825 protein-coding genes, 10 tRNA genes, 4 pseudogenes and 1 riboswitch (2 of these 840 running past the window's edge) are annotated in these 922,746 nt (G+C 58.9%); of the genes and pseudogenes, 339 read left to right on the top strand and 500 right to left on the bottom strand.

Annotated features, from left to right (window positions below):
• From rplI to FIU93_RS23635, 10 genes are all read left to right on the top strand, one after another.
• Nucleotides 1-400, top strand: the 3' portion of a protein-coding gene (gene rplI / locus FIU93_RS23590) for a 50S ribosomal protein L9 (protein ID WP_023003963.1). The gene continues 185 nt to the left of window position 1, outside the view; only the last 400 of its 585 coding nucleotides appear in the window; the start codon falls outside the window, past its left edge; it ends in the stop codon at nt 398-400.
• A gap of 365 nt (nt 401-765) precedes the next feature.
• Nucleotides 766-2,250 (top strand): replicative DNA helicase, encoded by a 1,485-nt coding sequence (locus tag FIU93_RS23595; RefSeq protein ID WP_023003962.1) that lies wholly within the window; start codon nt 766-768, stop codon nt 2,248-2,250.
• 278 nt (nt 2,251-2,528) lie between these two features.
• The gene (locus tag FIU93_RS31915) at nt 2,529-2,729 is read left to right on the top strand and encodes a PilZ domain-containing protein (protein WP_158514193.1); all 201 of its coding nucleotides are present in this window, start codon (nt 2,529-2,531) and stop codon (nt 2,727-2,729) included.
• Nucleotides 2,730-2,886: 157 nt separating this feature from the next.
• Nucleotides 2,887-4,029: an alanine racemase gene (gene alr / locus FIU93_RS23605; RefSeq protein ID WP_152506947.1), complete on the top strand. Its 1,143-nt coding sequence runs from the start codon at nt 2,887-2,889 to the stop codon at nt 4,027-4,029.
• A gap of 28 nt (nt 4,030-4,057) precedes the next feature.
• Nucleotides 4,058-5,452, top strand: coding sequence for a DNA repair protein RadA (gene radA, locus FIU93_RS23610; RefSeq protein WP_062489055.1), 1,395 nt, complete (start codon nt 4,058-4,060; stop codon nt 5,450-5,452).
• A gap of 74 nt (nt 5,453-5,526) precedes the next feature.
• Nucleotides 5,527-6,135, top strand: coding sequence for a CvpA family protein (locus FIU93_RS23615; RefSeq protein WP_023003958.1), 609 nt, complete (start codon nt 5,527-5,529; stop codon nt 6,133-6,135).
• 221 nt (nt 6,136-6,356) lie between these two features.
• Nucleotides 6,357-7,829 carry an amidophosphoribosyltransferase gene (purF, locus tag FIU93_RS23620; protein ID WP_023003957.1) on the top strand — a complete coding sequence of 491 codons (1,473 nt, stop codon included), beginning with the start codon at nt 6,357-6,359 and terminating at the stop codon, nt 7,827-7,829.
• Between the two features lie 82 nt (nt 7,830-7,911).
• Complete coding sequence (locus FIU93_RS23625; protein ID WP_152506948.1) at nt 7,912-8,640, top strand: SDR family NAD(P)-dependent oxidoreductase; 729 nt, start codon at nt 7,912-7,914, stop codon at nt 8,638-8,640.
• Between the two features lie 92 nt (nt 8,641-8,732).
• Nucleotides 8,733-9,347 carry an HAD-IA family hydrolase gene (locus FIU93_RS23630; protein ID WP_152506949.1) on the top strand — a complete coding sequence of 205 codons (615 nt, stop codon included), beginning with the start codon at nt 8,733-8,735 and terminating at the stop codon, nt 9,345-9,347.
• A 47-nt stretch (nt 9,348-9,394) separates the two neighbouring features.
• Entirely contained in the window at nt 9,395-9,766 is a 372-nt protein-coding gene (locus FIU93_RS23635; protein ID WP_152506950.1) for a VOC family protein, read from the top strand.
• Between the two features lie 6 nt (nt 9,767-9,772).
• On the opposite strand, the gene FIU93_RS23640 is transcribed toward FIU93_RS23635, so the two are convergent.
• From FIU93_RS23640 to FIU93_RS23680, 9 genes are all read right to left on the bottom strand, one after another.
• On the bottom strand, nt 9,773-10,570 hold the full coding sequence (locus FIU93_RS23640; RefSeq protein WP_023003953.1) for an inositol monophosphatase family protein: 798 nt from the start codon (nt 10,568-10,570) through the stop codon (nt 9,773-9,775).
• A 107-nt stretch (nt 10,571-10,677) separates the two neighbouring features.
• Nucleotides 10,678-12,099, bottom strand: a complete 1,422-nt coding sequence (gene der, locus FIU93_RS23645; protein ID WP_023003952.1) for a ribosome biogenesis GTPase Der — start codon at nt 12,097-12,099, stop codon at nt 10,678-10,680.
• A gap of 47 nt (nt 12,100-12,146) precedes the next feature.
• The gene (locus FIU93_RS23650; RefSeq protein ID WP_023003951.1) at nt 12,147-13,499 is read right to left on the bottom strand and encodes a PQQ-binding-like beta-propeller repeat protein; all 1,353 of its coding nucleotides are present in this window, start codon (nt 13,497-13,499) and stop codon (nt 12,147-12,149) included.
• Nucleotides 13,496-14,179, bottom strand: a complete 684-nt coding sequence (locus tag FIU93_RS23655) for a tetratricopeptide repeat protein (protein WP_152506951.1) — start codon at nt 14,177-14,179, stop codon at nt 13,496-13,498. Before FIU93_RS23655 ends, FIU93_RS23650 begins: the two co-directional genes overlap by 4 nt.
• Nucleotides 14,180-14,380: 201 nt before the next feature.
• Nucleotides 14,381-14,965, bottom strand: a complete 585-nt coding sequence (locus FIU93_RS23660) for an NnrU family protein (protein WP_152506952.1) — start codon at nt 14,963-14,965, stop codon at nt 14,381-14,383.
• 100 nt (nt 14,966-15,065) lie between these two features.
• The gene (locus FIU93_RS23665) at nt 15,066-16,205 is read right to left on the bottom strand and encodes a Gfo/Idh/MocA family oxidoreductase (protein WP_152506953.1); all 1,140 of its coding nucleotides are present in this window, start codon (nt 16,203-16,205) and stop codon (nt 15,066-15,068) included.
• A gap of 86 nt (nt 16,206-16,291) precedes the next feature.
• Entirely contained in the window at nt 16,292-16,699 is a 408-nt protein-coding gene (locus FIU93_RS23670; RefSeq protein WP_152506954.1) for a Fur family transcriptional regulator, read from the bottom strand.
• The gene (gene znuB, locus FIU93_RS23675; protein ID WP_023003946.1) at nt 16,696-17,523 is read right to left on the bottom strand and encodes a zinc ABC transporter permease subunit ZnuB; all 828 of its coding nucleotides are present in this window, start codon (nt 17,521-17,523) and stop codon (nt 16,696-16,698) included. Before znuB ends, FIU93_RS23670 begins: the two co-directional genes overlap by 4 nt.
• Nucleotides 17,513-18,355, bottom strand: coding sequence for a metal ABC transporter ATP-binding protein (locus FIU93_RS23680; RefSeq protein ID WP_055653619.1), 843 nt, complete (start codon nt 18,353-18,355; stop codon nt 17,513-17,515). The genes znuB and FIU93_RS23680 overlap by 11 nt, the downstream gene beginning before the upstream one ends.
• A gap of 171 nt (nt 18,356-18,526) precedes the next feature.
• On the opposite strand from FIU93_RS23680, the gene FIU93_RS23685 reads away from it, so the two are divergent.
• A complete protein-coding gene (locus tag FIU93_RS23685; protein WP_152506955.1) occupies nt 18,527-19,930 on the top strand; it encodes a mannose-1-phosphate guanylyltransferase/mannose-6-phosphate isomerase in 1,404 nt (467 codons plus the stop codon).
• A gap of 118 nt (nt 19,931-20,048) precedes the next feature.
• A complete protein-coding gene (gene pcaF / locus FIU93_RS23690; RefSeq protein ID WP_152506956.1) occupies nt 20,049-21,251 on the top strand; it encodes a 3-oxoadipyl-CoA thiolase in 1,203 nt (400 codons plus the stop codon).
• Nucleotides 21,252-21,262: 11 nt separating this feature from the next.
• Here the strand turns inward: pcaF and FIU93_RS23695 are convergent, their stop codons facing one another.
• Entirely contained in the window at nt 21,263-21,547 is a 285-nt protein-coding gene (locus FIU93_RS23695; RefSeq protein ID WP_139314037.1) for a hypothetical protein, read from the bottom strand.
• A 679-nt stretch (nt 21,548-22,226) separates the two neighbouring features.
• Nucleotides 22,227-22,613 carry a hypothetical protein gene (locus tag FIU93_RS23700; protein ID WP_152506957.1) on the bottom strand — a complete coding sequence of 129 codons (387 nt, stop codon included), beginning with the start codon at nt 22,611-22,613 and terminating at the stop codon, nt 22,227-22,229.
• A 307-nt stretch (nt 22,614-22,920) separates the two neighbouring features.
• On the opposite strand from FIU93_RS23700, the gene FIU93_RS23705 reads away from it, so the two are divergent.
• From FIU93_RS23705 to FIU93_RS23720, 4 genes are all read left to right on the top strand, one after another.
• The gene (locus FIU93_RS23705) at nt 22,921-23,478 is read left to right on the top strand and encodes a helix-turn-helix transcriptional regulator (RefSeq protein WP_023003940.1); all 558 of its coding nucleotides are present in this window, start codon (nt 22,921-22,923) and stop codon (nt 23,476-23,478) included.
• Between the two features lie 27 nt (nt 23,479-23,505).
• Nucleotides 23,506-24,609, top strand: coding sequence for an efflux RND transporter periplasmic adaptor subunit (locus tag FIU93_RS23710; protein WP_023003939.1), 1,104 nt, complete (start codon nt 23,506-23,508; stop codon nt 24,607-24,609).
• Nucleotides 24,606-28,169: an efflux RND transporter permease subunit gene (locus tag FIU93_RS23715; protein WP_152506958.1), complete on the top strand. Its 3,564-nt coding sequence runs from the start codon at nt 24,606-24,608 to the stop codon at nt 28,167-28,169. The genes FIU93_RS23710 and FIU93_RS23715 overlap by 4 nt, the downstream gene beginning before the upstream one ends.
• Nucleotides 28,170-28,322: 153 nt before the next feature.
• On the top strand, nt 28,323-29,276 hold the full coding sequence (locus tag FIU93_RS23720; protein WP_152506959.1) for a helix-turn-helix domain-containing GNAT family N-acetyltransferase: 954 nt from the start codon (nt 28,323-28,325) through the stop codon (nt 29,274-29,276).
• A 97-nt stretch (nt 29,277-29,373) separates the two neighbouring features.
• On the opposite strand, the gene FIU93_RS23725 is transcribed toward FIU93_RS23720, so the two are convergent.
• From FIU93_RS23725 to FIU93_RS23740, 4 genes are all read right to left on the bottom strand, one after another.
• Nucleotides 29,374-30,123, bottom strand: a complete 750-nt coding sequence (locus FIU93_RS23725; RefSeq protein WP_152506960.1) for an SDR family oxidoreductase — start codon at nt 30,121-30,123, stop codon at nt 29,374-29,376.
• Between the two features lie 81 nt (nt 30,124-30,204).
• Nucleotides 30,205-31,077, bottom strand: coding sequence for a phosphatidylcholine/phosphatidylserine synthase (locus FIU93_RS23730; protein ID WP_062489071.1), 873 nt, complete (start codon nt 31,075-31,077; stop codon nt 30,205-30,207).
• Between the two features lie 7 nt (nt 31,078-31,084).
• The gene (locus FIU93_RS23735) at nt 31,085-31,789 is read right to left on the bottom strand and encodes a phosphatidylserine decarboxylase (RefSeq protein WP_168687099.1); all 705 of its coding nucleotides are present in this window, start codon (nt 31,787-31,789) and stop codon (nt 31,085-31,087) included.
• A 137-nt stretch (nt 31,790-31,926) separates the two neighbouring features.
• Nucleotides 31,927-32,868, bottom strand: a complete 942-nt coding sequence (locus FIU93_RS23740) for a LysR family transcriptional regulator (protein WP_055653605.1) — start codon at nt 32,866-32,868, stop codon at nt 31,927-31,929.
• 96 nt (nt 32,869-32,964) lie between these two features.
• Between FIU93_RS23740 and FIU93_RS23745 the strand changes: the two genes are divergently transcribed.
• The gene (locus FIU93_RS23745; protein WP_152506961.1) at nt 32,965-33,156 is read left to right on the top strand and encodes a hypothetical protein; all 192 of its coding nucleotides are present in this window, start codon (nt 32,965-32,967) and stop codon (nt 33,154-33,156) included.
• A gap of 170 nt (nt 33,157-33,326) precedes the next feature.
• Here FIU93_RS23745 and FIU93_RS23750 read toward each other — a convergent pair whose 3' ends face one another.
• The 3 genes from FIU93_RS23750 to FIU93_RS23760 form a co-directional block, all read right to left on the bottom strand.
• Nucleotides 33,327-35,210 (bottom strand): ABC transporter ATP-binding protein/permease, encoded by a 1,884-nt coding sequence (locus FIU93_RS23750; RefSeq protein ID WP_055656442.1) that lies wholly within the window; start codon nt 35,208-35,210, stop codon nt 33,327-33,329.
• A 111-nt stretch (nt 35,211-35,321) separates the two neighbouring features.
• Nucleotides 35,322-35,720, bottom strand: a complete 399-nt coding sequence (locus FIU93_RS23755; RefSeq protein ID WP_031270715.1) for a metalloregulator ArsR/SmtB family transcription factor — start codon at nt 35,718-35,720, stop codon at nt 35,322-35,324.
• 244 nt (nt 35,721-35,964) lie between these two features.
• Entirely contained in the window at nt 35,965-37,560 is a 1,596-nt protein-coding gene (locus tag FIU93_RS23760; RefSeq protein ID WP_152506962.1) for a LysM peptidoglycan-binding domain-containing protein, read from the bottom strand.
• Between the two features lie 261 nt (nt 37,561-37,821).
• On the opposite strand from FIU93_RS23760, the gene FIU93_RS23765 reads away from it, so the two are divergent.
• Together FIU93_RS23765 and FIU93_RS23770 are read left to right on the top strand one after the other, a co-directional pair.
• Nucleotides 37,822-38,439: a TIGR00730 family Rossman fold protein gene (locus tag FIU93_RS23765; RefSeq protein ID WP_031270713.1), complete on the top strand. Its 618-nt coding sequence runs from the start codon at nt 37,822-37,824 to the stop codon at nt 38,437-38,439.
• Between the two features lie 125 nt (nt 38,440-38,564).
• Nucleotides 38,565-39,818, top strand: coding sequence for a diguanylate cyclase (locus FIU93_RS23770; RefSeq protein ID WP_055653596.1), 1,254 nt, complete (start codon nt 38,565-38,567; stop codon nt 39,816-39,818).
• A 40-nt stretch (nt 39,819-39,858) separates the two neighbouring features.
• On the opposite strand, the gene rarD is transcribed toward FIU93_RS23770, so the two are convergent.
• The 6 genes from rarD to cysS all read right to left on the bottom strand — a co-directional run bounded on the left by rarD (nt 39,859) and on the right by cysS (nt 45,501).
• Entirely contained in the window at nt 39,859-40,764 is a 906-nt protein-coding gene (rarD, locus tag FIU93_RS23775; protein WP_152506963.1) for an EamA family transporter RarD, read from the bottom strand.
• 40 nt (nt 40,765-40,804) lie between these two features.
• A complete protein-coding gene (gene cimA, locus FIU93_RS23780) occupies nt 40,805-42,400 on the bottom strand; it encodes a citramalate synthase (RefSeq protein ID WP_152506964.1) in 1,596 nt (531 codons plus the stop codon).
• A gap of 32 nt (nt 42,401-42,432) precedes the next feature.
• A complete protein-coding gene (locus FIU93_RS23785; protein ID WP_152506965.1) occupies nt 42,433-42,930 on the bottom strand; it encodes a GFA family protein in 498 nt (165 codons plus the stop codon).
• The gene (locus tag FIU93_RS23790; RefSeq protein ID WP_062489077.1) at nt 42,927-43,421 is read right to left on the bottom strand and encodes a GFA family protein; all 495 of its coding nucleotides are present in this window, start codon (nt 43,419-43,421) and stop codon (nt 42,927-42,929) included. Before FIU93_RS23790 ends, FIU93_RS23785 begins: the two co-directional genes overlap by 4 nt.
• Nucleotides 43,421-43,789, bottom strand: coding sequence for a DUF559 domain-containing protein (locus tag FIU93_RS23795; RefSeq protein WP_055653590.1), 369 nt, complete (start codon nt 43,787-43,789; stop codon nt 43,421-43,423). Before FIU93_RS23795 ends, FIU93_RS23790 begins: the two co-directional genes overlap by 1 nt.
• Nucleotides 43,790-44,085: 296 nt before the next feature.
• Entirely contained in the window at nt 44,086-45,501 is a 1,416-nt protein-coding gene (cysS, locus tag FIU93_RS23800) for a cysteine--tRNA ligase (protein WP_152506966.1), read from the bottom strand.
• Nucleotides 45,502-45,940: 439 nt separating this feature from the next.
• On the opposite strand from cysS, the gene FIU93_RS23805 reads away from it, so the two are divergent.
• From FIU93_RS23805 to FIU93_RS23815, 3 genes are all read left to right on the top strand, one after another.
• Entirely contained in the window at nt 45,941-47,548 is a 1,608-nt protein-coding gene (locus FIU93_RS23805; RefSeq protein WP_152506967.1) for a L,D-transpeptidase family protein, read from the top strand.
• 139 nt (nt 47,549-47,687) lie between these two features.
• Nucleotides 47,688-47,876, top strand: coding sequence for a hypothetical protein (locus FIU93_RS23810; protein WP_023003917.1), 189 nt, complete (start codon nt 47,688-47,690; stop codon nt 47,874-47,876).
• Between the two features lie 171 nt (nt 47,877-48,047).
• Nucleotides 48,048-48,389, top strand: coding sequence for a metalloregulator ArsR/SmtB family transcription factor (locus FIU93_RS23815; protein ID WP_152506968.1), 342 nt, complete (start codon nt 48,048-48,050; stop codon nt 48,387-48,389).
• A gap of 9 nt (nt 48,390-48,398) precedes the next feature.
• On the opposite strand, the gene FIU93_RS23820 is transcribed toward FIU93_RS23815, so the two are convergent.
• Complete coding sequence (locus FIU93_RS23820) at nt 48,399-49,424, bottom strand: LysR substrate-binding domain-containing protein (protein ID WP_152506969.1); 1,026 nt, start codon at nt 49,422-49,424, stop codon at nt 48,399-48,401.
• 71 nt (nt 49,425-49,495) lie between these two features.
• On the opposite strand from FIU93_RS23820, the gene FIU93_RS23825 reads away from it, so the two are divergent.
• The gene (locus FIU93_RS23825) at nt 49,496-49,780 is read left to right on the top strand and encodes a DUF4242 domain-containing protein (RefSeq protein WP_023003914.1); all 285 of its coding nucleotides are present in this window, start codon (nt 49,496-49,498) and stop codon (nt 49,778-49,780) included.
• Nucleotides 49,781-49,782: 2 nt separating this feature from the next.
• Complete coding sequence (locus FIU93_RS23830) at nt 49,783-50,427, top strand: glutathione S-transferase family protein (RefSeq protein WP_152506970.1); 645 nt, start codon at nt 49,783-49,785, stop codon at nt 50,425-50,427.
• Between the two features lie 27 nt (nt 50,428-50,454).
• Here the strand turns inward: FIU93_RS23830 and FIU93_RS23835 are convergent, their stop codons facing one another.
• Together FIU93_RS23835 and FIU93_RS23840 are read right to left on the bottom strand one after the other, a co-directional pair.
• Nucleotides 50,455-50,970 carry a CreA family protein gene (locus tag FIU93_RS23835; RefSeq protein ID WP_152506971.1) on the bottom strand — a complete coding sequence of 172 codons (516 nt, stop codon included), beginning with the start codon at nt 50,968-50,970 and terminating at the stop codon, nt 50,455-50,457.
• Nucleotides 50,971-51,106: 136 nt separating this feature from the next.
• Nucleotides 51,107-52,357, bottom strand: a complete 1,251-nt coding sequence (locus tag FIU93_RS23840) for an MBL fold metallo-hydrolase (protein WP_209010219.1) — start codon at nt 52,355-52,357, stop codon at nt 51,107-51,109.
• Between the two features lie 370 nt (nt 52,358-52,727).
• Here FIU93_RS23840 and FIU93_RS23845 point away from each other — a divergent pair, with 370 nt between their 5' ends.
• Both FIU93_RS23845 and FIU93_RS23850 read left to right on the top strand, forming a co-directional pair.
• On the top strand, nt 52,728-53,228 hold the full coding sequence (locus FIU93_RS23845; RefSeq protein ID WP_152506972.1) for a MarR family winged helix-turn-helix transcriptional regulator: 501 nt from the start codon (nt 52,728-52,730) through the stop codon (nt 53,226-53,228).
• A gap of 136 nt (nt 53,229-53,364) precedes the next feature.
• A complete protein-coding gene (locus tag FIU93_RS23850) occupies nt 53,365-54,705 on the top strand; it encodes a DUF2865 domain-containing protein (protein ID WP_152506973.1) in 1,341 nt (446 codons plus the stop codon).
• On the opposite strand, the gene gltX is transcribed toward FIU93_RS23850, so the two are convergent.
• The 5 genes from gltX to FIU93_RS23875 form a co-directional block, all read right to left on the bottom strand.
• Complete coding sequence (gene gltX / locus FIU93_RS23855; protein WP_152506974.1) at nt 54,668-56,029, bottom strand: glutamate--tRNA ligase; 1,362 nt, start codon at nt 56,027-56,029, stop codon at nt 54,668-54,670. The two genes, FIU93_RS23850 and gltX, sit on opposite strands and share 38 nt — an antisense overlap.
• A 52-nt stretch (nt 56,030-56,081) precedes the next feature.
• Nucleotides 56,082-57,299 (bottom strand): MFS transporter, encoded by a 1,218-nt coding sequence (locus FIU93_RS23860; RefSeq protein WP_075281526.1) that lies wholly within the window; start codon nt 57,297-57,299, stop codon nt 56,082-56,084.
• 178 nt (nt 57,300-57,477) lie between these two features.
• Nucleotides 57,478-59,145 carry an NAD+ synthase gene (locus FIU93_RS23865; protein ID WP_152506975.1) on the bottom strand — a complete coding sequence of 556 codons (1,668 nt, stop codon included), beginning with the start codon at nt 59,143-59,145 and terminating at the stop codon, nt 57,478-57,480.
• 144 nt (nt 59,146-59,289) lie between these two features.
• Nucleotides 59,290-59,823: a response regulator gene (locus FIU93_RS23870; protein WP_082809771.1), complete on the bottom strand. Its 534-nt coding sequence runs from the start codon at nt 59,821-59,823 to the stop codon at nt 59,290-59,292.
• A gap of 165 nt (nt 59,824-59,988) precedes the next feature.
• A complete protein-coding gene (locus FIU93_RS23875) occupies nt 59,989-61,371 on the bottom strand; it encodes a class II 3-deoxy-7-phosphoheptulonate synthase (protein WP_023003903.1) in 1,383 nt (460 codons plus the stop codon).
• Nucleotides 61,372-61,649: 278 nt separating this feature from the next.
• Here FIU93_RS23875 and FIU93_RS23880 point away from each other — a divergent pair, with 278 nt between their 5' ends.
• On the top strand, nt 61,650-62,381 hold the full coding sequence (locus FIU93_RS23880; protein ID WP_152506976.1) for a VIT1/CCC1 transporter family protein: 732 nt from the start codon (nt 61,650-61,652) through the stop codon (nt 62,379-62,381).
• Between the two features lie 14 nt (nt 62,382-62,395).
• Here FIU93_RS23880 and FIU93_RS23885 read toward each other — a convergent pair whose 3' ends face one another.
• Nucleotides 62,396-62,992, bottom strand: coding sequence for a gamma-glutamylcyclotransferase (locus FIU93_RS23885; protein ID WP_152506977.1), 597 nt, complete (start codon nt 62,990-62,992; stop codon nt 62,396-62,398).
• A gap of 53 nt (nt 62,993-63,045) precedes the next feature.
• On the opposite strand from FIU93_RS23885, the gene FIU93_RS23890 reads away from it, so the two are divergent.
• From FIU93_RS23890 to FIU93_RS23900, 3 genes are all read left to right on the top strand, one after another.
• Entirely contained in the window at nt 63,046-64,239 is a 1,194-nt protein-coding gene (locus FIU93_RS23890) for an aminotransferase class V-fold PLP-dependent enzyme (RefSeq protein WP_152506978.1), read from the top strand.
• A gap of 92 nt (nt 64,240-64,331) precedes the next feature.
• Nucleotides 64,332-65,873, top strand: coding sequence for a diguanylate cyclase (locus tag FIU93_RS23895; protein WP_152506979.1), 1,542 nt, complete (start codon nt 64,332-64,334; stop codon nt 65,871-65,873).
• A 196-nt stretch (nt 65,874-66,069) separates the two neighbouring features.
• On the top strand, nt 66,070-67,617 hold the full coding sequence (locus FIU93_RS23900) for a diguanylate cyclase (protein ID WP_208984137.1): 1,548 nt from the start codon (nt 66,070-66,072) through the stop codon (nt 67,615-67,617).
• A gap of 58 nt (nt 67,618-67,675) precedes the next feature.
• Here the strand turns inward: FIU93_RS23900 and gor are convergent, their stop codons facing one another.
• The 3 genes from gor to rpiA all read right to left on the bottom strand — a co-directional run bounded on the left by gor (nt 67,676) and on the right by rpiA (nt 70,573).
• Entirely contained in the window at nt 67,676-69,052 is a 1,377-nt protein-coding gene (gor, locus tag FIU93_RS23905) for a glutathione-disulfide reductase (protein ID WP_152507691.1), read from the bottom strand.
• Between the two features lie 257 nt (nt 69,053-69,309).
• Nucleotides 69,310-69,825, bottom strand: a complete 516-nt coding sequence (locus FIU93_RS23910; RefSeq protein ID WP_209010220.1) for a DUF2059 domain-containing protein — start codon at nt 69,823-69,825, stop codon at nt 69,310-69,312.
• Nucleotides 69,826-69,880: 55 nt separating this feature from the next.
• Entirely contained in the window at nt 69,881-70,573 is a 693-nt protein-coding gene (gene rpiA / locus FIU93_RS23915; RefSeq protein ID WP_023003895.1) for a ribose-5-phosphate isomerase RpiA, read from the bottom strand.
• 353 nt (nt 70,574-70,926) lie between these two features.
• Between rpiA and FIU93_RS23920 the strand changes: the two genes are divergently transcribed.
• Nucleotides 70,927-72,570 (top strand): methyl-accepting chemotaxis protein, encoded by a 1,644-nt coding sequence (locus FIU93_RS23920; RefSeq protein WP_208984136.1) that lies wholly within the window; start codon nt 70,927-70,929, stop codon nt 72,568-72,570.
• A 184-nt stretch (nt 72,571-72,754) separates the two neighbouring features.
• On the top strand, nt 72,755-73,417 hold the full coding sequence (locus FIU93_RS23925; RefSeq protein WP_173017397.1) for an HAD hydrolase-like protein: 663 nt from the start codon (nt 72,755-72,757) through the stop codon (nt 73,415-73,417).
• Between the two features lie 18 nt (nt 73,418-73,435).
• On the opposite strand, the gene FIU93_RS23930 is transcribed toward FIU93_RS23925, so the two are convergent.
• Nucleotides 73,436-75,391: a DUF4139 domain-containing protein gene (locus tag FIU93_RS23930; RefSeq protein WP_062489093.1), complete on the bottom strand. Its 1,956-nt coding sequence runs from the start codon at nt 75,389-75,391 to the stop codon at nt 73,436-73,438.
• Nucleotides 75,392-75,776: 385 nt separating this feature from the next.
• On the opposite strand from FIU93_RS23930, the gene FIU93_RS23935 reads away from it, so the two are divergent.
• Nucleotides 75,777-75,851: transfer RNA gene (locus tag FIU93_RS23935), tRNA-Val, on the top strand.
• 144 nt (nt 75,852-75,995) lie between these two features.
• Here the strand turns inward: FIU93_RS23935 and FIU93_RS23940 are convergent.
• Nucleotides 75,996-76,484 carry a hypothetical protein gene (locus tag FIU93_RS23940; RefSeq protein ID WP_152506980.1) on the bottom strand — a complete coding sequence of 163 codons (489 nt, stop codon included), beginning with the start codon at nt 76,482-76,484 and terminating at the stop codon, nt 75,996-75,998.
• Nucleotides 76,485-76,654: 170 nt separating this feature from the next.
• On the opposite strand from FIU93_RS23940, the gene FIU93_RS23945 reads away from it, so the two are divergent.
• A complete protein-coding gene (locus tag FIU93_RS23945) occupies nt 76,655-78,511 on the top strand; it encodes a tetratricopeptide repeat protein (protein WP_152506981.1) in 1,857 nt (618 codons plus the stop codon).
• Between the two features lie 72 nt (nt 78,512-78,583).
• Here FIU93_RS23945 and FIU93_RS23950 read toward each other — a convergent pair whose 3' ends face one another.
• The 6 genes from FIU93_RS23950 to FIU93_RS23975 form a co-directional block, all read right to left on the bottom strand.
• Nucleotides 78,584-79,486 carry a class I SAM-dependent methyltransferase gene (locus tag FIU93_RS23950; protein WP_152506982.1) on the bottom strand — a complete coding sequence of 301 codons (903 nt, stop codon included), beginning with the start codon at nt 79,484-79,486 and terminating at the stop codon, nt 78,584-78,586.
• Between the two features lie 116 nt (nt 79,487-79,602).
• On the bottom strand, nt 79,603-80,784 hold the full coding sequence (locus FIU93_RS23955; protein ID WP_023003888.1) for an acylneuraminate cytidylyltransferase: 1,182 nt from the start codon (nt 80,782-80,784) through the stop codon (nt 79,603-79,605).
• A gap of 31 nt (nt 80,785-80,815) precedes the next feature.
• A complete protein-coding gene (locus tag FIU93_RS23960; RefSeq protein ID WP_152506983.1) occupies nt 80,816-81,565 on the bottom strand; it encodes a class I SAM-dependent methyltransferase in 750 nt (249 codons plus the stop codon).
• Between the two features lie 64 nt (nt 81,566-81,629).
• Nucleotides 81,630-82,493, bottom strand: a complete 864-nt coding sequence (locus FIU93_RS23965; RefSeq protein ID WP_023003886.1) for an N-acetylneuraminate synthase family protein — start codon at nt 82,491-82,493, stop codon at nt 81,630-81,632.
• Nucleotides 82,494-82,737: 244 nt separating this feature from the next.
• On the bottom strand, nt 82,738-83,550 hold the full coding sequence (locus tag FIU93_RS23970) for a ferredoxin--NADP reductase (RefSeq protein ID WP_023003885.1): 813 nt from the start codon (nt 83,548-83,550) through the stop codon (nt 82,738-82,740).
• 213 nt (nt 83,551-83,763) lie between these two features.
• Entirely contained in the window at nt 83,764-84,204 is a 441-nt protein-coding gene (locus tag FIU93_RS23975) for a hypothetical protein (protein WP_173017398.1), read from the bottom strand.
• 106 nt (nt 84,205-84,310) lie between these two features.
• On the opposite strand from FIU93_RS23975, the gene FIU93_RS23980 reads away from it, so the two are divergent.
• Nucleotides 84,311-85,156, top strand: a complete 846-nt coding sequence (locus FIU93_RS23980; RefSeq protein WP_152506984.1) for a LysR family transcriptional regulator — start codon at nt 84,311-84,313, stop codon at nt 85,154-85,156.
• A 117-nt stretch (nt 85,157-85,273) separates the two neighbouring features.
• Nucleotides 85,274-86,308 (top strand): GlxA family transcriptional regulator, encoded by a 1,035-nt coding sequence (locus FIU93_RS23985; RefSeq protein WP_023003882.1) that lies wholly within the window; start codon nt 85,274-85,276, stop codon nt 86,306-86,308.
• 252 nt (nt 86,309-86,560) lie between these two features.
• Here the strand turns inward: FIU93_RS23985 and FIU93_RS23990 are convergent, their stop codons facing one another.
• Both FIU93_RS23990 and FIU93_RS23995 read right to left on the bottom strand, forming a co-directional pair.
• Nucleotides 86,561-87,328, bottom strand: coding sequence for a sulfite exporter TauE/SafE family protein (locus FIU93_RS23990; RefSeq protein ID WP_077290147.1), 768 nt, complete (start codon nt 87,326-87,328; stop codon nt 86,561-86,563).
• Nucleotides 87,329-87,365: 37 nt separating this feature from the next.
• Complete coding sequence (locus tag FIU93_RS23995; RefSeq protein WP_173017399.1) at nt 87,366-88,172, bottom strand: transporter substrate-binding domain-containing protein; 807 nt, start codon at nt 88,170-88,172, stop codon at nt 87,366-87,368.
• 212 nt (nt 88,173-88,384) lie between these two features.
• Here FIU93_RS23995 and FIU93_RS24000 point away from each other — a divergent pair, with 212 nt between their 5' ends.
• Nucleotides 88,385-89,602, top strand: a complete 1,218-nt coding sequence (locus FIU93_RS24000) for a crosslink repair DNA glycosylase YcaQ family protein (RefSeq protein ID WP_152506986.1) — start codon at nt 88,385-88,387, stop codon at nt 89,600-89,602.
• A gap of 65 nt (nt 89,603-89,667) precedes the next feature.
• On the opposite strand, the gene FIU93_RS24005 is transcribed toward FIU93_RS24000, so the two are convergent.
• Nucleotides 89,668-91,074, bottom strand: a complete 1,407-nt coding sequence (locus FIU93_RS24005) for a nicotinate phosphoribosyltransferase (RefSeq protein WP_152506987.1) — start codon at nt 91,072-91,074, stop codon at nt 89,668-89,670.
• Between the two features lie 56 nt (nt 91,075-91,130).
• Complete coding sequence (locus FIU93_RS24010) at nt 91,131-92,195, bottom strand: NUDIX domain-containing protein (protein ID WP_152506988.1); 1,065 nt, start codon at nt 92,193-92,195, stop codon at nt 91,131-91,133.
• 253 nt (nt 92,196-92,448) lie between these two features.
• On the opposite strand from FIU93_RS24010, the gene FIU93_RS24015 reads away from it, so the two are divergent.
• Nucleotides 92,449-92,652 carry a YgaP-like transmembrane domain gene (locus FIU93_RS24015; protein ID WP_031270681.1) on the top strand — a complete coding sequence of 68 codons (204 nt, stop codon included), beginning with the start codon at nt 92,449-92,451 and terminating at the stop codon, nt 92,650-92,652.
• 124 nt (nt 92,653-92,776) lie between these two features.
• Here the strand turns inward: FIU93_RS24015 and tdh are convergent, their stop codons facing one another.
• The 4 genes from tdh to FIU93_RS24035 all read right to left on the bottom strand — a co-directional run bounded on the left by tdh (nt 92,777) and on the right by FIU93_RS24035 (nt 96,215).
• Nucleotides 92,777-93,802: an L-threonine 3-dehydrogenase gene (gene tdh, locus FIU93_RS24020; RefSeq protein WP_209010446.1), complete on the bottom strand. Its 1,026-nt coding sequence runs from the start codon at nt 93,800-93,802 to the stop codon at nt 92,777-92,779.
• Between the two features lie 11 nt (nt 93,803-93,813).
• Complete coding sequence (locus tag FIU93_RS24025; protein ID WP_152506990.1) at nt 93,814-95,001, bottom strand: glycine C-acetyltransferase; 1,188 nt, start codon at nt 94,999-95,001, stop codon at nt 93,814-93,816.
• A 157-nt stretch (nt 95,002-95,158) separates the two neighbouring features.
• Nucleotides 95,159-95,785 carry a LysE family translocator gene (locus FIU93_RS24030; protein ID WP_152506991.1) on the bottom strand — a complete coding sequence of 209 codons (627 nt, stop codon included), beginning with the start codon at nt 95,783-95,785 and terminating at the stop codon, nt 95,159-95,161.
• A gap of 46 nt (nt 95,786-95,831) precedes the next feature.
• On the bottom strand, nt 95,832-96,215 hold the full coding sequence (locus FIU93_RS24035; RefSeq protein ID WP_152507695.1) for a RidA family protein: 384 nt from the start codon (nt 96,213-96,215) through the stop codon (nt 95,832-95,834).
• 84 nt (nt 96,216-96,299) lie between these two features.
• On the opposite strand from FIU93_RS24035, the gene FIU93_RS24040 reads away from it, so the two are divergent.
• Nucleotides 96,300-96,830: an Lrp/AsnC family transcriptional regulator gene (locus FIU93_RS24040; RefSeq protein WP_152506992.1), complete on the top strand. Its 531-nt coding sequence runs from the start codon at nt 96,300-96,302 to the stop codon at nt 96,828-96,830.
• A gap of 24 nt (nt 96,831-96,854) precedes the next feature.
• Here FIU93_RS24040 and FIU93_RS24045 read toward each other — a convergent pair whose 3' ends face one another.
• Nucleotides 96,855-97,415: an XRE family transcriptional regulator gene (locus tag FIU93_RS24045; RefSeq protein WP_023003870.1), complete on the bottom strand. Its 561-nt coding sequence runs from the start codon at nt 97,413-97,415 to the stop codon at nt 96,855-96,857.
• A 132-nt stretch (nt 97,416-97,547) separates the two neighbouring features.
• Between FIU93_RS24045 and FIU93_RS24050 the strand changes: the two genes are divergently transcribed.
• Both FIU93_RS24050 and FIU93_RS24055 read left to right on the top strand, forming a co-directional pair.
• A complete protein-coding gene (locus FIU93_RS24050) occupies nt 97,548-97,916 on the top strand; it encodes a hypothetical protein (protein ID WP_209010221.1) in 369 nt (122 codons plus the stop codon).
• Nucleotides 97,917-98,062: 146 nt separating this feature from the next.
• The gene (locus tag FIU93_RS24055; protein ID WP_152506994.1) at nt 98,063-99,733 is read left to right on the top strand and encodes a formate--tetrahydrofolate ligase; all 1,671 of its coding nucleotides are present in this window, start codon (nt 98,063-98,065) and stop codon (nt 99,731-99,733) included.
• A gap of 376 nt (nt 99,734-100,109) precedes the next feature.
• Here FIU93_RS24055 and FIU93_RS24060 read toward each other — a convergent pair whose 3' ends face one another.
• Nucleotides 100,110-100,622: an anthrone oxygenase family protein gene (locus FIU93_RS24060; protein ID WP_152506995.1), complete on the bottom strand. Its 513-nt coding sequence runs from the start codon at nt 100,620-100,622 to the stop codon at nt 100,110-100,112.
• A gap of 86 nt (nt 100,623-100,708) precedes the next feature.
• On the opposite strand from FIU93_RS24060, the gene FIU93_RS24065 reads away from it, so the two are divergent.
• From FIU93_RS24065 to FIU93_RS24095, 7 genes are all read left to right on the top strand, one after another.
• Nucleotides 100,709-101,326, top strand: a complete 618-nt coding sequence (locus tag FIU93_RS24065) for a TetR/AcrR family transcriptional regulator (RefSeq protein WP_152506996.1) — start codon at nt 100,709-100,711, stop codon at nt 101,324-101,326.
• A gap of 177 nt (nt 101,327-101,503) precedes the next feature.
• On the top strand, nt 101,504-102,208 hold the full coding sequence (locus FIU93_RS24070; protein WP_031270674.1) for a B12-binding domain-containing protein: 705 nt from the start codon (nt 101,504-101,506) through the stop codon (nt 102,206-102,208).
• A 26-nt stretch (nt 102,209-102,234) separates the two neighbouring features.
• The gene (locus FIU93_RS24075) at nt 102,235-102,882 is read left to right on the top strand and encodes a DUF1638 domain-containing protein (RefSeq protein WP_055656430.1); all 648 of its coding nucleotides are present in this window, start codon (nt 102,235-102,237) and stop codon (nt 102,880-102,882) included.
• Nucleotides 102,883-102,995: 113 nt separating this feature from the next.
• Nucleotides 102,996-103,298, top strand: coding sequence for a virulence factor (locus tag FIU93_RS24080; protein WP_031270670.1), 303 nt, complete (start codon nt 102,996-102,998; stop codon nt 103,296-103,298).
• A complete protein-coding gene (locus FIU93_RS24085; protein WP_023003862.1) occupies nt 103,291-104,184 on the top strand; it encodes a methylenetetrahydrofolate reductase in 894 nt (297 codons plus the stop codon). The genes FIU93_RS24080 and FIU93_RS24085 overlap by 8 nt, the downstream gene beginning before the upstream one ends.
• Nucleotides 104,185-105,141, top strand: coding sequence for a methyltetrahydrofolate cobalamin methyltransferase (locus tag FIU93_RS24090; RefSeq protein WP_023003861.1), 957 nt, complete (start codon nt 104,185-104,187; stop codon nt 105,139-105,141).
• Nucleotides 105,142-105,421: 280 nt separating this feature from the next.
• Nucleotides 105,422-107,458 carry an ASKHA domain-containing protein gene (locus tag FIU93_RS24095; protein WP_152506997.1) on the top strand — a complete coding sequence of 679 codons (2,037 nt, stop codon included), beginning with the start codon at nt 105,422-105,424 and terminating at the stop codon, nt 107,456-107,458.
• Nucleotides 107,459-107,512: 54 nt separating this feature from the next.
• Here FIU93_RS24095 and FIU93_RS24100 read toward each other — a convergent pair whose 3' ends face one another.
• Nucleotides 107,513-108,400 carry a DUF1194 domain-containing protein gene (locus FIU93_RS24100; protein WP_082809773.1) on the bottom strand — a complete coding sequence of 296 codons (888 nt, stop codon included), beginning with the start codon at nt 108,398-108,400 and terminating at the stop codon, nt 107,513-107,515.
• Nucleotides 108,401-108,496: 96 nt separating this feature from the next.
• On the opposite strand from FIU93_RS24100, the gene FIU93_RS24105 reads away from it, so the two are divergent.
• A complete protein-coding gene (locus tag FIU93_RS24105) occupies nt 108,497-109,318 on the top strand; it encodes an enoyl-CoA hydratase (protein WP_152506998.1) in 822 nt (273 codons plus the stop codon).
• Between the two features lie 35 nt (nt 109,319-109,353).
• Nucleotides 109,354-109,788 (top strand): DUF3052 family protein, encoded by a 435-nt coding sequence (locus FIU93_RS24110; RefSeq protein WP_152506999.1) that lies wholly within the window; start codon nt 109,354-109,356, stop codon nt 109,786-109,788.
• A gap of 42 nt (nt 109,789-109,830) precedes the next feature.
• Here the strand turns inward: FIU93_RS24110 and FIU93_RS24115 are convergent, their stop codons facing one another.
• The gene (locus tag FIU93_RS24115; RefSeq protein ID WP_152507000.1) at nt 109,831-110,703 is read right to left on the bottom strand and encodes an AraC family transcriptional regulator; all 873 of its coding nucleotides are present in this window, start codon (nt 110,701-110,703) and stop codon (nt 109,831-109,833) included.
• Between the two features lie 183 nt (nt 110,704-110,886).
• On the opposite strand from FIU93_RS24115, the gene FIU93_RS24120 reads away from it, so the two are divergent.
• From FIU93_RS24120 to FIU93_RS24130, 4 genes are all read left to right on the top strand, one after another.
• Nucleotides 110,887-111,417, top strand: a complete 531-nt coding sequence (locus tag FIU93_RS24120; RefSeq protein ID WP_055653510.1) for a CoA-binding protein — start codon at nt 110,887-110,889, stop codon at nt 111,415-111,417.
• Between the two features lie 104 nt (nt 111,418-111,521).
• Nucleotides 111,522-111,707 carry a hypothetical protein gene (locus tag FIU93_RS24125; protein WP_023003853.1) on the top strand — a complete coding sequence of 62 codons (186 nt, stop codon included), beginning with the start codon at nt 111,522-111,524 and terminating at the stop codon, nt 111,705-111,707.
• Nucleotides 111,708-112,105: 398 nt separating this feature from the next.
• Complete coding sequence (locus tag FIU93_RS31775; RefSeq protein ID WP_023003851.1) at nt 112,106-112,231, top strand: hypothetical protein; 126 nt, start codon at nt 112,106-112,108, stop codon at nt 112,229-112,231.
• Nucleotides 112,232-112,390: 159 nt separating this feature from the next.
• On the top strand, nt 112,391-113,671 hold the full coding sequence (locus FIU93_RS24130) for an O-acetylhomoserine aminocarboxypropyltransferase (protein ID WP_023003850.1): 1,281 nt from the start codon (nt 112,391-112,393) through the stop codon (nt 113,669-113,671).
• A 176-nt stretch (nt 113,672-113,847) separates the two neighbouring features.
• Here the strand turns inward: FIU93_RS24130 and FIU93_RS24135 are convergent, their stop codons facing one another.
• Complete coding sequence (locus FIU93_RS24135) at nt 113,848-114,942, bottom strand: COX15/CtaA family protein (RefSeq protein ID WP_075281493.1); 1,095 nt, start codon at nt 114,940-114,942, stop codon at nt 113,848-113,850.
• Nucleotides 114,943-115,092: 150 nt separating this feature from the next.
• On the opposite strand from FIU93_RS24135, the gene FIU93_RS24140 reads away from it, so the two are divergent.
• On the top strand, nt 115,093-115,308 hold the full coding sequence (locus FIU93_RS24140) for a DUF2842 domain-containing protein (protein WP_023003848.1): 216 nt from the start codon (nt 115,093-115,095) through the stop codon (nt 115,306-115,308).
• Here the strand turns inward: FIU93_RS24140 and FIU93_RS24145 are convergent.
• Nucleotides 115,268-116,362 (bottom strand): polysaccharide deacetylase family protein, encoded by a 1,095-nt coding sequence (locus FIU93_RS24145; RefSeq protein WP_209010222.1) that lies wholly within the window; start codon nt 116,360-116,362, stop codon nt 115,268-115,270. The genes FIU93_RS24140 and FIU93_RS24145 overlap by 41 nt on opposite strands.
• 205 nt (nt 116,363-116,567) lie before the next feature.
• Here FIU93_RS24145 and FIU93_RS24150 point away from each other — a divergent pair, with 205 nt between their 5' ends.
• Nucleotides 116,568-117,737 carry a GNAT family N-acetyltransferase gene (locus FIU93_RS24150; protein WP_152507002.1) on the top strand — a complete coding sequence of 390 codons (1,170 nt, stop codon included), beginning with the start codon at nt 116,568-116,570 and terminating at the stop codon, nt 117,735-117,737.
• A 33-nt stretch (nt 117,738-117,770) separates the two neighbouring features.
• Here the strand turns inward: FIU93_RS24150 and FIU93_RS24155 are convergent, their stop codons facing one another.
• Nucleotides 117,771-120,251, bottom strand: coding sequence for an exopolysaccharide transport family protein (locus FIU93_RS24155; RefSeq protein ID WP_152507003.1), 2,481 nt, complete (start codon nt 120,249-120,251; stop codon nt 117,771-117,773).
• Between the two features lie 197 nt (nt 120,252-120,448).
• Here FIU93_RS24155 and FIU93_RS24160 point away from each other — a divergent pair, with 197 nt between their 5' ends.
• The 6 genes from FIU93_RS24160 (at nt 120,449) to FIU93_RS24185 (ending at nt 126,717) form a co-directional block, all read left to right on the top strand.
• A complete protein-coding gene (locus FIU93_RS24160; protein WP_023003844.1) occupies nt 120,449-121,006 on the top strand; it encodes a polysaccharide biosynthesis/export family protein in 558 nt (185 codons plus the stop codon).
• A gap of 106 nt (nt 121,007-121,112) precedes the next feature.
• Nucleotides 121,113-122,342, top strand: a complete 1,230-nt coding sequence (locus FIU93_RS24165) for a glycosyltransferase (protein WP_286202382.1) — start codon at nt 121,113-121,115, stop codon at nt 122,340-122,342.
• Entirely contained in the window at nt 122,342-123,949 is a 1,608-nt protein-coding gene (locus FIU93_RS24170; RefSeq protein WP_031270664.1) for an undecaprenyl-phosphate glucose phosphotransferase, read from the top strand. Before FIU93_RS24165 ends, FIU93_RS24170 begins: the two co-directional genes overlap by 1 nt.
• Entirely contained in the window at nt 123,946-125,214 is a 1,269-nt protein-coding gene (locus FIU93_RS24175; protein WP_152507004.1) for an O-antigen ligase family protein, read from the top strand. The genes FIU93_RS24170 and FIU93_RS24175 overlap by 4 nt, the downstream gene beginning before the upstream one ends.
• Nucleotides 125,215-125,293: 79 nt before the next feature.
• Nucleotides 125,294-125,370 (top strand) — tRNA-Pro (locus FIU93_RS24180).
• Between the two features lie 294 nt (nt 125,371-125,664).
• The gene (locus FIU93_RS24185; protein WP_152507005.1) at nt 125,665-126,717 is read left to right on the top strand and encodes a hypothetical protein; all 1,053 of its coding nucleotides are present in this window, start codon (nt 125,665-125,667) and stop codon (nt 126,715-126,717) included.
• A gap of 22 nt (nt 126,718-126,739) precedes the next feature.
• On the opposite strand, the gene FIU93_RS24190 is transcribed toward FIU93_RS24185, so the two are convergent.
• The 9 genes from FIU93_RS24190 to FIU93_RS24230 all read right to left on the bottom strand — a co-directional run bounded on the left by FIU93_RS24190 (nt 126,740) and on the right by FIU93_RS24230 (nt 136,473).
• Nucleotides 126,740-127,387, bottom strand: a complete 648-nt coding sequence (locus FIU93_RS24190; RefSeq protein WP_055653489.1) for a sulfotransferase family protein — start codon at nt 127,385-127,387, stop codon at nt 126,740-126,742.
• A gap of 73 nt (nt 127,388-127,460) precedes the next feature.
• Nucleotides 127,461-129,356, bottom strand: coding sequence for a glycosyltransferase (locus FIU93_RS24195; RefSeq protein ID WP_152507006.1), 1,896 nt, complete (start codon nt 129,354-129,356; stop codon nt 127,461-127,463).
• 25 nt (nt 129,357-129,381) lie between these two features.
• Nucleotides 129,382-130,260 (bottom strand): glucose-1-phosphate thymidylyltransferase RfbA, encoded by an 879-nt coding sequence (gene rfbA / locus FIU93_RS24200; RefSeq protein WP_152507007.1) that lies wholly within the window; start codon nt 130,258-130,260, stop codon nt 129,382-129,384.
• Nucleotides 130,261-130,297: 37 nt separating this feature from the next.
• Complete coding sequence (rfbD, locus tag FIU93_RS24205) at nt 130,298-131,188, bottom strand: dTDP-4-dehydrorhamnose reductase (protein WP_152507008.1); 891 nt, start codon at nt 131,186-131,188, stop codon at nt 130,298-130,300.
• Nucleotides 131,185-132,267: a dTDP-glucose 4,6-dehydratase gene (rfbB, locus tag FIU93_RS24210; RefSeq protein ID WP_152507009.1), complete on the bottom strand. Its 1,083-nt coding sequence runs from the start codon at nt 132,265-132,267 to the stop codon at nt 131,185-131,187. The genes rfbD and rfbB overlap by 4 nt, the downstream gene beginning before the upstream one ends.
• The gene (gene rfbC / locus FIU93_RS24215) at nt 132,264-132,842 is read right to left on the bottom strand and encodes a dTDP-4-dehydrorhamnose 3,5-epimerase (RefSeq protein ID WP_152507010.1); all 579 of its coding nucleotides are present in this window, start codon (nt 132,840-132,842) and stop codon (nt 132,264-132,266) included. Before rfbC ends, rfbB begins: the two co-directional genes overlap by 4 nt.
• 162 nt (nt 132,843-133,004) lie before the next feature.
• Nucleotides 133,005-134,099, bottom strand: a complete 1,095-nt coding sequence (locus FIU93_RS24220) for a M24 family metallopeptidase (protein WP_152507011.1) — start codon at nt 134,097-134,099, stop codon at nt 133,005-133,007.
• A 92-nt stretch (nt 134,100-134,191) separates the two neighbouring features.
• Entirely contained in the window at nt 134,192-135,778 is a 1,587-nt protein-coding gene (locus FIU93_RS24225; protein WP_077290250.1) for an ABC transporter substrate-binding protein, read from the bottom strand.
• Nucleotides 135,779-135,804: 26 nt separating this feature from the next.
• A complete protein-coding gene (locus FIU93_RS24230) occupies nt 135,805-136,473 on the bottom strand; it encodes a cupin domain-containing protein (RefSeq protein ID WP_062489128.1) in 669 nt (222 codons plus the stop codon).
• A 223-nt stretch (nt 136,474-136,696) separates the two neighbouring features.
• Here FIU93_RS24230 and FIU93_RS24235 point away from each other — a divergent pair, with 223 nt between their 5' ends.
• Genes FIU93_RS24235 through FIU93_RS24255 form a run of 5 tightly spaced genes read left to right on the top strand, consistent with a single transcriptional unit; the run spans nt 136,697 to nt 140,795 of the window.
• Nucleotides 136,697-137,773 (top strand): ABC transporter permease, encoded by a 1,077-nt coding sequence (locus FIU93_RS24235; protein WP_055653475.1) that lies wholly within the window; start codon nt 136,697-136,699, stop codon nt 137,771-137,773.
• On the top strand, nt 137,770-138,666 hold the full coding sequence (locus tag FIU93_RS24240) for an ABC transporter permease (protein ID WP_023003829.1): 897 nt from the start codon (nt 137,770-137,772) through the stop codon (nt 138,664-138,666). Before FIU93_RS24235 ends, FIU93_RS24240 begins: the two co-directional genes overlap by 4 nt.
• Nucleotides 138,663-139,508, top strand: coding sequence for an ABC transporter ATP-binding protein (locus FIU93_RS24245; RefSeq protein ID WP_075281480.1), 846 nt, complete (start codon nt 138,663-138,665; stop codon nt 139,506-139,508). The genes FIU93_RS24240 and FIU93_RS24245 overlap by 4 nt, the downstream gene beginning before the upstream one ends.
• On the top strand, nt 139,505-140,257 hold the full coding sequence (locus tag FIU93_RS24250; RefSeq protein WP_023003827.1) for an ABC transporter ATP-binding protein: 753 nt from the start codon (nt 139,505-139,507) through the stop codon (nt 140,255-140,257). Before FIU93_RS24245 ends, FIU93_RS24250 begins: the two co-directional genes overlap by 4 nt.
• A 31-nt stretch (nt 140,258-140,288) precedes the next feature.
• Nucleotides 140,289-140,795 (top strand): GAF domain-containing protein, encoded by a 507-nt coding sequence (locus FIU93_RS24255; protein ID WP_075281479.1) that lies wholly within the window; start codon nt 140,289-140,291, stop codon nt 140,793-140,795.
• 67 nt (nt 140,796-140,862) lie between these two features.
• On the opposite strand, the gene FIU93_RS24260 is transcribed toward FIU93_RS24255, so the two are convergent.
• Nucleotides 140,863-141,936 carry a DUF389 domain-containing protein gene (locus FIU93_RS24260; protein WP_152507012.1) on the bottom strand — a complete coding sequence of 358 codons (1,074 nt, stop codon included), beginning with the start codon at nt 141,934-141,936 and terminating at the stop codon, nt 140,863-140,865.
• A 165-nt stretch (nt 141,937-142,101) separates the two neighbouring features.
• Nucleotides 142,102-142,290 carry a hypothetical protein gene (locus tag FIU93_RS24265; protein ID WP_031270652.1) on the bottom strand — a complete coding sequence of 63 codons (189 nt, stop codon included), beginning with the start codon at nt 142,288-142,290 and terminating at the stop codon, nt 142,102-142,104.
• A 277-nt stretch (nt 142,291-142,567) separates the two neighbouring features.
• On the opposite strand from FIU93_RS24265, the gene FIU93_RS24270 reads away from it, so the two are divergent.
• The 3 genes from FIU93_RS24270 (at nt 142,568) to FIU93_RS24280 (ending at nt 146,567) form a co-directional block, all read left to right on the top strand.
• Complete coding sequence (locus tag FIU93_RS24270; RefSeq protein WP_152507013.1) at nt 142,568-143,803, top strand: cytochrome P450; 1,236 nt, start codon at nt 142,568-142,570, stop codon at nt 143,801-143,803.
• A 78-nt stretch (nt 143,804-143,881) separates the two neighbouring features.
• Nucleotides 143,882-145,081 carry a glycerophosphodiester phosphodiesterase family protein gene (locus FIU93_RS24275; protein ID WP_152507014.1) on the top strand — a complete coding sequence of 400 codons (1,200 nt, stop codon included), beginning with the start codon at nt 143,882-143,884 and terminating at the stop codon, nt 145,079-145,081.
• Nucleotides 145,082-145,187: 106 nt separating this feature from the next.
• Complete coding sequence (locus FIU93_RS24280) at nt 145,188-146,567, top strand: hypothetical protein (RefSeq protein WP_152507015.1); 1,380 nt, start codon at nt 145,188-145,190, stop codon at nt 146,565-146,567.
• 15 nt (nt 146,568-146,582) lie between these two features.
• Here the strand turns inward: FIU93_RS24280 and FIU93_RS24285 are convergent, their stop codons facing one another.
• The 6 genes from FIU93_RS24285 to FIU93_RS24310 form a co-directional block, all read right to left on the bottom strand.
• Nucleotides 146,583-147,182: a MerR family transcriptional regulator gene (locus tag FIU93_RS24285; RefSeq protein WP_152507016.1), complete on the bottom strand. Its 600-nt coding sequence runs from the start codon at nt 147,180-147,182 to the stop codon at nt 146,583-146,585.
• A 20-nt stretch (nt 147,183-147,202) separates the two neighbouring features.
• The gene (locus tag FIU93_RS24290; RefSeq protein ID WP_023003819.1) at nt 147,203-147,517 is read right to left on the bottom strand and encodes an integration host factor subunit alpha; all 315 of its coding nucleotides are present in this window, start codon (nt 147,515-147,517) and stop codon (nt 147,203-147,205) included.
• Between the two features lie 141 nt (nt 147,518-147,658).
• Complete coding sequence (locus FIU93_RS24295; protein ID WP_152507017.1) at nt 147,659-148,636, bottom strand: beta-ketoacyl-ACP synthase III; 978 nt, start codon at nt 148,634-148,636, stop codon at nt 147,659-147,661.
• Nucleotides 148,633-149,697: a phosphate acyltransferase PlsX gene (plsX, locus tag FIU93_RS24300; protein ID WP_023003817.1), complete on the bottom strand. Its 1,065-nt coding sequence runs from the start codon at nt 149,695-149,697 to the stop codon at nt 148,633-148,635. The genes FIU93_RS24295 and plsX overlap by 4 nt, the downstream gene beginning before the upstream one ends.
• Nucleotides 149,698-149,911: 214 nt before the next feature.
• Nucleotides 149,912-150,484, bottom strand: coding sequence for a DUF177 domain-containing protein (locus FIU93_RS24305; RefSeq protein WP_152507018.1), 573 nt, complete (start codon nt 150,482-150,484; stop codon nt 149,912-149,914).
• Between the two features lie 55 nt (nt 150,485-150,539).
• Nucleotides 150,540-151,163 (bottom strand): ubiquinol-cytochrome C chaperone family protein, encoded by a 624-nt coding sequence (locus FIU93_RS24310; RefSeq protein WP_208984134.1) that lies wholly within the window; start codon nt 151,161-151,163, stop codon nt 150,540-150,542.
• Nucleotides 151,164-151,201: 38 nt separating this feature from the next.
• Between FIU93_RS24310 and bamE the strand changes: the two genes are divergently transcribed.
• On the top strand, nt 151,202-151,639 hold the full coding sequence (gene bamE, locus FIU93_RS24315; protein ID WP_006931570.1) for an outer membrane protein assembly factor BamE: 438 nt from the start codon (nt 151,202-151,204) through the stop codon (nt 151,637-151,639).
• 65 nt (nt 151,640-151,704) lie between these two features.
• Here the strand turns inward: bamE and FIU93_RS24320 are convergent, their stop codons facing one another.
• From FIU93_RS24320 to FIU93_RS24395, 16 genes are all read right to left on the bottom strand, one after another.
• A complete protein-coding gene (locus tag FIU93_RS24320) occupies nt 151,705-153,840 on the bottom strand; it encodes a sodium-translocating pyrophosphatase (protein ID WP_023003813.1) in 2,136 nt (711 codons plus the stop codon).
• A gap of 219 nt (nt 153,841-154,059) precedes the next feature.
• Complete coding sequence (locus FIU93_RS24325; protein ID WP_031270647.1) at nt 154,060-155,283, bottom strand: MFS transporter; 1,224 nt, start codon at nt 155,281-155,283, stop codon at nt 154,060-154,062.
• A gap of 218 nt (nt 155,284-155,501) precedes the next feature.
• Nucleotides 155,502-156,500, bottom strand: a complete 999-nt coding sequence (thiL, locus tag FIU93_RS24330; RefSeq protein ID WP_152507019.1) for a thiamine-phosphate kinase — start codon at nt 156,498-156,500, stop codon at nt 155,502-155,504.
• A gap of 2 nt (nt 156,501-156,502) precedes the next feature.
• Nucleotides 156,503-157,024 carry a transcription antitermination factor NusB gene (gene nusB / locus FIU93_RS24335; RefSeq protein ID WP_023003810.1) on the bottom strand — a complete coding sequence of 174 codons (522 nt, stop codon included), beginning with the start codon at nt 157,022-157,024 and terminating at the stop codon, nt 156,503-156,505.
• Nucleotides 157,025-157,029: 5 nt separating this feature from the next.
• A complete protein-coding gene (gene ribH / locus FIU93_RS24340) occupies nt 157,030-157,479 on the bottom strand; it encodes a 6,7-dimethyl-8-ribityllumazine synthase (protein WP_023003809.1) in 450 nt (149 codons plus the stop codon).
• A 157-nt stretch (nt 157,480-157,636) separates the two neighbouring features.
• Nucleotides 157,637-158,248 (bottom strand): riboflavin synthase, encoded by a 612-nt coding sequence (locus FIU93_RS24345; RefSeq protein WP_152507020.1) that lies wholly within the window; start codon nt 158,246-158,248, stop codon nt 157,637-157,639.
• A 1-nt stretch (nt 158,249) separates the two neighbouring features.
• Nucleotides 158,250-159,374, bottom strand: a complete 1,125-nt coding sequence (ribD, locus tag FIU93_RS24350) for a bifunctional diaminohydroxyphosphoribosylaminopyrimidine deaminase/5-amino-6-(5-phosphoribosylamino)uracil reductase RibD (protein ID WP_152507021.1) — start codon at nt 159,372-159,374, stop codon at nt 158,250-158,252.
• Nucleotides 159,375-159,394: 20 nt separating this feature from the next.
• On the bottom strand, nt 159,395-159,871 hold the full coding sequence (gene nrdR / locus FIU93_RS24355) for a transcriptional regulator NrdR (protein ID WP_023003806.1): 477 nt from the start codon (nt 159,869-159,871) through the stop codon (nt 159,395-159,397).
• Nucleotides 159,872-159,899: 28 nt separating this feature from the next.
• On the bottom strand, nt 159,900-161,210 hold the full coding sequence (gene glyA / locus FIU93_RS24360; protein ID WP_031270645.1) for a serine hydroxymethyltransferase: 1,311 nt from the start codon (nt 161,208-161,210) through the stop codon (nt 159,900-159,902).
• A gap of 407 nt (nt 161,211-161,617) precedes the next feature.
• Nucleotides 161,618-161,845, bottom strand: a complete 228-nt coding sequence (locus FIU93_RS24365) for a serine hydroxymethyltransferase (protein WP_152507022.1) — start codon at nt 161,843-161,845, stop codon at nt 161,618-161,620.
• 128 nt (nt 161,846-161,973) lie between these two features.
• Nucleotides 161,974-163,278, bottom strand: a complete 1,305-nt coding sequence (locus FIU93_RS24370) for a L,D-transpeptidase family protein (RefSeq protein WP_152507023.1) — start codon at nt 163,276-163,278, stop codon at nt 161,974-161,976.
• Between the two features lie 359 nt (nt 163,279-163,637).
• A complete protein-coding gene (locus FIU93_RS24375) occupies nt 163,638-164,153 on the bottom strand; it encodes a winged helix DNA-binding protein (protein ID WP_023003802.1) in 516 nt (171 codons plus the stop codon).
• A gap of 154 nt (nt 164,154-164,307) precedes the next feature.
• Nucleotides 164,308-165,198, bottom strand: coding sequence for a 3-hydroxyisobutyrate dehydrogenase (gene mmsB, locus FIU93_RS24380; protein ID WP_075281638.1), 891 nt, complete (start codon nt 165,196-165,198; stop codon nt 164,308-164,310).
• A 100-nt stretch (nt 165,199-165,298) separates the two neighbouring features.
• Complete coding sequence (locus FIU93_RS24385; RefSeq protein WP_152507024.1) at nt 165,299-165,718, bottom strand: DUF6163 family protein; 420 nt, start codon at nt 165,716-165,718, stop codon at nt 165,299-165,301.
• Nucleotides 165,719-165,741: 23 nt separating this feature from the next.
• Nucleotides 165,742-166,779: an enoyl-CoA hydratase/isomerase family protein gene (locus FIU93_RS24390; RefSeq protein WP_152507025.1), complete on the bottom strand. Its 1,038-nt coding sequence runs from the start codon at nt 166,777-166,779 to the stop codon at nt 165,742-165,744.
• Nucleotides 166,780-166,832: 53 nt separating this feature from the next.
• A complete protein-coding gene (locus tag FIU93_RS24395) occupies nt 166,833-167,972 on the bottom strand; it encodes an isobutyryl-CoA dehydrogenase (RefSeq protein ID WP_055653447.1) in 1,140 nt (379 codons plus the stop codon).
• A 274-nt stretch (nt 167,973-168,246) separates the two neighbouring features.
• Here FIU93_RS24395 and hemB point away from each other — a divergent pair, with 274 nt between their 5' ends.
• The 3 genes from hemB to FIU93_RS24410 all read left to right on the top strand — a co-directional run bounded on the left by hemB (nt 168,247) and on the right by FIU93_RS24410 (nt 171,269).
• Nucleotides 168,247-169,242: a porphobilinogen synthase gene (gene hemB / locus FIU93_RS24400; RefSeq protein WP_023003797.1), complete on the top strand. Its 996-nt coding sequence runs from the start codon at nt 168,247-168,249 to the stop codon at nt 169,240-169,242.
• On the top strand, nt 169,239-170,489 hold the full coding sequence (locus FIU93_RS24405) for a threonine ammonia-lyase (RefSeq protein WP_152507026.1): 1,251 nt from the start codon (nt 169,239-169,241) through the stop codon (nt 170,487-170,489). Before hemB ends, FIU93_RS24405 begins: the two co-directional genes overlap by 4 nt.
• A gap of 273 nt (nt 170,490-170,762) precedes the next feature.
• Nucleotides 170,763-171,269 (top strand): RDD family protein, encoded by a 507-nt coding sequence (locus tag FIU93_RS24410; RefSeq protein WP_077290268.1) that lies wholly within the window; start codon nt 170,763-170,765, stop codon nt 171,267-171,269.
• 2 nt (nt 171,270-171,271) lie between these two features.
• Here FIU93_RS24410 and FIU93_RS24415 read toward each other — a convergent pair whose 3' ends face one another.
• Entirely contained in the window at nt 171,272-171,757 is a 486-nt protein-coding gene (locus tag FIU93_RS24415) for a TspO/MBR family protein (protein ID WP_173017400.1), read from the bottom strand.
• Nucleotides 171,758-171,956: 199 nt separating this feature from the next.
• On the opposite strand from FIU93_RS24415, the gene FIU93_RS24420 reads away from it, so the two are divergent.
• Nucleotides 171,957-173,789, top strand: coding sequence for an SLC13 family permease (locus tag FIU93_RS24420; RefSeq protein ID WP_023003793.1), 1,833 nt, complete (start codon nt 171,957-171,959; stop codon nt 173,787-173,789).
• A gap of 45 nt (nt 173,790-173,834) precedes the next feature.
• Entirely contained in the window at nt 173,835-174,617 is a 783-nt protein-coding gene (locus FIU93_RS24425) for an arginyltransferase (RefSeq protein WP_023014479.1), read from the top strand.
• Between the two features lie 255 nt (nt 174,618-174,872).
• On the opposite strand, the gene FIU93_RS24430 is transcribed toward FIU93_RS24425, so the two are convergent.
• Nucleotides 174,873-175,532, bottom strand: a complete 660-nt coding sequence (locus tag FIU93_RS24430) for a uracil-DNA glycosylase (RefSeq protein ID WP_152507028.1) — start codon at nt 175,530-175,532, stop codon at nt 174,873-174,875.
• 14 nt (nt 175,533-175,546) lie between these two features.
• Nucleotides 175,547-176,140: an NYN domain-containing protein gene (locus FIU93_RS24435; RefSeq protein ID WP_023003790.1), complete on the bottom strand. Its 594-nt coding sequence runs from the start codon at nt 176,138-176,140 to the stop codon at nt 175,547-175,549.
• Nucleotides 176,141-176,540: 400 nt separating this feature from the next.
• Here FIU93_RS24435 and rpoZ point away from each other — a divergent pair, with 400 nt between their 5' ends.
• The 9 genes from rpoZ (at nt 176,541) to recO (ending at nt 184,581) form a co-directional block, all read left to right on the top strand.
• Nucleotides 176,541-176,942, top strand: a complete 402-nt coding sequence (gene rpoZ / locus FIU93_RS24440; protein ID WP_023003789.1) for a DNA-directed RNA polymerase subunit omega — start codon at nt 176,541-176,543, stop codon at nt 176,940-176,942.
• 108 nt (nt 176,943-177,050) lie between these two features.
• Nucleotides 177,051-179,297, top strand: a complete 2,247-nt coding sequence (locus tag FIU93_RS24445) for a bifunctional (p)ppGpp synthetase/guanosine-3',5'-bis(diphosphate) 3'-pyrophosphohydrolase (protein WP_023003788.1) — start codon at nt 177,051-177,053, stop codon at nt 179,295-179,297.
• 109 nt (nt 179,298-179,406) lie between these two features.
• Nucleotides 179,407-179,988 carry an orotate phosphoribosyltransferase gene (gene pyrE, locus FIU93_RS24450; protein ID WP_023003787.1) on the top strand — a complete coding sequence of 194 codons (582 nt, stop codon included), beginning with the start codon at nt 179,407-179,409 and terminating at the stop codon, nt 179,986-179,988.
• A gap of 30 nt (nt 179,989-180,018) precedes the next feature.
• Entirely contained in the window at nt 180,019-180,633 is a 615-nt protein-coding gene (locus FIU93_RS24455) for a DUF2062 domain-containing protein (RefSeq protein WP_031270631.1), read from the top strand.
• 72 nt (nt 180,634-180,705) lie between these two features.
• The gene (gene acpS, locus FIU93_RS24460; RefSeq protein WP_023003785.1) at nt 180,706-181,137 is read left to right on the top strand and encodes a holo-ACP synthase; all 432 of its coding nucleotides are present in this window, start codon (nt 180,706-180,708) and stop codon (nt 181,135-181,137) included.
• Nucleotides 181,138-181,252: 115 nt separating this feature from the next.
• Nucleotides 181,253-182,005: a signal peptidase I gene (lepB, locus tag FIU93_RS24465; RefSeq protein ID WP_023003784.1), complete on the top strand. Its 753-nt coding sequence runs from the start codon at nt 181,253-181,255 to the stop codon at nt 182,003-182,005.
• Between the two features lie 36 nt (nt 182,006-182,041).
• Nucleotides 182,042-182,752, top strand: coding sequence for a ribonuclease III (gene rnc / locus FIU93_RS24470; protein ID WP_023003783.1), 711 nt, complete (start codon nt 182,042-182,044; stop codon nt 182,750-182,752).
• A gap of 87 nt (nt 182,753-182,839) precedes the next feature.
• The gene (gene era / locus FIU93_RS24475) at nt 182,840-183,766 is read left to right on the top strand and encodes a GTPase Era (protein WP_173017448.1); all 927 of its coding nucleotides are present in this window, start codon (nt 182,840-182,842) and stop codon (nt 183,764-183,766) included.
• Between the two features lie 59 nt (nt 183,767-183,825).
• On the top strand, nt 183,826-184,581 hold the full coding sequence (recO, locus tag FIU93_RS24480) for a DNA repair protein RecO (protein WP_055653434.1): 756 nt from the start codon (nt 183,826-183,828) through the stop codon (nt 184,579-184,581).
• Between the two features lie 17 nt (nt 184,582-184,598).
• On the opposite strand, the gene lepB (FIU93_RS24485) is transcribed toward recO, so the two are convergent.
• Both lepB (FIU93_RS24485) and FIU93_RS24490 read right to left on the bottom strand, forming a co-directional pair.
• Complete coding sequence (gene lepB / locus FIU93_RS24485) at nt 184,599-185,273, bottom strand: signal peptidase I (RefSeq protein WP_055653432.1); 675 nt, start codon at nt 185,271-185,273, stop codon at nt 184,599-184,601.
• Nucleotides 185,274-185,397: 124 nt separating this feature from the next.
• Nucleotides 185,398-187,413 carry an EAL domain-containing protein gene (locus FIU93_RS24490; RefSeq protein ID WP_173017401.1) on the bottom strand — a complete coding sequence of 672 codons (2,016 nt, stop codon included), beginning with the start codon at nt 187,411-187,413 and terminating at the stop codon, nt 185,398-185,400.
• 322 nt (nt 187,414-187,735) lie between these two features.
• Here FIU93_RS24490 and parC point away from each other — a divergent pair, with 322 nt between their 5' ends.
• Nucleotides 187,736-189,988, top strand: coding sequence for a DNA topoisomerase IV subunit A (parC, locus tag FIU93_RS24495; protein WP_055653428.1), 2,253 nt, complete (start codon nt 187,736-187,738; stop codon nt 189,986-189,988).
• A 30-nt stretch (nt 189,989-190,018) separates the two neighbouring features.
• On the opposite strand, the gene FIU93_RS24500 is transcribed toward parC, so the two are convergent.
• Nucleotides 190,019-190,927 (bottom strand): AraC family transcriptional regulator, encoded by a 909-nt coding sequence (locus FIU93_RS24500; protein ID WP_152507031.1) that lies wholly within the window; start codon nt 190,925-190,927, stop codon nt 190,019-190,021.
• Between FIU93_RS24500 and FIU93_RS24505 the strand changes: the two genes are divergently transcribed.
• The 3 genes from FIU93_RS24505 (at nt 190,926) to FIU93_RS24515 (ending at nt 193,080) form a co-directional block, all read left to right on the top strand.
• On the top strand, nt 190,926-191,333 hold the full coding sequence (locus FIU93_RS24505; protein WP_023003776.1) for a DUF2000 family protein: 408 nt from the start codon (nt 190,926-190,928) through the stop codon (nt 191,331-191,333). The genes FIU93_RS24500 and FIU93_RS24505 overlap by 2 nt on opposite strands.
• 128 nt (nt 191,334-191,461) lie before the next feature.
• The gene (locus tag FIU93_RS24510) at nt 191,462-192,625 is read left to right on the top strand and encodes an iron-containing alcohol dehydrogenase (protein ID WP_152507032.1); all 1,164 of its coding nucleotides are present in this window, start codon (nt 191,462-191,464) and stop codon (nt 192,623-192,625) included.
• Entirely contained in the window at nt 192,622-193,080 is a 459-nt protein-coding gene (locus FIU93_RS24515) for a thioesterase family protein (RefSeq protein WP_173017402.1), read from the top strand. The genes FIU93_RS24510 and FIU93_RS24515 overlap by 4 nt, the downstream gene beginning before the upstream one ends.
• A 187-nt stretch (nt 193,081-193,267) precedes the next feature.
• Here FIU93_RS24515 and smpB read toward each other — a convergent pair whose 3' ends face one another.
• Together smpB and dapA (FIU93_RS24525) are read right to left on the bottom strand one after the other, a co-directional pair.
• The gene (smpB, locus tag FIU93_RS24520) at nt 193,268-193,747 is read right to left on the bottom strand and encodes an SsrA-binding protein SmpB (protein WP_023003773.1); all 480 of its coding nucleotides are present in this window, start codon (nt 193,745-193,747) and stop codon (nt 193,268-193,270) included.
• 104 nt (nt 193,748-193,851) lie between these two features.
• Nucleotides 193,852-194,730, bottom strand: coding sequence for a 4-hydroxy-tetrahydrodipicolinate synthase (gene dapA, locus FIU93_RS24525; RefSeq protein WP_023003772.1), 879 nt, complete (start codon nt 194,728-194,730; stop codon nt 193,852-193,854).
• A gap of 279 nt (nt 194,731-195,009) precedes the next feature.
• Here dapA (FIU93_RS24525) and FIU93_RS24530 point away from each other — a divergent pair, with 279 nt between their 5' ends.
• On the top strand, nt 195,010-195,939 hold the full coding sequence (locus FIU93_RS24530) for an alpha/beta hydrolase (RefSeq protein WP_152507033.1): 930 nt from the start codon (nt 195,010-195,012) through the stop codon (nt 195,937-195,939).
• 199 nt (nt 195,940-196,138) lie between these two features.
• Here FIU93_RS24530 and FIU93_RS24535 read toward each other — a convergent pair whose 3' ends face one another.
• The 5 genes from FIU93_RS24535 to parA all read right to left on the bottom strand — a co-directional run bounded on the left by FIU93_RS24535 (nt 196,139) and on the right by parA (nt 208,176).
• Nucleotides 196,139-197,299 (bottom strand): porin, encoded by a 1,161-nt coding sequence (locus FIU93_RS24535; protein ID WP_077290282.1) that lies wholly within the window; start codon nt 197,297-197,299, stop codon nt 196,139-196,141.
• Nucleotides 197,300-197,737: 438 nt separating this feature from the next.
• Nucleotides 197,738-198,898: a porin gene (locus FIU93_RS24540; protein ID WP_077290282.1), complete on the bottom strand. Its 1,161-nt coding sequence runs from the start codon at nt 198,896-198,898 to the stop codon at nt 197,738-197,740.
• Between the two features lie 813 nt (nt 198,899-199,711).
• The gene (pbpC, locus tag FIU93_RS24545) at nt 199,712-201,811 is read right to left on the bottom strand and encodes a penicillin-binding protein 1C (RefSeq protein ID WP_209010223.1); all 2,100 of its coding nucleotides are present in this window, start codon (nt 201,809-201,811) and stop codon (nt 199,712-199,714) included.
• Between the two features lie 42 nt (nt 201,812-201,853).
• Nucleotides 201,854-207,397: an alpha-2-macroglobulin family protein gene (locus FIU93_RS24550; RefSeq protein ID WP_152507035.1), complete on the bottom strand. Its 5,544-nt coding sequence runs from the start codon at nt 207,395-207,397 to the stop codon at nt 201,854-201,856.
• Between the two features lie 137 nt (nt 207,398-207,534).
• On the bottom strand, nt 207,535-208,176 hold the full coding sequence (gene parA, locus FIU93_RS24555; RefSeq protein ID WP_023000188.1) for a ParA family partition ATPase: 642 nt from the start codon (nt 208,174-208,176) through the stop codon (nt 207,535-207,537).
• 186 nt (nt 208,177-208,362) lie between these two features.
• Between parA and FIU93_RS24560 the strand changes: the two genes are divergently transcribed.
• The gene (locus tag FIU93_RS24560) at nt 208,363-209,967 is read left to right on the top strand and encodes a tetratricopeptide repeat-containing diguanylate cyclase (RefSeq protein ID WP_152507036.1); all 1,605 of its coding nucleotides are present in this window, start codon (nt 208,363-208,365) and stop codon (nt 209,965-209,967) included.
• A gap of 50 nt (nt 209,968-210,017) precedes the next feature.
• Here the strand turns inward: FIU93_RS24560 and FIU93_RS24565 are convergent, their stop codons facing one another.
• From FIU93_RS24565 to phnC (FIU93_RS24585), 5 genes are all read right to left on the bottom strand, one after another.
• Nucleotides 210,018-211,205, bottom strand: a complete 1,188-nt coding sequence (locus FIU93_RS24565) for a lytic murein transglycosylase (RefSeq protein WP_152507037.1) — start codon at nt 211,203-211,205, stop codon at nt 210,018-210,020.
• Nucleotides 211,206-211,361: 156 nt separating this feature from the next.
• On the bottom strand, nt 211,362-212,696 hold the full coding sequence (gene phnE / locus FIU93_RS24570) for a phosphonate ABC transporter, permease protein PhnE (RefSeq protein ID WP_152507038.1): 1,335 nt from the start codon (nt 212,694-212,696) through the stop codon (nt 211,362-211,364).
• Nucleotides 212,697-212,707: 11 nt separating this feature from the next.
• Complete coding sequence (phnE, locus tag FIU93_RS24575; RefSeq protein ID WP_023000192.1) at nt 212,708-213,556, bottom strand: phosphonate ABC transporter, permease protein PhnE; 849 nt, start codon at nt 213,554-213,556, stop codon at nt 212,708-212,710.
• A gap of 182 nt (nt 213,557-213,738) precedes the next feature.
• Nucleotides 213,739-214,653, bottom strand: a complete 915-nt coding sequence (phnD, locus tag FIU93_RS24580; RefSeq protein ID WP_023000193.1) for a phosphonate ABC transporter substrate-binding protein — start codon at nt 214,651-214,653, stop codon at nt 213,739-213,741.
• A 58-nt stretch (nt 214,654-214,711) separates the two neighbouring features.
• Nucleotides 214,712-215,545 (bottom strand): phosphonate ABC transporter ATP-binding protein, encoded by an 834-nt coding sequence (gene phnC / locus FIU93_RS24585; protein ID WP_152507698.1) that lies wholly within the window; start codon nt 215,543-215,545, stop codon nt 214,712-214,714.
• Between the two features lie 399 nt (nt 215,546-215,944).
• Between phnC (FIU93_RS24585) and FIU93_RS24590 the strand changes: the two genes are divergently transcribed.
• The 4 genes from FIU93_RS24590 (at nt 215,945) to FIU93_RS24605 (ending at nt 218,410) form a co-directional block, all read left to right on the top strand.
• Nucleotides 215,945-216,571, top strand: coding sequence for a DapH/DapD/GlmU-related protein (locus tag FIU93_RS24590; protein WP_152507039.1), 627 nt, complete (start codon nt 215,945-215,947; stop codon nt 216,569-216,571).
• Nucleotides 216,572-216,659: 88 nt separating this feature from the next.
• Nucleotides 216,660-217,229 carry a helix-turn-helix transcriptional regulator gene (locus FIU93_RS24595; protein WP_152507040.1) on the top strand — a complete coding sequence of 190 codons (570 nt, stop codon included), beginning with the start codon at nt 216,660-216,662 and terminating at the stop codon, nt 217,227-217,229.
• Nucleotides 217,219-217,899, top strand: coding sequence for an HD domain-containing protein (locus FIU93_RS24600; protein WP_353621961.1), 681 nt, complete (start codon nt 217,219-217,221; stop codon nt 217,897-217,899). Before FIU93_RS24595 ends, FIU93_RS24600 begins: the two co-directional genes overlap by 11 nt.
• A 139-nt stretch (nt 217,900-218,038) precedes the next feature.
• Nucleotides 218,039-218,410 carry an STAS/SEC14 domain-containing protein gene (locus tag FIU93_RS24605; protein ID WP_152507041.1) on the top strand — a complete coding sequence of 124 codons (372 nt, stop codon included), beginning with the start codon at nt 218,039-218,041 and terminating at the stop codon, nt 218,408-218,410.
• Nucleotides 218,411-218,508: 98 nt separating this feature from the next.
• Here FIU93_RS24605 and FIU93_RS24610 read toward each other — a convergent pair whose 3' ends face one another.
• On the bottom strand, nt 218,509-219,297 hold the full coding sequence (locus tag FIU93_RS24610) for a class II glutamine amidotransferase (RefSeq protein WP_023000199.1): 789 nt from the start codon (nt 219,295-219,297) through the stop codon (nt 218,509-218,511).
• Between the two features lie 16 nt (nt 219,298-219,313).
• Nucleotides 219,314-220,780, bottom strand: coding sequence for an aminotransferase class V-fold PLP-dependent enzyme (locus tag FIU93_RS24615; RefSeq protein WP_152507042.1), 1,467 nt, complete (start codon nt 220,778-220,780; stop codon nt 219,314-219,316).
• Between the two features lie 104 nt (nt 220,781-220,884).
• Here FIU93_RS24615 and FIU93_RS24620 point away from each other — a divergent pair, with 104 nt between their 5' ends.
• Complete coding sequence (locus FIU93_RS24620; protein WP_152507043.1) at nt 220,885-221,346, top strand: Lrp/AsnC family transcriptional regulator; 462 nt, start codon at nt 220,885-220,887, stop codon at nt 221,344-221,346.
• 6 nt (nt 221,347-221,352) lie between these two features.
• On the opposite strand, the gene FIU93_RS24625 is transcribed toward FIU93_RS24620, so the two are convergent.
• A complete protein-coding gene (locus tag FIU93_RS24625; protein WP_152507044.1) occupies nt 221,353-224,052 on the bottom strand; it encodes an SH3 domain-containing protein in 2,700 nt (899 codons plus the stop codon).
• Between the two features lie 214 nt (nt 224,053-224,266).
• On the opposite strand from FIU93_RS24625, the gene FIU93_RS24630 reads away from it, so the two are divergent.
• Nucleotides 224,267-224,695, top strand: coding sequence for a hypothetical protein (locus FIU93_RS24630; protein ID WP_055659195.1), 429 nt, complete (start codon nt 224,267-224,269; stop codon nt 224,693-224,695).
• Between the two features lie 85 nt (nt 224,696-224,780).
• Here FIU93_RS24630 and FIU93_RS24635 read toward each other — a convergent pair whose 3' ends face one another.
• A complete protein-coding gene (locus FIU93_RS24635; RefSeq protein ID WP_152507045.1) occupies nt 224,781-225,905 on the bottom strand; it encodes a Gfo/Idh/MocA family oxidoreductase in 1,125 nt (374 codons plus the stop codon).
• A 35-nt stretch (nt 225,906-225,940) separates the two neighbouring features.
• Entirely contained in the window at nt 225,941-226,651 is a 711-nt protein-coding gene (locus FIU93_RS24640) for a GntR family transcriptional regulator (protein WP_055659191.1), read from the bottom strand.
• Nucleotides 226,652-226,841: 190 nt separating this feature from the next.
• Between FIU93_RS24640 and FIU93_RS24645 the strand changes: the two genes are divergently transcribed.
• The 6 genes from FIU93_RS24645 (at nt 226,842) to dctP (ending at nt 232,731) form a co-directional block, all read left to right on the top strand.
• Nucleotides 226,842-227,996: an LLM class flavin-dependent oxidoreductase gene (locus FIU93_RS24645; protein ID WP_055659188.1), complete on the top strand. Its 1,155-nt coding sequence runs from the start codon at nt 226,842-226,844 to the stop codon at nt 227,994-227,996.
• Nucleotides 227,996-228,886 carry an aldo/keto reductase gene (locus tag FIU93_RS24650; RefSeq protein WP_152507046.1) on the top strand — a complete coding sequence of 297 codons (891 nt, stop codon included), beginning with the start codon at nt 227,996-227,998 and terminating at the stop codon, nt 228,884-228,886. Before FIU93_RS24645 ends, FIU93_RS24650 begins: the two co-directional genes overlap by 1 nt.
• A complete protein-coding gene (locus tag FIU93_RS24655) occupies nt 228,886-229,401 on the top strand; it encodes a flavin reductase family protein (protein WP_055659187.1) in 516 nt (171 codons plus the stop codon). Before FIU93_RS24650 ends, FIU93_RS24655 begins: the two co-directional genes overlap by 1 nt.
• A 160-nt stretch (nt 229,402-229,561) precedes the next feature.
• Nucleotides 229,562-230,152, top strand: coding sequence for a TRAP transporter small permease (locus tag FIU93_RS24660; RefSeq protein ID WP_152507047.1), 591 nt, complete (start codon nt 229,562-229,564; stop codon nt 230,150-230,152).
• On the top strand, nt 230,152-231,645 hold the full coding sequence (locus tag FIU93_RS24665; protein WP_152507048.1) for a TRAP transporter large permease: 1,494 nt from the start codon (nt 230,152-230,154) through the stop codon (nt 231,643-231,645). The genes FIU93_RS24660 and FIU93_RS24665 overlap by 1 nt, the downstream gene beginning before the upstream one ends.
• 27 nt (nt 231,646-231,672) lie before the next feature.
• Nucleotides 231,673-232,731, top strand: a complete 1,059-nt coding sequence (dctP, locus tag FIU93_RS24670) for a TRAP transporter substrate-binding protein DctP (protein ID WP_055659181.1) — start codon at nt 231,673-231,675, stop codon at nt 232,729-232,731.
• A gap of 213 nt (nt 232,732-232,944) precedes the next feature.
• On the opposite strand, the gene FIU93_RS24675 is transcribed toward dctP, so the two are convergent.
• Entirely contained in the window at nt 232,945-233,427 is a 483-nt protein-coding gene (locus tag FIU93_RS24675) for a tetratricopeptide repeat protein (RefSeq protein ID WP_152507049.1), read from the bottom strand.
• Between the two features lie 3 nt (nt 233,428-233,430).
• Here FIU93_RS24675 and FIU93_RS24680 point away from each other — a divergent pair, with 3 nt between their 5' ends.
• From FIU93_RS24680 to metG, 3 genes are all read left to right on the top strand, one after another.
• Nucleotides 233,431-234,747, top strand: a complete 1,317-nt coding sequence (locus FIU93_RS24680; RefSeq protein WP_209010224.1) for a cytochrome c peroxidase — start codon at nt 233,431-233,433, stop codon at nt 234,745-234,747.
• Between the two features lie 26 nt (nt 234,748-234,773).
• Entirely contained in the window at nt 234,774-235,769 is a 996-nt protein-coding gene (locus FIU93_RS24685; protein WP_023000216.1) for a YeiH family protein, read from the top strand.
• Nucleotides 235,770-235,952: 183 nt separating this feature from the next.
• Complete coding sequence (metG, locus tag FIU93_RS24690) at nt 235,953-237,473, top strand: methionine--tRNA ligase (RefSeq protein ID WP_152507050.1); 1,521 nt, start codon at nt 235,953-235,955, stop codon at nt 237,471-237,473.
• Nucleotides 237,474-237,587: 114 nt separating this feature from the next.
• Here metG and dapA (FIU93_RS24695) read toward each other — a convergent pair whose 3' ends face one another.
• From dapA (FIU93_RS24695) to FIU93_RS24705, 3 genes are all read right to left on the bottom strand, one after another.
• Nucleotides 237,588-238,466, bottom strand: a complete 879-nt coding sequence (gene dapA, locus FIU93_RS24695; RefSeq protein WP_152507051.1) for a 4-hydroxy-tetrahydrodipicolinate synthase — start codon at nt 238,464-238,466, stop codon at nt 237,588-237,590.
• A 143-nt stretch (nt 238,467-238,609) separates the two neighbouring features.
• Complete coding sequence (locus tag FIU93_RS24700) at nt 238,610-238,894, bottom strand: YciI family protein (protein ID WP_152507052.1); 285 nt, start codon at nt 238,892-238,894, stop codon at nt 238,610-238,612.
• Between the two features lie 55 nt (nt 238,895-238,949).
• Entirely contained in the window at nt 238,950-239,528 is a 579-nt protein-coding gene (locus FIU93_RS24705; protein WP_152507053.1) for a TetR/AcrR family transcriptional regulator, read from the bottom strand.
• A gap of 541 nt (nt 239,529-240,069) precedes the next feature.
• Between FIU93_RS24705 and egtB the strand changes: the two genes are divergently transcribed.
• Nucleotides 240,070-241,335: an ergothioneine biosynthesis protein EgtB gene (gene egtB, locus FIU93_RS24710; RefSeq protein ID WP_152507054.1), complete on the top strand. Its 1,266-nt coding sequence runs from the start codon at nt 240,070-240,072 to the stop codon at nt 241,333-241,335.
• The gene (gene egtD, locus FIU93_RS24715) at nt 241,335-242,297 is read left to right on the top strand and encodes an L-histidine N(alpha)-methyltransferase (RefSeq protein WP_286202383.1); all 963 of its coding nucleotides are present in this window, start codon (nt 241,335-241,337) and stop codon (nt 242,295-242,297) included. The genes egtB and egtD overlap by 1 nt, the downstream gene beginning before the upstream one ends.
• Before the next feature lie 89 nt (nt 242,298-242,386).
• Here the strand turns inward: egtD and FIU93_RS24720 are convergent, their stop codons facing one another.
• Complete coding sequence (locus tag FIU93_RS24720; protein ID WP_077290300.1) at nt 242,387-243,277, bottom strand: alpha/beta hydrolase; 891 nt, start codon at nt 243,275-243,277, stop codon at nt 242,387-242,389.
• Nucleotides 243,278-243,590: 313 nt separating this feature from the next.
• On the opposite strand from FIU93_RS24720, the gene FIU93_RS24725 reads away from it, so the two are divergent.
• The 4 genes from FIU93_RS24725 (at nt 243,591) to FIU93_RS24740 (ending at nt 248,730) form a co-directional block, all read left to right on the top strand.
• On the top strand, nt 243,591-244,460 hold the full coding sequence (locus FIU93_RS24725; RefSeq protein WP_055659167.1) for a MurR/RpiR family transcriptional regulator: 870 nt from the start codon (nt 243,591-243,593) through the stop codon (nt 244,458-244,460).
• A 52-nt stretch (nt 244,461-244,512) separates the two neighbouring features.
• Nucleotides 244,513-245,481 carry a TAXI family TRAP transporter solute-binding subunit gene (locus FIU93_RS24730; protein ID WP_023000225.1) on the top strand — a complete coding sequence of 323 codons (969 nt, stop codon included), beginning with the start codon at nt 244,513-244,515 and terminating at the stop codon, nt 245,479-245,481.
• A gap of 184 nt (nt 245,482-245,665) precedes the next feature.
• On the top strand, nt 245,666-248,302 hold the full coding sequence (locus FIU93_RS24735) for a TRAP transporter permease (RefSeq protein ID WP_062491755.1): 2,637 nt from the start codon (nt 245,666-245,668) through the stop codon (nt 248,300-248,302).
• On the top strand, nt 248,299-248,730 hold the full coding sequence (locus FIU93_RS24740; RefSeq protein ID WP_023000227.1) for a universal stress protein: 432 nt from the start codon (nt 248,299-248,301) through the stop codon (nt 248,728-248,730). The genes FIU93_RS24735 and FIU93_RS24740 overlap by 4 nt, the downstream gene beginning before the upstream one ends.
• A gap of 4 nt (nt 248,731-248,734) precedes the next feature.
• Here the strand turns inward: FIU93_RS24740 and FIU93_RS24745 are convergent, their stop codons facing one another.
• A complete protein-coding gene (locus FIU93_RS24745) occupies nt 248,735-249,622 on the bottom strand; it encodes a LysR family transcriptional regulator (protein ID WP_152507056.1) in 888 nt (295 codons plus the stop codon).
• A 95-nt stretch (nt 249,623-249,717) separates the two neighbouring features.
• Between FIU93_RS24745 and FIU93_RS24750 the strand changes: the two genes are divergently transcribed.
• On the top strand, nt 249,718-250,977 hold the full coding sequence (locus tag FIU93_RS24750) for a Xaa-Pro peptidase family protein (RefSeq protein WP_152507057.1): 1,260 nt from the start codon (nt 249,718-249,720) through the stop codon (nt 250,975-250,977).
• A gap of 8 nt (nt 250,978-250,985) precedes the next feature.
• Here the strand turns inward: FIU93_RS24750 and FIU93_RS24755 are convergent, their stop codons facing one another.
• Together FIU93_RS24755 and FIU93_RS24760 are read right to left on the bottom strand one after the other, a co-directional pair.
• Nucleotides 250,986-251,570 (bottom strand): hypothetical protein, encoded by a 585-nt coding sequence (locus FIU93_RS24755; RefSeq protein WP_286202451.1) that lies wholly within the window; start codon nt 251,568-251,570, stop codon nt 250,986-250,988.
• Between the two features lie 78 nt (nt 251,571-251,648).
• Complete coding sequence (locus tag FIU93_RS24760; protein ID WP_152507059.1) at nt 251,649-253,049, bottom strand: selenium-binding protein SBP56-related protein; 1,401 nt, start codon at nt 253,047-253,049, stop codon at nt 251,649-251,651.
• Between the two features lie 442 nt (nt 253,050-253,491).
• Here FIU93_RS24760 and yghU point away from each other — a divergent pair, with 442 nt between their 5' ends.
• The 3 genes from yghU to FIU93_RS24775 all read left to right on the top strand — a co-directional run bounded on the left by yghU (nt 253,492) and on the right by FIU93_RS24775 (nt 257,787).
• Entirely contained in the window at nt 253,492-254,361 is an 870-nt protein-coding gene (gene yghU, locus FIU93_RS24765; RefSeq protein WP_062489222.1) for a glutathione-dependent disulfide-bond oxidoreductase, read from the top strand.
• A gap of 396 nt (nt 254,362-254,757) precedes the next feature.
• Nucleotides 254,758-256,341 carry a Re/Si-specific NAD(P)(+) transhydrogenase subunit alpha gene (locus FIU93_RS24770; protein ID WP_152507060.1) on the top strand — a complete coding sequence of 528 codons (1,584 nt, stop codon included), beginning with the start codon at nt 254,758-254,760 and terminating at the stop codon, nt 256,339-256,341.
• 12 nt (nt 256,342-256,353) lie between these two features.
• On the top strand, nt 256,354-257,787 hold the full coding sequence (locus tag FIU93_RS24775) for an NAD(P)(+) transhydrogenase (Re/Si-specific) subunit beta (protein ID WP_023000234.1): 1,434 nt from the start codon (nt 256,354-256,356) through the stop codon (nt 257,785-257,787).
• A 316-nt stretch (nt 257,788-258,103) separates the two neighbouring features.
• Here the strand turns inward: FIU93_RS24775 and FIU93_RS24780 are convergent, their stop codons facing one another.
• The 6 genes from FIU93_RS24780 to FIU93_RS24805 form a co-directional block, all read right to left on the bottom strand.
• Nucleotides 258,104-259,102, bottom strand: coding sequence for an ABC transporter ATP-binding protein (locus FIU93_RS24780; RefSeq protein WP_152507061.1), 999 nt, complete (start codon nt 259,100-259,102; stop codon nt 258,104-258,106).
• Complete coding sequence (locus FIU93_RS24785; protein ID WP_152507062.1) at nt 259,099-260,133, bottom strand: Gfo/Idh/MocA family oxidoreductase; 1,035 nt, start codon at nt 260,131-260,133, stop codon at nt 259,099-259,101. The genes FIU93_RS24780 and FIU93_RS24785 overlap by 4 nt, the downstream gene beginning before the upstream one ends.
• A complete protein-coding gene (locus FIU93_RS24790) occupies nt 260,130-260,969 on the bottom strand; it encodes a carbohydrate ABC transporter permease (RefSeq protein WP_023000237.1) in 840 nt (279 codons plus the stop codon). The genes FIU93_RS24785 and FIU93_RS24790 overlap by 4 nt, the downstream gene beginning before the upstream one ends.
• A 13-nt stretch (nt 260,970-260,982) precedes the next feature.
• Nucleotides 260,983-261,897 (bottom strand): sugar ABC transporter permease, encoded by a 915-nt coding sequence (locus tag FIU93_RS24795; protein ID WP_023000238.1) that lies wholly within the window; start codon nt 261,895-261,897, stop codon nt 260,983-260,985.
• A 179-nt stretch (nt 261,898-262,076) separates the two neighbouring features.
• Nucleotides 262,077-263,330 (bottom strand): ABC transporter substrate-binding protein, encoded by a 1,254-nt coding sequence (locus FIU93_RS24800; RefSeq protein ID WP_022997635.1) that lies wholly within the window; start codon nt 263,328-263,330, stop codon nt 262,077-262,079.
• 797 nt (nt 263,331-264,127) lie between these two features.
• A complete protein-coding gene (locus FIU93_RS24805; protein WP_152507063.1) occupies nt 264,128-264,898 on the bottom strand; it encodes a GntR family transcriptional regulator in 771 nt (256 codons plus the stop codon).
• Nucleotides 264,899-265,134: 236 nt separating this feature from the next.
• On the opposite strand from FIU93_RS24805, the gene FIU93_RS24810 reads away from it, so the two are divergent.
• From FIU93_RS24810 to FIU93_RS24825, 4 genes are all read left to right on the top strand, one after another.
• The gene (locus FIU93_RS24810) at nt 265,135-266,112 is read left to right on the top strand and encodes a sialic acid TRAP transporter substrate-binding protein SiaP (RefSeq protein WP_031268038.1); all 978 of its coding nucleotides are present in this window, start codon (nt 265,135-265,137) and stop codon (nt 266,110-266,112) included.
• Between the two features lie 17 nt (nt 266,113-266,129).
• On the top strand, nt 266,130-266,717 hold the full coding sequence (locus FIU93_RS24815; protein ID WP_173017403.1) for a TRAP transporter small permease: 588 nt from the start codon (nt 266,130-266,132) through the stop codon (nt 266,715-266,717).
• Nucleotides 266,718-266,730: 13 nt separating this feature from the next.
• Nucleotides 266,731-268,008 (top strand): TRAP transporter large permease, encoded by a 1,278-nt coding sequence (locus FIU93_RS24820; RefSeq protein WP_152507065.1) that lies wholly within the window; start codon nt 266,731-266,733, stop codon nt 268,006-268,008.
• 110 nt (nt 268,009-268,118) lie between these two features.
• Nucleotides 268,119-269,531, top strand: coding sequence for a metallophosphoesterase (locus FIU93_RS24825; protein WP_152507066.1), 1,413 nt, complete (start codon nt 268,119-268,121; stop codon nt 269,529-269,531).
• A 57-nt stretch (nt 269,532-269,588) separates the two neighbouring features.
• Here FIU93_RS24825 and ugpC read toward each other — a convergent pair whose 3' ends face one another.
• The 33 genes from ugpC to FIU93_RS24990 all read right to left on the bottom strand — a co-directional run bounded on the left by ugpC (nt 269,589) and on the right by FIU93_RS24990 (nt 304,502).
• The gene (gene ugpC, locus FIU93_RS24830; RefSeq protein ID WP_152507067.1) at nt 269,589-270,650 is read right to left on the bottom strand and encodes a sn-glycerol-3-phosphate ABC transporter ATP-binding protein UgpC; all 1,062 of its coding nucleotides are present in this window, start codon (nt 270,648-270,650) and stop codon (nt 269,589-269,591) included.
• A 12-nt stretch (nt 270,651-270,662) separates the two neighbouring features.
• Nucleotides 270,663-271,505, bottom strand: coding sequence for a carbohydrate ABC transporter permease (locus FIU93_RS24835; protein WP_022997643.1), 843 nt, complete (start codon nt 271,503-271,505; stop codon nt 270,663-270,665).
• A gap of 9 nt (nt 271,506-271,514) precedes the next feature.
• Entirely contained in the window at nt 271,515-272,378 is an 864-nt protein-coding gene (locus FIU93_RS24840) for a sugar ABC transporter permease (RefSeq protein ID WP_228148102.1), read from the bottom strand.
• Between the two features lie 65 nt (nt 272,379-272,443).
• Complete coding sequence (locus FIU93_RS24845; protein ID WP_031268042.1) at nt 272,444-273,700, bottom strand: sugar ABC transporter substrate-binding protein; 1,257 nt, start codon at nt 273,698-273,700, stop codon at nt 272,444-272,446.
• Nucleotides 273,701-273,744: 44 nt separating this feature from the next.
• A complete protein-coding gene (locus FIU93_RS24850) occupies nt 273,745-274,908 on the bottom strand; it encodes an aminotransferase class I/II-fold pyridoxal phosphate-dependent enzyme (protein WP_022997646.1) in 1,164 nt (387 codons plus the stop codon).
• Nucleotides 274,901-275,659 carry an FCD domain-containing protein gene (locus tag FIU93_RS24855; protein ID WP_228868926.1) on the bottom strand — a complete coding sequence of 253 codons (759 nt, stop codon included), beginning with the start codon at nt 275,657-275,659 and terminating at the stop codon, nt 274,901-274,903. The genes FIU93_RS24850 and FIU93_RS24855 overlap by 8 nt, the downstream gene beginning before the upstream one ends.
• A gap of 611 nt (nt 275,660-276,270) precedes the next feature.
• Nucleotides 276,271-276,666 carry a RidA family protein gene (locus FIU93_RS24860; protein ID WP_022997649.1) on the bottom strand — a complete coding sequence of 132 codons (396 nt, stop codon included), beginning with the start codon at nt 276,664-276,666 and terminating at the stop codon, nt 276,271-276,273.
• Between the two features lie 100 nt (nt 276,667-276,766).
• Nucleotides 276,767-277,168: a thioesterase family protein gene (locus FIU93_RS24865; RefSeq protein ID WP_152507068.1), complete on the bottom strand. Its 402-nt coding sequence runs from the start codon at nt 277,166-277,168 to the stop codon at nt 276,767-276,769.
• A 3-nt stretch (nt 277,169-277,171) separates the two neighbouring features.
• Nucleotides 277,172-277,861 carry an ABC transporter ATP-binding protein gene (locus tag FIU93_RS24870; RefSeq protein WP_055659143.1) on the bottom strand — a complete coding sequence of 230 codons (690 nt, stop codon included), beginning with the start codon at nt 277,859-277,861 and terminating at the stop codon, nt 277,172-277,174.
• The gene (locus FIU93_RS24875; protein ID WP_022997652.1) at nt 277,858-278,607 is read right to left on the bottom strand and encodes an ABC transporter ATP-binding protein; all 750 of its coding nucleotides are present in this window, start codon (nt 278,605-278,607) and stop codon (nt 277,858-277,860) included. Before FIU93_RS24875 ends, FIU93_RS24870 begins: the two co-directional genes overlap by 4 nt.
• Nucleotides 278,600-279,583 (bottom strand): branched-chain amino acid ABC transporter permease, encoded by a 984-nt coding sequence (locus FIU93_RS24880; protein WP_152507069.1) that lies wholly within the window; start codon nt 279,581-279,583, stop codon nt 278,600-278,602. Before FIU93_RS24880 ends, FIU93_RS24875 begins: the two co-directional genes overlap by 8 nt.
• A complete protein-coding gene (locus tag FIU93_RS24885) occupies nt 279,580-280,500 on the bottom strand; it encodes a branched-chain amino acid ABC transporter permease (RefSeq protein WP_022997654.1) in 921 nt (306 codons plus the stop codon). The genes FIU93_RS24880 and FIU93_RS24885 overlap by 4 nt, the downstream gene beginning before the upstream one ends.
• A 57-nt stretch (nt 280,501-280,557) precedes the next feature.
• Nucleotides 280,558-281,694 (bottom strand): ABC transporter substrate-binding protein, encoded by a 1,137-nt coding sequence (locus tag FIU93_RS24890; protein WP_152507070.1) that lies wholly within the window; start codon nt 281,692-281,694, stop codon nt 280,558-280,560.
• Nucleotides 281,695-281,830: 136 nt separating this feature from the next.
• Nucleotides 281,831-283,450 carry an AMP-binding protein gene (locus FIU93_RS24895; protein ID WP_152507071.1) on the bottom strand — a complete coding sequence of 540 codons (1,620 nt, stop codon included), beginning with the start codon at nt 283,448-283,450 and terminating at the stop codon, nt 281,831-281,833.
• Between the two features lie 3 nt (nt 283,451-283,453).
• Nucleotides 283,454-284,608: an acyl-CoA dehydrogenase family protein gene (locus FIU93_RS24900; protein WP_152507072.1), complete on the bottom strand. Its 1,155-nt coding sequence runs from the start codon at nt 284,606-284,608 to the stop codon at nt 283,454-283,456.
• Nucleotides 284,608-285,408, bottom strand: coding sequence for an enoyl-CoA hydratase family protein (locus tag FIU93_RS24905; protein WP_055659135.1), 801 nt, complete (start codon nt 285,406-285,408; stop codon nt 284,608-284,610). The genes FIU93_RS24900 and FIU93_RS24905 overlap by 1 nt, the downstream gene beginning before the upstream one ends.
• Entirely contained in the window at nt 285,398-285,880 is a 483-nt protein-coding gene (locus FIU93_RS24910; protein ID WP_055659133.1) for a MarR family transcriptional regulator, read from the bottom strand. The genes FIU93_RS24905 and FIU93_RS24910 overlap by 11 nt, the downstream gene beginning before the upstream one ends.
• On the bottom strand, nt 285,880-286,623 hold the full coding sequence (locus tag FIU93_RS24915) for an SDR family oxidoreductase (protein WP_077290317.1): 744 nt from the start codon (nt 286,621-286,623) through the stop codon (nt 285,880-285,882). Before FIU93_RS24915 ends, FIU93_RS24910 begins: the two co-directional genes overlap by 1 nt.
• Entirely contained in the window at nt 286,620-288,914 is a 2,295-nt protein-coding gene (locus FIU93_RS24920) for a bifunctional salicylyl-CoA 5-hydroxylase/oxidoreductase (protein WP_022997661.1), read from the bottom strand. The genes FIU93_RS24915 and FIU93_RS24920 overlap by 4 nt, the downstream gene beginning before the upstream one ends.
• Before the next feature lie 151 nt (nt 288,915-289,065).
• Nucleotides 289,066-290,055: a LacI family DNA-binding transcriptional regulator gene (locus tag FIU93_RS24925; protein WP_075284489.1), complete on the bottom strand. Its 990-nt coding sequence runs from the start codon at nt 290,053-290,055 to the stop codon at nt 289,066-289,068.
• 79 nt (nt 290,056-290,134) lie between these two features.
• On the bottom strand, nt 290,135-291,061 hold the full coding sequence (rbsK, locus tag FIU93_RS24930; RefSeq protein WP_152507073.1) for a ribokinase: 927 nt from the start codon (nt 291,059-291,061) through the stop codon (nt 290,135-290,137).
• On the bottom strand, nt 291,058-291,468 hold the full coding sequence (gene rbsD / locus FIU93_RS24935; protein ID WP_152507074.1) for a D-ribose pyranase: 411 nt from the start codon (nt 291,466-291,468) through the stop codon (nt 291,058-291,060). The genes rbsK and rbsD overlap by 4 nt, the downstream gene beginning before the upstream one ends.
• On the bottom strand, nt 291,465-292,463 hold the full coding sequence (locus FIU93_RS24940) for an ABC transporter permease (RefSeq protein WP_055659123.1): 999 nt from the start codon (nt 292,461-292,463) through the stop codon (nt 291,465-291,467). Before FIU93_RS24940 ends, rbsD begins: the two co-directional genes overlap by 4 nt.
• The gene (locus FIU93_RS24945) at nt 292,460-294,028 is read right to left on the bottom strand and encodes a sugar ABC transporter ATP-binding protein (protein ID WP_152507075.1); all 1,569 of its coding nucleotides are present in this window, start codon (nt 294,026-294,028) and stop codon (nt 292,460-292,462) included. Before FIU93_RS24945 ends, FIU93_RS24940 begins: the two co-directional genes overlap by 4 nt.
• Nucleotides 294,029-294,105: 77 nt before the next feature.
• Nucleotides 294,106-295,026, bottom strand: coding sequence for a sugar ABC transporter substrate-binding protein (locus tag FIU93_RS24950; RefSeq protein WP_022997667.1), 921 nt, complete (start codon nt 295,024-295,026; stop codon nt 294,106-294,108).
• A gap of 408 nt (nt 295,027-295,434) precedes the next feature.
• A complete protein-coding gene (locus FIU93_RS24955) occupies nt 295,435-295,824 on the bottom strand; it encodes a GFA family protein (RefSeq protein ID WP_055659119.1) in 390 nt (129 codons plus the stop codon).
• Nucleotides 295,825-295,909: 85 nt separating this feature from the next.
• Nucleotides 295,910-296,650 (bottom strand): SDR family oxidoreductase, encoded by a 741-nt coding sequence (locus FIU93_RS24960; protein ID WP_152507076.1) that lies wholly within the window; start codon nt 296,648-296,650, stop codon nt 295,910-295,912.
• Nucleotides 296,651-296,774: 124 nt separating this feature from the next.
• Nucleotides 296,775-298,229, bottom strand: coding sequence for an aldehyde dehydrogenase family protein (locus tag FIU93_RS24965; protein WP_152507077.1), 1,455 nt, complete (start codon nt 298,227-298,229; stop codon nt 296,775-296,777).
• A gap of 11 nt (nt 298,230-298,240) precedes the next feature.
• On the bottom strand, nt 298,241-299,830 hold the full coding sequence (locus FIU93_RS24970; RefSeq protein ID WP_152507078.1) for a dipeptide ABC transporter ATP-binding protein: 1,590 nt from the start codon (nt 299,828-299,830) through the stop codon (nt 298,241-298,243).
• Nucleotides 299,827-300,657 carry an ABC transporter permease gene (locus FIU93_RS24975; protein WP_152507079.1) on the bottom strand — a complete coding sequence of 277 codons (831 nt, stop codon included), beginning with the start codon at nt 300,655-300,657 and terminating at the stop codon, nt 299,827-299,829. The genes FIU93_RS24970 and FIU93_RS24975 overlap by 4 nt, the downstream gene beginning before the upstream one ends.
• The gene (locus FIU93_RS24980; RefSeq protein WP_152507080.1) at nt 300,657-301,604 is read right to left on the bottom strand and encodes an ABC transporter permease; all 948 of its coding nucleotides are present in this window, start codon (nt 301,602-301,604) and stop codon (nt 300,657-300,659) included. The genes FIU93_RS24975 and FIU93_RS24980 overlap by 1 nt, the downstream gene beginning before the upstream one ends.
• A 101-nt stretch (nt 301,605-301,705) precedes the next feature.
• Nucleotides 301,706-303,190 (bottom strand): ABC transporter substrate-binding protein, encoded by a 1,485-nt coding sequence (locus FIU93_RS24985; RefSeq protein WP_152507081.1) that lies wholly within the window; start codon nt 303,188-303,190, stop codon nt 301,706-301,708.
• Nucleotides 303,177-304,502, bottom strand: a complete 1,326-nt coding sequence (locus FIU93_RS24990) for an acetylornithine deacetylase/succinyl-diaminopimelate desuccinylase family protein (RefSeq protein WP_022997676.1) — start codon at nt 304,500-304,502, stop codon at nt 303,177-303,179. The genes FIU93_RS24985 and FIU93_RS24990 overlap by 14 nt, the downstream gene beginning before the upstream one ends.
• Before the next feature lie 86 nt (nt 304,503-304,588).
• On the opposite strand from FIU93_RS24990, the gene FIU93_RS31780 reads away from it, so the two are divergent.
• Nucleotides 304,589-305,128 carry a PAS and helix-turn-helix domain-containing protein gene (locus tag FIU93_RS31780; RefSeq protein WP_055659566.1) on the top strand — a complete coding sequence of 180 codons (540 nt, stop codon included), beginning with the start codon at nt 304,589-304,591 and terminating at the stop codon, nt 305,126-305,128.
• 22 nt (nt 305,129-305,150) lie between these two features.
• On the opposite strand, the gene FIU93_RS25000 is transcribed toward FIU93_RS31780, so the two are convergent.
• The 4 genes from FIU93_RS25000 to FIU93_RS25015 form a co-directional block, all read right to left on the bottom strand.
• Nucleotides 305,151-306,302: an ABC transporter permease gene (locus FIU93_RS25000; RefSeq protein ID WP_022997678.1), complete on the bottom strand. Its 1,152-nt coding sequence runs from the start codon at nt 306,300-306,302 to the stop codon at nt 305,151-305,153.
• Nucleotides 306,299-307,222 carry an ABC transporter permease gene (locus FIU93_RS25005; protein ID WP_152507082.1) on the bottom strand — a complete coding sequence of 308 codons (924 nt, stop codon included), beginning with the start codon at nt 307,220-307,222 and terminating at the stop codon, nt 306,299-306,301. The genes FIU93_RS25000 and FIU93_RS25005 overlap by 4 nt, the downstream gene beginning before the upstream one ends.
• Nucleotides 307,223-307,224: 2 nt before the next feature.
• Nucleotides 307,225-308,313, bottom strand: coding sequence for an ABC transporter ATP-binding protein (locus FIU93_RS25010; RefSeq protein ID WP_152507083.1), 1,089 nt, complete (start codon nt 308,311-308,313; stop codon nt 307,225-307,227).
• Between the two features lie 101 nt (nt 308,314-308,414).
• Nucleotides 308,415-309,554, bottom strand: a complete 1,140-nt coding sequence (locus FIU93_RS25015) for a substrate-binding domain-containing protein (protein ID WP_152507084.1) — start codon at nt 309,552-309,554, stop codon at nt 308,415-308,417.
• 261 nt (nt 309,555-309,815) lie between these two features.
• Between FIU93_RS25015 and FIU93_RS25020 the strand changes: the two genes are divergently transcribed.
• Nucleotides 309,816-311,297 carry a PLP-dependent aminotransferase family protein gene (locus FIU93_RS25020; RefSeq protein ID WP_022997682.1) on the top strand — a complete coding sequence of 494 codons (1,482 nt, stop codon included), beginning with the start codon at nt 309,816-309,818 and terminating at the stop codon, nt 311,295-311,297.
• A gap of 40 nt (nt 311,298-311,337) precedes the next feature.
• Here FIU93_RS25020 and FIU93_RS25025 read toward each other — a convergent pair whose 3' ends face one another.
• A complete protein-coding gene (locus FIU93_RS25025; RefSeq protein WP_286202384.1) occupies nt 311,338-312,681 on the bottom strand; it encodes an aminotransferase class III-fold pyridoxal phosphate-dependent enzyme in 1,344 nt (447 codons plus the stop codon).
• A gap of 159 nt (nt 312,682-312,840) precedes the next feature.
• Here FIU93_RS25025 and FIU93_RS25030 point away from each other — a divergent pair, with 159 nt between their 5' ends.
• Nucleotides 312,841-313,590 (top strand): SDR family NAD(P)-dependent oxidoreductase, encoded by a 750-nt coding sequence (locus FIU93_RS25030; RefSeq protein ID WP_022997684.1) that lies wholly within the window; start codon nt 312,841-312,843, stop codon nt 313,588-313,590.
• Nucleotides 313,591-313,867: 277 nt separating this feature from the next.
• Here the strand turns inward: FIU93_RS25030 and FIU93_RS25035 are convergent, their stop codons facing one another.
• From FIU93_RS25035 to FIU93_RS25060, 6 genes are all read right to left on the bottom strand, one after another.
• Entirely contained in the window at nt 313,868-314,722 is an 855-nt protein-coding gene (locus tag FIU93_RS25035) for a fumarylacetoacetate hydrolase family protein (protein ID WP_062489284.1), read from the bottom strand.
• Nucleotides 314,723-314,799: 77 nt separating this feature from the next.
• Entirely contained in the window at nt 314,800-315,744 is a 945-nt protein-coding gene (locus tag FIU93_RS25040) for an ABC transporter substrate-binding protein (RefSeq protein ID WP_022997686.1), read from the bottom strand.
• 75 nt (nt 315,745-315,819) lie between these two features.
• Nucleotides 315,820-316,824 carry an ABC transporter permease gene (locus FIU93_RS25045; RefSeq protein WP_152507085.1) on the bottom strand — a complete coding sequence of 335 codons (1,005 nt, stop codon included), beginning with the start codon at nt 316,822-316,824 and terminating at the stop codon, nt 315,820-315,822.
• Nucleotides 316,821-318,347 carry a sugar ABC transporter ATP-binding protein gene (locus FIU93_RS25050; RefSeq protein ID WP_152507086.1) on the bottom strand — a complete coding sequence of 509 codons (1,527 nt, stop codon included), beginning with the start codon at nt 318,345-318,347 and terminating at the stop codon, nt 316,821-316,823. The genes FIU93_RS25045 and FIU93_RS25050 overlap by 4 nt, the downstream gene beginning before the upstream one ends.
• A 36-nt stretch (nt 318,348-318,383) precedes the next feature.
• The gene (locus tag FIU93_RS25055; protein WP_209010449.1) at nt 318,384-319,139 is read right to left on the bottom strand and encodes an SDR family oxidoreductase; all 756 of its coding nucleotides are present in this window, start codon (nt 319,137-319,139) and stop codon (nt 318,384-318,386) included.
• A gap of 45 nt (nt 319,140-319,184) precedes the next feature.
• Nucleotides 319,185-320,711, bottom strand: coding sequence for an altronate dehydratase family protein (locus FIU93_RS25060; RefSeq protein ID WP_152507088.1), 1,527 nt, complete (start codon nt 320,709-320,711; stop codon nt 319,185-319,187).
• Between the two features lie 205 nt (nt 320,712-320,916).
• Here FIU93_RS25060 and FIU93_RS25065 point away from each other — a divergent pair, with 205 nt between their 5' ends.
• From FIU93_RS25065 to FIU93_RS25075, 3 genes are all read left to right on the top strand, one after another.
• Entirely contained in the window at nt 320,917-321,630 is a 714-nt protein-coding gene (locus FIU93_RS25065; RefSeq protein WP_022997690.1) for a GntR family transcriptional regulator, read from the top strand.
• Nucleotides 321,631-321,711: 81 nt separating this feature from the next.
• Entirely contained in the window at nt 321,712-322,764 is a 1,053-nt protein-coding gene (locus FIU93_RS25070) for an aldo/keto reductase (protein ID WP_152507089.1), read from the top strand.
• On the top strand, nt 322,754-323,185 hold the full coding sequence (locus FIU93_RS25075; RefSeq protein WP_152507090.1) for an RbsD/FucU domain-containing protein: 432 nt from the start codon (nt 322,754-322,756) through the stop codon (nt 323,183-323,185). The genes FIU93_RS25070 and FIU93_RS25075 overlap by 11 nt, the downstream gene beginning before the upstream one ends.
• Nucleotides 323,186-323,235: 50 nt before the next feature.
• Here the strand turns inward: FIU93_RS25075 and FIU93_RS25080 are convergent, their stop codons facing one another.
• Nucleotides 323,236-325,593: a 1-deoxy-D-xylulose-5-phosphate synthase N-terminal domain-containing protein gene (locus FIU93_RS25080; protein ID WP_077290336.1), complete on the bottom strand. Its 2,358-nt coding sequence runs from the start codon at nt 325,591-325,593 to the stop codon at nt 323,236-323,238.
• 110 nt (nt 325,594-325,703) lie between these two features.
• Between FIU93_RS25080 and FIU93_RS25085 the strand changes: the two genes are divergently transcribed.
• A complete protein-coding gene (locus tag FIU93_RS25085; protein ID WP_152507091.1) occupies nt 325,704-326,186 on the top strand; it encodes an Lrp/AsnC family transcriptional regulator in 483 nt (160 codons plus the stop codon).
• Between the two features lie 206 nt (nt 326,187-326,392).
• On the opposite strand, the gene FIU93_RS25090 is transcribed toward FIU93_RS25085, so the two are convergent.
• On the bottom strand, nt 326,393-327,595 hold the full coding sequence (locus FIU93_RS25090; protein WP_152507092.1) for a methionine gamma-lyase: 1,203 nt from the start codon (nt 327,593-327,595) through the stop codon (nt 326,393-326,395).
• A gap of 113 nt (nt 327,596-327,708) precedes the next feature.
• Here FIU93_RS25090 and FIU93_RS25095 point away from each other — a divergent pair, with 113 nt between their 5' ends.
• A complete protein-coding gene (locus FIU93_RS25095; RefSeq protein ID WP_055659083.1) occupies nt 327,709-328,167 on the top strand; it encodes an Lrp/AsnC family transcriptional regulator in 459 nt (152 codons plus the stop codon).
• 16 nt (nt 328,168-328,183) lie between these two features.
• On the opposite strand, the gene FIU93_RS25100 is transcribed toward FIU93_RS25095, so the two are convergent.
• From FIU93_RS25100 to FIU93_RS25130, 7 genes are all read right to left on the bottom strand, one after another.
• Nucleotides 328,184-329,134, bottom strand: a complete 951-nt coding sequence (locus tag FIU93_RS25100; protein WP_022997697.1) for a branched-chain amino acid ABC transporter permease — start codon at nt 329,132-329,134, stop codon at nt 328,184-328,186.
• On the bottom strand, nt 329,134-330,024 hold the full coding sequence (locus tag FIU93_RS25105) for a branched-chain amino acid ABC transporter permease (RefSeq protein ID WP_022997698.1): 891 nt from the start codon (nt 330,022-330,024) through the stop codon (nt 329,134-329,136). The genes FIU93_RS25100 and FIU93_RS25105 overlap by 1 nt, the downstream gene beginning before the upstream one ends.
• A complete protein-coding gene (locus tag FIU93_RS25110; protein WP_022997699.1) occupies nt 330,021-330,740 on the bottom strand; it encodes an ABC transporter ATP-binding protein in 720 nt (239 codons plus the stop codon). The genes FIU93_RS25105 and FIU93_RS25110 overlap by 4 nt, the downstream gene beginning before the upstream one ends.
• The gene (locus FIU93_RS25115; protein ID WP_022997700.1) at nt 330,737-331,510 is read right to left on the bottom strand and encodes an ABC transporter ATP-binding protein; all 774 of its coding nucleotides are present in this window, start codon (nt 331,508-331,510) and stop codon (nt 330,737-330,739) included. Before FIU93_RS25115 ends, FIU93_RS25110 begins: the two co-directional genes overlap by 4 nt.
• A gap of 17 nt (nt 331,511-331,527) precedes the next feature.
• Nucleotides 331,528-332,730, bottom strand: coding sequence for an ABC transporter substrate-binding protein (locus FIU93_RS25120; RefSeq protein WP_022997701.1), 1,203 nt, complete (start codon nt 332,728-332,730; stop codon nt 331,528-331,530).
• Nucleotides 332,731-332,804: 74 nt separating this feature from the next.
• Nucleotides 332,805-333,893 (bottom strand): cupin domain-containing protein, encoded by a 1,089-nt coding sequence (locus FIU93_RS25125; protein WP_022997702.1) that lies wholly within the window; start codon nt 333,891-333,893, stop codon nt 332,805-332,807.
• A 30-nt stretch (nt 333,894-333,923) separates the two neighbouring features.
• On the bottom strand, nt 333,924-334,631 hold the full coding sequence (locus FIU93_RS25130; protein ID WP_209010228.1) for a GntR family transcriptional regulator: 708 nt from the start codon (nt 334,629-334,631) through the stop codon (nt 333,924-333,926).
• A gap of 243 nt (nt 334,632-334,874) precedes the next feature.
• Here FIU93_RS25130 and FIU93_RS25135 point away from each other — a divergent pair, with 243 nt between their 5' ends.
• On the top strand, nt 334,875-336,008 hold the full coding sequence (locus tag FIU93_RS25135) for an aminotransferase class V-fold PLP-dependent enzyme (protein ID WP_152507094.1): 1,134 nt from the start codon (nt 334,875-334,877) through the stop codon (nt 336,006-336,008).
• Nucleotides 336,009-336,366: 358 nt separating this feature from the next.
• Here FIU93_RS25135 and FIU93_RS25140 read toward each other — a convergent pair whose 3' ends face one another.
• From FIU93_RS25140 to FIU93_RS25160, 5 genes are read right to left on the bottom strand one after another with little or no spacing between them, the layout of a single operon-like run.
• A complete protein-coding gene (locus FIU93_RS25140; RefSeq protein WP_173017404.1) occupies nt 336,367-337,917 on the bottom strand; it encodes an indolepyruvate oxidoreductase subunit beta family protein in 1,551 nt (516 codons plus the stop codon).
• Entirely contained in the window at nt 337,917-340,067 is a 2,151-nt protein-coding gene (locus FIU93_RS25145) for an indolepyruvate ferredoxin oxidoreductase subunit alpha (RefSeq protein WP_152507095.1), read from the bottom strand. Before FIU93_RS25145 ends, FIU93_RS25140 begins: the two co-directional genes overlap by 1 nt.
• Nucleotides 340,068-340,090: 23 nt before the next feature.
• On the bottom strand, nt 340,091-340,585 hold the full coding sequence (locus FIU93_RS25150; protein WP_022997707.1) for a MarR family transcriptional regulator: 495 nt from the start codon (nt 340,583-340,585) through the stop codon (nt 340,091-340,093).
• Complete coding sequence (locus FIU93_RS25155) at nt 340,582-342,138, bottom strand: NAD(P)/FAD-dependent oxidoreductase (protein ID WP_152507096.1); 1,557 nt, start codon at nt 342,136-342,138, stop codon at nt 340,582-340,584. The genes FIU93_RS25150 and FIU93_RS25155 overlap by 4 nt, the downstream gene beginning before the upstream one ends.
• An 11-nt stretch (nt 342,139-342,149) precedes the next feature.
• Nucleotides 342,150-342,941 carry a cyclase family protein gene (locus tag FIU93_RS25160; protein ID WP_031268066.1) on the bottom strand — a complete coding sequence of 264 codons (792 nt, stop codon included), beginning with the start codon at nt 342,939-342,941 and terminating at the stop codon, nt 342,150-342,152.
• A gap of 120 nt (nt 342,942-343,061) precedes the next feature.
• Here FIU93_RS25160 and FIU93_RS25165 point away from each other — a divergent pair, with 120 nt between their 5' ends.
• The 9 genes from FIU93_RS25165 to FIU93_RS25205 all read left to right on the top strand — a co-directional run bounded on the left by FIU93_RS25165 (nt 343,062) and on the right by FIU93_RS25205 (nt 352,759).
• On the top strand, nt 343,062-344,621 hold the full coding sequence (locus tag FIU93_RS25165) for an NAD(P)/FAD-dependent oxidoreductase (RefSeq protein ID WP_152507703.1): 1,560 nt from the start codon (nt 343,062-343,064) through the stop codon (nt 344,619-344,621).
• Between the two features lie 50 nt (nt 344,622-344,671).
• Complete coding sequence (locus tag FIU93_RS25170; RefSeq protein ID WP_031268068.1) at nt 344,672-346,201, top strand: ABC transporter substrate-binding protein; 1,530 nt, start codon at nt 344,672-344,674, stop codon at nt 346,199-346,201.
• Nucleotides 346,202-346,301: 100 nt separating this feature from the next.
• Nucleotides 346,302-347,312 carry an ABC transporter permease gene (locus tag FIU93_RS25175; RefSeq protein ID WP_022997712.1) on the top strand — a complete coding sequence of 337 codons (1,011 nt, stop codon included), beginning with the start codon at nt 346,302-346,304 and terminating at the stop codon, nt 347,310-347,312.
• Complete coding sequence (locus tag FIU93_RS25180; protein ID WP_022997713.1) at nt 347,305-348,156, top strand: ABC transporter permease; 852 nt, start codon at nt 347,305-347,307, stop codon at nt 348,154-348,156. The genes FIU93_RS25175 and FIU93_RS25180 overlap by 8 nt, the downstream gene beginning before the upstream one ends.
• Nucleotides 348,153-349,031: an ABC transporter ATP-binding protein gene (locus FIU93_RS25185; protein ID WP_022997714.1), complete on the top strand. Its 879-nt coding sequence runs from the start codon at nt 348,153-348,155 to the stop codon at nt 349,029-349,031. The genes FIU93_RS25180 and FIU93_RS25185 overlap by 4 nt, the downstream gene beginning before the upstream one ends.
• On the top strand, nt 349,028-349,831 hold the full coding sequence (locus FIU93_RS25190; RefSeq protein WP_022997715.1) for an ATP-binding cassette domain-containing protein: 804 nt from the start codon (nt 349,028-349,030) through the stop codon (nt 349,829-349,831). Before FIU93_RS25185 ends, FIU93_RS25190 begins: the two co-directional genes overlap by 4 nt.
• A gap of 267 nt (nt 349,832-350,098) precedes the next feature.
• Nucleotides 350,099-350,653 (top strand): thioredoxin family protein, encoded by a 555-nt coding sequence (locus FIU93_RS25195; RefSeq protein ID WP_152507097.1) that lies wholly within the window; start codon nt 350,099-350,101, stop codon nt 350,651-350,653.
• Entirely contained in the window at nt 350,650-351,312 is a 663-nt protein-coding gene (gph, locus tag FIU93_RS25200; RefSeq protein ID WP_152507098.1) for a phosphoglycolate phosphatase, read from the top strand. Before FIU93_RS25195 ends, gph begins: the two co-directional genes overlap by 4 nt.
• 115 nt (nt 351,313-351,427) lie before the next feature.
• Nucleotides 351,428-352,759, top strand: coding sequence for a tetratricopeptide repeat protein (locus FIU93_RS25205; protein ID WP_152507099.1), 1,332 nt, complete (start codon nt 351,428-351,430; stop codon nt 352,757-352,759).
• Nucleotides 352,760-352,803: 44 nt separating this feature from the next.
• Here FIU93_RS25205 and FIU93_RS25210 read toward each other — a convergent pair whose 3' ends face one another.
• From FIU93_RS25210 to FIU93_RS25245, 8 genes are all read right to left on the bottom strand, one after another.
• A complete protein-coding gene (locus tag FIU93_RS25210) occupies nt 352,804-355,188 on the bottom strand; it encodes a hypothetical protein (RefSeq protein WP_152507100.1) in 2,385 nt (794 codons plus the stop codon).
• Nucleotides 355,189-355,448: 260 nt separating this feature from the next.
• Nucleotides 355,449-356,276, bottom strand: coding sequence for a hypothetical protein (locus tag FIU93_RS25215; protein WP_152507101.1), 828 nt, complete (start codon nt 356,274-356,276; stop codon nt 355,449-355,451).
• Nucleotides 356,273-357,982, bottom strand: a complete 1,710-nt coding sequence (locus tag FIU93_RS25220) for a 4Fe-4S dicluster domain-containing protein (RefSeq protein WP_152507102.1) — start codon at nt 357,980-357,982, stop codon at nt 356,273-356,275. The genes FIU93_RS25215 and FIU93_RS25220 overlap by 4 nt, the downstream gene beginning before the upstream one ends.
• Nucleotides 357,983-357,994: 12 nt before the next feature.
• A complete protein-coding gene (locus FIU93_RS25225; protein ID WP_145903753.1) occupies nt 357,995-359,014 on the bottom strand; it encodes a cytochrome c family protein in 1,020 nt (339 codons plus the stop codon).
• A 52-nt stretch (nt 359,015-359,066) separates the two neighbouring features.
• Nucleotides 359,067-360,341, bottom strand: a complete 1,275-nt coding sequence (locus FIU93_RS25230; protein ID WP_152507103.1) for a 2Fe-2S iron-sulfur cluster-binding protein — start codon at nt 360,339-360,341, stop codon at nt 359,067-359,069.
• Between the two features lie 43 nt (nt 360,342-360,384).
• On the bottom strand, nt 360,385-361,782 hold the full coding sequence (locus tag FIU93_RS25235; protein ID WP_152507104.1) for a hypothetical protein: 1,398 nt from the start codon (nt 361,780-361,782) through the stop codon (nt 360,385-360,387).
• Between the two features lie 116 nt (nt 361,783-361,898).
• Nucleotides 361,899-364,181, bottom strand: coding sequence for a multiheme c-type cytochrome (locus tag FIU93_RS25240; protein WP_173017405.1), 2,283 nt, complete (start codon nt 364,179-364,181; stop codon nt 361,899-361,901).
• A 420-nt stretch (nt 364,182-364,601) separates the two neighbouring features.
• Nucleotides 364,602-364,691: transfer RNA gene (locus tag FIU93_RS25245), tRNA-Ser, on the bottom strand.
• A gap of 337 nt (nt 364,692-365,028) precedes the next feature.
• Between FIU93_RS25245 and FIU93_RS25250 the strand changes: the two genes are divergently transcribed.
• Complete coding sequence (locus tag FIU93_RS25250) at nt 365,029-365,823, top strand: DUF1796 family putative cysteine peptidase (protein ID WP_152507106.1); 795 nt, start codon at nt 365,029-365,031, stop codon at nt 365,821-365,823.
• Between the two features lie 162 nt (nt 365,824-365,985).
• The gene (locus tag FIU93_RS25255) at nt 365,986-366,765 is read left to right on the top strand and encodes a DUF930 domain-containing protein (RefSeq protein ID WP_152507107.1); all 780 of its coding nucleotides are present in this window, start codon (nt 365,986-365,988) and stop codon (nt 366,763-366,765) included.
• A gap of 112 nt (nt 366,766-366,877) precedes the next feature.
• Here the strand turns inward: FIU93_RS25255 and FIU93_RS25260 are convergent, their stop codons facing one another.
• Nucleotides 366,878-367,147, bottom strand: a complete 270-nt coding sequence (locus tag FIU93_RS25260) for a hypothetical protein (RefSeq protein ID WP_022997753.1) — start codon at nt 367,145-367,147, stop codon at nt 366,878-366,880.
• Between the two features lie 538 nt (nt 367,148-367,685).
• Here FIU93_RS25260 and FIU93_RS25265 point away from each other — a divergent pair.
• The 3 genes from FIU93_RS25265 to FIU93_RS25275 all read left to right on the top strand — a co-directional run bounded on the left by FIU93_RS25265 (nt 367,686) and on the right by FIU93_RS25275 (nt 369,127).
• Nucleotides 367,686-368,108 (top strand): DUF2147 domain-containing protein, encoded by a 423-nt coding sequence (locus tag FIU93_RS25265; RefSeq protein ID WP_022997754.1) that lies wholly within the window; start codon nt 367,686-367,688, stop codon nt 368,106-368,108.
• Between the two features lie 115 nt (nt 368,109-368,223).
• On the top strand, nt 368,224-368,697 hold the full coding sequence (locus tag FIU93_RS25270) for a DUF2147 domain-containing protein (RefSeq protein WP_152507108.1): 474 nt from the start codon (nt 368,224-368,226) through the stop codon (nt 368,695-368,697).
• 31 nt (nt 368,698-368,728) lie between these two features.
• On the top strand, nt 368,729-369,127 hold the full coding sequence (locus FIU93_RS25275) for a DUF4440 domain-containing protein (RefSeq protein ID WP_173017406.1): 399 nt from the start codon (nt 368,729-368,731) through the stop codon (nt 369,125-369,127).
• Between the two features lie 4 nt (nt 369,128-369,131).
• Here the strand turns inward: FIU93_RS25275 and FIU93_RS25280 are convergent, their stop codons facing one another.
• From FIU93_RS25280 to FIU93_RS25305, 6 genes are all read right to left on the bottom strand, one after another.
• Nucleotides 369,132-369,608 (bottom strand): GNAT family N-acetyltransferase, encoded by a 477-nt coding sequence (locus FIU93_RS25280; RefSeq protein WP_152507110.1) that lies wholly within the window; start codon nt 369,606-369,608, stop codon nt 369,132-369,134.
• A 35-nt stretch (nt 369,609-369,643) separates the two neighbouring features.
• A complete protein-coding gene (locus FIU93_RS25285; protein WP_152507111.1) occupies nt 369,644-371,188 on the bottom strand; it encodes a glycosyltransferase family 39 protein in 1,545 nt (514 codons plus the stop codon).
• A 108-nt stretch (nt 371,189-371,296) separates the two neighbouring features.
• A complete protein-coding gene (locus FIU93_RS25290) occupies nt 371,297-372,085 on the bottom strand; it encodes a transporter substrate-binding domain-containing protein (protein ID WP_022997759.1) in 789 nt (262 codons plus the stop codon).
• 39 nt (nt 372,086-372,124) lie between these two features.
• A complete protein-coding gene (locus FIU93_RS25295) occupies nt 372,125-372,835 on the bottom strand; it encodes an amino acid ABC transporter permease (protein ID WP_173017407.1) in 711 nt (236 codons plus the stop codon).
• Nucleotides 372,832-373,512: an amino acid ABC transporter permease gene (locus FIU93_RS25300; protein ID WP_062489369.1), complete on the bottom strand. Its 681-nt coding sequence runs from the start codon at nt 373,510-373,512 to the stop codon at nt 372,832-372,834. Before FIU93_RS25300 ends, FIU93_RS25295 begins: the two co-directional genes overlap by 4 nt.
• Before the next feature lie 384 nt (nt 373,513-373,896).
• A complete protein-coding gene (locus tag FIU93_RS25305) occupies nt 373,897-374,508 on the bottom strand; it encodes a TetR/AcrR family transcriptional regulator (protein ID WP_152507113.1) in 612 nt (203 codons plus the stop codon).
• Between the two features lie 100 nt (nt 374,509-374,608).
• Between FIU93_RS25305 and FIU93_RS25310 the strand changes: the two genes are divergently transcribed.
• Nucleotides 374,609-375,346 (top strand): 3-oxoacyl-ACP reductase family protein, encoded by a 738-nt coding sequence (locus FIU93_RS25310; RefSeq protein ID WP_152507114.1) that lies wholly within the window; start codon nt 374,609-374,611, stop codon nt 375,344-375,346.
• The gene (locus FIU93_RS25315; protein WP_152507115.1) at nt 375,346-376,512 is read left to right on the top strand and encodes an MFS transporter; all 1,167 of its coding nucleotides are present in this window, start codon (nt 375,346-375,348) and stop codon (nt 376,510-376,512) included. The genes FIU93_RS25310 and FIU93_RS25315 overlap by 1 nt, the downstream gene beginning before the upstream one ends.
• A 123-nt stretch (nt 376,513-376,635) precedes the next feature.
• Here FIU93_RS25315 and FIU93_RS25320 read toward each other — a convergent pair whose 3' ends face one another.
• The 5 genes from FIU93_RS25320 to FIU93_RS25340 form a co-directional block, all read right to left on the bottom strand.
• Nucleotides 376,636-377,256 carry a LysE family translocator gene (locus FIU93_RS25320; protein ID WP_152507116.1) on the bottom strand — a complete coding sequence of 207 codons (621 nt, stop codon included), beginning with the start codon at nt 377,254-377,256 and terminating at the stop codon, nt 376,636-376,638.
• A gap of 72 nt (nt 377,257-377,328) precedes the next feature.
• Nucleotides 377,329-377,724 carry a GFA family protein gene (locus FIU93_RS25325; protein ID WP_152507117.1) on the bottom strand — a complete coding sequence of 132 codons (396 nt, stop codon included), beginning with the start codon at nt 377,722-377,724 and terminating at the stop codon, nt 377,329-377,331.
• Nucleotides 377,725-377,728: 4 nt separating this feature from the next.
• Entirely contained in the window at nt 377,729-379,210 is a 1,482-nt protein-coding gene (gatB, locus tag FIU93_RS25330) for an Asp-tRNA(Asn)/Glu-tRNA(Gln) amidotransferase subunit GatB (RefSeq protein WP_152507118.1), read from the bottom strand.
• A gap of 354 nt (nt 379,211-379,564) precedes the next feature.
• Complete coding sequence (locus tag FIU93_RS25335) at nt 379,565-379,849, bottom strand: EscU/YscU/HrcU family type III secretion system export apparatus switch protein (protein WP_022997768.1); 285 nt, start codon at nt 379,847-379,849, stop codon at nt 379,565-379,567.
• A 13-nt stretch (nt 379,850-379,862) separates the two neighbouring features.
• Nucleotides 379,863-380,717: a flagellar hook-length control protein FliK gene (locus FIU93_RS25340; protein WP_152507119.1), complete on the bottom strand. Its 855-nt coding sequence runs from the start codon at nt 380,715-380,717 to the stop codon at nt 379,863-379,865.
• Between the two features lie 1,953 nt (nt 380,718-382,670).
• On the opposite strand from FIU93_RS25340, the gene FIU93_RS25345 reads away from it, so the two are divergent.
• A complete protein-coding gene (locus FIU93_RS25345; protein ID WP_022997773.1) occupies nt 382,671-382,913 on the top strand; it encodes a DUF6455 family protein in 243 nt (80 codons plus the stop codon).
• A 19-nt stretch (nt 382,914-382,932) separates the two neighbouring features.
• Here the strand turns inward: FIU93_RS25345 and FIU93_RS25350 are convergent, their stop codons facing one another.
• Nucleotides 382,933-383,235, bottom strand: a complete 303-nt coding sequence (locus FIU93_RS25350; protein WP_055658779.1) for a hypothetical protein — start codon at nt 383,233-383,235, stop codon at nt 382,933-382,935.
• Nucleotides 383,236-384,070: 835 nt separating this feature from the next.
• Between FIU93_RS25350 and FIU93_RS25355 the strand changes: the two genes are divergently transcribed.
• Nucleotides 384,071-384,328: a YjhX family toxin gene (locus FIU93_RS25355; RefSeq protein ID WP_022997776.1), complete on the top strand. Its 258-nt coding sequence runs from the start codon at nt 384,071-384,073 to the stop codon at nt 384,326-384,328.
• A 59-nt stretch (nt 384,329-384,387) separates the two neighbouring features.
• Here the strand turns inward: FIU93_RS25355 and soxR are convergent, their stop codons facing one another.
• A complete protein-coding gene (gene soxR, locus FIU93_RS25360; RefSeq protein WP_055658778.1) occupies nt 384,388-384,852 on the bottom strand; it encodes a redox-sensitive transcriptional activator SoxR in 465 nt (154 codons plus the stop codon).
• A gap of 100 nt (nt 384,853-384,952) precedes the next feature.
• Here soxR and FIU93_RS25365 point away from each other — a divergent pair, with 100 nt between their 5' ends.
• Nucleotides 384,953-385,342, top strand: coding sequence for a VOC family protein (locus FIU93_RS25365; RefSeq protein ID WP_152507120.1), 390 nt, complete (start codon nt 384,953-384,955; stop codon nt 385,340-385,342).
• Nucleotides 385,343-385,397: 55 nt separating this feature from the next.
• On the opposite strand, the gene FIU93_RS25370 is transcribed toward FIU93_RS25365, so the two are convergent.
• The 8 genes from FIU93_RS25370 to FIU93_RS25405 form a co-directional block, all read right to left on the bottom strand.
• Nucleotides 385,398-386,639, bottom strand: a complete 1,242-nt coding sequence (locus tag FIU93_RS25370; protein WP_152507121.1) for an HlyD family secretion protein — start codon at nt 386,637-386,639, stop codon at nt 385,398-385,400.
• A complete protein-coding gene (locus FIU93_RS25375) occupies nt 386,632-387,126 on the bottom strand; it encodes a hypothetical protein (RefSeq protein ID WP_152507122.1) in 495 nt (164 codons plus the stop codon). Before FIU93_RS25375 ends, FIU93_RS25370 begins: the two co-directional genes overlap by 8 nt.
• A gap of 199 nt (nt 387,127-387,325) precedes the next feature.
• Nucleotides 387,326-388,093, bottom strand: coding sequence for an SDR family NAD(P)-dependent oxidoreductase (locus FIU93_RS25380; RefSeq protein ID WP_031268094.1), 768 nt, complete (start codon nt 388,091-388,093; stop codon nt 387,326-387,328).
• 156 nt (nt 388,094-388,249) lie between these two features.
• The gene (locus tag FIU93_RS25385) at nt 388,250-389,605 is read right to left on the bottom strand and encodes an adenylate/guanylate cyclase domain-containing protein (protein WP_152507123.1); all 1,356 of its coding nucleotides are present in this window, start codon (nt 389,603-389,605) and stop codon (nt 388,250-388,252) included.
• Nucleotides 389,606-389,704: 99 nt separating this feature from the next.
• Entirely contained in the window at nt 389,705-390,856 is a 1,152-nt protein-coding gene (locus tag FIU93_RS25390; RefSeq protein ID WP_152507124.1) for a helix-turn-helix transcriptional regulator, read from the bottom strand.
• Between the two features lie 495 nt (nt 390,857-391,351).
• Nucleotides 391,352-392,176: an MBL fold metallo-hydrolase gene (locus FIU93_RS25395; RefSeq protein WP_022997784.1), complete on the bottom strand. Its 825-nt coding sequence runs from the start codon at nt 392,174-392,176 to the stop codon at nt 391,352-391,354.
• Between the two features lie 10 nt (nt 392,177-392,186).
• Nucleotides 392,187-392,645 carry a Crp/Fnr family transcriptional regulator gene (locus FIU93_RS25400; protein ID WP_006931293.1) on the bottom strand — a complete coding sequence of 153 codons (459 nt, stop codon included), beginning with the start codon at nt 392,643-392,645 and terminating at the stop codon, nt 392,187-392,189.
• Between the two features lie 99 nt (nt 392,646-392,744).
• Complete coding sequence (locus FIU93_RS25405; RefSeq protein ID WP_152507125.1) at nt 392,745-395,327, bottom strand: ABC transporter transmembrane domain-containing protein; 2,583 nt, start codon at nt 395,325-395,327, stop codon at nt 392,745-392,747.
• 231 nt (nt 395,328-395,558) lie between these two features.
• Between FIU93_RS25405 and FIU93_RS25410 the strand changes: the two genes are divergently transcribed.
• The 6 genes from FIU93_RS25410 to FIU93_RS25435 all read left to right on the top strand — a co-directional run bounded on the left by FIU93_RS25410 (nt 395,559) and on the right by FIU93_RS25435 (nt 401,656).
• Nucleotides 395,559-396,773 (top strand): glycosyltransferase, encoded by a 1,215-nt coding sequence (locus FIU93_RS25410; RefSeq protein WP_055658765.1) that lies wholly within the window; start codon nt 395,559-395,561, stop codon nt 396,771-396,773.
• A 41-nt stretch (nt 396,774-396,814) separates the two neighbouring features.
• Nucleotides 396,815-398,035: a glycosyltransferase family 4 protein gene (locus FIU93_RS25415; protein ID WP_152507126.1), complete on the top strand. Its 1,221-nt coding sequence runs from the start codon at nt 396,815-396,817 to the stop codon at nt 398,033-398,035.
• 19 nt (nt 398,036-398,054) lie between these two features.
• Entirely contained in the window at nt 398,055-399,182 is a 1,128-nt protein-coding gene (locus FIU93_RS25420) for a glycosyltransferase family 4 protein (protein ID WP_152507127.1), read from the top strand.
• A complete protein-coding gene (locus tag FIU93_RS25425) occupies nt 399,179-400,333 on the top strand; it encodes a glycosyltransferase (RefSeq protein ID WP_152507128.1) in 1,155 nt (384 codons plus the stop codon). The genes FIU93_RS25420 and FIU93_RS25425 overlap by 4 nt, the downstream gene beginning before the upstream one ends.
• A complete protein-coding gene (locus FIU93_RS25430) occupies nt 400,330-401,112 on the top strand; it encodes a polysaccharide deacetylase family protein (RefSeq protein ID WP_152507129.1) in 783 nt (260 codons plus the stop codon). Before FIU93_RS25425 ends, FIU93_RS25430 begins: the two co-directional genes overlap by 4 nt.
• A gap of 238 nt (nt 401,113-401,350) precedes the next feature.
• Nucleotides 401,351-401,656, top strand: a complete 306-nt coding sequence (locus FIU93_RS25435; protein ID WP_152507130.1) for a DUF3088 domain-containing protein — start codon at nt 401,351-401,353, stop codon at nt 401,654-401,656.
• 33 nt (nt 401,657-401,689) lie between these two features.
• On the opposite strand, the gene FIU93_RS25440 is transcribed toward FIU93_RS25435, so the two are convergent.
• Nucleotides 401,690-402,208: a peptide-methionine (S)-S-oxide reductase gene (locus FIU93_RS25440; protein ID WP_055658752.1), complete on the bottom strand. Its 519-nt coding sequence runs from the start codon at nt 402,206-402,208 to the stop codon at nt 401,690-401,692.
• A gap of 292 nt (nt 402,209-402,500) precedes the next feature.
• On the opposite strand from FIU93_RS25440, the gene FIU93_RS25445 reads away from it, so the two are divergent.
• Nucleotides 402,501-403,049 (top strand): GNAT family N-acetyltransferase, encoded by a 549-nt coding sequence (locus FIU93_RS25445; protein ID WP_152507131.1) that lies wholly within the window; start codon nt 402,501-402,503, stop codon nt 403,047-403,049.
• A gap of 245 nt (nt 403,050-403,294) precedes the next feature.
• Here the strand turns inward: FIU93_RS25445 and FIU93_RS25450 are convergent, their stop codons facing one another.
• The 3 genes from FIU93_RS25450 to FIU93_RS25460 all read right to left on the bottom strand — a co-directional run bounded on the left by FIU93_RS25450 (nt 403,295) and on the right by FIU93_RS25460 (nt 405,753).
• Nucleotides 403,295-403,522 carry a DUF2783 domain-containing protein gene (locus FIU93_RS25450; protein WP_075282037.1) on the bottom strand — a complete coding sequence of 76 codons (228 nt, stop codon included), beginning with the start codon at nt 403,520-403,522 and terminating at the stop codon, nt 403,295-403,297.
• A 3-nt stretch (nt 403,523-403,525) separates the two neighbouring features.
• Entirely contained in the window at nt 403,526-405,136 is a 1,611-nt protein-coding gene (locus FIU93_RS25455) for an FAD-dependent oxidoreductase (RefSeq protein ID WP_152507132.1), read from the bottom strand.
• Nucleotides 405,137-405,210: 74 nt separating this feature from the next.
• The gene (locus FIU93_RS25460; RefSeq protein ID WP_152507133.1) at nt 405,211-405,753 is read right to left on the bottom strand and encodes a VOC family protein; all 543 of its coding nucleotides are present in this window, start codon (nt 405,751-405,753) and stop codon (nt 405,211-405,213) included.
• Nucleotides 405,754-406,015: 262 nt separating this feature from the next.
• Here FIU93_RS25460 and nthA point away from each other — a divergent pair, with 262 nt between their 5' ends.
• From nthA to FIU93_RS25480, 4 genes are read left to right on the top strand one after another with little or no spacing between them, the layout of a single operon-like run.
• Complete coding sequence (gene nthA, locus FIU93_RS25465) at nt 406,016-406,657, top strand: nitrile hydratase subunit alpha (RefSeq protein WP_022997799.1); 642 nt, start codon at nt 406,016-406,018, stop codon at nt 406,655-406,657.
• Entirely contained in the window at nt 406,654-407,316 is a 663-nt protein-coding gene (nthB, locus tag FIU93_RS25470; RefSeq protein WP_152507134.1) for a nitrile hydratase subunit beta, read from the top strand. The genes nthA and nthB overlap by 4 nt, the downstream gene beginning before the upstream one ends.
• Complete coding sequence (locus FIU93_RS25475; RefSeq protein WP_152507704.1) at nt 407,306-407,656, top strand: nitrile hydratase accessory protein; 351 nt, start codon at nt 407,306-407,308, stop codon at nt 407,654-407,656. Before nthB ends, FIU93_RS25475 begins: the two co-directional genes overlap by 11 nt.
• An 8-nt stretch (nt 407,657-407,664) precedes the next feature.
• The gene (locus FIU93_RS25480; protein ID WP_152507135.1) at nt 407,665-408,117 is read left to right on the top strand and encodes an isoprenylcysteine carboxylmethyltransferase family protein; all 453 of its coding nucleotides are present in this window, start codon (nt 407,665-407,667) and stop codon (nt 408,115-408,117) included.
• A gap of 16 nt (nt 408,118-408,133) precedes the next feature.
• Here FIU93_RS25480 and FIU93_RS25485 read toward each other — a convergent pair whose 3' ends face one another.
• The gene (locus FIU93_RS25485) at nt 408,134-409,024 is read right to left on the bottom strand and encodes a LysR family transcriptional regulator (protein ID WP_022997803.1); all 891 of its coding nucleotides are present in this window, start codon (nt 409,022-409,024) and stop codon (nt 408,134-408,136) included.
• Nucleotides 409,025-409,125: 101 nt separating this feature from the next.
• Here FIU93_RS25485 and FIU93_RS25490 point away from each other — a divergent pair, with 101 nt between their 5' ends.
• Entirely contained in the window at nt 409,126-409,413 is a 288-nt protein-coding gene (locus FIU93_RS25490; protein ID WP_055658736.1) for a DUF1330 domain-containing protein, read from the top strand.
• A 178-nt stretch (nt 409,414-409,591) separates the two neighbouring features.
• On the opposite strand, the gene FIU93_RS25495 is transcribed toward FIU93_RS25490, so the two are convergent.
• The 9 genes from FIU93_RS25495 to FIU93_RS25535 all read right to left on the bottom strand — a co-directional run bounded on the left by FIU93_RS25495 (nt 409,592) and on the right by FIU93_RS25535 (nt 421,049).
• A complete protein-coding gene (locus FIU93_RS25495) occupies nt 409,592-410,185 on the bottom strand; it encodes a class I SAM-dependent methyltransferase (protein WP_022997805.1) in 594 nt (197 codons plus the stop codon).
• 62 nt (nt 410,186-410,247) lie between these two features.
• Nucleotides 410,248-411,426, bottom strand: a complete 1,179-nt coding sequence (locus FIU93_RS25500; RefSeq protein ID WP_022997806.1) for an ABC transporter permease — start codon at nt 411,424-411,426, stop codon at nt 410,248-410,250.
• A complete protein-coding gene (locus FIU93_RS25505; protein ID WP_031268102.1) occupies nt 411,423-412,448 on the bottom strand; it encodes an ABC transporter permease in 1,026 nt (341 codons plus the stop codon). The genes FIU93_RS25500 and FIU93_RS25505 overlap by 4 nt, the downstream gene beginning before the upstream one ends.
• 266 nt (nt 412,449-412,714) lie before the next feature.
• Nucleotides 412,715-414,601, bottom strand: a complete 1,887-nt coding sequence (locus FIU93_RS25510) for an ABC transporter substrate-binding protein (RefSeq protein ID WP_209010230.1) — start codon at nt 414,599-414,601, stop codon at nt 412,715-412,717.
• On the bottom strand, nt 414,598-416,484 hold the full coding sequence (locus FIU93_RS25515) for an ABC transporter ATP-binding protein (protein ID WP_055658730.1): 1,887 nt from the start codon (nt 416,482-416,484) through the stop codon (nt 414,598-414,600). Before FIU93_RS25515 ends, FIU93_RS25510 begins: the two co-directional genes overlap by 4 nt.
• A 290-nt stretch (nt 416,485-416,774) precedes the next feature.
• Nucleotides 416,775-418,652, bottom strand: coding sequence for an adenylate/guanylate cyclase domain-containing protein (locus tag FIU93_RS25520; protein WP_031268104.1), 1,878 nt, complete (start codon nt 418,650-418,652; stop codon nt 416,775-416,777).
• Nucleotides 418,653-418,767: 115 nt separating this feature from the next.
• Nucleotides 418,768-419,352 (bottom strand): NUDIX domain-containing protein, encoded by a 585-nt coding sequence (locus tag FIU93_RS25525; protein WP_022997811.1) that lies wholly within the window; start codon nt 419,350-419,352, stop codon nt 418,768-418,770.
• A gap of 17 nt (nt 419,353-419,369) precedes the next feature.
• Nucleotides 419,370-420,554 carry a CaiB/BaiF CoA-transferase family protein gene (locus FIU93_RS25530; protein WP_022997812.1) on the bottom strand — a complete coding sequence of 395 codons (1,185 nt, stop codon included), beginning with the start codon at nt 420,552-420,554 and terminating at the stop codon, nt 419,370-419,372.
• 27 nt (nt 420,555-420,581) lie between these two features.
• Nucleotides 420,582-421,049 carry a class I SAM-dependent methyltransferase gene (locus FIU93_RS25535; RefSeq protein WP_209010231.1) on the bottom strand — a complete coding sequence of 156 codons (468 nt, stop codon included), beginning with the start codon at nt 421,047-421,049 and terminating at the stop codon, nt 420,582-420,584.
• A 299-nt stretch (nt 421,050-421,348) separates the two neighbouring features.
• On the opposite strand from FIU93_RS25535, the gene pepN reads away from it, so the two are divergent.
• Together pepN and FIU93_RS25545 are read left to right on the top strand one after the other, a co-directional pair.
• A complete protein-coding gene (gene pepN, locus FIU93_RS25540) occupies nt 421,349-423,994 on the top strand; it encodes an aminopeptidase N (RefSeq protein WP_152507137.1) in 2,646 nt (881 codons plus the stop codon).
• Nucleotides 423,995-424,150: 156 nt separating this feature from the next.
• A complete protein-coding gene (locus FIU93_RS25545) occupies nt 424,151-426,505 on the top strand; it encodes a PAS domain-containing sensor histidine kinase (RefSeq protein ID WP_152507138.1) in 2,355 nt (784 codons plus the stop codon).
• A 54-nt stretch (nt 426,506-426,559) separates the two neighbouring features.
• Here FIU93_RS25545 and FIU93_RS25550 read toward each other — a convergent pair whose 3' ends face one another.
• The 6 genes from FIU93_RS25550 to FIU93_RS25575 all read right to left on the bottom strand — a co-directional run bounded on the left by FIU93_RS25550 (nt 426,560) and on the right by FIU93_RS25575 (nt 435,336).
• Complete coding sequence (locus FIU93_RS25550) at nt 426,560-427,453, bottom strand: alpha/beta hydrolase (RefSeq protein ID WP_152507139.1); 894 nt, start codon at nt 427,451-427,453, stop codon at nt 426,560-426,562.
• A 111-nt stretch (nt 427,454-427,564) separates the two neighbouring features.
• Complete coding sequence (locus FIU93_RS25555; RefSeq protein WP_152507140.1) at nt 427,565-430,561, bottom strand: bifunctional [glutamine synthetase] adenylyltransferase/[glutamine synthetase]-adenylyl-L-tyrosine phosphorylase; 2,997 nt, start codon at nt 430,559-430,561, stop codon at nt 427,565-427,567.
• Nucleotides 430,518-431,972 (bottom strand): HAMP domain-containing sensor histidine kinase, encoded by a 1,455-nt coding sequence (locus tag FIU93_RS25560; RefSeq protein WP_152507141.1) that lies wholly within the window; start codon nt 431,970-431,972, stop codon nt 430,518-430,520. Before FIU93_RS25560 ends, FIU93_RS25555 begins: the two co-directional genes overlap by 44 nt.
• Nucleotides 431,956-432,642 (bottom strand): response regulator transcription factor, encoded by a 687-nt coding sequence (locus FIU93_RS25565; RefSeq protein WP_022997819.1) that lies wholly within the window; start codon nt 432,640-432,642, stop codon nt 431,956-431,958. Before FIU93_RS25565 ends, FIU93_RS25560 begins: the two co-directional genes overlap by 17 nt.
• A gap of 191 nt (nt 432,643-432,833) precedes the next feature.
• A complete protein-coding gene (locus tag FIU93_RS25570) occupies nt 432,834-434,369 on the bottom strand; it encodes a Do family serine endopeptidase (RefSeq protein WP_173017409.1) in 1,536 nt (511 codons plus the stop codon).
• A gap of 316 nt (nt 434,370-434,685) precedes the next feature.
• Nucleotides 434,686-435,336 (bottom strand): glutathione S-transferase, encoded by a 651-nt coding sequence (locus FIU93_RS25575; protein WP_286202385.1) that lies wholly within the window; start codon nt 435,334-435,336, stop codon nt 434,686-434,688.
• A 129-nt stretch (nt 435,337-435,465) separates the two neighbouring features.
• On the opposite strand from FIU93_RS25575, the gene FIU93_RS25580 reads away from it, so the two are divergent.
• From FIU93_RS25580 to FIU93_RS25595, 4 genes are all read left to right on the top strand, one after another.
• The gene (locus FIU93_RS25580) at nt 435,466-436,464 is read left to right on the top strand and encodes a DUF2336 domain-containing protein (protein ID WP_022997823.1); all 999 of its coding nucleotides are present in this window, start codon (nt 435,466-435,468) and stop codon (nt 436,462-436,464) included.
• 123 nt (nt 436,465-436,587) lie between these two features.
• Complete coding sequence (locus FIU93_RS25585) at nt 436,588-437,697, top strand: HPP family protein (protein WP_152507142.1); 1,110 nt, start codon at nt 436,588-436,590, stop codon at nt 437,695-437,697.
• Nucleotides 437,698-437,736: 39 nt separating this feature from the next.
• Nucleotides 437,737-438,399 carry a 5-formyltetrahydrofolate cyclo-ligase gene (locus tag FIU93_RS25590; RefSeq protein ID WP_152507143.1) on the top strand — a complete coding sequence of 221 codons (663 nt, stop codon included), beginning with the start codon at nt 437,737-437,739 and terminating at the stop codon, nt 438,397-438,399.
• 230 nt (nt 438,400-438,629) lie between these two features.
• Complete coding sequence (locus FIU93_RS25595) at nt 438,630-439,709, top strand: DUF2336 domain-containing protein (RefSeq protein ID WP_022997826.1); 1,080 nt, start codon at nt 438,630-438,632, stop codon at nt 439,707-439,709.
• 25 nt (nt 439,710-439,734) lie between these two features.
• On the opposite strand, the gene FIU93_RS25600 is transcribed toward FIU93_RS25595, so the two are convergent.
• From FIU93_RS25600 to FIU93_RS25660, 13 genes are all read right to left on the bottom strand, one after another.
• On the bottom strand, nt 439,735-440,985 hold the full coding sequence (locus FIU93_RS25600) for a bifunctional alpha/beta hydrolase/OsmC family protein (protein ID WP_152507144.1): 1,251 nt from the start codon (nt 440,983-440,985) through the stop codon (nt 439,735-439,737).
• A gap of 139 nt (nt 440,986-441,124) precedes the next feature.
• Complete coding sequence (locus tag FIU93_RS25605; protein ID WP_077290392.1) at nt 441,125-441,610, bottom strand: cytochrome c-type biogenesis protein; 486 nt, start codon at nt 441,608-441,610, stop codon at nt 441,125-441,127.
• Nucleotides 441,611-441,614: 4 nt separating this feature from the next.
• The gene (locus tag FIU93_RS25610; protein ID WP_022997829.1) at nt 441,615-443,600 is read right to left on the bottom strand and encodes a heme lyase CcmF/NrfE family subunit; all 1,986 of its coding nucleotides are present in this window, start codon (nt 443,598-443,600) and stop codon (nt 441,615-441,617) included.
• A gap of 34 nt (nt 443,601-443,634) precedes the next feature.
• Entirely contained in the window at nt 443,635-444,084 is a 450-nt protein-coding gene (gene ccmE / locus FIU93_RS25615; protein ID WP_055658701.1) for a cytochrome c maturation protein CcmE, read from the bottom strand.
• A 62-nt stretch (nt 444,085-444,146) separates the two neighbouring features.
• Nucleotides 444,147-445,280: a c-type cytochrome biogenesis protein CcmI gene (gene ccmI, locus FIU93_RS25620; RefSeq protein ID WP_152507145.1), complete on the bottom strand. Its 1,134-nt coding sequence runs from the start codon at nt 445,278-445,280 to the stop codon at nt 444,147-444,149.
• A gap of 158 nt (nt 445,281-445,438) precedes the next feature.
• Nucleotides 445,439-446,920: a hypothetical protein gene (locus tag FIU93_RS25625; protein WP_022997832.1), complete on the bottom strand. Its 1,482-nt coding sequence runs from the start codon at nt 446,918-446,920 to the stop codon at nt 445,439-445,441.
• Nucleotides 446,921-447,070: 150 nt separating this feature from the next.
• Nucleotides 447,071-447,508 (bottom strand): RT0821/Lpp0805 family surface protein, encoded by a 438-nt coding sequence (locus FIU93_RS25630; protein WP_055658695.1) that lies wholly within the window; start codon nt 447,506-447,508, stop codon nt 447,071-447,073.
• Between the two features lie 249 nt (nt 447,509-447,757).
• A complete protein-coding gene (locus tag FIU93_RS25635; protein WP_286202386.1) occupies nt 447,758-449,146 on the bottom strand; it encodes an ATP-binding protein in 1,389 nt (462 codons plus the stop codon).
• A gap of 28 nt (nt 449,147-449,174) precedes the next feature.
• On the bottom strand, nt 449,175-449,843 hold the full coding sequence (locus tag FIU93_RS25640) for a response regulator transcription factor (RefSeq protein ID WP_022997835.1): 669 nt from the start codon (nt 449,841-449,843) through the stop codon (nt 449,175-449,177).
• Between the two features lie 79 nt (nt 449,844-449,922).
• On the bottom strand, nt 449,923-450,177 hold the full coding sequence (locus tag FIU93_RS25645) for a PepSY domain-containing protein (RefSeq protein WP_022997836.1): 255 nt from the start codon (nt 450,175-450,177) through the stop codon (nt 449,923-449,925).
• A gap of 128 nt (nt 450,178-450,305) precedes the next feature.
• Nucleotides 450,306-451,601 carry a glycosyltransferase gene (locus FIU93_RS25650; RefSeq protein WP_152507146.1) on the bottom strand — a complete coding sequence of 432 codons (1,296 nt, stop codon included), beginning with the start codon at nt 451,599-451,601 and terminating at the stop codon, nt 450,306-450,308.
• A 114-nt stretch (nt 451,602-451,715) separates the two neighbouring features.
• Complete coding sequence (locus FIU93_RS25655; protein WP_152507147.1) at nt 451,716-452,465, bottom strand: HAD-IIB family hydrolase; 750 nt, start codon at nt 452,463-452,465, stop codon at nt 451,716-451,718.
• The gene (locus FIU93_RS25660; RefSeq protein ID WP_152507148.1) at nt 452,462-454,000 is read right to left on the bottom strand and encodes a glycosyl hydrolase; all 1,539 of its coding nucleotides are present in this window, start codon (nt 453,998-454,000) and stop codon (nt 452,462-452,464) included. Before FIU93_RS25660 ends, FIU93_RS25655 begins: the two co-directional genes overlap by 4 nt.
• A 279-nt stretch (nt 454,001-454,279) precedes the next feature.
• Here FIU93_RS25660 and FIU93_RS25665 point away from each other — a divergent pair, with 279 nt between their 5' ends.
• Nucleotides 454,280-455,026 (top strand): DUF1194 domain-containing protein, encoded by a 747-nt coding sequence (locus tag FIU93_RS25665; RefSeq protein WP_209010233.1) that lies wholly within the window; start codon nt 454,280-454,282, stop codon nt 455,024-455,026.
• An 8-nt stretch (nt 455,027-455,034) separates the two neighbouring features.
• Here the strand turns inward: FIU93_RS25665 and FIU93_RS25670 are convergent, their stop codons facing one another.
• Entirely contained in the window at nt 455,035-456,213 is a 1,179-nt protein-coding gene (locus FIU93_RS25670; protein WP_152507710.1) for a phytanoyl-CoA dioxygenase family protein, read from the bottom strand.
• A gap of 83 nt (nt 456,214-456,296) precedes the next feature.
• Here FIU93_RS25670 and FIU93_RS25675 point away from each other — a divergent pair, with 83 nt between their 5' ends.
• On the top strand, nt 456,297-457,328 hold the full coding sequence (locus tag FIU93_RS25675; RefSeq protein WP_152507149.1) for a LacI family DNA-binding transcriptional regulator: 1,032 nt from the start codon (nt 456,297-456,299) through the stop codon (nt 457,326-457,328).
• 77 nt (nt 457,329-457,405) lie between these two features.
• Here FIU93_RS25675 and FIU93_RS25680 read toward each other — a convergent pair whose 3' ends face one another.
• Nucleotides 457,406-458,011, bottom strand: coding sequence for a TetR/AcrR family transcriptional regulator (locus FIU93_RS25680; protein WP_173017410.1), 606 nt, complete (start codon nt 458,009-458,011; stop codon nt 457,406-457,408).
• Nucleotides 458,012-458,154: 143 nt separating this feature from the next.
• Between FIU93_RS25680 and FIU93_RS25685 the strand changes: the two genes are divergently transcribed.
• Together FIU93_RS25685 and FIU93_RS25690 are read left to right on the top strand one after the other, a co-directional pair.
• Complete coding sequence (locus FIU93_RS25685; RefSeq protein ID WP_152507151.1) at nt 458,155-459,096, top strand: sterol desaturase family protein; 942 nt, start codon at nt 458,155-458,157, stop codon at nt 459,094-459,096.
• Nucleotides 459,086-460,138, top strand: coding sequence for an alpha/beta fold hydrolase (locus FIU93_RS25690; protein ID WP_152507152.1), 1,053 nt, complete (start codon nt 459,086-459,088; stop codon nt 460,136-460,138). The genes FIU93_RS25685 and FIU93_RS25690 overlap by 11 nt, the downstream gene beginning before the upstream one ends.
• Before the next feature lie 38 nt (nt 460,139-460,176).
• Here FIU93_RS25690 and FIU93_RS25695 read toward each other — a convergent pair whose 3' ends face one another.
• Together FIU93_RS25695 and FIU93_RS25700 are read right to left on the bottom strand one after the other, a co-directional pair.
• Nucleotides 460,177-460,878: a YafY family protein gene (locus FIU93_RS25695; protein ID WP_152507153.1), complete on the bottom strand. Its 702-nt coding sequence runs from the start codon at nt 460,876-460,878 to the stop codon at nt 460,177-460,179.
• A 42-nt stretch (nt 460,879-460,920) separates the two neighbouring features.
• Nucleotides 460,921-461,295 carry a VOC family protein gene (locus FIU93_RS25700; RefSeq protein WP_173017411.1) on the bottom strand — a complete coding sequence of 125 codons (375 nt, stop codon included), beginning with the start codon at nt 461,293-461,295 and terminating at the stop codon, nt 460,921-460,923.
• Between the two features lie 239 nt (nt 461,296-461,534).
• Here FIU93_RS25700 and FIU93_RS25705 point away from each other — a divergent pair, with 239 nt between their 5' ends.
• The 5 genes from FIU93_RS25705 to FIU93_RS25725 all read left to right on the top strand — a co-directional run bounded on the left by FIU93_RS25705 (nt 461,535) and on the right by FIU93_RS25725 (nt 466,622).
• A complete protein-coding gene (locus FIU93_RS25705) occupies nt 461,535-462,776 on the top strand; it encodes a HupE/UreJ family protein (RefSeq protein WP_152507154.1) in 1,242 nt (413 codons plus the stop codon).
• A gap of 232 nt (nt 462,777-463,008) precedes the next feature.
• Nucleotides 463,009-464,568 (top strand): EAL domain-containing protein, encoded by a 1,560-nt coding sequence (locus FIU93_RS25710; protein WP_173017412.1) that lies wholly within the window; start codon nt 463,009-463,011, stop codon nt 464,566-464,568.
• A gap of 167 nt (nt 464,569-464,735) precedes the next feature.
• Complete coding sequence (locus FIU93_RS25715; RefSeq protein ID WP_031268132.1) at nt 464,736-464,990, top strand: YdcH family protein; 255 nt, start codon at nt 464,736-464,738, stop codon at nt 464,988-464,990.
• Nucleotides 464,991-465,375: 385 nt separating this feature from the next.
• Nucleotides 465,376-465,816, top strand: coding sequence for a hypothetical protein (locus FIU93_RS25720; RefSeq protein WP_152507156.1), 441 nt, complete (start codon nt 465,376-465,378; stop codon nt 465,814-465,816).
• A gap of 53 nt (nt 465,817-465,869) precedes the next feature.
• On the top strand, nt 465,870-466,622 hold the full coding sequence (locus tag FIU93_RS25725) for an SDR family oxidoreductase (protein WP_062489479.1): 753 nt from the start codon (nt 465,870-465,872) through the stop codon (nt 466,620-466,622).
• Nucleotides 466,623-466,629: 7 nt separating this feature from the next.
• Here FIU93_RS25725 and FIU93_RS25730 read toward each other — a convergent pair whose 3' ends face one another.
• Together FIU93_RS25730 and FIU93_RS25735 are read right to left on the bottom strand one after the other, a co-directional pair.
• Nucleotides 466,630-466,992, bottom strand: coding sequence for a hypothetical protein (locus FIU93_RS25730; protein ID WP_152507157.1), 363 nt, complete (start codon nt 466,990-466,992; stop codon nt 466,630-466,632).
• A 170-nt stretch (nt 466,993-467,162) separates the two neighbouring features.
• Nucleotides 467,163-467,588, bottom strand: a complete 426-nt coding sequence (locus FIU93_RS25735; protein ID WP_062489483.1) for a secondary thiamine-phosphate synthase enzyme YjbQ — start codon at nt 467,586-467,588, stop codon at nt 467,163-467,165.
• Nucleotides 467,589-467,721: 133 nt separating this feature from the next.
• On the opposite strand from FIU93_RS25735, the gene FIU93_RS25740 reads away from it, so the two are divergent.
• Nucleotides 467,722-469,014, top strand: a complete 1,293-nt coding sequence (locus tag FIU93_RS25740) for a glycosyltransferase (protein ID WP_152507158.1) — start codon at nt 467,722-467,724, stop codon at nt 469,012-469,014.
• 25 nt (nt 469,015-469,039) lie between these two features.
• Here FIU93_RS25740 and FIU93_RS25745 read toward each other — a convergent pair whose 3' ends face one another.
• Entirely contained in the window at nt 469,040-469,921 is an 882-nt protein-coding gene (locus tag FIU93_RS25745; RefSeq protein WP_152507159.1) for a LysR family transcriptional regulator, read from the bottom strand.
• Between the two features lie 111 nt (nt 469,922-470,032).
• Here FIU93_RS25745 and FIU93_RS25750 point away from each other — a divergent pair, with 111 nt between their 5' ends.
• Together FIU93_RS25750 and FIU93_RS25755 are read left to right on the top strand one after the other, a co-directional pair.
• A complete protein-coding gene (locus tag FIU93_RS25750) occupies nt 470,033-470,404 on the top strand; it encodes a VOC family protein (RefSeq protein ID WP_022997858.1) in 372 nt (123 codons plus the stop codon).
• Nucleotides 470,405-470,511: 107 nt separating this feature from the next.
• Nucleotides 470,512-472,143 carry an FMN-binding glutamate synthase family protein gene (locus FIU93_RS25755; protein WP_022997859.1) on the top strand — a complete coding sequence of 544 codons (1,632 nt, stop codon included), beginning with the start codon at nt 470,512-470,514 and terminating at the stop codon, nt 472,141-472,143.
• Nucleotides 472,144-472,317: 174 nt separating this feature from the next.
• Here FIU93_RS25755 and FIU93_RS25760 read toward each other — a convergent pair whose 3' ends face one another.
• From FIU93_RS25760 to FIU93_RS25770, 3 genes are all read right to left on the bottom strand, one after another.
• A complete protein-coding gene (locus FIU93_RS25760) occupies nt 472,318-473,166 on the bottom strand; it encodes a helix-turn-helix transcriptional regulator (protein WP_022997860.1) in 849 nt (282 codons plus the stop codon).
• 107 nt (nt 473,167-473,273) lie between these two features.
• The gene (locus FIU93_RS25765; RefSeq protein WP_152507160.1) at nt 473,274-475,157 is read right to left on the bottom strand and encodes an ABC transporter ATP-binding protein; all 1,884 of its coding nucleotides are present in this window, start codon (nt 475,155-475,157) and stop codon (nt 473,274-473,276) included.
• Between the two features lie 32 nt (nt 475,158-475,189).
• Nucleotides 475,190-475,816 (bottom strand): metalloregulator ArsR/SmtB family transcription factor, encoded by a 627-nt coding sequence (locus FIU93_RS25770; protein WP_055658663.1) that lies wholly within the window; start codon nt 475,814-475,816, stop codon nt 475,190-475,192.
• Between the two features lie 365 nt (nt 475,817-476,181).
• On the opposite strand from FIU93_RS25770, the gene FIU93_RS25775 reads away from it, so the two are divergent.
• Together FIU93_RS25775 and FIU93_RS25780 are read left to right on the top strand one after the other, a co-directional pair.
• Complete coding sequence (locus FIU93_RS25775; RefSeq protein ID WP_209010234.1) at nt 476,182-478,182, top strand: EAL domain-containing protein; 2,001 nt, start codon at nt 476,182-476,184, stop codon at nt 478,180-478,182.
• 94 nt (nt 478,183-478,276) lie between these two features.
• The gene (locus FIU93_RS25780; protein ID WP_055659520.1) at nt 478,277-478,600 is read left to right on the top strand and encodes a DUF2293 domain-containing protein; all 324 of its coding nucleotides are present in this window, start codon (nt 478,277-478,279) and stop codon (nt 478,598-478,600) included.
• A 69-nt stretch (nt 478,601-478,669) separates the two neighbouring features.
• On the opposite strand, the gene FIU93_RS25785 is transcribed toward FIU93_RS25780, so the two are convergent.
• From FIU93_RS25785 to ettA, 5 genes are all read right to left on the bottom strand, one after another.
• On the bottom strand, nt 478,670-479,062 hold the full coding sequence (locus FIU93_RS25785; protein ID WP_022997865.1) for a RidA family protein: 393 nt from the start codon (nt 479,060-479,062) through the stop codon (nt 478,670-478,672).
• Nucleotides 479,063-479,155: 93 nt separating this feature from the next.
• On the bottom strand, nt 479,156-479,773 hold the full coding sequence (locus tag FIU93_RS25790; protein ID WP_152507162.1) for an MOSC domain-containing protein: 618 nt from the start codon (nt 479,771-479,773) through the stop codon (nt 479,156-479,158).
• A gap of 134 nt (nt 479,774-479,907) precedes the next feature.
• Complete coding sequence (locus tag FIU93_RS25795; RefSeq protein ID WP_152507163.1) at nt 479,908-482,007, bottom strand: FUSC family protein; 2,100 nt, start codon at nt 482,005-482,007, stop codon at nt 479,908-479,910.
• A gap of 128 nt (nt 482,008-482,135) precedes the next feature.
• Nucleotides 482,136-483,098, bottom strand: a complete 963-nt coding sequence (locus FIU93_RS25800; RefSeq protein WP_152507164.1) for an endonuclease/exonuclease/phosphatase family protein — start codon at nt 483,096-483,098, stop codon at nt 482,136-482,138.
• 140 nt (nt 483,099-483,238) lie between these two features.
• A complete protein-coding gene (gene ettA / locus FIU93_RS25805) occupies nt 483,239-484,888 on the bottom strand; it encodes an energy-dependent translational throttle protein EttA (RefSeq protein ID WP_022997869.1) in 1,650 nt (549 codons plus the stop codon).
• A gap of 640 nt (nt 484,889-485,528) precedes the next feature.
• Here ettA and FIU93_RS25810 point away from each other — a divergent pair.
• Complete coding sequence (locus FIU93_RS25810) at nt 485,529-486,482, top strand: 2-hydroxyacid dehydrogenase (protein WP_152507165.1); 954 nt, start codon at nt 485,529-485,531, stop codon at nt 486,480-486,482.
• Nucleotides 486,483-486,921: 439 nt separating this feature from the next.
• On the opposite strand, the gene FIU93_RS25815 is transcribed toward FIU93_RS25810, so the two are convergent.
• Both FIU93_RS25815 and bla read right to left on the bottom strand, forming a co-directional pair.
• On the bottom strand, nt 486,922-487,275 hold the full coding sequence (locus FIU93_RS25815) for a hypothetical protein (RefSeq protein WP_152507166.1): 354 nt from the start codon (nt 487,273-487,275) through the stop codon (nt 486,922-486,924).
• A gap of 83 nt (nt 487,276-487,358) precedes the next feature.
• Nucleotides 487,359-488,255 (bottom strand): class A beta-lactamase, encoded by an 897-nt coding sequence (gene bla / locus FIU93_RS25820; protein ID WP_152507167.1) that lies wholly within the window; start codon nt 488,253-488,255, stop codon nt 487,359-487,361.
• Nucleotides 488,256-488,419: 164 nt separating this feature from the next.
• Between bla and FIU93_RS25825 the strand changes: the two genes are divergently transcribed.
• Nucleotides 488,420-489,289: a LysR family transcriptional regulator gene (locus tag FIU93_RS25825; protein WP_152507168.1), complete on the top strand. Its 870-nt coding sequence runs from the start codon at nt 488,420-488,422 to the stop codon at nt 489,287-489,289.
• Between the two features lie 19 nt (nt 489,290-489,308).
• Here the strand turns inward: FIU93_RS25825 and mnmD are convergent, their stop codons facing one another.
• Nucleotides 489,309-490,034 carry a tRNA (5-methylaminomethyl-2-thiouridine)(34)-methyltransferase MnmD gene (mnmD, locus tag FIU93_RS25830; protein WP_152507169.1) on the bottom strand — a complete coding sequence of 242 codons (726 nt, stop codon included), beginning with the start codon at nt 490,032-490,034 and terminating at the stop codon, nt 489,309-489,311.
• Between the two features lie 104 nt (nt 490,035-490,138).
• Between mnmD and FIU93_RS25835 the strand changes: the two genes are divergently transcribed.
• Nucleotides 490,139-491,299, top strand: coding sequence for an FAD-dependent oxidoreductase (locus FIU93_RS25835; protein ID WP_152507170.1), 1,161 nt, complete (start codon nt 490,139-490,141; stop codon nt 491,297-491,299).
• Between the two features lie 571 nt (nt 491,300-491,870).
• Nucleotides 491,871-492,356 carry a YbaK/EbsC family protein gene (locus FIU93_RS25840; protein ID WP_152507171.1) on the top strand — a complete coding sequence of 162 codons (486 nt, stop codon included), beginning with the start codon at nt 491,871-491,873 and terminating at the stop codon, nt 492,354-492,356.
• A gap of 42 nt (nt 492,357-492,398) precedes the next feature.
• Here FIU93_RS25840 and FIU93_RS25845 read toward each other — a convergent pair whose 3' ends face one another.
• From FIU93_RS25845 to cysQ, 4 genes are all read right to left on the bottom strand, one after another.
• Nucleotides 492,399-493,412, bottom strand: coding sequence for an NAD-dependent epimerase/dehydratase family protein (locus FIU93_RS25845; protein ID WP_152507172.1), 1,014 nt, complete (start codon nt 493,410-493,412; stop codon nt 492,399-492,401).
• 363 nt (nt 493,413-493,775) lie between these two features.
• Nucleotides 493,776-495,710 carry a sulfate adenylyltransferase subunit CysN gene (gene cysN, locus FIU93_RS25850; RefSeq protein WP_055658637.1) on the bottom strand — a complete coding sequence of 645 codons (1,935 nt, stop codon included), beginning with the start codon at nt 495,708-495,710 and terminating at the stop codon, nt 493,776-493,778.
• A gap of 1 nt (nt 495,711) precedes the next feature.
• Complete coding sequence (cysD, locus tag FIU93_RS25855; RefSeq protein WP_022997880.1) at nt 495,712-496,641, bottom strand: sulfate adenylyltransferase subunit CysD; 930 nt, start codon at nt 496,639-496,641, stop codon at nt 495,712-495,714.
• An 81-nt stretch (nt 496,642-496,722) separates the two neighbouring features.
• Nucleotides 496,723-497,565 (bottom strand): 3'(2'),5'-bisphosphate nucleotidase CysQ, encoded by an 843-nt coding sequence (gene cysQ / locus FIU93_RS25860; protein ID WP_152507173.1) that lies wholly within the window; start codon nt 497,563-497,565, stop codon nt 496,723-496,725.
• A gap of 305 nt (nt 497,566-497,870) precedes the next feature.
• Between cysQ and FIU93_RS25865 the strand changes: the two genes are divergently transcribed.
• Together FIU93_RS25865 and FIU93_RS25870 are read left to right on the top strand one after the other, a co-directional pair.
• Nucleotides 497,871-498,380 (top strand): PilZ domain-containing protein, encoded by a 510-nt coding sequence (locus FIU93_RS25865; RefSeq protein ID WP_022997882.1) that lies wholly within the window; start codon nt 497,871-497,873, stop codon nt 498,378-498,380.
• 208 nt (nt 498,381-498,588) lie between these two features.
• Complete coding sequence (locus FIU93_RS25870; RefSeq protein WP_152507174.1) at nt 498,589-499,122, top strand: DUF1993 domain-containing protein; 534 nt, start codon at nt 498,589-498,591, stop codon at nt 499,120-499,122.
• 163 nt (nt 499,123-499,285) lie between these two features.
• On the opposite strand, the gene FIU93_RS25875 is transcribed toward FIU93_RS25870, so the two are convergent.
• Nucleotides 499,286-499,882, bottom strand: coding sequence for a glutathione S-transferase family protein (locus FIU93_RS25875; RefSeq protein WP_152507175.1), 597 nt, complete (start codon nt 499,880-499,882; stop codon nt 499,286-499,288).
• A 93-nt stretch (nt 499,883-499,975) separates the two neighbouring features.
• Between FIU93_RS25875 and FIU93_RS25880 the strand changes: the two genes are divergently transcribed.
• On the top strand, nt 499,976-500,674 hold the full coding sequence (locus FIU93_RS25880; protein WP_209010452.1) for a YafY family protein: 699 nt from the start codon (nt 499,976-499,978) through the stop codon (nt 500,672-500,674).
• Between the two features lie 117 nt (nt 500,675-500,791).
• Here FIU93_RS25880 and FIU93_RS25885 read toward each other — a convergent pair whose 3' ends face one another.
• The 6 genes from FIU93_RS25885 to FIU93_RS25910 all read right to left on the bottom strand — a co-directional run bounded on the left by FIU93_RS25885 (nt 500,792) and on the right by FIU93_RS25910 (nt 511,757).
• Nucleotides 500,792-501,085 (bottom strand): hypothetical protein, encoded by a 294-nt coding sequence (locus FIU93_RS25885; RefSeq protein ID WP_152507177.1) that lies wholly within the window; start codon nt 501,083-501,085, stop codon nt 500,792-500,794.
• Between the two features lie 79 nt (nt 501,086-501,164).
• Nucleotides 501,165-501,734 (bottom strand): hypothetical protein, encoded by a 570-nt coding sequence (locus tag FIU93_RS25890; RefSeq protein ID WP_152507178.1) that lies wholly within the window; start codon nt 501,732-501,734, stop codon nt 501,165-501,167.
• Nucleotides 501,688-508,704 carry a hemagglutinin repeat-containing protein gene (locus FIU93_RS25895; RefSeq protein WP_152507179.1) on the bottom strand — a complete coding sequence of 2,339 codons (7,017 nt, stop codon included), beginning with the start codon at nt 508,702-508,704 and terminating at the stop codon, nt 501,688-501,690. Before FIU93_RS25895 ends, FIU93_RS25890 begins: the two co-directional genes overlap by 47 nt.
• Nucleotides 508,705-508,716: 12 nt before the next feature.
• Nucleotides 508,717-510,456, bottom strand: a complete 1,740-nt coding sequence (locus FIU93_RS25900) for a ShlB/FhaC/HecB family hemolysin secretion/activation protein (RefSeq protein ID WP_152507180.1) — start codon at nt 510,454-510,456, stop codon at nt 508,717-508,719.
• A 4-nt stretch (nt 510,457-510,460) separates the two neighbouring features.
• The gene (locus tag FIU93_RS25905; RefSeq protein ID WP_152507181.1) at nt 510,461-511,039 is read right to left on the bottom strand and encodes an invasion associated locus B family protein; all 579 of its coding nucleotides are present in this window, start codon (nt 511,037-511,039) and stop codon (nt 510,461-510,463) included.
• Between the two features lie 641 nt (nt 511,040-511,680).
• Nucleotides 511,681-511,757: transfer RNA gene (locus FIU93_RS25910), tRNA-Pro, on the bottom strand.
• Between the two features lie 360 nt (nt 511,758-512,117).
• Between FIU93_RS25910 and FIU93_RS25915 the strand changes: the two genes are divergently transcribed.
• Nucleotides 512,118-512,192 (top strand) — tRNA-Gln (locus FIU93_RS25915).
• A gap of 26 nt (nt 512,193-512,218) precedes the next feature.
• Here the strand turns inward: FIU93_RS25915 and FIU93_RS25920 are convergent.
• Entirely contained in the window at nt 512,219-513,229 is a 1,011-nt protein-coding gene (locus FIU93_RS25920; RefSeq protein WP_353621962.1) for a LacI family DNA-binding transcriptional regulator, read from the bottom strand.
• Between the two features lie 132 nt (nt 513,230-513,361).
• On the opposite strand from FIU93_RS25920, the gene FIU93_RS25925 reads away from it, so the two are divergent.
• The 4 genes from FIU93_RS25925 to FIU93_RS25940 all read left to right on the top strand — a co-directional run bounded on the left by FIU93_RS25925 (nt 513,362) and on the right by FIU93_RS25940 (nt 516,908).
• Nucleotides 513,362-513,919 carry a gluconokinase gene (locus FIU93_RS25925; RefSeq protein ID WP_023001566.1) on the top strand — a complete coding sequence of 186 codons (558 nt, stop codon included), beginning with the start codon at nt 513,362-513,364 and terminating at the stop codon, nt 513,917-513,919.
• Nucleotides 513,920-513,948: 29 nt separating this feature from the next.
• A complete protein-coding gene (locus FIU93_RS25930; protein WP_152507183.1) occupies nt 513,949-514,971 on the top strand; it encodes a TRAP transporter substrate-binding protein in 1,023 nt (340 codons plus the stop codon).
• Nucleotides 514,972-515,043: 72 nt separating this feature from the next.
• Nucleotides 515,044-515,592 (top strand): TRAP transporter small permease, encoded by a 549-nt coding sequence (locus FIU93_RS25935; protein ID WP_031269566.1) that lies wholly within the window; start codon nt 515,044-515,046, stop codon nt 515,590-515,592.
• Between the two features lie 53 nt (nt 515,593-515,645).
• Nucleotides 515,646-516,908 carry a TRAP transporter large permease subunit gene (locus FIU93_RS25940; RefSeq protein WP_051990172.1) on the top strand — a complete coding sequence of 421 codons (1,263 nt, stop codon included), beginning with the start codon at nt 515,646-515,648 and terminating at the stop codon, nt 516,906-516,908.
• A 453-nt stretch (nt 516,909-517,361) separates the two neighbouring features.
• Here the strand turns inward: FIU93_RS25940 and FIU93_RS25945 are convergent, their stop codons facing one another.
• The 9 genes from FIU93_RS25945 to FIU93_RS25985 all read right to left on the bottom strand — a co-directional run bounded on the left by FIU93_RS25945 (nt 517,362) and on the right by FIU93_RS25985 (nt 530,483).
• Nucleotides 517,362-520,493, bottom strand: coding sequence for an efflux RND transporter permease subunit (locus tag FIU93_RS25945; protein ID WP_152507184.1), 3,132 nt, complete (start codon nt 520,491-520,493; stop codon nt 517,362-517,364).
• Between the two features lie 31 nt (nt 520,494-520,524).
• Nucleotides 520,525-521,703 carry an efflux RND transporter periplasmic adaptor subunit gene (locus FIU93_RS25950; protein ID WP_023001561.1) on the bottom strand — a complete coding sequence of 393 codons (1,179 nt, stop codon included), beginning with the start codon at nt 521,701-521,703 and terminating at the stop codon, nt 520,525-520,527.
• Between the two features lie 304 nt (nt 521,704-522,007).
• Nucleotides 522,008-522,859 carry a metal ABC transporter permease gene (locus FIU93_RS25955; RefSeq protein ID WP_152507185.1) on the bottom strand — a complete coding sequence of 284 codons (852 nt, stop codon included), beginning with the start codon at nt 522,857-522,859 and terminating at the stop codon, nt 522,008-522,010.
• Nucleotides 522,859-523,770 carry a metal ABC transporter permease gene (locus tag FIU93_RS25960; RefSeq protein WP_152507186.1) on the bottom strand — a complete coding sequence of 304 codons (912 nt, stop codon included), beginning with the start codon at nt 523,768-523,770 and terminating at the stop codon, nt 522,859-522,861. Before FIU93_RS25960 ends, FIU93_RS25955 begins: the two co-directional genes overlap by 1 nt.
• Nucleotides 523,770-524,669, bottom strand: a complete 900-nt coding sequence (locus tag FIU93_RS25965; protein WP_062489545.1) for a manganese/iron ABC transporter ATP-binding protein — start codon at nt 524,667-524,669, stop codon at nt 523,770-523,772. Before FIU93_RS25965 ends, FIU93_RS25960 begins: the two co-directional genes overlap by 1 nt.
• An 88-nt stretch (nt 524,670-524,757) precedes the next feature.
• Nucleotides 524,758-525,666 carry a metal ABC transporter substrate-binding protein gene (locus FIU93_RS25970; RefSeq protein WP_209010235.1) on the bottom strand — a complete coding sequence of 303 codons (909 nt, stop codon included), beginning with the start codon at nt 525,664-525,666 and terminating at the stop codon, nt 524,758-524,760.
• Nucleotides 525,667-525,935: 269 nt separating this feature from the next.
• Nucleotides 525,936-528,380, bottom strand: coding sequence for a methyl-accepting chemotaxis protein (locus FIU93_RS25975; protein WP_152507188.1), 2,445 nt, complete (start codon nt 528,378-528,380; stop codon nt 525,936-525,938).
• Nucleotides 528,381-528,678: 298 nt separating this feature from the next.
• On the bottom strand, nt 528,679-528,867 hold the full coding sequence (locus FIU93_RS25980) for a DUF2783 domain-containing protein (RefSeq protein ID WP_023000080.1): 189 nt from the start codon (nt 528,865-528,867) through the stop codon (nt 528,679-528,681).
• A complete protein-coding gene (locus FIU93_RS25985) occupies nt 528,867-530,483 on the bottom strand; it encodes an FAD-dependent oxidoreductase (protein ID WP_152507189.1) in 1,617 nt (538 codons plus the stop codon). The genes FIU93_RS25980 and FIU93_RS25985 overlap by 1 nt, the downstream gene beginning before the upstream one ends.
• A gap of 125 nt (nt 530,484-530,608) precedes the next feature.
• Here FIU93_RS25985 and FIU93_RS25990 point away from each other — a divergent pair, with 125 nt between their 5' ends.
• On the top strand, nt 530,609-530,839 hold the full coding sequence (locus tag FIU93_RS25990; RefSeq protein WP_023000078.1) for a hypothetical protein: 231 nt from the start codon (nt 530,609-530,611) through the stop codon (nt 530,837-530,839).
• Here the strand turns inward: FIU93_RS25990 and FIU93_RS25995 are convergent.
• The 5 genes from FIU93_RS25995 to hmgA all read right to left on the bottom strand — a co-directional run bounded on the left by FIU93_RS25995 (nt 530,836) and on the right by hmgA (nt 535,642).
• Entirely contained in the window at nt 530,836-531,369 is a 534-nt protein-coding gene (locus FIU93_RS25995) for a DinB family protein (protein WP_152507190.1), read from the bottom strand. The genes FIU93_RS25990 and FIU93_RS25995 overlap by 4 nt on opposite strands.
• Nucleotides 531,370-531,372: 3 nt before the next feature.
• On the bottom strand, nt 531,373-532,332 hold the full coding sequence (locus tag FIU93_RS26000) for an MBL fold metallo-hydrolase (protein ID WP_023000076.1): 960 nt from the start codon (nt 532,330-532,332) through the stop codon (nt 531,373-531,375).
• The gene (locus FIU93_RS26005; RefSeq protein WP_023000075.1) at nt 532,329-532,919 is read right to left on the bottom strand and encodes a carboxymuconolactone decarboxylase family protein; all 591 of its coding nucleotides are present in this window, start codon (nt 532,917-532,919) and stop codon (nt 532,329-532,331) included. The genes FIU93_RS26000 and FIU93_RS26005 overlap by 4 nt, the downstream gene beginning before the upstream one ends.
• Before the next feature lie 157 nt (nt 532,920-533,076).
• Entirely contained in the window at nt 533,077-534,090 is a 1,014-nt protein-coding gene (locus FIU93_RS26010) for a fumarylacetoacetate hydrolase family protein (RefSeq protein ID WP_077290443.1), read from the bottom strand.
• A gap of 181 nt (nt 534,091-534,271) precedes the next feature.
• Nucleotides 534,272-535,642: a homogentisate 1,2-dioxygenase gene (gene hmgA / locus FIU93_RS26015; RefSeq protein WP_152507191.1), complete on the bottom strand. Its 1,371-nt coding sequence runs from the start codon at nt 535,640-535,642 to the stop codon at nt 534,272-534,274.
• Between the two features lie 192 nt (nt 535,643-535,834).
• Here hmgA and FIU93_RS26020 point away from each other — a divergent pair, with 192 nt between their 5' ends.
• Together FIU93_RS26020 and FIU93_RS26025 are read left to right on the top strand one after the other, a co-directional pair.
• Nucleotides 535,835-537,868, top strand: a complete 2,034-nt coding sequence (locus FIU93_RS26020) for a methyl-accepting chemotaxis protein (RefSeq protein ID WP_173017413.1) — start codon at nt 535,835-535,837, stop codon at nt 537,866-537,868.
• A 174-nt stretch (nt 537,869-538,042) separates the two neighbouring features.
• Nucleotides 538,043-538,357, top strand: a complete 315-nt coding sequence (locus FIU93_RS26025) for a hypothetical protein (RefSeq protein ID WP_075284171.1) — start codon at nt 538,043-538,045, stop codon at nt 538,355-538,357.
• A gap of 112 nt (nt 538,358-538,469) precedes the next feature.
• Here the strand turns inward: FIU93_RS26025 and FIU93_RS26030 are convergent, their stop codons facing one another.
• Both FIU93_RS26030 and FIU93_RS26035 read right to left on the bottom strand, forming a co-directional pair.
• Nucleotides 538,470-538,838 (bottom strand): nuclear transport factor 2 family protein, encoded by a 369-nt coding sequence (locus FIU93_RS26030; RefSeq protein WP_152507193.1) that lies wholly within the window; start codon nt 538,836-538,838, stop codon nt 538,470-538,472.
• Between the two features lie 80 nt (nt 538,839-538,918).
• Nucleotides 538,919-540,394 (bottom strand): ATP-binding protein, encoded by a 1,476-nt coding sequence (locus tag FIU93_RS26035; RefSeq protein WP_031268989.1) that lies wholly within the window; start codon nt 540,392-540,394, stop codon nt 538,919-538,921.
• 287 nt (nt 540,395-540,681) lie between these two features.
• On the opposite strand from FIU93_RS26035, the gene FIU93_RS26040 reads away from it, so the two are divergent.
• Both FIU93_RS26040 and FIU93_RS26045 read left to right on the top strand, forming a co-directional pair.
• The gene (locus FIU93_RS26040; protein ID WP_161633234.1) at nt 540,682-541,512 is read left to right on the top strand and encodes a transporter substrate-binding domain-containing protein; all 831 of its coding nucleotides are present in this window, start codon (nt 540,682-540,684) and stop codon (nt 541,510-541,512) included.
• 158 nt (nt 541,513-541,670) lie between these two features.
• A complete protein-coding gene (locus FIU93_RS26045) occupies nt 541,671-542,327 on the top strand; it encodes a cupin domain-containing protein (protein ID WP_055659505.1) in 657 nt (218 codons plus the stop codon).
• Here the strand turns inward: FIU93_RS26045 and FIU93_RS26050 are convergent.
• From FIU93_RS26050 to FIU93_RS26060, 3 genes are all read right to left on the bottom strand, one after another.
• Nucleotides 542,312-542,851 carry a DUF2867 domain-containing protein gene (locus FIU93_RS26050; RefSeq protein ID WP_209010237.1) on the bottom strand — a complete coding sequence of 180 codons (540 nt, stop codon included), beginning with the start codon at nt 542,849-542,851 and terminating at the stop codon, nt 542,312-542,314. The genes FIU93_RS26045 and FIU93_RS26050 overlap by 16 nt on opposite strands.
• A gap of 150 nt (nt 542,852-543,001) precedes the next feature.
• A complete protein-coding gene (locus FIU93_RS26055; protein ID WP_353621967.1) occupies nt 543,002-543,505 on the bottom strand; it encodes a nitroreductase family protein in 504 nt (167 codons plus the stop codon).
• Between the two features lie 178 nt (nt 543,506-543,683).
• The gene (locus tag FIU93_RS26060; protein ID WP_152507195.1) at nt 543,684-544,604 is read right to left on the bottom strand and encodes a DMT family transporter; all 921 of its coding nucleotides are present in this window, start codon (nt 544,602-544,604) and stop codon (nt 543,684-543,686) included.
• A 105-nt stretch (nt 544,605-544,709) separates the two neighbouring features.
• On the opposite strand from FIU93_RS26060, the gene FIU93_RS26065 reads away from it, so the two are divergent.
• Complete coding sequence (locus tag FIU93_RS26065) at nt 544,710-545,657, top strand: LysR family transcriptional regulator (RefSeq protein ID WP_168685678.1); 948 nt, start codon at nt 544,710-544,712, stop codon at nt 545,655-545,657.
• An 82-nt stretch (nt 545,658-545,739) separates the two neighbouring features.
• Entirely contained in the window at nt 545,740-547,116 is a 1,377-nt protein-coding gene (locus tag FIU93_RS26070) for an MFS transporter (RefSeq protein ID WP_152507197.1), read from the top strand.
• A gap of 35 nt (nt 547,117-547,151) precedes the next feature.
• Here the strand turns inward: FIU93_RS26070 and FIU93_RS26075 are convergent, their stop codons facing one another.
• Nucleotides 547,152-547,712: a carboxymuconolactone decarboxylase family protein gene (locus FIU93_RS26075; RefSeq protein ID WP_023000061.1), complete on the bottom strand. Its 561-nt coding sequence runs from the start codon at nt 547,710-547,712 to the stop codon at nt 547,152-547,154.
• Between the two features lie 215 nt (nt 547,713-547,927).
• Here FIU93_RS26075 and FIU93_RS26080 point away from each other — a divergent pair, with 215 nt between their 5' ends.
• Nucleotides 547,928-548,536 carry a TetR/AcrR family transcriptional regulator gene (locus FIU93_RS26080; RefSeq protein WP_152507198.1) on the top strand — a complete coding sequence of 203 codons (609 nt, stop codon included), beginning with the start codon at nt 547,928-547,930 and terminating at the stop codon, nt 548,534-548,536.
• A gap of 16 nt (nt 548,537-548,552) precedes the next feature.
• Here FIU93_RS26080 and FIU93_RS26085 read toward each other — a convergent pair whose 3' ends face one another.
• On the bottom strand, nt 548,553-550,064 hold the full coding sequence (locus tag FIU93_RS26085; protein ID WP_152507199.1) for a malonyl-CoA synthase: 1,512 nt from the start codon (nt 550,062-550,064) through the stop codon (nt 548,553-548,555).
• 297 nt (nt 550,065-550,361) lie between these two features.
• On the opposite strand from FIU93_RS26085, the gene FIU93_RS26090 reads away from it, so the two are divergent.
• Nucleotides 550,362-551,015 carry a hemolysin III family protein gene (locus FIU93_RS26090; protein WP_023000058.1) on the top strand — a complete coding sequence of 218 codons (654 nt, stop codon included), beginning with the start codon at nt 550,362-550,364 and terminating at the stop codon, nt 551,013-551,015.
• Between the two features lie 66 nt (nt 551,016-551,081).
• Here the strand turns inward: FIU93_RS26090 and FIU93_RS26095 are convergent, their stop codons facing one another.
• Nucleotides 551,082-551,819, bottom strand: coding sequence for a L,D-transpeptidase (locus FIU93_RS26095; RefSeq protein ID WP_023000057.1), 738 nt, complete (start codon nt 551,817-551,819; stop codon nt 551,082-551,084).
• A gap of 229 nt (nt 551,820-552,048) precedes the next feature.
• Here FIU93_RS26095 and FIU93_RS26100 point away from each other — a divergent pair, with 229 nt between their 5' ends.
• The gene (locus FIU93_RS26100) at nt 552,049-553,035 is read left to right on the top strand and encodes a dipeptidase (RefSeq protein WP_286202452.1); all 987 of its coding nucleotides are present in this window, start codon (nt 552,049-552,051) and stop codon (nt 553,033-553,035) included.
• A gap of 381 nt (nt 553,036-553,416) precedes the next feature.
• Nucleotides 553,417-554,184 carry a GntR family transcriptional regulator gene (locus tag FIU93_RS26105; protein WP_173017414.1) on the top strand — a complete coding sequence of 256 codons (768 nt, stop codon included), beginning with the start codon at nt 553,417-553,419 and terminating at the stop codon, nt 554,182-554,184.
• 114 nt (nt 554,185-554,298) lie between these two features.
• Here FIU93_RS26105 and FIU93_RS26110 read toward each other — a convergent pair whose 3' ends face one another.
• The 5 genes from FIU93_RS26110 to FIU93_RS26130 form a co-directional block, all read right to left on the bottom strand.
• Nucleotides 554,299-555,924 (bottom strand): ABC transporter ATP-binding protein, encoded by a 1,626-nt coding sequence (locus FIU93_RS26110; RefSeq protein WP_209010238.1) that lies wholly within the window; start codon nt 555,922-555,924, stop codon nt 554,299-554,301.
• 10 nt (nt 555,925-555,934) lie between these two features.
• On the bottom strand, nt 555,935-557,062 hold the full coding sequence (locus tag FIU93_RS26115) for an ABC transporter permease subunit (protein ID WP_055659503.1): 1,128 nt from the start codon (nt 557,060-557,062) through the stop codon (nt 555,935-555,937).
• Nucleotides 557,063-557,075: 13 nt separating this feature from the next.
• On the bottom strand, nt 557,076-557,999 hold the full coding sequence (oppB, locus tag FIU93_RS26120; protein ID WP_031268981.1) for an oligopeptide ABC transporter permease OppB: 924 nt from the start codon (nt 557,997-557,999) through the stop codon (nt 557,076-557,078).
• A gap of 108 nt (nt 558,000-558,107) precedes the next feature.
• Nucleotides 558,108-559,694, bottom strand: a complete 1,587-nt coding sequence (locus FIU93_RS26125; protein ID WP_062489583.1) for a peptide ABC transporter substrate-binding protein — start codon at nt 559,692-559,694, stop codon at nt 558,108-558,110.
• Nucleotides 559,695-559,916: 222 nt separating this feature from the next.
• Nucleotides 559,917-560,399: a BA14K family protein gene (locus FIU93_RS26130; protein WP_055658545.1), complete on the bottom strand. Its 483-nt coding sequence runs from the start codon at nt 560,397-560,399 to the stop codon at nt 559,917-559,919.
• A gap of 203 nt (nt 560,400-560,602) precedes the next feature.
• Between FIU93_RS26130 and FIU93_RS26135 the strand changes: the two genes are divergently transcribed.
• Nucleotides 560,603-562,414 (top strand): ATP-binding cassette domain-containing protein, encoded by a 1,812-nt coding sequence (locus tag FIU93_RS26135; protein ID WP_152507203.1) that lies wholly within the window; start codon nt 560,603-560,605, stop codon nt 562,412-562,414.
• 219 nt (nt 562,415-562,633) lie between these two features.
• Nucleotides 562,634-563,296, top strand: coding sequence for an FAD-binding oxidoreductase (locus tag FIU93_RS26140; RefSeq protein WP_152507204.1), 663 nt, complete (start codon nt 562,634-562,636; stop codon nt 563,294-563,296).
• A 124-nt stretch (nt 563,297-563,420) separates the two neighbouring features.
• Here the strand turns inward: FIU93_RS26140 and FIU93_RS26145 are convergent, their stop codons facing one another.
• The 4 genes from FIU93_RS26145 to FIU93_RS26160 all read right to left on the bottom strand — a co-directional run bounded on the left by FIU93_RS26145 (nt 563,421) and on the right by FIU93_RS26160 (nt 566,422).
• Nucleotides 563,421-563,993, bottom strand: coding sequence for a GNAT family N-acetyltransferase (locus FIU93_RS26145; protein WP_055658540.1), 573 nt, complete (start codon nt 563,991-563,993; stop codon nt 563,421-563,423).
• A complete protein-coding gene (locus tag FIU93_RS26150) occupies nt 563,990-564,547 on the bottom strand; it encodes an XRE family transcriptional regulator (RefSeq protein ID WP_152507205.1) in 558 nt (185 codons plus the stop codon). Before FIU93_RS26150 ends, FIU93_RS26145 begins: the two co-directional genes overlap by 4 nt.
• Nucleotides 564,548-564,639: 92 nt before the next feature.
• Complete coding sequence (fabF, locus tag FIU93_RS26155; protein WP_023000045.1) at nt 564,640-565,902, bottom strand: beta-ketoacyl-ACP synthase II; 1,263 nt, start codon at nt 565,900-565,902, stop codon at nt 564,640-564,642.
• A 100-nt stretch (nt 565,903-566,002) separates the two neighbouring features.
• Entirely contained in the window at nt 566,003-566,422 is a 420-nt protein-coding gene (locus tag FIU93_RS26160; protein WP_152507206.1) for a MarR family winged helix-turn-helix transcriptional regulator, read from the bottom strand.
• Between the two features lie 142 nt (nt 566,423-566,564).
• Between FIU93_RS26160 and FIU93_RS26165 the strand changes: the two genes are divergently transcribed.
• Entirely contained in the window at nt 566,565-567,128 is a 564-nt protein-coding gene (locus tag FIU93_RS26165) for an HdeD family acid-resistance protein (protein ID WP_031268980.1), read from the top strand.
• A gap of 256 nt (nt 567,129-567,384) precedes the next feature.
• On the top strand, nt 567,385-568,503 hold the full coding sequence (locus tag FIU93_RS26170; protein WP_152507207.1) for a TauD/TfdA family dioxygenase: 1,119 nt from the start codon (nt 567,385-567,387) through the stop codon (nt 568,501-568,503).
• 81 nt (nt 568,504-568,584) lie between these two features.
• Here the strand turns inward: FIU93_RS26170 and FIU93_RS26175 are convergent, their stop codons facing one another.
• From FIU93_RS26175 to katG, 10 genes are all read right to left on the bottom strand, one after another.
• Nucleotides 568,585-569,322, bottom strand: coding sequence for an anti-sigma factor (locus tag FIU93_RS26175; protein WP_152507208.1), 738 nt, complete (start codon nt 569,320-569,322; stop codon nt 568,585-568,587).
• Nucleotides 569,319-569,867: a sigma-70 family RNA polymerase sigma factor gene (locus tag FIU93_RS26180; protein ID WP_055658528.1), complete on the bottom strand. Its 549-nt coding sequence runs from the start codon at nt 569,865-569,867 to the stop codon at nt 569,319-569,321. Before FIU93_RS26180 ends, FIU93_RS26175 begins: the two co-directional genes overlap by 4 nt.
• Nucleotides 569,868-570,102: 235 nt before the next feature.
• Nucleotides 570,103-570,891 (bottom strand): DUF4394 domain-containing protein, encoded by a 789-nt coding sequence (locus FIU93_RS26185; protein ID WP_023000039.1) that lies wholly within the window; start codon nt 570,889-570,891, stop codon nt 570,103-570,105.
• A gap of 221 nt (nt 570,892-571,112) precedes the next feature.
• Complete coding sequence (locus tag FIU93_RS26190) at nt 571,113-571,817, bottom strand: pseudouridine synthase (RefSeq protein ID WP_055658527.1); 705 nt, start codon at nt 571,815-571,817, stop codon at nt 571,113-571,115.
• Nucleotide 571,818: 1 nt separating this feature from the next.
• Nucleotides 571,819-572,862 carry a class I SAM-dependent methyltransferase gene (locus FIU93_RS26195; protein WP_152507209.1) on the bottom strand — a complete coding sequence of 348 codons (1,044 nt, stop codon included), beginning with the start codon at nt 572,860-572,862 and terminating at the stop codon, nt 571,819-571,821.
• Between the two features lie 57 nt (nt 572,863-572,919).
• The gene (locus FIU93_RS26200; RefSeq protein WP_209010239.1) at nt 572,920-573,492 is read right to left on the bottom strand and encodes a GDYXXLXY domain-containing protein; all 573 of its coding nucleotides are present in this window, start codon (nt 573,490-573,492) and stop codon (nt 572,920-572,922) included.
• Nucleotides 573,489-574,850 carry a DUF2157 domain-containing protein gene (locus FIU93_RS26205; protein ID WP_209010240.1) on the bottom strand — a complete coding sequence of 454 codons (1,362 nt, stop codon included), beginning with the start codon at nt 574,848-574,850 and terminating at the stop codon, nt 573,489-573,491. The genes FIU93_RS26200 and FIU93_RS26205 overlap by 4 nt, the downstream gene beginning before the upstream one ends.
• Nucleotides 574,851-575,275: 425 nt before the next feature.
• Nucleotides 575,276-577,915: a DUF3141 domain-containing protein gene (locus FIU93_RS26210; protein WP_152507210.1), complete on the bottom strand. Its 2,640-nt coding sequence runs from the start codon at nt 577,913-577,915 to the stop codon at nt 575,276-575,278.
• Nucleotides 577,916-577,924: 9 nt separating this feature from the next.
• Nucleotides 577,925-578,689, bottom strand: a complete 765-nt coding sequence (fabI, locus tag FIU93_RS26215; protein ID WP_152507211.1) for an enoyl-ACP reductase FabI — start codon at nt 578,687-578,689, stop codon at nt 577,925-577,927.
• 275 nt (nt 578,690-578,964) lie between these two features.
• Entirely contained in the window at nt 578,965-581,136 is a 2,172-nt protein-coding gene (katG, locus tag FIU93_RS26220; RefSeq protein ID WP_023000032.1) for a catalase/peroxidase HPI, read from the bottom strand.
• 251 nt (nt 581,137-581,387) lie between these two features.
• Here katG and FIU93_RS26225 point away from each other — a divergent pair, with 251 nt between their 5' ends.
• Nucleotides 581,388-582,311, top strand: a complete 924-nt coding sequence (locus tag FIU93_RS26225; protein WP_075284260.1) for a LysR substrate-binding domain-containing protein — start codon at nt 581,388-581,390, stop codon at nt 582,309-582,311.
• Nucleotides 582,312-582,332: 21 nt separating this feature from the next.
• Here the strand turns inward: FIU93_RS26225 and FIU93_RS26230 are convergent, their stop codons facing one another.
• The 3 genes from FIU93_RS26230 to FIU93_RS31515 form a co-directional block, all read right to left on the bottom strand.
• Nucleotides 582,333-583,511 carry an MFS transporter gene (locus FIU93_RS26230; protein ID WP_209010241.1) on the bottom strand — a complete coding sequence of 393 codons (1,179 nt, stop codon included), beginning with the start codon at nt 583,509-583,511 and terminating at the stop codon, nt 582,333-582,335.
• 137 nt (nt 583,512-583,648) lie between these two features.
• Nucleotides 583,649-584,314 carry a class I SAM-dependent methyltransferase gene (locus FIU93_RS26235; protein WP_152507212.1) on the bottom strand — a complete coding sequence of 222 codons (666 nt, stop codon included), beginning with the start codon at nt 584,312-584,314 and terminating at the stop codon, nt 583,649-583,651.
• A gap of 144 nt (nt 584,315-584,458) precedes the next feature.
• The gene (locus FIU93_RS31515; RefSeq protein ID WP_023000028.1) at nt 584,459-584,605 is read right to left on the bottom strand and encodes a hypothetical protein; all 147 of its coding nucleotides are present in this window, start codon (nt 584,603-584,605) and stop codon (nt 584,459-584,461) included.
• Nucleotides 584,606-584,690: 85 nt separating this feature from the next.
• Here FIU93_RS31515 and FIU93_RS26240 point away from each other — a divergent pair, with 85 nt between their 5' ends.
• A complete protein-coding gene (locus FIU93_RS26240) occupies nt 584,691-585,596 on the top strand; it encodes a LysR family transcriptional regulator (protein WP_152507213.1) in 906 nt (301 codons plus the stop codon).
• A gap of 91 nt (nt 585,597-585,687) precedes the next feature.
• Here FIU93_RS26240 and FIU93_RS26245 read toward each other — a convergent pair whose 3' ends face one another.
• Together FIU93_RS26245 and FIU93_RS26250 are read right to left on the bottom strand one after the other, a co-directional pair.
• The gene (locus tag FIU93_RS26245) at nt 585,688-587,322 is read right to left on the bottom strand and encodes a hypothetical protein (RefSeq protein ID WP_152507214.1); all 1,635 of its coding nucleotides are present in this window, start codon (nt 587,320-587,322) and stop codon (nt 585,688-585,690) included.
• A 225-nt stretch (nt 587,323-587,547) separates the two neighbouring features.
• Nucleotides 587,548-588,456, bottom strand: coding sequence for an alpha/beta hydrolase (locus tag FIU93_RS26250; RefSeq protein ID WP_152507215.1), 909 nt, complete (start codon nt 588,454-588,456; stop codon nt 587,548-587,550).
• Between the two features lie 169 nt (nt 588,457-588,625).
• Between FIU93_RS26250 and FIU93_RS31920 the strand changes: the two are divergent.
• The 5 genes and pseudogenes from FIU93_RS31920 to FIU93_RS26270 all read left to right on the top strand — a co-directional run.
• A pseudogene (locus FIU93_RS31920) lies at nt 588,626-588,817 on the top strand (hypothetical protein); the annotation flags it as partial.
• Between the two features lie 225 nt (nt 588,818-589,042).
• On the top strand, nt 589,043-589,747 hold the full coding sequence (locus FIU93_RS26255; protein WP_035908315.1) for a ParA family protein: 705 nt from the start codon (nt 589,043-589,045) through the stop codon (nt 589,745-589,747).
• 263 nt (nt 589,748-590,010) lie between these two features.
• A complete protein-coding gene (locus FIU93_RS26260) occupies nt 590,011-590,967 on the top strand; it encodes an HlyD family efflux transporter periplasmic adaptor subunit (RefSeq protein ID WP_023000023.1) in 957 nt (318 codons plus the stop codon).
• Nucleotides 590,964-591,902: an ABC transporter ATP-binding protein gene (locus FIU93_RS26265; RefSeq protein WP_023000022.1), complete on the top strand. Its 939-nt coding sequence runs from the start codon at nt 590,964-590,966 to the stop codon at nt 591,900-591,902. Before FIU93_RS26260 ends, FIU93_RS26265 begins: the two co-directional genes overlap by 4 nt.
• Nucleotides 591,899-593,047, top strand: coding sequence for an ABC transporter permease (locus FIU93_RS26270; RefSeq protein ID WP_152507216.1), 1,149 nt, complete (start codon nt 591,899-591,901; stop codon nt 593,045-593,047). Before FIU93_RS26265 ends, FIU93_RS26270 begins: the two co-directional genes overlap by 4 nt.
• 237 nt (nt 593,048-593,284) lie before the next feature.
• Here FIU93_RS26270 and FIU93_RS26275 read toward each other — a convergent pair whose 3' ends face one another.
• The 5 genes from FIU93_RS26275 to phnD (FIU93_RS26295) all read right to left on the bottom strand — a co-directional run bounded on the left by FIU93_RS26275 (nt 593,285) and on the right by phnD (FIU93_RS26295) (nt 597,921).
• Nucleotides 593,285-594,205 carry a DMT family transporter gene (locus FIU93_RS26275; protein WP_023000020.1) on the bottom strand — a complete coding sequence of 307 codons (921 nt, stop codon included), beginning with the start codon at nt 594,203-594,205 and terminating at the stop codon, nt 593,285-593,287.
• 311 nt (nt 594,206-594,516) lie between these two features.
• Complete coding sequence (gene phnE / locus FIU93_RS26280; RefSeq protein WP_023000019.1) at nt 594,517-595,314, bottom strand: phosphonate ABC transporter, permease protein PhnE; 798 nt, start codon at nt 595,312-595,314, stop codon at nt 594,517-594,519.
• Nucleotides 595,314-596,108 (bottom strand): phosphonate ABC transporter, permease protein PhnE, encoded by a 795-nt coding sequence (phnE, locus tag FIU93_RS26285; RefSeq protein WP_023000018.1) that lies wholly within the window; start codon nt 596,106-596,108, stop codon nt 595,314-595,316. Before phnE (FIU93_RS26285) ends, phnE (FIU93_RS26280) begins: the two co-directional genes overlap by 1 nt.
• On the bottom strand, nt 596,105-596,878 hold the full coding sequence (gene phnC / locus FIU93_RS26290; RefSeq protein ID WP_006939395.1) for a phosphonate ABC transporter ATP-binding protein: 774 nt from the start codon (nt 596,876-596,878) through the stop codon (nt 596,105-596,107). Before phnC (FIU93_RS26290) ends, phnE (FIU93_RS26285) begins: the two co-directional genes overlap by 4 nt.
• Before the next feature lie 65 nt (nt 596,879-596,943).
• The gene (gene phnD / locus FIU93_RS26295; protein ID WP_208984471.1) at nt 596,944-597,921 is read right to left on the bottom strand and encodes a phosphate/phosphite/phosphonate ABC transporter substrate-binding protein; all 978 of its coding nucleotides are present in this window, start codon (nt 597,919-597,921) and stop codon (nt 596,944-596,946) included.
• A 231-nt stretch (nt 597,922-598,152) separates the two neighbouring features.
• On the opposite strand from phnD (FIU93_RS26295), the gene FIU93_RS26300 reads away from it, so the two are divergent.
• Together FIU93_RS26300 and FIU93_RS26305 are read left to right on the top strand one after the other, a co-directional pair.
• Nucleotides 598,153-598,905, top strand: coding sequence for a response regulator transcription factor (locus FIU93_RS26300; protein ID WP_023000016.1), 753 nt, complete (start codon nt 598,153-598,155; stop codon nt 598,903-598,905).
• Nucleotides 598,902-601,424, top strand: a complete 2,523-nt coding sequence (locus tag FIU93_RS26305) for an ATP-binding protein (RefSeq protein WP_152507217.1) — start codon at nt 598,902-598,904, stop codon at nt 601,422-601,424. Before FIU93_RS26300 ends, FIU93_RS26305 begins: the two co-directional genes overlap by 4 nt.
• Nucleotides 601,425-601,458: 34 nt before the next feature.
• Here FIU93_RS26305 and FIU93_RS26310 read toward each other — a convergent pair whose 3' ends face one another.
• Entirely contained in the window at nt 601,459-601,791 is a 333-nt protein-coding gene (locus FIU93_RS26310) for a hypothetical protein (RefSeq protein ID WP_139314017.1), read from the bottom strand.
• 340 nt (nt 601,792-602,131) lie between these two features.
• On the opposite strand from FIU93_RS26310, the gene minC reads away from it, so the two are divergent.
• The 3 genes from minC to minE are packed head-to-tail and all read left to right on the top strand — an operon-like array spanning nt 602,132 to nt 604,103.
• A complete protein-coding gene (gene minC / locus FIU93_RS26315) occupies nt 602,132-602,968 on the top strand; it encodes a septum site-determining protein MinC (RefSeq protein ID WP_023000013.1) in 837 nt (278 codons plus the stop codon).
• 56 nt (nt 602,969-603,024) lie between these two features.
• The gene (gene minD / locus FIU93_RS26320) at nt 603,025-603,846 is read left to right on the top strand and encodes a septum site-determining protein MinD (protein ID WP_006939389.1); all 822 of its coding nucleotides are present in this window, start codon (nt 603,025-603,027) and stop codon (nt 603,844-603,846) included.
• Entirely contained in the window at nt 603,843-604,103 is a 261-nt protein-coding gene (minE, locus tag FIU93_RS26325) for a cell division topological specificity factor MinE (RefSeq protein WP_023000012.1), read from the top strand. The genes minD and minE overlap by 4 nt, the downstream gene beginning before the upstream one ends.
• Before the next feature lie 35 nt (nt 604,104-604,138).
• Here minE and FIU93_RS26330 read toward each other — a convergent pair whose 3' ends face one another.
• Together FIU93_RS26330 and FIU93_RS26335 are read right to left on the bottom strand one after the other, a co-directional pair.
• Entirely contained in the window at nt 604,139-605,608 is a 1,470-nt protein-coding gene (locus FIU93_RS26330) for a diguanylate cyclase (protein WP_152507218.1), read from the bottom strand.
• A gap of 450 nt (nt 605,609-606,058) precedes the next feature.
• A complete protein-coding gene (locus tag FIU93_RS26335) occupies nt 606,059-607,660 on the bottom strand; it encodes a peptide chain release factor 3 (RefSeq protein WP_031268973.1) in 1,602 nt (533 codons plus the stop codon).
• Between the two features lie 206 nt (nt 607,661-607,866).
• On the opposite strand from FIU93_RS26335, the gene FIU93_RS26340 reads away from it, so the two are divergent.
• Entirely contained in the window at nt 607,867-608,349 is a 483-nt protein-coding gene (locus FIU93_RS26340; RefSeq protein ID WP_152507219.1) for a hypothetical protein, read from the top strand.
• 61 nt (nt 608,350-608,410) lie between these two features.
• The gene (locus tag FIU93_RS26345) at nt 608,411-608,965 is read left to right on the top strand and encodes a DUF2585 domain-containing protein (protein ID WP_152507220.1); all 555 of its coding nucleotides are present in this window, start codon (nt 608,411-608,413) and stop codon (nt 608,963-608,965) included.
• A gap of 74 nt (nt 608,966-609,039) precedes the next feature.
• Here the strand turns inward: FIU93_RS26345 and FIU93_RS26350 are convergent, their stop codons facing one another.
• Together FIU93_RS26350 and FIU93_RS26355 are read right to left on the bottom strand one after the other, a co-directional pair.
• Complete coding sequence (locus FIU93_RS26350) at nt 609,040-609,714, bottom strand: GntR family transcriptional regulator (RefSeq protein ID WP_077290473.1); 675 nt, start codon at nt 609,712-609,714, stop codon at nt 609,040-609,042.
• Complete coding sequence (locus FIU93_RS26355; RefSeq protein WP_075281222.1) at nt 609,707-610,765, bottom strand: Gfo/Idh/MocA family oxidoreductase; 1,059 nt, start codon at nt 610,763-610,765, stop codon at nt 609,707-609,709. Before FIU93_RS26355 ends, FIU93_RS26350 begins: the two co-directional genes overlap by 8 nt.
• A gap of 191 nt (nt 610,766-610,956) precedes the next feature.
• Here FIU93_RS26355 and FIU93_RS26360 point away from each other — a divergent pair, with 191 nt between their 5' ends.
• The 8 genes from FIU93_RS26360 (at nt 610,957) to FIU93_RS26395 (ending at nt 618,052) form a co-directional block, all read left to right on the top strand.
• Nucleotides 610,957-611,970 carry a TRAP transporter substrate-binding protein gene (locus tag FIU93_RS26360; RefSeq protein ID WP_023000006.1) on the top strand — a complete coding sequence of 338 codons (1,014 nt, stop codon included), beginning with the start codon at nt 610,957-610,959 and terminating at the stop codon, nt 611,968-611,970.
• A gap of 176 nt (nt 611,971-612,146) precedes the next feature.
• Nucleotides 612,147-612,677: a TRAP transporter small permease gene (locus tag FIU93_RS26365; RefSeq protein WP_055658483.1), complete on the top strand. Its 531-nt coding sequence runs from the start codon at nt 612,147-612,149 to the stop codon at nt 612,675-612,677.
• Nucleotides 612,674-613,957, top strand: a complete 1,284-nt coding sequence (locus FIU93_RS26370; RefSeq protein WP_023000004.1) for a TRAP transporter large permease — start codon at nt 612,674-612,676, stop codon at nt 613,955-613,957. Before FIU93_RS26365 ends, FIU93_RS26370 begins: the two co-directional genes overlap by 4 nt.
• A 10-nt stretch (nt 613,958-613,967) precedes the next feature.
• Nucleotides 613,968-614,258 (top strand): putative quinol monooxygenase, encoded by a 291-nt coding sequence (locus FIU93_RS26375; RefSeq protein WP_152507221.1) that lies wholly within the window; start codon nt 613,968-613,970, stop codon nt 614,256-614,258.
• Complete coding sequence (locus tag FIU93_RS26380; RefSeq protein ID WP_152507222.1) at nt 614,255-615,052, top strand: N-acyl homoserine lactonase family protein; 798 nt, start codon at nt 614,255-614,257, stop codon at nt 615,050-615,052. Before FIU93_RS26375 ends, FIU93_RS26380 begins: the two co-directional genes overlap by 4 nt.
• Nucleotides 615,049-616,281 carry a 3-oxo-tetronate kinase gene (gene otnK / locus FIU93_RS26385; protein WP_152507223.1) on the top strand — a complete coding sequence of 411 codons (1,233 nt, stop codon included), beginning with the start codon at nt 615,049-615,051 and terminating at the stop codon, nt 616,279-616,281. The genes FIU93_RS26380 and otnK overlap by 4 nt, the downstream gene beginning before the upstream one ends.
• On the top strand, nt 616,278-616,925 hold the full coding sequence (gene otnC, locus FIU93_RS26390; RefSeq protein ID WP_023000000.1) for a 3-oxo-tetronate 4-phosphate decarboxylase: 648 nt from the start codon (nt 616,278-616,280) through the stop codon (nt 616,923-616,925). The genes otnK and otnC overlap by 4 nt, the downstream gene beginning before the upstream one ends.
• A gap of 11 nt (nt 616,926-616,936) precedes the next feature.
• Complete coding sequence (locus FIU93_RS26395; protein WP_152507224.1) at nt 616,937-618,052, top strand: isocitrate/isopropylmalate family dehydrogenase; 1,116 nt, start codon at nt 616,937-616,939, stop codon at nt 618,050-618,052.
• Between the two features lie 28 nt (nt 618,053-618,080).
• On the opposite strand, the gene FIU93_RS26400 is transcribed toward FIU93_RS26395, so the two are convergent.
• Nucleotides 618,081-619,115, bottom strand: coding sequence for a LacI family DNA-binding transcriptional regulator (locus FIU93_RS26400; protein WP_062489638.1), 1,035 nt, complete (start codon nt 619,113-619,115; stop codon nt 618,081-618,083).
• A gap of 202 nt (nt 619,116-619,317) precedes the next feature.
• Between FIU93_RS26400 and FIU93_RS26405 the strand changes: the two genes are divergently transcribed.
• From FIU93_RS26405 to FIU93_RS26450, 10 genes are all read left to right on the top strand, one after another.
• Entirely contained in the window at nt 619,318-620,841 is a 1,524-nt protein-coding gene (locus tag FIU93_RS26405; RefSeq protein ID WP_055658470.1) for a sugar ABC transporter ATP-binding protein, read from the top strand.
• Nucleotides 620,842-620,843: 2 nt separating this feature from the next.
• On the top strand, nt 620,844-621,860 hold the full coding sequence (locus FIU93_RS26410; protein WP_022999996.1) for an ABC transporter permease: 1,017 nt from the start codon (nt 620,844-620,846) through the stop codon (nt 621,858-621,860).
• A gap of 82 nt (nt 621,861-621,942) precedes the next feature.
• Nucleotides 621,943-622,923 (top strand): substrate-binding domain-containing protein, encoded by a 981-nt coding sequence (locus tag FIU93_RS26415; protein WP_022999995.1) that lies wholly within the window; start codon nt 621,943-621,945, stop codon nt 622,921-622,923.
• Between the two features lie 95 nt (nt 622,924-623,018).
• Complete coding sequence (locus FIU93_RS26420; RefSeq protein WP_022999994.1) at nt 623,019-624,074, top strand: sugar phosphate isomerase/epimerase; 1,056 nt, start codon at nt 623,019-623,021, stop codon at nt 624,072-624,074.
• A gap of 249 nt (nt 624,075-624,323) precedes the next feature.
• Complete coding sequence (locus tag FIU93_RS26425; RefSeq protein WP_152507225.1) at nt 624,324-625,484, top strand: Gfo/Idh/MocA family oxidoreductase; 1,161 nt, start codon at nt 624,324-624,326, stop codon at nt 625,482-625,484.
• A gap of 459 nt (nt 625,485-625,943) precedes the next feature.
• Complete coding sequence (ytfQ, locus tag FIU93_RS26430) at nt 625,944-626,897, top strand: galactofuranose ABC transporter, galactofuranose-binding protein YtfQ (RefSeq protein WP_022999992.1); 954 nt, start codon at nt 625,944-625,946, stop codon at nt 626,895-626,897.
• 77 nt (nt 626,898-626,974) lie between these two features.
• Complete coding sequence (locus FIU93_RS26435) at nt 626,975-628,489, top strand: sugar ABC transporter ATP-binding protein (RefSeq protein WP_152507226.1); 1,515 nt, start codon at nt 626,975-626,977, stop codon at nt 628,487-628,489.
• Nucleotides 628,489-629,529, top strand: a complete 1,041-nt coding sequence (locus tag FIU93_RS26440) for an ABC transporter permease (RefSeq protein WP_055658468.1) — start codon at nt 628,489-628,491, stop codon at nt 629,527-629,529. Before FIU93_RS26435 ends, FIU93_RS26440 begins: the two co-directional genes overlap by 1 nt.
• Nucleotides 629,529-630,518 carry a galactofuranose ABC transporter, permease protein YjfF gene (gene yjfF / locus FIU93_RS26445; RefSeq protein ID WP_055659490.1) on the top strand — a complete coding sequence of 330 codons (990 nt, stop codon included), beginning with the start codon at nt 629,529-629,531 and terminating at the stop codon, nt 630,516-630,518. The genes FIU93_RS26440 and yjfF overlap by 1 nt, the downstream gene beginning before the upstream one ends.
• Nucleotides 630,515-631,234 (top strand): FadR/GntR family transcriptional regulator, encoded by a 720-nt coding sequence (locus tag FIU93_RS26450; RefSeq protein ID WP_055658466.1) that lies wholly within the window; start codon nt 630,515-630,517, stop codon nt 631,232-631,234. The genes yjfF and FIU93_RS26450 overlap by 4 nt, the downstream gene beginning before the upstream one ends.
• A 152-nt stretch (nt 631,235-631,386) precedes the next feature.
• Here FIU93_RS26450 and FIU93_RS26455 read toward each other — a convergent pair whose 3' ends face one another.
• From FIU93_RS26455 to chvE, 7 genes are all read right to left on the bottom strand, one after another.
• On the bottom strand, nt 631,387-632,895 hold the full coding sequence (locus FIU93_RS26455; protein ID WP_152507227.1) for an aldehyde dehydrogenase (NADP(+)): 1,509 nt from the start codon (nt 632,893-632,895) through the stop codon (nt 631,387-631,389).
• Nucleotides 632,896-632,922: 27 nt separating this feature from the next.
• Nucleotides 632,923-633,846 (bottom strand): Gfo/Idh/MocA family oxidoreductase, encoded by a 924-nt coding sequence (locus FIU93_RS26460; RefSeq protein ID WP_152507228.1) that lies wholly within the window; start codon nt 633,844-633,846, stop codon nt 632,923-632,925.
• The gene (gene araD / locus FIU93_RS26465; protein WP_152507229.1) at nt 633,846-635,588 is read right to left on the bottom strand and encodes an L-arabinonate dehydratase; all 1,743 of its coding nucleotides are present in this window, start codon (nt 635,586-635,588) and stop codon (nt 633,846-633,848) included. Before araD ends, FIU93_RS26460 begins: the two co-directional genes overlap by 1 nt.
• Nucleotides 635,589-635,591: 3 nt before the next feature.
• Complete coding sequence (gene araD1 / locus FIU93_RS26470) at nt 635,592-636,587, bottom strand: AraD1 family protein (RefSeq protein WP_022999984.1); 996 nt, start codon at nt 636,585-636,587, stop codon at nt 635,592-635,594.
• Nucleotides 636,588-636,591: 4 nt separating this feature from the next.
• Nucleotides 636,592-637,836, bottom strand: a complete 1,245-nt coding sequence (gene mmsB / locus FIU93_RS26475) for a multiple monosaccharide ABC transporter permease (RefSeq protein WP_022999983.1) — start codon at nt 637,834-637,836, stop codon at nt 636,592-636,594.
• Between the two features lie 11 nt (nt 637,837-637,847).
• Nucleotides 637,848-639,362 (bottom strand): multiple monosaccharide ABC transporter ATP-binding protein, encoded by a 1,515-nt coding sequence (gene mmsA / locus FIU93_RS26480; RefSeq protein ID WP_152507230.1) that lies wholly within the window; start codon nt 639,360-639,362, stop codon nt 637,848-637,850.
• 249 nt (nt 639,363-639,611) lie between these two features.
• On the bottom strand, nt 639,612-640,691 hold the full coding sequence (chvE, locus tag FIU93_RS26485; protein WP_022999981.1) for a multiple monosaccharide ABC transporter substrate-binding protein: 1,080 nt from the start codon (nt 640,689-640,691) through the stop codon (nt 639,612-639,614).
• Nucleotides 640,692-640,847: 156 nt separating this feature from the next.
• Here chvE and FIU93_RS26490 point away from each other — a divergent pair, with 156 nt between their 5' ends.
• Nucleotides 640,848-641,804, top strand: a complete 957-nt coding sequence (locus FIU93_RS26490; RefSeq protein ID WP_152507231.1) for a LysR substrate-binding domain-containing protein — start codon at nt 640,848-640,850, stop codon at nt 641,802-641,804.
• Nucleotides 641,805-641,867: 63 nt separating this feature from the next.
• Here the strand turns inward: FIU93_RS26490 and FIU93_RS26495 are convergent.
• The 11 genes from FIU93_RS26495 to FIU93_RS26545 all read right to left on the bottom strand — a co-directional run bounded on the left by FIU93_RS26495 (nt 641,868) and on the right by FIU93_RS26545 (nt 649,473).
• Nucleotides 641,868-641,943, bottom strand: a tRNA-Phe gene (locus tag FIU93_RS26495).
• A gap of 378 nt (nt 641,944-642,321) precedes the next feature.
• Nucleotides 642,322-643,917, bottom strand: a complete 1,596-nt coding sequence (locus tag FIU93_RS26500; RefSeq protein ID WP_022999905.1) for a bifunctional metallophosphatase/5'-nucleotidase — start codon at nt 643,915-643,917, stop codon at nt 642,322-642,324.
• Nucleotides 643,918-644,404: 487 nt separating this feature from the next.
• Nucleotides 644,405-644,608 carry a DNA gyrase inhibitor YacG gene (yacG, locus tag FIU93_RS26505; RefSeq protein WP_031268946.1) on the bottom strand — a complete coding sequence of 68 codons (204 nt, stop codon included), beginning with the start codon at nt 644,606-644,608 and terminating at the stop codon, nt 644,405-644,407.
• Nucleotides 644,609-644,696: 88 nt separating this feature from the next.
• The gene (locus FIU93_RS26510) at nt 644,697-645,323 is read right to left on the bottom strand and encodes a Maf-like protein (RefSeq protein WP_006939342.1); all 627 of its coding nucleotides are present in this window, start codon (nt 645,321-645,323) and stop codon (nt 644,697-644,699) included.
• A gap of 43 nt (nt 645,324-645,366) precedes the next feature.
• Complete coding sequence (infA, locus tag FIU93_RS26515; RefSeq protein ID WP_006939340.1) at nt 645,367-645,585, bottom strand: translation initiation factor IF-1; 219 nt, start codon at nt 645,583-645,585, stop codon at nt 645,367-645,369.
• 117 nt (nt 645,586-645,702) lie between these two features.
• Complete coding sequence (locus tag FIU93_RS26520) at nt 645,703-646,317, bottom strand: GNAT family protein (protein WP_152507232.1); 615 nt, start codon at nt 646,315-646,317, stop codon at nt 645,703-645,705.
• Between the two features lie 15 nt (nt 646,318-646,332).
• Complete coding sequence (locus FIU93_RS26525) at nt 646,333-646,785, bottom strand: arsenate reductase ArsC (RefSeq protein WP_022999902.1); 453 nt, start codon at nt 646,783-646,785, stop codon at nt 646,333-646,335.
• Nucleotides 646,786-646,790: 5 nt separating this feature from the next.
• On the bottom strand, nt 646,791-647,294 hold the full coding sequence (locus FIU93_RS26530; protein ID WP_152507233.1) for a UPF0262 family protein: 504 nt from the start codon (nt 647,292-647,294) through the stop codon (nt 646,791-646,793).
• A gap of 30 nt (nt 647,295-647,324) precedes the next feature.
• Nucleotides 647,325-648,632: a histidinol dehydrogenase gene (hisD, locus tag FIU93_RS26535; RefSeq protein WP_077293138.1), complete on the bottom strand. Its 1,308-nt coding sequence runs from the start codon at nt 648,630-648,632 to the stop codon at nt 647,325-647,327.
• Between the two features lie 42 nt (nt 648,633-648,674).
• Complete coding sequence (locus FIU93_RS26540; protein ID WP_152507234.1) at nt 648,675-649,112, bottom strand: DUF2948 family protein; 438 nt, start codon at nt 649,110-649,112, stop codon at nt 648,675-648,677.
• A gap of 148 nt (nt 649,113-649,260) precedes the next feature.
• A complete protein-coding gene (locus FIU93_RS26545; RefSeq protein WP_022999898.1) occupies nt 649,261-649,473 on the bottom strand; it encodes a hypothetical protein in 213 nt (70 codons plus the stop codon).
• 155 nt (nt 649,474-649,628) lie between these two features.
• Between FIU93_RS26545 and FIU93_RS26550 the strand changes: the two genes are divergently transcribed.
• The gene (locus tag FIU93_RS26550) at nt 649,629-650,117 is read left to right on the top strand and encodes a DUF3124 domain-containing protein (RefSeq protein WP_152507235.1); all 489 of its coding nucleotides are present in this window, start codon (nt 649,629-649,631) and stop codon (nt 650,115-650,117) included.
• Nucleotides 650,118-650,196: 79 nt separating this feature from the next.
• Here the strand turns inward: FIU93_RS26550 and murA are convergent, their stop codons facing one another.
• Together murA and FIU93_RS26560 are read right to left on the bottom strand one after the other, a co-directional pair.
• Complete coding sequence (gene murA, locus FIU93_RS26555; protein WP_152507236.1) at nt 650,197-651,486, bottom strand: UDP-N-acetylglucosamine 1-carboxyvinyltransferase; 1,290 nt, start codon at nt 651,484-651,486, stop codon at nt 650,197-650,199.
• A gap of 175 nt (nt 651,487-651,661) precedes the next feature.
• Nucleotides 651,662-651,844, bottom strand: a complete 183-nt coding sequence (locus FIU93_RS26560; protein WP_152507237.1) for a hypothetical protein — start codon at nt 651,842-651,844, stop codon at nt 651,662-651,664.
• A 605-nt stretch (nt 651,845-652,449) separates the two neighbouring features.
• Here FIU93_RS26560 and FIU93_RS26565 point away from each other — a divergent pair.
• The 3 genes from FIU93_RS26565 (at nt 652,450) to FIU93_RS26575 (ending at nt 654,878) form a co-directional block, all read left to right on the top strand.
• Nucleotides 652,450-652,524, top strand: a tRNA-Thr gene (locus tag FIU93_RS26565).
• A 251-nt stretch (nt 652,525-652,775) separates the two neighbouring features.
• A complete protein-coding gene (locus FIU93_RS26570) occupies nt 652,776-654,080 on the top strand; it encodes a hypothetical protein (RefSeq protein ID WP_055658446.1) in 1,305 nt (434 codons plus the stop codon).
• A 6-nt stretch (nt 654,081-654,086) separates the two neighbouring features.
• Nucleotides 654,087-654,878 carry a hypothetical protein gene (locus tag FIU93_RS26575; protein ID WP_209010242.1) on the top strand — a complete coding sequence of 264 codons (792 nt, stop codon included), beginning with the start codon at nt 654,087-654,089 and terminating at the stop codon, nt 654,876-654,878.
• A 41-nt stretch (nt 654,879-654,919) separates the two neighbouring features.
• Here FIU93_RS26575 and FIU93_RS26580 read toward each other — a convergent pair whose 3' ends face one another.
• From FIU93_RS26580 to FIU93_RS26590, 3 genes are read right to left on the bottom strand one after another with little or no spacing between them, the layout of a single operon-like run.
• The gene (locus FIU93_RS26580) at nt 654,920-655,588 is read right to left on the bottom strand and encodes a PhzF family phenazine biosynthesis isomerase (protein ID WP_173017415.1); all 669 of its coding nucleotides are present in this window, start codon (nt 655,586-655,588) and stop codon (nt 654,920-654,922) included.
• Between the two features lie 20 nt (nt 655,589-655,608).
• Nucleotides 655,609-656,538, bottom strand: a complete 930-nt coding sequence (locus tag FIU93_RS26585; protein WP_035908266.1) for a DNA-binding response regulator — start codon at nt 656,536-656,538, stop codon at nt 655,609-655,611.
• Complete coding sequence (locus FIU93_RS26590; RefSeq protein WP_152507239.1) at nt 656,525-659,938, bottom strand: ATP-binding protein; 3,414 nt, start codon at nt 659,936-659,938, stop codon at nt 656,525-656,527. Before FIU93_RS26590 ends, FIU93_RS26585 begins: the two co-directional genes overlap by 14 nt.
• A 516-nt stretch (nt 659,939-660,454) precedes the next feature.
• On the opposite strand from FIU93_RS26590, the gene urtA (FIU93_RS26595) reads away from it, so the two are divergent.
• The 7 genes from urtA (FIU93_RS26595) (at nt 660,455) to FIU93_RS26625 (ending at nt 667,112) form a co-directional block, all read left to right on the top strand.
• Entirely contained in the window at nt 660,455-661,633 is a 1,179-nt protein-coding gene (gene urtA, locus FIU93_RS26595) for an urea ABC transporter substrate-binding protein (RefSeq protein ID WP_208984573.1), read from the top strand.
• A gap of 168 nt (nt 661,634-661,801) precedes the next feature.
• On the top strand, nt 661,802-662,728 hold the full coding sequence (urtB, locus tag FIU93_RS26600) for an urea ABC transporter permease subunit UrtB (protein WP_031268940.1): 927 nt from the start codon (nt 661,802-661,804) through the stop codon (nt 662,726-662,728).
• Nucleotides 662,729-662,738: 10 nt separating this feature from the next.
• Entirely contained in the window at nt 662,739-663,902 is a 1,164-nt protein-coding gene (urtC, locus tag FIU93_RS26605) for an urea ABC transporter permease subunit UrtC (RefSeq protein WP_062489740.1), read from the top strand.
• A gap of 9 nt (nt 663,903-663,911) precedes the next feature.
• Nucleotides 663,912-664,667, top strand: a complete 756-nt coding sequence (gene urtD, locus FIU93_RS26610; RefSeq protein WP_022999885.1) for an urea ABC transporter ATP-binding protein UrtD — start codon at nt 663,912-663,914, stop codon at nt 664,665-664,667.
• Between the two features lie 9 nt (nt 664,668-664,676).
• Nucleotides 664,677-665,366, top strand: a complete 690-nt coding sequence (gene urtE, locus FIU93_RS26615; RefSeq protein ID WP_055658424.1) for an urea ABC transporter ATP-binding subunit UrtE — start codon at nt 664,677-664,679, stop codon at nt 665,364-665,366.
• Between the two features lie 58 nt (nt 665,367-665,424).
• A complete protein-coding gene (fmdA, locus tag FIU93_RS26620; protein ID WP_152507240.1) occupies nt 665,425-666,654 on the top strand; it encodes a formamidase in 1,230 nt (409 codons plus the stop codon).
• An 83-nt stretch (nt 666,655-666,737) separates the two neighbouring features.
• Nucleotides 666,738-667,112, top strand: a complete 375-nt coding sequence (locus tag FIU93_RS26625; protein WP_055658420.1) for an FmdB family zinc ribbon protein — start codon at nt 666,738-666,740, stop codon at nt 667,110-667,112.
• Nucleotides 667,113-667,257: 145 nt separating this feature from the next.
• Here the strand turns inward: FIU93_RS26625 and FIU93_RS26630 are convergent, their stop codons facing one another.
• The 6 genes from FIU93_RS26630 to FIU93_RS26660 form a co-directional block, all read right to left on the bottom strand.
• Complete coding sequence (locus FIU93_RS26630) at nt 667,258-667,740, bottom strand: hypothetical protein (protein ID WP_022999881.1); 483 nt, start codon at nt 667,738-667,740, stop codon at nt 667,258-667,260.
• A 40-nt stretch (nt 667,741-667,780) separates the two neighbouring features.
• The gene (locus tag FIU93_RS26635) at nt 667,781-672,505 is read right to left on the bottom strand and encodes a VCBS domain-containing protein (RefSeq protein WP_152507242.1); all 4,725 of its coding nucleotides are present in this window, start codon (nt 672,503-672,505) and stop codon (nt 667,781-667,783) included.
• Nucleotides 672,506-673,148: 643 nt separating this feature from the next.
• Nucleotides 673,149-674,522: an HlyD family type I secretion periplasmic adaptor subunit gene (locus FIU93_RS26645; RefSeq protein ID WP_152507243.1), complete on the bottom strand. Its 1,374-nt coding sequence runs from the start codon at nt 674,520-674,522 to the stop codon at nt 673,149-673,151.
• Nucleotides 674,519-676,486 (bottom strand): ATP-binding cassette domain-containing protein, encoded by a 1,968-nt coding sequence (locus tag FIU93_RS31520; protein ID WP_173017416.1) that lies wholly within the window; start codon nt 676,484-676,486, stop codon nt 674,519-674,521. The genes FIU93_RS26645 and FIU93_RS31520 overlap by 4 nt, the downstream gene beginning before the upstream one ends.
• Nucleotides 676,487-676,518: 32 nt before the next feature.
• Nucleotides 676,519-678,114 carry an ABC transporter transmembrane domain-containing protein gene (locus FIU93_RS26655; RefSeq protein ID WP_152507244.1) on the bottom strand — a complete coding sequence of 532 codons (1,596 nt, stop codon included), beginning with the start codon at nt 678,112-678,114 and terminating at the stop codon, nt 676,519-676,521.
• A gap of 440 nt (nt 678,115-678,554) precedes the next feature.
• The gene (locus tag FIU93_RS26660; RefSeq protein WP_152507245.1) at nt 678,555-679,589 is read right to left on the bottom strand and encodes a hypothetical protein; all 1,035 of its coding nucleotides are present in this window, start codon (nt 679,587-679,589) and stop codon (nt 678,555-678,557) included.
• Nucleotides 679,590-679,862: 273 nt separating this feature from the next.
• Between FIU93_RS26660 and FIU93_RS26665 the strand changes: the two genes are divergently transcribed.
• Both FIU93_RS26665 and FIU93_RS26670 read left to right on the top strand, forming a co-directional pair.
• Nucleotides 679,863-683,258 (top strand): HAD-IA family hydrolase, encoded by a 3,396-nt coding sequence (locus FIU93_RS26665; RefSeq protein ID WP_152507246.1) that lies wholly within the window; start codon nt 679,863-679,865, stop codon nt 683,256-683,258.
• Nucleotides 683,259-683,298: 40 nt separating this feature from the next.
• Nucleotides 683,299-684,231 carry a methyltransferase domain-containing protein gene (locus FIU93_RS26670; RefSeq protein ID WP_152507247.1) on the top strand — a complete coding sequence of 311 codons (933 nt, stop codon included), beginning with the start codon at nt 683,299-683,301 and terminating at the stop codon, nt 684,229-684,231.
• A 68-nt stretch (nt 684,232-684,299) separates the two neighbouring features.
• Here FIU93_RS26670 and FIU93_RS26675 read toward each other — a convergent pair whose 3' ends face one another.
• Complete coding sequence (locus tag FIU93_RS26675; protein WP_152507248.1) at nt 684,300-685,070, bottom strand: FkbM family methyltransferase; 771 nt, start codon at nt 685,068-685,070, stop codon at nt 684,300-684,302.
• On the bottom strand, nt 685,070-685,714 hold the full coding sequence (locus FIU93_RS26680; protein ID WP_152507249.1) for a hypothetical protein: 645 nt from the start codon (nt 685,712-685,714) through the stop codon (nt 685,070-685,072). The genes FIU93_RS26675 and FIU93_RS26680 overlap by 1 nt, the downstream gene beginning before the upstream one ends.
• 190 nt (nt 685,715-685,904) lie before the next feature.
• Here FIU93_RS26680 and FIU93_RS26685 point away from each other — a divergent pair.
• Nucleotides 685,905-687,006 (top strand): annotated as a pseudogene (locus FIU93_RS26685) (IS3 family transposase).
• Nucleotides 687,007-687,112: 106 nt separating this feature from the next.
• Here FIU93_RS26685 and FIU93_RS26690 read toward each other — a convergent pair.
• The 3 genes from FIU93_RS26690 to FIU93_RS26700 are packed head-to-tail and all read right to left on the bottom strand — an operon-like array spanning nt 687,113 to nt 689,917.
• Nucleotides 687,113-688,438, bottom strand: coding sequence for an RkpR, polysaccharide export protein (locus tag FIU93_RS26690; protein ID WP_152507250.1), 1,326 nt, complete (start codon nt 688,436-688,438; stop codon nt 687,113-687,115).
• Nucleotides 688,439-688,472: 34 nt separating this feature from the next.
• A complete protein-coding gene (locus tag FIU93_RS26695) occupies nt 688,473-689,132 on the bottom strand; it encodes an ABC transporter ATP-binding protein (RefSeq protein ID WP_152507251.1) in 660 nt (219 codons plus the stop codon).
• On the bottom strand, nt 689,129-689,917 hold the full coding sequence (locus tag FIU93_RS26700; protein WP_152507252.1) for an ABC transporter permease: 789 nt from the start codon (nt 689,915-689,917) through the stop codon (nt 689,129-689,131). Before FIU93_RS26700 ends, FIU93_RS26695 begins: the two co-directional genes overlap by 4 nt.
• A gap of 595 nt (nt 689,918-690,512) precedes the next feature.
• Between FIU93_RS26700 and FIU93_RS26705 the strand changes: the two genes are divergently transcribed.
• Nucleotides 690,513-691,805 carry an Hsp70 family protein gene (locus tag FIU93_RS26705; RefSeq protein WP_152507253.1) on the top strand — a complete coding sequence of 431 codons (1,293 nt, stop codon included), beginning with the start codon at nt 690,513-690,515 and terminating at the stop codon, nt 691,803-691,805.
• Nucleotides 691,806-691,874: 69 nt separating this feature from the next.
• On the opposite strand, the gene FIU93_RS26710 is transcribed toward FIU93_RS26705, so the two are convergent.
• Nucleotides 691,875-692,243, bottom strand: coding sequence for a DUF1905 domain-containing protein (locus FIU93_RS26710; RefSeq protein WP_286202387.1), 369 nt, complete (start codon nt 692,241-692,243; stop codon nt 691,875-691,877).
• 12 nt (nt 692,244-692,255) lie between these two features.
• The gene (locus FIU93_RS26715) at nt 692,256-692,774 is read right to left on the bottom strand and encodes an ACT domain-containing protein (RefSeq protein WP_031269595.1); all 519 of its coding nucleotides are present in this window, start codon (nt 692,772-692,774) and stop codon (nt 692,256-692,258) included.
• 317 nt (nt 692,775-693,091) lie between these two features.
• Here FIU93_RS26715 and FIU93_RS31785 point away from each other — a divergent pair.
• Nucleotides 693,092-693,589: pseudogene (locus tag FIU93_RS31785) on the top strand (DUF3365 domain-containing protein); the annotation flags it as partial.
• Between the two features lie 144 nt (nt 693,590-693,733).
• Nucleotides 693,734-694,537: pseudogene (locus tag FIU93_RS26720) on the top strand (PP2C family protein-serine/threonine phosphatase); the annotation flags it as partial.
• A 145-nt stretch (nt 694,538-694,682) separates the two neighbouring features.
• Here the strand turns inward: FIU93_RS26720 and FIU93_RS26725 are convergent.
• Entirely contained in the window at nt 694,683-696,083 is a 1,401-nt protein-coding gene (locus tag FIU93_RS26725) for a PepSY domain-containing protein (protein WP_152507255.1), read from the bottom strand.
• 85 nt (nt 696,084-696,168) lie between these two features.
• Nucleotides 696,169-696,543, bottom strand: a complete 375-nt coding sequence (locus tag FIU93_RS26730; protein WP_173017417.1) for a DUF2946 family protein — start codon at nt 696,541-696,543, stop codon at nt 696,169-696,171.
• 406 nt (nt 696,544-696,949) lie between these two features.
• Here FIU93_RS26730 and FIU93_RS26735 point away from each other — a divergent pair, with 406 nt between their 5' ends.
• From FIU93_RS26735 to FIU93_RS26775, 9 genes are all read left to right on the top strand, one after another.
• Complete coding sequence (locus FIU93_RS26735; protein ID WP_031269597.1) at nt 696,950-697,189, top strand: DUF6732 family protein; 240 nt, start codon at nt 696,950-696,952, stop codon at nt 697,187-697,189.
• Complete coding sequence (locus tag FIU93_RS26740) at nt 697,186-698,343, top strand: sirohydrochlorin chelatase (RefSeq protein WP_023001613.1); 1,158 nt, start codon at nt 697,186-697,188, stop codon at nt 698,341-698,343. Before FIU93_RS26735 ends, FIU93_RS26740 begins: the two co-directional genes overlap by 4 nt.
• Nucleotides 698,344-698,350: 7 nt before the next feature.
• Nucleotides 698,351-699,007 carry a precorrin-8X methylmutase gene (locus FIU93_RS26745; protein ID WP_152507257.1) on the top strand — a complete coding sequence of 219 codons (657 nt, stop codon included), beginning with the start codon at nt 698,351-698,353 and terminating at the stop codon, nt 699,005-699,007.
• A 1-nt stretch (nt 699,008) separates the two neighbouring features.
• On the top strand, nt 699,009-699,263 hold the full coding sequence (locus tag FIU93_RS26750) for a hypothetical protein (protein WP_152507258.1): 255 nt from the start codon (nt 699,009-699,011) through the stop codon (nt 699,261-699,263).
• A complete protein-coding gene (cbiE, locus tag FIU93_RS26755; protein ID WP_152507259.1) occupies nt 699,260-700,474 on the top strand; it encodes a precorrin-6y C5,15-methyltransferase (decarboxylating) subunit CbiE in 1,215 nt (404 codons plus the stop codon). Before FIU93_RS26750 ends, cbiE begins: the two co-directional genes overlap by 4 nt.
• On the top strand, nt 700,471-701,196 hold the full coding sequence (gene cobI / locus FIU93_RS26760) for a precorrin-2 C(20)-methyltransferase (RefSeq protein WP_173017418.1): 726 nt from the start codon (nt 700,471-700,473) through the stop codon (nt 701,194-701,196). The genes cbiE and cobI overlap by 4 nt, the downstream gene beginning before the upstream one ends.
• Nucleotides 701,166-703,088, top strand: coding sequence for a precorrin-3B C(17)-methyltransferase (gene cobJ, locus FIU93_RS26765; RefSeq protein WP_152507260.1), 1,923 nt, complete (start codon nt 701,166-701,168; stop codon nt 703,086-703,088). Before cobI ends, cobJ begins: the two co-directional genes overlap by 31 nt.
• A complete protein-coding gene (cobM, locus tag FIU93_RS26770) occupies nt 703,085-703,858 on the top strand; it encodes a precorrin-4 C(11)-methyltransferase (RefSeq protein ID WP_023001619.1) in 774 nt (257 codons plus the stop codon). Before cobJ ends, cobM begins: the two co-directional genes overlap by 4 nt.
• A 183-nt stretch (nt 703,859-704,041) precedes the next feature.
• On the top strand, nt 704,042-704,671 hold the full coding sequence (locus FIU93_RS26775) for a class I SAM-dependent methyltransferase (protein WP_152507261.1): 630 nt from the start codon (nt 704,042-704,044) through the stop codon (nt 704,669-704,671).
• On the opposite strand, the gene FIU93_RS26780 is transcribed toward FIU93_RS26775, so the two are convergent.
• A complete protein-coding gene (locus FIU93_RS26780; RefSeq protein WP_152507262.1) occupies nt 704,668-705,987 on the bottom strand; it encodes a cobyrinate a,c-diamide synthase in 1,320 nt (439 codons plus the stop codon). The genes FIU93_RS26775 and FIU93_RS26780 overlap by 4 nt on opposite strands.
• Complete coding sequence (gene cobA / locus FIU93_RS26785) at nt 705,977-706,867, bottom strand: uroporphyrinogen-III C-methyltransferase (protein ID WP_209010243.1); 891 nt, start codon at nt 706,865-706,867, stop codon at nt 705,977-705,979. Before cobA ends, FIU93_RS26780 begins: the two co-directional genes overlap by 11 nt.
• A 130-nt stretch (nt 706,868-706,997) precedes the next feature.
• On the opposite strand from cobA, the gene FIU93_RS26790 reads away from it, so the two are divergent.
• Together FIU93_RS26790 and FIU93_RS26795 are read left to right on the top strand one after the other, a co-directional pair.
• The gene (locus FIU93_RS26790) at nt 706,998-708,092 is read left to right on the top strand and encodes a cobalt-precorrin-5B (C(1))-methyltransferase (protein ID WP_152507263.1); all 1,095 of its coding nucleotides are present in this window, start codon (nt 706,998-707,000) and stop codon (nt 708,090-708,092) included.
• Nucleotides 708,082-708,843 (top strand): cobalt-precorrin-6A reductase, encoded by a 762-nt coding sequence (locus FIU93_RS26795; RefSeq protein WP_152507264.1) that lies wholly within the window; start codon nt 708,082-708,084, stop codon nt 708,841-708,843. Before FIU93_RS26790 ends, FIU93_RS26795 begins: the two co-directional genes overlap by 11 nt.
• Here the strand turns inward: FIU93_RS26795 and FIU93_RS26800 are convergent.
• Nucleotides 708,840-709,628 carry a WecB/TagA/CpsF family glycosyltransferase gene (locus FIU93_RS26800; protein WP_152507265.1) on the bottom strand — a complete coding sequence of 263 codons (789 nt, stop codon included), beginning with the start codon at nt 709,626-709,628 and terminating at the stop codon, nt 708,840-708,842. The genes FIU93_RS26795 and FIU93_RS26800 overlap by 4 nt on opposite strands.
• A gap of 163 nt (nt 709,629-709,791) precedes the next feature.
• Complete coding sequence (locus tag FIU93_RS26805; protein ID WP_075281323.1) at nt 709,792-710,406, bottom strand: putative colanic acid biosynthesis acetyltransferase; 615 nt, start codon at nt 710,404-710,406, stop codon at nt 709,792-709,794.
• Nucleotides 710,407-710,758: 352 nt separating this feature from the next.
• On the opposite strand from FIU93_RS26805, the gene FIU93_RS26810 reads away from it, so the two are divergent.
• The 4 genes from FIU93_RS26810 to FIU93_RS26825 all read left to right on the top strand — a co-directional run bounded on the left by FIU93_RS26810 (nt 710,759) and on the right by FIU93_RS26825 (nt 717,269).
• Nucleotides 710,759-711,979 carry a glycosyltransferase gene (locus FIU93_RS26810; protein WP_173017419.1) on the top strand — a complete coding sequence of 407 codons (1,221 nt, stop codon included), beginning with the start codon at nt 710,759-710,761 and terminating at the stop codon, nt 711,977-711,979.
• The gene (locus tag FIU93_RS26815; protein ID WP_152507267.1) at nt 711,976-713,298 is read left to right on the top strand and encodes a cellulase family glycosylhydrolase; all 1,323 of its coding nucleotides are present in this window, start codon (nt 711,976-711,978) and stop codon (nt 713,296-713,298) included. The genes FIU93_RS26810 and FIU93_RS26815 overlap by 4 nt, the downstream gene beginning before the upstream one ends.
• A 164-nt stretch (nt 713,299-713,462) precedes the next feature.
• Entirely contained in the window at nt 713,463-714,776 is a 1,314-nt protein-coding gene (locus FIU93_RS26820; RefSeq protein ID WP_152507268.1) for an O-antigen ligase family protein, read from the top strand.
• Between the two features lie 144 nt (nt 714,777-714,920).
• A complete protein-coding gene (locus tag FIU93_RS26825; protein ID WP_152507269.1) occupies nt 714,921-717,269 on the top strand; it encodes a GumC family protein in 2,349 nt (782 codons plus the stop codon).
• A gap of 18 nt (nt 717,270-717,287) precedes the next feature.
• On the opposite strand, the gene FIU93_RS26830 is transcribed toward FIU93_RS26825, so the two are convergent.
• Nucleotides 717,288-718,901 (bottom strand): alpha/beta hydrolase, encoded by a 1,614-nt coding sequence (locus FIU93_RS26830; protein ID WP_173017420.1) that lies wholly within the window; start codon nt 718,899-718,901, stop codon nt 717,288-717,290.
• A 356-nt stretch (nt 718,902-719,257) separates the two neighbouring features.
• Here FIU93_RS26830 and FIU93_RS26835 point away from each other — a divergent pair, with 356 nt between their 5' ends.
• Nucleotides 719,258-720,166, top strand: coding sequence for a glycosyltransferase family 2 protein (locus tag FIU93_RS26835; protein WP_152507271.1), 909 nt, complete (start codon nt 719,258-719,260; stop codon nt 720,164-720,166).
• 30 nt (nt 720,167-720,196) lie between these two features.
• On the opposite strand, the gene FIU93_RS26840 is transcribed toward FIU93_RS26835, so the two are convergent.
• Complete coding sequence (locus FIU93_RS26840) at nt 720,197-721,081, bottom strand: polysaccharide deacetylase family protein (RefSeq protein ID WP_152507272.1); 885 nt, start codon at nt 721,079-721,081, stop codon at nt 720,197-720,199.
• A gap of 30 nt (nt 721,082-721,111) precedes the next feature.
• Here FIU93_RS26840 and FIU93_RS26845 point away from each other — a divergent pair, with 30 nt between their 5' ends.
• A complete protein-coding gene (locus FIU93_RS26845) occupies nt 721,112-722,419 on the top strand; it encodes an oligosaccharide flippase family protein (protein ID WP_023001634.1) in 1,308 nt (435 codons plus the stop codon).
• Nucleotides 722,420-722,440: 21 nt separating this feature from the next.
• Here the strand turns inward: FIU93_RS26845 and FIU93_RS26850 are convergent, their stop codons facing one another.
• From FIU93_RS26850 to FIU93_RS26895, 10 genes are all read right to left on the bottom strand, one after another.
• Nucleotides 722,441-724,891 carry a glycoside hydrolase family 2 protein gene (locus FIU93_RS26850; RefSeq protein ID WP_152507273.1) on the bottom strand — a complete coding sequence of 817 codons (2,451 nt, stop codon included), beginning with the start codon at nt 724,889-724,891 and terminating at the stop codon, nt 722,441-722,443.
• Entirely contained in the window at nt 724,892-725,914 is a 1,023-nt protein-coding gene (locus FIU93_RS26855; RefSeq protein WP_152507274.1) for a DUF1839 family protein, read from the bottom strand.
• Between the two features lie 11 nt (nt 725,915-725,925).
• Complete coding sequence (locus tag FIU93_RS26860) at nt 725,926-726,834, bottom strand: amino acid--[acyl-carrier-protein] ligase (RefSeq protein ID WP_152507719.1); 909 nt, start codon at nt 726,832-726,834, stop codon at nt 725,926-725,928.
• A 2-nt stretch (nt 726,835-726,836) separates the two neighbouring features.
• Nucleotides 726,837-728,018, bottom strand: coding sequence for an acyl-CoA dehydrogenase family protein (locus tag FIU93_RS26865; RefSeq protein ID WP_152507275.1), 1,182 nt, complete (start codon nt 728,016-728,018; stop codon nt 726,837-726,839).
• A gap of 3 nt (nt 728,019-728,021) precedes the next feature.
• The gene (locus FIU93_RS26870; RefSeq protein ID WP_006933785.1) at nt 728,022-728,270 is read right to left on the bottom strand and encodes an acyl carrier protein; all 249 of its coding nucleotides are present in this window, start codon (nt 728,268-728,270) and stop codon (nt 728,022-728,024) included.
• Nucleotides 728,271-728,481: 211 nt separating this feature from the next.
• Nucleotides 728,482-729,012 carry a cytochrome b gene (locus FIU93_RS26875; RefSeq protein WP_152507276.1) on the bottom strand — a complete coding sequence of 177 codons (531 nt, stop codon included), beginning with the start codon at nt 729,010-729,012 and terminating at the stop codon, nt 728,482-728,484.
• 87 nt (nt 729,013-729,099) lie between these two features.
• Nucleotides 729,100-729,882 (bottom strand): class I SAM-dependent methyltransferase, encoded by a 783-nt coding sequence (locus FIU93_RS26880; RefSeq protein WP_152507277.1) that lies wholly within the window; start codon nt 729,880-729,882, stop codon nt 729,100-729,102.
• Nucleotides 729,879-730,931, bottom strand: a complete 1,053-nt coding sequence (locus FIU93_RS26885) for a glycosyltransferase family 4 protein (protein WP_152507278.1) — start codon at nt 730,929-730,931, stop codon at nt 729,879-729,881. The genes FIU93_RS26880 and FIU93_RS26885 overlap by 4 nt, the downstream gene beginning before the upstream one ends.
• Before the next feature lie 6 nt (nt 730,932-730,937).
• The gene (locus tag FIU93_RS26890) at nt 730,938-731,336 is read right to left on the bottom strand and encodes a 6-carboxytetrahydropterin synthase (RefSeq protein ID WP_023001642.1); all 399 of its coding nucleotides are present in this window, start codon (nt 731,334-731,336) and stop codon (nt 730,938-730,940) included.
• 38 nt (nt 731,337-731,374) lie between these two features.
• Complete coding sequence (locus tag FIU93_RS26895) at nt 731,375-732,397, bottom strand: zinc-binding alcohol dehydrogenase (RefSeq protein ID WP_152507279.1); 1,023 nt, start codon at nt 732,395-732,397, stop codon at nt 731,375-731,377.
• Between the two features lie 147 nt (nt 732,398-732,544).
• Here FIU93_RS26895 and mdoH point away from each other — a divergent pair, with 147 nt between their 5' ends.
• Complete coding sequence (mdoH, locus tag FIU93_RS26900) at nt 732,545-734,317, top strand: glucans biosynthesis glucosyltransferase MdoH (RefSeq protein ID WP_209010244.1); 1,773 nt, start codon at nt 732,545-732,547, stop codon at nt 734,315-734,317.
• 159 nt (nt 734,318-734,476) lie between these two features.
• Here the strand turns inward: mdoH and ptsN are convergent, their stop codons facing one another.
• The 15 genes from ptsN to FIU93_RS26975 form a co-directional block, all read right to left on the bottom strand.
• On the bottom strand, nt 734,477-734,944 hold the full coding sequence (gene ptsN, locus FIU93_RS26905) for a PTS IIA-like nitrogen regulatory protein PtsN (RefSeq protein ID WP_023001645.1): 468 nt from the start codon (nt 734,942-734,944) through the stop codon (nt 734,477-734,479).
• 60 nt (nt 734,945-735,004) lie between these two features.
• On the bottom strand, nt 735,005-735,592 hold the full coding sequence (gene raiA / locus FIU93_RS26910; RefSeq protein ID WP_023001646.1) for a ribosome-associated translation inhibitor RaiA: 588 nt from the start codon (nt 735,590-735,592) through the stop codon (nt 735,005-735,007).
• A 291-nt stretch (nt 735,593-735,883) separates the two neighbouring features.
• Nucleotides 735,884-737,437 (bottom strand): RNA polymerase factor sigma-54, encoded by a 1,554-nt coding sequence (rpoN, locus tag FIU93_RS26915; RefSeq protein WP_152507281.1) that lies wholly within the window; start codon nt 737,435-737,437, stop codon nt 735,884-735,886.
• 89 nt (nt 737,438-737,526) lie between these two features.
• Complete coding sequence (gene lptB, locus FIU93_RS26920; RefSeq protein ID WP_023001648.1) at nt 737,527-738,282, bottom strand: LPS export ABC transporter ATP-binding protein; 756 nt, start codon at nt 738,280-738,282, stop codon at nt 737,527-737,529.
• A 124-nt stretch (nt 738,283-738,406) separates the two neighbouring features.
• A complete protein-coding gene (locus FIU93_RS26925; protein WP_023001649.1) occupies nt 738,407-738,985 on the bottom strand; it encodes an LptA/OstA family protein in 579 nt (192 codons plus the stop codon).
• Between the two features lie 3 nt (nt 738,986-738,988).
• Nucleotides 738,989-739,639, bottom strand: a complete 651-nt coding sequence (gene lptC, locus FIU93_RS26930; RefSeq protein WP_208984459.1) for an LPS export ABC transporter periplasmic protein LptC — start codon at nt 739,637-739,639, stop codon at nt 738,989-738,991.
• A gap of 45 nt (nt 739,640-739,684) precedes the next feature.
• Nucleotides 739,685-740,305 carry a ribonuclease H-like domain-containing protein gene (locus tag FIU93_RS26935; protein WP_031269608.1) on the bottom strand — a complete coding sequence of 207 codons (621 nt, stop codon included), beginning with the start codon at nt 740,303-740,305 and terminating at the stop codon, nt 739,685-739,687.
• A gap of 459 nt (nt 740,306-740,764) precedes the next feature.
• Nucleotides 740,765-741,190, bottom strand: a complete 426-nt coding sequence (locus FIU93_RS26940) for a cytochrome c (protein WP_152507282.1) — start codon at nt 741,188-741,190, stop codon at nt 740,765-740,767.
• Complete coding sequence (gene cueR / locus FIU93_RS26945) at nt 741,190-741,615, bottom strand: Cu(I)-responsive transcriptional regulator (RefSeq protein WP_055658337.1); 426 nt, start codon at nt 741,613-741,615, stop codon at nt 741,190-741,192. Before cueR ends, FIU93_RS26940 begins: the two co-directional genes overlap by 1 nt.
• A gap of 11 nt (nt 741,616-741,626) precedes the next feature.
• On the bottom strand, nt 741,627-743,984 hold the full coding sequence (locus FIU93_RS26950) for a heavy metal translocating P-type ATPase (protein WP_152507283.1): 2,358 nt from the start codon (nt 743,982-743,984) through the stop codon (nt 741,627-741,629).
• 97 nt (nt 743,985-744,081) lie between these two features.
• Nucleotides 744,082-744,792 carry an ABC transporter ATP-binding protein gene (locus FIU93_RS26955; RefSeq protein WP_152507284.1) on the bottom strand — a complete coding sequence of 237 codons (711 nt, stop codon included), beginning with the start codon at nt 744,790-744,792 and terminating at the stop codon, nt 744,082-744,084.
• Nucleotides 744,792-745,523 (bottom strand): ABC transporter ATP-binding protein, encoded by a 732-nt coding sequence (locus FIU93_RS26960; RefSeq protein WP_152507285.1) that lies wholly within the window; start codon nt 745,521-745,523, stop codon nt 744,792-744,794. Before FIU93_RS26960 ends, FIU93_RS26955 begins: the two co-directional genes overlap by 1 nt.
• Nucleotides 745,520-746,443 carry a branched-chain amino acid ABC transporter permease gene (locus FIU93_RS26965; RefSeq protein WP_152507286.1) on the bottom strand — a complete coding sequence of 308 codons (924 nt, stop codon included), beginning with the start codon at nt 746,441-746,443 and terminating at the stop codon, nt 745,520-745,522. The genes FIU93_RS26960 and FIU93_RS26965 overlap by 4 nt, the downstream gene beginning before the upstream one ends.
• On the bottom strand, nt 746,440-747,303 hold the full coding sequence (locus tag FIU93_RS26970; RefSeq protein WP_023001658.1) for a branched-chain amino acid ABC transporter permease: 864 nt from the start codon (nt 747,301-747,303) through the stop codon (nt 746,440-746,442). The genes FIU93_RS26965 and FIU93_RS26970 overlap by 4 nt, the downstream gene beginning before the upstream one ends.
• 59 nt (nt 747,304-747,362) lie before the next feature.
• The gene (locus FIU93_RS26975; protein ID WP_209010245.1) at nt 747,363-748,556 is read right to left on the bottom strand and encodes an amino acid ABC transporter substrate-binding protein; all 1,194 of its coding nucleotides are present in this window, start codon (nt 748,554-748,556) and stop codon (nt 747,363-747,365) included.
• A gap of 212 nt (nt 748,557-748,768) precedes the next feature.
• Here FIU93_RS26975 and FIU93_RS26980 point away from each other — a divergent pair, with 212 nt between their 5' ends.
• The 4 genes from FIU93_RS26980 to FIU93_RS26995 all read left to right on the top strand — a co-directional run bounded on the left by FIU93_RS26980 (nt 748,769) and on the right by FIU93_RS26995 (nt 752,585).
• The gene (locus FIU93_RS26980; RefSeq protein ID WP_055658321.1) at nt 748,769-749,470 is read left to right on the top strand and encodes a GntR family transcriptional regulator; all 702 of its coding nucleotides are present in this window, start codon (nt 748,769-748,771) and stop codon (nt 749,468-749,470) included.
• Nucleotides 749,471-749,505: 35 nt separating this feature from the next.
• Nucleotides 749,506-750,954, top strand: coding sequence for an aldehyde dehydrogenase (locus tag FIU93_RS26985; RefSeq protein ID WP_152507289.1), 1,449 nt, complete (start codon nt 749,506-749,508; stop codon nt 750,952-750,954).
• 270 nt (nt 750,955-751,224) lie between these two features.
• Nucleotides 751,225-752,040, top strand: a complete 816-nt coding sequence (locus FIU93_RS26990; RefSeq protein ID WP_152507290.1) for a hypothetical protein — start codon at nt 751,225-751,227, stop codon at nt 752,038-752,040.
• A 197-nt stretch (nt 752,041-752,237) separates the two neighbouring features.
• A complete protein-coding gene (locus tag FIU93_RS26995; protein WP_055658316.1) occupies nt 752,238-752,585 on the top strand; it encodes an SMR family transporter in 348 nt (115 codons plus the stop codon).
• A 100-nt stretch (nt 752,586-752,685) separates the two neighbouring features.
• Here FIU93_RS26995 and FIU93_RS27000 read toward each other — a convergent pair.
• A tRNA-Leu gene (locus tag FIU93_RS27000) sits at nt 752,686-752,772 on the bottom strand.
• 178 nt (nt 752,773-752,950) lie between these two features.
• Here FIU93_RS27000 and FIU93_RS27005 point away from each other — a divergent pair.
• Complete coding sequence (locus tag FIU93_RS27005; protein WP_152507291.1) at nt 752,951-753,925, top strand: complex I NDUFA9 subunit family protein; 975 nt, start codon at nt 752,951-752,953, stop codon at nt 753,923-753,925.
• A 202-nt stretch (nt 753,926-754,127) separates the two neighbouring features.
• Nucleotides 754,128-755,390, top strand: a complete 1,263-nt coding sequence (locus FIU93_RS27010; RefSeq protein WP_152507292.1) for an MFS transporter — start codon at nt 754,128-754,130, stop codon at nt 755,388-755,390.
• Nucleotides 755,391-755,419: 29 nt separating this feature from the next.
• Here FIU93_RS27010 and FIU93_RS27015 read toward each other — a convergent pair whose 3' ends face one another.
• Nucleotides 755,420-755,656, bottom strand: coding sequence for a DUF1127 domain-containing protein (locus tag FIU93_RS27015; RefSeq protein WP_023001666.1), 237 nt, complete (start codon nt 755,654-755,656; stop codon nt 755,420-755,422).
• A gap of 150 nt (nt 755,657-755,806) precedes the next feature.
• On the opposite strand from FIU93_RS27015, the gene FIU93_RS27020 reads away from it, so the two are divergent.
• Nucleotides 755,807-756,835: a WYL domain-containing protein gene (locus FIU93_RS27020; protein ID WP_152507293.1), complete on the top strand. Its 1,029-nt coding sequence runs from the start codon at nt 755,807-755,809 to the stop codon at nt 756,833-756,835.
• Nucleotides 756,836-756,918: 83 nt separating this feature from the next.
• Here the strand turns inward: FIU93_RS27020 and FIU93_RS27025 are convergent, their stop codons facing one another.
• Nucleotides 756,919-757,725, bottom strand: a complete 807-nt coding sequence (locus FIU93_RS27025; protein WP_023001668.1) for an undecaprenyl-diphosphate phosphatase — start codon at nt 757,723-757,725, stop codon at nt 756,919-756,921.
• A gap of 218 nt (nt 757,726-757,943) precedes the next feature.
• Between FIU93_RS27025 and FIU93_RS27030 the strand changes: the two genes are divergently transcribed.
• From FIU93_RS27030 to FIU93_RS27040, 3 genes are all read left to right on the top strand, one after another.
• A complete protein-coding gene (locus tag FIU93_RS27030) occupies nt 757,944-758,636 on the top strand; it encodes a glutathione S-transferase family protein (protein WP_023001669.1) in 693 nt (230 codons plus the stop codon).
• Nucleotides 758,637-758,703: 67 nt separating this feature from the next.
• On the top strand, nt 758,704-759,846 hold the full coding sequence (gene queG, locus FIU93_RS27035; protein ID WP_152507294.1) for a tRNA epoxyqueuosine(34) reductase QueG: 1,143 nt from the start codon (nt 758,704-758,706) through the stop codon (nt 759,844-759,846).
• Between the two features lie 211 nt (nt 759,847-760,057).
• A complete protein-coding gene (locus FIU93_RS27040; RefSeq protein ID WP_209010246.1) occupies nt 760,058-762,163 on the top strand; it encodes a hypothetical protein in 2,106 nt (701 codons plus the stop codon).
• A gap of 104 nt (nt 762,164-762,267) precedes the next feature.
• Here FIU93_RS27040 and fdhF read toward each other — a convergent pair whose 3' ends face one another.
• The 18 genes from fdhF to FIU93_RS27130 form a co-directional block, all read right to left on the bottom strand.
• Nucleotides 762,268-765,036: a formate dehydrogenase subunit alpha gene (gene fdhF, locus FIU93_RS27045; protein WP_152507296.1), complete on the bottom strand. Its 2,769-nt coding sequence runs from the start codon at nt 765,034-765,036 to the stop codon at nt 762,268-762,270.
• Entirely contained in the window at nt 765,033-766,709 is a 1,677-nt protein-coding gene (locus tag FIU93_RS27050; protein ID WP_152507297.1) for an NAD(P)H-dependent oxidoreductase subunit E, read from the bottom strand. The genes fdhF and FIU93_RS27050 overlap by 4 nt, the downstream gene beginning before the upstream one ends.
• 273 nt (nt 766,710-766,982) lie before the next feature.
• Nucleotides 766,983-767,513, bottom strand: a complete 531-nt coding sequence (locus tag FIU93_RS27055; protein WP_055658263.1) for an RNA pyrophosphohydrolase — start codon at nt 767,511-767,513, stop codon at nt 766,983-766,985.
• Between the two features lie 30 nt (nt 767,514-767,543).
• Nucleotides 767,544-768,689 (bottom strand): divergent polysaccharide deacetylase family protein, encoded by a 1,146-nt coding sequence (locus FIU93_RS27060; protein WP_208984457.1) that lies wholly within the window; start codon nt 768,687-768,689, stop codon nt 767,544-767,546.
• Between the two features lie 118 nt (nt 768,690-768,807).
• A complete protein-coding gene (locus FIU93_RS27065; protein WP_023001676.1) occupies nt 768,808-770,139 on the bottom strand; it encodes a S41 family peptidase in 1,332 nt (443 codons plus the stop codon).
• Nucleotides 770,136-771,515: a peptidoglycan DD-metalloendopeptidase family protein gene (locus tag FIU93_RS27070; protein WP_055658261.1), complete on the bottom strand. Its 1,380-nt coding sequence runs from the start codon at nt 771,513-771,515 to the stop codon at nt 770,136-770,138. Before FIU93_RS27070 ends, FIU93_RS27065 begins: the two co-directional genes overlap by 4 nt.
• A gap of 281 nt (nt 771,516-771,796) precedes the next feature.
• Entirely contained in the window at nt 771,797-772,288 is a 492-nt protein-coding gene (locus tag FIU93_RS27075; RefSeq protein ID WP_152507298.1) for a GNAT family N-acetyltransferase, read from the bottom strand.
• Between the two features lie 30 nt (nt 772,289-772,318).
• Nucleotides 772,319-772,801 carry a 23S rRNA (pseudouridine(1915)-N(3))-methyltransferase RlmH gene (gene rlmH, locus FIU93_RS27080; protein ID WP_023001679.1) on the bottom strand — a complete coding sequence of 161 codons (483 nt, stop codon included), beginning with the start codon at nt 772,799-772,801 and terminating at the stop codon, nt 772,319-772,321.
• Between the two features lie 80 nt (nt 772,802-772,881).
• Nucleotides 772,882-773,265 carry a ribosome silencing factor gene (gene rsfS / locus FIU93_RS27085; protein WP_023001680.1) on the bottom strand — a complete coding sequence of 128 codons (384 nt, stop codon included), beginning with the start codon at nt 773,263-773,265 and terminating at the stop codon, nt 772,882-772,884.
• Nucleotides 773,266-773,495: 230 nt separating this feature from the next.
• The gene (locus FIU93_RS27090) at nt 773,496-774,131 is read right to left on the bottom strand and encodes a nicotinate-nucleotide adenylyltransferase (RefSeq protein ID WP_228148058.1); all 636 of its coding nucleotides are present in this window, start codon (nt 774,129-774,131) and stop codon (nt 773,496-773,498) included.
• Between the two features lie 62 nt (nt 774,132-774,193).
• Nucleotides 774,194-775,474 carry a glutamate-5-semialdehyde dehydrogenase gene (locus FIU93_RS27095; RefSeq protein ID WP_152507299.1) on the bottom strand — a complete coding sequence of 427 codons (1,281 nt, stop codon included), beginning with the start codon at nt 775,472-775,474 and terminating at the stop codon, nt 774,194-774,196.
• A 95-nt stretch (nt 775,475-775,569) separates the two neighbouring features.
• Nucleotides 775,570-776,694 carry a glutamate 5-kinase gene (gene proB / locus FIU93_RS27100; protein ID WP_152507300.1) on the bottom strand — a complete coding sequence of 375 codons (1,125 nt, stop codon included), beginning with the start codon at nt 776,692-776,694 and terminating at the stop codon, nt 775,570-775,572.
• Complete coding sequence (gene obgE / locus FIU93_RS27105; RefSeq protein WP_023001684.1) at nt 776,694-777,740, bottom strand: GTPase ObgE; 1,047 nt, start codon at nt 777,738-777,740, stop codon at nt 776,694-776,696. Before obgE ends, proB begins: the two co-directional genes overlap by 1 nt.
• Nucleotides 777,741-777,786: 46 nt before the next feature.
• On the bottom strand, nt 777,787-778,329 hold the full coding sequence (locus tag FIU93_RS27110; RefSeq protein ID WP_152507301.1) for a GNAT family N-acetyltransferase: 543 nt from the start codon (nt 778,327-778,329) through the stop codon (nt 777,787-777,789).
• Nucleotides 778,329-778,898 carry a GNAT family N-acetyltransferase gene (locus FIU93_RS27115; protein WP_152507302.1) on the bottom strand — a complete coding sequence of 190 codons (570 nt, stop codon included), beginning with the start codon at nt 778,896-778,898 and terminating at the stop codon, nt 778,329-778,331. The genes FIU93_RS27110 and FIU93_RS27115 overlap by 1 nt, the downstream gene beginning before the upstream one ends.
• Nucleotides 778,895-779,500: a GNAT family N-acetyltransferase gene (locus tag FIU93_RS27120; protein WP_031269624.1), complete on the bottom strand. Its 606-nt coding sequence runs from the start codon at nt 779,498-779,500 to the stop codon at nt 778,895-778,897. Before FIU93_RS27120 ends, FIU93_RS27115 begins: the two co-directional genes overlap by 4 nt.
• Nucleotides 779,501-779,638: 138 nt before the next feature.
• Nucleotides 779,639-779,908: a 50S ribosomal protein L27 gene (gene rpmA / locus FIU93_RS27125; RefSeq protein WP_006933726.1), complete on the bottom strand. Its 270-nt coding sequence runs from the start codon at nt 779,906-779,908 to the stop codon at nt 779,639-779,641.
• A gap of 50 nt (nt 779,909-779,958) precedes the next feature.
• On the bottom strand, nt 779,959-780,558 hold the full coding sequence (locus tag FIU93_RS27130; protein ID WP_152507303.1) for a 50S ribosomal protein L21: 600 nt from the start codon (nt 780,556-780,558) through the stop codon (nt 779,959-779,961).
• Nucleotides 780,559-781,191: 633 nt separating this feature from the next.
• Between FIU93_RS27130 and FIU93_RS27135 the strand changes: the two genes are divergently transcribed.
• Nucleotides 781,192-781,281: transfer RNA gene (locus tag FIU93_RS27135), tRNA-Ser, on the top strand.
• 163 nt (nt 781,282-781,444) lie between these two features.
• On the opposite strand, the gene FIU93_RS27140 is transcribed toward FIU93_RS27135, so the two are convergent.
• Together FIU93_RS27140 and FIU93_RS27145 are read right to left on the bottom strand one after the other, a co-directional pair.
• A complete protein-coding gene (locus FIU93_RS27140) occupies nt 781,445-782,053 on the bottom strand; it encodes an NAD(P)-binding domain-containing protein (protein ID WP_152507304.1) in 609 nt (202 codons plus the stop codon).
• Nucleotides 782,054-782,144: 91 nt separating this feature from the next.
• Nucleotides 782,145-782,897: a glucose 1-dehydrogenase gene (locus tag FIU93_RS27145; RefSeq protein WP_152507305.1), complete on the bottom strand. Its 753-nt coding sequence runs from the start codon at nt 782,895-782,897 to the stop codon at nt 782,145-782,147.
• A 111-nt stretch (nt 782,898-783,008) separates the two neighbouring features.
• Here FIU93_RS27145 and FIU93_RS27150 point away from each other — a divergent pair, with 111 nt between their 5' ends.
• The gene (locus tag FIU93_RS27150) at nt 783,009-783,911 is read left to right on the top strand and encodes a LysR family transcriptional regulator (RefSeq protein WP_152507306.1); all 903 of its coding nucleotides are present in this window, start codon (nt 783,009-783,011) and stop codon (nt 783,909-783,911) included.
• 191 nt (nt 783,912-784,102) lie between these two features.
• Here FIU93_RS27150 and FIU93_RS27155 read toward each other — a convergent pair whose 3' ends face one another.
• From FIU93_RS27155 to FIU93_RS27175, 5 genes are read right to left on the bottom strand one after another with little or no spacing between them, the layout of a single operon-like run.
• Nucleotides 784,103-785,611, bottom strand: coding sequence for a tripartite tricarboxylate transporter permease (locus FIU93_RS27155; protein WP_152507307.1), 1,509 nt, complete (start codon nt 785,609-785,611; stop codon nt 784,103-784,105).
• Nucleotides 785,612-785,616: 5 nt separating this feature from the next.
• Nucleotides 785,617-786,078 (bottom strand): tripartite tricarboxylate transporter TctB family protein, encoded by a 462-nt coding sequence (locus FIU93_RS27160; RefSeq protein WP_152507308.1) that lies wholly within the window; start codon nt 786,076-786,078, stop codon nt 785,617-785,619.
• Between the two features lie 59 nt (nt 786,079-786,137).
• Entirely contained in the window at nt 786,138-787,091 is a 954-nt protein-coding gene (locus FIU93_RS27165; protein WP_062489884.1) for a tripartite tricarboxylate transporter substrate binding protein, read from the bottom strand.
• 26 nt (nt 787,092-787,117) lie between these two features.
• Complete coding sequence (locus FIU93_RS27170) at nt 787,118-787,798, bottom strand: RraA family protein (RefSeq protein ID WP_173017421.1); 681 nt, start codon at nt 787,796-787,798, stop codon at nt 787,118-787,120.
• A gap of 2 nt (nt 787,799-787,800) precedes the next feature.
• Nucleotides 787,801-788,811 (bottom strand): hydroxyacid dehydrogenase, encoded by a 1,011-nt coding sequence (locus FIU93_RS27175; RefSeq protein ID WP_152507309.1) that lies wholly within the window; start codon nt 788,809-788,811, stop codon nt 787,801-787,803.
• Between the two features lie 179 nt (nt 788,812-788,990).
• Here FIU93_RS27175 and FIU93_RS27180 point away from each other — a divergent pair, with 179 nt between their 5' ends.
• A complete protein-coding gene (locus FIU93_RS27180) occupies nt 788,991-789,890 on the top strand; it encodes a LysR family transcriptional regulator (RefSeq protein WP_152507310.1) in 900 nt (299 codons plus the stop codon).
• A 150-nt stretch (nt 789,891-790,040) separates the two neighbouring features.
• Here the strand turns inward: FIU93_RS27180 and FIU93_RS27185 are convergent, their stop codons facing one another.
• The 6 genes from FIU93_RS27185 to FIU93_RS27210 all read right to left on the bottom strand — a co-directional run bounded on the left by FIU93_RS27185 (nt 790,041) and on the right by FIU93_RS27210 (nt 796,818).
• Nucleotides 790,041-791,369, bottom strand: a complete 1,329-nt coding sequence (locus tag FIU93_RS27185; RefSeq protein WP_152507311.1) for a TRAP transporter large permease subunit — start codon at nt 791,367-791,369, stop codon at nt 790,041-790,043.
• Complete coding sequence (locus tag FIU93_RS27190) at nt 791,366-791,929, bottom strand: TRAP transporter small permease (protein ID WP_023001699.1); 564 nt, start codon at nt 791,927-791,929, stop codon at nt 791,366-791,368. The genes FIU93_RS27185 and FIU93_RS27190 overlap by 4 nt, the downstream gene beginning before the upstream one ends.
• Nucleotides 791,930-792,005: 76 nt before the next feature.
• Nucleotides 792,006-793,061, bottom strand: coding sequence for a C4-dicarboxylate TRAP transporter substrate-binding protein (locus FIU93_RS27195; protein ID WP_023001700.1), 1,056 nt, complete (start codon nt 793,059-793,061; stop codon nt 792,006-792,008).
• A gap of 48 nt (nt 793,062-793,109) precedes the next feature.
• Nucleotides 793,110-795,491, bottom strand: a complete 2,382-nt coding sequence (locus tag FIU93_RS27200; RefSeq protein ID WP_152507312.1) for a xanthine dehydrogenase family protein molybdopterin-binding subunit — start codon at nt 795,489-795,491, stop codon at nt 793,110-793,112.
• Nucleotides 795,488-795,988, bottom strand: coding sequence for a (2Fe-2S)-binding protein (locus FIU93_RS27205; protein ID WP_152507313.1), 501 nt, complete (start codon nt 795,986-795,988; stop codon nt 795,488-795,490). Before FIU93_RS27205 ends, FIU93_RS27200 begins: the two co-directional genes overlap by 4 nt.
• Nucleotides 795,985-796,818 carry a xanthine dehydrogenase family protein subunit M gene (locus tag FIU93_RS27210; RefSeq protein ID WP_152507314.1) on the bottom strand — a complete coding sequence of 278 codons (834 nt, stop codon included), beginning with the start codon at nt 796,816-796,818 and terminating at the stop codon, nt 795,985-795,987. Before FIU93_RS27210 ends, FIU93_RS27205 begins: the two co-directional genes overlap by 4 nt.
• 145 nt (nt 796,819-796,963) lie before the next feature.
• On the opposite strand from FIU93_RS27210, the gene FIU93_RS27215 reads away from it, so the two are divergent.
• Complete coding sequence (locus tag FIU93_RS27215; RefSeq protein ID WP_023001704.1) at nt 796,964-797,602, top strand: TetR/AcrR family transcriptional regulator; 639 nt, start codon at nt 796,964-796,966, stop codon at nt 797,600-797,602.
• A 267-nt stretch (nt 797,603-797,869) separates the two neighbouring features.
• Here FIU93_RS27215 and FIU93_RS27220 read toward each other — a convergent pair whose 3' ends face one another.
• The 8 genes from FIU93_RS27220 to FIU93_RS27255 form a co-directional block, all read right to left on the bottom strand.
• Entirely contained in the window at nt 797,870-798,775 is a 906-nt protein-coding gene (locus FIU93_RS27220) for a 2-oxo acid dehydrogenase subunit E2 (protein WP_152507315.1), read from the bottom strand.
• A gap of 9 nt (nt 798,776-798,784) precedes the next feature.
• Nucleotides 798,785-800,215: an NAD-dependent succinate-semialdehyde dehydrogenase gene (locus FIU93_RS27225; protein ID WP_152507316.1), complete on the bottom strand. Its 1,431-nt coding sequence runs from the start codon at nt 800,213-800,215 to the stop codon at nt 798,785-798,787.
• A 16-nt stretch (nt 800,216-800,231) separates the two neighbouring features.
• Nucleotides 800,232-801,575 (bottom strand): biotin/lipoyl-containing protein, encoded by a 1,344-nt coding sequence (locus FIU93_RS27230; RefSeq protein WP_152507317.1) that lies wholly within the window; start codon nt 801,573-801,575, stop codon nt 800,232-800,234.
• On the bottom strand, nt 801,565-802,563 hold the full coding sequence (locus FIU93_RS27235) for an alpha-ketoacid dehydrogenase subunit beta (protein ID WP_152507318.1): 999 nt from the start codon (nt 802,561-802,563) through the stop codon (nt 801,565-801,567). The genes FIU93_RS27230 and FIU93_RS27235 overlap by 11 nt, the downstream gene beginning before the upstream one ends.
• Nucleotides 802,564-802,574: 11 nt before the next feature.
• Nucleotides 802,575-803,570 (bottom strand): thiamine pyrophosphate-dependent dehydrogenase E1 component subunit alpha, encoded by a 996-nt coding sequence (locus FIU93_RS27240; protein WP_152507319.1) that lies wholly within the window; start codon nt 803,568-803,570, stop codon nt 802,575-802,577.
• Between the two features lie 54 nt (nt 803,571-803,624).
• Nucleotides 803,625-804,923, bottom strand: coding sequence for a Xaa-Pro peptidase family protein (locus FIU93_RS27245; RefSeq protein ID WP_006933717.1), 1,299 nt, complete (start codon nt 804,921-804,923; stop codon nt 803,625-803,627).
• A gap of 66 nt (nt 804,924-804,989) precedes the next feature.
• Complete coding sequence (locus FIU93_RS27250; protein WP_152507320.1) at nt 804,990-805,796, bottom strand: SDR family oxidoreductase; 807 nt, start codon at nt 805,794-805,796, stop codon at nt 804,990-804,992.
• A gap of 12 nt (nt 805,797-805,808) precedes the next feature.
• Nucleotides 805,809-807,563, bottom strand: coding sequence for an extracellular solute-binding protein (locus FIU93_RS27255; protein ID WP_228148059.1), 1,755 nt, complete (start codon nt 807,561-807,563; stop codon nt 805,809-805,811).
• Nucleotides 807,564-807,863: 300 nt separating this feature from the next.
• On the opposite strand from FIU93_RS27255, the gene FIU93_RS27260 reads away from it, so the two are divergent.
• The 8 genes from FIU93_RS27260 to FIU93_RS27295 all read left to right on the top strand — a co-directional run bounded on the left by FIU93_RS27260 (nt 807,864) and on the right by FIU93_RS27295 (nt 815,775).
• The gene (locus tag FIU93_RS27260; RefSeq protein ID WP_031269629.1) at nt 807,864-808,823 is read left to right on the top strand and encodes a sugar ABC transporter substrate-binding protein; all 960 of its coding nucleotides are present in this window, start codon (nt 807,864-807,866) and stop codon (nt 808,821-808,823) included.
• Nucleotides 808,824-808,903: 80 nt separating this feature from the next.
• Nucleotides 808,904-809,701, top strand: coding sequence for an SDR family oxidoreductase (locus FIU93_RS27265; RefSeq protein ID WP_152507321.1), 798 nt, complete (start codon nt 808,904-808,906; stop codon nt 809,699-809,701).
• A gap of 29 nt (nt 809,702-809,730) precedes the next feature.
• The gene (locus FIU93_RS27270) at nt 809,731-810,762 is read left to right on the top strand and encodes an ABC transporter permease (protein ID WP_228869438.1); all 1,032 of its coding nucleotides are present in this window, start codon (nt 809,731-809,733) and stop codon (nt 810,760-810,762) included.
• Nucleotides 810,763-810,773: 11 nt separating this feature from the next.
• On the top strand, nt 810,774-811,775 hold the full coding sequence (locus tag FIU93_RS27275) for an ABC transporter permease (RefSeq protein WP_152507322.1): 1,002 nt from the start codon (nt 810,774-810,776) through the stop codon (nt 811,773-811,775).
• Nucleotides 811,772-813,283 carry a sugar ABC transporter ATP-binding protein gene (locus FIU93_RS27280; protein ID WP_152507323.1) on the top strand — a complete coding sequence of 504 codons (1,512 nt, stop codon included), beginning with the start codon at nt 811,772-811,774 and terminating at the stop codon, nt 813,281-813,283. Before FIU93_RS27275 ends, FIU93_RS27280 begins: the two co-directional genes overlap by 4 nt.
• Nucleotides 813,283-814,158 (top strand): NAD(P)-dependent oxidoreductase, encoded by an 876-nt coding sequence (locus FIU93_RS27285; protein WP_152507324.1) that lies wholly within the window; start codon nt 813,283-813,285, stop codon nt 814,156-814,158. Before FIU93_RS27280 ends, FIU93_RS27285 begins: the two co-directional genes overlap by 1 nt.
• A complete protein-coding gene (locus tag FIU93_RS27290; RefSeq protein WP_152507325.1) occupies nt 814,155-814,865 on the top strand; it encodes a ThuA domain-containing protein in 711 nt (236 codons plus the stop codon). The genes FIU93_RS27285 and FIU93_RS27290 overlap by 4 nt, the downstream gene beginning before the upstream one ends.
• A 139-nt stretch (nt 814,866-815,004) precedes the next feature.
• Nucleotides 815,005-815,775 (top strand): sulfotransferase family 2 domain-containing protein, encoded by a 771-nt coding sequence (locus tag FIU93_RS27295; protein ID WP_173017422.1) that lies wholly within the window; start codon nt 815,005-815,007, stop codon nt 815,773-815,775.
• A 109-nt stretch (nt 815,776-815,884) separates the two neighbouring features.
• Here the strand turns inward: FIU93_RS27295 and FIU93_RS27300 are convergent, their stop codons facing one another.
• The 3 genes from FIU93_RS27300 to FIU93_RS27310 form a co-directional block, all read right to left on the bottom strand.
• A complete protein-coding gene (locus FIU93_RS27300) occupies nt 815,885-816,607 on the bottom strand; it encodes a FadR/GntR family transcriptional regulator (protein WP_031269632.1) in 723 nt (240 codons plus the stop codon).
• Between the two features lie 197 nt (nt 816,608-816,804).
• Nucleotides 816,805-817,719 carry a response regulator transcription factor gene (locus FIU93_RS27305; RefSeq protein WP_152507327.1) on the bottom strand — a complete coding sequence of 305 codons (915 nt, stop codon included), beginning with the start codon at nt 817,717-817,719 and terminating at the stop codon, nt 816,805-816,807.
• Nucleotides 817,709-821,098, bottom strand: coding sequence for an ATP-binding protein (locus tag FIU93_RS27310; protein ID WP_152507328.1), 3,390 nt, complete (start codon nt 821,096-821,098; stop codon nt 817,709-817,711). Before FIU93_RS27310 ends, FIU93_RS27305 begins: the two co-directional genes overlap by 11 nt.
• A gap of 300 nt (nt 821,099-821,398) precedes the next feature.
• Between FIU93_RS27310 and urtA (FIU93_RS27315) the strand changes: the two genes are divergently transcribed.
• The 8 genes from urtA (FIU93_RS27315) to FIU93_RS27350 all read left to right on the top strand — a co-directional run bounded on the left by urtA (FIU93_RS27315) (nt 821,399) and on the right by FIU93_RS27350 (nt 831,474).
• Nucleotides 821,399-822,685: an urea ABC transporter substrate-binding protein gene (gene urtA / locus FIU93_RS27315; RefSeq protein WP_031269634.1), complete on the top strand. Its 1,287-nt coding sequence runs from the start codon at nt 821,399-821,401 to the stop codon at nt 822,683-822,685.
• A gap of 240 nt (nt 822,686-822,925) precedes the next feature.
• Nucleotides 822,926-824,548: an urea ABC transporter permease subunit UrtB gene (gene urtB / locus FIU93_RS27320; protein WP_075281386.1), complete on the top strand. Its 1,623-nt coding sequence runs from the start codon at nt 822,926-822,928 to the stop codon at nt 824,546-824,548.
• Complete coding sequence (gene urtC, locus FIU93_RS27325; protein WP_152507329.1) at nt 824,545-825,783, top strand: urea ABC transporter permease subunit UrtC; 1,239 nt, start codon at nt 824,545-824,547, stop codon at nt 825,781-825,783. The genes urtB (FIU93_RS27320) and urtC (FIU93_RS27325) overlap by 4 nt, the downstream gene beginning before the upstream one ends.
• Nucleotides 825,784-825,787: 4 nt before the next feature.
• Nucleotides 825,788-826,534, top strand: coding sequence for an urea ABC transporter ATP-binding protein UrtD (gene urtD, locus FIU93_RS27330; protein ID WP_023001728.1), 747 nt, complete (start codon nt 825,788-825,790; stop codon nt 826,532-826,534).
• Between the two features lie 114 nt (nt 826,535-826,648).
• Nucleotides 826,649-827,344, top strand: a complete 696-nt coding sequence (urtE, locus tag FIU93_RS27335) for an urea ABC transporter ATP-binding subunit UrtE (RefSeq protein WP_023001729.1) — start codon at nt 826,649-826,651, stop codon at nt 827,342-827,344.
• A gap of 175 nt (nt 827,345-827,519) precedes the next feature.
• Entirely contained in the window at nt 827,520-828,806 is a 1,287-nt protein-coding gene (locus FIU93_RS27340; RefSeq protein ID WP_152507330.1) for an ArgE/DapE family deacylase, read from the top strand.
• Nucleotides 828,807-829,134: 328 nt separating this feature from the next.
• The gene (locus FIU93_RS27345; RefSeq protein WP_152507331.1) at nt 829,135-830,442 is read left to right on the top strand and encodes a UDP-glucose/GDP-mannose dehydrogenase family protein; all 1,308 of its coding nucleotides are present in this window, start codon (nt 829,135-829,137) and stop codon (nt 830,440-830,442) included.
• A gap of 279 nt (nt 830,443-830,721) precedes the next feature.
• Nucleotides 830,722-831,474, top strand: coding sequence for a sugar transferase (locus tag FIU93_RS27350; RefSeq protein WP_228869449.1), 753 nt, complete (start codon nt 830,722-830,724; stop codon nt 831,472-831,474).
• Nucleotides 831,475-831,519: 45 nt separating this feature from the next.
• On the opposite strand, the gene aroQ is transcribed toward FIU93_RS27350, so the two are convergent.
• The gene (gene aroQ, locus FIU93_RS27355; RefSeq protein ID WP_023001733.1) at nt 831,520-831,963 is read right to left on the bottom strand and encodes a type II 3-dehydroquinate dehydratase; all 444 of its coding nucleotides are present in this window, start codon (nt 831,961-831,963) and stop codon (nt 831,520-831,522) included.
• On the opposite strand from aroQ, the gene FIU93_RS27360 reads away from it, so the two are divergent.
• Entirely contained in the window at nt 831,950-832,390 is a 441-nt protein-coding gene (locus tag FIU93_RS27360; RefSeq protein ID WP_152507332.1) for a hypothetical protein, read from the top strand. The genes aroQ and FIU93_RS27360 overlap by 14 nt on opposite strands.
• Nucleotides 832,391-832,423: 33 nt before the next feature.
• On the opposite strand, the gene FIU93_RS27365 is transcribed toward FIU93_RS27360, so the two are convergent.
• The gene (locus tag FIU93_RS27365; protein ID WP_051990227.1) at nt 832,424-832,900 is read right to left on the bottom strand and encodes a response regulator; all 477 of its coding nucleotides are present in this window, start codon (nt 832,898-832,900) and stop codon (nt 832,424-832,426) included.
• 311 nt (nt 832,901-833,211) lie between these two features.
• On the opposite strand from FIU93_RS27365, the gene FIU93_RS27370 reads away from it, so the two are divergent.
• Nucleotides 833,212-833,412: a hypothetical protein gene (locus tag FIU93_RS27370; RefSeq protein ID WP_023014640.1), complete on the top strand. Its 201-nt coding sequence runs from the start codon at nt 833,212-833,214 to the stop codon at nt 833,410-833,412.
• A gap of 30 nt (nt 833,413-833,442) precedes the next feature.
• Here the strand turns inward: FIU93_RS27370 and FIU93_RS27375 are convergent, their stop codons facing one another.
• From FIU93_RS27375 to ccoN, 9 genes are all read right to left on the bottom strand, one after another.
• Nucleotides 833,443-834,114, bottom strand: coding sequence for a class I SAM-dependent methyltransferase (locus tag FIU93_RS27375; protein WP_152507333.1), 672 nt, complete (start codon nt 834,112-834,114; stop codon nt 833,443-833,445).
• Between the two features lie 72 nt (nt 834,115-834,186).
• Nucleotides 834,187-834,339 carry a cbb3-type cytochrome oxidase assembly protein CcoS gene (ccoS, locus tag FIU93_RS27380; protein ID WP_023001738.1) on the bottom strand — a complete coding sequence of 51 codons (153 nt, stop codon included), beginning with the start codon at nt 834,337-834,339 and terminating at the stop codon, nt 834,187-834,189.
• A gap of 7 nt (nt 834,340-834,346) precedes the next feature.
• On the bottom strand, nt 834,347-836,593 hold the full coding sequence (locus tag FIU93_RS27385) for a heavy metal translocating P-type ATPase (RefSeq protein ID WP_152507334.1): 2,247 nt from the start codon (nt 836,591-836,593) through the stop codon (nt 834,347-834,349).
• A 10-nt stretch (nt 836,594-836,603) separates the two neighbouring features.
• Nucleotides 836,604-837,116 (bottom strand): FixH family protein, encoded by a 513-nt coding sequence (locus FIU93_RS27390; protein ID WP_023001740.1) that lies wholly within the window; start codon nt 837,114-837,116, stop codon nt 836,604-836,606.
• A 10-nt stretch (nt 837,117-837,126) separates the two neighbouring features.
• Nucleotides 837,127-838,590 (bottom strand): cytochrome c oxidase accessory protein CcoG, encoded by a 1,464-nt coding sequence (gene ccoG, locus FIU93_RS27395; protein ID WP_075281454.1) that lies wholly within the window; start codon nt 838,588-838,590, stop codon nt 837,127-837,129.
• A 171-nt stretch (nt 838,591-838,761) separates the two neighbouring features.
• Entirely contained in the window at nt 838,762-839,640 is an 879-nt protein-coding gene (ccoP, locus tag FIU93_RS27400) for a cytochrome-c oxidase, cbb3-type subunit III (protein ID WP_152507335.1), read from the bottom strand.
• A gap of 3 nt (nt 839,641-839,643) precedes the next feature.
• Nucleotides 839,644-839,799 (bottom strand): cbb3-type cytochrome c oxidase subunit 3, encoded by a 156-nt coding sequence (locus FIU93_RS27405; RefSeq protein ID WP_006933670.1) that lies wholly within the window; start codon nt 839,797-839,799, stop codon nt 839,644-839,646.
• A gap of 5 nt (nt 839,800-839,804) precedes the next feature.
• Nucleotides 839,805-840,539: a cytochrome-c oxidase, cbb3-type subunit II gene (gene ccoO, locus FIU93_RS27410; protein WP_077290595.1), complete on the bottom strand. Its 735-nt coding sequence runs from the start codon at nt 840,537-840,539 to the stop codon at nt 839,805-839,807.
• Nucleotides 840,540-840,553: 14 nt separating this feature from the next.
• Complete coding sequence (gene ccoN / locus FIU93_RS27415; protein ID WP_152507336.1) at nt 840,554-842,209, bottom strand: cytochrome-c oxidase, cbb3-type subunit I; 1,656 nt, start codon at nt 842,207-842,209, stop codon at nt 840,554-840,556.
• A gap of 393 nt (nt 842,210-842,602) precedes the next feature.
• On the opposite strand from ccoN, the gene FIU93_RS27420 reads away from it, so the two are divergent.
• Entirely contained in the window at nt 842,603-843,508 is a 906-nt protein-coding gene (locus FIU93_RS27420) for a DMT family transporter (RefSeq protein ID WP_286202388.1), read from the top strand.
• Between the two features lie 23 nt (nt 843,509-843,531).
• On the opposite strand, the gene FIU93_RS27425 is transcribed toward FIU93_RS27420, so the two are convergent.
• Nucleotides 843,532-844,413, bottom strand: coding sequence for a LysR family transcriptional regulator (locus FIU93_RS27425; RefSeq protein ID WP_152507337.1), 882 nt, complete (start codon nt 844,411-844,413; stop codon nt 843,532-843,534).
• A gap of 101 nt (nt 844,414-844,514) precedes the next feature.
• Between FIU93_RS27425 and FIU93_RS27430 the strand changes: the two genes are divergently transcribed.
• Nucleotides 844,515-845,837 carry an aminotransferase class I/II-fold pyridoxal phosphate-dependent enzyme gene (locus tag FIU93_RS27430; protein WP_152507338.1) on the top strand — a complete coding sequence of 441 codons (1,323 nt, stop codon included), beginning with the start codon at nt 844,515-844,517 and terminating at the stop codon, nt 845,835-845,837.
• 63 nt (nt 845,838-845,900) lie between these two features.
• Here FIU93_RS27430 and FIU93_RS27435 read toward each other — a convergent pair whose 3' ends face one another.
• On the bottom strand, nt 845,901-846,950 hold the full coding sequence (locus FIU93_RS27435; RefSeq protein WP_152507339.1) for an AbrB family transcriptional regulator: 1,050 nt from the start codon (nt 846,948-846,950) through the stop codon (nt 845,901-845,903).
• Nucleotides 846,951-847,050: 100 nt separating this feature from the next.
• Nucleotides 847,051-847,797, bottom strand: a complete 747-nt coding sequence (locus tag FIU93_RS27440) for a glutathione S-transferase family protein (protein ID WP_209010249.1) — start codon at nt 847,795-847,797, stop codon at nt 847,051-847,053.
• A gap of 92 nt (nt 847,798-847,889) precedes the next feature.
• Here FIU93_RS27440 and hemN point away from each other — a divergent pair, with 92 nt between their 5' ends.
• A complete protein-coding gene (gene hemN, locus FIU93_RS27445) occupies nt 847,890-849,263 on the top strand; it encodes an oxygen-independent coproporphyrinogen III oxidase (protein WP_152507341.1) in 1,374 nt (457 codons plus the stop codon).
• Nucleotides 849,264-849,392: 129 nt separating this feature from the next.
• Here hemN and FIU93_RS27450 read toward each other — a convergent pair whose 3' ends face one another.
• The 5 genes from FIU93_RS27450 to FIU93_RS27470 form a co-directional block, all read right to left on the bottom strand.
• Nucleotides 849,393-850,106 carry a helix-turn-helix domain-containing protein gene (locus FIU93_RS27450; protein ID WP_023001751.1) on the bottom strand — a complete coding sequence of 238 codons (714 nt, stop codon included), beginning with the start codon at nt 850,104-850,106 and terminating at the stop codon, nt 849,393-849,395.
• A gap of 355 nt (nt 850,107-850,461) precedes the next feature.
• Nucleotides 850,462-850,818 carry a response regulator gene (locus tag FIU93_RS27455; RefSeq protein WP_062489950.1) on the bottom strand — a complete coding sequence of 119 codons (357 nt, stop codon included), beginning with the start codon at nt 850,816-850,818 and terminating at the stop codon, nt 850,462-850,464.
• A gap of 142 nt (nt 850,819-850,960) precedes the next feature.
• Nucleotides 850,961-851,578 carry a response regulator gene (locus tag FIU93_RS27460; protein ID WP_023001753.1) on the bottom strand — a complete coding sequence of 206 codons (618 nt, stop codon included), beginning with the start codon at nt 851,576-851,578 and terminating at the stop codon, nt 850,961-850,963.
• 7 nt (nt 851,579-851,585) lie between these two features.
• Nucleotides 851,586-852,773, bottom strand: coding sequence for a PAS domain S-box protein (locus tag FIU93_RS27465; RefSeq protein WP_023001754.1), 1,188 nt, complete (start codon nt 852,771-852,773; stop codon nt 851,586-851,588).
• A 77-nt stretch (nt 852,774-852,850) separates the two neighbouring features.
• Complete coding sequence (locus FIU93_RS27470) at nt 852,851-854,023, bottom strand: pyridoxal phosphate-dependent aminotransferase (protein ID WP_152507342.1); 1,173 nt, start codon at nt 854,021-854,023, stop codon at nt 852,851-852,853.
• Between the two features lie 274 nt (nt 854,024-854,297).
• Here FIU93_RS27470 and FIU93_RS27475 point away from each other — a divergent pair, with 274 nt between their 5' ends.
• On the top strand, nt 854,298-857,819 hold the full coding sequence (locus tag FIU93_RS27475) for a PAS domain-containing hybrid sensor histidine kinase/response regulator (RefSeq protein WP_152507343.1): 3,522 nt from the start codon (nt 854,298-854,300) through the stop codon (nt 857,817-857,819).
• Between the two features lie 44 nt (nt 857,820-857,863).
• On the opposite strand, the gene FIU93_RS27480 is transcribed toward FIU93_RS27475, so the two are convergent.
• Both FIU93_RS27480 and FIU93_RS27485 read right to left on the bottom strand, forming a co-directional pair.
• On the bottom strand, nt 857,864-860,356 hold the full coding sequence (locus FIU93_RS27480; RefSeq protein WP_152507344.1) for an EAL domain-containing protein: 2,493 nt from the start codon (nt 860,354-860,356) through the stop codon (nt 857,864-857,866).
• Between the two features lie 265 nt (nt 860,357-860,621).
• Nucleotides 860,622-861,305 (bottom strand): response regulator transcription factor, encoded by a 684-nt coding sequence (locus tag FIU93_RS27485; RefSeq protein ID WP_023001759.1) that lies wholly within the window; start codon nt 861,303-861,305, stop codon nt 860,622-860,624.
• Nucleotides 861,306-861,760: 455 nt separating this feature from the next.
• On the opposite strand from FIU93_RS27485, the gene FIU93_RS27490 reads away from it, so the two are divergent.
• Nucleotides 861,761-862,630, top strand: a complete 870-nt coding sequence (locus tag FIU93_RS27490; protein WP_023001760.1) for a thioesterase family protein — start codon at nt 861,761-861,763, stop codon at nt 862,628-862,630.
• Between the two features lie 81 nt (nt 862,631-862,711).
• Here FIU93_RS27490 and FIU93_RS27495 read toward each other — a convergent pair whose 3' ends face one another.
• A complete protein-coding gene (locus FIU93_RS27495; RefSeq protein WP_209010250.1) occupies nt 862,712-863,254 on the bottom strand; it encodes a hypothetical protein in 543 nt (180 codons plus the stop codon).
• A 164-nt stretch (nt 863,255-863,418) separates the two neighbouring features.
• Nucleotides 863,419-865,074, bottom strand: a complete 1,656-nt coding sequence (locus FIU93_RS27500; RefSeq protein WP_152507345.1) for a cisplatin damage response ATP-dependent DNA ligase — start codon at nt 865,072-865,074, stop codon at nt 863,419-863,421.
• Nucleotides 865,075-865,468: 394 nt separating this feature from the next.
• Here FIU93_RS27500 and FIU93_RS27505 point away from each other — a divergent pair, with 394 nt between their 5' ends.
• Nucleotides 865,469-867,586: a DEAD/DEAH box helicase gene (locus tag FIU93_RS27505; RefSeq protein WP_152507346.1), complete on the top strand. Its 2,118-nt coding sequence runs from the start codon at nt 865,469-865,471 to the stop codon at nt 867,584-867,586.
• 47 nt (nt 867,587-867,633) lie between these two features.
• On the opposite strand, the gene FIU93_RS27510 is transcribed toward FIU93_RS27505, so the two are convergent.
• From FIU93_RS27510 to FIU93_RS27525, 4 genes are all read right to left on the bottom strand, one after another.
• Nucleotides 867,634-869,034: a right-handed parallel beta-helix repeat-containing protein gene (locus tag FIU93_RS27510; RefSeq protein ID WP_152507347.1), complete on the bottom strand. Its 1,401-nt coding sequence runs from the start codon at nt 869,032-869,034 to the stop codon at nt 867,634-867,636.
• Nucleotides 869,027-869,470, bottom strand: a complete 444-nt coding sequence (locus tag FIU93_RS27515; RefSeq protein ID WP_023001766.1) for a DUF4440 domain-containing protein — start codon at nt 869,468-869,470, stop codon at nt 869,027-869,029. The genes FIU93_RS27510 and FIU93_RS27515 overlap by 8 nt, the downstream gene beginning before the upstream one ends.
• Before the next feature lie 52 nt (nt 869,471-869,522).
• On the bottom strand, nt 869,523-870,545 hold the full coding sequence (locus FIU93_RS27520; protein WP_152507348.1) for a ligase-associated DNA damage response exonuclease: 1,023 nt from the start codon (nt 870,543-870,545) through the stop codon (nt 869,523-869,525).
• A 92-nt stretch (nt 870,546-870,637) separates the two neighbouring features.
• A complete protein-coding gene (locus FIU93_RS27525) occupies nt 870,638-871,543 on the bottom strand; it encodes a DUF4189 domain-containing protein (RefSeq protein WP_152507349.1) in 906 nt (301 codons plus the stop codon).
• A gap of 137 nt (nt 871,544-871,680) precedes the next feature.
• Here FIU93_RS27525 and FIU93_RS27530 point away from each other — a divergent pair, with 137 nt between their 5' ends.
• The 4 genes from FIU93_RS27530 (at nt 871,681) to FIU93_RS27545 (ending at nt 876,322) form a co-directional block, all read left to right on the top strand.
• Nucleotides 871,681-874,185, top strand: a complete 2,505-nt coding sequence (locus tag FIU93_RS27530; RefSeq protein WP_152507350.1) for a ligase-associated DNA damage response DEXH box helicase — start codon at nt 871,681-871,683, stop codon at nt 874,183-874,185.
• Complete coding sequence (gene pdeM, locus FIU93_RS27535; RefSeq protein WP_023001770.1) at nt 874,182-874,919, top strand: ligase-associated DNA damage response endonuclease PdeM; 738 nt, start codon at nt 874,182-874,184, stop codon at nt 874,917-874,919. The genes FIU93_RS27530 and pdeM overlap by 4 nt, the downstream gene beginning before the upstream one ends.
• 50 nt (nt 874,920-874,969) lie before the next feature.
• Nucleotides 874,970-875,923, top strand: a complete 954-nt coding sequence (locus tag FIU93_RS27540; protein WP_152507351.1) for an AraC family transcriptional regulator — start codon at nt 874,970-874,972, stop codon at nt 875,921-875,923.
• Nucleotides 875,924-876,034: 111 nt separating this feature from the next.
• Nucleotides 876,035-876,322 (top strand): antibiotic biosynthesis monooxygenase family protein, encoded by a 288-nt coding sequence (locus FIU93_RS27545; protein WP_152507352.1) that lies wholly within the window; start codon nt 876,035-876,037, stop codon nt 876,320-876,322.
• Here the strand turns inward: FIU93_RS27545 and FIU93_RS27550 are convergent.
• The 4 genes from FIU93_RS27550 to FIU93_RS27565 form a co-directional block, all read right to left on the bottom strand.
• Nucleotides 876,319-877,449: an AI-2E family transporter gene (locus tag FIU93_RS27550; RefSeq protein WP_152507353.1), complete on the bottom strand. Its 1,131-nt coding sequence runs from the start codon at nt 877,447-877,449 to the stop codon at nt 876,319-876,321. The genes FIU93_RS27545 and FIU93_RS27550 overlap by 4 nt on opposite strands.
• A 204-nt stretch (nt 877,450-877,653) precedes the next feature.
• Entirely contained in the window at nt 877,654-878,436 is a 783-nt protein-coding gene (locus tag FIU93_RS27555; protein WP_023001774.1) for a TIGR02186 family protein, read from the bottom strand.
• Nucleotides 878,433-879,362 (bottom strand): sulfite exporter TauE/SafE family protein, encoded by a 930-nt coding sequence (locus FIU93_RS27560; RefSeq protein ID WP_031269647.1) that lies wholly within the window; start codon nt 879,360-879,362, stop codon nt 878,433-878,435. The genes FIU93_RS27555 and FIU93_RS27560 overlap by 4 nt, the downstream gene beginning before the upstream one ends.
• A gap of 420 nt (nt 879,363-879,782) precedes the next feature.
• Nucleotides 879,783-883,853, bottom strand: a complete 4,071-nt coding sequence (locus tag FIU93_RS27565; protein ID WP_152507354.1) for a peptidoglycan-binding protein — start codon at nt 883,851-883,853, stop codon at nt 879,783-879,785.
• 422 nt (nt 883,854-884,275) lie between these two features.
• On the opposite strand from FIU93_RS27565, the gene FIU93_RS27570 reads away from it, so the two are divergent.
• The 9 genes from FIU93_RS27570 (at nt 884,276) to FIU93_RS27610 (ending at nt 894,737) form a co-directional block, all read left to right on the top strand.
• Complete coding sequence (locus tag FIU93_RS27570; protein WP_023001777.1) at nt 884,276-884,737, top strand: MerR family DNA-binding transcriptional regulator; 462 nt, start codon at nt 884,276-884,278, stop codon at nt 884,735-884,737.
• A 332-nt stretch (nt 884,738-885,069) separates the two neighbouring features.
• A complete protein-coding gene (locus tag FIU93_RS27575) occupies nt 885,070-886,866 on the top strand; it encodes an acyl-CoA dehydrogenase C-terminal domain-containing protein (protein ID WP_077290611.1) in 1,797 nt (598 codons plus the stop codon).
• Nucleotides 886,867-886,970: 104 nt separating this feature from the next.
• A complete protein-coding gene (locus tag FIU93_RS27580; RefSeq protein WP_023001779.1) occupies nt 886,971-887,609 on the top strand; it encodes a glutathione S-transferase in 639 nt (212 codons plus the stop codon).
• A gap of 27 nt (nt 887,610-887,636) precedes the next feature.
• Nucleotides 887,637-888,845 (top strand): acetyl-CoA C-acetyltransferase, encoded by a 1,209-nt coding sequence (locus FIU93_RS27585; RefSeq protein ID WP_023001780.1) that lies wholly within the window; start codon nt 887,637-887,639, stop codon nt 888,843-888,845.
• A gap of 2 nt (nt 888,846-888,847) precedes the next feature.
• Complete coding sequence (locus tag FIU93_RS27590; protein ID WP_023001781.1) at nt 888,848-889,231, top strand: cupin domain-containing protein; 384 nt, start codon at nt 888,848-888,850, stop codon at nt 889,229-889,231.
• Nucleotides 889,232-889,249: 18 nt separating this feature from the next.
• A complete protein-coding gene (locus FIU93_RS27595) occupies nt 889,250-891,460 on the top strand; it encodes a 3-hydroxyacyl-CoA dehydrogenase NAD-binding domain-containing protein (protein ID WP_062489975.1) in 2,211 nt (736 codons plus the stop codon).
• Nucleotides 891,461-891,609: 149 nt separating this feature from the next.
• Nucleotides 891,610-892,731, top strand: a complete 1,122-nt coding sequence (locus tag FIU93_RS27600; RefSeq protein ID WP_152507355.1) for an AraC family transcriptional regulator — start codon at nt 891,610-891,612, stop codon at nt 892,729-892,731.
• 560 nt (nt 892,732-893,291) lie between these two features.
• Nucleotides 893,292-893,567 carry a DUF6460 domain-containing protein gene (locus FIU93_RS27605; RefSeq protein ID WP_031269649.1) on the top strand — a complete coding sequence of 92 codons (276 nt, stop codon included), beginning with the start codon at nt 893,292-893,294 and terminating at the stop codon, nt 893,565-893,567.
• 123 nt (nt 893,568-893,690) lie between these two features.
• The gene (locus FIU93_RS27610; protein WP_152507356.1) at nt 893,691-894,737 is read left to right on the top strand and encodes a hypothetical protein; all 1,047 of its coding nucleotides are present in this window, start codon (nt 893,691-893,693) and stop codon (nt 894,735-894,737) included.
• Nucleotides 894,738-894,747: 10 nt separating this feature from the next.
• On the opposite strand, the gene FIU93_RS27615 is transcribed toward FIU93_RS27610, so the two are convergent.
• Nucleotides 894,748-895,695, bottom strand: coding sequence for a histone deacetylase (locus FIU93_RS27615; RefSeq protein ID WP_152507357.1), 948 nt, complete (start codon nt 895,693-895,695; stop codon nt 894,748-894,750).
• Nucleotides 895,696-895,877: 182 nt separating this feature from the next.
• On the opposite strand from FIU93_RS27615, the gene FIU93_RS27620 reads away from it, so the two are divergent.
• Entirely contained in the window at nt 895,878-897,230 is a 1,353-nt protein-coding gene (locus FIU93_RS27620; protein WP_152507358.1) for an MATE family efflux transporter, read from the top strand.
• A 12-nt stretch (nt 897,231-897,242) separates the two neighbouring features.
• Here the strand turns inward: FIU93_RS27620 and FIU93_RS27625 are convergent, their stop codons facing one another.
• Together FIU93_RS27625 and FIU93_RS27630 are read right to left on the bottom strand one after the other, a co-directional pair.
• A complete protein-coding gene (locus FIU93_RS27625; RefSeq protein WP_152507359.1) occupies nt 897,243-898,337 on the bottom strand; it encodes a quinone-dependent dihydroorotate dehydrogenase in 1,095 nt (364 codons plus the stop codon).
• Nucleotides 898,334-898,678 carry a DUF952 domain-containing protein gene (locus FIU93_RS27630; RefSeq protein WP_031269651.1) on the bottom strand — a complete coding sequence of 115 codons (345 nt, stop codon included), beginning with the start codon at nt 898,676-898,678 and terminating at the stop codon, nt 898,334-898,336. The genes FIU93_RS27625 and FIU93_RS27630 overlap by 4 nt, the downstream gene beginning before the upstream one ends.
• Nucleotides 898,679-898,830: 152 nt before the next feature.
• Between FIU93_RS27630 and FIU93_RS27635 the strand changes: the two genes are divergently transcribed.
• The 4 genes from FIU93_RS27635 to FIU93_RS27650 all read left to right on the top strand — a co-directional run bounded on the left by FIU93_RS27635 (nt 898,831) and on the right by FIU93_RS27650 (nt 903,708).
• Nucleotides 898,831-899,514 (top strand): helix-turn-helix transcriptional regulator, encoded by a 684-nt coding sequence (locus FIU93_RS27635; protein WP_062489987.1) that lies wholly within the window; start codon nt 898,831-898,833, stop codon nt 899,512-899,514.
• A gap of 18 nt (nt 899,515-899,532) precedes the next feature.
• The gene (locus FIU93_RS27640) at nt 899,533-900,474 is read left to right on the top strand and encodes a hypothetical protein (RefSeq protein ID WP_152507360.1); all 942 of its coding nucleotides are present in this window, start codon (nt 899,533-899,535) and stop codon (nt 900,472-900,474) included.
• 227 nt (nt 900,475-900,701) lie between these two features.
• Nucleotides 900,702-902,678, top strand: a complete 1,977-nt coding sequence (locus tag FIU93_RS27645; RefSeq protein ID WP_152507361.1) for a methyl-accepting chemotaxis protein — start codon at nt 900,702-900,704, stop codon at nt 902,676-902,678.
• Nucleotides 902,679-902,904: 226 nt separating this feature from the next.
• On the top strand, nt 902,905-903,708 hold the full coding sequence (locus FIU93_RS27650; protein WP_152507362.1) for a pyrroline-5-carboxylate reductase dimerization domain-containing protein: 804 nt from the start codon (nt 902,905-902,907) through the stop codon (nt 903,706-903,708).
• A gap of 80 nt (nt 903,709-903,788) precedes the next feature.
• Here the strand turns inward: FIU93_RS27650 and FIU93_RS27655 are convergent, their stop codons facing one another.
• Complete coding sequence (locus FIU93_RS27655; RefSeq protein ID WP_152507363.1) at nt 903,789-905,447, bottom strand: lysine--tRNA ligase; 1,659 nt, start codon at nt 905,445-905,447, stop codon at nt 903,789-903,791.
• Between the two features lie 322 nt (nt 905,448-905,769).
• On the opposite strand from FIU93_RS27655, the gene FIU93_RS27660 reads away from it, so the two are divergent.
• From FIU93_RS27660 to FIU93_RS27670, 3 genes are all read left to right on the top strand, one after another.
• Nucleotides 905,770-906,183 carry a tellurite resistance TerB family protein gene (locus tag FIU93_RS27660; RefSeq protein ID WP_023001795.1) on the top strand — a complete coding sequence of 138 codons (414 nt, stop codon included), beginning with the start codon at nt 905,770-905,772 and terminating at the stop codon, nt 906,181-906,183.
• Nucleotides 906,184-906,201: 18 nt separating this feature from the next.
• A complete protein-coding gene (locus FIU93_RS27665; RefSeq protein ID WP_152507364.1) occupies nt 906,202-907,302 on the top strand; it encodes an alpha/beta fold hydrolase in 1,101 nt (366 codons plus the stop codon).
• A 109-nt stretch (nt 907,303-907,411) separates the two neighbouring features.
• Nucleotides 907,412-907,816, top strand: coding sequence for a hypothetical protein (locus FIU93_RS27670; RefSeq protein ID WP_152507365.1), 405 nt, complete (start codon nt 907,412-907,414; stop codon nt 907,814-907,816).
• Nucleotides 907,817-907,829: 13 nt separating this feature from the next.
• Here FIU93_RS27670 and apaG read toward each other — a convergent pair whose 3' ends face one another.
• Entirely contained in the window at nt 907,830-908,231 is a 402-nt protein-coding gene (gene apaG, locus FIU93_RS27675) for a Co2+/Mg2+ efflux protein ApaG (RefSeq protein ID WP_023001798.1), read from the bottom strand.
• Nucleotides 908,232-908,441: 210 nt separating this feature from the next.
• Here apaG and FIU93_RS27680 point away from each other — a divergent pair, with 210 nt between their 5' ends.
• On the top strand, nt 908,442-909,059 hold the full coding sequence (locus FIU93_RS27680) for a CDP-alcohol phosphatidyltransferase family protein (RefSeq protein ID WP_031269656.1): 618 nt from the start codon (nt 908,442-908,444) through the stop codon (nt 909,057-909,059).
• Here the strand turns inward: FIU93_RS27680 and FIU93_RS27685 are convergent.
• Entirely contained in the window at nt 909,056-910,255 is a 1,200-nt protein-coding gene (locus FIU93_RS27685) for an O-succinylhomoserine sulfhydrylase (RefSeq protein ID WP_152507366.1), read from the bottom strand. The two genes, FIU93_RS27680 and FIU93_RS27685, sit on opposite strands and share 4 nt — an antisense overlap.
• A 45-nt stretch (nt 910,256-910,300) precedes the next feature.
• Nucleotides 910,301-910,380: riboswitch (SAM riboswitch) on the bottom strand.
• Between the two features lie 138 nt (nt 910,381-910,518).
• Between FIU93_RS27685 and FIU93_RS27690 the strand changes: the two genes are divergently transcribed.
• Together FIU93_RS27690 and FIU93_RS27695 are read left to right on the top strand one after the other, a co-directional pair.
• Nucleotides 910,519-911,655: a 2'-deoxycytidine 5'-triphosphate deaminase gene (locus tag FIU93_RS27690; RefSeq protein ID WP_152507367.1), complete on the top strand. Its 1,137-nt coding sequence runs from the start codon at nt 910,519-910,521 to the stop codon at nt 911,653-911,655.
• 6 nt (nt 911,656-911,661) lie between these two features.
• A complete protein-coding gene (locus FIU93_RS27695; protein ID WP_055658106.1) occupies nt 911,662-912,210 on the top strand; it encodes a YigZ family protein in 549 nt (182 codons plus the stop codon).
• Between the two features lie 232 nt (nt 912,211-912,442).
• On the opposite strand, the gene FIU93_RS27700 is transcribed toward FIU93_RS27695, so the two are convergent.
• Nucleotides 912,443-913,243 carry an ion transporter gene (locus tag FIU93_RS27700; protein ID WP_031269660.1) on the bottom strand — a complete coding sequence of 267 codons (801 nt, stop codon included), beginning with the start codon at nt 913,241-913,243 and terminating at the stop codon, nt 912,443-912,445.
• 169 nt (nt 913,244-913,412) lie between these two features.
• Here FIU93_RS27700 and FIU93_RS27705 point away from each other — a divergent pair.
• A tRNA-Gly gene (locus FIU93_RS27705) sits at nt 913,413-913,486 on the top strand.
• A 438-nt stretch (nt 913,487-913,924) separates the two neighbouring features.
• Here FIU93_RS27705 and FIU93_RS27715 read toward each other — a convergent pair.
• Nucleotides 913,925-914,632, bottom strand: coding sequence for a site-specific DNA-methyltransferase (locus tag FIU93_RS27715; RefSeq protein ID WP_152507369.1), 708 nt, complete (start codon nt 914,630-914,632; stop codon nt 913,925-913,927).
• Entirely contained in the window at nt 914,599-914,799 is a 201-nt protein-coding gene (locus FIU93_RS31925; RefSeq protein ID WP_152507370.1) for a Com family DNA-binding transcriptional regulator, read from the bottom strand. The genes FIU93_RS27715 and FIU93_RS31925 overlap by 34 nt, the downstream gene beginning before the upstream one ends.
• Nucleotides 914,800-914,962: 163 nt before the next feature.
• Here FIU93_RS31925 and FIU93_RS27725 point away from each other — a divergent pair, with 163 nt between their 5' ends.
• The gene (locus FIU93_RS27725; RefSeq protein WP_152507371.1) at nt 914,963-915,499 is read left to right on the top strand and encodes a hypothetical protein; all 537 of its coding nucleotides are present in this window, start codon (nt 914,963-914,965) and stop codon (nt 915,497-915,499) included.
• A 4-nt stretch (nt 915,500-915,503) separates the two neighbouring features.
• Here the strand turns inward: FIU93_RS27725 and FIU93_RS27730 are convergent, their stop codons facing one another.
• The 9 genes from FIU93_RS27730 to FIU93_RS27775 all read right to left on the bottom strand — a co-directional run.
• Complete coding sequence (locus FIU93_RS27730) at nt 915,504-916,511, bottom strand: contractile injection system protein, VgrG/Pvc8 family (RefSeq protein ID WP_152507372.1); 1,008 nt, start codon at nt 916,509-916,511, stop codon at nt 915,504-915,506.
• Nucleotides 916,508-916,744: a hypothetical protein gene (locus FIU93_RS27735; protein ID WP_152507373.1), complete on the bottom strand. Its 237-nt coding sequence runs from the start codon at nt 916,742-916,744 to the stop codon at nt 916,508-916,510. Before FIU93_RS27735 ends, FIU93_RS27730 begins: the two co-directional genes overlap by 4 nt.
• Nucleotides 916,745-916,747: 3 nt before the next feature.
• Nucleotides 916,748-917,140, bottom strand: coding sequence for a hypothetical protein (locus tag FIU93_RS27740; protein ID WP_152507374.1), 393 nt, complete (start codon nt 917,138-917,140; stop codon nt 916,748-916,750).
• On the bottom strand, nt 917,137-919,359 hold the full coding sequence (locus FIU93_RS27745; protein WP_152507375.1) for a phage tail tape measure protein: 2,223 nt from the start codon (nt 919,357-919,359) through the stop codon (nt 917,137-917,139). Before FIU93_RS27745 ends, FIU93_RS27740 begins: the two co-directional genes overlap by 4 nt.
• Nucleotides 919,360-919,531: 172 nt before the next feature.
• Entirely contained in the window at nt 919,532-919,969 is a 438-nt protein-coding gene (locus tag FIU93_RS27755; protein WP_152507377.1) for a hypothetical protein, read from the bottom strand.
• A gap of 7 nt (nt 919,970-919,976) precedes the next feature.
• Complete coding sequence (locus FIU93_RS27760; protein ID WP_152507378.1) at nt 919,977-920,483, bottom strand: phage major tail tube protein; 507 nt, start codon at nt 920,481-920,483, stop codon at nt 919,977-919,979.
• Nucleotides 920,484-920,494: 11 nt separating this feature from the next.
• On the bottom strand, nt 920,495-921,733 hold the full coding sequence (locus FIU93_RS27765) for a phage tail sheath family protein (RefSeq protein ID WP_152507379.1): 1,239 nt from the start codon (nt 921,731-921,733) through the stop codon (nt 920,495-920,497).
• A 170-nt stretch (nt 921,734-921,903) separates the two neighbouring features.
• Complete coding sequence (locus tag FIU93_RS27770) at nt 921,904-922,464, bottom strand: DUF4376 domain-containing protein (RefSeq protein ID WP_152507380.1); 561 nt, start codon at nt 922,462-922,464, stop codon at nt 921,904-921,906.
• A gap of 2 nt (nt 922,465-922,466) precedes the next feature.
• On the bottom strand, nt 922,467-922,746 hold the final stretch of the coding sequence (locus FIU93_RS27775; RefSeq protein WP_152507381.1) for a hypothetical protein. Its footprint extends 701 nt past the window's final position; only the last 280 of its 981 coding nucleotides appear in the window; the start codon falls outside the window, past its right edge; its stop codon occupies nt 922,467-922,469.

The following is a 922,746-nucleotide window of genomic DNA, read 5'->3' on the forward strand; positions in this document are numbered from 1 at the left end:
GAACGAAGCTGAAGGCGTTGCCTCCAAGCTCGACGGCGAATCCCTGGTGATGATCCGTTCCGCTGGTGAAACCGGCCAGCTCTACGGTTCCGTTTCCACGCGCGATATTGCTGACGGCCTGACCAATGCCGGCTTCTCCGTTTCCCGCAGCCAGGTTGAACTGCGCAACCCGATCAAGACGATCGGTCTGCACAGCGTTCTGATCCAGCTGCACCCGGAAGTCGAAGTCGCCATCAGCGTCAACGTTGCCCGTTCTGAAGACGAAGCTGTCCGTCAGGCTGCCGGCGAAGATCTCTCCACGCCGGAAATGGACGTCTTCGAATTCGAAGAAGACGAAGAAGCAGAAGACACCGAAGAAGGTGCAGAAGCTTCCGAAGAAGCAGCGGAAGAAGAAGCCTAAGCACTTCGCTTCCCTTGTGGACTTTAGAAAACGGCGCTGGCTTCAGCGCCGTTTTTTTGTTTGCCGGCAACTTTTTGAAATGATGGCAAGCCACGCCTAATCCTGGCTTTTCAGTTTCCGGTTTAAGGCCTTGAAACTGCTCGAAAATTCATTAACCAGCTATTAATCTTCTCAAAAATATCATAAATTTCAATAACTAAGAGGTAGGCCCTTGAGTCTTCAATCGAGTTCAGAGTCAAGCTGGATTCGATTCTTTCCCCGCTGATTTGTCCAAGCCGGTGGGAATCGAAATCAGCCATTTTTGAACCTTGAGCCCTCCCCCGTCACAGAGTATTCCCAATGAACTTGGGTCAACGGGGGTCGTTATGAAGGGCACGCTACAGAAGGTCGAAACGGAAGAAGACATCCAGCGCTTGGCACCACACAATGCCGAGGCGGAACGTCAGCTTCTGGGAGCGATTCTCGTTAACAACGAGACGTTCTACCGGGTTTCAGACTTTCTGGAACCACATCATTTTTTCGTGCCTGCTCACCAGGACATCTACGAGAAGATCAGCCATCTGATCCGCGCCGGCAAAACCGCGTCGCCAATCACGCTGAAGACCTTCTATCCCGCCAACGCGAAGATTGCGGATCTGTCCGCGACCCAGTTTCTTCTGCGCCTGGCCGGTGATGCCGCCTCGATCATCAACGCCGAAGACTACGGCCGGACCATCTACGACCTGGCGATCCGTCGCAATCTGATCCGCATCGGCGAGGACATGGTCAATATCGCCTTCGACGCCCCGATCGATGTGCCCCCCTCCCAGCAGATCGATGATGCCGAGCGCCGCCTGTTCGAACTTGCAGAAACCGGCCGCAGCGAAGGCGGGTTCGTCGCGTTTGGCGACGCCCTGACCGAAACCATCGAGATGGCGCACGCCGCCTATAACCGCGAAGGTGCCCTTTCCGGTATTTCCACAGGCCTGCGCGAACTGGACCGTTTGATGGGTGGTCTGCAGCATTCGGACTTGATCGTGCTTGCCGGTCGTCCCGCGATGGGCAAGACCTCCCTGGCAACCAACATCGCCTACAACATCGCCCAGTCCTACAAGTCCGAAGAACAACCCGACGGCTCGATCAAGACCGTCAACGGCGGCGTTGTCGGCTTCTTCTCTCTGGAAATGTCGGCCGAACAGCTGGCCACCCGTATCATTTCCGAACAGGCGGAAATCTCGTCCTCGAAAATCCGCCGCGGCGATATCACCGAAGCGGAATTCGAGAAGCTGGCCGCCTGTGCCCAGACCATGCAGGCCGTCCCGCTTCATGTGGACCAGACCGGTGGTATTTCCATCGCCTCGCTGGTTGCCAAGGCACGACGTCTGAAGCGTCAGCGCGGTCTCGACCTGCTCGTGGTCGACTATATCCAGCTCTTGTCGGGCTCGAACAAGAACTCCGGCAACCGCGTTCAGGAAATCACCGAAATCACCACGGGTCTGAAGGCGCTTGCGAAGGAACTTCACGTCCCGATCATCGCGCTGTCACAGCTCTCCCGTCAGGTGGAATCGCGTGACGACAAACGACCGATGATGTCGGATCTGCGTGAATCAGGCTCCATCGAGCAGGACGCCGACGTGATCCTGTTCGTGTTCCGCGAAGAATATTACCTGTCCAAGACCGAGCCGGAATTCGGAACTGTCGAACACGAGAACTGGCAACGGGACATGGAGAGGCTCAAAGGCAAGGCAGAAGTCATCATCGCCAAGCAGCGTCACGGCCCGACCGGTACGGCGAACCTGCACTTCGAAGGCCAGTACACCCGCTTCTCCGATCTTGCCGAAGAAGATCACCTGCCCGAACGCTACGAATAACAGGCGTCTTCGCGATTTCGGACGGTCCTTGAGACAAGGTGCCCCGATAGCCGCCTGATGCCGCATTCAAGCTCTCGTCTGCGGCTCACTTGCGGCATTTGGCAATGAACACGCCGTCGCTCACGATTAAGCCACTGTTAAAACTCCTCACTTACTTTAAGTAGAAAGAATTTCGCCTAAAATCTTTTCCAGGTGACCGCATCTTGTATTCGTCGGCACAAAAACTCCTCGAAGAAGCTCGCATCTTTCCGCGCAAAAGATGCAAGTGGTCCGGCCTTTTGAAGCAGGACGCGACCCATCGCCCCTGCGTGGTCGAAGACATCAGCGTCGGTGGTTGCCGCGTTGCGACCAACACCAAGGGTCTTGAACGGCATCAGCGCATCACCATCGAAATCGAAAGCCGGAAATTGCGGTTTTACGGTGAAATTCGGTGGGTGCGCTCCGGCGAAGCCGGCGTCGAATTCCTCTATATGGATTGAGCTTCCGCTCTTCAGCGCACTTCCCGAGGGGAGCGCTGCAGTGCGCTTCACTTGGTCACGGTTTTGGCGGTTTGGCCGTTGGTGCAAATGCGCCTCGATGCGCTAAGCTCACTCTCGAATTTCAGACATTGATTCTGACTGGAGAGATATCCGGACCGTGCCTGCGACGATTGAACAAGCCTTCCCATCCGATCTTTACGGCGGACGACTGACGATCGACCTCGATGCGATCGTCTCGAACTGGTCCTTGCTGAAAGGCAAGGTAAGCGACAGCACCGATTGCGCTGCCGTTCTGAAGGCCGATGCCTATGGAACCGGGCAGGACAAAACCGCTGCAGCCCTCTACCAGGCGGGATGCAGGACGTTTTTCGTCGCGGTGCCGACCGAGGCCCTGACGTTGCGTGCAAGTCTTCCGGACGCAGTCATCTACGTGCTCGACGGTCTGTTTCCGGGAACGGCCGACCACTTTCTGACCCATGACATCCGTCCCGTCCTCGGCAGTCTGGAAGAACTTCTGGAATGGGCGGAAGTCTGCAAGGCGTCGGGCAAGAACAATGCCGCCGCTGTCCATGTCGATACCGGCATCCACCGTTTGGGCCTGTCTCCGGCTGAACTCACCCGCGCTCTGAGTGACAACGCCGTTCTGGGGCCGTTCCGGCCATCACTGGTGATGAGCCATCTTGCCTGTGGCTCGACGCCCGGCCACGACATGAACCGGCGGCAGCTCAAGCTGTTTACAGAGACAACCGCCCCCTTCCCTCACATTCCGCGGTCATTGGCAAATTCAGCCGGGGTGCTGCTTGGCCCGGACTACCACTTCGACCTTGTCCGTCCCGGGATCGCGCTTTACGGCGGGCTGGCCATCGAAACCGAGCCCAACCCGATGAAACCGGTCGCCAAGGTGGAAGCACGCATCATGATCGTGCGCGACGTTCCACAGGGCGATACGATCGGCTATGGCGCGAAACAAACCGCAAAGCGCCCCTTGCGCAATGCCGTCGTGGCCGCCGGTTATGCCGATGGCATGATCCGTCGTGCCGGCTCCACGGACGACCGCCCGGGTGGCTTCGGGCTGATCGGCGGTTACAAGGCGCCGATCCTCGGCCGGATTTCAATGGACATGATCACGCTCGACGTGACGGATGTGCCTGAACACCTGATTCAGCGCGGCGCGTTTGTGGAAATGCTGGGGCCAGGTGTTGCAGCTTCCGATCTTGCCGCTTATGCGGAAACCATCGACTACGAATATCTGACAAGCCTCGGACGTCGGTTTGAGCGCGTCTATGCGCCCCTGACCTGACCGGACCCGAGAGCGAAAGGCAATTTGCATGGCACGGCGCTCCACATCCTTCGTCTGCCAGTCCTGCGGCGCGGTTACCGCCAAGTGGGTTGGCCGTTGTGAAAGCTGCGGTGAATGGAACACCATCGTGGAGGAGCAGACCGGCGGCGGCGTCGGTGGCGGCCCCGGCAGGGCTTCCCGAAGCAAGGGCCGTGTCATCCCCCTTGTCGGCCTTTCCGGCGATGCCAAGGAAGCCCCGCGCATTCAGACGAAGGTGCCTGAACTTGACCGGGTGACCGGCGGCGGCTTCGTACGAGGGTCTGCCCTGCTGGTCGGCGGCGACCCCGGCATCGGCAAATCGACATTGCTGATCCAGGCGGCTGCGCAACTGGCAAACCTCGGGCACAAGACCGTCTATATTTCGGGCGAAGAAGCCATTGGACAGGTTCGGCTCCGGGCCGAAAGGCTGGGGCTCGCCCAGGCCCCCGTGGCACTGGCTGCGGAAACAAGCGTTGAAGACATTCTGGCGACGCTGGAATCCGACACGGCGCCGGCCCTACTCATCCTCGACTCCATTCAGACGCTCTGGACAGACCAGGTGGAATCTCCTCCCGGCACCGTGACGCAGGTGCGTGCGTCCGCCCAGGCGATGGTGCGTTATGCCAAGAAGAACGGCACCACCCTTGTTCTTGTCGGCCATGTGACCAAGGACGGGCAGATTGCCGGTCCACGCGTGGTCGAACACATGGTCGACGCCGTGCTCTATTTCGAAGGCGACGGCGCTCACCAGTATCGTATCCTGCGCTCGGTCAAGAACCGCTTCGGCGCGACGGATGAAATCGGCGTTTTCGAGATGACCGGCAAGGGACTGCAGGAAGTCCCCAATCCTTCCGCCCTGTTCCTGGGAGACAGAAACACGTCCGCGCCCGGTGCAGCCGTTTTCGCCGGTCTGGAAGGTTCAAGACCTCTCCTGATCGAGATCCAGGCGCTGGTGGCGCAGTCTTCTCTGGGAACACCGCGCAGGGCCGTCATTGGATGGGACAGCGCGCGGCTTTCCATGATCCTGGCCGTGCTTGAGGCACGGTGCGGCGTCCGCTTTTCACAACATGATGTCTATCTGAACGTCGCCGGTGGTCTCAAGATCAACGAGCCTGGAGCCGATCTTGCCGTGGCAGCAGCGTTAATCTCCTCACTCAGCGGACTTGCCCTTCCGGCCAATTGCGTCTATTTCGGCGAAGTCAGCCTGTCGGGGGCCATCAGGCCGGTCGCCCAAGCCCCTTCCAGACTGAAAGAAGCCGAGAAACTCGGCTTCGATCAGGCTTACTGTCCGGAGGGCAATCTCAAGGACGGCACCGTGTCTTCGTTCAGGACGACAGGCGTGCCGGAACTTGGGGACTTTGTTGCCAAACTTTCGGCGGAGGCTAGTGCTACGGGGCAGACCTGACGCAAGATGGTGACGGGTTTGGGCAAAAAGTTTAAGCTCTTGAAAGAGCGCCAGACAGAGGATTTTTCAGGAACATGCCGATAACGCTGCTGGACGGACTGCTCTTGGTCATCATGTTCATCTCGGCGGTCCTTGCGATGATCCGCGGATTTGTCAGGGAAGTTCTTTCCATCGTTTCCTGGGTGGCTGCGGCAGCTGCGGCATTCCTGCTGTACGAACGGGTTCTTCCTTACACCAAGCAGTATATCAACCATGACCTGGTTGCCATGGGCGTATCTGCCGCGGCAGTCTTTCTGGTCACGCTGCTTGTTGTCAGCTATATCACCATGCGGATTTCCGATTTCGTGCTCGACAGCCGGATCGGCGCCCTCGACCGGACCCTCGGGTTCGTGTTCGGAGCTGTGCGCGGTCTGCTGCTGGTCGTCGTCGCGATGATGTTCTTCAACTGGTTCGTCCAGCCGGAACAGCAGCCGAACTGGGTCAAGACCGCCAAGTCGCGGCCGATCCTGCTGTCCATCGGTGAACGGCTGGTGGCTGTGCTGCCAGAAGACCCGGAAAAGGCGATCCTGGACAAGATCCGGCAGAACAACCAGGCCGGAGGGGGAGCAACCCCGACTGATGAACCGGCCTACAGCGATTCAGAACGTCAGGGACTTGAACAGCTGACGACGGATAGTAACTAACAGGCCTTGGGCATAAACCAGGGACACTAACCGAGACTGGGGCAGTAACGGGCACCGCTTGAGGTGCAGCGTTGAATGAGGCATCCCGCGCCCAAATATGTGCGGGACGATGTACCATTTGCAAAGTGGCCAATGTTTCGTCCACCTGAGTGACGATGACAGACATTTGACCGCAAGACCCGGCCGGTCCTCCCACCGGCCAGAACGAAGGAGTGTTCGCCATGGCTGGCGGAACCGACGTGCACGAACCGTTCGACATCAATGCAGATACCTTGCGCGAAGAATGCGGTGTTTTCGGCATTCTGGGTCATGAGGATGCCAGCGCGCTGACCGCGCTCGGGCTTCATGCGCTCCAGCACCGCGGGCAGGAAGCAGCGGGGATCGTCACCGTTGACAACGAGCAGTTCCGTGCGGAACGCCATCTCGGCCTTGTGGGCGATCATTTCTCCGACGCCGACACTATCGAACGGCTGAGCGGAAAGGCCGCTGTCGGCCACGTTCGGTACTCGACGACCGGTGAAACCATCCTGCGGAACGTGCAGCCGCTCTTTGCCGAGCTGGACGGTGGCGGCATTGCCGTTTGCCACAACGGCAACTTCACCAACGCCCTCACCCTGCGCCGCCAGTTGATCCGAGACGGAGCAATCTGCCAGTCGACCTCCGATTCAGAGGTGGTCCTGCAGCTCGTTGCCCGCTCGCGCAAGGGCAAGATCGTCGAACGTTTCATCGACGCGATCACCCAGATGGAAGGTGCCTATTCTCTGGTGGCGCTGACCTCGAAGAAACTGATCGGCGCGCGTGACCCGCTCGGTATTCGCCCGCTGGTCCTGGGTGACCTGAACGGTGCTCCGATCCTGGCCTCGGAGACCTGCGCACTCGACATCATCGGGGCAAAGTTCATCCGCGAAGTGGAAAACGGCGAAGTTATCGTCTGCACGTCAACAGGGATTGAATCCTTCTTCCCGTTCGGCAAACGCCCGGCTCGTCCGTGTATCTTCGAATACATCTACTTCTCCCGCCCCGACAGCGTTGTCGGCGGTCGCAGCGTCTACGACGTTCGCCGGGAAATGGGGCGCCAACTGGCCCGGGAATCCAACGTCGAAGCCGACGTGATCGTTCCGGTGCCGGACAGCGGCGTGCCGGCGGCCATCGGGTTCAGCCAGGAAAGCGGCGTGCCGTTCGAACTCGGCATCATCCGCAACCACTATGTGGGCCGCACGTTCATCGAACCGACCCAGCAGATCCGTGCACTTGGCGTGAAGATGAAACACTCCGCCAACCGGGCTCAGATCGAAGGCAAGCGCGTCGTGCTTGTGGACGACAGCCTTGTGCGCGGAACAACATCGGTCAAGATCGTGCAGATGATCCGCGAAGCGGGTGCGAAGGAAGTTCACTTCCGGCTCGCCAGCCCGCCGATCAAGTATTCCGACTACTACGGCATCGACACGCCGGTGCGTGAAAAACTACTGGCTGCAAAATACGGTCTTGAGGAAATGCGCGCCTATATCGGTGCCGACAGCCTGGCCTTCCTGTCCGTCGATGGCATCTACAAGGCCATGGGCTACGATGGCCGCGACGATGCCAACCCGCAGTTCACGGATCATTGTTTCACCGGCGATTACCCGACACCACTGACCGATCTTTCAGAGGATCAGGACTTCGTCAGCGCCCCTCGCCTGGTCGAGGTCGGCTAAAGCGCTCAAAACTCTTTGGACCGCTTCAATTTATGCCTTTCGGCGGTACCGCCGGAAGGCAAATTGATCTAAGAGATCACGCATGATCAAAGACTTTGAAGGCCGGGTCGCTCTTGTCACCGGCGCCTCCCGCGGAATTGGCTATCAGATCGCAAAGCAGCTCGGCGAACGTGGTGCGCATGTCATTGCGCTTGCGCGGACTGTCGGCGGCCTGGAAGACCTCGATGACGAGATCCGCTCCGCAGGCGGGGAAACAACGCTCGTCCCGCTTGACCTGACCGACTTCGACGCGCTCGACCGGCTTGGCGCCGCGATCTACGAACGCTGGAAGAAGCTCGATATCTTCGTCGCCAATGCCGGCATGCTGGGTGTTCTGTCGCCGATCGGCCACATCAGCCCGAAGGACTTCGAGAAAGTGACGGCGGTGAATGTCGTTGCCAACTGGCGGCTGATCCGCTCTCTGGACCCGCTCCTGCGCCAGTCGGACGCGGGCCGTGCACTGTTCCTGTCTTCCGTTCATGCAAGCACCTGCACACCTTTCTGGGGCCTTCAGTCCATCAGCAAGGCTTCCGTGGAAGCCATGGCGCGGACCTGGGCGAACGAAAGCCTGCAGACGAAGATGAAGATCAACCTGGCTGACCCTGGCCCTACCCGCACAGGGCTGCGTGCCAAGGCAATGCCAGGCGAGCTTGCCACCAATCTTCCGACGCCGGATGATGTTGCGGCAGATCTTCTGCCCTTGCTGATGCCGGACGTTCTGGAAACCGGCGGCCTGTACGACCGCGTCAGCGGAGAATGGATTCAGCCCTAAGGCGGATCCTGCTGGGCAGATCCAATCAAGGGTTGCATAGCCCGTTCATTCCCTTTACGCCTTCCGGTCGATGATCGGAAGGGAAGCATGCCATGCGGTCAGATATCAGTGTCATCGCCTGGGATTTCGACGGCGTTCTAAACCGCAATGTCGTCGACGGCAGGTTCATCTGGGCTGACACGCTGGAGAGCGACCTCGGAATTGCACTCGATGCATTCGAACGCGGCGTGTTCGATGCCTCCTTCCTGCAAGTCATCTCCGGGAAACGGGACATAAAAATTCACCTGCAAGACTGGCTTGACCGGAGCGGCTACCTTCTGGATGCGGGAGAACTTCTCGACTACTGGTTTGCCAAAGATGATCTGCGGGATCCCTTCACCTGCAGCCTGCTTGAACATCTGACAAGTCACGACGTCGTTCAGGTAATTGCGACGAACAATGAAGATCGCCGCTCCAGCTACATCGAGCATCAGGCCGGCTTCGGCTCGCTGGTCAGCCGAATTTTCTCTTCCGGCCGCATCAAGTCAGCCAAGCCGGACACCGCGTTCTTCGCCCATGTCAGCGACACTCTCAAGGTTGCCCCGTCCGAGATCTTGCTGATCGACGACAGCGCCACAAACGTTCGCGTAGCGAAGGCGCTTGGCTGGAAGGGCTTTCATTTTACCGAGAAGACCCGCCTGGAACTTGCTTCCTTTCTGGAACTTTGAAAGCATGCAGGGTATCCAGCGGCGGTCGCTGCAGAGGAGCCAGGAAGATGAAACTCGGCGCGTTCTCGGTCAGTCTGGCCGTCAAGGATCTCGAAAAATCGAAGGCGTTCTACGAAGGCCTTGGCTTCGTGGATATCGGCATTTCGGACGCGGACAACTGGGCGGTCCTAAAGAATGGCGATACCATCATCGGGCTGTTTCAGGGCATGTTCGACAAGAACATACTCACCTTCAATCCCGGCTGGGATCAGGATGCCAGGACACTGGAAGATTTTCAGGATGTACGGGACATCCAAAAGGTGCTGAAGGCGAAGGGATACACTTTCGCATCCGAAGCTGACGAGGCCGGCAGTGGTCGGGCCAGCTTCATGCTGGTCGACCCGGATGGAAACCCGGTTCTCGTCGACCAGCATGTGTGAGGCTGATTAAGCAGCTTCGAAAGGCGCAAAGGAACTTTCGGCGATTTCCTTCAGATCGGCAAAGACGCCGGGAGCGCCAACAACGACACGTGCGCCGTCGTAAAGGGACTGGTTGATGTCCTGTTCCAGAACTTCACCACCGGCTTCCTTGGTGATCAGCATGCCTGCAAGGCAGTCCCAGGCGTTCATGTGGGATTCTACATAGCCGATAAGGCGCCCGGAAGCTGCGTAGGCAAGCATCAGACCGCCCGAGGCGTTGCGGAAGAACACACCGCCCTTGGAGACCAGAGCACCGACGACGTTGACCGCATCCGTAACGGCAGTGCGGCCGTTGAAACCAACACCGACAGAGCCGTGAGAAAGGCTTTCGCTGTCGGAGGCACGGATCGGCTTGCCATTGAGGAACGCACCGTGACCGGCGGCAGCCTTGAAGGTTTCCTTGGACACCGGATCATGGATCACACCGACAATCACCTGGCCCTGATGAACGCAGGAGATGATGACGCACCACTGCGGAATGCCGGCAACAAAATTTGCCGTACCGTCGATCGGGTCGGTAACCCAGGTGTAGCCCGAAGACCCTTCTTCCATGCCATGCTCTTCGCCCAGTATACCGTCGTCCGGATAGCTCTTTGCGAGCTCCGCGCGGATGAGCGTTTCCACATTGCGGTCCGCTTCCGAGACGAGGTCCTGATGACCCTTCTGCGTAATCGTCAGCGTGTCCAGCTTGTGAAAATAGTCGAGACCGAGCTCGCCAGCCTTTTCGGCAAGGGCAACGGCGAATTCCAGCCGGTCGATGGACATGGTTCAAACTCCCTTAAGTGTCGATAGCGCGGCGGAAAGCTGCTTTCCCGCCAGGAAAGAAGAATACTGGCTGGCAGCCTGGCAAAATGGCAGGCTGCCCTCCCCACTCAGCCCCGTTTTCTCTTCGGGGCGTAAGGGTTTTCGCCTTTGCGGTAGGACAGGCGAATGGGAGTTCCGTGTATGTTGAAGGTCTGGCGCAGCGAGTTGACCAGATAACGCGTGTAGCTTTCCGGCAATTGTTCGGGACGCGAACAAAAAACCACGAAATGTGGCGGCCGCGTCTTGGGCTGGGTCATGTAACGCAGGCGCACCCGGCGTCCGGCAACTGCGGGGGGCGGATGGTTCGCGGTGACCTTGTCCAGCCAACGGTTCAGCTTGGCGGTCGAGACACGCGAGTTCCAGGCCTCGTAGGCGGTAAAGACGCTTTCGATCAAGCGATCGACGCCCTGCCCTTGCTGGCCGGACAAAGTCGCGATCTGAACACCGCGGATCTGGTTGAAATACCGCTCGTTGGCGTCCTTGATTTTCTTCCAGGCTTCTTCCCGGTCTTCGATCAGGTCCCACTTGTTGATCGCGATCACCAGCGCGCGGCCTTCGCGCGCAACCAGATCGATGATCTGCAGGTCCTGCTTCTCGAAGGACATGGTGGCGTCCAGCGTGACAACGACCACTTCGGCGAACTTGATCGCACGCAGAGCGTCGGCCACGGAAAGCTTTTCGAGCTTTTCCTGAACGCGCGCCTTTTTCCGGATACCGGCGGTATCGAACAGCTTGATATGCCTGTCGCGCCAGACCCAATCTACCGAGATGGAATCGCGCGTGATACCTGCTTCCGGTCCGGTCAGCATGCGGTCTTCACCCAGCATGCGGTTGATCAGCGTCGATTTGCCCGCATTCGGGCGGCCGACGATGGCAACACGCAGCGGTCTTTCAATGGTGCCGACCGGTTCTTCGTCCTCGACGAATTCACCGTCCTCGTCGACATCCACGTTGGTGATCGCCTCTTCGCGCTTTGCCTCTTCTTCTTCCGTGACCCGGTCGACATGAGGTTTCAGAGCGTCATAGAGATCAGCAAGCCCCTCGCCGTGTTCAGCGGAGATTGCAATCGGATCACCAAGACCAAGCGAATAGGATTCGTAAAGTCCGCTCTCTCCGGCCCTGCCTTCCGCCTTGTTGGCCAGCAGGATCACCGGACGGGTGGTCTTGCGTGCGACTTCGGCAAAATGGGCATCAAGCGGCGTTACACCGGCACGAGCGTCAATCACGAACAGAACCGCGTCGGCGGTTTCGATCGCCTCCTCGGTCTGCCGGCGCATGCGGCCCTCAAGGGATTCCTTGTCCGCATCTTCGAGACCGGCGGTGTCGATGATCGTGAAGCGCAAGTCGCCCAAACGGGCATCGCCCGGCCGCCGGTCTCGCGTCACACCAGGTGTGTCGTCTACCAGCGCCAGGCGCTTGCCCACAAGGCGATTGAACAGGGTGGACTTGCCGACATTCGGCCGTCCGATAATGGCGACAGTAGCGCCCACAGCAGATTCTCCTGATAGGCGGGCCTCTTCGGGCCCTGCCTCAAATGCTAGTTGAAGGCAGCGACGCCGTCATTGCCTGTCAGCACGATAATCCGGCCTCCGGCGACGATCGGTGTCACATAGACATCCGTATTGGTCCGCTGCGTCAACATGGTTTTTCCAGAAGCGGCATCCACGATTGCGATCTGACCGTCGCTGGAAAAGGCAACCAGTGCCCCATTCGCCAGGATCGGGCCAGCCCAGTTGCGGCGCTTCTTCTTCTTTTCCGGACGCGGCAAGGCCGTTGCCCAGAGGGTTTCCCCGTTTTTCAGATTGAGGGCGACCATACGGTCGTCGAGATCAACCATGAACAACGCGCTGCCGGAGACAACCGGCGTGTGCACGCTGCCGAGATCCTGTTCCCAGCGACGCTGGCCGGTGCGGGCATCCACCGCAACCGTGCGGCCGGCAACACCAGTGGCATAAACCGTACTGCCGGAGACAACCGGGCTCGCCGAAACGTCCGCGAGACCGGACAAGGCAAGTGTCCTGAAGCCGCGCGACACGCCATCGATCCAGGCCGGTTCGCCCGACTTGATGTCGATTGCCATGATTTCACCGGAGGAGAACGGCACGATGACACGGTTGCCGGAAATGGCCGGATTGGCCGCAGACAACAGACCAGCGGTTTCCTCGATACCTGCATAAGTCCAGGCAACGCTGCCGTCAGACTGCTTCAGGGCATAGACTTCGTTGGACTGGGATACGACGATGACGTGCCCGGCACCGGCAACAGGCGCACCACGAGCCGGCGTGTCGATGTCGACTTTCCAGATTTCCCGGCCGGAGCCGGCTTCAAGAGCCGCCACCTGACGATAGCTGGTGGCTGCGTAGACAACGCCGCCTTCAACGGCAACACCACCACCAGGACCCACATCCCTTTCGCCTTCCGGACGCAGGTTCTGGGTCCACTGGCGTCCACCGCCCGTCGACAACGCTACGACTTCGCCATTCGGCTTGTAGACATAAATACGGCTGCCATCGCTGACCGGACGGGAAGACACCCGAAGTGCGGATGTTGTCAGCCCGCCGCCGGACGAGCCGACCTGAGCGCGCCAGGCACGATTGCCGGAGACGGATATGGCGACGTTGCCCGGATCGTTGGTCAGGCCACCACCGGCTGTTGACCAGGACTGCCCGCCAGTCGCAGAACCGACCTTTGCTGCCTGGCCGAGCGCTTCGGCTGCCGGATCGGCGCCGTCGAACACGGGCTGGCGCTCACCCTTGAGGATTTTCTCGCGAGCAAACGGGTTTATGTTCTCGGTAAATTCGCTGACCGACCCGCAACCGGTGAGGACGAGCGAAAGCGCAATGGCACCAAAAACACCGCGTCTGCGGAAAGAAACGGTTACAAAACTCACTGGTTGTTTCCTTCACTGTCCGCCTTGGCTTCGCCGTTGCTGGACCGGATCACGTCACTCAGGATCGACACGCGGCGGCTCACGTCTGCCGGTGTTTCCGCGTCGTCTTCAAGAGCGGAAATCCACTGACGGGCTGTTTCAATATCGCCGGCTTTCCATGCACTTAGGGCAAGAAGTTCGCGTGCAGCTGCACGGAACGGACCAGTGTCGCCGGTCAGCTTCTCGACCCTGTCGGCAATATCGCCGTAGCCTTGGGTGTCGACGGCAAGATAAGCGGCACGCAGCGCTGCAACATCACGCAGAGCATCCATGATGCTGGTATCGCGCGACAGGGCATCGAATTCGGCCAGGGCTTCTTCAGTCTTGCCGGAATTGGAAAGATCGGTTGCCTGACGCAGTTTCGCCAAGGCCGGGTATCCGCCAAGGGCGTCGTCCAGTTCACCGTAAAGAGCTGCTGCTTCTTCGTAGTTCTGGGCTTCGGAAAGCCTCACGGCTTCAAAGAACGTGTCGCCAGCGCTCTGGGACTGCTGTTCCTGCCAATAGAGCCAGCCGCGATAGCCGCCGGTTCCAACAATGATCAAGACCGCAACGCCAAGCACCCACGGACCGAAGCGGTCCCAAAGCCGACGGTATTTTTCCTGGCGGATATCTTCATCGACTTCACGAAAAATGTCAGACATGCGTGTCTATTTCCTGCATTCACTTCTTCGGCCCGGCACGTCTGCCCGGGCACGGCCCCTTCATGAGTGGCGCACATTATCCACTTGATCCGGCTCGGGCAATTCCCTGAAGGGGCTTAAATCGGTCCTTCATGGCGCAAGTGGGGCAATCCGGCACGGAATGCCGGATTTCTAACGTAATTTCAAGCTCCGCGACCGCTATCAGGCCACCGGAACGCCGATCAACAAGGCGTGCAGCTTCCACGCGAACAGTCCGTAGAGGACCAAGCCAAACAGAATCACGACAAAATCGGAGTATTTTCCGGGCTTGGCCGTTGCCAGTGCACCTATCTGCCCTGCGCCGGGCCCGCGGCGCTTGACCGAAATCCGGTCTGCAACTGCCCAGGCGAGAAAACCGCCAAACAAAAGCACCGAAGCCAGATCGCCATTTGCCAGAAGGTGAGCCAATGCCCACAGTTTTACGGCTACCAGCATCGGATGTTTCAGGACTGTCTTGATCCGCGACGGCACATAGGCAGCGACAAGGAAAATGAAAACAGGAACCATGAACAGCATGGTGACGTGGCGCAGCCAGAACGGCGGATCGTACAGCACCGGCGGGCCTTCAAAACGGGCCACGCCATAACCGTAAACGATCAGCCCCAGACCGACGAACGACAAGAGCGTATATAGACCCTTGTACGGTGTTTCGCCGAGCCTTGAGACCAGCCCATTGCGCGTTGCCGGAAACATCGGCAACGTGTGAATTCCCAAAAACAGCACAAGGCCGGCGATCAACAAGGCCATTCCCGCTCTCCCTCTTTTGCCCGCAAGCGGCCGGGTGCCCTCAGACCCGGACATCCCTTGCGGCGAAGATAGGTGGCTGGCGGTGCACCTGCAACCAGCTTCAGACGAGCAATTTGACTGCCTCAGCGGCAGCAAGCGCCTGTGGACGGCTGGCCTGGTGTTCGATTTCGACGAACGTTCCCGTTTCGGCGGATTTCAAAATCGACACCATGACATCGACCGCATGCAGTGCCCGTTCGAGCGAACAGCGGAACTCGGTGTCGTCTCCACTCAGGATCGACTGGGCCATGTCTGCCAGACCGGCAGCGCGGTAGTTCGCACGCGGCAGGCCGTTGTCATCGACATTCGCCAAACCGAACGGGTGCATCGCATCGTCCAGTGGTTTTGTCGTTCCATCTTCGGTGACCAGGCTTACGTCTCCGCCGAAATAGTTCGGGTCGGCCAGAAAAAGTGTTCCCCGGGTACCGTAAAGCTCCATAGGCTGGTGCCTGTGTGCCCAGACGTCCCAGCTCGCCGTCAGCGTTACTTTTGCACCGGACAGAAACTCGAGAATCGCATGGATCGTGGTTGGGGTGGTGACATCGATCTTTTCACCATTTCGAGTGCCGCTCCCGATCGTCCGGGTCTTGAACGGCATGGCTGACATGGCGCACACACGCTTTACCGGGCCGATCAGATTGAGCAGAGCGGCAATGTAGTAAGGTCCGAGGTCGAGAACCGGCCCCCCTCCCGGCTTGAAGAAGAAGTCGGGGTTGGGATGCCAATGCTCCATGCCGTGGCTCATGACATGGCACGTGCCGCCAACGATTTCTCCAATCAGTCCTTCGTCAACTGCCTTGCGGGCAATCTGATGTGCCCCGCCCAGAAACGTATCCGGTGCACACCCGACCCTCAGATGTTTTTTGCGTGCAAAATCGGCAAGCGCCTGCCCGTCCCGGATCGACAGAGCCAGAGGTTTTTCCGAATAGACATGCTTCCCGTGTGCCAGGATTTCATGGGAAACGAGATAATGGGCGTCGGGAACAGTCAGATTGACGATCAGATCGACATCATCCGCCAGAAGCAGGTCGTGAACGGTGAGTGCACGCACGCCGTATTCGGCTGCGCGCTCTTCCGCAGCATGACGGTTCAGATCCGCACAGGCCCTGATTTCAAGGCCATTGAACTTTGGCGCCAGATCAAAATAGGTCTTTGAGATGGTGCCGCATCCGATGATGCCGATGCCCAGTTTGTCTGCCATGAACCTCTCCGCGGATTCGATGCAGACATCCTAGAACAAAGACAGTGTCTCGGAAATCAAATGGATGCCGGGAAACGCCTCAAGGGTTACATCGGCATGGTGCACTGCCTGCAGGTGCCGCGCAGTTCGATGGTCGTCCGGGACAATTGGAAGCCTTCGCTCTGCGTCCATTCCCTCAGGAGGGAAATGGCCTTGTCCGGAGTAAACTCGCTGACGACACCACATTTTTCACAGATGGCGAAGGCAGCCGTGCCATGAACGGAGCAGCCCTTGTGGGAACAGGCCACAAAGGCATTGAGGCTTTCCAGCCGGTGGACCATTCCGTATTCCACCAGCTTGTCTAGAGCCCGGTAGACCTGCAGCGGCGCACGGAACCCGCTGTCGCGCAACAGATCGAGAATCGCATAGGCCGTCAAAGGTCCACCAGCGTCCGACAACGAGCCGAACACCAGGGCCTGGTTCTTGGTCAGTTCGGGATGTGTCTCAACGCTCACGGACGATCTCCTTTCGTGCTCGATCTCACCCTTCTCACGATTTGCACACCCGGGACAAGACTGACGACAAACAGTGCCATCGCCGCAACGACGATGGAGGGGCCGGACGGGGTATCATAGGCCAGCGAACTATAGAGCCCGCCGACGACGGCGGCAGCTCCGGTCAGGGCCGCAATCACCGCCATCTGTTCCGGCGACGCCGACAGACGCCGGGCGGCGGCGGCGGGAATGATCAGCAGCGCTGTGATCAGCAGCGCGCCGATGATCTTCAGAGAAATGGCAATGACGATTGCCGTCAGCAGCATGAAGATCAGCTCGGTCCGCTCAGGCTTCAGCCCCTCGCCCGCGGCAAGGTCCGGACTGACCGTTGCTGCGAACAGGCGGCGCCAGATGACCACGAGGACACCGAGCACGATCGCACCGCCAGCGTAGATCATGGCAATGTCCATGGGTGTGACGGCCAGGATATCGCCGAAGAGCAGCCCCAGCAGATCGACCCGGACCCATGTCATGAAGGCCAGACAGACCAATCCCAGGGCGAGCGCGGAATGGGACAGCAAGCCAAGCAACGCATCGGAAGAAAGCGTGTCGCTGCGCCTCAGTGCCATCAGCACGATCGCCAGAAGGATGGAAACAACCCCGACGGCCAACGTGGTGTTGACATTGAGGAGCAGCGACAGGGCAACGCCCAGCAAGGCTGCGTGCGACAGCGTATCGCCGAAATAGGCCATGCGACGCCAGACGATGAAACAGCCAAGCGGTCCTGCAACAAGTGCCACACCTATGCCGGCAATGAGTGCACGGGTGAAGAAATCATCCAGCATTTCGAATGCCGCCTTCTTTCTCCGCAGCCGCATCGGCAGGTGCGTGATGATGCTCGCCGGAACAGGAGGAACACAGCGAACCGTCCGCGTGGCGCACCTTTCCATCCGGCAGATGCACGTGGTCATGGTGATGTTCATAGACGGCAATCGCCGCATTGCGCCGGTTGCCAAACAGCGCATGATACCGGTCGTCACGGCTGACGTCAGAGGGGGTTCCGCGGCAGCAAACGTGACCATTGAGGCAAATCACCTGATCTGCTGCGGCCATCACGACATGAAGATCGTGAGAGATCATCAGGATGCCGCAGCCAAGCGTGTTGCGGATTTCGGAAATGAGGTCGTAGATCGCGATCTCACCGGCATAATCCACACCTTGCACCGGTTCGTCCAACACCAGCAGCCCGGGATTGCGGGCAATCGCGCGCGCCAGCATGACACGCTGCATTTCACCGCCGGAGAGCGTGCGCATCTGGGAAGTCATCAGCCTTTCAGCGCCGGTGCGCGCCAGCGCAGCGCGGCATTCGGCATCGGACAGGGGGTTCGTCAGCCGCATGAACCTGGCGACCGTCAGCGGCAACGTCCAGTCGATGGCGAGCTTCTGCGGCACATAGCCAATCTTCAGGCCAGGCTTGCGTTCGGCACGGCCTTCGCTCGGGCTCAGGATCCCAAGCGCCATCTTGGCCGTTGTCGACTTGCCGGAACCGTTGGGCCCGATAAGCGTCACGATTTCACCCGGAGAAACCGATAGATCTACGCCGCGCACCAGCCATTCACCGCCCTTGCGGATGCCTGCGCGGTCAAGCTGAACAAGCCTGGTATCCGAATTTGTCATAGTCCTGAAAGCCTGCTGCGCTCTTTGGGAACCAACGCCCTGGCGTTACGTTATTACGTATGTAGCGTTCAAGCCACTTGCTTGCAACTTGTCCCGGTGCTGATTAACACTCAAAGCAACACCGGTGCGCCCGCAAGCGCCCGAATGTGCCAGCAGAACAGGAAGCAAAGCATGATTTTCCCTTGTATTTTGTCCGGTGGTGTCGGTTCGCGGCTGTGGCCGCTGTCACGCACCGACCGGCCAAAACAGTTTTTGCCACTGTTTGGCGGGGAAAGTCTGTTCCAGAAGACCTGCAAGCGCGTCAATCGGCCGGACTTTGCCGCTCCGATCGTGATCGGCAGCAATGCCCACCGGTTTCTGATCGGCGAGCAGCTCAACGAACTGGGGCTGGAAGCCCAGTCGATCTTGCTTGAGCCTGTCGGCCGAAATACAGCGCCCCCTGCCCTGATGGCAGCGTTGATTGCCGCTGAAACCGACCCGAACGCCCTGATCCTGTTGTTGCCCTCCGACCACCTGATCCGGAAGGAAGATCTTTTCCTGACTGCCGTCCATCAGGCGGAGACAGCCGCTCGCGCAGGCAAGATCGTGACCTTCGGCATCGAACCCAGCGAAGCCAATACCGGATACGGATACATCAAGGTTGCAAGTGGCAGCGAGCCTGTGCGGCCTGTGGAAGCATTTGTCGAGAAGCCTGACCAGGACCGTGCCGATGCCTTCCTGAAGGACGGCAGCTATGTCTGGAATGCCGGTATCTTTCTTTATGCCGCCAATACGATGATTGATGCTTTCAAGAAGCACCAGCCGGAGCTTTACGAGAACATTGTCGCCGTCATGAAGACACGGCATGGGGATCTGGATTTTACGCGACTGAACCAGGAAGCCTTCGAAACACTGGACAACATTTCCATCGACTACGCCATCATGGAAAAGGCGGACAACGTCGTCTGCGCGCCCGTTGCACCGGAATGGGACGACCTGGGTTCCTGGTCGGCGATCTGGACGGTCCTGGACAAGGATGCCCAGGGCAATTCCGGATTGGGCGATGCCCGCTTTCTCGATAGCAACAACTGCCTGGCCTATGCTGAACGCGGGCTCGTATCCGTTATCGGCCTTGAGGATATCATGGTGATCGCCACGACCGACAGCGTTCTTGTTGCCCACAAGGACAAGGCGCAGGACGTCAAGACCGTTGTGGAGCAACTGAAGGCGGAAGGCAGGCATGAGGTGGACCGGCACCCGAGGTCCTACCGTCCTTGGGGCTACACCGAACGCATCAACGCCGGCGAGCGTTTTTCCGTTCAGTCGATGATGATCAAGCCGGGCAAGAGGCTCAGCCTGCAAAGCCACCTTCACCGGACGGAGCACTGGGTGGTGGTGTCCGGTACGCTCGAGATTACGATCAATGGCGAAACGCGCCTGCTCAGCGAAAACCAGTCCGCATATGTGCCGCTTGGAGCGCAGCACACGTTGCATAACCCGGGCAAGATTCCGGTGCGGATGATCGAGGTGCAGTCCGGAACCTACTTGCAGGAAGACGATATCCGGCGCCATCCGGAAACATCACAAAACCCATAACGAGATCGTTTTTCCTGTGATGTGTTCTTGCCCTACCAGATGATTTCCGGCAAGACTTCACGTCAATTCGCGACCATGCCCCAGAGGCCAACGCCACGCGACGGAGAGGAAAACGCTCATGCATCATGTCTTCATTTGCGATTATGTCCGCACCCCCATCGGACGCTATGGCGGCATGCTGTCCTCTGTCCGCGCTGACGATCTAGGTGCGATCCCCATCAGCGCCCTCATGGAGCGCAATCCGGACACGGACTGGGCCGAGGTAGATGACGTCTTTTATGGCTGTGCCAACCAGGCCGGTGAAGACAACCGAAACGTCGCGCGCATGTCGGCACTGCTGGCGGGCCTGCCGGATACAGTTCCCGGTCTGACGCTCAATCGGCTTTGTGGTTCGGGAATGGATGCCGTGATGACTGCGGCCAGGGCGATCAAGGCCGGCGAAATCGATCTGGCCATCGCTGGCGGCGTAGAAAGCATGTCCCGCGCACCTTTTGTCATACCAAAGGCAGACACCGCCTTTTCCCGCTCGGCTGAAATCTTCGACACGACAATCGGCTGGCGCTTCGTCAATCCGCTTCTCAAACGCCAATATGGTATCGATTCCATGCCGGAAACGGCGGAAAACGTTGCCGAACAATTCCAGATCTCGCGACAGGACCAGGATGCCTTCGCGCTGCGCAGCCAGCAACGAGCCTCCGCCGCTCAGCAATCCGGTCGGTTCGCCGAAGAAATCGTTCCCGTGATGATCCCGCAGCGCAAGGGCGACCCTATTCTGGTGGACAAGGACGAACACCCCAGGAACACAACGCTGGAGGCCCTTTCGGCGCTCAAGACGCCGTTCCGTGAAAATGGTTCGGTGACCGCCGGCAACGCGTCCGGTGTCAACGACGGTGCTGCGGCTTTGCTGATCGCGTCGGAAGCTGCGGTGGCCAAGCACAATCTCACGCCGATCGCCCGCGTCGTCGGTGGAGCCACCGCCGGCGTTCCGCCGCGGATCATGGGCATTGGCCCCGCGCCGGCGACACGCAAGCTCTGCGCGCGCCTCGGAATCGCGCTGCCGGAGTTCGACGTGATCGAACTCAACGAAGCTTTCGCCGCACAGGGCATTGCAGTCATGCGAGACCTTGGCCTGCCCGAAGACAGTGAAATCCTCAATCCGAACGGCGGTGCGATTGCACTCGGTCATCCGTTGGGGATGTCTGGCGCCAGAATCACGGGAACAGCAGCCCTGGAACTGAAAAAACGGGATGGAAACCTGGCGCTTGCCACCATGTGCATCGGTGTCGGCCAGGGTATAGCGCTGGCTCTGGCATCAGCGTGAGGCGTTTCTGATCAGATCGACAGTTTGGCGTACCGGTCTTCACCTGTGCGCCAATACCGGCTCGGGCCAGTCCCCACCGGCACCGGCCGGTCTTGTGCGGCAGGTGTTGCTGTCTGAGGAAAAGGCCCTGACTGCACCCTCTTTTCCATCGTGTCGCTGACTTCGCCCAGTTCATCCGACAGCCTTTCGAAGAGCAGGCTGGGCATGCGCAGCGTCGCGACATAGTAGGAAATCGCCTCATCTGCCGCTTTTTCCAGGTCCAGTTGACCGATCTCGCGCAGGGTATTTTCCGCCATCACATGAAGTTCGACCGCGTCTTCGACCAGTGGCTGCGCAACCTCTACCGCCTGGTCGGAATGGCTAGCAACCCAAAAGGCGGCTGACGCTGAAAGGCTAACAAAAACAAAAACGTGCAAGTTTCTCAAAAGAAATCGCATTGCAACCCCAATGAATAATTAACAAAACGTTAAACTACCATTGGTCGTACAGGGCGCGTGGAAGATCTGCAACCTGTCCTTGCAGTTCTCCCTTTTTTTCGAACGCCATGGTTAACAGCGGTCTGCGTTGTTCGGAGACGTACCCTTCTTCGCTTCCCGATCCTGGAACGGACCACTGCGGAGTACTGACAGTCCTTCAGCTACATGACCTGGCCGCCCCTTCCCGGCACCGGAAACGGGGCACTGTCAGATTTGCCTGTAGGTATTTGCAGGTACGTAAAATTTTACATGCGGTATTACCGGGACTTTAGATCCTGGGACTGTATAAGCGCGGCATCAAAACGGAGGACGTCATGATCGAAAGGACCGGTGAGATGAGGCTCTCATCCCTGGGATTGCTGCTACTTTTAGCAGCTGCGGCCATGACCTTGTTTGCTGATTTGGGGCCACAGCCCTCGACTTCCGCCAAGGCCAAGTCAGTTTACCAGCAACTCGCTCATTGATCGTTTACGCAAGGTGCCGAACTGACCGAGAAGGTTCACCGGCGCAGATCGTGCCCGCGATTTGCTCTGGCTGGAACCGGCACTGGTTTCATTTGCCCGGTGAAAGATATCGGCAGTCTGCGCCTTGCGGCCCCACCTCCGCCTTTTCCGCTTCGGCCGGTTTCACCCAACAGCATGATGGCTGAGCCCATGACCACGGACCCGAGCGTGATGAACAGGCCGAATGCCAGCATGATGACCGGCAGCACGGGGTCCTCTGCCGACATGACAAGCACTCTCAGATTACCGATATTGCCGAGGAAAATGCCGCCGAGCACGATGCCGGCAATTGCCGTTCCCGCCAGGCCGTTGACTGCAAGCAGACGAAACAAGGGATCTCTCGGAAGCTTCAAGCGAACCGGCCCCTTCATCGACAATGCCATGGCGCGCACTCCTCGCTCTGCGATTGCTGTTGCGATGCATGATCAGCCTAGCGCCGATCGATACCTGCCAACAACCTGTCAAATAGACCGATTAAGATCATTTTGAAGATCAGCTCATAGTTTATTCATCTTCGACGCAAGATTTGTGCAGCGCACTCTTGATTACAAATGCGTGAGCATATATTTGTTCGATATATCGAACCAACATATGACACTTCTTACGATGCCTATAGCGTCATCCGGATCGCAACCGGGCTCGTATGAAGGCCGTCATGCCGGGAGGACGCTCCCAGGCACGGAGTTGTCAATGAGTGTACGCAGTCTCTGCCTCGCAATCCTTTCTTTCGGGGATGCCACCGGATACGAAATCCGGAAGGAGTCGACCGAAGGCCGGTTCAGCTATTTCGATGATGCGAGCTTCGGCTCGATCTATCCGGCGCTGGCACGTCTGGAATCGGAAGGCCTTGTAACCGTGCGCGAGGAGCCGCAGGCAGGCAAACCTGCCCGCAAGGTCTATTCCATCACCGATGCCGGCCGGGAAGACTTCATCCAGTCCCTGTGCGATCCACAGGCGCCGGACACTTTCAAATCACCCTTTCTGCTGATCGCCCTCAACGCCGCACAACTGCCTCCCGAGGTGATCCGCCGCGCGGTCGAACGGCGCAAGGCGCAGGTGCACGCTGAGTTGCGCCTGCTGACAGACAACGAAAAAGACCAGGAATGTTCGCACCCCGGGTCCAACTGGACCCGTGAATACGGCATTGCCTGCATGAATTTCACCCTCGCCTACTTGGAAGAACACGGCGAGGCACTGATCAGGATTGCTGAAGAAGCGGCACAGCCGGTTGCGGCAGCCGCGGAGTAAGCGCAAGACGTTTCGGAGCTTTAGACAATGCGAGTGAAGTTTTCCTACCTCCTGGCGACCGGCATCGCGGCCGGCATCGGTTTCTGGATGTATAGCGGCACGATGGTGATTGGTGGTGTCGGCGACAGCGAACATGCCACCCCGCCCCCGGCGCTCAGGGTCAGCCAGGCGTCCACGGAGACCTTCCGCGTTCAGGTGGAACGTCTTGTGGCGCAAGACCGTCGAGCCGTTCTGGAAGTGCGCGGGCGCACCGAAGCCGAAGCCACGGTGGCTGTCAGATCCAAGACAACCGATGACGTGGTGGAGCGCCCGGCGCAGGAAGGCGCGCATGTCGCCGCCGGCGATGTGCTTTGTGTTCTCGACAAGGGATCGCGGCAGTCACGCATTCTGGAAGCCAAGGCTGCCCTGGCTCAGGCGCAACTGGACCATGAGGCAGCAACTCAGTTGAACAGCAAGGGCTTTACCGCTCAAACTCGTGTGGCTGCCCTGCAGGCCCAGCTCGATGCTGCAAAGGCACGCCTGATTGAGGCCGAGCAGGAGCTGGAACACACAGTTATCCGCTCGCCGATTGCCGGTGTCATCCAGAGCCCCATGGCTGAAATCGGAGCACAGCTTGAACAAGGCGGCATCTGCGCGACGGTGGTTGATGCGGATCCGATGATTGCCATCGGCGAAGTGTCGGAACTGAATATCTCCGAGATCTCGCTGGACATGCCGGCAACGGTCACGCTCGTGACGGGTGAATCGCTCAACGGCAAGGTGCGTTACATCTCGCCGACGGCAAATCCGGACACGAAAACCTTCCGTATCGAGATCGAGCTTCCCAATCCCGACGGCAAGGCCAGGGACGGCGTGACGGCAGTCACCAAGCTGGAGCTGGCTGCGGAGAAGGCACACAAGATTTCGCCAGCAATTCTGACGTTGAACGACGCCGGCCAGGTCGGCATTCGTGCAGTCGATGAAAACAACAAGACTGTCTTCTACCCCGTCAAGGTGCTGGGTGGAGAACAGGACGGAATGTGGATCGGCGGTCTTCCCGACGAAGTCGTCGCCATCACCGTGGGGCAGGAATACGTCTCGGATGGAGAACTCGTGCAACCGGTCTTTGAGACGGCAGAGGTGAGTCAATGATAGACATGCTTGAAGGCGTCCTTCGGCGCCCCAAGACGGTATTCGTGATGATGCTGGCGCTGATCGTTGCCGGTGTCGCCACCTATATCTCGATCCCGAAAGAAGCCAGCCCGGACATCGATCTGCCGATCTTCTACATTTCGATCACCCAACAGGGCATTTCTCCGGAAGACTCCGAGCGCCTGCTCGTGCGGCCGATGGAAACGGAATTGCGCGGCCTTGACGGGTTGAAGGAAATCACCGCGATCGCGTCGGAAAGTCATGCCGGCATCGTGCTGGAGTTCGACATCTCGTTCAACAAGGACGAGGCGCTGGCGGACGTGCGCGACAAGGTCGACCAGGCCAAGAGCAAGCTGCCGGACGAGGCTGAAGAGCCGACGATCACGGAAATGAACTTCGCACTTGCGCCGACCATGATCATCGCCTTGTCGGGCAACGTGCCGGAGCGCACGCTCTACAAGCACGCCCGGCGTCTCAAGGACGAGATCGAGGCCATCGACACCGTCCGGTCGGCGGATCTGACCGGGCACCGCGAAGAGCTGCTGGAAGTCCTGATCGACACCCAGAAACTGGAATCCTATTCGATCACCCAGCAGGAGCTCCTGAACTCGCTGCAGCTCAACAACCAGCTTGTTCCTGCGGGCTTTATCGACGGCGGCAAGGGCCGCTTCAACGTAAAAGTGCCTGGTCTCGTCGAGACCGCAGAGGATGTCTACACGCTGCCGCTGAAACAGAGCGGTGAAGGTGTCGTGACCCTTGCAGATGTCGCCGAGATCCGGCGCACCTTCAAGGATCCCAACGCCTACACACGCGTCAACGGCAACCGGGCAATTGCTCTTCAGGTCGTCAAGCGTATCGGCACCAACATCATCGAGAACAACGCGGCAGTCCGTGAAGTTGTCGAACATGCCTCCAAGGACTGGCCGGAAACCGTTCGCGTCGACATGATGCTCGACCAGTCCAACAACATCTTCGAAGTGCTCGGCTCGCTGCAATCGTCGATCCTGACGGCGATCTTCCTGGTAATGATCCTGGTCCTGGCGGCGCTTGGCATGCGCTCCGCGCTGCTCGTGGGTCTGGCGATCCCGACCTCCTTCATGGTCGGCTTCCTGATCCTTGGCGGCGTCGGCTACACCGTCAACAACATGGTGATGTTCGGCCTCGTTCTGACCGTTGGCCTGCTGGTCGACGGCGCCATCGTGATGACCGAATATGCCGACCGCAAGATCCAGGAAGGCATGGAAGACCGCGAGGCCTATATCCGTGCCGCGAAGCTGATGTTCTGGCCGATCGTCTCCTCGACGGCCACTACGTTGGTGGCATTCCTGCCCATGCTGCTGTGGCCGGGTGTTGCCGGCGAGTTCATGAGCTACCTGCCGATCATGGTGATCATCGTCCTGACCGCCTCGCTGTTCACCGCCATGGTGTTCCTGCCGGTGACAGGGGGCATCCTGGCCCAGGTCTCGCATTTCCTGAACAGGTATGCCGCTGGACTTCTGGCACTGACATTTGGCGTTCTGGCCGCCGTCATTGTCGGATTCGGCCCGTTCGTACCGATGGCTCTCGAAGGCGTCGTGCCAGCGGTGGCTGCAACCGGCATCGCCATCCTGTGCGGCCTGGTGGCCCTCGTCCTTGTCGGCTTTGTTTCCTACAAGCTGCTGCGTCCGTTTGTGCGCTGGTCTCAGGCACGAGCTGCCAAGAGAGCCGAAAAGGAACGTGCGGAAGCCGCCGCCCTTTCCGGCTCCGAAGCTTTCGATGTCAAGAAAGTAAGCGGGTTTACCGGCATCTATGTTCGCATCCTGAAGATGTTTGCAGGCAACCCGATCGGCAACATCGCCGCCATCGTGCTGCTGATCGGCAGTTGCTTTGCGATCGTCGGCGCGTTCATGGCGAACCCGACCGGTGTTCAGTTCTTCATCGATGAAGAACCGGAACAAGCGGTGGTTCTTGTTTCCGGCCGTGGCAACATGTCTGCCTCGGAAGCGCGCGATCTCGTTGTGCAGGTTGAAGACAGGATCATGTCCATTCCGGGCGTCGACAATGTCATCACCAACGCGTTCACACCCGGCGGTTCGTCCGGCGGCCCCTCCGTCGGCGACGTCCAGGACAAGCCTGCCGACGTGATGGGCGAGATCAATATCGAGCTTGCAGACTTCTGCTGCCGCCGGGTGGCGAAGGAGATCTTCGCCGACATCCGTAACGCGACCAGTGACATCCCCGGCATCAAGGTGGAGACCCGCAAGATCGAAGGCGGTCCGCCAACGGGCAAGGACGTTCAGCTGGAGATCAAGTCCACCGATTACAACGACATGGTTGCTGCTGTCGCCCGCATTCGCGAGCACATCAACGGCATGTACACACTGATGAACCAGGAGGACGACCGTCCCCTGCCCGGCATCGAATGGCAGATCTCCATCGATCGGGAACAGGCCGGCCGCTACCAGGCAAGCATCGCTTCCGTTGGCAACATGGTCCAGCTGGTCACCAACGGTGTTCTGATCGGTACCTATCGTCCCGGAGACAGCGAGGACGAGGTGGACATTCGCGTGCGCCTGCCGGAGAACGAGCGGACCATCGACCGGTTCGACCAGCTGCGGCTGCAGACCTCGCTTGGACTGGTGCCGCTGGCAAACTTCGTCAGCCGCGAACCGGCCCAGAAGGTGTCGGAAATCGTGCGTCGTGACGGGCTCTATTCCATGTTCGTGAAGGCGGCGGTCAACCCGGAAAGCGGTTCCACGCCGACAGAACAGGTTGCGGCTCTTCAGAAGTGGCTGGATACGCAGGAATGGCCTGCCAACGTGTTTCTGAAATTCCGCGGCGCGGATGAGGACCAGCAGGAGTCAGGCGAGTTCTTGATGAAGGCGATGGTGGCATCGCTGTTCCTGATGTTCCTGATCCTGCTGACCCAGTTCAACTCGTTCTACCAGACGATCCTGACGCTCTCGACGGTGGTTCTGTCAGTGTTCGGGGTGCTGCTCGGAATGCTCGTCACCAATCAGCCGTTCTCGATCATCATGACCGGGACCGGGGTGGTGGCGCTTGCCGGGATTGTGGTCAACAATGCCATCGTTCTGATCGATACCTACAACAGGTTCCTTCATGACGGCCTTCCCCCGCTGGACGCGATCCTGAAAACATCCGCTCAGCGAATCCGGCCGATCCTGCTGACCACCATCACGACCATCGCCGGCCTGGTGCCCATGGCCACCATGATCAACTTCGATTTCTTCAATCAGGTGATCACCTATGGCGGCATCACGGCGGTTTGGTGGGTGCAGCTGGCAACGGCGGTCATATCCGGCCTTGCTTTCTCCACCTTGCTGACGCTGCTGATGATCCCGGTCATGATTGCGCTGCCGAGTGTATGGTCAAGCACCTTCTGGAAGGTGGTGTCCACCGTACGGCGCAAGCCAGGTACTGCCACCGAGGAGGTAACTCCGGAACCTGTGGCTCTTGGCGATCAACCCGAACAGCGCCCGGCTGCAAAGGTGGTTTCCATGCCGAAGCCGTCGCAACCGAAAATCCCCCCGCAGGAGGAACTGCCGCACGCGGCAGAGTGATCCTAAGCACCTCCAAGCAAAAAGGCCGCCGGTTTCCGGCGGCCTTTTTGTTGGCAACATGCAGCGTGTCTTCACCCGAATTCCAACCACTGCCCCTTGAATTGCGGCCCATCAATCAATATAGTTGCAATATACAACTATATAGGTTTTTGCATGTCCCAGCATTCCCCCTCCCTCGTCAACGATATCCGTGCAGCGTCCCGCCAACTGGTCCGGGAATTCGGCTTTCTGGACAAGACCATCGCCGGTACGGATCTGTCCGGTTCAGGTGTCCATGCAATGATGGAAATCGGTTTGAACCCCGGCATTACGGCCAAGGAAATCTCGACGAGACTGAAGCTCGAGAAATCGACCATCAGCCGTTTGCTGAAGTCACTCGAGGCCCGCGGGGAAATCACGCAAACCCGGTCTGACAGCGATGGCCGATCATTCGGACTGACTTTGACCGAAACCGGAAAGGCCACCTTTGCGAAGATCGACAACTTTGGCGATGCCCTGGCCCGACGGGCGCTCAACCGGATCAACGGGGACAAGGCACAAGAAATTTGCGATGCCATGTCCGCTTATGCGGAAGCGCTCGCCATGCCGCAGGAAACGCCGGCAGATTACCAGCCACAATTCACGGTCGCTGAAGGTTATCAAACCGGAATGATCGGCGACATTGCCGGAATGCATGCCCGCACTCACGGCCACATCGTCGGTATGGGGCCAACCTTTGAAAGTGTGGTCTCAAACGCCATGGCCGAATTCATGCCGCGCATCGGCAAACCGATGAACAACAGCTGGAGCGTGCTCGAAAACGGAGCCGTTATCGGATCGATCACAATCGATGGCGAAGACCTAGGCAACAACATCGCACATTTGCGCTGGTTCATTCTGTCCGAACGCCTGCGAGGCAAAGGATTGGGAAAAGTGCTGCTCCAGAAAGCCCTGGAACACTCGGATGCGCTTGGGTTCGATGAAATCCACCTCTGGACGCTCAAGGGGCTTGAAGCCGCGCGCGTACTCTACGAGAGAAACGGGTTCACCCTTGCGGAGGAATATGTCGGCGACCAGTGGGGCAAGGCCGTCACGGAACAGAAATTCATAAGAATTCGCCCGAAATAAATTCGTAGCCCCGCAGGCCCCCTATCACCGGGCCATATCAGCCTTTCAGCCCAAAAGGAACGGTTCGGGTCTTCGTCAGAACCGTTCCTGTGTTGGCTCATCCCTTGGAGATGGAGTTCCCGCCATCACAGAGCATGGCGGAACCGGTGACGAAAGAACTGGCGTCGGACAGCAGAAACGCAGCCGCCTTGGCGATCTCTTCGGGTTCGGCCATCCGCTTCAACGCGTGGAGGCCGGCGATATACTCGCGGAATGCCGGGTCATCGCCCCCCATCTCGGTCTTCGTGCCACCAGGTAGAAGCGCATTGACCCGGATGTTTTCCGGTCCGTGTTCCACGGCCAGAACCTGTGTCAGGCCGACAAGCCCCGCCTTCGCAGCCGCATAGGCGGCCATGCCCGGAAAACCGGTGGTATGGCCAACGAACGACGAGGTGAACACAATCGACCCGCCTCCCCGTTCGCGCATGGCCGGGATCTGGTATTTGGCCGCGAGAAAGGCGCTGTTGAGATTGGTGGCGACAACATGGTTCCAGGTTTCCATGCTCATGTCCGGCACCGGCCCCATCTCTCCAAGGGTGCCTGCATTATTGAAGGCTCCGTCGAGGCCACCAAAGGCGTCGAGCGTCGCTTTCACGGAAGCTTCGGAAAATGTGGTATCGCAGACGTCGCCAACGAACAGTGCGATCCGGTTGGATGCATGGGGCAATGACGACCGCAGCTCTTTCAGTCGGTCTTCCCGTCGGGCAGCCAGCATCAGGTTCGCACCGGTGTCAGCCAGAAGACGCGCAGCAGCCGCTCCGATGCCACTGCTGGCACCGGTGATCAGAATTGTCTTTCCATCAAGCATGAGAAGGCTCCTCATTTGTCGAGGAGGCCTAATTGAACCAGAAAAGCGCCTGCTGAAACCCGATTTGCGATCAGGCGCGCGTCAGCCGCCGTGGTCCTTGTCCCTGTCCGCGATATTGTCGAGATCTGTATCGCATTCGTCACCGTCGTCATCGAGGCCCAGCGAGGCGTCTGCGAGCACCAGCTTCCTGTGCGCACGCCAGGACAACGGAATGGTCAGCAGGTAAAGGACCGCTCCTCCCGCCAACATCCGGAAGGGATAGGAAACGGTCAGCGCCACCACCAGAACCGCAACCAGGAATAACGGCAATACAAAGTCGCGGCGCACCCTCGTGCCCAGCGTCTTGCCGGAATAGGTCGGCAAACGGCTGATCAGCAGGAAGGCAACTCCGATCGTATAGGCTGCAACAAAAGCTGAATCTGCGAACCAGTGCGGAAACAGGCCGAGAAAATCGAGATAAAGCGGCAGGAGCACGGTCAGTGCTCCGGCCGGTGCAGGCACGCCTGTGAAGAAACGTGACGCCCAGGCAGGCTTGTTCGGATCGTCCAGGGCCACATTGAAACGCGCCAGACGAAGTGCGGCGGAAATCGCGAAGATAAGGCCTGCGATCCACCCCATGTTGCCTGCATCCTTGAGGATCCAGAGATAGAGCATCAAGGCCGGCGTGACGCCGAAATTGACAAAATCCGAGAGGGAATCCAGTTCCGCACCGAAACGCGACGTTCCCTTCATCATGCGGGCGACACGGCCATCGAGCCCGTCCAGCACGGCTGCCACGAGAACGGCACCGACCGCGAATTCCCAGCGGCCTTCGAAGGCCATGCGCACAGCCGTCAGACCGGAGCACAGCGCCAGCAACGTCACCATGTTCGGAATGATCAGGCGCAAGGGTACGCGCCGGAAGCGCGGTGTTCTGCGGGTGTCGGCCGGTCCTTGATCGGGCGTCTCGTTCACGGTGGCCTCAGCTTACACGGGTCAGGGACTGAGCCGGGCTTTGCGGTGCCGACAGATCGGCCAGCACGGTCTCGCCGGCAATCATGGTCTGGCCGAGGGCAACCTTTGGCTGGGTTCCGACCGGAAAATAGACATCAAGACGCGAACCGAAACGGATCAGACCAAAGCGCTCGCCAGCAGAGAGATTTTCTCCTTCACGAACGAAGCAGACAATACGGCGGGCAACAAGACCGGCGATCTGCACGACACCGATCCGGCCGTTGCCGGTGTCGATGACCAGTCCGTTGCGCTCGTTGTCTTCACTGGCCTTGTCCAGTTCCGCGTTCAGAAACTTGCCGGCACGGTAGGCGACGCGCTCTATGCGCCCGCCAACAGGTGCCCGGTTCACATGGCAGTTGAACACGTTCATGAAGATGGAGACCCGCATCAGCGGTTCAGCGCCGAGTTCCAGCTCAGCAGGCGGGCGTGCCAGGCCAACTAGGCTGACGACACCATCTGCCGGAGAAATCACCAGCCCTTCGCCGACAGGCGTCACACGCTTGGGATCGCGGAAGAAATAACAGACCCACCCCGTGAGGAAGAGGCCGATCCAGAACAGCGGATCGATGAACCAGCCGATAACGAGCGTCGCCACCAGAGCAATCGCGATGAAGGGCCAGCCTTCACGATGGATCGGCACCATGGCCTTGGAGACGGAATCGACTATCGACATCTTCTTTTCTTCGCTTTCCATTGCTGCCTGGCGGCAGGCGTATTCCCGGCCCGGGACTGAACGCACCCGTTGCGCTTTAGCTTCTGCCCCGCTTCTAGTGGCTTTTCAAGGCAAAGAGAACCTGCTTTTCATGAAAATCACACGGTTTGCGACCCACTTGAGCCAGTGGAAGCCGTCCGATAGTCGCTCTCCCAGTAGGGCGGTCGACCGTACTTTGAAATCAGGAAATCGACAAAGGCGGTCACCTTGGGCGGAACGAACTGGCTTGGCGGATAAACGGCCCAGATCGCCCCGGTGCGGGCAATCGTATAGTCTTCCATGACGGCGACCAGACGCCCGTCGCGCAGGTCTTCCCAGACATGTGCCAGTGACTTCAGACTGAGGCCAAGGCCGTGAAGCGCGGCGTCGTAAGTCAGGTCGCCGCTATCACCCTTGATGACCGGCTTCTGGATTTCGAAGGCGACCTCTCCCTCCGGCCCGTTGAAATACCAGAACGGCATGGAGGCCATGGCGATGCAGTCGTGGTTGGCAAGGTCTTCCGGTGTGTGCGGCACGCCCTTGCGAGCAAGGTAGGCCGGTGATGCACACAGGGCCCTTGGATTGCCGCCCAGCTTGCGGGACAGCAGAGAAGAATCGGTCAGTGGCGCTCCCCTCACCGCCATGTCATAGCCTTCCTCGATCACGTCCACGATCCTGTCGGAAAAGTCCATTTCCAGCCTGATATCCGGGTAGAGTTCGCGGAACTCCACCAGATACGGCAGAATGTGCTTTCTTCCGAAGAATGTGTTGCAGGAAAACCGAAGCGAGCCGCGCGGCGCTTCTGTGGAGGCTTCCAGGATCGAGCGGGCCTGTTCGATCTCACCAACTGCGGTGCGCGCGTGTTGCAGCAAAACACGCCCGGCTTCCGTCAACATCGTGCGTCTGGTGGTGCGGGCAAAAAGCTGGGAACCGAAGGACTTCTCAAGGCCGGTCAACCGCGTGCTGGCAGCTGAAGGCGACAAGCCGATTTCCCGGCCGGCAGCAGCCATGCTGCCCAGTTCCGCGATGCGGACAAAAAACTGCAGGTCTTCCAGTCTCATTGTTCCAATCTTTCGAAGAATTAATTCTACACTAGCCTCATTCTTCGAAGGAACGCAATATGAGACAAATGCTCATCCCAAGCGATGGAGAGCACCATGACACATACAGGAGACGACTACGAAGCCCGCGCCCGCGCTTCCCGCCACCAGGAACTGCGCCGCCTTGCCAAGGCACTTTCAAGACTGTTGTTCAAAAGGGGTGAAGCTGCCCAAAACACCAATGTGCCGACAACAGGCCATGTGGCCTGCGACAATGATCCGGCACCGCAAACAATTCGTGCGGCCTGACCTCCGGCAAGTTTCTGACTTCTTGTCATCCAGGAAGACCGGTGGTGGAGATCCGGGATCATTGAGCCCAGATCTCTTTCAAGGGTCAGCGTCATACCGGGAACAGGTGCATTCCGTCCCCCGGCCAAAGCCTGGCCAGGCCGGATGACCAGAAATAGCTGTCGCCAGACCTATTTCGCCGGTACGTAATCAGCCCTTTGACCACGTGTGACGATACCAAGATCGTCATTTTCCCTTGCGGCACGCAGCCGTTCCTCGGCCTCGTCCGCTTCGCGCTGGCGGGCCCACATGGAAGCGTAAAGACCGTCTCTGGCCAGAAGCTCCTGATGGGTGCCGCGCTCGGCAATCTCGCCACCTTCCAGAACGATGATCTGGTCCGCGTTGACCACGGTCGACAGGCGGTGGGCAATCACCAGCGTTGTCCGATCCTGCGAAACCTCATCCAGCGCCGACTGGATCTCGCGTTCGGTATGTGTGTCGAGCGCCGATGTCGCCTCATCGAGGATGAGGATCGGCGGAGATTTCAGGATGGTGCGTGCAATCGCAACACGCTGCTTTTCACCGCCCGACAGTTTCAATCCGCGCTCGCCGACTTCCGCGTCATAGCCCTGAGGTAGCCTTTCGATGAAGTCGTGGATCTGCGCCATGCGCGCAGCCTCCCGCACTTCCTCGTCGCTGGCGTCCGGTCGGCCATAGCGGATGTTGTAGGCAATGGTATCGTTGAAGAGCACCGTATCCTGCGGAACCATGCCGATGGCCTGACGCACGCTTTCCTGCGTCACGTTTCGGACATCCTGGCCATCGATCTCGACTGAACCGTCGGTGACGTCGTAAAACCGGAACAGGAGACGGGAGATCGTCGATTTGCCCGCACCGGAGGGACCGACAATGGCGACGGTCTTGCCTGCTGGAACCTCAAAGTCGATCCCCTTGAGGATCGGCCGGTCGGGATCGTAGTGAAAGCGAACGTCCTTGAACGCAATCTTTCCTTCAACAGCCTTCAACGGGCTGGCGTCGGGCTTGTCCTCGATTTCGGCGGGAACCATCAGCAGGTCGAACATGGATTCGATATCCGCAAGACCCTGACGGATTTCACGATAGAGGAAGCCGATGAAGTTGAGCGGAATGGAAATCTGCATCAGCAGCGCGTTGATCAGGACAAAGTCACCGATGTTCTGCTCGCCCGCCAGTACGGCCTGCGCAGACAGCCCCATGCAGGCGGCCATGCCAATGCCCAGGATAACAGCCTGGCCGAAGTTGAGCCAGGAAAGGGACGTCCAGGTTTTCGTCGCGGCGCTCTCATATTTCGCCATGGAGACATCGAAGCGCGCAGCTTCCATGTTTTCGTTGCCGAAATACTTGACCGTTTCGAAGTTGAGCAGACTGTCGATGGCCTTGGAGTTGGCATCCGTGTCGCTGTCGTTCATCTCGCGGCGAATGCCGATCCGCCAGTTCGAGGTCTTGATGGTGAACCAGACGTAGGCGACGATCATCACCGCGACGATGACAACATAAAGGAAACCGAACTGGTACCAGATCACGGCTGCCATGATGGCAAATTCCAGAACCGTCGGAATGCCGTTCAAGATGGTGAAGCGGACAATCGCTTCTATGCCCTTCACCCCGCGCTCAATCACACGGCTGAGCCCACCCGTCCGCCGGGCAAGGTGGAAACGCAGGGAAAGCTGGTGCAGGTGGCGGAATGTCAGGATTGCGAGCTGGCGTACGGCATGCTGGCCGACCCGGGCAAACAGCGCATCACGCAGCTGGTTGAAAGCCACTGCCAATACGCGGGCTGCATTATAGGCAAGCACCAGCATGACCGGTGCCACCAGGAAAGCAGGCAGGTTGGAGCCTTCACCCGTCAGTGCATCCGTCGCCCAGGCGAAAAAATACGGCGACAGGACCGTCACGATCTTGGCAATGATCAGTGCGAAAATGGCCAGAAGCACGCGCTGCTTGAGATCCGGCCGATTAGACGGCCAGATGTAGGGCCACAGGTTGGCCAGCGTCGTGAAGGTGCTGCCTTCGTCTGCGTTGACAGGCTTGCGGATGTGCGCTTGAGCGGAATGGCTGCCGGCAGCCGCAGCCGAAGGCTTTTGCGGCGGGGTCGCTGTCTGATCGGTCACACAAAATCTCCAGGCCGCGGAAGGCGGCCACTTGGGTTAGTCTGAAGCGGAAACCACTTGCGCACCGGCTGACTGTCCTGCCTGGTCCGGCTGCGCCGCGTTCAGGCGCTCCCAGAAGTCCTTGGTCCGGCACTCCGCCAGACTGAGCACTTGCCAATTGAGCGCGTAGTGGCAATTCCTGCCCCGCGTGTCGCAGCACAAGAGCCCGGCGTCCTTCAAAACCTGCAAATGCTGAGACACGGTCGACTGAGCCAACGGCAGGTGACTGACGATCTCACCGCAGCAGGCGCCCTGACGGCTTGCGAGCTGCTTGATGATTGCCAACCGGGCCGGATGTCCAAGTGCACGGAAGATAGCCGCGAGTTCCTCGCAACTTGCCAGACCTTCCTTGGAGGTCATGCAATTTCCACCGGCCGGCAGATCCGTCCCGCTCATGGGGCGGTTTCCTCATTCACGATTGTTTGTTTCATCGTTGATATGCGATGAATCATCAAAAAAACAAGGGGCTGATGCAAAAAGGCAGAGGATCATTCCGATCCCCTGCCTTCATTTTTGACATTCGACCAAGGCGTAACTGACAGAGATAAGCAGCGACAACAGCCGAGAATTTTATAAATGCCCATGGCCGTTTTCAGACGTGCCGACAACGCCCGATGTGCCGACAGAGGCCAGTGTCACCTCAGCCGTTGTTTTCGTCTGGTTTCGGCCAGCTCAGATCCCCTTCTGGTGTCAGGAACACTTGCCCCGGGTAAATCAGATCAGGATTGCGGATCTGTTGCTGGTTGGCCTTGTAGATCGTCGTATAGCGAACGCCCTCTCCATAAAGACGCCGGGAGATCCGCCACAGGTTATCCCCCTTGCGGATGATCACGACGGGAAGAGACTTTTTCACTTCCGCGCCCTGGCCATCGGCTCCAGCCCCCTCACCGCTTGCGACCACCTTGGTCAGCACAATCTGCTTGTCCTGTTCCTTTTCAAAGGTAACGGCTGCACGGGCGTCGACCGAGCTGCCATCCTCACCGATCAAATCGGCGCGAACCTCGACATTTCCTTCAGAAATATTCTTGCCGCCTTCAATCAGCCACTTCCCGCCCGAACCGACCTTAGCCTCGCCCTGAAACTCGTCGCCGACGTAGACACGAACCGATGACCCAGGTTCGCCGGTACCGGCGACAAAGACCTTGTCCTTTTCGGATTCCACGGCTTCGACGGTCACCGTCGGCGCATCCGGTGCTGCTGCGGGAACATCAGCCGGTTCATTCTGGCCGGCTTGCGCAACGTCTGCGCCACTGTCCTGTGTTGCTACAGCTGCCGGCGCTGCCCCTGATGACGCCGAAGCAACTTCGGTTTCTGCTGAAGCCGCCTGTCCCGATGCCTCAGCCGTTGAAACGGCGGCACCATTGCCGGCCGTTTCCGGCTCTGCGTTGCCTGTTCCAGATGAAGTGGTGTCGGCAGACGCAACAGCGGTCTGCTCAGAGGTACCGGCGGGCTGGTCGCTCGTCTCCCGGGAAGCCGTCTGCTGGCTTGCAGAGGTCCCTGCGGCAGGTTCCGCAGAAGCAGTTTCAGTTGCAGACGTCGACCCGGAGGCCTCCGCGGCGGTGCCTTCTGCAGAATCCGTTGTCGCAGCTGTTTGCGAACCTTCGCCAGTCGAAGTGATGGAAGCCACCTGCTGCTCGGCCTCAGGCTTTTGCAAGACGTCCGACGGACCGTCAGGCGTGTTCAGAACCACAAGGGGCTGTTCCTTGCCACCTTCCGGCAGTGAAACGGCAAGCCGTTCTTCGGACGTGGCAATCGCTTTGCCGGTATCGTCATGAACTTCCAGGCCAACGTCATAGTCGCCCGGCTTCAACGGCTCATCCAGAATGATGGTCCATTCGCCGACCTCATTGGCAATGCTCTTGCCGACAACCTTGCCGTTGGCAGTCAAGGCAACGATAGCGCCTGCAACAGACCGGCCCGCAACGACCGTTTCACCGGTCGGCTCAACGCCGACAACGTCAAAACTTGGGCCTGCGCTTGCCGTTTCCGCGGCAGGAGCCTCATCTGACGCATCAGCGTTATCTGTTTCTGCAGATTGCGTCTTTGTGCCTGTATCAGAGCCTGCAGCCTGTTCGGTCGTGGCACTGTCGCCGGAGACCGATGGCGTGACGGCAACTTCGGAACCGCTCTGGAAAGGCAGACGCCCTGTATCGCGATAGATGTAGCCCGTCACGAGAGCGGCCAGCCCAACAGGCACGGCTACGATCAAAGTCCAGATGAGTGTCTTGTTATTCATTGTGTGTCCTGCCGGGAAAGCAGCCAGGCGATGCGGCGCTTTCCAAATCCGTTCCCCTGTTTGCGCCCTTTCGGGTGCTGCCTGTCTCAGCCGAACTCCTGACCTTGATGGCCATGTTTCCTTTGCCGTCGGCTCTTCTTCAGATCGTGGTTCATGCATAGCCGTCTTTTCCAGGCGCGGCAAGAAAACCCGGTTCAGAACTAAGGCCTTTCAAACAGAATGCTTGACCTTGTGGCAATCTGAATGCCACATCTTTGCGTCATGAATACGGTTTCTCAAAATCAGCTTACAAGCGTCTGTGTTTACTGCGGGTCCAGCTTCGGTTCGGACCCTGCACACGAGGCATCCGCCACCCGTCTGGGCCAGCTAATTGCCGAGGCTGGCCTTCGACTTGTCTATGGCGGCGGCTCTGTCGGTCTGATGGGAACCGTGGCCAATGCCGCCCTCGAAGCCGGCGGCAAAGTGACGGGAATCATTCCGCGTTTCCTGGAAAAACGCGAGGTGATGCTGGACACCCTCGAAGACCTGATCGTCACGCAGGACATGCACGAACGCAAACACCTGATGTTTGAGAAAGCCGACGCCTTCATCGCGTTGCCCGGCGGTATCGGCACCCTGGAAGAAGCCGTCGAAATGATGACTTGGGCCCAACTCGGACAACACCGCAAGCCGGTGGCACTGGCCAACCTCAACGGCTTCTGGTCGCCTTTGCTGGAACTTCTGGATCATATGCGGGCACAGGGATACATCCGTCCGGACACTGAAGTTCCTTATCTTGTTGCCCGATCCGTGGACGATATCCTGCCAATGCTGCGCCGCGCGATCAACGGTGAACCCCTGCCGGCACAAGAAGCATGCGCCTCGGTAACAGATCTCTAAAACTCTACTGAGTATAGAGGTTGGGAATACGTTCCCATGACTGTGAATATTGGAACCAAATCGATTTGCAGTCTGAGGAGTTGAATAGTACCGTCGCACGAAACGCAGGAAGAACAGGCCACTAAATGCAAACTACCCTTCTTGTTGAAGATGCGGCGTTTTTCGAGAAGGCAATCGTCAAGAAACTGCATGAGGTCGGCCGTCACCAGATCATGGTGGCGCGTAGCTACGAAGAGGCAGAGAACTGCCTCAATCTGCCTATCGGTGAACCTGACCTTGCTCTTGTCGACCTGACCCTTCCAGACGCCCCCGACGGCGAAATCGTCGATCTTTGCGAGAAGTGGAATATTCCCACGATCGTCTTCACCAGCCGCTTCGACCCGAAAACCCGAAGCAAGTTCCTGGAAAAAGGCGTTATTGACTACGTTCTGAAGGATTCTCCCGGCAGCCTGAACTATGTTGCGGACCTGATCCGGAAACTGGCGCAGAACCCCAAGATCGGCATTCTCATTCTGGACGATTCCGCGGTGGAGCGGGACGTGATCTCCAAGATCGTCGGCAAGCACCTATACAAGATCTATCAGGCCAGCTCTACGGACGAAGCCCTCCAGACCCTGAAGGATTACAAGGACATCAAACTTGTCCTGGCGGACTATTTCATGCCCGACAAGGACGGCTTTGCCTTTCTGAAAGCCGTACGCAGAGTGCATGACCCGGAGAAAGTCGGCGTCATCGGCATGTCGTCCTATGCCAATCCGGACAACCGAGTGCGGTTCCTGAAATACGGTGCAGCGGATTTCGTCGACAAGAACTGCCCTCCGGAAGAGCTGCTGCTGCGCGTGTCGCAGAACCTCGATTACATCTACCGGATCGAGGAACTCAACAACATGGCGATGCGGGACTCCCTCACGGGTCTCTACAACCGCCGTTACCTTCTGGAACAGGCCACCAAGGCAATCGCGACCTGGCCGGTTTCCGAAGGACGTGCGCATTGGCTCGCGCTCCTCGACCTGGACTCCTTCAAGGCAATCAACGATTCACTCGGCCACGATTTCGGCGATGCGGTTCTGATCAGTTTTGCCCGCCACATGATGAAGCTCGCAAAGGAAGACGATATCGTCTCGCGGCTCGGCGGCGACGAATTCTGCATCGTGTTCCGGGACAAGGAAGAAGCCGAGGTTGTCGACGGACTGCAAAACCTTCTGGACAACGTTCTGGCCTCGCCGGTGCGTCACGACGGCGAGGAACATCTGATGAAGACAAGCGTCGGCGTCGCCCCGCTCGAAAGCGGCAGGTTCGGCGATGCCCTGAAGACCGCCGACCACAGGCTTTATGCCGCCAAACGCAGTGGCCGCGGCCAGCTGGTTTCTTCAGACTGACCGCATCTTCCACAGGGCTCTGGCTGCGACTAACTCAGTTTCAGCTCCGGTAGCGCCGCCAGCTGTCGTAGGTAAACACCACCAGCGCAGCCCAGATCATGCCGAACGTCATCAGCTTGGTCGGGTCCAGCGGTTCGCCCCAGATATAAATCGCCATCAGGAAGTGCATGGACGGCGCCATGTACTGCATAAGCCCCAGCATGAAGAGCGGCAGGCGCCGGGCGGCAGAAGAAAAACAGATCAGCGGCAAGGCCGTGACAATGCCCGTCCCCACGAGGGCGAGCAGAACCGGCGGATCGTTCAAGACCATTGCGTCGACACCCCAGCTGAGGCTCAACAGTATGTAGCCGGCGGCGAGCGGAAACAGCACAAGCGTTTCCACGAACAGTCCCGGGGTCGCCTTCACGGGCGTCACTTTTCGCACGTAGCCGTAGCCTGCGAAGGAAAACGCCAGCACCAGAGACACCCACGGCAAACCGCCTGCCAGGATCGCCTGCAGAACAACCGCAATGGCGGCAACGCCGACAGAAATCCCCTGCCAGGTCGTCAGTTTTTCCCTCAACACGAACAGGCCAACCAGAATGCTGACCAGTGGGTTGATGAAATAGCCGAGCGAAATATCGAGCACGTGATTGTTGGAAATTGCCCAGACGAAGGTCAGCCAGTTGACGGCAATGAAAGTGGCAGACGCCGTCAGCCCCATGAGCACCTTCGGCTGGCGAAAAACCTCGCGCACTTCCTGCCAGCGGCCGCGCGAATAGAGAAACAGACCGACAAACAGCACCGACCAGAGGATCCGGTGAGACACCACAAGATCTGCTGGCACGGTATCGGTCAGTTTGTAATAGGCCGGGAGGAAGCCCCACATGCCGTATGCCGCCAGGCCAAACAGAAGGCCCTGACGGAATTCGGCATTCGCTTCGGTGCTGGTCACCGTCTGCGACATGGCATTGCCTTTCTGGCGCCCGAAAGGCGCGTGACCAGGATCAGGCCACGTTGGCTTTCATCAGCGCGAATGTAATGGAGTCGACCAGGGCCTGGAAAGAGGCGTCGACGATGTTGGAGGATACCCCGATCGTGAACCAGCGCCGGTGCGTGACTGTGTCCTGGCTTTCGATCAGAACGCGCGTGACAGCGCCCGTGCCACCATTGAGGATGCGCACCTTATAGTCAATCAGTTCCAGGCCGTCGATGGCAGACTGGTATTTGCCCAGATCCTTTCGCAGTGCCATGTCCAGCGCATTGACCGGGCCGTTGCCTTCAGCAACCGACATTCGGGTTTCGCCGTCGATATCGACCTTCACCACGGCTTCCGAAACCGTGACCAGATCACCGATTGCGTTAAACCGGCGTTCCACCATCACGCGGAAGGATTCAACTGCGAAGTAACGCGGCACCTCGCCCAATTCCCGGCGCGCGAGCAGCTCGAACGACGCGTCGGCAGCCTCGTAGGCATAGCCTTCGGCTTCCCGTTCCTTGACCTTCGCCAACAGTAGGTCAAGACGCGGGTCTGCCTTGTCGACTTCGATGCCCACCCGGGCCAGCTCTCCCAGAAGGTTGCTCTTGCCGGCCTGGTCGGACACCAGCACCCGCCGCTGGTTGCCGACACTTTCCGGTGCGACGTGTTCATAGGTCTGCGGATCCTTCAGGATCGCGGAGGCATGAATACCGGCCTTTGTGGCGAAGGCGGTTTCGCCCACGTAGGGGGCCTGCCTGTCCGGCGACCGGTTGAGGATTTCATCGAACGCATGGGAGATTGAAGTGATCTCTTTCAACTGAGCGTCGCTGACACCGATTTCGAACCGATCTGAGAATGCCGGTTTCAGCTTGAGTGTCGGGATCAGGGTGATGAGGTTGGCGTTGCCGCAGCGCTCACCCAGACCGTTCAAGGTTCCCTGAATCTGCCTTACGCCGGCATCTACTGCCGCCAGTGAGTTGGCGACCGCGTGACCGGTGTCATCGTGGGTATGGATGCCGAGATGCGTTCCGGGAACAACCTCCTGCACCTTGGTGACGATGTCGAAGATCTCATCGGGCAGAGTGCCGCCGTTGGTGTCACACAAAACGATCCACCGCGCGCCTGCATGGTATGCCGTGCGGGCACAATTGAGCGCGTATTCCGGATTGGCCTTGAAGCCATCGAAGAAATGCTCGCAGTCGATCATCGCTTCCTTGCCGGCAGCAACGGCTGCGGTAACGGTCTCGTAGATCGAATCGAGGTTTTCCTCGTTGGTGCAACCAAGCGCGACCCGGACATGGTAGTCCCATGCCTTGGCCACGAAACAGCAGGCATCGGAACTTGCGGACAGCACGTCCTGAAGCCCCGGATCGTTCGCAGCCGAGCGGCCTGCGCGCTTGGTCATGCCAAACGCGGTGAACGTTGCCTTGCGCGTCCGCTTTTCACTGAAGAACTCACTGTCGGTCGGGTTGGCACCCGGATAGCCACCTTCAATGTAATCGACGCCAAGCCGCTCCAGAAGTTCGGCAACCACAACCTTCTCGTTGACAGAGAAGTCGACCCCGCTGGTCTGGGCGCCGTCACGCAATGTCGTGTCGAAAAGAAAAAGCCGTTCCTTGGTCATATCCGTATCCTGAGCAGCGTCGGGGCTGTCTTTTATTCGTTGTCATTTGCCCCGGTGCGAACCGGTGGCCAGGTTTCCGTGTCGTGATCGGGGTGCTGGAACGAAACGAGCGACGCCAGAAAAGGCGCTGCCTCCATATCGTCTTCGGTCACCCTTTCGGGAATTTGAACCATGCTGTCGGCATAAGGCAGCTTTGCCTCGACGCCGAACTGGATGCTGGGCGGGATCTGCGATGGATCGTCAAAGGTCCCGATGGCCAGTGCAATGCCATCCGGCGCTTCATAGGTCAGCGGCGTACCGCAATCGGCGCAAAAGCCCCGGGTTGCGTGATTGGAACTCTGGAAGTGCTTCAACGATCCACGTGTCCAGACAAGCCTGGAAGTTTCGGGAACACTGACCAGTGGCGCGTAAAAGCCACCAAAGGCCTTCTGGCACATGCGGCAATGACAAATGGAAGCCTCGCCCAGTGGCCCTTCCACCTTGAACCGCAAGGCACCGCACTGACAGCCGCCGGTATGGATCTCCGTCATCCGCCCCTCACTTCCCAATGATCCGTGTCATGATCGGGATGCTGATTGTTGGTTGCCGTGACATCATTGATCCCACCTGGCAAGTCGTCCCGATTTGACTGCGTTTCGTTCAGTTCGAAAAGATGCCCGTAGAACGACACTCGCCCCTCGACACCGGACTGTTCAACCGGCGTGACTGCGGCAACATCATCCAGGCTGCCATGGGTAAAGGAAATGTGGTCGTCGCCAATCGTATCAAAGGCCAGAGGCGTGCCGCAGGTTCCACAGAAACCCCGGCGGACAGGCTTGGAAGAGTGGAACCAGGAGGGTTCGCCGCGGGTCCATTCAAAATCGGACTTCGCAGCACCGATCAACGGCAGAAAGAAATTCCCCGATGCCTTCTGGCACATGCGGCAATGACACAGATGCGGATGACCGACCTCTCCCGTCACCTGGTAACGCACGGCGCCGCACTGGCAACCGCCGCTCAGCCTTTGAACATTATCGCCCATCAGAAATTCTCCTTGCCACAAGCGTTCAGGATCTTGCGGCAGACACCGTCAAGGTCGTGCGTCACCTCCGCATTCCAGAAGCGCAAGGTCGTCCAGCCGAGAGCCTGAAGCTTGCGGTCGCGCGCGATGTCACGCGCCTGGCCCTGCAGTTCTGCGTGCTGGGATCCGTCCAGTTCCACGATCAAGCGATGAGCAGGTGCCGCGAAATCGACAATGACCCCTTCGATCGGCATCTGCCTGCGAAAGGAAATCCCCTCCAATCGATGCGCCCGGATCACTTGCCAGAGCTTCTTTTCAGCGTCCGTCATTTGCGAACGCAGGCGTTTGGCGTTGGATCTGAGTTGCTTGGAAACTGTCTGGTGCGGCATGTAGCGACCTCTTAGCGATAGCCTGAAACCAGTGTTTGTTACACAAGCTTTATACCCCCCTCTGTCCGCTTGCGCGGACATCTCCCCCTCAAGAGGGGAGACCGGAGCATGCGGGCTGATTTGAGAAAACTCATACAGCTTTGGAGAGGTCTCCTCCCTGAGCAGAACTCCGGTCTTGCGCCATAGCCGGTTCAAAAATGCATGGCAGCGCGGCATACGCCCCTCTCCCCCCTTGCGGGGGAGATGTCCCCATAGGGGACAGAGGGGGGTATCCCGTCTTTCCGCCTGGTACCGTCTCACCGCTTGACTTCCCAGGTAGTAACGCGGGCACCGGTTTCTGAGTCTTTTGAATCCTTTAGAAGAATTCCCTGAGACGTCAGTTCATCGCGGATCGCGTCGGCTTCCGACCAGTTCTTGGCATTGAGGGCCTCCAGGCGTTTTTCGATGGCTGCCTGAATGCCGGCCTCATCAACGCCAGACAAATCCGCCTTGACCGGATGAACGCCGAGGAGCGCGGCAGATGCCGAGTAAACATCCAGCTTGCCAGGGTCCTTGGAAGCCTCGACGGCGAGCGCGTGGAGCGCCTGAATGGCGCCTGCGGTGTTCAGGTCGTCCAAAAGGGCATCAAGCACCTCGGCAGCAGGGGCTGCATCCGTTTCGACCGGATCCGGCCAACGGGCGAGAAGGTTTTCAGCTTCTTCAAGCTTGCGTTTGGAGAAATCGATCGGCTCTCGATAGTTGGTCATCAACATGGCAAGGCGCAGCACTTCGCCCGGCCACATGCGACCGCCGAAACTGTCCGTTTCCAGGAGCTCCTGAATGGTGAAGAAGTTGCCCTCGGACTTGGACATCTTCCGGCCTTCCACCTGCAGGAAGCCGTTGTGCATCCAGTAGTTGGCCATGACCTTGGTGCCATGAGCGCAGCGGGACTGGGCGATTTCGTTTTCGTGGTGCGGGAAGATAAGGTCCAGTCCGCCGCCGTGTATGTCGAACACTTCACCCAGATGGTGCGCACTCATGACAGAGCACTCGATGTGCCAGCCCGGACGCCCCCTGCCCCACGGGCTGTCCCAGCCGGGCTCTTCTTCAGAAGAAAGTTTCCAGAGCACGAAATCTCCGGGGTTCTTCTTGTGAGCATCAACCGCAATGCGAGCCCCGGCCAGCTGCTCGTCCAGCTTCCTCTTTGACAGGCCGCCGTAGTCGGGCATGGACTGGGTGTCGAACAGAACTTCACCGCCCGCCTGATAGGCGTGTCCCTTTTCGATCAGCGCCGCGATCATCTCGACCATTCCGACAATATGCTGTGTCGCCCGAGGCTCGATGCTCGGCTCCAGCACACCCAGAGACCTGATGTCCTTATGGAACTGGTCCGCAGTCTTCTGCGTCACCCGGGCAATGGCTTCATTGAGCGGCAGATCGGGAAAGTCACGAAGTGCGCGTGCGTTGATCTTGTCGTCAACGTCAGTGATGTTGCGCGCATAGGTGACGTGGTCGGCACCATAAAGATGGCGCAGAAGCCGGAAGAGCACATCGAAGACGATGACCGGTCGCGCGTTACCGATGTGGGCAAAGTCATAGACGGTCGGTCCGCAGACGTAGAGACGCACATTCCCGTCATCGATCGCCCGGAAGTCCTCCTTCTGGCGCGTCAATGTGTTGGTGAGCTTCAAGCCCTTGAAAGTGCCGGATTTCTCTGTCTCAGCGGCGCTCATGTCAAACGGTCTCCTGGCCGGCTGGCCGGGCGGTCCGTCTCAAAGGAAATTTTGCCAAGAGGGAACGGCCACAGCCAGCGGTGTCGCTAGCTGCAAATAATGGTGATCGAAATGATGTTCCGTGTGGCCGTCATCATGGAGCGCTTTATGGACCGGAAAACAGAACCCGGTCAAGGCTGCAGTTGCCGCTGAAACGCCAAATTCCGTGCCTTGTGGCCGCAACGCGTCACTCCCACGAGCGTTATCGGATCGCGCGCTTTTCCTGTAGCGGCAACAAACGGGATCGGCTTTGCAATGGCAAGGAAGCTTAACGCAGTTCAATTATGCGCAAGATGCACTAGACTTTCCCCGTTGGGAATCAGAGGGGGTATTTCCGATGGGAATATTTTGCACGTGCCGTAACAGACATCTTGGTCTTCTTTTCACGCTGGCAGCGTTTTTGTCCGGACCACTTTCGGCACCATATGTCCAGGCACAAACCGCGGCACCGGCGACCAGCGAAACCCAGGTCGTTCCGCCCCCTGTTTTCGAGGAACCGCAGACGCCGATCGCCAGGGCCATTCAGGCGCAAGTTTCTACGATCCTGCCCGAAGGTCTTGCACTCTATTATGGCGAACGCGCTTTCGCACCGGTCTGGTTCAACGAGAATGGCCTCACGGAAGACGCTCATCTGACCATTGCCGCCATGGCGGCGGCGAACGATCATGCGCTCAACCCCAACAATTACGATCCCCTCGGCTTCATAAAGCGTTCGGAAACTTCCCAGAGCGAGCAGGAATGGGCCCAGTTCGATCTGGACCTGTCCGTACAGTTCCTGCGCTATGCGACTCACCTCTCCTCCGGCCGCGTTCAACCCAACAAGGTCAACAAGGCGCTGAACGTGTTTCCGGATCGGCCTGATCCGAAAATGCTTTTTGAAAATGCCGAACAGGCTGTGGACTTCGGGGCCTTTCTGGAAAGCCTCGCACCCCAGACCGACAATTATGCCCGCCTGAAGCGGCGCCTTGCCCAATACCGGGAGAAGGCTGCTGCCGGCGGCTTTACCCAGGTTCCGGATGGTGAGGTTCTGAAACCAGGCATGAGCGATCCGCGCCTGGAGGTTTTGCGAACCCGGCTCATGGAAGAAGACATTATCGTTGCCGGAGATCACACCGGTGATGTCTATGACGGCACCCTGGTGGAAGCCGTCAAGCTGTTCCAGGAGTACCACGGCCTTGAAACCGACGGTGTCATCGGCAAGGCGACAATTGCCCAGCTCAACATTCCGATCCAGGAAAAGCTCATCCAGATGGAGCTCAACATGGAGCGGCGTCGCTGGATGCCGGATGATCCGGGACAGTTCTACGTCTTCGTCAATCTGGCAGACCAGAACCTGAAGGTGGTGCGGGACGGAAAGACCATTCACACGGCGCGGGTCGTTGTAGGCAAGCCCTACCACGCAACGCCGGTGTTTTCCGACCGGCTGGAATATGTGGAAATCAACCCGTACTGGAACGTGCCCTACTCCATCGCGACGAAGGAGTATCTGCCGAAACTCAAGCAGAACCCCACGGCGCTCAGCAACAAGAGCATCCGGATCTTCCAGGAAGGCAACGAGGTCGCGCCGACACAGGTTGCCTGGAACAGCTATTCCGGTGGCAATTTCCCGTTCCGGCTGCGCCAGGACCCGGGTGAGGACAATGCGCTTGGTCGCATCAAATTCATGTTCCCCAACCAGTTCAACATCTACATTCACGACACCCCGTCGAAATCCCTGTTCACCAGAGCGGAGCGCGCCTTCAGCCACGGCTGCATTCGTGTATCGGATCCTTTTGCCCTGGCGGATGTTCTTCTGGTCGATTCCGACGCCACTCCGGGTAAATGGGAAGCCATTCGCGACAGCGGCGAGCGTACGGTCGTCAAAACCAAGGTCGAAATCGACGTGCACCTCACCTACCTGACCGCGTGGATGAACAAGGACGGATCAACACATTTCAGAAAAGACATCTACGACCGCGACAAGGTGCTGCTGGAAGCGCTACGCAGAGCGATGACAGAGAACCTCTAGAGGCATAACATACTGTTCTAATTGAACTTTACTTCCGTTTAGATATCTGAACGGTAGCTGAATGCGGCACTCAGCATGGGTTCAAGCCGGCCCCACTAATCTCCAGTCAATCGAAACGGATTGCCATCTGGAGTTACTCATGCTGAACCGCCTCTTCGTCATCTTCTTCCTGGCCCTCATCCTGGGTGGCCCGTTTGCAGCCATCATCGCAATCACCGACGGCACCAAGGCGTTTGGCCAGGAAGCCCAGCAAAAGGGCATGTGCCTGACCACCGGCACCGGCTGCGGCAACGGGAATATCATTGTCACGGTGGCCAGTCGGATATAAAAGCGCGCTCGCAGGCATTGCGGGAACCGGTGAACGATCACCTGAAAGCGCGTGTACCTTCAAAGTTGTTTCCACTTGAAAAGAGTGGGAATCTTGTCTGAGATTGGTCGCACACAGGACATTCCAGCCTCTTTGCTTGCAGTTTACTCCGATGTTTGGCAAGGTTGTCCCATGGACTACAAAGCACTTGAAGATAAAGCAGAATCCGCGGCGGAATTCTTGAAGATGATGGCATCCGCGCCGCGATTGCTGTTGATGTGTCTTGTCCTCGACAACGAACGCAGCGTTGGCGAACTGGCAGAAAAAACCGGCATGCGCATGCCGACCGTCTCGCAGCAGCTCGCCCTTCTGCGCGCGCAGGGTCTCGTCACGACCCGCCGCGAAGGCACGACCATCTATTACCGGCTCGCCAGCGAACCGGTTAGGGACATCATGTCCGTGCTTTACAAGAACTTCTGCGCGGATGCCGAACTGCCCGGCCCAATGCAGCTGGAAGCAATGGACGCGGACTGACCTGCAAGGTCAGGCTTCTTTCAAATCCAGCAAATCTCTGACATTTTCCCGGAACGCAGCAGCCTGCTCGATAGCCCAGTCGCAGAACCGCCTTTGCTGCGGCCGCATTACACGGCCACTTATTGACAAGAGCCGGTAACGATAGCCTGTCTGAACATGTTTTGCGGGACCAAAGGGCATTATCAAGTGCCCGCCAACCAAGGCGTCAAACGCTTCCGTGACACCGCAAAGCACAAGGCCCTGGCCGGACAGGGCTGCTTGCATTCCCGAACTGATCCTCGAGAAGCGTACCCCTGAGACCTTTTTGCCCGTAGTGACGCTGAAGGTTAGCGACCAGTCCTGCCAGCTTGCCCATTTGGGATCAGGTGTCCTGTTGTCCAGATGCACAAGAGGCACCTTAGCCAGGCTTTTCAGCTCTTGCGAAACACCATGATGGTCCGCGAACTGCGGCGTGCAAACCGGAACAACATAGTCGCCGAAGAGATCGATCGCATCCAGCCCCGACTCAGGTGGCGGACTGTAGCGAATTGCGAAATCGAAGCCGTCGGCAGCAAGATCGATCCGCTTGTTTGATGCATTGAGCCTGAGATCAACCCCAGGATTGAGACGATAGAAGTCCGAAATACGCGGCGTAAACCAATTTTCGGCGAAGGATTCAGGAAGCGTTACAGAAACCTGGTTGGCGGTGCGCACCCGCCTCAATTCCATCAAGACGTCATCGAGAATGGACAAGCCGCCTGTCAGTCTATCCTTGACGCGTAGTGCTTCATCCGTCGGCTTGGCCCCCGTTGAACTGCGCAAAAACAAGGTTCTGCCCAGATAGGCCTCAAGTCCCCTGATCTGCTGGCCGACAGCTGCTGTTGTGACGCCAAGTTCTTCCGCCGCGGCCCGGAACGTTCCCGTCCTCAGCACGGCCTCGAAAGCTCGTAATGCGTTCAGATGCGATACTTTCATACACCTATTACTAAAGATTTTCTTTTCACGTAGCGAGACAAAATGAGCTGACCTTCCGGAAAATCGGAGCGATCCTGTCATCTGCAAACCGACTGACCTTGTCACGAGGGAAGAAAAAGTTTCGCCCCATCTTCCACGGAAGGACTACCAGGATGAAGAAGTACGTCATCGAACGAGATATTCCGGGTGCCGGCAACATGAGTACCCAGGATCTCGCAGCAGCCTCACGGAAATCCAATGAAGCGCTGGCAGAATTGGCACCGTTCATACAGTGGCAACATTCCTACGTTGCCGGGGACAAGACCTTCTGCATTTATCTGGCAAAGGACGAAACCACGATCCTTGAACACGCCCGTCGCAGCGGTTTTCCAGCCAACAACATCACCGAAGTGGCATGCGAAATCGATCCGACAACTGAAAACTGTAAAGGGGCGTGAACATGCTCGCTCCCTACACCCTCTTCTGGGAACGCTTGTCCGGCGCCATCGCACCACAAGTCATGCTTGAAGAACTGGATGTCAGTCATTGTCTTGTTCATGTTGACATGACAGCAGGCGATCATCGGCAGGAAGCGTACCGGTCACTAAACCCCGTGATGCGCATTCCTGCGCTCCGATTGCCGGATGGCAAGGTCATTGGCGAAAGCTCCGCAATAATGCTTGTCCTCGGCGAAGCGCATGCTGGCTCCGACCTTGTCCCCGCACCGGACGATCCCGACAGGCCGGAATTTCTGTTCTGGCTGACATCCATGGCCGCGAACGGTTACCCGATTTTTTCCCGTGCCTGGCACCCCGAACAATTCACCACCAACGCCGAGGCCAACGAGAGTGTCCGGCAGCGTGCGGAAAGCCATCTAGCGGAGTTTTTCGCTGTCATGGACGGTGCTATTGCCGGCCGCCCCTATTTCCTGGCACGTGGCTTCAGCGCATTGGACATCTATCTGGCGATGCTGAGCGAATGGTCTGCGGACCGTCAGGCCTTGTTTGAGGCCAATCCACACGTCGGTGAGCTTTGCAGGGCTGTTCGGGAAAGACCGGCATACAGAAAGGTGCTGGAAATGCACACTGCTCCCTTGGCCGCCTGACGCCCGAACAACAAAAACCAGTTGGCCTCAGTCCTGGACGAAATCACCGCATTTCGGGGGCTGCTGATCTCCCCAGGGCATCAACGGCACGGTTGAGGTCGAGTTTTTAGGGCTGCCTTCAATCAGCTTGTCGGAATAGACCAGATAGACAAGAACGTTTCGCTTGGCATCGCAGCCACGGACGATCCGCATTTTCTTGAACATGAACGAGCGGCGCTGGCGGAACATTTCCTCGCCCTGTTCGAAGTTCTCCTTGATGGTGACCGGGCCAACCTGACGGCACGCCAACGATACGTCAGAGACTTCTTCCGCAACGCCGAGCCAACCGGAAACGCCGCCTTTCTCCGGAACCGTGAAGTGGCAGGAGACACCGTCGATAATCGGATCGTCTATGGCGTAGGTCGCCAACTTGTGGTCGGGCGTCAGAAACTTCCAGACGGTTGATTTCTTGAAGATCAGATCAGGCTCATCCGCCGCAAGAGCAGCGCCCACGCCTTGCAGCAGCAAAGATGCGCCAAGAGCGGCAGCGACCAGAAAACGCATTAGAAATCCTCCAGATTTTCAACCGCCCAACATGTGGGGATCACGAAAGCGCGATCAAGCGTCAGACGAAAAACAAAGCGCGCGCCCATCAGGCGCGCGCCTCATAACTTCATCTTACCGGGTTTTCGACGCGATGTTAGCGGGCGTCTTCAAGAACCTTGTCTGCGGCCGCCTTTTCTTCAGGAGCCGGTGTATCCGACGGTTTTTCGTCCTCGACAATGTCCTCGGCCGATAGTTCCATCTCTTCGCTGTCTTCCGGCTGCTCCTCTTCAGAACCGAGTGCAAGCGAGGCAGCAAAATCGCTGTCCGAGACGAGATCGGATGCTTGTGCTTCTCCGTCATTTGCCGAAGCCTCTTCCGAGACTTCCGCTGCGGGTGCATCGGCGACAGCCATTTCTGCTGCAACCTGCTCCGGTGCCCCCTCACTCAGGCCGGCTGTTCCGTCCAGGGCATCGTAAAGATCGGCGATCCGTTCCCGTGTCCATATCTGGGGCTGGTCGAGGCCAAGAGCTTCGTCATAGGCCCGGGCAACGCTTATGGGCAGATGAAATTCAAAGTCGGCCTTCGAGCCGAAACGGGCAGCAAGCGCGTCACGAACAGCCTGGAAAGTATCCTTCAGGCCAAGGCTCTGCTCGACGCATGCAGCTGCCGCGTCCCGCAAGGTCACGACAAAATCACGGGTGGTTTCAACAGCCGTTGCCACGGCTTGCGTACCGATGGCGGATTTCCCGCGTCCCGGCATCAGCGCAGTCGGACGAAACGCCGTGATGCGGTCGAGCGCGCGCGGCCAGTCGGCCAGATGGGCATCTCCGCAATAAGGAACAGCGGCTTTCTGAACCAGATCTCCCGCGAAGATCACGCCACTTTGCGGAACCCATACGACCAGATCGCCCATCGTATGGGCGCGGCCCAGATGCATCAGCCGGACGTCCAGCCCGCCAAGGTCGATGGTCATTGAAGATGCAATGGTCATGGACGGCATGCTTACACCGGTATTGCCGGGTAGTCCGGCGAACAGTGCAGCGTCCCGCTCCCGGGCCACGCGGATTTCCTCGACGCCGCGGGTTTCCATCATCCGCCTGGTCAGATCGGAAGCAATGACCTCGCCCGGCTCGAATGCCAGGGCACCAAGTGTGTTGTCTGAATGGAAGTGCGACAGAACAACCTGTTTGATCGGCTTGTCCGTGAGCTCACGAACCTTCTGCAGAACCTTTTCCGCAAGGGCCGGCGTTGCCTGGGCATCGACAATCAGAACACCTTTTTCGCCGATGACCACGCCGGTGTTGGAACACCCATCCGCGCTATAGGCATAACAGCCGCGTCCAAGCTCTTCGAACCGTTCGTTTTCACCCGGAACGGCTTCGGACCTGTTTGTCATCTCTACCATAACGGTCTCGCTTTCCTGCCAGATGTCTGACTGCCTGTTTCGGCCTGCGCGAACTTTGCCGCGCTTTTTCCTGTTGACTGAAGCGTCTCAGTTTCGGTGTCTGATTCGCAATTTTTCACGCGCCAATTCCTTAACTATTCTCTCTTTATCAACAGATAGGTCAGCTCTTTCGCCGTATTTTGACTGCACCTGACAAAGCTCTTCGCCATACTTGCTTTCAATCCTGCTACTTTTTCGTAGCTGCCCGGGGTGTCTTTCCGGGGTTATTCAACCGGATATACTTGCTAGTCACAGAAAATGGCCGGATAACGGCATTGTTCATCTGCCTGCTCAATCAGGCTTAACGAATCTCCAAGGCGTCGACTTATCCATGTCCGATCAGCAAGGGTCCAAATCCACTGTTTCCCCAGGCAAGGTACCTTCCAAACCTGTCCTGAAGCTGAGCGCATTCCTGCCTTACAGGCTCAACCATCTGGCCGAGACCGTCAGCAGGTCCTTTTCCAGAATTTATGCCGACACCTATGGTATCGGGATTCCCGAATGGCGGGTGCTTGCCACTCTTGGCGAATACAAGGCCATGACCGCACGAGATATCAGCCAGGCAACCTCCATGCACAAGACCAAGGTCAGTCGGGCTGTCGCCGCCCTGGAAAAGCGCGACCTTATTGTGCGCGACAAAAACCGGGACGATCAGCGGGAACAGACCCTGTGCCTTTCTGACCAGGGCAATGCCATGTACGAAGAAATTGTCCCTCAAGCCCTCGCCTACAGCAAGAGGCTGGAAGACGCCCTGACAGAGGAACAGAAGTCGGTCCTGGACGAGATTTTCGACCGTCTGCACGAGGCCACCCGATCCGGGCAAAGCGACTGAAATCCTGCGTGGTCCTACCGCTCCGCCATTAACCTAACGTGAGAGCTTTCATTGCTATTGATAGGTCCAGCAGCGATAGTGCCGGGGTCGGTTTAAGGCCGATACGGCGTGGCAAAAACGCTGTAGGGGATGGGTGATGAGACGTAGCTGGTCTGCCAGGTCCAAGGTAATGGCACGCGCTGTCGCGTTTGGTGCCGGGCTTGTGCTGAGCGCACATACTGTGAGCGCGGCCACCTGCTCCAGCCTGAAGGCTGAACTGCAGCGGCTGGAATCGCGTTCGACGGCACAGTCTCCCGCAGCCCAGAAATGGACCACCGCCAAATCCCAGCAGCAAAAGGCCATCAATGCCGCGGAACGGGATGCAAACTACTTCGGCTGCGCATCAAACGCATCCCCCAAATGCAGTGGTCTAAATGACAAGATCAAGCGCATGAAGGCCAACCTTTCTGCAATTGAACGTCAGCTTGCGAAGTCCGGTGGCGGATCGTCGAAGAATGCAAAACGTGCAAGGCAGATCCGGGCCTCGCTGGCAAAACAGAAATGCGATGCCTCGACCCGCGAAGCACGACAACAAAATGCCAGCGGCGAGGACAAGCCGAAGTCTCTCCTGGCCCGCATCTTCAACCCGCAGCCGCGCGTCGAACTTGCCTCCGTAACGACGGGCGACCGGGAAATCGCTTCGGTGCGCCGGCAAGCCCGCAGCGAAACCAAACGATATTCCCTGCCTTCCGGTGGCGCATTCCGGACCGTATGTGTCAGAACCTGCGACGGCTATTTCTTCCCGGTAAGTTTTTCGACGGGCAAGAGCCAGTTTGCCAATGACGAAGCAAGATGTTCGGAAATCTGTCCGGCTGCGGAAACCGAGCTATACGTCTATCGCAACCCGGGTGGCGACCAGGCCCAGATGATGTCTCTGGCCGGCAACCTCTACTCCGAACAGCCCTTCGCCTATCGCTACAAGAGCGAATTCGTTGAAGGCTGCAGTTGCCGTGCAACCCGGCAATCGAAGGCACAATCGGCGTGGACGGATCTCAGTACCGGATCGGGAAACAGGGTATTCTTCACCGACATCAGCGCCGGCCTTCCCAGGCGGACACTTCAGCCAAGCCGCGGTGGAACCTACGAACACGAAGAAGACCTTCCCTCTCCGCTGACCAGAACCCCGCTGACCAGAACGCAGCTTCCGCGCTTTGAAGATCCCGACACGCTCATGAACATGGAAAAGGGCTTCGACGTGTCGGCGCGGCTTGATCTCGCCGCGACACGACTTGAGCGCGACGAGGACAAGGTTGCTTCAAGTTCCGGTTTCAAGGACGGTTTCCCGGTCCTGTCGATCCATTCCCCCAAGGAAACGGATGACGAGGAACTGGCGGCTTTTTCGCCTGTGTTCAAGGCAGAAGACGACGGTTTTAGCGCAGCGCCGGACCGAAAGGCCCCTGTCAGGGTAGTCGGTCCAGAATATTTTGTCGCCCAATAAGCGGCAGCAAGGCCTTCATGTCCGGACCGTGATCCATCCCGGTCAGCACCCTGCGCAATGGCATGAACAGGCCACGACCCTTACGGCCGGTTTCATCCTTCAGAGCAGACGTCCACTCTCCCCAGGTCTCCAGCGTGATGTCGCCTTCGGGCAGCAAGGCCTTTGCACCTGAAACGAATTCCTGGTCTTCGTCCTCGATGCGGCTTTCCACGGGACCTGTAACGACCTGCCAATAGGCACGCGCGTCGTCAACTGTTTCGCAGTTGCCACGCACGGTATCCCAAAAATCAGCCCCCCCACTGATGCCCATCGCGGCAAGACGGCTCTCCACCGCCTCAAAGGGCAGATCATGTACGAGGCGCGCGTTGAGGGATTTCAGCTCTTCCGGATCGAACTTAGCGGAGGACCGCGAAACGCTGGTCAGGTCGAATTTCTCGATCAGGGCATCCATGGATGCAACCGGCTCGACCGCCTGACTGGTTCCGGTCAAAACGGCCAGGGAAGCGACCGCCATTGGCTCAAGCCCGGCCTCGCGCAGCGAACCTATGGACAATGCCCCCTTGCGCTTCGAAAGGCCTTCGCCATCGATCGTCGTCAGGAGATTGTGATGACCGAATACCGGCGGCTTTGCCCCCATCGCCTCGAAGATGGCAATCTGGACGCCTGTGTTGGAGACGTGATCTTCGCCGCGGATGATGTGGGTCACATCCATGTCGATGTCATCGACAATTGAAGTGAAGGTGTAGAGATACGAACCGTCCGCACGGATCAGAACCGGATCGGACATGGAGGCCAGATCGATCGTCTGGTCGCCGCGGCACAGATCCGACCAGGCGACATCCGTACGTCTGGTTTCAAACGGGTTGCCGTCGTGGTTCGGCAGGACAAAGCGCCAATGCGGCTTGCGGCCTTCGGCTTCGAAAGCCGCCCGCTCTTCGGCGGTCTGCTTCAGGCCTGCTCGGTCGTAGACCGGAGGTCTGCCAAGCGCACGCTGGCGCGACCGGCGGCGTTCCAGTTCATCCGGCGTTTCGTAACACGGGTAAAGCAGGCCCGCATCTTTCAGCTTCTGAGCCGCTGCATCGTAGTTGGCGATCCGGTCCGACTGCCGCTCCTTCAGGTCCGGTTCGATCCCGAGCCAGTGAAGGTCAGTCTCGATGGAATCGGCATATTCCTGCTTCGAGCGGACGAGGTCCGTGTCATCGAAACGCAGGATGAACCTGCCGCCCATCTTCTTGGCAAAAAGCCAGTTGTAGAGCGCAGGACGGATGTTGCCGATGTGGATATGGCCGGTCGGCGACGGCGCGAAGCGAACAGTGACGGTCATGGCGATGAGTTAGCCGGGGTTGAACCGGACGGCAACCCCAAACTACCGGACCTTACGAAGAATGTTCGGAAGACCGGTAGGTGCGCGACACGAACCCGAGCACACCGCAGAAAACGAGGCAGTAGCCGCCCATTGCCATGACCTGCAGGTCGAACGAGACACCTTTGTCGATCAGCCAGCCGACGAGACCCGGACCAGCCGCGGAAGCAAACACCATCACCGAAAACGCGACAGACCGAATGGCCCCCATGTGCCGCGTGCCGTAAACCTCCGGCCAAAGCGCGCCCACCAGCGTGCTGTTGAAACCGTTCGAGATGCCGACAAGCAGCATGAAAACGAAAGCAGCTGCTGGCGCGTGGAAATTGGCCAGCACGAAACAGGCCAGCGTCAGGGGAACAAGGGTGAAAGGCAGCAACTGACGCGCGGAAAACCGGTCGATCAACGGGCCTATCACCAGGGATGCACAGACCACGCCGGATGCCATCAGCAGAAAGGCGCTTGCAAACAATTCCAGCGTCCACCCTCTCAGTTCCACCAGATAGACCTGGTGGAAGAAGATTGCCGTTCCGATAAAGGCCGGCGCGTTGACACCGCAGTTGACCAGCCAGAAGCGGACATCGCGCAGCGCTTCCCCTCGTGTCCACTGGCGGCCTTCCGGTTTGGCCGAGGCCGTTTCGAGCGCGGAAGGGATGCGGTCCTTTGCCAGGAGCGTCAACAAGACCGGCAGGGCGACAACAGCCAGCACGATGGCCGATACCGTCCAGGCACCGCGCCACCCGAAGGCATTGGCCAGAACAACGAAGCACAGCGGAAACAGCGCTTCTGCCGTCGGAAAACCGAGAACGGCGATCGACACCGCCCGGCCCCGCTGCGCAGTGAACCATCGCCCGGCAGCGGTCACCGACGTGTGGGTCATCATGCCCTGCCCGCACAGCCGGAGGCCATAAAAGGCAAGTCCGACCATCCATACGGAAAACGTGTTGGCCATCGCCAGGCAGAACAGGGCGAGACCTGTCATCACCACCGCTGCGATCTTCTGTACCGGGAAGTGATCAAGGCTGCGACCGACATAAGGCAGGGTCAGGGCACTGCCGAGGGTCGCCACCATGTAAAGCAGGCCAATGTCACCGTGACTGAGACCAAACTCCGCCCTGAGGTCCCCCGCCGACAGCGAGATGAAAAACGTCTGCCCGAAGCCGGAAAAGACCGCGAGAAGGTAACTGGCGGCAAGCCAGCGGGCATTTTCACGCAGGAAGGAGAAATAGGTCATCGAGGCAAAAGCCCACTTTCAACAAACAACTGACGATCCACAAAACAACCCATCCTGCGAAAGCGCGTAACGCCGTCTCGAAGGATGAGGCGACAGCTTTCTGCCACGCCCGTTCAAATTCAAACGATCAGATTCTGCGAAACATCAGCCAGGCAAGCACTTATGAATGCCCTGCCCCTCAAGAGCGATCGCGGAACCTGTTGGTGATGGGATATCGCCGGTCCTTGCCGAAGTTGCGCTCGGTGATCTTCACCCCCGGAGGCGCCTGCCGGCGTTTGTATTCGGCAATATAAAGAAGATGTTCGATCCGGTGGATCAGTGCCCGGTCGTGACCGCGTTTTTCAATGTCACCCACCGACATCTCGTCTTCCACCAGACATTCCAGGATGTCGTCGAGAACATCGTAAGGCGGCAGAGAATCCTGGTCGGTCTGGTTTTCACGCAGTTCGGCAGTCGGCACCTTGGTGATGATATTGGACGGAATAACCTCTCCACCCGGACCAAGCAGCCCTTCCGGCAGGTTGGCATTGCGCCATGCGGCCAGGTGATAGACCTGCGTCTTGTAGAGATCCTTGATCGGATTGTAGCCACCGTTCATGTCGCCATAAAGCGTGGCGTAGCCGACCGACATTTCCGACTTGTTGCCGGTGGTCATGACCATGCGCCCGAACTTGTTGGAAACTGCCATCAGGATGACACCACGCGCACGCGATTGAAGGTTTTCTTCGGTCGTGTCTTCGTTCGTGCCGGCAAACAGATCGCTCAGCGCCGACCTGAAGCCTTCAACCGGTTCGGAAATGGGCACAGTGTCATAGCGAATACCCAGCGCGTTGGCGCAGGCGGCCGCATCGGTGATGCTTTCTTCCGAGGTATAGCGATAGGGCAACATGATCGCATGGACCTTGTCGGCACCAAGCGCATCAACCGCCATTGCCGCACAAATGGCCGAGTCGATACCACCGGAAAGACCCAGTACGACTCCTGGAAAGCCATTCTTGGTGACGTAGTCTCCAAGGCCCATGACGCAGGCCCGCCAATTCGCCTCATCGAGTTCCGGAAGCCTTGCAAAAGTGCCGTTCTCGCAAACCCAGGTCTCACCCTCGCGCTTCCAGTCACTGATACCAAGAGCGGCTTCAAACTGGGGCATCTGGAACGCCAGCGAGCGATCGGCATGAAGCGCGAAAGATCCGCCATCGAAAACAAGCTCGTCCTGCCCGCCAAGCTGGTTGCAGTAGATCAGCGGCAATCCGGTCTGGACCACACGCGAAACAACCACCTGCAGACGGTGCTCCGCCCGGTGTTCCCAGTAGGGAGAGCCATTGGGAACCAGCAGGAGCTCCGCGCCGGTTTCCTCCAGACACTCGCAAACCTCGTCGTTCCAGATGTCCTCGCAGATCGGCAAGCCGATGCGCACACCGCGGAAGTCGACAGGTCCGGGCAAGGGGCCTGCAGCAAAAACCCGCTTCTCGTCAAAGACGCTATAGTTTGGCAGGTCGTACTTGTAGCGAACGGCCTTGATCTCACCCTGGTCCAGCAGCAGGGCGGCATTATAGACTTTGCCTTCCTCGCTACGCCAGGGAGACCCCAGCACGATTCCCGGACCGCCATCCGCGGTTTCACCGGCAAGGGTTTCGGCCGCCTCCATGCAGCGCCTGACGAAAGCCGGTTTCAGAACAAGGTCTTCCGGCAAATACCCGGCGAGCATCAGTTCGGAGGTCAAGACAAGGTCCGCCCCTTGAGAGGCGGCTTCCTGACGGGCCTTGCGAACGAGCTCTGCGTTGCCGGCCACATCGCCAACAGTCGGGTTTAGCTGCGCGACAGCCAGTCTGAAACGGTCTGAAATCATCGGAAAATTACCAGGAAGTGACATTGCTTTCTGGTGTAGCCGTTAGATCGGCGAACGTCCAATCTGAATTTGCATACGTCCAGAAGTAGATTTGCCGGCACCTGTCAAAAGCCCGGTCGTGATGGGCCATGCCCGAAGGCATCGTCAGAGCAAGGCGAGCCCGGCTTGATCGGCTGAAGGGTCCGATGCTGCCGTGGACGAGATGTCCGTGACATTCAGTTTGCGCAACGGCTGCTGATGCCCGGGGCCGAGAAGACCTTTCGAGCGCCCATGCATCTCCTGCCGTTCAAGGATTTCGCCGATGTGACGATACAAGATGGCAGGAGCGATCGGTTTGGCGACGAACCCGTGAATACCGATCTCGATGCCTTCAAGGATTGTCGCGCGCTTGGCATGGGCAGTCACGATCAGAACCGGCGTGGTGCTGACCACAAGGTCCCTGTCGGCACGAAGGATGCGGAGAAACTCATTGCCGCCAAAAGGGCTCATCACCCAGTCGCAAAGCACAATGTCCGGCTTGCGGTCAACGACCATTTCCAGGGCTTCCGCACCATCGCTGGCTTCATAGGCCGAACGGATGCCGAAGCCCGCCAGCACGGAGCGGAGGATCGAGCGCATATGGGGATTGTCTTCCGCAATCAGGCAGGAAACCTTCGTCAGATCCCACTTATCGCGCACAACTCAAACTCCCCACTACACCCGTTTCCCTAAAAAGAAGGTATGCGCGTCGAGCGTTAAGCGAGGCTTACCTCAGGGCACGTTCATCCGGAAAATTCCGGAAAAAACGCAAAAGGGCGGCAAATGCCGCCCTTTCAGATAACGTAACGGAAGAGGCAATCCTCTTTATGCGCTTGCCGCAAGCGGCTCGACCTGCCGGCCGTCGCGTTCCTTCTTCAGGTTTTCCGCGATCAGGAATGCAAGTTCCAACGCCTGATCCGCATTGAGGCGCGGGTCGCAATGGGTGTGGTACCGGTCGCCGAGCTGGTCCTCGGTCAGGGCGCGTGCCCCACCCGTGCACTCGGTCACGTTCCGGCCGGTCATTTCGATGTGAACACCACCGGCATGCGTGCCTTCCGCACGATGAACCGCAAAGAAGGCTTCCACTTCTTTCAGGATCCGGTCGAACGGACGGGTCTTGTAACCGCCAGCGGAAATGGTGTTGCCATGCATCGGATCGCAGGACCAGACCACCGTCTTGCCTTCCCGCTCGACAGCGCGAACGAGCTGCGGCAGGTGGTCGAACACCTTGTCGGCGCCAAAGCGGGCGATCAGCGTCAAGCGGCCCGGTTCGTTTTCCGGGTTCAGGATGTCGATCAACTCCAGCAGGCCATCCGGTGACATGGACGGGCCACACTTGAGGCCGATCGGGTTCTTGATACCGCGGAAGAATTCCACATGGGCATGGTCCGGCTGACGCGTCCGGTCGCCGATCCAGATCATGTGGCCGGAAGTCGCATACCAGTCACCCGAGGTGGAATCGACGCGCGTCAGGGCTTCTTCGTAGCCAAGCAGCAGAGCTTCATGGCTGGTGAAGAAATCGGTCGACCGAAGCTGCGGAACGCTATCGGCGTTGATGCCGCAGGCCTTCATGAAGTTCAGCGACTCCGAAATGCGGTCGGCCAGTTCCTTGTAGCGATGGCCCTGAGGGCTATCGGAAATGAAGCCGAGCATCCAGCGATGAACCTGGTCGAGGTTTGCGAAACCACCCTGCGCGAAAGCGCGCAAAAGGTTCAGCGTGGCTGCCGACTGGCGGTAAGCCATGGCCATGCGGCCCGGATCCGGGATACGGCTTTCCGGGGTGAAATTGATGTCGTTGATGATGTCGCCGCGGTAGCTCGGCAGCTCGACGTCACCCTTCTTCTCGAAATTGGAAGAACGCGGCTTGGCGAACTGACCGGCGATCCGGCCGACTTTCACAACCGGCTGGCTGGCGGCATAAGTCAGCACGACGGCCATTTGCAGGAAGACGCGGAAGAAATCACGGATGTGGTCGGGATGATGCTCGGCAAAGCTTTCGGCACAGTCACCGCCCTGGAGCAGAAAACCGTTGCCCTGCGCGACATTTGCCAGCTGGCTCTTCAGCGCACGTGCCTCACCTGCAAAAACCAGCGGCGGATAAGTCGACAGGCGCTGTTCAACATCCGCCAAAGCCTCTTGATCCGGGTATTCCGGAACCTGCAAGATCGGCTTCGATCTCCAGCTGTCCGGGCTCCACTTCTCCGCCATACTTCCTACTCCTCACTGGACCCGCAGGTTCGTTTCACACCCTAGATCACGCGGTCCGCGACATTTTCGTTCGTTTGGGCCTGCCAATTGAAGGCAAACGTGCGGCCTTATACACTTCATGGGCCGCCAAGGCCACAGGGCAATCCCCCAAAATATACCCTGTTTTAAGGATCATTTTCGCCACTTCTGCGTGGACACGAAATCCTTGCCTTTGAGGCGGATCATTGCGGGTGGTGATCCAGGGGGGCATCGTGTGTGAAATCATACAGGATGACCTCATGCCGACACCTCGTCTGGAGCATAGCCACAGGCCCGATGACATCGCGAACCGGCTCGCTTCAGGACCGGACGCAAGCTATCTGAGAGACTGGGTCTATGGCGGCATAGACGGCGCCGTCACCACCTTTGCCATTGTTGCAGGGTCTGTCGGCGCGGACCTCTCTCCGACGATTATCCTCATCCTGGGAGCTGCCAACCTGTTTGCCGACGGGTTTTCCATGGCGGCAGCCAACTACACCGGTTCCAAATCCGAAATCGAGGATTACGCGCGCCTCAAGGCGGTCGAGGAAAAGCACATCGCCGTGGCGCCAGATGGCGAACGGGAGGAAATCCGGCAGATTTTCCGCGCCAAGGGCTATGACGGACCAGACCTGGAAACCCTGGTCGGGTTGGTTTCCTCCAACAAATCCATCTGGATCGAAACCATGATGCAGGCCGAATACGGTCTGTCGAACACGGCGCGATCGCCAATGAGAGCAGCGCTTTACACCTTCGCCGCCTTCGTTCTGTTCGGCTCGATCCCACTGCTGCCGTTCGTCATTCCGGTGCCAGCCAGTGCAGAAACCGCGACAATCCTCACGATACTCGCCTTTTTTACCATCGGCTCCCTGAGGGCGCGCTGGTCGCAGCGGCATTGGTTTTCCTGCGGGCTGGAAACAAGCGCAATCGGCACCCTGGCCGCGGGCATCGCCTTTGCGGTCGGATACGGCCTGCAAACGCTGCTCGGCTGACGGTACGATAATGCCTAAGTGGCTGGGGAAAGAAAGTTGACCCCGAGGTCTTTCAACTTGCTGTCGATCAGCTTCGCCACTTCCGGATCGAGCACAATCTTGCGCGGATAGAGCGGATTTGCACGGTCAGGCAGTACTGGCACATGCCAGCCTTCAGTCGTTTCCAGAAAATGGTCGATCCCTGCTTCGCCCCAGAAACGGTAGAACCCGGCGAGAACGCAATCCAGGTAACTTTGCAGGATCGGATGTTTGTCCGTGCCCCAGCGACAATGTTCGGGCGCAGCCCTAAAAAGAAACAGTTCGTCAGGCCCCGGCCGCATGGACGCGTCGCAACGAAATGCGCCGCCGACAGCTTCGACCTTCAGGTATCGTTTCTCGCGCAGTTCCAGCTCGGCGAGGCGGGTCTTGGGTTCACGCGCCATCACCCCCATGATGCGTGATCCTTCCTTTTCCCGTACAGTCAGGGCGCAGCGCCCCTGGCCGTCCGGGCTCTCGCCGCACACTTTCCATTCCCGCACCCAACCGTTGAGGGTTCCGGGCGTCACTTCAACGCCGGCGGGAATAGTGTCAATATTGACTAGGGAACCATAACCAAAATATGTGATCGTCATCTGGTGCTTGTCTAGTGCTTGTATGTTTTTCTTAGATTGTTTCCGAGGGTGTCATGATCGTTCCGTCTCTTACCCAGCAGGATATCGACCTCATGAGGGACGATACTCCGGGTGTACGTCAGCTCATTCACTTTAACAATGCGGGAACGGGGCTGGCCCCAACTCCTGTTCTTGAAGCAGTTAAGCAGCATCTCGATCTTGAAGCGACCCTCGGCGGATATGAAGCCGCTGCGGCCGCCAAGACCGCAATGGACACCTTTTATACGTCTCTGGCAGCTTTGATCGGCAGCAAACCGCAGGAAATCGCCTATATCGAAAATGCCACCCGGGCCTGGGACATGGCTTTTTACGGCATCGACTTCCGCGAAGGAGACCGGGTTGTCACCGGCCGTGCCGAATACGTCTCCAACTACGTTGCCCTGCTGCAGATGAAACGCCGCAAGGGGATCGAGATCGATATTGTCGAGGACGATGAATTCGGGCAAATCGACCTGAAGGCCCTGAAAGCCGCGATTGGTCCGAAAACGCGGCTCATCGCCCTTACGCACGTTCCGACCTTTTCCGGACTGATCAATCCTGCCGAAGAGGTTGGAGAGATCGCGCGGCAAACGGGTGTCCTTTATCTTCTCGACGCGTGTCAGTCCGCAGGGCAGATCCCGCTGAATGTCGACGAAATCGGTTGCCATATCCTGTCCGGCACCGGGCGCAAATATCTGCGCGGTCCGCGCGGTACCGGATTTCTCTACGTCAGCGACGCCGTGCTTGACCAGGTAGAACCGCCGTTTGTCGATCTTCAGGCAACGGAGTGGATCGACGAGGATCGTTATGAACTTGTTCCCCACGCACGTCGTTTCGAAACCTGGGAACGCTATGTCGCGGGGCAGATCGGCCTGGGTGTTGCCGTCAGCTATGCCATCGGCTTCGGCATGGAGCGGATCGGCAACAGGATCTGCGGGCTTGGCGCTCAGCTCCGGTCTGAGCTATCTGCACTTCCCGAGGTAACCCTTCACGACAAGGGCCAGCGCAAGGGCGGCATCGTCACGTTCTCGCTGTCCGGTGAAAGCCCGGCACAGACCAAGCTACGGCTCGGGCAAGCCGGCATCAACGTTTCGGTCAGCCAGGCCAGCTCAGCCCGGATCGACTTGCCGCTCCGGGGTCTTGACGCCGTGGTGCGGGCGTCGGTTCATGCGTTCAATTGCGAAGAAGAAATTGAACGCTTTGTTAAGTGTCTCGGTAGTTTTCGCTAGGTAAGCACCCCAGAAAAGCGCCTCCCCCACCCGGTGTTAAAGTTCTTCGGCTAAACAGCTGTCGCATCCGGGTAAGAGGGGATGGCGGTTTCTTGTTCCGTTTGAAGAAAAAGACATCTGAAGCAACACATCCAGGGCTGGAGGCTCCCGAAGCCGGCCGGCGGATCACGGTGTGGATCTATAGCCTTGCCGCGCTCGTGATTTTCCTGTCGACCGCTTCCCTCACCTTCATTGCCCACATGGCCTGGGGCGAAGCCGACAGGCGCGCCCTTGAAGCCGAGCAGATGCGCCTGACCAACACCTTGAAGGACATCCACCGCCAGGTCGCGCGAGACCAGGTGACGATGGCTCAGTGGGATGATACCTTCAACGCCCTTCAGTCCCCTTTGGACCGCGAGTTCATCGAAGACGAACTGATCGGCGACCTTTGGGAAGATTTCAACCTCGACCGGACTTTCGTCGTGATGCCGGACGGGACCTTGATCGCGCAGGCAATCAGGGACGATGTCCTGATTGAAAATCGGCAATTGCCGGCCGAAAATCTTGTTCGGAAGCTTGCCGAACAAACGGCTGCGGCTTTCCGGAAGCGGCAGGACGGTTCCAACTCCGTTTTTGCCGAATGGTACATGCCTCAGTCCGCCTTGCTGGAAACGTCTCAATCCGCCTTTGCCCAGATCGACGGATCCCGCGCATTCCTAAGCGCCATCCCGGTTCTACCTGATGAAGGTCATGTCCGGCTGGTGGGCGACTATCCGGCAATCCTGGTCAATGCCGTCTACATAGATCAGGACTGGCTGACCGGACTGAACGAACAACTCGGCTACAGGGATTTCCGGTTTTTCCCCGGTGAACCTGAACGCAAACACCCAACGAATTACCTTGTACAGGCGGCAGACGGGTCCACGTTCGGCTATTTCAGATGGGACCATTCCAAACCGGGTCGCGAAATCTGGATCATGGCCCTGCCGCTGATCATCCTGTTGGCGTCCATCATCGCAATCGTCGCCTTTGCGCTTGCAACGAAGATCAGCCGTCTGTCGGCCTCGCTTGAAGAGAGCGAACGGAAGAACCGCCACTTTGCGCGACACGACGCTCTGACAGGGCTGCCGAACCGGCATCATTTTTCCGACTGCCTCACTTTCTCGCTGGATGGCCTGCCGGATCGTGGATTTGCGATATTTGCCTGTGATCTCGACCGCTTCAAACCGGTGAACGACACATATGGGCATGAAGCCGGTGACCGGGTCATCTGTACTGTCGCCGACAGAATGCGGCTGCTGGTCGGCAAGGATGGTGTCGTCAGCCGGATTGGAGGAGACGAATTCATTGTCCTCTTCACCAAGCATACAGACAGGGACAGGCTTGCAGCACTGGCCGAGGAAATCCGCCGGTCGATTGCCGAGCCGATAGACATTGGTGGAGGTCAACAGGTCGACATCGGTGTCAGCATCGGCATTGCCAGCGCGCCAGAGTCCGGCACGAGCGAGAAAGATCTGATCCGCATGGCCGACATGGCGCTTTACCGGGCGAAGGATAAGGGCCGCAATGCCTATGAGTTTGCAGGCCCGCACAGTCTCGAGGCTGCCAAGGCCCGCAAACAGATGGATCTGCAAGCAATTCCGGCGTCACGCTAGCGGGCACCGCCGAAAGCGGCAAATTACATTGTCATAAATACTATAAAAGGCAGTGTCCTTTGAGGATGCACCTCACGAAAACTCCTAAGTTTTTTAATACTCCCACGTCCTGTTAAGGTATTCGTTGATACAATCACTTTACTCTTTAGTGGCAAGAATTCAGAATAACAAACAAAGACCCAATCGGGATCTCAACTTGACCGAGTTTAGGCGTAGATATAGCGACCAGGCCGCGAAAATTCCCCGGCAGCATATTTCCCGGCTGGCGTTTCTGCTTGCCGGATTGCTGATTGCTGTTACGTCCGTTTCGTTGCTGTTCGTCGGTTTCGTTGCCTCTCAAGCTTCCCGGCAGCAGGCCATCGCCAACGAGGAACGTCTGTTCCAGAGCACGCTGGCAGATCACCTTCGCACCATCGTTCGCGAGCAGATCGGCATCGCGTCGTCCGACCAGTCGGTGCTCAAGCTGGTGCGCAATTTCGATCCCGACTACGTTCGAAGCAGCTTTGACACCCTGTGGTCAACCTATCGCCACAGCAAGGTAATGCTGATTTCCGGAAATGGGGACGTTCTGGCTGAATCCTTCGCCGACTATACTCACATCATCCGGCGTCCCGTCTCCGAAACGCCGGAGCTTGAAATTGTTCATGAAAAACTGAAGGCGCTGTACCTGCAAAACCGCGTGCGGGTGCCTGGCGGTTTCGGTCACAAGTCCCTGCAAGGAGCAGATCCCGGGGAATATGCCGTCATGGGTTTTGTCCATATCGACGGCAAACCGGCCATATTCGGCGCGATGCCGATCATTCCGGACGACTATGAAGAGACTTTGCCCGACGGGCCTCCCACCGTGCTGCTGTCAGCCCATTACGTTGACGCCTACTTGCTCGGCCAGCTCAACGCGCAGCTGAATTTCGCCAATTTCGGTTTTGAGGAAGATGCAGGCGTTCCCGGCAAAGGGCCGCGCCATCTTGTCAAGGATCAGAATGACGACCCGCTCGGAACCTTTCGCTGGGACAGCCAGACCGTCGGCGAATCCATCTGGCCAACCATCGTCCCTGTCATCGTGGTTCTGAGTGTTGCCCTTGGCGCCCTCGCCTTCGGCATTGCCTGGCGGATCGGCCAGCTGACCACATCCCTTCAGGCGAGCGAACACCAGAACAGGTACCTGGCTCTGCACGATACGTTAACGGGGCTCGCTAACCGCCTGCAGTTCAACCGTGTCCTGGAATCCTCGGTCAAAACCCTGCCGGACAAGCCCTTTGCCGTCATTCACTGCGATCTGGACAAGTTCAAGGCGGTGAACGACACCTTCGGACATGCCGCGGGCGATATCGTCATCAAGACCATGGCGGAGCGCCTGAGCAAAGCCGTCGGCAAACCCGGTCTGGTTTGCCGTATCGGCGGCGACGAATTCATGGTGATCTATCGTGGCAGTGTTGTGCGGGAAACCTTGAACACACTTTGCCGGGCCCTTGTTGCTGCCGGCGAATTGCCCGTACCGATCTCAAGTGGCGATATTGCGCAGATCGGTCTTAGTGTCGGCATTGCGATCGCCCCGGAGGACGGAACGACTTCCGAACAACTCGTCACCCGTTCGGACGCCGCGCTATACCAGTCGAAGAAACTCGGCCGGGGCCGGTATTCCTTCTATTCCGATTCACTCGATCTGGAAGTCGGACCAGACGGCGTGTTGACTGACCCTGAAGACGAGCCGCTGCGGCGGGCAGCGTCAGGGCCTGCAGAATGAAACCGCTGCGGGACAAGTTGCCCCGCAGCGGCTCCTGACTTTCTGAATTGCCGCCGAACTACCCGCGCAGACGCTCGGTCGGTTCACGCATCGTGACGAGTTCTTCAGCAGCTGTCGGATGAACGGCGATCGTCCTGTCGAAGTCGGCCTTGGTCGCGCCCATCTGCAAGGTGATGCCGAGGATCTGAGCCAGTTCGCCGGCGTCCGGTCCCATGATGTGGACACCGAGCACTTTCTGCGTGTCTGCATCGACGATCATTTTCATGAGCATCTTTTCATCGCGGCCCGACAACGTGTGCTTCATCGGACGGAAGCTGGACTTGTAGATATCCAGATTGGACGTCCGCTGCAGTGCTTCTTCCTGTGTAAGACCGACCGTACCCATTTCCGGCTGCGAGAACACGGCAGTGGCAATCAGGCTGTGGTCGACCGTCCAGGGCTTGTTGCCGAAGACCGTGTCTGCAAAGGCATGGCCTTCCCGGATCGCAACCGGCGTCAGGTTGGCCCGGTTGGTGACGTCGCCAACGGCATAGATGGATGCCACATTGGTGCGGGAGTCCGCACCAACCTTGATCGCACCCGCCGCATCCATCTCGACACCGGCCTTCTCAAGACCGAGGTCACGGGTATGCGGGTTGCGGCCGATGGCGAACATGATCTGACCTGTTTCCAGCGCAAGCCCACCCTTGGTGTGACCTGTCAGAGTGCCGTCTGCCGCCTTCTCGATCCTGGAGAACGTGTCGTTGAGCACCACCTTGATGCCCTTCTTCTCCATTTCCTGGCGAACCGCGGTCCGAAGCTCACCGTCGAAGCCGCGCAGAATTTCCTCTCCGCGATAGATCAGCGTCGTATCGACCCCCAGCCCGTTGAAGATACCGGCAAACTCGACCGCGATGTAACCACCACCGGCAACCACGATCTTGCTCGGCAGTTCGGCAAGGTGAAAGGCTTCGTTCGAGGTGATCACATGCTCGCCACCCGGCAGACCTTCGTCCACGTTCGGAGACGCGCCGACGGCCACGAGAATGTATTTCGCGCTCAAGGTCTGACCGGTGGACAGCAGGCGGACTGTATGGGCATCTTCGATCACCGCGCGGCTGTCGTGGACTTCCACGTCGGTCCGCTCGAGATTGCGCCGGTAGATCCCTTCGAGGCGCGTGATCTCCTGATCCTTTGCCGCAACAAGCTTGTCCCACGAGAAGGCGCGTTCGCCGACCGTCCAGCCAAAGCCTTCCGCATCTTCGAACTCTTCGGAAAACTTCGAGGCGTAGACAAACAGCTTCTTGGGCACACAGCCGCGAATGACGCAGGTACCGCCGTAACGGTACTCCTCGGCGATACCGACCCGGGCGCCGTGTGTCGCGGCAATTCTGGCAGCGCGTACGCCGCCGGAGCCGCCGCCAATAACAAAGAGATCGTAATCGTAGTCGGTCATCAGTGCCTCATCGTGATCAAAAGTCCGCCGGCTGCCGTCCGGCAGAGCCTTGCCAGCCCCGCAGATAGGCAACCGAAGCTGCGGTACAAGCCCGGATGCCCGGTCGGGCCAGGTCATCAGGGACAGCCAAAACGGGCCATTTCCAAAAGAATTGGGCCGCTTGCGCGGCCCGAAAGCCGGACATGACCCCGGCCTCACTTATTCGTGTGAAAGGCGTGTTCCCTGCCATCGGCATGGCCGACGCGGGAGCCCTGCCCTTACTGAGCTGCGTTCAGCTTGGCCAGTTCTTCCTGAACCATGGTCACCATTTCGGTGGAAACCTTGTCCTGCCATTCACGGGCAGCACCAACGGAATACTGCGTGATGGTCGGGATCTTTTCGGTCAGCTTCTGGCCGAGTTCGGTGCTGTAGAATTCAGCAAGCTGGTTCAGCTCTTCTTCGGTGAAGGCGTCTGCCCAGGCCTTGTAAACCAGATTGTTGAGCTCGATCCGCTTCGGCGCTAGCGTCAGCGCGACATTCTGAACGACTTCGGCGATTTCTTCCGCACGGGTCGGGTCGGACTGAATGAAAGCCGTCCGGGTCTGTTCAGCAAGGATCGGAAGAATATCGTCAAACGGTTCCAGAACCTTGGTCACAACGGCAACCTGCTTGGCTGCGGCAAGGTGGCTTTCAGAAACGGCATCCTGTGCGGCTGCGCCCGAGGCGACAAAACCAGCGGCCATCATGGCTGCGCCCAATACAGCTGCCCGCGGGAAAGATTTGATAAGCTTCATTTTTCTACTCCTAGGCGGCTTTCATCTTTAGTCTGGAAAGCCAAATCCACACCACTTAGATGGGCAAGACGGTCTTTACCCCATCTGTGCCGGCCACGTAAGCTTTTGTTGCAAGTTCAATGAAGAGGCCGTGTTCGACAACCCCCGGAATGGCAACCAGCCGGTCGCCCAGGGTCTGGACCTCGGGTATGCTTTCAAGCTGCGCATCCAGGATGAAGTGACCTCCATCCGTGACGAAAGGCTGAGCCGATCCGCCGCGCAATGCCATGTTCAACGGCAGTCCAAGATCCCCAAACACTTTCAGGATCGCGCGCCGCGTTGCTTCCAGACCGAAGGGAACGACTTCGATCGGCAGGGGAAAGCGGCCAAGCGTCGCAACTTCCTTGCTGCCGTCTGCAATGACGATCATGTTGGCCGACGCTGATGCCACGATCTTCTCGCGCAGCAAGGCTCCTCCACCACCCTTGATGAGCGACAGATGGGGGTCCAGTTCATCGGCACCGTCGACGGTCAGATCAAGTTCCGGCAATTCATCAAGCGTGGTCAGCCGAATGCCGAGGCTCGACGCCAGTTCCCGCGTGCGCTCCGAAGTCGGCACACCGATAACGTCCAGGCCATCCTGTACCCGACGGGCAAGTGCATGGACGAAGAATTCCGCGGTCGAACCGGTTCCAATTCCAAGACGCATTCCGGATGTGACATCGTCGGCAGCGCGCTCCGCCGCCAGTTTCTTGTACTGGTCGCTCATTTACCGTTCCTAGGGCCAACCTGTCGGCGGAGAAGACCAAGCAATCATCTCCATCCGGCCGCCGGGTGCTTAACATGGCCGGCGTCCGCCGGTCCAGTGACATTCCCCCTCTTCAACGGGGAAACACCGCCATAGCGCCCATATCCGCAGTTTATTAACCATCATTTCAGACCAACAATAGATAATGCTTTCAATTGTCTAGGGTTTGGAAAGCACAGAATCAAATGAACATTCTTCGACTTAGACCAAGGCAGAAAGACGAATACAATAATTTAAACAACAAGATACCTGCCCCTGAGGAAACTGACAATACTTCCGGAAACCAGCCGGAAGCGCAGCTGGCGGCCAGCCAGATGAGCTTCGTACTGGACAGCCTGGAAGACGATCTGCAAGTCGCGGCCAAGACTATCAACGCCGCGGCGGAGAAGGTGCAGGACCGGCTCGTCAGTCAGATGGACAAGCTGGAGACCATCCGCAGCGACAGTCAGTCGCTTGCGGACCAATCGGCCGTTGCCAATGAGAACGCTTCGGGACTGGCCACGTCCATTCAGGATCTCACCACCTCCAGCAGCGAAATCGGACAGCAGGTCGGTGTGTCCAACCAGTTGGCGCAAGAGGCCCGCGACGTCGCGGCCCAGGTCAACCAGGGTGTTCTGGAGCTCAAGAACGCGATCGATGACATTGCCAATGTCGTCAGCCTGATTTCGGACATTGCCAAGCAAACCAACTTGCTGGCCCTGAACGCCACCATCGAGGCTGCCCGCGCAGGCGAAGCCGGCCGTGGCTTTTCCGTTGTCGCGAGCGAGGTGAAGGCGTTGTCGGTGGAAACGCAGTCGGCAACGGAACAGATCGTCGCCAACATCGACCGCCTCAACCAGTCAGCGGAACTCAGCCTCGGCTCGGTCAACCAGATCATCGATGTTATCGGCAGGATACGGCCCAGCTTTGCCGCGGTCGAAGATGCGGTTCAGACCCAGGTTGAGACCACAAACCGGATCGGTGACCAGGCGCAGCAGACGGCGGATTTCGTTCAGGAAGTGCTGCGCACCGCGCAGACAATTACGGAGTCTGCTGCGGCAGCAGAAGAAGGTGGCATGCTGGCGCGCGAAACCGGTGCGGAAATGAGCACGGCTTCCAAAGCGCTGCAGTCCCGCTTCACCATGATGATCCGGCAGACCGAAATCGGCGATCGTCGTCAGCACGACCGATTGCCGATCAAGATTTCCGGATCGGTGACAGCAGGCGGAACATCCGCACAGATCGAGACCCACGATATTTCGGAAGGCGGCACGCTGTTCCGGCCCGAAGGTGGCTCCAACCTGAAACAGGGCATGAATGCCCGTCTTGATCTCACCGGGATCGGCCAGGTGGAAGTCCGCATCGTCGCCGTTTCCGAACATGGTTGCCACGGTTGCTTCGTCAACAAGGATGCCGGGTTCCAGGCGGCCCTTGAGCGCAAGATCGCATCCATTCATGAAAGCCACGCTGTTGAGGTAGAACGTGTCCAGACAGGGGCCTCGCGCATATCCAACGCGATGGAAGATCTCATCGCGCAGCGTCAGCTGACCATGGACGACCTGTTCGATACCAATTACCAGCACATAGCCGGCACCAACCCGCCTCAAGTGTCGACCCGCGCGTTGGCTCATCTGGAAAAGATCCTGCCAACGATCCAGGAAGAAATCCTCGGCAAATGCAAGGGTATGGCCTTTTGTGCCTCGGTCGATCGCAACGGCTACCTGCCGGTACACAATCTGATCTACTCGAAACCGCAAAAACCGGATGATGTTGCCTGGAACACGGCCAACTGCCGCAACAAGCGCATCTTCGATGACCGGGCCGGCCTCAGCGCGGCGCGCAACACGCGCCCCTTCCTGATCCAGTCCTACGCCCGGGACATGGGCGGCGGCAATATCGTCTGGATGAAGGAGATCGACGCGCCGATCATCGTTCAGGGCCGTCACTGGGGTGGCTTCCGGACCGCGTACAAACTCTAGAACAAACCGGCGGAGCCGATCCCCTCTTGCGGCGGAGCGGCTATGCAGCTAGGCATTGAAGGCGGCCTGCGTTCGGGTGAATGCAGGCCTTTCCCACATTCCGGGGCCGGTTTACCTGCCCGCAATCATGCCTTTCAGCATGAATGCGTTCTTGCCGTCCCGCTCCTGCATTTCAGAGGGTCTCATGTCCGTTCTGGTTTTCGATCTGGATGGCACGCTGGTGTCGTCCATGGAAGATCTCGTCGCCACCTTGAACATCGTCATGACCTCCGCAGGGCATTCGGCCATTCCCCAGGACAACGTCGCCAACATGGTCGGCCTGGGTGCAAAGGTGCTGATCCAGCGCGGCCTGGAATTCAACGGCATTTCCTGGACCGATGAAACCGTGGCGCCGCTCTATGTGCATTTTCTGGAGCATTATGCCGCCAATATCGCGGTTCACACCAAACCGTTCGACGGCGTTGTCGCGGCGCTGGAAAACTTCCGAAAAGACGGATGGAAACTGGCGGTCTGCACCAACAAGGCCGAGCGGCTGACGCATCCGCTGTTGGCTACACTCGATCTCGCCAGGCATTTCGACGCCGTTGTCGGCGGCGATACGTTTTCCGTGGCAAAGCCGCATGCCGAACCCGTGCATGGTGCCATCCACCGGGCGGGTGGAGAAATCGGCGGTTCCATCATGATCGGTGACAGCGGCACCGACATCGATGCCGCCCGTAACGCCGGCATTCCGGTCATCGCGGTCGATTTCGGCTACACGGTCGTGCCGGTCCGGGACCTTTCCCCGGACCGGGTCATTTCGCATTTCGACGAGCTGGCTGGTGCAATCGCTTCGCTCAAGTCCTGAGGCTGGTTCTGTCAGACATCAGAATGTCCTGATGGCATCGCCCAGGGTTTCACGGATTTCTTCCCGGCGCACGGATAGTGCCGCAATTTCCGTATCGACATCCTCGATCCGGGTTTCGCTTTCCTCCAGCTTGCGGGCGGCACGCTTGTAGAGATCGGCACCCGGCTCAAGAGCCGCCAGGTTGGCCCGGTGGCGTTCCTGGTCCCGGCTCTCCTCATCCTTTTCAAGCCGCAAGCGCTGGATCTGGCGCTCGATCTGGGCGATCTCGTTCTGCAGCTCCGACAGTTCCTTCAGCTTTGCAGCGGTTTCCTTGTCCGGCGAGCGCCTGGAGAGATAAAGCAGCTGGTTCGCATCGGTGGAGATCAGTGAATAGGTCTCCGACAAGGTCCGCTCCTGCAGGGCGGAAACCGTTTCCGTTGTTCCCGCTGGCACTTCCACCTTCAAACGGTGGTGCGTTGCGGTGCTGTCCAATTCCTGCTCGGAGGAAAACTGCCACCCGGGACGTTTGGCATGCTCGATGACGATCGTGCGGTCACCGTCCGGGGCTCCCTTGATCGCGTATTGCGTCGAGGATCGCTCGCGCACCATCGCGTTCAGAACCCCGTCATTGACCTTGATCGAGACGATCTGGCTGTCGGCAGATGTTGACTGTGCAATCCTGACCTTCTTGTCGGTCGCAAAGCTTGCCATGCGGCTTTCGCCCGAAGGCATGCCGCTGATCTGCGCATCACCGACATATCCTTCCTTTTCGTCATAAACCGTCAGGATGCCCTGTGGCAGGCTGGTTTCGGTCTCGTTCTTGATCAGGATCGCAGCGATGGGATGCTGCAGGCCGCTTTCAGGCTGGAATACGGAAACCGTTTCGGCGGATACGACCTTGTCAACGATCGGCGCCGACAGGGTTTCCCCGCTTTCAAGGTCGACAGGCCATGGAATTGTGAAGGACGCGGTGACCGCGCCTTCGCTCACCTCGCCGACATTGGCGGCGGCCATGTTGAGAACCATTTCCGGCGCAACCGCCGAGCCAATGAAGCTGGAACGCGCCGCGCCCGGCATGCGGGCCTCGCTCTCGGCAACATCAAACTGCGGTTCCGCCCCCATGTCGACAGGAGGCACGTAGCCGCTGGACACATCCACCGGCACTTCCTGCCGTTGTTTCCAGTAAAGATCGTGGAGCCGCTGTTTCAGCGTTACCGGTGCGCCGGAGGACAGCGTTATCCTGACATCGTCCCAGTCTTCGCCGCTGGCGTTTTCAAGTACGGCCCAGGCCTGCAGCCGGGCCTTGTCATCGGCCATCGTCACCACGCGGTAAGCCGTCTTCCAGATGGGCGCCGGCACGACGTAGGAAACCGCGACCTCACGTTCGCCCTCGCCTGCCACTTTCAAGGCAACGGTTCGCGCGCCGTCCGACTTGCCGTTGCCAACCGCCGACAAGGCCTTGGCAACCTTCTGTTGAATGTCTTCATCGAGAAACGTGACTTCGGTATCTGCGGACAGGCCGACACCGGTGATGCGACCATCACTGAGAACCGAAATGACAAAGGACTGCCCCCTGTCGCCGTCATCCTGCACCGACACGCCGAGAACGAGCCCCTCGACCGTGGACCCGGCCTTTTCCAGACGCACGCGGGTTCCCTGCAGTTTTGCCAGAAGGCGTGCGGGCGACTGCAGGTCCTCAACGGTGAACGGCAGGTTCTTAAAGGTTTCCGCCAGCGGGTTCGGGCCGGGAAGAGTAATACCCTCGACAACGCCTGCCTCGTCGAACACGACAATGCTCTTCAGCACATCGTTCACCTGTTCGAGCGGGACCGTCATGTTGATCAGACCGCTGCTGTCAATATCCGCCTTGCGCACCACTTCGGCGAGACCACCCGAAGACAGCGTGATGCTGGTAATGGGCCCATTGTCGGCGCCAAACGCCCCGGCAGGCAGGAAAAGACCCACGAGCGCGAGAGAAGAAACGCGTGCAATCATTTAAAAACACTCCAAAAAACAGTCAGCGGAAACGATCGTCTGCTTTAAATACGGCCTTTTCGCGAAGACTGATAACGGCTCCTGACATAATCTGTCACGCGATACGACAGCCTTCCGGATCCGACCGCTCGATGAATACCTCACCAGACGGAAGACCGCGCCGACAGCAAACCGCCCCACATTACGGCACCCAGATATTCCAGACATTGCCGGTCAGACGACAAATATTTTCGCCCGGGACAGCGGGTCATCTCTTTCCGCGGCATCAGCACAAAAGCAATTGGCTAGAACCGACGAGCCCCAGCAACAGACGTCGGTTCCAGAAAAAGGGTGTTGCGCAAGCCGTTGATTTGCCCTAGATACGCGCCACCAGCCGCCAAGGCACGGGCGATTAGCTCAGCGGGAGAGCACTCCCTTCACACGGGAGGGGTCACTGGTTCAATCCCAGTATCGCCCACCATTTTCCTTTGATTACCTCCAGATCCGGTTGCCGCAATTTTCACTACTTTGCCGTGATCCGATTCACCACAATTGCAACTCTTGCCAGAAATCTGGGCAAATTTTCCTGAAAACCAGCCCTGCAAAAGGTGAGCGTGTATATTGGTCAGATCCGTTCCGTTGAGCGGATCCTGATGATCGGGCGTACCGGAAGTGATCCGGTTTCGTGTTGCCCGCCAGCAAAGCCCTGGCTCCGGCACTGGGCATGGATGACATGTTTCGCTCCGCGACCAAAAAAGCTGCGGCACTTTTCCTGTTGTTTGCGGTCCTTGCGCCCGCAACGGTCGCTCGCGCGCAGTCCTCGCAGAACATCCAACTGCCGTCTGCCCCCCTGCTCACTGACGAGCAACAGCGACTCAATCAATCGCTTCTGCAGCAGCAGATGTTGATTCTGGAGCTCGAGCGACAACGACTGGCACAGGAAAGGCGTGAACTGGAAGAAGCGCAGCGCGTTCAGCAATTGCGCGAAGAAAGAGTTCGCCTTTTGCAACTGGAAAGACAACGCCGGCTGGGCTTGCCGCAAAACAGGTCCTACTATCAGCGCCAGCAATACCAGCGCGAAGACTACCGGCCGCAGCGGGGTCAGCCGCAACAATACCAACGCCAGCAATTCCAGTCACAGCAGTTCCGCCGGCAATAAGCTCTTTCGAGCAAGAAATTCAGGTTCAATCCCCAAGGTAATCCGGACAGTTTGGCTTGTCGGCCTGCCTTTGAGACCCCTTCCTGCTATTGTTCTTCAAGTGATTCCCGAAGAGCAGATAGAAGATGGCCACGCAAACCGCTCCAAATCCTTTACGCGAAAAGCTCGTCAAGGGGCTGTCCTATCACCAGTCCGGTGAGATCGAAAAGGCGCAGCGGTGCTACAAGCTGGTATTGAAAAAGGCACCGACCAATCCGGATGCGCTCAATCTGCTAGGCGTGACCTACAGGCAATTGGGATCTCCCAAAAAGGCCGTTGAATACATCCAGAAGGCAATTGCCCAGAATCCGAACCAGGCGTCGTTCTATGCCAACCTCGCCCGAGCGATGATGGACATCGGAACGGATTCGGAAAGCATGCTCGCCGTTTCGGAAAAAGCCCTGTCGCTCAACCCGAAGGAGCGCGAGGCGCTCAACATCAAGGCAATTGCGCTGACCGGACTGCAACGGGTTGAAGAAGCGGAAGCGATCTTCAAGAGCCTGCTTGTCTCCAATCCGAACCACGGCGAAGTTTATACGAACTATGGCCTGCTTCTGCGCAAGAACAACCGTTTTGAGGAAGCACTTACCTTCTTCAAACGCGCGGAAATACTCGCACCGGACAACGTCGAAAACTGCATCGAACAGGCCCGTTGCCGCCTTGAACTGAAACAGTTCGACGCCTCGCTCGAGGCGATCGACAAGGCCCTGGAGCGCTTCACGGACAACCCGCTCCTGCTCCACGAAAAGGCCCGTGTCCTGTTCTCGATCTCCAGAGCACACGAGGGCTTGAAATACGCCGAAGAGGCCGTCAGAGGCACACCGGGCAACTATCACTGCAAGGTCACGCTCGGGGTTCACTACCTGATGCTCGGCCGCGGACAGGACAGTATCGACATTCTCCAGAAGGCAAAGGAGGAAGCGCCTGGCGGCGTGATTTCCGGCCTCGACTGGAACCTGTCGCTCGCCTATCTGTCGATGGGCAACCTCGAAACGGGTTGGGACATTCACGCGGCCCGCTTTGAAGACAAGAAAGCAACTTCCCAGCGACGGGAGTTTCCAAAGCCGGAATGGGAAGGCGAGGATATCTCGGACAAGACGGTGTTGCTGTGGGGCGATCAGGGGCTGGGTGACGCGCTCAAGTGCGGCACGATGTTTCTCGATATCCAGGCGCGAGCGAAAAAGCTCATTCTCGAAGTGTCAGCGAAGTCCGTTCCCTTCTTCCAGAATTCGTTTCCGGAGATCCTTGTCAGGCCCGGCACGCCAAAGGACGATCAGGCCCCGGAGGATGCGGATTACGACATAACGGCCAACATGGTCGATCTTGCACGCTATTTCCGGCGGGATTTCGAGAGCTTCAAGAACGCCCCCTACCCGGTCTACAAATTCAACCAGGAAAAGGCCCGCGAATATCTCGGCAGGCTGCCGGACGCCGACAAGAAACCGATTATCGGCGTCTCCTGGCGTTCACGGAACCTGGAAAAATACCGCGCGCGCTATTACCTGTCCGCGCCTGATTTTGCGCCGATCCTTGATGCTGAAGACGCGATCTACGTCAATCTTCAGTACATGGCCCTGCAAAAGGAGCTCGACTTCCTGGTGGCCCGCTCGGAAGGAAAGTTCACCTATTTCCCGGACGTCGATCTCTTCAACGACCTGATGGCGGCCGCTGACCTGACCGCCATTTGCGATGTTGTGGTTTCGGCAAACACCAGTGTTGCAGACATGGCGGGCATTCTTGGCGTTCCCTGCGTGCGCTTCGGCCCGGTGGAACCCGCCCTGTTGCTCGGCCAGGCCAATCCTCCCTGGTATCCAAGCATGAAGTACATCTACATCGACGAGACGCATCCGACGGTGGAGATGGTACCGCAGGTCATTCAGGTCATGCGTGAAGAACTGGCGGCCGGTTATCCTGGCAAACGGAACGAACGGCTGGGCCTGTAGAAAGCTTTGCAGGCGCTGCCAGTGAGCCTGCGGCAAAGCAGTGCGAACAATTGTTGAACTGGCCGCCCCGCCTTAGCGAGCCTTTCTGGCAATCGCAACAAGCGTATCGGTCGCGTCGATCTTGCGGAGCGCGGCCTCGTAAGCCGACCTGAGTTCCGGTGTTTCCAACGCGGACAGGCTCGACTTGTGGCCACCGGGCTTGCCGTTGGCAAGCCAGCCGAGATGGTTGGAAAGCGGATACCGCTGCACCCCTTCAATCACGACATCCGCAAAGCCGGCAGCGACAAGCAGCCGCCTCAGGCTTTCGCGGGTGTGGAGAATAAGGTGCTGGCTCCAGAGGGTGAAATTCTTGAAAGCTTCGTTCTGAAGATTGGACAACAGGAAATCGGAAGCATGCGGAACCTCGACAACGAGAGTTCCGCTGTCTGTCAGCAGTGCGCGCAACTCTCGCAAGGTTGAAAGCGGATCGGGGAGATGCTCCAGCACATGAAAGGCAAAGACCGCATCCTGCGTTGCCGGAGCGATCTGGTTTGGATTGTCCACGCAGCGATAGCCATCGGCAACCAGCGCCTCGATGTAGCCCCTGTGCAGCTCGATCCCCGTGACATCGGCACCACGACTGGCTGCCTCTCTCAGGAAAAGCCCCTTCCAGCATCCAAACTCGGTGACCGTCTTGCCCGCATAAAACTGCTTGTAGGCATCCAGACGCCGGTACTGATCCTGCTGGTATTCGTAGTCCCAGTCGATGCGCTTGTAGAAGTCGTCCTTGCGGTGTTCAGCGCCTTCGTAGGTCTCGTCGCCGACATAGTAATCATTGATGTAGACAACACCTGAAACCGTGTCGCGATAGACGGTCAAACCCTCCTTGTCGCGGGTCCGGGGTGCAAAAACACTCTGGGTTTCAAGGGACGCTAGGCCGAGCTGCTGCAGCGTATCGAACACCGAAACGTTCTTTTGCAGTGGGTCTACGGCCATATTTCACCTTCTCAGTCGCAAGGTGCCCGGGGAGCGAAGACGTTTGCAGATTGCACGTATCGCGATCCCCGAACCCAAATTCTTCCATGTCACCACCTGGAGTGATGACGGTCCTGTCAGTTGGCAATCATGCCCCGTGCAATAAGCAGCTCGGAGACTTCATTCAGCACACCGGCACCGCCGGCACTTTCCAGAACCACCGTTGCCGTTGCCTTCACTTCAGCCGGCGCATTGCGCGGCGCGATGCTCAGACCGCAAGCCTTCATGCAGTCGAGATCCGCAATGTCTGCGCCGATATAGGCAATCTCGGACCACTCCAGCCCCTTTTTGGTGCGCCAGTCCGAAAGGGTTTCCATCTTGTCGAACAGATGATGCTTGTAATCCATGGCAAGCTTGCGGGCGCGCTGGACAGCGAGACTGTCCTCTTCCCGATCCAGCATCAGCAGCATCATGCCGCGGCCAAGCAGACGGTCGAGACCGATTTCATCATACCGGTTGCAGACGATTGACTCCGTGCCGTCTCGATTGACGAAAACCGTATTGTCCGTGTGCACACCGGCAAAGGCGGTCACCACCGCCCGCAAGGGCTGGGTATCAGTCTCGGTCAGGAAGCCGGTGAAGGGTTCTGATCGGATGAAAGCCTCGGCCATGTCCCAGTCCTGCGAAGTATCGATCTCGATCCAGGTCGAATCCACCGGAACCAGGATCGTCTTTCCGCAGTAACGGTTGCCCGCTTCCAGGAATTCGGGAACACGCATGGCATAGACGGCACCGTTTTCCCTGTATCTTGCAGAGATATCCTGCCGGCGCACGCGTTGTTTGCTCGGATCATGGTTGAGACCGACGCCTTCACCGCTGGGGCCGACTTCCCAGTAGAAGCCATGGTCATCGACCACCGAGATCGCGCTGGTCGCATTCTTGGCCAGCAGCGCTTCCACAACATGATCGACATGATGTGCCTGCGTGAAAGGGGCCGTACACTGCAGGAAAACCAGAATGTCCGGCGGTTCGCTGACAAGGCTTGGCTCGTTCTGCAGAAGATGGATCAACGCGGACTCCGAGCTCGCGGTCGGTCCGGAAAGTTCGCTCGGGCGCAAAACGGATTTTGCCCCGTATTTCTCACCGACTGTCAGAATTTCCGCTGAATCGCTCGAAACGAATACTTCGGACACGAAACGCGACCCGCGTGCGGCACGCACGGTCCGGCCGACAAGCGGAATGCCGTTCAAGGGCCGGATGTTTTTGCCCGGAAGACCGACGGAACCGCCTCTGGCAGGAATGGCCGCTACTATTTTCATTTTCTGCTCAACCACCTCGGAGAAGCTGGGGTCACTCTGGTTTGCGCGCGAACACGGTTACGAAAGATCCCCAGAACGCCGGCGACACATCCGCGTCGGCCCGTACCATGCTGTCGAACGTTTCGCGCGTGGCAAAACGCGTTCCGAAATAGGGATATTCGACCATTTCGATGCGGAATCCCGTGTCACGCAGCAGCCTGACAAGAGAATCGTCAGAGAACAGGCTCACATGAGTTGGGTCATGCAGCAACCGGAAACGATCACCGTAGACCCGGGCGGCCGCTGAAGCGAAATTCGGCGTGCCACAAATGAAGTCACCACCCGGTTTCAGGATCTCGAAGATGGTTTCAACAAAGGGGATCGGCTCGTCGACATGCTCGATGACATGGTTGGCGGTCACCACATCGAACGTGCTTGAAGGAAACGTACCCTTCTCCAGAACACCGTGCCGAAGCTCTGCCGAACACCATTGGCGAGCGACCTCTACCGCCTTCTCGGAAGGATCCAGGCCGAAACACTCGTTCTTGCCCGTGAGTTGCTCAAGCAGTTCGCCAAGGCCGAAGCCGATATCAAGCACTCGTCCCGGCGACCGTGCGTTGACGTAGTCCGCGATATAGCGAACATCTTCCTTGCGCTGATCACGCTCGGCTTCAATGTCCCTGACCTTGCCGTCCGGATCCGTCTTTGCTTCCCAATAGTCCTGCGGGAGCGGCCGGGCTGGATAAGCCACGTAGTAGCTCTCCCCCCGGTAAAGATTCAGGCAGCGGTTAATGATGGACATAAATGGCTCTTGAACAAAAAAAGGGCCGACCGGTTCAGGTCAGCCCACCAATACCTCAATTGTCTCACGCCGCCTGCAGCGTGACTTTCCGACGTAGCTTTTCGGCAATCGGCTTCTCGTCTTCATAGAAGCGCAGAACCCCGTCACCCCGGACCACTTCCACCCGGCGCACCTGCGAAACCAGCTCAGCCACTTCCGGCATTTCAAGCGACGCCTTCTGGTCGGAGCCCCAGTCCGAGCGATCCAGCGTGACATGCCGTTCAATGGAACACGCCCCAAGAGCGGCGGCACAGACGCTTGGCAGGATACCTTCTTCGTGACCGGAAAAACCGATCTTCAAATGAGGGAAAGCGTCCTTCAGGGTCGAAATGCCGAGCAGATTGATCTCGTCATCGCGCGTCGGATAGGTGGAGGTGCAGTGGTACAGGCAGGCGATCTCGCCGCCGGAGCGCTCGATCACGTCAACGAAGCTCTTCACCATTGCCATGTCGCTCATGCCGGTGGAAACCAGCAAGGGCCGGCCACTGCGAGCGCAATACTCAAGGAAATCCCGGTCGGTCACCATCGCGGAAGCGACCTTGATATAGGGTGTGTCGTAGTCCAGCAGGAAATCGACGGAGCCTTCGTCCCATGGCGAGGCAAACCAGTCGATGCCCAGTTCCTTCGACAGCTTGTCGATGCGGTCGTAGTCGGCCTTGCCGAATTCCAGACCGCGCTTCAGATCGCCGTTCGTTGCGCCGAAGACGTTTTCACGGGGACGTGCCAGCTCTTCAGCGGAATAGACGACGTCGATCGTACGCTTTTGAAACTTGACTGCGTCGCACCCGGCCTCCTTCGACTTGCGGATCATTTCGAGGGCCTGGTCGATATCGCCATTATGGTTGATACCGATTTCGGCAATCACATAGGTTCGACTGTCGGAGATCATGGCTCAGTACCTTGATGTTTGGCCTGCAGCGTTCAAGTGGCCCTGCTGACTTGCCATTTTTAAGACAGATTCTTGCCACTGCAGGCAATGTCTGTCCACCCGCGAACCCCATATTAGGGTGTATCGACCCTGCTTTCTTTGGAAAACCCAAAATAGATCATTAATAAAGCCGCGGGGGCACGTGTTAAACACGCGCCCCCGGCCAAAGATCTAAGCATTAATAACAGATTAAGCCGTTGCCGACTCAGCCGACAAACGCACGCTCGACAACGAACTCTGCCGGCTTGTTGTTTGCACCTTCGGTGAGGCCTGCTTCTTCCAGAAGCGCCTTGGTGTCCTTCAACATGTCCATGGAACCGCAGATCATGCCGCGGTCAACGGCGGGATCGAGCGGCGGCACGCCGAGGTCTTCAAACAGTTTGCCGGACTTGATCAGATCGGTGATACGGCCCTGACGCGGAAAGTCTTCCCGGGTCACGGAGGTGTAGTGGACCAGCTTGTCCTTTGCGAACTCACCGATCAGCGGATCGTTGATGGTTTCCTGCACGAGGTCCTCGCCGTATTTCAGCTCGGAAACTTCACGGCAGGTATGGGTCAGGATCACCTGGTCGAATTTTTCGTAGGTGTCCGGGTCACGGATCAGGCTCGCAAACGGTGCGATGCCGGTTCCGGTGGAGAACATGTAGACGCGCTTGCCGGGGATGAGCGCATCGTTCACCAGCGTGCCGGTCGGCTTCTTCTTCATCAGCACGGCATCACCCGGCTGGATCTTCTGAAGATGAGACGTCAGCGGGCCGTCTGGAACCTTGATGGAGAAGAACTCGAGCTCTTCGTCCCATGCCGGGCTGGCGATGGAATAAGCGCGATAGAGCGGCTTGCCGTCGATCATCAGACCGATCATCACGAATTCCCCGGACCGGAAGCGGAAGCTCGCCGGGCGTGTCATGCGAAAGCGGAACAGGCGGTCCGTGTAATGCTGGACGGATTTCACTTCCTCGACGAAAGCGCCAGCCGGGGCGGCAGCTTCGAGGTCGGCGGGTTTGGCAAGTACGTTCATGTCAATCTTGGTCCGTATGTCAGCGCTCGTATTAGATTGTGCCTCATGTAGCACTAGTCCAGCCTTGACTTGAAGCAACTGCGATCCACTAAACGCACTTAGTTCAAAAAAATCATTCTAAAAATGTTCAAGATTCCGGCCTGCAGGCGTTCGCAGGCCTTTCCTGACAGGCCATCCGGCGATGCCGGACGGCCACATCACCTGCATTACACGTCAGCGTCTTTCTTCAATTGTCGTCACGGTTTCCCGAAAGAAATCGAGCTTTCCGTGGTCTTCGTGGCTGAGGATATAGGTGATGCTTTCGCATTCGCAGTTCCTGACAGGATAGAAGAACCGTTGCTCGAAACGGGTCAGGAACCATCCCTGCCCCAATGCCTGGGAGGCGAGAGCGAGAATATGTGTTCCCTTCGGAAAAACGTCCTGTGCAAGGCGCTGCAGGACACCAGCCATTTCCTCCAGCCCGGAGGCCACCTGCCAGGCAACGTCGGTTTCATCGCGGTAGTGGTCGATACGGAAGTCCAGTTGTTCCGACAGTTCGCCGAAGAGTTCCGGTGACCCTTTTTCAAACAGATCAAGCACACGATGAATGGCGATCGGTTCGGTTCGAGGCAGCGGAAAGGTTTCTGACGCAGACAGGGGCATTGCGGAATTCATCCGGGAGTTCCTTCGGTACGGCGTTGCAATTGACCGCCCGAGTTGTGCCCTCGACTTATTTCGCAGTATACTCCTATGCTTTCTATCATTGATATAGGCAATTCCTATGCTTGAAGTGACCCCGCTTCGCTATTTCGTCAGCGCCTTCGAATTGGGAACGATCAGCGCGGCAGCCTCGGGACATGGTATTTCCCAACCGTCCTTGTCCCAGGCCTTGCAGAAACTTGAAGACGCAATTGGAACGTCGCTGTTTGTCCGTTCCCGTACCGGGTTACGCCCGACACCGGCTGGTCGCGATTTGTATCACCATGCCCAGTCTATCCTGCGGGCTGTCGGAGAGGCCGAGAACCGCTTCCTAAAAGCCCCCCCGCTTCGCCTGAGCCTCTATACGGCGCCCGATATTCTGCTTCCCGCGTTTCAGGGGGCTTTCCATGCCCTGCGCACCACTTATCCGACACTGGAGATGCGTTTCGAGCAGGCAGCGGCGGACGCGGAACTTTCTCTGGTCGACAAGGCCTGTTCCCCCAAGAGCCACAAGTACCGGGAACTCTACAGCGAGCCTTACGTACTTGCCGTTGCAAGGTCTCATCCGCTGGCCGGGCGCAACAGGATTTCCATGAACGACCTTCAGTCCGTTTCCCTGATCTCCCGCAGGTATTGCCCGAATTACGATGCCCTGCTGGCTGAATTCGCCCTGGCGGGCCTGCCGTTGAATGTTTCAGCTGAAGCGGTCAACGATCAGCAGGTACTGGAATTGGCCGGATTGGGCTTTGGCGCTGCCATCCTTCCAGCCGGTCATTTGAAGATGAAGGATACTTTGACTGGCGTCCCGCTCGACCATGAAGGCCTGGAGCGGCGCAGCGTCGGCATCGCGGTGAAAAAGACAGCATTTGCCGATGAAATGTTCCGCACCTGGATGACGGGCTGGGCAACGTTGCCAATTCGTTTGTGACATTTACGAGAATATCAGGTCTGTAAGCGTTTTTTATTTGACAGATAAATACAAACTGCAAAACTTGCTGAAAGCCAAAGACAAATGGCAATAATACCTTCCATAGAGGCACAGTAAATGTCCGGACGCGCGCACGATGAATCAGGCCAGAAGATAGCATTCGTGCTCATGGAGCGATTTTCCATGAACGCTTTCGCCAGCGTTATCGAACCTGTCAGAATAGCAAATCGCCTTTTGGGAAGAGAGTACTACCAATGGACAACTTATTCGCTTGACGGGAATCCCGTCACGGCGAGCAACGGCTGCGAAGTCGCGGTCAAAAAATCTATTCGCGACCTGCACGATGCAGACATTACACTTTTGTGCACCGGCATCGACGTCGAGCGCCTGCCGCTGGACACGGAACTCGGCAACAAGCTGCGCCGTCTGAACGCAATGGGCCGCACCTTTGGCGCCATCTGCACCGGTGCCTATCTGCTTGCCCGGTATCATCTTCTCGACGGTCGCCGCTGCACCATCCATTGGGAAAACCTGAGATCCCTGCGGGAAGAATTTCCGGATGTCGAAGTAACATCCGATATCTTTGCCATCGACCGCAACTGCATCACCTGTGCCGGCGGCATGGCGTCGCTCGACATGATGCTGCGCCTGATCGCGATCCAGCATGGTGCCTATCTTGCCCATGAAGTTGCCGAAGTCGCGCTCTACCAGAACATGCGTTCCGGCGAATCTGCACAGCGCCATGACATCGAGGCCCGGACCGGCATTTCGAATGCCAAGATCCTCGACGCGATCCGGATCATGGATTTGCATATCGAAGACCCGCTGAGCTGCCAGCAACTTGCGATGACGGTCAACCTGTCGCCGCGCCAGCTGGAGCGCCTGTTCCGGCGTCATTTCAACTGCACGCCCGGCCAGTACTACTTGCGCCTGCGCCTTGAAACCGCGCGCGACCTGTTGCGCCGGACCAGCCGCCCGGTGCTGGATGTCGCGTTGGCCTGCGGCTTTGCCTCCACCTCGCATTTCACCAAATGCTACCGCGAGCGCTTCCTGTGCACACCGACGGAGGAACGTCAGTCCTACCAGTGGGCCAACACCAAGACGACATCCGGGGTCGGCACCGCCACCCCCATGCGGCTGATCGCCAAGTAAGACGCGGCCTGAAAAACCAGTCCTCGAACGCCGCGGTCTTCGCGGCGTTTTTTTGTAGCCCGCCATGGTCATCCCGGACGTAGCGTAGCGAAGATCCGTGATCGGTGAGCCGAGATCTGGCGAAACAAGCCGAAGAAGACAGCGAACACAACGTTGCCTCTGTCCCGGCTCGCGCTTCGCTTGGCCGGAATGACGTTGGAAACGAAAGTCCTTGGCTGCGCTCCCAAGCGCCACGAATTCTGCCGGAAAAAGCTAGAGCAGGCGCCAGAGACCCAGTGGAATGAGGTAAAGGCCAAGGGCGAGGATGGCTGCCAGCACGAGCCGGCGGAAACCGGCCTCCGACACTTTCTTGCGCGTGTGCTGTCCAAACCAGACGCCGGACAGGGCCGGTACGACCAGCGCAGCAGAGGCCACTGCTTCCTGGCCTCCCATCAGTCCGAAACCGCCAAGTGAAATGCCGAGCGCCGTTGTCGACAGCAGGAACAAGAGACCCATTGCCTGGATAAGTTCGTCTCGCGTGAGCCCCAGCGCCTGCAGATACATGACACCGGGCACCGTGTAGGACCCCGTCAGTCCCGAAAGGACACCGTTGACCAGCCCGACGACCACTCCAACCGGGACGACCCGGTTTTCCGGAATATGCAGCACCAGCCCTGCAAGCATCGGCACCGCGTAGGAAACCATCAGTATCCCCAGAAGCAGGTCGGCGGCACCTTCCGGCAACTGGGTGAGGATGAAGGTTCCGGCGGCGAGCATTACCACAGCCGACACCAGAAAGGGCCAGAGACGGGGCAAGAGAACGCGCAGGTAACCACCTGACAGGCTTTGCCAGAGGTTGGTCAGAAATGCCGGCCACAGGATAAGGACCATCGCCTTTTCGACACCGACAAAAACAGTCATCAGGCCAAGCCCGATTGTCGGCAATCCGAAGCCCACAAGCCCCTTGATGAACCCTGCGCTCAGAAACACCAGCACGGCAATCAGTATCAGTCCCGGACCGGCTGCGCCTAAATCCGTCACGCCATCACCTGTTGCTGCATGGGGTCTCTTGCTTCTTCTATCCGTCGCCCGTGGGCAGAGTGTAGCCTTCGATCAGCTTGTTCAGCTCACCGGATTCACGGCGACGCTGCAGCTCCTCGTCAAAGGACTCCAGCATTCTTATACACGGTGTCGCGCGGGAGAACAGGAAATGAACCGTGTTGACAGCCGCAGACCACGGCAGGACTTCGACCTTCCCTTCGACCCCGGCTTCCTGGATCATCATCTCGCCGTCCCGGCGTGCAATGACCAGATAGTCGGCCTTATCCTCTGCCAGCAGGTACATGTTGGTCTTGAAGTCGTCGAAGGGTTGCCGATCGATGGACAGTTTGGCAGCCGCATAGGTCTCGAACTCTGCGCCAAACGATGCCCCGAACGGTGCAACGCCCCTCAGTCCCGCAAGGTCTTCAAGAGATGCAGGGCGGATATCCAGGCTGGTGCGGACAAAGACACCGACATCTTCGCGCATGACCGGCAGACTGACGCCGAACTTGGCGAGCCTTTCGTCAGTCAGATATGCCCCCGCCAGGACGTCGATCTGACCATGCTCAAGCAATGTCAAAAGCCGTTTCCACGGCAGATCCGGCCCCATGACCAAAGGCAAATCCAATGCTGAAAAGATTTCAATTGCGAGGTCGGGAAACACACCGTTGAGGCCGACATCGGCTTCCTGGCGCATGGAAATCGGGTACCAGACACTGGAACCGTTCAACTTGACGGAGGAACAGTCATTCGTGTCGGCACGGGCAGCAGAAGACAGCGTCAAAGCCAGGCAAGCAAGACCCGAAACCAGTATTCTCTTTCTCAAATGATTGAAAACACTCATTTTATACCGCTCAAACAAAGCCATGAATGAAGTCAGGCACATCAGTGAAACTTCTTTTGACTAATCGGTCAATCAAAAAAACACGTTTTACGTGTGCATGCGTTGTATTTGCGGTTTCATTTTGACAACGGCATCTACGGCTCTTGCAAAAATTCACAATAAGATCCCTGCGGTCATTTTCTTTGAAACCTGGAAGATGCTAGCCTTGCCGCATGAGTGCCCCCCCCCTGCCCCGGCTGCCGAATCGTATCGCTCGGCAGCTCTTCCTCGAAAGACACGGCCTTGCATCCGCCCCCAAGGGAACCGGAAAAGGCGATGATCTTGCTGCGGTCATAGACCAGATCGGCTTCGTGCAGCTCGACAGCATCAACACTGTCGCCCGCGCGCACCACATGATCCTGGCTGCCCGGCGACCAGCCTACAAGGAAAAGAACCTCAAGCTTCTTGCCGAGCGTGACCGGCATCTGTTCGAGCATTGGACGCACGATGCGTCGGTCATACCGACAGAGTTTTTCCGGCATTGGCGCCTGCGCTTCAGCCGAGACAAGGAAAACCTCATCAACAGGTGGCGCAACTGGCACCAGAACGAGTTCGAACGGAAATTCGACGAGATTTTGAACAGGATCAGCGACCATGGTCCGGTCACGTCGGCATCTGTCGGAGAAGACGAGCAACGCAGCAATGGCGGCTGGTGGGAATGGCACCCCTCGAAGGCAGCACTCGAGTTTCTGTGGCGCACCGGCGAACTGTCGGTTACCGGCCGGAACGGGTTTCAGAAAGTCTACGACCTGACGGAACGGGTCATTCCAGCGCAACACCTCAATGCTGCTCATGACTTTGAAGAAACGACAGAATGGGCAGCTCGCTCCGCGCTCGACAGGCTGGGCTTTGCGACCTCCGGCGAGATTGCTGCCTTCTGGGACCTGATCACGCCACAGGAAGCCAAGGACTGGTGCACGGCAGCAAAGGCTGCGGGCACGATTACCGAAATTGAAGTTGAGTGTGTCGATGGATCCTGGCGGAAGGTGTTCGCCTATCCGGAAACGCTGGATACCGTTTCCGAGCTTCCAGAACCGCCTTCGCGGGTGCGGATCCTGTCGCCGTTCGATCCTGCACTTCGCGACCGCAAAAGGGCCGAGCGCCTGTTCGGATTCTACTACCGGATCGAGATCTTCGTTCCTGAACCGAAGCGCCAATACGGCTACTACGTCTTCCCTGTCATGGAAGGCGACCGTTTGATCGGCCGCATCGACATGAAGGCACTCAGGAGCGAGAACAGGCTTCATGTGCGGGCCTACTGGCCGGAACAAGGCATCAGAGCCTCAAAGGGCCGAGAGGCCAAACTACAGGCGGAGCTGGAACGCACCGCCCGCTTTGCCGGCGTTTCCGACATCACCTACGAACCGGATTGGCAACGGACGGCCCTTTAGCCGTCCGCACCGTTGTTTCCAATGCTGGCCGGTCATCCGGCCAACACCATGGGTCAATCATGTGGTCAGCTCGCCACCCTTTCCAACAGGTGCTTACGGGCCAGAGCGCGTACCTCTTCGAAAGTCCAGTCCTTCACCAGTACGCCATTGCGGTAGACCGTCTGCAACTGATCGGTTCTGCCGCCAACCGCTTCGAGACGAACCGCGCTCAGCACTCCGTTTTCCAGGACCGTCGCCTGCCGACCGGCCTTGGAGGCCTTGCCGGGATCGGTCGCCGGGTTCTTGGAGACATCGCGCCAGATACCGTCAGCGGTTTTCATCGCATTTGCCTTCATGGCAAAGCGCATCGTGTCCCGGTTGACCTGCTGCAACAGTCCCCCGCCCATTCCGACGGCGATGTTGTCGACCGACCAATTGCGACGCACCAGCTCTTCCACCAGTTGCCTGATGGTGTCGAGCTTCATGCCGTCACCCTGAATGACTCGAACCGACGGATGCAATACGCGCGCACCCTTGCTGTTTTCCGAGCCGCCGTAGTGCTGCCAAAGGGTTTCCATAACCTTCAACGGCATTTCGACAGGGTCGCCGGAATCCGGGCGGATGACGACCGTTGCCCCCGATTTCAGCACCTCGGCCTTCAACCGGCCGCACCACAGGTTCTCGACAGCATTGCCGAGATCGTAGCTGTCTGAAACGACCGCCACCAGAGCATTGGGACGGCCAAACTGCACCAGCATGTTCCGGTACGCGTCGACTTCCCGCTCACGACCCCAACTCGTCATAGTCGAGTGTTCAGCTGCCGGGATCGAAAAACCCGCCACATCTGCGCCGTACCAGGTCATGGCCGCTTCCAGAACTTCCATGGTGTCGGTGCCGGCAAAGTTGACCAGATGGGCCATGCCGCCAAGAGCGGCGCTTTCGGCAGAAGATACACCGCGCGCGCCAAAATCGTGCAGCTTGAACGGGATCTGGCTGTCCGGATCGTCGGACGTGTCCAGAAGACCGCGATACAGGATCTCCTTGCACTTGAAAGACAACGTGGCAACCGTCGACGGGTACCAGACCGACCGCAACAAGGCGGTTTCCACCCAGGTCGTCAGCCAGGGCATGCGCTCGTCGGTGTTTTCCACCTGAACAAGCGGCACACCACTCGGTGCCAGTGTTCCTTCCGGCAGCGCCTTGATCTCCAGCGGAAACAGGCCACCGTGATCTGTCAGGATCTGTTCCCAACCTTCCCGGTTGAAGGGAACGCCATGGGCGGCACAGATCCGATCAGCCGCCGCAATGTCCGATGCCGTGATCGGCTTGAGAAGCACGTCCTTCAAGTAGGTTTGCAGCCCGAAGAACAGGACGCTGTCCGAAAACGGATTGGGCCTAGCTTCCAGGTAAGCAGAAATCCTGCGGGCCTCGGGAGGGTATTGCTTGAAATGCGACTGCTTGTAGCTGTCAGTCGCCAGAAGTGGATTTGTCATTGTGAACTCCTCACGTGACAGGTGCGATTGCCTGCGGGCCTCCCCCGCGGGCGCTGTTACAGGTCCGCCATCAGCTGGATGATGGACCAGTGATCTTCGAAGAACTGCTCGGACTTCAGATCGCCAAGGCGATGCCAATTGGCTGACCTGGCATCGTCACCACCCGTGACTGAAAACAGTTCGCGCCGTTCGGGCAGACGAAACAGAAACGCGTGGGTGATGATGCGGCCACGCAACGACCGGTCAGGATGGTCGAAGACCCTTGTCTTGGTTCCGTCTATGAAAGACGCCAGCATCGCCGGGGGTATTTCTCCCTTGTGGTCGCTGATGGCGGTTTCTTCCTTCAACTCGCGGATCGCGGCATCCTTTATGCTTTCACTGGGATCAAGGAAACCGCCGGGCAGAGCCAGCAATCCCTTGCCGGGAGCCTGGCCGCGCTCGACCAGAAGAATGTTTCCGGACTGGATGACGACGGCATCCACCGTCACGAACGGTCCCCTTCCCCATTGCCCGGGATAGGCATCCAGGTACTCGGCCTCTTCCAGAAGTGCACGAAAGGTCTCCGTCAGAACAAAGGCTTCCAGCCACTCCACCACGCCGGCCGACAGAACCGACCGCGATATGACCGGGATGCGCTGGAACAACTGCCTGCGCACGTCTGTCGACGAGAAGGTGCCGTATTGGCTGGCCAGCTGCACATTGCCCCATTCGGGAAACAGCTTGAGATAGTAGCTCGTGCGGTCCTTGCCATAGCCTGCAAGCGCGATCTCGATATCCTGCAAGCCATGCAGAACGACACCGCCCTTGTTGTAATCGGCAAGCACGGTTTCATTGACGGCCCGCTGAACCTCGGCGCACCAGGCAGCATCCGAATAGGGATGATCCGAAACAGGCTTCAGGATCAGACGGCCGGTGGTCAGCTCGTGCTTGAACACCTTTGCGAACATTTCTTCGCGTTCGGCGCAAGTGAAGGGATTTCGCGGGGTGCGCGCCTGACCGGAAGACCCGATCAGCACGATCAGCGTATCGACTTGTTCCAGCGCAGATCTAATGGCGGCCTCATGGCCGGCATGCAACGGCTGAAAGCGGCCGACAAAAACGCCGTAGTGAAATTTGGACATTCGAGCCTCCCTCGAATTTTTGGAATGCAGCCGAACTCCTCGGCTGCATCTCATCTAATACTCATTTTGAGCATTAGCAAGAGAATAATGCTCAAAATGAGTATTATTCTCTTGTCGATCCGGAAATTGCCGCGATTACGCCGGTGAGATCCCTGCCTGGCGATGTGCCCTGCCGGAACCAAGGACCTGTTCAACGCGATAAAATGGGCGCATAATTTCTCTGTTTCGAATGAATGAAACTTGGGAGAATACGATGACCGTCGAACGCGCCATTCTTCTCGTGGTCGGCCTGTTGATACTTGCGTCGGTATTGCTGGCTGTCTACGTCAATCTCAACTGGCTTTGGCTCACCGGAATTCTCGGCGCCCATCTCGTCCAGGCGTCCTTTACCGGACTTTGCCCGGTGGTGATGGTCCTGAAAAAGCTGGGTTTGCCGCAGAAATCCGGCTTTGCCTGAAACGGTGCAACGCCACCAGGAAAGAAACGCGCGCGAAAAGATCGCCCTCGATCTGATCGAGAGCGATCTTGCATCACTTGATTGTTGACGTAGCTGCTGAAGTTCCCTTCGCCATTCAGCCGGCTCAGGTCCAGCTGAGGACTACCTTGCCGGCTTCGCCGGACTTCATGGCAGCAAAACCTTTTTCGAAATCATCGACACCAAACCGGTGCGTGATGACATTGCGCACGTCCAGACCGTTCTGCAGCATGGCAATCATCTTGTACCAGGTCTCGAAAATTTCCCGGCCGTAAACGCCCTTGATCGTGATGGCCTTGAACACGATGCGTGACCAGTCGACGGGCGACTTTCCAGGCGGGATACCAAGCAGTGCGATCCGACCGCCCATCACGAGGTTCTCGACCATCTGATCGAGCGCTAACTGACTGCCGGACATTTCCAGGCCGACGTCGAAGCCTTCCTTCATGCCGAGTTTCTTCTCGATGCCTTTCAGATCTTCCCGGGCGACATTGACCGGCACCACGTCGGCCACCTTCGTTGCAAGGTCAAGACGCGCCTGATTGATATCGGTGATAACGACATTGCGCGCCCCGACATGACGGGCAACAGCAGCAGCCATGATGCCGATCGGACCGGCTCCGGTGATCAGAACATCCTCTCCAACCAGATCGAAACTGAGTGCGGTATGAACCGCATTGCCGAGCGGGTCGAGAATGGCGCCGATCTCATCGTCGATCTCGTCCGGCAAAGGCACAACATTAAAGGCCGGCAAACGCAGATATTCTGCAAAGGCACCCTGCTCGTTGACGCCTATGCCGCGGGTTTCCGGATCCAGATGAAACTTGCCCGCGCGAGACTGGCGTGAGTGCCGTCCGATCAGGTGCCCCTCGCCTGAGCATCGCTGTCCGATTTCAAGGTCGGTGACGTTCTTGCCGAGTTCGACAATTTCGCCGGCGAATTCGTGACCGGTAATCATCGGCACCGGCACGGTCTTCGACGCCCAGTCGTCCCAGTTCCAGATGTGAATATCCGTGCCGCAAATGCCGGTTTTATGGATCTTGATCAGAACGTCGTCCGGACCGATTTCCGGCACCGGCGCGCGAGTCATCCAGAGGCCCTCTTTCGGCTCGGACTTGGACAGCGCCTTCATTTGGTTGCTGGTCATGACAGAACCCCCGTCGCCTTGCCGGCCTTTTCGAAGGCTTCCAGTGCGCGGTCCAGATCGGACCGGGTCAAGGCCGCGTTCATCTGCGTGCGAATGCGGGCCTGACCGCGCGGCACCACAGGAAAGAAGAAACCGGAGACATAGACGCCTTCCTCAAACAGCTTTGCCGCCATTTCCTGGGCCAACTTTGCCTCGCCCAGCATCACCGGAATGATGGGATGCTCACCCGGCAGAAGCGTGAAGCCGAGCGCTTCGAGGCCTGCACGCCAATAGCCGGCATTGTCGAAGAGGTTCTTGCGCAGATCGTCGCCCTCTTCCACCAGGCGGATGGCCTCAAGACCGCTCATGACCACTGCCGGTGGCAGGGAGTTGGAGAAGAGATAGGGCCTTGCCCGCTGGCGCAGCAGGTCGATGACCGGCTGAGGCCCGGCAATGTAACCACCAATGCCGCCGCCCAGCGCCTTGCCGAGCGTTCCGGTCAGGATGTCGACATCAACCCCGAAATGCGCCGGTGTGCCCTCGCCCTTCGGCCCCATGAAACCGGTCGCGTGGCAATCGTCGACCATCACCACGGCATCATATTGCCTGGCGAGTTCGGTCACCCCCGGCAGGTTGGCCAGATAGCCGTCCATCGAGAAGACACCGTCGGTCGCGATCATGATGTGGCGGGCACCGGCGGCTCGGGCTTCCTTCAGCTTCGCTTCCAGATCCGCCATATCGGAATTGGCGTAGCGATAGCGCCGGGCCTTGCACAGGCGAATACCGTCTATGATCGATGCGTGATTGAGCGCGTCCGATATGATCGCGTCCTCAGGGCCAAGCAAAGGCTCGAACAAGCCGCCATTTGCGTCAAAACAGGCCGCGAACAGAATGGAATCGTCCTTGCCGAGAAATTCAGCCAGGCGTTGCTCAAGTTGCCGGTGAATGTCCTGCGTTCCGCAAATGAAGCGCACGGACGCCATGCCGTAACCCTTTGGCTCAAGTGCCTTGCGCGCCGCCTCCTCGAGAGCCGGATGATCGGCCAGACCCAGGTAATTGTTTGCGCAAAGGTTGATAACCTCGCGCCCGCCAACCGTGATCAAACCGCCCTGCGGCGAGGTGATCAACCGCTCGCGTTTGTAGAGCCCTTCGGCCTCGATTTCTTTTAGCGTCTCGGAAATATGCGACAGAAAGGCATCGGACACAGGGCTTCCTCCGGCAAAATGGATATTTCCTCCACTATGCCGGATATTTGTCCGGAATAAAAGATTCGATTTCCGGTATCACGGATTCTTGCAACTGCCCTTCTGCAAGATCCAGGCGATCGCATCAGCCTTTCCGGCCAGGAAATATCCGCAGATACTAACGCATTACAGTGACACCCGCCATTCGAAAACCTGCATAGAGCAAGGCAACCCCGGCGCATTTGTTGACGAGACCTACAACCCAGTTCTTCATCTCACCACGGGTCAGGCGATCCCCCAGAAAGGCATATGCCGTGTAGGATGTCAGGTCGATCAGGAAAGTCGTCACGCCCATGATCAGGATCTGCGGAACAATGGGTGCATTGATGTCGAGAAACTGGGGCAAAATGGCTGCGAAATAGAGCAATGCCTTCGGATTGGCGAACTCGATCACAAAGCCCTGGGCGAACAACGCCTTCAGCCTGGACTGCCGCCCGGACCGTTTGACGCGGATTGCGCCTGCCGGCGTGAAGAGTGCGGTCAGACCCAGCCAGACGAGATATCCTACACCGGCCCATTTGATTACCGAGAACACCAGGTTGGAGGCAATGATCAGTGAGGCAATGCCGGTTGCCGAAAGCGCAAAATAAACGGCATTGGCAGACGCAATACCAAAAACGCCACCAAGTGCCCGACGCCCACCATTGGCCGCCCCTTGCGACGCAACGGCCACGGCCGCCGCACCGGGAGAGAAAACCACGACAGCTGTCGTGACAAGAAAGATCAGATAGGTCTCGAACTGCATTGCTTTCTCCTGCGCTCGCCAGATTTGCCGAGAACTGCTGCTTCGCCTAAGCGGCCGCGACAATTTCGATTTCGATCATCCACTCGGGTGTCAGCGTTCGAACCACAATGGCCGTGGTCGGGACGCGTCGGGTGCCCAGCGCCTCCAGTCGTGCGGCCTGGTTCTTTTCGGCATGGCCGGGATCTGAAAGATAACTGGTGACGCGGACGATATTGTCGGTCGTCATATCCGCTTCAGTCAGGATCCGGCGCAGGTTCGCCCAAACCAGATCGAGCTGCTCTTCCAGGCTCTCCGGAGCCCGGCCGATTACATCAAGCCCCATGGTGCCGCTGACGAAGAGCAACCGCCCTGCACCAGTCACTTCCAGGGCATGCACATAATCCGGTGTTGCCGGGTAAATGCCCTTGTCCGGGTTGATTGTCCGCTCCATCAAGTCGAAGATCCTTCTTCCGAAATCTGTTTCGGAAATGACTGTTCAGACGAACACGATTCACCGCAACAAGGATCTGGCCGAATGAAATCAAATAAAGAGACCATTCAGAAAAACAGCACCCCCGGCCGCCCCGTGGACGCATTCGACCGAAGAATATTAGGCGAGCTGGTGCGCAATGCCCGACAGACCTATGCCGAGATCGGGACCAAGGTCGGGCTGTCCGCACCGGCGGTGCATGACCGGGTAAAGCGGATGATCGCGTCCGGAACCATCGCCTCCACCAACGCCGCCATTGATCCCATGTCTGTCGGCAAACCGTTTCTGGCTTTCGTGCATGTGGATGCCAGCGGATGGGGCAAGAGCGAGCGGATGATGAAGCTGCGGGACTTTCCGGAAGTGGAAGAGCTCCATTCGGTCACCGGCGACTGTTGTGTCATCCTGAAGGTGCGAACGGCCAATGCCGACGCGATGGAACGCTTCCTTGCACAGGTCTATGCCCTGCCGGGCGTACGGGCGACCAGAAGTTATGTGGTGCTGACGACGTATCTCGACCGGCCGGTGCAGGCGGAAGTCACGGAAACCTGGCCTGATGTCCCGCTGCCGGCTATGTGAAGGTCAAGGAAGCGCTCGCGGCCTTCAGAACTTAATCACCATCAGGATCGCCCGGGCCGGGCCGCCAACGGCTGCAATGCAATGGGGCACGTCGGCGGCATAGCGAGCTGTGTCCCCTTTTCCGATGACACCTTTGGCCACACCGGACGTGACTTCAAGCTGTCCGTCTTCGGCTATCAGTTGCTCCCGCGTTCCACGTTCGTGCGGTTTGCTGTCGAGCTTTCCATCTGCCGCGAATATCAGCTCATAGATTTCGAACCGGCCTGTGTCCTGCGGCGGTGACAGAATGCGGATCTTGCAGCCGTCTCCCGCCCTGTCGAGCGCCGGGGTCTGATGTTCGTGCACGATCTCGACCCGATCCTCGGCTGCCTCCTCCCCCAGAAGACCTGCAAAGTCGACATTCAGGGCCCTGGTCAGATTGAGCAGGGTCGCGACAGTCGGGTTCGACTCCCCGCGCTCGATCTGGCTGACCATGGAGCGGGAAACGCCGGAGAGCTTTTCAACGGCCTCAAGCGAGAGCCCCTGGGCACGCCGCGCTTTCTTGAGGCGGGCCGGCAAACGGGAGAGAATGTCTGAATCTGTCATTACGGAACTAAAATCCGTTTCGCCAGATATTGCAATTTACTTTTCCCGTCATCCAACTGTCACAAATCATGTAAGCTTTCTCTCGGCCAGGACCTGAAAACAGGAATGGCCATCGTCTTCCGGGGGGAACACATGAAAGCGATACCACGTCTATATTTTGCCACGGCCGCACTTTTTGCCCTGATCGGCATGGCCTGGGGCATCCACATGTCCGCGACCACTGATCACACGCTTGCGCCAGCGCACGGGCATCTCAACCTGATCGGCTTCGTGATGATGGCCGTCTTTGGTGCCTACTACGCCCTTGCACCAAAGGCAGCCGCCTCGCGCCTTGCGCTCTTCCACTACGGATTGTCGGTTCTCACCGTCATCGTACTGGTGCCCGGGATCGTATTTGCGATCAACGCCGAAGGGGAAATCATGGCCAAGGCCGGCTCTGTTCTGGCGGTTCTGACCATGCTGGTTTTTCTCGCAACAGTGCTGCGCAACCGCGCCGATTGAGTTGCCGTCGCTTCCGGGGCGCATCCTGTCGCTTTCGGAACATTTGCTGCACCGCCCTCTCCCATAGCGTTCCGGCACAAGTCGGGGCGGTGCAAAACCGCATCCGGAAAACAAGAAATCGGAAACGCTTCGGAGAGAGAGAACACATGGCCAGCGATATTGAAATTGCCCGTGCAGCCAAGATGAAACCCATTCAGGAGATCGGCACACGGCTGAATATTCCCGAAGACTCTCTCCTGCCCTATGGGCGCACCAAGGCCAAGATTTCGGCCGATTACATTGCCAACCTCAATGGCCGCAAGAACGGCAAGCTGATTCTGGTAACGGCGATCAACCCGACCCCGGCCGGCGAAGGCAAGACGACCACAACGGTCGGTCTTGGCGACGGTCTCAACAGGATCGGCAAGAACGCGATGATCTGTCTGCGCGAACCTTCGCTCGGCCCCTGTTTCGGCATGAAGGGTGGCGCAGCCGGCGGCGGCTATGCGCAGGTCGTCCCGATGGAAGACATCAACCTGCATTTCACCGGCGACTTCCACGCTATCACCTCGGCCCACAACCTGCTCGCCGCCCTGATCGAGAACCACATCTACTGGGGCAATGAACTGGGCATCGACATTCGCCGCGTGGTCTGGCGCCGGGTGATGGACATGAACGATCGCGCACTGCGTTCCATCGTCTGTTCGCTTGGTGGCATTGCCAACGGCTTTCCGCGTGAAGCAGGGTTCGACATCACCGTCGCCTCCGAAATCATGGCCATCCTCTGCCTGGCCACCGATCTCGAAGATCTGCAGAAGCGGCTCGGCGACATCATCGTTGCCTACCGGCGCGACCGCACGGCGATCACCGCGCGCGAACTGGAAGCGGACGGCGCCATGACCGTGCTGCTGAAAGAAGCAATGCAGCCGAACCTGGTGCAGACGCTGGAAAACAATCCCGCATTCATCCACGGCGGCCCCTTCGCCAACATCGCACACGGCTGCAACTCCGTGGTTGCTACCCAGACAGCCCTGAAGCTGGCCGACTATGTGGTGACGGAAGCTGGCTTTGGCGCAGATCTCGGTGCCGAGAAGTTCTTCGACATCAAATGCCGCAAGGCAGGCCTCAGCCCGGATGCGGTTGTCATCGTCGCCACCATCAAGGCCTTGAAGATGAATGGCGGCGTTGCCAAGGAAGACCTCGGCAACGAGAACGTCGAGGCCGTAAAAAAAGGCTGCGCCAACCTTGGTCGCCACATCGAGAACGTCAAGCAGTTCGGTGTTCCGGCAGTTGTGGCCATCAACCACTTCACAGCAGACACGGAAGCGGAAGTTCAGGCCGTGCGGGATTACTGCGCCGAATTCGGCGTTGAAGCGATCCTGGCGACCCATTGGGCCAACGGCTCCGCAGGCACCGAAGAACTTGCCACCCGTGTGGCAGCCCTTGCCGAAAGCGGCGCGGCGCAGTTCGCACCGCTCTACGACGACAGCCTGTCCCTGTTCGAGAAGATCGAAACCATCGCAAAACGGATCTACCGGGCAGACGAAGTTCTGGCAGACAAGTCTGTGCGCGACCAGCTCAAGCGTTGGGAAGCCGACGGGTTCGGTCATCTGCCGGTCTGTATGGCCAAGACCCAGTATTCCTTCACGACCGACCCGCAGCGCCGAGGCGCCCCGACCGGCCACAGCCTGCCGGTCCGCGAAGTCCGCCTGTCGGCAGGGGCCGGTTTCATCGTGGCGATCTGCGGGGAAATCATGACCATGCCCGGCCTGCCGCGCGTGCCGTCAGCCAACCACATCAAACTGGACGAAAAAGGTCAGATCGAAGGTCTGTTCTGATCATTCGGGATTGATGCCGAATACCAGTAAAGGCGGGTCTCAGGACCTGCCTTTTTTGTGTGGCGTGCGGTCCACGGTCTCTCAGCCTACGGCGGAATGACATCGCTTCAAACGCTACACAAGAGGAACTGAAACGGCATGGATGCCATGGTCGAGCGAAGGCATGACGAAGACAAGGCAAAGGTGGAGCGGTTTGCCTGCCAACAAATTGCATAATCCATCAAAGAAAGTACCAATCCGTCACTTCCTCCGTCATTGCAGGGCTCGACCCTGCAATCCATACCGAAACATCGCCTCGAACGAAGGCCGCACTTGCGTAAGTCAAACAGCGTGGATGCGATGGTCGAGCCACGCATGAAGAAAGTTGAGATTTTGGCTAGTCAGCGCGGTGTGGGTTTCGGCCGAGCAGAACGAGACCGATTGCAGCCAACAACAGGGAAAGGCCCGAGAAGACGGTCCGTGTCTGGTTCCACACCTGCCAAGGCTCGGAATAAGACCGCCAGAGCATTGCCGCTTCATTCAGGTTTTCCGGGATCGCTGCCTCAGCAAGCTCGAGGTTCATCGGCACGTTGACCAGGAACGTCAGCATGATGCCACCCAGCACATAAACGATTGCTCCACCTACAAAGGCGACCCCGGCTGCGCGCCGGCCAGACAACAGGCTGAAGACCCCGGCAAGAGCAACAACGAAAGGCGTGCCGAAGAAAGCGGGCGCAAAAACGGCGTTCCGGACAGACGCGTTCATGGCCTGCATGGCTGCTATCGCAATGCGAGGATCAGTGGCATCCAGGCCCCACATGGTTGAGCAGACCCAGGCATAGAAGAAACCGAAGATGGCCCCGGCAAAAACAATCGCCAAAAGACCGGTTCCAAGCGCAAGTCGATACATCACAAACTCCAAACCGTAATTAAGTGTACGGATTGTAATTTCCGTAACATCGATTACGGTTTTGAGCAAGCGACGGAGAGAACGACATGCGGGCGGAAGCCAGGGAACGACGGAAAGCAGCCATAGAAGCGGCGGCGATCGAATTGCTGCTGGATCAGGGCTATGACAATCTGTCGATGCTGGCAGTCGCCAAAAAAGCAAAGGCCTCCAACGAAACGCTCTACCGTTGGTATGGAGACAAGACCGGGTTGTTCAGCGCCCTGGTGGATCGCAATGCAGAAAACATTCGCCAGTCACTTCGAGAGTGTATTGAAAACAACCCGTCTCCCACCGAAGCACTGCGGAACTTCGGCCGACGTCTCCTGGGCGTTCTTTCGAACCCGGCCGCAATCGCTCTCAACCGTGCAGCTGCCGCCGACACGACCGGCACGCTTGGAACTGCCCTCGCGCAAAGCGGTCGCGACGCGATCAGGCCGCTCGTAACCGACCTTGTCGCGAAGGTTCAGGGCGACGGACTGCTGACAGGCCTTGAGACGGAAACCGCGGCGGAAATCTATCTGTCCCTGCTGATCGGCGATCTTCAAATCCGGCTGGTGACACGCGCCGTGACTGAATGGTCGGAAAACGACATCGACGCCCGTGCGGAAACCGCCTGGCAGGGCGTGAAGCTTCTTTCGGCAGGCAGCGCCACTGCCTTCTCGTAAGTTTAGACAGCTACAAACATTTCCCGTCACCGTACAAAATTGACATTGAACGGCCTGGCTTGATTTCCCTGTCGCGTAAACGACTAGCCGTGTCGCTTTGGAGATATCGGCGAATCCGGCTTGAGGCATAAGGTTTTGCACTAAGTTGATGGCCGTTGTGCCTGGTTGGAGCTGCCCATGTCTGACGAAGACGATATTGATCTCGCCTCCCTTTCTGACGACGAACTTGTCGAGCAGATGCATGACGACCTCTACGACGGTCTTCAGGAAGAAATCACGGATGCCGTTAACATCCTTCTGGAACGTGGCTGGGTACCTTACGACATCCTGACAAAGGCTCTGGTAGAAGGCATGCGGATCGTCGGCGTCGACTTCCGCGATGGCATCCTGTTCGTTCCCGAAGTGCTGCTTTCCGCCAACGCCATGAAAGCCGGCATGGGCATCCTGCGTCCGCTGCTGGCGGAAACCGGTGCGCCGAAGGTTGGCAAGATGGTCATTGGCACCGTGAAGGGCGACATCCACGACATCGGCAAGAACCTTGTCTCGATGATGATGGAAGGCGCAGGCTTTGAAGTGATCGACATCGGCATCAACAACCCTGTCGAAAACTACCTTGCGGCCATTGAAGAGCACCAGCCGGACATTCTCGGCATGTCGGCTCTTCTGACCACCACCATGCCCTACATGAAAGTCGTGATCGACGAAATGAAGGCCAAGGGCATCCGGGACGATTATATCGTGCTCGTTGGCGGGGCACCGCTGAACGAGGAATTCGGCGAAGCCGTCGGTGCTGACGGTTATTGCCGCGACGCGGCCGTTGCTGTGGAAATGGCGAAAGATCTGATCGCCCGCCGCCACAACATGCTGGCCAACAAGGGCTGACGGCAATGTTCAAGGAGGCTGCCGAAATGTTGGTGGGCGAGCCTCTCTTTCCGGTTGAAACGGATGGGAGCGCGGACGACAAGGCCGGCCGCGTTCTTGTTATTGCCTGCGGGGCTCTGGCACGCGAAATCGTTGCCATCCGCGAAAAGAACCGCCTCGATCATCTCGACATCACCTGCCTTCCGGCGAAGCTTCACAACTCACCGGAAAAGATCCCTGATGAAGTCCGCCGGGCCATCCTCAAGAATGCGGACACCTATTCCGACATTCTGATTGCCTACGGCGATTGCGGAACCGGTGGCCTGCTCGACAAGGTGCTGGAAGAAACCGGCGCGAGACGCATCGATGGCGCGCACTGTTATGCCTTCTTCACGGGGATAGACGAATTCGACCAGATGGAAGACGACCAGCTCGGCACCTTCTACCTGACCGACTTCCTGGCCCGTCACTTCCAGACCATGGTCATCGAACCGCTCGGCCTCGACTGGCACCCGCATTTGCGGGACATGTATTTCGCTCATTACACCCGTGTTCTTTACCTTGCGCAGACCGATGACCCTGCCCTTGAGGATGCGGCGCGGCGCGCGGCAGACCGGCTGGGTCTGCCGTTTGAAATGCGCCGAACCGGGTATGGATTGCTTCAGCCGTTTCTGGACAAGGGCCAGGCGGACTGAGCGTCGCAAAATAGCATCCGGACAAGTCGGTTTTTCACGTGATGATGCCGCTATCAGGCGTCCTGGATCAGCCAGCTTCCGGCAAACATGTTTCTCAGGAGGAAAGTCCGAGAATGGCGCAGAAAATCATCGTTTATTGGCGGGACATCCCGGCACAGATCCTGGTGAAACAGGGGCGCAAATCCGCCCGACGGGAACTGCCGGCCATGTTCATGGAAGCCATTGATGCCTGCGCGATGCGGATCGGTGCGAAGGACAGCGACGCCTACATGGCGGAGTGGCGCCGGACAGACCCGGTCTCCGTCACGGACGACCTGGAAACGGAAGCGGACGCAGCCCTGACCGACCTGGTCTCGGCCTATCCGAAAGAGAGACTGAAAACCCTGCTCGCAAATGGAGGCTCGGAACATGACTGATCAGCGCCTGTTGGCCAATGGGCGGCTTCCCGCCTCTACCGAAATGTCTCCCAAGCAGGTGGTCGAAAAGACCGAGCTTCTGGAATTTATTCCGGCGGGCACGCAGGTCTATGTCACGGATCTGGGCAACTGCTCGGAAGACATGATCGTCGATGCCGCCCGCATCCTGCGCGACAACAAGCTGACCGCCGTTCCGCATATGGCGGCCCGCCGGTACGCCAGCCGCGAGGACTTCGAGCGCCGCATCACGCGTCTGACCCAGGAAGCAGGTGCGACCGAGGTTCTGGCCATTGCCGGTGAAGCAGAAAAAGCCGGCCCCCTCACCTCATCCGTCGCTCTTCTGGAGACGGGCCTCTTCGACAAGCTCGGCATCAAGAAGATCGCCGTTGCAGGTCACCCGGAAGGCGCACCTGACATCAAGCCGGACGTCATCAAGAGCTTCCTGCAGCGCAAGCACGAACTTGCTCGCGAGAGCGATGCGGAATTCCGCATTGTCACCCAGTTCGGTTTCGATCCGCACCGCGTCAGCCTGTGGCTGGACGAGCTGCGCGAATGGGGCAACGAGTTCCCGGTCCATGTCGGCGTTGCCGGTCCGGCAAAGATGACGACCCTGCTGAAATATGCCGCTTTTGCCGGTGTTGAAAATTCCTTCAACTTCCTGAAGAAGCGCGGCGGTGCCGTCGTCTCCATGCTGTCGGGCTACGATCCTGACACGATGGTCGATCCGCTGGAGACCCGCGTCACCAGCCAGCCGAACACCCAGCTGGCCCAGATTCATGCCTATCCCTTCGGCGGTATCCAGAAAACCGCCGAGTGGCTGCACAGCCGCGGGAGCTGGTCTTTTCAAACCTCGTCTTCAATCCTGACTGCCAATGAGAGCGCATAAATGACCCGCACTGTTGTCGCGTCCGCCACCAAGGAAATCGTTATCGGTTTCGATCAGCCGTTCTGCGTGATCGGCGAGCGGATCAACCCGACCGGCCGCAAGAAGCTGGCGGCGGAAATGGCCGAAGGCAACTTCGAAACCGTCAAGGCCGATGCGCTGGCCCAGGTGGCTGCAGGCGCGACCATGCTAGACGTCAACGCAGGCGTGACAGCGGTCAACCCGAACGAGACCGAACCGCCGCTCCTCGTCAAAACTCTTGAGATAGTTCAAGAGCTTGTCGACGTTCCCTTGTCTATCGATTCATCCGTAACCGCCGCCATCGAGGCCGGCCTTGCGGTTGCCAAGGGCCGTCCGCTGGTCAACTCCGTGACCGGTGAAGAAGAGAAGCTGGAAGCGATCCTTCCGCTGATCAAGAAATACAACGTGCCGGTGGTGGCGATCTCGAACGACGAGACCGGTATCTCCGAAGATCCGGACGTTCGTTTCGAAGTCGCCAGGAAGATCGTTCAGCATGCTGCCGACTATGGCATTCCCGCACACGATATTGTCGTGGATCCGCTGGTGATGCCGATCGGCGCCATGGGCACCGCAGGTCAGCAGGTGTTCCGGTTGCTGCGCCGTCTGCGTGAAGAGCTGAAAGTCAACACGACCTGCGGCCTTTCCAACATCTCCTTCGGCCTGCCGCATCGCCACGGTATCAATGCCGGTTTCATTCCGATGGTCATCGGTGCCGGCATGACCTCCGCGATCATGAACCCGTGCCGCCCGCAGGAAATGGAAGCCGTACGTGCGGCGAACGTGCTCAACGGCACTGATCCGAACTGCTCGGAATGGATCATGACCTACCGTGATCATCAGCCTGCCGCTGCAGGTGCGGTTGCAGCACCTGGTGAAGGTGGTGCGTCTGCTGGCGGTCGCCGCCGCGGTGGACGCGCGGCCCGTCGGTCCGCCGGCTGAGCCTTGATGTCATAACACGTTTGCGGTTCTCTCCCCTTCCGCAAACAGGGTGGCTTTTCACCAGTTTCAGGATGGAATCTCCACCCCAATCCCCTCCCTTTAATAGGGAGGGGTTTTGCGTGTCGAGGGGCACGTTTCAAATCGCGGGATCCGCGTCATTTTCACGATGGCTCCGGCTTTCGCAGGTTCAGATAAAAACTCCCTCCTCCTTGTGAGTGAAGGGTCAAGGGTGGGCTTCGTCCCCGTAGTGTTTCAAAACCGGTAGTGGCAGATCGCAGACATGACCGAGACCGTCAAACAAGCCAAAGTCGTTTTCCAACCCAGTGGGCGCCGTGGAACCTTTCCTGTCGGTACGCCCCTGCTCGACGCTGCCCGCTCGCTCGGTGTCTATGTGGAGTCGGTATGTGGCGGGCGCGGCATTTGCGGGCGCTGCCAGATTTCCATCTCGGAAGGCACTTTCGCCAAGGAAAACCTGACCAGCGCAGCTGAAAACCTGGAAGGTGCCACCGAAGCGGAAACCCGCTACGCGACCTTGCGCAAACTGCCCGCCGACCGGCGCCTTTCCTGTCAGGCAAAAATCTTGGGCGATCTGGTTATCGATGTCCCGACCGATGCCCAGACCAACCGTCAGGTTGTGCGCAAGCGCGCGGAAGCCCGCAACATCGAAGCCGACAGCCCGATCTCGCTGGTATCCGTCTCGATCGCCGAACCGGACATGGAAACGCCGCGCGGCGATATCGACCGGCTGCGAGAGGCGCTGATTGCCGAGACCGGCATTGCCGACCTCACGATCGACCCGGTTCTGCTGCCACGGGTCCAGACAACCCTGCGCAAGGGCAATTGGCAGGTAACTGCGGCAATCCACGAAGACAGAGGCGTGCTGCCGACACTCGTGGCGCTCTGGCCCGGAGAAAAACCTGCCGTCTACGGCCTTGCCGTCGACATTGGCTCCACCACCATCGCAGCCCACCTTTGCAACCTTCAGAACGGGCGCACAGTCTCGTCCGCAGGCACCTCCAACCCGCAGATCCGCTTTGGCGAGGATCTGATGTCGCGGGTGTCCTATGTCCAGATGAACCCGTCCAAGCTGCCGGATCTGACAAAGGCCGTGCGCGATGCCATCAACGCGCTGATCGGCAAACTGGTCGGCGATGTCGGCGCAGAGCGCACGGATGTGCTTGATGCAACCTTTGTCGGTAACCCGGTCATGCATCATCTGTTCCTCGGTATTGATCCGGTGGAACTGGGCGGCGCTCCCTTCGCGCTCGCAGCCTCCGACGCCATGGTTTTGAACGCGCGCGATCTGGATCTGGAACTGAACCCGGGAGCACGTGTCTACATGCTGCCCTGCATAGCCGGCCATGTGGGCGCCGATGCAGCTGCTGCAACGCTTGCAGAAAGCCCTTACAAGCTCGACGAGATAACGCTGCTTGTCGATGTCGGTACCAATGCGGAAATCGTGCTGGGTAACCGGAACCGGCTGTTGGCAGCGTCCTCTCCAACCGGCCCTGCGTTCGAAGGCGCCGAGATCTCGTCCGGCCAGCGCGCGGCACCAGGTGCAATCGAGCGCATCCGCATCGACAAGGAAACGCTTGAGCCTCGCTTCAAGGTGATTGGTGTCGACGAATGGTCGGATGAAGAAGGCTTTGCCGAAAAGGTCGACACTGTCGGCGTTACCGGCATTTGCGGCTCCGGCATTATCGAGGCCGTTGCCGAAATGTATCTGGCGGGCCTCATCACGGAAGACGGTGTTATCGACGGCTCGATGGCGGAACGGACATCGCGCGTCAAATCCACCGGCCGGACCTTCTCCTATCTGATTGCTGACGACGGGGTCGAAATATCGATCCTGCAGACGGACATTCGCGCGATCCAGCTCGCCAAGGGTGCGCTTTATGCCGGCGTCAAACTTCTGCAGGACAAGCTCGGCACCTATGTTCTGGACCGCATTCGCCTTGCGGGGGCCTTCGGCAGCTACATCGACCCAAAGTACGCGATGATCCTTGGCCTTATTCCGGATTGCCCCCTGGAAGGTGTCTCCGGCGTCGGCAACGCTGCCGGGACAGGCGCCCGGATGGCTTTGCTCAACCGCGGCTACAGGCGTGAAATCGAGCAGACGGTGCGCGATATCGAAAAGATCGAGACAGCTCTGGAACCCAAGTTCCAGGAGCATTTCGTCAATGCAATGGCCTTGCCCAACAAGGTCGATCAGTTCCCCCACCTTCGAGCTGCCGTCGAATTGCCGGTACGCAAGGAGGCTGACGCGGGGTCGGATGCAGCCGGTGGAGAGCGCAGGCGGAGACGCCGCCGAGGCTGACGGTGTCGTTCCTTCGGCTAGCAAGCATGAACGGGCGGCAGATTTGCACTGCCGCTACTGATCCCAGAAATACTGCTCACGCATACGCCGCCAGATCTTTTCTCCCACGAGGCAGTCATATGGCTCTTCGAAGGTGAATTGGGCCGGGATGACTTGTGGCTCGGGCGGCTTGACGCCGCCGATCTCGAGGATCAGCTTGCGACGAACGGCTTCGGGAAACTGTTCCCAGTCGTTCACCGGTATGACGAAGCTGGCGGGCCCGCCGATGACGCAGCGCTGATAATAGACGTCCAGGTCCGGAATGTTGAACTGGAAGCCCATGCCACCAGTTGTCATGAGCGGCAATCCATTGATCACCAGACCGGCCTCCACGGCGGCATCGCGTGCCTGAACGACAGGTGCTCCCTGGTTGTTGGGACCATCCCCTGAAATGTCGATCACGCGGCGGTCTGCCTTGAAAGGTGCATCGGCGAGGAGAGCCGAAGCATGCCAGATTGCGCCGGAAATCGAGGTTCGGCGCTGACCGTAGGTGCTGTCCGCCAGAACCTTGTCGGCAAACTCCTGAGCATCTTCCACGCCCTCGATCACCGACCACCCGACAATTTCGCGCGCATGGCTTTCGTTGGCCCATTCGAACATCATGAGAGCGATCCGGCCGTGAGCCCCGTACCCGATCGCCCGCACCACTTCCGGGCTGGCGATGGCGGCAGCATATCCGCGGCGCTGGATCTGGAGTTCTTCAGGGGACATGGAGCGGGAGACATCGACAGCAAGGACCAGAGCGACATCGACCTGTTCCTGCGCAAGCGCGGGACCGAGAGGTGCCAGCAGCAAGGCGACTGCACCTGCAAGTGAGCGGACTTCGGAAAGCCTCCACATGCCGAAAGGATAACCGAAACCGAAAGAACCGCCAGCGACTTGACGCTTCGTCAGATAAACCATCTGTGATCGGCGGCAGCCACCAGCCGATCGGACACTTTCGCCGCCCTGCCCGCGTCGGCTATAACATCGGCAAAGCAAATCTTCAGGGAGCGTTCCATGTCCGAAACCGCCGCAAATGACGAGATCCAGAAACCGATGCTCGCTACGCTTCTTCATGAAGGCGTTTACCGGATCGTGATGCAGCGGCCGGAGCGGATGAACGCTCTTTCGAGCGAGATGATGACTGCTCTAGCCGGTGAACTTCGGAAGGCGGCCGAGGATCCTGCAGTGCGTGTTGTCCTGCTTGGTGCGGAAGGCAAGGTCTTCTGCGCTGGCCACGACCTGAAGGAACTAACCGCTGCGCGCGGTGAAGCGGACGGCGGGAAAGCCACCTACGAGCGGATCATGCGCCAGTGTTCGGACCTGATGCAGCAGATTGTGCGCCTGCCCAAGCCGGTGATCGCCGTGGTAACAGGTGTTGCGACCGCAGCCGGTTGCCAACTGGTTGCCTCCTGCGACCTTGCCATCGCTACCGACACGGCCACCTTCTGCACGCCAGGTGTCAATATCGGCCTCTTCTGCTCCACACCAATGGTTGCGCTCTCGCGCAATGTTGCGCCTAAACAGGCCATGGAGATGCTTCTGACCGGTGAAAGCATCGACGCATCCACCGCGAAGGATTTCGGCCTGATCAACCGCATCGTCCCGCGTGACTACCTGGAGCAGGTCGTCCAGAAATACGCGGAATCGATCGCCTCCAAGTCTGCCAAGACCGTGAAGATCGGCAAGGAAGCCTTTTACCGTCAGCTGGAAATGCCGTTGTCGGAAGCCTATGATTTCGCGGCACAAACCATGGTCGAGAACATGATGGCCCGGGATGCGGAAGAAGGCATCAACGCCTTTCTGCAAAAACGCAAACCAGAATGGACGGACAGCTGATCCGCCCTGCCGTTTGGAGGCAACAAGGATAAGACATGCCTGAAGCCGGTTATTCCGGACGTCCGCTGTCCGCAAAACTGGGGCTGAAACCGGGAATGATCTGCTGGCGTCACCGGATGCCGGAAGACATTTCCGCCTTGCTGCAGACACAGGCCCCTGGCGCGGTCATTCGTGCCGCGCCGGAACCGGGTGTTGAATGCGCTCATGTGTTTGTCACCGAACGGGTTGAGCTGACTGGACACCTGGAAACCTTGCGGGTCCTGCTGGCCCCGGACGGCATGATCTGGGTTTCCTGGCCCAAGAAGGCCAGCAAGTTACCGACCGACGTCACCGAAGACACCATCCGCGAGCTTTGCCTGCCGATGAGGCTTGTGGACGTAAAGGTTTGTGCCGTTGACGACACCTGGTCCGGTTTGAAACTGATGATCCGCAAGGAATTCAGGAAAGAACAGGCGGCAAAACTGGCCTGAGTGTCGACTGTCAACTCACCGTATTACCGCTGCAGTTCCATATCATTTCAGCGGCAGGAAGATATCGGTTTTCGCTTCATGCTCCGGAACATCCGGAAAGAAGCTGAGGCGTTGAACGAACAGCGGAAAGTCCCGCAGCTCCTCGCCACTTCGTGGCAGCCAATCGCGATAAAGGGCGCGGATTGTTTCTTCAGCGAAGTCGAGTGGACCGGAATGCCTGATTACGGCGCAGCGTCCTGCAGGCAACGTTGCGGCTACCACGCCCTCCGCATTCTCTTTGAACTGTCCTGCTACAGCGCAGCAAATGCCGAACCGGTATTCTTCAGGCAGCGCCGTTCTGGGATCGTCAAAGAGTATGTTGAACGTCGCGCTTCTGGAGGGAGGGCTTGCATTTGCCTTGCGCCAGACAATGAAGCGTCTGACAGATGCGGGCACCTCTTGCGGTGACCCGCGATGCTCAAGCAGGGCGACGGGTGTTTCAGGAAAATCGATGATCCGGACGGCCGAGACTTCAAGGTGCTGATCCGACATGAACTGTCCTTTCAAATTCAGCAATGGGTCATAGGTTCCGTGCCAGACAGACCAGTCGGGCGTTGATCGGAAAGCCGACGGGCTTTGCCCAAAATCTCGTTTGAACGCACGTGAGAAGCTCTCGAGATTTTCGTAGCCCGCATCGTAGGCAATCTCAGTGACCGGCAGCTCCACCCTGAAAGCGAGGCGCTGTCCTGCGCGTTTCAGCTTCAGGAGCCGCCGGTATTCTGCAACTCCGAGGCCAAAGAAGGCCGAGAACTGGCGCTGAAAGTGAAACTTCGAATAGGCGGCCACCCCCGCAAGCGCAGGAACGTCAAGCGGACCATCCAGCGACCGGTCGATCGTTTCCAGCACCTTTTGGAACCGCTTCTTCAACTCACTCATAAAACGCCGCCTTCCGTATGCCTGTTTAGCCTCTCCCGTTTACCGGTGAGCCGCTTATCGCGCCTGACCGCCCCTGCGCAGTTTCACAATTCTTCGAGGCGGACCGGTCTGCGGCAGAAGGCCCCTTGCAGGCAGGTGTCATTTCGCATTGGATAGCGCGACAAATCTGAGGATCTCCATTCCATGAATCACGACACTTATCCGGACGCCTACATCAAGGGTATTCTCGACGAGGTGAAAACCGTCGCCATGATCGGCGCGAGTGCCAACAATGTCCGGCCGTCCTATTTCGTGCTGAAATACCTTTTGTCCAAGGGATACGAGGTCTGGCCCATCAATCCCGGTCAGGCAGGCAAGGAGATCCTGGGACAGAAGGTCTATTCCTCGCTCGACGAACTGCCTGCGGTTCCCGACATGATCGACATCTTTCGCAATTCCGAAGCGGCAGGCGTTATCGTCGACGACGTTATTGCCAGCGGCAAGTTGCCCAAGGTCATCTGGATGCAATTGACGGTGCGCCACGACGAAGCGGCAGCAAGAGCCGAAGCTGCCGGTATCAAGATGGTGATGAACCGCTGCCCCAAGATAGAGTATGGTCGACTGTCAGGTGAAATCGGATGGGCAGGTGTCAATTCGCGCACGCTTTCCTCCAAGCGCCCTGCTCTGAAAGCAGGGTTTCAGCATCGCGGGCTTTCTGGGGAAAAAGACAGCTAATTTTCCCCATTGCATCAGCTTCGCACAATGCTCGCCGGATAGCTCGTTAGTCGAGATACCGCCGTCCGGAAGCCAACCGGATGCCATCAGTAGCGTGAGGCAGCATGACCCAGGACCCGACCCTGTTTACCGCATTTGAATGGGTTCTCATGGCTATGGCAGCTCTGGTTGCCTTGCTGCTGTTCGCATTCGTGCACAAGGCCGAACACGGATCCCCCTTCGCCCACCGTGACGAGACCTGGGCACGAGAGCAGGCCCAGTCCGGCGAGCGGGAGCAGAAGGGCGGCTGAACCGAAATCAATGTATACACCCCCACTTCTACCCCTGCGTGTTTCTGCTATACTTCGGGACTTCAGGGATGGGGTTTTGATCTGCGTTCAGGCGAATTTGCGCCTTTGACGACAGATACATGGGGGCAATACTAATGATATTCGCGCTCGCGACTGTCGCGTTCGTCGTCTGTATCGCGGTACTGATTCATCTGCAGAAACCATCTGCAAACGGCCCGCGCGCAACCAGGCGCACGAAAGATGACGCAACCGACAAAAGCTGACAATTTTAAGTTCAATTTATAAGAGCTTTCGCTCAATTTGCTCCGAATGCCGATGAATTTCTTTCCACTTTCTCCATAAGAGATCGTTAACCTTTTGCCTCGCATCCAAGTTTTCGAACCGGGAGGAAGGCCGCTGTGTTTGCAGTCTTCGGAGATACGACATTTCTGGCATGGAGCCTGCCACTGCTGGCGGCGGCACTGCTTTTTGGTGTCTATTTCGGTGTGAAGCTGGAGAACCGGAAGGACCCTTCCGACCAATAGGCAGACATGCCTCACCCTGGCAGGAGGCAAAGGCCACCAATCCTGCCTAACGCTTTGACATACATAATTTCCTTTAGATCACAAAACCGCAAAATCGTTCTTTGACCTGCCCTGCTCCTTCGGTCAAACTGGCCGCCAATCCAACAGGGAGGTCTTTTAATGAGCGAAAATATTCCAGGTTTTTCCACTCTCGCGATTCACGCTGGCGCAGCGCCGGATCCTTCGACAGGCGCGCGGGCGACACCGATTTACCAGACGACCTCGTTCGTTTTCGACGACGTCGATCATGCCGCTTCCCTGTTCGGGCTGCAGGCCTTCGGCAACATTTACACACGCATCACCAATCCGACGACGGCTGTTCTGGAGGAGCGCGTTGCAGCGCTTGAAGGCGGTACCGCCGCACTTGCGACAGCTTCCGGTCATTCGGCTCAGCTTCTGTGCTTCCATACCTTGATGCAGCCCGGCGACAACATCGTGGCCGCAAACAAGCTCTATGGCGGTTCCATCAACCAGCTGAACCACTCCTTCAAGAGCTTCGGTTGGGGCGTGAAGTGGGCCGACCCTGCGGACATGTCGTCCTTCGAAGCCGCCATTGACGACCGCACGCGCGCGATCTTCATCGAGAGCCTGGCCAATCCCGGCGGAATTGTTGTCGACATCGAGGCGATTGCGGCAATTGCAAAGGCAAAGGGTGTGCCGCTGGTGGTCGATAACACCATGGCAACGCCATACCTGTGCCGGCCGATCGAACACGGTGCTGATATCGTTCTGCACTCGCTGACCAAATTCATGGGCGGTCACGGCAATTCCATGGGCGGCATCATCGTCGACGGCGGCAGCTTTGACTGGTCTGCCAGCGGCAACTATCCGCTGCTGTCCCAGCCCCGGCCGGAATACCAGGGCATCGTTCTGCACGAGACATTCGGCAACTTCGCCTTTGCCATTGCCTGCCGTGTGCTTGGTTTGCGCGACCTCGGACCGGCCATCTCGCCCTTCAACGCTTTCATGATCCTGACCGGCATCGAAACCCTGCCGCTGCGCATGCAGCGTCATTCGGACAATGCCAAGAAGGTCGCGCTTCACCTCGCGGCCCACGACAAGGTCAAATGGGTGTCCTACGCAGCCCTGCCGGAAGACAAGCACCACGCCCTGCAACAAAAGTACATGCCAAAAGGCGCCGGCGCCGTGTTCACCTTCGGCGTTGAAGGCGGTTATGACACAGGTGTCGCCCTGGTGAGCAAGGTGGAACTGTTCTCGCACCTGGCCAACATCGGTGACACCCGCAGTCTGATCATCCATCCCGCATCCACAACACACCGGCAGCTTTCGGATGAACAGAAGACCGCGGCCGGCGCGGGCCCGGATGTGGTGCGTATTTCGGTCGGGCTGGAAGATGTCGATGACATCATCGCCGATCTCGATCAGGCCCTTTCCGGCTAAGAGGCACCAGCTGAACAAACGAAAAGCCCGCCGATTGGCGGGCTTTTTTGCCTGTACACTCGATCGGGCCCGAGGCCGTAAGCACAGCGGAAATCCTGGCTCGGAGAGCCGCAGCGTTCGGAGCGAGGTGCTTCCACGCGGCTGCCCGTTTCCCCAAAAGTTGAGATTTCCGGCGCCTAGCTGCGAATGGCGAAAGGCCCTTTCAGCATGGCCACATAGTCAACCGCAGCCGCCAGGACGATAACCGCGAAGCCTTGATGCACCAGAGCGATGGACAGCGGCACGTGCCACAGCAACGTCAGAATGCCGAAGATCGCCTGCAGCAACAGGAAGCCCCCAACATGGGCGCCTGCCCGGCGCAGCTCCTTGCGGCGGCTCACGCGGAAGGTACTCCAGGCCAGCGCCACACCGGTGAACACCAGCACGTAGGCCGTCATGCGATGCTGAAATTGAACCGTCATCACGTTTTCAAAGAAATTCAGCCAGATAGGCTGGATGGCAAGCATGCCGCGCGGAATGAACTGGCCATCCATGAGTGGCCATGTATTGAAGGTCAAGCCGGCGTTCAGCCCGGCGACGAGACCTCCCAGGAACATCTGAACAAAGACAAGGAAAAGAACCAGTTTGCCCAGCCCTGCGAGCCGCTCCTGCTCCTGAATTTCGGGTTCGGGCAAGGGGCTCAGCCGCCGGGCAATCCAGAAAAGATAGGCAAAAATGAAGAGTGCGAGCGTCAGGTGTGTGGCCAGCCGGTACTGACTGACATCCACCCTGTCCACCAGACCGGATGCCACCATCCACCAGCCGACAAAGCCCTGCAAACCGCCAAGTGCCAGGCCGACAAGCAATCTCGGCTTCAGCCAGGGCTCTATCCTGCCGGTTGCCCAGAACGCCACCATGGGAACAAAAAACGCAACACCAATGAAGCGCCCCAGCAGCCGGTGCGCCCATTCCCACCAGAAGATGAACTTGAACTCGTCAAGGCTCATGCCTTTGTTGATGAGCTGATATTCCGGAATCTGGCGATATTTTTCCAGCTCCTCTTCCCACTCGGCTTCGCTGAGCGGGGGAATAACGCCGTGGATGGGTTTCCACTCGGTGATAGACAGCCCGGATTCGGTCAGACGCGTCGCTCCGCCGACGACGACCATGGCCAGGATCAGCGCACAAACGAAGTAGAGCCACCATCGGATCAGGGCCCTGTTCTGTCGCAATCTCTGCAATTTGGCCGGAAGCATCTGTTCGTTCTTCACACCTTCTGCAATCGCAATCATGAGCCGCTTCCGGAAATTCTTATCGTGAGTTTGACCTTTGGCTTGCGGAGATATAGGTGCAGGAGCAAGACGGCAAGCGGTCCGGGACGTTTTGCGGCAAAAGGTCCCTTATCGCGCGGATTCACACACGGTCAACGGACACGCCCGACAATGGTTCCCTCGTTTCGCAAGTTTATCGGCATGGTGCTGCTGGTTGTTTTTGTGGTGGTCTACGCCCTCACCGCGATGGTGATCGGCGACCTGACATTGCAGCAGTCCTCGAACCTGGTCCGCTTCATCTACTTCGGTATCGCAGGTCTGGCCTGGGTCATCCCGGCAGGCGCAATTATCTGGTGGATGGAAAGAGGCGGGAAAAGCCGGACCTGACACCAAACCCGTTGGCGGCCCACCGGGCAACCCGGTAAAGCGCAAAGGGCGCCCCCGTCAGGTACTGGTCGACAACAGCCGGGTCTTGAAACCGGCCGTTCAGGGAGACGCGTGGCAGCATCATCGGGTCGCGCGCGTTGACGGATTGAAGCACACCGGGCAGCGTCGTCACAGACGAGGCAAATCCGATCTCCCGCAAGATATCCGCATCGCGCGGTGTAACCGCGTGTGATTTTCCATACGGATAGGCAAAGTGCTTCGGCCTGCGGCCGAGCTCTTTCTCCAGCCGCTCAAGGCCCCTGGTCACGTCTTCACAGGCGGCATCTGCATTCAACCGCGCCATGGCAAAGTGATCGTGGGTGTGGGCACCAATGGTAACCAGCGGATCGCCAGCCAGTTGGCGGGTCTCGTCCCACGTCATCATCTGCGCATCCGCCAGGGCTTCCAGGTCGACGCCGTATCTTTCAGCAAGCGCCCGGATGATCTTGCGCTGATCACCTTCGCCGACCTCCAGTGTCAGATGATCGACGATCTTTTCGAAACAGGCGTTTTTTTCTGCAAGAGTTCTGCACGGGATGCCGGCTGAATTGCCTGCCGCTGTGAAGACAACTTCATCGTTGTCTGCGATGATCTTCTCAAGGGCCAGCCACCACAGTTCGCTGGTCCGGTCGATCAGCCCGGTTGTGACGAACACGGTGAAAGGAGCTTCCAGTTCCTTCAGAATCGGATAGGCGACAGACAGATTGTCCCGGTACCCGTCATCGAAGGTCAGCACTGCATAACGGCGGTGCCCGTAACCGGACTTGAGCAGATCGACGGCTTCATCCATCGATATGATTTCATAGCCGTTTGCCCTAATTCGCTCGACCGCGAGCTTCAGAAATTCGGGCGTGATTTCGAGGTGACGGTTCGGCTGGAAAGCATCGGAGCGGGCCGACCGGACATGGTGCATCATAAACACAGCACCACAGCCCTGGGTAAACGGTGCCAGCATACGGCCAAGCCCCGTTCCCTTAAGTACACTGAATGCACGTGTTACCGTCTTGTGCCGCATGCCCATGTGGCCGAAATGCCCACCTTGCTAGAATGTGCCAGTTAGGCACGGTTTCTTTAACAATTATTGCTAAATCTATCGAGACTTAGCTTGATCTGCCAGCGCGACGTCCTGTCTTTCCTTCATGTTCGTTCAAAATGGTTTATCCGATTTTCAATAACCGTTTCAGCCTGTCTTTCACGCGCTCTGGTGCGAGGTGAGCACCGTGTCCTCAACAGACCTTGAATTGTCCATATTCACGAGGCTTAGCGAAGCACAGGCTGACTGGCAACAACTAAAGGATGTGCTGCACAGTAATCCATACCAGTCTCCTGGCTGGCTTTGCAGCTGGTTCGAGACAGTCGGCCAGAGCCTGAATTGCACGCCGGTGATCGTTGTCGGACGGTGTCGCGGTCAGGCGGTTTTTCTGCTGCCACTGCAACTTGAACGGTCTGCTGGAATCTCTGCGCTGACGTTTCTCGGCCACCAGAACGGCAACCAGAATACGGGCCTCTGGCACGCCGATTTCTATCAAGGAGCCACGGCAGACGAGATGAAAAGCCACCTGTCTGCCGTCTGCAAGCAGGTCGGTGCTGATCTCCTCAAGCTTGAAAACGTTCCGGAGACCTGGCTAGGGCGAGACCATCCGCTGGTATTCAAAGGAGCGACATCAAGCCCAAGCCCTGTTTTCGCCCGCGCTCTGCCCTCCGATTTCGGACAGTTGTTCAACGACACACACAGCAAGTCCTCACGCAAGAACCTGCTTCGCAAGGAACGACATCTTCAGGCAGCCGGTAATTACACGATTGCCAAAGCCACCTCCCCTGTCGACAGACAACGTGGCTTTGATGCCTTTCTTGAACAACGCTCTGTCAGGGCAAGGGAAGCGGGCATTCCAAATGTTTTTTCGGCGCCCCCAGCGAAGACGTTCCTGTCCAGCGTGATTGGACTGGATGCAACGGGCAGCGCGCAAGATCACGGCGCTCGTCCCCTGGATCTCTGGTACCTGGAAGCGGGAGACCGGATCAGGGCCACCTATCTGTGCGCCCAGCATGGCAAGACGCTTTATGCCTACAGCAACAGCGTTGCTCATGACGACATGCTGCCCAACAGTCCAGGGCTGGTCCTGATCAAGGAAATCATCGAACGGGCGTGCGGTGATCCGACCATCGACACACTGGACCTCGGCCTTGGCGAGGAGCGCTACAAGACCACGTGGGCGGAACCAGTGCCTTTGAAGGACAGCCTTTTGGCGATGACCTGGAAAGGGGCTCTCCGCATGCGTCTGGAAGCCGCAAGGCTGAAAGCCAAATCCTGCATCCGCAATTCATCGATCCTGTGGCCGCTGATCCGGCGTTTGCGGAAGATGAAAGCTGGTTTTTCCGGCAACAGTTAGACAGTTGGCGACCGACTGTCGCCAACATCTTCCTCAGGCGGCGTGCCCGTCACCGTTTCTGCGCGGCCCCGGTCCGGTTCCACCAGAAATCACGACTTCGACCTTCGCGCCTGTGTTATGTGCCAGAAGATTGGCCGCACTTTGCAGTTCGTGGCCGTGGTCTGGCGCCGATGCTGCAATCAATACCCTGTCCGCGAAACTCAACATACGGGCACTTGCTAGTGACCCATCGATGGCGCCAAGATCGACAACCACGGTTTCATAGGTCGACTTGATTGCCTCAAGAGCGAGCTTGAAACGTTCCGAGTTCACCATTTCGTCCGTGATCTCAACCCGCCCGGCCTCAATGATATGCGCCTTTGATCCGGCATCGCGATAGACCACCTTGGCGAAAGGCGCCGTTCCGGCGACGATGTCGGAGAACCCTTCGGCCCCCTTCAGGTTGGTCTGATCGGGAAAGACTTCCATGATGAGAGAAGACTTGCCACGTCCGGCCGCCTTCCGGATCAGGTCGAAAGCGAGCTCGTGAGACAGGGCCTCATCATCGACGCTGAGAACGACAACGCGTCCCGCCGCTTCGACATCGTCCGCGTGCGTTGTCTTGAGATGCTCTTCCCGCTTTGCTTGTCTGCTTGTCTTGCTGGTTGAAACCACAGGAACAGGAGCGACTTCCGCGCCTGGAACCTCTGCTTCGGTTTCCTTCGAACCTCGCATGTCCCCCACCCAGTCCGGGCTGACATCGTGATCGTAGCCGGTCTTCATTTTGCGACCACGAAGCTTGCCGGACAGGATCCCGATGCGTCCCTTTGGCCGCTGTGTCTTTTCCGAGGCCTGGGGTTGGGGTTGGGGTTGTGGTTCCGGGGTCTGCTCAGGAACCGTTTCTTCGGTAGGTTCATCAATGCTAGCGGCTGTTTCAGGGACGCTTGGTTCCGCGTCACGAAGCGTGTCGGCTTTGCTCCACTCGCCGGGATCGATCCTGTAGCTGGCAACGGTCTGACCGTAGCCGCCGCCCCAGCCTGGGTTTTCAGCCCGCACGGTATCCTGAGGACCTGGCTGCGGCTGCTCATCCATGCGCGGTGCGACGCGCTGCCCTTCAGACGAACCATCCTGCATCCGATAGAGCGCATTGCCGTTCAGAAATTCGCGCATGAGCACAAAGGCACATCCGAGAATAAAGGTGACAAGCGCAGCAATGATGGTGCTGGCAATGATTTTGGGCGAATCCGGTTCTACCGGCACGCTGGCACGGGAAATGATCCTGGCATCGGCAGGCAGAACCTGTGCACGCAAGCGGGAATCAGCTTCCTGGAAACTCAGCAGAAGCTGGTCAAGTTGCGCCGCCTTGGCATTGGCTTCGCGCTCCAGTTCCGCGAGCCGTGCCTGATCGGCGTTGGATTTTGCCGCTGCCGTCTTCAGCTCCTCAAGGCGTGCCCCAAGTGCTTTTGCGCGCTGGTCTTGCACCTTCGCATCGTTTTCCAGCCCCTGCAGGATCTTGCGTGCTTCCGATCGGATTTGCCGGTCGTAATCACCAAGCTGAGATTGAAGCGCCTTTAGTTGCGGGTGGTTGGGCAACAGTGTGATTGAGAGTTCGGCAATGTTGGACTGAATTTCGACCTGACGCTCCCGCAGACGCTGAATGAGTGCGGAATTCAGCACATCGCTGGCAGTCTCGAGAGAACCGCCTGAATTCAACAACTCGCGAATGAGGTCGGCTTTGGCCTGCGCCTCGGCCTTGGAGGACTGGGCGTCGGAGTAAGCGGTACTCGTTTCGGCAAGTTGCTGCTGGTTGAGCGGGATATTGTCAGCGCCGATCAAAAGGTCGGCCCGGGCGCGAAAATCCGATACCGCCTGCCGGGCTGCCTGAACTTCCCGGCGCAATTCGACAATCTGAGGTTCCAGCGCAGCGGAGGCCTGCTCGGTCGTCTGCCGTTTTGCGCTGGATTGAACAGACAGATACTCATCAACAATCGTATTGGCGACCTTGGCCGCCAGAACCGGACTTTCGGCGGTGTAGTCCACCGCGATCACGCGGGATCCTTCCAGCCGGTAGATTTCCAGGTTCTCGTAATAATGCTTGAGGACCCGCTCTTCCTCGCTATTGCCTTCGGTCTCGTTTCCGAACCCGACCAGAGACAGCAGGAGATTGACGAGGCTGCCATCGTCGTTGGCATCGAACTCCGGGATCGCAGCAAGGTTGAGCTTGTTCGCGACACGACGCGCCAGATCAGCGGACTTGAGCAGTTGAACCTGGCTAACAACACCTTCGCTGTCGAGCAGAGCTCGCTCTTCTTCCTGCCCTCGCGATGCACCGGGCAGATTGTCCGTGCTCTCGATGATGAGGCGCGCTTCGCCCTTGTATTTGGGCGCTACGAACTGGAGCCCCAGAAAGACGACAACGGTGACGAAGAGTGTGAGTGGAACAAGCCAGCCCAGGGATCGGCCGATCGTCCGCAACAGACCACCCAGATCCAGCGCCATATCGTCTTCGGAATGTGTCTGCCGCTCAGCATTCATCTTTTGAAACTCCAAGATACCGGCAAACTATGTCGAATTATGGTAAGCGTTCGGTTAAGCTGGTTACAGTCTCCGGGGTCGCCCTGTTAATTAATGCATGCGCAAATTTGACAGGGTGCCGGACAGGTCTTTTTTCCTCTTCACCCTCAATTAACCATAAAGCGCGATCCTGTCTCCGAATTGTAGGAGAGTCGTTGATGCGAACGAGAGCGCTTGTTGTCCTGGGCTTGTGCCTGGGCCTTGCTGCATGCAGCGGGTACAGACAGCCGCCGACAGCGTTTCACGAAACACTGACCCAGCCTTATCGTTTGGACTCAAGCGATAAGCTGCGCATTATCGTGTTCGGCCAGGATGACCTGTCCAATACTTATGTCGTTGATCAAGCAGGATATATTTCCTTCCCGCTGGTCGGCAGCGTCGCTGCGCGCGGCAAGACCCAGCAAGGCCTGGCATCCGAAATTTCGGCCAAGCTGCGTCAGGGCTATATCCGCGATCCGGACGTCTCGGTGGAGGTCGATACCTATCGTCCGATCTTCGTCATGGGTGAAGTGCAAAATGCAGGCCAATATAATTACGTTGCCGGCATGACCGTTCAAAACGCCATCGCAACAGCAGGCGGATTCAGTTCGCGTGCGCTGCAGTCAGATGTGGATATCACCCGACAGCTGAACGGTGAAATTCTAAACGGCCGTGTGCCCATTTCGGACCCGGTGCGTCCCGGTGATACAATTTACGTCCGTGAGCGTTATTTTTAGGGTCCCGCCAAGTTAACTGTGGACTCACCTCCCTTTGTTAGGGTGCAGTTTCAGTGCCCCACAGGTTCGACAAGAAACCTGGGGGTAGCAACAGGGATACTGCATCATGACAACGACCCCCATGCGGATCGTGCATTGCGTGCGCTCGCCCATTGGCGGCATTTTCCGCCATATCCGGGATCTGGCCATCTGCCAGTCGGAAGCGGGACACGATGTCGGCCTCGTATGTGACAGCAACACGGGCAGTGCTTTCGACAATCAGCTTCTTGAAGAGCTGAAGCCGAGGCTAGCTCTTGGTATTGCACGCTTTCCCATGCAACGTCAGCTGACCGTACAGGATCTGACGGCAACTGTTTCCCTTTACAAGCACATCCGGGACCTGAAACCCGACATCCTTCATGGTCACGGGGCAAAAGGCGGCGCCTATGCGCGCCTGATCGGCAGCGTCCTGCGCCTGCGCGGCCAGAAAGCCGCCCGTGTCTATTGCCCTCATGGCGGCAGCCTGCACTATGATCCCAATCGCTTCGAAGGCCGGGTCTACCACACGCTGGAACGGCTTCTTGGCCGCCTGACCGACGGGCTGATCTTTGTGTCCGACTATGAAGCCGCAGCCTACGAAAGCAAGGTCGGTCACACGAAAGCCCGATCGCGCATTGTCTACAACGGGCTGACACCAGACGAATTCACCCCCGTTCCGGTGGATGAAGCAGCCGCCGATTTCCTCTATATCGGAATGTTGCGAGACCTGAAGGGACCAGACCTTTTCATTGAAGCCCTTTACAATATTCGCCTGAAGAACGGCACCGCGCCCAAGGCTCACATCGTTGGTGAAGGCCCGGACGAAGAGCGGTATCGGAACATGGTGAGGAAGCTGGGGCTCGACGGCGCAATCACGTTCCATGGTGCCCTTCCCGCTCGTGAAGCTTTCAAGCTTGCCAGGAACGTCGTTGTTCCCTCACGCGCCGAAGCCATGCCCTATATCATCCTGGAGACCGTGGCGGCAGAACGTCCGCTGATTGCGACACGCGTCGGCGGCATTCCGGAAATATTTGGCCGCTATGCCAATCGGCTGGTGGAACCAGGCCATATCGGCAAACTGACCACGGCCATGGAAGAAGCACTTGCAGATCCCGCCAAGATGGCTCAGCAGGCAAAAAAACTGCGCAGCTGCCTTGCAGAGACTTTCTCGGTCGACCTCATGAACGACAGAATCACCACCCTCTACCAGGAAATCCAGGGCATCGCCCCGACCGATAGCTCGACACCGGCCCAAGCTGATAGTGTTTCAGCCGTGCCGCGTGCGCAGACTGTTCTTGCCAGATCGAGCAACCGATAATGAATACCCCATTTTTAAAACCCTCTGATGCGGCCGAACCAAAGCCTGTTGCGGGCGGGACATCCGCTTTGGGGCACAGATTGGAAAAGCATTTCCGACATACCGTTCATGGCGCGACGGGCCAAAGCAACGTCGAGGTTCTGTCCGCCGCCAACACCAGCCTTTCGGCCGATGCCTTTGAAATTGCTCAAGGCTTAGGCGGCAAGGGCGTTTCCGTCACCGTTCTCACTGGTATGGTGCGTCTGACGGATGTACTTCTGATCGCTGGCACGGCCCTGTTCGCAGTCTTTACCAGTCCCGAAGCGGCAGGTTTCGGACTTGGCAACCTGTTTGTCACTGGCGCTGCCATCCTGTTTGCGCTCGCCTTTTTTCAGGCCGCAGACGTCTATCAGGTTCCGGTCATGCGCCAGGGTCTGTCGCAGATCGGACGCGTTGCCGCCGGCTGGACACTCGTGTTCGCCATGTTCGCGCTTCTGCGCACCACAACAGGCATCGGTACGGAACTGTCAGATGCCTGGATCGGCGCCTGGTTCGCGATAAGCCTGACCGGCCTTTGCCTGTCACGCTTCATTGTCTATCGGCTGGTGCGTCACTGGATGAAATCCGGTCGCCTGGAACGGCGCGCGATCATCGTCGGCGGCGGCACGGCCGCCCAGGAACTGATCCACGACCTGGAAGCCCAGGCGGACAACGACATCCGCATTTGCGGTATTTTCGATGACCGGAACAACGAACGTTCGCCGCCCGTGGTGGCCGGCTATCCGAAGCTCGGCAACATCAGCGCGCTGGTGGAATTCGCCCGTCTGGCGCGCATCGACATGCTCATTGTCTGCATTCCCTTGCGCGCAGAGCAAAGGGTGCTGGAGCTTTTGAAAAAACTCTGGGTTCTGCCGGTCGACATCCGGCTTTCTGCCCACACCGACAAGGTTCGCTTTCGTAACCGCGGATCGAGCTTCATCGGTACGGTTCCATTTGTCGACGTGGTCGAAAAGCCGATAGCCGATTGGGACATGGTGGCCAAGCGGATCTTCGACCTTGTCTTCGCTTCGCTCGCCATCATCACGCTGCTGCCGGTCATGATCGCCGCTGCCATCGCCGTGAAGCTGGACAGCAAGGGGCCGATCCTGTTCAGGCAGAAACGCTACGGCTTCAACAACGAGATCATCGAAGTTCTGAAATTCCGGTCCATGTACACGGAAATGGCCGATCCGGACGCCAAGAAGGTGGTGACCAAGGGCGATCCCCGCGTGACTAGGGTCGGTCGCTTCATCCGCAAGACTTCGATCGATGAATTACCGCAGCTTTTCAACGTTCTCGGCGGCAGCCTGTCGCTCGTCGGACCTCGCCCGCATGCTGTCAACGCCCATACCAACAACAAGACCTGGGACGACGTCGTTGACGGTTACTTCGCGCGGCACAAGGTCAAGCCGGGCGTGACCGGCTATGCGCAGATCAACGGCTGGCGCGGTGAAGTCGATACACCGGAAAAGATCCAGAAGCGCGTGGAGTGCGATGTCTACTACATCGAGAATTGGTCGATCCTGTTCGACCTGAAAATTCTGATCCAGACGCCCTTCCGGTTGCTCAATACGGAGAACGCCTATTGAGCCTTGCGACCGACCATTTTGGCGGCACGCCTCATGCACGCGCGCCTATCGGTCTTCAGGCCAGGAGCCTGGGCAACGGCGCACTGTGGCTTGCAGCCTTTCTGTCCGGGTTCGTTATCGAGGAGCCTGCACCTTACGAACTCTACATGGCACTGCTTTCGGTCGTCTGGCTTGCCTGCGGCCTGAAACTTCGCCGTGAATTCGGTCCGCTGATCATCTGCCTGATGCTTTACATTGCAGGCGGCGTCGCCTCCATTCCCATGGCCAAGGAGATGGGCGATGCCATCATGTACATCGCCGTTTCCGGCTTTCTGGCAATCACTGCAATCTTCTATGCTGCGATTATCGCGGAAGACCCCGGCAGGTTCAGGGTCATCCAGAGCGGCTATATCGCCAGCGCCGTGCTTGTGGCTGCCATAGGCGTTGTAGGTTACTTTCAGCTTTTCCCCGGCGCGTCCTATTTCACGCTCTACGATCGAGCCCGTGGCACTTTCCAGGACCCCAACGTGTTCGGTCCGTTCCTTGTGCTGCCTACGGTGCTTCTGGTCCAAAAGCTGCTCCGGCAATCGGTGCTGCGTAACCTGCACCTTTTGGTGCCGCTTGCCGTCCTGCTGCTCGGCGTCTTCCTGAGTTTTTCACGCGGCGCGTGGGGTGTGCTGTCGGCATCGGTGCTGCTGGTCTATTTCCTGGCGCTCGTCACCGAAAAGGCCGCTGCCCGCCGGGCACGTCTGGTGCTTCTCGGCGTAATCGGCATTCTTGCCGTCTTTGCACTGATCGGTGCGGCACTTTCGGTCGATACGGTCGCCGACATGTTCGCAGAACGGGCAAAGCTCGTTCAATCCTATGACGGTGCCCGCCTTGGCCGTTTCGCCCGCTACTCGCTCGGCTTTCAGCTGGTGATGGAACACCCGCTCGGGCTCGGCCCGCTGGAGTTCAACAAGTATTTCCCGGAAGACGAACACAACGTCTATCTGAAAGGCTACACGACCTACGGCTGGCTCGGCGGCTCGATCTACATTCTGATGGCGCTATGGACGTTCTGTGCCCTGGTGCCGCTCCTGTTCAAAGCCCGCCCGTGGACCGCCTTTACCCAATCCGTCTTCGCGGTGTTTACCGCGCATCTTATCCTGTCGGTGATCATCGACACCGACCACTGGCGGCACATGTATATGCTGTACGGCCTGGCCTGGGGCTTGATTGCCGCTGAAAAGCTCGGCCATGGCCGCCCTGCGCGACCGGTTCCCGCCTTCCCTTACCGCAAGTAACAGATGTCTGGAAAAGCCTCCAAAGAAGCGCAACAACCTGCTTGCGCTTGGCATGCGAACAAGCTAGGTAGGGTCCGTTCGGGCAGTAGCGCAGCCTGGTAGCGCACTTCACTGGGGGTGAAGGGGTCGTCGGTTCAAATCCGGCCTGCCCGACCAACACAAACTTCCCCAAATATTTTGCAGATTTTGAACGAGTATGCGGCTGGATTTCCATCCAGCGCCGCATTGCGTTTGCCGTTCAGCATTCCATCGTTTCACGCAGAAGTATCACAGTCTGCCAATTTCGCTTCCCGCAGTTGCTTGCCGGCGGATGCACGCTATGCGTAAACTTACCTACCGTGACAACGTATGGCAGCTTGCGGCCACGGCACGGAACTGGCACCTGATTATGCTGTATTCCGAGTAATCATAGCTACCAGTTCGTATTCGAATATCCCGAGTATTTTTTTGATGAGAATAGCGACAAAATTTTCGAGAAAGTCGTCTGATGATTTTTATTATTGCTACAGCGTCCTCGCGCGTAATCTGTGTTCTTCGTTCAAAACCATCCCGACGACAGACATCTATTTTCTGAATTCCAACCGCGAGCGGAGCTTGCAGCGCGAAGGCGTCAATTCGTTTTCTACCCGTGATGCCGTTGTTGTCTGCCGTCGTGATCATCCGGGCGTCGTCGAGCGCCTTTTGAATGAAAAGACAAAACGGCTTTATTACGTGATCGATGACAATTTATGGGCAGCCGACCACGATGTGTCACTGCCTGAAATTTACCGGCAACGTTTGTTGAGCCTTCGCAATGGACAGCACAACAAGCTGGCAACTGCAGCCGACACGATTGTTGTCCCTTCGCCTGCCTTGTTCGAGGTCTACGAGCAACAAGGATTTCAGGTCAAAATGCTCGATCCGTTTTGGTCAGAAGCACTTTCGACGGACTGGTGTTTTCAAGACCTGCCGGCAGATGCACCGCTCAGGATCGGCTACCTGGGAACTGCCAGCCACGCCGCCGATCGAAAATTCGTCCTTGAGGTATTTGAAAACCTGTTGGCGACAGGCGCAAATGTCGAACTGACAATCGTTGGAGATCACGACGTACCGCCGCAGCTTTCAACGCACCCCAAGCTACGGATTTTGAGGCACCTCGACTGGTATTTCTATCGCAAGCGCCTTTTCAAACACAGGTTTGACGTTCTTCTCTACCCGGTAATACCTTCGAGCTTCAACGATGCCCGATCCGCGAACAAGCTGGCAGAACATGCCGTTTGTGGAGGCGTTGGTGTGTACAGTGATAGCTGGGCCTATGCTGACTTCGTTCGTGTCAACCGCGTGGGCCTGGTCTGGAAAAACAGCGTTCGAACCTGGGTGGACAACTTGCTGTCGCTGTCGATTGAACGGAACTTTCAGGATCTCGTCGGATCGCTCACACCCGTTCATGAGCGCAATGAAATTGCCGGAAGAGAACAGAAAGCCTTCTGGTCGGCGTGTTTGGAATCTCCTCGAGATTCATGATCTCGAATACCAAAATGAGCGATTACTTGGATCTCTCTTTTGCAATACTCTTGTAACCAGGCGCTGCTATTTCTTTAGCCAATTCCGACCTATTTTCGTCTGATAAATTTATCCCAATTTCTTCAAGCCAAGTTGCGAACCGTTCTGACTGTGCTTTCATCCTCTCGAAAGACAACAGATAAACAGGTTGTTCGATCTGATCGAGAACTTTGGCCATTGCGAAATAAAAATGAAATGCGTGTTGGATACCCATCTGCAGATCCGACTTATTAAGACCATGGACTGGACTCCTGGACATAATTGTCGAAGCCACATCCAACGGATTGCGTATAACGTAAAGCAATATTGAATTTGGATATTGCGATGTAAGATAAGTTAAATGAAAAGAAAAATTTGGAAGCTTGATACCAACAACATCTTCCTCAACAAGCAATCCATCTATCGCGGCTTTGATTTTGTCCTCAGTAAGATCAGGTATCATCAAATCTGGAAGTTCATGATTGTTAACATCAACATCCCCAAAGTAAATGTTAGCTCTCCGCAATGCATAAGCTAGTGCAGAGGTCCCTCCACGACTTGCTCCAGAAATAAGATACACTTTTTTCTTGCCCGATGAAAACTTCTTCATCTTCTCATCGTTTATTGAAACACCAAGGTCAAATAGCTTCATATACTACCACCTACAAATCCATCCATATAACACCTATCAACGAACATATAATAATTAAAGCCCTCAAAATACTTCAACTTACATTATACTGGAAGTAAGCGTTATGATGCGAGAAGTTTTCATTATAATAAGGGTCTCGTTGCATGATATCACCCCAGCGCTGCCTCATGGTCATAGACTCATGCTCGAACCTTGCTATTTTCTCCGGTGAAGTATCTTGGCCACGAGAGACAGACTCATGATGAAATAATTGGGCATATGGAGTGTATACATTCTTTAACCCAAAATCTCTTGATAGCCTTAAGCAAAAATCAACGTCGTTATACGCAACCTTTAGATCTTTATCGTCCAGACCTCCACATTTTAGGTATTTATCCTTTTCAACAACCATACAAGCGGCAGTAACTGCGAGAAAATATTGTGGAAGTTGTAACCTGTGCTGGTAGCCGATATCGCCGCCTTGATAAAATTGAAAAGCGTGATTTGCGATACCTCCCACACCCACGATCACACCAGCATGTTGAACCAAACCGTTGGCATATAGGAGTTTCGCCCCAACAGCCCCGATATGAGGCAGTACCGCATAGGACACCATCTCCCGAAGCCATTCAGAAGAAATAACTTGAGTGTCATTGTTCAAGAGCACAACAACTGAACCTGAAGCATGCTCAACGGCAAAATTATTCATGGCTGAATAATTAAATTCACCAGAATATGGCAATACAGTTACAGGGTGTTTTTCTGTTATTTCAGCCAGATATTCTTTTAACTCCACTTCCACACTGTCATTGTCCACGATGACAACGTCAAAACTTGGATAGTCTGTTTTATCAAACAGACTGAAGACACAGGCCTTTACAAATTCTGTGCAGTCACGGGTTGGAATAATGATGGTTACGTGCGGAACAGGGCTTGGGAGCTCCCTAACGATCCTGTTGCACGCTGAAGGGCCATTCGTTACCGACACCGGCGCGTCCGGGTAATTGTCCTTAAAGTATTCACGCACGGCGCGCTGACGCGCTTCTATGGCTTGCTGCATCCAGCGATCGGAAAAAGATCCCGAACCGGAGAAGCATCGCCAATGGTAGAGAATTTTCGGAATATGACGAATATTTTTCTCGTCAATCCGAGCAACCACCCGGAGTGCTAGATCATGATCCTGACTTCCCTCGAAACCTGGTCGAAACCCTCCGACATCCCTGACGATTGAAGCCCTGTATACGCAAAGGTGATTGATGTAGTTCTGGGTTAGAAAAAGTTCCAGATTCCAGTCCGGTTTGAAGTGTGGATCGGTAAGCCAGCCCTCCTTCCGAATTTTATCTTCATCCGAGTAGATGAAATCTGCCTCAGGATATTGCCGAATTTCTCTGGCAACATAATAAAGGGCATGAACTGGTAGCAGGTCATCATGGTCCATGAACGCAATGTAGGGACCGGTCGCAATATCTATGGCAGAGTTCGAAGCTCTGCAGATATGTCCGTTTTCACTCCGGTAAACGACCTTGATGCGCCCATCACTTTCTTCAAATTCCTTGAGAGCCTCTTGAACGGCTGGATCCGTTGAGCAGTCGTCAGCAATGCACAACTCCCAATGCGGATATATCTGCTTCTTCACGGATTGGATGGCATCTCGCAGCTGAGCCAGATCTGTATTATAGACCGGGATTACAATTGAGATTACTGGAGGATTATGCCAACCGGCAACTTCCTGCAGCATCTCTTCTCGTTCTGATATAGACGGGTTTGCTTGTGCAAAGCAGATATGTGGTCCGACACGAAGATTCTTACCTTGAATACTTGTGGCGCTGAAAACCAATCGGAATCGGTTTCGGGAACGCTGCCTTTTACCAACGACGTACCACCAGCAAGCAGCTACAAATATTCGTGGCGAGAGAAAAGCTTCGTATAGCCTTCGACAGAATTTATTAGCCTGTAAATCAATTAAATTATTATTAGACAAGATTTTCAATTTTCCTCCGAACGGATATATTTATTTATGCGTTAGAGTACCCAGAGACTATTTTTCCCAAGTATTTCCCATATCCACTGCTGGAATATTCTTCGCTCAGCCGTTCCAGATCATTCACAGTAATCCAACCGTTCTTGAACGCAATTTCTTCCGGAACGGCGATGCGGTGGCCCTGTCTTTTCTCGATCGCCTGCACGAAGGTCGCGGATTCTATGAGACTGTCGTGTGTCCCCATGTCGAACCATGCAAATCCCCGCCCCAGTTGTTCAACATGCAGGTCTCCGCGCTCCAGATAACAGGCGTTCACATCCGTGATTTCAAGTTCACCACGCGCACTCGGACGTATATCGGAAGCAATGGCGGCGACGTCCTTGTCATAGAAGTAAAGCCCTGTTACCGCCCAGGACGACCGGGGGGACTTTGGCTTCTCTTCGATTGAAACCGGCGCGCCTGACGGGTCGAACGAGATGACACCATATCGTTCCGGCTCCGCCACCTCGTATCCGAGCAGGGTCGCTCCGGACTTGCGCGCTGAAGCTCTCGCAAGAATTTCCGTCAGACCATGTCCGTAATAAAGGTTGTCACCCAAGATCAGCGCACATTCCTGTCCAGCAAGGAACTCCTCTCCGATCAGAAACGCCTGCGCGATGCCGGCCGGTTCAGGTTGAACTGCATAGCTGATATTGATGCCCCAGCGCGCGCCGTCTTCCAGAAGGCTCTGAAAAGCCATGGCATCGCGTGGTGTTGTGATGATCAGGAGATCTCTTATCCCGGCAAGCATCAGAACACTCAACGGATAGTAGATCATCGGCTTGTCGTAGACAGGCAGCAATTGCTTGGAAATACACCTTGTTACCGGGAAGAGACGCGTTCCGCTTCCGCCCGCCAGCACGATGCCTTTCATTGTCCAACTCCAATTCCAATTGCTTGCCCACAAGATATCAGGCGTTTAGATACAGGCGGTCAAGCATGTCGGACAGTGCCACTGGCCAGTCCCTGGCGGAAAGGCCATGGACACGTGACAGTTTAGAGCAATCAAGCGCCGAGTTCGCGGGCCGATTTGAAAGCGTTGGAAATTCCGACGCCGGAATGCCAATCAGCTCCGGCTGTTTGCAAAATCGTTCCCCGGCCAGTTCGAATATCTTGGATGCGAACCCATGCCAGCTCACTTGCCCCTGTCCGGCACAATGAAATGTTCCGTATCCACCCTTCGGAAAATCGCCCCTCAGAACCCGCACGGATAGCTGCAATGCGATTTCAGCCAGGTCGGCGGCATATGTCGGGCATCCTGTCTGGTCAGTGACCACCCGAATTTCATCCTTCTCCCGTGCGAGCCTCAGCATCGTCCGAACAAAGTTCGCACCTTGCACGCCGTATACCCAGGATGTGCGCAGGATCAGGTGACGTTCTGAGACTGTGCGGACGGCAGCCTCCCCGGCCTCCTTGCTTTCGCCATATACGCCTAACGGGCCGACTGTATCTTCTTCCACATAAGGCTGCGGCTTTGCCCCGTCGAACACGTAGTCTGTGGAGAAATGTATCAAGACGGCACCGCGCCGTTCGGCCACTTCCGCAAGATTGCGCGCTCCGTCGCGGTTGACCGCAAAGGCGGCCTGCCGGTCGGTCTCGGCACGGTCAACGGCAGTGTATGCAGCCGCATTGATGATCAGGTCGGGCGCCAAGTTCTGGACGACTTCCGCCACGGTTCCGCGATCGGTTATGTTGAGTGTCGATCTGTCGAGAGCCACAACATCAAGAGCCAGCGCCCGGGCTTGCCGAATGACTTCATAACCGAGTTGACCGTTCGCTCCCGTTAGCAGAATACGGGTCATGGAACACCGGCAGATGCACTTGAAAAACCATTCGCACCCAGTCCCAGCCTGTCGCCTCTATATTGACCGCTACGGATTGCCTCCCACCAGCTGCGATTGGCAAGGTACCAGTCCAACGTCTGGCGCAACCCGCTTTCGAATGAATAACTGGGTCGCCAGTCGAGTTCGGCAGCGATCCGCGAAATGTCCATCGCATAGCGCACATCGTGGCCAGGACGGTCTGTCACGAACGCGATCAATTCTCGGCGGGGTTTTCCTGCGGGCACTGCTTCATCCAGCAGATCGCAGATCAGATGGACTACATCGATGTTTCGACGCTCTGCGTCACCGCCGATATTGTAAACTTGGCCCGGTGTGCCGCGCATCAAGACCAGCCACAGCGCATCCGCATGATCTTCGACATGCAGCCAGTCACGGATATTTGCTCCCGCGCCATAGACCGGCAGAGGCTTTTCCTCCAGGCCGTTCAGGATCATCAACGGGATCAGTTTTTCCGGAAACTGGTAAGGCCCGTAATTGTTGGAACAATTGGTGGTGACCACCGGCAACCCATACGTATGGTGCCAAGCCCTGACCAAGTGATCCGACGCCGCCTTTGATGCGGAATAAGGAGAATTCGGCGCGTATGCGGTCGTTTCCTTGAAGGCCCCTGTCGGACCGAGACTGCCATAGACTTCATCGGTGGACACATGATGAAAGCGAAAGGCTTCCTTTCGAGACACCGGCAAGCCTGACCAATACCCTCTCACCGCCTCCAGCAAGGTGTAGGTGCCCACGATATTTGTATCGATAAAGGCAGCCGGGCCATCAATCGACCGGTCGACGTGACTTTCAGCCGCCAGATGCATGACAGCGTCGGGCGCCTCTGTCTCCAGCAGACTGGCCATTGCCTCCCCGTCCCGGATATCTGCCTGCACGAACCGGTGGCGGCGATCTTCCATGACCGGAGCCAGGGACACCAGGTTACCGGCATATGTCAGGGCATCCACGGTGACGACTTCCGCCAGGCCTTGCAACACCAGCTTTCGCACGACCGCCGAACCGATAAAGCCGGCGCCCCCCGTGACAAGAACTTTCATCGTTCTATGGCCTCCGGGTACGTGAAACAGCTGGCAGCATCGGCAAATGGTGGGAGTTCCTGATCCTTTTGCGACAGGATGGCATCGGCTTCAGGTATTCGCCAATCAATGTCCAGATCGGGATCGTTCCACACGATGCCCCGGTCATGCTCCGGAGCATAATAATGCGAGACCTTGTAGAGAACCTCCGTGTGCGCCTCCAGGGTCACCAGCCCGTGGGCAAATCCGATCGGAACCAGGATCTGATCACCGTTTTCCGCGGAAATGACGGACGAGACATGTTTGCCGTAAGTCGGAGACCCTTGCCGCAGATCCACAGCGATATCCAGTATCGCACCGCGCACGACACGCACCAGCTTGTCCTGCGCGAACGGCGGCGTCTGGTAATGCAGACCGCGGACGGTTCCCTTTTCCGCAGAGTAGGCATGATTGTCCTGGACGAAATCGATGTCTATTCCGGCGTCGGAAAGAAGCGCTTTGTTGTAGGTTTCGGAGAAGAAACCACGGCTGTCACCATGCCTCTTCGGCCGGAGAATCTTGACCTCGGGAATGTCCAGTTCAATTACTTCGAGCATGAATCCGTTTCGGGTCTCGCGGTCACGTTTCGTGGCAAGCCCCGCTTCAAGGCAGGTCTTGCCGCGAATCTGTATAAGATTTTCAGGTTCCTTCAAGGGCGAAGGAACCACAATCCGACCTCGTTTCCCAAAACGGCTTCGTGTCCGTTTACTGGAGCACCCTCACCTTACAACCGCCGCACGTGGCAGGTCGGAGAGGATTTCCGCGCCGTCTTTCCGCAAGATGACGATTTCCTCCAGACGCAGGCCGAATTGGCCGGGGAGATAGATGCCGGGTTCGATCGAGAACACCATGCCCTCGTCCAGTACGGTTTCGGAGGTCGCCGTCAAATATGGCGGTTCATGTATGTCTATTCCGAGGCCGTGGCCGGTCCGGTGTGTGAAAAAGTCACCATAGCCCGCATCTGCAATGACATCCCGAGCCGCCTTGTCGATTGATTTTGCCAAGACCCCAGGCTTTGCAGCGGCAAGCGCTGCTTCCACAGCCTTGTTGACGATGGCGTGGACCTTCTCAAATTCCGCCGTAGGCGTTCCGAAGAAGCCAACACGGGTCATGTCGGACGGGTATCCCTCGAGACGTCCACCGGTGTCGATCAGCACGGCATCCCCGGCTTTCAGCTGTGTTTCGCCGGTGTGATGGTGCGGAAAGGCACCGTTTCCACCGAAACAGACCGAGGTAAATACCGGGGTCGCGCCTGCCTGCTTGTAAACGTCCCGGATGACCGCAGCGATCTCAAGTTCCGTGATGCCGGGTGTCAGGGCGTCGAAGCCCGCCATGGCGGCAGTGTCGTTTAGTACGGCACTGGCTTTAAGACGGCGGTATTCGTCCTCTTCCTTTCGAGCACGCAGGAACCCGACCGTGTCATCCGTAAACCGGCGAGAAGCGCCTGGGAGCGCGTCCAGCAAAAGAAGCGCAAAATCGGCACGCATGGTTTCGTCGATGACGACACTTGGCGATTGCGGAAGTCCGGAGGCTTCCAGCAACGTGGCAAGCGCGGCGTCCGGTCCGTCGTCGTCACGCCAGGGGAAGAAAGGCAAGTGCGTCTTCTGGCGTGAGCTGTCGACATTGAGCGCCGGCATCAGAAAGCCCGCATGGCTCCTGGAAACCAGAAGCATCACCGGCCGTTCGTCACCATGAGGATCGAGACCAGCCAGATACATCATGTGACTGGACGGACCGATGGCCACAAGGTCGGTCCCGGTCGCAGACATCCGCTCGCGCAAAGCGGCAAGGCGCTGATCGGAAAGGGAAGACATTTCAGGAAACTCCGGAGGGGTTGGTCAGTCAGTGTGCTGTGTCAGCAAACAAAAAAGCCGCCCCGGAAACCGGGACGGCCTGGATTCTGGCGTCAGTTTTTCGTTACGAGACGATAGTAGACGAAGTCGGACGTCGCACCGTTGACGTAACCTTCGACCTTCTGGTCCATCGCGACCTGATAGGCTGCCTGGAACATGATCACGATCGGCGACTTGGCCTGAACTTCCTTCTGCAGTTCGACATACATCCCGTTGCGTTTTTCCGCATCGCTCTCGGCCAGGGCAGCCTTGGTCATGTCGTTCATCTCGGCCGGAACAGCCCAGGCATTCCGCCACGTGGTGGTTGCCTGGTAGTTGTCGTCGGAGTTGTCGCTGTTATAGGCAAAGGCCTTTGCGTTGGAGTGCGGGTCCATGAAGTCCGGGCCCCAATAGAGCAACATCGCTTCATGGCTGCGCTCGCGGTACTTGGTGATGACCTGCGAACCGGTGCCCGGGATGATGTCGAAATTGATCCCGGCTTCGGCAAAGCTTGCCTGCAGCGACTGGGCCATGTCCGTGAACGGGGTGGAGTTGATCACGTCGAGGGTTACCGTGATCGGCGTCTCGATGCCGGCATCCGCCAGGATCTGCTTCGCCTTTTCCGGATCATAGGTGTAAGGCGTCTCGTCATAGGAGCCCGGGAAGCCCTTCGGCCAGAAAGCCTGATGGATTTCCATCTGGCCCTTTAGGAAGCTGTCGGTCATGCCCTTGTAATTGACGAGGTAACGCGCCGCGTCCCACACCGCTTCAGGCTGCAGCACGTCCTTCTTCTGGTTGAAGGACAGGAAGTGCACGGCTGCCTGCGGATAGGTTTCCACCTTGATGGTGTCGCCTTCCATACCGGCGATCTGGTCCGGCGTCAGATTGCGGGCCATGTCGACATCACCGGACTGCAGCAGAAGCTGCTGGGTTGCGGCTTCGGCCACGTGACGGATGATCACGCCTTCAACCTTCGGTGCGCCCTTGAAGTAATCAGCGTTGGACTTGTAACGCACCAGTTCGCCGGCGCGGTAGGTTTGCAGTTCGAATGGACCGGAACCGGCGGAATTGGCATTGAGCCACTTGTTGCCCATGTCGCCATCTTCCTCGTGCTCCATCACCGTCTTTTCGTCGACGATGGAAGCCGGACGGGCAGCCAGGACGTTGAGGGCGAACGCCGGAGAGAAGTCACCTTCGTATTTGACAACGACCTTGTTGCCGTCGGCCGTGACCATGTCCTCGACATTTTCCGCCGTCCAGCCAAGCTGGGCAAGGATGAAGGCCGGGGTGAGGTTCAGCTTGATGACACGGGCAAAGGAGAACACCACGTCTTCAGCGCGAACCGGATTGCCGGAATGGAACGTTGCACCGTCGCGCAGGGTGAAGGTGATGGTCTTGGCATCAGCGTCAGCCTGCCATTCTGCAGCAAGGCCCGGCGCCAGAACTGTCGGGTCTTCGGCGTCATATTGCACAAGGCGGTCGTAGACATTGGTCACGAGTTCGCCGGAGGAAAACTCGTAAGCCTGGGCAGGATCGATCGCGACGATATCGTCGATGTTCTGCGCCACCACCAGAATGTTGTCCGGTGTCGCGGCACCGGCAGGCATTGCCATCGGCATTGCCAGGGCGGCCGCCAGAAGCGCGGTCCTTAAAAGTTTCATTTCTTCGTCTCCGTCTGTCAGGGGGGTTAGGATTTGTTCTTGTTTTTGGTGCGGCTCGGCTTCACCGCGCTCTTGTCAGGCGACACCAGCTCTATGCGGCTGGTTTTCTCGTCGCCGGCGTTGAAAATCGTGAGGGTGCCGGTCCACAGAATCTTTGCCGGAGCATCGTTCGGGTTTGACCAGGCATGCGGGGTGTTGCCCCGATAATGCAGGCTGTCGCCAGCGGTCATCACCATCGCCTCGCCGTCGAGGTACTGGGTGATGGACCCTTCCAGGATGTAGATCAGCTCCTCGCCCTCGTGGCTCACCGTTTCCGAAGCATATCCCGGCGGCACGGTGAGAATGAACGAGGAAAGCTGATTGCCTGGAAACTCGGTTGCCAGCCGCTCATAGCTTACGGCGGAACCGGAAATGGAGAAATTAGGCCGTGTTGCGGCACGGGTCAGTGCATCCTGGGCCCGTGGCTGGGCCACGAAATAATCCAGCCCGACGCCGAGGGCCCGGGCAATTCCCGCCAGAGATCCGAGTGTCGGTGTCGCGTGATCGCGCTCGACCTGACTGAGATACCCGACCGAGAGGTTCGAAGCATCGCTCAGCTGTTGCAGGGTGAACCCCAGCTGCCGGCGCCGCGCACGGATCAGCGCGCCAACCTTTGTATCGACATCGGAAGCGGCACGTGCTGTCGAACTGCTCAAAGATTTTTACTCCCATCAAAATTTTTTTGATGTAACCAGATTTTTTTGTATGCTCCAAGAACTTTTTTAGACACCTTTGAAAAAAGCGCCTTACGAGCGCTTTCTGAAAGCTGTTTAAAAACAACAACCTGAAGACTCAAATTCAGAAAATGAGTCACATGAGTGTGGAGAACGGACTTGAAGAATCCGGTTGAACAGGGAACGGCAACAGGCCGCTACCGGCATGTCTTTTGAGCCTTCCGAGAGCGTAACCGACGCAAGAGAGGGCCTTTTGACGAGCCAACTGCTGGGCAGTGTGGCAGCGTTGTTGCGCTTCTGTCTTGTAACGGCCGGAACATTCCTTGGCCTGCTTGCAATCACGTTTTTCATCGGCCGCGTGGTGCCGATCGATCCGGTTCTGGCAGTAGTCGGCGACAGGGCATCGAACGAAGTCTATGAAGCTGCCCGTCAGGCGATGGGGCTGGACAGGCCGCTGGTCATCCAGTTTTTCTCCTACGTGGGCGACGTCTTCACCGGCAATCTCGGCATGTCGATTTCCACCGGTCGGCCGGTCGCTGAAGACCTGGGGCGGTTCTTCCCCGCCACCCTGGAAATGGCCACGATCGGCATCCTGATCGGTGTGCTGCTCGGCGTACCTATGGGCGTATTGGCCGCCACCCGCCAGGGAACCTGGATCGATCAATTGATCCGCGTCCTCGGCCTTCTCGGCTATTCCGTCCCCGCGTTCTGGCTTGGGCTGGTTGGCCTTGCGGTCTTCTACGCCGGCCTCGGCTGGGTTGCCGGTCCGGGCCGTATCGACATCTTCTACGACGGCATTGTTGATCCCGTAACCGGGCTTTACCTGATCGACAGTGTTGTCGCAGGCGAATGGGACATCTTCTGGAACGCGCTCGATCACCTCATGCTGCCGGCATCGATCCTCGGTTTCTTCAGCCTTGCCTACATCGCCCGCATGACCCGATCGTTCATGCTGGACCAGCTTGGGCACGAGTATGTGACGACCGCGCGGGTGAAAGGTGTGCCCGAGCGCCGTGTCATCTGGCGCCACGCGTTCTACCCGATCCGCATCCAGCTGATCACCGTGATCGGCCTGTCCTATGCCGCTCTTCTGGAAGGCTCCGTGATGATCGAGACCGTGTTCTCCTGGCCCGGTATCGGCAATTACCTGACCAGTGCCCTTCTCAATGCCGACATGAACGCCGTGCTGGGCGCGACGCTCGTCATCGGTGCCGTGTTCATCCTCATCAACAAGATTTCCGATGTGCTCTACCGCATTCTCGATCCGAGGGCCCGCAAATGATCGACTGGCTTCTCGACGATAGCCCCGCCTCGCGCCTGCAGGCCAATCTTGGTCGCGCCTGGCGTGTCTTTGCAGCGCTCCTGCGCAATCCGCTTGCCGTGGTGGGCGGCTTCATCATCCTGGTCCTGATCGTGATGGCGATCTTCGCTCCGCTGATCGCCCCTTACTCTCCCATCGGCCAGGATCTCGCAAACCGCCTGATGCCGCCGTCTGCGGCCCACTGGATGGGCACCGACGAGCTTGGCCGGGACATCTACTCCCGCGTTGTCTACGGTGCGCGCATCACGCTGATGATCGTTACCATGGTGGCCGTCATCGCCGCTCCAATCGGACTCATCGTCGGTGCGGTCTCCGGATATTTCGGCGGCTGGACCGATCGGGTGCTGATGGGCGTGACGGATATCTTCCTGTCCATGCCGAAGCTGATCCTCGCGCTTGCCTTTGTGGCAGCCCTCGGACCCGGCATCGAGAATGCCATCATCGCCATTGCGATCACCGCCTGGCCTGCCTATGCGCGTATCGCCCGTGCGGAAACGATTACCTTCCGCGATGCAGAGTTCATCGCGGCGGTGCGCCTGCAAGGCGCGTCTTCCGCCCGCGTTATCCTCCGTCACGTTCTGCCGCTTTGCGCTTCTTCCACGATCATTCGCGTGACGCTGGATATGGCCGGCATCATCCTGACGGCCGCCGGTCTCGGCTTTCTCGGTCTCGGCGCCCAGCCGCCTCTGCCGGAATGGGGGGCGATGATCTCGCGCGGACGGAATTTCATTCTCGACCAGTGGTGGGTCGCCACCATGCCGGGCTTTGCCATCATCCTGGTGAGCCTCGGTTTCTGTTTCCTCGGTGACGGCCTGCGCGACGTGCTAGATCCCAAGCAGGGAGACAAGCAATGAGCGCCCCGCTTCTCGAGGTTGACGGCCTCACCGTCACCTTCCCGACGGCCCGCGGCCCGGTCGATGTCGTCAAGGGTATTTCGTTCACGCTTGGGCGGGAACGGCTCGGAATTGTCGGCGAATCCGGTTCCGGAAAATCCATGACCGGCCGGTCGATCCTGCGCCTGATCCGGAAACCCGGAAAGGTCACCGCCCGGCGCATGACCTTCGACGGCATGGACCTCCTCAGCCGAAGCGAACGCCAGATGCGCGATCTGCGCGGCGCCCGCATTTCCATGGTCATGCAGGACCCCAAATTCTCGCTCAACCCGGTGATGACCGTAGGCGAGCAGATTGCAGAAGCCCTCGTCACTCACAAGAAGCTGCCACGCCGGGAGCTGAAGGAACGGGTGCTTGCCATGCTGGAAGCTGTGCGCATCAACGATCCGGCACGCGTTGCGGGTCTTTATCCGCACGAGGTTTCCGGCGGCATGGGCCAGCGTATCATGATCGCCATGATGCTGATCCCGGAACCTGATCTCCTGATCGCAGATGAACCAACCTCCGCGCTTGATGTTTCCGTGCAGGCACAGGTCCTGGACATTATCGACGATCTGGTCACCGGCAAGGGCATGGGTCTGATCCTGATCAGTCATGACCTCAACCTGGTGTCCCGCTATTGCGACCGCATCCTGGTGATGAATAGCGGCGAGATCGTCGAGCAGTGCAAGGCGAGCGATCTGCACAACGCGCAGCATCCCTACACCCGTGGCCTGATTGCCGCGATGCCGCGCATGAATGAAGACCGTGATGAGCTGCCGGTTCTCGACCGCAGTACCTGGACCACGGGAGCCGGAACATGACCGACGCCGCCATCCATCTTGAAAACCTCACCATCAGCTATGGCGACACGGCTGTTGTTCACGACGTCACCTTCGATGTTGCTGAAGGGGAAAGTTTTGCGCTGGTCGGGGAATCCGGTTCAGGCAAATCGACAATCCTGAAGGCAATCTCCGGACTGGCCCCGGACTGGACCGGCACCATTGCCGTTGAAGGAAAACCTCGCGGACATTCACCGGACAGGACCTTTGCCGAAACCTGCCAAATGGTGTTTCAGGACCCTTACGGCTCGCTTCATCCACGCAAGACCATCGACACCTGCCTTGCAGAGCCGCTCGCCATTCATGGTATTGGCGGTCGGGACGGCCGTGTGAAAGACATGCTTGCCGCCGTCGGTCTGGACCAGCGATTCCGCTTCCGCTTTCCGCATCAGCTTTCCGGTGGTCAGCGCCAGCGAGTGGCGATCGCCCGCGCGCTGATGCTGGAACCGCGCGTTCTACTGCTGGACGAGCCGACATCCGCACTGGACGTATCGGTACAGGCGGAAATCCTGAACCTTCTGAAAAAGCTGCGACGGGAACAGGGGCTGACCTATCTTATGGTCACGCATAACCTTCCGGTTGTCTCGTTCCTGTGCGACCGCCTGGCTGTCATGCGCTATGGCCGCGTGGTGGAAATTGCCGGTGTCGACGCTCTCAAGTCGGGTCAGCTCTCAGATCCTTATTCCCGCGAACTCTATGCCGCCAGCGGCGGCATCTTGCACCCTGCCTAACGTCAACCAGAATTGCTCGAGATTTCGACACATGACCGATTTCACCGGCCCTTTGGCCACGTTTGACCATGCCCTTTCCACCGCGATCACACCGGATGCGCCTTTTGATGCTCTTCTGAAGCTGACGCAGGAAACCATTGGCGTGAAGCTGTTCACGTTCATGACAGCCGACATGAAAACCGAGCTGGCGCAGCGCTCCTACACTTCGCATCCGGAAGACTACCCGGTCTCCGGAACCAAACCGATCACTTATGATCGCTGGTTTGAAACCGTACACAAGGACCGGAAAAGCTTTGTCGCAAACACGCTTGCCGATATTGCGACCGTCTTTCCCGATTACGAGCTGATAGGCCGGCTTGGCTGCGGCTCCGTCATCAACCTGCCCGTTGTTCTCGGCGATACGCTGGTTGGTACCGTCAACATGCTTCACGAAGAACATCACTACACGCCGGAACGCGTCGCTCAGGCACAGGCCTGGCTCTCGGTTCCGGCCAAGGCTGCCTATCTGGCAAGCCAGTCGCTGTCGACCGCCTCCTAGGACGGAATAGTACACGCAGTCTCTCGTAACCCCGCCGCTCTGGCGGGGTTTGTTTTTGCATGACCTGTCAGTCCTCTCTGACGGTATCGACAGAAGGAGCTACATCGATCGTTTCCGTGGCGAGATCCACAAGCCAGGCAATGCGTGTCTGGTATCTGACGACCACCTTGTAATCCTCTCCCAGAACTTCACGGGCGGCCTCTCTGAACGGATGTTCCTTCATGGCGACCGGCAGAAAATCGTCGAGTGAGCCGATCTTGTACTGCGCGTCCGATGGCAGATCGAGAAGTACCCAGATTTCCGCAATCCTGGTGCGGGCATGAACGTCGACCCTTATGATCTCGACAGGCGTGTCGCCCGCCCACTCCTTGGTGCGCTGTGCCAGAACGGCCTCTGTTCCGGTTTCGATGTAGCGCAGGTAGGTTGCCGCCAGAAGCTGGACCAGAACGACCGACAGGAAGGCAAGCGTGACCGTCATGCCGAGCGTGAATTTGACGCCCCGATGCGCCTTGCGGAAGAGCCGCTCCCGTGGGCCCAGGATGATGTAGACCAGGCTTGCGGAGAAGATGATCGCCCCGAAATTGGTGGCAAAGAGCAATGTGGCCTCATAGGCCGCCTCCTGTTCTTCGAAGTACAACAGGATCCCTGCTGCCGCGAGCGGCGGAACCAGGGACACGCCTATCGCCGCTCCAGGCAAAAGGCTGATTTCCGATTTCCTGATCTGCACATAGGCACCGGCAATGCCCGCGGCGAGCGCAACGACCATGTCTTCCGCCCCGGGATTGCTCCGGCTGAGGACTTCATCCGGCAGCAGCAGCGTTGAAGGCGCATCCGCGATCCAGACAATCAGCCACGAGATCACGATACTGCATGCTGCCGCTACCCAGACCGTCAGCATCAGGACAAGAGCCCGACCGATCCATCCCATCACGATTGATGAGGCGATGCCCAGAATAGGGGTCATAAGCGGGGCCACCAGCATGGCCGCGATCACGACAGCACCGGAATTTCGCAACAGGCCCATCGTCGCGATGATCACGGCAAGCGACAGCAGCAAAGCGAATTTGCGCCAATAGGCCGCCTTTTTGGCGCCCTCGAACCTCAGAATTTCCTTGGTGGTGGAGAACTGACTGATGGACATGAAACAGCTGCTCCGGACATTATATCGTCCGAGTATGCTTCACGTAGCGTCATTCGTCATCTTAATTGCAACGACTTGGTTCACAATCTTCGATAGGCACGAGACCAAATTCCGGAGAAACATGTCTTCCGCCAGAAATGGCTCAATCCAGTCAACAGCTTACCGTCAGGCTGCAGCCTTTTTCGCGCGCTCGATCTTGCCGATGAACTCGGAAAGCCAGGCGATTTCCTTCAGGTAGACTTCCATGGAGAGCGAGGCAAGTTCCATGAGGAGGGCTTGCGGATTGGGGTTGTCCAAGCCCGTCTCCCGCAAGAAGGTCTGGTACTCGTCACTGAAAGCCTTTGGCACACGCATTTCGGCCTCACGCACTCACGGTTCTGCTGGTCTGTGCAAGCAGGCCTTCCAGCCCGCGTTTAGGAATTGTTAAGATTTCAGAACCTCTGCCGATATCGTCAGAAATGTCATTTCCTCACAATCCCCAAGAGCTGAAGGCCTGGCTTGGGATAACTCACCCAAACACGTCAAAAATGGCCCATAGCTCCCGCTTTTCGCTTGCACTTGGCCAGCCAAATCTTCGACCCTGCCAAGAATCACAATTCTACCCCATCCAACCCGACCTCAAGAGCCCTTCATGAGCCCGTCCACAGACCTTTCCTTCGCGCCTTTGTCCGATGCCTTTGCACAAGACCCCTACCCGTTCTACGCCGCACTGCGTGACCGCAAGGGTCTGACTTATTTCGAGGATTTCGATATCTGGCTGGCAGCGAAATTCGATGACGTTTCGGAAATCGTGCAGAACGGCAAGATGGTGCGATCCATGGACCACATCGCGAGCGCGGAAGAAATCGCGGACATGAAACGCGCCCAGAACTGGCATGACATGCCGCATCATTCCCGGTTCGTGCAGTTCTCTCTGCTGGATAGCGACGGGGACGTTCATGACCGGCTGCGCAAGCAGGTGTTCAGACTGTTCACGCCGGTGATGGTCGGCAAGCTGCGCGATGACATACAGGCCTATGTCGACCGCCTTTTCGACAGTCTGTCAGACCGCACCGAAATCGACTTTATCGAAGATCTGGCCGCCCATGTTCCAGGTCACATCATCGGCCGTGTTCTGGGCGTTCCCGATGAGGACTGCCCGCAGCTGCGCATCTGGTCGGAAAACATTGTTCAGTATTTCGACATCGACCGGACGAATGAGCGCAAGGAACTGGCTGAACGAAACACGACAGAATTCTATCACTACCTGCAAACGCTGAAAGCAAAGCGCGAACGCGCACCACAGGACGACCTTCTGTCGCTCATGATCGAAGCTGAACGGGCCGGCCAGATGAACGAGGACGAATTCATCTCGACCGCGATGCTGATCCTGATGGCCGGTCACGGTTCAACCATCGACGTTCTCGGCAGTGGCATGCATGCGCTGCTGAAGTTTCCGAATGAGCTGCAGCGTCTGCGCGAAGATCCCTCGCTGATGAAAACGGCCGTGCAGGAAATGTTCCGCTATGAATCTCCCTTGCCGTTCTTCCACCGCTATTCAACCGAGGACATGACGGTTTGTGGCGACGCGTATCCGCGTGGGACGAAGTTCGGCGTCCTCTATGGAGCAGCCAACCGCGACCCGGCCCAATTTCCCGACGCTGACCGCTTCGATGTTGGCAGAACGCCGAATTGGCACATTGCCTTTGGCCGGGGCGCACATTTCTGCCTCGGCAACCATCTTGCACGTCTGGACATGGACATCATCTTTTCCACACTGCTGAAAAGGTTCCGCACGATTGAGCTGGTCGATCACAACGTCACCTACAAGCGTGGCCTGTCCGTGAGAGGCCCGGAAGCACTCAGACTTGCCTGGCAACCCGCCTAGTTGCAGCTATTGCACTTGCTCCCGGCATGCGTGCCGCTAATTATTGCCCTTCTTGCCACGAAAGCCATTGGATACCTCATGCACCTCAAACAAGTTGTTCTTTGCCTTACCGGGCTGTGTGCCGTCTTGCCTGCACAAGCAGGCACTGTCGAGCTTGGGCCCCGCCCCGCCTACCTTGTGTCCCAGATGGCTGACGGCCCGCTGAAGGACACCTTGGAAGCCTGCATCGGCAAGCCGGCAAAACGCACCCTGTTTTCCATCAGCCATCGAGGTGCCCCATTGCAGTTTCCAGAACACACGGAGGAAGGCTACCGGGCTGCGGCACTCATGGGAGCGGGTATCCTAGAATGCGACGTCACCTTTACCAAGGACAAGGAACTGGTATGCCGGCATTCCCAGAACGATCTGCACACGACCACAAACATTCTGACGACCGATCTCGCCGACAAATGCACCACGGGCTTCACTCCGGCCTCGGGTGAGACCCCGGCTGCGGCCGAATGCCGGACGAGTGATCTGACCCTGGCTGAGTTCTCGTCCTTGCAGGGCAAGATGGACAGTGCAGACAAAACGGCAACAACGCCTGAAGCTTACCAGAATGGAACCGCGCCCTGGCGCACGGATCTTTACGCGGGCACGGGAACGCTGCTGACACACGACGCCTCGATCCGCCTTTTCAAGGACCTCGGCGTGAAATTCACTCCGGAGTTGAAGGCCCCTGAAGTCGAGATGCCTTTTGATGGCTTTACTCAGGCCGACTACGCCCAGAAACTGATTGACGAATACAAGGCGGCAGGCATTCCGGCAGAAGACGTCTACCCGCAATCCTTCAACCTTGATGACGTTCTCTACTGGATCGAAAACGAACCGGACTTCGGCAAGCAGGCAGTCTTCCTTGAAAGCCGCCGCGATGTCGATCCCATGGATCCGGAAACATTCTCCCCTTCCATGACCGAACTGAAGGACATGGGCGTCAACTACCTCGCACCGCCGCTGTTTGTCCTTCTAGCGCAGGAAGACGGCAAGATCGTTCCCTCGGCTTATGCGATTGCAGCGAAGGAAGCCGGTATCGAGCTGATTGCCTGGACGCTTGAAAGGTCGGGACCGCTGTCGTCCGGCGGCGGCTGGTATTATCAGACCGTCAACGATGCCATCGACGGCGACGGCAAGCTTTATGAGGTTGTGGATGTTCTGGCGCGGCAGGTTGGCGTCAAGGGCATCTTTTCGGACTGGCCGGCAACCACGAGCTTTTATGCGTCCTGCCTCGGACTGGAGTGACGTGCAGGAACCGGTTTTGGCAACCAAGGTGAGAGGCGATAAGGCCTTTTTCACCAAAGTTGCCTAACCTCCCGCATCATTCCGCAAATCAGGTGTGGTCTTACCGTTGAAAACGCATCCGCTTCCAAGCGTCGATTCCCAGATCCTCTACAAGCGCTATCAGCCGCTTGACGGAGACGCGATCATGGCTGTCATTGTAGCTGTCGCGGAAAAGGTGGGCGTTCCGCGCAGCGCCTGCCAGCTGTTGAACACGTCAGACGACGTCAACAAGCGTTTTCTGTGCGGCAAGTTCCATGTTCTTGTCACACAGACAGGCCTCTTCGAACACACGCCGCTGATAGATGCTGCGCTTGAAACGATCTATGCCCGGACCGCTTTTCCGGAAGCGGCCGACCTTTTGAACGAGATTGCGGCCTGCACGCAGATTTCGGTCAGAAAAAGCCTCATCCCCACGGATTCGCTGCCAGAGAACCTGAAGACACTTTCCGGAGTAGAAAGTCTGGCTTTCTGCGAGGCTGAGGAAACCTTGCAAGCCATGGAGATCGCAAGGTTGATCACGGCGATCATCGTGGAAAGATCCCGGCCGGACGCTGTCTTTTGGGCTCCTAGCAGCTTCCTGCTGAAGCCGGATGCCTTCTCGGCACTGGCTCGTGCCTCAAACCACGACGACCTGTACCTCTTGCCCAATCCTTACGGACAACAGGATCCCGAAACCGGCGAGCAATTGATCGGCATGATGGGGATCGGCTCCCAGTGGCTAACCGGGTACAGGGTGGAAGTTCTGCCTTGCAGGTTGCCGCCAGAGTACCTTGCCGAGATCCTCGTCGCGTTTTCAAAGTTCACGAACAAGAGTAGTCGCCTGATCGATGATGGAGACGTTTTTGGCCGTGAGGAAAACGAAAAGATCCAGGTGATCTACCATGAGGAAGACGATGACGGGTTGGGTACGATTGAACTCAAGGTCGTCCACAATCCCAAATTTGGCATCCTCCGTGAAGATGTGCCGACAAAATACGTTCGCTACGATGAAGACCTGAATGAAACCGGGAGCTTTACGGACGGGAACGAGGACACAGAACTGGACCCGCACGACCCCGTGGACGCAGCCATCCTGGAACGTTTAAAGGAGCTGAAAGAAGAGCCTTCCTCTCAAGAGCTTCCAGACGTTCGGAGCGAGGAGGATTTCGAACAGGAGATGTCGGCACTGGACCGGCCAGACCAGCCAGCTACACCAGCTTACCCTGAAACTGCTACACCCGTTTCACCGTCAACCGCATCGCAAGTTCATCAGACGATCGCCACCGCGGCCCGACGGCTGGATGACACCCGCATTGCCGGAAAGACTTCCCCGTCATCAAAAAGGATGTCGGTTGCCGAATTGCGAGACTTCGTCAAGCAGGCTCAGGTTTCGAACGAAACTTCGGAAAAGGTCGGCAAAAAACATGGCTTCCTGGCGAAACTTTTCAAACGCAAGGCAGACCAATAAGGTCAGTTATGAAGGTCAGCGCGCCTGATCCAGCGTTCGCTTGCATTCCAGCAACTCAAAGAGGGTTGCCTGCAAGCGGCGGATATCCTCCTTCGTCACGGACGAATGGGATCCCGCACCTTGAGCCGGTTTCTCACCGCGCAGGCGACCAAGAATACTGAAATGCCCATGACCCTGGGCTGGTGACGGTTCCGGTGCATTGTCCGCCAGAACGCCGCTTGGCAACGGGCCGTTATGGATTTCATGCTGGCCATTTTGGGAAATCATCGCAGGGGCAGGCGCAGGTTCCGTCTGTGCCGGTTCTGCAGTGGCAACGGCCTGCAGGGCCGACATGTCTTCATGCCGGATCTGCATGACGAAGCGTGGCCCCTGCTCTTTCAGGATCCGCTGTACACCCTTGATCGTGTAGCCTTCACCGTAGAGCAGATGACGGATGCCCTTCAGAAGCTCGACATCGTCCGGCCGGTAGTACCGGCGACCTCCCCCACGCTTCAGCGGCTTGATCTGCGAGAAGCGTGTTTCCCAGAACCGCAGCACGTGCTGCGGCAGGTCAAGATCTTCTGCGACTTCGCTGATAGTACGAAAGGCGTCGGGGCTTTTTTCCTGCGAGCTCATCCGGTCTTATAATTTTCTGGCTATTTGCTGGCCTGTCCTGTCAGCGCATCATTGATCCGCTGTTTCAATACGTTAGACGGTTTGAACACCATCACCCGGCGCGGTGAAATAGGTACTTCCTCGCCGGTCTTCGGATTGCGGCCGATGCGCTCCCCCTTGGAGCGGACCACAAAAGACCCGAAGCTTGATAATTTTACTGATTCTCCGGTCACAAGACAGTCGGAAATTTCAGAAAGTACGCGTTCGACCAATTCAGAAGACTCGGTCCGGGACAGACCAACTTTCTGATAAACGGCCTCACACAGATCAGCGCGGGTAATAGTCCGATTGCCCATAACCCCTCCTCAACGACGCCATCATCTGGCTGATTTTGCACAAGAACTCCGATGCAAGGCCATACGGTACGGCCTTGCGGCGAGCCGGTCAACCGGAACTCTTGGTGGAAATCAGATTTGTCGTAGGAAGTTAGACAGGACTTACCAGCGCAGCAGAACGGAGCCCCAGGTGAATCCGCCGCCCATTGCTTCCAGCATCACGAGATCGTTCTTTTTGACACGTCCGTCCCTGACGGCCGTGTCCAGCGCAAGCGGAATGGACGCTGCAGAGGTGTTGCCGTGATGCTGGACCGTGGTCACGACCTTCTCTGGCGCGATACCGAGTTTCTTGGCGCTGGCATCGATGATGCGCTTGTTGGCCTGATGCGGAATGAACCAGTCGAGATCTTCCGATGTGGTGCCCGTTGCCTTGTAGGCATCTTCAATCACGTCGGTGATCATGCCGACCGCATGCTTGTAGACTTCACGGCCTTCCATCCGGAGATGCCCAACGGTCCCGGTCGAGGACGGTCCACCGTCGACGAAGAGCTTTTCCTTGTGTCGGCCGTCGGAGCGAAGGTGCGATGTGAGAACACCTCGGTCAGCCGTCGTGCCTTCGCCTTCCGATGCTTCCACCACGACAGCACCAGCGCCGTCGCCGAAGAGAACGCAGGTCGTCCGGTCGGTCCAGTCCAGAATGCGTGAGAACGTCTCTGCACCGATAACCAGGCAGCGCTTCGACAAGCCGGCCCGAATATAGGCATCGGCCGTCGTCAGGGCATAGACAAAGCCCGAGCATACGGCGTGCACATCGAATGCGGCACCGTGATAGATGCCCAGGTTGGCCTGGACGGTGACAGCCGTTGCCGGAAAGGTATTGTCAGGTGTGGCGGTCGCCAGAATGATGGTGTCGATCTCCTGAGCATCCCGGCCGGCGCTTTCCAGCGCGCGCTTGGCAGCTTCCAGAGCAAGGTCCGAGGTCATCTGGCCTTCGGCTGCAACATGGCGCTGCTGGATGCCGGTGCGCTGAACGATCCATTCGTCAGACGTGTCGACCATCTTGGAGAGATCGTCGTTGGTCAGGATTTTTTCCGGCAGGAAACTTCCGCAGCCGGTTACGGTCGAACGGATTACGCTCACAAATCACCTTCCGATGTCGGCGCGGCTTCTGCGAAGCGGCCACGATGATAATGCACAAGATCCTGGGCGATCTTGTGTGTCAGTTCGTTTTTGACCATGTCGTAGGCAAGGTCGATCGCCGAGGCATAGCCTTCAGCATCCGTCCCGCCGTGACTTTTGATCACAATGCCATTCAGTCCCAGGAACACGCCGCCGTTGACCTTGCGCGGATCCATTTTCTCGCGCAGCAGATCAAAGGCGCCCTTGGCGAAGAGATAGCCGATTTTGGACATAAAGGTCCGATTCATGGCCGAACGCAAGTAACTGCCGATCTGCTTGGCTGTGCCTTCCGCGGTTTTGAGCGCGATGTTACCGGCAAAGCCTTCGGTCACGACGACATCGACCGTGCCTTTTCCAAGGTCGTCACCCTCGACGAAACCGGCGTAATGCAGCGAGCGCAGCGGCGTTTCGCGCAGAAGCCGGCCGGCGGTGCGAACCTCTTCCAGTCCCTTGACTTCTTCCACGCCGATGTTCAGCAGGCCGACGCTCGGCTTCTGGACACCGAACAGGGCCCGCGCCATGGCGCCACCGAGAATGGCGAAATCGATAAGCTGCTGTGCGTCGGCGCCAATCGTTGCACCGACATCAAGCACCACGGACTCGCCGCGCATGGTCGGCCAGATGGCCGCGATCGCTGGACGTTCGATATTGGCCATTGTCCGCAGGCAGAACTTGGACATGGCCATGAGCGCGCCCGTGTTGCCGGCAGAGACCGCAACGGATGCATCGCCGGTCTTTACCGCCTCGATGGACCGCCACATGGACGAGCGCCAGCGACCCTGACGCAGGGCCTGACTGGGCTTGGTGTCCATCGCAATGGAGACATCGCAATGATGGAACGTCGAAGCATCGCGAACCCTTGGATACTTTTCCAGGAGCGGCAGCACGACCTTTTCATTGCCGAACAGCAGGAAACGGATGTCAGGATGGCGGACAAGCGCAATTTCCGCCCCGGGAATGACGACGTCAGCCCCATGATCGCCGCCCATGGCATCCAGAGAAATCGGAATAGTTTTCGCCATCTAGAAGGTCTTTTGACGTTTCGCTACCAAGAACAGCACCGAGTGGTGCTTCCAGACAAAGTCCTGCAGGTCCGGCAAGGGCCTAGAACGGGCGCGAACATAACGGTTTTGGCAAGACTGACAACCGTTTTCCTGATCGCGGAGAGTTCTGACGTTGAAAACCTGCATGAAGACCCAGTCCAAATCGTTCCGGCACCTGTGAATACAATGGATATCAGTTATCCGGCAGTCCCTTGAGTGCCTTCAAGGCGGCGAAGGGGGACGGTTTGGCCTCGGGCTCTTCATCGACGCTGTCGTCGTCGGCATCGCCACCCTCGAACTCCACTCCCGGCTTGCGGGGGAACGGGTCGAGCGTAAGTGCAAGTTCCTCGCAGATCACGGCACCAAGGTCGAGAACACCGTCCAGAATGACATCGGGCGGGTCGAGCGTTTCCAGGTCGATTTCAATCTCGCCGTCCTCATTGAGATCGCTGACCTTGCGCGGCCGGCTGGACTGGGGTTCGAAGGTGCGATCGACATCGATCTTCAGCTGGCTTTCGAAAGGTTCCAGCGACACCACACAGGTCTGTTCCAGCGTTGCCGTCAGCGGGCCGACGACACGCAGTCCCGCCTTGCGATACGGTTTCAGAAGAAAATCCGCCTTGAGGTCACGAATACCATCGAGCTCATAGGTCTTGGCTATGGCCTTGAGCGCGGCTTCGTCCGGACTGACAGTGACGCGTTCGTCCTTGTCGACAACGCGGGCGGCGTTGACCTTGTACGAATAGGGGAAAGTTTCTTTTGTCATTTTTGTTTTTACCTTGGCACCTTTGTCGCGGCCTCTTGCACCGCCGGCTTGGCTCTCAGACCGGCAATGCCTTGAATTTTTCAGGGTCGGACCAGACGATGCTCCCGTTCATCAGTGCTTCCACCGTCTGCCCCTCGAGGCTTTCGGCAGCTTCCAGCATATAGTACGCCAAACGCTTCTGTGCGACCGGCTCCGGTGCATCCGGATAGATGTTGCGGCCGAGCGCCTCTGCCAGCTCCTCAACGTTTTTTGATTCAATCGCCGGAATATAGGCATCGGCACGACCATAAAAGGCTTCGCCCATGACTTTCACCTTCTTGGGCACGCGCGTGTCGCTGACACCCATTTCACGCAGCGATGCATCCATGTCCAGAAAGAACAGGTCAAAGACGTTCTGCGTAAACTCCGAGACCGACTTCCCCTCCCCGCGCATCCGGCGGAAATACAGCACTGCATGGGCCACGATCATGTCAAAACGGCCGTCGACACTATCGGGCACGTGAAAGTCGGTGTAAAAGACTGGCTGCCGTGCTTGAGCCACGATTTCACAATAGACCTTGTGCTCGGCATCGCGGGTCCGACGGCGGAACAGGCCAAACAGCATGGCATCTCCTTTTAAGTCAGGTGTTGCCTTGTGCCCTATCCCACGATAGTGACTTTGCCAAGCAACGAAATTCAAGAGCAGCCAGACCGGTCTGGCGAAACGGGAATTCTTAGATGAACTTCAAGGCAAGCGCCCTGATCCTTCCGCTTCTGGTCACCTTACCGCTCGGCGGCTGTTTTACCTCCACCTATACGCACGGGCACGTGATCACCAGCGACATGCTGAACCAGGTTCAGGTCGGCTCCAGCCGCGAACAGGTTGAGCTGGTCCTGGGAACCCCGTCGACTACGTCCAGCCTCAACGGCGATGCCTACTATTACATTTCGCAGAAAACCGCCACGACCGCCTTCATGGCTCCGGATATCGTCGAGCAGCGCGTCGTAGCGGTTTACTTCGACAAGGACGGCTACGTCCAGGACCTCGGCAACTACTCGCTTGAAGACGGCAAGATCGTCGACATCGTCACCCGCAAGACCCGTACGGGCGGTGCCGACTATGGCTTCCTGACGCAGATCCTGCGCGGTGCGACCAACCCGAGCCTTGGTCTCTGAGGCAAAAGTCTCAACCCTATGCAAAAAGCCCCGGCCATCGGCCGGGGCTTTCTTTTTCCGGGGCGTCAGTGCGCCAGGATCGCCAACAGCAGCAAGGCCACGATGTTGGTGATCTTGATCATCGGGTTCACAGCCGGACCGGCGGTATCCTTGTAGGGATCCCCAACCGTATCGCCTGTCACCGAGGCCTTGTGCGCCTCGCTGCCTTTCTGGTGGGTCACACCGTCCTTGTCGGTGAAGCCGTCCTCGAAGGACTTCTTGGCGTTATCCCAGGCACCGCCACCGGCGGTCATGGAAATGGCCACGAAGAGCCCTGTCACGATCACACCCAGCAGCATTGCTCCAAGCGCCGCGAAGGCGTCGGCCGGAGTTGCCACGGCCTTGACCAGGAAGAACACCACGATGGGCGACAGCACCGGCAGCAGCGAGGGGATGATCATCTCCCGGATCGCCGCCTTTGTGAGCATGTCCACCGCACGGCCGTAATCCGGCCGTTCCGTGCCCTGCATGATACCCGGCTTTTCCTTGAACTGGCGGCGGACTTCCTCCACCACCGCTCCGGCAGCCCTGCCGACGGCGGTCATTGAAATGCCGCCGAAGAGATAGGGCAACAGACCGCCGAACAGGAGACCTGCAACCACATAGGGATTGGACAATGTGAACAGGGTGCCGACGTCGATGCCATAGAAGATCGACCCTTCCGCAGCATTGCTGGAGAAGAACTTCAGGTCTTCCGTATAGGCCGCAAAGAGCACCAGCGCACCAAGCCCTGCGGACCCGATGGCATAGCCCTTGGTGACCGCCTTGGTGGTGTTCCCGACCGCATCGAGGGCGTCCGTCGTGGTACGCACTTCCGCCGGAAGATCCGCCATTTCGGCAATCCCCCCGGCGTTATCGGTCACCGGACCAAAGGCGTCGAGCGCTACCACCATACCTGCGAGCGCCAGCATGGTCGTTACCGCAATCGCAATCCCGAAGAGGCCCGCGAAAGCGTAGGTGACCAGAATGCCCGCGATGATGATCAGCGCCGGCAGGGCCGTTGCTTCCAGTGACACGGCCAGACCCTGGATCACGTTGGTGCCATGACCGGTCACCGATGCCTGGGCGATGGATCGCACCGGACGATACTCCGTGCCGGTGTAATATTCGGTCACCCAGATGATCAGCCCGGTCACCACGAGACCTACGAGACCACAGACGAACAGATCGAACCCGGTAAAGGTCGTGCCGCCCGATGTCGTGAACTCGGTGCCGGCACCGATCCAGCCGAAGATGATGATCGCGAGGGCTACCGCGGACAGAACCGCCGTGGCAATGAAGCCCTTGTAGAGCGCCCCCATGATCGAGTTGTTGCTGCCGAGCTTGACGAAGAACGTGCCGATGATGGACGTCACCACGCAGCTAGCTCCGATCAGCAACGGCAGGTGCATCAGGTCGATGGCCTGGCTGCTCGTGAAGAAGATCGAGGCCAGAACCATCGTGGCGACGACCGTCACCGCGTAGGTTTCGAACAAATCGGCCGCCATGCCCGCACAGTCGCCGACATTGTCGCCGACGTTGTCGGCGATAGTCGCCGGGTTGCGTGGATCATCCTCCGGAATTCCGGCTTCAACCTTGCCGACCAGGTCACCGCCTACGTCAGCCCCCTTGGTGAAGATACCGCCGCCGAGACGGGCGAAGATCGATATGAGGGAGGCACCGAAGCCGAGCGCGACCAGCGCGTCGATCACTGTACGGTCCGTCGGGTCGTACCCCATCATTCCGGTGAGGATGGCAAAATAGACTGCCACGCCAAGCAACGCGAGCCCGGCAACCAAAAGGCCGGTGACGGCACCGGCCTTGAACGCGATTTCCAGCCCTGCCCCGAGGCTTTGGCTGGCCGCCTGGGCGGTGCGCACATTGGCCCGGACGGAAACCATCATGCCGATGTAACCGGCAGCTCCCGAGAGGACGGCGCCGATGGCAAATCCGATTGCCGCGGTGCCGGAAAGCAATAGCCAGGCGAGCACGAAAACAACGGCCCCCACAATGGCAATAGTCGTATATTGACGATTGAGATAAGCGCTAGCCCCTTCCTGGATCGCCTCGGCGATCTCCTGCATGCGCGCGTTCCCTGCATCCGCTGCCATAACGGACTGGATGGCCCACGCCCCATAGGCAATGGACAAGAGGCCACAAATGATGACGACAAGCTCGATCATACTTCCTCCCAAAGCTGCGGCGGACTGATTTTCTTGTCGTTTTTTGCCGCCTGACGGCCCTTCACATCAATTCCTCGACGTGAGGGAGGGTAACGATAGCAGCAAAGCGGCGCGCCTCGTCAAGCTCTCACATTGTTTAATTCAAAACTTCCGTTACGGTATTGTTTGATGCAGCGCAGTAATTATGCTGCGCTGACGAAATGGAATTTCGAAGGTACTTTAAGCGGTTGTATCCGCTCTTCTTTCCGCAACTGCAAGCCAGATAAGCAAGCCGATGCAGAGCACCACAAACGGAAACACCAGAAGGGTGACCGTGTTCCAGCCATAGACATTCAGCAAAGCACCGGACGAGAACGAAGCGGCGGCAACAAAGCCGAACACCAGGAAATCGTTGACCGCCTGCACCAGGTTCCGCTCTTCGGGCCGGTAGGTATCCGTCAGCATGGCGGTGGCTCCGATGAAGCCGAAGTTCCAGCCAAGGCCGAGCAGGATCAGCGCAATCCAGAAGTTGGCAAGGTCGACCCCCATCAACGCGACCACGGAACATCCGGCCAGCAGCAGCAGGCCAATCGAGACGATCCGCTCCTTGCCGAAGCGACCGATGAGATTACCCGTGAAGAAACTCGGACCGAACATGGCAAGCACATGCCACTGAATGCCAAGCGTGGCGTCATTCTGCGACAGGCCGCAGCCGATCATGGCCAGCGGCGTGGCCGTCATCACCATGCTCATGAGCGCATAGGAACAGATACCGCAGGCTGCCGCGACGATGAAACGGCGTTGCGACATGATCTGGCGCAGTGGACGTCCACCCGCCTGAGTATGGCTGTGCCGCTGCGGCTTTGGAATTCGGAGAAAAGCCACGAGGAAAAAGGCAATCAGGGACAAGCCAGCCTGCGCCAGATAGGTTCCGGCGAACAGGATTGGCGAGAACAGGTCCTTGGTGGCGATAACCGTTTGCGGACCAACCACCCCTGCCAGAACACCACCGGCAAGCACCCATGAGATGGCCTTCGGCTTGAAGGCGTCACTTGCCGTGTCCGCTGCCGCAAAGCGGTATTGCTGCACGAATGCGCCTGCAAAACCGCTGATGCAGCACCCGAGGGCAAACATCAGAAACTCGTCCTGAAAAACCGCGAATGCCGCCAGCAGCCCGGCGATGGCCCCAAGCAAAGCTGCCCCCATGAAACCGGTCCTGCGGCCGTATCGGCGCATGATCATGCCGGCGGGAATGGTCCCGAAAGCTGTTCCCAGGACCATCGCCGACACGGGCAAGGTCGCCAGAGACTTGTCCGTATCCAGCATCGAATACCCGACCAGCGGCGCCGTTGCGATCACGATCGACGCCGAAGCCCCACCAATTGCCTGCGCCAGAGCCAATAGCAGCGCGTTTCGTTTTGCCAGACTGTCGTCGACAAAGCTATCGGGGGTCGTCACGGTCATTTGGATACTTTCAGGAAGGCAGAAGTTTGCATGGCACATAACACGCCAACAGCCGACCGCGAAAGACCAGAAGTTTCATTTGCAACTGGAGACCAGCCGAGAGCTGTAACGTGCGGCACGTCGCGGCCAAGCGGCACGAAAGCGCAACACCATAGGAAGCAGGCATTCGGGCGATGGATCCGGCCTGGTAAAATTCCGGCACCTACCCTTTGCAATAGCTAAAAGTGACTGAAGCCCGCAAAGCGACCGTAGTCGACAGGTTGCCCGGCTTCCTCAAGCCGAATTCGGCCCTCACCTGCCCGGGCATGACCGATTTGCGTGACGGCACAGCCGGCAAGATGAGCAACCCGGCAGAAGGTACCAGAAACGTCTTCCGGCACCGCCATCAGGATTTCGTAATCGTCGCCACCGTTCAGGCACCGGGCAAAGTCCTCTGGTGACTTGATCTTGAGATGGGCGAGCGCCTGTGAAAGCGGCACCTGATCCAGGTCAATCGTGAGGTCCAACGCCGAAGCGCTGGCCATATGCGCGCAGTCGGCAAACAGGCCATCTGACACGTCCATGGCAGCCGAAGCATAATCGGTCACTGCCCCGGCAAGCCTCGTGCGCGGCCTCGGCAGCAGGTAACGGCCGAGAATATGGGCTTCTTCGCTCTCTGTCAGATCATGATCGCGGCAGAAGTCGGGATTGAGGCGCGCCTGAAGACCGGCAGCGGCGTCGCCAATGGTTCCGGTAACAAACAGAAGATCGCCCGGCCGTGCCCCGGACCGCCGAACTGCGCTGCCGGTTTCAACCTCGCCTATTGCCGTGATCGACACCTGCAGACCATTGCCGGAACGGACCGTGTCACCGCCCAGAAGATGGAAATCATAGGCCGCCTGGTCAGCCGCCAGGCCGTTGCAGAACCGCTCAAGCCAGTCGACTGTCCAGTCGGACGGCAACGAAAGCCCCATCAGATAGCCGCGCGGACGTGCGCCCTTCGCCGCAAGGTCCGAGAGGTTGACCCTCAGTGCCTTGGCGGCAATCGCTTCCGGTGCATCTTCAGCAAAGAAATGAATATCGGCCGCCAGCACGTCCTTGGTCAGAACGAGATCATGGCCTTCCCGCGGTGTCAGCACCGCAGCATCGTCGGTCAGACCGAGACTGCCCGGGTCTTTTGCCAAAGGGGCAAAGAAACGCCGGATCAGCTCGAATTCGCCTGGCCGGTCAGCGCCCATGATCAGGAGGCGCCGTCCGTTTTCTTTTCCTCGAGTTCGCCGCTGCGCAGTTCATGCGCAAGACGGTCGAGCACGCCGTTGACAAGGCCGGGCTCATCATCATCGAAGAAGGCCTTGGTAACGTCGATATACTCGGAAATGATCACCTTGGCCGGAACATCCTTGCGGCGCAGCAGCTCGTAGGAGCCCGAGCGGAGGATGGCCCGCAGCAGGCTGTCGATACGCTTCAGGGGCCAGTCTTCGGCCAACGCAGTGTGAATGTAGGGATCCAGAAACTTCTGGTCCTCCACAACGCCGGCAAGGATCTGCTTGAACCATTGTTCGTCGGCTTCGCGATACTGCGCACCGTCGATTTCCTTGCCGAGTCGAAAGGCAGTGAATTCGCTGACGACACTGGTCAGCGGCGCACCGCCTACGTCCATCTGATAAAGAGCCTGAACAGCGGCAAGGCGAGCCACGCCGCGTTTGTTTGCAGGGCGCACAGTTTTTCCAGCCGGTTTTTCCGGGTCGGCCTTTCCGGTCATTCTTCTTATACTCCAAGCCGCTCGCGCAGGGCGATCATGTCGAGGGCAGCACGGGCAGCCGCGCCGCCTTTGTCCTTGTCGTCCACCTTCGCGCGGGCCCATGCCTGCTCACCGTTTTCAACGGTCAGGATACCATTTCCGACAGCCAGATCCGCATCGACGATCAAATCCATGATCACCCGGTTCGATTCATTGGCAACAATATCGTAATGGGTGGTCTCGCCGCGAATGACGACACCCAGCAGAACGAAGCCGTCGTAAAGCTCGCCGTCATTTTCCATTGCCGTCAGAGCCATGGACAGGGCAGCCGGAATTTCCAGGACGCCCGGAACTGCGATCCGGTCATAGCTTGCGCCGGCAGCCTCAATGGTCTTGATCGCGCCTTCTGCGAGAGCATCGGCCAGATCCTCGTAGAAACGGGCTTCGATGATCAGAAGTTTCGGTGCAGCGCTCATGGGTTTTCGTTCCTATGTAAGGCCGCGACAGGAACCACGTCTGCCCCGGTTTGTCCAGTCTCATTCGTAAAGGACCACGATATCCCGGTGACGAGTTCGTCCCGTGGTTAAGGCGGTAAATGATATTAGCTCTTTTCGAAGGTGTTGGGACCGTCCCCTACCCGGTCTTGGAAAATTCCGCAAGACGGGCGGCGTAGCGGGCCATCATATCCACTTCCAGGTTGATCTTGTCACCGACCTGCCGATCGGACCAGGTCGTGACTTCGAGCGTATGCGGGATCAGGAAGACGGAGAAGAGCAAGCCGTCGACCTCGTTCACCGTGAGGGACGTACCGTCGAGTGCGACCGAGCCCTTCTTGGCGATGAAAGGGGCGGCTTCTTCTGGTGCCTCGAACTGGAAATAGACCGAATCCGGATGGTCTTCACGCTTTGTCACCGTTGCAAGTCCATCGACATGGCCAAGAACCAGGTGCCCGCCCAGTTCCGCACCCATCGTCAGCGAGCGTTCCAGATTGAGTTTCTGCCCCACTTTCCAGGATGCGACGTTGGTCAGAGCCAGGGTTTCGGCGGCCGATTCCACTTCAAACCAGTTGCCATTGGATCCGTTGTCCTTGGCTGTCACCGTGTGGCAGACGCCAGAACAGGAAATCGAAGCCCCGATGTCAAAGTCATTCGTATCGTAGGCGGTGCGGATCCGCGTCCGCATTCCGGCAGGGATCTTGTCGATAGCGAGGATCTCGCCGAGGTCGGTCACAATTCCGGTGAACATGTCAGGCTCCGCGCCGTCTGAGATAAACAAAACTGTCCGGACCGAAACGGCCCGCATCGACCCGCTCGAATTTGGGGTCTTTGAGAACATCTGCAAGGTCAAGACCGTGCAGAGCAGGTATGCCGCCTTCGCCGATTACGATATCCCCGGTAACGACACAAAGATCATCCACCAGGTCCGCCGCCAGGAAAGACGACGCCAGACGGGAACCACCTTCAACCATCACCCGCGTTATGCCGCGTGTTGCCAGCGCACTCAGGATGACAGAGGGCTTGATGCCGGTTTCTTCAGCGGGCACCCGGATGACATTGACGCCAGCAGCCGCCAGGTCCGCCAGCTTGTCAGCATCCGCCGCATTGCCACACACAAGCCAGACAGGCACGTCGACGCAGGTTTGCACCAGTTTGGAAGTCAATGGCAGCCGGGCACACCGGTCGATGATGACCCGCACAGGAGAGCGATCAGCGAGGCCCGGAAGTCTGCAGGTCAGTTGCGGGTCATCGGCAAGCGCTGTGCCTGAACCGACCAGGATGGCGTCGCATTCGGCGCGAAACCCATGGACCTTGCGCATCGACAAGGCACCGGAGATCTTGACCTGACCTTCGCCTGCCCGGCCGATAAATCCATCCCTGGAAACAGCCAGCTTCAGGAAAACCACTGGACGCTGTTTCAGTTGCCTGTAGGTGAACCCTCGGTACAGCGCATGCATGGCCTTTTCGCGCACACCCACTTCCACCTCGATGCCCGCATCGCGCAGCATGGCGACACCACGGCCAGCGACACGCGGGTTCGGGTCCAGCATACCGACGACCACGCGTTTCACGCCTGCCTCGATCAGAGCCTTGGCGCAAGGCGGGGTTCGGCCGTAGTGAGAACATGGCTCCAGGGTGACGTAACAGGTCGCCCCTTTCGCCCTGTCCCCCGCCTGGTTCAAGGCGTTGACTTCCGCATGCGCCATGCCGGGACGGGACGTGACGCCTCTGCCCACGAGAACAGCGACACCTGCGTCGAAACGAACGATGAGCGCAGCCACGGAAGGATTGGGCCACACACGGCCGAGACCACGACGGGCAAGGCGTTCGGCGGCCGCCATGAAACGGGCATCAAGATTGGAAAGCTCGGACATCAAGAACCGGATACTGCAGGTCAGGAGTTTTTGAGCGGCTGTCCGTCCGGATCGCTCAGCTCATCCAGAAGGGCTTCGAAATCCTTCGCCTCACGGAAGTTCTTGTAAACGGAGGCAAAGCGGACATAGGCAACGTCATCGATGCCCTTCAGGCCTTCCATGACGTGGTTGCCGATGGTTTCCGCGGTGATTTCGGTTTCGCCTGAACTTTCGAGCTGGCGAACGATGCCGGAGACCATGCGTTCGATCTTGTCAGGATCCACGGGCCGCTTGCGCACCGCGATCTGCACGGACCGCATCAGTTTTTCCCTGTCGAAGGGAACGCGGCGACCGGAGCGTTTAAGCACCAGGAGTTCGCGCAGCTGCACGCGCTCGAAGGTGGTGAACCTGCCGCCGCAGGTATTGCAGATCCTGCGGCGGCGGATGGCTGTATTGTCCTCGGTCGGGCGGGAATCCTTGACCTGGGTTTCCTCACCCCCGCAAAACGGACATCTCATGTCTTAAAGCTCCTGAGCGAGCCCGCGATTAGCCCCCGTAGATCGGGAACCGGGCCGTCAGTGCTTCTACCTTGGCTTTGACCGCCGCTTCAACTGCCGCGTTGCCCTCTTCACTGTTTGCGGCCTTCAAACCGTCCAACACTTCCGTGATCAGCAGACCGACTTCGCGGAATTCCGCAACACCGAAGCCGCGTGTGGTCGCTGCCGGGGTGCCGAGACGAACGCCAGACGTGACAAACGGCTTTTCCGGGTCGAACGGGATACCGTTCTTGTTGCAGGTGATGTTGGCGCGGCCGAGAGATTTTTCAGCCACCTTGCCGGTGGCGTTCTTCGGACGCAGGTCCACCAGCATCAGGTGGTTGTCGGTGCCGCCGGAAACGATATCCAGACCCTGTTCCTTCAGGACTTCAGCCAGAACCTTGGCATTTTCCTGAACGGCGCGGGCATAAGCCTTGAATTCCGGCTGCAGTGCTTCCTTGAAGGCAACGGCCTTGGCAGCAATCACATGCATCAGCGGGCCACCCTGAAGACCCGGGAAGACGGCCGAATTGATCTTCTTGGCGATCGCTTCGTCGTTGCTCAGGATCATGCCGCCGCGCGGACCGCGCAGGGACTTGTGGGTGGTGGTGGTGACGACGTGGGCGTGCGGAACCGGCGACGGGTGGACACCACCTGCAACCAGACCGGCGATATGCGCCATGTCGACCATGAGATAGGCACCAATGCTGTCGGCGATTTCGCGGAACCGCTTCCAGTCCCAGATACGGGAATAGGCGGTGCCGCCGGCCAGGATCAGCTTGGGCTTGTGTTCGTTGGCAAGGCGCTCGACCTCATCCATGTCGAGAAGATGGTCGTCCTCACGCACGCCATAGGAGACGACGTTGAACCACTTGCCGGACATGTTGACCGGGGAACCGTGGGTCAGGTGACCACCGGAGTTGAGATCCAGGCCCATGAAGGTGTCGCCAGGCTGCAGAAGAGCCAGGAACACCGCCTGGTTCATCTGGCTGCCGGAGTTCGGCTGAACGTTGGCAAACTGGCAGCCGAACAGTTCCTTCGCGCGCTCGATTGCCAGCGTTTCGGCAATGTCGGCGAACTCACAACCGCCATAGTAGCGCTTGCCCGGATAACCTTCGGCATATTTGTTGGTGAAGATCGAGCCCTGTGCTTCCAGCACTGCGCGGGAAACGATGTTTTCCGAAGCAATCAGCTCGATTTCATGCTGCTGACGGCCGAGTTCCTTGCCGATCGTGTCGAAGATATCCGGATCGGCTTCAGCAAGGCTGCGGGTGAAGAAACCGGACTGCAGGGACTGATCGGAGCTTTCCATCAAAGACATAGCGCCATCCTTGTGTTCTTTTGATAGATCAGGAGCATCGGCGGCCAATGTCCGGAAGGACGCTTTCGACCGTCATGCCTGTGTGAGGCGAGGAATTAACACACACCCCGACCAGAACCAAGGGGCATACCGACGCGTCCAGTTTGGAAAACGACACAGCTGCCAAATCTTGAACGAAACAAGTTTTCGCAACCTCGACCCAAATCTAAACTGACAACCCAACAAGTTACACTTGCAACAGATCCGACCTTCAGCACCGATCATTTGACCAGCACCAAAACAATACCCGGGCACAATTCAAATCTGCTCTCGCAAATCGATCTGGTGCGCCGTTCTTCTCAAAACGATTTAAATTGATAGTTGTTTTATCGAAACCTGATGCGGAAGCAGAGACTTAAGACAAACCATCAATAAAGGGTCGGGTCAGGCCTGTTCTGCGCAGTCAAGGCTTCCTGTTCAAGGCGGCGGCGAAGTTTTCGAACGGCAATCCGCTTCAAATCTTCCTGAGCCGCTGAAGCCGGCCCGAAGACCGACACTTCAAAACCGGTCGCCGCGTCAATGGCAGTGACCTTGACCTGCTGACCGATCGGCCGAAACTCAAGATAAATTTCACCAGGCCGCTCTTCGCGACTCATTGCCGTTCTCCTGATCCAGCACCCCGTTGTCGAACAAGCATGCGAATGGAGCTAGAAGCCATGAAACGCCGGCCTGATCAAGGCCGACGTTTCTGGACAGGATACAATTGTTTGACGTTTGGCGACACCTACAGGCGTGCTTGCTCACCCGTTCCGTAGAGATCGTCGCGGTCGTAGATATCATCGCGGAAATGCACCACACCGTCGGCGTTTGCCCAGGCGGTGATGTAGGTGAGATAAAGCGGAATCTGCGATTTCAGTTTCACGTCTTCACGATCACCTGTGCGGATGACACCATCGACGCGCCCCCGATCCCAGTCAGGAGTTGTCGACTGCAACAGCCAGGTCACCAGCTCTCGCACATTCTGTACGCGCACGCAGCCCGAAGAATGGAACCGGTTGGCTTCGCCAAACAGGGTCTTGGACGGCGTATCGTGCAGATAGACCTGGTGTTTGTTGTGGAAGTTGATGCGCACCGACCCGAGCGAGTTTTCCGAGCCCGGATCCTGGGTGAAGCGATACTGGGTCGCCTCATCCGTGTTCCAGTCGATCTGTTGCCAGTTCAGCTCGTTGTTGCTCCAGTCGAAGATGCGGATATTGTTCTTCGCAAGATACTGCGGATCCTCTTTCATCTTGGGGATCAGGTCCTTGCGGATGATCGACTTCGGCACCGTCCAGTACGGATTGAAGTTCAACTCGTAGATCTTGCTGTTGAGGATCGGCGTCTGGCGGTCGATCTTGCCCACAACGGCCGTGTGGCGCGAACGGACCATGCCGTTTTCAACCGCCTCGATCTCTGCTGCCGGAATGTTGACCATTACGTAGCGGTCGCCCAGGAAACCGGACATGGACCGCATACGGATCATGTTGGTTTCGAGCTGGCGCAGACGTACGTCGGCCGAAATGTTCAGCGCAGTCACGGTGCCGTCGCCCATCACACCGTCCGGAATAAGACCGTGACGAAGTTGAAAACGGCGCAGACTTGCATCAACGTAAGAATCGAAGGTGTCGGAGAGGCCGGCCTGCTGTTCAAGATCGCCGGAAACGATCAAGCGGCGGCGAAGTTCCACGACGCGCGGATCCTTGGCACCAATGCGAAGCGCCTTGCCGCCAGCAGACACCGTTCCCCAGCCACCGGCCTGGACGATGCGCTGATAACGATCGATCGCTGCCGCGATATAGTCGGCCGTCTGCGGCGACAACGTCGGAGCAGAGGATTTCACTTCCGTGATGTGATCCGTCGCGATGTCAAAGTTATCCGCCCATTCAACCTGCTGGTTCTGTGCGAATGTCATCGGGGCCGTCTGTGCCTGCGCACCAGTTGCGATCATGACTGGAGTTACCACGCCCAGCATCATCATGCTCTTGAGCGTTTTTCCAGCAGTCCACTTCCAGTGACACTTTATCCCGAACGGTCCGGATAAAAGGTTCATCGCCGACCCCATGTTGCAGCGCCATTCGGCGCAAATGTTCTTCAAATACGCGAGGTTCAGACCAACAAAACAGGCCACCCCGGCGGTTCCTGCTCCCAGTCCTAACGGAAGGGAGTTAACAAATCGCTTGATTTTTTAACCATCTCGGATTCAGGAGCACTGCACAAAGCCATTCCAATGTGACCACAAGATGTCAACTTTGCCTCAGCAGTTAAAACTGCCTGCACCATAGCTTTGTTTCTCCGCCGTTCGAGAATTCTGGCTGTGCAAATTTGCGTGAGGTCGGCAACTTGAGGCTGAAAAACAGAAAGCACCGCCCAATGGGCGGTGCCTTGTCATCTGAATGTTCCGCGAATGTCTTACAGGCGGTAAAGGATCTGATCGGTCCAGAACCGCTCCAGACGGCGCAGGGACTTGTTCAGTGCCACAAAGTCCTGCGGGCCGATTTCGCCGACCTGTTCCACGGACAGCATGTGACGCTCATAAAGATCGTTTACGATCTTGGCCACTTCCCGTCCCTTTTCCGTCAGGCTGACACGGACAGACCGGCGGTCCATACGCGAACGCTGATGGTGGATGTAACCGGTCTCGACCAGCTTCTTCAGGTTGTAGGAGACATTCGACCCCAGGTAGTAACCGCGTGTCCGCAGTTCACCGGCGGTCAGTTCGCTGTCGCCGATGTTGAACAGCAGCAGTGCCTGCACGCTATTTACGTCGGACCGGCCCATGCGGTCGAATTCGTCCTTGATGACGTCGAGCAGACGCCGATGCAGTCGCTCAACGAGCGTAAGAGCCTCTAGGTAAAGCGGCTTGATCTCAAGCTCTTCCCCTTCACTCTGTGCAACAGCGTCGACTGCCCTACTTGCGGTGATCATGTGATTGCGCCTCTTTTAGTACCTGTCGTTGGACGGATATTTTTCCCGCCTTGTTTCGCAATCTAACCGAGCGATTCTAAAATCCGCTTAAGAGACACGCTGAATCATCCGTTAACTTCCAAGGGGCGTTTTAGACTTCCCTTTAACAAGTTGTTTACGATGTTCCGCGGAGGAACTTCACAATCCCTGAGAAATCCTGGGCTTCGCCACCTGTATTACAGAACAGCGAGTAGAGCGCTGCCGCTTCCGCGCCCAACGGCGTTGCCGCGCCGGCCGAATTTGCTGCTTCCTGAGCAAGTTTCAGATCCTTGAGCATCATCGCGGCTGCAAACCCAGGTTGATAATCTCGGTTCGCCGGAGACGACGGCAGCGGTCCCGGCACCGGGCAGTAGGATGTCAGGGACCAGCACTGACCGGACGCCGTCGAGGAGATATCAAACAACTTCTGCTTGTCCAGACCCAGCTTCTCGGCAAGCACGAATGCCTCCGACACGGCGATCATGGAAATGCCGAGGATCATGTTGTTGCAGATCTTCGCCGCCTGACCGGTTCCGGCGTCGCCTGCATGCACGATGGTCTTGCCCATGATGTCGAGATAGGTTTTCGCCGCTTCGAATGCCTCGGCGGATCCACCGACCATGAAGGTCAGCGTTCCACCCGCGGCGCCGGCAACACCACCGGAGACCGGTGCGTCGACCATTTTCATTCCTCTTGCCTCTGCCGCAGCGCTGACCGCACGGGCGCTGTCGACGTCGATAGTCGAGGAATCGATCATGAGAGTGCCGGGCTTGGCGTTGTCGAGAATGCCGCCCTCGCCTTCATAGATCTGGCGGACATGCTTTCCGGCGGGCAGCATGGTGACGATCACGTCGGCAGCAGCAGCCAGGTCGGCGACACTGCCTGCCTTTTCACCACCCTCCGCTTCGTGTGCCGCCATGGCCGCATCGGACAGATCAAATCCGAGTACCTTGTGCCCTGCCTTGACGAGATTGATCGCCATCGGTCCGCCCATGTTGCCAAGACCGATAAATCCGATAGTGCTCATGATGGTTTCCTCCCAAAGAGATTTCATGTTGATTTTGAATCTGTTGGCTGGCCGTCTTGAACTGCCGTTCCAGGCACTTCAAAAACTGATTCAACCGCCGTCAGCCGGCATTGGCCTTGTTTTCCCTGTCCATCAGGAAGGCCAGTCCGGCATAGATTGCGATTGTCAGCAGGTAGAAGGCGATTTCATATGGCCGCCGGCCGTAGAGATCGGAAAAGACTGTGTGCATGACGATCTGGCAGAAGCAGCGGAATATCCACATCACCGTGCCCCAGGACACGGTCAGCCAGAGGCCGGTCGCGGCCACCAGATCCAGGACGGCAAAAAAGACGATGGCTCCCTGCAGCGCCACGGGCATGTCCCAGAACCACAATCCACGCCATTCGACGATGCCGATAATGCGGGCCCAGTAGATGACGCCGCCGCCGATGAGAATGATCGCAATGCCGCGCAGATACCAGATCAGCAGCGTGCTCCAGGGTGGGCGGGAATCGATCAGGTCCTGAAAGCTGGTAATCATGTGCTGTCCGGGTCAGGTTGAGCTCAGCTGAGCGGCAGATCTCCGTCAGCAGGTACCTCGAAATACGACGCCAGCTCGGCGCTGTCCACTTGGCCAAACTGGGCAGGCGACCATTTTGGCGCTTGATCCTTGTCGACCAGCACAGCACGAATGCCTTCGTAGAACTCCGTCCCCTGCAGAATGCGCGAGACGATGCGATATTCAAGCTTCATGCATTCATTGAAGGAAAGCTTGCGGCCTCGCTTCATTTGCTCGAAAGCAATCAGAACGCTTGTTGGTGATTTTTGCCGGATGGCGGCAGCGGCCTTCCCCGCAAATTCACTCTGCGAAGCATCCAGGCGCGACAGAATGTCTTCCACCGATGCAGCCGAAAAGATCTCGTCGATAACGTCGAGACTTTCGCAGACGGGCCCCTTCTCCGGCGTCATCAGATACGGCGCAAGCACTGCGCCGATATCGTCTGCTGTTTCAAGGTCCTGTTCCAGGTCAGCAAGGTTTTCTTCCGAAACCGCGTGGGTCAGAACGCCGGTAGCCAGAGCATCGCCCTGTTTCAGCCTGCCGGAGCTAAGTGCACAGTAGACGCCGCTGTTCCTGGGCATGCGCGGCAGGAAGAATGTCCCGCCGACATCCGGAAAGAAACCAATTCCGGTTTCAGGCATCGCAAACAACGTCTTTTCCGTGCCGATGCGATAGCTGCCATGAACCGACACCCCGACACCGCCGCCCATGACAATCCCGTTGACGAGAGCGATGTATGGCTTCGGATAGGCCTTGATCTGTGCGTTGAGCATGTACTCGTCACGGAAGAAGGCACTCAGGCCGTCTGTCTGCCCGCTCATTCGGGCATCATAGATGCTGCGAATGTCGCCACCTGCGCAGAACGCCTTGTCGCCAGCACCCGTAACGACGATGTGTGCGATTTCCGGATCTTCCGCCCAGCGCGACAATTGCTCGGCCATTGCCAGGACCATTGCGTGGTTGATCGCGTTCAGTGCCTTCGGCCGGTTCAAGATGACAAACCCGGCCTTGCCGCGCTTCTGGAAAAGAATCTCGTCGCTCACTGGCGCCTCGCAAAAAGAAGAGTCGTTTCAACGGAATGGGACGGAAAACTCGATCAGTCCTTCAGCAGCTGCCGCGCAATGATCAGCCGCATGATCTCGTTGGTGCCTTCCAGGATCTGGTGCACCCGCACATCGCGGAAATAACGCTCGATAGGATAGTCGCGCAGATAGCCGTAGCCGCCATGAAGCTGCAGTGCTTCGTTGACCACCTTGAAGCCGGTGTCGGTAGCAAGCCGCTTGGCCATGGCCGCAAGCTTGGTGGCGTCATGCGATTTCGCATCCACCGCCGAAGCGGCCTTGTGCAAGAGCAGACGGGCTGCTTCCAATTCAGTTGCCATATCCGCCAGGCGGAACTGAAGTGCCTGGAAGTCGGCAATCGGTCGACCAAACTGCTTGCGTTCCTGCACATAGGCCAGGGCGTGATCGAGACAGGCCTGTGCAGCCCCCATCGAGCAGGCGCCGATGTTGAGCCGACCGCCATCGAGCGCCGCCATCGCAATCTTGAAGCCCTGCCCTTCCGATCCGATCAGATTCGACTTCGGCACCCGGCAATCCTGAAAATTGACCTGTGCCGTCGGCTGGCTCTTCCAGCCGAGCTTCACCTCGTTGGCACCGAAGCTGAGACCGGGTGTCCCTTTTTCGACCAGAAGACAGGAAACGCCGGACGGGCCCTCACCACCTGTGCGGACCATTACCGCATACAGATCACTTACGCCGCCGCCGGAGATGAATGCCTTGGAGCCGTTGAGGACATAATGGTCACCATCATCCTTGGCGCTGGTACGCAGGCTCGCTGCATCCGAACCCGAGCCCGGTTCGGTGAGACAGTAGCTGGTGAGCAGGTCCATGGTGCAGAGCCTGGGCAGATACTTCTGGCGTAGGTCCTCCGAGCCATAGGAATCGATGATCCAGGCGACCATGTTGTGAATGGATATATAGGCCGCCGTCGACGTGCAGCCCTTGGACAGTTCCTCGAAGATCAGCGTTGCATCCAGCCGGGTGAGCGCGGAACCGCCGACATCTTCCTTCACGTAGATGCCACCGAACCCAAGCTCGGCTGCCTTGCGCAGGGTGGGAATTGGGAAGTGGCTTTCCTCGTCCCATTCCTTGGCAAATGGCGCCAGTTCATCCCGCGAGAAACTTGCCGCCATGTCCTGAAAGGCGCGCTGATCTTCGTTCAGTGAAAAGTCCACGGGTTATCCTCCCTCAAGCGGTGGCGGCGCACTTCCTCCTCCGGAAAGGTTTGCGCCCTGTCTTCGCGGCAGCACTAAAGCACATTTGACGCGAACGTCAAACAATCTCTTTTTCTTTATTAAATTCAGTTATTTTACAGAATGTTGGATTGCGTCAATCTGCGTGATAGATTGGCGGCTCACTTCGATCAGAATACGCTTTCCAACATCTCCTAGCGAACAGTCAGGGCCGATGCCGTCAAAATCTCCCCTCCCGCCGATAACCTCCGACCATATGGACACACTGCTGGCCGGCACGCGCATGCGCCGCAACCGCCAGAGCGACTGGTCGCGCCGCCTGGTGCGCGAAAACAATCTCACGGTCGATGACCTGATCTGGCCGATTTTCCTGGTGGACGGCGAGAATATCCGTCAGTCCGTTCCGTCCATGCCGGATGTTGTGCGCCTGTCCGTGGATGAAGCCGTCCGCGACGCCGAAAAGGCAGCGAAATTGAACATTCCGGCGCTGGCACTGTTTCCCTACACCGATCCCGGTCTTCGCGATGAAACAGGTTCCGAGGCTCTCAATCCCGAAAACCTGACCTGTCGCGCCTTGCGCGCCATCAAGGCGGAAGGCCTGAACCTGGGACTGATGACGGACGTCGCCCTTGATCCCTACACCAGCCACGGTCATGACGGATTGATGGAAGGCGAGACGATCCTGAACGACGAGACCGTGGATCAGCTCTGCCGGCAGGCCCTGGTGCAGGCGGAAGCCGGATCAGACGTGATCGCCCCGTCCGACATGATGGACGGACGTATCGGCGCTATTCGACAGGCACTCGATTCTCAAGGTCATCGCGGAACCCAGATCATGGCCTATTCGGCGAAATACGCCTCCGCCTTCTATGGTCCGTTCCGCGACGCTGTCGGCTCATCGGGGACCCTGGTTGGCGACAAGCGCACTTACCAGATGGATCCGGCCAATACGGACGAAGCCCTGCGGGAAGCCGAACTGGACATTGCTGAAGGCGCCGACATGGTGATGGTCAAGCCAGGCATGCCCTACCTCGACATTGTCCGGCGGATTAAGGACGAGTTCCAGGTGCCGACCTACGCGTATCAGGTGTCAGGCGAATACGCGATGATCAAGGCTGCGGCCGGAAACGGCTGGCTGGACGGTGACAAGGCGATGCTGGAAAGTCTGCTCGCCTTCAAGCGCGCCGGCGCCGACGGCATTCTGACCTATTTCGCACCGAAGGTGGCCGAAATGCTGGCAGCTGGGAAATGACCTCCGCCGGGGCCACCACCGCTGACAACGTCACATTCGACAAGGTTCAGGAAGCGGCTGCACTTTTGAAGGGCGCCGTAATCGAGACCCCGTGCCTGCCCGCTCCGCGGCTTTCGCAGCTCACAGGGGCGGATGTCTTTGTAAAATACGAAAACATGCAGGTCACCGGCGCCTTCAAGGAACGTGGTGCGCTGGTGAAGCTCTCCAGCCTGACGGCGGATGAAAAGAAGCGCGGCGTGATTGCGGTTTCGGCCGGCAACCATGCCCAGGGCGTTGCCTATCATGCCGGACGGCTTGGCATACCGGCAACCATCGTCATGCCGGTTCTGACGCCATTCGTGAAGATCTCCGCGACCCGCAACCATGGTGCAGAGGTGATCCTGGCGGGAAACACGCTGGCCGAGGCGAAGGAAGAAGCCGACAGACTGGCCGAACAGAACAATCTCGTCTGGGTGCATCCCTATGACGATGCCCATGTCATTCACGGCCAGGGCACCATCGGCATCGAGATGCTGGCACAGCAGCCGGATCTCGATGTGCTCGTCGTGCCGATCGGCGGCGGCGGCCTTATCGCCGGCATCGCCACGGCGGTGAAGGCTCTCAAGCCTTCCGTCGAAGTGATTGGCGTTGAAACGACGCTTTACCCCGGCATGTGGGGCGCCTTCTATGGCAAGGACGTGCGCTGCGAAGGCGCGACCATCGCAGAAGGTATTGCTGTGCGCGACATCGGTGTCCTTACGACCGAAGTCGTCAAAAGGGTCGTCGATGATATCCTGCTTGTTTCGGAAAGCAGCATCGAGCGGGCGATCAACGCCTATCTGACCTTGCAACGGACCATTGCGGAAGGCGCAGGCGCCGCCGGTCTCGCGGCCTTGCTGACCGAACCCGAGCGATTTGCCGGCAAGAGGGTTGGGCTGGTTCTTTGCGGCGGCAATATCGATCCGAGACTGCTCTCCAAGATCGTGGTCCGCGAACTTGCACGCGATGGCAAACTGGTCTCGATCCGGATCGACACGCCTGACCGCCCCGGCGTTCTGGGTGAAATCGCAACCGTTATCGGTGACATGCAGGGCAACGTGGTCGACGTTGAACACCATCGCCTGTTCCTCAATGTTCCCGCAAAAGGCGCAACGCTGGACGTCACCTTCGAGGCCTTTGACCGCCCGCATGGCGAGCATATCGTCGCCGCGCTGCGCGAACGTGCCTTCGTGGTGCGTTACCTGGAAATCGGCGAGCGGATGGACTGAAGGACTGCCACCTCAGTCCTTCATTACACGGCTATTGATGCGGACACTCCACACACCGACCTCATCCTGAGGAGGACAGGAGGACCGTCTCGAAGGATGGGCTCCTTGCTCCGGAGTATGCCGCCCATCCTTCGAGACAGCGCTCCGCGCTTCCTCAGGATGAGGGGTTGGCGTGGATTGCCCGCGGAACGGTTCGGCTTCACCCGGCAAATGATTTGCGAAACCCGCTCCAAATCACCACATGTTGATCATCGAACCCAAGGGAGCCGAACCATGTCAGCTGAAACCACCTCCGATTATGCCCGTCAGGACGTTTTCGATCCTGTGAGCAATCCGGAGCTGTTTTCCGGCGTGCGCAGCCGGCGCATCTTTGCCTTCTTCATCGATCTGATCGTGATCACGCTATTCACCTTCGGTGCCGGCATCGTGGTGTTCTTCCTGGGTGTCTTTACGCTGGGTCTCGGCTTCCTGCTTTACGGCATCCTGCCGACGGCGGTTGCGCTGCTCTATGTCGCCTTCACCCTTGGTGGCCCGCAGGCGTCAACCCTGGGCATGCGTGCGATGGGACTGGAAATGCGCCTCTGGTATGGCGCAAAGCCCTACCCGCTTCTGGCAGCCGTCCATGTCATCCTGTTCTGGTTTTCGGTCTCTTTGCTGACACCGCTTGTTTTGCTGGTGTCACTGTTTTCCGACCGTAAACGCCTGCTGCACGACCTCGTACTGGGAACGGTGGTGATCAACTCGGCCTCCCATCAAGGCTATGTGCGCGGCCAGGCGTAAGGTCAGTTCAAGAGAGCCAGCGACAGGTTCAATACTCCGGCAAAGCAGGTCCAGAGCGCATAGGAAATGAACAGCTGCGCGGACAAACGATCGGTTTGCCAGCTTCCACCGATAAAGTTCAGGATCAGGTAGAGCATCGCCGCGATCACGGCAAAAGCCGTCCACATGAAGTGGAGCGTGAAAAAGAGTGGCGACCAGATCCAGTTGAGAACCATCTGCCCGTACCAGATTTTCATCACGCGGCTATCGGGTGCCCGAAGGAATGTCCGCCAGCCGGCAATCGCTATCAGAATGTAAAGAATGGTCCAGGCAGGCGCGAACACCCAGTTGGGTGGATTGAACGGCGGCTTCTGCAAGGCCTCGTACCAGGCGCCTGGGGTGTTCAAAACGCCGATCGTGATGCCGACACCCAAAACAACTGCCAGAAACAAGACCAGCGAAGGCAGGTCTTTCGGGAACGAAGGCGAAATTGGGTTATCTGATTTCATGACTTCTTCAACGCGGATCGCCAGTCCGGGTTCCCATTAATCGGATCAAATCGCGGTAACGGCACATGAACTTTGACAGTGTCATTGCCTCAAAGGAATATATCAACGGCAATATTATCTTAAGGCTCTTCCATTGCCGGGACCGCCTGCTTTAAAGTGCAGGTTCGTGAAATTGGCCAAGGTGGCTTTGGGCAGGTGAATGGACTCAGTTGATATTGCAATGGCGCTGACCTTCGTGGTGATCGCGTCCACTGTCGTCCTGTACGCCGTCGAGCGGTACGCGATTGAAACAATAGCTCTCGGGTCCGTTTCCGCCTTCATTGTCATCTTTTCGGTATTTCCGGTCGAGAGACCGGACGGTTCGCTTATCACCACCGGCGACTTCCTGTCCGGCTTCTCAAACCCGGCGCTGATAACAGTCATCTGCCTCCTGATCATCGGTCAGGGACTGTTCCAGACCGATGCGCTGGAAGCACCGGCAAAGGCGATCGTCAAGATGACGCGCGGACGGTCGCTGCGGGCTGCGATCCCTGTTCTCCTGACTGTCGCGGCGCTCAGCGCATTCTTGAACAACACCCCTGTTGTGGTGATGTTTCTGCCGATCCTGACTGCTGTTGCCGCCACGGTCGGCCAATCGCCGGCCCGTGTTCTGATGCCCCTGTCTTTCCTCGCGATCCTTGGCGGCATGACGACGTTGATCGGTTCGTCGACCAACCTGCTGGTAGCAAATTTCGCGGCGCAAAGTTCCGATCTCAAACTGACCTTTTTCAGCTTCACGCCAATCGGACTGATCATCGCCGGTGTCGGCTCGATCTATGTGCTGTTCATCATGCCGAAGCTGCTTCCGGTGCGCAAAACCATGGCGGAAGAGTTCCAGAGCTCCTCCGGCAAGCAGTTCATCGCCCAGATCGAAATCACCTATGGTCATCCGCTGGTGGGCGTGGAATCCGTATCCGGCATGTTCCCGCAGTTGAAGGACATGACGGTGAGACTGGTTCAGCGAGGCCAGAAGCCAATCCTTCCCCCGTTTGAAAACGTGGTGCTCTCTCCCGGCGATACGGTGATCGTGGCGGCGACGCGTGCAGCCCTTGCCAATGCTCTGGCTCGCCGGCAGCCGCTGATGGAAGCTGATTCAGATACCAGCAACTCCGGCCGCGAGGCTCAGGCACCTGCCGGCACGATCAGCCTGGCGGAAGTGGTGGTGGCCCCCGCGTCCCGGCTGATGGGACGCACCTTGCCCCAGTCGGGCTTTTACACCGACACCGGCTGTCTGGTGATGGGCATCCAGCGCCGCAGCCGCATGCCGCGCATGGCGATGAACGACATTCGCCTGGAAGCGGGTGACGTGCTTCTGGTGGCCGGCAGCGAAGAGGCGATCGCGCGCCTGCGCGGTAATCGCGACGTGCTGCTGCTGGACTGGTCGATGGCCGAAGTACCGCGCAAACGCTATGCGCCACGGGCGCTTGTCATCTTCGCTCTTGTTGTCGCGCTGGCTGCCAGCGGCCTTGTTCCCATTGTCACCACCGCCGTGGCCGGGACCTTCGCCATGATTGTATCGGGATGTCTCAACATCCGCCAGGCCATGCGCGCCATCGACAGCCGCATCTTCATGCTGGTGGGCGCCTCGCTTGCGGCTGCCGTTGCACTGGAGGGAACCGGCGGTGCGAATGCGATTGCTACCGGACTGGTTCATTTGCTCGCCGGGGCATCACCGACCGTGATGCTGTCGGCCCTGTTCTTCATCGTGATGATCCTGACGAACTTCCTGTCGAACAACGCGGCGGCTGTCCTGTTCACACCGATTGCGATCAATCTGGCAAATCAGATCGGTGCGAGCCCCGAAGCCTTCGTCGTCTGCCTGATTATTGCGGCCAATTCATCGTTTGCGACGCCGATCGGCTATCAGACCAACCTGATCGTGATGGGTCCGGGTCACTACAAGTTCAACGACTTTGTGCGAGCTGGCACACCGCTTGCGCTCATTTTATGGTTGACCTTCTCTCTGGTCGCGCCATGGTATTACGGACTATAGGACCGGGAATAGAGAACAAATCTAAAGGTTTCGCGGGACAAAACGGTGACACGGCACCCCACAGATCATCCGCAGTTCTACCTTACGGCGCCAGCGCCCTGCCCGTATCTTGAGGGAAAACAAGAGCGCAAGGTCTTTACCCATCTTGTCGGCCATGGCGCTCCCGCCCTCAACGAGGTGCTGACGCAGGGCGGTTTCCGGCGCAGTCAAAATATCGCCTACCGCCCGGCCTGCGAACGGTGCCAGGCCTGCATCTCGGTTCGCGTCCGTGTCGACGATTTCAAGTGGAGCAAGTCGTTCAAGCGGGTCTGGAAATCCGGATCGGACATCGTTGGTGCCCGTCTGCCGCCCAGCCCGTCTGCCGAACAATACGATCTCTTCCGCGATTATCTTCAAGCCCGACACGAAAACGGCGGCATGACGGAAATGAGTGTCCTCGACTACGCAATGATGGTCGAAGACACACATGTCGAAACGATTGTCCTGGAGTATCGCCAACGCGGTCCGAACAGCTTCATTACCGGAGCCGGCGAAGGCCCGTTGTTGGGCGTTGCCCTTTCCGACCAGCTCTCGGACGGGCTGTCGATGGTATATTCCTTCTACGACCCCGACTACACCAAGACCCCGCTCGGCACCTACATGATCCTGGATCACATAGAGCGGGCCCGGAAAATGAACCTGCCCTACGTTTATCTTGGCTATTGGGTCAACGGCTCCCAGAAGATGGCCTACAAGGCCCGCTTCAAACCGCAGGAACATCTTGGCCCCAACGGCTGGCTCGTTGTCGACGCTGAGGCCTATCAAACGGAACCGCACTCAGAGGAATGACCGTGTGGAAGGCGGCGCACGCCTGCCCTCTCCTCTAAATTGCGGCAGCTCCCACCCCAACACCTCATCCTGAGGAAGCGCGTCAGCGCTGTCTCGAAGGATGGGCGACACACTCTTGAGCAAGTTCCCATCCTTCGAGACGGACCTGACGGTCCTCCTCAGGATGAGGTTGGAAGGGGGTGCTGCGCTCGAGAAACGGCTGATAATTTTATCGACATCACCGAACTGCGACGAGAGCGTTAAACCTTCGTGTTCCTAAGGAATAAACGAGCGGATCTGCCTGAAGACCGAGTGGAACATTTCCTCGGTGAGGCGGCCTGTGTTGGTGTTGTAGCGAGAGCAGTGATAACTGTCGAAAAGCGTCAGTCCCGTTCCGGGAAGCTCGTGCCGTGCGCCGTGGGCAAAGGCGAAAGATGCCCGACGCTGATCCAGGGCCGACAGAAAAGTCTCATGCGCGATCCGGCCGAGAGCAAGCACAGCCTTGATCGACGGATTGGCATCCAGCGTCGACAAAAGATACGGGCGGCAGGTCTTGATTTCCGCGCCGGTTGGCTTGTTCTGCGGCGGCAGGCAGCGCACCGCGTTGGTGATCATCGAATCCTTCAACTGCAGACCGTCGTCCGGCCGGGCCTTATAGGTCCCTTCGGCAAAACCGAATTCGATCATGGTCTGGTAGAGGAGATCTCCCGCATAGTCCCCTGTAAAGGGGCGGCCCGTGCAGTTCGCCCCTTTCATGCCCGGGGCCAGGCCGATGATCAGAAGACGCGGCGCGTCGGCTCCGAATGACGGAACCGGCGCGTTGTGCCAGTCGGGATAGGCAACTTTCAGCTCTTCACGCAGGGCAACAAGGCGGGGACAGGCCGGACAATCTGATGGGGGATCGACTGGCCCATGGTCTGCGATATAGTCGGACATTGCCCGATCAAGCCTCAGTAGTCGTCGTCCTCGTCGTCTTCATCGACTTGCGCGGGGGTCTGCGGACGGGCAGGACGTTCGGACGGATCACGGCCGATCTTGTTGGCAAGGCTGGCCAGATCGATGAAGTGGTCGGCCTGGCGACGCAGGTCGTCAGCGATCATCGGCGGCTGGGTCTTCAAGGTCGACACAACGCTCACCTTGCGGCCCTTGCGCTGCAGCGCCTCAACCAGGGAGCGGAAATCGCCGTCGCCTGAGAACAGCACCACGTGATCAACGGACTCGACCAGTTCCATGGCATCGACGGCAAGTTCAATGTCCATGTTGCCTTTCACCTTGCGGCGGCCGGCACTGTCGACAAATTCCTTCACCGGTTTGGTGATGACCTTGTAGCCGTTATAGTCAAGCCAATCGATCAGCGGACGGATGGAGGAATACTCCTGATCTTCGATCAGTGCGGTGTAATAGTACGCCCGCAGGAGATACGCCTGTCCCTGGAACTCTTTCAGCAAACGTTTGTAGTCGATGTCAAAACCAATTGCCTTGGCCGTTGAGTACAAGTTCGCTCCATCAATGAACAAAGCAACTTTTTCTCGAGCGTCAAACATCTTATTTGAAACCTTTCCGAGTCATACACGTCGCTCTTGCAATTTGGCGTAGAAGGAACTGGCTTCCCGCGACCAATTCCACGCACACTCTATAAGGCGACGTATATTTTGCTGTAAGTTTACCGCGTATTCCGTGGCGTCACACAGCTTATCGTTTTGTTTTGTCAACGGCCTTCTGATTCTGAAAAGGGCCGTTACTAGTGGCCTACACCATAATATTGGAGTGCCGCAATGCAAAAGCGAGTAGCGTGCGCCAAATCAGGCAAAAAAACCGCGGATTCTTTGCCTATGCGTTCCGGTATCTGACCTCCTCCTCTCAAATTTGACAAGGGGTTGCTTTTTGGAAACGTGAACACTATACGCTGTTTCTTCAAGTTCCTTAAGCCTATGGAGACGTCGAATGGCGCGCGTGACCGTCGAGGACTGCATCGACAAGGTCGAAAACCGGTTTGAGCTGGTGCTGCTTGCTGCGCATCGCGCTCGCATGATCTCGAGCGGCTCGCCGCTGACCATTGACCGTGACAACGACAAGAACCCCGTTGTTGCGCTGCGCGAGATTGCCGAGCAGACCGTCAGCCCGGAAGACATGAAAGAGGACCTGATCCACTCGCTGCAGAAATATGTGGAAGTGGATGAGCCCGAGGCCGAAGCCGTGCCGATGGTTCCGTCCTCGAACCAGCATCAGATGACGCAGGTCAACAACGTTGACGACAGCGCGGTCGAATTCGACCGCATGTCGGAAGAAGACCTTCTGCGCGGCCTCGAAGGCCTCGTTCCGCCGGAGCGGACCGACGACGTCTGATTTGAGTTCACAAGTTCGTCTGAAGCGCGACGGGGTTTCCCCGGCGCTTCGGGCGATTTTTGTCTGTCCCGCTGATGTCTCAGCCGTTTGCCAGGGTCGGTTGCGGCCATGATGCGTCAATACGAACTCGTTGAACGAGTTACGCGCTACAATCCGGACGCCGACGAAGCCTTGCTCAACAAGGCTTACGTCTATGCCATGCAAAAGCATGGTACCCAGACGCGTGCGTCTGGCGACCCCTATTTCTCCCATCCGCTTGAAGTTGCCGCGATCCTCACGGACCTGCGCCTGGACGACGCCACCATTGCCGTTGCCTTGCTGCATGATACGATCGAGGACACCGACGCGACCCGGGCCGAGATCGACTCCCTGTTTGGCGAGGAAATCGGCAAGCTGGTCGAAGGCCTGACAAAGATCAAGCGCCTGGACCTGGTTTCCCAGAAGGCCAAGCAGGCAGAAAACTTCCGCAAGCTTCTGCTTGCGATTGCCGATGACGTCCGCGTGCTTCTGGTCAAGCTGGCTGACCGTCTGCACAACATGCGCACGCTCCACCACATGCCGGAGCACAAGCGTGGGCGGATCGCGGAAGAAACGATGGAAATCTATGCGCCGCTCGCCGGACGCATGGGCATGCACGACATGCGCGAAGAGCTGGAAGACATTGCCTTCCATACGCTCAACCCCGAAGCTTATGAAACCATCACCGACCGTCTGGTCGATCTGCGCGAACGCAACCGCGATCTGATCCTGGACATCGAGACAACGCTGACCGAACGCCTTAGCGAACGGGGAATGGCCGCCCTCGTGAAGGGCCGAGAAAAACGCCCCTATTCCATCTTTCGCAAGATGCAGCGAAAGGCTATCGGCTTCGAGCAGCTGTCCGATATCTACGGGTTCCGCGTCACTGTCGGCACCGTGGAAGCCTGCTACCGCGTGCTGGGTGTCATTCACACGACCTGGCCGACCGTTCCCGGCCGGTTCAAGGACTATATCTCCACGCCCAAGCAGAACGACTACAAGTCGATCCACACCACGATTGTCGGACCGTCCCGCCAGCGTGTGGAACTGCAGATCCGGACCATTTCCATGGATCGGGTGGCCGAATACGGTATCGCCGCACATGCGCTTTACAAGGACGGGGAATTCGGCGGACGCAATATCGCCCGGCATACGGAAGACTGCCGCGCCTTTGAATGGCTGCGCCGCACGACCGAACTGCTGGCTCAGGGCGACACGCCGGAAGAATTCCTGGAAAACACCAAGCTGGAACTTTTCCATGACCAGGTTTTCTGCTTCAGCCCAAAGGGCCGTCTGATCGCCCTGCCCCGAGGCGCGACGCCGATCGATTTCGCCTATGCGGTTCATACCGGTATCGGCAACACATGTGTCGGCTGCAAGATCAACGGCAAGATCATGCCGCTGGTGACCGAGCTGCATAACGGCGACGAGGTCGAAATCATCCGTTCGCCCGCGCAGACCCCGCCACCGGCCTGGGAAGCGATTGCCGTTACCGGCAAGGCCCGCGCCGCGATCCGTCGCGCCACCAGGGAATCCGTGCGCAAGCAATATGGAGCCCTTGGCGAACATATTCTGAAGCGCGCATTCGCCAGAGCCGAAAAAGCCTATTCGGAAGACCTGCTGGAAGCGATCCTCGATCTCCTGCACCAGGCCAGCGTCGCCGACTTGCTGGCTGCCGTCGGACGCGGGGATCTTTCCGCCCAACTGGTTCTGAAATCGGCTCACCCGGACTATCAGGACGAGCGCGTTGCCATTTCCGGCCCGCCACTGGAAGAAGGCTGGTTCGGCCTGAAACAGGGCCACGGACTGAAGTTCCGCATTCCGCCCGGCGAACTGGATGCAGACAAGGCAGCTGCCGGCGAGAGTGGCGAGCCTGAAGAAGGTCCTGCCCTTCCCATTCGTGGTCTGTCCGGCGACATCCCGGTTACTTTTGCTCCCGATGGCGGTGCTGTTCCCGGCGACCGTATCGTCGGCATCTTGACCCCGTCCGAAGGACTGACCATCTATCCAATACAATCGCCGTCCCTGAAGGAATTCGACGACCAGACGGAGCGCTGGGTCGACGTTCGCTGGGACATCGACGTCAACAATCCGGAACGATTCCCAGCACGTCTGGACATTTCGGCTGCAAACGAACCTGGTTCCCTGGCAACCATCGCGCAGGTGATCGGCGAAAACAGCGGCAACATCGACAACGTCAAGATGATGCAGCGAGCCTCGGACTTCCATCAGATGATCATCGATCTTGAAGTCTGGGACCTGAAACACCTGAACAGGATCATAAATCAGCTGCGAACCAAGCCTAATGTTTCCAGCGTCAGCCGTGTGAACGGCTAGATTACAAACGGTAGCAGGCACATAAGGACAAGGCGGCTTGCCGGTGAGTGACACAGCCGCTTGACCATGGAAGACCCGCCGCTGCCAAAGAACTTGAGGGGATCTGATAATGACACGCGATGAAGTTCTGGCCGTATTCCGCGAGGCCGGCGCCTTTCTGGAGGGTCACTTCATTCTGACCTCCGGTCTGCGCAGCCCGGTATTTCTGCAGAAGGCCCGCGTGTTCATGTATCCGGACAAGACGGAAAAGCTCTGCAAGGCACTCGCCGACAAGATCCGCGCCTCCGGCCTGGGCCAGATCGACTACATCGTATCGCCGGCGCTCGGTGGTCTTATTCCGGGCTACGAAACCGCCCGCCATCTTGGCGTTCCCGCCATGTGGGTGGAGCGCGAGGACGGGGAGTTTCGGCTGCGCCGCTTCGAAATGCCGCAAGGCGCCCGTGTCATTGTTGTAGAGGATATTGTCACGACCGGCCTATCGAGTCGGGAAACGGTAACCTCGTTGAAAGCTCTTGGTGCTGAAGTCCTGGGTGTTGCCTGCCTGATCGACCGCTCCGGCGGCGAGGCTGACGCCTCGGTTCCGGTGATTGCTCTGGCAGAATACAAGGTTCCGGCCTATGAACCTGACAACCTGCCGCCGGAACTTGCCGCCTTGCCAGCTGTCAAACCTGGCAGCCGCGGACTGAGCTGAACGATAAAAGACGGGAACGAACCTTAGACCATGCTGTTTCGCCGGAGAAATAGGCCAACACGGATTGAGCGACTGCGCGTTGCCGTCTGGCCCCGGAACAGCTGGGCGCGGTCGACCCGCTATTTCGGCAAGCGCGTCTTGCGCCTCACGGCGACACCCCACGCGATTGCCCTTGGCTTTGCCGCGGGCGCCTTCGCCTCCTGCACACCTCTTGTCGGCTTCCATTTCCTGACCGCTTTCGCACTTGCCTACCTGGTGCGCGGCAACATGATAGCAGCAGCGCTTGGAACGTCCGTCGGCAATCCACTGACGTTCCCGTTCATTTGGGCCTTCACCTTCAAAATCGGGCAGTGGATCATCCACGGGCGCGCTCCAAAGGCGGACCCGCATCAGGTTCACCAGCAGTTTCAGCAAGGTCTTTTCGAAAAATCTCTCGACGCGCTCTGGCCAATGCTCAAACCGATGTTCATCGGTGCGGTTCCTCTTGGATTGATCGTTGGAACGGTCTCCTATGTGGTCGTTTACAAGAGCGTCGAGGTCTACCAGCGCCGCCGCAGAAACAAGCTGGCCGACAAGGGCGCCGGCAAACATGGCCGTTTGTTCCCTGCCCCGGGCAACACTGTCGAAGAAGACGGCAGCGCTTGATTTTCGTGGACGACCTGTCCAACTAAGACCGGGACCAAGAACCCATCCCGCCGCAACCTGGAAAGCAAGGCCATGATCCTTGGAATTGGCAGCGATCTGATCGATATCCGCCGGATCGAGAAAACTCTCGAAAGATTCGGCGAGCGCTTTACCAACCGGGTCTTCACAGAAATCGAGCGGACAAAATCTGACAAGCGCGCCGAGCGCGCCGCATCCTATGCAAAACGGTTTGCGGCCAAGGAAGCCTGCTCGAAGGCACTTGGCAGCGGCATTCGCATGGGGGTCGCCTGGCGGGAAATGGGCGTGGTGAACCTTCCTTCTGGCAAACCCACCATTGCGCTGACCGGGGGCGCTGCCGAACGATTGCAGGCAATGGCGCCTGCCGGTTTCAGGACCACGATTGATCTGACCATTACGGATGATTATCCGCTTGCGCAGGCATTTGTCGTCATTTCGGCGTGGCCGACCGACTGGCCCGAACCGCCAAGGGCGGATTCCCCCTGAAAGCCCAGCCTCAAGGGCCTTCCTCTCATTGCGTTGGCAGGCGCTAGCGGATAAGAGTCCGGCTGTACGCGGCGATGCAGACCAGAACGCCGGACAAATTTGATCAAGGGACAAAATGAGCGTGACGGAAAACAAGAAGGATAAGGACAGCGGCCTCGCCGAAACCATCAAGGTTGTTGTCCAGGCGCTGTTGCTTGCCCTGATCGTGCGAACATTCCTGTTCCAGCCGTTTAACATTCCATCCGGCTCGATGAAGGATACCTTGCTGATCGGCGACTATCTGTTCGTCTCCAAATTCAGCTATGGATATTCCCGCTATTCCTTCCCTTTCGGCCTGGGCCCGTTCAGCGGTCGCATCTGGTCTTCCGAACCGGAACGCGGTGACGTCGCTGTTTTCAAGCTTCCGACCGACACGTCCGTGGACTACATCAAGCGCGTGATCGGACTGCCTGGCGATACCATTCAGGTGATCGACGGCGTGGTGCATATCAATGGCGAACCGGTCAAGCGCGAAAAGATCGATGATTTCATCGAACAGTCTCCATCCGGCATCGTACGCCGGGTTCCGCGCTATCGGGAAACCCTGCCGAACGGCGTTTCTTATGAAACCCTGGACCTGACGACACGCGGAGAGGTGGACAACACCCGCGAGTACAAGGTGCCCGAAGGCCATTACTTCATGATGGGCGACAACCGCGATAACTCCGTCGACAGCCGTTATCTGAACAGGGTCGGCTACGTTCCGTTCGAAAACTTCATGGGCCGTGCCGAAATCCTGTTCTTCTCCGTCAAGGACGGAACTCCTGCCTGGCATATCTGGTCCTGGCCGTGGAGCGTTCGCTGGGAACGGATTGGCCGGACACTCTAACCGGGGCTTTGGCGGAACGCCGCCGAAGCAGGCTGCATGAAAAGACAACTGCATCAACCAGGTCCGATTTCGGCCCTGAAAACGGCACTGCAATACGAGTTTCAGGACCTGGAACTCCTGCGGGTCGCGCTGACTCATGCCAGTGCCCTTGCACCGTCTGAAACAGTGTCGGGCAGTTATCAGCGTCTGGAGTTCCTTGGCGACCGGGTTCTCGGCCTCGTGATAGCTTCCATGCTGCACAAGCATTTTCCCAAGGCTGACGAAGGTGAGTTGGCGCGGCGCTTCAACCACATGGTCAAGCGCGAAACCTGCGCGGAAATCGCCCAGGAACTTGGTGTCGGCGATGCGATGCGCATCGGGCTTGCAGAAGCACAGACCGGGGGCCGGAAGAAAACCGCCCTGCTCGCCGATATTTGCGAGTCTGTCATTGCCGCGATTTACCTGGACGGCGGGTTTGAGGCAGCCGAAAGCTTCATTACGCGCCTTTGGGAGCCGCGTATGCTATCCTGGTCGGGTCCACTGCGCGACGCCAAGACAACGCTGCAGGAATGGGCACAATCGAAGAGCCTGCCGACACCGCGATATGATGTAACAGGCCGGGACGGACCGGACCACGCACCGAATTTCACCGTGTCGGTGACCGTTCAGGGGCTGCCGCCAGGCGAAGGCAAGGGTGGTTCCAAACGGATTGCGGAACAGAATGCGGCAGAGGCCGTATTGCGCCGGGAAGGCGTCTGGAAGGAATAAGACAGCTTGAACGAAAACACGACCAACGATGGTCCGATGGACGAAGATGACGACAACGGCTTTCAGGCCCCCACCGGCCGTTTCGACATGCCGCTGCCCGAGCCGCTGCCGGAGATGCCTGCTGATACCAGGGCGGGTTTCATTGCCCTGATAGGCGCGCCTAACGCCGGCAAATCGACGCTGATCAATCAGCTTGTCGGCACCAAGGTCTCCATCGTTACGCACAAGGTGCAGACAACACGCACCATTGTGCGTGGCGTGGCCATGCACGGCGCGGCACAGCTGGTGTTCATCGACACGCCGGGCATTTTCAAGCCCAAGCGCCGGCTCGATCGCGCCATGGTCGACACCGCCTGGGGCGGTGCGCGCGATGCCGACCTGATCGCGCTTCTGGTCGATGCCCGCAAAGGCCTGACCGAGGAAGTGGAGAACATCCTCAAGCGCCTGTCCAGCCAGCAGGCACCGAAGGTTCTGATCCTCAACAAGACCGATGTCGCCAAGCGTGAAAAACTTCTTCAGCTGGCGCAGAAGATCAACGAATTCGTCTCTTTTGAAGAAACCTTCATGGTCTCGGCTCTGACCGGCGACGGCACCGAAACCATCCTGGACTATTTCGCGTCCAAGGTTCCGGACGGCCCCTGGCTCTTTCCGGAAGACCAGCCGTCGGACCTGCCCCTGCGCATTCTTGCCGCCGAAATCACCCGCGAAAAGCTGTTCGAGCGCCTGCATGAGGAACTGCCCTATATCTCCACCGTGGAGACGGAACAGTGGCAGGCCCGCAAGGATGGGTCGGCCCGGATCGAACAGACCATCTACGTGGAGCGGGACAGCCAGAAGTCCATCGTGCTCGGCAAACGCGGACAGACGATCAAGGCGATTTCACAGGCAGCACGCGAAGAGCTCTCGGAAATCATCGAAGCTCCCGTCCACCTGTTCCTGTTCGTGAAGGTTCGGGAGAACTGGGCGGACGATCCGGAGCGTTACCGGGAAATGGGACTGGAATTTCCGAAATAATTTGCGCGGATCGCCGAATCCGCCAAACTCCCGGCCTGACATGAAACGGGAAACGGCCCTTGGAATGGAGCGGACGCGGCGTGGTGCTGACCACCCGCAAACACGGCGAAAACGATGTCATTCTGGAGGCCATGACGCTGGATCATGGCCGCCACCTCGGTCTCGTCCGTGGTGGCCGCTCTCGGCGGCACCGGCCTGTTCTGCAGCCCGGCAACGAGCTTACCCTCACCTGGAAGGCACGCCTTTCCGACCATCTCGGTCAATTTCACATAGAGCCGGAAACCCTGCGGGCGGGTGACCTCATGACCAGCAGCCTCGGTCTGGCCGCGCTTCAGCATCTGGCCTTTCTGCTCCGTCTCCTGCCCGAACGCCACGCCTACCCGAGACTGTTCAATGCGCTAACGGTGGTTCTGGACCATCTGGAGGCTTCGGACGCGGCAGCCGCGCTTCTGGTCCGTTTCGAGCTTGAGGTATTGCGCGACCTCGGCATCGGTCTCGATCTTTCGTCCTGCGCCGCCACAGGCAGCAACGAAGACCTGGCTTACGTGTCGCCGAAATCCGCCCGTGCGGTCTGCCGGGAAGCCGGCACGCCCTATCATGACCGTCTGCTGCCCCTGCCCGGCTTTCTTCTTGAGGGGCAACGGCAGGCCGGTAGTGAGCTGACCTGGGCTGATGTCACCCAGGGGTTCGACCTGACAAGCTTTTTTCTGAACAGATACCTGCAGGAACATGGCACCAGGGACGGCGGCACGCGAAGCCAGGTACTCTCCGCCCTTGAGAAGCGTTACCGAACCGAATTTCCCTGGAATTTCTGACCGTTCAGGGTCACGTGCTAACTTGAACCCGGCTGCTGCGGCTGCCACAGCGAACTGCCCTCGCCTTTCGGAAGAAGGATCATCTCAACGACAGCGGAGACCCCACTCAGCGGTACATATCCGATGTAATCCGTGTAACGACTGTCGACCGAATTGTCCCGATTGTCGCCCATTACAAACAGATGACCGTCGGGCACGACATATTCTCTTGTCGTGTCCATTTCTCCTTGCGGATCGAGATCCAGAACTTCGTAACTTCTACCGTTTGGCAAAGTTTCCCTGAACCGCGGAGCAGAGATCTCTGAGCCGTCTCGATGCTCGTAGCGATAGTCTGCAAGGGCCTGACGTGGAACAGGCACATCATTGATCAGCACCACGCCGTCCTGAAGCCGTATGCGCTCGCCAGGCAAGCCGATGACCCTTTTCATATAATCGTTCGCTCTTTTGGCGGCGATAGTGAAAACGATTACGTCTCCGCGGACTGGCTCATAGTGCTCGCCCATTGAGGGGAAGATTTTTGTCGCAAGAACAACTTCATCGACCTCCAGGGTCGGACGCATGTTGCTTGAAAGATTGGAATAGGTTTTCAGGCGCAGCAGGTAAAAATCGTTCCAGGACACCGCGACCGCGACCAGAACCAGCGCTACCAAACCGACCAAGAGCCAGCGAAAAGATTTGCGTTTGGAAGCCATGCCCCCCCCAGCAAAGGAACCACACGATTGGCAGTGCGGCTGAATAAACCTTTCGACGGTCTAAGGGACGGTGCTGATTCCTACAATCCTTTCCTGCAACCAAAGGTATTTAGACGACGCGCCTTCATCCTGCCTGGGCAGCCTCCAAAGCAACCGGAGGGTCGTCCGATTGCATAGTGCCGCTGGAAAGGGTCATGCCTTTGGCAAACAGGCGTCCAAGATCCGCTTCGGAAAGCGGCCTGGAAAACAGGTAGCCCTGCACTTCGCTTGTGCCGAGACTTTTTAGAACGGACAGTTCTTCTTCCGTTTCAACGCCTTCGACAACGCAGGCAATGCCCATGTCGCGGCTGAGGGCCAACAGCGACTTGACGATGCCATATCCGGCTGTATCCGGCCGAATTCCGTGGACGAAACTTCGATCGACCTTGATGCAGTCGAGGGGCAGCTTGTGAACATGGGAAAGGCTCGAATAACCGGTGCCGAAATCGTCGAGTGACAGACGGATCCCGGTTTCCTTCAAGGCCAGGATCGCCCGGCTCGCTTCCTTGAAATCCCACATCACGGAAGTTTCCGTCACTTCGCAATGCAGTCGCCCTGGCTCAAATCCGAAGCTCGCCAACAGGTCGAGTATCTCCTGCACGAAACCACGGGACGACAGGTTGCTTGCCGACAGGTTGAAAGACAGCTTCAGATCGGCTGGCCAGTGACGAGCGGCTTCAAGCGCCTTGCGCAACAAGACCAGCGTCAGCCTGTTGATCACTCCGCAACGTTCGGCAATCGGGATGAACTCACCTGGCGGCACATTGCCCAGCAACGGACTGTTCCAACGGGCAAGACATTCCACACCCGTAATCCGATTGTGTGCCACATCCACGATCGGTTGAAAGGCAACCGACAATTCGGCTTCAATGTCCGCCGACTGCAGCGCCTGGGTAACTCTGGCGTGGGACAGCATCTGTTCGCTGTGGCGCGGTCCGAAGACGGCAACCGGCTCGTTCCGATTGAGTTTTGCTTCCTGGAGAACGTAGACGGCGTGTTCCAGCAGGTCCGTCGGTGACAGAACGCTTTCATCCAGATGAGCTATACCGGCGGCATAGTTCAGCTTCATGCTGGCTTCCGGCAGTTGGCAACTCTCCGCAAACAATTCGTCAAAGAAACTGCTGACATCCGAAAAGGCTGCTTCGTCCCCAACGGCTAATAATGCGAACTCGTCACCGGCAATCCGGGCCACGAACATTTGCGGCGCGAGCTTGGATTTCAGCCGCCGCACGACCTCAAGAAGGATCTGATCTCCGGTGTTGAGCCCATAGATGTTGTTGATGGCCCTGAGGCCTCCCAGATCGAATACGCATAACGACAGCGGTTCTCCCGACTGGCGAGCCGACCTGAAGCTTTGGTCCAGTTCCAGAAGAAAGCAACGCCGGTTGGGCAGACCGGTCATGTGATCGTGGTTCGCGATGTAGTAGTTCAGATCACTCAGTTTCTGGGTTTCATCCTGCTTGTGTTCCAGTTCCTCGGAATGACGTTTCAGATCCCTGCCCGTGCGGATCAGTTTGATGAAGCCGCGATAGTGGTTGTTCAGGATGAAGAAGGCCCCCATGGAAGCCGCTATTCCATAGAGCGCGAAATAGGTGAAGACATGCTCGCCTGCGATGGCAAAGTATATAAAATACAAGGTGTTGGCGCAGAAGGCGTTGATGAGGGCAACCGCGCGAAAATGGATCAGGCAGAAAAGCAGCACCAGATTGGCGACGGCAATCGTGAAGACCACCTGAACCTGCAGGTATGGCCCGCCATAGGGAAAAAGCGACAGAACCCAGACCGAGAAAATCGCAGGCGAAACCACCGCCAGGACCTTGGCCTGCTTCTGCCAGGCAAGAATTTCAGCGTGGCTCGGCGTTTCTTTCTGGCGCCTGCGAACCGTCACGATCCGCTGCACGGCGAAGGCGGTCACGAGTAGCGGCACCACAAGCGTCAGAGCGATCGGAGCAACCGACCAGTGCGTCACCGACAAACCCCAACCGCCAGCCAGGCTCATCATGTAGAGGAACGGTGTCTGGCGCTGGATGAACTGATATTGCGCAAGGGCAACGTCCGGGTCGCCACTATCACCAGCAACCCACGTTTTGAAAGCCGTCACGGCCGACGTCAACCAGTTTGAACCCATTCAGGCATGTTCCAAAGTTTAACCCGGCATCGGTAAAATCCGCAGCCTTTCTTGGATTAATACCGCTCTCTCCTTGACATGACATTAAGGAAGCTTCGCAGTTTTCGATATTTTACTTCGAGTTTTTCTTTGAATGGACTTCTTGCTCGCACGCCTTCCGTACTCTCCTGCCTTCGCCTGTGGCGGATAGAAATTCACCCACAGACGTGTGAAATCCGTTGAAAATCCGCTGTTCCCGGCCATTCGAGGCAGTTAGCGAATTGCACCTCGTGCCTGAAACAGCTAGCAAGCAAGTATGGGAAAAGAGACGACACCGCCGCCAAGCGGCATTGAGAGCATCAATCTCAAGAATGCGCTGGAAGAGCGCTATCTGGCCTATGCACTGTCGACCATCATGCACCGGGCCTTGCCGGATGTGCGCGACGGTTTGAAACCCGTGCACAGGCGCCTGCTTTACGCAATGCGCCTTTTGAAACTGGACCCTGGGTCCGGCTTCAAGAAATGTGCCCGTGTTGTTGGTGACGTGATCGGTAAATACCACCCGCACGGCGACCAGGCGGTCTACGATGCCCTCGTTCGTCTCGCCCAGGACTTCGCGCAGCGCTATCCGCTGATCGACGGACAGGGCAACTTCGGCAACGTTGACGGCGATAACGCGGCTGCCATGCGTTACACCGAAGCGCGCATGACCGACACGGCCAAACGGCTGCTGGACGGCCTGGACGAGAACGCCGTCGATTTCCGTGAGACCTATGACGGTGAGGACAAGGAGCCGATCGTTCTGCCGGGCGGCTTTCCGAACCTTCTCGGCAACGGTTCGTCGGGCATTGCCGTTGGCATGGCGACCTCCATTCCGCCGCACAATGCGTTCGAGCTCTGTGAAGCCTGCCAACACCTGATCAAGAACCCGAATGCGGAAACCGGCGAGCTGCTGGAGTACATCAAGGGCCCGGATTTCCCGACCGGCGGTCTTCTGGTGTCGGACCAGGGGTCCATTCGCGAGGCCTATGAAACCGGACGCGGCAGTTTCCGCGTTCGTGCCCGCTGGGAAGTGGAAGATCTCGGCCGCGGGCAATGGGCGATCGTCGTCACCGAGATCCCCTATCAGGTGCAGAAATCGCGGCTGATCGAAAAGATTGCCGAACTGCTGACGGCGCGCAAGCTGCCGCTTCTTGACGATATCCGCGATGAATCTGCCGAAGATATCCGCATCGTCCTGGTACCGCGTTCGCGCAATGTCGACGCAAACATCCTCATGGAATCCCTGTTCAAGCTGACGGACCTGGAAAACCGGTTCTCCTTGAACATGAACGTCCTTTCCATGGGCAAGGTGCCGATGGTCATGGGCCTGAAACAGGTCCTGCGCGAATGGCTGGATCACCGCAAGGAAGTGCTGATCCGCCGTTCCGAGTACCGTCTCGGCCAGATCAACCACCGTCTGGAAGTTCTGGAAGGCTATCTCGTCGCCTATCTGAACCTGGACGAGGTCATTCGCATCATCCGCGAAGAGGACGAACCCAAAGCCGAACTGATGCAGACTTTCGAGCTGTCGGACGTTCAGGCGGAAGCCATCCTCAACATGCGCCTGCGCTCCTTGCGCAAGCTTGAAGAAATGGAAATCCGCAAGGAACACGACAAGCTGTCGGCCGAGAAGGACGACCTGACCAAACTGCTCGGTTCCGATGCGCGTCAGTGGACCAAGATCTCCAAGGAAATTGCGGAAATCTCCAAGGTCTATGGCCCTGAAACCGAAATCGGCAAGCGGCGAACCGACAAGTCCGAAGCTCCGGAAACGGACCTGATCGACATCCAGCAGGCGATGATCGAAAAGGAACCGATCACCGTCATCATTTCCGAAAAGGGCTGGATCCGGGCGATGAAAGGTCACCAGACGGACCTTTCCGGTGTTGCGTTCAAGCAAGGCGACAAACTGAAACTGTCACTCCACGCCGAGACGACGGACAAGATCCTGCTGTTCTCCACCGGAGGCAAGTTCTTCACGCTTGGTGCCGACCGCCTGCCTGGCGGACGCGGCCATGGCGAGCCGATACGTCTGATGGTGGAAATGGACGAAGCACAGGACGTGGTCAACGCCTTCGTTCACAAACCTGGCCGAAACCTGCTCCTGGCAACCACCGAAGCGCGTGGTTTTGTCGTCAGCGAGGACGACGTCGTTGCCAACACGCGCAAGGGCAAGCAGGTTCTCAACCTCAGCGCTCCGGCGGAAGCCTCGATCTGTGTCGAGGCATCGGGTGACCAAGTGGCCATCATCGGTGAAAACCGGAAACTGCTGGTATTCCCGATGGCACAGATCCCGCAAATGGGTCGCGGCCGCGGCGTCCGCCTGCAGCGCTACCGGGACGGCAACATCTCGGACATTCGGGTCTTCAAGGGTGAAGACGGCCTGACCTGGACCGACAGTTCCGGCCGCAGTTTTACCCGGACAATGGAAGAGCTTGCGGACTGGCGCGGCGAACGCGGTCAGGCCGGTCGCCTGCCACCCACGGGCTTCCCGCGGTCGAACAAGTTCGGGCCGAGCAAGCTTTAAGGCAAAGCCCCCGGTCGTTTTCCGATCGGGCTAAGCCATACTGGCGGCGCAAAGCTGCCGCCAGTGACCGGGTGTCATCCCGAATGTTCGCTTGAAGTGACGTGTCAGATGACTTTGATCCGCAAAGCCGCTGGCAAAAGCCGCGTCGGCAAGTGACGCTCCCTGATGCAGCTCGGTCTTGGCCTTCTCAAGACGCCGCATGACGAGATACCGGTGCGGGCTCGTTCCAAAGACCTTTCGAAACTGCCGCGACAGGGAAAACCTGTCCATCTGCGCCAGGTCCTCCAGTTCCTCCATGGCTACACGGTCTGCACAGCCTTCTCTCAAGTACTCGGCGCAGGCCTTGAGGGACGGCCAGTTCAATGAGGAGACACTTGCCATGCGGTCATCGGCATGACGAGCCAGGCAAGCTGCCAGATCCGCAATCAGGCAGTCGCGCCGGAAAGGCCCCATCTCGTGATCGATATCGGTCAGGGCGTCCGCCAGATCTTTCCTGAAGCCTGCGTCGGAGATGACGGGTGAGCCGATAAACGGCAGGCGCGCGTTGCCCGAGGCAGCCAGGGTTTCACAAATCAGCTCCGGTGGAATGTAGATCATGCGGTAGCGGAGCCCGCGTTCAGTCCCTGCACCACCATCATGCAGTTCGTCCGGATGAATGACGATCACCTGCCCCGGCAGCGAAGCACGTTTCTCACCGCGATAACTGAAGGTCTGTACGCCGCTCAGGGTCAAACCGATGGCGTAGGTGTCGTGCCGGTGAGGTGTAAAGCCGTTGCCGTGAAACCGGGCGTCAATGCGCTCGATCCCCTCTTCCGGTGGCGCTACCTGGATCCTGTCCGCTTCCACTTCGCACAAACGTTCAAGACCACTCGGCTTCGGCTCCGCTAGGTCCTTGCTTTCGCCTTCAAGATGAAATCCCCGCGTGGAGTTGAAAGTCATGTTCGAAACCAAGTTCGTCGTTGTTGTCCGAGAAGATCTCGCTGTCTGGCAGAAGCTGAATGTGACTGCTTTCTTGTCAACCGGCGTTGCCGCTGCAAAGCCCGGCATAATCGGCGAACCCTATAGCGATGCGGCGACCAATGTCTATCACCCGATGAGTGTTCAGCCGATCATCGTCCTGAGTGCCGACGCGGAAACACTCGGCAAGATCCACAAGCGGACGTTGGACCGTTCTGTTCCGGCAAGTCTTTACATCGAGGAAATGTTCTCCACGGGCCATGACAGTGCGAACCGGGAGGTCTTTTCGCGCTTTGGCCCGGATGATGCAAAAGTGGTCGGCATTGCCTTTCATGCGGACAAGAAGGTCGCAGACAAAATTTCCAAAGGCGCGAAGATGCATGCCTGAACACCTTCAGACTTTGCAAGCCTCGAAAATTACCCCCCTCCCGCCTTCTTCAAAAGTCGGATCAATCTTCACTCGACTGCGCATGTCTTTTCCGGGCACTGTGGGGCAAAGAAAACCCGGGAGGACTTATGATAGGGGCGTTCACGTTCAATACCAGTCAGCGCATCGTCTTCGAAAATGGAGCAGCTGCGAACCTGGCAAGCCACGCGGCTTCCTTTCTGGGGCCGCGCCCCTTTCTGGTAACGGATCCCGGCATTGTTTCCCTCGGCCTGCAGGCGTCCTGCGAGGCATCCCTGGTCGGAGCGGGGCAAGACATCGCCCGGTTCAGTGACGTCATCGCCGATCCGCCGCGGTCCCTGGTCGATGCCGCCGTGGACGCGGCTCGCTCGCACGGCGCAACGTCGATCATCGGCTACGGCGGAGGTTCCTCCCTGGATGTTGCAAAGCTTGTCGCGCTGCTGCTTGGCAGCAACGAGGACCTGGACGAAGCCTGGGGCATAGGAAACGCCAAGGGGCCACGACTGCCCCTGATCCTCGTTCCGACCACAGCAGGAACCGGCTCCGAGGTCACTCCGATCTCGATCATTACAGTCGGGGATGAGGAAAAGCGCGGCGTCGTTTCTCCTTTCCTTCTTCCCGATCTCGCGATCCTCGACCCGCTGCTGACGCTTGGCCTGCCGGGCCCGGTCACTGCGGCAACGGGGATAGATGCCATGGTCCACGCGATCGAGGGATACGCCTCGAAATCCGTAAACAACAACCCCGTCTCCCGAACGCTTGCCGTTGAAGCCTTGAAGCTGCTTGGCGCCAACATTGAAAAGGCCGTGTTCACACCGGACGACAGGGACGCACGTGGCGCGATGTTGCTCGGCTCCATGCTTGCCGGCATGGCCTTTGCCAATTCACCGGTGGCCGCGGTTCATGCGCTTGCCTATCCCATCGGCGGCACGTTTCACGTCCCTCACGGGCTATCCAACGCGCTGGTTCTGCCACATGTCCTGAAGTTCAATAACGCTGTTGCTTCAGAAACTTATGCCGAGATTGCGCCAATTGTTTTCCCTGGACTTGCCGAGGTAAACGATGCCAGGGCGCGCTCTGACCTGTTTGCAGATAACCTGGCAGACCTGGCTGCAAAACTGGGCCTTCAAACACGCCTGCGCGATGTCGGAATCAACGAGACTGATCTGCCCAAAATGGCGAGCGACGCCATGAAGCAAACCCGCCTGCTGGTCAACAACCCGCGGGAGCTTGGCGAAACGGACGCGCTTGAAATCTACAGGGCGGCGCTATGAACATCACAGCTCATCCACAAGCGGCCAGACCGGAACCTTTAAACAGGTCCGATTTCAAAGCTTTTCAACATATCCCCACAAGGTGGATGGATGTGGACATCTACGGGCACGTCAACAACGTTCAGTATTTGAGCTTTTTCGATACGGCTGTTAACAGCTGGTACGTTGATAAGAAACTGCTCGACCCGCTAAAAAGCCCCGAGATCTTTCTGGTGGTGGAAACCGGCTGCCATTACTTCGCCGAACTAACCTTTCCCGCCATCATATCCGCAGGACTGAAGGTTGAAAAACTTGGCTCAACTTCTGTAATTTTCAGGGTTGGATTGTTTGCCGGCGAAAGCCAGACGACAGCAGCTCACGGCCGCTTTGTCCATGTCCACGTGGCCCGTGAAACACGCAGACCCTGCCCTATTCCCGACTGGAAACGGGAAATCCTGGTAGGTTTGACGGCTTAGATCCCGGACAAGTTCGTCGAGACGGTTACACTGCGAATGCTCACAGGCAATCCACGGGAAAAGTCCGGGATGGGCGTTTCCACTACCCACAGGCACTGCACAGCTCTTCCACACGTTATGCGCAAGCTTTCAACAGGTTACGCGCAGTCATGGAATTGTCACGCAGCGCCGCTGTGGATAGCGAAAATCAGCTGAAGTTCTTCATCAAGCGGGACTTTTCGCGCTGCCAATCGCGTTTCTTCTCAGTCTCGCGCTTGTCATGCAGCTTTTTACCCCGGGCAAGGGCCAATTCCAGCTTTGCCCGGCCCTGCTCATTGAAATAGAGCTTGAGTGGGACAATCGTCTTGCCGTCCTTCTGGACGGCACCAGCCAACTTGCCGATCTCGCGCTTGTGCAGCAGCAGTTTGCGCGGACGGCGCGGTTCGTGATTGAACCGATTGGCCTGCAGGTATTCTGGAATATAGACGTTGTAGATCCAGATCTCGCCCTTATGTTCGGCGGCGTAGGATTCTGCAATATTCGCCTTGCCGTTGCGCAGCGATTTGACCTCGGTGCCCTTCAGCTCGATGCCTGCTTCCAGCGTATCTTCGATTTCGAAATTGAACCGGGCTTTCCGGTTGTCGGAAATGATTGTCCGCCCCGGATCGCCCCCTTTTCTCGGAGCCATTTTTTTCCTTCCGGCGCCAGCGCCTTGAAGTTCGGTTCGTCTCGAAAAGGCAAACAATCGAGACGAACGTCAGTTCCCGGCAGCCAGTGCCATTCCTTTTCCGGTCAGTTGATCAGCCCTGCGTGTGCCATTGCAGCGCGGATCTCGGCTTGTGCTGCTTCCGTCACCGGCAGAAGAGGCAGCCGCAGCTCTTCGTCCACCTTGCCAAGCAGGGAAAGCGCGTATTTTGCGCCGCCCGGGCTCGGCTCCAGGAACATGGCCCGGTGAAGCGGTGCCAGGCGATCCTGATACTCAAGTGCCTTCTTGTAATCACCGGCAAGCGTCGCAGCCTGGAATTCCGCACACAGCCGGGGCGCTACGTTGGCGGTCACGGAAATGCAACCGACACCACCATGAGCATTGAAGGCAAGTGCGGAGATATCTTCACCGGACAGCTGGACGAAATCCGGTCCACACAGATGGCGCTGACGGCTGGCCTTTGCCATGTCAGCCGTTGCATCCTTGACGCCCTTGATGTTCTCGCAGGTTTCAAACAGCTCTGCCATCGTTTCCGGCAGCATGTCGACAATCGAGCGGCCTGGAATGTTGTAGATGAAGATCGGGATGCCGACGGCATCGTTGACGGCCTTGAAATGGGCCTTCATGCCAGCCTGGTTCGGCTTGTTGTAGTAAGGCGTCACGACCAGCAGCGCATTGGCGCCGGCCTTTTCGGCGTGTTGCGCGAAGTCGATTGCTTCGATCGTATTGTTGGAACCTGCGCCCGCCATGACGGGAACGCGGCCCGCGGCCGCTTCTACACACAGTTCGACAACGCGCTTGTGTTCATCATGGGTCAGCGTCGGGCTTTCGCCGGTCGTGCCCACTGGCACGAGACCGGAGGAACCTTCAGCGATCTGCCAGTCCACGAACTCCTGAAACCGTTTCTCATCGAGCGCTCCGTCCTTAAACGGGGTAATCAGCGCTGGAATTGAACCTTTAAACATCTCGGTTTCCTCTTGGATGACTGTCGTGGTTCCGACGGGCGGAAGGGCATCTGTTTCAGATGGAGGCGCAACATACTCATCTGCCGAACAAGGAGCAATGGTTCCAATGCTATAGAACTGCTGCTTTTCGACTTTTCTTGCCTTAACTGCGCTCTTCCAGCGACACCTGACCTCATCTTTTCAATGCCTGATACGAAGTCTTCCTATTGGCACCCGCCCGCAATCCACTCTATCTTTGAAAAAAACAACTTTTGGATGGAAACGTTACGGGAGACACCCATGACTTCTGCGCCGCAAGAAGCGCTTGTCAGCTCCAGCACCGCCCCGATGCCCCCAGTAGTAGACTTTACCTGGAAGAGCCCGGATGGCCTTACCTTGTCAGGCTGCGAGTGGCCGTCTGCCAAACCGGCATCAGACGAGGCAGCGTCGCCTATTCCCGTTCTCTGCCTGCCGGGGCTTTCCAGAAATACGCGAGATTTCAATGAGATCGCGCGTTTCCTTCAAACTTGCGGCCACAGGGTCATCGCCCTCGACTATAGGGGACGAGGCAAGAGCGACTGGGATCCCGATTGGCGCAATTACGCCTTGACCGTTGAAGACAAGGACATCGATGCTGCCATTGCAGAACTTGGACTGGACCGTTTTGCCGTTCTTGGAACTTCACGGGGTGGCTTGCATGCCCTGGCAATGGGCTTGCGTTATCCCGCATCCCGAATGGCGGCCGTGATCTTCAATGACATTGGTCCGCATATCGAGATGCGCGCGATCCACCGGATCGCCGCAACACTCGGCCACCACATGAAATGCGCCTCCCATGAAGACGTCGCAGCCAACCTGGAACACACGCTCGGATATCAATTCCCTGCCTTCGGAAAGGCTGACTGGCTCAAGCTGGCCGGCCAGCTTTCGAGCGAGCAGGACGGACATGTGATGATGGACTACGACCCCGCCCTCGCCCATCAATTGGCAAGTCTCGATGATGCCACGCCCACACCCGACCTCTGGCCTCTTTACGAAAAGCTGACCGATAGACCGGTTCTGGTGCTTCGCGGCGAACATTCGGATCTGCTGAGCCCGGAAACATGTCGGCGGATGACGGACAACCACCCGAACGCCACAGCAAAAACCATTCCCGGCCAAGGACATGCCCCTGTTCTGTGGGATGGCGAGACGCACAAGACGATTTCGGATTTTCTGAAAAGCGTTTGAATCTGGCGGCCACCTGGCCTTGTTCCGCTTAGCTCTTCTGAGCTGCTGAGCTGCTGAGCTGCTGAGCTGCTGAGCTGCTGAGCTGCTGAGCTGCTGCGACACTCTGTACGTCGCATTGTACAGTTCTTTTTACCCGACAAGACAAAAGAAAACCCGGCGTTTCCGCCGGGTTTCCCATCAAACCTCGAGTGAGGATTGATTAGAAGGTGCGCTGCATACGAACACCGAAGAGGAGTTCGTCAACGTCAGATGCGTTGTCCGGGTCGGTGTTGGCGTAACCAACGTCAGCACCCATTACGAAGCCAGAGACCGGCTCCCACTGTACGGAACCGTCGATTGCCCAACGGGACAGGTCGGTTGCGCCGTTCGGCTGATCGATGTCCATGTAGGAACCGTCGAGAGCAAGACCGATCGTGGAAGTTGCCTGGATGTAAGCACCAGCCGACAGGGAGTAGCCGGTGGAGGTGCCGCTGGTCGGGCCGTAATCGGAGACTGCTACGCCGCCAACGGTGCTGCCTGCGCCGATGTAGGACAGAGCGCCGTCTGCGTAGAAGCCCTGGAAGAAGATGTTGGAACCCGGGGAAGCCATCGGGATGTTGACAGCAACACCACCGCCGATTGCCCAACCGAGGGAATCGTCAGCACCGTTGTTGGTTGCGCCGGTCTGGTGTGCGTTTGCACGATCCGGGTAAACCTGGTGCAGAGCACCGGACAGCTGTGCAGAACCCCAGCCCTGGGAAACGCCGAGAGCAGCGACCAGGTCCGGTGCACGAGTGCCGCCGTAGGTGCCAACTTCACGATGCGAACGATCTTCCAGAGCGATCGTAGCGGAGAAGCCGTTGCCGAAAGCTGCAGTGTAAGCGATCTGGTTGACCGTCTGGTCGGACCAGTTACGGCTAACAACACCCATGAAGGTCTGACCGGTGAAGATGTCGAAGTTCGAGGTCAGAAGACCTGCGGTCAGGCCGCCCCACTGGATGTAGGCGTTATCGAGGCTGGCAGAGTTCGCACCGTTGGTGACGGTGGAGTACATGGAGACGTATGCACGCAGGGTACCGAATTCGGTTGCAGTGCGAGCGTCCAGGTACAGGTAGCCGCGAGACAGCCAGGAGTAGCCGTCGGAATCACGGTTGCCCCAAGCGCCGTTGTCCAGCGTGTTGTTGACGATTACCTGGGTACGAACACGGCCGCCAACGCGGAGGCAGGTTTCGGTGCCCGGGATGTAGTAGAAGCGTGCGCCGTAAGCGTCACAGACGCGAACGTAATCAACCGGCTCCGGAGCAACCGGAAGATCGGCTGCCTGTGCGGTGGTGGCAGCAGCAGCAGCTGCAGCGCCGAGCATCAAGCTCTTGAGTTTCATATCTGACCTCCAATCAGTCATTTCAATTGGCACCAAAGAAAAGCGCCATTGTCCCCGCGAATTGTTTCTGAGTTTGCCACCGACCGGAGGTTGGACGTCCGAGGCAGACAAATCAGTGCGGCTCGAAGCCGCTCGCAAGGATGACCATACGCATCCAATTTCCCGGTTCAATACAGAATACGGTTTGCACCTACCGCAGCGGCTGTTTTCAAAAACCGGTGTTGCGCGAATGTCACAAAATCAGATCGGAAATTTAGAAACTGTTAGGAAACTCGGCGAAATCGCCGGTTTGACCGGCACTTGACCGGGAGGCTAGAGGCCTCGCCCCATGCGGATTCTCGGAGAATCAAAATGGGGACGGCCCGGCAGATTGAAGCCTGCCGGGCCGCGTGACTGACTGGAGTTCAGAGGATCACAGCCAGAAATCTAATCAGATGATTAGAAGGTGCGCTGCATACGAACACCGAAGAGGAGTTCGTCAACGTCAGATGCGTTGTCCGGGTCGGTGTTGGCGTAACCAACGTCAGCACCCATTACGAAGCCAGAGACCGGCTCCCACTGTACGGAACCGTCGATTGCCCAACGGGACAGGTCGGTTGCGCCGTTCGGCTGATCGATGTCCATGTAGGAACCGTCGAGAGCAAGACCGATCGTGGAAGTTGCCTGGATGTAAGCACCAGCCGACAGGGAGTAGCCGGTGGAGGTGCCGCTGGTCGGGCCGTAATCGGAGACTGCTACGCCGCCAACGGTGCTGCCTGCGCCGATGTAGGACAGAGCGCCGTCTGCGTAGAAGCCCTGGAAGAAGATGTTGGAACCCGGGGAAGCCATCGGGATGTTGACAGCAACACCACCGCCGATTGCCCAACCGAGGGAATCGTCAGCACCGTTGTTGGTTGCGCCGGTCTGGTGTGCGTTTGCACGATCCGGGTAAACCTGGTGCAGAGCACCGGACAGCTGTGCAGAACCCCAGCCCTGGGAAACGCCGAGAGCAGCGACCAGGTCCGGTGCACGAGTGCCGCCGTAGGTGCCAACTTCACGATGCGAACGATCTTCCAGAGCGATCGTAGCGGAGAAGCCGTTGCCGAAAGCTGCAGTGTAAGCGATCTGGTTGACCGTCTGGTCGGACCAGTTACGGCTAACAACACCCATGAAGGTCTGACCGGTGAAGATGTCGAAGTTCGAGGTCAGAAGACCTGCGGTCAGGCCGCCCCACTGGATGTAGGCGTTATCGAGGCTGGCAGAGTTCGCACCGTTGGTGACGGTGGAGTACATGGAGACGTATGCACGCAGGGTACCGAATTCGGTTGCAGTGCGAGCGTCCAGGTACAGGTAGCCGCGAGACAGCCAGGAGTAGCCGTCGGAATCACGGTTGCCCCAAGCGCCGTTGTCCAGCGTGTTGTTGACGATTACCTGGGTACGAACACGGCCGCCAACGCGGAGGCAGGTTTCGGTGCCCGGGATGTAGTAGAAGCGTGCGCCGTAAGCGTCACAGACGCGAACGTAATCAACCGGCTCCGGAGCAACCGGAAGATCGGCTGCCTGTGCGGTGGTGGCAGCAGCAGCAGCTGCAGCGCCGAGCATCAAGCTCTTGAGTTTCATATCTGACCTCCAAAAGTCAATTTTCATTGGAACCGAACCTGACCCTCAAGGACCTGGCGGGCTCCATCCCCGCGATTTCGTACAAAAACAATTCAGTCGAAAAAGTCCGAACTATTTTTTCTGGCGATTACTCGCCGTCGCAGGGCTTAAGAACCAAACTCGAGTTGGCACAGCAAGTCCAAACTGCTGACTGGCAGCACTGTCAGGCAGCTGTGTGTTTTTTCTGCAACATGCTGTTTTGCAACCAGTTTTCCATTACCCAAGGGAACCATCAAACAAAAATTCGCGGAAAATCCCGGGAAAATCACTATTTCGCGATGAGACACCCCAACCCCACTCCTCCGAAACACAGCACAGAAAAACAAAGAACTTCTATCTAAAAAGATAATACTCAATCAAAAAATAGGTCATACTTCTAAAATAGAATATAAATGTCTTACTTATTTAAGATATTTTCTTAATTTATACTTTATTAACACCTGAAAACAAGCTCAATGGAGAATTTCAACACCCTTCCCTTAAGGAAAATACGACACCACTCAGACGAGTAGAGAAAATCCGCTAAAACCTCGCTAAGGTAGGTGTTTCTTGTCTTCCACATACTTTGTCGCGGGATTCGATGCTGAAAGATTCGCCCCACGGCGATGAAAACCGCATGTTTTTCGGAAGATTCGCACATTCCATGCGAACTCTCGCAAAACAAGCGGGTGCGCAGGCGGGGTGTGTCGATCCGCATCTTTGATGCAGACTGGTCGGCAGGCCTTTATGCGATGCCGACAATGAAAGGGTTCGATTTGGCGCGCTGTTGTGCGATTAGCGCAAGAGTACCGTTATTCCTGCACTGTTGCCGTTGGCATCGAGCACCGTCACATCCGCAAAACCAGGCGTGTCCGGCTGCCAGACAAGTTGCCTTTCCCGCTGCCCTGTGTGGAGGGGGCGTCCGTTGACAAGGAAGGAGAACGGCCCTGCACCGCCCTTGAATTTGACGACCAGAGGCTGCGCCGACTGTTCCAACGAACTGTCCCGTGCGAACCCAAGATCCAGCTCGGCTCCGTCCGGCGGATAGGATATCTGCAAGGTGTCACCCGTGCGAACCGTGCCGCGGTTTTGTGGCAAGCGGGCAAAGCGAAGCGGTTCGGGAACCTGTTGCCCGGCGACACTCATGGCTTCCGCCGGACCGTCCGGAAGCGGAACCCTGTCGGGTCCCAGTATCTGAAACGCCTCGAAGAGAATAGGTACGGCGACCGAAGCTCCCGTCGCCCCGGGCACTGGCGTGCCATCCGGGCGCCCCGACCAGATCGCCACCACATGACGACCGTCATAACCGACAGCCCAAGCGTCACGATAGCCGTAGGCTGTGCCCGTCTTGTAGGCGACGTGGTGTGTTTCTGCACTTTGCGGCTGCGGCAATCCGGAAAGAATATCGCCCACCATCCAGGAGGCCTTTTCCGAAAGGACACGGGCTGAAGACACCGGCGAGGTACCCTCTTCGCAGTCTTTGCGGCACACGGACAGGGCTACCGGTTCGCCACCACGAGCCATTGCGGCGTAGGCCTGGGTCAGGTCCCGCAAGGTCATGCCGAGACCGCCAAGGCTGATGGCAAGCCCCGGTGCGATGCCTTTCTCCATGACGGGATTGGCACCGGCACGTTTCAGTCGGGCAATCAGCCGTGCCGGCCCGACCGCTTCCAGCAACTTCACGGCTGGTGTATTGAGCGACAACTGAAGGGCTTCGCGCAGGGTGACCGTGCCCTGGTAGGACTGGTCGAAGTTCGTCGGCTGGTAGCCACCAATGTTGGTCGCCCGGTCTTCAATGAAACTTTCCGGCAGACCGACACCTTCTTCAAAGGCAAGACCATAGATGAACGGCTTCAGCGTTGATCCGGGCGAACGTGTGGCGCGGGTCATGTCGACATGCCCCTGACGGCGCGTGTCCAGAAGGTTTGGCGCGCCAACGCTGGCCAGAATTTCTCCGCTCTGGTGATCGGCGACCAGAATGGCCAGGGAAACTGGCGATGGCATCGTCTCGCTCTTCCGTCTCGCCAGGGACTCGATCGCACGCTGAAGCTCAAGGTCGATCGTCAACCGGTGGACAGGCAAGAGAGGCGCATCGGCACGCGCCTGCCGGCTTTCGTGCGGCGCCAGGATTGGCATTGCATAACGTATCGTCCGGACCGGTTCATTCGCAGCCGAAGCCGCATCCTCTTTGCCGAGGACACCAGCCACTGCTGCCCGGCGCAAGACACGGTTGCGGGCCTTGCGCGCCTGCTCTGGAAAACGGTCCGGCCGCCGCGCCTCCGGGCTTTGCGGCAATGCCACCAGCAGCGCAGCTTCCGCAGGCGTGAGACGCCCAGGTTCCTTGCCGAACCAGGTAAGGCTTGCCGCCCGAACCCCCTCCAAGTTGCCGCCAAACGGCGCCCTGAGAGCATAAAGCCGCAAGATATCTTCTTTCGAAAACTCCGCTTCCAGCTGAACGGCCCTGAGTAGCTGCTCGTATTTACGCTCAAGCGACTTCGTCGGCTGCTCTTCCAGCAACCGCGCAACCTGCATGGTCAGCGTCGAGCCGCCGGAAACTATGCGGCCGTTCCTGAGACTTTGCAGGGCAGAGCGAGCAAGCGCCAGCGCGTCAAACCCGCCGTGTTCGTAAAACCGCTTGTCTTCGAACGCCAGCAGCATCCGGAAATAAAGCGGATCTATTTCTGGTAGTTCCACCGGCAAGCGCCATTTGTCGTCCTGGCTGGTGAAAGCCCGTAGAAGGCGGTCATTCCGGTCCAGAACGACAACCGACAGAGGCAGGTCGCCGACACGGGGCGGCGCGGACAGCGACGCATAGTCGTGCCCGACCTTTGTAATCAGGCAGACAGACAGTGCGGCGGCACCAAGACCGGCGGCAGCGAACCACCGCCGGATCATGAGCCAATTCCGCCGCGCCAACGTTTTCATCGTACGGCCGCCTTACCGCGTCGGGCCGAGAACAACCAACCTGCCGGTTGCCGTAATGGCGCGACGGTCCGGACGGTACATATCCTCTACCGACGCCGGCGGGTGCGAATAGTCGCCCGGGGTTGCAGCCCTTGCAAGATAGGCAAAGGTCAGTTCCTTGCTGCTCCAACGGGTCTGGTCCACGGCCACTTCGAAACGGTCCCTGTAGAACGCCGAATGTTCCGGCTGATCAACCGTATCGAGGAACGACAGGCCACCGATATCGCCGGAACGCACAAGTCGCGGATTATCGATCACCAGGCCGGCAGGCAGGCGGTCAACGACCATCAACCGGCCTGGATGATCCGTCAGGGCCCGTACGGTGACGACAACCGCAAGCCGGGTGTTGACCGGAACGGCGGCCGGATCGATCGGATTTCCGTCAAGGTCGTAGACCGTGCGTTCAACCGCATAGTCCTTGCCACCTGCGGGCTCGGGCACCAGCGGCTGGCCGGCCACGGAGACAAGAAGCTCCGTTCCAGCGTCACCGTTGTTCTTCACCTCGACCGGGAAGTCGGCAACCTCGCGGCCAGCCAGCGACCAGGCGAGCCGTCCGGGCGTTACTTCACCACGAACGGAGATCCGGGCGTCTTGCGCGGATTCGTTGAGCGCATTCGCTGCCAGGAGCATCCAGGCCATATCCTGTGTCGACCGGTATGGCTTGTTGGCCTGGGCCGTTTTCAGGAAGTCGATGGCTTCCGTCTTCAGACTGTCTTCCATGGACGCCGAAACGACGTAGTCCGTCACGCCCGCGCTGTCGCGCAGGACGGAGCCGTAGTCGTCGCGATAATACTTCGGAGCCTCCTTCGGCAGAGCGGCAAGAGCCGCCCGGAAACCGGTGGCCGCCCGGTCACGCTCGCCATAAAGGGCAAGCCCGGCAGCAACCTGTGCCTTGGCAAGCGGTGTTGCGAAGTTCTGCAGCTTGGCATCCAGGTAATAGCGAAGATCGCCCATGAAGGCGCGGCCGTTGCGGGCCAGCACGTAGAGCGCATAGGCGATGTCTTCGCCGCCATCCTGGAAGTCGGAGGAATAGGCCAACCTGTTTTCCAGATTGTCCAGTGCCGAAGTGAACGCAAGATCAGGCACCAGATATCCCTTTTCGCGTGCACGGGTCAGGAAGTCGGTAACATAAGCATCCAACCAGGTATCACCGCCGCCGTAGCTGTTCCAGAGACCGAAATCGCCGGAAGAGGACTGGTTCGACAGGATCTTGGCAATGGCTTTGACCACCCGTTCCCGAATGGCGCTATCGCCGCCAAGCCCCGCAGCCTCGGCAACTTCGCTGAGATAAAGCAGCGGCAAGGCACGACTGGTCGTCTGCTCGGTGCAGCCATAAGGATAGCGGTCAAGTGCCGCCAGCAGGCCGGCGACATCGATGCTTGCAGCACCACCGGCAGACAAGGTGATGTCAACCGTATCCGCCCGCAGGCCGTCGAAGGTGTCCGCATCCAGCGAGAGGCTGTCTCCGGATGCCAGCGAGAAGCTGGACTGACGGACAACTTCAGGCTGGGTATCTTCAACCTCGAGGCTGAAACGCTTGACGAAAACTTCGCCCTGCGGCCCGGTCAGCGACGCCACGACTTCCGACTTCGTCAGCATGTCTTCTGCCGAAACCGAGAGCAGCACCAGGGCTTTCTTGCCGTTTTCCAGATCCAGCGTACGCGACTGATCCGTGCTGCCGCCTTCCAGCCGAAGGCCGTCAGTGACCGAGACTTCGAGCGCATAAGAGCCGGAAGGGCCATCGACGTTGTCGATTTCCAGGGAAATTCGCGACTGGTCTCCCGGTGCAAGGAAGGCGGGTGCGCTTGCCGTCATCACGACTGGTGAACGCACTTCCACTTCCTGGTCGGCATGACCGACGCCATCCTTTGTCCAGGCAACCGCCATCAGTTTGACGGCGCCGTTGAAGGCCGGGATATCGAAGGAGACGGTTGCTTCGCCAGTATCGCCCACGGTTACAAGTCCCGAGAACAGGGCAAGCGGTTCTTCATCCGGCGGAGGTGCATCGAGCCGCATGCCTGCGGCATCTCCTCCGGAACGGACGCGCCCGCGGGTTCCAGCCATCCGGTCGATCAACTGGCCGTAAAGATCACGGAAGTCGGTGCCGAGACGCCGCTGGCCGAAGTACCATTTCTCCGGATCCGGTGTCTTGAAGCCGGTCAGGTTCAAAATGCCGACGTCAACCGCGGCAATCGTCAGATACGCCTGGTCTCCTGCTTTCAGGTTCGCGAGTTTCACCGGAACGTCCAGTGTCGTCTCGGGCAGGATCCGGTCAGGCGCAGACAACTGCACGTCAAGCGCCCGGTCACCCGGGTCGACCTGCAGCCAGGACAGACCAACTGCCCGTGACGGCATTCGCTTCTGGTCCAGGTCCATCGGCCGGTAGAGGCTGGCCGTAATATAGGCCCCAGCCCCCCAATCGTCGCTGACAGGGATCTCGACCTCGGTTTCCTCGGCAGTCACTTCAACGGTCTTGCTGGCCAGCAATCCGCCGGAAACAACATTGACCACGGCAATCCCGGCCATTTGTGGCTTGAGGCGCAGCTTGGCGGTGTCGCCGGGCCGGTAGCTGGTCTTGTCGAGGCCAACGTCCAGATAATCAGGCGTATCTGAGGACGCATCGGCAGAATACCAGCCGGCATTGAAGGTGACGCGCGTCGAGGTCTGCAGCGTTCCGCTGCCTTCAACGTCGAGACGGTACTCACCCCATTCGACCGGAAGGGATAGCTGTGCCGGCTGTCCAGCAGTCACCTGCACGGTGCCGGTGGCAACACGGCGGGTGGTGGTGATCGGCTCATAGGACCAGTTGCCGTCATAGCGGTACCATTGATACCGACGATCGACCTTGGACAGGGTCCAGCCGATGTCCGCTCCGTCGACTTCCTTGCCGTCTTCATCGATGACGATTACGGAGAAATCGGCAGGACCGCCTTCATCGACACCGCCGTCGAAGGCGGGTTTCACGCCAATGCGTGGTCCGTCGATGGCAACAGGCAGGTCCATGTCCCGTTCAACGTAGCGGCCACCCGCCTCCACCAGGCGTGCGATCAGCTCGCCGGTATAAAGCATGGTCGTCTCGGGAAGTTCGGGCATGAAGACGTCGAAGGTTAGCTTGCCATCTTCATCGGTCTTCAGGCCCGACGACAGGGAGCCACGCTGTGTATAGGCATCCGCATCGGCAATGCCGAACTGATAGCCCGGGTGGGCTTCAAGCGTGCGGATCGGCCGCACGATGACATCACCTTCCAGCGTCTGGCCGCTGGCCGGCGAGCCGTAGAGATACTTGGCGTCCAGCGATACTGCTGTCGGTCCGGTACGGTTAAAGGCCTTTGCATCTGTTTCAAGTTCGAAATCGACTCGCTCGGGCTGATAATCTTCCACCAGGAAGGTCTGCTCGGTGAGAGCCCTGCCCTTCGGATCGGCAAAGACCTGCCAGGACCAGATACCCTGCTGAGCCGACGCCGCCAGCGTCACATCCTGAAGGTGGCCACCGAGCCCGCCGTCGTTCACGGTAAAGCGGGCGTGTTCGACCCCGTCGGGCCGATTGAAGATGAAGGTGAGCGGAAAGTCTTCCTGTGCGGTTGCACTTGCATTGCGCAGCAGAGCCTGCGCGTGAACGGTTTCGCCGGCCTTGTAGATACCGCGATCCGTCCACGCAAAAACGTCTAGCGGTCCCGGTGCTGCACGTCCTTCGACACCCCGGTCGGACAGATCGAACGCCGGTTTGCGCAGGTCGAGGAAGGAATAGTCGCCCTCGGACGTTTCAGCAACGAGGATACCGGGGGCCTGACCGCCTCTGCCGCGGGTAAGGCCGACGGCAAATTCCGCAAAGCCTTCCGCGTTGCTGACAGCTTCACCGAGAATGTCGTTGTTGACGGCCAACAGGCGTACGGTCACGCCCTCCAATGCCTCAGCGCTTGTGAGAGAGCGGATATTGGCGGCAATGCCGTTATCGCCTGAAAGGGCCGTCAGGCCCAGATCGGACACAAGGAACCATTGCGTTGCCAGCGTGCCCCAGCGGTTCTTCTGATCGAGCTTTGACCGCGCAGTCATGGCATAGACGCCCGGTTTCAGCTCGATGCCGGTTTCCGAAATCGGTATGGCGGTCGTGATGTCCTGGTTCAGGTCGTTACCGGTCTCGACAATTCCAGACCAGACCTTCTGACCCAGTTCGTCCTCGATCTGGTCTGCCCGCCAGCTGTCGAGCTGCCGCAGGAAGCGGTTGTCACGCAGAATATCGGCGATGGAGCGGTTGCCGATGCGGTAGATCGAGGTCTCGACTTCAGAGGTGTTCACGGAAACGATCGGAATGGTGGGGTCGCCACCAGCTGGAAGAACGTAGGAACGGCTCAAAAAGCTGACGGAGGGAGACCGGTCTTTCACATAGACAGTCAGGTCCGCGGTCTTTTCCAGCTTCTCGCCATCGGCTGCCGGCAAGCCGCTGCGTGCGGTGATCTGATAGCGGCCGCCATGCTTGAGACCATCCGCACAGATTTGGCTGCCTTCCGCCTCGATCGCGAAAGTACCCTCGCCGCTTACGCTGACATAAGGGCTCATGTCTTCGCCAAGCGGCAGTTTTTGCGAGAAGACCAGACAGATCCGTGGCGACGCGCTGTCGGAATCGACTTCGTGATCAACGATCCGGAAGCCGTGCTCGGCAACCAGATCCGCGTATTGCCGACGGACGCTGGAATTTTCCTCGACCGCCAACGATGCCCGCAAGGCCTTGATCGCAGTCTTGTATTCGCTGCTGCGGGTCATCGCACGGCCCACAAGTTCAAGCGCCAAGGCGCGCTCAGGTGCACTGACGGACCGCAGATAGGCATTGATCGAGGCTGATATCGCGTTCTTGCGCTTGGTTTCCCTGTCCTGCCAGTTGTCTGGATCCTGCAGCAGCAGGGCGGTGGTGAGCTGAGTCCAGGCATCAAATTCACCCGGTTCCAGCTTGATCAGCTGCAGGAAGTCGGCTTCTGCCAGTGCGCCGTTACGCTCGCCGAGTGCGTCCTGACCGTTCCGGCGCAGCTGATCCGCAGTCTGCCCGTTCGGGCGCACCGAATTTGCAATGCTGAGGGAATAGGTCTGTGCGCTTTCCAGCTGGGATTTGGGAATAAAAACCAGCTCTGCCTTTCGGTCTGCGCTCTGGTCGGCGCGTGGCGCCTTGACTTCAACGACCCGTCCGGCGATCGCACCGGCAAAACTCTGCAGTTCGCCATAGTCGGTCTTCAGAAAACACCAGCCCGCAGAGGTGTTAAAGGTGAAGGCGCGGCATTGATTGTCGCTGAGGCAGACGGATTTGCACCCGTCCAGATCCACGTCTTTCACGGTGCGATAGTCACCACCGAAGAAATCCGCATCATCGATGGTGACAATACGCCTGTCCTGCGCGCCTGCTGCGGTGGCCAAGACACCGGCGAAACCGGCGCTCGCTACAAGAAGCAGCGCGCTTTTGGCAACCTTCTTGAAACGATGCTTGAAATTGAGGGAAAGCTTTTGGGAAACAAACGAAAAAACGAACATGGCCAATCCTCCGGGGCCTATAATTTCCCCTATCAAGTCACTGGATCGTGACAAGGACAAGGCAAAATAGTTTTTAGAGTGAACTCTCCTGACATAAGGGCGTGGTCGCGCAAATGCAGACGAGATGGTCTGAGAGTTCAGCCAATCCTGCTGACCAGTTCCTCGATCAGCAGCGCAACTTCCTGGGCCGCCTTGCTGGATGGAGCGTCCTCGGTCACGGCGCGGCCTCTGCCCATTGCAGAGGCAAAGACGGTCCGGTTGCCCAGGCGGGCATTGAGCGCGTCATATCCCGAAGCGGCGATGGCGTCCGCCATCTCGCCTGTCAGGGACGCGCGGGGCGGCACGCGGTTGAGCACCAGAAGTGCGGGGGTATCTTCACGCGCAGCCATCTCGATCGTCTGCGAGGTTGCCCAGAGATCGACCGGCGTCGGCTGGATCGGAACGATCACGAAGTCAGCGGCGTCGATTGCCGGCTTGGCATCACTGTCGGTCTTGGGCGGTGTATCGATGACAACGTACCCATGGGACTTTGCGAGCGAACGCGCCTCACGCCTTGCGCCCCAGCCTGACGCGGTGCGGAATTCAAGACCGGTATTGTCTTCGCCAAAGTTGTCTTCGCGTGCCTCGAACCAGGTCCCCAAAGAGCCTTGCGGATCCACGTCGAGGATTGCCACCGGTTCGCCGGACTTTTTGGCAAGCGCAACGGCAAGATGGGCCGCAAGGGTTGTCTTCCCCGACCCGCCTTTTTGCTGTGCAACCGTCAGAATCCGCCCGGACATGCCTAAACCTCCAGAATTTCGCCAATATATTGCGCTGATGTTTTTCGCAACGCAACAAATCTATGTCTTATCCAAATGAATTTACGTTGCGTTTCCGGAATTATGGCTATGATCACCAGTGGTATTTTTTAAAAACTGCCGTCAAGGGAGGCGCACCTGAAGGAACTGCAAGAGCGAAGCTGGGCCTTGCGATGGCGCAATCCGGCGTTCTGCAAACGCCTTTTGTATGACGCGCTGAAACGGCAGCCGGAACCGGATCCCGGCAACCGTCCCCTTCAGTTCAATCTTGCATGGCTGGAGCGTTGGTCCGGTCATTTCGATGCGGCGGCAAAGCTTGCAGACAAAGCCTTCTCGATGATGGATCCCAGGCAGGATCCGGAAGGCTGGTCCGAGCTTCTGGTCATCAAGTCGGTTTGCGTCTACAGCCTGGGTGAACTCAGCCAGGCCGATGCCATTCTGGGAGAAAGCCTGGAGATCCTCGGGGCGGCAACTCACGGACGCGCCGGTATCGAGCCGCTGACCGTGCTCGCCAACATGTGCGCCTATTATCATGACTACGAAAAGGCTCAGTCCAAGCTTCAGGAAGCCATGGACATCGCCGATCGGCTGGGCCTTGTTTACGAGCGTTCGCACATCCTGCAAACCCTATCGCGCACTGAATTGCGGTGTGGCAGTCCCGAGGCAGCCGTCGAAGCGGCAAAGGCGTGCCTGGCAGATGCCCTGGAGCATCGCAACGCCGTGAACCTGCCTTACGCCTATGAAGTTCTGGGAGCGGCGCTGGTGGAAACCGGGGCATTGAAGGAGGCGCGCGCCTGCGCCGCCAAGGGCCTGGCAGCGGCACAGTTCAGCCAGGATCATCGGGTCGCCTGCCACCTTTACTACGTGCTCGGATTGAGCCTTTTCGAAGAGAAGCGCTATGACGAAGCGCGTGCCGAACTGGAAAACGGCCTGCTGAACGCTGCCGGTGCCGACTATCACCACTGGACGCGAAACTTCTACCTCAAGCTCTCCCAGACCCACGAAGCCCTGGAAGAACACCGCAGTGCACTCGACTATCTGAAGGCCTATGTGAAACTTCAGAAGAAGATGTTCACCGAGGAAACGGAACGCCAGAGCAACGATTTCCGGAACCGTCTGGAATTCCGGCTTGCACACAGCAAGGCCGATTACGAGAGGGAATTGCGCACCAGAACCGAAACCTTGAACACGGAATTGCAGGAGGCGAATACGAGCCTTCTTGAACTCAACGCCCAGATCGAATTCAACGCACTGCACGACGCGCTGACAGGTGTCGGCAATCGACGCATGATGTCGAAATTTTTCGAAACGACCCGGCTCAGCGTGGGCCCCGGCGTCAAAGTTGCCGCCATTCTGATCGATCTGGACCGGTTCAAGACCGTCAACGATCACCATGGCCATTCGGTCGGTGATCAGGTCATCAAGGCAGTGGCGGAACGGTTGTCGGATTTGCTGCAACAAGATGAGACGATCATCCGGATGGGCGGCGACGAATTCCTGATCCTGTCGACACGGCGCACTGACGCGGACAGTCTATCCGCCCTGGCAGACAGGATCGTTTACGACATCAACCTGCCGATCCCGATCAAAGGGGCGGTGGACAGGACAGTCGGCGCAAGTGTCGGGGTCTCGGTTCAGGCGAACGGCCCGGACCTCGAATATGAGCTTCTCAGGACCGCGGACGAGGCCATGTACCAAGCCAAGAAAACGGGCCGAAACAGAAGCTGCCTCCATTCCAGTGTGCCGTTTTCCATTCCCCAGAACGCTTCCTGATCGGCACCTGTCAAGCAGGGCTGACCTTATTTCAGCTGGTTGCCCGTGGGCTATTTCCCCCCCAGCACCGAGTACACATTCCAGGACGGACGTCCTGTTACCGGGAGGCCGTGGCGTGCCTCGGCCTTGCGGATGCCTTCACGTGTGGCCGGGCCGACCTTCCCGTCCGGTTCACCGACGTTGAAGCCGTTGCGGTTGAGAAGCTTCTGCAGCTCCACACGCTGAGCACGGGAAAGACCGGGGTTGTCCGTCGGCCAGGGTGTCTTGAACGGGTCGCCGCCTGATACGAGTTCCGACAAAAGGGCGATCGCCAGACCGTAGGAGGTTGATGCGTTGTAGGAGCGCAGAGCCTGGAAGTTGCGGGTCACCAGGAAGGACGGGCCACCCGCTCCTGCCGGCTGGATCAGCGCTGCATCCAGATTGCCGGAAAGACCGCCACCGTCGATTTTGCTGAAGCCTCTTTTGGCCCAGGTCGACAGGGACGAATAGTTCTTCAGACCAGACGGTCCACTGTAACTCTTCGGTGCCTTGACCTCGTATCCCCAGGGCCGGCTGTTGCTCCATCCGGCATTTTTCAGAAAGTTTGCCGTTGAAGCCAGGGCATCGGGGACGGAATTCACCAGGTCCTTGCGGCCGTCGCCGTCAAAGTCGACCGCGAGACTGTTGTAGGTGCTTGGCATGAACTGGGTTTGCCCGAAAGCCCCTGCCCAGGAGCCGACGAAGTCTTTGGCCGGTACATCCCCTCGCGAAGCAATCTGCATGGTCTTGATCAATTCGCCCTGGAAGTATTTCTGGCGCCGTTTGCCGGCGCAAACCAGATTGGCCAAAGCATGTGGGGTGTAGAAATCGCCGCGGAAGTTGCCGTAGTCACTCTCGATGCCCCAGACCGCCAGAACCACGTGCCGGTCGACACCGTACCGCTTTTCGATGGAGGTGAGTGTGCTGTTGTGTTTTTTCAGGTTTGCCTTGCCGTCCTGGATCCGCTGCGCGTCGACCAGAAAGGCCATGTAATCCCAGATTTCGGTCTTGTGCTCAGGCTGGGACGTCGAGAACCGGATGACTTTCTCGTCAAAGGTTGCACCTGACAGCATGCGCTCGGCAATGTCCGGCCGGACGCCTGCGGCAACAGCCTGTTTCTTCAGGGATGCAACACAGCTTTCGATCGCAAAGGCCGATCCTGCCATGGCCATCATGGACAGACCGGTTCCGAACGCAACATTCACAAGATGATTTCGCATGCCCTGGCGCACAGCCCCCTCCGCAGCTTCGAAGCAATTTCCGAACGCTGACACGCTAGCGCGACATAAATGCGGCAAAAAGGGGGTACCTGCAGTTATCAAGATAAACCCGGTGCCGTTACCGCGCCGGGTTTATCACTTTCAGGTCAGACGGACCTATTTGCCTTCAATCAGCTTCCGGCGCAGCCAACCTGAGGTCTGATCCATCAGGATCACGACAATGATTGTCAGGATGATGATGTAGCTGGTGTTTTCCCAATCGCGCGAGGTCTTCATGGTTTCGACCAGCAAGAGACCGATCCCCCCTGCCCCGAGAGCACCGATGACCGTGGCTGACCTGGTGTTCGATTCCAGGTAGTAGAGGACCTGGGACACGAAGACCGGCAGGATCTGCGGGATCACACCGTAGCGATACCGCTGGATCTGATTGGCGCCGGTCGCCCTCACGCCCTCGACCTGCTTGTTGTCGATGTTCTCCAGCGCTTCGGAAAACAGTTTGCCGAGCGAACCGGTATCGGTGAAGGCTATTGCCAGAGCTCCTGTCAGCGGCCCGAGACCGAAGGCGCGAATGAAGATCAGCGACCAGATCAGCATGTCGATGCCACGCAGGAAGTCGAAGAGGCGGCGTGTTCCGAACCGAAGCAGCTTCGACGGCGTGAAGTTGCGAGCTGCAAGAAACGCCAGCGGCAATCCGAAGAATGCGGCCGTGAGAGTGCCGAGAACGGCCATCATGATGGTTTCGAACAAGGCGGTAAGAACCTTGCCGTGCTGCCAGTCAGGGTTTTCCAGAAACTCGTTCACGATGAACCAGATGTTCGACGTTTCCGGATCCATTCGGTCCGAGCTCAAAGCCAACGCATAAAGCTGGCTGAAGGACATGCCGTAAAGTGGTGAGCGGAACGGAAACCAGAAGTTCTCCCAACCGCCGAAATAGTTGTGAACCTCGATCTTCGTCTTGGTGACCTGAAGGCGCCGATCAAGGGTCGGGCGCACATCGAGCTTGCGCGGGTCGATCTTGATCCAGTCCGGTGCCGGCCCTGCCGGCAGAACCGTTTCGACACCATCGGCAGTCGCGGTGCCCTCCACCACGCCATAGCCCGGGATGGTGAACAGGGCTGTCCTGCCATCGATCTCGACCTTGTAGCCATCGCCGAGGTCAACCACACCATTTTCGCCGCTGAGCTGCACCCAGTCAGGCACCTTGGCGTTGTCGTAGGTAGCGGTGCGCTCGCCTTCGATCGCAACTTCGAACTCGTTGTCCCGGAAGCTCTTTGTGACGTGAACTTTGTAGGCGACGCTATCCGTTGCCAGAATCACCGCCCGTTCCGGCTGGGCACGAGAGAGCAGTTCCGGCACCCCGAAGGCGAACCACGTGTAAACGAGGTAGGTGAAGATCGCGAGCGGCACGACGACAGTGAGCCATGCGCGCCGGCGGACCTGGTTCCAGACCAGAGCCTGGGTGACGGGTGTTTCGAGCGTATCGACGGTCATGAGATTTCCCCTCAATGCGCCCGGCCGGACCCGACCAGCTTGCCGCGCAGATAGGACGACAGTTGGTCGATGGCCATGATGGTTATGAACAGAAGGACGAAGATAGCGGCGGTTTCATCGCCTGCACCCTTGCCCCAGCCGATCGTGCGGCGAAGTTCCTGGCCGATGCCGCCAGCGCCAACGAAGCCGAGAATGGCAGAAGCACGCACATTGATTTCAAGGCGCAGCAGGAAATAGCTGAGATAGTTCGGCGCCACCTGGGGCAGCACCGCAAACCGGATGCGTTGCAGCCAGCTGGCCCCACAGGCCGACAGGCCCTCGATGGGCTTGCGGTCGATGTTCTCGTTCACTTCGGAAAAGAGTTTGCCGAGCGCACCTGCGGTATGAAACGCAACGGCGATCATGGCTGGTACGGGGCTGGAGCCGAGCACGAAGATCAGGAACAGCGCAATGATCAATTCGGGAAAGGCACGTGTGATGTCCATGATGCGGCGGACTACCGGGATCAACGGTCCCCAGCTGTCGACATTGCGTGTGGAGGCCATCGCCAGCACCACCGCCATCGCGCCGCCCAGAAGGGTCGCAACTGCGGCAATGTTCAAGGTTTCCAGCATGGCCGGAACGAACTGCAGCATCAGCGAGAAAAAGGCCGGGCCGGCTTCAAAGGCTTCAACGACGATCTCGCCCGGATAGTCGAAGAACTTGGAAAGACCCTGAATAAATCCGCCGGAATTCATCGAATTGGATTTCGAATAACCGGAGACCAGAACCGCTACGACCAGCAGCAACCCTATCAACGAATAGAGCTGGCGGCGTTTGCGCATGGACAGGATTTCCTGCTCGAGTGCGGCAACAGCCATTGTTTGGGACCTTTACTTGATGCTCACTTCATCCGAAGCGGGGTGGCTTAGCTGGATCAACCGTTCGAAACCTGGCGATCCTGGCCCTGTGGAGCCACTTCTGGCGGAAAGTCGATTCCGCTGGCCGATACTTGAGAAAACGCGGGCCGGAGACCGGCCCGCGCGGAGATCGGAACTTCCGATTACTCGCTCTTTGCCTTGCGGGCAGCGACGATGGATTCGTAAGCCGCATGGGTGATCGGTTCGAAGCCGCGTGCTTCACCGGCCATCACGCCGTAACCACATTCCTTGTCTTCCTTGACGAGGTTGGCCATCAGCTCGGTCATCTTTGCCTTGATGTCGTCCGGCAGCTTCTTGGACAGGACAACCGGGCCTTCCGGGATCACCGGCGAACGCCAGATTTCCTTGATCTCGGTCATGTCGACCAGACCCGCATCGGTTGCCTTGCGCAGAGCGCCGGAATTGTAGCCGTCTTCCCATTCGCCAAGACCGTCAGCCCAGGTCACGCCGCCTGCGATGTCGCCGTTGAATACGGCAACGATGGTCTGCTCGTGACCACCGGTGAAGACGACGTCGGAGAAATACTCACCCGGCTTCATGGAGTAGCCGAGTTTCGGGATTTCGATGGACGGGATCAGGTAACCGGACGTGGAGTTCGGGTCGCCGAAGCCGAAGGTCTTGCCCTTCATGTCTTCCAGGGAGTTGATCTCGCTGTCGACGCGGGCAAAACCGATGGAGTAGTAGCCGTAGCTGCCGTCGTTGTTGACCTTGACCAGAACCGGCTCAACGGCTTCCGGGTCGGTCAGGAAGACTTTTGCGTAGCCGGAAGCACCGAGCCAGGCCATGTCGAGGTTACCGCCGAGCAGGCCTTCGATAACGCCGTTGTAGTCTGCCGGAGCAAACAGCTTTGTCGGAACGCCGAGCAGTTCCTCGGTCTTTTCGCGCAGGCATTCGTTGGCACGCAGACGGTCGGAAGCATTTTCGCCGCCGAGCAGGCCGATACGGAATTCCGTGATTTCCGCTGCACCGGCAACAGAAGCGTTCAGAGCGATCATGCTGACGGCAGCAAGCGCAGCAACTTTAGCAACGAGTTTCATTTGGGACACTCCCCGAGAGTTCTCAATTTTGATGACGTTAAGCGGGTGCGCAGCCGGATCAGACCGCTGCTGCCGCCGGGGTCATCGCACCGGCGGATTCTCTGGAACCGGACTGGCCGGCATCGATGGCGGTGGATGTCGCCGCCTCGTTAAAGCTCTCATCGGCACCGTAGATTTCGCGTGCGACAGCCGTGGTCAGCGCTTGCGGCGCCCCGTCGAACACGAGGAAACCGTCGCGCATGCCAATCACCCGGTCGCAATAGGTCCGGGCAGTGTCGAGCGTATGCAGGTTGCAGATGACGATCTTGTTGTCGCGCTCGTGAATTTCACGAAGCGCATCCATGACGATCTTGGCATTCATCGGATCGAGCGAGGCAATCGGCTCGTCCGCCAGGATCATGTGCGGGTCCTGCATAAGAGCGCGGGCAATCGCGACACGCTGCTGCTGACCACCGGACAACTCCTCGGCCCGCTTGGTGGCTTCCTGGGCAATGCCCAGTCTGTCGAGCGCACCAAGCGCGGAATTGACGTCTTCCTGGCTGAAGATGTTGAAGAGGCTCTTCAAGGTGCCGTGACCGTTGAGGCGCCCCAACATGACGTTGGTGACAACATCCAGGCGCGGCACCAGGTTGAACTGCTGGAACACCATTGCGCAGTCGCGCTGCCAGCGGCGCATCATGCCGCCTTTCAGGCTGAGAATGTCCCGGCCATCGAACAGGATCTGTCCGGCGCTGGCGGGGGTCAGCCGGTTGATCATGCGCAGCAAGGTTGACTTGCCGGCACCGGACCGACCGATGATCCCGACCATCTGCGGTTTTTCGATATTAAAACTTACTTTGTTGACCGCGGTCCGAGACCCGAAGGTCTTGGTGACTTCCTGAAATTGAATCACGCGCCAGCCCTGTCCGTTGTGTTCGTCGTGCTGCGCGACAAGAGCCACCGGACCATTACAGAAAAATGACATTCCTTTGTCGGGGAGCCCAAAATTTTATGACAAATCAATGACATCCCTGCCTGAAGCATCGGCAGAACAACCATCTCCGTCGGGAATTCCGCAGCGCTCTCAGCGCTTTCCGAGCCCCCTCGGTGTCACACATGCCTGGCTGAAATTTACTCGGAAATCAGTGCTCAAATACAAGGCTTCTACCCGCCAAATGCCGTTTTCACCGCTGTGGATGCATGCAAAAAAAGTAACGGGAGTCACGTCAGTGTCATCAAAGCGTCACGACCGGTGCCAGCAACACGGCTACAAACCGTTTCCGCACTCCTTCCAACGCTATATGGAGCATCCATGTCCGCCCCGACCCAGAAGCCTTCCCTCACCGAAACCCCGAACATTCACCCGGAAGCCAGAGTGCTGAATTGTGATCTCGGCATCTGGACCGAGGTTGGCGCACGCACGGAAATGCGCGAAAGCAGCATGGGGGACTATTCCTATATCGTGCAGGAAGGCGATGTCGTCTGGTCGACCATCGGCAAGTTCTGTTCCATCGCCCGTCGCGTCCGCATCAATCCGGGAAACCACGCAACCTGGCGCGCCTCCCAGCACCACTTCACCTACCGCGCTGCTGCCTATGACCTTGGCGAAGACGACGCGGATTTCTTCCAGTGGCGCAAGGACGACTGGGTCACCATTGGCCATGATGTGTGGATCGGCCACAATGTCACGGTGCTTGCCGGCGTCTCGATCGGCACCGGAGCTATTGTTGCAGCCGGGGCAGTCGTTTCCAAGGATGTCGCCCCTTACACCGTTGTTGGCGGTGTGGCCGCCAGGGAAATCAAACGGCGCTTCACCGAACAGCAGGAACAGGCGCTGATCGATATCTCCTGGTGGGACTGGTCCCATGAAGAGCTGAAGCAACGGCTGCCCGATTTTCGCAAGTTGTCGATCGACGCGTTCATCGAGAAGTATCGCTGATCCCGCAGGTGGCGCGGACACCTGCTCAGGTGAGCCGTGCCTTCTTTTCCCGCTGCACAAAATTCCCGGGACGCGTTACACTTGCACCATGCAAACAGAAACCGCCGTTCTTGAAAGCAGTCTTGGACCGTCGCTGCGGCGCTGGCGCGTACTGAACCGGGTCAAGCAGGAAGCCCTAGCGCATGAACTCGGCGTCTCGCAGACGAGGATATCGCGCTGGGAGAGCGGCAAGTCGCAGCCGGACGACAGCGACAGGGCGAAGATCACCCGTCTGCTGAGGGCACGACCGGAGAGCGCCGCCGACAAGGCCCTGCTTGATCTTGTCTCCCGGTCCGCAGTTCCCGTGCATCTGGTCTGCGACCTCACACACAGGCTGCTGGCCATATCCGTACCGCGTGCCTGCGAATGGCGCGCACCGGTGAGCGAGTTTCTGAACCGGCCCCTGTGGCGTTTTGCGTCCGAAGGCATCCGGGCAACGGAGCACAGACTGACCGACTATGGCTGGTTCGAGCCGGATGCTCCGGACATTGTCTACCGAACGGAACACGTCGATTTCCCGGAAATGACCATCCCGGAGAGTATCATCCGGATTTCGCGCCTGCCGCTGTCAGACGGACGGTTTGCGCGGCTGGTCCGTGAAGAACAGGATGCCGCATAAATTATGCGGTAACTCGTCTGGCGCGGTGGCCCGCAATAATCTGGCCGCCATGACAAAGACGCCCCCTTCCCTCGATCTTCCTGAAATTTCCCACACCAGACTGACGGGCCTGCTGGACTTCCTTCAGGCTGCAGAGCAGCTGAAAGACACGCTTCGCTCGGGAACGACAACCGGCGGCAGGCCGGAGAGCACTGCCGAACATAGCTGGCGACTGGCCTTGATGGTTCTGTTGTTCGAACCAGAGCTGAAAGAAGTCGACTTGCTCAAACTCCTGAAGCTGACGCTTGTGCATGACCTGGGCGAAGCCATCTCCGGAGATGTCCCCGCTCCACTCCAGACGCCGGGTGACGACCGGCAGGAACGCGAGAGGCGGGACTTCCTGACCTTGTGTGAACCGCTGCCGGGTGACGTGGCTGGGGAGCTAACCTCCCTCTGGGATGAGTATGCAGCGGCACGAACCGTCGAAGCCCGACTTGCCAAGGCGTTCGACAAGCTGGAGACCATGCTTCAGCACGTTCTGATGCCAAGGCAAGCGCCTTCATTTTATGAGTTCAACCTGGGTTACGGCCGTGATCGCACCGATTGCAGTGCCCTCACGCGCCAGTTGCGGGACGAAGTCGACAAGCTGACCCGCACCATGATGACGGGCGCCGGACGGGAAATCGCCTGATTGCACCAGAGACTTTGCCGCTCAAGGGTGCCTGGTGGCTTGCCGGGCGGTCAGCAAAAAAGGTCATGAAGGTTCTTATTTTTCGTGTTTGGGTTTACCCTTCTGGTTGTGCCGTCCAGTCACTGCCGGAGGAACCAGCATGTACACCATTCTGCCCCGCAGCCAGGGTGCCGTTCTCGGTGTCGAGATTTCCGGAAAAATCGATATTGATCAGGAAAAGAACCTGATCGCCAAGGCCGAGGAGATGATTGAAGACCAGGGCAAGATCAACGTTCTGGTCGTTCTTGGCGATCATGTCGGCGTTTCCTTCGAGGCCGCCAAGGCGGACATCCGGTGGGTGCTTGCCAACATGCAGCATCTCAACAAGATCGCCATCGTGACGGACAGCAAGCTGCTTGCCGCCCTCGTTGCGATCGACGCCACGTTTGCACGGATGGTCGGAATTCAGGAAAAGCACTTCGACCGGGATGAAATCGATATCGCCTGGCACTGGATCGAAACGCCAGTCTGAGGTCAAGCCGTTGGCGATTTCTGCCACTGAGGCTGCCGTCCAGCCTCATCTGGCAATTCAGTTCTGGCAGGTCAGTCCTGGCAGGTCAGTCCGGAAAATCAGGCGTCGGCGAGCTGTTCATCACTCAGGAAGGCAACCTGGTTCACCTTGCCGTCCCTGACCTCGATCATCTGGCCCTGAGGCACTTCCATCCAGCATCCGCGGGCTTCATCCAGCGGTTCGGACACCACCATCACACCGTCGTCATACACCCGGTAATAGAGCGTCGGTGCCAGGTTGTCAGAAGCATAGCGGGCGGCATAGAGCGTTTCACCATCCGACCAGCCGGCAGCAAAACGCATGTGCGGCGTCGTTCCGGCGTATTTGGACAGGGCTTCTGCTTCGAACACAGCTCTCGCCATCGCCGCGCGCGGGTGCAGATTGAGTCCATAGGCGAGCGCGACCAGAAACAGACTTTCGCTGTCGGTGCCGCCAATGCGGTCGCGGTAAAGGTCGTCCGGGATCATGTTGTCGAGGCGACGCTTCACCTTGTCGTAGCCGCCGACCTGACCGTTATGCATGAAGGTCCAGCGCTGGAACGTGAAAGGATGGCAGTTGTCCCGCGTGGTCGCCGTTCCGGTTGAGGCGCGCACATGTGCCAGGAAGTGGCGAGACCGGATGTGCTTGGAGATCTGCAACAGGTTTGGATCCGACCAGGCGGGCCGGACGTCCTTGTAGACACAAGGGGTGTCCCGGTCGCCGTACCAGGCAACGCCGAACCCGTCGGCATTGACCGATGTCTTGCAGGACAGCGCGTTGCGGCTCTGGTCGATCAGCGAATGCGCCGGATCGCAAATGACTTCTTCCAGGTATTTGGGAGCTCCGCTCCAGGCAGCCCAGCGGCACATGTCGACTTGGTGTCCTTCAAGCAGCGTCTTGCATGGCCTTGAACCGGGCCGTGGTTTCATCGCACGCGTAGTAATCCGCGGCCGGATAAGGATGCAGCGCCAGATCTTCGACGGCGGCAATGATCCTGTCCGCCTTGTCTACTGTCATGAGCACTGAAAAATTGAGCCGTGTCCAGCCGGGTTTCTTCAGTTCTTCACCGGAAAGAATACCGGCCCTCAACGCTTCGGACTGTTCCGGACCGATATCCAGCAACCGATGGGCATAGGGCCCGGCACAGGCGCAGCCACCACGGGCCTGGATGCCATAGATGTCCGACAGCATGCGGGTGACGAGCTGCTGGTGCACATAGCCTCCGCGTTCCAGATCCTTCACACGGAACGAGAACACGGGTAGCACGTGACGGGCCTTGTCGTTTCCGAGGATCTCGATCGCGGGATTGTCACGCCAGACCGCCAGCGCCTTGGCGCGCCAGGCGGCGTTCCGCTCGTCCATGAGCCGCTGCCCAATGGCTTCCTTGACCAGAAAGGCGAGCGCCGCCCGGATATCGCCGATCACGTTCGGCGTACCGGCTTCCTCGCGGGCTGAAAGATTGTCTGAATAATCATGAGCCCAGGGCGAGACGAAGCGTACCGTCCCTCCGCCCGGAAAGACCGGTGTCGCCTTGCTGACAGCTTCCTTGCGCACGATCATGACGCCTGACGCGGCTGGCCCACCGATGAACTTGTGCGGCGAGACAACAACCGCATCTTTCTGGGCATCCGTGCCTGCTTTCATATCTACCGGGAGGTAAGGGCCAGAACCCGCGCAATCCCAAACGCTGAGTGCGCCGTAACGCTTCAGAACGCGTGTGACCGCCACGTCGTCGGTAACGATGCCGGTTACGTTGGACATCAGCGAGAATGCTCCAACAATCAGCCGGCCGGCCCCCGCCTTGCGCAAGACAACCTCCAGCTCCGCAACATCAGGACCACCAGTTTCCGCTTCGTCTATCTCGATCACCTCCGCTCCGCTCTCGCGCCAGGGCAGAATGTCTGAGTGATGTTCATAGGGACCGATCACAACAAGTGGCTGTTCGCCCCGCTCTGCGGCGGCCGAAACACCAAGAAGATGTACAAGCCGGTTAAGGCCTGCGGTTGCCCCCGAGCCGCAAAAGACCGTCGCGTAGCCCTGGTCAGCCCCGCAAATGCGGGCGATTTCAGATCGCGCGGCCTCGCGCATTCGCGTCATTGCGCTGCCGCAGTAGGAAGCCTCGGTGTGGCTGTTCGCGTAGACCGGCAGGATTTCTTCCAGAACGAAATCCTCGACCTGGCGCAGAGCCCGCCCGGAGGCGACGTAGTCGGCGTAAATCAGCTCGCGCTCGCCAAACGGACCTGAAATGGTTGCCCCCTCGCCGATCAGTCCCGCGCGCAGGCGGGAAATCAGGTCCGGAGATTTCAGTTCCTCGATGAAATGATCGAGTGCCGTGCCTGTTTTTTGGGTCATCTTGTGCTCCGAAACGTCTTTTTCGGATCATACGACCCCTTTCACGGGGATATCTTCACCTCATTCGATTGTTTTACGCGCCAGATCGTGTCAATTGATCGAACATGGAGAAAAATTTCGATCATATTGATCGCGCGCTGCTGCGTGCCCTGCAACGCGACGCACGTCTTTCGCAAAGAGACCTTGCCGACAAGGTCGGTCTTTCCCAGAACGCCTGCTGGCGCCGGTTGAAAACGCTGTACGATAGTGGATTGATTGAAGGACATACGATCCGGCTGGACCCGGCGCAGCTCGGGTTGAATCTCACGGTCTTCGTGATGATCCGGACCCGGCACCATTCCAAGGAGTGGCTGGAAAGGTTCAGGGGCGAAGTGGTGGCCATTCCGAACGTGATCGATTTCTACCGGATTGCCGGAGACTACGACTACATGCTGAAAGTGGTGGCCGAAGACATGAATGCCTTCGACCGCGTCTATCAGCGCCTGATCGAGAAAGTCGATCTGGATACGGTCACGTCGTACATGACAATGGAATCGATCGCGGATGCCCGCGACCTTCCAATCTAGGTATTCTCAGCGGCGGCGTCCGCCGCCTCCCCTGCGCGCACCGCCACCGCCGCCATGACGTTGCGGGCGTGCCTGCGGACGTGAGCGCTGAACGTTGCGCTGCCGATTGACCTGCCGGTTGCCTGCCGTTCTCGCCCGGTTGTCCCTGCTCAGGTGTGCAGGCGCTTGGGGCCGTGCCGCCGGACGTGTGGCAGGGCGGGTCGCCGGTCGCTGCACATTCGGCTTCTGGATATTCGGTCGTTGCACATTCGGGCGCTGAACGTTGGGACGCTGCGCCGGGCGTTGGACGTTGGGGCGCTCCACATTCGGCTTTTGAACATTCGGGCGTTGGACGTTGGGACGCTCGATGTTCGGGCGCTGGCCTGCAGGCAGGTTGGTCGGGCGCTGAACGTTCGGCCGGTTCTGGATCTTGTCGCCAAGGGGGCGGTTGGCAAGGGCTGCCCCTGCGCCGGCGCCGATCGCTCCCCCGGCCAGTCCGGCACCAATGTCACCCATGCGGTCCTGGATTGCCTCGCGGGAGGGCGCAGCGACTTCGCCCCAACGACCACCCTCGAATTTCTGCCATTTCTCGCCATCGCGGCGATAGACGCTACCATCCCGACCGGCAAAGACGTCACCACGGCGATCAAGGTTCGCAACACGGCCCAGATTGCCGTCCTGCTTCCAGCGCTGCACGGCGCCAGCCTGGATATCGCGCGTGCGTGACCATTCCGGCCCGCTTACGACCTTGCCGCCCCAGGAGCCGTAAATGCCCCGGGCTCCGCCAACCACGACACGATTGCCGGTCCGCGGATTATAGGCGCTGATGAAGCCTGCACTGCCGAGCGGGCCGCTGATGGCGGCACCGCGAATGTAGCCGCCCGTACGCGGATTATAGATGCCGCCGCCGGCGATGCCGCGCAGCGGACCGTAGGCATAGCCATAGCGTCCGAAAGTGCCACGGACCGGATTGTAGAAGGCACCGATCCCGTAGCTCACCGGACGCGGGAAGTAGATCGGGCGCAGCCCCGGACGGTACCAGGGCCGATAATAATAGCCTGTGCCGTAAACGAAGACGCCCCAGGACAGAAACCCAGCCAGATAGCCCATCGTGTAGCCGTACCAGACCGCTCCCGGTTCGCTGTCGTAGATGCGCACATAGGTGGTGTTGTAGACCGGGGAAGACGGCGGAATGGTGTAGATCTCGTCAGGAACCGCCGTGGCAACCGTAAATGGTCCTTCCGGGCTGTCTCCGACAAACCAGACACCGTCCTGCAGCACGTAGTATTTCGCACCTACCTGGATCACCTGGTCGCTGGTATTGACCGCGTAGGACATCGACGTGCCGTCGATCTTCTCGAATTCCGGATCACCGGCATAGGAGACATCCGCACTGACGGAACCGACCTCCACACGAGCCGTTGTCGGAATGCTGGCTTTCAGCCGTGCCTGCGAGGCTTCAGAAGTGCCTGGAATGGACGAACGGACCGAATAGTAAGGCGCGTCTTCCGGCAGGTTCTGAAAATCGGAGGGCATGTCCGGAGTGGTGAAAGTCCACGGCCCATCAAGCGAGGTGGACTTGAACCAGCGGCCGGATACCAGAATGTACCAGGTGGACGTGGATTTCAGGAAGAACACGTCGCTTTCGGTGTTTGACGCCCATTCCAGATCGGTGCCATCCACCGGTTCCAGAGCCGGTTCGCCGTCAAAGACGATCATTTCGGCCGGCGTGTCTGAATAGATCACCTTCGGCGGAGTATTGTCCGCGAACGGTTCCCCCGGAATCGCTTCCCGGGTTTCCTTCCAGTTATCGTCATCCGGAAGAGACCCGATCAGATCCGGCAGCTTGTCGACCGCTTCCCACCCTGCCGAGACGTCCTTGGTTTTCATCCAGGATTTTTCATCGCGCAGATAGAGTTCGCCGCTCTCGTCGATTTTCAGAATGTCCCAGTTGCTGTTGACCACGAAGCTGAGCCCCTGATCACCCTTGACTGGCGCAAAGATCGGCGTGCCTTCGGTCTGCACGAGAATGGACGGCTCGGTCGAGACATAGATAGGCGGTGCTTCCGAACTCAGGCCCTGGACATCCTCCATGCGCTGGTATTCGGCAAGGCCTGCGGTGATCCGATCCTCTTTCACGGTGATCGTACCGGTCGGCATGATCTTGCCGACCTGAAGCGACAGGTCAGTGAGGGATTCCCGGTCCAAGGCCGAAAAGTTCAGTTCCGTTACCTGGATCTGGTTGATGTCAACTTCGCTCTTGTCGGTGTCGGCCACGGTCGCGCCGCTGACACCGATCACACCAAAGACAGGCTTGGCATCCTTGTCCTTGATGTATTCCGCTGCCACCATCGCCTTCAGGGTCTTGAAGTTGTCCCACTCGGTGAATTGCGGCTGGTAGAGCACCAGCGTCGCCCCGGCGTCGGTCTGGAAAGACCGCGGCCAGCCGGTCGTCTGTTCCGGCTCGCTAAGCTGAAGATACTGTCCGCTGACAAACCCGTTCTGGCCGTTGTAGCTGATAGAACACCAGGCCCCGCTGTCATCGCAGTTCTCCATTTCGACCTGCGTACCGGACGGCACCGTTCCCAGTGAGCCGAAGTTCGTTCCCGGGCCTTGTCGGAAATTCACGTTGGCGGTCGTCAGGGCCGGCGCGGCAAGCACGCCGTTTACGAAAACCGTTTGCAAAATCAAAGTGGAAGACAAAAGAACGGAAAGAGACTTACGCATTGGGACCTCCCGGGGGCCGGTTCAACCAACCCTGTCGATGTCGGTGCATGTGTCTGTGCACGTGACGGGAACCTGTGCGTTCCCGAGGCAAGCTAAATTTCGTCGTCACGCCTATTCCCTGTGAGGGGCGTCACGGGTAAATCTTACGTGGAGTGATATTCTATCCGCAAGATCACGTTGAAAAAAACTGCATTTCGACCAGGAGTTTAAGGGAATGGTGAAGCGTTACGCTCTGGCAGCCGTATTGGCGGGCTTGGTCTCGATCGGCTCTTTCCCGTTCGCTGCTCCGCAGAAAGCCTGGGCAGAGATATTTTATTGCCAGAGCACGCGCACACCCAACGGCAGCGAGCCCTATTGCAACTTTATGCTTTTCGACAAGGCCTTCACCCGCCACATGCAGGTGATCGTTGCCCAGGGCGCGCGGCGGGACGTGGCCGTGAACGGCCGCTACGACGTCTTCTGCGTCCTGGTGCAAAACCACAGGAACGTGCCGGACAATTTCGCCTACCGGAAACAGCAGTGCAAGAAGTCGGACACGGGCCGAGAATACCAGGTGCCGATCCGCGCCATCAACCTGCGGCGCGGACGGGATGGCTTCAGTTCCAACAACGTGCAGTCCCTGTTGCCGAAGGAACGCTGGTAGCCCTTTCTCGTCTGCCGGACTGGCACGAAAAAAGCCGGCACGACAAATGTCGTACCGGCCAGGTTTCCAGAGGAAAATCGTCTTGTCAGCAGGCGACGGAGGAAAGCGCCTGAGATCGTAGCGTCACGGACTGACCCGTACGGGCAGACTGCTGTGCCGCCAGCCCCATTTCCACAGCCCGCCATCCGTCTTCAAGCGTCACTTCAGGTGCCGGCTTTTCACCGCGTACGACAGCCACGAAGCCTTCGTGCTGATAGAATGTCGAGCCGTTGTGGTCGCCTGCATCGAGGATCATCGGATCAACCGGAATATCGATCTGACGCGGCCCCTTCGGGTACCTGGGCGACACGACAAGCTGAGGCACCGGCGGCTCGCCGAGGTGTTCTGGCCAGAAGCGTCCGGGACCCGGCACGAAGGCTTCGATCTTGCCTTCCGGGCCAACGGCCGACACTTCTTCCTGGTAGCGCGAGCCTTCGGCAAACATGCAAAGTTCCAGCATGGCCCGTGCACCGTTTTCGAAGTCGACGATTACATAGCCATTGTCGAGTATGTCCGGCTGCTCGCCATTGTAGACCTCGTCCTTGTGGTTGGCATCCTGGCCGGCCGACGCCATCACGCGGACTGGTTCGCATTGCATGATCAGCCGCATGAGATCGAAGAAATGGCAACACTTTTCAACGAATGTACCACCCGAGTAGCGGTTGAACCGGTTCCATGCGCCGACCTTGTCGAGGAAGGGAAAACGGTGCTCGCGGATGGTCAGCATCTTGATGCCGCCTGTGGCTGTTTCCGCCTGCTCGATCAACGCCGCGATCGGCGGCATGTAGCGGTACTCCATCGCCACCCACACGGGCGCCGGATAGGACGCCTTGAAAGCCTCCAGCTCGGCAACATCCTTGGGATCGGTGAAGAGAGGTTTTTCGACGAGAAGCGGCAACGGGCGCTTGCGGCGAATTTCTTCCATCTGCGGCACATGGCAGTGGTTCGGACTGGCAATCAGGATGCAGTCCAGTTCGTCCACTTCCAGCAGTTCCGAAACGGAATTGGCAAATCGCGCAAGAGGCGCAAATCTTGCTGCCGCTTCCGCCATTCCGGCGTCCGGCTCGAAGATCACCGTTACTTCGGTGTCCGGCAGGAGTGCGATGTTGCGCAGGTGCTCCTGCCCCATCATCCCGCAGCCAATGACACCATATCTTACCTTTGCAGGCATTCAGTCCTCCATGCGCGGTGGCATTTCTCGTCCACCTATTTCAAGCGCTGCACGTAATGCGCCCGGTCCGTGTCGAACCAGGTTCGCGAATATTCGACCGGCTTGGGGCGATCCGCCCAGCTGAACCGTTCGACAAAGCCTGTGAGAGTGCCCGGCGTCTTCTGAAAGAGTTCCGGCGTCCAATCCGGCAGCGCACGGATGGTCACCCGGTCTTCTGCACGCACGATCCAGAACCCGAGGTGTTTCTGGTAAAAGCGGTAAAGCGAGTCCGACAGAAGCTCGCGCCGCACAAATCCCGCGTCGCCGTCGAGCCAGATTTCCTCCACCGCAATCATCACATCGTTGAGAAACCTCAACCGGCGGATACGGGTGCCTTCGGCGCTGGTACCGAAAAGCGGCAGATCGTCCGGCTTGTCCAGGCGCTTTACGTCCAGAATATCCGCGCGAGGCAGACCACCTCCGGTCAGGAGTTCCAGACGGAACATGGCGTAGACGCTCTCATGCGTGCCGCCCTGCCGTATGTAGTTTCCCGACCCCTGGATCCGCTCGAGTAAGCCTTTTTGCGTAAGGTCGGCGAGTGCCTTGCGAAGGGTTCCGATGGAGATGCCAAGCTCCTCTGCCATGTCCCTTTCAGGCGGCAACCGCTCCCCGTCGATCAGCCGCCCGGCCGCGATATCCCTGATCAAAAGCTCGCTTATCTGCACGTATAACGGCAGCGCGGTAGAGGTTTGCGAGGCGGTTGGCATGGCGGTTCGAAGGTCTCGTTTTCAAAATTGATACACTATTGATTTACATCAAAACGGGTGATATGCAAGAAGAAATCGAAGGCAGAATGAAGCCATTCGAAAACAAACGAAAATAGCGAAACCACAATCGCGCCCATGTCGGTGCATGCGGGTTTCGGTATTCGACAAGATGGTCCAAGGGAGGCACTTCATGACCGTAGTCCCAGTCACGTCACCGGATCTTGATGCAGCGGAGGTATCCTGGTTCGCCGCATTGTGTTCCGACGACTATCAGTTTCTGGGCGTACCCGAAGGCCATCTGCGTTCCTCCTGGGAGCATTGCTCTTCGATCGTGAAAACAGCCGAGCAGCAGGGCTTCCGCAACATCCTGTGCCCGTCGTCCTACCAGGTGGGCCAGGACACACTGTCCTTCGTCGCCGGTTGCGCTCCGATCACCGACAAGATCAACCTGCTGGCGGCGGTTCGCTGCGGCGAGATGCAGCCGATCATGCTGGCGCGGACCATTGCCACGCTGGACCACATGCTCGAGGGCCGGTTGACGGTCAACATCATCTCGTCCGACTTTCCGGGCGAGCAGGCCGACAGCAGCTATCGCTACCAGCGTTCGCGGGAAGTGGTGGAGATCCTGAAGCAGGCCTGGACGCAGGACGAAATCAATTACGAAGGCCAGGTCTATAACTTCAAGGGCCTGACCACGGACCCCGCCCGGCCTTACCAGACCGGTGGGCCCCTGCTCTATTTCGGGGGTTATTCTCCGGATGCGCTGGACCTTTGCGGTCAGCATTGCGACGTCTACCTGATGTGGCCGGAAAAGATCGAGGAACTGGAAGGCCGCATGAAGGCGGTCAACGCGGTCGCCGAGAAATACGACCGTACACTCGACTATGGCCTGCGCGTGCACATGATCGTGCGCGACACAGAAAAGGAAGCGCAGGAATACGCGGACTATATCGTCTCCAAACTTGACGAGACCCAGGGAACCGCCATTCGCGAACGGGCACTGGATGCCAAGTCGCTGGGGGTGAGCCACCAGGCAAAGAACCGCGAGATCGCCGATGAATTCGGTTACATCGAACCGAACCTGTGGACCGGTGTTGGCCGGGCGCGGTCCGGTTGCGGGGCAGCGCTGGTCGGGTCAACCGATCAGGTGATGTCCAAGATCGAGGCCTATCAGAAGATGGGCATTCGTGCCTTCATCTTCTCCGGCTATCCGCACCTGGAAGAAGCCAGGCATTTCGGGTCCAGGGTCCTGCCGAATCTGAAGACATGTTCCCTGCCGCACGCCTATGGTCGTGTACCGGCTCAAACGCCGGCAACCCCGCTTGGCCAAGGAGTGCGCCGCTAATGGACCGCGTGAAACTTTCTGAAACCCTGGACTTCTCCCGGCTGATCTATGGCATGTGGCGCATCGGCGACGACAGCGACACGTCCCCCGCTTACGTGGAACGCAAGATCCAGACCTGTCTCGACCAGGGCATCACAACCTTCGATCAGGCTGACATTTACGGCGGTTATGCCGCAGAGGCCGTGCTTGGCGGGGCGCTGAAGGCCAATCCGGCCCTGCGTAGTCAGATGGAAATCGTCACCAAATGCGACATCGTCGCGCCGATGGGACGGTATTCGGATGCCAGGGTGAAATTCTACGACACGTCCCGATCTCACATCGAGAAGTCGGTCGAGTTCTCCCTCACGGAGATGGGCATCGAGACCATCGACCTGCTGCTGATCCATCGCCCGGACCCGCTGATGGACCATCACGAGACCGGCGCCGCGCTCGATGACCTGGTCAAGAGCGGCAAAGTGCGGAATGTCGGTGTCTCCAACTTCCGCCCCTGGGACTGGGAGCTGCTGCAGTCGGCGATGTCGAACCGGCTTGTGACCAACCAGATCGAGATCTCACTGAAGGAAATCGCGCCGTTCACCAATGGCGACCTCGCGTTCCACCAGCGCCTCGGCACCCGGTTGATGGCATGGTCTCCCCTCGGCGGCGGCTCGCTGATTTCCGAAAGTGGCAAGCTTGGCACCGTAATGGACGAAATTGCTGCAGAGGCCGGTGTAGACCGGTCCGCAGTCGCGGTCGCCTTCCTTCTGGCTCATCCGGCGCAACTTTTGCCGGTCATGGGCACGAACAATCTGGAGCGCATTGCCCAGATCTCCGACGCGCTGAAAGTCAGCCTGGATCGCGAAACCTGGTACCGTCTTTACGAAGCGGCGCTTGGAACAGAGGTGCCCTGATGACCATGCAGAATGCCAATCATACCGTGACCTTCGAACCGGACGCCGACAACACCCGCCTCTTGCGGGATGCGTTCGGTCGATTTGCCACCGGTGTTACGGTGGTAACCACCGGCTCGGCCGACGGCCCCGTCGGCATTACAGCCAACAGCTTCTCATCCGTCTCCCTGGAACCGGCACTTGTCCTGTGGATGCCGGACAAGGGATCGCGCAGGTTCAGGTATTTCGAAACGGCCGAACATTACGCCATTCACGTGCTCAGCAACGAACAGGCTGAAGTCTGCAACGGTTTCGTGCGCAATGCCCATGCTTTCGATCAGCTCACCTATACGATCGACGACAACGGCGTGCCCCTGATCGAAAACTGTCTCGCCCGCTTCGAGTGCAAGCGCTTCACCGCCTATGAGGGCGGCGATCACCTGATCGTTCTTGGGCAGGTGCTGCAGGCCGAGATGCGTTCAGGCGAGGCCCTGACGTTTTATGCAGGCAAACTCGGACAAATCGCTCCAAAATAAGGGCGGAAAACGGGGCGGTGACCGGCCCGTTCTGGAGGAAAGTGAGAAGCCTTCTGTCTCAGGAGAACGCAGAAGACCGCTTCGCCACTTTTAACATGATCAGCTTCGCGGTTCTCATGTTCGCGCACATGAAGGCCGGTTGATCCAGGGAGGAGCCCGAATGGGCATTTTGCTGGCGGTTCTTGCACCGCTCGACTTCGTCAATTCGCTGCTGTTGCGAATTGGCCGGGGCATCGGCATCGTTGCCGTCGCCCTGATGGTGATCGCGATCCTGGTTCAGGTCGTGTTCCGCTATGTCTTCAACAATGCCCTGCCCTGGCCGGACGAAGCAGCCCGTTTCTGCATGCTCTGGATGACAGGTCTTATGGCACCAACAGCGTTCCGCAGAGGCGGTTTCGTTGCCATCGACATGTTCACCCATTCCCTGCCTCGCCTGCTGGGAAGCGCCATATCCCTGCTCCTTCTGCTTATTTCACTTGTGGTGCTCGTCGTTGCCCTGAAGATCGGCTTTTCGGAAGTCACCGGTTTTGGAGGCCGTTTCGCAACCGCCTCGCTTTATGTTCCGGGCAACCTTTCCTTCAGCGAATGGATCCGCGTGCCGCGCAGCTGGATGATGGCTTCCATCCTCGTCGGCGTATTCCTGCTGACGCTCGTCAACATCGAGCTGATCCTGCGCAAAATCATCGCCAGCTTCGGTGGCGCCGACCGCATGCCGGTCATTCCCGATCCCGACATGGCAGGAGCTGACTGATGCTGATCTGGTTCCTTCCCGTCTTCCTCGTCTTCCTGCTGATCGGGCTGCCTGTCTTCTTCGGCCTTCTGGCGGCCCCTGGCCTGTTGCTCTGGCTGAACGGCCAGGAAAAAGACATCACGCTGCTTTACCGCAACGTCTACAACGGCATGGACAGTTTTCCTCTGATGGCGATTCCGTTTTTCATGCTCGCAGGCGAGCTGATGAACAAGGGCGGCATCACCATGCGGCTGGTCGAGTTCAGCCAGGCCCTGATGGGACATCTGCGCGGCGGCCTTGCTCATGTGAACATCCTGTCGTCGATGCTGTTTGCAGGCCTATCCGGTTCCGCTGTTGCCGATACCTCCGCTCTTGGATCCATGCTGATCCCGGCAATGGAGAAGCAGGGTTACACAAGGCGTTTTGCTGCGGCAATCACCGCGGCGAGTTCCGTCATCGGGCCGATCATTCCGCCGTCGGGCATCATGATCATCTATGCCTATGTAATGGGCGAGAGCGTTGCCGCGCTGTTCCTGGCCGGTATCGTACCCGGCATCATGGTCGGCATCGGCCTGATGCTGATGGTCAAGGTCATGGCCAACAAGTACGACCTTCCCAAAGCACAGAGGATCGTCAACCCCGGCCAGACCATGGCACCGGTGGAGTATTGGTTCTCCTTCATTGTGCTGAGGGCAAACCTGGCTGCCCTCTTCACGGTGATCGCGGATCTTGTGATCAATCTGACCGGGGTCGCGTCCCTTTCAACGATGACCTCGTTCATCCTGTTCGCAGTCTTCCTGGCGGTTTCCCATGTGCTCTTGTGGAAGCTCAGAAGTGCTGTCTCGGAAGATTTTCGGGTCGTGTGCAAGAAAGCAGTTGCTCCGCTTCAGACGCCGATCATCATTCTCGGCGGCATTCTGCTGGGGGTCTTCACGCCGACGGAAGCAGCCGCGGTCGCAGTTGCCTACGCGCTGGTTATCGGCTTCTTCGTTCTGCACTCCATCAAGGTGTCCGAGATCCCGGGTGTCCTGAACAGGGCCGGCATAACCTCTGCAGTGGTGCTTCTCCTGGTCGGTGCGGCGATGGCCTTCAAGACCGTCGTCAGCCTCAGCCACGCTCCCGAAATCATGGCGGAGTTCGTTCTCACCCTGTCGGAGAACCCGCTGATCCTGCTGTTCCTGATCAACCTGCTGCTCTTCGTTGTCGGCATGTTCCTGGATGCAGGCCCTGCCATCATCATTCTCGGCCCCATTCTCGGACCGATCTTCGTCAACCTGGGCGTCGATCCGATCCATTTCGCCATCATCATGAGCGTCAACCTGACCATCGGCCTGGCAACGCCGCCCATGGGACTGGTGCTCTTCGTTGCGGCTTCGGTTTCAAGAGAACGGGTTGAAACCATTGCCAAAGCCATCCTGCCGTTTCTGGCGGTGGAAATCGCGGTGATCTTCCTGATCACCTATATTCCGGCACTTTCGATGACGATCCCGCGTCTGACCGGATTTGCCAACTGATCCTGAGCTTTCTAAGGGAGGAACCTAATGCTCAAAACTGCACTGAAAACGCTCACCGTCGCGGCGATGCTTGCCGGATCGTCGCTGAGCGCGCTTGCCGCGGACTACACGCTGCGCGCAACCGCCAACTCCAACGAAAACGACGAAGACTACGACGGTCTTGTCGTTTTCAAGAACTTCGTTGAGGCCGCTTCCAACGGCGCCATCGAGGTTGAACTGTTCATCGGCACGCAGCTTTGCTCCAACGGCGCCGAATGCCTTCAGGGCATTTCCGACGGTGCGATCGACATCTACATCTCCACCTCCGGCGGCGCGGCGGGCATTTTCCCGTATGTCCAGGTTCTCGACCTGCCCTACATGATGAGCGACGACCGGATTGCGGAGCATGTCCTATCGGGTGAATTCACCCGCACCATGCGCACGATGGCACTGGAAGATTCCGGTGACACCATCCGCCTGATGACCATCGGCAACACCGGCGGCTGGCGCAACTTCGCCAACACCAAGCATCGTGTGGCCAAGCCGGAAGACCTGAAGGGTCTGAAGATCCGTACCGTGGTGGCCGACCTGCCGCAGGAACTGGTCAAGGCACTTGGTGCTGCTCCGACACCGATCCCGTGGCCGGAACTGTTCACCTCGCTTCAGACCGGCGTTGTCGAAGGTTCCAAGAACGGCATCACCGACATCATGGGCATGAAGTTCCCCGATGCCGGTCTTCAGTATGTAACCCTCGACGGGCACGCTTACATGGGCGCCTTGTGGTGGATGAACAACGAGAAGTTCCTGTCCATGCCGGAAGACCTTCGCCGCGTCGTGGTGGACGGTTTCTATGCCCTGCAGCAGGCAACCTTCGCCTCACCGAAGCGCAAGTCGATCAAGGCTTATGAGGACTTCGTGGCCGGTGGCGGCGATCTCTACGTCCCGACCCCGGAAGAAAAGGCAGCCTTCAAGGAAGCAGCCGCTCCGGTCTATGACTGGTTCAAAGGCAATGTCGGACGCGGCGGCGAGATCTTCGGCGCCCTGGAAGAAGCCGTGGCTGCGGCCGAAGCCGACATCAACGCCAATCGCTCTGCCGATCTGAACTGACGAAACACCGTGTCACGCCTTGCCACTGCAGGGCGTGACACATCCCAGCACATACACCGGTCCGGAATCGTGCCTGCCGTAAACTGGACAGGGATCGGCACACGTCCCATGGTGAAGCCGTGGGAGACCCGGGAGAGCCAGAGCTCAATGGCCCGGTCCGCCCAGCACTTGATCACGCGAGTTCTGCGCCGATCAGGAACGAACCGCCGGCTTTCAATTGAACGGATACATCCAGACCTTGTAATCACCGACCAGGATATGCGCCTTCTCAATCTCGTCTTTGGTCATCTTCTTGACCACCTCTTCCAGAGAGATCGCGGCGTCGGGGTCCCCCCCGATGGCGGAGAGCGTGTACCACATGTAAGCCCGCACGAGATCCGGAGCCGGCATGCCCCGGCCCACCTCATAGTACCAGCCGACACCGGACTGGGCACCCGGATGCCCCTTCATCGCGCTTCTGAGATACCACTCGAACGCCCGCTGGTCGTCGCGCTCGACGCCCAGACCCATTGCGTACATTACACCGATCAGTTCTTCCGCATCCGCGTTGCCGGAGCGAGCCGCCGGCCAGAGTTCCTTCATCGCCTCTTCGTAACGATTGGCCTCCATCAGGTCGCGCGCGGCTTCGATTTCGGCCTGAGCAGAAGCCGTGCAAAGGCCGAGAGCAAAAAGAGCGGCGGTCAGCGTGGTCTTCATGTCTTGCGGTTGCTCCCTCTGGTCTTCGGCTTGTCGGCACCGGCGATTGCTTCCGAATTGCCACCACCTTTGAAGGAAGACGATTTCATCGCCTTCGACAGAAAGCAGGCAGCCCTCGGCCAGTTGCTTTTTTACGACAAGATCCTCTCCGGCAACAGGAATATTGCCTGCGCCACATGCCACCACCCGACCCTTGGCACCGGAGACCGGTTGTCGCTCGGCATCGGCGAAGGCGGCGAAGGGTTGGGGCTCATGCGGATTGCCGGAACCGGTGACAGCCGCATTAAGAAACGGATTCCGCGAAACGCTCCAGGTCTTTGGAACTTGGGAGCAAAAGAACTCCACGTTCTGTTTCATGACGGCCGCCTGTCGATTGCCGACACCTTCGAAAACGGCTTCAATTCGCCGGCGGAAGAATGGCTGCCCACGGGCTTCAATTCTCTGCTCGCCGCCCAGGCTGTCTTTCCGGTGACGGCCCAGTTCGAGATGGCGGGCAATCCGAAGGAAAACGAGATCGCCGGGGCCATCTACGATCGCATCGACAACGCCTGGCCGATCCTTGCCAAACGCGTCCGCATCATTCCGGAATATGGCCGCCTGTTTGTCGAGGCGTTCGATCATATCGACGCTCCGGAATCGGTCACGATCGTTGAAATCGCAAATGCGCTGGCAGCTTTCCAGGCAATTGAATGGCAGAGCTTCGACAGCCCGTTCGACGCGTATCTCACCGGCGACGAAAGCGCTCTGGATCCGGCCCAGAAGCGGGGTCTCGATCTCTTCTACGGCAAGGCCGGGTGCTCCTCGTGTCATTCGGGCAAACTGCTCAGCGATCAGAAGTTCCACGCCCTGGGCCTGCCCCCATTTGGTCCGGGCCGCACCCGCAGCTTCGATCCGATGGTGCGCGATGTCGGCGTGATGGGAGAAACCGACCGCCTGGAAGATGCCTACAGGTTCCGGACCCCGATGCTGCGCAATGTCGAGCTGACCGCCCCTTACGGCCACAATGGCGCCTACCCCACGCTGGAGGGGATCATCCGGCATCATCTCGACCCCAAGGGAATGCTGAAAGCCTGGACACCGGAAACCGCAGCCCTTCCACAAGCGCCCTGGCTGCAGGCGATCGATTTTGTGGTCTGGAATGACGCTCGTGAGATGGCGCGTCAGGCCCGATTCAGGGATATTGAACCTCTCCCCCTTTCGGATGCGGAGATTGCCGATCTGGAGGCTTTCCTGAAAAGCCTGACCGGCACGCAGTCCGTCACGGCCCCGCCCTTCGGCATCCCTGCCACTGTCCCGAGCGGCCTTCCCGTCGACCGGTAAACATCAACAAGGACTAAGAACGTTTCATGGTTGCTCCATTGAAAGACCGGGCTAACCGGCTGTTCCCGGGTATTGCGATTGCCGGGCTTGTCGCCATTGCTGCGCAATTCCTCAACGAGCACTACGGGGCACCGGCCATGTTGATGGCCATCCTGCTTGGCATGCCGCTGAACTTCCTGTCGGAGGAACAGCGCACGGGCGAAGGCATCGCCTTTGCAGCCCGCACGCTGCTTCGTGTCGGCGTTGCCCTGCTCGGCGTCCGCATCAGCGTGGAAATGGTGCAGCAGCTGGGTCTGCCGTTTCTGCTTCTGGTGATCCTCGGCGTGCTGGTTACCATCGGCTTTTCCCTCTTGATCGGCGGGCTGTTCGGACGAGACAGGTTGTTTTCGTTTCTGACCGGCGGCGCGGTCGCCATTTGCGGAGCCTCCGCGGCCATGGCCATCGGCTCCATCCTGCCGAAACGCGAACATGCCGAACGCGATCTCGCCTTCACGGTGATTACCGTGACCGTCCTGTCCACACTGGCGATGATCTTCTACCCGATCCTCACCTCCTCCCTCGGCCTTTCCATGGACGCGACCGGTGTCTTCCTTGGCGGCACGATCCACGATGTTGCCCAGGTTGTCGGGGCCGGCTTCTCGATCTCCGAGGAAACCGGAGACCTTTCGACGCTGGTGAAACTGATCCGTGTCACCATGCTGGCGCCCATCGTTCTGGTCGCGGCGCTCATCCTGCGCAAGAGTTCGGAGCCGGGCAGCGCCCGTCCTCCGATCATGCCGGCGTTTGTTGTCGCCTTTCTGGTGCTTGCCGCACTCAATTCCTTCGGCCTTATTCCGGACGTTGCCAAGGAGGCGGCCGGACACGTTTCCCGCTGGGCGTTGCTGGCCGCCATTGCGGCAGTGGGCATGAAAACCTCCATTCCGAAACTGCTGGAAGTCGGCGGCCCGGCCATCTGGATGCTGGTCACGCAGACAGCGTTTCTGGCGCTCTTCGTTCTGGGCGGCATCTGGCTGATCGGCTGACCTTTCAATCGGCCTTGCCGCACCCCATATAACGAAGCAGAACCCCGGTCTTTTCAAAGGCCGGGGCTTTTCTTGTGCGGGCGAGTATGGAATATAGCTCGCACCTCTTTAGGCGGAACGGCAGATGCGCCGCAACAGGCCGGACCGGACTTGTTTCCGCCCAAACATTTCGAAAGCGTTTGGATGAAAAGCTACATCACCACCCCGATCTACTACGTCAACGGTTCTCCGCATATCGGTCACGCCTTCACCTCCGTGATGGCCGATATCCTGAAACGCAACCGACAGGCGCTGGGGTATGACATGATGCTGTCCACCGGCGTGGACGAGCACGGACAGAAGAACCAGGAAGCAGCGGAAAAAGAGGGAATGTCGGTTGAAGACTACCTCAACATGCGCTGTGCAGAATTCCGCGATGTCTTCGACCGTCTGGACGTGGCTTACGACTATTTCGTGCGCACCAGCCGCGAAGGCCACAAGACGGCCGTCGCTGGAATGGAGCAGTCGATCTTCGACAAGGATCTGATCGTCAAGAAGAACTACACCGGCACCTACTGCAAGGGCTGCGAGGAGTTCAAGAAGGAATCCGATCTGACCGAAGAGGGCCAGTGCCCGCTGCACCCGACAATGAAGGTGGAGCAGACGGAGGAAACCAACTACTTCCTGAAGATGGAACCGTTCCGCGAGCGCCTTCTGCAGCACATCGCCGAAAATCCGGACTTCGTCCAGCCCGAAGCGTTCAAGAACGAACTGAAGCAGATGCTGTCCGAACCGCTGGAAGATCTCTGCATCTCCCGGCCGAAGGCCCGTGTAACCCTGGGTATCGAACTGCCTTTCGACACCGACTTCGTCACCTATGTCTGGTTCGATGCGCTGGCGAACTACCTCACCAACATCAACTGGCCGGAAGCAGGCTACGAGAGCTGGTGGGCGGAATGCGAGCACCTGATCGGCAAGGATATCCTCAAGCCGCATGGCGTCTACTGGCCGATCATGCTGATGGCCGCCGGACTGCCGTTGCCGAAGAAGCTGTCCGTTCACAGCCACTGGGTTGGTGCGGGCGGCGTCAAGATGTCGAAGTCCATCGGCAACGTCGTCGATCCGATCGAGGTCATCGAGAAGCTGGGCGTCGACGCCTTGCGCTGGTACCTCGCCCGGCACATGCGTGCGGACAGCGACAGCCAGATTTCGGTCGACTTCATCACCCAGTCCTACAACACGGAACTGGGCAACAAGATCGGCAACCTGCTGTCGCGGGCGGCCAAGTTCTCCAAGGCCCGTTTTGACGGCAAACTGCCGGCACCGGGTCCGCTGTCAGCCGAGGACGAAGCGATCCGCAAGTCCGTGCTTGAAGCCACCAAGGGCATGGGCGAATGGGTCAACCTTGCTGAAATCCCGGCTCGCATGCAGGCGATCATCACCGTCGCCGACGAGATGAACAACTACTTCGCCGAGCAGGCTCCCTGGGATCTCATCAAGAACGAGGAGACCCGCGAGCGTTGCCAGACGGTGATCTACGTGACACTTGACTGCCTGCGCGTCGTCATGGAAGCGCTGACACAGGTCATCCCTGCATCTGCCGGGAAGGCTCTTGCCATGCTGAACGCACCGGCTGTCGCCTGCCCGTGGAAGCCGGAACTTGACCAGCTGGAAGGCAATAGCGATCTCGGCGAAATCGAGACGCTTTATCCGCGGGTTCAGTAAGCCCGTCACGGCTTGATCAAAAAAATGAAGCGCCCCTGCTCGGGGTGCTTCATATAGCCAATCGCGAGGAACGCGATTTGCAGCCACAGAGAGTACGGCGAACGAGCAGAGGCTCTAGAGCAGACCGGCGATTTCCATGGCTTTGTCGATCTCGCGACGGGTTGCCTCAGTCACCGGTGTCAGCGGCAAGCGGACATCTTCGCGGCAAAGCCCCAGTCTGGACAGGCCGTATTTGGCGCAGGCTGCGGGTGGCTCTAGGAACATCGCGGAGTGGAGCGGCAACAGGCGGTCCTGATACTCCCGGGCAAGTTCGAGGTTTTCTGCAAGTGATGCGCTCTGGAACTCGGCACAAAGGCCTGGAGCCACGTTGGCGGTCACTGAAATGCACCCGTGCCCGCCATGGGCGTTGAAACCCAGTGCAGCGGCGTCCTCTGCACTGAACTGCATGAAAGCCTTGCCGCAAAGTGCCCTTTGCTTGCTGACCCGCTCCATGCTGCCGGTGGCATCCTTCACGCCGATAATCCGCGGCCAGCGTGCCATCTCGGCCATGGTTTCCGGCAATATGTCGATCACACACCGTCCCGGAATATTGTAGAGGATGATCGGGATCGCGCTGTTGTCGTGGAGAACCTTGTAGTGGCTGAGCAGGCCTGCCTGGTTGGGCTTGTTGTAATAGGGCGTCACGACCAGCGCCGCATCTGCGCCAACGGCTTCAGCGTGCTGAAGCATGTCGAGGGATTGCGCCGTTGCGTTGGAGCCAGTCCCGGCAACAACCGGAATGCGGCCGGCCACAAGATCGACGACCCGCTTGATGACGTCCTTATGCTCGATCTTGGAGACAGTCGGGCTTTCGCCCGTCGTCCCGACAGCAACCAGCCCGTCGCTGCCCTGGGCAATGTGCCACTCAACGAGACGTTCCAGCGCTTCGATGTCAACGCTTCCGTCCCTGAACGGTGTGACAAGGGCGGGAATGGATCCCTTGAGTTCGAGCATTTGGCGTCCTCCCGGATCCGCGCTGTCTGAAAGCACGGTCCCATCTCCATCGATAGTCATTCCAGATCGATGTGCCACCAAAAACCCGTCACTGGCAACCTGCCCCGTCCCTCATGAACATCTTACTGCATCATGATCCGCGATCAGGCAGCCAAAAACTCCAGGCGATCATCGAACCGCGCAGGTGTTATTTCCAGAATTTCGGCCGTAACGACACCTTCAGCAACGAAAGGGTCTTCGGCAACAAATCCTTCAAGTTTTTCCATGCTAGCGCCGTGCGCAAGAATCCCGCCGCCGCGGTTCGGCTGCAGGCTGCCGACCATCAGGAAATATCCTTGCTCGAACCCGCGTTGGATCCAGGCCTTGTGGCCCTCCATGAGTTCGCCTGCCCGGGATTTATCAGCAAAGGTGAGTGTCACGACAAACATGTCATTCTCCATGTAGGGTTTTACGAAAGGCAAAGGCGAGTTACTGGATCTTGTTCTACTGTATTCCGGCAATGACACCGTCCAGCCAGCTCAAGATTTTCGAGACTTCACGCTCGACATAGGCCTTGTCCTTGAATGCCTGGGCGAGTGTCGCGACACCCTGGCTCCAGCCAAGGACATGCATGGCATTGTCCCGCGAATTCTCACCGCAGCCGAGTTCGTTAAACTGTGACTCAAGCCAGTCGCCGAACAGGGCCATGATCTCGTTGGCCTTGTCCCGTGAGGGATGATCGATCTTTGCCAGCTCCGTCGTCAGCGTACCGACGGGACAGCCGTAAGCCATGATCTTCGTCTGGTTGACGATGACGATCCGGATAAAACATTCAATCCGTTTCCGTGCTTCATCCGCCGTCTCGTCCCATTTGGCGAGCAGCTCTTTTCGATCCGACAAACGCTTGTCGATCACGGCATCGAGGATCTCGTCCTTGGTCTTGAAATGATAATAGAAGTTGCCGCGCGAGATTTTGACCGCTGCGGCAATGTCCGCGAAGGACGTCTGCGTAAAACCTTGGGCATAGAAAAGGCTGTCCGCCGCATCCACGATCTGGCGCCGTGTCTCGCCTGCCGCAACCATATCCATCTCCCTTCGTATTTCCGCATCATTCATTAGGACAGGTGACCTATTGACGATTTAGGACGACCGTCCGAATAAGTCAAGTGAAGTTCATCAGGAAAACACGGAGGCCGCCCGAGACAGGTAGTGCGGCACTGCTGCGAAGGGTCATTTCAAGCTGACGCGAAGCGATTTTCGCTTCCCTCACATCAATGTGAACTCTGGTTGCAGCAACTCCTGACACACCCTGTCAGTAGCTGTTTTTTAGGATGGGTTTCGACGGTCACACCTGATCTGCGGGAAGGCAAAACGCAAAATTTCCATCACTCTCAACGACTTGGTGACTTTCCGCACCCGATCCAACCGATTGAAGATCAATCTCAACAATGTTTCTTTTTATCAACAATACGCAATCAAGTGCCTTGATCGCGCATTTGTGCACAGGACCGGTGCAATTTCCGACATTGGAATGCCCCGTTCGCTGCCTACCTAGAAGTCGCTTGGTGGCAGACACAGGTCCGGCTGGAGGCACAGCAGCCGGTTCCCGCGTGGAGGGATTGAAATGACATTGCTGGATGAGCGGACGCATGAAGCGCCTCTTTCCGCCGTTACCGACCTGTTTGATCGGGTCAGGGCACAGACACTTGCTCTCGCCGCCCCCCTCAGTCCGGAGGATATGGGGCTGCAATCCATGGAGGATGCCAGCCCACCCAAGTGGCACATGGCACATACCACTTGGTTCTTCGAAGAATTCATCCTGAAGCCTTCGCTGCCTGGCTATCAGCCACGCGATGATCGTTTCGCCGTGCTCTTCAATTCGTACTACGTACAAGCCGGCCCGAGACATACCCGGTCGAGACGGGGCCTGCTTTCGCGACCCAGCGCCGCCGACGTGCTTGACTACCGCTCACATGTCGAAGACGCCCTGCGTGAAGGAGTTGCCCGAAACGCCTTTTCGCTCGAACAGGACAAGCTTGAAGAGCTGATCACCCTCGGCTGTCATCATGAGATGCAGCATCAGGAACTGCTGGTCACCGATCTCCTCCATGCGTTTTCCTTCAATCCGTTGCTGCCTGCCTATGTCGAGCCAAAACCGGCACCGGTCAGCGCGGTTAAAACCGCCGAATGGGTTTCCTACGACGGTGGTCTTCTCGAAATCGGCCACGACGGGACCGGCTTTGCGTATGACTGCGAAGGGCCACGTCACAAGGTCTGGCTGGAGCCCTATCGTCTTGCGGATCGTCCCGTAACAAACGGCGAGTGGATCGCCTTCATGGAAGATGGTGGTTACTCAACCCAAACGCTCTGGCTGATGGAAGGCTGGGCCGTGCGAGAGAAAAACGGTTGGGACAGCCCCCTCTACTGGTGGCAGCAGGACGGTCAATGGTGGACCTATACCTTGCAGGGACCACGAGCAGTTGATCTTGCGGCACCGGTTGTCCACGTCAGTTACTACGAAGCGGAAGCCTTTGCCCGCTGGGCAGGTCGCCGGTTGCCCACGGAAGCAGAGTGGGAAGCCGCTGCAGAGCCGACCCTGATCGAAGGCAATTTCCTGGAAAGCGGAGCCTTTCAGCCTGTTGGCCGCAGGCCCGGCCTTTGGGGTGATGTCTGGCAATGGACCAGCAGCGCTTTTAGCCCCTACCCCGGTTTTCGACCACCCGAGGGGGCCATTGGCGAATACAATGGCAAGTTCATGGTCAACCAGATGGTGCTGCGCGGCGGGTCCTGCGCGACCCCGAAGGAACAGTTGCGGTCGTCGTACCGCACCTTCTTCTATCCACACCAACGCTGGCAGATGCTCGGCCTGAGGCTGGCGGGAGATCAATGATGACCAAGCATGTTTCTCCCGAGAACCAAACGGACGAGAACCAGTCGGATATGTTTCGCGACGACATCCTCTCCGGTCTCCTCAAGGATCAGAAGGCGATCAGCAGCAAATGGCTCTACGATGATGTCGGGTCACATCTGTTCGAAGCGATCACCGAACTGGATGCCTATTACCCGACCCGAACGGAGATCTCGATCCTCGCCCAGAATGCCAGGAAATATCGCCGTCTACCGGGCGCACGCGGAGCGATGGTCGAACTGGGCAGCGGGTCCAGCCGCAAGACAGACCTGTTGCTGAATGCCTTTCCGGACCTGTCCGTCTACATGCCGATCGACATTTCGGCCAATCACCTGAAAGCTGCCGCCGAACGGGTGCGCCGCGCATACCCGTCATTGGCGGTAATCCCGGTTGCTGCCGATTTCACACAGCCCTTCGGACAACTGCCGTTGCTGCCCGAGTTGCCAGTGCTGATCTTCTTTCCCGGTTCCACGATCGGCAATTTCGAGAAGACCGAGGCAGCGGCACTCCTGGCGAACATTCGCTCAGCCATGCCGGAGGCCAGCCTGGTTATCGGTGTGGACCGGCCAAAGGATGCAAAAGTCCTGCAGGAAGCCTATGACGATCCGGCCGGGATCACAGCAGCCTTCAACCAGAACCTTTTGCAGCGGATCAACAGGGAACTGGATGGCGATTTCGACCTCGCCGCCTTCGCACACAAAGCCATCTGGAACGAGGTCGAAAGCCGTATCGAGATGCACCTGGAAAGCCTGGTTCAGCAGCAGGTCTCCATCGCCGGTGAAACCGTCGCATTCGCAAAGGGCGAGACAATCCACACGGAAAACTCGCACAAATACAGCGAGGAAGCGTTCGAAGGCATCGCCAGCGAAGGCGGATGGCAGATCACGGACGTCGACAGCGACGAGAACAACTGGTTCTCGGTCTATACGTTGCAGGCTGCCTAAAGCCCTTCGACTTGGGCCACCTAACAGATGCGGGTGAGGCAGAGTTTCAAGGCCTCACCCGCCACTTACTCAAAGGTTCAGCCTGAAGCTTATTCGATCTGTGCGATGAATCCGGCCAGCACCCTGTTGAACCGGTCCGGATACTCCCAGAACATCATATGGCCACCAAAGGCCTGCACCGAGCTGTTGGGCGTATGGACGGCAAGGTAGGCCTTGGCACTGTCGGACCAGTGATCGGCGATCACGAAGGCCGACGGCAGCTTCGCATCGACCTCCTTGGCCGTCTCCAGGTAATTGCTGAAATTTCCAGCCGCCAGATAAGCCGCGGCCACGAATGGTGGCGACTTGGTCGACTGGTCAACAATCCAGCGGGACAGTTCCGGCGTGTAGTCCTGTTCGATCATGACCTCGTCGGCATACCAGTTGATGACGTTGCGTTGGCCTTCAGCTGACTGAATGCCGCTGTAAAGTTCCGCAATTTCCGCGACGCTTCCCTCAGCCCAGTCGCCGTCATTGCCGGTTAGCGGTGTCGGCGAAAGATCGATGCACATATGGGCGGACGCAGCATCCACAGACCTTGTCTTGATGAATTCCCAAGTGGTCAGGCAACCGAATGACCACCCCACCAGCACCGGCTTTTCGACCTTGAGATGATCAAGCAACTTTGCAAGGTCCGCCCCCTGGGTAACGTAGTTATTGCCTTCCAGTGTCAGCGTCGAGCGGCCGTGGCTTCGAGGATCGAAGGTGATGACCCGGTGGTCTTTCGCAAAGGCTTCGATCTGATGTTCGAAAACCTGTGTGGTGAAGGTCCAACCGGGAACAAACACGATCGGAAGTCCCGATCCGTGATCCTCGTAATAGAGATCGACCCCGGGCTCGACTTCAAAGAAGTCACCGGCAATTGCCGGAGCTGCCATTGCAAGTGTCAACAGCACCGACCGGGCACATGTGGCCAAAGTTCTCGATGTGTAGTCAGTCATGTCTCTCTCCCCTTATGGTCACAGGAAAAGCGCAATGCCCCCAATGGATTATATCATTAACAAAACCTTAACGTGTATAAAAATTTCAAAAATCAATTTATGCGTGTATTTTTATCAGTGACGTTTTGAGCAGGTTGCGAGAACCGTCATCACCGCGCCAAACCACTTGGACAGGGACATTTTACTGCCTTGCGAGTGCGGGCAGGACGGGCAAAACCGTAGGGATTTCCGGTAGAAAGGGAGGGATCGTTTTCAACGCGAAACATTTGTTTCACAAATTGACAATGTAAAAAACAAATGGAACAGTAACCGGATGGAAACCATTTCGCCGCCCCATCTTCGCACCGCAATTTCGGCCAATTATGCCGACCTGAGCGATGCATTGCGTACGGCAGCGGATTACATTGCGGAAAACCAGGTGGAAATCGCCACCCGCAGCCTGAGGTCGGTCGCATCGGCCAGTGGTGTTTCGCCGGCGAGCTACACCCGACTTGCAAGGGCACTGGGTTTTTCTGATTACGAAGCGTTGCGCGAACAGGCCCGGAACGAGTTGAGCCACCGTGGGCGAGACACGTTTCAGGACAAGGCCAGGAAGCTGCGCTCGGATGCCGACCTGCCTTTGCTGCCACGCCAGGTCTCCGCTTGCATCGACAACATCAAGGCACTGGTGGACGACATTGACCCGGCCGTTCTGGATGCTGCCGTCGACCGGCTCAGCCAGTCCCGCAAGATCATCCTGATAGGCGCCCTCGCCTCAGCAGGTTTTACCGACTATTTCGCCTATCTGGCCAAATGGTTCGATGACAGGTGGGTCGTTGCCGGGCGCAATGGTGCCACTCTGGGCAGTACGCTTGCCGGCATTACATCGGCCGACACGGTCATCGTCCTGTCCAAGCACCCTTATGCCCACCGTTCGGTACGCGCGGCAAAAGTGGCGGCAGGAAATGGTGCACAGGTGATCGTCCTGACCGACAGCCACGCCTTTCCAGGGTTGCAATTCGCAAATTACCACTTCATACAACGCACTGAAAGTCCACACTTTTTTTCGTCTTACGCAGCCACGCTTGTGCTTATCGAAACCATTACAGGCATGCTGGTTGCGCGGGCCGGAGCCGAGGCGGAAGCCCGGATCCAGGAGGTCGACAGACACAATCGTCTGCTCGACGAATTTGAAAACGTCTAGCGTGGATCGCCATGCCGGACACAAGAATTCAAACAAAGGGAAGCCAAGTCAAATGATGATGAAACTGAACCTTGCGGGCGCCGTCATGGCGACCAGCATCGCATTCACCGGCGCAGCCTCTGCAGAGCAATTCATCACCATCGGCACCGGTGGTGTGACTGGCGTTTACTATCCGACCGGCGGAGCCATTTGCCGGCTCGTCAACAAGGGCCGCAAGGACCATGGCATTCGTTGCTCCGTGGAATCCACCGGCGGGTCCGTCTACAACATCAACACGGTGCGTGAAGGCGAACTGGAGTTTGGTGTTGCCCAGTCCGATTGGCAGTATCACGCTTACAACGGCACCTCGCAGTTCGAGGAAAAAGGCCCGTTCGAAGACCTGCGAGCCGTCTTCTCCGTGCACCCCGAGCCGTTCACCGTCGTTGCCCGCGCCGATAGCGGCGTCACGTCCTTCGAGGACCTGAAAGGCAAGCGGGTCAACATCGGCAACCCGGGTTCCGGTCAGCGCGGCACCATGGAAGTTCTGATGGAAGCGATGGGCTGGTCCACGGATGACTTCGCGCAGGCGACCGAGCTGAAGGCTGCAGAACAGTCTGCCGCCCTCTGCGACAACCAGATCGATGCCATGGTTTACACGGTCGGCCACCCGTCCGGTTCCATTCAGGAAGCGACCACGGCGTGCGATTCCAAACTCGTGAACGTTGACGGCCCGGTTGTCGGAAAGCTGATCGAAGACAACAGCTACTACCGCAAGGCCACCATCCCGGGCGGCATGTATCGCGGCAATGACGAAGACGTCACCACCTTCGGTGTCGGCGCGACCTTCATCACGTCCGCCAAGGTGGACGATGAAGTCGTTTACACGCTGGTCAAGTCAGTGTTCGAGAACTTCGATGCCTTCAAGAAGCTGCATCCTGCCTTTGCCAACCTGAAGCCGGAAGAAATGGTGAAGGACGGCCTGTCCGCGCCGCTTCATCCGGGTGCTGCGAAGTACTACCAGGAACAGGGCTGGATCAACTAATCCTTGCCAACATTTCGGGTCCGGACCATGTCCGGGCCCGTTTCTCTGCTGCGGCCCATTGAACGACATTTTGGCCAAGGCATTTCTTGAATGAATTAACAGATGCCACGGGCTGCGTGGCTGTCGGGTGCCAGCCGAGCGCAACGCCAATGTTGTGCTTCAGCCGGAAGACCGGGGGAACTTCATGTCTGAACAGAACCAGCCGAACGGACGGGACCAACGACAGGGACTATCCGAAGAAGAACTTCAGGAACTCGTCGCCTCCTCCGATTCCGGGTCCAGGAACCCTGCCGGGTCCGTCGGGATGATGATCGCCACCGTGGCCCTGATCTGGTCCTGCTTCCAGGTTCTGCTCGCCTCCCCCATCGTCTACTACGTCCTGCCGTCGGACATCATCAACAACAGCCGACAGGTGCATCTGGCGTTTGCGATGTTCCTGGCATTCATGGCCTACCCTGCACTTTCGAGCAGTCCAAGACACCGAGTCCCGATCCAGGACTGGGCCCTGGCGTTTTTCGGCGCCTTCATTTCGCTTTACGGCTTCTTCTTCTACGACAAGATCGTTGCCAACGGCGGTCTGGCCGACGACACCGACAAGTGGTTTGCCCTTGCCGGTATCGTGGTCCTGTTTGAAGCCGCGCGCCGGGCACTCGGCCCGGCCATGGCCATCGTCGCAACCGTATTCCTGCTCTACGTCTTCTTCGGCTCCTCAGAATGGGTCCCGGAGGTCATCCGCTGGAAGGGCGCTTCGTTGCAAAAGGCGATGAGCCACATGTGGATCACGTCGGAGGGTGTTTTCGGTATCGCGCTCGGTGTCTCCACCAAGTTCGTCTTCCTGTTCGTGCTCTTTGGCGCCTTGCTGGACAAGGCGGGTGCGGGCAACTACTTCATCAAGATGGCCTTCGGCGCGCTCGGTCACCTGAAAGGTGGCCCGGCCAAGGCAGCCGTTGTCGGCTCTGCAGCCACCGGCCTCATCTCCGGCTCGTCCATCGCAAACGTCGTTACCACGGGCACATTCACCATTCCGCTGATGAAGCGCGTCGGCTTTACCTCTGAACAAGCGGGATCGGTCGAGGTCGCATCATCCGTGAACGGCCAGATCATGCCGCCGGTGATGGGCGCCGCCGCCTTTCTGATGGTCGAATATGTCGGCATTTCCTATGTCGACGTGATCACTCACGCCTTTCTGCCGGCCGTGATTTCCTACATCGCGCTGGTCTATATCGTGCACCTTGAAGCCGTTAAGCGGAACATGCCAACCATCGGGCACAAGACCGTTTCAACCCTGCGCACGATCATCGGCATGTTCGTGTTTTTCGCGGCCTTTGCCGCTCTTTGCTATGGCGTGCAATACCCGGTCGGCTGGATTGTCGCCCTGGTACCGGAAGGCGCGTCGTGGATCCTCGCGCTACTGGTTTTCCTTGCCTATATCGCTCTGTTGAAACTGGCTGCCAGCGTCGATGACCTTCATCCGGACGACCCCAATGCCAAGGAGATCACGCTTCCGGATATTTCGCAGATCTACAAGGCTGGTCTCTACTACCTGCTCCCGATCGTCGTGCTCGTCTACTTCCTGATGATCGAGCAGAAGTCACCGGGCCTTTCAGCCTTCTGGGCAACGGCTCTGCTCTTCGCGATCCTTTTGACCCAACGTCCGATCAAGGCGATCTTCCGGGGCGAGAACGAGACAGTCGAAGCCTTCAAGGAGGGCGTCAACGACCTCGTCCACGGCATGATCGACGGTGCCCGCAACATGATCGGCATCGGCCTTGCGACCGCAACAGCCGGCATCATCGTCGGCACGGTCACCCTGACCGGCATCGGCCAGGTGATGGCAGATCTCGTCGAGTTCGTATCCGGTGGCAATCTGGTGCTGATGCTGGTCTTCGTTGGCGTCCTGTCGCTGATACTTGGCATGGGTCTGCCGACAACGGCCAACTACATCGTGGTGTCTTCACTGATGGCCGGGGTCGTGGTCGAACTCGGTGCGCAATCCGGACTGATAGTTCCGCTCATTGCCGTGCACCTGTTCGTCTTCTATTTCGGCATCATGGCGGACGTAACGCCACCCGTAGGTCTAGCCTCCTTTGCCGCGGCGGCGGTGTCAGGAGGCGATGCCATAAAGACCGGGTTCACGGCATTCTTCTATTCTCTGCGGACGGTCGCTCTGCCCTTCGTCTTCATCTTCAACACCGATCTTCTCCTGATCGACGTCACGGTGACCCAGGGCATACTCGTCTTCATCATGGCGACGATTGCCATCCTTGTGTTTACCGCAGGCACCATGGGCTATTTCCTGACCAAGAACAGGATCTACGAGAGTGTTGCCCTGGTGCTGGTCGCCTTCGTGCTGTTCCGTCCGGATTTCTTCATGAACCGGATCCAGCCTCCGTTCGAGATCGTCTCGCCGGACCGTTTCGTCCAGGCAGTTGGCGATGCACCTGCAGGCAGCGAGATCCGCCTGGTGCTGAGTGGTCCGGATTTCGACACCGGCAACACGATGGAAACGCGCATTGCGATCACGCCCGGAAGCGAAGACGGGGGCGAAGCCAGATTGCAGGCGCTTGGCCTGACGACCCTCGAAGAAGACGGTGTTCTGAAGCTGGAGGAACCCTTCCCGGGGACGCCCTACTTCGAACAGCTCGGAACGTTCGACTTCTACGGCGACGAACCCGTGGTCGTTAAAGAAGCTCGCCTCGAGGCGGATCAGTTGCCGAAGGAGCTGATCTATATCCCGGGGCTTCTGCTTCTGGCCCTTGTCTTCATGCTCCAGCGCGCCCGCGCAGGCCGGACCAACCGTGAAGAAGGAGTAGCGGCATGACGAAATCCATCTTGTGCGCCGTCGACGTCCAGCAGGTCGACGACACCAAGGTTCTGGAAACGGCCGACAAGCTCGCCCGTCTGGACGGTGCCCAGCTCGATGTGATCACGGTCGTCCCGAGCGCCGGCATCAATCTTGTCGCTTCCTATTTCGACGAGAACTTCCAGGGTCAGATGGTGGCGGAAACCCAGAAAAAGCTGGTCGAGAAGGTCTCAAGCGTCCTCGGAGCGGAAAGGAACAGCGAAATCCGGCATCTGGTCGCCACCGGCTCCATTTACGAGGAAATCCTGGAAGTCGCGAAAAAGACCGGGGCAGACCTCATTGTCATTGGCGCCCACCAGCCGCATCTGAGCGAATTCCTGCTCGGACCAAATGCAGCTCGGGTCGTCCGTCACTCGAAATGTTCGGTCTATGTGGTGAGGAACTGACGCCTCAGCCGGCTTCCAACAGCGCGGATTTCAATCGCTCGGCCTCTGTGCCGAGCGGCCGCATGTTCGGCCAGGCGATGTAATAGCCCATTCCTGTCTTGAGCGTAGCGCCTTCCAGCGGCACGAGCCTTCCCGAAGAAATCTCTTCCCGCAACAATGGCAAGGCGCCAAGCGCAATGCCGAGCCCCTTCAAGGCTCGCCCTATAGACTGATTGTAGCTTGCACATGACTGAACAGGCCAATCTTTCAGATCCAATCTCCCTGTCCGCTGGATCCAGCCTGTCCAATCGATCCAGTTCGGAGCAAGACGCGGGTAGTTGAGAAGCGCCGGCTGTTGCCCACCACCTCCTGACCGCAGGGCGTCAATAATCTCCGGCATTCCGACAGGTGTCAGGACCTCCTGAAACAACAATTCCGACTGCCAGCCCGGAAACCGGCCGTCCCCGTGCAGGATGACAAGGTCGTGCTCTGGTTTGAGCAGGTCTCCCAGATCGTCTGCTGTTGCCAGATTGAACAGGCAGGCTTCGTCTGACAGTGCAAATTCCTTGAGCCTAGGCTGGAGCCAGAAGGCAGCAAGTGCCGTCACAGACGCAATCCGCACGACAGGCCTCTCCGGCACTTTCAGCGCACTCAGCGCCTGCGTCAGATAATCCAGCGTCATGCCGGTCTTCTCGGCAAGATATGTTCCTGCTTCTGTCGGCAGAAGCCTGCGGCCGGACCGCTCAAACAGGTCGACACCCAGCCAGTCTTCGAGCTGCCGAATGCGTTTGGAAACGGCGGCCTGGGTCACGAAGAGTTCTTCGGCAGCCTCTGTAAAGTTCAAATGACGCATGGCGGCTTCAAAGAAGACCAACGTGTCGAGCGGCGGAAGTGATTTTCGATAGGCTTGCATTACTGAAGGTTATCCAATGACCCGATTTTTTCCAGTCTTTTAAAGAATCGAAGCTCGCCCGATATTCCATTCAATTGAACTGGAGACGATGACAAATGGCGGAACTGGACTGGCACGCGGAGCGCAGCGACCTTCAGGGACTGGCGCAGCTTGACCGCGCACCCGCGGTGGAAGGGATCGATCTGGTGGCCGTGCGCACATACCGGCAGCAGCGTGTGCGGCAGAAGATGGCCGAATATGATGTTGATGCGGTAATCCTCTCCGACCCGGTCAACATCCGCTATGCGACCGGCACGCGGAACATGCAGGTTTTTTCCATGCGCAATGCCCCGTCGCGCTACCTGCTGCTGACCCAGAACCGCTCCATTCTTTTCGAGTTCACCGGCTGTCTTCATCTTGGAGAGGGCTATGAAACCGTCGATGAGGTCCGCCCCTCTAAAACCGCGAGCTTCGTCGCTGCCGGTCCTCATATTGCAGAGCGCGAACGCGCCTGGGCGGCGGAGATGGCCGATACCATTCATGAGCTGACAGGCTTGAAGGACGCCACGGTGGGGCTGGAACGGCTTAATGCAGGAACGGCCATCGCGCTGAAAGAAGCCGGGCTCAACGTGGTCGACGCGCAGCAACCCGTGGAGATGGCGCGCGCGATCAAATCGCCGGAAGAAATGAAATGCGTGATTGCTTCGTTGCGCGCGACGGAAACAGGCGTCGGCAAGCTGCGTGAAGCAATTCGCCCGGGGCTTACCGAAGCCGAACTCTGGTCAGTGCTGCACAAGTCGATCATCGCGCAGAACGGCGACTATGTCGAAACGAGGCTGCTGAATGCTGGCGCGCGCACCAATCCATGGTTCCAGGAAACATCTGACAACGTCATCGGCGCGAACGAGCTGATAGCCCTCGATACGGATGTTGTCGGCTGCCATGGTTATTATGCCGACTTTTCACGCACCTTCCACTCCGGTCCGGACCGGCCGACGGACACCCAGCGCGAACTTTACAAGGTCGCCTACGAACAGGTTCACTACAACATGGGCATTCTGAAGCCCGGAATGAGCTTCCGGGAATATGCCGACCGGGCGTGGAACATCCCCGACCGCTACTATGCCAACCGCTACTACCTGTCTGCCCATGGCTGCGGCATGACCGGCGAATACCCCTATCTCTATCACCATGGCGACTTTCCGGACGCCGGTTATGACGGTGTTGTGGAACCGGGCATGACACTTTGTGTCGAAAGCTACATTGGCGAGGATGGTGCCAAGGAAGGCGTCAAGCTGGAGCAGCAGGTCCTGATCACCGAAACCGGCATCGAGACACTGTCGATGTTTCCGTTCGAGGCACATCTGCTGACCTGATGAGCAGCTCAGCTCCGGAGCGCCAGGACAAGGGCAAACAAACCGACGAAAACGAGGCTGGTTGCCCAGACCCTGTCCAGGTTGAACCACGCCTTTTGCAGGAACCGCAGGCCCAGCCAGAAATAGACGCCGATGGCCAGCAGGCCACCGGCAAGCGCCATGGCGAGCGTGTGGACCGCGGCCACGAGCAACGCCATCCTGAAATCTGCCCCCATGAGTGTTCCGGCCGCCGCGTGGCCTGCCTCCTGCTCCATTGCGCAGATGCCCAGGTAGATCGGCACCAGCATGAGCCCTGCCCCATGGGCAATCGCCACCAGAAAGGACCAGAGGCCAAGCTTCGCCGGTGAAATACGGGCCAGAAAGCGCGGATGGCGATCAGCGATCAGCAGGTACAGCCCCATGCCGATCACCAGACAGGCGGCGCCAATGCGGATTTCCCGTTCCAGGGAAACCAGCGTGATCATTGCCGAAAAAGGCAAGAGAATAACCAGCATTGCCGCCAGATGCCCGACCGCCAGCAGCAACAACGCACGCGGCAGGGCCAACGCGCGTTGTTCCATCAAGGCAGCAGACACCGCCAGCGGCCAACCCATGCCCGGGTTCACGCCGTGATAGAGACCAGACGCAATGACGGCCCACCAGAGAGCCGACAAACTTGCCTCTTCCAAAACCTAGACCGACGGGAAGCAGAAACTGTCGGTAGAGCAGTCCCCGCCTTCAAGCCGGATCTGGTGCGACCTGTAGCCTGCCGGGAATTCGACCCAGAAATCCGGATCGAGCGTCAGTCCGCCACCCGCTCCAACACGAGCCATCACCATCGCGGCGCCGCGCTCGCCCGGATAGAACTGTTCGTCCCAGGTGGAATAGAGCGAGTTGGTCCAATAGACGCGCTGACCATCCCGGCTGATTTCGACCATTTGCGGTCCGTAACCGAAGTCCTTGCCGTTCGGGTGTTTCGTCTTCTTCACGATCCCGCCGATCTCGACCTTGCCGGCGAGCGTCGGGTTCATTGGGTCGGAGACATCATACTGATGCATTTCACCGGTGCCCCAGCATGCGACATAGAGATATTTGTCATCGAGACTCAGGTCGATGTCGGTCACCAGCGGTGGAACTGCGGAAAACCCCTTCAGCATTTCAGGCAGGTCTGCGGGATCGGCCGGCTGCGGGTCGATGGTGATGGTCTTCCTGGCTTCAAACGTGCCATCGTCCTTGCGCCACCAGGTGAAGATCGCCCCTTGCAGGTTGGTTGTGTCGACGACAACGCCACAAAAGCCGTATTGTTTGGCGGGATCGTGGGCAGGGCGAACCTCGAGCGCCATCTGGTGGTTTTCGCCCAGATCGATGGTCTGGATGTTCTTTCGCCCGCGCAGATCCCAGAAATGAAGGCTGTGGCCGTATTTATTGGACAGAAGGTCTTCTGCAACGAGACCGTTCTCGAACTGCGGCGGCAGTCCCCACTCCGACGACACCATGTAGTCGCGCGGCAGGTTCCACCAGAAATCATAGTGTTTGTCCTGGATGCCACGATCCATTTCATATCGGCCGAGAATGTCGAAGGTCTCGCAGTCCATGATGAAGATGCCCGGAGGCCCGTCGGTGCCATCCGCACCGCCTCCCCCAAGGGTCGAGACATAGATGCCTTCCGGCCCGCAATGAATGGTGTGCGGGCGGGAATAGCCTGTCTTGGCGAAGACTTCTTCCGGTTCGATGATCTTGTGAATTTTCGCTTGAAGCGGCTCTTTCACGTCAATGACGTAGATGCGCGACGACCGGATGCCCGGGATGATCAGGTAACGGCGCTCGAGAAAGGCGTGTCCTGTCAGTGGCGACAGCGCCGAGGAACAGGCGTTCCACCCGAAATGGTGGAATTCGTCTCCCTTGTTCGGCATGAAGACGGTATGCACGATCTTGCCGTAGTCAGGACTTTGCGGATCGACATTGACGACAGCCAGACCATCGGGTTGAGAGAAATCTGGACTGAGCATCAAGATGAAAGCCAGCTTCTCAACCGGCGCTTCCATAGCCATGCGCGGCGTCGGATAAAAACTCGGATCGGGCCTTAAATTCATGTCGTCCTCCCTAAACGTGATGACATTCAAGACGGGATGTCCGCATTCCTTTTCTTGTTGTTACCGACCTCCCGAATTCGTCTCCTATGCTGCTTGTGCTGCATTTTGCAGCCGGGCCGCGCCAATGATCACGGTGCCGACCATTGGCATTTCCAAATGCGACTTTAGTACAATGCCTGAAATACGATCAGGGGTCGATGGCGAAAACGCATCCTAACTTTGATGAAGAAGAAAGAACAGAAAACCTCGAAACGGGAACTTATCGCGACCCGGTTTCAACCATGTCCGATTTTGCGCAATAATTTGCCTCAGAACAAAAATCGACCCTAGGCAATCCTGCCATTGCCGCCTATTTAATCGTAAGATTGCGATGGATCGAACCAACCTTGGCTCCGATCCACGCCTTCCTTTACTGCCCGACCCGTTCCGGAGACCCTTTCACATGAGTGACCCGACCTACACCCCGCCCAAAGTCTGGACCTGGGAACAGCCGAGCGGCGGCCAGTTCGCCAATATCAATCGGCCGATTTCCGGTTCAACCCACGAAAAGGACCGGCCTGTCGGCAAGCATCCGCTTCAGCTTTATTCTCTGGCGACCCCGAACGGCGTCAAGGTGACGGTGATGCTCGAGGAGTTGCTCGCACTCGGTCACAAGGGCGCTGAATATGATGCCTGGCTGATCAAGATCAACGAAGGCGATCAATTCTCCAGTGGTTTCGTGGAAGCCAATCCCAATTCCAAGATCCCGGCCCTTGTCGACCACTCGACCGAAACCCCGACGCGCGTGTTCGAATCCGGTTCCATTCTGCTGTATCTGGCCGAGAAATTCGGTGAATTCCTGCCCAAGGATCCGGCGAAACGCACCGAAACGCTGAACTGGCTGTTCTGGCAGATGGGATCCGCCCCTTATCTTGGCGGCGGCTTCGGCCATTTCTACGCCTATGCGCCGGAAAAGTACCAATACCCCATCGATCGCTTCGCAATGGAAGCCAAGCGTCAGCTTGACGTCCTCGACAAGGCGCTGGCTGATCGCCCTTACATCGCCGGTGACGACTACACCATCGCCGACATGGCGATCTTCCCCTGGTATGGCGGAATGGTTCTTGGCCGCGCCTATGACGCGGCGGAATTCCTCTCCGTTCACGAATACAAGAATCTCCTGGCCTGGGCCCAGAAGATCGATGCTCGCCCGGCGGTTGTTCGCGGGCGCAAGGTGAACCGGACCTGGGGAGAAGATCACGAGCAGCTTCCGGAGCGTCATGATGCCGCGGATCTGGACGCAAAAGCCGCTCTGGACCCTGCTGCAGAATAAATTTTCGTCCGGCAGCGGCTCTTTCCCCAGGAACCGCTGCCGGGGTTTTACGCACGACCAGTCTTTGGTCATTTTGCCTTGATGTGTGTATAGGGCCGGGAAAATTTACTAATTCCGGGCCCTATTTGAGTATTCCGACTGCCGAATGCCCTCGCCCACAGTTTCCGATACCCCTATTTTGTAAATCCCGTGAAATTTATATCGCGCTGCTCTCACTGTGCAGTGCGGTAATACCCTCCAAATTCAATCGCAAGACACCTTGTCATAAGTAATATTTTCGTTTCTAAATTCGCAGCACGTTTGTGAGGGACAGGACGCACGGGGGGAGTTTGTTAGCCAATCCGGCCAACTTGCCCTTACCTGAGGCCAATTCCTCGACACTTGCTGGAGAGACGTATGCCAGAAGCCCTAAAGATCGGCACACCAAAGGAAACCTTCCCCGGGGAGAACCGTGTGGCGATGACACCCGAATCCGCAAAGCAGCTGCAGAAGCTTGGCTTCTCCTGCCTTGTGCAAAGCGGAGCCGGGACCGCCGCCGGATTTTCCGACCAGGCTTATGAAGAAGCCGGCGTTGAAATCGTCAAGACTGCCGCAAGTCTTTGGAAGAAATCGGACATCGTAACCAAGGTCCGGCAGCCCGATGACAAGGAATTGGACTATCTGACAAAGGACAAGACCCTGATTTCCTTCTTCAACCCGGGTGGGAACACCGACGGGCTGGAAAAGGCGAAGGAATCGGGCGCCAGCGTCATTGCCATGGAGATGGTGCCGCGTATCTCGCGTGCCCAGAAGATGGATGCTCTCAGCTCCATGGCCAACATCGCCGGATATCGCGCCGTTATCGAGGCGGGCAACAATTTCGGCCGCTTCTTCACCGGCCAGATCACTGCTGCGGGCAAGGTACCGCCTGCGAAAGTCTTGGTCGTGGGAGCAGGCGTCGCGGGTCTTGCGGCCATCGGCACATCTACGTCGCTCGGCGCGATCACCTATGCATTCGACGTGCGCCCGGAAGTGGCCGAGCAGGTCGAATCGATGGGCGCTGAATTCGTTTATCTGGATTTTGAAGAAGAACAGCAGGATGGCGCTGCGACCGGCGGTTATGCCAGCGTTTCCTCACCAGAGTTCCGCGAAGCCCAGCTTGCAAAATTCCGGGAACTGGCTCCGGAGATGGACATTGTCATCACCACGGCACTGATCCCGAACAGGGATGCACCGAAGCTGTGGCTGGAAGACATGGTCAAGGCCATGAAGCCGGGCTCGGTCATCGTCGATCTTGCCGCCGAACGCGGCGGCAACGCGGAAGGAACGGTCAAGGACGAGAAGGTCGTCACCGAGAATGGTGTCACGATCATCGGCTATACCGACTTCCCCTCGCGCATGGCCGCTCAATCGTCCACGCTTTATGCCACCAACATCCGCCATATGCTGACCGACCTGACGCCCGAGAAGGATGGTCAGATCGTTCACAACATGGAAGACGACGTCATCCGTGGCGCGACCGTGACCCATGAAGGCGAGATCACCTTCCCGCCGCCGCCTCCCAAGGTGCAGGCAATCGCGGCGAAATCGAAGGAAAAGCCGAAGGAACTGACGGCGGAAGAAAAGCGTGCGCAGGAAACTGCCGCCTTCAAGGCGCAGACCAAGCAGCAGGTGACCCTGCTGGCGGTCGGTGGCCTGCTTCTGCTGCTGGTGGGCCTCATCGCCCCGGCCAGCTTCATGCAGCATTTCATCGTTTTCGTGCTCTCGGTATTCGTCGGTTTCCAGGTGATCTGGAACGTCAGTCACTCGCTGCACACGCCGCTGATGGCTGTCACCAACGCCATTTCGTCGATCATCATTCTCGGCGCGCTGATGCAGATCGGATCCGGATCGTTCCTGGTCATCCTGCTGGCAGGCTTGTCCGTCTTCATGGCCGGGATCAACATCTTCGGCGGTTTCCTCGTCACCCGGCGCATGCTCGCCATGTTCCAGAAATCCTAAGGAGGCCGGCAGATGGAATTCGGTTTCACGACCGCCGTTTACGTTGTTGCGGCTGTTCTGTTCATCCTGTCTCTGGGAGGCCTTTCCGGCCAGGAAAGCGCCAAGCGCGCCATCTGGTACGGTATCGCTGGCATGGGACTGGCCGTTGTTGCCACCCTGATCGGTCCGGGCTCCGGCCTGTGGCTCCTGTCCCTCATCCTGATCGCTGCTGGCGGCATCATCGGTTATTTCGTGGCGCAGCGCGTCCAGATGACCGAAATGCCCCAGCTGGTCGCCGCCATGCACTCGCTCGTGGGTCTGGCCGCCGTGTTCGTCGGCTACAATGCCTATATCGAGCTCGGCAACGTGCTGGCGATGGGCGAGGAAGAGCGCAATGCGCTTGAGGGCTTCGCCGCTATCCTGGCGCACAAGACCCCGATCGAACAGTCGATCCTGAAGGTTGAAGTGTTCCTTGGCGTCTTCATCGGTGCCGTCACCTTCACCGGCTCTGTCGTCGCTTTCGGCAAGCTGGCCGGCAAGCTGACCTCCAAGGCGGAAAAACTGCCTGGTGGCCACATGCTGAACGCAGGTGCGGCCGCACTCAGCGTCATCTTGTTGCTGATGTTCCTGAACGGGGCCGGCATCTGGACGCTGGTACTGATGACGCTGCTGGCGTTCTTCATCGGTTACCACCTGATCATGGGCATCGGCGGCGCCGACATGCCTGTTGTGGTGTCGATGCTGAACTCCTATTCGGGCTGGGCCGCGGCCGCCATCGGCTTCTCGCTCGGCAACGATCTGCTGATCGTCGTCGGCGCGCTCGTCGGGTCTTCCGGTGCGATCCTGTCCTACATCATGTGCAAGGCGATGAACCGCTCGTTCGTCTCCGTTATCCTCGGCGGCTTCGGCAACACCACCGGTCCGGCCATGGAAGTGGAAGGCGAACAGATCGCCATCGACAGCGATGGTGTTGTTGCGGCGCTTGAAGATGCCGACAGCGTCATCATCGTTCCGGGCTATGGCATGGCAGTTGCCCAGGCACAGCAGTCGGTCAGCGAACTGACCAAGCGCCTGCGCTCCAAGGGCAAGGAAGTGCGTTTCGCGATCCACCCGGTCGCAGGTCGTCTTCCCGGCCACATGAACGTGCTCCTGGCCGAAGCCAAGGTGCCGTATGACATCGTTCTGGAAATGGACGAGATCAACGAGGACTTCCCGTCAACGGATGTCGTGATCGTCATTGGTTCCAACGACATCGTCAATCCGGCTGCCCAGGAAGACCCGAACTCGCCTATCGCCGGCATGCCGGTTCTGGAAGTCTGGAAAGCGAAGCAGGTCTTCGTTTCCAAGCGCGGCCAGGGCACCGGTTACTCCGGCATCGAGAACCCGCTGTTCTACAAGGAGAACACGCGCATGTTCTACGGCGACGCCAAGGCCAGCCTCGACAAGCTGCTGACCCAGATCGGCTAAGTCTGAGTGACGAGATATCGAGAAGCCGTCCCGGGAGACCGGGGCGGCTTTTTTGATGGCAGAGCCACGCCCCTCCACCGTCATTCCGGACAAGCGCAACACAAGTTGCGCTCCGCTCCGGAACCCAGATATCAGCGTGAGCGCAGCGAACATCGTCGCTCTTTCAATTCCGGTTCGGTGTGCCGTTGGCACGAATATATCTGGATTCCGGATCGGCGTTCGGCTTCGCCTTACTTGTCCGGAATGACGGCCCCAAAAAACAAAGGCCACCTGAATATCACCAGGTGGCCTTAGTGTTGTTTCTAAAAGAAGTGCCCTATCCGCGCAGCCGGGCGCCGTCCTTGTCGAAATAGAACGACTTGCCTTCCGCGATGCCGAACCTCAACTCAGCACCCGGCTTGATCTCGTGCTGGCCGAAGAGGCGTGCAGTGATCTGCTGGTCTTGCACCTTCGCGATCACGTTGGTGTCGCCGCCGAGCTGTTCCACATGCTGCACAGACGCTTTCAGTTGCCCCTGGTCGCTCAGGAACAGGTCTTCCGGGCGCACTCCCAACGTGCGGGCATCGCCTTCACTGACCAGGCTTGCGGGCATGAAATTCATGGCCGGAGACCCGAGGAACCCTGCCACGAACTGGTTGACCGGATTGTTGTAAAGCTCCATCGGGCTGCCGATCTGCTCGACGCGGCCAGCGCGCAGAACCACGATCTTGTCGGCCAGCGTCATGGCTTCGGACTGGTCGTGGGTCACATAGATCATCGAGGTCTTGAGTTGCTGATGCAGGTTGGCGATCTCCAGCCTTGTGTTCATGCGCAGCGCTGCATCAAGGTTCGACAGCGGTTCGTCGAACAGAAACAGTTTCGGATGGCGCACGATGGCCCGGCCGATCGCGACACGCTGGCGCTGGCCACCGGAGAGTTCCGACGGATAGCGGTCGAGATAGTCCTCCAGGTTCAGCATGCGGGTCGCCTCGGCAACGCGCTGGTCGATCACCTGCTTGCTCTGCTTTTCCTGCTTGAGCGCCAGTGTCATGTTGTTGCGCACGTTCAAATGCGGATAAAGCGCGTAGCTCTGGAACACCATGGCAATGCCGCGTTTGGACGGCGGCGTCGTGTTCACGATCTCCCCGCCGATACTGACCTCGCCGGAGGAGACGTCTTCAAGACCTGCGATGACCCGCAACAAGGTGGACTTGCCACACCCTGACGGTCCGACGAAGACGACAAACTCGCCGTCTTCCACTTCGAGATTGATGTCCCTCAGGACATGGACGTTGCCGAACGACTTGTTGACGTTGGTCAGGGTTAGCGCCGTCATGGCGTTAGCTCCTTTAGCATGACTGAGTGACCGGTGCGGATGCTCTCGTCGGCGGCAAGGCAAATTGCCAGCGACCGGACGGCATCCAGCATGTGCCGGTTGAGATCGATGTTTTCCGAAATCGCACGAAGCATGAAAGCCTGCTCGGCGTCGCAAAGTTCCTGATGGCCGGGTTCACCCGGCAGATCGATGCGCCGGTCACCTTCCGGGCGATGGACCAGAAGCCCGCCGACCCTGGTGTGGCCGTCAACATCGGCCGATGCGCCCTTGTCGTCCTCGACTATCGAAACGGAGCCTGCGGTCGAAACGACATCCTTCACGAAGAAGGCGGTCTCGGACATCATCGGCCCCCACCCGGCTTCGTACCAGCCGACCGAGCCATCGTCGAAGAAGACCTGAAACTGGCCGTAGTTGTACATATCCGGGCCGATTTCGTCGGAAAGCCGCAGCCCCATGCCGTGCACCTTCACGGGTTCGGCGTCGGTAATCTGGCACCAGACATCGACATAATGCACACCGCAATCGACGATGGGAGCAGTCGTCTGCATCAGGGCCTTGTGGGTTTCCCACTCCGCTCCCGAGCTCTGCTGATTGAGGTTCATGCGGAAGACATATGGTCCGCCGAGCCCCCGCGCCTCCTCAATCAGCCGTACCCAGGACGGATGATGCCGCAGGATATAGCCGACCGCGAGTTTGCGGCCGGTTTCCCCGGCGCAAGCAACCACCCGCTTTGCATCGGCCACGGTTGTCGCCAACGGTTTTTCGACAAATACATGAGCGCCTGCCTGCATCGCCGCAACCGCATAATCTGCATGGGTATCGGAATAGGTGGAGATCACCACCAGGTCCGGTTTGGTCGTGTCCAGTCCCTGCGCGTAATCCGTGAACACCGGATAGCCCGCAAGATCCGGATGGGTCACCCGTCCGGAACGGTTGACGAGACCGACGATCTCGGCGTCCGCATGCTTGTGGTGAGCCAGGGCGTGGGAAAGTCCCATGTTGCCAAGGCCGACGATCAGAACCCGGATCATTTGACAGCTCCCGAGGTGATGCCGCGAATGAGCTGGCGTGAGAAGATGACGTAAAGGACGAGCACCGGCAGGATCGCCATCGAAAGCGCGGACAGGACCGCGTTCCAGTCGGTAACGAACTGGCCGATGAACACCTGACTGCCCAGGGTCAGGGTCTTGGTTTCTTCAGCAGGCGCCAGGATCAGCGGGAACCACAGATCATTCCAGATCGGGATCATGTTGAAGACGGCAACTGTCGCCATCGCCGGACGCACGAGCGGCAGCACAAGGCGGAAGAAGATCGTGTATTCCGAGAGCCCGTCGATACGTCCGGCGTTCTTCAGATCGTCTGACACCTGCCGCATGAACTCGCTCAGGATAAAGACAGCCAGCGGCAGCCCCTGCGCCGTATAGACCAGGATCAGCGCCATCAGCGAGTTGACCAGACCGGTGGCAACCATCATTTCCAGTATGGCCACGGTGCCGATCCGGATCGGGATCATGATGCCGAGTGCCAGATAAAGGCCCATCAGCATGTTGCCCTTGAAGCGGTATTCGCTCAGGGCGAAGGCCGCCATTGCCCCGAACAGCAAGATGAAGGTCAAGGACACCACAGTGACGATCATGGAATTCTGGAAGTAGAGGAAAAAATCCCCCTGCTTCATGACCGTCTGGTAGCCGATCATCGAGAAGCTTTCGGCATCCGGCAGTGCCAGCGGTTCCCTGAAGATCGCCTTGCGGGTCTTGAAGCTGTTGACCAGGATCACGAAGACCGGGAACAGCGCGATCAGCGTATAGAGGATCAGGGCGCCGTGCATGGCGGCGGTGTTGAGCGGGTTGGTACGCGCCTTGTTCATGTGACGACCTCCCTTACAGCTGATATCTGCGCATCCGGGTCTGGATGCCGAAGAGGTAGAGACAGACGCCGATCAGGATGATCGCGAACATGGCGCTTGCGATTGCCGAACCCATGTAGGGATCACCCAGCTGAAGCTGGAATCCGAAGAACGTGCGGTACATGAAGGTGCCGAGAATATCGGTCGAGAAGTCCGGCCCGGCCAGTGCTCCCTGTGCCGTGTAGATCAGGTCGAAGGCGTTGAAATTGCCGACGAAGGTCAGGATCGAAATGATGCCGATGGACGGCAGGATCAGCGGCAGCTTGATCTTCCAGAAGGCCGACATGCCGGTGATGCCGTCAATTTCGCCAGCTTCCAGTATCTCTTCGGGAATGGACAGCAGCGCGGCATAGATGAGCATCATCGGGATGCCCACGAACTGCCAGACCGAAATGAGCGACAACGTGGTAAGTGCGTACTCTTCCTTGCCGAGCCAGGGCGCGAACAGGAACTTCAGACCGACGGCATCCAGCATGGACGGAGCGATGCCCCAGATCGGCGACAGGATCAGCTTCCATGCGAAACCGACAATCACGAAGGACAGAATTGTGGGAATGAAGATCGCCGAGCGGTAGAAGGCCGCAAACCGCAGTCGCGGATGGCTGAGGATGGCCGCCAGGGCGATGCCGATCGGGTTCTGAACCAGCATGTGAATGATGAAGAACCAGAAATTGTTCCCCAACGCGTTCCAGAACTGATCCGACCAGAGCGGATCGCCAAGAAGCGTGGTGAAATTCTGCAGCCCCACGAAGACGCGCTCCTGGTCAATCTTGCTGTAGAGGGCAAGACGAAGCGTGTTGAAGAGGGGAAAGATCATCACGGCCGTGTAAACAAGGACCGCTGGGGCCAGGAACACGACGATATGCCAGCGGAAGCGAGGCCTGCTCATAAAAAGCTCCGGTCAAATGCCCCGGGCAAGCAGACGCCTGCCCGGGATATAGACGTCCCTGGGGCAGGCAGAAGTCTGCCCGGGATATAGACTTCCCTTGGGCAGACAGAGGCCTGTCCAGGTCCAGAGTTCCCGGGCGATGCGAACACCGCCAAGGAACCGTTTGTCATTCGTGCAGATTACTTCTGCGGCTCGTACCAGCTCGCCAGACCATCCTGCAGCTTCTTGCCAAGTGCCTCAGGCGTTTCCGTACCCTTGATAGCGGCAGCGGATGCGCCCCAGGTTTCGTTTTCCAGGTTCGGCGTGCCGCGGGACAGGATCTGGTAGGTGGACCTGATGGTGCTTTCGCACTCGCCGCGCCAGCTGGCGAATTCCTTCGCAAGCGGATCTTCCAGTTCAACCGGCGTCTTGGAGAGCGGGAAGAAGCCCGGCAGAGCGTTGCCGAAGATGGTGGCGAATTCAGGAGAAGCCACCCAAGCCAGGAATTCCTTGGCCTGTTCGGGATGCTCGGTCTTGGCGTTCATGCCGATGCCGATGTCGGTATGATCGGAGATGTAGCACTTGTCGCCAGCGTTGCGGAGCGGCGGCTTGAAAGCACCCATTTCGAAATCGGCCTGGGTGTTGAAGCCCGAAATTTCCCAGCTGCCGGCCGGATAGACCGCTGCACGGCCAAGCGTGAAGATGTTCTGGCTGTCCGGATAGGTCTGGGCCTCGTAGCCATCGCCAAGGTAAGGTGCCCATTTTGCCAGCGTGGCGTAAGGGGCAACCCACTGCTCGTCGGTGAGCTTCTGCTCGCCGGCGATCAGAGCCTTGCGGCCTTCCTCACCCTTCCAGTAGTTCGGACCGATGTTGTTGTAGCCCATGGTGGCCGCTTCCCACTGGTCATTGGTGCCCATGGCCATCGGGATATAGGTGCCGTCTTCCTTGATCTTGTCGAGAGCGGCGAAGAACTCTTCCTCGGTCGTCGGGACTTCGATGCCCAGTTCGTTGAAAGCATCCTTGTTGTAGATGAAGCCGTGGATCACGGCAGCCATCGGCACACAAAAGCTTGCCGATCCGTCGTCCGTCTGCCAGGCGGCCTTGGCAACGTCAGAGAAGTTGTTCATGGCGTCCATGTCGGACAAGTCCGCCAGGTGTCCGGCATCATAAAGCGCCAGCGAGGCGTCGAACGGACGGCAGGTGATCAGGTCACCCGCGGAACCGGCATCAAGCTTGGAGTTCAGTACGGCATTGTATTCTGTCGGTGCGGACGGGGTGAATTTCACCTTGATGCCCGGATGCGAGGCTTCAAAAGCCGGAATGATCTTTTCCTGCCACAGCGCCAGATCGTCGTTGCGCCAGCTTTCGATCGTCAGCGTGACATCTTCAGCAAAAGCAGTCGACGTAAAGAGCGCAGTGCTGGCCATCGCCAGAGCTAGAATATTGCGTTTCATAAGACACCTCCGAAAAGTTCCATCCATTGCTGGACGTTCAAAATTGTCCGTTCACGGCGTTGGAGCCCGTCCCGCTTCCCGGCGCGGCCGGCCCTAATGGGACCTTCCGTTGCCATTCGCGTTTTTGTTTTACCGCCAGATACAGAACAATATGCGCCGGAGAGCATCAGCCCTCCTGCTCATTTCATATAATACCTATTTGATACCACTTGTCGACCTATTAGTTTGAAATCGTGAAAATCATTTTTCACAGGCCGAATCGCCCATTCACGCAGCTTATTGGTATTATATTGGATTTGTTTTTTCAGCCTTTCAGGCTCAGAGGTATTGTTTTGCCACGTTCAGCAAACGCCGAAATCCGGCGGATTTCCGCCTGTCCGGTGTTGTCTTGTAAATAACTGGCATTACTCCAGCCGGAACAAATGCTTTGGCCCTCTTGCGAGCTGGTTTCTGCACAGTCCTGTCCTGCACGGTCGCGAGAGCTGTTCAGTCGAGGTCCCGCTTCAGAGATCAGGCATAACAATCTGTTTTCTAAAAGAAATAAGAACCAGCCGCCTGAAACAGGCCTCCACACCCAGACCCGTTTTCCGAAACCGACCCGGGCAACAGCGCACTTGAATGGTTGCGATTGAAAAAGAAACGGCGGATGCTGCCTGTGCCGCTGCGTCTTCCACAGTACAGCCCCAAAAACTCGCTCTTCCTGGAGCGCAACAGTCGCGCCGGCTCAAGCCACCTCGTTACCACCTGCCCCAACTGCCCGCATTTTCCGATCGGGCCAGAGCCACAAACGGGCAGGCCTAATCCTTGTCGAACAGGAAATAGTCGGGCCACAGATCCTGAAAGGTGCCGATATCGATCTGAAGCTTGTTGAGATGGTTGTTCATATTGGCAACCGCAGCATCTGCATGGCCCTTTTCGATCGCTTCCAGAACAGCGGCATGTTCGCCGACGATCAGTTGCATCCGGCCTTCCTGCGGCAGCGTCAGCCTGCGGTAGCGCTCCACCTGCAGCCTGATCTTCTCGATCATGTTCCAGATGCCCGGGTAACCGCTGGCTGCGGCGATACCGGAATGAAACGCATTGTCCGCCTCGTGGAAGGCCTGTTCGTCGCCTTTGTCGGCCAGCTCCTGCTCGCGCTGGACTATCGCCCGCAGCCCCATCAACTGGCTCTTGCTCGCCTTCATCGTGGCTTCGCGAACGCAGACTTCCTCCAACGCTTTCCTCGCGACGATGGCCTCGCGCAATTCGGAAACGGGAATCCTGGCAACGAAGGTGCCGGACTTCGGGAAAACGTCGACAAGGTTCTCTTCCGCCAGCCGCAAGATCGCCTCGCGAACCGGCGTTCGGCTGATGCCGTATTTTTCGGTCAGGTCTTTTTCCGCCAGCGGCGAACCAGGTGGCAGCGTGACATTTATGATCGCGTTACGCAGGTCCTGGTAGACGATTTCCGAGTTGCGGGCCGCCCGTCTGGCGGTCCCGGAAGCTGCACCGCGTGGCGGTGCATTTTTCGCTCTCGGCTTGCGCGTCTTGCCTTCGGCAGAAGGCGTTTCATCCAGTGATACGGCCATCGTCTTTCCTGAAACCAAGAGGTTCGAAGATGCAGCTGAACTGAGCCTATCTGCTTCGAATTCCTACAGTTTCTCCCCCTCTTTTCCGGTTTACTAGCAATCCAGCAAAGGGATGACCAGCCGAATTCGTTTGCATTCTGACAATATGTCATATACGTAAAATAACTTGTATACCAGTTATACAAGATAGGCCGATTGAGTGGAGGAGCTCGACCCCGGCCGACGGGAGGACAGACATGATTGGAAGAACGATGAAGCGCGGCCTTCTGGCCGCCGCGATGACACTTGCCCTGGCTGGACAGTCCTGGGCGGCGGACCTGAAATGGGCGCATGTCTATGAGGAAGGATCCAGCTACCACAAATGGGCGCTGTGGGCCGCAGACCAGATCAAGGAAAAAACGGATGGCCGCGTGACCATCTCGGTCTACCCGGCCTCGTCACTCGGCAAGGAAGCAGAGATCAACGAAGGCCTGACCATCGGGTCCGTCGACATGATCTATACCGGGCCCAACTTCGCCGAACGCGATTACGGTCCGATCGCCATTTCCGACTATCCCTTCATGCTGAAGAACTATGATCACTGGAAGGCCTACCGGGACAGTGACCTCTTCAGCGACCTTTCCAATGGCTACAAGGAAGCGACCGGTCACACGGTGATGGCCATCACCTGGTACGGCTACCGCCATGTGACATCCAAGTTTCCGATCACAAAACCGGACGACATGAAGGGTTTGAAGATCCGTGTGCCCGATTCACCGCTGATGGTGCTGTTCCCGAATGCAGTTGGCGCCAACCCGACACCGATCGCCTTTTCCGAAGTGTACCTGGCGTTGCAGCAGGGCGTTGTCGACGCCCAGGAAAACCCTCTGCCGACGATCAAGTTCAAGAAGTTCTACGAGGTCCAGTCCAACATCAATCTGACCGGCCATATCGGCAATTCGCTGATCATCGTCGTTTCCGAAAACGCGATGGGGCAGCTGGGGGACGATGCGGCCACCGTGGACGCAGTTCTGAAGGAAGCCGCCGCGCAGAATGCGGACGAGATCTATCAGTCGGAACAGGACCTTGTGCAGTGGTTCGTTGATCAGGGCATCCAGATAAACGAAGTCGACAAGGCTGCTTTCCAGGCAGCTGTCGAGCCGATCCTGACCGATGAATCCAAGGTTCCCTATACCCAGGAACACTACGAGCGGATGCAGGCTCTCGCTCAATGACGCAAAGCAACGATGCCGTGGCTGACCAAACGAAACAGGCCACCGCACAATCGGAGCAAGGGCGCGCGGACGGCGCGCCCGAACTGCTTCACTTTGACGAGACCGAAACCGACCTCAGCGCGCTGAAATGGATCGATGCCCCCGGCATTCTGGTCTTCTGGGTCCTTGCCGTGGTCGTTTTCCTCCAGTTCTTCACTCGCTATGTGCTGAACGATTCCCTCGCGTGGACCGAGGAAGTGGCCCGTTATCTGCTGATACTGGTCTGCTTTCTTGGCGCAATCACCGCGACGCGGCGTGGTGCGCATATCACGCTCGAGTTTCTGATGCGCATGGTGCCACCGCGTCTTGCGAAAGCTCTGACCGTTCTGTCCCAGACGATCACGCTCGGTTTTTTCGCCTCCATGACCTGGATCGGTATCGAACTGACCCAGAAAACCCGGCAGAAGATGATTTCCCTGCCGATCCCGAAGGCATGGATCTACACGATCTGCGTCGTCGCTCTCGGACTGATGGCGTTCTACTCGGCCATCTGGCTGTGGCGCCGCCTTCGCCAAAGCCCCGAAGACCTCGTCCGCTCGCTGGACGACCACCTGCCAACCGATTGAAGAGTTTTCGCCGATGGCCGTCCTGTTCATGATGATGCTGCTGTTCGCCCTGATGATCATCGGGGTGCCGGTCGCAGCCGCCCTCGCCCTCGCCTCGCTCGCCTTCGTGCTGATAGAAGGCCTGCCGCCGATGATCGTGCTGGCAAACATGGTCAACGGAATTAATTCGTTTCCGCTTATTGCGGTTCCCTTCTTCATCCTTGCCGGCAACCTGATGAACTCTGCAGGCATCACCACCCGCATCTTTGCCTTCGCCCGCGCGGCAGTCGGCTGGATGCACGGCGGACTGGGTCACGTGAATGTCGGCGCGAGTGTCATCTTTGCCGGCATGTCAGGGGCCGCCGTGGCGGATGCGGGAGGTCTCGGCAACATCGAGATCAAGGCCATGCGGGACAGTGGCTACGATACGGATTTCGCGGTCGGCATCACAGCTGCCTCTTCCACTATCGGGCCGATCATACCTCCGTCTTTGCCCCTGGTTATCTACGGCGTCATCGCGGACGCTTCCATCGGCCAGCTTTTCATGGCCGGCATCGTTCCCGGCCTCATGATGGCACTGGCCCTGATGGTGATGGTTGCCTGGTACTCCCGGCAGAGGAATTATCCGCGGGATCTCAATTTCCGCTTTTCACGGCTTGGCCAGACCTTTCTCGACGCCCTGCTTCCCCTCATGACACCGACGATCATCATCGGCGGCATCATGTTCGGCATTTTCACTCCGACGGAAGCGGCGATCGCTGCCGTCGCCTGGTGCATTTTTCTGGGTGTCGGCGTCTATCGGACGCTGAATTTCAGAAAGATCCTCAAGGTTTCCTTCGAGACGGTGGAGACGACCGCAGCCATCATGCTGATCGTGGCCGCTTCCACGATTTTCGCCTGGATCCTGACGGCCAACCAGACCGCACGCCATTTTTCCGAGCTGATGGTGGCATTGACGGACAACAAGGTCGTTCTGCTACTGATCATCACGCTGATCGTGCTGGTGATCGGCCTGTTCATGGAAACAATTGCCGCCATCACCATTCTGACGCCGGTGCTGCTTCCGGTGGCCGTCGGCCTGGGTATTGATCCGGTCCATTTCGGGATCATCATGATCCTGAACCTGATGATCGGCCTTCTGACGCCCCCGGTCGGCATGGTGCTTTACGTGCTTTCAAAAGTGGCGCAAGTGCCTTTCGAGCGATGCGTGACGGCAACGGCTCCCTTCCTCGTCCCGCTGATCACGGTGCTGCTGTTGCTGACTTTCGTTCCGGCCTTTTCGATGTGGCTGCCGACACTGGTCTACCGGTAGGCGCAAATCGGCTCAATTTTCGGAAGTGCGGTTCACATCCATTTACCGGTGCCGTGTTTGACTGTGCCAATATTCCGCTAGGGAATTTTTCGCACAGCTAGGGGGCCGGAATGTTCGACAGGTTGGCATTTTCTTTTGCGGCATTTGCAGCCGTCACTTTGACGCTCGACGGTGTTCGCGCCCAATCCACGGAACCGGTGTTCTACCCGGGAACGAACGAGGGTCTGTTTCTGATCGTCACCGACATCCACTTCGACCCGTTCAGTGATCCGGCCCTCGTGCCGGCACTGGACAAGAGCCCAGTCTCCGGGTGGACGGCAATTTTCAAGGGAGCTGCCGAAAACATCAAGAGTTACGGCAATGATGCCAGCTACTCGCTGATGGTCTCCGCCCTGGATGCGGCGGCAGCCCAAGGCATGACCTACGACTACGTGCTCTATACCGGCGACTACCTGAGCCACCACTTCAATGACACCTACCAGAAGACAGCGGGCGACAATCCGCAGGGCGTGACCTCGTTTGCCATCAAGACCACGCAATATGTTTCCCAGCTTCTAGGCGATACGTTCGGCAACATCCCGGTCTATGGCGTTCTGGGCAACGAAGATTCAGCCTGCGGTGACTACCAGCTCGCTCCCGACAGTGCATTTCTCGAAGGTGTCGGCGAACAGTGGGCGAAGCTGAGCCGTCAACCGGGCGGGTTCCAGGCGTTCAAGCAAGACGGCTTCTACAAGGTTACGCATCCAACGGTGCCGGATCAGGACATCATCGCCCTCAGCAACGTCTATTGGGCAAAACACTATTCGGATGCCTGCAATACCAATGGCGGCGATCCTGGAAAGGACGTCATGGCCTGGCTGGATGAGCAGCTTGCCGAAACGCAGCAGGCCGGCCGCAAGGCGCAGCTACTGATGCATGTTCCACCAGGCGCCGATGCTCGCGATACGGCGCGCCATGCAGACAAGGAGACGTGTGAGGCCAGTATCCACCTCTTCTGGCACGAGCATTACCTCACGGACTTTCTGGAGCTGATGTACAAATATGCCGGCACCGTCGACTACACGTTTTCCGGCCACACGCATATGGACGGCTTCACTGTCATCAATGATGCTTCGGGTGAACCGTTGATTGCGAACCAGATAACGGCATCGGTCAGCCCTGTTTTCGGCAACAACCCGGCCTTTGTAGTCTTTCTATACGACAGGACCAGCGGCGCGGTGAAGGACTCGGCGACCTTCTATCTGACGAACCTCGAAGCTGCCGCCGCCGGTGCAAAACCGGACTGGCAGTTCGAATATGACTATCGCTCAACCTATGCGGTTCCGGACCTTTCCGCCGCCAGCCGGGCTTCACTCGCCAAGACGCTTCAGAACGACGAGCCACTGCGCCAGCGGTTCAGTAATCTCTATGCCGTTCAATCAGCGACCCCGGAAATCGATCCCGTCAATTGGCAGGCATATGGCTGCGCGCTCGATGCCACCAGCCCGGACGCCTACAAAGCCTGCCTCTGCAGCAGCAACTGACCGTGCGCGCACTTTTTAGTCAGCCTGAGCAAGTGGGAGGTTGAGTTCCCCACGCACTCAGGCTGCCAGGCGTCGGCCTTCAGCATCGAACAGATGTGTCTTGTCCAGATCCAGCGCGATGCCGACCGGATCACCGGATTTCAGCGCGAAATGCCCGTGCTCGCGCACCAGGACCTGACCGATGCCTGGCACACTTGCGTGAATGTTGGTGTCCGAGCCCAGGTGCTCGACCAGTTCGGCCGTTCCGGAAATATGAGCGACGTCTTGGGCGACGATGTTGAGATGTTCCGGACGGACCCCCAACTCCCTTGCAGCTGCTTGCCCGTTGCTCAACCCAAGGCCGAGGCTGGCGCCGTTCTTCAGTGCAACGCCGCCTTCCTTCGGTTCGATATCGAGGATGTTCATGGTCGGAGACCCGATGAACTGGGCAACGAACTTGTTGGCAGGGGTGTCATAGAGCTCCAGAGGCGTGCCCACCTGCTGAATGTCGCCAGCATTCAGGACCACGATCCTGTCGGCCAGCGTCAGGGCTTCCACCTGGTCGTGGGTCACATAAATCATCGTCGACTTCAGACGCTGGTGCAGCCGGGCGATTTCCAGGCGCATTTCGACACGTAGTGCCGCATCGAGATTGGACAGCGGCTCATCGAACAGGAAGGCGCTTGGATCACGGACGATTGCTCGGCCCATGGCGACACGCTGGCGCTGTCCGCCTGAAAGTTGCTTGGGCAGGCGTGCTGTCAGATTGCTCAGGCCAAGTGTCCTGGCGGCTTCCTGCACCTTGCTTACCCGCTCCTCGTTGGCCGCTTTACGGATTTCCAGCGAGAAGCCCATGTTCCGCGCCACATCCATATGCGGATAAAGTGCATAAGACTGGAAAACCATGGCCATGTCACGATCACGGGGCGGCACTTCGTTCATGCGTTTGCCGTCTACCGTGAAATCGCCTCCGGAAATCGGTTCCAGGCCGGCGATCATGCGCAGCAGCGTAGACTTACCGCAGCCGGACGGGCCGACCAGTACGATGAATTCGCCATCATCGATGGAGAGGTTGATATCGCGCATCACCTCGACGGAGCCATAGGCCTTGGCGATGTTCTTGAGTTCGATACGAGCCATGGTCTGGGTCTCCTACCCCTTGACGGCGCCAGAGGTAAGCCCCTGGACCAGATAGCGCTGGATGAAGATGAAGAACAGACAGGACGGCACCAGTGCGAGCACGCCGGCGGCCATCATCTGCCCCCAGTCGACAGAGAACTTCGAAACGAAAGTCAGAAGCCCGACGGGGAAGGTCATGGTGTCGTTGGAGTTGATCAGCATGAGTGCGAAGAGCAGCTCGCTCCAGGCGGCGGTAAAGACGAAGCCCAGCGTCGCCCCAAGCCCCGGAAGCGTCAGCGGCAGAATGATTTTCCTGAGCGCTTCGAAGCGGCTGCAACCGTCAATCATGCCGGCCTCCTCCAGATCCTTCGGAATGCCGTCAAAGAAGGACTGCATCAGGAAAGTGGCGAAGGGAATGTTGAAGGCCGTGTAGACGATGATCAGGCTGGTAAGCGAGTTCAGCAGGCCGATCGCTGCAACGATCTTGTAGATCGGGGCAATGATCATCAGAAGCGGAAACATCTGGGTGATCAGCATCAGGGCGATGATCAGCCGTTTGCCGCGAAAATCGAACCGCGAGAAAGCGTATCCGGCAGCCGCGGCAATCGCCGTGGTGATGGCCGCGGTGCCAATGGACACGATCACACTGTTCTTGAAATAGGACAGGAAATCCGTTGCGATCAGAACAGTCTGGAAATTCTCGAAGGTAAACTCGCTCGGAAAGAGCGCCGTCCCTTCCGTGAAGATCAGCTTGTCCGGCGTGATCGCGATCTTGACGAGCCAGTAGAGCGGGAAAAGCGCAAAGGCGACGTAAAACGCCAGAGCCAGATATTTTCCCGTAACCGCCAGAGGCGAGCTATTACGAAGCGCACTCATCGAAGCACCTCAGATCTTGACCAGTTTCCGGCGCAGCACCAGCAGGATTGCCGCGTAGATCAGCAGCAGCCCCAGGAGCGCGACCGCGATTGCGGAGGCATAGCCGAAATCGAGTTTCCGGAAGGCAGTTGTGAAAATGTAGGTCGACAGGATCTGCGTCGAGTTTGCAGGTCCGCCGCCGGTCATGACGAAGATGAGATCGGCGAAATTCGCGATCCAGATCGTCCTCAGCATGACGGTGATTGCGATCATCGGTGCCAGGAACGGCAGCGTGATCTTGGTGAAGGTCTGCCAGGCGGTCGCGCCATCAATTTCCGCAGCCTCGTAAAGTTCGCCCGGGATGGACTGCAGCGCAGCCAGCAGCGTGATGGCGAAGAAGGGAATGCCGAACCAGACGTTTGCGGTCACAGGTCCCCACATGGCCAGGTCCTTGTCACCCAGGATGTTGAACGGCTCCGAAAGGATCCCTAGAGCGGCCAGCCAGTGCGGCAGTGGTCCGATGGTCGGGTTGAAGAGCCAGGCCCAGGTGAGAGCCGACAGGAACGTCGGTACGGCCCAGGGCAGAAAGACCAGTGCCTGAACAATGCGCTTGCCGTGGAACTGTGTGTTCAGCAGCATCGCGAGGCCAAGTCCCAGGAAGAACTGGAAGAAAATCGACCCGAGCGTCCACCAGAACGTATTGGTGAGCGCCAGCCAGAACTTCCGGTCAGACCACAAGGCCTCGAAGTTGGCGAAGCCGACCCAGCCCGACTGGAACGGGCGCAGCAGGTTGACGGCCTGGAAGGCATAGGAAACGCCGATCACCAGCGGCACCAGCATCACCAGGGCAATCAGCACGATTGCCGGGGTCAGGTAGAGATAAGGCTCCACCATGTAACGGAAGTAGAAGGTGGGCCGAGCCCGGGATTTTTTCCCGGGCACGGCAGTGTCGATCGTGGTCATTGCGCGGCTTTCCAGCGGCCATATTCTTCCGTCAGGAACTCGGCCCATTTGTCGGCCACTTCCTGTGCGGAGATTTCACCCAGGAGGGCTTCCTGGCTGGATTCCAGGGCGATGGAGTCCGCGAAGTAACCGAACTGCTCCAGATAGGTCGGCATGACCGTCGGGATGTACTGGTCGCCGTTCAGGGTGTCGAACCAGCCCTTGAACTGCTCGGTCTTGAAGTACGGATCCTGCTCGGCACCTTCATGGATCGGAATGACGCCAACGCGCTTCGCCCATTCCTTGTTGGTTTCCGGGCTGGACAGATGCGCAATCAGCTTCCACGAAAGGTCTTCGTTGCTGGTCGTGTCGAACATCGCCCAACCGGCGAAACCGATGGTCGGGAAAGCCTTGCCGGCCGGACCGACAGGCATCGGAACCACAGCGAAGTCTTCCGGCGCCATACGCTCGGCAACCGCGATCAGCGCATCCGGGTCCTGATCGAGGAACGCACAGGTTCCCGAATAGAAGCCGGCCACGATCTCGTTGAAGCCCCAGCTGACGGAATCCTTCGGGGCATAGCCGTTCTGGTACATGTCGATCAGGAACTGGATGCCTTCGACGGAACCCGGCTGGTTGAGCGTGCTCTTGCCATCGGCGTCAAAGAAGGTGTTGTCCCCGTTCATGGTGGCGGCCATCATGATCCAGCCGTTGAGCCCACCAGGTCCGCCCCGGAGACAATATCCGTATTTTCCGTCCAGTTCGGAAACGGCCTTGGCCGCATCCATGAATTCCGCCATCGTGCTCGGCGGATTTTCGACACCGGCTTCCGCCAGCAGCTTCTTGTTGTAGAACATGGCGCGCAGATAGAAGCCGTAAGGGATCATCCGTGCCGTCTTGCCGTCGGTCTGGCGGCCCATGTCCAGAGTTTTCTGGGTCAGCGTGCCACCATATTCCCAACCTGCGATCTTGTCGTTCAGATCGACCAGCCTGTCCTTGTAGATGCCCGCCCAACGGTCCGGCATTTCAACGACATCGGGAATGTCGCCACCGGCCACCATGGTTGCCAGCTTTTCAAAGGCCTGGCCCCAGGGCAGCGAGACGATTTCAACTTCAGTGCCCGGGTTGGCAGCCTCGAAGGCGTCCACTTGCTTCTGCAGTACTTCCGTGCGCTCCGGGCTGGTGATCACTTCCACCAGCTTCAGGGTTTCCGCGCTCGCTGCCGAGCCTGCCAGAAACGCCAATGCGCTAATTGCTCCTATCAGTCCCCTCATGGTTCAACTCCGCTTCTTTCAGGTTTGGTTTGAATTGCGCCGTCTTATGTCCGGGCGCTTTTGCTCAGGGCCGCCTCGAAGTCGGCCCAAAGATCGTTGGGGTCTTCCAACCCCAGGCTGAGGCGTACGATCCGGTCGGACACGCCAAAGCGTTGCATTGAATTCTGCTCACCGGCCTGGTTGAGGCCGATGCGTGTCGGCAGGATCAGGCTTTCGAAACCACCCCAGCTGACGCCAAGTCGGAACAGCTTCAGGCTGTCGGCAAGGTTCGGGATGTCGACGTTGTCGTTCAGCGCGACGGACAACAGGCCCGAGCGGCCGGTCAGACCAGGCACGATGTTCGGCCCGGGCGAATGCACAGCACTGACATGCGGGTGGCTCGCCAGCCGGTCAACAAACAGGTTCGCGGTCGCCTGATGCTGGCGCATGCGCGGGCCGAGGGTGCGCAGTCCCCGGGTCAGCAGGAAAGCCTCGAATGGCGCAAGCTTGCCGCCGAGCAGCGGCAGGGTCAGGTCCCGGATACGGTCGATCAGGTCCTGGCGAGCCACCACCACGCCGGCAACCGTGTCGGAATGGCCGGACAGGTACTTGGAGGCAGAATGCAGAACGATGTCGATGCCGAGGGTCAGTGGGCGCTGGAAGAGCGGTGTTGCCCAGGAGTTGTCGATTACGGTGATCGTGCCGTGCTTTTTCGCATGTGAGGCGACAAGTCCGAGATCCAGCGTCTTGAAGACGACGGAGGTCGGGCTTTCCAGATAGGCGAGCTTCACGCCCTTGAGCAGATCCGGATCCGACTGGAACTCCTCAATTGAATGATAGGTAACCCCGACGCCAAACGGGCGCAGCATACGCTCGAACAGGCGATAGGCATCCGGATAGACATGCTCGATGCAGGCAATTCGGTCACCCGGCTTGACGAAGGCAAGAACGGTGGAGGAGACCGCTGCCATGCCGGACGCAAAACCGACAGCAGCTTCGCCCTCTTCCGCCTGGGCCATCAGCTTTTCAAAGGCAGCCACAGTGGGGTTCTGAACCCGTGTATAGAGCGGCTCGTTGGAGCGGCCCGCCATCCGGTCTTCGAAGGCCTTGTAGTTGTCGAAGGTGAAGAGAGACGTCTGCACGATCGGCGGCGCCACAGCGCCTCCTGTCTCGGCAGCAGCCGCCAGCAGCGTCTCGATCGAATATCCACCCGGCACAGCGTCAGCCATCGTGTTCCTCTGAAATTTTCTGGGTTTCGGCACAGACCATATCGATGATCATCTCGGTCAGTTCCGCTGCCTTGTCCTCGTCACCGGCGATGATCGCGTCGGCAAGCGGGCGGTGCAGCGGGATGGTGTCCTGGCCGAGATGCGGCTTGCCGAACGGTGTTTCGTAAATGTCGTGAAAGGCTTTCTGGATCTGTTCGATGAACTGTCTGAACAGGGGATTGCCGGTCGCATCGTGAACGGCGTTGTGAAACCGATGGTCGGCCGGGCGCCAGTCTTCACCGGCTTCGAACACAGCCATCAGTTCCGCCGCCCGGGCATTGATGATGCGGCGCTGGTCCGGCGTTGCGGATCTCGTTGCGATACGCACCGACTCGATTTCCAGAGGCCGTCGAACCTGCTGCATTCGCAACAGGCTCTCGGCTTCATGTTTGATGGTGAGGGCCACGCGCAGTGTATTGGTTGATATTTCCGCGATGAGCCTTGTGCCGGCTCCTTTGTTGCGGCTGACGACACCCATGCTTTCCCAGGTCTTGAGCGTCTCGCGAATGGTCGACCTGCCAAAGCCGAGACGGCGCACAAGCTCCAGTTCCGGCGGCAGACGATCCCCGATCTTGAGGCCTTCCTGCTCGATGAGGCTGATCAGGGCTCGCGGCACATCCCGCGGCTCACTCGCTGCTGCAGACCCCGTTTCCGGTTTCGGCTGTTGTGCATTTTCCGGCATGGACAGATGTCGACCTTCTTTGTTTGCCATCTCACGTTACCACTTTGTCTGACATTGTAAACACTTTGTCTGACATAATTTTTAGGCAAAGCGCTATCCCGTTTAAACAATTGTTTTATTGAGTGAATTTCACACTCTCGCGAAGAACACCAGCCACCGCAGCTCCACGCCTCTCACCACAATCACCCTCACCATCGTCATCCCGGCCAAGCAACGCGCGAGCCGGGATCGGAGAGCCGCTGGCAGCGGCGGCAAGTCCTCCTGCCCTATCGACTGGCCCCGGTTCCCCGGTCCCGGATCTGCGCTGCGCTCCGTCCGGGAAGACGAAATCTAGGTGGGAGATTATCCAAAGGGCAGCCAGCTGAGCTGCCCCACCGCTTCTCACAACTATCAAACTCACCGCCGTCATCCCGGCCAAGCAACGCGCGAGCCGGGATCGGGGAGCCGCTGGCGACGGCGGTGGCCCGCCTCCTATCGACAGGCCTCAGCTTCCCCGTTCCAGGATCTGCGCTGCGCTCCGTCCGGGAGGACGAAATCGAGGTGGGAGATTGTCCCGAAGACGGCCTGTCGCGGAGGCTGTAAACAAAAGCCCGGCACGAGGTGCCGGGCTGCTTATGGTTCCAACAGGACAGTTTTGAGGGTCAGCCGACCTGGGCGGTTGCCTCGATTTCGATCAATGCATCGTCCTCGATGAGGCCAGCCACCACGACGACCGACATGGCCGGGAAATGCCGCCCCATCACCCGGCGGTAGGCTTCACCGACTTCTCTCTGCCGGGCAAGATATTCGCGTTTGTCCGTAATGAACCATGTCAGGCGAGCGATATCGGTCACGGCTCCACCGGCAGCCTCGACGATAGCCACAATGTTGGCGAGCGTCTGTTCCATCTGGCCGACGAAGTCACTGGTTTCAAAGACCTGGTCCTTGTTCCAGCCGATCTGGCCGCCGATATGGAGCGTCTTGCCCTCCGTCAACATGCCGTTTGCATAGCCTTTTGCCGGGGCCCAGCCGTCGGGTTGAATGCTTTTGACCGTCATTGATCCTGACTTTCCTTGTCTTCCGGATCAGCTGAAAATCAATCCGACTGGATTGAACTCTCAAGGCTGATCGCTCCCTACCTGTTGAACCGGTCGTCGCTCAAGCGAGTGCCGACTGGTCCAGAAATCGTTGTTTTACCTGTTCCGGCCATGGCTCCGGTCTACCGCTGCTGTCCACGTTGACGATGGTCAGCTCGGTCTGGAAGCGCACCTCGCCATCGCATTGCGCGCTGATTGCGATGCCGCAACTGGTCCGGCCAACCTTGGTCACGTTCAAGCCGAGCACCAGAAGATCGCCCAGTTTGCTCGGAGCCATGAAACGCGTACGAATTTCCGCAGTCGGTACGGCTCCCACCTTGTGAATGTCCTTGAACGGCCATTCGACGACCTTGTCGAAAAAGGCTTCGACACAATCGTTCATCATCTCGAAATAGCGGGGATAGAAGACAATCCCCGCCGGATCGCAATGCTTGAACAAGATGGGTTGCTCGAACCGGAACATCACTCAAACTCCGATGTACTTGGCAGTGACGTCGTCGGTCAGAGCATCAATACCGCCAGTCCAGACGGATGTGCCGCGCTCCAGGATCGTCGCCCGGTCGCAAACCTGGCGCAGTTCCTTGATCGACTTGTCGATGACGAGGATCGCGAGCCCCGTTTCCGCCTTCAACTGACGGATCACGGCCCAGATTTCCTGGCGGATGACAGGGGCCAGACCTTCGGTCGCTTCGTCCAGGATCAGCAGCTTCGGGTTGGTCATCAGGGCTCGGCCAATGGCGAGCATCTGCTGTTCGCCACCCGACAGCGAACCCGCCCGCTGGCCGCGCCGTTCACCAAGCCGCGGAAACATGCCGATGACGCGCTCGAAGGTCCAGTCGCCGCGCCGAGCCGCCGCGATCAGGTTTTCCTGAACGCTCAAGGTGCTGAAACAGCGACGCCCTTCCGGAACAAGGCCCAGTCCCAACCGGGCAGCCTTGTGGCTCGGTAGGCGGGCAAGGTCATGACCGGCAAATGTCAGCGAGCCTTGCGCGGAGAGCATCCGGCAAATGCATTTGACCGTGGTCGACTTGCCCATGCCGTTGCGGCCAAGCAGTGCCAGCACTTCGCCCTCGCCGATTTCCAGATCAACGCCGAAAAGCGCCTGACTGGCGCCATAGGAGGCCGTCACGTTGGACAGTGTCAGAAGACTGCTCATGCTTCGTCTCCCAGGTAAGCTTCCTTAACGGCGGCGTTGGACCGGATTTCATCGACCGTGCCGGTGGCAATCACCTCGCCGTACACCAGCACACTGATACGGTCTGCCAGCGAAAAGACCGCGTCCATGTCGTGTTCGACGAGAAGGATCGGCGCTTCGTGCCGGAGCTGATCGAGAAAACCGGTGAGCAGCTTCGAGCCTTCAGAGCCCATGCCTGCCATGGGTTCATCCATGACAAGCGCCTTTGGTTTCTGCGTCAGCGCAACGGCCACTTCCAGCTGACGGCGCTGACCGTGACTGAGCTCCGCCGTGCGCATGCGTGCCTGGTCCAACAGGCCGACACGGGCGAGTGCTTCTTCGGCGGTTTCACGCAAGGAGGTGTCCCTGGTCACGTTGGAGAAGAACCTCCAGGGCCGACCGCTGGCGCCCAGTGCCCCGAGCAGAACGTTCTGGAGAACCGTGTCTTCCATGGCCAGCGAAGAGATCTGGAAGGTACGCCCGAGGCCGGCACGCGCGCGGGCGCGTGTCGGTTGATGCGTCACGTCCCTGCCCAGCAGGCGAACCGACCCGGCATCAGGCCGCAGTGTTCCGCAAATCTGCCCGATCAGGGTGGACTTGCCGGCACCATTGGGACCGATGATCGCGTGGATCTCGCCAGGCTTCAGATCGATGGAGATGTCACGGCTGGCTCGCAAGGCACCAAAGCTCTTGGAAATGCCGTTTGTTTGCAGGACAGCATCAGTCATGAACAGCCTCCCGTCCGCAAATCATGCCGATCACACCGCCCTTGCCGAAGAGCACGATGACCAGAAGCAACAGCCCCAGGTAGATGTGCCAGAAGTCGCTCAAGGCTCCGAGCCAGTGCTCCAGCGCGACAAAGACCAGCGCGCCGACCACAGGCCCGAAAAGCCGTCCGACCCCACCGATGATGATGAAGATCATGATCTCGCCACTGGTCTGCCAGCTGAACATCGTCGGACTGACGAAGCGGTTCAGGTCGGCAAACAGCGCCCCCGCGAGACCCGTGATGGCGCCGGACACAACGAAGGCAACGAGCTTCAGTCGCACAGGGTCCAGTCCCGCGGTCTCCACACGAACGGGAACCTGCCGGGCAGCATTGAGAGCAAGACCAAAGGGAGACCCCGACAGCCGCCATGCAAACAGCAGCACAACGCACAAAAGGCCCAGGCAAAGCCCGTAGAACTGGATTGGGTCCAGCGTATTGAGCCCCGGAAACCCGTTGCGGACATAGATCGACAGTCCGTCCTCTCCGCCATATTCCGCCCAGGAAATGGCAAAGAAGAAGAACATCTGGCCAAAGGCCAGCGTGATCATGATGAAGTAGACCCCTGCCGTTCTCAAGGACAGGATCCCGATCACCAGCGCAGCCAGGGAAGACACCACGACGGCCACAAGCCAGATCACCGGCATGGACTTCGTGCCTTCGATCAGCAATGGCCACTCGGTGAGCGCGGTATAGTTCTGGGCATGGTAGGCGAGGATACCCATGGCATAACCGCCGAGGCCGAAGAAGACCGCGTGACCGAGACTGACCAACCCGCCAAGGCCGAGCGCGATGTTGAGGCCAACGGCCGCGATCGCAAAGACGACGGCACGCGTCATCAGCGTAATGGTGAAGGGTTCTTCCGCCGAGATCGCCCAAAAAGGGATCGCGACGAAGAGCGCCAGCGTCAGCGCATTGAGATAGCGTTCCCGGATCATGCGCGCGCTCCGAACAGACCGGCAGGACGCAGGATCAGCACCGCAGCCATGAGGATATAGATCGCCATGGAGGCGAGCGAGGATCCGACGGACGTGGCTGTCGACGGATCAAGGAACAGTTTCAGGATCTCCGGCAGGAAGATGCCGCCGAGCGTATCGGTCAATCCGACCAGGATAGCGCCCACAAGCGCCCCCTTGATGGAGCCGATGCCGCCGATGACGATGACGACGAAAGCCAGGATCAACACCGGTTCCCCCATGCCGACCTGCACCGACTGGATGGCACCGACCAGGGCGCCGGCAAGTCCTGCCAGAGCAGCGCCAAGCGCGAAGACGATGGTATAGAGCCGCGCAATGTCGATGCCGAGGGCCGCGATCATCTCGCGGTCATTTTCCCCTGCCCTTATCTGCACACCGAGACGCGTTCTGGAAATCAGCATCCAGAGACCGAGCGCCACGGCAAGGCCGACGGCAATCAACGTCAGCCGGTAGAGAGGATATTCGATGCCGCCCGGCAACGTGACCGGACCGGACAGGAATTCCGGCACGTCGAGAAACAGCGGAAAGGAACCGAAGATCCAGCGCGTTCCTTCGGAGAAGATCAGGATCAGCGCGAATGTCGCCAGCACCTGATCCAGATGATCCTTGGCGTAAAGCCGGCGGATGACCACCAACTCGACCAAGGCGCCCGCGATGGCAGCACCGGCAAGTGCCGCCACGAGGCCCAGCAGAAACGATCCGGTTGCAGCCGCAACAGCCGCCGCGCAGAACGCCCCGATCATGTAAAGCGAACCATGGGCAAGGTTGATCAAACCCATGACGCCGAAGATCAAGGTCAGCCCGGCGGCCATCAGAAACAGCATGATGCCGAATTGCAGGCCGTTCAGAACCTGCTCTATGAGCAATATCAGTGACATGAGTACCCCGCCCCTTTGGCCGGCGCGGTTTCCCGCACCGGCTTTTGGGTCAATACCTTACATGTTGCACTCGGACCAGTAGGCATCCGCATGGCTGGTCAAGGCCTTGCCGATGATCTTGTTGGTGTAGACGTCACCTTCCTTGATGACTTCGCGGACGTAGATGTCCTGGATCGGGTGATGGTTCGGACCGAACTTGAAGCCACCACGAGTGGAAGCGAAATCAGCTTCTTCCAGCGCCGCGCGGAACGCATCAGCATCCTTCACGTCCGCCTTGGCCATGGCCGACAGCAGCAGATTGGCGGTATCGAAGCCCTGCGAAGCGTAGAGCGACGGCAGGCGGCCGTACTCGGCCTGGAAGCTCTCAACAAAGGCCTTGTTGGCCGGGGAGTCGATGTCCTTGCTCCACTGGCTGGTGTTCTTGACACCGAGCGCCGCATCGCCAACGGCCTGCAGAATGCCCTGATCGAAGGAGAAAGCAGGTCCGATGACCGGCAGATCGACACCGGAGTCCTTGTACTGCTTCAGGAAGGAGATCCCCATGCCGCCCGGCAGGAAGAAATAGACACTGTCTGCACCGGAGGCACGGATCTGCGCGATTTCAGCTGCGTAGTCAGTCTGACCCAGCTTGGTGTAGATTTCGCCCGCGAACTCGCCCTTGTACATGCGCTTGTAGCCGGTCAGCGCGTCCTTGCCGGCCGGGTAGTTCGGCGCAAGCAGGAAGCTGTTCTTCAGGCCTTCGAAATTGGCATAGGCGCCGGCAGCTTCATGCAGGTTGTCGTTCTGCCAGGCGACGTTGAAATAGTTCGGGTGGCAGCCCTTGCCGGCCAGCGCGGAGGGGCCTGCGTTCGGCGACAGGTAGAACTTGCCCTGCGCGGTTGCGGACGGCACCACGGCCATGGCGAGGTTCGACCAGATGATACCGGTCAGGACGTCCACCTTTTCCGACTGGATCATCTTGTCGGCCAGCTGCACGGCGATGTCCGGCTTCTGCTGATCGTCCTCGATCACCACTTCCAGATCCGAGTTGCCGGCCTGCTTAACAGCCAGCATGAAGCCATCGCGCACATCGATGCCAAGGCCTGCACCACCACCAGACAGAGTGGTAATCATGCCGACCTTCACCGGTTCCGCGTTGGCGCTGGAAAGGCCGAGTGCGAGAGCGGCTGCGGCCGCCATTGTTACAAATTTCATATGCTGCTCCTCTTGGTCTTGTGACCTGCTATTCCCATTCGTTTTTTTAGTTTGGACCGCCGTGCTTCGTTATCGCGGCACGGTCAGCAAGGGGCTTGTCGTTTTAGTGTCCCGCGTGCCCCACGCGAGGGTCTGGTCAGGCGTCCGGACGCAGCCGAAAGCGCTGGATCTTGCCGGTTTCGGTTTTCGGCAAGGCGTCCGCAAAGATGATCGAGCGTGGATACTTGTAAGGCGCGATCGTCGCTTTAACGTGATCTTTCAATGCCTTGGAAAGGTCGTCTGAGGCTTCGTACCCCGCAGCAAGAACCACATGGGCCTGCACGATGGAACCGCGCTCCTCATCCGGCGCACCGATGACGGCACATTCCTGGACAGCAGGGTGCGCAAGCAGTGCCGCTTCCACTTCCGGGCCTGCAATGTTGTAGCCGGCGGAGATGATCATGTCGTCATTGCGGGCGGCAAAGTGCAGATGGCCGTCCTCGCTCATGGAAAAGCTGTCACCGGTGATGTTCCAGCCATCGATCACGTACTGCCCCTGCCGATCGTCCGCCAGATAGCGACATCCGGTGGGACCGCGCACTGCAAGACGCCCCACTTCACCTGGAGCGACGTCCTTGCCGTCCTGATCGAGGATCCTGACTTCGTATCCGGAAACGGGTTTTCCGGTGCAGGCAGGCTTGTGGTCGTCGAAGCGGTTGGAAATGAAGATATGCAACATCTCCGTAGCGCCGATCCCGTCCAGCATGGGCTTGCCGGTCTTGGCCATCCAGGCGTCATAAACGGGACCCGGCAGAGTTTCACCGGCGGAGACCGCGGCGCGCAGCGAGGAAAGGTCAGCCCCCTCTTCCATGGCCTGCAGCATCACGCGATAGGCGGTCGGTGCGGTGAAGCAGACGGTTGCCTTATATTTCTCGATGATCTCGATCATGTTCGGCGGCGTCGCGCTTTCCAGTAGCGTGGCTGCAGCGCCGAACCGCAGCGGGAAGATTGCAAGCCCCCCAAGACCGAAAGTGAAGGCCAAGGGTGGTGAGCCGACGAAGACATCGTCCGGTGTGACACCCAGAACTTCCTTGGCATAGCCGTCGGCAATGATCAGCAAATCCCGGTGGAAGTGCATCGTGGCCTTGGGCGTGCCCGTGGAGCCGGACGTGAAGCCCAGCAGGGCGACGTCATCGCGTCCGGTCGGGACAGCCTCATAGAGCACGGATTTTTCCAGCGCGAGCCGGTCCAGCTCCGCATCATGGTTTGACGTGCCGTCGAAGCCAATCACCTTCTTCAGGAAGGATGATGTCTTGGCACAGGCGACCATCTCGTCCATGAGACGCGTGTCGCACAGTGCGAACTCGATTTCCGCCTTGTCGACGATCTTGGAAAGTTCGCCCGCGCGCAGCATGGGCATCGTGTTGACGACAACGGCACCGGCCTTGGTTGCGGCGAGCCAGCAGGCGACCATTGCCGGGTTGTTGGCGGAACGGATAAGCACCCGGTTGCCCGGCTTCACACCAAGATCTTCGGTGAGTGCATGCGCCAGCCGGTTGGTCCAGTCCGCAAGTTCCTTGTAGGTTCGGCGGCGGCCATTCCCGATCAGAGCGGTGTGATCCCCCAGTCCCTGTTCCACCATCCTGTCGGTAAGCTCAACGCCTGCATTGAGACGTTCGGGATACTGAAACCCATCGAGCAGGAAATCGGGCCAGCTTTCTTCCGGCGGCAGGTTGTCCCGGGTAAAGGTATCGACGTGTGCGGAGGGACCAAGCATGGATCAGTCTCCCTGAAAGGCGCCAAGGGTCTGGCGCGCGATGATGATTTTCTGAACGTCCGACGCACCCTCGTAGATGCGCAAGGCACGGATTTCTCGATAGAGCTTTTCGACCTGCATGCCCGAGCGAACACCATCGCCACCGTGAAGCTGCACGGCCTTGTCGATGACCTTCTGTGCCTGGTCGGTGGCAAAGAGTTTTGCCATGGCAGCTTCCCGCGTCACGCGGGGGGCGCCGCTGTCCTTGGTCCAGGCGGCACGGTAAATCAGCAGGGCTGCGGCATCGACATCCAGCGCCATGTCCGCGATATGTCCCTGCACCAGCTGCAGATCGAACAGCGGAGAACCCTGGATTTCGCGTGTCGTCACCCGTGAAAGCGCTTCATCCAGCGCCCGGCGGGCAAAGCCCAGGGCGGCGGCGGCAACCGTCGAGCGGAAAATGTCCAGGACAGACATCGCAATCCTGAACCCTGCGCCCGGCGTGCCGATCATGTTCTTTTTCGGAATGCGGCAGCCGGTGAAACGCAGTGTGGCAAGCGGATGGGGCGCGATTGTTTCCAGGCGTTCGACAACCTCGAAACCTTCAAGGTCAGGCGTCACGATGAAGGCCGACAAACCCTTTGCGCCGGGTGCTTCGCCGGTTCTTGCAAAAAGCGTGTAGACGTCGGCGATACCACCGTTGGAAATCCAGGTCTTTTCACCGTCGAGCACATAGGCATCACCATCGTCGGTGGCGGTCATGGTCGAATTGGCAACGTCGGAACCGGACTGAGGTTCGGTCAACGCGAAGGCGGAGATCGCCTTGCCGGTGCGCGTCTGCGGAAGCCATTCGGCTTTCTGGTCGTCCGTTCCGAACAGGGAAATTGCACCGGTTCCGAGGCCTTGCATGGCAAAGGCGAAATCCGCCAGGCCGTCATGACGGGCCAGCGTTTCGCGAATGAGGCAGAGGCTGCGCACATCCAGCTTGCCGTCCGGGGCACCGCTGTGCTGCAGGAAGCCTGCATCGCCGAGCGCTGTCACCAGATGACGGCAGGCTGCGTCCGTGTCCGAATGGTCAACATGAGCCAGATGCGATCCTGCCCAGATCTCCAGTTCTTCAGCGAGACGCCAGTGCTTTTCTTCGAAGAACGGCCAGTGGAGGAAAGATTTATCCGACATCAGTCGCCCTCGAACACCGGCTTTTCTTTTTTCACGAAGGCTTCGTAAGCCCGGCGGAAGTCGTTGCCCTGCATACAGATTGCCTGCGCCTGGGCTTCCGCCTCGATGGCCTGATCCAGGCCCATGGACCACTCCTGCGCCAGCATGGTCTTGGTCATGGAGTTGGAGAAGGTCGGTCCGGCAACAATACGGCCGGCCATATCCATGGCCGCCTGATCCAGCTCACCCGCCGGCACCACCGCGTTGAAGAACCCCCACGCATGACCTTCCTCGGCCTTCATCGAACGACCGAGATAAAGCAGCTCCGCCGCACGGCCCTGCCCGATGATACGTGGCAGGATCGCGCAAGCACCCATGTCGCAGCCGGCAAGGCCGACCTTGTTGAACAGGAAGGCAACCTTGGCCTCCGGTGTCGCAACGCGCAGATCGGACGCCATGGCCATGATGGCACCAGCACCGGCGCAAATGCCGTCGACCGCGGATATGATCGGCTTGCCGCAGTTGAGCATGGCTTTCACCAGATCACCGGTCATGCGGGTGAAGGCCAGGAGCTCCTTCATGTTCATCTTCGTCAGCGGGCCGATGATATCATGCACGTCGCCACCGGAGCTGAAGTTGCCGCCGTTCGGCAGGATCACCACTGCATGGACATCGTCCGAATAAACGAGATCCCGGAACCAGTCGCGCAGCTCGGCGTAGCTTTCGAACGTCAGCGGGTTCTTGCGTTCAGGGCGGTCGAGCGCGATCCGCGCAATGCCGTTCGCGATCTCACACTTGAAATGCGTCACGTCACTTCGCATTGCCGCTCTCCTCTTGGCTTTGACGTTTCAGGACCAGATCGAGGCGGCTCGAAAGCGCCGCGATGTCTTCCGCCGACCAGCCGTCCAGCAGTTCGTCGATCCAGGTTTCGTGATGGGTTGCAAGTTCCTCGAAGGCGGCTCTGCCCTTCGGCGTCAACCGGGCCACCTGGGCTCGCCGGTCACCAGGAACGGCGACACGCAGGGCCAGACCTTCCTCGGTCAGCTTGTCGACAATGCCGGTGACATTGCCGTTCGACACCTTCAGGAACGTGGACAATTCCGACATTTTCAATCCGTCGGGAAAGCGGGCGAGCGCCGACATGACGTCGAACCGCGGCAGCGTCGTGCCATGCTGGTCACGCAGGTTCCGGCGGATCTCAGCTTCAATGCCATTGACGGATTTCAACAGCTTCAGCCACAGGCGCAAACGCGTCTTGGACAGGGCTTCCTGCTTCGCTGCGGTTTCCGCCATCACAGCTCTCCTCCCGAAAGTGTCAGCGCGTGACCGTTGATGGACACCGCTCCATCAGAACACAGATAGAGCGCAGCTTCGGCCACTTCAGACACCTGGATGAAGCGTCCCTGTGGATTGTCCGCTTTCAGGCTGTCAGCCGCGGCTTCCCGGCTCATGCCGGTCTTTTCGACAATCGTGTCAATGGAGCGATGCAGCATCGGCGTCTCGATGAAGCCGGGGCAAATCGCATTGACGGTGATGCCGGTTCTGGCCAGTTCCCGCGCCAGCGAGCGCGTCAGCCCGACGACGGCATGTTTGGCGGCGCTATAAGCGCTTACATAGGGATAGCCGCGCAGACCGGCGGTGGAGGCAATTGCGATCATCCTGCCCCAGCCGCTCGCCTTCATGTCCGGCAGGACAGCCTGCCAGACATTCGACACGCCGAAGAGATTGACCGCCAGCATGGCCTGAAAGTCTTCCGCGGAGGTTCGGGCAAAGGGTTTGCTGCTGGCAGCCCCTGCGTTGGCGACCACGACATCAACCGGACCATTGACCGTCCGCGCCGCAGCAACGGCTGCCTGGACGGCCTGCGCATCGGTTACATCGCATACCTGGTACGGCAGCTTCTGTTCGGCAAGGCTTGCTTCCGTCCTGCCGAGAATGGTGACCTTTGCGCCTTTTTCAGCGAAGAGGTGGGCACAAGCGGCACCGACGCCACTGCCGCCACCGGTAACAAGGATATGGCGGCAAGCGACACTCATACCTTCAACATCTCCGCTTCCCGATCGGCCAGACGCCACATCTGGTCGCGGCCCGCGAGATACGGCAACGGCCAGTCGGTGGCGTTCCGGTCACCGATCTTGGCTGCTTCATGCAGCGTCCAATACGGATCCGCCAGATGCGGACGGCCGACAGCAACAAGATCTGCCCGGCCCGCCATAAGGATCGAGTTGGCGTGGTCTGCCTCGTAGATATTGCCGACAGCCATTGTCGGCAGCCCGCCCTCGTTGCGGATACGGTCTGAGAACGGCGTCTGGAACATGCGGCCATAGACCGGACGCGCCTTCGGGGTTGTCTGACCTGCGGAGACGTCGACCAGATCGACGCCGGCATCACGGAAGCGGCGAGCTATCTCGACCGCATCGTCCGGCGTGATGCCTTCCTCGCCCACCCAGTCGCAGGCAGAAATTCGAACAGACATCGGCTTGTGATCAGGCCAGACAGCGCGCATGGCGTTGAAGACCTCCAGCGGCCAGCGCATGCGGTTATCCAGTGAGCCGCCGTACTCGTCCGTCCGTGCGTTGGACACCGGCGAAATGAAAGACGACAGCAGGTAGCCGTGAGCCGCATGAAGCTCGATCATGTCGAAGCCGGCGCGCTCAGCCATTTCGGCTGCGGCAACGAACTCCGCCTTGATCGCGTCCATCTCGGCAAGTGTGATCTCGCGCGGCACGGCATTGCCGTCTGACCAGGGGATCGCGGACGCCGAAACAAGTTCCCAGTTGCCGTCGTGAAGCGGCTTGTCCATGCCTTCCCAGCCGATCCGCGTGGACCCCTTGCGGCCGGAATGGCCGATCTGGCAGCAGATCTTGGCATCTGTTTCGGCATGCACGAAATCGGTCAACCGTTTCCAGGCCGCCTCGTGTTCAGGCGCATAGAGCCCCGGACAGCCTGGCGTGATCCGACCCTCGGCGCTGACGCAGGTCATTTCGACAAAGACGAGACCTGCCCCGCCCTTGGCACGCTCGGCGTAATGGACCATGTGCCAGTCGGTCGGCGAACCATCAACGGCCTTGTACTGCGCCATCGGCGAGACAACGATGCGGTTCTTCAACTCCATCTCGCGCAGTTTGAACGGCGTGAACATGGGTGCGCGCACGGGAGAATTCGGGGAAACGCCGGCCTGGTTCATGAACCAGCGCTCGGCAGATTCCAGCCATTTCGGATCCCGCAGACGCAGGTTCTCGTGGCTGATGCGCTGGGAACGGGTCAGCATGGAATAGTTGAACTGGACCGGATCGAGATGGAGATAACGCTCGACGTGTTCGAACCATTCCAGCGAATTGCGCGCTGCGGACTGCAGACGCAGCACCTCCAGGCGCCGGTCTTCCTCGTAGCGCTTGAAAGCAGCGGCCATATCCGCTTCGGTGTGCAGGTATTCCGCGAGCGCAATTGCCGATTCAAAGGCAAGCTTGGTGCCGGAACCGATGGAAAAATGCGCCGTTGCGGCAGCATCGCCGAGCAGAACCACATTCTCGTGGCTCCACTTCTCGCACAGAACACGCGGGAAGCGGATCCAGGCGGAGCCCCGGATATGCTTGGCGTTGGTCATCAGCGGATGGCCGCCAAGGTGATCCTTGAAGATTTCCTCGCAGGTCCGGATGCTGTCTTCCTGGCTCATTTCGCCAAAGCCGAAAGCGTCAAAGGTTTCCTGCGTACACTCCACGATGAAGGTCGCCGTTTCATCATCGAACTGGTAGGCGTGCGCCCAGACCCAGCCGTGTTCGGTTTCCTCGAAGATGAAGGTGAAGGCATCGGCAAATTTCTGATGCGTGCCGAGCCAGACGAACTGGCAAAGGCGCTGATCGATGTCAGGTTTGAACGTGTCCTGATAGAGCGTGCGTGTCTTGGAATTCAGACCGTCGCTGGCCACCACGAGATCGTAGTCCTTGCGATAATCCTCGGCGCTGTCGACTTCGGTTTCGAACTTCAGGTTGATGCCGAGCTCGCGGGCGCGCTCCTGAAGGAGCAGCAGCAATTTCATGCGACCGATGCCGCAGAAACCATGCCCGGTGGAGACGAGACGTTCACCACGCATATGAAGGGCAATGTCGTCCCAATAAGCGAAATTCTCGCCGATGGCCTTGGCGCTGACAGCGTCGTTCACCGCAAGGTTCTGAAGGGTCTCATCGGAGAGCACCACGCCCCAACCGAACGTATCGTCGGCGCGGTTGCGCTCGATCACGTCGATCTCGTGGGATGGGTCTCGCAGTTTCATCGAGATGGCGAAATAGAGACCGGCAGGTCCCCCGCCCAGACAAGCAATCCGCATACGAACCTCCCCTGCTGTGGTATGCTCAGCAAACCACAGGGAGGTATTTATTTCAAGCCTAAAATTTCAAGCTTGAAATAAATCACGGTATCGATCTGCAAATCATCTTTTATGTCAGGCTGGATACAGGTCCGGAACCGTTCAATGCGTCTCAGGAATTCGGGATATTGCCAGTCGATTCCCGCACCACGATCTCCCCGGCAATCGCTTCGTCGGCCGCAGCCTCCCCGGCAAAGATCCTTGCAACCGCTGACCCGGCCAGCTGTTCAATGGGCTGACGCAAGGTGGTGAGACGCGGGACCACGAGAGCTGCCAGTGCAATGTCATCGAAGCCGGTGACGGAAAGATCCGCCGGAATGGCGATCTTCAGATCGCGGGCGCAGCGCAAGACACCGATGGCTTGCTGGTCACTTGCGGCGGCAATGGCTGTCGGGCGCGTCTCCTGGGAAGCGTCTTTCAGGATTGACCGGCCGATGTCTTCACCGCTGTCGTAATCGAAATGACCTTCGTGGACAGTAAGCGTGATCGGATCTTCCGGCGTTGACAGGGCCTTGATCCGGGCAACAAAGCCCTCCCGCCGCTGGCGGGCCACTTCCATGGATTGCGGGCCGGCGATATAGGCGATGCGGCGATGGCCGAGGCCGACGAGATGATCGGCGATTTTCGCCGACCCGTCGAAATGGTCAGTTGCGACCAGCGGATAGGGACCGAAACGGCGGTCGAGCGAAACGATCGGCACGTCGGCCTTGTGTGTCTGGCCACCGTCGGAGGTTGCCACCACGATGACCCCGCACACGGCCCTGTCCAGCAATGCCGCGATCTGGGTCTGTTCGGCTTCCGCGTCGTCATGGGAATTTGCGAGCATCACGGAGTGGCCCCGCTTGGCGGCTTCCATCTCGATATTCTTGGCGAGCTGGGAAAAGAAAGGGTTGGTGATATCCGGCACCACTAGGCCGATCACGTCGATGCTGTTGGTGCGCAAAGCCCTGGCAGCCAGGTTGGGCTTGTAGTCCAGCTCCTTCATAGCCGCGAGCACGCGCTCCTTCAGGGGCTGCTTGACCGACTCGTTTTTGGACAGAACGCGGGAGACAGTACCAACGGACACACCGGCTTTGCGTGCGACGTCTTTGATTGTTGGCATGTTTTGCGTTTCTCCCCGCGCCCCAGGCGTTGCCCCCTTGAACCATTCCTCGGTGATCCGATCAAGCAAATGAATGCATTCAGGCAATGCGTTGGGCGGGGAAAGCCTCCATCTCGTCCAGACGTGGCAACGATGTTGCCGCTCCCTTGCGGGTTGTTGCCAGGGCCGCCGCCTGCATGGCGAACGAAATTGCATCCTCAATCGACTTGCCCGAGGCTATTCTTGCTGCAAAAGCACCGTTGAAACAGTCACCGGCGGCAACCGTATCGATGCTGCGAACCCTTGGCGCTGGCAAGGCGCCGGTACTGCCGTCGTTTGACCAGGCAACTCCGTCTGCCCCCATGGTGACGACGGCCCCGCGCAAGCCCAAGCTGCGCAACGCACCTGCCGCCTCGCGGGCTTCGGCCAGTGTTTGCGGTTCTGTTCCCAACAGGCCGCCTGCCTCACCCGCATTTGGTGTCAGGATATCAAAGCTGGACAGAACTTCAGCGGGCCAAGCAGGGTCCGGCGCGGGTGCCGGATCCATGATGACCAGCGCACCCGCCTCACGGGCAATCCGCGCGGCGGCCAGCGATGTTTCCAGACCGATCTCGTTCTGCAGAAGCAGGACGCGGCTCTTGCGGAGGATATCTGCATATTTCGAGACATTTTCCGGTGACAGCCTGCCATTTGCACCGGCGGAGAGGCGGATAATGTTCTGCCCGTCAGGGCCGACATCAATGAAGGCAAGACCGGTTGCGGTGTTGGTCATTTCCTCCAGAAGGATCGCAACCCCTTCTGGCCGGAGGGCTGCGGCGGCTTCCGCGCCAAAGCCATCTTTGCCGACGGCACCGATGAAGTTGATACTGGCTCCCAGACGGGCGGCGGCGACAGCCTGGTTGGCCCCCTTCCCACCCAGCGAGGTGACGGTTTCGCGAACGGAAATCGTCTCGCCAATTTTCGGCCAGCGGGCGAGATAGCTGGTGAGGTCGATATTGATGCTGCCGACAACGGTAACGGACGTCAAAACGCAACTCCGCTGATGAGAATGATGTTGGCGTAGGGGGTCACCTCGCCGGTGCGGATCACGGCCCTGGCCGTTTGCGTCCGGTGCTTGAAAGCCTCGTGCGTAAGCCTTGAAACGGTAATCGCCTTACCCGTCTCCTCCGCCCAGGAAGCCACTTCATGCTGCATCAACGAGGTCAGTTCCACAGATGCCTCCTCTGCCCAGACGGCACCTTCAATGACGAGTTCGGACTTCAGTGCGGTCAGCAGTTCGCGAAAGCTCGGCATCCCTGCAGTGACGGCAAGGTCGATCACCTTCACACCGGCCGGGACAGGCAGACCGGCATCGGCAACAACGATTTCGTCCAGGTGCCCGAGAGAAGCAACAAGCGAACTCAGGTGGCGGTTCAAAAGGGCTGTGCGTTTCATTTGGATGCGTACTTTGCACGGTAGTAGTCGAGGATGACGGCAACGATGATGACGACACCGGTGATCATCTGGCGCATGAAATCGCTGAGGCCGATCAGGATGAGCCCGTTGGCGAGGACACCGATGATGAAGGCCCCCAGCAGCGTCCCGATGACCGATCCGCGCCCGCCGCTGAGGCTGGTGCCGCCAATGATGACGGCAGCAATGGCGTTGAGTTCAAAGCCGATGCCGGCAATCGGGCTGGAGATGTTGAGGCGTGCCATATAGACGACCGCGGCAATCCCGGCGGTCAGACCGCAGATGGTGAAGGCGGCGATCTTGTAGCGAGCCACCGAATGACCGGCCAGCCGGACAGCTTCCTCGTTGTTGCCGATACCGTAGATCAGACGGCCGAAGACCGTGAAGTTCAGCACGAACCAGGCAATGAACACCAGTAGAAGCGCCACCAGGAACACTACCGGCACACCGTAAACCATGGCGGACCCGAATTCCTCGAACGCGAAGGGGAAGGAATAGATGGTCTGTGCCTCGGAAACCTGCAGCGCTGCGCCGCGGGCAATGTTCAGCATGCCGAGCGTGATGATGAAGGACGGCAGCGACCAGTAGGCACTGATGGCACCGTTGAGAAAGCCGCAGAAGACGCCGGTCAGGGTGGCTGCGACCACGGCTAGCGCAATCGCCTCAGCCGGGCCAAAGCCGGGCAAGGTGATCGCCTTGCCGGCAACAACGGCTGCAAAGGCCATCACCGAGCCGACAGACAGATCGATGCCGCCGATCAGGATCACGAAAGTCATGCCGACGGCCAGCACCAGGTTGATGGTGATCTGGGTCAGGATGTTGGTGATGTTGTTGGGCGTCAGAAAGTGCTCGGTGAAGAGCGAGAAAAAGACGATCAGCGCCAGCAGAGCCAGGCCGATGCCTGCGTTGTGCAACACCGTCCGGATGGAGAACTTCGGTGCGGCGGCGGCCGTTTCACTCAAGGTTTCGGTTGTCATTTGTCGTTTTCCCCGGCGCTCGGCGTTTGCCCGTAGGCCAGTTTCAGAATGTTTTCTTCAGAGAAATCCGGTCGTTTCACTTCGCCCTGGATCTCATGTTCGGCAAGCACCAGAATGCGATCGGCCAGTGTCATCAGCTCCGGCATTTCCGAAGAGACGACAAGCAAGGCAACCCCTTCTCGGGCCAGGTCTTTCAGAATGGCGTAGATTTCCGCCTTGGCGCCGACGTCCACACCGCGTGTCGGCTCGTCGAGCAGCAACACCTTCGGATTGCGCGCCAGCCATTTGGCCAGAACAACCTTCTGCTGATTGCCGCCGGAGAGGCTCGAGGCAGGATCCGAGGCCCGTCCGTATTTGAGGGTCAGCCGGGCGGCGCTTGCGATGGCCTGGCGCGTTTCCTCGGCCAGCTTCAAAAGCCCTTTGCGCGAGACCGAGCCCATGTTGGCCAGCGATATGTTGGCAGCAATGGGCATGTCCAGAATGAGGCCTTCGTCCTTGCGATCTTCGGTGACGAAACCGATGCCCGCAGCAATGGCGTCACGCGGCCCCTTGAAGCGCACTTCCACGCCATCACGGTAGATCTTGCCGGACTTGAGCGGATCGATCCCGAAGATGCCGCGCAGGATTTCGGTACGCCCTGCCCCGACAAGTCCGGATATCCCGACAATCTCGCCGTAAAGCAGATCAAGTGAAACCCCGTTTGTCCCGGGATTTGCAGCGGTCAGAAGGTCTTCCAGCCTCAATGCGCTTGCGCCAAGCGCATGGCCATCGGGCTGTTCGTCCTGTTCGGCGGCAAGCTTGCGCCCCACCATCCGCTGCACAACACCTTCCGGAGTGGTCTCGCTGATCAGATCGGTCGCAATGGTCTTGCCGTTTCGAAACACGGTGACACGGTCACAGATGGCAAACACCTCATCGAGGTGGTGCGAGACGAATACCACGGTGACCCCGTCCGCCTTGATACCGGCAACGATGTCAAACAGGCGTCTGGTCTCGCGTTCCGTCAGGGTTGCGGTCGGCTCGTCCAGGATCAGGATCCGGCTTTTCGACTGCAACGCTCGGGCAATTTCGACCAGCTGGCGATGGGCAATTCCGAGAGAGCGGACTGGAGCGGTGACGTCCACATCCGTCAGTCCGATTGCATCCAGTGCCTTGCGCGCGCGCCGGTTCATTTCCTTGCGGTCCAACAGACCGAGGCTGTTCTTCGGCAGATGTTCTATGGAGATGTTTTCGGCGATGGTGAGATGTTCAAGCAGGTTGAATTCCTGATGAACCACCTGAACGCCATGATCCTTGGCGTCATGCGGGCTCATTGGGCGGTAAGGTTCGCCTGCCAGGGCGATCTGACCCGCGTCGTAGGGAAACACGCCTGAAAGGATCTTGATAAGGGTGGATTTGCCGGCGCCGTTTTCTCCGACGAGCGCATGAACCTCGCCTTCATCCAGGGAGAAACTGACCCCGTCCAGTGCCTTGACGCCACCGAAATGCTTTTTCAGACCCTCGACCGTCAGGAAAGCACGGTCCGGTGCAGCGGCGGGCGCTGCGGCGAGCGATGCTGCTGCCATGGTGCGTCCAGTCGTTTTTTGATGGATAAACAGCTCCCGCCCTGAAGCTGACCGGGCGGGAGCGTTCTTGAGACTGCTTACTTCGCAGTCACCAATTCGATCGGCGTCTTGACCCAGCCCTGAAGCTGCTCACCGGTCGAAACGACGTCGAGCGCCATGTCGATGGCATTGGCCGCCATGTCGGTGCCGAACTGGTCGACGGTAGCCAGCATCCGGCCGTCTTCGATCATCGGGCCGACTGCAGGAATATTGTCGAAACCAATGACTTCAATGTCGGTGCGGCCGGCGCTTTCCAGTGCCTTTACAACGCCAATCGCCATGGAGTCGTTGGCCGCCATCACGCCCTGAACGTCGGGATGCGCTGTCAGCATTGTGGCGAAGACCTGGTTGGCTTCTTCGGTTTCCCAATGCGCTGTACGGCTGTCGAGCAGGTCCAGCTTGTACTCGGCAACAGAGTCTTCAAAACCCAGGCGGCGCTGCGTGGCATTGTCCGCACCCGGGTTGCCCTCGATGATGACAACCTTTGCGCCCTCACCCAGCTTCTTGCCCAGTGCATCACCGGCAAGCTTGGCACCGCCGCGGTTGTCCGGGCCGACGAACGCGAGTTCTACGCCCTGTTGTTTCTTGGCTTCCTCATCAAGCGCCACATCGAAGTTGACCACGACGATACCGGCTTCCATCGCCTTTTTCAGCGGACGGACCATGGCGCGGCTGTCGGCCGGAGCGACAACGATGGCGTCAACGCCTTGCGTGATGAAGTTTTCGACCGCGTTGATCTGGGATTCAAAGTCGGTCTCGTTCTGCATGCCGACGGCCTTGAGCTCATAGTCGCCACGGCGCTTCTGGTGCTCCTCGGCACCAACCATCATGTTCTGAAAGAACTCGTTGGCCAGTGACTTCATGATCAGGCCCACCACCGGCTTGTCGTCGGCAAGAGCGGTTCCACCAAGCAAAGCGAGGCCGGTCGCTGCCGCGGCAGCGATTTTCAATAACTTCATGATTTTCCTCCCAAAAAGGCTGCACCTCTCACGCCATTCCAAGGGCGCTATCAGGCTGCACAATTGAAAGCACGGCCGAATTACAACGTCAATATGAAACGTTTCATTTTTTTGAATGCATTCATTTCATGTGTAGAAATAGCGAGTGATTTCAGGATCTTTCACCTGAATTTAAACGTGAAAAAATTTGCTTGGGAGCGTTATAGCGCAGCAAAAAGGGGGCCGAATCCAGCCCCCTGACTTCCTGCCTGACTGCAAGGGCACAACCGGTTGCAGATGCACAAACCGGAAGACAGAGCGCGCAGTCTTACAGGTTTCGAAGCTTCAGCGACCGGAACGCGAAGGCGTGACGCGCAATGCAGGGCCTACTCGCCATCCACTTGGCACGCAGCCCTGGTTTGAAAGCCTCTACTCCTCGCGGCCCTCGTTTTCCCGATCGCGCTCGTAGTGTCTGGAAATCGGAAATTCCGGCAGCCAGGCTTCGCGGCGGATGGTCCAGAGTTCGTAGGTCGGGGTCATTTGGTCGGGTGCGTCCAGCGCTCCCAGATGCACCTCGGTTTCATCACCCGTTTGCGAAAAAACGGACGACCCGCACCGAGGACAGAAAAACCGCCCCCGATACGCGCCCGTTTCTCCTTCGTGGCTTACGGCATCCTGCGGAAAGACAGCAGAGGCGTGGAACAGCGCCCCGTGATGCTTGCGGCAGTCAAGACAATGGCAAAGGCCGACCCGATACGGTTCGCCTTCTGCCACGAACCGGACATTCCCGCACAGGCAGCCACCGGTGTATCGCTTCATGATCTCGTCTTCCTTCGGCCGTCTGGATGTCGCGCAAATCTGTTCGGACCTGTCGATACATGATCCCGCCGAGGCTGATCAATCCTCAGATGCAGCGTCCGCCGTCAACTTCCATCGCAACCCCGGTAATCATGCCCGCCTCATCCGAGCACAGGAAACAGGCTGCGTTGCCCATGTCTTCCGGTGTCGAAAAACGGCCTATGGGAATGGTGGAGAGAAACTTGGCACGCATTTCCGGCGTGTCTTCACCCATGAAGCTTTTCAGAAGCGGCGTTTCGCCGGCCACCGGGCAAATTGCGTTGACCCGCACGCCCGACGGGGCAAGTTCGACCGCCATCGTCTTTGTCGCGGTGATCATCCATCCCTTGGATGCGTTGTACCAGTTGAGCCTGGGACGCGGGCTGAGGCCTGCGGTGGAAGCCACATTCAGGATCGCCCCCTTGCCGGCTTCCGTCATGGCCGGGACGAAGTGCTTCGCGGTCAGATAGACCGACTTGCAATTGACCGCGAGGACCCGGTCGAACTCTTCTTCCGTGACGTCCTGCATCGGTTTGGGCATATGCGTGATGCCGGCGTTGTTGACCAGGATATCGACCCCACCGAGCAGCGAGGAGGCAACATCGGCCAAGTGGCTGACGCTGTCATTGCTGGAGACATCCGTCTTGATGGCCAGTCCGCCAACTTCCGCGGCAATTTCCTCTGCAAGGTCCAGGTTCAGGTCGGCGACCATGACCTTTGCGCCTTCTGCTGCGAACTTGCGCACGATGCCGGCACCAAAGCCCGAGGCCCCACCCGTGACAATCGCCTTCTTTCCTTCAAGTCTCATGCAAACCTCCCGATCTTGGTTCCTTGCTCTCCAGCATCATCCCGGACGAGCGAAGCGCGAGCCGGGATCAGGGAGCTACAATCAATTGTTCTTTGTACGCGCATCGAATTGAGCGTCGGGGCGTTCATCCGTGAAACGCCGCAACGGTCTTCAGCGTGGTGAAGCCGTAAAGCGCTTCGAACCCCTTTTCCCGGCCGTGACCGGACTTGCCCATACCGCCGAACGGCAACTCGACACCGCCACCGGCACCGTAGTTGTTGATGAAAACCTGGCCGGTCCGGATCTTTTTGGCGAGCCGCATCTGGCGGGCACCGTCGCGGGTCCACAGGCTCGCGACAAGGCCGTAGTCTGTGCCATTGGCAATCGAGATTGCTTCTTCCTCGTCGTCAAAGGGAATGATCACCTGCACCGGGCCAAAAATCTCGTCCCGTGCCAACACGTGGCCGGGTGAAACGCCGGCAAAAAGGGTCGGGCAGACGTAGTTCCCGCCTTCCGGTGCGTCCTGCAACACACCTTCCGCCACCTTTTGCAGGTCCGCCCCCCGATCCAGAAAACCGGAGACGATGTCTTTCTGCTTGGCCGAGATCAGCGGTCCGACGTCGAGATCGTTCAGTGCAGGCCCGACCGTCAGCGACCCATAGCGAGCCGCCATGCGCTCGGTCACCTGATCGAGAACAGACCTGTGCACCAGTATGCGTGAGGAAGCCGAGCAGGTCTGCCCGGCGTTCTGGATGCCTGCGTTCATCAGGAATGGCAGGGCAGCATCCAGATCGGCATCCTCGAACACAAGCTGAGGCGACTTGCCGCCGAGCTCCAGCGTTACCGGCACGACATTCCGGGCTGCCGCCGTCTGCACCTGAACACCGGTTGCAACCGAACCGGTGAAAGAGATGTGGTGGACACGCGGATGTGCGGTCAAGGCCGCACCGGCTTCCGACCCGAGACCCGGAACCACGTTCAGCGCACCGTCAGGCAAACCGGCCTGGCGGGCGAGATCGGCAAAGGCGAGCGCCGTCAGGCAGGCGTCTTCCGCCGGTTTCAGCACACAGGCATTGCCTGTTGCCAACGCCGCGCCAACTGACCGGCCGATGATCTGCATCGGGTAGTTCCAAGGCACGATATGCCCGGTAACGCCATGCGGTTCGCGCAATGTGTAGACCGTGTACCCATCGAGATAGGGAATTGTCTCGCCATGGAGCTTGTCTGCAGCCCCGCCATAAAATTCCAGATAGCGGGCAAGAGCGACAGCGTCTGCGCGTGCCTGTTTCAGCGGCTTGCCGACATCGATGGATTCGATCCGCGCCAGATGGTCGACCTTTTCCAGCACCAGCTCGCGCAGGCGAAACAGGAACCGGCCCCGCTCGGCGGCGTTGGTCCGCCCCCATTCGCCTGCCATGGCGGCTTCGGCCGCATCGACCGCTGCATCGATATCAGTCGCTCCACCGCGGGCAATCGCACCTATGCGTGCCCCGGTTGAAGGATCGTTGAGCGGCAGTTCTCCGCCTCCTGCCGGCTCCACCCATTTTCCGCCGATCAGGCATTTGGCCGGATCGAACCAAAGGTCCAGTTCCTGGGTCATGGGTTCCTCCCCTAAAGGATGCCGGCCGGAAGGACCGGTGCGGCAGCAACAAGTTGTTGGGTATATGGATGGTTCGGCCGGTCGAAGACCGTGTCCGTCGGCCCTTGCTCGACAATCTTGCCGGATTTCATCACCAGCACCCGATCCGTTATCGAGCGGACCACGCTGAGATCGTGGCTGATAAAGAGGTAGGTCAGGCCAAACCTGTCGGCCAGGTCCGCCAGTAGGTCGAGCACCTGGGCGCGAACGGACACATCGAGCGCTGAAACTGCTTCGTCGAGAATGATCAGGTCCGGCTTGATGATGAGCGCACGTGCGATTGCGATGCGCTGACGCTGCCCACCGGAAAACTCGTGAATGTATTTATGGGCATCCGACGCGCTCAGACCGACGCTTTCAAGAGCTTCGGCAATTGCCGCGTCTCGCTCGGCCCCTTTGGGCGGGTCAGAGAGCAGATGGAAAGGCTCCGTGATCAGCCTGTCCACCCGCCAGCGCGGATTAAAGCTTCCATAGGGGTCCTGAAAGACCACCTGCATGCGCCGGCGCACGATCTGGTTGGCGTGGCGATGGGTGAAGACAGGCAGACCGTCGAACAGAATTTCGCCGCCCTGCACTTCTTCCAGACCCAGGATAGCCCGCGTCAGTGTGGACTTGCCGCAACCCGATTCACCGACAAGGCCGAGGCTCTCGCCCTTGCGGATCTCGAAGCTGACGCCATCAACAGCACGAAACTGCGTGGTCTTGCCCCACCATCCGTGTGTATGTCCGGTATAATCGCGCACGACATCACACACCTGCAGCAGGGGCTGTTCCAGCGTTTCGTTGCCGCGTTCGGGCACATGAGCGGAGGCTTCCAGCAACGCGCGCGAATAGGGATGCTGCAGATTGCCGAAGAGCGTCTTGGCCGGACCGCTTTCGACCACCTCGCCCTGACGCATGATCACCAAATCGTCGGCAAGGTCGGCCACGACCGCGAGGTCGTGGCTGATCAGCATCAGCCCCATGCCGTCCTCGGCGACGAGACGCTTCAGAAGTTCCAGGATCTGTGCCTGGGTCGTGACATCCAGTGCAGTGGTCGGTTCGTCGGCAATCAGAAGCTTGGGCTTGAGAGCAATGGCCATGGCGATGACCACTCTCTGGCGCTGACCGCCGGAGAGTTCGTGCGGATACCGGCTTAACGGAAACCGTTCCTGCGGTAGTTCCGCGCGTTGCAGGGCATCCGCTGCGCGAACCATTGCTTCGGCTTTCGAAACGCGCTCGTGGATCAGGATTGTCTCGGCAACCTGGTCGCCGATGGTCTTCAGCGGATTGAGCGCGGTCATCGGCTCCTGGAAGACCATGCCGACGTCCCGCCCGCGCAGGCCACACATTTCGGCTTCGCCAAGCGACAGGATATCCTTGCCCGACAGATTGATCGAACCGGTGCAGGAAGCGCCGCCCGGCAACAGCTGCAGCACGGAAAAGGCCGTGATCGACTTGCCTGATCCACTCTCGCCGATCACCCCGAGAATACGGCCCGGCGCCACTTCCATTGAGACATTCCGGAGGATCTGAAGACCGTGAATGGAAAGCGACAGGTTCCTTATGGTCAGAAGGCTCATGTCCGGGCCCGCCTGAGTTTCGGATCGAGACTGTCCCGCAGGCCATCGCCAAGCAGGTTCAGTCCAAGCACCGTCAGAAGGATGGCAAGGCCCGGAAACAACGCCAGATGAGGCGCGAGCGATATCATCGTCTGGCTGTCTGCCAGCATCCGCCCCCAACTGGCAGTCGGCGGCTGTGCTCCGAGGCCGACATAGCTGAGCCCCGCTTCGGCGAGAATGCCCAGAGAGAACTGAATCGTGCCTTGAACGATCAGGAGATTGGCGACGTTGGGCAGGATGTGTTCCAGCGAAATACGCGCCGAGCCTTTGCCCGCGACCCGCGCCGCCAGAATGTATTCCCGGTTCCAGAGCGACAGCGCGGCGCCGCGCGTCAGGCGGGCGAAGACCGGGATATTGAAGATGCCGATGGCGATGATGGCGTTGAGCGCCGACGCCCCGAAGACGGCAGTGATCATGACCGCGATCAGAAGGCTTGGAAACGCAAACACAAGGTCATTGGCGCGCATGATGATCTCGTCCATCAGGCCGCCTTTCCTGCCAGCTGCAGCAAGACCGAGCGGCACACCAACAGCCATGCCAATGCCGACAGCCACCAGGGCAACGGCTATGGATGTGCGCGCACCGACCATGATCATGCTGAGAATGTCCCGCCCGAACTGATCGGTACCGAAGGGGTGCAGCCAGCTTGGCGGCTTCATTCGGTTGGCGATATCCAGCACTGTCGTGTCATACGGAACCCAGACGAGGCTGATAAGCGCGGCGGCCGTGAACAGAAGCGTCAGAATGGCGCCTGGCAGCAGCGTGCGGCTGTGGAACAGGACGCTCATCAACGCCGCCTCCGCAGTCTCGGATCGACCCAGGCATAGGCCATGTCGACAGTGAAGTTGACGACGATGACCGCAAAGACCAGCAGCATCACGACGCTTTCGACCACGATCAGGTCGCGCGCGCTGATCGACTGAAAGACCAGCCTGCCGAGGCCCGGCAGGAAGAAGACGTTTTCAATGATGATTGCGCCCGCCAGCAGGAAGGAGAATTGCAGCCCGAGGATCGTCAGCACCGGAATAAGGGCGTTGCGCACCGCATGACGCCAGAGTGCCTGCCCCTTGCTGAGACCCTTGGCACGGGCAGTGCGGATGAAGTCCTCTCCCAGCGTGTCCAGCAGGCTGGAGCGCATCACCCGTGTCAGGATGCTCGCCTGCGGCAGGGCCAGGGCGATGGCCGGCAGCGTCAGCGCTTTCATGGCAGCGAAGAATCCCGCGTCCCACCCGGGAAATCCGCCGGCAGAAAACCAGCGCAGATTGATCGCAAAGACCAGCACCATCAGCATCGCGAACCAGAAGTTGGGGATGGCGATGCCGAGCTGGGTCACGCCCATGACGGCGCCATCGGCGTGGGAGCCACGGCGCGAGGCAGCCCAGATACCGGCAGGAAAGGCGATCAAGGTGCTCAGCACCAGAGCATAGACTGCCAGCGGCAGAGACACCCAAAGCCTGTCGGCGATCATGCCTGCAACGGATGTGCGATATGTGTAGGACGTGCCGAAATCGCCGACCAGAAGACCACCTGCCCAGGCTGCATAGCGCTCAAGGATGCTGCCGCCAAGGCCCAGTTCCTCGCGCAGGGCTGCAAGCGTGTCTTCCTGGGCGTTGAGGCCAAGCATGTAGGACGCCGGATCACCCGGCACCACTTCCAGCGCCAGGAAGATTATCACCGACGCGGCCACGAGGCTGAGCCCCAGGGACAGAAGGCGTTTCAGGAAATATTGCAGCATGAACGCGTCGCGTGCCTATCGGCAGTCAGATACCGGCAAAAGGAAAGGAGTGAAGGTGGATGCCCGCACACCGGGCGCGAGCATCCGCTTTGCGGTATGGGTCAGTCTTCCCAGTAGACCGCCGTCAGATCCGTTGCCTGGGTCGGCTGGTTTTCCCAGAGCCCCTTGATCTTGGCGTCGGCGATGGTCGGGAATGCGAGCTGGAACAGGTAGGTGTTGACGTAGTCCCTTGAGATCGTCTCCTGAGCCTGTTTCAGAAGGTCGGAGCGTTTTGCCGGATCGTTCTCCGCCGTCAGATCGGCAATGAGCTTCTGGAAGTCCGCATTGTCATACTGGAAATAGTAATCCGGCCGGGCATAGATGCCGATATCCATCGGCTCGGTATGGCTGACGATTGTCAGGCCGAAATCCTTGCCCTTGAAGACCTGCTCCAGCCACTGCGCCCATTCCAGGTTGGTGATTTCCGTTTCAATACCGACGGCACGAAGCTGAGCGGCGATGATCTCCCCGCCCCGGCGGGCATAGGATGGCGGCGGCAGCTTGAGTGTGGTGGTGAAACCATCCGCATAGCCGGCCTCGGCCAGCAGCTTCTTGGCGAGGTCCGGATCGTACTGGCTGCTCCCCGTCAGATCGACGTAGTCAGGGTTATGCGGCGCAAAATGCGTGCCGATCGGCGTGCCGTAACCGAACATCGCGCCATCGATGATCGCCTGCCGATCAACCGCGTGGGCAATCGCTTCGCGCACCTTGATGTTGTCGAGCGGCGGCAACTTGTTGTTGGCTGCAAGAATGGTCTCGCCTTCGGTAGAGCCGACCAGCACCTGGAAGCGGGCGTCGGCCTCGAACTGCGGCAGGTTTTCCGGCGCCGGAAAACCGACGAAGGCGTTAACGTCTTCCGCCATCACGGCCGCGAAGGCAGCCGTCGGATCGGAAATGAACTTGAAGGTGACCTTGTCGAGCTTGGCCGGTTCACCCCAGTAGTCGGCGTTCTTTTCCAGATCGATCCGGTCGCCCTGCACCCAGTCGGTGAACTTGAACGCGCCCGTTCCAACCGGCTTGCTCTTGATATCGCCAATGGATTCCGGAGCGACAATAACCGCATCGCCCCAGGCCATGTTGAACAGGAAACTGCCGTTCGGCTCCTTGAGCGTTACCTTCACGGTCAGCGGATCAACCACTTCCACGCTCTCGATACCGGCAAACAGCGCTTTCTGGGCGTTCTGACTGTCGTCTGCGCGGGCACGATCGAGACTGAACTTGACGTCGTCCGCCGTCAGATCCGATCCATCGTGAAATTTCACGCCGTCGTTCAGCTTGAAGGTATAGGTCTTGCCGTCCTCGGAAATCTCCCAGCTTTCGGCCAGCCCGGGATTGACCGAGCCATCCGGACCGAAGCGGGTCAGGCCTTCGAAGACATTGGAGTAAAGGACAGAATCAATCGCGCCTGCAGCGGCACCAGTCGGGTCCAGATGTGGCGGTTCCAGTTGCATGGCAACCACGATATCGCTCTTTGCATGGGCCATTCCCATGCTCACTGCCAGTGCCAAAGCACTGACCAGACCCAATCCAAACTTACGCAAACGCATGACTTCCCCCTTTATTGAGGCTGCTTTCGCAAGGCCTTGCCAACAGCTCGATCAGCGAACGGCCCATGACCTTCGCAGAATCGAGCATGTCATCCACTCCCACATATTCGTCCGGTTTATGTGCCAGATCCAGAATGCCCGGGCCATAGGCGATACAATTTTTCAGTTTGCCGATACGATCGATATGCTTCTGGTCGTAGGTACCCGGGCTGACGACATATTCAGCTTCACGGCCCATGGTTTCGGCAATGGCCTTCGCGACGGTCCGCACCACGGGCGCATCCTTTTCGGTCATGGTGGGCAGCACCCTGTGCAGTTCCCGCAAGTCGTAGCGGAACTTGTCGCGCCGTCCTTCAACCGTCTTCAGAACTTCCAGGACTTCCGCCTGCACGTCGTCGATGTTCTCTTCCAGCAGGAACCGGCGATCGATCACCATCCGGCAACTGTCCGGCACGCAGGGGCTCGGAAGACCGGTAAAGTCCGCATCGCCTTCCGATTGACCACCGTGGATGGAATTGATGTTGAGCGTCGACTGTTTCGCGCCTTCCGGCACCACCGGCATTTCGGTGCGCTTTTGCGCGAGCGCCGGAAACAGGCTCTGCTCCATCTCATCGATCACCGCTCCCATGTGCCGGACGGCACAATCGCCGAGGAACGGCATCGAGCCATGTGCGATCTCTCCGAATGTCTCCAGCTCGGCCCACCACACTCCTCGGTGTCCGAGGCAGATCCGGTCCTTGTTCAGCGGCTCGGGAATGATGACGTGCTGAACCCGGTCCGGACTGAAATAGCCCTTGCCTGCAAGATAGGCGACGCCGCCGTAGCCCCCCGATTCCTCGTCGGCCGTTCCGCTGATCTCGATAGCTCCGGCAAAGTCCGGACAGACCGCAAGGAAAGCCTCGGCTGCAACGATGCTGGCGGCAAGGCCGCCCTTCATGTCGCAAGCGCCTCGGCCGTAAATCTTGCCGTCGACAAGTTCCCCGCCGAACGGATCCTTTGTCCAGCCGTGGCCGACGTCGACAACGTCGATATGACTGTTGAAGTGCACGCATTCACCTGGCCGGTCGCCATCCCGGCGCGCGACGATGTTCCAGCGCGGATACTTGTCGCTATCGCCGGGTGTTCCATGCGCCCGGATCAGTTCGATGTCGAAGCCGGACCTGGACAGACGCTTCTGCAGATAATCGCAGATATCGCGGTAGTTCTCGCCGGGCGGGTTGAGCGTGGGAATGCGCAGAAGGTCCTGGGTCAACGCGATCAGATCCTCGCGCCTTCCGTCGATCTCCCGGATCAGGTCGTCTGCTAGCGCCATCCCGTCTCAGCCTCCCCTTGGTAAAAGCAACGAGAACTATGCTACCGTCAAACTACGGTGCCAATACCGTAGGAACACGGTGGAACATGACAGACCTCGACCAACTGGCCTTCGAAAACGCGCCCATGGGTTTGGCGTTGACCGAAAACCGGATCATTCGTGCCTGCAATCAGACATTCCTTGAGATGTTCGGGTTCAAGAAGTCTCAGCTGATCGGGCAGAGTTTCCGGTTGCTCTACGGCACGGATCAGGAATTTCACCAGATCCGCGACATTGGCCTGGAGCCCTTGCGCCGGTCCCTGCCCTACACGGACGAGCGGTTGATGCGCCGATCCGATGGAACGCCAATCTGGTGCCGGTTTCGGGCGCGAACCCTGACGCCGGAAACACCGCTGGCACGGATCGTCCTGAGTTTCGCCCTGATCGACAATGCTGCTGCCGGGCCGAAGCTGACACCGCGCGAACGCGATGTCCTGCTGCTTCTTTCCCAGGGGCAGACCAGCAAGGAAATGGGCCGTGTCCTGAGCCTGTCCCCAAGAACCGTTGAGGATGTGCGCGCGCGCCTTCTGAAGAAGTTTCAGGTCAAAAGCGTTGCCGTGCTGCTGTCCCGGCTTTCCGGACAATAGACGGCACGCTTCTGTTCACTTGTTACTCGCCTGGTTTCAAACCATTGGGCTTGAAGGCCCCGCCGAAGGGCGACGGATTGGCTTTCACCGGCGCTTCAACCGGCGCCGTGGACGCAGGTGCCTGGTTCTGCTGTTGCGCTTCCATCTTCCGGCGCTGCTCCTCCAGAAGTTCCTGCTGACGCGCGCGCTTGTCATCGAGGATCTGCTGTTTGCAAACGCCAGCATCGTGCTGCGAACCCTGATAGGTGGCAAAGCCTGCAACACCCAGGAGGATCACGAAGATCGTCAGCGGGTGGACGAGCGTTCGCAGAACCGGATTGCCGTAAATGCGGGAACGCGCAGCAGTGCCGGTCCGCATCACTTCCTTCCGCCGCATGTGGGCTTCGTGGACCACTGCCCCGATCAGCGTAATACCGATGATGATGACCGCCAGCGCCGACAAGGAAGGGTCTGTCCCATGACGGACCTTGGAAGCCAGTGCCGTGGTGAACGTATTGCCGGAGAGGATCGTGAAGACGGTGGTGTTGTAGTTCTCGAAAGACGCCAGGAAGGTCAGAAACGCGGCAGAGCCGATGGCCGGCCACAGGAACGGCAACAGGATCTTGCGGAAGGCCTGTCCCGGCGTCGCGCCGAGATCGAGCGCGGCTTCCGTCAGGATCGGATCGAAGCGCTGCAGTCTTGCGAGAAACACCAGCATCGCATAGGCGGAAATGAAGGTGACCTGACCGGCAAGTGTCAGAAACATGCCGTTGTAGAAGATCGAACCGTAGTCCGCGCCAACGGACCTGCCGAAAGCGCCCCAGAAGACAATGGTCGAGATGCCCAGAACGACGCCCGGAATGAGGATAGGCGTGATCAGCACCGTGTAGAGCGCCGCACGCAGGCGCGGTCCGAGCTCCGAGAGCGCAAGCGCTCCCGCCAGCCCGATCGGCACGGCAATGACCACCACACTGATGGCGATCACCAAGCTGTTGGCCAGCCCGCTCATAAGACGGTCATTGGCGAAGAGGACGCCAAACCAATCCGTCGTGAAGCATTCCCATGGCGTGATCCGCGGGAAGGAGGACGAATTGAACGCCGTGATCACCATGATGATCAGCGGCCCGAACAGGAAGGTGAAGAAAAGCAGGGAGAAGCCTGCCGCGACCACGCCGCCGCCTGTGCCCCGGTTCATCGGCCGATCTCCCCGATGGAGACCTTGAAGATCCGCATCAGCATCATGACGAAGGAGATACAGACAATCAGCAGGATCACCGCATAGGCCGAACCGCGTTGCCAGTTGGCGCTCTCGTTGAACCACTGGTAGATGAGCTGGGTGAACCAGAGATTGGAAGGACCGCCGAGGATCTGGGGTGCTGCAAGCGCACCTGCCGTCAGCATGAACACCATGGTTGCCCCGGAGGCGATGCCCGGCTTGGCAACCGGCAGCACCACCCGCCAATGCACCCGCCACCAGCTTGCGCCCATGTCCCCTGCCGCTTCGATCTGGTTGCGGTCAAGCGCCTCGACAGCATTGAAGATCGGGAACACCATCAGAAGGATGTAGGCGTAGGTCAGCCCGGAATAGAGCGCGACGTCAGCCCGGATGAAATCGACAGGCTGATCCCACAGACCCAACGACATGCCGATGCCGTTGATGAGGCCCGTGGAGCCGAACAGGACACGGAAGGCGAAGGCACGCAGGATCTCGTTGACCCAGAAAGGCACGATCAGGCCGATGACCATCATCCGCGCCGCCACGCCGGTGGCCGAATGAGCGAGAATGAAGGCGATCGGGTAGCAAAGCAGAATGTCGATACAGGTGACGAACACCGCCGCGATCAGGGTCTTGAACAGGATACCGATATCGAGCGTGTTTACCGTACCGTCGTTGCCTTGGAAAAAATATGAATAGTTTTCAAGAGTATAGACATCTTGCGGTCCACCGACTTCAGCTGCCGGCAGGTTGAACCGGAAGGAATAGTCGAGCATTGCCACCTGCGGCAGCGTGATCAGGCAGATGACCCAGAACAGAACCGCCACCGCGACGAACGATGCAGCGCCAAGACCATGCTTGCCGGAAATTTCCCTGAATACGTTTTGAAGCGCTTTCATCCTCACGCTCCCGCAAGTGCGCCATGCGGCAGGACGATTGCCTGCTCAGGCGTGAAGCCGAGCGAAACGGCACCACCGGAGAGATTGTCCGGCGCACCGCCAAGGTTGACCCGGGTGAGCCGAAGCTGGACACCGTTCGCTTCCAGGAACATCTGCCGTGAATTGCCTTCGAACTCTTCCTTCACCCAGTTCGCTGTCAAGCTGTTGGGGGCACCATCACCAAGGCTCAGTTGCTCGGGTCGAATGAACAGGATGCAGTCTTCGCCCGCCTTGTATTGACGCCCGCCTGCTGCCCTTCCCTGCAGGCGGCCGAGTGGCGTTTCAACGGAAACCAGCGCGTCCGACTGCTGGGCAACCTTGCCTTCGATGGCATTGGTCTCGCCCACGAATGAGGCGACAAACGAAGTCTTCGGCCGATTGTAGATGGTTTCAGGCGGGTCGACCTGCTCGATAACGCCGGAGTTCATAACCGCGACACGGTCCGACATGGTCAAGGCCTCGCCCTGATCGTGGGTGATATAGATAAAGGTCAGTCCGACGCGCTGCTGGATGGCACGCAATTCGGTGCGCATGTGGTGGCGCAGTTTCAGATCGAGCGCGGACAGCGGCTCATCAAGAAGCAGAATATCCGGCTCGACCGCCAGCGCACGGGCAATCGCCACGCGCTGTCGCTGACCGCCGGAAAGTTCGTGCACCTTTTTGTCGCCGACACCGGGAAGCGCGATCATGTCCAGAAGTTCGTCTGCCCGCTTGCGCCGGTCCTTGCGGCCGATGCCCCGGACCTCCAGCGGAAAGGCGATGTTGTCGGCAACGCTCATCAGCGGAAAGAGAGCAAGGTTCTGGAAGATCAGCGCTGTCGGGCGCTTGTTCGGGCCGATGCCCTTCATGTCCTGCCCGCCGATCAACACCCGGCCTTCGGACGGATCGGAGAAGCCGGAAATACACCGCAGCAAGGTGGTCTTGCCGCAGCCGGATGGCCCCAGGAAGGAGAAGAACTCGCCGCCCTTGATGACGAGATGTGCATTGTCGACCGCGGTATAGGCCCCAAAACGGATGGAAACGTGATCCAGAACAATATCTTTTGTGGCCATGGCGCTCTCAGCAGGACGGCGGGAAAGGGAGACGGAAAAAGGGCGGCCTGGCGCCGGACGCATTGCGCCCGGCACCCGCCATTGAGAAAGCCGGAGAGGCCTTAAGCGGACAGGAACTTGTTGGTATATTCGGTCCGTTTTTCCGAATACCACGGGGCTTCCGCCGGCCAGGCATTCAGGTTGTCCAGCGCTTCGCCCGGATAAGCATCGGCAAAGTTCTTGGCATAGATTTCGCCGCCGAATTCGGCCGCCCCGATTACCGGTGAATTGTAGCCGTGGGTCTTGATGGCTTCGCCGGCGAGCTTGGCGTCATAAGCCGTCTCGATGAAGGCGTAGATCTGGTCGATGTTCTTCGCTCCGGTCGGCATGGCAAGCCCATCGACCCAGGCCATCGCACCTTCCTTCGGCGCCCGGTACATGACCGGCTCACCAGCCGTTTTCAGAGCAAGCGGAGGTCCGTCCCAGGTCTGGCCGACGATCACGCCTTCGTTCAGGAGACCGTTCTTCTGGGTATCCGCATCGTTCCAGATCAGCTTGATGTTCGGCTTCTTGGCGATGGCGGCCTCAACGACCTTGGTCCAGACCTCGTCCATCTTTTCCAGGCTCTCGTAAGCAGCCCACATGGAACCCGGCTCCAGTTCGCCGCGGCCTTCAAGGCCGAGACCGAGGCCAAGCAGCATGGAATGTCCACGGCCCATTGTCTTGCCGGCATTGGCTTCATCCCAGACATCGTAATAGCTCGGGAATTCGCCGCCCGGAACAAAGGCGTCCGTCCGCCAGGCAATGCCTTCCGTGCCCCAGATATGCGGTAGCCAGAAGACGCCTTTGCCGTCGAAGTTCCAGTGGGTTTCGCCAAGCGCCATTGAGGGGTTGACCTTGTCGAGCGCGACCTTCGACATGTCGAACGGCTGCAACAGGCCAAGTTCTGCCCACAGAAGGTTGCGGTTTACGGTCGGTGAAACGATGTCGAAGCCTTCGCCGTTGGTGGCCTTCAGCTTGTTGATGATCTCTTCGTTGGAGCCGATGCCGGTGAAGTTGATCTTGATGCCGGTCTTGTCCGTGAAGCCGTTGACGAAGCTTTCCGGCAGATAGTCCGACCACATCATGATGTTGATTTCACCGGACGAGGCCAGCACGCTGGAGCTGACGATTGCCGGCATGGACAGCCCTGCGCCTGCCGCGGCTGCGGTTTTCAGGAAATCGCGCCGCGTTGCGGATGCTCCCTTTTTAAAACTGATCATGACTTCCCCTTCACTGTTGGTCTCACCAAACTGTTCCTCGTTCTGGCGCGTTACAGGCCGCATTTTTTTGGAAAGGGTCGCATTGCCCGGACGATCCTGCGCCGCGTTGCAAGAAAGGATATTGCGGTGCAATATTCACCCTTAGAGCCAGAGAGTGAAAACTATGGAGCCAGAGGAATTGCCGGGCTTTGCAGGTTCGGGAAACAGCTTCAAACTGCCGCCCTCGGGCCAACCGAATTCAGGGACGACCAAAAAGTTCAAATGCTTGCGACCTATTTCGATACGCCCTTCGATCCGGGCAGACGATTGCAGCACCAGATACAGGAACGGCTGATCGAGGCCATTCTGGACGGTGTGTGGCCCCTGCACGAACCGCTGCCGGCAACCCGTGTCTTTTCCAGCGAGATAAAGGTTTCCAGAAACACGGTCGCCATCGTCTATGAGAGACTGGTTGAGGACGGTTATCTGAAGTCGGTCAGCCGGCGCGGGTATTTCATCAACGAACGGCACATCCGTGAGCAGCTCAACATCCGGGTGGATGATCACGCCAAGGACATCCTGCCCACTGCGGAGCACCCGTTCAATCCGCAAGCCTTTCTGACCTACAGCTACGCGGCCCAGGAAAACATTTCAAAACCGGCCGACTGGCAGTCCTATCCCTACCCTTTCATCTATGGCCAGCTTGCTCCGGACAAGACATCCGTCGCGCGCTGGCGCGATTGTGTCCGGTTGGCAGGCACTGCCCAGCACGCCCCGACCTGGATCGGTGATCTTGTCGATCAGGACGACCCGATGCTGGTCAACCAGATCATCCGCCGGATGCTGCCGCAACGGGGCTTCCGGGCAGAGCCGGACGAGATTCTGGTAACCGTCGGCGCCCAGAATGCCCTCTTCCTGGTGGCACAGCTCTTTTGCCGACCCGGGGTCAGGACGGACATGGAAGAACCCGGCTATGTGGACACCCGCAACATCTTCCAATCCTTTGGGGCAGAGCTGAAGTATCACCCGGTCGATTCAAACGGCATGCGGGTTGGAGACGAGCTGAAGGGGGCACGACTTGTTTACGTGACACCTGGCCATCAGTCCCCAACCAACGTCACCATGTCGATGGAGCGGCGTCTGCGGTTGCTGGCCCATGCTGAAACACATGATTTCATCGTCCTGGAAGACGACTATGAGCATGAGCTGAATTTCATCGGCGCACAGAAACCGTCCTTGCGCAGTTTCGACCGTACCGGACGCGTCATCCACGTTGCCAGTCTTTCCAAGGCCCTGTTTCCGGGATTGCGGCTCGGTTTCATCGCTGCGGACAGGCGCATTATCAGAGAGCTTCGGGCACTCAGACGCTTGATGTATCGGCACCCCTCAGCACTCGACCAGCGGGCGATGGCGATCTTTCTGTCCGAGGGCCATTACGATTCCCATATCCGACGTCAGCGAAAGGTGCTGTCGCAGAAATGGAAGAAGATCTTCAGGCTCATCGAAACGCATCTGCCGACCTGTCAGGCAACGGTCACGACGGGTGGGTCAGGCGTGTGGATCAGGCTACCGGAGAGTATCCGAGCTGCGGAACTGCAATCGAGAGCCGCGCGGCAAGGTCTGCTGATCGAGGCAGGAGACGACCGGTATTTCTCCCCGAATAGTCCTCGAAACCGGATCCGCCTGGGCTTCGGTGCAATTGCTGAAGAAAAGATGGAGCCGGGCATCAAGCTGCTCGGACAACTTCTGGCGGACAGCAGGTAGCGCCCCCGGCTCAAAGCCGGGATACCCCGTGACTGGCAGCTTACAGCTCTGCCTTGCCCAAGACCTTCTGGAGGACATCGATCATCATCGAGAGATCTTCTTCCGATGTAGTGAGTGCCGGGGCGAAGATCAGCGCATCACCGGTTGCTTTGACATGCAGGCCTTCGTCGAACAGCTTCCGCTGCACCAGAGATCCCTTTGCTCCCGGCGTTTCGCCCGGTGTCAGCTGAATACCGGACATCATGCCATGACCACGCAAATCGTGGACATGAGGCAGATTGCGAAGGCTGAAAACGCCATCGAGGAATGTTGACGAGAGGCTTGCCGCCCTCTCGAAAAGACCTTCGGTCTTGTAGATGCCAAGTGTTGCCAAAGCTGCGGCGCAGGCAACCGGATGGGCGGAGTAGGTATAACCGTGCATCAGTTCCGGCCGATCCGCGGTGATGGAATCAATGACGGCCTTCTGGATCTCCGTCTTTACCGCGACAGCGCTCATGGGGATCGCACCGTTGGTAATCGCCTTCGCCATCGTCATGACATCCGGTGTGACACCGAATTCCTGTGCCGCGAAGGCTGAGCCCGTCCGGCCAAAACCTGTGATGACTTCATCGAACACGAGCAGAATGCCGTATTTATCGGCGATCTCGCGCAGCTTCTGCAAGTATCCGACGGGCGGCACGATAGTGCCGATAGAACCCGCAATCGGCTCGATGAAGACCGCGGCAATGGTCTCGCCACCGTAGGTCTTGCAGATCTCTTCCAGATCTTCGGCAATCCACGCTCCGTCTTGCGGTTGCCCTCTCGTGAAGCGCTGATCCTCGTTCCAGGTGTGGCGCATATGGACGACGTCGCAGGTAACGCCGGAAAAGTCCCGCCGGTTGTTGACCATGCCCGCCAGTGACGTGCCGCCAAGGTTGACCCCGTGATAGGCCCAGGCCCGCGAAACAAAACGGGTGCGCTGAGGCTCGCCTTTGGCCTTGTGATAGGCAAGGCAGATCTTGATGGCGGAATCGACGGCTTCAGACCCGGAAGACCCGAAAAAGATGCGGTCGAGACCTTCCGGCAGAATTCCACTGAGCGCTTCGGCAAGTTCGAAGGAGATCGGCGCCGCGCGCTGGAAGTGCGGGGAATAATCCAGAACCTGAAGCTGCTTGTAGACGGCTTCGGCAATCTCCTTGCGGCCATGCCCCGCTGCACAGGTGAACAGGCCTGAAGATCCGTCCAGGATTTCCCGCCCCTCGGGCGTCCAATACCGCACGCCCTCCGCCCGCGCGAACATCTGCGGTTCCTTGTGGAAGAGACGGTTGTTGGTGAACGGAAGCCAGTGGTGATCCATGTTGATCGGCATCTGGGTCATGGCGCAGGGTCCTTCAGATCGGAGCATTCCCATCACTCCTAGGACCAGTCGCAAACCCGCCGTAGAGCCAGCGCTTGAATTCATAGGAGCCAGAGGCCCAAAGCCCGCTTTTGGCGTTGTGCTGGCGAGGCAGCTGCCTATGGTCCGGTCAAGCGACTGTTTCAGATACTTCGGAAAGGCAGGCTCATGAGCGGCACAATCCTCATTACCGGAACGACCTCCGGCTTCGGTCAGGCGATGGCCCGGCTGTTCGTGCAAAACGGATGGAAGGTTATCGGTACCGGCCGGCGCGCGGATCGGCTGGAAAAGCTGAAGACGGATCTCGGCGAGGCATTTCACGCGCTTGTCTTCGACATCATGGACGAAGCTGCAACAACTGCGGCCCTCGCCAGCCTGCCGGAGGACTTTCAGGAGATCGACATCCTCGTCAACAATGCCGGCCTTGCCCTCGGCACGGCTTCGGCACCGGCGACGAAACTCTCCGACTGGAAGACCATGATCGATACCAACATCACCGGTCTCGTCACCATCACCGACAAGCTTCTGCCGAAGCTGATCGAGCGCAAGGGCATGGTCGTGAACATCTCCTCCATTGCTGCCAACTGGCCCTATCCGGGCGGAAACGTCTATGCGGGAACCAAGGCGTTCCTGCGCCAGTTCTCGCTTGGCCTGCGGTCGGATCTTCATGGCAAGGGTGTGCGGGTTACCTCCATCGAACCGGGCCTATGCGAAAGCGAATTCACGCTGGTGCGTACCGGTGGCAACCAGGAAAGCTACGATGCTCTATATGGCGGCGCCAACGCGATCCAGCCGGAAGACATCGCCAGCACGGTCTATTGGGTCGCGACACAGCCCCCGCATCTCAACATCAACTCGCTGGAACTGATGCCCGTCAGCCAGTCCTGGGCCGGCTGGCAGATCGCCAGAGAGGGCTGAGGTGAATCTGTGGCGGCGCAGTTCGCCCACGGACAAAGCGGATTTATCAATCTGTCCACATGCGCCTTGTCATCTCTGCGAAGGCAGGGATCCAGTAATCGCATGAAGTCGCATCTGACCCTCACCAGCCACATAGGATACTGGATCCCGGTCTTGACGCTGACGCGACAAACCGGGACGACACGCAGGAGATGCCGCGCGTCCCTTCTTCAAAAACGTCAACGGCCGAACGCGTCTCCGCGTCCGGCCGTCATTGTGCAGGCAAGATCCCGAACGATCAGGCCTTGGTCACCTTCTGGGTCTGGCTGCCCAGCTTGTCGATGCCAAGCGTCATGACTTCGCCGCCCTTGAGGTAGACCGGCGGCTTCTGCCCCATGCCAACACCCGGGGGCGTGCCGGTGGAGATGACGTCGCCAGGCTGCAGGCTCATGAAGCGGCTGAGATAGGAGATCAGGAACGGTACCCGGTAGACCATCGTCTTGGTGGAGCCGTTCTGGTAGCGCTTGCCGTCCACTTCCAGCCACATGCCGAGATCGTCGAAGTCGCCGACTTCATCCGGCGTTACCAGCCAGGGGCCGATCGGGCCGAAGGTATCGCAACCCTTGCCCTTGTCCCAGGTGCCGGACCGTTCGATCTGGAATTCGCGTTCGGAGACATCGTTGATCACGCAGAATCCGGCGACATGGCTCATCGCGTCGGCTTCCTCGATATAGGCACCGCCCTTGCCGATCACGACGCCGAGTTCGACTTCCCAGTCGGTTTTCTGCGAGCCGCGTGGGATCTTGACGTCGTCATCCGGACCGACAATGGCCGAGGTCCACTTGTTGAAGACCACCGGTTCCGGCGGCACATCCATGCCGGATTCGGCAGCGTGGTCGGCGTAGTTGAGGCCGATACAGATGAACTTGCCGATATTGCCGACGCAAGGTCCGACGCGCAGGTCCTGCTGCGGAGCGCCCTCCACCAGTGGCAGCGAAGCGACGTCGAGCCCCTGCAGGCGTTGAATGCTTTCAGGCAGGAGAGCATCGCCGGCGATATCCGCGACAACGGAAGAAAGATCACGAACGCGGTTGTCGGCATCGAGAACACCGGGTTTTTCCTGTCCCGGAGCGCCAAATCTCAGCAATTTCATAAAGGATCGTCCTTGAGTGGTTGGAGCCCGGCTGCGCGTGCAACCGGGCTCGATGGGGTTGGTTACGACAAAATCGATCAGTCGTACAAGACAGCAGCGATCTTCGGATCGTCAATGTTGGATTTGTCGTAGTAGTAGAAGCCGGTGTCGATATGCGCCGGAACTTCCTTGCCCTGCGATGCTTCGAGAGCTGCTTTCACGGTCTCGTAGCCGATACCGACCGGGTTCTGGGTGATCGCACCGGCCATGACGCCGTTGCGGATCGCATCCTTCTGGGCCTTGCCACTGTCGTAGCCGATGATGACCACATCGGACTTGCCCATTTCAGAGACACCGTTGACCACACCAAGGGCAGACCCTTCGTTGGCACCGAAGATGCCCTTCAGATCCGGATTGGCTGTCAGGATGGCCTTGGTGAGTTCTGTCGACTTCAGATGGTCACCGCCGCCATATTGAACGGTGACGACCTCGATATCCGGATGATTTGCCTTCATCTGGTTGACGAAACCGTCGACACGGTCGATGCCGGTCCGGCTGGTCTGGTCATGTGCCACCACGGCAACCTGGCCAGCTCCGCCGATCAGCTCAGCCATCTTGTCGGCAGCCAGTGCTGCTGCAGCAATGTTGTCGGTTGAAGCCGTCGACACCGGAATATCGCTGTCGACACCACTGTCGAAGGCGATGACCGGGATGCCCTTTTCCTGAGCCTGCTTCAGAAGCGGAATGGCAGCCTGACTGTCGAGAGCGGCAAAGCCGATTGCCGTCGGGTTCTTGGCAAGGGCAGCGGCCAGCATGTCGATCTGGCGGTCGACCATGGTCTCGTTGTCCGGGCCTTCAAAGGTGATGGTGACACCCAGCTCCGAGGCGGCCTGATCGGCTCCAGCCTTCACGGCCTGCCAGAACTGGTGCTGGAAACCCTTGGAGATGAGCGGAATGTAGGTTTCCTGGGCGAAGGCAAAGTTCCCGGAAAGCATCAGGGCAGCGGCACTTGCAGCTCCGATAAGAGTACGTCTGTTCAGCATATTCCTCTCCTGTGGTTGGGTTGGACGGAAGGTCCGGTACCGGGGTGTGACCACCCTCTTGTGTGTTGATGAAACTCAGGCTTTGCGCCTGCGCACCATGTCCGCGTAAACGGCCAGGATGATGATTGCGCCGGTCACCACCGTCTGCCACTCCTGGGCGACGGACAGGACCCGCAAACCGTTGGTCAGGACGGCCATGATCAGAGCGCCGATCAGGGTCCCGAGAACCGTTCCGCGCCCACCGGAAAGCGACGTGCCACCGATTACGACGGCCGCGATGGCTTCCAGCTCATACCCCAGGCCGAGTGCCGGCTGGGCAGAGTTGAGGCGCGATGCGATCAGGATGCCGGCGATGCCGCAGATGGAGCCAGCCAGGGCGTAGACCGACATCTTCCAGAAATCGGTGTTGACGCCGGAAAGGCGAACCGCCTCTTCGTTGGAGCCCAGCGCGAACGTATAGCGGCCAAGAACCGTACGGCCGAGAATGTAGGACGCAGCCCCGGCCACCAGGAACAGGATCAGAACCCCGTTCGGGATCGGCAGCGCCGGGAAAATGTCGCCTATCAGCGAGCCACGGGAAATCAGGTCGAAGCCGGGCGTGTCGTTGAAATAGATCGGCCGGGTTCCGGAAATCACCAGCGACAGGCCTTTCAGGATCAGCATCATGCCGAGGGTCGCGATGAACGGCGGGATTTTCATCTTGGCGATGAAGGTGCCCGAACATAGGCCGCACAGCGCACCGGTCGCGATGGCGGCAACCACACCGAGCGGCAGCGGCATGCCGAGATTGGTCAGAACGACGCCTGCGATGACCGCGCAGAACGTCATCAAGGTTCCGACGGAAAGGTCGATCCCGCCGGTGATGATCACCAGGGTTGCCGCAACAGCCAAGACGCCATTGACCGAGGTCGCCTGCAGGATCGCGATCATGTTGGAGGTTTGCATGAAGTTGGGTGAAGCGATCGAGAAACCGATCAGCAGAAGAACCAGGCTGGCGAAGGCCAACAGCTTCTGGTGCGCCCCTGTCTCGATCAGACGTGCAACGAGCGACGGCGAGGAGGACGGGTTGACGGCGGTCATTGCTGGTATCCTTCTGGCTGCATGGATGGCGCCCGAAGCGTCGCCAGATGCATGATGTCTTCCTGCGTGGTGGCTTCACCGCCCGGCAGGATGCCGGTGAGACGGCCTTCACACATGACGGCGATGCGATGGCTGAGCCGCATGATCTCCGGCAATTCCGAGGAGATGACGATGATCGCCCTGCCCTCGTTGGCCAGTGCCTTCAGCAGTTTGTAGATTTCCGACTTGGCACCGACATCGATGCCGCGGGTCGGCTCGTCGAAGATCAGGATGTCACAATCCCGGTAGAGCCACTTGGCGATGACGACCTTCTGCTGGTTGCCACCGGAAAGCAGGCGGACTTCCTGCCGGTCGGACGGTGTGCGGATTTCCAGTTTGGCGATATAGTCCTGCGCCGTCTTACGCATGGCATCGTCATTCAGGACGCCAAACCGGCTGGAAAAACGATCGAGGCTGGCCAGCGCCACGTTGGTCCGAACATCCATGCCGGTGGCCAGACCGAAATGCTTGCGATCTTCCGAAAGGTAACCGATGCCCGCCTTCACGGCGTCGGAAGGTTTCGATATCGAACGGGGCTTGCCATGAACCCGGATCTCGCCGCTGTCGCGCGGATCAGCTCCGAAAATCGCCCGTGCCACTTCCGTTCGCCCGGCCCCCATCAAGCCGGCAAAGCCGAGGATCTCGCCTTTCTTGACGGAAAAGCTGACGTCGCGGATCTCGCGCCCCCTGTTCAACCCGCGTATGTCCAGCACCGTCTCGGCGTCGGACAGATCGGGGATCACGATGGCCTCGCTGGTCAGCTCCCGGCCCACCATCATGGAGATGATCTTGGTAACAGACGTCTGCGCTGCATCAACGGTGCCGACATAGGAGCCGTCACGCATGACGGTCACCCGGTCGGCGATCTGCTTGAGTTCGTCCATCTTGTGGCTGATGTAGATGATGCCCACGCCATCGGCCTTCAGGCGGCGGATGATGGTGAAGAGTTCGGCGATTTCCGCATCATTCAGGGCGGCCGTCGGCTCGTCCATGATCAGGACGCGTGACCGGTAGGACAACGCCTTGGCGATCTCGACCATCTGCTGACGGGCGATGGTGAGTTCACCGACGATCGTCTTCGGGTTCATCTTCAGGTTCATCGACTTGAAGATCTCGAGCGCCCTGGCGTTGAGCGCCGCCTCGTCCAGACGGCCGAAACGCTTGCGCGGTTCCCGGCCGATAAAGATGTTCTGCGCGACCGTCAGATCATTCATCAGGCTGAGTTCCTGATGAATGATACCGATGCCCAGCGCCTGGGCGGCCCGTGGACCGTCGATCTCCACGGCCTGACCGTTGACCAGCAGCTCGCCGCCGTCCCTGGGGTAAATTCCGGACAGGATCTTCATCAGCGTCGACTTGCCGGCGCCGTTTTCGCCCATCAGGGCATGCACTTCGCCGCTGTTCAGGTCAAAGCTGACATTCTTGAGGGCGTGTACACCGGGGAAGCGTTTTTCGATCCCCGTCATCCTCACCAGATTTGTCATGCGCGATCCTCCCAAACCGCGACAAAGGAGCCACCGTCAGATGGTGACACCTCCATCGACCAGAAGTGCCTGCCCGGAAACGAACCGGCTTTCGTCGGACAACAGGTAGACGATCATCGGCGTCATATCGTCGACGGTTGCCAGACGGCCCATGGGCTGCCGGGCGATGAAATTCTTTTCCGCTTCCACCGGGTCCGGTGCAGAAGCAATGCGGCCGCGCAAGGACGGAGTATCGACAGTGCCCGGGCATAGCGCGTTGCAGCGAATGCCTTCCTTGACGAAATCCGCTGCGACACCCTTTGTGAGGCCAATCACGGCTGCCTTGGTGGCGCCGTAGGCGGTGCGCATAGGAAAGCCTTTGATGGACGATGCCATCGACGACATGTTCAGGATCGATGCCGTGCCGGTTACCTTGGCGCGTTCGCGCATGCCCGGCAGGAAAGCTTGCGTCATCCGGTACATGGAGGTGACGTTCAGCTCGAAGCTGAAGGCCCAGTCGTCTTCGGTGATATCGAGGACAGTGCCGTTGTGAACGAAGCCCGCACAGTTGAAGAGCCCATCGAGCGCCGGCAGTTTTTTTGCCAGGGCGTCAACGGCTGAGCGATCACAGACATCCAGTTTGTGGATCTCGATACCGGGGCATTCGCCCGGGAGCGTCGACAGCGTTTCCTCGTTGATGTCCGCGGCGTAGACCTTTGCGCCTTCCCTGGCGCAGGCAATCGCGCTTGCACGGCCGATACCCTGCCCGGCTGCCGTCACCAATATTGTTTTATCTTTCAAGCGCACTGAAATCCTCCCGAAAGTCCGCGCATCGTCACAATGTTCCGCCGGATGCGGCTACATCACCGCACCGATCTGCCACGGCACGAACTCCACTCCGCCGAAGCCGAGTTCCTCGCTCTTCGATTGTTTTCCGGAGGCAACGGCGATGATCATTTCGAAGATCTCCTCGCCCTTGGCTTCCAGACTGACATTGTCGGAGATCACGTCACCGCAATTGATGTCCATGTCTTCCGACATCCGGCCATACATCTCGCTGTTTGTGGCGAGTTTGATGCAAGGGGTTGGCATGTAACCGGACACGGAGCCGCGCCCCGTCGTGAAGACGATTATATTGGCGCCTGAGGCGATCTGACCGGTCACCGAACATGGATCGAAGCCTGGGCTGTCCATGAAGACGAACCCCTTCTTGTCGACGGGTTCGCCAAACTTGTAGACGTCCACAAGGGGGGCAGAGCCTCCCTTGGCCGCTGCACCAAGAGACTTTTCCAGGATTGTGGTCAATCCGCCGCGCTTGTTGCCGGGCGACGGATTGTTGTCCATCTCGCCGCCATTGCGGGCTGTGTAGTCTTCCCACCAGCGCACACGCTCGATCAGCTTCTTGCCGACATCGACGGAAACCGCCCGGCGGGTCAAAAGGTGCTCCGCGCCGTAGATCTCCGACGTTTCGGACAGGATCGTGGTACCGCCATGACGGACCAGAAGATCGGAGGCAATCCCGAGTGCCGGATTGGCAGTGATGCCTGAATATCCGTCCGAGCCGCCGCACTGCATTCCGACGGTGATTTCGGAAATCGGCACCGGCGTGCGCTCGGCCTTGTTGGCAAGTTCGGCAAGCGCCCGCAACTCTTTCAGCCCGGCTTCAATGGTCTTGCGAGTACCGCCGGTCTGCTGAATGGTCATGTAGCGCAAATCGCCATCAGGGCGGATTTTGCGATCACCGACGAGATCGGCAATCTGCATGACCTCGCAGCCAAGACCGATCAGCAGGATAGCTGCGAAATTCGGATGCTGGGCATAACCGGACAGGGTCCGGAACAGCGTTGCGTAACCTTCGTCCTTGCCGGACATGCCGCAGCCGGTTCCGTGAACGATTGGCACGATGCCGTCGACATTCGGAAACTCGTCCAGCAGACCGGACTTCTCGGCAGCCTCCGCAATGAATTTTGCGACAGACCCCGAGCAGTTCACCGAGGTCAGAATGCCGATGTAATTGCGCGTGCCTGCTCGCCCCGTTTGCCGGCGGTAGCCGAGAAAGGTGCGCTCTTGCGTTGCGGGCTCAAGCGGGATCGAGGCTTCGGCGTGCTGATAGTCCTGGCTGTGATCGCCCATGCCGAGGTTATGAACATGGACATGCTCCCCCGGCTTGATGTCTGACTTCGCCTGCCCGATGATTTGACCGTACCGAATGACGTTTTCGCCAGCGGAGATCGGCTTGCGGGCAATCTTGTGGCCACGCATGACCTGCCCGGATAGCGGACAGTCAACATGGGCAACGCTTGCGCCGGCCGCAATATCCTGAAGGGCGATGACCACATTGTCATCGGCATTCAGAAGGATCGAATTGGCATGAGGCTGCAACACGTCTCTCTCCCCGCTACGGCCGCTACGGCTGGTCCGCCTTGTCATTTCAAGATGACAAGACCCTTCTCAACCCGCTGACATCAATCAGCTTTTCACTCTTCTCCGAGCACTCTCCATGGAGCATCGGCACGGCCAGCCTTTCTTCACGATTAGCTTGACAGGGTAACTGTGTCAACTAACATGTTAGCATTCAATCGAGTTGACAATGTCCCTGACCAACGAACAAGATTTTCCCGAGATCACCCTGCCCGACATTGGCAAACTGTCCGGCTCGCTCGCACAGCGTGTCTATGAGGCACTGCGCTCGTCGATCCTGGCGATGGACCTGCCGCCGGGCACCCTTCTCAGGAAACAAGTCATCTGCGAACAGCTTGGTGTCTCCCGCTCGCCGGTGACGGAAGCGATCACCCGGCTAGCAGGCGAAGGCCTTGTCGAAGTCATTCCCCAGTCCGGCTCCCGCGTGACCAAATTCTCCATGTCGGAAATCCGCGAGGGCGCCTTCCTGCGGGAAGCCATCGAACTGGCGGCGGTTTCCAAGGTGGCGGCGGAGCGCACCGAAGAGCAGTTGACGGAGTTGAACCGCAATTTGCGTCTGCAGGCTCTTTGTCTGGAAGATCACGACGAAACCGGCTTCTACCGGGAAGACGAGCGCATGCACGAGCTTATCTTCTCCTTCACCGGCTACCCGAAGCTCCACAGCCTGTCTGCCACCGGGTGGATGCAGGTCAACCGGGCACGGCAATTGCTGTTGCCCATGCGCGGCAGAGCCTTTGAGGCCTATGACGAGCACCGGGTCATCGTGGAAGCAATCCGCGACCGCGATCCGGAACGGGCACGCCAGGCAATGCAAAAGCACCTGAGCGAACTTGTCACGCGCCTGGAACCGCTCGCCGAGACCAGGCCGGACCTGTTCGACTGAAAACCTGGCCCGTGGCCCGACACCAGACCGCAGATCATGCGGCGTTCAAACTGATCCTGAGGAAACATCCAGAGGAAACACATGACCGCCTTGAAAACACAGCGGCTGAACGACAGAACCGCAAGACCCATCGACCTGACGGAGATGGGTTTCGGCGGCGCGCCGCTCGGCAATCTCTACCGCAAGGTTTCGGAAGAAGATGCCCAGGCTGCCCTTCAGGCGGCCTATGACAACGGCATCCGCTACTTTGACACGGCGCCGCAATACGGCCTGGGCCGATCGGAAATGCGCTTTGCCACTGCCATCAAGCGTTTTGGCCGCGAGAACATTCAGCTTTCGACCAAGATCGGCCGCCTGCTGCTGGATTGCGAGCCGCACGAGGTGACCCCGGAAGCCTTTGTCGATGTGCCGCAAAAGCGGATCGTCTTCGACTACAGCTATGACGGCGTCATGCGCAGCTACGAGGCAAGCCGTCAGCGACTGGAGGTCGCCAACGCGGACATCCTTTTCGTGCATGACGTCTGCGCCTTTTCGCAAGGCTCTCAGGAAGCCAGCGATGCCCGCGTCCGCGAGCTTTTCGATCTTGGCGGCTACAAGGCGCTTACCGAGTTGAAAGAGGCCGGGGACGTTGCGGCCATCGGCGCAGGGGTAAACGAGTGGCAGGTTTGCCAAAAGCTGCTCGGCCTTGCCGATTTCGACTGTTTCCTGCTTGCCGGCCGCTACACGCTTCTGGAACAGGACGCCCTTGAGAGCTTCCTGCCGCTTTGCGAGCAACGGGACGTCGGCATCATTCTGGGCGGGCCCTATAATTCCGGCATTCTGGCAACCGGAGCCGTTCCCGGTGCGAAATACAACTACGCCGATGCACCGCCGGAGATCCTTGAGCGCGTGCGCAAGATCGAAGATGTCTGCCGCAGCCATTCAGTGCCGCTGATCGCGGCCGCGCTGCAGTTCGTGCTTGGACACCCAAGTGTGAAGACCGTCATCCCCGGCGCAGTGAACGCGGCCGAGGTTGAAGCCAATATTGCTCTCTTGAAGACCGATATCCCTGCCGCACTCTGGTCAGACCTCAGGTCTGCTGGCCTGATCCGCCCCGATGCCCCCTTGCCGAGCGAGACTTCCCATGTTGCGTAACCTTCCCCCCATCCTGAGCCCCTCGCTGCTTTATGCCCTCAGAGCCATGGGGCACGGCGACGAGATCGCCATTGTCGACGCCAATTTCCCGGCGGAAAGCTCCGGTCCCGATTGTGTTCGTCTCGATGGTATATCGGCAACAGACACGCTGAAGGCGATCCTGTCGGTTATGCCGCTCGACACGTTCGTCGCCGCCCCCGCCCAGACGATGCAGGTGGTCGGTGATCCGGACGCGGTGCCGGAGATTGTCGCCGAGTTCCAGACCATCATCGATGACACCGCCGACAAGCCGGCCAGGATTTCAACGCTGGAACGCCACGCCTTTTATGAAGCGGCCAGCCATGCCTTTGCCGTGGTCCAGACAGGCGAGAACCGCCTCTACGGCAACATCATTCTGACCAAGGGCATTATCGAGCCATGACCTGCAGACATCACGTGCCATCCAGCCCCTTCCTTTAGCTTCAGGCGCACTTAGACTCGCCGCCCCGGCGTCAATCCATTCACCTTCTCGATGATCGACGCGGCGTCGATACCGAAATGGCGGTAGAGATCGCCAATCGTACCGGTCTGGCCGAAATGTTCGACACCGAGCGGGATGGTCTGGTGGCCGGCAACACCGCCAAGCCAGGCGAGCGTTGCCGGGTGGCCGTCAATCACGGTGATCAGTTTGCAATGACCGGGCAGATCGCCCAGCAGTTGCTCGATATGGGACCTGGCGGCCGCGTTGCCACGAGACCTTGCTCTTTGCGCCGCCGTCCAGCCCGCGTTGAGGCGGTCGGCGGACGTCACGGCAAGAACACCGACATCCCGCCGGTTACCGGCGAGTTCTCCCGCCGCCTTGATGGCTTCGGGCGCAACGACACCCTGATAGGCGATCACAACTTCGCAGTTGGGGCCGGGTTTGCGAAGCCAGTAGGCACCGTCAATGGCGCCCTGGCGGAAGGCATCGTCGGCCCGTTTGACGGGCTGTTCGATCGGGTTGGTCGACAGGCGCAGATAGACGGAGCCGCCGGTCTCGTCGCGCAGCCAGGTGCGTTCGTCCGGATCGCCCTCGCCGTCGCGCTGCAGGTAATCGAAGGCCCATTCCATGATCACGGCCAGTTCGTCGGCAAAGGCGGGTTCGAAAGCGGCCAGCCCGTCCTGGCTCATGCCGATCAACGGTGTGCCGATGGACTGGTGCGCACCGCCTTCCGGCGACAGGGTCACACCGGATGGCGTACCGACAATCATGAAGCGGGCATCCTGATAGCAGGCATAGTTGAGCGCATCGAGCCCCCGGCAGACAAAGGGATCATAGACTGTGCCGATGGGGATCAACCTTTCGCCAAAAAGCGAATGAGAAAGACCGGCAGCGCCCAACAGCAGGAACAGGTTCATCTCGGCGATGCCGAGTTCGATATGCTGGCCTTCCGGCGTGAACTCCCACTTCGCAGTCGAGGGAATCCTGTGCTCGATGAAGGCATCCGCCATGGCCTTGCGGGCGAAGAGCTTGCGCCGGTTGACCCAGGGACCAAGGTTGGTGGTGCCAGTGACATCCGGTGAGGTCGTAACGATACGCTCGGCCAGTTTGCTGTCGCCCTTGGAGAGATCATCCAGCACCTTGCCGAAGGCCATCTGGGTGGAAATATCCCGGTCGGAGGCAAGCTCGATAGCAGGTACGGCGATCTTGTCGTCAGAGAAACGGCGGGTGCCTTTGGCAAAGAACGGCACCTGATCCAGAAACGCCTTCAGCGCTCCAACGTCCGGCACTGTCGCGAAGGGCTCCCATTCCTCGCCTTCCGCAACGCCCATGTGTTTCTGCCACTCGGCCATCTGGGTCTTGTTCATCAGGCCGCCGTGATTGTCCTTGTGGCCAGCAATCGGCGTGCCCCACCCCTTAATGGTATAGGCAAGGAAGCAGGTCGGCTTGTCATGATCGATGGCGGCGAAGGCTTCCGCCATGGTCTCGGTGCAATTGCCGCCGAGATTTTCCATGAGGTCCGCCAGTTCATCATCCGAGCGGCGGTCGATCAGCGCGGTGACATCGCCCTGATCACCCAGGTCGTCCATCAGGCGTTTGCGCCAGACGGCTCCCCCCATGAAGGTGAGCGCGGAATAATCCTGGTTGGAGCAATCGTCGATCCACTGGCGCAGCTTGTCGCCGCCGGGTTCGGCAAAGGCCGCGCGCTGCAAGACCCCGTATTTGACCCGGACCACCTGCCAGCCGAAGGCATCGAAGATTTTCTCGACCCGATCAAAGAGCCCCTCACGAACGATCCCGTCGAGCGACTGGCGGTTATAATCGATGATCCACCAGCAGTTCCTGAGATCGTTCTTCCAGCCCTCCTGAAGGGCTTCATACACATTGCCTTCGTCGAGTTCAGCATCGCCGACCAGAGCGATCATGCGGCCGAGCGGCTTGTCGCCCGACCAGCTCTTGGCCGCGATATAGTCCTGTACCAGCGACGCGAAGGAGGTAATCGCGACACCGAGCCCAACCGAACCGGTGGAGAAATCGACATCATCGATATCCTTGGTACGCGAAGGATAGGACTGAACGCCTCCGTAACCGCGAAAATTTTCCATCTTTTCGCGCGTCTGATTGCCCATCAGGTACTGGATCGCATGGAAGATCGGCGAGGCATGCGGCTTGACCGCCACCCGATCTTCCGGCCGGAGAACAGAGAAGTAGAGCGCCGTCATGATCGAAACCATGGAAGCCGAACTTGCCTGATGCCCGCCGATCTTGATGCCATCCACCTTCGGACGCACGTGGTTGGCGTGATGGATCATCCAGTGCGACAGCCACAACAGGCGCTGTTCGATGGTCTTCAGGTGTTCGGTGCTCATGGAGGCGTTCCCGTTAAGTGCGTACTTGCCGTTACTCTATCTTCGGGCAAGAACCGGTTTCTTGCTATTTCCTAATCTTTTCGGCTAAGTCTTGGAGAGTTTCACCAAGAATGAGGCCTTCCTTGGCGATTTCCGACACGATCGACACATTTGATATCCAGATCCTGCGGGAGCTGCGCCAGAACGGCAGAATTTCAATTCAGGATCTTTCCGAACGCATCGGCCTGAGTGCGACACCGGCAGCCCGCCGCCTGAGGCACCTGGAAGACCGCGGCATCGTGACAGGATATTGCGCGCTGATCGACGAGGTGAAGCTCGGCTACGAGGTTTCGGTCTTCGTGTCCGTTCAGCTCGACAAGCAGATCGACGTCACCCTGGACCAGTTCGAAGCCGCCATTCAGGCGTTTCCGGAAGTCGTTGATTGCTGGCTGATGACTGGCAACCGGGACTATCTCCTGCGCGTGGCAACCACCGGGCTCGCCGCCTTCGAAACCTTCCTGACCGGAAAGCTGACCAAGGTGCCCGGTGTCGCCAACATCGAAAGCTCCATTCCGCTGCGGCGCGTGAAATCCGGTGTCGCAAGGACGCCCTGATTTGGGCTGTCCGCCACGTTCCCCGGCTCTCACTTCCACCGCTCCCGCATCCTGAGGAGCGCGTTTGCGCGCTTCTCGAAGGATGGGCCACTTGCTCCGGAATGTGGGGCCCATCCTTCGAGACAGGGCTTCGCGCTTCCTCAGGATGAGGTTGAGAGGAGGAGAGGATCTGGAGATCCGTGGAAAGACCTGGGCGTTGACTGAGTTCAGGCTGCCGCCGCAACAGGCACCTGCGGCATGGCCTGCGCCAAGTCTTCCAGGATGTCGCCGAGGTCTTCCAGGCCCACGGACAGGCGCACGAGGCCGTCGCTGATGCCGTGGGCAGCGCGCTCTTCCGGGGTGTAGGTGGAATGGGTCATGGAGGCCGGATGCTGGATCAGCGTTTCGGCATCGCCCAGGGAAACGGCCCGCTGGATCATCTTGAGGCCATTCATCATGGAAATACCGGCTTCCAGACCACCCTTCAGTTCAAAGGCAATCATGCCGCCCGGCTGGCTCATCTGCCTGTTCGCCAGTTCGTGCTGTTCGAAGCTTTCAAGTCCCGGGAAGTAGACCTTTGAGACCGCAGGATGGTCTTGCAGCCATTCGGCGACTTTCTGCGCGGACGCACAGTGCCTGTCCATGCGCAGAGCAAGCGTCTTCAAACCGCGCAGGATCAGCATGGCACTGAACGGGGCCATCACCGCACCGGTCATGTCCTTCATTCCGACGAGACGGATCTCCTGGATCTGGTCGGCCCGTCCGGCAACCAGACCGGCCACGACGTCACCATGACCACCCAGATACTTGGTGGCCGAATGCAGAACGAGGTCGGCGCCAAGTTCGATCGGGCGGGTGAGATAAGGCGTGGCATAGGTGTTGTCGACGATTACCGTTGCACCGGCCTCATGGGCGATTTCCGAAACGTGACTGATGTCGACAAGGCGCATGTTCGGGTTGGCCGGGGTCTCGAAATAGACAACCCGGGTCTTGTCGGAAATGACGGTGCGCAGGTTTTCCGGATCGGTCAGGTCCACATGGGTGATCTTGATGCCGAACTTGGTCAGGCCGTGGCGCATATAGGCAAAGGTGCAGCCGTAAAGGGTTTCGTCTACGATGATCTCGTCCCCCGGTGCCACGAGCGTCCAAAGCGTCGCGGTGATCGCGCCCATGCCGGAAGAAAGCGCGAGGCCGGCTTCTGCTCCTTCCAGATCCGCAATGCGGCGTTCCAGAAGATCCAGCGTCGGATTGGAAATGCGGCTGTAGATATGCCCTGCCCGCTCGCCCGCGAACATCTCGCCGCCGGCTTCCGCCGTCTCGAACACGAAGGTGGAGGTCAGATGCAGCGGTGGTGTCAAAGACCCCTCGTTTTCAAGCGGATTGTAAGCGAGGTGGATCGCACGGCTGGCAAAACCCTTGTAGGCACTCATGGCTGTCTCCCTGATTTCAGCCTGAGCAATATGATCCAATCATGAGGGTGATAGATTTCAAAATCTGTCAGTGATAGCCTTCAGATTAGCATAATCTGCCAATCGAGCTTCAAATGGACAAGAAAGACCGACAGATCATCCGCGCGCTGCAGCGGGATGGCCGCATGACCAACCAGGACCTGGCGGAAGCGGTCAACCTTTCCCCTTCACCCTGCTTGCGCCGGCTCCGGAACCTGGAAGCCTCCGGGGCGATCAAAGGGTTTTCGGTGGATGTGGATGCTGCCGCCTACGGTCTGCCGATCACCGTCTTCGTCCGCATCCGGCTGGAGCGCCACAACGAGGAAGATGTGCGCCGGTTCGAAAGCCGGATGCAGACCATCGAGGAGGTTCTGGAATGCCACGTGCTGACCGGCGCGATGGACTATCAGCTGCGCGTGGTGGTGTCGGATCTTGAAGCCTATGAGACCTTCATCCGCAACCGCATTCATCCGATCGGCGGCATCGCGTCGATCGATACCAGTTTCGTTTATGGCACCGTGAAGAAGACGGCAGTGTTTCCACCGCTCGCCTGACCCTACGGCAATGTTGCTATTCCTGCCGGAATTTCACTGGCGGCGATTTCTCCGGCAACAGTCCGGACCGGAAACGCTGCAGCACCACCTGCAGAAGCAGACCCACCAGCAGCATGCGGATGAACGAACTGCGGGTCGCCCATTCCGGCGGCAGGCGGTTGGTGAAGATTTCCGTCACGGACCAAAGCGTCCAGATGGTCAAGGCGCCGAGGATCGCACCCCTGTTGTTGCCGGAGCCACCGGCCATCAGCATCACCCAGACAAGGAAGGTCACCAATAGCGGATCGGTGGCCGTCGGCGACAGGAAGCGGAAATAATGCGCAGACAGGCCACCGGCGATCCCCATGATGGCGCAACCGATGACGAAGGTCTGGATCCTGAATTTCTCGACGTTCTTGCCGACGGCCGCCGCCGAAGCCTCGTTGTCGCGGATCGCACGCAGGCTGCGGCCCCACGGGCTGTCGTGCAGGCGCGAGGCTGCCAGATAGACCAGCAACACCACGAACCAGACAAAGCCGAGAAACACAATGTCCCCCATGCGCCCGGTGGTGAGATCCGCCAAAGGCCTTGGAATGCGGGACAGGCCCAGACTGCCGTTTGTGAGCCAGCTTTCGTTGACGATGACCAGCCGCAGGATCTCGGCGATCCCGATGGAGGCCATCGCCAGATAGTCGCTCTTGAGACGCACGCAGATCTTGGCCACCGCCCAGCCGGCAAGCCCGGCGAGTATCGCAGCCCCGATCAATCCAATCGGCACAGGCAGGCCAAAGCCCCCGAGATGCTTGGACGAGGCCGCGGTTGTCAGGATCGCCGAGGTATAGGCCCCAACACCGTAGAACCCGGCGATGCCGGCGTTGAAGAGGCCGCCCATGCCCCATTGCACATTCAGGGCAAGGCACAGGATAGCGTAGATACCACCCAGGATCAGAAGGCTGACCGCATAGAAAAAGAGACCGGTGAGTTCCATCAGAGCAACCTCCCCTTGAAGAGGCCCTGGGGCCGGAAGATGAGCAGGCCGATCATCAGGACGAAGGCAACCGCCGTCTTGTAGGACGGGGAGATAAGCGCATCGTCACCGATCCAGTGATAGGAAGAAAGTTCCTCGGCCAGGCCGATGATGAAACCACCTGCCATGGCGCCCATCGGCTTGCCGATCCCACCCAGAATGGCGGCGGCAAACATAGGCATCAGCAGATTCCAGCCCAGATTGGGGTGAGCACTGGTGTTCAAAGCGGCAAAGGTTCCGGCGATCGCCGCCAGAGCCGCGCCGATGATCCACGTCCAGCGAATGACCTTGGCGGTATCCAGACCGGAAACTTCGGCCAGTTCCGGATCGTCGGCAACTGCCCGCATGGACCGGCCGGTTCTTGTGACGGTCAGGAAGTAATGCAGAAGCACGGCAATGATCGCTGTTGAGATCACCGCCTGCAGATGCAGCACCGACACCCGAAAGGTATCGAACAGGACCAGCGGCGGTTTAACGCCTGTCGAAAACACCTGGTTTTGAGAACCCCAGACCAACTGAACGATCGAACGGAAGACCAGCGCAATGCCGAAGGACGAGATCACCGTGTAAATGGTCGGCAGCTCGCGCAGTGGCTTGTAGAAATAGCGGTCGACCAGCAGCGCCGAGACAATCGTGAGTGCCATGCCGAAGGGGATCAGCAGAAGCGGATTGACCGGGACGATGGCAGCCATGGCCAGCACACCGTAAGTGCCCAGGGTCATCAGATCGCCGTGTGCAAAATGGGCAAAGCGCAGGATGCCGAAGATCATGGAAATCCCGACAGCGCCAAGCGCGTAGATGCTGCCGATGGCCAGCGCCGGGAACAGATAGAAATTCACGAACTCGATCATGCAGCCGCTCCCCCGAGGAAGAGGCGACGCACGTCTTCATCCGCCAGCAACTCCTTGCCGGTTCCGCTGGCATAGTTTCGCCCGTTCACCAGGATATGGCCGTGATCAGCAATCTGCAGAGCCTGGCGGGCATTCTGTTCCACCATCAATATCGTGATCCCGGTTTTTCGGATGTCGAGAAGCAGATCGAAGATCCGCTCCAGATAGGCAGGCGACAGACCGGCTGTCGGCTCGTCCAGCAGCACCAGCTTCGGGTCGCTCATCAAGGCGCGGCCCATGGCTACCATCTGCCGCTGTCCACCCGAAAGCTCGCCAGCAGGCTGTTTCAACTTGTCCCGCAGGTCGGGAAACAGGGAGAGCACACGTTCGCGCGTCGCCGCTTTATCCTTTGGTGGAGCTGCATAGGTTCCGACATCAAGGTTCTCGTCTACGGACATGGTCGCAAAGACGTTTTTCGTCTGAGGCACTGCCGATACACCGAGCGGAACAAGAGCGGACGTCTTGCAGCCCGCCAGTTCCTTCGCGCCAAGTTTGATCGACCCGGCGGAGACGGTGGTCAGTGCGAAGATGGTTTTGAGCAAGGTGGACTTGCCGGCGCCGTTCGGCCCGAGAATGACCGCGATCTCTCCAGGCTCAACGGTCAGTGAGACCTCTTCGATGATGGGCGGACCGCCATAGCCGGCGCTGACGTTTGTGACGGAAAGTCGCTCGGTCATAGCTGCGCCTCGTATTTTCCGCCGCCGAAATAGGCTTCGATCACACGTTCGTCGTTACGCACGTCTTCGACCGAACCTTCTGTCAGCAGCGTGCCCTGCGCCATGACCAGCACGTGGTCGCACAGCTTGGAAACGTAGTCGAGGTCGTGCTCGATGAGGCAGAAGGTCAGGCCCCGCTCCCGGTTCAGCATCAGGATCTTGTCCGCCAGCTTGGACAGAAGTGTGCGGTTAATGCCGGCCCCGATCTCGTCCAGCAGGATGATCTTCGGGTTGCGCATCAGGGCGCGGCCGAGTTCGACCAGCTTCTTCTGACCACCGGAAAGATTGCCTGCCTTCTCGTCGATGACATGGTCCAGTTCAAGCAGGCGGACAGTGTCCCGCGCGGTCTCATAGATTTCCTGCTCCTCGGCCTGGTAATGGCCGCGGCGGAAGATCACGTTGAAGACATTCTCGCCTTCCGGTGCCGAGGCAGACGCCATCAGGTTTTCGAGAACCGAGAGATGCCCGAATTCGTGAGGTATCTGGAAGGTGCGTGCGAGGCCTGCCTTGGCCCGTTGATGGGGTTTGAGCGCAGTTATGTCCTTCCCGTCCAGAAGCACCCGGCCGGCACTGGGCCGGATTGCACCTGCAATGACGTTGAAGGCGGTTGTTTTTCCCGCACCGTTCGGCCCGATCAGGCCGGTGATGCGGCCTGCGCCGATCTTGAAGCTTGCATGGTCAATAGCCCGCAAACCACCAAAATCGACGCAGATTTTGTCCAGCTCAATCACGCTGTCGCCTGCTCGGCTTATTCGACGATTTCGACTTGCTTGTAGCCGTCGCCGTCCACGACGAACTTGCCGATATAGCCACCGACATCGCCGTTTTCATCGAACTCCGCGGAGCCGCTGGCACCGTCATAGTCGATGTCCTTGCCTTCCTTGATCAGCGCAATCGCCTTTGCCCATTCACCCGGGCCGACTTTCTCGCCCGGAGCCATGGCGACTTCCTTCAGGGCTTCGGCAATCTTTGCGCGGTCAGTCGAACCGGCCTTTTCAACAGCCAGCAGAGCCAGGAAAGTTGCGTCATAGGTCTGGTCGACAAAAGCCTTGTCGGCACCTTCGCCAAATTCGGCGTTGAAGGCATCATGCAGAGACTGCTGGGCCGGGTTTTCAGCCGGAGACGTCGGTGAGGAGAAGAACGAGGTCTTCAGGGCATCCGCGCCAACGTTCTGGATCAGCAGTTCGTCACGAAGACCATCCGTGCCGATAAATTTGGTGAAGAGGCCACCTTCAATGGCCTGACGGACGATCTTGCCGCCGCTGTCGCCGGCATAGGCGATCACAACCAGCGCCTCGGCATCACCCTTGGCCAGGCTTGCAAGTTCCGAACGGTAGGAATCCTTCTTTTCTTCGTGCTTCGCCTCGGCGACGATTTCACCACCGGCTTCAGTGTAGGCATCGATGAATGTTTCGCCGATACCGACGCCATAGTCATTGTTGACGAAGGTGAGCGCGACTTTCTTGATGCCTTCGTCCATCACCATCTTGGCGAGGATCTCACCCTGATAGTTGTCTGAAGGCACAATGCGGAACACCAGTCCGTTGTCTTCCAGGAAAGTCATGGCCGGAGAGGTCGCGGTCGGCGAGATCTGCGGCACGCCCGCCGGAATGATTGCAGCTTCGGCAGCGGCAATGGTGGTGCCAGACATAAGCGAACCCATGATGATCGGCACGTTTTCCACGTTCACCAGCTTCTGGGCAGCGTCGACCGCGCCCTGGGCGGTGCCGGTGGTGTCACCGTAGACGGCAACTGCCGTGCCACCCAGCAGACCGCCCTGCTCGTTCACCTGCTTGACCGCGAGATCGGCTGCATTTTGAAGCGGCGGAATGAAATTGGCGATCGGTCCCGTGATGTCCATCAGGATACCGATCTTGGTGTCGTCCGCCAGTGCGGCGGTGCCCGTGCCGAGCAACGCTGCTGCGGCCACAATTGTCGTCAATTTTCTCATGCTGTCATCCCCTCATGGCTTGACCTTGAACTCCTGCACAGCCTGTTCTTTCCTCCTCGACAGGCTTTGTCTTTTCAGTCGCGCAGGACCTCCGTTTCGAACCGGCCCGGCAGGCTGACTTCCAGCAGTTCCAGGTCGGCAGTTGCTTCCGCGTATCGCGTCGCCATGTTCGGCGGGATCACGAAGGCGTCTCCGGCAGACAGGCGGTAAGGATCTTTGCCTTCGCCCTCCAGGGTCATTTCGCCTGCCAGCACAAAGTTGAATAGAATATCGCAGTCATGACGCGTCCAGGGAGAGGCCTCCCCGACCGGACGAGCCACCATAACAGATGCCACGCCTCGGGTGTTGTCACAGATGGTGGTGTCGCGTGCCTCAAAACCCGGAATGCGGAACGGTTCAAAAACGCCGTCCTGTGCCAGGCTGTGCACGAATTTCTGTCCTTGCCACTCCCGATCCGGCCGCTCATGGGGCGTCGGCAGGGTCATCTCGTGGTCAATCTCGGTAATGTGCTCGGCTGGGACGCCGATCTCGATTACCTCGATTCCTTCGGCTGCGTGCATCACGCGGTGACGGATTTCAGGCGGCTGGATGAAACAGTCACCAGCTCTCAGACGGCGCATGCCGCCCTGATCTTCATAAAGAACATCGACCCAGCCGTGGACACAAAAGATCAGCTGAAACCCGACCTTGTGGAAGTGAACCATGTCCGGAACCGGTCCGTCCGGAACCCGGATATGCGAGGCGATCATGGCGCCACCGAGCCGTGTCGGCACAAGATCCCGATAGGACATGCCCGCCCGGCCGATCACCCATGGGGCCTGGTCTGCCAGACGGCGCACCACGAAGGCGTGCTCGGTTTCAGGCATCACCAGCGGTGGATTGAGTTCGTCGATCTCGACACGTGTCCCGCTCGGGGAGACCAGCAGGCGCTCGCCATCTGCAAATTCATCCGGATTTTCCGTCAGAATTCGCAGCGTGCCTGGTGCTTCGCTTGCACCCTTTTCCACCCGCACGCGCAAGCCGTGACCGGAGAACACCGCAATTTCCGGGCTGTCGGCCGGATAGATCATGTCCAGCCGCATGTTCAGCTTCTTGGTGAAGAACGGCAGGTCCTTGGCAAGGTCCTGGGTCGGTAGTCTGACTTCCGCGCGGGTTTCCGTCATGTCCTGTCCATCGCTCCCTTTACCCCCGCTTCAGCCTGCCTGTGCAGAGGATGTTGTGTTCTGATTGCCGGCGTCCTCATGTGCTGCGAGGTAGGCCGCCTCCCCTTCAAAAACGAACCGCAGGATCCGGTCGCTTGCGGCAACCGCGTCCCGGCGGCAGAAAGCCTGGTAAAGCTGGGTGTTACCGGCAACGATCAACGGATGGTTCGCCTGATGGGCAAAGGTCATCAGGCGAACGGCCTGCACCTGGGTCATGTAGCGCTGCAGCGCCTTGCGCAACGAAACATTCGGCACGGCGGCAATCCAGCTGTTGCGGAAAATCTCGCAGGCCCGATGCAAATGCTCGGTATCCCCCGCCGCCATAGCCGAACCCGCATCCTCAAGGATGTCGTCCAGTCCCTTCAACTCGTCTTGCGACAGGCTGAGCGCTGCCATGGCGGCTGCCCGCGGCTCAAGAAGACGTCGCAGATCGAAAATTTCCAGAATTTCCCGGTGGTCGAGACGCGGCAGCACAAAGCCCCGCGTTGTCGGTTCCAGATAGCCTTCATGGGCAAGACGCATCAGGGCATCACGAGCCGGCATGCGGGAAACGCCGAATTCGGCCGCCACAGCGGTGTCGACAAGGCGGATATCCTGACCAAGTTCCCCGCGCTGGATGCGCCCCATGAGCAGGTCGTGGATCTGTCCGCTGGTGCTTTGTGCACCCGAAGTGGAGGCGGTTGATTTTCCTGCTGTCACCGGCAAGCCTCCCTTGTCACGAACCTCGTCACCATGGCAAATTCGTATACAGAACAATTCAAGCCTAAACAGACACTCAGCCTATTCAACCCATTTTCAGGCATTTGAAAAGTCCTTTAAGCTTGAACTATCTCAAAAACTGTATACGAATATTCCGGTGACGGTCAATAGCGTGTTTGAGACGGAAACGGATCTGTTTCAGCACCCCGATTGACCGAAGGAAACGACATTTCGGGGGACCGCATGACGACCAGGGAAGACGGCTACTTCCTCTATCATTCCATCGGCCAGTATCCCGGCAAGGAAGCCGGATTGAGCGCCGCGATGGCGGAGCTGGCCGCCGTCTGGAGTGCTCCGAACGATCAGCAGTGGCCCTATCTGCTCGGCAAGCGCGGAGAGTTCATCGATTACTGGCGCGCGATCATCGATGCACCCGCCGGGTCCGCCACGACCTGCGAGAACGTGACCCAGGGCGTCGACATGGTCATGCGGGCGCTGCCGGACGGCCTGCTGCGTGGCCGCAAGGTGCTGGTGGCCGCAGACTGTTTCCCTTCCAACCACTTTCTTCTCACCCGCCTGCAGGAACGGCTCGGCTTCGAGCTGGTAACCGTGCGGGCCCGTCAGGGCGCAAATTTCGTTGCTGACGAAGACATGATCGCCGAGTGGGACCGCGATGTCGCGCTCTGCCTGATCACCTGGGTCAGCTCCACAACCTCAAGACGCTCGGATCTGGAAACCCTCGTTGACCATGGCCGCTCGATGGGCAGCATCATCGGTGTGGACATCACCCAGGCCGCAGGACTCCTGCCCTATTCGGTTGAGGCGCCGAACGTGGATTTTGTGGTCTCGACCAGTCTGAAATGGATGTGTGGCACGCCTGGAGCCGGCATCTTGTATGTCCACCCGGACCTGATCCGGGATTGCAGGCCGGAGCTGTGCGGCTGGTTCAGCCAGGACAACCCGTTCAATTGGGATATCGACGCCTTCGAATATGCCTCTGACATCCGCCGCTTCGACAACGGCACCCCGTCGATCATGCCTTCGGCCGCCTCTGTGCCCGCCCTGAAGTGGCATGCCAGCGCCGACAGGGCGTCCATCCTGCGCAGCAACCGGCACCTTTGCGGCATCCTGATCGATGGCGCGGATGACCTTGGACTGAAGCTGCTCACACCGAGATCAGAAGAAGATCGTGGCGGCAGTCTCATGTTCGGACTTGCTTCGCCAGAACAAGCCGTGCAAGTGCTGACCCATCTGCGTGGTGCCGGATTTTCCGCAGATACCCGCGGCGCAACCCTCCGGCTCTCCCCCGGCATCCAGACGAGCGAAGAGGCCACACGCGAAGTCGTGGTGGAACTGGGGAAGGCACTGGCAGGATGAGCCGGGAGGCCGTTTCGCCGGAGCCAGCACAAGCGCCCCATCCTTCGAGACGGCCTGACGGCCTCCTCAGGACGAGGGCGTGGGTGTAGCAGCCAGGAAAGTTGCCTCTCTGAATCGCAAACTTGCGCCAACCTCATCCTTAGGAAGCGCGAAACGCTGTCTCGAAGGATGGGCTGCACACTCCGCCCGACCCGAAAACGCCCGAAGTATCGCCCCGCCTGCTTCGTCATCAATCTCACGAGAACCGGTCTTGAAGCCCAGTTACTCTGGAAATGGGCAGCCCCCCGGGTCCCGCTATGCTCGCCAGGGGGATAATCGAGGGGTATGTCCCGTCATTGAGTTCCGGGACACCCTTCCTTCAAACGAAGCTCTCAACCGTCTTCAGCGCCCCGTCGAGATCCGTGCCCTTTTCATCCTTGAGGGCAGCTTCGCGCAGGCGGGCAACCCATTCAGGACCATCGTTCCGGTTTTCCACCATCCTTGCGCCGGCCAGCACCTTGTCGAATTTCGACAGGCCTCGTGCATGGGTGTCGGAATAGCCCTTGATAAGCCTGCGGCAGCGCAGGGTTTCCACGGCCATGGCATAGCGGTCCGGCAGGTAACCGGAGACCATCTTCAGCCAGCTTTCCAGATGATCCTGCTCAATCCGGTGGCGCAGTGTCTTGCGGCGCCAGCCGCGCAAACCACCGAGGAAATAGAGCATTGCAAAGCCGCGCAGGCTATCGGTGCGGATGCGGCGGCCACGGTTGAACCAGCGGTCGATGCGGTTCATCCAGACCGGATCATTCTCCATCTTCCGGCCCATCTTTTCCGGCAGCAGACCAACGATTTCTTCCGCACGCGGGTGAAGATAGTCGGTCAAATGCATCAGCTTGCCGTCTTTCACCTGCATTTCCGTTTCAATCCGGTCGAAACGCTGCGACCGCGTCTTCAGGTCAGCAACCCGAATGACATCGTCATAGGCCATTGCATTGGCAATGTACTTGGCAGCCTCGCGGGAGAGTTCGTAATCCTTCTCCGCGCTATCCCGGCTGACGAGACTTTCCAGCCTGCCGAGATACTCCGCCCCATAGTCGGTATCCTGGAAATCGACGACTTTCTGCAGCCCCGCCCGCGCCATCTCGCGAACAGGCTCCGGCAGAGCCGCGACCTTTGCTTCCAGAGATGCCCAGGCCTTCTGCGCCATGTCCGGCCCGGCCGGTCTGACAATTTCCTGCCTGGCCGGTTTTGCGGCTTCAACCTTCGGCTCTTCGCCATTTTTCGCCAGATCGTAACCTGCGGCGAAAGCCCTGAGGCTTGCCTCAATGCCCTTGCCGCCAGCGCGAATGGCCTCTTCAAAAGCCGCCCGTTCGAAGGGCAAAGCACCGGAGCCAGCCAGTGCGCCAAAAAGCGAAGCGGAAATCACGGATCCGACTTTCAGGGCAGCCGTATCCATATCAGCCAGAACAAGCTTCTGTGCAGCCAGTTCAGCTGCCGCTTTTACCTCCTCCGAAGACGCCATGCCGTCGCCCGGCACGGTTTTTTCGGAGACCGCAAGCATGCGGTGGGTCGAAGCGATCAGCGTGGTGCGATCGGGGGTCACGAAACCGCGAATGATCGCACGCCCGGCCTCCATCATTTCCGCGGCAATGATAATGTCGACATCGCCAGCAGATGGCGCGAGCGAAAAGACGGGGGCCGCGACATCGCCCGGCGCCATCTCCATATAGTAGATGGTCGCACCGGTTCTCTGGGCGACACCGGCCACGCTCGTTGCCTGGCAATGATAGCCTTGTGACCTGGCCAGGCCCTCGATCCAGTTGGTCAGAACGCCGCCGCCCTGACCGCCAACGGCCAGAATGGCGAGTTTGATGATCCCTTCGAGCGCCGGATCTGCCGGTCTGGCTTCCAGTGGCAATGAAAGCGACATCACACGCCCTCCCCGGTAAAGGTCAGACGGGAGCCGGCCCGCCGCGTCTGCAGCCAGGAAATGATCTTTGTGCGAAGCCCCGCATACCAGGCTTCAAAGCCTGTCGGGTTGTGAACCACTTTCGCTTCATAAAAGGACGGACACAGGATGGCGGCGTCGGCGACTTCGCCGCAGTTGCCACAGCCCACGCAGGACTGGTCGATATGTGCGACAGGATCATCCCGCAGCGGGTCATCCAGTTTCTTCAGCGAAAGCGACGGACACCCGGACAGACGGATGCAGGCGTGATCGCCAGTGCAGACGTCCTGATCGACGCCGAACCGCGGCACCTCGACCCGCTCGCCGCCTGCAATCGCCTTGTTGCGCTGGGGCTTTTCCCGGCGCTGGCGGTTGAGCATGCATTCGGAGGACGCGACGATCACCTTCGGACCATCATACTCGGTGGTCAGTGCCTCCCGAATGGTTTCGCGCATCCGGGTGACATCATAGGTCCGGTCGATCTGCCGGATCCACTTGACCCCCGCTCCTTGCAACGCCTTGGTGATCGGGTTGTTGGTCGACTTGGTCTTGTTCTTCGCCCGGCTGGAGGGAATGTCCTGTCCACCGGTTGCCGCCGAATAATAGTTGTCTACGATGATCGCGACGCTGTCGGACTTGTTGAACACCATGTTGCCGATGGAAGTGCTGAGGCCGTTATGCCAGAAGCCGCCATCGCCGATGATCGAAATTGCACGCCTCTCGCCGCCACCGTCAAAGGCCGCGTTGGAGGCCGGCCCGAGGCCGTAGCCCATGGTGGAGCCGCCAATTTCGAAGGGCGGCAGGCAGGCAAACAAATGGCAGCCAATATCACCGGTGATCTGATGCTGGCCGACTTCCTGCTCCACCATCTTCAACGAGGCAAAGATCGGACGTTCCGGACACCCGGTACAAAAGCCCGGCGGACGGATCGGCACGGTCTTGGAAAGATCCGGCAGTTCCGGCTTGGGTGCGTTTGGTGCCAGCACCTTGCCCGGCAGAAGCTCGGGCGCGTACTGGCGAACGAAGGTATCCAGACCGTCGAGCATGATCTGGCCGGTGTATTCACCCGCACGCGGGAAAATACCCTTGCCTTCCAGCTTCGTCGTCCGGCCTTCCTTGTAGAGCATCGCCCCGAGCTGCTGCTCGATAAACTCCGGCTGGCCTTCCTCGACCATCAGCACGGCTTCCTTGCCGGCGCAGAATTCAAGCAGTTCGGATTTCACCAGAGGATAGGTGACGTTGAGCACATGAAGCGGGATGGATGTGTTCCCGCTGATATCGGCAAGTCCCAACCGTTGCAGCGCCCGGATGACACTGTTGTAGATGCCGCCGAGACAGACGATCCCGACCTTGCCCTCTTCCGGGCCGAAATGCTCGTTCAGACGATTTTCCAGAATGAACTTTTCAGCAGCAGGCCAGCGGTTGTCGATCTTGTCATGCTCATGCGCATAGGACATCGGCGGCAGGACAACGCGCTTGAAATCGCGCATCGGACTGGAGAGCGCGTCGCGCACGGACAGCGGCGGCGGAAAGTTGTCCCGGGTTTCGAACCGGCCAGTGACATGGCAGGAGCGGATGCGCACCATCAGCATGACCGGCGAATTGCTGGCTTCCGACAGGGCAAAGCCGTCGCCAACGGATTTGACGATGGATGCCAGGTTCGGGCGCGGGTCGAGCAGCCAGAACTGGGATTTCATGGCAAAGGCGTAGGAACGCTCCTGCATGATGGAGCTGCCTTCGCCGTAATCCTCGCCGACGATGACAAGCGCACCGCCGTTGACGCCGGACGAGGCCAGGTTGGCGAGTGCATCGGATGCGACATTGACGCCGACAGAGCCCTTGAAGGTGACGGCACCACGAATGGGATAATGCACGGAGGCAGCCAGCATGGCGGCGGCAGCGGCTTCCGAGGCATTGGCCTCGAAACGGATGCCGAGTTCACCCAGAAGATCCTCCGCATCGGCCAGCACATCCATCAGATGGGAGATCGGCGCCCCCTGATAGCCGCCGACATAGCCGACACCGTTTTCCAGGAGTGCCTTGGTGATGGCCAGAATACCCTCACCCGTGAAGGTGTCTCCTGTTCCCTTGCGAAGATGCTCTACCTCAGCCTTGAACGACCTTTCGGCCATCGGCCCCTCCTTACGCGATCAACTCATATCGGGTGCTTGCGCACGTTCTTCAAAATTGCCTGCAGCGTGGCGACGAAGGCCCGCTGGTCCGCGTCGCTGATGCCCTTGAACATCTGCCGGTATGCACCAGCCAGATGCGGCCAGAGCTGCTCATGCGTGTCGCGCCCCTTGGGCGTCAGATGAATGCGGACGGCACGGCTGTCGTCCTTGTCGGCAACGCGCCGGACAAGCCCGTCCCGTTCCAGTGCGTCCAACGCCCGGCTGAGCGTCGACACTTCGACGACCGCATAAATGGCAAGTTCCCGGATCAGCAGGCCGTCGATCACGGACAAGACGGCAAGCGTACGCATCTTCGGCGTCGTCAGGCCCAGATTGGCCATTTCGTCACGCAGCGCCGCGTTGTAGCGGCCCATGATACGGTTCATCAGATAGGGCGGGAAATTCTCCAGCCCAATTTCGCCAAGCCGCTGCACACGCGCTTCTTCCGTGATGACGTCCGTCCGATCCTCGTTGCTCATGCACCCATCCATTTCGCCAGATTGTAGCCGGACCCGCCACCGAGCCCCGGCCCCGGATGGGTCGAAGCGCCGATCATGTGCAGGTTCCGGATTTGGGTGGCGCTATTAACGGAATGAGCAAAGGGGCGCCAGATGAAAAACTGATCGATGCTGCAGGCCCCGCCATAGGGATCTCCACCGACCAGATTGATATTGATGTCGTTCAGATCCGCTGGCGAATAAGCCCGCCGTGCAAGCTTGATCTGATCGAAGTTGCGGATATGCCGCTTCAGGATTTCTTCAAGCCGGTCGGCAAAGGCCTCCCGGGTTGCTTCGGTCCATTCCGGACCGGTCTCTATCCTGCCCGCGGCGTCGCCCTTGATCCTGCGCGGAGCGTCAGGGATCTGAAGCCACAGGACCCCCTTGCCTTCCGGCGCCCTCGAGGGGTCCAGACGATGCGGCTGGCCAACACATATCGTGGGAACTTCAGGCAGAAGGCCCCGCTCGGCCTCGTTGGCGGACTTGGAAACACTGTCGATGCCGTCCGCAAGGTGGATCAGCGCAACATCCTCAAGCCCTTCGACGATCCAGTCCGGGTCACCATCCAGAGCATAGTGAAGCTGGAAATTGCCGCGGCCGTAGCGGTATTTCTGCGTGGCTTCCGGGAGTGCTTCCTGTTTCAAAAGCCGCTGATAGAGCTGCGTTGGCGTGACGGAGGCAATCACCGACCGCGCCTTGATGGTTTCACCGCTTGCCGTTTCGACGCCGACTGCCTTGCCGTCCTTCACCAGGATACGTTCGACATCGACACCGGTGCGGATCTTGCCACCCTTGGCCTCAATCAATTTTCGGAACGCCTCCGGCACGGAGCCGGAGCCGCCCTTGGCCACCGGTGCCCCTGCAGCTTCCAGCGCAAAAGCAATCACCCGGCCCATCTGACCCGAATAGGTACTTTCCGGCGTCAAACCGGTGTGCAGGACCCAGGGCGCCCAAAGTGCCTGCAGGGTTTCGCTCCGATAGCTTCCTTCCAGCCAGCCACGAGCTGGCTGCAGGCAGGCACCGAGCCACGCTTTCAATCCGCCAAGGCCACGTTTCCAGGCTTGGGCGAGCATCAGGCGCGCCATCTTGCCGGACCAGAGCGGGCTGCCCAGCAAGGCAAACAGAAACTCCGCATCGGCTTCGATACCACCGACGTCGGCCGCATGCTGCTTGCCGTCGCCTGCCGCGAGGGCCTCGAAGGCTGCAATGTTGGCCGCGCGGTCCATCGTCAGCTTCAGCGCCTCCCCTCCCGGCCGTAAAACGGCGGTCGGGTGCGGCGTGTGGCAGAATTCAAGACCATGCCGGCCAAGATCTTCCGCCAACTCCGCATAGGCAGGTGAGGTTATGAAAAGAACGAAGGTGGCCGCCATCACATCGTGCCGGAATCCGGGCAGCGTGATTTCCTCTGTCCGCATACAGCCGCCAAGGACATCTGAGCGTTCCAGAAGCAGAACCGGCTCCCCTCTGCGCGACAGCATTGCTGCCGCGACGAGGGCATTTATACCGGAGCCGACGATTACGTGCGGAGCGGCCATTTCGAGACGCCTCAGGCTTTCGGAACCAGAGCCAGTGCCCGGATGGGGCTACCAGTGCCGCGTTCGATTTTCAGCGGAGCGGCAATCAGGATCGCCCCCTTCGCCGGCAGCTTGTCGAGATTGGCAAGCGATGCCAAACCGAAGCAATTGTCCCTGTGCAACAGGTTATGTGCCGGGAACGGCGGCTCCATGCCACCGGCCTGACCAGCATCAGTGCCGATGCACTGGCTGCCCCAGCCTACGATCTTCTTCGACAGCAGATATTCAATCGCATCGGGTGTCGGTCCGGGGCTGTGCGGGCCCGCTTCGTCGGCATTGAGGAACGCGGCTTCATCGCCGGCGCGTTTGTCCCAGTCGGTGCGCATCACAACCCACTCACCTGCACCGATCTCGCCGTGCTCGGCTTCCCAGGCCTTGATCAAATCCGCAGTCAGCAGAAAATCAGGATCAGCAGCGCTTTCCTTGGAGCAGTCGATCACATTGACCGGGGCTATCAGACGCTGCACATCCAGTGTGTCCGTAAAGCCGTCGCTGTAGTCCTTCCCGGTAATCCAATGATGTGGCGCATCGAAATGCGTTCCGGAGTGCTCACCCAGAACCATCCAGTTCCAGGCGAAGAAGGGACCGTCAGCGTCATATTCACTGATCTTGTGGATCTCGACCTTCGGCGTATTCTTTGCAAAATCAGGCGGAAGTTGCAGGATCGGCGTATTCGGACCCAGAACGCCCGTGCAATCCACCACTTCCACTTCTCCGGACAGGAGTTTAGCTCCAAGCCCGCTGAGCGCGCTCTCTGCAGACATAATCATTCCCTCTGTACCTCTGTGGCCTGTCGGCTCGTTATCACAATTCAATGCTAGACAGATTTATTTGTATTTGCAATTATCTTCTGCGAACAACGGAGGGGATTGATCGTGACCGAGGTGTTGGACGGCGTCATAATTGGCAGCGGGCATAACAGCCTTGCCTGCGCTGTTCATCTTGCAGCTCAAGGCTGGAAAGTCGGTGTCTTCGAGCGCGCGGGGGAACCTGGCGGTGCGGTCAAATCGGGCGAGTACACGCTACCCGGCTACCGCCACGACTGGGCGGCCATGAACCTTTCCCTGTTTGCAGGTTCCGCCTTCTTCAAGCAATACTCCGAGGAACTGGGCAGCCACGGGCTGGCTTTCGCGCCAGCATCCAATTGTTTCTCTTCCGTTTTTCCGGACGGCACCTGGCTTGGTGTCAGCAACGACCTGGAAACGACGGCTTCGCGAATCGAAAAGATCTGCCCGGAAGACGCACGTGTCTGGCGGGCGCTGACGTCGGAATTCCCGGGACGCGCAGAGACCTTGTTCGCGCTTCTGGGTACTCCGGCAAAAAAACGTGCATTTGCATATATATTGTTCAAGGAGTGGCGAAAAAGCGGTTCGGACGGCGTGCTGGACCTTGCCCGCTTTCTGCTATCCTCGCCGCGCGACTGGCTGAACACAACCTTCACATCCCCGAAGGTGCGTGCCCTTCTTGCTGCCTGGGGGATGCATCTGGATTTTGCACCCGACATTTCAGGCGGCGCGCTGTTCCCCTACCTGGAAGGCATGGTCAATCAGGCCTTCGGCATGGTCCTGGGTCAGGGCGGTGCGGATACGATCGTCAAGGCCATGGTTTCGCAGATCGAGGCTTCGGGCGGATCGCTAACCTGCAATGCAGAAGTCACGCGCGTGATTGTCGAGAATGGACAGGCACGCGGCATCGAGCTCAAGGACGGTCGGCAGATCATGTCCCGCAAGGCGGTGATCGCCAACGTCGCCCCATCCGCCTTGCTGAAACTTGCGGGTGAAACCGGCAACGCGCGGTATGACCTGGGTCTGAAGAAATCAGCACATGCGCCGGGCACGATGATGATTCATCTTGCCATGGACGCCCTGCCAGACTGGACCGCAGGCGAAGAGCTGAAAAAATTCGCCTATGTGCATATGGCTCCGGACCTCGATCAGATGGCACGAACCTATGCACAGGCCCAGGCCGGCCTACTGCCGGAAGAACCGGTGATTGTCTGCGGTCAGCCCACAGTCGTCGACCCGAGCCGGGCACCGGAGGGCAAGCATGTTCTCTGGCTTCAGGTCCGCATGGCACCCGGCACCATCAAGGGTGATGCCGCCGGCAAGATCACGGCCACCGACTGGACCGAAGCGGCGGAGCCGTTTGCCGAACGCGCACTCGATATTCTGGAACGTTATGCCCCCGGCACGAGGGCCAAGATCCTCGGCCGCCATATCGTATCGCCCGCCCTGCTGGAGGCGGACAATCCCAACCTGGTCGGAGGAGACCAGGTCTGCGGAAGCCATCATCTGACCCAGCATTTCATGTTCAGGCCCGTACGCGGCTTTGCCGACGGAACGACGCCGGTTGGAAACCTTTACCACACCGGCGCGGCCGTCTGGCCCGGTGCGGGAACCGGCGCAGGGCCCGGATATCTGCTTGCACAAAAACTTGCCGGATAGCGACAAAAACAAACGCACCGGCACCAGAGGTAAAATGGGGAACAGTAACCATGAGAGTTTCAAGACGCACACTGCTTAAAAGTGCGGCCGCCAGCGGATTGCTGACAGCCGTCGGAACACCGGTAGCATTCGCCAGCGACATCGAAGAACTGGTGATCGCCTATAACGTCAACCTGCCGAGCTGGGATCCGACGGTCGGCCCGTCCGCGGTCAACCCAACCATCCAGGGCATCTACCAGTCCGTGTTCGACATGTTCATTCATCAGAACACGGACCTCAGCTTTGCACCGGGCATCATCACCGGCTGGGGCTGGAACGACGACAAGTCGAAGATCTGGATGGATGTGCGCGAAGGCGTCACCTGGCACAACGGTGATCCGCTGACACCGGAAGACATCGTCTGGTCGCTGGAACGCGCTGGCAATCCTGACACGGGCAATCCGATCCAGTTCATCTGGGGCAAGGTCGGCAACTTCCAGATCGACGGCAACAAGATCACTGCCGACGTCAAGGAATATGAGCCCACCATCTTCAAGTGGATGAGCTTCCTGACCGGCTATGTGATGCCGAAGAAATACTATGAGGAAGTCGGCGCAGACGGCTTCGAGGCCAAGCCGATCGGCACCGGGCCTTACATGGTCGACAAGTTCGAGCGCAACGCGTTCGTCCGGCTGAAAGCCAACGAGAACTACTGGGGCGGCGCACCGGAGTTCAAGACAGTCACGATCAAGTTTGTCACCGATGCGTCCAGCCGAACCTTCGAGGTTATGTCGGGCAATGCGCATGTCACGCTGGAAATGCCTTACGAGGAATTCGACCGGCTGAAGGAAAACGACGGCATCGTCGGCACCGCAGCCCCGATCTCCGACATCGGCATGATTTTCATCAACGATGTCGATCCGATGCTGGACGAAAACGTGCGCAAGGCGATGGCCTATTCCATCGACAAGAAAACCATTATCGAGCGTCTCTTGTCGGGATACGGCGTGCCCATCGACACGCTGCAGACACCCGACTATTCCGCTTATGATGCCTCGATCACGGTTCCCTACGACCCGGACAAGGCGAAGGAACTGCTGGCGGCATCCGGCTTCGGTCCGGACAATCCGGTCAAGTTCAAGATCCAGACCACCCGCGGCTTCAAGCCCAAGGATTACGAGATCATTCAGGCCATCGTCGGCTTGTGGCGCAAGATCGGCATCGAGGCGGAAATCGAAGTCTACGAAATCGCCAAGCATTACGAATTGCGCGCGGCCGATACGCTGGCCCCGGCAGCCTTCTACAACTGGGGCAATGCCATTGGCGACCCGACCACCTCGACCGGCTTCGCCATGTTCGGCCCCTCACCTCACTCCGTCTGGGATGGCGAAGAGCTGATGCAGAAGATCTTGCCGCTTTGGGGCGAGGCTGACGAGGACAAGCGTATCGAAGGCTGGAAGGAAGTCGATCGCCACATTGCAGAAAATGCTCTGGTCATTCCGCTCCTGCAGTATGTCCAGCCGATCCTGCACAGCGACAAGGTCAAGGTCACGCCGCATGCTTCCGGCGCGCTGCTGCCTGCGTTGATGACGCGTTCCTAAAAATCCGGAATTTTCGAACCCGCCTTCGCCGCAACACCCTCTAAAGCTTGCTCCCGGGGTGTTGCGGCGACTTTTTCCGATTTTTGGACCAAATACCGTCATGCAAATCGTGCGCGCGCTGCTGACGCGCCTCATCACAACACTTATCACCCTGCTTGGGGCCGCGATCATCGTGTTCGTGGTCATCCGGGTCGTTCCTGGCAACCCCATCGCCATGATGCTGCCGCCCGGGGCGACAGATGCCGACATTGACCGGCTGAAAGCACTTTACGGACTCGACAAGAGCATCTTCGAACAGTTCGTGATCTGGATCTCCAACGTGATCCAGGGTGATTTCGGCACGTCCATCACCCTGCGCCAGCCGGTCTACGACCTGGTGATCGGCCGTTTGCCGGCCACGCTGGAACTCTCGGTCATGGCCTTGCTGATCGCCGTCATCATCGGAGGTGCTGCCGCTCTCACGGCAACGCTCTACCGCGGTTCCAAGGTGGAAGGCGGGATCGACGTTGCCGGCGGCATTGCGCTGTCCCTGCCGGATTTCCTTTGGGGCCTGGCGCTGATCCTGCTGTTCGGCGTGCTGTGGCCGCTGTTTCACATTTCCGGCCGGATATCGCCTTCGCTCGGGTTCGAGTTCAGCTCCAATTTCTATCTCTTCGAAGCGCTCGCCCGGTTCCGGTTCGATGTGGTTCTGGATCTCATGGGGCACATGCTCATGCCGGCGCTTGCGCTGGCGATCCCGTTGGCAGCCATTATCCTGCAGCTCCTCAAGCAATCCCTGAAGGAATGCATGCACGACGACTACATCACCCTGGCCCGAACAAAGGGCTATTCGGAAAGCTCGATCATCCTGCGCGATGCCCTGCCGAACGCGATCCTTCCCACGCTGACGCTTATCGGCGTCCAGTTCACATTTCTCATCGGCGGTACGGTTATCATCGAACGCTTGTTTTCCTATGAAGGTCTCGGCAACATGGCGATTGACGCGGTGATCAACCGAGACCTGCCATTGATCCAGGGCATCGTCCTGATTTTCGCCCTGCTCTTCACGATGGTCAATCTGGTGGTGGACATGGCCTATGCCGCCCTGAACCCGAGGCTGCGCCATGCGTGACGCCCGTGGACATATCCGTCGCCTGCCCGGCCTTCGGCTCTGGCTCAGTGGCGGCTGGCTCACCTTTCTGGTGCTGGCAGCCGTCTTCGCTCCCCTGATCAGCCCACATGACCCGCTGGCACAGGATCTTTTCGCCGGACGTCTGCCGCCCTTCTTCGAACAAGGCGCCGACCCGGCCTATTTGCTGGGAACCGACAGCCTCGGCCGCGACGTGCTCAGCCGCATGCTCTATGGCGCAAGACTTGCGCTGATCGTGGCGCTGGTCGCCGGGACGCTTACCTGTCTTATCGGGGCAACGCTTGGCCTGATCGCAGGGTACTACCGGGGCTGGGCGGATCTGGTGATCTCGCGCTTCATCGACATCTGGATGGCCTTCCCTCCGGTTCTCTTTGCAATCCTGCTGATTGCGGTTCTGGGAACCGGACTGATGTCCGTCATCATTGCCATTGTCGTCATCGACTGGACCCGCTTTGCGCGCGTCGTCCGGGCTGAAGCGATGAGCCAGGGGGCGATGGACTATGTGGCTTCGGCGCAGGTTGCCGGCCGCACCCGTTTCGGCACCGCCCTGACCGAGATCCTGCCGAACGTCCTGCCGACCATCGTAGCCCTCTTGACGCTGGAAATGGGTATCGCGGTGATCGTCGAGGCGATCCTGTCCTTCGTGAACCTGTCCATTTCCACGGACCAACCGACATGGGGCGGCATGATTGCCGAAGGCCGTACCTCCATCTATCAGGCCTGGTGGGTTCTGGTGTTTCCCTTGTTCGCGCTTTTCCTGACGGTGCTGAGCTTTTCCCAGCTCGGCGAAGGCCTGAAGGACCATTTCGATCCGGTGCTGCGATGAGCTTTTTGTCCATTCAGGACCTGACGGTCCAGCTGAAGAACGGCATGCCGCTGCTCCGGCATGTCTCGCTTGATGTGGAGCCTGGTGAGGTGCGTGCACTTGTCGGGGAAAGTGGCGCGGGCAAGAGCATGATCGGCAAGGCTGTTCTCGGCATTCTGCCGAAGGCCGCAAGGTTGACCGGGGGCAAGATCCTGCTCGACGGGGAAGACCTGCAGACGCTTTCCCAAAAGGCAAGACGCCAGCGGATTGGCGCCCGCGCGGCTCTGATACCACAGGACCCGCTCACCGCGCTCAATCCATCCCGCCGTGTCGGGCCGCAGATCACGGACAGGCTGGTGGATATTCTCGGCTGGAAACGCCCGGATGCCGAGAAACGGGCGTTGGAGCTGTTGGAAGAGGTCCACATCCAGTCACCGGAACGGGTGATGAAGGCCTATCCGCACGAACTGTCCGGCGGCATGCGCCAGCGCATCCTGATTGCGTCCGCCTTTGCCGCCGAACCGAAGCTGATCATCGCCGACGAGCCGACGACAGCGCTCGACGTGACCGTTCAAAAGCAGATCCTCAAGCTGATCCGCGAAATGCAGCAGCGCCACGGCACCGCTCTGCTGTTCGTCACCCACGATCTGGGTGTCGTCTCGAAGATAGCCCAGTCACTGACAGTGCTCTATGCGGGCAAGGTGATTGAAGAAACCTCCGTCGAGAACTTCTTTGCCGCGCCTTCGCACGCCTATTCGAAGGCCCTGCTCGCGGCAACGCCGAAATACACAGACCCGCAAGGCTCACTGACACCTGTGCCGGAAGGCGTGACGAAAGCGGTGGAAGCTGAAGTGGCTGCCTTCGACGCACAATTGAAGGCAGGAGCCCGGCCATGAGCGATATCATCTACGAGCTGAAAGACCTGCACGTCTCCTTTCCGGACATGTCCCGCAAACCGCTTCTGGGCGCGGCACCGCGGATCGACGTACTGAAAGGGCTATCCTTCGATATTCCCAAGGGCGAAGTCCTCGGCATTGTCGGAGGGTCCGGATCAGGCAAATCCACGCTCGGCAGGGCACTGATCCGCCTGATCGAACCGGACAGTGGCGCGATCCGGTTTGAAGGCACTGACATCACCCATCTTCATGAGGACAGCCTGCGGCCCTTGCGCCGGCGCTTCCAGATGATCTTTCAGGACCCGATGTCTTCACTCAATCCTCGCCGGCGTGTCGGCGGTATCATTGCCGGGCCACTGCGCCTTCAGGGGCTCGACAACATCAAGGGCCGGGTCGACGAAGCACTCGACATGGTTGGCCTGCCCCGGCATTTCGCGACCCGCTATCCACACGAGTTGTCCGGCGGTCAACGCCAGCGCGTCGGGATAGCAAGGGCAATCGCCCTGAAACCCGACTTCATCCTGGCCGACGAGATCGTGTCCGGGCTCGATGTGTCCTCCCAGGCCCAGGTGCTCAACCTGCTTGAGAGCCTCGTCAAGGACCTCGGTCTCACCCTGGCCTTCATCAGTCATGATCTCTCGGTGATCCGGCGGCTGTGTACCCGCATTCTGGTGCTCTACAAGGGCGAGATTGTCGAAAACTCCGAAACGGCAGAACTCTTCGCCAATCCGAAAGCGGACTACACACGCACTCTGCTCGACGCAATTCCGCTGCCTGATCCGAAACAGGTCTGGCTCTGAAACAACAGCCCGGCACCGGTCCGGATTGCCGGGCCGATGCCACAAATCCGGTCGGTCCGTGGAATGCGTCTTCGTTTGCCTGGGGTCGAGCCAGTGCGCTTTACCGGTCGTTGATTATCTCTTTCAGCGCTTGCCATCTTGCCGGATGCTGGCGCTCCGGCCATTTGCTGTTGGCGAATTTCCTCCGTCCGGTCACTTCATTTCTTCCATGGGGTGACCTACTCTATCCTTTTGACAAAGCGCATCATTCCAAGGGGAGACGACACGATGGCCGCCATTCCGCCTGTTTGCGATTTTGGCTGGAAAGCACCCGATTTCGAATTGCCCGCGACCGACGGCAAGTCCTACAAGCTTTCAGACATTGCCGGCCCCAAGGGCACGCTGATCATGTTCATCTGCAACCATTGTCCCTATGTGGTTGCCGTCCGTGACAGGATCCTGCGCGATGCCCGTGACCTGCAGGCGATTGGCATCGGTGTTGCTGCAATCAGTGCCAATGACGTCGAGAGCTATCCCGAAGACAGTTTTGAGAAAATGACAGAACTTGCACAGCGGGAAAACTTCCCTTTCCCTTACCTCTTTGACGAAAACCAGTCTGTCGCCCGCGCCTATGACGCGGTCTGCACACCGGATTTCTTCGGCTTCAATTCAGCGCTGGAACTTCAGTACCGTGGGCGACTTGATGCCTCCCGCAAGGAGACGGGGCCAGCAGACCTTCGGCGTGATCTGTTCGAAGCAATGCGACAGGTTGCAGAAACGGGCAAGGGACCGGAAGACCAGATCCCGTCCATGGGATGCTCCATCAAATGGAAGGCTGCATGAATCCGATTCTGATTTTCGACCTCGATGGCACGCTGATCGACAGCGCCCAGGATCTTCATGCAGCGGCATGCCGCCTTCTGGAAGGCGAAGGCCTGCCGGCGCTGCCGCTTGAAACCATCCGCTCCTTCATCGGCAACGGCATTCCGACGCTGGTTGACCGTATCATCGATGCCACCGGCCTGCAGACGCGAGATCGCACACGTCTCATTTCGAGCTTCCTGGAGGATTACCAGGCGCATGCGACCGATATGACGGCCCCCTACCCTGACGTCGAAGCCACGCTCAACCACTTGCTGCAGTCCGGACACACGTTGGCGATCTGCACCAACAAACCGCAGCGGCCCGCCGAGAAGATTATCGAGGACCTGGGTTTGTCGCGTTACTTCCAGGGCCTGGTCGGCGGGGACAGCCTGACGGAGCGCAAACCGGACCCGGCCGGGTTGCATTACCTGCAATCGTCCCTCGGCGGCGGTCCGGTCGTTTACGTCGGCGACAGCGAGGTCGATGCCGAAACGGCTGTCAATGCGGGCATGCCCTTTGCCCTGTTCACCGAAGGCTACCGCAAACGTCCCATTTCCGAGATTCCACATGCTGTGTCCTTTTCGAGCTTCAAGGACCTTCCGGCACTTGCGCAGAACCTGTTGTCAGCCCCTGCCTGACACAGGTTTTCGACAGGTTTGCAGCCTTCAGTGCAGACATTGAGCTGGCCTGCCGGGGAAGCTATTATTGCCGCCGCACATGACGTGCGCCTTTCACCCGATTGACGGACCTGCGTTGACCAAGGCACTTCGACAGTTTCTCCTCCTTGCGATTGCCGGCACAGCATGCCTTTCCGGTTTCGGGTCTTCCTACGCAGCCGAGCCTGCGGAAACGGTCATCATGGCACCTGTTCTTGCCGCCCGGGCGGCAGCCGAGACAGTGCGCAAGGAACATGGACCGTTATACACGGTCCTGGACGAGGCTGCCTTCCTGCAGCAGATGTGCAGCACCATCGAGGCGGCTGCGAATAAACAAGGCCTGCCACCGGGTTTCTTCGCCAAGTTGATCTGGAAGGAAAGCCGTTTCGACCCCAACGCGATCAGCCCGGCCGGTGCGGAAGGCATTGCCCAGTTCATGCCTTACACCGCCGCCAACTGGGGCCTTGAAAACTCATTCGAGCCAGTGGAAGCCATTGAAGCTTCATCCCGCTTGCTGGGATATCTTTTTAAAGGTTACGGCAACCTTGGGCTGGCGGCCGCGGCCTATAATGCCGGGGAAGACCGTGTCGATAACTGGCGCCGTGGGCGCGGGCGCCTTCCCGATGAAACCCGCAATTACGTTTATTCGATCACTGGGCACAAGGCATCGGACTGGAAACAGGGCAAAGGGCCGGACGTCGACTTTACCCTGGACCAGACGCAGGATTTTCAGACGGCTTGTCAGGACTTCCGCCTGATCGAAGCGCCATTGCAACGCCGACTTGCCAATACCTACTACAACCGGGGACTGGCACTGGCGAAGTCGAAAGACTATTCAGCCGCGCTGCTTCGCTACACTGTTGCCATCCGGCTTCGCCCCGAGTTTCCGGAAGCCTACAACAACAGAGGGCTGGTCTACCGCATGATGGGCGATTATGGCGCTGCCATCGCCAATTACGATGTCGCTCTGAAGATGCGGCCCGGATATGCCGCAGCCTACAACAACCGTGGATACGCCAAGCGCAAGCTCGACCAATACCGGGAAGCGATAGCCGACTACGACAAAGCCCTGGCGATCAACACCAATTACGCCGCTGCGCGTTTCAACCGTGGTTTCGCCCAGGCTCAACTTGAAGATTACGCCGCGGCGATTGCCGATTACGACGTGGTCCTGAAGCTTGTCGCCAACCACCCCCTTGCCCTTTACAACCGCGGCAAGGCTCATCTTGCCGCAGGCCATCTGAACAAGGCGGAAGACGACTTCAACTCTGCAATCGCCCACAGCGACGGATTTGCCAAGGCCTACTACAGCCGTGCGAACCTGAGGCTGCAACTGGGTCAACGCGACCAGGCCAAAGAAGACTACCTGAAGTCCGTCTCACTCGACGCCGGCCTTGGGCGCGGCAAATACGCCATTGCTTTCGACTGACACCTGCGACTTGACGCTTGCCTGCGGAGCACCCCTGCAACCCGCTATTCCTTCGGCACCTCGGTTCTGACCAGCGGCAGGCTGAATCCGCCCGTGTGATACTGGTGGCAAAGCGTGCATTCCTCTCCAGCCGCACGTTCCGTGTGGCAGGTCGCGCAAGTGGCCTTGTCGATCGGGGTGAAGTTCGGAGCGTGGATGGCAGGGTCACCTTGCTCGTAGCTCTTCAGATAGGTGTCCGCCCCCGTGGTGAGCGCGTGGCACGTCACGCACCCTTCCGTTCCGACTGCGCTGATGTGCGGGTCGTGAGAAAAGCGCGTGAAACGTGTCGTCACCTGAGCGGGATCGAAGGGGTGCCAGCGCACGGCCTTTTCAACGCCAGCCGTGTCGACGCTGTGGCACTTGGTGCAACGGCCCACCGCGCCCGGGTCACTGAGCGAGGCAAACACGGGATCCCGCAGGGCCTTTTCCTGATCCGTTGCCGCATGGCTCGAATAATCGAGCCATGTTTTCAGGAAGGGGTCTTCATGTCCTGTCGGACGATACCGGATCGTATGGTCCTGCCGGTACCAGCCGCCGTAAAGAGCCCAGTTTTCCGGATCGAAAGGTTCCTCCCGGGTTTGCGCAGAGGGGTCGTCAGTTGAAGTCGATGTGTCGACAGGTTCGGCCGCATCGCTCAACAGGCCCGTTCCGCCTTCGTCTGCCGCAAGGATGTCCTCACCGGCAAGAATATCGTCACCGGCAAGTATTTCCTCTCCGCCCGCAGGCTGGCCGAGGAGAGCGTCCCCCTCGGAGCTGCTCGAAGCGTCCTCCTCCACCAGGATGTCCAAGCCGTCCGACACGTCGGCGCCTGCGTCATCCTCTATGGGAAGATCGTCTTCAACCAACGAGCCTTCGTCTGCAAGAATGTCATCGTCGGTATCTGTCTTGCCGGCCAATGCGTCATCGGCTCCTGCAGGCGCCAGCAACAGGTCCTCGGAAGCCAGCTCTGCGCCATCATCCGTTCCGCCGCCAAGGATGAGGCTATCCGTACCATGGCCTTCGCTGGCGGCATCGTCTGTCCCGGCCAGAATATCGCTGTCGTCCACCCCGGAAAGGGTGTCCGGCGCGGCCTCTTCGGTTTGTACCGCTTCGTTCTCTTCAACCTCCTGCCGGGCTTCCTCGAACGCGCGGGTTGGCGTTCCGTCGGCGTGGCGGGCAAGGTCCTCGGCGAGATCCGGCAACCATTCCCGGTTGGCGGCGGCGATCACGTCGTGTGGCATCACACCGACCATCAGCGCCATTTGCCTGTGGTCCGTCATGGTTTCGCTGTCCGCTGCCCCGGCGCCCATGGCGGCAGGAAGGCCATCACGCTCGATATTTGCGAGCAACTGCTTCACCGCCCAGGCCAGCGTTTGGACCCTTGCCAAAGCGTCCTCATCAGCCTCCCGCAGATCCAGAAGATCCAGGTCCGACACTTCTCCCACGATATCCCGGCCGTCCAGCACCAGCGCCAGAAGCGCCCGCATGAAGGGCGTAATTCCTGCCTCGGACCTTTCCGGCCAGGACCCGACGTCGATCCCCCGTTCCGCAAGCGTTTCGACGTCCAGGCCCGGAACAGAGAGGAAATTCGTGCCCTTCGGTCCGCTCACGATGGTCTGGCCGAGAATGTCGCCACTGTGACAGGTCGCGCACATGCCTTCGAAATCTCGAACTGCCATGTAGCGGCCGTCGTTCCCCGCCTCATGGCAGGTCTCGCACATGGCCGGAACCTTGCCGGCACCATCGGGCTTCTCGGCGGTATCCGGGAAGTGCTTTCCGAAATGCGACTTGTGGTCAAAAATGATGCTGGTGCGCTGGTAAAAGGGATAGCCTGCGAATTGCGGATGACTGTCCTCGAAACGCCCGAACTTCTCGACATGGCAGGTCTGGCACCTGTCATTGGAAACTTCGGTCAGTTTGCCCAGGCTTCCCTGGTGCTCCTGGTGACAGGTGGCACAATAGATGTTCTGCGACCCGGTATCTGCGCTACCTTGCGTCTGCCCTGCCATCGGCAATGAGAACTTGATCCGGTTTGTCCAGCTCTGATCACGCCCGGTGCCGACTTCCGCCGTGCGGGCAAGTGTCATCTGCCGGAGCTGTTCAACCGGCGTCGTATGTGCCGTGAACGGCTGCGAACCAACGTCGTGACAGGTGGTGCAGAGCGCTGCTGTCTGTTTCGGTCCTGCAGCTGTTGCGGCAAGGCCATGAAGCCAGCCAAGGCCTTGCGGACGTGCGTCGGCGTGGCACGACTGGCAATCTGTCAGGTTGGCGTGCTGGGCTGCAAGCCGGCCCGGCATCAGATAGTTCTTTGCCACCCCGCCGGAGAGAATGATCGCCACGAGCCCGGCAGTCAGCGCAGTGAGCCAGACTGCTGCCCGCCGCCTGCGCTTGCGCAGGCTCGGCTTCGGCACGCAGGGTTCCTGGTTCAGACAGCAACTTCCGTCCGGCAGCGGACCATCTTCGCAAGGTCCGCCTTCCTGGCTCGAGCGCCGGCAAATCCATCGGTCACCGTCCTGTACAGGCTGGCAGGCAGGCCCCGCCCTGCAGTTTCCCTTCCGGTCCGGTCCCAGACGACACGGACACCCGTCGGCAAGATGTCCGCAGACCCAGTCGTCCTGCGGCCGCTCATAACGGCGTTCCTGAACACCAATTCTGCGTAACAGGCTCATGGTCAGGCAATTCCGCTCGAAAAGGCATAGGCAACAACGACATGCGCCAGGATTGCCAGGATCAGGGCATAAGTTGGCGGTACATGCACAAACAGCCAGAGTTTCAGCAATCCGCCGTTGGCATACTGGAAATCAAGGTCGTTCTTGGCGCGCACCAGCTGACGCATCCGTTCCAGACGCTCCTTGCCCTTGCCGTCCAGATACCGCTCGATCGATTGCAACTCGCCCATGATCCGCGAAATCGGCAGGCTCGACTGACGCAGATGCGCGAACACATACCGCGGCCGCGCAAAGAACCGGCCGAGCTCCCGCTGGTAGACATTGGCAAGGCTGACGGAACTGCCGTCTTCCAACGACGCCAGCGCCAGAGTTTCCGCCTCGTCCGCGATTTGCGCGCGCAACACGGGAATGCGCTCAAACAGGACCCGGTCACCTCGGCCTTCCAGACGCACGGGAACGATCCGGGCCAGAAAACCGCCGACACAGCCACTTGCCGAAACCAGCACGAACAGGATCCACAAGAGCCATTCCAGCGGCGCATTCGGAAACCGAAGATGCGTATGCACCAGAAAGACGCCGATGGTCAGGAACCCGAGGTAATAATGCACCTGCAACCAGTGGCGCACGCGCCCGAGCGGCAACGTGCTCAACTGCTTGCGAAACGTCAGCAGCAGCATGCCGGCCATGACCGCCACCAGAACCCAACCGTTGAGGAACTGGCTGTCGCGCAACGAGATCCGGTAAGCCTGGTTTACGGTCATGAAAACCGCGAGCAAAACAGCGGCCGTACCAAGCTTCAACAGGATGTTGCGATTGAGGAGCCAGCTCATTTCAGCCACTCCAGCAGTCTTTCGGTGTCGCGCATGTTGACGCGCGCAAGCGCGTCATGCGGACAGGACTGGACACAGGCAGGGCCCGTCAGCTGATCGGCGCACAGATCGCATTTGGTCGCCCGGCTGATGGGCTGCCCTTCGCGATCCGTCACGAACTGCCCGTTCTCGTCACGGATCTCGACCATCCGGATATTGCTGTACGGACAGGAATTGGCGCAGGTCGCACAGCCGATGCAGGTGTTGTCGTCAATGACGACAGTTCCGCTGTCCTCGGCCCTGTGAATGGCGCCGGTTGGGCAGCCGATCAGGCAAACCGGATCGGTGCAATGCATGCAGGCGCTCGCGATCATCGCGTTCTCGAACCGGCTCCCCTGCCGAACGAAGCGGGGGTTGTTGTCGTGGGCGGTCGCGCAGGCGCGCACGCAATCGTCACAGCCGACACAGCGCTCCAGGTTGATCAGCATGGCTTCCTCACCGTTGATGAAACGGTGATCGACGAGGAAGTCCATCATGCCCTGGCGCAGTTCCCCGCGCGTGCCGTCACGATCATCCGGCCTGCCCTGCCGCAGGAAGGAAGGATCGAGCCCCGGCAATACATGTTTCTGGACCAGATGCGTCGGAATGCGGATGACGTCGACATAGCCGATGGCCCGCAGGCTCGTATCCAGAACCGGAGAAACCTTGTCCCGCGCAAACGCCGCAATCGCATCCAGTCCGAAAACGTCGTTTTTCGACAGATGACCTATGGTCCTGTCGCCGTGATCGATCCGTTCGCTGACCCGGGCAAAGCCACTGTTGATCAGCAACAAACCGTCGACGTGACTGCCCTGTTCACAAATCACCGGCTCCTGCTGGATGATGTGCTGCGCACCATCCTCCTTGGAAATTTCAGTCTTGAACCGGTGAGTCCAGTTGAAATTGCCATAGGTTTCAAACAGGGCCTCTTCTGCGATTTCCGCCAGCGCTGAGCTGTCGACATGGGCAAAGACCGGGCATTCCTGCAACCGGGTCAGCAAACCGCGTTCATGGTAAAGCTGGTCGATCTGCTTGCGGAAGCCATCCGACCAGTCTCGAATTTCGCGCAGCCCCTGCCAGCGCAGCTCGAACAGGACAGTGTCGTCCTCAAGGGCATAGATGGTCGCGCGCCTCGGGCTTCGGGTCAGGGCGGCCAGCTCGCCGAACATCTGCGGCGCTTCCAGCAGGAAAGTCTCATGCTTCGCGATCAGCTCGTCCGCGTCGACACGCAGGGCAGCGTCCACCGTATTTGCTCGTATGCCTTCACTGATTGAAGCGGCCACGGACGAAGGTCTGCGAGACCGCCGCCGCGCAGGGCGGTACTCTGGCGGACGCTTGCGCGCGAACAGTTGCGCAAGCGACCTGCGCCAGGATTTCTGTTGCTTGCGGCCCGAGCCGGCGGTCGGCGCAGACGCAGTCAGGCCGAACACGGATCCGGACAAAATGATGAACAGCGAACTTCCATAGTCACCCTTGCGCAGGACAGTTTCGCCCTTTTGAAAGGTCCTGATCCGGCCATCATTCGCAATGACGCTTGCAACCGGCAGCCACGAGGGAAAGTCGGCCGGATTGACGTCGGCAAACGCCGGCAGGGCCAGCACACGGTCCACCGTCTCCCGGTCCAGCGGTTCCTTGCCGAATGGCTCGTCCCAGCGCCGGTTTCGCTCGTCGCGAAGCTCCTGATCCAACAGTCCGGCTCCCTACTGCGTCACGGGTCCCTTGAACTTGTCGGCTCCCGGAATGTACTTGTCGACCGCGGCGAACGTCGTCCCGTCGTAGGTGTCGGCAAACTTGAGGCCGAGCACGGAGATCTTTGCCGCGGCATCGGTCAGCTCATCCTGGTTGTTCAGCTTGAGCTTGGCACCACTTGCGATTTCCTGGATCTCCCCCAGTTCGGGCGCCTCGGGCAACAGCTTGGCAAGACTTGCCATGACCTTCGTGGCATTACTTGCCCGTTTGGCCATCTTCACGGCGTAGTCCTTCTTCTCGGTCGCCTTGCTGACACCGATCAGTGCCGTTTCCAGCTCGACGATACGCCCGACGAGGAACAGCATCCGCTTGCGTTCGATGGATGCTTCCGGGTTGGACTTTCCCTTGTTGTACCAGGTGTTGTGACGCACCTCGCCCTGGCTCCAGCTAACCAGTTCAAACGCACTGCCGGGCGTGTGACCGCCGACATTCACCAGTTCCTCGTTCGGCACCAGGTGACAGCTGAAACAGTTTTTCGCCAATGCGTAGGTCATCTTGGGCCGGATCATGCCGGCTGCCTCGGCCTTTTCCCAGCGTGCGGCAATTTCCGCCTCGGTTTCCTGACCTTCCTTCTTGCCGCTGAAATCCGAATGGACCTTGTACCATTCCTTGGCAGGACCATGACAGGACTCGCAGGAATTGCCGGCAATCGCCTTTTCCTTGCCGTCCACCGTCTGCATGGTGAAGTGACAGTTGGTGCAGAGGCTTTCCGCCTTAAGTCGCTTCACGCCCATGTTGGCGGCGATCTTTTCGGCATCCTCACTCTTGGGCAGATCCCTGAAGGTGCTGAAGTGATGCGTGTTCTGCCAGATCGAGGTTTCCTTCTTGTGGCATTCCGCACATTCGTTCGGTCCGACAATCATGCTCGGGTCGGCCTGAGCCGGGGCAAGTCCGGCCAGCACGAGATATCCGACAGCGCACACGGCAAGGCAGGACGCCGCCTGGCGCAAGCCCTTCAGTAATCCAGCCATATCCAATCCCTCAATCCTTTGATCCAAAAATGATGGACACCCTCTCGCGTCGTCAGGCGTCCAGAATGACATTGCCTCCCGGGCAAGCGATACACATGAGCACGGACCCTTGCGCCGGGCTGCTGGCGGGCCGCGTGACATAGGTCACGTCGCCTTCCTTGAGCGCTGTTGCGCAGGTTCCGCAGTTGCCCGCCCGGCAGCCGGAAGCGACCCGGATGCCGTTGCGTTCGGCCAGATCCAGCAGCGTTCCGTCCTGCTCGTGCCAGGAAACCTTCTTGCCGGAGCGCGAAAATTCCACCTGCACGCTTTCAGCCGCCTCCCGTGAACTTGTCGGCGACTTGACGGTTTTGACGGACGCAGGCCCGAATGCCTCGAAGTGGATATCGCTGTCCGGTACGCCCCAATCGCGCAGCTGCTCCGTCAACGAAGACATCATCTGCGGAGGGCCGCAAACATAGAACTCGTAGTTGGAAGACGTCAGATACCGCTTCAGCACATCAACTGTCAGGAAGCCCGGGCAATCGTAATCCCGTCCCTCAACGCAAGCATCAGTCGGTGCGCTGTAGAGCACGCGGTAATGGACGTTGTTCCGCCGCTCGGCGATCTCCCGGATTTCGTCGCACAGCACAATGTCATCGCCGCTACGCGCGGCGTGGAAGAAATGCACTTCGCGGTGGCTGCCGGCATCGTCAAGCGCTTTCAGCATGGACAGCACCGGTGTCAGGCCGACACCACCACCAATCAGGACAACCGGCCGTTCCGATTGCAGGTCCAATACGAAACCGCCCTTGGGCGCTTGCACATCGACGACATCGCCTTCCTTGAGGTTGGCATGGAAATAGGTCGAGGATAGCCCGCCAGGTACGGTTTCACCGGCATCCGGCGGCGGTGACAGTTTCTTGATCGTGACCCGGTACCGGTCCAGACGGGAGGGACTGTCGGACAGGGAATAGCACCGGATAACTGGTGCGGGCTGATCTGAAATCGGCAGTTCGAACGTCAGGAACTGGCCCGGCAGAAACGGTGGAAGCTCGCCTCCGTCATGCGGCTGAAGATAGAACGAGCAGATATCGCCGCATTTGTTTTCGACACGCTTTTCGACAATCCGGAACTTGCGTTTGCCGGCCCAGGTCGTTCCGGACTTGAGCCTGTCGACTTCCGCATTGCGCAGGGCAGCCTGTGCCAGATCGTTGAAATGCTGCAGGTGCCTGGCGTCCAGACGTCTTTCGCGAAAGACGGCCGCCACAGATGAATAAACACCGAGGCAGAGCTGAAACAGGGCGAGCGCAACAATCGTACCACCGCCGATTTGCAGTGCCAGGATCATGAGCAGGCCGCCTTTCCGACCAGAAATGAGCCGATGTTTCTCATCAGAACCTCGTTCTCAGTTCCATTCGCAGTCCCGTTCCCGCCTTCCGGTCCTGTCCGGCGGAAACAAACCCGTCGACCTGAATGCTGCTCCTGTTGTTGAGGGCATGCAAGAGTTGGCCGCCGAATGCGACCACACCGGCGTCGCTGCCGTCGGTATCCTTGCGACCACCGAGTTCCATAACAAGCTGTGTCTTGTCCTCGTTGAAGAACATCTGATGGCCGATAGATCCACCGAAGACGCTGTCTGCCCGGTTGGAAAGTGCAGACCCGCCCAGACCAACAGCCGGAGCGGCAAACAGGATGCCAACCTGCCCCAGAGGACCACCCGTGAGGCTGTCACGGGCAGCGGAGGTGTAGTTGCCGATAGCCCAGAAGGCGTTGGCATAGACGACGTTTTCAGACGCCGTCACGGTGCGCGAAACTTCCGAAAACATCAGCACGCCGTTGTCGACAGCCGGGCCTCGCTTTTCGATCGCGGTCGAGGTGTTGATCCGGAACGCCGTATTGTAAAGCCCGAACCGCTGTACGGCGGACGCCCCGAAATAGAAGCCGTCTCCCCCCTCGTCCTGATCACTGATGACATAGGCAAGATCCAGATTGGCCGTGCTCTTGCGGAAATCGGCCTCGGTGAACAAGCCGAGAAGGAAGGCACTGTCGTCGAGTTCATTGTCGCCGCGGCGGATATTGTTCCAGCCGAAAACGCCGGTTGCTCTCAGATCCGGCGTCAGGCCGGGAATGACGATCGTGTCGCGCGTGATGCCGAGCGCGTCGACACTGTCGTTGATCATCATGCCTTCCTGAAAGAACAGGGGCTGACGGCCGATGGAAAATCCGAAGTCGAAATTGCGGTTGTCGTCCGGATCGAGGTTCGGGAAAATCTCGCCGAACTCCCCCTCGAAAAACAGTGTTGTCACATAGGGATTGAGCCCGTTGACATATTCAACGCCGCCTTCATCCGTATAGAGAATGCCCGTGTTCCGGCGTTTTTCCGTCAAGGGCGAAAACCCGATGAGGATCCGCTCGGTGGGTGTCAGTTTCAGATTGGCAAAGATGTCGATACGGCTCGCCCAGAACTGGCGCGGATCTTCAAGGCCGTTGGCATAGTGGCCAATTGCGGTGCGCGCGTCGCCGAACACCCAAAGCGCCGGTTGCCAGATTGCCCCTGTCGGCAATTCGATACCGGGCGCAAGATTTCCGCTGGCGAGGAATTTCTCGCCGCGCTGGAAGATCGGCGGCGTCGGTTCGGGCTCCTCATCTTCCGCTATGATCGGAACTGCATCGGTGCTCAATTCGCTTGAATGGTGGTCACCGGCAATCAGGGGGGCAGGCCCGCTGTTCTCTTCCTGATGCTTGCGGACTTCCGCTTCCGTGACCATGGGAATTGGGTCGTCGCTCAAGGCACTGCCCGCTGCCCATACCTGCCCGCCGGCCTGCAGAAGAAGCGCAGCCGAAGCCACCGTCGTGATTGCCCACGCTCTGAACCGCCGTCCCCGAGTTCTGCTTGCCTGATATCTCATTTGAGCACGACACTCGCCTTGCGCGTCCACAGCACGGAGCTGCCCTGCACCACCTTGCGCGCGATACCGGCCGGGCTCATGCCGTAGTCGAAGCCCGCTCCCTGAATGGCCGCGATCAGGTTGACCGGCACCATCTGGGAAATCAGCTTCACCGAGATGGAATAGCGTTCACCCGGTTTCAGGTTCTCGGCGGGAACGGCATAGGTCGCGGTACGGCTCGCCCCCGGCTCCAGGTTCTGCTTGTGCTTTCTGGCCCCGCGCGGCCGGCCGTAGATGGTGGTTGCCCGGCGTTCCGGCCGAACGAGCGGCAGAACGTCCGTCGAAGTGTTCACCGCCAGCACCTGTTCGCGTTCACCGCCACGCAGCAACCGGACCACGAACTTGGATTGCAGGCTGAACAGGTCCTTGTCGAGCTTCAGCTCGCCATTGTGAACGTAAAGCGAGTGGGCATCGCGAACGTCGCCATTGGGGTCCCGGTCACCGGACACATAAACCGTGTTGCCCTTGCTGTCCTTGACCGTCACCTGAAGGAATATCAGCCGTTCGGCGTCAAACCCGGTCGGCACACCGTGTCCGTCCGTGCCGCTGCTGACATCGACGGAGAACTTGAGAGCCCGGCTGGCGTTGTCGACAATGGTGATGTCGCTCAGCTTGAAGCCGTTGCGCAGCACCTGAAGCCGTGCCTGACGCGCCTTTTCCAGCCGCTCGAACTGGGTATCCAGGATCTCGCGGCCATCATAACGATCATCGATGGACGACCAGGCTTCGGGAAACTTGTAGCCGTCCTTGACGTTGTCCTCGAACTTGTCCGTTCCCCAACCGGCGCCGACATTGAACTGCAGCCATTCAGCCAGCGTCTTGAACTCCGCCGCCTCGACGTTGTGCGGGAAAATGCCCGGATGAATGATCGAGTAATCAGGGCCTGCAAACATGTGGTTGGTCAGTTTGCGGTTACGGGTCGGGACATCGCCCACAATTGCAGCGGGGCCGTAGTCATAGCCGGAGGCAACGCCCTGAACCTTGCCCATATGGCAGTCCTGGCAGGTCTCGCCCCGCTTGGCGGCCGGCGAGCGCTTGTATTCGGCAAAAGCCTCTTCCAGCTTGAAGCCGTTGAAGAGCGTCACATCATGACAGGTGCCGCAAAAGCCTGGTTTGGTGAGCGCGAAGAAAGGCTTCGCCTCGGTATGGATGCTGCGTCCCGGATCATCCTTGCTTTGGGAAACCCGGTATTCCTCGGGCGTGTTCAGAACGCGCTTCAGCTCCTCGCCGCCCTTGGGGCCATAGACCGGCGAGAACACATCCCCCTCTTCCAGCGCGAACCGGCCACTGATCTTGCCGTAGTTCCGGCTGACGCGGTGGCAGGCAACGCAGGTGATGCCCTCCCGTGAGGTCGGATTGCGCTTCAGGTTTGAGACATAGAGCGACTCGCCAATGTTCATGCCGACCGGGTTGTGACAGCGAATGCAGAAGTCGCCATTGGTCGCACTGGTCTTCATGTTGATGGTGGTCTGCATCGCCATGTAGATCGGGCTCAGCTGCGCATAGGCATGCTGAGACACGGACCATTGCTCATACTGGCCAGGGTGGCAGGTCGCACAGGTGTTTGCGGAGGGATATTTGCTTTCCAGGAAGAGCTTTTCATGCTCCGCATTGGCTGTTCGCCGGATCGTTTCTTCTTTTTTCTTGCCTTCAACGGTTTCGGTCAGCCCGGTTCCGCCGCCACTCAGCAGGTCGTCATCATCGCCAACCGTCAGAAGGTCATCATCGGAGAGAAGATCGTCGTCTCCGGCCAGAAGGTCGTCGCCGGAAACATCGGCCCCGTCGCCCGCAAGCAGGTCATCACCTTCAAGCAAATCATCCCCGGCAAGCAAGTCATCGCCAGCCAGAAGATCATCTCCATCAGCCTTGGGATCATCACCTGCCAGCAGATCGTCACCATCGGAAACAGAGGCGGCACCGGGTTCCTCTGCGGTCAGCAGATCATCGCTTCCGTCATCGGAAGGCAGCAGGTCGTCACTGCTGTCCGTCAGAATCGCCTCATCCGAAACCGCGTCTTCGGCGGGTGTCAGCAAGTCATCATTCTGTTCGGCTTGCGCCAGGATCAGGCGATCGCCGGCGCTCCTGCCGCTTTCGAGTTGGGATACGAAATCGACCAGCGCCCGTACATCGCCAGATTGGATAAGCTGCTGGTGATACTGCCGAAATTCGTCTGAAAAAGCGGCTGCGCGATCAACACTGCCGGCGCCGGAAAGGATGAGTATTCCGAAAAGAGGCTTCAAAAACGGTCGAAAAAATTCCGATAAACGCGACATTCCAGATCCACACAAAACATGTTCTCAGGCCATCGCTTACACCGATCCCCCAACTCAAATTCACACTACGGAAACCTCAGGACAACATCAAAAGAAAACTGTTCACAAATTAGCCGCATTTTCGCCTTGGTAAACTCGCGGCTAACCGCAGGAACAGACAGAGCAACGCACTTTCGCGTCGCTAACCGGTGCCTTCATATTTCGGGTAATGGCGTGAATCAATTGCGTTGCCGGCAGCATCCGTCCGGAAGGTCACAAAGTTGCTGCCGCTGTGTTTCCGCTCGCAACAACACATTCTCGCAAAACAATGTTTGCGTCACACCAGCACACAGACTGGATTACCTGCAGCGCAGCGAAATAGGACTATGAAGGTGGGAAGAAGGAAAGTGGCGGAGAGGAAGGGATTCGAACCCTCGAGACGGTTGCCCGTCTACTCCCTTAGCAGGGGAGCGCCTTCGACCACTCGGCCACCTCTCCGGTAACGCCCGTGTACGAATAAAAGCCTCACAGTTCAAGGCGTTTTTTACGCCTTGTCACTTTTTCCACCGCGCTTGGCCTCGCAACTTCTGGAAGGTGAAGACAGGCATCGAACGCTGAAATCCGGCATCGTCTTCACAAATCGCGGAACCTGACGCCTCGTTCGTTTGAAAATGAACCGCCTCTTTCCACCCGTCGCAAGTCGGGTTGGCAATTCGCTCGCCAGGTTTCGCTTTTTTCCTCCCTACCCGGCCACCGCCACATCTTGGAGTTGACTTTTGGCGCGCCACCGGCAAAACGACCCTCTTTCATCAATGAATTTGGCTTTGGGTGATACTTGAAAAACGTTTTTGTTTCGCTGGGTGGCGGGTGTGACGCTGCGACAAACCTCAAGAAGCTCGGCCTGAGGCATGAGCAATACCCCTTCGACTGGCTCTGGAACCTTGATGCGGGCCTGGACTACGTCTCGAAAATCATCGCGACAGACTTCAAGGGCCTTACCAGCAAGCACGACTATACTTACGCCTCGCATCAAATAAATCCGGTTGAGAAGTTCCTCATTTTCAAGAACTACCCGAAAATCGCGCATCTGCACTCCAATCCACACGACAACAGTGACGTATTGGCGGACTACAGGGTTCGGATTGACAGGTTCAGAAAACTCATCAAAGACACCGGCGAAAAAACGACCTTCATTTACTATCGCAACGCGGCAGTGGCGGAAGAAAATTCGATAAACGACTTTCATGCAGAAGTTTCGCTTCTGAAAAGCGAAACAACCCTTTTTGAAGAGATGATGGCGCGTCTGCATCCAGACAAAACATTTTCTCTGGTCAGTCTCCTTGCAATACCCGCGACCTGTTTTGACAATCACGCCCTCAGGGAAAATTTGCGGCGCACCTGCTCGAGCAACCGGTCTGCAAGAACGACATTCGAAATTGTCCCGATGCGTGACGATCGCTACCCGGAACAGTTCAATGCCTGGACAGACGAGTGGACTGCGGCGCTCAGACGAGCCAAGGCTGTTTCGCCACTGGACATAATGCGCGGAAAGATGTCGAAACGGAAAATTCGCACCCGCAAGAAACTGACCAGGCTTCTGCCTCGGGCTTCTGCCAGGCTGTTGGGTTAGGGAACGTTTTTCCAGAGGTGGTTCATCGCGCGACCAGAAAGTCTAAAACCCTTCTCGCATGATGATTGACTGACCTGCCGCCGTCCGCGGGAACAGATCCAGTTCCCGTCTTCCCCTTCATAATTCAGCCGCAGTCCTCTGGTGCGATGGACATTCTTCAACTTGGCCGGGTATCGGAGAAATGCCATAGCCGAGCTCGCCCCTCCGACGCATCTGACACGGTTTGTCGCGGAAAGGTTTCCGTGGATCTGTGCGCTCTGGCTGCACCTTGCGCTCTATGCGTTGTTGAGCGATGCGGCGCTATGGCGGACTATCCTGCCAGAGCCGCCCGAGCCCGTCTCTGTCGAGATCATCCCTGAATTCCTGCCGCCAAGTCTGCCGGAAACCGCGGAGGAAGAAATCGACGAGAGCGAGTCGCAAACTGCGGCAGTCTCCCCGCAATCCACTGCTGATCCGTTGTCAGGTTCGAACGCGTCTTCGGAACAGATGCCTTCTTCGGATGCCACCTTGCCCGCGCCCACGGACCCATCTTCTTCGAGGACCAGGCCCGAGCAGGAATGGGTTACTGCAAATGCCTATTTTGCCAATGATGTCCTGAACGACCCACGTTCAGCACAGGCACGCGAGTTTCTGCCAACCTTGACCAGTGAAGACGGACGCGAACAGATTTGCGCGCTGGAGGCAATGGAGCAGGTTCGCCATGCGCGGCCGGGGTTCAAGCCGACACGGCTTGCGCCACATGCTTTCCGCAATTCATTTCAGAAGGAAGATATGATTGTTGTGCCCGCCGGAGCCCTCAGAAGCAACCGGGTCTGGTACGAGATCGCCTATCGATGCCGGCTGGACGCCAGCGGCAAGATCGTCAGCGGGTTCGAATATGCCCTTGGTGCACCAATAGACCGCTCGATCTGGGATGAGTACGGTCTGGCGCCGATCCATTGACTGGAGCGGTCCCGGCAAGGGGCCGGAAACTGGACGCGGCAGAAAACTGTGCTGCCGCGTCAGGTTGTGGATACCGGTTCAGGTGCCGTTCGGCCGGCAGCCTTCATCCGGTTCAATGCATCGACAGCCATTCACGAGCCGACCGCTGAGCTTCGGCGATTTCGGAAGTGGACATTTCACCGGAAATTTCCTTGCGGTAGCGAGCTGCGTCCTTGTTGCCTTTGAGGGCAGCAATGTTGAACCACTTGTGCGCTGTGATGAGATCGGTCATGCCGTGACGGCCGCAAGCGCTATCCAGACCCATCTGGAACAGGATGTCCGCGGTAACCGGCTTTTCGCCCATGATGGCCATATCGGCCGAGTGCATTTCAAAACGAGCCATAACGCTCCCCTTTCGTCTGTCTGACTTCTGCGGAACAGCTCCGATCCTTCTGGATCCACCGTTCCGGTTCCCTACTGCCAACCGGTCACTTCGCTGAACACAATGGCTTGGCAAAGACCGATCTAAGAAACACAAGCTTTCGTGAAGCTTTCCCCGTTGTTTCTTGAGGTCTACTTCATCAGCAGCAGTTAAAAGGGGCGTTAAAAGACAGGTTTAACGTAATGCGAACAAAATTTTAAATAAGTCTGAAATTCATATTGCGGTAAGTATATGGTTGCGATTTTCCCTTTTTAATCAGTCACATTCTCCGAAAATTTGACAAGGCCCATCAACCTTCTGTTCACCATGGATTCGTTTCCACAATTCTTTGTCCGGCTCTATTTCGTTCCCTTCCCTTCAGAAAACCAGACTTTACCTCCCTTCGGCGTTCAGGAGGATTTTCGGACGACCTGACGTTGGGTGACGGCTTTTCAGCACGTTTCCCGGGCTATACATTCCCTTTCCGTAAACGGAAGGCATTCCGCTTTGGGAGGAACTTATGCTGAAAACCATTCTGTCGTCCGCACTTCTTGCCGGCGCCATCATCACTACATCCGCAACAATGTCTTTCGCAGGCGATGCCAAGGGAGACTGGGTCCGTCCGAACGGGGCATCCAAGATCCGGATAAGCTCCTGCGGCAGTTCCTTGTGCGGCAAGCTGATATGGCTGCGGGAGCCGCGAAACGACACCAGGAACCCGGACGCGGCCAAGCGGGACCGCCCGCTGCTGGGAGTACAGATCGTTCAGGCCATGAAACCCACCGACAAGGAAAACCAGTGGAAGGGCAAGGTCTATAACGCCGAGGACGGCAAGACCTATACCGGCTTCATCGAGCTGACGTCCGCCAACGCGTTGAAACTGGAGGGCTGCGTGATGGGTGGCCTCATCTGCAAGGGCGAAACCTGGAAACGGGAACAATAAACGGCTGAACAAAGTCCGAAATCGCCAGATCCTGTCGATTTGGCCTTTCCTCCGTCGCAATTGCCGGTCAGAGATTGTGGCGCAGTCGTCACCAGCATTGCGACGGGGGATAATCGTGGTTCCTGTTTCTTTCTTTGTTTCTGCGTTTCCGACTTCCAGACTGTTATCGAACGCCGGTCTGTTCGCTCTCCTGCTTGCAGGCACAGGGGGCCAAGCCATTGCAGCCCCGGACATCAACGGCAAATGGCTGACGCCGGCAGGGGCCGTCATCCAGATACAAAAATGCGGCAAGGTGCCCTGTGGCAAGATTGTCCGGTTTCCGGCCCCCAAAGGCTATTCCATGGAAAACACGCCGGATCTCAAAAACAAGGACGAAAGCAAGCGCAAACGGAAGGTGCTCGGCCTGACCGTGCTCTGGCGCATGGCACCACAGAAAGATGGCTGGAAAGGCCGGGTCTATGATCCGCGTCGCGGCTTCAGCGCGGATGCCACCTTGCGCCCGAAGAACGCCTCCGCCCTGGAAGTACAGGGCTGCGTCCGCGTCGTTTTCAATGTCTGCGAAAAGGAAACCTGGCGACGGGTCGACTGACATCGCCGGTTCACCAGCTCGGCCCGGATCCATGTCTGACATGTGCCTCACGTCCGACGATATCGAAACGCTCACCAGACTGGAGGAAAGCCTGTGGCGAGCGGAAACGCGTTACGACCCCGTCCTGATGGACCGGATTTTTGCGGATGACTTTTTTGAGTTCGGCCGATCCGGCCGTATCTATCCGCGTGAAGACCTGATCCTGCCCGCGCGTGCCGCACGGCCTATCGACGTACGCCTGCCCCTGCCCGGCCTCAAGTTCACCGTGATCGACACGAATTCGGTTCTCGTGACCTACGTCAGTGAAGTCAGGCGTGCGCTTGGTGACGTTGAAACAGCAAACCGCAGTTCGATCTGGAGCAGACGAGACGGAGCCTGGCAGTTACGGTTCCATCAAGGCACAGCGCGCCAGGCACCGACTGATCAATGATTGCTCAGAGGAACATCTTCTTGTAGCCGTGATGGCTCTGGTCGTAGCCAAGCCGCTTGTAAAAGTGATGTGAGCCTTCGCGTTCCTTGTTCGACGTCAGCTGCATCATGCAGGCGTTGCCTTGCCGTGCCAGGTCTTCAGCCCTTGCCATCATCAGCCGCCCGACACCGGTGCCACGCTGGTCTGCGCGCACGTGAACGCTTTCCAGTTCAACCCTCGGACGCCCCTGGAAGGCGAGCCCCTTCATGAAATGGATCTGGAAGGTGCCGACCACTTCTCCGCTTTCGGCAAGCGCGACGTAGATATCGCACTCGGGTGCGGTGACAAGTGCGTCAAATGCCGGGCGGTAGTCCTGCCAGTCGGTAAATTCCCTGTCCTTGCGGACACTGGTCGCCCCCGCATTGATGATGGCGACGATCTCGCGAAGGTGCTCCGGGCGGGCTTTTTCGATGGAAACGGTCGAGGCAATTGTGTCCGGCATCTTCGGTTCGCGCCTTTGGTCAGGAAAGATTACGGTCAGCGGCAGATTGGGCTCTCGGGCGGGAGCTTCGCTACGCCCCACCAGCTTGTCCGCCAGCCGGTCGCCTTCCACAAATGCGGCCAAGCGCCGGTGAGGTAGGTTGCCTCAAGCGCCTCGCTGGCATCCCAGAAGGCGACCTGACTGAAGCGCTCCATTGCAGACGTGTCCGGCTCCTTGTCCCCCTCTTCCCAGATGAAGAAGCAGCTTTGTCGCGGTGGCGTTCTGGCCGGAATGGCCTTGGTCACCAGCCGGGCATCGGGAAACAAAACTCTCAGATTGCCGCCGGTATAGCCATCATCGGCAATCAGTGTGGCGTCTGCTGCACCCAGGTCAGCCAGCGGTGCCTTCAGGTCCACGTAAGGCTTCATGTGCCGGCACTTGCCACCGCACCATGTCTTGTCCGGCGCGACCAACCCGGGCACCCGGGCGAGAAAGGCAACCGCGACAACCGCCAGAACAACGGCCGTCAGCCAGCGCCATTGCTTTTCAAATCCGAAGCGTTCCAGGTCGGCGAACAGCCACACCGGCAGCAGCAGAAGCAGCGGGTGCATGTGCCGTTCCTTGACGTAGGTCGCACCGGTGATCGCAATCATCAGCGCCGTCAGCAGGATCATCAGGAGAACTGTGCGCCCGCACAGGCGCGCTGCGTCACTCACGGCAGGTGTTTCGGGCTTTTTGCGGCCAAGATAGCGCGGCCAGAACAGCAGGAGCAGCAGCGGGACCAGCGGAACCGAGAAACCGACAAGTCCGAAGGCAAGTTTCCCGAGCCCCTCGCCTGCGCGCATCAGATGCGATGTTTCAGCACTGACGCCCATGGTGTCGGAAACCGATGCCAGCAGCTTCAGCCCTTCGCTGAAGATCCAATAGGCATAGGGGCTGTAGATCAGTGCCGCAGCGAAAGGCACCAGCAACAGGCCCGAAAGGCGCAGCCGGGTGCGCCATGCCGGGTCGCTGGCCGCCGCCAGGATCAGGGCAAGTACAAAAATCGGGTAGGAATGCTTGCCCAGCAGTCCGGCCCCGGCCGCCATGCCAAACAGCACGTAGTAGCCGAGCCGCTGTGTCTCCAGCGCCTTCAGGAAGAAGAAGGCGCTCATGGCGCAGGCTGCAGTCAACACCACCGTGTGGGTGACGCCTTCATGAAGGTTCCAGCCGAACTGGTAGAAGAGCGAATAGGAAAAGACACACAGGGCTGCAAGGCGCGTGTCGTGAATGGCCTTGCGTGCGATCAGAAACAGAAACAGCGCGGCAACCGAGATCAGGGTGTATTTGACGAAAAGCGCTGCCCAGATTGTAGGGCCGAACAATTGCTGCGCAGACCAGAGCAGCCACTCGTAAAGCGGCGGCTGACGCAGCATGTAACCGGGCTCCAGTGTCTGCACCAGAACGTTCTCGAACATATCGTCCGTACCAAGGACGGGCGTGTTCAACGCCCTCAGCAGGATATGCGCGAGCCCCCAAAGGGCGACGACGCCCCAGACCCCGAGGGGCGTGGCATAAAACGGAGCCGGCCCTGTACCGGCGGTCGAACTGCGAAACATCATGGCAGGGGGATACTAGATTTTCAGAAGCCTGTAACCTCGCATTTTCCCTTGCGAAAACAAAAACGCGCGGCTCGACGCCGCGCGCTTCAAGCGTTCAGCCGACAGGTTTTAAAGTGCAGGCAGAGGCGGCAACGGCGTCTTCAGCCACTTCTCTGACAGCTCGCCCAGCTTGCCGTTCAGCTTCTTGTGCAGAACGAAAACGTTGACCCATTGCAGAAGGTCGATGTTGCCCGTCTTCACACCGATGAAAGACGGCGAATTGGCGATGATGAACTTGTTTTCCAGATTGAAGTCCGGGTTGTCATTGGAAATGCCCAAAGCCACCATGTTACCGGTCACGATAACGTCGGCCTGGCCGGAAACATAAGCCGCAATGGTGGCCGCGTTGTCGCCAAACCTGATGATTTCCGCATCTTCCGGTGCATCCGCCGTGATTGCCAGATCTTCAAGCGTGCCGCTGGTCACGGCTATTTTCTTGCCGGAAAAATCCGCGATGGTGGACACGGCCACGTCAGGCTTGGCAAAGGCTCCGGAAAAGAACGGAGCATAGGCGTGAGAGAACCAGATCGACTTTGCGCGTTCCGGATTGGCACCGAGTGTTGCAATCACGAGATCGGCCTTGTCGGTTTCCAGAAACGGAATGCGCTGCTTGGACGTGACGGGCACCAGCTCCAGTTCGACGCCCAGGTCTTCCGCGATCATCTTTGCGACGTCGATATCGTAGCCTTCATATTCGCCTTCACTGCCCAGCGAGCCAAAAGGCGGAAAATTCTCCGGTGTAGCGATCTTGATCTTGCCGGCTTCCAGAATGTCCTTCAGCTCTGCAGATGCAGGACTAGCAATCATCAATGCGGCAGACACTGCCAAGCCTGTCAGCCCCAAAATTTTTTTCAACATTACGCGACCCTCCTTCGGTTGTTCTTGAAGCGCGATTTGTCAGGCGGCGGCAGCAGCCCCGCCCTTGGACGATGTGGACCCGAGGCGCTTTTCAAGGCGCCGCGACCACACAGACAACGGAAAACAAAGAGAAAAATAGATCATCGCCATCAGCGGATAGATGACGAAGGGTTGGGTGCCCGGCACGGGCGCATTCGCCCAGCGCTTGCCGACCGTCATCAGGTCATGAAAGCCGATGATATAGGCAAGCGACGTGCCCTTGATGATCTGCACCATGAAGCCGACCGTGGGCGCAATGGCCAGGCGAAACGCCTGTGGCAGAATGATCAGGAACATGATCTGGGCGAAGGTCATGCCCAGCGCCTTGCCGCCTTCATGCTGGCCTGCCGGTATGGCCGTCAGTGCCCCGCGCCAGACTTCGGCCAGGTAGGCGCTTGTATACAGCGTCAGGGCAATGCCGGCCGCTCGCCACGGGTCAATCTGGATTTCGAAAAGATGCGGAATACCCAGCCCGAGCAGAAACAGCAGCATCAGCAAGGGCACTGACTGGAACAGCCAGGTGTAGGCGGTGAAGGTCTTCCGCAATATCTTGACCGGTGAAACCCGCGAAGCGGTTACGCATGCGCCGATCAAGCCCCCACCGATGAAAGCGATCAGAGATAGATAGATCGTGTATTGGGTGGCTTCCAGAAGCTGGAACAGGACGATGCCGAATGGTTTGCCAAGGAGGGCGACGAAGGCGTCTTTCATCGAACCACCTTCCATTTGAACAACCGGTCATGCAGCAGCGCCAGAAGGGTTTTGAAACCCAGTGACATCAACAGGTAGATCACCGTCAGGGTGAAGAAGATCTCGAACGAGCGAAAATTCCGGCTGTCGATGAAGAGACCTGCCCATGTCAGGTCCGTCACGCCGATTTCCGAAATGATGCCGGTTGTCAGGAACAGGAAGATGAACTGGCTGTTGAGCGAAGGATACATGGCGGCAACTGCCTGCGGCAGGCACACTTTCACGAAGCTGAGCCAGCGCGGCAGACCGAGCGCATCGGCGGCTTCCGTTTGCCCCGCGCCGAGGGACGCCAGGCCCGCGCGCAGGATCTCCGCAAAATAGGCGGAAAAATTGATGGAGAGTGCCAGCAGCGCATGGGCCCAGAAGGGCCATTGGTACCCAAGAAGCAGCGGTAAACCGAAGGCGACGAAAAACATCTGCACGATCAATGGCGTGTTGCGGATGAATTCGACATAGGCTGCCGCCAGTTGGGCAAGAACCGGCACCCTGTAGTGGCGGACTGCCGCCAGCAGCACGGCGAGGAGAAACCCCAGGATGCCGCCGCCGATTGTCAGCGCAGCACTGATCAATGCACCCTTGGCGAGCAGCCACAAATATTCCGGATTCCGGTAGATCTCGAAAAATCTAAGGTTGGACATTGATACCAACCAGAGAAACAAGGCCGTGCTTCATCAAAAACTTCCAATGGTTCAAACCAGAGTTGGAAGAGCAAGGCTTGTGCCAAAGGAAAGAATTGCAGGCGTTCGCCATGAACCTGCAGCTGAACTTAAGTGATGCGCGAACAACGGAGGCACTTGCCTCGATATTGGGCAAAATTACAAGGCAGTCCGGCCTGACAACCAGGCATGACCGGTGGTCACCCAGATACCGAGCTAGCTAGAACCTGATCAGGCACCGTGAGAGGGTGTGCATCGTGCAGCTATCACGACTTCAAGGCCGCGGGGGATGCCTGGACGATTAATCTGGACCGCTTGCCCGATGGTCACTGCCTCGATGGATGCGACAGGCTTGCTGAACCGCTGTTATCGGGGCCGGTTTGCCATTGCCCTGAAGGCCTCGACACATTGGTCGGCTGCAGCAAGCAAGGCTTCCTCACACACGCCATCACGGGCCAGAACCGACATTCCCGTTTGCATCGAGAAGAGCATCGTTGCCGCGGCTGCAGTATCGAAGTCACCGGGAAGTTCACCTTCCTCCCTTGCCTGCTCGATGCGTGCCTGCAGTTGGAGAAGATTGTTCTTCCGCATCTCACTCAAGCCCGCCGGAACGGACTGGTCCTCGGTGCAACTGTGTTGTGCTCCGAGTACGACCATGCAGCCAGGTGGTTGTCCGGTCATGCAATAGGCTTCTGCAGAGCGTGTCAGGAAGGTCCGGACCGCATCGAAAATTGAGGGGGCCTCGTCCAAACCGGTCCAGATTCCGTTGTGATAGTTCTCGACGTAGTGAGCCAGGGCTTCGCGGAAAAGCTCCTGCTTGCTGCCGAAGGCAGCGTAAAGGCTGGGCGTGTTTATTCCCATGGCTGATGTCAGATCGCTCAGCGATGTTCCCTCGTAGGTCTTCGACCAGAAAACACGCATCGCTCGTTCAAGAGCCTCTTCCCGGTCAAATTTTCTCGGACGACCTCTCGTTGCCATTCAAACCCTTTCTGTATCGATCGATAAATAAATCACTTGACCCTTCAACACAAGCAGTCCATCTAATTTTGTATCAATCACTACAAAATAGGAATCGACGATGACATTGATTGGAAAAACTGCCTTCGTGACAGGGGGAAGCCGGGGCATCGGCGCAGCAATCGCCCGCAAGCTCGCCGAGCATGGAGCTGATGTAGCGATCAGTTATGCGTCAAACGAGGACGCGGCCGCAGGGACGGTTGCGGCGATCGAAAAGACGGGCCGCAAGGCACTGGCCATTCGCGCCGACAACAGCAAGGCCAATGAGTTGCAGGACGCGATCAACAAGGCTGCATCCACCTTCGGAAAGATCGATATTCTGGTGAACAACGCCGGCGTCTTTCTCGTTGGCCCGGTCGACCAACTGTCCCTGGAGGACTTCGACACATCCCTGGCGGTCAATCTTCGTGCAGTGTTCGTTGCATCAAAAGCCGCGGTCACGCACATGCCGGACGGGGGCAGGATCATCTCGATCGGCAGTAATCTTGCCGCTCAGGCGCCCATGGCCGGACTGGTGGCCTATAGCGCAACCAAGGCAGGCGTCACCGGATTGACCCATGCGCTTGCGCGTGATCTCGGCTCCCGGCGGATAACGGTAAATGCCGTGCATCCGGGCTCCACAGATACGGACATGAACCCTGCCGACGGTCCGTTTGCCGACGGGCAACGGGCGCTCATGGCACGGCAAACCTATGCACAGCCTGAAGAAATTGCCAATGTTGTCGCTTTTCTCGCCTCGGACGCTGCACAGTCTGTTACAGGAGCGGACTGGTTGATCGACAATGGTGCCAACGCTTGATGACAAGAGGTTCTTCCAAAGCCACAGCCCTGACAATCGGGCTGTCGGCACTGGTGCTGGTGGCGACGGAGTTCGTCGTCATCGGCCTTGCGCCTGCAATGTCGGCGCAGCTGGACATGACACCCTCGCAATCCGGCTGGCTGGTGACGTGGTTTGCCATTGGCTCCGCCCTCGCCGCGCCGTTTCTTTCCGCGTATCTGTCTGATACATCTCCGGCGAAGGTGCTCGGTTGGATGATGCTGCCCAACTCCGCCAACCTGATATTGATCGTATTGCCGAATTTCGAGCTTGCCGCCGCTCTCCGGGTCGCTCAGGGAGCGGCATTGCCGGTCTACATCAGTTTCGCAAGCTCTCACCTCTCCCAGGTCTATGGCGCCGGCAAAGGCGTCGCGAAAGTTTATATCGGCGTTACGCTCGGTGTCGTCCTGGCGCCGTCTTGCGGAACATTCTTTGCAGAACGGTTTGGCTGGCAAACCCCTGTCGCAGGCCTTGGTTTGTTGTCTGTGGTTCTGCTGGTCGCCAATCTGAGGCTTCATTTGCCACCTTTCCAGGCAAAGACAGCCAGCGCACTTTCCCTGCTTCGCCGTCCATCGTTTCTCTGTCAGCTTTTCCTGTCTGTCTGCGTTTTCTCGGCAATGTTCGCTGGCTATTCGTATCTCACCAGTCTGTTGGCCAACGCCGGACTTGAAGGAGATCAGATGTCCATCGCGCTGCTGGTTTTCGGTGGAGCCGGCCTCGCCGGGAACTGGGTCGGAGGAAGGACTGCCGACCATGCGTTGGCCGGAGCCATTGTCGTTCCTTTGCTTGTTTCAGGCGGAGCCATGGCCTTCGGCCTTCTGGCGACTGCTCCCGCCCTGCTTTTGACAGTCGTCCTGATTGCCTGGGGCATGGCCCACGCTGCCGGCTTCGTGCTGTCGCAGGTGCGCGTGATGACGGCAGGGCCTGATCACAAGAGTTTCGCGGCATCCATGAACATTGCAGCCGCCAATGTCGGCATTGCACTTGGTACCTTCGTGGGCGGATGGATGCTTGAAACGGGTGGCGTAGCCTCAATGAGCGCAACAGCAGCTCTGTTTGCAATACCGTGTATCGCAACGGTCATTTTGCTCGCAGCACTGCCCAGACGGTTTCGCTCGCCTGCCCCGGAGGCCGCAGACCGGATCTGAACCAAGCGCACCAACAGAACGTCACCGAGAACCTGTTGGCAACTGAACAGTTATGTCCACTGAGCTTCAGTGGACATTGTCCTGAAAGCTTGAAACAGGCAGCCGGCAGTGAGGTCTTTCCGCTCAAGGCCGGAATGTAGCCAGTTTGTAGGCTGCGAAGGAGAAGAAGACACCCAGCGTTGCGCTTATCCAGCGCTGACTGCGCCGATAGAAGCGGATGACGGGTGCGGTTGAAAACGTCACTGCATAGGCGACGTGCCCGATGATGGAAATTGCCGTACTCAGGCCAATCAGCAGCAGACCGACCCATAGCGGCGTATCAGCGCCCAGGCCTATCCCGACAATCGCGATCCAATGCAGTGCCGCCTTCGGGTTGGTCATCTGTATAGCGAGCCCCTGCAGGAACAGATTGCGTCCCCTTGCACCGGTCACATGCATTGCGTTGGCCGGCCTTGAAGCCGCACGGAATGCCTTGAATGCCAGCCACAACAGGTAGGCCGCCCCGAAAATCTTCAGAACGGTAACGGCCTGGGCATAAGCGGCAATCAGGGCAGTCAGTCCGATAACCGTGAAGGTTGCCCATAGACCGGAGCCTGCGCCTACACCCAACGCGAGCTGGGTGCCGGAGTTGCGACCGCGTTCCATCGACGTCCCGATGATGGCGAGGATGTTTGGCCCAATGCTTATGAAACCAAGAGAGAAGATGCCGAGAGCCAGAAAAAGGCTCGCAAGAAGCTCGTTCATCGCCTCTCCCGGGTGTGGATGGCATTGCGTGCGCAACAGCGCTTCGGCCCGATCAGAGCACGCAATGTTCCCTCAGTCCAGAAATGTCCAGGTATCCGCGCCATCGAAGTGACGCAGCCCGATGGCTTCGATGGTTCCAGGAGGTGCCAGTCGGAGGTTGACTGCCAACCGATCGGGAAACTCAGCCGACAGGCTTTGCCAGTGGGTGGTGCAGCCGCAAGTGTTGCAGGTGTGGAAAGCCAGCCCCTTGTCGCCCCAGACGTAGCTGAGCGTTGCTCCGGGGGCCGCCTTGATCTCGATATCGCCAGCTTCGCCATGCCCCCAGAGTGTGCCCAGTCGGCGGCAGATGGAGCAGTTGCATTCGACGGCGTGTCGTGGCGGTGTCTTCATTTCGTAAGACACCGCCCCGCAATGGCAGGAACCGGTGATGGGCAGCTCGACTTTCGGCGCTGTCCCCTCACCGCTCATGGTCTTACTCCAGACCGATCTTCTGCTTCAGCATGTCGCTGACGGCCTGCGGGTTGGCCTTGCCCTGGGACTGTTTCATCACCTGGCCGACGAACCAGCCGAGAAGACCCGGCTTGGCGATTGCCTGCTGAACCTTGTCCGGGTTTGCGGCAATGATTTCGTCGACGATGGCTTCAATCGCACCAAGGTCGGTCACCTGCTTCATGCCGCGCTCTTCGACGATCTGCGCCGGGTCGCCACCTTCGGTCCATACGATCTCGAACAGGTCCTTGGCGATCTTGCCGGAGATGACACCGTCCTTGATCAGATCGACGATACCGCCGAGCTGCACCGCGGAAACCGGGCTGGTCGAAAGGTCCTTGCCTTCCTTGTTCAGGCGGCCGAAGAGCTCGTTGATCACCCAGTTGGCAGCCAGTTTGGCGTCGCGGCCCTTGGCGACTTCCTCGAAGAAATCGGCAGAAGCTTTTTCGGCAATCAGGATCTCGGCGTCATAGGCGGTGAGGCCATAGTCGCCCATGAAGCGGTTCTTCTTGTCGTCCGGCAGTTCCGGCAGGTGCTGTGCCAGTTCGTCGACGAACGCCTGCGTGAACTCCAGCGGCAGCAGGTCGGGATCCGGGAAATAGCGGTAGTCATGCGCTTCTTCCTTGGACCGCATGGACCGTGTTTCGCCCTTCACGGCGTCGAACAGGCGGGTTTCCTGATCGACGGAGCCGCCGTCTTCAAGCAGTGCGACCTGGCGACGTGCTTCATATTCGATGGCCTGGCCGACAAAGCGGATCGAGTTGACGTTCTTGATCTCGCAGCGCGTGCCGAATTCACCGCCCGGACGGCGGACAGAAACGTTGACGTCGGCGCGCATGGACCCCTGGTCCATGTTGCCGTCGCAGGTGCCGAGATAGCGCAGGATGGTGCGCAGCTTCGTCAGATAGGCTTTTGCCTCGTCGGAAGACCGCAGGTCCGGCTTGGAGACGATTTCCATCAGCGCCACGCCGGAACGGTTCAAGTCGACGAATGACATGGTCGGATGCTGGTCGTGCAGAGACTTGCCGGCGTCCTGCTCAAGGTGCAGGCGCTCCACACCGATCTCGACCTGTTCGTCCGGCATGTCGAGAAGGATCTTGCCTTCTCCGACAATCGGCTGCTTGAACTGGGAGATCTGGTAGCCCTGCGGCAAATCCGGATAGAAATAGTTCTTGCGGTCGAACACGGACTTCAGATTGATCTCGGCCTTGAGACCGAGGCCGGTGCGGATCGCCTGACGCACGCATTCCTCGTTGATCACCGGCAGCATGCCCGGCATGGCCGCATCCACGAGACTGACGTTATCGTTGGGGTCCTTGCCGAATTCCGTTGAGGCGCCGGAAAAGAGCTTGGCTTCGGACGTGACCTGGGCATGGACTTCCATACCGATCACGATTTCCCAATCGCCCGTCGCGCCCTTGATGAATTTCTTCGGATCGGGTGTGCGTACGTCGACAATCGTCATAGTCGTCAAAAATCCTGTTCGTTTTGATTTCGCGTCTGGTCAACCAGCTGGAAAGACATGCTGCGGCGCGAATTTGTAGCCGTTTGATGACCTAGTCGGGAATTGTCCTGGCTGCAAGGTTTTCCTTGCCTGAAGCGTCAGCTTTCGCACAGCAGGACGCGCCTTTCCTGTCTGCCTGCCTGGCAATCGCGCATTGTGAAGCGTTGCAACAAGCGTCCGTGCCGTCACGGACGTGCGTAATGCCACCCCCCGGCCTGATCATTTCCAGAGCCAGGAAGCACGACCAACACGCGTGCAACGGAAGGTCACAGTGGCAATTGCTTTGTCAGCGCGACAACACTCGGCCTTGCACCATCATTCCTGCGGCGGGTGCTTGGCCTGGCCAGTCCGCATGATGAAGCCGATCAGCACGGCGACCGCCTGATAAAGCTCGATCGGAATTTCCTGGTCGACCTCAATCTGCGACAGGGCCTCCGCCATCATCGGGTTCTGTTCAATCGGCACGCCTGCTTCCCGCGCAAGACGTTCGATCTGTTCAGCCATGGAGCCCGCGCCTTTGGCGGTAACAACGGGAGCGCCCTCGTTCTCATATTGCAGTGCGACCGCAAGCTTCTTCCCGGATTTGTCCTTTTCACTCATTGCCGGTTCCGTCTCACGATTGCCTGTCGATCAATGCGCCGTATTTGGCCGCTGTTCTGGGTGGGAGCCCCCGGATCAGCCGCAGTTCCTGAAGGTCCAGCCCCGCATCGGCAAAAGCGGCTTCCATGGTTTCGCGAACGGCGTTCAGGCTGTCGAAGGTTTCCTTGCGATCCACCCACAAGCTAGCATAGGTACCGCCGCTGCGCAGACTGATGGCAGCTTCCAGCGGTCCTGTCGCGGTCAGATCGAGTGCAAACCGCAGCCGCCAGGCGGGTTCTCCATCATCATCTTCCTGGTTTCCGGCCCCATCGCGGCCGACCTGCATTTGCATCACGGCCGTTTCATTGCCAAACGCGAGCGGCAGCTCAACCACAAGATCCATCGGACGGGACGCTGCGCGCGGTCCATCGTCTCTGGACAGTTTCGTATTGCTGAGCTGCGTCAGCCGCAGGCGCGCCAGGGCCGAATCCGTTTCCTTCAGAAGTGCCTGCAGATTTTGCGAAGCAGCTCCTGCCCAGAACCCGCTGCTGGTCTGTTGCGCCTGGCCTTGTGGTGCACCATGCCGGGATGGCGCCGGAGGCTGTCCTGCGGGGTGGGTGATTTCAGAGCGGGCACCCAACTGCTGAAGCAGTGCCTTGAACGACAAAAGGGCGGATTTCAAATCCGGCAGCGCGACTTGACCCTGCGGCTGCGCTCCGGAAGGCAGGGACAATTGTGCTTCGCGAAACTGTCCGGACAATCTTACGGCCTGTTGCAGATCCTGCGCGGTCGGTGCCTGGGCCGACGACAAGCGTAGACCAAGGATCTGCTGCATTGCCTTGACCACGGGATCCGGCAAAGAAACGTTCCCGCTGTTCTGCGCGGACATCAGGCTTCCGATCTGGGCGAAAAGGCTCCCAAGGCCGGCCTGCTGCTCACTGAGCGGTTGCTTCAGCAATTCGGCAATCTTATTGACCGGCTGCTGACCCACCGCTGGAGCCTGCGCGGTTGGGTTCGGGGCTCCCGCAGCCGGCACGGATGCACCAAGGGATGCAGGATAAGTCTGAGGGATCGCCGTTCGCGTCAGGACTACGGGCTGTCCTCCAACTGTCTGAAATGCGCCGTTTGACTGCCCTGTGGCTTGATTGGGCACGCCTGTGCCAGGCAGGCTTGCAGCTGGAGGAGAAGCGGAGTTGGCACCCGCCCCCGCGGCGGTTGATGCGAATTGCGAGCCCTGGACAGGCGTTGATCCAGGCGGTCCCCCCGACTGGGGATTTGCCTGCACCGTGCTTGATACCGGCGCTCCGGCCCCTGCACCTGCCGGAACCTGACCGGGCGCTGTTCCGGGGACTGCACTTTGCACACCAGGGACGCTTGTGGCAGGCGCAGGTGCGTTTCCTGAAGGAGCCCCCACTGGAGCTGCCGGGTTACCTTGTAAAGGCGGCGGTGCTGGCGTAGCCAGTGTGCCTGCTGAAAGCGTGGATGGTGGTGCCTGAACAGAAGCAGCGGCAGGTGAAACTGCGGCAGTGTTCGCTACGCGCTGGTTCACCGATGTTCCGGGTTGAGTGGGCATGCCTGTAACCGTTGAGGCAACTGCTGCCGGCTGCGAAACCGGTTGTCCACCGGTCAGGTTCGACAGGCTCGCCGCACCTTGTCCGGGAGTAGCCGGAACAGGTACGCCTCCCCCCGACGGCACTTGCCCAGCCGCAGTCCCTGCCGGAGGTGCAGGCTGTCCCGGTTGAGAGATCCCGGAAGATGGCGTGCCCGCCGGTGGTGCGGTAGCGACTTGCGGCTGCGCGGGCCCACCCGAAAGGCCATTTGGCGCAGGTGCGGAACCCTGGGACGGGGCAGCAGCAGGCTGCGTCGGCGCCGAGTTCTGCGGAGAAACCGCTGCCGGAGGTGTCGCTCCAGCGATTGTTTGTCCAGATGCTCCTGTCGGCGGAAGAGGCTGAACGGTTGCCACGTTTCCTGAAGTCGGAGGCTGTGCGCCGCCGGCCGCCGGCGGAGCGCTGGTTGGCGAAGACGCCCCCGGCAGAGGCGTTTGCGGCAAGGTCTGGGGATTGCCGGCAGTCTGGCCCGGAGCCGTGTTGACCGAAAGGACCTGAACCAGATGCGCCAGAACCGGCGACGGCCGCGGATAGGCGGTCGCCGTTGAAGGTTGCGGTTGCAGGGGCGCTCCGGATTCGGATTGCGCAGGAGCCTGGCCGGTCTGGCCTTTTGACGCCTGTATTTGGGGTGCCTGAGCTTGGGATGCTTGGGCTTGGGATGTTTGGGCTTGCGACGCCTGACCTTGAGAAGCCGTCGTCGGCGCGGAAGGTTGCTGCTGCGGCTGCTCCTTGCCCACAGTGATCAGGATCGCAGGCTGCTGTTTGGAGCCGCTGACGGTAACCGTAACCTCGCCGCCTTCAGGAAGTGGTGCGGGAACGCGCAGCTCTAGCTTTGCGTCGGGTGTCGCAAGGCGCACCACACCACCCGGCAGGTTTGCCTCAACCTTGGCCTTGAGTTCCGTTCCCGGCACAAGTCCCTGAGCTACTGTGCCATTGCCGGTTGCCTGGGGCAGCGGCGAGGCGCTTACCGTTTCAACCATCCCACCATCTCCAGGTGTTGCGGCGCTCCGATATGCAGGAGGCGGCCTGGCAGGGGTTCAGAATCATGAACCTGCAGTATGGCTGGTTTCGCAATGCTTGCCCAGAGTTGACCCTGATCAAGGTAACGCAGGTGTTTCTGCTGCATTGTGTCTTTCATAACCGGTGCCGGAAACCAGAGCGGCATCAAGAGACAGAAGGCCTTGGCAGACAATGTCTGCACATGTCCCGTCGGAAGGAGAAACGGCTTGAACTGGATGGATCGCCTCAACGAGCGCGCGGAACTGATGGGCAGGATGCTGGACACAATCGGCGCGATGAACCACGTCCCGACCGGTGTGCACACGGGTGCGGCGCTAAGGTCTGCCGCCTATCGATGCATCAACTGCAGCGAAACCGAAGCCTGTCGTGCCTGGCTTGAAAGCCATCCCGATGGCGCGGATGAAGCCCTGCCGAACTGCCCCAACGCTCCCCTGTTCAACAGCTGGATCGACAGCTGAAAACGCGGCAGCACCGGCCTCAGGCGCGCTTCACGCGGCGGCTGAGCCAATAGGTCACGGCAGACGCAATCAAACCGCCGACAAAGCGGAACGGAAAGACAGCCAGCGCACCGGCATCATGCGCAAAAGGCTGCGGCACGGGCAGCGCGCCAATCGCCACATCCAGAATGAGCGTCAGCGCTGCCGCCGCGAATCCCGCGATCCAGAGCTTTTGCAGCCGGTCGGCCTTCCACCCCAGATACCCGCCGATCAGCAGCGCAAACGGGTTGAACAGGCCAGCAAGGCCGAAGAGGTCGTACCAGGTTTCTGAAAGCGTCATCATGGCTTCCTCATAGCCTTGTGCGGGACAAAATGCGAGCCGGTTTCCAAGTTTAAGGACATTAGTCCGGCGGCAAATTGCTGCAGTCTCGTCTCAGCAGTTGGCCGTAAAGCCATGTAATTGAATGAAACAGTCCCATTTCCCTGGCAAGAAGCCGTGACATGACCCTCAGCTCACCTAAATTTAAACGGTTTTGTACAGCAAAACTCTGTGCTACTTTTGTTAATACAAGTATTTGACATGCGTTGCCTCTGGCAACTTCCATTCCTTAAAATAAGTTTTAAAGGCCATGACTTTACTCTCATCTATTGAAACAGACGACCCAACAGTCGACACCCTCTTCAAGACCGATCGACGCCTTGCCATATTGTGCAATCACTGTGGCCGGTTCCGTTACATGAACTTTTCACGGTTCACCGGAGACCAGAAAGTCTCGTCCTTGAGCGAAACACTTACTTGCGCTTCCTGCGGCTCGCGGGATGTCGAGGCCATCGCGGTTTCCCGCAACCCCGACAACGGCTACTGGCCGGCTGAACACAGCTGAAGCTATTTCTCCCGGCCGAACCAGGAAATCGAAATCCTGCGTTTCCAGATCGCAGCAGATTTGCAACAGCCTCTGCAAATCACCCAGCCTCTCCGCTGCATTGAGCCTCGGCGCGTTGTCGCGTTTGGCAGCGTGTGCGAAGGGCCTTCCCACCAACTGAGAGGTTTTATGCGCGGATTGCAACAGTCCCGGTAGACCCCGGCTGACGTCAGTCGGGGCCAGTCACATCAGCACTGCAGGCGATTAGCTGCGGTGACTGAAGATCTGTGCATACTTTCAGGCAAATTCAAATCAATGGACATTTCCAAAGCCGAGCAGCGGGTCCTGCACCTGCTGGCTCAAGGCGGCTATATCCTTCTGGAAAAGGATGAGGATGGCCGTGTCATCAAACATGAAACCGTCACCCGTGAAGGCTGGTTCTGGGGCGGCTGCTCACCACAGCTTTTCCATAAGCTGAAATACAAACGGCTGATCGCCTCCAGGAACAGCGGCCCTTATCGGATCACGCCGCTGGGTCTGAAACGTGTGAGGGCTCAACTGGACAACAGGTGAAGTCAGGAGCCGGGACAGCCTGTTGGCGTCCCGGCAACTTTCCCAAAGCCGCTCGGGGGTCAGTCCCTGGCGAAATCCGGACGATCGCCAAGAAGAAAGCGGGGCCCACGTCCCTTGCTGGCCGCTGCGTCTCCTGCGTTGTAGAGCTGGCAAGTTTTCATAGACAGGCATCCGCAGCCGATGCAGCCATCGAGCTTGTTGCGCAAGGCCGTCATCCGTTCGATTTTCCGATCAAGGTGAGATCGGAAATCTCTGCTGATCCTTGTCCAGTCCGCCTTGGTCGGTGCCCGCCCCTCCGGCAACCTTTGGAGCTGCGCCGCGATCTCTGCAATCGAGAACCCGAATTCCTGTGCGACCAGTACAAAGGACAGGCGCCTGATATCGGCCCTTAAAAATCGCCGCTGGCCGCCAGCGTTCCGGCTTGGGTGCACCAGTCCCTTTTCTTCGTAAAACCGGATCGCCGAAACGGACAGTCCTGTCCGCTCTGACAGATCCCCGATGGTTAGAAGATCGGTGCCTTTCATAACCTTCGTCAAAATATCGCCTCGCCTCTCTTGACCTCAACTAAGGTTGAGGAATTATGTCTGGTGTCCACAAAAGGTCAAACCCTGAAAGGACACCGAGATGAGCAGTGCATTCCTGGAACATGTGAACGTCACGGTCAGTGACCCGGAAGCGACCGCCAAACGTCTGGAAAGCTGGTTCGGCTGGAAGGTTCGCTGGAAAGGCGCAAGCCTTGGCGGCGGCACGACGTATCACATCGGCAACGAAACCAGCTACGTAGCAGCCTATTCACCGCCAGGTACAACCAGCAAGGTTTCCGGAGACAGCTACAGCCACCACGGAGGCCTCAACCACATCGCAGTCGTCGTCGACGACATCGACGCAACCGAAGCAGTGATCAAGGCCGATGGCTATCACACGCACAATCACGGCGACTACGAGCCGGGCCGCAGATTCTATTTCGACGATGACGATGGCATCGAGTTTGAAGTGGTCAGCTACACGAAGTGAATGATACGCACCCCGTCAGGACGGTTTCCCACCGTCCCGCCGGGATGTTTTTGTTCTAGTGGCCCGTCAGCACCAGCGTCTGGATCGGGAACAGCAGCGCCTGAAGCCGAATGATCATCGCATGGACGAGACCGACCGTGTCGACCACGTGCAGGAAGATGAACTCACCGGTTCCAATCGGTTCGCCCGACGACAGACGGTCATGATTGCTGGTGTAGGCGTTGACCGTGCAAATTGCGCCCGGCGGCAAGTCAGCCAGACCGTCTTCGTAAAGCGGTTCCAGCATGGTGGTGATCGTTGCCGGTTTCACACTTTGAGCGGCATCAAAAAGCTGGCCTGAGGTTGATATCTGTCCGGAAGCGATCTGCGACTGCACTTCTGTCACGACCAGCGGAATAATGGTGAAAGGTACGGCTCCGCAGAACGCTTCCGCCACCATTCCTTCCTTGAGGACCTGGGCCTCGATCTGGCCGAAACCCGCAACGATTCGCTCTCGCTGTGCATCCGTGGGAATTAGCACGCCTGCAGGCCTCATCATCGGGTTGACGATGTCACCTGGACGCAGGATGAACTGGCTCATGGTGCCGTCCACGCCGGCGTAGACAGTCATCTTCTCCAGCTCCACTTGCGCCTCGTGCAATCTGGCCTCCGCGCTTTTCAGGCGCGCGGGCAGATATACCGTGATCTTGGTCTGGATGAGCTCCTGATTGGACTGCGCCGCGCGCAGTGCGCCGGTTCGCGCATCCACCGCGTTCTGCAGCTTTTCGATGTCCCGTTCACTCACGACATTCGCATTGCGGGTGAACAGCTCCTGCCTCGTGTCGAGCTCGTCCTGCGCCTGCTTCAGTGCTGCCTGCGCCTGCTCGGTCTGGGCATTGGCAACAGCCAGTTCGCTCTGGGCTAGAGCAAGCTCTCCCTGGATTTCGACCAATTGCTGTTGCGCGGTCACGACATCCGCTTCCTGTCGCGTGCTGTCGAGCTTGAAAATCGGGTCACCTGCCTTGATGTCCACTTCAAGCTCACGCGGCACGAAGGTTTCAACGACCCTGCCGGAACTTTCCGGCAGTATCGGAATGGTCCGGAACGTCGAGACCGCCGTGGTTGCCGTTGGATGATAATAGAAAATCAGCGTGATCAGGGACACGGTCAGCATCAGGCAGAGCACGATGCCGTAGCGCAGCTCGAACCAGACCGAATAGAGCGTTATTTCCCGGCCGATGCGCTTGCCCTGCACATATCTGCGAATCAGATAGTCGGGCAATATGGTGAGAAGGGAACAGAACAGGAGCTCAAACATGTTTGTTCTCCTGTTCGGCTGTCGATGCAGTGGAATGATCGGCTGGAGATGGCGGTGGTTCGTCCGACACACTCATGCCGGGTTCCAGCTCCTGCTCTTCCTGCTCGAGGTCATGCTCGACCAAGGTTTCGGACGAAACACCACCCGTTCCGGCCAGACGGCTCAGGGAATGGGCCATCGATTCCAGCGGTGTCCAGAAATCGGGAAGCTGAATGAAGGCGAGCAGAAGCGCTGCGACCCAGAAGATGTTGTTATGTGTGAAAAGAGCCAGAAGGCCGAGGACCGCAACAAGCTCGAACTGCATGCGCCCATGTTTGTGAGCAAGCCGTTCGGGGATCGAATGCAGGTGCAGATAGAACACCCCGACAAGGATCCCGCCGAAAATCAGCACGACCAGCATCACGGTAAAAAGCCAATCACCACCGTCCGCAGCCGGTATGAAAGGCGGCAGATGATGCGGAGCAAGCTCGTGCATATTTTCCGCCATCGGAATTCCCCCTTAAGCCCTTGTTCCGCCTGATGTGGCAGAAACAGTCGCGTAACCTTAAAAGGGATTTCCGATCATGCGTATGAAAAAGTATGACTTTGGAGGACTTTGACACAACCTATCCGGCCACAGCCTTTCAGCCACCAACCGTATAGATCTGTTCTTCATGCCGCTCCGACAGCCCCCGCAAACAGCGGTGTTAGCGGGGTGCCATGCGGATTGCGCCGTCAAGACGAATGGTTTCGCCGTTCAGCATGTCGTTTTCGCAGATGGATTTGACCAGCTTCGCATATTCGGTCGCCTTGCCGAGGCGCGAGGGGAACGGAACCTGCTGGCCAAGCGAATCCTGGACCTCCTGCGACAGACCCAACAGCATGGGCGTCTCGAAGATGCCCGGTGCGATCGTCATGACACGAATGCCTGACTTGGAAAGGTCACGGGCGACAGGCAACGTCATTCCTGCGACCCCTGCCTTGGAGGCTGCATAGGCCACCTGACCGATCTGGCCATCGAAGGCAGCAACCGAAGCCGTGGAAACGATCACACCACGTCCACCGTCCGCCGTGACGGGCTCCAGCGCGGCCATGCCCGTTGCTGCAATCGACAGGCACCGGAAAGACCCGATCAGGTTGACGGAAATCACCTTCTCGAACATGTCCATCGGGTGAGGTTCGCCGCGAGACGTCGTCTTCGCCACAGGTGCAATACCGGCGCAATTGACCAGGATCCGCTCCTGACCGTGGGCTGCGCGCGCCTTTTCGAAACCGGCTTCGACGCTCGCCTGGTCAGTCACATCGACATCGGCAAAGACGCCGCCAATTTCTGCGGCGACCTGTTCCCCCTGACCGGCATTGCGATCGAACAGCGTTACCTTGACGCCTTCGGCCGCTAGCATGCGCGCGGTGGCGGCTCCGAGCCCGGATGCACCGCCTGTCACGATGGCTGAAAGTGTTGAGTCCAGTTTCACAGAAACCTCCAAACGGATGCAATTCATTGAAATCAATGAATTTAATCTACTCAATTGACGATTAGGTCAATTTTGAAGGCAAATTGGCCCAGATTGACGGTTCGGTCAAGTGTTTCGGTATTGACCAAAAAGGCAGTTCGGCGGGCCTCCAACGGCCTATCTGGCCAGAACCACCAGGTCGACAGGACGCTTGATACCTTGGACTGCCGCATCCGACCTTGCTTCGATCAAGGGAAGATCGTGCCCCTGTACAACGGCCAGATCAAATGTCGCCTTGTCCGTCAGCGCCTTGGTTCCCTGGCTCTTGTTGGCGTCTTCCAGCTTGGCAGCGCAGTTGACGGCATCACCAATCACCGTGAATTCCAGGCGCTCCCTGGAACCGATCACACCGACCGTGACCGGCCCGGCGGCAGCCGCTGTTCCAATGCGCAATTGTCCCGGCCAGCCGGCGTCCCGAAAACGCTGCTGTTCCCGCTCCACGGTTTCCACCAGACGTCTTGCAGCCCGAAGCGCATCGGCGGCGTAGGTCGTTGAGGGATAGACAGCGCCGAAGGTTGCCAGGATGCCATCACCCAGAAACTTGTCTACCCTTCCTCCTTCCTCAACGATCACGTCAACCGCCAGGTTCTGGTACTCGGCCAGGACCGCCAGCACAGTTTCCGGAGGCAGAGTGGCGGAGGTGGAAGTAAAGGAACGGATGTCGGCATAAAGAATGGCGGCATCGCGCAAGCTTCCTTCGCCGGCCTGCAACTCCGTGTCCGCTCCGGTGATAGAGGCCGCAACTTCCGGCGAGAAGAAGCGGCTCAGGTCCATTGCAGCCGCGTGGTCTTTCGAAGCCTCGAACAGCATCGACCGTCCCCTGTAGAGGGCAACGGACAGAATGACCGTCACGGCCAGGATAACCATGGTCTTGTCCAGTTCGGCACCAATCAGGATGGTGTTGCCCGTCAGGTAGTCGACATAATTACGGGTCACGCGCATGTGGTCCATGTCTGCGAACACCGCATAAAACACCAGTCCGAGCCAGCCAGTGACCGCCACAAGGCCTGTGGTCAATACGAAACGCGGATCGAACCGCAAAGCCCTTAGCCCGATGAAGAGGAAGACATACATCAAGGTTGGGGTTTTCAGATAGAACGTCGGATGCTGGCCGTATTGAATGTGAAACGAAAAGATCAGCCCGACGAGGAGCGCCATGTCGACACCGATCGACACAAATAGATACCAGCGCGGCAACTCAAACCTGTACGACAGCACAAGCCGAAGGACGGTGAACAGAAAGTAGGCAGCAAGGGCGATCGGCACGAAGTTGAAACCGGCCGATCCCTCAGCCCTTGGTGCAATGGCGTAAAGCAGAGAGAAAAACAGAACGAGCCCAAGCTGGACCCAGCCTATCAGGCGCTCGGAGGACGCTTCTCGGGCACGGATTTCGGCCCTGACCCGTTCCGGAATGCCGGTATCCGGAGGTCCGCCTTGCAGGATGTAACGCAGTGTCTGGGATATGGTGGTCATCTCGCCGCCGATAAGACGTTGCTCGTGCGCGGATTTTCCACCGGCACCGCGAATTGCGCAAGCGACCCCGCGGTAAAGTGAGTGGACGTGAGCAGGCCCTTACCGGTTGCCTTGCAAACGCAATTGCTCAACACTGCGCACAAGTTCGGCTTGACGTCGCGACCCGGTCTTGGAGAGCGCAGCCTTGATCTGGTTGCGCACGGTATAAATGCTGATCTCACGGTCCTGGGCTATTTCCGCCGGTGTCCGGCCATCTGCGAGCTTCAGGACCGTTGCCGCTTCTGCCGGGCTGAGACCAAGCTTCTTCTGCATTTGAGCCAGGAACGTATCGCTGCCAGCTTCGGGCCTGACCGCCAGAAGTACTGCAGAGACCGCCTTGTTCATGAAAACACCGAAGGGCGTCTTGTCCAGATCACCCAGTTGCAAACCTATTGAGCGACAGGTCCAGTTCCTGCCTCTGCCGTCCCTTGCCTGCCAGTTCCGAAACACATCGAAACCACCCATGGATTGAAGCTGCACGAAGCCAGCGAACCTGCCTTGATCCTCTTCGGACCGGAAATGCAGACGCCTGTCGAAACCACAACCGACAAGAGAGCCTGAGGCCAGGAGCTTTTGCGCCTCCGCGCAGGCATAGTGGATCCGCATCGCGGTATCGATCACTAAAATCGCCGTTCCAGATCCCATGAGATGCTGTTCAGCAGCCCATTTCTCGAAGGTCAGTCCGGAGATGGTCCGATTGATTTCCAGTGACTGACGGATGACCGGGGCGAGTTGCGCGCACAGGCGAAGCCAGTCGTCTTCGTATTTGTCGCGATCCTTCGAGCGCATGTTGCCACCGAGCAGGAACATGCGATCGCCATCCAGCGCCAGCATCGACCCACCGCCACCGGTAATATCTTCAAGCGGCAACAAAAGGTCGGCGTAGAACTGGGTCTTTTTCAGCGTTTCAGGTCGGCACAGCTGATGGGTTGATACGACGTCTCCCACCTTGCAGGCGGCAAAGTTGGCAGCAAACGGGTTCTTGTCCGCGTAGTGCTCGTCGTAGAGTTCCAGAATGTACGGGTCGTATCCTGACGAAAAGGTGAGCGGTGTGGCTTTAGTCAGGTCGTCGTAGCCGATCAGCTGCGTGCATACGCGCGTACCAAGGCTGCAGCTCAGCGTGTCGAGAAAAACCTGCCACCGCCCAGGATCCAGTGCCGCCGATACAGCAAGGTTCGACAGCCTAATCAATTCTTCTGCTGCGACAGCCAACCCTTCCCCCCGGGAGTTCTTGCGGCATCACGCCAGTAAACGAAATCGGGCCGACCAGATTGACGCTTCAGCTGCCGATAAGCGCGCTCCGCCTCGCGAAGCTCCACCTCAATACATATGCAAAAACCGGAGGCAGCGCTTTAACATTGATCAAATTCCGACCATTTCGTCATCACACCAGTCTGCAGAGGCCGGCAAACTTCCAAATACAGGCCAACCATCCGCCCTTCCCCAGCTGCGGAAAATACATATTTATAGTCCAAATGGACCATGCAAGTAATTCCTACACCCTGTAAACAACTATTGATCGTATCCGGCAGGCACGAGTGACGGCATTTCAAGTCACAAGCGTTTGTTTTCCGGCGGCAATCTCGGGATTCCCGCATTCCAGCAACCGGCGATCGATCTATTTTTAAGCCTTATTGATTTTTTGGGCGGCTATTTGAGCCGCCCTTTTTTTATTATTGAAACGAGGCTTGTCTGGCAGGGCGGTGCTTACGGCTTGAGGGTCATGCCTTCGCTGGCGACCAGTGTTCCGGGATAAGCGTTTTGAGCGGCGAGACCTATTTCATCGAGCTCGTCGTCGGACCTGCGCGGATCATGATGGAACAGAACGGGGGTCTTTACGTTGCCGGCCTTTGCCAGCTCGACAGCCTTCTGCCAGGTGGAGTGTCCCCAACCCTTGTAGGTGTCGTATTCGTCGTCAGTGAACATGGCGTCATAGATCATGACGTCGGAATTGCGCACGAAATCAGGTAGAGCTGCATCAATTTCCGGATCGCCATGTTCGTGATCCGTGATGATGCAAATCGATTTGCCCTTAAATTCGAAGCGGTAACCACACGCTCCACCGGGGTGGTTAAGCCGCGTGGTGCGGATGACGAGATCATCGGTACGCGGGATCAGGTCTCCGGCATTAAAGGACTTGAACTCGACCGCCTTCAACGTCTTGGCCGCCACTGGAAAGATCGGCGGCGACATGATCCGGCTGACGATGTCAACGAGGCTGGTTTCGTCCTGAAAGTGTCCGGCCCAGGCAGTGACGGAGAAGCTCGGATCATAGGCAGGTTTGAAAAAGGGAAGACCGCAGATGTGGTCGAGATGGGTGTGGGTGAAGAGCAAATCGAAGGTTCGTGTCTTGCACCCGCAGATTTCCACGCCCAGATTTCTGGCGCCGGAACCGCAATCGACCAGAACCAGTGCGTCGCCGGCCCGGATCTCGAAACACGACGTTTCGCCGCCATAGCGGAGTGTGCTCGACCCCGGCGTCGGGGTGGACCCTCTGACGCCCCAGCAACGAAGCGAAAATTCCTCAGCCACGTGTTACTCCCTAACCGCTGGCAGCCCCTCGACGTGCGTCGGCAAGATCCCGGGTCGTCCGTTCAAGCCGCAGCGCCAGTGTCCGCATCACCTCCAGCGAGATATCCGGAAATTCTTTCAATAGTTTCAAGAAATCGTCTTTCGAAACAGTGAGAACATCCATGTCATTCGCTGCGACCAGTGTCGCGGTTCTTGGTACGTCGCACAGAATAGCGATTTCGCCAACAATTGAATTTTCCGAAACCTGCGCTACTTTTTTTTCGCCCTCAGGCGTGTCGACCAGAACATCCGCATCGCCGGACAGGATGATGAAGGCGCAATCGCCTTCTTCTCCCTGAGAGCAAAGACGTTCGCCGGAGGGGTACTCGGTCCGATCACTGATGAAGGCCAGAAGCCTCAACTTGGTCTCGTCGATCCCGCGGAACAATGGCACCTTACGGAGTGCCTCGACTTCGGTTTCAAGTGTCATCTTCTTCTCCCGCGCCCCTTGTTTTTTCGTTCCGACCGAACCGAATCGCCCGGCCGGTCCCCGCAGACCGGTTGCCCACCTATTGTCACACCCACCGTCTTACCCTTTTTCTGAAAGCCGTCCTTGATCCAGAATGAAGCGCTGATCGAATTCAGCTGCTATTTCGGCATTGGACGTGCCGAACAGGAATGTTTTGCCGGACAGGATTTGCCTCAAGCCTTCGCGAAGCGTCTTGTCCTCGTCCGTCATACCGGTGGCGATATCGTCCAATATGGTGATTTTTGCGTTTTTCAGAAGACCGCGGACCAGTGCGATCTTGCGGCGCTGGCCGGCAGACAAGCGCGAACCGGACACTCCAACGTGATATCCGAAGCCCGCATAGATGATCGGGCGCCGCAAACCGGTTTCCTCGACAATGGTGCGGATAACATCGTCGATACGCCGCCGTGCATCCCGGCGATCGACGCGTGCACGCCCGAACAGGAGATTGTCCTCAATGGTCAGCGGCGGCAGATAGACATCCGGATCGAAGGCAACGAAATTGTCGCTGTTCTTGACGACCTCTTCCAGGAACGTCTGGCGGGCGCTGATGATATCGCGCTTCAATTCGTCGGTCATGACACCCAGACGATGCCGGGCGGGGACCAGCTTGAAGGCCAGCCCGGTCAGACGTGACCGATCGGCGTCTGTCAGGCCCGGGCGTGGCTGATCGGACTTGGCGATGCGGACGATGCGCTCGAAATCCGGAATCTCATCCAGCGTGATGAAGGAGTAAGCCCCGAGCAGACCGCTGTCGCCGGAAACATTGGAGAACAGTTCCAGCATGGTTTCGGCAATCTTGAGGCCGATTTGCTGAAGCTTCTGATCGAAGCCCGTTTCCGCCAGGAAGGCCTTGACCTCATCGAGATCCGGCACCTGGTCCATGGTGATTTCCGGATCGGCCGGCACGGCAAAGAACAGATTGTCCGCCAGGCTGGCACTCGCATTGAAGCGATCGCGATGCCACAGCTCGACCAGGCCACCAAGTTCGGGTTCGTGGGCAATGCGCTCGGCGAGTGCCTTGCGCACGTTCAGGATCTTGTCGGCAAAGCCATCGTCCATGGTCGGATCGAACCGCGACTGCAGACCGAGCCGATAGATGTCCTTGTCGATCTTGACGGTCTCGAGCAGTTCAAGCGCCCTAGTGTCGAGTTCTTTCTCGTTGCTGACACCCGCGGCAGCGAAATCGTCCCAATCGGCCGCAAGGTCATACGTTGGGTTGCGTGTTTCCTTGGCTTCGGCAAGCCGCCGCTTGTAGTTCTTCAGGCTTTCCCCCTCCCGCTGGGGCGGAACGAGCGGTCGGTGGCGCAAACCGTAATAGAGGTTGTCCCGGATCGTTCCCGTCCAGACATGCACTGCCCCGCCGACATAAGCGATTTGCCGGCCGAGAGTGGCGTCCGTCAACTTGTCGAGATCGTGGCTGCCGATGCAGACCTTGCCGGAGACGGCCGCAACGAGCCCGGCGGCAAGCTGCAGGACCTCCGACCTTCCGGATCCGTCCGGACCAACAATCGCGCAAGCACTGCCGGACGGAACGGTCAGCGAGACGTCGACAACCTCCTGCCCGGCCGCACCGCCGGAGAAATTGACATTCTCGAGCTTGACGTCGCCGGAAAGTTCGACCGTATCGTCCGAGGTCAGGCGCTCCTTGTCATAAATATCCGACGGGTCGAAGTTTTCGACAACAGTCTGATACTTGACGCTGACGTCCGCAGTCATCTGGTAGAAGGAAAGCAGCTCTTTCCAGGGGCCAGCGAGATCCTTGTAGGCCGCGATGACCGCCAGCAGGGCACCGATGCTCAGATTGCCCTGAATGACCAGATACCCGCCGATCAGGTAGAAGAAGAACGGCGTCAGCTGGTTCATGAAGTTGTTCAGGAACTTGATCAGGAATTTCCGGTTGAAGATGTCATACCGGATCTTGAAGTTCTCGTAGAGGCGGTCGGAGATATCCGCCGAATGCCAGGCCGCCGCGTCGTTGGCATGGATTTCGGCAACGCCCGTGATGCTCTCGCCAACCTTGTCGGCAATGACGCGGATGTTGCGCACCCGCTGCCGGGACAACAGCACCACCTTGCGCTGCAAAAGCGGGATCACATAGCCCTGGATGGGATAGGAACTGATGGCAGCAAGCCCCAGTAGCGGGTCCTGCATGAAGATGAAGCCGATCTGAACGATCAGCATGCCGCCCTGGTAGGCCGGCAGCGCAAAGGCTTCACCAATGTAACCGCCGACATCCTCCACTTCCGACGTGATCATCGGAATGATTTCGCCTGAACTGACCTTTCTGAAATGCGGCAAGCGGAAGCGAAGCACCCGCTGGAACAGCTCGAACCGCAGGCGCCGGAGCATGCGTTCGCCGAGACGTCCCTTGTAGACGTTGAGGTAGAATTTCAGCCCGTTCGAAACGACGACCAGAAACAGGAAGGCAAAACACAGAAGAAGAAGATATGGAACTTGATCGAAATCGACGCCAAGGATCGTCCGAGGAAAATTGTCTCCCTGGACGGCATCATTGACAATCAGTTTTGGCAGTTCGAGAAGGACATAGACCACCGGGTATGTGAGTACGGTGACCATGAGAATGAAGATTTGCTGTCTGGCGCTGTATTTCCAAATAAAACCGAAAAGGCTCTTTTCCATAAGCTCATCCAAACAGACAAGGATCAAATATGTGCAAGCAGATCATATTTGGTATATTAGCGATCCGAGTTAGTTGCGCCAGCCGGGATTAACATTTGCCACAACCGCTTTAAAAGGGTCCGCAGACCGTTCCTTGTCGAAAGTCCCCTGTCAAGAAATATCCGCACGTGACAAGGGCCAATCAATTGAGACATAAGCCTTTCGGGGCAGTTTTACAAATTTAGGGGCAGTATGAGTTCCAAGACGCCGAAGATCCTCATTTACAGCCACGATTCCTTCGGGTTGGGCCATCTCAGACGCTGCCGGGCCATTGCGCAATCCCTGGTCGGGGACTTCGATACGCTGTCTGTCCTGATCCTGTCCGGCTCCCCGATCATCGGCAGTTTCGAGTTTCGCTCCCGTGTCGATTTCGTTCGCATTCCCGGCGTGATCAAGCTGCGCAACGGCGAGTACACGCCGTTGTCGCTGCATATCAACATCGACCAGACGCTTGCGATCAGGTCATCGATCATCGAACACACTGCCAAGGTGTTCGATCCGGACATCTTCATCGTCGACAAGGAACCGCTTGGCCTGCGTGGGGAAGTGCTGCGGACGCTGGAAGCCCTGAAGGATACCGACACCCAGCTCGTACTCGGCCTGCGCGATGTCATGGACGACCCGAAGGTGCTGAAGGAAGAGTGGGACCGCAAGAACGTCTATCCGGCCCTGCGCGACCTTTACGATGAAATCTGGATCTACGGACCGGAAGATATCTGTGATCCGCTGGAAGGCATCGACCTGCCGAAATCGGTGCGCGACAAGCTGCGCTATACCGGTTACCTGCGCCGTGAGCTGCCGAAATCGGCGCTCGAAAATCCTGCACCCGCGCCGTTTGACGAAGAACCCTATATCCTGGTGACGCCAGGCGGCGGCGGTGATGGCGTTGAAATGGTCGACTGGGTGATGCGCGCCTACGAAGCCCGGCAGCGGCCGCTTTTCCCGGCCCTGATCGTGCTTGGCCCCTTCATGCCGGCGGCCGCCGCAACCCAGTTCAGCGAGCGCGCCGAACACCTGCGCGACGTCGAGATCATCCGTTTCACACCGCAGATCGAACCCTATCTTGCCAATGCCACAGCCATTGTCGGCATGGGGGGCTACAATACGTTCTGCGAGATCCTGTCCTTCGACAAGCCAACCCTGATGGTACCGCGTGTCATTCCGCGCCGGGAACAGGCTATCCGGGCTGAGCGAGCCGAACAAAGCGGCCTCTTGAAGGTGTTGCCGATCGACCAGTATCCGGATCCCGACCTGATGGCTGCGGCCTTGTCCGAACTTCCGGGCATGGCTTCGCCTTCGGCAGCCGGCGTCGACAACCTGCTTGGCGGTCTGGATATCATCTCCAACCGCGTTGGAGAAATCTTCGACGAACAGCAGGCAGCCAGCCGGAAGCTGGTCAACTTCTGACCATCGCCACCCGCAAATCGCATTCTTTCAAGGGCTGACCGATGTCCCGTATCGCCGTTGTGGTCAAAGGCTATCCTCGCCTGTCCGAAACCTTTATCGCCCAAGAAATGCTTGGTCTGGAGCGGCGAGGTATCGAGATCCTGATCGTTGCCCTGCGCAAGCCGTACGACCCGTACATTCACGATCTGCACCGGCAGATTTCAGCAGAAGTCATGTATCTGCCGGAATACGTGAAAGACGACCCGGCCCGGGTTGCCCGTGCCAAACGCTGGGCGGAGAAACAGCCGACCTTCGAGGCTGCCAAGGCTCTGTTCGATGCCGATTTCGCGCATCAACCCAACGCCGACCGGCGACGCAGGTGGGCTCAGGGTTGCGTCTTCGCCCATGAACTGCCGGAAGACGTGACCTGGATCTACACCCACTATCTGCACACCCCCTGCTCCGCCTCGCGTTATGCGGCGCATCTATCCGGCCGCAAATGGTCTTTCTCCGCACACGCCAAGGACATCTGGACCAGCCCCGACTGGGACCTGAAAACCAAGATCAACGATGCGGCCTGGGGCGTGACCTGTACCGCGGTCAATGCCGAACACCTGAAAGGCCTTGCCGAGGATCCGGACAAGATCGAGCTGCTTTATCACGGCCTCGACTTTTCCGGCTTTCCGGAGCCCAAGACCAAAGCCACGACGCGTGATGGCAGCGGTGAGCCCGTGCGTCTGGTTTCCGTTGGCCGTGCCGTGGAAAAGAAAGGCTATGACGACCTTCTGGATGCTCTTGCAAAGCTGCCTGCCGCTCTCAACTGGCACTTCACCCATATCGGCGGCGGAGACCTTTCCGAGCACCTGAAGGCACAGGCGGATGCGCTTGGACTGTCGGACAGGATCACCTGGCGGGGGGCACAGCCGCGCGAGGAGGTGATCGCCACCTGCCGCGAAGCGGATCTCTTCGTCCTGCCATCGAAGCTCGCGAAATCCGGTGACCGCGACGGCCTGCCCAATGTCCTGATGGAAGCCCAGTCCATGGGCATCTGCTGCCTGTCCACCAAGGTTTCGGCGATACCCGAACTGATCCTCGACGGTGAAACCGGTGTGCTTGTTACCCCTGGCGCACCAAAGGAACTGGCCGAGGCCATGCAGCGCCTTATTACCGCCCCCGAGACCCGTCACGGTCTCGGCCTTGCCGCGGCCACGAGGGTCAGAACAACGTTCTCGACAGACCCCGGCCTCGACCGCCTTGCAGACAAGTTCCGCAAAGTCCTCTAGGCAGAACGCCAGGAAAACCATGAAAATTGCCTTCACTGCCCCGATGAAACCCCTGGATCATCCGGTCCCGTCCGGCGACCGGACCATGGGACGGTTGATCGTGAAGGCTCTGGAAAGTCTGGGGCACGAAGTGACGATTGCCAGCCGTTTCAGGTCCTGGCGCAAGGATGGTAGCGACGACATTCAGTCAGAGGTACGGAATGAGGCGCTGGCAGAGGCAGACCGGATAAGTGCCGACTGGCAACAATCAGGCTATCGGCCGGATCTTTTCCTGACCTATCATCTCTATCACAAGGCGCCGGACTGGATCGGCCCGGCGCTTGCCGACCGGTTCGACCTTCCCTATGCGATCGTTGAAGCCAGCCGTGCGCCGAAACGGCAGCAGGGCGACTGGGCCTTCGGGTTTGCCGCCGCAGATGAAGCCTTGAAGCGCGCCGATGCCGTTGCCGCCATCCACAACGCTGATGCCGAATGCCTTGCGGCGGTCGTGCCGCATCGTTGCCTATCGGTCCTCCTGCCGTTTCTGGATGCCGATCCCTTTCTCGCCGCATCGACCAATGCCAAGCCGCTTGCGGCAAGTCCTCTGAAACTGCTCTCCGTCGGCATGATGCGCGAAGGTGACAAGCAGCGCTCTTACGAAGTGCTTGCCGCGGCACTGGTCGAACTTCGGGACCTGCCCTGGCATTTGACGCTCATCGGCGACGGCCCGATGCGCGAGCAGGTCCTTGCCCTGTTTCCACCCGAACGGATCACCTGGCTCGGCGCCCTTGCCAGTGACGACCTGCCAGCCCAATACGCGCGGCACGACCTCTTCGTCTGGCCCGCAATCCGGGAAGCATTTGGTCTCGTGTTTCTGGAAGCGCAGGCAGCAGGCGTCGGCGTGATTGCCGGTGACACCTTCGGTGTCCCCGACATTGTCCGTGATGGCGAAACCGGATTGCTGTCCCCCGAGGGCGATATATCCGCACTTGCCGCCAACCTCAGCCGTGCCATGCGGGAACCGGCGCTTGTGGACAGCCTTGGCCTGGCAGCCCGCCACCACATCCTTCATTTCCATACGCTTTCGGCAGGCGCTGCCCGGCTGGAAGCACTTGCCGAAAAGGCCATGCGGAACCACTTGAGCCGCCGGGAGACGAAAGACGCATGAGCTTCAAGGCCCTCATACATGTTCAGCATCTGCTCGGGACAGGCCATGTCGTGCGGGCCGCTGCCATCGGCAAGGCACTGGCCGCCAAAGGCGTTGAGGTGACACTTGCCAGCGGCAACACAATACCGCCGACACTCGACACCGGATCACTGAAGATCATCGAACTGCCAGCCTGCAGAAGTCCGGACGCGACCTTCAAGCGTCTTGTGACTTTGGACAATGAAGATATTGACGATGCTTGGAAAATCGCCCGCGTTAAAGCATCGATTCAAGTTCTTGAGGCCGACGACTTCGACCTGCTCCTGACCGAGACCTACCCCTTCGGCCGTCGCCAGCTTGACTTCGAACTGGCCCCTCTTCTGGAAACCGCCAAGGCGAGCAGCAAGGTCCCGCTGATTGCCACTTCCATTCGCGACATTCTGGTGCGCAAGAAGCAGCTTTGGAAAGAACGCTGGATGGCCGACCAAGCGCTGAAATTCTACGACCGGATCCTGATCCATTCCGATCCGGACTTCATCCGCCTTGCAGACAGTTTCCCCTTTGCCGAGGAAGTCGACCACCTGGTTCGCTACACCGGTTATGTCGGCGGCGATCCACGGCCTGCTGTGGAAGGACCGGACGGCGAGGACGAGGTGATCATTTCCTGCGGTGGCGGCGCCGTTGCCGAAAGCCTGCTGTCGGCGGCACTGGAAGCCAAACCACTGTCGCGCCGCGCGGAAGACACGCCGTGGCGGGTGCTGATCGGTCACGACATTTCCGACGACGCCTTTGCCATTTACCGGCAAAGCGCGGTGGATGGCGTCATTGTCGAGCGCGCCCGGCGCGACTTTCCGGACCTTTTGAAACGGGCGCGCCTTTCCGTCAGCCAGGCAGGCTACAACACCGTGCTCGACATTCTTCAGGCTGGTGTTCCGGCTGTCTTCGTGCCCTTTGCCCAGATCAACGAGACCGAACAGACACAACGCGCGGAAGCGCTTGCCGGCCATGGACGGGCGATCGTTACGCCGGAAGCAGACCTCACACCAGAGCGGCTTGCCGCTGCCATAGACGATGCTCTGGCTCTTCCGCGCAGCAAGCACAGCGTCCGCCTGGGTGGTGCGGAGGAAAGCGCCCGTGTCCTGCTTCAAGACCTGAAAGACCGGATGTCATGACCACTGACCCGCACCGCTTCCGGCAAGAGCTTACCGATCATCTCGACTGGTTTGCCGAACGCGGCCGCAAGGTCCGCTTCTGGTGGCGCGATGACGACGCTATCGAACCGACACCAGCTCTTGAACGCATGTTGTCGCTTGCCAACACCCACAAGGTCGATCTGGCTTTCGCGGTCATCCCCAAGATGGCGACGAAAGCCCTTGCAGAGCGGTTCGCCGATCAACCACATGCCCTGGTTCTGCAACATGGCTGGCAGCATAAGAATTTCCAGCGGAAGGACCTCGGCGAAAAAGCAGCCGAGCTTGGTTCCCGGCGGGATCCGGACGACCTGATGGCCGAGCTCAAGGCAGGTCATGACCGTCTTCAGGAACTCTTTGGCGACAAGTTCGTGAAGGCCATGGTTCCTCCCTGGAACCGGATCGATCCTGAAATCTCCCGCCGCCTGCCCGGCATCGGCCTGTCGGGTCTATCAACCTTCACCTGGCACAACTTTCCGCGGGCGCATCAGCTCCAATCGCACATCGACATCCTGAAATGGAAAAAGCAGGTGCGCTTCATCGGCTGGGAAAGTGCACGGCTGCGCTTCGACCTGCAGCTTACCCGCCGGCGCAACACCGGCGCCGAGCCGGTCGGCCTCCTGACGCACCATCTGGTGCATGACGACGGCTGCTTCGAATTTCTGGAGATCTTTCTGGAGATCGCCGCTCATCATGAAGGCGCTGAATGGCCGGACGTGAAAAGCCTCTTTAGCGAGAACGAATCCTGGCCTTTCGGGTAAGAGCCTCTGTCTGAGGCGAGAGGCGCCAGACGAGCAAAAGTTATGCGTCTCCCCGGCCAAGCACCGCTCAGATCCGGGGTCTACTCTCTGCGATCGCCCGGGGTGGCCTTTTAGGGGTGATCTACTCCTGCCAGATGGTCTTCCTTGCCAGAATGGATCAGGAGCTTGCAGCTTGGGCTGGTCTGCCGCATAGCTGCGCCAGATCCAAATCCGGTGAGTCGACGCAAAGGCCCAAGGCATGAAAGACACGCTCTACATACTCGCCCCTGGATTTGAAGACCCCGCCTATCCCGGCAAGACCTTCTATTGCTGGCATTGCGCGCTCATGGAAGGCGTGCTCGCCTCGTTTCCGGAGCTTGCGGACCGGCTTGACGTTCGCCGCATTGCCTGGCCGAAACCGCGCAGGGAAGTGGCCGAACTTCTGGGGGAAGACAATCAGTCCCTGCCTGTGCTGGTGCTCTCCGAAGGCGGATTCATCAATGACAAGGACGCGATCCTCGCCGCCCTCACCGAGCGCCACGGCTTTCCGCATCCTCATCCCTGACAGACAAAAATCAGACCTGTTTACAGTCTTCGTCTATTCCGCGGCTTCCAGTCGTTCCGGCTTCAGAGCAGCAGCAAATTGTTTGCGCAGGAGGGCGAGCTTCGGGTCGATATAGGTCTTGCAGAACGGGCGTTCCGGCCCCTTGGCATAGTAGTTCCGGAACTGTTCGTCGGAGGCCTTGAACTCGGCAAGCGTCATTACGCGCGTCACTAGCGGTTCGTCAAAGCGCTGCTGCAAGGCGCGCATCAGCCTTCCGACCTTCACACCTGTACCGGCGTCATAAACGTAGACGGCACTGCGATACTTACCACGCATCTTGTGGTGGGAGGTGCTGGAGTGGGTGCGCAGATGGATCTCGAGCAGGACCTCCAGCGGCAACGCGACCGGATCGAAGGTCACCACCACCGCTTCTGACCAGGCATTTTCTGGCGGATCGGAGCGGATGAAGCCCTGTTCCACCTTCGAAATGCCAGCAATTGCCTGAAAGACGGCCTCGGTACACCAATGGCACCCGCCGCCCAGCCCGATTTTCACCCCGGCCTCCAATGTCATGATCGATGCTCCCAGTGTGACGTCAGGCATTTCGTTTGCAAAACGGCTTGGCGGAGATTCCCCCAGACGAGATCTTATGCCGTCAATTGACAGACAGCGCACAACATAAGATTGTGAGGCATGATCAATCGCGCGACCCTTCATCTAACCGTGGTGCATATCGTCGTTCCCGCAGGGGACGCGAGGGGATCACTGTTGGCTGAAGACATCTAACCGGATCGCATCGCAACCCTGCTTCGAAGAGCAGGGTTTGTCAGATGCCTGCTCTCTCGATCCAACGAATGAGGGCAAAATGAGCATTTCAGACATCCCCGCGGAATTTGCACCGGTCTACAGGCCAGGTAGCTGGCCCGAAGGCCTGAGTATACGCGCCGAAACACCGGACGACGTGGTCGGTTTGACCGTCCTGCAAGGTCTGCCGAAGTTCCGGGCAGGTACCTTGCGCCTGCCCTATCCCAGGCGCAAGGACGTCGAGGCCCGTGTGAACCAGTCCTCTCCGGACAAGGTTTCTCTGGTCGGCATTTTGGGCGGGACGCTGGTCGCCGCCGCCGGTTTTGCCCGTTTCGCCGGACGGCGCGGACATGCGGCCAGTCTGGGCATGGGCGTACACGACGATTACACCGGACGCGGGATCGGCCGGGCGATGCTGACAGAGCTGATCGAAATAGCGGACAACTGGATGAACATCCGCCGCCTGGAACTGACGGTCTTCACCGACAACGAAGCAGCCGTCAGGCTCTATCAGACACTTGGCTTCGAGATCGAAGGCACCCACAAGGACTTTGCCTTCCGCTCCGGGTCGTTTGTCGACGCCTATGCGATGGCGCGGCTCAGGGTGTGAGTGAAAGGCGCCTGCTCCTGATCTCTTTCCTTGTCGTCCCGGTTTGCCGCGCAAGCGGCAAGACCGGGACCCAGTATCCGCGAGACCCGGCTGAAAACCACAGCGAGTACGGCAGTTTACTGGATCCCGGCCTTCGCTGGAATGACAGGTTCCTCATGCTCGACATTGCAGAAAATCAAGGGTTTTGAAGCCATCCGGACAACAGCCACGGCAATGCGAACCACACGTGCTCCAGCCCCTTCTGCTCAGGCCGCTTCCCTTTTCTCCGCCGCCTTCGGATTGGCCGCAAAGTCGATGGCGGCTTTGAGGACATCCGGATCACCGATCTGGTTGGCGAGGATAAGGATTAGCCTGGCATTCATGCAGTTTGCTTCCTCGTCACTCATATGGCGCTGACTGGAGACCAGATACTCATAGAAGCCGTCCGGATCGGGAAGGTTTCGTGTCAGGTTCAGCTTCAGATTTAGGGCCATGGTTCATGCGCCTCCCATCGCGGTTTTCAAGGCGGCTTCCACCTTGTTGTCGTTGAAATAGCGCCAGCGAGCGGCAACATGCTGGTCCGGGCGGATCAGGTAGACCGTTCCGGGAGCCGCGTCGTAACGGGCTGCAAGTGTTCCGTCCTTGTCCTGCAGGTCCTTGCCCACACGCAGGACCCGGGCCTTGACGTTGCCGGCTGACACATCTGTTGCGGCTTCATCGCCAAAGACAAGCAAGGTGAACCCATCGCCGATCTGGTTGAGGAACCAGGCCGCCTCGCCGTTCACGTTCACAGGTGCGTCCGCACAGCACGTGCCCGGGGACATCTTGCCTGCGAAACTGGATTCGTCGGCCGTGTTGAGCGTGCTTTCGACATAGGGTGTGGGCGCCGACAAACGTCCGGAGTTGACCAGCGGCTTGGCAAAGTCGGTCACCTCGGAAAGATCCAGAACCGCGTCCCGGAACCGGCGAGAGGCCTCGTTTTTCGGTGTGATGAAATCGGTGGACCTGGTCGAGTTCAGCAGGTTGTCGTCCGCCGCAAAGGCTCGCTCCGTGTGGTAGCTGTCAATGAGGCTATCCGGAGCGTCTCCGTCCAGCACCAGTTTCAGCTTCCAGCCCAGATTGTCGATGTCCTGCACGCCGGTGTTGGCGCCGCGTGCGCCGAAGGGTGAAACCTGATGGGCAGCATCGCCCGCGAACAGTACCCGGCCATAACGGAAGTTATCGATCCGCCGGCAGGCGAACTGGTAGACGGAGGCCCATTCCAGCTCAAACTCCTTGTCCTCTCCCAGCATCGCCTTGACGCGCGGAATGATGTTTTCCGGCTTTTTCTCTTCTTCCGGATCGGCCTCCCAGCCGAGCTGAAAATCCAGCCGCCAGACATCGTCGCACTGCTTGTGCAGAAGAGCAGACTGCCCCCGATGGAACGGCGGGTCGAACCAGAACCAGCGCTCGGTCGGAAAATCGGCTTTCATGATGATGTCGGCGATCAGGAACCGATCCTGGAAGAACTGGCCGGAAAAGCCTGCCCCGACCATCTTGCGTGTGTCGGAGTTGGCACCATCGCAGGCAACTACCCAGTCTGCTTCCATCTTGAAGACACCGTCAGGCGTTTCGACGGTCAGCACGACATGATCGTCCCCCTGCTGCAGGTTCAGGAGCTTGTGCTTCCAACGCAGGTCTATGAGGTTCGATTTCTGAGCCTCATCGACCATGTATTCCTCCAGATAATATTGCTGGAGGTTGATGAAGGCCGGGATCTTGTGGCCGTCTTCCGGCAGAAGGTCGAATGTGTAGGCAAGGTCGTCGCGGAAGAAGACCTTGCCGATCTTCCATTCGATACCCTTGTCGATCATGCGTGTGGCGCAGCCGAGCCTGTCCCAGATCTCCAGCGGTCGCTTGGCGTAACAGACCGCGCGCGAGCCGATGGAAACGGTGTTGTTGTCGTCCAGAACGACGGTGGGGATGCCCCGCTGAGCGAAATCAAGCGCAGCCGTCAGTCCGATCGGCCCAGCCCCGATCACCACCACCTTGTGGCGCTTGACCGTACCTGTCTGCTGCTCCTCCGACTGACGATAACTGTATTGCGGATATTGATAGGTCTGAAACATCGGGCTCTCCTCCCAGATCCGCCAGGGCGGCATCAATCGAACGGCATTTGCCGCACTGGCGGCATGTGTCTTGCTCACACATCGGCCAGCTCTTTGGCGTGCAGCCATTCAGCGTGTTTCGGGGCCCTTTTGGTCTTCGACCATTCTTCCAGCATCTGCCACTTGACCTCGTCCAGGCGAGCCAGAAGTTGGTCTTCTTCGGGATCCGGGCAAGCCAGTTCGACACGGTGACCGTTGGGGTCGAAGAAATAGATGGAGTGGAAGATTGAGTGGTCGGTCACGCCCAGAACCTCGACACCGTTCTTTTCCAGGTGGTCCTTGAACGCGACCAGCTCGTCCCGATCCTTCACCTTGAAGGCGATATGCTGCACCCAGCGCGGCGTATTCGGGTCAAACCCCATCTCGGGTTTGGTCGGCAGTTCGAAGAACGCCAGGACATTGCCGTTTCCGGCATCCAGGAAGACGTGCATGTAGGGATCGGGATCGTGGGTAGAGGGAACATGATCTTCGGCGATCGCCAGAACAAAATCCATGTTCAGCATCTTGCCGTACCATTCCACGGTTTCCTTGGCGTCCTTGCAACGATAGGCGACGTGATGCATCTGCTCGATCTTCATGGGACCGCTCCTCCAAATTAGTTACATATGTAACCATATAGCTCCGCAGTCTGTCCGCCTTGATCTAAGTCAAATTGGTTACATTCGTAACTAATTTGAAGGCCAATCCACGCAACACCGTCATCCCGGACAAATGCGACCAGGTCGAGCACCGATCCGGGATGACAAACCCTCCTCAAAATCAGGCGATCAACCTCGTGTTGGAATTGACAGGCCATGACCTGCGTTCTCATATGAGGTACCTGCCAGCGAGGAGCTTTCCATGTCCGCTCACGAGCACGATCATTCCCACGATCACGACCATTCCGAATTGAGCGAAATAGAGCTGCGTGTACGCGCTTTGGAAACGCTGCTGACGGAAAAGGGATATATCGATCCCCCTGCCCTGGACGAGTTGATCGAAACTTATGAAACCAAGATCGGCCCCAAGAACGGCGCCCGCGTTGTTGCGCGGGCCTGGGCGGATGCAGACTACCGGGACCGGCTCCTGCAAGACGCGACCTCAGCGATTGCCGAGTTCGGTTTCACGGGCCGTCAGGGTGAACACATGGTGGCGGTCGAGAATACCGACCAGACCCACAACATGGTCGTTTGTACACTGTGCTCCTGTTATCCCTGGACAGTGCTGGGCTTGCCGCCTGTCTGGTACAAGTCCGCTCCCTATCGGTCCCGCGCCGTGCGCGACCCGCGAGGTGTTCTGGATGAATTTGGCGTAAAGCTGCCAGATGATACCGAAGTTCGCGTCTGGGATTCGACTGCTGAAATCCGCTATCTGGTGATCCCCAAACGCCCTGCGGGAACAGACGGGTGGAGCGAGGAACGTCTGGCGGATCTCGTCACCCGCAACAGCATGATCGGTACCGGCCTGGCGCTCGATCCTTCCGAACTGGAGGATGCGGCATGAACGGCGCGCAGGATCTTGGCGGACAGATGGGCTTTGGCCCCATCGAACTGGAAGAAAACGAACCCAACTTCCATGCCAAATGGGAAGAACGCGCGTTTGCGGTAACGCTAGCCATGGGCGCAACTGGCTCCTGGACGCTTGATGCATCGCGCTTTGCCCGCGAATCCTTGCCGCAAGTTACCTACCTGACCTCCAGCTATTACGAGATCTGGACCAGAGGGCTTGAAAAACTTGTGCTGGCCAATGGCCTCGTTACGGAAGAGGAACTGAAACAAGGCCGGAAACTTGAAGCCGCGAAGCCGGTCAAGCGCGTGCTCTCGGCAGACGCTGTTGCCGGAGTTCTGGCCAAGGGTGCACCGGTCGACCGAGAGGAACATCAGCCCGCCCGTTTCCGCGTCGGTGACAAGGTCCATACGCGGCGCATGAACCCCGAACACCACACTCGCCTTCCCCGCTATGCCCGCGATGCTGTCGGCGCGATCGAGGTCATTCACGGCGTTCATGTGTTTCCGGATACCAACGCGCACGGCGAAGGCGAACAGCCGACCTGGCTTTATGGTGTCCTCTTCAAGGGGACCGACATCTGGGGGCCTGACAGCGATCCCAAGCTTTCCCTGCGTATCGATCTCTGGGAGCCTTATCTTGACCTTGCCCGATAAGTTTCTCGAAACGCCGTGCCTGCCGCTGGATGAAGACGGCGGGCCGGTGTTCGGTGCTCCCTGGGAAGCCAGGGTTTTCGCCATGACGGTGAAAGCCCATGAAGCCGGAGTGTTTACCTGGGGAGAATGGGCTGAGGCTCTGGGCGCCGAGCTTGCCAAGGATGGCGACGGAAGCGGCGAGACCGAAGGCTATTACGACCGTTGGCTGGCGGCCTTCGAAGGTCTGCTCACAGCCAAGAACATTGCCGCAGCCGGACAACTTGCAGACCTGCGCAAGGCCTGGGACAACGCGGCCAGGGCCACGCCGCACGGCGCACCAATCGTTCTTCAGAGGTCCTGAGGACGACCATGCGCCTGTTGCTTCCGCCTCCGGTCGTCGTCGGCATCGGACTGCTTCTGCTGTATGGAGGCGCCAGGCTGTTTCCGGCGCTGAACCTCACCTTTTCAGGTCAGACTTCGATCGCCGCGGTGTTCCTCATCGCCGGACTGGCAATTGGCGGACACGCGCTTTTTCGCTTTGTCATGGCGGGAACGACCTTCAACCCCATAACGCCTGATAGAGCCAGAACTCTGGTGACCCATGGTTTCTACAGGGTGTCGCGCAACCCGATGTATGTCGCCGACGTTCTACTGCTGCTGGCATTCGGCACCTACCTCGGTACGGCGACGGTTTTCGCCGTCGTTCCGGCTTTTGTCTGGTACCTGACCGAATTCCAGATCAGGCCTGAAGAAGAGCATCTGAAGCGCCTGTTCGGTCAGGAGTATCTCGACTATTGCGCGCGCGTTCGCCGCTGGCTCTGACAGCTGGCAACGTCACTCAATTCCCGAGGTAGAGACTGCTCTTTTCCTTGAAGGCGTCGGCCGCAAAGCGAAGAAAGGTTCGTACCCTGGCGACGTTCTTCAGGTCCGGATGGGTCAGGATCCAGATATCGAAGTAACGGCTCGGTTCGACGCCCGGCAGGCGGATCAAGTCGGGATCAGGATCCCCCAGAAAGCAGGGCAAACGGCCGATACCCATGCCGGCCCGAACGGCCGCATGCATAGTGATCATGTCATCGGTGACCGTTGCCACCTCACCATTGGGGTACCGATCGCGCATTTCCTTCGGCACCTTGTTGCCCCACCATTTGAAGGCGATGAAAGGCACTGCCTGCGATGTGACCGTTTCGAGCGCCGCGTCCCGGTATCGGCGGGCAAAGTCTCGCGACACGTAAAAACAGCGGTTCTGGCCTGTGGCAAGACGGCCAAACAGGCTTTCATCGGGCTTGTCGGTGACACGCACCGCGATATCGGCCTCGCGCCGGTGCAGACTCAGAATTTCGTTGGCCGCATTCATGGTGACGTCGATGCCCGGGTGCCGCTCCTTGAAGCGCGCGACAATCTCGGCCAGTTGCACCTGGAAAATTAGCTGTGCTGCCGTGACACGCAGCGGGCCTTCGAGTTCGGCATCCTTGGCGGCAATGCGCATGTCCAGCGCAAGCACTTCCAATTCCATCCGGCGGGCGGCTTCAACCGCCTCTTCGCCGGCGGTGGTCGGCGTGAACCCTTCCGGAAGACGGTCGAACAGACGTGCGCCAATTTCCTCTTCCAGCGCCGACAGCCGCCGCGACACAGTTGAATGCGTTACACCAAGGCTGCGGGCGGCCTTTGTCAGGCTGCCGGCATTGGCAATGGCGAGCACGAATTTCAGATCATCCCAGCTATACATGGCACGTGCATTTTTGCACAGTTCGGTTACGAATTTGAAGAATTTTTCGCAAGCCGCCTCTGCGATAGGTTTCTGGCATCTCAAGCAAAGGAGACTAAGAGATGTCCATTCAAGCGATTGCCATGATCACGGTGACGGATCGCGAAGCGCTCGGCGCCTATCGTGAAAAAGCTGCAGACGCTCTCGCCCGCCATGGTGGCAGCGTCATTGCAGCGGATCCCGAACCTCTGGTTCTGGAAGCGGCTATCGATGCGCCGAACATGGTTGCCCTGCTGTCCTTCCCCACGCCCGATGCCGCCAAGGCCTGGCATCGCGACCCGGACCTTGCCGATGTGCACGCACTTCGGAACAAGGGCGGCAAATCGACGATTGTCGTGCTTCCGGGTTGATCACCTGTCACTGGGCAAATCGTCCTCCCGAGGAGGATCACCAAGTGCACTCCAGGAACGGGGGAGTCGCTGCCTGAGCACGCCGCCCCCCTTGAATCATTACAGTCCTGCTTCCTCAGGCTGAGGAAGCAGGACTGTGTTCGCCAAATTCAATGCTGATTTTCGGGCTCTCCGGTGCTTACCGAACCGGCTTCACCAGGCGCATGCGCCAGGTGACGCCTTTCTTGTCGGAGACGAGACGATAGTCATCGAGCACTTCCCACTTGCTGGTATCGTCGGTTGCTTCCCAGAGCTTGTTGATCAGCTTGTTTGCACCTGACTCCGGCTTTTTCGGTGAATACATCGACAGCGCGATAACACCGTTTTCCTTCAGGAACGGGACGTAGCGGGCAACGACGGCAGCCGGGTCATCCGCGAAGTGAAGAACCTCGTTGAAGACAATGGCGGAGAACGTTTCGCCTTCCTGAGCTTCGAAAGTGTGCATGTCGCCTGCACGCAGGCTGGCGATGGCCGGGTCGACATTGGCGATCTGCAGGGAAGCCGGGGAAAGATCCATGCCGACATAGCGCTTGACGCCCATAGGCTGCAAACGCTCGTAGAGCAGGCCTTCGCCGCAGCCGATATCGAGAACGTCATCCATGGAGCCGGTCAGGCTCAGCCACATGCCGATGATGCCGTATCGGCCGCTTTCAGGCAGCGAGCGCAGGAAGGCCCAGCGACCGGCTTCATATTCCTCGTCCCAGCCAGCGGCGGTGGTGGCATTCTTCGACATTGTGACTTCCTAACAGCAAGACGGGCCAGAACGGCCCGCCGGTTCTTCAGATTTCAGATGCATCACTTATAGGGATCTGCCGCGTCGCGCAAACCATCGCCAAGGAAATTGAACGCCAGGACGACAATGATGATCGGCAACACCGGAGCCATCAGCCAGGGATAGACGGTCACCACCGAAATGTTCTGCGCTTCGTTCAAGAGAACACCCCAGGAAACCGCCGGCCGACGCAGACCGAGGTTAAGATAGGACAGCGCAGTCTCACCCAGGATCATGGACGGGATCGACAGCGTCGCCGACGCGATGATGTGGCTTGTGAAGCCCGGCAGCAGATGCCGCGTGATCACGCGCTTCGGCTTGGCCCCCATCAGGACCGCCGCCTTGGCGTATTCCTCTTCACGCAGGGACAGCAGCTTCGACCTGACGGCACGCGCTAGCCCGGGCCAATCCAGCAGACCAAGGATGATCGTCAGGCCAAAATAGATCCAGACGGGGCTCCAGGTGACAGGCAGTGCCGCAGAGAGTGCCATCCACAGAGGGAGTTCGGGAAGAGAGCGCAGGATCTCGATCGCCCGCTGGATCAGACTGTCGATCCAACCGCCGAAATAGCCGGCGATCCCACCGAAGAAGAGCCCTAGAACGATTGAGATCACGACGCCGATCAGACCGACAGTGAGTGACAGCCGGGCCCCGTAGACCAGGCCCGAGAACTGATCGCGGCCAAGCCGGTCCGTTCCGAACAGGAACATCGTGCCGCCTTCCGCCGGGCACACAAGGTGGAAGGACGCGTCCCAAAGCCCCCAGAACTTGTATTTTGCGCCGCTGCAGAAGAAGCGGAGCGGCTGGACATTGTTCGGATCGTCCTTGAACACCCATTGCAGGGTTTCCATGTCGATTTCCGAGGTCATGCCGTAGACGAACGGGCCGACGAGCTTGCCTTCGTGAAACAAGTGGATCGGTTGCGGCGGAGCATAAAGATGCATGCTGTCGCGGCTGTTGGCGCCATAGGGCGCAATTACTTCGGCAAAGGGAACGCACAGGTAGAACAGGATCAGGACCACGCCTGACCAGACCGCTATTTTGTGGCGCTTGAATTTCCACCACATGATCTTCCATTGGGAAGCCTGGTAGAAGCGCTCCTGCTCGGCGGTCATCTCCTCGGTGACTGCCGGGTTGAACGGCGTCGGATCGACGTAATGCTCGACTTCGCGCGTGGGCGTGTTCTTCACGTCCATGGTCATGACGAGGCCCTCCCGCCAAGACGAATGCGCGGATCGAGAACTGCCAGCAGCAGATCGGAGATCAGCATGCCGATCAGCGTCAACATGGCAACGAACAGCAAAATGAACCCTGACAGGAACTGATCCTGCGATTGTAACGCGGACACAAGAACCGGACCGACTGTCGGAAGGCTCATCACCACCGAAACGATCACCGAGCCAGAAACAAGCGACGGGATCAGGTTGCCAATGTCGGCGATGAACGGGTTGATGGCCATGCGCAGGGGATATTTGACCAGCAGGTGGTTTTCCTTCAGCCCCTTCGCCCGGCCCGTGGTGACATATTGCTTGTGAAGCTCGTCAAGCAGGTTGGCGCGCAGCCGCCGGATCATGGCCGCCGTGCCGGAGGTCCCGATCACGATGGTCGGGACGATCAGATGCGCCAGCACCGACATTGCCTTGTCGAAGCTCCAGGGCTGATCGATGTACTGAGGATCCATCAGGCCACCGACGGACAGGCCGAACCAGCGATTGAAGAAATAGAGCAGAATGAGCGCAAGCAGAAAATTGGGGGTGGCAAGACCGATATAGCCCAGGAAAGTGAACCCGTAGTCCCCCCAGGAATATTGACGCGTTGCAGAGAAAATACCGATGGGGAACGACACCACGTAGACGAACAGGATCGTCGCGAAGTTCAGGACCACGGTCAAGGGAAGTGTCGGTCCTATGACCTGCTCCACCGGCTTGTCGAATTCGAACGACCAGCCCCAGTTGCCCTGGATCAACCCGTCGAAACCGTGAGGCCCCGGCCAGAGGCCGACCCAGATGAGGTAGCGCTCCATGAAGGGACGATCGAGAGAAAATTCCTTTCGCAGGAACTCGAGCTTGGCAACCGAGGAACTTTCACCGGAGGACTTCAGGGCAGCAATCTGGTTGGAAATGTAATCACCGGACGGCAACTCGATGATGAAGAAAGTCAGCAGACTGATCACCAGCAAGGTGGGACCCATCATCAAAATACGTCGGACAATGTAATAGAGCACCTAAACTCCCCTCAGCCCCGGCACTTTGCGCAAATCAGGCTCTGATTTCTGCACTTAAAGTCAAATTCGGTTTCGATAGTATGACGTTTTTCAACCAAGAGTCAGTCCCCGGAAAAACGTCTGGCGGAACGGGCCGGATCAAGTCAGCCAGTCGCCTTTAAAGCGTTCGGTTCGGATAATCTTCCGAACCGAACGATATCTCTGGCAGTTTCCCCGGCCGGTTGGTGTCAGAACCAGCCGGACCGGAAAACAAGCGGAACTGCGGCTTACTTGGCCATGTAGAATTCATCCATGCGGTGAATTCCGAAATGGGCGCCGGGATCCCAGCCGTAGATACCTTCAAGCGGCACGTTTTCGACGTTCTTGATCACCACCGGCTGACGAACGCCGGAAACCAGACCGATATGAATGGTTTCGTCGGCATGGATCTGGAGCATTTCTTCCCAGATCTCGGTGCGCTCTTCCGGCGTTCTGGAGCTCAACCATGCGGTATAGAGTTCCATCAGACGCTCGGCCGGGGCCCAGTCGGGTTTTTCACCGCCCTCACCCTGGGTTTCGAAATAGTCACCCCACTTGTGCCACGAAAACGCGTCACCACGCACAGGGGCAAAATCTTCCGGCGGCATTTCGGACGTCGGAATGCCGTTCTCGAAGCCGGACCAGACAGACATCAGCAGGTCACCGGTGATGGCGCGCTCGCGCATGTTGTCACGCTGGCTCGGCTTGGCAAACAGAGCGACGCCGATCTCTTTCCACATTTCCTTGACCAGCTCCAGGGCATCATCCTGGACCTGTTCCTCGCCAGCGGTCTCCACGATGATTTCCAGCGGACGACCATCGGACATCAGACGAATGCCGTTTCCGTTGCGCTTGGTGAGGCCGATTTCGTCCAGAAGCGCGTTCGCCTGTTCCGGATCGTATTCCGCCCACTTGGTGGTGAACTCGGCCTTGTAAAGCGGGCTGGACGCCAGAACCGTGTCGTTGCCCGGTGTTCCCAGCCCGAAGAACAGGACCCGGTTGAGCAGGTTGCGGTCAATCCCGAGCGACAGGGCATGACGGAACTTCGTGTTGCGCATCAGTTCACGCCAGACCGGATCCTTGACCGTCAGGTTCGGCAGGATCGAGATCTCCGCACCCTTGGTGTTGGACCAGAGCGCGGTGACATAGTCATTGTCCTTTTCGCCCTTCTTCAGGACGGTAATGTCGGCGAAGTTGAGGTTACGTGCCTGCAAGTTGCTTTCGCCAGCCTGTGCCTTGGCCGGGATCAGCTTGCCGTCGGCAACCGTCATGATGATTTCGTCGACATAAGGAAGCTGCTGACCGGTGCTGTCGACCCGGTGATAGTATGGATTGCGTTCCAGAACGAAGCGCAGGTCGCTGTCATCGCGGTTGCGCACCCAAGGCTGCAACGACGGCATGTCGACGTTCTGCGCGTTGTACATGTCGTCTTTTTTGTTATGGAGCGGTGCCCAGTCCCGCGCCTTCACCTTTGCAGCTTCCTTGGCGATCACATCAGGATCTCCGTATTTCTCATGAAACTGCTTCAGATAGTGGGCTGGCCGATAGATGAACGGCGGACGGGACTTTGCCAGTTCCGGCAGGAACAGCGGGTTCGGCGAATCCCAGGTAAAGCGGACGGTGGTTTCGTCCAGGACCTCGAACTTGGGGCCCTTGCCGTTGGCCAGCAGGTACGGCGGCAGACCTGACGGGGTCAGGCTTTCGTTGCTGACAATGTCCTCGAAAAAGTAGCGGAAGTCCTCTGCACCGAAGGGATGGCCATCAGACCACTTGTGGCCGGCACGCGTGTGAAGCGTGAAAATGCGGCCGTCTTCAACATCGACGTTCGCCAGGATATCGGGAACCAGTTCCAGTTGCTCGTTGTAGCCAACGAGGCGGGCATAGCCCCAAACGTTAATCAGTCGGACATCCTTTGCCCGGCCGATCAGGGTGTCGATCTTGCCTCCCGGCTTGCCGACGGTTCGACCCTTGGCTTCAAGATCAACGATCAGAGGGTCGGAGGGAACCCGTTCCGCCACAGGTGGCAGAGACGGATCAAGGCCCGGTGTTTCCTTCAGCTCCAACGCGGCCAGTGGCCCCGCCATCAGAGCGACGGTCAGGAAAAGACCGGCCCTTACGGAATTCAAAAACTTCATGCTGCAGTCCCCTCAAGCGCCCCGGCATTCTTCAGGCCAGGTGCGCAGACAAAGTGATCCGGTTCCATTTCCACCAGCGACGGCGCCTGGCCGTCGGTCAATCGGAAAGGTTCCGGCCAAGATTGCGGCTCCGATGCTCTGTTTGCATCTAGGGCGGCAAAATCCAGTGGTGCCGACAGGTCCGGCTCGGGCACGGCCGAAAGCAGTGCTTTCGTGTACGGGTGCAGCGGATTGCCGACGACAGTTCGTGTTTCCCCCATCTCGACCAGTCTGCCACGGCACATGACCGCGATCCGGTCGGCAACATAGTCGACCACGGCCAGGTTATGGCTGACAAAGAGATAGGTCAGGTTCAGGTCGCGCTTGAGATCCTGCAGAAGGTTCAGGATCTGCGCCTGTACCGAGACGTCGAGCGCCGAGGTCGGTTCGTCGCACAACAGGAATTCCGGGTTGAGCGCGAGAGCTCGTGCGATCCCGATGCGCTGGCGCTGACCGCCGGAGAACGAATGGGGATAGCGGCGCAGGAAACGCGGGTCGAGCCCCACCAGGTTCATCAGATTGCGTGCGCGCTCGGCCCGCTCCTGAGGGGTGCCGATGCCGTGCACCTCAAGGGGTTCCATCAGTGTGTCGTTGATGGTCATGCGCGGGTTGAGCGAGGAGAACGGGTCCTGGAAAATAAGCTGCACGCGGCGGCGATAGTCCATCAGTTCCGCGCCCTTGAGCTTGGAGATGTCTTCCAGCCCCTTGCCGCGATTGTAGAGGACATTGCCGCCCTCGATACCGATTGCCCTCAGGATGGCCTTTGCTGCGGTGGTCTTGCCGGAACCCGATTCCCCTACGAGACCGAGACACTCGCCGCGGCGGATCGTCAGGTTGATGCTGTCGAGTGCGGTCATGGTCTTGACCTTGCCACCGAGGAAAGACCCTTTGCGCAGGGTGAACCGTTTGGTGACATCGCGCATTTCGACCAGTGGCTCGCCCGGCTTGACGTCGCAATGCGGGCGATTGGCCGTCAGTTCCTCCGAGCGGACCTTGATGGGCCGGATCGGCACCAGCCGCTCGTCCCGGTCCATGTGGAAGCTCGGGACCGCGTTGAGCAGAGCCTTCAGATAGTCGTGCTTGGGATTGGAGAAGAGCTGCTGGGCAGTGCCCTTTTCCATGATGCGGCCGTGATAGATCACCGCGATTTCATCGGCCATATTGGCGACCACGCCAAAGTCATGGGTGATCATCAGGACGGACATGCGCAGTTCGGCCTGAACTTCGCGAATGAGTTTCAGGATTTCCGCCTGAATTGTGACGTCGAGCGCGGTGGTAGGCTCGTCCGCGATCAGCAGCGCGGGGCGGCAGATCATGGCCATCGCGATCATCGCGCGCTGGCGCAGGCCGCCTGAGAGTTCGAACGGATAGGTGTCGAGAGCGCGCTCGGGATCGGGAAACTGGACCAGGCTCAGCATGGTCTTGGTCAGTTCACGTGCCTCGGCGCTGGAAACATTGCGGTGAAGAAGTGCGGCTTCGCCGATCTGGTCGCCGATGGTATGCAGCGGCGACAGCGACGTCATCGGCTCCTGGAAAATGATCGCAACCCGGTTGCCGCGCAGGTGCCGCATCTGCGGCCCCTTGCGCTCAAGCGCTGCAATATCGACAGGCGGCTCCGCGCCGGTCGGATCCGCCAGGATCACTTTCCCGGATGTAATGGATGCAGCCTGGGGCAGAAGACCCATGATCGTCTGCGATATGACCGTCTTGCCCGACCCGGATTCGCCCACCAGCGCGACAGTCCGGTTCTCGGGTACGACAAATGACACATTGTCGACCGCCCGGACCTGACCTTCCGCCGTATTAAAATCAACCGTCAGTCCCTCAATCGAGAGAACATTCACCGCGCATTTCCTCCCAGGCAAGGATTGTCTGACAGAGGCTTACTAAGCCCTCATTGCATTTGAAAGACAACCAAATTCGCCAGTGGATAGCAATGCAGGATTCATGAAAACAAACTGTGATGTTCGTCACAGTTTGCAAGAGCAGACCCGTTCCGCCACTCGATTAACGGGTGCAACCGAACGTTAAACTGCAATTGTCGAACGAACCTGAAATCATTTTTTCTGCGTTCATCTGAACACGAAACAGACTAGCTGGAAGCCTGGCCGGCGATCCAACGGTCCGGAAGGATTCACTCCGCGGCAGACACCGGCCGCTCCACGGGCCTGTGTACAGGCTTTGACTGCGGAAAGGGATCGAGCCAATAGACTTCCATCTGCCCGCTTCGGCCACGCAGGTGATGCGCGCCGACCGGCCGCTGGTGCCGCTCACCAGGCAGATGCGCAACGGTGTCCGCACTCGCCAGGATGACGACTTCCGGGTTTTCGGGAACTTCCTTGCCAAGCGTCTGCAGGCGTTCGGCCGCATTCACGGTGTCGCCGACAACGGTATAGTTCCAGCGATCAAGCGCGCCGACATTGCCGACAACCGCCGGGCCGGTGTGAATACCGATCCGAAGCGCCATCTGCGGACGCCCCTGGGTAACCGCGTTCAGATTCGACTGATGCAGCGCGGCTGCAATCCGGCGTGCGGTTCTGACAGCAGCCTCCGCATGGTCCGGGCGGGCATCGGGCGCGCCCCAGAAGGCCAGCATGCCATCCCCCAGGAATTTGTCGACCGTGCCGCCCTCGCCTTCGACAGCCTCGACCAGGATGGCGAAATGGTCATTCAGCAAGCTGGCGGTCTCTTCCGCACTCAGGTGCTCAGACAAGGCCGTGAACCCGACAATATCGGTAAAGAGGATCGTGAGTTCGGCACCACGCGCCTGTGCAGCATTCCCGCCTCCCAATCGCATCAGCTTGATGAACAGCGAGCGCGGCACATAGGTGTTCATCGCCTTGAGGCCTTCAACCATGGAATTGAAGGCGAGCGCCACCTGATCGATCTCCGCGACGCGGCTGCGCGGCAGGGGCTCAACCTCGTTGAGCGACAGGCTGCCGATACGCTTGGACTGAACCGCAAGGTACCGCAACGGGCGGGCGACGCGCCGCCCCATCCAGAATGCTATCAGCACCGACACCACGAGCGCACCGAAGCCGACGAACATGGAGCCCGCAAGACGCCGCAGCTCCCGGGAGACCGTCGCGCTGAGGTAATACTGCCCGACAGTCCAGGGCCGGTCGCTGAAACCATCCAGCTGGGCCTTCATGACGATATATTCTTCGTTGTTTGCATCAACGGTGGAGACGTCGATGCCAAGTTCCGCAGCTTTCTTGAATTCGTCCAGCTTTTCTTCATTTACCATGGCAGCCAGAACGGGGTCGCCGATCGTCTGCCAGGAGCCCGGCAACTTGTCCTGAATGCTGCCGCCGGTCTGGAGCCAGGGAGCGTCCGAATGCAGGATCACCTGATCTCCGTCCGCGATGATGAAGACGGTGTTGTCGCCGCCTTCATCCTGAGCAGAAACGATGTGGGCAAGTTCTTCCATGGACGTCGCAGCCGTCAGCATGCCGGCAACCTTGCCGTCCCGCACCAACGGCACCGAAACATTCGCGAAAAGACCGACCTCGTGTTTGACGAGCGGGCCCCAGGTCGGCGGACTGTCGGCGCTCAATTGCGGCATTTCCTGCATGTTCATGCCGGGTGGCGGTGCGTCGGTTTCAATCCGCCACAGTTTGCCGGTCGGTGCCCGATAGATCCCCAACTTGCTTCTGTCGGTCGAAGTCACCACAAGCGTGGTGATGTCGTGGTTGGATTTCAGCGCGATCGAGAGATCCTGCAGCGTCCTTTCCGTATCATCGAAGCCGAGCGTGCCGTCGTCGAAATAGGGCTTCAGGCCGATGATCGCGTTTTCGACAGATACGAAATGCGTCCGCAGCTGCGTCTCGAGCGCCTGGGTGCTCAGGATCGTCTTGTCATTCAGCAGGGAAAACGTGTTCCGAAAGTTGGCCGAGACAGACAGGCCCAGCACAAGACCGATCGCAATCGCAACAAACGCACCGAACCCCAGCCCGACGATAGTCGTCAGGGGCAGCATTATGCGCCGGCCGGTGCGTTTCGATATTTTCATTGGGCGGTGACCCTTGTTGCGAACAGGCAGCTTACCTGCATGACGGTTTCCGTCAAATTAAGGCAAGCTTTCGACTTTCCACCGCAAAGGACTGCCACCGCGATGTCTTTTGCCTTTAGCCAGTCAATCGACGCAGGGCCAGTTCCTGCAGCAAGATTATGGTTTTTGCGTCCATGATTTCACCGGAGCGGATCATCTCGAGCGCCTGGTCGAGGGGAACGTGCATCACCTCGATATCCTCCCCCTCGGTTTCCTTGCCGCCACCTTCGGCGACCTTGTCCTTCAGATGGTATGTCCCGCGGAAGAATGCCACATATTCGGTTACGGATCCCGGACTGCTGAAAGCATCGAAGAGATGTTCCAGGTCCGAAACCTCAAATCCTGTTTCCTCGATCAGCTCCGCCCGCATGCGATCCTCCGGATGCGCACCTTCCAGAAGACCGGCGGGTGCTTCGATCAACATCGGGTCTCGGCCGGCAGCCCAGACTGGCAGCCGGAACTGGCGCGTCAGCAGCACGCAATTGCGTTCCGGATCGTAGAGCAGGCAGGTTGCGCCATGCCCTCTGTCGTAGACTTCACGCACCTGCTCCTGCCAGTCGCCGTCCCGGCGCCTGTACTCGATCCGGTGGCGGGTCAGCGTTCCCCAGGAATTGGACAGAACTTCGCTATCGGAGACCTTGAGGTAATCCGGGGTGCTCATGGCAGTGCTTTCTTCGTTCAGGAGTTCGGGTCAGACGTGATGCCCAGTTCCTTCAGGATTTCTTCCGTGTGCTCGCCAAGTGCCGGCGCGGCGCGGTCCAGCACGAGTGTCCCGTTCCGAAACCTGATGGGCGTGCGGACGGAGGCAACGGAGCCGCCTTCGACACCGGTCGCCGGCAGGTCGACCTTCATATCCCGGTGCAACACCTGTTTGTCGTTGAAGACATCTTCCACGGAATTGATCGGTCCGGCCGGAACACCCTCGCCTTCAAGCGCGGCCAGGAGATCGTCGCGGGCTCTCGTCGACGTTTCCGCCGTCAGGATCGGCACAAGGTCCGAGCGGGCGGCAACCCGCGCTGCGTTGGTGGCGTAGCGGGGATTGTCGGCAAGTTCCGGCAGGCCAAGAACAGCACAAAGGCGCCTGAACTGGCCATCATTGCCAACCGCGATGATCAGATGCCCGTCGCTAGCCGGAAAGACCTGGTAGGGAACGATGTTGGGATGCGCATTGCCCAGACGTTTCGGCGCCTTGCCTGAAACAAAGTAATTGAGCGCCTGATTGGCAAGCACACCGACCTGCGCATCGAGCAATGCCATGTCGACCCATTCGCCTTCGCCGGTTTCATCGCGGCGGCGCAAGGCGGCCAGAACGCCGATGACACCGTAAAGCCCGGTAAAGATATCCGCGAACGCCACCCCGATCTTCTGCGGGTCGCCTTCCGGGTCTCCGGTCAGATCCATGATGCCGCCCATGCCCTGGATCATGAAGTCGTAGCCGGCCCGATGTGCATAGGGCCCATCCTGGCCGAACCCGGTGATCGAGCAATAGATCAGCTTCGGATTGACCTTGGAAAGGCTGTCGTAGTCGAGGCCGTATTTGGCGAGCCCACCGACCTTGAAGTTCTCGACCAGAATGTCGGCATCCGCCACCAGGCGGCGAACGAGGTCCTGACCTTCCTGTGTGCGAAAGTCGACCGCAATGGAACGCTTGCCGCGATTACAGGCATGAAAATAGGCGGCATCCCGGTCCGCGCCCGCCTCGTCCTTGACGAATGGCGGTCCCCAGCCCCGGGTATCATCGCCTTGCGGGCTTTCCACCTTGATGACGTCTGCCCCCAGGTCCGCGAGGGTCTGACCCGTCCAGGGCCCGGCCAGAATGCGGGCCAGTTCAACAACCTTGATGCCTTTGAGCGGCGCGGTCATGTGTCTCTTCCTGAATAGTGCCGACGGTCAGGCTTCTGATGTCTTGCGATAGATATGATAGCGACCCCGGTGAATGCCATCCGGCTTTTTCAGGGTTTCGTAATTCGGCAGGTTGAGTTCGAGCGCGCACAGGATAATTCCGCCAACGGCCATGTGGGCATCTATTGAAGGAGCCAGCCAGGAAGCTGTCGCAAGGTCATTTGTAGGGTCAGCCGAACCGATGTCGATATGGGCGAACGACGCCTTCGTCCCGATCCGCGGCCCGCAGAAAACAAGCGTGTCGCGAATGTTGCCGAGGATCATGTGATGCGCGTCCGGAGCGCAGCTCGGGTGGCAGTCCATAGCGAAATCGAATACGAAAATTTCCTTGTTCGGATAAATCTCGCGCAAGTGGTCATAGGTTCTGCCATTGCCCAACCCGAGTTCCAGGATAGGTCCGTCGACTTCGTTGACCTTGTCGACCAGAAATTCGAGCAATGTTTTCTGGGATGTCATTCGACGAATAAAACTGTCCAAACGGCTCATTAAAAAAATTCCCTGCAACTTACGACGCTCCTGACATAGACAATGCCCCGGCTGCCGTCAAAACCTCCCGTCCGTATTTAGGTGTTATCAAAGGCTGACGGAATACCAGCCCTTGCGGAAGGTCAAACAGGACTTTGCCGTAATCTGCGATCATGCTAACGCCTTAGGTCATCCTCACATTTTCATGAGGGTGCGGTTGCGGCCTCCAAAAAGGGCCTTTCGGCCAGGCACAGGCAGGCAATTGCGCCTAACATCAGCAGGAGAATTCGATGCGTTCAGAAACGGCGCCGGCCATACGGCTGGAAGACTATCAACCGCCACTTTATCGCATCGACAAGGTCGCCCTGAACGTTGAACTCGCCCCCGGCGCAACTCGCGTGACCGCGACGCTTGAGGTCAGCAGGCAACCGGGAACAGAGGCCGGCGCCCCGCTTGTGCTGGATGGTGACGAATTGTCACTTGCGGGCATCAAGCTGAATGGCGAAGCGCTTGCCGAGACTGCCTATGCAGCGACAGCCGATCGTCTCGAACTTGCCTCACCGCCTGCCGATCCGTTCGAGCTGACACTCGTGACCGAACTCGATCCGGACGCGAACACGAAGCTGATGGGGCTCTACCGCTCCTCGGCAACCTATTGCACCCAATGCGAGGCCGAGGGCTTTCGCAGGATTACCTATTTTCTGGACCGACCGGATGTCCTTGCCGTTTACACGACACGTCTGGAGGCCTCGAAGAAAGACTGCCCCGTTCTCCTGGCCAACGGCAATCTGACGGAGACAGGGGATATCGACGGCACCGGCAGGCATTATGCCGTGTGGCACGACCCGCACCCTAAACCGGCCTATCTGTTCGCACTGGTAGCGGGCGATCTCGCCGAAGTTCCGGACACGTTCACCACCATGTCCGGCAAGGAGGTCGCACTCAACATCTACGTCGAGCATGGCAAGGAGAGCCTGTGTGACTGGGCCATGGATTCCCTGAAGAGGTCCATGCGCTGGGACGAGGAAGTGTTTGGCCGCGAATACGATCTGGAGGTGTTCAACATCGTCGCCGTGTCGGACTTCAACATGGGCGCGATGGAAAACAAGGGCCTCAATATCTTCAACGACAAGTACGTTCTGGCCGACCCGGAAACGGCAACCGACCAGGATTATGCCAATATCGAAGCCGTGATCGCACACGAATACTTCCACAACTGGACCGGAAACCGCATCACCTGCCGGGACTGGTTCCAGCTGTGCCTGAAGGAAGGCCTGACGGTGTTCCGCGACCAGGAGTTTTCGTCCGACATGCGCTCGCGCGCGGTCAAGCGCATTGCCGATGTACGCTTGCTGAAGTCGCATCAGTTTCCGGAGGATGCAGGCCCGCTCGCACACCCCGTACGTCCGCGAACCTATCATGAAATCAATAACTTCTATACGGCGACTGTTTATGAAAAAGGCGCCGAGGTTGTTCGCATGCTTCAGACGCTTCTGGGCGAACAGAAGTTCCGGGCCGGACTGGACCTCTATTTCGACCGCCATGACGGCGAAGCAACCACAATCGAGGCATTCCTGTCCTGCTTCGAGGAAGCATCGTCCACCGATCTTGAACAGTTTTCGCTCTGGTACGAGCAGGCAGGAACACCAGTCGTGTCGGTGGAAACGGAATATGATCCCGACCGCAAGTCCTTCACCGTTTCATTGTCCCAGGAAATCCCGCCCATTGCCGGCCAGAAGTCCAGCAAACCGGCAGTCATCCCGCTTCGTTTCGGGTTGATCGGCCCCAATGGCGAGGACATGGAAACAGGCTCCGTGGAGGGTGCCAACGTCGCCGGCGATGTGCTTGTGCTCGACAAGGCTCACCAGGACGTCGTCTTCCACAATGTCGCCGCCGCTCCCGTTCTGTCTCTCCTGCGCGGTTTCTCCGCACCCGTTCGTCTGAACCAGCCCCTGCATTCCGAGGAACTCCTGTTTCAGGCAGCACAGGATCGGGACCCGTTCAATCGATGGCAGGCGGTGCAGACGTTGGCGATGCAGGACCTTGTGAGGCTTGCCGGTCTGGTCCGTGACGGCTCGGAAGGCACGCCGTCTGAAGACGTCATCGGTGTGTTCGCGTCTGTTCTGGGTGAAACCCAGCTGGATGAAGCCCTGCGTGCGCAGGCACTCACGTTGCCCAGCGAAGCGGACGTCGCACAGGAAATCGGCAAGGACGTCAACCCGGACGCCATTCATACGGCCCGTCAGATGCTGCGGCGCGCAGTTGCCGCCCGCATCGCATCTTCCCTCGTCCCATTCATTACCGACCAGTCCGCAGGTGGAACCTTTTCGCCGGATGCGCAGGCAGCCGGAAAAAGAGCGCTCGCAAACCGTTGCCTGCATTATTACGCAGTCTCCGGCGCAGCCGATGCGACTGACCTGGTCTGGTCGCGGTTTGCCTCTGCCGACAACATGACTGACCGCCTCGCGGCCCTCACCCTTCTGGTACACGACCATATGCCACGTGAAGAGGAAGCGCTTGCAGCTTACCGCGAGCGGCACACGGACAGCTCTCTGGCCATGGACAAGTGGTTCATGACCCAGGCCACCGCACCCGGCAACGAAACGCTGGACCGGGTCAAGGCATTGATGTCGGACCCTTCCTACGATGCCGGCAACCCGAACCGTGTCCGCTCGCTGCTGCAATCCTTTGCCACCGGCAACCCGACACAATTTGCCCGGATGGATGGTGCCGGATTTGAACTGATCGCCGAATCAGTTCTGGAGATCGACAAGCGAAATCCACAAGTGGCATCGAGACTTCTGACGAGCTTCCGCTCGTGGCGCGCACTTGACCCACAAAGAAGTGCCCTTGCTGAATCTGCCCTCTTGAGGATTTCAGCATGCGAAAATCTGTCGAGAGACAGCCGTGACATCGTCGACAGAACCTTGCAGTAGTCTGCAATACTGAGAAAGGTTAACGAAAGAACGGAAAATCCGGATTTGCGTTAACCATTTTATTCTTTGACGGGTCTGGACAAAAACAGACGATTTGATTCAAATGGAAGTGATTCGGGGCACCCCCGACGCGGCGGTTTTTGAGGCACACTTCCTATGGCGAGAGCATTAGCTGGCGACGCATCTGCGCGGCGCGGCGAGAAGGAGTCTGAGTGGGAGACAGACGCAGGCACAAAACGCCTGCCTCTGCGCACCCTCCTCGGCGCTCTGGCCGAAAGCCTGGCCCGCTCCGATAGCCTGATGCGACGCCTCATTCCCGGCCTCGCCATCATCTTCATCGTCATACTCGCCCTGTTCCGCACCGGCGACCTTGTCAGCGATTACACCCGGACCCAGGAAAACGCCCAGGTTACGCTGAGCCTGATGGCAACTGTCGTCGCCAGCGGCCTGATGTTGTCGGAAAACGATCTGCCTGAAACGGGCTACCGGACGACGTTGAAACGCATCCTTGCCGACAGTCTGCCCACAGGGGCGACCAGCAAGGGCCGCATTTATCTCGTTGCGGACCAATCCGGCACCATCGTTGCCTCGGCACCGCTCCAGCCATCGCTTGAAAGCCGGCCGATCAGCGACCTGCTCGGCCCGTCACAGCCACTCATGGTGTTTGGCGCCCGTGCCGGCGTGATGCCGGTTGCCACCAACCTTGGTACAGGCCGGGGCCAAGAACAGGTTCTTGCAACGGTTCATCACCTCGACGGCCGCCTCGGAATGGTGGCGGTGCTGCAGCCGGAAAACGAAATCTTCAGCCAGTGGCGGGATGACCTTTCGGCAAATGTGACGCTCTTCGTCGGAACTTCGCTGGTGCTGCTTGCGGTCATCTACGGCTTCTTCAGCCAGGCGACCCGCGCGGAAGCGGCTGACGACATGTATGCGGCAACCCGTGCCCGCATCGACACCGCCCTCACCCACGGCCGCTGCGGACTGTTCGACTGGGATCTGTCGCGCGGCAGAATGTTCTGGTCGTCTTCGCTGTACGAGCTGCTAGGACGCGAACCCAAGGACGATATTCTCAGCTTTGCCGATGTCGCAGACATCACCCATCCCGATGACATCGACCTTCTGGGCCTTGCCGAGCACCTGCTGGAAAGCGGTGAAACCCTGGTCGATGAGACCTTCCGCATGCGCCACGCCGACGGAAGCTGGATCTGGCTTCGCGCCCGTGGTGAAATCCAGTCGGAACCCGGCCGTGCCGAGCCGCACCTCATCGGTATCTGCATCGACATTACCGAGCAGCACGAGCTTGCCGAACAGAGCCGTATGGCAGATCTTCGCCTACGTGATGCGATCGAGACAATCTCGGAAGCTTTCGTTCTGTGGAATGCCCGAAACGAGCTTGTGATCTGCAATTCCAACTATCAGTCGCTGCACAGCCTGCCGAACGCCGTGATCAAGCCGGGCACGCCCTACAAGGACGTGATGGCAGCTGCCTCCAATGCCGAAGTAGCACCGCAACCGGTCACTCTTCGCCAGCGTGGCGGCGCTCCTGATGGCTCCTACGAAGCGCAACTGGAAGACGGTCGCTGGCTGCAGATTTCCGAGCGGCGCACCAAGGACGGCGGCTTCGTGTCTGTCGGGACCGACATTACTCCGCTCAAGAAACACGAAGAAAAACTGATCGACTCCGAAAAGCGGTTGAGGGCAACCGTTTCCGATCTCCAGAAGTCCCGCCAGACCCTTGAGGTTCAGGCCCGGCAGCTTGTGGAAATGGCAGAGAAGTACCAGGAAGAAAAAACCCGGGCGGAAGCCGCCAACAAGGCCAAGTCCGAATTCCTGGCCAATATTTCTCATGAACTGAGAACGCCGCTCAACGCCATCATCGGCTTCTCCGACATCATGACGCAGGAAATGTTCGGCCCCGTCGGCACCGACAGGTATTCCGACTACTGCAAGGATATCTATTCTTCCGGCACTTACCTGCTGAACGTGATCAACGACATTCTCGACATGTCCAAGATCGAAGCCGGTCGCATGAGTATCGAGACCGAAACGGTCAATGCATCGGAATCGGCCGAAGATGCCAGCCGGATCGTCACGGGAGCTGCGACCGAGAAGAACATCACCGTCACCACCGATGTCGTTGAAAACGTCTCGGTGCACGCAGACAAGCGGGCGCTCAAACAGATCCTGCTAAACCTGCTGGCCAATGCGGTGAAGTTCACGCCGGACAATGGCACCGTCACGCTCAGGGCGCGGCCACGCGGAGACAAGCTGCATTTCGAAGTGATCGACACAGGCATCGGAATTTCAGAGCGCGATATAGAACGTCTCGCCCAACCCTTCGTGCAGGTGGAAAACCAGTTCACCAAGACCCACCAGGGCTCGGGCCTCGGACTAGCCATCGCCCGCTCGCTGGTTGAACTTCATGGCGGAGCGCTGGTAATCAAGTCGGAAGTCAAGAAAGGCACCACTGTCAGCTTCACCTTGCCGCTTGCCGACAAGGAAGCCGCCTGAAGGGCTTTACCCTCCAGGCGAGCCAGGTTGTCCGTAGCCCTAAAGCACAGCAGATCAGTCGTTGCCGCTTGTTGTTGCCAGTTCGCTCAGGATGTCGAGCGAACGGCTCCACAGCAATGCGCCGCCTTCCTCCGGAAAAAACCGGCGGCTTGCATTGGGCAATCTGCCTGCGAGCGAAAGACCGAAGTCCGGTGAATGAACCGGGCTGCCATCCTTGCCGCCGTACCAGAGCGAGACCGGGCAGTCGATCATGCCAAGGTCGATACACCAGGGCCTGAGCGCTGCGACCGTATCAAGGACGTATCCTTTCGGTCCCTGCCTGAAGCCTTCCCGAAGGGCGTGCCTGTAGGCTGCGGCGAAAGGTTCGACGCCATATACCGATCGGTCTTCCGGTGAGCTCATCGACAGTACCAGGTCGTAGAAGCCATCCGGCTCGGCGAAGCCTTCAAGCATGGCAGAAAACCCTGCGGGGTCTTCCTGTGCATGCCGTGTCATATCCCTCACCTGATCCGGAAAACGATCCGCGAATTCCGGACGGTAGAGTTCATCCTGACCGGAGACGATCGCCAGGGAGCTTGCAGTCCCCGACGCTGCAGCGGCGAAAGCGAAGGGCGCTCCTTGCGAAAAGGCGACCACTGGGATGCTGACAAGTCCAAGGTTCGCAACAAGTTCGCCAACGTCACGCGCGACACTTGCCAGTGACTTGTCAGGATCGGGCGATGAAGCGCCGAGGCCCGGCCTGTCCGGTGCAATCAATCGAAGGTTTAGCTTTTCGAGATGTTCCAGGCCAAAGCCAAGTGTGCGGGCCATGCCGGCGCCTGTCAGAAACAGAACCGGAGTGCCTGTGACCGGGCCCCATTCAGACCAAGCAAACACACGGTTGCCGGCCAGCGCAATACGGTCGCTCCGGTCCGGACGACGGACCGTTTCGTCGAATGAATAAGTCATGAGGTTTCTCAGAGTATGGGAAAGGGTTCGCTCAAGAGAGCGCGAATGATTTGAAATCGGCCGCCGGCGCGGTCCTTCCCTATCCCAATGGAAACAGCTTGGCAATCCGGGTCAAGTGTTGACCGTTTCAACCTCGCCAATCAGCCGTACAAACGTCTCGCGCACCTTCACCTGAAGGTCTGCGAGCTCTGCTTCCAACCGGGTGAAGGTCGGACTGCCGGATGCCTGAACCAGGAGATCCAGCACCCCGCGGGGTGCTTCTGCCGGCACGAACTTGCCGGAAAGAGCCAGCCGCAACACCTGGGTCAGACGGTGGTAAAGCCTGAGAGCTTCCAGCAACAGCCCTGCGTCGCCCAGGGTCAGGAAGCCGGCGTCGCGGGCCAGTTCCAAATCCTGCTCCGTGCTTTGCGCCAGGATTTCCGGGTTTTCCTGAGCGTGTGCAAGCTGCAGAAACTGGGCAAGAAACTCGATATCGACCAGACCGCCGGCCACCTGTTTCAGATCCCAGACATCCTTGGTGCCTTTTTCCTTCTCGATCCGGGCACGCATGGTGCGAACATCGTCGGCCAGCTTCGTCAGATCACGCGTCTGCACCAACGTGCCACAGATGCTGTCGACGATCTTCTGCTTGAACTCAGGCGTCGTGGACGCAATCACCCGTCCACGCGTCAGAGCCATATGCTCCCAGGTCCAGGCCTCTTTCTGCTGATAGGCTATGAAGCCGTCGAGATTGGTCGCGAGCGGACCTGCATTGCCGGACGGACGAAGCCGGAAATCAACCTCGTAAAGCGAGCCTTCGGCCGTCGGTGCGCTGAGGGCCGTGACCAGTCGCTGGGTCAGACGGGTGTAATACTGGGTGATCGCAAGTGGCCGCTTGCCATCAGACTGCTTGACGTCTTCCGGAGCTTCGTAAAGAAGAATCAGGTCCAGATCGGAGGCTGCCGTCATTTCGCGCCCCCCAAGCTTGCCCATCGCCAGGACCGCGATATTGCCCCCCGGCACCGTGCCGTTGCTTTCGCCGACATGCACGATCACCTGCTTCAGGATCCGGTCGACGACAACTTCGGCCAGCCGTGCCAGTGCAAACCCTACCCGGTCGGCGGACAAGGTATCTGAAATCATCCGCAGACCGATCAGGAACTGCTGCTCCTGGGTAAATATCCGCGCCCTGTCCAGTGCTTCCTCATAAAAGCGGGCCTGAGACAGGGTTCTGTCGAGCCCGGAGCGGAACTCCTCGACGCTCGGCATGGCGCCGAAAAACGCCGGATCGAGGACTGCATCCAACACATGAACCCGCTTGGAAACCGTTTCGGCCATGCGTGGCGCAGCGCCCATGGTGGTTGCCAGCAACGTCAGGAGCTGTGGATTGGACCTCAGCAGCGAGAACAGCTGCACGCCCGCTGGAAGCTTGGCCAGAAAGTTGTCGAACGCCCGCAGGGCAGCGTCTGCGTTGTCCGTGGCCGCCAGCGCACTGAGAAGCGCAGGATGCATTTCGGTCAGCCGCTCGCGCGCCTTGGTCGAACGGGTGCACGGATAGCGGCCGAAATGCCAGGCCTTGACGATCGCGGCAGCTTCCGCAGGCTGCTTGAAACCAAGACCGGCAAGCGTCTCCAGGGTACCGGGATCGTGGTCATCGCCGGTAAAGACCAGATTGCCCAGCTCGGACGACAGTGCCGGTTCATCTTCGAACAGTTCGGCATAGTGGTGCTGAACCGTTCGCAAGTGGTCGAGCAGTGCCGTTTCAAAGGCTGCAAGCGTGTCGTAACCCATCAGCGCGGAAACCCGCTTCATGCCGTCTTCATCCTTCGGCAGAAGCTGGGTCTGCTCGTCGTTCAGCATCTGGATGCGATGCTCGACATTGCGCAGGAACCGGTAGGCGGCGGCCATTTCGTCGCGTGTCTTGCCCTTGATCCAGTCTGCATCCACCAGAGCGTCCAGCATGTCGAGTGTGCGACGTCCGCGAAGGGCCGGGTTGCGGCCACCCGCGATCAGCTGCTGGGTCTGGACGAAGAACTCCACTTCCCGGATGCCGCCACGGCCGAGCTTGACGTTATGCCCGGCAACCGCAATGGCCCCGTGGCCCTTGTGCATATGGATCTGGCGCTTGATCGACTGCACGTCTGCAATGGCTGCAAAGTCCAGGTACTTGCGCCAGATGAACGGCACGATTTCATGCAGGAAGGATTCGCCGGCGGGAATGTCGCCCGCGCAAGGCCGCGCCTTGATAAGCGCCGCCCGTTCCCAGTTCTGCCCCAGGGATTCGTAATAGACCAGCGCAGCGGGCACCGACATGGCAAGCGGGGTCGCACCGGGATCGGGGCGCAGGCGAAGATCCGTACGGAAGACGTAACCGTCCGCGGTCCGGTCCTGCATGATCTTGACCAGGCGCCGCGTCAGCCGAACGAATTCCACCGGAGCTTCCGCTGTACCCGCCATGGGCGCCTTGGCCGGGTCGTAAAGAACGATCAGATCGATATCGGACGAATAGTTCAGCTCATTTGCGCCGTGCTTGCCCATGGCAAGAACGATGAGACCGCTATCGACTTCCGGCTTCTCCAGGTCATGAGGTGCGAACTTGTTCAGACGGACCAGATCGCCGAGGCAGAACCTGATTGCCGCTGTCAGCGCGGCGTCGGCAAATCCGGCCAGGGCACCGGTAACGCGGTTCAGACCGATCGCACCGGAGATATCGGCGAGACCGAGCGTCAAGGCGAGATCGTGTTTGAAGTGGCGCAAGGTCCGCATGATACCGGCCTCGTCCTCCGCCCGCGCTTCACGGGCGGCAGACAGCAGGTTTTCAAGACGGCTTTCCGGCGCTTCCTGCAGCAAGCGAAGGAGACGCGGTGGATCGGCGAGCATCAGATCGCGCAAATAGGGCGAGTTTCCAATGACCCCGATCAGGAAACCTTCCAGGTCCGGTTTTTCGTGCAGAAGAGCGTTGAGGGCCTCGCCGGCTTCGGCATGAGCCAGAAGATCTTTCAGGAACAGAGCTGCATGATCGGGATCCGGTGCCGTTGGGACCACCGCGATCCGGTCGGCCAGAACGCCCGCGCCACCGTCCTGGTCAGTTCCCTTCTCCCGTTTGCCCGGCTGTGCCGCCTTGTTCATGCCCGCTCCTGCTGCTGTCCGGTTTCACCGGCTTGAGATCGATCCGGGCGCTCAGCCCCGGGTCCTCATTCATGAAGCGCAAGTCTCCGCCATGCAAGCGGGCAACCGCCTTGACAAGACTCAATCCAAGGCCTGTTCCAGGTTCGGAACGGCTTTCCTCCAGCCGAACGAAACGTTCCTTCACCCGGTCCTGGTCCTTTTCCGGAATACCGGGGCCATTGTCGGTGACGCTGAGGACGATGCGGCCGTCCTCCTCCCGCCCGCCAAGGCGAATAAGCAGTTCGCCCGTTTCAGGACGACCGTATTTCAGTGCATTCTCAATGAGATTCACCAATACCTGGCTGATGAGGTCGCGATTACAGTCTGCCTTCAGCCCTTCGGGCAAATCGGTTTCAAGCTTGCCGCCCTCATCTTCAACCAACGGCTCGTAAAGTTCGGCAACTTCGGCAACCAGCTTGTTGAGATCGGTCGGCTCCATGACGGAGGCCGGTGCCATGGATTCAACACGCGCAATACGCAGCAGCGCGTTGAATATCCTCAGGAGCTGGTCGGATTCCTCCAGTGTCGCTTCCAGGGCGCCGCGGTAGCCCTCCTCCCCCTTGGCTTCACGCAAGGCATTTTCGATCCGGGTCTGCAGGCGCGTCAGAGGTGTCTTCAGGTCATGGGCGATGTTGTCTGTCACATCCTTCATCGACTGCATCAGCAGTTCGATCCGGTCGAGCATCGTGTTGAGATTGATCGCCAGGCGATCGAATTCGTCGTCATTGCCCGCAACGGGCAGACGGCCGGAGAGCTCGCCCTGCATGATCGTGCGACTGGTGGCGGAAATCTCGTCGATGCGCTTCATCACCCTGCGGCTGACAAACAGCCAGGTGATCGCGGCCATGACCACCACGACGACCAGCCACAGGCGCAAGGCGTTGGCCAGAAGGTTGGAGAACCGGAGCTGGTCGCCCAGGTCACGCCCAACCAGCAGACGGAAGCCGCCGCGAAGCTCAAACGTGCGCACCATGGCCTGCCGCTCTACGTCCTCTGCATCCTGGCCAAGGCGCGTGTAACGAACCCGGCGCAATCCACCATCGGCCTCTTCGAGAACGGTGGTCGGCAGGCGGGCAATATTCCCGACAAGCGCATTGCCGGCAAAATCGACGAGGAGATAAAGGCTGGCATCCGGGTGGCGGGAGCGCCTGTCGATGGTTTCGACAAGATCGCGAACACCGCCGCGCACATAGACGTCGGCAAGGGTTTTCAGTTCTGAATCGACGGATTGAACCACCTGCTCGGACATCAGGTTGTCCGTGTTGTCCGCAATATAGAACAGCAGCACACCGGACATCACCGTGAAGACGGCAATGTAGAGCAGCGACAGCTTGAAGGCTGTGGTTCTGGTAAACCTAGTGAGCCGCGTCACGGATCGTATATCCGGCACCCCGGATGGTGTGCAGAAGTGGTGTTTCGAAACCCTTGTCGATCTTGCCGCGCAGACGGGAGATATGAACGTCGATCACGTTGGTCTGCGGATCGAAGTGATATTCCCAGACGTTTTCGAGCAACATCGTACGGGTCACCACCTGACCGGCGTTCTGCATGAGATATTCCAGAAGGCGGAATTCACGCGGCTGCAGCGGGATTTCCGTTTCGCCGCGGCGGCACGAATGCGCCATCCGGTCCAGCGTCAGGTCGCCGACGGTATAGGTGGTCTCAATCTGGCTGGCCGACTTGGGGCGTCGTGCCAGTGCCTCTATGCGGGCTTGAAGTTCGGTAAAGGCGTAAGGCTTGGGCAGATAGTCATCGCCACCGGCCTTCAGGCCCTTGACGCGGTCATCGACCTGACCGAGCGCCGAGAGGATCAGCACCGGCGTGTGATTGCCTTCCCGGCGCAGGTCCTGAATGACCGAAAGGCCGTCCATCTTCGGCAGCATGCGGTCAACAATGAGGATGTCGTAGTCCCTGTCGAGGGCCATATCCAGCCCGGTCCGCCCATCGGCAGCCTGGTCGGCGGTGTGGCCCAGTTCACTCAAACCCTTGACGAGGTAGCTTGCAGCTTCCGGGTCGTCTTCAATGACAAGAATCCTCAACATCTCATCCTTTTAGCTTGAGTTGGCCCTAAAGAAAATGGCTGACGGCGGCGATGGATGTGAGAGTCGCCGCCGCCAGTCAGTCAGGGTTTAGCAGATAAACCCTTGGCAATGACCGGCCCGTCGGGGTTTGGGGGCAGAGGGCAGGCCGGTCTTGCCTCACAGGTCCGGTTCGGGGCAGAACCGGCCCCTGATCAGGCGAGGTTCATGGGCAGGGCCACGAACCGTGTCGTGTTGTTGCTTTCAACCCGGAAGAGAACCGCCTTGCGGCCATCCTTTTCCGCCTTGTCCAGCGCCTTCAGCACGTCGGACGGGCTGTTGACCTTCATGCCGGCCACTTCCAAGATCACGTCACCGGTGTTGAGGCGCTTTTCGGCTGCCGGGCTTTCCGGGTCGATTTCGGCAATAACCACGCCGTCACCTTCCAGGCCAGCTTCGGCTTTCGTCGTCAGGACCAGGCCGAGATCATCCAGGCTGGTCTTGCTTTCACCGGCTTCCGGCTGAACGGCTGCAACCTGTTCCTGATCCTGCAGGCGGCCCAGTGTCACGGTGACGTCCTCTTTCTGGCCGTCGCGCCAGACCGTGATGTCCACCTGGCTGTCGGGCTCGTAAGCCGCAATGATCTTGGACAGCTCGCGCGGGCCCTTCACTTCAGTGCCGTCAACGGCAAGGATGGTGTCGCCCGAGCGCAGGCCAGCCTTCTGTGCCGGGCTGTTTTCCTGCGCTTCCGCGACGATGGCGCCGCGGGCCTCTTCGAGGCCAAGGCTCTCCGCGATGTCATCCGTGACGTTCTGAATCTGAACGCCCAACCAGCCGCGAACGACGGTGCCGTCGTCCTTCAGCTCCATGATGACATCCTGCGCGGTCGAAGCCGGAATTGCGAAGGCGATACCGACGTTGCCACCGGACGGCGAGAAGATCGCCGCATTCACACCGATGACTTCGCCATGCATGTTGAAGGCCGGACCACCGGAGTTGCCACGGTTGACCGGAGCATCGATCTGGATGAAGTCGTCATAAGGACCGGCGCCGATGTCACGGCCACGTGCCGAGACGATACCCGCCGTGACGGAGCCGCCGAGACCGAACGGGTTACCGATAGCGACAGTCCATTCGCCGACCTGCGGTGCCTCCTTGGCGAAATCGACATAGGTGAACGTGTCGTCGCTTTCGACTTTCAGAAGGGCCAGATCCGTCCGTTTGTCGGCGCCGATCAGCTTGGCATCATATTCCTTGCCGTCACGGTCGATCACGGTGAACTCGGTCCCGTTTTCGATCACGTGATGGTTGGTGACGAGGTAACCGTCATCAGAGATGAAGAAGCCGGAGCCCTGGGAAATGCCATACTGGCGCGGGGCACGGCGCTGATTTTGTTGCTGGTCACCGCCACCCTTGCCGCCGAACTCGCGGAAGAAGCGCTGGAACGGATGGCCGTCAGGCAGGCCCTTGAAGAAGTCTTCGAAATTGTCGTTGCCACCACCGAAGTTCATCATGCGCGGCTCTGCGGCCTGCTTGACCTGAACGCTGACAACGGCCGGGCTGACGGCAGTGACGACGTGGGAGAAGTCCAGCGGAGCCGCAGTATCGACACGGACAGCATCAGCCAGAGCCAACTGGCTCGGAACAATGGTCTGTGCCGTCAGAAGTCCGGCTGCGCCGAGCGCGACGACGCCTGCCAGCAGTTTGGCGCGACGGGAGCGCAGGGGAGAAACTGAGCGACTGTTTTGCATGTTGTCTTCCTCTTTCGAGATAAGGTTTGAAAACCATTTCCTGGACTGCTTGCGGGGAAAGCGCTCCAGGTTCGAAAGTGAAAGTAGGTGAACCAGTCTTACAGGCGCCTGTCGGCGGCATTACGGTTTTGTAAGGTTGGAAGAAATGACAGAGAACGTGAGGAAAACCGCCACGACCGGGGCACAAGTGGCTACGGTTTTTTCCGTCCCGAACATGCACAGAACTGAAAACCGAGTGCAGGAAGCAGGAAACAGCCGGCCAGCGACCCAGGCAGAGTGTTCTCTGCTTCGCGTTACGAGGGGTTCGATTCGCCTGTCAGGGGAAGATGACCGGCGTATCGCCCGCCTGCCATCGGTTCCATTTCGGCATCACGGATTGAAACCGGGGCGACACTTCGAAGGCTTCCAGCCAGGCTTTCAGCGACGTCCACTCCTGGCTGTCGAACCAGCTGCGATCCGAGTTGGCGAACTGACGAACGAACGGCAGGATCGCAAAGTCGGCCAGCGAGGCCTTGCCGCCGAAAAGCCAGGGCGTAGCGGCGAGACGGCTGTCCAGATGCCAAAGGAACTCCGCAGCACCGGCTTGCTCTGTTTCCCTGTCAGTGTCCGGATATCTCGTATCGTACTTGTAGCGATCCAGATGGCTTTTGAACGGGCCATCGCAAACGCCGATCAATTCCAGCATGGCATCGAGATCGCCTTTTTCCGGCTCCAGCCAGTTTTCCGGGTCGGACCGGTCAAGCGCCCAGAGCATGATGTCGAGGCTTTCATCGATCACCGTTTCACCGGTTTTCAGGCAGGGTACCGTTGCCGAGGGAGAAGTTTCCAGAAATTCGGGTGCCTTGTCCCTCAAGACGATTTCCCGCAATTCGACCTGCTCGCCACTTGCGGCGATCGAGAGCCTTGCCCTGATGGCATAGGGGCAGCGGCGGAAAGAATAGAGGATCGGCATCAAGGTTGCGTTCATGCGCGTGGAATGACCCATCGGTGCCGGCAGGTCAACAGTGCCGAAATCACCTTATTGCAACAAAGCACTTGGTGGTTTTCACAGGTTATAAAGGAAATTTGGCGAAACTTATGCCGATAGGGTACGGACATGAGCGACTCGCTTCTTAAGCTTGCCAGGGACAGTTCTTCAGAGAAAAAACACGAGCTTGCCGAGCACGTGACAGGCCTGCTTGTTGCCCGCGCAGACGACCCCGGCTCCGAAGAGACGCATCTTCTGAACAACATGCTCGAGGGCGTCTACGATTCCCTTGCTCACGACGCCAAGCGCAAGATGTCCGAACGTCTTGCAGATGTGCCGTCAATGTCCTCCAAGCTTGCCGCGGCAATGGCCAGCGACGACCTGCCTGTGGCCCAGGCAGTGCTGGAACGCTCCAAGTCGCTTCGCGAGGAAGATCTGCGCAAGATCGCGGAAACCAAGGACCAGGGTTACCTTCTGGCTCTCGCCAAGCGCGACCACGTCAGCAACGATATCAGCAATATCCTGATCAAGCGCGGCAGCAGGGATGTCAAACACACGCTGGCCGCCAACCTCGGCGCCGAGATCACCATGCCGGTGTTCGAAAGCCTGGTGAAGGACATGCCCAAGCAGCTTGGTGATCGCATCCGGCACTTGCGCAAGTCGAACGAGGAGCTGCTGGAAGATCTGTTCCGTGACGACGGTGAAGTCGCTGCCGGTGCGGAACTGGTGAAAAAGCAATCCAAGATCAGCCCGAAGGCGTGGCTAATGGGCATCCGGCTCGGCAAGACGACCCTGAACAAGGCAGTCTACCAGCTGGCCCAGGAACACAATCTTCTCGATGCAGTCGCCTTGCTCTCATTCTTCTCCGGCCTCGACATGAAATATGTCCACAATCTCATGGTCCGGTTCGATTCCACCGGCATCGCCACCGTCTGCCGGGCGACCGGCATCGGTGCAATGGAGTTCCAGGCTGTGTGCAAGGAACGATGCAAGCATCTGAAGTTTCCCGAAAGCACCGGCAGCAAGTGGCTGACAAACTACCACATGCTCGATGACACCGATGCCCGCCGGCTTCTTGCGCTCATGAAAATCAGGCTGAAAGCAGCCAAACACGAGAAGGCTGCCTGATCGCCACCGGCCCAAGTGCGAAAATCCGTTTCGCGACAGGGCGAAAATTGAGTTTCAAAATCCAAGTCAATTCCGGATTTTTCGCCTAGAACTTGTGCAATTGCATATTTTTCAGGCGACTTCATGCACATCGATCCCAAACCGACCTTCAGAACCGCGTTCGCCCCGGCGTTGCCTTGGCCGCAACCAACCGAAGCGTTTCTGGCCATGGCGGGCGGCGCTGTCGGTATCGGCGCATGCGCCCTGATGGTGTGGTTGATGCACGCATTTGGCGGCCTGCCGCTGTTTCTGATGGCGCCTCTTGGCGCCTCTGCCGTACTGGTGTTTGCCGTACCAAACAGCCCGCTTGCACAGCCTTGGTCCGCTATTCTGGGAAACACCTTGTCGGCGGTGTGCGGCGTGGTGGCGCTTGCCTTGCTGCCGTTGGAAACCGCGCCGGTTCTGGCTGTCGCACTTGCGTTTGCCGCGATGATGCTCGGCCGGGCTCTGCATCCGCCTGGCGGAGCTGTCGCCTTGCTGATTGGCTTGTCGCCTGAGCTTCTGACGGAGACAGGCGCGCTGATGATCGTCTTCAATACAGCCGTGATGACCAGTGTACTGGTGGCGTCCGGGCTGGTGTTTCATCGTTTCTCCGGTCGGAAATATCCGTTCCGGACAAGCCTTTCGCAAAGCGGGCCACCACCAATGCGGCGGCTTGGCCTGACCGAGGAAAATCTGTCGGATCTGCTGTCGAAATTTCACCAGTCGACCAACCTCGGTGCTGTCGATCTTGCCCGGCTTGTGGCCGCTGTCGAGGCAGAGTTGATACAGCCTCCCTTCGAAGGGGTAGCCTGTGCAGATGCGATCGCCCTGGAACACCTTCATGTAGCTCCAGACGCGTCTCTTCAGGAAATCCTCAGCAAACTGCAGCAGTCCGAAACGTCCAAAGTCGCAGTCGTGAATGCTGACGGCCATCTTGCCGGTCTTATCAACCAGCGCGACCTGCTACGCGTCCTGAGCAAAGGCTCCGGTGACGGATCGAACTTCGCCCCTCCCCTCGCTCGAGACCTCCTGCATGCTCCGGTGACGTCTTTCGACGGCACCCTGCCGCTTGTTGATGCCCTGCATGTGATGGTTCGCGATAATCTGGATCATGTTCCGGTATGCCAGGAGGGAGTGTTCGAAGGTTTTCTGACCCGTTCACTCCTGCTTGAGGCCCTGGTCTGGCCCGCAACGGACAGAAAGGCCGCCTGACGCGGTAAAAGCACAGGGACGCGAAGGGAATTTTCCTGAATGAGCCAAGATGACGACCTGCCGGGAGACCCTGTCTGCTACGCCGACATGCTGGTGGGCGGATTTGTCGTTGATCAGGAAACCTTTCGCGATGTCAGCCGGTTCCGCAAATCTGAGCGCAGCCGCCTCTATGAAAAGCGGAAGGGACTGACCAGCACGGAGCGGGCGGCAAAGACCGCTGCGCTGATCGATCAGCTTCGCCCCGTCCTTGAAGCAGTCGACTATCAGAGGATCTCGCTCTATTGGCCAATCCGTGGAGAACCGGACCTTCGCCCCCTGATGCAGGAGCTTTGCAACTCGGGCAGGACGGTTCATCTACCCGTCGTTCTCGAAAAGCAGACCCCGCTGGTCTTTCGCCCGTGGCAGCCAGGCTGCAAGATGGTGCGAGGCCTCTGGAACATTCCCGTTCCCGAAGAAGGCCCATCGCAGGTGCCCGAGGTCGTGATCGCCCCCCTGGTTGGTGTCGACGCCCACTTTTACCGCCTCGGCAATGGTGGCGGCTACTACGACCGCACGCTGGCATCGCTGCCGGCCAAACCGCTGACCATCGGGATCGGGTTCGCGTTCTGCAGTCTCAACTCCATCTTTCCAATGCCCTGGGATGTGCCAATGGACAAGGTCGTTCTGGACACCGGGCCTTTGGAAGTTGAACCGGGAAAATGACACTTTCTTCAACCAGTAGTTACTTAGTGCAAATCCGTGCAGGGTCTCCCAGAGACTTTATCAAATAAAGTAAACACGTTTGAGGCACGCATAAGCGCGCAAAATGTCACCCTTATCCTGTAATTAATACGGATGGCGCGATAGATTTATCCTTTTTTTATCCTGCGCTTTAGACAGTTGTAAACTGTCTCTGCGGTAGTCCTGTTGCAAGAAAAACGGACAGCTAAAAGATGCTCAACGACCTTCTCAATCTCGCTCAGGAAAGCACCCCGGAAAAACGCCACCAACTGGTGGAACACGTTACCGAGCTTTTTGTGCGTGGCGCGAATAGCTACCAGACAGAAGAAATCGCCCTGTTCAACACGGTGCTGGAAAGCATGCTTCCCACCATGGAGCCTGAACAGAAGAAAGCGATATCCGAACAGCTGGCGCCGATAGACGACACGTCCAACAAGGTCGCCTATGAGCTTGCCCGAGAAGAGATCGACATCGCCAGGCCGATGCTGACGTCCTCCAATGCGCTCAAGACCGAGGATATCCTGCGGCTGGCCAAGACCATGGGTCAGGGGCACCTGCTGGCGATCTCGAAACGCCAGCATCTTGAGGCCAATGTCACCGATGTCCTGCTGGAACGCGGCGAGAACCCGGTCAAGCAATCTGTTGCCGCCAACTCCGGCGCGGAGTTTTCAGAATGGGGCTCTCGCCTGCTGATCAAGCTTGCGGAAAAAGACGAGAAAATCCGCGACGCCATGATGGAGCGCGCGGACATTACCGAGTCGGACTACGACAAACTGATCAACCAGATGCCTGAGGCTCAGCAGGCGAAGATCCGCCAGCTGCGCAAGGAAAACGAAACCCTGATCCAGGATCTCTTCCACAAGGCCAGCAAGGTTGTTGCCAGCTCGAAGCTGGAACGCAAGGCGACCCGCATCAATGCGAAGGTGACCTTGAAGGAAATTCGGGCCGGGCAACGTTCGCTCAGCAAGGCGATCACGCAGCTGTCGCTGTCCAACAACCTGTTCGACATCTGCTTCCTGCTGGCGGAAATGGCCGGGCTGGAGCAGAAATACGTCACCAATGTCATGGTGCGTTACGATTCCACCGGTGTGGCGGTTCTTTGCCGTGCCATGGGAGTGGAAAACGCGGACTACAATGCGCTGTGCAAGGCCCGGGCGATGCACAACAAGCAGCCGCAGTCGACCGCGGAAAACTGGGCGAACGACTACCAGTCGCTGTCAGACCGCGACGCGCGCCGTCTGCTGTCCTTCATGAAGATCCGTCTGCAGACCCTGGAAGGCCAGGCGGCCTGAGGCCGCCTCTCCGCTTCCCGTCAGATCACGCCTCTGCTTTGTCGGGCGACACATCCCGCGTCACCACCGCAGCGCCCGCTTCCAGGGTGCGATGAACAGGACATTTGTCGGCGATCTCCAGAAGCCGGGTTCGCGTTGCTTCGTCAAGGTTGCCTTCCAGCGTGATCAAGCGCTCGAACCGGTCGATCTTGCCATTCCGCGACTTCACGCTTTCCGAACACTCTTCGCAATCGGCCGCGTGCACCTTGCCGTGCAGAACACGAGTGCCGATCCGTTCGATATCCAGCCCCTTGCGTTCAGCATACATGCGCAACGTCATGACCGTGCAGGCCCCGAGTGCGGCGGACAGATATCCATAGGGCGACGGGCCGCTGTCGAACCCACCGACATCCTTGGGTTCGTCGGCAATCATCCGGTGTACTCCGCTCGTGACCATGACCTGAAACTTGCCCTGGCCGGTCTCCACCACCTCAACACCATCCTTTGCTTCGTCGCCGGCCTGTTCAGCTACCGGATCGAGATAACGCCCGACCCAACCGGCAATCACACGTGCCGCATAGGCCGCGTCCTGGCTCTTTGAAAGAAGATGGTCGGCCGTATCGAGCGACACGAAGCTCTTGGGATGCTTTGCGGCAACGAAAATGCTGGTGGCGTTGTCGATTCCGACAACCTCGTCGAGCGGGGCATGCATCACGAGAAGCGCCTTGCCGAGACCCGCGACCTTGTCACGAACCGACTGGGCTTCCAGATCGTCCAGGAACTCCTTGCGAATGGTAAAGTTGCGCCCTTCGAGAGAAACCTCTCCTTCGCCCTGCTCGCGGATCGTCTCTTCCACTCCCTTGAAGCTTCGGATCACGTGATCCGCGTCGGAGGGGGCGCCGATCGTCACGACGGCCCGCACTTCGGGAATGTCGGCGGCAACGGACAGAACCGCGGCCCCGCCGAGCGAATGGCCGATCAGGAGCTGTGGAGCCTGATAGTTGCGGCGCAGATAATCTGCTGCCCGCTTCAGGTCTTCGACGTTGGAGGAAAATCCGGTTGAGGCGAAATCGCCGCCACTGCCGCCGAGGCCGGTGAAATCGAACCGGAGCACGGCAATCCCCTCTTGTGAGAGCGCACTGGCAACGTGGCGGGCGGCAGCGATATCCTTGGAGCAGGTAAAGCAGTGCGCGAACAGGGCGAAAGCCCTGATCTTGCCAGACGGCAGATCCAGCCGGGCCGCCAGACTCGCGTCGTGCGCGCCGTCAAATTCCAGTTTCAGCGGATGCTGTCCCATTCTTCTGCCTCCTTGCGGTCACTCGGCCACAGGTAAGCACACCTGCCCGTCATGCAAGTCACGCATTGGTGTGAACACAGTGACCGCAGATCTTGAACGGTATGCAGCTGGTGAGACCGAAAACGAACGGCCGGAAGTGTCAGTCGGCCTTGTCCAGCAGCGCCTGCAGCCTACGCTCCTCTTCCGCGGTCAGCTTGGGAGCGGAGACATCATTGGCAGCAGCACGATTGCGAGCACGCTTGCGCAGGGCTGCAACAATCGCAATCAGACCCGCAATGAGGGCAACGGGGCCCGCGGCCCACAGAACGATGGTATGCCAGGCGAAGCGAGGCTTCAGCAGCACGAATTCGCCATAGCGGGACACAAGGTAATCGATCACCTGCTCGTCACTGTCGCCGGCGACCAGTCGCTCGCGTACCAGGACGCGCAGGTCCTTGGCCAGCGGCGCGTCGCTGTCATCGATGGACTGGTTCTGACAGACCATGCAGCGCAGTCCAGCTGACAGAGCGCGCGCACGGCCTTCCAGTACCGGATCGTCCAGAACTTCGTCGGGCGCAACGGCAAGAGCCGGTGCGGCAAGCAGGCTCACACAGAGCAGCAGGGCAAGGAATAGACGCTGTATCATCCGGTCACTCCGCCGCTGCCACACTTTGCTGACGTTTGCGGGCCGGTTTCGGAGCCCCCACGCGCAGCCGCCTGTCTGCAATGGAGAACACCGCACCGAGGGACATGATCACACAGCCAATCCAGATCAGGGTGATCAGCGGCTTGAAATAGACGCGCACGTCGACAGCGCCATCGCCGCGCCCTTCACCGAGCGAGAGATAGACCTGCGAAAACCCTGTCGTATAGATACCGGCTTCCGTTGTCGGCATCTGGCGCGCCGTGTAAATGCGCTTGGAGGGGTCAAGCTCGGCCACCAGGGTTCCGCCCTGACGGATGGAGAAGTGACCGACTTCTTCAGTGTAGTTCGGACCGCGGCGCGGTGCGGCGCCTTCGAAGGTCATCTGGTATCCGGCTAGTTCGACAACATCGCCCGGACGCATTGTGAGGACACGTTCTTCCTGAAACGCGGAAGCCGTGACAATGCCGAGGACAGTAAGGCCGATGCCGAAATGGGCAGTGGCCGTTCCCCAGGCAGATCCCGGCAGGCCAACAAGACGGGCAAACCCGCGCTTGAAGCCTATTTCGAAGAATTTGACACGGGTCACGATTTCGGAAATTGCACCCGCCATGACCCAGACCGCCAGCCCAACACCAAGCGGCGCCAGCACCTTGTCCATGCCCCAGGCCCAGTAAGTGACCAGTGTCAGCAACAGGGCGAGACCGAAAGCCGCATAAAGCCGCTGGCAGGCCGCCCCAAGATCAGCCCGTTTCCAGGACAGGATCGGACCGAAAGGCACTGCCAGGAGCAGCGGCACCATCAGGGGACCGAACGTCAGGTTGAAGAACGGTGCACCGACTGAAATCTTCTCGCCAGTGACGGCATCAAGCACCAGCGGATAGAGCGTGCCGACAAAGACGGCTGCACAGGCAGCGGTCAGGAACAGGTTGTTCAGCACCAGACCGCCTTCCCGGCTGATGGGTGCGAACAGCCCCCCCTGTTTCAACATCGGTGCACGCCAGGCGTAAAGGCTGAGCGATCCGCCGATGAAGATGCACAGAAGGCCGAGAATGAAGACGCCGCGGGCCGGGTCGGTGGCAAACGCATGAACCGAAGTCAGGACGCCTGAACGCACCAGGAAGGTGCCGAGAAGCGACAGGGAAAAGGTGAAGATCGCCAGCAGTACCGTCCAGACCTTCAGCGCCTCGCGCTTTTCCATGACGATTGCCGAGTGCAGCAGAGCCGTGCCCGCAAGCCAGGGCATGAAGCTGGCATTTTCGACCGGGTCCCAGAACCACCAGCCACCCCAGCCAAGTTCGTAGTAGGCCCAGTAGGAGCCCATCGCGATGCCGAGCGTGAGAAAGCACCAGGCAAGCAGTGTCCAGGGCCGCACCCATCGTGCCCAGGCCGCATCGATACGGCCGAGGATAAGTGCAGCCACCGCAAAGGAGAATGTGATGGAGAAGCCGACATACCCGACGTAAAGCAGAGGCGGGTGAATGGCGAGGCCGATGTCCTGCAGGATCGGGTTCAGGTCAGACCCTTCCAGCGGAGGATTTGCAATCCGGGTAAAAGGGTTGGACGTTGCCAGCAGGAACAGGACAAAACCTGCAGTAACCCAGCCCTGGACGGACAATGTCACCGCTCTCAGGTCGGCCGGCAGGTTGCCCCCGAAGACGCCAACAAGAGCCCCGAAGAAAACCAGGATCAGAACCCACAGAAGCATCGAGCCTTCGTGGTTTCCCCAAACGCCGGTGAACTTGTAGAGGAGGGGTTTTGCCGAATGGCTGTTCTCGACAACGTTCAGCACCGAGAAATCGGAATTGAGATAAGCACCCGTCAGCACCACAAAGGACAGAAGGACCAGGAGAAAGAGCATCACCGAAACCGGCGGCGCCACCGCCATCAGGCGTTCATCCTTCTGGAGCGCCCCCCAGATCGGCAGAACGGATTGGACAAGTGTCAGCGCGAAGGCCAGCACAAGTGCGTAGTGTCCGAATTCGACAATCATGTCCGTTCCTCTTCCTCACCGGCACTGCGAACAATCAGTTCGCGTTGCCCTCTTCACCTTGCCAGTGTCCCTGCGCCTTCAGCGCTTCGGCCACTTCCTTGGGAATGTAGTTCTCATCGTGCTTGGCCAGCACACTGTCCGCAACGAAAACTCCGTCCGAACCGACGACCCCCTCGGTCACCACGCCCTGCCCTTCCCGGAACAGATCCGGCAGGATGCCCTTGTAGGTGACGGCAACCGTATTGGCCGTGTCGGTTACACGAAAGCTGACTTCGGCATTGTCGGAGCGCACGACCGAGCCTTCCTCGACCAGGCCACCGAGCCGGATCCGCTGCCCGGGTGCAACGCCGTTCTGGGTGATTTCGGTCGGGCTCTGGAAAAACACGATCTCGCTTCTCAGCGCGATCAAAATCAGCGTCAGGGCAATGGCCAGAACCGCGCCAGCCGAACCGATAAGGGTCAATCGTCTTTGTTTGCGTGTCATCAGCGAAGCGTCCGATTTTCAATTCCCCGGCGCAACTGCGCCGCCTGCGGCAGGTCTGCCGCTCAACCGTCAGTTAGACCAAGCTGGCTGGCAGCGTCCTTGATCATGGACAAGTCCTCCGGCTTGTCCGCATATGCCGACAGCGCCTCCTCAAGAGCCTTTTCCGCATCCTGTTTCTTACCCAGAACCATATAGGCACGGATCAGCCGGTTCCACTCATCCACCGATCCGCCTTCCGTGGACAGACGCTCGGCAAGGCCGGCAACCATGCCGGCGATCATGGCCTGACGGTCATCCGCGGCCATTTCGCTGGCGGCAGAAACCTCCTCCTGGGACGGTCCTGGCAAACTGTTGCCGACCGGTGCGCCGCCTGTCAGCCGGGCCATTTCCTGGCGTGCGGCCCCAACCCAGGCTTGGGTCTCATCAGCGCCCTGAAGGAGAGCCTGCCAAGCGGAAATCGCGTCTTCCTTGCGGCCTTCCTGGCCAAGCGCCAGTGCGAGAAAGAATCGTGGCTTTACGGCTGCAGGTTCCAGCGACACGGCCTGCTCGAAAGCGGCGCGGGCATCGGCTGTAACCAGACCCTGGTTTGCAATCGTCAGGGCTTCGCCCATATCGGTGAGCCAGGCCTGGTTCGGCCCGAGAATGCGGATTGCATTGGAATAGGCTTTCGCAGAAGCCTGAGGCTGACCGAGCGACAGGTAGACCGGAGCAATGACTGCCCAGCCTTGTCCATCTTGCGGATTTTCCGCCAGATGCCGTTCAACACGGGCAACCAGCAGATCGACGGATTGTTCTTCCGCTGGTGCGCTCAGACGGCTGAGCAACGGCTGGTCGGGAAGATCGGGAGAGCCAAGGACAAGATAAAGTCCGAAAGCTGAGGCTGGCACCGCCAGCAGGGCCAGCCCCTGCGCAAGCTTGAAGCCTCCACCCTTGGAGCCGTCCTGTTTTTTGCTGTCGCCCCTGTCGTGGGCTGCAAGCAGACGGCGCGCGATTTCCGTTCGCGCTGCCTCGGCTGCTTCCGCGTCTATCAGGCCCCGTTCGAGTTCCGTCTCGATCGCCGCAAGCTGCTCGCGATAAACCGCTTCGTCCGCACGCGCCGGTGCATCCTCCTGATGGCGCCGTGTGCGCGATAGAGGAATAAGTACCGACAATGTCGCAACCCCGGTCAACAGGGCAATCAGGATCCAGAACACCATGGCCGCACTATAGACAATTCAATGCGGACAAAAGCAAGGTGGCTGGGATGTGACCGGCGGTCGCGGCGCAAACAAATCGGTGAATGAGGCCAGACCTTCAAGACCATTGCGGCAACCGGCTTTGCAATGCGCAGACTTCGAAGGCCTAGCGGGAACCGTCAGCGCCGGCCAAGAGCATTGGCGACAAGTTTGCGTTCCGGGCTGGGGCCGGAACTGGCATCGGCCGCGTTCTTGCTCGCTTTTGCATAGGCGGATTGCCGGCTGCGGCGCAGCTGCGCGGCGTAATCCGTGCCGAAATAGATCTCCGACAGCATGATGGCGACGTCGGCCGCGGCAATCTGCGCCTCCAGCGCAGGTCCCTTGGATTTGCCAAGATCGGTGATCAGAGAACGGGTCAGGATTTCAAGCGTCTGTTCGACTGCCTGGCGTGTACTTTTGCCGATCTCGTTGACGGCGAAGGTCTCGGAGGCGTTCCGAACCATTGCGACCACGCGCAACGTACGCACGGCGTCATCAATCGCGATCTGGTCGATCTGCAGCTTGCCGTCCTTGTCGAACTTCGGCACCTGCAGGGCGCGCCGCACACTGCTGTGGGCGCTGTTCAATTCCCGGGTGACGACACTGGAGATGCTGCGTTTGGTTTCCGCCAGACGTTTGTGCCACCTGCCGGTGACCGACAGATCCATGTCACGTTCAACGCCGCGGACCAGCAAGTGGTACTCCGACAGCGCCTGAGAAAAGGCCACCGGGTCCGGATTGTTGTTGCGATGTTCGAACGCCAGGATCTGCAGGCGTTCGGCCTCGCTCATGACCACATCAACAAATGGTGCGAACTGCGAACGAGCAATCGCCTTGGGGTCAGGGTCGCCTGCCAGACGTCCGGCGAAGGCACACAAGGCCGAAGGCATGTCCGAGCGGTCCACCAGCGCGGCGGCGATCACCGGAACATGGTCGGGAAATCGTGCGGTGCATTTGTCGACGAGACGCAGCACCTCAGTATCCTGCTTCAACCGATGCTCGTTGATGCGATCCGGTATGTTCTGCAGGAACGGCACCAGCCAACGTTCTGCCGCAAAGATCTTCTGAATGTCCCTGACTTCGGAGATACCGCGTTCGCCGCCAAGTTCGATTGCCATTCGGCGCTTGTCTTTGTCGGACGTTTCCGCGCGGCGCAGCATGTCGCCGATGGCGTCCACGGCACGCGAGCGCAGAGCCTGCACCAGGGCATCCACACGCTCACCACTAACGGCAGAATTTCCGGCCTGTTCCAGCACTAGGCGAATGTCGGCAGCCATGACATCACGACCGAGCCAGTTCCAGACACGGTCGAGAATGCCTCGCTGGATTCGGCCCTCCTGCCGCTGTGGCAGCATTTCGTTGATCAGAAAATCATCCAGCGGTGTGAAGAACATCCGTTGGATCTGATTGCGTCGCTGAGCGCCACCCGGCATGCTCGGTGCAACCGGCTGCGGTTTGCGAATGAGTGCCACGGCTGCGGCAAGAACGAGCTGGATATGCGGATCAGCGTGTTTTTGAACCTTGGCGCGTTCCAAATTGCGGACCAGAGCCTCAACCGCCTTGGGGCTCAGACTACGCAAGTAGGTTTTGATTTTGGTTTCAAGCTGGTCCGAATATGTCATTCACAGCGTCAACATCGCGATCCTAGTTACCGCGAGTTTAACGTTAGAAGACTTAAGCAAGTGTTGAGAATAAATACCGGGAACTTAAAGGGCTTCGGACAGCATCACCAGAACACTGTCTCCCTTTGAACCCTTTCCGCGCCGGCTGGTTCAGCCGATCACCTGCCAGGCACCCTGGTCAGTTTCACACGCCGTGCCGCGCGCCTGCAAGGTGCGGCCCTGGAGAACCATCTCGTGCGTAAACTCGCGGCAGCTGGTCTCGTTGACGAAATAAACCGGTCCGGGACGGACCTGACCACTGCGGCCGGTACGCTCGTTCTGCCAGGCAACCGAAACCCCAAGGCCCCGCGCGCGCAATGCCCTGCTCTGGGCATCTTCGGCTGCCTTGCGGTCAGACGGTTCAAGCGCGTCCCCGAACTCGTTGTTCACCAGCACCGAAATGGCCGTATTCGCTTCCGAGCCCGAAACATTCGCATTCGGGTCACCGAAAAAGGACCCCCAAGTGTTGCTGTCTCTCGACCCGGACGTCATGGAGCAACCTGCCAAAGCAAAGGCAAGAGCAAGACACGAGGCACCGCGAAGACGCATTCTTGAAAGCTCCAAGTTCTTCGAATTTCAACCAGAAGCAGCTGAAATCCGATTGCTGACCATTTTTCAAAGGCTAGCGCAAAATGACTGCGCTAGAAGGCGTGAAACCGGCGCAAACCGGTCGATGAATCAGTGTTATTTTCAATTTGTGGCCGAACTTGGCCACAACCGTGTCTTTGTTTCCGCTCTTTGCATCACATCCTATCACAGTCCCGCAAGGGCGGCCCAAGCGAACGTTTGGTAAATCCCCTATTCCTTGCTGAGCGCCGGCAGCACCAGACGTGCCTTCAGGCCTCCGAGCGAGGAACTTTCAAGATCGAAGGTACCGCCGTAAAGGGCGGCGAGATCGGCCACGATCGACAGGCCAAGACCTGTTCCCGGCACGGTTTCATCCAGACGCCGACCGCGCTTGATGGCTTCGGCGCGCTGTTCAGGTGTCAGTCCGGGCCCATCATCCTCGACCGTGATCGTGAACATGTCCCTGTTCGTGGCCGGATCGTTCAACGGTGCCACCTGCACCCGCACCTTCGAACTTGCCCATTTGCAGGCATTGTCGATCAGGTTGCCGCTCATTTCTTCCAGGTCCTGGCTTTCGCCTCGAAAGCGGATCTGACCGGACTGCGCGAAACCGACATCAACGCCTTTGTCCTGATAGATCTTGCCCATGGCCCGGATCAGACGGGCAAGAACCGGCTCGGTCTCGCATGAAACACCGATCACCCGCCGCTGCGCCGCCATGCGGGCCCGCTCCAGATGATGCTGGATCTGGGTCGACATGATCGATGCCTGTTCGGACACCTTGTCCGCCAAGGGGCCGCCGGACGCCCTTGCCTCGTTTGAAATGACCGACAGCGGGGTCTTCAGACCGTGCGCAAGGTTGCCGACGTGGGTGCGTGCCCGCTCGACGATTTCCTTGTTCGACACGATGAGCGCGTTGAGTTCCACCGCCAGCGGCGCGATCTCGCGCGGCAGAGCCTCGTCAATGCGTTCGGCTTCACCCTGTCGCACGGCCGAAAGCGACGCACGCAGGCGCGCAAGTGGCCGCAAGCCGAATTTCACCTGCAGGAAGATCGCCAGAATCAGCCCGAGCCCGACAATGCAAAGCGTGATGGCCACAAGCCGCGCGAACTCGAAGATATCCGCCCAGAACCCTGCCGTTGCAGCGCCGACGGCAATTACATAGGCCGCGTCTTCAACGGTAATTCTCTGCTGGAGCACGCGGATTTCGTCAACGGTCGGCCCGACGATGAACCCGGCATTGGCGTCGTCCTGCCCGATCGGCGGCGTATTCAACGGATCTCCCACCAGCGACTCCGATGCATAGAGGATCGACGGGCTGTCGGCGCGTCGAACCGTCCAGTACCAGCCGGACAGTGGCAGGGAGAACCGGGGATCGCCGCGGTAGGTCGGCGCAGTCAGGGTTGCGGTTGCCTGGTCAGCACTGGCATCTGCGTTGGTTGCCAGCATTTCGGCAATCAGTGCCTTGATATGGACCTCGAGCTGGGCGTCAAACGCCCGTTCGCTCGCTCTTTCATAAAGGCTCACCAGGAACACCCCGGCGATGGCGAGCGCGATGGTGGACCATACAGCCGCCACGAACACCAGACGTGCGGCAAGCGACCGCTGAGGCCGATTCACGGGCCGGCCGTCCCCGTTGGCAGAGGTCTCAGGTGTCACTCGCCGCTCCCAGGCGGTATCCGAGCCCTCGGATGGTTTCGATCATGTCCGAGCCGATTTTCTTGCGCAGACGGCCGACGAAGACTTCCACCGTGTTGGAATCACGATCGAAATCCTGATCGTAGAGATGTTCGGTCAATTCAGTCCGGGAGATCACCTTACCCTGGTGATGCAGCAGATAGGACAGCAGCCTGTATTCATGCGAAGTCAGCTTGACCGCGCTGCCGTCCACAGTTACCCGGCCGGATCTCAGATCCAGCCGCACCGCACCGCAAGTGAGTTCGTTGGAGGCATGCCCGGCAGCCCGGCGCACAAGCGCACGCACACGGGCAAGCACTTCCTCCATGTGGAAAGGCTTTGCAACATAATCATCGGCACCGGCGTCGATCCCCGCAACCTTGTCCGACCAGCGGTCGCGCGCAGTCAGGATGAGAACCGGCATGGTGCGCCCGTCGCGGCGCCAGTTTTCCAGAACGGACAGTCCGTCGAGGGACGGCAGGCCGAGGTCAAGCACCACGGCGTCATATGGCTCGGTGTCGCCGAGAAAATGCCCATCCTCGCCGTCCGTCGCACTGTCGACCACATAGCCGGCCTCTTCCAGGGCGGCCACCAGCTGGCGGTTCAGATCGGTATCGTCTTCGACAACAAGAATGCGCATGAAATTCAACTTTATGACTGATGGAGTCGGAACCAGATCAACCAACCGAAAGCCGGCAGGAAGATGTCGCTTCTAGCAATTACCTGTTGGCGTTGACTGTGACAGTTGTCACCTTGCCACCCTTTAGGACCGACAACAGATAGACGTATCCCCCACCCTGCTGGCAAAGCTGGGCCTTGACGATTTCACCGCCTGCCTGCCCTGCAACCGCCCCAAGCGGGGCGGCCTTGCCGCTGGCCACGGCTTCACGGGCCTGCGACTGGGACAAACAAGCGGCTTGCGCCGGCGCAATGACGGCGAATGTCAGGATCAAAAGGGCAAATATCTGTTTCACGTGTCCGATTCCGGTCTGCTCACGAGGTCATGCGCAAGGTGTAATCAATTTCACCTGAACGCAAGCTGAACCGGTTGTTTGGATTTCTTCAACTGCCCTTCTTGCGGCGGCGTCCTTCCGCCGCCTTGTCAGCCCAGCGCCACTTCGTCCGTCTGCAGGTCGTCGTAACGGCCCTTGAACTGCTCGAACACCTGCAGCGTCCGCCGGGCGATCCCTGTCCAGCCGAACACGCGGCGTGCGAAGCGAGCGCCCTCCACCGAGAGGGTTTCGCGCATCCAGGAGTATTGCATCGGCATGTTCAGCATGGCGGCAAACTCTTCTGGTCGCTTGGGATCGGCCACCAACGCATGTCGGCCAAATTCGATCTGGTCGAACAGGCCGCCGTGAATCGTCACCACAGTCGGCGTTCCGCAGGCCATCGCTTCCACGGCGGTCATGCCGAAAGGCTCATAGCGGGAGGGAAGTGCGAAGATACCCGGACCACGATAGAAATCGGCCAGATCTTCATCCGCGACATACCCACGCCAGCTGATGGCATCGGACACGCCCAGGGAAGAAGCGACTTCCTTCCATTGCGCGAGCAGCGCCTTGTCGCTGTCCGAATTGGCACCGGCTGCAAGCACAAGGCGTGCGTCGGGCTGCAGTTTCAGGAGGCTCGGCAAGGCTTCGATGATCAGGTCATAGCCTTTGTTTTCCGCTGCCCTGCCAACGACGTAGATATCCGTTTCCTTGAAATCGTGCTTCCGGCGCGCTTCCGCGACCACATCCGGTGTTGCGGGCGTAAACCGGCCTTCGTCGATGCCCGGCGGGATCATGGTGATATGCTCACGCGGCAGCTGGTATTGCTCGACGATCAGGTCCGTTTGCTGCTCGGTCGTCGCGATGATGTGGTCGCAGTTGCGGTAAAGAACGAATTCCTTCTGGATCCGCTCCTTGAAGCGGTACCCGGCCATCTCTTCTTCACCTGCTCCCACCATGTCGTGTTCTTTCCACCAACCGAGGGAGTGCGGCGTGTGGATGTGCGGGATCTGCAGTTCCTCGGCGATTTTCTGGCCGGCGACGCCTGCATCCCAGTAATGAGAGTTGATCACGTCATAGTGCAACTTGCGATGACGGATCATCGCCAGCGCATTGGTGACGAAGTCACCGTACCAGTCGTGCATGTCCTCCTTCCGGATGAAATCGGATCCTCCGAAAGGAACGCGTACGACGCGCAGGTTTTCATTGATGATATCCTCGGCCGGCTGGTCTTCGAACTGGCGCGTCATGACATCGACCCTGTAGCCGAGCCGCGCGAACCGTTTTGCCAGCTCCAGTACGAAGACCACCTGGCCGCCCGTATCCGGTTTACCCAGTTCCGGCGATCCGGCCACGTAACCGTGCAGCGAGATCATCAGAAGGGAACCGATATTGTGCTTGTTCATGTGTCGTTACCTTGTTCGTGTGTTTTGATCTCCATCTACCCAGGCGTTCTTTTGCTCTTTTTGCTCATCGGCCCGCCGACGTTGCAGCAGGCAGCAGCCTCTCGAAAGGCCGGATCAGACTGCCGATTGCGGCAGCAGGCCCATTACCGTCAGCCCTTCCAGCACGCCGGCCGCATGGTGGGCGGATGCCAGATAGGTCTTGTGCCGCGGCAGGGTTGATAGAAGTTCCTGGCGGGCATTGCCGACCGCGATTGCCTTGCCCGCTGCTTCGAACAGCGCAAGGTCGTTACCGGAATCACCGGCAGCGATCGTTCGCTCCATCGGAATGCCAAGATGGCTTGCCAGATGGCGCATGGCAGTGTCCTTGCCTGCGCCGGGGGCGAGAATGTCCAGGTCACTGGTCCCTGAATAGATGTGCCTGAACGGGATGCCCTCGTCCCGGAGTGCGGCAAGAATCGCGTCCACGCCGTCTTTTCCCGGAACGGCGAAGCTCGCCTTTCCGTCCGTCTGGAACTTGTCGTCGTGCGCATCATACCCCAGTTTCCGGACGATTTTGCGAACTTCCTCGTCAGGCCAGTCGATAAACCGGCTTTGCCAGCTTTCCAGAAAGAAACGGTCCAGACGGATTTCGGTTCCCAAACCGGTGATAATCGCGTCCGGTTCGAAGCCTTTAGGGAAGTAGTCGGCAAGGGTCTGGTCGACACTGGCGGCCGGTCGGCTGGAGTTTAGAGCCAGTTTCAGGTGCGACTTGGCGTTCTTCAACTGCTGCCAAAGTCGCTCCAGATCGGCCCGGCTACCGGTCAGGGTGTCATCGATGTCGCTGACCAGAAGCCAGGTATCACTCTTGCCCGTCTCGCCGGTCACCGGCCCTCCCCTTCCTGATCGGGTGCCCTGTGCGTGACGGAATATGCCGGTTCGACCGTGTGCTCAGTTACCGGACGGCTCAATGTTTCAACCACAAGGTCCTTCAGGCAGACGGCCGCGCTTTCCGTGTAGAAGCCGATACCGCCTTCGATGAAACTGTCGTCAACCAGCGACAACACCACATAGCCGTCGATGGAAAACTCGAAGTATAGGCCGTGCGCCACAACCTCGATCTGCCAGGGGCCATGATCGCTGCCCCTGAAATGCGCTTCCTGAAGCGGCTCGTAACGGAAGGCATGTTCGAATTCAGGTGTCGGGTTTGCGCCCCAAGCTCGCATCTGGGCAATGCCGTTGACGAGATCCAGAGACAGGTAATAACCGTCACCCTCGTCGTTCATCCTCAGCACAAGACCGGTTTTGCCCAGTCCCTCCAGCATGAGCTGTGCCTTGAGGCGGAAATCCTCATGCTTGCCCGGCAGCATGAAAGCTTCGTACCCGCTCTTGCAGCTCAGATGCAGCCCGTCCGGCCGATCGATCGCCGACGCGTGTGTGTTGGAATACAGTGCCTTGCACTGGTAGGACGCAGTCACGACCTGGCGATGCGTCACCAGATCGTTGAAGTCCGAATTCGATTTCAGCTTGAGCCTGCCGGCACTGTCCGTCACCAGTTCCTTCGGCGGCGGCAACAGCTTCTTCACGACCTCGCGCCCGTAGACGTATTCCGTCTTGGAGAAGAAATTGAACAGAAGCAAACGGTCGTTGGTCCGGCAAATACGGCCTGCATAATTGCCCGTCGGCAGGATCACGTTGTCGAAGAAGTTCTGGTATGGGCCCTCAATCGTCTCCGCGTACCAGTAGTGGATCTTGGTGTCTTCGCGGATCGATCCCATCAGGTAATAGCGGCCGTCGAGACGAAACAGGTTCGGCACCTCGACGTCGTCATAAAGGCCAGGCCGATAAAGAGGTGGCTCGAACGTGAATTTGTCCGGTTTGGTCTCGCGGGCGAGCCCGACGCAGCCGCGACGTATGACCGGCCCTTCCTTGACACGGGCAGAGGCCAGCAGCAGGCGTTCGCCTGTGTCTTCATCAACATAGAAGAACGGATCGCGGAAACTGACCCACTTCCGGCCTTCGTCGACAGTGCTCTCGTAAAGCGGGCCCGGCACCTGCAGGGGATAATTGCCGTGATTGCAGCGTTCCCAGGTGTAGAGATCCTTGGACCGTGCCAGCCCGACCCGCTGCACCCTGCCATATTCCGCCCGCGCAAGGCCGGTGTAGAACATGCGCCACTCGCCCTGCCGATCCGGATCGGGCGTCACATGCATCGTCCAGAGCATGTCATCATCCCATTCGCCCGGTTCACCGACGAAAAGTGCATTCTTGACCCGGCGCCATGTCATGCCGTCCGTGCTGACGGCGTGCGCGATGAAATCGTGATTGGGCAGCACCAGATGGAACAGATGATAGATGCCGTCGTGATAAACGACATCGACGTCGCCAATGTCCGACCGCAGAAATCCATGGGATGCATACATGCCCTAACCCTGCCCAGATGTTTCAGCAGGATCAAGAGCCTAAGCCAAAAAATTTGCAGTGCAACATGGCTCGGACGAACAATATCACCCCTTTGCGCATCCTGCCTGATGACTGGCGGCATTTCTGGAACGATTTGCGGTATGGAACAGAAACTGCCGGATCCCGCCCTTTCAGTTGGCCCGCTGCGCTCGGCTCTATGCCTAGAATATGATCGTTTCTGAGCCAAAAGCGCGTCGTAAAAGCATTCCCTTGCCGCCCCTATCCTCTAGAATGGGTTCATGACGGACTGCTGTTGGATCTCACATACCGACTGCCACCGCGGACAAAGCGCGGCGCGCAAGACGTTGCGTCAGGTCATCGGTCTCTTCTCTTTTCTTTCCTTGCTGCTCCTGCCAGGTCCTGCAGCCGCGTGTTCCCTGTCGCTGGTTCTGGCGATGGACGGTTCGGCCAGCGTCGATGCGCGCGAACACACCTTGCAGCTCAACGGACTGGCAGATGCCTTGAGAGACCCGGACGTCGTTCAGGCAATCGAGGCCGTTGGCGGGATCTGGGTTACAAGTTTCGAATGGAGCGGCCGGTACCAGCAATTGCTCCAGCTTGGGTGGAGCCATCTTTCCGATGCGCAAAGCGCTGCGAATGCGGCCGAAACCCTGCGACGTTCACCACGAGGCTACACCGAATTTCCAACCGCCCTCGGTTATGCACTTGGCCATGCGGCAACCCTGATGCGCAAGGCACCTGCACCTTGTGTTCGTAAGGTCATAGATGTTGCCGGTGATGGCATCAACAACGACGGTTTCGGCCCGGAAAGCGCCTACAGGGCCTTCGATTTCCAGGACGTTACGGTCAACGGCCTGGTGATTTCAGGCGCCGACGAAGCGCCGGTGCGCTACTACCGGACCCATGTCATCAAGGGTCCGGGTGCCTTTGTCGAGGTTGCAGCCAGCTATGACGACTACGCCGAAGCAATGAAGCGCAAACTGCTGCGGGAAATCTTCGGCAGCGGCTACGCTTCCCTGCGCTGAAATCAGCTTCAGGCTTGCCGGCGCTCCGCCCGGGCCAAAAGAGCCGCTTCGAAATCCGCTGCCGGCATTCTGTCCTGCAGGGCCCTTAGGAAAAGCTGCTTCTGTGTCTCGGGCGCCAGCCCGCCTACAGGCGGATCCCGGTCCAGATTGGTCGGGAAGGAATATCCTTCCGCACACGCGGAAACAGCCGCCTCCAGTCTGGCACCTGACATTGTTGCCTGTCCGGTTTTCGCCAGGAGCACGGGATAGAGCGCCCGGCACATGGCATCCCGGTCCACACTTTCCATGGCGCGTCCGAAGGCCGAGGACACCTGAAGCAGGTTTGCCATGCGCTGGATATCTGCACTGGAATTGTCACCGGCGGCGTGGAACAGTGCCGGGTTGAAGAACACCGCATCGCCCTTGCGCAATGGCATCTGCACGTAATTCTGTTCAAAAAACTCCTTGAATGCCTCCAGCCGGTAGGCAGCGTAGCCCGGACGATAAAGCTGCGAAAACGGCAAGAGCTTCGTGGGACCGCTTTCAATCGGCATGTCTGTATGCGCCACCGCCCCTTGCAGGGTCATGACCTGTGACAGGTCGTGCACATGGGCTGGATAACGTGCGCAGTCTTCTGCTGACTGGAAACCAAGGTGGTAATCCCGATGTGCCTGCTGCGCCTTGCCGCCCGGACGTACAAGATTGACCTGGGCCGTCATCTGGTAGTTCGGTCCGAGCCAGGCTTCACAAACGGCATCAATGGCAGGATTGGCAAAATAGTCCGCGAAGACATCGGGGGCTTCCAGACAGAGTTTCTGCAGTGAGTTCCAGATCCGGTCGTTTGCGCCGGCAGCTGCAAAATGATCCGCACCGCCGCCTGAAGCAGCTTTCTCCTCGGCGATGATCCGGTTGTAGACCTGCGTTGCCCGGTCTATCGAGGTGACATCCTTATATGCCTCCTCCAGCACCAGCACACCCGAGTGCAGCCGCATAACCTGTGCCCACTCTGCCATCAACCGGCTACGGCTTTCGCTACCTGCGAGTACGGTATCCAGATCGGCAACCCGGTAGACGGGAATACCGGCAACCACCTTGTAGGCGTGCGGTACGATGCCGTCGTCCAGTTTTTGCGACACAAGTTGCCTGAAGTCCTCGACATCGCAGCTGGTGGCGTTGAAATACGCCAGATGATCGACCCGTTTGTCCATGATCCCCTCCCAGGTTTTGTTGGCTGCAATGCTATCAGGATCGGTCTTGATCGGATCGGCATTTTCCATCAAGAATCCATCAAATGACCCATCGCTTCCCGATCAAGGAAATCGCCCTTCAGGCAGGCCTCAGCACTGCCACGGTTGACCGCGTGATGAACGGGCGAGCACATGTCAGCCCGCAAACCCGCCGCAGGGTTGAGGATGCGATTGCAGAACTGGAACAACAGGAAGGTCAGCTGGCTGCCAGGGGGCGGCGGCTTTTCTTCGATGTGGTTATGGAAGCGCCGAACAGGTTCAGCAGAGAAGTGCGTCTCGCCTGTGAAAGCGTGCTGACAGATCTGCATCCGATCGCGATCCGCCCCAGGTTCACTTTCACCGAAACCATGTCGGCAGCCGAATGCAGCGCGATTCTGCAGCGGATCGCAAAGCGAGGCAGCCAAGGCATCTGCCTCAAGGTGCGCGATACAGAGGAAGTCCGGCATATGATCGCAGGACTGGCAGACCGCAGAATCCCTGTCGTCACCGTCTTTACCGACCTTCCCGCGTCCCGGCGGCTTGCCTATGTTGGCCTGGATAATCGCAGCGCCGGCAAAACCGCAGCCTATCTCATGCACAAGCTCCTGCCGGCAAACGGAACGGTGCTGACGACGCTCAGCCAGCACACCTTTCAGGGCGAGGAGGAGCGCTACGAGGGTTTCAGGCGGGAACTGGATCGTCTACGCCCGGAATGCAGATTGGTGGATGCCAGCGGCGGCGGCGGTCTCAATCCCGAAACACGGCGGGAGGTCGCCGAGAAGCTGGCCTCCTCTCCGCCGATTTCCGGTGTTTACTCCATGGGAGGCGGCAACAGGGCCATTTTGCAGGCCTTGTCCGAGGTGGGCCAGATGCCAGGGGTCTATGTTGCGCACGATCTGGACAAGGACAATCTCGAGCTTCTCCGGCAGGAGCAGCTGACGCTGGTGCTTCATCACGACCTGCAGTCAGACATGCACACGGCGTTTCGTCATCTCCTGGCATACCACGGCATAGGCACGTCTCCCTCCGGCGAAACGAGCGATGTTCAGGTGGTCACCCCCTTGAACATCCCTTCCAGGTTCAATGAACCAGCCTGACCTGGCAGTGCTGATCTCCACAGCCAAAGCCTGCCGTTCATCAGAAAACGCGCCAACAGCACACTGCCAGCAGTTGATCAACCGTGTTTCAGCTCTGTGCCAACTGCGCGTTCGACAAAAGCCAACATGGATTGCCTGAGCTGTTTTCTGGTCGAAACATCTCTGGAAACGGCATTCTGGCCACTGCGTTCGATCAAACCAAGAACCAGTTCGGCCGACGTGGCAGGGTTTTCTTCAAACGTTGGCAGGCAGTTGGCAACAGCTTGAATGAGCCGAGCCCGGGTTTGTTCGAAAAGGCAGCCGATCTCGGGATTTCTGAAGGCCTCGGCAACGATTTCCGCGCTTAACGCGGCATGTGCCGGCGACGAACAGAGATCGAAATACTCCGCTCCGAATTGCAGCAGTCTTTCCATCCGATTTCGTGACGTGTCTTCAAGCTGCCTCAGCAAGGGATCAAGTTCGACAGTTTCCAGTTCCGAGATGGCTGCGATGATTTCGTTCTTGCCCTTGAAGTGATTATAGAGATTGCTGAGGCTGATCCCCGCCTTTCCCGCGATGTCGCGCATGCCCGTCTGGTGAAACCCCTTTTCGATGAAAAGACCCGCAGCCGTTTCGACGATCATCTGCCGACGCTTGGCGGATTTTTCCAGACGGCTGGTGGATTGCGGCCTGGTTTCGGCCATCGGGAATCTCCTGTGCGACGCTACGAAGAATGACCGTAGCCCGACTTCTTCTTCTGCTCTGTTCATTTCAGGTTCGTTGCCGTCTTGCAATCCTGGGCCGCGCACCCAATTAAAGAACGAACGTTCGTTCTTTGTGAGGTGTCATGTATTCTGACCTGGAACTTCGCCTTCAGGAGGCGGCTGGTGTCTTCAACGGTATTGAAATACTGGCGCTGGTCTTTCTTCTTGTTTTGGCTTCTGAAACCGTCTGGGACCGGTTTACCGGCTACCGTCAATCGCTATCGGAAACCGGCGCAAATCTGATTATCGGCCTTGTCTACGGTCTGTTGGAACGAACCGCATACGGGCTGATCCTCGTGATTGCCGTTTTCCTTGCAGAACCGTTCGCGCTTTGGGACCTGCCCATGAACGGCTTGACGTGGGTACTTGCGATCATGGTCGCTGATCTGACGTACTACTGGATGCATCGCTGCGAGCACCGGGTACGGCTATTCTGGACCTATCACAGCGTTCATCATTCCTCGCCTGAGTTCAACTTCACGACGGCTCTACGTCTGGCCTGGACCGAAGCGCTGTTCGAATGGATGTTTTTCATTCCCATGGTGATTGTCGGCTTCGACCCTGTGCAGGTGATCGCAGGCCTTGCCGTCGTGGTGGCCTATCAATCGTGGATCCATACCGAAAAGGTCAGACGGCTCGGGTGGCTTGAAAGCATTCTGAACACACCGTCGCATCATCGCGTGCACCACGGCAGCAATCCGGAGTATCTCGACAAGAACTATGGCGGCATCCTGATCGTCTGGGACCGGCTCTTTGGAACCTACACACCCGAGCGTGCCAAGGTTGTCTACGGGATCACCGATCCGCTCAACACATCCAATCCGATCACCATCAACTTTCGAGACTTCATTCGTCTTGGCACAGATGCGCTCAATGCCCCTTCCTTCGCCCAGGCTCTGAAGATGCTCATGAAACCTCCCGGCTGGACACCGACGCGCGATACGGCTCTTCCCGCGGACCAGTCCGACACTCAACTGCAGTCGCCTGCAGGTTCCAGCCAAGGGGAACACCACGATGAACATTGATCTGCTTCTGGCGACGTTTGCCGGCTATCTGGCGGTCTTCGGACTGAGCGACCGGCCACAGGACCCGAAGGTCCGCGACTACACCATTGAAACCGTCCAGATCAGAACTGCGTCCGGCACCGCCATACTGGATGCCGAGCTGACCCTGCCAAAAAGGAGGGGGCGCGTCCCTGCGGTGGTACTCATCACCGGCTCCGGCCCACAGGACAAGAATGAAGAAATTGCGGGCCACAAACCTTTTCTCGTGCTTTCAGATCACCTGACGAAATCCGGCTATGCCGTGCTGCGTTACGACGACCGCGGCGTGGGCCGAAGCACGGGAGACTTTGCGACAGCAACCCCGCAGGATCTCGCGAGCGACGCAGCCGCCGCGCTTGCCTATGTGAAGTCTCATCCGCATGTTCTTTCCGAAAAAACCGGATACATCGGCCACTCGGAAGGCGGCTATCTCGCGCCGATCGCGCAGCAGATCGAACCGGCCGCCTTTCATGTTTATCTTGCGGGCCCTGCCCTGCCACTTGTTCCCGATGTCATGCGCACTCAGGTTCAGGATATCGGGCGTGCGGAAGGCCTGTCCGATGAAGTCATTGCCGAACAGAGCCGCGCGGTGAATGAGATCAGCTCCGCTCTTTTGAAATCCGGAACACCGGCAGAATTACGCAAGGACATCACGAAGGCCTTGCAGAACTCGGGGGCGAGCGGTTCCCAGATCAGGCAAAACCTGGCCGTCTGGGCGACACCCTGGGCCTCCGCCTACGCGCGGCACGATCCGGTTGAGCAGCTGGCAGGCCTGACCATTCCGGTGCTGGCACTTTTCGGTGAGCACGACTTGCAGGTTTCCGCCAGCGAGAATTCACCTGTCATGCGAAGAGCCATCACCCACCCGCTCTCGGATGTCAGAACGCTGCCTGGCCTCAATCACCTGTTCCAACCAACGCAAACCGGACGTATCAACGAGTATGTCCGGATAGCAACGACCATCGATCCAACCGCATTGCAGGCGATTGCGACATGGCTCGATATGATCGTGCAGGTGCCATAAAAACGCGGGAACGGTGCCCTTCTCCTGCGGCCAGGCCGTCACCCCCCGGTGTTGCCGTAGTTTTCCGCCTCCATGCCCCGGTAGAAATCCTTCAGCGTCTTGCCGGGTTCCGGATCAAACCTGTCTCCCGTCTCCCGCATTTCGGAAATTCGGTCCAGACGGAACATACGGAAGTCCTGGCGCAATTCGCACCAGGCCACCAGCGTCCAGACCTTGCCCCAGAACCACAGTCCGAGAGGGCGGATCGTACGATCGGTCGGCTCACCCTTGCTGTCGCAATACGCCACGAACAAGCGCTTGCGGCCATCGGCAGCCGCTTCCAGAAAATCGATATGAGCCCGGATTTGCGGTGTCATCTCTGGCGCGAACGCGTGGATCTCGACTTCGTTCTGACGCACCCGCATCTTTTCCGGCAGGACGGCGTCGATCTTGATCATCGCCTCTTCGGCGGCCCGGGCCATGGCGGCCCCGCCCCAGGCACGGATCAGACGCGCACCGGCGAGTAGAGCGACAATTTCATCCCGGGTGAACATGAGTGGTGGCAGTTCGTAGCCATCGCGCATGATGTAGCCGACACCAGCCGCACCTTCGATCGGCACGCCGGATGCCTGCAAGTCGGCAACATCGCGATAGATGGTGCGTTCGGATACTTCCAGCCATTCGGACAGCTGACGTGCCCGCACGAGCCGGCCACCGCGCAGATATTGCACGATCTGGAAAAGGCGGTCGGCGCGTCTCATGATGCCGGCTCCTTGCGAAGCCGACATCCTGTCAGTCTCAAATCAGCGTGCGAACATGCCGATGGAATTTCCGTCCGGGTCGATGCCATAGGCAAAGCGCCCCGCCGGAATGGCAGCCGGATCGGAAATGATCTCTCCTCCCTTAGCAGCGAACCGTTCCATCGTTTCTTCCAGGGTGTCCGGGCAGACGAGATGAATGGTTGGTCCGGTTCCGTTCTGCGCGGGTTTTCCCGGGTAAAGGTGACCTGCAATCCCACCCTGCTCCTTGGTTGGAAAGATTGCGATCTCATTTGGTCCCATGTCGATGACACGTCTAAGCTCCGTTTTGAAAACGTCGTTATAAAAGCTGACCGCCTTGTCCAGATCGGAGACGGGAATCTCCATCCAGACGTTGAAGTGATCGGGTGCAAAAGTCATGGAAAGTCTCCTCAGGCGCTGTGATGAGGATCACCTTATCAAACCTCTCCTGACAGCATTCTGTCAGGAGAGAGTGACAAACATATATGACGCAAGGGCAAGTAAACACCTGCAAATTTCGTCTCACAGATGAATTTGGAAAAGAGGCTGATGACAATTTGCCGGTACCGCGCCGTCACAGCTAAACTGCATGGGCCGGGACGCAGTCCAAGGCGGTGTGACAACCGGAAGGAGAGGTCATGAAACGCTGGCAGATGATCCTTTTCAGCCTCTTGCTTCTGCTGACAAACTTCTCGCCTGCCTTCGCGCATTTTTCGGAAGGTACCAAGGTGCGCACGCTTCTGGTCTCCCGTGAAGGTGACACGCTGACTGTTTATGTGCGGGTGCCCGCTCCACTTGTCTTCTCGGATCTCGTCGGTCGCTCGCAGGTCGAACAGGTACCACTGGTCTCGCCGTTTCTTCGCCTGGAGCAAACCCCGGACAGTGAGCGCTACCGAGTTGATCTCGGCGCGATCGACAGCAATCGATCTGCCTTTGAAGACCGGTTGCGCAACGCCCTCGTCTTTTCGCAGGCGGGCCTTGCCCTGCCGGTGGAGATCATCGGGTTTACGGTTCACGCCAGTCGACCTGATCAGGACATCGACACAGCTGTTGCCGCCCAATCCGCGTTGAGCGAAGCTTTCCCGAATGAAGACCCGCTCTTTGGTTCGGCAGTCATCGACTACGCGCTCAGGCTGGAAAGCAGCGATCCGACCGGTGTCCTTCAGGTGCAGTCCGGGTACGCTCCCCTGATCCCGGGGCCCGGCATAGCCATCGACAACCACCTGATTGATACCCGCATCACCCCTTCGGTTTCGACCACGGCTCCCGGGCAACTGGAAGAACCTGCGCGGTTCGACGGATCCCGGCTCAGCACGTTTCTGCATTTCATCCACCAGGGTACCCTGCATATTCTGGAAGGCCTTGATCACGTCTTTCTGGTGATTGCGCTGGCTCTGGGCGTCGGGGCAACGCGGAGACTGATTTACCTCGTCACCGCCTTCACGATCGGGCACTCAGTCACGCTGATTGCCACGTTCCTCGGGGCAACACCTTCCTGGTCATGGTTCATCCCGCTGGTGGAGACGGCCATTGCCGCTTCCGTTCTTTATGCGGCCATCGCGGCAATGGTCCGGAAGTCGGGCTCGGTGATCGTCTTCGCCGCGATCGGCCTGTTGCACGGCCTCGGCTTTTCCTTCGTTCTTGCGGACATTCTCGGTCGGGGCGCACCGGATCTCATACCCGCGCTACTGGCATTCAACATCGGCATCGAATTTGGCCAGCTGATCATTCTCGCCGTAACGCTCTCCATCGTCCTGCTTCTGCGAAAGACAGCTGAACCCGCCCTGCAACCCTTGAGGCTCGGCGCGCTGTCGGGGATTGCAATCCTGTCTGCCTGGTGGGTCATCGAGCGCCTGCCCGGATTGCTGATTTCGGCCTGACTTGAGGGCGCCTCATGGCTATTTCAGGCAAAAAACACCCTAAAAAGACATAAAAAGCCGATTAATCTGCCGGGTTAAGCGCCGTTAATTCTAACAATTGACTTGTTCTTAATCCCGACTGTGCAACTTGGGCGGAATAATAATTGGCAATGAAATGGCTCGTCACGGTACCTCGCCCAATACCCGCCCACTATTAAAAGGCTCTCTTGCAGGCCTCGCGACGGTTGCCGTCATGTTGCTTATAGCCTGGGCCGGTGTCGCCTATGACGGGCAAAGCGAACTGCAGAAACAGACGGCAGACCTTCTTGGCATCTGGCAGTCCAACATAGACCGTGGAAACAAGCTCTACGGAGCCCTGGAAAGACTTCCTGAAGACGATTGCAGCGACGCGCATCTGAAAACGCTGAACACGCTCGTCTACAACGACAATCACATTACCAATATCTGGTTTTTTCCGAACGGTGACACGAACGCCGCCTGCTCTTCGAGCTTCGGGCGTTTCGAACCTGCCCACAATTTCGGCCCGCCTGAAAAGGCACAACTGTTCCGCGATGGCAGGGAGACCTGGTACAGGGTGCCCTTCGACAAGGCCGAGGGTGTCGACAGCGTTACAGTGATCAAGAAGGGCCGCTACGGCGTTTCATTCTACCAGACCGGCAACCTGGCGACGGCCGCCGACGACATGTTCTATGTGTCGAGTGTTGAAGACCCTTACACGGTTCTGTTCCACGCCAATGGAAACGCGGGCCTTCTGAAGCAATACCGCGACAACTACGGTCCGATGTTCGGCAACGTCTATGCACAGGCCTGCGGCGAAGGCGATGTCAGGCTGTGTTACCTGACCATGATCCCTGCCAGCCGGATCGTTCAGCAAAATATCGGCCTGCTCGCGATTTTTGCGGTCTTCGGCATCGTCACCGGCGGGCTCGTTTTCCTGAGGGTGAAACGGATCGTGCGTGACCGCCATAGCCCGGCCGGACGGATCCGTCACGCGATCGCCAACGGCGGCAAAGGTTTCGAGCCGCACTACCAGCCCATCTTGTCGCTCGACACGATGAAATGCGAAGGCTGTGAGGTTCTGGCCCGGTTCGAAGATGCCCAGGGCAAGCTTTTCCCGGATGAATTCGTGAACATAATCCAGCAGGAGAACCTGACCTGGGAGTTTACCGAGATCATCATCGCCAAGGCACTGCGCGACCTGAAACCGCTGCTTGCGGGACGGCCGGGTTTCAAGGTGTCCGTCAATTTCTTCCAGGCGGATCTGGAAGACGAACAGATCCAGTCCGTTATTCAGTCGCCGGTTTTTGCAATGGCGACGGAAGCCGGTCTTTCCCTTTGCTGCGAGATCCTGGAAACCGGGATCCGGTCCGGTACCAGCATTGCAAAATCGCTGGAATACCTGCGCAGCATCGGCTGCCTGATCGCAATTGACGACTTCGGCACCGGCTATTCCAACCTTGCCCAGATCAAGGCGCTCAAGCCCGATCTGGTGAAGATCGACAAGATGTTCGTCGATGATCTCGGCAGCACCACCGATACGGCCCGCGGTGCCTTTGTTCAGGCGATCCTCGGCATTGCTTCGGCACATGGCATGAAAGTCTGTGCGGAGGGTGTCGAGACGATGGACCAGCTCGCGTCCCTCAGGAACCGAGATGTGGACTACGCCCAAGGCTATTTCTTTGCCAAACCGATGCCCATCCGGGACTTCTCCCTCTACCTTCTGGAACAGACCTTGAAGGAAAAGATGCCGACGAGCGGACGCTTGGCAAAGCTCAAACCCGTCAGCGGCTGACACCCGTTCCAGCGCCGATCGCCTGCTTTTCCAGGCTTCCAGCCTCGCGCTTGCGCGCAAAACGGCGCCACCACAAAAACTCCGATGCAATTTCGAGCACGATTGATCTGTCTCAAGGTGAATTGAACAGGTTGGCGGCACCTTGTGGTTCTTACAAGGAGGCAAGAATGAGCCACGTGCCACACGAGTTACATGAAGAATTTCCGGAAGCCGCAGACACTTTGCATGCGTTGAAAACAAGTGATGCCCATTTCGCCCGACTGGCGGATGAATATCACACCGTCAATCGCGAAGTGCACCGCATCGAGACAGATGTGGAGCCGGCATCCGACGATGTCCTGGAAGACCTGAAAAAGAAGAGACTAAATCTGAAAGACCAGATTGCTGCCATCCTGGCGGCAACGGCTAACACCGTGTCCTGAGCCCCTCCTTTTCAGGCCGGTGTTAAAGCCCGCGCCGTCCCCGTCCGACGGCGCGGGCCACCACATGCAGCTCTCCAGGAAAAGGTCCTGGCCCACCAGGAGCGCAGTGGAGCACATTTCCGGTTTTGGCGACCTTGTCGCCCACACGGTCAGCATACCGACAAAGAGTTGAAAAAAGAAGGCGCCGCAGCTTTTCGTAAAAGCCCGGCGCCAGTCTGGGGAGGAACGACCCTCATCGTTCACCCTACGATGTGGGTCTTCACGCAAATAGTTGCAAGGCAAGCCTGTGTGAGGCTTGCGTGATCCGGAACCAGCGCTCCCGGGCACAGCTTGACCCGCACGCGGGGCTGTTATCTTCTGGGGCAAGTTCATTTCGGATCAGCCCATGCCCCTTGTTCGCCTTTGCCTGCTTCTGCCCCTCTTGTTCTCGTCCACAGCATTTGCCGCCGATCATTGCATCGATGTTCAGGCGAAACGCGGCTGGCAGCAACTGTCCCTGCCCGGCGGCAAGATCACCGGCGTGCAGTATTCCGGCGGCTGGAGCGTGATTGCCGGCATGTACAAGGCCGTCGGGCCGCGTGGCTATACGGGCGAAGACGCCCGCCGGCTAGGCCCGCTCTACGGCTACAAGTTCGACCAATCCTACGCTTTCGGCGAGATGCTTGTGCGAGATCAGGCGGGCCGCATTGTTCCGTTCGCGGAGTTTGCCGCGCTCGCCGTCAACTCGCGCGATCCGGCCGGTGTCTATGCCTTCCGCATCAACGACAAGGATATCGCGCTGCCGGACAATGCCGGTTCCATTCGCGTCTGTATTTCAATGCGCTGACCTTCTCAACAGGCACGCCTCCCCTTCCCCTGCCCTGAACGGATCTCCCACCCATGACCCAGAAAACCATCCTCATCACCGGTGCTGCCCGGGGCATCGGCCTTGCGACGGCAAAGCTCATGCTGAGCCGCGGCTGGCAAGTTGCCATGCTTGACCGGGATGTCGACGAACTCGCGATTGCGTCCGAAGGTCTGGCAGGTGCCGTTCCGTTTATCTGTGACGTTTCCATCGCAGAGCAGGTCGAGGCAACCATCCCTGCCATCTTGCAGAAATTCGGTCAGCTGGATGCCGTCGTGAACAATGCCGGCGTTGCCGAATTCGGCCCGATCGAGGAGACGGATTTTGCCATGTGGCGGCGGGTCATGGAGACCAATCTCGACGGCGTGTTTCTGGTTTCTCAAGCTGTCGTTCCCGCCTTGAAGAAAACCCGTGGCGCCATCGTCAACATCGCCTCCATTTCCGGCCTGCGCGCGTCAACGTTGCGGGTAGCCTATGGAACCTCCAAGGCCGCCGTCATCCAGCTCACCAAGCAACAGGCAGCGGAACTTGGCGAATACGGCATTCGCGCCAACTGTGTCTGCCCGGGCCCCGTGCGCACCAAGCTGGCGATGGCAGTGCACAGCCAGGACATCATCGATGCCTATCACGACGCGATCCCGCTCAACCGCTATGGCTCGGAAACGGAAATTGGCGAAGTAATCGCCTTTCTATGCTCCGAGCAGGCGAGTTACGTCACCGGGCAGGTGATTGCTTCCGATGGTGGTTTTGAAAGCACCGGGGTTGGGCTTCCGGCACTTCGCAAGTAAGTGAGCTTCACTCGATTTTCAGAAAGACACAACGCTGCATAACGGGCCGGTTTGCGGACTTGCGGGAACAATCTTCTTTCCGGAATGCGCCCTCAGGCCGGTATTTGTCCATGACCGCGTCCAGGCGATCATTGGTGATGGCAGAGTTGGCCCTTTGCAGGCACGGCAGCAGCAGCGCCTTGTTCGCCCGTTGCTGGGCACCGCTGGGATATTTACCCGGCTCCGGTTGGACGGGTTTGAAACACTCGATGAAGACCACCTCCTCGATACCGAGGTCTGCCGCGATCCTGTCGGTCGGGCGGTTCGGGTCGTTATCGGCAATGGCGGGACCAGCCAGGAACAGTGCGGCAAGGAAAAGGGTGGTGCGCATCTGACTATCTCCCTGAAACGCAACCGACTTCCGGTTTTCGGAGACGGATTTCCGGATCATGTAACCACTCTACCGGTTTCAATTTTTCAGGATGTGATAGTCGTCACAAATTTTCCGAAAGCGCCTTTTTTCTCAATCATGGTCATCGATCGCGCAGACAAAACATCCGATTAGCTGTCAGGCAGAAAATGAGCGGCGATCTGGCGCTGATGGGCTCGGGTCCGATGTTCGAACAGATAAATTCCCTGCCAGGTTCCAAGCGCCATGCGCCCTGCCGAGACGGGAATGGAAAGCGAAACCGGCATCATCGCCGCCTTGATATGGGCAGGCATATCGTCCGGTCCCTCCAGGGTATGCACCAGATAATTCATGGAAGGGTGATCTGCGGGCGGAACCAGGCGTTCGAAGAACGCTTTCAGATCGCGCTGCACATCCGGATCCGCATTCTCCTGGATCAGCAGCGAACAGGATGTGTGGCGAACGAACAGTGTGAGCAAGCCGTCTTCCGCACCCGATTCTGCAAGCCATTCAGCCACCGACGAGGTGAATTCGTAAAGGCCCTGCCCACGGGTGCCAATTGCGAATCTGGTTTGCATCGTTTCCTCCGAGGACCATTTGCCGCTTCGCACTGGCTTAGGCGATCCACGCTACGGTTGCAATTACAGCTGCGGGCCGCCATCTGAGGGAAGCCTACCGAAGCCCCGCCAGATTTTCCGAACCGAGGCCCTGATGCCAACTCCCCGAAAGAAGATCCTCATTGCCTCTCTGGGCACGCGCGGAGACGTTCAGCCCTATGTTGCCCTGGCACGCGACCTGGCAAAGATGGGCGCCGACGTCGTGGTGACGACGGGAGAAGGTTTCGATGACATGATCACCGGTGCCCGGTCACGGCCGGTTCCACTCGATTATCAAGCCCTTCTGCAAAATGAGGACATTCAGGCTGCGCTGTTCACGTTGAAGGGCAAAATCCGTGCAGCCCGCAAGAATATCGATCTGCAGAAGGAGGCCGCCCGGCGCCTCTGGCAGATCGGCATGCAGGAAAAACCGGACCTTATCCTGTTCAATCTCAAGGCAACTGTCCTGACACTTGTGGCGCGTCATCTCGACGTACCCGCCCTGCCGACAGCGCTTCAGCCGGTGAGCGCGGCAACGGGTTCCTTTCCGCTACCGCTTTTCGGATTGCCCGACCTCGGTCCTTTCCTGAATCGGCGAAGTTTTGCCATCGGTCGCTCCCTGATGCGGCTGGGTATCGCGCCGCTCGCAAAGGCCGTCCGCGCGGAAGCGGGGACGAAGGATGCGCCTGCCCATTCGGGAGATCTGATGGACGGCCATATGCCTGGCGGAGGATCGCCGCTGTCCCTTCAGGCTTTTTCCCGTGGTCTCGTGCCAACACCACCAGACTGGCCGGAGAACAACTGGGCCTGCGGCTATTGGCTGACCGAACCTGATCCGAACTACGTTCCGCTGGAAGATCTGGCTTCGTTTCTGGAAAACGGCCCGGAGCCGATCTATCTGGGCTTTGGCTCCATGCCGAGCAGGAACCCGGCAAAGCTGACAGAAACCGTGCTTGCAGCCCTGGAACAAACCGGCCAACGTGCGATCCTGGCGACGGGCTGGGGAGGATTGTCCGGGCAAAGCCTGCCGCGGACACTTTCAGGCCGCGTCTTCCTGCTGGATAAGGCACCTCACAGCTGGCTTTTCCCAAGTTGCGCGGCAATCGTTCACCACGGTGGTGCCGGCACCACCCACGAAGCCCTGCGCTGGGGCAAACCTTCGCTGGTCTGCCCCGTCTTTGGCGATCAGCCCTTCTGGGGCGCGCAGGTTCACAAGATCGGAGCCGGGCCTGCACCGATCCGGCAAAAGTCGCTCACTCCTTCGAAACTCGCCCGGGCGCTGATGCAACTCGAAGACCCTGTGTATCGTGTCGGCGCCAAACGGGTGGCAGACATCATGGCAAGCGAACCGGGTGCGCGAGGTACGGCAGAACGGCTCCTGTCGATGATCGGCGCTGACAGGATCTGATTAGACTATGTCGTCTAAAACCAAGCTACGTATCTGAAAAGGCGGCTTCGGCCCCGAAGGCTGTTGCCAGAAACCGCGTCATGCAGGCGACCCGTTCGACAGAGCGAAGGTCGGGATGGGTCAGCACCCAGAGCTCATTTGCTGGTACGTCATTGGCGAGGGCCAGTTTCTGCAAGCCGCCTTGTGCGACATCCACCGGAACGAGGCATATCCCCAACCCCTTGCGCGCCAATGCAGCCATGGTCATCAGATCATCGCTTCGAACCGCGATCCTGTCGCGATGCGTCCTGTCCATCTGTTGGAAGCCAGGCCGCTGGGATAGCAGTCCGCTTGCGCCAATCAGGTCATGTGTTGTGAGATCGGCCGAATTCGACGGCGCGTCCTTGCGCTCCAGATAGCTCTGGCTTGCGAAATAGGCCCAGGGAATATCTGCGACCTTGCGTCCGATCAGGTGTTCGGGCGGAGATGACGTGACCCGCAGGGCGATCTCCGCAGCTCTGCTGGACATGTTGAGCTCCTCGTTGGAAGTCAACAGCTCAACGGTGATGTCGGGAAACCGGGCTCTGAAGTCGCCTAGGTAGCCAGGAAGGAAATGGGCTGCGAAACTTGCGGGGGCCGTCAATCGAATTCGCCCCTTCAAAGCCAGATCCGCCCCGGATATCCGCCGGTCGATGTCCTCCATGGCAACGACAACAGACTGCGCCAGACCCAGAATTTCGGCACCAGCCTCGGTCGGCCTGTAACGGCCCTTCACCTTTTCGAACAATCTGGAGCCAAGCTGCTCTTCCAGAGAACGGATGTGCCTGAACGCCGTGGCATGGCTGATTGCGAGCTTTTCAGCAGCCTTGCCGAGACTGCTGGTCTCGGCGACCGCGTGAAACGTTCGAAGGTAGTTCCAATCCATCATGTTCTTTCAAATTTGAAAGCTTCCACCTTAAATCTGCCTATTCCAAACATTTTTGCAAACACCTAAATCCATCACGCCGGCACCGCACACACCAATTTCCAGGAGAAACTCATGATCGGATATACGTCTTTGGGAACCAACGACCTGAAGCGGTCAGCAGCGTTTTACGACGCATTGCTGGCTGAACTCGGCGCACAGCGGCTGATGGAGTTCGATGACTTCATCGTCTGGGCGAACCAGCCGACCACGTCAGCCTTTTCCGTGCATATTCCTTATGACGGCAAACAGGCGACCGTCGGCAATGGCGTCATGGTCGCATTGTCCGCCCAGAACCGGGCACAGGTCGATGCGGTCTACCGCAAAGCCATAGAGCTTGGCGCGGCGGACGAAGGCAAGCCCGGCCAGCGCGCCGACAACGGCTTTTATGCCGCCTATTTTCGGGACCTGGACGGCAACAAGCTGAACGTGCACCACATGGTCTGAGCTCAAATCGGTTCCATGCAAGAGCGATCAACAGTGTTGATCGCTCTTTCCTTTTTGGCCGCAGCCTGACACAACTAGACAGCCCGCCTAATAGGAGTCACCCGTCCGTGTTTCCCGCCCGCTATACCGTTTTCATTCTTTGTATCGTACTTGCCCTGGTTGCACTTGTCCTGACGTTTGCCCTCAGCGGCTACTTCGTCTGGCCATTTCTGGTTTTTGCAGTGCTCTCGGCGATCGGTTATCTCGATGTCCGCCAGACCCGACATGCGATCCTGCGCAACTATCCTGTTTCCGGTCATTTCCGTTTCCTTTTCGAAGCGATCCGGCCGGAACTGCGCCAGTATTTCTTTGAAAGCAACCAGGACGGCAGACCGTTTTCGCGGGAGCGGCGCTCCATGGTTTATGACCGGGCGAAGGATATCGAGGATGTTCTGCCGTTCGGTACAGAACTTGACGTCTACGACACTTCCTATGGCTGGGTGAACCATTCGATCTGTCCCAAACCGCACAACCATGAAGACATGCGCGTGACGATTGGCGGACCGGACTGCAAACAGCCTTATTCGGCTTCCCTCTACAACATTTCGGCCATGAGCTTCGGCTCACTCTCCGGCAATGCCATTCTGGCTTTGAACAAGGGCGCCAAGGCAGGCGGTTTCTATCACGACACCGGGGAAGGCAGCGTTTCGCGCTATCACCGGCAAGGTGGTGGCGATCTGGTCTGGGAACTTGGCAGCGGCTATTTCGGCTGCCGCGCGGACGATGGCACTTTCGATGCCGAAAAGTTCGCCAAGCAGGCTGTCGAACCGCAGATCAAGATGATCGAAATCAAGATGAGCCAGGGGGCCAAGCCTGGTCATGGCGGTGTGCTGCCCGGACCGAAAGTGACGGAAGAAATCGCCGAAGCTCGCGGCGTTCCGATCGGCACCGACTGCATATCACCTGCCTCTCATTCCGCTTTCTCGACCCCGGTTGAACTGCTGCATTTCATCGTTCAGTTGCGGGAGCTCTCAGGTGGCAAGCCGGTCGGCTTCAAGCTGTGCATCGGTCATCGCTGGGAATTCATGGCCATCGTCAAGGCCATGCTGAAGACCGGCATCAAGCCGGATTTCATCGTGGTCGACGGTGCCGAAGGCGGGACAGGCGCCGCACCGGTGGAATTTGCCAACAGGCTGGGAACCCCCCTGCGCCAGGGTCTGACCTTCGTACACAACTGCCTTGTCGGCACGGGTCTTCGCGAAGATATCCGGATCGGTGCCGCCGGCAAGCTGATCAGCGCATTCGACATTGCAGGGGCGCTGGCTTTGGGCGCCGACTGGGTCAACTCTGCGCGCGGCTTCATGTTCGCAGTCGGCTGCATCCAGTCCCAGAGCTGCCACACCAATCGTTGCCCCACCGGCGTCGCCACGCAGGATCCCAAGCGCCAGCAGGCCCTGGTTGTTCCCGACAAGGCGCAGCGCGTCGCGAATTTTCATCGCAACACGCTGAAGTCCCTTCGGGATTTTTCTGCCGCTGCCGGGCTCAGCCATCCGCGCGAATTCAAGCCGGAACATTTCTACCTGCACGAAGGTCTTCGCGAAATCATGCCGGCCAGCGTCGCGCTGTCCTGGTTGAAGAAGGGGGCCCTCCTGGAAAAGTCGCACAACATTCCGGGCTACTCGACCTATTGGGAAATGGCAGAAGCTGAAAGCTTTCACCCGGCCAAGTCGGTGGAAGCTGCAAAGTCCGCCCACGCCTAGGCATAAAACGTCAGCGGGGGCCTTGCGTCGTCCTTCAAGGTGAAGGTTTCCGGGAAACAGGCTTTCTCGATACGCACCCCTGCTGCTGATCGACCCAACCGGGCCACGCCTGCGGCTCACATGATATCCATGGCTGCAAGGTGACCAAGTCTTGCAGCTAAAAACGAACAGACGTCAGTCGAGTTGGCGCGCCAGTTGAACGGCAAAATCACCAGCCTCATGCGAGCGGATGACCGCGTGGCGAACGAGGTCGTCAAAGTGGCTGGAGAAGAGCTGGACGTGGCGCGTGTTGGAAAACGCCAGGTAGCGCTGCCCGAGGTAGAGTGCCGCCCATTTCTGCCCGAAGACCGTGAAAGGTGCGGAGAACCGGTCGGTCGCGCCGAAGAGGTGCAGACGTAGCGAGGGGTAAAGCTCGCTCAAGGTAAGCCCCATGACCTCCAGCTGTTCGCGACGCAGGTCAACCGGAAGCCCCTGCCATAGCCCCTCCCCGCGCGCAAAGCCTTCCAGCGCCTCTTTCGACAGGGCGATTTCCATGTCGGATTCCGCCCGGCTGAGGAGTGCCCTCTGATCCCTGGTGCCGGTTATGGCCTGGTCGGCGGTGCGCAACGTTTCGCCGGAGTATTCGAAAGCCAGAACAGCTTCGGTCTTGAGGACATCCGGCAGGTTGGCGGGTACATGCCGGATCTTCGCCCCGACCGCATCGCGATACCAGGCGAGCAGATGTTCATCGACCGGGTGCCGCTCGGTCTCGGCCACCTGAACTGCCTGATCCAGGATCTCGGCCGCGGCCCCGCGGTGGGTGGAAAGACCAAGCAACCAGTCGGAAGAAACGCTGAGCGCGGTCGCAATGGCAGCCAATGCCTGCCCGTTTGGCAGACGGGGTGCATCTTCCGACAACAGCTGGGAAACGGTCGACCGGTCGAGCCCGGCACCGCGTGCCAGATCCGATCGGTTCATATCCCGGCTGCGCAAGGCATCCGACAGGCGTTCGCGAAAAAGTACGGCGCGGTCTCTCTTGTCCATGAGAGGAGTATTGTCAGCCGGATTTCGGAAAATCAACACAAGCTGACATTTTCCCGAAGCACCAGCCTCTGGGAAGCTCACGCAAACAAGGTGCTTTTCACCAGACCCTATTCAGCAGCGCTGAGCGCCAGGAAACCACCTGATTGACGTTCCCAAAGCGCAGCGTAAAGACCACCGGAGGCAAGCAGCTCGCGGTGTGTACCTTCTTCCGCAATCCGGCCTTGATCCATCACCACGAGCCGGTCCATTGCGGCAATGGTCGACAGACGGTGGGCAACGGCCAGCGTGGTGCGCCCTTCCATCATGCGGGTGAGGTTCTGCTGAATGGCAAGCTCGGCTTCACTATCGAGGGCAGAGGTTGCCTCGTCGAGGATCAGGATCGGCGCATCTTTCAAAAGCACCCTGGCGATCGTGATGCGTTGGCGCTGACCGCCGGATAGTTTGACACCGCGATCGCCCACATGGGCATCCAACCCCGTCCGACCCTTGCTGTCCTTCTGCTCCTCAATGAAATCGAGCGCTTCGGCAGCACGGGCAACCGCACGGATCTCGTCGTCGGTGGCTTCCGGCCTGCCATAGCGAATGTTGTCGCGGATCGACCGGTTCAAAAGGGAGATGTCCTGGGTGACAACGCCGATCCGGCTGCGCAGAGATGCCTGGGTGACATCGCGCACGTCCTGCCCGTCGATCGAAATCCGGCCTTCGGTCACGTCCCGCAAGCGCATCAGCAAAGACACAGCGGTCGATTTGCCGGCGCCGGACAGGCCAACCAGACCGACACGCTCGCCCGGCTTGATTGTCAGGTTGAACTTGTCCAGGACCGGCTTGCGGTCGCTCTGATAGGCAAAGGACACGTTGTCGAAGCGGATTTCCCCGGCGCTGACATTCAGCTCGCCGGCATCCGGCGGGTCGATGATTGCCGGCCGGCTCGTCATGATCGGCATGGCATCGCGGATCGTACCGAGCGTGCTGGTGATCGACTGTCCGATCCCTATGAAGCTGGACGACGCGTGCGACAGCGAGCGTGTGACGGTCAGCCCGGCGACAAAGTCACCAATCGAGACCCACCCCTTCATCATGCCCCAGAAACCAATGACCACCACAGCCAGGACCAGCAGCACGTTCAGAAAATAGACGCCGCTGTCGGTCAGGATATAGGACCGGTTCTCACTGTGCCTGGTGTCGATTGTTTCGCCGATAACCTTGCGAATGGCACCGGCTTCTGAATCTTCCGCCGCAAACAGTTTGACCATCGCGATGTTGGAATAGACGTCTGTCATCGCGCCGGTGGCCTTGGAATTTGCCGCTGCCACCTTGGCAGAACGCTGCAGATAGGCCGGGATCGCCAACCAGGCGACGAGGATATTCGCGCAGATCCAGAACAATACCGGAATGGCCAGCGGCCAGGCCATGGCCAGAAGCAGCAGGAACGATCCGCCAAACTGAATGACCAGGAACGGAACCGTCTCGATGGACAGCATCATCTGACGGTGGACTGACATGGTGACCTGGGCAATGCGGGAGGCAACCTGACCGGCGAAAGTGTCCTCGAAGAAAGCCAGGTCCTGTGCTTCCACGGCCTTGTGCGCCTGCCAGCGCATTGCCGCCGGCAGAAGAATGCGCACGGTCTGGAAGGCAAAGGTCTGGCGCAGGAGAAAGGCGAGCGGATCAATAATCACGAAGAGGAGGAAGAAACCGGCCAGGATGGTGAGGTTGTCTTTCAGAAACGCCTGCGCGCCTGTCTCGGTCACACCGTCGACCACGAAAGCTATCGCCCAGATGCCCGCAAGACCCAGCCCGGAGGAGATCATCGCCAGGCAGGAAACGATTACCAGTTGCCAGCGGAACATCATCGCGAAATGCCAGACCAGCTTCAGCGGCCCTTCATCCGGAAGAGGCGTGACAGGCAGTTCCAGCGGTTTGATGTGGGTTTCGAACGGATGGAAATACCGGTCGATGAGCCGCGCAAGCAGCGGCCTGGCGATTGACACGCAAAACACTCCTCGACTGGACCAGCGCCTGATCAGGCCGCGGGCTCAATCCTGTAAACACAGCGACGACCGCCCGAGAGCTGATGTTCGGTACGTTCGACCGAGACACCTGGCCCAAGTACATCCTTGAAAAGATTGAGTTCCGACCGGCAGAACCCCTGACAGGCCGTTGCCGCGGCACAGATCGAACAGTGATTTTCGATCAGCAGGTAGCCAGCCCCTTCCGGAACAAGATCGGCCATGTAGCCTTCCCGGTTGCGCAAATCGGCAAGCACTTCCAGCTTGCCGCGCAGATCAGGCGCCTTGCCAACCGCTTCGGTATAGGATTTCCGGCTTTGCGCTTCACGGTGGGCAATCAGCTTGTCGACACCTTCTTCGCCGAAAATATCGTTCAGGCCGGAAATCAACCCGAGCACCAGGTTGGAATGATTGTCGGGAAACTGCTTGTGCCCGTCCGGTGTCAGGTCCCAGACCCGCTTGGGCCGGCCAACCGAACCCTTCTGATCATCGAAGTCCACCAGTCCGTCCTGCAACAGGCCGTCCAGATGCTGGCGAACAGCCACTGACGTCACCTTCAACCCGCTGGCAAGATCTGCCGCAGTCTGTGGGCCGGAGGATTTCAGCGCGTTCAAAAGCCGGGTTCGAGTACGATCTGCCATAGCCGTCTATATAGCGTATTTCAAAGATAAAAAAATAGTCTGCTTATCTTATTGTGAAGCGACCAGAGCGTTTCCCGCCAACAAGCCTGCTTTGGCAGCCACGTTTATTTGCCAAGCGTGGCGGGAGCATGCAAGAAATGTCACTATAATATCCTGCGATGAACCGTTGTCCGGCGCCGGCCCTACTTAGTGCCTGATTGCGCGATCACACGGTTTTCGCCTTGAAATATTTCGTAACCGTCGCGTCAGCATTTCCTATAGACGCCTTAACTCTTCAAGAACCCCAATGCGACGCAAAGTCAGCAAAGTCGCCTTCATAACAATTCTTTATCTCATTTTGATTAGAAGAAATATCAATGGAGAAAATGATGGAAAAAATCAGGGCTTTCCTGAGATGGATGATGATCGATCCTCGCCATCCGGAAATTGCACAAGCTCAGTACAATGAGCTCAAGACCCAGATTCCGTCGCTCTATGCCCTCCTCATGGTCAATGCGGTTGCCGTTGCCTATACCCATTTCGATATCGCGCCGACTTATCTGACCGTCGGAATTCTTGCGCCGATCCTCTTGATCACGACCTTTCGCATGGTGGCCTGGATACGCGCCCGCAAAGTTGACCCGACACCGCAAGAAGCGATCAGCAAGATGCGGCAGACCGTCATTCTCGGCAGTCTTGTGTCCGTCATCTACATTGCCTGGTCGCTGAGCCTGGACGGCTATGGCGGACCTGCCGAGCGCGGTCATGTGGCGCTTTTCATCGCCATCACCGTCATCGGCTGCATCTTCTGCCTGATGCATCTGCCGCAGGCTGCCCTGATGGTCATGGTGATCGTGACGATCCCTTATCTGGTGCACTATCTCGGCCAGAACCAGGACGTCTACATTGCGATAGGGCTCAATATCTTCCTGGTGTGCCTAGTCGTCCTGCAGGTTCTCCTGAACGGCTATCGAGGGTTCTGCAAACTGATTGAATCGCAATCGGACCTGGCCGCCAAACAGAAAGAAACGGAGCGTCTCAACGCAGAAAACTCCAAGCTTGCCCAAACCGACGCGCTTACCGACCTGCCGAACCGACGCTATTTCTTCAACCGGCTTGAAGCCCTGATCAGTGAAGTGGAAGGCACGGACCGGCAGTTTGCGGTCGGCGTCGTCGACCTGGACCGGTTCAAGCCCATCAACGACACCTATGGCCACCAGTTGGGCGACCAATTGCTGATGGAAGTCGGCATGCGCCTGAAAAGCCTTGGACTGCCGAATGTCGAGATCTGCCGTCTCGGCGGTGACGAGTTCGGTTTCCTTTATCTCGGAGACATCTACGAGGCAGCCTCGACGGGGCAGTCTATTTGCGAACTGATCAGCCGCCCCTATCGGATCGGTGAACTGCAGGTTTCCGTTGGCGCGTCCTGCGGCATTGCGTTCTATCCTGACGCCGGCACTTCTGCCCATGTTCTGTTCGACCGGTCCGACTACGCCCTTTACAATTCCAAGACCAGCCTGCGCGGCCGGACGACGGTCTATTCGGCTGAACATGAAGCCCGCATCCGCTCGGAACGGGCCATCGAGGCCGCGCTTCAAAGCGCAGATCTTGCCAGCGAATTCCAGGTCTATTTCCAGCCTGTCGTCCAGTTGCCGGAACGGTTCGTAGTCGGCTTCGAGGCGTTGGCGCGGTGGGACAACCCCCAGCTTGGCAGGATTGCCCCCGACAAGTTCATTCCCATTGCCGAGCGCGCCGGCCTGATCCACAGGCTGACCCTGTCGCTGTTCGAAAAGGCGGTCGAGCAGATCAAGGCCCTGCCCGGAACGCTCTCGCTATCCTTCAATCTGTCCGCACATGACGTCACCTCTGCCGAGACAGTGGCTGCGCTGCTCGAGATCATCCGCCGCGCGGCGATAGACCCGCGGCGGATCACGTTCGAAATTACCGAGACTTCCGTGATCGGTAGTTATGAAGCGGCTGAAACCTGTCTGCAGGTTCTTCGCAATGCCGGTGTCAAACTCGCGCTGGATGACTTCGGCACCGGTTATTCCAGCCTTGGCTACCTGCACCGGCTGCCTATCGACTGCGTCAAGATCGACCGCAGTTTCGTTGCCGGTATCAAGGACCCGATCGCGAGCGGCGTCGTGACCTCCATCGTCAACCTGTGCCGGTCCATGAAGATGCAGTGCGTGGTGGAAGGCGTTGAAGAAAGCAACCAGTTGGAACTTCTGGAAGCGATGCATTGCCGTTTGGTCCAAGGATACCATTTCAGCGCTCCCCTGCCTTTCGAGGACCTTCTTGCCGATGCCAGGGAAAACGGAAGGGTTGCAGGGCTTCCCCTGTCCGGCACTGCCGGGGCCAGCAGCTTTCAGTTCTTTCGCGCCTGACCGGCGATCCGGACCAATTCCACCAGACCTCTTCTAATCCGTCCGGGATTTGTTTACCTCTCCGGTCTCAACCACGAAAAACCGGGACCTGTTCATGACCGGCGGCACCAAGCGACAAAAAGACATGCGCAAGGCCTTGCGGGTCCTGCTGCCGCGCGTTCCCTTTTCAGATGCTGAAGCCATTCTCGAAGTTGCCCTCGCCGGACACCTGCGCCATCTGCCGCCCGGCATTGCCCTCTGGCAGGCCACCACCAGTCATGTCCGGCACGCCCTGACCGACTACGATACGTTGCTGGACGAAGGTTATGACCGTGACGCTGCACGGTTCTTCGTACTGGACGAAATGAATGACGTTTTGAGCTCCTGGGGATGTGCGAAACGCCTGGAAGCTGACGATACGTCCCCAACCGAGGACTGACATCGGTGCTTAAAGCGGATCCGTGCCCGTCACACACAACCCCGGATGGGATTTGCGGGTAGCCGGCCGTTACGGCCGCCGGGCGATCAAATCGATCTCGACCAATGCATCGACGGCAAGGCCCGACACGCCAATACAGGTACGACCCGGCAATTTACCGGGTTCGAAAAATGACCGGTAGGTGTCGTTCATAGCCTGATAATCGCGCTTGAATTCAGTCAGATAGACACGAATGAAAGTCGTGTTTTCAAGGCCGAGCCCGAGGCCGCCCAGAACGAGCTTCAGGTTTTCCATCACCCGCACAGTCTGCGCCTCTATGCCTTCCGGCAGCGGGGCGTCCGGATCGTCCGGCAGTGTCGGCATCTGGCCGGTTACAAACACCCAGCCGTCAATTTCGACGGCATGGGAGAATGGCGCGACCGGCTGTGGCGCCTGGTCGATCATGTGGTGGATCGGCAGCATGGAGGCTCCTGTTGGACGGTTATGACAGAGCATCCAGACTAGAGAATATCGGGCACCTCGGGAAACAGGTTTCCCTCGCTGCGAGCCTTAAATCTAGATGCGCTCGTAGATCCACTGTTCAGGAACATGGGCGGTGACCGCCTCGCCCGCCGCAACCTTCCCCGGGATTTCGACATAGCCAACAAGTCCTCGCAGGCGCTTTGCCTTTTGCGGGAACAACAGGTCCAGTCCTTCCCGGCCGGGATTGGCTTCGGCGATCGCCTCGCCTGCGAAACGGCAGGGTTTGTTGTCACCGTCCACACGAATAACCAGACCGCCCTCGAACACCAGCCGGGTGCGCGGTGGCACCATCGTAAGGTTGGGAATGCCGGACAAGGTAATGTTGCCGCCGATCCATTCGGCTTTCAGTTCGGCAATCTCCATGCGAGTGGCAATCAACGAAAGTTCCTCGGCGGACAGGATGGATATCTGGCGCTCATTGCACATTTCCGTGCCACGCGGATACCAGGGTTCGCGGCCACCGGACCTCCGGGTGTATCCGCCATGCCGGTCTCCCGAAATGCCTTCGAACGTCATCTCCAACGCATCCGTTGCAGTGGTCCTGAAGTCTTCCGCAGAGACTGTCCTGAAAACGCCCTCCACCTTGCCACTTGTCCTGAATGCAGGCGTAATACGAAAGTCCTCGGCAAGAAGCTGGAGCTGGTCTGTCATGCGGGGTCTCCTGTCGCAGTCGAGAGGCGATGCTAGGGCGCCGGCGCCTTCCTGACCAACAAAACTCATTGATGTTTTCATAAGCGCGGAAGATCGATCCGCTGCCCCAGTATTTGCGGTGGTGAAAGCTATCTTCAGGCAGGGCCGGAGAGGAATTTCTCCTTGCGCAAGCCGTCCAGGCATCGGACGATTTTCCGCGCGTGGTAGAGCATCGCGACCCAACCGGTTTCCAGCGCAAGATTGCCTGTTGCGCCCTCGGGCATGGCTGTCATCCAGTCATCCTCCAGGCCCGGGACGGTCTGCCTCGGGCGTCCATCCAGGACAGCCGAGAACTCATCTTCCAGACGCTTGTCCATGCGAGCGACAAGCGCCTCTATCCCCGACCTGGCCTGAGCTTCCACCGTTTCCCGCGTGACGTCGGAACGGGCTTCGCGGTAAAGCACCACGTATTGGGCCAGCACGATCACCAGCACGTTGAGGTCACTGGCGGAGCGTGTGAACGACGACCAGGGCGCTTGCTCGATCCGATAGGACCTGGCGGTGGCGATCAGCGTGCTCGCTGCCGTTCGAAGCCGGGCGAGATCCTGAAGGTCCGTATCCGCCTTGCCGCCTTCCGCCCGCAGGCAACTTCGGCAGGCGTTGAGGTAATCGGACGCCAGCTCCTTGAAGCTTGCGCCAGTGCGGTTGGGAAACAGCAGCCATGCCGCAGCAAGCCCCACGCCTGCGCCAATCATCGTGTCGTAGAGACGCGACCAGAGTTCGTCGATGGGCAGACCTTCAAGCGTCTGAAGCCCCATGACCACCAGGAAACTGATGATACCGGAGGCGATGGCGTAATTGCGGTCGAGGAAAACGATGACCCCGGGTATGGCAATGACAACCAGTACCAGCCTGACGGACGGAAACTCCGCCAGGGCCGGGTCGACCAGCATGGCCAGAACAACGCCGCCCGCCGTCCCGCCGATCCGCTGTGCGGTTCGGAGCAGTGTCGCCCCGAGGCTGTTCGACAGCACGATGATGATGGTGAGCGTGACCCAATAGGCGTGATTGAGATCGAACGCGAGCCCAAGGGAAAAGCCGATCCCGGCTGCGACACCTGCCTGAAGTGACAGGCGCCAGGAAAGCTTCCGCAACCAGCTGCCCTCGCCGCTGTCATCATCCGTACCGAGGCTCAGGCGAACCGGCTGGTCTTTTGCCGCCAGCAGCCACAGACGCTTGAAAGCCTGGGCAATGCGCAATTCCTGAAACCGGTCATGTGGCGTTACTGCCGCATCGGCCTGCAGCCAGCTCGCGGCAGGTGCGCTTGCGCCGGTTTTGCCTTCCCCGACATCGCTCTCTTCCGGAACACCCTCACCGGTTTCAAGGCGATGGACAAGCCGGTCGACCGCACGGCCAAAGCCGTCGTCTTGCGCCAGACGGGTGCGTGCGTCCCGGGAGAGCTGGTCGCGTGCATCGCCCACCACTTCCAGGGCGAGTTCCACCATGATAGCCGCTTCCGGCGACATGCCCTGCAACTCACCTTCCGGTCTGAGCAGATCGGCACAGACCTGAAGCTCCATGCGCAGCTTCGCCAGATCCCTGATCCGAACGGCCGCATCGCCGGACGAACCGGTCGCCCGGCCTGACAGCTGCCTCAGATAGGTTGCCATCGCCTGACGATTTGCAGCTTCGACCCGCAGGTAGGTTCGGTATGTCGAAGGCCGCCAGGGCCCTGTGCGAACCACGAGCGCTGTCACCATTCCAAGCACCGCCATCACCGGAAGCCAGAGGCCGGGCGATCCTCCGACGTTGCCGAGGACCACGAAAAGCCAGCAAATCGCCATGCTGCGGCCAGCGCGTTGCCAGAAGGGACCAAGCCCTTGCATGGCAAAGCCGAGCATGATCGCGGCGATCCAGAGCCCTTGCAGAACGGTTGAGGCGCTTTTCCCCGACATCTCGGCGACAACAGCCCCAAGAGCAAACAGAGACGTCAGCAGAACGCCAAGCTTCAGGATGCCGAGGACCTCGGCCTTTCTGGTGGAGACCGGCGTGAACATCAGGCAGTGACCGCCGCTCGCGGCTGCCAGAACGGCCAGTTTAAAGGCCGACTGACCGGGCACGAAGCTTGCCACGACATTTGCCAGGAAGACCGCTCCGAGCACGGTCAGCATCAAATGAACGCCGCGCATCAGCCGCAGGCCGCCGGGGTCCGTGCGCAGGAGACTTGTCTTAATGTCCGAAGCGGCTTGCAGCATCTGTCTGACTTGAACCCGGCTCTTCAGGGCAAAAACCCCGACGTACTGAATAGAAATCTTTTATGCGGACTGCATTGTCTCGTGTCCATGGCGCTTTGACCGGGTGGGCGCAGGCTTGCCGCCGAAGATCAGTCGGACGACTTGTCGTCGACAACCGTGAATTCGGCAAAGACCGGCCAGTGATCAGAACCGTTGAAGTGTCCGAGTTCGCAGTTTTTGACCGCAAGCCCGCTCCTGACGAAAAAATGGTCGAGTTCGAGACCGATGCCCGGAACAGGGGCAAGCCATGTCGGGGTCCAACGGCTGCCGCAGACTGCCTTGCGCACCCCTGCCGTTTCCTGAAACCGTTTCAGTAGCGGTGCCCAAGAGGCGGCGTTCATGTCGCCGGCAACAAGAACAGGTCCCGGCGTCCTCGACACTTCGGATGCAAGCTTCTGAAGGATCTCCGCCTGGTGCAGATAGAAGTCACGCCTGAAAGGCGGCAGTGTGTGAACTGCAAGGACACTCACACAGGGCTCCGCCTGGATACCGCAGTAAATCGCTTTCGTAATCGCGTATGGGTTCCCGCCTACAGGGATCAGTTCAACGTTGTGCGGCGCAGTGCGCGAGAGGATAACTGCGGCGGGACGTCCACCAAGCGCCTGATGGCGCGTTCCGGCCACATGCAGCATGCCTTCAAACCGGTCGAGCAGCCCTTGGTCGGCTGGTACCGGCAGCTCCGTGAGGATCATGAGATCGAAGCCGCGGGCGCTGTTTTCCTCAACCAGATTGCCGAGCGCTGCGGCGCTGCCGAAGAGATTTGCGGTGACGACGCTGATCGCCGGTTCTGCCGCATCGGCGGTTGGGGCAAAGCGTCCGTTGTCGAAGATGCCCATGCGCATGAGAGCGACCACCGACAGGCAGATAGCCAGTGCCGCCATGTTCCAGTTCCGGATGAAGACGAACCCTGCAGCAAACAGCAGTCCGGCAAGAACGTATTGGGTCTGAAAATGAGCCAGCAGATCGACGGGCCAGCCGACTGCCGCCAGAAACGAGGCGAGAACGGCGATGGCGAAGGCCGCAAACAGACAGACGAGAGTTCTGTGGAACATGCCTTGTGCCGCTCGCAAGGACAAAAATTGCCGGTGGCCGGTTTACATCACCGGTCAAAAAAGATGCCGGCCCGTTTCCGGGGCCGGCACATTCGGGAAACAGGGGGCACGCCCCCCATTTCAGCTTCCAGGCCGTTCGCTTAGCGCGTAAGCGGCTTGTACTTGATCCGGCGCGGGTCGGCGGCATGTGCACCAAGGCGGCGGACCTTGTCCTTTTCGTAGTCTTCGAAGTTGCCTTCGAACCATTCCACATGGCTGTCGCCTTCAAAGGCGAGCATGTGTGTGGCCAGACGGTCGAGGAACATACGATCGTGGCTGATGATAACGGCGCAGCCGGCGTAGTTTTCCAACGCGTCTTCCAGAGCTGCCAGCGTCTCGGTGTCGAGGTCGTTGGTCGGCTCATCAAGCAGCAGCACGTTGGCGCCCTTCTTCAGCACCTTGGCCAGATGCACGCGGTTGCGCTGACCGCCGGAAAGGTCGCCGACCTTGGCTTGCTGGGCAGCACCCTTGAAGTTGAAGGACGAGCAATAGGCGCGAGAGTTGATTTCCTTGTCGTCGAGGTAGATGACCTCGGCGCCGCCGGAAATTTCTTCCCAGACCGTGTTGTTCGGGTTGAGCGCATCGCGCGACTGGTCAACGTAGCCAAGGTGCACACTGTCGCCCACGACGACCTTGCCCTTGTCCGGTGTTTCCTGACCGGTGAGCATCTTGAACAGGGTCGTCTTGCCGGCGCCGTTCGGGCCGATCACGCCGACGATGCCACCGCGCGGCAGCTTGAACGACAGGTTGTCGATCAGGAGACGGTCTTCAAAGCCCTTGGAAACGCCATCGACCTCGATGACGTTGGCACCGAGACGCTCGCCAACCGGGATGAGGATCTGCTCGATGGACGGCTGACGCTCTTCCTGGGCGGTCAAGAGGTCTTCAAAGGCCCGGATACGGGCTTTCGACTTGGTCTGACGGCCTTTCGGGCTCATGCCCATCCACTCGCGCTCACGGGCAATCGCCTTGGAGCGGGCCATGTTCTCGCGGCCTTCCTGCTCCATGCGCTTGGTCTTCTTTTCCAGATAGACCGAGTAGTTGCCTTCGTAAGGGATGCCCTGACCGCGGTCGAGCTCCAGAATCCAGCCTGTGACATTGTCGAGGAAGTAGCGGTCGTGGGTGATGATCAGGACGGAGCCCTTGAACTCACGCAGGTGACGCTCCAGCCAGTGAACGGTTTCAGCGTCCAGGTGGTTGGTCGGCTCATCCAGCAGCAGCAGGTCCGGCTCGGACAGCAGCAGCTTGCAGAGCGCGACGCGGCGGCGCTCACCACCGGAAAGATTGTCGACGGCTGCATCTGATGGCGGGCAGCGCAGGGCTTCCATCGCCATTTCCACCTGGCTTTCCAGGTTCCACAGATCCTGCGCGTCAATCTCGTCCTGAAGCTGTGCGGCTTCCTCGGCGGTTTCGTCCGAGTAGTCCATCATCAACTCGTTGTAGCGGTCGATTTTTGCCTGCTTGTGGGCAACACCTTCCATGACGTTTTCCATCACGGTCTTGGTGTTGTCGAGCTGCGGTTCCTGCGGCAGATAGCCGACCTTCGCGCCTTCGGCCGCCCAGGCCTCACCGGTATATTCCTTGTCGATACCGGCCATGATCTTCAGAAGGGTCGACTTACCCGCACCGTTCGGGCCCAGGATACCGATCTTGGCGTCCGGGTAGAACGAGAGATGGATGTTGTCGAGAACCTTCTTGTCGTTATAGGCCTTGGACAGGCCATGCATGTGATAGATGAACTGGCGCGCCATGGGGCTCCGCTTCTCCGCTTTCAAAATCTGATGGGATTCTCAGGAATTCTGCGGCGTCTTTTAGGGGAAATGGCGCCCGGGGGCAATGGGGGGATTTGCCTGAGAACGCCTCGAGAGTTCGTCTCGCAATCAGGCATTACCTGTGCAATCGCAATTAGACCTCTTCCTTGGCCAACTTCCAGCCACCCTCGCTTTGGGATAAGTGTCCTTTTCATTGGACAGTTTACGGACCGACTCCGATTACCAAAGTTTCCAGAAAGCACGCCGCCCCACTCGCGTTAAACGCCGACCGCTATATTCGGAATTGCAATTACGCCCAAGAACCTGCCCGCCCTGTCATTCCGGACAAGTGCAGCTAGGCTGCAGGCCGATCCGGAACCCAGCGTGTCAGGGTGAGCAAAGCGAATACCCAATTTGCCGCGCATGGCGCGACATATCTCTGGATTCCGGATCGGCGCTCGACACCTGTCTCACTTGTCCGGAATGACGGCGGAATACGCCGTTTCACTGATGAAGTGAGCCGAAAGCGCTTCGAGGGTGACGAAATTTGCGTACCAACTCTGCCCATTCGGCTCTTTTCTCCCCCAACCGAAGACCTTAAGGTCACCTCACCTTTCTTCATCACCCCACCGGACCTGCCATGACCTCCATCGATATTCTGATGCCCCGCCCGATGCTGCCGATCGTTCAGGAGCAGCTTGATGCCGCCTTTACGGTGCATCGGCTGTATGAGGCCGATAATCCGGAAGCGCTGCTGGCGGAAATCGGAGAGAAAATCCGCGGTGTTGCCATGGCATTCGGGCCGGTCAACGCCGAGTTGCTTGCCAAAATCCCGAACGCGGAAATCGTTTCCAGCTTTGGCGTCGGCTATGACCACGTCAACACGGACGATTGCCTGGCGGCGAAGGTGATGGTGACCCATACGCCCGATGTGCTGACGGAAGAAGTTGCCGATACGGCGGTCGGGCTGATGATCATGACCATCCGCGAATTTGGCCAGGCCGAACAGTGGCTTCGCCAGGGCAATTGGGAAAGCAAGGGGCCCTACAAGCTGACCGGGGCGACCATGCAGGGACGTACGCTTGGCATCTTTGGTCTGGGGCGCATCGGCAAGGCGATTGCCAAGCGGGCCGAAGCCTTCGGCATGAAGATCCATTACCATGGACGCAGCAAACAGGACGACGTCTCCTACCCCTATCACGCGACGCCGAAGGCGCTGGCTGCCGCCTGCGACACGCTGATGGTGGTGGCGCCTGGTGGTGCGGAAACGAAACATGCGGTCAATGCGGAGGTGCTGGAAGCACTTGGGCCGGATGGCATCGTCATCAATATCGGCCGGGGCACCGTCATCGACGAGGCCGCATTGATCGCGGCCCTTGAAAACGACACGATCTACGGTGCCGGTCTCGACGTCTTCGAGAACGAGCCGCATGTGCCTGAAGCCCTTTTGAAACTGCCAAGGGTCACCGTACTGCCGCATGTCGGTTCCGCCTCGCAGGCGACCCGCAATGCAATGGGTCAGCTCGTGGTCGACAACCTGAAAAGCTGGTTCGAAACTGGCGGGGCCATAACGCCAGTGCCGGAAATGCGCTGAGATCGAGGGCATGCAAGGGCAGCTCGGCAGCCCGACCCGATTCTTTTCCCGGCTCAGTATTTGACACGCCCGACTTGCGCCATAGGTTTATGGATCAAGCGCATCCTTTCTACTTGCGATGCGCTTACCCGATAGGCGTGGATCCATCAGACCACATAAACCACGCCGGGATGCCGACTGGGGCGGCTGGTGAACCAAAAGACGAATGCGTTCAGAAGCCTACTCAACACCGGCTGTTCGCCCGGATCCGTCAGCGGGTCCAGTTTGCCTGCGGAAGTGGCCCGTTTGCTCGGGGCGCGTCGCAACGGCAGAAGACGACATCCCAGGTCGCAGAAGGTGGCTGGCGACGTAACCTCCGCCAGCACCCTGGGCCGGCCCCTTCCGGGCCGGTCCGCACCGAAACACGTGCTGCTGAGGCAAGGCCCGAAACTGAACCTTCTCACTTCGCTCCACCGGCCGGGCACCTGAACGGTGTAAAGGTGCTGCCCATGTTTGCGCTGACGGTCATCATCGTCAGAATGTCGGCAAAGGCGAATTCGGCGGGTGTTTTCGGGCAAACGGCATTCGCTGCGAAACAACCACCTTCGATAAAGGCATCATGTTCGGCAACGAAACCGGGCCGCATTTGCGAACGGCCGACATTTTCGAACGCCACCCGGACGATCTCCTGATAGTAGGCGCATCTTCTGGCGCGCTTTTGTTCGCGTGTTTCCTCGGCAGATACCTGGGAGAAAACGGCTGATACCGCGACAAGCGCCAACGGCAGGGCAAACAAGGATCTTGGAACGGACAAGGCTGACTCCGTCGGAAGCGGCAGGACATTTCCAGAGGCAGAGGCGCCCGGGCGAATGAAGGGATCCGCCCGGACAAGAAAACTCAGTCGTGGAGACTTTCGGCTAGTGCGGCTGCGATATCGGCAATCGCCTTGTTCCGGTCGTCAAAGGAAGCGTCGGTCTGCGTGATGTAGACCGCGATCACGACGGGCTCCCTGTCGTCGGGCCAGATCACGCCAATGTTGTTGCGCGAGCCATTGGCCCCTGCCCCGGTCTTGTCGGCGACCGGCCATTCTTCCGGCAGCCCAGCGCGCAGGGTCGCGTTACCCACCTTGTTGTCCAGCAGCCAACCTGTCAGCTGGGCTCTGGCGGTGGACGAAAGCGCATCGCCCAGAACCAGTTTCTGCAACGTGGCAACTGCCGCTGCCGGGGTGGTAGTGTCACGGGCATCGCCCGGGCGGCCTTCATTGAGACCCGGCTCCGTCCGGTCCAGCCGGGTGATGGTGTCGCCAATACCCCGAAGGTAATCCGTCAGTCCTGCCGGTCCACCGACAGCTTCCAGCACGAGATTGGCGGCAGCATTGTCGCTGATCGCAACGGCCGCTTCACACAGTTCCAGATAGGTCATTCCTCCAGAGCCGACCTTTTTCTCGGTAACCGGCGAATAGGAGACGAGGTCTTGCGAGCGGATCTTCACGCGGCGTTCCGGCTGAACCTCACCCTGCTCGCCCTTTTCCAGAAGGGCCGCACACAGAAAGGCCTTGAAGGTGCTGTTGAGCGGAAAACGCTCGTCGGCGCGGTGGGTCCAGGTCTTGCCGGTTTCCGTATCCAGCACCGCAACCCCGATCCGGGCAGACAGTCGGCTCTCGGCACCGGTGACGGTTTTCTCAAGTGGTGCGGGATCGAACCCGGCGGCGTGTGCCAATCCGGAAATTGCCGGAAACCCGGCAAAAAGGGCAAGGGAAAGCGTCAACGCGCTACGGCGTGTCCAGAGTTTCATCTTCAACTCCAATGATGAATACAAACAGCCCGAACCGGTGTGGTGTGTCGCCCCCCGCACCATTCGTCTTCGGGACACCGCGACAGTGCCGCTGCCTCAGATATAACGCAAATGATGAATACTGAGGTTAGACATGAGTAAAACTTGGCCTAAGTTGGATCCGGATGGACGTCTCGAAACTTCCGCTCAATGCCTTGAGAGCCTTTGAAGCCTCTGCAAGGCTCTGCAGCTTTACACGCGCCGGCCTGGAACTGCGAGTATCGCAGACTGCCGTCAGCCACCAGGTGAAGGCGCTGGAGGACGTGTTGCAGGTGTCGCTGTTCGAGCGCCTTCCGCGCGGCGTTGCCCTGACGGATGAAGGACTGGCGCTGCTACCTGTACTGAGCGATGCCTTCCGGCGGATGAGCGATGCGCTCAGCCGGTTCGAGGATGGCAACTACCGGGAGGTGCTGACGGTCGGCGCCGTCGCCACTTTCGCGACCGGCTGGCTGTTGCCCCGCCTTTCCGGCTTTGCCAGGGCCCATCCGCAGATCGATCTGCGGCTGAAAACCAACAACAACCGCGCGGATATTCTGGCAGATGGTCTCGACTGTTTCCTGCGCTTCGGCGACGGGGCCTGGCATGCCACCAACGCGGTCAAGCTGATGGACGCCCCGCTGTCGCCTATCTGTTCACCTGGAATCGCTGCCCGGTTGTCCGAACCGGCAGACCTTGTGAACGAGCCCCTGCTGAGATCCTACAGGTTGGATGAATGGGCCATGTGGTTCCAGGCAGCGAAACTGCCGCCACCACGGGCGCGTGGCTGGATGTTCGACAGTTCTCTTGCGATGGTTGAAGCCGTCACGCAGGGCGCAGGCGTCGCACTGGTGCCGACAGCGATGTTCAGCCGCCCCCTCGCGTCCGGCGCGATCGTGCAGCCTTTCCAGACCAGCGTCTTGACGGGAAGCTACTGGCTGACCTGGCTGAAGTCGCGGGAGGAGACCAGCGCCATGCAGAAGTTCCGCTTGTGGATGCTGGAGACAGTTACGGAGTAAATGGAGGCAATCGCCCACCTCAAGGTTTTCGACCCTTCACCATTTCGCGTTTGCCGGCGAAGCCTTCAGCCTTTTCAATCTCGAACCCGGCAGCCTGAAGATTGCGGCGAACCCAGCCGGCAGCCGTGTAAGTTGCCAGTGTTCCGCCATGGGCCGTCAGGTCAGCCGCCACCTTCAGAAGGTCCGCGTCCCAGAGCTCCGGATTGCGAGCCGGACTGAAACCGTCGAGAAACCAGGCATCAATGGGGGCAATTGCCGGTTCTCCTCCCTCGCCCTCACCTGCCATTCCGGCGTTCAGCTCACCGATCAGCTCACGCGCATCGCCAATGCCGATCTGGAGGTTGGCTCCGGCAATTTTCAGGCTGTTCCAACCCGGCTCAGGCGACCAGGCCTGCAGCAGCTCTTCTGCCAGCGGGGCCAGTTCGGGAAAGGCCGCGAGTGCCCGTGCCAGTTGCTCTCCCGTCATCGGGAACAGTTCGAAGGTCAGGAAGGTCAGGTCCGGCCGATTGGTCCTGTCCTGCCATGCCGCAAGGGTGGTGAGGAAATTGAGGCCTGTCCCGAAGCCGAACTCTGCAATTGTGAAACGCTCGCAGCCATCGAACCGGCCAGGCAAGCCATTTCCTTGCAGAAACACGTGACGCGTTTCCGCAAGCCCCCCAGCCTTGGAAAAATACGTGTCGTTGAAGCCTTCAGCCCGGGGCACATCGCCCTGCAGCCATTCCAGATCCGGTGCCTTGATCGACATGATCTTCAGGTTTCCTTCGGGTCGCACCCATCAGCCTTTGCCATTTGCAACGCGTTCTCATAAGAGAGCCGGCAGGATCAATCAATCTCAAAGGACCCCGCCCCATGGCAGCAACCGACGCCGAAACTTTCGATGTTGCCATTGCCGGAGCCGGTATTTTCGGCCTCGCTGTTGCCCGGGCAGCGATCGAGGCCGGGCTGAAGGTGGTTGTTCTGGAGAAAAGCCACGTTGGCGCCGGGTCCAGTGGAGGTGTGCTGGGGGCGTTGATGCCGCACATGCCGGCACGCTGGAACCCCAAGAAGGAATTCCAGTTCCAAGCCCTGCTGTGTCTGGAAGACCGCATACGCCAACTGGAAAGCCAAACAGGGCTTTCCTGCGGCTATCACCGCTGTGGACGCATCCTGCCGCTGACGACAACCGACAAGCTGGAGCACCATCTGGAGCGGGCGGAAGAAAGCAAGCTGCGCTGGCAACCTCAGGAAACCGGCTTTTCCTATGTGGTTGAACCTGCCGGAAGCCGGTCTGACTGGCTGGACGCGAATGCCGCTCCCTTCGGCATCGTCTATGAAACCCTTGCCGCGCGGATCTCCCCGAGGGCTTATCTGGCAAGCCTTGCCAGCTTCGTCCGTCAGAACGGCAGCTTGCGGGAAGGCGTTGAAGCGGTCGGTTATGAGGATGCAACACAGACCGTCCTGCTCGCCGACGGGCAGACCTCGATTCAGACTCGGCAATTCGTCGTTTCAGGAGGATTTGCGGCTTTCGACCTGATCGAAACGCTGACCGGCGAACGCATCGGACGTGGAGAGAAAGGCCAGGCCCTTGTGCTGGAGGGCAAGGGACTGGAAGACAGGCCAGCGATCTATTGCGACGGGCTTTACGTCGTGCCGCATGACGACGGTACCGTCGCCATTGGCAGCACATCCGACCGGGAATTCGAAGACGCCGCCCCCTCTCCAGTCCGTTCAGCCGAACTGCTGGAACGCGCCACCGCCTTTTGTCCGCCATTGAAGGGCCGCGAGGTTCTTTCCGACTGGGCCGGCATCCGGCCCCGCAATCACAGGCGAGACCCGCTGGCTGGAAAACTGCCTGGCTTTGACACCGCCTTCGCGGCAACAGGCGGCTTCAAGATTTCCTTCGGCATTGCACATCTGATAGCGGAGGCCCTGGTGGCGGAGATGACTGGCAGAGAGCCTGTTGTTCCTCTGCCAGAGACATTCCGCCCGGCACACCACTTCGGCAGCGGCAGACTGGACGCAGATCGCTAAAGGAACTCACGTTCACGCAATCGCCGACCGCAGAAGCCGACGGCGCGCATGCAATGAAAGGTTGTATATGCGATTGCAGGTGATGAGACTTGACCGCGAACTTGACGCGGTTCGTTCAATCACAATCGGTTTACGCACCTGCTGCCTAGATGGCAGCAACCACCGCGTAAAGACCGTAAAGGCTGAGCGAAATCGTCCCCCAGAACAGGAGATTTTTCGCCACCAAAAATGGCAAATTCATAGACCCACCCTGATGAGCTGCATAGTCAGCCTGCTTCCTCCTCTCCACCCCAGAGGATTCAACTTCAGTTCCGGCTGTAGCTGCTCTCGCCATTTCGGCAATCCTTGAACGACTTAACCAATGGCCATCTGGAACCCATTTCCATCGGCCACACACAGTACCGTTTACGTCGTAAATGGTTAAAACCCGTTTAAGATTAACATGAATCTTTTCTTAATTTACAGCACAATGAAATTGTTGATATGCACAAATTATGGCCCGGCCCGCGCAGCTCTTGCGCGTCCCTCCCTGCCGGTCTTGTTTGATCCGACCTGAAGGAAGCCCTGCAGCATGAGCCTTGAAAGCGTTCGCAACCACCTTGCCAGTGCCGCCCCCGAACTTGAAGTCATCGTGACGGAAGACAGCAGTGCCACGGTCGACCTTGCCGCCAAGGCACATGGGGTCGAGCCCGGTCAGATTGCCAAGACGCTGTCGTTTCAGCTCAAGGACAAGATCTTTCTGGTGGTTGCCCGCGGCGATGCCCGCATGGACAACAAGAAGGCGAAAGCAACCTTTGGTGGCAAGGTGAAGATGTTGGGCCTCGATGAAGTGGAAACGCTGACAGGCCACCCCGTCGGCGGCGTATGCCCTTTCGGTCTTGCCCAGCCGTTGCCTGTCTACTGCGATGTCTCGCTGAAGGAATATGACGTGGTCATTCCCGCCGCCGGCGCGACCAATGCCGCCGTCAGGATAGCACCGGAACGCATGGCGGAAATCACCGGTGCGGAATGGGTGGATGTCTGCCAGCCACCGCAGGATGCGTCGCCGCAGGCATAAGAGCCACACGTAGCCAGACGTTCGCCCGGCGCCTGCCAGGCGTTACGCCCGGTAATAGTCCCGGTACCATTCGACGAACCTGGCAACGCCTTCCTGCACTGTGGTCTTTGGTCGGTACCCCGTGAGGCTTTGCAGCAGATCCGCATTGGCCCATGTCGCCGGAACATCGCCGGCCTGGATCGGCATGAGATTGCGTTCGGCGGTCCGGCCCGTAGCTGCCTCAATGGCTTCGATGAACTCGGTCAGCTGAACGCAGGTCGAGTTGCCGATGTTGACCACTCGCCAGGGAGCAACCGGCGAAAGGCTGTCGCCTTCCTTCACCCCTTCTCCCTCGGCTGGGCGAACAGGCACTGCGTCCATCAGCAGCCGGATGCCTTCGACGAGATCTTCCACATAGGTGAAGTCCCGTTTCATGTCGCCGTAGTTATAGACGTCGATCGGCTTGCCTTCGAGGATCGCCTTGGTGAACTTGAAGAGAGCCATGTCGGGCCGTCCCCAGGGACCGTAGACGGTGAAGAAGCGGAACATCGTCACCGGAAGGTCGTAGAGATGTGCATAGGAATGCGCCATCGACTCTGTTGCCTTCTTGGTCGCCGCGTAGAACGACATCTGGTGGTCGGCCTTGTCGGTCTCCGCATAGGGCATTTCGGTGTTGGCGCCATAGGCGGACGACGTGGACGCCAGCAGCATGTGTTCCGGCGGAAAGGCCCTGGCTGCCTCGAGCAGCTCGAACGTTCCGCAGATATTGCTTTCCAGGTAGGAGCGCGGCGCTTCGATGGAGTAGCGGACACCGGCCTGCGCTGCCAGATGAATGACAAAATCCGGCCGCTCGGTACGGAACAGGGACATCAGCAGGTCCGGCGCTTCAACGCGGTCGTTCACCGGCTTGAAATGCTCGTTCTGCATCAGCATCTGCTGCCGGCGTTCCTTCAGGCGGACATCATAGTAATCCGTCATGGCATCGAGGCCGATCACCCGAAAGCCGTCCTTCAGCAGTCGGGTACACAGGTAAAAGCCGATAAACCCCGCAGAGCCGGTCACCAGAACGGTTTTCATGATTTGCCCAAAGCCTTTCGATCAAAAATTCATTTTACAAAACGCGTAAGTAGGTCAGCCAAGTTATTAAAAGGCTTCGAAGGTTCGGGCAATGGCGAAGTCTGCCCGAACCATCTTGGCCTCCTGGAACCGCGACACTTACAGACGCCACAACACCTAGTACAAAATGGATTACCGCGGCGTGACACGCCCACAGAGCTTCTGAAAAACGACCGGTTCCCAAACGAAATTCCAGCTCGTCTGGCCGGGATGTCGCACCGGTCCCACAAACGAAAAAGCCACCCGCGTCCTTGCGACGCGGATGGCTGTCTTTCAGATACCAGGGCACGTTATCAGCCTGGCAAGGTCACTTTCGGCCTCTTGTCAGATGCCTCCGCCGTCGGCGGAGAAGCTGTTCAGGAACCCGCGCTTGCGCAGATACTCAACGATCTCCTCGGCAACTTCTTCCGGTTCCCGGCCGACGTTGCGAATATGAAGTTCCGGATTTTCCGGCGCTTCATAGGGGCTGTCGATACCGGTGAAGTTCTTGATCTCGCCCCGGTCGGCCTTGGCATAAAGGCCCTTCGGGTCGCGTTTGCGGCATTCCTCGATGGGCGTATCGACAAAGACCTCGATGAACTCACCGTCTTCCAGGAGATCGCGCGCCATCTGCCGCTCCGAGCGGAACGGCGAGATGAAGGATACCAGCGTGATCATGCCTGCATCCGCAAAGAGCTTGGCCACCTCGCCGACACGGCGGATGTTTTCCACCCGGTCGGCATCGGTAAAGCCCAGGTCCTTGTTGAGGCCGTGGCGGACGTTGTCGCCGTCGAGCGTATAGGTGTGCCGCCCGTCGACATGCAGTTTCTTTTCGACGATCGACGCGATGGTCGACTTGCCGGACCCGGAGAGGCCGGTGAACCAAAGGACTGCCGGCTTCTGACCGAGTTTTTCAGACCGGGCGTTCTTGTCGACGTCGAGGGCCTGCCAGTGAATGTTGCTTGCCCGGCGCAGCGCAAACCAGACCATGCCCGCACCAACCGTCGAGTTGCTCATCCGGTCGATCAGGATGAAGGAACCGGTCGTGTGGTTGGCCTCATAGGGATCGAACGGCACCGCGGAGGACAGTGAGAAATTGCAGAACGCGATTTCATTCAATGCCAGCGTCTTGCCGGCCACATGCTCGAACGTATTGACGTTGATCTTGTGCTTGATCTCGGAGACCGTCGCCGTCACCGTGCGAGTGCCGATCTTCAGGAGATAGGGCCTGCCCGGCAGCAACGGCTCGTCCGACATCCAGATGACATGGGCGGCAAACTGGTCAGCAACATCCGGGCGATGTGCGGTCGAGGTCAGAAGATCGCCGCGGGAGATGTCGATTTCATCTTCCAGCGAAATGGTGACTGCCTCGCCGGCCCGGGCGGAGCTGACTTCACCGCTTGCGCCGATGATCGACTTCACCCTGGACTGCTTTGCCGGACCGGCGACCACCAGTTCGTCGCCAACCGACACCTGGCCGCTGGCCACCGTACCGGAATAGCCGCGGAAATCGAGGTTGGGCCGGTTGACCCACTGCACCGGGAAGCGGAACGGGGCTTCCAGCACATGCTCGCCCACCTGAACCGTCTCCAGGTGCTCCAGCAGGGTCGGTCCGGAATACCAGTCCATCTTGTCGCTGCGCCCGGTGACGTTGTCGCCATAGCGCGCCGACATCGGAATTGCCTGCAGGGTTTCGAAATCGAAGCCGTTGGCAAAGACCTCGAATTCCTTGCGGATTTCCTCAAATCGTTCCTGGGAATAGCCGACAAGGTCGATCTTGTTGATGGCCAGCACGACGTGGCGGATGCCCAGCAGCGACGCGATGAAGGCGTGGCGACGGGTCTGGACCATCAGGCCGTTGCGGGCATCAACCAGCAGCACGGCAAGGTCGGCGGTGGAAGCGCCGGTGGCCATGTTGCGGGTGTATTGTTCGTGGCCCGGGGTATCGGCAACGATGAACTTGCGCTTTTCGGTCGCAAAGAACCGGTAGGCAACGTCGATGGTGATGCCCTGCTCGCGCTCGGCCTCAAGACCGTCGACCAGCAGCGCCAGATCGATGTCCTCTCCCACGGTGCCATGCTTTCTGGAATCGCGTTCCAGCGCGGCCAACTGGTCTTCGAAGATCAGCTTGGTGTCGTAAAGCAGGCGGCCGATCAGGGTCGACTTGCCATCGTCAACGGAACCGCAGGTCAGGAAGCGGAGCTGGTCCTTGCTTTCCTGTGCCAGGATATATTCGGTGACGGCTGTCTCTGCAGCTTCCTGTATGTTCTCGATCGTCATCTTAGAAATATCCTTCCCGCTTCTTCTTCTCCATCGACGCACTTTCATCCTTGTCGATGAGGCGGCCCTGGCGTTCGGATGTACGGGCAATCAGCATTTCGCGGACAATGGCGGGCAGCGTATCGGCATCCGATTCAATGGCGCCGGTCAGCGGGTAGCAGCCGAGCGTGCGGAAGCGGACCATCTTTTCCTCGATCTCTTCGCCGGGCTGCAGTTTCATGCGGTCGTCGTCGACCATGATCAGCATGCCGTCGCGGTTCACGACCGGGCGCTTTGCTGCGAAATAGAGCGGCACCATCGGGATGTCTTCCGTCAGGATGTACTGCCAGATATCCAGCTCGGTCCAGTTGGACAGCGGAAACGCACGGATGCTCTCGCCCTTTGCCACACGGGCATTGTAGAGGTTCCACAGTTCCGGCCGCTGGTTCTTCGGGTCCCAGCCGTGATTGGAATTGCGGAAGGAGAAGACGCGCTCCTTGGCGCGCGACTTTTCCTCGTCCCGGCGCGCGCCGCCGAACGCGGCATCGAAGCCGTATTTGTTCAGCGCCTGTTTCAGCGCCTCGGTCTTCATGATGTGCGTATGAACCGAGGAGCCGTGGGAAAACGGGCCGATATTCTTTTCAAGCCCTTCCGGGTTGGTATGGACGATCAGGTCCATGCCGAGACGCGCGGCGGTCTCGTCACGGAAGGTGATCATGTCCCGGAATTTCCAGGTCGTATCCACATGCAGCAGCGGAAACGGCGGCTTGGACGGATAGAATGCCTTCATCGCCAGGTGCAGCATGACGCCGGAGTCCTTGCCGATGGAATAGAGCATCACCGGATTGGAGAATTCGGCCGCGACTTCGCGGATGATGTGGATGCTTTCTGCTTCCAGCCGCTTCAGATTGCTGAGGCGCTCGGGCGAGATCCCGTGAGATTGCATGTTCATGTTCGCTTTTCCGTTTGGCCGGCGAACCGGCCGTATCAATCGTTCGGCACGGGCCAACCGCCCGCGCAATTTTGCAAATCGTCAGGCAGCGGGCGCGACATCCCGCAGGAGGTTCCTGCACCCGGCTGCCAGAAAAAACGGGTTCCGCAGGTCGTCCTTGCGGGCGTTTTCCGGCACCCGGTAGACAAAGTCCTCACCGGTTGAAGCCAGAACGACCGCCCCGCCGGCGGCGCGTACAACAGCATCACCGGCGGCAATGTCCCATTGCATCGTGGGCGCAAGACGGGGATAGAAATCGGCCCGGCCGGCAGCCACCCAGCACAGTTTCAGCGACGAGCCGACGTTCAGCTGCTCGGCGACACTCAGCCGTGAAATCAGGGCAGAGGTTTCTTCCGAAAGATGAGAGCGGCTGGCGAGCACGCTGATACCATCCACCGGCGGCGTGCGAACGGAGATGGGCGCAACGTCGCTGATGCCGCCGTTCGCGATGGTCCCCTTGAAGGCCCTGGTTTCGGTTTTGCCGTTGTCCCGGATTTCCCCGCCCCAATAGATCTCTTCGAGGGCTGGTGCGGAAACCACGCCGAACACCGGGCGGCCGTCCTCGATCAGGGCGATGTTGACGGTGAACTCGCCGTTCTTCTTCAGGAATTCCTTGGTTCCGTCGAGCGGGTCGACCAGGAAGTACCGCGCACCTGCCGCAGGCAGCTTGCCGGCTTCGACCGCTTCTTCGGCCACCACCGGAATGTCGGGGAACTTTTCCGCAAGGCCCGCAAGAATGATTTCCTCGGCTGCCGCGTCGGCCTTGGTCACCGGAGACCCGTCGACCTTGTTCTCGACCTCGAAAGGTTCCGCGTAGATTTTGAGGATTTCCTCTCCGGCCCTCAGGGCCAGCAGGTTCAAGAAAGATATCTGGTCTTCAGTCATCGATGCCTCAATTCGCGCCGGGAAATATTGCCCCCCGCGCTGTCCGCCCGCGTGGCTGTCCCGTAAATAGAAAGGTACAGTGTATCAATTCAAGGAATGGTGTTCCACGTTTTCGCCTGAATACAAAAAGCTCAGGTTTCTCTGACCGTCGCAAGGGAGCTTTTGTTGCTCCCAACATGGTCCTATGCCGGGCTTTACCTGACTGATCCATACGTGGATTCACCGATTGGCAAGGGCTTTGCGCCTAAACTTACCCCAAATGGGGGTTAAAGTGCCCTTGGACACCATGAGAATGCGAGAAACCCATGTCGGACGCCAAACCATTTCCGCACGCACCCGCGGATGAGAGCGCCAGCGAACAGATGCCGCGGGAGCGGCGGGCACGCGTGTTCAAGAAAGGCAAGATGGTCTTTCAAAACGGGCTGAGATCCATTCCCTGCATGGTGCGCAACATCTCCGAAGGCGGCGCTTTGCTGGAATTCGAGCAGGCCTACATGCTGCCCAAGGAATTCGACCTTCATATCGACCTGGAAGACTATGAAGTCACCTGCGAACGCCGCTGGGAGGAAGGCCTTCGCTGCGGCGTCCAGTTCATCGGCGAGAAACGGCATGTTGCCGCGCAGCGCGCGCAGGTGCTGAAAAGCTCCGAAGAAGCGCTGAGAAGCGAACTCGACGAGCGCCGCGACAGCCCGGACAACTTTTTCCAGCGCCGCCACCAGGACGAACCGCATGCCGACGAGCGCACCTCCGTGCGCCGCAACCGGCAGGACGCAAGTGCCGGCGCCGGCAAGCCGACCTTCGGCAAGAGGCGCTGATACGCTGCGCGCGGCGAAATACGTCAGATGCCCTTTCTCTTCGCGGTGCTCGACAGACAGCCAGCAAGTGCACCCTGCCGCCCAAGGCAGAATGCCGGCTTCCACGCCAGCGCTCAAAATTCCTGGATATGATCCGCCTCCCCGTCGTACCCTTTGAAGATCACGCCAAGGCGTGTTTCGAACCAGGATCATGACCAGGAAACAGCCCGTGGCGACCACCCTCTACGACATGAGCGTGCCAACCTTCCTGCAAACGGCACGCGCCGTCAGCGGGTTTCTTCAAAAAGCGGCAACTCATTGCCAGCAGACAGGCACCGATCCGGACGACTTCGCGACCGCGCGGCTTTATCCGGACATGGCTCAGTTCTGGTTTCAGATCGAGTGCGTCGACAATTTTTCCGTCTGGGGCCTGGAAGCAATGAGAACGGGTGCCTTCACTCCGCCGCCGCTTGTCGGACCAGCTCCATATGCGGATCTGCAGGACCGGATCGCGCAGACAGTGACACGTTTGCAGGCCTATACGCCTGCCGAGGTAAACGACTGGTCGGGCCGGCCTCTCGACCTTGATCTGGTTCACATCAGCCCCCGGCCGATGCCCCTGACATCGGAGACCTTTCTCCTGTCCTTCCTGCTGCCGAACTTTCATTTCCACGCTGTCACCGCCTACGACATCCTGCGCACGCGCGGCGTGCCCATCGGCAAGCGCGACTATGAGGGCCAGTTGCGGACGAGGCCGGACTGACGGCCCTCACCCTCACCGGCAGAAACGGACGGGCTCGCCAACTGGAAAGCCGCGCAGGCCATTCATCCAGTTTCAAAGCCGTTTTCAAGACACCTGCGCAAACAGATATGGCCCACCGGGCAAAACCCGGTGGGCCATTTCGTCAGCAGAGGTTCAAAACCTCTCAGGCCGCCTGGCGTTCACGCTCCAGCGTCCGCACGGTGGCCGGGCGTTCGCTGCACCGCTTCACCCAGTCACGGATCGCCTCGTTGTCCGGCAACATGTCGGGCAGCCACAGGAACGGGCCGCTGCACAACAGGTCGACGGCGGAATAGGTTTCGCCCAGCAGGTAAGGCTGCTTTTCCAGTGTTTCCGCCAGCCGCGCGACCATCGTGTCGAAATCGCGCAGGCTCGCCTCCACGGCCGGATGCGTAAACTGGGCGAATTTCAGGATGATGACCGGCTCCATCACGCCCTGATAGTAGAACAGCCAGGACAGATAGTCCCCGCGCCCCGGCTGGCCTTCGATCGGCCCAAGCCCGGCTTCGGGAAACTTGTCGGTGAGATAAAGCATGATCGCACCGCGCTCGCGGATCCCCTCGGCACCATCGACCAGGTAGGGCACCTTCTTTTCCGGGTGCGGGTTGGATGCATCCGGCCCGCCCGAGCCATCCTGCCGGCGAACCGTCACTTCCTTCACCTCGACGTCGGCGCCCAGCTCTTCGATCAGGGTCACGATCGCCGAAGACCGGCTGTTGGGAGAATGGTAAAGCGTCAACATGGGAAAGCTCCTTTTCTTTGTGATGCCAAAGGTATAGCCTCCCCCTGCTGACAATTTGCGGCAGGAGCGAAAATGGCCCGCACAGACCGATTGATGCGCCTGATGGACACGCTCAGGCGCCTTCCCCATCCGGTGACAGCCCAACGCCTTGCCGAGGAGACCGGGGTTTCCCCGCGCCAGCTCTACCGCGACATCGCGACCTTGCGTGCGGGCGGCGCCCTGATCGACGGGGCCGCGGGCGTCGGCTACACCCTGACGGAAGATCCCGTGCTGCCGCCGCAGAGTTTCTCCCGGCTGGAAATCGAGGCGCTGATGCTGGCGCAAAGCGGGCTGGACCAGATCGGCGACGAGACACTGAAAAAGGCCGGCCGCAACGCCATGGCCCGCATCATCGCCACCCTGCCCGACCGGCAGGCGCGCCAGGCCATGCACACGGTGATGCGCAGCTGGCGGCAGCCGGACAAGCGCCCGCCGGTGACAGTGGATCTTGACCTGTTGCGCGAGGCCTGCTGGGAGGAGTTCAGCCTGGTCATCACCTACCGCGACCTGCAGGAGCGGACGACCACAAGGGAAATCTGGCCGATGGGTCTTTCCTACAGCGAAACCTCGCTGCTGCTGCTCGCCCATTGCCGCCTGCGGCACGACTATCGCCACTTCCACGTCAGTCGGATCGCCTCACTGGCGCGCGGCACCGAAAGCTTCCGCCCCAACCGGGTGGGCCTGATCCGCGACTACATCAAGCAACGGGGGCATGACCGGAACAGGTCACCGCAGCGCGGTGAAGTTGGGTAAAGTGCGAATTGGAAACGGGCTAACCTCAAAACGGGGAAATTTCAGGGGAGCGGGTCACAAGCAACGGAGGCAGGTCAGGCAGACTGGGAAGACGATGACAGCCGGAACAAAAAATCATCATCCAGTTGGCAGCTTTTCAGCAATTTTTCGGAAGCCTTCAGCATTGAAACCCGTCAAGGTGGGCATCTCCCAATCGAAAAAACGTTCGTCATCAACCGCGTGAAAAATTAGGGATCTGATGCCGGAAAGTTCTGAGTACGTGAGAGCACTATTCGGAACAAATGCACTCACAGCATCATGAAGATATTTTGCAGGCCCCCCGGCAATCTCTGAGCAGACAACAATATCTCCCTTCATTTCAAGATCGGAGAGAGTCTTCTTGATTGTTTGCATTAGAAGATCATCGATCATCAGTACGGTTCCGTCCTTGTAGGAAATCGAGAAACATAGTCTGAATAGCCCGTGGGTTACTCATTTGGTGCAAAGGGAGTTAGGTGATACCTGACGGAAGAGAAAGGAGCTTGAGCGGCTTATAGAGCTTTTCGATTCTTTCGTCGGGCCAATAGGAGCCCACAGCGACCGCTTCCATTTTTTCCATATCAATCCCCGTGGCGACCTGCAAAAAATCGCGGGGACCTGCGTAGATCATGTGCCGGACATCTCCGGTTCGCAGTAAAAGAAATTTAATGGGATCAGAAAAGAAAATACAGCTTTCGAGATAATCTGCTTTGCCATTCTCGTCAAAATTAAAGAAGCTACTCCAGCTCACATCATCAGAGTTATATTTTCTTATGTGCGCTTTTGTAACTTCTAAAGATAGATCATTAATCGGCACCGAATAATACTCAGATACACCTAATTTCATAAGCGCCTCACTGAGACAGCGAACAACGTCGTCACTTACATTATTATCGTCTATTACTACCACCTTCCAGCAATGGCTCTTCACCAGATCTGGAGATATAAGATCTTTATCTTTAATTGCACTCCTCAATAACGTCCAAGTCTTGCAATTAATCACCATATCGAATTTCTCGTGTTGTACGAACGTTCCCTGCATCAGTGGTCCGTTGAAATTCGATGGTCGGTCGCCCATCGCGGCTCGGACGCACAATTACATTCGTTCCGTCAGCTAGTGTTCCCATACGACGATCAGTACCAATCGTACGTACATTGGATAGTTTCAATGCATCAAAGTCAGCGTCAGCTTGGGCTCGCGTTCCCCCTGGTATCCGTTCAATGCTGGTGCCTCTCGTAGTTACGTTCTCGACAACAGTTCGGTTATTACCCCAAATATCATCGACTGTTCTCTTTGGTACAATGTTTTCAGTTTGTGGCGCCCCACTCCCAGCGACATTCTGACTTTTGGTCTTTGTTTTGGTTTTGACCTTGACACCCGGAATTGCACCGAGTGCTGCAAGCATGAAGATATCTCGGACGCTTGTTCCGTATTCGCGTAGGCGCTGATCTTTTTGTTCCAGGGTTAGATCGTCGTTCCCGAGAACAGCGCGGACATTTGCATCCATCGCTGCGCGGTCAGCATAGGCCTGAGATAGCCCGTCACCGTATGGATGATAGTTCACCCCAGGAATGTCGTTGTCTAGAACGTAAAGTGCATCAATGAGAGCAAGCTGAGATGCGTTGCGATCTCCACCTTCGCCTACAAGGTCTAGGCCCGACGCATAGCCTGCTGCAAAGACAATGGCGTCCCGTTCTTCCCCCGACAGAGAATTCAAATAGGCGTAGATGGCATCACTACACTCGGCATAGGTTTTGATTCCAAGCGAAAGTACGGAGCCATCAGCTCGGATGATGGTGCAGTTGAACTCCTGCGCGTGTGCTGGCGTTATTAGCCAATTCAGCGGATTGAATTGGTTATAACCCTGTTTTTGGCCGCAGCCGCCAAAACGTCCCCCCTCACCAAGTGCCGCGAGCCCGGCGTTGATGTTGCCACGCTCCTCCTCGCTCAGCTCACGACCAAGCAAATATTTATCGATGAAGCCGCCGGGAGCCGTCGCTTCTTTCAGCGACTTCTGAACAGCCCGCACCGCCGTATCACTCACATAAAGCTCAAACCCTTCCTGCCTTTGCGAGGTCACTTCCACCACCGCGTCCGGGTCGCGGTTGAGGTTGGAAAGTTGGGTTTCGGTGGCGGTGGTGTCTTCCGCCGCCTCCCGGTCCGCTTGCGCGCGCAGGGCTTCGGCGCGGGCCGTGTCGCCTTCGGCTTCTGCCGCGTCGGCCTCGGCTTCCAGGTCGGCGGCCTTGATGCCGTCGCCGTCGCCGTCGCGCACGATGATCTCGCCCTCGCCAATGGTGGCGCGGGCAACGCCCTCGGTTTCGGAGTTGGAATAGGCCCCTTCCACCGTGATGCCCGGTTTGGACTTGCCTTCCGGATTGGAACCTATGCTGACGCCGACCGAACCGGAAACCTGCCGGCCCTTGCGGTGAAGGTCGATATCCGCCGTTTCCAGACGCTCTGTTTCAAGGGTCAGGTCGCCGGAGCGCGAGGCGATCACCCCGCCGGTGATGGAGGTCGTTTCGCCGACATCGGCATTGAGCGCGTTGTCGGTGACGATGCCGGAGGGTGCGTTCACCCAGGCCGAGCTGTTGGAGCCCTTGGCCCCGTTGACGCTGGCAGAGGCGCCGAAGGTCGGCCCGGCGCCATCTGCCCCCAGCCCGATGCCAACGGAAACCCCGGCGCTGTAGCCGCTGCTCTGGTTGGAGCCTTCGGCCGTGTCCAGCCGGCTTTCGATGGTGAGGTTGCGGCCGATGTCGAGATCGGCACTGTCGGCTTCAATCCGCGCGCCCTTCAGGGCAAGGTCCCGGCCGGTTGCGACCGACACGTTGCCGCCCGCCGTCACATCCGTGTTGGTTTGATAGGTCTGCGATTGGCTGTAGGAACTCTGCTGGCCGGAGACATCCAGCCCCAGGCTAAGGCTGGCGCCGGGGGCTCCATTCTTGCCACTGGCGCCGACACCAAGCGTCAGCCCGATGCCCGCGGACATGCTGGAGCTTTCGCCCTCATAGGCGAGATGGTTTTGCGCCGATTCCAGGATGACATCCCGTCCCGCCGCCATGGCAATGTCGTTGCCGGCGTCGATCCGCGCGCCCTTGGCGGTGATGTCGCGTCCCGCCTCCAGGGACATGTTGTTGCCCGCCGACAGCGTGGCGGTGCGGGCGATGGCGCTAACCTCCGACGAGCTGCTTTCCTCGCGGGAGATGCCGATGCCGATGCGCACCCCGGCAATGGTGCCGCCCTGGCGGATGGCGTTGAGCTGGTTGAGCGCGTCGACCGCCTTCAGCCCGGCGGAGACCGCGGAAAGCGCCTGATAGCCGAGATTGCCCTTGCCCGAGGCTGCCATGCGCGGGGCATCCGCCAGCGATTTCACCGGTCCGGAGATGTTTTCGAAGGCGCCGACCGACAGCGCGAAGGTGTCGATCTTGTGGCTTTCCGAATGGGCATAAAGATCGTGGACGCTGTCCAGGACGATGTCGCGCCCGGCGGTTATGCCAAGGTCTTCGTCGGCGGCGACGGAGGCAGCTTCGGAGACCACATCGCGCCCGGCATCGATGGAAACGTTCCGGCCGGACACCGCCGAGGTGACCTGGGTCAACGAGCTGGTGTCGGAGGTATGCCGTTCGGACTTGTAGCCGGCGACCACGCCCATGTTTCCGGTTTCTGCAAAGAAGCCGCTTTTCTTGTCGACCCGGCTGTCTTCGGAGGTGTTTTGGGCAGCTTCCAGGCGCACATCGCGCCCGGCCGAAAGGGCAACGTCGCTTTCGGAGGATACGGCAGAGCCCTTGACCACCACATCCCCTGCACCGGCCGAGATCTCCAGATCGCCGAGCGCGGTCACCATGGAGCCCACCTGCGTGGTGCTGCTGCTGTCGCGTTTCGTGGAACTTGAGGTCAGGAAGCCGCTTTTGTTGCGCGCGGACCGGTCTTCCCGGCTTTCCTCCGCCGTGCCGATGGTGACGTTTTCACCGGCTGTCAGGCTGGCCGTGCCGTCGCTGGCAATCAGCGAGCCTTCCACGGCAATGTTGCGCCCTGCCTTGAGGTCGGCCGCGTCTGCCGCCTGGATGGTGGAGCCGGACACACGGGTCTGGCTTTCGCGCACATCGTAGCGGTTGCTGCCTGCCTGGCCACTGGCCTCGAAATGGCTGTCGAGCTCGATGGCGGTCACCACCAGGTCACGGCCGGCGTCGATTTCCAGGCTGCCGCCGCTGGCAAGATCTGCCCCGGTGATGCGGGTGTCGTTATCGCTGCGGATGGTCAGCGAGTCTTCCGCCGTCACCGTGCCGCGCTCATACGCCCAGGTGCCGATGGCCGTGGTGCCGTTGCCGGTCGCCCGGGTTGCGGTTTCGATCGAGACAGTCTCGCCGGACAGGGTCACATCCCTGCCGCTGATCGTGCCGGACCTGTTGAGCAGGGCGCCGGCGGCGCTGGCGACCAGGGTTTCGTCGGCCTTGATCGTGCCGCGAACGTTCCTGATTTCCGCTGCCTCCAGCGTCGTGTTGCGCCCGGCGATGACCGCGCCGGTCTTGTTGAGGTCCGTTGTCGAGGCAAGGTAGAGACGTGGCGCGATCACCTCGACGCCATCCACCACCGCGCGTTCGTACCAGACGATGTCGCTGGTCAGGAGTGCGATCTGCTCCTCGCTCAAGGACACGCCGAACGCCAGGTCCAGCGCCTCGGCCTGTGCGCCGGCGCTGTCGATCAGCGTCTTCATCTGCAGGGCATCGGAGGTCTGGTCGGCGGACAGCCAGCGGCGGCCCGTGGCCCTGCGCACCTGCTCGGCCACATACTGGCTTTCGAAATAGGCATCACCGAGCGAGCGGATGTGCTTGTCGATGTCGGGAATGCCGACCGTATCCAGGAAATACTGGGACCCGAAGAATGCGCCGATGTCGACGAACGCGAAGCGGGTTTCGTAAAGGAACGGGCTGCTTTCCGGAGCGCGGCTGAAAAGCTGGCCGTTGAACTTGTAGGACGCAGGGTCGAAGGCCGGGGCCTGGGAGCTGGCGTTGAGCTGAACGATGGACGTGTCCTGCGTGGACTTTTGCAGCTTTTCGGGGGTGGAAGGCTCGCCGGCTTCGTTGGTGAGCGTGCCTGTCAGGTTGCCGATCAGCGATCCGCCGGCGTGGATGGTCGCGGGAACAGCATCGATGGTTTCGGCGCTCAGCGTCTTGCTTTGCACCCCGTTGTCCAGAAACTTGTGCGAAGGGGCAAAGCCCAGCGTGCGGGTTTCGTAGCTCGACCAGCTCTGGTGGATGGTGATGACCCGTGTCAGGGTCTTGCCGCCGTTGACGATGCTGGTGCCGTCGATGCGCATGTCGCCGGAGGCGACGATGTCGCTGTATTCGTTTTCCAGCGTGCCGACATCCAGCACCATGTTGCCGTTCAGCGCCGCGATGCGCGCGACCGGGTCGACCAGCTCATAGGTGTCTTCGGTGACGAAGATGGTCACCACATCGCCCGACCCCGCTGCACCGTCCTCGTCGGGCGCGAGCATCAGCCAGTCGTCATAGGTGCCGTTGTCCGGGTCGAACTCGGAAATGGATGTCGGTGCGTAGTCCTTCCACCAGTTCTGGTCCCAGTCCGCTGCCGTGGCATTTTTGGCCGTGAGGATCTCATCGATCTTTTCCGGGTGCGGCACGAAAACATAGCCGCCGGGCCCGCCGCCAGTGTCCCAGAACTGGTCCCAGTCGCCGATGCCCCCGGCCGCCCAGTATTTGGAGAAGCCGCCCTTCAGCCAGTCGGGAGGATAGGCCCCGGCGACGACTTCATTGGCATATGCGGTCGTCTTGGTGTCGAAAGTGGCACCGGTGATGTTCTTCAGGCTTTCAGCCCGGATCGTCAGCGTTCCGGACCTTGCCTCGATGATCCCGCCCTTGCGGTTGATGATGCTGGCCGCCTTGGTGCCCGCCGTGCGGCCTTCCAGCGTCAGGCCGTTTTCGGCAACAAGAACGCCGCCATGGTTGTCCAGGTTGAACGAGCGGATGGTCAGGCCGTTGCCGGCGTGAACGCCGCCCCGGTTGGTGAAGCTGTCCAGCCCATCGAACAGGGCAGCATCATTGGCAACGATGTAAGCGCCGGAGGCGACGCTGGTGGTTCCGCCGTTGACCGTCAGCCCGCCGGTCGCTTCCAGTTTGCCGGTCACCGACAGCGTGCCGCCGATGGTCAGCTGGCCGGTTCCGTTCACGCGCAGCAATCCGGCAACGGTCAGATCGTTGACGCTGAGGTCCAGCGTGTTGGTGGCGGTCAGCCCCGGGGCGGCAGCGGCAAGCGTTGCAGTGCCGGTGATGCTGCCGGAGATATCCCGCGCCGCGACCGTCGCCCCGGAACCGCTGAGGGAGAGTCCACCAAGATCGAGTTCCAGGGAACCGACCTCCAGCGCGCCGAGCTGGTTCCAGGTGCCGGCGGTGATCCGTGTCAGGTCGCCGGACTGGAGGCGGGACCCGGCGGCAACGTTGAGCGAACCGGATGCAGTCAGCGTCAACGTGCCGGCGTCCGTTATCGCGGCGCCTTCGCCGGTGACACCGGCAAAAACCTTGCCGCCGGAAATGTCGATCACCGGTGCTGTCAGCGCGACATGGTCGCGCGCGTTGACCTCGCCCGCCGTTGCCACGGTCAAACGGCCGGCTGCCGAAAGGGCGAGGTCTCCGCCGGAATAAAGCACGGAGCCGGAGGCCACCGTGACGTCGCCAAGGCTGGAGGCGACATCGATTGCACTGGCGATCGATGCGCTGCCAAGGACCACGTCGTTTGATGCCTGCACCGTGTAGGTGTCGGCGGCAACGGTTCCGGATTGCTGAAGCGCGCCGACGTTGAAGGTGATGGCCTCGCCCGCCTGAAGGTGGCTGGCGGCGGAAAAATCGGCCAGGCCGGTCGTTGCCACCTTGATGGAGCCGACCCCTGCTGCCAGCGTGCCACCGGGCGCCATGCCCGCCAGGAGCTGCGCCTCGTCAAAATCGATGCCTGCCGCTTCCAGATCCACCTGGTTGCCGGCACCAAGGGTTGCCTCCTTGGCAACCTTGATATCGCCGCCGGCCTTCAGGATCAGCGTTTCCTGGCCATAGAGAGACGCATTTTGCTGAACGTCCACCGACCCGTTGACGGACCGGGCGCGCAGGGTCTTGCGGGCAGACACCGTGCCGCCAAGCACCAGCTTGCCATCGGCGGTTATCTGAAAATCGCCGGTGGCGGCCGTCGCGCTTTCAGGAGCCCGCACACCGACGCCGCTTTCCGTGCCGATCAGCTTGATGCGCCCGGCATACATGCCGCCAAGCGCGGAGGAATCAATGGCAAATTCCGGCTTGTCCGCCGCCGACCCGGCCTTGGCCGCAACCGAGCGGTTGGCATAATCGTAGTCGTTGCGACCGGCAAAGACGCCGAGGTTCTCGCCAGCGTGGATCTTGCCGTTGATTTCGACCGCGCGCGAGACGATGTCGAAATAGTCGACGCTTTCCGCCGCGACGCCGTCCGCACCGATGGTGACGGTGCCCCGGTCGACCGAGAAACCCTTCAGCGTTCCGGCATCGACTTGCGGCACGCCTGTCGTCAGCGTTGCCCGCGGAATGTTGATGAAGCCGCAGCCGTTACAGGTGATGCCATTGGGGTTGGCGAGGATGTAGTCCGCCTGCCCGCCGTGCAGCTCCGTCGCGCCCTGCAACAAAGACCGGTTGGACGAGGTGACCTCGTTCAGGATCACCGATGCCGGGCCGGAGCCTTGAAGATTGGGGTTGCCGACAATGTAGCCGCCCAGGTTGCTTTGGCCGACACCCTTGGAATTGTTGAGGATCAGGCCGTTCTTGCCGACATTGAAATCGGTGAACTTGTTATGGGACAGGCCTTGCGCATTTGGGGTGACGATGTTCTGGACCGGCACCCCGTTTGGCGCCGCGATGATCTCCGGCCGGTTGCCGGGCGCAGCAGCGCCATCCGGTGTCAGCCCGCCGGCAAAGGCCGGCAGGGAGGTCTGGACCAGAAAGACGGTACAGAAGAAACCATTTAAAACGGACTTGATCATAAGCCGATCCGCCTAAAACGTTTGAGAAATGCCCAGCCGGAAACGCAAGAAGCCGTTTTCCGCCGGATCTAGAAATGTCGGATGGGCCAGAGCCCGCTCATAAGCCACTTCGCCGGTCACGATGCCGCCGCTCAGCCGCAGGCCGATCGCACCGCCCATCAGCTCTCCGCCTTCCAGCGGATCGTCGGCATCTTCCAGAACACTGCCGGCATCCAGACCGGCAAACACCTGCGGCAGACCGAATAGCCGTTTCAGGTTGTCCGGAGCTTTGCTGGCGAATGCGGGGGTGAAGCCAAGTTCAAGCTGGCTGTAGCCACCGGCATCCCCCGACAGGCTGACATCGCGGAACCCGCGAACGGACAACGGCCCGCCGATGGTTGCCCTTTCGGAGGCAAACAGCGTGTCGGGCGAAAAAGCGCCATAGGTGCTGGCCTGGAAGGAAAGCTGGCCGACCGGGTTCTGCCAGACCCGCTGGTAGAACCCCGACAGCGTCACCTGGCTGAACTGAGCCGCCGGCGTGCCATCCAGCTGGCGACTGTCCTTCTGTGCAGCAAAGCCCTCCAGCCCCTGCTTGAAGGCGATACTGGCCTGTCCGAACCCGCCGGCAATCCGGCCGCTGATCTTCGTGGACGCTTCCAGAACGGCCAACCGCTGGCTGGAGGCGTCGATGAAGATCTCTTCGATGAAGTTGTTGGCTTCCTTCAGCGAAAATGCGCCGCCGGCTCTCCAGACAAAGCGTCCTGTGCGGTGGAGCACCCGGTCCAGCTCCACGCGGCCTTCCCAGCTGGTGCCGTCATAGGAATAGTCGCCCGAGGGGCTTTCCAGGCTGGACAGATAGTCCAGATAGGACCCGCTGATGTTGACGGTCCAATACCGCCAGGGAACGGACAGATAGGCGTTGATCGAGCGCGAGTAGATGCGCTCGTCCAGCCTGTCGAGCGAGCTGCGGGCAGAGATCGTCAACAGCTCGTTCAACCCGAGCACGTCCTCAAAGCCGGCGATGCCGTTCCACTGATGTCGGCCGGTGCTGGTGGCCCCGCCATTGTCCAGCGATGCGGACAGTTGCACCGCGTAGGCATCTTTCACCTCGATGGTGACGATGCTCTGGCCTACGCCCGCGCCCGGCTCGATGCGGATGACGGCTTCCTTCGACCCCAGCCGGTTGATCTGCTCCAGCCCCTGCTCGAAATCGCGGATATTCATGATCCGGCCGGATCGCTCGCCGAAAAGCTGCGTTGCCCCTCGCCGCGCCTTGCCGTTTTCCTGAAGGCGAACCTCGGACACCGAGCCCTCGACGATGAGAACACGCAATTCTCCGGAACCGAGATCCTGCGGCACCAGATACGCGCGCGAGGTGACGAAGCCCTTCTCGACGTAATAATTGGTCGCCGTTCTGAGCACGTTCTGGATGTCGGTCAGCGTCAGGCAGGCGCCCTGACGGTTGCGGACCAGCAACTCCAGTTGGTTTGCCGGAACGCGCTTTGCGCCTTCGAACCGGATCCTGTCGACGTCAACACATGGTCCCTCGCCGCCGGTTGCCTGCGGCAGCAGATCCGGTGAACGCTGGGATGGTTCCGTCGTTCCGCCCAGAAAACGGTCACGCTCCAAACGGCGCTGCTGTTCCTCGCGCTCGATGATCTGCTGCTGCTGGCGCAGCACGTTCTCGATCCCCGCAGGCGTTTGAGCCGCCCCGGGCAGTGCAAACAGCAGTGCCCCTGCAAGCGGAGCCAGGAAACGCGCAAGTGCTCGCATGGTGTCAGTCGGTCGTCTTGCCTGCGGAAAGGTCCTTCAACCGGGCCAATGCGGCAGCGGACCCCTGCAGCGAAAACTCGATGCGGACCTGCTTGTCGTTGGTGGCGGTGACACCGACTGCGGTGAGCCGATTGCCCGTCCGGAGTTTTTCAAGGGCCGTTTCATCCAGCGGTACCGGCACCACGCAGCCTGAGGGAAGGCAGGTCAGGAACTGCGCCTTCGGCAACTCAACGTCATCCACCGCAAGTGTGAGGCCTTGCGAGAAGGCCAGGCCAAAGGGCGCCAGAACCGTCAGCACCGGCCCCTCCCCGGCCCGTTCCTCGACCAACAAGGCGGACAGGCGCTGCCCGGTCTTTTGCTGCACCAGCTCCTGCGTCATCCGGCAGATGCGTGTTTCGGCCTCCACGCACGTCACCGTCCAAGCCTTGAACCGTTCAGTGAGGGTCTTCTGGTCCGGCTGTTCCGATTGGGCGGAGGCTTGCGTGCACACAGCCAGCAGACCTGCCGCCACCAGTACCGGTTTCCAGAACTTGTGGCGGTGACCAGAGACGAAATTCGGCGGTACGAAAAATTGGAAAAACATTGTCTGTGCCTGGAGTATCTGTTTTTTGACGGACAGCACGCAGGGCGTGCAGAGGCGTTCTGCCGGGAAAGCCGACAGGCCAATGATCAGGATCGTAAAAAGGCAGCTATCGTCGCCGGACCTTCAAATTCAGAACCGGCAAGTTGTTCAAAAAACAGCGAAACTGTTGCGCATTGTCTTTTCCCGCATTGTCTTTTTTGTTAATGCTGCCCTAAGGGTTTAAGCCACAGGTTGCAAGCAATTTTTGCGGGAAAATTGCTTCATATGGTTGAGAATTTTTGTTTAGCAATCGATTTAATTTCAGTTTTATTTCGCAAAACTCTCAATCAAAACGAGCACTTGCTAGTATCTTCCAGTCCGGCTGGCAAGAGGCGCGCAGCCTGATCAAATCACGCTTTTTATCGGGGACGAATGTAAAGGCCGGTCTCGAGAGACGGCCCACAACGGCAGCAGGTTGCAAAACCAGGTCTGAAACGCACAGCTCCAGCAAGGAAGGCAACGGACATCGCAAGTGCCAATTCGATTAGCCGAGACTGTGGTCTTGGGAGGAAGACGCCGACGCAGGTGTACCAATCGCTGCGGGCGAAAACAGGTCCGAAGGCGTTGCAGGTCGCGAGGCGTTCAAATTGGAAGGAAGAAAATGGTCGGAGTGAGAGGATTCGAACCTCCGACCCCCTCGTCCCGAACGAGGTGCGCTACCAGGCTGCGCTACACTCCGACACAGAATATGAGCTTAGAAAGCTAGGCTCATCGGGAACAGCTGGGCAAGCCCTCGCTGCGTGGAGGGTCATTTAGCAAAGCTGATCTGATCCCGCAAGCAATTTGCATTGCCGAATGTCACTTTTTTGAAACTGTGAACAACCTCGGCAAGGCAAGGGCGAATTACGCCGCTTTCCAGCAGACACGCCAAGTCCGGCTTGCCGTTCCGCCAACTTGAAGCGGATTGAAACGGCCTCCAATCGTCCCGGCGATGGCTTTGCAACGCACCTGGGGAAAACCGGCCCTTCCCCGTCAAAGTTTGCTCTTGTGGAGACTTGCGCAAAGGATCGAGGCTCGCTATACAGCGTCCCCACGGCCTTGGGGTGTAGCCAAGCGGTAAGGCAGCGGTTTTTGGTACCGCCATGCGAAGGTTCGAATCCTTCCACCCCAGCCAGTCTTTCTTTCCTTAAAAGACATCTTCTAGCCTTGCCCGTTTCGGGCCGTGCTGCCACGTGCCACGACCTCGTAGCCGAGATCGACCACCGGCTGTTCCGGCTCAATTCCGGCAAGGGCACCCGTCAGCATGCGAAAGGCATCGCGTCCCATGGCCAGGCGGAACGTGCGCACGCTAGTGATCGGCGGGTTGGCGGCGGCCATCATTTCCAGATCGTTGAAACCGCAGATACCCATCTGATCCGGAACACGGATGCCGCGCCGCTGGCACTCGAACAGGGCGCCGAGCGCAAGGTCATCGTTGTTGCACAGGATCGCATCGGTTTCCGGCGCTTTCGACAGAAGATCGGCGACCAGTTCACAGCCAAGGGTGACGGTTGAAGGACGCGGTGTCGTCACGATCCGGCCCGCATCGAAGACACCTGCCTTTTCCGCCTCCCCGCGAAACCCGGCAAGGCGGCGCTGGCTGCGCGGGTCGAGCCGGGCAGCGATATAGCCCGGACGCCTGTATCCGGCAGCAAGAAGATGGCGAGTTGCCGCGGCAGAAGCCTCCACGTGGGAAAAGCCGACCATCATGTCATATGGCGCCGGCCCGCACTCCATGATCTGGACGATGCGGCAGTCTGCCCGTTCCAGCAGCCGGGCCGTGTCTTCCGACTGATCGAGACCGGACAGGACCAGGCCAGCGGGACGCTGGCTCAGGAAGGTTCGCACAAGGCTTTCTTCTTCAAGTGGGGAATAGCGGGAATTACCGAGCTGGATCTGCCATTTCGACCCTTCAGCCGCTTCATAGATGCCTCGCATGACATCGGAAAACACGTTGTTGGTTACTGACGGCACGATGACGCCGATGACGTTGGTCTTGCCCGCAGCAAGCGCGCTGGCCGCCGGATCCGGCACGTATCCGAGCCTGTCGACCACCTCCCGGATTTTGGTCAGTGTCTTGGCGGAGACCTTGTCAGGATCACGTAGCGCGCGCGACACGGTCATAGCGCTAACACCAGCTTCCCGGGCAACATCGGCGATCGTGATTTTCAAATTATTCAACCATTACAATTATTTATACCATTGCAAATCAACTCTTCGATAATATCCCAGAAAAAAGTATTTGACAAATGTTAGCGCTATCATTTTCAATACGCCTAACAACGAGATCATTCGGGGACGGAAATGCAGGGTGAATTGCCATCAGCCTCTGGCGAAACGGCCATCGTCGTGATGGGCGTTTGCGGCGCCGGCAAAAGCCTGCTGGCGAACCGCCTCGCGGACAGGCTTGGCGTCGGCATGGTTGAAGCTGACGACTTTCACAGCCCGGAAAACAAGCGCAAGATGGCGGCGGGAAAAGCGCTGACCGATGCCGACCGCATGCCCTGGCTCGACGCCGTGTCACTTGCCGCCAAGCTGCAGATCTACTGTGCCGGCGGTGCAGTGATCGCCTGCTCCAGCCTGAAGCGCGCCTATCGGGACCGATTACGGGCTGCCCTGCCCTCGTGCATCTTTGTCCACCTGGCAGGAGAACGCGGCCTGATCGCCGAGCGCCTGGGTGGGCGCCAGGGACATTTCGTCGGTGAAACGCTGCTGGACAGCCAGCTGGCGACGCTGGAACCGCTGCAAGTCGGGGAAGCCGGCTTCAGCCTGGATATTTCAAGGCCTGTCGACGAACTTGTCGACAAAGCCATGAAAGAACTGCGGCCAGCAAGGCCGCCTCGTACCACCATCGCCTCTTGAGCGATGACGTTTCGACTAGGGAGGAAATCATGCTCAAACTCTTGACCAGAACCGCTCTTGCCGCCGTTGCGGCCGGTGCGCTTGCCACGACCGCCATGGCTGCGGACTATTCGTTCCGCTTCCAGTCTTCCGACCCGGCAGGCAACCCGAATTTCGTGCTTCAGCAGGGCTGGGCCGCGAGCGTGAAGGAAAAGACCGGCGGCAAGATCGAGGTCGAGTTGCTGCCTGTGGAGTCCATTGTGGCCCACAGCGAGACCCAGGATGCCATCGCATCCGGCATTCTTGACGGCCATATCACCGATACGTCCTACTTTGCCGGCAAGGATCCGGCTTTCGGCCTGATCGCCAACCCGGTTGGCGCCTGGGCGTCGCCGGACCAGATGTTTACCTTCATGTACGATGGCGGCGGCAAGGACCTGATGAACGAGCTGGTAGAGCCTTACGGCCTGCACTTCATCGGCGCGACGACACCGGGCCTGGAGGCCTTCGTCTCCAAGGTTCCGCTGAACGGTGTTGACGACCTGAAGGGCCTGAAGATGCGTGCGCCTGAAGGCCTGGTTCAGCAGGTGTTTGCAGCGGCTGGCGCTGCTCCGGTCAACCTGCCGGGGTCTGAAGTCTTCACCGCGCTCGACAAGGGCGTGATCGACGCAGCCGACTACTCGGTCTTCTCCACCAACCAGGCACAGGGCATGCACGACGTTGCCCCGAACCCGGTCTATCCGGGCTTCCACTCCATGCCGCTGGTGGAAATTTCCATGAACAAGGCCAAGTGGGATGCCCTGCCGGACGATCTCAAGACCGCCCTTGAAGAAAGCGTCAGGGATTTCGCCAACGCGCAGGTGGCAGCTCTCGCCGAGAGCGACCAGAAAGCCGTCGAGGAAGCCAAGGCCAGCGGCAAGGTGACCGTTACGGACTGGTCGCCGGAAGAACGCGCGAAGTTCCGCTCCATCGCCACTGGCGAATGGGCCAAGGTCGCCGAACGTTCGGACAATGCCCAGAAGGTCTATGACGTTCTGACCAGCTACCTGAAAGAAAACGGCCTGATGCAGTAAGCTGCTTCAATGTGGTTACCTGGCGGGCGCCTTCGGGCGCCCGTTTTGTAAAAGAAGCTGGAGGAAACCTTGGTGGAACCGAACGAAACCCCGGAGCGGGAAAAGGATCCCGGCGCTATTGCCGAGGCCGGCATGCTCGGGCGCTGGATCGACAGGGGCGGCTTGCTGTTTGCCATCGGCATCGTTGCTTCGATGCTGATCCTCATCAACGAAGTGCTGTTGCGCTACGTCTTCAACGCCCCCACAATCTGGGCGCACGAGACCACCATCTTCCTGTGCGGCGCCGCCTTTCTCTATGGCGGGCTCTACTGCACCGCGCGCGACCGCCACATCAGAGTCGTGCTGATCTACGACACGTTGCCGCCACCTCTGCGGCGTGTCCTTGACGTCGTCATCTCGCTCATCTGCATGGTGGCCAGCACCTTTTTTGCCTACGCCAGCTGGCTGATGGTTCAGAAGGCGGCTTTTCGGCCCGATGGCAGCTTCCGTCTGGAACGCTCCGGCAGTGCCTGGGACCCTGTCTTCCCGGGCCTGATCAAGGTTTTCCTTCTGGTTGTCATGACGGTGATGGCCGTCCAGTTCCTCATTCTTGCCTATAACTATGCCAGGGGGCGCAAGTGACAGAGTTCTTCGGCTCCCTTCAAGGGCTCGGCATCGAGACCGGCACGCTGCTCATGTTCGCGATGCTGCTGGTCCTGTTGGTCTCCGGCATCCCGCTTGCCTTCGTCACCCTGCTGGTTGCGCTGATCTTCGCGCTCGGCTGGTTCGGCCCCATGGTCGTGCCGCTGATCACCAGCCGCGTCTACTCCTTCGTCGGTTCCTTTGTCTTCGTCTCCGTGCCGATGTTCGTTCTGATGGCGGCAATCCTTGATCGATCAGGCATCGCCAGAGATCTGTTCGACGCCATGAAGCTGCTGGGCGGACGCCTGCGCGGCGGGGTCGCTATCCAGACCATCGTCGTGGCAGTGATCCTGGCGGCCATGAGCGGCATCATCGGCGGCGAAGTCGTGCTGCTCGGCCTTGTTGCGCTGCCCCAGATGCTGCGCCTCGGCTACGACAAGCACCTAGCCATCGGCGTCGTGTGCGCAGGCGGTGCGCTCGGCACCATGGTACCGCCGTCCATCGTACTCATCATCTACGGCCTTACCGCCAACGTCTCGGTCGGCGATCTCTTCACCGCCGCCTTTCTGCCGGGTCTGATGCTGGCTGGTTTTTATGTCGCCTACGTCCTGATCCGGGCCTACCTCAATCCGGCCATCGCACCGGTACAGGACGATGAACCTGTGCCGATGGCGGAAAAACTCCGCCTCCTGAAGGGTCTGATCCTGCCGCTTACCGTCGTTGCCGGCGTGCTTGGCTCCATTTACGGCGGCATCGCGAGTGTCACCGAGGCATCGGCGGTCGGCGTTGCCGGGGTGCTGTTGTCGACGGTGGTTCGGGGGGAATTTACACTCGAGCTTCTGAAAGGCGCTGCCCTGCAGACGCTTCAGACCGTCGGCATGATCGTGTGGATCGGCATCGGTGCAAGTGCTCTGGTCGGAGTGTTCAACCTGATGGGCGGCATCAAGTTCGTCTCGGCCCTCATATCCGGCATCTCCGACAATCCGACCATCATCCTGCTGTTCATGATGCTGATCCTGTTCGTGCTCGGCATGTTCCTGGACTGGGTCGGGATCGCGCTGCTGACGATGCCGATCTTCGTGCCGATCATCAAGGATCTCGGCTACGATCCTGTCTGGTTTGGCGTTCTGTTCTGCATGAACATGCAGGTGTCGTTCCTGTCACCGCCGTTCGGGCCTGCCGCCTTCTATCTCAAGAGCGTGGCCCCACCGGGCATAACGCTGGCAACGATCTTCCGCTCGCTGCTGCCGTTCATCGCCCTGCAGATACTCGCCGTAGGTATCCTGCTGTTCTTCCCGGCCATCACCGGGCGGTAAGGCAAAAACAAAAACCGCCCGTGGACATACGGGCGGTTTCTTTTTTCGCGATGCCTCTGCTCGCCAATCCGACTATGCGTGACGCAAATCAGGATCGGAGCGGCATTGGTCTTTCGGATATTAAGGTGCCCATTTCATCTGCACCGGCACCCCGATCCCGGATCTTCGCTGCGCTGCGTCCGAGATGACCAACTGAAAGGGGAAACTGCGCCGAGAAACCAAAAGTTGGGTGGCAGCCTTTGCTCACTGTCAAAACCAGCCTCCCCATCGTCATCCCGGCCAAGCGCAGCGTGAGCCGGGATCGGAGAGGCACTGGTCTTTCGGTTTTGAAGATACCCGGTCACCTGCCCCAACTGGCGCGAACCGGGTCTCCAATGCCGGATCTCAGCTGCGCTGTATCCGGGATGACTGCGTTTGGGTGAAAGCCAGCCCAAAGCCTGCTTTCCAGTGTTGTCACTCGCCCGGCTGTTGACCGATCGTCCTTGCCGCGTCCAGTTCCTTGTGGAGGCGCTCTTCTTCCTGAACGGCCGGTGTGATGAACCGTCCGAGCAGGAGATAGGCAACCGGCGTGAGGAACAGGGTCGAGACAGTCGCAAGGCCCAGACCTCCGACAATGACAAACCCCAGGGCAATTCGCGCTTCTGCCCCTGCCCCGCTTGCCATGATCAGCGGCACGCCGCCGACAATGGTACAGATCATGGTCATCATCACCGGTCTCAAGCGGATGTTCGAGGCATTCTCGATCGCTTCTCGCAGTCCCTGCCCACGATCCCGAAGCTGGTTGGCAAATTCCACGATCAGGATGCCGTTCTTCGCCATGATGCCCACAAGCAGCACGAGGCCGATCTGGGAATAGACGTTGAGTGTCGTCCCAGTCAGCAGCATGGCGAAGACAGCGCAGGCCAGGCCAAGCGGAACCGTCGCCATGATGATGAGGGCACTGATGAAGCTCTCGAACTGGGCCGCCAGCACCAGCAGGATGATGATGATCGCAAAGCCGAACGTGCGCGCCATGGAGGATGACTGTTCACCCAGCGTTGCCGTTTCCGCCAGCGGCACGATACGGGCACCGGGCGGCAGCAACGGTTCGGCGATCTTCAGCGCTTCCTCATACGCATTGCCGAGGGCGAAATCGTCGGCAAGACCTGCCGTAACAGCAACGGAGCGCAGCTGCTGTTCCCTTGCAAGAGAAGGCGGCACGGCCTTTTCCACCAGGCTGGCAATGGTCGACACGGGTACGAAGCGGCCATCACCTGTCTTGATGAAGATGTTCTCCATGTCCGTCGGATCGTTGATCGGATTGGACGTGGAGACGAATTTCACGTCATAGGCCTGATCGTTGATGAAAACCTGCCCGATCTTGCGACCGTCCAGCATGGCCTGCATGGCCGTGCCCAGTCCGTTGATGTCGATGCCGAGGTCGGAGGCGCGTTCGCGATCGATGGAAACCGAAAGCTGCGGCTGGGTGGCCTCGGTGGACAGGCGCACCTGCCGGAACCTTGGATCCTGCTCCATCGCCGAGATGATCTTGTCTGCCGTTGCGCCGAGCGTCGCATAGTCGTTGCTGCCGGCGACGGCAAACTGAAGGCCGGACCCGGCACCGCGAATGCCGAGGCTGTTAGGCTGGAAGGCGAAGGCCCGCACACCCGGTACATCGCGCACAAGCGCACTGACTTCGGACAGGATCTGCTGCTGCGACCGCTCGCGCTGGTCCCACGGCGCCAGACGCATGACGATGAAGCCGCTGTTCTTGGAACCGCCTGTTCCCGCAATCGAGAAGGTGCTGTTAATCTCGCCGCTTTCCCGGTAAGGCTCCAGCAGGTTTTCGATCTGGCGCATCTGCTGAGACAGGTAATCGAGGCTCACGCCCTGAGGCGCGGAAATGCGCATGAAGGCAATCGAGCGGTCTTCAGTCGGCGTCAGTTCCGACTTGATGGTGGGAAACAGGACACCCGCGGTGGCTGCAAACAGCAGCGATATAGCCACAACCACCATCGGCGCATCAAGGCATGCATGCAGGCAGCGCCTGTAGAGAGCGCTCAACATCCGGCCCAGACCGCCTGCACCGCCCCCGTGACCATCGGCCTTGCCGGCCGGTTTGCTCTTGAGAATGCGCGAGGCCAGCATGGGACACAGCGACAGCGCCACGATGGAGGACAGGAACACCGCGATGGCGAGTACGAAGCCGAATTCGCGGAACAGCCCGCCGGTCTGCCCCGGCAGGAAGGAGAGCGGTACAAACACGGCAATCAGCGTCGCCGTTGTCGCCAGCACCGCGAAGAAGACCTCTTCGGCACCCAGAACCGCCGCAGCGCGTGGTCCGATGCCTTCGTTTCGCCTGCGCACGATGTTTTCCAGCACCACGATGGCATCGTCGACCACAAGGCCTGTTGCCAGAACCAGCGCCAGCAGCGTCAGGATGTTGATGGAGAACCCGGCAAGATAGATCGCCGCAAGTGTGCCGATCAGCGCCACCGGCAGGGACACGCCCGGAATGATGGTTGCCCGCCAGTCCCACAGGAAAATGAAGATGATCAGCAGAACGATGCTGACCGAGATGGCAAGGGCAATCTCGACTTCATGAATGGCGCCATTGATGAAGGTGGCGTCATCGCTGGTGACCTCGATGGTCATGCCTTCGGGCAGGTTCTCCTGGATACGGTCGACCGCGGAGCGAACGCCTTCCGAAATCTCGAGCGTGTTCGACTGGGCCGAGCGAATGACGCCTAGTCCGATGCCCGACTTGCCGTTGGCGCGCAGCTGTGTCTGGCCCAGATCCGGGCCAAGGGTCACCGTCACGAAGTCGCGGAGCCTTGCACGGCGATTGATGATGACACTTTCGAATTCTTCAGGCGTATCAATGGAAGCCGTGGCGCGGACGATCAGATCCTGGTTCTGACTGGTCAGCGAGCCTGCCGGCGTATCGAAGGCCATGGAGGACAGGGCATTGGCCACATCCGCGATGGTCAGATTGAGGCTGGCCATCTTGGCCTGGTCGATGTCGATCCGGAAGATCTTGTCGCGGTCACCGTAGACCTGGACGTCCGCGACACCTGGAACAGCGGCAAGGACGTCGGAAATCTCGTCTTCCACCAGCACCGTCATGTCCTCGACCGACATGCGGTCGGAAGTCAGACCCAAGCGCAGTACCGGCTGGGCGTTGGCATCAGCCTTGATGATACGGGAAGGCTCGGCGTCCTCGGGCAGATCGTTGGTGATGCGCCCGAGCGCATCGCGCATGTCGGAAGCGGCAACGTCCAGATCGACATCATCGGAAAATTCCACGGTCACACGGCTTCGACCGAAGGAGGACGATGAAGAGATAGACTTCACTCCGGAGACACGTGCCACTGCGCCTTCGATGACACCGGTCACTTCACGGTCGATGGTCTCGGCAGCTGCGGCCGGATAGTCCGTGCTGACGGTGATGACCGGGCGGTCGACATCGGGCAGTTCGCGCACTTCGATGCCGAAAATTGCCGCGATCCCCGCAACCACGATCAGCATGTTGATCACGAAGGCAAGAACCGGACGCCGCACGAACAGGCCGGTGATGCCAAGTTCCTTCAAACGGTCCATCTGCATGGCAATCTCTCCAAGACCTTCAGGTCAATTCTCAGGAACCGCTTTGGCTGGAAGCAGTTGTCGCCGGAGTGTCCGATGCCGGAGCCTGTTTGCGGTCTGCAACCGTCACGTCGGCCCCGTTGCGAACCAGATGAATGCCTTCGGTCACGACCTCGTCGTTGACCGTCAGCTCCGCATCGACCAGCACGCTGTCGGTGTTGCGCTGGATAATGCTGACCGGGACACGAACGCCCTTGCCTTCACGCACGGCCCAGACGAAGGCACCGTCGGAACCCCATTGCACGGCCAGCGGATCAACCGCCGGATACTTGTCGCCGGGAAACTTCATCGAGACTTGGAACGACATGCCGGCTCTCAACTTGTCGGCCTTGTTCGGAAAACGGGCACGAACCTGAAGTGTGCGGCTGTCGATATCGATGCGGTTGTCGACGGCACTGATGACACCCTCGAAGGTTTCACCCGGGCGGGCGACCGACGTGGCGGTGATCGGAGATCCCACTGCGATAGCAGAGGCGAACCGCTCCGGAACCCAGAAATCGACAAGAATTTCGCTGCGGTCGTCAATGGTTGCGATGACGGTCTGCGAGGAAACGTAGTTGCCTGCGGTAATGGGAAGAATGCCGACCACGCCGGCGATCGGAGTTTCGATGGAGCGGCGGGAGAGCGCCAGTTCGGCTTCGCGAAGTTGCAGCCGCGCATTGTCTACCGAGAGTTCCGCGTCTGTCACCTGAACAGCCGTAGCCGTATTGGTTTTCCGCAGCACCTGCATACGCTGAAGCCGGGCCTCGGCATCTTTCAGAGCATTTGCGGCTCTCTCGACGGCGATCTGCTCGGCGTCCAGATCCAGTTTGGCAATGGCATCTCCGGCCTTCACGGTGGCACCGGACTTGACCAGCACCTCGGTCATGCGGCCGCTTGTGTAAGGCGTCACGGCAACAGACTGCAGTGCCGTGCTGGTACCGATCGCCGAAAGACGGTCATTGATCGTGATTTCGACGACCGGCGTTGCAACGACGGCACCTTGCGGCCCACCCCGGCCACGCCGTGGTTGATCACCTCCGCTTGGCGCTGCATCGGCGACGGCAAAATCCAGCCAGTCGATCCCCCAGGCGGACAGATGCGCGCCGGCTCCCGGATAATAACGAACCCAGAGCCCCGCCGCCACGATGACAACCAGGAGGGTGAGAACGAGCTGTTTCCAAATTGACAATTGGAACTCCGATCAGAACTTGCCGGCACTGCCGAAAACGGTTGTTTCCTGAAACCAGTTATCTACGGCAATTCCCGTATGCCAACAATCGATAAGGTGTACCAATTTGTAAGCGAAACGACACACATTCACGCCAATGAGTTGTTCCATCTTTGCAAATTCTACCTATGATATAGAAACTGACTGCCGGAACCGCCGCGAGAGCGTCTTCTGGCCGGGATTTCTATCCAGATAGCGTAGTGATTGCCCGAAACCAGTGCCGACGTCCGGCACCGGTTCTCTTTCAGGATGGCAGGATCTGTCCCTATGCGGCGTCGTCAACGCGGCGCAGGGATGCTTGCCGGGTCAGGATCTGGCGGCGGGCAAACGCGGCGATGAAAACGGCTGTCAAAATGAGGACGATGGTGGGGGCCGGTGCGCTGTCCAGAAAGAAGCTGGCGTAGGTGCCTGCGACCATTGACACCATGCAGACCAGCACCGACACGTAAAGCATCGACTTGAAGGTGCGGACCAAAAGGAATGCGATCGCCCCCGGTGCAATGAGCAAGGCAACCGCCAGGATAAGGCCCGCAGCAGAGAGCGTTGCCACGATCGTCAGTGACAGTGCCGCCAGAAGGCCGTAATGCAACAGCTTTACCGGCAAACCGGAGGCCTGAGCCTGGGCCGGATCGAAACTGTGCAACAGAAGGTCTTTCCACTTCAGCACCAGCCCACCGCCGACAACGAGGGCAATAACGCCTGCGGTGACAAGCTCGTGCTTCTCCACACCCAGCATGTTGCCGAACAGGATATGGTCCAGATGAGCGTTTGTCCGGATCGAGACGTAAAGCACGATGCCGACACCGAACATGCCGGAAAACACGACCCCCATCACGGTATCCTGCTTCACCCGGCTGTTGCCTGACAGGTAACCCGTCAGCACGGCACAAACCATGCCGGCGGCAAAAGCGCCGACGATCAATGGTATGCCAAAGATGTAAGCCAGTACGATGCCTGGTAACACCGCGTGGCTGACAGCGTCCCCCATCAGGGCCCAACCCTTGATCACCAGGAAGCTCGACAAGAGAGCTGTCGGGATGGACACGATCACGCAGATCAGAAACGCGTTCTGCATGAAGGGGAACTTGAACGGCAGAAGCAGTGTCTCGAGGTCCATCAGGTCTGATCTCCCGCTTCTGATTTCGCAACGTCCGCAGCGTATCCCCGGCGCAGGGCTTCCGCCGACTTGCGCCTGGCGGCCAGAAGGCCGTGCTTTGGCGCCAGAACGAATGTGAACAGGAAGATCAGGGTCTGCAAGGTGACAATGATACCGCCTGTGGCCCCGTCCAGAAAGTAGCTGATATAGGCCCCGGCAAAGCTGGTCAGCGTGCCGATCGCGATGGAGGTCAGGATCAGGCGCGGGAAGCGGTCGCACAAGAGGTAGGCTGTCGCACCGGGCGTGACCACCATCGCAATAACGAGAAAGGCCCCGACCGTCTGCATGGCCGCAACCACGGAAGCGGACAGAAGCACGAAGAAGATTGCCTTGAGGAGACCGGGCCTCAGACCGATTGTGCGGGCATGGCTTTCGTCAAAGAAAGTGACCATCAAATCCTTCCACTTGAGCGTCAGGATCGCCAGCGACACAAAGCCGATGATGGCCAGTTGCAGGGTATCTTCCGGCGTGATGGCCAGAATGTTGCCCATGGTGATCGTCTGGACCGAGACCGACATTGGGCTAATGGAAACGATGAAGAGACCAAGGCCGAAGAAGGACGTGAAGATCAGGCCGATGATCACGTCGACCTTCAGGCCCGAACGTTCGGACAGGAACAGCATGGCCCCGGCTGCAAGTCCGCCCGCCAGGAAGGCCCCAAGGGAAAACGGCAGGCCCAGGATATAGGCACCGGCCACCCCCGGCACGACCGAATGAGACAGGGCATCGCCGATCAGCGACCAGCCTTTCAACATCAGGTAGGACGACAGAAACGCGCAAACCCCGCCAACAAGTGCGGAAACCCACATGGCATTGGTCATGTAGCCGTATTGAAAGGGTTCGAGAAGATAGGCGAAACTGAAAGGCTCCATCAGTCGCGCGCCTCTCTTGTCTGCACTTCGTCGCCGTATTGAACGAACGGGCGCTCGTCGTCGGTCAGGATCGTCACTGTACGCTGATCACCATCCGTGTGCAGGGTCTGGTCGGAAATGGTGAAATGGCGCAGCACACCGCCAAAGGCCTTCTCCAGGTTCTGACGGGTGAAGGTTGTCGCGGTTGGCCCGTAGTCGAGCACCGTTCCCTTGACCAGCACCGTCCTGTCGCAGAATTCGGGAACGGAACCGAGGTTATGGGTGGAGACAAGCATCACCCTGCCCTCGGCCTGTAACTCCCGCAGCAACGCCACGATCTGTTCCTCGGTTTTCACGTCGACGCCGGTGAAAGGTTCGTCCAGCAGGATCACCTGGCCGTCCTGGGCAAGAGCGCGGGCGAGAAAGACGCGCTTGCGCTGACCGCCGGAAAGTTCGCCAATCTGCCGATGCCGGAAATCCTGCATGTTCACGCGGGTTAGTGCCTGGTCGACCGCGGCATGGTCCGCTGGTTTTGGTCGGCGCAAAAACCCCATGTGGCCATAACGGCCCATCATCACCACGTCTTCCACCAGAACGGGGAATGACCAGTCGACTTCCTCCGATTGGGGAACGTAAGCGACGAGGTTCTTCTTGAGGGCTTCCCGGACGGTCATATCCAGGATCCGGATGCGCCCCTTGGCTGTGGGCACGAACCCCATGATGGCCTTGAACAGCGTCGACTTGCCCGCGCCATTGACGCCGACCAGAGCCGTGACGGTGCCGCGCGGGATCGAGAAGCTGGCGTTCCAGAGTGCCGTATGTCCGTTCCGGTAGGTAACCGTAACGTCTTCGGCGGCAATTCCGCCATCGTCCCTGACGTTGGGCATATCCATAACCGGGTCCTTGATGACATTCAGCATGTAGGCTTTCCAGTACAATCCGAAGTTACTGTGACACAATCAAGGGCAACATCGGGTCATGCTGCCCGGCAGTCTTTATTACGGGCCATCACTGTGAATTGGATTTCAGCCCCTCGACCACCGTGCTCGAGGTGACCTTCAGCAAATCCAGATAGGTGGGCACCTTGCCGTCCGCCTCGCTCAGGGAATCGACATAAAGGTCGCCGCCGTATCTCGCGCCGGTTTCCCGGGCCACCTGCTTGGCAGGCGAAGTGTTGACCGTGCTCTCGCAGAAGACGACCGGGATGTCGTGCTCACGCACCCCGTCAATCACCGAGCGGACCTGTTGCGGCGTGCCGACCTGATCGGCGTTGATCGGCCAGAGGTACAGTTCCTTCATGCCGAAATCGCGAGCGAGATAGCTGAACGCGCCTTCACAGGTCACCAGCCAGCGCTTGTCTTCCGGGATATCGGCAACGGCCTGGCGCAGCGGCTCTATGGTTTCGCGCAGCTTTGCCTTGTAGGCATCCGCGTTGCCGGCATAGACCTCCGCATTCTCCGGGTCGTATTGGGCAAATGCCTTGGAGATGTTGTCGATATAGATCAGCGCGTTGTCCAGGCCCATCCACGCATGCGGGTTCGGCTTTCCTTCATAGGAACCCGACGCGATCGAGATCGGTTCGATCCCGTCTGTCAGGGTTACGGAGGGGATGTCGCCTAGGTTGGACAGAAACTGCTCGAACCACCGCTCAAGGTTCATGCCGTTCCACAGGATCAGGTCCGCGTCGGATGCCCGCACGATGTCCTGCGGTGTCGGCTCATAACCGTGGATTTCCGCACCCGGCTTGGTGATCGAGACCACTTCGGCGGTCTGCCCGGCAACATTCTGCGCAATGTCGGCAAGAACGGTGAATGTGGTCACCACTTTCATTTTGTCCTGTGCGGAAGCGCCGTTTACCGGTCCGGCTGCAAGTGCCGCAAGAGAGACCGTCAGAAGCAGTTTTTTCAACATCACCATATCCCGGTTCGAACATCATTTCTGCAAGTGATATTGCAACTCATTCGCAACTGTCAAGCTTGTTGCGAATGAGTTGCAATATCATTCTTGTCTTCATGTGCCTTCGCCGGGCGAACCACCTCAGGAAGAATGCGGCGTCACCGGGCAAGCCCAACCTTGTTCCTGCATTAAGGTTGAAGCGTGTCATGCCGATGTATCAATCGAATAAAAAACACCCCACCGGATCGGAGTCCGGTGGGGTGCCGAAGTGTTGCCATTCCCGTTTGCCGTCAAGCTGCTGCAACGCGGGCCAGGAAGGTTTCTATTCCCTGCTTCAGAGCGTTGCTGCGGTTGCTCAGGTCACCTGAAGCAGCCAGAACATCCCCCGATGCTTCCTTGGTATCGCCAACCGCCCGGGCGAGGCTGGACATATTGGTTTGAACAGCCTGCGTACTCTGGGCCGCCCGCTGCACATTTCCGGAAATCTCGTTGGTGGCCGCGCCCTGCTGGGTAACGGCTGCCGAGATACCCTGAGTGTAACCGTTGACCTCTTCCATCGTGTCGGAAATTGCCCCGATGGCCGCGACGGCTTCGCTGGTGGAGTTTTGAATGGTCTGGATCTGGGACGAGATTTCTTCGGTTGCCTTCGAAGTCTGTGTCGCCAGTTCCTTGACCTCGGCGGCCACAACGGCAAAGCCCTTGCCTGCTTCGCCTGCGCGAGCCGCTTCGATGGTGGCGTTCAACGCCAGAAGATTGGTCTGTTCGGCAATCGCCTGGATCAGGTTGACCACTTCGCCAATCTTCGAGGCAGCTTCCGCCAGTCCTTGAACCTTGCCATTGGTCTCGTGTACCGCGCTCGTCGCCGACGTGACGATGTCGGAAGACCGGCGTACCTGTTCCCCGATTTCGGCGATGGATGCCGAAAGTTCCTCGGCCGCACCGGCAACGTTTTCAACGCTCATGCTGGCGTCTTCACTGACCCTGGAAGTATCGCCTGCCTGTTCCGCGCTGCTTTCCGCGATGCCGCCAAGTGCCGAAGCTGTGTTGGACATGCCGGCGGCCGTTTCGTCCAGCGCACCAAGAAGTCCCTGGATCTCACCTCGGAAGTTCTGGATCAGATCTTCGACGTCCTGCTGACGCGCATTCTGGGCCTCGCGATGGGCATTCGCTTCGATTTCCAGGCGAATCCGTTCGCGGGCGTTTTCCTGGAACACCTGAACGGTGCGGCTCATGTCTCCGATTTCGTCCCGCTGATCAGTCGAGGGAATGGTGGCGTCGATATCCCCCTCCGCGAGGCGGCCCATGGCTTCGGTCAAAGCCCGTGTCGGGCGCGTGATCACGAGAGAAAGAACAAAGGCCAGCAATCCACCGGCTGCAACGGCAACGACGAGTGCAACCGCGATCAGCCCAAGCGCGGTATCGGCCCGCGCATAAGCTCCCGCGGACTGAGCCTCCGTGAGGGCCGTGATGACGCTGCGAACCTTGCCGGACAGTGCAACAAGCTCTGTCCGTCTGACATCAAACGCATCCTTCGCGGTGACCATGGCGGCGAATTCGGCCTCATAAGTGCCAACCTCCGCCTCGATCGACGCAATGGCATCCGCGATTTCCGGGAAAGCGGCACTGTCCGCCTTCAGCAGATTGGCGAGGTAGCGCAGCGTTTCGATACGGTTGAGAACCTCTTCCGCACCAATTGTATCGAAGCCGGCAAAATACTCCATTGTCGCAGAGCGAATATCCAGGGACGCGTTCTGGTACTTGTTCACGTTCACATTGACGAGATCGACGATACCGAGTTTCGACGTTGCCTTGCCGGCAATCGACTTGGCGTCATCGGTTGCCGCATAAACCGTCTTGCGCAAGGCAGAGGCCTGAGTGTGGAGTTTCTCCAGTCCCGCTAAGAGATCCGCAGCAACGGCAGCCGACACTGGTGCCGGCCGAGCACCGTCCGCTTCCGGCTTCGGCAGTTTTTCACCGAGCGCTGCCGCCATGTCCGCCAATTCCTTGACCTTTGCCGGGTCGACGCCGTCCACCTTCAGCTTTCCGGCCTTCGCTGCCGTCTTTGCCAGGGTCTGCGTGCCCTCCACAATGGCTGCCACCGTTTCAGGCGGAAGATCAGCACCTTCACTCACCTCGGCGATCCTGCCTTCCAGACCGGCGACGAGGTCTTCCATATCCGACAACATGCGCCCGACCTTGTCAGCCCGGTTGCGTGTGCCTGATGCGGTCTTGGCGGCGCCGCCCGCATCACGCTGGATCTTGCTCATCTTGTCGTTGATCTGGGCAGCGATGGTTGCCAGATTGACAGCGGACCGCAGCAACTTGTCGACCTGAGCCTGCCTGTTCTCGACAGCCTGCACGACACCATCAAACTCGCCACCAAGCTGACCTACCAGCGAGATGGCCTCTGCGGTGGCCGTTTCGCCCTCTCCTGGCCCCGAGACGCCGTCGAGCGTGACCAGCGCAGTTTCCAATTGTTCAATCTGAAACCGGGCTGCGTCAGCCAGCTCCGGTGTACGATCCGAGAGATAGGCTTCCTGCGCTTGTGCGACCTGCTGAAGGTTTGCCATTGCGGTTGTTGCCTTCGCACTGACATCCGACTGTGTTCTGAGGCCGAGAATAGCGACCGCACCCACTGCACCGACCGCGGCGGCGACCAGAATCATGGCTGCAAAGCCACCGCCTACTTTCGCAGAAAGGCGCACATTCTTTAAAGGTGTAAGTAACCTGGACATTGTTTCCCCCGCACTTGCCGCGATTGAAGGTGTGGGCAGATAAACAATTGGTGAAAAATTTCGGGTTCGACTTTTGTTAGCCGTCACGAATTAAATCGGGCGTTTTTTAGTCTTTATCGACAAGGCGATACTGGACATTTTTCTGAAAATTATTTTTGCCCAAAATAATTCCGATTACCTGCATCGCTATCAGGTGAAACTGAAATTCTACCGAGGGTGTGATTGGGCGAATCTCTCACACCCTCGTCAAAAGCCTCAATGCGTACGGCAACAGCACCTGCGCAACGCCATGTTCGACCTATTGTTTGGCGGCCTCAAGCAGCTTTTCGAGCACCTGCCGCTCACCGATTTGGTTTGCCATCAACAGGATCAGCCGGGCATTGAACGCATCGCTTTCGGCCTTTGTAAGACCTTCATGGGCGGTCAGCAGATCAGCATAAAACCCGTCGGGCGTTTCAAGGTTCGCTTTGGTGACAATCTCCGCCATTAGGCCTCTCCGCCTTTCCCGAGTGCAATTGCAAATGCGTTTTCGACCGCAGTGCGGTCATAGTCTGTCCAGCGCGACGCCACATGCTGGTCTGGCCGGATCAGATAGACAGCCGAAGTCTCGTCACCCAGATAGCGATCCTTTAGCTCCTGACCGGCTGCGGAAGTCGCAATGCTGACACCGGTAATTTCGATACCGTCGATTAGAAGCTTCTCGGGTACTTCGGCGCCGATGCCAAGCAGATGGAAGCCGCTGCCAAGCCAGTCCAGCAGCCAGCCGTCTGCCAGAGGCGCATCCACAGCCGGGCTTCCCGGTCTTGTGCGCGCGGGCAGGCCTTCCACATCCGGTCCATTGAGCTTCGAACCGTCATAGACGCAAGGAACGGACAGTCTCCCGGAATTGACCAGTGGCCGGGCAAAGGCGTGATGTTCGGAAAGGTCCAGCACCGCATCACGGAAAATACGGCTGATTTCCGATTTGGGAGTAATGAAGTCGGTTGAACGCGAGCTTTGCAGGATATTCTCGTCTGCGGCCATTTCGCGCTCAAAAGCATAGCTGTCCAGAAGGCTCTCCGGAGCCTTGCCGTCAATGACCAGCTTCAGCTTCCAGCCGAGATTGTCGGCATCCTGGAACCCCGAGTTGGCACCACGCGCACCGAAAGGCGACACCTGGTGAGCACTGTCGCCGGCAAAGATCACCCGGCCATGGCGGAACTTTTCCATGCGGCGGCACTGGAATGTGTAGATCGACACCCACTCCAGATCGAATTCGACATCGGCGCCCAGCATCTGCTTGAGCCGGGGAATGACGTTTTCCGGTTTCTTTTCTTCTTCCTTGTCGATGTCCCAGCCAAGCTGAAGATCGATGCGCCAGACCCCGTCCGGCTGCTTGTGCAAAAGAGCCGACTGGTCCTTGTTGAAGGGCGGATCGAACCAGAACCAGCGTTCGGTCGGGAAATCCGCCTTCATGATGACGTCGGCAATCAGGAAGTTGTCTTCAAACACCCGGCCGACGAAATCGAGATCGAGCATCCGGCGGGACGGCGAACCAGCCCCGTCGCAGGCAATCAGCCACTCCGCTTCCAGATTGTAGGCACCATCGACCGTTTCAACGGTCACCAGCGTGTGGTCGTCCCGCTGGTTGAGGTTCGCAACCCGGCTGCCACCGCGGATTTCCACCGGCTTGCCTTCCACCTGCAGAGCGCGAATGCGCTCGACCAGATGAAGTTCGCAATAATATTGCTGCAGATTGATGAAGGCCGGGCGCTTGTGCCCCTGCTCCGGAAGCAGGTTGAAATCGTAGACCTGCCGGTCACCGAAAAACACCTTGCCGACGTTCCAGACGACGCCCTTGTCGACCATCTCGTCGCCACAGCCCAGCCGGTCGAAGATTTCCAGCGAGCGCTTGGAAAAGCAGATTGCCCGTGAGCCCACGCTAACCTTGTCATTGTCATCGAGAACGACGACCGGCACATCCGCCTGAGCCAGATCGATAGCCGTGGCGAGGCCCACCGGTCCGGCTCCAATGATCACCACCGGATGGCGAACGGGTGTCGCTGCATCCTGATCCTGGGACCGCTTGTACGGATAAAGCGGCGCTTCAAACAACTTGGTCACAGGCGTTTCTCCCAATTGCCGAGGCGTACCGGCATCGTGAACCGGTTCGCCTTTGCCTGTTTCGCGGAACCCGCAGGGGGGCTTGCGCGTTTTCGTTAGACAATCCCCCAAGAAGGAGGTGTGACATGCCAGTCCTGACACGCCAGAACATGTTGACATCCGGCCGACGCTGGACATTCCGGTTGATTGCCGGACTGATGTCCGCGGTCGCCCTTGCGCTTCTCATCGCCGCTCCTGCCACCGTCCTTGCCGACAACTGGAGCATGGTCGGCATCGCCATCGTGGTGAGCGAGATCATAGTTCTTGCAGGTGGCCTCACCTGGCTCGCCCTGCTGATCCTTGCACCGAAGCGCTAGCCAGTTTCCCAGAACCGTTGCGCCGACGGGTGGCGATCGAACTCCAAAAAGAACTCGTCAAGTTGAGGCGGCGCAACACTCGTTCCTGCCAGCATGGCATGCACCTGCCCCCGGTGATGGATCTGGTGCTGAAAGAGATGCAGCAACGTGTTGGCGATCGTCTCGTGAAAGACACCGCTCGTGCCCCGGTCCTGAGCGACATTCCGGTCCAGGTCTCCTTCCACCATCCGGTCGCAGAATGCGATCATAGCCTCGTCAACACTCTCCTGGGCTGGTTTGAGTCCTGCTGCAGAGGCAAGATGCGGCGTGTCGAATATCGACAGCCCCTGCCCCTCTTCCTTCAAGGCATCCAGATAGTATCGGTCCACTTCCCAATTGTGGTTGAGCGTTTCCCGGATCGAGGGAAAGAACCCGGTTCTTTCCGCCTCGAACTCCGCCTGCGACAACCGGCAACAGGCGTCGTAAAGACGTTCGTTCGCGTAGGCGTTGTTGCGGGCCATCAGGCGGAGGTGGTCCAGGACAGTGTTCATGGGTCAGCCCTGCAGATCCGCCCACATCTTGGCGTCGCGTTCCGCCGTCCAGATGCGCGGCGTGTCGATGCCGAGAGCCTCGTCATAGGCCCGGGCAACGTTGAACGGCAGGCAGTGTTCGTAGATGGCGTAATCCTTGAACTTCGGATCGCATTCGGCACGGCAGGCGTCCCAGGCTTCTTTCAGCGATCCGCCACCCTGGGCGACCCGGGCTACCGGCCGATAGGTCGAAGAGACGAAATCGGCGGTGTTGGTCAGCGCCTTGCCCACCATCTCCTTGCCGACCAGCGCATCGCCGCGGCCAGGCGCGATAGCCTCCACATCGAAAGAACGGATCGCTTCCAACGTTGTCGGCCAGTCGTTGAAATGGCCGTCGCCGCAATAGCAGGCCGAGTGGTATTCGACGATGTCGCCGGTGAACATGACGTTCGCGTCCGGCACGTGGATAACGATATCTCCGGCCGTGTGGGCGCGACCAAGGAAGCTGAGGTCGACCCGGCGCTTGCCGAGATAGACAGTCATGCGGTCGTTGAAGGTGGTGGTTGGCCAGGTCAGAGGCGGAATGTCGTTGACGTTTTCATAGCCCATGAACAGACGCGGGAAGCGCATGAATTCGGATTCCCTGTCTTCCGCGCCCCGTTCCACGACCATCGAACGGGCCTTCTGGCTCATGATCACGGTCGGCGCCCGATAGGCGGCAGCCCCCAGCACGCGAACGGCATGGTAATGCGTGAGCACAAGGTGGCTGATCGGCTTGTCGGTGACGGACCGCACTTTCTCAATGACCTTGTTGGCGAGTTCGGGGGTCGCCTGCGCCTCGACGATCATGACGCTGTCGTCGCCGATGATGACGCCGGTGTTCGGGTCACCTTCAGCGGTAAAGGCCCAGAGATCCTTGCCGATCTCGGTGAAGGAGATCTTCTTCTCGGTCATGTCTCCGGCGGATGCGAATTGCTTGCTCATTCAGAGGCTCCGTGTTTGCCTTCGTCCCATGCGGGCATCGCCTTTTTGGCGACGGCAGCCGGATGGGCTTCCATTGTGGTTGCCATGGTGTCATTCCACCGGTTGAGGTAGCCAAAGAGCGCGATCGAAGCGACGATCTCGACAATCTCGGCGTCGTTGAAATGCGGCTTGAGCGCCGCAAAATGAGCTTCGGTCACGTCGTTCGGAACACCTGCGGCCTCGCGGGCCAGCACCAGCGCCGCTTTTTCGGCCTCCGTAAAGAGCGGCGAAGTCTCGCATTCCCATACGGCGGCAATCTTTTCGTCCGGTACATCGTAGACGTGGCTCAGATTGGCCATGTGGCCCTGGCAATAGCGGCAGCCGGTCGCCATGGACGTCATGAGTGCGACCATCATCTTCAGGTCTTCCGGCACCGTGCCTTCATAAAGGATGGCCTGGTTGAGTTCCATGAACGCCTTGGCGATATTCGGTCGGCGCGCCATGGTGAGGATCGAGTTCGGCAGAAAGCCGCGGATTTCATCGTAACGCGCGAATTTTTCCTCGAACTGAGGCAGATCCGCCCGGTCAAGCGGGTCGACGTGAGGCATTGCCCTCTCCCTGAAATATTCTGGCGGCGGAAGGGCTCAACCCAACGCTGCGCTCTTGTCTTTCTCGTGGATGGAAAATCGCACCCCCGAGCCCCTCCCCACTAGGCGGAGGGGCTGCTTGCCGAAAATGGTGTCGAGATCCCGGAAGGTCCGATCACTACCCTTCGTATTTCTCCACGGTCTGCTCGATGGCGCCGAAGATCGAATGGCCTTCGGTGTCGAGCATTTCGATGCGGACAGTGTCTCCGAACTTCAGGAAAGGCGTCTTGGCTTCGCCCGTGTTGATCGTTTCGATCATGCGGATCTCGGCAACGCAGGAATAACCGACGCCACCGTCTGCCACCGGCTTGCCCGGACCACCGTCCAGCTTGTTGGAGACCGTGCCCGAACCGATGATCGTGCCGGCACTGAGCGGCCGGGTCTTTGCCGCATGGGCAATGAGCTGGCCGAAATCGAAGGTCATGTCGATGCCCGCGTTTGCGCGGCCGAACGGCTGACCGTTGAGGTCGACATGCAGCGGCAGGTGAAGCTTGCCGCCCTTCCAGGCATCGCCGAGCGCATCCGGCGTGACGGCAACCGGCGAAAAGGCGGAAGACGGCTTGGACTGGAAAAAGCCGAAGCCCTTGCCGAGTTCTGCCGGGATCAGGCCACGCAGGGAAACGTCGTTGACCAGAAGCACAAGAAGGATGTGATCGCGCGCGGCTTCCGCGCTGACACCCATCGGTACATCGCCGGTGACGACAGCAATTTCGCCTTCCATATCGATGCCCCAGGCCTCATCGCGCATGGAGATCGGATCACGCGGGGCGAGGAATGTGTCGGAACCGCCCTGATACATCAGCGGGTCTGTCCAGAAGCTTTCCGGCATCTTCGCACCGCGCGCCTTGCGCACCAGTTCGACATGGTTGACGTAGGCCGAACCATCCGCCCACTGGTAGGCACGCGGCAGCGGCGAATGAGCATCGTGTTCATGGAAACGCAGCGTCGGTACGGCTTCGTGAGACAGGCTCTCGGCCAGCAGTTCCAGCTTCGGCGCCACATGTTCCCAGTCATCGAGCGCTGCCTGCAAAGTCGGCGCGATGTGACTTGCGTCGGTGCAGAAGGTCAGGCGGTCGTTGACCACCACCAGCTTGCCGTCGCGGCTGCCATCCTTGAGCGTTGCCAGTTTCATCGGGTTTTCAGCTCCTAATGTTCGCCAGACCGTGGTGCCCGGCGATGTTTCTCCCGGGAAGCCTCCAGCGGCTTCCTGCCTTTGTTCTTGTCCGCCCCCGGCGGGACGCCGGAGGTTCAGGGTAACCTACCGGTGCGGATCAATCTGCCGTTTGCGGTTGGTCAAATCCTGGATGATTTGGCTATTTGTTCCAGGTCCCTTCGGGCGTGCCATCGAATTTTTTGCCCAGCGAGTCCCAGCAGTCAATGTAATCGTCCTGCAGCGGAGCATCCTTGGCGGCGAATTCCGTAAGGTGCTGCGGGAAACGGGTCTCGAACATGAAGGACATTGTGTTGTCGAGCTTTTCCGGCTTCAGGTCGGCATTCGAAGCGCCTTCGAAGGCATTGTTGTCCGGCCCATGCGGCAGCATCATGTTGTGCAGGCTCATGCCACCGGGAATGAAGCCCTGCGGCTTGGCATCGTACTGGCCGTAGATGTTGCCCATCAGCTCCGACATGATGTTCTTGTGATACCAGGGGGGCCGGAAGGTATCTTCCATCACCATCCAGCGCTCGCGGAACAGCACGAAGTCGATGTTGGCGGTGCCCGGAACGCCGGACGGAGCGGTAAGCACTGTAAAGATCGACGGATCGGGATGATCGAACAGGATCGACCCGATCGGGCAATAGTTCCTGAGGTCGTATTTGCAGGGCGCATAGTTGCCGTGCCAGGCAACAACGTCGAGAGGCGAGTGGCCGATTTTTGTTTCGTGGAACTGGCCGCACCATTTCACCGTCACCGTCGACGGGGCATCGCGATCCTCGTAGTGCGCGACAGGCGTCTTGAAGTCACGGCGGTTTGCCATGCAATTGGCTCCGATCGGCCCCCTGCCCGGCAGTTCGAATTTCTGGCCGTAGTTCTCGCAGACGAACCCGCGCGCCGGACCTTCCACCAGCTCGACCCGGTAAACGAGGCCGCGCGGAAGGATTGCGATTTCCTTCGGCTCCAGCTCGATCACGCCCAGCTCGGTGCAAAACCTGAGGACGCCTTCCTGCGGAACTACCAGCAATTCGCTGTCGGCGGAGTAGAAATATTCGTCCTCCATCGACTTGGTGATCAGGTAGATGTGGCTGGCCATGCCAACCTGTGTGTTGACGTCGCCGGCTGTCGTCATGGTGCGCATGCCGGTCAGCCAGTTGAGGCCTTCATCCGTGTGTGGCACCGGGTTCCAGCGGTACTGGCCGAGCGAAACCACGTCGTCGCAGACATTCGGAGCCGACTTCCAGTAAGGCAGGTCGATCTTCCTGAACCGGCTGGTGTGCTTGACTGACGGGCGGATGCGATAGCACCAGGTCCGCTCGTTCTGATGGCTTGGCGCGGTAAAGGCGGTGCCGGACAACTGCTCGCCATATAGGCCGTAGGCACATTTCTGCGGGCTGTTCATACCCTGCGGCAGGGCGCCTGGCAGAGCCTCGGTTTCAAAATCGTTGCCGAAGCCCGGCATATATTCCAGATCCGCCGTGTTACGGCCGTTTCCAGCTAGATTTTGATTGCTGTCGGTTCTCTGATCCATGACGTCCTCCCGGTTCGGAGATGAATTTAGTTGCATATGTAACCATTTTGATCCCCGGGATCAAGCGGCATGTCGATGCTTTTGCGAACGCGCCGGATTTTCTCCTGTCGCAATGCAAAAAAGCCGCAGAACGTAAGCTTTGCTTTACGTGCGTCTCCTAGGGTTCCCGCAGTCTCACCGTTGGAGCTTTTCATGTCTCTTAGAAATCGAATCTTTTTCGCCTCGAGCGGCGTGTTCCTGGTTGGATTCCTGACGCTTATTCTTGCCGTCACCTTCATGACCCAGGCCACGTCGCAAAAATCGGGTGAAGATCTCATCCGCAAGACTGCCGAGGCACTTGCTCTGGATGCCGGCAAGACACTGGCACAGGCACAGCTTGCGGCCCGCGCTGCGGCCGATGCCCTGGAGGGAATGCAGCAAGCCGGCGTTAGCGATCGCAACGCCTATGCAGCCGTGATGCAGCACCAGATCAGCCAGAACAAACATTTTGTCGGCGGCGGTGCGATCCTGGAACCGGACATGGCCGGCAATGACGCGGACAATGCAGGCGCCAACTTCTCCGACGACAAGGGACGCTTCATTCCGTATTTCTATAACGACGGTGCAAAAGTCGCCTGGGAACCGCTCCTGTTCGGTGGCGATAGCGGCTCTGAAGAGTGGTACGACAAGCCGAAGAACCTGGGCCACGACACGGTCACCGAGCCCTATCTCTACCCGGTCAATAATGTCGACGTGCTGATGGCGACAGCCTCCTCGCCGATCAAGGATGCTTCCGGACGCGGCATCGGTGGCGCCACCATCGACGTGTCGCTGGAAGGCCTGCAGAAGGCGGTGAGCGCCGGCCAGACCTATGAAAGCGGCTATGTCGGCCTTCTCAGTGAAACCGGTGTATGGGTGTCCCATCCGGACGCAGCCCTCCTCGGCCAGAAGGCCGATGCGGCAATGGTCGGCAAGATCCAGTCGATCAAGAATGAAGCTGCCTTCACGACCGAAAACGGTACCGTGGAAGCCATCAAGGGCTTCGAACTGGACGGCACCGGCCAGCACTGGTTCATCGTTGTCGCCGTTGACGAGAGCGAACTTCTGGCAAGCGCCAATTCCACCATGCAGATGAGCCTGCTGCTCGCCCTCGGCCTGCTGGTAGCCGGCACGTTCCTGATGTGGATGCTTGGTTCCACAATTGCCGGACCGGTGCAAATGCTGACCGCTCGCATGCGCAAGCTTGCCGAAGGCGATGTCGATACGCCGGTGGCCTATCTCGACCGCAAGGACGAAATCGGCCAGATGGCCGGTGCGCTGGAAATCTTCGTTGAAAACGAAACCGAACGGCGGTCGCTGCAGAACGACACCGAGCAGGCCCAACACAGCCAGCTGGAGCGCCAGAAGACTGTCGAAGCCCTGATCGAAACCTTCGAGCGCGACGTCCACGCCGTTCTCGACCAGGTCAGCGGCAACAGCAAGCGCATGGAGCAGACCGCGGCTTCTCTCGATGCGATCGCGCGCGACACTTCCGCCAAGGTTTCATCGGTTGCCGGATCTTCCGAAGTTGCACAGAGCAGCGTCCAGACAGTGGCCTCCGCCGCTGAAGAGCTGTCCGCCTCGATTTCCGAAATCGGTCGCCAGATCGGCCAGACGAAGGAAGTCGTCACGAGCGCTACCCGTGCCGCCAACGATTCCAACGACAAGGTCGGAAGCCTCGACAGCGCCGCGCAGAAGATCGGTGAAGTGGTCAGCCTCATCCAGGCGATCGCCGAACAGACCAACTTGCTGGCGCTGAACGCCACCATCGAAGCCGCTCGCGCCGGAGAAGCCGGCAAGGGCTTTGCGGTGGTTGCCGCGGAAGTGAAGGAACTGGCCACGCAAACCGCCAAGGCGACGGAAGAGATCTCCACGCAGGTCACCGGTATCCAGTCCTCGACACGCAATGCCGTCGGCTCGATCCAGGAAATCGCCAGCACAATGGAAGAGGTCAACCAGTTCACGGCGGCCATTGCCGCGGCGATCTCGCAGCAGGGTGATGCCACCAACGAGATCAGCCACAATGTCCAGCAGGCAGCCAGCTGCACCAGCGACATGAGCAACAGCGTTGGCGACGTGATGCAGGCAGCCGAGGAAACCAGCAGCTCGGCAGCCGACGTCCTGTCGGTCTCCCAGTCGGTTTCCGAACATGCCCAGGGCTTGCAGGCCACCATTGCAGACTTCCTGAGCCGCGTTCGCGCTGCTTAAGTCAGGCACATAACCTCACAAACCGGGTTCGCGCAAACCCTTGTGCGAGCCCGGTTTTTTTTGTTTTGCCCGGCATATTTCCCGTTCTCGGAAATAGCTGTTTTGAGATTCCACACTTGAATGAAAATACGAGCTGACGTAAAAAGAACAAAACAGGAACACTGGAGAAGATCGATGCGGCTCGCCGACACTGCTGTTGCGCATTCCTGCGCTGTTTCCTCCGCTGCCGCGTCGACGCCAGGCACGGAACAACTGACCTCCGTCACGCGCGGCGAGGTCCGCACCATGATGCTTTACCTGCGCAAGGCGCGGGAGCGGGCTATCGCGATCCGGGACAGGTCTCCTGGCGGCAGTTATCTGGAAAGCGTGCTCACACGCACGATCGACGGCATTTCGGTGGAGCTTTCACAACTCGACTATCTGCTGGCATCGAAACCGGCGGAAGCAACCCGGACTGAGCCGGGCCGCAGGATGCGTCCGGCGATTTGATTGTCATTGCCGTGCAGACCTTCGGCCCCCAAAGGGCAGACTGCACTTGAAGAGCGTTCAGATTTCAGTGCCTGCGTGAACAGCGCGAGATCTGGCGTGGAACCATTGCCAGTCACCCTTCCCGCTTCAGTGGCCCGAAGAAGCCGAAGACCGCGCTCAGCTTGCCGCTTTGGTCGTCAATCCAGACGACATCAAGTCCTTCCGGCAGCACCGTTCCGTCCGCATTGACCATCTGCCAGGCAAACCGCGCTGAACCGTGGTGGCTGTCGACACTGCTGGTCCGAAGGATCTTCGCACCGACCCTTTTGGCCAGAACGCCGGAGATGTGGTCAACCAGCGCAGCGATACCGGTCACATCGGTTTCCGGGTCCGTGTATCTGACATCTTCCACTACGGACCTGCCGAGCAGATCCTGCCGATAGGATGGGTCACGTTCAGACCAGGCTGCACAATAGATGTCGATGGTCTCTTCCAGCGTCATGTTTGCCTCCCTTGCAGTCTTCTGCAAAAGCATGCGCGAAAGTTTGCAATCTCGCCAGTCAGTGTGCTGGAAAGGCCGCGTCAGGCGGCGGCTTCGTCACCCGGTGCCGTTTGCCAGCCAAGGTCGGTCAGCGTCACGATACGATTGCCGCGCAAGTCGGTGGCGCAGACAAGAAATCCGCGTTCTTCCATATGGCTCAACAGCCAACGCGCCCTGCCGGGAGACCGTGTGCCGTAGGCGGTGGCAATTTCAATGTTGCCGGGACATGGCGCCTTCGCGATCGCGGCCTTTGCCAGCAACAGGTACACACCGCGCATGTCTTCCGGCAATTCGGAGGCGATCAGTTCCGCCTGGGCCCAGGCTCCGTCGTCCATTTCGCCCTTTTCAACGCCTGCACGGGCAACGGAGAGCTTTTCTCGGAAAGTCTGCAGGTCCGGTGCGCCGCCCGCCAATTTGGAAATGCGGCAGCGGACCTGGAAGTCCTGATACAGCGTTGCAATCGGCTGGAACGCAGCTTCCTCGTCTTCCAGAATACCTGCAATGATTTCCGAAATTTTCTGCTCGCGTTCGCCAAAATCGAGCAGGCTCTCAGCCTGTGGCACGTCTTCAGCGCTAGCACGTTCTGCACTGCTGAGCTGATCGAGCACGTCACCGGTCGAAACCACAGGCTCGACGAAACGCTGGCGGACCGGCTGAACTTCGTCCGCTCCCGGCGTGAAGATCAGATCCTTGGCGTCTTCCTTGGGCTGCTCCGGCAGTGGCAGCAGTTTGTGAGTTCCGCCCCGCCCCATGGTCTCCACCGGGCCGATCTTGACCGGAACGGGACGGCGCGACATGGCCGGTCCGAGAGCGATGAAGTGACCCCTGTCGAGATTTCTGAAACTTTCGGCCTGGCGCCGCTCCATGCCGAGAAGGTCGGCAGCACGCGCCATGTCGATATCCAGGAACGTACGGCCCATCAGGAAGTTGGACGCTTCTGCGGCGACGTTCTTGGCAAGCTTGGCGAGACGCTGGGTGGCAATGACGCCGGCCAGTCCGCGTTTGCGGCCGCGGCACATCAGGTTGGTCATGGCTCCGAGGGAACGGCGCCGGGCCTCCTCGGTCACCTCGCCGGCGGCGGCAGGTGCAAAGAGCTGTGCTTCATCAACGATGACCAGCATCGGATACCAGAGATCGCGGTCCGCATCGAACAGGCCGTCGAGAAAGGTTGCAGCCGCCTTCATTTGCCGGTCGGCATCAAGACCTTCCAGATTGAGTACCACCGATACCCGGTGCTGGCGCACCCGTGCGGCGATCATCTGAAGATCCTTTTCGGTGCCGACCGCATCGACAACGACATGGCCGAACTTATCTGCCAGAGACACGAAGTCGCCTTCGGGATCGATAATGGCCTGCTGGACCCAGCTCGCGGACTGTTCAAGAAGCCGGCGCAGGAGATGCGACTTTCCCGAGCCGGAATTGCCCTGCACCAGAAGGCGCGTTGCCAGCAGTTCTTCCAGATCAAGACCGGCGCGTGCGCCGCCTGTCATTTCCCCGATATCGATTTGTACCGTCATGCGACCACTTTTCTTGCAGCCTCGGCAGCGCTGCGGCTTCTCCGTTTTCTGGATTTCGTGCAGTGCGGTAGTCAGCACGATTCCGTGCCACTTGCAAAGCCAGCCTGCCGGGAAAGCCGGGTTTTCCCAGAATTCCACCGAATAGCAACCTTTAAGTGACAGGCTGCCTCCAGAAGAGGCCGCAAATCCGGTTCGGGCCTGCGTTAAGCAATGTCGGCTTTGCCAGGTGCCACGCAGGACTTCTGTGCTAAGGTTGGTAGAACGGGAGCTTTTTCAGGGAAATCGCTGTGACAGTCAATGGATTGGCAGGCTCTTCGTGCCGGCTCGTTTTAATACAACTCAAAACGCTGCTTGCCGGCGCTGTGTTGTCGATCCTTGCGCTTGCGGTGCATCCCGCCAAAGCCGATATCGTCCGTATTGCCGTCGGTGAGTGGCCCCCTTATTTTTCCGAAAGTGACGAAGGATACGGAACCTACGCCAAGGTCGTCGCAAAGGCCTTCGAACTTGAAGGCCTTACGGTGGAGTACGGCTTCTTTCCCTGGAAACGTGCCTTGCTGGAAGCCCAATCCGGCCGCTGGCAGGCTTCCGCAGGTTGGGGCAAAACCGCTGAGCGAGAACCTTTCTTTCATTTCTGCGACGCGGTTCTGGTTGAGCGCGAGCAATTCTTCTATTCGTCAGACCGACCTGTGAATGCGCAAAATGTGCAGGACCTCAGCGGATTGAGCCTTGGCGCACTAGACGGTGCAGCCCTTGGGGAGGACCTGGATAAACTGGTTACCGCAGATCAGATCACCGTCTATCGCCAAAGTTCCCTGGCAGACCTTTTCAAGATGCTTGATGTAGGGCGTGTCGATGTGGTCATGGGCAACGGAGAGGTGGCTGCCGATGCATTGGCTGACGCTTTTTCTCCCGAGGAGACCGCGCGTTTCAAGTCGTTGGAAAACGTCAACGTCCTTTGGGACTACCGCGTAATCGTTTCCAGGAACATCGAAAGCGGTGAGGAACTGTGCACCCGGTTCAACCAAGGTTTGAGGAAGCTTCGCGACACCGGAGAATATGACCGCCTTTTGTGGCCGGAACGCGATGGGGAGGGTCAGTCCCAGGCCAGCCCGTCCTGAGGCCCGGGCAGCCGTGAGAAATATGCAGGCTCTGATTTGGCTCGCTCGATTGCTTGCAATGCCTGAAAGGCTTCACAACGAGTTCAAATCTGTCCCCTTCCAAATGGGGATATCCTGCCCCATGTGAACATAATAAGAATCATATTGGGATGGACCGGATGAAAATTCATGCAGACCTGACGCAGCCTGCAATCGTCGACAGCGCCACGCTCGACTGGGTGCCCTCACCAATGGCAGGTGTGGAGCGAAGGATGCTGGAGCGCGATGGTGAAGAGGTCGCGCGAGCCACCAGTCTGGTCAGATACGCTCCCGGCTCTGCCTTTTCCGCCCACAAGCATGACATGGGTGAAGAATTTCTGGTTCTGGACGGCGTTTTCTCGGATGAAAGCGGGGATTTTCCCAAAGGCATGTATGTGCGCAATCCTCCGGGCTCCAGCCATGTGCCTTCGAGCGAACCTGGCGCCGTCATCCTTGTGAAATTACGTCAGATGCAGCCTGACGATGATGCCTTTGTCCGGGTGAACACTCTGGACCCCAGCGGCTGGCAGGCCGGCAGACCCGGAGAAAGCATCCTGCCGCTGTTCATCCGGCCGGAAGAGGAAGTGGTGATGCTCGACTGGGAAAGAGGCGCCAGACTGGCTCCGCAAACCTTCCCGGGCGGAGCGGAGTATTTTGTCGTTGAAGGCAGTTTCGAAGACCAGAGCGGCCGCCACGATCAAGGTACCTGGATACGCCTGCCGGCGGGAACCCGGCAGGAAATCACGACAACCCAGGGCGCCCGCGTCTGGAGAAAAACGGGTCACCTGGCGTTCTGAGTTGCCCAGTGCTGGAGGGCTGTCCCCCTGGAAAGCTGGGTTTTGACAATCATCTTGTGTAACGGCAGGATCATCGCAAGATAGGCATGACCGGCCAGGTTATGCCGTTTGCAGCAGGTCGAGACATAGATCCGCGCGGCTCCTCCCCTTTTGCGGAACACGGAGACACGGAAATCCTGGTGCCAGTCGTTCTCGCCCAGAATGATCTCATCTTCTGAAACCGAATAGATCTTGAAGAAACCGATCCGGTCTCCCTCGCCCTTGCAGATGATGTTATCGGCACCTTGTTCCTGTGCCAGAGCCTTCGTTGTTTTCATGCCGACGAGCCCTGCAAGCTTGTCGCGGAACGAGAGAAGCGCAGTCACCCAGCCGATTTCTGCCATCAGAATGCGTTCGGCAAGTACGCGCATATCTGCGGTCAACAGGTCTTCCCGTCCGCGGATCGGGATGGAAAAGGTGTCGAGATAATCGTCGGCCGCCCTATAGGTATTGAGGAGACTTTCTTCCGGCAGTTTGTCGGTCATGGCCATGTCCTGGCTCCCTCCAGCAAATTCGACTTGCCAAACCTATACCTGCTGCCACCGGAAAAACCCCTTGCAGATTGCCGCAGCAAAAAGGCAGCGGAATCAGCCCGCTGCCTTTTTGGGAAAGTGATTGTGTGCCGACCTCGGCGGTCAGGCCCAGGCGCCTGCGAAAGCGATTTCAGCCAGCGGTTTGCGGCTGCTTGGGGTTTCACGTTCCTGCAAGGTTTCAGGCAGGTCCGCTGTGTCCCCCCGCCGGCCAATGGCAATGGCAATCTGAGGCAGGTAGCGTTCTGGCACACCGAGTTTTTCGTGGATCTCTTCTTTCAGGATCCCGGCCATGCCATGCGCATGAAAACCGAGTGCGGTTGCCTGCAGGGCCGCATGCGCCCAGGCTGAACCGGCATCGAAAGTGTGCAAGCCGTTGGCTCTGTTCGGTTTACCTTCCTTGCCGTCCACTTCGCTGTCGGAAAACAGATAGACAAGTGCGGAGGCGTGTTGCGCCCAGTCGCGGTTGAACGGGTTGAGAAGATCGACCAGGACCTGCCAGTCGGCATCGCCCCTGCGGGCATAGACGAAACGCCAAGGCTGGATGTTGAAAGCAGACGGCGACCAGCGGGCAGCCTCCAGAATGGTTTTCAGATCCGCTTCCTCGATCGTCGACCGGTCAAAGGCACGTGGTGATCAGCGGTCGACGAACAGGTTTTCAATCGGATGATCGGGGGTACGGGCAGTCATGAGCAGTGTCTCCAGTCTATTCCGGGCATATATCCATCGGGCTGAACAGGAGATAGGTGACTTTTATCTCAACATCAAGATACTTCACTCCAAGATTTTATGTTGTCGGTGCGACTTCCCGATCCAATCGGGGTCCCGCCACGATGGATGGCGCGATCAGGATTGCCGACAACACCACGGCTGCGGACAGCAACTCCCTCAAGCCAATCGCTTCGCCGAAGACCAGCCAGCCGACCAGAAACATGGTCGGCAGTTCGAAACTTCCCGCAGCCGCGGTGCGAACAGGCCCAACCTTCTGACAGGCGATCGTATAGAGGATCTGCGGAACAAGAGCCGTTCCAAGTCCCATGGCGACGATGAGGCCCCACTGACCGGTGCTTGCCGGCAGAACTGAGCCCTGCCCTTCATTGATCGCGAGAGGCAACAAACCAATGACGGACCCGGAAAGTCCGCAAGCAGTCCGTTCCAGCGAATTCAACTCGCCTGCCAGCCCGCTGAGGACAACAATCAGAAAGCCGAACGCGATGGGAGCAGGAATGGCCCATAAAAGCGCCTGCAGTGCCTCGGGAGATAGCGACGACGGATCGAGCAGCAGCCCGGCTGCCAGGATAACCAGACCTGCCGAGGCAAATGATCTCCAAGTCAACGCTTGCCTGAGCAGACCCCAGGCAAAGAGGGCCGCGAAAACCGGATAGGACATGTAGACGACACCGGCAGCGGCAACGGGTGCCACGCGGATCGCCTCCAGATGGCCGATCAGGCTGAGCCCCAGCACCAGACCCGCCCCCGCCATCAACAGGGCGCCGCCTCGTTTGCGCTTCTCGAACGGCAGAAAGGGAAGCAGGAACAGGACGGAAAAGCCGTAACGATATAGCGCGATTGTGGCCGGGCCGGCGCCCAGTCCCTGAAGCTCCCGCACGAAGATCGGGACGAGGCCGAAACAGGCTGCGGAGGCTGCAATGACGAGTGTAGCCCCAGTCGTCCCAAGGCTGATGTGAGGAAAAGTGATGTTGCTCATACCTTGTCGATACCGCGCAACGATGAGCAAACAAAATTCCTAGTTTTCATTCAGTTCATGAAATGCTTTCATACAAATATGATCCCTCGACTGGCCCTCCATCACTTGACCCTTCTTTCCGCGCTTGGCGAGACCGGCAGCATGACCGCGTCCGCCACGCGTCTCGGCGTGACCCAGTCTGCAGCTTCACACAGGCTGCGGGAAGCAGAGCGCCGCCTGGGGGTGGTTCTGGCACGCCGCGCCGAGAACCGGATTGAACTGACGCCGGAGGGCGAGCGTCTGCGGCATCTGGGCGAGACCTTTCTGGGCGAGTTGTTTCGTCTGGAGCAGGATCTTGAAGCCTCGGCAAGGGACGCCAGGATCCTCGTTCGCCTCGGCCAGGCAACCTACAGCCGCTATCACTGGTTTCCAGCGTTTCTGGAATATCTGGACACGGCCGACCCGAAACTGTCGGTCGATCTGTCATCGCGTGCGACGGCACATCCCCTGGCCTCGCTCCTCGACGGTTCCGTGGATGTTTCGCTGGTTTTCGGCCGCGAACCGGCACTTGCCTCGCTGCGCGCGGTGAAGCTGGGCACCGACCCGATTGTCGCGGTGCTGGCGCATAATCACCCGCTTGCCGCAGAGCCTGTCGTCAACAGCGAGAACATGGGCGATGAGCGTTTCTTCGTTTATCCGCTGACCGCAGAACCCGGATTTGACTGGACAACCCTGCTTGGCGCCCCCACCCAGCCGTTCCGGCGGTTGACCCCGATGCCGACACCGGAAGCCGTGATCGATCTGGTGCGCGCCAAGTTCGGCGTTGCCATCTTCAGCAAGTGGGCCATCGAGCCGGAACTGGCTGACGGAACACTGGTTTCCCGCCCGATTGCCGAAGGTGGCGTTTCGCTGGACTGGTGGTGTGTTCGTCGCGCCTCGGACCCGCAGGACAGTCCGGCGGCACGCCTCTCATCTGCCTTGACCGCCTGGAGCCACCAGTCCGACAGGGCCTTGTCGACGCTTGCCTTCGGCGGAACGGGTCAAACTGCAGGGTCGGAATTGAAAAAAACCTAGGCGCGAAACAGTAACCTTCGTAAGCTTTTCAAGGGGAGAAGGGGAAAAGCCGGTAATTTCCGGCGAACGGGGGAGACAGGCAGTGGCTTCACTCTCCGAAAAGGATCGCAAACGCGGGCTTGTTCTGGCCATGGGTACGCTTGGCGGCCTGGTGATGCTGGACGAGACAATCCTTGGCGTTTCACTTCCGGCAATCCGGTCCGAGATGGGGCTATCGCCGACGCTTACCCACTGGATCATCAACGCCTACATGCTGACGTTCACCTGCTTCGCCGCTATCGGCGGCAAGGCGATCGACCTTTTCGGGTTGCGCCCTGCCCTAATTGTCAGCGCCAGTGTGTTTGCGCTCGCCAGTCTTCTGGCCGGATTTTCAAACGGACCTGAACTGCTGATCGGCATGCGCATCGTCCAGGGCCTTTGCGCAGCAGTGATGTTCCCGATGACGCTCGCAGCCGCGACCCTCACCTTCGACAAGGCAGAACGGGGCCGTGCAATCGGCATTCTGGCGGGGATGGCAACGATATTCCTGGCCGCGGGACCGCTGCTGGGCGGTGTCCTGACTGATTTTCTTTCCTGGCGCTGGGTCTTTTGGGTCAACATTCCCATTGTCGCCGTTGGAACTGTGCTTGCCTGCCTGTTCTGGCAACCGCCGCAGCAAACGCCTGCCCGCCCGCTCATAGACCGGATAGGTCTGTTCCTGTTGCTTGTTGGCATGACGGGGATCATTTTCGGCCTGATGGAAGGTCCCGACTTTGGCTGGATGACGCCACTCATCCTTGGCAGCTTGCTGGCCGGAATTGCCGGGATCGTGTTTTTCGTAGCCTTTGAAGCCAGGCAACGGATGCCGCTGATCGATGTGCACCTGTTTCGACTGAAGGCGTTTCACGCCAGTGTTCTCGTGATCCTTCTGACACAGATGAACAAGATCGTCGTTGCGATCTTCGTGCCCCATTTCCTGCAGCTCGACATGAAATTCACGGCGCTGGCGGCAGGTCTCGCAACTGTCGTCGCCGTTTTTCCGTTTCCCTTCCTGTCAGCACCCGCCGGCAAGTTGGGAGACAGGCACGGTTCACGCAAGCCGGTTCTGGTAGCCCTCGCGGTTCTGGCTCTGGCCAACATTGCTATCGGCACCCTCACCCTTGCGGAAAACTATTTGGTGCTAGCCCCGGCTCTTCTGGTCTGGGGAATTGCCCTTCCCTTTGCGATGATCCCGACCGGGCGGATCACCGCCAACGCGGTCCCTTCGGAAAAGCAGGGAGAGGTCAGTGGCCTGGTCATCACGGCGCGTCTGGTTGGAGGAACACTCGGTGTCACAATGGGCAGCGTGCTGCTGGCGATGGAGGCAGGGTTCGGCTCCATCTTCTGGGTGATGGGTGTACTGATCGCCCTGTGCTGCGCCTATGGCTTCAGGTCATTCGCCAATGATGCACCAGCTTACCATTCAGCACCCGGGAGCTGAGTGCTCCCGAGTGCCGGAACAAGTGACCTGGAAGGTCACGCCATTTCCGGTTCCTTCTTCCAGGCAAATTGCTTGACCGGCTCATCCAGCTCAGTGTGAGCAAGCGCGTTGGTGAAGTTCGACAAGGTCTTGGCGGCGATACCGACAAGAACTTCAAGTGCCTGCCGTTTGGAATAACCCGCAGCAAGAAATGCCTTCAACGCATCGTCACCGATATGTCCACGCTGCTCGACGAGGGTTCGCGTATAGACGCGAAGCGCTTCCAGTTTCGGGTCGTTCAGGCGTCCTCCAACGCGCAAGGCGGCAATCGCATCATCCGGCACCTTGACCATCTTCATCAGCATGGTGTGCCCTGCCATACAGTAGTGACATTCGTTGAGGTAGTTCACTGTCATCATCACGACCTGCTGCTCGGTCGGCGACAGATCCGTGGCTTGAGTGAATAGCCGGAACGTTTCCAGATAGGCTTCATAGACGGAAGGGGCTTCGGCCATCACCTGGTGCAGTTTCGGATAGAAGCCGTAATCCTTCTTCGACCTCTCGAGCAGGTCCAGAGATCCTTGCGGTGCAGTTTCAGGGGTGTGGTACTCAAACATGCCTTATGCTCCTTCAAAGCTTTGGCTGAGGAAAAGAAACGAGGTGGTCTTCAGGGGCGCCGACGCGACTGGAGGGAACCGGACCATGCGTCCCGTCAGTCCGTGACAGCGCTTGAACTTGCTACGTTTTGATCACTTGTGTATAAAACTGAAACAAGCGTTTTGTCCATATGTGAACAAAACCATCGGCGTAACATGTTCGTGAGACGAGAGCGATGGCACGACCGTCCAAATTCGACAGGGAAGACGCGCTCGATGTGGTGATGAACCAGATCTGGCAGACAGGCTATCGCAACAATTCCGTCAAATCGCTTGCGGAGGTTCTCGGGATAACCCGATCGAGCTTCTACAACGCCTTCGGCTCCCAGGAGCAGCTGTTCAAGGAAGTGCTTGCCCGCTACACCCGGGTCTCGCCGGACAGGGTTCTGGCTCACGACAATTCCAACAAGCTGGTGCGTGGCGTAATCACTGAATTCTTTCAGGACATATGCCGCCTGCGGGCCCGCGACCCGGAATGGCGCGGCTGCATGGCTGTCAACGCAATTAGCGAACTCTGCAGCAGCCATCCCGAACTGGGGCCGGTGTTGGCAGAAGTTATCTTCGGAAGTCTGGAACGGTTGGAAAGACTGCTCAAGCTGGGTGTCGAAACCGGCGAACTACCGAAGGACTATGACATTCGCAGCAATGCACTTGCGGTTCAGACGCTGATGATCGGCATCAACACGCTGAGCAAGGTTGTCCATTCAGAGAAATCCTTGTGGCTTGCATGCGAAGCGACGCTGAAAGGTCTCGACCTTCTCGAAAAAAGCGGGATTGGCGAGTGAGTGCAAGATGGCGTGATCAGCCGAAATCGCCGCTGAACCGTTCACGCAGCACGTTTTTCTGGATCTTGCCCATGGTGTTTCGCGGCAAGGCCTCCAGAACGTGGACCTTCTTGGGCTGCTTGAACTTCGCCAGACGATCGTTCAAGGAGGCTTGAACGGCGTCCTGGCCCAGTTCGGCTCCCGGTTTCGGTGCCAGCACGGCGACCACCGCCTCTCCAAAATCAGGATGCGGCACGCCGATCACCGCGCTTTCGGCGACGCCCAGCAATTCGTCCAGCAGCGCTTCAACCTCGGCCGGATAAACGTTGAAACCGCCGCTGATGATCAGATCCTTGGACCTGCCGACGATGGAAACATAACCGTCTTCGTCGACGCGCCCCATGTCGCCGGTGATGAAATAGCCGTCTGCCCGAAATTCCTGTGCCGTCTTTTCCGGCATTCGCCAGTATCCCAGAAACACGTTGGGGCCCTTGATCTCGATGATGCCGACCTCTCCGTCCGGCAGCTCTCGCCCGGTTCTGGCATCGACGACGCGAAGCCCGACCCCGGGCAGAGGAAATCCAACCGTTCCCGGCCGACGTGCACCATCATAGGGATTGGAAGTGTTCATGTTGGTTTCGGTCATGCCGTAACGCTCCAGGATTGCGTGTCCGGTGCGTTCGCGAAACTCCTTGTGCACCTCTGCCGAGAGCGGGGCTGACCCTGAAATGAACAGGCGCATGTGGGCCGCCACATCCCGCGTGAACCGGTCCGATGCCAGCAGGCGCGTATAGAATGTCGGAACGCCCATCATGGCTGTTGCTTTCGGCAGAGCGGCAAGAACCTGATCCAGGTCGAACTTCGGCAAGAACAACATGGAACCGCCTGCCATCATCAGACAGTTGGTGGCAACGAACAGCCCGTGAGTGTGGAAAATCGGCAGGGCGTGCAACAGCACATCGTCTTCGGTGAACTGCCAGTATTTCACCATGGTCTGCGAATTCGACGCCAGATTTCCATGCGTGAGCATCGCTCCCTTGGAACGTCCCGTAGTACCGGACGTATAGAGGATGGCCGCCAGATCGTCGTCTTCACGCGGACGGTTGTCATAGTCCGTCGGCATCTGGTCTGCGAGTAGACTGAGGCTGCCCTCCCCGTTCTGATCGAGCGTGTGCAATCGTGCGCCGGCCTTTTGCGCCGTTCCGGCCAGCTCGTCGGCCCTGGCCGGGTCGCAGACAAAGACAGCCGGTTCCGCATCACCAACGAAATAACCGATTTCGGCAGGGGTATAGGCAGTGTTCAGAGGCAGAAATACGCCACCGGCACGGATCGTGCCGAGATAGAGCATCAGGGTATCGGGCGTCTTTTCCACCTGGACAGCAACGCGGTCTCCCGCTTTGACACCCAGTTTCTGGAGGGCACCGGCATATTGCGCAGACCGCGCGAACATGTCCGCATAGGTTATCTTTCCGCCGTCCAGTGTTTCGAGAAAGACCTTGGACCGATTCGGTATGAAGGCGGTCAGGGCGTCAAAGAGATGGTTCATCATCGCAGCGTTCCGAAATGGCGGGCAATCAGGAAGGATGTATTTGATACCAGTGGTGCCCAATTTTAAAGCAAGTCTGAGAATTTTGGGCAAGTCCGGGGAAATGCGGCCTGCCACCATCAAGCTTTCATAAAACTTTCACGCCATGCTTTAGGGTGTGAGGCCATAAATGGTGCTGAAATGGTTTGAGACCGATTGGCCCTCCTGGGCATTGCGAATTTGCTTCGTCAAATTATCCGCACGTTCAGCTGAGAGGGGTTGGATCACGCAATCGCACTCCGAACGACCGAGGGATACTTGATGCCGACAATCAGACCGCAGACCTTTGCAGAATTCGTCGCCGACGGTGCCGTTCATGTGATCGGCATCTGCCTGGGGCTGACGGCAACCATTGTCCTGGCAGCCACGCTCTGGAACGCGGGTGATCCCGCCCGGCAGGTCACTGTCATGATCTATGCTGCCTGCCTGATGGCGATGCTGATCTGTTCCGCGCTCTACAACATGCTGGCGAAAGACCACAAGACAGGGATCCTGAGGCGGCTCGACCACGCGGCCATCTTCCTGATGATCGCGGGCACTTACACCCCCCTGGCAGCAATGATCATCGGCGGATGGACGGGCGGCGTGCTGCTGGCTGTCGTGTGGACCGGTGCGCTGGCCGGGGCCATCGTCAAGCTGGCACATCTGACCGGGCTTGATCGCCTCACTGTCCCCATCTACCTCGCGCTAGGCTGGGTGGTCGTTTTTGCCGTCAATCCGCTGATCGAAAAAGCATCCGCATTCGGGTTTTACATGATCCTGGCGGGCGGGCTGCTTTATACGGTTGGAACAGCCTTCTATGCCTGGAAACGCCTGCCATTCCAGAATGCGATCTGGCACGCCTTCGTACTGGCCGCCGCGGTCTGTCATTTCTCTGCCGTGTTCCACGACGTGGCCCTGATCAGGGCCGCCTGAAACCACTCGACAAAAAAGGCGGCACCGACAGGTACCGCCCTTTTCCATTTCCATCAGCGTGACTGCTTAGGCGTCCGCGTTGGGATCCTTGCTGAGCACGACCACCTTTGTCTGCAGCGGCACGCGGCTGTACAGGTCGATCACGTCCTGCTGCCACATGCGGATACAGCCCGAAGACACACTCTTGCCGATGGAGTTCGGCTGGTTGGTGCCGTGGATACGGTAAAGCGTGTCAGTAGCGCCTTGCCACAGATCCATGGCGCGCGCGCCGAGCGGGTTCTTCAGACCGGGCGGGTAGCCCTTTTCCCAATAACGCTCCAGAGACGGCTTGCGGGCAATCATTTCGCGTGGAGGGCGCCAGATCGGATGAGGCCGCTTGACGCGGATCTTCGCCTCGCCCGACCAGGCGAACCCGGCCTTGCCCACACCGATGCCATAGCGCAGCGCCTTGCCGTTGCCGAGCGTCCAGTACAGGAAGTTGTTATAAGGATCGACGATAATGGTTCCGGGCCGCTCGCGGGTTTTGTACTCCACGATCTGCCGCCAGTACTTCTGGTCGAAATTCTTGTAGTTGATGGCCGGCCAGGTGTAATCGCCATCGGGCCATGCCGCATAGGCAGCCGCATAGTCGAACTGCTCGTCCGGCAGATCGGCCTGATCCGGCAGACCAACCAGCCCGGCGGACTGACATCCTGCAAGGCCGGCTGCCGTAAGCACCAGGCCGGCGGCCAGGAAACCACGCCTGTTCATCGCGCCACCTGCTGGCGAACTGTCAACATCGAGCGGCGAATTGGAACGCTTCATGAGACCTCCACAAATTCTGGCTCCTTCTTGAGACAGGTTTTCAACAGTTGCAAGTCACATTCGCCGAACTGCCTTACATTCTTCAGATGAATCCTTAGATTATTCCCAGCCGACCTTCTCCGGCCCACCCCACACTCAAGGTCCTTCCGTGCAGACAAACGTTTCAAAGTCGCCTTTTCCCGTCTTCGACGGTCACAACGACACACTCCTGAAACTAGAAATCGAGGCCATGAAAGGCACCGAGCGCAGTTTCTTTGACCGCTCGACCACAGGCCACATCGACATGGTGCGGGCGCAGGAAGCCGGATTTGCCGGCGGGCTTTTCGCCATGTTCGTACCTTCCAACCCGGAACAGGACTTCACCCGCCCCTTCAACCCGAAGGACCCTGCCAACTATCAGCCCTTACCGCAGAAGAGTGCGTTTGATTTCACAAAACGTATGCTGGAACGGGCCGAGCAGATCGAAGCCCAGTCGGAAGGCAATGTCGTCATTTGCAGAACCCCGGACGAGAACCGTACAGCGATCGAAACCGGCCAGATTGCCATAAGCCTTCACATTGAAGGTGCCGAAGCCATCGATACCAACCTCTATGCGCTGGAGGAACTCTACGGACGCGGCCTGCGCTCACTTGGCCTGGTGTGGAGCCGAGAGAATGATTTCGGATACGGTGTGCCGATGGCGCACCCGGCTTCACCGGATATCGGCCCCGGCCTGACCGGCGCGGGGCGAGATCTGGTTCGCGCCTGCAACCAGCTCGGGGTGCTGCTTGATGTGTCCCATCTGAACGAAAAGGGTTTCTGGGACCTGGCGCGCATTACAGAACGGCCGATCGTTGCCAGCCACTCCAATGTTCACAAGATTTGCGAAAGCAGCCGCAATCTGACGGACAAGCAGCTTGATGCCATCAAGGAAAGCGGAGGTCTCGTCGGCATCAATTTCCATGTTGCCTTCCTGCGCAAGGACGGCGGTCATTCGCGTGACACGCCGCTTTCGGTCATTGCCGACCATGCAGCCTATCTGGTTGACCGCCTCGGCGAAGACAGCGTGGCTCTCGGCTCGGATTTCGACGGCTGTGTCCTGCCGCGCGACATTGGCGACGTCACCGGTCTGTCCCGTCTGATGGAAGAGCTCGACGGCCGCGGCTTCAATACACCGGTACTGGAGAAGATCGCCTGGAAAAACTGGATCTCCGCACTGGAGAAAGCTGCCGGCTGAACGGGCCTTTCTCGCCTTTGATCAAGATCACTCCGCCCGCCTCGCAAACTTGTTACCATGCGTAAACAGTTAGCGATTGCATTTGTGGACGGGCGGAGAAACAATGCATTTATTGTTATTTTTTGGCAGCCGTCTAAATATTAGATCCGGAATTCCACCTGAACTGCACGTTCAAGACCCACCCTCATCGGTGGCACAAGATGCAGGCAGGTTGCAGTATTCAGGCGGTTGTGCGTGGTTGGCACGTCCCATTGACCGTTCCTTCGCACCAGCGGATGGCCGGATGGAGAAAAAAACGCGAGATTGCAGACGGCGATATTTGTCGGCTGTGGTCTTTCTTTGCGTTGCCATTCAGACGCGATGCCAGTGGGGGGCAGCGACGTGAATGTATTACTTACCGCGGACAGACGTTCGCCGGTTCAAGCGGAAAACAGGGGCAAGCGCGCGCGCAAGTCCGATGCAGTCTATCAGGACCTCAAACGCCAGATCCTGACCGGGGAAATGACCTCGGAAAGCCCGATTACAGAACAATCCCTTGCCCAGGACTATGGCTGCTCGCAGAGCACCATCCGTGAAGCGCTCATGCTGCTTCAGGAATGCGGCCTCGTTGTTCGCCGCGGCTATCAAGGCACCTACGTCACAGATCCCAGCCCGCTAGAAGCCCGTCTGATGCTGAAACTGCGCATCGACATTGAATCAACCGGCGTCGTGGAAGCGGTCAAACATGTCACCAAGGACCAGGTGAACGAACTCTATGACCTTGAAGACCAGTTCGAAGCCTGCCGCGACAAGCGGGACGTGTTCGGCTGTGCGGAAATCGACCGTGCCCTGCATCTGAAACTCTTCAGAATTGCCCGGATGCCGGTTCTGGATCCTATGCTGGTCAGGACCTTCATGATCCTGCAACGGGTCATGCTTTCGAGACCGCGTTCCGAACCGTCATGGACCAGGCCGAATGTGACCCCGCACCGGTCCGTCATCGAAGCGCTGGAAGCTCATGATGTCGACGCGACGCTGACGGCTCTTCGAGCTCATATCCTGTCGAGCGCCGTTTTGCTGGCTCCACACTTTTACGGTACGGATATCGTGGAATTGCAGGACCAGTTCGACGCGTTGCCTGTTCAGGCAGCTGGCTTCAATTGGCGCTAAGCTAAGCTCAATCGACCTTCCCGCTCACACAGACCGGGAGCCCACAGGTTGCGGGCGGCCAACCGCTTTAGATTGACCGCCCGCGCACCCGAGATGCTTTTTGAAGGTTCGCCCTCAGGCGCTTTCCATCATTTGCTGCTGGGTCAGCATTGCGGCCCCGATCAGCTCCTTGGTGTAATCGCACTTAGGCGCCTCAAAGATCGCGTCGGCGGACCCCGCCTCAACAACCTTGCCACGTTGCATCACCATCACCGTGTCGGACAGCGCGCGCACGACGGCAAGGTCATGACTGATGAACAGATAGGTCAGGTCATGAGCCTTCTGCAGGTCACGCAGCAGTTCCACCACCTGCTTCTGGATCGTCCGGTCGAGAGCCGAGGTCGGCTCGTCGAGCACGACCAGTTCCGGCTTCAGAACCATGGTGCGGGCAATCGCGATACGCTGACGCTGTCCGCCCGAAAACTCGTGCGGATAGCGATTGCGCATGACCGGGTCGAGTGACACTTCCTCAAGTGCCTTGCAGGCGCGCTCATCCCGCTGGCGGGCGTTGAGTGAGGGTTCGTGCACCATCAACCCTTCGGAAATGATCTGGCCAACCGTCATACGCGGGGACAAAGACCCGAAAGGATCCTGGAAGATAAGCTGCATGTCCTTGCGAAGCGCGCGCATTTCGGAACGGTTCTTGCCGCTGATCTGCTGTCCGTGGAACACCACCCGGCCACCGGCCGGCAACAGGTTCAGCACTGCACGACCAAGGGTGGACTTGCCAGAGCCACTTTCGCCGACGATGCCCAGTGTCTGGCCCTTGCGCAGCGAGAAACTGATGTCGTCAACCGCACGCAACACATGCTTGGGCTTCAGGAAACCGGAATCGAGCTCGAATTCCACTTCGACCTTCTGCGCTTCCAGCAGAACAGGCGCGCTGTCCGGCACCGGCAGCTTGTGGCCTGTCGGCTCCGCATCCAGAAGCATCTTTGTGTAGGGATGCGCAGGCCGGGTGAAGATCTGCCCGGTCTCGCCGCTTTCCACCACTTCACCGGTTTTCATGACATAGACCCGGTCCGCGATACGGCGAACGATACCCAGATCATGAGTGATGAAGATCACCGCCATGCCGAGCCGCTTTTGCAGATCCGCCAGAAGGTCCAGGATCTGCGCCTGCGTGGTGACATCGAGCGCAGTGGTCGGCTCGTCGGCAATCAGCACGTCTGGATCGTTGGCAAGCGACATTGCGATCATCACACGCTGGCGCTGGCCGCCTGACATCTCGTACGGATAGGCGTTGATCTTGCGTTCCGGCTCGGGAATGTTGACGAGTTTCAGAAGCTCGAGGGCCTTTGCCTTGGCCGCTTTCCACGACAACCCGCCATGAACGACCATGGGCTCGGCCAGCTGCCGTCCGATGGTGTAAAGCGGGTCGAGCGAGGTCATCGGCTCCTGGAAGATCATGGTGATCTTGGCACCGCGGATCTTGTTGAGCTTGCCCACCGGCAAGCCGAGAATATTCCGGCCTTCGTAGATCACCTCGCCGCGTGTGCGCCCGTTGGACGCCAGAAGGCCCATAGCCGCCATCATGGTCTGGCTCTTGCCCGAGCCGCTTTCCCCGACGATCGCGACGGTTTCACCCGCCTGGACGTGAATGTCGACGCCTTGAACCGCATTGACGGTACCCGTCGCGGTTTCAAAGTCGACCTTCAGATCCTTGATTGAGAGGACCGTTTTCTTGGTTTCGCTGGTCATGGTCTTCTCCTCACCGGTCCTTCGGGTCCAGGGCATCGCGCAGGCCGTCGCCGATGAAGTTCAGCGCAAACAGGGTCGATGTCAGGAAGATGGACGGGAAAATCAGCATCCAGGGAGCCCCTTGCAGATTTCGCGCGCCTTCGGAAATCAACACGCCCCAGCTGGTCATCGGCTCCTGAATGCCGAGGCCAAGGAAGGACAGGAAACTTTCCAGCAGGATCACCTTCGGCACCAGAAGTGTCATGTAGACCACGACCGGACCAAGCGTATTCGGGATGATGTGCCGGCGCACGATACCGCCATCGGCCACACCGAGTGCTTCCGCCGCCTGAACATATTCCTGGCGTTTGATGGTCAGCGTCTGCCCGCGCACGATGCGCGCCATGTCGAGCCATTCCACGGCACCGACGGCGATGAACATCAGGATGAAGTTGCGGCCGAAGAACACGACGAGCATGATCACGAAGAAGATGAACGGCAGCGAATAGAGGATATCCACGACGCGCATCATCATCTGGTCGACCCGGCCACCGAGATATCCTGAAGTCGCCCCGTAGAGAACACCGATCGATATCGCAACGATGGTTGCCAACAGACCGATGGTCAGTGACACGCGGCCGGCGATGAAGGTCCGGGTCATCATGTCCCGACCATTGGCGTCGGTGCCGAAATAGAAATGCATGAAGTTGATGTCGGCCCTGACCGTTGCAGACTTGTTGTCTGCGGACATGTCCGTCAGCTCGGTATTCTTGAACAGGTCGCTACGGTCAAAATACAGCACTGACCGGGGATCGATATCTCGGCTGGAGGTGACCTTGGCGACAATCGTGTCGCCTTCGCGCTCAAACGCATCCACGGTCAGACGCGCCCGTTTGGCGGAAGACATGAAACCGGGCTCGACCTGCTCAGGCTTCGGATAGGCCTCCAGGCTGGCCGGTACCTTCACGTAGTCACGATAGACTGTGTCGTAGTGATGAGGCGACAGGATCGGACCAAGGATCGAGATCAGGCCGATTGTCAGAAGCACGATGATGGAGGCGACCGCCGCACGGTTGGCGAGCAACCGGTCGCGCGCGTCGTCCCACAGGGAACGCCCCTTCGCAGGCGCCCCGGTGGATGATGTTGCAGTGAGGGTCACAGTCGTCTCCTCCTCAGTCGTAGCGCACACGCGGATCGAGCAGCGCATAGAGCAGATCCACGACGAGGTTGAACAGGATAACAAAGCAGGCAACGACAACAACCGTCCCCATGACCAGGGTGTAGTCACGGTTGAGAGCGCCCTGCACGAAGTAGCGGCCGATGCCCGGGATACCGAAGATGGTTTCGATCACGACGGAACCGGTGAGCAGCGCTGCCGCAGCCGGGCCGAGATAGGAAACGACCGGCAGGATCGCCCCTCTGAGCGCATGCACCACCACGATCATGTAGGAGGTCAGCCCATAGGCCCTTGCAGTGCGAACATGGTTGGACCTGAGCGCCTCGATCATCGAGCCGCGCGTCAGACGTGCCACGACTGCGATCTGAGGCAGCGCGAGTGTCACGACCGGCAGCACCCGGTTGACGAAAGCCCCACCATTCCAGCCCCCCACGGGCAACCAGCCGAGCCACACGCCGAGGATCAGGGTCAGGATCGGCGCAACGACGAAGTTGGGGATCGTGACACCGAGCGTTGCCGCAGCCATGATCGAATAGTCTGCCGGTTTGTTCTGGCGCAGCGCCGCCGCCACGCCCAGGAACCCGCCGACCACCAGGGCCAGGCAGAGCGCGGACAAGCCCAGCTGGATGGAGATGGGAAGACTTTCCGCAAACAGTTCATTGATCGAGAAGTCGCGGAAGTAGAAACTCGGACCGAAGTCCAGACGAGCCACGCTCTGCAGGTACAGCAGGTACTGGTTCCACAAGGGCTCGTTGAGATGGTAGATCTTGTTCAGGTTTTCCATCACCTTTGCTTCTAGGGGACGTTCCAGATCGAACGGTCCACCCGGCGCGATGCGGATGAGGAAAAAGGAAATCGTGACAATCAGAAAAAGCGTCGGGATTGCGCCGAGCAATCGTCCGAGGACATATCGGAGCATAGGCTTTGCCTCTGTTTGTTAAACGGCGGTCTTTCGGTCAATCTTGATTGATTGATGCCGCCTTGCAAGAACCGGCAGGGAAGCCCTGCCGGTCTCGATGTTGTCAGGTTATTCGGAGATGCTCATCCAGCGGGACGGATGGATGTTGAGGAGGTTGTCCTCAAATCCTGCCATCTTGTCGGAGACCAGGTTCATGGAACCGTAGTACATCATCGGAATGAACGGCAGGTCCCGCATGAAGAGCTCTTCAGCCTTCTTCAGGATGTCCGCACGCTTCTCCAGATCCACCGTGACGGCCGCTTCGTCCATGAGTGCATCATACTCAGGATTGTTGTAGCGGGCGTAGTTGAAGCCGTCGTTGTCGCTCTCGACCATGAACAGGAAGTTCTGCGGGTCGGAGTAGTCGCCGATCCAGCCGGCGCGGGCGACGTCGAAGTCCTGACGGTCACGCAGCATGGCGTAATGCGTCTTGGTGTCGGTGTTGATCAGCTTGACGTTGACGCCGAGAGGTTTCCACATGTCGGCAATCGCGACTGCCGTGTTCTTGTGGTTTTCGGACGTGTTGTAGTTGATCGTCAGTTCGACAGGATTGTCCGGGCCGAAACCGGCATTGGTCAGAAGTTCGATCGCTTTTTCTTCGCGGTCGATCTGGGACATGTCCTTGTAGTCGGCATAGGCCGGTTCACCGTAGTTGCCGATGCCCGGCGGCACGAAGGAATAGCCGGCCACCATGGTGGAGCCCCAGATTTCGTCGGCCAGGAATTCACGGTCGATCGCCATGGACAGAGCCTGGCGGACGTCCGGGTTCTTCAGGACTTCGTCTTCGTGATTAAGCGCGTAATAGTAGGTGCCCAGATACGGCGCCACGTGGAACTGGTCACCCAGGTTCTCACGCATGAAGGCAACCTGCTCGGTCGGCGCATCGTTGTTGGTGTGCAACTCGCCGGCCTGGAACCGGCGCAGAGCCGCGCCACGGTCTTCGGTCGGATAGAAGAAGACAGTGTCGATCTTCACCTGATCAGCGTCATGGAAATGCGGGTTCTTGACCGCTTTCACATGTGCGTTCGGCACGAATTCTGCGAGGGTGAAGGCACCGTTGGTGACGATGTTTTCGGCTTTCACGAAATCGGAGCCGAATTTTTCAACGGAAGCCGGATGGACCGGAAGGCCGGTCTGGTGGCCCAGAAGGTCAATGAAATATGGCGTCGGGGACTCCAGAGCGATCTCGAGCGTATGATCGTCAAGCGCCTTCACGCCGAGTTCTTCCGGCTTGGCTTCGCCCTTGTTGACCTTTTCGGCGTTCAGGATCGGATACAGAACGTTGGCGTATTTCGCGCCTGTTTCCGGGTTCATGATGCGCTGAAGCGAAAAGACGAAATCGCCGGCAACAACCGGATCCCCATTGGACCACTTGGCATCATCGCGCAGCATGAAGGTGTAGGTCTTGCCGTCGTCGGAAACCTTCCACTCCGAAGCCACGCCCGGAATGATCTGGCCATCGGCGCCATAGGCAACCAGGCCCTCGTAAAGATCACGCAGGATATGCGCTTCATAGGTTGTGGAGGTCTTGTGCTGATCCAGGGTTTCCGGGTCGGCAGTGTTGCCGCGGTGGTAGACCACCTCTGCAACCGCAGTAATAGATGTAGCAGCCATCAAGGCAGCCGCAAGCGCTGTCACACGCATGGACTTGAACATATCGCTCTCCCCTCTTGGGTTATAGTTGAAGCAAATGGAACGATGGGTCACAAGATTCCACGCTCTTTGCGAGCAATCAAGCATCCCCCAACGGCACATTTCGACCTTAGTCGCAAAAAGGCGATGTTTTTGCTTGTTTTTAAACGAAACCGGAAAATTTTTCCGTTGTTTTACTCGGCGGTCAAATAATTTGACCTCAACACGCGCAATTATGTTTCAATCCTAGCGGCAAAATCGATATTTTCCACTATGAGCCAGATACATGCCCGTATCAGGGTTGAAAGACTTGAATTTCCGCGCGCAATAGGCCGTCCACTGAGGGGTAAAAGGAGCCAGTCCGGTCTTGGTATAGGGGACACGCTGCGGTTGTCCGCGATAGCGCGGCGGGTTCACATAGACCCGCGACCGGTAGGGATAGGCCCGCATGTCGTAAGGGTGGTAATAGTAAGGTGCGCCATAGGGACGGTAAGGCGGGCCGTAAAGACCATAAGGTGCGTAGAAGGCGCCGCCGCGATAGCCACGATTGCCGAAACCGAAGCCGATACCGACACCATTGAAATAGATCCCGTCGGCACGTGCGGGCGATGTGCCGGTCAAGCCGGCGACTGCCCCGGCCAGACACATGGCGACAGCGGCAAGACAGATCCGAAACCGCTTACGGGCAAGAGAGCCCCTTTCGCGTTTCGCCAGGTTCAGGTCAGACATGATGCTCTCTCCTGTCGGCGCACGCCCCGCGCCAGTTGGTCGCCCCTGTCCACACGCTGCCCAGAATAACGCATTCGAGCACCAAAATCTCTCCGATCCCGATCAAAAATGCTGGGCGTTCTTTCCGGGCCGCTTGCGCGGTTCACGCGCGGCCAGTAAACCGGGCGCCGATCCGACATTCCGACCGGGAAAACAAGACCCTCATGGCTCCACCGCTGCTGACACTTCGCGACGTTCATCTGACCTTTGGCGGCACGCCACTTCTTACCGGTGCCGAGCTTTCCGTTTCCGAAGGTGAGCGCATGTGCCTTGTCGGCCGCAACGGCTCCGGCAAGTCGACCCTTTTGAAGATTGCTGCCGGCATGGTGGAGATGGACAAGGGCGAACGCTTCTTCCAGCCCGGCCGCACGGTGCGCTATCTCCCGCAGGATCCGGACCTTTCCGCCTATGCCTCCACACTGGAGTATGTCAACGAAGGCCTGACCGAGGGCGACGATCCCTATCGCGGCGCTTATCTTCTGGAAGTCCTGGGCCTTAGCGGCACGGAAGACCCGAAGTCCCTTTCCGGCGGCGAAGCCCGCCGAGCTGCCCTCGCCCGGACGCTCGCCCCCGAGCCGGATATTCTGCTGCTCGACGAGCCAACCAACCACCTGGACCTTCCCGCCATCGAATGGCTGGAACAGGAGCTCAAGAGCCTGAAGTCCGCCCTGGTGCTGATTTCCCATGACCGTCGCTTCCTGGAAAACCTGTCGCGCACCACTGTCTGGATCGACCGCGGTGTCGCCCGCCGGCTCGACAAGGGCTTTGCCCACTTCGAAGCCTGGCGCGACGAGGTGTTCGAGCAGGAAGAGGTCGACCAGCAGAAACTGGCGCAGAAGATCAAGCGCGAAGAGCACTGGATGACCTACGGTGTCACCGCCCGGCGCAAGCGCAACATGCGGCGCGTGCGCGAGCTTGCCGACCTTCGCAAACAGAAGCGGGAACACCGCGGGCCTCAAGGCACCGCCAAGCTTGCTGCCACGGATGCCGAAGTTTCGGGCAAGCTGGTGATCGAAGCCAAAGGCATTTCCAAGACCTATGGCGACCGTGCCATCGTCAAGGACTTCTCGACCCGCATCCAGCGCGGTGACAGGATCGGTTTTGTCGGCCCGAACGGCGCCGGCAAGACGACGCTTCTGAAGATGCTGACCGGCGAACTGGCACCGGACACGGGCACGACACGGCTCGGCACCAACCTGGAAATGGTCACACTCGACCAGAAGCGCGAGAACCTGAACCTCAACGACACGCTGTCCTCGGTCCTGACCGGCGGGCGCGGCGATACGGTGGTGATCGGCGACGAGACCAAGCATGTCATGTCCTACATGAAGGACTTCCTGTTCTCGCCGGAACAGGCCCGTACGCCTGTGGGTGTGCTGTCGGGCGGTGAACGCGCCCGCGCCATGCTCGCCCGGGCACTGGCCAACAAGTCGAACCTGATGGTGCTCGACGAACCGACCAACGACCTCGACCTTGAAACGCTCGACCTGCTGCAGGAACTGCTGGCCGACTATCCCGGCACGGCCCTGATCGTCTCGCACGACCGCGATTTTCTCGACCGGGTGGCAACCTCCGTGATCGTTTCGGAGGGCGACGGCCTGTGGCGTGAATATGCCGGTGGCTACACCGACATGCTGGCACAACGCGGCGAAGGCGTGACCGCCCGCAAGGCCGACAAGGCAGCGCCCGTGAAGAAGGAAAAGCCTTCCGCTCCAGAGGCTTCGCCGCAAAAGCCTCAGGCAAAATCAAAACTGAGCTTCACCCAGCAGCATCTTCTGAAAACCCTGCCGAACACGATCGAGAAACTTGAAGCACGTCTCGAAATGCTTCAGGCGGAAATGAACGACCCGCAGCTCTACGTGAAGAACCCTGACAAATTTGCCAAGATATCCCAGCAAATAACTGATCTCACGAATGAAAAGGATGCTGCGGAAGAGCAGTGGCTGGAGCTGGAAATGCTGAACGAGGCGGGTTAGGCAAGCTGTTCGGCACATCAACTTCAGAAATTGATTCAACTCTGGGACCGCCCTGCTCTGCACTCCGGCACCGCGATCACATGGTCTCGGGAGCACTAGGCGCCTCACTGGGCACATTGCACCAAATCGGACCTATGGCACCCAGCCGGGACACCGTGTTCTGGCGGAACCCGCCGCCACCTGTCGCGTTTCCTTTTCGAGCAAGAAGGAGACGCACAGATGCACAAGGCGACCATTCTCAAGATCGACCAGGTCACTCACGATGTGAAACGCTTCCGTCTTGTCGAGCCTGAAGGGTTCGACTTCAAGGTCGGTGACGCGACAGAGATTGCGCTCGATGAAGACGGCTGGCGGGACGAGACTCGCCCCTTCACGATGACGTCCTTGCCCGAAGAGCGAACTCTCGAATTCACCATCAAGGGATACCCCGATCATGACGGGGTTACGGAGCGCCTTCACAAGCTGAAGGAAGGCGACCACGTGCTGATCGCCGATCCGTTCAAGACCTTCCGCTATGACGAGCCGGGCGTGTTCGTTGCCGGCGGCGCCGGCATTACGCCGTTCCTTGCGATATTCCGGGACCTGGAGAAGAAGGGAAAGCTGAACGGCAACCAGCTGATCTTTGCCAACAAGACCTCGGAGGACATTATCTACCGCAAGGAACTTGAGGCTATGGACGGCCTGAAGATCGATCACGTTCTGTCAGACGAAGACACGGCCGGCAGCCACCACGGCATGATCGACGCGGACATGATCAAGGAATTCGTGCCTGATCTGGACCGCCGCTTCTACCTTTGCGGACCGCCGCCCATGATGGAGGCGGTTCAGGAAGTGCTCGAGGAACTTGGCGTCAAGGCGGACTCTGTGGAATTCAGCGACTAACGCAGGCGGGGTGGGTCTGCTTCCTCAGCTGAGCCACCCTGGCGACTGGCAAACCAGGCAAAGCCCAGCGGAGACCCGGGCCTCGGGCCTCCGCCGCCACTACTGCGGAGCAAATCGCCTCCCCTCACCGTAAATCCTTGAAGAACACGGTTGTCGCGTCCAGATGGCCGCGGCTGTTATAGGCGTAGTCCGGAATGACGCCGACCTTCTGGTATCCGCAAGTCGGGTAGAGCTTTTCCGCCCGATCTCCGGTGACCGTATCCAGCACCAGCATCCAGCGGTTCTCGGAACGGGCAAGGCCATCGATGGCCGACATGAGCTTTCTGGCAAGTCCCTTGCGCCGATGTTCCGGATGAACCATCAGCTTGGCGACGTCCGCCCGATGGGGTTGGTTGTCGGCTCCTGCCTTCACAAGCATCACCACGCCCGCGATGTGCACACCTTGACGCGCGGCAAGCAGAAATGCCTCGCCACTTTCGATGGCGGGCAGCTTGCTCGCCCAGAAGGATTCCGCCTTGTCCTGTGGCATCGGCAACAGGAAGCCGATCCCGGCACCATCTTCGACACATGCTTTCAGAAGCTGCCCCAGGGCGGGAAGCGACCTGCGCACCTCATCTGCGGACATCAGATCGACGGGTGCTTCAGGCGTGAACGGCTGGACTTGCAGAGGTCCGGTCTCGGTAACGGGAAGTGTCATGGCGTGATCACCGTCAGGAAATAGCGTGCCGGAACCGGTCCAGACGCGTGGTAACTGTTGGGGGCGTTGAGACGGAACCGCAGGGCATCACCAGGCTCCAGGTCGTAGACATCCGGGCCAATGACCATCCGCAGGCTCCCCTCCAGAAGCACAAGTTGATGCTCCAGATCCGGAACCGGCGGAGCGGCATAGGCAACGGTGGCACCCGGGGGAATGCAACCTTCGATCATGGCCCCGCGATACCCGCTTGCTGCCGGCGTTAATGTTCGGCGGACATAACCAGTCTCCCGGTCCGTCCAGACGGCCTGCGCGTCCCGAGGAACAAGGCGCTCGATCGTAGCGGAGGCTGCTCCGAATAGTTCGGCCATTGAGAGGCCGAATGCCGCGGCAAGTTTTCCGAGAACGCTTGCGGTCGGGCTGGTGTCGCCGCGCTCGATCCGCGAAAGGGTGGCCCGGCTGATACCGGTGCGTTCGGCCAGATCTTCCAGTGGCCAGTTTCTGGCCCGTCGCAGCTCGGTCAGCCGCCGGGCAAGATCTTTATCAAGGTTCGACATCGAAAAATCCCATAAATGAGAATCTTCTCATATATGGGATTTTTCATTTTACAAAGCTCAAAGAATGAGCAGTGTCTGACGGTCTGTTAGTTTCACACCTTCGAGAACACTGCGCTGGCGTTCACACCGCCGAAACCAAAGCCATTGGTGAGGATGTGGTTGACGTCACGAGCAATGGCCTTGCCGGGGATCATTTCGAACCGGCTCATGGCCTCGTCGGCCGCTTCCAGATTGCGGGAAGGCGGCAGCAGACCGCTCATCAGGGCCTTGACGCAGGCGATTGCCTCCACGGCTCCCGCTGCCCCCAGCAGGTGGCCGAACATCGACTTTGACGACGACACCGCAAGGTCCTTGCCACGGTTTTCGAAAAGCGTTGTCAATGCAGCAATTTCGGCAGCATCGCCGACGGGCGTAGATGTGGAGTGCGCGTTGACGTAACCGATTTCACCAGGCGAGAGATTGGCCGTCGACAAGGCCTGCCGCATTGCCCGCAGACCGCCCTCACCGTCCGGCGAAGACGCGGTAACGTGATAGGCGTCGGCACTGGTGCCGTAACCGGCCAACTCGGCCAGGATCGTCGCACCGCGGGCGGTGGCATGATCATGGTCTTCCAGGATCAGGATGCCAGCGCCTTCGCCCATGATGAAGCCGTCACGGTCCTGGTCAAATGGCCGGGACGCATGGGCCGGGTCGCCATTGCGTTTGGAGGACATGGCCTTCGCGGCACAGAACCCGGCGTAGGAAACCTTGTCGATACAGGCTTCTGACCCGCCTGCCACCATCACGTCGGCTTCTCCCGAACGGATAATACGGGCGGCATCGCCAAGGGCCTGAAGGCTGGCGGCACAGGCAGTCACCGGCGCGCCAATCGGCCCCTTTAAGCCATGCCGGATGGAGACCTGCCCGGCAGCCAGGTTGGCCAGGAACGACGGCACCAGAAAAGGCGACGCCCGGCGGGGACCTTTTTCGTCCACCAGCCGCGTACCGGCGGTCATGGCCGGAAACCCGCCAACCCCGGTCGCGATGATCGTGCCTGTGCGTTCCTTGTCCCTGTCGGACTTCGGCTCCCAACCCGCATGGGCCAGCGCTTCCTGAACCGCCCCCATGGCAAAATGGATGAACCGGTCAGAGCGGCGCTGTTCGCGCGGATCCATCACTGCATCGACATCAAAGCCATGCTCGTCTTCTGCTTTCGAAGGAACCTCGCCTGCAATCTGGCAAGCCAGCTCACCTGCATCGAAGTGGGTGATCTGGCGAATGCCGTTGCTCCCGTCTTTCACCCGGTTCCAGAAGGCATCTACCCCGGTGCCCAGCGGGGAAACGATCCCCAGTCCCGTCACGACCACACGTCGCATGTCTTACCTCACATTGGTTTGCCAGCGCCCCCGCCCCGGCAGTTAAGATGTGTCGAGGCGGTTTGCCAGTCCGCCCGAAATGGAAATCCTTTTTGCCCGGCTATAGCTCCGAGAGCCGTTTCAGGGTGTCGATGGCACGCAGAAATTTATCGCTTCCGAGATGTCCCTTCACGTCTGCCTGGGCCTGCCGCCACAACGGGACGGCAGTATCAAGAAGCTCCGCACCCTTCGGGGTCAGCCGATACTGTTTGCTGCGGCCGTCCCGGACGGGTTGCGATGCGACCAGCCCCTTGCGCTCCAGAAGAGCGACATTGCGCACCAGTGTCGTTCGTTCCATGGACAGCCGCTTGGCCAGTGCTGCCGTCGTCACGCCTTCGTATTTTCGGATCGAAACAAGAACGGAGAACTGACCAGCCGTCATGCCAACCTGCCGCGCCAGCTTGTCGTAGTGCCGGCTGACGGCACGTGCGGCCTTGCGCGCGTTGTCGAGAACGCAGAGCGAGAAATCGTCTTCTTCCATGCGGGCTTTGTGTGCATATACACATCAAAAGTCAAGTCACAGTCGAACGATCCCCTTCCCGGGCAATTTGTCATCAGGATATTGCGTTTATTTGCAAAGGGGTTACGGTCAACAACGGCAACCGGAGCGTGAGGAGGTCAAAATGACAGATGCTGTTCAGGCCGTAGAGAATATGAGAAGAAAGATCCAGGACAACTGGGGCTGGTTTCTGGCGCTCGGCATTGCGCTGGTCATAGGTGGCATCATCCTGATCGCCGCTCCCCTGGCAACGTCGATTGCCGTGACGATCCTGATCGCGGCCGTGCTATTCGTCGGCGGCCTGGTTCAGATCTACAATTCCTTCAAGACCCATGGTACCGCCAGTTTCCTCTGGAACCTGATCACCGGCATTATCGCCGTCATCGGCGGGATCGTGATTTATGTGAACCCGCTCGCGGGAACCATCGCGCTGACACTGGTGATTGCCGCCATCTTCGTGGCGCAGGGCATCAGCCAGATCCTGCTGGCCTTCAAACTGAAGCCGCATGACGGCTGGGTCTGGGTGCTGATCGCAGGGCTCGTATCCCTTGTGGCTGGCGCGATGATCTGGCTGGAGCTGCCGAGTTCGGCCGCCTGGGCGCTTGGCCTTCTGGCCGGCATTTCGGTGCTGATCAACGGCTGGAGCTACATCGCCATTGCCCTTGCAGCCAAGGCATCCAAGAACTGAAACTGCATTTATTTGAGATGACTGGCACCCGGCAGAATTTAATTTGCCGGGTGCTTTTTTTGATGTAGCGTTTTTCAGGTTCAACAGCAGGCATCGCCTGCGTTCAGGCTGTTCCGTGGATGGTTTCTGTTCTCGGCCGCAATGGCGGCAATCCGCATAACAAGGCCTATTGGTGGTGGCCGCCCCCCGCCGACCGTTGATGTTTGCCGGCTCTTGCCGGTGTCCCTACTCTCCAAGACATCAACGGATTTTAGAAATGACGAACGTGACCTTGCGCGGTGAAGACCGCATGCTTTCTGTCGCCTGGACCGATGGCACCAGCGCCGACTTTCCCTTCATCTGGCTTCGCGACAACTGCCCGAGCGGGTTTCATCCGCAAACGCAGGAACGCCAGTTCGACCTGACCGGCATTGCGATGGATATTTCCATCGTGAAGGCCGAACAGGATGCGGATGAAATTATTCTAACCTGGTCCGGCGACGGCCATGTCAGCCGCTACAGGGCCGACTGGCTGTTAGATCACCGGCCAGGGGTCGGACTTGCCGATCCAGCCGAGATCGAGCCTGCGCTGTGGCGCGGTGATCTTGTCCCGGAAAGCCTTCCGCGCGCGGCGGCCGCCGACTTGATGGTCAACGACGATCTCCTTCTCGCTTTCCTGATCGAAGCCAAGAAAACCGGCCTTGCTCTTGTCGACGGCATGGCTGACGACGTGGAGGCAGGTGTCGATGTCGCCCGCAGGATCGGTTTTCTTCGGGAGACCAATTTCGGCACGACATTTGAGGTCATTTCCAAACCGAACCCGAACAACCTGGCCTATACGTCCCATGCCCTTCCTTTGCATACGGACCTGGCCAATCAGGAATTGCCACCAGGCTTCCAGTTCCTGCATTGTCTTGCCAATGAAGCAGAAGGTGGCGGTTCGACCTTTTGTGACGGCTTCGCGATTGCGGACGATCTCGCCCGTCTCGATCCGGAGGCCTTCCGGCTCCTTGCCGAGACGCCGGTGCCCTTTCGCTTTCACGACGAGGACTACGACATCCGCCGCCATCACACGGTGATCGAACTCGATCTGTTCGCACGCGTGCAGGAGTTTCATTTCAACGCCCATCTCGCCGGGATCTTCGATCTGCCGGCCGATCGAATGGAAGCTTATTACGGGGCGTATCGCACCTTGATACAGATGACCCGATCAAGGAATTACGTCATCACCACACGGCTGAAAGGCGGAGAGATGGTGATCTTTGACAATCGGCGGGTCCTGCATGGCCGAGCCGCTTTCGACCCTGGCACCGGGTTCCGCCATCTGCGCGGCTGTTATGTCGACCGCGGCGAATTCGACAGCCGCATACGAGTCCTCAGCCGAAAAAGAAATTAAGGGTCTCATAGTCAAGAGCGCCCGAACATGTCCGGGCGCTCTCCAGTTCTTTACACCTTCCGGTGCTTTTCACACCGATGATCAGCGAGGCTCCCTCGCAAGACCCTTGCCGAGGATGGGGCCGGTCGGCAACCCGGTTGGAGACCCTCCCGGCTGTTCGAAGGTGATCTCATAAAGCTGGTCTGGCTTGGGAACCGGCAACCCGGCAGCTTGCAGGATCGTTTGTTTAGGCTCATCGAAGATGCCCAGGGAAACCGGCGGCCCATCCGGATCCGGTTTGGTCCAGAGCTGAAGGATCGTGCCTGCCGGGACATCGGTCTGCCCCAGAAGCGTGACCTGGGTCGCGTTGTTCTCAGCCCCTTCGATCATCGCAACAGGCTGCCCGGCATCGTTGACAAGCACGGCAATCACCTGCGGTTCAACTGTCGTCATGAGGTTCCAGACAAGCGCGATGGCAAGTACGAGGCTCGCTGCCAGGCTGGCTGCCGCCGTCCACATCATTGGCCTGCTGCGCTTTTCTCTCTCGGACTTGAGATCCACCGGCGCTTCAACACGACTGTCTTTCGTCTCGGGAGCGGCAATACTCTCTTCCACCGCGTCCAGACGCCTTTCAACGCGATGCCAAAGGCTCTCCGGCACGGCTTCACGGGGCGTCGCGGCGTCGAGGGCGGCGAACCGCTGACGGGCAAGTTCCACGAGAACGGCCAATTCCGGCTCCTTCATCAGGCGATCTTCCACTTCGCGCTGTTCTTCTGGGTCGCACAGGCCAATGACGAATTCGTCGGCAAGTTCAGCAAGATTTCGGCGGGCCGTTCTCATGACATGCACTCCCGCAAGGAAGTCAGGCCACGGCGCACCCACGCCTTTACCGTTCCAAGGGGGGCCGACAACCGGCCGGCAATTTCACCATGGGTGTAGCCCCAGATATAGGACATCAGCACGGCACTGCGCTTTTCCGTTTCCAGTCGTCCGAGACAACGGCGCAACTCGCTGTCATGGCCCAGCATTTCCCACGCCTCGTTCAGTTCGCTGCCGTCGATCTGACGTTCCAGCTTGTCGTCATCGGTTGCCGATTCCCGGGCCCCGTCACGAAGCATGTTCAAGGTCCTGTTCCGCAGGACCGCGTAGATCCACGCGCGTCCGGATCCCTTCGCAGGATCAAACTGGGAAGCCTTGCGCCAGATCAGGACCAACGCATCCTGGAGCGCATCTTCAGCAAGGTCCTGCCGGCGCAACATGCGCTTGGCAATGCCCAGCATCTTGGGGCCTTCCAGTTCCAGGATCTGTCGCAGGGCCTGCCGGTCCTTGCGTGCACAGGCGGCCAGAAGGGCCGCGTGATCCACTTCGCTTACGCTTTCCGGCATATCCAGCACGTTGGTCTCACTTGTTCAATCTCACCAGGGCTCCTGAGTGCTACGCATCAGAAGCGTTGCCGGACCAGTCGTACCGGTAAGGGACCGGAGCAGCCTGGGGTGGGTGGTCCAGGCTGCTCCGGCAATCGGCTTTGCGCACCAGGTGGGACGGGGCCGCAAAGCCCAGAGCATCCTTGTTCATTCAGCGGGCTGAAGATGCTCTGTCAGTATGTGTTTTGGATGGGGCTTACATCGCGGTCATGAACGTGATGTCGCGCAGCGGCCATTCCAGGCCACCCAGCTCCCAGCTGTCGGTCACCTTGCCGGTTTCCAGCGAAACGGTGTGCAGCCACGTGCCGGTTGCCAGCCAGGCCTTGTTGTTGCCTTCCGCGTCGGTGGCGACATCAAAGGCATAGGTTTCGGCAGCGTCCACACCCAGTTTGCCAACGGCCGCAAGGGTGCCATCGTTCGGCGAAGTCTGACGGATGACGGCACCAATGGTCGCGTCGATGTCGTACATCGCCGTCGTTTCCGGCTGGCCGTAGGAGTTGATGTAGGCGGCAGCAACGATGTTCGGCGCCTCACCCGCATGCATGTCCTTTTCCTCAAAGGCCAGGCTGCCATCGACGGTCACCTTGCCGCTTTCGATATCAACCCGGTGGTTGGTCACACCGGTCATGAAGCGCAACTTGTTGGCCTTGGGGTTGAAGTCGACGATGACAGGCTGCCCGTCTTTCAGCGGCAGCATCTTGTCCATCTTGGAAATCACCGTTGCCGCACCGGTCTTCGGATCAATCTCGACGATTTCATGAGCGCCACTGACGCCGATCAGCTGCCCCGTTGCCGGCCGCAGGTCAATGCCGAGCAGGCTGTCGACACCGGAAACTTCCATCGTGTCGGTGACCTTTCCGGAATTGCTATCGATGACCACCAGGGTCTTTTCACCGGCAAGACCGATCGCAGGGGTCGCGTGAGCAGCGCCAGCGGCAAGAACAAGGGCGGATGCTGTCAGAAGGCTACGTGCAATAAGGGGCATTTCAGATCTCCGTCTTTCAAAGGCAGGAGGCATCGGATTGGCCTCACTTCCCGGAAACACGGCAGATCGAATTTTAGATGCAGCAGGGGAAAATCTTTTTTGGAATTTTTCAGAAATTGGCGATCAGATGAAATATAAGCATCTGAATTTATTGAACTTAAGAGAGAAACCTCTCATCATAAAAAAATCCTGGTTCGCAGCAGAAACAGGAAACCGTGACCTCATCCGCCTTCGAAAATGCGTGTCTTTTCTTCTTCGGACAGCACTTTCCATTTGCCCTCTTCGAGACCTTCCAGACCGAGGCCGCCGATGTGGCTGCGGGTCAAGTCGGTGACATGATTGCCCGTTGCTGCAAACATGCGGCGTACCTGGTGATACCGGCCTTCATGCAGGGTCAGCCGGGCATGGGTTTCGTCCAGAACCTGAAGCTCCGCCGGCTTCAGCGGCTTGTCTTCACTTTCCAGCATCATGTCGCCGGAGGCAAACAGCGCGCCTTCGTCGCCCTTCATCGGGCGGTCGAGCGTCACTTCGTAAATCTTGGGAACTTCGGACTTCGGCGAGATGACGCGATGCAGGAATGTGCCGTCGTCGGTAAACAGCAAGGCACCGGACGTTTCCTTGTCCAGCCGACCGATGGTGGACAGAACCGGCTTGCGCATGCGGAACCTGTCCGGCAACAGGTCATAGACCAGCCGGCCCTGATCCTTGATGGAGCAGGTGTAGCCAAGCGGCTTGTTCATCAGGATCACCACCCCGTGTGCGGGGTCGAGCGGCTCATCGTCGAAGAGGATGTCCTCGTGAGCGGTCTTGGCATCCGCCTTCAAACGGCTGCCTTCGCGGTCTGTGAGCCACCCGTTGCGGATGGCGACCTGCATTTCCTTCCGGCTGCCATAGCCGAGATTGGCAAGGAGTTTTACAAGACGCATCTTACCGGCCTCCCTTGCCTTTGACGGCCCGGATCACCTTGTAGCCACCTTCGTCGGCGAGCTGTTTCACATCGGCGAAGACTTCGCCCAGCGTGTGCTCGTAGGGAAGATGCCGGTTCGCGACCATGAAGAACTCGCCACCCGGCCGCAGTCCGCGGGCAGCGGCGCGAATGAAGCCCTGACCGACGTCAGCGCGATCTGCCTTGCCGGCCTGGTGGAACGGCGGATTGGAGACGATGAAGTCGTAAGGTCCTTCGATGCCCTGGGTCACATCCGACCAGATGCCGTTCATCGTTCTGAGGCCCTTGAAGGCAGCCAGGTTCTGTTCGGCCAGATCCAGCGCACGCTTTTCCGCCTCGTAGAGATCCATCGAAGTGACCTTCGGAGCCTTCTCGAAAACGGCACGTGTCAGATAACCGAAGCCCGCTCCAAGATCAGCGCCTCTGCCCTTCAGCGTTGCCGGCACAAGGTCTGCCAGAAGTCTGGAGGCCGGGTCGATCCTGTCCCAGGCGAAGATGCCCGGCCGGCTGACGAATGCGCCGTCAAGCACGGTCCGCGGCGCATCGAGTACCAGCCATTCGGCGAGAAGCGTGGTGTTCAGGCTATCATCGGAAAGTTCACTCCAGACAACCCGGCACTTGTTCTTGGTCATTTTCTCGGCGCTGCCCAGAAGCTCCTGAAGATCGCTTTCCAGCGTCTTGGCACCTTCGGTGTTGGGCGCGCAGGCCATCACGGTTCCGCCCGGCCGTGTCTTTGAAACCGCACGGGCAAGCTGTGCCCTTGCTTCCTGCCGTTGACGACCGGGAAGAACGAGAACTGCGTCGAAGCTTTTGTCTTCCGTCTCCGCGTCTACCTTCAGCCCTGCCTTTTGCAGCGCATCCCGGTCTGGTGCGAAACTCTGTTCGCAAACAAGATCTGCGTCCGCAAGCGCTGCAAGCGGACGCCCTGTCCTTGCGCGCAGGAACAGGACGCGGCTCTTGTCGGCGAGCTCGACAGCCCCGGTTTCAAGAGGCAAGACGAGTGTATCGAGCGCGGGATCGGACATGGCGGTCTTTCAGACGGGTTTCAGCTGACGCGCTCATACCGCCAGAATGGCCGAAGGTCAAAAGATCGCATCAGACCGGAATGCTTTTCCATCCACCAGCAGGTTTACCGGCAGCGACCGGCCGTCTTCGGTCAACGAGATTTCAAGAAGAATGCGCGATGTGTCCATGCGTTCGATTTCAAGTCCCTCGCCCTCGGGCAGGAAGAAGGCATCGATACCGTAGTCCACCCGGATTTCGTCACCAAGAACGGAGCGAACGGTACCGGCGATCGCCTGATCACCGGCGTCAGCTCTTTCCTTCGCGATCAGAACCGGCACGGCAGCGCCCGTTCCTTCTGACTTCAGACCGACGAAGATGCTGTCTCCCGACTGGACCTTGTCAGCACCGGGCACCGTCCTGGAAATGGTGCCGATCGCAAGATTGATCACCACATAGTCGCCACGGAGCAGGTCTCTCGGGTCAACCGGCACCACGGCAAGCGAAACAGCGGTTCCGCTGTGTTGCACGTCCAGCCGGTCGAACAACGGGATTGAGATGAGGCCAAGCTGGATCAGGGCCAGAAGTCCCCAAAGCAGCCATTGGGCGCGGGACTGCGGTTTTGAAACGGGAGTTGCAGTTGCCGTGGTCATTCCTGAACCTCCCCGGTGACGTCACCTTGTTCCGGCGTCCGGCCACCGCGCCTCATCAGACGCGCCAGCCAAAGGGCCATTGCCAACAGCAGAACACCTGCCACCAGGAAGAACAGCGACTGCCCCAGCAAACTGCCGATGGTGACCTGAAGCAGCCAGAGCGCGACCGCAGTCAGGCCGAAATAGGAACAAAGCATCCAGAACCTGTTGTTATACCATGTCCCCAGTGCGCACAGACCGATCAGTGCCGCCAGAACAAAGGCTGCAAGAACGAGAACGTTAGCCGTCAGAACCGGCATCAGCACGGCCACGAGCGCCAGGCCGGTTGCCCCGAAGAGCGCCCCCGACTTCACGGTCTTGTAGGATAGCAGCAGGCCTGTCACCAGGAGAGCCAGAGCGACGGCCAACGGCACCATGGCAGGGAGTGTTGCAAGGCCGCCCAAGGACGGTTCATCCGCGACCTCGGGAACAAACACGAGCGCCAGGACGACCAGCACCGACAAGACCAGAATACCGACATCCTGAAGGGACCTTGCCATCAGCCAATGCCCGTGACTGCGCGTCGGCCGGTCGCTTGACCACTTCACGAAAAGATCGGCAACGGGATCGAGCAACATCATCGCGGCCGCCATACCACCGGTTCCGGCTAGGAACATTGCAGTGATGAAATCATCGCTGGAGCTCATCAGTTCCGCTGTTTCGCCAAACCAGCGGCCATAGGTTACCCAGAGCAGCGAAATCGCGGCCCAGCGCGAAAGCCGTGCGGGATGAACGACCGGATGTGCAAACACCGCGACAAGAAGGAGAAGCCCGATCAGATCTTCCATCAGCGGTGCCGAACCGAATTCGGACCGCATGACCTGCCAGGTTATGGCAGCACCAGCAGCGACGATCAGGGATGTTTTCGAACCGGTGAGCCACGCGGCAGCCAATGCACCGAGACAGACAAGGAAAGCACCACCGGGCCAGTCGGCAGGCAAGTGGAAGATCTGTCCGACCAGCGCCATGCCACCGAGAAAAACCAGCGTGGCAAAGCCAGTGGCAAGATCCGCGACACCCTTGCGCCCTCTTGTTGCGGCAAAGGCCGCAAGACCGTTGCTCGCAACGACAAGCAGTGCAATGCCGACGAGCTTCACGGACTTCGGGATAGCTCCCCAGTTTGCCGCAATGAACGCCAGCAGCGCCAAAGCCACGCAGACCATTCCAATTCCGGCAAGGGCCATGGGCAGGCGTGAACGACCGTCGTCCTGATCCTGCTCCTTCAATATGGCCGTTGCACCGGCAGAACTCACCCAGCCCTTCTCGACCCAAAGTTCCAGGTCGTCCTTCAAGCGTTTCTTATAGGCCCAGTCGAACATGCGGCTCCGCCAGTTTTGTCTTCATTGTTCTCTCGCAGCAGGGTTTTCCCTCACCCAGGTACACGGGATTCCGAACCGCGAGCGGCTCTGCTTCGGACAAGAAGTAGGCACTCGGGTGGCGAATAGGAAGTTTGTCTTTCGCCATCACGCTGGAGCGTAGCGAAAAATGCAATAAAAACAGAGTTCGAAATTCGGCAGCTCAAATTCCTGCCGGAAGCAGCGTTCCGGCACTTGTGAGCAGCACCGATCTTGCTATGCTTAACGGACAAATCCGGCGGCTGGACATCGGCACCACCTGTGCCGGATTGCCGCCAACATGTCTTAGCCTGCTAAGCGAAACACCGTTTCAGATCAGAGCCAAACTCCAAAAATAATTCCAGGGGGGCTCTGTGGGGGCGTCCGAGAGGCCCGGACGCCCCCTATTATTATTCAGCCGGTTCCTGCGGTTTTTTCGCACTGCTGCGTGATTTGCGTGGAGCCGTCGCCTTGCGCGCCGCTGCCTTTCGCGTTGCAGTCTTGCGAGGAGACGATTTGCTCGGCACTGCCGCAGCCGAAGCCGCCCTAACGGGAGCTGTCCGCGTTGGCGCCGACTTCGCAGGGGCCTTGCTCGCCGCCTCTTCCTGTGCCGCTCGGGCGTCTTCCTTGCCCGGCTCGACGACTACATCGGTCACGGCAAGGGGATCTTCCGTGATGTCTCCCGAAACAGGCGGCAGGCCCAGCACCTTGTGGAACTGCTGCAGCGTTTCCAGTGTATGCGGCGTCATTTCGTCTATTGCGCCGGGAATGAACCGCACAACCTTGGCCGCGAGTTCCCTCTCTTCCGGGGTTTTCAGAAGCTTTGGCAAGGTTTCGATTGCCAGTTCGGGGGCAAATTCGACGATCAGCGTCTGTTCCTGAAGAATGAAACTGCGTTCGTCCGCATTGAGTGATTTGAACGGTTCGTCCTGTGTCAGGACACGGGCCGAGCGTTCCAGACGGTCGCGGCGAACATTGCCCCGGCTGTCGGCAAGCAGGATCAGCATACGGATCACCGCTTCGCAGAAACCACCTTCCTCGATATGCATCAGGGCTGCCTGGACCGGCGGCAAGCTGCGCAACTCATCCTTGCGCTTCAGCGTCCGACCCGGTTGCTTGGTCCGGCCGAACCAGCGCATGTAGGGCGTACCCCAGATGGAATAGAAGAGGTTCTCGTAGGCTGTGTCGCGCAAATCCCGGAAAAGATCCATGGACTGCTCGATCAGGGCCGCATTGACCTTTTCCAGTTCGACAAACGGATTGCCTGCAGCGGCCGGAGACCTTTCGTTCCTTGCACGTTCGGCAATGCCGGGCAACCAGCCGAGAGCCGGATTGAGGCTGGAGAACAGCGCACGCTGCATTCTGAGCGGATGGCTCTTGCGACGCAGATCTGCGCTCTGCTCGGTGACGAAAGCCTGCACGAAAGGCCGTACGCAGACATCGTAGAATTCGGCCTGCTGCTCGGATGCACGGGCAACAGCGGCAAAGGGTATTTCATCGTCCCGGCCATCATCGATCTTCGTCAGGTCTTCCATCTTGCGCTCATGGAAGCTGACCGTGAATTCCCGCTCCAGCAGCGGGCCTTCATAGTCGTCGATGGTCATTTCGTAGAGGCCTGGCGCCAGCGCCTCGATTGTCTTCAGTGTCGAGGTGACTTCCGTGTGCTCCTTCTTCGCAATCTTGGAGGACACGAAAATGCCGAGATGGCCAACCTGTTCGTGGACCATATAGATGATCCGTTGGCCACGAATTGCGATTTCCCGCTCATCCGTGTAGGTGTCGATGATCCAGTTGAGGGCCTGCTGCGGCGGTGTGATGTTGTCGCCATAGCTGGCGAAAACGATGATCGGCGCACGAATATGCTTGATGTCGACGTTTCGGCCAGGCTCGAGCTGTGCCTCGTTCTTGGAAAGACGGTTGCCGACGAAGAGCTGCTCGACAATCCACTTCATCTCAGCTTCGTTCAGCAGGAAATACCCGCCCCACCAGCGTTCGAACTCCAGGAAACGCTTTGGCTCGGTGTCGACCTTGGCATAGAGATCGTAGTACTTGCCGAAGTAGTTCCGGGCCGGATTGAGCAGTTCGAAGTTCTGCACGATGTCAGCGCCATCGAAGATGCCGTGACCAAGGTCGGAGTAATACATCGCGTTCCAGGTCCCACCCAGGACGCCGGCATTGTAGCGCATCGGGTTTTCACCGACCCGGCCGGACCATGTGGACACAGGCGCCCCATTGAGGATGACCGGCCCGGTCAGATCCGGGTTCATGGCAGCCAGCAGCAGCGTCGCCCAGCCGCCCTGGCAATTCCCGGTCACCACCGGGTTCGGAGCTTCGGGGTGAAGCTCCATGACCTTGCGCACGAAGGCCGCCTCGGCATGGGTGACGTCCGCCAGTGTCTGGCCTTTCTCCGGCATGCGCTTGAAGGCAACGAAGTAGACCGGGTGACCGTCATGCAGGGCAACGCCCACCTGACTGTCCGGTTTGAAACCGCCGATCCCGGCTCCGTGTCCGGCCCGTGGATCGATGATGATATAGGGCCGTTTCCAGGGTTTCGGATCACGGCACGGCAGATCTGCGGGCGGAATGATTTTCAGCAACATGTAACAGCTGGGGCGCGGCAGATCGGCACCGTCCAGAACCACTTCATAATCATAGATCAGGACAGGTGGACAGCCGGCCTCTTCGTGATCCAGGAAGATGTCACCGCGCTGACGAAGCGTGTCCATTGTGAGGACCATTCGCTGGGCCGCATCCTTCCAGTAGTCTTCCCAGGCCTCGTATAATGACCCTTTTTCCTGCGCACCGCCCATGGCTTCCACGGCTTTGCCGAACTCGGAAATATTCGACTGCCAACGGGTCTTGTGATCGTCCGAGATCCGGGTCAGGTGCTTGGTCAGTCCCCTGCCCATCAGTTCCGCCAGGTTGGACAGCTCCGTCGCCTGGGCCTGCAGTGCCGTAAAACGCTCCGAGGGGCCCCAGGCGGTGGCATCATGCAGCGATTCCAGAAATTCGTTCTGGCCTTTTTCAAGCGCGTCAAAAATGTCCTTCATCAGGACCTCCTATCCAAGAATGCTGTAGCCACCGTCGATCGGGTGCACTGCCCCGGTGACGTTGAACGCCTCCCGGCTGGCAAGAAAGGCGGCATAGGCCCCGACATCGTCGATCGTGGCCAGTTGGTGTGTCGGCGCGCGCTCAGCCGCGTCGTTCAGTAATGCGTCGAATTCGGCAATCCCCGATGCGGCACGGGTCTTGAGCGGACCTGGCGACAGCGCATGGACCGAGATCCCCTTCGATCCGAGCTCGGCTGCCGCGTAGCGGGTGGCCGCTTCCAGCGCGGCCTTGACCGGGCCCATGACGCCATAGTTCTCGACGACCTTCTGCGCGCCCATGAAAGATACTGTCATGCAGGTACCGCCATGGGGCATGAGCGGCTCGGCCCTTTTGATAAGCCGCAGGAAGGAGTGGACGGAAACGTCCATGGCCAGCGAAAAGCCGTCCGCGGAACAATCGATCACACGACCATGCAGGTCTTCCTTTTTGGAGAAGGCGATGGAATGGAGCAAAGTGTCCAGACGGCCCCACTTGGCCTCAATCTCGGAAAACAGCGCGTCCATCTGCTCTGTATCGCGCACGTCGAGCGGGGCAATGATTTCCGCATCGAGCTGTTCGGCCAGAGGCCGCACGTAGGCTTCGGCCCGCTCATTCAGATAAGTGATCGCCAGATCTGCTCCCTGCGCACGGAAGGCCTTGGCGCAGCCATAGGCAATGGACTGATCGTTGGCGACCCCGACAACAAGGGCCTTGTGGCCCGTCAAATCAAACATATGCGCACAGCTCCCGAAACCTTGGGCGGCCAGGACGGAGGGAAACCGGCCGACTACCACACTTCGCTGTCTCAAGCGCAACCTGAAACTGCTTCGCAGTGCAACATAAACCTTGTGACGGAACAATGACCTTTTCAAGGAGATAAGGGTTAGTGCTGATGAAAATGATCTGCTGCAGCGCAAAATCAGCACCGGACGGAAAGCCCGCCCAAAGAAAACGGCGCCCCGGGAAACCCCGGGGCGCCGCCATCTGTCTCAAATTGCAGATACCGTCCTTAGATCAGGTCGAACCGGTCTGCGTTCATGACCTTGGTCCAGGCTTCAACGAAGTCCTTCACGAACTTCTCGTTGTTGTCGTCCTGAGCGTAGACTTCCGCATAGGCCCGCAGGATGGAATTGGAGCCGAAGACCAGGTCTGCGCTGGTTGCGGTCCACTTCAACGTGCCCAGCTGACGGTCGCGCACTTCGTAGGTACCGTCAGCAACCGGATGCCAGCTGTTGGCCATGTCGGTCAGGTTGACGAAGAAGTCCGTGGTCAGGGCACCTTCACGGTCGGTGAAGACACCATGCTTGGAACCACCGTAGTTGGTGCCCAGCACGCGCAGGCCACCCACCAGGACAGTCATTTCACGCGCGGTCAGGCCCAAGAGCTGTGCACGGTCGAGCATCATCTCTTCCGGGCTGACAACGTATTTCTTCTTCTGCCAGTTGCGGAAGCCGTCAGCGAGCGGCTCCAGAACTTCAAAGGACTCTGCATCCGTCTGTTCGTCGGTTGCGTCACCGCGGCCCGGAGCGAACGGAACAGAGACGTTGAAGCCACCTGCCTTGATTGCCTGTTCCACACCAAGATTGCCGGCCAGAACAATGACATCGGCAACCGAAGCACCGGTTTCGGCAGCAATCGGCTCGAGCTTGGCCAGAACCTTGGCGAGGCGTGCCGGTTCATTGCCTTCCCAGTCCTTCTGTGGAGCGAGACGGATGCGCGCCCCATTGGCACCACCACGCTTGTCGGAGCCACGGAAGGTCCGGGCGCTGTCCCATGCGGTTGCGATCATCTCTGCAGCGGTCAGGCCGCTGGCAGCGATTTTCGCTTTCACGGCGTCCACATCGTAGGAGGTGGAACCAGCCGGGATCGGATCCTGCCAGATCAGGTCTTCAGCCGGAACGTCCGGACCAAGGTAGTTGACCTTCGGGCCCATGTCGCGGTGGGTCAGCTTGAACCAGGCACGAGCGAAGCAATCGCGGAAATAGGCTTCGTCAGCCATGAACTTCCGGCAGATCTCGTTGTAGACCGGGTCCATCTTCATGCCCATGTCGGCATCGGTCATCATCGGGTTCCGGCGGATCGACGGATCAGATGCATCAACCGGCTTCTTGTCTTCCGGCATGTTGACCGGTTCCCACTGCCAGGCACCAGCCGGGGACTTGCGCAGTTCCCAGTCGTAGTTGAACAGGTAATCGAAGTAGCCCATGTCAAACTGGATCGGGAATTGCGTCCAGGCACCTTCGATACCGGAGGTGAACGCATTGGAAGCCTTGCCACCCTGTTCGGTGTTCGCCCATCCGAAGCCCTGCGACTCGACGCCGGCGGCTTCCGGCTCGACACCAATTCCTTCGGCAGACCGGTTGCCGTGGGCCTTGCCGACGGTGTGGCCGCCACAAGTCAATGCCGCGGTTTCCTCGTCGTTCATCGCCATGCGCTTGAAGGTTTCGCGAACGTGCGCTGCGGTTCTGACCGGGTCCGGCTGGCCGTTGACGCCTTCCGGGTTGACGTAGATCAGGCCCATGTGGATCGCCGCAAGCGGGTTCTCCAGGGAGGTCGCATCATCGGCGTTTTCAAAACGGTTCTCGACCGGTGCGAGCCATTCCTTTTCCGAGCCCCAGTAGACATCGGTTTCCGGACCCCAGATGTCTTCGCGGCCAAAACCGAAACCGAAGGTTTTGAAACCCATGGATTCGTAAGCCATGTTACCGGCCAGAATGATCAGGTCGGCCCAGGAAAGCGCGTTGCCATATTTCTTCTTGACCGGCCACAGCAGACGGCGGGCCTTGTCCAGGCTGGCGTTGTCCGGCCAGGAGTTCAGCGGAGCGAACCGGATATTGCCGGAGCCCGCGCCGCCGCGGCCGTCCTGCATGCGGTAGGAACCGGCGGAATGCCATGCCAGGCGGATCATCAGACCGCCGTAGTGACCCCAGTCAGCCGGCCACCAATCCTGGCTTTCGGTCATGAGCGCACGGACGTCGGCCTTGACTGCCTCGTGGTCGAGACCCTTCACGGCTTCACGGTAGTCGAAGTCGGGGTCCATCGGATTGGTGCGCGCACCGCGCTGGTGCAGGATGTCGAGGTTCAACGCATCCGGCCACCATTTCGTTACCGGCTTGTCCATCGCCGTGTTGCCGCCGTGCATTACAGGGCAACCGCCTGTCTTTTCAACCTTAGCGTCCATAACTCTCTCCACTGTCATCTGAAACGTTCGATTATTCGGGCCGCGTGAGACGCCCGTGATATCCGCAAGGCCCGTATGGGCCCGGGACAGATCGGTTTCCTCAAATCTCCCAAAATCTCCGCGCACAAAAATCAACCGGCATCGCAAGGGGTGTTTGCATGCCACCTGATCTCGTCTGTGCAGATTGACGCTAGCAAAGCCAATCGATCAGAGGAAGTTGAATTTTCTGATAAGTTCGATAAGTTAATCTTATGATCAATATCACCCTCAAACAGTTGCGCTATTTCGAGGCCCTCGCCCGGCACGGTCATTTCGGCAAGGCAGCCGAGGCCTGCGCCATTTCGCAGCCGGCGCTGTCCATGCAGATCAAGGAAATGGAGGAAGTGCTCGGCGCGAGTTTGTTCGAACGCGGGGCCAGACAAATCCGCCTGACACATTTTGGTGAAGTTGCCGCCGAGCGTGCCCGCGACATCCTGCGGGCCACCGAGGAGCTGGGTGACCTTGCCAGGGCATCACGCGAAAGGCTTGTCGGGCGGCTGCGCATCGGCGTCATTCCGACTGTCGCCCCCTATCTTCTGCCGAGCGTTGTCGGAGCATTGACCAGGAGCTATCCGGAGCTGGACATTCATGTGCGCGAGACAGTGACGCCGAACCTCATCGACGAGCTGGACGAAGGCCGCCTCGACACGGCCATTGTGGCCTTGCCGGTTTCCGAAGGCACGCTTGCCGAAACGGCCCTTTTCAGCGAGCGCTTCGTGCTGGTGCGCTCGGCGCGGGAAGCCAACGCGCCAATGCCGAGCGCCGACAGCCTGCGTGAGATGCGGTTGCTTTTGTTGGAGGAAGGCCATTGTTTTCGCGATCAGGCCCTGTCCTTCTGCAACCTGCAATCCGGTCCTCCGCGCGAAGTGCTGGACGCAAGTTCCCTTTCAACGCTGGTCCAGATGGTCAGTGCGGGGATGGGCGTCACCCTGATTCCGGAAATGGCCGTTCCCGTGGAGACCCGATCCGCATCGGTGGCAATCTCGCGTTTTGAAGCCCCCGAACCGACCCGGACAATCGGCATGGTCTGGCGTAGAAGGAGCCCGCTGGCAGGCCAGCTCACCGAGATCGCTGATATCGTCAGACGGTCAGCAGAAGGACTGACGGCCTTGCGAGACCAGCCGGCTATCAGCTGATCTGCAACCCCATGCCACGTGTTACGACTGCGTGGCGGCGCGCCGGAATGTCATGACGCCCAGCACTGCCATTGCGCCAGCAAGGCCAAGCAGGACGGCCCTTGCGTCGTCTCCAGCTGCGAAGATGGCGACGATGAGGCCAGCCAGCGGCTGCGACAGATTGTTGAGGCAGATGATCACGCCGGTTGTCTTGCCGAATTCCTCCGGCGGTATGATCTCCTTGCGCAAGGTGCGTACATAGATGTTGAACATCTTGTCGAACCCGGCAATCAGCAGGAAACCTGCCGCATAGATCAGCGGATGGGCTCCAAGGCCTGTCAGCACGGCCCCCGCGCAGATCAACCCGTAAGCCGTAACGCCGAGGGTCTTCAGGCTGAGCGCGACATGTGCGGTCAGCGTCAGGACGGCAAGTGTCGCCAGGGCTCCGCCGACCTGAAGCCAGGCGTAGACCTGTTCGCTTTGGCTGAAAAAGCCCGTCATCATGGCGGCAGCCGTTGCCAGCGTCGCGCCAATGATCAGGTTGACGCCGGCGGCCTGCAGGATTGCCCGCGTCAGGCCCGGCAATGTCCAGACCAGCTTGAGCGCGTGATTGAGGTCCGCCACGGGATGGCGCGAAACACGCTTGCCTGGAGCGTCTTCCATTCGTGCCTGACCGGGCCAGAAGTAAAACGCAAGATCGGCCAACACAAACAGGACCGTTGCCAGCACGACCACTGCCTGCCAGGGCCAGAACGCCATGAGGTAGGCGGCGACCAACGGACCGAGCACGACGCCCATTTGCGAGGCGAGCTGTCCGTAACTCGCCACTTTTTCGAAACGCTGGTCGGAGAAGGCACGTACAAGCACCATTTCCAGCGCCAGCATTCCCTGCGTCGTGAAAATGCCGACGACGGCAGAAAGCCCGATCAGCCACCAGACCCCACCAAATGCAAGCTGACCGGCGATACCGACAATACAGGCCACAGCCCGCAGGATGCGGCTGATACGCAGCAGCAGGATCGGCGAGAACCGGTCACACAGAATTCCTGCGACTGGAAATGTCAGATAGCGCGGCAAGGTTTCGAAGAAGAAGGCAAGGCCGGACCAGGCGACATCGCCGGTTATCTGGAAGATCACCAGCGGCACCAGAAACAGGAGGATCTGGTCGGCCAGAACCGTCAGGAACATGGACGCGAAAAAGGCGCGGTCGCGGACGAGCATTTGCAGCTTTCGAGGGAGCAAGTGTGGCGAGACAGATCACACCTAGCACTCAACACCCCTTATCTGCAAGTCGCCGCAACCGGCCAATTCAATCGATTTAAGAAATATCCGGGACGCTTCTTCTTCTGCGCCCCCCGTCAGAGCTTCCTTGCCACGACAAAGCGGCTGTAGGGTGCAGGATATGTTCCTGTCTCGATGATTTCGAACCCTGCCGACCGGATGCTGTCTTCTAGTGTGTCGAAGGAAAAGAAACGGACAAAAGGCGCCTTGCCAACCAGTTGCATCACCTTGACGAGAGGAGCAAACAGCCACGCGCGCCTTTTCAGGCAAACGGTCTTGGAAATGTACAGCCCACCCGGTTTCAGGAGATGATGAATACGGGACAGGGTATCCTCGGCGTTTTCCACCAGATGCAGGAAGTTGTAGGCAAGGATGGCATCGTACCCGGTTTCCCCCGGCTCGACCTTGTCGCTGAAGACATCGGCAACGGCAAACCTCAACCCTTGCGGATGATCTTCGGTATCCGGGCCCCCCTTCAATTTCGCCTGTGCAATCTCGATCATGCCGCTGGCGAAATCGGTTGCAAGATAAGACCTGACATTGCCGGCCAGCAAAAGCGCCGTCGACCCTGTGCCGCAGCCCAGTTCCAGAACACTGTCCTGCGGCCCCAGATGTTCCGTCGTACGCTCCAGCGTCTTTTTATAAGCTTCCTGGTTGCGGATGGGAGACGCAGCATATTTGCGCGCAGCCTTGCTCCAGAAACCGGCAGATGACGGCATTTCATTGGTCCATGTTGTCGCCATGGCGAATAGTCCATTTCTAACAGATATGCGGGAACGGCAGTAACCGGTCGAACCTGGTCCGACTGCAAATATGACAGCCGGCACACAGTTATCTGTGCTTCGAAACAGCTTCGAAGCACAGGCTGCTTGAAACTCCCGTACCCGCTATTTCTTCTTCTTGCGGCCGCCGCGCAGACCGATCTGATGAAGAATGTCGCGGCCGATATCGCGGCCGCCAGTGGGTGAAGCCAGGAACTCCAGAACCGAAAGAACGATGTTTGCCAATTGGATCATCAAAGATGACGGGCTCATTGGCGTCTCCTTTCGACAAGAAATCTACTTGCTTCAGAAATGAATGAGAATTGCCGAATTCTGGCTAGTTGATATACATATTTGCATGAACTGGCAGACCATCACATTCGACTGGAACCAAGCCCGTGCGTTCCTGGTAACGGCAGAGGAAGGGTCTCTCTCCGCAGCTGCCCGGGCACTCGGACTGACCCAACCCACGCTCAGCCGGCAGGTGGCAGCGCTTGAGCAGACACTTGGCGTGACCCTGTTCGAGCGTGTGTCGAAGAGCCTGATCCTCACGGAAGCCGGGATCGAACTGGCTGATCATGTGCGCGCCATGGGCGACGCGGCCAGCCGGATATCCCTCGCGGCATCCGGCAAATCACAGCAAGTCGAAGGACTGGTCACCGTTTCCACGACGGATCTGATGGCAGCTCATCTCTTGCCCGATATTTTGCGTGAGCTGCGCAAAAAGGCACCGGGCGTCGAAGTGAAAGTGCTTTGTACCAACAGCTTGAGCGACTTGCGCCGACGCGAAGCCGATATTGCCATTCGACATGTCGAACCGGACCATCCTGACCTTTATGCCCGCAAGCTGCGCGCGGCCCCGGCCCGCATCTTCGGCGCCAGATCACTGGTTGAACAATTCGGCCGCCCCCTGACGAGGGACGATGCGCCAGATCTCGATTTTATCGGCTTCGACAACAACGAAGAGCTGGTCGGCTACCTGCGCGCCTTCGGTCTGAAGGTGACCGAGGCCAATATTCGCCTTGGCTCCCCCAGCGGTCTGGTCGCCTGGGAATTCGTCCGCCAGGGACTCGGTCTGGCCATCATGGCGGATGAAATCGCTGCACGGTTCCCCGAGATCGTTCCCGCCTTTTCCGATATCGAACCGGTTTCGTTTCCAATCTGGCTGGTCACCCACCGCGAACTTCACACCAGCCAGAGGATCCGCGTAGTGTTCGATCATCTGGCGGAAGGTTTGCTGAAGGCCAAGCTCGCCAAGATATAGACGCCCGCTCTGGTCCCAGCCATGTGGCCTAGGTATCCGGTCATTTTTTAGCGGCATCCAAAACCAGTCGTTGATCTGCCCGAACTCTTCTTTACGCGGCCTTCGCCCGGCAGAGGCAGCTTGCCCGGATCGGAATGTCCGCACGCGCGATGGCCTGGTCGAGCAGAAGCTTGACGTGCGGCAGCTCCACCTTCTCCGAACGCCTTACCAGACATTCATGCAATCCGTGCAATGCCCAGACATTGCGTGGATGCTGGCTCGGGCGCGGCAGCTTGCCGTCCAATCCGAGATCCGCGCGGTAGACCGCTTCGGCTTCCTCATATTTGCCGGCTTCCATCAGGAGTGCGCCCAAGGCATGGCGCGTTGGCTGTGGCCAGGACCACGGCTCTTCGTATTGAAGCCCGTCGTCCAGGTCGACGGCAGTGCGAAGATGGGCAAGCCCTTCTTCCCTCCGTCCAGCCTTGAAGGCCACCTCCCCCTTCATCATTTCCTCTGCAACGGCGAGGACATCCCTTGCGGTGTTGTTGAAGAGCATCCGGCTATCCGGCACCTGCGCATAAGCCGCGGTGAAATCCGCCATGGCGGACAGCGCTTCGTCATGACGGCCGAGGTTGGCCAGGGCGATGGCCTTCGCGTAGTAGATCAACGCGTTGGTGGTGACATAGAGCTCCTTGTCCGCCGGCTGATCGAGCTCAAGGATTTCAGACCACATTCCGAACCGGATGTAGACATGCGGTGCGGCGGCCACGAAGGTTTCGAAAACGTCCGGATACGATCGAACAACTTCGTCGGGCACCTCGTCGCGCAATCGCTCGACAGCCTCCACCGCGGCGGCTTTTCTGCCAAGAAACATGGCGCCGTAGAATGCGAAATGCAGATTGTGGATCCGGTACAGCGCATAGAAATTCGCCGGGCCAGCGTAAGCCTTGAACTTGTCGTCGACCTTGGCTGCCGCAAGATTGCGGTAGAGCACATTCTGATAGTCGCCGCACAAGACATCGATATGCGTTCCCATGTGCACAAGATGCCCGGCATCCGGAACCAGATCCTTCAGCCTGTCGCCATGGCGCAAAGCCCTTTCTGGGTGCGGCGACATTTCCATCAGGTGAATGTACATGTGCAAGAGCCCAGGATGATCCCAGGCGCCCGGCAACCTCTCAAATGCATGTTCCAGAACAGCCACGGCCTCGGTGGTGGAACCTTCAGGGTTCGGCACGCCCGTGTGGAAATTCCACAATTGCCAGGGCGTGCGGTTCATCAAGGCCTCTGCATAGATGCACGCGACATCCAGATCTTCCCTGTTGGCTTCGTAAACGGGTTTCATCGCTTCCGCGAAGCCATCGTTGAAGGGCTGATAGTCTTCGATTTCCGGATCTGTGGGATAACGCAACGCCAGGGCCTCGATCAGCGCACGCTCCACCGGCCTGGCCTCCTTCAGCGCTTTTGCGGTGGCCAGCGCTGCATGTGCTCGTGCCAGCGCAGGCCCCTTTTCCTCAGGCGTGAAGATTTCCCAGGCCTTGTTGTAATTCGGACCGATACCGTAAGCGATGCCCCAGTGAGCCAACGCACAGGCCGGGTCGGCCGCCACCGCCTTTTCGAAACAGACAATCGCCTCTTCGTGATTATAGGCAAATAGCCAGACCAGACCGCGATCAAACCAGACTTGCGCTTCCGGTATTGACGTCACGACACGCGTATAGCGGCCGAGATCAAAATACTCTGACATGATACATCCCCCCTGATACGCGACACCAACCCGAGGATCGAGGCTGGCACGCCGAAAACGGCGGTTTCGAGCCGTCTTCCAGATGATAGGCATTGGTGCCCAGAGGGTAATTTGAAATTAAAAGTGACGTAAGGGCAACCGCAAAAGCGCTTCAAGTTTGCTCAGGCGCCGTGCAAACCAATTCACACGAGCCAGTTTTGATCCTGAGCAGTGCCGAACCTTCGCCTAACCCAGCATCCAGTTGAGTATCAGGCGCCAGTCGGTCATGCGGATGGGGGTGCCGTGGGTGCCTGTATCGAACAGCGTGAACTTGATCGGATAGTTCGGAGCCCTGGTCTTTATCTGCTTGAAGAAGTTCGCCTGATCTTCCCAATTGTAGACCTGGTCAAGCGTCCCCTGCCCCATATAGATCGGCACGTTGCGCCCAAGTGCACCTGAAGACAGGAAGTTGGGATCCTTCGGTGAGCCAAGCAGCAGGATGCCGGAAAGCATGCTGGCATAATTGGCGTTCTTTACCAGGTTCCAGCAGATGATGCCGCCCATGGAACCGCAGGCAACCACGACCTTGGCACGGGGCGACAGCTGCTTCTGATACTGGATCAGGGCTGCCACATCCGCCGTGCCGCGATTGTCGAAGTTCTTTATGTCGACGGTCAGGTAGGCGCCGCCGTTCCTGACCATCAGGTTCTGAACGCGGTTGAAGTTGCCACCGAACGAAACGTCGTTCATGCCCTGAAAGCGGTTGCCGCCCTGCCCGTGAATGTAGATCACGATGGCATTGGCACCGCCCTTCCAGTTGCCGGTGCCCATGAATTCGACAACCCGGCCGTTGGCTTTCAGTTCTCCGCTGCCACGGCCCCGCTTCGGTTTGTAGGAGACATAGTTTCCGTAGACCCTGCGTTCGTCGACTTCGTCGCGATCGCGCAGGTCTCGCTGCTTGGAATATTCAACGACGATAAAATCGCCATCATAGAGCGTTTCGGAGACCTTCTTGTATCTGAACAGCCCATCCTTGTAAGGCTTCAGCGCCTCAGCCGATGCCGACCCTGCCGTGCCCGCATATGCCAACACCCCGCAAAGCAGAAGGTTCCGGATCAAGCAGGCCGGGCGGGAGTTGAGAAATCGGTGCAGCATGTGGCGTCCTTCAAGGCGCGGATCAAAGACATAATTCTGACCCCAAAGCATCTGGCGTTCAAATCAACGCGGACAAGTGCCCCGAATACCATGAGACCGATCAACAGCGGCAGACCACCGATTCAGGCACCCCTTCCGCACCGACAACCTACGCGGCACCCAAGGCGCATGCAATCGGTGGCGATCCAAAATCCGGCAGGATTTCTCTCCCCCCAGACAGAAGACGCACGAGGCGTTGCTGTTGTCGAATTCGCGTCATCCAGGCTGCCCATTGCGGCTGAACGCAGCTTTTCGCCAGACCCTTGCAAATAGTGCCAAGGCGTTTTGCTGGTCTTTATCCACAAATCCTAACGTTTGTTGAATAAGTCTGCTGCAAATTGCGAATTTAAGGATTTGGTAACCATAAAAATCCAAGACTGCCAGACAGATAGGCCTGCAATGGGTCATCGGCGACACAAGCGGATTTGCAACGGAACACTCGGGAACCCGCAGACAGATCGCCTTCAAGGTGTTGGGGCAGCTTTCGGCATGCGCTCGCAGACGCAAGTTGCTCCAGACAATGCTCGGCAAGGTCAGGAGAAGCCAGATGCCAGTCATTTCCTTCGCAAACGCAAAGGGCGGCGCCGGAAAAACCACGGCGGCTCTGCTGCTGGCGACAGAAGTCGCAGCACGGGGAAAGCGTGTCACCATCTTTGATGCGGACCCGCAGAAATGGATCTCGAAGTGGTACGAGCTGCCACGCAAGAGCCCGGGCATCAACGTCGTCAGCGAAATTTCGCCGGCCTCCATTACAGAGCAGATCACACTTGCCGCCGAAACGTCCGACTATGTGATTGTCGATCTTGAAGGAACCGAAAACCTCATCGTCGCCAATGCACTTTCAGTATCCGACCTTGTGGTTGTGCCGATCCAGGGGTCTTCGATGGATGCGCGCGGTGGCGCCAAGATCCTGACCCTGATCAAGAAGCTGGAAAAGATTGTCCGCCACGACATCAAGCATTGCGTGGTTCTGACCCGTACCAATGCCGCGGTGACAACGCGTGCCATGAAGGCGGTCCAGGACTTCCTTTCCGCCCAGAATATCGACGTTCTTATGACCCCGATTGTGGAACGCGCCGCGTTCCGCGATCTCTTCGAATTCGGTGGCGGCCTCTCCGGCCTCGACACGTCGCTGGTCTCCGGTGTCGGCAAGGCCCGGGAAAACGCTTCGCTTTATGCCGCGGAAATCCTCGAACGGGCTATCACCGTTCCCAGGAAGCGCTGGTACAACGTGTTCAAGCGGGCGAGTTGACGGCGTTCGTTCCTGTCGTTTTTGCAAGAAAGGCTGCGGCTCAAACCGCGGCCTTTTTCGTATCGCTTGCAGAAGACCGGACCTGCACCCTCCTGCTTGACATGCCCGGTGTTGATGCCCGGTGTTGACGCACGGCATTGCCCCGAAGACGGCAGGTCCGAACCGGCCTCAACCAGCCATGGCACAGGCCCGCGAAGCAGGCTATGGTGGCGGCAAGGCGATACCCTTCTTGCCGCATACCCTTGATCCATAGGGAGGAATTCATGTCTACACCCCGTCTGCGCAGTGTCCTCGCAGCCACCGTGTGCCTGTTTGCTGCCGGTTGTTACGGTGAAGACGGGAATGTTGCCCTTGGAAACCTCGAGCGAGACAGGGTCGCACTGACCGCAACAGCCAACGAGGTTCTGGTCGAGCTGCCTGTGCCACAAGGAACCTTCGTCAAGAAGGGCACCGTTCTGGCTCAGCTGGACCCGGCTGAACAACAGGCCATCGTCGCCCAGGCGAAGGCAGAGGTGCAGAAGGCCAAGGCCAATCTCGTGAAGCTTGAAAACGGCGCCCGCGACGAGGAGATTGCCAAGGCTCGCGCGGCCGTAGCGGGTGCGAAAGCGGAGCTGGAAGATGCACAGGCTTCGTTCGGGCGCTACGACGACCTGACCGGACGCGGCACCACAAGCCAGGCACAGCTCGACAGTGCCAAGGCTGCGCGCGATGCAGCCGACGCGACCCTGAAAAGTGCGCAGGAACAACTGAAGGAGCTTGTCGCCGGCACAAGACCGGAAGACCTCGACATAGCCAAGGCCGAACTGGAAGCCGCCCAGGCAAGCCTCGCCACCCAGGAAAAGATCCTGTCCGATCTGACCATCACCGCCTCGCGTGATGGCACGCTCGACAACCTTCCCTGGAACCTTGGGGAACGAGTGACGGTCGGCAGTCCGGTCGTTGTGATGCTGGCCGGCGATGCACCCTATGCCCGCGTCTATGTTCCCGAACCGCACCGGGTGAAGGTCAAGCAGGGCGACAAGCTGGAGGTGCGAATTGACGGCCTCGACAAGCCGATCGAAGGCACTGTGCGCTGGATCAGCTCCGAAGCTTCCTTCACGCCCTATTACGCGCTCAATCAATCCGAGCGCGCCCGGTTGATGTATGTCGCCGAAGTGCAGTTGCCCGATAGCGCCAACGACCTGCCAAACGGCGTTCCGGCCCAGGTTGTTCTGCCGTGAGTTCAAACGACGGCGACATCGTGATCCGGGCCGAGGGCCTGGTGAAAAGCTTCAAGGGGTTCCGGGCGGTCGACGGGCTGGATCTGACCATCGAGCGTGGCATGATCTATGGCTTTCTTGGCCCCAACGGCTGCGGCAAGACCACGGCCATGCGCATGCTGACGGGCCTTCTCACGCCGACCGAAGGCACCGTCGAAGTGCTGGGGCTTTCCGTCCCCAAGGATGCCGAGACCCTGAAATACAAGATCGGCTACATGACCCAGGCCTTTTCGCTCTACGGCGATCTGACGGTTCTGGAGAACCTCAACTTCATGGCAACGATCTACGGCCTGCCATCGAAGCGGAAGAAGCAGCGCATTGCCGAGGTCATGGAGCGATATGAATTGAGCGAGCTGGGTGACCGGTTCGCAGGCAAGATGTCCGGCGGGCAACGCCAGCGCCTGGCGCTGGCAACCGCGGTTCTGCACGAACCGCAGCTTCTGTTTCTGGACGAACCGACCTCGGCCGTGGATCCGGAGTCCCGCCGACATTTCTGGGAACAGCTGTTCGACCTGGTCGATGGCGGAACGTCCATTGTCGTGACCACGCATTTCATGGACGAGGCGGAACGCTGCCACAAGATTGCAATCATGGAAGCAGGCCAGAAACGTGCTGACGGGGCACCGAAGGACCTGATGGCGGCAATGGGTGCCAATGTCGTGGAAATCGAAGGCCCCAACCTGCGCGAAATCCGCCGCCGGCTGCTGGGAACCGAAGGCATCATCACCGCGGCTCAGCTGGGCGCACGCCTGCGCGTTCTGGTGCGGGACGACATTGCCGATCCCGAAGCTTTCCTGAAAAACAAGGACGAGACCAACGGTGCCACGTTGATCGAAAAGGTGCGCCCGAACCTGGAAGATGTCTTCGTGACGGCAACGGGAGAAGGCCGACAATGATCAGACCCCTTTCACGGATATCGGCCATCTTCTTCAAGGAGCTCAGCCAGCTGCGCCGGGATCGGATGACCTTCGGCATGGTCATCATGATCCCGTTGATCCAGCTGATCCTGTTCGGCTACGCCATCAACACCAACATTCGCGATATTCCCGTTGCTGTCGTCGATCACAGCCAGACCGGGCTGAGCCGGATCCTGATCCAGATGGTGGAAGCGACACGTGTCGTAAAGGTGACCGAACGCCTGAACAGCATCGAGGAAGCGGAAACCGCGATCAAGGCCGCGCGCGTGCGCGCCGCCTTCATTCTGCCGGACGACCTCTCCCAGAGGGTCGCCCGCTCGCCCGCCGCCAACCTGGGCACCCCGCCTTCCACCGACGAGGAAACCAGCCGCCCTGTTGCCCAGTGGATCGTCGACGGCTCCGACACCATGATCGCAGGTGCCATCAAGTCGCTGCGCAACATGCCGCTGGCCGAATTGAACCGTCAGGCCCCGAACCGGTCGACGCCGACCTTCGAGGTGGCCCTGTTCTTCAACCCGGAACAGCGTACCGCCATCAACATCGTCCCCGGCCTGGTCGGCATCATCCTGACCATGACCATGATCATGTTCACCTCTGCGGCAATCGTACGCGAACGCGAGCGGGGCAACATGGAAATGCTGATCAACACGCCGGTGCGGCCGATCGAGCTGATGATCGGCAAGATCATTCCCTACATCTTCATCGGCCTATTGCAGACGGTGATCATCCTCGGGCTCGGTCACCTGCTGTTCAACGTGCCTTTCGGCGACAAGATATTCGATCTCTTTGTTGGCACATTGCTTTTCATCGGAGCCAGTCTGTCACTGGGCCTGGTACTGTCGACCATCGCCCAAAGCCAGTTGCAGGCAACCCAGATGACGGTGTTCGTGCTGCTGCCGTCCATCCTGCTGTCCGGCTTCATGTTTCCCTACGAAGGCATGCCGGTAATCGCGCAGTATATTGCCGAGGCGTTTCCGGCGACCCATTTCATGCGCATGATCAGAGGGTTCGTCCTGCGGGACGCCGGGCTGCTGGAGCTGCACCGCGACGTGCTCTGGATGTGCGGGTTCTTCGTTCTGGGCATGATCGTCGCCGCTTTCCGTTTCAAGAAACGGCTGGACTGAGGAATGTTTGGCCTGAGGCCGGTTGCTTAGCCAACTGCTGTGGTGACCCGGTTTCCTTCCCCCGCCTCCCTCCCGGCCTCATCCTGAGGAGCGCATTTCTGCGCGTCTCGAAGGATGGGCGGCATACTCAGGAGCAAGTGGCCCATCCTTCGAGACAGCGCTCACGCGCTTCCTCAGGATGAGGTGTCCAATTCGGCAAGCAGGCGTGAACACCAAAACCGGCACTCCCCTCGCCCCCTACTTCGGCTGCGGGCCCGTATCGAAACGCGGGTTGGCGGTTTTCAGGACCGGGGTCTGTACAGAGACATTCTCCCGGCTCTCACGCCACACGACGAAGATACCCGAGGCAATAATGACTGCAGAACCGAGGCCGACGTAGAAATCCGGTGTTTCGGAAAAGAACAGCATGCCGAACAGGCTTGCCCAGAGGATCTGGCTGTATTGCAGCGGTGCCACGACCGCGGCCGGCGCGGCCTTGTAGGCCGAGATCGTCAGGAACTGGGCAATGACCGAGAGAAAGCCGATCGCCGCCATAAGTCCGAGGTCGAGAAGCTCCACCGGCACATAGAAGACCGGCAGCGTCATCGACATGGCCATCATGGACAGGATCATCGGGTAGAGGATCAGGACGGCCGGACGTTCCTTGCCGCCGAGTTTACGCACCAAAATGGTGGAAAGCGAATTGGCGAAGGCCGCTGTCAGGGCGGCTGCATGGCCGAGGGTCAACTCCGTCACGCCGGGACGTAAAACGATTAGAACGCCGATCAAACCGACGATCACGGCAGCCCAGCGCTGCGCCCGCACGGTCTCACCAAGCAGTGGTACCGACAAGGCGGTGATCAGAAGCGGCATGGCAAACAGCAATGCATAGACCTCGGCCAGCGGCAGCGCCGTAAAGGCGTAGAACCCGCAGGACATGGCGATAATGGCCAGGCCTGCCCGCGACAGCACCAGCCAGGGGTGTCTTGGGCGGAAATTGTCGACCGCCTTGTCCGCCAGCATCATCATCGACATCGGCACGAAGGCAAAAAGCATCGTGAAGAAGATGATCTGAAAGACCGGATAGCTGCCACCGAGTTCCTTGATGATGGCGTCATGCGTGGAAAACAGGGCAAATGCGAGAAGCGCGGCGGCAAGTCCCTTGAGCGATTCAGTCATAGGCCGGGCCTTAATGGTGTGATGGCCGCCCGCAGAAACCGGACGGTTGCTGGGCTGGTTCCGGACGTGACGTCTTGTTTCGTCAGCCGAGCGGTGATGGCAAATCAGCGGTTGGTGGCAATGTCTTGCTTCGATCATCACTGAAACGAAGAAAAGTTCAAGAAAGGCCGCTTCGTTTCAGACGGGTTTCGGACCAAATGACGAAGAGTTTCCACAAAGCAAATGGCGCGGCAGAGGTTTCCCGCTGCCGCGCCATCTTTTTCAGTTTGCCAAAACGGCTTTTCAATCCTGGCAACCGGTTCCGGCTCTTTTCAGAGGATCTTGCGCCGCAGGTAGGACGATACGACCTCCCCCACCACCACCAGGGCGATGATGGCCAGGAGCACCATGGAGACTTCCTGCCAGTTGAAGGTATCGATGGCCCCTTGCAGGATCACACCAATGCCCCCTGCCCCGACCAGCCCGAGAACCGTGGATTCCCGCAGGTTGATGTCCCAGCGCAGGATAGTCACCGCAAAGAAGGTCGGCATGACCTGGGGGACGATGGCATAGAGCACCACCTTGAAATGGCTTGCGCCGCACGCCTTCAGCGCCTCGACCGGTTTCGGATCGATTTCCTCGATGGCTTCGCCCAGAAGTTTGCCCAGGAAGCCGATGGAACGGAACATGATTGCAACGATGCCGGCAACCACACCCGGGCCGAAGATTGCCACGAACAAGAGGGCCCAGATGATCGTGTTCACCGAACGCGACGAGACCAGGATGAACCGGCCGAGCCAGAGCGTCAGTGCGTTCGGCGTGGTGTTCTGCGCGGCGATATAGGCCACCGGCAGAGCCAGCACGACCGCCATAGCCGTGGCGATTGTGGCAAGGTTTACCGTCTCCCACAACGCACTCAGAATCTGGTCGAGGTGGGTTGGGTCTGGAGGCACCATGCGGCTGAAAAGATCGCCCATCTGGGTCGGCGCGTCCCACACCCAGGCCCAGATGATGTTGACGCTGCCGAGGGCCCAGGCAACGACGAGTGCAGTCAGGGCAAAGTAGCCGTAGCGCTGAAACCGTTGGGCCGGCGTATAACGCGCCCAGTCTTGGAGCTGTACCTGTTCCATTATGCGATCCGCTTTCTGATTGCACCGCTGACGGCTTCGGAAATCAGGATGGCACCCACGATGACCATGGTGATGGCCAGGGCGAAGTCGTAGTCGTAGCGCCCGAAGGCATTCGCCAGGGTGGCGCCGATGCCGCCCGCGCCAACGATACCGACGACCGCCGAGGCTCTCAGGTTACTGTCGAGCTGATAGATGCCGAGGCCGATCTGGCGCTGCATGATCTGCGGGAACACCGCGTAAACCAGTGTCGACAGGAACGGTGCGCCCGCTGCCTTCATGGCTTCGACGGGCCCCGGATCGATTTCCTCGATCTTTTCGGCCAGCAGCTTGGCAACAAAGCCGATGGAGTAGACGATCAGCGTCAGGACACCCGCGAAGGGACCGAATCCGACCGCTTTCACGAAGATGATGGCGACAATTACCGGATGGAAGCTGCGTGCGATGATGATGACCGCCCGGCCAAAATAATAGATCGGGAGCGGTGCGATATTCCTGGCCGCCATGAAGGCGATCGGGATCGACAGCAGGATGCCGCCGACAGTTGCAAGGATCGCGATCTTCAGGCTTTCCATAAACCCGTCGATGAGCAATTCGCTGCGCTGGAAGCTGGGCGGGAAGGCCCCGCCGAAGATCCGCCCTGCACGGCTCAAGCCTTGCATCATGCGGTCCCAGTCGATCGGCAGCGTCGCAAAGGTGGTCACGATATAGACCGCTATTGCGACATAAAGGCCGTAGCGCAATAGCGGGTTGGCGATAAAGGGCTGCTTGCGCCAGGTATCCCTCGCCGTACTCATGCCGCAGCGCCTTCCATCTGCCGGTCTTCGTGAGGAACACCGGCATAGATCTCGTGCATCGCATCCTTCGTCAGGGCATCCGGCAGATCGTCGAAAATGATCCGCCCATAGCGCATACCGACGATACGGTCGCTGAATTCCTTGGCTTCATTGACATTGTGAATGTTGATGATCACCGGAAGCTTCAGTTCGCGTGCGAGGTCCCGCAGCAGCGTCATGATCTGTTCCGAGGTCTTCGGGTCGAGAGAGGCTGTCGGTTCGTCGGCCAGAAGGATTTCAGGTTGCTGCATCAGCGCCCGGATAACGCCGACACGCTGGCGTTCGCCGCCTGAAAGTTCGTCCGCACGCTTGTTGGCGTAATGGGCGATCCCGACCCGCTCCATGAGCTCATAGGCCCTGCGGATGTCTTCCTTGGGGTAACGTCTCGAAAGCGCTGCCCAGGTCGAGATGTAACCGAGGCGCCCGCTCTGGACATTTTCCATGACGGTCAGGCGGTCGACCAGATTGAAGCTCTGGAACACCATGCCGATGCGGCGGCGGCCGACGCGCAGCTCGCGCTTGCCCAGGCTGGTGAAATCGGTGCCGTTCAGGAAGATCTTGCCGGAGGTCGGCTCGACCAGCCGGTTGATGCAGCGAAGCAGTGTACTCTTGCCCGCACCCGAAGAGCCGATCACGGAGACGACCTCTTCACCGGGAACCTCAAGGTCCAGGTCTTTGAGCACAGGATCCCCGGCCCCGTAACGTTTCACAAGGCTTGTTATCTTTAGCATGTTTTACCTCGATTGAACCGGCCCGCCGGAGTTCAACTCACGGCGGGCCGTCAAAGCCAGTTGTCTTACTTGGCAAGACCTTGCGGCGTGTATTCAACACCGTTGCTGGCCTGGATCTGCCGGATGACAGCCCACTGATCCTTGTAGGTGATGGGGACGAACTTGCTTACGCCCTCGAATTCCTCACCCAGTTTGTTGCCCTTGAAGTCGAAGCTGAAGAACGCTTCCTTGATTTTTTCAACGAGGGCCGGGTCCAGGTCGTGGGCATAGTTGAAGGAGGTTGTCGGGAACGGATCGCTTTCCCAGACAATGCGCACTTCCTCCGGATCGTAAAGGCCACGTTCCGCCATGCGGTCAACAACTTCGGAAGCGACCGGTGCGGCGTCATAGTCGCCGGCAACCACACCCAGCATCGACTGGTCATGGGATCCGGAATAGATGACTTCATAGTCCTGATCCGGCACGACACCGAGGTCCGGGAACAGGGCCCGCGGCGCCTGGTTGCCCGAGTTGGACGTCGGAGACGTGTGTGCGATGCGCTTGCCCTTCATATCGGCAGGCGTTTTGATATCGCTGTCGGCTTGGGTGTAGATCTGAAGGCGGTAGCCGAACTGACCGTCTTCGCTGCCCATGATCGCAAACGGCACGGCACCAGCGAGATTGACGGCAAAAGGCGTCGGGCCGGTCGAGAAGCCCGCGATATGCAGACGGCCGGACCGCATGGCTTCCACTTCAGCCGAATTCGACTGCACGGCGAAGAACTGCACGTCCTTGCCGGTAACGGTTTCCAGATGCTCGATGAAAGGTGCCCAGATGTCGGCGTAAACGGCCGGATCTTCAACCGGAGTGTAGGCGAAGACGAGCGTGTCCGGGTTGCTCAGTTTGGCCGGATCGGACGGGGCATCGGCGACAAGATCGCCATTGGCATCGCAATAGATGCTATCAAGTGCACCCTGGTTCGCGCATTCAGCTGCATAAGCGGACGAAAGGGCAAAACCGGTCACAAAAGCCACGGAACCGAGCCGGGCCAGCATATTTCTCATATTTTCCTCCCATTACAGATCACTCGCGCCTCACAGCGCATCGCACCGCAAGGCTCTTGAAAGATCGACTTCAGCCTAGCGGGATGTGGCGAGGGAAAACGAGCGGCGAAGTGTTAACAGAAGCTGTTGGACAGCCCTATTTTGTTAACAGTGTTACAACCGCCCATGGGCGGGTGAAACAATTGTAACGAGATTCTGGTCTCGCAACCTGGTCCTTGTGTTAGACAGCTCATGAAGGTGCAAGAGAGCGACGGCATGGATGCAAGCGCGACAAGACCGGTGATTGCCATCATCGATGATGACGCGGATGTGCGCGAAACCCTGTCTGCTCTCATGGAGGCAAGCGGGTTTGAACCGGTTGCGTTTCAGGACAGCGACGGCTTCAAGGCGGCCGGCAGTCCCCAGGATTTCGACCTCGCGCTGATTGACCTGCGCCTCAAGGGCGAATCCGGTCTGACCCTTGCCATTCACATTCGCGAAACCAGCGAGCTTCCAATCGTCATGCTGACCGGTGTGGGCGACGAGATCGACAAGATCATCGGCCTTGAGACAGGCGCTGACGACTACCTGATGAAGCCGTTCAATCCGCGCGAACTCGTCGCCCGCATCCGCGCGGTTCTGCGACGCTACGGGCATGGCGTTTCAGCTGCGAAAGCCGGCAAGGATCAGGAGATCATCTTCGGCGACAAGAGGGTGAACCTGAAACGCAGGGAACTGCTTGACGGCAACGGCGACGAGATTCCGCTGACCAATGCGGAATATGTCCTCCTGGAATATTTCGTGAAGAACCCGGACCGGATCATTCCCCGCACGGACCTGATGCGCGAGATCGGCAGCGACATGCAGCGCTATGTCGACCGGACCATCGATGTCCTGATCCTGAGGTTGCGCCGCAAGATCGAGAATGTCCCGTCCAAGCCCGTTCATCTGCAGACCCGCCGCGCACAGGGATACATCTTCGTCCTGCAGGCGGACGGACCATGAGCACGTCCCGGCTCCGCCAGCCCAGCATCCGCTCGCTGCTGCTTTCCTCCATCGGCCTGCTTCTTGTCGTGGTCATGGTTGTCGGGGCCATTGCCCTCATCACTCTCAACAGCGCTGAAGAGCAGCTCGGCACATTTCACGACCAGACCTTGAGCGACGTTTCCGACGCCCTGGAACTTTCCGGCAACGCTTCGAAACTGGCCGCCTCCGCGCCCTTTCTGATGACGCTCAGCCCCAGCTTCCAACTGGAAAGCGAGGCCGAACGAATTCTCGCAACGCTTGATCACATCGAGACACTGGGTGGTGGCGATCCCGACCTCATCAGGCCTCTTGCCCGCATCCGGGTCGCGATCACCGATCTGGCCCGCGCAATGGTTCCGCAAGGCAGGAACGCTGCAGAACTCGCATTGATCGATCAGGATCTGGAGCGCCTTCAAAAACGCTTCAGGAGGCTCGCACAGTCTCGGGACCAATCGCCTGAGGACCGTCAGGACTGGTCAGCCCTGCAGCAATTGGTCATGGCGGCCATCGGTGCGTTGCGCAGTCAGGAGCTGATCAAGGTCGGCGAGCAGCAAAGCAGCTTCCGGCGTATCCGTCAGGACATTGCTTCCAATGCCCCTGCCGCCGTGCTCACAGCCTTGGCCGAGGTCGATGACGCCGTGATGCGGCGGGGCGACCTGTTCTCGCTGCGTTATGCCAGCCTCGCCGCCAAGCTCGATGCCGAAAACGCACTCTTCCGTATTCGCACCGAGCTCGCGCAGGTGAACGCCTACGCCCTTCAGAAGGTGACGGACACAAAGCTGCGGCTTCGCGATTCACGCGACAAGACAACGACCAGCATTACCTTTGCGAAGGCCGTCATTCTTGTCCTGACCGGTATCAGCCTGATTGTTGCCATCGGCTCCGCCCTTTTTGTCTCCCGCTACGTGGTTCGCAACCTGCACCAGATCACCGCAGTCATGCGGCGGCTGGCGGCTGGAGACCTGAAGGCTCGGCTCCCCAAGAAGGCAAGCTCGTCGGACGAAATCGGGCAGTTGTCCGAAGCCTTCCGCAAGTTCCGGTCCAACGCCCTGCGCCTGGAACGGAAAACCAGGGAAGTCTGGCGTCGAAACGAGCTTTTCATCACCGTTTTCCAGAACATAAGCGACGGTGTCGCGGTCCTGTCGCCAACCGGGCAGATCCTGGCCGAAAATGATCGTGTCCGGGAGTTGTTGCGCCTTGAAAGGGCTGGCCGCGGCAAACGCATGACTTTGCCGGAACTTCTGGAAAAGTCACCGTTCGAACGCCGCGCCAATGAAAACGACCGAGCCGGATTTGGCGAATACGCCGACACCACCGGCCGTGTGCTGGAAGTGCGCCAGTCGGCCTTGCCCGACGGCGGCTCGGTTTGGCTGTTTTCCGAAACGACGGAACGCAAAAGGATCGACGAACGGCTGGAAGAAATCCGGCGAGTGGAAAGCCTCGGCAAGGTGACAGGCGAAGTTGCCCATGACTTCGGCAACATTCTGTCCACGATCTCCGGAAATCTTCACATGCTGGAGGGCGAGCTTACCCCCAAGGCCTCCGTGCTGAAGGCAAGGATCAACGATGCCGTCGAACTCGGTGTTTCGCTGATCGAGAGGCTTCTGGCCTTCGCCCGCAAACAACACCTCGCCCCCATCGAAACCGATATCGCCGTGATTGCGGAAGGCATGGAAGACCTGTTGTCGATGGCCCTGCCCGAAACCGTAACGCTGACGATCAGGTGCGACGAAGGCCCGATGCATGCGCGGATCGACCCCGGCCAGCTGGAAAGCGCCATCTTGAACCTGTGCGTCAATGCAGGACAGGCCATCGAAGACCAAGGACATATCGAAATTGCCGTGACGCGGCAGACAGACGGGACGATCTCGCTCTCGGTGAAGGATGATGGCTGCGGCATGGATGCAGATACGTTGCGCCAGGCCGCAGAGCCTTTCTTCAGCGCCCGCGCAAACGGTGAAGGCACGGGCCTAGGGCTGTCCATGGTGCACGGGTTCGCGCACCAGTCAGGCGGCACCATCCACATTGCATCGCAGCCGGGGCGCGGAACCTGCGTAATGTTGACCTTTCCCCAGCAGCCTCGTGGACAAACCGCCCATTCTGTCGAGACCGTGGCCGGGAACGGGATCGGGCACGCTCTTGTGGTTGATGACGACCGGAGGTCGGCAGCTGCGATATCGGACCTCATGACAAGGTTCGGGTACAAGGTGACGACAGAGCATTGTTTTGAGGATGCCAAGGTCAGGATTGGCCGCGACATGCCCTATTCGATCATGGTGACGGACTTGCAGCTCGACAATGGTCACTCGGGCTGGGACCTTGTGGCGAAAGCTCTTGATATGCACCCCGATTGCCGGGTCGTTGCCGTTTCGGGGCATCTGCCACAGGACGACCAGTTTTCAGACAGATTTCCGGAACGTTTTTCGAAGCTGCCCAAGCCGGTGGATGCGGAAGCACTGGCCGAAAAGATCGGGATGCAGCTCAACGCACCTGCCTGAGCAGGCGCGAACCGAACCGAAGGCTCGGTTCAGATCAAACGAAGACCCGTGCCAGTGTCGCGACCGCGAGCGCAGTTGCGGCCCGCTTCGGGCCTGCAAGATCCGACGTGGTTCCGCCAGGCACCATCAGGTTGATCCGGTTGAGGTCCGTTGCATCCAGATGATCGAGATCGGCCGATTTGGCGGCTTCCTCGGCCGACAGGCGGATTTCGTCGAGCATGCGCACAAGGCCCTGCCAGATATGGATAGGAGGAGCCTCGCTCGTATTGCACCAGCGAAGAATTTCATCTTCAGATACATTGAGCACCATCGCAGCCTCACTCGTATCGAGACCGAGATATGTCATCATATCACTGAAGTTACTCATTTTTTCCCCAAGACGCTCTGCGCCCCAAACACCAGAACCTACATTTTGCACTGCAATATGGCAAAAATCCAGTTCTTTACGGGAATTGAGTTAACCAATGCGCCGGCAAAGCAGGCGGGCAGCAACGCAATGCCGCGATTCTTGGCGGTTCTCTTGGTATTTTTGGCAAGAGGGTCCCATTGCAATTGACCAGCGCACTAGGTGGAAGAGCCAATTATCTGAAATATCTGATGAAAATTGATATCGGTGGAAAACGGTCGCCTGCCCGATTGTCCGGTTCGGTTAATGATAGGTTTATCCGACCAAATCAACCTGACCAATTGTGCCGCCGGACTCTTTGATGAAGTTCAAGGGAAAATCCTTCATTGCCATCGTTCTGAGCCCGGAACCGCCCTTCGCGGACTGGTTCCGTGAAATCGACCGGATCATCGAACGCTCGCCGGGATTTTTCATCGATCGGCCCATCATTCTGGACGTTCGGGGAACCAAGATTCCGATTGAAGAGCTGGAACAGCTTCTCGCCGAACTTGCCGAACGCTCGATCCGGGTGATGGGAATCGACGGTGTCGCCGGAACACGCCTGAAAGCCGGCATGCCGCCGAGTTTTTCCGGTGGCCGTCTGGCGTCCGACGTGGATGTCCCGACCCCTGCGAACGCTTCGGCCGTGGCTGGAAACGGTTCTGAAACCGAAAAGCCGGACGCCAAGGACGCAGATGGCTCGGCCAGGAACACAACTGCAAAGTCCAAGAAGACAGCCGCTGAGCCCAAAGCCAAGGTGAGCAAGGCAAACGGTGACAGCGATGTCGAACCGGAAGCGTGGGAAACCTCGCCGGCCAGCATCGCAAGCGGATCTTCCATCGTGATTACCGAACCGGTGCGCTCGGGCCAGAGCATCCTGCATCCGGAAGGCGACGTAACTGTCATCGGCTCCGTGAGTTCCGGCGCCGAAATAATCGCCGGTGGCTCGATACACGTTTACGGCGCCTTGCGCGGACGTGCATTGGCCGGTGTCGCAGGGAAGGATAGCGCCCGTATCTTCTGTTCCAAGCTGGATGCGGAGCTGGTTTCCATCAACGGGCTCTACAAGGTCGCGGACGATTTCGATGGCGCCCTGCGCAACGCACCTGCGCAGATCCGCTTCGAAAACGAGACCCTCGTCTTTGAAGAGCTGAACTAACCACAGGGCCGGCTGCAGAAGGCCGCCGGACTGACAACAAAAACAGGACGAACACCATGAGCAACGCTACTGTCGTTGTGGTCACGTCAGGCAAGGGCGGCGTGGGCAAAACCACCACCACCGCAGCTATCGCCTCGGCGCTTGCCAAAGAAGGCTACCAGGTCTGCGCCATCGACTTCGACGTCGGGTTGCGCAACCTCGACCTGATCATGGGTGCGGAACGGCGGGTCGTGTTCGACCTCGTCAACGTGGTGCGCGGCGAAGCTTCGATCAAACAGGCGCTTGTACGCGACAAGAAGCTGAACAACCTCTACCTGCTGCCGGCCTCCCAGACCCGGGACAAGGACGCATTGACCGAAGAGGGCGTTGCCAGCGTCATCAGCGAATTGCGGATGTATTTCGACTGGGTGATCTGCGACAGCCCTGCGGGCATCGAACGCGGCGCGACGCTGGCCATGCGCCATGCGGATGAGGCCATCATCGTGTCCAACCCGGAAGTGTCGTCCGTACGCGACTGCGACCGGATTATCGGCCTGCTCGACGCGAAGACCAAGATTGCCGAAGACGGCGGCCGGATGCCGAAGCACCTGATGATCACCCGTTACGACACCGAGCGTGCCAAGACCGGTGACATGCTGGCAACCGACGATGTCGTCGACATTCTCTCCGTGCCGCTCATCGGCGTCGTGCCGGAAAGCAAGGACGTGCTGAAAGCGTCGAACGTCGGACTGCCGATCACGCTGTCGGACGAAAATTCGCCTGCCGCAAAGGCCTATACCGAGGCCGTGCGCCGTCTGCTGGGTGAAAATATCCCGGTCACAATCCCTGAGGAAAAGAAGGGCCTGTTCGGCAAGTTCTTCAAGGGGAGGGCCGCATGAACATCCTGAGCCTCTTTGGCAAAAGAGGTGAAAGTGCCTCTGTTGCCAAGAACCGGCTGCAAATTCTGCTGGCGCACGAACGGGCCGACGACGGCTCCGACGCGGTCCTGATCTCAAGTCTGCGGGAAGACATCCTTGCCGTCGTGGCAAAGCGCGTTGCGATCGACCCGGACTCCGTCCGTCTCGAAATGGATAGGACCGGTGACGTCACCACGCTCGGCATCGATATCGAATTGCCGCCAGCGAAAGCCTCCTGACGTTCAAGACCGGCCTTCTGGCCGGTCTTTTCCTATCAGCCTGGCTGAGCTGCCGATTGAATGGGGACATGCCGGAAATCCAGCAGGTCGGAAGAATAGACCGCGACCTGTGCCCTGCCCCGCCGTTTCGCCGAATAAAGTGCAACATCCGCCTGGCGAAGCAGTTCCGAAGGCTTGTGCGAAAAAGCGACGCCGACACTGGCTCCGAAGGTATAGGTAGCACCGTCCAGGTTCACCGGCCGGCTGAGCTGTTCCACGATCGCCCGGCTTGCCGAAAGCACCCGCTCGCGCCGTGCCCTGCCGAACACAATGACGAACTCATCCCCGCCCAGCCGAACCACCGTGTCGTCCGCATTGACAAGGCCGGTCAAAGCTTCCGCGACATGCAAAAGTACCAGGTCCCCTGTTTCATGGCCGTAGGTGTCGTTTATTTCCTTGAACCGATCAAGGTCGACATAGAGCAGCGCGTGACCGTCCGCCAACGGCTTGACGTCCTGCAGGAGCGCCAGCTTTTCATCCAGCAATCGCCTGTTGCCCAACCCCGTCAGAGGGTCGCTCCTGACCTGATTGGCCAGCAGTTCCTTGACCTTGTCCGCCTGGTGTTTGGCTTCCGCAAGCGCCCGGACCGTATCTGTTGCACGGTGGAAGAACATGCGCGCTGACAAGTACATGCCGAGATAAACCACCAGCACCCCAAGGGCCAGAAGAGGCAACATCCGAAATCCGGCCAGTTCCGGGTTCCAAACGAAAAACCCGAGGTGCCGCCTGTCCACGGTCTCAATGTCGTATCCAGCCTGCCAGAAGGCCGGGGGTATTTGCGCCAACCCAAGACCGGGCAAGTGATATTTCTCCGCCATATCCGCCAGGACTGAGGCATTGATAGGCCGTGCGAAGACCAGCACATGATCGGTACTGGTGTCGCTGTCCTCTGTGTAGGACGTCAGCAAAACAGCGCTGGCGAGGTAAAGCGTCTCAAGGTTCCCAACCAGACCTGTTGCCGGAACCGGCGCCTCATCCTGCGGCGTATTTCGGGCATCGGCAATCAGAACGCTCATCGAAGGCCCATAGCGAACCCGCAAGTCCGTATTGGCGACCTTGCCTTCCACCACATGAACCTTGGGCTGGTTGTTGCCATCCAGCAGGTGGATCCCGTCGATCTGCAGTTCTTCCTGCATGTAGTCGACAAAGGTTTCCCGTATCCAGGTCATGTCAAAGGATTCGACAAGGTTTTCGACCGCGTCGTTCCAATAGCCGTACTCAAGCGTGATGTCCGCCAGATGATCGGAGCGATCGCCAAGCATAGCCGTGAAAATATGTTCTGAAGATCGGATGGAATTTCGGTCAAGGGTCCAGGAAAGGAACGACACAAACGCCATCAGGCTCACCGCGCTGATGATCACGGTTATCCAGAACGGCTTGGACAGACGGCGGATTTCTACCGCTTGCGCTTCGCCCTTGGCCTTTTGAAGCGGCGGCGAACCATGCCCGACAGGCTCGTATCGCACTTGCTTATTCGCTCTCTTAGCTGCATTCCAGCTGGAATACCTATATTCCGGCAGCTGCAAGTATCCTAGAGAAGCCTTTGAGCACTATCAACACAAGAAATATTATTTAAAATCAATACTTAGCCAAATATTTCACAAATACTCGACCTGAAAGACAATCACCGTTAAAAATTACAATAAATTATCCTCAAAACAACTTTCATGAATACGCATTAGTCACGAGCCAACTTCTGAAACTCGAAATCGTTTCTTGTGAAAAACCCAAGCGAGATAACATAGCCCCCCCGTGGACAGCGCACGGTTCGTGGGGCGCGGCAAAGCCCCGGATGAAGGCTGAGGCCAACCAGGTGGTCCGGCGCCCATGCTCATTCCTCTCAGCCCCTGAGGTCGCCCCAGCTCAATGACACTGAGGTTCAGTGGAGGGAAAAAGGCTGGAGCTGGATTTTCCGGTTACGCCTCGTAGACGATCTCGCGGGTTTCGCGGAATTTCACGTCCGGGAACTTTTCGGTTACGTGACCGATTTCCCAGGCGTTCTTGAACAGGAACACCGGCTTGTCGTCACGGTCGTTGGCGATCGACATGCGGTGGCCTTCCAGCATCTTCTGCAGGGTCTGGCTGTCTGTTTCGATCCAGCGGGCGGTGGTGTAAGGCACTGCTTCGAAGCCGATTTCAGTGCCATATTCCGCCTTCAGCCGATCCACCACGACATCAAGCTGCAGTGCGCCGACCACGCCGACGATCCAGTTGGAGCCGAGATCCGGTTTGAAGATCTGCACCAGACCTTCTTCTGCCAGGTCCTGAAGGCCCTGGCGCATCTGTTTGACGCGCATGGTGTCGGACAGGCGTACGCGGCGCAGGATTTCCGGTGCGAAGGCCGGCAGGCCGGTGACGTGGATGTTCTCGCCTTCGGTCAGGGTGTCGCCAACACGCAACTGGCCATGGTTGGGAACACCGATGACGTCGCCCGGATAGGCAAGGTCGGCGATTTCCCGTTCCTCGGCAAAGAAGAAGATCGGTGCGGAGACGGCAATCTGCTTGTCGGCGCGAACGTGCTTCAGCTTCATGCCGCGCTTGAAGGTGCCGGAGCACAGGCGCACGAAGGCAATGCGGTCGCGGTGCTTGGGGTCCATGTTTGCCTGCACTTTGAAGACGAAGCCGGTGACCTTGTCTTCCTGCGGCATGATTGTGCGCCCGCCGGTCGCCGGCTGCGAATGCGGCGGCGGGGCGAAGTCGGCGATGAAATCGAGCACTTCCTCGATGCCGTAGTCGCGCAGCGCCGAGCCGAAGAAAACCGGCGTCAGGTGACCTTCCAGGAAGCTTTCCTTGTCGAATTCGGCGTAGCCTTCCGCACCCAGTTCGACGTTCTCGGTCAGTTCATCCATGATCCGGTCGAACACGGTGCCGGTCAGGACCTCGTCATCAAGACCGGAAACGTCCTTGGTCTGGGTAAAGGCACCACCGCGCTCGCCGTCGGACGTGTGGAATTTCTTCTTCTGCCAGTCATAGACGCCGAAGAAGTCCGAGCCCATCCCGACGGGCCATGTCTGCGGAGAGACGTCGAGAGCCAGTGCCTCCTGTACCTCGTCCAGAATCTCCAGCGCATGCCGGCCTTCACGGTCGATCTTGTTGACGAAAGTGATGATCGGAATGTCACGCAGGCGGCAGACTTCGAACAGCTTGCGGGTCTGTGTTTCGATACCCTTTGCAGCGTCGATCACCATGATGGCCGCATCGACCGCAGTCAGCGTGCGATAGGTATCTTCGGAGAAGTCCTCGTGGCCAGGCGTGTCGAGCAGATTGTAGACGATGCCCTTGCGCTCAAACGTCATGACGGAAGACGAGACGGAAATGCCGCGTTCCTGCTCGATCTTCATCCAGTCGGACCTTGCACGGCGGCGTTCGCCGCGGGCGCGCACTTGGCCCGCCGCCCGGATCGCGCCGCCTGAAAGCAGCAGCTTTTCGGTCAGGGTCGTCTTACCGGCATCCGGGTGTGAAATAATCGCAAAGGTGCGCCGGGACTGATAAGGCGCCGTGCCGTTTAGGCCAGTCATGAAGATCTCCTGATCCGCTTCCGGTCTGGCGAGCCGCGCAAACGCGCCGGGAAAACCGGGGCGCAACTTAAATCTCAGAGCCGGTTGGATTGTTGTTTCGTTGGCGCAAGGTCATAGAGAGAATCCTGCAAAATTTCCAGCGCGAATATGACAAGTGGCATTGAAGGGAATAAAACCAATTGTTTGGTATTTGATTAGGGCAACAAATGACATTTCACATTGCTAGGTGTTCGGTCGCCATCTCAGTATTTTCGTTTGTTGTCGGACTATGGATAGCGCTGGGCATTTTATCAAAACCTGCTTTCAGCCAAACGATCGCAAGTTCGACGTGCCCCTTAACGTGGATCAACACTATTGAAATGGTGGCAAAAGCCCGCGCGAGCCAACCGATTGCCTCCAAGGGTGTGCTTGTGTCCGGTATCGATGGCGAGGTTTACAACTGCCTTGACGAGAAAGTACCTGCAAAAGAATTGAAGGAAATAGCACGTGCTCAGAGGTCGCTTGCGCAGGTCATGGCAGAAACTCGTGCAGAAGATCCGAACGAGTACCTTGGGTTATGCGATTGTGGTTTATACAAAAGTCAGACGGGCTTCAAAATTAATATCTGTAACCTGCCGTATGACGAAATCGAACTCAAGACCGTACATTGCACCAAGCGGCTCGAAATATATTTGAAAAATCTTCAATAGAAGCGAGCAAAGTTTCCGCTCTCCCAATCCCTCTTTTCATTCCGACTAGGAACTCAGCCCCGTGAGCAACCGCAAATGCCTGATCGTCGGCATCGCGATGATCGCCGTCACCGCCACCATCCTTCTCGCCATGGGGCGGATCCCGATCTGTGATTGCGGCTATGTCCTGTTGTGGACACCGGCCAGCGATGTCGCCGGTTCCTCGCAACATATCGCCGACTGGTACACGCCCTCGCATATCATCCACGGCTTCCTGTTCTATCTGTTCCTGTGGCTGGTCTTCAGACGCAGTTCCGTCGGTGAGCGCGCGCTCGGAGCGATCTTCATCGAAGCAGCCTGGGAAATCGTCGAGAACAGCCCCTGGATCATCGACCGGTACCGCGAAGCGACCATTGCCGTTGGTTACACCGGTGACAGTGTCCTGAATTCCGTCTTCGATATTCTCTGGATGCTCGCCGGCTTCTTTTTTGCCTGGCGCATGCCGGTCTGGATCACGATCCTGGTCGGGATTGCCTTCGAACTGCTTGCACTCTGGGTGATAAAGGACAATCTGACGCTGAACGTTCTGATGCTGGTCTACCCGGTCGAGGCGATCAAGGTCTGGCAAGGCGGATAGGCACTGCCACCTGTTGCCACCCCTCCTACGCCGTTATCGTTGAGCCTGACGAGAGAAATACATCCGAGTGAAGCTCAGAGCTGAAACAGCTTGTGCTTTTTCAGAAGCTCGATCAGCACCTCGCGGGCATCCTGGCGATGAAGATGGTGGCGCTGGCGTGCCGCCTGGGCGTCACCCTTGCGGATTGCGTCGAAGACCGCCCGGTGGTCTTCGTTGGACTTGACCGGCAGCGGGCGAATGTAAAGCGTCATGGCGCGTGCCCGGCGTACCTGATTGGACATCATCGAGACGATGGACTGGACACGCGAATTTCCACCGAGGCGGACAAGCTCCGTGTGGAAGGCATCATCGGCTATCGCCCAGGCTTCCCGGTCCTCACGCTCCAATGCATCTTCCATGGCCTCGATCGCCTGCTTGAGATCCGCAAGATCCATTTCCGAATAGCCTTTTTCAGCGGCTTCTTCGGCAGCAAGACTCTCCAGTTCGGTCAGGATGGCGTAGATTTCCTCCATGTCCTTCAACGACAAGGTGGCGATGCGAACACCCTTGCGTGGTCGCACCTCCAGAAGGCCTTGCTGGGCCAGCATCAAGGTTGCCTCGCGCACCGGTGTGCGGGACATCCCAAGCCGGTCGGCAAGTTCGCTTTCGAGATGATCGGAGCCTGCCGCCAGTTCACCGTCAAAAATGAGCTGGCGGATCTGTTCCATGGCCTGGGTGGTGATGGTCTTTTGTTTCGGAGCCTCAAGCACAGTCAAACTCCCGGATTTTCTGCCCCTTGCGGTCCGACTCATAGATGGCCTGTTCGATTGCAATCACCTTCAGGTAGCTCCGCGCCTCGTTTTCCAGCGGCTTTCCATCCAGGAGACCGTCTACAACATGGCTTATCAGATTCTTGACGCAATCGCCGCCAAAGCCAGGCCAATCCTGTGCCGCCAGCAGAAGAGTTTCGTCCTTGTCGCCGAAATGGCGCAAGCGCACCGAGCCGTCGCCTTTCAATGTCAGCGTTCCCCGAGTGCCCTCCAACAGAGCTTCACCAAGTGTGGTTCTGCAATTTTCGGCGGCGTGGTCCAGAAGTCTGTTGCCGTCGAAGAGCGCTCTCACCCCGTTTGAATAGTCGAAAATGAAATAGCCGGCGTCCTCTCCCTTGATGGCCGGGTTGAGCCTGCGAAGATCCGCATAGACCGCCTCGGGCTCGCCGATCAGGTAGCGAAACGTATCGATCCAGTGAACGCCGGTTTCATGGATCAGCAACCTGGGCATTTCCTGAAAATACGGCTGCCGGTCCAGATAGGCCTTCGGCCCCTGCCCGTCCCCTGTGCGCAGTCGGAAAGTTACCTGAAGCAAATCGCCAAGCAGTTGCCGTTCCAGAGCCTGTCGGATTGTCCGGTACCAGGGCTGGAAGCGGAAGTTTTCATGGATGACGATGATCACGCCGGCTTCTTCTGCCAGCTTCGTTGCCTTCCGGGCTTCCTCGAGCGAGGTACAGAACGGTTTCTGACAGATGATCGTCTTCACCCCCTTCCGGATGGCAAGCTCGATGGCGCTGAAATGCGTCGGCGGTGGCGTGATGATGTCCAGCAGATCGGGTTTCGCCATCTTCAGCATGCACTCCAGATCACTGAAGGCAGTCAGTCCAGTGGCCTTCGCCTTCGCGGGATCCTGATCACAGGAACCGACCAGCCGAACCCGTTCGACCCTGCGCCAGGCATCATAGTGAAACTGGGCAAAGTAGCCCGCTCCAAGACAGGCAACGCGTAACGTGTCCGAGACGCCCAGGTCTTTTGCAGAGCCTTCGTTCATCTTTTTTCGTCCTCCCGCACACTTCTGAAATCGGCAGAAGACCCGAAGGCTTTCCCTGTTTCGAAGCGGCAATTCCATCATCGGATTTTTGATAGTCGACATTAGCGTCGTTGACAAGGGATTGGTTAGCGTATACGCAATCGAATGTGTAAATTGATACGGCCTTGGAGCGGCCGTGGGAGGAGATTGAAATGCTTGATAAGAAATCCTTGAGCCGCCTGCTGATGAGCGCGGCAATTCTCACAATGGGCATGAGCGGCGCGCAGGCTGTCGAAACCTTGCGATTCAGCCATACGGACAACCCTGGCGGATCCCGTCAGCAGGCTGCAGAACTGTTTGCGGAGAAGGTCGCGGAATATACGGACGGCCGTTACGAAGTTCAGATCTTCCCGTCCGGATCGCTCGCAAACGATCCGAAAGCCATTGAACTGCTGCAGCTTGGCGGCATCGACTTCACGGTCTCGGCCACGGGCAGCTACGCCACGCACATGCCGACGCTGAACCTCACGGCCATGCCGTTCCTGGTCGACACCTACGAGCAGGGTTGGGAACTCTATGACAATTCCGAATGGCTGCAGGGAGAATTCGCCAAGCTGCCGGAAAAGGGTTTCCGGGTACTGTCGACGTGGGAAGCCGGGTTCCGCAGCTTCACCACCAACGAACCGCTGAATTCGCCAGAAGACGCCAAGTCCATGAAAATGCGCGTCTTCCCGAACGACATGATCCGCTGGTCGATGGAAGCCATCGGTTTCCAGACAGTCGTCATGCCGATTACCGACGTCTACATTTCCATTCAGCAGGGCATCGTCAACGGCCAGGAGAACCCGGTCGACACCATCAAGTCACTGCGGTTCTATGAAGTTGCGCCCTACATCACGCTGACACGCCACGTCTACAGCCCCCTGCCCCTGACGGTGGCCGAAAAGACCTGGCAGTCCTTTTCCGACGAAGACAAGGAAGCCGTGATGAAAGCTGCAGCCGATTCCGCAGCCTTCAGCCGGAACCTCGTCAAGAGTTCGGTCGAAAGCCAACTCACGGAAATGCAGGAATCCGGCGCCACGGTCAGCGTTCCCGATATCGCGCCGTTCCGCGAGGCGGTGCAGTCGGTCTACGCAAAGGCCAAGGATGTCTACGGCGAGGAAGCCGTGGACCAGATCCTGTCGGATGCTGCAGCGATCCGCGAAAAACTCCCGGCCCAGAACTGATCAGGCAACGAGATCAACGCACGGGTGATCGAGCCGGTTGCCCGTTCAACAGTTGATCGTTTCTTGTGGGTCGGAGCGCCGAACGGCGTTCGAAAGAACGCAGGGTGCTCCGGGGCTCAACTGCCGGAACCGCACGTCACGCGGCGGTTCCGGCCCTTTTCAAGAAGAGACGACCCTTGGATTACCGAGATCACTATCCGGCTGCGCTTCGCTGGCTCAGTCACCTGGTCGATATATGCCTGGCGCTCGGCGGCTTTTCGATCGTCACCCTGGTGTTCTGCAACGCCTGGCTTCGCGGCTTCGCCGGCTTCGACCTCGCATGGTCGCTGGAAGTGACCAGCTTCCTGCTGCTCTGGAGCACCTTCATCGGTTGTGCGGCAGCGGTTGCCCGGGGCGCGCACATGCGCGTTACCGAAGTTGTCGAGAAACTGGTGCCGCTGACGGGTCAACGTGTCTTGTCGATCGCAATCGACGTGATCATCGTCGTCCTGCTGCTCAGCCTGATCTACACCGGTGTCAATATCTCGGTCCACACCTGGGCACAGAAGACAACCGTTCTCTACTGGCCTGTCGGGCTGCTCTACGCGTCCATGCCAGCCGGCATGACACTGACCCTGATCTTCCATCTCTTCAACATGGTCTACGACCTCAAAAATCCTGTCGTTCCTCATGCAGCGCACTCAGATGGCGGCGAGGCCCTCTCATGATCCTGATCTTCGTTGTTGCGGTCTTCCTGACCTCCGTTTTCATCGGCATTCCGCTGGTCTGGGCAATTCTGATCACCGCTGTCCTGCCGATCATCGTCTTTGACCTCGGTTACCCCTTGCAGGCGCTGTTCCTGAATTTTATCGGCGGGGTGGAGCCGAACCACTTCCTTGCGATCCCGCTCTTCATCGTCGCCGGGGAAATGATGAGCCGCGGCGGTGTCGGCCTGCGCATCATCGGCTTTGCAAGGGCTGCCTTCGGCTTCATGGCAGGCGGGCTCGGCATGGTCGTCGTCGGCGCCTCCATGATTTTCGGCGGCATTTCGGGTTCGGCCATTGCCGACAGTGCAGCCATCGGTTCGGTCATGATCAAGAACATGTCCCGCGAGGGTTACAACACCGCCTTCGCCGCCGGTCTGGTGGCTGCAGCCGGGACGATCGGCATCATCATCCCACCATCCATTCCGATGCTGATCTACGGCTTTGTCGGCAACGTTTCGGTTGCCGATCTCTTTCTCGGTGGCATGGTTCCCGGCATTCTGTTTGGCGCCCTGTTCATGGCGGTTTGCTATTATGTCGGCAAGACCACCAAGTGCGACCCCGGTGGGCGCACCACGACCTTCAAGGAATTGACCAGTTCCTTCATCGGTACCGCCCCTGCCCTGTTCATGCCGATCGTGATCCTCGGCGGCATATTCACCGGCTGGGTAACCCCTACGGAAGCCGCGGCCCTTGCCGTCGTCTACGGCCTGTTCGTCACAACTGTTGTCTACCGGGACTTCAAACTCCGCGATCTGCCGCGTCTTCTTATCGACAGCTTCGTCACCAGCGCGGTGGTGATGGTCGTGATCGGTGCAACGACAGTCCTTGGCTGGCTGATCACGCTTGAACAGATGCCCCAGATCCTGGTCGGTTTCGTGCAGGCGTTTTCAACCGGACCCTGGATGTTCCTGTTGCTGGTCAATGTCGTGCTTCTGGTCCTCGGTCTCGTTCTCGATCCGGTTCCTGCAATCCTGCTGACGGCACCGCTGTTCCTGCCGACCGCGCAAGCCTTCGGTGTCGACCCGGTCCATCTGGGTGTGATCATGACCTGCAATGTGGCCGTCGGCCTGTTCACACCTCCGGTTGGCGCAACGCTTTATGTTGCCTCGCGGATATCCGGCGTCGGTGTTTTGTCGATCGCCCGCAACATGGCACCGCTCTACATAGCCGCAATCGCCGCCCTGCTCGCCGTGACTTACATACCCTTCCTGTCGATGGGTATGGTGAACCTGTTCCGCTGAGGAGAAGAACATGTATGCCGTAACGGTGGTGTTTCAGATCAAGGCCGAGGCGGTGGAGGATTTTCTGCCGCTCATGATCGCAAACGCCGAAGCGTCCCTGAAGGACGAACCCGGATGCAGGAAATTCGACGTCTGCACCGACCCTGATCGCCCCGGCGATGTGTTTCTCTATGAACTTTATGACGATGCCGACGCCTTTCAGGCGCACCTGCAAACCCCTCACTTCAAGTCGTTCGATGCAAAGGTTGCCGGGATGATCGCGCAGAAAACGATCCGAACCTACGCGAAGGTGGCCTCATGAGCCCCTGGCAGGTTTTCGCGGTCAAATATGCCGACAGGAATGCGCGCACGCGCAAGGACAGTTTCCTGTTCGACGACAACCACGACCAGCCACACGAGATGGATTACTTCATCTGGGTGCTGCGGCGGCAGGACGAGATCATTCTGGTCGACACAGGTTACGACGGCGAGGAAGGTACGCGGCGCGGCCGTCCTGTCCGGCTCAATCCGGTAGAGGCCCTAGCCCCTCTCGGCATTGTACCTGAGGCTGTGACGACCATCATCGTCACCCATCTGCATTATGACCACGCGGGCGGCTTGAAGCATTTTCCCAATGCCACCATCCATCTGCAGGCAGCGGAAATGGCTTTCGCCACAGGTCCCTGCATGTGCCAGGGCGCGATGAAGGCTCCCTACACCGCGGACCATGTCTGTGAAGCTGTGCAAAGGCTCTACTCTGGCCGGGTAATCTTTCATGAAGGAGATGGCGAAGTCCGGGAAGGACTTACAGTTCATCGCATTGGCGGGCACAGCAAGGGATTGCAGGCGGTTCGTGTACTGACAGAAGTCGGCTGGATGTGCCTGGCTTCCGACGCAGCCCACTACTACGAGAATTTCCTGGAAGCCAAACCGTTCCCGATCGTGGTCGACATGCAGGACATGCTGGATGGTTTTGGAACCATTCAGCACCTTGCCAGCTCGATAGATCTTGTTGTGCCGGGACATGATCCCCTGGTGCGAACGCTCTTTCCGCAACACGGCCCGAACCACATTTTCCGTCTCGACCGTGGTCCGCTCAAGGGGATCCGCTCATGAATCTGGGCGTGATCGCGGATGATTTTACCGGAGCCTCCGACATTGCATTGATGCTGTCGGAAGGCGGCATGACGGCGGCTCAATATGTCGGTGTACCCGATGTTCCGGCACTTGCGTCGGTGGACGCCGGCATCATTAGCCTGAAGTCCCGAACGATCCCAGCTGCAGAGGCAGTTGCCCAGTCTCTGCGAGCCTGCGACTGGCTGACCGCTCAGGGATGCAAGCAGATTGTCTTCAAGATCTGTTCGACGTTCGATTCGACCGACGAAGGCAATATCGGCCCGGTGGCGGAAGCCCTTGCCGACAGGCTTGGCGAGACATGTGTGATCGTCTGCCCGGCCTTTCCGGAAAACGGACGAACCATCTACCAGGGACATCTCTTCGTCGCAGACAGGCTTTTGAGCGAAAGCGGCATGCGCCACCATCCGTTGACGCCAATGGGCGACCCGGACATCCGGCGGGTGCTGGCTCGTCAGACGTCCTGGGCAGTCGGTCATGTCTCCCTCGATCACGTGGCAGATGGTCCGGCCGCAATCAACCTCGCCTGCCCTGCCGACGGCAAGTCGATGGTGATTGTGGATGCAATCCGCAACGATGATCTTGCGACCATTGGGCGGGCAATCGCCGCGCGAAAGCTTCTTGTCGGGGGCTCGGGCATAGCCCTCGGCTTGCCCAAGAACTTTGGCCACGCGCCTGCGGCAGCGAACTGGACCGGACATTCGGGCAACGCCGTGGTTCTGTCTGGTTCGTGTTCAATGGCAACTCGCGCCCAGGTCGCGCGCTACAAGGCCATTGCCCCCTCGCGTGAACTGACTGTCGACGACATCATGGCGAAGACACTGTCGGTGCAGGAAATCGCCGGCTGGGTACTTCGCCAGGACGCTTCGCCCCTGCTTTATTCCTCCGCCGACCCGGAGGTGGTGGGTGCTGCCCAACAAAAACACGGCAGGGAAAAAAGCGCGGCGGCGATTGAGGAGTTTTTTTCCGATCTGGCGGCGTCGCTGTTCAACGCCGGTGTCAGCCGAATGGTGGTCGCCGGCGGCGAAACGTCAGGGGCCGTTGTTTCCGGTCTCGGGGCAAACACGCTGGATATCGGTCCGAAGATTGCGCCGGGTGTTCCCGCGCTCAAGGTGAGCGGTCAGCCGCTGGCGCTGGCGCTGAAATCCGGCAACTTCGGTGGCCCGAACTTCTTCTCCGAGGCGCTCAGCGTTCTGGAGACAAGCCGATGAGCGAAAGCGCAACCACCCGCGAACAGATTTGCCTAATGGCAAAATCGATGTTCGACCGTGGTTTGACACATGGATCGACCGGCAATCTCTCCGTTCGTCTGTCGGATGGCACATTGCTCGTTACCCCGACCGGCTCCTCCATGGGGTTTCTGGACCCGGCCCGGATCAGCCATCTTTCTGTCCAGGGCGAACTGCTTTCGGGTGACAGGCCGACGAAGGAAATCCCGCTTCACACGGCCTTTTACGAGACCCGCCATTCGGCAGGTGCGGTCGTGCATCTGCATTCGTGTCACTCGGTCGCACTTTCCCTGTTGCCGGAGATCGATCCGGACAACGTTCTGCCACCCCTGACGGCCTACGGGATCATGCAGCTCGGCAAGGTGAAGCTTCTGCCGTTTTTCGTGCCGGGAGATCCGGCAATGGGAGACGCGGTCCGAGGACTTGCAGGCCGTCGTTCTGCCGTTCTGCTGGCCAACCACGGGCCCGTTGTTGCCGGCCGGGATCTGGCTGCCGCCGTCCATGCCATGGAAGAGCTGGAAGCAACAGCCAGGCTTGCCCTTCTGCTTCGCGGCACTGCCGCAACGGCGCTCAATCCGGACCAGATCGCCCGGATCGTCGAGCGCTACGACGTTGATTGGATTTGAGGAACAGTCCCATGAAAATTGCCCTGATAAAAGGTGACGGTATTGGCGTCGATGTGGCGGAAGCAGCCATTGCCGTGCTGGAAACAGCCTTGAAGCACACGGGAGAACCCGCGCCCCGCTATGACGAGATCCAGGCAGGGGCGGGTTACTTCAAGGAGACTGGCCTCGACATCGAAGACGGCGGAGAGGAACGCGCGGGGCTTGCCGATGCAATTTTCCTTGGGGCCATCGGCCTTCCCTCGATCCGGCATGCAAACGGCACGGAGATCTCGCCGCATTTGCGCCTGCGCGATCGCTTTGGGCTTTATGCGGGTGTTCGCCCGGTCAAAGCCTATCCCAACGCACCGCAAAGGCTCGCCGATCCGCGCGCTGCCGGTATCGATCTCGTTATCCTGCGAGAATCTACCGAAGGGCTGTTCTACTCTGCAGCGGCACACAAGCGCAGCCTCGTAGTCAATGATGACGAAGTGCAGGATGTCTTGCGCATCACGCGCAAAACCACCACCAAGCTGCATCGCTTTGCATTCAACCTTGCCCGCAAAAGGCGCGAGCGCGGCCATCCGGGCAGGCTCACCTGTGTCGACAAGGCGAATGTGTTCACCTCTCTGGCCTTCTTCCGCCAGATTTTCGACGAAGTGAAATCGGAATTTGCCGACGTGCCTGTCGGCTACAATTACGTCGACGCACAAGCACTCGACCTGGTGCGCAAGCCCTGGGAGTTCGACGTTCTGGTGATGGAAAACATGTTCGGCGACATTCTTTCGGACCTTGCCGGTGGCCTGGTGGGTGGCATGGGCATGGCCGCCTGTGGGGAGATCGGCGACACCACCGGATTGTTTCAGCCAGCCCACGGCAGCGCCCCCGACATCATGGGAGAAGACAAGGCCAACCCGCTGGCCGCGATCTTGAGTGCTGCGCTGATGCTGGACTATCTCGCCGAGAAGTTGGACAAGCCCTCCCTTGCCGATGCCGCAGACCTGATCAACGGCGCGGTCGACACCGGCTTTCAGGAAAACGTGTTGCGACCGATGGAATTCGGCGGTGACATGGGAACCAGGGCGGTCACGAACCAGTTGCTTACGCTTATCGGATCATCGACTGCGATCAGAAGGACTGCCAGCGCCTAGTGCGCACTGGCATCAAGCCGACAGCACGTCACTTCAGCTTGCGGGAAATACCACCACAGCTCTCGCGCACGATGAGATCCCCGTGGAGCAGATGAGTGCGCGTTTCCAGGGACCGGTTCGCAAGGCGATCAAGCAGGATTGTCATGGCCTTTTCGCCGATATGTTGCCGGGGTTGGCGAATTGTCGTCAATCCGGGCGTGAAATTGTTGGCAAAGGGAATGTCGTCGAAACCAAGCACGGAGAAATCTTCCGGGACGCGGTAGCCACGCAGTTGAAGCGCCGAGATGACCCCGATCGCGGTGTTGTCGTTGAAACAGAAGAAAGCGGTCGGCAGGTCGTCCTTGATGAACAGCCGTTCGACGGCGGCACGCCCGCTCTCGCTGGAGCCGTCGCCCTCCACGCGCCAGTCGCGCAGTGCCTCGGGTGATTCTCTCAAGCCTTGCAAGTAACCGGAATGGCGCAGATCACTGCGGATGTCGGCGGGCCCGCCGGAAATATAGGTGATCCGCCGGTGCCCCAGGGAGATCAGATATTCGGTCGCCACCTTGGAGGCCGCGACATCATCCACGCCGACGTAACTGATTTCGGGGTTCGAGACCGGACGCTCGGTCGCAACGATCGGCGGCAGGTTGGTGAGCGGTGTTTGTGGCTGTCCGGCAACCGGAATATGCCCTGTCAGCAAGACAAGCCCGTCGGCCATGCCCGTCGACAGGAAACGCAGGTAGTTCTGCTCCAGTCCGCTGGTACCTTCGGTGTTGCCGATGAGGACACCATAACCACGGTCGTTTGCCGCTTTTTCCAGCCCTGTCAGAATGCCGGCAAAGTTTGGATCAGCAATGGAAGACGCCAGCACCAGCACCATCTGCGAGCGCTGCATGCGCAGGTTCTGCGCCATGGCATTGGCGGTGTAGCCGGTTCGGGCAATGGCGGCCGTAACCTTCTTGCGCGTGCTCTCGGCAACCTTCTCCGGCGAGCGCAAGGCCCTGCTGACGGTCGCGATGGATACGCCCGCCAGTTTCGCAACGTCTTCAATGGTCGCCGGCCGCTCGCCCGGTTCGCTCATTTTCTATTTCCAGACATGCTGCGGTGCGGCCTCGTGGTAAGTCCATGAATCGCAACGCCATCTACGCTGTATAGAACGCATTGCACATAATGAAAAGGTTTACAGAGGCCAATGTAAAGGTTTACACGATCCATGAAAACGTTTACATCAAACGCACGGTGCCATTGAGGAAGAGGGCTTTGGCGCCTTGGGAGGAACAAGAATGAGCGTGGACACCACTGCTCCGGCAGCGGTCATCGAGGCCGTGAACATCAGCAAATCCTTTGGGCCGGTTCCCGTGCTGTTCAGTGTCAGCATGGACGTCCGCCCTGGCGAGGTTCATGCCCTGATCGGCGAGAACGGCGCCGGCAAGTCGACGCTGATGAAAATCCTCTCCGGGTTTCATGATCCGACCTCCGGCCAGATCCGTCTCGACGGCAAGCAGACCGACCTGCCCGCGAACGGCGGCGCAGAGAAACTCGGCGTCGTGCTGATCCACCAGGAGCTCAACCTCGCCGAACAGATGACGGTAGAGGAAAACGTGTTCCTCGGCCGCGAGATCAAATCCAACGGCTTTCTGGACAAGGCGGCCATGCAGGCAACCGTCCGGAAGTATCTGGACGAGATCGGCCTCGACATTTCCCCGACCGACCGCATTTCCGACCTTACCATCGCCCAGAAGCAGATGGTCGAGATCGTCAAGGCTGTCAGCCGGAATGCCCGCATCCTGATCATGGACGAACCAACCGCCGTTCTGACCGAGGAAGAAACCCAGGTTTTCTTCCGCCAGGTGGAAAAGCTGAAAGAAAGCGGCGTCGGCATCGTGTTCGTTTCGCACAAGCTCAACGAGGTGAAGGAGATTGCCGACCGCGTCACCATCCTGCGTGACGGTCAGTGGATCGACACGCGTGCCTCCAGCGACCTGACGCCGGATATGATGGCCCAGATGATGGTTGGCCGGGAGCTTTCCGATCTCTACCCGCCCATGCATGAGGCAGACGTCGATGCAGAGCTCGTTCTGGAAGTCCAGAACCTGCGTGCGCCGTCCGTCGACAACGTCAGCTTCAGCCTGCGCAAGGGCGAGATATTGGGCTTTTCGGGTCTGATCGGCTCCGGCAGGACCGCAGTTTTCGAGACGATTTGCGGTCTTGCCCCGTTTGAAGCAGGAACGATCAGGCTTTTTGGACGCGACACCGGCCCCATGACCGTCGCGCAGGCACGGGACCTTGGTTTGGCCTATCTCACCAAGGACCGGAAAGAAAAAGGACTGCTTCTCGACAAGAAGATGCGGCCAAACCTGACACTGTTCGCCCTGCCGAAATTCGTCCGCAATTTCGGTCTCGACAGCAAGGCGGAAGAAGACGCGCTCAACCGTGCCATCCGCCGCTTCGACGTTCGGGCCCGCGACAAGGAAATCACGGTCGGCAAGCTGTCGGGCGGCAACCAGCAGAAGCTGCTGCTCGCCAAGATCATGGAATGCGATCCGAAGATCGTCATCATCGATGAACCGACCCGCGGTATCGATGTCGGCACGAAACAACAGATCTACCACTTCATCGCAGCCCTTGCCGCCGAAGGGGTTTCGGTCGTGGTCATCTCTTCGGAAATGCCGGAAATCATCGGTATTTGCCATCGGGTGGTGGTGATGCGCGAAGGCCATATCACCGGCGTTCTGACCGGCGATCACATCAACGAAAACGAAATCATGCGCTACGCCGCCGGGCTGAAACGGGAGGAACTCCATTGACCATGATGACCGCGTCTGACGATACAGCGGCCAAGCCGGCCAAGAGGTCTTCCATAGACTTCAAGACGATTGGCCCCGCAGTTGCCCTTCTGATCCTTTGCATCATCGGCTTTCTGCTGAACCCTGCCTTCGTCAGCGAAGGCAATCTGACCAACCTTCTGACCCGCTCTGCCTTTATCGGCATCATTGCTGTCGGGGCGACCTTCGTCATCACCGCCGGAGGCATCGATCTGTCTGTGGGGTCCATGGCGGCAGCCATTTCCGGTGTCATGATCATCATCATGAACAACGCCGTCGAGACCATGGGCAGCGGTGTTCCGACAGTTCTGCTCGGCTGCGGCCTTGCCATCGTGCTGGGCATCGGGGCCGGTTGGGTGAACGGTGCCCTGACCACCAAGGGCAAGATCGAAGCCTTCATCGTGACGCTCGGCACAATGGGCATCTATCGCTCGCTGGTGACCTACTTTGCCGATGGTGGCACCCTGTCGCTCAACTTCGATATTCGCGGAACCTACCGGCCCGTCTATTACGACACGTTTCTGGGCCTGCCCTTCCCTGTCTGGGTGTTCATCGCGGTTGCCATCTGCGGCTGGCTGCTGCTGAACCGCACCGCGTTCGGCCGCTATTGCACGGCCATCGGTTCGAACGAGGCTGTCGCCAGATATTCGGCGATCAACGTGGACCGTGTGAAGACGCTTACCTATGTCATCCAGGGCCTGTGCGTTTCCTTTGCCACCATCATTTACGTGCCCCGCCTCGGCTCGGCGTCCGCGTCCACCGGCGTGTTGTGGGAACTTGAGGCGATCGCCGCGGTCATTATCGGCGGTACGGTGCTGAAGGGTGGGTATGGCCGGATCGGCGGCACCATCCTTGGTGCGCTCATTCTCACCACCATCGGCAACATTTTGAACTTCACCGATGTGATCTCGAATTACCTGAATGGAACCATGCAGGGCCTGATCATCATCGTCGCAGTGTTTCTTCAGCGCAGTGACTGGAAGCTCCGCAAGAGCAAGTAAGCCCCTGACCTGATTTCAACCGAACCGGGACCCGTCCCCAATTCAAATACCGGATCGCACCGGACGGGAGAGGTGCGTCCAGATGGCAGCATTGAAGGAGGAAGCAATGCTCATGAAGAAAGCTTTGGGAGTGATCGCGGTAACCGGTGCGCTGGCCTTTGCGGGCGCTGCGGTTGCACAGGAAAAAATCAAGATCGGCGTCAGCTATCCGACCCCGACCCATGCCTGGGCAGCCGGCATGAACTGGCACGCGGAACAAGCGGAAAAGCGGCTTGAGGCGCTTTACCCGGATGTCGATCTCATCCTGGTGAACTCGCCGGATCCGGAAGCACAGGCAAGTGCCCTGGAAGACCTGGTCTCCGTTCACCAGATCAAAGCCCTGGTGGTTCTGCCGTTCGAATCCGAACCGCTGACCGACCCGGTGCTGAACGTCAAGAAATCCGGTGCATGGATCACGGTCGTCGACCGCGGCCTCAGCCAGCCGGGCATCGAAGACCTTTATGTGGCCGGCAACAACCCGGAACTGGGCCGTGTATCCGCCCAGTACATGAAGACCCGTCTGAAGGACGGCGACAACATCGTCATCCTGCGCGGTATTCCGACGGTCATCGACAATGAACGCTTCGACGCGTTCATGGCCGAGATCGAAGGCTCCGGCATCAACGTGCTCGACCACAAGCACGCCAACTGGAACCGCGACGACGGCTTTGAAGTGATGCAGGACTTCCTGTCCCGCTTCCCGGACATCGACGCGGTCTGGGCCCAGGACGACGACATCGCCATTGGCGTGGTTGCCGCCCTGAAACAGGCTGGCCGTGACGGCGACGGCATGTTCGTCGTTGGCGGTGCCGGCATGAAGGAAACCATCAAGGCAATCATGGACGGCGATACCCTTATTCCGGTCGACGTTCTCTATCCGCCGGCAATGATCGCCACCGCCATGGACCAGACGGTTGCCGCCTTCAAGTCCAATGGTCCGGTCGCCGGCCGCTACATTCTCGGTGCGACGCTGATCACGCCGGAAAATGCTGAAAACTACTACTTCCCGGATTCGCCCTTCTAAGGCTTCGGGACGTAGCAGGCCGGGGTCTTTCGCGATGGGACCCCGGCCCTTTCCACCTCACCTCACTTCACCTTCCCCGATTTCTGGAGAATGTCATGAAAACCATAAAGGGTCCGGCGTTGTTTCTCGCCCAGTTTGCGGGGGACGAAGCGCCGTTCAATTCCTGGGCATCGATCACGAAATGGGCCGCGGATTGCGGCTATCTTGGCGTTCAGGTACCCAGTTGGGACAGCAGGCTGATCGACCTTGAAAAGGCAGCCAGTTCCAAGACCTATTGCGACGAATTCATTGGGACAGCGCGCGAGAACGGTGTCGAGATCACCGAGCTTTCAACCCACTTGCAGGGCCAGCTCGTTGCCGTGCACCCGGCCTATGACACGGCTTTCGACGGCTTTGCCGCGCCGCATGTCCATGGCAATCCTGCCGCCCGTCAGGCCTGGGCGGTCGACCAGGTCAAACTGGCCCTGGCCGCAAGCCGCAATCTCGGCATTTCAGCCCACGCCACCTTTTCCGGCGCGCTTGCCTGGCCCTATGTCTATCCGTGGCCGCAGCGTCCTGCCGGACTGATCGAAACCGCATTTGACGAACTTGCCAGACGCTGGCGTCCGATCCTCGATTATGCCGAGGAAATGGGGGTTGATGTCTGTTACGAAATTCACCCGGGTGAGGATCTGCATGACGGCATCACCTTCGAGATGTTCCTGGAGCGCGTCAACGGTCACGACCGCTGCAAGATGCTCTACGATCCGTCCCACTATGTGCTGCAGTGCCTGGATTATCTGGACAATATCGACATCTACAAGGACCGGATCGGCATGTTCCACGTCAAGGATGCCGAGTTCAACCCGACCGGACGTCAGGGTGTTTATGGCGGCTACCAGTCGTGGGTCGACCGCGCCGGACGCTTCCGCTCCCTTGGCGATGGTCAGGTCGATTTCGGAGCCGTCTTTTCCAAGATGGCCGCGAATGATTTCGATGGCTGGGCCGTGGTTGAGTGGGAATGCTGCCTGAAGCACCCTGAAGACGGGGCCCGGGAAGGCGCGGACTTCGTGAAGGCTCACATCATCCGCGTGACCGAAAAGGCCTTTGACGATTTCGCCGACGGCGGCAGTGACGAGGCAGCCAACCGGAAAATGCTCGGGATCAACTAGAGTTTTGACTTCGACGAGGCAACAATTGGACGGGTCGGCGACGACGCTCGCCACCTCTCACTCTCGTCATGAGGAGGACCGCCCGGTCCGTTTCGAAGGGTGGGCTGCAATCTTGAAAACAAGTGGCCCCTCCCTCGAAAAAGCGCATCCGCGCTTCCTCAGCATGAGGTTTCTATGTATGTAAACAACGCGTGTAATCGATTACAGCGCGCGGCACGATAGAACAGAAACAGTTTCAGGAGGAGCGATATGGCCATCGAAGGAAAAGACACCGTGCAGACGCGCCCGATCCGGCTCGGCATGGTCGGCGGCGGCAAGGATGCCTTTATCGGCGCCGTTCACCGAATTGCCGCACGCATCGACGGCGCCTACGACCTGGTGGCGGGCGCCCTGTCTTCCACCCCGGAGAAAGCGCTTGAATCTGGCCGAGCGCTCGGCCTCAAGGAAGATCGCATCTATGGCTCTTTCGAGGAAATGGCCAAGCGCGAAGCCCGGCTGAAAGACGGCATAGAAGCCGTTGCCATCGTGACGCCGAACCACATGCACTATCCGGCGGCGAAGGAATTCCTGAAACGCGGGATCCATGTCATCTGCGACAAGCCTCTGACTTCAACCCTGGCCGATGCCAAGAAATTCGTGAAGGCTGCGGAAAGCTCCGATGCCCTCTTCTTCCTGACGCACAACTACACCGGTTATCCGATGGTTCGGCAGGCGCGCGAGATGGTGGCCAGTGGCGACCTCGGCACGATCCGCGTCGTTCAGGTGGAGTATCCCCAGGACTGGCTGACGGTGGAACAGCACAACAAGCAGGCTGATTGGCGTACAGACCCGGCACGTACGGGTCTTGGCGGATCCACGGGCGATATCGGCACTCATGCCTATAATCTTGCCTGCTTCATCACAGGCCAGTCGGCGGAAAGCCTTGCTGCAGACCTGCAGTCCTTCGTTACGGGCCGTCAGGTGGATGACAACGGCCACGTGATGCTGCGCTACGCCAGCGGCGCGCGCGGCATGCTGTGGTGTTCGCAGGTGGCACCGGGCAACGAGAACAATCTCAAGATCCGGATCTATGGCGACAAGGCCGGGCTCGAGTGGCACCAGGAAGACCCGAACTATCTCCACTACACACCTTTCGGAAAGCCGAAGCAGCTGCTGACCCGGGGCGGTGCCGGCATGCTCGACAGCATCGCCTCGGCCACCCGTGTGCCGCCAGGACATCCGGAAGGCTATCTGGAAGGCTTCGCCAACCTCTACAAGGACGCTGCCGACGCCATCCGTGCCCACCAGTCCGGCAAGGACGCCAGCTCTCTGGTTCCGGGAATCACGGACGGACTTGCCGGCGTGCGCTTTGTAGACGCCTGTGTCCGCTCTTCGGCGAAAAACGCTGCCTGGGTGAAGCTGGACGGATAGTCTTGCCTATGTCGCACTTCACGAAGCCCGGGCTCTGCTGCCCGGGCTTTTGTCGTTTTCAGGGCACGTTCCCTTGAGAAAGCGGGGCCACAGAACAACATCCTTGCCGCTCTCGACGATTCCACACGGAGGTGTGTGCTGGACCCTGGAACTTGACTTGGACCGGAAGGACCAATGATGAGCCTCATCCCTTCCTCGTCGCGCCATGGCTCAACAGTGGTTTCCATGCCTCTTCCTGACCTTCGTCAAGCCTCCCGGAAATGGCCCCGCATCGGCGTGGATTGCCGGATCAGGCCCGGAAACGATGAGGGAAAGAGGCAATCCAGATCTTAATTTTTTTCATTATTACAGATACTTACTCATCCCGTTCGCACCGCACAACGCTACTCGCTTTACAAAAGTAATAAAGTATTACTTAATGATTTTTGTGAGGAGAATATACCTTGTGGAGGAGACCCTATGAAACTCAAGGCAATGCTTATTGCCGGGGCAATGTCGTTTGTCCCGATGACCGCCATGGCTGCCGATCTGACCATCGGTTTTTCGCAGATCGGATCTGAATCCGGTTGGCGTGCAGCTGAAACAACTGTCACCAAGCAGGAAGCTGAAAAGCGCGGCATTGATCTGAAATTTGCCGATGCCCAGCAGAAGCAGGAAAACCAGATCAAGGCGATCCGGTCCTTCATCGCACAGGGTGTCGATGCGATCCTGCTCGCTCCTGTGGTTGCCACCGGTTGGGACGAAGTCCTGGAAGAAGCCAAGGATGCCGAGATCCCGGTCGTGCTGCTTGACCGAACTGTCGACGCACCGGAAGATCTCTACATGACCGCCGTCACGTCGGATCTGGTTCATGAAGGCAGCGTCGCCGGCCAGTGGCTGGTTGATGAAACTGCCGGCGAGAAGTGCGACATCGTCGAACTTCAGGGAACAACCGGTTCCAGCCCCGCCATCGATCGCAAGAAGGGCTTCGAGCAGGCGATTTCCGGCCATGACAATCTGAACATTGTCCGCAGCCAGACCGGCGACTTCACCCGCAGCCAGGGCAAGGTCGTCATGGAAAGCTTCCTGAAGGCTGTTGGCGGCGCCAACATCTGTGCCCTTTATGCCCACAACGACGACATGGCCGTCGGCGCTATCCAGGCGATCAAGGAAGCCGGCCTGAAGCCGGGTGAAGACATCAAGATCGTCTCGATCGACAGTGTTCCGGACATCCACCTGGCGATGGCAAACGGCGAAGCCAACGCCACGATCGAACTGACCCCGAACATGGCAGGCCCGGCGCTGGACGCGCTTGAAGCCTACCTTGCGGATGGCACGATGCCGCCGAAGTGGATCCAGACCGAGTCCAAACTCTACACGCTCAAAGATGATAACATGGCCATCTACGAGATGAAGAAAGACCTGGGATACTAAGAACGATCCCGATGCCGGGCGGCCTGCCGCCCGGCATCTCAAGGTTCAGGAAGTCCGACTTCGGGGGAAGCCGATACATGGCGAGCGTAACCGACCCTGTGCTCGAATGCCGGGGCATATCCAAATTCTTTCCGGGAGCCATAGCGCTGGATGCAGTGGACCTGACCCTTTATCCGGGTGAAGTGCATGCGCTGCTCGGCGAAAACGGGGCCGGAAAATCCACCCTGATCAAATGCCTGACCGGTGCCTATCGGCGCGATGCCGGCACCATCCTCCTGAACAGCCAGGAAATCTCGCCCAACAGCACTCAGGACAGCCAGAAACTGGGTATCGGCACCGTCTACCAGGAAGTGAACCTGCTGCCGAACCTGACTGTTGCAGAGAACCTTTTTCTCGGCCGCCAGCCGATGTGGCACGGGTTCATTTCCCAGCGCAAGATGATGAAGATGGCGCGGGACCTGCTTGCCGAATTCGGCCTTTCCGTCAATCCGGCCGAACCGCTGTCGGCCTATTCCGTCGCCGTACAACAGGTGGTCGCGATTGCCCGTGCCGTCGAGCTTTCCGGCAAGGTTCTGATCCTTGACGAACCGACAGCCAGCCTCGACCGGGATGAGGTCGACCTTGTTTTTTCCGTCATTGAAAAACTGAAGGCGCGTGGCCTTGCCGTTGTCTTCATCACGCATTTCCTCGACCAGGTGTTCGAGATCTCCGACCGGGCAACGGTGCTGAGAAACGGCCGGGTGGTTGGCACCCGTCAGCTTGCAGACGCAACCCAGACCGAGATCGTGACGCTGATGCTCGGCCGGCAGCTGGAAGATCGCATTCACGACCGCGCCCCGTCGGCAACCGGTGACACATTGATAGAGCTGACGAACTTCGGCAAACGCGGCATGATCACGCCGTTTGACCTGACCGTGCGCAAGGGCGAAGTCGTCGGCCTTGCCGGGCTTCTAGGGTCCGGACGTACGGAAACTGCCGAAATCATCTTTGGCGCCGTGCAGGCTGACCAGGGCGAAGCGCTGCTGGAAGGCAAGAAAGTCGCCATCAAGAACCCGCGTGAGGCCGTCGCGCACCGGTTTGCGCTCTGTCCGGAAGACCGGAAGAGCGACGGTATCGTCGGCGATCTTTCCGTGCGGGAGAATATCATTCTGGCTCTGCAGGCCCGACAGGGCTGGTTCCGGCCACTACCGAAAGCAAAGGTCAATGAACTGGCGGAAGCCTATGTGAAGGCCCTCGACATTCGCCTCGCCAGCCTGGACATGCCGATCCGCCTGCTTTCTGGCGGCAATCAGCAGAAGGCACTGCTGGCAAGATGGCTGGCGACCAATCCGGCCTTCCTGATCCTGGATGAACCGACACGCGGCATCGACGTCGGCGCCCACGCGGAAATCATCGCCCTTATCGAGAAACTGCGCGAAGACGGCATGGCGCTTCTTGTGGCCTCGTCCGAGCTGGAAGAACTCGTCGCCTATTCCACCCGGGTGATCGTGCTGCGTGACCGGCGTCAGGTATGCGAACTTGCCGGTGACGACATCACGACTTCCAACATTGTCGCGGCCATTGCCGACGAACCCATGGCGGAGGCCGTTTGATGACCGCACATGTTCACAACACCCTCCGGCGGATCACCCCGCAGCTGATCATCCTGGCTGCCGTTCTGATGTTGAACTTCATGGTATTCCCGGATTTCTTCCGGATAGAATTCCAGAACGGGCGCCTCTTCGGCAATCTGATTGACGTGCTCAATCGTGGCGCGCCAACCGCCCTTCTGTGCATCGGCATGACACTGGTCATCGCGACCAGAGGCATCGATCTGTCGGTTGGCGCCGTCATGGCAATTGCCGGTGCGGTTGCCGCTTCCCTTGCCGTGGATGGACATGGCTGGCACGTCGCCCTTACCGGTGCGCTTGCCGTCGGTGCGATCTGCGGCCTGTGGAACGGCGTGCTGGTTGCTGTCCTGCGCATTCAGCCGATCGTCGCAACGCTTGTGCTGATGGTCGCCGGCCGGGGCATTGCCCAGCTGGTGACGGAAGGAACGATCCTGACTTTCCTGGATCCTGGGCTCATCCACCTGGGCGCCGGCACGATCCTGGGCATTCCGACCCCGATCCTGATCTGGATCGGGCTCGGGCTCGCGGTTGCGGCAGTGGTCCGCAAGACAGCGCTTGGCATGCTGATCGAGGCAATCGGCATCAACGAGAGCTCTTCGCGCCTTGCGGGCATCAACAGCCGCGTGCTGATCATCTCTGTCTATCTGATTTCCGGTGTCTGCGCGGCACTGGCCGGCGTTATCGTCGCGGCGGATATCAAGGGGGCAGATGCCAACAATGCCGGTCTCTGGCTGGAACTTGATGCCATCCTGGCGGTGGTGATTGGTGGCAACTCGCTGCTTGGCGGGCGTTTCTCGATCATGGCGTCGCTGCTCGGAGCCCTGATCATCCAGTCGGTCAATTCGGTGATCCTTCTGTCCGGCATGCCGCCTGAATTCAACCTGGTCATCAAGGCACTGATCATCATCGCGATCCTGGTTATCCAGTCTCCGACCGTGAAACACGCGCTTTACATCTTGCGGGCTTCCGCGGAGCCCCAGCCGTCCGACCCCATCAAGGAAGCGAAAGAAAGCCCGCAATGATCCGCTCCACTCATCTGCCGCTTCTGATCACCATCGCGACTTTCGTGCTGGCCTATACGCTGTGCGCGTCGCAATACCCGGCGATGCTGTCGACACGGGTCGTCGCGAACCTCCTGACAGACAACGCCTTTCTTGGAATAGCCGCCGTCGGCATGACCTTCGTGATCCTTTCGGGGGGCATCGATCTTTCGGTCGGCTCGGTGATCGCCTTTACCGGCGTCTTTCTGGCTGTGATCCTGAGGGATACCTCGATCCATCCGCTGGTCGCCTTTGTCCTGGTACTGGCGATCACCATTTCCTTCGGTGCGGCGATGGGGGCGATGATCCATTATCTGGAGATGCCGCCCTTCATCGTCACGCTGGCAGGCATGTTCCTGGCCCGCGGCGCGGCCTATGTACTGTCGACCGACAGCGTACCGATCACCCATGAGTTCTACGACACACTGCAGTCGCTTTACTGGAAGGCTCCGGGCGGCGGACGTTTCCGGCTCACCGGCATGATCATGCTGCTGACCTTCCTCGTCGGCATCATCGTCGCCCACCGCACCCGCTTCGGCCAGAATGTCTATGCACTTGGCGGCGGGCTGTCGACTGCCCGGCTGATGGGCGTTCCCCTGGCAAGGACCACCATCGGCATCTACGCAACGTCAGGCGGCCTTGCCGGACTTGCCGGGATCATCTTCTCTCTCTACACGTCCGCCGGCTATTCACTGGCGACGGTAGGGGTCGAACTCGACGCCATCGCGGCAGTGGTGATCGGCGGCACATTGCTTACCGGCGGCACTGGTTTTGTCGCAGGCACATTCTTTGGCATTTTGATCATGGGGTTGATACAAACCTTTATCGTGTTCGACGGAACGCTTTCGAGCTGGTGGACAAAGATCGTGATCGGCGGTTTGCTCTTCGGCTTCATCTTGCTTCAGAAGGGACTCACTTGGGCAACGACACTGCGCAGAAAACCAGCGACAGAGTTCGCCGCGCAATCATGACCTTCGTCGCCACCGGCGGGTTGGGAAGCCAGATCGGAAACCATACCGATCAGGTTGTCGAGCAACTGGGAAGAGCCATCGTTGCAGGTGAGTACCCGCCGGAAACGATGATCCCCCTGGACCCGGACATTTCGGAAATGTTCGACGTCTCGCGCACGGTGGTGCGGGAAGCGAAGAAGACGCTGATCGCAAAAGGCCTGATCCAGTCAAAAGCCAAGGTTGGAACCCATGTCCGGCCCGCATCCGAATGGAACATGTTCGATCCGGACGTCCTGCGCTGGCACGCCGCGCTCAACAACCAGCGTCCGTTTCTGGAAGACCTGTTCGAGATCCGCCTGATCTTCGAACCGGCGGCAGCAGGCAGCGCCGCCAAGCGCGCAACCGATGCGGAATGCGTGACCCTGTCCAAACTCTGCGACAACCTTGCCACCGGCAAGGACAGGGCCGCCGTGGCCGTGGCCGATCTGGAGTTTCACAAAATGATCCTGAAGCTCTCCGGCAATCGCTTCCTGCAGTCACTTGGAGATCTCGTTCAGGCCGCGCTCTACTCCCTCTTCATTGCCGAGGCCAACGAGCGCAACGACCAGGAAACATACGAGTTCGTCGAGCGTCACCGCGCCATCGTCACGGCCATCAAGGCCGGGGACGCGAAGGCCGCTCATGACGCCATGGTCGCCGTCATCCTGGCCGGCCGGAAGATCGAACTGAATATCTGAGGCTTCAAACTTGAAAAAACGCCTCATCCTGAGGAGCGCACTTGTGCGCGTCTCGAAGGATGGGCCACTTGTTCAGAGCAAGGTGCCCATCCTTCGAGACGGACCTGAAGGTCCTCCTCAGGATGAGGTCGTCATTTGATCGCCCACCCGGCTCAGCTGGCCGGCAGCAGGTCGTCCGGCAGGTTCTGGTAGCAGACCGGGCGCAGGAAGCGCCGGATCGCCATTGTGCCGACGGAGGTGGCGCCGAAGTTGGTCGATGCCGGGTAAGGCCCGCCGTGAACCATGCTGTCGGCAACTTCCACACCGGTCGGGAAGCCATTGGCAAGCACACGGCCTGCCTTGCGCTCCAGCACCGGCATCAGCTTGCGGGCAAGGTCCTTGTCGCCTGCATCCATCTGCAACGTGCAGGTGAGCTGGCCTTCCAGGCCCTTGGCGATTTCCAGAAGCTGTGCTTCATCCTTCACGCGGATCACGATGCCGAGCGGGCCGAAGACTTCTTCACCCAGTTCCTCGTTGGCCAGCCAGTTGTCGCCGGTTGTCTCGAAGACGTAAGGTGCGGCTTCACGGGTCTCGCAGGACGTGCCGATCAATTCGCGGACACCGCTGGAAGCGGCAACCCGCTTGGAACCGGACCGGTAGGCGGCCGCGATTCCGTCTGTCAGCATGGTCTGCTTGCCAATGCCGCCGAGGGCTTCTGTTGCTGTCGCAACGAAGGCGTCCGCATCCGGACCTTCGAGCACCAGGATAACGCCGGGGTTGGTGCAGAACTGGCCAGCACCCATTGTCAGCGATCCGGCCCAGCCCTTTGCAATTGCCTCGCCGCGAGCGGAGAGCGCCGCCGGCAGCAGGAACATCGGGTTGACCGAACCAAGCTCACCAAAGAACGGGATCGGCACCGGGCGCTGTGCGCACATGTCGAACAGGGCACGGCCGCCACGCAGGGAGCCAGTGAAACCGACGGCGGTGATCAGCGGGTGCTGAACAAGCGCCTGGCCAACCTCGAAACCATTGCCCTGGATGAAGGAGAAGACACCCGGATGCAGGCCGCAGGACTTGATGGCTGCGGCGATCGCCTCGGCGACAATCTCACCGGTGCCCGGATGGGCCGGGTGGCCACGGACGACTACGGGGCAGCCGGCAGCCAGAGCCGATGCCGTATCACCACCGGCGGTCGAGAATGCCAGCGGGAAGTTGGAAGCACCGAAGACCGCGACCGGCCCGATCGGGCGCTGGACCAGCTTCAGGTCCGGGCGCGGCAGAGGCTGACGGTCCGGCAGGGCTTCGTCGTGACGCTTGTCGAGATAATCGCCTTTCAGAATATGCGAGGCAAACAGGCGCAACTGGCCGGTGGTGCGACCACGCTCGCCCTGAAGACGCGCTTCCGGCAAACCGGTTTCGGACGTGCCGATCTCGGTGATGGCGTCCGCACGGGCTTCAATCTCGTCTGCAATGGCATTGAGAAATTTTGCCCGCTCTTCACTGCTGGAATAGCCATAGCTCCAGAAGGCTTCTTCCGCTGCGCGGCAGGCCGCGTCCACCTGGTCGGCGGTACCGACGGAAAAAGCGTGAGACGCGCCATGCGCAGGTTCGGAGGTGAATGTTGCATCGCCGGCAACCCATTGCCCTGCAACAAGCTGCTTTCCGTGAGGCATAAAAGTCATGTCAAACCTTCTGGTTTTGAAGATGGATCAGAATTCGAACGGATCAGTGATGACGCGCCGCCCGAGAGAAAAGGCGTCGCACACATGGATCATCGGCGAGAGATCGACGTCGCTCGTGCCCGATTTCACCAGATCCGCCATACGGACGTAGAGGTTGGCATATTCATGGTTCGCCCCCTGTATAACGGGCTCACCGTCGATTTCCAGCTTCTCACCGCCAAGTGACAGCTTTGCGGCGCCCCGGTCGGTTTCAACGTCGATGTCCCATGTCTGGGGCCCTTCCTGACGCCAGTCGAAATCGGCGGACATTTCCGCGCCAACCGGATCTGCGAAGGTCAGCCCGGCGGCAATCGGCGTTGCCCGGTTCTCCGGAAACTCCAGCGTCGCACCGGTGAGGTGAACCGGATAAGGAAGAACCTCGGTCAGGATCGAGAGCGCATTGATACCTGGATCGAAGACCCCCATGCCACCCGGCTCCCAGATCCATTCCTGGCCGGGATGCCAACGGCGAACGTCTTCCTTCCAGGTGATCTTGAGCCGTTTCAACGTGCGTTCGGCAAGGAATGCCTTCAGCGCCGGTACGCTATCGGCATAGCGGGAGTGCCAGGTGGCGAACAACGTCACCCCGTGTTCCCTTGCAAGTGCCTCCAGCGCATAGCATTCGGCAAGGCTCTGACCCGGCGGCTTTTCCAGCATCACATGCTTGCCGGCCTTCAAGGCCTTGGCCGCATACTCGAACCGAGGTTGCGGTGGAATGGCGAGCGAGACCGTGGTGATGTCCGACCGCTTTTCCAGAAGCTCGTCGATCGTCTGGAAGTGATCGATCCCGTCAACGCCGGCGTGACGGCTGACCGCCGCCTCCAGCTGCCAGTCCGGATTACCGGCAATTGCCGGTATGTGCTGATCGCGGGCAATCTTGCCGATGCCCACCAGCGCCAGTTTTTCTGCCATCAATGTGAATCCTTCGGCACGGCGGAACCGCGGCAGCCTTTCAGGAAGTCGAAATCAGCGCCGGTGTCGGCACCCTGGACGTGGTCATGGAACAGGCGGGCGTAGCCGCTGTCCGGAACATGGTGCGACGGCTTCCATGCTGCAAGCCGTGCGGACAATTCCTGTTCGGAAATGTCGAGATGGATTGATCGGTTCGCAACATCCAGTTCGATCATGTCGCCGTCTTTCACCACAGCCAAAGGACCTCCGGCAGCAGCCTCCGGAGAGGTATGCAGGACAACGGTGCCATAAGCCGTGCCGGACATGCGCGCATCCGAAATGCGGACCATGTCGGTAATGCCTTTCTTCAGCACCTTGGGCGGTAAGCCCATGTTGCCGACTTCCGACATGCCCGGGTACCCCTTGGGGCCGCAGTTCTTCAGCACCATGACGCAGGTCTCGTCGATGTCGAGGGCACCGTCGTTGATCTTGGCCTTGTAGTCGTCGATATCCTCAAAGACCACCGCCCTGCCCTTGTGCTGCATCAAATGCGGCGACGCGGCAGACGGTTTCAGGACAGCGCCATTGGGTGCAAGGTTGCCCTTCAGAACCGCGATACCACCCTGGCTGGTCAGCGCCTTTTCCGCCGGCAGGATGACATCCTCGTTCCAGTTCTTCACATCCTTGACCTGGTCCCACATGGTCTCGCCGGAAACGGTGATGGCGTCCTTGTTGAGCATGCCCGCCTCGCCGAGGCGCTTGATCACCACCGGCAGACCACCGGCATAGAAGAACTCTTCCATCAGGTATTTGCCGGACGGCATCAAGTTGACGATGGTCGGGATGTCCCGGCCTGCCTTGTCCCAATCATCGAGCGAGAGGTCTATGCCGACACGGCCGGCGATAGCCAGCAGATGGATGACCGCATTCGTCGACCCGCCGATGGCACCATTGGTGCGGATCGCATTCTCAAACGCTTCGCGGGTCAGGATGTCGGACGGTTTCAGATCGTCCTTCACCATCTGCACGATCCGCCGGCCGGAGAGATGCGCGATCACCCGGCGGCGGCTGTCGACAGCCGGGATCGCCGCATTGCCGGACAGTGCCATGCCGAGCGCCTCTGCCATAGAGGCCATGGTGGATGCCGTGCCCATGGTGTTGCAGCTGCCTGGGGACCGGCTCATGGCGGCCTCGGCCTCCAGAAACTCCTCCTGGGTCATTTCCCCAGCCTTCACCGCCTCGGAGAATTTCCAGAGGTGCGTACCGGAGCCGACCCGTTCTCCCTGGAACCAGCCATTCAGCATCGGGCCGCCGGTGACGACAATTGCCGGAATATCGACAGAGGCTGCGCCCATCAGCAGAGAGGGCGTGGTCTTGTCGCAGCCGACAAGCAAGACGACGCCATCCAGGGGCGTGCCCCGGATCGCTTCTTCCACATCCATGCTGGCAAGATTGCGGAACATCATTGCCGTTGGACGCAGCGTGCTTTCGCCGGTCGAGAACACGGGGAACTCCACCGGAAAGCCGCCGGCCTCGTAGATCCCGTGTTTGACGCGCTCCGCCAGATCGCGCAGATGCGCGTTGCAGGGCGTGAGCTGGGACCAGGTGTTGCAGATACCAATAACCGGGCGACCATCGAAGAGGTCGTCCGGCAGACCCTGGTTCTTCATCCAGCTGCGGTGATAGATGTGGTCACGGCTGGTGCCGCCGAACCATTCGGTCGACCGCAGTTTGCGCGGCCATTTCGCCGGTTTGAATGCCATGATCTAAAGAACCTTCACTTGAGCCGCCCCGGCTTCCGCAGCCTTGAAAGCCAAGCGGTTTTTCAGGGGAACGCCGAACCCCGGCGCGGAAATCTCGACCTCGTCCCCTTCCCGGCAGCCAATGCCATCGGCGAAGGAAAGCGTTGCCGTGCCGAACATGTGCACGTGCAGATCGCCCGGCTGGCGGAAAACGTCATACTTGAAATGATGGTGTTCCAGGTTCGCCAGCGTGTGGGACATGTTGCCTTCACCCGACAGGAATGGCTTTTCCCAAAGCACTGCGCCGTCACGATAGATCCGGCTGGTGCCTTCAACCTTCTCCGGAAGCGGACCGACCATCAGTTCCGGCCCGAAGGAGGCCGGACGCAGTTTGGAATGTGCCAGGTACAGATAGTTCTGGCGCTCCATCACGTGATCGGAGAACTCGTTAGCGAGCGCGAAGCCGACGCGGAACGGCGTTCCGTCTTCGGCAATAACATATACCCCAGCAATCTCCGGTTCCTCGCCGCCATCCTCGCAGAAACCGGGACTGACAAGATCACCGCCCGGCGCAACCGCGCAGGATCCGTTGCCCTTGTAGAACCATTCCGGCTGGACACCGACATGGCCCGGCTGCGGACGACCGCCTTCAAGGCCAAGCTGGAACATCTTCATGCTGTCCGTGACGTTGGCATCGTCGTTCTTCGCCTTGGCGTGCATGGCGTCACGAGTTGCCGCGGACCCCAGGTGCGTCAGCCCCGTGCCGGTCAGATGCATATGAGCTGCGTCCGGGTGGTCGATCGGCAGCAGCAAACGGCCTTCAGAGGCCAGCTGTTCCAGGTCGACCGCCGCGCCGAGTTCATGTCCTCGGATACATTCGGTCAGGCTCTGGCCCTTTGCGATGGCTTCCTGAACCAGCTCGTAGGTAGAGGCAACTCCCTTCAGGACAGAAGCTTCGCTGCCATTGCGGACGACCACGGCACGTTTGCCGGCATCATCCAGGATCTGGGAAATCAGCATAGCGTTACCCCTGCTTGTTCTTGTTGTAGACGTCGAAAATTACGGCTGCGAGCAGCACGAGGCCCTTGATCATCTGCTGATAGTCGATACCGATGCCCATGATCGACATGCCGTTGTTGAGCACGCCCATGAGGAAGGCTCCGACGACCGCGCCAATGATGGTGCCGACCCCGCCGGACATGGACGCCCCGCCGATGAAGACGGCCGCAATCACGTCCAGTTCCAATGCGAAGCCGGCCTTGGGCGTTGCGGTGTTGAGACGTGCAGCGAATACGAGACCCGCGGCAGCAGCCAGAACGCCCATGTTCGTGAAGGCCAGGAAGGTCAGTCGTTCGGTCTTGATACCGGACAGTTTGGCAGCCTTCTGGTTGCCGCCGAGTGCGTAGATCCGGCGGCCGACCGTCGTCGTTTCGGTGATGAAGGCATAGATGATCGTCAGGACGCCCATGGTGATGAGCACATTCGGCAGGCCGCGGAACAGGGACAGCTTGAACATCACGAACACCAGTGCGGCAGCAATGATCACGTTGCGGGCGATGAAGAAGCTCGTCGGCTCATCCTCGATGCCGTAGGCCTTGTTCTGTGCCCGCTGACGCATGCCGATCCAGACCACAAGGGCTGCGGCCACGACACCGGTTGCGAGCGCAAGAACATTGACCTTGCGAGCACCGAAGAGATCCGCCAGTGCTTCCCCCATGCCGGCCGGAAACATGTCCGGTACGAACCCGGTGGCAATGATCTGGAATTCCTTCGGGAACGGCCCAACCGATTGACCTTCGAGAAGCCAGAGCGACAGACCGCGGAAGACCAGCATGCCTGCCAGCGTCACAATGAAGGACGGTATTTTCCAATAGGCGACCCAATACCCCTGGGCCGCGCCGATCAGTCCGCCGATGGCCAGGCAGACGATCATCGTGATGTACGGCGATTGACCGTAGTTGACGATCATGACAGCGGCGAGCGCCCCGATGAAGCCCATCACCGAACCGACCGACAGGTCGATGTTGCCCGAGACGATGACGATCAGCATGCCGAGCGCCATGATGATGATGTAGGAGTTCTGCAGCAGCAGGTTGGTGATGTTTACTGCACGCAGCAGCGTGCCGTCGGTAACCACCTCGAAGAAGGCCATCACCGCAATCAGCGCGAACAGCAGTCCGTATTGCCGCAAATGCGAGGAGATATACTCGCCGATGCCCTTGGTCTTCACGACCGGCGTCGCATTGGTGTCGCTATCAGCCAGTTCCATGGGTTTTTCTCTCACTCGTTGACAATGAGCGACATGATGCGCTCCTGGCTCGCATCGCCGGCGGCAAGTTCACCGACGAGAGCCCCTTCGTTCATGACGTAGACCCGGTCGCACATGCCGAGCAGTTCCGGCATTTCCGACGAGATCATGACCACGCCTTTGCCCTGCGCGGCGAGGTCGTTGATGATGGTGTAGATTTCATATTTGGCGCCGACGTCGATGCCGCGGGTCGGCTCGTCCAGGATCAGCACTTCCGGCGCGGTGAACAGCCATTTGGCCAACACCACCTTCTGCTGATTGCCTCCGGAAAGGTTGACCGTTTTCTGAAACACCGACGGCGTGCGGATCGCCAGCGCTTCCCGGTATCTCTCGGCAACGCGGGTTTCCTCGTTGCGCTTGAGGATGGGCCCGGAGGAAACGCCGTTCAGGTTGGCAAGCGTCGTGTTGAACCGGATCGTCTCGTCCAGAACCAGCCCGAGGGCCTTGCGGTCTTCAGTGACGTAGGAGATGCCGGCTGCAATTGCCCGGTCCACGGTGCTGACATCAATCGGCTGGCCCTTGAGCTTCACCGATCCGCTGATGTTACGGCCATAGGACCGGCCGAAGATGGACATCGCCAGTTCGGTCCGGCCCGATCCCATCAGCCCGGCAATGCCGACGACCTCGCCTGCCCGGACATTGAAGGAAGCGTTCTTGATCACACGCCGTTCGGAATGCTCGGGATGCCAGACGGACCAGTCCGTGACTTCCATCAGGATATCGCCCGGGGTTCGGCTGTGCTCCGGGAACCGGTGTGTCATGTCCCGGCCGACCATGTCGCGGACGATATCGTCCTCGCTCAGGCCTGCCTTGGCGTCGAGGTTCGACACGGTCATGCCGTCACGGATCACCGTAACGCTGTCCGCGACATATCGGACTTCGTTGAGCTTGTGCGAGATGATGATGCTGGTGACGCCCTGCGCCTTGAGTTCCAGCATGAGATCAAGCAGCTTGCGGCTGTCGTTTTCCTGCAGTGCCGCGGTCGGCTCGTCCAGGATCAACAGCTTGACGTCCTTCGACAGGGCCTTGGCGATTTCGACAAGCTGCTGCTTGCCGACGCCGATGGAATCGACCTTGGTCGTCGGGGGTTCCGAAAGACCGACCTTGGCGAGCAGTTCTTCTGTCCGCTGGTTGGTTTTCCGCCAGTCGATCACGCCCTTGCTGGCGCATTCGTTGCCCAGGAAGATGTTTTCGGCAATCGAAAGCTGCGGCACCAGGGCAAGTTCCTGGTGAATGATGATGATGCCCTGCTTTTCACTGTCCGATATGCCGGAGAACCGGGCCGGTTCGCCTTCAAAAACAATCTCGCCGTCATATTGACCGTGCGGATAGACGCCGGACAGAACCTTCATCAGTGTGGATTTGCCTGCGCCATTCTCGCCGACGACGGCGTGAATTTCGCCCTTCTGGACATCCAGATTGACCCGGTCCAGCGCCTTCACGCCGGGAAAGGTCTTGCTGATGTTCTGCATGGAAAGGAGTGCCATCGACCCCGTTCTCCGAATTCCGAGGAAAGACCCACCCACCGAGCCGGACAATCAGGGTCCGGGTCCATTCCGCTCTCCCAGGACTGCGAGGAAGAGCGGAATTGCCGTGTCGATGGGTGGTAAGTGCTGCCGGACCAGCGGAAGATCAATCGGATGGGATCGATCCTCCTGAAGCTGATCACGTCCAAAGTGGCGGAGCATCCGGTGTGCGCTCGGTTGAACGCAGGATGCTCCGGGGTGTTGTCGTTCTTATTTGACCTGGTCTGCAGTGTAGTAACCGCTGCCGATCAGGATCTCTTCCCAGTTGCTGGCGTCGACGGAAACCGGCTCCAGCAGGTAGGACGGAACAACCTTCACACCGTTGTCGTAGGTGGTGGTGTCGTTGATTTCCGGCTCGCCGCCACCCAGCAGGGCATCAACCATGCCGACAGTGACACGGGCAAGTTCACGGGTATCCTTGAAAACGGTCGAGTACTGCTCGCCGGCCAGGATCGACTTCACAGACGGGACTTCGGCGTCCTGACCGGTGACGATCGGCATCTTCAGATCGCCGGAACCGTAGCCGACACCCTTGAGCGAGGACAGGATGCCGATGGACAGGCCGTCATACGGGCTGAGAGCGCCGTGCAGCTGCTTGTCGGTGTAGTGAGCGGACAACAGGTTATCCATGCGAGACTGCGCAACTGCACCGTCCCAACGCAGCGTACCGACGGTATCCATGCCCATCTGGCCGGACTGGATGACGATCGTGCCATCGTCGATCAGCGGCTGCAGAACGGACATCGCACCGTCGTAGAAGAAGTAGGCGTTGTTATCGTCCGGAGAACCGCCAAAGAGTTCAACATTGTAAGGGCCGTCGCCGAACCGCTCTTTCAAGCCGTTCACGAGAGACGTTGCCTGCTGCACGCCGACCTTGAAGTTGTCGAAAGTCGCGTAATAGTCGACGTCGCCACTGTCACGGATCAGGCGGTCGTAGGCGATGACCTTGATGCCGGATGCGGCCGCATTTTCAAGAGCGTTGGAAAGCGTGGTGCCGTCGATGGCTGCGATCACCAGAACGTCCACACCCTTGGTGATCATGTTTTCGATCTGGGCGAGCTGGTTCGGAATATCATCTTCTGCGTACTGCAGGTCTGCTTCATAGCCGGCTTCGGTGAACTGCTCGACCATGGAATTGCCGTCGGAGATCCAGCGTGCCGAAGATTTCGTCGGCATGGCGATGCCGATGGAGCCTTTGTCCTGGGCCATTGCCGCGCCGGTCAGCGCCACGCCGGACATAAGGGTTGCTGCTGCCGCTACCGCGACAAGCGCCTTGGAAACAAATTTCATATCGTCCTCCCGGACCGGATCCCAGCCGGCCCAATTCAGTCACAGGCATTCACGGGTTGATGCCGGGGAGTACAAAATGGAAAAGTAACATGACGGTCAAATTATTATTCATTATCATTACATACCTTAATTGATATGAAATAACGGAAATCGGCCATGAGCTTGGACTTGCTGCGGCGGGGAATGAAAATCTCCCACTTGCGATTGCTCGCGGAGCTTGCAAAACACACTCGCCTCACCGACGCAGCAAGCGCTCTCGGCATGTCGCAACCGGCCGCTTCGCGTCTGATCTCAGAGGTTGAGCGCGTGGCGGAAGCCGACATTTACGTGCGATCGGGCCGCGGAATCGAGTTGACCGACATCGGCCACAAACTGGCCGAACGCTGTGTGCGCATCCTGCAGGAGTTTGCCGATGCGGGGCGCGATATCGAACAGCACAAGTCCGGCCAGAGCGGGCACGTCAGCATCGGGTCGGTGACGGGCCCTGCAATCGAATATGTCCTGCCCGCAATACGTCACGTGCGCCTCAGCTACCCGGATATTTCCATTTCGGTGGAAGTCGGTCCCAGTCTCGATCTGGCACCGATGCTGGAGGACGGGCGGCTCGACTTTTCCCTCAGCCGCGTGCCGGTGGATGAAGATCCGGACCTGTTCGAGGAACGCCCTCTCCTGCGCGAACCTGCCTGTCTGGTCGCCCGGACGGATCATCCGCTGACCCGCCTCGCAACACCTGTGCCTGCAGAAGCCCTATTGGGTTTTGACTGGGTGCTTCCTCCTGTTGGCGCCCCGATCCGCACCACGACGGAACAGGCATTGCGCGACAAGGGGCTTGGACTGCCCACCAAGGTGCTGACAACGTCTTCGTTTCTGTTCACGGTTACGACTGTGCAGCGTACCAACGCGATTGCCGCTGTTGCCCAATCGGTTGCCTCAAGCTTTGCTGAAAATGCAGATGGAAGTCCGGGCACGATCACGGCCCTTGAAAGCGATCTCACCTTGTCGGTTGAGACCTATTCCTTCCTGACCCGAAAAGGCCAGGTTCTGACGCCTGTCGCCCGGATCGTGGCACGCGAAGTCCTGCGGGCAATCACGGGCGAAACGATACTTGCGTGATTGCACGTCGCAAGCCGAAGCGATGCAACGTCTTGAAAAATTTGACAAACTGTAGAGGGAGAGTGGTGCCCAGAGCCGGAATCGAACCAGCGACACGCGGATTTTCAATCCGCTGCTCTACCAACTGAGCTATCTGGGCGTGCCTTGCAAGTGGTCCGGGGCGAGCCCCGTTCGCTGAAAGCCCGGTCCTTATAGAGGCTCCCTGAAACCTTGTCCAGCACCCCGGCAAAGTTTTTTGCCGAACGGCCTCACCTCACCTGTTGAAAACTTTCAGCCCCACTAACCTTCTGAAAAACAATACCTTTCCCGAGCCTGACCAAAATCGTTTCGTACTGTCTCACATATATCTCGGCTTCTGTCGCAACAAGGCACGTGGTCGGAGGCTCTCTGGCCCACAGTCAAGTCATCACCTCTATCCTGCGGTACGCACCCGATCTCCCCCAAATACTGACGTGCAAACGAAAGAAGCGCGCCACGAATGGCGCGCTTCTGACAGTCATCAACGATCCTGTAGATCTTATTTCACGGTGATCCGGTCGTCCGTGTAAGCGGAGTAACCATTCTTGCCTGCAAGATAATCGGATACCACATCGGCCAGGTCCGGGCCGAAGTCATAGGCGTTCATGCCGTTGGTCGCGAAGATCTTGTAGCCGTCGCCGCCACCGCGCATGTAGTTGTTGGACACCACGCCGTAGACCTTTTCCGGATCCAGCGGGACGTAGCTGTCGCCTTCCATCACCATGACATCGGAAATCCGCTCCCCGGCAGGTTTGGTCTTGTCGAAGGAATACTTAAGACCGGCGACTTGCGGGAAACGGCCCGCGCCCTCTTCCACCTGGCTGACACCGTTTTCAAGAGCCGCGATCACATCGGACCCCTTCAGTTCGAAAGTGGACAGCGTGTTCTGGAACGGCAGCACCGTCAGGACTTCGCCCTTGGTGATCTCACCGGCGTCGATGGAGGCACGCAGACCACCGCCGTTCTGGATGGCGATCTGGACACCCTGGCCCTTTACGCGATCAAGCATGGCATCTGCGACCAGGATCCCCATTTCGCAAGCCTGGGCCCGGCAGACTTCCCGGTCGGCGCCGATGGGAGCATCGGCCTGGGCAACGACTTCCTTGCGGATTTCGTCGAGCGGTTCGGCGAGTTCCTTGATGCGGGAAACAAGTTCCGGATTTTCGACGATGGTGTTGTCGATGATGATCGGCTCACCGGCAGCTTCCGTGATGACGCCATTGTCGTCAAAGGTCACGTTCAGCTCGCCCAGGAACTTGCCGTAGGCGTAGGCCTGAACGACGGCCGTCGGCGTTCCATCCGGACCGTCGATCATGGTCGGATACGGGCCTTCGGCATCGTCCGACGTGTTGGACAGGTAAGTGTTGGAGTGGCCGCCGACAATCACGTCGATGCCAGGTGCCTTGGCAGCAACTTCCTTGTCGACGTTATAGCCGGAGTGGCTGAGGACGATGATCTTGTTGACGCCTTCGGCAGCAAGTTTCTCCGCTTCGCGGGTTACGGCTGCAACCGGATCGGTGAAGGAAATATTCGCGCCGGGGCTAGCCAGTTCATCGGTGTCTTCCGGCGTCAGGCCGATCAGGCCGATCTTCTCACCGCCGCGTTCGATGACGATCGAAGGCTTCAGCACGTCGGCAAGCTGAGGCTCCTTCGACACATCCGCGTTGGACATCAGGACCGGAAACTCCACCGCATCCATGAAGCCGCGCAGGACTTCAGGTCCATCATCAAATTCATGGTTGCCGACGGTCATTCCGTCGTAGCCGAGCTTGTTCATGAACTCGGCGGCAGCCTTGCCCTTGTAATAGGTATAGAACAGCGTGCCCTGGAACTGGTCACCACCGTCGACGAGGATCGTGTTGTTGCTGGCCGCGCGGCGATCCTTGATGATCGTGTCGAGGCGCGCCGTGCCACCGAAGCATTTGCCTTCCGCATTGTCCTCTTCACCGCAGGTCGAATCGTACTTGTTGATCGGCTCGATGCGGCTGTGGAAGTCGTTGGTATGCAAGATCGTCAGCGAATAATCGGCATAGGCTGCCGTCGACAGTGCCGTGGTCACGGACAGCACTGCGGCGCTCAGAAAACGTTTTTTCATCGGACCCTCGCCCTTGGATAGGTTGGTTATGCCGTATCAGGAACGAGACGCCTGACGCCGGCTTCCCGGTGTTCTTAAAAACCCCGTACGCCCCTCAACAAAAGGCATCAACCCTACCGGACAAAACCGGAATTCAGGGCGTCAGGATCGCCGGTATAAAAAGATCTTGGTGCAGTTTTATGACAGCTGCAAGTGTTTGGCGGCATGAAACTGAAAAAAATTTTGCTGGATAAATATTTTTGCAGCGCTGCCTAAAAATAGCTCAATCCCGCCAACTCTGCCGAGCCAAGTTCCGTGGCAGCCGGCTGAACAGGCAAATAGCAAGGCTTCCCGAAAACTCCGGTGGCGGGCGGTTTTCAGGGACTTTTGAGAAGATTTTCAGGAGAGGAGCACTGAGGCACCGAGTTCTGCCTGGAATACCGGCAAGGCCTTCGCACCTGCTTCGCCGGCAAACGAACCGGCGGATCACATGGCGCACCAGGACCTGTCAGGAGCGGTCTTCGTCCGGGAAATTGCTCTCGTCGATATCGTCGGTTTCCACCACGGGTATGGTGTACCCCTCGGAGAACCAGCGGTTCAGATCGATCTTGGCGCAGCGATCCGAGCAGAACGGATAATCGTCCGGCGTCGACAATTTCGAGCAGATTGGACAGGGGCGCATGCGCCGTTCGGGTTTCTGGCTTTCGGCCATTTCACTCTCCGGATTTCTGCTTCGCGCCAACTGCTGACAAGGCAGCCGGTGATGGATCATCGGCTTGCCGAACACGATCTCGACAGCTTCAGGCTGCCGCTGTCGCCCAGCCCTGATGCACAGGGTATCCGGCTGAACTCAGCAGGTTCGCGGTTTCCACCAGGGGCAGTCCGACCACCGCCGGGTAGGACCCGACCAGTTTGACGACAAAACTTCCCGCGAGCCCCTGAATGGCATATCCGCCTGCCTTGCCACGCCACTCGCCGGAGGAAATATAGTCGTCCATGTCCTTGCGCGTCAGGCGTTTGAACCGCACGCGGGTCTCGACAAGCTTGGAACGGACCTTGCCGTTTGCTTCTGCAACGGCCACCCCGGTGAACACCCGGTGGCCACGGCCCGACAGGAGAGACAGGCACATGAGCGCCTGATCGGTCAGCTCCGCCTTGGGCAAGGCCCGGCGGCCGACCGCAACCACGGTATCGGCAGCCAGCACCACACTGTCCTGCATCGCTTCGGACGCATCGGCCATCTGACGAACGGCTTCAGCCTTTGCACGCGCCAGGCGCAGCGCAAGACTGCGCGGTGTTTCATGCTTCTTCGGCGTTTCGTCAATATCGGCCGGCAGGAGGTGATCCGGCTCCAGTCCGATCTGCTGCAGCAGCGCGAGGCGGCGCGGCGAAGCGGAGGCCAGGATCAACTGAGGGGCATTGGTCATCTAAGAGCGAGCCTTGCAGCCGGGGTCACCTTGAAGGATCCGCTTACTTGAAGCGGTAGGTGATCCGCCCCTTGGTAAGATCATACGGGGTCATTTCGACAAGAACCTTGTCGCCCGCCAGTACGCGGATACGGTTCTTGCGCATACGCCCTGCCGTGTGGGCAATAATTTCGTGATCATTTTCCAGTTTTACGCGGAACGTCGCGTTCGGCAACAGTTCTGTTACGACGCCCGGAAACTCCAGAGCTTCTTCTTTGGCCATTTGATATCCTGAATAAAGCGGGCCCTGCCCGCGGGTGCCGGGGAAACTAACGGATTAGCGGCAGAATGTGAACCTTTCTTTCCACCGCTATGCAAAGAAACTGCCAGATCCTATGCATCACCCCCTGCGATCACCATTTCCTGCCGGATTTACGCCGGAAAACCCGGCATTTTCCTGCTGTTCACGCCACTCATCTTCAAGAATTGCGTAATAGAACTCTTCGTCCCAACTACCCTTGAACAGGGCATGCTCGCGAAAATGGGCCTCCCTGCGCATGCCCAGGCGTTCCATCACTCCCCAGGACGCGTTGTTGCGGGCATCGCAGCTGGCGAAGATGCGGTGCAGTCCGAGATCCTCGAACCCCATGTGCAGCAGTGCGCGGCCGGCTTCCGTGGCAAAGCCCCTACCCTGACATTTAGGGTTCAATGTGAACCCGATCGTGCCCTGGCGCGCCTCCACGTTCGTCACCCTCAGCGAAACGTCACCGATGACCCCACCGTCCTTCCTTTCCTCTACCGCGAAGGCCAGTGTCCCTTCACCATCCAGGCACTTCATGTCCGCCCATTTGGCCAGTTTCGACCGGATTTCCTCCAGGCTCCGTGGTTCCCAGAACTGGAACCGAGCAACCTCCGGCAGAGACTGGTAGGCATGAAGAGCCTCCGCATCGCCTGGTTCCATAGGACGCAGTACCAGCCGGCCCGTCAGGACCGGGGACGTGATCTCGAATTTCATCTTGTTCCTTCAGGTTCAGCCGCTTGGCGGCGGCGCCCAGTCCAGGCGCTTCTTGATGCGCATCATGAGCTGATCGCGCACTGCCCGGTATTCGCCCAGGATCTGCTCCCGGCTGCCGGTGGCAAGGGTCGGATCGAGTGTCGGCCAGTATTCGACTTCGACCGATTCCGTTCTCGTCATGTCGAGCGCCTTGTGGTGTGCCTCGGGAGCGAGAGTGACCACAAGATCGAACCCGGATTCGTCCAGATCCTCGAATGTCTTCGGCGTGTGCCGGCTCATGTCGACGCCTATTTCGGCCATGACCGCGTCCACGAACGGGTCAACCTTGCCGGAACGGACACCGGCGGAACGCACATAAATCTGGCCGGGAAAGAGTTTGGCCGTCAGAGCCTCGGCCATGGGCGAGCGTACGGAATTCATTCCGCAGGCAAAAAGCACCGCAGTCGGACGCATGCCCGGCCCGGCCATATCCGTCAGCCCTTCCAGTGCAAGGCGTAAACGAGGGTAAACAGCCGTCGTGCCGTCTGCATGTCGACTTCTATCTTCCCTTCCAGCCGCTCCATCAAAATGGCAGAACCTTCGTTGTGGACCCCGCGCCGCCCCATGTCGATCGCCTCGATCTGGCTCGGTGTCGCGTGGCGGATGGCCTCGTAATAGCTTTCGCAGATCAGGTCGTAGTCCTTGACGATCTTGCGCAGCGGAGACAGTGACAAAACATGAGTGACGACTTCCCTGTCGTCATCGGTCCTGATCCGGAAAACCAGCTTCTTTTCGATTACCGACAGGTTGAGAACATAGCTCGCAGGCGGATGCCCGACGGGCTGAAACGCGTTTTCCTCAATCAGGTCGTAGATCGCAACAGCACGGTCGTGCTCCACTTCCGGTGTGGACCGGGCGATAGAGGCTTCGTCCAAAACCACATCAACCAGCTTTCCGCCGGTTTGTTGCGGTTCGGGATCCGGGTGCGGTTCGCTCATCTGGTCGAAGCCTCTTCTTCAAATCGGGAGCTATAAATTCAGTCTGATGGAAACAGAGCGCGCGTGCGCCGACAACCCCTCTGATTCACCAAGAGCGATTGCCGCCGGCCCGAGCTGACGCAGATTATCCGCATTGCATTTCAGGATCGAGGTGCGTTTGACGAATTCCAGCACGCTCAGACCCGACGAAAAGCGAGCCGACCGCGCGGTCGGCAACACATGATTGGACCCGCCGACATAGTCGCCAATGGCTTCAGGCGTATAATGGCCCAGGAACACGGCGCCTGCGTTGCGCACCTTCTTCAGCAGCGCTTCCGGATCGGCAACGGCAAGTTCCAGGTGTTCGGGAGCAATTCGGTTGGCTAGCGGCATTGCCGCCTCCAGATCGTCCACCAGGATGATTGCTCCGTAATCCTGCCAGCTGGCACGGGCAACATCTTCTCGCGGCAACGTTTTCAACTGCGCTTCGACCGCCGCTTCCACCTGGTTCGCAAGATCTTCGCTGTCGGTGATCAGGATCGATTGCGCAGCGGTATCGTGTTCGGCCTGTGCCAGCAGATCGGCAGCAAGCCAGTCGGCATTGTTGCCGCTGTCGGCCAGGATCAGCACTTCGGACGGGCCCGCGATCATGTCTATGCCGACAGTGCCGAAGACACGGCGCTTGGCAGCCGCCACAAAGGCATTGCCCGGACCGACGATCTTGGCGACCGGGGCAATGGTCTGCGTTCCATAGGCAAGAGCAGCAACGGCCTGTGCACCGCCAATACGGTAGATTTCCGTGACACCGGCAATTCTGGCGGCAGCCAGCACCAGCGGGTTCAGCACCCCGTCCGGGCTCGGAACCACCATGACGATGCGTTCCACGCCCGCGACCTTGGCCGGCACGGCATTCATCAGAACCGAACTCGGGTAGCTTGCGGTACCACCGGGCACATAAATGCCAACAGCCTCGACAGCGGTCCAGAGCGAACCGAGTTCCACGCCGATGGGATCTGTGTAGCGGTCGTCCTTCGGCATCTGGCGGGCATGGTGGGCGTGAATGCGGTCGTGGGCAAGCTGCAGGGCGTCCAACGTCTCCTGCGGCACCTTTGCAAGCGCGGCATCAATTTCTGCGGCGGACACCGTCAGTTCGGCCATGCTCTCGGCCTGCAGCCGGTCGAACCTTGCCGTATAGTCGAGGACTGCCTTGTCGCCTTCGGTGCGAACACGCTCGAGAATGTCCCGGACGATCTGGTCGACATCCTCCGACACTTCCCGTTTGCCGGAAAGGAGAGCCTTGAACTGGTCTTCGAAGCGGGCGTCGTTGATGTTAAGGCGTAGAACCACGCAATTCTCCATCATGTGCGGTGCCGTGCACCGTCTGTCATTCCGTGCGGGCGGTCAGCTGAGGTCGTGTTGCGGCAGGTTCGGCGTGGACCATGCGGCGCCCAGGTCCGACAGTTGTGCCTCGATGCAGTCCACCTCGAGCGCAAGGCTGCCACCACCTGCGAAAGCGAGCTGGATCATGCCGGCCGGCTCTTCGCCCGGCTCGAAGGTCACGGCGAGCAATTCCAGGACGGCACCCTTGGCCTTCTGGTTGATGTTCTGCGCCTTCATGGCCCTGACTTGCGCAAAGGCCAGCGCCGTGCGGCGGCGCTCATGTTCCTTCGATCGCTTGTCGGCTTCCTTGTCCCACACGAACCGGTTCAACACGAACACGGCCTTCTGCTCCTTCGGCAGATAGCGGATATCCGCGATGGTGATCACCGCGTCCTGCAGATGGGCGGAAAGAACCTGAAGGTCTTCCTGGTCAAGGGCGGCAAGTTTCAGCTGGTCCATTTGCTCTTGTTCTGATCCGGTCATGCGTTGTCTGGCAGGACGCATATAAGCGACTTTCTGCCCGGTCCCAAGGCTGTTGCCTAATGGGGAATAACGGTTTTGGCAATCTCCAATGCCCTGAAACATGCCTTGCGGCACCGTGGAGCCCTCAAGGGCCTTCATCCACCCGCTGGCGCAGATCCGCCTTGACCTCGTCCAGCGATGCAATCCGCCGGAAGATCCGCCGGCCCAGCCAGAGCCCGAACACAAGCAGGAAGAAGCCCAGAGACGGCCCGTAGGGCGCCGGAACAAGGACAACAGCGAACAGTGCCGCGAAGGCAAAGGCCAGCTGGACCAAAAACCGGATTGTCTGTGCATTCATGCAGTCGCTCCAACATCGTCCCGCAGGTTATCCCGGCGTCGATTTGTAATCACCCGCCATCTGCCTTCCGTCTTGCAATCAGGGCACGCATTCTGGAAAGTGACGCCAGCACATCAGGGCGACACCCTACCATCACACGAACGCACGGGCACGTAATGCTGAAACGATCCACCTGCCTCGGCCTGCTGGCAGGCAGTCTGCTTCTTTTCCAGACGCCGATGGATGTCCAGTCACAGGATTTTACCGAGAAGGTTCTGGGTGAGACCATATATGTCCCGGCCTATTCGCGGGTCTTTTCCCATCCGAACAGGTCCGACCTTCTGGCGGCAACACTTGCCATCCACAATGTCGACCCTGAAGCCACCATAACGTTGCAGCAGGTCGATTATCACAACGAGGATGGCACCTTGCTGCGCTCTCTGCTCGATGCGCCGGTGGACCTTGCACCCCTACAGTCGAAAACAGTGCTGATCCCGATCAACGACACCACTGGCGGCGTCGGGGCGAATTTCCTGCTCGTGTGGTCGTCGGATAGTGGTGCCCTCAGCCCCATCGCAGAAGCCATCATGACCAGTGGCAGCGGCGGTCCCGGCCCCTCTTTCACGTCACGAGGCCGGGTGATCAAGCGGCAAACGGCGGAGTAGATTTCGCGAAAAATGCATTACATGGGGTGCGGCGCAGTCCACGCCGCCCATGTTTTCACACGGTAATCCAACGGCTTTGTCAGGCCGAGATGCGCTCGATCTTCGCGCCGCAGCGGGTCAGCTTGTCTTCCAGACGCTCAAACCCGCGGTCGAGGTGATAGACACGGCTGACCGTCGTTTCGCCTTCTGCTGCCAGACCGGCAATAACCAGCGAGACGGACGCCCGTAGATCCGTTGCCATGACCGGAGCACCGCGCAGGGTCGAGACGCCTTCGATCATTGCCGTGCGGCCGTCCACATGGATCTGGGCACCGAGGCGGGCCAGTTCCTGCACGTGCATGAACCGGTTTTCAAAAATGGTTTCGGTAATCCGGCTGGTGCCGCCAGCCTTCGTCATCAGGGCCATGAACTGGGCCTGCAGGTCGGTCGGAAAGCCCGGGAACGGTTCGGTGGTGATATCCACCGGCTGGATGCCATTGCCGTTGCGGTAAACCTTGATGCCGTCGGCGGTCTGCGTAATGTCCGCACCGGTCTGGCGAAGTGTCTCGAGCGCCGTTTCCAGAAGGTCCGAACGGGCGCCTTGCAACAGAACGTCACCGCCGGTCATGGCAACAGCCATGGCATAGGTGCCCGTTTCGATCCGGTCCGGAACAACCGCGTGATGTGCACCATGAAGGCGCGGCACACCCTGGATGCGGATGGTCGATGTGCCTTCACCCTCGATCTTCGCGCCCATGGCCTTCAGACATTTGGCAAGATCGACGACTTCCGGCTCACGCGCGGCATTGACGATTTCCGTATCGCCACTGGCCAGCGTCGCCGCCATCATGATGGTGTGGGTTGCACCGACGGAAACCTTCGGAAACTCGACGCGAGCACCTTTCAGCCCACCCGGCGCCTTGACGATGACATAGCCGCCGTCAATCTCGATCTCGGCGCCGAGCGCTGCCAGACCGTCGATGAAGAAGTCTACCGGCCGTGTGCCGATTGCACAGCCGCCAGGCAGCGAGACCCGCGCCTCATGGCTGCGGGCAACCAGCGGGCCGATTACCCAGAAGCTGGCACGCATCTTGGAAACCAGCTCATAAGGCGCGGTCGTGTCGACGATTTCACGGGCGGTCAGGTTCAGCGTCTGTCCGGCAAGGTCATCCTGGCCGCTACGCTTGCCGTTCACCGAGTAATCAACCCCGTGATTGGACAGGATCTGCATAAGCTGGGCAACGTCGCGAAGGCGCGGCACATTCGACAGCGTCAGGGTCTCATCCGTCAGGAGCGATGCGATCATCAGCGGCAGTGCCGCATTCTTCGCGCCGGAAATCGGAATGACACCATTCAGTTCCGCACCGCCAACGACCTTGATACTGTCCATGTTTTTCCCCGAACAGGACCGTGCTCACCGCACGGCCATCCCTTTGCATACGTCAAGAAACTCACATCAAGCGTGCGGTCTACACGCAAGTTATGGCCCATGCAAGGCGCGCAACCGGCTGCGACCGGGCAATTTTGGGGCGATACAGTCCTGCCGAACATCCGGCTGGTGGCCCTCAGTCGGCGTCCCGCGTCTTGGCAGCAGACTTGCGGCGGCGCAGATTGGCTCTCAAGGCTTCGGCCAGCCGGTCTTCGCGGGATTTCGCCCCGGCTTTGTCCGAGGCCTTTTCGCCTGTCTGCTTGCCGGGTTTTCCGCCGCCGCTTTCAGCGGACTTGTGCTGCTGGTCTTTTTCGCCCATGGCGCGCCTGTGTGATGATCCTGTGATTCATTTGTCTAGCAAGCTGCCCGCAGCTTGCCTAGGCGTCTTGTGTGTTCCGCATTGTTTACCGCTAACCCTGCCAGCTTCAGCAGCATTCGGTCTTCCAATCGCTACCCAAAACGTGTCCGCGGCCATGCCGCCCCCCACCAGAGATAAGCAGCATCGCGCCAAGAAGCCTGCACGCGGTGCAGAACCCCGCCTTCAGTCTTCCCTGTTCCCAAACTTCTGATTTCCCCGGATGCTGCTTTCACCCGCCTTTCGGCGAGGGCCTGTCTCCCCTCTCCCGAAAAGGCCAATCTGCTCTGCGCCTCGACCGGCAGGATTGCTTAATATCCACAGGCGAAACAGGGCCAAAAGCACCAGCTTTGCCGCGCCAACCCTTCAATCGTCCCGGCTTTGACGGGAGGGAGCAAATGACTGCGGAAAAAAATCCCAAAACACTGCTTGCGTCCCCGAAGGTCTTATGGCAAAAGCCCCCTCATTCCGGTCGGCGCCGCTGATCGGCACCAGCACTTGCGTCTTGCAACTCAAGCTTTTCAAGCAAAAAAGTTCGACGCCGCGCCTGTCCCAAAGACAAGCCAGATGCTGCCGTAGCTCAGGGGTAGAGCACTCCCTTGGTAAGGGAGAGGTCGAGAGTTCAAATCTCTCCGGCAGCACCATTTCACATTTCTTCCCGTAAAAGACGCTAACACCCTGAATGGTAAGGCAATTTCTGGCGTTCTACAGTCCTCGTTTCGGGTGTATTCCAAGCGCTCATCAAAAACCAATCTGAAGACTGTTTTCTGTAACTCGACGGCGCATGGGCCTTCAAGGTTCTTCCTTGCGTTCCATTGCCGGAATAACGCCGCAATGCTTGGTTTTATGGGTTAAAGCCCTAGCTAAGCTGCTTGCGAGCTTGTGAGGAAATGCGATGAATGAGAGCCAGACGAAATTGACTGCTGCGGAAGCAAAAGGCCTTCGCACTGCCAAGGAGCTTGAAGCTCATCTTGCTTGGCTGGAAACCTTCACACCTGCGGCGCTCGGCGTTCTGGCAATCGCTTCCGGTATCTACACCTACCTGGGTGTGTCCTCTCTGCTGGAGGATACTGGCGCGATGAGTTTCTTCGCGGCGGTGGCCTATTCCGTCGCCGTATCAGTCGGAATTTTCGTATTCTGGAGCTACATGCTTCGGCTCATGCCCGCGATGCGCAGTGCGGCGGGTTTTATCGGGCTTTCTGTTTCAATGCTTGTGGGGTCGGCTGCAATCATTGCCATGTCGAGCTGGCTCAACGCTGCCGCGCTTGCGGGATCGGCGGCTGTCGAACAACACCTGGATACGACAGTCCGTGATTACCAGGCGGCTTTGGAGCAGGCACATGAGATCGCCCTTTCGGGCCAGGCTCTCGGTCGCGAGGTTCAACGTGCCAAGGAAGCATTCGAAGCACTCGCCCAACAGGAACGCTCCGGCGAGCTCTCAGGCACAGCGGGTGAAGGCGCAGTCTTTCGAGTTCTGACGCAAAAAACAGAAGAGCTCCAGAACCTTGAGGAGCAGATTTCAGAACAAAAGCCACTGATTGACTCTGCCTTTGCCCGGGGCAACGAAATCCTTGGGCGCATGCGAGCTCTGACGGTTGCCCCCGGCCCGGTTGAACAAAGGTCGGTCGCGTTTTCGGAGGAAAGTGTGCGTCTTGCCGGCGTTATTGCAAACCTGAACCAGTACTCCGTTGCACCGCTCGTTGCTCGAGCAGCCGAGGACTTGCCTGCATCTGTTGTACTTCCCGAACTTGATGGCCGAAACAGCAGCGTTCGGGACGCTCAATCAAGCACCATCGCATCCGTATTGAACGCCCTCGACCAACGCAGCCAGACCCTGCGGCGCGCAGCCGATGAAGTGCTGGCGTTGGAGCCACCACAGGAGACGGCCTATAATCCGATCTCAAGCGCCGACGCTGTGATCAGGTACGCAGGCAACTTTGTCCCCTCATGGGCTGGTGCGATCGCGATCGACCTCCTGCCCGCCGTTCTGGTCTTTGTGGTCGCAATCACCCAGGCATCGATCCGTAGCGGCCGGGATGGGCTAAGCATCGAGGAAACCCTGACGCTCGCAGACCTCAAGGCAGCAATCAATGCAATGAAGGATGTCGAGGCTTCGATGGGGGCGGCAGACAAGGAAGTCTTGCGCCGTGTCGCAAATGCGGAAACTTCCGAACCCGCAAACCTGAATGCTGCGGAGTAGCACGACGTGTTTTCCGAGCGCCTTGATACGTCGCGAATAACCATCCAGCGCAGCCTGAAGTGGGTTTTGGTCGCTCAGGCGGTCCTGGCAGCCTTGTTGGTGCTCTCGCATCTGCAGGCTCAATGGCCCCCGGGGGCTGGCGGCAACGATGCACTGCCGTCCGGACCCACGACACCCGGCGATCAGGTGAGACACTACGATCCATCTCGAAGCTTTCCCGACTTCATGCGGACACCCGCCCCGTCGACTGTCAAAATTCCGGGTGACATGCCTCCCAGGCTTCAGTTTGAAGTGATCGACAGAGGTGAATTGGGGGAAGCGATTTTCCTGAAGGGCCGGATCTCGTCTGGAGACGCCGAACGCTTTACGAGCTTCCTGGCTAGCCTGGAAGAAGCCCCCAAAGTGGTTTCACTCCATAGCCCCGGTGGCAATGTGAGTGAGGCATTTGAAATTGGTCGTAGCCTGCGCGCAGCTGAGCTGGATACCACCATGCTGCCTGGTCTGGTGTGCCTTTCGTCGTGTCCTTACATTTTTGCAGCCGGTGTCAATCGTTCAGCCTCCAAGGATGCTGCCGTAGGCATGCATCAGCACTACTATGACACCCCCGGCTACATGCCTGTTTTCCTGGCGGTGGAAGAGATTCAGTACGGCCAGGGGGAAACGATGGAATACCTGATCGAGATGGGTATCGATCCAGGCCTGATGGTCCATTCTCTCAATACGCCCCCCAAGGAAATCTACATCCTGGTTGAAAATGAGCTTCTCGGCACCCGGCTCGCGACGGAAATCCTGGACTGAGCACCGATCAGCAGAGGTCGGGTCTGAGCCCGCTCCAAAAGCTAGAGATGCAATTGGCCCGTTGCAGTGAGCACAGCGGAACCGGTCAGCTCAACAGCGTCGGGGCGCACGAGAAGCCGAATATGGCTTTCCCTACCCATAGAAACTCCTTGTACGACCATGAACGTTTCTTGTCCTCCAGCACCGCTGCGGTTGGCCAATAGCCACCCCAGTGGGCCTGCAGCACTTCCTGTTGCCGGGTCTTCCCGAATGCCTACCGTTGGATTGAAGAAGCGAGCATAGGCTTCCCCTCTCTGTTCACCAGATGTCGTGAAAACATAACATCCTTGCGCACCGGCACGCCCTAACAACGGAAGAAGCATGGAGGCGTCAGGCTCCGCACGGTCAACTTCGTCGCGCGAAACGAGCCTGACGAGCATATGCGCCGCACCCGTGGAGACCACAACCGCTTCCTGCGGCCCAAGGGCCGGTTCAGTCTTGTCGAGCCCCAGTGCTTCGGCAAGCGCCTGCAAGTCCCCGACGTCGCCAATATGGCGCGGCATGGCCTGAGACAGGGAGACTGTGACCCGTCCATTTTCCCGTCCGATCGAAACTGGAAGAAGCTCGTCCCCCAATTGCTGAACAAACGAGGTGCGCTCACCTAGTTGGCCCGTTTCTTCCAACCACCACCAGACACCAGGTGAAAAGCGACGCGATGCATCCTCCAGCAAGACTTTCTTGCGAGCTGAGTTCAGCCTTCCAGGATACGTCTCAGTGAAACAACCGCGGCCGAGGTCCGGTTTTCAACGCCCAGCTTGCCGAAGATCCGGTCCAGATGCTTGTTCACCGTGCGTGGGCTCATGTCCAGAATGGAGGCGATTTCCTTGTTGGACTTGCCGTTGGCAATCCAGATCAGGACTTCGGCTTCGCGTTCCGTCAGGTCGAAGGCGTCCTTCAGGATTTCGGAAGGCACGCTGTCCGAGACATCCGACACGCGCAGCAGATGCTCGCCCGCACTGATGTTGCCGGCATAAGTGAACCGCAACTCCCGTCCCTTGATGCGGGCAACAATGTCCTCTTCCTTCTGGGCAGCCTTTCCCTGTGGCAGCAGGTAATGGCGCAGCCAGTCGACGGCAGCTTCCGGCAACTGCCCGGCTGCCGCTGCGTCCTCGGCCGTGCCCGTACCAAGCAGCGCGGAAGCCTGCGGCGTTGCCCAGCATACGGCGCCCGACAGGTCGACCGACATCAAGTAACGACCGGATGCATCAAGTGCGACATGGGCGCTGCGCGAATTTCGGGCGTTGGAAATATGCACGCGCAGACGGGCGATCAGTTCGTCCGGGTTGACCGGCTTGGTGACATAGTCGACGCCACCTGATTCCAGGCCCCTGACAATATGTTCCGTCTCGCTCAGTCCGGTCATGAAGAGAACCGGCACATCCCGAAGGTCTTCCAGCGCCTTCAGGCGCTTGCTGGTTTCGAAACCGTCGAGCTCCGGCATGATCGCGTCCATGAGGATCGCATTGGGGATCACGCGGGCTGCGATTTCTATCGCCTTTCGACCGCTTTGGGCCACCAGAACTGTGAAACCGGCTTCCTCCAGGGCGTCCGAAAGCATGCCCAGGGAAGAAGGCGTGTCGTCGACCAGCAGCACCGTCTCGGCCTGACTAGGAGCACTCATGATCATGTCCGAGCCTTTCCAGAAGCTTGTCGTATTGGGTGAGATCGAATTCCTTGATGAGACGCCGCATGTGATGGACGAAGTCCGCCGCATGCGGCTCATGCGCCTCGATGTCGTCGAGTTTTGCCTTGATTCCGCGCACATAGCCGATGTCGCTCAGCTGTTTCAAAATCCCGAGGCTCTCTTCCGACGGCAGGCAGGCCTTCTCGAATATCGCCCTGCCCGACGATCGCAGGCCCTCTGCCGGCGGCGCTGCCGCAGGGTCGTCCGTGCGCCAGACGAGTTTCAATGCCAGCTGAAGCTTGTCCTGCAATTCCTGCAGCCTCACGGGCTTCACCACGTAATCGTCATGATAGATCCGGTGCACCGGGTCCCGGCCGCTGTCATCCGCATTGGCCGAAATCATGATGATGACCGCATCGCCAAATCCGCTTTCCCGCAGCTTGCGGGCAAGGTCCCAGCCACTCATGCCCGGCATGCTTATGTCGAGCAGAAAGGCATCGGGACGTTCGTCCTGTACCATCGCCAGGCACGAGCGGCCGCTTGCAGCTGCAAGAATCTTGAAACCGAGCGGCGACAGGAAATCCCTGACCAGCGCTCTTTGGGCGGGATCGTCATCCACCACCATGATCGTCTGGATCGGACCGTGATACCCGCGAATGCGTTTTTCCGCCCGCCCCGCCTGGATCGGCGCTTCCGCGGCGCTCAACAGCATGCGGACCTTGAACGTGCTGCCGGCACCAACCGTGCTTGAAACCTGGATGTCACCGCCCATCACTTCGCTCAGGAGTTTGGTGATCGTCAGACCGAGCCCCGTCCCGGGAACGGCCTCCTTGCCGTCTTCCTCTATGCGTTCGAACGGATTGAAGATCCGCTCGAGATTTTCCGGAGCGATGCCGATGCCGGTATCGACCACTGCAAATTCGGCAACCTGGCTGTGATAGGACACCTTCAGTTTGACGCTGCCTGTGTCTGTCCATTTGATGGCGTTCGACAACAGGTTGATCAGCACCTGCCGCAAGCGCTTCTCGTCACCGAACACGAACACCGGAAGGTTTTCGGCAGGCTCGAACAGAAAGCGCAATTCCTTGGCGTCGGTCTGGAGGCGGAACATGTCGACGGTCTGTGCCAGGAATTCATGCAGGTTGAACCGTTCCCGGTAGATGGTGAGATGCCCGGCCTCGATCTTGGAGATGTCCAGCAGGCCCTCGATCAGCCCGGCCAGGTGATCGGCCGAATGCTGGATCACCTTCACGGCGTCGCGTCTGTGGGCGGGGATTGCCGGGTCCTTGCGCATCAGCTGAGCGTAGCCGGAGATCGCATTTAGCGGCGAGCGCAGTTCGTGGCTGATGCCGACCACATAACGGCTCTTGGCTTCGTTGGCGGCCTCCGCGGCTTCCTTGGCTTTCTGCAGCTTGGCGTCGGTGCGTTTGTGCGCGCGGATTTCCTTCATCAAAAGGCTGGTCTGGCGCCTTGTTTCCTCATTGGCGAACTTCCGGCTTTCGTGGACAAGAACGAACAGCCAGGCCATGACACCCGAGGTGACCAGCAGAATGAAGAAGACCTGGGTCAGCGCCCTGCCGACCCCTTCGCTGCCCGCCCCCGGCGAAATGGTTTCCGCCTCGACATAGACAAGCGACAGGATCGCCCCGAGCGAAGCGGTGATCAGGATCATGACACTGAAATAAAGCCCGATCCGGGAGCTCATCCAGCCGGCGATCCGGTCCGGAAGGATCGAATGAAGCAGAACAGTGACCTGGTCGCCGATGCGTGCTTCCTGTTTGCAGTCATCCTCGCAGCGCGCGTCGAGAGAGCAGCACAGCGAGCAGATCGGCCCCGAATAGACCGGGCAATGCGCCATGTCCTCATGCTCGAACGTATGTTCGCAAATACAGCATTGAATGTCAGGGGGACGTTCGCCGTCGGGGGTTACAGCCCGTACCGGTTCACGGGCGATATAATATTTGCCGCCGGTCGCGTAGGCGATCAGCGGGGCAAGGAGAATGGCGGTAAACAGAGCAATGTAGCTTGCCAGCGCATGAGCGGCCTGGCCGAACACCCCGGAATAGGCAATGAGGGCGATCAGGCTTGCCGCGCCCATAGAGCCAAGGCCAACCGGATTGATGTCGTACAGATGGGCACGCTTGAACTCGATATGTTTCGGGCTGAGCCCAAGCGGCTTGTTGATGACAAGATCGGCAAAGATCGCGCCGATCCAGGCAACGGCAACCACAGAATAAAGACCGAGCGTGCGTTCCAGCGCTTTGTAGACACCAAGCTCCATGAGCGCGAGTGCAATTGACACATTGAAGACCAGCCACACCACCCGGCCCGGGTGGCTGTGGGTGAGACGGGAGAAGAAGTTAGACCAGGCAATGGAGCCGGCGTAGGAGTTGGTCACGTTGATCTTGACCTGGCAGACAATCACGAAAAGCCCTGTCAGGGCGACTGCCACCTCCGGCGTCGTGGCCCTGGTGAAGGCGACCAGATACATGTGCGTCGGCTCGATTGCCTTTTCCGGGCTGAGGCCGCTCTGCAGGGCCAGAACCACCAGGAACGACCCCAGCAGCAGTTTCACCGCGCCGATAAGGATCCAGCCAGGACCTGCCGCCAGAAGGGCGAACCACCATTTCAGCCTGTGCCCGCGCCGTTGACGCGGCAAAAAGCGCAGGAAATCGACCTGTTCGCCGATCTGTGCGATCAGCGAGAACAGAACGGCGCTTGAAGCACCGAAAAGCAGGAGGCTGAACTGGCCGCCCTCGTCGCCCAGCCGGCCGGAGAAGTTCTGCCAATCGTCCAGCGGAGCCACGCCCTGCCAGGCCAGGAAAGCAAACGGCAGGATCTGCAACACGATCCAGAGCGGCTGGGTGTAGATCTGCAGCCGGCTGATCAGGGTGATGCCGTAGATCACCAGCGGAATGACCACAAGCGTGCACAGAAGATAACCGATGTTGAGCGGCACACCGAGGAACAGCTCCAGCGCCGTTGCCATGATGGCCGCCTCGAGGGCGAAGAAGATGAAGGTGAAACTTGCGTAGATCAGCGAGGTCACTGTCGAGCCGATATAACCGAACCCGGCTCCGCGGGTGAGCAGGTCGATATCCACGCCGTATTTCACGGCATGGTAGGCAATCGGAAGGCCGGTAATGAAGATGAGCAGGCAGACGACGCCAATCGACGAGACGGCATTCGTGAAACCGTAGTTGTAGGTGACGGCAGCCCCGATCGCCTCAAGGGCCAGGAAGGAAATTGCGCCCAGCGCGGTGTTGGCAACCCAGACCGGAGACCAGCGGCGGGCGCTTTTGGCGGTGAAACGGAGCGCAAAGTCCTCCAGGGTCTGATTTGCGACCCACTGATTGTATGTTCTCCGCAGGCGTACAACCCGCTGATGACTACCCATTGCCCATCACCATCCCGCCCGCCGGAACCGGCGCGCCAGCCCACTCATTGTGCATCGCATCTATTTTTCATGCACATTTTTGTTCAAGATTTGCGACCTCCCCCTCGAATTGATCAACAACCGCCGATCGACGAACTTCCTAGCAATTTCTATGCCTCAATCAAAAAATATTAAAAAATTTCAATATTCCCATCAATACAAGTTATTCGAATTCAAAAAATACGAATGACAACTTCCCTTATTATCGAATTTCAGATTTTTGGACTATGAATTTATTCCAAACATGGAAGTCTTTCACATGCGGCGGTGCGGAGAAATAAGTCAAATAACCCACAGCAACTGACGCATTGCGGCAGTGCACAATTCCAGACGAGCCTTGGATGCATGCGGAGGAGCTTCACGGCGCTCTGCTTCAACCTCAACCTCAGAGGGGTCCAGAGAATGAAACGTCTGAAAGACTTGATTGACCACCGGCTGTCTCGCCGGTCCGTGCTGTCAGGCACGGCAGCCGCGGCAATGCTGGCCACCGCCAGCACATTTGCACCTGCCATCGCCGACGACGCCAACACGACTGGCCTTGCGGTCACCGAAGACACCGTGAAGGTCGGCATCCTGCACTCCGTCACCGGAACCATGGCGATTTCCGAGACCGGGTCGGTGCAGGCGGAAAAGCTCGCCATCGACCAGATCAACGCTATGGGCGGCGTGCTTGGACGCAAGATCGAATACATCCAGGAAGATGGCGCATCCGACTGGCCGACCTTTGCCGAAAAGGCAAAAAAGTTGCTGGTGAACGACAAGGTCGCGGCTGTTTTCGGATGCTGGACATCCGCGTCGCGCAAGGCCGTTCTGCCGGTCTTCGAGCAGTATAACGGCATGCTCTATTATCCGACCTTCTATGAAGGCCTGGAGCAGTCCCCCAACGTGATCTACACCGGCCAGGAAGCCACCCAGCAGATCATCGCCGGCATCGACTGGGTCGCCAAGGAAAAAGGCGCCAAGAGCTTCTATCTGCTTGGTTCAGACTATATCTGGCCGCGGACGTCCAACAAGATCGCCCGCAAGCACATCGAGAAGCTTGGCCTGGAGGTCGTCGGCGAAGAGTACTATCCGCTCGGCCACACCCAGTTCAACTCGGTGATCAACAAGATCAAGCTGAAGAAGCCGGACGTGATCTACGCCATCGTCGTGGGTGGTTCCAACGTTGCCTTCTACAAGCAGCTGAAGGCTGCCGGCATCGACATGACCAAGGAAAAGCCTGTTCTTCTGACCATCTCCGTGACCGAGGATGAAATCCGCGGCATCGGCGGCGAGAACATCGAAGGCGCTTATGCCGCGATGAAGTACTTCCAGTCTCTCGACAATGAGAACAACGCCGAATTCGTCAAGTCCTTCAAGGAAATGTGGGGCGACGACATCGTTATCGGCGACGTAACCCAGGCCGCCTACCTCGGCCCCTGGCTCTGGAAGGCCGCGGTTGAAAAGGCCGGCAGCTTCGACATCGACAAGGTGCGTCTTGCCTCCCCGGGCATCGAGCTCACCACCGCGCCGGAAGGCTATGTCCGCGTCCATGAAAACCACCACCTGTGGTCCAAGACCCGGATCGGCCTTGCCAAGCCGGACGGCCAGTACGAGCTGGTTTACGAGACGGCCGACCTGATGGAGCCGGATCCGTTCCCGGAAGGCTACCAATAAGCCTCCGACAGTTCCCCCAGGGATGGAAACGCCCTTCCAGAAAGCGGGCATAACCGGGGCGCTGCGTGGAAGCAGCCTGCGCAGCGCCCGTCCCCTTCGTTTCAAACCCTTATTCGCAGCAGGGGAACAGGCGTTCCGCCTTGACCCCGCAGCATGGAGACGCGCGCAATGTTCGCCGATTATTCATGGACGGAACTCGGGTCCATATTCGCCATGCAGGGTTTTGCCGGACTGATCCTGTTTTCCGTTTTCGTCCTCATGGCCCTGGGTCTTGCAATCATTTTCGGCCAGATGGGCGTCATCAACATGGCTCATGGCGAGTTCATGATCCTGGGCGCCTATGTCACCTACCTTTGCTCCAATTTCGTCGAGACCTATGTCCCGTCCCTGTTCGGCATCTACTTCTTCTTCGCCATGGCATTGGCCTTCGTCGCTGCGGGTGCACTCGGGGCACTCGTCGAATGGTCGCTCATAAGGCATCTCTACAAGCGTCCGCTGGATACCCTGCTGGCGACCTGGGGCCTGAGCCTCATCCTTCAGCAGGCCTACCGGTCGATCTTCGGCGCGCGTGAAGTCGGCGTCAGCCTGCCGAACTGGCTGCTCGGGTCCGTGCCGCTGACGGACATCATCGAAATCCCGATCAACGGCATCTTCGTCATGGTACTGACCCTGGTCATCGCCATCGGCGTCTATTTCATCCTGTTCCGCTCCCGCATGGGCATGCAGACCCGCGCTGTGGTCCAGAACCGCGTCATGGCCGGGGCCGTCGGCATCAACACCGAAAAGGTCGACCGGCACACCTTTGCCCTTGGCTGCGGTATTGCAGGCATTGCGGGCAGCGCCTTCACCATGATCGGCTCAACCGGCCCCACCGCCGGGCAGCTTTATATCGTCGATACCTTCCTGATTGTCGTTTTCGGCGGCGCAGCAAGCCTGCTCGGAACGATCGCGTCTTCCTTCGCCATCAGTCAGGCCCAGTCCACCATGGAGTTCTTCCTTTCCGGCTCCATGGCGAAAGTCCTCACCCTGCTGACCGTCGTCGGGATCCTGATGCTGCGCCCCGAAGGTCTCTTCTCCCTGAAAATCCGTCGCTGAGGAGGTTCCGATGACACATGTGAAATCCCTGCTGTCTCGACAGGAACTGATCGGACTGCTGGTCGTGGCCGCGCTGATCTTCGTCTTGATGCCCCTGTCGATGGACATCTTCCGTCTCAACCTGTTCGGCAAATACCTGACCTATGCCTTCGTCGCTATCGGGCTGGTGCTGTGCTGGGGCAAGGGCGGTATCCTGAGCCTTGGGCAAGGCGTCTTCTTCGGCCTGGGCGGTTATTGCATGGCCATGTACCTGAAGCTGGAGGCCTCCACGCCGGAAGCGACCGCGATCCAGTCCACCCCGGGAATTCCCGACTTCATGGACTGGAACCAGATCACGTCCCTGCCCTGGTTCTGGGAACCCTTCAACAGCCTGACCTTCACGCTGCTGGCCATCATCGTCCTTCCCGCGCTGTTCGCCTTCGTTATCGGTGCGGCGATGTTCAAGCGAAGGGTTGGCGGTGTCTATTTCGCCATCATTACCCAGGCAATCGCGGCCATCCTGACGATCCTGATCATCGGACAGCAGGGCTACACCGGCGGCGTCAACGGCATCACGGATCTCAGGACCCTAAAGGGATGGGACATCCGCACCGACGAAGCCAAATACGTTCTCTACTACGTCAACGGAGGTCTTCTGATCGCCGTCCTGCTGCTGAGCCAGTTCGTTCTCAAAAGCAAGCTCGGCCGTCTCTTGGTCGCCGTCAGGGACAAGGAGGACAGGGTCCGGTTTTCCGGTTACGACGTCTCCAACATCAAGATCTTCGTCTTCTGTTTTGCCGCGGTCCTGTCAGCCATCGGCGGCGCCATGTTCACCTTGCAGGTCGGCTTCATGTCCCCCTCGTTCGTGGGCATCGTTCCTTCCATCGAGATGGTCATCTTCTGTGCGGTCGGCGGCAGGCTTTCCATCTTCGGCGCGGTCTACGGAACGCTGCTGGTGAACTGGGCCAAGACCACCTTTTCCGAAACCTTCCCCGAATTGTGGCTCTTTGGCCTGGGCGGGCTCTTCATCGCCGTTGTCCTGGTGTTCCCGAACGGATTGTCCGGCCTCTATCGCACCTACCTGGCACCGCATGTCGACCGGCTGATTTCACGGGGCAATAGCGGCAACAGGTTAGAACCAGTCAGCCCTCCCCCCGACCTTGACGGCGACGCAACCGCAAAGCCAGCCGAGTAGGAGAGACACATGAACACCATCAGCAACAACACCGACTTCCTGCTGTCCATCGAAAACCTGTCTGTTTCCTTTGATGGCTTCAAGGCGGTGAACGACCTGAACCTTTACGTCGACGAAAATGAGATCCACGTCATCATCGGACCGAACGGCGCGGGCAAGACAACGGTTCTCGATCTGATCTGCGGCCGCACCAAGGCGACTGCCGGCTCGATCAAGTTCCGCCAAAAAGAACTGACCCAGCTGCGCGAACACGAGATCGTGCTTGAGGGGGTCGGACGCAAGTTCCAGAACCCGTCCATCTATGAGGACCTGACGGTTTTCGAGAACCTGGAGCTTTCCTTTCCCCGTGGCCGCAGTGTCTTCGGTGCCCTCACCTTCAAGCGCGATGCGGAGGTGACGACCCGCGTGCGCGAGATTGCCGAAATGGTGTTCCTCGACACGCTTCTGGACATGCAGGCAGCCCTGCTCAGCCACGGCCAGAAACAATGGCTGGAGATCGGCATGTTGCTGATCCAGGACCCGGAACTCCTGATGCTCGACGAACCTGTTGCCGGCATGAGCGTCTCGGAGCGCAAGCAGACCGCGAAGCTTCTCAACGAAATCACCAAGGGACGTTCGGTGATGGTTGTCGAACACGACATGAAATTTGTCGAGGACATCGCCCACCGCGTCACCGTCCTGCACCAGGGCAAGATCCTGTCCGAGGGCTCCATGGCAAAGGTGCAGGCCGATCCCAAGGTCATTGACGTCTATCTCGGCCACTAGGAGGCGACCATGCTCAATGTTGCACAGTATCACGTTGCCTACGGCCAGAGCGAAGTCCTGCACGGCCTCGACTTCACGGTCGCGCCGGGAGAAATCATCGCCATCATGGGCCGCAACGGCATGGGCAAGACCACGCTGATGAAATCCCTGATGGGGATCGTGCCCACCAGCAACGGCGCTGCCGCGGTCGACGGCGTCGACATCACCACCATGAAGAGCTACGAGCGCGTCGCCAGAGGCATCGCCTATGTGCCTCAGGGGCGGATGATCTTTCCGACCATGACGGTCCAGGAAAACATCGAAACCGGCCTGACCATCAGCGGCCAGAGCAAGGTTCCCGGCGACATCTACGAGCTGTTTCCGGTGCTGCTCGACATGAAGGGCCGTCGCGGCGGCAATCTCTCGGGCGGCCAGCAACAGCAGCTGGCGATTGCCCGCGCGCTGGCGACCAACCCGAAGGTCCTGCTGCTGGACGAACCAACCGAAGGCATCCAGCCGTCGATCATCCGCGAGATGGGCCGCGTCCTGAAACGTATCCGCGACGAGCGCGGACTTTCCATCGTTGTGTCGGAACAGGTTCTGTCCTTCGCCCTCGACGTCGCCGACCGGGTGCTCGTCCTGGAGAACGGCCGCCTTGTCCACGACGAACCGCGGGCAAGCGTCGACGAGGAAAAGGTCTCCGCGTTCCTGTCCGTCTAACCAGCTCATCCAGTTCAACAGCGCACGCTTTTCAGGCGCAAATCCAGAGGAGAAACCCATGGCAGATACACTGATTTCGGTAGATTTGAGCGAGTCCCCGCATACCAATGAAAAGGTCCATAACCGCTGGCATCCGGATATTCCGATGGCGGTCTGGGTGGAACCTGGCGACGACTTCAAGATCGAGACCTATGACTGGACCGGCGGGCAGATCAAGAACAATGACGACGCGGCGGATGTGCGCGATGTCGAACTGGAACAGGTGCACTACCTCTCCGGTCCGATCGGCGTCAAAGGAGCCGAGCCGGGCGATCTACTGGTCGTCGATATTCTCGACATCGGCGCCAAGGAAGAAATGCTCTGGGGCTTCAATGGCTTTTTCTCCAAGCAGAATGGCGGCGGGTTCCTGACGGAGCACTTCCCGGAAGCCCAGAAATCCATCTGGGATTTCGAAGGCATGTTCACGCGCTCGCGCCATGTGCCGGGCGTCAGTTATGCCGGCCTGATCCACCCGGGTCTGATCGGCTGCCTGCCGGACCGCAAGATGCTGGACATGTGGAACACTCGCGAAAAATCGTTGTTCGATACGGATCCTGACCGCGTTCCGGCACTTGCCGCCCTGCCGAACACCCAGTCTGCGCATATGGGACAGCTCAAGGGTGAAGCGCGCGACAAGGCAGCTGCCGAAGGCGCACGGACGGTTCCCCCGCGTGAACATGGTGGCAACTGCGATATCAAGGATCTGTCGCGCGGTTCGAAGATCTATTTCCCGGTCTATGTGGACGGTGCCGGTCTCTCCATGGGTGACCTGCATTTCAGCCAGGGCGACGGTGAAATCACCTTCTGCGGCGCGATCGAAATGGCCGGCTGGCTGCACATCCGGGTCAACCTGATCAAGGGCGGGGTCGCGAAATACGGGATCAAGAACCCGATCTTCAAACCCTCACCGATCACGCCGAAATATGACGACTACCTGATCTTTGAAGGCATCTCGGTCGATGAGGCCGGCACACAGCATTACCTTGACGTGCACATTGCCTATCGCATGGCCTGCCTCAACGCCATCGAGTACATGAAGAAGTTCGGCTATTCCGGCGCGCAGGCCTACGCCATCCTGGGAACGGCGCCTGTGCAGGGACACATTTCGGGCGTGGTCGATATTCCGAATGCCTGTGCCACCTTGTGGTTGCCGACCGACATCTTCGACTTCGACATGATGCCGGGTGCGGACGGACCGAAGACCTTCATTGACGGATCGGTCGACGTTCCGCTTGCCCCGGATCATTGATCCGGACGCGAAGACGAGACGGGCCCTGCCCGTCTCAAACCCCTTCTGCCGGCGAGCCGGCTTTCCGTCTTTCAGGATCAATCATGCCGACCTACGATTATCTGTGCGCTTCCTGCGGTCCCATCTCCGCCAACCGGCCGATGTCCGCCCATGCGGATCCGATCGAATGTCCGATTTGCAAGGCGGAAGCTCCGCGCGCCATCCTTCAGGCACCGCATATGTCGGGCCTGTCTCCCAGCGACCGGGCTGCCCATCAACGCAATGAAACTTCCCGGCACAACCCGAAATTCTCGACCAAGTCGGATCGTGACGACAGTGCGAGAGAAAACCGAAAACGTCACCCGTCAGGCTGCTCGTGCTGTTCCGGCGCGAAAGGCAATTTTCGCTCAAGTGCGGTCTACAAGGCCGACGGCAGCAAGACTTTCCCCTCAAAACGCCCCTGGATGATCAGCCACTGACAGGTCGCGTATTCAGGGATACGTGGCAGGTCGCCTTGTTCCACTTCGTCAAAAGCTGCGTGAGGAGGAGGCGGCCACTCGGTCAGGGATATAGTTTGTGTGACCTTGCTCACGTTGGCCCAAATGTCTTCAACGTGGCTGTTGGTCAGTCGCACGCATCGTAGCGGCTGTCGCCGAATTCCAGCCAACGCTGACCGTCGTCTTCGAACACAAGGTATTCGGAGTGGTCTTCCCCCAAGAGGGCAACCACAAAGCCGCGCGGCGGTTGTGTTTTGCCGAAGTAGCTATAGGCTGTCATAGCTCTTATATCGGTCCCGTTCACCGTCACGACAGCATCCCATTCCCCTTCGGGTTGTTCCGGTGTGTGGTATTCAATTCTCTGTTTTCCTGCCGCCTCGCCACAATAGGCGACACCTTTGGACGGCTGCGCCGACACCCGCACGAACCGCCCGTTGAAGATGGAACACGAGGCACCTGCCAACTGGTTCGGGCCGCATCCCCTTTCGAGTGCCCATGAGCTGCTGTGCATCCTTTCGCCGGCAGGAAAAACAGCGCGCCACTGTCCGGCGGTAGCGGGAACCGCTGCAAAGGTGAGTGCGACAGTGAAGCAAATTCCGAATTTGAACATATCTTTTAGTCCCGATTGGAATTTAGGCGGCCTGACACGCCTACCCGTGCTGGTTCGTATCGTCATTTGGATTGGGCAAGAGAGGATCTGGCAAATCGGCAACAGAAACGTCATCCGAGGCGGCGGTACTCGCACCGTGTTGTCCGTCATCATCCAGGTCTGACACATCATCGCCCGGCAGCGTCGCTGGGTCTGGCAGATCGCTCAAAGCCGTGGCGCTGGCAGGATCGACACCGACTGCATCAAGATAGGCACCCAATTGGTCTGCATGTACCGGTGGAGCCTGAGGCGCCTCCGGATCCTGTCCGATTGCCTCGAAATAGGAAGCCAGTCTCCCGGCTCCGGCGTCAGCAGGTTCAATTGGCGGCTGCTGCGGCGCATCCGGATTGGTGTCACCGGTCTGGCTCTCGACGTGACCAAGCCCGGTTGTAGCATCCGCAACGTTTTGGGAAGACGTGTCGTGGTCTAGCGGCGGAGCCGGATCGGCACTCATCAGATCGATGGTTATGTCGTCAGTATTAGTTTCATCGGGCGCATCATGCTGAACGGTTGGAACAGGAGTGAAGGAAATGCCTTGCAGCACCGTGTGATCGACATGGTGGCCACTGTTTCCGTGAACACTTTGAACGTCGATCTGGACCTGAACATCCGCAGTCCCGGCAGACACGCCCTGCTGAACGATGTGGAAGGTGTCGATGTGCTGACCAGACGCTGTGGAAGTTCCACCCTGCTTTATGACACCCGAGTTCTGTTGATAGTGATACTCGAAGTGCCCGGTTTGCTGATCAATGACCAAAGTCCCGTAGAGGCCTTGAAGCGAAAGGACGACACCGCCATGCCCGTTGTCGATGCCCCATCCACCTTGGCCACCGCCGCTGAACGTTCCGGTAAGATGTTGTGAGCCCACGCCCTGCACTGCTGCAACGGATGGCGTCACGGCGGGTGCGTCGTAGGTACCGGTCACGGTAATGACGAGATTTTCCGTATCGGTGGCACCGGCTCTGTCGGTCACGGTCACCGGGATAGTGAGTTGTTCGACCTGGCCTTGCGCCAGATGCTGGTAGGCGGCGTGAGACGGATCAAAAGTCCAGGAGCCGTCGGTGTTCATCGCGAAACCATCGACGGGATGACTGATCGAGAAGCTCTTCGTGTCGCCTGTATCCACGTCCGTGGCGATCATCTGTCCCGTGACGACCTTGCCGTCTTCCACTGCCGATGCGGCGGCAGCAGTCAGGACCGGACCATCGTTGGTGCCGGTTACGGTGATAACAAGGCTTTGCGCGTCAGTTGCCCCGGCGCTGTCGGTGACAGCGACCGGGATGGTGACCTGCTGGGTCTGACCGGCGGCAAGATGCTGATAGGCGGCGTGGCATGGGTCGAAGCTCCAGGAACCATCCTGGTTCATGGTAAAGCCGTCGACCGCCTGACCGGCCGCGAAGGTCTTAGTGTCGCCGTGATCGACGTCGGTTGCCACCATCTGGCCGGTAACAGACTTCCCGTCCTCCGTGGCCGAGGCCGTCGCTGCTCTCAGGACCGGCCCGTCATTGGTGCCATGGATGGTGATATTGATCCGGTGGGCGGTGCCGTCGGCCGAGTGCACTTCGTAGATCGCATGGCCTTCCTCGCCCGCGGCAAGCGCCTGCACGGCCGGATGGGTGTTGTCGACCTCGTATCCCCACCATCCGCTGGGGAGAATGTGCAAGTTGCCGCCGAAGGGGTCCGAGACCGCGTGTTCGCCCAGGCTGTTGGACTGGAAGTGGTCGAAGGCCGTGCCATCCGGATCGTGGACGGTCAGGATGCCGCTTACACCGAGCTCATGCACGGACGATCGTCCGACATTCTTGTCCTCGGTGAGATCACCCGTATCAGTCCCGGTGATGATGGCGGCATCATCAGTCGCAGCCAAGTTCAGGGAGGCGGTCTGCGCAACGCTCCCGCCGTGGCCGTCCGTGACCTGGTAGCTCAGGGTCACCGGGCCGTTGTAATCCGGGTCCGGCGTGAAGGTGAAGCCATGCGTAGCATCGCCACTGATGGTTCCGTGGTCCGCACTCAGCCCCGTCACCGACAGAATGTCGCCCGTGTCGATGTCGGTGGCATGGGCCAGCAGCTGTGCCGCCGAGATCTGGAAAGAATGATCTTCCGTTCCTCTGCCGAGATCGACCGGGCTGGACACAACGGGACCGTCATTGCTGCCGGTGACCGTGATGACGAGGTTCTGGGTATCCGTTGCCCCGGCCTGGTCGGTTACTGTCACCGGGATCGTCAGCTGCTGGGTCTGGCCGCCGGCAAGGTGCTGATAGGTCGCATGGCTTGGGTCGAAGCTCCAGGACCCGTCCTGGTTCATGGTAAAGCCGTCGACCGCCTGACCGGCCGCGAAGGTCTTTGTGTCGCCGTGATCGACGTCGGTTGCCACCATCTGGCCGGTGACGGACTTCCCGTCCTCCGTCGCCGAGGCCGTCGCAGCCTTCAACACAGGGGCGTCGTTGGTGCCGGCAATCGTCACGCTCAAGGTGTGCTTCGTACCGTCGACTGAGGTCACCTCGAACCTGTCGGTCAGTGTGTCGCCCGGCTTCAGACCCTGAACGGCAGCCTGGGCGTTGTCGGCGAAGTAGTTCCAATGCCCCTTCGCATCGATGGAAAAAGTGCCGTAGGTCGCTGCACCTGTCTGCCACCCAACCGGTGTGAAGGCCTCTTCCCCCGCGTCTGGATCCGTGACCGTCAACGTTCCCTGCGTCAGGAGTTGGCCGTGAAAAGCTGCGCGATCCTCGGTTAGGGCCCCTGTATCGGTGCCGGCAATTACCGCCGCGTCCGGTGTCGCGCCAAGTGTCAGGGAAGCGGTCTGGGCAACGGTGCCGCCGTGGCCGTCGGTGACCTGGTAGCTGAGCGTGACCGGGCCGTTGTAATCCGGGTCCGGGGTGAAGGTGAAGCCGTGTGCGGCATCGCCGGTGATTGTTCCATGGTCCGCACTCAGCCCTGTCACCGACAGAATGTCGCCCGTATCAATGTCAGTGGCATGGGCCAGCAGCTGCGCTGCCGAGATCTGGACGGAATGATCTTCCGTTCCCCTGCCCAGATCGACCGGGCCGGACACAACGGGACCGTCATTGCTGCCGGTGACCGTGATGACGAGGTTCTGGGTATCCGTCGCCCCGGCCTGGTCGGTGACAGTGACCGGGATTGTGACCTGCTGGGTCTGGCCGGCGGCAAGATGCTGATAGGTCGCATGGCTTGGGTCGAAGCTCCAGGAACCATCCTGGTTCATGGTAAAGCCGTCGACCGCCTGACCGGCCGCGAAGGTCTTAGTGTCGCCGTGATCGACGTCGGTTGCCACCATCTGGCCGGTAACAGACTTCCCGTCCTCCGTGGCCGAGGCCGTCGCTGCTCTCAGGACCGGCCCGTCATTGGTGCCATGGATGGTGATATTGATCCGGTGGGCGGTGCCGTCGGCCGAGTGCACTTCGTAGATCGCATGGCCCTCTTCGCCCGCCGCGAGGGCCTGGATGGCGGGATGGGTATTGTCGACCTCGTATCCCCACCAGCCGCTGCGAAGGATGTGCAAGCTGCCACCGAAGGGATCCGAGACCGCGTGTTCGCCCAGGCTGTTGGACTGGAAGTGGTCGAAGGCCGTGCCATCCGGATCGTGGACGGTCAGGATGCCGCTTACGCCGAGCGGATGCACGGAAGATCGTCCGACATTCTTGTCCTCGGTGAGATCGCCCGTGTCGGTTCCCGTGATGACGGCGGCATCATCGGTCGCAGCCAGCGTCAGCGAAGCGGACAGGGCGGTGTTTCCGCCGTGGCCGTCGGTGACCTGGTAGCTCAGCGTGACCGGGCCGTTGTAATCCGGGTCGGGCGTGAAAGTGAAGCCGTGCGCGGCATCACCGGTGATGGTCCCGTGGCTTGCAGACAGACCAGTCACGGAGAGCGTATCTCCGGTGTCGATATCGGTGGCATGGGCCAGAAGCTGCGCTGCCGAGATCTGGACGGAATGATCTTCCGTTCCCCTGCCGAGATCGACCGGGCCGGACACAACGGGACCGTCATTGCTGCCGGTGACCGTGATGACGAGGTTCTGCGTATCCGTCGCCCCGGCGTGGTCGGTCACTGTCACCGGGATCGTCAGCTGCTGGGTCTGGCCGGTGGCAAGGTGCTGATAGGTCGCATGGCTTGGGTCGAAGCTCCACGAGCCGTCCTGGTTCATGGTAAAGCCGTCGACCGCCTGACCGGCCGAGAAGGTCTTTGTGTCGCCGTGATCGACGTCGGTTGCCACCATCTGGCCGGTGACGGACTTCCCGTCCTCCGTCGCCGAGGCCGTCGCAGCCTTCAACACAGGGGCATCGTTGGTGCCGGTGATAACGACCCGCAATTGATGAGACGTTCCGTCCGCGCTCTGAACCGTAATTCTGTCGGTCAGTGTGTCACCTGACTTCAGCCCCTGGACGGCCGCCTGGGCGTTGTCGGCGTGGTAATTCCACTGGCCGTCGGCGTGAATTTCGAAATGTCCATAGGCACCTGCGCCGGCAGGACCGGTGACCTCGGTGAAGTGATCCTGTCCTGGATCAGGGTCGACGATCCGCAATTTGCCGCCGGCAACCAATGATCCTGAAACGACGTTCCGATCTTCCGTCGCAACGCTCGTGTCGACGCCGCTGATCTGTGCAGAAGTCTGAGATGGTGTCTGGGTCGCAATCTGGGCAGGAGTTTGCTGGGTAGTCGCCGGCGGATGTGCGCCGCCAGTGAAGGTCTGCACCCTAGTGAGCAACACGGAGGGCTGCTGCGTTCCGCCGGGAGGTTGAGTTCCTGCCGGTGGCTGTGTTCCACCAGGTGGTTGTGTTCCGCCAGGTGGCTGTGTTCCCGCAGGAGGTTGACTGCCGGAAGGAGGTTGTGTTCCGACCGACGTATGCGAACCGACCGGCGGAAGAGGCCTTGGAGGAGCGTCCGGCAGAGCTGACACATCCACCGAAGGATGAGAGTGTGGCAGCGTTTGAGGGGCGTCTGGCGCCCCCACCGAAAAGCCAGGTTGGGACACGCCCGGCGACTGATGGAGATCGGTTTGATGACCGGATGCAGGCGCCGCATGTTCACCCTGGTAGGTACTCCTCGGTGCAGCCTGTTGCCCGGCAGCTGGCGTGGCAGGCGCAACGCTGTGAGCCTGACCTGATGCATCGGCCTGGGCATGACGCGGCGACGGACTGTTTATCGCGTCATCGTTTAACGTTGGACGCCCTTCCTCCTCATTCTCCAGCGACTGTGTTTCGGCGGAGGGCGTATCCTCTCCTTCCGAGGTTGGCGTCCACCCAAAAACTTCTTCTGGCTGGATCTTCCTGGAATCCTTGATCTCCTCCGGCGTGCTACCCTGATCCTGCGAAGTGGCTTTTTTGTCCGGTTGATCGGCCATCACGGTGCTCCTACCGCTCGCTCAGCGCCAGATCCAGGTTCGTATAGATCGGCTTCCAGATGTATTCGAAGACTGTCTTCTTGCCTGTCAGGATATCCGCCTCACCGGTCATGCCCGGCAGAAGCGAATAGCGACCCGGATCATCACCAAAATGAGTAACGGGGACAGACACCAGAACTTCGTAGTAGGCGGTTCCGCGCTCATCAACGATCGTTGTTGGCGAAACCTCGATCACCTTGCCGGTCAGAGAGCCGTAGCGACTGAAATCGAAGGAATCGACCTTGAGTTTGGCAGGCTGACCTATGGAAACAAAGCCGACATCCCGAGGGGGCAACTGTGCCGTGAAGCGCAAGTCCACGTCCCGTGGAACGATTTCAGCCACAAGCCCACCAGGTTCGATCACCCGGCCGACAATTGTCTCGGGAACCGATTGCACAAATCCGTCCACCGGGCTGCGCAGTTCTGTTGACCACAAGCGCCTCTGGATCCGCTGCATTTGTTCGTCCAGCGCACTGTGTTCCGTGTGGATTTCAGCAATCCGCTGGCGTGCTTCGGAGGCCTCGTTCAATCCGACGCGTTCGAGGTTTTCCTGCAGCTCCGAAATCTGCGCTTCAGCAACGGCGCGCCGTCCTGAAAGGGTCGAAAGCTCATACTCATATCTCGCCTCTTCCTGCACGGCCGCAACCAGCTGAGGACGTGCCGCAAGCCCTCGGTCCACCAGGTCTCGCAGGCTTTCTGTTTCCTCCCGGGCGACGGTGAGTTGCCGCTCGATCGCAGGTTGTTCGGAATCAATTGCCCAGACATCTGCCGCCTTTTCGGCTATCTGGCGATTGATGACGTCTCTTTCATTGGACAGGAAGGCGACCCTCGCCTCAAACGCGGCCATTTCCCTGTTGATGAGTTCCTCAACAGTTCGCTGGTTTGTTGAAGGTGCCGTGGCCGTCCCGTTCTTGACCGCAATAAGATCCGGCGGTGCCGTGAAAGGAGCGGCAGCTTTCTGGAACTCAGGGGTTCTTGTTTCCACGATCGCCAGCAGCCGCTCACGCTCTAGCGTCAGCGCAAGTGATTTTGTCTGCGCTTCACGGAGCTCCGACTTCAACTCGCTATTGTCGAATATCGCTATGACGTCGCCTTTTGCGACCGTCCCGCCCTTGCGCACAACCAGTGTTGCCAACGCCCCACCATGTTCGCTCTGCAGGCGCTGCACTTCGCTGACCGGTTCGATTACGCCCCGCGCCTTGGCAACTTCATCAACAGGCGTCGCAACGGCCCACGCAATGAACAGCACCAGGCAGATGCCGCTCACGGCTGCAGCCATGTTGGTTAGCCTGACTGCCTTGCCGTCATTCAGTTCAAACTGACTATCCAGATGGGTCGCTTTCATCGGCTGGCGTCCTCCGACGGATCGATTGGTTGACTGGTGGGCTTCACAGGACCGAAATAGGCCATGCCGCCATCGTCCAGAATAAGTGCGTTGTCCGCGAGTTCGGCCAGGGCTGTGTCGTGCGTCGCAAGGAAGATCGTTGCCTTGCCCCTGGCTGCTTTCAGGAATTCTTGAAGTTGCTTCCGGCTTCCCGCCGTTGCTGCGCCGGTGCTGTCGTCCAGCAGTATGAACCGGCAATTTGCCGCTGCATCATTGTCTGCAATCGAGTGCCATTCTTCCCTCAGCTGCGCAAAGGCCTTTTCATCTGTTTCGCCGTGATAATCGCCGATCCGAAGAAGGCATGTGGATCGCGCCAGGTGGTCTGGATCATACTGGCTTACCGAGCGACCATTGATTGACAGGCGCCCTGACTGGGCAGGAACAAGGCCGGAGATCACTTTCAGAAGTGTCGACTTTCCAGCGCCGTTCGGCCCCATGACAATCGTGAGAGTTCCAGGAGCACAATTGAACGAAACGCCTGTCAGGGCCGGCTCCGAACTCTGGTCGAACTTCAGGTAAAGGCCCTTCCCGCTGACTTCCGGCGGGCCTTGCTCCAGCCTTTCGAGCGATGCAGGCTGTGCCTGCGGCGTTCCCCAGGAAAATGACTGCTCGAGCCCCGAGATTGCCTGACGGATCGCCTTCAACCGCGGAATAGCCAGGAAAAAGGCCTGGGAAGGACCTGTGACGCGCCATGTCAGCAACATTGTTCCAATGAGCGCGCCTGCCGTGATGGTGCCGTTCATGGCAAGGGCTATACCGACGCAAAGCGTTGTCAGGGCTGCGCCCGTTCCAAGAACATAGGCAAGAGACTGCAGGGCAGCAGAGCGCTGCGCCTGTCGGTGCTTCACGAAAGCCGCCTGCCGGGCAAGGGATACAAACTTGGTGAACCAGGACCTTCCATGATCGATGTTCCGGATTACCGCGGCCTTCGCACTCAGCTCTGTCAGGGCCTCAACGCGCTTCTGATTTGCATTTTCAAGCTGCGGGTCCAGGCTCTGCCTGGTTTCGCTCAGGATCCAGCTCAAGGCGAAAAACAGCGTCAGATAAATTGCCGGCACAATGGCCATCCAGCCGCCGACAAAAGCAATCGCAAAAATCGACAGCGGCACAAACGGGGCATCAAAGATGGCGGGTGTGTTCTGAGATGCAAAGGCCTCTGCTCCCATCGACGTCGTTTGCAACCTGCCTTGCAGCCGATCGAAACCCAACTTGTGCCGGATTGCGTGAGGCAGGCGCAAAATACGCGACAACGACATCAGGCGGATTACCGCGACCAGACGCGCATATTCGGCCGCAAGGATTCTCGCCCGCATACTCCGCAAAATCACGATGGCAAGAAGTACGACACTTGCGCCAGAAAGCAGCGGGATCAGGCTCTCCGAGGCTTGTGCCCCCAGAACCCGGTCGAAAATCGCCATCGAAAAGAATGGGATGAACAGCGCAAGCGCATTGAGCACGAGCGACAGAAACAGCGCCGTCATGGCGACCCTGCGCATCCGCGCGCGCACCGAAATGGCATGGACCGTCGCGACGGAGTGTTCCGGGTTATGAACAAATAGCAGCTTGCCGGCGTTCCTTATGCGGCGGCGAACCTGATCGCGGTCGAGGCCTGCGGAAGATGTCGAGAATTCGCGTGTGTCCTCCCGGACGAGCGCATGTACTCCTTCCCTGTCCTTGACGACCAGGGCACCGTCCAGTCCGCTCAGCCATGCGGCGGGCAACTTCGCTTCAACGCTGGCTCCGATATCGATAAGATCAAGCACCATCGCGGCGTCATCGAGCGACTGCAGCCCGGTTTCATGTGACATCGCCGCGCCCAGAACTTCGCTGGAACGGCGCCAGCCCAGCTCGGTCAGAACGGCCAGCAGGACGTTCTCAAGATCCGTGCGTTGAACCGGATCATCGCTCGACCATCCGGCAGTCATTGTGGAACTCCCCGACACTTTGGACTGAACATTCATGCGGCGGCTTCCGTCATCGGCATTTGTGGGACGGGAAGATCCACGCAGTTTTCGAACTGCTCGACCAGCCCTGCGGCGTTGTCGAACACAATGGTCGTGACCTTGCCTTCAAGGCCCCTCAAAAGACCGGTCAGCTGATCAATGCCGCGCGCGTCGAGAAAAAGGGAGGGAGATTTCAGCAACAGGACTTGAGGTTCACCTGCCAGAGCTCGAACCAGCATGAGACGCTTCAGGTGCCCATCTGACAGCGGTACACCAAGACCGGGAGACAAACGCGTTTCCAGCCCGTCGCGCAGTCGTCCGATCGCGTCGGCCAGACCGAGCTGCTCGGACAACCACACGGCTCGCCCGGTCGCCTCGCTGTCAAAGGCCGTCATGTTTTCCAGCAGCGTTCCGTTGAAGACAGTGAGCCCTTCATCGCAAACGGACACGCGGCACTTAAGTGCAGAGACAGACTTTCCGTCTGCCGCGAAAATCTCGGCCTTCTTTAGCGGGCCGGTGCCCTCTGCGTCATTTTCCGACAACGCATGTACCAGTTGGCCAAAGACTGCCGCAGCCTGCTGCCCATTCGAAGGACGAACGACAAGGCACCGTCCGGGTTCGCAGACAACCCGGCAACCCTCGACGTCAAATCGCAGACCAAATTTCCCTTCACTTTCCACTGCTGTGCCCCGAAGAGAGTGGGCAGAAGGCAACGCAAGAAGGTTCTGGATGGTCTTGAACGCGGATGCGGAAACCCGGTGCCGGGCAAAAGCATTCACAAGACTAAGAAGACCGGCTACACCCCTTTGCCCGAGGATCAGACAGGCAGCCAGCCCCCCGGTCGTCATGTCACCGGCAAGCACGACCATTGCACCGACACCCAGCACCAGAACCGTTGTCGCCAGACCGCCGGTCTGACTGAGGTTGAGCGAGGCTGCAAGGCTGCTTTCCGAAATCTCCTGGGCTGCCGCCTTTCGTTTCTCGTGCAAGCGCAACTTGCCGGCAAACTCACCCAGCTTCCCGCGTGCGATAAGCCGGTCAATGTGTTCGCGGCAATTCATGATAAGTGAAGCTTCATCGGCCGAGGCCTCGAACAAGGCCTTGCCTGCCTTTGCCTGCCTGTAGGCGGAAAACAGTGCCAGAGCGCCAAAGACAACGACCACCGCCAACGGCCCGAACACGGTAGGCCCGCCCAGGAACCAAACCAGGACGAGAAAGGTGATCGCGAAGGGCGCATCGAAGACGGCAAGCGTCGATTGCCCTATCAGGACATCGTTGGACCTGTTGATGGCTGTAAACAGCTCGCGAATGCGCCCGGGGCTGAACTGCCCGAGCCTGTTTTCGTCAATGGAGAGCAGCTTCTCGGCCGTCTTGAACGACAGCTCATATTCCGCCTGTGCCGCAAGCCGCCCCAGGATTGAAGCGCGCGCATATTTCACCAAACCATCCAGCAAGATGGCCAGAGCAACGGCGGAAAAAATGACGAATGCCGTTCCAACCGCCTGTTTTGCGAGAATTCGGTCGTAAACCTGAATAAGCGCGAGTGGCAAGGCAAGGGCAAGAACGTTTGAAATCAACGAAAGAACGATCAACCAGAGACGTATGGTCATTAGCTCGGCTCTCTTTGGCGACAGACATCACCACACCCGCAATCCGGCCCCCACATATTGAGCCAGCCAGCATTGCCAAAGCCTATTTCGTTTTTCGTGAAATCTTACTTAAGGGAACTAATGAAATTTAGCTGATAAACAACCCAAAAACGTCATGTATTTGCGAAAATTATCCATCCTGCGGATCTTCTCATTGCAAAAATTACGAATTAAATAATATATTCTAGGAACCGCCCACTACAATTCAGAGATCTATTTAATCAAATGCCTCGCTCTCGCGCCGCAACAAGCCATTCAGTTCTAACCACACTCCACAAGCTGCTCGTCTACACTCGCGTAAAACTTGGCTCCTGAAGGCAACTTTTTTCAGCCGCTGACAATGCTAAGTGTGAAGCCTCTGTCTAACTTTGCATTCCGGAACTCATGAGCGCGATTGAGTATCAGGTCTCACTACGTGCAAGTTGGATTCGTTCTTCCAGTTGGTAAACCGCCTCTTCAAAGGAAATCTCCCGAACAGGATCGTGTTCCAGGTAGTGGCTGTAGTCGAAATAAAGTGCGGCAAAGACTGCTTCCAGGGATACCGGGTGACGTCGGTTCAATCTCACCGGGTTTCGCTCAACGGTTAAGCCCCAGCCTCCATAGAATGGAACACCGAAAGTGTGGACCTCACAGCCAGCAAGAATAGCTTCGAACCCCAGTTGACTTGATACGCAATAGACCTTGGCACAGGCCTCCAGAAGCGGCCAGGGATTGATCGCTTCCGGTGTTAAACGCAACCGACCTTCATTCAGGGCCTTGGCGCAACTCTCATCCACTTGCGCGAGAGCCTGAAGGACTTCATGCGTGAAATGCCCAGCCTTGCGCCCGATCATCGTTTCCGGGTGAACCTTGATCAGGATCTCTGCTTCACGGTTTTCCTGAATGGCGACTTGCAGCATCTGGCGGAAGGTTTCATCTTTTGCAAATGCCCCCGGTATCGATGCGTCGCCGACGGTTTGATCAATAACAAGTACCCGATCCCTGCGGCCGGAAGATTGCAAACAAAGCTTTGAAATGTCCGAGAAATCGAAACTGTTGTATTTCGAGAGTCGCTTGGACCGGATCAAGTCGATGGCATCGTGGATCTCTTGCGTCCGCATGGGCTTCCCAAAACGCCGGCGAACAAAACACTCCAGATCACTTGGCTGGCGGGCGTCGTAATAGATACCTGTTCGATCAACGACCAGGGAGATCGGCTTTTCCTGGTTGCCAGGCCTGACGGATCTCAAAAATCCATCCTCGAAAGCGACATAAGGAAGATGGTATTTAGCCGCCATGTCTCGAGCACGCTGCGCAGTCGGCTTGTGCCCCCAACCGGCGATTGCATCCACCTGAAATAAGATACCCTGAAATCGGCAAGGCTTGTGAACGAATAATCGTTCAATTGCGTGCCTCTGCTTCCACAGACCGGAGGTACTTAAACCAATTTTCGTCAAAAAATTTCCCTTTGTTGGTCAGCGTTTAGCACTTCATCGCCTGCTGAACTTTCGAAATTCTTAGCAAAAAGGTGTGTCGATATCACTTTCTTTTTGATAGTAAGAGCAAGGGCTTTATGGTGATACCAAACTGTCTTCAGAGAGTACTGAATAGGTGGCTTGACCCGGGGGCAAGGCTTGAATAAAAACCGCGTCCATCGAAGTCAAATGGTCGCAACAAGGCACATAGTAGAGACTAATCGTCTAGCACAAAGTAATTGAGTTGGATTATTTATGGAAATATTGTTCTGGACGCCTCCTTGGCCAACCCAAAGCGGAGACCTATTCTTCCACAAGAACGCCTTTGAAAAACATCTTTTAGTTCAAGCAAACACTCTTGCAAAATCGGGATGCAACGTTACCGTCGCATGTCCTGACTCTTACAGGTCAGCTGTTCAAAACTTGAGCCAGAAGGCAAAGGTCATTTATCTGAACTCCAAGGAAGCGATAACCTTAAACGGGGGGTTTGCTGATCCGTCTCCAGACCTGTATCGCTTCGGTAAAGATTCCGAGTTCTCAGGAAAAGCTATAAAATGGCTCTTCCCCCAGCTCGGCGTTAAATACGACGTCATTATGATTTGGGAAAATCCAGTCCCCTTTCTGGAAACGATGTTCCCGGAGGCTGTCATCGTACATCAGATGCCGGGAGCGTTCGCCCGCCCGCCGTATCCTCATATGGTCACATTCGACGTGAATGGCCTATATAGATCGGGAACACTTCACACTCAATTTGACGATATTGTGCGACGCCAACCTCAGCAACGCCAGTTCACGCAAGCGTTCAGAGAAAAGGTTAATAGTATTCTTGAAAAATACACTCTTCGCTCAAGAGAAGATATACTAAGAGGTAAGGCAGCATCTAAGATCGGCCTCATTCCGCTACAGATTTCTGACCATTACGCCTTTCAGGTTGACACTCCGTATCATAATCAATCCGATTTTTTGATAGATGTTCTGGGTGAAGCGAACGACGATGTCGCCATGATTGTAACTCAGTATGTACATAAGCTTTATAGGGACCAGATTCTTGATCCTAAATTTGAAGAGTTCATAAAGAGCCAGTTCAACAATGTGCACTACGAAAAATTCTTCGACACCGTCCCGTCGGTATCACAATACCTATTACCTCTGGTCGATGAACTGCACATAGCATCTTCATCACTAGCTTTGCAGGCGCTTTGCTGGGACACAGCAATTCATGTGCATAGCAAGACGCAATATGAAAAGCTAAATAATCTGCAAAAATATGGGAAAAGTTCTCGCGATTCTGTGCTGGATTTCGTTCTGGGAAAGAACCAGGTTTTAGCCTCAGAAGTGACCCAAAATGCAAAGACACTAACAAGTATTTTGGAACAATTAACGAAGCAAAGTCGGCCATCTACGGTCGACACACTCCCTAATATCTCCGAAATCAACCCCGCTTATAATGAGCTTGTATTGAATTCATTCAGACAACAGGAAGCGCGAAACAGTCTTAAAGCGGTCGGTTTCTATCCGGAAATGTGCGAAATGGAGACGCCTAAGAAATTCCGCTCAGAATTGAGCAACAAGAAATATGAACTTATTTCCTTTGACCTTTTCGACACATTAATTGAACGCCCACTAGAAGCTCCTGCAGATGCTTATAAATTGTTGGAATATGAACTCAAGGGTGAAGGTATCGAAGTTCCATTTGACTTTGCAACAAAACGGCTGAAAGCAGAGTTAATTGCACGAAAGGATATAAAAAGCGAAGAAATAACTCTAGAAGACATATATGCAGTGTTCCAACGCCTATTCAACGTTTCATCTGCAATCATAGAGACCCTTCAACAGCGAGAGTTGGACCTTGAACTCCACCTTGCACGCCCGAGAAGAGTTGGACAGGAATGCTGGCAAGCAGCAATTTCCACAGGTGTCCCGATATGTATTACCAGCGACATGTATCTACCCGGAACCCATATAAGGAAAATACTTAGTAAAACTGGATATTCACAGGCAGAAATTGTCTACCTTTCTTCTGAACTCAACAAAACTAAAAAAACAGGAAACCTCTTCAATCACATTGCAAAGGACAGAGGTATCCCAACCTCCTCTATCCTTCACGTCGGCGATAATTTGCGCACAGATATCAATTCGGCAAAAGAGCAAGGTGTTGCAACGTTTCATATCCCTAAATCTGTGGACGTAATGAAAAGAAACCCTCACTATCGGCATGTATTCGCAAAGAGACAACCGATAGAGGATTTACCGCGCAGCGCGATTGCTTGGAATTTGGCGAACAGGTTTTTTGATGATTACGAGTGTGCGGATCTCGATACGATGACCCGCGGCACTCCCAAAGATTTTGGCTATGCAGTTCTTGGCCCATTAATATTTGGCTACGTAGTATGGTTGCGACAGGAAGCAATCCGCCAGAACATCGACGCACTATATTTTCTTTCCCGAGAAGGAAAACTTATAAAATCAATCTTTGACGTCCTTGAGTCCATTGCGCCTTCCAATATCCGATCAGTTTATTTGTACGGCTCACGAAGAGCAATCAGAGTTCCGGCAATCGCGACAGTCGCCGATATCTTGGACGTTGCTGCAAATCCCTTCTCCGAGGAAACGACTATCGGATCGTTGTTACATGAACGTTTTGGCATTAAAGAAGAAGAGCTTGACATTGACCTATTGAAGAGATTTGGCTTTGGTTCTGTAAAAGTCAAAATGACAAAGAACAAGGCCGAATCTTTCTATCAATTGGCTACAGCGCTTTCTGATGTCATTCTAAAACATGCAGAACAAGAAAAAATAATTTATCTTAAATACCTAAATCAAATGGGATTTTCAGAAAGCCAACGTCCTGCTGTTGTAGATATTGGCTGGAAGGCGAACATGCAAGGCGCCATCAGTCAGCTCCTTGGACGTGGTGTTGACGGTTTTTACTTTGCAACCTTACAGGACGCGGAAAGATGGAAAGACAAGGGCAACAAGATTTATGCCTACTACGCTGCGAGTACCCCCATCACCGAACATTCGCCCATATTGTGTCATCGGTTGTTTTTGGAGTATTTCTGGTGCGAAGGTTCTCCTAGCGTAACGTCTATCCGAGAAGATAGCAACGGCGCATGCGTACCTGTTTTCAATTCAATGCAGGAACCCCCGCTACGGCTTGAACTTATTGAACGTGTGCATTCCGGTGCGCTTTTGTTCGCCAAGGCTCTTTGTGATTCTTTTGGGCCGGAACTTCTTAATCGTGATTTCTCTCCCGCGCTCGTAGACAGATGCATGAATCAGTTTATCATCAATCCATCAAAGCAAGATGCCTCAATATTTGAGGAACACTTTTTCGAAGACAGTTTTGGTGGTGTTTCCAAAGGCTATTTGATTTCTCCCAAATCTTGGAATGATCAAATCCGGATTTCACGATCTTATTGGAAACACGGAGCTAATGCTCTTGTCGGGCAACAAATCGATTCAAAAAATCACTCATTCAAGCGAATTTCAATGCGCACAAAGCTAGTGCTAGCATGCGTTTGGCCAATTTTAAAATCCGATTTAAACGAACGTGAAAGTAACGAATTTCATAACGAACCCTGGACGCTATTTGGAAACGCCAAGGATCCTGCAATGATTATTATTGGTCGTTTAGCTGGTCTAAGATAATAGTTCATGACGTCAGAGTTCCAACCATTTGCAGGATAACATGAGCAACGAAAAGTTACAAAAACGAATAGAACACCTCCTCGAAAACAAAGATAAGCTTTATCGTGTACTGGAGGTTGAGTATAGTCACCTATCTTTCAAGAAGAAAGTTCGTGACTTCTTCTTATCATTGTACGAAGAATTATATGGCGACGATGTACTTAATGAACGTCGGTTTTTGAATATAGGTCCTGGTTCATTTCGTCATAAATACTGGCAAACCGCAGACAAGTTTTATGATGGAACAAGTTGGACACAATCACGGAGAGGTGTTGAACAGCCTGCTATCGACCACTATTGGGATATATACGATCAGAAAGACTTAGAACTTCCCGACCATTCACTTGAAGCTGTTTATTGCAGTCACGTTATCGAACACGCATTCGATGATGATGTTAAGTTTCTGTTCAACGACGTCCATAGAATGTTAAAATCTGGAGGTGTATTTAGAATTGTATGCCCAGACGCAGAACTCTTAGCCAACGCTTATGATCAAAAGGATTGGTCGTATTTCTTTCATTACTTAACTGTAAAAACAAATCGTCGTAAAATGATATTTAACGATGTTGAAAAATTGGCAAATCAAGGTTTTTTTGCTGAATTTGTGCTCGAGTGGGTCAGCTTGCTCAATAATAAAGAAAATCCAACTTACCTGAAAGGCAAACGTGCGGTCGATTTTCTAGAAAGTTTTCCAACGCGCTTCGATGCATTCAACGAAGCAAGTTTACTGTCTTCAAGAGAGGTAAATAAAGTTGTAGGAGGCCATGTTAATTGGTTCAATTTTGAGAAAGTCACAAAAATGCTGAAAGAAACGGGCTTCAAGGAAGTTCGTCGATCTGGGTATCTTCAAAGCTATCTGCCTATTTTAAGAGACCAAAATAATTTTGATAAAACAGACCCAGAAATGTCTCTATTTATAGACGCCATCGCCTGACTTAAAAACAATTGCTTTTTGCTGGCGATAGTGAAGAGGACGCCAGTTAAAGCGTCCTCTTCACCTAATCAAGTACCTATGTGGCGAAAGATGTAATTTTTAACATCACAAGTTTCTGCAGTGACGAATTTCGGATTCTGAAATATTCCTACTAGCTCAAAGTTAAATTTTTTCAAAAATAAATTCACTTCCATAACAAATTGTTCTTCATTTTCGGGTAGTTCGACAAGGATGGTATCAATTGCTCCATCGCTAAGACACTTAAAGGAACCCTTTAAAATTGTAAATTCGTGGCCATCTACATCTATTTTTATGGCGATTTTTTTAAAATTTTTTCGATCTTTTATATAGTGTACTAAAATATCGTCTATTGTAAGTGCCAATTGTGATATTTGACCACTTGGATTGAATTGCTTATTTCTAAAATCGAGAGGCTCTTTTATCGAAGCCATTGACGCCCCGAAATCTAACGATTGAAAATTTATCGGCAAGAAACAAGTATAGTCTGAGAGAGGATTCGACAAAGGAACAACACTATCAGAAAGATCATTTAACAGGATATTTCCACACAATTGAAAATAATTTGCTGGTGAAGGTTCTATCGCGATTACACGATGTCCCAAGATCGCCGCATAAACTGAAAAAATTCCAACATTTGCTCCGATATCAATGAGTAGTGTGTTTGGTTCAAAAGCACTAATCCAATCGATTGTTTCAGGCTCTTTGTCAAACATAGTACGAAACCGCCAACCTGATTTGGCGCTGAGAAAGGTAATATCACCTACAGGCGACTGCATTGTCTCGCGGCGCCCCCAAGTCTCTGGAACAATCGCAGGCATTACTTTTCCTTTCCTTTATAGATATAAGTGAATGCGATGCTCGTTCTATAAGCTGACTCCTTCAAAACTACACGTTCAACGCCATGCCAACTATTGCCATGTCGAGCGAAGCAGTATGCTCCGTTCCTTATATATTTGTTCTTTCTTTCACAGACAAATTCACCATTAACGAAACGATAAAAACTCGTTCCCATTTCAGTATTATACGGGTCATCTAATGGCAAATAGACCTGCAGAGTAAAGGCTTTTGTTGCGGCGTCTCGATGTGGTGAGATAAAGTATCCATTACTATCTCTATAATAGTATGGATGCACATCGATGTCTTCAGGCTGCACAGATACGTCATTCTTAAAAGCTTCACAAAGCCATTTTTTTGTTTCTATGCTATCGAAATCCGCTATCAATTCTTGCAGGTATTGAGTTTCTTCGTTCTGTAGACCCATCTTATCCAGATCTTTTAAGTCTCTAAACCACCTTGTTGTTTTTCCATTAAATATTGCGTCTGGATGCAGCAATGGCTCTGTCTTAATTTTAGGAAGTATTTTTTCCAGCGACTCTAAGTGTTCTTGACTAAAAAAATCAGAGGCTGTGTAGTGCAAAAAAGGTTCTCGTTCCGGACTAAATTTTTGAAGGTTCAAAGTCATTCTACCCATCCAAGTTACACGTTATTGTCTAACAGAAATTATCCGCAGAAAATCAAATTTCAACTAATTTCGCAAGTTTACCTTCTATCCTGAGTCCCGAGTTTATTACGTTGGAGCGCTAACCAACATACCTTCGGGTGGACTAATATTTTCCTCGATAGGATCCCAGTTGAGAGAATGGGCTGAAGCCATTAACGCAACCAAGTTTTCGGACGCGCAGAAGGCGTTCGTTTTAAAGCGGGCGTCGACAGCGTTTCGGTTGAGGAGATCTCCCGGAAGGCGGGGTATCAGCCAAGCGACGTATTTCAACTGGAAAAAGAAGTATACAGATCTGTTGCCCGACGATATGAGCCGGCTGAAGCAACTTGAGGAAGAGAACAATCGGCTGAATAAGATCGTTGCGGACCTGACATTGGACCGCGAGATGCTGCAGGACGTCATCCGCCGTAAGCTCTGAGGCCTGTCCGGAAACGCAAGCTTGTTGACGGGATGCTGGCGGACTGGGGCATATCGATCAGACGGTCCTGGAAGGCGCTGAAGTTCGACTTTTCGACCTACCACTACAAATCCCGCCGCAATGGTCAGACCGGCCTGGAACTACGGATCAAGGAGATCTGCGAGTCTCGGGTTCGCTACGGCTACCCTCGCGTCCAAGGGTTGCTTCGCCGCGAGGGCTAGCTTATCAATATGAAGAAGACACGCAGAATTTACAATTAGTTGGACCTTCAGCACAGGTACAAGCCCCCTAAGAGAAGCGTGAAAGCGAAGCTTCGGGAGGATCGCCAGGAGGCCGTCGAGCTGAACGATGTCTGGGCGATGGATTTTGCCACGATCAACTGGCGACAGGTAAGAAGCTGCGCATCCTGACCATCATCGATACCGATTCACGGCTCTGTCCGGCGACCAATCCACGCTTCACCTATCGCGGCGAGAATGTTGTGCAGACCCTGGAACGGGTATACGGCCTGATTGGCAACCCGAACACGATCCGGGTGGAAAACGGTAGTGAATTTATCTCCCGTGATCATGATCTGTGGGTCTCTGCAAACGATGTCACGCTCGACTTTTCTCGGCCCAGAAAGCCGACTGATAATGGCTTCATCGTAGCCTTCAACACCAAGTTCCGGGCAGAGAGTTTAATTGCGCATTGGTTTCTGACACCTGCGGACGCCCGTGAAAATATGGAAAAATGACGTAGACACTGCAATGAGGATCGACCTCATTTGGCAATCGGATTCAACGTCCCGGTCGCACTGCATAATTCCGGTGGCAACCCCAGCCCGTCACCGTGAACTAGGCCGGGAAACTCCAACCTCCAGCGATCCAAGGTTAGGTCTCAGTAAAAACCGAGAACAGAGCTAACTTATGAATGCGGACAATCAGGGGAGTTAGGTCACTTCACGTTCGGTCACGAACATTATAGTACATCAAGACTACAACTGACCAAGCGCCAGCCAGGAGCAAAAACATGGCCAGAGAATATATTAAACGGTGGGGATACTGCGGATCTTCTGACAAGGTTGGCTGGATGAAGGTAGCAAGATAAAGATGCTTACCGTCTGCTTCCTGACGAGCCGATTCCAAGCTGGCGAGGGACGTTACATAGAGTTGCTGTGCAAATTCTTCTTCCAATGCGAGTTCCGAATAATCCGCAAGACGGAAGGAAAGAGCAGTCCTGTTCGTGCCAGAAGAACCGGAAGGCGAAATGCCGGAGCCGAGGCGTTCCCGCGCACTTGAAATCTGACCTTCCAGGGCCTCGATTTGCTGGTTCAGCAGCCTGATGCGTGGAGAGTCCTCGTCCAGGTAACTCATCAGGGTCTTTTTTTCTGCTTCCCGGCTTGCGCGCTGCTGATCCAGTCCGGCAATCATTTCCACAGCAAGCTTGGCATTTTCCTCCGGACTGACTTCCTGTGTCTCGTTCCTATAGGCAAGCATTTGCTTGCGAATAGCTTTCAAACGCGCCTCGGCGCGCGCGACGCTTTCTTCCGCGAAGCGCACCGTCTCTCGCCTGTTAGCTTCGGAAAGCTGATTAACCAGTATTTCGCTGCGCTTAAGGATTGCCTTCGCAATCTCGACCGAATCCTCAGGCCGGAAGCTGCGCACTTCAACCTGGATGACCCCGGAGGTCGCGTCGAAACTGACGTCGACCATGTCATTCCAGTAACTCAAGCGGTCTTCGACCGGCAGATCGCGGCCCATGCTGAAAAGAAAATCCGAAGATTCGCGATTGAAGATGGTCTGCAAATCCAGATTGTCCGGAAGGTCCTCCAGCACGGATTGGCTCTGCAGATAGTCCGTAACGATATAGCTATTGGAGGTCGCAGACTCCCCCCCTGCATTTCCCATTACCATGCCAAGAACTTCAGTCGCAGCGACGGGCTGGGAGCTGCGGACGGCAAATGCTGTCATGCTGTGATATTGATCGCTTGCCCAAAAAAACATATAGGCGGAAAACGTGGCAGCCGGCATGGCAACGAACAACACGAAGCCTAACAGGATCACCCTGTGCCGCATTTTTGTTGCGGACTTCGCCGTCGTTGCTGGCAGTGCCAAGTCAAGCAGTTTCTGCGGATCGAGGCCGGACTTTTTCAGCCTACTTATCAGCTTGCCGTCCTTGGAATTTGCCTTGGCAACGGCGCCCCCCTTTTTGGACGGAAGATTGAACACCGTTCCCTGACCAATCTCGTCGGCCTTTTCTCCAGGCATTTTTTCGACAGCTGACATGTTCAATCAAACCTTCAAGTATTCAGAGACCGGCCTATCGGCGTGCCATGTTGTCATTGTGCACACTAATTGCATCGTCAATATCGTTGAAAAAGCTTAAGTTGCCATCTTCTAACACAATTCCGGTCGTACAATATTCTTTTAGTGCACCGTTTGAGTGAGACACCATGATGATGTCAGAATTCTGGAGTTTTTCTTCGAAAACCAATTTGCACTTTTTCTTGAAATTCGAATCGCCAACGGCCGTGATTTCGTCGACCAGATAGTAATCAAAATCAATACCCATGCTGACGCCAAAGGCCAGCCGTGCCTTCATTCCGGAGGAATAACTTTTTACCGGCATGTAATAGGATTTCCCAAGTTCGGCAAAATCCTGAACGTAATCGACCAGTTGTTCCGTGTCGTGCCCATAAATGCGGGCAACGAAGCGAACATTCTGCTCTCCGGTTAGTGATCCATTGAAACTGCCCTGAAAACCAAGCGGGAAGGAAACGTTGGCAAGACGGATGATCCTGCCCGAGGTCGGCTTGATCGTACCCGCAATAAGCCTCAGCAGTGTGGACTTGCCAGCACCATTACGCCCCAGCAGACCAATACTGTTTCCCCTGGGCACCGTAAACGACACATCCCTTGCGATGTAGCGCATCTCTCCCTTGAGCTTGAAGCGTTTGGTCAAGCGATCCAACCTGATCATTTCGCCTCCCGTAGCTGCGCGTCATAAAGCCATACCAGAAAAAATCCGAAAACAATCGAAAACACGGTTAGCCCTACGATGTAAGGCATGTCGATATAAGAAGCCCGGTAGGTGGGATAGAATCCGGTTCGGAAAAGGCCAACAATGTGAACCAGCGGGTTCCACATGAGCCACTCCCTGAAAGGGGGGGGTACCGAGTCCGGTAAGAAAAAAACTCCGGAAACTAGGAAGGCTGGTCTGTTGATAATCCCCCAGATCTGCTGGTAAGTACTGCTCAAGTGAAACCATACGATGTTCGAAGCCCCTACTCCTGCACCAAGTGCAATCGCAATCAGGGAAGCAAAGAAGATAGGTTCCAGGTTGATACTCTCAAACGGAACCACGAGATAAAGTGCGCCGAAAAGAAGAGCATTTACGACGAAAAGCGTCGCTACCTGTAAAAAAATCCTTCCCAAAATCGTGTCGTAAGGCCGCACGACAGGATAGTTCAGCAGCGCTCTGTTTGCCTCGACAGCAGAACCTACTTGCTCAGAAGTTGAGCGATACATGTAGAATGCGATGTAGCCGGTCGCAAAAAACAAGGTGAAGCTTCTTCCAAGTGGTGGAGTGTGAGCAACTGCGGAAAAAACCGTTGTCATGATCGTGATTGTCAAAACCGGATCCAGAACCGCCCACATGTAACCGCCGAACTTGTTTCCGTAGCGGGTGGTCATTTCGCGGACGATCAACGCAAACGTGATCGCAAATTGGCGTTTCAGGCCCTGGCGCAAAGGTTCTGAGTGCATACTGTCAATCTGCAGTTATTGATCTCTGTTGACGCGTTCTTCGAATGCCAACTGGTTGTCTTGACTAGACCTTTAGACAGTTCATGTCCATCTTCTGACAGACCGTATCATAACGGAATTTCGCGCAGCAACATAGTGTCACGATGCCACAATGATTTCGAAGGCGGCATGATTTGTACAAACTGGAAGTGCGATAGCCTGTTTCATAAGACTCCGACCAAATCCGATCGCGACCACAAAACCGATCAAACGCATAGTGTGCGGTCTGTTTATATCGACCTTGTGGCAATGTCCTGAAGACAAGCTCCTGGCATCAACGCCATAAATTTCATTGAGCAATTCACCTTTCTCCAGATGGCACCTGCGAGCCGAAGGTTGGAGCCGCAACGGATGCCGGATCGAATGCCTTAAGAACAGCCAGTTTCCGCTTGCGTTTTCGCTTGTTCCCGCCTATCCCGCTCAGCCATTTCACTTTTGCTGGATTGCCGTGTTCGGAGTGCCCCTACGCGCTCCTGCTTCGGTTTCGAATAAGCCAACGCCATTCAATTGCAAAACGGCGTCTGTACAAAACGCTGCGACATAAAGGGACTTTGCCATGAAACAGACCATCGGACTTGATTTCGGCACCTCCAATACAGTCGCGGTTTCGGCGCAGGGTGTGGGGGCGACTGCGTCGATCAGCTTTGTTGATGGCAATGACAGCTTCACCTCGCTTCCAACTGTTCTCAGTTTTCTCGACCGGGGGCCGGCCAAGGCGCTGAATGCGGAGGTCGGGCCCTGGGCAATCCGGCAGTTTCTGGAGAGCTTTGGGGACGTACGGTTCATCCAGTCGCTGAAGACCTTTGCGGCGAGCCGCGTTTTCATGGGGACCGGAGTTTTCGGGGTCCGGTTCGAGTTTGAAGATCTGATGGCGACGTTTCTGCAGCGGGCTTTCGAACGGGCCGGGGCTGCGTTTGATCCCGCGGCAACCCGGCTCGTTGTGGGCCGGCCGGTGGAGTTTGCTGGGCACAATCCGGATGAAGACCTGGCGATGGAGCGGTATCGCAAGGCGTTTCAGAAGGTTGGGTTTGAAGACATCCTCTTTGTTATGGAACCTGTCGGGGCGGCCTTTTCCTACGCGCAATCGCTGGAACAGGATACGACCATCCTGGTTGCCGACCTTGGCGGCGGCACGACCGACTATTCGATCATGCGATTCGAGACCGAAGCCGGGCACCTGAAAGCGACGCCGCTTGGCCGAGGCGGGGTCGGCATTGCCGGTGACACGTTTGACTACCGCATCATCGATAACGTGGTGCTGCCGAAGCTCGGCAAGGGCACCGCCTACCAGAGCATGGGCAAGATCCTGGAGATCCCGCCCAACCTCTTTTCCAACTTCGCCCGCTGGCACATGCTGTCGATTTTCAAGACCTCAGACGATTTCAAGGAAATGAAAAAACTGCTGCGCTACTGCGTGGAACCGGAGAAGATCGAGCTTTTCATCGATCTGGTGGAAGAGGACCAGGGCTACCCGCTTTATAAATCCGTCTCGGAAACCAAAGCCCTGCTGTCGTCTGCAGACGAGGCGGAGCTGACCTTTGCCCCGCTCGGTTCGGACTTCCGGGCAACTGTGAAACGTGCGGACTTCGACGGCTGGATTGCGCCTGATCTGAAGAAGATGGACCTGGCGCTGGATGTCACGCTGGAAAAGGCCGGTTTGAGCGAAGCCGACATCGACCGGGTATTCATGACCGGCGGCACCTCCTTCGTGCCTGCCGTGCGCCGCCAGTTTGCGGAGCGCTTCGGCCTGGAGCGGATTTCCGGCGGCAACGAGCTGACGTCTGTTGCCAACGGCCTTGCCCTGATCGGGGCACGCACGGACGCGGCTGATTGGGCGCTTGCCGCCTGAGTTCGCCTGCCCGGATCCGGCGGAACGAGCCTGACCGACGGAAATCAAAAGTTTAAACGGCCCTCCCCGTCAGAAACCTGGCGGCACCTGAAGCCACAGTGATACGTCGACGGTGTCTCCGGCTGCGATCTTCTCTTTCTTGCGCACGGCCGACTTGACCGGCAACAGGAAGGAGCCGGACGCCTTGTCCGGCCAGATGGTGGTGCTCCATTCAGCCTCACCGATCCGCGCCTTTACCTTGATCATGCCCCAGGCGCCGCCTTTACGGCTTCCTGTGAAAAACCGGATCTGATCGGCGCAGGCCGGCGGTAACGTCACGAAGGTCCAGCCGCCTGGACCGGCGGACAGCCATAGTTTGCCGGTAAAATCCAGCCGGTCGAGCATGAAGTTGCAGCCTCTGTCCTGCCAGGCCTGTGTCGTGTCGCTTCCGTCTGGCAAGTCTGAGCGACGTCAGTCAATCAGATTGATATCCGCCATCAGGTCTCCTGCCGTTTCCTGAAGTGCGTCGCTCAGGCTCGCAGGGTCCAGTCCACCTGGCAGGCGCAGGTCGGCAGATGCCTTGAACAGGGCCTCTCCCTGCATCGAGCCGGAGACGACTTCCGTTTCCAGATGCTCGATGCTGACACCCTTTTCGGAAAGAACGCGGGTGATATCCCGCAAGATGCCCGGGTGGTCCTGAGAGACGAGATCCAGATGAGCGGATGCACCTTCCGGCAGCTCTGCACCGGTCTGGTCGGAGCGCAGCGTGATATCGATGCCATCGGCGGAAAGAGCTTGCAGCTTTTCCACCAGTTCGTCCGCATGCAGCCCCTCGATCGCGATGCGCACGATGCCTGCAAATTCGCCGCCGAGACGGGCCATGGAGCTTTCGATCCAGTTGCCGCCGGTGCCGGCGATGATTTCCGCCATCCGCTCGACCAGGCCTGGCCGGTCCTTTGCAATGACCGTGAAAACAAGATGAGTTTGCATGATGCCCCGCTTGCGCATTGGAACTCGACCATCCTACTAGACAGCCTCAACGTGCTGAAAACAAGACTGCAAAATCTCATCTCCGGCTGTGGCCGTTGCGGCAGACAACCGTCATAATGGCAAGATTGATCGGGTTTCCCTTCAGGCTTCCTTGCCGATCCGCATTCCGTTTCAATTCATACTGAAAATCAGGTTTCCCCATGAAGCAGACAGAACCCCGCCGCGTCGACAAATTCTGGCTCACGCTCATCGAACGACCGGCGGTTTTTCTGGTTCTGGTGCTTATCGGGCTTGGCATGTTGCCTGTTGCCGTGTGGATGGACCTGCGCGCCATTTCAGATGCCTCCCTGCGCTCGCAGGCGGTTGACCTGGACCAGGCCATCGGCAAGATCCGAACCTATTACGCACAAAACGTGATCGCCCGGGTTCAACAAGCGCCGGGCGACATCACCCCGACACATGAATATCACGAAACGCCAGGCGGCATTCCGATCCCCGCCACGCTCTCCATCGAGCTTGGGGAAGTGATCGGCGGCAACGACCATAATCTGCAATACCGTTTCGTGTCGGATCTGCCGTTCATGGAGCGCGGGTCACACAACCTGACACCATTCGAGATCAAGGCGCTGAACGATTTCCGACAAAGCCGTGATCCTGCAGACCTGGAGATTGCCTACGAAGGATCGATCTTCGACAGAAAGATCCAGATCGCCTCCCCCGTCTTGATGGGCGAGGCCTGCGTTTCCTGTCACAACAGCCACCCTGAAAGCCCCAAGACTGACTGGAAGACGGGCGACGTGCGTGGCATTCAGGCGATCACCATCAGCCAACCCATTGCCGCAAACCTTTGGTCGTTCAAATATCTGCTGCTCTACTTCGGCTGTGCAGGGGCGATCGGTGCTGCGGTCACCGCCCTGCAATGGCACCAGGCAACGCGGTTCCACCGGATGAACGTCAATCTGGAGCACGCGAATACGGAAATCGCGCATCTCAACAAGCAGCTGACGTCCGAAAACCTGCGACTGGGAGCGGAAATTGAAGTCGCAAGGCAGATCCAGATGATGGTGCTGCCGACAAAGGATGAGCTTGGCGGCATTCATGAACTGGAGATCGCAGCCTTCATGGAACCGGCGGACGAAGTTGGCGGCGACTATTACGACGTGCTGCAGCTGGACGACAAGGTGAAGATCGGCATTGGCGATGTGACCGGCCATGGCCTGGAAAGCGGCGTTCTGATGCTGATGGTTCAGTCCATCGCCGTCGCCCTGCAAGAACGCGGGCCGTCAGATCCGCGCCAGTTCCTGGTTGCACTCAACAGCGCTATCTGCCGCAACCTGAAGCGCACCCGGACCGACAAGCACCTGACGCTGTCCTTCCTCGATTTCGAACCGAACAAGGTAACCTTGTCGGGCCAGCACGAAGAACTGATCATTCTGCGCGACAACGGCCAATGCGACATCGTCGATACCGTCGATCTCGGCTTCCCCATCGGCCTCGATGAAGACATCGAACCGTTTATCGAAACCAGGGAACTGGCCTTCGGTCCCGGAGATCTCATCATTCTCTATACGGATGGCGTGACTGAAGCGGAAAATCCTGACGGTGTGCTGTATGGTCTGGATCGCTTGGTCGCAAGTGCCCAGCGCCACGCGGCACCAAAGGCCGGACGGGTGCTGGAAGGCATCCTGGCGGACCTCAAGGCCCATATCGACACACAAACCGTGCATGACGACATTACGCTGATGGTGATCCGGCACAAGTAAGCCGGCAGCATTGGCCGCAGCTTGCTGCCGCACACTGCGATCAAAATTTTGGAGGCGTGTCACCCCGGATAAGCGCAGCGCCAATCCGGGGTAACAGCAATGTTGAGGAGTCGAACAGAAACCTCGTCAGACGCCCCTTACGTCGTCATCCGATGGCCTTTCTCAGAACCGGCACGCGTTTGACAACAAGATAGTCCAGCGCCAGCACGCTCAATAGCGTGATGCCGACCAGCGGAAAGGCCAGGGAGACGGCCAGCATCAGGATCATCGCGCCGCGCCAATGCGGCAGGTCGTCCGGCATTTTAGGTGCAAAAACCCGAAGGGCTGAGCCTTTCGGCCGTCGCAGCCACCACATGACAAGCCCGCTGACGCAAAGGAAAATCACCGACAGGCAGAATAGGGTGTTGAGCACCACGTTCCAGAGCCCCATGTCGCCTTCATGAAAGGCAATGCCGATGGCCATGCCCTTGGCCGGCAGGGAATAATCCGCAAAACCGACATCAGCCAGGATCCGTCCGGTGTATTGATCTATATGCACCGTGCGGTCGACCATCGGGTTCTCTGAGTCGTTGCTCATGGAATCCTGGTTGATGGTCCAGACACCGGTTTCATTGCCTGGAAGGTTCACCCGAAACCGCCCTTCAAAGCCGATTTGCCGGCCGAACGCGGCAATACTGTCCAGATCAATCGGCGTTCCGGCAGCAATCGCGTCGGTGCCGGCATCAGAGCCGGACATCGGCATGCTGGTCTGTTCCAGCCCCCAGGGAACGTCCTTTATCGAGCCATGGTTCATCGAGGCGTGGGTGTCGTCGGACAGAGGCACGTTCGACCATTTTTCGGCTGGAAAGGTGCTCCAGGCCTGAACGAATTTCTCGCCCCAGACACCGGCCCAGGAGAGACCACTGACCAGGAAGACCAGCAGGATGAGAGAAACATAGGCGCCGATCACCTTGTGCAGGCTCTTCCAGAGCGCACGACCATTTGCGCGAAGATCCGGCACAAGAGCACTTCCACCGCCTGCCCGTGGCCACCACAGATAAAGACCGGTCACAATCAGCACGATGGCAAGGCCGGCCGCGATTTCGATCAGACGATCACCAAGATCGCCGATCAGCAGCGTCCCGTGAATGTCGTTCAGTAGGTCATACCAGCCGTCACGCCGGATCCAGCTCTCAAAGACCGAGCCCGAATAAGGATCAACTGCCACCATGTAATTGGTGCCAGCGTCGTTGACGCGGAAGACATTGGCTCCGTCGGCGGTCTTGGCGCCGATCCATTCAACCAGGCTCGCGCCCTGCCCTCGCGTTGCCAGCGCAGCGCCAGCCTGCTGCGACAGCGCCACTGGTTCGCCGGCAATTGCAACCTTGATGTATTCCCCGTCGCGGCCATCAAGAACGGAAATAAACATCATCGAAAGGCCGGTGACGGCCAGCATGATCAGAAACGGCACAACATAAAGACCGGCGTAAAAGTGCCAACGCCAGGCAGCCAGGTAAAATCGACTGGGGGTGGACGCATATACAGCGTCCGAAGGGATGTTGCTCATGGGATCTCCACACCCGAGTGCGTCCGTTCGGCAAAAGCCGGACAGACCTCGGGTTCAAAACGAGTTCAGATAAGGTTCGGAAAGATCACGCGTTGAGCGGCGGTGCGCGGGCAAAGTTGCGGCCGCGCGGTGTGCTGGAAGCCCAGACCTTTGCAGGTAGAGAAGCCGGTTGGCGGGAGATCTCTTCCTGCACGAAGAGGAACTGCACCCTGTCAGGCGCAGCAAACGCACCGACACCGGCAAAGACGCAATGGCGGGAGGCCTTTTCCGCGGGGCTATCCTCGTCGGAACCCGGTGGAATTTCTGCACCGTTCGCATCCAGCGTAACAGTGCGAAGACCCTCGGTGGTACACAGCGTGACGGTAAAACCGCCATCCGCGCGCACGTCCGGCATGTACCCCTTGGGCACAAGCGCTGTGACCAGAAACGGCAGCAGAAGCAATAGCCTGGCTGCCGCCATGAGGTCCGGATGTTTTCGCCGGAAGTTTTCCACGCCCCACTTACCCCGAATCGAGACAGGTTGATCACTAATCCAAAGGGATGACAAAGACAAACCGGTTCTTTTCGGGGAGCCGCAAGACGCAACGATTGCCGGTTTCAGGCCATGGCTGCCTCGTGCCAATGGATGTCGCTTTCATGCTTGATCCGCTATGGCCACTCCCCTAAGGTGCGCCCACCTGACGGCGTCCCGTGGAGGGACTGAAAGCCATTCCGGATGAGGTTGACCCAAGCAGGGGACCAAGGCCGGAGCTGTCCAAGGCATCTGCAGATCAACCGGCTCCGCCGGCTTTTGCGCGTGTTTGCTTTCATTCTTCCCGACGCCTGTTGCCACGCTGCCGATCCGGCATCAGCCACTGGGGAGAGACATGATCAGACGGACCATCCTTGCAGGCCTTGCCGCCGCGCTGCCTACCTCCGCCTTTGCCCATGGGGGCCATCTTGGCGAACTCGCCGGTCATTCCCACTGGGTCGGGGTCGCAGCCCTTGCCGGTGCCGCGCTCGTCGCCGGCATCATCGCCCTCAAAGACAAGAAGCAGAAAAAAGCCGAAGACGCGCCTGAAGCCCGTCCGGAAGACGACGAGACTGCCGGAGAAGCTGCTCAATGAGCGAAAAACTCGGACTGATGATCTGCGGCCATGGCAGCCGCAACAAGGGTGCCGTAAAGCAATTTGCACAGCTGGCGGAAGGCCTGACGGCTCGCTTCCCCGATTGGCCGGTGGAATACGGGTATCTGGAATTCGCCAACCCGGTCATTCATGACGGACTGAACAAGCTGCGCGAGGCCGGCTGCACCCGCGTTCTGGCCGTGCCGGGCATGCTGTTTGCCGCTGGTCACGCCAAGAACGACATTCCCTCGGTCCTGAACACCTATCAGGCCATGCATCCGGAGATGACGATCTCCTATGGCCGCGAACTGGCCGTCGACACACGCATGGTGAAAGCCGCCGCTGCCCGTGTTCAGGAAGCGATCGACGCTGCCGACAGCGACGTGCCGCTGCACGAGACCCTGCTGATGGTGGTCGGGCGCGGCGCTTCCGATCCGGACGCGAACTCCAACGTCTCCAAGATTACGCGCATGCTTTGGGAAGGCTTCGGTTTCGGCTGGGCGGAAACCTGCTACTCCGGCGTCACCTTCCCCCTGGTCGGACCCGGCCTCGAACATGCGGCAAAGCTCGGCTACAAGCGCGTCATCGTGTTCCCCTATTTCCTGTTCACCGGCGTACTGGTCCAGCGGATCTATTCGACCACGGACGAAGTTGCCGCCAAACATCCGGAGATCGAATTCCTGAAAGCCGGTTATCTGAACGACCACCCGCAGGTGATCGACACGATGGCCGATCGGGTGCAGGAGATCCTGCAGGGCGCAAATCTGATGAACTGCCAGATGTGCAAGTACCGCGAACAGGTCCTTGGCTTCGAAGCCGAAGTGGGTCTGGCCCAGGAAAGCCACCACCATCACGTGGAAGGCCTCGGCGCGGAAGCAGAATGCAAGCTGTGTGACGAGATCTGCACCGGAGCCTGCGAAAAGCAGGTGCAGGCGGGTGGTCATCATCACCACGACCATGGTCATCATCATCACGATCACTCCCATGACCATGGGCATGATCACGCGCATCATCATGGCCACTCTCATGATCATTCGCACGAGCATGGGCATGGGCATAGCCACGGGCACGGGCATGATCACGATCATCACCACCACCCCTACCCGCACGCAGACCATCCGCACGGCCCCCGGTCGTTGAACCGCGGAGACTGAGGCTGCCGTGAGCACCGAAACCAAGCCGTCCTACGACTATGAAAAGGACCCGGCGGCGATTTACCGCCAGTCCTTTTCAATCGTGCGGTCGGAAGCAGAATTGTCTCATCTACCCGACGAGCTGAAACCGGTCGCGGTGCGTCTGATCCACGCCTGCGGCATGACAGACCTTCCGCAGGATCTTGCCTGGTCGGAGGATATCCTGTCTGCCGCGCAGGATGCCTTCGCGCGGGCCGCACCCGTCTTTTGCGATGTGGAGATGGTGGTGCATGGCGTCATTCGCTCACGACTTCCGGCGGACTGCGACGTGGTTTGCACCTTGAACGATCCCGCGGTTCCGGCCCTTGCCAAAGAGCTCGGCACGACCCGCTCGGCTGCAGCGGTCGAGCTCTGGCGCGACAGGCTGGACGGCGCTGTCGTTGCGGTTGGCAATGCGCCGACGGCCCTCTTCCATCTGCTTGAAATGATTGCCGCCGGCGGACCGAAACCGGCGCTGGTTCTGGGGTTCCCGGTCGGGTTTGTGGGCGCCGCGGAATCCAAGGAGGCTCTGATCTCCAATCCGTTCAAGGTTCCCTTCCTGGCTGTTCGCGGCCGCAGGGGTGGATCGGCCATGGCTGCCGCCGCAGTCAACGCTCTTGCCGCCGGCCTGCCGGAGGAAACGTAAGATGGCCGGAGGTCCGCCGAAAGACGACGAAAAACCAACCGGATTGAAATCCGTTCGCAGCAAAAAGCCTTTGCGGTCACGCGGTTTCCTGTCCCAGCCGGGTGGTTCGGTCAAGACGCCTGCGGACGGCAGTGGTGACCAGTCGGTCCATCACCGGTCACGGGGTGCCCGGCAGGTATCGCCAAACAGTAGCGGCACGCCTCAGGACCTGTCGGTAAAACCGGTGATCAAACCTTATCGTCTGGAGGACAAATGACTTCCTCGACAGACAAGCTCCCCTGGTTGACGCTGGTCGGCCTGGGCGAGGACGGTGTTCTGGCTCCGGGTGGCGCAGAAGCCCTGGCAGGTGCAGATATCGTTTATGGCGGCAACCGACACCTGGAGCTGACGGGCGGAATCACTGCCGAGAAGCGGACATGGCCCAGCCCCTTTGCAACCGTCTTCGAAGATCTGGCAGCGCTCAGGCAGAAGCGCGTCGCTGTCTTGGCGACAGGAGATCCCATGTGGTTCGGCATCGGCTCATCCTTGCTGAAGCATTTCCCTGCGCACGAGCTGATGGTGCTGCCCTCGCCGTCCGCCTTCCAGCTGGCTGCCGCACGAATGGGGTGGGCCTTGCAGGAAACCGACTGCCTGTCGGTTCATGGTCGACCAGTCGATCTGTTGCGGGCATCGCTTTACCCGGGCGCCCGGATCCTGTGTCTAACCAGCAATGCGGAAACTCCCCGCCAGGTGGCTGACCTCCTGGCCGACGAAGGCTATGGGCGCAGCCGGATGACGGTTCTGGAGCATCTCGGCGGCACCAGGGAAAGGTGCGTTGCAGGTACCGCGGAAGGCTGGTCGGCCGAGGTTGCCGATTTTCACACACTTGCTCTGGATGTGATTGCCGACCCCGGTGTGCGGTTCCGTGCGCGGATACCCGGCCTTGCCGATGATGCCTTTCGCCACGACGGCAAGATGACCAAGCAGGACATCCGCGCTATCACCCTGGCGGAGTTGAAGCCTCACCCCGGCGCACTCTTGTGGGATGTCGGTGCAGGCTGCGGTTCGATTGCCATCGAATGGTTGCGAGCAGCCGACCGAACCCGGGCCATCGGCCTGGAACCGCATGTGGAACGGCGGCAAATGGCGGCTGAAAACGCTGTCGCGCTTGGCGTCCCACATCTGGAACTGTCGGACGCGACCGCTCCGGAAGGCCTCCACGATCTGCCACAGCCGGACGCGATCTTCATTGGCGGCGGCCTGACAGCCTCCGGTGTGATCGAGGCCTGTCTTGCAGCGCTAGGCCCAGGGGGGCGGCTTGTCGCCAATGCAGTGACCCTGGAGAGCGAGGCCATACTTCTCTCCGCCTATCAGTCTCATGGAGGCACTTTGAAGAAAGTTTCCGTTCACCGGGCAAGCGCCGTCGGCGGCTTGACCGGATGGCGTCCCTTGATGCCCGTGACGCAGTGGAGCCTGACGAAATCATGACGGGCACACTCTATGGCATAGGTCTTGGCCCGGGCGATCCGGAGCTGATGACCCTGAAGGCGCACAGGCTGATCGAAAGCGCACGGGTAATTGCCTACCCCGCTCCCGATTCCGGCGAAAGCTTCGCCCGGTCAATCGCCTCTGATGTGATCCCGGATGGGGTGCGGGAAATCCCGATTGTCGTGCCGATGCGGGTCGACAGGTTCCCGGCACAGGAGATCTACGACAAGGCCGCCGAAGAGATAGCCGCAGTTTTGGCAAACGGTGAGGATGTCGTGACCTTGTGTGAAGGAGATCCATTCTTTTTCGGTTCTTTCATGTATCTGTTCGAGCGCCTGTCCGACCGTTTCACGATAGAAATCGTGCCCGGTGTCACCTCGCTGACAGCCTGCGCCGCCCAGTTGAGACGACCGCTGACGGCACGAAACGATGTACTAACCGTCATTCCTGGCCCGCTTCCGGACGCGGACATCCGCCGCAAGATCGAAGAAGCCCAGGCGGTTGCCATCATGAAGGTCGGCCGTCACCTGACACGGCTGAAGACCTTGCTTTCCGACATGGGGCTGCTGGAAAAGGCCGGCTACGTGGAACGTGCCAGCCTGCCAGAGCAGAAGGTTCATCGGCTCATCGACCTTGAGACCGAAACCGCCCCCTATTTTTCCATGATCCTCATCTACAAGGGAGAAGAAGCGTGGACGCTTCCCCCATCCTACTCGTCCTGAACCAGGCCGGCCTCGCTGCTGCCGAAGTGATCGCCAGACGGTTTTCAACCGCCCGCATCCACGGGCTTGCCGGCCGTGTGCCGACAGCGGACACCCAGTTCAACGAAACGATCGACCATATCCGCCTGTTGTTTCAGGCCGGTCATCCGATCGTCGGCTTCTGCGCCAGCGGCATTCTGATCCGTGCGCTTGCACCGGTCCTGTCCGACAAGACAAGCGAACCGCCGGTGATCGCCGTGTCGGAAGACGGCAAGAGTGTCGTTCCGCTGCTCGGTGGTCATCGCGGCGCCAACGAACTGGCGAAGCTTCTGGCCAGCGCTCTCGGTGGGCACGCGGCGATCACGACGGCTGGGGATACCAAGCTTGGTGTTGCGCTCGACGCCCCGCCCCGCGGCTGGCGTCTCGCCAATCCGGAAGATGCAAAACCGGTGATGGCCGAGCTTCTCTCCGGCGCTCCCGTCCGCCTGGAAGGCCGCGCCGACTGGCTGAAAGAGGCAAAGCTGCAGCAGACAGACGATGCCGCCATCACGCTTTCGGCAACCGAACATCCGGAAGAAGCAGGCCCGACGCGTCTGGTCTACCACCCGCAGCGCTATGCTGTTGGCGTCGGCTGCGCGCGCGGGTGCGATGCGGCCGAACTGATCGAACTGGTCGAGACCGAACTGACGGGAGCCAACATTGCCAAGGGCGCTGTTGCCTGCATCGCGACCATCGACCTCAAGGCAGATGAGGCCGCTGTCAATGCTCTCGCCGCGCATCTGGATGTGCCGCTTCGGGTCTTTTCCGCAGAAGACCTGCAACGCGAGACCCCGCGCCTGAAAAACCCGTCGCCCGTCGTCTTCAAGGAAGTCGGCTGTTACGGAGTGTCTGAAGGGGCTGCCCTGGCCGCGTCCGGCGCCTTTGGAACGCTGAAGGTCGAAAAGCAGAAAACCGAAAACGCAACTTGCGCCATTGCACGGTCACCGAAGTGGATTGACACCGACACGGTCGGTCGGGCTCGCGGGCATCTGTCCGTTATCGGTATCGGTCCGGGCAAGGACGACTGGCGCACACCGGAGGCCACCAAGCTTCTGGCGGAAGCAACCGACGTTGTCGGCTACTCGCTTTATCTCGACATTGTTGACCAGCACATTACCGGCAAGACCCACCACAACTTCCCGCTTGGCGCGGAAGAGGATCGCGTCCGCTTTGCGCTAGAAGAAGCTGGCAAGGGCAAGAATGTCGCGCTGATTTCCTCCGGTGATGCCGGCATCTACGCCATGGGTTCGCTGGTCTATGAACTGTTGCACAGGAATGAGGAGTATGGCGGTGTGTCGGATGCCGCCAAGCGGGTCAGCGTCACAAACGCGCCGGGCATTTCCGCCCTTCAGGCTTGCTCGGCCCGTATCGGCGCGCCGCTTGGCCATGATTTCTGCGCGATCTCACTGTCCGATCTCCTCACCCCTTGGGAGGTGATCGAAAGGCGTCTGAGGGCAGCAGCCGAGGGCGACTTCGTGATTGCCTTCTACAACCCGGTGTCCAAACGCCGCCGCACGCAGCTTGCAGCCGCAAAGGAAATCCTGCTGGAGCACCGCTCGGCAGCGACACCGGTCATTCTCGGCGTCAATCTTGGCCGGCCGGAGGAAACCATCCGCGTCACCAGTCTGCATGCGCTCAGCGTCGACGATGTCGACATGCTGACCACCGTGCTGGTCGGTTCGACCAACACCCGCACCGTCATGCGCGGTGACGGGAAACCTTTCGTCTATACGCCGCGCGGTTATGCCAAGCGGATCGACGCACCAAAGCCGGTGGAAGCAGCACCAGTTGCCACTGAAGCCGCGCCTTCGTCCCTGATGGCAGACGTGACGACCGACATTTCCGACTTTCTCGAAACGGATGACAAATCATGACCGTTCATTTCATTGGCGCCGGACCTGGCGATCCCGATCTCATCACCGTTCGCGGCCTGAAGCTCATCCAATCCTGCCCGGTCTGCCTTTTCGCGGGCTCGCTGGTGCCTGAACAGATCGTTGCCGCCGCACCGGAAGGTGCACGCGTCATAGACACGGCCCCGATGACGCTTGACGAGATCATCGACGAGATCAAGGCTGCCCATGAAAAGGGCCAGAACGTTGCCCGGGTTCATTCCGGCGACCCTTCCATTTACGGTGCAACGGCGGAGCAGATGCGCCGTCTGGACGCACTCGGCATCGATTATGATGTAACACCGGGCGTGCCGGCCTTCGCGGCCGCGGCCGCTGCACTCAAGACCGAGCTGACCATCCCGGAAGTTGCCCAGACCATCATTGTCACCCGCACGGCAATGAAATCCTCGGCGATGCCGAACAACGAGGACCTGGACACGCTCGGCAAGAGCGGGGCGACGCTGGCAATTCACCTGTCGATCAGGAACCTGCGGGAAGTTGAGCGCCAGTTGACGCCGCATTACGGTGCCGATTGCCCGGTGATCGTCGCCTACCGCGTCGGTTGGCCGGATGAGGCCTTCATTCACGGCACATTGTCGACCATTGCCGCAGAAGTGCGTGCCTCCAAGATCACCCGCACCGCGCTGATCTTCGTCGGCCATGCCTTGAAGCCTGCAGCCGACTTCCGCGACAGCGCCCTTTACGACGCCGACCACGTGCATGTGCTGCGCCCGAAGAAGAAGGCGAAAGCCTGAGGAACCGGCGGAACCAAACCACTTCGCGGCCTTCCACTGTCTGTCATCATCGGTATGTGGGAGGTCGCGAAACGCTTCGCAGGTTCATCGAGCAATGATTTGCCTGTCCGAGAGCGCTCATTTGCATATCGCTCCTGCCCTCGCCTAATCTCAACAAGATTAAGACCGGACAGGAGCAATCCCATGACAGATGAAAACCCACTTCTGAAACAGGCGATTTCTCTCAGCGGTGATCCCGATGCCATTCGCAAGTTCTACGCGGACTGGGCGGAGACCTACGATGCCGACCTGCTTCAGACCATAGGGTATGTCGGCCCCAGGATTGCAGCGGAAGCACTGGTAAAACGCCTGCCCAAAACGGCGCTGGTTCTGGACGCAGGCTGTGGGACCGGTCTCGTCGGGAGCGAGTTGATCAGTCGCAATTCAGCCCTGACCATTGACGGCATAGACCTGACACCTGCGATGCTGGAGCATTCGCGCAGCCGTGGGATTTACCGCAATCTGTCCCAAGCCGACATGATGGCCACGCTCTCAGGCATTGACGACAACATTTATGACGGCATCGTCAGCGCGGGCGTCTTCACGAATGGCCATGTGGGTCCGGAAGGGATCGACGAACTGCTGCGCATCGCCAAACCGGGTGCTCCCATCGTCCTGACAGTACGCGATAGCGCCTGGGAGGCCGACGGCTTCAAGGCCAAGGTCGAACAGCTTGAACAGGACGGCAAGACAAGGACGCTGGAGATCACCCACTGTCCCTATCACACCAAGGAAGACGTCTATTGCGAGCTTGTCGTGCTTGAGGCGGTTTAGGCGAGAGCAATGACATGGGCAAAGGAGCCCATGACCGATCCGGCGCGCAGCCCCATCTGTGCCAGTTCGTTGCCTTCGGCATCTTCCGCTGAAAACAGCCGCTCCGCCCCGCCTTCCGACATTATGGAGGCATAGTGGAACTCGTGTGCGGATAGCGGTATTTGCCAGGGGAGGCCACGGAGTGGCATGACTTTTCGGTAGCCGAGGTGACGCTTGCGGGTCTGAAACGAGGTTTCCAGCGGCAAAAGCCCCAGCATTTCGTGGCGTGTGCCATCGGCATCGATCATGCCCTTGCCGAGTGTCATGTAGCCACCACACTCGCCATAGATCAGCTTTCCGGTAGCTGCGGCCCGCAAGACCCCAGCCTTGAACCTGTCTGCTGCAGCAAGCTTTCCGGCATGTAGCTCCGGATAACCGCCGGGTAGAAAAATTGCATCGGCATCAGGTGACGGTGCTTCATTCGCGAGTGGCGAGAAGAACTCGAGCCTCGCGCCCTGCCTTCGCCAGAAATCCAGCAGATGCGGATAGGAAAAGGCAAAGGCAACGTCCCGGGCAATGGCAATGCACTGGCCAAGCGGCGCGGGCAGGTGTTCCCTGTTATCACCGGCAGGGCTCAGTGGTGCCGCCAATGTTTCCAGGCGGTTCAGGTCTACATTCCGGGTACACAGGTCGCTCGCCTTTTCCAGAAAGGCTTCCAGATCCGGATGCTCCCCCGCCTGGACAAGTCCCAGGTGGCGTTCGGGAAGGCCTAGTTCCTGAGCCCGCGGCAAGACACCCAGAACATCCACGGCGAGCGGTGCCAGCGCTGCGCGCAACATGGCTTCGTGGCGCGGGCTGCCAACCTTGTTGAGAATAACGCCTGCGAGATTGATATCCGGCCGGAAGCTTTGAAACCCATGAACAAGCGCTGCGACCGACTGGGCCTGTTTGCCGCAATCGACGACGAGAATCACGGGTAGATGCAGCGTTGCCGCCAGATCGGCAGCCGAGCCCTTGCCGCTGGCTGCTCCGTCGAATAGCCCCATGGCGCCTTCGACCACGAGAACGTCATGACTGTCGGCCTGACGGTGGGCAAGCATCTGCAGTGTCGCCGCGTCCATAGCCCAGGCGTCCAGGTTGATGCAGGGCATCCCGCTGGCAGCTTCGTGGAATTTCGGATCGATGTAATCCGGGCCGGACTTGGCCGAAACGACCGAACGCCCGGCGGATTTCAGTGCACGCAGCAACGCAAGCGTCAGTGTGGTCTTGCCAGCACCCGACGATGGCGCCGCGATCAGAACACCCTTGGCGCCTGCCTTGGCAGTGTCAGCCGGCATCGGCAGAACGGGAGGATATGCGCAGGCCTAGCGGGTCGCTGTCCAGCACCTTGCCCGACAGGGCGCCGAGCCAGTCGAGCCCCTTGCGCAGACGGACAACCTCACCGACACAAACAACTGCCGGTGGTTCTATCCCGGCAGCCTTCGCCTCTTCAGCGCAGCGGCCCAGCGTGGTTTCCAGAACGTCCTGGCCCGCAAGGGAAGCATTGCACACGATACCCACAGGTTCATCCACAGATCGTCCACCGGCAATCAGTTTGCCGGCTATGACATCCAGGTGCTTCATCGCCATATACATGACAATGACAGGCGACCCCTTGGCGATACCATCCCAGTTGATCGCGTCCGGGGTGAGGCCCGTCTGGTCATGGCCTGTCAGGAAGGTGACTGCCTGATTGCAGTCTCGGTGGGTTGCGGGAATCCCCGCATAGGCCAGACCGCCGATACCGGCGGTGATACCGGGAATGATACGGAACGGCACACCGGCCTCGACAAGGCCGAGCGCTTCCTCGCCGCCACGGCCGAAGACGAAAGGATCGCCGCCCTTCAGGCGAAGCACCCTTTTGCCTTCGCGGGCGTAATCGATCAGCTTCAAGGTTATGTCGCGCTGTTTCGGGCTCGGTTTGCCGCCGCGCTTGCCCGCGTAGTCAGTCACGGCTCCCGGTTTGCCCCAGGCAAGAATGCTCTGATCGACTAGGGCATCAAACACGACAACATCGGCCTGGCGCAGGCCATTGAGCGCATGCAGCGTCAATAGGCCGGGGTCGCCCGGACCTGCGCCGGCAAGCCAAACCCAGCCGGGTTCGAACACGGGTAACCCGCCTGGCAGGTCTCCCGGCAAGCCTTCATGCGGTCGGTTGTTGTCGTCTTCTCCAGTCATGGTTCCTGTTTACCCGCGTGGCCCGGTAACGCCAAGCGCTTCGGCGATCAAAAACGATGCGAAAACGACATTTCATCGCGCACATAAACTAATATGCACAAAGCGGAATTTCATCGTCTATAGAAAGAGCATGTCGAAGGAAGAGCCAAAAGAGCTGCGGCGGGGCTGGACGACGGGAGCCTGTGCGACAGCAGCCACCAAGGCGGCGTATCAGGCCCTTTTGACCGGCGATTTCCCGGATCCGGTCGAAATCACCCTGCCCAAGGGTGGCACAGCCTCCTTTGCGCTGACCCGGCATACGCTTTCAGGAAAATCGGCGTCTGCCGCCATCATCAAGGATGCGGGGGACGACCCCGACGTGACCCATGGCGCCTTGGTCAGCGCGACCGTCAACCTGTTGCCTCCTGGTTCTGGAGTAATCTTCAGGGCCGGAGAAGGTGTCGGCACCGTCACAAGGCCTGGCCTTCCGATCCCGCCGGGCGAACCTGCCATCAATCCGGTGCCGCGCCAGATGATGCGGACGGCAGTCGATGAGGTTTCCCAACTGAATGGCGGGGCAGGCGATGTCGAGATAACGGTCTCGATCGAAGGCGGCGCAGAGCTCGCCCTCAAGACGATGAATCCCAGGCTTGGTATCCTGGGCGGCTTGTCCGTACTTGGCACGACCGGCATCGTTCGGCCGTTTTCCTGCGCTGCGTGGATTGCGTCCATACATCGGGGCATCGATGTTGCGCGCGCAGTCGGGCTGTCACATGTGGTTGGCGCAACCGGCGCCAGTTCCGAAGACGCGGTCAAGGCCCGATACGATCTGGATGAAACCGCCTTTCTCGACATGGGGGATTTCGCCGGCGGTTTGTTGAAATACCTGCGCAGTCATCCGGTCGACCGGCTGACCCTCGCAGGCGGATTTGCGAAGTTCACCAAGCTGGCTCAAGGGGCGCTCGATCTGCATTCGGCCCGCAGCTCCGTCGACTTCGAATTCCTGCAGGGTCTTCTGCGTCAGGAGAACGCTTCTGCGGATCTGATCGAACAGGCCGCCTCGGCCAACACGGCCAAGGAGGTGCTGGATGCCTCCCTGGCTGCCGGTATCGATCTCAGTGGCCCACTTGCGCGGCGAACGAAGGACGCCGTCCGCCAGATCCTGCGCGATGCGCCGGTGGATGTGGAAGTTCTGATCACCGATCGCCAGGGCAAGGTGCTGGGAGAAACAGGCTTTGACCGCTAAGGCAGATCATATCCTGCTGCTCGCCGGAACAAGCGAAGCCCGGCAATTGGCCAGAACGCTGGCGGAAACATTTCCGGAAAGTCGCCTGACCGCCTCTTTTGCCGGAGCGGTTCGCGATCTGCCTGATCTTGGCGTCCCGACACGCGTCGGCGGTTTTGGCGGCACCGACGGTCTGCTAGCCTTCATGCGGCACGAAGGGATCACCATCATTGTCGATGCGACCCATCCCTTCGCTGCCCAGATGAGCCGTAATGCGGCCGAAGCCGCCAAGATGCTCAAGGTACCGCTTGTGCGCCTGGAACGGCCATGCTGGCACCCCGGTGAAGGCGACGCCTGGACAAATGTCCTGACGATGGACGATGCGGCCAAGGCCCTGCCTGATGGCGCGCGCGCATTCCTCGCCATTGGCCGCAAGGAGATCGAGCGCTTCACTCATCGAAACGATATTTTAGGTCTTGTCCGAATGATCGAGCCGCCCAAAACACGATTACCTTCCGCCTGGGAGCTGATCCTCTCCCGTCCCCCGGCATCTGCCGACGAGGAAGTTTCGCTGTTTCTGGAAAAGAACATCACTCATGTGGTGACGAAAAACAGTGGTGGCAGTCGTTCCTACGCCAAGATCGAGGCTGCGCGGACCTTGAAACTTCCCGTCATCATGATCGCCCGGCCAGATCTACCGGAAGCCGAATCTGCTCCAACAAATTCAGCGCTCGTTGACCGGTTACGGCAGATCCTCCCACGTGGGAACTAGCGCGAAACGCCGGACCTGGAAAATCTGATTTTCATCAGGGCAAACAGAAAACGCGGTATGCCGATGACATAGCGGCGGAACAGGCGGCGAGGTTCCTGCAACAGTCGGAACAGCCACTCAAGGCCGGCTGCCTGGAATATCTTCGGTGCGCGGACGACGGCCCCCGACATGAAGTCAAACAGCGCCCCGACCCCGATCGCGACCGGAACAGCCAGCGCCGACCGGTTCTCAACGATGAAATTCTCCTGCCTGGGGTTCCCCATGGCAACAAGCAAAAGGTCCGGCTTTGCCTCGTTGATCCCCTGGCACAAGCTGTCCAGTTCATCGCTTGCGAAATAGCCGTTCCGGTAGCCAACCACCTGGTGCTTCGGATAGGCAGTCTCGATATGCTCCTTGGCAAGGCGAACCTGTTCTTCCTTGGCGCCGAGCAGATAGATCCGCAGCGGAATGCCGATGTTCGCCAGGATCCGGGGAATGAGGTCAGTCCCGTTCAGATTTTCCGGAAACGGCTCTTCCCTGAGCAGCTTGCTGGCAAGGCTCATACCGATGCCGTCGTTCAGAAGCGTCATTTTCTGGAGTGTTGCAGCGTAGCGGGGATCATCCATCGCTGACAGGAGCGTATGGGCGTTGCAGATGGCAATATCGAGGTTCTGCCGCTTTTGAACGGCGGCCTCGACAAGCTGGATGGCATCCCGGGAGCGAAGACGCCCGATGGCAAACGGACCGATAGCGGTTGCTTCGATCCGGCACCCCAGCAGTTCACTCTCGAAATCTCTTGCCAGCATTCCGTTCCCAGTCTCCCCTTTACGTTCGTCCCGGTTACGACGGCGGCGAACGCATTAGAGCAATATCCGATCGGTCTCTAAGCAGTTGTAAACATAGCCGTTAGAAAGTTCGTAGTTACCGATATTTAATGGGCCTGAAGGGCAGACTGAATCGGAGGGAAAATCAGTCGGCGGTTTCCAACGGTTCACGCCATCCACGCTTCGGCACGTCACTACGCTCAAACCGCGCCCGCTCCTTGAGCGCCTTGGCAGGATTACCTGCATAAACAGTCCATGGAGCCAGGTCTTTCACCGTTACCGCACGCGCTCCCAGAACAGCTCCCTCACCGACACGAACCCCGGGACCAACAAAAGCTTCAGCGGCAACCCAGCTATAGGCCTCCAAAACGATGGGTTTTGCGATCAGCAGGAACTTGTCGTCGTTGATGTCATGCGTTCCCGCGCAGATGTGCGCACGTTTGGAGACGACACCGTACCGGCCGATCGTGACAGGACCCATGTTGTAGATATCCGCGCCGTCTGCGATCGCGGCGAAATCCTCCAGGATCAGGTTGCCCGGATGCCATATCCTGGCGGATGGAGCCACATAGACACCCTCCCCCACTGTCGCTCCGAACTGTCGCAAGAGCCAACGGCGCCAACCATGCAACGGCTGCGTCCAGGAGGCCAGAAGGAACCAGACAATACCCCAGAGGATACGGAACAGCCTGTTCTTCAGGCCGAAGCTTTGCGCGCCGAGCGCCCTGGCGTCCCTGTCTTCATCGATCCGGTTCGGCATTCATCGTCCTCCTGCGCAGTTTCCTCCAGCAGGTTGTTCGTGAAACGTGTTCCCCGCCAACATGGGACGCCGCTCAACCTTGGGGGCTGCCTGCCGGCAATGTGACGAACTGTCGTTTAAAGTTAGTTATTTTTGTCGATTGTACATTTTCGCTGTCCCGTGGCTCTTCAGAATGAGCCCGTTGGTGACGCAAGGTGCGGCATTCACTCTTTATTGAAACGTGATGAGAGAAGTTTGCCCCGAAAATGACGATCAAACAGGCTGATGGAACGACCTGCGGCCTTGTTGCAATCAAAGACCGATGAGCGCGGCGCAACCGTTCTGCCGCAAATATTCGCTGCCGAGGGAAACAATGGACACAAGAGCAGAATTCGGTGAACCGGGTGCAGCAGCACCCCTCATCCTGCATCTGAGCGCCGACTACCCGAACCCGCAGCAATTCCATCGCAGAACCACCGCAATCGAGCGTCTCGTCACCGGCGTGGACTTTGGCAGACACATCGTCGTGACGATGGACCGGACCAGCTTGCCCTGGCAGGCCAGCTTCAAGGATTGCGGTGAGATAAAAGGCGTGCGGCTATTCTCCTACCGCTATTTCGGCCTGCCGATGGGTATAGGTCTCGCCTCGGCGATGCGACGTATCGCAAGACATGTGTTTAAGACGCTGAGGACCGAGCACGAGACGCCTGCCCTCGTTCACGCTCATAAACTCTCGTTTGAAGGCATCGCGGGATTGTGGCTGGCGGAACGGTTTGGACCGGATACCCGGCTGTTCATTTCCGTTCGCGGTGAATCGGAACGCAAGATCCTGCTGTTCAAGCCGACGTACCGGAGCCTGATGCGCCGGATCGCGGCACGTGCAGACAAGATCTATCATATCTCCGCCTGGTTCCGGGACACCTACCACAGGTATGTTCCAGCGCAGCCTGAGAAGGAAAGACTGCTTCCAAACATCGTTGGGAACTCCACCAGCAAAGTGCCGGTAAAGGATCCGATCCCCCGGTTCGTCAGTGTGTTCGATCTGGACATGCGCCGCCGGAAAGGCATGTCCGACCTGCTGCAGGGATTTGCCGGTTTCCAAAAAACACACCCGGACATCGGACTGGACCTGATCGGCCCAGGCAGTGCGGAGGCCGTGGAAGCGGCGAAAAAGGAAATTGCCGAACTGGGGCTCGGCGACAGCGTACGGATCCTTGGACCGATGAACAGCAAGGACCTGTTCGAGGTTCTGCCGCACTATCTTGCGATGGCATTGGTCAGCTACAACGAGACCTTCGGGATGGTCTACCTGGAAGCGCTGTTTGCCGGTTTGCCGATTATCTACGGCAAGGATACGGGTATCGACGGTTATCTTGATGACATCGACGTCGGCATCGGCGTGAAACCCGGTGATGTCGCCGGAATTGCGGCCGCATTCAAGGATCTGGCGGAAAAATCAGCTCACTATCGCAGCCAGATAGTGGCAAGCGAGCAAATCTTGCACGACCGGTTCAACCCTGCAATGATCCTTGAAAGTTACCGTCAGGACCTGGAAGCTGTCTTGACCCCAGATCAACAACGGAGCCGAACGTGACCGCAAAAAAGTCGAAGCGCCTATGGTCCTGGCTGACCGCGCTTGCTTTTGGTCTGGCTTTCCTCGTTTTCGTTGGTGGTTTCCTGTATCTGGACGAACGTCAGAACGCTATCGCTGCCGGAACTCAGGCAGCGAAGGAGGAGACGATTTCGATCCCCATATTCAAACGGGGTATCAATGTTTCCAGACTGCAAAATTTTGCCTATCGGGATCCCGAGCGGCCGGGAAAATATCTCTGGCCACCGTTCCGGGGCGAATTGTCCAAGGTCTCCGACGCCGAACTTGAACGCCTGCGCGCGCTCGGGTTCGACTTCATTCGCTTTCCGATCGACGCCGGCGTCTTTCTGGCCGCGACGGACAGCGAACGCCGCATATTGCTGGATGATACGAAATCCATAACGGTTCGCTTACTGGACAGCGGCTTTACCGTGATGGTCGATCTGCATCCGGCTGCGTATCTCACGGAATGGGCACCTGTCGACATTTTGCGCGATGCACCCGATGGCCCGCGCTTTCAGGCCTACTCCGATCTTGTGGAAGAAGTCGCCAAGCGGATCCGCGATCTGCCGACGGACAAGGTCGCGCTGGAACTGATGAACGAGCCGCAGGGCGTCTGTTTCGAAGAAGACAGCCAAGACTGGTCTGTCTCTCAAAAGCAGCTGTATGACAGGGCGCGCAGTGTTGCGCCAGACCTGCCGATTGTCCTTACACCGGGCTGCTGGCGGTCCATGGAAGGCCTCGAGTACATGAGTCTCGACGGCTACGACGACAAGATCATCGTCGACTTCCATTTCTACGAGCCCTTCTATTTCACCCATCAATCCCTCCCCTGGGTATTGGACCCTCTCCGCTATATCGCGGGCCTCAGCTATCCCTGGACAGCGGGTAACGTGGAGACTGCCGAAGAGAGGACACGTCAGCATATCGCCGCCCTCAAGGCAGCCGATGTCGACGTTCCCGACTATGCCTTCGACAAGGCGATGGACGGTGTCAGGGACTACTATAAACGTGAAAGGCCCGACCGGAATTTCATTGAAAGCCGCTTTGACACGATCTCGCAGTGGGCGGAAAAACATGACATTTCCCCGGACCAGATCGTGCTTGGCGAATTCAGTGCTATCCGTCCCCCGAAAGGACTTCCAGACGATGGAAGCAGGCTTGCGTGGATCAAGGACGTCCGCACAGTGGTGGAGGAACGCGGCTTTGGCTGGGCCTTGTGGGACTACTACGAAGGCTTCGGGCTGATGACCGACAACGTCAAAAGAACCGTCGAGCCGGCTATGGTCGATGCCTTGGGGCTCAACGCAGACGCGCTGTGAACCGCGCCATCCAGGCACGACAGTTGATGCGGAATTTGCAGTCGACTGTGCGAAATCGTGACTGATAGATTGAGCTGACAGCTGCGAATCATGCCTAGTGACTGACCTAGCGGTGCGGGCCGGCAGAAAGCTTCTGCAGCTGCAATTGATCTGGAGACTGGGATTTGACAGTTCACCCCGTTGAACAGTCCGGGCCACAGGCCGCCATGCACGGGCAAACGTTGCTGGACAGGATCTTCAACTGGATTCCGGTGCTGCTGCTCGCCTATCCGATGTTGATCAGCCCATTCTTTCTGGTGTCGTCCGGAGGTGAAGACACCGCGGCCAACATCAGCGCGTCAAAGTCCAACGCACTGAACCAGTTGTTCTGGATCTGCCTGTTCATGGTTCTGCTGGTATCGGCGGGGCGGCGCTTGCTCAACGCGTTTACGGTTCTGAAAAGTCCGCTTATCTGGATCCTGATGCTTTATCTGCTGCTCGCTGTCACGAGCGTGCTCTGGTCTCCTGCACCCGGAATTGCGTTTCGCCGCGTGGTCTTGCAGATCATCATTGTGATGAGCCTTGTGATTTCGGTTTCTTTTACGGACGACGCCCGCTCACTGCTAAGCCGACTGATGCTGCTGATGAATACCGTTGTTCTGATGAATGCGGTTGCAGTCGTCCTGCTACCGCCGACACCTATCGGTCACGCAGGCATCTACACCCAGAAAAACAATCTGGGCGCGGTCATGGCTTTGGCCATGATGTTCAATATCTACGGGTTTCTGGTTTCGCGCGGTTTTCTGAAACGTTTCGGCATGCTGATCATTTCGGCACTGGCTTTTGGCCTGCTTGTTCTCAGCCAGTCGAAAACTTCCCTCGGGCTTGCCGTCCTCATGCCGGTCATCGCCTATATTGCAGTCGGCATGGCGTTCCTCTTCCGTATCAATGCGGCATTGCTGCTGATTTTCGGAGCGGTTACCGGCGCCGTTCTTCTGTCCTTCCTCTCGCTCCTTACGCGGTTCGGGTTCTCGGACCTGTCTCTGTTCCTGTTCAATGACGAGACCTACACCGGCCGGACGTTCATCTGGGCGTTTGTCGTGGATGTGATTTCCAGAGCCCCGGTACTTGGCCAGGGCTATGCGTCTTTCTGGGCCACGGGGTCCGATTCAATTGCCTTCCGTGAGGCGCCGGGTTTCGTCATTTTGCTGATCCAGGCTCATAACGGTTATCTCGATGTCATGCTCGAACTCGGCATTGTCGGAATTTCGCTATTGTTCCTGGTTATCCTGACCGCTCTGTTTTCCGCAGCCCGGGTCGTTTCCCTGGACTACCGGATTGCCTTTCTCTGCTATTCGTTGATCCTCTTCGTCACCTGTCACAACATGCTGGAGAGCGCCTGGTTTCGTTCCTTTTCCCTGAACTGGCTGATTTTCTTGCTTGCCGCGCTGCTGCCGCATGCAGTGGTTCGCACCTGGGACAATCGTTCGCAGAACTAGTGTCGTCCTCTCTGGCCGCAGGCAAATGACAGCGGGCTTCGTGGTGTCGGAGCACCGTAGTCTTGCCGCAAATTAGCAGTTCACTAACCATAAGTGCTTACAAGCAATAAGACGCATGCCCGCGAGGACATAAGGTGACTTTTTGTGGACCCCAGACAGGTAGAAAACCCGGCTTACGATAAGGCGGCCCTTCAAGGCCGCGATGCCATTGCTCTGGACATCCTGTCCATTTTTCAGGTATTGCGCCGCCGCATCTTCCTGATCGCGGCAATTGCATTTGTTTTTGCAGCGTTGACTGCCGCCTACTCCCTGACCATCACGCCGATCTTCAGAGCCTCCTCGCAAGTCCTGTTCGACCCAACTGTCCGCCAGCCTTTCGATGACCCGAACCGCCCGAGCCGCACGGGACAAGGCTCGGAAGTGATCGACAGTCAGATGTCGGTCATCCATTCCGACACAGTGCTGCGCCCCGTCGCCCGGGAAAACAACCTGGCTGAAGACCCTCATTTCGGCGAAGGCAAGCCGGGTCTGATGAGCCAGTTCAAGAGCCTGATCTTCGGGGCAACCAAGAAGGACGCGGCAACGCTTGAAGCGCAGGAGACCGCCGCGGTCGAAGCTCTTGCAGATGCAACCAGCGTCAAGCGCGTTGGTCAGACCTTCGTCATCAATATTGCCGCGGAATCTCCTTCACCGGTCCAGGCTGCCGTTCTGGCGAATTCGATCGCCGAAAGCTATCTGTCCGACCAGAAACGGCAAGTTGACCTGGCCTCGGACGAAGCTGCCTCCCAGATCGATGATCGGTTGGTGGATTTGCGGGAACGCCTGAGGCAAGCCGAAGAAGAAATCCAGAAATTTCGCGCGGCCAACAAGCTGCAGAACTCCGACGAGGGGTCGCTGCTGACCGGACAGGAACTGACCGGACTGAATTCCAGGCTCATCGATGCCCGAGCGGCACTGGCGGAAGCAACCGCCAAATACGATGAAATCCAGCGGGTTCTGCAAAGCGGTGTCGACGCGGAATCCATCGGAGATGTGGTCAATTCCCCCACGATCTCCTCACTTCGCCAGCAATATGCCACGGCTGCACGCACGGAAGCTCAGCTGATGGCCGATCTTCTGCCCTCACATCCGTCTGTCGTGCAGGCAAGATCCCAGCTGGAACGGTTGCGCAATCTCATCCGGGACGAAATCAGGCGGATTGCGGAATCCACACGCATCGATGTCCAGGTCAATCAGGAACGGGTTTCCAGGCTCGAGCAGCAGCTCGATTCCACGCGAAATCTTTCCGACGTTGACCAGGCGGCTTCCATCAGGTTGCGTGAATTGGAAACGGAAGCACAGGCAACACGGCAGCTTTATGAGATAGCACTGAGCCGGGCCAAGGAAATTTCGCAGCTCGACCAGGTTGTTCTCCCCAATGCCCGCATCATTTCACCCGCCATTCCGCCGGAAAGCCCGGTCTACCCGAAACGGAAGATCATGGTGGTGCTGGCCGGAATCCTGGGTCTGCTGTTCGGCACCATAATCGCCGTTGGCGGCGAAGCCATTCGCATTGCCAAAAAACACCTGTTGCCGGAGTTCCTGCAGAACCCCGAACCTGCAATGGCCGTCGCCGGCCCTGCACAGTCGCTTGCTCCCGTAAACACGGTTGTCGACACCTCCCACAATGCACGCTCATCAGTGGGGTTGCCGGGATCGCGGACGAGAAGCAAACGCACTCCCTCCAGGCAGGTGCCCCAATCAGAACCCGGGCTGAAAGTTATCAGCCAGCTGCCCTGGCTGACGGAAACCGACGAAAACGGCAGTGTCCGTCCGCTCAGCTCCGACGCCATCTCTGCCGTACAAGATGCGATCGAGCAGTTTTATTCAGACGAAGCCGGACCTGGATGGTCTTTCGGACAAGGCGTTGACCAGATCATTGCATCGATCCAGAGCGCGCCTGCCCAAAACGGCACGCGGATCGTCTTTCTAACCTCTCCCGCCCTTGGCCATGGCCAGACAATTGCTGCCCTTGCCCTCGCTCTCGGGGCGGCCCAGCGCGGATTGCACGTGCTCCTCGCCGATGGTGAACCGAAACAGCGAATGCTCAGCCATGACCTGAGCATCGACGATATGGAAGACATTGGCGGAACGCTTCGCGAACGGGTTGTCGACTACGACGAGCTGGATATTTCCTTTCTGTCGCTGGTCTCCGGATTGCCGAAGTACAAGCACCACCGGATGAACATCCGCGAAGCTTTCGATTTCGCAGACATTGCGCGTGACTACGATCTTGTAATCATCGATGGCGTTGCCCTGCCGCAACTTGTCGAAGATGATCCGCTCGCAGGCCTTTCGACGCAATTCCTGGTCACGGTTGCCGAGCGTGAAGAAGATCAGATCTCGATGCCGATCCTGTCGCGTGACCTGCTTACGATCGCAGAAGGTCGGCCTTCCGGTCTCGTGCGAACGATGACCGGCACTCCCCCGCCATCACGCCGTAAATACGCGTGAAACGGATCAGCTGAGGCATCACTTACAAGATCTTGAAGCGGAGACTTTCGCAACGAATTCGGTCAACAGGGCGAACATCTGTTGACGGGCGGCGATAGGTGTCAGGTTGTGATCCGCATCCTGCAGGCCGTGCATCTCGATGTTCGGATAGGCTTTCAATCCATGCCGGTCGACGCCGAACCAGTTGTGCAACTCAAGAAGCCCCCGGTCGTTATCGCTATAAACGAGAGACACTGGGACATCACGCTGCTCAAGTTTCTGAAGGCGACTGGTCAGGACCTTGAAGAGCCGGTAATGGCGTGACAGATTGCCGAGAACAGGTGCCAGGGTTCGGTCGACCTTCAACTTCACGGGCCGGGTTACCTTTTTCAGAGCGGAAACCAGATTGATTTCCCCTGACAGAACCCGTTTCAGGGTCTCTGCATCGACCGCCTTGCGTCCATAACTGGACAGCGTCTGTATCGGCTCACGGATAGCCTTGTCCACGTTTTCGTCCGGATCCCAGACCAGTTTGCGTGAGTTCACCAGAAAGGCCGCATTGACGCGGTCATCGTCTGCAGCCGCCAGAAGGGCGAGATAGGCACCGCTGCAACGGCCGAACAGGATAACGTTTTTCACCCCGGTCCGTTCCTTGAGGAACCCGACGGCGGCTCTGACATCCTCCAGTTGCCTGTCGGAATAAAGAACCTGGGACGGCTGATCCGGCCAATAACAGCTCTCACCGATACCAGCCAGATCCGTGCGCAGGACCGCGCAGCCGCTTTCCGCAAGAGACCTGGCAAAGCCGACCGACATGCGTGCCCAGCCAATGGAATGGTCATATCCGGAATTGAGCATGATCACCGCCGTTTCCGCACATTTGCTACGGGGGCTCGCGAGCACACCGAAGAACATTTTGTCGGGCCCGAAACGCAGCGCCTCCTCCTCGACATCTGGCAATGGCTCCGAAACGGCAGAGACTTCGGCAAGAGCTGCAGTCTCCAATTGCCCTGCCGGGAAATTGGCCTTCACCCAGGCTACAATCCGATCCAGCGTTTGAACCGGGGGGACGGACAGGGTCGGGTCGGACACATAGTCGACGTACCCCTCAAACGACAGACTCTCGAACTCCAAACCGTTTTCGGCGTAGTGATCTGCAAGTTTCTGATCGCCCGGATGGTCGGCCCTTTGAACAAGCAATGTCTTCAATCCGGAGGGCAATTCCGTCTTGTAGAGATTGAGCGATTTGATTTCGTCGGCTGTTGCGGCCGAGAGCACGAAACCGCCTGCCATCAACCCACCCTCGGGACCATCCGACGCACTGACCAGGAACGTCGGCTGCGTCAACGCAGTCCAGGCTGCGAGTTCCCGCAGATAAGCTCGTCCCTGGGCAACTGGCGCCAGTAGCACTTGTCCTGCAATCTCTCCGTCTGCTGCCAGGTTGCTTGCGAGACTTGCACCTATCCCCTGTCCGACCACGACAACCCGATCCGGGTTTGCCAATCTCTTGAGTTCGGAAAGGGCTGTTCGAACGGAAGCCTGCCATGCCGACTTGTCCTGAATATCCGCGCTGTCACCGTGTGAATTCGCGGTAGCCGGATAGTCGAACCGCAGACATGGGTACCCGGATGCAGCGAATTTTTCGCCGAGCATCCTGTAGCTTTTCCGGGAACACAGCTCTTCATACCCCCAGGGGCTCAACAGCAGGATTGCTGTTCCTCCCGCAGCTTGATGAAAATAACCAGCAAGCCCATCGAACGAGATCGGCAAGGCCACAGCAGACGTTCCGGCAACAGGTGTAGCAGAGGAGGTATCAAAACCTTGCCGGTTCATATCACGTGCGAGCTCCAGCTTCATGGCGGGTGAAAGGCGGGCCTTCCAAATTCCGGGGCATCTTGCGCCTTTTTTCTAAGCCATTGTTTAATAATGCTGCAGGAACTTCTGGTGCATTAAAAGATCGTCTCACATCCTGTTGATTGCTTCCAACTCTGCTTCGGAGCCCAGTCTGAATGGAAAAAGTTTCCGTCGCCATAGCGAGCATTGGCCGTGAAACCTTGCTCGATACGTTACGTTCCCTGGCGGCGGTGACCAAACCGGTCGGGATGGAGCTCAACGTGCTGGTGGCCGATGATTCCAAATCCGGTGCGGCGACCAAACTCGTTGCCGGTCATCCCATCAAGTCGCTGGACGTGACCTGCCTTGCCGTGGCGAGCGGTAATATCTCTTCAGCCCGCAACGCATTGCTCGACGCAGCTGATGGCGACTGGCTGATATTTGTCGATGACGACGAATGGGTGGAGCGCGATTGGCTGGAAAAACTCTTCGCCTGCCAGAAAGACTTCAACGCAGACGTCGTGATCGGCCCGGTAAAACCACGCTATCCGGACAATACGCCCGAGTGGATGCTGCGTGCGAACCCGCTTTACACCGACTGGGGGCACCGGGGAAAACGGCTTTACACCGGCCGGGGCGGCAACACGCTGGTGCGGGTTGGTTTTGTTCGTGCGCTGGAACTGAGATTTGATGAAGCCTATGGCCGGACAGGCGGCGAAGACACCATCTTCTTTGCTCAAGCAGCCGAACGCGGGGCACGTATCTTTGCCACCGACGATGCGATTGCCCACGAACATGTTCCACAAGACCGATTGTCGACGAAGTTCATTCTCAGCCGCGCGACACGGTCAGGCCAATCCTATGGCCAGATGCGCCTCGCCCGGCATCCAGACCCTTTCTGGCACGTTTTTTTCGCATTTGGAGCACTGGCAAAATGTGGAGTTGCCGGTGTTTTAGCGCTCGCATTCCGGCTTCTCGACCGGGGACGGTCTTTCCGGATGCGGCAAAAACTTGCGCTCAATACAGGCAAGCTGCGCGCTGTATTCAACCTGCCTCTTTCGGAGCTCTATAGAAAACCGGATTGAACCAACTGGCGCGACATCTTGGACATGTCTTCAAATGCGGAATTTCGCGCGTCGTGCGAAGGCATAGAGGGAGCTTTTCAGGCGCTTCTTGGCCGAAAACATCGGCGGGATGTCACGATCCGGGTCGAAACCATTTGCAGGTGAAAAGCGCGGACAGAACCATGCCGTCTGATAGGCAAGTCCCGGTGTGCTTGTGAAGACCCGCCGGTACCCGGCTTCCTTGAGCCGATGCAAAACGTTCGCGTCCAGAGCACCGAACGGGATCGCCGCTTCTGTGACAGCAGCCCCTACTGCATCCTCGATTTTCTTTCGAGCGTCGTAAAGTTCCCGTTGAAAGCCGGCAGCATCCAGCTTGCGCCAGTCAACATGGTCGTGGCCGTGGCTGCCGATGACCGATCCCGACGAAACGATCTCCCGCATCTGTTCGGCGGTCAGATAGCCCTTTGCCCCGATACGTGCAGCCAGAACGAAAAAACGACCTGGCCGGCCCGCCTCCACAAGGGCTGGCCACCCAACCTCGTAATCAGACAGGTTGCCGTCATCAAAGGTGATTTCCAGCTTCACTCCGTGTTTCTGCTCAAGTGCAGAAAGGCGTTCAATTGTGCGCTGGTAAGTCTCTATCGGGACGAAGTAATGGTTCTCTTCCGGCGAAACAGGCACCGCTGGTACACCAATGCCGTGGAAAGTGAGAACCTGCGTTTTTGCCAGCATTTTTTCTCCGCCTTTTCGAACAGGACGCCAGATCCTTGACGCAGGGAAGTTAAAATAGTTTGTGCAGGTTCGCGTTGCCTGCCTATTAACGGCGCAGTCAGGTTTGGCGCCTAGTTTCTGTTGCGACTTATCCAGGGGGCAGATTAAAAAATCCGCTCCTGCGGTCCAAGGCCAGCGGCCACGGGTCCCGCTTTTTTCGATCAACGGCCCACGCCTCGAGGCAATTTCGTGTCAATGAATTCCAGTTCGGCATCGAGAAAATTTCGCGCGCTTTATGACAAGGCCCTTGGCCTCTCACGACGCCCGCTTGTTGCCAATACAATTTCCTACACGATCAATTTTGGTCTCTTGCTCGTCATTCAGCTCGTCTTTTTCCTGTTCATTTCGCGCGCCTTGGGGGCAGCAGACTACGGTCTGTTCATCACCATCGTCAGTGTCTCCATCATGGCCGGTTTCCTGGTCGGGTTGGGCAGTGAATACCTTCTCCTCCAGCGGGTCGCGGTTGAGCCTCAGTCTTTCGACAGATACCTCGGGCATTCCCTGATCATGATGGGACTTACCTTTCCGTTTGTCCTGCCCGGGACAATCGCTTTGTTGTACGTCCTCATCGGCGATACCGTTCCGCTATCGACTATCGCGATTGTCACTGTTTCGGATCTGCTCCTCACAAAGCTGGTGATCTTGTCCGCGCAGTCCTACATGGCCTTTGACCGGGCCAGAAAACAGATTGTCATCAATGTTCTGGCTGCTTCGTTGAAACTCGCTTTCCTGTTCGTTGCCACGCTTCTCCCCGGAAGTCTCACGCTCCAGGAATGGGCGTGGTGGTATTTCGCCGCCGGAATTCTGTCTGCTCTTGCGGCTTGCTGGCTTGTTCTGCGTGATCTCGGCCGGCCGACCTTCACCCTGATCCGGGACGACCTGAAACTCAGCCTTCTCTATTGCATCGAGTTTTTTGCCATCGGCGGCATGAAGGATCTGGACAAGCCGGTAGTCGTTCACACTTTGAGCGCAGATGCAGGCGGGCAGTACGCAGCCGGGTTCCGCATCATCGACGCAGCCTCAGCGCCCGTCAGAGCGTTTCTCTATGCAACCTACACCCGCCATTTTCGCCAGGCACAAGATGGGCAGGCAAGCAGCCTTGCTTTCGGCGTCAAGCTGTTGCCGGTGACGGTGTTCCTCGCCCTGCCGGTCGCAGTTTTCCTGTTGCTGATCGCCGGTTTCATTCCCCTTGTTCTGGGTGAAGATTTCGCGGAAACACCGACAGTCGTTATGTGCCTTGCGTTTTATCCGCTCCTGATGGGGCTTTCCGGTGTAGGGGCGGACATCTTGCGAGCCACCGGTCGTCAACGCGTGCGGATGGCGCTGCTTATCAGCACCAGCCTCCTGCTGATACCGGTCGTCAGCCTTGGCGCTGCGTTGGGAGGCTTGGCCGGCGCAGCGCTTTTCCGCTTTGGCGTCCAGATTGCTTTGACCGCGGGCACCTGGTTCTTCATTTTCTGGACAAAGGCACCTGCTCCCGAACCAGACGAAACCGCAGGCTGATCCGTCGCTTCCAGAAAGGCGTCAGAAGGGCACGCGCCCGGCGAAGTTCAAGGCCGTAAGTTGCCCTTTGGGGGCTGCCTGATGATCGCGTTCTTCGTCTGGCGTTTGTTGCAGTTGAATGCACTTTGCCTCGCCCGGAGCCAGATGGAACCAGTTGTCCTCCGTCTCAAATCCGGGAATGGCAACGACGGTCGATTGCAGGAAGCGCTTGGCATGGATCATCAGCGACCAACTGCCAGCCTCGTCCTGTTCCACACTTACCTCGGGAGCATCGAAATGGCGTTGCTGTCCTCGGCCGAGCGGGAAATGGTGCGCCTCGGAAATGAGTTCTCCGGTTTGCGTATCGAACAGACGTACGACGGTTACATCATGCGAGGGTGGGCCGAAACGATAGGCGTAGGTGACGTCGAAGAAGGCTCCGATCAGGTCCACTGCATTGAGCGTCTGCGCACTGTTCGGCGCCAACAACAGCTCCTTGTCTCCTGAAACCACCGGCACCTGGCCATCCCTCAGGCAGGCAATGCTGATCCTGACCGGCTTTTCCTCTGCCCTTTCGTTAAGGACGTGAATGGCAAGGCCGTTCGTGCCTTCGTCGGTGACACAGGCAATTACCGGCCTGAATGCGCGCTTGAGGGCATACCACGCGGGTTTGGGCCGTCCGGCTGCATCAACAAGTCCCCACCCGGCACCAATCGCGAGGTCGGCAAGGGTCCAGACCAGTGCGCCCCGGCAATTGGACCCGGGCCGTCGCCATTCGGAAAAGGTCTCGGACATGACCTCACCGGTGACCGCCCGTCCGAAGTCGAGGTATCTGTCCGGATCGCCGTAGCGAAGCGCGGCCGGATCTACACCGTAGAGCAGCTTCAGATAGTGATCGCGCACATCCTCGAAGTCCCAGCCGGCTCCACGATCACGCGGTACCCGTCCCTTCCAGCGTGGATCATGCCCCGGTTTCACCGGCAATCCTTCTTCCAGGCTTTGCTGGACGGGAATATTGGAAAACGCGAGGCACTCACCTGCAAAGCGGACATCGGCCCGTCTTGCGTCTTCCAGAGGCCGCAGATACGCCCCGACGCCGTAATAGTGGGCGATGCCTTCGTTGGGGGAGAACGGCAGGACCCCGCCGCATGGCGAATTTGCTGCATAGGGCACATCCGGCCGCAGCTCTGTGGCAATAGCCGGCAAGATCTCCTCGCACAGCGGCCCCTTCCAGCGATCCTCGGAAAGCCCCATCATGGCGCCCTGCTGGTAGATCTCGCTTCCACCGCACAGAACGGCAAGTGAAGGGCTGCCCATGCTTTCATCCAGCTGATCGCGCAGTTCCGCTTCGATCTCCGCGACGAAGGCGGCATCCTTCACGGGGTAATCGTAGTTGGCGAACTGAAAGTCCTGCCAGACCAGAAGTCCCAATTCGTCACATAGCTCAAGGAAGGCGCGGCTCTCGTAAAGCATCGTCCCACCGATGCGCAGCATGTTCATGCCAGCGTCCCGGGCTTCTTCCAACAGTGGGCGATAGGCTTCGCGGCTGGACGACAGGTTCAGGAGATCCGCATTGGTCCAGACGGCGCCCCGGCAGAAGACCGGCACACCGTTGATCTTCAGGCCGAAGCCGCGTCCATCGGCACCGTGGTCCACCTCGATCCGGCGAAAGCCTGTCTTGCCCAGTGAAAGAGTTTTGTCAGCGGCCTGAACGGTTACGTCGTAAAGAGCAGGCTCGCCGTGCGTGTGCGGCATCCAGGGCTTGGCGCCCTCAGGACGGAGGGTCGCCGCATAGCAACCGTCGTCCTGAAGGCTCATCTTCGCCGATGCTCCCGCGCAAGTCAGCACCGGAACGGCATCCGTATTTTCCAGCCTGACCGTAACTGACAGCGCGGCTGTGCCATCCGGAGCCAGGTCCGCAAGAATATGCTTTTCAACAATACGCGGCGTCGTCTGAGGTTCGAGCCTGATTGGGCGGTATGGGCCAACCGCATGGATTTCCGGGCACCAACCGGGCATGTGACCGAGAAGCGTCGTCCGCACGAGCCTCAGCCCCTGGCTGGTTGCCAACTGAGGCTTCCACCGGGCGCGCGGCCCCTTTGCGTTCAAGTGCGGCTCTAGCGCGCGAAAGCAGATTTTCAGAACGTTGCGATCGGCCAGTTCCACGGGAACATTGTATTTGCGGAACATGTTCCGGCTGGACAGCACCTCAACGTCGTTCAGGTAAACCTCGGCAATGGTCGCCAACCCGTCCAGATGCAAGCGATATCGGCCCGGCAGGGCGTCGAACCAGGCTTCATACCAGACGTCTTTGCCATGAAGTGGAACGGGATTTTCCGGGTCGTAAAGTCCTGCATCCGTCAGTGCACCGGCGACGGTTCCCGGAACGTGTGCCGGAACGAAATCCCACTGGTGCCCCGTCGAAAGCGGTGTTTCAAAGGCACCGGGCTCTGTCATTGACAGCGCCCAGGTCACTTCAGCCAGGTCGATCATTCAAGCCCCGGCAGCGCTGACTACGGGGGTAAAACGTGCGTCCTGATCACCGTAGTGGGTGTCGAGAAGTTGCATCAGGTTGTCCCAGGCGTTGACCGCCGGCAGCAAACCTTCGTCCAGCCCCTGAAACTTCTTGCGCATGACGGCGCGCGCCAGTTTGAACTGCACCATCTTGCAGGTGGAGGAAATGGTCTTGGCCATTTGCGCACCCTCGGTCAGATCGTCCCTGCCTTCCGCAACCAGCCATTCGAGATAGGACGAAAACAGTTCGAAATTCGCACCGAGCTGGCGCAGCGTGTTGAAGGCATACAAGTGGAAGAAGCCGAACTCGCGTTCGCAGATCTTTTCCACCTGTGCCGGGAACACCTGTGCAAAGGCAGCAATCGGGTTCTGCTTTGGGCGGCGCTTCAGGTGATGGCGCAGAAGACCTTCCGAAACGTTCAGGATGTGAGCCGGCGTAGGCAGTGTGTCCGGAACCTTCACGAATTCCGTGTATGGCAGGAACGGCGTCGGCTTTTCATGTGCGCCGCGCTGAAACACCCCGTCGAAATCGTCACCTTCCAGCCGGTGCAGGCCCAGACCATGGAAATATTCCATTGTCCTGGCTTCAAAATCCATCCAGTTGACTGCGATCGTCGTTTTGCCGTGGGCCTCGTGATAACCGACACCGTGTGTGTCCGGCAGGAAATAGCTGTCGACTTCGACCAGTGACAAGCGGCCGCGTTCGATTTGTTGCTGGACGTGGGCTTCCACCCGGTCGTAGATCGCAAGCTCCGTGACCTTGAGACCATAAAGCGCTTCCAGATCCTCCAGCGGCACCTTGAAGAAGGTGAACTGGTCTCCTTCAAAATCCTGGGTGACCGAATAGGACAGACAAGCCTCCGCCGGCAGGCCAAGGGACGGCAATACCTCGATCCAGACATCAAGATAGCAGTTGGTTTCGGGCCAGTCCCGGTCCTGGGAATGGAGCGGGCTACGCACGTAGGTCGCCGCATTGAAGCGGTCAAACACGGCTTGCGTCATGTTGCGTCCCCTCATCCCCAAAGCGTGGCACGGACGCCTTCAGGCCATTTGGACGTGTCGAAACCATGATGGCGGAAGAGCGCCAGCGCCAGTCGTTCCAGACCGAAGCCGACACAGGCGGTGTGGGCAGGCGTTCCATCAGCCTGACGGATGTTCCAGGCCTTGCCGAAGTTGTCCATGTGGTAATTGAAGCTCATGCAGGCCGTCGGCTTTTCTTCCGACGTGATCGGCACCAGCATTTCGAACTTCAATTCCTGCTCACGCTGGCCGGACGCCATGATCTTGCCGGCTCGGCCGAAGAACGGATCGTTGGCGACATCAACGTGATGCGGGAGCTGCAGCCGCTCCATCATGTCCGAGCCGCGCTGTTTCCAGGTCTCGCGGAAATCCATGGTCTGTTCGGCAGAACCGACACGCACGTATTCGCGCTGACGAAACATCTGCATCCGCGCCGGATCCTTGGAAGGCTCATGGCGGAAGCAATAGGACTGCAGCGCAACGTAGGCTCCCTCTGCCGGCAATGCACCACGGCGCGAGAGGATCGGATAAAGCGGATAGCAGGCAGCAGGTGTCAAAGCCACCTGGGTCGGTTTCTGATCCTTGGACCAGTCGTCGCCAGCCGCCATGCATTGCAACAGCCCCATGTGGTCATGGTCGTTGCCGCAAAAGGCATGCACTGTTCCTGCCAACTGCGGGAAGTTCTTCATGTAACCGCTGGTTTCGAAATCCTGCATGGTCATTCCCGGCGGGAACACCATTGCTTCGGAGATCTCGTCCTGACCGTAGGTGAGGGCAAATTTTTCGAAACGGGCAATAACGTCTTCAAATTCGCCGCTGCGGGCATAGAGGCCGTCGACGCCGCTGTCATGCAGGACGCCTTTGGCAAAGAGCTGATCCAGAAAAGAGACTTGCGCGTCCATCATTACCCCAAAAGACTGGTGTCTTGTTTGTTGACCAGGAGCATCGTGGACGTGTTGCCCAGAATACGGTCGTTGGAAATCATCAGCTGCGCCGAATGGGCGTCACGCAGGTGGCGTCCGAGGCTGAACGGCGTACCGTTCTTGTAACCTGCGATCCCGCAGATCAGCATGCAGTGGTTGATGATTGTCAGGATCGTCTGTGACGTGCCGATCTTCACGTTGTTCATGGCAACGGAGAAGCTCATGGCATTGAGCGCATCACTGTCGCCCTTGCAGCCTTCGAACTGTTTCAGGCCGGCAACGACGTTGGCCTTGACCAGCTGCAGCAGGCTTGACGCCTCCGCCAGACGCAGTGCTCCCGGAGGAACCTGGCCGGGAGCCTTGCGCGCAGCGTTCTTCACGAATGCCTGCCCACGGGCAACCGCATCAGCAGCGATGCCATACCAGAGCGCGCCCCAAAGAAGATGGGAAACAGCCAGCATGGATTGGGCCGCAATCTCCGCAAACGGGCGCGGCAGGATCTGGTCGGCCGGAGCTTCCGCCTTGAAAATATAGCCGTCGGAGCAGGTTCCACGCATGCCGAGCGTATCCCATTTGCTGGTCTGCTCAAGCGTGTACTGATCCTTCAGGAAAATGGTCGCAACCTGGTCGGAATGAGCCGCGTCGACATGCCGGCGGGAGGTCACCATGATGGCGTCCGCATTGGCACCGTAGGAAATCACGGTCGCATCCTTGGTCAGGCACACGGTGTCGCCCTCGACCTCGACCGCACAGATCGAATTGCGCAAGTTGCCGCCGATACCCGCCTCACTGGTTGCTGAGGCGATCAGAAGCTGCTCATCGCAGATCCGCTTCTGGAAACCTTCGTGCCAGGCACTGCCTACGGCGTAATCCGCCAGGCTGGCAATCTGGATCTGGTGCATGGCATAAGTCATCGCGGTGGCCGCGCAGGCTTGTCCAAGAATTGCGCAAACATCAGCAATCTCGGTCAGCGTTGCACCTTCCCCGCCGAATTCCGGACGGATCATGACACCCATCAGGCGTTCCGCTTTCAGGGCGTTCATGCCTTCAACAGGAAAGCGGCCTTCCACATCAACCTTGTCGGCAAACTCGGAAGCGACCTTGGCGGCCCGCTTGGCGCGATCTGCCAACCCCATGGCAGTGATCTTGGCTGCGGCGGTCATGGATTACGCAGCCTGCTCTTTCAGGATTTCGGTAAGAGCTGCGTCGATCGCATCAATGGAGGAGAAAGACTTGCGGTTCAGCAAATGCTCCGGAAATTCGATATCGAACTCTTCCTCGAGCGCCAGCATCACCTGGACGGATGCAAACGAAGACAGACCGGCATCGTAGAGGTCAGCACCGTCCGCGACGTCGTCGATAGAAACCGGCAGATTGCCGTGTTTTGCCAGCAGGGTCCGAATGGTCTGTTTCATTTTAGTCCTTACCATTTTCTAACGGTTACACTTCAACCGGTCCTTGGGTTCCGAGACGTCATTTAGGCCAAAAAACGATAAACTGTAATTAAAGGGCATGGTAAAAAATTACAAAACAGGAACTATTAAAGTTTGTTAAGTTAACACTTCCTCAATCATAAAAAATCTTTCAAGACACTCAACATTACCGCAGAGTATTCGTTCCAAAAACTTAAATCATTCTACCGAGAACACCGTCCTTGCGCACAAGACCGTGATAAAGCGCGGCGGCAATATGCAGCACCACGGCGGCAGTGAAGAGCAGCCCGAGCACAAGATGAATCTGAAAAAGCTGGTCTGCCAACGCACGGTCCTTGGCGACAATCGCCGGCATGGTGAACAGGCCGAAGACCGAGATTGCCGCACCGTAGGCGGAGGTAGCCACCCACCCGATGAAGGGATTGACCAGCAGAAACCCGTACAGAAAGGCATGGGTAGCCTTGGCGGCAAATTGCTGCCAGAGCGGCATGCTTTCCGGCAAGGGGGCGGGTTTGTGGGTCAGCCGGTAAGCGAGACGTATCAGGGTCAATATCATCAACACGATGCCGACCGAGCGATGGTAGTCGAACAGCTGGTTCTGCAAGGGGCCGCTGTCGATCCGGATCATGACAAGGCCGGCAGGCACCATTGTCAGCACCAGAATGGCGGTCAGCCAATGGATCAGCCGGGCAATCGGGCTATAGCGTTCATCACTTGCGCCCATATCGCACCTCTCCTCTCCTGCCTGCACACAGTTTAGGCAGACCACCCGGTTTCAACAAGTCCCGGGAGGACGCCGGATACCTGTGTCTTACGGCAAGGCAGTGAAATCGACGTGACCGACGCTGAGAGTGAGTTGACCGGAAGTGATGTGTTCCTGCCGCAGCGACCACCATTGCGCCAGTTCCGCCTCGTCCAGCGCGACTTCCCTGCCGATGTTGCACCAGCCGCCGAGAAGCTCTTTCAGGAAATCCGCTGACGAACTGTCTGCCTGCCAGTCAGACCGGCCCTGCACCACCTTGTAGCCTCGATCCCGAAACAGTTCGATGGCACGCATGGCAGCGGCCGGACCGAGGGCCGGACCAAACCCCTTGTCAGACAGCTGATGCGTGTTGTGTGCGGCCAACAACGCGGCATCAAGGGAAAGTTGCGGGGTGAAAAGCGCGCGGCCATCGTAGGTCAGGCTTGCCAGAAACGGTTTTCGCGCCTTCACGACCTGATCGACCAGCCGGACAAGAAACGGCTCTGCGACCAAGTCCAGAAAAGCGGATGTAGTCACCGCGTCAACCTCGGCAAACGGCAGCTCCTCCAGATCGCTCGCAAGGTCGATCTGCCGCGTTGTTACCCTGTCCTGCCAGCGCTGCCCGGCAACTTCCAACAGAGCCGGATCGTAGTCGGTCAAAAGCCATTCGATCGAAGTGCTTCGATGCCGAGCAAGAGCCGAGACAGTCGAGCCTGCTCCACTTGCGAGATCCATTATGCGCATCGGCTGACTGCCGAGAGCCGCAAAGAATGCAGCTTCAACGTCCTCATTGCGAGCCGCCAAATCGACCGGTTCGCGCAAGGCAAGCCATTCTGGTGAAAAACCACTCATCGGCCAGTATCCTGCAACAGGTCTGCAAACTTCCGTGCCGCATCCGTCCAGTCCGGCAAGAGTTCAGCGGCCTTTCTGGCTTCAGTGCTCAATCCCGCACGTTTCTCGCGGTCGGAGATGAGTGTTTCGAGCGCGTCACGCAAAGCATCGACATCCTCGACGCCGCAGTAGATGGCAGCTTTATCCGGAAGTGTTTCCTTCACCGCGCCGCCACCGCTACCGATTACCGGCAAACCGTGGGCAAGCGCTTCGGTATAAGCCATGCCGTAGCCCTCATACCGGCTTGCGAGCACGAATACCTCTGCCGAGCGATAAAAGTCGCCAAGGTCTTGCGCGGGAACAGCCCCGTGAAAGGTAATCCTGTCGAGAAGTTCCAGCTCACGCGCCTGGCCTAAGAGCGCCTGGTAACATTCAGGATCCGCCTCAAGCCCGCCGACGATATCCAGATGCCAACGCAACTCCTTGAGGCTTGCAAGCGCGGTCAGCAAGAGATCGTAGCCCTTGCGTGGCAGCAAGGTGCCGACCGACAACAGCCTCGTGACGTCGTTCTGTGGTCGTTCATACGGCTCAGGCTTTTCCGTGCCGGGCAGAACTGCGGTGATGCGGTCCGAAGATATACCGAAAAGCTCTTCAACCTGGGTGCCTGTTGCGGGACTGGTCACGATGACATGACGGGCAAAAGCCAGCACTTTGTTTTCGCTCTGGAAAAGGGCTTCAGCCTGTTCCTTCGACAAACCGTTTTCGACACAGAGCGGGTGGTGCACAAGCGCAATGAGAGTGATCCGGTCCTGCAGTCTTTCCATGGCTCCCGCCATTACACCAAGTGCGAGACCGTCGACGACAACAAGCGACCCTTCCGGCACCGACGACAGCCGGGCTTCGGCTTGCCGAAGCGTTTCTTCGGTGGAAAACGGAAAGCCGTCCCCAAGCGAAACCAGATCAACCTCCCAGCCAAGCGTGCGCAGACCGGCGACGATCCTGCGATCGTAGCCGTAGCCACCGGTCGGTGTGTTGAAATCTCCGGGATAGGCAAAGACAAGCGCGGGCATGAGCTGTCAGATCCCGGCTTCGTACCAGGCGCGCGCGACGTGGGATTCGGAGATCGTCACGCGGATCGCCTTCAGTTCAGATCCCGGACGTCCGAGCTTGTCCGCTCTGGCAGCCTTGGCCAGGTGATCATGGATGTGCTTTGTCAGAAACTCGGTCGTAGTGTTGATGCCCGCAAATTCCGGCACCTCGTCGAGGTTCTTGTAATTCAGAGGCTGCAGGACCTCCTTCAACGCTTCATGCGCCCGGCCGATGTCGATCACCACGCCATTGGCGTCAAGGCTGTCGGCCAGAAACGCGGCATCGATGACAAACGTGGCGCCGTGCAATGCCTGGGCCGGACCGAACAGTTCTCCCTTGAAGGAGTGGGCAATCATGACGTGATCGCGTACTTCAACTGCAAACATCTTATCATCCTGAAATCATGAGGAAAATTGAGAGATTTTCAAATGACGGCTTGGTTGGTTCCGTCATATACGACGAGGGCGGCAAGCACATCTGACGCCTTGTTCAACAAATTGGGAAGACGATCCGGTAGATCGGCAAACGCCACCTTGTGGGTGATGAGACGGTCGAGGGCAGGATCGGCCAGGAGGCCAAGTGCCGTTTCCAGCCTGCGGCGGTAAGTCCAGCGGGCCTGCCGATCGATCGGGATCGTTCCAACCTGACTGGAAACAAGCTTCAGGCGGCGGCAGTGAAAGTCTGCTCCCAGCGGAGCCGTGACCGCATGCGCGCCGTACCAGCTCAGCTCGACGATGGACGTACCGTCGCCGGCACAGGCAAGCGCCGTTGCCAGTCCCGCCGACGTGGCGCTTGTGTGAAACACCAGATCCTGGTTAGCCGGCGCATCTTCCGGCAGTGCAAATTCCAGACCCAGCCCGATGGCAACTTCCGCTCGGTCAGGGTTTGTATCCACGACAGTTACTTTTGATCCGGGTAACCGTCCGGCAACGTATGCGGTCAAGAGACCGACGACACCACCGCCGACCACGCAGATGTGATCCCCCGGTGATGGTTTTCCGTCCCATAACGCATTAAGTGCCGTTTCCATGTTGGCCGCCAAGACGGCTCTTTCGGCGGAAACGCCCTGGGGAACCGGCACGCACGACATGGAGGGGAGCGTAAAGACGCTTTGATGAGGGAAGAGAGAAAACACAAGACAGCCGTTGAGATCCGGGTCTCCTGCAATGACCCTGCCGACGTTTGCGTATCCGTATTTAACCGGAAACGGGAAATCTCCCTCTTGATGCGGCGCCCGCATGCGCTGCCATTCACTCGACGGAACGTCGCCGCGAAAGACAAGGCCTTCCGTTCCCCGGCTTATCCCGCTAAAGAGCGTTTCGACCAGCACTTCGCCGGTTTGCATCTCATTCAAGGAAACAGTCTCCAGTCCGCATCGACCGGGCTCGGTGTACCACAGCGCCTGCGGTTTACCTGTGTCGCGCGTCACCGGTACGTCTGCGGTCATCCTTTATCCTCTGCGGTCATCAACCCTTGCCTTTGTCAACGTTAGGACATTTTGACATGCGCACTATTGCGATGATCGCTCCGATTGGAAGTCAAAAAAATGTTTCGGGTCTTTGACATGCCAAAATTCAATGGATCAATTGCTCCTATGACCGCACGGCGTTTGACGTTCGCGGCCCTTATCGGGCTCAGTTTTGCCGGCCTCGCCACCTTGATGACGCTGACGCTTTCTCCTGGTGGATATACGGCGCTCGACCTTTTCATTCTTGTCTGCTTCATGATCACCCTGCCCTGGACCATCATAGGTTTCTGGAATGCGGTGATCGGCCTCCTCATCATGCGGCTTTCCAGAAACCCTGCTGATGCAGTCTGCCCGATCGAGCACGGCGACCCTACTCAGCCGCTGCGAAGCTCGACAGCGCTGCTGTCCTGTGTCCGCAACGAAGATACAGAAAGCCTGGAAACCAATCTGAACGCCATCGTGTCTCACTTGATACGTGCAGGCGAAGCAGACCGGTTCACCCTTTATGTGCTCAGCGACACCAATATGGACGACGTTGCCCTTCAGGAGCAGCAGATGACGTCCCGGCTGAAAGATCGCTTCGAAGGCCAGATGGAGGTGGTCTATCGGCGGCGCACGGACAATCGCGGTTTCAAGGCCGGCAACATCGAAGACTTCTGCGAACGCTGGGGGGAGCGGCACGAGTTTGCACTTGTGCTGGATGCCGACAGCTACATGTCGGCCGACGCCATTGTCGGACTGGTGCGGCGCATGGAAGCCAATCCCCAACTCGGCATTCTGCAAAGTCTTGTGGTTGGCCTTCCGACAGACAGCGCCTTTGCCCGCGTCTTCCAGTTCGGCATGCGGCTTGGCATGCGTTCCTACACCATCGGCAGTGCCTGGTGGCAGGGTGACTGCGGCCCCTACTGGGGACACAACGCCATTTTGCGGATCAAACCGTTCAAGGAAAGCTGCCGTCTGCCGGAACTGCCCGGGAAGGGCCCGCTCTCGGGAACCATTCTTTCCCATGATCAGGTGGAAGCCGTCCTGATGCGCCGCGCCGGCTACGAAGTCCGCGTACTGCCGCTCGAAACGGGCAGCTATGAAGCCAATCCGCCTCATCTGCTGGAGTTTATCCGCCGTGACCTGCGCTGGTGCCAGGGCAACCTGCAATACCGCCGGCTGATCGGGCTTCCTGGCCTCAAACCCGTTAGCCGGATGCAGCTGGTGCTGGCTATCCTGATGTTCCTCGGCTCTCCTGCGTGGCTGGGCTTCATGACTTCGGCCGCCATCCTCGGCATGGTCACCGACTACATGCCATATCGCCCTGACACTGGCGCCCTGCTCTTCTTCACCGTCCTGACGATGGTGTTCGCGCCGAAACTGGCAACCGTCGCCGACGTGCTTGCCCGTCCGGACCTTCGCAAGGCCTTCGGCGGGCCGATACGTGTCGTCGTGAGCGTTCTTGCGGAAATCGTCTATTCGGCAATGCTGGCACCGATCATGGCCGTGGCGCACTCGCTGTTCATGGGCGGGCTCCTGTTCGGCAAAACCATCGGCTGGGGGGCGCAGGCACGTGGTGTCCAACGACTGCCGGTCTTGCTGGCGGCCCGCAAGCTCTGGCCGCAGACACTCTTCGGACTTGCAGGTCTTGCCTGGCTTTCCACCCAGCCTATCGATCTGGTGTGGCCGGTCATTCCCGTGGCCATCGGGCCACTTCTGGCAGCTGTCATCGCGGTGACAACCTCGACCAGAACACTTGGCCAGATCGCGATCCGTTCAACCCTGTGGCGTATTCCCGAAGAGACCAATCCCCCTGCAGAGCTCGCAGACCTTCATCTGCCGGCGCTTACCAAAGGTGCAGTCGCCGTCCAGCAGCAAGGGCTCGTTCAGGGCGATGCCAATCCGGCGAAGGCGTGACACGGATCAGGCTCGCGCACTGGGACCTGCCAAGTCCATTGAGGGCTGGGTGACACCAGGTGAACCGTCCATGGCCTCCTTGCTGGCTGAACGCGCCGCATACGAACCAAAAGACCGGCCTCGCAGCCGGTCTTTTTGCATCAGAGACTTTGAAACGGATTAAGCCGCGTTGGAAGAAGCCAACGGCTGGGTCAGAAGATCGTAGATCTCTTGCGCATCATGGGACGCGCGAATGCCCTGGGTGACAGCGCCGTCGCGGAGCTGGCGCGCGATACGGGCCAGAGCCTTCAAATGGTCGGCACCAGCGCCTTCCGGCGCCAGAAGCAGAAACACCAGGTCAACCGGCTCATCATCGAGAGCATCGAAATCGACTGGTTTTTCCAGCTTCGCGAACAGTCCTACCAGACGGTCGAGCCGTGTCAGCTTGCCATGCGGGATCGCAATGCCGTGACCGACACCTGTAGAGCCCAAACGTTCGCGCTGAAGAAGCGTGTCGAAGATTTCCCGTTCGGAAAGACCGGTCAGTTCAGACGCCTTACCGGCGAGTTCCTGAATTGCCTGTTTTTTGCTTTTGGCCTTGAGCCCGGCAATTACCGCGTCTTTACCCAGAAGATCACCAAGATCCATTAGTCCGCCTACAAGTTTCAGAAGCCGGCTTCCCTGAGGAAGCCGACCCCATCCGCATCCTTATTCGGCAGCCTGATTGGCTACCAATGCTGGATCTATCCAGCCAATATTGCCGTCTGGCCTGCGATAGACAACATTGACACCGCCATTTGCCGCGTTTTTGAACAACACGACCGGCGCTTCGGTCAGATCCAGCTCCATTACCGCCATACCGACGGTCATCGTTTTAACTTTCGCGGAAGTTTCGGCAATCACCAGCGGATTGAAATCCACCGGCACTTCCTCGTCTTCCTCGGGCGAAGCCAGCACATAAGATGCTGCTTCCAGAGCCTCCCGGTCGTGGCCGTTGGGGCCATGATGGTCCTTCAGCTTGCGCTTGTAGCGGCGAAGCCGCTTTTCGATCTTTTCCGCAGCCATATCGAAACTGGCGCGCGGGTCCTGATCCTGCGCGGACACTTGAAGCACAATACCGGTGTCCAAATGCAGGCTGCATTCAGACTTGAAGCCTGTGCCCTCCCTGCTGAGCGTAACGTGGCCTGTGAAGCCGCCTGTGAAATATTTTTCCAGAGCGTCTTCGATTCGGTCTGTGACGTGGACGCGCAGTGCATCGCCTACATCGACATTCTTACCCGAAATCCGCAAAGCCATGGGGACCTCTTCTTTTTCTATTGACCGATAGGTCACCGGCGTTGCCGCCGGTGTTGAAACGCGAGACGTTTCAAGCTTACAGAATGGACCAGTCAGCGCCGAAGCGCCATCCCCTGTTTACGTCACGAGGGCGGTGCTATAATTGCGCTCGCTCAAAGAGTCAATTGATTATGAATTAAAGAAACAAAGTTGAAAAAGAGCCGTGTAATTGCCTTGTATTGTTTCAGTGGAAATCTCTGAAACATTTTAAATATTGCACCATTGAGCCCTAACGGCAGATCACATCAGGACTTAAAGTCGCACGTTTTTTTCACGCCGGCGCTGAACGGACGAACCGATCTTCATGGCTTCGCGGTATTTGGCGACCGTCCTGCGGGCAATATCGACACCGTCGTCCTTCAGAATTTTGACAATCGTATCGTCCGAAAGGATCGACTTCGGATCTTCGGCATCGATCATCTGCTTGATCCGGTGCCGGACCGACTCCGCCGAATGGGCATCGCCGCCCACCGTTGCGGAGATGGCGGAAGAGAAGAAGTACTTGAGCTCGTAGATGCCGCGCGGGGTCGCCATGAATTTGTTCGACGTCACCCGGCTGACTGTCGATTCGTGCATGCCGATCGCTTCCGCGACGGTCTTCAGGTTGAGCGGACGCAAATGGGCGATGCCGTAGGTGAGAAACCCGTCCTGCTGCCGGACAATCTCTGTCGATACCTTGAGGATCGTACGGGCGCGCTGATCAAGGCTTTTGGCCAGCCAGTTGGCCGTCTGCAACGAGTCGGTGAGATATTCCTTCTCCGTCTCGTTTCGGGCCGTCTTGATGACCTTGGCATAATAGGTCTGATTGACGAGCACTTTCGGCAGGGTGTCCGAATTCAACTCGATCGCCCAGGTGCCGTCGTTGGCCGGGCGCACGAAGACATCCGGCACCACCGGCTGCACCAGCGCCGATCCGAAGAGACTGCCGGGCTTGGGATCGAGTGCGCGGATTTCCGCAATCATCTCGACCAGATCCTCATCATCGACACCGCAAACCTTGCGAAGCCCCGGCAGATCGCGTCTGGCCAGCAGTTCAATATTGTCGATCAGCGCTTCCATGGCCGGATCGTAGCGGTTCTTGTCGATGAGCTGCAGCTTCAGGCATTCGGCCAGGTTACGCGCAAACACGCCTGCGGGCTCAAAGGTTTGCAAGATGGCCAGAACGCTTTCCAGCCGTTCGGTTTCGACCCCGAGCTGCTCCGCCGTCTCATCGAAAGCCAGATAGAGATAGCCGTTTTCATCAAGCGAGTTGATCAGGTGGGTCGCGATCAGCTTGTCGGCTTCATCGCCGATCGCCAGATGCATCTGTTCTTCAAGAGACGTGACCAGGGAGGCTTCGTCGGCAACGAAGGCCTCCAGATTGTAATCTTCAGAAGCACCACTGCTGCCGGCGTTCTTGTAACTGTCACCGGCCTTCAGAAGAGCCGGGTCCGGCGATGCAGGCACGCCGGGCTCGTCGGGAAAGACGTTGCCCAGGTCGGTATCCATGCGTGAGGCAATGGCCTCCGACCCGGTTTCCAGATCGTTCTGCATCCAGTCGCCGGTATCGGGCTCGTCGCCCTGACGGGTCTGATTGTCCGCGCCATCGCCAAATGCGTCTGCAGCGGCGTCCCTGCCGCCATCCCCCTCGCCTCCGCCTTCGGCGATGTCGTTCTTTTCCAGAAGCGGATTTCGTTCCAACTCGGCTTCGACATAGGCAACGAGATCGAGATTGGACATTTGCAACAGCTTGATCGCCTGCATCAGTTGCGGCGTCATGATCAGCGACTGACTTTGTCGCATCTCCAGCTTGGTTGAAATGGCCATTGAGTTCCCAGGCAAGCGTTATTTCAAGTTGGTCTGCTTTTTGCTTCTTGATTGCAGACCGAGTGTATAACGTAGCTGGCGGCGTGTCATCAAAGCGTAAACTGTTCACCCAGATAAAGCCGGCGCACATCCGGATTGGTGACAATTTCCTGGGGGAGCCCTTCTGTCAGAACCTCGCCCGAAGCGATGATGTAGGCGCGGTCGATGAGGCCAAGCGTCTCGCGAACATTGTGGTCCGTTATCAGAACGCCAATGCCACGCTGAGTCAGGTGACGCACGAGCTGCTGAATATCCCCTACCGCGATGGGGTCGATACCTGCGAAAGGTTCATCGAGCAGCATGAAGGACGGACGGCTTGCAAGTGCGCGGGCAATTTCGACGCGGCGGCGTTCACCACCGGAAAGGGCGATACTCGGCGATTTCCGCAAGTGGGTGAGGCCGAATTCAGCCAGCAGCTCGTCGAGCTCCTCCCGGCGTTTCTGCCGGTTCGGCTCGATCACTTCCAGAACGGCGCGAATGTTTTCTTCCACCGTCAGGCCACGGAAGATGGACGCTTCCTGGGGCAGATAGCCGATGCCGAGCCGGGCGCGCCGGTACATGGGCATACGGGTGATGTCGAAGCCTTCCAGCGAGATCTTGCCCTGATCCGGCCGGATCAGCCCGGTGATCATGTAGAAGGTCGTGGTCTTGCCGGCACCGTTCGGCCCCAAAAGGCCGACGGCTTCACCAGGCTTCACGGACAGGCTCACATATTTCACCACCTGGCGGCGGCCATAGGTCTTGCCGATGCCATCGACGACCAACGCCTGCGACAGTTCTTCGCCATCGTGGCCCGTTTCCGGCATGCTTCCCTGCAATCCGTTATACTCCGAAGACGTTCTCTTCACTGGCGCGCCGTCCATCCGATCATTGCCGCGGCTTCACATAAGGTCTGTGGCCGACACTGTCGAGTCGAACCAGCCGTCAATATCAGTTGCCGTTTTGGTCGTTGTTCACACTGTTAGGCTGAATGCGCACCTTGACGCGGCCGCTGCCCTGGCCGGACACCTTGCCATTGCCGGCGCTCAGATTGGCCTGGCCGGTCTTCAGATTGACGGTCAGCCTGTTCCCGACGACAACATTCGGTCCCTGGCTGAGCACGACTTCCTTGCCGGTCATCACCATGACTTCCTTGTTCATGTCGAAGCTGGCTTCGTCGCCCTTCGCGGTCTGGTCCTTGGAGGTGATGAACACGCCTCCCGCCGCTTCCAGCTTCGAAATCTTCTGCTGGACGGCGCTTTCTTCCGTCTTCTCAGCACCTGAGCCGACGTAGAACACCTTGAGCCGCTGCGTCTTGAGGCTGGTTTCGCCCTGCGTGACCAGCACATCGCCAACGAAGGTTGCGGTGTTGTTGTTGTCTTCGACCCTCAGTTCACTCGCCTCGATCTCGATAGGCTCACCATCGTTCGACCCGAAGCCGGCGAAGGCATCTGAGAAGGTCTGGGCATGGGCCGAACCGGCAAGAAGGGCTGCGGCGGCGGCAATCGTCATGCGTTTCAGAAAAGTCATCTCTTACTGTCCTTGCGAAGCAGGATTGAGGGTCATCTTGATACCGTCGGAAAACCTGACGATTCCCTTGGCTTTATCATAGTCGAGTTTGCCCGCCACGACACGGCCCTGATCAGAACGAATGGACACGACCTGCGAGGTCTTCAGAGCCCCGTTGCTGAGGTCGATTTCCACTTCGGACAGGTCAACCGTGTAGCCTTCACTCCATTCAAGCTGAATGCCTTCATAGAGCCGCAAGCTCTCCGTCGCGTTGTTGTAGGTACCTTTCAGCGCCACAATCTGCGCGCTCTGGTCCTTGCTGAGCGTGATGTCGGCCCGAATGGTCTCAAGATCGATGACGCGCGGGTCACTGAGGCGCTGGATCGCCCTGTAGGCGGTTACCCGGTAGGAGCGGTCACCATCATGACCCGACAGTTCGGGATGATCCATCACCAGCCCCTCGCTGGTCAGCATCATGTTGGTGGCACCAAGCCCGCTGAGCACGTTGAACAAGACCACGAGCCCGACCATGACTGCCAGAATCAACAGCCCGACGCCAGGAAACAGCCAGCGCATGATGCGCACCATCAGGCTGTGTCGGCGCGCGGCCCGTTGGGCGCGGGTCAATGGTCGCCTGGCCGCATGTCCGTGCATATGATCGCCAACAGCGCTCAATCCATTCTCCGAAATCGTGTGCCCGATCTCCTGGCACCTAAGCCATTACGAGTGGGCGAAAATATCGTTTTCTTCCCAGCCCTTCAGATCGAGTTCCGCCCGCGTCGGCAGGAAATCGAAACAGGCCCGGGCAATATGACTACGTTCTTCACGCTCCAGCATCATTTCCAGCCGTTCCTTCAAGGCGTGCAGATGAAGCACGTCCGAAGCCGCGTAGGCCAGCTGAGCGTCGCTCAAGGTTTCAGCAGCCCAATCCGAGCTCTGCTGCTGCTTGGACAATTCAACCCCGAGAAGTTCGCGCGTGATATCCTTCAGTCCGTGGCGATCCGTATAGGTCCGAACCAGTTTGGAGGCGATTTTCGTACACCAGATCGGCGAGACCTGGATGTTCAGATAGTGCTGAAGCACCGCAACATCAAACCGGGCGAAGTGGAATATTTTCGGTTTGGCCGTATCGGTCATCAGCGCAGCGAGGTTCGGCGCCTCGCTCTGGCCGCGTGCGATCTGGACCACATCGGCGCTGCCATCGCCCGGTGAAAGCTGCACAACACAGAGCCGGTCACGATGCGGGTTGAGGCCCAGGGTCTCGGAATCGACCGCCACCGCACTTGCCGTTTCATAGGCTTTCAGATCGGGCAAATCGCCCTTGTGATAGCGGATGGTCATGACGTTTCGTCTCCTCTGGCCTGTCCCGAGCACAATTTCTGTCGGTGCTCCTGCCATACTGATCCAGCAGGCCACCTGTTTCTTATCTTCAATGACCGCACCTGCATTTATGCCAAGACACATGAACACAGGTTGAACGACCGCAAATGTTATTGCCTGCCGACTGCCCGCAACAGGCAAACGACAGGCCGCTTTTTCGAATAAGTTTTCCGTCAGGTAAAACATGCGGCGGGATGAGGCAAGCCGGTTGACCGCAGAACCATGCCGATACGTGAAGAGAATGCTATTTCTTGATACCAATTGCCTGGTGGCAGCTCATTGCAATCCCAGTCCCAAGTCGCAATCAGTACACTCGGCCACCGGCCATCCTTCTTCCATGACCGGTTCGGAAAGATGGCGTGACAGCCGAGATCAAAAAACAAGCCGTCAGGTTCAAAGCTCGCGCCTGCCCCTTCGAGTTCAGTTGATCCCGTTTGCCCGTTGAAGCGCGCGCACATAGGCAACGATCTTTTGTACATCCTCCTGGCTGACACCATCCACGGGCGGCATATCGCCAAATGGCCAGTGGTGCGCACGCACGCCACGGGAGACCGCGAGCAGAAAGGCCCCGTCGGCGTGATGGCCAGGCTCGTAAATCTTGTGTACCAGCGGGGGCGCGATGCCATCGCGCCCGGCAGCGTTGTCGCCATGACAACTCGCGCAGTTTTCGCGAAAAAGAGTTTCGCCAGCCAGGGCCTGTCCTTCCAGGGCCGGGACTTGCACCGACACCAGCGCGGCTCCACTAGCGGCAGGCGGTTGTTCCTTTCCGGACACGAGCCCCCAGAACAGAATGCCCAGCACAATAACGGACAAGATCGCTGAAACTGTCAGAAAGATCCTCTTCATCAAGCCTGCCTGCTATCTTCATCCAGCTGATCGTGGTCATGCTGGCCGGACAGATCGTCGATGATCGGACAGTTGGGCCGATCGTCACCATGGCAGGCGGTCACCAGCTCTGACAGAACCTTCTTGAGTGAGCGCAGCTCCTCGATCTTGCGATCCACTTCCTTGATCTTCGCCCGGGTGATCGCCTTGACGTCGGCACTTGCCCGGTTGCGGTCCTCGTAGAGAGACAGAAGTTCACGGCACTCGTCGATGGAAAACCCAAGGCTGCGCGACCTTTGAAGGAACTTCAGCCGCTGGAGATCCGCGTCGATAAAATCGCGATATCCGTTCTCGCTGCGCAGAGGGCGGACGAGGCCGATATCCTCGTAGTAGCGGATCGTCTTGACCGGCAGTCCGCTCTGTTCGGAGGCTTCACCGATATTCATTTTTCTTTTCCTTAAAGCTTCAGCGTGCGCAGACGCAGCGCGTTGCTGATAACCGAAACCGAAGACAGGCTCATGGCGGCGGCGGCCAGCATCGGCGACAGCAGTATGCCGAAGACCGGATAGAGCACACCGGCCGCCACAGGCACACCGACCGCATTATAGACGAAGGCGAAAAAGAGGTTCTGCCGGATGTTGCGAACCGTCTCGCGGGCGAGCTTCCGGGCGCGCAGGATGCCTTCCAGATCACCCTTGAGCAGCGTCAGTCCGGCGCTTTCCACCGCGACATCGGCCCCCGTGCCCATGGCAAGACCGACATCGGCAGCAGCCAATGCAGGCGCATCGTTGACACCGTCACCAGCCATGGCAACCGTTGCCCCCCTGGACTTCAGGTCTTCAATGAGCTTTTTCTTGCCTTCCGGCAACACACCGGCGTGAACCTCGTCAATCCCCAGCAGCTTGGCTACGGCGTCTGCCGTGCGGGGCGCATCGCCCGTCGCCATGACGATCCTGATACCGTCGTCATGCAGGGCGCTGATGGCTGCCCTGGCATTTGCCTTGACCGGATCCGCAACGGCGATGAGCCCAAGAAGCTGCGCTGTCTCACCAGCCTCCTGCACCAGATACATCACCGTCTTGCCCAGCTCAGCCAGTTCTTCGGCACGATCGCCAAGATCGGACAAATCGGCGCCACTTTCGCTGGCAAAAGCGGCGTTGCCAAAAAGAACGACTGCATCATCGACCCGTGCACGCACGCCTTTCCCCGTGACGGCTTCGAAGTTTTCTGCCCTGGGCAGATCCAGATCCTGGCTTTTGACTGCCCCGAGGATCGCTTCGGCAAGCGGGTGTTCCGAGCCTTTTTCAAGCGCGCCGGCCAGCCGCAGAAGCTCCATTTTGCTTTTGCCGGCGGCCGGAACAATCTCATCGACAACCGGTTTGCCTTCGGTAAGGGTTCCCGTCTTGTCAACGACGATCGTATCCACCGCTGCTAGCCGTTCCAGACCTTCGGCGGTCTTTACCAGAACGCCGGCCTGCGCGCCTCTGCCCGTTGCCGTCATGATCGACATCGGGGTGGCAAGGCCGAGTGCACACGGACACGCGATAATGAGCACCGAGACGGCCGCGACAACCGCGTGAACGAATGAAGGGCTTGGACCTAGGAACAGCCACATCACGAAAGCAAGCACCGCCACACCGAGTACCGCAGGCACGAAATATCCTGCAACGCGATCGGCCAGCCCCTGGATCGGGGCGCGTGAACGTTGCGCCGAGGCAACCATGTCGACGATCTTGGACAGCATGGTGTCCGCACCGACCAGCTTCGCCTCCATGGTGAAGGACCCGGTCTTGTTGAGCGTTCCGCCGGTAACCTTGTCTCCCGGGTTCTTTTCAACCGGAACCGGTTCCCCGGTAACAAGGCTTTCGTCGACGGATGACCCACCCTCCTTGACCACGCCGTCGACCGGAACAGCCTCGCCTGGGCGAACGCGCAACAGATCCCCTGCGAGGATATTCTCAAGCGGTGCGTCGTATTCGTCACCCTCCGGCGTGATCCGCCGGGCTGTCTTGGGGGCAAGGTCCAGCAGGGCGCGGATCGCGTCGCCCGTGTGTTCGCGGGCGCTCAGTTCCAGCACCTGGCCTACGAAGACCAGCGCGATAATCACCACCGCCGCCTCGAAATAAACCGGCATATGGCCTTCCGGTCCCTTCAGCGCATCCGGAAACAGGAAAGGCAGGAAAGCGGCTATCATGGAATAGAGATAGGCTGCACCGACACCGATCATGATCAGTGTCCACATGTTGAAATTGCGAGTGACCAGAGACGCCCAGCCCCGCTGGAAAAAAGGCAAGGCTGCCCAAAGGACTACCGGCGTAGCCAGCAGGACTTCCAGGTAGATCGCAACGCCTTCGCCGATCCAGTCGCGGATCGGCACGCCGACCATCGGCCCCATGGTCAGGATCAGAAGCGGGACAGCCGCCAGGGCGCTGACCCAGAGCCTGCGGGTAAAATCGACCAGCTCATGGTTGGGTTCGTCGGAAACGCCGCTCTGCGGTTCCAGTGCCATCCCGCAAATCGGGCAGGTTCCCGGACCTTCCTGGACGATTTGCGGGTGCATGGGGCAGGTATAAAGCGCGCCCTTGGCGGACTGTTCCGCCTCCATCGCCTTTTTCTTCCTGCTATTGCCGGACACATAGAAATAGGGATCAGCCTCGAACTTGTCGTGACACTTCGGACTGCAGAAGTGGAACTCCTCGCCCTTGTATTTCAGGCTCGGCTTGCCTTTTCCAAGAGTAACCGACATGCCGCAGACCGGGTCCGTAACCTTGCCTGCCTCGCCAGTCTGGTTCGGCTGGATCGCTGTATCCTGCATGATGTTCGCCCTGATGGATCTTCGATCTCCTCATCAGATAGGCCCTCCAGTTGCTGGAAGGTCAAGGCGGACAATTGCTTATTCTCCGGCCCGGTGTTTATCCCGATCCGAGATAGGCTTTCTGTACGGCCGGATCATTGAGCAGGGCAGATGCCGTATCAGCGCCTGTGATCAGGCCGTTTTCAATCAGATACCCCCTGTCCGCGATCGCCAGGCTTCGCTTGGCGTTCTGTTCGACCAGAAGGACGCCGATGCCGGTTTCCCGGATGCGCGACAGGTTCTCGAAGAGTTCGCCCGACAGGAGTGGCGACAGGCCAAGGGACGGCTCGTCCAGCATCAGGATGCCCGGGTTCGACATCATGGCGCGGCCGATGGCCACCATCTGCTGTTCGCCACCCGACATGGTTCGGGCGGTCTGGTTGCGCCGCTGTGCCAGCTTCGGAAAGAGAGCAACCACCTTTTCCAGATTTTCCTGCCGGCTTGCTCGCGCCCGCTCCGGATAGGCGCCCAGCATCAGGTTTTCCCAGACGCTGAGATCGCCGAATATGCCTCGGCCTTCCGGCACGAAGGCTATTCCAGCCTCGACGATCCTGTCCGCTTTCATCTGGCGAAGGGATTGGCCAGCGAGTGCTGCCTCACCACTGACCGTTCCTTCACTGATCCCGGCGATGGCCCGCAACAGCGAACTCTTGCCGGCCCCGTTTGCACCCAGAATGACGACGATCTCGCCTTTCGATGCGGTCAGGCTGACACCCTGAAGGGCTGCATGAAGACCATAGGTGACGGTGAGCCCGTTGATATCCAGCATCAGCCGTCCCCCAGGTAGGCCCGGATGACTTCCGGGTCGGAAAGCACGTCTTCCGGTGTGCCTTCGGCAATCCGGGCGCCAGAGTTGATCACAAGGCACCGGTCGCATAGCGAGCGGATGGCGTCCATGACATGTTCGACAAGAATGATCGTCCGCCCCTCCTGGCGCAGGCTGGCAATCAGATCGATGCCGACCGTCAGCTCGGAAGGATTGAGACCGGCGAGCCACTCGTCCAGAAGAAGGACTTCCGGTTCACTGGCGAGCGCGCGGGCAAGTTCCAGCCGCTTCTGGTCGATGTAGGTCAGTGCGGAGACCGGCTTGCCACTTTGCCCTTCAAGACCGACCTTTGCCAGAAGCTCCGTCGCGAAAGTTTCCACCTCCTTGCCCCAGCGCCTGGCATGGCCGAAGACGCCGCCGGCGATGACGTTTTCCAGCACGGTCAGCTCCGGCAGAATGCGGACAAGCTGGAAGGTTCTGGAGACGCCAGAGCGGGCAATTTCGTGGGGCTTTTTCCTGGTCAGATCCTGCCCCTTGAGAACGATCGCCCCGGAGCTCGGCTTCAGGGCGCCGGAAATCATGTTCATGGTCGTGGACTTGCCGGACCCGTTCGGCCCGATCAGCCCCATCACCTCATGCTCGAGTACCTGGAAACTGACATTGTTGACTGCAACAAGACCACCGAAGCGCTTGCTGAGGCTTTCCACGTGAAGGATCGGTTGTCCTGGTGTCATGACGACCTCCCTGCCAGAAGCTTGCCGAAAAGACCGGTGACACCATTCGGCAGGAAATAGACGATCAAAAGAAAGGCGAGCCCCAGAACCAGCGTGGTGGCATTGGGGAAAGACACAGAAATCACCTCCCACAGGAGCGTGAAGGGAAGAACCCCCAGAAGCGAGCCGTAAAGTTTCCGCGTGCCACCCAGAAGAGCCATGATGACAACGACGAAACTGAGTTCCGGCGAGAACACGACATTCGGTTCGATGTAGTAGTAGCGCGGTGCGACGATGGCACCGACGAGAGCGGCGACGAAGCCGGTGGTCATGAACATCAGGACCTTGGTGCGCGCGGTGTTGATGCCGACATGACGCGCCACAGCCTCGTCATTGCCGAGAATGCGCAGCGCGAACCCGAGCCGCGACCGCCCCAGCCACCAGCCGAACGCGAACACGGCGGCAAGAACGGCAAGCAGCATCCAGTAGATATGCGTTTCATCCAGGTCGGTGAGCACATAGAGCCCGCGGCTGCCGAGGAAATTGTTCTGCACCCAGCTGACGAGGTTGCGGACCATTTCCGCAAGACCGAGCGTGAAGATGACGAAATAGACGCCGGACAGGCGCAGGGTTGCCCAGCCGATCAGCGCGGCAAGCGCTGTCGCGACAACGGGGGCGAGCGCCGCCATGGCCCAGAAGCTCTGGTCGTAGTCGCTCATGCCGAGGCCGACCAGATAGCCACCGATGCCGAAAAAGGCGCCCGTCGACAGGGCAATGTAATGGGTCGGCCCGGAAAACAGCGACCATGAAGTGGCAAGGGCGGCATACATGAGAACGGTTACGGCGATCGACAGCCAGTAGCCGTCAGCGACAAAGGGAACGCATGCGGCGGCGGCCAGAAGCGCTGCGGCGCCGGGCATCGCAAGGGCTGAAATGTTCATGCGGGTCTCCTGCCAAACAGGCCCTGGGGCCGAAACAGGAGAACAAGCAGAAAGATCGTGTAGGCAGCAGCCAGGGTCAGCCCCGGATCGATCAGCGTCGCCACGGCGGTTTCCACCACGCCCAGGATCAGTGCAGCCACAATCGCCCCGCGAATGTCGCCGACCCCGCCCATGATCACGATGATCAACGCCTTCATGGTGAAGATGACACCGAACGACGGATCAAGCGTGACGAAGGTTGAAATCAGCACGCCCCCCATCGCCGTGATCGTGCCGCCGATGGCAAAGGCCAGCGCGCTGATGCGTTCGACGTTGATGCCGACAAGACCGGCTGCCATCGGACTGACGGCAACAGCCCGGACAGCCAATCCGGCGTTGGACCGGTTCAGCCAGAGATAAAGCGCCAGACTGATGGCCACGGCCCCGCCGAAGGCAACCAGCCGGTTGGCGGCAACGGTCGTTCCGGCAACGTCCACCGGAACGGCAAGGAAGGAATAGGCAAACAGTTCCGGATAGATCAACACCATGGTGCCCACCAGAATGAATGCCATTCCGAAGGTTGCCAGAATGGAGTCCACCTCCAGCTGGCCTTGCGTTTTCGCCCGCCGGACAAGCGGCAGAAGCAGGACGCGATAGACCAGCCAGCTGGTTGCGAACGCCAATGGCGCCACGAGGAACACCGTGATCAGCGGACTTATGCTAGCCGCGGTAAAGGCAAGAAACGACGCCAGTGCCCCCATGACCAGAACCTCGCCATTGGCAAGGTTCATGATCCGGGCGACGCCGTATTGCAGATTGAGCCCCATGGCTATGAGCGCATAGGTTCCGCCCAGAAGCAGGCCGGAAATCAGGATGTCCATCTAAACTACCAATTCGCGAGACGATCCGGACCGGCCTGAGCCGGCCGGTCCGAAGGTCTTCAGTTCCAGCCTTCCTTGGCGACCGGCTCGACCGCAACCGGGACACCGACGCCGGCGACGGCATTGAACTGGCCGTCGTGCCACTGGCCCACCGTCCAGTAGTGCTTCGATTCATTGTGCTTGTCGAAGCTGATCGTGCCGAGGGCGGTGTCAAAGCTGTTGGTCTTGATGTACTCGGTCACGGCCTCGCGGTCCGTACTGTCAGCCCCTTCGATCGCCTGTTCCAGAACCTGCAGGCTGGCATAGTAGGTGGCTGCGGCCCAATATTCAGGCTGGTTGCCATGAAGCGCGTTGAAGGCCGTGCGGTATTCCGTCATCGGCTCCAGATCGAGATTGACGCCCCCTGCCCCGAGATTACCTTCGATCTTGCTGCCGAATTTGCCGGCGTAGGCGGGAAACGCTGTCGCGACCGCCGTGTAGAAGGCGCCGACATCGAGATTTTCAATGATCGCCTGTTCCGTCAGAGCAAAGGTATCCGGCGGGTAGGAAAAGGCGATGAACGCATCCGGTTCGGTCACCTTGGCTCCCTTGACCACCGGGGACAGATCCGCCGTGCCGAGGGGGTAGGACTTGTCGAAGACAATCTCGTAGCCAGCTGCCGGCAGAACTTCACGGGCGACGGCCGCAAGCTCTATGCCGAAGGCATCTGCGACGTTGACCATGGCCAACTTGTTGCCGATGGCACCGTTGTCTCGAAGCTTGTTCAAGGTGTCGCGCAGGCCCTCGACAAAACCGGTCGTGTTGCCGAGGGTGAAGAACATGTTCGGAAACCGTTCGGAAAGTTCCTCGATCTCGTCGGTGATGTTGGTCACCGAGATTTGCGGATAACCGTATTTTGCGAAGATCGGAGCAGCTGCCGCGTTGAAACCGGTGCCCCAGGGCGTCAGCATAAAATCGACTTCATCCTGCGTGGCGAGACGCTGCACCGCCTTGATCATCTCGGCCGGATTGGATTTGTCGTCATATTCGACCAGCTCCACAGGACGACGCTCGCCGCCGACCATCAGGCCGCCGCGTCCGTTCACCTGGCTAACCCAGAGCTCCACATTCGGGCTGTGGCTGGCAGCATCACCTCCTGCTGCCGGACCGGTCATATGCACCACGCGGCCGATCTTGATCGGGTCCGCGGCAAAGGCCGTGGAGGCCAGCAGCGCCGCGGCAAGCGCGGTCGCTCCAAAAACTATTCTACGCATCAGAACTCCTCCCAGTCGCGCAGATCATGCGTTTGATCGCGCATAAACTTTGTATCCATAAATTTTCAACTTTGCAACATATTGCATCCAATAACGGTGATTTCAGAAATTTTGTAATGACAATGCGCTATTTTTGGATACATAAATATGAAAATGCTCATGATAAGGTCCATGCCTTCGAACAGGTATGGATCCGAAAATGGCAAGGACAGATGACGACCAAGGCAAATGAAACAGCCCCGTCCGACAAGCGCGTGCTGGCAGTTCTTCATCGCATGATCATGGACGGCTCGCTGGCACCGGGCTCGAAGATCAGCGAAGTGAGCGTTGCCGACATGTTCGACGTGTCGCGAACACCTGCGCGGCTGGCATTGCGCGCGCTGGAGGTGGAAGGTCTCATCAAGAAGCGAGACGGTCGCGGCTTCACGGTGCAGGAATTCAATCTGGGCGACATCAAGCATGCCTACGAGGTGCGCGGTGTACTGGAAGGCCTGGCTGCCGGCACGCTTGCCAAGAGCGGCATGAGCAAGGATGTCGAGGCGACGCTGAAATCCGTCATCAAGGACATGGACATCGCGCTAACTGACACATCGGCGGATGGTGACAAGATCTCGCGCTATCAGGACGGCAATGTCGCCTTTCACGAGACGATCATGCGCCAGTGCGGCAACGACTACATCGGCTATGCGTTCGATCGCATGGAAAGCCTCCCGATGCTCAAGCTGGGCACGGTGGTGTTCAGCGCCGACAAGGCCGAAGAAGACATGATGCGCCTGCGCCTGGGCAACATGCAGCACCGCCTCATCTTCGACGCGATCTCGAAACGCGACCCACAGCGCGCTGAATCGATCATGCGCGAACACGCCAACCAGACACTCGTCTACTCCGCCCTGTTCGCAGGCCCGGACGACTGACGGGACCAAACAAGACCAACACAACGGAGGATCCCATGGACTACGGCCTTTTCATCGACAACGAGGACCAGGCAGCCAGCAACGCGGCTGTCTTCGAACGCAAGAACCCGGTCAGCGGCGAACGCGCCAGCGTGGCGGCAGCCGCGGTGGCGGCCGACGTCGACAAGGCTGTACAGTCCGCGCAGGCTGCCTTTGCCGCGTGGTCGAAGACTGGCCCGAGTGAACGGCGCAAGATCCTCAACAAGGCTGCCGATCTCATGGAAGAACGCACGCCGCAGTTCGTCGAGGTCGGCATTCGCGAGACAGGGGCGACTGCGCCATGGCTCGGTTTCAACAACATGTTCGCCGCCAAGATCCTGCGTGAAGCGGCCGCTTCCACCACTCAGATCAAGGGCGAGATCATCCCCTCCGACAAGCCCGGATCCTTTTCCATGGGTTACCGCCAGCCCGTTGGCGTTCTGGTCGGCATGGCGCCGTGGAACGCTCCGACCATTTTGGGTGTCCGCTGTTTCGCGCTGCCGATTGCCTGCGGCAACACGGTGGTGATGAAGGCCTCCGAGAAATGCCCTGGCCTGCACAGGCTTCTGGGTAACGTCATGGCTGATGCGGGCTTGCCCAAGGGCGTCCTGAACATCCTGACCCACGATGCAGCTGACGCTCCAGAAGTGGTCAACGCGCTGGTCGACCACCCGCTGACGCGCCGGATCAACTTTACCGGATCGACCCGCGTTGGCCGGATCATCGCAGAGCGTGCCGCCAAGCACCTGAAACCCTGCCTTCTGGAACTCGGCGGCAAGGCTTCACTGGTGGTGCTCGACGATGCCGATCTCGACGGTGCGGTCAATGCCGCCCGGTTCGGCGCTTTCATGAACCAGGGACAGATCTGCATGTCCACGGAAAAAGTTGTTGTCGATCAGTCCGTTGCAGACGTCTTTGCGGAGAAATTCGCGGCCAGCGCCAGCGCTCTCAAAGTGGGTGCGCCAACCGAACAGGTTCATATCGGCTCGGTTGTCGATCGCGACACGGTCGACCATGTCAAAGCCCTGATTGACGACGCCGTTGCGAAAGGCGCAAAGGTTCTGTGCGGCGGCGTGCCGGAGGAAGGCACCGTGATGGCCCCGACCATCGTCGATCTGGTTACTCCGGAGATGCGCATCTACGGCGAAGAAAGCTTCGGTCCTGTCACCACGATGATCCGCGCCCGCGACACCGCCCATGCCATCGAGATCGCCAACGACACGGACTACGGCCTTTCGGCTGCCGTCTTCGGGCAGGATACCCGCAGAGCTCTGGAAGTTGCCAAGGACATCCAGTCCGGCATCTGCCACATCAATGGCCCGACTGTCTTTGACGAAGCGCAGATGCCTTTCGGCGGTGTGAAGTCCTCCGGCTATGGCCGCTTCGGCGGTACGGCAGGCATCAACGAGTTCACGGAACTGCGCTGGATCACCATCGAAGATCCCGGTCAGGGCTATCCGATCTGATCCATCACTGGTAACTCGCCGCCTCCCCCCGAAAGTGTGCGGGAGGCGGTTGAGCCAAGTCATTTTTTCACCAGAGACCCCGCAGCAAGGCTTGCCGGGGCTGTGCTGGGTCTGTGCCGGGGCCTGCCTCCTTTGCAAGGCCCGCCGGGCGGGACGCTGCGTCACCTGGCTTAAACAGGTGTGCCTTCACGCACTGTTAACCATAAATTGCAATACCTGACACACCAATAGCGCGCATTTCCGCGTAATCAGACAAGCGGTGTTTCAGCCATGAAAAGACTTTTGCAGTCCCTTCCGATTGCGGCCTTCCTTGCACTTTCTTCGGCGCCCCTTGCCTCCGCTGCGGATGTCTACTCAGGGCCCGGCGAGCTCTATCAGCCATCGACGCTACGCGGCAGCATCGGTCTGCGATACTGGTACAGCCAGTCGCGCTCCGATCTGGACAACAGCGGCTTCGACATTTCCAGCACGGATAATGTGACCTCGCACACCGCTGAACTGGTCGGAACGCTCGAGGACACGACGTCCAACACCTTCTTCAGGGGCTATGTCGGCCTCGGCAGGAGCGACGGCGGCGATGTGCATTTCTCTGGCTACGAGATGGACGAAACCGATGAGACCTCGCTCGGATATGTTGTTCTCGACGGCGGCTGGGGCTTTGCGCAATTTGCAAACAACCAGGTGCGGCTGAAAGGGTTCGTCGGCTACCAGTACCTGTCCGACGACGTTTCGGCGAAATACGGAAACCTGACTGTCGAACAGTCCCGCGACTGGCATGCGATCCGCCTGGGCATGACTGCTGAAGGCGACATCGGCCAACGCGCCGGCTGGTCGGTTGACGTCGCAGGTGTCCCCTGGAGCTACAACAAGATAGGAACCTGGGAAAGCGACTGGACCTATGGTCTGGAAGCAGATGCGATGCTGAATGTCGATCTGACCAAGAACTGGCAACTGGGCGTCGGTGGCCGTTACTGGTGGCTCCACTCGAATTTCGACCGCAGATATGTCGTCACCGGCGAGAAAGTGGTTCTCGACCAGAACTATCACCGCTACGGCCTGCTGCTGGAAAGCAAATACACCTTCTAGAACGTCTCGCGTTCAACCAGAAGGATCGCGCATCGTGATTTGCGCCAGACTGCTGCCCGCAAATACAGCCCCAGCCTTCAGAAAGGTCCGCGCACGCGGGCCTTTTTCGTATAAACAGACGACACGAAAACCACTCGCTCCCCGAAAGGTCTGTGTACCTTCATCCGGAGCTCCCTCACCGCCTAAAAGAGCCAGAGATGCCGAACAGCCTCGCCGCCACCTATCTTTTCCTCGTCGCGGCCATCGTCGCCGAGGTGATCGCAACTTCCGCACTGGCAAAAACCGAAAATTTCACCCGCCTGCTGCCTTCGATCATCACCGTGGCCGGTTATGCGATCTCGTTCTGGCTGCTGTCCTATCCGATTCGCGTTTTGCCGACGGGAATCGTCTACGCAATCTGGTCCGGAGCGGGCATCGTTCTCATCACCATGGTCGCCTGGCTGGTGTTCGACCAGAAACTCGACCTGCCGGCCCTGATCGGCCTTGGACTGATCCTTAGCGGGGTGGTGATCATCAATGTTTTCTCGAAATCGGTAGGCCATTAGGCCAAAACGCCGTACCAGCCCCAGAAACGAAAAAAGCTCCGGAAAACCGGAGCTTTTTTAGATTGTTCTGGACCTTGGTAGTGTGTCCAAAACCGAAATTTGGTGCCCAGGAGAGGACTCGAACCTCCACGCCCTTGCGAGCGCTAGCACCTGAAGCTAGTGCGTCTACCAATTCCGCCACCTGGGCTGTGAGGGGGGCTTGTAAGGGTGGTTCCGGGGCTTGTCAATCACTCTGTGCGACTTTTTTTATTCATTCACAGCGAGCCCTTCACAGACCCGCGGCAAAGGGCTAAGAAACTCCCAGACTGAGCCGGCCAAATTCCAGGCCGCCTCTCCTTTTGGACGCGACAGAAGGCATTTTCAGGATGTCCACAGCACTTAACGGCAAACTCGTCACGGTTTTCGGCGGATCGGGATTCCTTGGCCGTCATATCGTTCAGGCGCTCGCCAAGCGCGGTTACCGCGTGCGCGCAGCCGTCCGCCGTCCCGATCTGGCGACTCATCTTCAGCCGCTTGGCGCCGTTGGCCAGATCATGCCGGTACAGGCCAACCTGCGCTATCGCTGGTCGGTCGACCGGGCCGTGATCGGCGCGGATGCGGTGGTCAACGCCGTCGGCATCCTGGCCCCCAGCGGCAAACAGTCCTTCGACGCGGTGCAGAGTTTCGGTCCGCGAGCCATCGCGGAAGCCGCGCGTGCCGCTGGCCTTGATCGGATCACGCATATCTCTGCCATCGGTGCGGACGCGCAGAGCAGCTCCGCCTACGCCCGTTCCAAGGCGGTCGGCGAAGCCGGTGTTCTGGAAACCCTGCCCGGCAGCGTCATCCTGCGGCCATCTATCGTGTTCGGTCCGGAAGACAAGTTCTTCAACAAGTTTGCCGACATGGCCCGCTTCTCGCCTGTGCTGCCGCTGCTTGGTGGCGGCGAGTCCAAGTTCCAGCCGGTTTATGTCTGCGACGTTGCCGAAGCGGTTGCCCGTGCCGTCGACGGCCAGCTTGCCGGTGGCACCACGTATGAACTCGGCGGCCCTGAAGTGAAAAGCTTCAAGTCTTGCCTGGAAGACGTTCTGGAAGTCACCCGCCGCAACCGCGTTCTGTTGCCGCTGCCCTTCCCGGTCGCATCTGCCCTGGGCAAGGTTCTGCAGCTCTTCCCCTACGCGCCGTTCACAGCCGATCAGGTCGAGCTGCTGAAAACCGACAACGTGGTGTCTGACAAGGCCAAAGCGGAAGGCCGCACTCTGGAAGGCATCGGCATTCCCCCGGCAACGCTGGCAGCCGTTTTGCCGACCTACCTGGAACGCTACCGCGAACACGGCCAGTACGACGCGCACCGGCCGGCGTAAGGCCTGCTTGCACCTGACTTCTTCGACGGGCCCTTCGGGGCCCGTTTTCTGTTGAAAGAAACTTGCCCGGTGCCGGGCGGGTAAGCGCACTCCAGCAGTTCGTCTGCATGCAGCACCGTTCATCCGCCGCCCCTACCCGGCACAGCTTTTCGTTGCCGCATCCCGCTCCTTCGCCTACCGTCAAAATTGACGGGAGGCGCAGATGTCATTTCTTGCGAAGGTCACGTTACTTTTTGTTGTCTTTGTCGACCTGCTCGGTCAGGGACTGGTGTTTCCGATCATCAATTCCCTGGTGATGGAACCGTCGACGTCGATGTTGCCGCAGTCCACCAGCGACGCGATGCGCCATTTCGATTACGGCCTCATCATCGGCGTCTTCTTCTTGTGCTGGTTCTTCGGTGCGCCCTACATCTCCAAACTGTCGGATGTCATCGGCCGCAAGAATGCGATCCTGATCTGCCTGTTCGGCGCTCTCGGCGGCTATGCGCTCACCATAGCAGCGCTCTATCTCAACAGCTTCCTGCTCCTGGTCCTGGGCCGCGCGATCACCGGGTTGACTGCGGGCAACCAGCCGATCGCGCAGGCCGCGATGATCGATGGCAGCACGGATGACGAGGACCGCAACCGGAACATGGGCTATATCATTACCGGCGTCAGCTTCGGGCTGGTCGGCGGCCCACTGCTCGGCGGTCTCCTGTCGGACCCGGTCCTGCTTGGCGACCTGGCGAGCATCAAGCTACCGTTCTATGCCTGTTTCGTGCTGGTGCTGATTGCCATCCTGCTGGTGGTGTTCTCATTCAAGGATGCACACGACGCCGAGGCGGAGCGGCAGAAATTCGTGTTCAGGCCTTCAGAAATCCTCGAGCTTCTGTGGCGTATCCGCAAGTATCCGACAGTGATGCGGCTGACGGTGGTGTTCTTCTTCTTTCACGTCGCCAACCTGTCTTTCTACATCTTCGTCGACAACTACCTGACCAGCCGCTTCGGTTACGGCACGCTCGGCGGTTCGATGGTGATGCTGACGATCGGCATTGCCCTCGCCTTTTCCAGCACGTTTCTGGTGGTGCCGGCGCAAAAGCGGTTCAGCAAGGAAGCTATTCTGGGCATGACCTTCACGGTCTGGGCAGTGTCGGCGGCAGCTTTCATAGCCTCGCCCAGCGCAATTCTGACCTATGTGCCGGTCTTCTGTTTCTACTTCGCCTTCGGCATCGCCTATCCGACGTTTCTCGGGCTTTATTCGGCAGCCGTCAGCGACAAGGAACAGGGATGGGTCATGGGTGTGACCATTGCCGTCTTCACCTTGGTGGCGGGCGTGATCTCGTTGCTGGGCGGGGAACTGATCGGGCTTGATCTGGATCTGCCGTTCTACGGTGTGATCATCGCGGCTCTCACCGCTCTTGTGGTGATGTTCTTTGCCTGGAACAAGCCGGAGATAAAGGCATTGATGCGCGGATCCGGCGGCTGACAGGAGAACTTGCCAGCCACCGGAAAAGATTATCCACGCCGAGGCCCCAACTTGAAGCGGTCGTCGTGCAGCTCGCTGTAGCCGAGCTCTGTGCGTTGCAGGCCGATATCCTTCAGCTCACTCTCGTTCAGGCGAGAAAGTGCTCGGTTAGTTTCCCGGCGGCGAAGATAATTCCGGAACTCTGCCACACAAACACGAAGGGCAGAAAACAGAACACTGCGGCTGTTTGCGCGGCTGCGGAAAATGGTGTCGATCTCAAGGCTCATCTCTCTTCTCCTAAGGGCTGAACGCCCGTTCCTTCCTGGGGACGAGATGAGAATGGCAAATCAATCCTGACAGCAGTGAGTCATGTTTGATCCCGTTCTGTTCTCAGGTTATGATTTTTTTTGTTCCGACCTCACAGAGCCCGATTTTCCATGAACCCGATTGAACGCGCACTCGGCATCCTGCTTCTGCTGACCGGCGGCAAACTTGTCCCGGCAACCGTACTTGCCGAACGGTTTCACGTTTCCCACCGCACGATCTATCGCGACATCGACAGGCTGATCGCGCTTGGCGTTCCGGTGGATGCAGAGCGTGGTGCGGAAGGCGGCTACCGGCTTGCCAGCGGTTATCTTCAGCCACCCGTGGCGCTGACCCGCAATGAGACCGCCGCCCTGCTGGCTGCAATGGCGCTGGTGCGCTCCAGCCGCACGGTACCGCTGGCAGACGATCTTGCGGCCGCGGAAAAGAAGCTGCTGGCGTCCCTGCCCAAAACGGTTCACGGGCTCTTAAAAGAGGCCGACAGGATCGTGGGCATCGAACCAATCCCGCCCGACATCTTTCATTCCGGCACAAAGGCGGAACCGACGGGCGACTGGCAGAAGGCCCTCGACGGATTCATGGCCGGTATCCTGGATGGCAAACGGGTCCGCTTCGAGCACGTCAACCCCACAAGGCGGACCGTGAAAGCCCATGACGTCGAACCCTATGGGGTCATGTTCGACCGGGACCTTTGGTATCTGGCCGGACGCTGCGTCGATACGGACACGCTCAAGGTCTATCGGGCGGACCGGGTGCGGGATCTGGAAATCAGCGGGCTCTTTTTCCGGCCCGACAAGACCTTCTCCATCAAGAGCCTTCTCGGCGGGGCATGGCTGTCGCAGGCGATGCGTCGCTGGGAGCAGGAAGAAGCGATAGCCGAGATCCTGATCACTGCCGCACAGGCAAAGAAGCTGAGCGCCGACTGGTATTACCGTCACGCTGTCTTCACACCGGCCGAAGAAGGCCGGATCCTCGTCAGCATCCCCTCTACCGAGCGGGCCCGCATTTTGCCGCTCGTCCGATGGCTCGGGCCGGGGGCGGAACTGCTTGGCCCGGAGGACCTTCGTCAGGAGCTTGCAAGCGAACTGGAGGCATTGGCGGGGACCTATGCGGCCAAGAGACAGCTCAACCGTTCAGCCTGAGCCAAGCCGCGTCACACTCGCTCCGTCGGTCCGGACAAGCGCAACAAAAGCTGCACGCTGATCCGGACATTGGTAAAGCGGCCTCAGCCCAGGAAATAAAGTCCGGCGAAACCGGCAATGCCCACGAAAATGCGCCACCAGGCAAAGGGCGCGAAGCCGTGTTTGGAGACGAAGTCGAGCAGCCCCTTGACCACAAACACACCGGCGATGAAAGACGCGACAAAGCCGATACCAATGAGCATGGCATCGTCCATCGAGAGCACGTTGCGGTTCTTGTAGAGATCGTAGGCAAAGGCGCCGGCCATTGTCGGCATGGCCAGAAAGAACGAGAATTCGGCCGCCGAGCGCTTGTCGGTGCCCATCAGCAATGCACCGGCAATGGTCGCACCGGAGCGTGAAACGCCGGGCACCATGGCAAGGCACTGGCAAAAGCCGATCTTCAGGCAGAGCGACAGCGGGTAATCCATCACATTTGTGTAGCGCGGCTTCAGCGGCAGGCGGTCGATCCACAGAAGGACGATGCCACCGAGCAGCAACGTCGTGCAGATAAGCGCGGGCGTTTCGAACAGCACTTCCTTGATGAAACCATGCAGCAGCACGCCGATGACAGCGGCCGGCAGGAAGGCAATCAGGATACCGGCCACAAAGCGCCGGCTGGAGGGATCGCTTGGCAGCGTGATCAGAAGCGTCCACAAACGGCCAAAATAAACCGACAGGATCGCCAGAATGGCGCCGAGCTGGATCAGAACCTCGAAAGTTTTGCCTGTGCTGTCGAAGCCGAGAAAATGCCCCAGCAGCAGGATGTGACCGGTAGACGAGACGGGAATGAACTCGGTCAGACCTTCGACAATCCCCAAAATGAGAGCATTAACAATCGTTTGGCCGTCCATTGTGTATCTTGTCTCCAAATGGCTTGATGAAAACCAGCCTGACCAAGTATGTCTCGCGACTCAGGGCGTCTCCCAAGTCGCCGCTTATTTGACGAAGCGAAGTCACGCCGTCAAACCCTTGATAACCATATTCGGGGCAAACTCTCCGTTAAGGCGATTGCAGCATTCGGCATTCGCTTTGACGTAGTCTTGCCACAGTTCAGGCTCTTAACCCCTTCATGCTGACGCTCTACCATCATCCGTTCTCGCCATCTTCAAGGTTCATCCGGCTCATCCTGAGCGAATACGGTGCCGCCTTCGAGGAGCATCACGTGAACCCATGGGAGCGGCCTCAGGCGCTCCTGGTGCTGAACGCGGCAGGCACCGTGCCGGTTATCGTGGAAAACGAAGGCCCTGCCATTTGCGGCGCCGGACCAATCATGGAGTATCTGGACGAAACCCGGGGCTATGCGGTTGCCGACCGCCGGTTGATGCCGGATCATCCCGATGCCCGTGCAGAAACGAGACGCCTGGTCGAGTGGAGCCTCGGCAAGTTCGATCAGGAAGTGATCGGTCATCTTGTGCGCGAACGCATCTACAAGCAGATCATGCCGAAATCCGCCGGCGGCGGTGAACCGGATTCGGCAGCCCTGCGCGTTGCCCGGGCAAACATCCATCACCACCTGAAATACTTCGGTTATCTGGTCGCCTCCCGCCGCTGGGTTGCCGGTGACCGGCTGACCTTCGCCGACTTCGCCCTTGCGGCCTCCCTGTCGTGTGCCGACTATCTGGGCGAAGTGCCCTGGAGCGATCAGGAAGACATCAAGAGCTGGTATGCGCGGGTCAAGTCGCGGCCGTCGATGCGCCCGCTCCTGGGCGAGAAGGTGCTGGGCATGCCGGCCGCACAGACCTATGCGGATCTCGATTTCTGACGCATTCTTCGTGCGTTCAACCGGTTCCGGTTGAACTGAACGTTGTTCCAGCGAGCAGCCGAAGGCCTTGGACCGAAAGACCCAAAAGCTTCTGACCGCCTTTGAGGAGAAGGCCCGCGCCCTCGGTTTCGACGGCGTGAAGATTGCCGCTGCCGACAGCATTCCGGAGGCGGGCGAACGCCTGCGGCACTTCCTGGACAAGGGTTATGAAGGCAGCATGGCCTGGATGGCGGAAACCGCCGACCGCCGATCCTCACCGCAAGCGCTATGGCCGGAGGTTCGCTCTGTCATCATGCTGGCGATGAACTATGGCCCCGGCAGCGCACCGCACGAACATCCCCTCGCCCATCTGGCCGACAAGACCACTGGCGGCATTTCCGTCTATGCGCGACACCGCGACTATCACGATGTCATCAAGGGGCGCTTGAAGGAACTGGCCAGCTTCCTGGTTTCCCGGTCCGGTGGAGACGTGAAGGTATTCGTCGATACCGCACCGGTGATGGAAAAGCCGCTCGGGGAGGCTTCCGGGCTTGGCTGGCAGGGCAAGCACACGAACCTTGTGTCACGTGATCTCGGGTCCTGGTTTTTCCTCGGCTCGATCTTCACCACACTGGATCTGCCGCCGAGCGGAGCAGAACGCGATCATTGCGGCTCCTGCCGCGCCTGCCTCGACAGTTGCCCGACGAACGCATTTCCCGCGCCCTACCAGCTCGATGCGAGGCGATGCATTTCCTACCTCACCATCGAACACCCCGGCCCCATTCCGGAGGCGTTTCGCAAAGCCATCGGCAACCGAATTTACGGCTGTGACGATTGCCTGGCTGCCTGTCCCTGGAACAAGTTTGCCGAAGCTGCCAGGGAGGCCAAGTTGATTGCCCGGGAGGAGATGATTACCCCGAAGCTTGCAGACCTCCTGTCGCTGGACGACGCAGCTTTCCGCCAGCTCTTTTCCGGATCACCGGTGAAACGGATCGGACGGGGAAAGTTTCTGCGCAACGTTTTGATTGCCGCCGGCAATTCCGGAGAAATTGCACTGCTCGGCAAGATCGAAGCGCTGCTGGACGATGCAGACGCCCTTGTTCGCGGCACCGCCGTCTGGGCACTCGGCCAACTTTCTGCACAGGAAGATTTTCAGGCCCGCAAAACCGCGGCGTTGCGCGTCGAAACCGACGAGACCGTGCGTTCTGAATGGCTCCTCGCGCAATCCTGATCCGGCATTTCCCGATTCGACCTTGTCATGTGATTGGTACATAGTCATGGAATGGCCTAGGTCTTGATGAGGACTTGGACGTCCAACCCTATCGGGACCGATCTCGTTCAAACCGCTCGATTCCGATCATTTTATTGGAGCCACGACATTGAATTTTCAGCCCGCCTCCGTTTTCTCATCCAAACCAGCCAGGGCCCGAGTCCGGCTCCTCATGCTCGGCACCGCGCTTGCGCTGGTTTCCGGCTCCGCCCTTGCGCAGGACACCGGCGAGACCGCCTATGAAGCTTATGTAGAAGGTTTGAAGAGCCTGGGTGTCGAGGTCGAAAACGGTAGGGTCGCTTACGACGAAGGTACCGATACTCTGACCCTCACCGACAGCACGATCTCCTTGAGCGGAACCATCGAGGATATTCCGGCCGAGGAAACGGATGTCACAGGCAATGACGGCGCGACGGATATCGAACCGGAAAAGCTGACCGACCTAACCTATTCGCTTTCATTCAGCAGCGGCACGGTCACCATTACAGGTCTCAGCCATGAAGACGGCGACTTTGACGCCGCAAGCTGGGTCTTTTCCGACGATTCAGAAATGGTTCTTTCCGCCAGCGCCGAAGGCAAGGGCCGGTTGAAGATCGACGGCCGGTTGAGCGGAGTTTCCGCGACGAACTACAGCTTCACCATGCCGGAAGTGCCGGCAGAAGACGAGGCGCATCAGGTCAGCCGCTGGCTGCCGTTCGTGAAAGCTGCCCTCCTGACTTCCTACGACGAAGTCAAGGCCGACAACACGGCGATGACCATCGAGGCGCATGAGATCGAAGACGGCAAGGACACTCTTGTTCTGTCAGGCACCATGCAGATTGCGGGCTACCGCATGGCCGACGCTGTGGATGGCCGGATCGGGGAATACACGATCGACAGCATGAGCCAGTCGATGCAGACCCTGGACACGACCTCGGGCCAGATGCTGAACCAGACCACCAGCCAGGGCAAGACCGTTTACACGGACATGGACGCGGCCGCGTTCTTCGATCTGTTCGACCCCGATGTTCCCGAAACCGGCGATGAAGTGGTCATGCTCGGCTCGGCGTCGGCGATCGACTACAAGTCCAAACAGGACATCGCCGACGGGCTGGCGATTGAAATTGCCGTCGACAAGACCTCGATTTCAGAAGTCACCGTTCTGAAGCGTGAAAACAACATCCTTGCCCTGTTCGACAGTCTGTTTGCCAAGCAGGTTCCAGCCCCTGAAGAACTGATCACCGGCGTATTCCAGTTCTACCGGTCGTTCGGCGTCACCGATGCCCGCATCAGCGGTATCAACGTGACCGTGCCGACACCTGGCCCAGAAAAGCCGATGGAAATCGCCATCAAGGAAATGTCCATGTCGGAGATCAACTCCGACGGTATCGGCGAAATGATGATGGTCGGTCTCGATGCCCCGGACCTGCCGGAAGGTGCATCGGTCAAGATCGACTGGGCGGCGATCGGCGATATCGAATTCGCCGAATATACGCCCATGCGTGCCATGATCAGCACATTGATGGCGGACCCAAGCTTCGGCGAGGATCACCCGATGGAAGTGGCCCGCGCGTTCATGCCGCGCTCTTTCGGTTATGAACTGGAAGGACTGGACGTTGCCGTTCCGGACCTCGGTCGGACCGAAATCGGCAGAGCCGAGATGACGCTGTCCACCACGGTGCCGCCAATCCCGACCAGCTTTCACGCCAGGACCGAAGGGCTGAAAGTGCCTGTCGCGGCCATTGATGACCCGGAAGCCCAGGAATTGCTGGAAGCTCTCGGTCTGGAAACGGTCGTCTGGTCCGACGAGACCCGGCTCTACTGGGACGAGGCAACGCTGGAACTGCGCCTGGAGCGCATGATGGTGAATGTCGAAGGGCTCGGCCGCGCCGAATTGTCCGCACGTCTTGCAAACGTACCGAAGTCCCTGTTCGAGGATCCCGAGAACCAGGGACAAATGGCCCTCGTTGTTGCCCAGTTCGTCGATGCATCCCTGACCTTCAAGGATGCCGGCCTCACCAAGAAGGGCCTGGCCCACATTGCCGCAGCTCAGAACATCCCCGAAAATGTCTTCCGGGAAGCCTTGGTGGCACAGGCGACGCAAATGACCGCGCCGATCCAGAATGCGGCCTTCACGCAGATGGTTACTGAAGCAGCGTCCAAGTTCCTCGACAATCCGGGTGAACTGAAGGTCACCCTGACGCCGCCGAACCCGGTTCCGCTGGCACAGATCCTGGGTTCGATGGCAGCACCGCAAACCCTGCCGGATCTGCTTGCAGTCAAGATTGTTGCCAATTGATTGCTCTGACCACGTGAATGCGAAAACCAAAAGGGCGGCCAGTGGCCGCCCTTTTTTGCCTTCAGGCAGTTAGCTCGTTCTTTGAATTCTGGCGAGACCTGGCGTCACTCTGCCGCCTGCTGCTGTCCGACCGTTCCGATCCGCGCTGCACAGAATTTGAACTCCGGGATCTTACCGAAGGGATCCAGCTGCGGGTTGGTCAGGAAGTTGGCCGGGGCTTCGCTGAAGCAGAACGGGATGAAGAGCATGCCTGTCGACACGTCCCGGTCTGCGCGCAGGGTCAACGTGATTGCGCCGCGCCGTGTTTCCACCCTCACCTGCTGGCCGATATCCAGACCCGAGCGCTCGATATCGCGCGGGTTCATGGAAACGACTGGCTCCGGTTCGATGGCATTGAGCACTTCCGCACGCCGCGTCATGGCACCGGTGTGCCAATGCTCCAGCATGCGCCCCGTGGTCAGCACCAACGGGAAATCATCGTCGGGAAGCTCGTCCGGCGGCACCAGATCCGTCGGTACGATGCGCCCGCGGCCATCTGCCGTCGGGAAGGACTGGCCGAACAGGATCTCGTTGCCAGGCTTGTCCGGGGCATCCGCCGGATAGGTGACCGTGCCGTCGCGCTCCAGCCTTTCCCAGGAAATGTTGCTCAGCGAGTTCATGTGCGACCGCATTTCCTCATAAATCGCCGGGACGCCGTCATAGGTCCAGTTCAGGCCCAGGCGGTTGGCGATATCGATGAGGATCTGCCAGTCGGCGCGTGCTTCACCGGGCATCGGCACGCAAGGACGGCCGATCTGAACCTGGCGGTTGGTGTTCGTGAACGTACCGAGCTTTTCCGCATGGGCGGAGGCAGGCAGGATCACGTCCGCATGCCAGGCGGTTTCTGTCAGGAAGATATCCTGAACCACAAGATGTTTCAGACTGGCGAGTGCCTTGCGGGCATGGGCCTGGTCCGGATCTGACATGGCCGGGTTTTCACCCTGAACGAACATCGCCTCGATGCCACCATTCAGAATATCGTCCATGATCTCCACCACGGTCAAACCGCGCACGGGGTCGAGCGTGCGGCCCCAGGCGTCTTCGAATTCGGCGCGGATATCCGGGTTTTCAACTGAACGATAGTCCGGGAACACCATCGGAATGAGCCCGGCGTCGGATGCCCCTTGCACGTTGTTCTGACCGCGCAGGGGATGCAGGCCGGTGCCCGGGCGGCCTATCTGGCCGGTTGTCAGCGCCATGGCGATCAGGCAGCGGACGTTGTCGGTGCCGTGGACATGCTGCGAAACGCCCATGCCCCAGAAGATGATCGACTTGGCACTGGTGGCGTAAAGCCTTGCGACTTCCCGCAGGGTTTGCGCGTCGATGCCGCAGACTGGCTCCATCGCTTCCGGCGCGAAGTCGACGATCTTTTCCTTCAGTGCCTCGAAGCCGTCCACGTGAGCGGCGATATACTGGCTGTCGTAGAGGCCTTCGGTGATGATGACGTTGAGAATCGCGTTCAACATCGCCACATCGGTTCCCGGCTTGAACTTCAAGCCGTAGTCGGCAAAGCGCATCAGCCCCTGGCCGCGCGGGTCCATGACGATCAGCTTTGTGCCGTTCTTGGCCGCCTGCTTGATGTAGGTCGCGGCAACCGGGTGGTTCTGTTCCGGACGAGCGCCGATCACGATCATGCAGTCTGCATCGCCGGCTGCATTGAACGGGGCTGTCACTGCACCCGAACCGATGCCCTCCATGAGTGCAGCCACGGAAGAAGCGTGGCAGAGACGCGTGCAGTGGTCGACGTTGTTGGTCTGGAAACCCTGGCGGATCAGCTTCTGGAAGAGATAAGCCTCTTCGTTGGAGCCCTTGGCCGAGCCGAAGCCCGCGATGCCACGGCCGCCCTTGGCGTCATAAACCGCTTTAAGACCACCAACGGCTCGCTCGAGCGCTTCGTCCCAGGTTGCCTCACGGAAATAGTCGAGATGGTTTTCCAGCGTCATGGCAATGTCGCCACGCTTGGGCGCATCGTCCCGGCGGATCAGCGGCTTGGTCAGGCGCTCGGGGCTGGAAACATAATCGAAGCCGAAGCGGCCCTTGACGCAGAGGCGGTTCTCGTTGGCCGGGCCGTCGCGGCCCTCGACGCTGACGATCTTGCCGTCCTTCACCGAGACAGACGTCAGGCAGCCCACACCACAGAAAGGACAGACGCTGTCGACGGTTTCTTCGGCAAAGATCTCGCGCTTGCTGGCGCTGGCATCCAGAAGGCTCTTTTCCATCAGGGCCCCGGTCGGACAGGCCGACACGCATTCGCCGCAGGCAACGCAGGTGGAAAGACCCATCGGGTCTGCCAGATCGAACACCGGCACCGTGTGCGAACCGCGATCCGCCATGCCGATAACGTCGTTGACCTGCACTTCCCGGCAGGCTCGCTCGCACAGATTACACGCGATGCAGGCGTCCAGATTGACCGCGATGGCCGGATGGGAAATGTCCTGGGCCGGTTTGGCGCATGGGGCAAAGCGGCTGGTGGCGACACCGACATGGTCGGACCATTTCCAGAAATCACTTTCCGGGTCGGGATGATGGTCGCGCGAGGGCTGGTCGGCAGCCAGAAGTTCGAACACCATCTCGCGAGCCTTGGACGCACGTTCGCTGGCGGTCTTCACCACCATGCCTTCGGCAGGGGTGCGAATACAGGAAGCGGTAAGCACGCGCTCGCCCTCGATATCGACCATACAGGCACGGCAATTGCCGTCGGAGCGATAACCCGGTGCGTCCTTGTGGCAGAGATGCGGAATGGCGACGCCTTCACGCTTGGCAACTTGCCAGATGGTTTCGCCGTCTTCCGCGGTGACCATCCGACCGTCGAGGGAGAAAGTGACCTGGCTCATTTCTCGAACTCCTCCGGGAAAAATTTCAGCACCGACGTGACCGGATTGCTGGCTGCCTGCCCAAGACCGCAAATGGATGCCGATCGCATGACTTCATCGAGATCCGTGATCTTCGTCTTGTCCCAATCGCCTGTTGCCAGCAGATGTTCCATTTTCTCCGTTCCGGAGCGGCAGGGCGTGCACTGACCGCAACTCTCGTGCTTGAAGAAGCGCATCAGGTTCAATGCCACATCGCGCATGTCATCCTGATCGGAGAAAACGACGATGGCGTGGCTGCCGATGAAACAGCCGTATTTGTCGAGCGTACCGAAATCCAGCGGCTCGTCGGCAAGAGATGCGGGCAGGATGCCCCCGGAGGCACCACCGGGCAGGTAGCCCTTGAAAACATGCCCCTCTTCCATGCCACCGCAGTATTCTGCCAGAAGCTCGTTCATGGTGATCCCCGCCGGGGCCATCTTGACGCCTGGGTCCCTGACACGGCCGGAAACCGAGAAGGAGCGGTAGCCCTTGTGACCACGGCGGCCGTGGCTGGCAAACCACTCCGAACCCTTCTCGACGATATCCCTGATCCAGAACAGGGTTTCTATGTTGTGATTGAGCGTCGGCCGACCAAACAGGCCGACCTGGGCAATGTACGGTGGGCGGTGGCGTGGCAGGCCGCGCTTGCCTTCGATCGATTCGATCATCGCGCTTTCCTCGCCGCAGATATAGGCTCCCGCCCCGCGGCGCAGTTCGATGTCGATGGTCGTGATGATGCCAGCTTCGCGCAGGGCCTCGATTTCGGTCTTCAGGATCCGGAGTACCGCCGGGTATTCATCGCGCATATAGAGATAGATGCGCGCGGCGGAAATCGCATGGGCGGCAATCAGCGCGCCCTCGAGCATCCGGTGCGGGTCGCGTTCCAGGTGAACGCGGTCCTTGAACGTGCCTGGTTCGCCTTCATCGCCATTGATGGTGAGATATTTCGGAGCCGGCAGGTCGTGGACGATCTTCCATTTCGTGCCTGTCGGGAAGCCTGCACCGCCCAGGCCGCGAAGGCCTGCTTCCAGCGCCTTGTCCGCAATTGCCGCTGCATCCAGTTCCCCCGCGCGCACGCGCTCCAGCAACTGGTAACCACCAGCTTCGCGGTAGGCATCCAGCTTGATGTAATCGGGAACCACCGGATCGGACGTTCCTTCGAACAAGGCAGCGCGCACGGACACTTCGCTTGCGTTGTCGATGGCCCGCTTGCCGACCTGCACGGCCGGGGCACCGGCACAGCGACCGATGCACGGAACTTTCTGGATGCGGACTTTTGCCGGATCAACCCTGGCTTCAAGCGCAGCAGCCAGAGCGTCCGCCCCCTTGAGCGCGCAGGCAACGCTGTCGCAAACACGAATGGTCAGAGGTGCAGGCTTTGCATCCCCTTCCCGTACGATGTCGAAATGGTGGTAAAAGCTCGCGACCTCATAGACCTCGGCCTGCGACAGGCGCATTTCGTCGGCCAATGCGCGCAGGTGCCGAGCCTCAAGACAGCCAAATGCGTCCTGGATCTTGTGCAGATGTTCAATGAGCAGGTCCCGCCGGCGCGGCTCATCACCCAGCAAATTCCGGACTTCGTCCAGGGCCGCATCTTCCAACTGACGCCCTTTTGGCTGGGACGGCTTGCGTGAAAGCCCCTTGCCGAAAGACATTGGCGTACCTCCCGTATTGCTGGAGCGCATCTGGATTTCGCGTCCGCGCTCCTCTCTCGATCTTCGCGGGGGCGGCTGATGGTTCGATCAGGCGAACCCAGGACCTACCCCGCATTTTGGTCCGGATGTTAGCCGTGCCGAGTCAGCCTGTCTGTTTGAAAAACGACAAGCGGGACTCCAATGCTGACGCTTTGGAGCACCTCACGGACAAAAAGCACCGCAAACCCAGCAGGTTCCAGGGGGCTTTTCAGCCCGTGTTGGATGAGCTTCGTTTTACGAGGTCAGATGTGAAAACGCGGCAACCACGCGCTCATAGACCGGGCGCTTGAACGGCACGATCAAACCGGGCAGCCGGTCGGCATCTTCCCAGCGCCACTCGCTGAATTCCGCGGTGTGACCGTCCGGTGGCGTGAGGATATCGATTTCGTCTTCCGATCCGTCGAAGCGGTAGGCGATCCAGCGCTGAGCCTGACCGCGATACTTGCCCTTGCGCGATGCGCGGACGACGTCTTCTGGATAGTCGTAGGCGAACCACTCCGGGGCTTCTTCCAGAAGGGAAACGGACTTGATCGAGGTTTCCTCGTAAAGCTCGCGCCGGGCAGCCGGTTCGGGTGCTTCGCCCTTGTCGATCCCGCCTTGCGGCATCTGCCAGCAATATTCGTAGTTGGAGGAACTGCCTCCATCATCGCGGCTGCCGATCCAGACCTTGCCTGCCTTGTTGATCAGCATGATACCGACGCAGGGCCGATAGGGAAGACCGTCGACGGGTTCCGGAAATCCCGGTCCGAGTGCCAGCTTCGTCACGAATACCTCTTGGTGCTCAATTTCTCAGAATTATCGATCGATGGTCGCGCTGACGGGGACCAGCTGGAGACCGCGCTCTTCAAGATCCTGCACCCACTTTTCCAGCTGGCGCACGGTCACAGGCAATGCGGATGCCGTCGCCACCGCGACACCGCGGGCACGGGCGACGCTTTCCAGCTGCAGCAGCTTGGCGTTAATGTCGTCTTCTCGCGGTACTTCGTCCAGCACCACGTCCACCCCACTGAAGGGAACGCGCATTTCCTTGGAGACATCATCGGCGATGGACCGGGAAGATGTGCCGTTGTCGGCGAACATCAGGCCACGCGCCTTCAGTTTTTCCAGAAGGAACTCCATGGAAGGTTTCGTCGCCGTGAAACGCGCGCCCATTTCAGGAATGACGCCGACATAGTTGGTCGCCCGCGTGAGCAGGAACCCAAGCCGATCCATCATTTCATTGGGGCGCAGGCTGACCAGCAGCGTGTGCGGGCCCGGGTCATTGTCGGGAAAATCGAATGGCTCCAGCGGCAATTGCAGCAGCAGTTCATGGCCCTTGGTCCGGGCCTGCTGCATCCACAGGTCCAGGTCTTCACCATAAGGGGCAAGCGCAAAGGTCGTATCGGCCGGCAACCGGGTAATGGCGTTCTGGGTACCGGTTTCACTCAGGCCGAGCCCGGTCACGATGACGGCAATTTTCGGGATCGAGGTGAACTCGCGAACGATCGGCCGGGAATAGGCATCCAGCGGACGGATACCGGCATCGCTGACCTTCGGCAGGAACCCGAAATCGGACCGTTCGCTGACACGGCTGTCCGGATTGATCGACAGGCCGGTCACCGGAGCTTCCGGGCCCAGTCCGTCCGGTCGCATGACCATGTCGTAGCGCGGGCCAAGCAGATCCTTGCTGCTTTCCGGTCGCAGGTTCGGGCCCAGGTCACCGTTGATGCCCGGGCGGATCTCGACCACTTCGATGTCCTGGGAGGTCACGCCTTCGACAATGGCGTCGAGCGGCAGAACGGCAACGGGTTCTCCGCCAAGCGGGTCGTCGACGACAGTGATCCAGACGAGCGTAGAAGTGAGGATCACGCTCAGAATACCGACCCCGATAAGACCGAACGGCAGCCTGACCAGCCGCCGCTTGCCCATGCCTAAAGGAGCTGTGAGATCTTCGCTCGACATATCGTCCTGAGCCTATTGCCCGGTTTCAGGATGTCCCCGAACCGGAAAGTTTGTTTTTGATATACGCAGAACGAGAACGACAAGTCGCGCGCCGGCGGACCGGCGCGCGTTTTTTCATTTAGTTTTTGACAGCCGCGCTGTCGGAGACCGGCGGGAAGGCGCTGTTCACCTGATTACCGCGCAGAAGGTCGAGTGCCAGGTTCAGCTGGGTGTCGTCCTTCGGATCGGACGGCACATAGGCCTGGCTACCGGATTCTTCCTCACCTTCGGAAGCTTCCAGGTGGCCACGAAGACCGGCTTCGCCCTTGGTATCGACACGGCCGACCAGATCGTCCGGCAGATCCTGCAGGGACTCAATGTCCGGCACGATGCCCTTGGCTTGGATCGATGTGCCAGACGGGGTGTAGTACCGAGCCGTGGTCAGGCGGATGGCGCCGTTGGCACCAAGCGGGATGATCGTCTGAACCGAGCCCTTGCCGAAGGACCGTGTGCCGAGGATGGTTGCCCGGCGATGATCCTGCAGCGCACCTGCAACGATTTCCGAAGCGGAGGCGGAACCGCCGTTGACCAGCACGATTACCGGCTTGCCGGTTGTCAGGTCGCCAGCCCGTGCGTTGTAGCGCTGGGTTTCGTCGGCTTCACGGCCACGTGTCGAAACAATCTCGCCACGGTCCAGGAAGGCGTCGGAAACGGCAATTGCCTGATCCAGCAGACCACCCGGGTTGTTGCGCAGGTCGATGACGAAGCCCTTGAGCTTGTCTTCACCGATGTTCGCGGTCATTTCCTCGATGCCTTCCTTCAGGCCGTCGAAGGTCTGTTCGTTGAACTGGGTGACGCGAACATATCCGACGTCATCCTCTTCCCGCCAGCGAACCGAACGAATGCGGATGATGTCGCGGGTGATGGTGATGTCGAACGGTTCGGCGCGGCCCTTGCGGCGCACCGTGACCACGATGTCCGTCTTGACCGGCCCGCGCATCTTTTCGACCGCTTCGTTGAGGGTCAGTCCCTGGACCTGTTCGCCGTCGATGTAGGTGATGTAGTCACCTGCCAGAACACCGGCCTTGGCGGCAGGTGTATCGTCGATCGGCGACACGACTTTCACGAGGCCTTCTTCCATGGTGACTTCAATGCCGAGACCACCGAATTCGCCGCGGGTCTGCACCTGCATGTCCCGGAAGCTCTTCGGAGACATGTAGCTGGAGTGCGGGTCGAGGGAGGTCAACATGCCGTTGATGGCGCTCTCGATGAGCTGGGCGTCATCAGGGACTTCCACGTAGTCTGACCGCACGCGTTCGAACACGTCGCCAAACAGGTTAAGCTGCCGGTACGTATCCGTTGCCGCCGCATTGGCCGCTACCGAGACATTGATCGGCATCTGGGACAGTGTCGTGATTGCTGCTGCTCCCATGAGAGCACCCACAAGCAGCAAGGAAGCTTTCCGTATCATCCGCGAGCCTTTTCTTCTTCAGTGCGTGCCCACCAGGGTGTGGGATCGATCGCACGACCGTCTTTCCGGAATTCAACATAAAGGATCGGCTGGGTCGAGCCCAAACCGAACGTCGAAGCGCTTGCCCACTGGGTTGCGCCCATCACTCCGACCGGTTCCCCGGTCAAAACAAATTGCCCCAACTCCGCATCGATCCGGTCCATTCCGGCCAGCAACACATGGTAGCCGTCGCCGGTATTCAGGATCAAGAGCTGTCCGAACGAACGGAACGGTCCGGAATAGACCACCCATCCGTCGGCAGGTGACGTAATATTGGACCCAGGCCGTGTGGCGATAGATTGACCCTCCGTCACACCGCCGAAATCGTCTTCCTGGCCATAGTCCTTCAAAAGCGTACCGGCAACAGGCTGAGGCAGCTTGCCCTTGGCTTCCTGGAACGAAATGGCCGGTGCCAGACGCCCAGGATCCGCAAAGGGATCATACGAGCGCGACGGATTTTTCCTGGCCTCGAGTGCTGCCTGACGCGACTTTTCCGCCGCCTCCCGGGCGCTCTCGATTTCCACTTCCAGGGTCGCGATCAATTCTTGGAGAGATCCCGCCTTGTCCGCAAGTTCCGCTGCACGCTCCTTCTCTTCCTGAAGGTCCTGTACCGATCTTTGATGTTCCTGCCTTTTCGCGCTCAGAAGAAGCTCCAGCCGGGACTTTTCCTCAGCCAATCGCATCGCGTCGCCGCGCAGGCGGTTTTTTTCCTCAGCAATCACCGTCTTCAGACGATGCAATTCCTCAAGATCTGCTGCCAGTGCCTCGGTTTCCACCTTCAGCTCCGGCATGACCGCGTTCAGGAGAATCGCACTGCGCACGGCCGACAGCGCGTCGCTCGGACGCACGGCCAGCGCCGGTGGCGGACGGCGTCCGATTCGCTGCAGGGCAGCCAGAACTTCTGCCAGCACGTCGCGGCGAGCAATCAGCGACAAGCGCACCGCGTCCTCATTCTCCCCCAGCGCGCGCAGCCGCCGCTCGGTATCGGTCAGTTCGCCTTCCAGGCCCTTGATCGTGTCGGACGTGCTGATGATCTTGGCATTCAACGTGTCCCGGTCGCGATCAAGTGCGCGGATTTCGCGTGCGATGGTCGCCTGCCGGTCCGTCGATACCTCGATATCGCGCGACAGCGCGGCAAGTTCCTCTTCGCGTTGTTTCTTGCGTTCCAGTGCAGCAGTCACCTCAGCAGGCGGAGCCGCCTGTTCCTGGGTGGTGGTCTCATCGACACTTTCCGTCGATCCGGCTGGCAGGGGCAGAACGAGCAAGGCCGCAGTCAGGCCACTCAAGAGCGGGCGGAATTTCTTCCGTCTCTCGAGTTCCGAACGCGCCGCTGTCATGCGATCCGCTATCAACCTGCCTAAGCTCCCAAAGGGTTATCTTCCAATGCGATACACAGTCTGCGTTAACGAACCGTTTACCCTAGTGACCGGCCAATTAACTTCTGCTCCCACCGAGGATCGCATTCCCTCTTCTGTCTGATCGATGACCGTTACGTGGCGAATGCGGCGAGATACAGGCATTCTCGCCTTTTTCCGCCGTTTCAATCGTTAATTTTTGGTCATAGTGCCGTTACGACAACAGGTTTTCCGGCGGAAACCCCATCTCCTGTCCTTCACGATCAGTAATGTCTGTAGACAATATCCTTGGGGTCCGGGCGCGCAGCATCGACATCGAGATGCGCTCCAAGCCGTTCGGCAAGGCGCGCCGAGCGGGTGTTTTCCTGATCCATATAACTGACGAGCGACGGTAGACGGCGCTCCTGCCGTGCCCAGTCACGAAAGGCCCCGGCCGCCTCGAAAGCGTAGCCCCTGCCCTCCGCATGCTCATAGACGAACCAGCCGAGTTCATGTTCCGGAAAAAGCGGGCCATGATTGATACCGACCTGACCGAAGACCTCGCCGGAGCCGCGCGCCTCCATCATAAGGGCCCCATGCCCCATCAACTGCCATTGCGCAATGTCGTGGCAGAACAGGCCCCAGGCTGCAAACCGCGATAGCGGGCCTCCCATATACCGGGATCGATCCGAGGCCATCAAATCCTCGTACGCCGGCCAGTCCGACATGGTCATCGGCCGCAGGATCAGTCTTTCGGTCTCAAGTGCCGGTATCACCAGTTCTCTCCCAGGGCTCTTTCAGAAGTCTCACACACGGTGATAAGGGTGACCGGACTGGATCGTCATGGCGCGGTAGACCTGCTCCGCCAAAAGAATGCGGGCGATCTGATGCGGCCAGGTCATGGCACCAAGAGCGAGTTTAAGATCGGCGCGGCTCAGAACTTCCTGACCGTGACCATCCGCTCCGCCAATGGCAAAGACCACGTCGGGAACACCTTCATCCTTCCAGGCTTCCAGTTTCTGGCTGAAGGCCGGGCTGGTCAGGTTCTTGCCGTTCTCGTCCAGCACCACCAGCCGCGCACCGGCATTGAGCGCGGCAAGAATTCCCCGCGCTTCTTCCGCCTTGCGGTCATCGGCGCGCTGCGCACGGCTTTCCGGCATTTCGTTGAGGATGACTTCGGTAACGCCGAGACCGCGGCCTGTCTTGCGGGCGCGGTCGATATATCGGTCGAAAAGTTCTTTGTCCGCACCGGCTTTCATTTTGCCAATGCAGAAGAGCGTAAAGCGCATAAGTCCCTGCCGGAGATCGATCCGGTGAAAAATCTGCCCGGCAGCAGACGGAGGCCCTGCCTCAGGGCCTCAATGCCGGCTCAGCCGATGTAATGCGGTGCCGCATCCTCTTCCGGTGCCCACATCTTCTCAAGATTGTAGAAGCCGCGAACCTCCGGACGGAAGATGTGTACGATCACATCACCCGCATCGATCAGCACCCAATCGCAAATGTTCAGACCCTCAACCGTTGCCGATCCGGCGCCGGCCGATTTGAGGTCTTTCAGCAAGTGCTCGGCAATCGCGCCCACGTGACGATGGGAACGACCGGACACGATTACCATGTAATCGGCCAGTGAACTCTTGCCTGCGATGTCGAGGGTAACAGCGTCCTCAGCTTTGGAGTCGTCAAGACTGGTGAGGACCGTATCGAGGAGGTCTGCCGCAAGTTCTTTACCTACGGAAGCCTGCAGAGGAGAGGACATGTCTGTCCGCCCACTTTCAAAGGTCATGGTCAGGTGTTGTGCCTTTCGCCGTTTATGCCGTCCCGCGCCCAACGTCGTCACGAACTGAAACGTCCGACTTCGTACGTCACCCGTTTTGGATGCAGGACCGGTTGACCGTACCTCGGCCGCGCTCATCGCGACCGTCCCTATAATACCGCTTCCCGTTTGGCATTTTCAAGACACGCGGAAATTCTTGGCAAATCTGCTGTTTACCGCTTTTGCCCAAGGCGCAGATCGGTGGACGATGTCCGGTCCAATGGCGTGTGCAGAAAAGTCCAGATCGGCGCCTCCATTTCCGGCAGAAGTGCCGCGTCTTCTTCCGGAAGCCTATATTTTTCATAGGCTTTTGCCATGGGAGACGACATCACTGACAAGGAGGCTCCCGGCCGGTCGACAATGGCGATCGGCACCGAGCCGACGATGTCGCGCCAGTCCTGCCAGCGATGGAAGCCGGCTAAATTGTCAGCCCCCATGACCCAAACGAATCGGACAGATGGACGCATCTGGCGCAGGGCAACCAGCGTTCTGGCCGTATAGGGTGTTCCCAGAACCTGCTCGAAGGCGGTAACCTTCATGCGTGGATGGTCGGCGAGGTCCGCCGTCAGGCGCAGCCGCCGCTCCAGCGGCGCCAGGTCCGCGTGGCTCTTGAGCGGGTTGCCAGGTGTCACCAGCCACCAGACCTGATCCAGGCCCAGCCGCTTCAACACGGTCGAAGCCACCAGCCGGTGACCTGAATGAGGAGGATTGAAGGATCCGCCGAAAATGCCGATGCGGTTGCCCGGCTCGGCATGGGGCAGTTTCATCCAGTCACGGTCCAGTCCCGCGCCAAGACTCAAGGGGCTCATTCAGGCGAACTCACGATTGGTCATTACGGGCGGGCATTCCTGGCGGTCCTCAAGGGCTGTCGTCACGGGCGGGTCTGGCCGGTGCCATGCACCTTGTACTTGAAGCTGGTCAGCTGCTCCACGCCGACTGGTCCGCGTGCATGCATGCGCCCAGTGGCAATGCCGATCTCCGCGCCCATGCCGAATTCGCCACCGTCGGCAAACTGGGTCGACGCATTGTGCAGCACGATGGCTGAATCCACTTCCCGCTGGAACCGGTCGGCAGTCGCCTGATCTTCGGTCAGGATGCAATCGGTATGGTTGGAACCGTAGCGCGCGATATGCTCCATGGCAGCGTCGAGATCCGCGACCACCTTCACCGAAAGGATCTTGTCCAGATACTCAGTCGACCAGTCGTCCTCGCTTGCCGGCACGATGTTTTCGCAAATGTCGCGCACAATCGCACCGCCCCGGATCTCGCAGCCCTTTTCCTGAAGTGCCTTCACGATCACCGGCAAGTGGCTGTGTGCCACGTCTTCATGCACCAGCAATGTTTCCAGCGCCCCGCAGATGCCGGTCCGGCGAAGCTTGGAATTGACGATCACCTCGACGGATTTCTCAAGATCGGCCGCCTTGTCGACGAAGATATGCACCAGGCCTTCCAGATGGGCAAAGACCGGCACGCGAGCTTCGGTCTGCACACGCTCGACAAGACTGCGGCCACCACGCGGGACGATGACATCGAGGTTGCCTTGAAGACCGCGCAGCATTTCACCAACAGCGGCCCTGTCGGTAACCGGAACGATCTGGATCGCATCTTCCGGCAGACCGGCGGCGACGAGGCCTTTCTGCAGGGCCGCATGGATCGCCCGGTTGGAATTGATGGTGTCGGAGCCGCCACGCAGAACAACGGCGTTGCCGGCTTTCAGACACAGCGCGCCTGCATCCGCGGTCACGTTCGGGCGGCTTTCGTAAATGACACCGATAACACCCAGGGGCGTGCGCACACGTTCGATCTTCAGGCCGTTCGGCCGATCCCAGGCGGCGATCACGCTGCCGACGGGATCGTCCAGCGCGACAATGTCCTCAAGGGCTTTGGCAATCGCCTCGATCCGCTCTTCCGTAAGCGTGCCACGATCCAGGAACGCTGCCGTCTGGCCGCCTGCCTTCATCGCTTCAAGATCGAGACGGTTGCCTGCAAGAATATCCGGTGTTGCAGCCCGAACGGCGGCTGCCATTTCGGCCAGGGCCTTGTTCTTCTGGTCTGCTGGAGCGATGGCAAGGATCCGGCCGGCAGCACGGGCGCGCTGCCCGATCTCTGCCATCAAGTCCTCGGTCGTCTTTGCCTCGACTACTTCCAGCATACTCACTTGCTCCCGTTTTGCGGCGCTCACCGCCGCCAGTCTTTCCGCGTTTTAGCGCGTTCTGCCTCAAAAGGCATCCATCGGTTCGCTCACACTCACTCGAGCGCGGGCAGTTCCAGAACCAGATCGTCCCGGTGGATCATTTCCGCCCGGCCCGGATAGCCGACGATGGCTTCAATCTCGCGGCTGTTGCGGCCTGCAATCAACTGCGCCTCGTCCGCGTCATATGCAATCAGCCCCCGGCCGATGATCCGGCCTTCCGGGTTGAGCAATGTCACGGCGTCGCCGCGCGAAAAACTTCCCGATACAGATGTCACTCCGGCAGGCAGGAGGCTCTTGCCAGACGTCATCGCCTTGACCGCACCTGCATCCAGCCGGATTTCGCCGCGCGGCTCCAGATGGCCGCCAATCCAGGCCTTGCGGGCGCTGGCAGGTGAACTGAGCGCCGGGAACCAGGTGCCGCGGGCGCCCTGATCCAGCCGCTGAAGCGGGTTGAGTTCCTTGCCGGAGGTGATCACCATCGACGTTCCGGCCGCGGTCGCGATCTTGCCGGCATCGATTTTCGTCTTCATGCCACCGCGCGAAAGCTCCGACCCGGCGCTTCCGGCCATGGATTCGATTTCATGGGTAATGCGCGGCACTTCCGGCAGGAACACTGCATCGGGGTTCTGCTGGGGAGGTGCGGTGTAAAGTCCATCAATATCCGACAAAAGCACAAGGCAGTCGGCACTGGCCATGGTGGCAACACGCGCTGCCAGCCGGTCGTTGTCGCCATAACGAATTTCGGAAGTCGCCACGGAATCATTTTCGTTGATGATCGGTACCGCACCAAGCTTCAACAGAGTGCCGATAGTGGCGCGCGCATTGAGATAGCGCCGCCTTTCTTCCGTGTCGCCAAGGGTGAGCAGGATCTGACCAGCCTTCTTGCCATGCGCGCTGAGGGCATCCGCATAGGCCTGGGCCAGCGCGATCTGACCGGCTGCGGCTGCCGCCTGGCTTTCCTCCAGCTTCAGCGGCCCACCCGGCAGCCCGAGAATACCACGGCCGAGCGCAATCGATCCGGAGGAGACAAGCAGCACCTCCGCACCGGCATCGGACAGCTTGACCACATCGGCGATCAGCGCGTTGAGCCAGCTACGCTTGAGTTCGCCCTGCTCGACAAGCAGGGCGGAGCCGATCTTGACAACGATGCGGCTGAAGTCTCTCAGACTGCGGGACATCAGGGATGCCAGCCCTCTTGTTCGGGTGCAGGCACCTGGTTGGCTTCTTCTTCCTTGTCCCTGTCAATCGCGCGCACGATCATGCGCAGCGCCCGGTCGACATTGAGGCCGCTGGCCGAGGACAGGATCAGCGGTTTCTGACCACAGGCTTCCTCGAGGCTCGCCGCCTTTTCGGCAATCAGGTCTTCATTGAGAGCGTCGCACTTGCTGAGCGCCACGATCTCGGGTTTCTCCGTAAGCCCGGCGCCATAGGCATCCAACTCGCCGCGCACGATCCGATAGGCTTCGCCCGGGTCTTCCTGGCCGGAGCCGTCAACCAGATGAAGCAGAACGCGGGTGCGTTCGACATGCCCAAGGAAGCGGTCGCCAAGACCCGTGCCTTCGTGCGCCCCCTCGATCAGGCCGGGAATATCGGCCATTGCAAAGCTGCGACCGTCGATCTGCACGATGCCAAGATTGGGGTGAATGGTCGTGAACGGATAGTCGGCAATTTTCGGCTTTGCAGCCGATACCGTTGCAAGGAAGGTGGACTTGCCCGCATTGGGCAGGCCGACCAGGCCGGCATCGGCGATCAGCTTCAGCCGCAGCCAGATCCATTTTTCCTCGCCTTCAAGACCAGGGTTGGCCCTGCGCGGCGCCTGATTGACCGACGACTTGAAATGGGCGTTGCCGAAGCCGCCATTGCCCCCTTTCAGAAGCATCACCTTCTGGCCAAGCTCGGTCAGGTCGGCGATCAGCGTCTCATTGTCTTCCTCGAAGATCTGGGTACCGACAGGAACCTTCAGCACAACGTCGCCGCCGTGCGCGCCGGTGCGGTTGCGGCCCATGCCGTGAATGCCGGTTTCCGCCTTGAAGTGCTGCTTGTAGCGATAGTCGATAAGCGTGTTCAGGCCGTCGACACATTCGATGATGACATCACCACCCTTGCCGCCGTCACCACCGTCCGGTCCGCCATATTCGATGTATTTCTCGCGTCGGAACGATACGCAGCCCGCTCCGCCATTGCCAGAGCGCACATAGATCTTGGCCTGATCTAGGAATTTCATTTTCTTTTTCTCTTTTCGTCCTGTTTCAGGCCGGATCCCGATCGGATCAATGGCCGTTCAGAAAGTCTGTTCGTGTCATCTCGGTGCGAATGGCGGGCATCGTACAGCCTCGCGACACGCTGGCACAGCCCACTTCACCAACTTCCCGGAAACCCAATTTCCGGGCAACGCCGAGCGAAGCCGGGTTATCTGTCATGGCTTCGCAGGCGACCAACTTGTGATCCGTCTTGCCGAACAGCCAGGCGACCGCCGCCTGCACTGCTTCGCTCATATATCCCTTGCCCCAATAGGCGCGCCCCAGCCAATAGCCGATCTCCGGGGTCTCCCGCAACTTTTTGAAGCCGATGCCACCGATCATCAGGCCCTCGCAGTCGATCTGGAAACCGAGTTCCTCCGCCTCCTGCCATGTCGACCAGCGCTCGACAGACAGCGCCAGATAAGCCCGGCCCTGCTCCAGATCGTAAGGGTAGGTAACCCGCGACAGCATCTTGGCGACTTCGTAGTCCCCCAGAAGCTCGGCGCAGCGGTCCAGGTCCTCCGGGCGCGGGGCTCGAAGGACCAGACGCTCGGTCTTCAGAACGGGCGACATCAGGCCGCTTCCTTGCGTGCATCGAAATCGGTGCGCGCCAGGCGGACGATCACGTTGGAAACCCTGCGATCCAGTGCCTTCGAAAAACGTTCCGTCATGGAGTAGGGCTTGAAACCCATTTTCCGCAGCAGACCGCGGGAGCGGAAGTTGTCCTCAAAGGCGCGCGCGGCTATGGCGTCCGTCTCGAAGGCTTCGAACGCCCAGGCGAGAGCAGACTCTACAGCCTCGCTGGCATAGCCATGCCCCTGAAACGCCCGGCCGAGCCAATAGCCGAGTGTCGGCAGGTTCGGCAGATCATCCAGGTCACCCGGCGGTTCGATGGCAACCACCCCGATGAACACCCCACCGAGCGTAATGGCAAACAGCGCTTCGGTTTCGAACGGATCCTTGCCGACGACCGTCTTCAGGAAGGCTTCCGCAGCTCCGTCCTCATAAGGCCAGGTGAACGACGTCATCCAGCGGGCGACCTCGAAATCCTTGCCCGCCAGCGCAACCATGGCTTCGGCGTCCGACATCTCGATCGGCCGCAGGATCAGGCGTCTTGTTTTCAGCTCAGGCAACATGCTCATCGTCCCTGCCCCCATCTTTTCAACGACTTCCAGACAGCCCGCTCCAGCGTATAGCGCTCGATGGGCACCGAGCCACCCGCCCCGAGAGAGCGGATCATGGCCTGGTCGCGATACTGAAATCCGGATTTGACGAGCACCCGGCGCGATGCCGGGTTGGTGACCCTGCAGGATCCCTGCAGCTCGCCGATGTCATGATAGGTGAAGGCATGGTCGACCAGTGCATGCACGGCCTCTGTCGCCAGACCCTGGCCCCAGAAGGGTTCACCCAGCCAATAGCCGACATGCACCGGACCGCCGGGCTCGACATTGGCATACCGCGCGATACCGATCAGCCGGCCGGTTAACTTCAGGCGGATGGCAAAGCTTGCAGAACGGGGCTGGTTGATCGCGGCCTTGGCGACCAGCGCCCGGGCATCGTCCAATGCGAAGGGATGCGGCATGGTGGAGAGGTTTGCCGCCACTTTCTTGTTGTTGGCCAGAAACACCATATCGGCCAAATCGTCCATACGCGGCTTGTCGAGCCGCACACGAACCGCTTCCTGCGGCAATGGGGCCGCAGCCAGACTGCTTTCGTCTAATAAACCGTCACTTTCAACAACCATCTTTTCCTCCAGCCAAAACAAATCAAGGGAGAGATGGCGCCCCATCTCCCCCTTGGATCTTGACTGGTCGGATTGCTGACCTGTCTCGAATTGCCGGGGTCTTACGGGACGCCGGCGTTTCGAAACTTCACGTCGGCTTTACTCCGCTGCTTCCGCTACCGGGAGCACGTTAATGTAGGTTCGCTTGTTGGCTTTCGCCTGGAACTCTACCTTGCCTTCCACGGTTGCGAAGATGGTATGGTCCTTGCCCATACCAACGCCGGTGCCCGGGTGCCAGGTAGTGCCGCGCTGACGCGCGATGATGTTGCCGGGAATCACAGCTTCCCCGCCGAATTTCTTGATGCCGAGACGGCGGCCAGCTGAGTCGCGGCCGTTGCGGGACGAGCCGCCTGCCTTTTTATGTGCCATCGTTAGAACTCCTCGTTCTTCGAATACTTTTTAGGTTCGGGAGCGGCGGCTTAGTTGCCAGCCAGTTCCTTGGCCTGCTCAACCCAATTACCGCGTTCGAACTTGCCTTTCAGGCCAGTTTCTTCTTCAACGCGTGCGATGTCGTCAGCGGACATTGCTGCGATCTGAGCGAAGGTGGTGATACCTGCTTCGTTCAGCTTCTTCACAGCTGCCGGACCGGCGCCATCGAGTTTCTTCAGGTCGTCGGCGCCTTCTGCTGCAGCCGGTGCGGCTTCAGCGGTTTCTTCAGCCTTCGGCGCTGCCTTCTTCGGCGCTGCCTTCTTGGCCGGCTTTGCACCACCGGTCAGGATATCGGTCACCTTCACGAGGGTGAAAGCCTGACGATGGCCGTTGCGGCGGCGGGAATTCTGACGCCGGCGCTTCTTGAAAATGATAACCTTGCGGTTACGGCCCTGTTCGACCACTTCGGCAACCACGGTTGCGCCTTCGACAAGCGGAGCGCCAACGGTGGTGTCGGTGCCATTGCCGACCATCAGAACCTCTTCAAAGGTGACGGTGCTGCCGGCTTCGGCATCGAGCTTTTCGACCTTCAGGAGGTCATCGGCGGCAACAGTGTACTGCTTGCCACCCGTCTTGATCACTGCGAACATGTCTCGCACGTCCTTCTTTTCGTTTTTGACACACCGGAACGGGCTGTTAAACCATCGAACCGGCTGCTTTTCAGGTCGAACCGAGGCGCCTGTCTCTCCAGGTCTTGACCCTGGCTGACAAGTCTTTGTGTCGGGTTGAGCGTGAAGCTTTTAAAGCCCGGCAGGCCTTGAACGACAAACATAACTCGAAAAAGCGAACCTTTTCGAGCCCGCGCAATATAGTCGGCCGGTTCTCGTTGTCAAACGGAAATCTGGCCTTTCTGCCGCAAAACCGCTTGTTTTCGTTTCCCTGGCGCCCTCGCATTCGCGGCGATTCCTCTCGTGGTCACCACGATTCCCGCAAACAGGGATACGCCAATCGGCGTTGACGGCCGTTATCGGGGCAAGCCGACATCCGGTCAATCCGAATCTCCATGGTGTTCCCTCCTCCCCTTCCCCGAGCTCCCTGCAGACCGCTTTTCGCGTCGCGCAAATACGTCTGCAGGCGGTCAATTCGCGCCCAGGAAGCAGACAAACCGGGCAAAAACAGCCCCAATCCACAAACTGAAAAAAGAACTCATTTCCGGGCTTGCAGGGCGCGCAGAGTGTGTCTATGTTCCGCGCCACTTGAGACCCGTACATCGCAAGTACCGCGGAGAGGTGCCGGAGTGGTTGAACGGGGCGGTCTCGAAAACCGTTGAGCGCGCAAGCGTTCCGGGGGTTCGAATCCCCCTCTCTCCGCCATATCTATCCTTGCGCTACCGCCTTCGGCTACTTTAGCGCATGGCTCCGGGTCGGGACCTTGTCTTCCCTCCTCCGCCATTTCTATTCTTGCGCTACCGCCTTCGGCTACTCGAGGACCGGGTCGTCATCGGTGCCACGCGTGTGGGCCGTTGGGTCAGCTCTATCACCTGCCGCTATCGATGAAGAGTTCCAGGCCGCTCAGGGCGCCGCCGAGTTCCATCAGCCTCCCGCCTGTCGCCAGCGAGCCGAGGTACACCGGGTGCAGATGGATGTCTGAAACCAGATGCCGTGCGATGGCGACAGCGTCTTCGTCGTCACCGGCCACGAACAGGACACGGCGCAAACGCTCTTCCTGTAACGGCGCGATCATTTTGGTGACAGGAAGAGTGTTGAACGCCTTCACGACACGAGCGCCGGGGGCCAGGCGGGCGACAATCTCGCTGCCGGTCTCTTCCCCAAGGTCATCGATCTCGAACGACGGTGCATAGCTGGTGAAGATATTTGTCGCGTCGATCAGGACGCGGTTGTCCCAGTCGATATCAGGCGCAAGCACGTTGCTGAGTTTCGTCCATGGCATGGCCAGGACAACAACCGGTTTGTTCATGGCCTCCGCCGCATGGCCGGCGGTAATCCCTTTCCCAAGTCGCGTGATGACATCACGCAGACTTTCCGGCCCGCGGCTGTTGGCCAGGACTATGTTGTGACCGGTAGCGGCCAGCCGGCTGGCGAGGGTCTGCCCGAGCGACGCTGCGCCCAGAATTCCGATTTCCATCGAAGAGACTCCTTGAGAGCGTATCGAAGTGAGCACGTGGACCAGACGGCCAAACCGGTTGTCGGCTCGGACCGTCTGGTCAACCGTGGACTTAGATCTGGTTCATGCCGCCATCGACGAACAGCTCGATGCCGTTGACGAAGCTCGATGCCTCTGAAGCAAGAAAGAGCACTGCGTTGCTGATGTCTTCCGGCCGGCCGATCCGGCCCGAGGGAATATTGCCGAGGATGTGGTTCTTGACACCTTCGGCCTGCTCACCGCCGCCGAAGAGATCGTTGAGGCCGGCGGTCTCGGTCAGCCCTGGGCTGATGGCGTTCACCCGGATATTGCGGTCCTTCAGATCGAGGATCCAGCTGCGGGCGAAATTACGCACTGCCGCCTTGGTTGCCGAATAGACACTGAAGTTCGGTGTCCCAGCGGTGCCCGTGGTCGAAGACGTCAGGATGATAGAAGCTCCGTCCCGCAGCAGCGGCAGCGCCTTTTGCACGGTGAAAAGGACACCTTTTACATTGGTATCGAAGGTCTTTTGATAGTGCTCTTCGCTGATCTCGCCGAGCGGGGCAAATTCACCTCCACCGGCATTGGCGAAGAGTACATCAATCTGGCTGTGCTGCTGTTGGACCTCGTCGTACAGCCGGTCGATATCTGCAAGCACGGACATGTCTCCCTGCACGCCGGTCGTTCGCCCGCCAATGGACTTGACGGCTTCGTCAAGAGTTGCCTGGCGGCGACCGGTGATGAAGACCGATGCCCCCGCAGATGCGAATGCTTTTGCCGTCGCGAGACCGATGCCACTGGTTCCGCCGGTGACAACCACAACCTTGTTCTCGAAGTTCTGTGTCATTTCATTCTCCTGTCTGACGGCACGATTGCCGTTGACATGAAGATGCAAATGGAACGATCGTTTCTGTAGTGGGCAAATTCAACACTTAGCGTTCCATAGAAAGAACGATAGATGCAGCAAGACCTGAATGACCTGGCTTATTTCGCCGAGGTGGTGGCGCATCGCGGATTTGCGCCGGCGGGCCGGGCGATCGGCGTTCCCAAGTCAAAGCTCAGCCGGCGAATAGCGGCTCTGGAAGAGCGCCTGGGCGTAAGGCTGATCGAAAGATCAAGCCGTCGGTTTCGGGTCACCGACATCGGGGAGCAATTCTATGAGCGTTGCCGCAGCATGCAGTCGGAAGCTGAACACGCCCATGCCCTGGTTGCGGAATCCAGGGCAGAACCGCACGGGCTGATCCGCTTCGGATGCCCAACCGGCCTCGTTGAGGTTGTTGCCCCGCTGATAAGCGAGTTCCTGTCTCGTCACCCCAAGGTACGGCTGCAGCTCGTAGCTGCCGATCGGGCGCTGGACCTGATCTCGGAACGCATTGACCTCGCCTTGCGTGTGCGCACGGCGTTGACCAGCGATGCCTCGCTGACCATGCGTACGATCGGTACCTCAATCAGAATTCTGGTTGCATACCCAGGCCTTGCGCAGACCGTTCATGAGGTCGATGACCTGGACAAAGTTCCCTTGCTATCGACGAGCGATAGCGCGGATGAAGTCGAATGGCACATCGAAACCGATATGGGAGAAACCCGCGCGTTTCGAAAGCAGGCCAGGATGGGCTGCGCGGATTTTTCGGCAACCCGAACGGCCGTGAAGAAGGGTCTCGGTGTAGCGCTATTGCCCGACCACGTCTGCAGCGCGGAACTGGCTACCGGGGATCTTGTGCGTGTCCTCCCGCAATGGCGAAGTCAGAAAGGGATCGTGCATCTGGTCTTCACGACGCGGCGTGGGCTGCCGCCAGCTGTCCGATCATTCATCGACCATCTTGCCCGCTGTTTTCCAAAGGATGCACTGAGCTACGAATAGCAGTCGAAACCTACCCATGTTGCGACTCCTTCAGTCCTCCGAAAGGTACTGTGGCGTATCAACGAGAAACCACAGCAAACGGATCTCACGGAAAGGAATGGAACCGGCGGAAAACCCCGATGCGAACTCATCGCTCTGCACCGGGGTCCTGAATTTTCAGGCAAGTTTCCCGTCAAACACTCAAGGTCTTGTCAGCTGGTAGCCTCTTCCCTTTTGGCGGCCTGAAACCGACGCTTGATCATCGGCCCGACGACAACCGCGATCGTCAGGGCGACCAGAACCAGGCTGGTCGTGTTCGAGAACAGGACCAGCCAGTCGCCGCGTCCGATCCGCAAGGCAAGACGAAGGTTTTCCTCGGCAAACCCACCCAGGATCAGACCCAGGACAACCGGTGGCAGCGGGAACTTGAGCTTGTCCATTACCCAGCCGATCGCACCGAAGCCGAGCATCAGATAGACATCGAACATCCGTCCGTGGATCGAATAGACCCCGATCAGCATCAAGACGATGATGACCGACCCCAGGAGAGGACGCGGGAGATTCAAAAGGCGCGCAAAACTGTTCGTTGCCAGTGCCCCGCCAAGCAGCACCAGAAGGATCGCGCCGAACAGGAACTGCCACATGAAGCCGAATACCACGTCCGGATTGTCCCGGAACAGCATGGGCCCCGGCTGCAGACCATGCACCAGCAACCCACCCAGCATGACCGCAGCGACAGCAGTTCCCGGGATGCCAAGTGTCAGGGCCGGGATCAGCGCGGAAGCGGTGTCGGCATTGTTAGCTGTTTCCGCAGCCGCAACGCCTTCAGGTTCACCATTGCCCCAGGTATCGGGTGTTTTCGAGGCCCGGCGAGCTTCGTTATAGGACATGAAAGCAGCCATCGAACCGCCGGCTCCCGGAAGAATCCCGATCCAGATCCCGATGATCGATGAACGGATCCATGTCTTCCAGAAGCGGTACATGCGAGGCAGCGCACGCCAGATCGGCTCCGTTCCCAGTTTGGAACTGTTGACGCCGTCCGTTTTCAAAGGCGTTTCGAGCAGATCGATGACCGGAGGCAGCGCGTAGAGGCCGACCAGCAGAATGACGATATTGACGCCGTCCAGAAGCTCCAGCTGTCCGAAAGTGTAGCGGTCATTTCCATAGATCGGGTCCGAGCCCACCACTGAGACGAAGACACCAAAACAGGCGCTGATCAGCCCTTTTACCGGGTTGCCTCCCAGCAGGAAGATGATGCTGGCAAGGCCGAACACGGCAACCCAGAACACTTCCGAAGGGCCGAACAGGAGCGTGACCTTGGAAAGCGGAGGTGCGAGCAGCATCAGGGCAAAGGCACTTGCGATGCCGCCGATCGAAGATGAGACGACGGCCACTTGCAGCGCAAATCCGCCCTCGCCCTTTTGCGCCATCGGATAACCGTCGAACGTTGTGGCAACGGCTGCGGGGGTTCCGGGAATGCGCAGAAGAACAGCGGGGATGGCACCGCCATACATTGCACCGTTGTAGATGCCGGCCATCAGACCGAGCGCGACCAGAGGTTCGAGACCGAACGTGAATGGCACAAGCACGGAGATGGCCATTGTGGCGCTAAGGCCGGGCATTGCACCGACAACGATGCCCGCAATCACGCCGATGACGACAGCGGCAAAGTTGGCCAGCCCGAAAACTTCGGGAAGTGCGCTGAGAAGATCGGAGTACATTGAGATCACTCCTGCCAGAGGCGTCCTGCCGGAAAGTCTTGCGACATTCCGTAATCGAAGATCAGCCAGATGGCTCCGACGACGACCAGGGTTGCCACTGCAAGTCCAAGTGGGTTGCGATAGCCGAAGAGCCAGGCAACGAGCGGAATGGTTATGGCTGTGCTCGGATAAAAGCCGATCAGGTCGGTGGCCAATGCGTAGCCAAGGATCAGCAGAAAGGCACCTGCGACCCGGCTGGGTGACTTGCTCATGGGCTCTGTTTCTTCACCAGCCGACGCCTTGCGTTGATCTGCGATCAGAAGCAGTAGCGAGAGGATGATCAGCCCGACCAGCATCACGGCTGGCAGCAGGGCAGATATCGGCCTCAATGTCGAGGTCGGGTAGAGAAAAGCAAACGCGGCCGCGGCGATGCCAAGAGCGGTCAGTGTCTCGGGCCGGAGAAGGCGGTGTGTACGATGGTCGGACATGGCACTGGCTTTATCTGAGTAAGAGAGGCCGCGCGGGGGCGTGCCCCGCGCAACGCGCATCAGTTCCAGGGAGTCGTATCCCAGACCTGCTTTGCAAGGGTATGCAGATCCTCGGTCAATGCCTTGAAATCGTCCCCGGTTACCACTTCGACCGGATTTGCGGTTTCCTTCATGGCTTTGAGGAACTCCGGATCAGAGGCAAGCTGTTCGAATGCGGCAAGAAGCTTTGCCTGTACATCCTCAGGCAGGCCGGCAGGCGCAACGAAGCCCCGCATGGATCCGTTTATCAGGTCCAGCCCCTGCTCCTTGAAGGTTGGCAGGTCTGGCGCAAAGTCAGAGCGCTCCGGCGTCGCAACGCCAAGTACATTCAGTTCTTCCTGAAACTCGGCCACCTCGGAAATGTTGAGGATCCCCATCGCCACGTGTCCGCCCATGAGTGCGGTTCGCGCCGGGGCGGAGCCCTTGAACGGTACGATTGTGAACTCGGTTTCGGTCAGGCCTTCAAGCTTGATCAGCGCGAAGTGATCATCGCCTCCGAGGCTGGACATCCCGACGGTGATGGCCCCGGGATTGGCCTTGGCTTCCGCGATCAGCTTGTCGAGCGTGTCGAGACCGCTCGCCTTGGAGGTGACGATCACGTTGGGATCGTTCACCACATTGGCGAGATAGGTGAAGCTGTCGGCATCATATTCCGCTTCACGATCAATCGTGCGCGCCATCATGCCCGGAAGGTTGAAGGTGCCGAGCGTGTAGCCATCCGGAGAAGATCTCGCCGTTTCCGTAATGCCGATCTGCCCACTAGCACCCGGCATGTTCTTGACGACGAGGCTTGCCCCTTCGCCCAGATATTTTTCGATGAACGGTGCAGCGGTGCGAGCCATAACGTCCGTGCCGCCGCCTGCGGAATATCCGACAATGACCTCAATGGGTTTTTCGGGATAGTCGGCCATGGCAGCCCCAGCGACCATAACCAGCGCACCTGCAATTGCAGAAGCCTTCAGGTAAGTAAGCATTTGTCTCCTCCCTTTGTTGAGACTGTTCAGTAATCCGGAAATTCGCAACCACGTTCCTTGAGGGCTGCGTCCACCCAGCTGCGATCGTTCTTGCCTTCAGCGATTGCCTTCATCTGCCGTTCTTCGGCATCCTGTTTCGCCAGGGTCTGGCGAAGAATTTTCTCGGCCCCATCCAGTGGAACCGCGAGCACGCCATCGGAATCGCCCAGCACGATGTCACCTGGCTCGATCACCATTCCGTCCAGACTGATCGGAACATTGATTTCACCCGGGCCGTCCTTGTAAGGGCCGCGATGGGTGACCCCCGCGGCGAAAGTCGGCAGGTTGGTCTTGAGAAAGGCATCGACATCGCGGATTGCGCCATTCAAGACGAAGCCCGCAACCCCTCGCTTGACGGCGTAGGCAAGCATCAGCTCACCCATGAGGGCATTGGAAAGATCCCCACCGGCATCGACAACGATCACATCACCGGGTTTGGCCAGGTCGATCGCCTTGTGCAGCATCAGGTTGTCACCCGGACGGCTCTTGACGGTCAGCGCCACGCCGGCCAGGCCGCCGGAGGCATGCATCGGCCGCAAGCGCGGACCGGCGGCTGCGAGGCGTCCCATGCAGTCGGAGACATTGGCAACCGGAAGCTTGGCAAATTCAGCAACGAGTTCCAGCGGCGCAGCTTGTTTTCGGCTGCAAATACGAAAGCCAACCGACATGTTCATTCTCCTGCTTTGGCGTACATGGCACCGGCGTCGGCCAGAAGTGCACGATTTGCTATGCGTTCGCGGGCGACAGGCTGGCCATCCAGAACCTGGAAGATGCCGCGCACGGCCTCCACTCCGACACGTGCACCGGCTTCGCGCGTGACGCCGCCGATATGCGGAGTGACAATGATGCGGTTTTCACTGAAGAACGGATGGTTCGCCTGGGGTGGTTCCACGGCAAAGGTGTCAAGTCCCGCGCCTGCAAGATGACCTGATTGAATTGCAGCGAGCAGCGCGTCTTCGTCAATCAGCCCACCACGCGCCGTGTTGATCACGTAGCTGCCTTCCGGCATGCGCGCGATGGCTTCGGCGTTCAGGATCTGGCGTGTCTGATCGGTCAGCGGACAATGAAGGCTGAGGACATCGGATTGTTCCAGCAGCTCTTCGAGCGAGCTGCAGCGTTTTACACCCAGTCTTTCGAATACGTCGTTGTCGGCATAGGGATCGTAGCCGATCAGGCTCAGGCCAATGCCCTTGGCAATTCGGCCTGTCGCCTGTGCAATAGACCCCATCCCCAACAGGCCCAGTCGGCTTCCTGCCAGCTCGCGGCCAAGAAAACCCGCCTTTTCCCAGCGGCCGGCACGAAGCCCTGCGTCAAGCGGCAGGATGCGCTTCACTGTGGCAAGCATGAGTGCAATCGCATGTTCGGCGACTGAAACTGCATTTGCGCCTGTTGCAACAAGTACCGGAATGCCGCGGGATGCGGCTGCCTGGAGATCGATGTTATCGACGCCAACACCATGCTTTGAAATGACGCGCAGCTTTGGAGCCTTTTCAAGGACGTCGGCATCCAGTCGGCCCATCCGCGAGACGATCCCTTCCGCCCCGGTCTCGACCAGAAGCGTGGAGATCACATCACTGTCTGCATAGGCTGGGGTATGAACGGTTTCGTATCCGTGGTCTTGCACAAGCGCGGCAGCACTTGGGTCGAGGTCGGGGCCGGTCACAAGGATTTTCTTGCTCATGCGTACGTCTCTCTGCTCTCCGCAAGCGGAAAGGGATTGTTCTTTGATAGGGGATAAGTGACCGCGTCCGCCTCCCAGCTTGCACGGTTGAATTCCTCCGCCATCTTGGGTAACGGATAGAATGACTTAACAAAAGCGAATTAATCTGGTTCTTATGTTAAGAAAAACTGGATGAAGGTATGGACACCCGTCAACTCAAGACCCTGGTCGCTATCGCAACCCATGGCACCTTCACCAAGGCGGCGGAGATCGTAAACCTGACGCCATCGGCAGTCAGTCAACAGATCCAGGCGCTGGAAGTCGAACTGAACATTACCCTGTTCGAACGGTCGTCCCGTCCTCCGAAGTTGACCTCGCAGGGGCTTCAAGTCCTTGAAATGGCTCAGGAGATGTTACGTCTCGAAGACGATACCAAGGCAAATCTGCGGGGAGACAAGCTCGCCGGCACCCTCATGCTGGGCTCTGTTCGTTCCAGTGCGTTGAATTTGCTGCCGAGAGCCATTGTCCAGATGCGAAACCAGTATCCCGATCTGAAAACCAATCTGAGAGTTTCGCTGTCTTCAACCCTGATTGCCGATGTGGCTTCCGGACGGCTCGATGCTGCCGTGGTCGCGGAGCATGTCGGCATTCCGCCCGCCTTGCGCTGGAGCCCCTTCCTTCGTGAGCCGCTCTGGCTGATCGCACCGGAAGACACAAAATCCACCGATCCCGCCGACCTGCTTGCGACCTGTCCGTTCATTCGATTTCGCAGCGCCGTGCCGCTTGCCAACCTTATCGACACGGAGATCTCTCGCATGGGGATCGCAACCAACGACATTGCGGAGATCGACACGATCGGATCCATCGTCACATGTGTACGGCAAGGCATGGGGGTTTCCGTTGTTCCGCATGTCGCCTTGCAGGAGCCGGATCACCAGCGGCTGACAAAACTCCCTTTCGGCAATCCGCAAGTGACAAGGCAAATCGGCATCGTGGAGCGGATCGTATCGCCGCGGGCTGAAATCATCGCGCGTATCCACACGGTACTTGCCGAACTTTGCACCCCGCATGGCGTAAGCAGAATAGAGGACGTGTCTTGACCCTCCTCAGAAGGATCACCAGCCGGTAGGCCGCGCTGCCTCATCAATGTGTCTTGTCAAAAAGGCTGTCACCAACTCGGTCGTTCGGTCTCGGGGCCACGAATGAAGGCGTTGCCTGGACAAACCGAAGGTCCTCGCTTGTTTTTTCCATTACAAGAACAAGGTGGCAATGCCGGGCAGAAGAATAACGAGCAGCAAAACCAGCAGCATGACCGCGATGAAAGGCATCGTGCCCGCGAAGATCTGTTCGACGGAAACGTCCGGATCGTTGAGCGTATTGTGCACCGTGAACACCGAGATGCCGAAGGGTGGCGTCAGGAGGCCGATTTCAACGGCGATCACGATGACGATGCCGAACTGGCTGAGGTCTATTCCCATGTGCTGCGCGATGGGCGCTGCGATCGGCACCATGATCAGGAGGATCGACGTACTGTCGAGGATCATGCCCATGACGAGAATGAGCGCCGAGCACAGAACCATGAAGCCCATCGGGCCGAGCCCGGTCTCGTTGACGAGGCTTGCGATGGCGTTGGGAAGGCCGGCAATCGACAACATGCGCGAATAATAACTGGCAGCGACGAGCAGCAGCAGGATCGATACCGAGATCACGCCGGTCTGCTTCATCACCCGCCACAGGTTATGGCGGTTGAGGGAACGGCGTGAAAGAGCAACCAGCAGCGCACCAAAGGCGCCGACACCGCCAGCCTCCGTTGGTGTGAAATATCCCGAATAAAGTCCGCCGAGCACCAGAACCACGAGCAGGATGATCGGCACCAGCTTGGCGATCATCCGGCCAAGTGGCATCGGTTCGATGGCGCTGTCGCGACGGCGCTCCTTCGCAGCAGCCGGATCGGTGAGAACGAAACCCGGGAACAGCACGGTGACGGCAACGAGCATTGTCACGAAGCCACCGGCAAGCATCAGCCCCGGCACGATGCCGGCGATGAACATGCCACCGATGGAGACTTCTGCCAGAACCCCGTAAATAATGAGGAGCAAGCTCGGCGGGATCAGCATACCGAGTACCGATGAGCCCGCGACGGTGCCGGCAGCAAAGGCCGGGCGATAGCCGTGGCGCTCCATTTCAGGGACTGCGACGCGCGTGAATACCGCCGCCGAGGCGATGGAGACGCCGGTGACCGCAGCGAAGATCGTGTTGGCCGCGACAGTCGCGACCCCGAGACCGCAGATGACCCGGCGCAGCAGTTCCTCTGCAACTTCGAAAGTATCCCGCCCGACGTTGGAAACGCTCACCAGCAGCCCCATAAGGACGAAGAGGGGAATGGTCGCGAACAGATAATCGGCAATGCCGCTGTAGACGGTCAGCTCCAGCATTCGGAAGGCAAGGTCGATGTTGTCGCGGATGATCCAGATCCCGGCAAAAGCCACCAGGAACAGCGCATAGGCTATTTGCATGCCGAGCAGAACCAGAACGATCAACGCGCCGACAAGCAGGAAGCCAATGGTCAACGTCGTCATGAAAAGCTCCGGAACATGCGAATTTCTGTGTGCGCCCGGTAGAACGCGGCCAGAACAGCCACCGCCGAGCCCAGGACCGTAATGCCCCGGAAGGGCCAGGTCGGAATGGTGAAGACGCCCTGGACGCCGAAAAATTCGGATGTCGCCCATGCACTGGCGAATTTCGGCCAGGAAGCCCAGAGAATGAGACCGAACACGATGACGCCGCAGAGAGAGAACAGGGCTTCGATCAGGCAGACACCTTTCGGCGACACGCTTTCAAGGCGCCGGACGAGAAAATCGGCCCGGGTCAGGCGCTTCTGCAGGATGGCAGCGGCAACCTGCAGGAAGACGATGGCAACAACGGTGCGTGCCGCGATTTCCGCAACGCCGGTAATCGGCGCGTTGAAGAAGTTTCGACCAAGAACATCAGCGACGATCAGTATCATGAGCGCGCCGATGGAAAGGGTACCGACCGATGACATGATGGCGGCCGTGCCGCCGAGCATTGCGCCGAAAGGCGCTTCCGAGAAAGCCGGGACATAGGCGTCGTCGGCCTCGGTTCTGGTCTCATCCGTCATCGTTACGTCCAGTTCGCTCTCAATAAACCCGCCCGGACAAGATGCCGGGCGGGAGAGGTGTGAGGCAAGGCCGCTCTCAGAGCCCCTCGTCCCAGGACCTCAGCGGTTCCGCACCGCGTGCGCGCAGGGCGTCGAAATAGGCCTTCAGCACGACACGGCCGGCATCGCCGGTCTGTTCCAGCCACGGTTCCACGATATTCGGCAGTCCGTTCACCCAGGCAGTTTTTTCTGCTTCCGGCAGTTCGTGGATCGTCAGCCCCGCTTCCTGCATTTCCTTGAGTGCTCGTGTGGCAAGATCCTCGACATATTGACCGTGTGCCGCGGACGTTGCCTTCGCAGCTTCCCGGAAGGCTGCCTGGACCGGTTCCGGCAGACCGTCGAAGAAGTCCTTGTTGGCCGCGATGCCACCGAAATACATCGAGCCGATGCCCACGCGGGTGAGTTCCGGAGCGACTTCATAGACGCGAGTCGGCAGAATTCCCGACGCGAAGGACAGCGTACCTTCGGTCACGCCGGTCTGGATGTTGGTGTAGTAGGTCGTCAGTGCACCGTCGACCGGCGTTGCCCCCGTTCCGCGCAACCAGTTGGCCGAAGTCCCCGGGGCGTTAAGCTTGCGGTTTTCAAGATCCTTCATGGAGTTGACCGGGAAGGTGGCATAGATGTCGTAGCTGTCGGTGATGAGCGATGACAGATGAACCATGCCGTTTTCCGCCCAGCTGTCACGCAGCTCTGGCAGGTTTGCCGAAAGATCATCGAAGATCTCGATGATCATCTTGTGGTCTTCCGTGGCAAACGGCGTGAAATAGGTCACGTTCTGAAGCGGCATGTTCGCGCCTTCCCAGACGGTACCGACCATGCCCACATCGACGATGCCGTCCATGACGGCCTCACGCGTGTCGGTGAATTTGTAGAGCGTGCCGGCGTAGGACTCCACCCAGTCGACCTTGTATTCGCCGGCGGCTTCCAGGATCCGGTTCACTTCCGGCTGGAAGGTGTTCTTCATCGCGTAGACCCAGATATTCTGTTCCGGATGCGACGAACCGATGTTGACCGTGATCGCCTGTTGCGCCGCGGCAAGGCCGGCAGAACTGGCCAGCATGGCCGTTGCGGTTGCCAATGTTACGAACTTCATGATTTTCCTCCCTGCATTCGGAGCCTTATCCTCCCAGGCTCCTCTGGTTCAGTCATTCAAGGTTCCAAGTGCTCTTACGATCCGTTCAGGCGTGAACGGCATTTCTGTCACTTGCGCGCCCATGGGCCGCAGGGCGTCGTTGATCGCATTCATGACGGCGGCCGGAGACCCGGCAGTGCCCGCCTCGCCCGCGCCCTTGGCCCCGAGCAGGCTCTCCCCCGTCGGCGTTTCAACGTGACCGATGATCATGTCGGGCATTTCAGCTGCCATCGGCACGAGGTAGTCTGCCATCGAGCCGTTCAGGAGCTGGCCTTCCGCGTCGTAGTGGATTTCCTCAAAGAGTGCTCCGCCGAGTCCCTGAACGATGCCACCCCGGATCTGCTCGTCCACGAGAAGCGGGTTGATCACCCGCCCGCAATCCTCGACGCACCAATGCTTCAGCAGCTTCACGATGCCGGTCTCCGTATCGACCTCGAGGTAGGAGGCCTGGACGCCGTTGGTGAAGGCAAAGGGATATTCGGACGTGATGAAGTGCCGTGTCTGGACAAGCTCCCGTGGCAGGCCCTTCGGCAATGTGTCGCCACGGAAGTAGACGATCCGGCCGAGCTCTTCGAGCGGCATGCGGGCTTCGCCTGAAGTGCTGTCGACCACAGCGCCGTCGCGGATGTCGAGCTGCGCCTGATCGGCCTGGAGCATGGAAGCGGCCACCTCAAGGATGGAACCGCGCAGCGCCCGCGCCGCCTGCAGCGCAGCCTCGCCGCCGATACCGGCCCCGCGCGACGCCCAGGTGCCGCCACCGTAGGGCGTCACTTGTGTATCACCGGTAATGACGCGCACACGCGCGGGGGACACGCCAAGACCCTCGGCAACCACCTGGCTCAGCATCGCCTCGGTGCCCTGCCCCTGTTCGGTTACGCCGGACAGGGCGACGATCGACCCGTCCGGATCCATCCGCACCGTGCAACCGTCTTGTGCCGAAATGCGCGCGCCGCCGATACCGTACATGAAGGGCGAGGGATTGGTCAGCTCGATGAAGCTTGCAATACCGATGCCCCTGTAGATGCCCTTCTTGCGGAGCTCTGCCTGTTCGGCTCGCAAGCCGTCGTAATCCATCAGCTCCAGAAGCTTGTCCATGGAGGCGTGATGTGACAGCCCCTCGAAACGCATGTTCGCGGGAGACGTCACCGGATAGGCATCATCCCTGAACATGTTGCGCCGGCGGATCTCGACCGGGTCCATGCCGATTTCGGCAGCAGCCATATCCACCAGCCCTTCGGTGATCGCGACCGCGATCGGATGGCCGACTGCCCGGTACTGGCAGGTTGGCGTCTTGTTCTGGAAGACGACCGTGGTCCTGGCCCGGTAATTCTGGAAGTCATAGGGGCCACCGCAGAGGTTCACCACCTGGTTGCCTTCGATGGCGGAAGTGCGCGGATAGACCGAATATGGGCCGATCGCGGTCCAGTCATCGACATCCATGGCGAGGATCCGGCCGTCTTCTCCTACTGCAATCTTCGCCTCGATCTGATGATCACGGGCGTGGATGTCGCTGGAGAAACTTTCCAGCCGGTCGGCAATGAATTTCACCGGCCGTTTCATGATCTTGGCGATTGCCGCCGTCGCCATTTCGTCCGGATAGACATGCACCTTGATGCCGTAAGAACCGCCGACATCCTCACAGATGACCCGGACCCGGCTTTCCGGCAGGTCGAGATGAGTGGCCAGAACTGTCTGTATCATGTGGGGCGCCTGCGTTGCATGCCAGGCGGTCATCTGTTCCTCGGCCGGGTTCCAGTCGACCAGGATCGAGCGCGGCTCCAACGTCACGCCCGTGTGCCGTCCGGTGACAAAGCGCGCCGAGACGACCTTGTGCGCGGTCCGGAAGGTTTCGTCCACGTCCCCCTGTTCGTGCAGGCGCCGGAAGGCGAGGTTGTCACCCATATCCGGATGCAGCACCGGCGTTTCAGGATCGAGCGCGGTCATCATGTCGGTGACGACGTCCAGTTGCTCGTAGTCAACATCCACAAGAGCCGCGCCATCCTCGGCAGCGGCGCGAGAGGTCGCGACAACGGCTGCCACCGGTTCGCCGACCCAGCAGGCACGGTCGACGGCAATCGCGTGTTCCGGTGGCGACTTCAGGCCTTTCAGATGGGCGAGCACAGCAACCCATGGCTTGCAGACCTCGGCGATGTCCTCGCCCGTGAAGACCCGGAGCACACCCTTCACCGCTTTTGCATCCTCGGCGTCGATACGGTTGATCTTCGCGTGCGCGAAGGGCGAGCGCACAAAGGCGACATGGACCATGCGCGGCAGCACGATGTCGTCCACGTAGACGCCGCGTCCCTGGACCAGGCGCCGGGCATTGGGCCGGGGGACCGTCTTGCCGATATAGGAATTGGGCCGGTCCGGATTACCGAATTGAATGGTCATGCGGCCCCCTTCCGTGCGCGGACACGCGCTACCGTTTCAACCGCATCCACGATGGCTTCGTAGCCGGTGCAGCGGCAGTAATTGCCCGATAGATGTTCGCGGATCTGATCGCGCGTCGGCATGCCGCCGGCCTCCAGCAGCTCGTTAATGGCAACCAGCATGCCGGGCGTGCAGAAGCCGCACTGGAGCGCATTGCGCTCGACAAAGACGTCCTGAAGATCCTTTATCGCGCCCAGGTCCGACAGGCCTTCCACTGTCCAGACGTCGGCACCGTCCGCCTGGGCGGCCAGCATCAGGCAGCCGCGCACGGCTTTGCCGTCGACCTTCAGCGTACAGGCACCGCAGACACCGTGTTCGCAGCTTGCATGGGCACCGGTAAGGCCAAGCTCGCCGCGCAGGAAATCAACGAGATGCTGACCTGCCGGCACACGCGCCTCGACGGGCTCCCCGTTCACGGTCAGGCTGATGTCGATCTTGTCGCGGAACATCTCTGTCATGCGTTTCCTCCCTCGATCCTGGCGGCGGCGCGGCGTAAGAGGACACCGGCAAGGTGGCGGCGGTAGGCGGCACTTGCCTGCATGTCCGACGGTGGGTCGATTTCCGCCTGCAGTGCCTGAACGGCGCCATCAATGTTGCCCTGGTCGAGAGCGGCCATGGCCCCTTCGGCAAGGACCGGCTTGGGCCCGACGGAAAAAAGCGACAGCCGGTGTCCATCGCCCCGCTTGACGAGGCACACTCCGGCAAGGGCATAGTCGCCGGATCTCCTGGCAACCTCGACGATGACCTGCTTTTCGCCGGGCCCTGCCTTCGGGACCGAGAGGCCGGTCAGGATTTCACCCTCCTCGATGGCCGTGTCGAAAATGTCCTGAAAGAATTCTTCCACCGGTATGTCCCGCGAGCCGTTGAGACCCTCGACATGAAGCGTGGCGCCAAGGGCCAGAACGCAGGCTGGAAACTCCGCAGCCGGATCGGCATGAGCCAGCGCACCACCTATGGTGCCGCGGTTGCGGATCGCAGCATGGGCGATGAATTCCACCGCCTGTGAAAGAAGCGGAGCAGACTGCCGGATCAGCGGGTTACGACCAATCTCCGCATGCGATGTCAGCGCGCCAATCCGCAGACCATCCTGCGTTTCGGTTACCCCGGAAAGCTCGCTCAGGCGGGAAATGTCGATCAGGACGTCGCCTGCGGAGAGACGCAGGTTCAAGGCCGCAACCAGGCTCTGGCCACCTGCAAGCACGCGGCCGTTGCCGTCGCTCGCGGCCAGCATTTCCAGCGCGTTGCGCAAACTGGATGCCCGGGCATAACCGCCCGCCGATGCCTTCATGGCGTCTCCCTCCCGATTCCATTGCGACGCCCTCCAGCATCGCTTATTGAGCATCTGCTCAACTTTATTGATCAGATGATCTATAAAAATCGGAAGATTGCAAGTAGATTATTGCGTGCCGTATGAGGGAGGCAGGAAAAGGAACATGAATGGAATGACCGATGTCGCCGAAACAGGGGACACTTCCAGCCGTCGCAGGCTGCCCCCTTCCGAACGCCGCCAGCAGATCGTTGAAGGTGCCGTCGCCTTCTTCGCCGAGGTCGGCCTTGACGGCAACACCCGCGATCTCGCCAAGCGTATCGGCGTCACGCAATCGCTGCTTTTCAACTATTTCGCCACCAAGGACGACCTCATAGAGGCGGTCTACGAAAAGGTGTACCTCGGACGTCTTTCTCCCGACTGGCCGGAACGGCTGACCGACCGGGAAGTGCCGCTGCGTCGTCGCCTGCTCGATTTCTACACCGAATACAGCACACTCATCTTCCAGTACGAGTGGATGCGGATTTTCATGTTTTCCGGCCTTTATGGCGCAGAACTCAACCGACGCTATCTCAAACATCTGGGTGACGTCATCCTGCTGCCGCTCCTGGGCGAGATCGAGCACGAGGCCAGTTCCGGCGTCACACCTGTCATGGAAGATATCTGGAACCTGCACGGCGGCATCGTCTACATCGGCATCCGGCAGCACATCTACCGAACCCCCTGCCCGGACGATCCGTCCGAGGCCATATCAAGAGCGATCGACCGTTTCCTGCTGTCCTTCGGAATCAGTCCCTGCCCTTGAGCTGGTGCTGAAGAGGTTGTCCGCTGTTCCAGCGGCTCATTCACCACCCCCGGAGAGGCACACGCAAGGCAAGGCACCAATCCTGTTCGAAGCGCAGCTGGACAGTCGGAAACGCGATTTCGGTAACTTCGTGGAGAACAGAGATAACGTCGTTCCGGCTATTCCTCAGGTTTTTCAAGGACCGCATAGCGTCCACAAGCTCCCAGGCAGCTACACACATTCCGGGAACCTCAATCTTGCAGTGAGGTAAATCCAGCAGACAGCCCGTCAGATCAACATCCGCCGAGGCTCTTTCAAAAGACCCGCGTAATAGCTCAGGAAGCGCGCGGCGTCGGCGCCGTTGATGACCCTGTGGTCGTAGCTGAGATCGAGGGGCACCATCTGGACGGGTTGGAAAGCCTCCCCGTCCCAGACGGGGGCCACTTCGGTGCGAGTGATGCCGAGTATGGCGACTTCGGGTGGGTTGACGATGGGTGTGAAGGCGGTGCCGCCGATCCCGCCGAGGTTGGTGATGGTCATGGATGCACCGCCCATTTCATCAGGGCGCACCTTGCGCTCTTGTGCTCTGGAGGCAAGGTCGGCGATTTCCGCCGCGATTTGCCAGAGGCCTTTCCGGTCAACGTCCCGGATCACCGGCACCATCAGGCCGTGGGCGGTGTCGACCGCGATGCCAAGGTGCACGTAGTTCTTCAGGAACAGCGTCTTGCCGTCCGAGCTGAGAGAAGCGTTGAACTTCGGGAATTCCCGCAAGGCCTTCGACAAGGCCTTGGCATGGAAGGCCAGCGCCGTCAGCTTCACGCCGCGCTCGCCGGCTTCCGTCCGCAATTCCTTGCGCAGGGCTTCAATGGCGGTCATCTCCGCGCGGTCGTGATGGGTGACGGCGGGAATGAGCCGCTGGGCCGCGGCCATGTTCTGTGCGGCAACCTGCGCGAACCTTGAAACCGGTTCTTCCGTTATGGGGCCGGAAAGCGCGTGGTCGACGTCCCAGTACCCGCGGTCTCCTGTTTCAATTGGAGAAGCTGAGACCGAAGGCGACATCCCAGTATCGCCTTCGCCTTCCACATCCTCGCGGGCGATGGACGTGCGTCCGATGTCGCGCGCGAGTTTCTCTATGTCTATGCCCTTCTGCCGGGCCAGCGCCCTGACCGAAGGCGGTGCGATCACGTCGGACATCTCCACCTCCTACCAGCTTGCCGAAATATACTGGGTTTCCATGAACTCCAGCATGCCTTCATGGCCGCCTTCACGGCCGAGGCCGGACTGCTTTGTGCCGCCGAAGGGAGCCGCCGGATCGGAAACGAGGCCGCGGTTGAAGCCGACCATGCCGTAGTCCAGCTTCTCGCAGACCTGCAGGCCGCGTTTCATGTCCTTGGTGAAGACATAGGCAACCAGACCGTATTCCGTGTCGTTGGCCCTGCGGATCACGTCGTCCTGATCGGTGAAGGTCTGGAGGGCTGCGACGGGGCCGAAGATTTCGTCGTGCACGCAGTCGGCCGTCTCGGGCACGCCCGAGAGCACCGTCGGCGGATAGAAAAAGCCCTTTCCGCCCGGCAGGTCGCCACCGACTTCGATCTTCGCACCCTTTTCAACGGCATCGCGAACGAAGTCCGCGACCTTGTCGCGGGTTTCCGCATTGACCAGCGGGCCGACGTCCACATCCGGGTCAGATCCGTCACCGACCTTCAGTTTTTTCATGGCCTCGACAAGTCGGCGGGTAAAGTCGTCGGCAACGGCTTCGTGTACATAGATCCGGTTGGCCGCCGTGCAGGCTTCACCGAGGTTGCGCATCTTGGCCAGCATCGTGCCCTGCACCGCCTCATCAAGGTCGGCATCGTCAAAGACGATCAGCGGCGCGTTGCCGCCAAGTTCCATCGCCGGTTTGAGGACCTGATCGGCCGCCGAATGCAGCAGCTTGCGGCCAACCGCCGTGGAACCGGTGAAGGAGACGACGCGCACGCGCGGGTCGTGCAGCATGTGATCGACAAGCGCGCCGGTGCGCTTGGAAGGCAGCACATTGACAAGGCCAGCCGGAACGCCGGCTTCTTCCAGGAGAGGCATGAGCGCCAGCATGGTCAGCGGCGTTTCGGAGGCCGGTTTGATGATCACCCCGCAGCCAGCGGCCAGAGCCGGAGCGATCTTGCGGGTGCCCATGGCCGCCGGATAGTTCCAGGGCGTGACCAGAACCGCAAGGCCGGCAGGCTTGTGCTGCACGATGATGCGCGCGCCAGAGGCAGGCGCATGGGTGATGAGGCCGTCGACGCGTACGGCTTCTTCGGCAAACCAGCGGAAGAATTCGGCGGCATAAGTCGCCTCGCCCATGGCGTCACTGCGCGCCTTGCCGTTTTCCAGCGTGATCATGCGGGCAAAGTCTTCCAGCCGCGCCGTCATCAATTCCCACGCCTTGCGCAGCACTTCCGAACGTTCGCGCGGCGTTTTGGCGGCCCATTTTGCCATCGCGGCTTCCGCGGCATCCAGCGCGGTATCCGCGTCCTTGATGTCTGCGGAGGCGACGGAGGCAAGCACCTCTTCGGTTGCCGGGTTCAGAACGTCGAACCTTTCGCCGCTCGCTCCCGCGCACCAGGCGCCGTTAATGTAAAGATCGGTATGGTCCATAATGGTCCCCATCGGTTCAAAGCAGGTGGCGGAGCGGTTGCTCCATCCGACCCGCGAAATTGGAAAGCAGGTCAATCGCCTGAGGCGTGGTCACTCGGTCACCGGTCCATTCCAGCACCAGAGCGAGATCCTCCCCCTGGCGCAGGATGCTGATGACAGGGCATTTGCCTGCATCAAGCTGAAGCGTCGAGATGCGGCTTGCTCTCAGGTCACGCACCAGCAGGTCCACTTCTTGATCATCGTCCGCCGGTTTGACCTGACCAAGCCAGAGCGAAGCAACGGAGTAGGCTTGCGACTGCCACATATTCTCAACGCGGACTTTGGCGGGAAAGTTCCCGAAACTGGCAGCCGCAAACCCGGCCAGCAGAACTGCCTGATCGGTTTGCCCGCCGTTGTCCTTCGCCCAGGCCACGAAGTCTGCAAATCCGGTACCCGATACCTCTGCCCTGAGTTCGAAGCGCTGCGCCGTGGCACTTGCCGCCGGCGTTTCCGCGCGCAGGGTCTTGAGGGTCTCCAGATCCTTGACGTGAAACGGCTGGGGATGGCCGGCATCGGCCAGACGCTGCAGGTCCAGCCCTTGTTCCTGCGCAAGCCGCCGTGCCTTGGGGGACGCAAGAACTCTCCCGGCCACCCCGGGCGCTGTCTTGGCCGTCACCCGTTTTTCAGGAGAAGGTGCAGGCGTGTTATCAGGTTCCGTCTTTTCCTGCCGCTCCGGCGCTGATTCACCAGCTGCAGAGGTTGGTGCTCCAGCCGCCTTGCGCGACACTGCCTTGTCCGGTTTTTGCTCCGAAATCACCGCGATCGCCTGGCCGACAGGCACTTCCTCTCCCGCTTCCGCCAGAAGCGCGGCCACGAAACCGTCGCGGCCGGCATTCACCTCAACCGTGCTCTTGTCCGTTTCCACTTCGAAGAGAATGTCGTCAGCCGCAACGGCTTCTCCGGGCTGTTTGCACCAGGCAACCAAAAGGCCCATGTCCTGAGCCATGCCGAGTGTCGGCATGATCACCTGATGTCCGTCTGGAAGCTCATCCTCCCCGGCCTCCACGCCGCCCGGTGCGGGTTCTGCCGTATCGGCGGTCTTCTCCGGTGAAGGCGCATTGCCTGCTTTTCCAGCCCCTTCCGGGGTTTCAGAGATCATCGCGATCACCTGTCCGACCGGAACATCGCTGCCTGCTTCCACGGAGACGTCGGTCAGATAGCCTTGCTTCTGCGCCTCCACTTCCATGGCGGCCTTGTCGGTTTCCACCTCGAAAAGCACATCGCCAGCAGCGACCGCCTCTCCCGGTTTCTTGTGCCAGGCCAGCAATTGGCCGCTGTCCTGGGCCATGCCGAGCGCGGGCATGATCACCTCATGCGGCATGGACCAGCTCCCCGCGGCAGATCTTGCGCGCGTTGTCGGCAACTCCTGCGGCATTCGGCACGGTGATGTCTTCAAGGGCGGGCGAAAACGGCACCGGCACGTCCATGGCGCCCATGCGGATGACCGGCGCGTCGAGGTGGTAGAAAGCTTTCTCGCTGATGCGCGCTGCGATTTCCGCCGTCACGCCGTAGCTCTGGTGGCCTTCGTCGATGACGATGGCGCGCGACGTCTTGCGGACGGACTTCAGGATGGTTTCCTCATCCAGCGGCACGATCGTGCGCGGGTCGATGATCTCCGCGCTGATGCCCTCGCGCGACAACGTTTCCGCTGCTTCCTCAGCCAGCTGCACCATGGAGGAGGTCGCCACCAGCGTGACGTCCCGACCCTCGCGCTTGATGTGCGCCTGACCGAAGGGGATCAGGTATTCTTCCTCCGGCACCGGAGCCTTGTCGTTGTACATCAGCTTGTCTTCGAAGATGACCACCGGATTGTTGTCCCGGATTGCCGTCTTCATCAGGCCCTTGGCCTCGTAAGCCGAAGACGGCATGGCGACCTTGAGCCCCGGAATGTGGGCGACAAGCGCTTGCAGCGACTGGCTGTGCTGGGCGGCCGAGCGGCGGGTTGCCCCCATGTTGGTGCGCAGGACCAGCGGCACGTTCAGCTTGCCGCCGGACATATAGTGGGTCTTGGCGGCCTGATTGCAGAGCTGATCCATGACTAGATAGAGAAAGTCGCCGAACATCAGATCGACGATCGGCCTCAGTCCGGTCATCGCCGCACCAACGGCAATGCCCATGAAGCCGGGTTCGGATATCGGCGTGTCGATGATCCTATCCGTTCCGAACTCCTCCACCAGGCCGGACAGCACCTTGAACGGCGTTCCGGCCTCCGCGACGTCTTCGCCCAGGAGAATGATCGACGGATCCCGGCGCATTTCTTCCGCGATGGCTTCGTTGACGGCCCTGGACAGGGTGATTTCACGTGTCATGGCATCCCTCCTCAGGCGGCCGTGCCGGCGTAGACATGCATGTCCACTTCCCGCACATCCGGATATTTCGCGTCGAGCGCATATTTGACGGCAGCTTCCGCATCGGCGGCGATTTCATTGTCGATGGCCACCAGTTCGTCGGCGGTCATGATCTTCTGGTCGATCATCCACTTGCCGAAGTTGGTGATCGGGTCGCGCGCAGACTTCCACTCCGTCTCTTCATCCTTGGTGCGGTAGTAGTCGCGGTTGATGTCGCCGACGTGGTGGCCGTGATAGCGATAGGTGTCGAGTTCGATGAAGAACGGGCCTTCGCCCTTTCGGCATCTGGCGGCGAGCTCTTCCGCCAGCTTGTTCACGGCCAGTACATCCTGGCCATCGACCTTGAAGCTCTCGATGCCGAAAGCTTCCGCCCGGGCGGTGAGCGAACCGGCCGCGATTTCCTCGGTCCTGGTGTATTCGCTGTAACCGTTGTTCTCGCAGGCATAGATGACAGGGAGCTTCCAGAGCGCGGCCATGTTCATGACCTCGTACCAGAGCCCCTGTGCCGTCGCGCCATCTCCGAAGAAACACACGGTGACGTGCCCGGTGCCCAGACGCTTGGCGGTGAGTGCCGATCCGGTGGCAATGCCCATGGAACCGCCGACAATGGCGTTGGCACCCAGATTGCCATTGGCCTGGTCGGCGATATGCATCGACCCGCCCTTGCCCCGGCAATAGCCCTCTTCCTTGCCCAGAAGCTCGCAGAACATTTCCTTGAAATGCGCGCCCTTGGCGACACAGTGACCGTGCCCCCTGTGCGTCGACGTGATCTTGTCTTCGGGCGTCAGCGCTTCGCAGATGCCGACGGCCACGGCTTCCTGACCGGAATACATGTGGGTCAGGCCCGGCATCTTAGCCGACAGGTAAAGCTGGTTGGCGTTGTCCTCGAAGGCACGGATGCGCACCATCTGCGTGTACATGCGCAGATACTCTTCCGTGTTGTGTTTCTTTTTCTTCGCAGCGCTCATCTTGTTGTCCCTTGACTGGGCCCGGCCGCCGCGCGGCCGGGCACGATGGGCAGGTCAGTACCGGTTGGCGATCGGAAGTTCTTCGGCCGGGAACAGGCTGATCACCTCGACGCCCGTATCCGTCACCACGACTTCCTCCTCGATCCGGGCAGCGGAATAGCCATCGGCGGCCGGGCAGTAGGTTTCCAGCGCGAACACCATGCCCGTCTTGATTTCCATCGGATGGTCGAGCGAGACCGCACGCGAGATGATCGGCCGCTCGTGTAGGGCCAGACCCAGGCCGTGGCCGAATTGCAGACCGAAGGCTGTCTCCTCGTTGGGGAAGCCGAACTCCTCCGCCTTGGGCCAGACTTCAGCCACCTTGTCGGTGGAGACGCCGGGTTTGATCATGGCGATGGAGGCATCGATCCATTCGCGCGCCTTGACGTAGGCATCACGCTGCGCCGGGGTTGCCCGGCCGATGTTGAAGGTGCGGTAGTAACAGGTCCGATAGCCCTGATAGGACTGCAGGATGTCGAAGAACGCCTGATCGCCCGGACGGAAATAGCGGTCGGTGAAATTGTGCGGATGCGGATTGCAGCGCTCGCCGGAAATGGCGTTGATCGCCTCGACATCATCTGATCCCATCTCGTAGAGCATCTTGTTGGACAGGGCGACAATGTCGTTCTCGCGCACGCCCGGCTTCAGTTCCTCGTAGATCATGTGATAGACGCCATCGACCATGGAGGCCGCCTGCGTCAGAAGCTGGATCTCGTCCCAGTTCTTGATCTCGCGCGCCGCCAGCATGATCTGCTGTCCGTCGACCACGTTAAGTCCCTCTGCCTGCAGCGCATGGAACATGGCGGTTTCGGCATAGTCGACGCCGACGGGCATATCCGCCATGCCGGCGTCCCGGATCAGCCCGGCAATTTCGCGGGCATATTTGCGCATCAGGCCGAATTCCGGCGGAATGGTGCCGCGCATGCCGACCACACCTGCCCGGCAATGATCCGGCACCAGCCAGTCCGAGAACTTCTTGTGGTGGACGGCGGCTGAACCGAAGTCCCACACGTAAGGGGCATCATCGCCCGTCAGCAGGCAGAAGCGGCACATCTTGTCCCGCTCCCATTCGCCGATCTTGGTGGCCGAGACGTAGCGGATGTTGTTGACGTCAAACAGCAGCAGCGTACCGGCGGGAGAGGCCTTCAGCGCCTCCCGTGTTCTGGCAAGGCGATACCGGCGCAGCCGATCATGGTCGATACGGCGTTCGAAATCGACGGATGTGTGCCCCCAGGCAGGCAAACGCCCCTCCCAGCGCCAATGCGGTTCGAGATCCTGCGGCGTCAGGAGGTTGGGTAACAGTGCGCGAGACATGGCTCTCTCCTTCGGATGCACCTGCGCACATCCGTCATGTGAAAAAGAATATTGTTTTTCAGAGTGTTACTGGATGCACCAGCCGCCATCGATGTGGATCATCTGGCCGGTCATGTAATCGCTGTCGGGGCTGGCGAGAAACGACGCGGTGCCCTTGATGTCATCCGGATAGGACACACGCTTGATCACCAGTTCGTTGTTGGCGATGTCTTCGTAGGCTTGTCCTGCCCGTTCCTTGAACCCGATTTCGACAAGATCCTTGTCGAGCTGTTCCCAAAGCGGTGTCACCACCACGCCGGGGGCATAGCCGTTGACGGTGATGTTGTGTTCGCCGAGCGCAACGGCCCCGCAATGGGTCAGAGCCAGGCAGCCATATTTGGACGTGCAATAGACGGTCACATCCACCAGCGGCTTGCGCGAAGCGATGGAGCCGACATTGATCAGCTTGTAGGGAAAATCCTGTGGCCCTTGCGCAATCATCTGCCGGGCGGTTTCCTGCATGCCCAGCCACATTGCCTTGGTGTTGACGCCCATGATGAGATCCCAGTTGTCCTCATCGATATCCATGAAGAAACGGGGCTTGTTGAGGCCGGCGTTGAAGAGGCCCACATTGATGCTGCCGAAGGCTTCGACAGTTGCCGACACCGCCGCGGCGTTGTCCTCGCGGCGGGTCACGTCCATCTTGACCGCAACCGCCTTGCCGTTGCCGGCCGCATTGATCCGCTCCGCGACGGCCTGGGCCTCGTCGAGGTCCAGATCACCAAGACAGATGTTGGCGCCCTGAGCTGCAAAATGCTCGGCGTTGGTTGCACCCATGCCGCGTGCGGCACCGGTAATCAGAACGTTTTTTCCCTTGAGCCGATTGGGGTCCATGAATTCCTCCCATTAAAGTTTTCCAGCCTCCCGCAGAAGTCGGTCGGCACGATCTTGAGCCATCTGCAACGCGGCTTTTGGCGTCTTCACGCCACGCAACATGTCGTGGCATTCCTCCCCGCAGATGCGGATGATGTCGTTGATTTCCGGGATCGGCGGTCGTGGCCAGAACTGCAGTTCATCCCGCCAGGACATGGCGTCCACCGCTTCAAAGATCGGGGACAGGCGCCGGACTTCCGGGTCCGCGCCAACCGAATAGCGCGGATTGGTGCGGCTGCCGTGTTCGACGTAGAGCTTTTGCGCTTCGGGCGACGTAAAGACGATCAGCGCTTCGGCTGCCGCCTCCAGCCGTTCCGGCGCGATATTGGCCGGAATGCCGAGCAGATAGCCGCCGACCGGGGCGATATTCTGCGCATTCGGGCCGGAAGGATGCGGCAGGAAACCAACCTTGCCGTGAGCCGCACAGGCCGGATTCTGTTCGAAGTAAGGAGCGAGCAAAGTATAGCCGTAGGCCATCGCCACACGTCCGCTGGCGAACGGACGGACGCGCTCGTACCAGGACATCGACAGGATATCTGGCGGCGAATATTGCAACAGCGCCATCAGGTATTCGGCAGCATCGAGTGCACGTTCGGAATAGATGACAGGCCGGTAGCCGCCGTCTGCCAGTCGTGAGGCGTCATAACCACCGGCCTGTTTGGGCAAATCCAGAATAGGCTGACCGAAGTCCGCACAAGTCATCATGAATGTATGGCCAAGCGCTGTCCCGCGTGCCGCGTTCCAGGCAATTCCGTATCTGCCCTGAACCGGGTCGTTGAGCCGGGCGGCGGCCTTGAGCAGCGCGTCCGTCGTGAGGGGCGGTTCAAGCCCTGCTTCCGCCAGCAGATCCTTCCGGTAAAACAGCAGTTCCGGCGTGGTCTGCGAAGGCACACCGTATGGCTTGCCTCCCCAGTGAGCTGCCTGCCAGCCGGCCGTATGAAAATCGCTCGGCTGAAGCCGCTCGACATCCAGCACTTCGTCCAGCGGCAGGAGATACCCGTTCTCGGCAAACTCGCCCAGCCACGGCAGGTCCAGGGCAATCAGGTCATAGCGACTTGTCGCCCTGTGGGCGTTCTTGACCGCTTCTTCGTGAAGCCGGTCGATGGAAAAGGCCCGCTGCTGAATGGAACACCCGACCACCTGCTCGAACTGGCGTTTCAGACCATGCATCACCATGAAGGTGGGATCACCATGGACCAGGACACGAAGATCGCCGGACAGTTTCAAGGGTTCAAGCAGGACCTGGGGCGGCTGGATTGTCTGGGCTTCCAGATAGGACCCGCCAAAATAATAGTCCTGTGTGCCGGAGCGCAGATCGGCAGACCCGAACGATTGCGCCGCCATCCTGCGGACACGGCTGCTGAACTGGGTCCATGCCTCCAGCATGTCGGCGCTCGGATGGAGGGAGTAGCTTCTGCCGGAAGACGTCCGCGGCCTTTGCTCGATCAGGCCGTTGTCGATCATCTCGCGCATGCGGCGGCTGGCTGTCGCGTAGGGAACGCCCGACGCGCCAATGAGCGAGGTCGGAGTCACCGCCTTCGCTTCCAGATGCCTTTTCACCAGATAGGTCGACATTTTGACATAGGGGTTCGGAGCAGATATCTCCAACAGACCATCCATCTCTTCTTCAAAGTTCTCCAGAAAGCTGAGAACCTGGAGGATTTCCGTCTTGGCCTGTTGCGTCAGATAAGTCTTTTCGCGAACCAACTCTCCCTCTTGCTGGTTCATCGCTCGGCTCCAGTTTTCCGGACGGGATGAACCACTGCTGCGTTTCCTCGTTTTGGATATTTTTTGGATCGACATTGAATGTCCTCCTAAGCGTGAGCGACGTGGCCGATTAGAAAAACGGCCAAAAAATCCATTTTGGATATAAGAACATCCATTTTGGATATTTTCGAGGGGGCGTCGTTCTGCCGAGGCGTGCAGGCTTTTGAGTGACGCTCACGGTGGGCGCATATCCGTGTCAGGAGGAGGCACGGTTCAGAATTCAGACCATTCGAAATGGTCTCTCAGGGAGGAAATGAAACGATGAACACTTTCCGTTCGCTGCTTGTCGCCACGACGGCTGTCGCAGGCCTGACCTTGTCTGGTGCAGCCGGTGCAGAAACGATGAAGATCGGCATCACGCAGAACAACGTCGGCGTCGACAGCTACCAAACCACCTATGAAAAGGCCTTCATCGCGGCAGCCGACGCCAATGCGGATGTCGAGACCGTCGTTCTGGACGCCGGCGGCGACGTCGCCCGGCAGATCGCCCAGATGGAAGACCTGATCCAGCAGGAAGTGGACGCGATCATCATCTGGCCGACGAACGGTGAAGCCGTCATTCCGGCCGTCCGCAAGGCCTTCAAGGCCGACATTCCGGTGATTGTGACCAACTCGAACATCGCCGAACAGGGCTTCGAGTTCGTGAAGTCCTTCTCCGGTCCGGACAACATCACCCAGGGTTCCCGTTCCGCCGAGATCATGTGCGACAAGTTCAAGGCCATGGGCATCGAGAACGAAGCCCAGATCGTTCAGATTTCCGGGCAGCCGGGCTACACGACTGCGATCGAACGCGCCAAGGGCTTCGAAGACCGCCTGCCGGAAGTCTGCCCGAATGTGACCCTGGTGGAGACCCAGCCGGGCGACTGGAACCGCGAAAAGTCCCAGAAGGTCATGGAAGCGTTCCTGGTCAAGTATGACGACATCGACGGCGTCTATGCCGGGGACGACAACATGGGTGTCGGCGCGCTGAATGCCGCCAAGGCCGCCGGACGTGAGGGCATCATCTTCGTCGGCGCGACCAATTTCTCCGTCGGTTACGAGGCGATGGAGCGCGGCGAATACTGGGGTTCGATCTACCAGTCGCCCGTTGACGATGCCGAAGCTGCCCTGCAGACGGCAATCGATATCCTGTCCGGCAAGGATGTTCCTTTCCTGAACTACTTCGACACGCCGAAGATCACCCAGGACAACATGGCCGAATTCGACAAGCCTGTCTTCTGAACCTGAAGGTCAAGCCCGACTGGGGCGCGAGCCAAGCCTTGCGCCCCATTTTTTCCCAATACATTGACCGGGAGGAAACCATGGGCCGAGTGTCCGGGCGTTCCTGTATCGTCACCGGTGCTGCCCGAGGGATCGGACGTGCCATTGGCGAAGCCCTTATCAACGAGGGAGCGGATGTCTGCTTTGCGGACATCAACGGCGAACAGGCAAGTGCCGTTGCCGAAGCCAACCGCAACCGTGCTGCCGAAACCGGCGCCGGGGTGACATGGGCTCAGGTCGATGTGACCGATCGTGAGCAGGTTCGTGCCATGATCGCGAAAACCGTTGCGACTTTCGGCAAGCTGGACGTCAAGTTCAACAATGCCGGCGTCAACAAGCCCATGAACTTTCTCGATGTCACGGAGGACAACTGGAACTTCATCATGGGAGTGAACGGCCTTGGGTGCCTGATCGGCATGCAGGAAGCCGCCCGCCAGATGATTGGCCAGGGCACCGGCGGCAAGATCATCAACACCGCGTCGGTCGCCAGTCGACAGGGGTTCGACAATGTCGCGCCCTATTGCGCCTCGAAATGGGCCGTGGTCTCGCTGACGCAATCCGGCGCAAGAGACCTTGCCAGACACAACATCACCGTCACAGGCTTCGCGCCGGGTGTCGTGGCTACCGAAATGTGGGAACAAGTGGACCAGGATCTTCTGGATATCGGCGCTGCCGAGCGGCCCGGACAGGCCATGGAGGAATTCTCCTCCGAGATCCTGCGCGGCCGGGTGGCGACACCGTCCGACATCACGGGAACGACCACGTTCCTGGCGTCACCAGAAAGCGATTACATGACCGGTCAGGTGGTGATGATCGATGGTGGCATGACGCTCGTTTGAAACTTTACAACAGGATGAGGGAGGGTCTGTTGTCCGACATATCAAGCAAGGCTGCCAGCCGTCCCGGCAGTTCCAAGGAAAAATCCATGAAGCCCTTCAGTCTGTCGGGCGTTGGGGGATTTCTGGCGAAACAGGGCATTCTGATCGCCTTCGCCGTCTTCATGATCGGCTTCACGATCGCCAACCAGCGCTTTCTCGACCCAGACAACATCATGGGCGTTGTCCGCTCCTCTGCAATCCTGGGCGTGATGGCCCTCGGCGTCACCTTTGTCGTCATCAGCGGCAATCTCGACCTGTCCGTCGGGTCGATGATGTCGTTTGCCACCATCGTCGTCCTCGATCTGCACGACAAGCTGGGGCCGTTGCTCGCCATTCCGTCCATGTACGCCATGGTACTGTGCCTGGGCGCCTTCATCGGCTTCCTCGTCGGATATCTGAAGCTGAATTCCCTGATCGTGACCCTTGGCATGTTGTCGGCGATCCACGGACTGACCCTCACCTATTCCGGCGGCAAGAACATGGATATTGCCGACAAGGAAGGCACCTGGTTCAGCGTGTTCGGCCAGTCGACCGTCCTCGGCATTCCGGTACCGATCCTGCTGTTTGCCCTTGTCGCCTCTGTTCTGGGGATCGTCCTTGCCAAGACACCGTTCGGTCGCAAGGTCTACGCAGTTGGAGGCAACGGCACCGCGGCAACCTTCTCGGGCATTCGCAGAGCCCGTGTCGTCTTCACCTGCTACCTCATGTCCGCTTTCTGCGTCGGTACTGCCGGTCTCATCCAGGCCAGCCGGTCACTGGGAAGCCAGAACACGGTTGGCCAGGGGCTTGAGCTTGAAGTTCTGGCTGCAGTCATCCTCGGCGGAGCATCGCTGATGGGCGGCTCCGGAACGATCTTCAAGACCGTTATCGGTGTCCTGATCCTCGGCTTTATCCAGAATGGCCTCTTGCTCGTCGGACTGCAGTTCTATGTCCAGTATGTGGTGACCTGGATCATCATCATTCTTGCCGTGTGGCTGGATATTGCCGCCAAACGCGGCAAGCTCTGGTCGCCGATCGCGTGAGGGAGGGATTGATGGAACCGGGAACCTTGAGCACTTTTCTGAAACGCGGCGCGATCTGGGGCTTCATTCTCGTCGAGCTGGTCTTCTTCTCGGTCGCGGGCGAATTCCTGTCGCTCAGTGACAAGGCCTTCATGGACGTGGACAACATGCTGCTTTTGTTCAAGCAGTCAGCCCCCATCGGGATCATCGCCATCGGCATGACGATCATCATGATCAACGGCAATATCGACCTCAGCGTCGGAGCGACCTTTGCCCTGAGCGCCGTCGTCCTGCTCGACAGCATGACCTGGCCGATTTTCGCCGGCCTCGGCGACGGCGTCATTCCCATTGCCTGGGGACTCGCATTGCTGACAGGGATCGTTCTGGGCGCTCTGAACGGGTTGATCGTCTGGAAGACCGGTGTCGATGCCTTCATCGTCACGCTCGGTTCCATGCTCGGCTATCGCGGCCTTGTGTTCATGTACAATGGCGAACAGCCCACATCTCATCTCAACTGGACGCTGGTTGATTTCGCTGAAGCCCATTTCCTGGGACTGCACACCGCCACCTGGTTCCTGATCGTCGTGACCGCCGTGATCTGGTTCGTGATGAACCGCACGATCCACGGGCGCAACGCCTATGCCATCGGCGACAACCGTTCTGCGGCCATCAATGCGGGTATCCGCGTCGGGCCACACATGATGATCAACTTCATGATCATCGGCTTTCTCGCCTCCCTGTCTGCCGTGGTGTTCTATTCGGAATCCGGCTCGGTCAATCCCAACGACGGCGAACTCTATGAGCTGTGGGTCATCACCGCCGTGGTTCTGGGTGGCACCAAGCTTACCGGAGGCGCGGGATCCGTACTTTCGACGCTCGGCGGCGTTCTGGCCATCCAGCTTCTGCGAAAAGGGCTTGGACACATCGGTGCCGACACGGAAACAGTCAATCTGGTGATCGGCCTGATCCTGATTGCCGTCCTGTTCCTCGACCGTCAATTGAACCTGAAAGGCAAACAGGAGCTGAGAATATGACCGGCACCACCCCAGCCTTGCGCCTGGAAGGCATCGTCAAGACCTTCCCCGGCGTGCGCGCGCTCGACGGTGTGTCCTTTTCCGTCCTGCCCGGTGAAGTGCATGCCCTGATGGGCGAAAACGGCGCCGGAAAGTCGACCCTCATGAAAGTGCTTGGCGGCATCTATCAGCCTGATGATGGCAAGATCATCGTCAGCGAGCAGCCGGTTGTCATGACGTCGCCACTACAGGCAAAAAGCAAGGGCATCGTCTTCATCCATCAGGAACTGAGCCTCGCCGAGGAACTGACGGTTGCCGAAAACATCTATCTCGGCGAACTGCCGCGAAAGAGCTTCGGCCGGGTCGACTGGCAAAAGCTGCATGAACAGACCAACCGCATTCTGGAGATGCTCAAAGTCGGCTTCGACGCCCGCACGCGTGTCGGCGATCTCTCCATCGCCAACCAGCAGATGGTGGAAATCGCGCGTGCCCTGACGGTGGAAGCCAAGGCGGTCATCTTTGATGAGCCAACCGCCTCGCTGACCGATGCGGAAAAGGTGGTTCTGTTCGATGTCATCGACAACCTGAAAGCCGAAGGCGTCGGCATCATCTACATCTCGCACCGGATGGAAGAGATCTTCAGGATCACCGACCGCATCAGCGTGCTGCGGGACGGACAGTATCGCGGCACACTGAACACCGCCGAAACCACCGAGGACGAGATCACGCAGCTGATGATCGGCCGCAAGCTCGACCTGTCACGCAACGCCGTCCATCACGAACTGGGTGATGTGGCGCTGGAGGTGCGGGGGCTCTCCTGTGGTTCGCTTTTCCGTGACATCAGCTTCGAAGTGCGCAAGGGCGAGGTTGTCGGCTTTTATGGCCTGGTCGGGGCCGGCCGCACGGAAATCGCCGAAACGCTGTTCGGTCTCAGAGAACCCAGCAGCGGCGCTATTTTCCTGAACGGGGAAGAAACTGCCATTCACTCGCCGGCCGATGCCATCGCCAAGGGTATCTCGCTGGTGCCTGAGGACCGCAAGACGCAGGGCCTCGTTCTGGGCATGAACTGCCGAGACAACATGACCCTGCCTCAAGTAGACGACTTGAAAGCCGGCCCATTCGTTGCCGAAGGCGCGGAGATCGCGATTTTTGACCAGTACCGGGACCGGCTCGACATTCGCACGCCCGGCTGGAAGCAGCTTGCCGGCAACCTTTCCGGCGGTAACCAGCAGAAGATCGTGATCGGCAAATGGCTTTCGATGCACCCGAGCGTTCTGATCGTCGATGAACCGACTCGCGGGATCGATGTCGGCAGCAAGTCCGAGATCCACAACCTCATCCGCGACCTGGCCAGCCAGGGCTATGCGGTCATCGTGATCAGTTCGGAAATGCCGGAAGTCCTGCATGTAAGTGACCGGATCGTCGCCATGTACAGCGGCGAAATCATCCGGACTTTCACCTCCGAGGAAGTTACCGAAGACAATCTCATCCAGGCCATTTCCGGCATTCGGCCGGACAAGGCCGCCTGATGCGGGTCGGATTTGCGGGGCTTGGCCGGATGGGCGTGCGCATGGCTGCCAATCTGGCCGCCACAGGTATGGATGTGAGCGTCTGGAACCGGACAGCTGGAACTGCACAGGCCTTCGCCGCCGCCCACAACGCCTTTTCGGCAGCCAACCCAAAAGACCTGGCTGAGCGGTCGGATGTGGTGATCACCATGCTCGCCGACGATGCTGCTGCTGAGGCAGTCTATCTCGGGCCGGATGGCTTGCTCGAGGCGTCAGGGGGCAGTCGGGTTCTGGCCGAAATGGGTACCATTTCCGTACCCATGGCAGAACGTCTGGCGCTATCGGCACGGAAGAAAGGCCGACGCTTCGTCGATGCGCCGGTTTCCGGTGCCACACAAGCGGCGGCGGATGCCAAGCTGCTCATCATGGCAGGAGCAGAAGCAACTGATGTGCCTGATCTGGCCCGCCTCTTCGAGGTTCTTGGCCGGAAAACCGTCTGGCTTGGCAAATCCGGCGCAGGCGCTGCCATGAAACTCGGCGTCAACATGCTCATTCATGGCCTCAACCAGACATTGGCAGAAGCCCTTACCCTGACCACGGCAGCTGGCATCCCAAAAGAACAAGCCTATGAGGTCGTTGAAAATTCGGCGGCTGCCGCTCCGGTTCTCGCCTATCGCAAGGGGCTTTATCTGGATGAGACTGCGCACGACGTTAGCTTCACGGTCGCACTTGCCCGCAAGGATGTCGGGCTGGCGCTGGAACTTGCATCCACGTGCGGTGTGGTCATGCCGCAGGCGGAACTCAATCATGCGGTTCTGAAGGCCGCCGGATCAGCCGGATATGACGACCGCGACATGGCTTCCATTCTTTCTTTCGTGAACAAGGGTCTGAAATGAAGGCAGTTCTGTTTGTCGGTGGCTGGGAAGGCCACACACCAACCCATTTCAGCGACTGGTACGCGGCCTTGCTTCGCGACAATGGTTTCAGCGTTACCGTCTACGATACGATGGAACCGCTGGAACGCCCGGAGGACCTTGCCGATGTCGACCTTATCACGCCTATCTGGTCCTCGGCCCGGTCGGGTCACCAGCAGGAATTCGGCAACATGACCAAGCCGCAGGAGGACGGGCTGCTGAAGCTCGTCGCCAACGGCTGCGGCATTGCCGGGTGGCACGGACATATGGGAGATGCCTTCCGCGACCGGCCGACCTACCACTTCCTGATTGGAGGCCAATTCGTCGCCCATCCTCCCGGTTGGCCGGACAATCTGCAGCCCAGGGAGGACTACATCGACTACGACGTGACGATCTGCAAACCAGACGATCCGATCGTCAAGGGCATCAGGAGTTTCCGCCTCAGGTCCGAGCAATACTACATGCTGGTCGATCCCTCCAACGACGTGCTGGCCACCACGACCTTCTCAGGCGATCATCTGTGGTGGATCGAGGGCACCGTCATTCCCGTTGTCTGGAAACGGCGCTGGGACAAGGGCCGAGTGTTCTACTGCTCCATCGGACACGAACTGGATGACCTGAAGATTCCCCAGGTGACGGAAATTATCCGTCGCGGTGCACTCTGGGCAGCAGAAGGCAAATCCGCTTAGTGCCCCGCAAAGAACGCACCCTTCAAGAACCATCAGCTTTGCAATAGGATATTCAAACTTTCACGATCGTCTGGCGCACCTGTGACTGCGCTGATCTGCGCGAATGCGGTTAATACACTGCAGGAACAGGGAGACGTTTTTGAAGTTTGATAGAAAGATCTTCTTCTGCCATATCCCGAAAACAGCCGGCACGTCGTTGCGCCTATCTCTGGAACAGGCTGTCGGAGACGCAGCCGTTGTTCCCTCTCAGGCGCAGATTTCCCATCATGGTGGCCGCTATCCGCCGCTTCACGAGGCCCTGCAGGAGCTTCAGGAGAAACCGGACTATCGCCTGTTTCGGGGACACTACGGCTTCTGGGTCCGGAAATATCTTCCAAAAGATACGCTGACGATCGTAGTTCTGCGTGATCCGTTAGAGCGTGTCCTTTCCCACATTCGACATTTTCTTGCAGATGGACGAATTACAGAGGCAGATGCGTTCGAAAGCCTTGATCAGGGAAGATTACCAATTCCCGACAATTCAATATGCAGATATCTCGGTGGAACGCCAATAAAAGCAGTAGGACAAGAGCTGTCAGACCGCTTCCTTGCCTCCAGATTTGATCCGATCGACGATCACGACAGCCTTTTCAAACGTGCTGTTTCGACAGGTCGCTCGGTGGATATCATGGGATTTACCGATGAAATGCCGGATCTCTATGAGAAGATCTCGCAAGAAACCGGCCTGCCCCTGACAATGCGGCAGGACAATCCGAGCCGCTATCCTGCGCTTTCGCTTTCAGATCGTCAGCTCGACACCGTCAGGAGACACAATCAACTCGATCTGCAGCTCTATGAGGCAATGCGAGCAGAGCGCAATTCCAACAAGTTGACACGGCTCCTAAAAAGAACAGGACTGTACCGAACCTGATCCGCTGCTACGCCCCTGTCAGCCGGAGCCCCCACTTGAGACCGTCGGCTTGCTGACGTGGAAATCAACCGCATGAACAATTCACTTGCAGGCAAATGGGCCGGAGGCGCTAAACCCTGGCGCCCAGCTTGACCTGAACGTTGAGACGGGACGCAGCGCCCTGAACATGAGCCGCCATGGCTTCCCGGGCGCCGGTCCTGTCACCTGCCTCAATGGCCTCAAGAACCCTGCAATGTTCACCCAAAGTGATCTCCACCAGGTCGTCCTTGGCGTAGATGTCGGATGTCACCCGCGTGGTTTCCTTCAGCCTGGAGGAGATGTAGCAGATGATGCCGAAGAGATAGGAGTTGCCGGCCGCCTTGCCGATTGCGCGGTGAAAGACGGCGTCGGCTTCCAGCCGCTGTTCGTCGAACTGCTTGTGCCCTTCCAGAATGGCGACTGCCGCCCGCATCTCCCTGAGATCTGCCCCAGTGCGACGCATCGCGGCAAGTCCCGCAGCTTCGATTTCCAGGAGGCCACGCAACTCGAACAGGTCCGCAAGGTTGCCGGACTTGTCGAGTGAGCGGATATCGACCCGGAAGGTTTCGCGCTCCGAAACAGGTTTGACGATTGCCCCGCGCCCTTGGCGCGATTCAATGACGCCATCAGACCGCAGCCTGGCAATGGCTTCGCGCACCACATTGCGGCTGACGCCAAAGGTTCCCGCGAGTGCATGTTCTGTCGGCAACGTATCGCCGGGGTTCAGTTCACCATCCTGAATTTTCGCCATGATGTCTGCGGCGATGCGGTCCGGTAACAGCGATGACCGACGCACTTCCCGAAACTCAGCCATGCCGGGCTCCTCTTCGCATTGCCGGTGGTTATTCGTGTTCTTCAACGGCTTAATGCATCCATAGGCCAAGCTCGGGTGCTTGTCGAGCCGGTCGGCACCTTGGCATCAGATGGCGGAAACCCGCCATTCGCACGGATCGAACGCGATTACGGAACCAGATTGCAGATCGAGCCGGGGAACCCGTTTCCCTTGAAGTCCTAAAGCGCGTAGATCACCTCTGCTGCGCGAACGGCAGCGGAGGCCCTGTTCTCAACACCAAGTTTGACGAAGATCTGCTCCAGATGCTTGTTCACGGTGCGCGGCGACAGACCCAGAATTTCGCCGATATCCTTGTTGGACTTGCCCTTGGCGATCCAGATCAGGACTTCCGCCTCGCGCTGTGTCAGTTCAAAACTGCCCTGCAACGCCTGGACCTGCCCGGCTTCGTCTTCTGCGGTGACACGGAACAGGTTTTCGTCAGGGCCGACACGGCCAAGCGGGTGAAGTTGCACTGCCAGGTTTTCAGATAAGCCGAGCATGAAACTCTTGCGACGCTCACCGGAGGAATTCGGCCCGTCCAGCCAGTCCCCCAGTGCTCGACCCAGCCGGAAAAGACTGGTTTCGGCAGCCCCTGTCTTTGCCAGCAGGTTGTGGATCTGCGGTGTAGACCACAGCACTGTCCCCTCCTGCGACACAGCCACCAGATGGCGCCCGGCTGCGTCTAGCGCCACATGTGCACTTTGAACCGACCGGGCATTCTTCAGATGCACCTTGATCCGCGCCTTCAGCTCGTCGACGTCGATCGGCTTGGTAAGGAAATCGACCCCGCCGGATTCCAGCGCCTTTACCACATGTTCCGTTTCGGACAGCCCGGTCATGAAAATCACCGGCACGTGCTGGAGCGCCGGATTTTCCTTGATCTGCCGGCAGGTTTCAAAACCGTCGAGGCCGGGCATGATCGCATCCATCAGGATCGTGTCCGGTGTCACCTTGCTGCAGATGTTGAGAGCGGTTTCGCCGCTGGTCGCCACCAGAACGGCTACGCCGGTCTTTTTCAGGGCTTCGGTGACGAAGCCGAGCGTTTCCGGGCTGTCGTCGACCACAAGGACCGTATCGCGACGATCATCCGTCATGTGTTTCCAATTCACTCAAGACGTTTTTGTAGGCATCGAAATCGAACCGGGCGAGATGTACATTCAATGCATCGATCAGGGGCAGATTTTCCGGCGTTTTCGCCAGCTCGTTCAATTTGGCCTCGATGCCTTCCACATAACCGATCTCGGCAAGCGAGATGAGATCGGCGACGTGATCGGCACCGGGCGATTTCAAGGGATCCTTTCGGGCAGGTTCCTGGTTTCGCTCGACCGGCAGTTCGGTCCAGACAACACCCATGTGTTTTTGCAGCAGGTCGTAAAGCTGGCCGATGCCGAAGGGCTTTGCAAGGGTTGCCGAATGGTGAGCCGGACCGTCCGGGCGCAATGCCTTGTCACCGATGTTGGCCGACAGCATGATGATCGGCGCGCTGACGCCTCTGTCCCTCAGGTCCTCGGCCAGCTCCCAACCGTTCATTCCCGGCATCAGGATATCGATCAGGTAGAGATCCGGCCGGAGCGGCTCGACCGTCTCCAGGCAGGCCCTGCCAGTATCCGCCTCGACGACGGCAAATCCGATCGGTTTCAGGATATCGCAGACAAGCGCACGGTGATCCGGATTGTCATCGATCACGGCAACCGTCTTCCGCTCGCCTTCGTAGCCTCGCACCTGTCTTTCCAGGCGGATGGTATCGACAGGCCGGTCGACAGCCGCCAGCATCAGCCGCACTTCAAAGGAAGCGCCCTTCCCCGGTTCGCTGGACAGCGCGATGGCTCCACCCATGGTTTCCGTCAGAAGCTTGGTGATGGTCAACCCGAGCCCCAACCCCGGCGTCTTCGCCCCGTCGGCGGTCTTGCTGCGGCCGAATGGTTCGAAAATCTTGACCTGTTCGTCAAGCGCGATGCCCGGTCCGCTGTCCGACACGACAAAACTGGCCACCTGTGACCGGTAACTGACCGAAAACGAAACAGTGCCCTCGGAGGTGAACTTGATCGCATTCGACAGGAGATTCACCAGGATCTGTCGCAGACGTTTTTCGTCGGTTCGGACAAACACCGGCAGGTTGGGTGCGCGCACATAGTCGAAGCCGAGCCCCTTCGCAGCCGCCTGCATGCGGAACATGTCGACGATCTGATCCAGAAACTCGTGAATGTTGATCTCGTTGGAATAGATCTGCAGCCTTCCCGCCTCGATCCGCGAGATATCCAGCAGGCCATCGATCAGCCCTGACAGGTGCTCCGCACTGCGCCTGATGGTGCTGATTGCAGGCCTGCGGGCTGTCGGCACGCTGTTGTCCCGCTCCAGCACCTGGGCATAACCCATGACCGCATTCAAAGGCGTTCTGAGTTCGTGACTGAGGCCGACCACGTAGCGGCTCTTGGCAAGATTGGCCGCCTCGGCATCTTCCTTGGCCTTTTGAAGGGCCGCGTCGGTAACACTATGGGCGTCGATTTCTTTCTGGAGGAGCGCGTTCTGGCGCATGGATTCCTCTTCGGCGACCCGCCGGGTATCATGGGCAAGCACCAGGAACCAGCAGGCAATACCGACGACGATGGCAAAAACAAAGAAAATCAAAAGCACCGTCTGGCCGATGATGCCGGTCGGATCTCCCAGACGGTTTTCCGCCTGGGCATAAATGATCCAGAGCACCAGGCCGATTGCAGCATTCGACAGAACAGAGATAAACGCATAGCGCCCCAGCCGGGACTGCAGGAACGCCATCGCGTTTTCCGGCAGAATGCGGCTCGCGACGGTGCCGACCTGATAGGACAAACGTGCCTTCGGCTTGCAACTGTCGTGGCAGCGGGCATCGAGTGAACAGCACAATGAGCAGATCGGCGACTGATAGGCCGGGCAATAGGCCATGTCTTCCGGCTCGAACGGGTTTTCGCAGATCGAACAGGCGATGTGCTCCTTCGTCTGCCAGCTCTGGCGAGGCTTGCGAGCCAGGTAGAAACGCCCCCTGGTCGCATAAGCGATCAGGGGCGCGGCGACAAAGGCGATGGCCATGGCCAGAAAGGTGGCGAGGGCCTCCGCCGTCTTTCCGAACTCACCGAAGTGTGCGGCCAATGCGAGACCAGCGGCCAGAAGCATCGCCCCGGTCCCGACCGGGTTGATGTCATAAAGATGCGCGCGCTTGAATTCGATTCCCGGAGGCGACAGCCCGAGCGGCTTGTTGATGAAGAGGTCAGCCGAAATGGCGGAAAGCCACGCCATCGCAATGATGGAAAAGACGCCAAGGGTTTCTTCCAGCAACCGATAGATGCCGAGTTCCATCAAAAGCAGAGCGATGCCGACATTGAAGACGAGCCAGACGACCCGGCCGGGATGGGAGTGTGTGAGGCGCGAGAAGAAATTCGACCAGGCAAGCGACCCGGCGTAGGCATTCATGACGTTGATCTTGAGCTGCGCCACCACCACGAATGCCGCCATCAGCAAGAGGACGACGGTTTCGTTCGGGATCATGTAGCCGAAAGCGACCGCATACATGCGCGAAGGTTCGTCGGCATGATCAACCGGAACACCGTGCGACAAAACGAGGACTGCCAGGAAGGAGCCTGCAATCATCTTGGGGGCACCGAGAACAACCCAGCCGGGCCCGGCCAGAAACAATGCAAGCCGGTGCCGGCGGCGAGCATAGTCCTGCGCCGGAAGAAACCGCAGAAAGTCCACCTGTTCACCGATCTGTGCCATCAGCGCCAGAATGACTGCGGAGGCTGCGCCGAAGCTGACCAGGTTGATGCTGTCCCAGCCGCCAGCTGTCATACGCGGCGCCTGTGTTACCGGGTCGATGCCGGAAAACGTCAACCATTCGCCGACGGCCTGCCAGTCGGTGAAGGCAATGAAGACGAACGGCAGAATGTTCAGGATGATCCAGAAGGGTTGGGTTGCGAGTTGAAAGCGGCTGATCCAGGTAATGCCGTGGGTCACCAGCGGAATGACCGCAACCGCACTGATGACATACCCCAGCCAGAGTGGCACACCGAACGCGAATTCCAGCGCGCTCGACATGATGGAGGCTTCAATCGCAAAAAGAATGAAGGTGAAGCTGGCATAGATCAGCGAAGTGACCGTCGAACCAATGTAGCCGAACCCTGCACCACGCGTGAGCAGGTCTATGTCGACGCCGTAGCGCATGGCATATCGGCTGATCGGCAGACCGACGACCAACAGCACCAGGCTGCCGACCAGTATGGCGAGAAACGCGTTGGCTGTTCCGTGGGACAGGGTGATCGCACCACCGATCGCCTCCAGAGCCAGAAAGGAGATGGCCCCGATCGCCGTCTGGGAAATCGCACGTGAGGAAAAGCGGCGCGCGCTCTTGGCGGTGAACCGGAGCGCATAGTCTTCCAGGGTCTGGTTGTTGACCCATTTGTTGTACTGGCGCCGAACAGGCAGAATGCGTTGGCGCGCCCTCACGCGCTCGCCTCCACACCGGCACCGAATGCCCAATAACTGGACATATGACTATTTATTCGGCAAATGCCGTTCTTCATCGCCCGCTTTCCGCCCCGTTTTTTTATTCAGCTCCTCTCTTCAGCACATTTCATGCCGTCTTTGCTTCTGGAACTCCGTGGCAGGCTTTCAAGCCGGTTACGTCAATTGACGTATGTTGCGGTGCAGTGGTGCCAGTGCACGATCCCTTCCTGACAGCGGCACACCTTCCAGCCGCCAATCGCCGGCGTGGGAACCGGTGACGTCAAGCAAAGGGGAACATCCATGAAAAACACATTCACCAAACTCGCATTGGCAGGCCTGATGGCCTCCACGATGATCGGCGGCGCATCCGCCCAGGAAGACACGATCAAGGTCGGCATCCTGCATTCGCTTTCCGGCACCATGGCCATTTCGGAAACCACTCTGAAAGACGCCATGCTGATGCTCATCGAAGAGCAGAACAAGAAGGGTGGCCTGCTTGGCAAGAAACTGGAAGCGGTTGTCGTTGACCCGGCTTCCGACTGGCCGCTGTTTGCTGAAAAGGCGCGTGAGCTGATTGAAGTCAACGGCGTCGACGCCGTTTTCGGCTGCTGGACGTCCGTTTCGCGCAAGTCCGTTCTGCCGGTCTTCGAAGAACTCAACTCGCTGCTGTTCTATCCAGTTCAGTACGAAGGTGAAGAATCCCAGCGCAATGTCTTCTACACGGGCGCTGCACCGAACCAGCAGGCCATTCCGGCCGTCGATTACCTGATGAACGAGGAAGGCGTCGAGCGCTGGGTTCTGGCCGGTACCGACTATGTCTATCCGCGCACGACCAACAAGATCCTTGAAGCCTACCTGAAGTCCAAGGGCGTGGCTGAAGAAGACATCATGATCAACTACACGCCGTTCGGTCATTCCGACTGGCAGACGATCGTGTCCGACATCAAGACCTTCGGCTCCGCCGGCAAGAAAACCGCTGTGGTTTCCACTATCAACGGCGATGCCAACGTGCCGTTCTACAAGGAACTGGGCAACGCGGGCATCAAGGCTGAAGACATTCCGGTTGTCGCCTTCTCCGTTGGTGAAGAAGAGCTCGCCGGTCTCGACACCGCTCCGCTCGTCGGCCACCTGGCTGCCTGGAACTACTTCCAGTCCGCAGATACCGAAGCCAACGCCGAGTTCATCGATGCCTGGCACGCCTACATCGGCGACGACAAGCGCGTGACCAACGACCCGATGGAAGCGCACTTCATCGGCTTCAACATGTGGGTTGAAGCAGTCAAGAAGGCGGGCAGCACCGAGCCGGATGCCGTGATCGACGCCATCGTCGGTGTCAGCGTACCGAACCTGACCGGCGGCTACTCGGCAATGATGCCGAACCACCACATCACCAAGCCGGTGCTGATCGGTGAAATCCAGGAAGACGGCCAGTTCGAAACCGTCTGGGAAACCTCCGGTCTCGTCGTCGGCGACGCATGGTCCGACTATCTGGACGGCTCCAAGGACCTGATCTCCGATTGGCGCGCACCGCTTTCCTGCGGCAACTTCAACACTGCCACCGGCAAGTGCGGCGGCTCCGGGTCTTAAGGGAGGAGACGGAGCTCGGGCGGGTCTTACGAGACCCGTCCTCTTTCCCCGGTTTTCCAACCGGAAAGGTTTGCCTGGAGAGTCTCTCTTAGCTCTCCCCTCATCCTGAGGAGGACCACAAGGTCCGTCTCGAAGGATGGGCGGCAACCCCGGAAGCAAGTGACCCATCCTTCGAGACGCCGCAATGCAGCTCCCCAGGATGAGGTCGTCAGGTGAAAGTTCTAAACACCGGTGGACACGATGTCCTTGATGAGATCCTTCCTACTCCTCCTCAGCCTCGCTGCCAGCCTACTTGCCGCACCGGCACTGGCCCAAAGCGATCCAGAGGCACTCCGTCCGCTGATCAACGACTTGGCCAAGGGCAAATATTCCGAAACCGAAAAGCAGATCGGTGCCCTTGTCGCGACCGGTGACCCGCAGGTGGCTCCTGCCCTCGAGGCCCTGAGCGATGGCGATCTATACGTGCGCAAGGCAGATGGCGAAGTCTTCATCACCAGGAAGGCCGGCAAGAACTTTGCCCTGATCGACCCGCTGACCATGGAAACGACCGGCGAAGCGGCCAAGGGCGAAATCGACAAGATCAAGGTCAACAACAAGCTGCGCCGGGTGATCCGGTCCGCGCTCGGGTCGCTGACCCTGATGGCGCCTGATCCGAAGGTGCGGATGGCGGCTGCCGAAGCCGTGTTCAAGGCGAAGGATCCGGACAGTATCGAAGCCCTGGATGCCGCCATTGCCGCTGAAACGGACGATGGCGTGCGCAAGGTGATGGAAGAAGCCCGGGCCGCGGCCGTTCTGAACTCAAATATGGACGAGGCAGCGAAACTCCAGGCGGTTTCGACGCTCGGCACGATGGGCAACCGTGATGCTCTGTCGCTTCTGATTGCCATGCAATCTTCCTCCGAAGGCGCCTTGCGCGAAGCGGCAACCACGGAAATCACCAAGATCGAGAAATCCATCGCCGCCTGGGATGCGGCACAGAATGTCTGGTACGGCCTGTCGCTTGGATCCGTGTTGCTGCTCGCTGCCATTGGTCTTGCCATCACCTTCGGTGTCATGGGCGTCATCAACATGGCGCATGGTGAGATGGTGATGATCGGGGCTTACGTCACCTTCGTGGTTCAGGAATTCATTCGCTCCTCCGCACCTGGTCTTTTCGATTATTCCCTGTTCATCGCCCTGCCGCTTGCCTTCCTCACATCGGGACTGGTGGGGGTTGCCATCGAACGTGGCGTGATCCGCTGGCTGTACGGACGCCCCCTGGAAACACTGCTTGCGACCTGGGGTATCTCGCTGGTGCTGCAGCAGGCTGTGCGATCGATCTTCGGCCCGACCAACCGTGAGGTTGGCAACCCGGACTGGATGTCCGGCGCCTTCGAGATCGGCCAGATGACGATCACCTATAACCGCATGTGGATCATCGTCTTCGCGATGCTGGTCTTCGCCGGACTGATGCTTGTCCTCAAGAAGACCCCGTTCGGGCTCTATACCCGGGCCGTGACCCAGAACCGGCGCATGGCCGCCTCGATGGGCATCCGCACTCCCTGGATCGACGCCCTCACCTTCGGGCTCGGCTCTGGTATTGCCGGGATCGCGGGCGTCGCGCTCAGCCAGATCGACAACGTTTCGCCGAACCTTGGCCAGGGCTACATCATCGACAGTTTCATGGTCGTAGTCTTCGGTGGGGTCGGCAATCTGTGGGGCACGCTGGTAGGCGCCATGACCCTCGGTGTCGTGAACAAGTTCCTGGAGCCCTATGCCGGCGCCGTGCTCGGCAAGATCTTCGTGCTCATCTTTATCATTCTCTTTATCCAGAAGCGTCCAAGGGGCCTGTTCGCCCTCAAGGGCCGGGCAGTTGAAGCATGATGACCTCTTTCCTCTTCCGCGCCATGGACGCCCGAGCTGGGATCTTCCTCGCCATCATGGCGGCCGTGATTGTCCTGGTTCCTGCCGGCAACCTGCTTATCCCGGAAGGCTCGGCCTTCCATGTGCCGACCTACGCGGTCACGCTGATGGGCAAATACCTGACCTACGCGTTGTTGGCGTTGGCGGTAGATCTGGTCTGGGGCTATTGCGGCATTCTCTCGCTCGGTCATGCGGCCTTCTTCGCGCTCGGCGGCTATGCCATGGGCATGTACCTGATGCGTCAGATCGGGACCCGCGGCGTTTATGGCGACCCGATCCTGCCGGATTTCATGGTGTTTTTGAACTGGGGAGAACTGCCCTGGTACTGGTACGGCTTCGACATGTTCTGGTTTGCGGCGCTCATGGTGCTGCTGGTGCCGGGCGTGCTGGCCTTCGTCTTCGGCTGGTTCGCCTTCCGCTCACGCGTCACCGGCGTTTACCTGTCGATCATCACGCAGGCCCTCACCTACGCGCTGCTGCTTGCCTTCTTCCGGAACGACATGGGTTTTGGCGGCAACAACGGCCTGACCGACTTCAAGGACATTCTCGGCTTTGATATTCAAGCCGACACGACCCGCGCGGGCCTGTTTGCAGCCTCAGGTCTGGCGCTGGTCCTGTGTTTCCTCATCTGCCGGGCGATCACCCGATCGAAACTCGGCAAGGTGCTGGTGGCCGTGCGCGACGCGGAGAGCCGGACACGCTTCCTGGGCTACCGTGTGGAACACTACAAGCTGTTCGTCTGGACCCTGTCGGCCATGATGGCCGGTATCGCCGGTGCCCTTTACGTGCCGCAGGTCGGCATCATCAACCCGGGTGAATTTGCACCTGCCAACTCCATCGAGGTGGTGATCTGGGTTGCCGTCGGCGGGCGCGGAACGCTGGTCGGGGCCGTCCTCGGCGCCGTTCTGGTCAACTTCGCCAAGACCTGGTTCACCGCCGCCCTGCCCGACATCTGGCTCTTTGCGCTCGGTGGCCTCTTCGTGGTCGTGACCCTGTTCCTGCCGAAGGGCATCGTCGGCACCCTTTCCCAGGGCTGGACGGCCTTGCGGCAACGGAAAGTCTCCAAAGACTTCGAAGCCGGGTCGGACCAACCTCCGAGCCAGGCGCCGCAGTCGCCCGCCTCTCCGGCCAACGTCAGCCCGAAAAAATCTGCCTCGACCGTTCCGGCGGATGCCGAACCCCAGCCCGCGGAGTAAAGCCATGGCACGATCTTCCAGTCTTCTTTATCTCGACGGCGTGTCGGTTTCCTTCGACGGTTTCAAGGCACTGAACGAATTGTCGCTGACGATTGCCCCGGGTGAAATGCGGGCCATAATCGGTCCCAACGGGGCAGGCAAGACCACGATGATGGACGTCATTACCGGCAAGACCCGACCGGACAGTGGCGAGGTCTTTTTCAACGGCACCGTGGACCTTACCGGCGAGGACGAAGCTTCGATCGCCGAACTCGGGATCGGCCGCAAGTTTCAAAAGCCGACCGTTTTTGAGAGCCATACCGTCTGGGACAACCTGGAACTGGCGCTCAAGGCACCGCGCGGTCCATTTGCGACCCTGTTTCATGTCATTTCGGGTGGTGAGAAGAAGCGGGTTGAATATCTGCTCGATCTGATCCGGCTTGGTTCGAAGAGAAGCGAGCTCGCAGCCAACCTCAGCCACGGCCAGAAGCAGTGGCTGGAGATTGGCATGCTGCTGGCCCAGGATCCGAAGCTGCTTCTCGTGGACGAGCCTGCTGCCGGCATGACGGATGCCGAAACCGCCGAAACCGCTGAACTTCTGAAGGATATCGCCAATGATCACTCGGTCGTCGTGGTCGAGCACGACATGGTGTTTGTGCGCTCCCTGGGTGTCAAAGTCACCGTTCTCCACGAAGGCTCGGTCCTGGCTGAAGGCTCACTCGACCATGTCTCAGCCGACGAACGTGTCGTGGAAGTTTATCTCGGACGATGAGGAGTAGGCTTTGTCGTTCGCGTCTCGTCGCTCGCGGAAGTGATACGGCGGTACCGACAACGAACGAACCAACGGCCACAAGGCGCATCGCGATCAGCCAAGGGAAGTCAGCTCATGCTGCAAGTTGAAAACATCGATCTTCATTATGGCGCCGCCCAGGCGTTGAAGAAGGTTTCGCTGAAGGCCGAGACCGGCAAGGTAACCTGTCTGATGGGGCGCAATGGTGTCGGCAAGACGTCCACCTTGCGTGCGGTGGCCGGTCAGCACGGCATCAGCGCCGGCAAGATCCTGTGGGACGGCGAGGACATCTCCTCGCTGGCAGCCCATGCCCGCGCCAAGAAAGGCATCGCGATCGTGCCGCAGGGACGTGAGATCTTCCCCCTTCTATCGGTAAAGGAAAATCTTGAGACCGGCTATGCCCCGATCCCGCGCAAGGAACGGTTCATTCCCGATACGATCTTCGAACTTTTCCCGGTGCTCAAGGACATGCTGTCACGCCGTGGCGGTGATCTGTCCGGCGGACAGCAGCAGCAGCTCGCGATTGCACGAGCCCTGGTCACCCGTCCGAAACTTCTGGTGCTTGATGAACCGACTGAAGGCATCCAGCCTTCGATCATCAAGGACATAGGCCGGGCAATCTCGTGGCTGCGCGACCAGGGCACGATGGCCATCGTGCTGGTGGAACAATATTTCGAGTTCGCCCGTGATCTGGCCGACGATTATGCCGTCATGGACCGCGGGGAAGTGGTGCTCTCGGGCACGGGTGCCGACCTTTCTGAAACGGAAGTCCGTCGGTATCTGACTGTTTAGGCCAGGGGTACATCTCCCAAAGCTCACTTTTCCGCCTCATCGTGGGGAGCCGCTTCGGAGGCGCCGCGAAGTATGATGGGGTTAGGTGTGCTGTTACCCGCATTTGACGCAGGCAGTGCAGTTGATAGGGTGCAGGCAAATCGCCCACCTCATCATCCTTCCCAGCCGGATCGTCATGTCAGAACCACTTTCCAACGAAGCCATTTCCGCAATCACCGCTGCCGTTGACGCCGCATTCGAGGACGAGATCGCCTTCCTGCAGGATATCGTGCGGGCAAGATCCCTTCGCGGTGAGGAGGCCGGTGTCCAGAAGATCATTGCAGACGCTCTCCGTGACCGTGCCTATGACGTCGAGACCTATGGGCTCGATGTGGCGCAACTGCAGTCACATCCGGCCTATTCTCCAGCCACTATCGACTACACCGACACGTTCAACGTCAGTGGTCGCAAGAAGTCTGCCCATGGCGGACGTTCGTTGATCCTGAATGCCCACGTCGATGTCGTGCCCACTGCCAATCCGGCAAACTGGACCCATCCGCCGTTTGCAGCCGTGCGCGAGGGCGATTGGCTTTTCGGACGGGGCGCGGGGGACATGAAGGCAGGCCTCGCAGCCAATCTCTTCGCAGTCGACGCCATCGAGGCTGCCGGGTTCAGCTTGAAAGGACCGCTCGAGTTCCAGTCTGTCATCGACGAAGAAGTGACGGGCAATGGCACCGCAGCTGCGATCATGAATGGTGCGACAGCGGACGCGGTTCTCATTCCCGAGCCGACAGATGAAGAGGTCACCTATGCAAATTCCGGTGTCATCAAGTTCCGGATCTCCGTCCAGGGCGTGCCGGCTCACCCACGTGAGCCGGAGTCAGGCCTCAGCGCAATCGAGGCGGCGTTCCTCGTCATCAATGAGTTGAAGGTTCTGGAAGCTCGCTGGAATGAGGAAAAGATCGGCCATCCCGGCTTCGACGATCTGCGCAATCCTGCAAGCCTCAACATCGGCACCATCAACGGCGGCGAATGGCCGGCGTCCATCCCGTTTGAATGCCGTTTCGAAGGCCGGATCGGATTTTATCCGGGTGACGCCCCGCAAGACCGGATGGCCAGCCTGGAACAGATACTTAAAACGCTTGGTACGAAGGATCCCCGGCTTGAAAAAGCCAATCCAAAGCTCGAATGGATCGGGACATGTCAGGCAGGATATCTTCTTGCCGAAGGCAGCGATGCGGAAAATGCGCTTGCCGCCGCACACAAGATCACGTCCGAAACTGCGCTCAAACGGTCGATCATGGCCTGCTATCTGGATGCGGCTCTTTACGTGAACCATTGTGGCATTCCCGCCCTCACCTATGGCCCGCTGACAAAGAACATTCACGGCATAGACGAATGCGTGAACCTGCCGTCGCTGAAAAGAGTGACGAAGACGATCGCCCTGTTTGCCGCTGCCTGGTGCGGCATCGCACCGACGTAGGCCAGTTCAGCTGCACCGAAATGAGGAAGCCCTTATTCGCACAGGGGCCTTCCTTCCGGCGGAGCACATCCCCTCTTTAGCCAGAAAAATGCTCCCGTTTTTTGTGTCGTTCCGTTAGTCTTCATGACCGGGACGCGTTCAGGCAATTGCAGACGCCTCATCCTGTCCCTATTCAGAGTAGTGTACGGAGCAGAATTTCAAAATTTCAAACAATACGTTTTCAACGAACTGGTCTTTTGCTGCCGGTCCATGTAATTCGGGCAGCACCTAGCGGGCTTATGGTGATTGACTAGCGCCTGAAGACCACCCAGAAGCAGGAAAATTTAAAATGCGTGTTGCAATGATTGGGACCGGCTATGTCGGTCTGGTGTCCGGAACCTGTTTTGCCGATTTCGGACATGTCGTGACCTGCATCGACAAGGATGCAAGCAAGATCGACGCCCTGAACAACGGACAGATCCCGATCTATGAACCTGGCTTGCAGGAACTCGTTGCAAAGAACGTTGCCGAAGAACGCCTCTTCTTTACCACTGCTCCTGAAGAAGCGATCCGCAAAGCGGATGCCGTTTTCATTGCCGTCGGCACGCCGACCCGCCGAGGCGATGGCCATGCCGATCTGTCCTATGTTTATGCCGCGGCAGAGGAAATCGCACGACTGATCGAGGGCTTCACCGTGATCGTCACCAAATCGACCGTTCCGGTCGGCACGGGAGACGAAGTGGAAGCGATCATCCGCAAGACCAACCCTGACGCAGAATTCGCCGTCGTTTCAAATCCGGAATTCCTGCGCGAAGGCGCCGCCATCAGCGACTTCAAACGCCCCGACCGGGTGGTGGTCGGGACCGATGACGAACGCGCGGTCGAAGTGATGCGTGAGCTTTACCGCCCGCTGTATCTCAACGAAACCCCGATCATCGTGACCCGCCGCCGCACATCGGAACTCACCAAATACGCGGCCAATGCGTTTCTCGCGGTCAAGATCACCTTCATCAACGAAATTGCAGACCTGTGTGAGAAAGTCGGGGCAAACGTCCAGGAAGTCTCGCGTGGTATCGGCCTCGACAACCGCATCGGCGGCAAGTTCCTGCATGCCGGCCCTGGCTACGGCGGCTCCTGCTTTCCGAAGGACACTCTTGCCCTCTCGCGGATTGCCGCGGATGCACAGTCCGATCTGAAGATCGTCGATTCCGTCATCGAGGTGAACGCAGCCCGCAAGAAGAAGATGGCCGACAAGGTGATCGAATTCATGGGCGGCGACGTAAGCGGCAAGACGATCGCGCTGCTCGGCCTCGCCTTCAAGCCCAATACGGACGACATGCGCGAAGCTCCGAGCATCGACATCGTGGAAAAACTGCAGGCTGCTGGTGCCAAGATCCGTGCCTACGACCCGGCCAGCATGGAAGAAGCCGAGAAGGTCATGTCGAGTGTGATGTTCTGCGATGGCCCCTATCATGCCATCGAGAACGCAGATGTGGTTGTAATCGTTACGGAGTGGGATCAGTTCCGTGCGCTTGACCTCGACCGCGTCAAAACTCTGGTCTCTGCACCCAAGGTTGTCGACCTGCGAAATATCTACAAGCCGGACTACATGGAAGCCCGTGGCTTCGAGTACACCAGCGTCGGCCGCAGCTACTAAGCGGCCGGTTCCCACCTCAGAATTTAATATTCAATGCGAACGTCGGGCTAACCCTAGCCCGGCGTTCAATTTTTTAAAAATTAATTAAATTTCACATCACTTTTGACGTCGGAACATTGCTCCCGTCGCGTCACTATGGTAACCAAACCCTTAATGGATAACAATTTTCCCGATCTTGTTACCCAAATATTAACGATACGATCGTGATTGCGACTGCCTCCAGACAGGTTGCTGGCGCACATCAAGTGGTCTCGTAAATCGGGTTGAGGCTGGCATATCTTGGCAGACGAAACAGTATCTTACGAAGCAGATGATCACGGCCGCGAAGCGATGAATATTGCCGGCTTCGCGACGTGGGGCTATCCGCACCCCGACCTGCTCGATGCGACAAACCGTGCCTCCCGCGACCTCCGCCCGGCACGCGGAGTGATTCAATCCGGACTGAAGAAATGTATTGACCTGACCGGTGCAAGTGCCGGCCTTCTACTGCTTTTTCCCTTATTTGTTGCACTCGCGGTTGCAATAAAACTGACAAGCCGAGGACCGGTATTTTTCCGTCAGTGGCGCTACGGTTTGAACGGCAAGAAGTTTGCCGTTCTCAAGTTCCGGACGATGTACGCCAACCAGTGCGACAGCACCGGGATTTCGCAAACCGTTGCCAACGATCCGCGTGTCACATTGATCGGCGCCTTCCTTCGCAAGAGCAACTTCGATGAATTGCCGCAGCTCATTAACGTGTTGCGGGGAGAGATGTCCCTGGTCGGTCCTCGGCCGCATGTGCCCGGCATGCTGGCCGCCGGAATGCCTTATGAAGATTTCCACCCCAGGTATATGGATCGCCACAAGGTGCTTCCGGGCATCACAGGCCTGGCGCAGGTCAACGGCTTTCGCGGGGAAACCAAAAACCCTCATGCGGCCCGTATGCGGCTGGCCTATGATCTTGCCTACATCGAGCGTCAGTCGGTTATCCTTGATGTCAAAATCCTCGCGACGACGGTCGCCAGGGAATTCTTCAACGGCAACGGCTACTGAACCGCCGGCAAATCCTCAAGCAGTGTCACGGGCAGAGACGCGGGATCATGCGTCTGCGCACAAAGTCGCCATGCGCTGCAGGGCAAGCAGGTAACCCTCCACACCGCAGCCAGCAATCACCGCATCCGCCCGGGCTGAAACATAGGAATGGTGCCGGAAGCTTTCCCGTTTGTGGATGTTGGAGACATGAACCTCGATCACCGGACAGGTGCAGGTATTCAATGCGTCCAGAATTGCGATCGACGTGTGCGTATAGGCCGCCGGGTTGATGATGATACCCGCGGCCGCTTCCCTCGCCTCATGGATCCAGTCGATAAGCACATGTTCGGCATTGCTCTGATGGAATGCGATCTCAAAGCCCTTGGGCGCAGCGGCGGCTTCACACATCGCACGGACATCATCCAGGGTCTGAGCCCCGTAGATCTCCGGTTCCCGCTTGCCAAGCAGATTGAGATTCGGACCGTTCAGAACATAGATGATTTTTGCCATTGAATTTTCCCTAGACCTTCGTCGACAACTTGCCCCGCACTGGCGATTTTTACCAAGAAATTCGAAGATTTCCGGCAAAAGTTTGTGGACGATTGTTATCGGAGGTGATACCGCGGTCCCGCATCCTTGCGACGCTCGGTTTTACGCATTATTAACTATAAAACTCCAGTGTGAGAAAAAATCGGCTCATCGGGTAACCATGATTAAACTCCGCGAACGGTTGGACACACTTGAAGCTTTGATGGCCGCCATCGAAGGCTACCATCATCTCCCTATCGATGTTCTTTCCCAGTTCCTGCTTGACCACTATACGGTTGATCTTGACGTTCTGGCGCAGTTTGCCGAAGCGGCAGAAAGTGCCAATGCTCAAGGCGCATCGTCTTATGCGGCAGCGGAAAATCGCGCGGCAGCACAGTCGGCCGCCTGACGCGTCCACATCACATTCAGCTGAATTTTACGCTTAACCGATCGCGGTGAGGTTACCGTCGCCTTCGCCGCCCTGCTGTTGCGGCTGGCCGGGGCCACCTTGCCAGATCTTCTGGCGGTTCCGGATTTCGCGCGGTGCAGGGCCGAAATAGGTGGCCGTCTTGATGAAATCGCGCGGGTGCAGGATCACGCTGGAAACGCGCTGATACAGTGCCTTTGCCGAGATCGGCTTGGACAGCAGCTCGTGTACGCCGAGCCGGCGCGCTTCCACGATCCGGCTACGCTCGGTGTGGGCGGTCACCATAATAATCGGGATATAGGCGAAGGGATTGTTCGGACTGCGGATCATGCGTACCATGTCCGCCCCGTCCAGGATCGGCATGACCCAATCCAGAATAAGGATGTCAGGGTTCGCCCGGTCCATGGCTTCAAGGCCGGACGCGCCGTCTTCAGCCTCGACAATGCGCCGCGCACCGAACCCCTGCAGCATGGTGCGCAGGATGGTCCGCATGTAAGCACTGTCTTCGACCAGCAAGAATGTCAGAGAGGCAAGATCCAGGCTCACCTAGTCCTCCTTGTTTGACTTAACCTTTGCCATGAAAGTCTGAACAATGAGTTAGTCTCTCGCTGCGAGGAGCCCACAAACATCCGCCGACGCGGCATCGACTTTGAATAGTTTCGGAAAGGCTGAGAAATTACTCGCAATACACTGAGGGATTTCACCTATTGGTAATATTGCGCTCAATTAATCTTTTGGCCGGTTCGATATTAACGGGACTTTCAATTGTACGCCCCCATCTTTCAGGCAAGAAATCGAACTGAATGAGCAGCCTTTTGCAAACGATTGTAAGAACCATGTCCCGGGATCCTGAAACGTTCGGGGAAGACGATCCGCTCCCTATGGAGCATGAACCGTCCGACCTCGGCACAAATGCAAGACTGAGAGACAATCTCCTTCTGCTTGCCGGCATAGGGCTCGTCCTGCTTGCCACAGGCATGGCCCTGTCCAACGTCCTCTCCTAAGCTGCCCGTTGTGCCTTGCCGCGGCAGGGCTCAGGCAAGGCGCGGCTTCCGGGCACTGAAGAGTGCCACGCACCCGATCCTTTCAATCTTCACCTCGGCAAAGCGTTTTTCAAGTTCCGCTCGCAAAGTGTCCTGCGAGTCGGCTTCGTTCGAAAAGACACCCTTGCGGTTATAGATCTGCATCAGCTTGCGGGCGGCACCGGACCGCGGCGCATCGCCTTGCAGGATGGTGGAGCCAAAGACCGTTGCCCCTTCTTCGAGATGCGGTACCGCATGATCGAAGATCACTGCCTTTTCAGTCATGGTGCCCGGAAGGCAATGAAGCACGTAGTTGAGGCCGATGGTCTTGAAACTGCCGATGTCTTTTGGCCACGGCACGAGTGCATCTGCCTGAACGGTGACGGGGTTCAAGCGGGCAATCCTGGCGGCAGCCTTGTCGAGGCACTCCCGGTTGGGGTCGAGCAACGTCACCCTTGGATCTGAAACGGGAAACCTGGTCTTGTCCAGGAAGTAACCGGTGCCCACGCCGATATCCAGGTGCTTGGCGGAAACATGCTGGTCATAGAGCGCGACCAGATGAGAGCTCGGACAACGCCAGATCCAGCGGTTCGACAAACCCAGCACCAGGGCATCGTAGATGGCCAGCGACGTTCTGGAATAAACGGCGTAGCCCGGTTTGTGCGCGTCCGGAAACGAATCCATGCATAGCTCCAGTTACCTAAAGGAATGCATGGGGCTAGGCGCACGGGAACACAAAGTCAAGATTGCCGGCAACTACTTGTCTGGCAGGTCGTCGTCGTCAAGGATGCGCCATTTGGCACCTTCGAGATCGTCATACTGGCCGCTTTTCAAGGACCAGAGGAAAGCCCCAAGTCCCAGCGCTCCCAGGAGCAGTGCAATCGGTATCAGATAGATCAGAACGTCCATGTCGATCTCATTCAGCAGCCTGTTGCTGTCGCACTGCGGGTGCGTTCGCCCCTGCGTTCCTGCCGCCCTCTCCCCAGCGCAGCTTGAGCGCGTTTGCGGTAACTGCCAGCGACGATGCGGACATCGCTGCTGCCGCCATCAAAGGTGTGACGAAACCGGCCACGGCAATGGGCACGGCAATGATGTTGTAGACGACCGAAATCCAGAGGTTCTGCTCGATTGCCGCCCTTGCACGTTTCGACAGCCTGAGCGCATCGGCCACCGGCTGCAATTTGTCACCGAGAAAAACGGCGTCTGCAGCGGCCTGACTGAGATGCACGGCCGAGACAGGCGACAGCGAGACATGCGCCCCGGCCAGCGCCGGCGCATCATTCAGGCCATCGCCAACCATCAGGACCTTGCGGCCACTGGCCTGGAGTTCTTCGAGACGTGCAATTTTCTGGGCGGGCTTCATGCCTGAGCGCCAGTCCGATACACCCAGCACAGCCGCGCAATCGGCCACAGCAGGTTTCGTATCCCCGGAGACAATTTCAAGCGCGTAGCCGGCTGATTTCAACTGATCGACCACCGCCCTGGCATCCGGCCGCAGCCGTTGCCGGAAGGCCAACAGGCGGGCAGGATCCGCGCCAAAGCGGATAGCAAGCAGAGAGGCACCCGGGTTCGACTGCAGTGCTGCCTCGACCTGTTCGTCGGTTGCTTCGCAGAACAGCGGGCTGCCAAGCCGCAGACGCTGTCCGGCAACCAGGGTTTCAAGACCCGCCCCGGATGTCTCGCTGACATCCGGCAGAGGCTGCAACGCTCCTGTTGCCTTGACCAGGGCTGCCGACAAGGGATGCCGACTTGCCAGGGCAAGGCGTCCGGCCAGCGCAAGCGTTTCGTCATCTGGATCGATGGAGCTACACAGATCCGGCTCAGTAAGCGTCAGCGTACCGGTCTTGTCGAACAGGATGGTGTCGATATCCGACAATCGTTCGATGGCATCGCCCGAATTGAGCAGGATTCCACACCGGAAGAGCTGCCCGGATGCCACCACCTGCACAGCAGGAACCGCCAAGCCGAGCGCGCAGGGACAGGTGATGATCAAGACGGAAATGGCGATGATCAGGGCTGGCTGCCAGTCGAGCCCGGCCAGCAACCAGCCAAGAAATGTCAGCGCAGCCGCGCCATGCACCATGGGCGCATAAAGGCGGGCGGCTCGGTCGGCAATGCGCACGTATTTGGATTTGGCCTGGGATGCCGCTTCGAGCAAGCGGTTGACCTCATCCAGCAACGTCGCGCCGGAAGCAGCCTGAACCCGGACCTGCAACACCCCCGCTCCGTTTAAGGTACCGGCGTAGACCCGCTGACCGGCCGCAACCGGCACCAGCACGCTTTCACCGGTCACGAGGCTCTGGTCGATCTCGGAAACACCGGTTTCAACCACACCATCCACCGGCACCCGCTCGCCGCCCGATACCAGAACCAGGTCGCCTGCGGCGATTTTTGAAAGCGGAACTTCGCGGACAGCACCGTCGGGATGGATCAGCGCGGCAACTTCCGCCTTCAGCGCGGCGATGTTCTCTGCAAAGGATCGCGTCCGCCCCCGCATGTTGTGGTCGAGATACCGCCCGACCAGCAGGAAGAACAGCAACATGACGGCGGATTCGAAATAGGCATGATGCTGGTGCTGGATGGTCTGGACGACCGACAGGGCGACCGCCAGTGTCACGCCGATCACGATCGGCACATCCATGTTCAACCGGCCGGCAGCCAGGGCGTTGAAGGCGCTGCGAAAGAACGGCCGTCCGGAGTAGACAACCGTCGGCAAGGCAATCAGCGCAGACAGCCAGTGGAAGAAATCCCGGGTTTCCGGGGTGATGTCCGTGGCATTGCCCGACCACACGGAAACGGACAGCAGCATGATGTTCATACCGGCAAAGCCGGAAACCGCCAGGCAGCGCAGCAATTGTTTGCCGGTCTTGTCCTGACGCTCCTTCTGGCTTGCCGGATCAAACGGGTGGGCCTTGTATCCGAGACGCTCCAGTTCGGCGACGATCTCGTCAGCCCCGGTCTGGTCTTCCGACCAGTCGACGGCGAGCCGCTGACTGGTCAGGTTGACGCGTGCCGTCCGGATGCCCGGAAGCCGTTTCAGACCTCGCTCGATGTCTCCCATGCAGGCAGCGCAGGTGATGCCGTCGACGGCAAGGTCCATGTGGACCGCACCGTCTTCGCCCGGCGTCACGAATGCCTGCCAATCACGCTGATGGACCGTCACGGTACGTGCCTCAGTTCTTGACGAAGATCCGGTTCTCGGACCGGAATTTCCGTTCGCCATCCTGTTCGATTTCCAGGATGAGTGTCCAGTTGCCGTCGGCAAGGTTCTCGACTGTGCCGACATAGCGCCCACCGCCGTCAGCCGTGAAATCGACCTTCACGTCGGCGTCGTCATGAACCGGATTGCGCAAAAGGGCATGAAGGACCACCCCGTAAAGCGGCGTTCCCTGCGCGTCGTTGGCCGTGACGACCAGCTTGCCATCCGCACTGCTGGTGCGGGTAAATTCGGTCGAGACCTGCCAGTTCAGGTCTGCCTGAGCCTTGGCGGCCGCGATTTCCTGGTTGTAGGCCTGTCCGGCTTCATAGGAACTTTCCACCACCACGCCCGGGAAAGACCCGAGCGCGAGATAGATGAACACCGCGTTGGCGGTAAAGATCACGCCAAAGAAGGCAAGAAGCCAGACCAGGACCGTCTTTCCGGTGATCGCCTTGGGATCTTTCATGTTCGATTGAACCATCGTCATTCTTTGCTCCTCAAGGTTTTTCCGGTGCCTTGAACGTGTCTTTGGCTGTGACCACTTCGCCCATGACGCTTTCGGTGATCCGGAAGGTAACCGGCGTCGAATGTGGCATCTTTGCCCAGGGCGGCGAAGTCACGAGAATACGGACTTCCCGAGTCGTGTCGGGACCGACAGAGATGATCGGACGGCCGGCGAAGGTGTCCTCGGTACCAACAGCTTCCACCATCGTGTTGGCCGGCATGCCTTCCACATGCAGCATGAAATGGCGCTCGTGGCGGCGTTTGTTCGACAGACGCACGGTATAGCCGTTGCGCACGGACCCGTCAGACTGCTCGACGAACACCGGGTTCCTGTCATGCAGAACGCTGATATCGGCGAAATCACGATTGAGCAGTGCGAACAGCATGATGCCGCAGACCACGGCGATGATGCCGACATAAATGACCGTTCGGACGCGGACGATCTCGTAGACCGATTCCTTGCCTTCCAGGCGGCGCTGGATGTTTTCGTCCGTATCGTAGCCGATCAGTCCCTTCGGCTTGCCGATCTTTTCCATGACGTTGTCGCAGGCATCGATACACAGGCCGCACTGGATGCAGTCGAGCTGCATGCCCTTGCGGATGTCGACACCGGTCGGGCAGACCTGAAAGCACTGGTAGCAGTCCACGCAATCGCCAGCAGGCATGCCCTGGTCGGCAAGTTTCTTGTTTTGCTTCAGGGAACCGCGCGGCTCGCCCCTGTCCCAGCGATAGGTGACGTTGAGGGCCTTCTCGTCGGTCATGGCGGCCTGGATGCGCGGCCATGGGCACATGTAGATGCACACCTGCTCCCGCATGAAGCCTGCCAGGAGATAGGTCGTCGTGGTCAGGATGGCGATCCAGACATAGGCAATCATCGGTGCCTGGAAGGTCAGGAGTTCCCATACCAGGGTCGGTGCGTCGTTGAAGTAAAGCACCCACGCACCGCCCGTCCACCAGGCGATCATCAGCCACAGGAAATGCTTTGTCACGCGCTTGCGGACCTTGTCGAAGGTCCAGGGGTCCTTGTCCAGCACGATGCGCTCGCGCCGGTCGCCTTCCACCTTGCGCTCGACCCAGAGGAACAGGTCCGTCCAGACCGTCTGCGGGCACAGATAGCCGCACCAGACGCGTCCTGCGACCGCGTTCATCAGGAACAGTACCAGCGCTGCAAGAATCAGGAGACCGGTGAGGTAGTAAACTTCCTGCGGCCAGATCTCGATGAAAAAGAAATAGGCCCTGCTGCCTTCCATATCGACAAGAACAGCCTGGCTTGGAGCATCCGGACCGCGGTCATACCGGATGAAAGGCAGGAAATAATAGATGCCCAACGTGATGAAAAGCAGCGCCCACTTGATCCTGCGGAACAGGCCGTGCGTCGCCATGGGATAGATCTTTTTGGCTGATGCAAACCATTCATCGGATTGCGCGCCCTCATGCGTCTCGGTGTCCGTAGACATACCGTCCGTCCTCTTCAACGCGATCCTGCCCCAATAGGATCTTTGGAAAATCATTCGCCACCCACCATTAGCAGCGAGTGCTCAAAATAAACCGGCGCAAAGCGTCACACTTTGCGCCGGATCAAATCGTTCAGGCTATCTGGCGCATTTGTCGCACCAGATCCGCAGGAATTACTGCCCGCCCCCGAAGGAGTGGACGTAGACCGTCAGCGACTTGATGGTCGCCGGATCGAGACGATCGACCCAGGCCGGCATCACGCCGTTGCGCGGATTGTTGATCTGCGCCTTGATGGCGTCCAGCGACTTGCCATAGAGGTAATTGGCAGACAGCAGGCTCGGCGCACCGACATCCTGAATGCCCTTCAGGTCTTCGCCGTGGCAGGCTGCGCAGTTGTCGTCATAGACGGTCTGCCCCGCTGCCAGATCGATGCCTTCGTCGGTCTCAAGTCCCGCGCGGGATGCGACGAAGTTGGCAACCTGATTGATCTCCTCGCGGCTCAACAGCTCATCACGGCCGAAGGCTGGCATTTCGCCGATGCGTGCTTCGTCATGGCCGGACCTGATACCGAATTCCAGCGTGGTGTGGATGTCATCCAGCGTGCCACCCCAGATCCAGGTGTCGTCCTGCAGGTTCGGATAACCTTCCGCACCCGTGCCGCCGGAACCGTGGCACGGTGCACAGTTGTCACCGAAAGCTGCCTGGCCGTTGGCCCGGGCAAATTGCAGCAGCTCCTGATCAGTGGAGATGTCCTCAAGCGAGGCTGCCACGATCTTGTCGGCAAAGACCGACCGGTCGGAGATCCCCTTGTCGTAGGCTGCGATCGCCTCGGTCCGCTGGTTGGCACCCAGTACACCGGTGGTGTAGCTGGAGACCAGCGGCCAGGACGGGTAGAGAACCCAGTAGATCACCGCCCAGACAATGCAGGCGTAGAACAGATACAGCCACCATTTCGGCAGAGGATTGTTCAGTTCTTTCAGACCGTCCCATTCGTGGCCGGTGGTTTCGACCCCGGAGATCTGGTCGACTTCCTTGTTATGTGTGTCTGCCATGGATCAGTCCTCCCGAAACGGGATTTGAGCAGCGTCGTCGAACTTTTTCCGGTTCTTCGGCCACAATGCGTAGGCCAGAACGACGCCAAACAGGATCATGAAGTAGAGTAGGCCCCAGGTTTGTGCGAAGCCTGCGAATGCTGAGTATGTCTCGTTCATCGCCCTTACCTCGCGTTTGCCTTGTCGTCATAGATCGAGAAATCGACCATGGTCCCCAGAACCTGGAGATAGGCGACAAGCGCGTCCATCTCGGTCACTTCCCTCGGGTTGCCGTCGAAATCGCGGATCGTGGCATTCGGCCAGCGTTCCTCGAAGCCATCGGCCGCTTCCGTATCCGGTCTCGCCTGACCGAGGATGTCAGATGCGGCATTTGCGATCTGCTCTTCGGTATAGGGCACGCCGATCACGGTGTTGACCGTCAGGTGAGACTCGATGTCCCGGGTGTTGAGGCGGTTTTCAGCCAGGAACGGATAGCCGGGCATGATGGACGCTGGAACCAGCGAGCGTGGGTCCTTCAGGTGCTCCACATGCCAGTCGTCGGAGTATTTGCCACCGACGCGGGCCAGATCCGGACCGGTACGCTTGGACCCCCACTGGAACGGATGGTCGTACATCGATTCCGCAGCCAGCGAGAAATGACCGTAGCGTTCCATTTCATCGCGCATCGGACGCACCATCTGCGAGTGGCACAGATAGCAGCCTTCGCGGATGTAGATATTGCGTCCGGCCAGTTCGAGCGGCGTATAGGGCCGCACGCCTTCGGTCTTTTCGATCGTGCTCTTCAGATAGAAGAGCGGAGCGATCTCGACCAGGCCGCCGATGGCGACCATGACCAGAATGCCGATCAAGAGAACGAAGGAGTTCTTTTCAAAGACTTCGTGTTTTTTCCATGCAGACATAGTCTGTCCCTCCCTTATTCGGCCGGAGCCAGGGAGCCAGCCGGCGTGGCATCGGCTTCTTCAGCCTCGCCGTGACGGACGGTCATCCAGAGATTGTAGGCCATGATCACGGCGCCGAGCACGAAGAGCGCACCGCCAAGAGCACGGATGATGTAGAAGGGATGCATCGCCTCGACGGTTTCCACGAAGGAGTACTCCAGGAAGCCGAGCTGGTCGTAGGCGCGCCACATCAGGCCCTGCATGATACCGGACACCCACATCGCGGTGATGTAGAGAACGATACCGATCGTGGACAGCCAGAAGTGCAGGTTCACGAGCTTCAGCGAATACAGCTGACGCTTGTTCCAGAGCCACGGGATCAGGCAGTAGATCGCGCCGAACGAGATGTAGCCAACCCAGCCCAGGGCACCGGAGTGCACGTGACCGATGGTCCAGTCGGTGTAGTGCGACAGGGAGTTGACCGAGCGCAGCGACATCAGCGGACCTTCAAAGGTGGACATGCCGTAGAAGGCGACCGAAACCACCATCATGCGCAGAACCGGGTCGGTCCGCAGCTTGTCCCATGCACCCGAAAGCGTCATCAGGCCGTTGATCATGCCACCCCAGGACGGCATCCACAGGATGATGGAGAAGGTTGCACCCAGCGTAGACGCCCACTGCGGCAGAGCCGTGTAGTGAAGGTGGTGCGGACCTGCCCAGATGTAGATGAAGATCAGCGCCCAGAAGTGCACGATGGAAAGACGGTAGGAATAGACCGGCCGCTCCGCGCGCTTCGGGATGAAGTAGTACATGATGGCAAGGAAGCCGGCGGTCAGGAAGAAGCCCACCGCGTTATGGCCGTACCACCACTGCACCATGGCGTCCTGAACGCCCGACCAGACGATGTAGGATTTGGTCGAGTAGATCGAGACCGGAATGGTCAGGTTGTTGGTGATGTGCAGCATGGCAATCGTGACGATGAACGCCAGATAAAACCAGTTGGCCACGTAGATATGCGGTTCCTTGCGCTTCCAGAGCGTGCCCAGGAACAGCAGCAGGTAGGCCACCCAGACGATGGTCAGCCACAGGTCGGCATACCATTCCGGCTCGGCATATTCCTTGCTCTGTGTCGCGCCGAGCAGATAGCCCGTTCCCGCGATCACGATGAAGGCGTTGTAACCCAGGATCACGAACCAGGGCAGGATCTTGCCGGGCATGCGCACGCGGCAGGTACGCTGGACAACATACATGGACGTTGCCAGCAGCACGTTGCCGCCGAAGGCGAAAATCACCGCGGAGGTGTGCAGCGGGCGCAGGCGCCCGAAATTGGTCCACGGCAAATCAAAGTTCAGCGCAGGCCAGGCCAGCTGAAGAGCGATGATCAAACCGACCGTGAAACCGGCAATGCCCCAGAACATTGCCGCGACCGCACCGAATTTGATCGGTCCGACGTTGTAGTTTGGTTTGCCGTCGATTTCGGCCGGAATCACTTCCCCGCCGTCATCGAAGTAGTTCTTGAAAATCAGAAACACGCTGACGGCGGCGAACAATGCGCCTATGCCAGCGTGGAATGCCATGACCTGATCGAATGTCTTGCCTGCCACGATGATGCAGGCAAACGCAAGCAGCACAAGGAAGATGGCGAAGCCGCCTTCCTCGAGCGAGATCATTTTGGCCTTGTTTTGTGCCATTTTAGCGCCCCAGTCTTGAAATCGTTACAAGGTGCCAACGATGGCACGACCATGCACACGACTCTGAAAATGCCGCGTTGATTCATATCAACATGCCAGCAATTGGCGATGTCGGAACAGCCTCCAAAGGTCAGATTGCATTGCGTAAATTGTCGCGGGCAAGATGAAGGCACGCCGTGAAAGGGATGTGACGGCCGCCTGAAGGACGTAGGCCGGTTTGCGGCAGTGTCCTGGCACCCTTGCTCATCCGCCGGCCTTGCGGTTTTCCGAAGCCAAGGACCGGGAAACGTGTTACGCCGTTCTTCCCTCCGCTGAAAGGCGTTGCTTTCTGGCGCGTCCGATGGCCCCTGATCTGCCGCTGACGACCTTCCACCTCGACACGGGACCCCTCCCTTGAACGCTGCATCTCAAAATGGCGCAAGCCTCCATCCCAATATCATCGGCAGCCTCTGGATGGTGGCTGCGATGGCCGCCTTCGCATTGGAAGATGCCTTCGTGAAGCAGGCTGCGGCACAGTTGCCCGTGGCGGAAATCCTGGTGCTGTTCGGCGTCGGCGGAACCATTGCCTTCTTCGGCCTTGCCACTGTCACGGGCGAAAAAGTTCTCAACCGGGACGTTTTCTCGCCTGTCATGCGAGTTCGCTTCGCTTTCGAACTGGTCGGCCGGTTGTTCTATGTTCTGGCGTTGGCCCTGACGCCGCTCTCCTCGACCACTGCCATTCTCCAGGCAACACCGATATTCGTTGTGCTGGGCGCTTCCCTGTTCTTTGGCGAAAAGGTCGGCTGGCGCAGGTGGACAGCAATCTTTATCGGCCTTGTGGGCGTCCTGATCGTGCTCCGACCGACCAGCGACAGCTTTTCTTTGCTATCGATCCTGGCCGTCATCGGCATGCTTGGCTTCTCCGGCCGCGACCTTGCCAGCCGCGCTGCTCCGGCAACCCTCAGCACCAATATCCTCGGGTTCTACGGTTTCCTGACGATCATAATCGCCGGTCTTATCTATGGTCTTTGGGACAGGTCCGCCTTCGTGGTGCCTGACACAACCGCCCTTCTCGCCCTCGGAACCGCAGTCTTCTGTGGTGTCTTTGCCTATAGCGCCCTGATGAAGGCCATGCGCACCGGAGAAATCGCCACCGTCACACCGTTCCGCTATTCGCGGCTGCTGTTCGGCGTCCTGCTCGGCGCCGTCTGGTTCAACGAGCGGATCGACGCACAGATGCTGGTCGGCTGCACCGTCATCGTCGGATCGGGACTCTTCATCCTGTGGCGCGGCAACAAGGCGAAGACCCGGCGCACTTGAAACGGGAACAGCCTTTCAGGCACCTAGCCCATCTGACGCAAGGCCTGCAGCACCTGACCGGCCGCACCTTTGCCCCGGCTTGCCGGAAGGGTCCACAGGCAGATCTGACGCTGTAGCGGGACAACTGCTGCAAGAGGCGCCACCAGGGTGCCGGCGGCAAGCTGATCTGCGACAAGTGAGCGATGCGCCATCAGTACGCCTGCGCCGTTCAGTGCTTCTTCGACCGCGAGAGCATAAAGCGAGAAGACAGGTCCGCGTGGCGCAAACCCCTCGCCCGGCATAGCTTCATCCGCCCATATCCGCCAATCGTCTGCCCAGGCCGTGTCCGTCAGACAAACCGCCTCTTTCAGATCACCAGGCTGCTTGAGCGCCTTTGCAAGCGCCGGTGTGCAGACCGGCAGCAATTCGTCTCCCGAAAACGCGATCCCGTTGTCCGGAAGGCTGTCGCAGTAGAACAGGCAGAGATCGAATGGCACCCGCTTCAGGTTCGGCGGTGTTTCAAGGGCTGTGACCGAAATGTCGATCTCCGGCAACTTCTCGCGTAGCTGCGGCAGTCTGGGGGCCAGCCAAAGCTGCGCCAGCGCCGGCAGGGCTGCGATGTGTATCCTGCCGGGTGCCGCGTCACGCCTCAGGTCGCGCACCGCAGTTCCAAGCTGGTCGAATGCGGCGACAAAACCCGGCAGTGCCCGCTGACCAGCGGCCGTCAGGCGGACCCCCTTGGCATGCCGCACGAACAGGGCCGCCCCGACCTCCTGCTCCAGCGCCTTGATCTGCGCTGCCACGGCTCCGGGTGTAACCTGCAGTTCCGCCGCGGCCTGTGCAAACCCACCGAGGCGCGCGGACGCTTCGAACGCTCTCAGTGCGTTTAGCGAAGGCAGTCTGGGGACGGGAGGAGCTACCGACATCTGTAAGGCCTATTTTTTCTAGCCCTTGAATTTCTAAAATCTGATTTGCGCGAACACAAGCGGAGATGGACACTTTGTCCAAATAGAACCGGAGTTCCGACATGACCGCGCAAGACAAATGCCCCTGGCTCCCCGCTGTGGCTGCCACCCGTATCGACGAGATCACCCAGGCAACTTCGCCTCTCGGATCCGAAGCAATTGCCGCGCGCATCGAAGCGCTGGCCGAGGCCAACAGGTCCATCCACGAGAAAGACTGCTTCAATCTCAACCCCGCGACCAACGTGATGAACCCGCGCGCAGAAGCCTTGCTGGCAAGCGGCATGGGGTCCCGTCCCTCGCTCGGCTACCCGGGTGACAAATATGAGATGGGCCTCGAAGCCATCGAGGAAATCGAGGTGATCGCAGCGAACCTTGCCTGCGAGATTTTCCAGTCGGCTTATGCGGAAATCCGGGTCGCCTCGGGCGCGCTGGCAAATCTTTATGCATTCATGGCAACCACAAAGCCGGGCGACGCCATCATCGCACCGCCTGCGTCCGTCGGTGGCCACGTCACTCACCATGCGCCGGGCTGTGCCGGTCTTTATGGCCTGGATATCCACGAAGCACCCGTTGATGCCGACGGCTACACAATCGATCTGGAAGGTCTGCGCGCCCTGGCCCTGAAGGTTCGGCCGAAGCTGATTACCATCGGCATGAGCCTCAACCTGTTCCCGCACCCGGTGAAAGAAATTCGGGCCATCGCCGATGAAGTCGGCGCCTTTGTTCTGTTCGATGCAGCCCATCAGTGCGGCATGATTGCCGGTGGCGTCTTTTCCGACCCGCTGTCGGAAGGCGCACATCTCATGACCATGAGCACCTACAAGAGCCTGGGTGGTCCCGCTGGCGGGCTGATCGTCAGCAATGACCAGGATCTTGCCCGCAAGCTCGACAAGATTGCCTTTCCGGGGCTGACAGCCAACTTTGACGTTGCAAAGTCTGCCGCGCTCGCCATCACCCTTCTGGATTGGCGCGATTTCGGCAAGGCCTACGCTGCAGAAATGGCCGCCAGCGCCGGTGCGCTCGCCGCTGCTCTCGAAGCAGAGGGAATGCCGGTGTTCTCTACCGCCAATGGGACAACCGCTTCACATCAGTTTGCCTTGGAAGCGGCAGCCTTCGGCGGCGGTCAGGCAGCTTCGAAGAAGCTTCGCCAGGCAGGGTTTCTGGCGTGCGGAATCGGACTGCCGATAGCGCCCGTCGCCGGTGACATGAACGGCCTGAGGTTCGGAACACCGGAACTGGTCCGCTGGGGCATGACGACAGTTGACATGCCAGAGCTGGCCAAACTGATAGCCGAAGCGCTACGATCGAACGATCCGGCAGCGATGGCAGGACGCGTCGCCAAATGGCGCCGGAGTTTCAACACGCTCCACTTCATCCACCCTTGAGAAGCGTCACTCAACCTGCAGATCGGCGGTTCTTTGTTCCGCACTCAGGACCGCCAAGCAGGATCAGTTGCTTCGACGCCCCAGAACAAGTCCGGTGATGAAAGGCAGCAGCAGCACCATTCCGGTAAAGCGAGCGATCTGGTGCGCAGCCACAAAGGCGGGGTCGAGATCCAGCATGAATGCGAGCAGCGTCATCACCTCAAGTCCGCCCGGCGCATAGGCAAGCAGGGCCTGGCCAAAGGGAATGTCCACCAGTTCGGCAACGATCCACGCCCCGGCAAGCGAGGTCAGGAACGCCGCCGCAAAGGCGGCCATGGATGCGCCGAGCACGCTGAGAAACTGACGCAGTGTCATGGACGCAAAGCGGCAACCGATGTGAGCGCCCATCATGACAAAACACGGCAGCACGATGTAGCCCGGCAGGACAAGGACCAAGAGACCGGATGCATTGAGGCCGGCACTCATGAAAAACGCACCCGTCAGACCGCCCCCCGGAACTCTGGCCTTGATGGCAAGCCAGCTTGCCGCGAGGCAGAGCGGTATCCCGATCAGGAAGTCCTTGAGACCGGAGACATAAATCGTGCCGCTGCCACCGCCCGCCGGTTCTGCTGAGGACACAACGGCGAAAGGCAGCACCGCCACCAGAACGAACAGACGCAAGGACTGGCTGGAAGCGATGCGGGGAAGGTCCGCCCCTCGTTCGGTGGCAAGGGCTATGACATAGGAAAGTGCGCCGGGAATGGCGCCGAAGTAGGCCGTTTCCCTGGACCATTTTGCCCCGTAGTGCAGAACCGCGTAGCCCGCGAACGTGACCGCCACCATGACAGCGATCAGCATGGCCATGGACACCGGCCACTCCGCCACCCGGTCAACGATATCGGGATGAACACCCGCCCCCATGGAGATGCCGATCATGACGAAGAGCGCATCTCGCAGCGAGACCGGCATGAGCGTCGGCACTTGCGCAAGCGTTGCGATGGCAACGAAGACCATGGCGCCCGACAGCCAGGCCGCGGGAAGCCCGAACAGGTTGAATGTTGCTCCTCCGGCAGCGGCAATGAGAAGTGTGACCGCAAGTCTTCCGGCGGCAGATTGAAACGAATTGGCAGGCATCGGGAACCGTTGAGCTTGGAATGGCTCCTTGAGCTATAAATGGATTGATCGGCCAGCGCATGGTTGATTGCATGGATCAACATGTACGGCCTGTATTTTATCAGGCGGTTGTCCCCGGCAACTGTACAGGACGGGGCTCTGTGAAAGGTTTACCCTCAATTCCTTCCAGTTCACAGGCCCTGTGTATCGTCGGGCGCATTTCCAGCCGTTCGCACAGGGCGCGCAGGTGGGGCGTCGCCGCCAGGGACCACTTGCCCTCATTACGATAGATCTGCGCCCACCTGGCACAGGCAGCAAGATAGTGGTCGAGGATGGAAAGGTCCTGTCCCAGGAGAAATGGTCCACTCCAAGTGGCAAGTTCAGTTTCCAGATGCGCGAAACTGCCGGCGATCCGGCGGGTCTGCCCAGCGTGAAGGCTCAAGGCCGTCTCCGGGTCGCGAACGTATCTTTCCGGCTTGAAGGAGATCCGAAGGTCGGAATGCAGGGTGTTTGAGAGAAAAAACAGCCATTTCAGAAATCGGCCGCGCTGTGGAGAGGCCGGCGCCGGAGCCAGACAGCCGTGCGCATCTGCCAGATGCAAGGCGATCGCGGCGGTTTCGAACATGGGGGCATCCTGACCCGGCACTTCCAGAACCGGGATCAAACCTTGGGGATTGAGCCGCCGATATGCTTCCGAATTCTGTTCGGAGATCAACCTGTCAACAGCCACGTAGTCATAGGGCAGGCCCAGTTCTTCCAGTATCATCCTGACAATGAAATTGGCGCTGTCAGGCGAACCGTGCAGGCGATAGCGCTCCAGACCCTCAGGTTTCCGGGTCGGTTCAGATGCGACAAGCAAATCGGTCACCCCACAGCTATCCATCGAATTGCATGTCTTTCAAACGGCTGGACTTGAGCGATATCAAGGCACGACCGGGCGAAGGGCGGATAGATCGACACATGATGAAAGATCCGCTCTCCTACGCCATGCGCAACGTACCGCGCTATACAAGTTATCCGACAGCACCGCATTTTCATGACGGCGTAACGGCCGGCGTTTACGCGGACTGGCTCAAGGCGCTTTCGCCGCAGGACTCGCTTTCGCTGTACCTGCATGTCCCCTATTGCCGTGAGCTCTGCCATTATTGCGGCTGCCATACCAAGGCGACCCGTCAGGATGCGCCGCTCAAGGCCTACGCAGCGACACTCGGCCAGGAAATCAATCTGGTTGCCGGGCACATGCCGAATGCCGGTCCTGTCCGGCACATTCACTGGGGCGGCGGCACACCCAGCCTTCTGCCACGGCAGAGCCTGATCGACCTCACCGGCCTGATGCGTGTCAATTTCGATCTTGCACCGGACCTGGAACATGCCATCGAACTCGATCCGAGGCTTGTTACGGAACAGCTCGCCGAGACACTGGCCATCATCGGAGTAAACCGTGCCAGCCTTGGCGTTCAGGACTTTGATCCCGACGTTCAAAAGGCCATCGGCCGTCTTCAGCCCTACAGGGTCGTCAAACAGGCCGTAGAGTTTCTGACAGCAGCCGGTGTCACCGCGCTCAATTTCGACCTGATGTACGGATTGCCCGGCCAGTCGCCGGAGACGATACTCGATACGGTGGAAAAGACGCTCTCGCTGGCGCCCGGGCGCATTGCCCTGTTCGGCTATGCCCATGTGCCCTGGATGCGCAAGCACCAGCGCCTGATTGACGAAAGCACCTTGCCGAATGCCGCCGAACGGCTGGCCCTTGCGGACCTCGCCCGCGCGGAACTGCTCAAGGCCGGTTATGTCGCCATCGGGCTTGATCATTTTGCCCGGCCGGACGACAGCATGGCCATCGCCCTTTCGGACGGCTCCCTGAAGCGCAATTTCCAGGGCTATACGACGGACCAGGGCGAACAACTCGTTGGCTTCGGCGTCTCCTCCATCGGACGTCTGTCTGCCGGCTATGTTCAGAACATGTCTGATGTCGGCAACTGGCGCCGGGCAATCATGGCGAGCGAATTGCCGGTATCCAAGGGCTTGGCGCTTTCTGCCGACGACCGTTTGCGGGCACGGATCATCGAAGAGCTGATGACCAACTATGGCTGCGATCTCGTACCGGCCTGCCGTGCTTTCGGCCTGCCGACAAGCCACTTGAACGATGCCTTCGATGCCTTGCAGGACCTGGCCACCGATGGCCTGGTCCGTCTGGAAGTGGGCAATGAAACAGCCAGGGTTGAGGTAACTGAGGCCGGACGGCCTTACGTACGTCTCGCAGCCGCCGCCTTTGACGCCTACCTGGCGGCGAGCCAGGCAAGTGGCAAGGCCCGGCATTCTGCCGCGGTTTGAAGAAAATGGCCCCAAGGCGAAACCCTGGGGCCGAATACCGAACTTGCCAGCTTACGGATCGCCGAAGATCGACAACAAAAAGGGCCGCGAAAATCGCAGCCCTTTCCAGGTCGACTATAAAGCAACGGATCAGTGCATACCTGTCATCTGACAGAGGCTGCAGACCTTGTTGAGATGGATCTGGTCGGCGCGGTCGACGCGGATAACGCCCCGGCGCTTCAGATCGGACACAACGCGGCTGACAGTCTCGATGGTCAGACCCAGATAGTCGGCGATTTCCTGCCGGGTCATGTGCAGTCTCAGGTCGAACCCGTCGTCGCTGTCGTCAATCGGCCCAACGCAGCCGACACCACCGCGATCCGGAACGAGATGCATCAGAAAGCTTGCAACCCGTTCGACAGCGGACTTGCGGCCAAGCAGAACGGCATGCTCGTGCAGCACGCGCATCTGGTTGGTCAGGCATCTGGTGAGCGTGCGCTGAAGCGCATCGGAACGTTCGACCTGCTTCAGATCGATTTCCTGAATTTCGGCATTGGTGAGTGTTTCGGCGGTGCAGTCGTTCTCGTCACTGCCGGCGAGACCGAAAATGTCACCGGGACGAAGGACTTCGACAACCTGGCGGCGTCCGTCCGGCAGCAGCTTGTAAAGCATCACCGAGCCCTTCACCAACTCATAGAGCCGCTTTGCGGGATCGCCTTCGTAATAGATCACCGCATGGGTGTCGTATTGGACAGCCTTGCCGCCAAATTCCGAAAACGATGTCTTGCTGGGTGTGCAGATGGGAGCACCTGTCATTCTTGGTGCTGCGCCCTGGCCGGGGGTACCCGCGTCGAAATAAGCCATATGTCCCTCCTTCGTGCCTGTGGCACGGCCTTCATTTGCTACGTCAGCGGGTGATCTCCATTCCTTGGTGCTTCCATTTCCGCACCGCTCGAAAAATCGACCACTGCTTGCAGGTGTCCCGTCCGACACCCCGCAGCTTGCAGGATGCACTCTAAAACGCGGAGTGCACACAACGTAATTCGGTCGACTGCGTAAGATAAACTACATATGAGCCGTAACGCCGCAGCCGACTAAGGTCTAATCAGGCCGGGACCGCCTGCGCGTTTCGGGCGCGCGAAGCCAACGCCCACCAAAATCGGCAGCGCTCAATCTCGAACACTCAATTTTCTGAAATTGCTTCAAGCAGGCGGAGAGATCAGATGATCGCCTTCTGAGCCATGGCCGCCGTCAGCATGTCTATCGACAGCGGTTTCCTCAGGACCTTGAGCCCCGGAAGCTCACGAATTTGCTGCAACAGGTTCACTCTCGACTTGCCGGAAATGGCAAGGATGCTCGGAGGTGTTGGCAGGCCCATGAGTTCACGAACGACATCCGTGCCGCATCTGTCAGGAAGGCCGATGTCCACGATCACCCAATCGTCCGACGAAGGAATACCGCCGGCGAAAAAACTCTCCGCATCTTTGTAAGTTATCGGATGATGATCGAGATCTTCGAGCGCAATCGCCAATGCATCGGCGACTGCTTCATCATCTTCAACAATGTGAACAACCACGAATGTAGATCCTCAAAGCCTGCCCCCAACGCAGACGATCAATCATACATACGCGATTTTTTGCTTGCCGGATGTACGCAGAAATACGTTTCGGCATGCCGGTCATCCGGAAATGCATTCCAGCCGTTCACCTGAACCCGGCTTATCCCGAGGCGGAGTGGCCCAAAACAATGCGAACGAGATCCGCCGCATTGCGTGCACCCAGTTTTTCCATGATCCGCGCCCGGTGCACTTCTACCGTTCTCGGACTGATTCCAAGAGTGCGGCCGGCTTCCTTGTTGGAAGCTCCGTCGGTGATTTCCTTCAGGACTTCCAGCTCACGGCGGGTCAGCAGATCCGCTCCCTGGAAGGAGGCCGTGACGACCTCGTCCTGACGCTGCTTGGTGATGGCGATGCTTTCCTTCACCCGCTCCAGCACGGTTTCGGCGGAAAACGGTTTTTCCACGAAGTCAAAGGCGCCGTTGCGAATGGCTTCAACAGCCATCGGAATGTCGCCCTGGCCGGAAATGATGAAGATCGGCGCCGGATAGTGTTCGGCATTCAGCGCCTTGAGAATCTCGATGCCGGAGCGCCCAGGCATATGGACATCCAGCATGACACAGGCAGGAACAGCCTTGCTTGCAGACTGCACGAAAGTGTCGCCATCCGAGAAGGTTTCGACCACATAGCCTTCCATATTGAAAAGCACCGACAGCGCGTCGCGCACCGCCGGATCATCATCAACGATGTATATGGCCTCCGCGTCAGCTTTCATGTCCATCACTTCCTCAGCTCATTTCTTTCGAACCGTTCGTTTCGGCTCTTTCTGCAACATCTTCTTCGGGCGGGTCTATTGGCAAAGACAACACGAAGGAGGCTCCTCGTCCGTTTGCCCCCTTCTCCAGGCGCAAATCACCACCATGGTTTTGAGCAATCGAACGGGATATCGCCAAGCCCAGACCAACGCCCTTGTGCTTGGCACCCGTAAAGGCCCGGAACAGGTTGTCAACCAGCTCTTCGGGAACACCCGGGCCGTTGTCCGTAACCCGAAATTCCAGGCGATCTCCATTCCGGCATACGGCCAGCACCACCTTGCGGTCGGCCTGATCGCAGACCGCTTCGCGCGCATTGCGCAGCAGGTTGATGAGAATCTGCCGAATCTGCACCGGGTCGGCCATCAGTGGCGGCAGTCCTCTTGCGATCTCGGCCTTCATGATCGATCTGCCATTGCCGCTGCCGAGTTCCGCCATTTCCAGGCAGCTGGTGACAAAGTCCCGCACTTCGATCGACTGGCGATTGGGCGTTTTCTTTTCCACCAGTTGACGCATGCGCTGGATGATTTCTCCCGCCCGCTCGGCTTCGCGTACCGCCTTGTCGATAACCTCGATGATGAAGGGATCCAGGGATTTATCGGCACGGGTTTTGCGCGATACGGATTGCAGGTAAAGCAGTACAGCGGTCAGCGGCTGGTTGAGCTCATGCGCAATCGCCGCGCCCATTTCGTCCAGTGCGCTGATCCGGGTCATGTGGAGAAGCTGTGCTTGGGTCTTGGCCAACCGGTCTTCCATCTGTCGGCGCGAGCGCAGGTCGCGCAGGATGCCGATGAATTGTCGTCCGGCCGGTGTCCATGCCTCACCGACAGACAGCTCGATTGGAAAGACCGTGCCGTCCTTGTGGCGGGCCTGGACCTCGCGGCCGATACCGATGATCTTCTTATGACCGGTGGTGAGATAGTTGTTCACGTAGTGGTCATGCGCGTTTGCATATTCTGCAGGCATGATCCTGTTGACATTGCGCCCCAGAAGGTCGGCGGCTTCATAGCCGAAAAGCCGTTCGCAGGCCTTGTTGAAGGCCAGCACCTGCGCACGATCATTGATCACGACAATGCCGTCGGCCGCGGTATCGAAAACACTGGCAAGACGCGCTTCCGTTACGGCTGCATTGTCATCATCGTGATCTAAAACGTCGTCGCCCACCGTCCCCGCACCCAAATGGAATTCTCGTCCCGTCTAGGTTTAAGGGTTTTCCCGTAGGCCAGCAACCCGTCAGGGCTCTAAATCTCTGGTATCCAAGTGCTAATTCGACGCACTGCTTCCTCCAGGTGATCCTCGCGCCGGGCATAGCATAACCTTAGGTGATGTTCACCGCCCTTGCCGAACGCAGTGCCCGGTGCGAGACCCACACCTGTCTGGCGAACAAGGTCCAGCGCAAAGTTGCGTGTGTCCGTGACGCCCTCAATGGAAAAGAAGAGATAGAACGCGCCGTCGGGCGGCAGCACCTTCACGCGGTTAAGGCCCTGCAATCCCTTGAGAACACAGTCACGCCCCTTGCGAGCTCGTGCGACCTGCTCCTGCAGGAACGTGCGCCCTTCGGTCAGGGCGGCAACGGCCCCCCACTGCGAAAAAGACGGAACACCCGACGTGGAATACTGGATCAGGTTTTCAAACACCTGGCCGAGTTCCGGCGGCGCCGAGATCCAGCCGACCCGCCACCCGGTCATTGCCCAGTTCTTGGACATGGAATTCACGAAGATGATGCGATCGTCTTCTTCGGCGATATCGTAGAAGGAGGGCGAACGCTCCCCTTCCCCGTAATAGAACAGTGCATAGATTTCGTCCGCGATGATCCAAAGGTCATGCTTTCGCGCGAGCTCCAGAAAAGCCTTCAAGAGGTCTTCGTTTGCAACCCATCCGGTCGGGTTGCAGGGCGAGTTCAGGAAGAGCGCGGTCGTCTGCGGTGTGATCGCTGCTTCGACGTCCTCGATGGCCAGCCGCCAGCCGTCCTCCTCTTCCCGCATCGGCACACTGACCGAACGCGCCCCGTGAATTTCGATGGCAGCCGATATGTTCGGCCAGGACGGCGTCGGCACGATCACTTCGCGCCCGGCTCCTGCAACCGCCTGCACGGCGAGCTGAATGGACTGCATGCCCGATCCGGTCACATAGAATCGTTCCGGCGAGAAAGGCTTGCCGTAAAGATCCTGATGATAGGCCGCCAGTGCCTCGCGCAGCTGCGGGATGCCGCGCTGGTATGTGTAGAACGTCTCGCCCCGGTCGAGCGACGCTTTTGCGGCTGCGCGGATGAACTCGGGCGTCGGCAGATCGCCTTCGCCTGCCCAGAGCGGGATCAGATCTTTCCGGTCACGCCCGGCATTGAAAACTTCGACGATACCGCTTTCAGGTGCGGTTCTGGCTTCCGGGCTCAATCGCTCGATCAGGCTGGTCACGTGGCAGATCCTTCATTGTCAATTGGCGCCACCTTATCGGGTTTGCTTGCCAATGTTCCATGAAAGGATGTGAAGAAGACTTCACCGAAGGTGATCAATTCACATACCTTGGGAAAGCCTTAAAAGCAGATCAGTCGCAAGGCGAATAGACAGATCGATTTGGCTGTGGTCGGATCGGACAAGGCAGCGTAAGGGGTTGCCGGGAAACAGGTTCGAGCCGGCCCGACAAGAGGCCGACGGACCCCATGCCGCTCGGGAGGACGGTTACCAGATCATGCTGCATGGATGGCTCGTGATACTGGCCGCAACGGCCTACATCCTGTGCTTGTTCGCCATCGCCAGCTTCGGCGACCGGATGCCGCGCCGGTATTCGTCGCGTACGGGCGGCCGCCCCTTCATCTACGCCCTGTCGCTTTCGGTCTATTGTACGTCCTGGACCTTCTACGGCTCAGTCGGCAACGCCAGCCGGACGGGCATCGAATTCCTGACCATCTATATCGGCCCCTTGATTGTTTTCGCGCTCGGTTATCCGCTGCTGCAGCGGATTATCCAGATCTCCAAGACAGAAAGCATCACGTCGATCGCTGATTTCATCGGCGCGCGGTACGGCAAGAGCCAGTCGGTCGCAGCACTTGCCACACTGATTGCGGTCATTGGCGTCATTCCTTACATCGCCCTGCAGCTGAAAGCCGTGTCGCTGTCGATCACCACCATGATCGGCCCGCTGATTTCCCCCGGTGACATCTTCACGCCGGTGTTCGATGACGTCACCCTGCTGATTGCCCTCGGCATGGCCATCTTCAGCTGGGCGTTCGGGACAAGACACATTGATGCGACGGAGCACCAGGAAGGGCTGATGCTGGCGATCGCAGCCGAGGCGGTGGTCAAGCTTATTGCCTTTCTCGCGGTCGGCTTCTGGGTCACCTACTCGCTTTTCGACGGCCCGGTCGACCTGATCCGTTCCATCTCGGAAGCGCCTGAAGTCGCGCAGATTTTCGAAAAACCGCTGAACATCGGCAACTGGCTCGTCATGTCGTGCCTGTCGGCCTTTGCGGTGCTCTTGTTGCCGCGCCAGTTCCACGTCACCGTGACGGAGAACAATTCAGACGCCGAGCTGCGCCGCGCGACATGGATGTTTCCGCTCTATCTGGTGCTGATCAACCTGTTCGTGATCCCGATTGCAGCTGCCGGCCTGCTGCGCTTCGGACAGGACGTCAATCCGGACACCTTCGTTCTGGCCCTGCCCATAGACGCCGGACACCCGTGGCTTGCCCTCTTTGCCTTCATCGGAGGCCTTTCGGCGGCAACGGCCATGGTCATCGTGGCGACGGTTGCGCTGGCCATCATGATTTCCAACGACATCGTTGTGCCGCTCCTGCTGCGCCGGCACAGCGAGGACGACATCGTCAACATCGGCGGCCAGGACATGAGCGACCGGCTGCTGACGATCCGCCGCCTCGCAATCTTTGGCATCCTTCTGCTGGCCTATGCCTACTACAAGGCGGCCGGCAATACCGCGGCGCTCGTTTCCATCGGGCTTCTGTCCTTCGCCGCAATCGCCCAGTTCGCTCCCGCTTTCGTCGGCGCCCTCTTCTGGCGCCGGGCCACGTCTCTGGGGGCCATCGCCGGGTTGAGCGGCGGGTTTGTCTTCTGGGCCTATACGCTGCTGCTACCGACCTTCGCCAAATCCGGCCTGATTTCCGACGGCTTCCTGGAAACCGGCCCGTTCGGCATTAGCGAACTGAACCCGCAAGCCCTGCTCGGGATCACCATGGATCCGTTTATCCATGGCACCCTGTGGAGCCTATTCGTCAACATCGTCCTGTTTGTAGGCGGCTCCTTCCTGAGAAAGCCTCTGCCTGCGGAAACCCTTCAGGCAAACGTCTTCGTACCGGCCGAGTTCGCGCCCTCCCCCAGCCTGCGGTACTGGCGTACGTCCGTTACCGCCGGAGACTTGCAGGCAACCGTCGCGCGCTATCTCGGCGAAGAGCGGACGGCCCGTTCGTTCCGGCGGTTTGCGAGCGAACGAGGTATCGAACTCGATCCGAAAACTTTGGCGGACGCCAACCTGCTGCGCTTTTCCGAGCAACTTCTGGCAAGCGCCATTGGCGCGGCCTCGTCCCGCCTTGTGCTGACCTTGATGCTCAAGCGGCACGACCCGTCAACCAAGGGCGCAGTGAAGCTGCTCGACGACGCCTCCATCGCCATTCAGTACAACCGCGACCTGCTGCAGACGGCACTCGATCAGGTGCGCCAGGGCATCGGAGTGTTCGACCGGGATCTGCGTCTGATCTGCTGGAACAGGCAGTTCCGCGACCTGCTGGGACTGCCTGCCGAATATGGTCAGGTCGGCACCACACTGGATGCGATCCTGCGTTTCAACGCGGAACGGGGCGAGCATGGCCCCGGGCCTGTGGAAGCGATCGTCGCCGACCGGATCGAGAAACTGGTGCTGATCCAGGAAACCTTTCAGGAAAAACTGGAATCAAGCGGAGCGGTGTTCGAAGTCCGCATCAGTCCGATGCCCGACGGCGGCATCGTGACCACCTATACAGACATCACCGAACGGGTTCTGGCGGAAGAAGCGCTCGCCCGCGCCAACGAGACGCTGGAACGCCGGGTCAGGGAACGCACGGAAGAACTCACCCACGTCAACGAGCGCCTGGTGGAGGCCACCCACGCAGCGGAAGAAGCCAATATCGGCAAGACCCGTTTCCTGGCAGCGGCCGGGCATGACATCCTGCAGCCTCTGAATGCCGCCCGTCTTTACGCCTCGGTTCTGGTCGACAAGCTTAAGGACGGCGACGACGGCTCGCTGGTCCGCAATGTGGAAATGGCGCTGGAATCGGTCGAGGACATTCTCGGCGCCGTCCTCGATATTTCCAGGCTCGACACCGGCGCCCTGAAACCGGAACCGACGGTCTTCCGGCTGGACGAACTGCTGCGCGGAATAGATCTCGATTTCCAGCCTGTCGCCAAGGAAAAGGGACTGGAACTGCGGATCGTGCCGACGTCCCTTTCGGTGCGGACAGACAGACGCCTTATGCGGCGCCTGCTGCAGAACCTCGTTTCGAACGCCTTGAAATACACTCAGTCAGGCCGCGTCCTTGTGGGGTGCCGCCGACGCGGCAATCGGGTGATCGTGGAAATTCACGACACCGGCATGGGCATCCCGAAAAGCAAGCAGAAGGCGATTTTCCAGGAGTTTCACCGGCTGGATGACGGCATGCGCGTTGCCAAGGGGCTGGGGCTAGGCTTGTCCATTGTCGAGCGCATCAGCCACGTTCTGAACCACCCGGTTGAACTCCGCTCGGAAGCCAACAAGGGCTCGTGCTTCTCGGTCGAACTGCCTCGTTCCGCGGACATGCCCGATCTCGTTCCCATTCCGCAGGCCCCAACCATGGCTGGCCAGCTTGATGGTCTGTGCGTTGTGGCCATCGACAACGAGCCGGATATCCTGAGCGGCATGCGCCACCTGCTGACGAACTGGAACTGCAAGGTGATTGCAGCTGCCGATGACGTGGAGGCGGCAAACGAGCTCAGCAAAGCCAGCCTGACGCCGGACGTCATACTGGCGGACTATCACCTCGACAATGGCACCGGTATCGAGGCGATCTTGAAACTGAGATGGAAATTCGGTCGCCAGATTCCCGCGATCCTGATCACCGCGGACCGAAGCCGCCCTGTGCGCACGGAGGCCGAGGAAAAGGACATCGCCTTCTTCAACAAGCCGTTGAAACCAGCTGCCCTGCGTGCCCATCTGGCCCGCTGCCAGGCAGGCCAGGCGGCGGAATAAGCCGGGTTGGAGCCCGGGACCCGGACGCTGTCAGCACCAATGCATCAGGAAGCGGAGCGGAGCGCTCCTGGGTTCTTCGGCGCGGTGCTCGGCGAACGATCCTGCCAGTCTTCTCTGCGAATCTGGGCGACCCGCATCGGATTGGGATCCGGCTTGCCGAAGTAATAGCCTTGCATGGTGTCGCAGCCGAGCGTGCGCAAAGCATCCACCTGAAACTGGCGCTCCACGCCTTCTGCCGTGACTTCCAGACCAAGGTTATGCGCAAGCGCAATGACTGCAGAGATGATCGCCAGACCGTCGCTGCGTTCGCCGATCTCATCGACGAAGGATTTGTCGATCTTGATCTTGTCGAACTTGTAGTGCCGCAGATACGAAAGAGACGAATAACCTGTGCCAAAGTCATCCAGCGCGATGCGGATACCAAGGTCACGCAATTTCTGCAGCTTGATCGATGCTGTGCCGAAGTCGCGCAAAAACACGGATTCGGTGATTTCCAGGACAAGGCGTTCCGGCGGGAACCCCGTTTCCTGCAACACGGTCAGGATCTGTTCCACCAGATTCGGATCCATGAACTGGACCGGCGACAGGTTGACCGCAACGCTCTCCAGCTCGGGACATTGGGCCGCCGCTGCACAGGCTTTCCTCAGAACCCAACTGCCTAGCGGCAGTATCAGACCGGCGTGTTCGGCAATCGGAATGAACACGTCCGGCGGCACCTCACCACGCTCGGGATGCAGCCAGCGGAGCAGGACCTCGCTGGACACCACCTTGCCGGACCGGGCGTCCACGATCGGCTGAAAATCGACATTGAGCTTGCCGTATTCGAATGCTTCGCGCAGATCCGATTCCAGTTCGCGGCGCTCGCGGACCTCGCGCTCCATGTCCTGCTCGAAGGCGAGCGAACGTCCCCGGCCACCTTCCTTTGCCTTGTAAAGCGCAATGTCAGCCTTGCGCATCAGATCGTCGACAGTGTCCTTGCTGTCGCACAGACGGGTGAACCCGACGGTGGCACCAATGGCGAAGTCGCGACGGCCAATCCGGAAAGGCTTGCGTGTCACGGCAACCAGTTCCTCGGCAAATGCAAGAGCTGCCTGATCGCTGACGAAACGGCCGAGCGCGGCGAATTCGTCGCCACCGAAACGCGCGAGCATTGTCCTGCCTTCGCCAAGGGCGGTAAACCGGCTTGCGACCTGCCGCAGAAGTTCATCCCCTGCCGGGTGGCCGCTGGTATCGTTCACGACCTTGAAATTGTCGAGGTCAATGAGGAAGAGCGTCAGCGTGTTCTGACCATTCTGGTTTTGCTCTTCCAGTTGCGCCTCGGCCTGTTTCAGGAACCAGCTCCGATTGCCGATCCCCGTCAGGGAATCGTGCTCGGCCAGGTGAGAAACAAGGGCGCTTGCCCTGCGGGCTTCGGTGATATCGGAAGCAACACCGCGGTAACCGGTAAAGGAACCATGGTCGTCGTAGACCGGACGTGCTGCCAGGGACCACCAGCGCTCCTCGCCGTTCACGTCCACCCCGATGACGATTTCGCGGAAGGCCTGCTGACGCTTCATGGCGTTTTCCAGCCTGGTCACGGCAGACCGCGCATCGTTCTCGTCCAGGGAATAGGCCAGATCGACCATGCGCATGGTTTCCAGTTCCGCCCGCTCCCGGCCGCTGGCATGTAAGAACCGGTCGGAAATGGAATGCAGATTACCGTGGCTATCGGATTTCCAGAGCCAGTCGCTGGACTTTTCCTCGAACTCGTTCAGCAGCAGGGCGATCAGTTCACCGCGTTGTTCCAGCTCGGCTTCAGCAAGGAAATGGGAGGCAAACAGCCAGCCTGCCGAAGCAACGCTGCCGACCACCACCAGTGTGTAGCTGCTCAACAGGAAGACCAACGGCCACAGTTCCGCGCTGCGTCCGATTGCGAACGATACGAGCGATGCAAGGAAAAGGATCGCGACCCAGCGAAAGGCTGCCTGCGGCACGGTTGCCAGAGTAAAACCGCCACCACACAGCATGCCGGTGGTGACACAGGAGGCAATCCAGATGCCGTCCGGATCGCCATAGCCGAATGCGGCAATTGGAACGACCGCCCAAAGGCCACTGAAAATCGTCGCGTGCAAGACCGCCTTGTTCAGCGATCGCCGCGAGGCAAGATGAATTGGCGACCTGTTCGCTTTCAGCCACTTGAACAGGGTGTAGGCAAGAAAAGCTCCAATAGCCGCAATCCAGACGGCAATGAAACTGAACGGCATGAAGTGCTGAAACGCGAGCGTAATGACGATTACGTTGACGACGTTTGCCAGCACGATAAAGGGTGTCAGGCGCGCGATGCTTGCGATCTGCGCTGCACGTACCTTGCGGGCCAGGAGCTCGTCGACCACCGGATGACCGAACGCGAGCATGAAGGCGCGAACAGGATTGCTTTCCTGCTGTCCGGTTTGCGTGTCCGCGTCAGACTGGAAGTCCACCTTGAGCTGACGACCGGGCAACACGAAGGCCATGCCGATCGTCTTGAAGATCAGTCGCCAATTGAAGCTGGACCGCATTTTCTCTCCGGGTGGCTACTCGCACTCTGCGTGGCAGCGCCCCGCAGCAATGACGGTTACAGCCATTCCCTGAAATTACGGTAAAAACGGTGGTCTGGATTCCGCTATGTTTTTGCAATCCTGACTGGAAAGCTCGCACTGAAGGCCTACAGAAATTGCATCCGGGCAGGTCGATTTCAGCACGCAAAGCAGAAAACGGTCTCCTGCGTTGGAGACTGTTTCCAAGTGGAGCAGCCAGAAAGTAACGTCGCGCGTGTGCTCGCTGTCACTGTGCCTGGGCAGCCTCGGCGGTTTCGCCGCCAACCTGCCATTGCCCGGCCTCGATCTTGGACGCTGCAATAACGGCCTGGGTTCTGCTTTCCACGCCAAGCTTTTGCAGGATCGCGGAAACATGAGCCTTTACGGTCGCTTCCGAAACGGACAGTTCGTAGGCAATCTGCTTGTTCAGAAGACCTTCGGACAGCATCATCAGAACACGAACCTGCTGGGGGGTAAGCGTTGCAAGGCGCTGGACCAGATCACCGCTGCCATCGTCGGCGGCAAGGTCGACATCCGGCGGGGTCCACATGTTGCCGGACATGACCTCCGAAATCGCCTCGCGAATGACATCGATCCCGTGAGACTTCGGAATGAAGCCGGAAGCTCCGAATTCAACCGCGCGCCGGATGGCCTGCGGATCCTCATTGGCCGAGACCACCACCACCGGAACGCCGGAATATTGGGCCCGCAAGTACATAAGCCCGGAAAAACCGCGCATGCCGGGCATGGACAGATCAAGCAGGATGAGATCGACTTCGCCATCCTGTTCCAGCTTGGCCGTAACGTCCTCCAACGCACCGGCTTCCTCGATCACAGCATCGGGGTATTGTGTTTCGAGCGTTTGACGCAGAGCACCCCGGAACAGGGGATGATCATCCGCGATGATGAACCGATACGATGTCGCCGACACGTTGTTATTCCTCCCTCAACGGTCCGTTTGGCCCGCAGGTTCCGCCAGAGCCATGCGTCGCAGTCATCCTGCACCCGCTCGCTTCTTGATTTTATGGCGAAGCCCCGTTGTTGCGGCCATTGTGAAGTATGTTTGCAACATGGGTTACGCGCAAGTCAAACCATGCTTTTGACCAACACGCCATGTTCACGCGCTGCGCATTCGCTGCTGTCATGGCAAATAGGCTGCCTTCAGGCGCAAGAAAAATAGTCAAGTTAGAGCCACCAACAAAAACAACCTAAAGTTTAAATCACCTCGCCGGAGTTGATCTTTTCATTTTACCCGCTTCCTCAACGTTGCCTGAACTAATTTTCCAGAATCTACATTTCTTGTTGATAATCAATGCAAAGACAGCAACAAATGACCTGTCCAATACACATCACATAATCAAAAATCACTGAGTGCACGAAGCAAATATGACAATTCAGGCAACGCTGTTTTCATTTGTGAACCGTTGGGAATGTGACGAAAACGATCATCTAAACGTCCAGTTCTACTTCAGCCGCTTCGAGGAAGCAGATCGCCAGTTCCGGCTAATGACCGGCTTGAGCGAAACCGTCGTGGGGGCTCGCCGGGTGCGCCACGTGCGCTACCACAAGGAGATGCGTACGGGGGACCTGATCACGGTGCACTCCAGCATCGCCTTCGACGGCCCGCATATGCTCACTGTCATCCACGAAATGCGCGACGCCGCCACGGGAACGCTTTCGGCAACAGCTCTCGACGGATATGAGCCGAGCGCCAGCGCCGCGAAGACCTTGCGCCAGCGCTTCCGCGACTTCCAGACGCCAATGATTGCAGAGGCCGGACCAAGGGGGATTTCCGCCGGACCGGCAAATGCACGTGCGACGCTTGCGGCCCTGCAGTCGAAAGGCGCCCAGATCGTCTACCGGGGAACCGTTTTGCCCCGCGATATCGGTCCCGACGGCAAGGCCGACGACAGATTTGCGCTGTCCTGCTGCACGGACGGCGTAGCCCATGTCTGGCAGCGTACGCCGATGACACACGCCTATCTGACGGAAAACGGTTTCGGCCGGGTGGCCGTTGAAATGAAGCTGACCTGGATCACACCGCTGAAGACCGGCGACGCAATGCTGGTGGTTTCCGGCTTTACCGGCGTCAATCCAAAGACCTTCTCGATGCGCCATCACCTGTTTGAAACACGGACGAACCGTCTCGCCGCCGTCCTGGATGTTGTCGCGCTGACGATGGATCTGACCAGGCGTGTTGCCGTGGAACAACCGGATGAAGCCTATCAGAGCATCAACAAGATGCTGATCGACTGACGCCTCCCGGCCAAGGAACTTTGCCGGACACAGCGTGCCCCTGGCAGGGACACGCTGTTTTTTTATCCTGACTTCAGGCGATCAGTTGGCTTCGCCTTCGAAGTCCTTCTGCAGATCGCGAACCATGCCAAAGAAACGACGCATGGCGCTTTCTGTGAAAGTCAGAACCTTTTCCAGTTCCTCATCTTCCTCGGTTGTCGATGGGCTGCGTCCACCCTGACTGGAGCCGGGTGCTTTTGGGCGATCAAGTGCGGAACCGGGTGGCAATTGCTTGTCGGACTTTACGCCATTGCCTTCCAGCTCCTCCACACGGGCTGTCAGGCGATCCACTTCACCGGCCAGCTCGTTGATTTCAGCAAGATAGGCATCTTCTGCCAGCGGCACCGGATTGCAGCGCCAGGCGTCGCTCTGCTCCTTGCAAATGGAGACGGTCCCGTTCTGCCGGTCCACCCTGAGGATATCCTCATCCACCCTGACCAGGGAAAAGCGGTCCGCCTGTCCCTTTGTCACTGCGTCTGCGGTTTCAGGGGAGACGCTGTCCTGGGCGACAGCTGCCGGGGCCAGAAGAATGGCCAAGGCCAGCCCGCGGAACACGGGAGCCAGATATTTGTTGCGGATCGTCATATTGCCTCTCCGGTTGCCGGCCTCGCGCTTTCGCGCCCCAGGTATTTCAGTTGAAACAGGGGTACAAGCGTCTGGCCGTTTGTATCTTGCCATGGGTGCCATATTTCCATGGCCAAAGCACGACTTAAGGGCGGGTTTTCAAAAGCGAGTTGTCGAACACCGAATTACCCTTCTTCGCCTGGCAACATTGCCTGAAGCGTTTCCAGCCTGTCGGCCTCAGCCGCCGGCTTGTCCCAACGCAGCCTGGAAATGCGAGGAAAACGCATGGCAACGCCGGACTTGTGCCGGCTGGACCGGTTGAGCCCTTCAAAGGCGACCTCCAGCACAAGCCCCTTTTCAGCGCTATGAACGACTTCCCTCACCGGTCCGAACCGGTTGATGGTGTTGTTGCGCACATAGCGGTCGATTTCACGCAATTCCTCATCGGTAAAGCCGAAATATGCCTTGCCGACCGGAACGAGCTCGGCTCCCGCCTCCCCGTCACGCCACACACCGAAGGTATAGTCGGAATAAAAGGATGAGCGTTTGCCGTGGCCGCGCTGCGCATACATCAGCACGGCATCGATCAGGTAGGGTTCCCGTTTCCACTTGAACCACAATCCCTTCGGCCGGCCGGTGACATAGGGCGCATCCCACCGCTTCAGCATCAAGCCTTCAACGGCATCGGCGTCGGCAGGAGGCAGATGGGCATGGGGATCGGCGCGCGCGGCGGTGATTTCCTCCCATCCGGTTACCTTCACCATGGGCGACAGATCGATGCTTCCCTCCGGCAATCCGGTGATAAAGGTTTCAAGCGCCTTGCGCCGTTCTGCAAACGGCAGCTCCCTCAAATCGGTTCCGCCGACACTGAGCAGGTCGTAGGCACGGATCGCTGCCGGGAATTCGCGGATCAGCTTTGGCCCGGCGGTCTTGCGGTTGAGGCGTTTTTGCAGATCTGCAAAAGGACGCACCTGACCGTCCGACACCACAAGCAATTCGCCATCAATGCAGGCATCGAATGTCAGCAAATCCAGAATATCGGGAAAGGCCCTGGATATGTCTTCACCGGTCCGGCTGAACAGGCGGCGTACGCGGTCGCCACGCTCTGTCAGACCGGCTGCCGCCTGAACGCGAATGCCGTCCCATTTCCACTCGACCGCAAAGTCCTCCGCGTCCAGAAGCTCCGTGTCCCTGTCCTCGTCCAGGGGGTGCGCCAGCATCACCGGCCGGAATGGTGCGGGATCGGATGTTTGCGGTTGTCCGCTCAGTCCTTCCGCCCAGGCGAACAGTGCTTCATAGGGGGGCTCCAGCCCGTGCCAGACCTCCTCTACGGAAGCAACGTCCAGTCCACCGAGCTTTGCCACGGCCGTTTTCGCAAGGCGCGCAGATACCCCGACGCGCAAACCGCCCGTCACCAGTTTCAAAAGGGCCCATCTGCCGGTCTCATCCAGCGTGTCCAGCCAGTCGGTCAGCAAACCGGGCACTTCGCTCTTTCCGGCCCCTTCCAGCCGCTTGACCACTTCAGACAGGCTGGGGGCAGCTTCTTTCAGGGCAACCTCTCCCTTTGCTGCCTGCGGCCACATCAGCGCAATGGTTTCGGACAGGTCACCAACAAAATCATAGGAAAGCGCAAACAGCTCCGGGTCCGTCCGCTCGCCGATCAAAGCCCTGAGCAGGGCCGGTTTGGCGTGTTTGAAACTCAGCCCGCCTGTCAGTGCGGCCAGGGCAAAGCCCCGGTCCGGATCCGCGACCTCCTGGAAATAACGGATCAGGAGCGCTTCCTTGGCGAGGCGCCTGGGTTCCAGCGAAAGCCGGTCGAGCAGATGGGAAAAAGCCAGCATAAGCGCTATACGAACCGCGAAAGCGCCCGGACTGCAAGCCCTTACGTCATAGATCAAAAATTCAGCTTATCATCTCAATGCGGGCTGAAAGCTAACACCGGCTCTAGGCCGAGTTCATTTCAGCTACGGCAGAAGAGAATTGGTCAATGCCCCACAAGATGACCGGATACGAGGAACAATAGTTTGCTTGTGTCATCGCTCGGGACCTGGCGCAATGTGGAAAATCACTGCTGTTTTTGCCAGTGTACCACTTTCACGCCTGAAAAATGCGGGATGGACGGCAAGGAAAAATGCCTGTATAAGCCGCGGCCATCCATGGGCCGATAACTGGATGGCCCTATCCGGTAGACTGCTGACTGGCATGCAGAAGATCCGGAGCAGTTGAAAGATTTCTATGACCGATTTGACTTCTCTCGCCCCGGCGCTGAAGGCCGCGCTGGCGAAACGTGGCTATGAAAACCTCACCTCCGTGCAGGAAAGCGTTCTAAGCGACGCTCCGCCGGAAGCCGACCTTCTGGTATCTGCGCAGACCGGGTCCGGCAAGACCGTTGCCTTTGGCCTCGCACTCGCCCCGACGCTGCTTGACGGCCAGGACAGCCTCGGCCAGGCAGGCGCTCCCATTGCGCTGGCCATTGCACCGACCCGCGAACTTGCCCTTCAGGTGAAGGAAGAACTGACCTGGCTTTATAATGAAGCCGGCGCCGTAACCGCCTCTTGTGTCGGCGGCATGGACCCGCGCACCGAACGGCGGACGCTGGAACGCGGTGTTCATATTGTCGTGGGAACGCCTGGCCGCCTGCGCGATCATATCGAACGTGGCGCACTGGACCTGTCGGAGATCAAGGCTGTCGTGCTCGACGAAGCCGACGAGATGCTCGACATGGGCTTCCGCGAAGACCTGGAATTCATTCTGGATACCGCGCCGCAGGACCGGCGCACGCTGATGTTCTCAGCAACGGTTCCGAAGCCGATTGCAGAACTCGCCAAGCGCTTCCAGAAAGATGCCGTTCGCCTGTCGACCATCAACGCTCGCGAACAGCACGGCGATATCGACTACGTCGCGCATCCGGTTGCCCCGAACGAGCGCGAAAACGCCATCATCAACGTGCTGCGCCAGCATGAAGCGGAAAAGGCAATCGTCTTCTGCTCGACGCGTGAAGCTGTCAGCCGGCTGACATCGCGACTCGCGAACCGCGGTTTCTCCATCGTGTCCCTTTCCGGCGAACTCAGCCAGGAGCAGCGCTCCAGCGCACTGGCCGCAATGAAGGACGGCCGCGCCCGTGTGTGTGTGGCAACTGACGTTGCTGCACGCGGCATCGACCTGCCGAACCTCGATCTGGTGATCCACGCCGACCTGCCGACAGGCAAGGCCGCCCTGCTGCACCGCTCCGGCCGTACGGGCCGTGCCGGCCGCAAGGGCACCTGTGTGCTGATGGTTCCCTTCCCGCGCCGCCGCCAGGCAGAGCGCGTGCTGCATTTTGCCGGCATCACGGCGACCTGGAAGGGTGCTCCGACCGCAGACGACATCCGTGCCAAGGACAAGGAACGGCTTCTGGCCGATCCCGCACTCAAGGTGGAACTGGAAGAAGAAGAACTGGCGATCGCGAACGAACTGCTTGCGCTTCACAGCCCGGAACAACTTGCTGCCGCCTTCGTCAAGCTGCGCCAGTCGCGTCTGCCCGCTCCGGAAGACGTTTCCGATCTCGATGAGACCTCACTCCGAGGCAGGGATGCCGGCTCGCGCGGCGGTCGCAATGCGGAAATCACCGGCAAGTTCGAAGACGGCATTTGGTTCTCGCTGTCGCTTGGCCACCGCCAGCGCGCGGAACCGCGCTGGATCCTCCCGATGATCTGCCGTGCCGGTCACGTCACCAAGAAGGAAGTCGGCGCGATCAAGATCTTCCAGAACGAGCTGTACTTCGAAATCGCCGGCAGTCATGGCCAGCGCTTCGCCGATGTGGTCAAGCGCGAAGGCACTGGCGAGGAAAATGCCACCATCACTCTGCTTGATGCACGTGGCGGCAAGATCCCTGCCCCGCCGAAGGAAGACGGCTTCCGCCGTGACCGGTCTGACCGTTCCGGCCCGCCCAAGCGCCGTCCGCGTGGTGCAGATGCACCGGATTATGAAAGCCTCGGTGCCGAAGACAGCATGAAATCCGGCCGGCCGAAGCGCGAGGGCAGAGGCAAGTTCGACGGTCCCAAAGGCAAATTCGACGGGCCGCGCGGCAAGTTTGACGGACCTCGCGGCAAATCCCGCCGCCGGTCCGGTGACGACGATTTCGTGCCGCACCACCCAGCATACGAGCCTCTGAATACCAAGGAACTGGCTCGCGACCTCGACGGCGGCGACCGCGCTCCCAAGCGCAAGGAACGTGCCGCGGATGGCCCGGACGGCGACCGGCGCAAGCCGCGGACCCGGTCGGCTGCCAACTCCGCGCCGCCCAAGAAAAAGGCCGCAAAGAAAAACAAGCCGTCGCGCGCCGAGCGCAAGGCCTCGAAAACAAAGCCCTGACAGAAAGCCGGTGACCCGTGTCACCGGCTTTTTTCATTTGAACCGGTCTAGGTCTGTCCCGTCTTGCAGGTATCCGGCGCAGGCACGGATGAACCAGCATCGGGCTGGACGATGACAGTGTCCTTGTGCTCGTCATCGGCCAGAAAGCTGTTCTGCAGGAAGCTACGCGACGAGGGCGAGGCATTCTTGTTGCCTTCTATCACTGTTCCCTCTATCGGCCGGTTCAGCATTTTTGCCCGGAACGGACTGCCGAGATAAAGGTATTCGAAGTCTCCCACAAACAGATTGTCCCGGACCGTGTTGCCGTCGTCCTCGATCCGGATGCCCGTGACAAGGTTCTCGAAGCAGTTGTCCTGGTACGTGTTGTCTTCGGCGAAATCCTCGTAAAGGTGCAGCTCCATCGGAAACGGCCATCTGGGAGAAAGCGCGTTCTTGTCGACAAAACCGGCGATGAGTTCCGGGTTGAAGTGATACCCCAGAAAAGTGTCGGACTGCCCCCATGGGCGGTCGCCCATCATCGGGGCCAGTGAAACCGGACTGTCGTAAGGGCTCTTGTCGCCGCAGTCCCACATCACCAGATCGCGCGCCTGGCGCGAGGCAACCCAGATGCCGATGTCCATGTTCCGAAAGACGTTGCCGCGGATGACGTTGCCGTCCGATCCTTGCAGGCGCGGTCGGCTTTCCGGGTTGGTGGTGTGGAACTCCCAACAGTTCTTGTAGTGAAAGATGCCGCCGAAAGCGTTGCTGTCGAAGATGTTGTTTTCGATCAGGTTGTACGCGGATCCATCCACGGACAGGCCTTCGCGGCGGGTCGGGCCGATGCGCCGGATGCCCTTGTTGGTGAAGAGGCCATTGTTGCGGATCAGATTGCCGGAAACGACGTTCTTCTGCGACCCATGCTCCAGATAGATGCCAACATGATGACCATCGGCAACGATGGAATTACGGATCGTCGCGCCGACGACGTAGTGATCGACAAAGACGCCTGTCATGTAGGACTTGGTGATGGTCAGATGGTCGAGAACAACCCCTTGGGACGAATTTGCCCGCGCCTCGTCCCGCGCCGCCGCGTCATCCGACGGCGTTTGACCTTCAATCAGGATGCCACCGGTATCGTCGAGGCGACAATCGCGAATGGTGATGTTTTTCAGGCCTGGCCGAATGGTAATGCCGCGCCGGTGCATGCCCGTGATGGTGCCACCGCGGCAATCCAGCAGGATGTTGTCGGAGGAGATGACGACCGGTTCCGTATAACGGCAATCGGTCTCCAGCAACACCTTGCCAGGCGTCATCTCCGGAAGTGTGCAGGCTCGCAAGGTTTCCGATGCTGGCGTCAATGCCCCATAGATAGCCTGCGTTTCGCCCGCTGCGGTTCCCGACAGGACCGATAGCAGGCAAAGGATCGGCAGGGCAAGGAACCCTGCCCTCCGGCCCGTCGTTCTATTCATTGACGATGCAGGCAATAACCCAATCCGCTCCGTCCTGGATAAGCTGATAATGGCAGGTGAACTCGAACACGGCTTCGCCGTCCGCCGTTTCCTGGCTCCAATCGAGGGTCACCAGTGCGACCGAGCCGCTCACGTGGCTGGATACGACGTGAAAGTCCGAATGGGACACGCCTTCCTTCTCCAATGCCTGAAGGAGCGCTTCGATGTTCTCGATCAACTCCTCGTCGTCGTTGAAGACATGCCCCTTCTCGTGCTGCCAGATGATGGTCGGCAGGGCGAAGCAGTCGCAGATCCTGTCGATGTCATAATCGTTGAAGCCGGCCTGATAGTCGTCAAAGAGCTGTGCAATCGCCTCTTCGGCTTCGCCGTTGGCACCAGCCCCGGCGCCGTTTGTCTGGCCGTTGCCGGCACCTGCAAATTCACCGTCGTCCGCCATGACTGCCTCTCCCCCAAAAGGAAATAAATGCCGCAATTTCGCGTGGGCCGGATCAGCCTTGTGCGGCCCGCGCAACGTCGGCGTCCTCGCCGTCGTCATAGCCTATCATATTGAGCGGGCGGGCGTTTCGTCCATTCAATTCGCACCAGTGGACAAGTGCCTCCTCCGCGCCATGGGTCACCCAGATCTGCTCGGCACCCGTTTCCAGAATGGTGCGGCAAAGGTCGTCCCAGTCGGCATGGTCGGACAGGATCAGAGGCAACTCTGCCCCTCTTTGACGCGCCCGCGCCCGAACACGCATCCACCCCGAGGCCATTGCCGCGACCGGGTCGCCGAACCGGCGGGACCAACGGTCCGAGAGCTGGCCGGGCGGACACATGACGATTTCACCGGCAAGCTCCTTGCCGCGCTGGCCGACAGGTTCGACATCGCCAAGTTCGATCCCCTGGCTTCGGTAATAGGCCGTCAGCTTCTCCAATGCGCCATGAAGGTAGACCGTCTTTTCGTAACCGGCCGCCCGCAACTCTGCGAGAACGCGCTGCGCCTTGCCGAGCGCATAGGCACCGACCAGATGGGTCTGCTCCGGAAACAGCTCCAGCGACGACAGCAGCTTGGCAATCTCCTCTCGCGCCGGGGGATGACGAAACACCGGCAGGCCGAAGGTCGCCTCGGTAACGAAGGTATCGCAGGGCACCACTTCGAAAGGCGCGCAGGTCGGGTCTGCCTGCCGTTTGTAGTCTCCCGATACGACGGTTCGCCGCTCTGCAGATGACAGCAGAACCTGTGCAGAGCCAAGTACATGACCTGCCGGGTGCAGCGAGATCTCGACATTCCGAAGCTTCAACGTCTCGCCATATCTGATCGCCTGCGCCGATCCGCAGAAGTTCTCGCCATAGCGGATTGCCATGATGTCGAGGGTCTGGCCCGTTGCCAGCACCGCGCCATGATCCGAACGTGCATGATCTGCGTGGCCATGCGTGATGACCGCCCTTTCGACCGGGCGGACGGGGTCGATATGGACACCTGCTTCAGGACAATAGAGGCCTTCGGGTGTCAGCGTCAGAATATCGGACATCCGTCGCTAGATAGGTCTGATTTGCGGATGTGCCATGGCCATTCGGCGAAAAGGTCGCATGGCCATGGCGTCGTGGTTCACTGGCAAGTGGCTCACTGGCAATAGGAATACTCGATACGGCAGCCGCTTGCGCCGCTGTTCGAGCACCAGCCCATGGCAAAGTTCATCGCTGCCTGTTCGCTGTCGCCAGCGCCAATGCCATTGCTGGAAGGTGAAACGGCCAATGCATGGCACCTTGCCTGGGTGGCGTCCGCAATCCGGCATTGATTGTTGCCGCAATATTGCATGGCGAATTGTTCCGCGGCTGCCCTGGTGGGGGCAGCGCCATGACCAAAGGCTCCGCCAGGAGCCAGGGCAAACGCCATCCAGCCACTACCGAGTTGCTGAGCCACTTTCGTGGCTGGCTGCGCAGACGCCTGCGCACCACAAGCTTGATAGACACCGGCAATCTTCGAGCCGTTGGAGCACATGATTCCGCCCCACTGGAAACCGCGCAATCCGCTGTCGGCCACAACTTCAAACCAGTCGTAGCCGTCCATTCGAACACCACTGTTTTTCAGGATGGTGACCCAGGTCCCGTCCGAAAGGCTGCCGACCTGCGCGAAATTCGTTCCTGGACCTGCGCGCAACTTGCCCCCTCGAGATTGGCCCTGGAGATCCAATTGCGTTTCATTTTTTCCAACAGCGTTGCTTGCCTGGCTCTGGCCGATGGAATCTGGCACCGCTATTTCGCAGTTATGCGACACATCGCCAAGCCAGAGTTCAGGAACGGCTTTAGCCTGCTCAAAAGAGATTTCCTCGTCATCGTTGAAGTAACCACCCCGCCCGTCCGGCACCAGGATTGTCTTGCCGTTGATATCCTCGAGAATTGCGCGTCCCTCTTCCGGGATCGTTTCAATGAAGACGAACTCATTGCCGAGTTTGCAACGGTAATTGAGGCTTTCCGAAGCATTTGCGCTTTCACCTGCACAAAGAACGGTTACTGACAAAAGTCCCATAAATACCAATGTTTTCAAAAGAACCTCCCCTAGGTCATATTCGCGCAGAATTGACCAAAGGTCACCTGAACACAAGCTGAACAATCAAGGAACATTCCCCCTCGCCTTTCACCCATCCCTGGCCTAAAACCAAAGCCATGGACGTGCAGTTGCTACCAAACAGATTCCAAAGCTGGTTTGCCTCGCGGGGATGGGCTCCAAGGCCCCATCAGCTGCAACTGATCGATCATCTGCAACAGGGCCATTCCACGCTGCTGATTGCACCTACGGGCGCCGGGAAGACCCTGGCCGGGTTCCTGCCAAGCCTGGTGGAACTGGAAGCACAGGGCAAAAGAAAACCCGGTTCCGCGGGCAATGGCATCCACACACTTTACATCTCGCCGCTGAAGGCACTTGCGGTCGATATTGCCCGCAACCTGGAGGCTCCGGTTTCGGAAATGGATCTTGCCGTCCGGCTGGAAACCCGCACCGGTGACACGCCCTCTCACAAGCGCCAGCGGCAAAAGCTCAATCCACCGGACATTCTGCTGACCACGCCGGAACAGATTGCCCTGCTGCTGTCGGATCCAGCCTCGGCACGGATGTTTGCCTCGCTTCGAACCGTCATTCTGGACGAGTTGCATGCACTGGTGACCTCCAAGCGTGGCGACCTCTTGGCACTTGGCCTGGCACGGCTAAGACGTCTTGCCCCGAACCTCAGGACCATCGGGCTTTCGGCAACTGTCGCCGAACCGGATGACCTGCGCGCCTATCTTGTCGATCAGCCCGAGCCGGACGCCCGGGCGCTGTCTCATGTCGTTGAGGTTGCCGGTGGCGCCAAGCCCGACATCTCGATCCTGGAGAGCGAAGAACGCGTTCCCTGGTCCGGCCACTCGTCGCGCTATGCCATTGCCGACATCTACAAGCTGATCAAGGCACACAACGTATCGCTGCTGTTCGTCAACACGCGCAGCCAGGCCGAAATGGTGTTTCAGGAACTCTGGCGCATAAACGACGACACGCTGCCGATCGCGCTGCATCATGGCTCGCTTGATGTCGGCCAGCGGCGGAAAGTCGAAACGGCCATGGCCACCGGTGCCCTGAAGGCGGTGGTTGCCACCTCTTCGCTGGATATGGGCATCGACTGGGGCGATATCGATCTGGTGGTCAACATCGGTGCGCCGAAAGGGGCCAGCCGCCTTGCCCAGCGGATCGGCCGTGCCAACCACCGCATGGACGAACCGTCAAAGGCGATCCTCATCCCCTCCAACCGGTTCGAGGTGCTCGAGTGTCAGGCCGCCCTTGCCGCGTCGATGCGCGGTGATCAGGACACGCCGCCGCTGCGCCAGGGCGCGCTGGACGTGCTTGCCCAGCATCTGCTCGGCCTTGCCTGCGCAGACCCGCTTGATGCGTTGGATGTCTTTAATGAAATTCGGTCCTCTGAAACCTACAGGCATCTCGACTGGGAGACGTTCGAGCGGGTTCTCGATTTCGTCGCCACCGGCGGCTACGCACTGAAGAGCTACGATCAATATGCCAAGCTGCGGAAAGGCCAGGACGGGCTTTGGCGGATTTCCCACCCGAAGATCGCGCAGCAATACAGGCTGAATGTCGGCACCATCGTCGAAGCACCGATGCTCAAGGTGCGGCTGGTGCGCTCCAAGGCTTCCGGACGAAGGACGCCCGTCGGCCGCGGCGGGCGTGTTCTGGGTGAGATGGAAGAGTATTTTCTGGAGCAGATGGCGCCGGGCGACACGTTTCTTTTCGGTGGCGAGGTCGTGCGTTTCGAGGGCATCCGCGAAAACGAGGCCTATGTGTCGCGCACCACATCGGACAATCCGATGATCCCGTCCTACATGGGCGGAAAGTTTCCGCTCTCCACCTATCTCGCTGAAGGCGTCCGCACGATGCTGGCGACACCCGAGAGCTGGAAGGCGCTGCCCGAACAGGTGCGCGACTGGCTGAACATCCAGAGGGAGAAATCCGTCCTGCCCGCAAGGGACGGCTTGCTGGTGGAGACGTTTCCGCGCGCCAACAAGCACTACATGGTCTGTTATCCGTTCGAGGGACGATTGGCGCACCAGACACTTGGCATGCTGCTGACCAAGCGCCTGGAGCGGCTGGGTACGAACCCGCTCGGCTTCGTCGCCAACGACTATGCGCTTGCCATATGGGGCCTCGGAGACCTGTCTCTGCTGTTTTCTTCCGGCAGAATTCCTCTCGACCGATTGTTCGAGGAAGACATCCTCGGCGACGATCTCGATGCCTGGCTCGCCGAATCCAGCCTCATGAAACGTACGTTTCGTAATTGTGCCGTCATTGCCGGTCTGATCGAACGCCGCCATCCGGGGCTGGAGAAGTCGGGCCGGCAGGTAACCGTATCTTCGGACCTGATCTATGACGTGCTGCGAGCCCATGAACCAGACCACATATTACTCAAGGCAACCTGGAACGACGCCGCCGAAGGACTTTTGGATATCTCGCGTTTGGGGGAACTTCTTGCCCGGATCCGAGGACGAATCACGCATACTGAACTTCCGCACGTCTCTCCCCTTGCCGTGCCAATTCTCCTGGAAATAGGGAAGGAACCGGTCTACGGGGAGGCCATGGACACGCTGTTGGCAGAGGCAGCCGAAGAACTCGTACTGGAGGCTATGGAATGAGTGCCCTGACATCCCATTTGCGCAAATATGCTGCTGCGCCGGTATGTCATGACATTCAGATCAATGGCCAGCTGGTCGGTCTGCACGACAGCGGGATCTTGTGGTGGCCGGACGAGTCCACCCTGATCGTCGCGGATCTCCATCTTGAAAAAGGGTCCAGCTACGCCCGGCGCGGCGTGATGCTGCCGCCCTATGACACCGGAGCAACGCTGGAGAAACTTGCCGGCGTAATCGATGCCTTCGATCCGGCTTGCGTCATTTGCCTTGGCGACAGTTTCCACGATCCCGACGGCTCCGACCGGTTGCCAGCGCCCTACCGCGCGATGCTGACGACCCTTCAGCTCGGCCGTGAATGGATCTGGGTCACGGGAAACCACGATCCGATTGCACCGGTGCGCCTGTGCGGTGTAACGGTTGACGAAATCACTATCGGTCCACTGACCTTCCGGCACGAACCAATCGAGAAGGTCGGTTCCACGTCGACCGCAGGAGAAATCTGCGGACACCTGCATCCGGCCGCCCGCGTGCGCCGCTTCGGCCGTTCGATCCGGCGGGCCTGCTTCGTTACCGACGGCACCCGTCTTGTCCTGCCCGCCTTTGGCGCGTTGACCGGTGGGCTCAATGTCACCGATGAAGCCTATGGCATGCTCTTCCGGCGACGGCAGTTTTCCGTTTTCATGCTCGGTAATGACCGCTTGTTCCCCTTCACTGCCAGCCGTCTGGTCGGGGACTGACACTTCATCTGCCGCTTGTGCTCATGGCTGACGTTGGCTAAGCCAGAGCTATGCTGACGAATTCTCCCGTACAAGCTTGCCACTCCGTCCATACCGACAATGCTTCGCCAGCAATCGCCGCACTGAGTGATGCCGTTCGGAAGTTTGCGAAAACGGAAGGGGTCACTCCGTCCCCACTCGGCTCCGTCTGGGCTCTGAAACTGTCGGAATGCCTTCCCTATCACCGTGGCCGGAACAAGGGACTTTCCGTCGCCGTTGCCGTCTCCGGGCTGAAACGCGTTTCACTGGGTGACAAGCAGATCGTCAATGACCCCGGCCACGTGATCGCGTTTCATGGTGACGCTTCTTACAGCGCAGTTGTCGAGGGCACACCTGCAAAGCCCTATCTGGCCCTCAAACTGCAATTGTCACCTGAGCTGATTGCTCAAACACTGGTTCGCCTTGCCGAAACCGATGCCCATGCGTCTTCCCCGGCCAAAGGCGCGCTTATCTCCTGTGAACCACTGGACGATGAACTCGCCGGTTCGCTGCTGCGCCTCGTCACCTCTTTTCGGGATCCAGCCGACTGCAATGTTCTGGCACCGCTGTGCCTGCAGGAAATCTGTTACCGGATCCTGCGGTCCGACGCCTTTGGCGTCTTGAGGACCCTGGTCAGCGCAAGGGATGAAAGGCTGGTCAAGGCCTTGCGCTATATCGAGACCCATGCGGCACGACCGGAGCTGACGATTGCCGAAATTGCAGCCGAAGTTGCCATGAGCCCGTCCCATTTCGCACATGGTTTCACCGCTCTGTTCGGTCAGTCCCCGCTTCAATACCGCAAGCAGATACGTCTCGACCGCGCCCGGCAACACCTACTGGCGTCAAACGCCAGCGTGGCCCGTGCAGCCGAGGTTTCCGGCTATGCAAGCACGTCCCACTTCACGCGTGATTTCAAATCGGCTTTCGGTTTGGCTCCGCGCCAATATGCCGAAACTCTGGACCCGCCTCGCCAGAACGATACTTGAGGAAAGTTCCGCAGGATCGGGCAGCCGTTCAGCAGGAATGGACCTGTCGCCAGCTGCCTTGGCTGTTTATCCCATGCCGACAACATACAGCCGACGCGGAAAGGATCCCCCATGGCCATCAAAGTTGTCGTTCAATTCAACGCTCTCAAGGACCGGCAAGAGGCGTTTGAAACCATCATGCACTCGGTTTCGGCCGATCTTCAGGGCGTGTCCGGATGTCAGGGTGTCGAGGTTCTGAAGGACCTGGATGATGCATGCCGCTTCACGCTTGTCGAAAGCTGGGAAAACGAAGCAATCCACAAGGCACATATCGAAGGACTGATTGCTGATGGAACCTGGGCCATGATTTCCGGCCATCTCGCCGAAGATCCGGTAAGTGGCTATTTTCAGACGCTCTAGCGATCGGGCAAGGTCGTCACTTCAGGCGGCCTCTTCTCGCCCGCCTTCACCCAAGCAATGATCAGTTCGTAGAACACCGCCAGGATGACGGGCCCGAGGAAGAGACCGATCAAGCCATAGGCAATGGTGCCGCCGAGAACGCCGATCAGGATCACCAGCATCGGCACATCCAGGCCACGGGACATCAGGATTGGCCGCAGGACATTGTCAATGAGCATCACCGGAACCATCAGCACAGTGAACAGGAGTGCCGGCACCAGTTCCCAGGAGCTCCAGGCCCAGATGATCGTGGGAATTATCACCAGTGCCGGACCAATCTGGATGATGCACAGGATCAGCGCCACGAAGGTCAGGACGCCGGCAAGCGGCACGGAAAACGCTATCAGCACGATCCCCGTCAGCAGCCCCTGGACGACAGCAACACCGATGACACCGCGCGAGACGTTGCGGATGGTGGCACCGGCCAGATCGACAAATTCCGATCCGCGCGGCGCGATGATGCGGTCGGCAAACAGCTTGCTGCCCTTTGCCAGAGACGGGGCCGGCACAAACAGGCAACCTGCGAGTATGATGGAAACGATGAAGAACAGCACGCTACCACTGAGCGAAGCCAGAACACCGAGGATGCGGCTGCCGGCCGGCACCAGCGTCGGCCCGACCTTGGCCAGGAGTTGTTCCAGCCCCTGACCGGCGAGTTGCCAGAATTCGGAAATCTTGGCACCGACGACCGGCAACCCGGCGAGTTTCTCAGGCAGGGGCGGCAGCTTGAGGACGCCGTTCGCCATGCCGTGGTACCAGCCCTGAAGCGTGTCCACGAGACTGACGATCAACACGGCAACGGGACCGATCACGATTGCAAGACAGCAGAGCGTTATCAGGACTGCTGCCAGAACCTTTCGTCCACCAAGCCTGGCGGCGAGCCAGTCAAACACCGGATAGAGTGCGACCGTCAGCACCACCGCCCAGACCAGGAACAGAAAGAACGGCGCGACGAGCTGAAGTGAAAAATAGGCAAAGAGCCCCAGAACGCCGAGGCGGATGGCGATATCGATGACCTTTGCATCCAGTGTCGGGTCAGGTTTCACAACTGTTTCCACCCGTGGTGTGGATGAGGGTTCTTCTGTCATGTCCGCCTGCCCCAACAGCCTGAAAAATCTTTGGACTCGAGAATAGCCGCGGCGGCGGCAAGCGCCAGCGGAAAGTGCGCAAACATGCGGTTTCCGACGATAACATTCGACGGTCAGTCAGATGGGTAAGCCCGGTAGGACACAATCGGCTCGAGAAGGCAAACTCAGGCAGGCCGAGATCGGGCGGGCCGAGATCGGGTCTGCCTAGTCCTTGCGGAAGATCACACCGGCGAGCCAGCCTGTGAAAATGGCCAGTGACACCGCGAGGAGGCCATAGAAGAACGGATAGGACTGCGCCAGTTCAAAGGTGACCTGTTCGAAACCGCTTTTGGCAACAGCCAGCGTCTGCTCCGTCTGGGCCACCACCTCGCCGTGGAGGAAGAGGAAGCTTTTGACCTTGTAGTCGCCCACCGGGATGTTGGCTGGCAGGGGAATATTTGTTCGGAACATTGTGTCGGTCAGAAAGGTGATCGAGGTCTGCTGTTCCGAGTAAAGACCCATCTGCTCCCGCAGCCGGACGAAGGCGCGGCGAAAATCATCCCTGTCTGACAGAGCGACATTGGAAACGCCCGAGACAGCCAGGTTGATGTGGTTGAGGCCGATGCCAAGGTCGTCAAGAACCGTGCGGTTCGCAAGGTTGCCGATATTGATGGTGCTGGCGACCGCATAGTAGGAAGGAACGTTCTGGAACCGCTCTGCCTCCCGGTTCACCCAAACGCCCAGAAAACGGCCCTTGCGCCGCGTGGTGATGTCCTGCGGTGGCCCCTCCACGACGATGGCCAGTTCATAGCCGCTCGGATCGTTGGGTTGGCGCTCGATGTTGCTGGCCTGCCCGAAGATGACGATTTCCGTGCCCGTGAAATTGGACTGGATCGAGATCAGATCCGAGGACAGGGACGTCACCAGTTCCTGGTTCGGCCGGCTCTGGGCTGCAGCGCCGGTTACCAGGCCAACGACAATCGACAGAAGCAGGATCAGCCGGCTCATGCCCCTGCCCCCTTCCGGATCGCGATGGAATAGAAATCGTCCGGTGTCAGCAGCAGGTCGACCGCAAAGCGCAAGCCGACAGCCAGGACCAGAAGCGCAAGCAGCAGACGCAATTGATCGCCGCGCAGGTTCTGGCCCATGCGAGCCCCGAACTGGGCTCCGATCACACCGCCGACCATCAGCGTCATGGCCAGAACGATGTCGACAGTCTTCGTGCCCATGGCATGGAACACGGTCGCGGCTGCCATTGTGAAAAGGATCTGGAACAGGGATGTGCCGATGACGATGCTGGTGGGCACGCGCAGCAGGTAAATCAGCGCAGGCACCATCATGAAGCCGCCGCCGATCCCCAGGATCGTGCCGAGAAAGCCGATGATCGCGCCAAGGCCGACAACCGGGATGATGCTCACATAAAGCTTGGAGCGCCGGAAACGGACCTTCAGCGGCAACCCGTGGATCCAGTTATGCTGACCGGGTTTGCGGGCTTTGGGCGCAACGCCGGACTTGCGCCGACGGATGGCACGGATGGATTCGAACAGCATCAGGCCGCCAATGGCGCCCAGGAACGTCACATAGGACAGCGAAATCACGACATCCAGCTGACCGATGGACTGAAGAACCTCAAACAATATGACGCCGATAAACGACCCTATGACACCGCCGCAGAGCAGGATTGTGCCAAGTTTCAGGTCGATGGCCTTTCGTCGCCAATAGGTGACGACGGCCGATGACGAAGAGGCAACCACCTGCGTGGTGACAGTGGCAACGGAAACCGCGGGCGGGATACCGGAGAAGATCAAAAGCGGTGTCAGCAGGAAGCCACCGCCAATACCGAACAGCCCCGACAGAAAACCCACGGCGCCGCCCATGCCGAATATCACGAAGATATTCACCGGAATCTCGGCTATGGGCAGGTATAATTGCACGGGATCAACCGGAAAACTGCAGAAATGACTGCGTAAAGATTACGATGAAATGGTTAAAGACCTGTAGAGTCCAGCATGTCAACCGGCCAGCAGGTCTGTTTGGTTCGGTTCGCCGATTTTAGACAAGTGCCAGGCGGAATTCGACCATTGCGTTGCGGATATATCCCGCGTTCCGGTCTGTTTTTGAAACCACGCCCATAGGGTTTCACGTTCGAATATCTGACTGCATTCAGGCTCTGCCTTTTCCATCGGCAAATTGCCTGTAGCGCCGTTACCGAAGAAAATTCCATTTCGTGTCACCGTGAAAAAACAATGCGGGCCGCAATGTGAAAACACCCAGCCGGGCATCTGGCCTGGCTGGGTGCTTGTTTCATCAGGTCGCCGTTTGTCGCGCCCACCCCGGATACACCAAGGGATGGTCTAGATCGCCTGGCTCTTCAACTCGTCCAGCAGACGGTTGTCGACTTCTCCGGTTTCCGGCATTCCGATGCTCCGCTGGAAGGCGCGGATCGCGCTGCGGGTGCGCGGCCCCATCTGGCCGTCCGGGGTACCGGTGTCAAAACCGAGGTAGTTGAGCTTGTCCTGGGCTTCCTTGACCATGGCCGTGTTATCGGGTGCCTGGATCGACACCTTTTCCGCCGGCAATGTGGCGCTGTCCACCCAACCCGGCTCCATCGTCACCTTGTTGGCTGCCGCGTTCGGTGTCTTCAGCTTGAAGTTTTCGACCGCGAGCCGGGCATTGGCCAGGGTTTCCTGATCCATCATGTTGGCGACATCGTCGCGGCGCTTGGCTGCTTCCGGGTCGCCCTGATCGGCCGCTATCGCGAACCATTTGTAGCTGGCTACCAGGTCCTTATCGACGCCTATGCCTCCGGCATAGAGGATACCCAGGTTGAACAGGCTGTCCTTGACACCGAAATTGGCGGCTTCTTCGAACCACTTGGCAGCAGCTGCATAGTCAGGCTGTTCACCGCCTCCCTCGGCATAAAGAACCGCGAGGTTATGCATGGCCTTCGCATTACCGGCTTCAGCCGCCTTGGAATACCAGGCCTTTGCCTTCGGCAGGTCCTTGTCGACACCACGGCCTTTTTCGTAGAGGCTTGCGAGCCTGTACTGGGCAGGCGCGAGACCCTTGTCGGCCGCTTTCTGATACCAGACTGCTGCCTTGGACAGATCCGCCGATACACCGCTGCCTTCGGTGAATTTCACACCCACCAGGAATTCTGCGGCCGCATTGCCACTGGCAGCAGCGCTACGCAGCGCCATCGGGCCAACGCCTTCCGGCGGCAGGTTTGCAAGGAGGCTTGCCGGGGCGCCGGCTTCGCTTGCCGGTTGGAACCCGGACACAGTGCTTTCACCTGCTTCGCCGAAGCTGCTTGCAACGCCTGCGGGCGGCGCGAACGCCAGTTCAGTTTCAGGGGCAAGCGGACCGGACGCGGAAGCAGCCTCAACATTGTTGCTTTCGGTGACCGGTGTCGTTTGCGGCGGCGCGGACTGCGCTGATGCAACTGCCGGGGCCTGTTCTGACATCGTGTCGGCTGTCTCGTCCGGCATCGCGCTGACAGTCCCGGATTCTGCGCCTTCGGCCGCAGATCCGACGCCGCGGCTTTCTGCCAGAGCAACCTCGCTAGTAACCTCAACGTCCGGCTGAACGTCGGCTTGTACCGGAGCAGCGTCTGCCATTTCCGGCGCAGGAACCGCTTCAACGGTTTCCGGCGTGTTCGCGGCAAGCTGATCGGCCTCTTCCGGGCCACCGGTTGCCAGGCGGAACACCTGCAGTGTTCCGATCAACAGGACAACGGCGGCAGCTGTATAGAGAATGGCCCGACGGCGGCCGCTGGAGGCCTGCGGAGCTTCCGGTGCCGGGCGGTCACCCGGCAGAACGGCAGAATCCTGGGCTTCAAAGGCCTGATCGGCAACGTCCTCGGCATTCAGCTCCAGATCTCCGACCGGTTCGGCCTTGTCTTCCTTCGCAGCGGACTTGTCGCGCTTGAGAACGTTGCGCAGCCAGCCGACACGGGCCTTGCCGCGTTCCTCGTTGGCAGCTTCAGGTTCTTCCGTTTCCTTCTGCCGCTTTTCCAGCTGGGCAGCTTCCGCCGAAGCTGCCTGTGCTGCACGGCGGGCAGCTGCGATGAAGTCTGCCTTGCGATCACGGGTCCGGTCATCGGCTCGCGGTGCCTGCGGTGCATCAGCGGGCTGCTGCTCGTCTTCCGTCTTCCTGGCCTGTGGGGCCTTGGAGAACAACGGGGCCGGTTCATCAACCTTGATCGGGGAGAAGCTGGAGGCCGGCGTTTCACCGAAGTGGTCGGCACGTTCCAGGTTGTCCAGGCGCTCGGTCAGAGAGCCCAGCACGGACTTGACCCCGTCAAAGGTGTTCCGCGTCCGTTCGTCAGTACCTTCAGCAGCGTCAAGCAACCGCTTCAGATCGGACTGAAGCTCCGTGATGGCCTGATCGTACTGGCCGGTTCTCGGTGCCGGTGCGCTTTCGATCGCTTCCCTTGCCGCTTCGCGGGCGATGCCCACAACGTCTGAGCGGGTTTTTTCCAGGCCCTTCTCGATCCGCTCCAGGAACGGCGAGAACTGCTCCATGCTGAACGCCTGAGTGGACGTGCTTTCGATCTGTTCCGCGAGCGCGGCAACCTTGGCTCCAAGCTGTTCGAAGCGGCTGTCGTCGGTAACTTCGGCACCCTTCGACACGATCTGTGCCAGATCGGCAATCCGCTGTTCGAGCGCTTCTGTCGATGCCGGTGCCGACACGCTGGCACGCATGGATCCGATCTCGGCGCGCAGCTTGTCGAGGTCCGATGTCGTGACCGTGTCTTTCGGCTGATCCAGACGAGCAGTCAGATCGTTCAACCGCTCCTGAAGCTGGGCCATGAACTTGGTGTCCGGCGCATTGCCGCCGGACCGCATCGCGGCTGCATCCAGAACCGGCACCGGGCGCGCAGATTTCTTTTCGATCGCGTCGATCTTGCCGGAGATCGTTTCCAGACGCTGTTCCAGCGCTGCAAAGGCGCCCGTGTCGGTCGACGGAAGCGGACCTGCCTGCTCCATCCTCTCGAGACGGTCGACGATCTCGTCGAGGCGCCGGTCAACCTGACCCATATGCTGAGTGTCCACCGGAGCTGCACGGTCGTCGGCCATCATGCCGACGATGTCTTCCAGGCGGCCCTGCAGCCTGGAGATCGTTTCCGGCTCGGGCATGCGTTGTTCCATGGCGGACAGACGGCTGTCCAGGCCGCGCTGTTCCCGTGCCAGGACTTCCAGATCGTCGAGGCGGCCGGACACGAATTTCATCCGGTCATCGATACCCTCGACAAGACCCTTGATATCGATCTGTTCGACAAAGCCGCGCACTTCACGCAGTTCCGCGCGAAGCGGTTCGATATCGGCATGGCCCTTGCGCTGCAGGAGCTCTTCCATACGTTCGGCAATGCTGACGACCCGGTCTTCCAGCACCATCATGTGCTCGGACCGCGGCAGGGCGGCGAAGGCGTCCTCGATTTCGTTGAGGCGCGCGGTCACACCGCGCAGGACGCGGGGATCCACAGACGCACGGGACAATTCATCAAGGCGCTGCAGGATATGGGCATACCCGTGCTCCAGGGTCTGGAGTGCCCCTTCCACGTTCGTGCGGCCGACCATGTCCTTCAGGTCGGCGACTTCCTTGCGGATCTCGCGGGCCAGCTGGTCGTTCTTCTTGTCGGCACGCAGACGCTCGACCATGTCGGACAGGCGACGCAGTTCCGCATTCTGCCGGCTCACGGTTTCGTTGGTGCCGCGCGACAGGCCGCCAAGTGCCTCGCGCAGCGAACCAAGCTCATCGCGAACCTGATTGAAGGCCTGTTCCTGCGGCGCTCTCAATGCGTCGATGCGGCGGCCAAGGTCCTTGTAGATATGCATGGACGCTTCGCTTCTGGAGCGTACGTCCCGGTGGCGCTGGCGAGAGGGCTGCGGCGCATATTGCGCTTCGTAGGCATCGTCCTCGTCATAATAGGGTTCGTCAGCCGGCAGATTGTCGATGGCATAGCTCCCCGGGCGAGGACGTGGCTTCGGCGCCGGCCGAAGCGGCTCATCCCGGTAGTCCGCGCGATGCTCCTGACGATAGTCTTCCAGCGGGTCCGGGCTCGCAAGCCCCTGCACCTGTTCGTCCAATCGGTCGAGCGCACCCATGACTTCATCAATGCCCGGCTCGCGACGAGGCACCCTGCGGCGCGGCGCAGACTGGTGAGGCTCCGGCCGACGCACTTCGGGCCGGCGTGGTTCCGCCTGGTCGGCCAGTAGCCGGTCCAGCTCGTCGGCCACGGCGTCGAGATCCTCGTCACGTTCCTCGGAGGGATAACGGTCATTTTTGCCAAGCGCCGTTGCAGTGCGCGTCAACCGTTCTATGCGGTTTCGCGCCGGCTCGCGGCGTGGTGCATCGTAAAAGTCGTCGCCTTCATACGCATCACGGCCGCGGCGTCCTGCCTCGTTTTTCTTCCAAGCCGGCATCTCTTGACCCTGGGCTGACGGTCATTCAGACCGCTGATGAAACAGGCTGCGCCATGATTCCGTCGAGGACGGGACAGGCACAGCGTTTTGAAAGACTTTGTCGTTTTAGGGTAAACAGGCCGTTAATTGGCCTTGCTAAATGCGAAAACAGACCGTTTTCGAATGAAAATCAGATGTTCACGCGATCAGGGTGACGCGAATCGGCAAACGCTGCGTTAACGAATTTTTCCCCTGCGACCTTACGTGACTGGACCTTAACGCAAACGTAAGCTAAACAGTGCGCAAGAAACCGGCTGAGCCACTGTGCACACAACCGCATCGCCTGAGAACGCACTGGAGATCATGTCTTCGGAGCGGGTTTCGAAAACTGCAAAACATCAACGATGAGCCGGACAACGGCTGAAAAACGAGAACAAACTGCTATGAGCGAAGCGCTTTCGATCCTCAATGAAGACGATCTTGTGGACGTTGTGTCCGCAAACGACGACAGCACAAAGAAAACCCAGTTCACAATCGGCGACCTGGCGAAAGAATTCGACTGCACCCTGCGCACGCTGCGCTTTTACGAAGACAAGGGGTTGCTCAACCCCAAGCGCGACGGCCTGAACCGCGTCTATAACCGCCGCGACCGTGCCCGCCTGAAACTGGTACTGATGGGCAAACGCGTTGGCTTCTCCCTGTCCGAGATCCGCGACATGCTCGACCTTTACGACCTGCGCGACGGTCAGGTGACGCAGCTCCGCGTCGCGCTGTCCAAGTTCAACGAGCAGATCGCCGTTCTGGAAGATCAGCGCAAGGACATCGAACAGGCCATCGAGGAATTGTCACGCACTGTCGAGATCGTTTCCGGCATGCTGAAGCACAAGGAAGCGGAAGAGGCATAAGTCCCTTTCCTTTCGACCTCAGAGTTTTGAAACCGCTGGCGGCAACGCCGGCGGTTTTTGTTTGTGCATCCGCCAACTTGCAATTTTTGCGAGAATTGACGCCCTTTTTCCAAAAACTGTGAAATTCCCCAAAAACGACAAGTCGCAACACGATTTCGCGCACGGGACCTTCGGAAATCATTCCCATCAGCATGTTTTAGGCGTATTTTTTTGACAACCCTTCCGTTGGGACACCACTTGCCGGGCAATAACAACACGCGTATATAGGCCTCAAGGTGACGTTTACGGAAACGTAAGGTCGAGACATAAACGGCAGATCTGGGAGGATTTCCATGCCGAGCTATACCGCTCCCGTCGATGACACGCTTTTCCTGTTGAAGGACGTGTTCGGCTATGACCGATATTCCAACCTGCCAGGTTTTTCCGATGCACCTCTCGACCTTGTGGAAGCGATCTTGCGCGAAGGTGGCAAGTTCGCGGAAGAAGTTCTCCAGCCGTTGAACCAGACCGGCGACAGCGAAGGCTGCACGCGCAACGACGACGGCACGGTCACGACACCAAAAGGCTTTCTGAAAGCCTACAAGGCGTTTTGCGAAAACGGCTGGGGCACCTTGTCGGCAGACGCGAATTACGGCGGACAGGGCCTGCCGCATACTCTGACCACCGTCTTCAATGAATTTGCCTCTTCGGCAAACATGGCCTTTTCCATGTACCCGGGCCTGACTGCAGGGGCCGTTGCGGCCCTGACGATCCACGGCACGGATGATCAGAAGCAGACATACCTTCCCAACATGATCGCCGGAACCTGGACCGGCACCATGAACCTGACCGAACCGCACTGCGGAACGGATCTCGGCCTCATCCGCACCAAGGCGGTGCCGCAAGCCGACGGCTCCTACAAGATTACCGGTACCAAGATCTTTATCTCAGCCGGTCAGCACGACATGGCGGAAAACATCATCCACCTGGTGCTGGCCCGCATCGAGGGCGCCCCGGAAGGCACCAAGGGCATTTCGCTGTTTGTCGTGCCCCGCAACGCGATCGGCGACGATGGCTCGGTGGGAGACAACAATGGCGTTTCCTGCGGCTCGATCGAGCACAAGATGGGCATTCACGGCAACGCCACCTGCGTGATGAACTACGACGATGCCACCGGCTGGCTGGTCGGCGAAGAGAACAAGGGCCTGCGCGCCATGTTCACCATGATGAACGAGGCCCGCCTCGGCGTTGCGGTTCAGGGGCTCTCCCAGTCGGAGGTCGCCTATCAGAATGCCGTCATCTACGCCAAGGATCGCATCCAGGGCCGCGCCCTCACCGGACCGAAAAACCCGGACAAGCCCGCCGACCCGATCATCGTGCATCCGGACGTACGCCGCACCCTGATGCAAATCCGCTCGTTCAACGAAGCTGCCCGTGCTCTCGTCATCTGGACCGCGCTTCATGGCGATGTCTCGCACAGGTCCGACGACGAAAAGTCCAAGCAGTTCTCCGACGACATGATGGGGCTGATGACACCTGTGCTCAAAGGCGTTCTGACCGACACCGGATTTGCCAACGCGGTCAATGCCCAGCAGCTTTACGGTGGCCATGGCTACATCAGCGAGTGGGGCATGGAGCAGTTCGTTCGTGATGCCCGTATTGCCATGATCTACGAAGGCGCCAACGGCATCCAGGCACTGGACCTCGTCGGCCGCAAGCTGCCCGCGAACGGCGGTCGGGCTGTCATGAGCTTCTTCAACGAGGTCAATACCTTCCTGAAGGAGAACAAGGACAACGAAGCCCTTGCCGCCTTCACCGGACCATTGAAGAAGGGCATGGACGATCTTCAGGCCGCGACCATGTGGTTCATGAACAACGCCATGAAGAACCCGGACAACGCCGGCGCCGGCTCCGTCGACTACATGCACCTCTTCGGGCTTGTTGCCCTTGGCTACATGTGGGCGAAGATCGCAAAGGCCATTCAGGAAAAGGTCGCGGAAGGTGCAGGCGACAAGGCCGAATGGCTGGAAACCAAGCTGACCTTCGGGCGTTTCTTCATGGAACGCACGTTGCCGGAAACGGGCGCGCATCTTGCCCGAATCTCGTCCGGGTCCGAAACCATGATGTCGGTTGCCGCGGACGCTTTTTAAAGCGTCCGGGGGCCAACTCGCTGATGGCGGAAATTTGAGCCCGCAAATCGAAACCGGCGGCTATAGTCGCGTTCCAATTTGATTTGCGAGGGGAATTTCAAGTTATGGCTGAATACGTTCTTCACTGCATGGCCCAGTCGGGACACTCCTACAAGGTGGCCCTGATGCTGGAGCTGTGCGGCGCCGACTGGAAGCCGGAGTGGGTCGACTTCTTCAACGGGGCCACCCGCACCGAAGAATTCCGGGACACGCTGAACGAGATGGGTGAAGTGCCGGTGCTTGTGCATGGTGACGACATCCTGACCCAGTCCGCCGTCATCATGGACGACCTGTCCGAGAAGTTCGGCGCCTTTGGCTGGGAAAACGATGAAGAGCGGCGGGAAATCCTGCGCTGGACGATTTTCGACAACCAGAAGGTTTCCGGCTTGCTCGGTCCGTTGCGCTTCCTGCGCACACTGATGAAGACCGGCGAGACGGACGTGGTCAAATGGCTCGACGGGCGGTCGAAATCCGCCCTTGCCATCCTGGACAAGCATTTCGCGAAGAATGACTTCGCCATCGGCAAGAAGCCGACAAGCGCGGATTTCTCGCTGTGCAGCTACCTCTTTTACGAAGGTGAGCTCGGGATCGATCTCGAGGCTTATCCGAATGTCACCAAGTGGCTGGGGCGGATCAAGGCTCTGCCCGGCTGGAAACATCCTTACGACCTCATGCCCGGCCATCCCTTGCCGGATAAGACCTGAGGCCAATCCGATCTAGAGGAGGATCTGATGCCCGAAGCCTATATCTACGACCACGTGCGCACGCCGCGCGGACGCGGCAAGAAGGACGGTTCGCTGCACGAAGTGCCCGCCGTCCGGCTTGCGGCCACCGCGCTGGAAGCGATCCGCGACCGGAACGGTCTCGACACGACCCGGGTGGACGACGTCGTCCTGGGCTGTGTCGACCCGGTCGGGGAAGCCGGAGGCGACATTGCCCGTGCGGCGGTGTTTGCGGCCGGTTACGACAAGTCGGTTCCGGGCATGCAGATCAATCGCTTCTGCGCCTCCGGTCTCGACGCGGTCAACATGGCTTCGGCCCAGGTCATGGCAGGCCAGCACAAGCTGGTAATCGCCGGCGGCGTGGAAAGCATGAGCCGTGTCGGCCTTGGCGCTTCCGGCGGTGCCTGGCCGATCGAGCCGCAGGTGGCCATCCCCTCCTATTTCATGCCCCAGGGCGTCTCGGCTGATCTGATTGCCACCAAATACGGTTTTTCACGCGATGACTGCGATGCCTATGCGGTGGAAAGCCAGAAGCGCGCCGGCAAGTCCTGGGAAGATGGCCGGTTCTCCGGATCCGTCGTGCCCGTGAAGGACGTCAACGGCATCACCATTCTTGACCGGGACGAGCACATGCGGCCGGAAACCGACATGCAGTCGCTCGCCTCGCTCAACCCCTCCTTCGAAATGATGGGCAACATGGGCGGTTTCGATGCGGTCGGCATCCAGGCGCATCCGGAAATCGAAAAGATCACCCATGTGCACCACGCCGGTAACTCCTCCGGCATTGTCGATGGAGCTGCCGCCGTTCTGATCGGTTCCAGCACCGCAGGCCGTTCCTCCGGCCTGAAGCCGCGTGCCCGCATCAAGGCTTTCGCCAATATCGGTTCCGAACCGGCCCTGATGTTGACCGGCCCGGTGGATGTTACCGAAAAGCTTCTGAAAAACGCCAAGATGGACATCAAGGACATTGATCTCATCGAGATCAACGAAGCCTTTGCCTCCGTCGTCCTGCGTTACCAGCAAGCCTTCGATCTTGATCCGGCAACGGTCAACGTCAACGGCGGTGCGATTGCCATGGGCCATCCTCTCGGCGCCACCGGCGCCATGATCCTTGGCACCGTGCTCGACGAACTGGAACGCCGCGATCTCAACACCGCCCTCGTCACGCTGTGTATCGGCGCGGGCATGGGAACAGCGACCATCATCGAGCGGGTCTGATCATGATCAGCAACATCGACAGGGAATTCGCCCAGATCACTGACTACTGGTCGCCGCGTGTGGTGGCCGACGTCAACGACCAGAGCGTCAAGCTTGCGAAGCTGAAAGGCGAGTTCGTCTGGCACGACCACCAGGACGAGGACGAGCTCTTCTTCATCATCAAGGGCAGCCTCACCATCCGCTACCGCGACCGGGACGATGTCGTCCTGAACGCCGGCGACATGCACGTCGTGCCCAAGGGCGTCGAGCACAATCCGCTCGCAGAAGACGAATGCTGGGTGATGCTGTTCGAACCCGCAGAGACCAAACACACCGGCGACGTTGTCGTCGACGGCACGAAGACGGCTGCGCAACAGCGCGCCCATCTGCAGTCGACCGGCGCCTGACCCGAGGAGGACCATCAAATGAGCTACAAGAATTTCACCGTTGAAACCGATGAGGACGGTTTTGCCCTGATCACCTGGGACATGCCGGAAAAATCGATGAACGTCATCGATCTGTCGGTCATGGACGAGCTGGATGCGATTGTCGACCAGGTGGCAAGTGACGACGCCATCAAGGGGGCCGTGATCACGTCCGGCAAGTCCGCCTTTTCCGGTGGTGCCGACCTGACCATGCTGGAAGGGCTTCTGAAGGACTTCCACATCAAGCGCGGTAACGATGCGGAAGCTGCAGCCAAGGCTCTGTTCGAAGGATCGCGCAAGCTGTCTCAGGTCTACCGCAAGCTGGAAACCTGCGGCAAACCCTTCGTCGCCGCCGTTGCCGGCACCTGCATGGGCGGCGGTACCGAGCTGGCACTGGCCTGTCATGGCCGCGTCGTTGACGAAGGCCTGAAGATGGGTCTGCCGGAAGTCAAGGTAGGCCTCTTTCCGGGCGCCGGCGGCACCCAGCGTGTCATGCGCATGACGGACGGACAGCAGGGCATGCAGTTCCTGCTCCAGGGCCGCACCCTGCGGGCACCCCAGGCCAAACAGATGAAACTGGTGGATGAAGTCGCCCCGACCAAGAAACTGGTCGCCGCCGCCAAGAAGATGCTGAAGGCAGGCCTCGACCCGGTCAAGGACTGGGACAAGAAGGGTTACAAGCTGCCAAACGGCAAGGTCTATTCCCCTGCCGGTTTCCAGTTCTGGCCGGCCGCCAACGCGATCTACCGCCGCGAGACCTATGACAACTATCCGGGTGCCCGCTACCTGCTGCGCTCCGTCGTCGAAGGTCTGCAGCTGCCGATGGATCTCGCGCTTCAGGTGGAAAGCCGCTACTTCGCCAAGGTGCTGCAGGCCCCGGAAGCCGCCAACATGATCCGCTCGCTGTTCGTCTCCATGCAGGAGCTGAACAAGCTGGCCCGCCGCCCGGTGGATCAGCGTCCAAACAAGATCCGCAAGATCGGCATTCTCGGCGCAGGCTTCATGGGTGCAGGCATTGCCTATGTCACGGCACAGGCGGGCATCGACGTCGTGCTGATCGACCGCGACCAGGAAGCCGCCGACAAGGGCAAGGCTCATTCCGAAGAGCTGATCACCAAGGCGATCAAGCGTGGCCGGGCGAGCGAGGAGCAGAAGGAAAAGCTGCTGTCGAAGATCACCGCCACCGTCGATTATGAAGCCCTGGCAGATTGCGATCTGGTGATCGAAGCCGTCTTCGAAGATCGCGAGATCAAGAAGGCGGTGACGGAGAAGGCCGAGGCGGTGATGAAGTCTCGTGCCATCTATGCTTCCAACACCTCGACCCTGCCGATCACCTCGCTGGCGCAGGCGTCCAAGCGACCGAAGAACTTCATCGGCATTCACTTCTTCTCGCCTGTCGACAAGATGATGCTGGTGGAAGTGATCCTCGGCAAGCGCACTTCCGATCGCGCGCTTGCCATGGCGCTCGACTATATCAAGGCCATCAAGAAGACCCCGATCGTCGTCAATGACAGCCGCGGCTTCTATACCTCGCGTGTCGTCATGACCTATATCCGCGAAGGCCTGATGATGCTGGCGGACGGCGTTCCGGCGGCCATGATCGAGAATGCGGGCAAGATGGCCGGCATGCCGGTCGGACCGCTGTCGCTTGGCGATGAAGTGGCGCTGGATCTTGCCTGGAAGATCGTTTCCGCCACCCGCAAGGACCTCGGCGTCAAATATGTCGAAGGCCCACTCGACAACATCCTGGAAGAGATGGTGGTGAAGCAGGAGCGTTTCGGCCGCAAGAACGGCAAGGGCTTCTACGACTACAAGGGCAAGGACAAGAGCCTGTGGCCCGGCATTCCGGAAGTCACCGGTCAGCCGAAACCTGCAGAGAGCTTCAACATCGAGGAACTCAAGCAGCGTCTCCTGGTGATGCAGGCTCTCGAAACCGCCCGCATCTTCGAGGAAAAGTGCCTGACGGATGTGCGTGAAGCCGATGTCGGCTCCATCCTTGGTTTCGGCTTCGCGCCCTATACCGGCGGTACGCTCAGCTATATCGACATGATGGGCACGCCGGCCTTTGTCGACTTGTGCAAGAAGTTCACCCGCAAGTGGGGACCGCGCTTCAAGCCGAACAAGCTGCTGAAGGATATGGCCAAGGAAAACGAGACGTTCTACGGCAAATTCCCGCCGAAAGCAGAAGCGAAGGTCAAGGACGCAGCCTGATCGACAACCGATGCCGCTTCCGAACGGGAGCGGCATCGGCCTATCGCATTCGCCAGCAATTGTTAGCATTTTACGACAAAACTTGATCCGGCGTGACTTGTCATGCACAGTTCTGCTTGGAATTAAGCATGGGCAGGCTGGAGATACGAATGCCGCTAGATGGCGAATGGGCGCGCTCGGATGTCTTCCGCGTTCTGCGCGACATCTGTTCGAACGCCAATCTGGACTGGCCTCAAATGGCCAGGGATTATGAATTCGATCTCGCCAGCCTGGACGACCCGCAAGGTACCGTGCCGATAGCCGCCTGGCATGCCGTTTTTGAACATATCGCCAATGTCCTGGGCGATGACGCCGTCATGTTCGATCTGTTCAACACGATCGACATCGGCTGCTTTTCAATCTTCGACTATCTGTTTGCCTGCGCTCCGTCACTCAGGGAAGCCTGTCAGGCCTGGGCGAAGTTCAGTCCGATCAGAACCAATGCCTATCGGGTGATTTTCGAGGAAGACGAAACCGGCGGCTTTGTGGAATGGCCTATTCTTGAAGGACGCGGTGAATGGCGACAGAACGTGTTCGGACGCATCGGCTGGGCGACCCAGCAGATTGAACATGCACTCGACATGAAAGCGCCGCCAATCCTTATCGAGCTTGCGACTTCACAACCAAATTGCACGTCCAATTTTCAGAAGAAATATCAGGGTCGGATCAAGTTCGGCGCGACCCGCAACAGGATTTCGTTTCCGAAAACGTTGCTCTCCCGCCCGCTCCGGCGCCACGACGCCCACCTTTACGAGATCATCCTGACGTCTGCGAATTCGGAACTGGAAAGGTTCGGCCAGTTTGAATCTCCGCTGTCGCGCATTGCCAATGAAGTTTCCGCCAGTCTGTCGACCGGGACATGCACCCTGCCGCTCATTTCAGCGAAACTTGGCATGTCGCAGAGGGCGGTGCAGAGGCTTCTGGAAAAGGAAGGCACCAGCTTCCGTCAGCTAAGCGAGGAAGTTCGGCGTTCCGCAGCCGAACGATATCTTCTGGGAACGGACCTTCCCATGAAGGAGATCGCCTATCTCCTTGGCTTTTCGGAACTGAGCACCTTTTCGCGCGCCGTGAAGACATGGTTTGGCGTCTCCCCCAAGAAGGTTCGGGATGCACCCCGCTCCAGATCTCCTGCTGCTGCTAATTCCACGACGGGGCGCAAGCAACCGATGCAGCGCTCCAGGGTCACGGTGGCGACGCCCTCCGCTGTTCGGCAATCCGCTGCCACAAAATGATTTCGTTTCCAGCCCTGGACAGGGCTTGGTCACCGCGAAGCTGTGATGGTTTGGGAATTGCGGCACGGCGGTTACGGGCTTGTCACCACCGTGCCAGAGATCATTCTTGTTGCCGGCGGTTCCGTCGAGAACACTCGACTGAACCCGCCAATACCGCTTTCGGCTGCTCTTTCATTTGCATGAAGAACAGGACGGGTCGATGGCGGCTGGCCCATCCTGCAGTGTGCGCGCTTTTTTGCCGGTTCAGCACTTGTGCCGGTCCGGCGGCTGTCTTTCACCGCAGGTAGAGGAAGGCAGATCGTCGCGGTTGTGGGTGGCCGCAAACAATCTAGATGCACATTCCTGAAAGTTTAATACGCCAACAGGGCCGCTGCGTCTTTGGCAGGAAGCGAACAGAACTTTACGAATTACGACACCAAACTTAATTAATAAGAAATTTTACAAACGGCCTTCGCACGAACTGGAGTTGCCGCCGTGCTTGCCAGGCCTCATTGTAATCGACACCGAATATTCCTAACTTCTGGCCAGGAATGGTAAGCAACGTCATGCAGGAGACACATATGTCCGACACCGGCCTGAGCCGATTTCTGGGAGGTTCACCAGCCCAGGTGCTTTTGCGGCTTGTGTTCCTGTCCTTTGTTGTCGGCATTATCCTGTCCGCGCTGAACCTCGACCCGCTCGACCTGATCACCATGTCGATCGATTTTGTCGAACGCCTTTGGAACATGGGTTTCAACGCCCTTGGACGCTTGGGCAAGTATCTGGTTATCGGCGCAATGGTGGTTGTCCCGATCTGGCTGGTTACTCGCATTCTGGCCATGGGTCGAAACCGCTAGTCCCGGCAGAGGCCTGCGTTTGTCACTTAAGGCAAGCACGCAACCCTTGCGGGAAATTAACCCTTTCTTAATCATAATTAACTGAAACTGGCGGAACCTCCCCGAGCCTTAAGGGGCCCTTGCATGTCCGCCATCGCAACATCGAAATTTGCTGCCTCCTACCAGGCCTACGCCCGCGCGGGTTCTGGTGCGGGCAATCGCTCAGGTTCGCTTGCTGCCGCACAAACGCTCACCACGTTTCTGGGGGCCAACGGTTCGGCCGACGAAGAGGACAAGGCAAAATCCCTCTTCGAAACCTACAAGGATTCTGTTGAGCTCAGCGACGGCCTCGCCCGCTCGGTAGAGAACAACAAGGATGCGATGCGGAGGCAAAAGATCGAGATGGTCCAGAAGCGCATCGAACGGCTCAAGGAAATGCTGCGGTTCGCAACGCCGGAGCAGGCCAAGCGTCTGCTCAAGGAGCTGAAACAGATCTCCAAGGAGTTCAAGTCCGCCTCCCAGGACCTCAAGTCGGCAGGTCAGAGCTTGAGCGGTGGAAGCGTCGGCACGGGTGTTCTTTCAGGCGCTTCAAACATCGCCGCCACAGCAGATATCATAACCGGTGCCGGGACGCAGGTTAATGCAACCTCCACATTGGTCGAGACTGTGTCTGCGGCAGCGAGCAGTCCCGAGACACAAATTCCGGTATCCGGATCTGAAACGGGTGCTGCGACTTCGGGACCGGAGAGCCAGGCGACGGGTCAGGCTCAGACCGGAGTGGAGCAGGATGGTTCTTCCGCAGGCGCACAGGATCCGGACAGCTGGCGGGAAGACCTGAAAGCGGCTGTCCTGACCTACACAGAACAGCAACAGGAAACGAACAAGGCACTCGCCGCAAGCCGCAGGTCCGGGCTGCAGGGCGACAAGGAAGCCCTCGCCAAGATGGCTGAGGACATCAAATCTCTTGCCCAACAGATAGAACGCCTGCTCAAGCGCGATGAGCGCGACACAAAAAAAGATCTGAAAGACGTCCGTGCAGATCTCAAGGACGGCGTCAAGGCACTGAGGACCTCAGACTTCAGCGCGCAGCCAGACCCAGCTTCCACCGCGAGCCCTGCGGGTACGGACGGGGTTTCGACCGCAACCGGTTCGACATCGGTCTCCCTGCAGGTGTCCGATATCCTGGTGTGAACCGGCTCCTTTAGCCGGCCACCTGTTCATGCGCGGCAACCATAGTGAAATCTTCAGCCATCACAGCCTTGGCTGTTCGATGCAGTGCCACATGGCGATCGGCCAATTCGTCGATGTCCGTCGAATAGCCTCCGCCCAGAACACCCGCCAGCGGCACGCCCGCCTTTCGCACCGTTTCGATGACATAGCGGTCACGCCTGCAAAGACCGTCGCGTGACAGCGACAGTCTGCCGAGACGATCACCGGCATAGGGATCGACACCGGCATTGAAGAAAACGATGTCCCAGGGCCCCTGGCGCAGCAAGTCAGGCAGAACCTCTTCCAGAACAGCAAGATAGACTTCGTCACTCGTCCCATCGGCAAGACCTATATCGAGATGGGAGGGGACCTTGCGCACGGGGTAGTTCTTTTCCGAATGAAGCGAGAAAGTGAAGACATCCGGGTCGCCCTGAAAGATGTCCGCGGTTCCGTCTCCCTGATGCACGTCCAGGTCGACCACCAGCGCCTTGCGGATGGCGCCGTCCGCCTGCAACACCTTGATGGCAACTGCGACGTCGTTGAAGACGCAGAACCCGGCTCCGTGTGCACGGCGGGCATGATGACTGCCGCCGGCGGTGTTGCAGGCAATGCCGTGTTCCAGTGCCAGATATCCCGTCAACACAGTCCCGCCCGTTGCACAGCGCGCCCGCAGGGCGATGTCCTCGCGCATCGGAAAACCGATTTCCCGCGCCACCTTTTCCGGCACCCGGGCATTGAAGACCTGATCCACATAGGCAGGATCATGTGCGAGTGCGACCCACTCGAAGGGGGCGGGACGAGGCCTGAAAAAGGCGCTGTCGCCGAGAAGCCCTTCCTGCCGTATCAATTCGGCAACGGCACGGAACTTGTCCATCGGAAACCGGTGATTAGCGGGAAGGTCGGCGCAGTAGGCCGGATGGTGAACGATAGGCAGGGTCATCTGTGCGCAATATAAGGCGCGCCGGCGCTACGGGCACCCCTTTGAACGACACAGCAGATCCGAATTTTACGGCTCAGTGCAAATTCGGCAGCCATGTCCGTGAATACCCGGTATGTGCCGAAATGAATTGACGTGCCGAGGCAAGGCAGACATGAAGGTCTTCCTCTCGAAGCGAGCCATCGATGTCCCAACTTTCAGCAACCGGCGAGCGGCCGAAACTGGCGTTTGCGGTTACCCACCGCACTGTTCTTGCCATCGCCATTCCGATGACACTCGCCTATCTGTCGACGCCCCTGCTCGGCATCGTCGACATGGCCGTGATCGGCCGCCTTGGCGACCCGGCTCTGCTTGGCGGGATTGCCATAGGCGGGATCATCTTCGACCTGGTGTTCACGACCTTCAACTTCTTGAGGTCCGGGACGACAGGCCTGACAGCCCAGGCTTTCGGTGCCCAGAACGAAGAAGAAGTCAGGGCAACACTGCTGCGCGCCTTCGTGATTGCGGCCATCGGCGGTCTCCTGGTCATCCTCTTGCAAGCACCCTTGCGGGAAATCGGGCTCTGGTTCCTGGGAGGCAGTGCGGATGTGCAGGCCGCAACGAGCCGCTACTTTGACATCCGCGTCTACAGTGCCCCTTTTCTCCTTGCCAACTATGCCATGCTCGGCTGGTTCATCGGCCTCGGGCGCGCAGGAACAGGGCTGGTGCTTCAGCTTGTTCTGAACGGGCTCAACATCGGCCTCAGTGTCTGGTTCGTCATCGGTTTCGGCTGGAGCGTGGAAGGTGTCGCGCTGGCAACTGTCCTGAGTGAAATCGCGGCAACGGCACTGGGCGTCTGCCTGGTTGTCTTCACCACCGGCAAGACGTCCTGGCCGGCTTTTCAGGTGATTTTCGACCGCCGCCTGCTGGTGCGCATGATGGCCGTCAACCGGGACATCATGATCCGCTCCTTCACCCTTCTCTTCGCCTTCGCGTTTTTCACGGCGCGTTCGGCAGACCAGGGTGACACCGTACTGGCCGCAAACGCTCTGCTTGAGAAGTTCATCATGCTGGCTGCATTCTTTCTGGATGGCCTGGCAACTGCGGCGGAACAGCTTGCGGGCCGCGCGGTCGGGGCAAGATACCGGCCCGCCTTCGACCGCGCATTGAAACTGACAGCACTGTGGAGCTTCGCCCTGGCGGGGATCCTGTCGACGCTGTTCTGGTTTTTCGGGCAGTACATGATCGATTTCATGACGACGGCAGAAGATGTCCGTCAGGTAACGTCGACCTATCTTGTGTGGGCGATACTGACCCCGGTCTTCGGCGTGCTGGCATTCCAGATGGACGGGGTCTTTATCGGCGCTACGTGGTCATCGACCATGCGCAACATGATGCTGTTGTCGCTCGTCGTTTACCTGGCTGCCTATTACCTTCTGTTTCCGATCCTGGGGAACCACGGTCTTTGGCTCGCCTTCCTGCTGTTCTTCGGAACGCGTGGCCTGACATTGCTGGCCGCCTGCAGAAAGCGGGCAGCCGAGACGTTCGGCAACGCATAAGAACAGCTGTATCTAAGCCGTTTCCGATGCCCAGGCATCGACATTGGCATCCCGCGCGTCGCGCAGCGACGCAATCCCGTGCTGGTCCAGTTTTGCAGAAAGGCCGCTCAGGATCTCGTCAATCAGCCCCGCGCCCTTGAACACAAGGGCCGAATAGAGCTGCAAGAGGTCCGCCCCCGCCGTGATCTTGGTCCAGGCGGTTTCCGCACTGTCGATACCGCCGACACCGATGATCGGCAGGTCCGGTCCGGCCAGTTTGCGTGCGCGCGCCAGTATGATGGTCGATTTCCGGAACAGGGGCTTGCCCGACAAGCCTCCGGTTTCCTGTGCCGGCCCCTTGCCGCTCAGGCCGTCTCGTCCGATCGTCGTGTTGGAGACGATCAGGCCGTCGACGCTCTTGGCGAGCACTTCCTCGACAATATCCTGCAGGTCCTCATCAGCAACGTCCGGCGCGATCTTCAAGAGCACAGGAACCTTGCGCCCAAACGTCTGCGTGCACTCGTCCCGTGCCGTGATCACGGCAGTCAGCAGATCGGCAAGTGCGGACCGGGCCTGCAAGTCGCGCAGTCCCGGTGTGTTGGGTGAAGAAATATTGACGGTAAAATAAGACGCCATATCGGCGAATGCGGTGATGCCGGCGACATAGTCGGCAATCCGGTCGGTTGCATCCTTGTTGGCACCAACATTGATGCCGACAATTCCTGTCAACCGCCGACGGGCTTCAAGCCGCTGGCGCAAGGCTGCGTGGCCTTCGTTGTTGAACCCATAGCGGTTGATCACGCCTTCGTCTGCGGGCAAGCGAAACACCCTCGGCCGCGGATTGCCGGGCTGCGGCTTCGGGGTAACCGACCCTGCCTCGGTATATCCGAACCCCAACTTCAGCAGCGCATCGGGCACTTCGCCGTTCTTGTCGAACCCTGCAGCCATTCCGAGCGGATTGGGAAAGGTCAGATCCCAGAGCTTCACTGCAAGGCGCGGGTCAGACACCTTCCGGCGCGGCGGCATCAGACCGGATTTCAAAGCCACAACAGTCGCACGGTGCGCGGTTTCGGCGTCCAGGCACTGCAGGCCTCTCAGCGCAACGTTTTCAAGGAAAGGCGGTATCATTGATCGAGCTCCGGAAAGTCATGTGACCCGTCCGGTGAAAGCGGCAGTTCCTTCACCCAGAGTGCGACCTTCGGGTCCAGCGAGCCATAGAGATGGGGAAACAGGGCCCCGCCCCGGGAAGTTTCCCATTTCAACAAGTCGCCAAACCCATCAGCATCAAAGGCGGCCAGCAACAGATCCTGCTGGCCCGCGAAATGCTTTGCAGCGGTTTCCCGGACCTGATCCTCGGCGGAAAAATGAATGAAGCCGTCCTGAAGGTCCACCGGCGCGCCCTTGAAGACGCCTTGGTCGGTTGCCTCCTGCCACATGGATTTCGGGACGATCTTGAAAATCAGGGTCATCTGTCTGCCTTGCCTCTTGCCGGGGATGGCATGGCAGGCAAAGGCCCGGCGCATGCTCAGCCGGTCGGGACACTACTCATCCGAACCGTAGCGAACAAGCGGCACAAGTGACTCCAGCCTGTTTCTTTTGAATTTTGGTCGGGAAAACCCATATGAGCGAAAGGTATTTATTCCTGTCGCGTCAATACGGAGAAACGGCAGCCGTGCTCTCACATGAAAAGGTCTGGGCGGCCATTGATGCCCTCGCCTCGCAGAACGGGCTTTCGCCGTCCGGCCTGGCTCGGCGTGCCGGACTGGATCCGACCGCTTTCAACCCGTCGAAACGCGTTGCGGGCGACGGACGCCCACGGTGGCCATCGACAGAGTCGCTTGCCAAGGTGCTGGCCGCCACCGGCGAAGCCTTGAATACATTTGCCGCCAGGGTCGAAACCCCGGGCGGGCCAACCGACGCTGCGCCAGCTTTGGTGCCCCTTGCAGGGTTTGATGCTGCCTCGGAGCGAAATGCCTTCGACAGTGCCGGCCGGCCAGCCGGCGCGACGTGGCAAAGTCTCAGCTTTCCCCAAATCGGCGCTGCGTTTGCGCTGCAGGTCAGCACCGAAGACTTCCATCCCCTTTACAGAAACGGCGATATCGTCGTGGTTGCTCCCGGCGCGCCCCTTCGCACCGGTGACAGGCTTGCCATCAAGCTCAACAGTGGCCGGTTGTCGCTTTACACGTTGCAGGAGACAGGCGACGAAGACCTGGCGGTTTGCACAATCGGGGACAATTCACAGTCAGTGCGCTTTCAGCACTCGGCAATCGAGTGGACTGCCCGTATTATCTGGGCGAGCCAATAACCTGCGAGCACACATTTGATGAAGCTTCGGCCTCTCATAACGCCAGCAATCGTGCTGACCACCGCAGGTGGTCTGCTCGCCTGGCTGCTCCTGGCAGACCCGCCGTCCGTACAGGACGAGCCGGTAGCGGCAGGCAGCATCACCAGCGCCGCCGAGGAAACAAGCGAGCCGGCAAAGACGCCCGAGCCCGCTCCGCAGTCGTCCCCTCCCCAAGCCCAGACGCAGAAACCGGCACAGACCCAGAGTGAACCCGTCGTTGTTGCAGCTGCGCCGCTGCCGAACGACATTCGCAACGTTTCGCCGGAGGGGGTATCGGCACCGCAGGTACAAGGTGACCTGAAACGTATCGAACCTTCCAAACGCTACCTGGAACTGAAGGATCCACCGATTGAACCGGTTCCGGATGGCCCACTGGAGCTGATGCGCGTGCAGGTTCTTGACGGCGGACGCATCAAGTCGGACCGGTTGACAGTAACGCTTGCCCATATCGTTCCGCTGAAATCGGACGAAACCTGTGTTTCCCGTCTCGGAGGCACCTGGCCTTGCGGCGCAAGGGCGCGCACTTTCCTGAGAGGGCTGGTGCGGCAATTGAAGGTGGTATGCGAAAAGATCGAGGAGACCGGACCGCAACAGATTCTGGCAACCTGCACCCGCGGATCGATGGACCTGAGCAAGCGTCTTGTACGCTATGGCTGGGCGGATCCGGCGCCGGACGCACCTGCCGATTTCATGGAACTTGCCGAAAAGGCCAGAGACAGAAAAGTCGGCAAGTGGCAATCGGAATGGCTGAACGAGTTGCCGACGAGCGAACTGGAAACAGAAGTGCCGTCTGCCTTGCCAGGCCTTGAGGAACTTGCCCCGGAAATCGTCGAATGGAGCCTGAGGACCGAACCGGAACAGCCGGGGGACGGTCAACTGGCAATCGAGGATTACCCGCAAGTAGAACGGCCGGTGCAGTAGGGCTGGAGCGGCACCGCTTCGCGTTGAAGCAAGCCTTTGTTTCTCCTCGTCAACCGACCGCCTCTCACTGCTGCTGAAAATTCCTTGCGAGCGCCTCGAAGCAGCTCATACCTTCGGCGAATAGGGTTAATACATAGACAAATCAATCAGTACAATTAGTTCAATATTTACGCCCATAAGGGAAAGTGGCTCAAACATTATCAGTCCGTGACGAGGACCAAAGAAATATGAGCGCACCTGCCCCCAAGAACATTGTCGAAACTGACAATATCACGAAGTACATCAAGTTCATGTCCTCAACGGGAAGCGACACGTCTTCCGCTCAGACGGCATGGAACTCCCTTCAAAAACACCTGCCCGACATACTGGACCGCTTCTACAAGGAACTCGTTTCGCACGAAGAGTTGCGCCAGAAAATGGGCGCCCACGAGAAGAACACCGTTCCTCTCAAAAATGCGCAAACCAAACACTGGGAATATATCTTCAATCACGACCCGGACCTGGAGTTCATCGGACAGGCTGCGCGTATCGGTCAGGCTCACGTAAAGATCGGGCTGAAGGCCGAATGGCTGATGTCGGCGTTTGGCCGACTGTTGAACGAAATCCTTCCCGTCATCGTCAAGAAGCACCGGTTTTCGCAAAAGGCCATGATTGCCGAGATGCAGGCCGTGGTGACACGGTTCTTTCTGGACATGATCCTTGCACAACGTGCGTTCGAAACGGAACAGCGCCGCATTGAAGACGCTGAAATGCGGGATACGATCGGGCTGGAGAACCTGCGCACGACCGCAAACACCATCAGCGAGCTGAACGAAATCGTCATGTCGATGGCGTTGTTGTCGCGCAATACCCAGGAAGCCAACGCGAACGGCCAGTCGATTTCCGCCGCGGCGGACCAGCTTGTCGCCTCCATCGGCCAGATTTCCGAAAACAGCGAAGGCGCGGCCAACGAAGCCGTTCAAACAAACAACGCCGCCAAGGATGGCTTGGACAAGATGTCGGCCGTGTCGAGTGCTATCGGCGATATTTCCTCAACGTCCCGGCAAACCGCGCAGAGCCTGTCAGACCTCAGCGAAGCTGCATCGCAGATCGGCGAATTCCTGTCGGTCATTCAATCCATCGCAGACCAGACCAATCTTCTGGCGCTGAATGCCACCATTGAAGCCGCCCGTGCAGGGGAAGCCGGCAAAGGCTTTGCCGTCGTTGCTTCGGAAGTCAAAACCCTCGCCTCGCAGACCGGCAAGGCGACGGAAGACATCGCGCAGCGGATCGAAGCACTGACTGCCGGCATGGAAACGATCCAGACAGCCATCCAGAGCTCCGAAGGCGCCATCCAGAATGGCGAGGATGCCATCGCGGCCGCCAATGAACTCATGCAATCCATCGACGGGATGGTTGGCAATGTTTCCGAACGGGTCACCCAGATTACGGACATCCTTCATCAGCAGAAAGAAGCCAGCCACGAAATCGCTCGCAACGTCGCCAATGTCGCTGAATCGAACCGGAATACGGATCAGCAGCTCGGCGCCATGCAGCGTGTTCTGAAACAGAGCAACGATAGTTTCAGCGGCTCGGCCAAAAACTTCTTCGACGCCAATTCCGACAAGTCGCTGTTGGAGATGGCGAAGATTGATCATGTCCTGTTCAAGAAGCGTGTCGTCGATACGGTGACCGGACACGACGACTGGGCATCCTCCGGCATGCCCGACCATCATCATTGCCGTCTTGGCAAGTGGTACGACGCCATCAAGAACGAGAAGATCAAGACACACCCGGTCTTCCGCAACCTGGTCACTCCGCACAAGGCAGTTCATGATGCAGGCCACAGAGCCCTGCATGCCGCCGAGCAAGGCAATTCCACGGAAGCCTTCGCTGCTCTCATCGATCTGGACAAGGCCAGCAAGGAAGTCTTGAATGGCCTGACGGAACTTGCCGCCGCCATGGAAACCGATCTGAAAGACGCGGAACCCCGCAAGTCGCCAAGACAGGACGTCGGCAAGAAGGCCGAAGTTCTGCTGGACGGCGCCATCCAGACCGTGGAGCTTGAAAACGTGTCCGTAACGGGTGTCGGCCTGAAGGACGTAAAAGATGCAAAGGCGGGCAAAACCGTTTGCATCCGTAGCGATGGCAAGGAGCGCCTTGGCCATATCATCTGGGTGGACGGCACCAGGGCGGGCGTCCAGTTCTTCGACGAAGACAAATAAACTTCGCGGGAAACGCCTGCTGACAATCCTGATAAGGTGCCCGCTTGGGCACCTTATCAGCTTTATCGCCATGCACGTTTGAATGAACGGCTGCACCAGCCATTCACACCACTGGATGCAGGCAGACTTGCTGACAGACCTCTGCTCAATTGTGATCCGCCGGTTTCTTATTTTTCCTGATTGGTATTAGGCTTCGGAGTTCGGAAGTCCCGGATCTGGAGTATTCATGACTGGAGAAATCAAGGTCGGCATCATCGGTGGAACCGGGCAACTCGGCAGCGCCATCGCGACGGCTTGGCTGGAAAGCGGCTGTGTCCAACCTCGCCAGCTCTGGATATCCAATCGATCCGGAACCGCCGCAGGCTTCGAAAGCTGGCCGGAGATCACCTTCACCGCATCCAATCAGCTTCTGGCTGACGCCTGTGATGTCATCCTTCTGTCGGTTCCGCCAGCGCTTGTCGAAACGGTCAGCATTTCGGCGCCCGGAAAACTGGTGCTCTCGGTCATGGCGGGTGTCTCGCGTGAGAGGCTCAAAACCCTCACAGGCTCGGAAAAGGTCGTTCGTGCCATGTCGAGCCCGGCGGCGAGCAAGCAGCTGGCCTACTCCCCCTGGTGTGCGGCTTCGTCGCTTTCGCAGGAAGACAGGGACCTCGTCCAGTCGTTGTTGTCGGCCTGCGGCCCGAGTGATGAAGTCCAGGACGAACAGCAGATCGAGGTTTTCACCGCCATAACCGGTCCGGTACCGGGATTTGCGGCCTTCTTCGCCGACTGCATTGTTGACTATGCAAGGTCAAACGGTGTCGACAGGCATATTGCCGAACGCGCCGCAAAACAGCTGATCCTGTCGGCTGGGCAAATCATGGCCGGTGACACCAGATCTCCGGCGGAACATGTTCAGGAGATGGTCGACTACGCAGGAACAACTGCCGCCGGTCTCGTCAAGCTGAAGGAACTGGGTGTTTCGGATCTGATCAGTGAAGGGCTGGACGCCAGTACGGAGCGCGTCAGAACGATTGCCGGCAAAGACTGATACCGCGCTTCTTCCGCCGGAGAGCACAGGTGACAACAAAAAAGCGGCGCTGGTGCGCCGCTTTTCCTGAAGTCTGATAATCAGGCTGTCAGTTCGCCAGCCAGTGCCTTGCGGATCATCTCACGCGTTTCGGCAATGCCGTAAAGAGCAACGAAAGACCCGAAGCGCGGTCCCTTTTCCTGCCCGAGCAGAAGCTGGTAAAGCGCAGAGAACCAGACGACGGACACGCCAGGCCCACCATCGGGACCCTTTTTGGACGGGTCCTGATAACGCTCGATGGACCGGGCGACGTCCAGCACCGCATCCTGGATGGCACTGCCATCCGCATCGGCCGGCAGGGCGGCCAGCGTTTCGTCCAGTTTTTCCAGCGCAGTGCGCTCGACATCGTCCGGCACCTTGAACGACTTGGTCGGTTTGACGAAATCGTCGAAGTAGCGGATCGCATAGCCGACAAGCGCATCCAGTTCCGGATGGGTCGACGCCGTCACGCCCGGAGCGTAGCGGGAGATGAATGCCCACAGCACGTCCTTGTTTTCCGCGTTGGAGGCGGACACAAGGTTCAGCAGCATGGCGAAGGGCACCGGCATGTCGATCTTCGGAATGTTGCCCGAATGGATGTGCCAGACCGGGTTCTGAAGCTTCTGCTCGACCGGCATCTGTTCGTACTTCTGGACGAAGGTATAATATTCGTCGACCGCCTTCGGAATGACGTCGAAATAGAGCTTCTTGGCCGTCTTCGGCTTCTGGAAATTGTAGAGCGCAAGGCTCTCCGGTGCAGCGTAGGTCAACCACTCGTCAATGGTCAGACCGTTACCCTTGGACTTGGAGATCTTCTCGCCCTTTTCGTCCAGGAACAGTTCGTAGACGAAGTGTTCCGGAGCGGTCCCGCCCAGGATGTTGCAGATCTTGTCGTAGATCGGCGCATTGGTCATATGATCTTTGCCGAACATCTCGAAATCGACGTCAAGCGCAGCCCAGCGCATGCCGAAGTCGGGCTTCCACTGCAGCTTCACCTTGCCGCCGGTGACCGGCAGCGTGATGTCCTCGCCCGTCTCGTCCGCAAAGGTGATGGTGCCGTCCTTCGAATTGACGTCCTTCATGGGCACATAGAGCACGCGGCCGGACGTCGGCGAGATCGGCAGGAAGGGCGAATAGGTCGCCTGACGTTCCGCGCCGAGCGTCGGCAGCATCACGTCCATGATCTTCTGGTACTTCTCGGTCGCCCGGATCAGCACGTCATCGAACTTGCCGGCCTTGTAGTATTCGGTCGCGCTGGCGAATTCATAATCGAAACCGAAGGTATCCAGGAACCGGCGCAGCATGGCGTTGTTGTGCTCGGCAAAGCTTTCATAGTCGCCGCCGAAGGGGTTCGGCACCGCCGTCAGAGGCATCTGCAGATATGGCTCAAGCGCTGTGCGGTCCGGCACGTTTTCCGGGATCTTGCGCATGCCGTCCATGTCGTCGGAGAAGCACAGCAACCGCGTCGGGATCTTGTCTTCGGTCAGCAGCCGAAACGCCGTGCGCACCATTGTGGTGCGCAGAACTTCGCCGAAGGTGCCGATGTGCGGCAGGCCGGACGGGCCATAGCCCGTTTCGAACAGAACCGGTTTGTCCGTTCCCCGTTTCTCGATCCGTTTGACCAGTTTTCGCGCTTCTTCGAACGGCCACGCTTTCGATTTCGTGGCCGCCTCGACAAACTCTTGCGAAAGGTCAAGCGGAGGCAGGGATTGATCGGTCATTTTTCAAGTCGTTCTGTTCATGAGAATGGATGGAATGCAACCCGGTCGGTTTTTTGACTTTTCGGCCGGTTGCTGCGGCGCGACACTAGATCAACGCGCCTCTATGTGCAATCACATGAACACAGCTAAGTTGACCGAAATCTCGGGCTTTGCGAACTCTTTCCGCCTGCGGACATATCGCGCCGGAAAAAAGCGGATAACTCCGGTCAATCGATTGTCTCATACCGGTGACTTGAAGCTTGTCTTCCAACCCGTTACATCGGGCGCACGATCAAGAAGAAATTTTCCGTCTTTTGGCGCTACGGGAGAATGAATAGTGTCTATGAACGAGCCGATCAGCGTACAGGAAGCCCTTATCTACGTGATGGTTATCGTCTCGGCGTCGGACAACCAGATGACCGACAACGAACTGGCCACCATCGGCGACATGATCAAGATGCTGCCCGTTTTCAATGGCTATGACGGCAACCGGATCATCCCGGCAGCCCAGCGCTGCGGCGACATCCTGCAGGAAGACAACGGCTTGCAGCTGGTGCTGGAGCTGGTTGGCGACGTCCTGCCGGCAAAGCTTTACGACACCGCATATGCGCTTGGGGTTGAAGTCGCGGCTGCCGATCTCCACGTCGAGAAGGAAGAATTGCGCATCCTTCAGCTTCTGCGCGACCGCTTCAAACTCGACAAACTCACCGTTGCCGCAATCGAGCGCGGTGCGATTGCCCGTCATCGGACCATCTGATCCTCTCGGAGCAGGTATTTGAAAGCAACGAAGGCCCTCGCCTGGGCCGGGGCGGTATCGATAGCCGTCCTGGCAGGTGTTTTCCTGATCTTCCAGGGCCTTCAGGATTTCGATCTTTCTGAATATGAAAGCCGGCCGATTGCCTTTTCCTTCGACGGACATTCCGTCGCCGGAACGTTGCATCTGCCCCACCTGCAAGATCCTGGGCACACAAACCCGCCTCTGGTCCTGATCGTTCACGGGGACGGGCCAGCGGACCGCTATTCCGGCGGTGGGTACATGCCTCTCATCAGCCGTCTTCTGGATAGCGGTCTTGCCGTCTATTCCTGGGACAAGCCTGGCGTCGGCGAAAGCCAGGGCAACTGGCTTTCCTTTTCCATGGAAGAGCGAGCCCGCCTCGCGGCAACGGCCCTTGCGGCCGCCAAAGAACAGCCCGAATTGAAGACGTCTCCAGCCGGATTTCTCGGCTTTTCCCAGGCGGGGTGGGTTTTGCCCATTCTGGCGGAAGAGCCAGCACAGGGCGATTTCTTCGTGATTGTCGGCGGGGCCGTCAACTGGTTGCGGCAGGCTGGGTATTATACCCGGCGCAGGCTGGAGCTTGCAGGTGCAGACAGCAAGTCGGTCGACAAGGCTCTCGCGCAGGACGCAAAAGACGGACAAAAGTTTCTAGACCGGGATTTTTCCTATCAGGACTATCTCGACAGCGGCATGGACAGGGTTCCGATGCCGGAAGATCGCTTCACCTTCGCGCGCCGGAATGCGGCTTCCGACTCCACCGCCTCCCTTGCCCGTATCTCCTCACCCGTTCTGACACTGCACGGAGCAGAGGACCTCAATGTCGATCCTCATTTCAATTCCGGCATCTATCGAAAGTTGCTGACGGACAACAATCCCGCCAACCGCTTCGTGATCGTCCCGGAAGCAACCCATGCGCTGTTGCGGGCGGAAGCCTTCAACTACCAGCTCGAGGGGCAAATGCCTTCCTGGTCGAAGGCCTTGTTCATGGTCCTGGGGCGCCGTGCCTACGCACCGGGCGCACTGGACACCATAACAATCTGGATCAATGAACAGGCCTCAACAGCAAACAGCCTTTCAACTTCACCAGATCGATCAAATTGAACCCTTTTTGTTTTCGGTCCTTCAATCCGCCGCACCTTATCACCGGTGTGGGGACAGCACGCTTGTGGGCTGCCGGGACCTGTGGGTCCTTCAGTGCGGAGACGGGGACATGAGCAATCAGGCAATCGGAGAGCGGACAAGTGTGCGCTATCCACTGAGGCGGCGCCGCCAGAGGCTGCGCGTACAGCGCCCCATGCCTTATGCTGTCCGGTACGTGCAGGTTCGCACCGCTCCAAAGCAGGCGAACTGGGGCACGCGAATGATGATTGCCTTCGCAGGCTTTGTCTGCGGACTTGCAGCCGACGCGCTGGTGATGTTTGCCGAAGACCATTTCCATCTGGCAAAGAACCGGGATCCGGATCTTTTCGCATGGGTGCTCGGCACCGGCTTTGTCGGCCATATCCTCTATCTGATCTTCGGAATACTAGCGGTCACGTTGCTGACGGCCTTCAACCGCCGCAAGTGGATCTTGTGGCTGCTGATCGGCTTTGTCGGCGGGCTACTGAGTATCTGATCGGCTGATAGCCTCAATTCAGGCTGTGGATCGCATCCGGCAGATCGAGTGAAAACGCCGGAATGACGACGTCGAACATGGAGCCGTCCGGACGTTCCATCGAGTAGGACCCGGCCATGATGCCGCTGTCGGTCGAAAGCGGGCAGTGCGACGAATACTCATAGGTCTCGCCAGGCTCTATTACCGGCTGTTCGCCGACCACGCCCTCACCGCTGACTTCTTCCTGGCGCCCTCTGGCATCGGTTATCTGCCAGTATCGCGTCTTCAGCTGCACCGGTTCGCTGCCACCGTTGTGGATCTCGACCATATACGCCCAGATATACTCGCTCTCTTCCGGACGCGATTCATCGTCCAGATAAAACGGCTCGACGGAGACTTCGATCCCTTGGGTGATGGCGGTGTAACTGCCAGACACGGCTTTTCCTTAATTTCAGAACTGCGAACCTTGAAATAGACCGGTCCGAAGCGACTTCCACGGGTAGTGCCCGCTCGTTCAGGAGGGGCTTATAGGGCGAATGACGCAAGCGTGAAAGAGGGTTGTGACATATGAGGCCGGAATTGCTTGAGATTTGAGGCCGGATTTTGCAAGAACACCATCTGTCAGACCCAAAACAGTGATCTCTTCATGTTCGATGCCCACCTGCGCCCGCTGATCGATCCGCCGTTGAACCGGCTGGGCCTGATCCTTGCCGGCACGGGGCTTACTGCCAACAGCGTGACGCTGGCGGGCTTTGCTGCCGGCATGGGGGCAGCCATCGCTATCGCAACGGGTCATACCCTGATCGGCTTGTTCCTGATCGCGGTCAACCGATTTGCAGACGGTCTCGATGGCGCGTTGGCCCGGGCAACGGCCAAGACGGATCTTGGCGGCTACCTCGACATCACACTGGATTTCTTTTTCTACAGCGCAATCCCTCTGGCCTTTGCCATACAGGACCCGGCCAGCAACGCTTTGCCGGCGGTGGCACTTCTTGCCAGCTTCTACGCCAACGGCTCGGCCTTTCTGGCCTTTGCCATCATGGCGGAGAAGAACAAGCTCACCACCGACGCTCAGGGCTCCAAATCGCTCTATTACATAGGCGGGCTGGCCGAAGGTACCGAGACCATCGCGCTATTCCTGCTGATGGCTCTGGTCCCCGCCTGGTTTCCTGCGCTTGCCTACGGTTTTGCCGCGATATGCGTCGTGTCCGCCGGCGCCCGGGTGCTCATTGGCGTGAAGGCGCTGCGGCAGACAGGCCGTTAGATCGCCTGGAGCGCCTTCTCGATATCTTCCAGCAGATCCTGCGGATCCTCCAGACCGATTGAAAGCCGCAGGATACCATCGGTGATACCGAGTTCCGCGCGCGCTTCCTCGCCAATCGACTGGTGCGTGGTCGTCGCCGGATGGGTGATCAGGCTCTTGGCGTCGCCCAGGTTGTTGGAGATCTTGACGATTTCCAGCGCGTTTGTGAAACGGAACGCGGCTTCCTTGCCGCCCTCGATTTCCATCGCCAGCATGGTGGATCCGCCGCTCATCTGGCGTTTGGCAACATCGGCCTGCGGGTGGTCGTCCCGGCCCGGATAGATCAGCCGCGCGACCTTGGACTGGCTTGCCAGATAGTCGGCAATCCTGCCCGCCGTTTCCGTCTGGCGCGCAACGCGCAGCGGCAGCGTTTCCAGGCCCTTCAACAGGACCCAGGCACTGAACGGGCTCATGTGCGGACCGGTATGCTTGATGAAGGGCATGACCTCGTCGTTGATCCATTCCTCATCCGACAGGATCACACCGCCGAGGCACCGGCCCTGGCCATCGATGTGCTTGGTGGCCGAATAGACGACCACATCGGCACCGAGCCGAAACGGCGACTGATACAGCGGGGTCGCAAACACGTTGTCGACGATCAGACGGGCACCGGCTTCCTTGGCGATCTGTGCCACGGCCTCGATGTCGATGACTTCCAGCGTCGGGTTGGTCGGGCTTTCCAGGAACAGGGCCTTGGTGTTCGGCCGGACAGCCGCCTTCCACTGCTCGATGTCCGTTCCGTCTACCAGCGTGCTTTCAACGCCGAAGCGCGGCAACAGTGTTTCGCAAATATAGCGGCAGGAGCCGAACAGGGCCTTGGCGGCAATCACGTGATCGCCTGCCCTTACCGCTGCCATCAGCGCCAGATTGACGGCCGCCATACCGCTGGCGGTTGCCCGCGCGGCCTCGGCCCCTTCCAGTGCCTTGATGCGGTCCTCGAACATGGTGACGGTCGGGTTGGCATAGCGCGAATAGACATAACCCGGGTCCTCGCCATTGAACCTGGCCTCGGCAGCTTCGGCACCGCTGTAGGTGAAGCCCTGGGTCAGGTAGATGGTCTCCGAGGTCTCACCAAACGGTGACCGCATGGTGCCGCCATGAACCAGAGTGGTTGCAGGGCGCCAGTTCTTGTTTCCGGTCTTGGTGGTCTCAGTCATGTCTTTCATTCGCTCCAAACGCAAAAAACCCCAGCCTCAAGACCGGGGTTCTCACCTCCGGCCTTTTTAGCAACTTGTTTAACGTGGCTGCAAGCCGGCCGGCCCAAATCACCACGAAGTGAGCCTGTCCTACGGGAAAAGCGGGCACAGGTCAATTGTCTTGCGCACGATCCTCTCAAAAGCCCCGTTCTGCCAGAATGCCTGTTGGCGCGGGCGGCCCGATCCTTTAATGACCATAGACCAGCATAATGCGGAACATCTTCATGAACGTCACAGCGGGTCAGGTCTTGAACGGAAGCGCACTTCTCACAGCAAACGGCATTCTGCCGGAACGGGTAATCCAGGCCATGTTCGCCGCCGGAGAGATTTCAGCGGACGCGCCGCCTGTCGCCGGTCAGATACAGCCTGCCAGCCTCGACCTGCGTCTGGGCAAGGAAGCCTACCGGGTGCGTGCCAGCTTCCTGCCGGGCCCCGACATCCAGGTCGCAGCTCGGCTTGAGCAGATGAAACTGCACACGGTCGACCTGAGCGAAGGTGCCGTCCTTGAAACAGGCTGCGTCTATATCGTGCCGCTGCAGGAAAGCCTCGCCCTGGCTCCCGATATTTCGGCAACCGCCAACCCGAAAAGCTCGACCGGCCGCCTGGATGTCTTCACCCGCGTCATCACAGACAACGGTCTTGCCTTCGACACCATTCCGGCCGGCTACACCGGTCCGCTTTATGCCGAAATCTCGCCGCTGACCTTTCCGATCCTCGTGCGGTCCGGGTCCCGCCTCAGCCAGATCCGCTTCCGGCGCGGTCAATCGCTCATTCCCGATGCGGAACTGGAAGAGGTGCACAAGGCCCACACATTGATGAGCGGCGGCAACGAGCGCATCGGCAACGGTGTGCAGCTCTCCATCGATCTGGAAGGGACCGGACCCAACAGCCTGATCGGATATCGCGCCAAGCAACACTCCGGACTGATCGATGTGGATGTCGTCGGCGCGCAGGACGTTCTGGATTTCTGGGAACCTATCTATCGCCGCCAGCGGGCGGAACTTATCCTCGATCCGGATGCATTCTATATTCTGGTCAGCCAGGAAGCTGTGCATGTGCCGCCGGACTATGCGGCCGAAATGGTGCCGTTCGATCCGCTCGTCGGCGAATTCCGTGTCCATTATGCAGGCTTCTTCGATCCCGGTTTTGGCCACGCCAGTGCCGGTGGTGTCGGCTCACGCGCGGTTCTTGAAGTCCGCTCACATGATGTCCCGTTCATCGTGGAACACGGCCAGACCATCGGGCGTCTGGTCTATGAACACATGGCGGAGCGCCCGGCGACACTCTACGGCGAAGGCATCGGCTCCAACTATCAGGGCCAGGCACTCAAGCTGTCCAAGCACTTCAAGGCACCCGCCTGACCGCCGATGGCCCTGAAAACCGTCACCCGTGAGTTCGAAGGATTTCTGGAAGACCGGAAGTCCCGCTTTCTGGCGCATCTGGTGCCGGTGGACATGTTCGACCAGCGGATGGAAGAGCTGCGCAAGGAACACAAGAAGGCCAATCACATCGTCACGGCGCACCGAAGACTTCTGGAAGACGACCGGATTGAGGAGAGCGGCAAGGACGACGGTGAACCGGCTGGCACCTCCGGCATGCCGACATTGCGCGTGCTGCAAGGGGCAGACCTGATCAACTGCGCTGTTCTGATCGTGCGTTATTTCGGCGGCACGAAACTCGGCGGTGGGGGCCTCGCCCGAGCCTATTCAGGCGCAGCGCAGGATGCGATCAATAACGCCGACCTGGTACCGTTTCAAAAGATACTGTCGAAAACAGTTCGCGCAGATTTTGCGTCCGGATCGGAACTGGAACGGCGGATCGAGACCCTCGGCCTCACCGTCATGGCGCGCGACTACACCGAAGACGGAGTGACGCTGACCGTCGAAGGGCCGGAAGAGGTTCTGGCTGAACTTTAGGGATCGTCGACGTCCCGTCACTCCTTCCAAGTCACTAGGGCCAGCCCCTCCCCCGGTCGTCATTGCCGGGCTTGATCCGGCAATCCATACGGGGATCTTGGTCACAAAGAGACAATTGGTTCAGGAGACGGAGTGTCCTGGTTCCCACGGTTCAGCCAAGGGACGACGCCTCGGTCAGTCTATAGCTCTCGGTTCATCGGCTGATGCCTCTGCTTCAGTCCACCGCGCCGCCTTACGTCCGCGTCTTGCCGGCTTCCGCCTTCAGCTCTTTCAGTTCTGCTCGAAGCGCCCTGACCTCTTCCAGGATTAGCCCTGTGTCGTCATGAATGGCCTGGCGGTTGGCGTCTGCTTCGGCCTCGTGCTCCTCCTGCATGGCAGAGACGATAATACCGATAAAGAGGTTCAGCACCGTGAAGGCCGTGCACAGGATGAAGGGGACAAAGAACAGCCAGGAATAGGGATAGACATCCATGACCGGACGCACGATGCCCATGGACCAGCTTTCCAGGGTCATGACCTGGAACAGCGTGTAGAGCGATGCGCCCAGATTGCCGAACCATTCCGGAAAGGCTTCGCCATAGAGCTTGGTCGCCATGACGGCGAAGACATAAAAGACCAGCGCCATCAGCACGACGATGGAGCCCATGCCCGGCAGGGCGGCCACCAGCCCGCCGATAACACGGCGCAGGGACGGTACGACGGAAATGAGGCGCAGAGCCCTCAGGATTCGCAGCGACCGCAGAACGGAAAGGTTGCCTGTTGCCGGCATCAGCGAGATTGCAACGATGCTGAAGTCGAAGAGGCTCCAGGGATCCTTGAAGAACTTCAGGCCATGGGCATAGAGCCGCAGAGCCAGTTCAACGACGAAAATGCCCAGGATCACCTGATCGACCAGCCTGAGGAAACTGCCTACCTCTGCCATGACAGCAGGACTGGTCTCCAGACCGAGCGTCACCGCATTCAAAACGATAACGCCGATGATGCAGACTTCCCAGTTGCGTGAGGTGACCAGCGCCCTGACCTGATTTCGCATATATATGACCCGGTTTGATGTCTTTTCGTGCGTACCGCACTGCCCGGGCCGGAACATGGCGATTTCAGCGTCGCAACGCAAGATCGCAGCGCTTTGGAAAAGCATCGACCCATCAGACAAGCGTGCTTGACAGGTCGGGCAAGTCGGCGCAGAAAGCTCATCAGGTTCGGCGGGTGTAGCTCAATGGTAGAGCAGAAGCTTCCCAAGCTTAAGACGGGGGTTCGATTCCCCTCACCCGCTCCAAACAACCAATCCAATTCCCGAATTTTTCAGTGACTTTTCTTCATCGCAGCGTTTCGCCGACCTGTGGGGTTTTCCGGTGTAGCGCGCAAAATCGCTTGGCGAAACGCGCAACACCATATGGCACCCAGATTGCGCGCTGAGAGAGCACCGGCAGAGGCGCGCGCTCCCAAGAGGAATCTATTGCCGTTTGGCACTAGCCATCCTTCTCACTCGGACGCTCGATAAGGCTGCCCCGCCAATCCCCCTGATAGTTGAAGTCCGGCGCTGGTATCGGTTCGGAGAACCAGAAGTCGGTGAAGGCTGCGACATTGGGTACGCAGAACCAATGTGCTTGACCGTTTGCATCGATCGCCCACCAACGTGCTTGTCTCGGCGCTTGCTTCCAGTCGACATTAGGCATCCGCGTACCCTTGTTGTTACGGAGTATTTAAAGGGACTTTACACGGCCTTTGAAAGCCGCTCACTCGCAATATCGTAATAAGCCGCTTCCCGCTCGCAGCCGACAAAGCGACGGCCGGCACGAAGGGCCGCAACACCTGTTGTGCCCGATCCTGTGAAGGGATCGAGCACGGTACCGGGCGGGCAGACCTGGACAAGCGCATCCATCAACGGCAGCGGCTTTCCCGTGGTGTGAAGTTTGGGACCGGCCGCCATAACACCACAACGAATGATCCCCGGATATGTGGGACCATCCTTGTCGTGCCATGCCCCCTTAGATCCCCAAAGGATGAACTCGGCCTGCTGGCGGAACCGCCCCTTGGCCGGCCGGCAAGCTTCCGTCTTGTCCCAGGGGACGCACCCCCGGTAGGTGAACCCGGCTGCCTGGACTGCATCGATCATGACGGACAGCTGTCGCCAGTCGGTGAAGACAATGAACGGTGAGCCGGGCTTGAGGACGCGGTGGGCCTCAGTGAGCCAAAGGGTCGACCAGAGCATGTAAGAATGCTGGTCTCGGTTTTCGCCGGAAAACTCCGGATACTTCTTCGGATCATTCACGTACTTGCTGTTGGCACTATCGGCCGTGCGGCTGCCGGCATGCAATCCGCCAGAGCTATACGGCGGATCGGTAACGAGGGCGTCATATTGTTCGGCTGATTGATCATGCAGCCAGGTCAGGGCGTCTTGCTGGAAGAGTTGCCAGGACATGTCTTCTCCGGGATTTGGCGCTCTGGGCGTTCGGAGAAGGGCTCTAGGGGCCTCAGGTTATTCAGCGTCCCACATCTGGGACATTTGACTTCTACAGGGCCAACGATCGCTCGCTCGGCCGACTTCATCAAGAGTTTGCGGCAAGAGCCGCAGCGGATTTCATTCATCGTGAGTGACAACCTTATGGCGACTCATCCATAAAGCCCGAGCATCGCGCGATGCACCGGGCGCGGTGGTTGTCAGATACTGCCGGGCGGGCTGAAGATTGGCGTTGGAGGCCCGCCGTCCGGACGAAAGTCCGGACCGCTCGTCAGCTATGGAGGTGCGAAGATGAGCATCGTGTTATTTTTTGACCAAGCTTGGTGGACCGTTGCCGGCCTGGGTCTTGACATCGTAGGTGTCACAATAGTCGCGAAAAACTGGCGCGCGGTATATCGAAAGGCCGAAGGAAAGCAGTCTCTCAAGTTGCTAAATGACCTCGAGGTTACGCTTGATGCGTGGAAGCATTCAGCAGTTGAAGAAAAGCCGCCCTTCACTTTAAGCCCGGAAGACGAAAGGCTTCTGGCGGGAGCCAGTAAAGCGTTCAAAGAAAACCGCGAATTAGTTCGTGGCATCCTGAGGGGCTTCGTGAGGTTTACGTTCCACGATACCGGGATTGAAAGCGCGTGGAATGAACTGGCTGCGGTAATTGACGGCGAAGATGTAAGCGATACGGAAAGACGCGCCGCCTTTGAAAAAGCTCGATCAGCCCTCCGAGGCCAGTATGACCTAGCCGTTTCCGAGGCGAAATGGGACTTTTCAACAATAGCACTGATAATGATTGTGACCGGCTTCGTTTTCCAGCTGATAGGCGCAATTCCTCTGTAACTGCTCATTCCTTTGTCTCCACTTCCACCATCGTGGTCCAGCCACCGCCCTCCGGATCAATCGTATGAGTGACCACGGTCGACACCCATTTGATGCTCTCGATCGCTGCTCCGAAGCCAGTCAAGGTGACCGGAGCGCCGGCAACGGCAAACGGGTTGCCGCGCATCTCGAAAGACCCGGAGCCGGTCCATCGGCTTAAGGCAGACGCCACCGCCCCGGCAGTCTTCTTGGCTTCAGTCTCGGTCGGTGTCAGATGCATGGGCGCATATGCGCCGCCTTTCTTTCCGATGTTCTGGGTTTCCTGCTTCAGGCGTCCCTTCTTCGGGTCGTACCAAGTCGTCTCCGCTTTCTCGTGGGCCGGCCGTTCCTCGATATCGACATCCCAGCCGTAGCACTGTTTCCGGTTGACCAGGATCGGCGGCAGATCCTTGCCCGATCCGGATTGTGCCTTGCCGCGCTCAAGGACAAGAAGCTTGCCCGCCTGGGGCTTGACGATCGCGCCGATTTCATCGGCCAGCTCGGTGGCAAAATCGAGTGGGCTTTGGTTCCAGCGGAGCCGGTACGGGATCTTGATGTTCTCGATCGCCGAGCTCACCAGCGCAGAGACGCCCGCCTCCTTGGCAAGGTCTTTGAAGATCTTGCCTGCCGTGCCGAAACCACCCTCCTGGTCATAGTGCTTGGACCCCGTTGCTTTCATCTTGTCAATGAAGTCGGCCGCCCTGCAATAGACCTCCATCGTGTCACCGTCTTCCGGGCTTCCGCCAAACGCCGTCCGGCTTGCAGAGAAGGTACCGAACTGCACAGCCGCACCCGGCAGCATGCCGGCGCTGATGGTGTATTTGGTTCCTTTCGGAGGCGGTGAGTACGGCGGCGCGGAAAAGGTCAGGACCGCTTCGTCGCTCTCGTATCCTGCCTGATCCGTGATCGTGACGCGCAACAGGGAACCACCCCATAAGGGCACAAGGTTTGGCGTCTTAGCGCCCGCGACAATGACAAACGGCTTGCCGATCATTCCCAAGGCCTCACCGGTGTTTCGTCAGGCGCTACGGGTGCCTCGGGAACACTCAGGATCGTGCCGAATGCCACATCGCCGGAAGGGTCTTTCATGGTGCCGGAGAGGCGGCGATTGGCATTGATCAGCGCCTCGGCCGAGCCGCCGCGTTCGCTGCCGTAAAGATCCCGTGCAATACGGTCAATCCGCTCGGCATCTTCGGTAACTGTGTATCTGGTGACTATCTTCGGCATGTTTCAAACCACGAACAAAAGGCCGACTTCGGCATTGAGTGTCCGGCCCCGGCCGGTGAAGGGATGGAAGCGGTCCTCATCGATGTAGAGTTCGCGGATGACAACGAGGCCGAGATTATCGGCGGCAAGGTTCGCCCCAAGACGCAGATAGAGAACAGGCAGTTGGCTTAGATGCTGTGCCTGCAGCCAGCCGAGGGCATCCATGCCGCCAAAGACAAAAGGCAGGGTCAGAACTTCCAGCCGTGCCGATCGCTCGCCAATCCCGGTCAGCTGATAGTCCATGCCGGTATAGGTTGCCCGGCCGGGCACTCTTGCTTCGCTGGACAGCGAGACGTTCTGCGGGTTCAGCCCGATGACCTTGAGCTGTGCCGCCCCGATGGAAACCAGTGAACTCATGCGAGGTCTCCCGTGTCATGAAGCGACCGTGCGCGCGCACTCCGGATCGCCCGGTTCTGCATGCGTTGAGCTTCTCGGGCGGCCCTTTCGGGATCGCGCGCCTGGTTGAACGTGTTGTTGATATTCATCGCTGGCTGAGAGGCTGCCGGCGCGGTTCTGAAACTCCGCTCAGCGCCTTTGCGCATCGAGATCGGGTCGGCCCCGGAGAAGCTCGGCTTGATGGTTGGAGTTGCGGTAAATGAGAACCGAGATTTCAGTTCGTCTGCCATCGCGCCGGCCTTGGCGGCTTCCGAACTCAAGGCGTCGGCGAACTTAGACCCGGCTTCGCCGCCCGCATCCCGGAGGGACTGGCTTCCAGGGATAAAGCGATCCCATCCATCCCAACCGGGTTTGGCTCTGGGGAACGGGCCGGATGGAACACTTGGCAAAGCCTGCGGATCGATACCTTGTACCTTGCGCGCTTGCTGCAACTGCCATTCAAGGTCTTTCAAACGCAGCTCCAGCGGCAACCGGGCGGTGTCCGGCAATCCGAACCGAGATTCCGGCCGGCTGTCGATCTGTCCGCGCAGTTCCCTGATCTCCAGCTCCAGCGCTTCGACGTTGACGCCCCGGAGCCGCCGTTCATTCTCAATGCTGTCCTCTTGGCGGCGGTAGGACGGATTGAACCATCCGAGAATTTCGTCAATCAACGGGTTTTTAAGCTGCCCCCAGAAGGAACCTGCTACCCGGCCGGTCTGTCCCATGGCAGCCGCACGGCGAGCGGCTTCAGCGCCGGGGGTGCTGTCGATAAAATCGGCGTCCGCCTTGATGCCACCACGGGAGTCGTTCCGGATTGCATCGAAAGCATTGTTGTAGAACTTCCGATTGTTCAGAAGCGGCCGGAGGGCAGACTTCGCCTGCATGTCGCCGAAGAGTTCACCAATGGCGAACTCGTTGCCACCGGTCAGGCGCTGGACTTCATCCAGGAGCGCCAGGATATAGGGCGTTCCTTGCTGCTGGGCCCGCTTCGAAATGCCTTCCAGGTTGACACCCTTTTCCTTGAAGTTCTTGACCGTGTCGGGAGCTGCCATTTTCGACAAGAGGTTCTGCAGGTTGGTAGCGGCCGGGCCTTCCATGCCAGCACCTTTGCGGACCACCTGGGCCAATGCGATCAGTTCGGCCGAGGCGTCCAATCCCGACCGACCACTGGCGCTGTAGAGCGCACCAAGTTCCGGGAAGTACCGGGCCATCGCTTCAATTTCGAACTCGCCCTCCTTGCCACCCTTGACGATCTGGTCGAGGAAGGCCGGCACCTGATCCGGTGTGATGCCAAGGTTGTTGATCGCTGCCGTAACAGCGCTTGCAACAATCGCAGGGTCAGATCCGGAAGCATGGGACGCTTCCACCGTTTTCCAGAGCAAGCCGGTCTGTTGATCAAGCGGGAAGTTGGCAGCGGCAAAAACGTTTCGAGCCGAGTTTACGAGTTCCGGCGTCTTGCCGTATCGGTTGCCAATCTGATCGTTCTCCGACTTGATCCGGGCAACTGCGGCGGGATCACGCATTTCAGCTGTGATAGCGACACGCGCGGCAGCGAGATCGAGATCATTAAAGCCCCGTTCAAGCTCGTTTAAACCCCGGACGATGTTGTCGACACTGGCAAAGGCCAGGAGCGCACCGAACGTACTGCCGGCAGTCGTCCCCAACACACCCATGGCTCCGTTGAGCTTGTTGGTTGGGGCGATCAGATTTGTCTGGTTGGATGCCTTCTTTCCAAGCCGGTCGATCTTGTCCGAGGTTTTGTTGATTTCGTCATTGAACCGGGTGAACTTGGTCTTATCCAGATCCTTCAGCCTGTCTCCCGCCCTGTCGGCGGCTTTGCCAAGGTCCTTGATTTCCTTTTCTACGCGATCCGTGCTGAGCCGGTTGAGCGCCCTCAGTTCTTTGGCTGGACGTTCAAGGCTGGTACCGGCCTTTTCGGCCGCGCGTTTCAAGCTGTTGAGTTCGCCTTCCACTCGATCTGTTTTTTGCGCATCGAGCGCGCGAACCTTGTTTGCCGGCAACTCCAGAGCAGTTGCGGCCCGGCGCGCGTTTGAGCCGACTTTATCGAGATCACGGCCGAGTTTGGTCGCGCCGGCGCCATCCAGCCGATCGGCAACCTTGTCGAGTTCCTGCAGGTCTTTCTTGGCGCGGCGAGCACCACGGTCCTTGTAGTCAAGTCGGAGCTTAAGAGAGACGTCCATTTTGCCGCTTACCCTCTCCTTAGGAGACCAAAGGTTTCACCGTGGATATCATCGGCCTCTTTCCACCAAAGAAGGCACTCCGACCAGTCGAGCCGGAGAACCTGAGGCAGCGGTGTGTGCAAGATGGCCGCAACACGAGCGGCAATACGTCGCCAGTCTTCCGGCCGTGCCGCTATTCGCTGTCCGCCCGGAAGGCGCGGGGAAAAAAATCCTGACACCTTTCAGTGACGGCATCGCCGTCATCATCCATCAGACCGCGCAGCACAGCAGCCGGGAAACCGGTCTGAGCCGCATAGATGTCGTAGCGATCGAAAGCGCCGCTTTGGAGTTTTGAAGCCAGTTGCCCGACCTGGGCAACCGTCAATCGCCGAACATAGATGGCATCAACCTTCTTGCCCTCCCAGGTAAAGGCATGCTCGAGGGGAACCCGGCTAACGCGAGTATCGGGTTCGGAAAGGAAATCGAGTTCTGCGATCTCGACTTCCTTCTCCTGGGAGGTCTCGTCCGTGCTACTGCGCGGGGCATTGTCCAGTTCGTCCGTCAGCTCTGCAGGTGGGAGCTGGATCTTGTCCAGAGGCACGTCAAGGTTCGAAGGGTTCTTGTCGGTCATAGGCGGCTCAAGCGGCAATGATGGCGTTGTGTTCGGCGCTGTAGTCGACGCCGTTGATCACCATCTTGTTGGCAAAGAAGTCGAACAGGTGGATCCGTTTGCCTTCGACAATGTCTTCATAAGAGACGATCGAGCCCACCTGATACTCGGTCTGGCCGCCGCGTTTGCTGGCAACGCTCGGCTGGCTGACAGCGCTGATCAATCCTTTCAGAATGACCACACGGCCGACATTCTTGCCCGCCTGCAGGTCGCGCAGGCGTTCGTAGTAATAGAACGTGGTCCAGTCACCGGCCTCCTTGCCAAACAGGGACCGAATGTCGTCGTGGGCACCCTTCAGCGAGAAGGGTGCGGTCAGCGGTTCGATCTCGCCGGGGTTCTCAAAAGACATCCAGCTGCCGGCCAAAGTGATCGTGTCCTGGACACGGCTCAGGTTGGGCAGCTGAACACTATCGAGGCGCAGGCGCTGGTTCAGCGTATCGACGTACCAGTTTGCGCCATAAATCACGCGATCCATGGGATGCTCCTTTAGTTCGTATCAGCAACCCGGATGTTCTGGTCACCCAGAGCTTCCAGTGCCTGCGCAATATTGGCGGCCAGAAGGTCAAAGGCCTCCGGCTGCGGTTCGGTGAAGATCTGCAGGTCGACCAGGTCCGGCGTTTCCTCGAAACGGAGCTTGACCTTGAGAGCGCCGTCCCGAAGCGATGTGTTCGGGTTGAGCTTGCGGTCCCAGATGACCTCGTAATCGATGATCGCCCCGAATGCCTGCCGTTCGGCGCAGGCCTCGGAAATCGTCTGGTAGATGAGCGTGGCCAGATGCGGCCCGAGGTCGCCCGCCATGTACTTGCGCATGGCACGGATAAACGCCTTCTCGATGGACCGGCGTGTCCGAATTCGCTTGATCGAGCGGTAATCCCGCACTGTCGGATCGGTTGCCGTGGTGAAAGGTGCCCAGAGAAGCTTGTTCTCGATGATCGTGCCAACACCGGCCTGACAAAGATAGTTGCTGTCCGAGGTCGGGTCACCATCGCGATGGCTCACCCGCGTTTCAACGCCGCGAATGCCGACAAGCGGTCGGTTCCAGGCAGCTTTGTAGGGGTTGCCGGCTTCCGCGTCCCGCTTCAGGATCTGCGCCGCCCAGGACGTGGACATCGGCGCGGTCGCGTCCGCTCCGTTCTTCCAGATCTTCACCCGAGGGTATCCCATCAGGATATTCAGCGACGTGGCGAAGTCTGCTGCAGAGGCTGCGGCCGTCTCGCGGGTGGTTCCGTCACAATCGGCAACGACAAAGCAGTCGATGATCTTGTTGCAGACGCCCTCGGCGGCCGTCACCACGGGGTTGGCAGCATCGCCCGGCCGTTGGTGGCTGAACTCCGGTGCAATGATCAGGCCGGGTTCAAGCCCGATTTCCGAAAGCGCCTCTGCCAGCGCCCAGACGCCGGTCTTGCTTGCGGCGCTGCCGGCGATGTGCCCGAGCTGCGTAGCCTCGTCGGGATCATCCTCGCAACGGGAAAAGATGATGTCAGTGGAAATGCCCGCCATGGCGATCTGCTCGATGGCATCCTTGGCGACACCGTCACCCAGGAGAGCAATTGTTTCGCTGTCTTCCGTCGAGACGGCAATGGGCTTGTGCATTTCAATGGAGTTGTCGGCGTTCGGTGCCGGCAGGCACATGCCAATGTAAGTCTGACGGGCGTCGATCGACGCAACAGTGGGCGTCAAATCGGAAAAGACGCGGGTGCCAACATTTGGGACAATGGCGCTCATATCTACGCTGTCTCCGGCCAAGGGTTTAAGGGCGGTTCAATCAGCGTTGAAGATCGGCGCAATGGTCAAAAAAAAGGGGCTGACACCTGTCAGCCCTAGAAAATCTCACTCCCTGAGATCGCGGGAAGCATGCCAGAAACCGGCCCCGACATGCAACGGGTTTATGCCGATCAAGGCCAGAGCGCGGCGATCTCATCGAAGTCGGACGGGACCGGGTCCATTGCCTTGATGGCGTTTGCAGCGAAGATATGCGCTGACTTGTGATCGAGGACTGCCTCCCCGAAAGCCATCATGGTCTGCGCGTCCATCTTTACGCGGCTGTCGTTTGCTGCGATCCATTCGAAGTCGCCAAGGCCACCGTGCCAGGTGAAATCACCAGGCTGTGCACCGTCGATCAAGATAGCCGACTGAGCGCGGGAATAAGCGCCCTGAATGTTCTCGCGATCTTCGGGGCGGGTCTGGAACAGCACACCGTTGAAGGTAATACCGGCGTCAATCCGGCGATCGCGCGCGGCGTTAATCTGGTCGTTGGTTACGCCTGGCACCGGTTTCAGAGCCGGCTTCAACAATGCCGGATCTTGTGCAGCAAGGAACGCGGCGACAGCCTCGGCCTTGCCGTCATCCCGGATCGGCCAGGCCCAGCTGCCGGAGCGCTCTGCACCGTCTTGCGTGAACGTTACTTCGACGCGAGTTTCGGTTTCATCGGTGAAGTGGATTTCTGTGACCTGCATCCCTAAATCTCCGCATCTACGTTAATGGCTGAAAACCCGCATCGCGTGGTTGACCCGGCTACGGTGTCGAGCCTTGCCGCGAGTTCTATGTATCCGGGTTCGGAAGTAACTGCGTGGCCAGACCACGAGCCTACGTTCGAAGCAAACGAATAGGTGACGTCAGGATCTCTGATCATAGTGAAAGGCAAGCCTATTGGTGTTTGGTAGTAAAAACCCGCCGTCTGCCCCCGAAGCGTAATCCCCGGTATGTGGTAGAAGAACCGCTGGCTCCGCAGCAGCTCC

This window comes from Labrenzia sp. THAF35, from assembly GCF_009363595.1.
GTDB classification, from domain to species: domain Bacteria; phylum Pseudomonadota; class Alphaproteobacteria; order Rhizobiales; family Stappiaceae; genus Roseibium; species Roseibium algicola.

Excerpts from the sequence above, each read along its gene's own strand:
- FIU93_RS23655 (WP_152506951.1), bottom strand. The coding sequence starts at position 14,179 with ATGTCTGACATTTTTCGTGAAGTCGATGAAGATATCCGCCAGGAAAAA.
- FIU93_RS26150 (WP_152507205.1), bottom strand. The coding sequence starts at position 564,547 with ATGTCGAACCTTGATAAAGATCTTGCCCGGCGGCTGACCGAGCTGCGA.
- FIU93_RS25740 (WP_152507158.1), top strand. The coding sequence starts at position 467,722 with ATGCCAACTCCCCGAAAGAAGATCCTCATTGCCTCTCTGGGCACGCGC.
- FIU93_RS26125 (WP_062489583.1), bottom strand. The coding sequence starts at position 559,694 with ATGTTCAAGTCCATGCGTGTGACAGCGCTTGCGGCTGCCTTGATGGCT.
- FIU93_RS26630 (WP_022999881.1), bottom strand. The coding sequence starts at position 667,740 with ATGTTCAAATTCGGAATTTGCTTCACTGTCGCACTCACCTTTGCAGCG.
- FIU93_RS24190 (WP_055653489.1), bottom strand. The coding sequence starts at position 127,387 with ATGAAGCTATTTGACCTTGGTGTTTCAATAAACGATGAGAAGATGAAG.
- dctP (WP_055659181.1), top strand. The coding sequence starts at position 231,673 with ATGCTCAAAACTGCACTGAAAACGCTCACCGTCGCGGCGATGCTTGCC.
- FIU93_RS23980 (WP_152506984.1), top strand. The coding sequence starts at position 84,311 with ATGCTTGAAGTGACCCCGCTTCGCTATTTCGTCAGCGCCTTCGAATTG.
- FIU93_RS25590 (WP_152507143.1), top strand. The coding sequence starts at position 437,737 with ATGAGCCAAGATGACGACCTGCCGGGAGACCCTGTCTGCTACGCCGAC.
- FIU93_RS25410 (WP_055658765.1), top strand. The coding sequence starts at position 395,559 with ATGAGTTCCAAGACGCCGAAGATCCTCATTTACAGCCACGATTCCTTC.
- FIU93_RS24675 (WP_152507049.1), bottom strand. The coding sequence starts at position 233,427 with ATGAAGACCACGCTGACCGCCGCTCTTTTTGCTCTCGGCCTTTGCACG.
- FIU93_RS26975 (WP_209010245.1), bottom strand. The coding sequence starts at position 748,556 with ATGCGTAGAATAGTTTTTGGAGCGACCGCGCTTGCCGCGGCGCTGCTG.
- glyA (WP_031270645.1), bottom strand. The coding sequence starts at position 161,210 with ATGTCTTTGATGGAAAGCTCCGATCAGTCCCTGCAGTCCGGTTTCTTC.
- FIU93_RS25525 (WP_022997811.1), bottom strand. The coding sequence starts at position 419,352 with ATGAGCACCCCGGATTACCTCAAGGTCTCCGATAGCGAAGTTCTGTCC.
- FIU93_RS25580 (WP_022997823.1), top strand. The coding sequence starts at position 435,466 with ATGAGCGACTCGCTTCTTAAGCTTGCCAGGGACAGTTCTTCAGAGAAA.
- oppB (WP_031268981.1), bottom strand. The coding sequence starts at position 557,999 with ATGCTCCGATATGTCCTCGGACGATTGCTCGGCGCAATCCCGACGCTT.
- FIU93_RS27545 (WP_152507352.1), top strand. The coding sequence starts at position 876,035 with ATGGCCATCAAAGTTGTCGTTCAATTCAACGCTCTCAAGGACCGGCAA.
- FIU93_RS24255 (WP_075281479.1), top strand. The coding sequence starts at position 140,289 with ATGACCGATTTCACCGGCCCTTTGGCCACGTTTGACCATGCCCTTTCC.
- rarD (WP_152506963.1), bottom strand. The coding sequence starts at position 40,764 with ATGTCGCAGACGGTGACCAGCACCGAAGCGAATGCCGAATTCCGTCAG.
- FIU93_RS24010 (WP_152506988.1), bottom strand. The coding sequence starts at position 92,195 with ATGTCCAAATTTCACTACGGCGTTTTTGTCGGCCGCTTTCAGCCGTTG.
- FIU93_RS25120 (WP_022997701.1), bottom strand. The coding sequence starts at position 332,730 with ATGAGAAAATTGACGACAATTGTGGCCGCAGCAGCGTTGCTCGGCACG.
- FIU93_RS23820 (WP_152506969.1), bottom strand. The coding sequence starts at position 49,424 with ATGACAGGATCGCTCCGATTTTCCGGAAGGTCAGCTCATTTTGTCTCG.
- bamE (WP_006931570.1), top strand. The coding sequence starts at position 151,202 with ATGAACTTCAAGGCAAGCGCCCTGATCCTTCCGCTTCTGGTCACCTTA.
- FIU93_RS25080 (WP_077290336.1), bottom strand. The coding sequence starts at position 325,593 with ATGAGCACCGAACACCTGAAGACCATCGAACAGCGCCTGTTGTGGCTG.
- FIU93_RS25280 (WP_152507110.1), bottom strand. The coding sequence starts at position 369,608 with ATGCCGGACACAATTGCCTCGACCGTTTCCATCGAAAAAGCCCGCCCG.
- FIU93_RS24735 (WP_062491755.1), top strand. The coding sequence starts at position 245,666 with ATGTCTGAACAGAACCAGCCGAACGGACGGGACCAACGACAGGGACTA.
- FIU93_RS26460 (WP_152507228.1), bottom strand. The coding sequence starts at position 633,846 with ATGGCAGAAAAACTGGCGCTGGTGGGCATCGGCAAGATTGCCCGCGAT.
- FIU93_RS24290 (WP_023003819.1), bottom strand. The coding sequence starts at position 147,517 with ATGGGCAATCGGACTATTACCCGCGCTGATCTGTGTGAGGCCGTTTAT.
- FIU93_RS24275 (WP_152507014.1), top strand. The coding sequence starts at position 143,882 with ATGCACCTCAAACAAGTTGTTCTTTGCCTTACCGGGCTGTGTGCCGTC.
- FIU93_RS25610 (WP_022997829.1), bottom strand. The coding sequence starts at position 443,600 with ATGATTGTCGAATTCGGACACTACGCACTTGTGCTGGCCTTCGCGCTG.
- FIU93_RS27540 (WP_152507351.1), top strand. The coding sequence starts at position 874,970 with ATGCTGACGAATTCTCCCGTACAAGCTTGCCACTCCGTCCATACCGAC.
- FIU93_RS26250 (WP_152507215.1), bottom strand. The coding sequence starts at position 588,456 with ATGCTGCACCGATTTCTCAACTCCCGCCCGGCCTGCTTGATCCGGAAC.
- FIU93_RS24990 (WP_022997676.1), bottom strand. The coding sequence starts at position 304,502 with ATGGCGCTAGCAGACGACCTGATCCGGGAGATCGACGGAAGGCGCGAG.
- FIU93_RS26805 (WP_075281323.1), bottom strand. The coding sequence starts at position 710,406 with ATGCCGAACCGGATCGATGAAGACAGGGACGCCAGGGCGCTCGGCGCG.
- FIU93_RS25845 (WP_152507172.1), bottom strand. The coding sequence starts at position 493,412 with ATGAAAACCGTTCTGGTGACCGGCTCTGCGGGGTTTATCGGCTTTTAC.
- FIU93_RS31925 (WP_152507370.1), bottom strand. The coding sequence starts at position 914,799 with ATGAATGAAATCCGCTGCGGCTCTTGCCGCAAACTCTTGATGAAGTCG.
- FIU93_RS25085 (WP_152507091.1), top strand. The coding sequence starts at position 325,704 with ATGAGGCCTTCCTTGGCGATTTCCGACACGATCGACACATTTGATATC.
- FIU93_RS24540 (WP_077290282.1), bottom strand. The coding sequence starts at position 198,898 with ATGAAACTCAAGAGCTTGATGCTCGGCGCTGCAGCTGCTGCTGCTGCC.
- FIU93_RS25180 (WP_022997713.1), top strand. The coding sequence starts at position 347,305 with ATGCGTGACGCCCGTGGACATATCCGTCGCCTGCCCGGCCTTCGGCTC.
- FIU93_RS26235 (WP_152507212.1), bottom strand. The coding sequence starts at position 584,314 with ATGGCGACAACATGGACCAATGAAATGCCGTCATCTGCCGGTTTCTGG.
- FIU93_RS25340 (WP_152507119.1), bottom strand. The coding sequence starts at position 380,717 with ATGTCCGCGCAGAACAGCGGGAACGTTTCTTTGCCGGATCCCGTGGTC.
- soxR (WP_055658778.1), bottom strand. The coding sequence starts at position 384,852 with ATGAAAGGCACCGATCTTCTAACCATCGGGGATCTGTCAGAGCGGACA.
- FIU93_RS27595 (WP_062489975.1), top strand. The coding sequence starts at position 889,250 with ATGAGCTACAAGAATTTCACCGTTGAAACCGATGAGGACGGTTTTGCC.
- FIU93_RS24600 (WP_353621961.1), top strand. The coding sequence starts at position 217,219 with ATGCCGCATAAATTATGCGGTAACTCGTCTGGCGCGGTGGCCCGCAAT.
- FIU93_RS26375 (WP_152507221.1), top strand. The coding sequence starts at position 613,968 with ATGTATGCCGTAACGGTGGTGTTTCAGATCAAGGCCGAGGCGGTGGAG.
- FIU93_RS25050 (WP_152507086.1), bottom strand. The coding sequence starts at position 318,347 with ATGACAAATCTGGTGAGGATGACGGGGATCGAAAAACGCTTCCCCGGT.
- FIU93_RS31520 (WP_173017416.1), bottom strand. The coding sequence starts at position 676,486 with ATGACTGCCGGATGGTCGAGCGATGATCCGGTTCAACGCACGGATCTT.
- mmsA (WP_152507230.1), bottom strand. The coding sequence starts at position 639,362 with ATGGCACTCCTTTCCATGCAGAACATCAGCAAGACCTTTCCCGGCGTG.
- FIU93_RS25025 (WP_286202384.1), bottom strand. The coding sequence starts at position 312,681 with ATGCTCCGATCTGAAGGACCCTGCGCCATGACCCAGATGCCGATCAAC.
- FIU93_RS26415 (WP_022999995.1), top strand. The coding sequence starts at position 621,943 with ATGGCAGCATTGAAGGAGGAAGCAATGCTCATGAAGAAAGCTTTGGGA.
- FIU93_RS25480 (WP_152507135.1), top strand. The coding sequence starts at position 407,665 with ATGCGCCTGTTGCTTCCGCCTCCGGTCGTCGTCGGCATCGGACTGCTT.
- FIU93_RS25310 (WP_152507114.1), top strand. The coding sequence starts at position 374,609 with ATGACATTGATTGGAAAAACTGCCTTCGTGACAGGGGGAAGCCGGGGC.
- FIU93_RS25285 (WP_152507111.1), bottom strand. The coding sequence starts at position 371,188 with ATGATGTTTCGCAGTTCGACCGCCGGTACAGGGCCGGCTCCGTTTTAT.
- FIU93_RS25225 (WP_145903753.1), bottom strand. The coding sequence starts at position 359,014 with ATGGCTGGATTACTGAAGGGCTTGCGCCAGGCGGCGTCCTGCCTTGCC.
- FIU93_RS25510 (WP_209010230.1), bottom strand. The coding sequence starts at position 414,601 with ATGAAGTTTTTGAATTCCGTAAGGGCCGGTCTTTTCCTGACCGTCGCT.
- FIU93_RS25840 (WP_152507171.1), top strand. The coding sequence starts at position 491,871 with ATGAGCCTTGAAAGCGTTCGCAACCACCTTGCCAGTGCCGCCCCCGAA.
- FIU93_RS24435 (WP_023003790.1), bottom strand. The coding sequence starts at position 176,140 with ATGTTTGACGCTCGAGAAAAAGTTGCTTTGTTCATTGATGGAGCGAAC.
- FIU93_RS24030 (WP_152506991.1), bottom strand. The coding sequence starts at position 95,785 with ATGCAGTTCGAGACCTATCTGATCTTTCTTGTCACGACAGCTGTCGTG.
- FIU93_RS24850 (WP_022997646.1), bottom strand. The coding sequence starts at position 274,908 with ATGGCTGACGCTGTGCCGGGTGGATATTCGATCGAGACGCTGCTGGCG.
- FIU93_RS25105 (WP_022997698.1), bottom strand. The coding sequence starts at position 330,024 with ATGATCGAGTTCGTGAATTTCTATCTGTTCCCGGCGCTGGCCATCGGC.
- ccmI (WP_152507145.1), bottom strand. The coding sequence starts at position 445,280 with ATGGTGTTCTGGATCCTGATTGCCCTGTTGACCGGGGTTGCGACATTG.
- FIU93_RS26005 (WP_023000075.1), bottom strand. The coding sequence starts at position 532,919 with ATGCCTCACGTCGACCCGCTTGACCGGGCGGATCTGCCTCAGTTCGAG.
- FIU93_RS24405 (WP_152507026.1), top strand. The coding sequence starts at position 169,239 with ATGACCTCCGCCGGGGCCACCACCGCTGACAACGTCACATTCGACAAG.
- FIU93_RS25690 (WP_152507152.1), top strand. The coding sequence starts at position 459,086 with ATGAACATTGATCTGCTTCTGGCGACGTTTGCCGGCTATCTGGCGGTC.
- FIU93_RS27250 (WP_152507320.1), bottom strand. The coding sequence starts at position 805,796 with ATGGACCCCAATCGGCTCAAGGGAAAAAACGTTCTGATTACCGGTGCC.
- FIU93_RS26995 (WP_055658316.1), top strand. The coding sequence starts at position 752,238 with ATGCCGAACAGCCTCGCCGCCACCTATCTTTTCCTCGTCGCGGCCATC.
- FIU93_RS23715 (WP_152506958.1), top strand. The coding sequence starts at position 24,606 with ATGATAGACATGCTTGAAGGCGTCCTTCGGCGCCCCAAGACGGTATTC.
- FIU93_RS24170 (WP_031270664.1), top strand. The coding sequence starts at position 122,342 with ATGAATACCCCATTTTTAAAACCCTCTGATGCGGCCGAACCAAAGCCT.
- nthA (WP_022997799.1), top strand. The coding sequence starts at position 406,016 with ATGTCCGCTCACGAGCACGATCATTCCCACGATCACGACCATTCCGAA.
- FIU93_RS27290 (WP_152507325.1), top strand. The coding sequence starts at position 814,155 with ATGAAGGCAGTTCTGTTTGTCGGTGGCTGGGAAGGCCACACACCAACC.
- FIU93_RS24725 (WP_055659167.1), top strand. The coding sequence starts at position 243,591 with ATGGAAACCATTTCGCCGCCCCATCTTCGCACCGCAATTTCGGCCAAT.
- FIU93_RS27345 (WP_152507331.1), top strand. The coding sequence starts at position 829,135 with ATGCGTGTTGCAATGATTGGGACCGGCTATGTCGGTCTGGTGTCCGGA.
- gatB (WP_152507118.1), bottom strand. The coding sequence starts at position 379,210 with ATGACGATTGTCGACGTACGCACACCCGATCCGAAGAAATTCATCAAG.
- FIU93_RS27120 (WP_031269624.1), bottom strand. The coding sequence starts at position 779,500 with ATGGTTGTTGAAAGTGACGGTTTATTAGACGAAAGCAGTCTGGCTGCG.
- FIU93_RS27515 (WP_023001766.1), bottom strand. The coding sequence starts at position 869,470 with ATGGCGGACGACGGTGAATTTGCAGGTGCCGGCAACGGCCAGACAAAC.
- FIU93_RS24060 (WP_152506995.1), bottom strand. The coding sequence starts at position 100,622 with ATGTATCGACTTGCGCTTGGAACCGGTCTTTTGGCGATTGTTTTTGCC.
- FIU93_RS27430 (WP_152507338.1), top strand. The coding sequence starts at position 844,515 with ATGACCGCGCAAGACAAATGCCCCTGGCTCCCCGCTGTGGCTGCCACC.
- FIU93_RS25040 (WP_022997686.1), bottom strand. The coding sequence starts at position 315,744 with ATGCTGAACAGACGTACTCTTATCGGAGCTGCAAGTGCCGCTGCCCTG.
- FIU93_RS26855 (WP_152507274.1), bottom strand. The coding sequence starts at position 725,914 with ATGACGCAAGCCGTGTTTGACCGCTTCAATGCGGCGACCTACGTGCGT.
- phnE (WP_023000192.1), bottom strand. The coding sequence starts at position 213,556 with ATGGCTGTTGCCGCACTCGAGCAGGAAATCCTGTCCATGCGCAAACGC.
- FIU93_RS23930 (WP_062489093.1), bottom strand. The coding sequence starts at position 75,391 with ATGATTGCACGCGTTTCTTCTCTCGCGCTCGTGGGTCTTTTCCTGCCT.
- FIU93_RS23860 (WP_075281526.1), bottom strand. The coding sequence starts at position 57,299 with ATGACCTATTTCTCCTTCCTGCGTGAAAATGCCCGCTGGCTTGCCGCC.
- FIU93_RS26490 (WP_152507231.1), top strand. The coding sequence starts at position 640,848 with ATGAGCTTGGACTTGCTGCGGCGGGGAATGAAAATCTCCCACTTGCGA.
- cysN (WP_055658637.1), bottom strand. The coding sequence starts at position 495,710 with ATGACGATCGAGAACATACAGGAAGCTGCAGAGACAGCCGTCACCGAA.
- FIU93_RS24825 (WP_152507066.1), top strand. The coding sequence starts at position 268,119 with ATGTTCGACAGGTTGGCATTTTCTTTTGCGGCATTTGCAGCCGTCACT.
- FIU93_RS26245 (WP_152507214.1), bottom strand. The coding sequence starts at position 587,322 with ATGTCAGAGTATTTTGATCTCGGCCGCTATACGCGTGTCGTGACGTCA.
- FIU93_RS27215 (WP_023001704.1), top strand. The coding sequence starts at position 796,964 with ATGAATGGAATGACCGATGTCGCCGAAACAGGGGACACTTCCAGCCGT.
- FIU93_RS24505 (WP_023003776.1), top strand. The coding sequence starts at position 190,926 with ATGTTCGAAACCAAGTTCGTCGTTGTTGTCCGAGAAGATCTCGCTGTC.
- FIU93_RS26145 (WP_055658540.1), bottom strand. The coding sequence starts at position 563,993 with ATGACACTTCCCGTTACCGAGACCGGACCTCTGCAAGTCCAGCCGTTC.
- FIU93_RS26665 (WP_152507246.1), top strand. The coding sequence starts at position 679,863 with ATGGAAATATTGTTCTGGACGCCTCCTTGGCCAACCCAAAGCGGAGAC.
- FIU93_RS26180 (WP_055658528.1), bottom strand. The coding sequence starts at position 569,867 with ATGCCGGAAAGCGTAAGCGAAGTGGATCACGCGGCCCTTCTGGCCGCC.
- FIU93_RS23635 (WP_152506950.1), top strand. The coding sequence starts at position 9,395 with ATGAAACTCGGCGCGTTCTCGGTCAGTCTGGCCGTCAAGGATCTCGAA.
- FIU93_RS24610 (WP_023000199.1), bottom strand. The coding sequence starts at position 219,297 with ATGTGCCGCTGGGCTGCCTGGAGCGGAGCTCCCAAATACCTGGAAGAA.
- FIU93_RS24055 (WP_152506994.1), top strand. The coding sequence starts at position 98,063 with ATGGCCAGCGATATTGAAATTGCCCGTGCAGCCAAGATGAAACCCATT.
- FIU93_RS25435 (WP_152507130.1), top strand. The coding sequence starts at position 401,351 with ATGAAAGACACGCTCTACATACTCGCCCCTGGATTTGAAGACCCCGCC.
- FIU93_RS23695 (WP_139314037.1), bottom strand. The coding sequence starts at position 21,547 with ATGGCGGAAAATACCCTGCGCGAGATCGGTCAACTGGACCTGGAAAAA.
- FIU93_RS24590 (WP_152507039.1), top strand. The coding sequence starts at position 215,945 with ATGTCCGCCCCGACCCAGAAGCCTTCCCTCACCGAAACCCCGAACATT.
- FIU93_RS25680 (WP_173017410.1), bottom strand. The coding sequence starts at position 458,011 with ATGGCCGAAACCAGGCCGCAATCCACCAGCCGTCTGGAAAAATCCGCC.
- FIU93_RS24160 (WP_023003844.1), top strand. The coding sequence starts at position 120,449 with ATGCGAACGAGAGCGCTTGTTGTCCTGGGCTTGTGCCTGGGCCTTGCT.
- FIU93_RS24915 (WP_077290317.1), bottom strand. The coding sequence starts at position 286,623 with ATGAGTGTCGCTTGCCGCCATATCCTTGTTACCGGTGGCGGCAGTGGC.
- FIU93_RS23880 (WP_152506976.1), top strand. The coding sequence starts at position 61,650 with ATGCCGACACCTCGTCTGGAGCATAGCCACAGGCCCGATGACATCGCG.
- thiL (WP_152507019.1), bottom strand. The coding sequence starts at position 156,500 with ATGGGCGCTGACCGGCCAGGCGAATTCGAGCTGATCCGGCGTTTCTTT.
- FIU93_RS26010 (WP_077290443.1), bottom strand. The coding sequence starts at position 534,090 with ATGAAACTGGCAACGCTCAAGGATGGCAGCCGCGACGGCAAGCTGGTG.
- FIU93_RS24820 (WP_152507065.1), top strand. The coding sequence starts at position 266,731 with ATGGCCGTCCTGTTCATGATGATGCTGCTGTTCGCCCTGATGATCATC.
- FIU93_RS23975 (WP_173017398.1), bottom strand. The coding sequence starts at position 84,204 with ATGAATTCCGCAATGCCCCTGTCTGCGTCAGAAACCTTTCCGCTGCCT.
- FIU93_RS27495 (WP_209010250.1), bottom strand. The coding sequence starts at position 863,254 with ATGACGATCCGCAACAAATATCTGGCTCCCGTGTTCCGCGGGCTGGCC.
- FIU93_RS25190 (WP_022997715.1), top strand. The coding sequence starts at position 349,028 with ATGAGCGATATCATCTACGAGCTGAAAGACCTGCACGTCTCCTTTCCG.
- FIU93_RS26260 (WP_023000023.1), top strand. The coding sequence starts at position 590,011 with ATGTCTACACCCCGTCTGCGCAGTGTCCTCGCAGCCACCGTGTGCCTG.
- FIU93_RS24860 (WP_022997649.1), bottom strand. The coding sequence starts at position 276,666 with ATGACGGTCAAAAGCATTCAACCCGACGGCTGGGCCCCGGCAAAAGGC.
- FIU93_RS24730 (WP_023000225.1), top strand. The coding sequence starts at position 244,513 with ATGATGATGAAACTGAACCTTGCGGGCGCCGTCATGGCGACCAGCATC.
- FIU93_RS24845 (WP_031268042.1), bottom strand. The coding sequence starts at position 273,700 with ATGAGGGGACTGATAGGAGCAATTAGCGCATTGGCGTTTCTGGCAGGC.
- mmsB (WP_075281638.1), bottom strand. The coding sequence starts at position 165,198 with ATGAGCACTATCGGATTTATCGGTCTTGGCAACATGGGCGGACCGATG.
- FIU93_RS25825 (WP_152507168.1), top strand. The coding sequence starts at position 488,420 with ATGGACGTCTCGAAACTTCCGCTCAATGCCTTGAGAGCCTTTGAAGCC.
- FIU93_RS24880 (WP_152507069.1), bottom strand. The coding sequence starts at position 279,583 with ATGATCCGGGAACGCTATCTCAATGCGCTGACGCTGGCGCTCTTCGTC.
- FIU93_RS26895 (WP_152507279.1), bottom strand. The coding sequence starts at position 732,397 with ATGACCGCAGACGTACCGGTGACGCGCGACACAGGTAAACCGCAGGCG.
- FIU93_RS24630 (WP_055659195.1), top strand. The coding sequence starts at position 224,267 with ATGGTGAAGCGTTACGCTCTGGCAGCCGTATTGGCGGGCTTGGTCTCG.
- FIU93_RS27645 (WP_152507361.1), top strand. The coding sequence starts at position 900,702 with ATGAGCGCACCTGCCCCCAAGAACATTGTCGAAACTGACAATATCACG.
- FIU93_RS24655 (WP_055659187.1), top strand. The coding sequence starts at position 228,886 with ATGACCATGCAGAATGCCAATCATACCGTGACCTTCGAACCGGACGCC.
- FIU93_RS26980 (WP_055658321.1), top strand. The coding sequence starts at position 748,769 with ATGACGACCAAGGCAAATGAAACAGCCCCGTCCGACAAGCGCGTGCTG.
- FIU93_RS24905 (WP_055659135.1), bottom strand. The coding sequence starts at position 285,408 with ATGCGAAGTGACGTGACGCATTTCAAGTGTGAGATCGCGAACGGCATT.
- urtA (WP_031269634.1), top strand. The coding sequence starts at position 821,399 with ATGAAAAACACATTCACCAAACTCGCATTGGCAGGCCTGATGGCCTCC.
- cimA (WP_152506964.1), bottom strand. The coding sequence starts at position 42,400 with ATGACCAAGGAACGGCTTTTTCTTTTCGACACGACATTGCGTGACGGC.
- FIU93_RS27240 (WP_152507319.1), bottom strand. The coding sequence starts at position 803,570 with ATGAGCGCTGCGAAGAAAAAGAAACACAACACGGAAGAGTATCTGCGC.
- FIU93_RS26300 (WP_023000016.1), top strand. The coding sequence starts at position 598,153 with ATGAAGGTGCAAGAGAGCGACGGCATGGATGCAAGCGCGACAAGACCG.
- FIU93_RS24065 (WP_152506996.1), top strand. The coding sequence starts at position 100,709 with ATGCGGGCGGAAGCCAGGGAACGACGGAAAGCAGCCATAGAAGCGGCG.
- FIU93_RS25110 (WP_022997699.1), bottom strand. The coding sequence starts at position 330,740 with ATGACCGAGCGACTTTCCGTCACAAACGTCAGCGCCGGCTATGGCGGT.
- FIU93_RS25400 (WP_006931293.1), bottom strand. The coding sequence starts at position 392,645 with ATGACACTTGAAACCGAAGTCGAGGCACTCCGTAAGGTGCCATTGTTC.
- FIU93_RS24370 (WP_152507023.1), bottom strand. The coding sequence starts at position 163,278 with ATGAACCTTTTATCCGGACCGTTCGGGATAAAGTGTCACTGGAAGTGG.
- FIU93_RS27170 (WP_173017421.1), bottom strand. The coding sequence starts at position 787,798 with ATGTCGGTTGGCTTTCGTATTTGCAGCCGAAAACAAGCTGCGCCGCTG.
- FIU93_RS26885 (WP_152507278.1), bottom strand. The coding sequence starts at position 730,931 with ATGCCCGCGCTTGTCTTTGCCTATCCCGGAGATTTCAACACACCGACC.
- FIU93_RS25730 (WP_152507157.1), bottom strand. The coding sequence starts at position 466,992 with ATGCGCACCACCCTTTTCCTTGCCGCACTGTTCCTGGCTGGTCCCGCC.
- FIU93_RS25030 (WP_022997684.1), top strand. The coding sequence starts at position 312,841 with ATGAGCGGCACAATCCTCATTACCGGAACGACCTCCGGCTTCGGTCAG.
- FIU93_RS25485 (WP_022997803.1), bottom strand. The coding sequence starts at position 409,024 with ATGTATAGCTGGGATGATCTGAAATTCGTGCTCGCCATTGCCAATGCC.
- FIU93_RS26990 (WP_152507290.1), top strand. The coding sequence starts at position 751,225 with ATGAAAAGACTTTTGCAGTCCCTTCCGATTGCGGCCTTCCTTGCACTT.
- FIU93_RS25300 (WP_062489369.1), bottom strand. The coding sequence starts at position 373,512 with ATGTCCAACCTTAGATTTTTCGAGATCTACCGGAATCCGGAATATTTG.
- FIU93_RS25675 (WP_152507149.1), top strand. The coding sequence starts at position 456,297 with ATGACCCATCGCTTCCCGATCAAGGAAATCGCCCTTCAGGCAGGCCTC.
- ccoG (WP_075281454.1), bottom strand. The coding sequence starts at position 838,590 with ATGTCTACGGACACCGAGACGCATGAGGGCGCGCAATCCGATGAATGG.
- FIU93_RS24235 (WP_055653475.1), top strand. The coding sequence starts at position 136,697 with ATGTCTTTTGAGCCTTCCGAGAGCGTAACCGACGCAAGAGAGGGCCTT.
- FIU93_RS24000 (WP_152506986.1), top strand. The coding sequence starts at position 88,385 with ATGAGTGCCCCCCCCCTGCCCCGGCTGCCGAATCGTATCGCTCGGCAG.
- FIU93_RS24970 (WP_152507078.1), bottom strand. The coding sequence starts at position 299,830 with ATGAGCCTTCTGACCATAAGGAACCTGTCGCTTTCCATTCACGGTCTT.
- FIU93_RS25715 (WP_031268132.1), top strand. The coding sequence starts at position 464,736 with ATGAGCCACGTGCCACACGAGTTACATGAAGAATTTCCGGAAGCCGCA.
- FIU93_RS26510 (WP_006939342.1), bottom strand. The coding sequence starts at position 645,323 with ATGACCAATGCCCCTCAGTTGATCCTGGCCTCCGCTTCGCCGCGCCGC.
- FIU93_RS27700 (WP_031269660.1), bottom strand. The coding sequence starts at position 913,243 with ATGCGAAATCAGGTCAGGGCGCTGGTCACCTCACGCAACTGGGAAGTC.
- FIU93_RS27425 (WP_152507337.1), bottom strand. The coding sequence starts at position 844,413 with ATGTCGGTAGCTCCTCCCGTCCCCAGACTGCCTTCGCTAAACGCACTG.
- FIU93_RS26230 (WP_209010241.1), bottom strand. The coding sequence starts at position 583,511 with ATGCTCGTCCGCGACCGCGCCTTTTTCGCGTCCATGTTCCTGACGGTT.
- FIU93_RS27010 (WP_152507292.1), top strand. The coding sequence starts at position 754,128 with ATGTCATTTCTTGCGAAGGTCACGTTACTTTTTGTTGTCTTTGTCGAC.
- FIU93_RS25700 (WP_173017411.1), bottom strand. The coding sequence starts at position 461,295 with ATGACTTTTGCACCCGATCACTTCAACGTCTGGATGGAGATTCCCGTC.
- FIU93_RS26725 (WP_152507255.1), bottom strand. The coding sequence starts at position 696,083 with ATGAGCAACATCCCTTCGGACGCTGTATATGCGTCCACCCCCAGTCGA.
- FIU93_RS25160 (WP_031268066.1), bottom strand. The coding sequence starts at position 342,941 with ATGTCTGCAGAGAGCGCGCTCAGCGGGCTTGGAGCTAAACTCCTGTCC.
- FIU93_RS23640 (WP_023003953.1), bottom strand. The coding sequence starts at position 10,570 with ATGTCCATCGACCGGCTGGAATTCGCCGTTGCCCTTGCCGAAAAGGCT.
- FIU93_RS27630 (WP_031269651.1), bottom strand. The coding sequence starts at position 898,678 with ATGACCCTGATTTTCAAGATCGTCCCGAAATCCATGTGGCAGGAGGCA.
- ccoO (WP_077290595.1), bottom strand. The coding sequence starts at position 840,539 with ATGTCTGCATGGAAAAAACACGAAGTCTTTGAAAAGAACTCCTTCGTT.
- FIU93_RS24090 (WP_023003861.1), top strand. The coding sequence starts at position 104,185 with ATGACCCGCACTGTTGTCGCGTCCGCCACCAAGGAAATCGTTATCGGT.
- FIU93_RS26185 (WP_023000039.1), bottom strand. The coding sequence starts at position 570,891 with ATGCCCCTTATTGCACGTAGCCTTCTGACAGCATCCGCCCTTGTTCTT.
- rpoZ (WP_023003789.1), top strand. The coding sequence starts at position 176,541 with ATGGCGCGCGTGACCGTCGAGGACTGCATCGACAAGGTCGAAAACCGG.
- FIU93_RS26090 (WP_023000058.1), top strand. The coding sequence starts at position 550,362 with ATGCCGACAATCAGACCGCAGACCTTTGCAGAATTCGTCGCCGACGGT.
- urtC (WP_062489740.1), top strand. The coding sequence starts at position 662,739 with ATGACACATGTGAAATCCCTGCTGTCTCGACAGGAACTGATCGGACTG.
- FIU93_RS26850 (WP_152507273.1), bottom strand. The coding sequence starts at position 724,891 with ATGATCGACCTGGCTGAAGTGACCTGGGCGCTGTCAATGACAGAGCCC.
- FIU93_RS24270 (WP_152507013.1), top strand. The coding sequence starts at position 142,568 with ATGAGCCCGTCCACAGACCTTTCCTTCGCGCCTTTGTCCGATGCCTTT.
- FIU93_RS25375 (WP_152507122.1), bottom strand. The coding sequence starts at position 387,126 with ATGGCGGAAAATATGCACGAGCTTGCTCCGCATCATCTGCCGCCTTTC.
- ptsN (WP_023001645.1), bottom strand. The coding sequence starts at position 734,944 with ATGGATCTTGGTGATCTTCTGGGTAAAGACGCGGTAATTGCCGGGCTC.
- FIU93_RS26175 (WP_152507208.1), bottom strand. The coding sequence starts at position 569,322 with ATGAGAACGGCCCGCCGAAATCTTGCTGAACTTGCCGACGAATTCGTC.
- FIU93_RS26500 (WP_022999905.1), bottom strand. The coding sequence starts at position 643,917 with ATGAAAAAACGTTTTCTGAGCGCCGCAGTGCTGTCCGTGACCACGGCA.
- FIU93_RS25150 (WP_022997707.1), bottom strand. The coding sequence starts at position 340,585 with ATGAGCAACGAGGATCGGACGGACGTCATCACGGAAGAAGCGCGTGTG.
- FIU93_RS24005 (WP_152506987.1), bottom strand. The coding sequence starts at position 91,074 with ATGACAAATCCACTTCTGGCGACTGACAGCTACAAGCAGTCGCATTTC.
- FIU93_RS25705 (WP_152507154.1), top strand. The coding sequence starts at position 461,535 with ATGAAACGCTGGCAGATGATCCTTTTCAGCCTCTTGCTTCTGCTGACA.
- phnC (WP_006939395.1), bottom strand. The coding sequence starts at position 596,878 with ATGCTAAAGATAACAAGCCTTGTGAAACGTTACGGGGCCGGGGATCCT.
- FIU93_RS25095 (WP_055659083.1), top strand. The coding sequence starts at position 327,709 with ATGGACAAGAAAGACCGACAGATCATCCGCGCGCTGCAGCGGGATGGC.
- FIU93_RS27005 (WP_152507291.1), top strand. The coding sequence starts at position 752,951 with ATGTCCACAGCACTTAACGGCAAACTCGTCACGGTTTTCGGCGGATCG.
- otnC (WP_023000000.1), top strand. The coding sequence starts at position 616,278 with ATGAGCGAAAGCGCAACCACCCGCGAACAGATTTGCCTAATGGCAAAA.
- FIU93_RS26875 (WP_152507276.1), bottom strand. The coding sequence starts at position 729,012 with ATGGGCGCAAGTGATGAACGCTATAGCCCGATTGCCCGGCTGATCCAT.
- FIU93_RS27180 (WP_152507310.1), top strand. The coding sequence starts at position 788,991 with ATGGACACCCGTCAACTCAAGACCCTGGTCGCTATCGCAACCCATGGC.
- mnmD (WP_152507169.1), bottom strand. The coding sequence starts at position 490,034 with ATGTCGATCAAGGCACCGGATCTGGAATGGCTGCAGGGCGATGTGCCC.
- FIU93_RS26255 (WP_035908315.1), top strand. The coding sequence starts at position 589,043 with ATGCCAGTCATTTCCTTCGCAAACGCAAAGGGCGGCGCCGGAAAAACC.
- FIU93_RS26400 (WP_062489638.1), bottom strand. The coding sequence starts at position 619,115 with ATGAGCGAACCGGGCGAGCGGCCGGCGACCATTGAAGACGTTGCGAAA.
- FIU93_RS25325 (WP_152507117.1), bottom strand. The coding sequence starts at position 377,724 with ATGAGCGGTGAGGGGACAGCGCCGAAAGTCGAGCTGCCCATCACCGGT.
- FIU93_RS24095 (WP_152506997.1), top strand. The coding sequence starts at position 105,422 with ATGACCGAGACCGTCAAACAAGCCAAAGTCGTTTTCCAACCCAGTGGG.
- FIU93_RS26425 (WP_152507225.1), top strand. The coding sequence starts at position 624,324 with ATGGCCATCGAAGGAAAAGACACCGTGCAGACGCGCCCGATCCGGCTC.
- FIU93_RS25125 (WP_022997702.1), bottom strand. The coding sequence starts at position 333,893 with ATGACGGAAACCCGCGCGGAAGTCAGACTACCGACCCAGGACCTTGCC.
- FIU93_RS25000 (WP_022997678.1), bottom strand. The coding sequence starts at position 306,302 with ATGAACCGGGGCACAGGCGGCGGCGTGGTCGCGGCAGGCTTCTCCCTG.
- FIU93_RS24085 (WP_023003862.1), top strand. The coding sequence starts at position 103,291 with ATGACTGATCAGCGCCTGTTGGCCAATGGGCGGCTTCCCGCCTCTACC.
- FIU93_RS27405 (WP_006933670.1), bottom strand. The coding sequence starts at position 839,799 with ATGAACGAGACATACTCAGCATTCGCAGGCTTCGCACAAACCTGGGGC.
- FIU93_RS27660 (WP_023001795.1), top strand. The coding sequence starts at position 905,770 with ATGAACGAGCCGATCAGCGTACAGGAAGCCCTTATCTACGTGATGGTT.
- FIU93_RS25260 (WP_022997753.1), bottom strand. The coding sequence starts at position 367,147 with ATGGCTCGTTTTGAAATGCACTCGGCCGATATGGCCATCATGGGCGAA.
- infA (WP_006939340.1), bottom strand. The coding sequence starts at position 645,585 with ATGGCCAAAGAAGAAGCTCTGGAGTTTCCGGGCGTCGTAACAGAACTG.
- FIU93_RS25735 (WP_062489483.1), bottom strand. The coding sequence starts at position 467,588 with ATGCAAACCAGATTCGCAATTGGCACCCGTGGGCAGGGCCTTTACGAA.
- FIU93_RS26960 (WP_152507285.1), bottom strand. The coding sequence starts at position 745,523 with ATGACACCAGGACAACCGATCCTTCACGTGGAAAGCCTCAGCAAGCGC.
- raiA (WP_023001646.1), bottom strand. The coding sequence starts at position 735,592 with ATGGCTTTGCGGATTTCGGGTAAGAATGTCGATGTAGGCGATGCACTG.
- lepB (WP_055653432.1), bottom strand. The coding sequence starts at position 185,273 with ATGGCTTCCAAACGCAAATCTTTTCGCTGGCTCTTGGTCGGTTTGGTA.
- FIU93_RS25810 (WP_152507165.1), top strand. The coding sequence starts at position 485,529 with ATGACCTCCATCGATATTCTGATGCCCCGCCCGATGCTGCCGATCGTT.
- FIU93_RS25945 (WP_152507184.1), bottom strand. The coding sequence starts at position 520,493 with ATGCAGATGGACCGTTTGAAGGAACTTGGCATCACCGGCCTGTTCGTG.
- FIU93_RS25925 (WP_023001566.1), top strand. The coding sequence starts at position 513,362 with ATGCAGGGTGAATTGCCATCAGCCTCTGGCGAAACGGCCATCGTCGTG.
- FIU93_RS27225 (WP_152507316.1), bottom strand. The coding sequence starts at position 800,215 with ATGGACCATACCGATCTTTACATTAACGGCGCCTGGTGCGCGGGAGCG.
- FIU93_RS27460 (WP_023001753.1), bottom strand. The coding sequence starts at position 851,578 with ATGGACATGAAAGCTGACGCGGAGGCCATATACATCGTTGATGATGAT.
- gor (WP_152507691.1), bottom strand. The coding sequence starts at position 69,052 with ATGACCGACTACGATTACGATCTCTTTGTTATTGGCGGCGGCTCCGGC.
- FIU93_RS25315 (WP_152507115.1), top strand. The coding sequence starts at position 375,346 with ATGACAAGAGGTTCTTCCAAAGCCACAGCCCTGACAATCGGGCTGTCG.
- FIU93_RS23680 (WP_055653619.1), bottom strand. The coding sequence starts at position 18,355 with ATGACAAATTCGGATACCAGGCTTGTTCAGCTTGACCGCGCAGGCATC.
- FIU93_RS27370 (WP_023014640.1), top strand. The coding sequence starts at position 833,212 with ATGAGCAGCCTTTTGCAAACGATTGTAAGAACCATGTCCCGGGATCCT.
- FIU93_RS27175 (WP_152507309.1), bottom strand. The coding sequence starts at position 788,811 with ATGAGCAAGAAAATCCTTGTGACCGGCCCCGACCTCGACCCAAGTGCT.
- FIU93_RS25885 (WP_152507177.1), bottom strand. The coding sequence starts at position 501,085 with ATGATCGATGATCTTCTAATGCAAACAATCAAGAAGACTCTCTCCGAT.
- FIU93_RS27765 (WP_152507379.1), bottom strand. The coding sequence starts at position 921,733 with ATGAGCGCCATTGTCCCAAATGTTGGCACCCGCGTCTTTTCCGATTTG.
- pdeM (WP_023001770.1), top strand. The coding sequence starts at position 874,182 with ATGAGTGCCCTGACATCCCATTTGCGCAAATATGCTGCTGCGCCGGTA.
- FIU93_RS25895 (WP_152507179.1), bottom strand. The coding sequence starts at position 508,704 with ATGATCAAGTCCGTTTTAAATGGTTTCTTCTGTACCGTCTTTCTGGTC.
- FIU93_RS23740 (WP_055653605.1), bottom strand. The coding sequence starts at position 32,868 with ATGAGACTGGAAGACCTGCAGTTTTTTGTCCGCATCGCGGAACTGGGC.
- FIU93_RS23755 (WP_031270715.1), bottom strand. The coding sequence starts at position 35,720 with ATGAGCGGGACGGATCTGCCGGCCGGTGGAAATTGCATGACCTCCAAG.
- FIU93_RS24220 (WP_152507011.1), bottom strand. The coding sequence starts at position 134,099 with ATGTCTTCCCTTTCCGATCAGCGCCTTGCCGCTTTGCGCGAGCGGATG.
- FIU93_RS26200 (WP_209010239.1), bottom strand. The coding sequence starts at position 573,492 with ATGACCACGGCAACTGCAACTCCCGTTTCAAAACCGCAGTCCCGCGCC.
- FIU93_RS24185 (WP_152507005.1), top strand. The coding sequence starts at position 125,665 with ATGAGAATAGCGACAAAATTTTCGAGAAAGTCGTCTGATGATTTTTAT.
- FIU93_RS24130 (WP_023003850.1), top strand. The coding sequence starts at position 112,391 with ATGAGCGAAAATATTCCAGGTTTTTCCACTCTCGCGATTCACGCTGGC.
- FIU93_RS23770 (WP_055653596.1), top strand. The coding sequence starts at position 38,565 with ATGCAAACTACCCTTCTTGTTGAAGATGCGGCGTTTTTCGAGAAGGCA.
- FIU93_RS27025 (WP_023001668.1), bottom strand. The coding sequence starts at position 757,725 with ATGGACGGCCAAACGATTGTTAATGCTCTCATTTTGGGGATTGTCGAA.
- FIU93_RS27140 (WP_152507304.1), bottom strand. The coding sequence starts at position 782,053 with ATGGAAATCGGAATTCTGGGCGCAGCGTCGCTCGGGCAGACCCTCGCC.
- FIU93_RS27770 (WP_152507380.1), bottom strand. The coding sequence starts at position 922,464 with ATGCAGGTCACAGAAATCCACTTCACCGATGAAACCGAAACTCGCGTC.
- FIU93_RS27605 (WP_031269649.1), top strand. The coding sequence starts at position 893,292 with ATGTCCGACACCGGCCTGAGCCGATTTCTGGGAGGTTCACCAGCCCAG.
- FIU93_RS26810 (WP_173017419.1), top strand. The coding sequence starts at position 710,759 with ATGGACACAAGAGCAGAATTCGGTGAACCGGGTGCAGCAGCACCCCTC.
- FIU93_RS25775 (WP_209010234.1), top strand. The coding sequence starts at position 476,182 with ATGATGGAAAAAATCAGGGCTTTCCTGAGATGGATGATGATCGATCCT.
- FIU93_RS27300 (WP_031269632.1), bottom strand. The coding sequence starts at position 816,607 with ATGGCTGAGTTTCGGGAAGTGCGTCGGTCATCGCTGTTACCGGACCGC.
- FIU93_RS24800 (WP_022997635.1), bottom strand. The coding sequence starts at position 263,330 with ATGAAACGCAATATTCTAGCTCTGGCGATGGCCAGCACTGCGCTCTTT.
- FIU93_RS26950 (WP_152507283.1), bottom strand. The coding sequence starts at position 743,984 with ATGCAGGATACAGCGATCCAGCCGAACCAGACTGGCGAGGCAGGCAAG.
- FIU93_RS26570 (WP_055658446.1), top strand. The coding sequence starts at position 652,776 with ATGAATGAGAGCCAGACGAAATTGACTGCTGCGGAAGCAAAAGGCCTT.
- FIU93_RS26395 (WP_152507224.1), top strand. The coding sequence starts at position 616,937 with ATGAAAATTGCCCTGATAAAAGGTGACGGTATTGGCGTCGATGTGGCG.
- FIU93_RS26940 (WP_152507282.1), bottom strand. The coding sequence starts at position 741,190 with ATGAAGAGGATCTTTCTGACAGTTTCAGCGATCTTGTCCGTTATTGTG.
- hisD (WP_077293138.1), bottom strand. The coding sequence starts at position 648,632 with ATGGAGAATTGCGTGGTTCTACGCCTTAACATCAACGACGCCCGCTTC.
- FIU93_RS24750 (WP_152507057.1), top strand. The coding sequence starts at position 249,718 with ATGGCGGAACTGGACTGGCACGCGGAGCGCAGCGACCTTCAGGGACTG.
- gph (WP_152507098.1), top strand. The coding sequence starts at position 350,650 with ATGAATCCGATTCTGATTTTCGACCTCGATGGCACGCTGATCGACAGC.
- FIU93_RS23850 (WP_152506973.1), top strand. The coding sequence starts at position 53,365 with ATGAGACGTAGCTGGTCTGCCAGGTCCAAGGTAATGGCACGCGCTGTC.
- rfbB (WP_152507009.1), bottom strand. The coding sequence starts at position 132,267 with ATGAAAGTTCTTGTCACGGGGGGCGCCGGCTTTATCGGTTCGGCGGTC.
- FIU93_RS25535 (WP_209010231.1), bottom strand. The coding sequence starts at position 421,049 with ATGACATCCCAGAAAACATTGCTCGAATTTCTGGTCGACAAGGTCAAC.
- FIU93_RS27115 (WP_152507302.1), bottom strand. The coding sequence starts at position 778,898 with ATGAGCATGTTGCCTGAGCTGAAAACAAGACGCCTGATCCTGCGGCCG.
- FIU93_RS24650 (WP_152507046.1), top strand. The coding sequence starts at position 227,996 with ATGGACCGCGTGAAACTTTCTGAAACCCTGGACTTCTCCCGGCTGATC.
- hemN (WP_152507341.1), top strand. The coding sequence starts at position 847,890 with ATGATGAAAGATCCGCTCTCCTACGCCATGCGCAACGTACCGCGCTAT.
- FIU93_RS26455 (WP_152507227.1), bottom strand. The coding sequence starts at position 632,895 with ATGACTTTTATGCCTCACGGAAAGCAGCTTGTTGCAGGGCAATGGGTT.
- FIU93_RS24240 (WP_023003829.1), top strand. The coding sequence starts at position 137,770 with ATGATCGACTGGCTTCTCGACGATAGCCCCGCCTCGCGCCTGCAGGCC.
- FIU93_RS24865 (WP_152507068.1), bottom strand. The coding sequence starts at position 277,168 with ATGTTCCGGTTCGAGCAACCCATCTTGTTCAAGCATTGCGATCCGGCG.
- FIU93_RS26060 (WP_152507195.1), bottom strand. The coding sequence starts at position 544,604 with ATGAGCAACATCACTTTTCCTCACATCAGCCTTGGGACGACTGGGGCT.
- FIU93_RS27200 (WP_152507312.1), bottom strand. The coding sequence starts at position 795,491 with ATGACCATTCAATTCGGTAATCCGGACCGGCCCAATTCCTATATCGGC.
- urtB (WP_031268940.1), top strand. The coding sequence starts at position 661,802 with ATGTTCGCCGATTATTCATGGACGGAACTCGGGTCCATATTCGCCATG.
- FIU93_RS26030 (WP_152507193.1), bottom strand. The coding sequence starts at position 538,838 with ATGACGCTGGAAGAGACCATCGACATCTATTGTGCAGCCTGGTCTGAA.
- FIU93_RS25725 (WP_062489479.1), top strand. The coding sequence starts at position 465,870 with ATGACCCAGAAAACCATCCTCATCACCGGTGCTGCCCGGGGCATCGGC.
- FIU93_RS27265 (WP_152507321.1), top strand. The coding sequence starts at position 808,904 with ATGGGCCGAGTGTCCGGGCGTTCCTGTATCGTCACCGGTGCTGCCCGA.
- urtE (WP_023001729.1), top strand. The coding sequence starts at position 826,649 with ATGCTGCAAGTTGAAAACATCGATCTTCATTATGGCGCCGCCCAGGCG.
- FIU93_RS26835 (WP_152507271.1), top strand. The coding sequence starts at position 719,258 with ATGGAAAAAGTTTCCGTCGCCATAGCGAGCATTGGCCGTGAAACCTTG.
- araD1 (WP_022999984.1), bottom strand. The coding sequence starts at position 636,587 with ATGCTGATTTCCCAGATCCTGGATGATGCCGGCAAACGTGCCGTGGTC.
- FIU93_RS25090 (WP_152507092.1), bottom strand. The coding sequence starts at position 327,595 with ATGAGTGCCTACAAGGGTTTTGCCAGCCGTGCGATCCACCTCGCTTAC.
- FIU93_RS24080 (WP_031270670.1), top strand. The coding sequence starts at position 102,996 with ATGGCGCAGAAAATCATCGTTTATTGGCGGGACATCCCGGCACAGATC.
- FIU93_RS27195 (WP_023001700.1), bottom strand. The coding sequence starts at position 793,061 with ATGAAGTTCGTAACATTGGCAACCGCAACGGCCATGCTGGCCAGTTCT.
- FIU93_RS23965 (WP_023003886.1), bottom strand. The coding sequence starts at position 82,493 with ATGATCTCCGACAGTCGAACCTATGTGATTGCCGAAATCGGTATCAAC.
- FIU93_RS27305 (WP_152507327.1), bottom strand. The coding sequence starts at position 817,719 with ATGACGGATGATCGTCGCGATACGGTCCTTGTGGTCGACGACAGCCCG.
- FIU93_RS23685 (WP_152506955.1), top strand. The coding sequence starts at position 18,527 with ATGATTTTCCCTTGTATTTTGTCCGGTGGTGTCGGTTCGCGGCTGTGG.
- FIU93_RS27565 (WP_152507354.1), bottom strand. The coding sequence starts at position 883,853 with ATGCCGGCTTGGAAGAAAAACGAGGCAGGACGCCGCGGCCGTGATGCG.
- FIU93_RS26735 (WP_031269597.1), top strand. The coding sequence starts at position 696,950 with ATGATCAGACGGACCATCCTTGCAGGCCTTGCCGCCGCGCTGCCTACC.
- pcaF (WP_152506956.1), top strand. The coding sequence starts at position 20,049 with ATGCATCATGTCTTCATTTGCGATTATGTCCGCACCCCCATCGGACGC.
- FIU93_RS24805 (WP_152507063.1), bottom strand. The coding sequence starts at position 264,898 with ATGGCCGTATCACTGGATGAAACGCCTTCTGCCGAAGGCAAGACGCGC.
- FIU93_RS25930 (WP_152507183.1), top strand. The coding sequence starts at position 513,949 with ATGCTCAAACTCTTGACCAGAACCGCTCTTGCCGCCGTTGCGGCCGGT.
- FIU93_RS27185 (WP_152507311.1), bottom strand. The coding sequence starts at position 791,369 with ATGACGACGTTGACCATTGGCTTCCTGCTTGTCGGCGCGTTGATCGTT.
- FIU93_RS24665 (WP_152507048.1), top strand. The coding sequence starts at position 230,152 with ATGCTGATCTGGTTCCTTCCCGTCTTCCTCGTCTTCCTGCTGATCGGG.
- FIU93_RS26450 (WP_055658466.1), top strand. The coding sequence starts at position 630,515 with ATGACCTTCGTCGCCACCGGCGGGTTGGGAAGCCAGATCGGAAACCAT.
- bla (WP_152507167.1), bottom strand. The coding sequence starts at position 488,255 with ATGAAACTCTGGACACGCCGTAGCGCGTTGACGCTTTCCCTTGCCCTT.
- fmdA (WP_152507240.1), top strand. The coding sequence starts at position 665,425 with ATGGCAGATACACTGATTTCGGTAGATTTGAGCGAGTCCCCGCATACC.
- FIU93_RS27160 (WP_152507308.1), bottom strand. The coding sequence starts at position 786,078 with ATGTCCGACCATCGTACACACCGCCTTCTCCGGCCCGAGACACTGACC.
- FIU93_RS27555 (WP_023001774.1), bottom strand. The coding sequence starts at position 878,436 with ATGAGCCGGCTGATCCTGCTTCTGTCGATTGTCGTTGGCCTGGTAACC.
- FIU93_RS27475 (WP_152507343.1), top strand. The coding sequence starts at position 854,298 with ATGCTGCATGGATGGCTCGTGATACTGGCCGCAACGGCCTACATCCTG.
- pyrE (WP_023003787.1), top strand. The coding sequence starts at position 179,407 with ATGACACGCGATGAAGTTCTGGCCGTATTCCGCGAGGCCGGCGCCTTT.
- FIU93_RS23950 (WP_152506982.1), bottom strand. The coding sequence starts at position 79,486 with ATGGCCGTAGACCCACTGCAAAAGAACGTTTCGGTGTTCGATACGCTG.
- FIU93_RS26080 (WP_152507198.1), top strand. The coding sequence starts at position 547,928 with ATGGCACGACCGTCCAAATTCGACAGGGAAGACGCGCTCGATGTGGTG.
- FIU93_RS24795 (WP_023000238.1), bottom strand. The coding sequence starts at position 261,897 with ATGAGCAGGCCTCGCTTCCGCTGGCATATCGTCGTGTTCCTGGCCCCA.
- FIU93_RS25265 (WP_022997754.1), top strand. The coding sequence starts at position 367,686 with ATGCTGAAAACCATTCTGTCGTCCGCACTTCTTGCCGGCGCCATCATC.
- FIU93_RS23595 (WP_023003962.1), top strand. The coding sequence starts at position 766 with ATGAAGGGCACGCTACAGAAGGTCGAAACGGAAGAAGACATCCAGCGC.
- FIU93_RS26165 (WP_031268980.1), top strand. The coding sequence starts at position 566,565 with ATGACAGATGCTGTTCAGGCCGTAGAGAATATGAGAAGAAAGATCCAG.
- FIU93_RS25140 (WP_173017404.1), bottom strand. The coding sequence starts at position 337,917 with ATGTCGCTTTCATTGCCACTGGAAGCCAGACCGGCAGATCCGGCGCTC.
- rfbD (WP_152507008.1), bottom strand. The coding sequence starts at position 131,188 with ATGACCCGTATTCTGCTAACGGGAGCGAACGGTCAACTCGGTTATGAA.
- FIU93_RS24790 (WP_023000237.1), bottom strand. The coding sequence starts at position 260,969 with ATGAACAAGGCGCGTACCAACCCGCTCAACACCGCCGCCATGCACGGC.
- FIU93_RS24100 (WP_082809773.1), bottom strand. The coding sequence starts at position 108,400 with ATGGTTTATCTGACGAAGCGTCAAGTCGCTGGCGGTTCTTTCGGTTTC.
- phnE (WP_023000018.1), bottom strand. The coding sequence starts at position 596,108 with ATGAGTACGGCGAGGGATACCTGGCGCAAGCAGCCCTTTATCGCCAAC.
- FIU93_RS25745 (WP_152507159.1), bottom strand. The coding sequence starts at position 469,921 with ATGATGGATTGGAACTACCTTCGAACGTTTCACGCGGTCGCCGAGACC.
- FIU93_RS25440 (WP_055658752.1), bottom strand. The coding sequence starts at position 402,208 with ATGACATTGGAGGCCGGGGTGAAAATCGGGCTGGGCGGCGGGTGCCAT.
- FIU93_RS26420 (WP_022999994.1), top strand. The coding sequence starts at position 623,019 with ATGAAAACCATAAAGGGTCCGGCGTTGTTTCTCGCCCAGTTTGCGGGG.
- FIU93_RS27210 (WP_152507314.1), bottom strand. The coding sequence starts at position 796,818 with ATGAAGGCATCGGCGGGCGGTTATGCCCGGGCATCCAGTTTGCGCAAC.
- FIU93_RS25430 (WP_152507129.1), top strand. The coding sequence starts at position 400,330 with ATGACCACTGACCCGCACCGCTTCCGGCAAGAGCTTACCGATCATCTC.
- FIU93_RS25630 (WP_055658695.1), bottom strand. The coding sequence starts at position 447,508 with ATGCGTCTTCGCGGTGCCTCGTGTCTTGCTCTTGCCTTTGCTTTGGCA.
- FIU93_RS25450 (WP_075282037.1), bottom strand. The coding sequence starts at position 403,522 with ATGGCCCTAAATCTGAAGCTGAACCTGACACGAAACCTTCCCGATCCG.
- ettA (WP_022997869.1), bottom strand. The coding sequence starts at position 484,888 with ATGGCGCGCCAGTTCATCTATCACATGCATGGCCTGTCCAAGGCCTAT.
- pepN (WP_152507137.1), top strand. The coding sequence starts at position 421,349 with ATGCGTTCAGAAACGGCGCCGGCCATACGGCTGGAAGACTATCAACCG.
- cysS (WP_152506966.1), bottom strand. The coding sequence starts at position 45,501 with ATGAGCGCCGCTGAGACAGAGAAATCCGGCACTTTCAAGGGCTTGAAG.
- FIU93_RS25370 (WP_152507121.1), bottom strand. The coding sequence starts at position 386,639 with ATGTTTGAGCTCCTGTTCTGTTCCCTTCTCACCATATTGCCCGACTAT.
- FIU93_RS24385 (WP_152507024.1), bottom strand. The coding sequence starts at position 165,718 with ATGATTACCAGCTTTCAGGACCTGATCGATTCCCGCCCACCCTGGAGC.
- FIU93_RS27110 (WP_152507301.1), bottom strand. The coding sequence starts at position 778,329 with ATGTCGCCCGTTCTGAAGACCGAGCGTCTGGTCCTTCGAGCCCCGCGC.
- FIU93_RS24755 (WP_286202451.1), bottom strand. The coding sequence starts at position 251,570 with ATGGGTTGGCCGCTGGCGGTGTCTGCTGCCTTGATGGAACAACGCGCG.
- FIU93_RS26590 (WP_152507239.1), bottom strand. The coding sequence starts at position 659,938 with ATGGGTAGTCATCAGCGGGTTGTACGCCTGCGGAGAACATACAATCAG.
- FIU93_RS23665 (WP_152506953.1), bottom strand. The coding sequence starts at position 16,205 with ATGGCAGACAAACTGGGCATCGGCATCATCGGATGCGGCACCATCTCA.
- FIU93_RS24925 (WP_075284489.1), bottom strand. The coding sequence starts at position 290,055 with ATGCCAACAATCAAAGACGTCGCACGCAAAGCCGGTGTGTCCGTTGGT.
- rbsD (WP_152507074.1), bottom strand. The coding sequence starts at position 291,468 with ATGAAACGCACAGCCCTTTTGAACCGCCACCTGAGTTCGCTTGTTGCT.
- FIU93_RS24770 (WP_152507060.1), top strand. The coding sequence starts at position 254,758 with ATGCCAGAAGCCCTAAAGATCGGCACACCAAAGGAAACCTTCCCCGGG.
- FIU93_RS23835 (WP_152506971.1), bottom strand. The coding sequence starts at position 50,970 with ATGCGTTTTCTGGTCGCTGCCGCTCTTGGCGCATCTTTGCTGCTGCAA.
- yacG (WP_031268946.1), bottom strand. The coding sequence starts at position 644,608 with ATGGCCGAAAGCCAGAAACCCGAACGGCGCATGCGCCCCTGTCCAATC.
- FIU93_RS27730 (WP_152507372.1), bottom strand. The coding sequence starts at position 916,511 with ATGATCGGCAAGCCGTTTGTCATTGTCGCGGGCGCTAAGACGCCAAAC.
- FIU93_RS25965 (WP_062489545.1), bottom strand. The coding sequence starts at position 524,669 with ATGCTGAATGTCATCAAGGACCCGGTTATGGATATGCCCAACGTCAGG.
- FIU93_RS25545 (WP_152507138.1), top strand. The coding sequence starts at position 424,151 with ATGGCGAGAGCATTAGCTGGCGACGCATCTGCGCGGCGCGGCGAGAAG.
- FIU93_RS23615 (WP_023003958.1), top strand. The coding sequence starts at position 5,527 with ATGCCGATAACGCTGCTGGACGGACTGCTCTTGGTCATCATGTTCATC.
- FIU93_RS26520 (WP_152507232.1), bottom strand. The coding sequence starts at position 646,317 with ATGAAATTCGAGATCACGTCCCCGGTCCTGACGGGCCGGCTGGTACTG.
- rsfS (WP_023001680.1), bottom strand. The coding sequence starts at position 773,265 with ATGTCCTCTCCTCTGCAGGCTTCCGTAGGTAAAGAACTTGCGGCAGAC.
- FIU93_RS27590 (WP_023001781.1), top strand. The coding sequence starts at position 888,848 with ATGATCAGCAACATCGACAGGGAATTCGCCCAGATCACTGACTACTGG.
- FIU93_RS24445 (WP_023003788.1), top strand. The coding sequence starts at position 177,051 with ATGATGCGTCAATACGAACTCGTTGAACGAGTTACGCGCTACAATCCG.
- urtD (WP_023001728.1), top strand. The coding sequence starts at position 825,788 with ATGGCACGATCTTCCAGTCTTCTTTATCTCGACGGCGTGTCGGTTTCC.
- FIU93_RS26985 (WP_152507289.1), top strand. The coding sequence starts at position 749,506 with ATGGACTACGGCCTTTTCATCGACAACGAGGACCAGGCAGCCAGCAAC.
- rlmH (WP_023001679.1), bottom strand. The coding sequence starts at position 772,801 with ATGCGCTTTACGCTCTTCTGCATTGGCAAAATGAAAGCCGGTGCGGAC.
- FIU93_RS26170 (WP_152507207.1), top strand. The coding sequence starts at position 567,385 with ATGACGAACGTGACCTTGCGCGGTGAAGACCGCATGCTTTCTGTCGCC.
- FIU93_RS25455 (WP_152507132.1), bottom strand. The coding sequence starts at position 405,136 with ATGTTTCAGACCTATCAATATCCGCAATACAGTTATCGTCAGTCGGAG.
- FIU93_RS24640 (WP_055659191.1), bottom strand. The coding sequence starts at position 226,651 with ATGCCAACCGCCTCGCAAACCTCTACCGCGCTGCCGTTATACGTGCAG.
- FIU93_RS24345 (WP_152507020.1), bottom strand. The coding sequence starts at position 158,248 with ATGTTCACCGGAATTGTGACCGACCTCGGCGAGATCCTCGCTATCGAC.
- FIU93_RS25275 (WP_173017406.1), top strand. The coding sequence starts at position 368,729 with ATGTCTGACATGTGCCTCACGTCCGACGATATCGAAACGCTCACCAGA.
- FIU93_RS25135 (WP_152507094.1), top strand. The coding sequence starts at position 334,875 with ATGACGACCAGGGAAGACGGCTACTTCCTCTATCATTCCATCGGCCAG.
- FIU93_RS24920 (WP_022997661.1), bottom strand. The coding sequence starts at position 288,914 with ATGCGGATTGCTTGTCTGGGCGGGGGACCTGCCGGTCTCTATTTCGCC.
- FIU93_RS25695 (WP_152507153.1), bottom strand. The coding sequence starts at position 460,878 with ATGAGACGCGCCGACCGCCTTTTCCAGATCGTGCAATATCTGCGCGGT.
- FIU93_RS26715 (WP_031269595.1), bottom strand. The coding sequence starts at position 692,774 with ATGCAAACTCATCTTGTTTTCACGGTCATTGCAAAGGACCGGCCAGGC.
- FIU93_RS24305 (WP_152507018.1), bottom strand. The coding sequence starts at position 150,484 with ATGACAAAAGAAACTTTCCCCTATTCGTACAAGGTCAACGCCGCCCGC.
- FIU93_RS27145 (WP_152507305.1), bottom strand. The coding sequence starts at position 782,897 with ATGACACAGAACTTCGAGAACAAGGTTGTGGTTGTCACCGGCGGAACC.
- FIU93_RS24045 (WP_023003870.1), bottom strand. The coding sequence starts at position 97,415 with ATGACAGATTCAGACATTCTCTCCCGTTTGCCGGCCCGCCTCAAGAAA.
- FIU93_RS23960 (WP_152506983.1), bottom strand. The coding sequence starts at position 81,565 with ATGTCCATCATTAACCGCTGCCTGAATCTTTACCGGGGGGAGAGCTAC.
- rpiA (WP_023003895.1), bottom strand. The coding sequence starts at position 70,573 with ATGAGCGACCAGTACAAGAAACTGGCGGCGGAGCGCGCTGCCGACGAT.
- gltX (WP_152506974.1), bottom strand. The coding sequence starts at position 56,029 with ATGACCGTCACTGTTCGCTTCGCGCCGTCGCCGACCGGCCATATCCAC.
- egtB (WP_152507054.1), top strand. The coding sequence starts at position 240,070 with ATGACATTGCTGGATGAGCGGACGCATGAAGCGCCTCTTTCCGCCGTT.
- FIU93_RS24430 (WP_152507028.1), bottom strand. The coding sequence starts at position 175,532 with ATGTCCGACTATATCGCAGACCATGGGCCAGTCGATCCCCCATCAGAT.
- FIU93_RS25670 (WP_152507710.1), bottom strand. The coding sequence starts at position 456,213 with ATGGACAAACGGGTCGATCATCTGGCGTATTTCAACGCCACCAGCTGC.
- FIU93_RS26000 (WP_023000076.1), bottom strand. The coding sequence starts at position 532,332 with ATGAGCAAGCAATTCGCATCCGCCGGAGACATGACCGAGAAGAAGATC.
- FIU93_RS27060 (WP_208984457.1), bottom strand. The coding sequence starts at position 768,689 with ATGTCGAGCGAAGATCTCACAGCTCCTTTAGGCATGGGCAAGCGGCGG.
- FIU93_RS24105 (WP_152506998.1), top strand. The coding sequence starts at position 108,497 with ATGTCCGAAACCGCCGCAAATGACGAGATCCAGAAACCGATGCTCGCT.
- FIU93_RS24895 (WP_152507071.1), bottom strand. The coding sequence starts at position 283,450 with ATGCTTGGTCCCTCCGCACACGTCGATACCTTTACCCGGGACAACCTG.
- FIU93_RS23995 (WP_173017399.1), bottom strand. The coding sequence starts at position 88,172 with ATGAGTGTTTTCAATCATTTGAGAAAGAGAATACTGGTTTCGGGTCTT.
- urtC (WP_152507329.1), top strand. The coding sequence starts at position 824,545 with ATGATGACCTCTTTCCTCTTCCGCGCCATGGACGCCCGAGCTGGGATC.
- FIU93_RS26585 (WP_035908266.1), bottom strand. The coding sequence starts at position 656,538 with ATGAGTGCTCCTAGTCAGGCCGAGACGGTGCTGCTGGTCGACGACACG.
- FIU93_RS25425 (WP_152507128.1), top strand. The coding sequence starts at position 399,179 with ATGAGCTTCAAGGCCCTCATACATGTTCAGCATCTGCTCGGGACAGGC.
- FIU93_RS25020 (WP_022997682.1), top strand. The coding sequence starts at position 309,816 with ATGCTTGCGACCTATTTCGATACGCCCTTCGATCCGGGCAGACGATTG.
- FIU93_RS25770 (WP_055658663.1), bottom strand. The coding sequence starts at position 475,816 with ATGGCAGATCGTACTCGAACCCGGCTTTTGAACGCGCTGAAATCCTCC.
- plsX (WP_023003817.1), bottom strand. The coding sequence starts at position 149,697 with ATGGCGAAAACTATTCCGATTTCTCTGGATGCCATGGGCGGCGATCAT.
- FIU93_RS24120 (WP_055653510.1), top strand. The coding sequence starts at position 110,887 with ATGAATCACGACACTTATCCGGACGCCTACATCAAGGGTATTCTCGAC.
- FIU93_RS25415 (WP_152507126.1), top strand. The coding sequence starts at position 396,815 with ATGTCCCGTATCGCCGTTGTGGTCAAAGGCTATCCTCGCCTGTCCGAA.
- FIU93_RS23910 (WP_209010220.1), bottom strand. The coding sequence starts at position 69,825 with ATGAAGCTTATCAAATCTTTCCCGCGGGCAGCTGTATTGGGCGCAGCC.
- obgE (WP_023001684.1), bottom strand. The coding sequence starts at position 777,740 with ATGAAATTCCTAGATCAGGCCAAGATCTATGTGCGCTCTGGCAATGGC.
- FIU93_RS27340 (WP_152507330.1), top strand. The coding sequence starts at position 827,520 with ATGTCAGAACCACTTTCCAACGAAGCCATTTCCGCAATCACCGCTGCC.
- FIU93_RS24135 (WP_075281493.1), bottom strand. The coding sequence starts at position 114,942 with ATGATTGCGATTGCAGAAGGTGTGAAGAACGAACAGATGCTTCCGGCC.
- FIU93_RS27480 (WP_152507344.1), bottom strand. The coding sequence starts at position 860,356 with ATGCGGTCCAGCTTCAATTGGCGACTGATCTTCAAGACGATCGGCATG.
- metG (WP_152507050.1), top strand. The coding sequence starts at position 235,953 with ATGAAAAGCTACATCACCACCCCGATCTACTACGTCAACGGTTCTCCG.
- FIU93_RS24265 (WP_031270652.1), bottom strand. The coding sequence starts at position 142,290 with ATGCGTGTGCCAAAGGCTTTCAGTGACGAGTACCAGACCTTCTTGCGG.
- fabF (WP_023000045.1), bottom strand. The coding sequence starts at position 565,902 with ATGCGACGTGTGGTCGTGACGGGACTGGGGATCGTTTCCCCGCTGGGC.
- FIU93_RS26935 (WP_031269608.1), bottom strand. The coding sequence starts at position 740,305 with ATGACCATCCGCTATCACAAGGGCGATTTGCCCGATCTGAAAGCCTAT.
- ribH (WP_023003809.1), bottom strand. The coding sequence starts at position 157,479 with ATGAGCGCTGCACCGAAACTTCTGATCATCGAAGCCCGTTTCTACGAG.
- FIU93_RS26540 (WP_152507234.1), bottom strand. The coding sequence starts at position 649,112 with ATGGACCAGCTGAAACTTGCCGCCCTTGACCAGGAAGACCTTCAGGTT.
- FIU93_RS26730 (WP_173017417.1), bottom strand. The coding sequence starts at position 696,543 with ATGGCGGCAGCCAGGCTATTGCTTCTGCTGCCGTTTCTGGTCACAGCG.
- FIU93_RS24945 (WP_152507075.1), bottom strand. The coding sequence starts at position 294,028 with ATGGCAGCAGCATCGCTCGCCGCAGCGCCCGCCGCTGCACCGGACCGT.
- fabI (WP_152507211.1), bottom strand. The coding sequence starts at position 578,689 with ATGTTTGATTTGACGGGCCACAAGGCCCTTGTTGTCGGGGTCGCCAAC.
- FIU93_RS26790 (WP_152507263.1), top strand. The coding sequence starts at position 706,998 with ATGTCGAAGGAAGAGCCAAAAGAGCTGCGGCGGGGCTGGACGACGGGA.
- ccoS (WP_023001738.1), bottom strand. The coding sequence starts at position 834,339 with ATGGACGTTCTGATCTATCTGATACCGATTGCACTGCTCCTGGGAGCG.
- FIU93_RS25710 (WP_173017412.1), top strand. The coding sequence starts at position 463,009 with ATGTTGCTTATAGCCTGGGCCGGTGTCGCCTATGACGGGCAAAGCGAA.
- FIU93_RS26845 (WP_023001634.1), top strand. The coding sequence starts at position 721,112 with ATGAATTCCAGTTCGGCATCGAGAAAATTTCGCGCGCTTTATGACAAG.
- FIU93_RS26355 (WP_075281222.1), bottom strand. The coding sequence starts at position 610,765 with ATGAACGAAGGCTCTGCAAAAGACCTGGGCGTCTCGGACACGTTACGC.
- FIU93_RS26740 (WP_023001613.1), top strand. The coding sequence starts at position 697,186 with ATGAGCGAAAAACTCGGACTGATGATCTGCGGCCATGGCAGCCGCAAC.
- FIU93_RS27740 (WP_152507374.1), bottom strand. The coding sequence starts at position 917,140 with ATGAGTTCACTGGTTTCCATCGGGGCGGCACAGCTCAAGGTCATCGGG.
- FIU93_RS26130 (WP_055658545.1), bottom strand. The coding sequence starts at position 560,399 with ATGTCTGACCTGAACCTGGCGAAACGCGAAAGGGGCTCTCTTGCCCGT.
- FIU93_RS25890 (WP_152507178.1), bottom strand. The coding sequence starts at position 501,734 with ATGCAGGGAACGTTCGTACAACACGAGAAATTCGATATGGTGATTAAT.
- purF (WP_023003957.1), top strand. The coding sequence starts at position 6,357 with ATGGCTGGCGGAACCGACGTGCACGAACCGTTCGACATCAATGCAGAT.
- FIU93_RS26405 (WP_055658470.1), top strand. The coding sequence starts at position 619,318 with ATGAGCGTGGACACCACTGCTCCGGCAGCGGTCATCGAGGCCGTGAAC.
- FIU93_RS23625 (WP_152506948.1), top strand. The coding sequence starts at position 7,912 with ATGATCAAAGACTTTGAAGGCCGGGTCGCTCTTGTCACCGGCGCCTCC.
- FIU93_RS25575 (WP_286202385.1), bottom strand. The coding sequence starts at position 435,336 with ATGAACGCAACCTTGATGCCGATCCTCTATTCTTTCCGCCGCTGCCCC.
- FIU93_RS26195 (WP_152507209.1), bottom strand. The coding sequence starts at position 572,862 with ATGTCCGATCCCGCGCTCGATACACTCGTCTTGCCTCTTGAAACCGGG.
- FIU93_RS27165 (WP_062489884.1), bottom strand. The coding sequence starts at position 787,091 with ATGCTTACTTACCTGAAGGCTTCTGCAATTGCAGGTGCGCTGGTTATG.
- FIU93_RS24455 (WP_031270631.1), top strand. The coding sequence starts at position 180,019 with ATGCTGTTTCGCCGGAGAAATAGGCCAACACGGATTGAGCGACTGCGC.
- FIU93_RS26135 (WP_152507203.1), top strand. The coding sequence starts at position 560,603 with ATGGCTCCACCGCTGCTGACACTTCGCGACGTTCATCTGACCTTTGGC.
- FIU93_RS24410 (WP_077290268.1), top strand. The coding sequence starts at position 170,763 with ATGTCAGCTGAAACCACCTCCGATTATGCCCGTCAGGACGTTTTCGAT.
- FIU93_RS27205 (WP_152507313.1), bottom strand. The coding sequence starts at position 795,988 with ATGACAGAGATGTTCCGCGACAAGATCGACATCAGCCTGACCGTGAAC.
- FIU93_RS26530 (WP_152507233.1), bottom strand. The coding sequence starts at position 647,294 with ATGAGCGAACCGCACCCGGATCCCGAACCGCAACAAACCGGCGGAAAG.
- FIU93_RS23720 (WP_152506959.1), top strand. The coding sequence starts at position 28,323 with ATGTCCCAGCATTCCCCCTCCCTCGTCAACGATATCCGTGCAGCGTCC.
- FIU93_RS27715 (WP_152507369.1), bottom strand. The coding sequence starts at position 914,632 with ATGTCCTGGCAACTCTTCCAGCAAGACGCCCTGACCTGGCTGCATGAT.
- dapA (WP_152507051.1), bottom strand. The coding sequence starts at position 238,466 with ATGCTCGAACTCAAGGGATCCATTCCCGCCCTTGTCACACCGTTCAGG.
- FIU93_RS23865 (WP_152506975.1), bottom strand. The coding sequence starts at position 59,145 with ATGATTTCAGACCGTTTCAGACTGGCTGTCGCGCAGCTAAACCCGACT.
- FIU93_RS27650 (WP_152507362.1), top strand. The coding sequence starts at position 902,905 with ATGACTGGAGAAATCAAGGTCGGCATCATCGGTGGAACCGGGCAACTC.
- FIU93_RS23875 (WP_023003903.1), bottom strand. The coding sequence starts at position 61,371 with ATGGCGGAGAAGTGGAGCCCGGACAGCTGGAGATCGAAGCCGATCTTG.
- FIU93_RS27685 (WP_152507366.1), bottom strand. The coding sequence starts at position 910,255 with ATGACTGAGACCACCAAGACCGGAAACAAGAACTGGCGCCCTGCAACC.
- FIU93_RS23745 (WP_152506961.1), top strand. The coding sequence starts at position 32,965 with ATGACACATACAGGAGACGACTACGAAGCCCGCGCCCGCGCTTCCCGC.
- FIU93_RS25970 (WP_209010235.1), bottom strand. The coding sequence starts at position 525,666 with ATGGTGATGTTGAAAAAACTGCTTCTGACGGTCTCTCTTGCGGCACTT.
- FIU93_RS27550 (WP_152507353.1), bottom strand. The coding sequence starts at position 877,449 with ATGACAGAAGAACCCTCATCCACACCACGGGTGGAAACAGTTGTGAAA.
- FIU93_RS23885 (WP_152506977.1), bottom strand. The coding sequence starts at position 62,992 with ATGACGATCACATATTTTGGTTATGGTTCCCTAGTCAATATTGACACT.
- FIU93_RS23790 (WP_062489077.1), bottom strand. The coding sequence starts at position 43,421 with ATGGGCGATAATGTTCAAAGGCTGAGCGGCGGTTGCCAGTGCGGCGCC.
- FIU93_RS24705 (WP_152507053.1), bottom strand. The coding sequence starts at position 239,528 with ATGGTTGCGGCAGGCGAGACACGGCGCCAGATCGTGGATGCGGCGGAC.
- FIU93_RS27040 (WP_209010246.1), top strand. The coding sequence starts at position 760,058 with ATGCTCGGCACCGCGCTTGCGCTGGTTTCCGGCTCCGCCCTTGCGCAG.
- FIU93_RS26020 (WP_173017413.1), top strand. The coding sequence starts at position 535,835 with ATGTCTCTTAGAAATCGAATCTTTTTCGCCTCGAGCGGCGTGTTCCTG.
- FIU93_RS26890 (WP_023001642.1), bottom strand. The coding sequence starts at position 731,336 with ATGTTTGCAGTTGAAGTACGCGATCACGTCATGATTGCCCACTCCTTC.
- FIU93_RS26190 (WP_055658527.1), bottom strand. The coding sequence starts at position 571,817 with ATGCGTCTTGTAAAACTCCTTGCCAATCTCGGCTATGGCAGCCGGAAG.
- FIU93_RS25800 (WP_152507164.1), bottom strand. The coding sequence starts at position 483,098 with ATGTTCCACAGAACTCTCGTCTGTCTGTTTGCGGCCTTCGCCATCGCC.
- FIU93_RS23735 (WP_168687099.1), bottom strand. The coding sequence starts at position 31,789 with ATGTCGATAGTCGATTCCGTCTCCAAGGCCATGGTGCCGATCCATCGT.
- lepB (WP_023003784.1), top strand. The coding sequence starts at position 181,253 with ATGAGCGTGACGGAAAACAAGAAGGATAAGGACAGCGGCCTCGCCGAA.
- lptB (WP_023001648.1), bottom strand. The coding sequence starts at position 738,282 with ATGCCGGAAACGGGCCACGATGGCGAAGAACTGTCGCAGGCGTTGGTC.
- FIU93_RS23920 (WP_208984136.1), top strand. The coding sequence starts at position 70,927 with ATGAGCTTCGTACTGGACAGCCTGGAAGACGATCTGCAAGTCGCGGCC.
- FIU93_RS24365 (WP_152507022.1), bottom strand. The coding sequence starts at position 161,845 with ATGAGTCGCGAAGAGCGGCCTGGTGAAATTTATCTTGAGTTTCGGCCG.
- FIU93_RS27580 (WP_023001779.1), top strand. The coding sequence starts at position 886,971 with ATGGCTGAATACGTTCTTCACTGCATGGCCCAGTCGGGACACTCCTAC.
- FIU93_RS25345 (WP_022997773.1), top strand. The coding sequence starts at position 382,671 with ATGGATCGCCTCAACGAGCGCGCGGAACTGATGGGCAGGATGCTGGAC.
- FIU93_RS24530 (WP_152507033.1), top strand. The coding sequence starts at position 195,010 with ATGACTTCTGCGCCGCAAGAAGCGCTTGTCAGCTCCAGCACCGCCCCG.
- FIU93_RS23810 (WP_023003917.1), top strand. The coding sequence starts at position 47,688 with ATGCTGAACCGCCTCTTCGTCATCTTCTTCCTGGCCCTCATCCTGGGT.
- FIU93_RS26655 (WP_152507244.1), bottom strand. The coding sequence starts at position 678,114 with ATGACCATACGTCTCTGGTTGATCGTTCTTTCGTTGATTTCAAACGTT.
- FIU93_RS25785 (WP_022997865.1), bottom strand. The coding sequence starts at position 479,062 with ATGCTGCCGATCCACCACATGATCGACCAGGCGCCACAGCCGGTCGCG.
- FIU93_RS25305 (WP_152507113.1), bottom strand. The coding sequence starts at position 374,508 with ATGGCAACGAGAGGTCGTCCGAGAAAATTTGACCGGGAAGAGGCTCTT.
- FIU93_RS26210 (WP_152507210.1), bottom strand. The coding sequence starts at position 577,915 with ATGAAGGACATTTTTGACGCGCTTGAAAAAGGCCAGAACGAATTTCTG.
- FIU93_RS23700 (WP_152506957.1), bottom strand. The coding sequence starts at position 22,613 with ATGGCATTGTCGATGAAGGGGCCGGTTCGCTTGAAGCTTCCGAGAGAT.
- FIU93_RS27490 (WP_023001760.1), top strand. The coding sequence starts at position 861,761 with ATGACAATTCAGGCAACGCTGTTTTCATTTGTGAACCGTTGGGAATGT.
- ccoP (WP_152507335.1), bottom strand. The coding sequence starts at position 839,640 with ATGGCAGACACACATAACAAGGAAGTCGACCAGATCTCCGGGGTCGAA.
- FIU93_RS24325 (WP_031270647.1), bottom strand. The coding sequence starts at position 155,283 with ATGACCGTGACGACCCCCGATAGCTTTGTCGACGACAGTCTGGCAAAA.
- FIU93_RS27070 (WP_055658261.1), bottom strand. The coding sequence starts at position 771,515 with ATGACAGCGGCGCGTTCGGAACTCGAGAGACGGAAGAAATTCCGCCCG.
- FIU93_RS24225 (WP_077290250.1), bottom strand. The coding sequence starts at position 135,778 with ATGAAACTTTTAAGGACCGCGCTTCTGGCGGCCGCCCTGGCAATGCCG.
- FIU93_RS27680 (WP_031269656.1), top strand. The coding sequence starts at position 908,442 with ATGTTCGATGCCCACCTGCGCCCGCTGATCGATCCGCCGTTGAACCGG.
- FIU93_RS25685 (WP_152507151.1), top strand. The coding sequence starts at position 458,155 with ATGTATTCTGACCTGGAACTTCGCCTTCAGGAGGCGGCTGGTGTCTTC.
- phnD (WP_023000193.1), bottom strand. The coding sequence starts at position 214,653 with ATGAAACTCGTTGCTAAAGTTGCTGCGCTTGCTGCCGTCAGCATGATC.
- FIU93_RS26870 (WP_006933785.1), bottom strand. The coding sequence starts at position 728,270 with ATGAAACAGACCATTCGGACCCTGCTGGCAAAACACGGCAATCTGCCG.
- rpoN (WP_152507281.1), bottom strand. The coding sequence starts at position 737,437 with ATGGCCATTTCAACCAAGCTGGAGATGCGACAAAGTCAGTCGCTGATC.
- FIU93_RS24900 (WP_152507072.1), bottom strand. The coding sequence starts at position 284,608 with ATGTCGGATAAATCTTTCCTCCACTGGCCGTTCTTCGAAGAAAAGCAC.
- nthB (WP_152507134.1), top strand. The coding sequence starts at position 406,654 with ATGAACGGCGCGCAGGATCTTGGCGGACAGATGGGCTTTGGCCCCATC.
- minD (WP_006939389.1), top strand. The coding sequence starts at position 603,025 with ATGAGCAACGCTACTGTCGTTGTGGTCACGTCAGGCAAGGGCGGCGTG.
- ccmE (WP_055658701.1), bottom strand. The coding sequence starts at position 444,084 with ATGACACGCAAACAAAGACGATTGACCCTTATCGGTTCGGCTGGCGCG.
- FIU93_RS25795 (WP_152507163.1), bottom strand. The coding sequence starts at position 482,007 with ATGCTGCAAGCCGCTTCGGACATTAAGACAAGTCTCCTGCGCACGGAC.
- FIU93_RS24250 (WP_023003827.1), top strand. The coding sequence starts at position 139,505 with ATGACCGACGCCGCCATCCATCTTGAAAACCTCACCATCAGCTATGGC.
- FIU93_RS26865 (WP_152507275.1), bottom strand. The coding sequence starts at position 728,018 with ATGACCGCCGCAGCCAAGATCACTGCCATGGGGTTGGCAGATCGCGCC.
- FIU93_RS24910 (WP_055659133.1), bottom strand. The coding sequence starts at position 285,880 with ATGGCGGAAACCGCAGCGAAGCAGGAAGCCCTGTCCAAGACGCGTTTG.
- FIU93_RS25980 (WP_023000080.1), bottom strand. The coding sequence starts at position 528,867 with ATGGCGGAGATTGTCACCAAAGCGAACCTTGAAACGCCCGACGGGTTT.
- FIU93_RS27435 (WP_152507339.1), bottom strand. The coding sequence starts at position 846,950 with ATGCCTGCCAATTCGTTTCAATCTGCCGCCGGAAGACTTGCGGTCACA.
- FIU93_RS23705 (WP_023003940.1), top strand. The coding sequence starts at position 22,921 with ATGAGTGTACGCAGTCTCTGCCTCGCAATCCTTTCTTTCGGGGATGCC.
- FIU93_RS27755 (WP_152507377.1), bottom strand. The coding sequence starts at position 919,969 with ATGACCGACAAGAACCCTTCGAACCTTGACGTGCCTCTGGACAAGATC.
- FIU93_RS26370 (WP_023000004.1), top strand. The coding sequence starts at position 612,674 with ATGATCCTGATCTTCGTTGTTGCGGTCTTCCTGACCTCCGTTTTCATC.
- FIU93_RS25625 (WP_022997832.1), bottom strand. The coding sequence starts at position 446,920 with ATGACATATTCGGACCAGCTTGAAACCAAAATCAAAACCTACTTGCGT.
- FIU93_RS24040 (WP_152506992.1), top strand. The coding sequence starts at position 96,300 with ATGAAATCAAATAAAGAGACCATTCAGAAAAACAGCACCCCCGGCCGC.
- FIU93_RS27635 (WP_062489987.1), top strand. The coding sequence starts at position 898,831 with ATGAGCGAAAGGTATTTATTCCTGTCGCGTCAATACGGAGAAACGGCA.
- FIU93_RS25570 (WP_173017409.1), bottom strand. The coding sequence starts at position 434,369 with ATGCAAAACAGTCGCTCAGTTTCTCCCCTGCGCTCCCGTCGCGCCAAA.
- FIU93_RS24050 (WP_209010221.1), top strand. The coding sequence starts at position 97,548 with ATGAAAGCGATACCACGTCTATATTTTGCCACGGCCGCACTTTTTGCC.
- FIU93_RS26025 (WP_075284171.1), top strand. The coding sequence starts at position 538,043 with ATGCGGCTCGCCGACACTGCTGTTGCGCATTCCTGCGCTGTTTCCTCC.
- FIU93_RS25600 (WP_152507144.1), bottom strand. The coding sequence starts at position 440,985 with ATGGGACAGCATCCGCTGAAACTGGAATTTGACGGCGCGCACGACGCG.
- FIU93_RS27450 (WP_023001751.1), bottom strand. The coding sequence starts at position 850,106 with ATGGCTTATTTCGACGCGGGTACCCCCGGCCAGGGCGCAGCACCAAGA.
- FIU93_RS26545 (WP_022999898.1), bottom strand. The coding sequence starts at position 649,473 with ATGAATGCACAGACAATCCGGTTTTTGGTCCAGCTGGCCTTTGCCTTC.
- phnD (WP_208984471.1), bottom strand. The coding sequence starts at position 597,921 with ATGAGAAATATGCTGGCCCGGCTCGGTTCCGTGGCTTTTGTGACCGGT.
- FIU93_RS24950 (WP_022997667.1), bottom strand. The coding sequence starts at position 295,026 with ATGAAGTTATTGAAAATCGCTGCCGCGGCAGCGACCGGCCTCGCTTTG.
- FIU93_RS24500 (WP_152507031.1), bottom strand. The coding sequence starts at position 190,927 with ATGACTTTCAACTCCACGCGGGGATTTCATCTTGAAGGCGAAAGCAAG.
- FIU93_RS24855 (WP_228868926.1), bottom strand. The coding sequence starts at position 275,659 with ATGGCAAACAAAGAAGGTCGACATCTGTCCATGCCGGAAAATGCACAA.
- FIU93_RS27280 (WP_152507323.1), top strand. The coding sequence starts at position 811,772 with ATGACCGGCACCACCCCAGCCTTGCGCCTGGAAGGCATCGTCAAGACC.
- FIU93_RS24140 (WP_023003848.1), top strand. The coding sequence starts at position 115,093 with ATGGTTCCCTCGTTTCGCAAGTTTATCGGCATGGTGCTGCTGGTTGTT.
- FIU93_RS24615 (WP_152507042.1), bottom strand. The coding sequence starts at position 220,780 with ATGACCCAAAAAACAGGCACGGCACTCGATCATTTCATCGAGGAACTG.
- FIU93_RS24515 (WP_173017402.1), top strand. The coding sequence starts at position 192,622 with ATGAACATCACAGCTCATCCACAAGCGGCCAGACCGGAACCTTTAAAC.
- FIU93_RS27575 (WP_077290611.1), top strand. The coding sequence starts at position 885,070 with ATGCCGAGCTATACCGCTCCCGTCGATGACACGCTTTTCCTGTTGAAG.
- FIU93_RS25230 (WP_152507103.1), bottom strand. The coding sequence starts at position 360,341 with ATGATCCTGGCACTGCAAATCGGCGGTGGTACGATTGTTGCGCTCGCC.
- FIU93_RS24785 (WP_152507062.1), bottom strand. The coding sequence starts at position 260,133 with ATGATCCGGGTTCTGATCGTCGGCCTTGGCAACATGGGACTTTCCCAC.
- minC (WP_023000013.1), top strand. The coding sequence starts at position 602,132 with ATGAAGTTCAAGGGAAAATCCTTCATTGCCATCGTTCTGAGCCCGGAA.
- FIU93_RS27050 (WP_152507297.1), bottom strand. The coding sequence starts at position 766,709 with ATGTCTTTCGGCAAGGGGCTTTCACGCAAGCCGTCCCAGCCAAAAGGG.
- FIU93_RS25650 (WP_152507146.1), bottom strand. The coding sequence starts at position 451,601 with ATGAACAAGCACAATATCGGTTCCCTTCTGATGATCTCGCTGCACGGT.
- FIU93_RS24645 (WP_055659188.1), top strand. The coding sequence starts at position 226,842 with ATGACCGTAGTCCCAGTCACGTCACCGGATCTTGATGCAGCGGAGGTA.
- FIU93_RS23795 (WP_055653590.1), bottom strand. The coding sequence starts at position 43,789 with ATGCCGCACCAGACAGTTTCCAAGCAACTCAGATCCAACGCCAAACGC.
- ccoN (WP_152507336.1), bottom strand. The coding sequence starts at position 842,209 with ATGGCACAAAACAAGGCCAAAATGATCTCGCTCGAGGAAGGCGGCTTC.
- FIU93_RS27360 (WP_152507332.1), top strand. The coding sequence starts at position 831,950 with ATGATTTTTGCCATTGAATTTTCCCTAGACCTTCGTCGACAACTTGCC.
- era (WP_173017448.1), top strand. The coding sequence starts at position 182,840 with ATGCCGCTGCCCGAGCCGCTGCCGGAGATGCCTGCTGATACCAGGGCG.
- FIU93_RS27525 (WP_152507349.1), bottom strand. The coding sequence starts at position 871,543 with ATGGGACTTTTGTCAGTAACCGTTCTTTGTGCAGGTGAAAGCGCAAAT.
- FIU93_RS27655 (WP_152507363.1), bottom strand. The coding sequence starts at position 905,447 with ATGACCGATCAATCCCTGCCTCCGCTTGACCTTTCGCAAGAGTTTGTC.
- FIU93_RS27190 (WP_023001699.1), bottom strand. The coding sequence starts at position 791,929 with ATGACGGATGAGACCAGAACCGAGGCCGACGACGCCTATGTCCCGGCT.
- FIU93_RS25500 (WP_022997806.1), bottom strand. The coding sequence starts at position 411,426 with ATGACCATGGACGTGAAGAACACGCCCACGCGCGAAGTCGAGCATTAC.
- FIU93_RS24075 (WP_055656430.1), top strand. The coding sequence starts at position 102,235 with ATGTTGGTGGGCGAGCCTCTCTTTCCGGTTGAAACGGATGGGAGCGCG.
- FIU93_RS27255 (WP_228148059.1), bottom strand. The coding sequence starts at position 807,563 with ATGAACCAGCAAGAGGGAGAGTTGGTTCGCGAAAAGACTTATCTGACG.
- FIU93_RS25550 (WP_152507139.1), bottom strand. The coding sequence starts at position 427,453 with ATGACTTATTCATTCGACGAAACGGTCCGTCGTCCGGACCGGAGCGAC.
- FIU93_RS25900 (WP_152507180.1), bottom strand. The coding sequence starts at position 510,456 with ATGCGAGCACTTGCGCGTTTCCTGGCTCCGCTTGCAGGGGCACTGCTG.
- FIU93_RS25780 (WP_055659520.1), top strand. The coding sequence starts at position 478,277 with ATGACCGGCGGCACCAAGCGACAAAAAGACATGCGCAAGGCCTTGCGG.
- FIU93_RS24510 (WP_152507032.1), top strand. The coding sequence starts at position 191,462 with ATGATAGGGGCGTTCACGTTCAATACCAGTCAGCGCATCGTCTTCGAA.
- aroQ (WP_023001733.1), bottom strand. The coding sequence starts at position 831,963 with ATGGCAAAAATCATCTATGTTCTGAACGGTCCGAATCTCAATCTGCTT.
- FIU93_RS25995 (WP_152507190.1), bottom strand. The coding sequence starts at position 531,369 with ATGAACACTGTCCTGGACCACCTCCGCCTGATGGCCCGCAACAACGCC.
- FIU93_RS26140 (WP_152507204.1), top strand. The coding sequence starts at position 562,634 with ATGCACAAGGCGACCATTCTCAAGATCGACCAGGTCACTCACGATGTG.
- FIU93_RS26860 (WP_152507719.1), bottom strand. The coding sequence starts at position 726,834 with ATGGACGCGCAAGTCTCTTTTCTGGATCAGCTCTTTGCCAAAGGCGTC.
- urtA (WP_208984573.1), top strand. The coding sequence starts at position 660,455 with ATGCTGGCCACCGCCAGCACATTTGCACCTGCCATCGCCGACGACGCC.
- FIU93_RS27695 (WP_055658106.1), top strand. The coding sequence starts at position 911,662 with ATGGCCCTGAAAACCGTCACCCGTGAGTTCGAAGGATTTCTGGAAGAC.
- FIU93_RS24165 (WP_286202382.1), top strand. The coding sequence starts at position 121,113 with ATGACAACGACCCCCATGCGGATCGTGCATTGCGTGCGCTCGCCCATT.
- ribD (WP_152507021.1), bottom strand. The coding sequence starts at position 159,374 with ATGTCCGAGCTTTCCAATCTTGATGCCCGTTTCATGGCGGCCGCCGAA.
- FIU93_RS26625 (WP_055658420.1), top strand. The coding sequence starts at position 666,738 with ATGCCGACCTACGATTATCTGTGCGCTTCCTGCGGTCCCATCTCCGCC.
- FIU93_RS24595 (WP_152507040.1), top strand. The coding sequence starts at position 216,660 with ATGCAAACAGAAACCGCCGTTCTTGAAAGCAGTCTTGGACCGTCGCTG.
- FIU93_RS27735 (WP_152507373.1), bottom strand. The coding sequence starts at position 916,744 with ATGCCGAAGATAGTCACCAGATACACAGTTACCGAAGATGCCGAGCGG.
- FIU93_RS27760 (WP_152507378.1), bottom strand. The coding sequence starts at position 920,483 with ATGGATCGCGTGATTTATGGCGCAAACTGGTACGTCGATACGCTGAAC.
- FIU93_RS27020 (WP_152507293.1), top strand. The coding sequence starts at position 755,807 with ATGAACCCGATTGAACGCGCACTCGGCATCCTGCTTCTGCTGACCGGC.
- FIU93_RS25990 (WP_023000078.1), top strand. The coding sequence starts at position 530,609 with ATGCCAGTCCTGACACGCCAGAACATGTTGACATCCGGCCGACGCTGG.
- rfbC (WP_152507010.1), bottom strand. The coding sequence starts at position 132,842 with ATGCTCGAAGTAATTGAACTGGACATTCCCGAGGTCAAGATTCTCCGG.
- FIU93_RS23725 (WP_152506960.1), bottom strand. The coding sequence starts at position 30,123 with ATGCTTGATGGAAAGACAATTCTGATCACCGGTGCCAGCAGTGGCATC.
- FIU93_RS24835 (WP_022997643.1), bottom strand. The coding sequence starts at position 271,505 with ATGAGTGCGCTTCGTAATAGCTCGCCTCTGGCGGTTACGGGAAAATAT.
- FIU93_RS23840 (WP_209010219.1), bottom strand. The coding sequence starts at position 52,357 with ATGGTAGAGATGACAAACAGGTCCGAAGCCGTTCCGGGTGAAAACGAA.
- FIU93_RS24685 (WP_023000216.1), top strand. The coding sequence starts at position 234,774 with ATGGTTGCTCCATTGAAAGACCGGGCTAACCGGCTGTTCCCGGGTATT.
- FIU93_RS25720 (WP_152507156.1), top strand. The coding sequence starts at position 465,376 with ATGCCCCTTGTTCGCCTTTGCCTGCTTCTGCCCCTCTTGTTCTCGTCC.
- FIU93_RS23925 (WP_173017397.1), top strand. The coding sequence starts at position 72,755 with ATGTCCGTTCTGGTTTTCGATCTGGATGGCACGCTGGTGTCGTCCATG.
- FIU93_RS27150 (WP_152507306.1), top strand. The coding sequence starts at position 783,009 with ATGCAGCAAGACCTGAATGACCTGGCTTATTTCGCCGAGGTGGTGGCG.
- FIU93_RS24940 (WP_055659123.1), bottom strand. The coding sequence starts at position 292,463 with ATGACAACCGAAACCTTGAGTGAAACGGCCGCCGCCGCACCGAAGTTC.
- hemB (WP_023003797.1), top strand. The coding sequence starts at position 168,247 with ATGGACACACTGCTGGCCGGCACGCGCATGCGCCGCAACCGCCAGAGC.
- FIU93_RS31780 (WP_055659566.1), top strand. The coding sequence starts at position 304,589 with ATGACAGACCTCGACCAACTGGCCTTCGAAAACGCGCCCATGGGTTTG.
- FIU93_RS24565 (WP_152507037.1), bottom strand. The coding sequence starts at position 211,205 with ATGCGAAATCATCTTGTGAATGTTGCGTTCGGAACCGGTCTGTCCATG.
- FIU93_RS27530 (WP_152507350.1), top strand. The coding sequence starts at position 871,681 with ATGGACGTGCAGTTGCTACCAAACAGATTCCAAAGCTGGTTTGCCTCG.
- FIU93_RS24145 (WP_209010222.1), bottom strand. The coding sequence starts at position 116,362 with ATGCGGCACAAGACGGTAACACGTGCATTCAGTGTACTTAAGGGAACG.
- FIU93_RS25835 (WP_152507170.1), top strand. The coding sequence starts at position 490,139 with ATGGCAGCAACCGACGCCGAAACTTTCGATGTTGCCATTGCCGGAGCC.
- FIU93_RS25215 (WP_152507101.1), bottom strand. The coding sequence starts at position 356,276 with ATGAGCTGGCTCCTCAATCGCAACATCCTGTTGAAGCTTGGTACGGCC.
- FIU93_RS27065 (WP_023001676.1), bottom strand. The coding sequence starts at position 770,139 with ATGATACGGAAAGCTTCCTTGCTGCTTGTGGGTGCTCTCATGGGAGCA.
- FIU93_RS23970 (WP_023003885.1), bottom strand. The coding sequence starts at position 83,550 with ATGAACGTACTTGCCAAACCCGCCGACCTCGAAGCTGCCGCCCCGGCT.
- FIU93_RS27505 (WP_152507346.1), top strand. The coding sequence starts at position 865,469 with ATGACCGATTTGACTTCTCTCGCCCCGGCGCTGAAGGCCGCGCTGGCG.
- FIU93_RS24285 (WP_152507016.1), bottom strand. The coding sequence starts at position 147,182 with ATGAGCTCGCAGGAAAAAAGCCCCGACGCCTTTCGTACTATCAGCGAA.
- FIU93_RS26690 (WP_152507250.1), bottom strand. The coding sequence starts at position 688,438 with ATGTCAGCTGTCGAAAAAATGCCTGGAGAAAAGGCCGACGAGATTGGT.
- phnE (WP_023000019.1), bottom strand. The coding sequence starts at position 595,314 with ATGGAACAGGTACAGCTCCAAGACTGGGCGCGTTATACGCCGGCCCAA.
- FIU93_RS24810 (WP_031268038.1), top strand. The coding sequence starts at position 265,135 with ATGATTGGAAGAACGATGAAGCGCGGCCTTCTGGCCGCCGCGATGACA.
- FIU93_RS25350 (WP_055658779.1), bottom strand. The coding sequence starts at position 383,235 with ATGATGACGCTTTCAGAAACCTGGTACGACCTCTTCGGCCTTGCTGGC.
- FIU93_RS25905 (WP_152507181.1), bottom strand. The coding sequence starts at position 511,039 with ATGTTTTTCCAATTTTTCGTACCGCCGAATTTCGTCTCTGGTCACCGC.
- FIU93_RS27260 (WP_031269629.1), top strand. The coding sequence starts at position 807,864 with ATGAACACTTTCCGTTCGCTGCTTGTCGCCACGACGGCTGTCGCAGGC.
- FIU93_RS27015 (WP_023001666.1), bottom strand. The coding sequence starts at position 755,656 with ATGAGCCTTGAGATCGACACCATTTTCCGCAGCCGCGCAAACAGCCGC.
- FIU93_RS25880 (WP_209010452.1), top strand. The coding sequence starts at position 499,976 with ATGCGCCTGATGGACACGCTCAGGCGCCTTCCCCATCCGGTGACAGCC.
- FIU93_RS26800 (WP_152507265.1), bottom strand. The coding sequence starts at position 709,628 with ATGCTGGCAAGAGATTTCGAGAGTGAACTGCTGGGGTGCCGGATCGAA.
- FIU93_RS27245 (WP_006933717.1), bottom strand. The coding sequence starts at position 804,923 with ATGTCTCGCGCACTGTTACCCAACCTCCTGACGCCGCAGGATCTCGAA.
- FIU93_RS24245 (WP_075281480.1), top strand. The coding sequence starts at position 138,663 with ATGAGCGCCCCGCTTCTCGAGGTTGACGGCCTCACCGTCACCTTCCCG.
- FIU93_RS26160 (WP_152507206.1), bottom strand. The coding sequence starts at position 566,422 with ATGGAAGAAGACGATTTCTCGCTCTGCGTTCTCGACAACGCGCGCAAG.
- otnK (WP_152507223.1), top strand. The coding sequence starts at position 615,049 with ATGAATCTGGGCGTGATCGCGGATGATTTTACCGGAGCCTCCGACATT.
- FIU93_RS26880 (WP_152507277.1), bottom strand. The coding sequence starts at position 729,882 with ATGAGTGGTTTTTCACCAGAATGGCTTGCCTTGCGCGAACCGGTCGAT.
- FIU93_RS27625 (WP_152507359.1), bottom strand. The coding sequence starts at position 898,337 with ATGATACCGCCTTTCCTTGAAAACGTTGCGCTGAGAGGCCTGCAGTGC.
- rnc (WP_023003783.1), top strand. The coding sequence starts at position 182,042 with ATGAAAAGACAACTGCATCAACCAGGTCCGATTTCGGCCCTGAAAACG.
- FIU93_RS25420 (WP_152507127.1), top strand. The coding sequence starts at position 398,055 with ATGAAAATTGCCTTCACTGCCCCGATGAAACCCCTGGATCATCCGGTC.
- FIU93_RS23825 (WP_023003914.1), top strand. The coding sequence starts at position 49,496 with ATGAAGAAGTACGTCATCGAACGAGATATTCCGGGTGCCGGCAACATG.
- FIU93_RS27230 (WP_152507317.1), bottom strand. The coding sequence starts at position 801,575 with ATGCCGCATGAGGTGATCATGCCCGCGCTCGGCATGGCCCAGGACAGC.
- FIU93_RS23630 (WP_152506949.1), top strand. The coding sequence starts at position 8,733 with ATGCGGTCAGATATCAGTGTCATCGCCTGGGATTTCGACGGCGTTCTA.
- FIU93_RS24890 (WP_152507070.1), bottom strand. The coding sequence starts at position 281,694 with ATGAAATTTGTAACAATGGCGGCCGCAGCCGCTCTCGCACTCGGCCTT.
- FIU93_RS25320 (WP_152507116.1), bottom strand. The coding sequence starts at position 377,256 with ATGAACGAGCTTCTTGCGAGCCTTTTTCTGGCTCTCGGCATCTTCTCT.
- FIU93_RS24840 (WP_228148102.1), bottom strand. The coding sequence starts at position 272,378 with ATGGTGGAGCCTTATCTCTACCTGACCCCGGCAATCGTGCTGATTGCC.
- FIU93_RS25155 (WP_152507096.1), bottom strand. The coding sequence starts at position 342,138 with ATGGCCGCTCCGCACGTAATCGTCGGCTCCGGTATAAATGCCCTCGTC.
- cobM (WP_023001619.1), top strand. The coding sequence starts at position 703,085 with ATGACCGTTCATTTCATTGGCGCCGGACCTGGCGATCCCGATCTCATC.
- FIU93_RS24745 (WP_152507056.1), bottom strand. The coding sequence starts at position 249,622 with ATGCAAGCCTATCGAAAATCACTTCCGCCGCTCGACACGTTGGTCTTC.
- mdoH (WP_209010244.1), top strand. The coding sequence starts at position 732,545 with ATGACCGCACGGCGTTTGACGTTCGCGGCCCTTATCGGGCTCAGTTTT.
- cbiE (WP_152507259.1), top strand. The coding sequence starts at position 699,260 with ATGACTTCCTCGACAGACAAGCTCCCCTGGTTGACGCTGGTCGGCCTG.
- FIU93_RS26110 (WP_209010238.1), bottom strand. The coding sequence starts at position 555,924 with ATGACCAGCGAAACCAAGAAAACGGTCCTCTCAATCAAGGATCTGAAG.
- FIU93_RS25035 (WP_062489284.1), bottom strand. The coding sequence starts at position 314,722 with ATGAAATTGCTGAGATTTGGCGCTCCGGGACAGGAAAAACCCGGTGTT.
- FIU93_RS27510 (WP_152507347.1), bottom strand. The coding sequence starts at position 869,034 with ATGAATAGAACGACGGGCCGGAGGGCAGGGTTCCTTGCCCTGCCGATC.
- proB (WP_152507300.1), bottom strand. The coding sequence starts at position 776,694 with ATGTCCCGCAGTCTGAGAGACTTCAGCCGCATCGTTGTCAAGATCGGC.
- FIU93_RS25660 (WP_152507148.1), bottom strand. The coding sequence starts at position 454,000 with ATGTATGCATCCCATGGATTTCTGCGGTCGGACATTGGCGACGTCGAT.
- FIU93_RS23660 (WP_152506952.1), bottom strand. The coding sequence starts at position 14,965 with ATGGCCTTGTTGATCGCCGGCCTTGTGCTGTTTTTGGGAATTCACACG.
- FIU93_RS24550 (WP_152507035.1), bottom strand. The coding sequence starts at position 207,397 with ATGTTCGTTTTTTCGTTTGTTTCCCAAAAGCTTTCCCTCAATTTCAAG.
- FIU93_RS24660 (WP_152507047.1), top strand. The coding sequence starts at position 229,562 with ATGGGCATTTTGCTGGCGGTTCTTGCACCGCTCGACTTCGTCAATTCG.
- FIU93_RS27285 (WP_152507324.1), top strand. The coding sequence starts at position 813,283 with ATGCGGGTCGGATTTGCGGGGCTTGGCCGGATGGGCGTGCGCATGGCT.
- FIU93_RS26050 (WP_209010237.1), bottom strand. The coding sequence starts at position 542,851 with ATGACCGACAAACTGCCGGAAGAAAGTCTCCTCAATACCTATAGGGCG.
- FIU93_RS26670 (WP_152507247.1), top strand. The coding sequence starts at position 683,299 with ATGAGCAACGAAAAGTTACAAAAACGAATAGAACACCTCCTCGAAAAC.
- FIU93_RS25355 (WP_022997776.1), top strand. The coding sequence starts at position 384,071 with ATGGACATTTCCAAAGCCGAGCAGCGGGTCCTGCACCTGCTGGCTCAA.
- FIU93_RS27220 (WP_152507315.1), bottom strand. The coding sequence starts at position 798,775 with ATGTCCGACGTGATCGCACCGCCTTCGGTCAGGGCGCTGGCCCGGCAG.
- FIU93_RS25405 (WP_152507125.1), bottom strand. The coding sequence starts at position 395,327 with ATGGAAAAGAGCCTTTTCGGTTTTATTTGGAAATACAGCGCCAGACAG.
- yghU (WP_062489222.1), top strand. The coding sequence starts at position 253,492 with ATGAGTGACCCGACCTACACCCCGCCCAAAGTCTGGACCTGGGAACAG.
- FIU93_RS23815 (WP_152506968.1), top strand. The coding sequence starts at position 48,048 with ATGGACTACAAAGCACTTGAAGATAAAGCAGAATCCGCGGCGGAATTC.
- FIU93_RS26085 (WP_152507199.1), bottom strand. The coding sequence starts at position 550,064 with ATGATGAACCATCTCTTTGACGCCCTGACCGCCTTCATACCGAATCGG.
- FIU93_RS24115 (WP_152507000.1), bottom strand. The coding sequence starts at position 110,703 with ATGAGTGAGTTGAAGAAGCGGTTCCAAAAGGTGCTGGAAACGATCGAC.
- FIU93_RS27375 (WP_152507333.1), bottom strand. The coding sequence starts at position 834,114 with ATGGATTCGTTTCCGGACGCGCACAAACCGGGCTACGCCGTTTATTCC.
- FIU93_RS24625 (WP_152507044.1), bottom strand. The coding sequence starts at position 224,052 with ATGCGTAAGTCTCTTTCCGTTCTTTTGTCTTCCACTTTGATTTTGCAA.
- FIU93_RS24885 (WP_022997654.1), bottom strand. The coding sequence starts at position 280,500 with ATGTCACTGATATTGCTCATAGAGCAGGTTCTGAACGGCCTGCAATTC.
- FIU93_RS23890 (WP_152506978.1), top strand. The coding sequence starts at position 63,046 with ATGATCGTTCCGTCTCTTACCCAGCAGGATATCGACCTCATGAGGGAC.
- FIU93_RS25335 (WP_022997768.1), bottom strand. The coding sequence starts at position 379,849 with ATGAGTGAAAAGGACAAATCCGGGAAGAAGCTTGCGGTCGCACTGCAA.
- FIU93_RS25005 (WP_152507082.1), bottom strand. The coding sequence starts at position 307,222 with ATGAAAGCGCTTCAAAACGTATTCAGGGAAATTTCCGGCAAGCATGGT.
- ytfQ (WP_022999992.1), top strand. The coding sequence starts at position 625,944 with ATGAAACTCAAGGCAATGCTTATTGCCGGGGCAATGTCGTTTGTCCCG.
- FIU93_RS27155 (WP_152507307.1), bottom strand. The coding sequence starts at position 785,611 with ATGTACTCCGATCTTCTCAGCGCACTTCCCGAAGTTTTCGGGCTGGCC.
- FIU93_RS27640 (WP_152507360.1), top strand. The coding sequence starts at position 899,533 with ATGAAGCTTCGGCCTCTCATAACGCCAGCAATCGTGCTGACCACCGCA.
- FIU93_RS26965 (WP_152507286.1), bottom strand. The coding sequence starts at position 746,443 with ATGAACATTTCAGCCCTTGCGATGCCCGGCGCCGCAGCGCTTCTGGCC.
- FIU93_RS27615 (WP_152507357.1), bottom strand. The coding sequence starts at position 895,695 with ATGACCCTGCCTATCGTTCACCATCCGGCCTACTGCGCCGACCTTCCC.
- FIU93_RS26440 (WP_055658468.1), top strand. The coding sequence starts at position 628,489 with ATGACCGCACATGTTCACAACACCCTCCGGCGGATCACCCCGCAGCTG.
- FIU93_RS25175 (WP_022997712.1), top strand. The coding sequence starts at position 346,302 with ATGCAAATCGTGCGCGCGCTGCTGACGCGCCTCATCACAACACTTATC.
- FIU93_RS23845 (WP_152506972.1), top strand. The coding sequence starts at position 52,728 with ATGTCCGATCAGCAAGGGTCCAAATCCACTGTTTCCCCAGGCAAGGTA.
- FIU93_RS25065 (WP_022997690.1), top strand. The coding sequence starts at position 320,917 with ATGTCCCTGACCAACGAACAAGATTTTCCCGAGATCACCCTGCCCGAC.
- parA (WP_023000188.1), bottom strand. The coding sequence starts at position 208,176 with ATGTCCGGGCGGATTCTGACGGTTGCACAGCAAAAAGGCGGGTCGGGG.
- cysQ (WP_152507173.1), bottom strand. The coding sequence starts at position 497,565 with ATGACTGAAGACCAGATATCTTTCTTGAACCTGCTGGCCCTGAGGGCC.
- smpB (WP_023003773.1), bottom strand. The coding sequence starts at position 193,747 with ATGGCTCCGAGAAAAGGGGGCGATCCGGGGCGGACAATCATTTCCGAC.
- FIU93_RS25015 (WP_152507084.1), bottom strand. The coding sequence starts at position 309,554 with ATGATCAGTTTTAAAAAGGGAGCATCCGCAACGCGGCGCGATTTCCTG.
- mmsB (WP_022999983.1), bottom strand. The coding sequence starts at position 637,836 with ATGGAACTGGCTGATAGCGACACCAATGCGACGCCGGTCGTGAAGACC.
- FIU93_RS23830 (WP_152506970.1), top strand. The coding sequence starts at position 49,783 with ATGCTCGCTCCCTACACCCTCTTCTGGGAACGCTTGTCCGGCGCCATC.
- FIU93_RS25520 (WP_031268104.1), bottom strand. The coding sequence starts at position 418,652 with ATGAAAATATCGAAACGCACCGGCCGGCGCATAATGCTGCCCCTGACG.
- FIU93_RS26700 (WP_152507252.1), bottom strand. The coding sequence starts at position 689,917 with ATGCACTCAGAACCTTTGCGCCAGGGCCTGAAACGCCAATTTGCGATC.
- FIU93_RS25595 (WP_022997826.1), top strand. The coding sequence starts at position 438,630 with ATGCTCAACGACCTTCTCAATCTCGCTCAGGAAAGCACCCCGGAAAAA.
- cueR (WP_055658337.1), bottom strand. The coding sequence starts at position 741,615 with ATGAATATCGGTGAAGCCTCCGAACAGAGCGGACTGCCGGTCAAGACG.
- egtD (WP_286202383.1), top strand. The coding sequence starts at position 241,335 with ATGACCAAGCATGTTTCTCCCGAGAACCAAACGGACGAGAACCAGTCG.
- fdhF (WP_152507296.1), bottom strand. The coding sequence starts at position 765,036 with ATGAGCCAGGTCACTTTCTCCCTCGACGGTCGGATGGTCACCGCGGAA.
- znuB (WP_023003946.1), bottom strand. The coding sequence starts at position 17,523 with ATGCTGGATGATTTCTTCACCCGTGCACTCATTGCCGGCATAGGTGTG.
- nrdR (WP_023003806.1), bottom strand. The coding sequence starts at position 159,871 with ATGAGATGTCCGTTTTGCGGGGGTGAGGAAACCCAGGTCAAGGATTCC.
- FIU93_RS24415 (WP_173017400.1), bottom strand. The coding sequence starts at position 171,757 with ATGAAATCAGATAACCCAATTTCGCCTTCGTTCCCGAAAGACCTGCCT.
- FIU93_RS27610 (WP_152507356.1), top strand. The coding sequence starts at position 893,691 with ATGTCCGCCATCGCAACATCGAAATTTGCTGCCTCCTACCAGGCCTAC.
- FIU93_RS27030 (WP_023001669.1), top strand. The coding sequence starts at position 757,944 with ATGCTGACGCTCTACCATCATCCGTTCTCGCCATCTTCAAGGTTCATC.
- FIU93_RS27585 (WP_023001780.1), top strand. The coding sequence starts at position 887,637 with ATGCCCGAAGCCTATATCTACGACCACGTGCGCACGCCGCGCGGACGC.
- FIU93_RS25585 (WP_152507142.1), top strand. The coding sequence starts at position 436,588 with ATGCACATCGATCCCAAACCGACCTTCAGAACCGCGTTCGCCCCGGCG.
- FIU93_RS25495 (WP_022997805.1), bottom strand. The coding sequence starts at position 410,185 with ATGTCGAAGAATGCCACCACCGCCGCTGGCTGGGACGAGGAATATGAA.
- FIU93_RS25385 (WP_152507123.1), bottom strand. The coding sequence starts at position 389,605 with ATGACCACCATATCCCAGACACTGCGTTACATCCTGCAAGGCGGACCT.
- radA (WP_062489055.1), top strand. The coding sequence starts at position 4,058 with ATGGCACGGCGCTCCACATCCTTCGTCTGCCAGTCCTGCGGCGCGGTT.
- FIU93_RS24155 (WP_152507003.1), bottom strand. The coding sequence starts at position 120,251 with ATGAATGCTGAGCGGCAGACACATTCCGAAGACGATATGGCGCTGGAT.
- FIU93_RS24875 (WP_022997652.1), bottom strand. The coding sequence starts at position 278,607 with ATGACTGATGCTGTCCTGCAAACAAACGGCATTTCCAAGAGCTTTGGT.
- hmgA (WP_152507191.1), bottom strand. The coding sequence starts at position 535,642 with ATGGATCAGAGAACCGACAGCAATCAAAATCTAGCTGGAAACGGCCGT.
- FIU93_RS25290 (WP_022997759.1), bottom strand. The coding sequence starts at position 372,085 with ATGTTGAAAAAAATTTTGGGGCTGACAGGCTTGGCAGTGTCTGCCGCA.
- parC (WP_055653428.1), top strand. The coding sequence starts at position 187,736 with ATGGGAAAAGAGACGACACCGCCGCCAAGCGGCATTGAGAGCATCAAT.
- FIU93_RS24110 (WP_152506999.1), top strand. The coding sequence starts at position 109,354 with ATGCCTGAAGCCGGTTATTCCGGACGTCCGCTGTCCGCAAAACTGGGG.
- katG (WP_023000032.1), bottom strand. The coding sequence starts at position 581,136 with ATGGACGCTAAGGTTGAAAAGACAGGCGGTTGCCCTGTAATGCACGGC.
- FIU93_RS26435 (WP_152507226.1), top strand. The coding sequence starts at position 626,975 with ATGGCGAGCGTAACCGACCCTGTGCTCGAATGCCGGGGCATATCCAAA.
- FIU93_RS27095 (WP_152507299.1), bottom strand. The coding sequence starts at position 775,474 with ATGCTGGAAGTAGTCGAGGCAAAGACGACCGAGGACTTGATGGCAGAG.
- FIU93_RS26095 (WP_023000057.1), bottom strand. The coding sequence starts at position 551,819 with ATGAAGCGTTCCAATTCGCCGCTCGATGTTGACAGTTCGCCAGCAGGT.
- FIU93_RS26775 (WP_152507261.1), top strand. The coding sequence starts at position 704,042 with ATGACAGATGAAAACCCACTTCTGAAACAGGCGATTTCTCTCAGCGGT.
- FIU93_RS25145 (WP_152507095.1), bottom strand. The coding sequence starts at position 340,067 with ATGGCCGAAAGGTCGTTCAAGGCTGAGGTAGAGCATCTTCGCAAGGGA.
- FIU93_RS26045 (WP_055659505.1), top strand. The coding sequence starts at position 541,671 with ATGAAAATTCATGCAGACCTGACGCAGCCTGCAATCGTCGACAGCGCC.
- FIU93_RS26645 (WP_152507243.1), bottom strand. The coding sequence starts at position 674,522 with ATGAAAGCGACCCATCTGGATAGTCAGTTTGAACTGAATGACGGCAAG.
- FIU93_RS23985 (WP_023003882.1), top strand. The coding sequence starts at position 85,274 with ATGTCCGGACGCGCGCACGATGAATCAGGCCAGAAGATAGCATTCGTG.
- FIU93_RS23760 (WP_152506962.1), bottom strand. The coding sequence starts at position 37,560 with ATGAATAACAAGACACTCATCTGGACTTTGATCGTAGCCGTGCCTGTT.
- FIU93_RS26305 (WP_152507217.1), top strand. The coding sequence starts at position 598,902 with ATGAGCACGTCCCGGCTCCGCCAGCCCAGCATCCGCTCGCTGCTGCTT.
- FIU93_RS26675 (WP_152507248.1), bottom strand. The coding sequence starts at position 685,070 with ATGCCTGCGATTGTTCCAGAGACTTGGGGGCGCCGCGAGACAATGCAG.
- FIU93_RS24015 (WP_031270681.1), top strand. The coding sequence starts at position 92,449 with ATGACCGTCGAACGCGCCATTCTTCTCGTGGTCGGCCTGTTGATACTT.
- FIU93_RS27520 (WP_152507348.1), bottom strand. The coding sequence starts at position 870,545 with ATGTCCGATATTCTGACGCTGACACCCGAAGGCCTCTATTGTCCTGAA.
- FIU93_RS24535 (WP_077290282.1), bottom strand. The coding sequence starts at position 197,299 with ATGAAACTCAAGAGCTTGATGCTCGGCGCTGCAGCTGCTGCTGCTGCC.
- FIU93_RS26240 (WP_152507213.1), top strand. The coding sequence starts at position 584,691 with ATGAACTGGCAGACCATCACATTCGACTGGAACCAAGCCCGTGCGTTC.
- ugpC (WP_152507067.1), bottom strand. The coding sequence starts at position 270,650 with ATGGCTCGTATCGAACTCAAGAACATCGCCAAGGCCTATGGCTCCGTC.
- murA (WP_152507236.1), bottom strand. The coding sequence starts at position 651,486 with ATGGACAGTATCAAGGTCGTTGGCGGTGCGGAACTGAATGGTGTCATT.
- FIU93_RS24260 (WP_152507012.1), bottom strand. The coding sequence starts at position 141,936 with ATGTCCATCAGTCAGTTCTCCACCACCAAGGAAATTCTGAGGTTCGAG.
- FIU93_RS26360 (WP_023000006.1), top strand. The coding sequence starts at position 610,957 with ATGCTTGATAAGAAATCCTTGAGCCGCCTGCTGATGAGCGCGGCAATT.
- FIU93_RS24780 (WP_152507061.1), bottom strand. The coding sequence starts at position 259,102 with ATGACGGCGCTAACCCTGACCAACGTCAACAAGTCGTTCGGCAACGTC.
- FIU93_RS24320 (WP_023003813.1), bottom strand. The coding sequence starts at position 153,840 with ATGATCGAGCTTGTCGTCATCATTTGTGGCCTCTTGTCCATTGCCTAT.
- FIU93_RS26310 (WP_139314017.1), bottom strand. The coding sequence starts at position 601,791 with ATGAGTAACTTCAGTGATATGATGACATATCTCGGTCTCGATACGAGT.
- FIU93_RS26410 (WP_022999996.1), top strand. The coding sequence starts at position 620,844 with ATGATGACCGCGTCTGACGATACAGCGGCCAAGCCGGCCAAGAGGTCT.
- FIU93_RS25445 (WP_152507131.1), top strand. The coding sequence starts at position 402,501 with ATGAGCATTTCAGACATCCCCGCGGAATTTGCACCGGTCTACAGGCCA.
- FIU93_RS24700 (WP_152507052.1), bottom strand. The coding sequence starts at position 238,894 with ATGTTTGTCGTGACACTCACCTTTGCTGATAAATCCCGGGCAGGCGAA.
- FIU93_RS23765 (WP_031270713.1), top strand. The coding sequence starts at position 37,822 with ATGAATACGGTTTCTCAAAATCAGCTTACAAGCGTCTGTGTTTACTGC.
- FIU93_RS25565 (WP_022997819.1), bottom strand. The coding sequence starts at position 432,642 with ATGTTGAGGATTCTTGTCATTGAAGACGACCCGGAAGCTGCAAGCTAC.
- FIU93_RS26780 (WP_152507262.1), bottom strand. The coding sequence starts at position 705,987 with ATGCCGGCTGACACTGCCAAGGCAGGCGCCAAGGGTGTTCTGATCGCG.
- FIU93_RS25760 (WP_022997860.1), bottom strand. The coding sequence starts at position 473,166 with ATGGACAAGAGAGACCGCGCCGTACTTTTTCGCGAACGCCTGTCGGAT.
- FIU93_RS26100 (WP_286202452.1), top strand. The coding sequence starts at position 552,049 with ATGAAAGGCACCGAGCGCAGTTTCTTTGACCGCTCGACCACAGGCCAC.
- FIU93_RS24375 (WP_023003802.1), bottom strand. The coding sequence starts at position 164,153 with ATGATCACCGCAAGTAGGGCAGTCGACGCTGTTGCACAGAGTGAAGGG.
- cobI (WP_173017418.1), top strand. The coding sequence starts at position 700,471 with ATGACGGGCACACTCTATGGCATAGGTCTTGGCCCGGGCGATCCGGAG.
- urtE (WP_055658424.1), top strand. The coding sequence starts at position 664,677 with ATGCTCAATGTTGCACAGTATCACGTTGCCTACGGCCAGAGCGAAGTC.
- FIU93_RS27690 (WP_152507367.1), top strand. The coding sequence starts at position 910,519 with ATGAACGTCACAGCGGGTCAGGTCTTGAACGGAAGCGCACTTCTCACA.
- FIU93_RS25790 (WP_152507162.1), bottom strand. The coding sequence starts at position 479,773 with ATGACAGACCAGCTCCAGCTTCTTGCCGAGGACTTTCGTATTACGCCT.
- FIU93_RS27130 (WP_152507303.1), bottom strand. The coding sequence starts at position 780,558 with ATGTTCGCAGTGATCAAGACGGGTGGCAAGCAGTACACTGTTGCCGCC.
- pbpC (WP_209010223.1), bottom strand. The coding sequence starts at position 201,811 with ATGATCCGGCGGTGGTTCGCTGCCGCCGGTCTTGGTGCCGCCGCACTG.
- dapA (WP_023003772.1), bottom strand. The coding sequence starts at position 194,730 with ATGTTTAAAGGTTCAATTCCAGCGCTGATTACCCCGTTTAAGGACGGA.
- FIU93_RS24960 (WP_152507076.1), bottom strand. The coding sequence starts at position 296,650 with ATGAGACTTGAAGGAAAGAAGGCGATTGTCACGGGTGGGGCCTCGGGC.
- FIU93_RS26225 (WP_075284260.1), top strand. The coding sequence starts at position 581,388 with ATGATCAATATCACCCTCAAACAGTTGCGCTATTTCGAGGCCCTCGCC.
- FIU93_RS26275 (WP_023000020.1), bottom strand. The coding sequence starts at position 594,205 with ATGACTGAATCGCTCAAGGGACTTGCCGCCGCGCTTCTCGCATTTGCC.
- phnE (WP_152507038.1), bottom strand. The coding sequence starts at position 212,696 with ATGACCGTCGATACGCTCGAAACACCCGTCACCCAGGCTCTGGTCTGG.
- FIU93_RS25295 (WP_173017407.1), bottom strand. The coding sequence starts at position 372,835 with ATGAAAGACGCCTTCGTCGCCCTCCTTGGCAAACCATTCGGCATCGTC.
- FIU93_RS25075 (WP_152507090.1), top strand. The coding sequence starts at position 322,754 with ATGTTGCGTAACCTTCCCCCCATCCTGAGCCCCTCGCTGCTTTATGCC.
- rpmA (WP_006933726.1), bottom strand. The coding sequence starts at position 779,908 with ATGGCACATAAAAAGGCAGGCGGCTCGTCCCGCAACGGCCGCGACTCA.
- FIU93_RS27090 (WP_228148058.1), bottom strand. The coding sequence starts at position 774,131 with ATGAGCCCCTTGAGTCTTGGCGCGGGACTGGACCGTGACTGGATGAAA.
- FIU93_RS25665 (WP_209010233.1), top strand. The coding sequence starts at position 454,280 with ATGACGGACTGCTGTTGGATCTCACATACCGACTGCCACCGCGGACAA.
- araD (WP_152507229.1), bottom strand. The coding sequence starts at position 635,588 with ATGGCATTCAAACCGGCGAAATGGCCGCGCAAACTGCGGTCGACCGAA.
- FIU93_RS24420 (WP_023003793.1), top strand. The coding sequence starts at position 171,957 with ATGGACTCAGTTGATATTGCAATGGCGCTGACCTTCGTGGTGATCGCG.
- chvE (WP_022999981.1), bottom strand. The coding sequence starts at position 640,691 with ATGAAATTTGTTTCCAAGGCGCTTGTCGCGGTAGCGGCAGCAGCAACC.
- FIU93_RS24635 (WP_152507045.1), bottom strand. The coding sequence starts at position 225,905 with ATGCCTGCAAAGGTAAGATATGGTGTCATTGGCTGCGGGATGATGGGG.
- FIU93_RS27725 (WP_152507371.1), top strand. The coding sequence starts at position 914,963 with ATGAGCATCGTGTTATTTTTTGACCAAGCTTGGTGGACCGTTGCCGGC.
- FIU93_RS26695 (WP_152507251.1), bottom strand. The coding sequence starts at position 689,132 with ATGATCAGGTTGGATCGCTTGACCAAACGCTTCAAGCTCAAGGGAGAG.
- urtD (WP_022999885.1), top strand. The coding sequence starts at position 663,912 with ATGAACACCATCAGCAACAACACCGACTTCCTGCTGTCCATCGAAAAC.
- urtB (WP_075281386.1), top strand. The coding sequence starts at position 822,926 with ATGTCCTTGATGAGATCCTTCCTACTCCTCCTCAGCCTCGCTGCCAGC.
- FIU93_RS26525 (WP_022999902.1), bottom strand. The coding sequence starts at position 646,785 with ATGGCCGGGCCGGGCATGCGTCCGACTGCGGTGCTTTTTGCCTGCGGA.
- FIU93_RS26550 (WP_152507235.1), top strand. The coding sequence starts at position 649,629 with ATGCTGAAACGATCCACCTGCCTCGGCCTGCTGGCAGGCAGTCTGCTT.
- FIU93_RS25185 (WP_022997714.1), top strand. The coding sequence starts at position 348,153 with ATGAGCTTTTTGTCCATTCAGGACCTGACGGTCCAGCTGAAGAACGGC.
- rfbA (WP_152507007.1), bottom strand. The coding sequence starts at position 130,260 with ATGAAAGGCATCGTGCTGGCGGGCGGAAGCGGAACGCGTCTCTTCCCG.
- FIU93_RS24985 (WP_152507081.1), bottom strand. The coding sequence starts at position 303,190 with ATGCGTTTGCGTAAGTTTGGATTGGGTCTGGTCAGTGCTTTGGCACTG.
- FIU93_RS27390 (WP_023001740.1), bottom strand. The coding sequence starts at position 837,116 with ATGACGATGGTTCAATCGAACATGAAAGATCCCAAGGCGATCACCGGA.
- FIU93_RS27570 (WP_023001777.1), top strand. The coding sequence starts at position 884,276 with ATGAGCGAAGCGCTTTCGATCCTCAATGAAGACGATCTTGTGGACGTT.
- FIU93_RS25960 (WP_152507186.1), bottom strand. The coding sequence starts at position 523,770 with ATGGAGCCTTTCAGTTTCGCCTATCTTCTCGAACCCTTTCAATACGGC.
- FIU93_RS25605 (WP_077290392.1), bottom strand. The coding sequence starts at position 441,610 with ATGATACAGCGTCTATTCCTTGCCCTGCTGCTCTGTGTGAGCCTGCTT.
- FIU93_RS23710 (WP_023003939.1), top strand. The coding sequence starts at position 23,506 with ATGCGAGTGAAGTTTTCCTACCTCCTGGCGACCGGCATCGCGGCCGGC.
- FIU93_RS25750 (WP_022997858.1), top strand. The coding sequence starts at position 470,033 with ATGATCGGATATACGTCTTTGGGAACCAACGACCTGAAGCGGTCAGCA.
- FIU93_RS26955 (WP_152507284.1), bottom strand. The coding sequence starts at position 744,792 with ATGCTGGATATCAACGGGCTCACCGTCACCTATGGTCTTCATGCAGCC.
- FIU93_RS26035 (WP_031268989.1), bottom strand. The coding sequence starts at position 540,394 with ATGACGGTACAAATCGATATCGGGGAAATGACAGGCGGCGCACGCGCC.
- FIU93_RS25170 (WP_031268068.1), top strand. The coding sequence starts at position 344,672 with ATGAGAGTTTCAAGACGCACACTGCTTAAAAGTGCGGCCGCCAGCGGA.
- FIU93_RS25530 (WP_022997812.1), bottom strand. The coding sequence starts at position 420,554 with ATGACCGCGCCGCTCAAAGGCATCAAGGTTGTTGAACTGGCCCGCATT.
- FIU93_RS26270 (WP_152507216.1), top strand. The coding sequence starts at position 591,899 with ATGATCAGACCCCTTTCACGGATATCGGCCATCTTCTTCAAGGAGCTC.
- FIU93_RS25100 (WP_022997697.1), bottom strand. The coding sequence starts at position 329,134 with ATGGAACTCACCGGTCTCTTTTTCTATGCGGTCAGCCTTCTGATCCTG.
- FIU93_RS25975 (WP_152507188.1), bottom strand. The coding sequence starts at position 528,380 with ATGTCCAGGTTACTTACACCTTTAAAGAATGTGCGCCTTTCTGCGAAA.
- FIU93_RS24605 (WP_152507041.1), top strand. The coding sequence starts at position 218,039 with ATGTACACCATTCTGCCCCGCAGCCAGGGTGCCGTTCTCGGTGTCGAG.
- FIU93_RS25865 (WP_022997882.1), top strand. The coding sequence starts at position 497,871 with ATGTCGGACGCCAAACCATTTCCGCACGCACCCGCGGATGAGAGCGCC.
- FIU93_RS24775 (WP_023000234.1), top strand. The coding sequence starts at position 256,354 with ATGGAATTCGGTTTCACGACCGCCGTTTACGTTGTTGCGGCTGTTCTG.
- FIU93_RS27235 (WP_152507318.1), bottom strand. The coding sequence starts at position 802,563 with ATGACACGTGAAATCACCCTGTCCAGGGCCGTCAACGAAGCCATCGCG.
- FIU93_RS24035 (WP_152507695.1), bottom strand. The coding sequence starts at position 96,215 with ATGGAGCGGACAATCAACCCGGACAAGGGCATTTACCCGGCAACACCG.
- FIU93_RS25365 (WP_152507120.1), top strand. The coding sequence starts at position 384,953 with ATGAGCAGTGCATTCCTGGAACATGTGAACGTCACGGTCAGTGACCCG.
- FIU93_RS24980 (WP_152507080.1), bottom strand. The coding sequence starts at position 301,604 with ATGCTGCAATATTTCCTGAAACGCCTTCTGTCCCTGGGGCTCAGCCTC.
- FIU93_RS24620 (WP_152507043.1), top strand. The coding sequence starts at position 220,885 with ATGGAGAAAAATTTCGATCATATTGATCGCGCGCTGCTGCGTGCCCTG.
- nusB (WP_023003810.1), bottom strand. The coding sequence starts at position 157,024 with ATGACCGGAAAGGCCGACCCGGAAAAACCGGCTGGAAAAACTGTGCGC.
- cobA (WP_209010243.1), bottom strand. The coding sequence starts at position 706,867 with ATGACTGGAGAAGACGACAACAACCGACCGCATGAAGGCTTGCCGGGA.
- FIU93_RS25045 (WP_152507085.1), bottom strand. The coding sequence starts at position 316,824 with ATGACCGCCGTCAACCCGTCCTCCTCGCCGTCGCTCGTTGCACGTCTG.
- FIU93_RS24965 (WP_152507077.1), bottom strand. The coding sequence starts at position 298,229 with ATGACCCAGGAACTGGACCTTTGGTTCGATCCGGCCAAATGCCTGATC.
- FIU93_RS23955 (WP_023003888.1), bottom strand. The coding sequence starts at position 80,784 with ATGAAAATAGTAGCGGCCATTCCTGCCAGAGGCGGTTCCGTCGGTCTT.
- FIU93_RS26560 (WP_152507237.1), bottom strand. The coding sequence starts at position 651,844 with ATGGGCGAAAAAGACCAGCAGCACAAGTCCGCTGAAAGCGGCGGCGGA.
- FIU93_RS26925 (WP_023001649.1), bottom strand. The coding sequence starts at position 738,985 with ATGACTTTTCTGAAACGCATGACGATTGCCGCCGCCGCAGCCCTTCTT.
- FIU93_RS24740 (WP_023000227.1), top strand. The coding sequence starts at position 248,299 with ATGACGAAATCCATCTTGTGCGCCGTCGACGTCCAGCAGGTCGACGAC.
- FIU93_RS23945 (WP_152506981.1), top strand. The coding sequence starts at position 76,655 with ATGGCCACGCAAACCGCTCCAAATCCTTTACGCGAAAAGCTCGTCAAG.
- FIU93_RS27600 (WP_152507355.1), top strand. The coding sequence starts at position 891,610 with ATGCCGCTAGATGGCGAATGGGCGCGCTCGGATGTCTTCCGCGTTCTG.
- FIU93_RS24955 (WP_055659119.1), bottom strand. The coding sequence starts at position 295,824 with ATGAAGCGATACACCGGTGGCTGCCTGTGCGGGAATGTCCGGTTCGTG.
- FIU93_RS27365 (WP_051990227.1), bottom strand. The coding sequence starts at position 832,900 with ATGCGGACCATCCTGCGCACCATGCTGCAGGGGTTCGGTGCGCGGCGC.
- FIU93_RS24975 (WP_152507079.1), bottom strand. The coding sequence starts at position 300,657 with ATGAGCGTCCTGTTCCACAGCCGCACGCTGCTGCCAGGCGCCATTCTG.
- FIU93_RS25195 (WP_152507097.1), top strand. The coding sequence starts at position 350,099 with ATGGCCGCCATTCCGCCTGTTTGCGATTTTGGCTGGAAAGCACCCGAT.
- FIU93_RS27620 (WP_152507358.1), top strand. The coding sequence starts at position 895,878 with ATGTCCCAACTTTCAGCAACCGGCGAGCGGCCGAAACTGGCGTTTGCG.
- FIU93_RS25875 (WP_152507175.1), bottom strand. The coding sequence starts at position 499,882 with ATGTTGACGCTTTACCATTCTCCCAACAGCCGGTCTTCGGCGATCGTG.
- FIU93_RS25070 (WP_152507089.1), top strand. The coding sequence starts at position 321,712 with ATGACCGCCTTGAAAACACAGCGGCTGAACGACAGAACCGCAAGACCC.
- FIU93_RS25640 (WP_022997835.1), bottom strand. The coding sequence starts at position 449,843 with ATGCGCATTCTTGTTGTCGAAGACGATACCGATCTGAACCGCCAGCTG.
- FIU93_RS26680 (WP_152507249.1), bottom strand. The coding sequence starts at position 685,714 with ATGACTTTGAACCTTCAAAAATTTAGTCCGGAACGAGAACCTTTTTTG.
- FIU93_RS24760 (WP_152507059.1), bottom strand. The coding sequence starts at position 253,049 with ATGAATTTAAGGCCCGATCCGAGTTTTTATCCGACGCCGCGCATGGCT.
- tdh (WP_209010446.1), bottom strand. The coding sequence starts at position 93,802 with ATGAAGGCGCTGTCCAAGTCCGAGCCGAAAGAGGGCCTCTGGATGACT.
- minE (WP_023000012.1), top strand. The coding sequence starts at position 603,843 with ATGAACATCCTGAGCCTCTTTGGCAAAAGAGGTGAAAGTGCCTCTGTT.
- FIU93_RS25555 (WP_152507140.1), bottom strand. The coding sequence starts at position 430,561 with ATGAACAAGGCGGCACAGCCGGGCAAACGGGAGAAGGGAACTGACCAG.
- FIU93_RS24870 (WP_055659143.1), bottom strand. The coding sequence starts at position 277,861 with ATGAGCAGTCTTCTGACACTGTCCAACGTGACGGCCTCCTATGGCGCC.
- FIU93_RS24125 (WP_023003853.1), top strand. The coding sequence starts at position 111,522 with ATGACCCAGGACCCGACCCTGTTTACCGCATTTGAATGGGTTCTCATG.
- FIU93_RS26830 (WP_173017420.1), bottom strand. The coding sequence starts at position 718,901 with ATGCTCGGCGAAAAATTCGCTGCATCCGGGTACCCATGTCTGCGGTTC.
- FIU93_RS25940 (WP_051990172.1), top strand. The coding sequence starts at position 515,646 with ATGTTCGCGATGCTGCTGGTCCTGTTGGTCTCCGGCATCCCGCTTGCC.
- cysD (WP_022997880.1), bottom strand. The coding sequence starts at position 496,641 with ATGAACATGCAATCTCACGGGATCTCGCCCGAGCGCCTCAGCAATCTG.
- FIU93_RS26335 (WP_031268973.1), bottom strand. The coding sequence starts at position 607,660 with ATGACTGGCCTAAACGGCACGGCGCCTTATCAGTCCCGGCGCACCTTT.
- acpS (WP_023003785.1), top strand. The coding sequence starts at position 180,706 with ATGATCCTTGGAATTGGCAGCGATCTGATCGATATCCGCCGGATCGAG.
- FIU93_RS27745 (WP_152507375.1), bottom strand. The coding sequence starts at position 919,359 with ATGGACGTCTCTCTTAAGCTCCGACTTGACTACAAGGACCGTGGTGCT.
- FIU93_RS24720 (WP_077290300.1), bottom strand. The coding sequence starts at position 243,277 with ATGACTGACTACACATCGAGAACTTTGGCCACATGTGCCCGGTCGGTG.
- FIU93_RS25490 (WP_055658736.1), top strand. The coding sequence starts at position 409,126 with ATGTCCATTCAAGCGATTGCCATGATCACGGTGACGGATCGCGAAGCG.
- FIU93_RS25955 (WP_152507185.1), bottom strand. The coding sequence starts at position 522,859 with ATGGACCTCGAGACACTGCTTCTGCCGTTCAAGTTCCCCTTCATGCAG.
- FIU93_RS23785 (WP_152506965.1), bottom strand. The coding sequence starts at position 42,930 with ATGACGGAGATCCATACCGGCGGCTGTCAGTGCGGTGCCTTGCGGTTC.
- FIU93_RS27670 (WP_152507365.1), top strand. The coding sequence starts at position 907,412 with ATGAGCAATCAGGCAATCGGAGAGCGGACAAGTGTGCGCTATCCACTG.
- FIU93_RS26340 (WP_152507219.1), top strand. The coding sequence starts at position 607,867 with ATGACATTTCACATTGCTAGGTGTTCGGTCGCCATCTCAGTATTTTCG.
- FIU93_RS26075 (WP_023000061.1), bottom strand. The coding sequence starts at position 547,712 with ATGTTTGAGTACCACACCCCTGAAACTGCACCGCAAGGATCTCTGGAC.
- FIU93_RS25010 (WP_152507083.1), bottom strand. The coding sequence starts at position 308,313 with ATGGCCACAAAAGATATTGTTCTGGATCACGTTTCCATCCGTTTTGGG.
- FIU93_RS27275 (WP_152507322.1), top strand. The coding sequence starts at position 810,774 with ATGGAACCGGGAACCTTGAGCACTTTTCTGAAACGCGGCGCGATCTGG.
- FIU93_RS26750 (WP_152507258.1), top strand. The coding sequence starts at position 699,009 with ATGGCCGGAGGTCCGCCGAAAGACGACGAAAAACCAACCGGATTGAAA.
- FIU93_RS31515 (WP_023000028.1), bottom strand. The coding sequence starts at position 584,605 with ATGAGCCCGTCATCTTTGATGATCCAATTGGCAAACATCGTTCTTTCG.
- FIU93_RS26705 (WP_152507253.1), top strand. The coding sequence starts at position 690,513 with ATGAAACAGACCATCGGACTTGATTTCGGCACCTCCAATACAGTCGCG.
- FIU93_RS27500 (WP_152507345.1), bottom strand. The coding sequence starts at position 865,074 with ATGCTGGCTTTTTCCCATCTGCTCGACCGGCTTTCGCTGGAACCCAGG.
- FIU93_RS26970 (WP_023001658.1), bottom strand. The coding sequence starts at position 747,303 with ATGGACATCCTGATTTCCGGCCTGCTTCTGGGCGGAACCTATGCGCTC.
- FIU93_RS25460 (WP_152507133.1), bottom strand. The coding sequence starts at position 405,753 with ATGAAGATCGAGCAGATGCATCACGTCGCCTATCGTTGCAAGGACGCC.
- FIU93_RS26380 (WP_152507222.1), top strand. The coding sequence starts at position 614,255 with ATGAGCCCCTGGCAGGTTTTCGCGGTCAAATATGCCGACAGGAATGCG.
- FIU93_RS24070 (WP_031270674.1), top strand. The coding sequence starts at position 101,504 with ATGTCTGACGAAGACGATATTGATCTCGCCTCCCTTTCTGACGACGAA.
- FIU93_RS26205 (WP_209010240.1), bottom strand. The coding sequence starts at position 574,850 with ATGTTCGACTGGGCCTATAAGAAACGCTTGAAGGACGACCTGGAACTT.